Below are 922,746 nucleotides of genomic sequence, written 5' to 3' on the forward strand. Positions count from 1 at the left end.
ATTTAACAAAAAGCAAAAGAATCTGAGAGAAAATTTGGAACTCTGGGGGCGATAGCACCCGCTATGTCACGGGATTTTCCGCTTTATAAGAAGCACTATAGCATTTAACAAAAAGCAAAAGAAGCGGAGGGGAAATTTGGAACTGTAGGAGCGAAAGCGTCCGCCTTTGTGTTTGGATTTCTACCGCTAGAAGCGGTTTAAATCAGGAAATCCAAACACAACAGCGGCCGGAGGGCCAAATGTTCACCGCAGTGACGACCAAGCTTTGGGTTCAAATCTAAGGAGGACAACCATGCAAACCTTATTTCGTTATAACTGGCAGGTCCGCGAGGAATGGTATCAATGGTGCGGGGAGCTGCCGGAAGAAGAACTGGTGAAGACACGCATTGGCGGAGTGGGTGGAATCCTGCAGACGCTGGTGCATATAGTGGATGTGGAATTAAGCTGGGTCCGGGATATGGAAGGGAAGCCGGATATCCGATTAGACTTCACGGAGTACAATACTTTGCAGAAAATCAGAGAGGTGGACGCACGCTTCCGGCCGGAGGTGGAGTCCTTCGTAGTGGCTTGGAATGAGGAATTGGAACGGAGGATTCTAAGGGAGGATAAGCCGGATGGGCAGGTTATCCAGCATAGATGGGGCGAAGTGATGCGCCATGTTGCCGCGCATGAGATTCATCACATCGGCCAGCTCTCCATCTGGTCTAGGGAACTCGGCCGGAAGCCAGTCTCGCCTAATCTGGTGCGCAGAGGTCTGGATACGTATTTACCCGATACAGAATAAAGGAGGCTGCTGGTCCTAATATAGTCTGGCGGTGTAGTCAGCCTCCCCCGGACCCTCTACTCTATATCTACAGCTCCGGCGGAAACCACAGATGGCGCAGATCGACCCAGCCCTGGCTGTTGAAGGTCACCCCGCGCACGGAGGGCAGATAGGCGGTCTCGGCAGGCCGCTCGTAGAGAATATGCAGCTGGTGGTCACGGGTTAGAGTATCCTCGATCACCCGGAAGCCTTCCGCCCGAACGGCGGCGTCAGGCTCCCGCGAGATCTGGCGCAGCCTGCCCTCAATACCCGCACGGGTGCGTGGCTCGATATGCTGCGAGAGGGTCAGGTACAGGTCGTACAGCCGGAGCTGCTCGTCCTGGTCGCGGAGCAGCGAGAAGACGATCAGGTCGGACTTCAGGCGGATCGGACCTTTGAATTCCTCCGGCGACACGGATAATACCTTGCAGGAATATCCATGCTGCGTTAATCTTGCGGCGATGTATTCGGCATCCCCGGCGTACTGCGGGATCGTGGCAATCTGCAAGACTTCAGCCGGAGGCGCTGCGAAATGCCGGAAGGGAACTCTCGGCGCTTCATGCAGACAGGACAGCAGTTCGGCACGGAGAAGGGGATCGCTTAGCGGTCCCTTTTTCTTCGTGTTGCAGGTTACGAATTTGCGGACATAGGACTCAGAGTGGATTCTGCTTAGAGAGTCTGCGCCCACTGCTGACGGATTCGGGATGACATGGAAGGCAGAGCCGGTCTCTGAGGGCTCCCGGTCAAGGCTCCATGGGACATAGATAATCTCCACACGGTCCAGATGGGCCCGCCCCTGAAAATAATAAGGGAACACCTCCAGCACACAGGTATCCTCATTCATCTCTACGACCTTGAACGGACCGGTGCCCGCCGGCCTGCGTCCAAACAGATTCTCTCCAATGGACTCCAGATCGCGGGGCACAATCGCCGCCCGGCTGGTGCAGAGGAAGGGAAGGAAGAGCTCATTCGGCTTCTTCAACAGGATGCGGACGGTAGAGGCATTCAAGGCCTGAACTGCATGAATCTCTTTGACAATATAGCTGTACAGCATGCGCTGCGAGGTAGACATCATCCGTTCGAACGAGTAGACGACATCCTCGGCGGTCAGTACTTTGCCATGATGGAACAAGACCTCCTTGCGCAGATGAAAAGTCCAGGCCGTCCGGCTCCCGTCTGTCTCCCAGGCATGGGCCAGGCCGGGGATCACCTTGCCGCGTTCACCGCTGCGGCCGACCAGCCCGTCAAAAACATGGCTCGAGACAAACGACTCCGCCAGCAAATTCATATAGAGCGGATCGAAGGTATGGAGCTGCTGGGTGACCGGCAGCCGCAGCGTATCGATCCGCTTGTCGCTGTGCACCTCGGCATGATGCCCGAAGTAAGCCAGCAGCCAGCCTTGCAGTGTGTCCTGCAGCGATGAGGTGCGGGCATGTCCGCGGATGCCCTCCAGGGCACTGCTGATATCCTTGCTGCTTATGGCCTGCTTCATGGATTCCAGGGCAATGTCCTCGGCCGCTGCGAGGAACACCAGCTTGGAGCGCCGCCCCCGTCCCCGGCTGGGGGTCCAGGTGATCCAGCCTAGATCGGCCATTTTGCGGATCACATGCAGTGCATTGCGGTGGGTACAGCCAAGGGTCAAGGCCAGCTCGTCCAGTGTGACAGAGATCTCGGCAGGACCTCCATGCTGCGAATGCAGCTTCAGGAATTGACTGTGCAGCTTCATATGGGACATTCTCCTCCTGCCTAATTTATAAAATAGGAAATTAATAATATTATATTTCTCTTTTTCTTCTTATTTTATCAGCTAGAATCAGGATATGACAGTAAAAAGATGGGGGAATTTACCATGGACGAACAAACGGTATCCAAACCGGGGCTTGGGCGTGTAGCCTTACTGGCCGCATTTCTGCTTGCGATTGTGCATCAGTACCTGTTCTACGGCAAAATGCCGGGGATCTCATACCCGATTTTTGTGGTCTTATTTTATGCTTTTATGCTCTATTTCGCCAAGGAGCAGCTGCGCAAGCAGACCTGGTTCAGCTATGTTTGGATGGTGTCCATATTTCTGTTGTCCCTGACCTATATGCTGTTCGGCAACTGGTTTTTCTTTGCGCTTAATATCGTTGTTATTCCGGTGCTCATTCTATTACATATGACGTATATGCTTAGTTACCGCAAGCCCGCCTGGAGCGGACCCGCACTGATCGGCGCGGCGCTTGAGCATCTGTTCCCGCAAAGTCTGCGCAACTGGGCCACGGCATTGAGGCTGCTGCGCCGGGGCAAAGGCGGGATACCGAATGAACGCAAGCAGGTATTGATGCGGGTGCTGATCGGTCTGCTGATTTCCGTCCCGCTGCTGCTGATTGTGATCTCGCTGCTCTCCACGGCGGACGGAGTGTTCAGTCAGCTGCTGGAAGCACTCCCGAGGATTTTTGACAATATTTCACTGGGGGACTGGATCTTCCGGGGTCTGTGGGTTCTGCTGCTCGGGCTCTTCATGTTCGGCTTCGTCTGGGGGTTCGTACAGAGTAAACCCTATATCCGCACTCCTCTGGTCAGTGAGTTTGATGCGATGGGGCAGAAGCTGGAAGCGGCTGAAGCAGGGGAGGAGGGTATCGGTCTTGATGACCCGGTCATTATCACTACCGTGCTGACCGCAATCAATGCGGTGTACATGCTGTTTGTGAGTGTCCAGTTCTCGTATCTCTTCGGGGCCTGGGACGGGATTCTGCCGGAGAATAGTACGTATGCGGACTATGCGCGGAGCGGTTTTCTGGAGCTGATTCTGGTCACATCCATTAACTTCGCAATCTTGCTGCTGTCCTTGCTGGCAGTGCGCAAAGCGGGCGGTATCCTGAAGCGGGTCATTCAGCTCCTGCTGTATATTCTGGTGTTATGCTCCATGGTCATGCTGTATTCTGCATACTCGCGGCTGACTCTGTATGAAGAGGCGTACGGTTACACCTACATCCGGTTCCTGGTGCATGCCTTCATGATCTTCCTCAGCTTGCTGCTGGTGCTGGCGGCCGTGCGGATTAGCCGGGAACCCTTCCCGCTTCTAAAATGTTACATCGTGCTCGGCCTGCTCTCCTATGTGCTGATGAACTATATAGGGATGGATCATATCATTGCGAAGCAGAATATCCAGCGTTATGAAGCAAGCGGTACGCTGGATGCCGGTTATCTGGCCGGGCTCTCCGCAGATGTGGTTCCAGAGCTGATCGAATTCAGCAAGCAGGAGAAGGGGATTCTGGACGAGGCGCTGCGCAGCAGACTGTCTGATCGCGCTCAGCCTCAGCGGAGCTGGCCTTCGTTCAATCTGGCCCATTACCGGGAGCAGAGAGCGCTGGAGGAATATTTTTCCGGAGAGGTAATGCAGAAATAGCTTCCGTCCGTTAACTTGTGTTACAGTGATTTCAGCTAAGATGACACAAGGAGAGAAGAACCTCATGCAATCGATCATAAATCCGGAGGCGGTTCGGAGCCTCACCGAGCAGAATGGCCTCACGGCTATGTTCAGCAGCAGCGACATTGCCCAAATGGAGCTTCGGCGTTACGGCGGCGGGGAGGCGGTCTGCTCGGTGGGCGACCGGCTGGAACATATGTTTTTCCTGATGCAGGGCAAGCTGAAGATTCATACGCTGTTGCCTAACGGCAAGTCGATGCTGGTCCGGTTCGCCCGGCCGATGTCGGTGATCGGGGATGTGGAGCTGCTGCGCCAGTATCCCGTCAAGAATGAGGTGGTCTCCGTAGGGGACAGCCTGCTGCTTGTCGCCGGAAGGAAGCTGCTGCTCCGGGAGATTGAAGACAATACAGCGCTACTGCGTTTCCTGGTCGGAGAGCTGAGCCACAAAATGTACACGCTCGGCCAGACCTCAGCCATGAATGTGCTCTATCCGGTGGAGAACCGGTTCGCCAGCTATCTGATGTCGCTGTTCGCGGACAACACTGGCGCCCAGCGCGTAGAAGAGATCCGCACCTCCACGCTGACAGAGACCGCCGATCTGCTCGGCACCAGCTACCGGCATTTGAACCGGGTAGTGCGCCGCCTGATTGAAGATGGGATTATTGAACGCAGGAACGGCCGGCTGATTGTGCGGGATGAGGAGCGGCTGGCAATGCTTGCGAACGGGAATTTGTACGATTGAACCGCGGATTACAAGACATAATTCAGAGAACCTCTATTTCTGCCTTGGCAGGGATGGCGGTTTTTTTGTGCTTGGCAGCGTATTTCAGTTTCATTTAAGAATGATGATGTACGATACGTAGAGGTTACACAGTAGAGCTTACATATCGAGTGGAGGTAGTTATCATGTTCAACAGACTTAGAGGAATCCGGGCCAAAATCATGTTTGGCTTCGCCGCTGTAATTATCGTGTTCATTCTCGCTATACTAGGCAGTACTATTTTTCAGGCTAAGGTGACTATGCTTACAGAGCAGATCAACCGCAATTACAGCAAGCTGTCGATGGTACAGAAATTAACTGATGATATCCGGACGGCGGACGGTCTGGCCGCAAGGTATGTAATGAGCAATACCACGGAGGAGCGAACAGCCAATCTGACCGCCTATGAAGCCAAGATACCAGAGATTACAGCCTCAGTCGAAGAGCTTAAGGGAGCCGGTCTGAATGAAGCGGAGCTTGCGGGAATTCAGAATCTGGAGGGAGAATGGGACAATTATCTGACAGTGCTGGAGCAGGCTTTTGCCTTGGCCAAGGAAGGGAACTTCCCGCAAGCGCAGAAGTCGTTCACAAGCCTCTCCCTTACGACGATCATCGATTCACAGCTGGTGTTCGAGACGATGCTGCACGATGAAATTATGAAGGAACAAAGTCAGGCGGCAACCCACCGCAGCTCGGCTATGATTACCAGCATTGGGGTGACGGGATTATCCGTAGTACTGGCTCTGTTGATCGCATTCGTATTGTCTGCACGGATACTGAAGCCGGTGAAGGATGTCAACAGGCAGCTCCAGGAGATTGTAGGCGGCGATGCCGATCTAACCCGCAAGCTTAGTGTGCAGACGAAGGATGAGATCGGTGAGCTGGCCCGGAATTTCAATACAATGACCGATAATCTGGCAACGATGATCACCCAGGTGAAGCTATCCGCGAACGGTCTGGCGGCTTCTTCAGTGAAGCTGACCTCGGATAGCGGATTGACCGCCGAAACGACCGAGAAGATCTCCGGAATTATGGGTGAGGTCGCAAGTGGTGCGGGCATGCAGATGAATGACCTGCAGACTAACATGAACACCATTATTGAAATGTCGGACGGTATCCAGCTGATTGCTGCCAGTGTACAGGATATCTCGGAAGCTTCCCTGCGTTCTGCAGATTATGCGGTGGCCGGGGATCTATCCCTGCAATCTGCCGTCCGGCAGATGGATTCCATCAACGAATCCATTCAGTCCTTATCGGAAAAGGTTATGGGCTTCGTGAAGCGTTCACAGGACATTAGCAGCATTGTCGGTGTGATCAAGGGGATCGCCTCGGAGACGAATATGCTGGCACTGAATGCGACCATAGAAGCGGCCCGGGCCGGAGAGCACGGCAGAGGATTTGCTGTGGTAGCCGATCAAGTGCGCAGACTGGCTGAGCAGTCCGCAGATTCCGCCAATCAGATTGCTGAAATGGCAACCGGAATCCAGGCTGATGCAGATCATGCAGTGAAGGTGATGAAGAACAGCATGAACGAAGTTCTAGGGGGAACCCGGATCATAGAAGAGGCAGGGCAGTCCTTCAATGCCATCCGCCATTCGATTGATTCACTAGCGGGACAGGTTCAGGAGGTATCCGGCGCGGTAGAAGAAATCACGGCAGCGACCGAAGAGATTGTAGACTCTATCCGTAACGTTACGCATATCTCGGAGACTACAGCGGCAAGTACACAGCAAGTATCCGCTGCATCGCAAGAGCAGATGGCTTCAGTGGAACAGATCGCCTCTTCTGCCAGTGCACTCAGCATGCTGGCGCAAGGTCTGCAAGGTCTGGTTGCACGTTTCAATGTATAATTAGGCAAGCCCCCAACCTGAACGAAGGGAGGGGGCTTGATCTTGCTTATCTGTTACTTTTTCATATATTGTCGGTACAGCTCTTCACAAGTATCGTAACGCTGGGGCTGCCGGCCGACCCGGTGATATTCCTCCAGATAGTCATCCATTGCCAGGAGGAACCGGTCCTTGAACAGATCCAGATTACTTGCATCAAAATACTGCATCAGTTCGAACTTCCGGGTTCCCCGCGACTCGGTCATTTCATCCAGCAGACCCTGCGCTCCCATGGCGGCGTAAAAGGCGTAAGAGGCATCCTTACTTTCAGTGCTGGCAATGATCTTGTTGCGGTAGTTGCACCATAATTCCTCATAGGTGCCCGCCAGATTATCATAGGTAGGAACAGGCTGTTCCACATACTTCTGATACAGAGTGCTGTATAGATCAAGGATACTTTTGAGCAGAATGCCGGAGGTGCTTCGGATCTCGTCCGTCGTCATCGCGCAGATCACATTCCTATAGATCGTTTCATAATTCACAGGGAGGTAGCGGTAAGCTGCGGTGTCCTCCAGGTATCTTTTCAGCCCTCTTTTCAAATAAGTATTATTCATATGCGTCAAAGCGTTCACCAGATTGTAGACCAACTCCGCTGAAGCCAGCCTAACGGCTCCCTTATCATCCGCAAGACAAACATTCGCATATTCCTGCTTCGCCAGATCGATCCATTTCTTCGCCCGTTCCAGACAATCGCGTCCCAGGGGCTTCGCCAGAGCATCCAGCGCCCGTTGCTGATAGACCTTAAGCTTCTCCAGATCCTCGGGCTTGGCATAGTAGAGCACCTGCAAATCTATTAGAGAGGAGATCATCGGACTTTCAAGCGCGGCCTGTTCTTCGATCCGGGTCTCCCAAGGAGTGCAGTAGATATCATAACCGACTTCCCCCAGAATGAAGCAGGACGAGATGCCCCAGCCTTGGTTGTTATTATTGATGATGATCAGATCCAGATCGCTTTTCTCATGATAATCCCCGGTATTGCAAGAGCCCGTAAGCCCGATCACCGCAATCTCCTCCGAAAAATCCCGTTTGGCCCGCTCGATCACCATGTTGATCAATTTTTCGTTTTTGGATAATAGCTCCTGCCTGGTACTTTCATTCATAGCTGATTCCTCCTGCGCTGTGGCTTGTTGTTGGATTCATTGTAAAAGCATCTGCCGTCCGCGGGTATGCCGACTTCGGTTAGGTTCATTCTCTCCCTGAGCGCTCCGTATGTACGCACATACTTTTCATAGAATACGCCATCGACCTGAGCCAGGCTCTACCTTATATTATTACCATAATTTGTTTTATGAAAGCGCATACTCGAAGGTGGCACCATAATCTATGGGAGGTGGTTGTCAAATGTTCAGCAGAACCAGGTCTTCGGTGAAAAGGACAAGGACATTCCTGATGTACGGTCTGATGCTTGTGTTATGTGTGGGACAGCTCGCGTTATTTCCGGCAGTGGGGGCGGCGGCAGGCAATCTGGCTCAGGGCAAGACGATTAGCGCAAGCTCAGTCGGTGATGTGTATGTAGCAGCGAATGCTAATGACGGTAACCAGGGTACGTACTGGGAGAGTGGCAGCAATGCTTTTCCGCAATGGATCAAGGTGGATCTGGGTGCCAGAAGCAGTGTGAATCAGGTTGTACTGAAGCTGCCTGCGGGATGGGAAGCCAGAACACAGACGCTGTCTGTGCAAGGCAGTACGGATGATACGTCTTACAGCAATCTGGCGGCGTCTGCGGGGTATGCCTTCAATCCGGGCAGTGCGAATTCCGTCACCATTAACTTCACAGCTGCAACCGCCCGGTATATCAAAATCAACTTCACGGCCAACACCGGATGGCCCGCAGCACAGCTATCCGAGCTTGAGGTGTACGGCACCACGGCCTCGCCACCCGGAACCTATGAAGCGGAGGCCGCAGCCTTATCCGGCGGGGCCAAGACGAATACCGATCACAGCGGCTATACCGGTGCTGCCTTCGTAGATGGCTACCTGACGCAGGGAGCAGTCACAACCTTCACGGTAACGGCTCCGTCGGCAGGGAATTACAGCGCAGCCCTGAGGTATGCCAATGCCTCCGGCAGTACGAAGACGCTGAGTATCTACGTGAACGGCACGAAGGTCAAGCAGACCTCGCTTGCCAATCTCTCGAACTGGGATACCTGGTCGACACAGGCAGAGATTCTTGCCTTGAACGCCGGAACCAACACCATTGCTTACAAATATGATGCGTCCGACTCCGGCAATGTGAATCTGGATCAGCTTGTGCTGAGCGCTTCCCCGGCGCCGACGGCAACGGCTACGCCAGCTCCGACGGCTGTGCCGACCGCAGCCCCAACGGCTACGCCGACCGTAGCTCCAACGATCGCGCCGACCGTTGCACCGACGGCTACACCTACTGTAGCCCCAACGGCGACTCCGGCTCCGACGATCACACCAACAGCCACCCCAACCACAGGTCCCGGAGTGAACCTGGCGATTGGCAAAGTCGTGAATGCCTCTTCCTCCGTCTTCACCTTCGTCCCCTCCAACGCCAATGATGGAGATGTCACTACCTACTGGGAAGGAGCGGGCGGTAGCTACCCGAATACGCTGACTGTCAGCCTCGGCGCGAATGCCAATGTCACCTCGGTGGTCGTGAAGCTCAATCCGGCAGCCGCCTGGTCAACCCGTACCCAGACGATCCTGGTGCTGGGACATAACCAGTCCACAGGGACGTTCACCAGTCTGGTACCTGCGGCGGAGTATACGTTTAATCCGGCCAGCGGCAATTCAGTGACCATCCCGGTGACCGCTACAGTCAGTGAGCTGCAACTGAGAATCACGGCGAATTCCGGTTCAGGCGCCGGACAGGTAGCTGAGCTTCAGATTATTGGCACACCGGCGGCGAATCCTGACCTGACGGTAACCGGGATGTCATGGAGTCCGTCCGCTCCGGTAGAGACCGATTCTCTCACTCTGAAAGCTACAGTGAAAAATAGCGGTTCTGCTTCATCCGCAGCTACCAATGTGAGCTTTTATCTCGGCAACGTTCTTGCCGGAAATGCCCCCGTGGGTGCCCTAGCTGCAGGGGCTTCGGCTAATGTCTCCTTCAGCCTTGGTGCCAAGGATGCCGGAACCTATACGGTAAGCGCCAAGGTAGATGAGAACAACAATGTCATTGAGCTGAATGAAGTCAATAACAGCTATGCCCATCCTACGGCCCTAACTGTGAATCCGGTATCCAGCTCGGATCTGATTGCTTCTCCGGTCAGCTGGTCTCCCGGCAACCCGGCAGCAGGCAACACGGTCAGCTTCTCGGTAGCCATTAAGAATCAGGGAACGGCGGCCTCAGCCAGCGGTGCGCACAACATTACGCTGACCTTGACCGATGCTACGACAGGCGCAGTCCTCAGAACGTTGACTGGCTCCTATAACGGTGTCATTGCTGCCGGAGGTACTGCGGCTCCTGTAGCTCTTGGGACCTGGACGGCTGTGAACGGAAAATATAATGTTAAAACAGAAATTGCCGTGGATGGCAACGAACTGGCGGTCAAGCGGGCCAACAACATCCAGAACCAGTCGCTCTACATCGGACGCGGGGCCAATATGCCTTACGACATGTATGAGGCAGAAGATGGAGTGATCGGCGGCGGAGCTGTCAAACTGACACAGAACCGGAATATCGGCGATCTGGCCGGTGAAGCTTCAGGCAGACGGGCCGTTACGCTGAATACCACAGGCAGCTATGTCGAATTCACGACCAAAGCCAGCACGAATACCTTGGTCACCCGGTTCTCTATTCCCGATGCTCCGGGCGGTGACGGCACCACAGCTACACTCAACATCTACGTCAATGGAGTGTTCAACAAGGCCATTACCTTGACCTCCAAATACGCCTGGCTGTATGGCTCGGAGGCTAGTCCCGGCAATTCGCCGAGTGCCGGCTCCCCGCGCCACATCTATGACGAAGCGAATATCATGTTCGACAGCACGATTCCGGCAGGCAGCACGATCCGGCTGCAGAAGGATGCAGCCAATACTTCGCAATATGCAATTGACTTCGTCAGCCTGGAGCAGGTCTCGCCGATAGCCAATCCGGACCCGGCCAAGTACACGGTTCCTCTGGGCTTCACGCACCAGGATGTGCAGAATGCGCTCGATAAGGTCCGTATGGATACAACGGGTAAGCTGGTTGGCGTCTATCTTCCTGCCGGAACCTATGAGACCTCGAACAAGTTCCAGGTCTACGGCAAGGCGGTGAAGATCGTCGGAGCCAGCCCCTGGTATACCCGGTTCTATGCACCGGTTAACCAGTCGAATACAGACATCGGCTTCCGGGCTGCCGATTCAGCGAATGGCTCGACCTTCTCGGGGTTTGCCTACTTCGGCAACTATACTTCACGGATTGACGGTCCCGGAAAGGTGTTCGACTTCTCCAATGTGGCCAACATGACAATTGATAATATCTGGACGGAGCATCAGGTATGTATGTACTGGGGCGCGAATACCGATTATATGGTCATTACAAACTCGCGCATCCGCAATACCTTTGCCGACGGCATCAATATGACCAACGGCAGCACGAACAATCTCGTGTCTAACATCGAGGCGCGGGCAACCGGAGATGACAGCTTCGCCTTGTTCTCGGCGATCGATTCCGGCGGCTCCGACATGAAGGACAATGTCTATGAGAATCTGACGTCCATCCTGACCTGGCGGGCAGCCGGTCTTGCCGTCTACGGAGGGTATGCGAATACCTTCCGCAACATCTATATTGCGGATACTCTCTGCTACTCCGGGATTACGATCAGCTCGCTGGACTTCGGCTATCCGATGAACGGCTTCGGGGCATCACCGACGACGAACTTCCAGAATATCTCCGTCGTCCGCTCAGGCGGACATTTCTGGGGCGCACAGACCTTCCCGGCCATCTGGGTATTCTCCGCTTCCAAGGTGTTCCAGGGTATCCGGGTGAGTGATGTGGATATTGTGGACCCGACCTATCATGGAATCATGTTCCAGACGAACTATTCCGGCTCTACGCCGCAATTCCCTGTCACAGACACGATCTTCACCAACATTACGATCTCCGGTGCCCTCAAGAGCGGCGACGCCTTCGATGCCAAATCCGCTGTCGGTATCTGGGCTAATGAATTGCCGGAGCCCGGCCAGGGGCCGGCAGTGGGCAGCGTAGTCTTTAACAACCTGAAGATCCTAAACACGGTAACGCCGATTAAAAATACAACATCCACGTTCACGATAACGGTGAATCCGTAGGGGAACGTGAAGAGATCTCACTGAACCTGCACCGCTACCGCAGGTATCATTGAGCAGAAGCAGAGCAGAAAGCCGTCTCCCGTTTTGTGGGAGGCGGCTTTTGCTGCTGCACCTGATAATCGACAAATGCTATCCCGTAACTATACAATGGGTGTTATATCGTGCATAGGATAAGGACCGAAACAAAGGAGGCACACCCATGACGAAGCGGGTAGTCAATAATATTACAGAGCTGATTGGCGGCACGCCGGTTGTACGCTTGAACCGGGTAACCGGACCGGAGGACGCGGAGCTGTATGTGAAGCTGGAGATGTTCAATCCCAGCGGCAGCGTCAAGGACCGGGCGGCTTATAATCTGATCCGGCAGGCGGAGCTGGACGGACGGCTGCAGCCGGGCGGGACAATTATCGAGCCGACTAGCGGAAATACGGGGATTGGACTGGCGATGAACGCGGCAGCGAAGGGGTATAAGGCCATCCTGATCATGCCGGATAATATGACGAAGGAACGGATCAATATCCTGAAGGCTTACGGGGCGGAAGTGGTGCTGACTCCGGCGGCGGAGCGGATGCCCGGCGCGATTGCCAAGGCGGTGGAGCTGGGACGGGAGATCCCCGGCAGCTTCATTCCGCAGCAGTTCGAGAATCCGGCGAACCCGGACATTCACCGCACCACCACCGCGCCGGAGATTCTGGAGCAGATGGAGGGGCGGCTGGATGTCTTCGTTGCCACTTCCGGGACAGGCGGCACCATTACCGGAACCGGAGAGGCGTTGCGTGCGCGATTGCCGGAGCTGCGCGTGGTTGTTGTGGAGCCGCAGGGTTCACCGGTGCTGTCCGGCGGCCAGCCGGGGCCGCATAAGCTGGTGGGGACCAGCCCGGGCTTCGTGCCGGCGATTCTGAATACCGGCATTTACGATGAGATCGTGCAGGTATCCGATGAGGATGCCTTGGAGATGGTAAGAGAACTGGCCCGTACGGAGGGGATTCTGCTCGGACCTTCCGGCGGAGCCGCAGTCTGGACGGCCTTGCAGGAGGCGCGGCGCCTGGGACGGGGCAAGCGGGTGTTATGTATCGCGCCCGATACCGGGGAACGTTACCTCAGCATGGGGATTTTCGACTAAATCATACTGGAGGCTCGCTATGAATCAAGCGAAGCACAGTTTCCGGCACCGGGTAAGTGCGGCCGGAAGTCTTATTCTTACAGCAGCCATAGTCTTTAGCCTGACCGGGTGTGCCCGGACGAATAGCAATGACGCTGCCAGCAGTGCAGCAGCGTCGGCCGGGCCGTCTACCGGCAGTCCATCGCCAGCCGCTCAGCAGACGGATAGCCCGGCAAGTGCGGTCCCAACTGCATCAGCGTCAGCTACGGCCTCTCCAGCCCCGGCTGCCTTACTTGACCCTGCCAAGCTGCAGCCGGTCTTCGGATTCGCGAGTGAGACCGGGAGTCATATTATGGTCACCAGGGAAGAGGAGGGGAGCGGAGAGCAGTTGAAGTCCCTGAACACTGCCATTGGGAACGGGGGGCAGGTGCTGGCTGTGAAGCTGGAGAAGTGGCAGCCGGGCAACGATAACAACAACGGACGGGAGCTGGCGAATAATATTCCGAATATGTCCGGTTATCTGTTCAAGGTAGAGGGTGACGCAGCAATGAGGGATGAGACCTATTATCTGGTTGATTCTGCGGTGTTTCCGCAGGCAGCCTTGCTGGAGCTTCAGCCCGCTGACCCGGCAGGCCCGCAGCTTGCAGCTGGTGATCCGCTTCGTAAGAGTGTAGAAACTGCCAAAGGGCGGAAGATCCAGGCAGCCTGGAAGCTGGCCGGGCTGGGCCCGGACAGACAGCTCTATCTGGTCCAGTTCGTAAGACAGGATAAGAATATGCTGTTTAGCCTTGTCCTGAAGGAAGCCGGAAAGCTAAGCTTCAAGGACTATCCTGCGGAGATTACGGATAATGAATATTCAGTCTGGCGTGTCGATGACGGCGGTGAGGTGAACCCGCAGATGTTCTCCCTGCTGTTCGCGGCACAATCGGCAGAGGGACTACTGCTTGGGCTGAACTGGTGGGGAGCGGAGGGTGTGAACAGCTTTTTCCTGAAGCAGGAAGGCAATGGCTTCACAGAGCTAGCAATCGAATATGGCCGCTATATCTCTCCCTTGTGAGCAGGGCGAACGGACAGCAAGGCTCCCCGTCACTTCTGGGTGACGGAGGAGCCTTGTCTGCCTGTCATATAGATCATCATGATTGGCCTCATCAGCATGTATCCCAGTATCCCGCCGAAGGTGTTCAACAGCAGATCATCCACATCAAACGTTCCAATATAGAAGACGGCTTGTGAGCATTCCAGCACCGCGCTTAACGCGAAGGACCACAGAAGGACACCTGTGAAGGAGCCGCTGCCTTTTCCATTCGGGTTGAGCAGCACCAGGAAGATGCCATAAGGGATAAACAAGGCGATATTTCCCAAGAAATTAATGACGGTGCTAGTGCTGATATGGTGATAGGTGTTAGTCAAGGTGGCCAGTGGGATCAGATTTCCGCGTTGCAGACTGGCGGCAACATGGTCCGGGCTGTGTTGAAGCTGCTGCCATAGAAATGGGAGATCCATCGAACCGAATTTGAACAAAATAATTTTGAACAGAATATATACGTAGACGGTAAACAGTACCTGCAAACCGTATTTTGTCCGCTTGTGTGCCTGATTCATTTCAGATCACCGCTTTCTGTAGATTGTAATGTTATATGGCTTAGTCATTAAGGATATACCGTCATAATCACACCGTTCATATTGTCGCCAGAGAACTCAATGTGCTGGGCGTCAGGAGTGGGAACTGGAGTGTTCCCGTTAACTTCGATATAGGAAATCTGATATTCGACGCCGTTAACGGTAGTGGCGACCGACTTCTGCTCCTTAAGGAATTCAAGGTATTCTTCCAGCGTGAAGTTCTTGTCGCGCATAATCACACTGTGCGGAAGCCCCACATACCGGAAATGCCAAGGCTCATACCGGATGCCGGTGATGTCTGTTTTATCCTCAGGATAGCGCAAAATGAAGCCGTAGTCCCATGCGTTGTCCCGCAGCCATTGCCCTTCAGGGGCATGGCTCATGGACATCTGCGAGGAGCCGATATCCAGCGACAAGCCCAGATTATGCTCGCTGTAGCCGGGTGGCAGGGCGTAATCGGCCCCTTTTTCATCGTATAGCTGCTGCTGCTTGTCATTGTTCCTATATCCGCTGCTGATCAGGAAGCTGTTGATGTCCTCCCCCGCTGCAGCGTGTACCATCTTTGTGAATTTCTCTGCCACTTGCCTGGATAGCAGCGTTTTGTGATCCAGCAGCACGTAGCCGGAAGTCAGCTCCTCATGATCGATCAGACGGACTATGTCCTGGCTGACTCCTGTATCGTGAACGGGGTAATCCTTATTGACCAGCAGCAGGTTCCCTTGGTAGATCTGGCCCTTCGGGATCACTGTCAGATTCTTCGAACCTTTATCTGTAGAGACTTGTACCGTCTTAATATTCAGGTCTGCCTTGGCATCCTCTTGATCCTTGGACATCCACTCATAACCGATCAGCACAGCAATCACAATTACGAATAACCATTTCTTCATATTCTCGTCCTCCTTGTTTCAATGACTTAAGCATAGAGGAGCGTGTTTAAATAGAAGTGGGGGAAAGATAAAGTTTTTCTTAAAACGTCTCCGCTTAAAGTGTTCCAGCTTGAAATGTACATGCAAAAAAACCGTCCTTCTAAAAGGACGGCCACACTGCGGATATAGCTGGAGCAGACTATTGGTTCAGACCCGGCAGACGGACCTCGAAGAGCGTGCGGATCGTGTCACTCTGTACAGAGATCGTCCCCTGATGCTGCTCGACGATATTTTTGGCAATGAACAGACCCAGCCCGGTGCTGCTCTCCTGATGGGTCCGTGCCCGGTCACCTGTATAGAACATATCGAACAGAAAAGGCAGGTCCTCTGCCGAAATCCTATCTCCGTAATTCATGACCTGGACAACGATGGTCTCACCCTCCGGGTAGCAGCGGACATCGACATAACGGCCGTCTTTGCCGTAACGCACCGCATTGGTCAGCAGGTTCTCGAACACCCGGGCCAGCAGCTCCCCGTCCCCGGTAATTTTGAGCTGCGGAGTGACTTCAATGCGGGCCGTCAGCCCGTTGTTCTCCAGCAGAGGATACAATTCCTCGTTTAGCTGGACCAGTAGCTCGCTCAGATCCAGGGGGCGCTGCTCCACGGTAAGCATGCCGTAGTTCATCCGGGTAATCTCGAACAGCTCATCGATTAGCTTTTCCAACCGCTGTGATTTGGTGTAGGCAATCGTGGTGTAATGTTTCACTTGTTCAGCGGTTAACTCCCCGTCCTTCAGCACCAGATCCAGGTAGCCGAGCACAGAGGTCAGCGGAGTCCGCAGATCATGAGCCAGATTCAGCACCAGCTTGTCCTTGCTGTTCTCCGCGAAGTCCCCGCGTTCCACCGCTTCTTCGAGTTTGTCTTTGGCCTGGTTAAGATCGGCGGCAATATCCTCGAATTCATCGTTAGAATGGATTTGAATCCGGCTTTTGAAATCCCCGTTAGCCAGCAGGCGGATATGGTGCGAGATTTCTTTGAAATAGCGGGCATACGGCTTGGTGAACAGGAAGAAGAACAGCAGCGCCAGCGGGATGAAGAAGATCAGGAAGAAATTCAGGTCACCGAAATCGGCAATCAGATAACGGAAGCGGGTAAGCTTGTCTTCATACTTCACCTGAGAGGTATAATACATTTGCAGGCTTTTGTAGAGTACAAAGGTAATAGCGCCGGAGCAAATCATGCTGAGTACCAGCAGTGATATCATTTTGAAGCGGAAGCTGCGGACAAGATTAGCCATTGAACGTGTACCCTACCCCCCAGATCGTTTTGATCCATGTATTTTTACTTTGGTCATCGCCCAGCTTTTTGCGCAAGGTGCGGATATGGACCATCACAGTGTTTCCGCCTTCATAATAAGCCTCACCCCAGATTTGCTGAAAAAGCTGCTCGGCGCTGAATACTTTCTTAGGGTAGCTGGCGAGCAAATACAGGATATCGAATTCCTTCGGCGTCAGCTCCACAGCATTTCCATACAAGGTCACGGAACGGCGGTCCGGATCAACGATTAGCCCCCCGGCTTCTACTACGGCCTTCTGTTCGGCAACCGGCTGGTTCAGCTTCATGGAACGTCTTAGCTGCGCGTTCACTCTGGCGACCAGCTCCATGGGATTGAAGGGCTTGGTCATATAATCGTCGGCGCCGATGACAAGCCCGGTGATTTTATCCAGATCCGAAGTCTTCGCGCTTACAAAAATAATCGGCAGCCCATGCTGCTCCCGGATCTGCCGGGTCACCTCATACCCGTCCAGCCCGGGCATCATAATATCCAGAATCGCCAGGTCGATATGCCTGGACTGGATGACCTGCACCGCCGCCGGGCCGCTCGTAACCTTTATAGGGTGGTATCCTTCTTTTTCCAAATGCAGTCCGATCAGATCAGCAATCTCGGGATCATCGTCGGCGATTAGAATCGTAATCCGTTTCATATGATTATCTCTCCTGTAGTGTCAGCATGAATGTATACTTGATTGCATGTTATTCCTAGTGTACCCTATCGGATATGGTTTCGCTAACTGTTATGATAGGACGATGGGAGCTATGAAGGGAATGATTTAACTTTTAAATACTTAATTCTGTAACATATTCGGACGGGTATAGCCCTAAAGAGTCATGCCGCCGGTCACCCGGAAATGGTAAAATAACGAACAGAAATTAGGGAGGGAACCGTGACGTATACCCGAATTAAAGTGCTAATCCTGCTGATTCCAACAGTCATGGTGGGTATCTGGGAGTGGGTGAGACATCAGTTCCTGATGCAGTACATTTCCATGGATACAGGAAACTACTTAACACCTGTATTGGTCTTTATGTTCAGTATTATTCTGCTGCTGCCGCTCTTTCGCCTCATGGAGCGCAATCAGCGGGAGCTGGAGCAGGAGCGGGCGGCAACCGGAGCGATGGAAGCACGGGAGGCGCTGGCAAAAGAGCTGCATGACGGAATGGCCCAGTCCCTGTTCCTGCTCTCTGTGCGGATCGACCGGCTGGAGCATAGCCGCAAGGACGGCGGGATCAGCGCGGACAGTGTGGATCAGATCAAGAAGACCGTTCACGAGGTGAACCGTTATGTACGTCAGGCCATTGCCAATCTGAAGGTGCCGGTGAGCGGCGCGGAGAGCTTCTCGCTGGAGCGTTCTATCCATGAGCAGCTGGCGGCAATAGCCGGAGAAGTCATGATCGAGGTATCGCTGGACTGGCATCTGGAAGAGCAGGTGCTCACACCGGCGGAACAGGCAGAGCTGTTGTCCTGCATTCGTGAAGCGATTATTAACGTGCGTAAGCACACACGTGCGGGCAAGGTATCCGTATCGGGCCAAGGGAATGAGCATGGCTGGCGTGTAACCATTGCAGATGATGGTGCTGGAATTGAGCATGACGATCCTTTTGCAGTGAACAGCAGCTATGGCCTGCAGATTATGAGGGAACGGTCCCGTAGTATGGGCTGGACGCTTCAACTTCACTCAGGAGCGGATGGAACCACTGTAGAAATTACGAAGGGGGAGGTGCAAGATGGAACGCTGCCGGGTGCTGATCGTCGATGACCATGCGCATGCACGTGAAGCGATGATCGAGATTGTGGGACTGGATGAACGGTTTGAAGTGATTGGTGCGGTGGCCAGCGGAGCTGAGGCGATCGTCTGGACCGGGCAATGGATGCCCGACCTGATCCTGATCGATATCGAAATGCCGGGAATGGACGGTCTGGAGACCACGCGGCGCATTAAGCTGGAATACCCGTATGTCCGGATTGTCATTGTCACCGTGTCGGATGAGATCTCTTATCTGTTCGAAGCACTTAAGCAGGGCGCGCAGGGGTACCTCCTGAAGAACCTGGCCCCGTCCACCTGGATCGAATATCTGCTGGCAATTGTAAGCGAAGAGGTGCCATTGAGCCGGGAGCTGGCATTCCAGATTCTGAAGGAGTTCGCGGTCACCTCCGTCAAGGAGGAGCGGGAGGCATTAACGGCGCGGGAGAAGGAGATACTGGGCTGTGTATCCTCCGGGTCCACCAATAAGGAGATTGCCGCCACCCTCGGGATCTCCGAGCATACGGTCAAGAATCACCTGAAGAACATTCTGCAGAAGCTTCAGCTTCAGAACCGCACGCAGCTCACAAGGTACGCCTTGGAGCAGGGACTGGCTTCGCGGGAGCGGGATTTTCCGGGGAAGAGATAGAGCTTAAGATAGCGTGGACAGGCCCAATATCCATTATTAGAGAATAGGGGAGATTTCATTGAATAGAATGTTTCGCAAAATAGCAGCACTGGCCGCACCGGCAGCCGCCGCACTACTGTTGTTCGCAGCCGTGGCGAGCGCCCACGTAACCGTTAGTCCAGCCCAGTCCAGCACGGGGGCCTGGGAGACGTATACCCTGAAAGTACCGTCTGAAAAAGAAAGCGCCACCGTCCAGGTGGATCTGCGGATTCCGGCAGGCGCGGAATTTAAGCAATACGAAGCCACTCCCGGCTGGGAAGTAACGGTTGAGGGGAATAAGGTGAGCTGGATTGCGAAGGATGGCGGCATTCAGGCCGGACAGTTCCAGCGCTTCTACTTCACAGCCAAGAACCCGGACTCCGCAGGCGATATCGCCTGGGATGCCTATCAGCACTATGCGGATGGCAGCCTCGTGCAATGGTCCGGCGAACCCGGCTCGGAATCCCCGCATTCCATTACCGCCATCGCTGAAGCCTCCGGCAGCGCCGACGGCGGCCACGGCCACGGTGCCGCAGACATGTCCGGCTCCGGCACGATGACCATGGACGAGCATCAGGCCATTGTGGAGAAGGAAGGCGCCAGCACCGGCACCTCGCCGATGGTTTACATTACCCTCGGCATCTCCCTGGTCTCCTTCCTGCTGGCGGCGATTGCTTTGCTTCGGGGGAAGCAGGAGTAGGGCTTAGAGAACCCTGTGTCAGAAGGTGCAGTCCGCCTTCCGGTGCAGGGTTCTTTGTACTCTAAATCCGCCAACCTTTATTAAGGAAGCAGCCCTTTAGCTTGCAGCACTGCAAGTTTGGCTTCGGGAATAGCCCGCTGCAGCTCTCCGTTATGTATATCAATACCTTCCCAGTGGACATACACGAAAAAATCATCAGTAACCGGCACTTGAACGGTTAAGTCCTGCTCATTGAAAGAATAGGCGATTTCCTGCCAGAAATCCTGCCGTTCTTTCTCGCACAATAAACTTCCGCCTTTCAGATTCCAATATACATAAAGCGCCCGCAGCTTCTCAAGCAGCTCTTCATTCTCAATTCCGGTAAACCAAGACGGCTGTATTTGGTCGTAAATCCGTATACTTCGGTATAACAGTGGGGTCTAAAGTTTATCTACTAATGTATTGCAGGTAAGCTCAAGAATCGCGGTGATATAATCCGGATCGTTGGATTCATGAGTGTGTGATCACTGTATTCTTATAATAGACTATTTGCTAATATGGGAGTGCTTTGCTTCATAACAAAAACAGGCCCGGACGAAATCGTTCAGGCCTGCTTACATAAGCATAAAAAATAGAACTTTACAGCCGCTTCCGCTTATAGAATGTAACAAATACTGCTGCCAGTAAAAGCAGTACAATGGCTACACCGGTAGTAATAGCTTCGCTGGTGCTGCCTTGCGGCTGCCCGTTGGTTCCTTGGCCGCCGAAGTCGCCACCAGGGAAACCGCCACCAGGGAAGTCACCCATACCGCCACCCGGTCCGTTGCCGCCCTCAGGGAAGGGCATTCCGCCCTCAGGGAAGGCCGCACCGCCGGGAACGCCGCCTTGGCCGGCCTGCGCTTGACCCTGCGGCATCCCGCCTTGGGCCGCACCGTCACCGCCCTCCACTGCCCCGACGTTACCGCCTGGCATCGCCGCGTCCGCGCCTGCCTGACCCTGCGCCGCGCCACCAGCCGCGGCGCCGAATTCGCCGCCCATGCCGCCAAAACCGCCACCGCTTCCTTTGCCGTCATTGGTGGATGGAATTGTGCCGTCAAGCTGCTGCTTGATGTTGTCTGCCAAGGTGGACATAAATGTCTTCACCGCTTCGATGCCGCTCTCATACTGCTCGAAGGTATAGAAGGCGGAAGGGTCAGCCTTCACATAGCTAGAGATCATGGCGTTCAGCTCGTTGATCCGGGCCTGGAAGTTCTCGTCTTTCAGGTAGCCATCCAGCGCGCTGCTGACAATTTCATGATATTGTGTTAAATAGGTCTCGTTCGCCAGCAGCTTCGCTACCAGCGGCCGCTCTGCAAGCGCACCTTGGGTAGGCTCGTCTATCAGCACATCCGATCCGCCCAAGCCGCCGAAGGCCATATTGTAATCCCAAGGCAGGATAGAGAAGACGCCTTCGTCTTCATACAGGTAATAATTCTGCTTGGTGCTGCCGAGGTAGCTGTCCATATTGCCGGTTACTGCGTTGAGGGCAATATATCCGAGGGCATCCTCCACGTTAATGTATTTTTCATAATCGGTGCCGTTGTTTAACTCATCCAGCATGTCGATGAGAATGTTATCGTTTGATTTCTCCGACTTCATCCCAAGTCCGGTATAGAGTGAAGCATCGTCCCCAAGCCAGACCAGATCTCCGCCCTGACCCGTCATCTGGCCTTTATAGAGTGCGCCGTAAGAGTTGCCGAAATGGCGTTCCAGATAGGCATCGCCGATCTGCTCTACCGCAAGGTAGAAGCCTTTAAGCTCCCCGTTGACATAGATGTTGACGAAGGAGTATTTTGGGGTGGCCAGACCCATGCTTTCCGCAAGCTCATAGGTCAGGAATTCCCGCATGTATGAGGTATCGGAATAGTTGTTGTTTAGATTGATTTTGGTAAGCCCGAACAGGCTCTGATTCACATACTCGTCAAAAGACAGCTTGAAGCTGTACCGGTCCGAATCGTTCATCTGAACGACACTGCGCAGACTTAAGTTCCCTTTGGTCCGCACTCCGACATTGTCCATTTGAATGCCGTTATATTCGACGGAGGCCATCTTGTATTCCTCGGCGCTGGCATTGTCCATCATATCCTGGTAATCTTCCGGGTCCAGCGTGATTTTGACATCTATAACCTTGTCTTTCAGAAAAACCTCTGTATCGAGACTCTGTTCCTCGCTGGATACCGCCTTGTCCTGCTTATCTGTCTGGTCCGTGTTATTCACCGCAGACGGAGTGGCTGTCTGACAACCAGCAATAGCGGCAACCAGCAGCAGGCAGCAAACAATCACCAGAACCTGCTTACCTCGTGCTTTCATCTTGGGCACCGCCTTTCATGTATATGGGGCCACCGGCCTTCAGCAGACCTGGGGTCATGATACATAATCGCCGCTGTAGCTGATCAGCAGGGCATTTTTGACGCCGGTAAGGGCAGAGACGGAGTTGACGAATCCGCCTTCCTTATCATCCAGCCTCAGCTCAAGCGTAAGCTCAATATTGCCGGCCGTTACCGTTTTTTGCTTCATATTATACCGTTTCACCGATTTGTTCAGATGGCTGTGTATTTCGCGCTCGCTGTCGTCGCTGTCGCAGTTTATCACCAGCAGATAGGGAGTTTCAATCGCAGAACGTTTGATGAACAGGAACAGGATCAGGCCGATGATGATGGAGCCGATAATGGCCAGTGTGAAGAAGCCCGCGCCTGTTACGATTCCGGCAACGGCTGCCCAGAACAGGAAGATCAGGTCGGTTGGATCTTTAATAGGAGTTCTGAAGCGGACGATAGACAGTGCGCCGACCATACCAAGCGACAGCACGAGGTTGGAGTTAATCGCGATGATTACAGTTGCAGTGATCATGGTCATGCCCATCAGGGAGACGTTGAAGCTTTTGGAGTACAGGACTCCGCTGAAGACCCGTTTGTACAGAATGTAGATGAAGAAGCCGATCAGAAAAGCCACGCTGAGCGTGATCAGTATTTTGGAGATGCTGATGTCGGAGATGAAGTTATCGACCACAGAGCTTTTAATCATATCGGAAAAAGTGGTTGTGGTATCGTTCGCTTCTTTTGTTGCGGCTGCAGCTATAGTTGCTGTATTGCTCATTTCAATAATCCTCCCAGGAGTTGGTTTTTAGAAATTTCCGGCAAATAACGTATTTTGAAGCGGACTGCCGGTGCAGCCCCTCGAGCTGGAGGGCAATCCTGATATAATCGGGCAGGTATTCGTCGAATTTGACTTCGAAAATAATAAAGTTCCCGTCAAGCGCCTGGACCGGCTGCAGATCTTTACTGAATATATCCATAGCATGCAGTCCTGTACGAAGCTCCTTGTCGAAAGTAATCCGCACATTGCCGCTATGGCATACATAAGGCTCGCGGACGTAATCGACAATTACCTTCGGGCGTAGCAGGTTATGGCGCATCTGGTTATACAGCTCCATAAACAGCGGACTCTCCGGCACATTCAGCACCTCATAGTTGCCGGCCATAATCTCATCGTACATCTCACGTGTCAGCGGTTCTTTGATTTTGGCGATATAATCGTCCATCTTGATTTTTTTCTCAAAATGAATGATATCGTCCTGAATGTTATAGATGCGAATACGGTATTTGGCCCGCTCCCGCAGGCCCCCGAGCTTATCGGCCAACGCTGTATTGTTCATATCATCAAAATACAGGCTGCGGATATGGTATTCACCGCCCTCATTGGCATTCCGGTCGGCATCCATTAAGCTTTGGAGCCGCTGCCGGATGATAAGGTATTGATGATGGTTAATGAAAAATTTCAGCTCAGACCGGAATTGCAGCTTCTTGCTCATCTCACACCTCATTTCTCTCTCTAAGTTTTTTGTATTTGTATAATCTGGCCGGTAACCCGAGTGTATGGGACAAACCTTATGGTTTTCTTAAATTAAACTGAACGTCCGCTGAATGTTTTTACACTGCGTTTACAAATTACACGAAATGGAAGGTTATGCCGGACCGGGATTTGACTTCCTGCTGTCGCTGGGGCTACCCTTGGATAGAACCGGGAATAGCGAATTGGTGTTACAGAGAATTGAGGATTGTAGCAGCAGGGTGGAGGGAGCATATGAAAGATTTGAGAACATTCATCATCATCGGAATCATAGCCGCAGTATTAATCGTGCTGGCGCTTAGTCTGGAAAGGTTCCAGGTGGAGCGGGCTGCAGAGGACAAAACTGGCAGACTTTCAGTTGCGGTATATGATCTGGTCAGCACGATAAAAGGCGATGCGGCCACCAGCCGCGCATTCACCTGGTACACAGGAGACCAGGGAGCGGATGGATGGCTGGAGGTCGAGAAGGGCGAGGCAGCTGATTTTACCGGAGACGGGGTGATCAGGGTTCAGGCAGTGCATACCACGATCAAGACGGATCAGGGTACAAGAGGGGTCCACAAAGCCGAGATTACCGGACTTGAGCCGGGAACCCTTTACACTTACCGGGTAGGCAGCGGAGAGGAAGGGGAGTGGAGCCTTTCGTACGAATTCCATACAGCGGAGCTGGACAGCGGCCAGGTGACTTTTATTAACGTTACAGATTCCCAAGGGATTGTGGACGGGGATTTTGCCATCTGGGGCAACACCCTGGAACAGGCGTTCAAGACCTTTCCGGCAGCAAAATTCACCCTGCATAACGGGGATCTGACGGAGGAGCCAACGGATTCTGGGGCGTGGAACAGCTTTTTTGGTTATGTTCAGAACCGGGTGGCTAGTGTGCCGCTGATGCCGGTGACCGGTAATCATGAAGAGATCAATGGAGATGCGGAGCTGTTCACCTCACATTTCAATCTGCCGGATAACGGGGCCAAGGGCTCTATTGAAGGCACTTCCTACTCATTTGATTACGGTCCGGTTCACGTGACGGTGCTGAATACAGAGAGCAATCTGAAGAAGCAGGCCGACTGGCTGAAGCAGGATCTGGCAGGCACGGATAAGCCATGGACAATTATTGCGATGCACCGTCCGGCTTATGGCGGGAACATGTACAGCAAGGTGGGGGACTGGACGGAGATTTTTGACAAATATAACGTGGATCTTGTGCTGCAGGGACATAACCATGAATATTCCCGCTCCTACCCGCTGCGCGCCGGCAAAATCGTGTCCGAAGGAGAGCGTCAGACCGGTGCAACAGGAGGGACAGTCTATGTGGTGACCAACGCCTCCGGGGTCAAATTCAACGAGAAGAAGGAAGACCAGTTCTACCATAAGGTTCATTTCCAGAATAACCAGCCGATGTTCGCCGGAATTATGGTCAGCGGGGATACCTTGACGTACCAGGCATATGATACCAATGGCAAAAAGCTGGATGAGTTTGTGCTTACCCATTAGGATTCAGAGGATAGAGGTTCTTATGGATGTCATTCCGTGAGAACCTTTTACTGTTAAAATAATAATAAAAATTGTGAAAATGGTGCGCTAATTGCTGACAAAATTCCCGCATAATCAACCATTTTCTCTCACGGAACGGGCGAAACCTGCTCTATAATGGAAGCGTTACCAAAGAATGCTTGGGGAGGTAAGGATCATGAGTCGAAAACGTATCCGAAGACTAGGAACACTCGTCCTGCTGGCAGCGATGTCAGGCTCTTTGTTTAACGTTGCTCCCGCTGTAACCCATGCCGCAGCCAGTGAAGATTACAGCTGGAACAGTGTGGTTACCGGTGCGGGCGGCGGTTTTGTGCCGGGGATTATTTTCAACCAGAGTGAACCGAATCTGATCTACGCGCGGACGGATATTGGCGGGGCTTACCGCTGGAACGAGGCGGACGGGAGCTGGATTCCGCTGACGGACAGCGTTGGGTGGGCGGATTGGAACAAGAATGGTGTCGATGCGCTGGCTACCGATCCGGTTGATCCGGACAAGGTGTATATGGCAACCGGGACGTATACGAATTCCTGGGATGGCAATGGCCAAATTATGCGTTCCAGCGACCGTGGGGATACCTGGCAGTCTACGCCGCTTCCGTTCAAGGTTGGAGGCAATATGCCTGGACGTTCAGCCGGGGAACGGCTGGTCATTGACCCGAATAAGAACAGCATCCTGTTCTTCGGGGCGCGGAGCGGGAACGGTCTGTGGAAGAGCGTGGATTCCGGGGTGACCTGGTCCAAGGTTAACTCCTTCACTAACGTAGGAACGTATGTCCAGAATCCGGCGAATGAGTATCAGAGTGATATCGTGGGCTTGTCCTGGATTACTTTTGACAAAAGCACCGGCTCTGCCGGACAAGCTACCCAGACGATCTATGTCGGTGTCGCAGATACCGCCAAAAGTGTGTTCCGAAGCACAGATGGAGGTGCAACCTGGTCAGCGCTGCCGGGACAGCCGGTAGGCCTTCTTCCGCATCATGGGGAACTGTCCGCAACTGGTGATCTGTATATTACTTACAGTGACGGGGTGGGTCCATACGACGGAAGCAAGGGCGAGGTCTGGAAATGGAATACAACCAGCGGCATCTGGACAAATATCAGCCCTTCCACAGGGGCCGATAACTTCTACGGCTTCGGGGGGCTTGCGTTGGATGCCCAGCATCCGAATACGGTCATGGTTACCAGCTTAAATTCCTGGTGGCCGGACGGGGTCATCTTCCGCAGTAAGGACGGCGGGGAAACCTGGAGCCGGATCTGGGATTGGGGCTTCTATCCGGAGCGCAATTACAAGTTCGAGATGGATATCACGGCGGCACCGTGGTTGAATCTCGGGTTGACCTCAACCTCGCTTGATCCCGCGCCGAAGCTGGGCTGGATGATGGGGGATCTGGAGATTGACCCGTTCAACTCGGACCGGATGATGTACGGCACCGGCGCAACGATCTACGGTACGAATAACCTCGGGGACTGGGACACCGGCGGTAAGGTCAACATATCCGTGATGGCCAAAGGAGTAGAAGAGACCGCAGTGCTCGGGCTGATCAGCCCGCCAGCGGGTGCCCACCTGATTACCGCGCTTGGTGATGTGTCCGGCTTCCGGTATGAGGATCTAACAGCGGCACCCGTCAAGTTCCAGACCAGCCCTTCCTGGGCCAGCACGAACAGTATCGATTATGCGGAGCTGGACCCGGCCTATGTTGTCCGTGTCGGCGGTGTGGACAAAGAGAAATATCCGAACGGTAAGTCGATTGGGATCTCGAATGACAACGGCAAGAACTGGTACATGCCGAATGCAGAACCCTCCAAAGGAGGCAGTACCACGGTAGGGCAGGGTCAGGTAGCTGTATCTGCCAGTGGGAATGCGCTGCTGTGGAGCACCTCGGATATCGGGGTCTTTTACTCCAAGTCAGGCGGCAACTCCTGGACGGCGAGCAGCGGAATTCCTGCCGGAGCGAAGATAGCATCCGACCGGGTGAATCCAAATAAATTCTATGGCTTCTATGAGGGCAAGCTCTATGTCAGTACAGATAGCGGAGCTACCTTCACAGCTACGGCTGCGACCGGCTTGCCAGCCAATAACGTAAACGGGCTGCAGCCGAGCCAGGCGCAAGTGAGCCTGAAGGCCATGCCGGGCGTGGAAGGCGATATCTGGTTTGCCGGAGGACACCCGCTGGATAAGTACGGCATCTGGCATTCTACCAACTCTGGGGCAAGCTTCACGAAGCTGAGCAATGTGGAAGAAGCGGACCTGATCGGGTTTGGTAAGGCCGCACCCGGTGAGAATTATATGGCACTCTATACTGTAGCCCAGATCGACGGGGTAAGAGGAGTGTTCCGCTCAGATGATGCCGGAGCCAGCTGGGTGCGGATTAACGATGACGCCCACCAGTATGCCAGAATCAACATGGCAATTACCGGCGATCCGCGGATCTATGGACGCGTGTATCTGGGAACCAACGGACGCGGGACCTTATATGCTGATCCCGTGAATCCTCCGGCAGCAGGCTCCGTCATTACGCCGGTCACGGCCAGCTTCGATAAGAAGACAGCGAATCAGAACGACATCGAAGTAGCGATGACCTTGAACGGGAATACCCTGGATTCCATTACCAATGGTGCTTCTACATTATCCGCTGGAACGGATTATACGGTGAGCGGTTCCACAGTGACGATCCATAAGGCTTATCTGGCGGCACAGGCTGTGGGAACAACCACCCTAAGCTTCCATTTCAGTGCCGGAGCTGCGAAGACCTTAACGGTTACGGTGGCGGATACGACAACAACGGCTAATGATTCAACCATCACACCGGTCACGGCCAGCTTCGACAAGAAGACAGGGAACCAGAGCGACATCGAAGTAGCGATGGCCTTGAACGGGAATACTTTAGCTTCTGTTAAAAATGGTTCGGCGGCGTTAACCGCCGGAACGGATTATACGGTGAGCGGATCGGCTGTGACGATCCACAAGGCCTATCTGGCAGCACAGTCTGTGGGAACAACCACCTTGAGCTTCCAGTTCAGTGCCGGCGCATCGCAGAGCCTGACGGTCACGGTTACAGATACGACTGCACCAGTGGATGGCGGTCTGAAGGTCCAGATGTTCAATAGCAGCACGGCTGCTGCTGTCAATGCCCTCAGTCCGCGCATCAAGCTGGTGAATACCGGCACGGCTGCGGTCACCCTCGCTGATGTGAAGCTCAGATATTATTACACTAGTGATGGCGAGCAGGCCCAGAATTTCTTCTGTGACTGGTCCCAGGTAGGGAGCGCCAATGTGACTGGGACGTTCGTGAAGCTTCCGGCAGCCTTGAGCGGCGCGGATCATTACCTGGAGCTGGGCTTCACAGCAGCAGCAGGCTCGCTTGCTCCGGGAGCCAGCATAGATATTCAGATGCGGGCCTCCAAGGCAGATTGGAGCAATTACTCCCAGACCGGCGATTATTCCTTCAATCCAGCAGGCACAGCTCCTGCGGATTGGGCCAAGCTTCCGGCCTATATCTCCGGCAGTCTGGTATGGGGGATTGAGCCCTTGTAATCTGTAACGCATAGCCAGGGAGGTTCCGGCGGCAGCAAAAGAACCGGTTGCACATGATGAAATTCATGGGCAGCCGGTTTTTGATATGTCAGGATGTAATAAATTGCATATCAAGGGAACCTTCCACCGCCAGCGGACCAATATAGAGTGTAAGCAAGATAGAGAGGGGAGAGGAAGATGACGGAAGAAGAGCTTCGGGAATGTCTGCAAAGGCTGGAACAAGGAGATAAAGAAGCCTTCACCTTACTACATAACACCATTAGGCAGCAGGTGTACGGAACCGTCCGCCTGCTGGTGAACCGGCAGGCTGATGTGGCTGATGTAGTCAATGAAATCTACATCGAGCTATTCCGCTGCTTGCCGCAGTATGACTGCAAACGGCCTTTCGGAGCCTGGCTGAACGGTATGATCGTCAGGCAATGCAGCAACTGGAACCGCAGAAGCTGGCGCAGGCTGCGGCTCATGAACCGCACCCGGGAGCATGCATCTGAGAGTCTGTATCCGGGAGCGGACGCGCAGCTTCTGGTCCAGGAACAGCAGGGAGAGCTGATGCAGCTGGTCAGCGGACTGCCGCCTAAGCTCCGCAGCGTAATTGTCCTGCGTTACTACGGAGAGTGCAGCTATGACGAGATTGCTGCGGCCCTGGACATCCCGCTGGGAACCGCCAAATCCAGGCACCATAAGGCGCTGCGCAAGCTGCGGCAGAATGTGGTATTTACAGCGGACGATGAGATGAAGGGGGAATGGACATGTCTGTCGGAAATCAACTGAAGCAGGAGTTCAACAGGTATAAACAACATACAACGATGCCGGAGCCGCTGGAGCAGCGGTTAGCAGCGAGCTTTGAGCAATTCCAGCAGCCGCAGCAGAGAGGAAATAGGCCCGTGCGCGCGCGCGGGACAGCGAGGATCGCCCTGGTACTCTGCGGACTGATGCTCTTCGGAGGCGTGGTCTATGGTGCGGAGCGGCTATGGCAGGTTACCTATGGTGCAACCAGTTTGGAAGTAGATATTCATGAGGGCGCTAATGAGTCAACAGCTTTTGCCAACCAGACCCGGCGGGTGATTAGAGAGATTCAGTCTCAGCTTGCTGATAATGAATCGGCTATGCTGTTAATTGCTAGATCAAACGGGATGAAGGAGCTCCGTATGATCAACCGTCCGCAGATATTCACAGATATCGAAAGCTGGAAGAAGGCTACAGAGCCTGTCACAGGTAAGCTGGCCGTGCCGGGCAGAATGCCGGAAGAATACCATTTTGCCGAAGGAAGATCCGACAGTACAGTGGGCATTACAGATAGCTCCTGGGTTAAAAAATACACCAATGTCCTTACCAAGCGGCTGAAGCCCGGTGAGCATTACGCCTGGATCAAGAGCTTCAATGTGCCCAACCAGCAGGCCGGGACGGTCAGTCCTGAGCTGGTGTACCAAGGTCCTAAGGGAGAAAATGATTACATCTCCGTTACTTATTCCCCGCTTACTCCGTGGGCACAGCTTACATCTGATGTTTGGGCGGATACAAAGGTTGAGCATCTGAAGGTAAAATCTCAGGAAGCCTTGTATGTTGAAAACCGCCAAGCCTATGAGAATAACAGCAATGGCTATTATGCTTATATCCGCTGGATTGAGCTGCGGGAGAACGAGGAGAGAAATATAATGCATGAGGTAGGGACCGGATCGCCTGAAGTCACCAGAGAGATGCTGCTAAAAGTGGCGGAAGGCCTGCGTTAACCTAGAGCGGCGGTAAGACCGTGCAGACACATATAAACCTCTATTGTTGATCAGTACATCAACAATAGAGGTTTATATTGTTACCACTATACCCATGTTAGTCTCAGACTCCTTATCCTATCCTTTGTACTCAGCCGGGTAGAAATGGTCCGAGGTGGCAGTATATTTGCCTATCCTGCACATTCAAACTGCTCTCAACTGATCCGCTTACCACGATAGGATGGATTGTGAAGCCTGTGAGCTTTAAGAAGCTCATACCGTTTCGTGCAGGGACTCACTTCAGGCGGGAATGTCAGGATCAAAGATATAGTCTCAGTCACAAGGAGGAGCGCTGCTTAAGATTAGCTGCCGGAGATTCTGCCCAGGCTATGTTCTTCCTGCAGTGTCTGTTTCCTTGAGCTGATACCTGAATTATACCGTCCGTGCGGGGAATAGTAAAAAGCCGAAATTTTTAAATTTGCACTTCCTGTTTGGAAAAAGGTCTTGTAAGCGCTATTATTCTGCGTTTTCCTTAGAATCTGCCGAATTCAAATCCCGCTGCCTTTGCTGTATAATGAAAAGGATGGTTTCAATGCTGCGTAGACTCCGGCAGCTTTGCCTGGAGGGAAAGGATACGGAAATGAGCTTGTATGGGGTGAAGCTTGAGGAACTCGGCAGCGGGCTGCTGAAGTCCTTTTTGGAGGATAATTATATATGTGCAGGCTATCCCGGTACGGGTGATCTGGAGAAGCATAGCAGAGAAGAGATCAGCAGCAAGCTGGCTGCCGCCGGCTATCACGGGCAGGAGCTGGAGGGTGCAACCCATACCCTGGATACCTTCGTCAATGCGATGCAGGATGGGGATTATGTGCTGATCGCCGATGAAGAATGGGTGTATCTCGGGGACCTTGGCGATTACTTCTATGATACCCGGCACAGCGGCGCAGAGAATAGTACAGCCCACCGGCGCGGTGTCACCTGGCTGAAGAGTCTGCCCCTCGCTGCGGTTAATCCGGCTGTAACAGGGCTGCTTGCCTCTGACAGCAGAATAACTGCCTATTCAGGAGTGCTGCCCGCAGCCCGAATCGATCTGTGGCTGGGGAATCAGGCAGGGGATGGCGGGAATGCCGCCGGTGCCTGTCCGGTTCAGGTGGATGAAGCTACAGTAGCGCAGGCGCTGGCTGTCCTGAAGGCAGCCTTGAACAGCACGGATGTAGAGCGGCAGGAGCGTGCGGCTGTGGCGATTTTGCAGTATGCGCGGTGAGCATGGATTGAGAATACGGCAGGATGATATAGACAAGGGTCTTTCGGCATATTAGCCGAAAGACCCTTTTTATTAGATGAATTCAACAAACTCATTAACCGGCTTGCGGTAGCCGCGCGGTCTGATCTTGTGCTGGTTATCCTTGCCGATCGTAATCAGCATCACCGGAACCATATGGTCGCCGAGACCGAGGGTAGCCTTCACAGCCTCCGGATCAAAGCCGATCATCGGGCAGGTATCCCAGCCCTTATCCTTGGCAATCAGCATGAACTGCATCGCCGACAGAGAAGCATTGCGGATCGCTTCATCCCGCTGGAACGCATCGTTCCCGGTATAAGCATCGTTGATGGATTGAATGGTTTGCTCGTATGCATCCTCGCTCATCGCTCCCAGCAGCTTAAGTCCGCTATAGATTTCTGGAGCCTGCAGGTAGGCATTCTTGTCACCCAGCACCACAATAACAGCAGAAGCAGTGTGAATCTTGTATTGGCCATACGCGTCCTTGCGGATGGCTTCCTTTACGTTGTCATCGCTGATCACCTTGTAATGGGTGTGTTGAAGATTATAAGCCGAGGGAGCCAGACGTGCCAGGGAGAACATCTCTTCGAGCTCACTCTGCGGGATGGTAACACCTTCCACAAAATTATTAGCCGATCTGCGGGCCTGCACCAATTCGGAAAAAGTACTCATAAGTCATTACCTCCATCTAATATGTATGCTGCTTAGTAATAATTAATTGCTGATATTAATTAATAAACTTACATTTAGTTACTTGCTTAAGATATCACGACTCTCTGTATACGTCAATGAGGAAAAACATAGTAATTTGTAAAATTTAACCTTGTTAAACGACTGAGTTCGATAAAACCGATGAGGAAGTGATAATAATCACAAAAATAGGTTGCAAAGGTAAAAAGATTGTGACAATAATAACAAATAGAGTGTTATAATAGTCACATAGTTTCACCTGGATGTCATTGTGCAAGAATACGATTTGTAAAAGGAGACTTCGATATGTCAGAAACCGTTACCCAAACCCTGCCTGAACAAGAAATACCAGAAGCAGCTCTTCCCAGAGAGGATGTGCTGAAAGAGCTTTTGAAGCCGGAGGTGCAGCAATCTCTGATTCTTTTGGTAGAGCAGCTGCCGCAGATCACACAAATGGTCAGTGTATTGTCCAAATCACTAGATTTTGTGCAGTCGGTTGCCACAGATGAAGTACTTAAGAATGATACAGTCGGTGCGATTAAGGAAATGGCGGGTCCTGTGGTGGGCACTGCCAAGAATCTGGCGGCTACTGTTATTGAAGCGAAAGACCGCGCGGAAGCAAGCAGCGAAACAGTCAGCCTGTTCGGCATGATGAAGATGATCAAGGACCCGCAGGTACAGAAGGCTCTCCGGTTCATGAATGCCTATCTGCAGGTCAGCGGTGAACGTCAATCGGGCAAATAAGCCCGTAATACTTAATGATGGAGGAATTATCATGTCAAAACATATAGTGATTCTAGGTGCAGGCTACGGCGGCCTGCTTAGTGCCTTAACCGTTCGTAAATATATGAGCAAAGCGGAAGCCAAAATAACAGTAGTCAATCAGTATCCGACACATCAGATTATTACGGAATTGCACCGGCTTGCAGCGGGCAGTGCGTCTGAACAGGCGGTTGCCATGCCGCTGGCGAAGCTGTTCGCCGGTAAAGATATTGATCTGAAAATCGCCAAGGTCAATTCGTTCTCCCCAGAGAACAAGCAGGTTATTCTCTCGGACGGCGTCATGCTGACCTATGATGCTCTCGTTGTCGGTCTGGGCAGCACCACCGCATACTTTGGTATTCCGGGACTTGAAGAATACAGCATGGTGCTGAAATCAGCAGCAGATGCGCTGCGGATCCGCCGTCATATTGAAGACCGGATTCGTGACTACTCCAAAACCCGCAACGCAGCAGATGCAACGATTCTGATCGGCGGCGGCGGACTAACTGGCGTAGAGCTGGTAGGCGAAATTGCCGATATTCTGCCTAAGCTGACGAAGCAATATGGAGTGAATCCTGCTGAGATCAAGCTTCTGCTCGTTGAAGCAGGTCCGAAGATTCTCCCTGTCCTGCCGGATCATCTGATTGAGCGCGCTACAGCCAGCCTGGAGAAGCGCGGGGTGCAATTCCTGACGGGTCTTCCGGTTACGAAGGTAGCCGATAATAAGATTGATCTCAAGGATGGGCAGCAGATTGTAGCGAACACCTTCGTCTGGACCGGCGGGGTACAGGGTAATCCGCTGGTTGGCGAATCCGGTCTTGAAGTCAACCGCGGCCGGGCCACGGTGAATGAATTCCTGCAGTCTACTTCACACCCTAATGTATTTGTTGCCGGAGATAGCGCTGTTGTCTTTGCACCGGATGGCCGTCCTTATCCGCCAACGGCACAGATCGCCTGGCAGATGGGTGAGCTGATTGGCTACAATCTGTTCGCTTATCTTAATGACAAGCCGCAGGAAGCCTTCAGCCCGGTTAATTCCGGCACACTCGCCAGCCTCGGACGCAAAGACGGGGTAGCCATTGTCGGCGGTAACTCCACTCCGCTGAAGGGGCTGCCGGCAACGCTGATGAAGGAAGCCAGCAATATCCGTTACTTGACTCATATCCATGGCTTGTTCAGCCTGGCCTATTAAATTTCTATACTAAGATCCCCCTGGGACTGTCATATGGCAGCCTTAGGGGGTTTTCTTGTTTTAGGAATAATTTTCAATGAAAACGTGTCCGCAGGAAAGCCGATTTGCTATAATGATCATGTTTACATACTATAGATGTTTTCATAGGAGGATTTCAGGCATGCCATTTCAAAAGAACGATATCATCCTGTTCCAGGGGGATAGTATCACGGATTGTGGACGCAATTACGCCGATGCCTCATCACTGGGTGTTGGTTACGCGCTGATGGCGGGTGCCCGGCTTGGCCTTCAGTATGCGGAGAAGAATCTTACGTTCCTGAACCGCGGAATCAGCGGCAACCGGGCGGTCGATCTGCAAGAGCGCTGGGAGAGGGATTGTATTGCGCTGAAGCCAACCTGGGTATCTATTTATATTGGAATAAATGATACCTGGCGGTGGTATGATTCCGGGCAAGAGACTACAGCGGCTGAATTCGAGTCGTCCTACCGTGATCTGATTGAACGGACCAAGCAGCAACTGGATGCCAAGCTGGTGCTGGTGGAGCCGTTCGTATTGCCGGTGCCGGAAGACCGCAAGGGCTGGCGTCAGGATCTGGACCCCAAAATCCACGTAGTCCGTGAGCTGGCCCGTGAATACGGCGCTGTACTCGTGCCGCTGGATGGCCTATTCGCAGCGGCATCCGTCAAGGCTGAACCTGCCTACTGGGCGGCGGATGGCGTACACCCTTCGCCTGCCGGACATGCCTTAATCTCCGATGCCTGGATGAAGGCTGTAGGTGCAATAAGCTAAAAGGTACGTTGATTTCACTCTGCGTAACAAGGCTGTTATACTTGTAGGATACATACTCAAGGTGAAGCTTTGATAACGAGAGGAATGTGAGCAGGGATGACGAGCGATACGCTCCAGGATATGCAGGGACTGAAAGCGGCGGGTGCAGTGGTAGGCCACACCATCGCCGAGATGAAGAAAAGTGTGGTTCCCGGAATGACGACTGCGGAGCTGGATGAAGTGGGGGCGAAGATTCTGAGCCGTTTTGGCGCAAAATCTGCTCCAAAGGTAACCTACAACTTCCCCGGAACGACCTGTATCAGTGTGAATGAAGAGGTAGCGCATGGAATTCCGGGACAACGTGTAATTCAGGCCGGAGATCTGATCAATATCGATGTCTCCGCCGAGCTGAACGGTTATTTTGGCGATGCCGGGGTATCGTTTCAATTGCCTCCTTATAATGAGAAGCTGATTCACCTCTGCCGGAGTACGGAAGAGACCATGATGAGCGTGATTAATCATCTCCGGGCGGGCATGAAGGTGAACGAGATCGGCCGGGTTATGGAGTCCGAAGCACGGAAGCGCGGCTATAAAGTCGTGCGTAACCTGTGCAGCCACGGCATTGGCAAAGCGTTGCATGAGAAGCCGTTTGAGATTCTGCCCTTCTATAATCCGCGTGTAACGACGGTGCTGAAAGAAGGCCAGGTCATTACCATCGAACCGTTTCTGTCCACAGGCACTGATTTCGTAGAGCAGCAGCCGGATGGCTGGACACTCAGCGTTGCCGACAACAGCCGCGTGGCCCAGTTTGAGCACACAATTGTGGTCACCAAGGGCAAGCCGATTATTTTGACCAGTGCGTGAAGATATATAAGACGCACTAAAGCTATTAACAAAAAGCAAAAAGAAGTGGAGGGGAAATTTGGAACTGGAGGAGCGATAGCGTCCGCCTTTGTGTTTGGATTTCTACCGCTATAAGCGGTTCTAATCTGGAAAACCAAATACAACAGCGGCCGGAAGTCCAAATGTTCACCGCAGCGACGACCCAGCTTTTAGTGCAGACCTTAAGTGCATCTTATATATAGGAATATTTAACAGTTGCAATGTATGCATTATGCAAGAAACCCTCATACTAAAGATGATGTTATGATATGGAATGCAAGAATCTGTTTCCAGAATCGGAGGGTTAATTAAAGTGGATAATGTACCGCAAGTCAGTCATGCATTTATGACATTTATGAAGGAAGCGCCGGAGCAGCAAAAGGCCCTTGGCGAAATTGTGAAGAAGCTGGATGCCGCAAGCAGCCTGGATGCCAAAACCGAGGAGATTGCCTATATCTCTGTACTTGCGGCGGTTAGGCTGGAGAGCGGGCTGCCCTTTCATGTCAAGCATGCCAAAGCGCTAGGCGCAACCCGTGATGAGATCATCAGCGCAGTGCTGCTGCCCCTTCCGGCAGTGGGTAATGTGGTGATTCAAGCCCTGCCGGTGGCATTGCAGGCGTATGACAGTGAATAGTGTTCTGTTGTCTGCAAACTCCTCATGGGATTGACAATTGCCCTAAATGTAACTATTATAGTTGCATCTGGCGGAAGCATTCCGGCCAGTGTGAAGGAGTGATTGACATGAACATTAGCACGCGGTTTGCGGTGGCTATTCATATTCTAACCTTAATTGACAGCAACAAAGACGGCAAAAGCACCTCAGAGTGGATCGCCGGCAGCGTGAATACGAACCCCGTAGTGATTCGCCGCCTTACGGGTATGCTGAATAAGGCAGGACTTGTGGAGGTTCGTCCCGGTGTGGCCGGAGCGAAGCTTGCCCGCAGTGCAGCTGATATTACGCTGCTGCAGATTTATAAGGCGGTGAATGCGGTGGAAGAGGACTCCCTGTTCTCTGTCCATGAGCATCCGAACCCGGAGTGTCCGGTAGGTAAGAACATTGCAGGCGCTATTGTTCCAGTATTCTCTCTTGCACAGAAGGCGATGGAGAATGTGCTGCAGGAGGTCACCCTGGATCAGATCGTACATCAGCTTCCTGTGGCTTGAGACAGGAATATGATGTACGTAAATTTAAGGAAACCTTCAGCCCCGTTTTATGTTTTTTTAAGGTTCGGGGAGTATAGTGAAGTTCTCCACCCCCCAGTGGAACCATTTGTGGAAGACCCCGCCGTGCCTCGGCAGGGTCTTTCTTTGATCCTTGCGGAATTCTGTGTATTTTCATTAAACCTTTATGTGTTTTTCATCTGGCCTTAAGCTTCGCTCAGTATAGTAGACCCATGACCCCCTTACAATAGACTTTTGGCCCTGCCGGTTACCGGCGGGGCCACTTTTTTTGATGAGCAGCTGCTTGGTGCTGACTTTACACTTCAATTTCTATGGTTTAGACTGACAAATATGTGACAGGACTACAGGGATATAAGGAGTGATCTCATAATGATTCTTTTTCAGAACGGGGACCTCAGTGTTCGCAGGCTGGAACAGGAGGATGCACCGCTGCTTGTACGATGGCTCTCGGACCCGGCAGTGCTGGAGTATTATGAAGGCCGGGACTGTCCGCATGATCTGGAACGGGTACAGACGAATTTTTATGAAAGTGAAGAAGAGGGATTATACCGTGGGATCGTGCAGTTCATGGGTCAGGATATAGGTTATATCCAGTTCTATCCTGTTGGCAGGGAAGAGCAGACGGAGTACGGCTACGCAGATTATACGGGAAAGGTCTACGGAATGGATCAGTTCATTGGTGAGCCGCAGCTATGGAGCCAGGGGATAGGTTCGCTACTGGTAGGTGGGATGGTGAAGCATCTGCTCGAAGCAGAGCAGGCAGACCTCATTGTCATGGACCCGCAGTGCTGGAATCACAGGGCACTCAGAGTCTATGAGAAAATCGGATTTGTACGCAGCAAGCTTTTACCGGAGCATGAACTGCATGAAGGGGAGTGGAGGGACTGTTGGCTCCTTACTTATACTCCTGCACATTGATTCAAGCATACATATAAGGAGATTTTGCCCATGAAGAATCATTATACCATCCTGGGAACTGCCCTGATTCTGGGCCTGTGTCTGGTTGCCAGCAGCTTCGTAATCGGAGATCGGATTAGAGCGGGCTACGAGATGCAGCTGCCGACACCTGCCGGAGCGCAGACGGAAAGCCAAGCTGAGGACCATCCGTTGATGACACTTGCAGAGACTGCGCAGTTCCTGCGTCTGAGTGAAGATCAGGTGAAGAATATTATGAAGGCGGAGAATGCAATGTTGCGTAATGACGGACCCTTCGAGGGGACGAAGCTCCCGTATCTCAAAGTAGATAGCGAGTTCCTGTTCAGCAAGCAGCAAGTGACGGTCTGGATTCTGGCGGCTTCGCAGGAGCACAGAGTATATCTGGGGGAGAAGCTAGCCAGGAATTAAGGATCGCTACAGATTGCAGAGTGGAGGAAGCTTCAGGATGAAATTTTTCACTATACCCTGGTATGAAGAAATGCAGGTGCGCGGGTTCATGGTCTTCCCGGAGACAGAGCAGGACTGGCTGGAAGATGTGGCCTGGCATGTGGCAGAAGGGATCAGCTATGAGGAGCGGGCCAAGGATTTTCTGGAACATATGAAAAAAGATCTGCTGAAATATCTACCCGGGTACTTCCACGCTTCGATACATGACGGAACCATAAATTCCACTTATCCTGCGCCTGAGTTCAAGGAACGGGCCTTGCAGTGGGGCAGGGAATATGATGAACGGATGCAGGCGCTCTTCAGGGAATACCGCAACGGGTTCGAAGCTATTAAGCATGAACTCCCGGAGGGCGCGGTACAGTTAGTCGAGAAGAGTCTGCATGATGCCAGAGTAATCTCCTATACCATGGCTTCAGAAGGTGTATTGGAGATGATTCTGGACTGCGGCGGGGCGATGCATTATCAGTGTGAGATTAAGCTGACATTCAGCGGTGTGAGCGGGCTGCGCTTGCCGGAGCCGCTGGAGAAGAAGGACTGGCTGTATGACGAGATTTATGCCGTGGAGCAGGGGTTCGAGCTTCGGGTTCTGATGGCTTCCCCGCCAAGCGAATTAAGAATTACTGCACAGGATGTATCAATAGAGATGCTTGGTGAACCTAAATATATGGAGTGACTGCTCCGGAGTCTGGCCTGCGGGCTAGGCTTTTTTTGTTGACTGAGACGCGTGTTGTAAAAGTAATTGACAAACATATAGATTGCAACTATAATAAAGTAAGTTAATGTGTAACGGAAATTGAGATTACCTTTGCATGGACATGATAGGAACAGTCAACACTAACCGTTATTATGTGGATTTGGAATATATTCATTTCAGGAGGGATTCCTATGACAGCAACAGCTATATTACCGCAGGCACTGGAAATTGGACTTGTACAGATTCGTGTAAGTAATATGGAGCGCTCGCTCAGCTTTTATCAGAATGTGATCGGACTGAAGATTCTGCGGCAGCAAGGGCGCGTGGTAGAACTGACGGCGGATGGCCGGCAGGTGCTGCTTGTCCTGCGGGAGATTGAGCAGGCTCAGGTGCTGCGCCGGAACTCGGTGGCCGGACTATACCATTTTGCGATTCTGCTGCCGGACCGGCCTTCTCTGGGACTGGTGCTGCGCAATCTGATCGACTCCGGGATATCGGTAGGCCAGGGGGATCATCTGGTCAGCGAAGCTCTATACATCGAAGACCCTGATCATAACGGAATCGAGCTGTACCGCGACAGGCCCCGTGACACCTGGAAGTATGAAGCAACAGGCAATGTGGTCATGACCACCGATCCGGTGGATGTGGACGGTCTGCTGGCTGCATCGGAAGGCCTGAGCTGGACCGGGCTGCCTGCGGGCACTGTAATGGGTCATGTTCACTTCCATGTAGGCGATCTTGCAGAAGCCAAGAAATTCTACGTGGATGCGCTTGGATTCACGGTGACCGCCCATTACGGCGATGCGGCCATGTTCATTTCGGCTGGCGGCTATCATCATCATATGGGACTGAATACCTGGGCTGGCAAGGGGGCTCCGGCGGCTCCGGCAAATGCGGCGGGCATCGATTATTTTACACTGCTGCTCCCGGACATTCAGGATGTGCGTGAAGCCGCTGAACGTGTGAAGCGTGCCGGATACCGTGTGGAAGAAGAGGGCGGTATCATCACTCTAAGGGACCCGTGGAATATAGGCATACAGCTGCTAGTGAAACGCTAAAATAACAGGGCGGACAGCATCGCGTTACTATTTACTGCTAGACCAGCGGCGGAAGCCGTGAATGATAAGGCAACGGAAGGTACGGGCGGAGATTGTAAATTCCGCTGTGCCTTCCGTTTGTTGACGTTAGCTGGGTCACTGCCATATTATAATTGATTATCAGACGGGGAGATGATGGACTTGGAGACTTTTCTGGCTGTGCTGTTGATGCTTGGATTAATAGCCGTATCGAATATATTGAACCGCTTCATTCCGTTTGTCCCGGTTCCCCTGATTCAGATCGGACTAGGAATCATTGCTGCACTCATTCCGACGGGAATACATATGCACTTCGAGCCTGAGCTGTTTTTTGTATTATTCATTGCTCCGCTGCTCTTCAATGACGGGCGGCGGACGCCGCGAGGTGAGCTGTGGAACCTTAGGGCACCGATTCTGCTGCTGGCGCTGGGACTTGTATTTGTCACGGTATTTGTGGCGGGCTATGCGATTAACTGGATGATTCCTTCGATTCCGCTGGCAGCGTCCTTCGCACTTGCGGCTATTCTGTCTCCTACCGATGCGGTAGCGGTAAGCGCACTGGCTGGACGGGTTCATCTTCCCAAAAGCATCCACCGGATTCTCGAAGGAGAATCGCTGATGAACGATGCCTCCGGCCTGGTCGCCTTTAAATTTGCAATTGCAGCCATGGTTACCGGAGTGTTCTCTCTGCCTAAGGCCTCGCTTAGCTTTGTGCTGATTGCCGCAGGAGGACTGCTGCTTGGTGCGGTGCTGTCATTCCTGCTGATCCGGCTCAGCGTGTTCATCCGCAGGTTCGGTATGGAGGATGTGACGATCCATGTCCTGCTGCAGATCCTTACCCCGTTCATTATTTATTTGATCAGCGAGGAGATCGGGGTCTCAGGCATCCTGGCCGTTGTGGCAGGAGGTGTCATGTACGCCATTGAGAAGGACCGGGCCGTCTCTCCGCAATATAAACTTCAACTGGTATCCGCTAGTACCTGGTCAGTGCTGCTGCTGGTGCTGAACGGGCTGGTCTTCCTGATTCTCGGCGTGTCCGTTCCGGATGTGATCGAGGTGATTTACCGGGATCAGACGTTGAATAACTTCATGGTTGCCGGCTATGTTCTGGCGATCACGGCGCTGCTGATTGTGCTGCGGTTTCTGTGGGTCTATGGTTACTCCTTATGGGAGAGCAAGCGGCTGAAGGCAGAGAAGGCTCCGCTGAAGTCCCAGATTATTACCTCGATCTCAGGGGTGAGGGGAGCGGTTACCCTTGCGGGTGCGTTCTCCATTCCGCTGGTGCTTGGGGACGGGGTAACACCTTTTCCGGAGCGGGATCTCATTATTGCGCTGGCGGCAGGAGTGATTCTGATGTCACTGGTCATCGCCAGCATCTTCCTTCCGCTGCTTGCGGACAGTGAAGAGACCGTAGTTCAGAGCGCCGGAGCTGTATACGGGAATACGGAGCTGGCGGCCAGAAATGTGGTCATTGATGCCGGGATGTCGATGCTGCGCAGCCTGGTCTCTGAGAGCCCGGAGCGCTCAACACAGCCTGTGCTGCTGGAATTCACAGATAAGGTTGACAGACTGTGTGCTGCAAGACCGGATCATGACCCGGCCCATGAGCAGTTCCTCCGTCTGGGTGTCGAGGCACGCAAGAGTGCGCTCGAAGCCGAACGCACGGAGTTGCGGCGGATCATGGAGAACGGGGCGCTGCCGGAGCCTGTTGCCGTGAAGATGGAGGAACTGCTGGACCATACGGAGTCTCTGCTGTGCAAACGGCTGAATACGCAGATTAAATTCTCTTTAACGGAAATTCAGCGGCTGTTCTCTGGACTGTTCTCAGGTAAGCTCAGCGGGGAAGAAGGACAGCTCGCCCTGCAGAATGCCGAAAGTGCGCGGACGGCAAAGATTGCGATGTGCCAGGCGGCAGTATCCGCCGTTAGTGCAGGAATGAGTGATGAGAACCGGCTCGCCTCACAGAAGGTCATCGACAAGTACGAACGGCTGGAATCCAAGCTGGTGCAGGGGGAAGGCTGGAGCAATGACGGCGTACTGGATGATGACAAGCTGGAGCTGAAGCTGCAGGCGATTCAGGAGCAGCGGAATACCGTGCAGGAGATGTATCAGAACGGGGCAATTAATCTTAAGATTGCCGGCAGGCTGCGGCGGTTCGTCGATCAGCTCGAAACCTCAATCTGGGAGGATTAGACTGTTAGAGCGCCGGTGTTGCAATATATTTTACCTGATACAATATACAAAGCCCGCTTGCGCAGGGACCCGGGGTCCTTGCTGCAAGCGGGCTTGTCTGTGAAATGGAGCCTTACGGTTGTTTGGGCAATTTCTTGATACGCAAAAACATCTGTCCGAGCACCTCGCTTAGCACCAGACCGGCCGCAATGGCTCCGGACAGCAGGAGCGCCTGAACCCCATACTGGATGCCGAGGTTATTATCATTCTCCACGAACCTCCGCATGGCATCATACGCAAGACCGCCCGGCACAAGCGGGATGATGCCGCCGACACTGAAGATAATGACCGGCATCTTGAAGGAACGCGCAAAAAACTGGCTGATCAGTCCGACCACAACGGTAGCACCAAAGGTTGCGACGACAGTATCGGAACTGTAATCCAGCAGCAGGTACAGCATCCAGCCGATCATTCCGGCGAAGCCGCATTGCAGCAGCGCGCGCACCGGTGCATTGAATAGAATGCAGAAGGTTGAGGCAGCGATGAAACTGGTGATTAATTGCAAAATCATGGCAGGACGACCTCTTTCAAGTGGGTGTTAAAAAATGGACAGGACCAGCCCGATGCCGGTCCCGATGGCGAACGCAGTCAGAAAGGCGTCGGCCCCTTTGGAGATGCCGGATACCAGATGCCCGGCCATCAGGTCACGGACCGCATTGGTGATGAGCAGCCCCGGTACGAGCGGCATTACACAGCCGATAATAATCTTGTCCATCTCCCGTCCCACGCCGAGCTTGACGGAGAAGAAGGCCAGCAGACCGATAATGAAGGAAGCAATGAATTCCGCGAAGAAGCGAAACTGCACCAGACGGTGAAGATAAGTGGCCGCTGCGAAGCCTGTACCGGAGATCAGCAGCGACGGCAGAGCATCCTGCAGGCTGCCCTTGAACATGACCGTGAAGCAGGCTCCGGTCAAGGCTGCCGCTGCGATCTGTACCCATACCGGGTAAGCATGGGCTGCGTCATCGACCACGCCGAGCCGCTCACGCGCTTCGGCGGCTGTCAGCTGGCGCTCGGTCAGCCGCCGGGAGATGTCATTGACCTCGGATACCTTTTGCAGGTCTGTCGTCCGTTCGGCGATCCGGAACAGCTTCACCGGCTCGGTCCGGCTGGTGGTGAACATAATGACCGTCGGCGTAACATAGCTATGCGCACCGGGGAAGCCGAGTGCCGCCGCCATCCGGCTCATGGTATCCTCCACACGGTAGGTCTCTGCACCGCTCTGCAGCATGATCTTGCCTGCCAGCAGGCACAGATCGACAATGTCATGTATGGAAGTGTTGCTATTCGTGCTTGTACTATCCAACTTCGCTAATCCTCCCCGGGAATGTTATCTATTCGATTGTCGCCTGAAAGTCTGAAAATTTCAACCTTTATTCCATAGCATCCGGCAATTCCCGTTTTTTTACTCTTCCAGCGTGCATAATCCCGTAGCGACCCCTCCTGATACAATCGTCAGAATCGAATGGAAAAAGGTCTCTTTGGAGATCAGAATTCCGCCAGCGCCGATGATCAGGAAGTCCGTCAGGAAGATAATCAGGCCGACATTCAGCGGCAGGTAGCGTTGGATGAATCTGGCCAGCAGGTCGGTTCCGCCTGTGCTGGCTTTGAACCGCAGCATCAGCCCGAGTCCGGTGCCCATCAGGAAGCCGCCGATAATGGCGCTTGAAATGGAGCCCAGCTCAATATAGTACAGGAAGTAATACTGAAGCGGAAAGAGCAGCTCGATCAGCAGGGAGGAAGCCAGCAGACCCAGAATGCTGTTGTAGAAGATCTCCCGTTGCCGGAACCAGGCCAGCAGGAAGATAGGCAGACTGCATAGCATAATGCACAGTCCGATTTTGGCGCCGGAGATATAATTAATAATGAGGGCAATGCCGATAATTCCTCCATCGAGGATTTTATAGGGGACCAGGAAGAAGTTCGTTCCTGTTGCAATCAGCAGGCTGGCCAGCAGAATAATAACATAGCTTGGGAAGGATCGCATAGTCAACATCTCCGGAATTAAGGCATGTCTTAATCCTTATGCGCCCATCTGGAAAAAAATAGCTAAAAAATCTGCGCTGCCCGAATCCATTGACCGTAAAGCAGGTGAAGTCTGAAATGGGTTATTTCTATAAAATACTGGAGACCGATATGGAGCTGCTGGCTGCTGCACTATCGGAGGTGCCGGTGGCAGTATTGCTGAAGAGCGGGCCGGAGCAGCAGCTGGAAGCGGGCCCGATCAGAGCCTACACGCCCCAGTCCGTACGGATTCGCGGGTTATCCTACTGCCGGGAATTGCACGAATTCCGTATCCTTGCCCCGGGTTCCGCCTAAGTGCATTCATGCTCAGCGGGAATATCGCTTGCGGAAGCGCAGCGGAGAGATTCCGACCTTGCGGCTGAAGCGCCGGGAGAAGTAAGCTGTACTCTCGAAGCCGGTGCGCTCTGCGATTGCCGCAATTGGGATCTCTGTCTTAAGCAGCAGAAGCTTGGCTTGCTCCAGCCGGTAATCGGTCAGGTACTCCATGGGCGTAAGCCCGTAGACACGCTTCATGCAGCGGGCCAGGTAATTGTAGTGAAAATGCAAAGCGTCCGCCAGAGAGGCATTCGTGACCTCTTCCGCATAATGATTCCGCAGATAGGCCTCCGTCTGCTCAGCAATCTCGTCTGCCTGGCTTCCGGCCGTATCTTGCCGGGCCAGATCCATCGTCCGCAGCATCTCCTCGAAGATACGCTGCTGCTGCCACACGGCGCTTGAGCGCCTGCTATGGTTCAGCTGCAGCAACTGCCCGGCCTGGCCGCTCCGTGCGAAGGGGGCAGGTAGCGGTCCGAACTGGGGAATACGGATGGTATAGGGGTGGGTAAGAAACTGCCGGAAATGCGTTTCCCGGTCCGCATATACCGGCTCACCCGCTGATTCCGTCCATTCTCCCACCGTGTGAAAATGAACCCAGGTGAAGATTGTCTCTGCATCACACGGCTGCACTGAATAATGGTAGCGGTCAGGCAGCAGCAGCAGGGTATGCCCGGCGCCCACTGCCCATTCTGTATGCTCCTCTCCAATGTGCAGGAATCCCTGCTCCACGATGATCAGATCGAATTTGCCCATACGGCTGCGGTTCGGATGCTGGTCTCCGGGCAAATAGACGGTACGGCCGCATTCCAGGAAATAGGGGAAGGGCGGTGCGGCCAGATGAATATAGGAAGAATTAAGTGTCATTAGCAGCTCCTTAGAAAGGCATGTGTCCTGAATTAACATTGCTAACCCTTAGATAAAAGTTGTGTGAAATAGTACAAAAACGGGGTTGTTTATGCTTCTGTTTTTGTTATATTGTACCGTCTATAATGGCAATTAGCGAGGACGAAATGCTGAAGAGGAGATGCTACAATGAGTCAATTTGAAGGTGCAAAGGTTCGGACAACCGTTCAACCAGATCATTCCGGTCATTCGGATCAGGGAGGCCACAGAGTGTACGTTCAGGATGAATTCTGGGACCGTTATATCCGGTTGGTGCAGGAGACAGTGATTCCTTATCAATATGAGGCGCTTCATGACCGCGTGGCCGGGGCTGAACCGAGCCATGCCATTGCCAATTTTGAAATCGCTGCCGGAAGAAGACAGGGTAAGTTCGGGGGCATGGTCTTCCAGGACAGCGATGTAGCCAAGTGGCTGGAGGCAACGGCTTATTCCCTCAGCATCCGGCGGGACCCGGAGCTGGAACGCCAGGCGGACGAGGTGATTGATCTGGTAGGAGAAGCACAGCAGGCCGACGGATACCTGAACACTTACTTCACTGTCAAGGAGCCGGGCAAGCGCTGGACAAATCTCCAGGATTGCCATGAACTGTATTGCGCCGGACATTTCATCGAAGCTGCAGTGGCTTATTATGAAGCGACAGGTAAGGACAAGCTGCTCAATATTATGCGCCGTATGGCCGATCATATCGACTCTGTCTTCGGACCGGAGGAAGGCAAGCTGAAGGGCTACGACGGTCATCAGGAGATTGAGCTGGCGCTGGTGAAGCTGTACCGGCTGACAGGGGAGGAGAAGTATCTGAAGCTCAGCCTCTTCTTCATTGACCAGCGCGGGCAGGAGCCGAACTTCCTGCGCCAGGAATGGGAGAGCCGGGGCAGGGTTACACATTGGGGCGGCCAGACGGATCATATCGATATGGCCTACAATCAGTCCCATATACCGGTCCGTGAGCAGACGGTAGCCGTAGGCCACTCTGTCCGTGCCGTCTATATGTATACTGCCATGGCCGACTTGGCCCGCCTGACCGGAGATGAAGCACTTCGCGAGGCGTGCCTGCGCCTGTGGAACAATATGACAGAGAGACAGATGTATATCACTGGCGGAATCGGCTCCACCCATCACGGCGAAGCATTCACCTTTGATTACGATCTGCCTAACGATACGGTCTATGCGGAGACCTGTGCTTCGATCGGGCTGATCTTTTTTGCCAGACGAATGCTGGAATTGACTCCAGATAGCCGTTATGCCGATGTGATGGAGCGTGCGCTCTATAATAATGTACTCGGCTCGATGGCGCAGGACGGCAAGCATTATTTCTACGTCAATCCGCTGGAGGTCTGGCCGCAGGCCTGCACCTGTAATCCCGGCAAACAGCATGTGAAGGCGCAGCGCCAGGGCTGGTTCGGCTGTGCCTGCTGCCCGCCGAATGTGGCGCGTCTGCTGACCTCATTGAATCAGTATATCTACACTAAACACAGCGATACGCTCTATACGAATCTGTATATCGGAAGTGAGCTTAGAACCCTACTTGGAGGAACAGAGGTGAAGGTCACTCAGTCCAGCAAGCTTCCATGGGAGGGCATAGTCACACTGAAGGTTGATCCTGCGGAAGCCGGGGTGTTCGGTATCGCCCTGCGTATTCCATCGTGGAGCGGAAAGGTCCGGATCAGCGTCAATGGCGGGCTCCTTCCAGCACTTGATGCTTTGGAGCAGGGCTATGCGGTAATCCGCAGGGAGTGGCAGCCCGGTGACATAGTGGAGCTGATGCTTCCAATGGAAGCACACCGTGTATACGCCCACCCGGAACTGCGGGCTAATGCCGGGAAGACGGCTATTCAGTACGGGCCGCTGGTCTATTGTCTGGAATCTGCGGATAACGGCGAGCCGCTAAGCTCAATATCTCTAAGCAAGGAGGGCAGGTTCAAGGAGGCTTACGATGAAGAGCTGCTTTGCGGAGCTGTAGTAATCCGGGCGGAGGGCTACAGGGTGGAGGAGCAGAGCTGGAGTGGCGGACTCTACGGCAGCACCAGGGCGGCAGTACAGCCGGTGGAAGTAACGGCAATTCCGTACTATCTGTGGGGCAACCGCGGCAGCGGAGAGATGAAGGTGTGGATACCGGAGTAATTCCGGGGCCGCCTGTCCATGAACGAACAACCCGGTTGTCCGCCTAAGCGGACAACCGGGTTGTTATGCTTTTATAGGAGTGATAGATAATTAGCCGAGAGTGACTACAACCTGATGAACAGCACCGTCGCCCACAGGAGCGATAATGTTGCCTTCCACGGCAGTGCCGTCGAGGGTCAGGCTGGCTACGCCTTTAGATACATGGTTCGGATTCTGGATCGAGATTACATAAGTGTCGCCACGGAAGACGCGGGTAATCTCGAAGCCGTCCCATTCTGCAGGGATACAAGGGTCAACCTTGAGCCCGGCAAAGTCTGCCTGAATCCCCAGGATGGACTGTGTAATCGCTACATAGTTCCATGCGGCTGTTCCTGTCAGCCAGGAGTTCTTCGCTTCGCCGTGACGTACAGCATCTTTACCGGCGATCATCTGAGAGTACACATAAGGCTCCATCCGGTGCACTTCGCTGATATCTTCCAGGTAAGCCGGAGCGATTTTTTTGTAGATATCAAAAGCTCTGTCGCCATGTCCAAGGACCGTCTCCGCAATCATGATCCAAGGGTTGTTATGGCAGAAGATCCCAGCATTCTCTTTGTAGCCCGGAGGGTACGTGGAGATTTCACCCAGGTTCAGATAGTACTTGGAATACGGAGGCTGCTGCAAAACGATACCATAGTCCGTATCCAGACGTTCCTGCACGGAAGTCAGGGCGCGGGCTGCTTCACCGTTCTCTACACCGATTCCGGCCATTACGCACATGCCTTGCGGCTCAATGAAGATCTGGCCTTCCTCGTTCTCCTTGCTGCCGATCTTGTCGCCATAGTGGTCATAAGCGCGCAGGAACCAGTCGCCGTCGAAGCCGTGGGACAACGTGATGGCACTCATGTTCTCGATCTTGGCAACAGCGTCAGCGGCTACATCATCCAGTCCGCGCATCCGGCAGATCTCGGCATAGTCCGGTCCAACGAAGACGAACAGACCTGCAATGAACACGGATTCCGCTACGCCGCCTGCGATATTCTCCGTAGTCTGGAACGATTCGCCCGGTTCGGTGGAGAAGCAGTTCAGGTTCAGACAGTCATTCCAGTCCGCGCGTCCGATCAGCGGCAGGCCGTGAGGCCCGAGGTTGTTCGTGACATGCTCGAAGCTCAGCTTCAGATGCTCGAACAGGGTTGCAGTGTGATCCGGATTGCTGTCAAAGGGAACCTGCTCATCAAGGATCGAATAATCGCCGGTCTCCTTAATATAGGCTGCTGTACCCGAGATCAGCCAGAGCGGATCATCATTGAAGCCGGAGCCGACTTCATTGTTGCCCTTCTTGGTTAGCGGCTGGTACTGGTGATACGCGCTGCCGTCAGGGAACTGGGTAGCGGCGATATCGAGAATACGTTCTCTGGCGCGCTCTGGAATCTGGTGGACGAAGCCGAGCAAGTCCTGGTTGGAATCGCGGAAGCCCATACCGCGGCCAATGCCGGATTCGAAGTAGGAAGCGGAACGGGACATGTTGAAGGTAACCATACACTGGTACGGATTCCAGATGTTCACCATCCGGTTCAGCTTGTCGTCCCCGCTCTTAATCTGGTATTTGGACAGCAGGTTATCCCAGTGTGCAGCCAGAACCTCCAGGGCGGCATCCACCTGGGCATCTGTAGCGAACTGATCAATAACAGCCTGAGCCGGTTTCTTGTTGATCACGTTCAGGGCTTCCCATTTCTCATCCTCAGGGTTCTCGATATAGCCGAGGACGAAGATGAAGCTCTGCGTTTCACCCGGCTCCAGCGTAATGTCGAGGGCGTGGGAGCCGATCGGCGACCAGCCGCTGGCGACAGAGTTAGTAGCTTCACCGGCAGCAACCGCCTGCGGAGCATCCAGGCCATTGTACATGCCTACGAAGGATTCGCGGTCCGTATCGAAGCCGGCAATTTCTTTATTTACAGAATAGAAGGCGTAGTGGTTTCTGCGCTCGCGGTATTCTGTTTTGTGATAAATGACGGAATCCTTCACTTCTACTTCGCCGGTGCTGAGGTTACGCTGGAAGTTGGTCATATCATCGTTGGCATTCCACAGGCAGAACTCGGCAAAAGAGAACAGCTTCACGGTCTTCTTCACATCGCCTGTGTTCTTAACAACCAGACGGTGGACTTCCGCATTATGGCCCATCGGTACAAAAGCAAGCTGATTCACGGAAATGCCGTTACGCTCGCCTGTAATAGAAGTGTAGCCCAGACCGTGGCGGCATTCGTAGAAGTCCAGGTCCCGCTTCACCGGCATCCAGCCCGGGGTCCAGAAGTCCCCGCCATCGTACAGGTAATAGTAGCGGCCGCCGGTATCCAGCGGAATATTGTTATACCGGTAACGGGTAAGTCTTCTCATCCGCGCATCGCGGTAGAAGGTATAGCCCCCGGCAGTATTAGAGATGAGGCCGAAAAACTGCTCGTTGCCGAGGTAGTTAATCCAAGGATAAGGTGTTTTGGGAGTGTTGATTACATACTCTTTACGGGTGTCGTCAAAAGTTCCGAATTTCATGAGAGACAAGTCTCCTTTCGATTGTGAACGCGCGTTTACTGAGTGGAGAAAAAAGTCCCTCGGGGCAAGGGATTTTTCTGAATCGGTCTGTATCAGTCTAAATCGGAGTAAAGCTCTACTTCTTCGGCGGCTGACAGGAATCCCGGGTAATCAGACGTGCCGGAAAACTGATGGTGCTGAAGGTAGGCTGCTGTGAATCACACAGCTCAATGACCTTCTCGACAGCGGCCTTGGACATTTCATAAATCGGCAGACGGACGGAGGTCAGCTTGGGATGAATCCGCGCAGCAAGCTGCACATCGTCGAACCCCGCAATGGAGATATCCTCCGGCACGGAAATGCCATGCTCCGAGAACGCTTCCATCGCCGAGATAGCCATATCGTCATTGGAAGAGAAGAAGGCTGTCGGCAGCGGGCCGCCGGAATCCAGCAGCTTCTTCACTTCCTGATAGGCGGTCTCCTTGAGAAAATCACCCGGAAGGACGAAGTCCTTCTGCAGGGCAAGTCCATGGCGCTTCAGCGTATTCTCGTAAGCCATGTAGCGCTCCCGCCCGGAATAAGTATTCATCCGTCCGCAGATCATGCCGATCTCCGTATGGCCGAGACCGATTAAGTACTCAATAGCTTCTACCGTACCTTCATAATCCTTGGAATTCACAATGGCGAGATGATTGCGGTCCAGATGCTCTGACATAATCTCTGAAATGTCATAATCGATCAGCACCAGTGGAGCGCTGAGACCGACCATTTCCCGTACAATCCCGATATCCTTCTGGGTGCCGACAATGATGCCGCCGTCAATCCGTTTCTGGAGGAAGGCCTGCTTGACCTTCAGGAAGTCGTCGGGAGAATAGACGGTGTGAATCAGAACATAACAGCCGCGGGCATTCGACGTATCTACCACAGCATCGACGAACGGGGCAAAGTAATTATTCTGATAGATCCGCGTCGCATTCTCCTTCTCGTTCATGCTGATGGCAAACAGCCCGATCGTGTCGGTCTTCTTGCCGGCCAGCGCCCGGGCGAAGCTGTTCGGCTCGTACTGATGCTGTTCAATCACCTTCAGCACCTTGGCCCGGGTCTCTTCAGGGACATTGGAATAGTTGTTGATCACACGGGATACGGTGCTTCGCGAAACCCCGGCTAGCTTGGCAATATCTTCGCTTCGCATAATGTACCCCCTCTAATGTAAACGCGCGTTTATGAGTTTATTGTAAAATAAACCGGGCTGGAGGTCAATCGTTTGCCGGAAGATTTTAGTTTGAAAGTTTTTGCCCGCGAGATGTATAAATTCTCATATTTATAGGAACATATGTTTGTTATAGTGTTTTTTATGAAGAATAAGTCTACTAAAGATGAGGAGATGCATTCCTATGCAACTGGGTTGTACGTATCTAGTCGTTCGGGATATGAAAGGTTCGATTACCTTTTACGAAGCATTATTAAATAGGAGAGCGGAATCCAGAAAGCCGGAGCGCTGGGTAGAATTCCACTGTGGGAATACCCTTGCCCTGTGGAATCCCGAATTTGATAAGGAACTGATAAGGAATAGCAGCGATGTGTCGGATCATTTCAATGAAGCCTATTTGAATTACAAGGAGGAGGGCGGGCTGCGGTATGGAAATAATGCAATCCTTAACTTCAACGTTACCGATTTGAATGCAGAGTACGAGAGAATAAAATCACTGAATATTGGTTCAGTCTCAGAGATTTTCTATATTAATGTTGTGCGTCCATATTACTGTTTCATGCTGGAAGATCCAGATGGTAATTTGATTGAAATCACGGGTAAGTATAGGGCTGAATAGGCTATTTACTTTGCATTCCTTACACAAACGTGCCAAACTTGTTATGATTAGGATATAGATCTTATATCATTTTGAATGGGGGATGTAAGCTGTGTATATGACAGGTTTTGGGTCCTTGCTCGCTGGAGGGTTCAGTATTTTTGCTCTTTTACTATGGTTGACTTGTCTGGGAATGGGGATATATTTATTTGTGCTGGTGGTGAAGCTTGCCCGTAGGGGAATCATTGCGCTGGATTTGTACAATCACTCCAAAAATCTGGAGATACGCGAACGTTACGAAGCGGCTCACCGGAGAGATGATTTCTGAATGATTGCATCTGATGGCAGGATTTATTATACTCCCAATAAGGAATATTCAAATTTGTTATAAATGGAGAGGAGTATGATCGAATGAAGAAGAAGATGACTGCTGCACTGACTGCATTTGCCGTACTTGGAGGAATGGGCACAGGTGTGTACGCCGGAGCCAACCTGCAGGAGATCAAGGCATATCTCAATCCAAGCATCAAATTCAAGATGAACGGCCAGCCCGTACAGCTTAAGAATGGCAGCGGTGCGGTGGTTGCCCCAATTTCCTATAAGGATACAACGTATCTGCCGGTCCGTTCCGTATCCGATCTGCTGGGAGTTACCGTTAAGTTCGATGCTGCAACCAACACCATATCTCTGGGAGAGCAGACAGCGGGCGTACCAATCGCTACAGGTTTTGATGACATGTATCACACCAAAGATCCGGGCAAGACGGTCTTCAAGGACAAGGATTACAAGGATGTCTTCTTCGATAACGCCAGTGGTGACCGCGGCACTTCATTCATGCTCCACCCGAACAAAAAATATCAGAAGCTTTATCTCCAGGTAGCCGCGATCGGCGGAGAGATTAAAGACTTCGCGGTACAAGACAGCGACACCAATACTGTGTTGAAGAAGCAGACCATTGACCCGGCCAGCGGGCTTACTACCATCGAAGTGGATATTGCCGGAGTAAGCAGCCTGTATGTCAACGGAGATGTGAAGGATGGAACCTCGGTCTTCGTTCCGCTTACGACATCGTATTTTAAATAAATTCTGAACTTATACATCATTCACGAATGACCCGGGAGCCTTGGCTTCCGGGCTTCTTTTTGTTTATTCGTTGTTTTGAGGAAAAAGAAAATGGGTACTATCCGGTAAGCCTGTGAATCTAACTGGCCATGTAACTTTCAATGAATTGACGAGGAGTGAGAAGATGTACACCAAAAAGCTAATAATGTCCTTATCCTTGACGTTGTCCCTATTGGCCCTCAGTGCCTGCGGTAATGCTGAGGATAAGCCGTCCACCGAATCGATGCAGACCACTGCACCGGCAACAGAGACTGTGCAGACTCCAGCGCCGACAACAGAGGCCGAACAGACTCCAGCACCAACGACAGAGCCTGAACAGACCCCTGAGGCGACGGCCGGAAGCAACGAGACGGCTGCTGGATCTGCGGACCTGCCGAAATATCTGCCGGAGGACTTCCCGATGCCGGAGAATGTAACAGAGACTATTCTTTCGAATGCGGAGGAGAATGAGGGTAAGAAGACGGCATTGCTGATTTTTAGAACAACGGATAGTATGGAATCGGTAACGAAGCTCTATGATGATTATCTAGCTTCCAAGCTGGGCGATCAGTCCGTGAAGACTATCGATCCCAAGAACCTGATTATTCAAGGCAACACTAAGGACGATAAGCAGAGCTGGTCAATCATTGGCGGTCCGCTTGCGTCCCAGGAGGGAACTGTGGAGGTTAACGTCATTTGGTCTGAAATTTAATACGGACAGCCAAGCTGCTGTACCCAGAGGAACATCCGTTGAGGCTCGATTCAGAGCGGCCAACGGATGTTTTTCGTGACTGAGCAAAAAGTGTCGAATTTTGTAATTAAGTAGTATACGTCAGGTGCGGCGGGGATATATAATTAATCTTGTGAACGAAAATTAGTCAGGCGGTGTTATGGTTTGTCGTGGGAACCTGTAGGATTTATGTTTTTCTCAACGATAGAGACGCTTGCGCTCTATTATCTGATTATGTCTCTCTATAGATTCAAGTGGAGATGGTACATCTGGCAGGCTTTATTTGTCATCTTGCTGAACAATCTGCAAAGCTATCTGTTACGCAACGAACTGGGCATGTCGAATGTTGCACCACTTGTTTTAATCTTGATTTTTATCTTCTTTTTCGCTGCGGTGGTGAGGATGCCGCTCATTCTATCCATCATCGCAACAATATCAGGATTTGCTATTTTTGCCGGGATTCAGACGCTGCTCACCCTGCTCATGTTCGGATCTATATCGAATATTGGTAGTACCGCGAACGGATATTTTCTGCAGGTAGCGACTGCGGCAGCGGTGTTCGGTATTTTTGGGCTTCTGTACCGCAAAGGCAAGGGCTTCACGTTCGACTTGGATAAACTCCGCTTTAAGATAGAAGATATCCTGCTGTCTCTGCTGATTTTCGGCTTCGTAATAGGGATTTCAGTGCTACTCTACTATAATGATATTCTGCTAAATGCCTTGATTTTCCTGGTGATGACTGTATTCCTTCTATATTATTCCACCCGGAGGGAGCGGGAAGATGCTTGAATTCATGTCCGGCAAGCTGGCATTTACGATTAAAAATATCGTACCTGAGCACCCGGCATCCTACGCTGTCCTGAAATTTGCTATTAGCGTAGTGCTTAATGTGGTGTTTATTATTGGGCTGACGCTGGTAGTATCCCTTTTGACAGGCAGGACAAGTGAAGCTCTGCAGATTCTGATCTCCTTTGCCGTATTACGTCAGGTGTCGGGCGGGGTCCATCTAAAGTCTGGTATAGCCTGTGTCTTGTTTACGGTAAGCTTGTTCACAGTACTGTCCTTCGTGGAGCTTAGCTCCTTCTACGTTATGTTATTGAATGCAGCGAGTCTGTTAATAGTTCTGTGGCTGGCGCCCATTGGGATTGAACGACAGACCCGGATTCCGAGGCGGCACTGGCCTAAGCTGAGAATCGTGGCGTTACTGCTGGTAGCTGCCAATATCGTTATAGGCTCATCTGTTATCGCAGCCAGCTTTTTGGCACAATCCATCAGTCTGATTATAGCTAGAAGGGAGGTGAACATCTGACAATGAGAGCTTTGCAGCGCAAAGTAGTGTATAAGCTTGCTTCTGGTTTGTCCGCCTTGGCTGCCCTTATCGTGTTGGTTACAGCAAGTGTATTATACATTAATCAACCGGAGGTTCCTGAAGAGTTACTTAAATAACATTGGAGTTGATCCCTTTGAGCACGATATCTGTTACTAGAGACACAGAGGGAAACACTGGTGTATTCTCACTCGATATTGCAAAAATAACGTTTATGGAATTTGAACGGACTATCTATCGGATCATTGTCCATACGTACGATCAGACCTTTTATACAGTAGGTACGCTGAAATATTGGCTTAATACCCTGGCCAGTTCAGGATATCATTTCGTTCTAGCAGATAGAAACACGTTAATTCAGGTTTCTAATATTATCCAGCTGGATAAGACGTTTCATATTGCTTATTTTGGGGAAGACCACAGAGGAGTCGAGCAAAAGTGTTTTCTGTCAGAGAAGGGCTATAAAGAAATTCTCAAATACGTAAAAACATCCGCATCGGATATTCAAGTAGTGGAGCTGCCCCAGTGGTAGCTTATTTTTTTGGAGGTTTGTATATAAAATAAGGCTGACCCAGCGCAGTTCATTTTGTAGCGCCCGGGTCAGCCTGTATTCATGTCAGCTTAATCTGTAGCTAATCTGGAATACATACACAGATCAATGAATGTTCCTTTGGACCGCTCACTCTGTCTCAATATTCCTTCCAGCGAAAAGTTTAATTTCTGCAGTACCTTAATAGAATTGATATTAGCAGGCTCGACCTTTGCTTCAATTCTATTGAAGCCCAGTGTATCGAACGCATAATCAATTAGTGCGCGAAGGGCTTCAGGCACATATCCTTTTCCCCAGCACTCGCGGCTAAGGTCATAACCGATCTCTGTTTTGGCATTGTCATAGTCCAGCGCATTGAAACCACAGGAGCCGATAATCCGGCCGGATTCTGCTTCCGTGATGGAATAGCGGATCGCCTGATTCTCGGTGGCTAACTTACCCAGCAGCTCAATCATTTCCACGGCCTGACTCTCATCCGTGAAGCTGCTGATATTCATGAACCGGGTGACTTCAGGATCGGACCAGATCGGGAACAGGCTGGCTGAATCGGCGGTGCTCATTTGTCGTAACACTAATCTCTCAGTACGTAATTCAGTAATCATCAATAAGTTACCTCCATTAAATATATCTGGTATTGGTGAGGTACAACTATTGATATCTGCGCATAGTTCAGTCCTTTCCGTGTGTAAGCTGTCTCTATTATATAGAATGTAAGGGAGGAAGTTAAGATCGATTCAGGACCGTTTCAACAAATCTTCATAAAGAAGGGCACTTTGCTTGGTGGCGATCTCAGGTTTTGATAAATAACTGGTCTGCGACCATGCAAAAAAGAGGCTTACGTCAGTCCTGTCAGGGATGCAACTGTTTCGTATTCCTCCTAACAAGGTAAACTTTAGATAAAAACATCTGGAGGGTATTATGAGAAAAACGTTACTGGTAGTATTGTTCTTGTTCGTATTGACAGCTTGTGGGGATTCCAAAGACGGGGTAACCACTAAAGACTTAGCCATCCAAAAGGTGAACGATCATAAAGCCGTTGTTGAGTATGGAATGAGCCGTGCAGAAGCGGAAGAGGTATTGGGTAAGGGGGAGGATAAGGATATTGCGAATTCAGTCATGTATAGCTCTGGCGTGAGGATTATGTACCGGGAGGATAAAGTGGCAGGGATTACTCTGGCAGAGGAATCGAAAGATACATATGAAACCACTGGCGGTTTTAAAATTGGCATGTCTAAGGATGACTTCAAACAAATCTATGGCGATCAATATCTGAAGGAGATGGAGCGCAACCTGGATTATGCTTACGATGCCACCAACAAGCGATATTTGCAGGAGAAAGAGTGGGTGGCGAAAGCGGAAGATGACACGAAAATATATGTGATTTCAGCCATGTTCAACGGTAAGGGTGAAGCAGACGCCGTCGTATTGGTGGATAAGCGAATGGCGATCACGTTAAGGTAAAAGGGGGAGGGCTGACGATCAAGCATGTGCTAGTATGTTTCTTTGAGTCTTGGGGACAGAATAGCAGTATATGGGGCCCCAAAGGCTGGCTTTTTCTACAACGAGTAGTTCTGCCATGATATAATCAATGTATATGATTGGAGTGATAATCGTGGAACTACTCGACGCACGGAATGACTTTATCTTCAAGAAAATTTTCGGCAGTGAGAATAACAAGGATGTCCTGCTGGCCTTCCTCAACAGTACCTTTATGGAGGCAGGCGAACCCCCGCTGACAGAGATTGTATTAATGAATCCGTACACTGATAAGGATGCTCCAGCGGATAAACAGTCTATTCTGGACATCAAGGCCAAGACGGCTGAGGGCAAACGGATCAACATCGAAATGCAGCTGTTCAATCCATACAATATGGAGAAGCGGACACTGTTCTACTGGAGCGAGATGTATTACCACCAAATTCAAAAAGGCGACGATTACAGTCAATTGAAGAAGTGTGTGACGATTAATATACTGAACTATTCCTGTCTTCCTAATGACCGCCATCATAATGTGTTTCATCTTCGGGAAGATCACACCGGAATTCAGTTGAACAACGATCTGGAGATTCATGTGATGGAATTAACAAAGCTTGAGGAGCAGGCCGTTCCATTAACTGGTGGTCTGATCAACTGGCTGTTATTCCTGAAGGGTGTTGAACAACCAAATTGGGAGGTGCTGACCATGAATGAACCGATGTTGAAAAAAGCAATGGATACGCTGGAGTTCCTGAGTCAGGATGCCGCTACACGTATGGAATATGATGCGCGGATGAAGTATTTGCGGGATGAGGCGTCACGAATGAACGGTGCTAAGGCTGAGGGGCGAGCTGAGGGACGAGCTGAGGGTATTGCTGAGGGGCGAGCAGAGGGACGAGCAGAAGGTGAGCGAAAAAAGGCAGAGACAATGGTGCGTGAACTTCTTGCTCTTGGAGTGGAAACCTCAATTATTGTTAGAGCCTCAGGCCTCTCAGAGCAAGAAGTTTTAAGCTTGAAATCACAAATGGGTAGACACTGACCATGAATGAACCGATGAGAAAAAAGAGAAACTGCTAGAAAGCTCTTGGCAATGGGGCAATGGAATTCAAAATTTAAAACTGCTGCAATGATAACAACGAAAAACGAAGCCGATCATATGATCGGCTTCGTTTCTTTAAGGCTTTCCATTTATAGGACGGATGGGGTTCGAACCCATGACCCCTACCCTGTCAAGATAGTGCTCTCCCGCTGAGCTACCGTCCTGCAACGAAATTTATAATAACACAGGACGTGAGGGAATGGCAAGAGATTTTTTAATACGCATAGATGATACCGTTAAGCACGACCCTGTCACACCGCCGCAGTGACAAAAACCAACGACACCCAATCCATACAATACTACAATAATGGCAGTTGCAAGGAAGTTCCTTAACCAACATAAAAGGTGGAATTCTATCATGATCGTAACATTGCATGAAGCGGAGTGCCCTGGGGTGAGTCTCAAGTATGTAGTGATTTTTATGAAGCAAGGGAACGATTGGGTACTGGTGCGGCACCGTGAGCGGTCTACATGGGAATTTGCCGGCGGGCATATTGAGGCGGGCGAGAGTCCCGGGGAAGCTGCGGTAAGAGAGTTGTATGAAGAGACAGGCGCTGAAGAATACGAGCTGCATCCGTTATGCATCTATTCTGTCAGAAGTAGTGAACTGGCAGAGAGCTACGGGATGTTGTATTATGCAGATGTCAAAAGGTTCGGAAATTTGCCCCCGTACGAAATGGCGGAGCTTCGAAGCTTCAGCGAGCTGCCGCAGGCGGTGACATACCCGGGGATTTACCCCACGCTATATGCGAGAGTATGTGAACATGTGAAGTACCTGTGAATCAATTGTAATGCGGAAAGGAGGCCCAGCTCATGAGTTACGAGATTACAAGGTTTAGGCGTCTTGGCGACTACCTGAGATCACGCCGGGAACGTCTGCAGCCTGAAGCTGTAGGGATCAAGGAAACGAACAGTCAGCGCAGAACACCAGGGCTGCGTCGGGAGGAGGTTGCGGTTCTGGCTGGTCTCAGCAGCACCTATTATACTTGGCTGGAGCAAGGCAGGGAGGTTACCGCCTCCAGAGAGGTCATGGAGAGTCTCAGTCAGGCGCTGCGGTTGTCGGCAGATGAGCGCAAGCATCTGTTCGAGCTATGGAATCCGGGCTTGCCGGATACACTTGCTTCTATAGATACAGCCAGTCCGGAGCTGAATCCGCAGTGGCGGGATATTATCCGCCAATTGACTTATCCGTCTTTTATTACGAATGAGCGGTCTGAGGTACTGGCCTGGAATGATAAAGCGAGTGAAGTGCTAAGTGATTTCGGCAGTCTGCATACTTCAGAGCGCATTATGATGCGTCTTCTGTTCCTGGATCTGGAGCTGCGCCGCCGGATGCTGAATTGGGAGGAGTTCGCTCTCTATTCAGTAGGGGTGTACAGAACCTATTATGACATGAACCTGCACGATCCCTGGTACAAGGAAATGGTCGATCAGCTCTTGGAGGACAGTGCGGATTTCGCTGAGATGTGGAAGCAGCACAATATACTGGGCAAAAAGGTTAACCGTGTGGTCATAGAGAGTCTTGGTACCAGTCAGCCTGTAGTCTACGATATCAATTCGATGGCGAATCTGGCGGATCACCCGGGTCTGCATATTTGTATCTATACCCCTGTCATAACGTAGTAGAGGATCACCTGAAGGCGCATATCTTACTGGTCTGCTGCTCCCTGGTAATGATCTTACTAGCATGAACGTACTGTGGCTGCTCCACGGCAGGACGGTTAAAATAAGGTCATGTTCATAAGATCTATTACAGGGACAAGAGGAGGCAACCATATGCACACAAGAACACTTGGGAACGAAGGGCTGATCGTATCGGCTCTGGGACTCGGAACGATGATGATGCCGGATAATGAAGAGTCTGTACGAACCATTCATGGCGCGCTTGATTTGGGCGTAACTCTGCTGGACACAGCGGATATCTATGGAGCCTTCGAGCAGCAGCGCTTCGGCGGCAATGAACGGCTTCTCGGGCGGGCGCTTAAGGGCCGGAGAGATCGGGCTGTGATTGCGACCAAATTCGGCATTACGCATACTCAGGGACCCAAGGGAGACCCGGCCTATATCAAAAAATCCGTAGATGCCAGCCTCTATCAACTCGGCACAGATTATATCGATCTGTACTATCAGCACCGTCCCGATCCGAACATCCCTATTGAGGAAACCGCCGGCACCCTGGCTGACCTCGTCAAGGAAGGGAAGATCCGCTATATCGGCTTATCCGAGGCTTCGCCTGAACTGATCCGCCGGGCACATGCGGTGCATCCGTTGACCGCCCTGCAGACAGAGTATTCGCTCTGGAGCCGGGAGGTGGAGGATGAGATTCTGCCGCTGGTCAAGGAGCTGGGCATCGGCTTCGTTCCTTATAGCCCGCTGGGCCGCGGTTTTCTGACTGGACAGATCAAGAGCTTCGAGGATCTGCCGGAGGATGATTACCGCCGCCATTACCCGCGGTTCCAGGGAGAGAACTTCATCCGGAACCTGGAGGTCGTCTCGCTGATCGGGCAGATGGCAGCCGAGAAGGGCTGCGCCCCGGCACAGCTTGCGCTGGCCTGGCTTCTTGCACAAGGGGAGCAGATCGTGCCGATTCCCGGCACCAAGCGGCTGGAGCGGGTACAAGAGAACCTCGGAGCGCTTCAGGTTACATTGACGGCAGAGGATCTCGCCCGGATTGAACGGATATCCCCGCAAGGTATTGCAGCCGGAGCACGTTACCCCGGCCAGAACTAAGTTATCACACAGAGCGGACAGCCGCTGTGTATTCATCAATATTAAGCCCCTGGAGCGTTCCTGCTTTCGCCGCTTGCTCTCGTGAGCGGTATGAGAGGCAGGACGCTTTTGTCTTTCATCCGCTCTATTTCCTCCTCTATGCGCTCTACATCTATCCGCTCAAACAGTAATTCAAGCTCCGATATAGGCTGCTCTGCAAGGACGGATACCGGATGCCATACAGGCTGTTCTATGGACAGGAAGCCTCTAATCTTCTCGCAGGAGAAGGGGAGGAACGGGTTCAGCAGGTTAGACAGATTGGCAATAATCTGAACACAGGTGTACAGCGTGTTAGCCCCGGCCGCAGGATCATGCTTGATCTGGAGCCATGGCTGCTGCTGATCGAAATACTTGTTGGCCTGGCGGATATGCGAGAAGATGAACTCCAGGGCTTCCTTGAAATGTCCGGCTTCAATTAACCTTCCTGCCTCCTTATACAGCTGCTCCAGACTGCTAACCCATGCTTCGTCCAAGACTCCATCTGGAACTCTGCCCTTCCAGAACTTATTCACGAATACGAGGCTGCGGTTGACGAAATTGCCGAATGCGCCCAGCAGCTCGCTGTTATGGCTGTAGATGAACTCTCTCCAGGAGAAGTCGGCATCCCGTTTCTCGGGGCCGTTCGCAGTCAGGAAATAACGGACCGAGTCAGGGTCATACCGGCTGAGAATATCCGGCACCCAGACCGCCCAGTTGCGGCTGGTGGAGAATTTCTGTCCTTCCAGGGTCAGATACTCCGAAGAGAAGATCCGGTCCGGCAGATGCAGCTCCTCAGCTCCCAGCAGGATGGCGGGCCAGATCAGGCTGTGAAAAGGAATATTGTCCTTCCCGTGCACATAGTAAGCGGTTATAGGCGGCTGTCCATCGTTATCCTGCCCGGATGGTACGGACCAGAACTCCTCCCAGCGGCCTCCGGTCTGCTCCGCCCACTGTTTGCTGGCAGACAGATAGCCGCTAACGGCTTCGATCCAGACATAGATTTTTTTGTCTGCGAAGCCGTCAACAGGAACATCCACGCCCCAGTCCAGATCGCGTGTTGCTGCGCGGTCCTGCAGGCCTTCCTGCAGATATCTGCGGGTTAGACGGACGGCATTGTCTCTCCAGCCCTGCGCGGAATCAGCATATTCTGTGAGTGCTTGCTGGAAGCTGGACAGCGACAGATAGTAATGCTGAGTAGAGCGCAGCACAGGCGTAGAGCCGCAGAGGGCACAGGTGCGCTCCAACAGATCCACCGGATCGAGAATCGTTGAACAGTAATCGCATTGGTCCCCCCGGGCCTGCTGTCCGCAGACCGGGCAGAGGCCATTGACATAACGGTCCGGCAAGAAGCGCTGGTCCTGCTCACAATAGCACTGGAGACCGGGTTTTTGGTACAGATATCCGTGATCCAGCAGCTTAAGGAACAGCTCCTGCACCGTACTATGGTGATGGGCCTGATCGGTCCGGGTATACAAGTCATAGGTGAAGCCTAAGGCACGGAAGCAATCGGCGAACTCCTCATGATACCTGCTGGCGAATTCACCCGGCGATACACCCTCCTGCGCCGCCTGTACAGCAACGGGGGTACCGTGACAGTCACTGCCGGATACATAGAGCACAGCATCACCTTTAGCACGGTGGTAGCGGGCCAGAATATCTCCCGGAAGAATGCTGGCGAGTCTGCCCAGATGCAGGGAGCCGTTGGCATAAGGCCAAGCCCCTCCAATAAAAATGTTAGTCATATTTCTCTCCTCCTTAAATTATGTGGACGCAAAAAAAGGCACTCATCCCCTAAAGGGACGAGAGCCTGTGCTCACGTGTTACCACCCAAATTCATCAATGCCTCGCGGCATCCACCTCTTCAGGTACGTCCGCAGATTAAAGCGGGTATACCCTAGCATGGTAACGGATGCGGGTTCCGGCGCAGCCTACGACCCGTTCATGCCGGGGTTCGGTGCGCAGCTCTGAGACCATATTCCCGAGGGTTTTCTTTGCTCCTTTTCACCATCCGGAGCTCTCTGTGGAAGAATTGCCAGGGTACTCTTTCTCTTCGCAGCTATTGTGGTTATCCTAATTACTGGATATCATATACGCAGGCCGGGAGATTTGTCAACACCGTAAGTCTATTTGCAATCCACTGCACTCCTGTGCGACAGTAGAGAGTAAGGGCTAACGGGAAGCAGAGGAGTGCCTCATCCGTGGCCTGGAAGTGAAGCGACACAGTGATCAAAAGGAGATTGAGACTATTGCAGGAAAACAAACAGGAGAAAAAAAGCTCGGGCGCATGGGGGTGGCTGGGGAGTGGGGCAGTACTGCTGCTGCTTAAGGGAAAAGCCATTATCTCTCTGCTTAAGCTGGGTAAAATCGCAGGTCCGCTGATCTCCATGATGGTATCCATCTGGGCTTATGCCCTGATCTCGCCATGGCAATTCGCGGTGGGCTTCGTTGCCTTAATGTTCGTTCATGAGATCGGCCATGTGATCGCTGCCAAGCGGATTGGGTTGCCGGTGAGCGCGCCGCTGTTTATTCCGTTTATGGGTGCACTCATTACGATGAAGCGGCAGCCGCTGGATGCCAGACAGGAAGCTTATGTCGCTTTTGGCGGCCCTATACTCGGGAGTATTGGTGCGGTTGTAGTATTCGGAGCGGCTTATTATTATCATAGTCCTTTGTTATACTCGCTGGCATACGTCGGGTTCTTGCTTAACTTGATTAATCTGCTGCCGATCCATCCGCTGGATGGGGGGCGAATTGCCACGGCGGTAACACGCTGGTTATGGCTGGTAGGGCTCGTTGGCGGCCTGGCTGTAATTATTTATCTGAAATCCATCCTGTTCTCCATCATCTGGGTAATGTTCGCTTATGATATGTATAAGAAGTACATCAGCCGGCGGACGAAGAATCAGATGCATACTGTGCTCAAAAGCTTCCTGATCCCCATCGGGGATCTGCAGGAGCAAGGATATCTGATCCCCGGCCCCGAGCATAAGCGGGAGCTGCCGTTCACCACCTACAGTGATTTGAACCGCCAGCAGTTTGTCGGCGTACGCTGGGATAACCTGGATTACTATGGAACGACGACCATGCCGGTGCAGTCGCTGATCGGAAAAGTCAAAGTCGTGCAGCTCGATCAGCTGTATGTGGATGCCAGCCTGCAGATGAAGATGACCTGTGAGATCAGCTTCACGGTATATGACAATGACAAGTACTATGAAGTACCGGCTGCTACCCGCTGGAGATATGGGGCCGCGTATTTTGTCCTTGCCGGAGTTCTTGGGGGTATGATGTATCTTGTCCATGTAGTTGGCAATGTAAATCTGTAAAGCTTCGTTTATGAACCTCCCGATTCGTCAAAGCTGTTAAGAGCCGAGAAGGATGAGGAGGTTAACAACAATGCGGTTGGCAAGAGTGTGTCTCTTATGGATTGGAGCATGTCTCCTTCTGGGAATCGCCGGATGTACGGCAGGTAAGCAGGTTCCTGAATATACGGATGTTCACAGGATGACCGGACTGGACGGGAGTCTGAATTCACGGGATAGCCTGACCTCGCCGGTTCTGCGGGATGTGTATGACCGCTCGATTCCCGAGGAGGTCTATGAGACTCCGTAAATAAGGTGGTCGGAGGTTCCCTGTCCAAGGGCCTTGCCCTGAAGCTCTCAGGCTCTATACAGGATATTAATAATTCTGTATAATGCTCCATATTGATTGGAGCTATAGAGAGGAGCCAGGGAGATGGCAGTGGAAATCGTACATGTTACTACAGAGGAGCAGCTTCAAATGGCGCTGGAGATCCGCAAGAAGGTGTTTGTGGAAGAACAGAAGGTGCCGGTAGAAGAGGAGATCGATGAATATGATGCCATTAGTGAGCATGTGCATCATTTCCTGCTCATGGAGGGCGGGCAGCCGGCTGCAACCGGCCGGCTGATCTATTATAAAGCGGACACTGCCAAGATGCAGCGGATTGCCGTTCAGGAGGCCTTCCGCGCTAAGGGATGCGGACGTATTCTGCTGCTGGCTATGGAAGAGCGGGCACGTGAGCTGGGTCTGCAGGCTTCCATTCTGGATGCCCAGTGTCAAGCAGAACCATTTTACAGCAAGCTCGGGTATGAAGTAATCTCCAAGGAGCCCTTCTATGATGCAGGGATTCTACATGTAAGAATGAGTAAAGCCCTGTAATCTGCCGGATACATACTCTTTCGCGGCTATGGACAAGCTAGAATCGGGCCAGGGTAGCTGGCTAATTCTAGTGCGAAGGAGACGATCCTAAGTGATGAATCAAGAACGGGAAGGCTTTATTGCCGCTAAACGTAACGGTGACGGGGACCTGACCGGGTTCCAGACCTCCTCCGGACGCGTGCTGGATTATCAGCAGGCACTTCAGGAGGTTCAGTCCGGCAGCATCGCAGGGGTCAATGTATTTAAGGGCAAAGACGGCGAAATGTATATCCGCGGCGATGCAGATGGAGATCCTACGAACAATCTGGATCAGCTTCCGCAATTTTAGCCGGGCATAGATAACAGGGGGAACGGCCGGACAGGCGTCTTACAGGCGCTGAAGTCCGGCCGTTTCTATGTGCTAAGGGGGACTCCGGCTTCTCTGAAAATACTTCGTTTAGGGTCTGCTGTACATGCCGAAACCGGTTGCTGAAGGGCTTGTTTTTCTTTTCTTCTGCAAAAAGAAATAAATCCCTGAATTCTGCGCAACTTGTCGAAGTCTTAGCAGTATACATTAACAGCATGAATTATTTGGAGGGGCTTTACAATGAGATGGAGAAAAATTGCTCTGTGCACGGTTGTGTTTTTCATGATGGGAAGCTCCTATTTGTTCGCGGACGCTGTGAACCAGAAGATCAAAGTATGGAGCAATGGAAAGGAAATAGCCGACGGCGGCTATTTGATTGACGGCAAGACCTATATTCCCGCCAGGGAGGCCGGAGGTGTCGTCAGCTGGGACGGCTCAGGCAGAGTGACGATCCTCAAGCCGAATGTTCATATCGTCCTGTTCAAAGGCGACACGGTATTCGGCAATGTCAACACAGGCAAGCTGAAGATGAAGATTCTGACGCAGGTGGACAGCCTGAAGGACAGCATCGCTGCCGTGAAGGTGGCAATCACCGATCCTGCCGGGAATGTGAAGGATATTCTCGAGGATGCCGTCGGCTCCAAGAATGAGGATTTCTGGTTCTCCACACCGGAGTTCACCTATGATTTCAAGGAACCGGGCAAATATAGCGTAGGCTTCTTCATGAAGGCGTCGAAGAACGGAGATTACGTTCTTGTATCCGAGAAGGTAGTTACGGCTTCATCCAAAAATTAAGTCCCTCCTGCAAATTGACCTGTCCTTATCTTACGTGTTACGATACCAAATGTAGGATAATTCAATTAAAGTGAGGTATTACAATGAGCGATCACAAACATGAGCATGGCCATGAACATGGTGAAGCATGCGGTTGCGGACATGATCACGACCATGAGCACGAGGAGTTTGTGCTGACCTTGACGAACGAGCAGGGCGAAGATGTAGAAATGGTACTGGTAGAAACGTTCGACGTAGGCGAGAAGTTGTACGCCCTGCTGCTTGAGCGCGAGAATCCGGAAGCAGACGGAATCATCCTTCGTATGGAAGAAGAAGACGAGGAAATGGTTCTGTACAACATTGAAGATGAAGCTGAATGGAAAGCTGTTGAAGAAGCTTATAACGAGCTGCTTGCCCAGCAAGAATAGATTTCAGGCATTCATGCAAAACCCCGATACTCTATACGTATCGGGGTTTTGCATGTCGCACTGCTATAGGACAAGCCTTAGGAGATCGGCTCTGCTTCGACGATTACTTTTATATTGGTAATGCTGCGGTCCTCGGGTCCTTTGACAGGCAATCCGATTTCTACATGGTCAATGATATAGTCGATATTATCCTGGGTAATAACTTCTCCAGGGAGAAGAATAGGAATTCCCGGCGGATAGACGTAGATGAATTCTGCAATGATGTAGCCGGCAGACTCCCGGAAGGGAATCAGCTGCGTATCCGCATAGAAGGCATCTCTCGGGATTAGGGCCAGCTGCGGAATATTCGGCACCTGTACCTTAAGCTCATAGATCTCACCCTTGCTGTAATGGATCGCTGAGAGCACCTGCAGCGCCGCAAGCAGCTTATCTACAGATTCCTTAGTATCTCCAGGGGTAATCAGGCAAAGAATATTATACATGTCGCTGAGTTCAACTTCGATGTTATACTTCTGCCGGAGCCAGTTCTCGGTCTCGTAACCGGTAATACCCAGATGCCGTACATGAATGTTCAGCTTCGTCGGATCATGATTGAAGGTGGCTTCTGTTCCGAGAATTTCTTTGCCGAAGCTGTACAGCCCCTCGATCTCGTTGATCGAATTGCGGGCATAATTGGACAAGGCGATGGTTCTCGCCGCCATCTCATGGCCGTTCAGGGCAAGGTTGCGTCTGGAGGTATCCAGAGAGGCAAGCAGAATATATGAGGTTGAAGTGGTGGTCAGCATGCTGAGAATGGTCTGTACCCGCTGTGGGTTGACAAGACCCGTCTTGGCATTGAGGTTCAGTACCGAGCTCTGCGTCATGGAGCCGCCCAGCTTATGCACACTGGTTGCTGCCATATCTGCACCGGCCTGCATGGCCGATACCGGTAAGTCCTCATGAAAATGAATCAGTACTCCATGTGCCTCGTCCACAAGTACGGGAACCCCGTAACTGTGGGCCAGGTCGACAATCGAACGGAGGTCGGCGCATACGCCGAAATACGTCGGATTGATAACGAGGACACCCTTGGCATCCGGATGGCGCCTTAAAGCCCGTTCCAGCGAGCTGGTGGTTATGCCGTGGTCTATCCCAAGATTCTCATCCTGTACAGGAGAGACGAAAATAGGCTTGGCTCCGGAGAAAATAATGGCCGACATTACCGATTTGTGAATATTGCGCGGCACAATAATTTTGTCTCCTTCTGAGCAGACAGAGAGGATCATAGTCATGATGGCATTGCTCGTGCCTTGTACACTGAAATACGTGTAATCGGCGCCGAAAGCCTCTGCAGCCAGCTTCTGAGCTTCAAGAATAACCCCGGTGGGCTGATGAAGATCATCAAGCGGTGCAATATTGATCAAATCTATGGATAGAGCGTTATCGCCGATAAACTCACGGAATTCGGCATCGGTCCCTAGCCCCTTCTTATGTCCCGGAATATGGAATTGAACTGGATTTCCGGCGGCATGCTTTTTGAGAGCAGTGAAGAGGGGAGTAGCTTGTTGATTCATTTAATGCTGTCACAACCTTTCGCGAAGAGTGGTTTTTTGATTTCGCTGAAGCAAAAGGCGCCCCCGGAGGGACAGAATACCTATTTCTACTTGAGCAAGCATCAGTATAACAAATCAATCAACATAATACTAGGATGTGATGAAATGTCTGGCAAAGCAGCGGAACGTATGCATATCAGTTTAGCCTCACCGTTCATATTAAAAATGTGGATCATTATTTTCCTGGTCGAATTCGTCAAAGGATCGCTGCTGGTAGCTCTGCTGCCGGTCTATATGGAGAATATTCTGGGCCTCTCCGTAACGGTGGTCGGGTTCGCCTTCGCGCTGCAGTATCTCGGGGATAACCTGTTCCGCAGTCCGTTCGGCTGGGTCATGGAGCGGATCGGCTACCGCTGGACGATGACAGGAGCGCTGCTGCTGCTGCTGGTGGCAGTCGGGCTGATTATCTATGCCAAAGATGCCGTAAGCTTGTCCCTCGCCTGTCTGATTCTGGGTATCGGCACCTCGCCGCTGTGGCCTTGTACGATGACTGGTATCACCGAGCTGGCAGGCTCTACCCGGAGCGGCAGCAGCGGCGCAGCCATGGGGGCGGTGGAGATGGCCTCACTGGCCGGAACCGGCGTCGGTCCGATTATCGTCAACTTCATGATGGATCATGGCGGACAGGGCTACCGGACGGTCTTCCTGGTGCTGATGGGCTTCGCTGCTGCTGTTGTAGCCGTGGCGCTGTTCCTGCCCTCGAAGATCGGCGGTCATGCGCCGCGCGTTGTCCGAGAGATATCGGCGGAGGGGCCACCGGTGCCGCGTAAGCCAGTAAGGCCCCTGGAGAGTCTGAAGCGGACCTGGCAGCAGGTCACCTCCTCCCTGAAGGTAAGCCGCCTGCTGTTCCCGGCATTGTTCCTGCAGGCTTTTGCGATCGGGCTTATGACCCCGGTGGTCACCTTGTTCGCACGTTCGGAGCTGCATGTCACCCCCAACCAGTTCAGCCTGTTGCTGATTGCCGGGGGAGGGATTACCGTGCTAACCCTTATACCCGCCGGGAAGCTGGTCGATAAGGTCGGCACCTCCATCTTCCTTAATATCGGCTTCCTGCTGGCAGCCTGCTCCATGGCTTTCTTCTCACAGGTCCGCTGGCTGCCGCTGGCCTTCGTGGCGGTGGCGCTGGTCGGGATCAGCTATGCGCTGATTCTCCCGGCGTGGAACGCCTTCCTGGCCAAGCAGGTGCCGGAGGGCGAGCGCGGGACCGTCTGGGGACTTTTCCTGACGCTGCAGGGCTCAGGGATGGTTGCCGGTCCGGTGGTGTCAGGCAAGCTGTGGGATACGGTCAGCCACGGTGCCCCTTTTCTGGCCAGCGCGGGAGTAATGGTTGTGTTATTCGGCCTGCATCTGCTGATCGTCCACCGGACGAAGCTGAAGCACGGCAGGGCGCACTGAGTAGAGCGGACACAGGGGGGGAGTAAGCCGGTGTGGAAATGCAATAAGCCGTAGACTGCCTGAAAAGGAGGCGCAATGCGGCTTTATTGCTGTTTTTGCATATAAAAAGGCTGGTCCAACTCTCCTAAAACGGGTTCCAGCGTTTGGAAAAGGCTAAAAACGGGTAAAAATAGTCAATAAACCAAGTTACCGCTACATATTATGAAGTATAAAATAAGTGTAAGCCACACAAAGAATCAAGGTGCAAGCGGAGGTCCGGCAGTCTGTTCTACTCTTAGGTTAGGCCGTGAAGCTGACTATGCTTAAATCAAGCAGTTAGGGGGGAGTGCCGTGAACAAAAACGATGAAGTGGAGTACTGCAATCTGGAGCTGCGGTTCGACAGAGAGCATATCCAGGATCTAATCAAGGACCTGATCAAGGAAGGTTATTCCCTGTACTGGAGTGAGAACGAGAGTGTTTTTCTTATTTCGGTGCGCACCGGCCGCAAGCTTGTGAAGCTGCGCTTCCAGCGGATTAAGGACGGCTTCAAGCTGGTGGGAGACTACATGATCCGTGATGCGCGCCTGTCAGAATGGATGGAGAAGCTGATTGGGGATATGAGAGGTCATGCCGTTGTCAAGCGCTTCCGCGACCGTCAGATCATTATAGAGAATATTTTATTCGGTGAAGTCATCCGCCTGGTGGAGATTTCCGGTTATCAGCAGCGTGTGCTGTACCAGAAGGGGCCGCTGCTGTCGGATCAGGAGCTGACGAAGCTGTTCTACTCCATAGAGGGCGAAGAGCGGATCCGTGACCGCAGGCTTGCCGTGGATGAACAGCTCGACTTGCTGAATGAAGCTATGCGTGAGCGCGATACGGAAGCGGTGGCGGCCAGCACAGTGAGGCTTGAGCAATTGACCAGGGAGCTGGCAGCGCTGGAGTGGTAGTGCACTGAGTGAATAATTGCGATTAAGGGCATCCCATAACGGGGTGTCCTTTTATTGTGCCTTTCTGGAGGAGGGGGTTCACTTCTGCGGACAAAACCGTTAAAATAGTCATTGTGAGCAATTTCCCTGATGGATCGAAGTTTGTCAATGAAATTGATCTCTCTTTCGCAGGCAGAACTTTGCTGTCTCTGACAAAGGGTGGTATTCTTATACTGCGAGAAATGGATTTCACAAAAATACAGGGTGCAAAGGGTGGAGAACCAGATGTCAAAACAACAAATCGGCGTTATTGGCTTGGCGGTAATGGGCAAAAATTTGGCTCTTAACATCGAGAGCAAAGGCTTCAGCGTATCCGTGTTTAACCGTTCCCCGGAGAAGACACATGATCTGGTTGCAGAAGCAGCAGGCAAGAACCTGGTGGGCACGTTCTCCGTTGAAGAGTTCGTACAATCACTGGAAGTACCGCGCAAGATTCTGATCATGGTTCAGGCAGGCCAGGCTACGGATGCCACCATTGAGCAGCTTCTGCCGTACTTGGATCAAGGCGATATCATCATCGATGGCGGTAACGCTTATTTCCCTGACACCGTACGTCGCAGCAAATATCTTGAAGACAAAGGCTTCCGCTTCGTCGGCACCGGCGTATCCGGCGGTGAAGAAGGCGCGCTGAAGGGCCCTTCCATTATGCCAGGCGGTCAAGAAAGCGCGTATAAGCTGGTTGAACCTATCCTTACGGCGATTTCAGCTCACGTGGGCGGAGAGCCTTGCTGTACATATATCGGGCCGGACGGCGCAGGACACTATGTCAAAATGGTGCATAACGGCATCGAGTATGGCGACATGCAGCTGATCGGCGAAGCCTACCACCTGCTCAAGGACGTTCTGGGTCTGGATGCCAAGGAGCTGCACAGCACCTTCGCAGAGTGGAATAACGGCGAGCTGGACAGCTATCTGATCGAGATTACGAAGGATATCTTCGCCCAGTATGACGAAGAGACCGGCAAGCCGATGGTGGACGTAATCCTTGATGCTGCTGGACAAAAGGGTACCGGCAAGTGGACAAGCCAAAGCTCGCTGGATCTCGGCGTTCCGCTGTCCATGATTACCGAATCCGTCTTCTCCCGCTTCCTGTCTGCCATGAAGGAAGAACGCGTTGAAGCCAGCAAGGTGCTAAGCGGCCCTGCTACGGCTCCATTCGATGGTGACAAGGCTGAATTCATCGAGAACGTGCGTAAAGCGTTGTTCGCCAGCAAGATCGTATCGTATGCCCAGGGCTTCGCCCAGCTGCGTGTGGCTTCTGACGAATACGGCTGGAATCTGAAATACGGCGAGCTGGCCAAGATCTGGCGCGGCGGCTGCATCATCCGTTCCCGGTTCCTGCAGAACATCACGGATGCCTATGCCAATAATGCAGAGCTGAAGAACCTTCTGCTTGATCCGTTCTTCAAGGATGTTATGGACAACTACCAGTCGGCATGGCGCAAGGTTATCGCTTCGGCTGTAACTCTGGGTATTCCGGTTCCGGGATTCTCCAGCGCCCTTGCATACTACGACAGCTACCGTACAGAACGTCTTCCGGCGAACCTGCTGCAAGCACAGCGCGATTACTTCGGCGCTCACACCTTCAAGCGTGTGGACAAAGAAGGCGTGTTCCATCACAACTGGCTGGCAGAGTAACAGGCAGCGTTCAGCTTATTGCTTAGGAACCCGAGATGCTTTCCGCTTCATGCGGAGGGCTTTCGGGTTTTTTGCATCCATGAGGCATAGCCATGGCAGGCACAGCCCGCCTGAAAATGAAGGCTGCCGGCATTGTGCAAACTTTTCACCCTGTGTTATGATATGACAAATGTCGCGGCTTGGAGGTTGTTATGGACGATCGAAATATCATTCTCGTCGGGATGATGGCTACGGGTAAATCCACAGTAGGCGCCATTCTGGCCGAGGAGCTTGATTATGAACTGGTTGATCTGGATGCAGTAATTACGGGAAGAGAAGGCCGCAGTATTGCGGATATCTTCGCAGAAGGCGGAGAGCAGGCATTCCGGAGCATTGAATCAGCGGTACTTCAGGAAATGCTGCAGGGAGAGCGCAGAGTAATCTCTACAGGCGGAGGGGCGGTGCTTGCGCCGGGGAATGCCGAAGCCATGCTGGAGCATGGATTCGTAGTGGCCCTTACAGCTTCGGAGGATACCATTATTGGACGGGTCAGCGGGGATGAGAACCGGCCGCTGCTCGCCGGCAATGCGGCAAACCGGGTCCGTTCCATTATGGAACAGCGCAGGGAAGCTTACCGTTTCGCGCATTGCACGGTCGATACAACGGAGCTGAATGTGGCTGAGGTCTCGCAATACATTTTACTGCGTTACCGCGCTTGAGCTTTTATGTGTGTTGGCGCTTAGCATCAGGATGATGTTCAATTACGCTTCGGTATCATCCCATTCGATCATGCCGCCGCTAAGGTTAGAGCCATGAATGCCAAATTGCTGCAGATATTCACAGACCCGCTGGCTGCGGTTGCCGGAACGGCAAATGAAGATGATCTCCGTATCTGACGGAAGCTTGTCCGTCTGCTGCGGGATCTGGCCCATCGGGATATGCTGCGCACCGGGAATCATGCCGAAGGCAACCTCATCCTCTTCACGGACGTCGATCAGTACAAGCTCTTCGCCGGCAGCGAGCCGTTTACGCAGCTCCTGCGGTGTAATTTGCGGAATTTCATTCATGATAATACCCTCTTTTCTGCCTGAATGGGAATGGACTTTCTTCACGCAATGATAACACAACTGCGGATTACCCTGTCAAACAGGACCGTACATACAGACTATATATTATGAAGGAGCGCTTATACTATGGACGTTATTGTTAGGCCTACGCCGACGCTGCAAGGAGAATTCGGAGCCCTGTCCTCCAAAAACTACACCACGCGCTACCTGCTGGTAGCCGCTCTCTCTGAAGGAGTCAGCACGATCTACCATCCTGCCCACAGCGAGGACAGCGATGCGATCCGCAGATGTATCGCCGATCTCGGCGCAGTCCTGACCGAAGATGATGAGAAAATCGTAGTGCAGGGGTTCGGCCGCCATCCCCGTGACGTCAAGGAGCTGAATGTAGGGAATGCCGGCGCAGTCCTCCGGTTCCTGATGGCGGTGGCCGCGCTAAGCCCGGAGGTTACTTTCGTGAATACGTATCCCGATTCTCTGGGCAAGCGGCCGCATGACGACCTGATTCTGGCACTTGGCCAGCTCGGCGTGGAAGTAGAGCATAATAACGGAAGACTGCCGATTACGATCCGCGGCGGCAAGCCGCAGGGCGGACGGATTACCGTCTCCGGCGCCGTCAGCTCGCAGTATCTCAGCGCACTTTTATTCCTGACCCCGCTGCTTGAAGAAGACAGTGAGATCATCGTGCTGGATGATCTGAAATCCAAGGTGGTCATCGGGCAGACGCTGGAGGTGCTGGAGCAGGCAGGGATTATCGTACATGCGGCGGACGATTATATGTCCTTCAAGGTGCCTGGACGCCAGAGCTATGCTGCCAAGACCTATACGGTGCAAGGCGATTATCCGGGATCAGCCGCAGTGCTTGCGGCCGCAGCGGTGACGAAGTCGGATGTGACCATTCACCGGCTGGCTGAGAGAAGCAAGCAGGGGGAGCGGGCCATTGTTGATGTGCTGCGGATGATGGAGGTGCCGCTCACCCATGAGAACGGAACAGTGCATGTGCAGGGGAACGGTATTCTGAAGGCGGTGGAATTCGACGGCGATGCGGCAACTGATGCTGTCCTGGCTATGGTGGCCGCGGCGGTTTTTGCCGAAGGGACCTCACGTTTCTATAATGTGGAGAATCTGCGCTACAAGGAATGCGACCGCATCACGGACTATCTGGCAGAGCTGACCCGGGCCGGTGCGAAGGTCGAGGAACGCCGGGACGAGATCATTGTGCATGGCACACCGGATGGCGTGGAAGGCGGCGTAACGATTAATGCCCACTATGACCACCGTGTGATTATGGCCCTTACTGTAGTAGGCCTGCGGGCCCGCCAGCCACTGCTCATCAAGGATGCCCATCATGTGGCGAAGTCCTATCCGCAGTATTTCGATCACCTGCGCTTGCTGGGTGCGGATGTGGAATGGGTGAAGTGACGAGGACAGGCCACTTAAGCATAGTTTCGCTTACCCGGGACGATGTTATCTCCGTAACGAATCTTTACAGGCTTTCGATTACGGCTGCTTTTGAAGGTGAGGGACTGGGTCACTTGGACAGTGACATTCAGCAGGAGATCGAGTCCAAGATACGGATGGTTAACGCTTCCCTGAGTCCGCAGAATGCAGATACGTATTTCTGGGTGGCCAAAATGGACGGGAAGGTCGCCGGCACCATCTCTTATGCACCTTGCGGGCCGGATATCCGGGTCTGTACAGGAAACAAGCTTGATGCTGTAGGTGAGCTGGGCAGTCTATATGTTCTGCCGGATTATCAGGGGCAAGGGATTGCTTCGGCCCTGATTGCGGAACTGATGATATTTCTCAGACAACAGGGGATTACCGAGTTCTGCCTGGATAGCGGCTATAGACGGGCACAAACCAAGTGGCTGCAGAAGTTCGGAACGCCCTATGCAGCAGTGCAGGATTACTGGGGACCGGATTCCGTTCATATGGTATGGCTATGTACTGTGAACTGAAATGGCTGCCGCGCAGCGAGCGTACGTTACAGAGCGTTTAAACCTTACCTTAGCTATCAATACAGTGGGATCATGCGGACGGTTCAGATTTGGAACTTTTCCTGATGCGCGGTATGATGTAGTTATAGCCGAATCTGGTATGTGCCGTGGTAACCCGATACAATAACTCATAGTGGAGTTGGCAGGAGATACCAGATGCGCAATCAACGGGAAGGGGTAATACACATGAGCTTTGAGAACCCGAGCAGGGAAGAGATCGGCGAGATTCTGGCTGCGGCAGGCAATATCGCTGTTGTTGGCCTATCCGACAAAACAGACCGCACCTCTTATATGGTAGCCGGTGCTATGCAGAGTCGGGGCTACCGGATCATTCCGGTCAATCCGTCGGTAGAGGGTGAGATCCTGGGCGAGAAATGCTACCATACGCTGGCGGAGATTCCTGAGCCGGTGGATATTGTGAATGTGTTCCGCCGCAGTGAATACTGTGCGGCTGTTGCGCAGGAGGCTGCTGATATCGGCGCACGCGTGCTCTGGCTACAGCAGGGTATCATCAGTCAGGAGGCGGCGGACATCGCTGCTGCCCATGACATGATCGCGATCATGGACCGCTGCATCAAGGTAGAGGAAGCGATCACGATGAAGGGCCGGAGCCGGGGGTAAGACAGGACGGCTGCATCGGGAGCATATTCTTGGTGGACTGGAAGTCTAGGCCGGAAGCAGAAGTGTTTTTGCCACACTGGATTTCAAAAAATATTATGGCTATAATTTGAACAAGACGAAGAACGTCCTTTACTCCATTTTAAATGGGGAAAGGGCGTTTTTTTTATTTTCAGGGAGGGGGAAGGAGATATGGAATTTGAGGTGGCGCACAGCAGCTTTATAGAGGCACATACGAATGTAAGAACGGGTGAACGGCGGGGGAGGCTGCTGCGCGGACATAACTATGCGGAGAAGCTATTTCTGCAGAATGTATGGTGGCCGCTATTCGAGTCACTGGAGCAGCTGCACCCGGAATATGAGGTGTATGACTGGAATCGGAAATCGCAGTTTCTGGATTTTGCCTTTCTGCCGCAGAACGGGACCCGCTTCGGGATTGAGTGTGACGGCTATCAGAGCCATATTAAGGATATGGACCGGGAGAAGTTCAACTATGCGCTTAACCGGGACACCTTCCTGACCGGGATGGGCTGGAAGATGCTGCACTTCTCGTTCGATGACATCCAGCAGCGTCCCGAAGTGTGCCGGATGCTGCTGCAGCTGGCGCTGGCGCCGTATTTGGCGCGGAGCAGGGTGGCCGGAGAACAACTGTTGTCTGGAGAAAAAGACGTGTTACGTTTAGCCTGGCAGATGGGCAGACCACTTCGTCCTAAAGATGTAACGGATTATTTCGAGATTAACTTTAGAACGGCACGCAAACTGTTGAGCGTTCTGAGCGAGAAAGGACTGCTCCAGCCTGTGGCTGGCGGAAGAGGGATAAGATCCTATGTACTTAGACCCATGCATCAGGATCAGAGTTGGTGAGAAAACGGGACATCATTGTTTAAAAGGATTTGAATAGTCGCAGCCGCACCAGTGTGAATGTATTTTGTACATTAGAATTTAGTCTAAACCCGCGATTTCAAGCTTCTGTTGCATTTTATACAGTAGAATTTTGATTTATGGTTGGTTATGATGTAATTCTGAGAATTCTAATGTACGAAATACAATAGATCGTGGATATGAGCGGAATTTCGGCCAATCTGTTGTACAAAATACAATCACCGCTCTATTGGTAGGCTGTCTATGCTCATGCTACACTTTAGCGGGTGCGAAGGGTGCGAAGGGTGCGAAGGGTGCGAAGGGTGCGAAGGGTGCGAAGGGTGCGAAGGGTGCGAAGGGTGCGAAGGGTGCGAAGGGTGCGAAGGGTGCTGACGGTGCCGTCTTCTTAGCGCGCTTCACCTCCTCTTCATCCCCAGATTCTTTTGACAAAAACTGCTGTAACGCTTACGATTCAATATAGAAAGAAAGGAGAGGGTCGCCTTGAATTGGCTCGGATCTTTGCAGCAGTTGGGCAGAGCCATTATGCTTCCTACCATGGTGCTTCCGGCGGCAGCGATTCTGCTGAGTCTGGGCAGCTTACCGTGGTCTGCATGGGGACTTTCTTCGGTATCCGAAGTGACGACGTACGCGGGGCAAGGAATATTCTATTTCATGCCTTATTTGTTTGCTGTCGGTGTGGCGTGGGGGTTGTCCAATCAGGCCGGACCGGCCGGACTGGCCGCACTCGCAGGGATGTTCACTTATGACCGGATTGTGTCCAACATGGGAGACGGGGCTGTACAGCCTGCAACATTAATTGGGATTATCCTGGGGATTGTAGCCGGTGTAGCGCATAACCGGTTTAAGAATATCAAGCTGCCGGAGGCGATCCAGTTTTTTGGCGGGTCGCGTTTTGTTTTGCTGTTCATGGGCTTATTCTCGGCGCTGTTCGCCTGGGTCATGCTCGGAGTGTCTCCGCTACTACAGGAGTTGCTTAATGAGCTGTTCAGGGTAGTGCAGGTGACCGGCGGCTATGGAGTGTTCGTCTACGGGGTGCTGTACAGGGTGCTGACGGCCTTTGGCCTGCACCATATTCTGAATAATGTGTTCTGGTTCCAATTGGGCTCCTTTACGACGCCTGACGGCAGTGCAGTCGTACAGGGGGATTTGCCGCGCTTTTTTGCCGGTGATCCTACAGCGGGTGTGTTCATGGCCGGACTGTTCCCGATTATGATGTTCGCCCTGCCCGCAATTGCCTTTGCAATCATTCAGGAAGCGCGCGAGGACCTCAAGCCCAAGATCAAGAAGACTTTTTTGCGTGCAGCTTTAGTGTGCTTTTTGACCGGTGTGTCGGAGCAGATTGAATTTGCCTTCTTGTTCGCGTCGCCGTATTTGTTTGCGCTGCATGTGGTTATGTCCGGGCTTGCGATGGTGCTGACCTACTCGCTCGGGATTCATCACGGCTTCTCCTATTCGGCGGGGACCATCGACTTCTTCCTCAACATGCATCTGTCCCAGCGGGCCTGGCTGCTGATTCCAATCGGGATCGGCTATGGCATTGTCTATTATAACGTGTTCCGCTGGGCAATCCGCCGGTTCCAGATTCCTACGCCGGGCCGTGAGGAAGGCTCGGAGCTGGGCGACTGGGCGGGCAATATCCCGTATCAGGCTCCGCTGATTCTGGAGGCGCTGGGCGGCAAGGAGAATATTGTGCAGGTTCAGGCCTGCATCACCCGGCTGAGATTAACAGTGCATAATGACCGCTTCATAGATACAGGGGCGCTTAAGGGGCTGGGCTCCGCAGGCATTATCAAGCTGGGCGGCGGCAATGTGCAGGTCGTCTTCGGGACGTATTCGGAGCTGATTCGCGAAGAGATCGACAAGCTGATGCTGCGCGATCTGCCGCAGGTGCTGTTCAGTGCGCCGATCCAGGGGCGGATGATGCCGATTGAAGAGGTGCCGGATCATATTTTTGCCGCGAAGCTGGTGGGGGATGGAGTGGCCTTTGTCCCGGAAAAAGGAGAGCTGGTCTCGCCCGTATTCGGCAAGGTAATGCACGTATACCCTACGATGCACGCAGTGGGCATAGCTACGCCCGAAGGGCTTGAGGTGCTCATGCATATCGGGATCGACACATCGCAGCTTAAAGGGCCGTTTGAGGCGCTTGTACAGGAAGGGGACAGTGTGGAGCCGGGACAGCTGCTGGTCAAGTTTGATCTGGCCTTCCTGAAGGAGCATGCCGCTTCGCTGGCGACACCGATGGTGATTACCAACCCGGACCGGGTCAAATCATGGAGCTACGCGCCATTCAAAAACGTGAAAAAGGGGCAGTCTTCCGTCATGTCCGTGGTACTACATGAAAGCAATGTTGGAGGGATCGAAGCATGATACAAGGCGTAGGCGCCGCAGCAGGTGTTGCCATTGGGAAGGCCTTTGTCTTGCCGAACTGGGAATGGAGTCTGCCGGACACTCAGGTGAATCCGGTGGATCTGGCTAAGGAGTTCGAACGGTTGTACGAAGGCATTCGGACCTCCAAGGACGAAATCGAGTTTATCAAAAAAGAATTCCGCGAGGTCGTCGGACCGGAGGAATCGAGCATTTTCGATGCTCATCTGGCGATCCTGGATGATCCGGTGTTCATGAGCGAAATCCGCGGCATTATCGAGCGCCAATACAAGGCAGCCGAGGTGGCGGTCAAGGAAGCGATCGACCACTTCGTGGCGATGTTCGATTTGCTCGACGATGAATATATGAAAGAACGTGCGGTGGATATCAAGGATGTCGGCAACCGCCTGCTGAAGCATCTCCTGGGTGCGCCGGAGGTCACTCTGCCGTCGGATACCCAGCCGTATATTCTGGTAGCGAAGGAGTTATCCCCCTCACAGCTGGCGCATTTGAATCCGGCGTATGTGCTGGGCATCGTGACGATGATGGGCGGCAAAACCTCGCATTCCTCCATCATGGCCCGTGCGCTCGGCATTCCGCTGGTGGCAGGCCTGGAGAACAAGATCCTGACTCCTATCCAGACAGGGGACATGCTGGTGCTCGATGGGGAGACCGGGGCGGTTATGATTCATCCAGATGAATCCACACTGCTGGACTTCAACACCAGGCGTGCGAAGCAGCAGCGGAAGCGGGAGCAATTGGAGCTGCTTGCAACCGTCGAAGCGGTGACGAAGGACGGTGTGTCTCTGCGGCTGGCCGGCAATATCAGTTCCGTGAAGGAGCTGAACATGGCACTGAAATACGGGGCCGAGGGAGTGGGACTGTTCCGTACAGAGTTTCTGTACATGGACCGTAGTACATTTCCGACAGAGGATGAACAGTTCGAAGTCTATAAGCTGGTTGCGGAAAAAGTCGGCAAGGAGACCGTAGTCATCCGTACACTTGATATCGGGGGAGACAAGCATCTGGATTACTTCCAGCTGCCGGAGGAGCAGAACCCGTTCCTCGGCTACCGGGCCATCCGGATCAGCCTGGACCGCAAGGACATGTTCAAAACCCAGATTACAGCCATTCTGCGGGCCAGTCATTACGGCAATGTCCGGATGATGTTCCCGATGATCTCTTCTGTCGAAGAGGTACAGGCGGCCAAAGCAGTGTTGAACGAGGTGAAGAGCGAGCTCGACAGCCGGGGTGTACCGTATAACCGCGACATGAAGGTAGGTATAATGATCGAGGTTCCGGCCGCAGTGATGATTGCCGACCTGCTGGCGGAGGAAGTGGACTTCTTCAGTATCGGCACGAATGATCTGGTGCAGTATGTACTGGCTGTGGACCGGATGAATGAGCAGATTGCCCATATGTATCATCCGTACCATCCGGGAGTGCTGCGTATGATCCGCATGACGGTGGATGCGGCACGCAGCGTAGGCATTGATGTCAGTGTATGCGGCGAGATGGCCGCAGACGAGCGCTCACTGCCGCTCTGGCTGGAGCTGGGGATCCATGTGCTGAGCATGTCGCCGCAAGCCTTGCTGAAGGTGAAGCACCGCACACTGAACACGCTGGCTTCTGAAGCCAGGGAGATTGCGAAGGTCTGCTTCCGCAACCGCACCAGCTCTGAGACAGAGGGGCAGCTTACTGCTTTTGCCTCACGGAGCGGATTCCCGCTGGGCGCCGGCGGTGATTCCAAAGAGAAGACATCATAGCCGGGTAACGGCTGAACGTTATCGGGTTTGTTATCGGGTTTTCAAGGACAAGCAGTAAGAATATCTAAATTAAGTCCGGGTGAGGGTCAAGGGGGCCACACACCGGACTTTTTGTTTTGAGATCTGAGGGAACAGGCCTGCCCTGCAAAAAAAGTAAAACCGTTTGGGCTGCGGGACAGTCAGTATATACAGAAGTCAAAAAAGAAAGGGGAGACTAAGCCTGGATGGAGCATACGTGGGAAGGCGAGCAGGTGCGCCACTTGAATGAACAGGAGCAGCTGTTTATCTACCGGGTACTGGAGCAGAAGAAAATACTCTACAGTATTGCGTACAGCTACTTGCGCAGCGAGGCGGAGGCACTCGAGATGGTTCAGGAAACTACATACCGGGCCTGGGTGAAGCGCGGGAGCCTGAAGGATGAGGACCGGTTCGCACCCTGGCTGACCCGGATTCTGATCAACTGCTGTAAGGATGAACTGAAACGGAGGAAGCGGGTGGCTGCTCCTGTGCCGGAACAGGCAAGCGCTGGACTGCAGGAGATGACCAGTGACCGTAAGCTGGATATGGAGCAGGCCCTGGAAGCGGTAAAGCCCAAATACCGTCAGGTGCTTGTACTGAAGTACTACCGGGATATGACGCTGACAGAAATTGCCGAGGTGCTGGGCAAGCCGGAAGGAACGGTCAAGACCTGGCTGAATAAGGGACTTAAGCAGTTGCGAGACAAAATGAGAATCAAAGGGGGACTATAGCATGGTCAAGACAGAAGAGGAACTGTTGAAGGAGTACTACCACAGTCTGTCGGCAGAAGCGGAGGAGGTCCCGGAAATGCGGCTGAACACGGCAATCCGCAGAGGCATAACACGTTCCCGGAGAAGCTCTATGTCATTAAGGAAGCGTTATGCTCTGGCTACAGCGGCGGCAGTACTTGGACTTGTGCTGTTGTTCTCCTTTCCCCGGGCGAGTGAGGTGTTGAAGACCCAGGGGGCCGCTCCGGATCAGGCAGCAATATTTCAGAGCTACGGACCCTTTGAAAAGTACATTCCAGCTGTGATGACCACAAACGCTGTATCTTCGGCAATCGAGGATGGCCTTGTACAGCGCGTCACGGGTGTTACTGCGGAGCAGAACGGATTTGTTCTTACTGTAGATGGAATTGCTGCAGATCAGAAGGGGATCATCATTTTGTATTCATTGCAGAACAAGACTAAAGAGAATGCCAAAGTTGAACTTATGCAGCTTACATCAGCAGCTTTAAACCCATTGAATACTTCCAGGGAACCGGGGAGTTCAATTTCCCCAAATCGTATAACCTACGGTTATGAGGTAAGGCAGTGGGAGAGTGATGATGCAGGCGCTCTTCCCGATCAAATTAAGTTTGAGCTGGAGCTTGGTAAGTACAAGCAGTTCACGCCAGCTTCAGCAGATAGCCCTCTCGCTAAATTTTCTGTAGCTCTTCCGCTGGACAGGGAGCAGATTGCTAAGGCAGGAGAAACCGTACATGTAGACAAAACACTGGAAATAGACGGTCAGAAAATTGAAATTAATGAGGTCTATCTGGCCGCCTCCGGCATTTATCTGGACTATACCTGCGACCCGCTGAACTCCAAACAGATCTTCTCTATGTATAAACCGGGTCTCTTAGCGGGCGGCAGTGGTGATTATACGTATCTGGCTTTACGCGCCGCCAGCTTTACGGACAGTGGGGGCAGACTGATATTTGCGAACGACAGGAGCATGGCACAATCGCTCCAGCTGCAAATCAATGGGATTCTGGCGCTGGATAAGCAGGCAACCCAATTAATTATCGATACCGACAAGCAACAAATTATTAAGGCTCCAGATCAGAATTTGCAAATGTTCATTCACAACACGGAGAGGGGCTCCACGCTGGTGCTGGAATATGATTCTCAGGCACAGAGTAACAGTATTTACAATACCTTAATGCTGGGGCAAACATTCACCGATGGAGCAGGTACAGTCCATTCAGCAGACAAGTTTGAGTTCGATATTCCGCAGCGCACTGAGTGGGAGAATGCGAAGTCAATCCCAACCATGTACTATCGTGGTCTGGGCAGCAATAAATACCCGCAGCCGCTGACGTTCACCATTGAGGCGTATCCTGCCCTGATCAAAGAGAAGCTGTCTGTCCCTATCCGCTAATCCTCCTATAAAAGCGGCAACAAGCCCTGAACCCTGTCAGACGACAGGGCAGGGCTTGTTGTTTATACTAGATATTAACTGCCTGTTATTCCCCGGCCAGCGCATCGCAGAACGCTTTGCCGTAAGGCGGCAGGTCCGGCGGGCGGCGGGCGGAGATGATATGGCCGTCCCTGACGAGCGGCTCGTCCTTCCAGATGGCTCCGGCGTTCTCCATATCGTCACGGATGCCCGGCGTGGAGGTGACCGTTACGCCTTCGAGAATTTTGGCGGAGATTAAGACCCAGCCGGCATGGCAGATCTGGCCAATCGGCTTCTTCGCAGTATTGAAATCCTGCACCAGCTGCAGCACTACGCTGTAGCGGCGGATTTTGTCGGGTGCCCAGCCTCCGGGAACAAGGATGCCGTCATAATCGGCAGCCTTCAGCTCGTCCCAGCTGTATTCAGCGGTGGCAGGTACGCCATATTTACCGACATACGTCTTGCCCTTCTCAAGGCCTGCCAGATGTACCTCGGCCCCTTCCTCACGCACGCGGTATACGGGATACCACAGCTCAAGATCTTCAAATTCATCGTCCACCAGCGCAATGACTTTTTTACCAGACAATCTCATTCTGTACAGCTCCCTTCGGCTTAACTTCCTGATATCTATGTCATTCTATCAAAAGAGACAGTTGAAGTCACTTTTCGATATGGAAATTCCTAAGACTATTGCCAATTAAAACATGATATGCAAACTTGCAGGGATTCAGGGGGATGAAGTCGAATACTAGAAAGAGAAAAGCCAAAACTATGCGTTTTTAAAAGATCATTCTGAGGTGTGGGAGATGTATAAGGAACAATTAATGAAGAAGTCTTGTGGCTGCGGCGGGATCATGACCATACATATGCATACGCTGATTTATAGTGCGAAGATCAAAATTACGAATGTCCCTGTATATACCTGCGGGCAATGCGCCCGTTATGAGCCCTTGCCGGTTATTAAGCGTGACCTGGGCCTGCTGATCCGGGAGCTTGGAGAGCGCCCTGCGGGCAAGCTGCATCTGTCCTTTGCGGACCGTAATGAGTGGGCCAGTGTGCTGAAGGATACCTTTGCTGCGGGCTTGTTTGCCGGCGGCTTGCCGGAATTGGAGGAGGCTATCCGCAAGGCTATGCAGAGCCGGATTGATCTGCTGTTGGATGTATACCGCACAGCGGCGGATCTGTCCGACAAGAAGTGGATGGAAGAGATCGGCCTGCGCCTCTCCCAGTTGACGGCTCATTCGGCAGAAAGTGCCAAATAAAGAGCATTTTTTGACATTTTGAAAAAAAGTCTGCAAAAACAATGAAAAACTTTCAACGAATGTTGGATTTTTCACGCGCTTTTTGATACGATAGAGAAAGCATACAGAATTCTTGAAATTTTAAGGGCTTTCCACTGGAAGCTATTGGAGGATCAGGAATTGGCGGAAGGCGTCAAAGCCGCGCCAGGACTGGCGTTTCAACCTTTGAAAGAAATTTTGAAAGGAAAATGAAGCGTTATCATTGCACAATTGTACAAAGTGTCGTATCATAATTTTAATTAGTCGAACGATAAAATTTATCGCAATGGAGAGAGTAATTTGACGGTAACCATTTACGATGTAGCTCGAGAAGCAGGCGTATCTATGGCTACGGTATCACGGGTTGTGAATAATAACCCCAACGTGAAACCGCAGACCCGGAAGAAGGTTTTTGAAGCGATTGAGCGTTTGGGCTATCGTCCGAATGCGGTGGCGAGAGGTCTCGCCAGCAAGAAAACGACAACCGTAGGGGTTGTTATCCCTGATATCTCAAACTCGATTTTTGCGGAAATTGCACGCGGGATTGAAGATATTGCCAATATGTATCACTACAACATTATTCTCTGTAACGCTGACAAGCGTAAAGAGAAGGAGATTCGTGTCATTAACACACTGCTCGAGAAGCAGGTGGACGGGCTGCTGTTCATGGGCGGAACCGTTACGGAAGAGCATATTCAGGCGTTCCAGACCTCTGCTGTGCCTATCGTGCTCTGTGCGACCCGCGATGAGAAGGGAACGTATCCTTCCGTGGATATCGACCATGAGACGGCTGCATTTGATGCAGTGAATACGCTGATCCGCCACGGACACCGCGAGATCGCAATGATCAGCGGTACGCTGCAGGACCCTGCGAACGGCTATGCCCGCTTCCACGGCTACAAGAAGGCGCTGGAGGCGGCAGGTATCGAGTATCAGGAGGATCTGGTACGCATCGGTAACTATCGTTACGAATCCGGTGTCGAAGCCATGAAGTACTTCCTGGGTCTGAAGAAGAAGCCGACGGCTATCTTTGCTGCTACCGATGAGATGGCGATTGGCGCCATTCACAGTATTCAGGATGAAGGCCTTAAGGTGCCGGATGACTTCTCGATTATCAGTGTAGACAACATCCGGATGGCTTCAATGGTTCGTCCGCTTCTCACTACTGTAGCACAGCCGATGTATGATCTCGGTGCTGTAGCGATGAGACTGCTGACGAAGCTGATGAAGAAGGAGACAGTTGAGAATCCGCGGGTTATTTTGCCGCATGAGACCATTCTTCGTCTGTCTGTCAATCATGTCAACAAATAAGATCAGTATGTTTAGCACGTGAACATAGGTTTCTTAAGAAGCTCCTTCGGGAGCTTTTTATGTTTGCGGACACAAAGTTCGAGGGGGATATGGAATGAGCGGAGTTTTGGGTCTGATTGGCGCAATGGATGAAGAAATCAAGCTGCTGCTGGAAGAGATGGAGAATCGGCAGACCACGGTGAAGGCCGGAATTACCTTTTATGCAGGGACAGTGTTCGGGAAGGCAGCTGTAGTCTGCAAATCAGGGGTAGGGAAGGTGAACGCCGCAGTAACCACACAGATTCTGCTGGACAGCTTTGGCGTAGAGCAGGTGCTGTTCACTGGTGTGGCCGGGGCGCTGCACCCTGAGCTGAACATCGGGGATATTGTTATTTCGTCATCCTGTATTCAGCATGATATGGATGTTACAGCGCTCGGTTATGCCAGAGGAGTGATTCCGTATCAGGAGATCTCCGTCTTCCAGGCAGATCCGCTGCTGGTGAAGTTAGCAGAAGAGGCCTGTCTAGAGCTGGAGAAGAAGTCTGTAACAGGTATTGTGCTGTCCGGGGATCAATTCATTGCCAGCAGGGCGTCAGTAGCTATGCTGCGTGAGCAGATGGACGGGGCCTGTGCAGAGATGGAGGGTGCGGCGGTCGCCCAAGTCTGCCATATGAACGGGATCCCTTTTGTAATCGTACGTTCAATGTCGGACAAAGCCGACGGCTCAGCCCATGTGAATTACAGTGAGTTCACCGTAACGGCCTCGCAGCATTCCCATGCCATTCTGGAGCATATGCTTAAGGCTATGTAACCTGCAGGCAGGCCGCCTGAATTAATACATAAACCGCTGTCTGAAGCGCACACGGTCGAAGGTCTCGCGGGAGGATAGCGGCACATCCTGGCCCATGCGGACCATGAGGCAATTCGCCGGATGCGAGCAGATCTCCGGGTCATCGGTGGCATACCACACCATATCTACCGTCTTCATCAGCTTCTCCATCATCTGGCGGTACTCCCATACGGTAAGGCCGCTCCCCTTGAGGTCCCAGTGCCAATAATATTCGGTTGTGAATACGATGCAGTTCTCCAGTTGTCCCTTTTCAAAAGCGCTTGAAACCAGCAGCTTCGCAAGCCCGCTTCCGCGATACTCGTCAGCCACTTCGATGGCTCCCAGCTCAATCAGATCCTCCATCCCGCCCTGAGACCATAACTCCAGCTCATCCGGATAATGAAAAGTAACATAGCCCACGATAACGTCTGAGACCACTGCTGCTACGATGCGTCCTTCGGGTAAGCCAGATATCTCGATCAAGGCTTCAAGCTGCTCCTGCGGCTTACGGAAGGCGTCCAGATCGCGGTGCATGCTTAAGGTCTGGAGCGTTTCGGGAGATAAGGGTCCTCGGACAGAAATCAGCCGGCCTTGATGCCCTATGGTATGGGATACAGGGATTTTATGGTGCTCCATGCTTGGGCTCCCTTCCAGTTCACTATAATATGGAATGTAACCGCTTCCTGTGATATACTGATTCCGACACGGAATATTCACATTTAGAGCATTGACGGAATTAATAGAATTAGAGGGTACCCTTAAAGCTTAAAGCAAACCAGTAGGGGAGGCAAGAGTAATGGGGCAAGTTCAAGGCGAAATTTTACCGGGCCGGGTGCAGCATTCGAATATGGAGGATTATTCCCGGGCAGTTGATGAATTCCGGTGGGAGGATGTCGAGCGCAGCTTCTCCTGGCATGGGACCGGTAAGGTGAATATGGCATATGAAGCTATAGACCGTCATGTCGAAGAGGGGCGGGGGGCTGCTACGGCACTGATCTACAGCGATGCGGTGCGCGAGGAGCGTTACACCTTCGCTGACTTGCGGGAACGCTCGAATAAGTTCGGTAATGTACTACGCAAATACGAAATCGGAAAAGGCGACCGGGTGTTCATCTTCATGCCGCGTACTCCGGAGCTGTATTTCAGCCTGCTTGGCATTCTGAAGACGGGAGCAGTGGCAGGTCCGCTGTTCGAGGCATTCATGGAGACTGCGGTCAAGGACCGTCTGGAGGACAGCGGAGCGGTGGCGCTGGTGACCACGCCGGAGCTGCTGCACCGGGTGAAGCGGGAGCAGCTCCCCGGATTGCGCCATATTTTTGTAGTCGGAGCCTCTGCTGATGAGGATGCGGGGTTGCTGAGCTATGAAGCGGAAATGGCTGATGCCTCCGCCGAGCTGGAACCGGAATGGCTGAGCCTGGAGGATGGTCTGATTATGCATTATACCTCCGGCTCCACCGGGAAGCCCAAAGGCATCTACCATGTGCAGAGAGCCATGATCCAGCACTATTATACAGGCAAGGTAGTTCTGGATCTGCGGCCGGATGATGTGTACTGGTGCACGGCCGATCCGGGTTGGGTAACCGGAACCTCTTACGGAATTTTTGCTCCCTGGCTGAATGGAGTAGCCAATGTAGTCCGGGGAGGCCGCTTCAGTCCGCTGGATTGGTATAAGACGATCGAGCGCTTCGGGGTGACGGTATGGTACAGTGCGCCCACGGCTTTCCGGATGCTGATGGGGGCTGGCAAGGAGACGCTGGAGGGGATCGATCTCAGCAGTCTGCGTCATGTGCTGTCTGTCGGCGAGCCGCTGAACCCGGAGGTCGTGCGCTGGGGCGATAAAATCTATCAGCAGCGGATTCATGATACGTGGTGGATGACCGAGACGGGAGCGCAGCTCATCTGCAACTACCCGGGAATGGACATCAAGCCAGGCTCCATGGGCCGGCCGCTGCCGGGGATCGAAGCAGCTATCCTTGATGACCGCGGCAACGTACTGCCGCCTTATGCTATGGGCAATCTGGCCATTCGCACCCCCTGGCCGTCCATGATGGCCAAGGTGTGGAATAACCAGGCTAAATACGATGAATACTTCCGAATTCCCGGATGGTATATCTCGGGGGATTCTGCGTACATGGATGAGGACGGCTATTTCTGGTTTCAGGGCCGGATTGATGATGTGATCAATTCCTCCGGGGAGCGGATCGGACCCTTTGAGGTCGAGAGCAAGCTGGTGGAGCATCCGGCTGTAGCGGAGGCTGGGGTAATCGGCAAGCCGGATGTCATGCGCGGAGAGATCATCAAGGCCTTCATCTCGCTGCGGGATGGATACAGTCCAACCGCGGAGCTGAAGGAAGAGATCGCAGCATTTGTCAAAGCGGGCCTGTCTGCCCATGCTGCACCGCGCGAAATCGAGTTCAAGGATAAGCTGCCCAAGACCCGGTCCGGTAAAATTATGCGCCGTGTACTGAAGGCCTGGGAGCTGCATCTTCCGGCAGGCGATTTGTCTACCATCGAAGACTAGGCAGAATAAAAAAAAGCCCGTTCCCCTTATCACGGGGAACGGGCTTTTGAAGCTTTTACTGAAGTCTGCCTGATGAGCTTAACGTCCGGAGTTGCCTGGTGCGTTAGTAGCGGTACTGCCTCCGGCATTCCCGCCCGTATTCCCGTTGGCATTGCCTGCAGGCTTCCCGCCGGTATTCCCAGCGGCATTCCCGCCGCCAGCATTGGTACCGCCTAATGGAGTAGAAGTATCCACAGCAGGCGGCTGAACAATGATCATGCCAGGGTCTTCCGTACTGTCAGGGATGATTCCGGCGTCCGGTGTCGGCTCTGCGTCCGGCGTCTGTTCCGGAGTTGGTGTAGGCTCAGGTGTAGGCTTAATGCCGCCAGCCACACTGCCGGAAGCAGTCTCATGTCCGGCTACGTCCACGGCAGCCACATAGAAGGTAGCATTAGCGCCTGCCGGAGTACCCGGCCTGAAGACGGTGCTCTCTCCAGCCGCGAGAACAGCCTGCTTCTGGAAAGATCCGCCGTTCAGGGAACGGTAGAGGCGGTAGCCGACAACATCCGGCGAACCGCTTGGAGTGAAGGTAACTACAGCCTTGCCTGTACTGTAGGAGACCATGACTTCACCGGGAGCACTTGGCCCGTTGCCGTCATCGACCCGCGGATCGACCTCGGTCGGATAGTCGGTTTTGGCATCCTGCGGCATGTAGTACGATAGTGACTCATGCGATTTCATCGCCGGGAAGGCGGCCAGCAGCTCTTTGACCAGCTCCTGAATCGGCTTTTCGCGCTTGACTACGATTTTCTCCTTCAAGAAATCCTCAGGAGTTCCTTCCAGAGGGATGTAGTTCACCCCGTTATAAGTGATGTATCTGGCATTGGAGATTCCGTCGTCGCTCTCCTTAGGAACAAATTTCGCGTTGAACAGATCCGTTGTGAATCTGTCCGTCAGCTTGGAAGGTTTCTTGCCGCTGTATGCCGAGACTGTTGCCTTGACGATGCCTTCCGGCTGGGCGAATTCCTTCGTGGTGAACAGCTCGGGACGCTTGTCAATCACTGTATTCATTACCTTGGTCCACAGGGTCTGCGCCTGACGCTTCTGCGTATCCCCCTGAAGGGTATTGATCTGCTCTTTGTAGCCCACCCAAATTCCAAGAGTGACATCCGGGGAATAGCCCATGAACCAGACATCCCCGTAGTTCTGGGTGGAGCCGGTTTTGCCGACAATCGGAACTTCCTTGAAATGCTTGTAGTTCCTCTTCACTGTAGTTGCAGTTCCGTCAGTAATTACGGTACGCAGCATATCCGTCATCAGATAAGCGGTCTGCTTGGAGAAGACCTGTTCCGGGTTAACTTTATGCTGGTAGACGATTTTTCCCTGACTGTCCACGATCTTCTCGATCATATAAGCATCAGTGAAGGCGCCGCCGTTACCGATGGAGGAGTAGGCGTTGGTCAGCTCTTCCACGGATACCCCGTAACGCAGCCCCCCGATAACCCCGGTCTGAGCGCTATAGTCATTGTCCTGGATGGTGGTAATCCCCAGCTTCTTGGAGAAGGCCCAGGCCTTCTCAATGCCCACCTTGTCATTGAACAGCTTCAAGGCCGGAAGGTTCAGGGATTTGTTCAGGGCATAACGGGCGGTAACCAGACCCTGATAACGGTTGTTGGCGTTCTTGGGAATGTGGTAGCCTTTGCCTCCGTCCTTCATGACAATCGGCGCATCATCCAGAATGCCGGCAGGCTGAATGAGCCCTGCATCCAGTGCAGGCAGGTACGCTGCAATCGGCTTCATGGTAGAGCCGGGCTGGCGGATCATCTGGGTGGCATAGTTCATCTGCTCGATGTTGAAATCGCGCCCTTCGATCATGCCGAGAATCGCGCCGGTCTTATTGTTGATCATCATGCCGGCTGTCTGTTCCTTGCCTCTAGCCTTGCTGTCCTTGGTGAAATTGCTGCTGTCATCCGAGACACTGTGCATCGCACTGTACACTTTCTTGTCTATGGTGGTGTACACCCGGTAGCCGCCGGTCATCAGCTGCTGGCGGGCTTCCTCCAGCAGCTGGGCGGAATCGGCAGCAGTGGCCGCCTTGTCTGCCGTGCCCTGGTTCAGCTTCAGCAGGATCTCGGACGCTTTGCGTTCGGTCTCCATCATGAGATAAGGGAAGGTGGCATAAGCCTTCTTCGTATGCGGTGCAAGGGAGCTCTTGATATCGAAGAGCAGTGCCTCGTCGTACTGGGAAGTGGTAATTTTGTTCTCCTCCAGCATCCGCCGTAAGACCAGCTTCTGGCGGTCCATCGCCCGGCCGAAGGCCGTCTCGTTGAATTCGCCTACGCCGTTGAACGCAGAATACTTGGAGGGGAGCTGCGGCAAGCCGGCGAGATACGCCGCCTGGGCCACGTTCAGCTTCTCCAGATCATCCAGGCCGAAGATGCCTTTGGCGGCGGCCTTGATACCAAATACATTATAGCCGTTGGAACCGTTCCCGAAAGGAACCTTATTTAAATAAGCCGTTAAAATCTCCTGCTTGGACAAGAAACGTTCCAGCCGCAGGGAGAGCAGGATTTCCTTCACCTTGCGGTCTTCCGTGCGGTCCAGGTTCAGGAACACGCGCCGTGCAAGCTGCTGGGTAAGGGTACTGCCCCCGGTCTGAACGGATTCATTCAGTACCTTTTGCTTGACGGCCCGCAGGGTGCCGCTGAAATCCACCCCTTTATGATTGTAGAAATTATTGTCCTCTATAGCGAGAACGGCATCAATCACAAGCTGCGGAATATCGTTGAATTCAATAAGTCTGCGGTCTTCTTCTGTGCGGAGCTGGCCAATCGGCTGTCCGTCACTGAAATAGGCAAAGCCGGTAATGGCGTTCAGCCCAACCTGCTGCTGGATTAGTTCTTCGGGCCGGACCGGGTCGTCCTTCACTATTGAAGTGACGTAGCCGGCTACAGCGCCGCCGGCGAACAGGCAGCCGAGTATACCGAGTATGAACATCCACTTCACAACTGAACCGAACCTGCGGAGCCAGGATCTGCGCGGTGGACGCTGTTTTGCGGTCTTCTTTTTCTTCTCCTCAACCATCGACGATAATCCTCCTTTTAACGGAACTATTATAGCACAATTTGGCGATTTTGAATGCGCTTCTGCCGGAGAGGATTTTTAAAATAACCCCACAAAGTGGGGACTTCAGCTTCTATGATGACCCAAAAACTTTGCGGGAGCCCAAAAACATATACATTCTTATCATAAAAAAAGCTCCCGGATAGAAATCCGGGAGCTTTGATCAGATTCCGCTGTAAGCGAATCTTAACGGTTGTAGAATTCGACGATTTGCTTCTCATCGATATCCTGGGACAGCTCAGCACGTTCTGGCAAACGGATATATTTGCCTTCGAACGATCCGTCAGCATATTCCAGGTAAGCCGGAAGGTGGTTACGGTTCTCGAGAGCTTCTTTGATCGAAGTCATAGCGCGGCTTCTTTCGCGGAGTCCGATAACGTCGCCAATGCTTACACGGTAAGAAGCGATGTCGACTTTTTTGCCGTTAACGGTTACGTGGCCGTGGGATACCAACTGACGTGCGCCTGCACGGGAGTTAGCGAATCCGAGACGGTAAACCAGGTTGTCCAAGCGGCTTTCAAGCAGGAACATGAAGTTTTCGCCCGCAATACCCTGGAGCTTTTGTGCCTTAGTGAAAAGAGTTTTAAACTGCTTTTCGCCCAAGCCGTACATGTGACGCAGTTTTTGTTTTTCCAAAAGCTGCATTCCGTAGTTACTTACTTTTCTGCGTTGGTTAGCGCCGTGCTGTCCTGGTGGGAAAGGGCGTTTCAGGTCTTTGCCTGTACCGCTAAGGGAAATGCCCAGACGACGGCTGAGTTTGAATTTAGGTCCGGTGTAACGTGCCATATTATAGTAGACTCCTTTTAATGAAAAAAATTTATTGTAGGGCCTATTTGCGCCGCAATTCGTATCCGTGAAAGCGTTAAATGGTTTCACACTGCCGAGGGAAGTTCAGCCGCTGCCCTGGCAGTAACGAAATGCGTAGAGGGTGACACAACGTTACGCCCAATAAGACTTGTTACAGTCTTGTTCAACAATAAATATTATATGAAAATGACAGTCAAAGTCAAGCGCAACTTAAAAGAGTTTTTGTCTATGTTTGTCGTTAGTTCTTTGGTCCTAAAAAAAATCCCGGTTTTGCGGAAAATATAATGCAATACCTCAAGAAAGGGAGTAAAATATAACTAATTGGATGTTATCGGAAAACTGTGATTTCAAATATCCTGACTATATTTACGCTGGATTGGTAATGTCTCTACTATAGAATCAGGGGGCGTACTCCGGTCTGGCCTGATTGAAGATGCAAAGGAGGTCCTCTTTATGTCAGAGCAGGAGGCATACGGCCATAAGGATCGGGACAGCCGTATGCTGTTACAGGACATGAGGCAATCCGGCGGAGAAGATGTAGATCCCGCCGCCTGGCTGAAGGAGACGGATATCGTGTCTCACGATTTCCCCTACGCCGCCAGCTTGATTGCCGAGAGCTTCAGGGAATGGCAAGGACAGGGAGTCCCCTCCTTCGCGAAGGCCTGGAGCTGGTGTGTGCTGAATTATGAAGGTGATTGGATTGAACCCGGCTCTGAATTCCGGCAGGGGCGCTGGAGAGCAGAGTGGGAAGAAGCGGCGGGAATCTGCCTGCAGACAGGCGGGATGTATGCCGCCGAGGTTCTGGAGGAAGGACAAGCCTATACCCTTCTGGCTTTGCCGGTATTTACGCGCGGGCACCGGGAAATCTTTGCCGTGCTTGGCTGCAGGATGCCTGCTGAGCAGTACGAGTCGGGCGGGAAGCATACGGCTGAGGCCATGTCGATGCATTTCCAGACCTGCTTTTATCACCGGTTTGAGCATGTGTTTGTCTCGGATCTTGCGGGAATTCACCTGCATGCCGAGCGTGAGGGCAGCCGCCGTTCGCTGCTTTTTCAGATTGTCCAGCGTATGCATGACAACATTGATGTAGATGCCGTGCTGACGGAGGTCATTGACAGTATCGCTGCGATGTATCCGGGGGTGCGGCTTGATTTGTTCATGTCCCAGGACCACCGCAGCACACATCCTCAGGTCAAGCCGCTTCCGCTGACATGGGCAGGCAATGATGTCTGTGACCGGGCCTTCAAGGATGGGCGGGTCACGCTTCATGCCGGGCGTGATGAGAACGGGACTGTTGAGGTAGCGCTTCCGCTCGGCGGCAAGCAGGGGGTATATGGTGTGTTTCATATGATTATGGACAAGGCGTCCTTCCATGAGCTGGATCTTAGCTTCCTGACCATGGTCGCGGATACCGCCGGTACAGCCTTTGAGAATGCGAAGCTGTATGAACGCTCCAACCAGCTGATCAGGGAGCTGCGCATGAGCAATGAGCTTACCCAGCGGCTGAATCAGAGCCTCAGGCTCGGCGATATTTTTCAGTTTGCTTTTGAAGAGCTGCTGGCAATGTTCGAGGCGGATTATTGCTGTATCCTCCATAGGAATGAAGAGCGCGGCGGGCTTGAGGTAATCGCCTGCAATTATCTGCCGCTGCTGGGTGAAATATTGGATGGCAGTCAGGGACTCGGCGGTAAGGTTTACGCTACGGGAGAGCCGCTGCTGCTGTCCGATTACAAGTATGCTGCGGGGCAGACCTCGACGCTGATGGATGCTACCGGCTCACAGTCGCTGATCGCTACTCCGCTGAATGTGGGGGGAGAGGTGCGTGGAGCCATTATGCTGGCCCATAAGCAGGCCCACTTCTTCACCTATGACAGCTACCGGCTGCTGCAGGCGATGGCCGGCCATATCGGGCTGGCTGTCGGAAATGCGAGGCTTCATGCCGAGGTGCACCGCCTGGCGAACCGGGATACGCTGACCGGACTTTTTGCCCGCCACTATCTGGATGAAGAGATTAAGCAGCGGCAGTCGAGTGATTTTTGCGGAACCCTGATCGTGGTGGACATTGACCAGTTCAAGATGGTGAACGACACCTATGGACATCAGAAGGGGGACAAAATCCTGAAGCAGGTCAGCGACATCGTGAAGACCTCGATCCGCCAGGGGGATGTCGCCGCCAGATGGGGCGGGGAAGAGCTTGCAGTCTATCTGCCTCAGCTTGGGGTACAGCAGGCCGTATTCGTAGGGGAGCGTATCCGCAAGCGTGTGATGGGAGAGACAGAGCCGCGTGTGACCGTGTCCTGCGGAGTCGCCGAGTGGAGCTGGACCGATGACCGGGTCAGTGTCGAATCTCTCTTTTACCGGGCGGATATGGCGCTCTACGAAGCCAAGAACAACGGGCGCAACCAGGTAGTGATCGATAACAAAACCGTAGAGAATAATTCGAAGAATCCTTGGGCTTAGGCCTTAAGGATTTTTTTGTGCAAAAGCCCTGCTTTGTGAAGGGGCGTCATCCGGCGTATAAGCCCTGCATTCAGGGAGACCCTAGGTAGAATACAGGTACACTCTACTTTCTTGCGGAAAGGGCTTGATGGCCATGATGAACTTACGATGCGTCCGCACAGGAATTCTTGCCCTGCTGATGCTCTCCAGCCTTGCATTCAGCGGGTGCGCGGGTGTGAAGGACAAACCGGCTGCGGAGGATTTGAATCTGGTAATGGCGGGGATGGATGGCACTGACGGGGTGTCCTTTGAAGGGGCGGCTGCCCTGCTGATCGACGGGAAAACGATCCCGGAATCCTCGCTCTACTATGGGGGAAAGGTAGCAGATCATAACCGGGTCAGCCTCTATTCGCTCCTGCCGGACGGCGGACATCCCGCTTCTGCGGCGGAGTCCGGTCCGCATTCTCTGGAGCAGGGCTCCGGAGATGCGCCCGTCTACTATACCCGGATGGTGAAGGAGGACGGGAAATGGACGATGAAGCAGGCCTCTCCGGCCTTGGGCGGCAGTAATCCCCTGGAGGCGCTGAATCCGCTGCGTCAGCTGGAGGAGCTGGAGAAGATGGGCAAGAAGGTGACGGAGGAAGCGGGCAGCGCCAGAGGGACACGGGTCCTGCGGATTGAATTAACGGCAGAGGAGGCGCGCAGACAGCTCTCGGCAGAGCTTGCGCAGAAGATGCAGGCAATCAAGCCGGCTGCCAGAATAAGCGCTGCTGCGCCTGCTGACACTCAGGCTAAGGCACTTGCGGCTAAGACCGCACTGTGGGAACAGAAGCAGACAGAGCTGCAGCAGAGGCTGAACCAGGCGGATATCCGCACGGTATATTATCTTAAGGTTGACCCGAAGCGGAATCTGCCCACCCGGCTGACCTCGAACCGCACCCTAACCTACCCCGGCAAGGGCGGTGCGACCACGGAAGAAGCCTACATTACGCAGGTGGATTTCTATGGTTATCAGTGAGCGGTTCCCTTCCCGCAGATGGCTTGCGCTCTATGACAGGCGTGCTACAATATAACGGTATGTTTATTTTCAGCAAGAGGAAGGAAGAGAGAGACAGATGAATGATCCCCGGATTCAAAAGCTTGCGGCGAACCTTGTAGGTTACTCCGTAAACGTACAGCCCGGCGAGAATGTGCTCGTCGAAATGATCGGCAGTGAACGAGATTTGATCAAAGCCGTTGTGGAGGAAGTGGGGAAGGCCGGAGGCCGTGCATTTGTGCAACTGACCGACCGCACTGTTCTGCGCAGTATGCTCAAATATGCAACACCTGAAGGCATCAAGACCTGGGCGGAGATCGACCTGAACCGGATGAAGCAGATGGACTGCTATATCGGCATCCGTGCAGGTGAGAATGTCAATGATCTGTCCGATGTGCCGGAAGAGAACATGAAGCTCTACAACTCCCTGTATTCCCACCCGGTACATAGCGAGCAGCGCGTCAAGCACACCAAATGGGTGGTGCTGCGTTATCCTAACGCCAGTATGGCTCAGCTCGCCAACACGAGCACTGAGGCCTTCGAGGACTTTTACTTCGCAGTCTGCAACCTGGATTATGCCAAAATGGATAAGGCCCAGGATTCACTGGCTGAGCTTATGCGCAGAACCGACAAGGTGCGTATATCCGGTCCCGGAACAGACCTTACATTCTCCATCAAGGGAATCGGGGCGGAGAAATGCTCCGGCCAGAAAAATATCCCGGACGGAGAAGTGTACAGCGCTCCTGTCCGGGATTCCGTGAATGGAACGATCAGCTATAATGCCGCATCGATCTATAACGGGGTGACCTTCGAGAATGTGAAGTTCACGTTCGAGAACGGCCGGATCGTAGAGGCTTCCAGCAATGATACCGCGCGGTTGAATGAAATTCTGGATTCCGACGACGGGGCGCGTCATATCGGTGAGTTCGCAATCGGCTTCAACCCTTATATTCTACATCCGATGAAGGATATTCTGTTCGATGAGAAAATTGCCGGCAGTCTGCACTTCACACCGGGCCAGGCATATGATGTGACGGACAACGGCAACCGTTCGTCCATTCACTGGGACCTCGTGCTGATTCAGCGTCCTGATTACGGCGGCGGCGAAATTTACTTCGACGATGTGCTGATCCGTAAGGACGGAATTTTTGTGGTGCCGGAGCTGGAAGGTCTGAATCCGGAGAACCTGAAATAAAATGGTACAAAAGCGGGATTCCAAACGAACGTAAAGGCCGGTTTCCAAGAAACACCTTGCGTGAGTAAGCGGATTCAATGTATCATGGAATTGGTAACAAGTGAACATAAGTATATAATCAAGTTGCGGAGGGATTCCTATGTCCAACAATGCGGCAATCGTGGATATTGCACAGACAGCAAGCCAATTTAATTCATCTATCGTTCTTCAAGCGGACAACAAGTACATTGATGTGAAGAGCATCCTGGGCTTGTTCACCACCCTGGTATCCAGCCAAAGCTATGAGCTGCATGTACATGGCACAGATGCCGAGGAAGCCAAGAAAGCCATGAGTGAAGTTTTCGCCAAACACAATTTGAATTTTACAGTAGTAGCAGAGTAATTCCAGTTTCTTCTCAGACGTCCGGCCTTGCGGCTGGGCGTCTTTGCTGTGGAACCAGGTGATTTTGCAGGAACTTCAGGAATAACCCAAACTGAAATCTTGTATTAGGTCCTAATTTCGACTAATATTAAGAATAATAAGCAATCGCTGCTGTAACTTTTGGACATGGGGGGGAAAATGCATGACTTCATCGGATTTGCAGGAACAGCTCAATATCAAAGCAATCAATCTTCTTCAAGAAGATGCCGATAAAATTCAGAAGCTCATTGAAGTACAGATGGAGAATTTGGCAACCCGTTACTGCCCTCTCTATGAGGAAGTGCTGGATACCCAGATGTACGGCTTCTCCAGAGAGGTCGATTTTGCGGTCAGAGCGGGGCTGGTGCCGGAGCTTACCGGCAAGCAGGTGCTGAGCAAGCTGGAACGTAATTTGGCTGTACTATACGAGGCACTGAACAAGAAGGCTGAGGAACGGGAGATGTAAGTCCCGGTCATCAAGTGGAAACGGCTTTGCCGTCCTTGTTAAAGGACGGTACCGTTTAATTCTTATATTTTCAACAAAACGCACATGAAAGACCCGGGGGTCGATCATGTGCGTTTTTTTACAATTATTTATAAGTTTTGAGTTTCAGACCAGATAGAACGATACCCCGAGAATCAAATAGACCGCCAGCAGCAGGAGACCTTCGTACCAGTTGGTTGCGCCGTCCTGAATAATCGATTTGGCGATGAACACCGATACGGCAATCGCTACAATCTCAATCGTGGTGAAGACAATCGACATGGTGTTGCCCATGAAGTAACTGGCGAAGATCAGCACAGGGGCGACGAACAGGGCAATCTGCAGACTGCTGCCTACGGCGATCTCGACTGCGGCGCCGATCTTGTTCTTCATGGCGAGCATAATGGCAGCGCTGTGTTCTGCGGCGTTACCGATAATCGCTACAAGGAATGCGCCGACGAACAGCTCACTGAAGCCGAAGCGTTCGGTGAGAGTCTCCAGCGTGCCGACCAGCCACTCACTGACGAAGGCGACCATGACTGTGGCAAGGACCAGGTAGAGGATTGAACGGTTCCGGGACCAGACAGGAGCATGCTCATTCGGCAGCTCTTCCGCAGTATCGTCCGTAACATCCGCCAGGTATTTCTTGTGTGTGATCATGGAGAAGACCAGCCAGGCGAGGTAGGCGGCAATCAGGAGTCCGGCAACGACAAGGCTAAGCACATTGGTGTCTTTCTCGGTGATGGAATGCGTGTTGAAGAACATGGCGGGGACGAACAGGGCGATAACCGCAACGATCATCAGTGAGCCGTTCAGACCGGCGAGTGTGACATTGAAGTTCTGAACCTTGAACTTCATGCCCCCGGCAAAAATACTGAGTCCGAGGACGAGCAGCAGGTTGCCGATGATGGAGCCGGTCAGACTCGCTTTGACCATGTCAAACAGTCCTTCCTTGACCAGGAAGAAGGCGATGATCAGCTCGGCCGCATTGCCGAAGGTAGCATTCAGGAACCCTCCAAGCCGCTGTCCGGCGTAGTGGGCTACACTCTCGGTGGCCCGGCCGAGGAAACCGGCCACGAAGATGACCGAAACGGCAGACAATATGAACTGAAGGGTATGATCCCAGTTCGCGTAATGCCCTATGGCGCTGAGGATGAAGCTGATGACCAGCAGCGCCGGTGAGATCCATTTTTTCAAGGTTTAGCACTCTCCAGTCTCTATATGTAGGTTGAATTCATAATCAATATACCCAAATTGTTCCTGACTGTAAACGGGGGTGAGAGAAAGTCATTTGCTTTTTAGGCCGCTTTGGAATTACAATAATTGATAATGAGAGTAGGGGGGATATGGCATGGCAGAACAGCTTCAACTGGAATTGGGTAATATACGGATATCGAATGACGTTGTCTCAAAAATTGCCGGCCTGGCCGCGCTTGAGACTCCCGGAATTGCAGCCATGTCTGGCGGTTTGTCAGAGGGCTGGGCAAAGCGCCTGAGCGGCAAGAACGTGCAAAAGGGTGTTACTGTCGAAGTTGGCCAATTGGAAGCTGCAGTAGACTTACGCATCATCGTACTGTACGAAACGCCGATTCATGAAGTGTGCCGCATGCTTCAGCAGAATGTCCGCGAGGCTGTGGAGAGTATGACCGGGCTTCACATCGTAGAGGTTAACGTTAAGGTCGAAGGCGTAGCCTTCAAGAACGACGAGATTTCTTAAGCACAATTATATTAGGCATCCATGCAAAAGGCAGTCCGGAATATATTCCGGACTGCCTTTCTACTTGTTGGCTCAACCCTCATTTGTATGTAGGTAGCCTCTTAGCGTGCGCGGGTGCCAGCACTTCTGTTGTTGCGTACCTGTCTGACCGTAGTCACAGACTTCACCACTTCCTCCTTGGCCGGACGGTTGGTCTCCCGTGAGATGCTGAGCATGATCCCCATGCAGAGCATGGTGACAAGCAGCGAGGAGCCGCCGTAGCTGATAAAGGGCAGTGTAACCCCTGTAAGCGGAATGGTATTGGTCACACCGCCGATATTGATGAAGGCCTGAATGGCGATGAGCCCCATGATTCCGATGCCGACCAGGGTGCCGAAGGGATCGGTACACCGCAGTGAAATCAGAATCCCTCTCCAGATAAAATACAGATAGAGCAGCAGGAACAAGGCTGTTCCCACGAAGCCGAGCTCCTCACCGATGACGGAAAATATAAAGTCAGTGTAAGGATAAGGAAGGTAGTGAAGCTTTTGGATGCTCTTACCAAACCCGGAGCCTTGTGTTCCGCCTTCGCCTAGGGCGATAAGGGATTGCATGATATGATAGCCGTTGCCCGAGGCATCTTTCTCCGGATCAAGGAAGGCTTCAATACGGCCCTGACGGTAATCCTGCTTAATCTCAGCCTTCTCGGTCTGCGGCGACAGGGAGTCAATGGCGGTCTTGGCTCCCCAGACGAGAGCCACGCCCAGAATCAGTAGGCCTATCGAGCCCATAATGTGCTTCATACTGGCGCCGCCGGCATAGATGATCAGTCCGCTGGTTGCGACAAGAATCATACAGGAGCCGAAGTCCGGCTGGAGCATAATCAGTCCGGCTACGATGCCGACGATAACCATGACCGGGATATACCCTGTCCGCAAATCGCGCAGGCGCTCGCCTTTTTTGGTGATCAGGGCAGCCAGGTAGAGAATGATAGAGATCTTGGCCAGCTCGGTAGGCTGAATCCCAAGGGTTCCGATACTCATCCAGCTCTTGGCGCCGTTAATCCCCTCGGTGGTGGCTACGAACAGCAGCAGTACGAGTGTAATCACGAAGATCGGGGCATACCATTTCTTGAATTTACTGTAGTGGATATTCATTACCACGAACATGATGAAGCTGCCCAGCACAGCCCAGATCAGTTGTTTTTTGACGAAGAAAAATGCATTATTGCTGTATTTCTCACTGGCAAGGGTTAAGCTGGAACTGGAGCTGAACACCATCAGCAGGCCGAAGCCCACGAACAGCAGGGTGAGAATAAGCAGCTGGAAATCGGGCGTTCCTCTTTTGGACGGGTTGGCTTTGGCGGCCGTCTTTCCCTTCGCGGCACTCAAACTTCCAGCAGCGCTTTCAATTCATTAATATGCTTCCGGGCTACCTCAAGCACCGGCTGAGGCACCGGAGATTCATATTCCAGCCCGTGGGGGAATGTGGCCTTGCCCAGATAGACAGCTTCAATCGCCAGTACTGCGTCCGCCTTCTCCAGCTTCCCCTCCACAGCACGGGTATTAATGCGCAGGAAGTATTCGCCGCCGTCCTTGCGGTCTTCGATCTTGCAGTCATAAGTCGCGCGGTAGTATTCCCATTGCCATCTGATGAATCCTGCCTTGGAGGCACTCTCGTCGAGATAAAGAAGGTCGCTCTTCAATCCTTCGAGGCCCGTGTTCTCAAATATCATAGCGCACAACTCCCCTTAATGAAGTATAATGATTCATTTGTAATTAAAATTTGTTATTGTTCTTCCTCATGATAGTCTGTTTCCCGGGGTTGTGCAAGGTAGAACAGGCTGATTAATACCCACTTTTTTGCGTTTCTGCTACAATAAAAGAAAGTTGGCAGGCTGCGGAGCGGACAGAGCTCAAGGGCTTGCCCCGCAGGCTTATCCGCAGGATGCTGTCAGAGAAGGGAATGGAGAGTTATGGAGAGGTTAGAGATCGGGGAACTGCTCCCGGAAATGATCAAATGGCGCCGCCATCTGCACCGTCATCCGGAGCTGTCCTATCAGGAGAAGGAGACCTCCGCTTATGTCGGGGCAAGGCTCACGGAGCTGGGGATTGAGGTCCGGCGGAGTGCAGCAGGCTACGGATTGACAGGCATACTTAAGGGCCGGGAGACTGGCAGAACGGTAGTCCTGCGTGCAGATATGGACGCGCTGAGTATTACGGAGGAGAGCGGCCGGGAATATGCTTCCCAGCATCCAGGGGTTATGCATGCCTGCGGGCATGACGGGCATACCGCCATGCTGCTGGCTGCGGCGGCGTATTACAGCTCCCGCCGGGAGGAGCTGAGGGGGGAGATCCGCTTTCTGTTTCAGCCGGCGGAAGAGGTCTGTCCCGGCGGTGCAGTGGACATGATTGCGGAAGGCGTGCTTGCGGGTGCGGATGCTGTCTACGGGCTGCATCTGTGGACGCCGTTCCCGCTCGGGACGGTAGGCAGCGCGCCGGGGCCGTTGATGGCTTCGGCCGATGAGTTCTTCATTGATCTGACCGGCCGGGGCGGACACGGCGGCATGCCCCACCGTACAGCAGACAGCATTGTGGCGGGTGCGGCACTGGTTACCGGGCTGCAGACGATTGTCAGCCGCAACGTTGATCCGCTGCGTCCTGCTGTGGTCAGCGTGGGAACGATGCAAGGCGGTTCCGCCCAGAATATCATTGCCGAGCGCTGCCGGATTACCGGGACGGTGCGGGCCTTTGATGAAGAGACACGTCATCTGATCCGCCGCCGCATTGAAGAGTTGGCGGCGTCCATAGCCGCAGCCTATGGGACGGAGGCGAAGGTGGACTATCTGATGGGGTACCCGCCGCTGGTAAATGACATTGCTGAGTATGAACGCTTCGCCCGTGTTGCCCCTGAGGCACTGGGTACAGATGCCCAAGTGATGCTGATGGAGAAGATTATGCCGGCGGAGGACTTTTCCTATTATGTTCAGGAGATTCCCGGCTGCTTCATCTTCGTCGGTGCGGGCAATGCGGCCAAGGATGCTGTCTATCCGCACCATCACAGCAAATTTGATTTCGATGAGGATGCTATGCTCTATGGCGTGAAGCTGCTGGTCGCTATGGCCGATTCCTGTCTCAATGAGTCCTTATCCGTATAAATGTTACCGCTCCAGGAAAAACTACTCTCAAATGCCATGGTAACGTGGACAGGAGGGTTCATTCTTGACAGCGGCAGCAGCTGCATTAATAGAATGACGAGTGGCTCATATCCGTTAGGGCGGAGGTGGGCTTTTTCGTTGTAGGGACAAATGTGAACCACTATAGCACACAAGGAGGGAATAGGATGAGCGGAGCAGGGGCGGGGCCATGTATCACACGGAATGACCGGACAATTCTGCTGGAATGCGGACATCCGGGATTTGAGGAGGCACGGGCGGTTCTAAGCGGATTCGCCGAGCTTGTCAAAAGTCCTCCAGCCTACCACACTTACCGGATCACGTCGTTGTCCCTATGGAACGCCGCAGCAGGGGGACAGACAGCGGCAGAGGTCATTGAAGGACTGCGCAGGCTGTCCAGGTGGGGCATTCCTTCCGAGGTCGAGGGGGAGATGGAACTGCTGATGTCCCGTTACGGAAGCTTGCATCTGCACGCGGATGAGAGTGATCCGCAGCTGGTTACGTTAACCGCTGACCGGGCGAATCTGCTGGATGAACTGGATGACTCTCAGAAGCTGAAGGAGCTGGGCCTGCGCCGGACCGGGGAGCTGCATAGCCATTGTCCGAAGATGAACCGGGGTCTGCTGAAGCAGGAGTTGGCCAGACTGGGTTATCCGGTTCTTGACTATGCCGGGTACCGGGACGGGCAGATGCTGAAGATGGCCTGGCGGGAAACTCTAAGGGGAACGGGTGAAGAGAGCAGCGCCGAATTCAGGCTCCGGGATTATCAACGGGAGGCTGTCCGAAAGTTCCAGGGAACCGGCGGACATGGCGGCAGCGGTGTGGTCGTGCTGCCCTGCGGGGCAGGCAAAACAGTTGTCGGCCTTGCGGTGCTGGAGCAGCTGCAGTGCGAGACACTGATCCTTACTTCAAGCACGACTTCAGTAGAACAGTGGCGCGGGGAACTGCTGCTGCGGACCACGCTGAGCGCAGATGAGGTCGGGGAATACACGGGAGAGCACCGGGAGGTGCGGCCGGTAACCGTTACAACTTATCAGATGCTGACCCACAGGCGCTCCAAGGGAGGAGCATTTGTCCACATGAATCTGTTCCATGAACGAAACTGGGGGCTGATTATCTATGACGAGGTCCATCTGCTTCCGGCACCTGTCTTCCGGGCGACCGCAGATATTCAGGCTACGCGGCGGCTGGGGCTGACAGCAACGCTGGTCCGGGAGGACGGGCGGGAGGGGGATGTGTTCTCCCTGATCGGCCCGAGATGCTACGACCTGCCCTGGAAGGTGCTGGAGCGGCAGGGATGGATTGCAGCTGTCGATTGCATCGAGGTCATCGTTCCGATGAACCAGAAGCTGCGGCAGCAATATGTGTATGCCGGTGCGAAGGAGCAGTTCCGGCTGGCGGCAGGTAATCAGGCTAAGGCGCAGGCCGCAGCGCAGATTGCTGCGGCGCATCCCGCAGCGTCGATTCTGGTGATCGGACAGTACCTCGACCAGCTGGAGCAGATGGCGCTTACGCTTGCGGCCCCTCTGATCACGGGCAAGACTCCGCAGAAGGAGCGGAATGCGCTCTACGCTGCGTTCAATGAAGGCAAGCTGCCGGTGCTGATTGTCTCCAAGGTTGCGAATTTTGCTGTGAATCTGCCGGATGCCTCGGTAGCAATTGAGGTATCCGGCGCCTTCGGCTCCCGGCAGGAGGAGGCTCAGCGGCTGGGCCGCATCCTTCGTCCGAAGCCGGGGGATAACCGGGCGTATTTCTACACGCTGGTCACGGGAGACAGCCGGGAGCAGGACTTCGCCCTGCGCCGCCGGATGTTCCTGACAGAGCAAGGCTACGAATACGGGGTCCGGATGCTGGACCCGGCGGAAGGAGCTGTTCTCTGATGGAACTGGAACCGGCAGATGATATCAGCAGGCTGTCTGCGGATGCTTGTGAAGTGCTGCTGCGGATAGCGGCAGAGCATGCGACTTCGCCATGTACAGCGGATTCTGTAGAGCGGCTGCGGCCTGAATTCCTGTGTAGAGCCGAGCAGTTGCTAGCCTTGGAGGAACTGCTTCACACCGGGATGCTGGAGCTGCGTCAGAAGGTGTGGGGGGAGCGGCTGTATCAGATTCCACAGCAGCAGTATCCCTTGATTCTGAGGAGCTTCTGGACGGGCTGCCCGCAGGTGCGGGTGGAGGGGGCAGTCCGGGTTGAACATGCAGCGTGTTCAGAACTGGCAGGGGAGATCTTTCAGGGACTGCTGTTCATAGCCCAGGAAGGCCTGCCTCTGACCTCTAAGGGAGTGATACATAAGAAGCAGCTTGGCCGGTTAGCCGGAAGGTTGTCCATACCGGGGGAGTATCTGGCTCTGCTTGAGTCCTCTGCCGGTCACCAGAGCTATCCGCTGCGGGTTACATTAATGATTGATTTGCTGAGCACACTGGGGCTGATTACCCGCGGCAGCAGCGGGTATGGATTAGACAGAACGATGCTGCAACGCTGGCTGGCTCTTACCGCACAAGAGATGACGGATACGCTCTACACCTTGGGAATCAGCCGTTACGGCGCTCCGCTGCCTGAGGAGCAGCATTTCAGACATTTGCTCTCGGCAGCAGAGTTTAAGGCGGACGAGTGGTTTGCGGTAGAGCCTGTTCTAAGCTGGATGAGACAGAATGGTCTTGCCGGAGAGCAGTCTGTGCCGGGGGCAGCAGGGACAGACTCAGACTCAGACTCAGAGCTTAAGCAGGCGTCACTTTCCTGGATTCGCCTTCTGGCCGCCTTCGGCTGGTGTGAGCTGGGGTCTTCAGCAGAAGGGGCGGAGTGCTTCCGCTGGAAGGCAAGGAAGCCGCAGCTGACCAGACATAGCCTAGGAATAAACCCGCAGCGTCAAGAGGGTGCAGAAGAAGCAGACAGTAACCGGGAAACAGCCAGCAGCAGTCCAAGCATAGCCTCACACAGCCAAGCAATCCTGGACAGCGCCGCCGAAGCTCAAGATACCGTCCTCAGCCCGCAGAGACCCGTAGCAGCTGAAGCCGCATGTAGCCCGCTGCCGCAAGCATCGGCTTCCCCGTCCCCCGGCTTCATTGTTCAGCCGGATTTCGAGGTGCTGGTACCACCGGAGGTCCCTTATACGGTCCGCTGGACCTTGGCCGGGTGTGCGGAGCTGCTGCATCACGAGGATCTCTGGAGCTTCCGGCTGACCCGTGAGCGGCTGGAAGCCGCGGCGGACCAAGGGTTCGCCCCGGGTGAAGTGATCTCCTGGCTGAACGCCCATGCCGCCGGAGGATTGCCGGAGCAGGTCATACTGGCGCTCCGGCAGTGGGCCAGAGCGATCGGGCGGACCGAACTGGCGGAGGTTCTTCTGCTGTCCTGCGCCGGAGAGCAGGAGGGCGAGATAATCGCCGCCCATCCCCGGCTGCAGGACATCGTTACCCGCATCGGCCCGCTCCACTTCATCGTCCGAGCGGAGGCTGCCGGGCAGCTGCGCAAGGAGCTAGCAGCCGCCGGTCTGGCGCCGTCCGTGAGGGCAGGGGACCTGAACGGGGCTGCGGGCCAGCAGCGGCTGTTCGGGCTGTCTGGGCCGGACGAGCCAGCGCTGCGCTACGAGCTCCCTGCCGCAGCCGGGGAACGGGGCCTGCTGGGAACGGGACCGTCCCCGAAGCTCCTGCCGCTGGACAGGGGCGGCCCCCCGATGCTGGAGCTGCCGGGTGAGGAGGCCGTGCCGCAGATGTGGTTCAATCAGTGGAGGCAGTATCATGTCACTACAGCGCAAAAGGTAATGGAGCAGGCCCTAAGCTGGGGAATTAAGGTCCGGCTCTCCTACGGGGGCAAGGCGGCGGATTTCATTCCTGAACGGATCAGCGGACGCCCATGGAAGGTACGGGGCATTCTGCTGCTCCCGGGAACGGAGACGGCAGAGGAGACGGAGCTTGCAGCAGAGGACTGGCAGGAAATTCAGCTGCTGCATCCGCTTAAGCACAGAAATTCTTCTTCTGCTGAGGCGGGCGGATATGTTATGATAAGGTAGTCTATCGCTGCGGTAGAACATTAAATGCAGAAAAGAGTTGAAGTTCATGAGCGTAGCGGAATTAAATACGGTCGATATGGCTGAAGTGCTGACATACGCCTATGAATTAGGCGATATGATTAATCAATCCGCAGAAGTGTCGGATTACCTATACTGGAAGGGACAGGTAGATAACCATCCCCAAATCCAGGCCATGATCAAGCGGCTGCAAGGCAAGAAGGAGCTGTTTGACGAGACACAGCGGTTTGGTCATTTTCACCCGAACTATCACTCGGCCAAGGATGAGGTTGAGGCTGTAGAGCGGGAGCTGGAGCAGTTCGAAGCGGTGGTCCGCTTCAAGAATGCGGAGAAGACGCTGGATGATATTCTTCATTCCATGTCTGAGGCGATCGCATTCTCGGTCTCGGACAGTATTAAGGTTCCCAGCAATGATCCGTCCCCCAAAGGCGGATGCGGCAGCGGCGGCAAATGCTCCTGCGGATAAGCTGACCCGTGAGGAGATAGAGAAAGAGAGGCGGATGAGCTTATGTTTGCGGAACGGACAGGTTATATTGTATGGGTTAGCGACGTCAAGGCGGCGCGCAACCTGGAGAAGTACGGCACATTGCACTACGTTTCCCGTAAAATGCACTATGCGGTAATGTACGTCAATGCGGAGCGCGCCGAGGAAGTCATGAAGAATGTCCGCAGACTTTCTTATGTGCGCAAGATTGAGCGTTCGTACCGCAATGAACTGAAGACGGAATATACCAGCAACGGACCGGACAAGTCCAAGTACTACGGTCTGTAGTTCAGGGATAAAGGTTATTTAGACAGACGCCGCTGGCGTCTGTTTTTTTAGAGGGGGACCAGCAATGAACCAAGAGGAACAGGTCTTAACCGCTTTCCGGGAATTATTCAATAAGATGAGCTGGCTGAACAAGTCGAAGATGGAGATCAGTCTTAAGGGCAACAAACCCTCGGAGGTGCACTGTATTGAATACATCGGACGACATGCGGACGTCAATGTGACCAGGCTTGCAGAGGCCTTGTACATGACCAGAGGGGCGATCAGCAAGATTACACGGAAGCTCCTGCACAAGGGGCTTATCGAGAGCTACCAGAAGCCGGACAATCAGAAGGAAATCTATTTCAGGCTTACCGGTCAAGGGAAGGCTGTGTATCAGATCCATGACGAATTGCACCGTGAGTTCCGGGAGCGGGACAGACCCGTGTTTGAGCAGGTGACCGATAGCCAGTATGCCGGTATGCTCAGCTTCATGGAGAAGTACAACAGGCATTTGGATGAAGAGATTAAGAAGCAGGAGCTGGGGCTAGAGAACAGCACGGAAGAAGATTAATTTCCTCTCTATACTTCATGCAGAATATTTCAGGCAGAGTCACTTTCACCCGGCAGGGTGTTTTTTTACGCTAAAATTATGTTTCCTTGGAATCAAAAGTGTGCTAGGATGATATTGTTTCTTAGGAAACAAATCATAAACTCCAAGGAGAGAAGATACATGTCCACATCCAGACCCGCTCACAATCAAGATCAACCCTCTGAACCAACAGTAGATAAGCATGCGCTTATATTCGGTCTAATCTCTGTATTTTTATGCGGCATAGGCTTCAGTATTATAGCTCCTGTGGTTCCATTCCTCGTCCAGCCTTACATTAGCGATCCCGGAAAACAAGCGGTGATGATTACCCTGCTGACCTCAGTGTATGCGGCCTGTCTGTTTTGTGCGGCGCCTGTGCTGGGTGCGCTGAGTGATAAATACGGACGGCGTCCTTTGCTTCTGCTATGCCTGCTGGGTTCTGCTGCCGGTTACTTCATATTTGGCCTTGGAGGGGCTTTATGGGTGCTGTTCGCCGGGCGGATTATTGAAGGGATCACAGGCGGGAGCATCGGTACAATCTTCGCTTATTTTGCAGACATTCTTCCATCGGAGCAACGGACCAGGTACTTTGGCTGGGTGAGCGCGGTGGTAGGGGCCGGTACTATTATTGGTCCGTCGATGGGCGGGCTGCTGGCCAAGTTCGGGTATTCGGTGCCTATGTATGCTGGCGCAGCGGTAACCTTACTGAATGCGGGTTATGGCTTCCTGTTCATGCCGGAGAGTCTGGGTAAAAGTAAAAGACTGAAGGCTATTCCCTTAGTCAGGCTGAACCCCTTCTCGCAGCTTGCGAACCTCCTGTCCATGAAGAACCTCAATAGACTGTTTGTCTCCGCCTTCCTGCTGTGGATACCGAATGGATCATTCCAGGCTATTTTTTCACAGTTCACATTGGATAATTTCAGCTGGAAGCCGGTGATCATCGGATTGATGTTCTCCATCATGGGCTTGCAGGATATCCTGTCCCAAGGATTCATTATGCCGAAGCTCCTGAAAAGATACACTGACAGGCAAATCGCCCTCCTCGGAATGGGCTCGGAAATTGTTGGCTACGTCCTGTTTGCGTTGTCGGCCTTGTTCGCCTTTTATCCTCTTTTTATCGCAGGGATGTTTATCTTCGGCTTCGGAGATTCAGTCTTCGGGCCTTCGTTCAACGGAATGCTGTCCAAATCTGCCGCAGCGGGCGAGCAGGGACGGGTTCAAGGGGGCAGCCAATCGATTCAGGCGCTGGCAAGAATGATCGGACCGCTGATTGGCGGACAGCTCTATGTGTCGCTTGGAGCGGCTGCACCGGCATTCATGGGGGTGATCCTCATTGGAGCGGCGATCCCTGTGCTGCGAACGATTAACCGGGCAGGAGAGTTGTCGAAATAAGTCGTTAATGTGAAAAAAATGCGCAGAGGGTCTTGCCCCGTCCCGAAGTTTATCCCTGCTTAATAATTCCAATCTATGCTGAAGAGAAGTTATTGAATTCACGAAGACAAGTATACGGGGGATTAGATGAATAAGACAGGGACCCTTGGCTATGCGCTCGGAAGACCGGCTCATCGGCCTCAGCGTGGAGCGCTTCCGTCTCCGGTGCTCCAGTATCCAGTCAAGGGAGGGTGTAAGCATGTTTCTGCAGATCGGTGAAATCGCTGAACAAATCCCGGACATTTCGATTCATCACAAATGCGGGTTTGTGGACCAGATTTTCAAAAGCAATCCCCAGCTCCAAGGCGTAGCCGTAACGGAAAACGGGCGGACTGCCGGATTAATTATGAGGATCAGCTTTTATCAGAAAATAGGTACGCTGTACGGGTATACGCTCTATATGGGCAGACCTGTGGAACTGGTGATGGACAAAAATCCGCTGGTGGTAGACTATAACACGCCGATTATTGAGGTAAGCAGGCAGGCGATGTCGAGGCAGGAAGAGAATCTGTACGACTATGTGATCGTGACTCATGAGAAGGCCCTGTTCGGAGCGGTTAGCGTACGGGATCTGCTGCTTAACTTCGCGGAGATTCAGGCGGTGGCCGCCAGCTTCCTGAATCCGTTAACAGGGCTCCCGGGGAATATCAGCATTACTGAGTGGATGGTGAAGACGCTGCTGCAGGATGAATTCAGTGTACTCTACATCGATCTTGACCATTTCAAGGCGTACAACGACACCTACGGTTTCAAGGAAGGCGACCGTATGATTCAGGCCACTGCGGAGCTGCTGAAGCATGAGGCGCTGCGGATGAACGGATTCCTGGGGCACATCGGCGGGGATGATTTTATTATTTTTATCAGCGATTATCACTACGAGGAATGCTGCAGAAGCATCATCGCGGCGTTCGATACGGCGGTTAAGGATTTCTATCATGCCGGACATCTGGCCCAGAAATACGTGCTGACCGAGAGCCGTTCGGGACAACTGGAGGAGATCCCGCTGGTCTCGATCTCGATTGCCGTGGTTACGAACCGCAGCCGCCGGTTTGCTTCCATTGAGGAGCTGTCTGTAGAGGCGGCCCGCTTCAAAAAAAGCTGCAAAATGATCAGAGGCAGCAGCTATGTCGATGACAGCGATATCAGTATGCACCGGACGGGCAGCTGAGGTTTCGCCATGTAACTCTCCCGGGGATGGCGGTATGCTTGAACAACGGTCGTCAATGCGGTAAGATTGACAACAATAAGAGCATGCCAAGACCCTTTTTACGTGGAGTGTGATGACTATGCAGGGCAAGGGGATGGACTGGTGGGGGGTGCACGAACCCTTCCATATCATGCTGAATAACTACGGGATTGCCGACATCGTGCTGACCCGGCATGCCAAGAGCCGTTATGCGGACCGGGTAGCTGCTGAGGACAGCGGAAATGTGGAGGTGACCGCCTGGATCTGGCAGGCCCTGAAGCAGAACCGGCTGAGGCCTTACTCGAACAGTGATTATAATGCCTATCTGATCGATAATGATACGGTGATCGTGGTTGATTTCAGGCAGCTTGAGGGCGTCACGGCCCTCTCCGGAGAGCCGCTGTATGTCATGGTAATCGTATCTTTTCTGGGCAAAATATCGGTGACTCCGCAGCTCCGGGATCTCAAGCGATACTATTCCTGGCTGCGACATTCCCGGCGCATGAAGCTGTCCAAGAAACGCCGCAGGCGCAAGTAGGATACTTGAAACGAGGGAGGCATGCGGCTTAGGGCTGCGTGCCTTTTTGCTTGAAGACTGAAATTAGCGAAGGAGTCAGTAACGTATGAATTTTCATCAGCTTCATATTTTCTATACCGTGTCCGAACGGGGCAGCTTCTCGGCGGCGGCGCAGACTCTGCATATGACCCAGCCTGCGGTGACGATGCAGATTCAGGCGCTTGAGGATTATTTCGGAACCAAGCTGTTCGACCGTTCCACCAAAAAAATCATACTTACCGAGGCCGGCCTGACGCTGATGCCGTTCGCGGTGCGCAGCATGCAGCTGATGCGAGAGACGGACCAGGCAATGTCGGCCTTCACCCACATGCTGGAGGGCCGCCTGATGCTCGGAGCCAGCCTGACCATAGGTGAATATGTGCTTCCCCGCCTGCTGGGGCCTTTCGGCAAGGAATATCCGCATATCTCGATTATGATGAAGGTGATGAACACTTCACAGATTATGGATGAGATTCATAAGCATCAGCTGAATTTCGGGCTTATTGAAGCGCCGGTCTCCCACCCGGACATGGTGATTGAGCCGGTAATGGGCGATGAGCTGAAGCTGATCGTGCCCCATGAGCATCCGCTGGCCGCTCAGGCAGAAGTGACATTGGCGCAGGCGCTCGCCTATCCGTTCGTGCTGCGTGAGCGCGGTTCGGGTACACGGCGGGTGATGGAGGAGCAGCTTGAGGCTAACGGGCTTGCCCCTGCGGCGATGCAGATTGTGATGGAGCTGGGCAGTACCGGAGCGGTGAAGTCGGCGGTAGAGGCGGGGCTGGGGATTACGATTATCTCGACCTCGTCGGTCAAGCATGAAGTAGCGCTCGGCCTGCTGAAGATTGTCAATCTGACGGATGCCTCCTTCAAACGGCAATTCTACGCCATTCATCTGAAATCGACCTTGCTGCCGATCTCGGCGGTAACCTTCCTAAGCTTCCTGCGCCAGCATGCCGGCGGACAGTAACGGATATGCATAGCTAGCTGCGTGTAGCTGCATGAAAGTATGTAAACTTACTTGAAAGAATGGAGGAATTCCATGACAGACCCTACAAGTCATAGCGGGCATTCAGAGGCGGAGTTAGCTACAGCGGGTCTTGCTGATACAGCCGGCAGATGCGACCTGCACACCCATACCCAGGCCTCGGACGGCATGCAGCCGCCGGCAGAGAATGTGCGGCTTGGTTACGAGGCTGGATTGGCAGCGGTAGCCATTACCGATCATGATACGGTCAGCGGAGTAGCGGAAGCACTGGAAGCAGGCAAGCGGTACGGGATTACTGTAGTTCCCGGTGTAGAAATCAGCACACGGCAGAGCGGCAAGGAGATCCATGTTCTCGGTTACTATATCGACATAGAACAGGAACTGCTGTTGTCCCGCCTGGAGGAACAGCGGGGTATCCGGCTCGGGCGTAATGAAGCAATTCTGGAGAAGCTGCGCGGGCTGGGCATTGCGATCACCCTGGAGCAGGTAGTGTCAGGGCTTGGCCGGGAGCTGAAGCCTGATGAGAGCATCGGCCGTCCGCACATCGCGGATGAGCTGGTGCGGCTGGGTGCAGCCGGAGATATGCGGGATGCCTTCGACAAGTATCTGGGCGAAGGTGCGGCGGCCTATGTCTCGCCTCCGCGCATTACCCCGGAGACGGCCTGCCAGTGGATTCGTGAAGCAGGAGGTGCAGCGGTGTTGGCCCATCCGGGAATCTACGGAGATGACGCACTGGTGCGCAGAATTGTGGAGGAATGTGATTTGGACGGCATCGAGGTGTATCATTCCGATCATGGACCGGCAGAGCATGAGCGCTACCTTGCACTGGCTGCGGAATTCGGCCTGCGGGTAACCGGCGGCTCGGATTTCCATGGTGCGCGGCAGGGCGTTGTTTTCCACGGGGATCTCGGCAGTGTTAGTGTGCCTGCCGCTGTGCTGGAGCAGCTTAAGGCTGCCAGAGGCTGACTGTAGGACACAGCGCAAAGGGCATAGGATACAGGATACAAAAAAACAGACACAAGACACTAAAAACCTCCGACCCTTAGCGCAGGCGCTACAGGACGGAGGTTTTTTTGGTAAGAGCAATCCTTACTGTTAGTAGAGCACATGATCAGTAAGAGTAAACCACCTACTATTGTTGTGTTCGGTTTTTAGCATACAATGTGCCGTTTACCTTCGCACCAGCCCAATGTATGCTGTTTTCCGCATACATTGGGCCCACGCGCCTTGAGCGAGCCTGATGTATGCTGTTTTCCGCATACATTCGACCCAAGTGGCCTCATCATGCCCACTCCACTAATTCGCCCGGGTAATGTGGTTGCACATTTAACTGGAGCCTTAACTACGCAGCACATTCGGCAGCTGCTTGATCCGCTCTTCATCGGGCGTGACGAAGAGTGTCCGCTGATGATCGTAGATGACAAAGCCCGGCTTGGCTCCGCTCGGCTTGCGCACGTAACGGATGAGCGTACAGTCTACCGGCACACTGCTGGATTGCTTGGCTTGGCTGTAATAGGCGGCGAGCTGAGCAGCTTCCTCCAGAGTGGCATCGCCGAATTCCTCACTGCGGATCACCACATGCGAGCCGGGAATATCCTTGGTATGCAGCCAGGTATCGTTCGGCGCAGCGAGCCGGTTGGTGACATACTCGTTTTGCAGATTGTTTTTGCCGACATAGATGTCAACCCCTTCAGAGGAAGTGAATACCTGCAGCGTAGGTCTGGCAGCCTTCTTTTTCTTCTTGCCTTTTTTGCTGCGGTCGCGGAGATAGCCTTGGCTGACCAGCTCCTCGCGGATCTCCTCAATGTCATTCAGTGAGGCATGGGCTAATTGCTGGAGCAGCAGTTCCATATAGGCAATCTCTTCGTGCGTCTTCTTGACCTGCTCGCCGATCACCCGCAGGCTGTTCTTGTACTTGTTATATTTTTTGAAATACCGCTGTGCATTGTCCGTAGGGCTTAGCAGCGGGTCGAGCGGAACGGTAATCTCCGCCTGATTCTCATCATAGTAGTTTACTAGCTGTGCTTCCTTGTCGCCTTTGTTCACGGTGTGCAGGGAAGCGAACAGCAGCTCGCCCCAGATCCGGAATTGGTCTGCATCCTCGGCTTCGTTCAGATCCTTTTGCAGGTTGGCCAGCTTCTTGATGTTCTTGCTGCGCTCGTTGCCGAGGAAGCGGATCAGGTCGCTGACCCGCTGCTTGACCGTGTCCTTCTCCGCCTTGTCCCCGTAATAATCCTCCAGGCACAGACTTATGGAGCTGTAATGCTTCACATTCCCGCTCATCAGCTTCAGCGGAATGGCTGAGAATACCGGCTTGCCCTTGGCATTCCAACCGGTGACTGGAGCGAATTCCAGCTTGCTGACCGGCTCCATGACGGAATGGAAGGCTTCCCAGAGCTGATCGGGCTTATCCATCCCGCTGCTGAAATCCTCAGCTTCTCCGCCTATCTCCTTGTAACGGTGGAGGATCTCTCCGGCGATCAGCGGACTCAGGCCGCTGAAGGCGTGGACCAGCCAGCCGGCCGGATCGGCTGAAGGGGCCGGGCCGCCCGAGCCGTCAGCCTGCGGAGCCTCAAGTGAGGCCAGCAGTCCGGCGATCTCGCCCTCGATCATATCCTCCTCCGGCTCCTGAGGATGCTCGGCGGCGTAGCGGGCCGCTTCCTCTGCCGAGGCTATCAGGGTAAGGAAATCCGGCTGGCTGATCTGCAGCGGATTCAGCTTATGCTGCTGCGGCGGCTGGGTATAAGCCGCTCCCGGCATAACGACCCGGTAGCTGCTGATTGACGGGGTGACATGATGAATGCCGTCGATAATCGTCCCCGTGGCCAGCTCGGTGAGAATGATGTTACTGTGGCGCCCCATTAGCTCGATGATGATTTTTTTGGCGGAGACATCCCCCAGCTCATCCCGTGTTCTGATGGTGATATGAATAATTCGTTCAAGCCCCACCTGGGTAATGCTCTCGATGGTGCCGCCTTCACAATGCTTGCGCATCAGCATGCAGAACATCGGCGCTTCCGCCGGGTTGATGCTGCTTCTCTCGGTCAGGTGCAGCCGGGGGTAGGTCGGGTTCGCCGACAGCAGCAGCTTGCCGCCGCCGCCCGCACCGCGCAGGGTGAAGATGAGGTCATGTGTGCTGGGTTGATATATTTTGCCGACGCGTGCACCGATGAAGGGCTGAAGCTCATGCACGATCGCTTGGGTAACAATTCCGTCTAATGCCATGATAAGGTTCTCCTGTCGCCTGATAATAAAGTACTCCCTCTATGATGCCATACTTTTACCGGTTCGCGCAAAAGGAGAAACCTAGATGCGGTGATATTTTGGGACGACCATGAATACACTTGGACATGAACAGGTGGAAAAGCTGTGCGCCGCCGGAAGTCAAGAAACGACCGGGAGGGGAAAGATTAGTTATGGAACAAAAAAGCTGGCACCGGCTCGGTGCAGAGGAGCTGCAGGAGATGTTCGGCGTTCAGCCGGGAACGGGGCTAAGCGCCGAGGACGCCGCCGCAAGACGCAAAGAGAGCGGGTACAATGAGCTGTCTGAGGGCAAAAGGGTATCACCTTTTACGCTGCTGCTCAATCAGTTCAAGGATTTCATGGTACTGGTGCTGATGGGGGCGACTCTGGTATCCGGCCTGCTCGGCGAATACTTAGACGCCATTACGATTATCGCGATTATTCTGCTTAACGGGGTACTCGGATTCGTGCAGGAGTTCCGCGCCGAGCGTTCGTTAAGAGCACTGAAGCAGCTCTCCGCGCCTACGGCCAAAGTGATGCGCGGCGGGAAGCAGGAGGTGCTTCCCGCCAGAATGCTGGTCCCCGGAGATATCGTCCTGCTGGAGAGCGGGGACCGGATACCGGCAGATGTCCGCTGGCTGCAGTGCAGCAGCATCTATGCCGAAGAGTCGGCGCTGACAGGGGAGTCGCTGCCGGTCTCCAAGCATGCCTCGGCGATCTATGCTGAAGACATCCCGCTGGGCGATCAGAAGAATATCGGCTTCATGGGTACGATGGTGACCCGGGGAACCGGCCGGGCTGTGGTCATCCGCACCGGTATGGCTACCGAGATGGGCAAGATTGCCGATCTGATCCAGAACACCGAATCCCAGGAGACCCCGCTGCAGCACCGTCTGGAGCAGCTCGGCAAGATACTGATCTACGTCTCACTGGGGCTGACCATTGTTGTGGTCCTGGCAGGAATTATGCATGGTCAGCCGGCAACGGCGATGTTCCTGGCCGGAGTGAGTCTGGCGGTGGCAGCTATTCCCGAAGGACTTCCCGCCATTGTGACGATTGCGCTTGCGCTGGGTGTCCAGCGGATGATCAAGCGCAAGGCGATTGTCCGCAAGCTGCCTTCGGTAGAGACGCTGGGCTGCGCCTCCGTTATCTGCTCGGATAAGACAGGAACCCTGACGCAGAACAAAATGACAGTCACCCAGCTCTGGAACGCCGGACGGACCCTTGAGGTATCAGGGGAAGGTTATGCTCCGGTAGGAAGTGTGCTCCAGAAAGGCCGGCCCGTTGATCTGAAGAATGACCAGAGTCTCCGGCGCATGCTTCAGGTGGGTGCATTATGCAGCAACGCAGAGATTTATGAGAGCTTCCCCGACACGCGCAGCAAAAAGAAAGGCAAAGGCGCAGAGGCCGATAAAGGGGCTAACGCTCAGCCGGTCTGGGAACTGAAGGGCGATCCTACGGAAGGTGCGCTGGTCGCTTTGTCTGCCAAAATGGGACTAACTGCCCAGACGCTTGCCGTAACCTATACCCGGGAGACAGAGTTTCCGTTCGATTCCGAACGTAAGCTGATGTCGGTGGTTGTGAATCACCCCGGCGGCCGGATGATCTGCACCAAAGGAGCACCTGACGTGCTCCTGAATTGCTGCACGTATATGCTGTGGGAGGGCGGAGTCGTGCCCTGCACGCCGACCTTGCGCCAGAAGGTGCTGGATGCCAATGAACAGATGGCTTCCGGCGCGCTGCGTGTGCTGGGGATGGCTTACCGCGATCTGCGGAGCGGAGAAACGGCCGGCAGCGAGAAGGAAGCGGAGAGCCAGCTTGTCTTCGTGGGTCTGGCCGGGATGATCGATCCGCCGCGCAAGGAAGTGCGCGATGCGATCAGCGTGACCCGCCGGGCAGGCATCAAGACAGTGATGATTACCGGCGACCATGGGACGACGGCAGAGGCTATTGCCCATCAGCTCGGCATTCTGCAGCGCGGCGGCACGGTCCTGACCGGCAGCCAGCTTACTCGGATGGACGATGACGCGCTGGATAAGGTCTCCGACAGCGTGTTCGTCTACGCCCGGGTGTCGCCGGAGCATAAGCTGCGGATTGTCAAGTCGCTGCAGCGCCACGGCCATGTCGTCGCGATGACCGGCGATGGGGTGAACGATGCGCCTGCGATCAAGGCTGCCGATATCGGGATCTCGATGGGGATTACCGGCACGGATGTGACGAAGGAGGCTTCGGCCCTGGTTCTGGGGGACGATAACTTCTCGACCATCGTGGCCGCCATTGAAGAGGGACGGAATATCTATGAGAATATCCGCAAGTTCATCCGGTATCTGCTGGCTTCGAATGTCGGCGAGATTCTGACCATGTTCTTCGCCATGATGCTCGGGCTGCCGCTGCCGCTGGTTCCGATCCAGATTCTGTGGGTCAATCTGGTTACAGACGGCTTGCCCGCAATGGCGCTGGGCGTAGACCAGCCGGAGAAGGATCTGATGGAGCACAAGCCGCGCGGGGCGAAGGAGAATATCTTTGCCCGCCGCCTGGGCTGGAAGATTGTCAGCCGCGGGCTGTTGATCGGACTTTGTACCCTAGCCGCCTTCTGGCTGACGCTGCGGATTGATCCAGGCAGCGCGCAGCAATTGATCCGCGCGCAGTCGGTTGCTTTTGCCACCCTTGTGATGGCCCAGCTCATTCATGTGTTCGACTGCCGCAGCTCGCGCTCGGTCTTCTACCGGAATCCGTTCCAGAACAGATATCTGGTCCTGGCTGTCCTGTCCTCTGTCCTCTTAATGCTGGCTGTAATGTACCTCCCTGTGCTTCAGCCGGTGTTCAAGACCGTTCCGCTCAGCTTCCGTGAATGGTGCCTGGTGCTGGTCATGGCCGGAATCCCGACCTTCCTGATGGGAGCGGGCAGCGTCTGGGGCGGCAAGAAGAACCGCAGTCGCAGCGGTGGACGGCAGATGATAAAAAGTACAAAGTTTTCAGCATAAAATCAATAGCCTCACTCCACTCCTATAAGGTATGCTGGTTTCACTGAGAAGCTTGGTTTATGATGAACCAGGAATGTGGAAACAGCTGATCTTACTTATAGGAGTGGACCTGACAATGGAATTTACTAAAATGCACGGTTTGGGTAATGATTTTATTATCGTATTCGGCGAGGACGAGCTTCCGGGCAATGCCCCGGAGCTGGCGGTTACGCTGTGCAACCGGTTCTTCGGCATCGGCGCAGACGGACTGGTGTACATTCTTCCTTCGCAGCACGGCGACTACATGATGCGTATCATGAACTCCGATGGCTCCGAGGCTGAGCAATGCGGCAATGCGATCCGCTGTGTATCCAAATATGTATATGAGCAGGGTCTGGTGGAATCGGAGCAGATTGTCATTGAGACGATTGGCGCCGGAGAACAGAAGGTCTCCCTGAAGGTGAAGGACGGGATCGTGGAGAGCGTAACGGTGGATATGGGTGAGCCGGTCCTGTCCGGACCGCAGATTCCTGTAGCAATCGACGCAGAGCCTGTGCTCGACCAGCCGATTGAAGCGGACGGCACAGCGTTCAGATTCACCGCAGTCTCCATGGGGAATCCGCATGCAGTCATTTATGTGGACGATGCGGTATCGTTCGATCTCGCAACCTGGGGACCAAAGCTTGAGGTTCATCCGCTCTTCCCGCGTAAAGTAAACGTAGAGTTCGCCACCGTCGTCAACCGCGGCCACGTGGACATGCGCGTCTGGGAACGCGGTGCCGGTCCAACCCTGGCCTGCGGCACAGGTGCCTGCGCGACCCTGGTCTCCTCCGTGCTGAACGGAGTGACGGACCGCTCGGCGGTTATCAGCCTGAAGGGCGGCGACTTGTTCATCGAATGGAACGAGGACGATAATCATGTGTATATGACTGGCCCTGCGCAGGTGGTATACACCGGCTCAGTCGATATCTGATTCCCATATCACTATTTGCAATCCCCTGCATCCCAGATGCAGGGGATTTGTTGTGTTGTTTAAGAGGAACAGGACGAGTGTGGAAAGGCAGCCGAATAATGGCAGGCATATCCGCGAATAATAGAACTCTGCATAGAATCAGGGAGGAGGAGCGGAGATGAAGTCAGGGTCCAACCGAAAAGCACAGAATGCGGGAGCAGATACTGCACCGGGACCGGGACAACCTGAGGGTGGTATTGCCCTGGGCCTCGCGGATACGGTCGCCCAAAGTCTGCTCCACATTCAGACGGAGCTTGGCGGCAGTCCGGATCTCCTTATCCGCAGAATCCAGATCGGGGGAGAACGCCGGCTGGAAGCGGCTGCTATTCATCTGAGCGGGCTGGCGGACTCCGCCTCCGTGAATGAATTCGTGCTGGGCTCGCTGCTGAATCATACGGAGGAGCTGTTCCTCGATAGCACGGCTGGCGGCGCTGACAGTCCTCGGGAACAAGCTTCGCTCCCGCAACAGATCCTTAGCCGTGCTATGGCGATAGGTGATGCGGAGCTCCAGGAGAATTGGAAGGAAATCATGCTCGCTATTCTCTCCGGGGACACAGCGATTCTGCTGGAGGGCTGCCGGTCAGCGATACTGTGCGGAACCAGAGGCGGAGAGCAGCGGGCGGTCAGTGAGCCTTCCTCCCAGCTCGTGGTCAGGGGTCCGAAGGACGGGTTCGTCGAGTCGGTGGCTACGAACATCTCGCTGATCCGCCGCAGAATCAAATCCGCCAAGCTGCGCCTGGAGGTCTTGAAGCTCGGCTCCGAGACCCATACCCATGTGGCGCTGATGTACATGAAAGGGATTGCGGGGGAGGATCTGATCCGCGAAGCCAGAGAGCGTCTGAACAAGATTGCCTTGAATGAGATTCTGGAATCCGGGTACATTGAGGAATTAATCCAGGATAAGACGTTCACACCGTTCCCGACCATCTACAACACGGAACGGCCGGATGTGGCTGCGGGTAATCTGCTCGAAGGCCGGGTGGTTATTATTGTGGACGGCACGCCGTTTGTGCTGATTCTTCCGGCGGTGTTTACGCAGTTTTTTCAATCTGCAGAGGATTATTCCCAGCGGTTCGACATTGCCATATTGATGCGGCTGGTCCGTTATTTGAGCTTCATCGTTCTGATTCTGGGCCCTTCGGTCTACCTCGCGCTGACCACCTATCATTATGAGATGATACCGACGACGCTGCTGATTAATCTGCTCTCCCAGCGGGAGAATGTACCCTTCCCGGCATTTGTGGAGCTGCTCTTGATGGAGACGGCCTTTGAAATTCTGCGTGAAGCCGGGGTGCGCATGCCGCGCGCCATCGGGCAGACGGTCTCTGTGGTCGGTGCGCTTATTCTGGGCACGGCGGTGGTAGAGGCCGGAATTATTACCCCCATCATGGTCATCGTAGTGGCGTTAACCGGGATCGCCAGCTTTGCCCTTCCTGCGTATAACATGGCGATTGCCGGGAGAATTATAAGATTTGCTTTTCTGGTCCTGGCCAGTATATTCGGCTTCTATGGAATTACGCTGGGCATGATTCTGCTTGTAGCACATATGAACAGCCTGAGATCCTTCGGTGTTCCTTATCTCTTCCCCTTCGTCCCCCTCTCCATTAAAGGGCAGAAGGACACGTTGCTCAGACTTCCGCTCTGGTTGAACGGCGCGGACAAGCCGCCGGCACAGATGCGCGAGGAAATGCCGGACTACATGCTGCTAACGACCGGTCATGAGGAGCAGCTCCCCCCGTTAATCCGCAAGAATAGCAATAGCAGGACTGAGGAGGAGAAGCGTGAGGAATAGAATCTTAGGCGGCATAGGTGTACTTTTTGTCCTTCCAGTGCTTCTGCTTACCGGCTGCTGGGACAGTGTTGAACTCAACCGGCGGGCGATTGTCTCGGGGGTAGCGATCGACAAGGGCGACTCTGAGGCTGAGCGGTACAAGCTGTCCTTTCAAGTGATTGTGGCGGAGGAAATCTCCGGAGAGAAGAGCAGAGGTATATCCCCGGTTGCGCTGTACACAGGAACAGGCCGCACGATGTTCGAGGCACTGGCAGACGCTTCCCGCCAGACGGCACGCTTCCTCTCCCTGGGACATGTGCGGGTGCTGGTGATCTCGGAGGCGTTCGCCCGCGAAGGCATCAAGGACATTCTGGATGTACTGGAGCGGGAGAGCGATACCCGGCTGAACAGTCTGATCTTCATCTCCAAGGGACAGCCTGCGCGTGAGATCATGTCCACAATGACCGTGTTCAGCAAAATCCCGGCTAATGATCTCGTGGAGAAGCTGGAGACGACCTCCAAGCAGTTCGGCTATAACTTCCGGATGGCCGTGGATGATGTGATCCGGGGGATTCAGATCAGAGGAGGCGGTCCGGTGATCAACGGGGTATACACCAGAGGGGAGTGGACTCCATCATCGGGCAGCAATGACAGCCTGAAGAATATCGAACCCCGGTCGATCCTGAGAGTCTCCTCCCTGGCGGCGTTCAAGGATGACAAGCTGAAGGGCTGGCTTACGGGTGACGCTGCTCTCGGCACCGTTCTTTTGCATAATCGGATCAAAGAGTTTCCAATTCTGCTTAAGCAGCAGGCGGGCAGTTATCTCTCCTTCAATATCTATCAGTCCCAGGTGTCGCTTGCGGTCAATTCGTCTGACCCGGAGCATCCGGTCTTTACGGTCAAGATCACCCAGCAGGCAGCGCTCAAGGAAGCTCCGAATCCGCTCGATCTTACCTCGCCTAAAGTGCTGGAAGAGCTGTCAGAACGGCTTATAAAAGAAAGTGTGAAGCATATCCAAGCAGCGGTAAGCACCGCCAAAGAATTGGGCAGCGATTATCTCGGCTTTGGACGGGCATTGCAGCGGCAGGACCCGCACGGCTGGAAGAAGGTCAGGGACCAATGGGAGGATGTATTCGCAGACTGTGAAATCCGGTTCGATGCGGATGTGGTTATCCGGCATACGGATATGCGCAGCAACTCATTTCAGATTCATTAAGTCTGCCGGTAGGGTAACCGGGTGAGGAGGTCCACAGAATATGGGTAAGGTCAAAATCGGACTCGGCGAATTCTTCAGCCTGACGGTGCTGTTCGAGCTGGGCACGGCGCTGGTGGTTAATCTGGGGATGGAGGCAGGGCGGGATGCCTGGCTCTCGATTCTGCTCGGCTGCGCGGCGGGGCTGATCATGTTCACGGGATACGCTTATCTGTACCGCAAGCACCCGGACCAGCCTTTTACAGCCTATACACGGCAAATTCTCGGAAAATATATCGGGGCACCGGTAGGCCTGCTCTATATTATTCTCTACATCAACCTGGCCGCCCGGGATCTGCGCGATGGCAGCACCATGCTCGCAATGGCGACCATGCATAATACTCCGCTGTTCATCCTAAGTGCCCTGATGCTGCTCTCGGGAGCTTATGTGCTGCACAAGGGGGTGGAGGTGCTGAGCAGAACGTCCATTGTATTCGCGTTTGTCGTACTGGGAATCGGCCTGTTCGGGACCGTGATGCTGATACTCTCCGGTACGATCAATCTGCACAGACTGCTGCCTGTACTGGAGAATGGCTTTCAGCCCGTGCTTAGCTCGGTGATTCATCAGAATTATATGTTTCCGTTCGGGGAGATGGTGTGCTTCACTATGCTGATGCCGTATTTGTCCAGTGTCAAAAAAGGACCGTGGATCATCGCCGCCGCCATGGTGTTCTCCGCGCTGCTGCTCAGCTTCACGATGGCGCTGAATGTTTCGGTTCTTGGTGCTGACATTGTTGAGCGATCGCCGCTCCCGCTGATGCCGACAATCAGCAAGATCTCCGTTTCGGATATCATCCAGCGGGTGGATATTTTCGTGGTTATGGTGCTGATCATCGGGGTGTTTTTCAAAATGGCCGTCTTCTTTGCTGCCGCGCTGATCGGAATCTCGGACCTGTTCAAGCTGCCGTACCGGAGAATGCTCTATCCCTGCGGACTGATCATCCTCTTCACCTCCATGCTGGATGCACGCAGCTTCATTGAACATCTCGATGAGGGCGGGACCCTGCTGTACAGGGTATATCCTTATTTAATGATAGTCATTCCGGTGCTGCTGGTCATCGTGACGGCGGTTCGTGATCATTTCTCCGCTCCCCGGCCGGGCTGACGGCCGCTCACCCAATAGATGGCATCCGGCACGATCAGCAGCAGCACCAGTACAGCCGCAGTCAGCTTCTCTGAGGTAGTATAGAGCAGATAATTCAGAATATAGCGGATATTCTCCGCGCCGTAGCCTAACATCAAGTCCAGCAGGTACAGGTACAGCAGCGAGAGCGCCGACAGCAGGAGAATTACGGCATATTTGCGCAGCAGCAGTTTTCTTATTTTTTTCTTCATTCCTACAGTCTCCTTCTGGCAAGATTAAGCGTAGTATGAATCATTTGCCGGACTGGCATACAAGAATAACGGACGGCCGCCTCTTTTGCCCGCTAAAGCTTATCATCCATCCCGATTTATGTTACATTAGTATGAAACTAATGTTGTCAGTAAGGGGAGGTTCTTGCGGTGAAGCCGGATTTGCGCTCTGCATGGGAGAATAACGTGTTGGTCGGAGACGGAGCGATGGGAACTTTTTTGTATCAAAAGGGTTTCCCTGTCGGCATCTCCTACGAGGAATTGAATCTGACCTCACCGGAGGTCATTGAGGATGTGCACCGGAGCTATATCAATGCAGGTGCTGTACTGCTGGAGAGTAATACCTACTCCGCGAACTACGACAAGCTGTCTAAGTTCGGACTGGAGGCCAAGGTGGCGGACATTAACCGTGCGGGGGTCCGCATTGCCCGCCGGGCTGCCGGCGAGAACGGGTATGTTGTCGGTGCGATCGGCTCGATCCGCGCCGGAAAACGGGCCAATCTGTCCTCCGCCGAGCTGAAGAAATTCTTCTCGCAGCAGATTGCCGCGCTTCTGGAGGAAGCGCCGGACGGGATCATGCTGGAGACCTTCTATGATGTCGAGGAGCTTCATCTGGCGCTGAAGGCTGTGCGTAAGCTCAGTACGCTGCCCGTAATCTGCCAGCTGGCTGTGGACGATTCAGCGCGTACGCTGGACGGATTAACCCTGCCGGAAGCGTTCCATATTCTGCAGCAGGACGGAGCGGATGTGATCGGCTTCAACTGCAACACCGGACCGAACGGGATCAAGCGTGCGCTGGGTACGCTACAGGGCAAGCTGGCGCTGCCGGTGTCGATCTATCCGAATGCGGGCGTAGCCGATTATGTAGACGGCCAGTACCGCTATGGCGCCTCGCCGGAATATTTCGGACAGATGGCTCCGGTGTTCGCGGATATGGGCAGCCGGATTATCGGGGGCTGCTGCGGCACCACTCCTAAGCATATCGCTGAAATCTCCGCTGCCTTGAAGGGCTATGTGGTGGAGCCGTTGCCTGAGCCTGCTGCCTTCAGTGCGCCTGAGAGCATTGCGGTGCAGGAGCACCTGGCGGATGACGGGGGACAGGGAGGCGGCGAACCGACGCTTGTCGATCTGGTCAAGGAACGCCACACTGTGATCGTAGAGCTTGACCCTCCGCGCGATCTGGACATCGCGAAGTTCATGAAGGGGGCGGAGGCGCTGCGACGGGCCGGAGCCGATGCGCTGACGCTCGCCGATAATTCGCTTGCTGTCACCCGGATGAGCAATATGGCGCTGGGGCATCTGGTGCAGGCCCGCACAGGCCTGCGGCCGCTGGTGCATATTGCCTGCCGTGACCGCAATCTGATTGGCACCCAGTCGCATCTGATGGGCTTCGACGCGCTGGGGATTGACCATGTGCTGGCCGTGACCGGAGATCCTGCCCGGTTCGGGGATCTGCCCGGCTCAAGCTCGATCTATGACCTGACTTCATTTGAAATTATACGTATGATCAAGCAGCTCAATGACGGCGTGGCCTTCTCCGGCAAGCCGCTCAAGCAGAACGCGAAGTTCGTCATCGGGGCAGCGTTCAATCCCAATGTCAAGCATCTGGACAAAGCGGTCGAGCGCCTGGAGAAGAAGATTGCCTCGGGTGCGGATTATATTATGACCCAGCCCGTGTATGATCCTGAATTGATTGCCCGGATTGCCAAGGCTACCGAGCACCTGGATATTCCGATCTTCATCGGCATTATGCCGCTGGCCAGCGGACGCAATGCAGAGTATCTGCATAATGAGGTTCCCGGCATTCAGCTCTCCGCCGAGGTCCGCAGCCGGATGGCCGGACTCGAAGGCGAGGCGGGCCGGGCCGAAGGGGTGCTGATCGCCAAGGAGCTGCTGGATGCGGCGATTGCACATTTTAACGGAATCTATCTGATTACACCGTTTATGTTCTATGATATGAGCGTGCAGCTGCTGGAGTATATTTGGGAGAAGCAAGGACGTAAGTTATCCCCCTTGTTTCGCTAGTAATAATCAATTACAATAGTGTAATGGATGTGATTCCGTTGTCATATAGTATGACCGGATACGGTCAGTCAGCCCTGGAATACGGCGGACACAAGATAACGTTCGAGGTCAAATCGGTGAATAACCGGTACTGCGAAGTTGTGCTGCGGTTGCCCAGGGAATGGACGGGGTATGAGGATAGGCTGCGCAGAATGGTTCAGGCTCATATCAGACGGGGACGGGTAGATGTTATTATTAATAGAGAACTCACCGACGGGGCGGCTGACACGCATGTGCTGGACCGCCGCAGGGTGAGCTCCTATCTTGATGCAGCGGAGGTACTGGTCCGGGAGTATGGCTTCAAGGGAGAGTTGTCCCTGCGGGATATCCTTGCTATGCCCGGTGTAATGGAACCGAAGGAAGAGACGGCTGCTGCTGACTCCTCCGGAGAACTTGCAGATCTTCTGGAGCAGGGTCTCCAGCTTAGTCTGGAGGCCCTGCTGGAGATGCGCGGACGGGAAGGCTCCTATTTGGCGGCCGATCTGACGCGCAGACTTGACCGTCTGGAAGAGCTGCATGCCGGAATCAGCAGATATGCGCCTCTGGTTGTGGAGGAGCAGCGCGAGAAGCTGCGGCAACGGCTTAACCTGCTGAATGACGGGAGCTTCCCCTGGGATGAGCATAAATTCGGCATGGAGATGGCTATTTTCGCCGACCGCTGCAATATAGATGAGGAGCTGACCCGGCTTCACAGCCATTTCGGCCAGTGCCGGGCCTTGCTGCTGGGCAGCGAGCCTGCCGGACGCAAGCTTGATTTTCTCATCCAGGAGATGAACAGGGAGACCAACACAATAGGGTCGAAGTGCAGTCATCTGGCGGTTGTGAATCTGACGCTTGATATGAAGGCGGAGCTCGAGAAGATTCGGGAGCAGGCGGCGAACCTGGAATGACAGGAACCAGGGAGCAAGCTATGATGTTACTTATGGGGGGAACAACCGGAACATGGCAATCAAATTAATCAACATCGGCTTTGGGAATATCGTGTCAGCGAACCGTATTATTTCCATTGTCAGCCCGGAATCGGCACCGATTAAGAGAATTATCCAGGAGGCCAGAGACAGGCATATGCTGATCGATGCCACCTACGGGAGGCGGACGCGGGCTGTCATTATTACCGACAGCGACCATGTGATTCTCTCGGCTGTACAGCCTGAGACGGTAGCTCACCGCCTATCCAGCAAAGACGACGATAACGACGAATAACAACAATTGGAGTGTACTATGTCAAAAGGATTGCTGATTATACTATCCGGCCCTTCCGGTGTCGGCAAAGGCACGGTATGCACAGCGCTGCGGCCGAAGATGCCTGAACTCGTCTATTCCGTTTCTGCCACCACACGCTCTCCGCGTGCAGGTGAAGAGAACGGAGTCAATTATTTTTTCAAATCCAGAGAGCAGTTCGCCGATATGATTGAAGGCGACAAGCTGCTGGAATATGCGGAGTACGTAGGCAATTATTACGGTACTCCGCGTGACTTTGTAGAGAGAACCCTCGAGAGCGGAAGAGATATTATTCTGGAGATTGAGGTTCAGGGAGCACTCAAGGTCAAAGAGAAATTCCCCGAAGGTATCTTTGTGTTCCTTCTTCCCCCGTCCATGGACGAGTTGAAGGACCGTATTCGCGGACGCGGAACAGAGCATCCTGATGTGATCAGCCACCGCATGTCTGTGGCCGAGGATGAGATCGGTTTGATCCGGCACTATGATTATGCCGTGGTGAATGATGAGATTGATCTGGCCTGCAAGCGAATAGAAAGTATTATTATCGCCGAACATTGTAAGGTGAGATGATCGGTTCTACAGGATTGGTACACTATCCACAGTAAAAGATGAAGAGGTGCCTTACATGCTATATCCATCCATTGACGAACTGGTGACTAAGGTCGACAGCAAGTATTCCCTGGTAGTCGCTTCAGCCCGCCGGGCCAGAGCACTCCGTGAAGGCGGAAAGACCGATATCATCGCTCCGAAATCCCACAAATTCGTTGGGGTTGCACTTGAAGAAATCTATGAAGACCGCATTATAGTAACGCGCGGCGAGGAATAGTCCCCTGAAATGGTGCCGTCCCTTGAATAAGGGCGGCGCAGCCGTTTCTGCCCGCTGAAGCTGCACAATGAAGTGATAATGGCCCGTACCGGGCTGTTCCTGACAACCGGAAGGTTGTTATTTTTTTCTCTATATATAAGGATCATGTGAAGCACAGACTTCTTTTAGCGTAAATATGACATAACGAAGCCGTAAATATGAAGATTTTCATTTCTTCTTTTCATAGCAGAATATAGAATGGGTGCAGATTGAGGAACGGAGGGAGATCAGATTGAAGAGCTTACAAGGGAAGTCGATTATACTCGGAATTACCGGCGGGATTGCTGCGTATAAGGCCGCGGCGCTGACCAGCAAGCTTACCCAGAAGGGCGCCGAGGTGCATGTCATTATGACGTCATCGGCCAAGCAGTTCATTACGGAGCTGACGCTCCAGTCATTGTCGAAGCAGCGGGTGTACAGTGATACGTTCCAGGAGCGGGACCCGTCTTCGATTTCACATATTGATCTGGCTGATGCTGCCGACCTGGTCCTGATTGCGCCGGCTACGGCCAACATTATCGCCAAAATGGCCCACGGGCTGGCAGACGACATGCTGTCCACCACGCTGCTTGCTACAACAGCGCCTATTATGGTAGCTCCGGCGATGAATGTCCATATGTATCAGCATCCGGCGGTCCTCAGCAATATGGATACCCTCTATAACCGAGGTGTTCAGTTTATTGAGCCCGGTGAAGGGCTGCTGGCCTGCGGGTATGTGGGCAAGGGACGGCTGGAGGAGCCGGAAGAGATCGTGAAGGTGGTTGAGAACTTTTTTGTATTGCAGAAGGAGAAGACCTCCGGACCGCTTGCCGGTAAAAAAGTGGTGATTACCGCAGGAGGCACGGTAGAACGTATTGATCCTGTCCGTTATATCTCCAATGATTCCTCGGGTAAAATGGGCTTCGCCCTCGCGCGCGCCGCGCGCGCCATAGGTGCTGCGGTGACGCTGATTGCCGCGCGTACCGATGAGGCGCCGCCCCGTGATGCCGGTATCGATCTGATCCGCGTCCAGTCAGCACAGGAGATGCACGATGCAGTCATGGCCCGCTGGAGTCATTGCGATATTCTTGTGAAAGCAGCGGCGGTTGCGGATTACCGTCCACGCGAGAGCAGTGACTCGAAAATTAAGAAGAGCGGCAGCACCATGACGCTTGAGCTGGTGAAGACGACTGATATTCTGGAGAGCCTGGGCAGAATCAAGGACAAGCAGTTCCTGATCGGCTTTGCTGCCGAGACCGGAAATGCTGAGGTCTATGCCAAGGACAAGTTGGTCCGCAAGAACCTCGATCTGATTGTAGCCAATGATGTGGCCATGGAGGGTGCGGGATTCGGCACGGATACCAACATCGTCAAAGTGTATGATGCCGAAGGCCTGGTGCTTGATCTTCCGCTGGCTTCCAAGGATGAGGTGGCGCGCCGGATTCTGCGGCTGGCAGCTGAGCGTGTTGCCGGAGCCTTATTATAATGGATATTGCCAAGGTCATTGTCGATGTTCCTGTACGCAGCACCGACCGGCCGTTTGACTATATTATCCCGGATGCTCTGAAGCTGTGGATTGAAGTGGGCAGCAGAGTCGCTGTTCCGTTCGGCCCCCGTACGGTCCAGGGGTTCGTAGTGTCCCTGGAATCAGGGGAGACCGGCAGTGTCTCCCGGATGAAGCCGATTGTAGAAGTACTGGATCTGCTTCCTCCCCTATCGCCGGAGCTGGTTGAGCTGGCCGATTGGATGAGCCAAAGATACGCCTGCAGACGGATCTCCGCACTGCAGGCGATGCTTCCGACTGCCCTGAAGGGCAAAGCCGAGCGTTTGATCTCGCTTGGAGATACAGAGGAAGCGTCCAGTGCCCCCGCAGATGAGCTGTTTCCGCTCTTTCTTGAGGCGGACAACGAAGAACAGCAGATCATTGACTTCGTTAGGCGTCACAGCGAAGTATCCATGAAGCTGCTGACCCGTACCTTCCCCGAGGCTGCAGAGACGGTTAAGTTCATGGTGCGGCGCGGAGTCCTGGCAGAGAGCCAGTCGATCAAGGATAAGATGGGCAAAAAGAAGCTCAAGGCCGTTGACCTGGCTATTGGCTTGTCAGCAGCGCGGGAGTCGCTCTCCAGCTTCCCTGCGCGTTCAGCGCGCCAGAAGGAAGTGCTCTCCTATCTGATTGATATGGAAGCCATGCTGCCGATGCCGCTCAAGGATATTCTGGCGATCCTTCAGGTCACTGCGGGTACGGTCAAGACGCTTGCGGACAAAGGGTATATAGAGATCACCGAAATCGAAGTCTACCGTGACCCCTACCGGGGACGGGACTTCAAGCCAAGCACACCGCTTCCGCTGACAGCGGAGCAGGAGTTTGTCTACAAGCGGATTGTGGGCACTGTTGAGCAGCAGACGCATGAAGTCTTCCTGCTGCACGGGGTGACCGGCAGCGGGAAGACGGAAATCTATCTGCAGACGATCCAGCGCTGCATTGAGCAGGGTCGGCAGGCAGTGGTGCTGGTGCCTGAGATTGCACTGACTCCGCAGATGGTGGAACGGTTCAAGGGCCGGTTCGGCAGCGGGGTGGCGGTGATGCACAGCCGCCTGTCTGTCGGCGAACGTTATGACGAGTGGCGCAAGATCCGCGAAGGTAAGGCGATGGTTGCGGTCGGAGCACGCTCAGCCGTATTCGCCCCGTTCGCCAATCTGGGCCTGATTATCATGGATGAAGAGCATGAAGGCTCTTATAAGCAGGAGGAGAACCCGAAATATCATGCCCGTGATGTGGCTGTCCGCAGGGCAGAGCAGGGCGGGGCCGTGGTAATTCTGGGTTCTGCAACACCTTCACTGGAGAGCTATCATGCCGCCAGATCGCAGAGTGACATCCACTTCTCGCCGATTCTGCTGGAGATGCCGAGCCGCGCACTGGGCAACGAGCTGCCGAAGGTGGCTGTCGTTGACATGCGTGAGGAGCTGAAGGAAGGTAACCGCTCCATGTTCAGCCGCAGTCTGCATGCCGCTCTGGTGAGCAGGCTGGAGCGTGGCGAACAGACAGTGCTGCTGCTCAACCGCAGAGGCTTCTCGACCTTCGTCATGTGCCGGAGCTGCGGCTACGTTGCCGGCTGCCCGGAATGCGATATCTCGCTGACCTATCACAGCCGAAGCGACAATCTGCGCTGCCATTACTGCGGGCATGCAGAACCTGCGCCCAAGCTGTGCCCGGAATGCGGCAGTGAGCATATCCGCTTCTTCGGGACAGGCACACAAAGGGTAGAGGAAGAACTGGGCAAGCTGTTCCCCGGTATCCGGGTTATACGTATGGATGTGGACACGACCACGGAGAAGGGCTCGCATGAGAAGCTCCTGAACCAATTCAGGGACAAGAAGGCCGATGTGCTGCTGGGCACACAGATGGTTGCTAAAGGTCTCGACTTCCCCGATGTAACGCTGGTTGGGGTCATTACTGCGGATTCTGCACTCAATCTGCCTGATTTCCGGGCGGCGGAGAAGACCTTTCAGCTCTTGACGCAGGTTGCCGGCCGCGCGGGCCGGCATCAGCTCCCCGGCGAGGTGGTGGTCCAGTCGTATACACCGGAGCATTATTCGATTATCCACGCCAGCGGGCATGATTACCGTTCATTCGTCCGGGACGAGCTGAAGCACCGCAAAGAGCTGCATTACCCGCCATATTGCCGGCTGATTCTGGTTACCCTGTCGCATGAGCAGCTTCCGCTTCTGCTGAAGCTTGCAGAGAACTATGCGCTCAGCATTCAGGGCAAAGCCAGACAGCTGCGCTGGTACGGCAGCCTGGACAAGCTCTCCTCGGATGCGCTGGATCTGCTGGGACCGGTGGCCTCGCCGCTGCCCCGGCTGAAGGGGCGTTACCGGTTCCAGTGCATTATCAAATGGCGCGGTACGATTGACGCCATTGCACTGGCCCGCCAGGTGGCGGAGCAGCTGGAGGATTCTGTCCGCGATAAGGGGCTGCAGATCAGCATCGATGTCGATCCGCAGATGTTGATGTAATTCCCGGGCGTGTTACAATGGTAAGGCGGTTTTGCCCTGCCGTTTCGGCGAGAAATAGAAGGATAATGTATAGCGAGAAACCTATACATTCTTATATTTGAACAAGGATGGTGTTAGTGTAAATGGCAATCAGGCTGATTGTGAAAGAACCGGATGAAGTATTGCACAAAAAAGCGAAGACGGTAACCACCGTTACCCCCAATGTACAAAAACTGCTCGATGATATGGCAGATACGATGTATGACGCGGAAGGCGTAGGTCTCGCAGCCCCGCAGGTAGGAATTCTGAAACGGCTGATTGTAATCGATGCCGATGAGGAGCATGGATTGATCAAGCTGATCAATCCCGAGATTCTCAGTATGGACGGGGAGCAGTTCGGACCCGAAGGCTGCCTGAGTATTCCCGGCCTGAACGGGGATGTCCGCCGTGCGGAGACAGTAACTGTACGTGGCCTGAACCGCGAGGGCGAGGAAGTGACCATTACCGGAAGCGGCCTGCTGGCCCGGGCTTTTCAGCATGAGATCGACCACCTGAATGGCGTGCTGTTCACAGACATTGCTGAGAAGGTCTATGAATACACAGCAGAACGCAGTGAAACTGAGGAGTGAATGAAATGAGAATAGTGTTCATGGGAACACCGGCCTTTGCAGTCCCCTCCCTGCGGATGCTGCTGGAAGAGGGCTATGAGGTAGTGGCTGTGGTGACTCAGCCGGACCGGCCGCAAGGCCGCAAGAAGACGCTGGTCCCATCCCCGGTGAAGGCGGCTGCTCTGGAGCTGGGACTGCCGGTCCTTCAGCCCGAACGGCTGCGCCGCCCTGAATCGGTGGCTGAGCTGGCTGCCTATGAGCCGGATCTGATTGTTACCGCCGCTTATGGACAGATTCTTCCGAAGAGCGTTCTGGAGCTGCCGGCGAACGGATGTGTGAATGTTCATGGCTCACTGCTGCCCAAGTACCGGGGCGGTGCTCCGATACAGCGCTGTATCATGAACGGCGAGAAGGTGACCGGTGTAACACTGATGTATATGGCGGAAGGATTGGACACCGGAGATATGATCTCGCGGGTGGAGGTAGCGATAGAGGATGACGATACTTCAGGCACGCTGTTCGAGAAGCTAAGCGTGGCCGGACGGGAGCTCCTCAAGGCAGAGATGCCGCGACTGGCAGCCGGCCGTGTAGAAGCTGCCGTGCAGGATGACAGTGAAGCAACCTATGCGCCGAATCTAAACCGGGAAGATGAACGGATCGACTGGAGCCGGGGCTCGCTGGAGCTATACAACCAGATTCGCGGCCTGGTGCCGTTCTCGGGTGCGTTCACCCTGTGGAACGGCGAGACCTTCAAGGCATGGGCAGCGGTGAAGCCGCAGGATGAGGAACAGCCGGGCGGTAGCGCGGCTCCGGGCACCGTGCTGTCCGTGAGCGAACGCGGCGTTGAGGTGAAGACGGGTGACGGGACGCTGCGGCTTACAAGCGTCCAGCCTGCCGGCAAAAAAGCCATGAGCGCAGCCGACTTCAGCCGTGGTGCAACCCTCGCACCCCGCACGGTGCTCGGTTGAGCGCGGGCGGTAAGGGAGGCGGCGGACAACGTCTGCGTACTTCCGGTCATCAGCCTGCGGCCTCCGGCACAAAGCCTGCCTCCGGCAGAACCGGCGGAGCGGGCCGGAATCGGCCGGGCGGCAAGCCTGCTGCGCCAGCTTCTGCGCGTGAGGTTGCTCTTGATATTCTGGTGCGCGTAGAGCAACAGGGTGCTTACAGCAACCTGCTGCTGGGAAGCAGCCTCCAGAAAGCGGACCTCAGCCGGGAGGATACGGGACTTGCTACAGAGCTGGTGTACGGAACCCTCTCACGGATGATTACCCTCGATTATGTCCTCAGCAGCTTCGTCAGCAAAGGGATGGCCAAGCTGCAGCCCTGGGTAAGGAGCCTGCTGCGGCTAAGCCTGTACCAGATCATGTATCTGGACCGTGTGCCTTCGCATGCAGCTGTTAACGAGGCTGTGAATATCTCCAAGAGACGCGGCCATCAGGGCATCTCGGGAATGGTCAATGGCGTGCTGCGCAGTGTGCTGCGGGCCGGAGATCTGCCGGTCTTGCCTGAGGGGCTGAGCCGGGAAGAGCGGATCTCCATCCTGCACTCCCATCCTCTGTGGATGGTGCAGCGCTGGTCGGCGGAATACGGCCCGGATACGGCAGAAGCCATGTGTGCGGCGAATAATGAGCCGCCCGCAGTCAGTGTTCGTGTCAATACAACAATGATTAGCCGGGAGGCCATGCTGGCAGAACTGCTTGAAGCCGGTCTGGATGCCGCAGAATCGAAGGTGAGTCCTGCCGGGCTGGTTATCAGAGGCGGCGGCAATCTGGCGCTGACCTCCTGGTACCGGGACGGTTATCTGTCCGTTCAGGATGAGAGCTCGATGCTGGTAGCCGAGGTTGTCGCTCCAGAAGCCGGAATGAAGGTGCTGGACTGCTGCGCAGCCCCCGGCGGCAAAAGTGCCCACATGGGCGAGCTGATGAAGGACGAAGGCTCCATATTGGCTAATGACCTGCATGAGCATAAAGCGGGGCTGATTGCCGAGCAGGCAGCACGCCTCGGCCTGGAATGCATTACCACCGCAAGCGGGGATGCCCTGGAACTGGGTGCAGCCCTCCAGCCGGAATCCTATGACCGGATTCTGCTGGACGCTCCTTGCTCGGGGCTTGGGGTCATCCGCCGCAAGCCTGACTTGAAATGGCGCAAGCAGCCGGAGGATATTGCAAGCGTAGCTGCGTTGCAGCTTGAGCTGCTGCAATCGGTCTCCGGGCTGCTGAAGCCGGGAGGCGTGCTGGTCTACAGCACTTGTACTACCGAGCAGGCGGAGAACAGCCGGGTTGTCGCTGCTTTCCTGGAGCGCAATCCCGGCTTCGCGCAGGTCAGCTTCAAGTCAGCCGTCTGGGAGCGGCTGAAGGGAACCGCGCTTGCTGCCGGTGACGGCATGCAGCTGCTCCCGCATCATTATGGCAGCGACGGCTTCTATATTGCCCGGCTGGAGCGACTCTTGTAATATAGTGATTGTGCTTCAGGACTACAGCTTCCCGCCCGCAGATTCCTCCGCGCGGCGGGCTTTTCTTTTACCGGTTCTGAGTTTTGTGTTAAAATAGGAAGAATGAGAAACAATACGCATATAATTTATGAAAGCACAGGTGCAAAAATACAATGAAACCTTTAATATATGATTTTTCTTTAGAAGAGTTGCAGCAATGGGCCAAGGACAATGGAGAGCCTGCTTTTCGCGGCGGGCAGATCTTTGACTGGCTGTATGTGAAGCGGGTCAATGACTTCGAATCCATGAGCAACCTCTCCAAGGCACTCAGAGCCAAGCTGGTTGATCAGTTCAGTATTTCGGCACTCACCGAGATTACGAAGCTGGAGTCCAAGGACGGCACCGTGAAATTCCTGTTCGGTCTGCATGACGATCATGCGATTGAGACAGTTATTATGAAGCATAATTACGGCAACAGCGTGTGTGTGACCACCCAGGTAGGCTGCCGGATCGGCTGTACCTTCTGTGCATCTACCCTTGGCGGACTCAAGCGGGACCTGACTGCAGGGGAGATCGTTGCCCAGGTTGTCCGTTCCCAGCAGATCCTTGATGCGCGCGGCGAACGTGTAAGCAGCATTGTCATTATGGGTACAGGCGAACCCTTCGAGAACTATGATGCAACCATGAGATTCCTGCGTCTGATGATCCATGAGAAGGGCCTGAATATTGGCCAGCGCCATATCACAGTATCCACCAGCGGAATTGTGCCGAACATCTACAAATTCGCGGATGAAGATACACAGATTAATCTGGCGATCTCGATTCACGCTCCTAACGATACGCTCCGTTCCAAGCTGATGCCGGTGAACCGCCGTTATCCGTTCGACGATGTAATCGAGTCCCTGCGCTACTATCAGGCTAAGACAGGCCGCCGGATCAGCTTCGAGTATGCCTTGATCGGCGGCGTGAATGATCAGAAGGAGCATGCAGAGGAGCTGGCGGGTGTGCTCAAGACCATGCTCTGCCATGTGAATCTGATTCCGGTCAATCATGTGCCTGAGCGCAAGTATGTCCGGACTTCCCGCAATGATATCTTTGAATTTCAGCGTATACTGGCCGATCATGGCGTGAATGTTACCATCCGCCGTGAGCAAGGCCATGATATTGCGGCCGCATGCGGACAGCTGCGCGCCAAACATATGGAGTTGGGGTGAGGATATTTGATCAGAACAGTTCAAGCCAGCGACATTGGCCGGGTACGTACCGTCAATGAGGATTCAGTCTGGATCGGCGCTACGCGCCACGGTTATACCCTCGGCATTATTGCCGACGGGATGGGGGGGCATCTGGCTGGCGATACCGCGAGCAGGCTTGCACTTGAGACGGTCAGGGGTATTCTGGATCAGCTGGAGCCTGATCTCCCGGAGGCAGAGCTGAAGGAAGCGCTGACTACCGCCATCATGGAAGCCAATAACACAGTTCACAGAGAAGCTCAGAGCGATGAGAAGCTCCATAATATGGGGACCACCATCGTTGCTGCACTGCTGAAAGGGTCGGCAGGCTATATCGGCCATATCGGAGATAGCAGGGCTTATCTGATCCGGGACGGTGAAGCCAGGCAGCTAACCGAGGACCATACGCTGGTGAATGAGCTGTTCAGGAACGGCCAGATCAGTCTGGAGGAGCTGGATAATCATCCGCGCCGCAATGTGCTTACCAGGGCGCTGGGGACGGATACAGTGGTATCCGCGGATCTGGCATATGTTACGCTTGCAATTGGTGAGCTCCTGCTGCTGTGCAGTGATGGACTCAGCAATTATGTCAGTCTGGAGCATCTGGGCAAGGTAGCTGGAATCAATGAAATATCTCTGGAAGAAAGAGCAGAGCGATTACTTCAACTGGCATTGCTTGCGGGCGGCAGCGATAATATAAGCGTTGCTATGCTGGAACACCAAGGAGAGGCCGCAGTGCCCGAGACAAAGGAGTGGGAAAGATGATCGGTCACGAATTGGGCGGCCGTTACCAAGTCATCGAACGGATCGGCGGAGGAGGCATGGCGCTTGTCTATAGAGCCCATGATATTCTGCTTAACCGGAATGTTGCTATCAAAGTACTGCGCAATCAATTTGTGCATGATGAGGAATTCATCCGCCGGTTCCGGCGGGAGGCGCAATCAGCTGCATCATTATCTCATCCCAACGTAGTCAGCATATACGATGTCGGCCAGGAAGATGAAGTCCATTATATCGTTATGGAATATATTGAAGGCAAGAACCTGAATGAGATTATCAAAGAGCGGGCACCGATGCAGGTGGATGAATCCGTGCGGATTGCCTCGCAGATTTGTGATGCGCTGGATCATGCGCATATGAACCAGATTATTCACCGCGATATTAAGCCTCATAATATTCTGATTGGACGTAACGGGCGGGTTAAGGTTACCGACTTCGGGATCGCCCGGGCGGTTACGTCCACTACGATTACCCAGACGGGGTCGGTGGTCGGTTCCGTGCATTATTTCTCGCCGGAGCATGCCAAGGGCGTAACTACAGGCGAGAAGTCGGACCTCTACTCCCTAGGCATCGTACTGTATCAGATGCTTACGGGTGTATTGCCTTTCTTAGGAGAGAGTCCGATCAGCGTGGCGCTGAAGCATCTGCAGGAGGAATTCGAGGAGCCGCGACTGCTGAATCCGCTGATTCCGCAAAGCGTGGAGAATGTAATCCTGAAGTCGATGCGCAAGAACCCGGAGGAGCGCTACCAGTCGGCCAAGCAAATGCTGCAGGATCTGGAGACCTGTCTGCTGCCTGAACGGCGCAGCGAAGCCAAGATGCTGTTCCAGGACGATGATGATGAGGACAGAACACGCATCATTCCGGCGATCAAGCCGCTGCAGCGCGGGCTTAGCAGCCGTGGCGGCGGAGAGGAGCGAATCCGCAGTATGGAGGAAGCTCCGCCGCCTGCTGCTGTGAAGCGCAAGGGCCGTGCAGCGCTGTGGATCAGCCTTACGCTGGTCGTGTTAATCGCCATGACCGGAATTGTATGGTATGTCAATTCCAAGCTGTCGGTCGATGAAGTCTCGGTGCCTGCGGTGACGGGGAAGACCTTCCAGGAGGCCAAGGCTGAGCTTGAGGCTGTGGGGCTGTTTGCCGAGGAGCCCGCGCTGGTTGAATATAATCCTAATTTCGAAGAGAATATTGTCTGGAAGCAGAACAAGACCAATACGATGGTCAAAGAAGGAACTCATATTATTCTGACGGTAAGTGCCGCCAAGGTTCTTCCCAAGCTTAAGGATGTCTCTAACCTGAGTTATGACGATGCCGTCAAGGAGTTAATCGCGCTTGGCATAGCCCAGAGCAGAATCACTCCTGATGAACGCTTCAGTGAGGAATTTGCCAAGGGTAAGGTCATTAGCTCTGAGCCTGCCGCAGACACTGAATATGATCCTGATACGGTAAATATCAAACTAATCGTGAGCAAAGGTAAAGAAAGCACCCAAATGCCGGATCTCATCGGGAAGACGGAGAAGGAAGCCAAGGCTGCGCTGGAGAGTGTAGGTCTAGTGCTGGATGCGGTCAAGGAAGAGCCAAGCTTCACTTACAAGAAGGGTGAGGTTACGAAGCAGTGGGCCTATGAGGCAGGGGATCTGGTCCCTCCAGGCGAGAAGATTACGATCTACATCAGCACAGGGTATCCCCCGGAAGCTCTGGAATTTACGTTCAATGTTCCAGTATCACCGGCTGCGGAGGGCAAGAAGAGCAAGATCCGTATTGTGTTTGCCGATGCGCGCAACGGAGGCGAGAACCAGGAGTGGGGCACCCGCACGATTGGCAAAAGCCAGATCTTATCCGTGAACATGCTGCTTGCCCCTAACAAAGATGGTATGGTATCAGTATACCGGGACGGGGAGTTCCTGGAGACTTATCCGATCACTTATGTCGATGTCAAGAATAACACGGTGCAGCAGCCTGAACCGCCTCCAGTAGAGACACAGACACCTGCGCCGACTGTTGCTCCTACCGAGCCTGTTCAGCCTACTGAGACTCCGGCTCCCGAGCCGACAGCAGAGCCGGCGATTATTCCGCCGGACACTGGAGAAGGAGAGGTTACGGGCGAGACGGACCAGACGGGTTATGTTCCGGGTAACGGACAGAATAACAATGAGCTGGCTTCCGCCCTCAGCAAGGGAAAAGCTAACGGTAAGGGCTCTGACAACAAGCCAGGCAAAGATAAAGGCCATAAATAATAGAACAGAGATATGCTTCAGCCGGGCTGCCGGGAATACGGGCAGGGCTGAAGCAGCGAAATGACCCGGGGTTCTACACACTTGGGTCATTTGCGTAAATATCAGGAGAGGAAGGCTCAGCATGTATGCTTGAAGGAATCATAATCAAAGCGTTAAGCGGATATTACTATGTTAAGCCGCTCAAGGATGAACAGATTGTAACTGAGGAAGAGGCGGTACAGTGCCGGGGGCGCGGCATTCTGAAGAAGAAAGGGATTGCGCCGCTGGTCGGTGACCGGGTAATCTATGTGCTGACCGAGAACGGAGAGGGCATGGTAGATGAGCTGCTTCCCCGTGAATCGGAGCTGATCCGTCCGCAGGTGGCTAACGTGAAGCTCGCGGTGCTGCTGTTCTCCGTGCGGGAGCCGGATATGAATCTTAATCTGCTGGACAAGTTCCTGGTTCATATCGAGCATTCCGGCCTGGAGACACTGATTGTGCTCACGAAGCAGGATCTGGCCGATGATGAAGGGCAGGCTACGGAAGCTGTCAAAGCTCTATATGAGCAGATTGGTTACGAGGTCATGGTCACAAGCTCGCTGAACGGATCAGGTGCGGATGAGCTGCGTCAGCGTCTGGCCGGTATCATCAGCGTCTTCTCGGGACAGTCGGGCGTTGGGAAGTCCACACTGCTCAACCGCCTTGTACCGGGCCTGGCGCTGGAGACAGGAGAGATCAGCCTCCGTCTCGGGCGCGGACGGCACACCACACGCCATGTAGAGCTGATGGATATAGGTAATGGAGGATTTGTGGCCGACACTCCGGGCTTCAGCCAGCTGGATTTCCTGGAGCTGGGAGTGGATGAGCTGTCCGTGTGCTTCCGGGAGTTCGCCTCTTATGCGGAGAACTGCAAATTCCGCGGCTGCAGCCATCTGCACGAACCGGGCTGCAAGGTGATAGAAGCCTGGAAGTCAGGGGATATTGCAGATAGCCGTTACGAGCATTACAAGCTGTTCTTTAATGAAATGAAAGATAAAAAGCGGAGGTACTAAAATTATGGTAAAAATTGCTCCTTCCATATTGTCAGCAGATTTCGCAGCGCTGGGCGCAGAGGTGGCCGAAGCGGAAGCCAGCGGTGCGGACTGGATTCATGTAGATGTGATGGACGGACATTTTGTGCCGAATATTACGCTGGGTCCCGCGATTGTGTCCGCGGTGAGATCCCATACTTCTTTACCTCTGGATGTACATTTAATGATTGAGAACCCGGAACGCTATATCGCTGATTTTGCGGCAGCGGGCGCTTCTGTGATTACGGTACACGCCGAAGCCTGCGTGCATCTGCATCGTGTAATCCATCAGATCAAGGAGCTCGGCCTGATGGCAGGGGTGGCCATTAATCCGGCTACGCCGGCTGCTGCGGTGCGTGAGGTCCTGGAGGATGTGGATATGGTGCTTGTGATGACCGTCAATCCGGGCTTCGGCGGGCAGGCCTTCATTCCGCGCACACTGCATAAGATTACGCAGCTCCGGGAGTGGGCTGAAGAGATCCGTCACAAGGGTCTGCTTATCGAGGTAGACGGCGGAGTAGCCGAAGCTACGGCACCGCTTGTAGCTGAAGCAGGGGCGGATGTGCTTGTGGCAGGTAATGCAGTGTTCGGCCGCAGTGACCGCGCAGGAGCGATCAAGGCCATTCGAGAGGCGGCGGAAAGCGCTGTCCGGCAATAGGTGATAACGCCCATTTACTATGGAACGAATTGACCCTCAATCTGCTGCATTCGCATACGGAAGGTATAGGCCAAGTTGTGGTCGCATAAATATGGTTACATGAGCAGAAATCTCATGTAGCCTTTTTTGCGGAGGTCTGCAATCGATGGTATATTTTTCATCTAGACAGGATAGTCTCCTACTGCACGGCATGAATTGATGGGAGGGTTAACTATGAAATTTTATACGTTCAAGCTGCCAAGATTTTTGGGAGGTTTTGTTAAAGCGATTTTGAACACGTTTCAGAAGAGTTAGGTTAAAGAAGACAAGTAAATATGAAAAAAAGCACCTTACGAATGTAAAGGGTGCTTTTTGCTACAAATATAATATCTCTTCTATTCTCGCTGAAACGGATACCGTCTGTGTAAGAACGGCATGTCCGTTTCTACTTGGTATGAGATATCGTCAGGCCCGGTAATGATCGGAAACTAGACGCGTTCAACTTTACCGGATTTCAAAGCACGGGTGCTGACGTACACGCGTTTCGGTTTGCCGTTCACCAAGATACGAACCTTCTGAACGTTAACTCCCCAAGAGCGACGGTTGCGGTTGTTAGCGTGAGACACGTGGTTACCGCTGCCCGGTTTCTTGCCTGTTACTGTACATGTGCGGGACATAGATTACACCTCCTTGTTACTTACACCTGCGTAAAACAATACTTGAATATCATATCACAGCAAAAATTGCTTCGTCAACCGATTCAAAAACATTTATTTCTGCAGACTCTTATAGTACAATATAAATTAGTGCATTATGTCCAGTTGATCATCGAATTGATTAGGCATGAAGTTAGGAAGGGGAATTCTCATTGAGTAAGCGTTCTATAAACGGGACAGATTTTACCGCAATGGTACTAGCCGGTGCGGAAATGCTGCAGCAGCATGCCGAGCATGTCAATTCATTGAATGTGTTTCCGGTGCCGGATGGCGATACGGGCACGAACATGAATCTGACCATGACCGCAGGCGCGAACGAATTGAAGAGAAACAACACAGCCTCTGTCGGTCAATGTGCGGGAGTGCTGTCGAAGGGACTATTGATGGGCGCGCGGGGGAACTCCGGCGTTATTTTGTCACAGCTGTTCAGAGGTCTTGGACGTTATGCGGCCCAATATGATGAGCTTAACACACAGCAGTTCGCTGCAGCACTGCAGACCGGGGTAGATACCGCCTATAAGGCAGTGGTGAAGCCGGTTGAAGGCACCATTCTTACGGTTGCCAAGGAAGCTGCAAGACATGCAGTGTATTATGCACGCCGCACAACGGATATTATCGAGCTGATGACCGAAGTCCTTGCCAAAGCCAAGGAAGCCTTGGCGCATACACCTGAGCTGCTGCCTGTGCTGAAGCAGGTGGGCGTGGTGGATTCGGGTGGCCAGGGTCTGGTCTACATCTATGAAGGTTTCCACCAGCATCTGACCAGCGGAGCAGTCTCAGCACCTGTACAGACTCCTGTGCAAGGACAAGCTGCGGTCCCTGTATCTGTGCCGGCGCCGGTGTTAACCAAACCTGAGCATGCGTTGTCCTCCGTACAATCTTCCGCGCAATCACAGCTCCATACGGAAGACATTGAATTTTTATATGATATGGAATTTTTCATTAACCGTCAGCTTGGCGCATCCGTGAAAGCGGATTTTGATGAGGAAGCTTTTCGGAAAGCGTTATCAGTTAACGGGGATTCAATCATCGTCATCTCGGATGATGAGACAATCAAGGTGCATGTGCATTCCAAGACTCCCGGAGAGGTGCTTAACCTGGCGCTTGTCCACGGGGAGATTACCCAGATTCACATCCTTAACATGCGTGAGCAGCACCGCGATCTGTTGACTGCCGGTATGGACATCGCACCGATGCCGGATGTCTTCGCCGATATCCCGGAAGAGAAGGCCAGCGTGCCGGCGCCGGCGGTTCCTCCTGCGGATGATCTGGCGCCGTACGGCTTCATTGCGGTCTCCTCGGGAGACGGAATCTCGGATATCTTCCGCAGTCTGGGTGTCGATGCGATCCTGGCCGGCGGCCAGACGATGAATCCCAGCACAGAGGATTTCGTGAATGCGATCTCTTCCATTTCGGCGAAGCATATCTACATTCTGCCGAATAACTCCAATATCGTCCTGGCTGCGCAGCAGGCCAAGGAACTGCTGGAGGGCGAACGTGAGATTACAGTGATTCCAAGCAAGAGTATCCCCCAGGGGATCTCGGCTGCCTTTGCCTTCCAGGAAGAGGATGCAGTTGATACCAACACCAGCAATATGCTGGAGGCGATTGCCCAGGTCAAATCCGGACAGATTACCAATGCTGTACGGGATACCGTGATGGAGAATCTGGAGATCAAATCCGGTCAGTATATCGGCATCGAGAGCTCCAAGATTGTTGCAGCTGCCGATGATTTGCTTACGGTCAGCAAGCAGCTGCTGTCAAGCATGCTGGTGAATGGTGACGAGATCGTTACTGTGCTGACCGGTGCAGACACCGAGGCGGATATTACGGATGCCCTCGGCAGCTGGCTGGAAGAGACGTACCCGCAGGTTGAGGTAGAGATTCATGAAGGCGGCCAGCCGCTGTACTATTATCTTTTCTCAGTTGAGCCGTAGAATCTCTTACTCTTAAGTGCCCTAATCAAGCAGAGTGGAGCAGCCAAATCATAGTATGGGGAGGAACATTATGAATCGTACCGTAATCGTTACCGACAGCACATCCGATATCCCGCCTGCTCTGGCGGAGCAGTACGGCATTGAAGTCGTTCCGCTGACGCTGATGTTCGGCGAAGAGGCATTCCGGGATAATGTGGATATGACTCCGGAACAGTTCTACGAGCGTCTTCCCCGCTCGCCGCAATTGCCGACCACTTCGCAGCCGTCTCCTGTAGAATATATGAATGTGTACCGCCGTATACAGGAGCAGCATCCGGGCAGCTCAATCTTGTCCTTCCACATCTCCTCCGGCTTAAGCGGCACCTACCAGTCTGCTGTCATGGCCAAATCCATGCTGGAAGAGGAGGGAGAAGCTATCACCGTGGTAGATAGCCTCTCCGCCTCCTACGGCTTCGGGTTCATGGTCGTGGAAGCCGCCCGGCTGGCGGAGCAGGGGCATGCTCCTGCGGAGATTCTGGCGAAGGTGGAGAGTCTGCGCCAATCCCGCAAGCTGTATTTTCTCGTGGATACCCTGGAATATCTGCAAAAGGGCGGCAGAATCGGCAAGGCATCGGCCATCCTGGGTACGCTGCTCAATATCAAGCCGATCCTGTCCATTGATGCGGAAGGCATTATCTATGCGGTAGAGAAGGTCAGGGGACGCAAGAAGGCAGTCGCCCGCATGATCGAGCTGTTCAAGGCAGATCTGCCGGGTGTGAATACAATACATGTGGCCGTGGGTCATACAGCTGAACCGGCTTCCGGCGAAGAGTTCCTGCGGGAATTGTCCGGACATTTCACCTTGAAAGAGAAGGTTCTGACCAATGTCGGCCCTGTCGTTGGCAGCCATGTCGGGAACGGAACCTTAGCCGTATTCATCTGGCCCGCCTAAGTATAGGGGATGAACATGGTGCTTACTTTGGATTCAATTCAAGTGAAACAAATAACTGGCGTGAGCGCTCAAAAGCAAAGTGAGCTTCACGCCTTTGGCGTCTTTACAGTGAAGGACTTGCTGGAGTATTACCCTTTCCGGTATGAGGATTTCCGTCCGAAATCTCTCAGTGAGGTCAAGCACGGCGATAAGGCGACCGTAGTAGCCAAGGTCATCGGTATTCCGGTGCTCCAGCGCTTCGGGGGCAAGTCCCGCATGAGCTGCAAGATGGTGGCAGAGCCGTGGATGTTCACTGCTACGTGGTTCAACCAGCATTATGCGCGTGAACAACTGACGGTCGGCCGTGAAGTGGTTCTGACGGGGAAGTGGGACCAGAAGCGGAATCAGATCACGGTGACCAACTATGAATTCCCGGACCGGGGCGAAGGCAAGACAGGAACGCTACAGCCGGTATACTCCGTCGGGGGCAAGATTACGCAGTCCTGGATTCGCCGGATTATTGGCCAGGCGTTGCAGCAGTACGGGGACCTGATCCCTGAGATTCTGCCGCACAGCATTATGCGCAAATATGACTTCATGTCACGCAAGCGGGCCATAGCCACGATCCATCAGCCGGAGGACACGCGCGAGGGCCAGCAGGGAAGACGCCGGATGGTATATGAGGAACTGTTCCTGTTCCAGCTGAAGGTACAAGCCTTCCGCGTGCTGAACCGTGGCCGGATGGATGGCGTGGTTCATACGGTGGACAATGCAACCGTAAGGCAATTCGTGCGCAGCCTGCCGTTTGAGCTGACCGATGCCCAAAAGCATGTGGAGCTGGAGATTCTGCAGGATATGCGTTCAGGGTATTGCATGAACAGGCTGCTTCAAGGCGATGTGGGCTCCGGCAAAACTGTACTCGCGGCCATAGCGCTCTACGCAACTGTAAGATCCGGATTTCAGGGTGCGCTGATGGTGCCGACTGAAATCCTGGCAGAGCAGCATATGCGCTCGCTTACGAGGATGTTTGAACCGTTCGGCATCACCGTGGGCTTGCTGACCGGGAGCGTATCCGGCCGCAAACGGAAGGACCTGCTGGCCTCTCTACAGATGGGTATGCTGGATGTGGTTGTCGGAACCCATGCCCTGATTCAGGAGGATGTCTTCTTCCGCAGCCTGGGGCTTGTGGTTACGGATGAGCAGCACCGCTTCGGGGTGAACCAGCGCAGTGTTCTGCGGCGCAAGGGGTACAACCCGGATGTGCTGACGATGACCGCTACTCCGATTCCGAGGACGCTGGCGATCACCGTCTTTGGCGATATGGATGTGTCTACGCTGTCCGAACGGCCGAAGGGGCGTGTGCCGATCACCACCTACTGGGTGAAGCCGGATCTGATGGAGCGGGTGATGAACCTGATCAGCCGCGAGATCGGGCAGGGGCGGCAGGCTTACCTGATCTGTCCGCTGATTGAGGAGTCGGAGAAGCTGGATGTGCAGAATGCGATTGATCTGCATGTGCAGATGTCGCAGGCTTTTCTGGATTATAAGGTGGGCTTGCTTCACGGGAGAATGACGCCGTCTGAGAAGGATGAAGTCATGCGGAACTTCTACAGTAACGAACTGCAGCTTCTGGTGTCTACAACGGTCGTAGAGGTCGGTGTCGATGTCCCGAATGCTACGCTGATGATCATCATGGACGCTGACCGCTTCGGGCTGTCTCAGCTGCATCAGCTGCGCGGCCGGGTCGGCAGAGGGGAGCATGCTTCCTACTGTGTGCTGATGGCTGATCCGAAGTCGGAGATCGGTCGTGAGCGGATGACTGCGATGACAGATACAGATGATGGGTTCGAAGTGTCACGGCGGGATCTGGAGCTGCGGGGACCGGGGGATTTCTTCGGGACGAAGCAGAGCGGCCTGCCTGAATTCCGGCTGGCGGATATGACCGCTGACTTCGAGACGCTTGAGCAGGCGCGCGATGATGCCGCTGAGCTGCTGCGGGAGGCTTCATTCTGGACCTCGGCGGATGTTGCGCCGCTGCGCGGGTATTTACAGCAGGAACAAATTTTCCAGGGGGATTTAATTGACTGAACAGGCACATCCGGGCACCTGCCCTCATATACTGTGAATGATTGGATATGACAGGAGGTGCTGTACTTGGGTTATCAGCAATATGGAATCAGTCCCCAGCTGGTGGATCGCATCAAGCTGAAGATGAAGAATCCGGCGGTCAAGGAACGCGTCAAGAATATGATTACCGGTATCTCCAAACAGGAGCTGCAGGATACAGCCGTTGTGCGCAAGCTGGTTCGTAATGCATCGTCTGTGATGCATGAGAAGCTGACATCTGCACAGGAAGAACAAATTGTGAAATTCGTCATTGCCCAAAAGATTGATCCGAACAATACGTTTCACTTAATCCGCTTATGGGGGATGTTCCGCTGACAAATAGCGGGTTTCTGGAATCTCCGATAGGCTTGTAATCCAAAAAGCGTTCCCGTAAGTAACATACGGGAACGCTTTTTACTTGTTCTTCGCCACCCTTGAAGGCTATTCGGCTTAGCCCGGCGGCTTATTGCGGAAAAGCGCTGAGATGCGGTTGTTCCGCGCGGCATTGATCACGATCTTGCTGTCCTGATCACAGTCATGCACGATAGATGCGAGCTGTTCTTCCTCCAGCCTGCTTGCCAGGCAGAAGACCGTACCAGGCTCGCCCTCCGGTCCTGTGGATCTTACGAGCTTCACCTCGCGGTCCAGTGTCTGCTGGAGCTTGCGCCGGATCTCCTCGCATTTGCTGCTGGTAATGAACACCGCCTGCGTGAGCGAGAGGTCCCTTAAGGAGAACCGCAGCGCTTCAAAGGCAAGCAGATACGCAATGATACTGTACATCGCCTGATCCCAGCCGAATAATGATCCGCCGTAGAGCAGGATGAGCATGTTGAACAGCATGATCGGCATCTCAGCCGATTTGGGCGGCCCTCCGTTCAGCAGCCGTACGCTCTGCTTCTCGCTTCCTGCGGTCAGCCCACCGAAGCGTACAGAGATGCCCAGGCCGAACCCGAGACATAGTCCCCCGGCAATAGCCGCGGGCAGCGGCTCACTGATTGCCGCCGGGAAATGGTGCAAGGCCAGAGACCCTGCCGTTAGACAGATCAGGCCGAGCATCGTATACAAGGCAAAGCGGAGATTAATCTGCCTGCGCGACATCAGAATAAACGGAAGGTTGAACAGGAACAGGAATAATCCAAGCCGCATTTCAGTCACATGGGACAGCAGGGCGGATAGTCCGGCAATGCCGCCCGGAAGCAGCTTATGCGGCATCAGGAACAGCTCCAGACCAACGGCAGCAAGTAATCCTCCGCCTACAATGGACAGCAGACGCAAGGTCTTGGAATAACGTAAAGGTGCAGCGTTTCTATATCTGACTTTCATAAGATTTCCTCCTTTCAGCAGGAAACCGGTATTTGTGTTGCGGATTACGGCGCTTGCAGCTTCATTCAGCGTACAGCCGTACTCCTACGAAATGTGAATTATATTTCAGCGGAATCAGCAGCAGCCGCTTCAGCAGAATGTAAATGAAGGGGAGCAGAGATACACAGAGCAGCAGCCCGGGAGGTCCGGACTCCAGCGTCAGCGGGTTCTCACGGGGAGCAAGCCGGACGGCCTGGGTGTCATAAATCTGCGTATGATGCACGCGCACTGGCTGGGCCAGCTTATGCTCATAGCGGTCCGGCCTTACAGAATGTATCTCAGGCTCTTGTTCATGCAGCATCTGGAGGGCCATGATCAGAAAAGTCAGCAGCAGCACCGGAAGGAACACAGCCTTCAGCAGATCCAGCAGCGTCAGACGCGTCCAATCTCTCCTCATGAGAACACCCCCTTTTTTGTACATCGTAGTTAAAGCATATCATAGGATCTTAGCAGGACCAAATATAATACGCTATTATTTCAAGGCCTGCGACTGCGGAATAACGAAACCGGAGCTGCTACGCTGCGTATTCTCTAGTAAATTGAACTTTTTGTGAAAAAATGATCGGAAGGAGCGGTTAATTTGCATAATGCAGGCGTATTTAACGGTTTGTATCCGGCAGCGGCCAGCAGCCGGAGCGGATTTTTCACGGAGGGGCCATTCTTGTTAAAGCTCATTCTGCTGCTGATTGCGGGCTTTGTTGCTTACACGATTTGGAGAGGACTCAAGACCTGGACGACGAACCAGACCAGCCCTCTGCAATCAAGGGTAGTTACGGCTGTTGCCAAACGGACAGAGGTCTGGGGCGGAAGAGGGTATATGGGGACGCATACGAGTTATTATGTGACCTTTGAATTCCATAATGGCAGCCGCAGAGAGCTTGAAGTGAAGCCGAGGGCGTATGCCATGATTGTAGAGGGGGACCGGGGGGAGCTGTCGTACCAGGGCAGCCGGTTCAAAGGGTTCGTGCGGGCAGGGATGCAGAGGGATAGCGGGTGATTGTTGAAGCGAACGGAGAATCTCTCCATGAAGAGCCGGGAGTAACCTTTGGAATAGCATTTATTTGCAGCAAAAAAAAATGCAAGGAAGCGGACCGGTCGCTAAGTGAGCGAGCCCGGGCAAGCTGCCTTGCATTTATTGTGTCCTGTTCTAGAGCACGCGCTGCATGTGCAGAATTACGTTGCTCCAGTATCCGCTGTCCAGCTCACTGATCTGCACGCCGGGGTCACCCCAGGTGTGAATGAAATTCCCGCCGCCGATGTAGATACCGACATGACCGGGAACCGCGTCGCTCTCGAAACGTCCGGGTACGGTGAAGAAGATCAGATCGCCGGGCTCCAGCGAGCTGCGCGATACCCGTCTGCCGATATTGTCCTGATCTTTGGCCAGCCGGGGCAGATCCACCCCGAATTTCTGAAAGACATGGCGTGTAAAGGACGAGCAGTCGAAGCGCTTAGTCTCTTCATACGGTCCGGCACCGAAATCATAAGGTACACCGAGAAATTTTTTGGCATAAGAGACCAGCTCGCCCGTGTCCACATTTGATACACTCTGAATCCGCAGCGGCTTCGCAGCCTCCACCTTGGCGGAGTCCTCTGTATTCTCCCTGTCGGAAGGAGTCGCGATATTGATCTCGCCAGTAACGGGATTCCAGCCGACCTCAGTCTGCAGCAGCTTGGACAAGGCGGTGGGGGTGATATAGATTTGACCTTCGCGGCGGACGGGGACATCGGGAAGGGTGATTTTCTGGCCCAATGAGAACACCTGGCTGGAATCCGGCCGCAGCATATACATGACATCACTATAGCCGAGCTTGGTGTATCCGCCGCTTGCCGTGTCATCCTTCATCCGGAAGCCGATAGAGGCGACAGCCGGTTTGAGCGGAATCCAATACTTGCCTTCCTTGTCGGTAAAAGAATTCTTCTCATAATAGCTGCCTGCGAACGTTCCGGTTGGCGTCAGCGAGTTAACCTTGGGAGTGCTGTCCTTGCTGGTGTAGCTGCAGGCGGTTGTTCCGGCAATGGCGGTAGCTAGGATGGCGGAGGATAATAAAATTTTACTGGTACGCAGATTGATTATTGGCATGGGGCACGCTCCATCTTCAAACTTTAAGGTAAGTTTGTGCAGGACCGCTATTTTTATGTGCTGCAGGCCTTAGCAAACAATGTCAAGAGAAACCGCAGAATGTTGAAGCGAGGAGACACTCATTGTGCGTATTTTGTAAAATATGGACCTCACTTAAATGATTGACGGGAAATCAACCTACATATAATATATGTTTAATAGATTCGGGGAGCGGATGGGACAGGCTGCGGGCCTTCGCTTTAATGCTTTTAAAGATGAAAGCGATAATGCTGGACCGCTAGCCCAGGTTCTCGCGCTGAACCCGTACAAGAAGAGGGGTAATCTGATGAAGACTAAGAAGATTTGGATGGGGCTAAGTATGGCCTTGATGCTCGTAGCTGCCGGTTGCGGCAACAATAATGCAGCAGTGAAGAATGACCCGGGTACCGGGAATGCCCCGGCCGCAGCGACGGAAGCTCCTGCCTCGGGTGCAGGGTCCGGCGATGCCAAGTCCTACAAGATTGCCATCTCGCAATATGTGGAGCATCCGTCACTGGACGCTACTCGTGAGGGATTCCTGGCTGCGCTGAAGGATGGCGGGATTGTCGAAGGGGAGAACCTGAAGGTAGATCTTCAGAACGCCCAGGCGGATCAGGCCAACAACCTGTCCATTGCCCAGAAGATTGCCGGCGACAAGAACGATCTGGTGCTGGGGATTGCTACACCTTCGGCTCAGGCTGTCGTACAGAATGTGAAGGACACTCCGATTCTGTTCGCTGCGGTAACCGACCCTCTCGATGCCAAGATTGTAAGCGATCTGGAACATCCGGGAGGCAATGTGTCTGGCGTATCGGATACCAATCCGGAGTCCATTACCCGCCTGATGAACTTCATTGCCACGCAGTTCCCCAAGGTGAAGAAGCTTGGTCTGGTTATTAATGAAGGGGAGCCCAATGCTGTAGTTATGGCTGATATCGCAAAGGGTGAGCTGGACAAGCACGGGATCGAGCTGGTGAAGGCGGCGATTACCAACACTTCGGAAGTGAAGCAGGCTGCGGAATCGCTTGTAGGGCGCGTGGATGCGCTGTATATTACACTCGATAACTCCGTTGTGAGCGGCGTAGACGCGATTATCCAGACGGCTAACGACAACAAGCTTCCGTTCTTCTCGGCAGACCGTGATACGGTGGAGAAGGGTGCTTTTGCTACAGTGGGCTTCAAATACTATGATCATGGCTATCAGGTCGGCCAAATGGCGGTTGAAGTGCTTAAGAACGGAAAAAGTCCCGGTGATATGAAAGTGACGATGCAGGAGAAGCTGGACTTGGTCCTTAATCTCAAGGCGGCGGCAGCACAGGGAATTGAAGTAACGGATGCTATGAAGGCTGAAGTGGCTGATCCGGGCAATAATATTATTCAATAACCTACAGAGTTTCATAAAGAGGGTGCGTCCGAGCTGGGCGCCCTTTGCCGCTTGAGGGAGGAAGTCAGCAATGTATAATTCATTAATCGGGGCTCTGGAAATGGGCCTGCTCTACGCATTCATGGCACTTGGGGTGTATATTACCTTCCGTATTCTGGATTTTCCCGATCTGACGGTGGATGGAAGCTTTACAACCGGCGGCGCGATTGCTGCATTGATGATCAGCAGCGGTTATTCTCCGCTATTGGCGACCTTGTGCGCAATGCTCGGGGGGATGGCGGCAGGGATGTGTACCGGTCTGCTCCATACCAAAGGTAAAATCAACGGGCTGTTGTCCGGAATTCTGATGATGATTGCCTTGTATTCGATCAATCTGCGGATTCTGGTGAAGCCGAATGTCTCCTTGATGGGAGATGACACATTGCTCAGCTCCATGAATCCGCTGCTGGTCATGCCTTTTATCGTTGTACTGGTCAAAATCCTGATGGATCTGTTCCTGCGCACCGATCTGGGACTGGCCCTGCGGGCCACCGGCGACAACTCGCGGATGATCCGCAGCTTCGGAGTGAACACGGATACAACAACCATTCTGGGGATCAGCCTGTCGAACGGGCTGGTGGCGCTCTCGGGCGCATTGATCGCCCAGTATTCTTCCTTCGCCGATGCGTCGATGGGGATCGGTATGATTGTCATCGGGCTTGCGTCGGTGATTATCGGGGAAGCGATCTTCGGTGCGAAGAACGTCTTCCGGGCGACACTGGCTGTGCTGCTCGGCTCCATCGTGTACCGGATCGTTGTCGCTCTGGCACTCCGGGTGTCTTGGCTCAAGCCTTCCGATCTCAAGCTGATCACCGCAATTATCGTCATTATTGCCCTCGTCTTCCCGTCGGTTCAGCGGTATGTGAAGCAGAAGAGCACGGCCCGCAGACGGACGGCAGAGCTTGCTGAGCTGGCTCAGCGCAGTAAGCAGAGAGGAGGGGCCGCCAATGTTGAAGCTTGACAATGTATGTAAGCTGTTCAACCCCGGCTCGCCGGATGAGAAGGTCGCGCTGCTGGGGATCGATCTTGAACTGAACGCGGGCGATTTCGTAACGATTATCGGCAGTAACGGTGCCGGCAAATCTACACTGATGAATATTATCTCAGGCGTGATGAAGCCCGATCTGGGGGAAGCGCGCATTGAAGGCAGCTCGATCAGCCATCTGGCGGAATACCAGCGCGCACGCTGGATCGGCCGGGTCTTCCAGGACCCGATGGCCGGGACAGCGCCGCATATGACGATTGAGGAGAACCTGGCTATGGCCTACAAGCGGGGCAAACCCCGCGGGCTGTCCTTGGGTGTCAATGCGCACAGACGTACGCTGTTCCGCGAACAGCTCAGCCGCCTGGGCATCGGCCTCGAGGACCGGCTGCGCGCCAAGGTGGGGCTGCTCTCAGGAGGCGAGCGGCAGGCGTTGAGCCTGCTGATGGCGACCTTCACCCAGCCGCAGATTCTGCTGCTGGATGAGCATACAGCTGCGCTTGACCCTTCGCGCGCCGAGCTGATCACCACCCTTACGGAATCCATTGTCCGTGAGATGAAGCTGACTACGCTGATGGTTACCCATAACATGGATCAGGCGATCCGCCTGGGCAACCGGCTCATCATGATGGATAAGGGATCGATCATCCTCGATTTCGATGAGACGCGCAAAAAGGATCTGACGGTAGAGCGTCTGCTTGGCGAATTCGAAGCGATCAGCGGCCATAAGCTGGCTGACGACCGGATGATGCTGGGCTGATTAGGGATCATCAGTCTTTAGCGTTATAGCTTGATCTGCAGCCGGTTGATCCGGTAGCGGATCGAGCTTTTTGTCATTTTCAGGTGTCCCTGGTCCGATTCACTTCCGGGTATGAGAGGTAAAGTTAAGGGAAAGAACATAACTTGAACATCAAACACCAAATGGAGGCGACTGGACATATGACTGCGAAGAAACTGGAAGGCAAGGTAGCGATTGTTACAGGAGGCGGCTCGGGCATCGGCCGGGCATCTGTGCTGGAGTTCGCCAGAAGCGGAGCCAAGGTGGCACTTCTGGACCGTACGGTGGAGAATGCGGAGAAGGTGGCCGCTCAGATCACGCAGGAGGGCGGGGAAGCTGCAGTGTTTGAATGCGATATCGCTGATCCGCCGCAGGTGGAGCATGCTGTGAAGCAGGTTATCGAGAAGTGGGGACAGCTGGATGTGGTCTTCGCCAATGCCGGGATTAACGGGGCCATGACACCGATTGAGACAATGGACATCGAGTCCTGGGATCAGACGATTCAGATTAATCTGCGGGGCACCTTCGCCACTGTCAAGTATGCCATCCCCCATCTCAAAGAGAAGGGCGGCAGTATTCTGATCAACAGCTCGATCAACGGTAACCGGGTATTCTCCAATGTCGGGTTCTCCGCATATAGTACGACCAAGGCGGGGCAGGTGGCTTTTATGAAGATGGCTGCGCTTGAGCTGGCCCAGTACAAGATTCGTGTAAACGCTATCTGTCCGGGAGCAATTACCACGAATATAGATGATAATACCTATCCTTCGGATGATCTTAAGGAAGTGCAGATTGAAGTGGAATTCCCGGATGGCGGGCAGCCGCTGGAGAAGGGGCCGGGGCGTCCGGATCAGGTGGCTAAGCTGGCGCTGTTCCTGGCTTCTGAGGATTCGGATCATATCACGGGTACGGAAATCTACTGTGACGGAGCGGAATCCCTCCTGCACGGCTAATCCTTCTATAAGTCACTCATTGCTCATATGATGGGATAAGTGAAGTCTTCTCTGAAGCGGACGATGTTCCTTGCCGGAGCCTTAGGCAGTACTGCCTGAAGCTCCCGGTTAGCGGGGATAGGCGTCCGTTTCTTGTTTTGACCGGGCAGCAGAAAATTTCAGTAAAAGTTGCAGCGCATTTCAGGTATACTGATTCTATGTGCCATGACGGGCGAGGAAGGAGGAAGATAAATTATGAATATGGACCTGCTGCATATGGAATCAATCATCAAGCTGCTTGTGGCCATGCTGTTCGGGCTGTTCATCGGCATTGACCGCCAATTGAAACAGAAACCGCTGGGAATCCGGACCAGTATGGTCATCAGTATCGCCAGCTGTCTGGTAACCCTGGTATCTATTCATGCGTATGACAAATTCGGCGGAACGGATCATCCCAATATGGACCCGATGCGTCTGGCGGCGCAGATTGTCAGCGGTATCGGTTTTTTGGGAGCGGGTGTTATTCTGCGCAGAGGCGGAGATGCGATCTCCGGCTTAACCTCGGCCGCGCTGATCTGGACGGCATCCGGTATCGGAATTGCAGTTGGCGCAGGCTTTTATGTAGAGGCGGGTTATGCGGTTATCCTGCTTATGTTTGCGGTTAACGCTGTGCCTCTGCTTATCAAAGCCATCGGACCTGAAGTGCTGAACAAGCACGAAATCTCCATCAAAATCATTATGGAACCGAATTATATTCTGACGGATGTGATTCAGAAGATTGAGCAGCGGCATGTCATTACCGAACAGCGCAAAACACGCAAAACCGGCCGGACGATCCGGCGGATGAAGATCAAGGATCTCGAGGATGGCAGGCAGATGATCGACATGGTCGTTTCTGCGCCAGACAAGGATTATGCTACGGAAATCTATTATGATGTGAAAAAAATCGAGCATGTCATGAGTGTCGAAGTGGAGCAGCTGTAAAAATGGCATGTTGCCATTCCGGCAGATGTGGTACTCTATCTATGAGAGAGTCATTTTGATCATATGGAAGGAGATTAATGTAATGACACCGATTACAGCATTTGAAGGACACTATGAGGGCGAAGCGGCTGTCTGGCTGAAGGCCGGCCGTTATGAAGCGGCTATTCTGCCGGGCATCGGCGGGAATCTGATCTGCTTCCGGGATACTGAGAGCGGTTACCGTTTCTTACATGAGCCTGGCGCGGAAGAGATGGAAGCGTTCAAGGCGAACCCGGGTATACACGGTATTCCTGTACTGTTTCCGCCGAACCGCTATGAGGATGGAGAGTTCCCGTGGAATGGACAGACCTATCATTTGCCTGTGAATGAAGCCAAAACCGGCAATCATCTGCATGGCTTCCTACATACAGCAGCATGGGAGGTAGAGGAATTCGGCACCGGCACAAGCGAAAGCTTCGTCACTGTAGCGATCAAGGTGGATGAGAACCATCCGTCCTATCAGTATTTGCCGTTCAAATATACGATCAAGCTGCGCTACACGCTCGGTGAAGGCGGCCTGTCCCAGCAGCTGCTGGTCCACAATGACGGCGATGTGCTGATGCCTTGCCTGCTGGCGTTCCATACCGCTATTAATGCTCCGTTCGCCCCAGGGAGCAGCGCGCAGGATTACCGTGTTAAGCTAACGATTGGCGAACGCTGGGAGCTTAACGAGCGGATGCTGCCAACCGGCAAATTCCAGGAGCTGACTGCTGATGAGGTAGCTCTGCGCGGCGAAGGATTGTATCCGTTCTACGCGTCTATGGACAACCACTACACCGCAGCCGCCCAGAATGGACGGAACCGGATGGAGCTGACCGACCGCAAGGCCGGAGTTACGCTCGTGTATGATGTGGGCACCTCGTATAAGCAATGGATGATCTGGAACAACGGCGCGACCGAAGGCTTCTTCTGTCCTGAGCCGCAGATCAACCTGGTGAATGCGCCGAAGGTGGATCTGCCTGCTGATGAAATCGGCTTGTTCGGGCTGGAGCCTGGGGAATATTGGGAGGAGAGCAGCCGGATATACGTGAAGTAGGGGGTTTTGAAGCGATAAAACCCTCTCAGGGGTTATCCGTGGCTGCAAAGAAGGTTTGACTTCCGGCCGCTGTTAGGTTTGTATTTCCTGATTTAAACTGCTGTTCGCAGTAGAAATACAAACCTAAAGGCGAACGCTATCGCTCCTCCAGTTCAAACTTCTCTTCCGCCACTTCACCCTGAGTGTATATTACAAATTAAGTCTATCCCGCTGGGATGAGAGTAGAACATAAAGAAGAGAGCAGCGTCTGATGTATGGATGCAGCTCTTTTTTGTAGCGTTGTACCCATTTGGCTACTGAATTTTAAGGCGGTTTTAAGCTAAAAGGCGTATACTACTCCTTTAACAGTTAGGAGTGAATGAACTTGTCACGGTTATTGCCATCGAAGCGTTTGTCGTATTTATTGATCATTTTGCTGGCTGTGGGATTTGGGCTGAATTTGTTTTTGCAGGCTGCTTCTTTTCGGATGGATGTGCTTCATGCATTGGAGTGGGTTGGCGCTTATCCTTGGCTGTATTGTACCGGAAGTCTGTTTATTTTCTTCCTCCTGCTCTTAAGCTCAGTGATTGTGCCGAATGCGTATGCGGGGCCGGCGGTGGTCTCGGCGCTGTTCGTGCTGCTGGGGATTGCCAGTGATCAGAAGCTGGCTACGAGAGGCGAACCGCTGTTTCCGTGGGATCTGATGCTGCTGAAGAATGCCGAAGGCATGAGCAAGATTACCAGCGGGATGATCTCTCCGTTTGCTATAGGGACCGCTGTTCTGCTGGTTTCCGGTCTGGTCCTTGTGATTATTAAGCTGCCGAAGAACAGGATCAGACTGTCCTTGCGCGTGACGCTGGCGGGGATCTCTGTGGGGCTAAGCACATGGTTTCTAGTGCTGGTCACCGGTCAATCTCCTGTGGTTGCAGCAATGAGCTATCAGAACATCTTCTGGAATCAGAAGGTGAATTATACGCAGAACGGGTTCGTCTATGCGTTCGCCGGGAATCTGCGGCAGAGCCTGATGGACAAGCCGGAGGGCTATACCCGCGAAGCGGTTGAAGCGGTAGCTGCCAAGTATTCGGCATTGCCGGAGGCGCCGGCACAGGCCGCGCCAGGGGAGCAGCCGAACATTCTGTTTATGATGAATGAGGCGTTCTTCGACCCTACGCGCCTGCCCGGATATACGCTTAGCGAAGATCCGCTGAAATTCATCCATGGGGTGGCGGGCCAGACGCCGTCCGGTTATTTGCTGTCCCCGGAATTCGGCGGCAATACGGCTAATGTGGAGTTCGAGGCCCTGACCGGGCTGTCGATGTATTTTCTGGGGGATGGAACGATTCCGTATCAACAGCGCATCGTCAAAATGTCCTCCCTGCCGTCGATCGTCAGTATTCTGAAGGACAGAGGGTATGAGGCACTGGCGTTGCATCCGTTCGATGATACCTTCTATAACCGGAACCGTGTCTATCCGGTGCTGGGGTTCGACCGCTTCACAAGTGAGAAGGATCTGCCGGACGCTGACCGCCTGACTCCAGAGGGGTATGTCTCGGATAAAGCAGCTGTACAGGAGGCGGTCCGGCAGCTTCAAGAGGCATCGGGCCCGGCATTCCTGCATCTGGTGACGATGCAGAATCATTTTCCATTCGTCAAAGGCGTGAACGGACCGAACACCATCACCGTCCAAGGCGGACTGCCGGAGCAGAAGGATGAGCTGGAGACTTATGTGCAGGATACCAAGCTGACAGACGAGGCCATGGCTGATCTCCAGCAGGAGCTGCTGAAGATCAAGCGGCCCACTATCGCGGTGTTCTGGGGAGATCATCTGCCTGCGCTCAGCGCCGGGATCTATACCGCAGCAGGCTGGGATCAGGAGCCAAGGCTGAAGCATGAGACGAAGCTGTTGGTACTCGCTAACTTTGAGATCGGGAAGGAGCCGCTCGGGACGCTTAGTCCGGCCTTTCTCGGCCCTGCGGTCTTCCGGTTATCCGGGCAGACGCTGCCGGCCTTTTATAAGCTGCTGGAGCAGGTACGGGCGGAAATTCCGGGACTTAGCAAGAAGGTGCTAATCGGGCCGGGCGATACCGGAATTCTGAAGGAGCTGACCCCTGAGCAGCAGGCGCTGCTGGCTGACTACCGTCTGGTCGAATATGACCTGCTGGAAGGGGAGAAATATGCGGAGTCGCTGATGTTCTGAGCACTCCGCCCGGGCTTAGCGCAGCCCCACATCATGGAAGCGGTTCTCAATCGGCTCCCGCAGCAGCATACGAATGGACTGGATCGCTGCGGTCTCGATATGCTTGGCTTCCCGGAGGAGTGGAAGCAGAGATTGGGCATCCAGCGAACATGGACCCTCTGGAGCTTGTACAGTCTGCTTGCATAGAGTGTGCGTTATTTGATTATAGACAGCAGCTAGAGCTGCATAATGCTCTGCAACGCCTTCAACTTCGGGCCAATACTGGCTGGCTTCTCTTGCGTAGGCTGCAGTGTCCTGCTTCAATCCTGCATAGAAAAGCAGCGTCTCATAAGCTCCGGCAGCATCAAAGTTGTTGTCCGCCAAGGCTTCCAGCATAGCATCATAGGCCCGCAGGCCGCAGGCGTATTGCGATTCCGGCAGCATCAGATCATGAACCTCTGCCTTATACACCGCCTGGATGAAGGACTCTCTGAGCACCTGAACGGTATCCTTGCGGATCTGGCCTTCATAGATTTGGCCATACCAATATGGCGATTCATTCCTTCCGAATTGCTCGTAAGGCAGCTCCAGCTCTGCGGCAGAAGCATTCTCTGTGTAATAGAAAAGCTGCCGTTCATCATCACAGCGGGTAATCACTATGAAACGGTCCTTCCAGCAGACCACACCGGTGCCTTGCTCAAGTGATCTGCGGATTTCTGAAATAGCCTGCTTCTGATAGAGAGGGAAGGTAGGGCTGAAGTTAAAGCCTGCACCCTGCATGGCGATAATACCAATCAGATCTGCTGCTACGCAATGTTCAGCCGCCCAGTTATATGCCGTAGCAGAATCCGGGTGAAGCTGCCTGTGTACCGACAGACGGAAACATAAGGCCGTCATTCCGGCCAGCATGGGCTTGGAGAGTGTGAACCAGCCTTTGGCCGACAGGACCTGGTGCATCGCATCTGCAAAAGAAGAAGCGAGCGGCACACGCGGCTGATCCGCAGCGGCTGAAGCGTGCTTATTATGATGTTCATTCATCGTGCGGTGTGCGCCCCCCATCTGGGCAGTGTGGACCGCTTCCGGTCCGGGTACTGCCCAGAAATTTTTGTAACCTGCTGCATCGCCCGTTCCTCCAGCTCCAAGGCCTTCTTCAAAGCAGAGCAGAGGGAGGGAAGCTGAACTTGCATTAGCAGCTTGCCGCTGTTCTTCGCAGAGATTGCAGCCGCGAGCGGTCCCCTCAGCCCCTCCACCAGCTCAGCATACAAGTGCTGAACCTCCTCCAACCCCGGCAATACGGACTGAACCTCCTGCAGATAAGCGGAGATCTCGATCCGTGAAGTCATGTACGATTCAAGGATGTAAATAGCGCCGTAGCTGTCGAATCCGCCCTGCTGAAGCGCCCGGATCAGGAAGCTGTAGGCCAGGCGGCCTGAACCGAGGCTTAAGTCAGGAAGTGTTTTGTGAGGAGTCTCCCAATCCTCCAGCGCAAGCCGAAGTGATTCAAGTACAGTATCCTGCAACGGAATCATCACCCGCTCTCCGACATACATACAGTCCCAGAAGGGCGTGAAGTTAAGGCCGAAGTTATCATACAGCACATATTGTGTCTCACCGGACCAGCCATCCTGTACATAGAACACCCGGTCATCCTCATCATAACCATGAATCACTCCGAATTCCGGTATCCAGTAGAGGCAGGCCAGACCGCGATCCAGACTCTGCTTGACACAGTCAATAGCGATCCGTTGATACGCCCCGAATGAATCATGTCTGGTTCTCCCGCCGTCATCCACCAAGAAGATCCCGAGGTTGTCGACAGCCCGGCGATGCTCTGTGCCCCACTGTCCGTAAGCCGTAACAGACATGGGGAGGAGCTTCTCATGTACGGTGAATTTGAAGGCCATGCCGGTTAGCCCGGAGAGCATGAATTTTGGACCCTCGAATAACCCGACGGCAGTCAGTACGGCATAGAGCGCATCGGTAAAGGATTTCGATTCACGCTGCATCCGGACGTCAAGGATTACACCTGTTCGTTTGCTCACTGTTCATTCTCCTGTTCATCCAGGCGGCTCACTACTGTCTCACAGATGCTGCGGAGCTTTTCCTTCAGCCATTTGGGGGCCAGGAGGGCACTCCACTCCGAGTGGAGCAGATGTGCAATGAACGCGCTGGTATCATAAAAATCAACTTCGTAGATATCCTTGTCAGCGGCGCGAAGCTGGTAACCTCCCCAAGACGGCTCCCGGGGTATTCCGGGTAACCGGATTCTTGCCGTGAACGGCTTCAAGGGTCTGGCCTGCCCGGCTGGAGCTGCAGGACCGTTCTCCCCAGCTATGAAAACCCTGCTGGTCAGTGTTAGCTCACGGATGCCCGACAGGTTGTAATACTCACTCCGCCCGTCTCCTTCCACAGCGGCCACGAGATAATCATCTTCAATCCGCCGGCTTAGCTGTAGAGGACAGAGATACAGCTCCTGCGGGGGATCCTGCCCGTTCCGGTAGAGAACATGGACCACCCTGCGGGCCTGGATAGCCTGCTCCAGCATCTCCATGACCTGCAGTCGGTGGGGATTCACTTCAAATACAGGCAGCTTAATCTCCCTGTCCGCAAGCGGCTGCGCCGTGAACCGCTCCAGCAGACCGCCCACCTTGCGGATGGTCTGGGCGTTCTCATAATCATAGTGACTATACCGGTAAGCCAGATATTTCAGCACCCGCTGCTCCTCGTCCGTAATGTACAGATGTGGGAGCACGAAGCTGTTGTCCTCATAGATATATCCGCGCTGCTTCGCTATATAGCGGAGCGGGGCCCGCAGCGATTCCGCCAGGTATTCAATATCCCGCTGGGCCTGGCGCCTGGAAATCTCGAACTGCTCCGCCAGCTTGCTGCTGTTCGGATAAGTAAGCTGGCGGACCTGCTGGTCAAACCACTGAATCCGGTGAATATGGCTCATGCTGCTCCCGCTCCTTTCTGTCAGCCTCCAGTATAGCTGGAGACGGTGCTTTAGACCAGCGTGAGCGTTCCTCTCAAAGAAACAAGGATGCCCCGGCATCCATGCACGAAGCATGAAGCATGGAGCATCCTTGCGTCAATTTACTTGGTTGCTGCGTCCACTCTAACCTGCGTGGCTTTGTCGCAGCGCTTGCAGACCTTCAGGGCGGTGCCGTCGGATTTTATTTTGGTGTAGAGCAGCTTGATCCGGGTGGTCCCGCAGACCGGGCAGGTGCCGCGTCCACGGGAAGGAAGGGTCCAGAGTACCCGTCCGCGTTTGGTTTTTGACATTCCTGTAATCCTCGTTTCATTGAATTGATGGTACCTGTCCAGTATAGAACAAGCGGTACGACATAAAATGTCGTAGCAGATAACGAGTTTTTAACTATTGGCCCAGTAACGTAATTGACGGAACGGCTGCCAAGCCAGTAGACTAGATTGGACATAGATGGAAAAACCTGGGGTCTGTGACCTTCGGCATTTATTGTTATGAAAGGGGATACATATGTGAAAAAGTTGTGGCTTGTCTATGTGCTGTTAATCGGCATCTTCGTGCTCTACGTGCTGAATTACAAGCAGCAGGGGAAGTCGGCAGACCCGTGGGAGTCTGCCGGACTGCGCGGTAATATTGAGGACAAATATGTGATGGTCACATTCCAGATCGGCATTGATTACTGGAAAAGTGTGCTGAAGGGCTTCGAGGATGCCGCAGAGGAGCTTAATGTATCCGTCGAGTATCACGGCTCCACTCAGCATAACGCGAGTGAACAGATGACGGTGCTGGAGCAGACCATCGCCAAGAAGCCGGCGGGGATTGCCATCTCGGCCGTGAATTCCAAGCTGCTTACAGCGACGATTAACAAGGCTGTGGAGAGCGGCATTCCGGTGGTGCTGTTTGATTCGGGGGCGGAGGGCAGCAAGGCGTATTCCTTCCTGGGAACGGACAATTATAACGCCGGAACGAAGGCGGCGCATAAGATGGCCGAGCTGACCGGGGGCAAGGGCGAGGTAGCCATTATAACCACACCGGATCAGCATAATCACCAGGAGCGGACCGACGGCTTCACCGATACGATTCGCAGCAAGTACCCGCAGATGAAGCTGGTGGCGGTTAAGGATGGGCGGGGAGATCAGGTGGCGTCCAGGGAGGCTGCCGAGCAGCTGCTGGTGCGTTATCCGCATTTGGCGGGGATTTTTGCCACGGAAAGTAATGGAGGCATCGGGGTCGCGGAAGCTGTGGATGCCGCCTATGGGAGCGGACCGGTCCCGCAGATTATCAGCTTCGATACGGATAAAGGCACACTCGATCTGGTGAAGGAAGGCAAGATTGCCGCAACCATGGCCCAGGGCACCTGGAATATGGGCTACTGGTCGCTGACCCAGTTGTTTCATCTGCACCGTGATCTGGAGGCTGACCCTGAGGCCTATGCCAATAACAAGCCCCTGCCTGTCCCCGATTCTGTAGATACCGGAATTGATGTGGTCACGCGGCAGAATGTGGACAATTATTATGCCAAATAGGCGGCAGAGGGGGAGCCTGTGATGCACAAGACCGGCGTGAGCATGGAGAAGCTGAAGCTGAATAATATGCCGATCCGCTATAAGCTGATTATTCACTTTTTGCTGATTAGCATTCTGCCTTCCATTGGACTGGGGCTGTTGATTGGCTGGACGGTGGACCGGATCGTGGAGGAGCAGAGTACCGAGAACACGATGCAGCTCATCCGCAAGGTGAATACCGCCATAGAGAGTGATGTGGAGAATCTGCAGAAAATTACATACCTGATCTCGTTCGATCCGGGCGTCCAGAAGTTCCTGAAGGGGGCGTCACCGGCTCCGGCACAGCCGGACCCCGCAGCGGGCAACGGGGAATCGGCGGAATACAATATCCGCAAATTTCTGCAGGGCTTCACCACACTCAGCTCCGAGATAGCCGGCATCATGCTGGTCAACCGTGAAGGCGATTTCATCAGCAACGAGATGTATACCCGTTCCGGTACCCGGCTGACGGAGGAGAGCTGGTACAAGCAGGCGGCAGAGAATAAGGGGATCTTCCTGATCGTCGGGCATCCGTATGGCCGTGCGGTCAGGTCCCATGTGGACTATAAGGAGAGCGAGGTGGTCTCTGCCGTACGGGCCATTGTGAATCCTGAGACGCAGGTGGTCCAGGGCGTGGTGCTGGTGGATCTGAAGCTGCGGGTGATCGCGGAGACGGCTAGAGATGTCACGCTCGGCAAAACCGGATATCTGACAGTGGTGGACAATCGCGGAGAGATGATTTACGCGCCGCAGCACCCTTTAATGCGTACCATCCCGGCAGGTCTGTTCACCGAGTCCTCGGGCATTACCTCGGAGACAGTAGACGGCCGCAAGCTTCAGCTGATCTACCGGACCTCGCCGTTTACCGGCTGGACCACGATGGGCGTGTTCCCGATGGATGAGTCGGCTTATGGAATCCGCGAGATTACGTTCAATGTTGTTACCTTTGTATTTGTAGTCTGTATGCTGGGCATGACTGCCTCGTTCTATCTGGCCTATTCGATCTCCCGTCCTATCGGCCAGCTGGCTTCCTTCATGAGCAAGGCGCAGTCCGGTGATCTGACGATCCGCTACTGGGGCAGCCGTTCCGATGAGATCGGGCTGCTCGGCCGCAGCTTCAATACGATGCTGGCCCAGATTAGCCGGCTGCTATCCCTGACCGAGCTTCAGGCGCGGCAAAAGCGTGAGGCGGAGCTGCGCAGTCTCCAGGCGCATATCAAGCCGCATTTTCTGTACAATACGCTGGATACGATTCACTGGATGGCCCGCAGCAAGGGAGCGGAGGATATCGCCGAGGTGGTCCAGTCCCTCTCCAGGCTGTTCCGGCTGGGCTTAAGCAAAGGGAGCGATATCATACCGCTCTCCGATGAGCTGGAGCATATCGTCAGCTATCTGAAAATTCAGCATGTCCGTTATAGCACCAAGCTAACCTATTCCATTGAAGTGGAGCCGCACTTACAGGAGCTGTATGTGCTTAAGCTGCTGCTGCAGCCGATGGTGGAGAACGCGATCTATCACGGCATCAAGGAACGGCGCGGCCCCGGCCACCTCTCCATTGCAGTTGTAGAACGGGACAACGACCTGTATCTTACTGTACGCGATGATGGTGCAGGGATGTCTGCAGATAAGCTGAAGGAGCTCAGGCGGCGGCTCGAAACGGTTGGCGCAGAAGAACTGGAGCGTACGGAGACGGACATGGCTGTAACGGGCAGCGCAGGAAGCGGCTATGGCATATTGAATGTGCAGGCGCGTATCAGGCTGACCTATGGAGCGCCGTACGGGATCCAGATTGAGAGCGGACCGGGTCAGGGAACTCTTGTAACGGTGCGTCATCCGGTTGTTCGTGAGCATTACCCTGAGAAGGATTAGGACAGAGGAGGATGATCCACAGATGATAGAGAAATGGAAAGTAATCATTGCCGATGATGAACGCATTATCCGGGAGGGCATCCGGCAATGCGTGGACTGGGATAGCCTGGGTATGGAGGTGACGGCAGAGGCAGAAGACGGGGAGGAGGCGCTGGAGCTGGCTGTGGAGCATAAGATCCATATCGCCCTGGTGGATCTGAACATGCCGATTATGCATGGCATGGAGCTGATGAAGCAACTGCGGGAAGCGCTGCCCGGCTGCAAGATTATTGTGATCACCGGCCACGATGAATTCACCTATGCACAGGAGTCGATCCGGCTGCAGGTGAATGATTATATTCTCAAGCCTGCGGAGCCGAAGCAATTGATGCAGGTGCTGCGGGGCGTCCGCGATGAGCTGGAGTCCGAGCGGGAGCAGAGCCAGCATCTGGAGCAGGCTTCCCGGCAGCTGATGAAGAACTTCCCGCTGCTGCGCGAGCGCTTCTGCCAGGAATGGCTGGACGGTAATCTGAGCCAGGCGGAGATCCGGGAGCAGCTGCAATTCCTCAAGCTTCCGCCGCAGCGGCCGGAGCTGATCGGCATCATCCGCTGGAGGTGGGAGGGCCAGCATCCGGCGATGAAGGAGAAGGAGCGCCAGCTCTTCTTGTTCGCCATCGAGAATATCGCCGCCGAGCTGTTGGACCCTTATCCCAAGGTGATGTTCCGGGACGCCGCCGGATTGACCGTTATCCTGCTGTGGGATGCCGCCGGTGAGCGCATCCTGGCCGGAGTGGAGGCCGCAGTGCGCAGCCATCTCAAAATCGCTGTTGAAGTCGGCACGCGGCTGATCCAGGGAGAGATTACAGAGCTTGCTGCCGCTTACCGGAGCTGCCGGGTGGCGCTGGTCAAGGAGCAGCCGCTGTCCCCGCTCGTCCGCCGGGCGAAGCAGCATATCCAGGAGCATTACAGCGAATGCGAGCTTACCCTGGAGGCCACAGCAGGCCTGCTTCAAGCCTCCCCGGTCTATCTGAGCCGCCTGTTCAAGCAGGAGCTGGGCCAATCCTTCGGCACGTATCTGACCCAGACCCGTATCCGCCGGGCCGCCCAGCTTCTGCATTCAACCGACCTCAGTATTAACGAGGTGGCGGAGCAGTCGGGCTATGAGACCCAGCATTATTTCAGCACCGCCTTCAAGAAGCAGACCGGTGTGGCACCGCTGCAGTTCCGTAAAGGGGTGCAGGCTGAGGTACGCAAGTAATAGAAGATCTGATTAATAGTGGGGAATGCTTCAGTAGCCATCTATAGGCGAGAGGGCATTCCTTTTTGTATATAAAAAGTTATATTTTCATAAAAACAGTAGTCTCAGTGTAAATACGGCACCTGCCCCCGGTTGCTATACTCGATTTGTCACACGGGAACACCTGTGGAAGACATCAGAATAGTTCAGGGGGTAGTGCAGGAATGAAAAAATATTCAATGATTACGCTTCTGCTAACAATGGTACTCATCTTATCTGCATGCGGCAACAGCGGTAATTCATCCAGCAGCGCTGGCAGCTCTTCCGGCGGCGGGGATACATCGAAGGGCAAGGTGGGCATCGCGATGCCGACCAAATCTTCGGAGCGCTGGGTGAATGACGGCAACAACATGGTCAAGGAGTTCGAGAAGCTGGGCTACGGGACGGATCTGCAATATGCGGAGGATGTTGTCGAGAATCAAGTGTCGCAAATTGAGAACATGATCACCAAAGGTGTGAACGCCATTGTAATCGCTTCAATTGACGGTGAGGCGCTGACGGACGTGCTGCAGAAGGCGCATGACGCCAACGTTAAGGTGATCGCTTATGACCGTCTGATCAAAAAAAGTGAATTCGTAGACTATTATGCGACCTTCGATAATTTCAAGGTGGGTGTGCTGCAAGGCTCTTACATTGAAGAGAAGCTTGGCCTGAAGGACGGCAAAGGCCCGTTCAACATCGAGCTGTTCGGCGGATCGCCGGATGACAACAATGCCTACTTCTTCTTCGACGGCGCCATGTCGATTCTGAAGCCATATATCGATTCCGGTAAACTGGTGGTCCGCAGCAAGCAGCTTACGATGGATAAGGTAGCTACGTTGCGCTGGGACGGCGCTGCCGCCCAGTCACGGATGGATAACCTGCTGAGTGCGAACTATGCGAGCGATAATCTGGACGCCGTCTTGTCTCCATACGATGGCATCAGCATCGGTATCCTGTCTTCGCTCAAGGGTGTAGGCTACGGCTCCGGTGACAAGAAGCTTCCGGTGGTTACCGGACAGGACGCCGAGCTGGCTTCCGTGAAGTCCATTCTGGCCGGAGAGCAGACTCAGACGGTATTCAAGGATACCCGCGAGCTGGCCAAGAAGGCGGTGGAGATGACCGAGAGTGTGCTGAAGGGGACCGAAGCTGAAGTCAACGATACCACCACCTACGACAACGGGGTCAAAATCGTCCCGTCCTACCTTCTGGAGCCGGTCTCTGTGGATGCGGGCAACGTGGATAAAGTGCTGGTAGACGGCGGCTACTACACCAAAGAGCAGCTCGGACAATAATAATCAGCAGCAATTCTCGCGGTTTCCCGGCGGCATCTAACAACGATAATATCCGCCGGAGAACCGCTGCACAGTCACAAGGAAAGCTGGGTGAGAGGCACATGAGCGAAATTATTTTGGAGATGAAAGGCATTACCAAGACATTCCCCGGCGTCAAAGCGCTCTCGTCAGTCAATCTGCAGGTGAAGGCAGGCGAGATCCACGCCCTCTGCGGAGAGAATGGGGCAGGCAAGTCCACGCTGATGAAGGTGCTTAGCGGAGTGTATCCGCACGGGACGTATGAAGGGGATATCTATTACCAGGGGCAGGTATGCCAGTTCAAGGATATCAAGGACAGCGAGGGCCTGGGGATCGTCATTATCCATCAGGAGCTGGCGCTGATTCCGTATTTGTCGATTTCGGAGAACATCTTCCTCGGCAATGAACAGGCCAGACGCGGGGTGATCAACTGGAACGAAACGACGGTCAAGACCAAGGCGCTGCTAACGACCGTCGGCCTCAAGGAATCGCCGTTTACAGGAGTCTCTACGATAGGTGTCGGCAAGCAGCAGCTTGTAGAGATCGCGAAGGCGCTCTCCAAGGAAGTGAAGCTGCTCATTCTCGACGAACCGACTGCGGCGCTGAATGAGGATGATAGCGAGAACCTGCTGCTGCTCATTCTGGAGCTGAAGAAGCAGGGGATATCCTCGATTATCATTTCCCACAAATTGAACGAAATCGAGAAAATAGCGGATTCCGTCACGATTCTGCGGGATGGACAGACCATCAAGACCCTGGATATGAAGCAGGATGCCGTTACAGAGGATGTCATTATCAAAGGCATGGTCGGGCGTGATCTGACGAACCGTTACCCTGAGCGCACACCGGATCCGGGAGAGACGATCTTCGAGATCCGTGACTGGAATGTCTATCATGAGACCCAGGCGGACCGCAAAATGCTGGATCAGATCAATCTCCACATCCGGCGGGGTGAGGTGGTCGGCATTGCCGGGCTGATGGGCGCAGGGCGCACGGAGCTGGCGATGAGTGTGTTCGGCAAGTCATATGGCAAGCGGATCAGCGGCCAGACTTTTATGCACGGCAAGGAAGTACACCTGAATAACATCAGCCAGGCGATAGAGCATGGGTTAGCCTACGTGACCGAGGACCGCAAGCATTACGGCCTGATCCTGATCGACGATATTAAGCGGAACATCTCGCTCAGCAGCCTGAAGAAGCTCTCCCGCCATGGCGTCATTAATGAGAACGAGGAAGTGCTGGTCGCAGAGGAGTATCGCAAGAAGCTGAATATCAAGACTCCCAGCATCCTGCAAAAAACCGTGAATCTCAGCGGTGGCAACCAGCAGAAGGTGGTACTCAGCAAATGGATCTACGCCCAGCCGGATGTTCTGATCCTCGATGAGCCTACGCGGGGCATCGATGTCGGGGCCAAATACGAAATCTATTCCATCATCAACAGCCTTGCCGCAGAGGGGAAGGGCGTGCTGGTCATCTCTTCCGAGCTGCCGGAAATTATTGGAATGTGCGACCGGATCTACACCATGTGTGAAGGGCGAATCAGCGGGGAAGTGGAGCGGAAGGATGCGTCGCAGGAGCTTTTGATGAAATTTATGACACGAAGCAGGGGGTAACACCGCATGGGAGCCATTAGTGAACTGTTCAAAAAAAATATCCGCCAATACGGCATGATCATTGCCTTGATTTTTATTTCGGTGTTCTTTCAAATTCTGACCGACGGCATTCTGCTGAAGCCGCTGAACGTGACCAATCTCATTCTGCAGAACAGCTACATACTGGTGCTGGCTATCGGGATGGTGCTGGTAATCATCACTGGGCATATCGACCTCTCGGTCGGCTCGGTAGCTGCCTTCATCGGTGCCCTGTCGGCCATTATGATGGTGGATATGGAGCTGAATCCGGTGCTGGCCGTAGTCATCTCACTGCTGATGGGCGCGCTGGTCGGGGCCTGGCAGGGCTTCTGGGTCGCTTATGTCAAAATCCCGGCGTTCATCGTGACCCTGGCGGGCATGCTGCTGTTCCGGGGCCTGACGATGATCGTGCTGAACGGGCAGTCGATTGCGCCTTTCCCGAAGACTTTTCAGAAGATCAGCTCCGGGTTCATTCCCGATGTTGCGAGCGGGGGTTCGCTGAATGTACTGACCTTGATCATTGGTATTCTGCTGTCGCTGCTGGTGATCTATCAGGAAATACGCAGCCGCCGGATCACCGTGAAGTACGGTTTTGAGCGGTCTCCAATCTGGATGTCCGTTGCCAAAGCCGCTGCGCTGGTGATTGTCATCAACCTGTTCACCTATGTTCTGGCACAATATAACGGGATTCCTAATATCCTTGTGATTCTGATGGTGCTGATCGTATTGTACTCCTTCGTCATGAACCACATGACCATGGGGCGGCATATCTATGCCCTGGGCGGCAATGAGAAGGCGGCAAGCCTCTCCGGCGTCAAAACCAAACGGGTGACCTTCTGGGTATTCGTCAACATGGGTGTACTCGCTGCCCTGTCCGGTCTGGTCTTCGCGGCCCGCCTGAACTCGGCTACCCCTAAGGCCGGTACGAACTTCGAGCTGGATGCTATCGCTGCCTGCTTCATCGGCGGAGCCTCCGCGTCCGGGGGAATCGGAACCGTAGTCGGTGCTATTATCGGAGGTCTGGTTATGGGCGTCATGAACAACGGCATGTCGCTCGTCGGCCTCGGCGTAGACTGGCAGCAGGGGATCAAGGGACTGGTGCTGCTGCTTGCCGTAGGCTTTGATATCTATAACAAGTCGAAGACAGCCTGATATAAGATAGAACCGGGCCGGAGCTGCTCCAGAGGGAGCGGCTCCGGCTTGCCTGTCGTACAAGTTCTCCCGCACAGCTTGCAGCATACGGCTCTGGCATGGATAATAGCACCTAAGGTGCTTTATATTTCATGAACGTAACAGGAGGCTACAGATGCAGATTATTGCCATGCTGACCATGCTGATTGACCATGTCGGCCTGATCTTTTTCCCGGGTGAGCTTGCCTGGAGATATGTGGGGAGAATTGCCTTCCCGATCTACTGCTACGCGCTGGCGCAAGGCTATATCCATACCTCCTCCAGACCCCGTTATCTGCGGCGGCTGCTTATCATTGCGGTGTTGGCACAGATTCCGTACAATCTGGCGATTCATCCGGGAGGCTGGAACGTCGTCTTCACCCTGCTGATCTCAGCGCTGGTCCTTGCCCTGCTTGATAAGCTGCCGAATCTGTGGGCGGGTATTCCGGTAGTGGTAGTCGCTGTGCTGCTGATGGATGCTCTGCCGGTGGACTACAACGCGTACGGCCTGCTGCTGGTGCTGATCTTCCGTTATACCCGTTCTTACGTGCTGGTGCTGGCGCATTTGGCGCTGAATGTATTCTATCTGTTCTATTATCATTGGCTGGTGCAGATGGCCAGCATTATTCCGACCCTTCTGATTGCGCTGACTCCGGGTTTTTGGGTGCTGCTGGAGAAGAAGCGTCTGCCGCGCTGGGTCTGGTGGTGCTTTTATCCGGCCCATTTAGCAATACTTGCGTTGGTAAAGTTTCTCTTTTTCAAAGAATGGGTATTTATAGAATGGCGGAGTTTATTTAGCGTATGAGGGTTCATCATTTCCAGGTGCTGTATTTACAAATCCATGCTCCTCTGAGATGATGGGTACGTTGCCAAATTATGAGCTAGAGGAGACATGCTATGAAGAAAATGAAAGCAAGAACCAAATGGCTGGTGCCGATTCTCGCCCTGCTGCTGATTCTGTCAGGCTGCCAGGCGGTTGGCGGCTTCGATGTCAATAAGGCACTGCTGGGGGATCTGGATGTCAAATCCTCTGAATCCAGCACTACGATGACCCTGAGCGCTGTTCCTGCTGCAGGCATCACCGCAGAGGACCGCGAAGTTGTTGATCTTATTAATTCCTTATCGCTTACGCTCGGCCATGTGAAGGTTCAGGATAACGGCAATGTCTCGGCCACGGGAGTTGTGGGTTACAAGGAGTTCAAGATTCCTTTCTCCCTCTTCACCGACCAGAAGAACCTGGTCTTCACCGCAGAAGGCGCGAAGCAGCCGTTCTACATGCCGCTTCAGAGCAATGAAATGTTGCTTGGCCTGGAAGCAACCGATCCTGCCAAGACCTTGGAATTCACTAAGCTGGCCTCCCAGTTTGTGATCAAGAATCTTCCGAATCCGGGTGCGATCACAGTGACATCCGTTAATGAATCCGTATACGGCCAGCCAACCAGCTTGACGAAGCTACATACGGAAATTACAGGGGAAGAGCTTCCGGTATTGCTTAAGAGCTTCCTGAGATCTGTGTCTAAGGATAGCGAAGGCTTCACTGCCCTGATCAGCGGTCTATATGATTACATGTATCCGCTCATCAAAGACAGAGCTGAAGATCTGAACAGCATCGGTCTGGGCGATATTCCGCTGGAAGACAAAGAAGGGGTAGTCACCGTAGTGCATGATGCAGCCAAGCTGGCGGTGGATGCTCTCCTGCTCGTCTATGACAAGCAACTGGAGAACCTCTATGAATCGACCCCTGAACTCAAGACTGTTCTCGGCAAGGATACGAAGCTGACTGCAGATATCTTCGTGGACAGCGGCTTCCATGTCCGCAAACAGAACATCGACTTCAATGTTGCTCTTCCGGCCGATGAATATCTGCCGCTGCAGAGCATCAACATGAAGCTGGTGTCCGAGACTTGGAATGTGAATGGTCCGGTAACAGCTGATCCGATCAGCACGACAGGCGCAATTGATTACTCCAAGGGAGATCTTACGCCGGGTGAGACGCTGAGAAGCTTCGATGCCAGTTCATCCGTCTATAAGCTGCTCAAAGAGGAGATGGCAATTACCTCGAAGAGCCTGATGATCGCACCGGACGACGATTACTATTATCCGGTCGTGAAGAATGGCACTACCTATGTACCGCTGCGCTATGTGGCAGAGGATCTGGACGCTAAGGTAGAGTGGGATGGGCCTAACAAATCGATCAAGGTAACTGACGATGTATACGGCGATCAGCTCGTATTCAAAATCGGTTCCGCGCAGGCACAAATTGCCGGCAAGACCGTGAAGCTTCCGTTAGCCGTATTCGTAGATGAGTACGGAGATGCTAATGTGCCGCTGCGTGTATTGGCCGAAGGCCTGCACGCCACGGTTGAAGTGGATGATGACGGCTATATCTGGATCGAACGTCCGTAAGAAGTACCATTATAGTCAAAAAACCGGGACCCCTGAGTAATCAGGCGGTTCCGGTTTTTTGTTGAATAGGAAATTATGATTTTCGTCCGGTGTCTTGGAGCATCGGCAGGATGACTATATTCTGAATCAGTAATAGGATTACACCGGACACATGGACAGCGCGTGGTCATCTGGGCCGAATGTGGTCGAAAAACCGACCACATTCGGTGCGTCAGAGGCGTGTGGGCGGGATGTGGTCGAAAAACCGACCACATTCGGTGCGGCAGAGGCGTGTGGGCTGGATATGGTCGAAAAACCGACCACATTCGGTGCGTCAGAGGCGTGTGGGCCGGATATGGTCGAAAAACCGACTACAATCAGTGCGTCAGAGGCGTGTGGGCCGGATATGGTCGAAAAACCGACCACATTCGGTGCGGCGGAGGTGTGAGGGCGGGATATGGTCGAAAAACCGACTACATTCAGTGCGGCAGAGGCGTGTGGGCCGGATACGGTCGAAAAACCGACTACATTCGGTGCGGCGGAGGCGTGTGGGCCGGATGTGGTCGAAAAACCGACCACAATGGGGATGCCGCAGGCATTTTGTTCTGTGGGAGTTACCAGTCTTGCCTTGACAATTTAGGTTTATTGCAATAGACTTAACGTCATTAGGTCTACTGCAATAAACTTATAAGGAGTGAACAGGATGGAGCCCTACAAATTATATGATGCTGAATATAAATTCGCTTGCCTGATCTGGGATCATGAGCCGATTAATTCTACAGAGCTGGTGAAGCTGAGCCTCTCGGCGCTGGGCTGGAAGAAATCCACGACCTATACCGTGTTAAGAAAGCTATGTGAGCGGGGAATTCTCAGAAACGAGGGGGCCATGGTCACAGCTGTCATCCCGAAGTCGGAGGCGCAGCGGCATGAGAGCCAGACGGTAGTGGACAAAGCCTTTGGCGGGTCGTTGCCGCAGTTTTTGACTGCTTTTCTCGTGGATAAGAAATTGTCCGCGAAGGAAGCGGCAGAGCTGAAGAGGATTATCGAGGAGGCCTCCCAATGACGAACCTGTGGATCAGCATTCTGAACATGAGCATTACTGCCAGCTATGTAGCCGTCGCCGTAATGCTGGCGAGAGTTCTGCTGCGGCGCGCCCCCAAGCTCTTCTCCTATATGCTGTGGTCCGCAGTAATGATCAGGCTGATCCTGCCTGTCAGCTTCACTTCAAGCTTCAGTATCCTGAGGCTGGCAGGGCCTGCAGGCTCGTCCGGCACAGGGCAGCTGCAATTCGTTCCGAAGAACATAGGGAGGCAAGCGCAACCTGCATTGGACACCGGAACAGGTTCAGCAGGAAGCCTGTGGAACAGTCTGCTTCCGCCGGTAACACCGTCAGCAAGCGTGAATCCGGTGCAAGTCATCCTGTGGGCCGGCAGTATGATCTGGCTGACAGGTGTTATAGTACTGCTCCTGTACAGCGTGTTCTCTTATGTGAGAGTCATGCGCAGTGTCCGTACAGCAACAATTGTGAAGGGGCATGTCTTTGAGACGGACCAGATCATGATTCCGTTCGTATTCGGCTTCTTGAAGCCAAGGATCTACATCCCGGCCGGGATGAGTGAACAGGAGCTGTCCCATATCCTGCTGCACGAGCAGACTCACATTAACCGGCGGGATTACCTGATCAAGCCGCTGATGTTCCTGCTGGTCATTCTCCATTGGTTCAATCCGCTGATGTGGCTGTCTTTTGTGCTCATGAGCAAGGATATGGAGATGTCCTGCGATGAAGCGGTGATCCGGAAGCTGGGTCCGCAGGTTAAAAGCAGTTACTCAGGCTCCCTGCTGGGATTTTCAACCCGCCGGAGCGGTCTTATGACCGGCAGTCCGCTGGCTTTTGGAGAGAGCAGTGTAAAGGCACGGATTAAGCATATTCTTGCTTACCGCCAGCCGACTTCGGGGAGTGTGGCCGCTTTTACCCTCGTCCTTGTGATCCTGCTGATTGGATGTACCGCTAATCCCAAGCCTGTGCAGCGTCCGTCGCAGCAGCTATATTCCGGTTATACGGTGGATCAGCTGCTGGAGAATAAGACAAAGTATATTGGCGACGCCAGCAAGGTCACAGCGCTGCTTGGTGCAATGCCGCTGCCCCAGGGACTGGAGAGGGCAGGCATTGAGCTGACAACCGGCTCCCGCCCGTATGAGTTAACCATCAATTATACAGTGAACGATATTAAGGGAATGTGGAACGATGAGCTTCAGGCGTTAAGCCGGGAGCCTCTCCTGCATAATTCGATCCTGCTGTTCAGCCTGATTGATAACGCGGATATTATTAATTACTCACTTGCGGATGAAGGTATAACTTACAGCTTCACGTTCGCCAGAGAAGAGATGGATAAGCTGCTTGGAGAGGATGTCCGCCCTTATGGAGCGGATGAAGCTGGCCTTCGTAAGCTGATTGACCGGATGGAGAGTGTCAAGCTGACTCCTTAAATGCCGATTTTCACAGCATATTTACGAAACACTGCTGCACCTTTTATCCAATGCTTGAACGCGGATGATAATCTGGAATGAGGTGTACATTCTGGAGGCAAGGGAGCAAGAGGTATGCAAGCAGAGAAACAGACGGTACCGGGAGAACATTGGAAGGGGAAGGCTGGAACTTTACTTGAGATCCTGTTTGTATCGGCCCAATTGGGTCTTACCTCCTTCGGCGGACCGGTCGCCCATCTGGGTTATTTCCACAATGAATATATCCGCCGCCGGAGATGGATGGATGAACGAAGCTATGCGGATCTGGTTGCGCTCTGCCAGTTCCTTCCTGGGCCGGCGAGCAGTCAGGTAGGGATTGGCATCGGGATGATACGGGCAGGCTGGCTGGGCGGGTTGGTCGCTTGGTTGGGCTTCACTTTGCCTTCCGTCCTTGCGCTGGTCGCGTTTGCCTTCCTGCTGCAGGGCTATGATATTGCCGATGCAGGCTGGATTCACGGTCTGAAGATCGTAGCTGTAGCAATTGTTGCCCAGGCCATCCTTGGCATGGGGCAAAAGCTGACCCCGGACCGGGAAAGAGTAGCCATCGCGGTTATAGCGGCAGGTGTTACATTATCATGGCAGACGGGCTACAGCCAGATTCTCACGATTACTGTAGCGGGCATAGCCGGGGTATGGCTGTACCGCCACAGTTCTACGGAGAACGTGACAAATCTTCCGATCCCCATCCGCCGGTCGTCTGGCATCGTTTGTTTAGCATTGTTCGGCGTACTCCTGATAGCGCTCCCGTTCCTTAGAGGGACGGCTGAGGCGGGACCGTTAGCGATATTTGACAGCTTTTATCGTTCCGGTGCTTTGGTGTTCGGCGGTGGACATGTCGTGCTTCCGCTGCTGGAACAAGAAGTTGTTCCTACCGGCTGGGTGAGCATAGCGGATTTCCTGGCGGGATACGGGGCCACGCAGGCTGTACCGGGTCCGTTGTTCACTTTTGCAGCCTATCTCGGGGCAATGACCGCCGGTGTTCCCGGAGCCATCGTGGCCACGTTCGCGATTTTCCTGCCAGCCTTTCTGCTGGTTGCGGGCGCATTGCCTTTTTGGAACAGCTTAAGAAGGAGCCCCCGGATGCAAGGAGCCTTAACCGGAATCAATGCTGCTGTGGTAGGAATACTGCTTGCCGCCTGGTACGACCCCCTGTGGACAACAGCCATCCTCGCACCGCTGGACTTTGCCCTGGCTGTCACTCTGTTCGTGATGCTGGTCTTCTGGAAGCTGCCGCCTTGGTTGGTTGTGGTGGCCGGTGCGGCGGGAGGAATGGTGATCGGGTGGTGACTTAACCGTATAACTCATGGAATGCTCCATGTTGAACTGGCCTTTGCTTAATTGAGAGGTCAGTTTTTTGGTATACAGCCAGGTTATCATTCATTCGTAACATTGTAAGCCCATAAGTCATGTGGTAAAATAATAATAGAAATATTGAAAAAGGTAACCTAAATCAAAAAAAGAGAGGACTAATTAAATTGACTCAAAATGATTTAAAAATAGGTCTTTCTAATAAAGAAGGTCAATTAGGGTTCATGTCTGCAAGAGGAGGTCCCCGGGAGGGAGCAGGCCGCAAGAACATAGGTGTAACGAAAAAAGTCTCGGTAACCTTAACTAGTGAGCTTTGGGAGAAGGTCGAACAACATTGCGCAGAGCATAAATTGTCCCGGTCGGAGCTTATCCGATCTCTGATTGAGTCTACCGATTTGTAATGTAGCTTATGGAAGCGGGTGAAGTCAGTGCGGATCAACGTAAGCAAGGATATTCTTATCAAAGCTCTTCAGCAAGTGCTTAAGGCTGTACCTGCAAACCAACGGATTCCCATACTGGCAGGGGTTCATATACAAGCTCTAACCAATGAACTGATAGTTACCGCAAGCAATAACAGTATGACTATTCAGTACCATATTCCCCAGGAGAATACCTCTTTGACGGTTCAGAGAATTGGGGAAGTAGTTGTTCCGGCGAGGTATTTCTGCGAAATAATACGTAAGTCTGATTCTGGGATGATTACTTTGGAAGTCGACAGACCCTTACGGCTCACTATCTCCTCAGAACATACACAAATTCGGTTATGTGGAATGGAAGCTGTAGATTATCCGGCGATACATCCTGCTGAGAATCATGCTGCACTTAAATTAGCAGTTAATAATCAACTATTGAAGGCTTCTATCTTACAAGTGGCAGGAGCGGCTTCTTCATCAGAACGTAGGCCTGTGTTGACTGGGGTGTCTTTTCAGTATCGAAATCATCGGCTACAGTTAACGGCTACTAACGGTATTCGTCTGGCTTCCCGGACTATAGATATGGAACATGATGCTGAGATGGAGAGACATATTATTATTCCTGGCAGAAATTTAGTTGAAGCGGTTAAAATCATGGACGGCGAGGACAGAACAATAGAAGTTGAAGTAACCAATCGTCATGTTAGATTCACTGCTAACCATATTATGGTTCAGTCTGCTTTAATTGAGGGGGAGTACCCGTCCCTGCACCATGTGATTCCGCACACTTTTATAACAGAGATTACAATTGGAACAGCTCCTTTGTTAAAAGCGGTAGAACGGACGACTGTATTGGCGAGCGAAAGTATTATAAGGTTAGAGACAGCTGCCGACAGACTACGGTTGTTATCCCAAACCGCAGAAATCGGAGATATTGAGGACGAAGTATCTATACTCGAGAAGAACGGGGAGGATTTCACGATCTCGCTAAATGGAAAGTATGTTGCAGACATTCTACATGGTACGAGTAGTGAGTTCATACGCTTGAGATTCACCGGCAAAATGAGCCCGATAGTCATACACCCGTTGAATGATCTTTCTGCAACTTTTTTTCTAGTTACTCCAGTGCGAACCGCAAAGTAAGCGTAAGGCATAGCCCTGTTATCCGTAAATTAAAAGCAAAAAGAAGCGGAGGGGAAATTTGGAGCTGTAGGAGCGATAGAGTCCGCCTTTGTCACCGGATTTCTACCACGAACAGTGGTTTAAATCAAGAAATCTGGGGACAACAGCGGCCGGAAGTCCAAATGTTCACCGCAGCGCCGACCCTGCTTCGAGTTCGAAAACTATGTATGCCGATTTTTTTCAAGACCTAATTCAACATAATAACAGAACGCAAAGAAACAGTCTATATTTTTTTCCGGGAATGGAATAGAGTGGAGTAGCCGGCAATACAAGAAGAAGTGGAGTGTGGTTACTTGAAATTTCATTGTCATCTGGAGGCTGCTGCGTTGCAGGAGTATGTGGAGAAGGTCTTCGGTACGCGTTATACCGTCGCTAAGGTCAGTAAGATGGAGGGCGGTGCCCAGAAGGTGGTCTATAAGCTCGACTGCAGCAATGGCTTCTCCTGTATTCTGTATGTGTGGGATCTTGCCATGAATTATTTTCAAGAAGAAATCGTTAATCATAATATACATGCTGAGTCCTACGGGAGCGAATTATTTGAGAGCAATAACAGGTTCCTGACGGAGCATGCAATCCGTACGCCATTACTCTATGATATGAACAGGGACAGAGACCGGTACGATTTCGATTATGCACTGGTTGAATATGCTGCCGGACAAGATGCCGAGGTGTATTTCCAACATCCCGATAACAAGGTTCAGGATAAAGTCTTCCGGCAGCTGGGAGAGATGACTCACGCCATGCATAGGATTCAGAGCAGTACCTACGGTAAACCGGATCAGACTGCGCCTAACAACAAACAATGTCATCTGCATCAACTATACAATGGGATAAAACAGCTATCTTATGCCGCAGAGCATGTGGAAGCCATCCGTAAGAATCAAGGGAAGCTGCTCGACAAACTATATAGTCTGGAGTCCAAAATAGTACCCCGAAACAGCTACGGATTCATTCACGGGGAGCTTGGACCCAACCATGTGATCGTTACGGATCAGCTGGAGCCTTGCCTGATTGATATTGAAGGAGCCGAATTCTATGATATTGAACACGAACACAGCTTCCTGGAGATGCGTTTTGGGGAGCACTACCACTATCTGAACCATGTTCAGCTCGATGAGAACCGGAAGCTATTCTATAAGTTCCATCATCATCTCTCATTAGTCGCAGGCGGGTTGAAGTTAGTTCACCGAGGTTTCCCTGACCAGCAACTCGCACAAGGAATTGCCGATCGTCATGCTCACTGTGCGCTCCAGTTTATAGAAGCATAAGCCTAGAGCAAGCCTCTCTTTCGTATACCGTAAGGGAGGCTTTGCTGTTGTCTGCTATTGTGTAGTCAGAATCATCTCCAGCGAGGTATTGCTCACTTCTGCATGCTCCGCCATACTGCGGATATATCCGGACATGAAGCCGCCCTCCATACTCTCCCACAGCTTGAATCCCGGCATCGCCCGGATCTCCTCCAGCGAATCAGCAGCGTTCCCGGCAAAATACTTCACGTTCAGCTTCGACATCACCTCAGCCATCGATTGCTTCTGCGTCTCCGTGAAGCTGCTATCCTTCAGCTTGTTCATCGCTTTGTCATATGAGTTCTCTGCGAAAATCTGCTCCGCATACGCTTTGAAGTTCAGCAGGTGCGGATCAGTCTTGTGGTTGGCCTTGGCCCAGCCGTCAACATCTACTTGAGCGGTGTGGTAGGTCACGGCCCGTGAAGCGGGATCGAAGGTCATTCTGCCGTACTGGTGCGGATTCACCGCCATGGCGCTTGTAGCAATATCATAGACAGGCAAGGCCGGATCTATCGAGGCTTCTGGAGGATCGCGGCGGATATCCTGCATATGAATATGCCCGGATAATACCAGGTTTAGCCCATTCCTGCGAAAAGCCTTCATCGTCTCCTGGCTGTTGTTGAGCTTGAACCCGGAGACGGCCATGGAGGTATGGCTCAGCAGATTATGATGCATCACGGTAATCACAGACGCATGCTCCTGAGCGGCCCGCTTCACATTGTCGTCGATCCAGGCAAGGGTGGAGGGCAGCAAGCGCCCGTCGGTCTGCGGAAAATTATATTCTTCGTTATGTGCATACTGGGCACTATCAAGCATCAGCAGCCACAGGCCGGGTGCTGCCTTCACCGCATAGCTTAAGCTGTCCGCATCGCGCGAGACCGCCTCGTTATATCCGAAATCATCATAGATGCGCAGGAAATCCTCTACATTAATATGCTTGGCAACGACCTGCTTGTCACCGTCGAACGATCTGGCCCAGGGGTTGTTGATATCATGGTTGCCCGGAGTCACGTAGACTCGGGTTCCCGCAGCCTCCATCCGGTGCAGCTTCGCGGCCAGCTCTTTATGACTGCCCGCTTCACCGTTATTCGTGAGGTCGCCGCTCAGAATGAGGAAGGCCGGCTTGTTCTGTTCCACATCCCGGACCAGAGCTTCGGTCAGCTCATCGCTGTAAGGAAGCATTTTGCCATCGCCGCCTGTGACATAGGTCTGGAAGGCCTGACCGCCGTCCTCCAGGGCTTTGTCCAGATAATGCGTATCGGTGGCGACCCAGAAAGATACAGGTTCTCCGGGTTCTGCAGCAGGGGTCACGGCCTCAGCAACTGCTGGAACAGTGTTCAAGGCAGAAGAAGCGGAGTCTTCACACCCGCTGAGGATGAGGATGGAGGAGAGGAGCATCATTAAGGTGAGCTTCACCGTATGGATTGTGCGGTTATGAAGAGAGGTGCGCATGGCTTAACCTTCTTTCTGTATTTTAGCTGAATCATTGTAGCTTATTTATGACCGGGTTGTATATACGATATGTTAGCCGTTGTTTCTAAACCTCCAGAATAGCTTATAGAAAATAGTGGAAGGTGCATAAATGAACGCAATTCAGCGACACTAAGAGCGGTTATACAAATAAAGAGCTGGTACAGGAAAAAGTTGTGAATGATGTGTTGTATTCAGGTCGGAGAAGTGTTATGATTAAAAAAAGTAAGTTACTTAATTAAATGGAGGTAGTTATTTTATGTCTAAGACTTTTTTTGAAGCGGTAAAAGGCAGACGTTCCATATACGCCATCAGTAAAGAATCCCCAATCTCTGATGAACAAATTCAGAAGATTGTAGAAGAGGCTGTTCTACATAGCCCAACTTCCTTCAACTCGCAAAGCTCCAGAGCTGTAGTATTGCTGGGCGAACAACATGATAAGCTGTGGGATATTACAGCAGAAACCCTGCGTAAGATCGTTCCTACTGAACAATTCGAAGGCACGGCTCAGAAGCTGTCCTCTTTCAAGGCCGGCTACGGCACTGTGCTCTTCTACGAAGATCAGGCAGTGGTGAAGCACCTGCAGGAGAACTTTGCACTGTATGCTGAGAACTTCCCGATCTGGTCCAACCAATCCTCAGGGATTCTGCAATATGTAGTATGGACTGCCTTCGCCGAAGAAGGTCTGGGAGCCTCCCTTCAGCACTATAACCCGCTGATCGATGATGAAGTGAAGGAGACCTTTGGTATTGCTGCGGACTGGAAGCTGATTGCCCAGATGCCATTCGGTAACATCCTGACGCCTCCAGGCGAGAAGGAATTCCAGCCGATTGAAGAGCGCGTGAAGGTAATTAAATAAGCAAACCCTGCGGTAAGCAGTTTAGAACCTCCCTGATCCGGCTAAGTATGAATATAGCCCGTTCAAGGAGGTTTTTATAATGCCATGGGATAAAGATAACTACCCGGATTCACTGAAGAACTTCATGGCCCCCGTTCGCAATAAAGCGGTAGAGATCGCCAATGCGCTGCTGGAGGACGGATATGAGGAGGGGAGGGCCATCGCTATTGCCACTGCACAAGCCAAGGAGTGGGGCGAGAATCGCGATAAGCAGATCCGCAAAAAGGATCACTGACCGCTCTGCCTGGACTCCGTTGGTGAGGCGTCCATCTGGACATAAGCAAAGAGGACAAGCGGTTATCCGCCTGTCCTCTTTGTAATTATAGCTTGTACACCAATGCGCTATTCGTTATTTCGTTGCAGGAGCTTCCGTTGCAGGAGCTTCTGTTGCAGCAGCAGGTGCTTCACTGGCTGCCGGAGTAGCAGATGCATCCGGTTTATCGGTCAAAGTATTCGTGATTTTGGCATTCTTGTTCAGATCAGCGAGCCAGGTGGAAGACATCTCGGATACCTTCTGTGACATCAAGGTCTTCTTGATTTCGTCTTTCTTCTCGGCAAGTGTATATTCTTTGGCTTCCTTACGGTCGGTAACCTTGATAATGTGGTAGCCGTAATCGGATTTCACTGCACCGCTGGTTTCGCCAACCTTCAGCTTGAAGGCTGCATCGGAGAACTCAGCAACCATGTCTCCGCGTTTGAAGAAGTCCAGATCGCCGCCTTTGTCCTTCGAGCCGGTGTCAGCGGATTTTTCCTTAGCCAGTGCGGCGAAGTCTCCGCCTTCTTTGAGCTGCTTAACGATGGCTTCTGCTTCTTCCTTGGTCTTCACCAGGATGTGGGAAGCACGGACTTCTTCCTCCTGATTGTATTTCGCTTTGTTTTCTTCGAAATACTTGGAGATTTCATCATCGGTAACCGTTACCTTTGGTTCTACCAGCTTGCGGATTTCAACCTGGAGCGGCATTTGCTTCTTCAGGTCTTCAATGGTCATCGAGCTCTGCTGCAGAGCGTTATTCAGAGCTTCCTCGCCGCCGAACTGGGTTTTGAGGTTCTCAATCTCTTCATTGATGTCTGCATCGGTAACTTTAATGTTAGCTTTCTTGGCTTCCTGGCCCACCAGCGTGGTGGTAATCAGGTTTTGCAAGGTGGATTCCCCGCCGGCTTCAACCAATTTATCATACAGCTGCGCTTTGGTGATGTCTGTTCCATTCACGGAAGCAACTGCAATTTTGCTGTCATCTTTCTTGAAAGGTTGTACAATCAGCACTACGATTAGCGCTGCTGCCAGTACGAGCGATGCAATCATCCAGCCTTTGCCGCCGCCGGATGGAGCAGGTGAGGAAGGAGGAGTACCGCCGCCGCCGACTTTGTTCATCACGGGAACGCTTTCTTCAACTCTTGGAGCTGTTCGTACAGGTTCCTGCGGTACAGGGGCTGTTCCGGCAGGTTCAATAACTTCTTCCGGAGTACTCACAGAAGCGTCGTTCTCTTCCGGCGTAATGCCGTTTTCTAGCTTGTCATTTTCATTGAAATCTTTTTTGTCCATTATAATTAATGACTCCCTTCAATATAGGTGGTGCCTGTCTTTCTACAACTTTACCAGAAAACAGAATTCCAAACCTTAAGAAAGTATAAAAAAGCACAATTACTTTTTAAGATTCCATTAAGAAACAGGTAAAACACAGGAAAAACCGGAGCAGCACGGGTGTCCCCATATGCGCTCCGGCCTGATGAGAGAGACTGTAATGATTCGAATAGAATAGTACCAAGGTGTAAGAGCTGTGCGGATAACGCTCCGGCTTAAGAGCTCAGTCCCCTAAGCAGATGACGGATGTTCTCCTGCTTGCGTCTTGGAACCCGTACAGACTTGGCATAGAGGCCCATTTCACCGAAGTAGATGCAGTCGTCCTCGATGGAACTGATCTTGTTCAGGTTCACGTAGCAGCCGCCGTACACATGATAATAGCTGTTGCTCGACAATAAGCGGTTCAGTTGCTCGGCAGTCATTCTCTTTTTAATATTGTAGTTTCTGCCGTGAAAAATGACCAGGTCATGGTCCCCGACCTTAAAGAACAGAATGTCTGTCTCCACCTCGAAGTCCTCATATACATTTCTGGCTTCCAGCAGGCTGCTCATTCGTGTTCCCCCTTTATCTTGATTAATAACATTAATGTTAGCGCTTTCATTATATCATACTCTGTTTGCTTTGAGAAGTCTTATTTTTGAAATATTTTTTGTCATTTTTTCCGTTGCATTTGTCATCTCTCACGAAAAAATGTAAATTATATAGATGGCTATTTAACTTGAGGAGGAATTCTAGATGAACGAGAAGACGAAGCTGCTGTTATTTACCGGTTCATATGCCACCGCAGAAGAGAGCGGAGTCCAGGTGTTTGCCTTTGACGGTGAAGCCGGAGGCACGCTGGAGCGGCTGGATACCGCAGAAGGCCTGACGAATCCTACGTTCGTAAGTGTGGACCCTTCCGGCCGGAAGCTGTATGCCATAGGGGAGAAGCCGAACGGTACGGGGGGCAAAGAAGGGGAGGTTATAACCTTCGCTATCGATCCTGAGACAGGCAAGCTGAGCGAATTGCAGCGGATTCAGACTATGCCTTCGGAAGGCAAAGGCCAGAGCACGACCTGTAACATTAACCGGGATGTGAGGAATGAACATCTGGTCGTATGCAGCTATCACGGGGGATCGGTCGGACTGCTTAAGCTGGACCAGAACGGACTGCCTGTAGCATTGACGGATATCGCTCAGCATAAGGGACATGGCGGGACTCCGGGCCAGGACCGTCCCCATCCGCATTCTGCCATCTTCAGCCCTGATGGACGCTACCTGTTCGTCTCGGATCTGGGACTGGATCTGATCCGCAGCTACCGGATAGATACAGAAGCGGGAACCTTTGAAGCGATTGGAGATACCCCGCTGCATGCCGGGGCAGGACCGCGGCATTTCGTGTTCCATCCAGACGGGAAGTCCGCTTATGTCATTAATGAGCTGGATAGCACGGTGACATCCTTCCTGTATGATGCTGCGGCAGGAACCCTTAAGACGGCTGCTACCGTATCCACACTGCCTGATGGATATGGGGCCAGCCAGAACAGCTGTGCAGAGATCACCTTCTCCAAGGATGGCAAATATCTGTACGGCTCGAACCGCGGACATGACAGCATCGTTCAGTACACTGTGAATCCGCAGACGGCCGGGCTGACCCTGGTAGAGCATGTATCCACCAGAGGCGGACATCCCCGCCACTTCACGGTTACACCGGATGGCGCCTATCTGATTGTTGCCAACCGGGACGGCAATAATCTGGTTGTCTTCTCTCTGGACGAAGGCAGCGGCCGCCTGAGCTTCACTGGCAATACAGCTGAGCTGTCGAAGCCGGTGTGCGTGATGCCGGCGGTCTTCCCTGCGTAGGACAGGCAGCCTGGCCCTAAGGAGACAAAGGCAAAAGGAACACCGGGATGCTGCTCCGGTGTTCCTTTTGAGTTCCTGAACGGTTCATTTGTAGTAGCTTAGGTTAGAATGTGCGCCGTGCAGACAGCTTATTTGAGTGAGACGGGCTTCAGCGGCACCACGGTAGAGACTGCCGATTTGAAGAGTACATTCTGTCTCCCGTCACCCTGACCCTGCAAGGTGATCGTATAAGCGTCATAAGAGGTTACCAGTCCCTGCATTTTGACTCCGTTAGTTGTAAAGATCGTCACAGGCATCTTTGTTGAGATGCACTGGTTCAACAAACGTTCCTGCAATTTTAGACTTTCCACTTGGCAGCACTCCATCTTTAATTAAAATAATTTCTCCAGGCCATTATAACACGGGACAGACCTTCCCAGGAAATGTGTTCATAAGGCCTGACAAATAGGCAAGGGGGTAGTTATGCTATATTATCATTACTGGTCCCGCGGATTCCGGCGTTTTATATGGTTTTTGCTGGCTTTTATCCTGATCGCATTACTGGTTAAGCTGGGCGGAGCCCAGGGCTTCGACCATGCGGTGATCCGGTTCGTGCAATCGATGGAAGCTCCGCCGCTGACCGCGCTGGCCAAAGGCTTATCCCTGGTCGGCTCCTCGAAGCTGGCGGTCGGGATCTCTCTGCTGACTATGCTCATCTTGTTCTTCGCGCTGAAGCACCGGCTGGAGCTTGCCCTGTTCCTGTGGGTGGGCCTCGGCTCCCAGCTGCTGAACACGCTCTTGAAGCTGTGGTTCCACCGGGAGCGTCCCACCATTCACAGGCTGATTGAGCAGGCAGGCTACAGCTTCCCCAGCGGACATTCAATGGCGGCCTTCTCGTTATACGGGGTCATTGCCTACCTGCTCTGGAGGCATATGCGCAACCGGAGCGAGCGGTTTCTGCTGATTCTGTTCACTGTGCTGATGACCGGGGGGATCGGCTGGAGCCGGATTTATCTGGGGGTGCATTATCCGAGTGATGTGATCGGCGGCTATGCCGCGAGCGGAGCCTGGCTGATGCTGTCGGCGGCCTGCTTCGAGGCTTACAGGAACTATAAAGCGAATCCGCGTAACACAAAGAATGCCCGGAAGAAGTAACTCCGGGCATTCGGTGCCTGTTCTGTTGCATACTGCTTCTATCATTAGGAGGACGGTCTGGCTTGTCTTCCTTGGTGACGATGCCTTATAGTTCAGGGGGCCTTCGTTGCAGCCGGCGGCGGTGACGGCTTGCCCTGGTGAAGCTGGGCTACGCGGCTGAGACTGCGCTTTATCAGCGTTGGCAGGCCCGGCTTCAGCTTCGCCGCGTCTTCCTGCGTCAGCTTCCCATCCTTGACGAATCCATCCAGCTTCAGGCTGGCGGCATCGCTCAGCTTCTGGACATACTGGTCTTCGCTCCAGCCCTTCTTCTCCTGGGCCAGACCCGCCAGGGTCTTACCCGATTTCAGGCTGGCAATCAGCTCCTCACGGCCCATTCCGAGCAGCTCAGCCGTTTCGCTGATAATGAAATGGCCTCCGGCCCTGAGATTCCGGTCCCCGCTGCGGTGAGGGGGATGCTCTTTGCCGGTATGCGGTGAGGCCGGGGGAGGGGTAGCTGTGCCTTTGGGAAGCTGCTCGCCGAAGGCGGCGGCTGGAGACAGGGCAAGCATCATGGCTGCTGCCCATGCGGTTAGGGTTCGGGTCGTTTTTTTCATGGATACACCTCTTCTGTTGGTTGTAGTTACTACCCGGTATAACAGTATTCCCTGAAAGCTGAAAGAATCCTGAAGCCCGGCTTAAGACATACTAAAATTCGCCAGCGCAGTTCATGGGTAATAACAAGATATACATAAAGGATGAACATCCGCAGTAATTATGATAAGCTTCAAGCTCTTGGGAGGGATGGACTTGGCTTTCGGTGCCCGCATACTCAAAACAGGAATGGCCGTAACGCTTGCCCTTTATCTGTCCGTTCTATTCAACTTCGCCTCTCCTGTCGGTGCGGCTATTGCGGCAATCTTTGCTATGCAGCCCTCCATATACAGATCATGGCGGTATTTCCTCGATCAGATCCAGACCAGTACGATGGGGGCGGTGATAGCGCTGCTTGGCGGAATGCTGCTCTCCAATGAACCGATTGCGGTTGGACTGGTATGCATCCTGGTGATTATGATCAGCATGAAAATGAACCGCGCCGACACCATCGGCCTGACGCTGGTCACCGTCATCTCCGTCATGGAGGCTTCAGGCCAGTGGCAGTTCGCGTTAACCCGGTTCCTGCTGACCCTGACCGGGATCTTGTCGGCTTTTATTATCAATATCTCTGTATTCCCGCCGCAGCCGCGCAAGCAGTACATCCAACAGATCGAGAATGTGTTCACCAGTCTGTCGCTGCTGCTGCGGACGGCGGTGTCACATGAGATGAAGGAAAGTGTGTTCCGGGATGAGAAGAACGGCCTGGAGGGCTCCATTAAGGCGCTGGCTGACAAATACGCCTTGTTCGAGGAAGAACAGAAACAGCTCCGCAGGGCTAAATACAGTCAGACGAGGCAGATGGTAGTCTACAAAAACCTGCTGAATTCCCTGCAAAAGGGCTATCAGGTGCTTGAGGCGATTGACCGGCATTATTTCCAGGCCGACCGGACGGAGCAAACGGATGAGCTGTTCGACCGCCATCTGGAGCAGCTGATTAAGTATCATGAGTACATTCTGCTGAAATTCGAGGATAAGCTGAAGCCGGGAGCCAATGACTCCGAGCCGCTGGCGGAGGACAATGACCGCTTCCTGAAGTCCGCCATTAACGGGTATGATCCGCAGAAATCCGGGCAGCTTCGGCTGTCGGTGGTGGCTGCGGCCATCTATGACTACGGCTATCAGCTGGAGCGTCTGGATAAGGTGGCTGACCAGATCCACCGGATGAACGCAGACGACAAGGAAAGTGCAGTGCTTAGTGAGAAAATTTAGAGCGTAATGAATATAGCAAAAACTTGTAAAACGACTACAGAGTTGGTAACATTGTTACTCAACCTTCCGAAGGGGATGAAATGAATTGGATAAACATGATCACGAGTGGCAAAAGGAGCAGGAGCGGGTAAACGGCATCACCAAGCTGCTGTCTACCCATATCCGGCTGCTGTCAGAGGAGCTGGGGCTCCACCGCACGGATGTCGTGGATATGCGTAAAGACTTCTGGGAAGAGGTCACAGTGAACTTCAGCAGCCCCGACGACCTGGGGGAGACTTCAACCAGTCTGCGGCAGCAGGCACAGATTCTGAACGAACGCGAACGCCATCATCTGCAATCCAGCAAGGCGCTCAAAAAATATAAAAAGCTGGTGGTATCGCCCTATTTTGGCCGGATTGATTTCTCGGAGGCGGGGGATGCTGCGGCTGACACCATCTATCTGGGCATCGGTTCGCTGATGGAGGATAACGGAACCTTCCTGATCTACGATTGGCGTGCGCCTATCTCCAGCCTGTATTATGACGGGGCGCCGGGACCTGCATCCTATGAGACGCCGGGCGGACAGATTACAGGCACCATGGAGCTTAAGCGGCAATTCGTGATTGATAACGGTGAGATTGAAGTCATGTTCGACACGGGTGTTACCATCGGCGATGAATTGCTTCAGCAGGTACTGAGCCACAGCGCCGATGACCGGATGAAATCGATCGTAGCCACCATCCAAAAGGAGCAGAATGCAGTCATCCGCAATGACCGGAGCCGGATGCTGGTTGTGCAGGGAGCCGCCGGGAGCGGCAAGACGTCAGCGGCGCTCCAGCGGGTAGCCTATCTGCTCTACAAGTACCGTGAGGTGCTTCAGGCGGATCAGATGCTGCTCTTCTCGCCGAATCCCTTGTTCAATAGCTATGTATCTACTGTGCTGCCTGAGCTGGGGGAAGAGAACATGCAGCAGACCACCTTCCAGATGTACCTGGAGCACCGGCTGGGCCAGGAATTTCAGCTGGAGGATGTGTTCAGCCAGACGGAGAGTCTGCTGAATGCCCCGGACGGGGAGGAAGCCTACATCCGCCGGGAAGGTATTGCATATAAATCGTCGGTAGCCTTCCTTAGCGCCATCCGGCAATACGTGAATCTGCTGGAGCATGAAGGCATGCTGTTCAAGCCATTGATGTTCCAGGGGAAGGCTGTTGCCACTAAGGAAGAGATGGAGCGCCAATTCTACAGCTATGACCCGGGCATCAAGCTGGCGAACCGGATTGAGCTGATGACGGGCTGGCTGCTCAAAAAAATTGCGGCCTTCGGCGCAGAAGAGCGGAGTGCGGCATGGGTAGACGAGCAGATTGAGCTGATGGACAACAGCGATTATCAACGGGCCTATAACCAGATGCGCCGTAAGGGCGGAGGGCATAACGACAGCTTCGATGATTATGATGCGGAGCGGATCCTGCTTGCCCGCTACGTGGTCAGCCAGCGCCTCAAGCCGCTGCGCGGCTGGACCAAGCGCGGACGCTTCGTGGATGTGAAGGCGCTGTACAGCCGCTTATTCGAGGGTCGTGAGCTGATAGAGAGCCTGAATACCCGCCAGCCGCTGCCTGAAGCATGGGATGAGATCTGCGCGCAGACGCTGGCTGCGATTAGGGGCAACGAGCTGGCCTATGAAGATGCGACGCCGTTCCTGTATTTGAAGGAGCTTAGCCAGGGTTTCCGGACGAACACGCTGATCCGTCATGTTATTGTGGATGAGGTGCAGGATTACTCGCCGTTCCAGCTGGAATTCATGCGCCGCCTGTTTCCCCGGGCCAAAATGACCGTGCTCGGCGACCTGAATCAGGCCATCTATGCCCAAGGCGAGGTGCTGGGAGATCTGGCCGGACTGGTGAGTATCTACGGCGAAGAGAACACCGAGGTGATCTCGTTGACCCGCAGCTACCGGTCTACGTATGAGATTGTTGAATTCACGCGGGCGATGATTCCCGGCGGCGAGAAGATCGTACCCTTTAACCGCCGGGGGGAGGAGCCGCTCCTGACGCTGGTGGGCAGTGAAGACGATCTGCTCTCCTCAGTGGAGCAGGATGTGCTTAAGCTTCATGCGGAGGGCTATCATTATGTGGCCGTAATCTGCAAGACAGCAGAAGAGAGCGCACAGGTACACCGTGAATTGGAGAAGCGGCTGCCGGTGCGGCTGGTCACGAAGGAAACGCCTAATTTTCAAAAAGGGACGCTGGTGCTTCCGGCCTACCTCGCCAAGGGCGTCGAGTTCGATGCTGTAATTATCTATGACGGTTCCGCTGAGAAATACGGGCGTGAACATGAACGTAAGCTGTTCTATACCGCTTGTACCCGGGCGATGCATCTGCTTCATATCTACAGTCTGGGACAGCCAAGCCCGTTCCTGCCTGCTGCTGTGCGTGAAACGGTTACGGCTGGTTCGCAGGAGAAGTGAGTAACAGCTGTACAGACAAAATAAACCGCCTGCGCGTGTGATGCGAGGCGGTTTTGTCTATCCCACGGAAGTGTAGCATCCAGCTATCCCTGTAGGGCAGCTTTACGCTTACTGTTCTGCCGGGTCACGAGTACCAGAAGATAGACAGCGAGCAGCAGGAGAGGCGCCAATATCGAATACCGGTACATTACGGCGTAGCTGGTGAACATGGCGACAGCGCCAAGCAGCATGGAGCCGATGGCGACACCGAGATCCAGGGAGTTCAGGAACATTCCGTTGGCTAACCCGCGCTGGCGCGGTTCGACAGACTGGATCATCCAGGTCTGGAGCGCAGGCTGCATGGAGCCGAAGCCGAAGCCGTAGCATAGAGCGGCCGGGAACAAGCCCACCGTTGTGGAGGCGAAGGAGAGCAGCAGCAGACCGGCGATAATGAACAGGCTTCCTGGGATGAGCAAGGCAGCCGCGCCATAGCGGTCGTAGATTCTGCCGGAGAGCGGCCGGATCACGACAATGGCTACGGCATTGAACAGGAAGAAGTAAGCGATATGCTGGAGGTGCTTCTCTTGCCCGTAGAGCGCCAGGAAGCCCAGCAGCCCGCCGTAAGAGATGGATAGGAGGAAGTTAAGCAGGCAGGGAAGCAGCAGCCTGCGGTATGGATTGCTTCCCGCAGCTGCAGCCGGAACTGCGGCCGGCTCCAGATGTCCGCCAGGCAGTGTTTTCGCCAGGCGGAAGCCCATCGGCAGGATCAGAGCAAGCGCGACAGCCGTCCCCAGCAGCAGGGACCCGAAGCCTGGTCCTTGCAGGAGGCTGAGTCCGATTAGCGGGCCAGCCGACATGGCGAGGCTAGTGGATAATCCGAAATAACCCATGCCCTCACCCATCCGGCGGATGGGGATGACATCGGAGGCCATGGTCGGGAACGCCGTGCTGGCCATGCCGAAGCCTATGCCGAACAGGATGCGGAACAGCAGCAGGGTGAAGATGCTGCCTGCGAAGTAATAGCCCGCCACCGCAGAGAGGGCAATGGCAAGGCCGAGGAAGATCAGCAGGTTGCGCCCGCCCTTCTCCATGGCCTTGGCCGAGAAGAGGCGGGAGGCAATGGCACTGAAGGCGAACAGGCTGGTGACAAGGCTAACCTGCACGGGTGAAGCATGCAAAGCACTTTCCGCATAAGCAGGAAGGGTAGATAAGGTCATCTGCAGTCCTATGAACAGCAGAAGGTTGCAAAGGGTCAGTGTGATGAAGGATGTGGTCCATAGACGTTCAGAGGATTGATTCAAGTGGGTAGACTCCTATTCCTGATGTATATTTCCGGTGTTGTGATAGATTTGCTCCAGCATACTGCGGAGATCTTCAAGCTGCTGCGGCTTGAGCCCGGCTACAGCCATATCTATAGTCTGCTGCTCCAGTGCTATAGTGTTCTCAATTAACGCCCGTCCCTCTCCGGTGGCAGAGAGCTGGAACGCCCTGCGGTCCTCGGGGTTGGCCGTTTTGGTAATGAAGCCTTTCTTGAGCAGGAGCTCCACGATCCGGGCGGTGGTCGGCTGGTCTTTGGCAGAGGCAACGGCAACCTCCTTCTGGTTGACTCCGCTGCGGTCACAGATCATCAGCAGGGTGGACCATTGCTCGGGTGTGATGTCATACGGCTTCAGCGCCCGGGCGAAGCTCACTGAGATTCTCCGGTGGGTCGAGCCCAGCAGGAAGCCGAGGAATTGCTGTGGAGAGGAAAGAGTCATAAATGAACTGCTCCTTTGTATTTACTTGTTACAACAAGTATAAGCATAACAAGTAAATGAGTCAAGGATGAATGGGGTCCTTCCAATCTGACAACACCAAAAAAGCCCCGCTCCGCATGATGCGGAAGGGGGCTTGAATGATTTGCTTTGTTTTAAACCTGTGGAACCTTCTCCCAGTCCTTCAGGAAGCGTTCGATACCATTGTCGGTCAGCGGGTGCTTCCAGAGTGATGGCAGGAGTGAGCCCGGGATGGTAGCGATGTGAGCGCCGGCAATGGCAGCTTGCTCCACATGGGCGATGTTGCGGATACTGGCGGCGATGATCTCGGATTTCAGGTCGTAGTTGGTCAGAATCGTCTTCAGATCCTTGATCAGCTTCATACCGTCTACACCGATATCATCCAGACGTCCGACGAACGGACTGATATAAGTAGCTCCTGCCTTGGCGGCCATGAGGCCTTGAGCAGCGGAGAATACGAGGGTTACGTTGGTTTTGATGCCTTTTTTGGTCAGTTCATAACAAGCTTCCAGACCATCTTCGGTCATAGGCAGCTTGATGACCACGTTCGGAGCCCATTCTGCGATCTCGTAAGCTTCCTTAAGCATCTCTTCAGCCGTAAGACCGATAACCTCAGCGCTTACAGGACCAGGGACAATAGCTACGATCTCCTTGATTACATCCTTAAACAATCTGCCTTCCTTGGCGATCAGCGACGGGTTCGTCGTTACGCCATCCACTAATCCGAGGCGGGTAATACGTTTGATTTCCTCAATATTTCCGGTATCCAAGAAAAATTTCATTTCCAGGTATCCTCCCTTGATTTCGTATGGATTTGACAAAACAGCAGGCTCCACTTCATTATGAGACATGCCACGTGAAGTTTCAACTGTTAATTTGAATCTCTCAAAATAACTTTATGGAATCGGCGCAAAAAATGGTTTTTACGCGGGTAGGACCATTCACGGTTACTTCTGTCCATGATACTATAGAAGCGGTATTGTTCATTACAGGCGATGGGCTGGTGACAGGGATGTATACTTTAATTGCGGGAGTGGTGCTGTTTCTGCTGGTCACAGCCGGAATTATTGCATATCAGAACAGCAGAATTCTTGCGGAGCAAGAGACGGATGCTTCCAGAGCGCATACCGGCAATCTGATGTACTCGGTATATAATCAGAGGTTCTCTGCGGGCGAGGAGCTGCCGGAGGCGGTGCCGTTGTTCCAATTCACGGTGGTTGAGCCCGGGGAAGAGGACCTGCCGGAGGCAGAGGCGGGAACAACCCGTGCCCTGTGCAGGGTTGCCGCTGGTACGGGTGAGCTGGTGTTATCGGATGCGCAGAATTATATGCTGGGCATTCTCCGCCAGGCCGCAGTGCAGGGGGGCCGGCTTACGTATGTTTCTTTTTTGGGGAAGGCTGCCCGCAGGGGTGAAAAGGAACTGATTCAGGCGCTGGAGACTGCGGCGAAGGAGGAGACCAGCTATGCAGATCAACGTTAATGATGTAGTCCTGTCGGTGCATGAAGGCGACATTACCTCCTGGCAGGGCGAGATGATCGTCAATGCCTCGAACTCCGGTCTGTATGGAGGCGGGGGAGTGGACGGGGCTATACACCGGGCCGGGGGCCCGGAAATTGCAGAGGAATGTGCGGTAATCCGCCAGAAGCAGGGCGGTATTCTTCCCGGCGAAGCAGCGCTCACCGGTGCCGGCCGGCTTGCTTTTCGCGGAGTGATACATACGGTGGGGCCGATCTGGAAGGGCGGTACGGCTGGTGAAGCGGCTGTGTTGGCGAGATGCTATAAGAGCAGCCTTGATCTGGCTTGCGCCCATGGGGTCAAGAGCCTCGCTTTTCCGAATATCAGCACGGGTGTTTATAGCTTCCCGAAGGAGCTGGCCTGTAAGACGGCGCTGGAATCAGTCATTGGGTATGTCCGCGCCAAGAGCCCGGCAGAGCTCCCGCTGCGGCAGATTGATTTCGTCTGCTTCGAGCATGAGAATGCCGGGCTGTACGAGGCCATGCTTGGGAATTATAGCTGAACGGTAAAAGCCTGTCGGGGCAGAAGCCCGGAAGTCAGGCGTGATACTTGCCTACGGGTGCGTTCAATACCCATTCCAGCATTAGAATCAGATCTTCCAGCCTGGTCAGCTGGGCGTCTAGCGCGGCCCTCTGCGGGTCACCGGGGGGCAGGGGAGCCAGCCGCGACTCGAGGGATCTGCGCTGGAGCGTCATTTCGTTGATTTTGGATTGGATTTGGTTCTCGGTTCTCATGCCGATGCCTCCTGATGGATTATTAGTGTCAGGCTGATTAGTAAGGCTAAGAATTCCTTGTGGACGGGCACAGCCCATTCCACTTCGTTCATTATAACGGATAACATGGAGGGAATAAAATGAGTATCAATGTGAAACAGCTGGCAGCGGAGAAGGCAGTCGAATATGTGAAGGACGGTATGAGGGTGGGCCTGGGAACAGGCTCCACTGCTTACTGGGCCATCCGCAAGCTGGGGGAACGGGTAAGCGGGGGCTTGCAGATTACAGCCGTTGCTACTTCACAGGCGTCTGAGGACCAGGCCCGTGAGCTGGGCATCCCGCTGGTAGCGTTCAGTGATGTGGACAGCCTCGACCTGACGATTGACGGGGCGGATGAGCTGGACGGGGCGCTGCAGCTGATTAAGGGCGGGGGCGGTGCGCTTTTGCGTGAAAAGATTGTCGCTATGGGTAGTGCCCGCATGATCGTTGTGGCCGATGAGAGCAAGGCGGTGACCACGCTCGGGAAGTTCCCGTTGCCGGTGGAGATTGTGCCGTTCGCCTGGGAGTGGACGGTTGCCGCTCTCGCTAAGCTGGGCTGTAAGACGGAGCTGCGGCGCAGCGGAGAAGACCTGTACAAGACGGATAACGGCAATTATATTGCGGACTGCCGTTTTGAAGCGATTGAATCGGCGGCAGAGCTGGCACTTGCCCTCCAGCGTATTCCGGGAGTTGTCGAGCACGGCCTCTTTATCGGAATTGCAGATCTGGCAATTATCGGCAAGAAAGACGGCACGATTGAGATTATTGAAGGTGGCCAGGATCGCTAAGCCGCGTACAAGTCTCCGGAAGGGGAAGGCCGCTACAGTCAAGCAGGCGCTTCCACCCGGACGCCGGTTCCTGGCCTGGCTGCTGCTGATTACCTATAGCGGAATGCTGCTGTACTGGATGTTCATCGGGTTCGGACGTACGGTTCAGCTGGACGGGCCGCTCCGTTACAATCTTGAACCGCTACGGACAGTGCGTTTATACTTTGACATGACCAATGGATTATCGTATGCCAGCAGGCTGGTGAATCTTCTGGGGAATGTGGCGGTATTCGTGCCTTTTGGCATTCTGCTTCCGCTGGTGGTGACCGGTTACCGTTCTTTTATCCGCCTGACGCTTCTGTCTGCGCTTGGCATCATTATACTGGAGCTGCTGCAGATGCTGCTGCATGTCGGGAGCCTGGATATCGATGATCTGCTGCTTAACCTGGCGGGTGTGTGGACGGGGTACGCGCTGCTGCGGCTGGTGCGGGGATAGCGGAGGTTTGGGGTCAGGTATACTTTTAGGAGGATGAGACATATGTTGATTGATTTGAAGCCGCTTGTCGGCACACCGCAGGTGAATGAGCTGCTGGCTTATGCGGTTATAGATGACCCGGATGCGCTGATACGCACTTCGGAGGAATACAGTAAGCTTGCGGCCATGCAGCTGTGCGGCTGGGAGGAGGACGGGCTGCTGCTCGGACTAACCGGGTATGAAGAGACGGAAGACGGCTCGCTCGACATCCGCCATATCGCAGTGCTCCCGGAGAACCGGGGCAAAGGGTATGCGCGCGGCATGATTCTGGAGCTGGTCACCTCCCGTCAGCCGCGTTACCTGATAGCGGAGACCGAGGACGAGATTGCCGCTGACTTTTACCGCAGTCTGGGCTTCATGGTGTACAGCCTGGGCGAGAACGCTGCCGGAATCGAAATGTTCCGCTGTGTCTATGAGGTGGAAGAGACGGAGGACGAGGAGTAAGCGGGCCGAACGGTATCGGGAGATGCAATAGGTGAAATTCACAATAGCCACTCAGCACTTTGCGTGCAGGGTGGTTTTTTGCGTCCATTAGGCGTATTTAATCCCCCTGATGAATATCAATGTAAAATTCATGAAACCAGTTGACTTTTAACGCAAAGGACAATATAGTTTTACTGTAAAACAGTTCGACACGTGAACTAATATGGAAAGGCGGAAGCAGCATTGAAGAAAGACGCAGAAGAATGGATCAATCGCTACGTAGATGCTTATATGGTCGTTACGAGGCAGATTAATGCGCGGCTCCGGGATATTTTTGGCGAAGGTCTGACAACGGACCAATTCCTGATTCTCAGGCTGATCAGCGGACAGGAGAGGTGTACCTCCACGTATCTGGCTGAAGCAGTCGCCGTAGGCAAAAGCTCGATTACTGCCATCATCAACCGGCTGGATGAAGCCGGGATGATTCAGCGGACCCGGGACGAGAATGACCGCAGGCAGGTGTATCTGACCATGACGGAGTACGGAGAGAGTGTCTACAAGACCTCTGAGAAGCAGATGCAGCAGGTGATCTCCCCATACTTGTTCCACTTCGAGGATCACAATATAGAGCTGTTTATTACGATGTTTGAGAAGCTGGCATTTCTGATGCAGGATACAGGGGGGAGAAGCAATTGAGAACGATTTTGAAGGCAAGATGGGCGGTTATCGCGGTGTGGGTGGCTGTGGCGATTGTGTTATTCCTCACGGCTCCCGGGATGCCCGATCTGGTGCGCGAGAAGGGTCAGATCGCTGTTCCGGCTGGCTACACCTCATCGCGGGCTGCGGAGATTATGAAGGAGGTCGCTGCGGCCAAAGACGGGGAAACGGTACATCAGGTGGCTCTGGTATTCCATAAGCCTGAGGGGCTGACGGCCGCAGACACCGAGAGTATTAAGCAGGGTGTAGAGCAGCTGGCCGGGAACAAGGATTCCCTGAAGCTCAGCGCGATTACAGATCCGTTCTCACAGCCTGAGCTGAAGGATACGCTGATTGCGGGGGACGGCAAGACGATTATGGTCGCATTGTCGGTGCAAGGCGGAGAGGAGGCAGTCAAGGAACTCCCGGCTAAGTCTGCTGAGCTGCTGGGCAACGTTACGGCGGAGCATTATATGACCAGCGAAGGGCTGATTACGGAGGATACGATTGCCAGCTCGGAAGCCGGTCTGAAAAAGTCGGAATACATCACTGTCGTGTTTATTCTGCTGATTCTGTTCGTGGTGTTCCGTTCGTTCGTGGCTCCCTTCGTGCCGCTGCTGACGGTGGGGCTGAGTTATATCGTGTCCCAGTCGATTGTCGCGTTCCTCGTGGACCGCTTTGACTTTCCGCTCTCGACGTTCACCCAGATCTTCATGGTGGCTGTCATGTTCGGGATCGGGACCGATTACTGTATCCTGCTGATCAGCCGGTTCAAGGAGGAGCTTGTACAGTCGGAGGATACGCAAAGCGCCATTATCGCCACTTACCGGAAGGCTGGTGGAACGGTGTTCTATTCAGGGTTGGCGGTCTTTGTCGGCTTCGTGGCGATCGGCTTGTCCAAGTTCATGCTCTACCGTTCGGCGGTGGCCGTGGCGGTCGGCATAGCGGTGATGCTGCTTGCACTGGTGACCGTTGTGCCGTTTTTCATGGCGGTGCTGGGTAAAAAGATGTTCTGGCCCTCCCGCGGCAAGCTGGAGCACAGTGAGAGCCGGATCTGGGGAGCGGCCGGTTCGTTCTCGCTGAAGAGACCCTGGGCCGCGCTGCTGATCGTGGCTGCGGTTGTGGCACCGTTCCTGCTTACCTACAGCGGGAAGCTGAGCTTCAACAGCATGGATGAGATCGGGCCTAACTACGCCTCGGTCAAAGGGTTCAATATTATATCGGAGAGCTTCGGACCGGGTGAATCCATGCCGGGCAAAATTGTCATCAAGAATGACGACCGGATGGACACTGCTGAATATATGGGGCTTGCGGAGAAGATCAGCCGCGAGCTGGAAAAGGTGGATGGCGTTAAGGCTGTGCGCAGCATGTCCCGGCCTACCGGGGAGCAGATTAATGACTTCCTGATTCCTACTCAGGTGGCTACGCTGGCGGACGGTCTGGATCAGAGCAGTGAAGGGTTAACCAAGATCCAGAGCGGGCTGAGCGAAGCGAGCAAGCAGCTGAAGGAGAATGAGCCTAAGCTTACAGAAGCGGCTTCTGGCAGCGCCAAGCTGACAGAGGGCACAGCCGAGCTTAAAAAAGGGATTGATGCGCTGGGCGATGGCCTAACGCGGATCGAGGAGGGTATCCGCAGCGGCGGGGCCGGAGCGGGAGAGATCAAAGCCGGCCTGGCGCAGGCGGCAGACAGTGCGAAGCAACTGGCACAGGCCAATGCCGCGCTGCTCGAAGGGTACAAGAAGATTGGCGGCGGCCTGACAGCGCTGAACGGAGGTCTTACTGGTCTGCAGACACAGCTTCAAGGCGTGGCGGATGCGCTTAACGGTCTGGGAGCGTCGTTCACCGGACTGGAAGCCGCCTATCCAGAGCTGCTTCAGGATGTGAATTATCAGACGATCAAAGGTACAGTTACGCAAAGCGGTACGGGAGCTGCGGGACTTGCCGTAGGATTGGGCCAGATCTCGGCCCAGCTGAGCGGCGCGGCGGCCGGATTGACCGAGGCCAACGCCGGGTATTCTAAAGCGGCAGCGGGGCAGGCTGCGCTGGCGAAAGGGCTGGATCAGCTGGTAGCCGGTATCGGTAAGCTGCAGTCCGGACTGAAGCAGGCGGCTGACGGCCAAGGGCAGATTGTCGGCAAGCTTCCGGAGATCACCACCGGGCTTACACAGCTGCAAGGCGGGCAGAAACAGCTTGCTGACGGGTTCGGCGAGCTTACGGGCCAGCTTGGACAGCTGACGGACGGACTGACGCAAAGTGCGGACGGTCTGGGACAAATCACCGGAGGCTTAAGCTCGGCGCAGGATTATCTCAAGCAGATTCAGGATGCCAAGGATGATGAGCTGAGCGGGTTCCTGGTTCCGGCAGAGGCGCTTAAGGCCAAGGGCATGCAGCAGGTATTCGATACCTATCTGTCCGGGGACCGCAAGGTTATGACCCTGGATGTGGTCTTCGCCGGGAATCCATACAGCGCGAAGGCTATTGACAGCGTCGGACAGATCCAGGAAGCGGTGGACCGTGCCGTGGCCGGCACCAAGCTGGAGAATGCGGAGACAGCCATGAGCGGTGTGACCAGCACCTACAATGATTTGCAGACCATCTCCAATGAAGATTACACGCGTACAGTAATTCTGATGCTTAGCGGTATTTTCATCATTCTGGTGGTGCTGTTCCGCTCGATGATTATGCCGCTGTATATTATTGCCTCATTGTTAATCACTTACTTTACGGCACTGGGCATCACTGAAGCGATCTTCGTGCATCTGCTGAACTACTCGGGAATCACCTGGACGACGCCGTTCTTCAGCTTCGTGATGCTGATTGCCCTCGGGGTGGATTACAGTATCTTCCTGATGGACCGCTTCAATGAGAACAAAACCTGGGATGTGCGGGAAGCCATACTGCACGCCATGCGCAATATGGGGACCGTGATTCTCTCGGCTGTAGTGATTCTGGGCGGTACCTTCGCCTCGATGTACCCTTCCGGGGTCCTGTCGATGATGCAGATTGCCACGGTTGTATTGTCCGGTCTGGCGCTGTATGCACTGGTATTCCTGCCGTTCTTCGTGCCGGTGATGGTGCGGATGTTCGGCCGGGCCAACTGGTGGCCGTTCCGTCCGGCGGCTGGGGAGGATCAGCCTAGATCACTGGATATGTAACGTTCTTCACCACAAGAGATGAAACCTTAAAGAGCAGGCTTCCCGGTTATACGGGGCCTGCTCTTTGGCTGTTTACGCAGAAAAAAATAAAAAATACCATGCTAATGTAACCTTATCGGCTTGTACATCATCTAAAGAGTATATGAAAGAAAGCACTGAATGGGGATGCGGCAGCTTCCCGTTAGAAGGGGGCAATCATATTTGAACACCGGACAAGGAGATCTGGTCAGGCGTGCCCAGGCAGGTGACAGCGAGGTCTTCATCCAGCTGGTAAAGACTCAGGAGCGGCGGATGTACAGTATGGCCAAGTCCATGGTCAGGAGTGACGAGGATTGTGCCGATGCGATGCAAGAGACTGTACTGAAAGCTTTTAAAGCCATCTCAGGACTGAAAGAAGCGGCGTATTTCAACACATGGCTGTTTCGGATTCTGATCAACGAATGCAACTTGATTCTGCGCAAACGGGAGAGGGTAGTCGTCATGCCCAATCCGCCGGAGAGCGTACAAGCCATATCTTCGTCAGCAGAAGAGATAGATCTGCGCCAAGCCATTGGCAGGCTCGAAGAGATATCAGGGACCATTGTGAAGCTGCATTATTATCAGGGGCTGACTGTGCAAGAGATTGCCGGGCTGCTTGAGCTGTCAGAGAGTGCTGTCAAGACCAGGCTGCACCGCGCCCGCAAGACGTTACAGCAATCCCTGGAGCAACCTGTAGAAAGGAAGGTGAACGGATGAGCCAGCAGCGGTTGGAGAGCAGGCTCGCAGACCTTCAGGATGAGACTCTTCCTGAACTGCCGGAGCTTGTGCATCTGCGTATGGAGGAGACGTACCGGATCATCAGTGAGAAGGATGATGTTGGCTTGGAGGCGGCTTCAGAGCATCAGGGGACGCTTAGACGTAAAAGAATGCCCCGGTGGCTGTCCCGGGTGATGATCAGTGCAGCATCTGTGGCCGGAGGGCTGGTGCTCCTGATTAGCCTGGGATTCATCTCCCCGGCCATGGCAGAAACCTTGAAGCAGTTACCCTTCATGTCAAGCGTATTCCAGCTTGCCGGAGATTCCGGACTGCGGAAAGCCAATGAAGCAGGGTTAACCACAAATGTTGAGCAGACCGTCACTCTGGATGGAATGACGCTCAAGGTGTCGGAACAAATGTATGACGGAAGCCGCTTCTCGGTGGTTCTGACCCGTGTTCAGGCAAAGGAGGAGCAAAAAAAGGAGGAGTGGTGGGATTTATTGACCCAAGGGGGACAGCCAGCGGGAGGAATAAATAATATCGAGTTTTTGGTGAACGGGGAAAAGGTCAATACCGGATACGGGTTTAAGCAGGGAGGTGCCGGTGCTCCTGACTCTATCATAGTTTCGGCACTAGATGGACCGAATCTACAAATCCCTGACCAATTTGATCTCACCATGCTGGTCCTTATTGATGGAATGGATCAGAAGTTTCGCTTTGAGTTTCCCGTTAGCAAGAAAACGGTAGGCGACCTTGTTCTTGGCCCTGGGGAGACCAAGGTACATGATCATATCCATCTACGTTACACACGGCTGGAACTGAGCCAGACATCGACCCGTCTGCTGACCGAAATTAAAGGAGACCCCGGCGCGGATCTCAAGGCTATTGAGGAAGCAATTCCAGATAAATATAAGGATGCGGGGACTTTTATGATCTGGTTTGAGCTGTGGGATGATCATGGGCAAAAGGCTGTTGTGATTAGTGGCAGCGGCAGCGGTAAAGGGGATACGTTCTCATACAGTATGGTCTTTGAACCTTTTGAGAATAGGCCGGAGAGTGTAATTATTAAGTCTTTCGTTATATCAAAGGACGGGGGGAAGCAGTATATTCCCGAACTTGAGATGTCCGTCCCTATACAATAAAACAAACAACCTCCAGGGTCTGCAATGTGCAGTAGCCGGAGGTTGTTTGCTGTCAAAAGGCTATATGCTTATAATCTGCCGCTCACCGCAGCTTCGCGAAATAACTGCGCAGCGCCCAGCCGCGTTCCTGACGCTTCTTATACTTAGGCAGAGAGCGGTAGACAGCCATCGATTCGTTAAAAGCAAGCTTGGCGTCCTCAGTCCGCCCCAGCGTTTTGAACATCGACCCGGCCAGATAATAAGCCTCGCTGGAGGAGGTCTGGATCTCCTGGAATTGGCTCACATAATGGAGCGCCTTGTCCTGGTCCACATGCCGGAAAATCTCGGCCAGACGCAGGTAAGGCTGCCCGTATTGCGCCCGGCGGTTGATGTCCAGCCCCTTGAGCATCTGGGCTTCGCCTTCGGCAAGCTGGCCCAGCTTGAGGTTGGCGTATCCGAGCTCCACCCAGTATTCAGCCGAGGTCTCATAACGGTCGGCGATGGCCGTCAGCAGCTCCTTGGCCTCGCTGTAGCGCTTGCGCTCAATCAGCAGCCGGGCCAGATCGAATTTGGCGGTTACATCGTTGGGGTTCTGGGCAATGGCCGTCCGCAGCCTGGACATCTGGCGGCTGCGGCGGAAGGGCTTGGAGAAGCTGGGCAGGATGCCGACATAACGGCGGTCCACGAAATACAGAACGACCAGCAGAATAACTAGGGCCAGAATCGGATTACCGAGCAGCCGGTAGAGCAGCAGGAAACCTAGAATTTTAATCATGAATATGAATTCCCTCCGTTACATTTGTGGTTCATTTGTGCTTCCTGCAAATTGGATATGAATAGGCAGGGTAATTATACCATATCAACCTTTTTAGAGGCCACGATAAAAGAGGCTTGGGACGGTTATCCAGTTCCAGGTGATCGATAAGCCCCCAGCTCCTGCCTGCACTGCTGTCATTGACAGGCTGCTGCCGAAGTCATAAGCTTTGTGTACAGTCAGATTGTCTCATCGCTATATTAGCTCTTATATAACAGTGTGTTCAACTAACACTTGGAAAGAAGGATGAACCGTGGAGACATTGACAAGCAAGGTCCAGCTGCGTCCCCTGGGACGCTCTGAGCTATCGGTATCGCCGCTTGGCCTGGGCTGCTGGCAGTTCAGCCGGGGCAAAGGATTCGTAGGCCGTTACTGGAGCAATATCACAGACGCGGATATTTTGGATATCGTACGGGTCAGCCTAGAAGGCGGCATGAACTGGGTGGATACGGCAGAAATCTATGGCGGCGGCAAGTCGGAGGAGGCGCTCGCTCATGTGCTGGATCAGCTTCAGCAGGAAGGCAGCCCGCATGCGGCTCCGCTGATTGCGACCAAATGGTGGCCGATGCTGCGGACAGCGCGCTCGATTACCTCCACGATTGATCAGCGGATTGCTTGCCTGGGCGGCAGAGGCATTGATCTGTACCAGATCCACCAGCCGTTCTCCTTATCGTCGATTGCCAGTGAGATGAAGGCAATGGCGGGACTGGTACAGGCCGGCAAAATCAGGTATGTCGGGGTAAGCAATTACTCAGCTAAGCAGATGGTGGAAGCGCACCGTATCTTGCAGACCTACGGGCTCACTCTGGTCTCCAATCAGGTCAAATACAATCTGCTGCACCGCAGCATCGATCAGAACGGCATCATGTCTGCGGCCAAGGAGCTGGGTATCTCGATCATCGCCTATTCCCCGCTCCAGCAGGGTATCCTGACCGGTCGCTTCCATAATGATCCTTCGCAGGTGGCTGCCGTCTCGCGGTCCCGGCGGATGATGTCCGGCCTGGACGACAAGAGCCTGGCCCGCAGCAAGCCGCTGATCACCTCCCTGACCGCACTGGCTGACAAATACGGGTGCACACCGGGACAGATTGCACTGAATTGGCTGATTCATTATCATGGTGACACCGTAGTTGCGATTCCCGGCGCTTCCAAGGTCCGTCATGCCCGGGAGAATGTCGGCACCATGACCTTCCGGCTGGAGCCGGAGGAGCTGGAGCTGCTGAACGAGGCCTCCTGGGCTGCCTTGAAGAAGTAACCCGGAATTCGGGCAGCTCTTCATTAACTCAAACGGGGAGTGAACTGACATGAATCAGAAATGCTGGGTTGTCTTACAATATCCCTTGAAAAGCATTAAAGGGAGCCAGCGCGATGAATGGTTGAGGGATAAAGTAACGGAATACCTGGATCTCTTTTTAGCGGATGCGGAGCTTGGCTATGTAGACGGGTCTGAGATGGGTAAAACGGTATCAGACCCGCAGCAATTTGTACTTAATATCTTTTGTGTCATTACGGATGAACAACGGGGTATAGCTCTGATCAAAAAAGTATTAAGAGAGCATAGGCTTGATTATACCCGGATCAAACTGGCCACGATGCCCTTTGAGGGCGGAGGAACCTATACGCTGAAATATGTCTCTAAGAAAGGCGTGACTGATTTTTCGTTATAGCCATTATTTAGTCGAGCTGATGAATGAATAGGATGATGCTCAGCAGCGGACCCGGACTTTGATTTTCAAGTCCGGGTCCGCTATTTCCATTTTTCTGAGATAAAACTGTTTAGGACTGGAAAGAGCGGTTTATATAAGGGATAAGATGCTTCGCACTCACGCAAATAAGGTGAAGATTATGGAAGGAGGTTGAACTTCAATGAGTATGAGCGTACATAACCTTATGGCTTTTAATCATCAGTTTTTTAGACCTCAGCCCGTTGTCCATCCCAAAGCGCAGAGACAGGAAGACAAAGTCCAGAGCTTTCAGGAGGTCCTTAACGAGAAGCTGAGCAGCTATGGCGACATGAAGAAATAAGCAATAGAGCCGCAGAACTATTTTATGCAGAAGACATCGCAGCAAATCATAGAGCATTCAGCAAAAGCAGCAAAAAGGTGCCTCCCGGAACTCGGAAGGCACCTTTTTGCTGTTTAAGAAATTATTATTAGGAGTATATCAGATTTCACCGGATAAAGGCTGAATGTATGCTAAAAACCAAATACAATCGGCTGGTATAACGGCATATGGTCCAAATCTATGTGGAAAACAGCATACATTATACTCGCGCGCAGGCACATGGTCCGAATGTATGCGGAAAACAGCATACATTGTGCTCGGACGCAGGCACATGGTCCGAATGTATACGAAAAACAGCATACATTGTGTTCACATACAGGCAAATGGCCCGAATGTGTGCGAAAAACAGCATTAATTGTGCTCAGACGCAGGGCATCTTATTCCTCTGCTAGGATGCCTTTGTTCAGATCAAAATATCTATATTTCACGCTGTACATTATCCTTGTATTTCTCGCCGAAACGGTACCGCCCTTAAAAGGGCGGCAAAGCCGTTTCCACTTGCTACGCGCTGGACCTCAGAGCACCTGTATTATCCTGCCATCCGGCAGATTAACGTTTGCTTCGAACGCGCTTTGATTTGTGCAGCTTCGGTTCTGAGCCTGGTGCCTGCCGCATGATCCATTTCAGATAAGCGGCAATCTGCGGGTCGCTGCGCAGGCTATCCAGTGTCGTAAGGCCAAGAACAACGAGATCGCTGTTGGTATACAGGGCATGAATCTGCCGGTGGCAAGCCTTGCACAGAAGGGCCGTCGGGAGCAGGCTGCCGCCTTTCTCGCGGGGAATCAGATGATGAACGGTAGTTGCAAGAGGAGAACGGCCGCACAGCTCACACGTGTCCAAGGCCCGGCCAGTCATATCTTAAGGCCGGACTTGGAAGAATTCACAGCGGCTGCGCGAGTAATAAGTCAGATCACTGACCCGCGACTGGATCACAACATCCGAATCGGTGAACCGCACTATCGTAGCGCCGGAATTCACCAGATGGTCATCCTGGAAGACGCGGACGGGCAGCTTGCGGTCAATCGCTTCCTGCAGATCCTGGTCAGTGAGTAGTGGTCGGTTGATGGGCATGGAATAAATCTCCTTTAGATAGGGATAACTTCAGTTGCAGCAAATACGATCAGTATACCCGTCTGCCTGCCAGAAATCCACTTCCTTGGTGTGATCCTTCAATTTATAAGGGCAGGAGGCGGGAATAGGCACGGGAACTATAAATCTGGAAGGATGACAGTCAGGTGGTGGACGCGTTGGTGAAGAAACGGTACAGTGCAAGGCCGCGGATAGAAGTCAAAATTAAGCAATTGGATAATCAGTGCGCGGAAGATGTCCAAGACAAAGCAGATTGTGGGGTATGAAATCACGGTCAAACTAGTTATGTCGAAGCTGGAATCGGCCCTTCGTTACCGCCTTCTAGCTGACTTCAAGGAGGGCAAGACCATGTTCTTGGACCGAATTACCGGCTCTCCAGAGGATTTGCAGACCGACAATGTAGAATGAGTGATCATCAGCGGCGTGCATACTCATGATTAGATGGATCTCCTGGTGGCCAAGATCGACGACAATAACGGAATTTCACACTTTCCGGGACCGCGAATGATTTTGATTTCATTGAGCAGTTCCCAGCATATATGGCATAAAGATGGTTGCTTCAGTGATTCAATCGGTTTATGATTTGATCAAGGAAAAATAAGGGGTGAATCAATGAAATTACTGGACGGACTCTAGCTTCCCTGAAGGAGGTTAGAGCTGATTTGAGTAGAAGCATTAAGAAAACACCCGTAAGTAAAGATCAGGCAAGTCGTTGGATCAAACGGCAGGCAAGCAAGGCCGTACGAAGATATCCTAATGACATTTCATTTGGAAAATCCTATAGAAAGATTTTTTCTTCTTGGGATATCAGTGATTGGCGGTTCTACACACCGTACAAACAGGCAGTTAATGAGTGGGAAACTACTCACAAGACTTGGCGTAAACAGGTGAGTTTTCAAGAAATGACTTTCCAATGGGCTAAGAGCTTTAAACGAAAATAGTGAAGGAGTCGTTGGCAGGGAAGCGCCAGCGACTTTTTTGCATTCTAATACAAAAATCTGGAGGTCTTTTGCAGAAGCGATAAATTAGAAAAATACCTGTCCAAAGGGAAACAGATCTTCAATCTTTCTGTCAGTGAGGCAGTTAGCAGAGAGAGTTCAATATTATTAAAAGGATAAGACTTCTTTCGAATATCTCATTACATAAAAACAACCACCTGTTTTAGAATCGTAAGTATTTCCACCATAAATCGGCAATATGCCTCCTCAAAAAAAACCTTGGCCTACGGTACACTAAATCGTGTAAAAGAAACCTTTGAGAGGGGTACAGAGGAATGAAAAAAACAAAGAACCTGGCGCTCGCGCTGGTCTCCATCATGCTCATGAGCTCACTTGCAGCATGCGGAGGAAATAACAGCGGCGGCAACAAGTCTGCGGAAGAAAATACGGGTAACAACGCGTCAAGCACAGCAGCACCCGCAGCTGAAGGAGACAAGACAGAGCCGGCAGAGAAGGTCGAGCTGTCGTTCTGGACGCTGGGCAACGTGAACTATGAAGAGCTGGCGGCAGCCTACACTAAGGAACACCCTAATGTAACCATTAAAATTCAGAATACCGGTGACCAGACGGCTCACCACAACAATCTGACCACAGCACTCTCGGCGGGTTCAGGCGCACCTGACATTTTCCAGCTTGAGATCGGTTTCATGGAACGTTTCCTGGGAGCCCAGGACAAATTCTACAACCTGAATGACCTCGGAGCCAAAGACATCCAGGCCAACTATCTCGACTGGAAATGGAAGCAGGCTTCCTCCATCGACGGCAGCTTCCAGCTTGGACTTCCGACGGATATCGGCCCTACAGTAGTCTACTACCGTACTGACCTCGCTGAAGCCGCCGGCTTGCCGGCCGATCCTGAGGGCTTCGGCGCAGCCATCGATACGTGGGACAAATTCGCTACGGTAGCGAAAGCGTTCAAAGACAAGACAGGCAAGTATTTCTCCGACTTGACCGACCTGACGTACAATGCGCTTCGTGACCAGTCGGCGGACGAGATCTATTTCAGCAAAGCAGACGGCAGCTTCATCGGCGATACCAATCCGCAAGTGAAGAAAGCGTATGACTTTACTGTTAAAGGCATTCAAGAAGGCTGGATCAGCAATGTCATGCTCTGGTCGCCTGAATGGGGCCAAGGCATGAACGATGGATCGTTCGCTGTCGTGATGGGTCCGGCCTGGATGGCCGGTAATATCAAGAGCAACGCACCGGACTCCTCCGGCAAATGGAGAATTGCCCAGCTTCCTGAGGGCGCCGGTAACTGGGGCGGTTCGTTCATCACGCTGCCGAAGGAAGGCAAGCACTCCAAGGAAGCCTATGATTTCATCCAGTGGCTCGTGAACAAGGATAACCAGCTGGAATCCTTCAAGACCAAAGGCCTGATGCCTTCTATCCCTGCACTGTACGAAGATCCTGCGTTCGTGGATTTCAAGGATGACTTCTTCGGCGGACAGCAGACGGCGGTGGAATTCGGCAAAGCGGCTAACCGCGTGAAGCCGGTATACTACGGACCGCTGCATGACCAGACCGATACCTTCTTCAAGAATGCGCTGAAGAACGTGCTGGAGAAGAAAGCCGATCCGGCCAAAGAGTGGGACGATGCTGTCAAGCAGTCAAAAACGCTCGCAGAACGCGGCTAACCTGTAATACGCGGGGAACAGACTTCCCCAAATGTCCGGATTCACGGAGTAGTCTCTCTGTGAATCCGGATTTAGATATGAATTCTCTGGAGGTGTGACATGGCTGAGCCCGTAATTACGAGTCCGCATGCCGAGAGCAAACGACCTTTCTTCACTGAACAAAGACGGAGCCGCATCACTGCGTATACTTTCATTTCACCGTTCTTTATTCTGTTCTCGATATTCGGACTATATCCAATTTTCTTCACATTCTATTTATCGTTCTTCAAGTGGGACGCCTTAGGTCCAATGAAATACGTCGGCTTCAAAAACTTCGAGCTGATCACCACGGACCCGACCTTCTGGATCTCCTTCAGCAACACGCTGATTATGGGGCTGATGGGTACTGTGCCGCAGGTTATGCTGGCGCTGCTTCTGGCGGTGCTGCTGCATTCGGGGATGACCCGGTTCAAGAAGACCTTCCGCATCCTCTATTTCATGCCGAATATCACTTCGATCGTGGCGGTTACACTGGTATTCAGTACGCTGTTCGGCAATAACGGGATGATCAACTGGCTGCTTAACGGAATCGGGTTAGAGAGCATGGCCTTCAATTCCGGCTGGTGGGGGGTCAAAATTGCCATCTCCACGATGGTCATGTGGCGCTGGACGGGCTACAATGCGATCCTGTTCCTCTCGGGCCTGCAGAGTATTCCGATGGATCTGTACGAATCAGCCAAAATCGACGGGGCCAACCGCAGACAGCAGTTGTTCTTCATTACACTGCCCCTGCTTAAGCCGTTCATTATCTTCGTATCCCTGCAATCCACCATTGGTGCGCTGCAGCTCTTCACAGAGCCTTATGTCTTCCTCGGCCAATCCGGCACCGGATCTACCCGGCAGGAAGGGATTACGATGGTTACTTATTTGTACAGTGAGGCCTTCCGCAACGGCTTCTTCGGTACAGCGGCGGCTACAGCGGTTCTGCTGTTCCTCGTTACGATTCTGTTCTCTGTCCTCAATATGCTGATCTCCAGAGGCGGCGGCAGACAGACTGGAGGGAAAAAAGCGTGAGCACACTGCGTATGTTTAGAAAAAAACCGGATGATCTCGGCTTCTTCGGCAAGCTGGGCTTCTATCTTCTGCTGATTCTCGGAGCACTGGTCTCCATCTTCCCGTTCTATTGGATGTTTGTGGTCGGGACCAATGATAAGGGAGCCGTGTTCCACGTACCGCCGCTACTCACCATCGGAGACCAGTTCTTCGAGAACTTCAAGCGGGTGCTGGACAAATCGGACTTCTTCCAGGCGCTTGGCAACTCGCTGTTCGTCTCGTCGATGGTGACGGTCTCGGTCGTGTTCTTCTGTACGCTGGCCGGGTATGCTTTTGCCAAATATGAATTCCCCGGTAAAAACGTGCTGTTCGTATTCGTTATTGCCACCCTGATCGTTCCCCAGCAGCTCGGCGTACTGCCAACCTATGTCATTATGGCCAAGCTTCACTGGATCGACAGCTTCAAGGCGCTGATTGTTCCGGCTATGGTCAATGCCTTCGGCATCTTCTGGATGCGGCAGTACATCTCCTCGGCCGTGCCTACCGAGCTGATTGAAGCCGGACGTATTGACGGAGGAGGCCACTTCCGGATTTTCTGGCGGATTGCCGTTCCGGTCATTACACCCGCGATGGCTACCCTGGGTATTCTGAATTTCATGACGGTATGGAATGACTTCTTCTGGCCGCTGGTGGTTTTGAAGAACAAGGAGCATTTCACGATTCAGATTGCATTGCAGCAGCTGTTCACTACACGTGACGGTCTTGATTACGGGATGATTATGTCCGCTACCTTCACGGCCACGCTGCCGCTGCTGGTTGTCTTCCTGCTGTTCAGCCGCTGGGTCATTGCCGGACTGACTTCAGGTGCCATCAAGAGTTAACTGTCTGTCTATTCAATAAGTAAGAGGATTTACAGAATGCTGTGAAGAATAATAATCAAGTGGAAACGGTTTTGCCGTCCTTTTGAAGGACGGCATTCGTTTCAGCGAGAAATAGAAGGATAAGTTATCGTGTGAAACCTATGAATTCTTCTATTTGGACAGAGACCGCAGGAGGAAGGGACCCGTCATGAAGCTCCGCCGCAAAATCTTGTTCGCTATTATTCTTCTAGTATTCATTCCCGTGATTGTCATGGGGATTGTGACGTATGTGAATTATTCGAATGCTATGGAGAAGAAATCAAGTAATTTCTACTGGATCTCCCTGCTGGAGACGGACCGCAAGCTGAAGTTTGCCCTCAGTGAGATTTCATCGATCACCAATTCAGCTATCACGCAGCCTGCGATCCAGCAGTCGCTGAAGCAGCAGAATTTCGTCCTCACCTATGACCGCAAGCAGGAAATCAACAACCTGCTGATTAACCATCCGATGATCACCTCGTTCAGCCTGTACGGGAAAGACCGGCTGCTGTACCAATACAATGCGCCGATGTCTTTTGCGGATATGCACAAGCAGGTCTGGTTCGGAGCCATGGAGGCTGCCGAAGGGCGTCCTGTCTGGTCCGGTCCCGGAGAGAACGGCTCGGCCAGCGGCGATAAGCCGGTGCTGGTCCATGCCAGAGTGATTAAGGACTATTATTCGCTGGAGGATATCGGCTATCTGGTTGTATATGTGAAGCCGGATCTGCTTGATCAGATTTTCTGGGAGGCTGCGACCCTGAAGAAAGGGGATATCCTGCTGGTCAACAAGCAGGGCAATATCGTCTTTAACAAGTCCGGGGAGCATATCGGGGAACGGACGGATTTTCCTTTTTTGCAGGAGAATTATAACCAGGAGCAGGACTATTACATTGACAATTATCAAGGGGAGCGGTCACTGATCACTTTCCTGCCTTCACATAACGCGGACTGGTATCTGGCGGCCATTACGCCGATGAACCTGATCTCCTCCGAATCGGTCTCCATCCGCAATATTGCGATTATTCTCGGCATGGTGTCGCTGCTGTCGGCCTTCCTGTTCGACCGTTATTTCATCCGCAGGCTTGTCCGCAGCATTAACAGCGCCGTGAACGGCATGAAGCGGGTCAAGCAGGGGATCTTCACCCCGATTCCGGTACCGCTGCGGGCCAATGATGAGAGCGATTCCCTGATTGACGGCTTCAACCGGATGAGCTCGCAGATCAATGAGCTGATTGACCAGGTCCAGACCGAGCAGGGACGCAAAAAGGAAGCGGAGATGCAGGCGCTGATGGCCCAGATTAACCCGCATTTCATCTATAATTCACTGGAATCGATCAACTCCATGGCGGTGCTGGCAGGCAACCGGGATATCAGCAAAATGGTCATCTCGCTCGGCCGGCTGCTGCGGATCAGCATCAGCCAGAATCAGGAGCTGATCCCGCTGCAGATGGAGTTCGAGCATGTCCGCCATTACCTGGATATCCAGAAGTTCCGGTTCGAGGACAAATTCTCCTATGAGCTGGATTTGCCGGAGCCGCTGAAATACGTGATGACCCAGAAGCTGATTGTTCAGCCGATTGTGGAGAACGCTTTGTATCATGCCATTGAGCAGATGGAGGAGCACGGGACCATTACAGTCACCGCCCAGGAGAACGGCAAGGATATTATCATTATTGTGAAGGATAACGGGCCGGGCTTCGATCTTGAGGTGCTGATGAGCCAGTGGAACAAGGAGCGGAGCAATCCCAAGAAATACAGCGACAGCGGGGTTGGGCTGAAAAATGTGCATGAGCGCCTGAACATCCGGTTCGGCAATCCCTATGGCATTCTGGTCTGCTCCTCACCGGGCTTCGGATCAGCCATCTGCATCCGGATTCCGAGGATACAGCCGTCATGAGAGGGAGAAGCCAAATGAAAGATCAGCGACATGTGCTCCGATGGTTGACCAACTGGGGATGGATTCTCCTCTATATTGTGCTGATGTCCGGCGCCGTATGGTTCATTATGCAGGAGGACCGGGAGCAGATTGAGGATACTTCGCCCGAGAAGATCACATTGACCTTCCGGCATTTCTGGATCAAGGAGCATGACCGGCCGCTGCTGGCGATCTTCGAGGAGGTTGTGCGCAGCTACCAGGAGAGCCATCCGAATGTGAAGGTGAACTTCGAGGGGCTGGACCAGAATATCCACCGGGAGCAGAAGCTCAAGAGTGAGATGGTAACCGGCACACCGCCCGATATGTTCGTTCTGTTCGGCGGAGCGGAGATCGAGCCCTACGTGCGTTCAGCCCGGCTGATGGATCTGACCGATTTCACTGCCCAGAACGGTCTCAGCAACCAGTTCAAGGATCTGCATCTCTGGACGTTCAACAATCATATCTACGGACTGCCTATCGAGGGCAATGCGGAACCGCTCTATTACAATAAAAAAATCTTCACCAAGCTAGGCATTAATACTCCGGCTACGTTGGCCGAGCTGGATACGGTGATGGCGAAGCTGAAGGCAGCGGGGTATATCCCGTTTGCGCTGGGGAACGAAGACCGCTGGCCTGCGGGGATATTCGCCCATTATCTGATGGACCGCTACGCCGGACCGGAGTTGATTCAGAAGCTGGTTACTGGCGAGGATATGTCGAGCTTCCAGAACAGCGGCTACCTGGAAGCGTTCCGGCATCTGAACAGATGGGTGAAGGCAGGCTATTTCAGTGAGGACTCTAATGATACCTCCACCGAGGGTGCGGTCCGTCTGTTCACTGAAGGCAGGGCAGCCATGTATCTGAACGGCAACTGGGATATCAATTTATTCTCGGGGGACAATGCCCCGGACGATTTCCAGAGCCGGGTTGGAGTCATTCCCTTCCCCGCGCGGGAGGCCGGCACAGAGCCGTCTATCGCCGGAGGGTATACGATTGGCATCGGGCTGTCTTCGAGCCTCACCGGAGCGAAGCGGACAGCGGCACTTGAATTGATGAAGGGCTTCTATACGAAAGAGATTCAGACGCGGATTGTCTATGAGGGTCTCCGAATTCCGTCGATGCGGATTGCATTTGACCCGGAGAAGACCGGACCGGTCTTTGCCCAGGTGATGGATATGATGGAGGAGAATGAGCAGAGCTTCGTCCCGTATGACAATCTGTTATCGCCTGAAGTGAAGAAGACCTTCCTCAGTGTCATCGAGGAGATGATTGACGGAGGGCTGCAGGCGGAGCAGGCCTTGCAGCAGCTGCAGGATGCGTCCAAGCAGTATTGGAATCTGATCCGGAGTTCTTCGGGTCAATAAGCCTGGGGGTGTAAGTGATGAAGGAGCAGCAGGAGAAATATAAGGTACTGCTCGTAGATGATGAGCCGATTATACTGCGCAGCCTGAAGGTTGCGATTCCATGGGATGAGCTGGGCCTGAGCATTGTGGGGGAAGCGAAGAACGGGGAGGCCGCCTTGCAGCAGATTCAGCAGACCGCACCACACATCATTATCAGCGACATCCGCATGCCGGTGATTGACGGGATCACGCTGATGAAGGAGGTTCTGCCGCGCAGCGCCAAGCTGATCTTCATTTTCATCAGCGGCTACGGGGAATTCGAATATGCCAGGGAGGCCCTGCGGCTGGGGGCCTTTGATTACTTGCTGAAGCCGATTGACCATGACGAGCTGGTGGAGATGCTTAAGCGGGCCAGGGAGCGCCTGAACCGCCAGAAGGAGAACGAGCAGCTAATGCTCTCGGTGCAGACCCTGTCGCTGCTGGCCCGCGAGCGCATGCTGGCCGAATTCACGCTGGGCAATCCGCGGCCGCTGCAGCACCTTGCGTGGCTGGAGAACAGCGAGCTGGAGGGAGAATACTTCATGGCCGTGGTCCGTCTGGACGACTACGCGGCCTTGACGGCGCAATGGAGCGCCGAGGAGAAGCGTCTGTGGCTGTTTGCCGTGCGCAATATCCTGGAGGAGTGGTCGCTTACGAACGGGGCATTGTCTATCTTCCCGTTCTATAACGGAGAATGGATTCTGCTCTTCCCGGCCAGCCTGAATGATGGTAAGCGGGAACTCGGGGAGCAGCTTATAGCCGGAATCAAGCGCTACTCCAAGCTGAACTGCTCTGTCGGCATCAGCAGAAGCACCAGCGGGATTGATCAGCTTAGCACGGTATACCCGTTAGCCTCCCAGGCGCTGTACCAGCGCTTCTATTCCGGTCAGGCCGGTGTCTTCCTGGAAGAGGAGACAGCAGCGGCAGGCAACCGGGAGGTGCAGTATCCGAAGGAGCTGGAGCTGTCGCTGATTGAGAGCATCCGTACTCTGAATATGGAGCGGATGCTGACTCTTTTTGACGAGATGTCCGTATTCATTGAAGCCCAGAGCTTGCCCCAGCCGCTGGCGGAGCGCCTGATGATTGAGATGAGTGTGGTGCTATACCGGCAATTCGAACATCTGAATACGCATAATGACTGGTCCATTGAAGGGCTGTTCAGCAAGCTGAACGGACTGGGCACGTTGCCGGACATGATGAATGTCCTGAAGACCACCTTCCGCGACTGGCTGGAGCAGAGTCATAAGACCGCAGCCCGGGAGGACGGACGGAGTATCATTGAGAAGGTCCAGCGGTACATTGAATCCAATTACCATAAGGATCTCAGCATCGAGGAGGTATCCGAGGTGGCCGATCTCAGCATCAGCCATTTCTGCACCCTGTTCAAGCAAATATCCGGCTACACGTTCCTCGAATTCGTCACCCACTGCCGGATGGAGAACGCCAAATACATTCTGCGCAGCAGCAATGTGAAAGTGTATCAGGTCGCACCGCTGGTCGGCTATCAGGACCCGAGATACTTCACCCAGGTATTCAAAAAAGCGACCGGCAAGACGCCCACAGAGTACCGTGAGGAGCATGTGAAGCAGGCTTAACAGACCGGCGGGCAAGAAGCTGAGTAAACGCAGGATATACATAAAGGCCGGATAAGGAATCGGCCTAAGAGTCTGAGCAACTAAGAATCTAAGCACCTAAGCTAGTGGGTGCTTTTTTTGTCGTTCAAGGCGTTAATGCTGATTAATTTGCTACATCCTTGAAGAGTGGGATTAATCAAGAAATCTGGTGACGGGCAGCGGCCGGAAGTCCAAATGCTCACCGCAGTGACGGCGAAGCTTCAAGTTCAAAACTTAAGTGCGTCTTATATAAGTGGAAAAACTCCAACTCTTTCAGCCGAAATCTTTGGAACCGGTGAAGCAGTTGGATAAACGACACTTACTGGAAGCGAAATTGGAGCTTTAGCGGAATGGGGTCGAATTAGATGACAAAAATCCACTTAATCTTCTTGCGGAAAGAAAAACGGATTTATTAAGTGTATAAAATCCAACTAAGGTGGCGAACAGGGGCTGCTTTTCGTTCATCATTACTGCTTCTGTATTGGAACGATTAATCATGCTACTATAAGTAATTAATAGACGAATGATAATATTATCCTTAAATATATAGACAAATAAATAAAGCATCTATATATTAATATACAGATTAGATCTTTATCTATTTAGAATATATTCAAATGATGGAGGATGTTAACGTGTTAAGTAACAAGTATGTACGGACGATTATGCTGTCAAATGTGCTATTGCAGCTCGGGGTGTGGGTGCGGAATTTTGCGATTCTGCTGTATGTGACGGAGATTACGCACAATGATCCTTATTATGTCTCGCTCATTTCGGTGGCTGAATACGGCCCGTTGTTTCTGTTCGCCATCATCGGGGGAACCTTCGCAGACCGCTGGCGGCCCAAACGGACCATGATCGTAAGTGATCTGCTGTCCGCTTGCTCAGTCTTTGCTGTGTTGCTGGTGGTGCTGTCGGGCTCATGGAGAACCTTACTGTTCGCAACGCTGGTATCTGCCATCCTGTCCCAGTTCTCACAGCCTTCGGCGATGAAGCTGCTTAAGCAGCATGTGCCTGAAGAGCAGCTGCAGAGTGTAATGGCCATGTTTCAGTCGCTTACAGCCTTCTTCATGGTCATTGGACCGGTGATCGGCACCTTCATCTATAGTCATTACGGCATTGAGGTCTCACTTGCTGTGATGGGCGGGATGTTCATCGGCTCGGCGCTCATTCTGGTCAAGCTGCCCGCTGAACGGAGGGAGGAGACCGGACAGGCCCGCAGCGGGTTCCTGGCGGAGATGATATCCGGACTGAATTATGTGCGTGCAAGCCGGGTACTGAAGAACCTTGGAGTAACGTTTGCCTTCGCCGGGCTTGCCGCCGGACTGGTTCAGCCGCTGGGTGTCTTCATCATTATGGAGAATCTGGGCAGAGACAAAGGCTTCCTGCAGTGGGTGATGATGGCGAATGGAGCGGCGATGCTGCTGGGTGGAATGTTTATTATGAGTAAAGGCAAAACTATGAAGCCGCAGACAATGTTATCCCTAGGCCTGCTGATCAGTGCGGCAGGAACGGTAGGGGTAGGCTGGTCGCATCACACAGCGCTCACGCTGGTGCTCCAGACGGTTAGCGGATTCTTTTACCCTTGTATTCATATCGGTATCAATACCCTGCTGCTCCGTCACACAGAGACTGCTTATATGGGCAGGGTGGGCGGCATTATGGGGCCGATGTTCATGGGCTTCATGGTGATCGGAATGTCTGTAGCCGGCTACGCCAAAGGCACGCTCTCCCTATCCGCAGTCTTCACCGGCAGCGGCATACTGTTCCTGATTGCGGTGCTGATTCTGCTGCCGCTGCTCAGAACGAAGGAGGCGGGCAGACAAGCACTCCAGAGCCGACTATGACATTTGTCATATAGCAGAGTTGATATTTATGACTTACGGGGATGACACTTCTTTCTTTATACTGGAAATATAAGAAGTATCCTTGAATGGATGCATCCGAGGAGGAACCGATCCCGATGACCAACAACCAGATACCCCAGCTCTCTACATTGAAGAAAAGCGTAGCACCTTACGAGAAAACAGACCTCAACACGAGCATAAAACAGCTCATTAATACGCTTGGGCCCCTGGTGCTATTATGGACCGCTGCTTACTTAAGCTTATCCGTGTCCTACTGGCTGACGCTGCTGTTCGCTATTCCGGCTGCCGGCTTTGTCATCCGCACCTTTATTATTTTTCATGACTGCTGTCATGGGTCGTTCTTCAAGAACCGCAAGGCCAATGATATTGTCGGCACCATCACCGGTGTGCTTACCCTGGTCCCTTACCGCCAGTGGAAGCACAGTCATTCGATTCATCACGCCGGAAGCAGCAATCTCGACAAAAGAGGCATCGGGGATATCTGGATCATGACGGTGGATGAATATGTGGCTGCCAAGCCGCTCCAGCGGCTCTATTACCGGATCTACCGTAACCCGCTGGTAATGTTCGTCATCGGACCGATTGCCGTATTCCTCATCCAGTACCGGTTCAATGCCAAAGGGGCAAGACGCAAGGAACGGATGAATACGTACCTGACCAATGTGTCCATTGTGGGTCTATATGCTGGAATTATTCTGCTCATAGGCTGGCAGGCGTTCCTGCTGGTACAGCTGCCGATTGTGTTCGTATCCGGCTTCCTCGGCATCTGGCTGTTCTATGTACAGCACCAGTTCGAACATACTTACTTCGAGCATGATGAAGAGTGGAGCTACGTGAACGCCGCTGTAGAAGGAAGCTCTTACTATAAGCTGCCGAAGCTGCTACAATGGATTACCGGCAATATCGGATTTCACCATGTGCATCACTTGAGTCCGAAGGTGCCGAATTATAATCTGGAATTGGCTCACAATGCCAGCCCGCCTTTGCAAAAGGCAACCACCATTACACTCAGCACCAGTCTCGAAGCGCTGAAATACCGTCTTTGGGATGAAGAGCATAAGGTCTTCCTCAGCTTCAAGCAGTTGAAGCAGCGCTTGCGGAAGAGTGAGCCTGCCGTGAAAGAGGGGCTGAAGGTAATCAAACCGGGGTTCCAGAGCGAATAGAAGCGGTAACATGATAACATGCAGAAAGACAGATCCGGGGAGCAGGATGCCGGGTCTGGTCTTTCTTTTTTAGAATACACACAGGTTGTTTCGAAGGAAGTTGCCGGTCGGAGGCTGGTTTATGTTAAAATGGGGGTATAAACTTGCTGGCAAAAAGGATGGCTAACATGCAGAAGTGGCATCATATTTTTCATAAAAGTACGGGACTGAGCCCTTATGTATGGGTTGTTTTTTACATTCTTCCGTTCTATTTCATCTTCCGATCCTCCTCGGCGGACCGCTGGGTGTATGGCATCCTGATGATTATGGTCTTCTTCGCCTGCTACGTGCTGTCGTTTAAGTCCAAGGGCTGGGTGGTCTATTTCTGGACCAGTGTGCAGATGATAGTTTCTGTTACGATGACGCTGCTGTTCGGGTACATGTACTTTGCGCTGTTTCTGGCTTTTTTTATCGGGAATATTCAGAAAAGAGCGGCCTTCTTCACCCTCTATCCGATCCATCTGCTGACAACTATTGTAGCGATTAACTATGAGCTGATTATGCGCAATCCCGTATTCCTCTCGCAGCTGCCGTTCGTGCTGGTCAGTATCATTGCTGTGGTGCTGCTTCCGGTCACAACGTATAACCGCAATAGGCACGATAAGCTGGAGGAACAGCTGGAGGATGCCAATAAACGGATCTCCGAGCTGGGCATTATGGAAGAGCGTCAGCGGATCTCCCGGGATCTGCATGATACGCTGGGACAACGCCTGTCACTGATCGGACTGAAGAGTGACCTGGCCGGCAAGCTGATCAGCAAGAATCCGGCACAGGCCATGATCGAAATTAACGATGTCCGCGTAACCGCCCGCAGCGCGCTTAAGGAAGTCCGGGAGATGATCACACAGATGCGGGGCATCCGGGTTGAAGATGAGCTGGTGCGCATCCGGCAATTCCTCCAGGCGGCGGAGATCGGTTATATACTGGAGGGTGATCCCGTTCTGACCAATACCTCGCTGATTACCGAGAATGTGCTGAGCATGTGCATGAAGGAGGCGGTAACCAACGTGGTGAAGCATAGCGGTGCTTCGCTGTGCCGGATACAGATTGAATCTTCACGGACCGATCTGGTCATCAAGGTGAAGGACAACGGCGGAGGGATTGAGGGGACCAAGCTGTATCATAAGGGGCATGGCCTGCAGGGAATGCGGGAGCGGCTTGAGTTCGTGAACGGTTCGATGGAAGTGATCCAGGATGAAGGAACTACACTAGTGATTAAGGTGCCGAATGCGTCGCAGCAGCCGGACATGGAGGTGAACGCGCAATGATATCCATCGTGATAGCCGAAGACCAGCGGATGCTGCTGGGAGCGCTGTCGGCGCTGCTGGATCTGGAGGAAGACATGAGGGTGGTCGGCAAGGCGGGCAACGGGGAAGAGGCTGTGAAGCTGGTGAAGCAGCTACAGCCGGATATCTGTATTATGGATATTGAGATGCCGGCTATGACGGGCCTGGAAGCGGCAGAAGCCCTGAAGGGGGCAGGCTGCAAAATCATGATTCTGACCACGTTTGCCCGGGCAGGGTACTTCGAGCGTGCGGTCAAGGCCGGAGTGGATGCCTATCTGCTTAAGGACAGTCCCAGCGAGGAGCTGGCGCTGTCGATCCGCAGTGTCATGGACGGCAAACGGATGTATGCGCCGGAGCTGATGGATGAAGCCTACAGCAAGGAAGCGAATCCGCTGACCGAGCGGGAGAAGGAAGTGCTGGGGCTGATTGCCGACGGCAAGAATACGAAGGAGATCGCCAGCCAGCTCTACATCACCACCGGAACGGTCCGCAACTATATCTCGGTCATTCTGGACAAGCTGGATGTGGGCAACCGGATCGAGGCGATTACGCGGTTTAAGGAGAAGGGCTGGTTCAAATAAAATATCCCTGCGGGGAAGCAGGAACGGCAGCTGTCTTTTAGGAGGGCTGGCCGTTTTTTTGTTCGACTTTTGTTCGATTATAGAGTGTACATAAACCGCTTAGAACGGAGCTTGACCAGAAGCGAATCTAGGACCTATCACCCATTTTTCATCTGAAAGCGGTTACTCTATTGGATCGGACGCTAAGATTTGCTAAAATAAATGCAAACATATGATCCTATTTGTAGTCGTTTCATGTGAAGCTGGGTAATAAATACTTGTGCCCCGTATGCACGTTCATTCATTCTGCTTACATCCTAATTCAGCCGGGAGGAATCTAATTTGCCAGAGCTAACATCCACGTACGTCGATTCACTTGCACCCAATGCTGCTGCGATCAAGAACGGCCAGGGGCTGGTCCGCAAAAAGAGCTTTGTGGAGCTCCATCAGTCGGAGAACGGAGAGCTATTATTCGGAAAATGTGCCGGAAGCGGCAAAACGCCCTATGAGTGCTCAGTGGACTTCATCACACCAGACAGCCCGGTCTTCCGCTGCAGCTGCCCCAGCCGCCAATTCCCCTGCAAGCACGCACTAGGTCTGCTGTATGCCTATACCGAAGGCCAGACGTTCACACCTGCCCCGGTTCCCGAAGATATCGCATCGAAGCGCGAGAAGGCGGAGAAGCGGGAAGAGAACAAGGTGAAGCAGGCGGCTGAAGGAGCAGACCCCAAGCCGAAGAAGGTTAACAAATCCGCCTTGAAGAAAAAAATCAACGCGCAGCTCGAAGGGCTTGATCTGCTGGAAAAGCTGGTGCTCTCCTTCGTACGCAGCGGCCTGTCCACGATTGACAAGTCTGCGGCCAAGACGCTTCAGGGGCATGTGAAGCAGCTCGGGAACTATTATTTGTCCGGTGCCCAGATTGAGCTGCGCCGCTTCGCGAATCTGATGTTCAGCGGCAAGGATCAGGAGCAGAACTATACATATGCGGTGGAGCAGCTGACACGGCTACACGCATTTATCAAGAAGGGCCGGACGTATCTGCTGGCCCGGAGCGAGGACCCGGAGCTGGCGCTGGATCATGAATCCACCATTGATGAATGGCTGGGCCATGCCTGGCAGCTTAGCGAGTTGAAGGAATACGGGCTGGTAAAAGAGGGGGCAGAGCTGCTGCAGTTATCCTTCTACAGCTACAACGATGCGGCCCGCCAGGAGTTCGTAGACCTTGGCTTTTGGCTGGATCTCTCTGCGGAAGCCGGGGAGATCCGCCGGACCTTTAACTACCGCCCTTACAAGGCGGCGAAGCTGATGCGCGAGGAAGACAGCTTCTTCGACATTGCCGTGGTTCCACAGCTGTACACCTATCCCGGGGATATGAATGCCCGGATTAGATACGAGTCCATGTCTTCAAGACCGGTGCAAGGCACGGATCTTGAGCGGGCGGCCGCCAAGGCTCACCGTTCATATTCGGAGGTCTTCAAGAAGGTGAAGAACCAGATCAAGAACCCGCTGAGCGGCAAGCAGCCGGTCATGCTGCTGCATGCCGCAGCTCTGGGCGTCACAGAGAACGGCCAGTATGTTATGACTGACGGGGAAGGAACAAGGCTCCTTCTGGAGGATATTCCGTCGATGCCGCAGGGCACAGTGGAACTGCTGCCGTTCCTTCCGGCAGGCGCCCGCGAAGATTGTACAGTTCTGGTCATGTTCGAGCATGACCTGGACCAGGGACGTCTGCGTGCCCAGCCGCTAAGTGTCATTAAGGACGAAGAGATCGTTCGTCTGCTGTACTAGAGTAATTCAACATTATCCACAAACCTTTATTCATATGGGAGGACAATCCATGAGCACAGCGTTATTGCAGGAGCTGCATCAGGAATACAGAAGACTGTATATTGCCGGAAGTGAGCTGGCGGCCGGAGATTTCCGCCTGAAGCGGCTGCTTCCGCAATTTCAGCAGCTAGGCGAGCGGTCACCGGTCTTTAAGAAGCTAGGCGAGGGAATCACGGCACTGATTGAACCGGGGAGCCCGGACGGTCCTGCCCCGGGCATTCAATTGCAGGAGAATACCCTGCTGCTGGAGTCCGTTCTGTATACTCAGGGAACGACAACCGTGGATGGAACTCCCGGACCCTTGCCGGTTCGGAAGTTCACCCTGCAGACGAATCAGACTTACCGGAAGCTTGCGCCTGTGCTGGAAGCACTCACCACTACCGGAAGCGGCAGATATGAGATTGTAGTGGATGCGTATAAGGATGGGGTCTTCCAGGATCTGCGATTGCTGCCGCTGGCGGTCTCTGCGCTGAACGACCCGTATGCGGAGCTGGCGGAATATGCGATGAATCATATTCTCCCGTCCTACGGGCCGGTCATTGCCAGCCACCTGCTGGAGAGTCTTAATCTCTCAGGGGGAAGAAGTGAGGTCCGCAAACTGGAGGTAATCTGGAAGGTCGGTGCAGACGAATACCTGGATAAGATCTTCCACGCTGCCGAGAGTGGAAGTGAGGAGGTCCGCGCTGCAGCCATCAGATGCCTGGGCGGTTATGAACAATTCACGCCCAACCTGCTGGAGTGGTCCACGGACAAGAAGAAAGCCATCCGCGAAGCGGCCTATGCGGCGCTGGCGGCAGGCGGTACGTTACAGGGAGGGGAACGGCTGGTTGAGGCATTCATCCAGAAGAAGGACCGCGAGATTCTGGGCAGAGTGCTGGCGGACGGGCATTCCGCAGAGGTGAGTGCCCGTCTGGCGGCATTATTCATGGAAGAGCTGCAGGCAGCCCCGCAGAAAAATGACGGCGTGAAGCTGACAGACAAGATATGGAATGAGCTTCTTCCCTTCCTTACCGCTCTTCGCCGGGTACGGAGTCCGCAGCTGGATGAAATCTACAGCTATATCCTTCAAGAGTATCCCCGGTTCTCGTCACTGGGCTGGATTCCGCTTTTGGATCACGCAGCCTTGTATAAAGAGAAAACTCCTGACGGTGCTGCTCTGGCAGAGCTTGCAGAGCTGGAGAAGCGGAGCGTGCGTTTCCTGCCGCATTATTTCCATGCCGCCCAGCAGTCTATAAGTCCGAAGGAGCTATTCGACCGGTTCGCCGGCGGAACCTTCTTGGATAAACTCAAAGCACTTGTGGGTAAGGAGGCCAAGGATGCGGCTCAGCGCTCCCAGCTGCTGATTAATACCATTGAGGATCAGGTTGTGGATATCCGCCGGAGGAATTATGAAGTAGAGTGGGATGCAGCGGGAATCAGACAGCCTTACAGCAGGGAGATGCTTCCGGCTCAGGAGATTGCCGCAGCTTGGGACCCCCGCTGGCTGGACTGGTTCATCCAGCACAATGCTGTGAATCTGGCCAGTGCCTTTGCCCGGCCGGGTCACAAGGGCGTGCGGAACTTTCTGGTTGATAAGCTGCAGGACCTGTCCAAACGCCGTGCCAGTGATTTCATTCCCAACATCTTCAAGGGACTGGAAAGGGCCGGGATGCCTGAGCCGGAGCGTCTGGAACTGTTGATGAGTGCCCTGGAGACTAAGAGTCCTCATAACCCGTATACCTTCGAATTGTATATATTTAAAATGATGGAGCGCTTCCCTGCCAGCTATGCCAGCCGTGTGGAAGCGGTTATTCCCAACTATAGATATGAATGCAAGCAGCAGCTGGAATATGTGCTGGACAGCCTGCGGAGTGCCAAGAATACCTGACCCTTATAACAGCTACCCTGTTCCTCGAAGCCATACATTCTTAACTTTAGGTTTTCACAAAACAGTTGCAAGGAGAGGTGTACATGTCAACAGAACAAGATCAGCTTCAGGATTACATGCGTCTGCCTGCCGAAATCCTTTATCAGGATGAGCTGGAGGCTCTGCGCAAGGAGGACACCGGGCGTATTCCAGCCGGATGGCAGATGTCCCCGCGTTCAGTTCTCACGTTCATTACTGGCGGCAAGGCGGGCAAGACCGTGATTACCCCCAAATATATCGGGAACACCCGGCTGATCGAGATGGCGGTTGCCACACTGGTCACCGACCGGGCACTGCTGCTGATCGGAGAGCCGGGCACGGCGAAATCCTGGCTGTCCGAGAATCTGGCGGCGGCAATCTATGGCAACTCAGGCATGGTTGTTCAGGGGACAGCGGGAACAAGCGAAGAGCATGTACGCTATTCCTGGAACTATGCCATGCTCCTGGCGAACGGTCCAACGCCGGAAGCGCTGGTCAAGAGCCCGATTATGCGGGCGATGGAGGACGGCGGCATTGCCCGGTTCGAGGAAATCTCCCGCTGTGCCTCCGAGGTACAGGACGCGCTGATCTCGATTCTGTCGGAGAAGACGATCTCCGTGCCGGAGCTGGGCAAGGAGACCAGTGCCCGCAAGGGCTTCTCGATTATTGCCACTGCAAATACCCGGGACCGCGGAGTCAATGAGATGTCCGCTGCCCTGAAGCGGCGCTTCAATATCATTGTGCTGCCTGCGCCATCGGACCTTGAGACGGAGCTGTCCATTGTGAAGAAGCGTGTCGGCGAGATTGCCTCCTCCTATGAGCTGCAGGCTGCTGTTCCGGCGGATGAAGCGCTGCTTAAGGTGGTCACGATCTTCCGCGAGCTGCGCAGCGGCATGACGCTCGACAAGAAGGAGAAGGTGAAGACTCCAGCCGGTGTAATCTCCACGGCAGAAGCCATCTCGCTGCTGACGAACAGCATGGCTCTGGCGGCAAGCTTCGGGAGCGGAGAACTGACCGACGAGGATCTGGCAGCGGGACTCCAAGGGGCGATCGTCAAGGATGACGACAAGGATAAGCTGGTGTGGAAGGAATATCTGGATAATGTAATGAAGAAAAAAGGAGCGGACTGGCGCGGACTCTATCAAGCCTGCAAGGAGATGAACGAGTGAGCAGGGCAGCGGTTGCCGGCGTTCATGTCTTCGGAGTCCGGCATCTGTCTCCGGGCGGTGCCAGGCATGTCCTGGAATATTTGAACGAGCTGCAGCCGACCGCCGTGCTGATTGAGGGGCCGAGTGATGCAAGCGGAGAGATCCGTCATTTAACCCATGCGGTAACGAAGCCGCCGGTAGCTATTCTGGCCTTCACCGAGGATCTGCCCGTACGGACGGTACTCTGGCCATTCGCTGTGTATTCCCCGGAATATCAGGGGATGAAATGGGCGCAGGAGCATGGAGCACAGGCAGAGTTCATCGACCTGCCTTCCTCTGTAACGTTGGGGCTGCAGGACGCGTTACGGCAGGATGCCGGCGGACGCCCGGAGCAGAAGCCTGTGGCTGAAGAACAGGGGGAGCCGGCGGAAGAGGAAGTCAGTGAGCCGGAGTCCGTATACAGCCGGATTGCCCGGCTTGCCGGTGAGCATGACTATGATATGTACTGGGAGCGTAATTACGAGCATAACGCCAGCGGCGGCGCATACCGCGCCGCGATTCTGGCCTTCTCTGCCCAGATGCGGGAGCTGTCGGAGTCCACGGAGCGTGCAGAGCAGCCGCGGGAATATGCTTATAACGCGTTGCGCGAATCTTATATGAGGCGGAGAATTAAGCTCAAGATTGAAGAAGGGCATCTGCCGGAGAAGATTGTTGTGATCTGCGGTGCATACCACGCCGCCGCACTGGCTGATCTCTCGGAGGGGATGAGCGATACGGAGCTTGCGTCATTGCCTTCACGCTCTACCAAGCTGACGCTGATGCCGTATTCCTACTATAAGCTCTCCACCATGTCGGGTTACGGTGCGGGCAACGCGGCTCCGCACTACTTCCAGATGATGTGGGAGCTGATGGCCTCAGGCCGCGCTGAGGAGCTGCCCCATCTCTATCTCTCCTCTGTGGCCCGGATGGTGCGCAGAGCAGGGACACACCGCTCCACGGCCGAAGTGATTGAAGCGGTGCGGCTGGCAGAGTCGCTGGCGGCGCTGCACGGCGGAAGCGCACCTACGCTGCGCGATCTGCGCGATGCCGCACAGACCTTGCTCGGCCACGGTGATCTGGCCGTTATCGCCGATTCGCTGGCCCGGGTGGATGTCGGTACGAATATCGGCAGGCTGGCCGATGGCGTCAGCCAGACGCCGATTCAGGATGACCTGAACCGGCTGCTGAAGCGCTACAAGCTGGAGAAGTACAGATCGACTGTAGCCAGCGACCTGACGCTGGATCTGCGCGAGAACCGCCGGGTGTCAAGCAGTGAAGCGGCTTATCTCGATCTGCACCGCTCGGTGCTGTTCCACCGGCTGGAGCTGCTCGGCATCCACTTCGCCCGGAATGTGCCGAGCGGCCAGTCCGGGGCGACCTGGGCGGAGCACTGGATACTCCAGTGGGCGCCGGAGGTAGAGATTGAGATCGTGGAGTCTACACTGCTGGGCGAGACCATTGAGGTGGCGGCAGCCTACGTGCTGCGCGAGAAGCTGCTGGAATGCAGCTCTATCGCTGAGGCCTCTGCGCTGATTGTCACCGCCTGCGAATGTGCCATGACCACGCAGATGGAGGAGAGCAGCCGCGTGCTGCAGCGCCTTGCGGTGGATAGCCGCGATGTCGTCTCTATTGCCACAGCGGCCAGAGAGCTGGCCAAGATCATCGGTTATGGCGACATCCGCAAGGTGGATACGGCCCCGTTCGTACCGCTGCTGGAGGAGCTGTTCCGCCGGGGCTGCCTGTTCCTGCTGGATGCCAGCGGCTGCAATGATGAAGCGGCGGCGCTGATGATAAGTGCAATGAATGACCTGAACAACATCTCGCAGGAGCATAGCGAGATTGCGGATACAGCGCTGTGGCTGCAGGAGCTGCTGCAGCTGGCGCAGCGGGATGACCGCAACCCGCGGCTGTCGGGCTTCGCCTGCGCGATCCTGATGGAGCGTGGAGCCATCCCTGCCGGGGAGGTAGCGGCGGAAGTGTCGCGCCGCTTGTCTCCGGGGATACCGGCAGACCTCGGGGCAGGCTGGTTCGAAGGGTTGTCCATGCGTAACCGCTATGGTCTGCTGTCGCGAATGAGCCTGTGGGAGCAGCTAAATGACTATATCAACGCCTTGGAGGATGAGGAATTCAAGCGTGCGCTGGTCTTCCTGCGCCGGGCGTTCAGCACCTTCTCCCCGCGTGAGAAGACGATGATCGCTGAGCTGCTGGGTGAGCTGTGGGGCGTGAACACAGAGCAGGCCGCTGAGATTCTGACAGGAGAACTGAAGGAGGAGGAAGCCAAAATGCTGGATGATCTGAATGATTTTGACTTCGGGGATCTGTAGATGGGTGAAGAAGAGCTGAAGGAAGAGCTGAAGGAAGAGCTGAAGGAAGATAATCAGAACGGTGCCCTTACACGCTGGCGGCTGATTCTGGGGCAGGAAGCGGAAGAGGCCTTGCCCGGCTACGGTCAAGGCAGCGGCCGGACGCTAAGTGAGGAAGAGCTGATTATGGATGCGGCACTGGCGGCTATCTATAATGAGACAGGCGCAGGCAAGGCAGAAGGGAGTGCCGCTGCCGCATCGAAGGGCAGAGGTGCAGGCTCGGGACATGCTGCGGTTAACCTGTCCAAGTGGCTCGGAGATGTGCGGAATTTCTTCCCGGAGGATGTGGTCTCGGTCATTCAGACGGATGCGATGGAGCGTAAGGGCTGGAAGCAGCTGCTCTTCGAGCCGGAGCTGCTGGCGGCAGTGAAGCCGGATATCCAGCTGGTGGGTACGCTGCTGGCACTCAAGGGCAAAATCCCGGAGAAAACCAAAGAAACCGCAAGGATGCTGGTCCAGGCGCTTGTGGATGAGCTGGTCAAGCTGCTGGAGACCGATATCCGCCGTGCGGTTACTGGAGCGCTTAACAAGCGGCAGCATTCCCCTTTGCCTTCACTAAGCGGGCTGGACTGGAAACGGACGATCGAGCGCAATCTGAAGCATTATGATGCGGAGCGGCGGATGATTATCCCCGAGCGCTTCTTCTATTTCGACCGGGCCCGCCGCAGCAAGGAATGGACGGTCATTGTGGATATTGACCAGAGCGGCTCGATGGCCAGCTCTGTGATCTGGGCGTCGGTGATCGGCTCGATCTTCGCCAGTATCCCGGCGCTGAACACGCGTGTCGTTGCTTTTGACACCGAGGTGGTAGACTTGACGGAGCAATGTGCGAATGATCCTGTTGACATGCTCTTCGGCATCCAGCTCGGGGGCGGCACGGATATTCATAAGTCGGTGAAGTATTGCGAGCAGTTCATCGAGGAGCCGAAGAAGACGCTATTCATTATCGTATCGGATCTGTACGAGAACGGTAATCAGGCCGGTCTGGTCCGGCGGATGCGCGAGCTGCGGGAATCCGGGGTGCGGACGATGACGCTGCTGGCCCTCTCCGATGAGGGGAAGCCTTCCTATGATGAACGGCTTGCCGCTCAGCTCGCCCGTGACGGAACCCCTTGCTTCGCCTGTACTCCGGCACTGCTGCCTGTCCTGGTGGAAGGGGCACTGAAGGGCCAGGAGCTGGGTGAATTGGCGAAGCGGCTGGGGATGACGCGGTAATTTTAGTAGAAGAGGAAACACTTACTTTATAATCACATATTGTGTAACATGCCGCTATCATTTATAATCGGTTATTAAAAAGCGCCTTTCGCTAGGCGCTGCTTGAAAGGAAATGAATTTCTTATGTCGAGGAAGCTCAGAGCGGGTATTGTTGGCGGTACCGGTATGGTCGGCCAGCGTTTCATTGCACTTTTGGAGAATCATCCATGGTTTCAGGTAACGGCGATTGCGGCGAGCGCGAATTCAGCCGGCAAGTCCTATGAGGAGTCTGTTCAAGGCAGATGGAAGCTCTCCACCCCTATGCCAGAAGCAGTCAAAGGCATTATGGTTCAAGACGCCTCCAAGGTAGAGGAAGTGGCTGCGGATGTGGATCTGATCTTCTGCGCCGTAGATATGAAGAAGGAAGAGATCAAGGCGCTGGAAGAAGCTTATGCGCGTACCGGAACTCCGGTGATCTCCAACAATTCGGCACACCGCTGGACACCTGATGTTCCGATGGTGATTCCCGAGATCAATCCGGAGCATCTGGAGGTTATCGCCCAGCAGCGCAAACGTCTGGGGACAGAGACCGGCTTCATCGCCGTGAAACCGAACTGTTCCATTCAGAGCTATATGCCTACTCTGAATGCACTTCATGAGTTCAAGCCTTCTAAGGTGGTTGTAACCACTTATCAGGCGATTTCAGGTGCAGGCAAGACCTTCGCGGACTGGCCGGATATGGTAGATAACGTGATTCCTTTCATCGGCGGGGAAGAAGAGAAGAGCGAGCAGGAGCCGCTGCGGATCTGGGGTAAGGTAACCAGTGAAGGGATCGTACCAAGCGAGCAGCCGGTAATCACCACACAGTGTATCCGTGTACCTGTTGCTGACGGCCATATGGCGGCTGTCTTTGCTTCCTTTGAGCAGAAGCCTTCCCGCGAGGAGATTCTGGAACGCTGGAACAGCTTCCAGGGGCGTCCGCAGCAGCTCGGTCTGCCGAGTGCTCCTAAGCAGTTCATCACGTATTTTGAGGAAGAGAACCGTCCGCAGACCCGTCTGGACCGCGACATTGAGAACGGCATGGGCATCTCTGCAGGACGCCTGCGCGAGGATTCACTGTACGATTACAAATTCGTCAGCCTGTCCCACAATACGGTGAGAGGCGCTGCCGGCGGTGCGGTACTGATCGCCGAATTGCTTAAGGCCGAAGGATATATTCAGCCTAAATAAGCCACTCTATGCTCTTGGATAGATACCTGTTATGCAGCCTGCCGGAGGCTCTCCGCGCAGGCTGTTTGCAGTTGGACCTGACAATCCGCCCGAAATAATGGTAAGATAGAGTAATGTACGACGAAAACTGAATATTGACGGAGTGATATTGTGGCAAAAAGTAAAGGCGGCGGCACAGGTAGAGGAACAGGCAGCAAGGGCTGGACCCGCTGGAATAAGACGGCAAAACCCGTGAAGCCGGCCCGAAGCGGCCCTCCCGGAAGCCCAGGTGCCAAAGGAGCCAAACCGGCTAAGAGCAGCAGCGGCAGCAACAAAACCGGAGGCGCTAAATAAGCGGACATCTGCCCATTGATAATTACCAAATATAAGGGTTATAGGTTGGAGGCAACATCTGATGGCTATGTGAATCAGGTGTTCTTTCATATGTAGGACCTGAAAGCGGGTACTTCATGAGAATTAACAAATATATCAGTGAGACCGGTGTCTATCCGCGCAGAGAGACGAACCGGCTGATTGCCGCCGGAAGGATCACGATTAACGGGCAGGTCTGTACGCCTGGAGCAAGCGTGGAGCCTGGAGATACGGTAGCTGTAGACGGAATTACTGTGACTCCAGACCGGGAGGAGCGGGTCTACCTGGCGCTGAACAAGCCGGTAGGCATTACCTGTACAGCCGCCCGGCATGTGGAAGGGAATATAGTAGATTATATCAACTATCCATCCCGGATTTTTGCCGTCGGCAGATTGGACAAGCACTCGGAAGGGCTGATTCTGCTGACCAATGACGGGTCGATTGTCAACCGGATGATGCGTTCCGAGCATAGTCATGAGAAGGAATACCGGGTGAGCGTGGATAAGCCGGTCACGGAAGACTTTTTGGCGGAGATGTCAGCGGGTGTAGATATTCTGGAGACCCGGACCAAGCCATGCCTCACCCGGCGGATCTCGGATCAGGAGTTCATGATTATTCTGACCCAAGGGCTGAATCTGCAGATCCGCCGGATGTGCAAGGCGCTGGGCTACCGTGTGCTCCGCCTGGAGCGGATACGGATTATGCATATCACGCTCAGCGGTCTTCCGCAAGGGCAGTGGAGACGGCTGACGGAGGAAGAGCTCGCAGAGCTTCATGCCAGACTGGAAGGTTAGCCGCAGCTCACATACCAATGCAGGCTTCCGAAGCGGGCTCCCGGACGGGTATACAGGAAGTCATGCTACCACGACACGACATTTAGGAGGATTACATGCGGATTATAAGCTTATTGATAGCCTTAGCGATCATAGCGGGTTGCTCAAGAACAGGGGATGGCAGATCAGCAGATCCGTCTGCAGCGCCAACCGCTTCCCCGGCAGCCGATCTCTCAGCAGCACCGGGAGGGCATCAGGAGGAAGACGCGGCTGCCGCAGCGCTTGCGGAAGTGTCCCCTGAGATTGCAGATGAGTATTCGGGATTCGTACATATGGATGCGGTTCAGTTGAACGGGCAGATTTTTCAGGTGTATTACTGGAATAAGGGAGAGTTCAGCTATACACAGTTCGCCATCGTTAAGGAGGGCAAAATGGTCTTTGACAGCAAGAAGGCCGGGCTTACCCTGGAAGGCGGCGGCATTTGGAATGAGGAGGAGCAGCTCTGGGCTGAAGCGGTGGTACAGAACAACCGGAATACCTTCTTGTTCAGTCTGATGGATAACCGTCCGTCGTACGCGTCTATTGTGGTAGAGGAGATTGACGGAACGATGCAGGTAACCGTTAACGATCTGTTCAGCGTGAATTATGAGGATGTGGATCAGGACGGGAGCGAGGATCTGCTGGCCAGTCCTTATCCGGGCCAATCCCCCCTGGGTCCGGCGCTGATGGGCATTTACCAGCTGGAAGGGACGAATTATGTGCCGGATAAGCTGCTTACCAAGCGATATGCGGACGATCAGCTTCAGCTCAGTGAGCAGGAGTATAAAAACAATCCGTCCGAGCAGACGTTAGAGCAGCTGCTGAACGCCTACCTGATTCTCGGGAAGCGTAGTATCGCACTGACACGGTTCGAAGAGTTCCATGAGTGGGCTGGACAGCTTGCCGGTGACGGCGGGTATGTGGACGAATATCAACGGCTGCTGCGCAGCACGGACACGGCAGAACAAATCAGCGGCTGGATGGACAAGCTGAAGCCGCTGCGTACTACGCGATAAGCCGGACTGATCGCGGACAGGAAGAGAAGGGATTCCCAGAGCAGGTGATGCTGCTCCGGGAATCCCTTTTTATGTGCGGCCGCGCTATTGGCTTATGAATCTTCCCGCTGAAACTGCTTGTTGTACAAATCACGGTATACCCCATTCTCTGCCAGCAGGGAAGCGTGCGGCCCCGACTCCACAATTCTGCCGTCCTGAACAACCAGAATATTGTCGGCTGCCATGATGGTGGAGAGACGGTGGGCGATGACCATGCTGGTCTTGCCCCGCAGCAATTCATGCATGGCTTGCTGGATGTAATATTCCGATACCGTGTCCAGCGACGAGGTGGCCTCGTCCATAATGATGATGGGCGGATTCTTGAGCAGCACGCGCGCGATGGACATCCGCTGCTTTTCACCGCCGGACAGCTTGAATCCCCGGTTGCCGACAACCGTGTTGTAGCCCTCAGGCAGCTTCAGAATGAAATCATGAATAAAAGCAGCTTCGCAGGCGGCCGTCAGCTCGGCTTCCGTGGCTTCAGCGTTGGCATAGAGCAGATTCTCGCGGATCGTCCCGTTGAATAGGTACGTGTCCTGGGTGACTAGGCCAATCTGTGAGCGAAGCGAATGCAGCGTGAACTCGCGGATGTTCTTGCCGCCGATACGGATCACGCCTGAATCCAGTTCATAGAGCCGGGGAATCAGGTTGGTAATGGTGGTTTTGCCTGCTCCGCTGGGTCCGACCAGGGCAGTCAGTGATCCGGCGGCTGCCGTGAAGGAGATCCCGCTCAGAGCGGGCTTGTCCGGGGCGTAGGCGAAATTCACCTGCTCGAAGACGATGTCTTGTCCCTCAACCCGGCTTGGAAGAGCCAGCTTAGCATCCACAATCAGCGGGTCCATATCAAAATAGTCAAAAATCCGTTCAAACAGCGCCACCGAACGGTTCACATCCACATAGAGATTGGTCATCTGCATAACCGGAAGATACAATCTGCTCAGTAGTGCCACGAAGGTGATAATTGCTCCAATGCTTAGCTCTCCCTGGATGAATAAATAACCCCCGTACAGATAAATCAGCATCGGCCCGATACTGGTGAAGGTGGTAAGGACCAGCATAAACCAGCGGCCGGCCATCGATTCGCGGATTTGCAGCCGTGTTGCTTGGGCGTTTACGGTCTGGAAGCTTGCCAGCGCGGTGTCCTCTCTGGTGAACAGCTTCATAAGCATGTACCCGCTGAGGCTGAGCGTCTCTTCAATGATCTGATTCTGCTCCGAGATCTTCTCCTGCGTCTCTTTGGCCAGCTTCCAGCGGACATTGCCCATTTTGCGGGTCGGCACGATGAATAAGGGAATGACGAGGATGCCTAGCAGCGCAAGCTTCCAGTTCATGATGAACAGGGTTACCGCCGTGGAAATCAGAATGAACAGATTGCTGGCACAATTGACGATGGTGCTGTTGAAGACGCCCTGAATTCCGGCAATGTCACTGGTCATCCGGGTAATGACCTCGCCTTGCTTGACGCCTGAGTAGAACTGCAGCGGCATGCTCTGCAGATGGCGGTACATCTGGTTTTTCATATCATGGACAATATTCTGGGAGATAAAAGAGTTCAAATAATTCTGCAGCACGCCGAGCAGTCCTGACACAACCGTTGTAGCCAGCGAGGCGGCAACCAGCAGGAAGAGCAGCTGCAGATTCTTGTCCGGGAGCGCCCGGTCAATGATCTGCTGAATCAGGATAGGAGGGAGCAGCCCCAGCACTGCGGAGATGCACAGCACGGTCATCACCAGCAGCGTCTGCTTCCAGTACGGAGCGAAATATTTGACGATGCGTAATAGCAGCGCTTTGGATATATCCGGCTTCGCCTCCTCCTCATCGAACTTTAATTTGCCAGGCCCGAAGCCTCCTCCGGGTCCCATGGCTCTGAAGCCTCTCGACAATAGGGTCACCAGCTTTGCTTGAATTTTTAGGATGCGATATATGTAAAAATAATCCGGCGCAGGGTCTGACATGGGCATTATACGCCTGGATTATCCGGATGTAAATGCTATACTGGATAGGCTGGCATGAACCGTATAACGAGGTTGTAGTCCTAAGACTGGGAGGAGAGGAACAGAATGATTATTGATGCTCAGGGATATGAAAATAAAGGGCTTCGCTACATGGTGAGATCCGCCGCGCCGCAGGATGCCCCGCAGTTGTCCGCGCTGAGGCTGAAGATCGACGGGGAGACGGAGAATTTAGACCGGGTCCAGGGGGAAGGGTTCATCGACCCGGAGGGCTTCCGGTCGCTTATAGCGGCGGATACGGCCAGCGGCACGAACCTGTTCCTGGTTGCCGAGGTTCAGGACAGGCTGGCCGGCTTCGCCAGATGTCAAGGAAGTCCGCTCCGCAGGCTGGCCCATCAGGCCGAGTTCGGAGTCGGGGTGCTGCAGGAGTTCTGGGGATACGGAATCGGCAGGAGCCTGCTGGAGCAGTCTATCATCTGGGCGGATACCATCAGCCTGGAGAAGCTGAGCTTGAAGGTTCTGGAGAGAAATGACAAGGCGATCCGGCTCTATGAGAGCCTTGGCTTCGAGGTTGAGGGTGTCCTGCGCAGAGACAAGCGGCTGGCAGACGGACAATTCTATTCTACTATTGTTATGGGCAGATTACGCGGGGACAGAGGGGGTAGCGTAAGCCAAATGTAATCGGAAAACCAATCATAATTGGACTGGACGCGCCACGTAGGCCGAATGTAATCGAAAAACCGATCATAATTGGATTGGGCGCGCCACGTAGGCCAGATGTAATCGGAAAACCGATCATAATTGGACTGGATGCGCCGCGTAGGCGAAATCTAATCGGAAAACCGATCATAATTGGATTGGGCGCGCCACGTAAGCTGAATGTAATCGGAAAACCGATCATAATGTGCGTGCGCCCTGGTTAACGCCATATGTCGCCACAAAGCAGACGGATGGAAAAGTGAGGTACTCCTATGCGTGGCATGAGGCACCCGCATTGTTCCACCCGCAGCGTGCCTGGTTTGAAATTATGAAGAAGGAGCAGTGACGAGCTGAGAGAATCTCCGCGTAGACTCGCGTATATCCTCAGCTCCGGCAATGGCCGAGATGATGGAGAGACCATCCGCACCCGCCCGGATGACCGGTGGGGCATTCTCCAGGCTGATGCCGCCGATTCCCACCACAGGAATGCTCAGGCCGCTTCGTCTTAGCTCTTCAATGACAGTAGTTCCCCGGACGGCCTGGGCATCATCCTTGGACGAAGTAGGATAGACAGGACCGACTCCGAGATAATCGGCGCCGTCCGCGATAGCCTGCCGGGCTTCCGTCAGATTATGTGCGGAGACTCCGATGATCTTATGCTTACCGAGCTGCTCCCGGATTAACCGGGCAGGCAGGTCATCCTGGCCGACATGAATGCCATCGGCATCCAGCGCAGCGGCAAGCTCCAGATCATCGTTCACGATGAACGGGATGTTATAGGCCCGGCATATCTGCCGGAGCTGTTGCCCGAGACGGAGCAGTGCGGCGCCTTTGAGCGCAGCAGGACCCTTTTCCCGGAACTGGAACAGAGTGATGCCCCCAGCGGCAGCAGCGGTTAAAGTGTCCTCCGGTGAGAGGCGGCAGTTCACACTGCCCATAATGAAGTACAGCTTCAGCAGTCTGCGCATATCCTCGCTGTCAATCCGTGTCATAGCGTTAACCCCCTTGATTTCATCCGGTTCCCATAAGCAAAATGATTCGTCGGCCCTTGCCCGGCCCCGATGTTCAGACTATCCTCAATCGCCGCTTGAATGAAGGCCTTGGCGGTAAGGACGGCTTCAGGCATGGAATGGCCCAGCGCAAGACCTGCCGTAACCGCAGCCGAGAAGGTGCAGCCAGTCCCGTGAGTATGCTTCGTCGCAATCCGCGGGCTGGACATATACTGGAATTCCCGTCCGTCATAGAGCAGATCCACTGCCTCATCTCCTGAGGGGTCATGTCCGCCCTTTAAGATAATGTACTCGGGTCCCATCTGATGAAGCAGTCTTGCCGCCTGTTCCCGGTCTTCCCGGCCCTGAATCTTCATACCTGTCAGCATCTCTGCTTCAGGAAGATTGGGGGTGATGGCAAGCGAGAGAGGAAGCAGGCTTGTAATCAGCGCCTGTATTGCCTCCTGGAGCAGCAGCTGTGAGCCGCCCTTGGCGACCATGACCGGATCGATTACCAGCTTCTGCTGCCAGCCGTACTGCTGCACTTTACCGGCAACCACGCGGATAATCTCACTGCTGAACAGCATCCCTGTCTTAATGGCATCCGGCGGCAGATCACTGCCGATCGAATCCAACTGGGCTGCAACGGTCTCCGGCTCGATCGGAAAGACTCCCTGGACACCTAGTGTATTCTGGGCGGTGAGTGCAGTAAGTGCAGACATGCCGTACACTCCCAGCTCCTGAAACGTCTTCAAATCCGCCTGAATTCCGGCCCCGCCGCCGCTGTCAGAGCCGGCAATGGTCAACGCTTTGCGTATGCTAGTCATCTTGTTCTCTCCTTTGGCTGTACGGTCTAGGCTTCGGCGAGCAGCTTCAGCCGTGAGCGGCTGCTGTATTGCTCCGGGGTCACTAGTGACAATTGATTCAGAAACCCAATCTGGAAGCTGCCCGGACCTTGGGCTTCAGCCGCCTCAGCGGCAAGCTCTGCTGCCACGCCGTAGAAGGAGAGGGCCTCGGCAGCCGCCTCAAGCACCTCCCCGCCGCTTACGGCAAGAAATGCACCCACCACCGCACTGAGTAGGCAGCCGGTTCCGGTCACCCGGGTGAGGATGGAGTGTCCGTTGCTGGCGATATAAGTGCGCTTGCCGTCTGTGATGATGTCTTCCTTGCCGGTGATAATCACGACACAGTTCAGCTTCTGCGCCGCCTTATTGGCTAGAGCAATTACATCGCCTTCGCCTGCTCCGGCATCTACGCCTTTGCTGGCCCAGCTCTCCCCGGCCACATTGGCAACCTCGGCCACATTGCCGCGCAGGGCAGTAAGCTGAAGCTCACGGAGCAGCCCCGCCGTAACATCCGTGCGGTAGGCGGTAGCACCGGCTCCAACGGGATCAAGCACGAGCGGTACATGGTGGCGGTTCGCAGCCTTTCCGGCTTCGATCATGGAAGCAATGGCAGCTTCATTCAGTGTACCGATGTTCAGCACAACCGCGCCGGACATGGCGGCGACATCGGCTACTTCTTCGATGGCATCGGCCATGAACGGCGAAGCTCCCAGGGCCAGAAGCCCATTAGCTGTGAAGTTAGCGACTACGATATTCGTGATATTATGCACCAGTGGGTTCGCTTGGCGTACTTTGGACAGATAAGACATATGAATTCCTCCTGTAGGTATAATTTAAAAATTAATAAAAGCATTCTTAACATCCACTTCGGCAGCCAGCAGACCGTTCTCGCTCAGCCACTGGTTCACCTTCTCCCATGATGCGCTGTCCTGATAGCCGAAGGGCTGGGAACCGGCATCCATCAGCGGCAGCAGGATCTCCAGACTGCGCTGTTCAATGGCTTCATCCAGCGGTGCGGTATCCTCCTGATGGGCGAGCAGCAGCTTCAGCGCTTCATCCGGGTGATCGGCTACATACTGCTGGCCTTTTCTGATGGCATCCACGAATTTCTGATAAAAGCCCTGTGAATCCTGCAGTCCCTGCTCACTGGCGACCAGCACCAGCTCATAATAATCCGGGACCCCGTAATCCACGGGATTGAAGGAGCGGACCAGATGGCCTTCCTGCTCCAGAATCAGCTGCTCATGGTTGATGAACCCGCCCATAATGCCATCCACCCGTCCGGTGGAGAGAGCAGGGATCAGCTCATAGCCGACATCCACCAGCTTGAGGGAGGAAGGGTCCCCGCCGTCGCTTTTGACCATCGTGTTCAGCATGGCTTCATACAACGGGACGGAGGAATATCCGGCCTGCTTGCCGGACAGCTCTCCGGGGCGGGTAATGCCGCTGTCTGCGGCTACCATGAGATGATTCAGCGGATGACGCACCAGCGCGGCAATCGACTTGACTGGAATCTGCTCACCCTGTGCCATCAGCACCTGGGGCTGATAACTGAGTGCCAGATCCACCTTCCCCGCAGCAACAAGCTTCAGCGCATCATTGGTATCGGCCGGCATCTGAATCTCAACCTCCAGACCTTCCTCAGCGAAATAGCCTTCAGCCTCTGCCGCATACAAAAAGGAGTGGACAGCATTGGGATACCAATCGAGCATAATCGTCAGCTTATGGGCCCCGCCTTTAGCCCCGGTCCCAGCCCCGGCCTCAGAGGTAGAGGGTGCAGCAGCCGGGGAGCCGGAGGCCGCCGGATTGTCCGTATTGGCGCAGCCTGCCAGGACAGGCAGCATACATAGCAGCAGAGCGGGCAGCAGCAGCTTGACTGGCTTTGATATTCCACTCAACAGATAACGGAAATAGCGGATAGTAGTCATGAATAACGTCCTCTTTTCTTCAGAATAATCTTCTCCAGCGCGGCGACTGCCAGAAACAGCAGGATACCGAGTAGAGATAATAAGACAACAGCGGCGAACATCTTGGCACTCTGCAGATTCCCGGCCATTCTGCGGCTGAAATAGCCCAGCCCCTGGCTGCCCCCTAGCCATTCCCCGATGGTTGCACCGATCACACAGTACACAGCCGACAGCTTCAGTCCGGAGAAAAAAGAGGGCAAAGCCAGCGGAACGCTCACCTTCCCGAGAATCTGCCAGCGGTTCGCGCCATAGGTCAGCAGCAGCTCCCGGTAGGCGTCCGTGTTCTTGGACAACCCGTCATAGGTGCCGATGACCACCGGGAAGAAAGCGGTTAGGAAGACAACGGCGACCTTACTCCATAGGGTGTAGCCGAACCACATGATGAACAGGGGAGAGAGCGCGATCAGCGGAACCGTCTGGCTGATAATCAGCAGCGGGTACAGCGCCTTGGCCAGCGGACGGAACAGGTGCATGGCGATTCCCAGCAGGCTGCCGCAGACCACGGATAGTGCGAAGCCTGTGAGCACTTCAAGCAGTGTGGCGGGCAGATGTACCCCGAACAATAGATGGCGGTCTTCCATCAATGCCATCCACACCGCAGACGGAGCCGGAAGGATGAAGGGAGGAACCAGGCCCAGCCGGGCTACAGTCTCCCAGACTGCAAGCGTCAGCAGGGCGAGCAGGGCAGCCGGACCGTAATGCTGGAGCAATCTTCTAGGAGCGGCGGTTCTCATATAGCTTCAGCTCCAATTCCTGGCGCAGGGCGGCGAACTGCGGTTCATAGTTCAGACTGTGATGACGCGGACGGGGGAGACCGGCTGGGAATTCCTGCATCCCGCTGCCGCCACTGCCCGTCATTAGATAGATTCTGTCACTGAGCAAGAGTGCCTCCTCCAGGTCATGGGTGATGAACAGCACCGTCTTGTCCAGCTCTGCCCATAACTCCAGCAACCAGCGCTGCAGCGAACGCTTGGTAATGGCATCAAGCGCCCCGAACGGCTCATCGAGCAGCAGCAGATCATTCCCCGCCGCCACGGTGCGGAGGACCGCCACGCGCTGGCGCATCCCGCCGGACAGCTCCTGGGGATAAGCCCCTTCGGTTCCCTCAAGGCCGAAGCGTTGCAGCAGGGTACGGATCTCGGCCACAGCGGCCGCTTTGGGACGGCTGCGCTTGAGTTCCCAAGGCAGCAGACAATTGTCCAGCACGGTGCGCCAAGGCAGGAGGAGATCCTGCTGCGGCATGTAGGCCACACTGCCCAGCCTCTTCGCTGCTGCCGCGGACTCGGCTCCGTTCAGCGTAATCCTGCCTTTGTCCGGCTCCAGCAGGCCGGCGATGATTTTGAACAAGGTGCTTTTGCCGCATCCGCTTCCGCCTACGACAGAAATGAATTCGCCGCGCTGCACATTCATGGATAGCCCTGAGAAGACTGGGGTCCGGGACGAACCCGTCCCGAAAGCATAGGATAGATTGCTAATGTTGATCATAAGACTATGTACGAAACCTCCCGGATTGATTGATATAGATATTGTGTTGAGCACAAAAAAGCCCCATTCATTCCCGGAGGCAATGAATGGGGCGGAAGGTACAGTCGGCTGCGGCCCTGTGACGGGAACCACTGATACATTCTGCTCCACTTCCCTCCGCTGGTATGATCCAGATCAGGTTCAAAGGGTCCGGAGCTTAAGCTCCGTCTCAGTCGGCCGACTCCCCTAGTGAATAATGTTGCTATTGAATTCGTAATTGCTACTTAATATACCACAAATTCTTCTCTTGTAAAGAGCAGATGCTCAGCGCTTCGCCAGACCGGTCACGAACAAGGTGACGATGCCCCGGGAGATGTCCAGCTTGGAGGAATGGTGCCGCTTCTGCTCATACAGGTACAGATCGGGGCTGAGAACAGAGATTAAGGCCGTGGCGGCAAAGGCAGGATCAATGTCAATAATCTCACCGCCCTCCGCAGCACGCTGCAGCAGCTCAGTCATCATCACCCCCAGCCGCTGAAAAAAAGGATGCTCAAACTGGGTCAGCTGCTTCTTGCCGGTGAACTCGGCTTTGATCATATTCAGCAGCTCAGCATACTGCTCAATGAAATCGGCAATCTGCTCAATGCTGCTCTGTAGCTGAGCGAGAGCCGGAGCTTCACCGGCACTTGCAGCCACCTGCTGCTCCAGCCCGGACAGGAATTGATCTGCGCTGCCCTTCAGCAGTGCAGAACAGATCTCACCCTTGTCCGTGAAGCGGCGGTACAGGGAGCCTTGCCCTATGCCTGCCCGCTTGGCAATGCTGTACATGCTGACTGCCTCAAGTCCGCTCTCGGTGAACAACTGGCGGGCAGCTTCAAGAATCCGCTGTACATAAGGATCGGCGGACTCGGGCGGAGCAGATTCTATGGCTTGCGGAGCTGAGCGCGGGAGCTGTGCAGCATCGGTGTCTGGCTTTTTCATGAGTACCCCTTTCAGAAAAGAATTGACACATCGGACAATTGTCCGTAGACTATGAATTGCACTTACGGACAGTTGTCCGTTCACTCATTATATAGAACAATCTGCCCGCAGGTCAATGTAGAACGCGGACAGCTCAGGAGGAGAAGAGACATGGATCAGACCTTGAAGCAGGAAGCCGATTTCCGGCTGTCCAGCATTCTGGTTCCGCTGCTGGCCATTATTGCCGGAGTATTTATGGTTGTGCTGGACAGTACGGCAATGAATGTAGCCTTGTCCAGGCTGGTGGTGGATTTCAAGACGGACCTGCATACGCTGCAGTGGGTAGTTACCGGATATATGCTGGCTCAGGCTTCAGTTATTCCACTTTCAGGCTGGCTGTCTGACCGGTTCGGGGCCAAGACGGTCTTCCTGACGGCGGTAATTGTGTTTACGATAGGCTCGATTCTGTGCGCTACACCAAGCAGCGCCGAATGGCTGATTGTTTTCCGGGTCATTCAGGGACTTGGCGGTGGCTGTGTGCTCCCTGTCGGGATGGCCTATGTGTACAGACTGGCTCCCAAAAGTAAGGTTGGCGTTGTCATGGGGATTATGGGTATTCCCGTCCTGTTCGCACCCGCTATTGGTCCGGTATTGTCGGGCTGGCTGGTTGAATACCATTCCTGGCGCTGGATCTTCCTCATTAATATTCCGATTGGCATTATTGCTGTGCTGATCGGACTGCGCAAGCTGCCGAATGCGGCGAAGAACAGCGTGCCCGGCATGGATAAGCTCGGTATGGTTCTTGGCCCGCTGGCTTTTGCTTCGCTCACTTACGGGGTCAGCCAGGGTGCGCAGAGCTGGACCTCTGAGAAGACGCTGATCGGGCTGCTGTTGGGCGCTGTGGCGCTGATCGCTTTTGTCATCGCCGAGCTGCGCTCCAAGACACCGCTGCTGGAGCTGCGGATTCTGAAATCCGTTGATTTTACGACAGGGATCATCGTGCAGTGGATTGCCCAGTTCGGCTTATATGGCGCGTTATTCCTGCTCCCGCAATTTCTGCAGCAGGCCCGCGGCTTCGGCGCATTTGATACCGGCCTGACGCTGCTGCCGCAAGCGATTGCTTCCGGGCTGATGATGCCGGTTGCCGGAATCCTGTTCGACCGGATCGGTGTGCGCTGGCTCGTGGTCTGCGGTCTCAGTCTGGTCTCCGGTGCGTTATTCCAGTACTCCCATGTGGATCTTACCACGCAGAGCGGCGACCTGATCCTTCCGCTAATCATGTGCGGGGCCGGAATGGGCATGATGATGATGCCGATGAACACGCATCTGCTCAACAAGGCGCCAAGTCATCTGGTGAACCGGGTAACCTCGCTGACGAATTCGATGCAGCAGGTGATTACCTCGCTGGCCGTCTCGACGCTGGTTACAATTCTGACGGCAAGAACAACGGCGCGCGGTACCGAGATGCAGGAGGCCGCTGCCGCTGCCGGAAAGAGTACCGCAGGCGCTTCGCAGGATGCGCTTCTGCTGGCCAAGCAGACCGTGTTGTCGCAGGGCTTCGCGGACACGTTCCACATTATGATGTTTGTCGCGCTTGGCGGTGCGGTCCTTGGACTGCTGCTGCGCCGGGGCCGCCATTCCGGAGCTGAGCGTTCCAAGGAAAAGGCGGCACCGGAAATCATGCACGTATAGTTGTGCCCTTATAGCAGCAGAGCTTGTAACATCCATATAGCAGCGATTCTCCTTTTGCCGGAGGGTCGCTTTTTTGTTGATTTCTCTTCAGAGAATCCTGATGCCGGAGCAGAATTTGGGGTAAGCTAAGCTATGGAAAATCAATACAATATAAATCCGATGTATATAATCGGAAAAAGTTATTGACGCAGGTAACACCCCGGTGTTACGATTCATTTTGCCGGTAATTACGGTGTGTAAAGAGAAGATACGAGAGGGGATTCATCGAATGAAAAAACTAAGTCTAACTATTATGCTGCTCCTGACCATGGTCACGGCTGCGGCTTGCGGAAGCAACAATACGGACAAGACAGCAACGGGCGGCAACACTCCGGCTGAACCTACGGCTGCGGCTACAGAGGGTGCAGCTTCCGGGGAGCAGAACAGCCTAGAAGCCGTCAAAGCCAGCGGCAAGCTGCGCATCGGAACCGAAGGAACCTACGCACCGTTCACCTTCCATGATGCGGACGGCAAGCTGACGGGCTTCGATGTCGAGATTGCTGAGGAAGTCACCAAGCGCCTGGGTGTGAAGCCGGAGTTCATTGAGACGCAGTGGGACGGGATTTTTGCAGGGATGGATGCGAAGCGCTTCGATGTGATTTTCAATGAAGTCTCTATCACCGATGAGCGCAAAGTGAAATATGATTTCTCTGATCCCTATATTGTCTCCAAGGCTGTGCTGATCGTGCCGGAGGATAATCAGGATATTAAGACATTCGCTGATCTCAAGGGTAAAAAAGCTGGCCAGTCGCTCACCAGCAACCTCGGCAAAATCGCCACAGACAACGGTGCCGAGATTGTATCTACCGAAGGCTTCAACCAGGCGATTGATCTGCTGCTCTCCGGACGGATTGACGCCACTGTCAATGACGGCTTGTCTTTCCTAGATCTGAAGAAGCAGAAGCCGGATGTCAAGATCAAGCAGGTGGATGAGATTGCCGAAGGCTCGCATAGTGCCGCAGTCTTCCTGAAAGGGAATGACGAGCTGGTGCAGGCTGTGAACGAAGCACTGACCGCTATGAAGAGCGACGGAACCTACCTTAAGATCTCCGAGAAGTACTTCGGCACTGACGTATCGAAATGATGGATGACCGCCAAATACAAATATTTCTCGATTCATTGCTGCCTCTGTTCAAAGCAGGGGTGGCTTTTACCCTTCCGTTAGCACTGGTATCATTCATCCTGGGCCTGCTGCTGGCTGTAATTACGGCACTTGCCCGGCTGTCCTCCTGGAGGCTTCCGAAGCTGATCGCCCGCTTCTACGTCTGGGTGATTCGGGGAACGCCGCTGCTGGTGCAGTTGTTTATTATTTTCTATGGACTGCCCGCCGCCGGGATTGTGCTTGATCCATTCATCGCCGCTGTCATCGGGTTCACGCTCAGTGTTGGGGCCTACTCCTCCGAGATTGTCCGGGCTGCCATCCTGTCTATCCACAAAGGCCAGTGGGAGGCCGCGTTCTCGGTGGGGATGAGCCGGAAGCAGGCTCTGCGCCGGGTGATATTGCCTCAAGCGGCCCGTGTGTCGGTTCCGCCGTTATCGAATTCTTTTATTAGCCTGGTTAAGGATACTTCGCTTGCGGCCAGTATTACTTATGTTGAGATTTTCCGAAAAGCCCAGCAGATTGTGGCGACAACCTATGAACCCCTGCTGCTGTATTGCGAAGCGGCGTTGTTCTATCTGCTGTTCTGTTCCGTGTTGTCGGCGCTGCAGAATTACTTGGAGAAGCGGCTGGACCGGTATTCGGCCAGTTAAGGTGAAGGAGGCATACGCATGATTGAAATACGCGATTTACATAAGTCCTTCGGGCCGCTTGTGGTGCTAAAAGGTGTGGATCTCGCCGTTGAACACGGCCAGGTCATGGTCATCATCGGACCTTCCGGCTCCGGCAAAACCACGCTGCTGCGCTGCTTCAACCTGCTGGAGATCCCTGACAAGGGCAGTCTTACGCTGAACAGGATTAAGCTGGATTTCACCCCGGGCGCCAAAATTCCACAGCGTACCGTACTGTCCCTGCGCCAGCAGACAGGAATGGTGTTCCAGTCCTATAATCTGTTCCCGCATATGACGGCGATCGGCAATGTCATGGAGGGACAGATCACGGTGCAAAAGCGTTCCAAGGAGGAAGCGCGCAGCAAGGCGCTGGCACTCTTGGACAAGGTGGGTCTGGCAGACAAGGCAGATGCGTATCCGCATCAGCTGTCCGGCGGCCAGCAGCAGCGTGTAGCGATAGCCCGCGCCATGGCGGTCTCGCCGGAGGTGCTGCTGTTCGATGAGCCGACCTCGGCGCTTGACCCTGAGCTGGTCGGCGAGGTGCTGAAGGTCATCAAGCAGCTGGCCCGGGAAGGCATGACCATGGTCATCGTCACCCATGAGATGAAATTCGCGGCCGATGTGGCCGACCGGATTATCCTGATGGATAACGGAGTCATTCTGGAGCAGGGAACCCCCCGGGAGGTACTGGAGCAGACGAAGAACCCGCGCGCACTTCAATTCCTGAACCGGCTCAGCGGGGAAGAGTGATTGCGGGACGGAGTATATTAAGGCAGACCGGGAGGGGAGTCCTGGTCTGTCTTTTTATTGTTTTGTAGGAAATTATAGTTACTGTTTTGCGGATAAAGTGTTACCAAATGTATGTGAAAACAGCATTGTGTTCGCAAACGGGCATATGGACAAAATGTATGTGAAAAACAGTATACATTGTGTTCGCAAACAGGCATATGGAGCAAATGTATGTGAAAAACAGTATACATTGTGTTCGCAAGCAGGTATATGGACCGAATGTATGTGAAAAACAGCATACATTGTGTTCGCAAGCAGGCCTATGGGCCAAATGTATGTGGAAAACAGCATACATTGTGTTTACGCGAAGATGAGGTGGTAGGCAAAGGTAAACGAAGAAGTGCACTTGAATCCGTGTTTGTAACTCCCCCTCTTAAACAGCGGAGCAGGCGGAATGATTGTGGAGAAGCGGAGCGGTCGCCTTTGTATCCGGATTTTCACCGATTAGGGGAATGAAAAAAATCTGGATGCAAGAGCGATTGGAACAACATTCCGTTTGCGGAGCGTGCTCCTAAGCGTCGCCGTAATTTATACTCCATTACAAATACAATAAAAAACAGGGGGTCCTAATATTTCATTTCACAATAAGCCTACGTACTTCCTGTCAAAAAAACAAGACTGCCCCTAGCCGTAACGGCTTCCGGGACAGCCTTTGATCTATCATACGCGGGGGAACGGTATGAACTAACCTAACTTCCTTTACTTCTGTGTGCCGCCATCGCTAACGGACTTCAAGTAATCCAGCGTGTTATACAGCATTACTGCTGCTTCAGCGCGGGTAATAGTGCTCTTCGGATTGAACTTGCCGCTGGCATCGAGGGCAGTGATCTTGTATTTCAGCGCCCGTTGAATACTGCCCTGATAGGAAGGGTCCAGCGCGTCTGCATCTGTAAGTTCAACTGGGACAAGATTGATCATCGGCAGGTTACCGGCCTTTTCCACGGCTTGAACCAGCATACTGGTATACAGCTCTTTGGTAATCGGCTTGGCCGGATCGATATTGGCCGGGATATTCACACCATTATAATGGGCATTAATGAAGGCTTCGGCGTACCAGGCATTGTCTTTTACTTTGGAGAACAGCGCACTTGCCTGTGGTGCCTTATTGAAATCAATCGCTGCCAGGCTGAGCTGGAGACCGCCGGAGATAAACTGTATCCCCTGCGCTGTAGTTACTGTGGATGCCGGCAGAAATTGGGTGTCGGAGATTCCTTTGATCAGGCCCTGCTCCTTCAGAGAGTTGATCTTATCCTTACCGCTCACCTGGCCGATATCCTTGAAGCTGCTGCCGGCTGCGAAAATTTGTCCGCCAAGAGAGAAGGAAAGGAGGGTTACTGCTGTAATAGCTGCGATCGTGTTTTTTTTCATACTCATCTGAATTCCACCTCTATTATAGGGTTGGGCCGTTTGGCCTGTATCAACTCCTATAACGTAATGAGATCAGAAAAGGTTGCAAGCGAATGAATCCCGTTCTACAGGTCCGGTCAGCTACATCATTTCCTGAAACAGCAGATTTCGGTAGGGGTACCGGCTGAATCGGGTCTTGAACAGCAGTGCTATTCCGCTTTCTTCAATCGTTACGGATTTCAGTGACGTTGTCTTCACATGGCTGCGGACCATCGCCCTTACCGCCCGGTTGTCCTTACGCCGGATGGCGGCAGCCATCGCTTCCGCGAAGCTCCGGTTAACCGCAAGCTCCCGGTAGAGCGGGATGATGGAACGCGCTATGCAGCGGTGGGCGTCTGTATTGAAGGTGAACTGAGCGGTTCCCGGCGGAATCGTCGTGCCATTGGTATAGAAGGCAACCGGCAGCGGAAAAGGGAAAGAGATGAAATAACCGATCCCGTTCGTTCCGTAATTCTCCGCATCCGCAAGTGCGGGGATACTGTGGAGCAAGCTGCCCATCAGGTCCAGGTCGGCAGTGACAATCGCGGTTGTCCATTGCCTGGCATAACTGCGGTTTCCGGCAATTTTCCGGTAGAACGGCAGCATGGCCGCAGCTACGCTGCGCAGTACACGGGCTGTTACAAGCCGCTGCGTCTGCTTAGGTTGTACTTTCGCCATCCGGATCATCCTCACTTTTTTACATATTCGTTTCAATATAAGCACCTATAGGTTTCATGTGATCTTGATATAGAGTATGGGGATAGCGGGCACTTCGGAATGGGCGGACCCGGTTTCGGCAGAAATATTATCTATGCGTGGAGTGGCAGAGGGGGGGCTATTACGGGCAAGTGGTGTTATACTGGTGTCAGGACTTTTCTTTGACGGGCAAGTTTGTTATGCTTATATCGTAACGATTACTAATTATTCTGCGGGAATTGTTCTGCTTCCGGAAAGGTGGGAACCCGGGTGAACCGAGTGGCAAATATCAGCCAGCAGTTTGCGGCTCATAATTATAAGCTTACACCACAGCGTGAGGCGATAGTGAGGGTGCTGCTGGATAATGAGAAGGATCATCTAAGCGTGGAAGAGGTATATATGCTGGTCAAGCGCAGTTACCCGCATTTGGGGCTGGCGACCGTCTACCGTACCTTGGAGCTGCTGTGTGAACTTCATATTGTGCAAAAAATGAATTTCGGCGACGGCGTCGCCCGTTATGATCTGCGCGACGACGATCATGTGCATATGCATCATCACCTGATCTGTAATGTATGCGGTAAGCTGGAAGAGATCAAGGATGATTGGCTGGTGGAGCTGGAGGCGCGGGTAGCCCGTGAATACGGCTTCAGTGTGACTGATCACCGTCTCGATTTCAAAGGCACCTATAATAGCTGTCAAAAGAACGGCTGCAAGGGCGACAAGGACTGCCGCGCCGTCTCATAAGCACATCTGCAACGCACAGAAGGCGCAGGGCTGAAGTTCAGCCTGCGCCTTCTTGCAAATATTAAGAAGTTACGGAATCTGCGAAATGCCGCTGCTAGGAGCGGTTCGGAACGAAGGATTTGATCCAGGTTCCGAAGCTGCCGGGATTGCGGGTCTGAACCAGGATCACCCCTTCGCCGCGGAACCGGCAGACCAGGGCCTCGCCGCTGGTTAAGCTGTTCAGCCAGCCGGAGGCTGCTTTTTCCACCTTGTAATCCATATAGTCCGGCCAAGCTACAAGGTGTCCGTTATCGATGATCATCTCTTCGCCCGGTCCGAGGTTAATGGCGTGAATCGCTCCGAAGGAGGAGAGGAAGACGGTGCCCCTGCCGCTGATTTCCAGAATGAAGAAGCCTTCGCCGGAGAACAGGCCGCGGGTCAGATTCTGCATCTTGGTATTGACCTGAATGCCTTGGGTTCCCGCCAGGAAGCCGTCCTTCTGTACGATCAGCTTGTACGACCCGTCCAGCTCAATGGCCTGTACATCCCCGATAGAACCGGGTGAGAGCAGCACCTCACTCTGTCCGCGCGTGGCGGTCAGCTCCTGGAAGAAGAATTTCTCCCCGCTCAGCATGCGGCCCAGGCCGCGCATAATTCCGCCATCCACGGTGCCCCGCAGCTCTACATTCGGTGACATGGCGACCATCGCACCCATCTCCGCCTTAACGCTCTCGCCCGGCTCCAGCAGGACCTTAAGCATGGCGAAGGCGCCGTCATACAGCACATCATATTTCATAATAGTGTTCCTCCTCATTCTTCCGGTTGTATTCCTATGATCACAGGTATGTAGCTTGCTCCTCAAGGATACTGTAACAGGCTGTTCTACTGCAAGCCGCGCTTTAGGCAACAAGGAGCTAACATGCAGTAACAGATGATTATAGTGAAGAGTACCGGGCAGTGATCAGGATATTGTGTTAAAATGAAGCAGACAGTGCAGCCGCACTGAATATACGATTGACAAGGAGTGTCGCCGCTTATGGCACGGACAAGAACGCAGAAGGCGCTGCTTAAGGCAGAGCGCTCAGGCACATGGTGTGCAGAAAGAAACCGCAGACTCAATCAGGATTACGGGGCCATCTCCCAGCATGTCAGAGTTACACCCGGCAAACGCCAGCAACTGAATAAGGTCAAACACAAGGAGCGGATCTTCCATGATGGCGCTCCTTTTGCATGCCTGGGAGCAGCGGGGTAATACTTATACCTGTGCCCTGCTGTGAATACGGTACTCCTTGGGCGACATGCCGAACCGGCTGCGGAAAATCCGGTGGAAATAGGTATAGTTCGCAAAACCGCAGGTCTCGGAGACATGCTCCAGCGGCATGGGGCTAAACGTAATCTTTTCCCGGGCCATATCCAGCCGTACATCATTTACATATTTAACAATCGTGGTGCCGAAGGCTTCCTTGAACAGATGAACCGCCCGGGAGACCGAGATATCCACATGTGCGGCCACATCCTCCAGCCGGAAGGCGTAAGAGGCGTGCTCTTCAACGTACTGCTTCATCCGGTAAGCCAGATAAGCCTTCGGTGAGATCGCGGGCTGATCAATCATCAGCCGGTCAATCTCCATACACAGAATCTGCAGATAACAAGCAGAGATATCCGGTGAGGAGTCCGACAAGCGGCGCTGCTCCAGCACAAGCTGGCGGAAGAGGCCGAGAATATGATCACTCATCGGCAGGCGGAGTACCGCCGGACGCTGCTTGCGTCTCCACCATTCTTCAATCCATGGGCCGCTGCAAAAGATATGATAGTCACCGCTCTCGATCCTCGGCTTGCCGACGGGATAGACTTCCTTGTCGATACTCAAGTAGTAGGGGTCATTCGGTGCGAACAGCATGAGATCGCCGCTCTCAACGGTTGTAATGGCTCCGTTCTCCCTGGTGCGGCTGCGCCCTTCAGTCTGGAGCCGCAGCAGATAATACTGTACACCCTCGCTGCGTGACATATGAAATGGTTTGCGGTGGAAGGAGAATCCGGCGGATAGAATGTGGCAAGCGGCAGATGTTGTCATGTGTCCCTCCTAGTCTAATAAATGATAAGCAGATTGTTCATGTTTTAATCATATTATTCATTTTATTATATACGCTTTCATATTACCATGTAGCTAAGCAAAAAACATACAAATGATGTGGAGAAGGCCGTATTGCGGCGCTAATCGCTACATTTACAAACTCTGGAAGCAGTGGATGAAACAAAGAGAACGCTGCGTTCTCCAATGTTTACAGCCCGTTTGTTCAGGTGATGCGCTTCAGGGAAGGTAACCGGGAGTGCGGCGGCAGCAAGAACAGGATAACTCCGGATCATATAAGGAGTGGGAATAACAATGCTTAAGGTTGGATTGCAGCTGTATACGCTGAGAGAAGAACTGGAACAGGATTTCGAGGGGACTATACGTAAGGTAGCCGAGCTGGGCTACAGCGGTGTGGAGTTCTTCCACTATTTCGGCCGTACGGCTGAACAGGTGAAGGCGCTGCTTGAAGAGACAGGACTTGTTGCTGTCGGAGCACACCGCCCGTACGATGCGATGCTGAATGATACGGAGCAGGAGATTCGCTTCAATCTGGAGATCGGCAACCGTAATCTGATCGTGCCTTATCTGACAGAAGAACAACGGAACTGGCCGGAGGTAGCCGCGGGTCTGCGGACCATCGGCGAGAAATGCAAGGCTGCCGGTGCTGTTCTGTCTTATCATAATCATGATTTTGAATTCACGGAGAAGGTTGACGGCCAGCCGGCCTTTGATTATCTGTTCGAAGCGGTGCCTGCTGAGCAGCTTCAAGTGGAGATGGATACCTGCTGGGTGTATTACGGCGGATATGATCCGGCAGAATATATCCGTAAGTATGCAGGACGCCTGCCGATCATCCACCTCAAGGATCTGAAGAAGAAAGAAGACGGCTCACCGGAGACTGTAGTACTCGGCGAAGGTGAAGTGGATCTGGCTGCGATCATTGAAGCAGCAGCTAGCGCTGGTGTGGAATGGGCAGTGGTGGAGCAGGACTTCTGCAGCCGCTCGCCGCTTGGTAGTGTCGCTGACAGCTTGAACTGGATCAAAACATACGAGAATCAAGGAGGAAGTATTCATGTCTAACAAACTCAAAATTGCTATTATCGGTTGCGGTGGTATCGCAAACGGCAAACATATGCCAAGCCTTGCCCGTCAGGAGGATGCCGAAATGGTGGCATTCTGTGATATCGTGGAAGAACGTGCCCAGGAGGCTGCCAAGACCTACGGCTCGGAAGGCGCTGCTGTATTTACCGATTTTCGTGAGTTGCTGGCAACGGGCGGATTCGATATCGTGCATGTCTGCACGCCGAATGACAGCCACTCCGAGATTACGGTTGCCGCACTGGAAGCCGGCAATCATGTGCTGTGTGAGAAGCCGATGGCCAAGACCACTGCTCAGGCTAAGGAAATGCTGGATGCCGCCAAGCGTACAGGCAAGAAATTGTCTATTGCTTATCAGAACCGTTTCCGCGCAGACAGTGAATATCTGAAGGGGCTGTGTGAAGAAGGGGAGCTTGGCGATATCTATTACGGTAAGGCTATTGCGCTTCGCCGCCGCGCGGTTCCAACCTGGGGCGTGTTCCTGGATGAAGAGAAGCAGGGCGGAGGTCCGCTGATCGATATTGGTACCCATGCGCTGGATCTGACACTCTGGCTGATGAATAACTATAAGCCGCGTATGGTAGTAGGCTCCACTTTCCATAAGCTGGGCCAGAAGAAGAACGCCGCGAATGCCTTCGGTCCGTGGGACCCTGAGCAATTCAAGGTTGAAGATTCCGCCTTCGGCTTCATTACAATGGAGAACGGTGCTACAATTGTACTTGAATCCAGCTGGGCGCTGAACGTATCTGAATTCGGTGAAGCCAAGACCATGCTTGCCGGAACGGAAGGCGGAGCGGATATGAAGGACGGGCTGCGTCTGAACGGCGAACGTGCCGGCCGCCTGTATGAGACCAAGGTGGACCTGTCCTCCGGCGGTGTTGCCTTCTACAGCGGAGCTGCGGAGAATGAAGCAGACCGTGAAGCCCGTCTGTGGCTGGAAGCCGTAAGAGAAGACAAGGACCCGGTGGTTCTGCCGGAGCAGGCCTTCGTAGTTACCCAGATTCTTGAAGCAGTGTATGAATCAGCACGTACCGGACGCGCCGTATATTTCGACGGAAGTTCTGACAACTAAGAGCTTCTCCGGGTCACGCGACTATCAGAGAAACAGGAGTGGAATCCATGAGTTCAATCAAACATACTGTAGCCATCGTTGGTTACGGCGGAATGGGAAGCTACCATACCCAATTAATCAAAGAGAGTGACCGGGTGGTAGTGACCGGAGCCTTCGATCTGCTGGCAGAGCGGCGCACCTTGGCTGAGGAAGCAGGCTACACCGCGTATTCCAGCTATGAAGAATTGCTGGCAGATCCGGCTGTGGACATTGTTCTGATTGCTACACCGAATGATGTACACAAGGACATTGCCCTTCAGGCTTTTCAGGCGGGCAAGCATGTAGTCTGTGAGAAGCCGGTGTCCATGTCCTCGGCTGAATTCATCGAGATGCAGGCTGCTGCGGAGGCGGCCGGACGGGTGCTGATGGTGCACCAGAACAGACGCTGGGATGAGGATTTCCGCGTAATCAGGGAGATGTATGAGCGGGGGACGATTGGATCACTCTTTCAGATTGAATCCCGGGTGCATGGTGCCAACGGAATTCCCGGCGACTGGCGTCATGTGAAGGAGCAAGGCGGCGGGATGCTGCTGGACTGGGGTGTGCATCTGCTGGATCAACTGTTGTTCATGATTGACAGCAAGGTGAGCAGTGTCAGCAGCAGTCTGAGCTTTATCCTCGGCAATAACGTGGATGACGGATTCGATGCGGTGCTGCAGTTCGAGAACGGCATCAGAGCCATCGTCGAGGTAGGGACAACCAATTTCATCACGATGCCAAGATGGTATGTGAAGGGCACCGGGGGAACCGCTATTATTGAAGACTGGTCGCTGAGAGGCAGAATTGTAGCCCCCAACCACGAATCGGAAAAGATTGAACCCACACCGATCCGCGCAGGTGTAGGCTTGACTAAGACGATGGCCCCGCCTTCAGAAGGCTCGACCGTCCTTGAAGATCTGCCTGCGGCATTAGAGATGACCTCCAGCTTCTATGATAATCTGGCCGCTGTTATCGAAGGCACGGCGGAACCGATTGTCAAGAATGCCGAGGTGCTTCGTGTGCTGAAGCTTATTGAGGCGATCTTCGAAGCGGCAGAGCGTAATGAGACTATTAAGAATTTCGATAACTACGGAGCTTAAGCTAGGCTTCAATACGACCCTAGGAGAGGTGGAATCTGCAAATGAAACTTGGAGTATTTATGGTGTTGTTCGGCGGCCGCAAGCTGGAGGATGCACTGGATTATGTGGTCTCCAAAGGACTAAAGGCTGTTGAGATCGGTACCGGAGGGTATCCCGGGAACAGCCATTGCAATCCCAAGGAGCTGCTGGAGAATGAAGCGGCCCTTCAGGAATTCAAGCAGCAAATCGAATCCCGCGGCTTGATCATCAGCGCGCTAAGCTGCCACGGCAACCCGCTGCACCCGCAGAAGGAGCTGGCAGACAAGGATCACGAAGTGTTTGTAGACACCGTGAAGCTTGCACAGAAGCTGGGCGTCAAGGTTGTGAATACCTTCTCCGGCTGTCCGGGCGATCATGAAGGCGCGAAATATCCGAACTGGCCGGTTGCCCCATGGCCGAATGATTACCAGGAGATTCTGGCCTGGCAGTGGGAGAACAAGGTCATTCCTTATTGGACAGAGCAGGCGGCCTTCGCCACTGCACATGATGTGAAGATTGGTCTTGAGCTGCACGGAGGCTTCTCGGTACACACTCCGGCTACCCTGCTGAGATTAAGAGAAGCTGCCGGAGAGGCCATCGGTGCGAACCTTGACCCGAGCCATATGTGGTGGCAGGGAATAGATCCGGTACAGGCCATTCATATTCTCGGCCGTGAAGGCGCGATCCATCACTTCCATGCGAAGGATACCGTTATTGATCCGGTGAACGTCAACAAGCATGGCCTGACGGACATGCAGTCCTATACGAATATGCTGGACCGCGCCTGGCAGTTCCGTTCCGTAGGCTACGGACACGATGTCAAGGTCTGGGCAGACATGATGAGCGCACTGCGTCTGGTAGGCTACGACTATGTAGTCAGTATCGAGCATGAAGACGGCCTGATGTCCATTGAAGAGGGCTTCTCCAAAGCGGTTGACAATCTCAAGCAGGTGCTGATCGAAGAGCCGCTGTCTGAGATGTGGTGGGTCTAACCGGTGGAGAGCTTCACTAAAGTCCAATTGAACGACTGGCAGCTTAGTCTCCTGACTGCCGCAGCCTTTGGGACAGATATCCAGATCGTCAGCAGCAGGGAGTTGACTGCCGGATTCTTCAATACGGCTTATGACCTGGAGCTTAGCGACGACCGCTCCGTCATTCTTAAGGTGGCTCCGGACCCGGAGACAGAGACTCTTAGCTACGAGAAGGATATCATGCGTGCTGAGGTGGAGGCTCTCCGGCTGGTACGTGCTGCTGGCGGTGTGCCTGTGCCGGAAGTATACAGCTATGACGACAGTCTGCAGTTGGTTCCGTGTCCGTATTTTTTCATGGAGAAGATTGAAGGGCAGCCGTATAACGAGGTGAAGGAGAGTCTCACCGAGGAACAGCGGTATTCCATTGAATACGAGCTGGGTCAGTATCAGCGGAGAATCAATGCGATTGAAGGGCCAGCCTTCGGGCTGTTCGGCAAAGAGTCTGACGGGAGTGGACGGTCCTGGAGGGAGACCTTCCGGTCTATGCTGCTGAACCTGCTTCAGGATGCGGTCAGGCTGGGTGCACGATTGCCCGCAGAACAGCAGGAAATAGAGCAGGTGCTGGAGCTGTATCTGCCTGCTCTGGATGAAGTGACGCAGCCGCACCTGGTGCACTGGGATCTGTGGAACGGCAACATCTTTGTAAGGGATGGGGTAATCGTATCCATCATTGACTGGGAGCGGGCGATGTGGGGCGATGTGCTGCTGGAGTATTATTTCCGGCATTTCGAGAGCTCGGCAGCGTTCTATGAAGGGTATGGGTCGGCTTTTGCCAGCCGGAATGAAGGGCTGCGTAAGCAGCTGTATGACCTGTATCTGGACCTTATCATGCTTATAGAATGTTATTCGCGCCAGTACAAGGATGAGAATCATGTGAACTGGGCGCATGACAATCTCGCTGAGTCCTGGAAGCGGTTCTCGGCTCTGGTACTATAGGATACACAAGAGGCCGGATCTCTTCTGAGATTCCGGCCTCTTGAGATTGTGTACAACAGACCAGATGAATGTCAGTCAGCAATCAGTAGCTGCTGTTCCGGATGGCAACAACCGGGCTGATGTCAGCTTCATAGTCAACGCCGCCGGATTCGAAGCCGAACAGCTGGAAGAACTCGCGTCTGTAACCGGCCAGATCGGAATATTCGTAGACGTTCTCCGTGCTTAGCATGGGCCAGATCCGGTCCACTTCCGTCTGCACAGCGTGGCTCATCTCATGGTCATCTATCCGGATGCGCCCTTGCGCATCTACCGGAGTCCCTTCAGGGTTGTACAGGAAACCGGTATACAGCCGATAGGCTTGCTCAATGCAGCCTTCGTGCACTCCCTGATCTTTCATGACCTTGTATAGGACTGAGATGTATAGCGGAACTACAGGAATCGCCGAGCTGGACTGGGTCACCAGACCCTTACTGACTGCAACATAGGCGCGGCCGCCGGTTCGTGATAATTCTGCATTCAGCTGTAAGGCTGTAGCTTCCAGATGGTCTTTAGCCCGGCCGATCGTGCCGTCGCGGTAGACAGCCTGTGTAAGCTCTGGACCTACATAGGAAAAGGCGAGAGTGACCGCATCTGCTGCCAAAACGCCGGAATCCCGGAGCGCTTCAATCCATAGCTGCCAGTCTTCTCCGCCCATCACATGAACGGTAGCATCGATTTCAGCTTCGGTGGCCGGTTCAATCTGTACGGTGCTTAGTTCTCCGTTATGGAAATTGACGGTTGTATTGGTATAAGGGCTGCCAGTAGGCTTCAACACAGATTGATGAACTTCCCCGGTCTGCGGGTCTGTTCTGCGCGCCGAGGCTACGCTGTAGATGACAAGATCAACCTGTCCAAGCTCGCGGCGGATCAACGCTATGGTCCGTTCTTTTGTCTCAGCGGTAAAAGCGTCCCCGCACACGCTATAAGAGCGCAAGCCCGCTGTGTGGGCCATCTCCTCAAACGCTGCGGAATTATACCAGCCTGCGGAAGCGGTTCGTGTCTCGCTGGCTGTACTCGGTCTATAGACACCTACAGTGGCTGCTCCAGTACCGAAGGCTGCTGCAATTCTAGCGCCAAGCCCATAACCGGTTGAAGCGCCGATAACGAGCACATTGCGGGGACCTGTAAACTTTCTTTGATTCAGTACATAGGTCACTTGCTCCTGTACCTGGTGTGCACAGCCTGCCGGATGGGCAGTTGTGCAGATGAACCCGCGGGTTCTTGGTTTTATGATCATTAGAATAGCTACCTCGCTTTCATCGGTGGTTGCAGGGATTGCAGAAATAAACATACCAGATGACGACATTCTTTGGCAAAGGGTGGGATGTGGGAATGATACGCGTAACTGCCGGGAATTTTGCTATGGATGTGCTCTTCGTGTATTCTCATAGTAGGGGGAAGCTTGGCCCCGAATAATGATTGTTGACGGTGGCGTTTTCAGAAAAATCTTGACGGAAGCCCCCTAAGATAGATAAAATAATAGTATTGCGTGTTTTTTCGATATTAAGAATGAAGATCATACTTGAAAAGAAACAGAGAGGGTGACAGGATGGAGCGCCTTTTAGAGGTAAAAGACCTGGCTATATCATTCAGAACACGCGGAGGAGAAGTTCAAGCAATCCGTGGTGTCAGCTTTCATGTAAATAAAGGGGAGACACTGGCGATTGTTGGCGAATCCGGTTCCGGTAAGAGCGTAACCTCGCAAGCCGTCATGAAGCTGGTTCCTCAGCCTGCGGGCGAATATAAGCGTGGACAGATTCTGTTCGATGGACAAGATCTGATCGGCAAGAGTGAGAAGCAGATGCAAAAAATCCGCGGCAAAGAAATCGGAATGATCTTCCAAGATCCGATGACTTCACTCAACCCGATGATGAAGGTTGGACGGCAGATTACGGAAGTGCTGTTCAAGCATGAGAATATCACGAAGGAAGCTGCCTACAAACGTGGTGTTGAATTGCTCAATCTGGTGGGTATTCCGTCACCGGAACGCCGTTTCCAGCAGTATCCGCATGAATTCAGCGGCGGGATGCGCCAACGTGTTGTAATCGCTATGGCACTGGCTGCTAACCCTAAGCTCCTGATTGCCGATGAGCCGACAACCGCGCTTGACGTAACGATTCAGGCACAGATCCTCGATCTAATGAAGGACCTGCAAAAGAAGATTGATACAGCGATCATTTTCATCACCCATGACCTTGGGGTTGTGGCAAGAATGGCTGACCGTGTAGCTGTAATGTATGCCGGACAGATCGTTGAAATGGGTACTGCAGAAGAGATCTTCTATGATCCAAGACATCCGTACACTTGGGGCCTGCTGGCTTCCATGCCAAGTCTGGAGAGCAAAGGCTCGATGCTTACAGCGATCCCGGGCACACCACCCGACTTGATCAAGCCGCCTAAGGGGGATGCTTTCGCCCTGCGCAGCACGTATGCAATGGCGATTGACATGGAGAAGGAACCGCCAATGTACAAGGTATCGGACTCCCATCTTGTGAAGTCTTGGCTGATGCATCCGATGGCACCAGCGGTGGAGCCGCCGGATGTCGTGAAGAAGCAGCGCCGCGTGTTGAGCAATGCCTATCCAGAGCCGGTACTTGTCGGCAACAGCAGCGAATACTAAGTTTGATTAGATCAGCGTCAGGCCATAATCGGCCTGGCGTTTTTTGTTTTATGGGGTATTATATTTCATATAAACATAAAACAAAACTAACTAATATAAATAAAAGTATTGACTAAATCCCATTTGCGCAGCAAAATGTAAGGGTATACATAGGGAGGTTATGATGAGATGAGAAAAAGATCCTTAACGGCGTTGATATCCTTATCCCTGCTGTCGGCATGCAGTGGAGGGAATCCGGAAGGGCCGCCGAAGTTCGGGAATGTATCTGTACACGATCCCTCTGTGATTAGGGTGGAGGATACGTATTACGTGTTCGGTTCGCATCTGGCCTCGGCCAAATCCAAGGATCTGATGTCGTGGACGCAGATTTCTTCCGGCGTGACGGACGATAATGTGCTGATCCCGAATGTAACGGAGGAGCTTAGCGAGACGCTTAGCTGGGCCCAGTCGGATACGCTGTGGGCACCGGATGTCATTCAGTTGGCAGACGGCAAGTTCTACATGTATTACGATGCCTGCAAGGGAGATTCCCCGCTGTCTGGGCTGGGTATTGCCGTAGCCGATGAGATTGAAGGTCCTTACAAGAATAAAGGCATTATTCTGAAGTCGGGAATGTCCGGCATCGGGGATGATGGAGAGGTGTACGATGCCACGGAGAAGCCTAATGTGGTGGACCCTGATGTGTTTTTTGATAAAGACGGCAAGCTGTGGATGGTCTACGGCTCCTACTCGGGCGGCATCTTCATCCTGGAGCTGGACCCGGCTACGGGCTTCCCGCTGGAGGGCCAGGGCTACGGCAAGAAGCTGCTCGGAGGGAATCATGCGCGGATTGAAGGGCCGTATATGCTATACAGCCCGGAGACCAATTATTACTATCTGTTCCTCTCCTACGGAGGGCTTGATGCGAATGGCGGCTATAATATCCGTGTAGCGCGTTCCAAGCATCCGGCTGGCCCGTTCGAGGACTCGGAAGGTAAGGCTATGCTGGATGCGCAGGGGACGCCTGGAGTGCTGTTCGATGATCCGGCCTACGCACCTTACGGCGTTAAGCTGATGGGGAATCATGAATTTGTGAATACAGATGAAGAAGCAGCCGGAGCGGGTGCAGGCTATGTCTCCCCCGGACATAATTCGGCGTACTATGATGAGACAAGCGGGCAGTATTATCTGATCTTCCATACCCGGTTCCCGGGTCTTGGGGAGCAGCATGAGGTTCGGGTTCATCAGATGTTCATGAATGAAGCAGGCTGGCCTGTTGTTGCACCCCATCGTTACGGAGGCGAGAAGATAGGCAAGTACACTGCCAAGGATGTGACGGGTGCTTACATGCTGGTGAACCACGGCAAGGAGATTACGGCTGAGCTGGCGGAGTCGCAGTTGGTGGAGCTGAACACAGACGGCACGATAAGCGGAGCAGCAACAGGGACATGGACCTTGAGCAATGATCATATGGCGAAGCTGACAATAGAGGGTGCGGAATACAGCGGGGTGTTCCTGCGGGAATGGAATGAAGCGGCCTCAAGCGAGGTAATGACCTTCACGGCACTTTCAGCGGAAGGCATTGCAGTCTGGGGAAGCCATATGTCACCGGAGAAAAAGTAAGCTGATCCCGTGAACAGTCAAGTCACAGCCGCATCCTGGCCTTAACCATTACAAACAGCGGACCTCCCTTAGAATGGGAGATCCGCTGTTTGCTGTACATAGGAATTAGCTGCGATTATGCTTCATACTTGCGCAGAACGATTACAGCGTTGTGGCCGCCGAAGCCAAAGGAGTTGGAGATCCCGATCTTCAGCTCCGCTTGGCGGGCTACATTAGGGACATAATCCAGATCGCAGTACTCGTCCGGCTGCTCCAGATTAATCGTCGGCGGGATGAGCCCTTCTTGCAGGCTTTTGAGCAGGGCAATAGCTTCCAGACCGCCGGCTGCGCCCAGGGCATGTCCAGTCATCGATTTGTTCGCCGTGACCGGAATCCGGTAGGCTTGCTCCCCGAATAGCTTCTTAATAGCCAGAGTCTCCGAGCGGTCTCCGACGATTGTGCTGGTCGCGTGCGCGCTGATAACATCTACCTCCCCGGGACTGATTCCAGCCTCGCTGAGCGCCAGCTTCATCGCCTGATAGGCTCCTATCCCCTCAGGATGGGTGGCTACCATATGATAAGCGTCCGAGCTGGCACCATATCCGGTAACCTCGCCATAGATGACGGCATCTCTGCGCAGGGCATGGGAGAGGGATTCAAGGATCACAATAGCTCCGCCCTCCGCAATGACAAATCCGTCCCTGTTCCGGTCAAAAGGCCGGCTGGCCCCCTGCGGCTCCACATTCCGGGTAGACAAGGCTGTCGCATTCCCGAAGCTGGCCAGGGCAATCTCGGTCACCGCCGCTTCTGCCCCTCCGGCGATGATTACATCGGCCCCGCCGTAACGGATCAGGCGGAAGGCTTCGCCAATGGCCGTGTTCCCGATGGAACAGGCAGTCACCGGCGAGAGTGTCGGCCCCTGCGCCCCCAGCTTGATGCTGATCATTGCTGCTGCCATATTGGAGATCAGCATCGGGATCAGGGTAGGGCTTACCCGCTCCGGTCCCCGGGAACGCAGCAGCTCGCCCTGGTCCATCAATGTCTGGATACCGCCTACGCCGGAGCCTACATAGACGCCCAGCCGTTCCCGGTCCAGCTCCTCCAGCCGGAGACCGGAATGCATCCAGGCCTCCTCTGCGGCAGCAAGCGCGAACTGGCTGAACCGGTCCATCCGCCGGGCCTCCTTGCGGCCGAATCTGGCATCCGGGTCGAAGGCCGGTACCGAGCCGGCAATCTTGGTTTTGAAGTGAGTGGTATCAAAAGAATCAATCGGCGTAATCCCCGATTCTCCTGCCGTAAGGCGGCTCCAGAACTGGTCCACGGTATTGCCAAGCGGGGAGATGACACCCATTCCTGTAATCACGACACGTTCCATCTTCTATTCCTCCTGTTAATCTGAATAAGCTTATTTTTTCATGTTGCTTATCCTATTACAAGTTGTAGTTTATACTAGTATAATTACTACTACACTAACAGACAGACGAACTGTAAGGCAGGAGGAAGCATGATGTCCAATCAGAACAGGCTTCAAGCATTATCAGAATTCCTGAAAGCAAGACGCGCGGCCATCACCCCGGCAGCGGCGGGGCTCCCGGAGGGTACCCGCAGGCGGACGCCCGGGCTCCGGCGCGAGGAAGTGGCGCAGCTCTCGGGAGTAAGCAGCACCTGGTATACCTGGTTGGAGCAGGGGCGGGATATTAAAGTATCTCCATCTGTTCTTGATTGTATTGCCGCAACACTCCAGCTGACGAAGGATGAGCGGAGTTACTTGTTCGCTCTGGCGCTGGAGAACGGACCGGCAGTCGCAGACTATACCCAAGAGGAGCCTTCGGTGATTCATCCGTCCCTGCAGAAGATATTGCAGGAGCTGAAGACCTGCCCGACAATCATCTCGGACCGGCACTGCGGCATTGTCGGCTGGAATGAGGCAGCGGCGCATGTATTTCTTGATTTCGCCAAGCTGGCTCCGCAGCAGCGCAATATGATCTCACTGCTGTTCGAGCGCAAGGAGTTCAGGCGGCTGGCGGTGAATTGGGAGCAATTCGTCCGGGGATACTTGTCGATCTTCCGCGCCTACTACGGGCAATATCTGGAGGACCGCTGGTACGATGAATTCATTGCGGAGATGAAGGAGCGGCATCCTGAATTCAATCATTTATGGGAAGAGAGCCGGGTCAGCTCCGCGCCGGATGTTGTACTGGAATTCAGGCATGCCAAAGCCGGCAAAATGCTGTTCCATCTAACCTCCCTACAAGTACAAGGTGCAGCGGATCTGCGCTGTAGCATCTACACGCCAGCCGGTGACTCTGGCACAGAAGCCAAGCTGAAGCAGCTTATGGAACCTAAGTAATACAGGTGATAGATTTTTCTTATTGATTCATAAAAAACTATAAATATGCAATATAGATTTTGCAGTTTATACTCCTAATATGATGAATTTCTTCCTGCGGGAGCGGAAAAGGGGTAAAGATATAATGGCTAAAGTAACGGGATTAGAAGGCGTAGTTGCCGGAGAGACAGCAATCGGATTGGTAGATGGGGAGAAAGGGTATCTGGTGTACCGCGGATATTGGGCCAAGGAGCTTGCGGTGAGCAAAAGCTATGAGGAAGTTGCTTATTTGCTCTGGAACGGACACCTGCCTGATGCAGAGGAGCTGGCGCAGCTCAAAGCGCAAATGGCAGCGGAGAGAGCGATTCCTGAATATCTCTGCAAGATGCTTGATCTGTATCCGGCGTCTGTCCCGCTGATGCTGGTATTACAAAGTGCAGTGGCTGCGCTTGGGGATGAGGAGAACGCTACCTGGCCGCCCACACTGAAGCAAGCCGTGCGGCTGACGGCAATGCTACCGGCGATCATAGCTTACCGGTACCGCTGCCTTCAGGGCTTGCCGCCGCTGAAATCGCTTCCTGAGCTTGGCCATGCCGCGAATTATCTCTATCTGCTCACAGGCAAGCTGCCTGAAGAGGCTCATGTAAAGGCGCTTAGCGCCTATATGATCCTGTGCATGGAGCATGGCATGAATGCCTCTACCTTCGCCGGGCGGGTGGTGCTGTCCACGGAATCGGATATGTGCGCGGCCGTAGCCGGATCGATCGGGGCCATGAAGGGTCCGCTGCATGGCGGCGCGCCGTATGAAGTGATATCGATGCTGGAGGAGATCGGGACGAAGGAACGCGTGGAGCCTTGGCTGAGAGAGAAGCTTGAGGCCGGGGAGAAGCTGATGGGCTTCGGGCACCGGATCTACAAGACCAAGGACCCGCGGGCGGAAGCCCTGCAGATTGCGACCCTTACGATGGTCGGCAAGGATGCTTCCTTTGATCTTGCGCTTCATGTGGAGGCTACAGCGATAGCGCTTCTGGAGGAATATAAGCCGGGCCGCCGCCTGTTCACCAATGTCGAGTTCTATGCTGCGGCTATTCTGAAGGCGCTGGAGCTGGCGCCTGAGATCTTCACGCCTACATTCACAGCGGGAAGAATTGTCGGCTGGACGGCCCATTTGCTGGAGCAGTCAGCCCATAACCGGATTTTCCGGCCACAATCTACTTATATCGGACCTATGCCTGAATCAGAGACTGCCTTGTAAAAGCACATACCATCCGCCCAAACGGCGCACAAAACATCTCCAGTCGCCTAACAGCCGGGGCCAACCCGCAGCGAGGCGCATGGGAAATGTCCCGGAACGTAAATTATGCCCTTTCCACTTCCTGCTGGGAAGGGAAAGGGCTGAAAAGTTTGCGTTCATTTTACTAGGAGGACTTGATGATACTTATTGACCGGATGTATTTGAAGCCCAGACAGGATACCAGCCTAAACCCACGTTCTTTGTGTTGTAAAGAACTAAATTTCCGTCATCTTGAACGATTAGCAGGTCACCCACGAGGTTGACTGGTACATTCCCTTGTCCGTACCACGCTGTAGCCCATGCATTATTGTCTGACGTCCAAAATGGAGTATTATTCCAATCCATTAACTTAAGTCTGCCATTATATTGATCAATGACGAGCTGGGATATTCTAAAGTCGCTGGTATTGGTGTGCCATATCATGGTGCGTTTGTGATTATTCCATAACTGTATATCTCCTGAAGGCATAAAATTCAGGATATATTTCATGTTGTTTGATACTAGCGGGCTCGCATTCCCAATAAATCTTTCGCGAACCGTGAGACGTTCTCCAAATGCAAATGTTGCAGAAGCAATAGGGAGCTGGATCATGAGCACCGCAAATAAAAGCAGAAAAATCTTTTTCATAATAGCCTCTTTTCTGGTATATTTTATCATTTTCTCATCAACTATATCATAAATTTTATATAAATGAGAGATTAATCTAAAGATTGCAAAATATATTTCTGAATTGAGAGATTCAATTAAATAAGCGGAATGGATCGTATTTGTCCTGAAACGACAAAAAGATGGACTCCCCGGAATAGCGAGAAGTCCAAAAATAGTCAACAGAGCATGAGGGGGATACTCTTACATTAGATTAGAAATCAGAGGTTGCCACTTCGATGGTGCCGAAGACTGCACCGGCAGCTGTGCTGAGAAGTCCGGCGACAAGCAGGGCATGAACAGATAGAGTGAGACTGTTAAATGCAGGGATCAGATAAGTGACCACTGGAGCGTTGACGCGGTAAATAACGAGATCCACGGGGAACCCGGAATTGTTGTTTACCGTCACAGCCGCATTGATGCCACCTGCCAGATTTTCATAGTAAGATTTACCTACAGAAGCCGGCAGATTGAAGAATTGTTGCGGTAATAAGATAGCCATTGTAACGTCCTCCTTTTCCTTGTGATAGGATAGTATATTCGGCAAAACTATGATTGCTGTAACGTATGCCATGGGAGATTCACACATTTCAATAGGATGCCGGCAGGTTCATAGACAACCCGAATCTATGGTACACTGGATGTAATCTAGTGACAGGTAAGGGGAAATGACAACGATGAAGCTGGTGTCCTGGAATGTGAACGGTCTGAGAGCTTGTGTGAATAAAGGGTTTAACGAGTATTTCCGGGAGGTTGACGCAGACATCTTCTGTGTGCAGGAGACGAAGCTCCAGGAAGGGCAGATTGTTCTGGACCACGGGGAGGAATATGCCGGGTACTGGAATTATGCGCTCAAAAAAGGATATTCGGGTACGGCTGTATTCACTAGAATCAAGCCGCTATCCGTACGATATGGACTGGAGCAGGATACGGAGGATGAGGGGCGGATCATCACCTTGGAATTCCCTGATTTCTATCTGGTGAATGTGTATACGCCGAATGCTAAGCGCGATTTGTCGAGGCTGGACTACCGGATGGAGTGGGAGGACCGGTTCCGCGCCTACTTGCTGAAGCTGGATGAGCATAAGCCGGTTGTCGTGTGCGGGGATCTGAATGTGGCGCATCAGGAGATTGACCTGAAGAATGCGAGATCGAACCGGGGGAATTCAGGCTTCACCGACGAAGAACGCGGCAAAATGACCACGCTGCTCGCAGCCGGCTTCGTGGATACCTTCAGATGGTTCTATCCTGAGCTGGAGGGTGCCTATAGCTGGTGGTCCTATATGCCCAAGGTCAGAGAGAAGAATGTGGGCTGGCGGATCGATTATTTTCTAGCATCGGAGCGCTTGACCCCGCGTCTGCTGGACGCCGGAATTGAATGTAATGTCCTAGGCAGCGATCATTGCCCGGTGGTCCTTCATCTGGCGGATACGGCGGAAGCATAGACAAAGTGTATAGATATGATATACAAAGAGGCGGTATCCCGGAGTTCGGGATACCGCCTTTGTGATTGTGTCAGCGGCTGAGCGGAGGCTAATCTGGTTATTCTGACGAATTGCCTGGCTCCAGCACCGGCGGTCGCCGGTGCTTCGTGGCCTGTTCGTAACTATACGCAATCCCTAGCAGCATCGCTTCACTATGGGCTGAGGCACAGAAGGTGATACCTTGCGGTCCCTTGGTAAGATAGCCGCCTGGTGCAACAATACCCGAGTAGGTATAGCCGGCAGGAACTGTAATCAGCGGATAACCTGCTCTTGCTGCTAGTTCACATCCATGATCTCCGGGGAAGAGGATCACATCCAGACTGTAATGCTCCAGGGCATAATCAATTCCCTGCTTACCGGCTAATGAACGGGAAGACTGCAGCTGCTCCAGATATTGTTGCTCAGTAATGTCATCCCCGGAGGAATTCAGCCATTCCAGTTTTCCTTGGCCGTATTTCAGCGCCTGTCCGCTATGCTGCTGGTTGAAATCAAGCAGCTGCTGCAGAGAATGCACAGGAGCCGACTCCGGCAGGCTTCCCAGATAGCGGTTCAAGCCGTGCTTGAACTCATATTGTAGAATCGTAGGGTTCCATTCAGCATTCTGATTCTGATTGGGCAGCTCCACAGGGTCGATAATCTCTGCCCCCAGCTCCCGCAGGACCGCTATGGCAGATTCCATCATGTCCAGCGCTTCAGTATCCAGATCACTATAATAGAAGCGCGGAATTCCGATCCGCTTGGCTGTTAGTGCATCTACTTCCAACCCTGCCGAATAATCCAGGGCAGCAGAGGAGGAAGAGCCGTCGTTCCCGGCCATCACATGCAGCAGGAGTGCGGCGTCTTTGACGGTTCTGGCCATGGGACCGGCGCTGTCCTGGCTGCCGATTCCCGGTATAATTCCCTTATTGCTGACCAGTCCCCAAGTAGGCTTCAGGCCGACAAGGGAGTTGTGAGCCGCCGGGCTGATGATGGAGCCGGAGGTCTCCGTGCCTACGGCGACGGTGACAAGGTTAGCGGCAACAGCTGCCGCACTTCCCGAGCTGGAGCCGCCAATGAACAGCTCCCCGGGACCGTAGGGATTAAGTACCAGCCCGCCGCGTGCGCTGTATCCGGCCCACATGGTAGGTGACATGAAATTGGCCCATTCGGTCATATTGGCTTTGCCCAGAATCACTGCTCCGGCTGTCCTTAACCGTGTGACGACCTCAGCGTCTTCATTAGCCATGCAATCTGCAAGCGCCAAGGCTCCTGCACTGGTGTGCAGCTTGTCTGCTGTGCCGATGTTATCTTTGACCAAGACCGGAATACCGTGCAGCGGTCCCCGGCTGCCTTGATCTCTTCGTTCCTGGTCGAGCCTCGCGGCAATCGCAAGAGCTTCTGGATTCAACTCCAATACGGAGCGGAGCAGGCCGTCCAACCGGTGGATTCTTTCCAAATACCAGCTTACCAGTACCTCGGAGGTTAGGCTCCCTTGTGCCATTTGCTCTTGAATGCTGGTGATGTCTGCTTCTATTAACCACTCTTGCTCATTTAGAGCAGGGGATATACGGGAAACGTCGTTATTACTCATAAGGATGTTGCACCTCTATTCATTGTTTGTAGTGTTGTCCATGGTCTCGCTTGCCGCTGCCTGATGCCGCTTCGGCCAGCTGATTACATTGCGGGTTCTGCTAAGCTCCTCGTAGATGAGCGGACGGTCACGCTTAATCAGCCGCAGCACCAAATGAATGAAGAAGGCTACATCTGCCGCCAGGATGACCAATTTCACTACGGCAGCCAATGCTGTGCCGATGCTCAGGAAGATCGCGGAGTCAGGCGTCAGGGAATTCACTCCTCCGAGGACGCCATAGAGTAATCCATACCGTACCCATACCCTCCAGGGTCTGACCGGACTGCCGTCTTCACTCCTTAGCCGGATACGCACAACCCACTTGCCGAAGGTGCGTCCGCCTGTGAACAGAGGAATGCTCAGGAAATAGACCATACTAACTGCCCACAGCGAAATACGCAGTGAGAGCAGATTGAGGAGAATGGTCACCGCGAGTAGCAGGATGGAATCCAGCAGGAAAGCAAGGGCGCGGCGGGTGTAAGTCACTTTTTTGGCAGAAAGGTCCTCTTGGCTGTCAAGCTTCTCAATCCTCGGCAGCAGGCCGGAGATCCATAAGGAGAGCTTGAATCCGATCATGCCGCCCAGCGTATTCGTGATCATGTCATCGACATCGAAGATCCGGTAGGGATGGTCAAAGAACCCGTAAATGCCGGTAATCTGCGTAATTTCGAACAACAGCGACAGCGCAAAGGACAGCACAATGCAGACCACCCAGCGCGTGCGGAAGTAGTAGCCCAGGAACATACCGAAGGGCACCGTCAGCAGTACATTGAAGGCCGCCAGCAGAAAATCCGGTCCGGTCAGCACATTAAGGTAGCTGGAAGGGTCGCTGCGCGTAATTGGCGTATTGTGCAGAATATCCTGGATGAACTGCAGCGGCACGAACTGGAGCATGCTTCCGGCGGGGGCTGCATTATGCCTGGAGTCAGGCAGGGGCAGAAGGACAAGGAAGAATGCGTTAAGCAGGTACAGCAGCAGCAGATACAGCACCAGGGCCCGGATTTTATTGATATAGCCGTGCCGGCGGTATTGCACGATTAGAAACGGCAAGGTGAAGAACAGTGCCGCAACCGGAAAAGCCATGAATGCATAGGAAATCGGAAATAGATAAGTCTGAAACATGGGTTCACCTGCTGTCTAGGTTTTGTCACAACGACTTCATTATAGAAGTAAACATAAACCATCTCAACAGAATTAATCATTCTAACCGTTCTTTCCTGCATAGACATGTTAGGAGAGGAGCGTGAGGACTATATGGAAAAGAAGGTTCAACAGTATTACAAGCTCAAGGCGAAGCAGAAGGAGCTGGAAAAGGACCTGGCTGGACTCCGGCAGGAGATTCTTGCCCATATCAATGAAGCGGGGCAGACCGAAGCGGTGTTCGGCAGCTACAAGGTGAAGCTGGTTACGCAGAACCGCAAGGAATATGATGATGACAAGCTCTATCAGACCCTGTCCGACCCCGAACTGTGGCGGCTGCTCTCCCGGGCAGATCCGGCCAAGGTGGCCAGCCTGACGAAGCTGAAAGTGATCTCGGAAGAGAAAATCGCCCATACGTATGAGGTGAAGACCATTCAGCTGCTGCAGGTGGATAAGCAGTAGAGGAAGCGCTGCCGGAAGCGGAGGCGTTACGTCATGCTCAGCTTCCGGTTGTACATAGAGCATAGGTTACGTGCCATCTTCACGGTCTTCCGCTATAATTATACAGAGACAGTGAAGATATGGAGGAAGAGAAAATGAAGGATTTTGAGCAGATGCTGGAGAAATACGCAGAGCTGGTAGTGAAGGTCGGTGTGAATGTGCAGCCGGGACAAGTACTGATGGTTCACGCCCCGCTGGAGACAGCGGAGCTTACCCGGCTGATTGTAGGCAAGGCCTATGACGCAGGAGCGAAATACGTGCTTGTAGACTGGGACGATGAAGCGGTCACACGCATCCGTTACGAGAAGGCTCCTGAGGAATCGTTCGGGTATTATCCGCAGTGGCATGCCGATATGCTGGAGGGATTCGCTGAAGAAGGCGGGGCTATATTACATATAAAGGTGCCGGACCCGGAATTATTCCGCGGGATCGATTCGGCCAAGGTCTCCACTGCCGTTAAGGCGGCTGCGGTTGCGCGCAAGAAATACCAGGCCTACACCCGCAACAGTAGAATCAGCTGGTCGCTGATCAAGGCGCCGACACGTGCCTGGGCGGACAAGGTGTTCGCCGATCTACCGGAGGAAGAGCGGATCGATGCGATGTGGGAAGCGGTGTTCCAGATGAACCGTGTGAACAGCGGAGACCCGGTGGCTGCATGGCGCAGTCATATCGGCGAGCTGAAGCAGAGCCAGGACCGTATGAACGCCAAACGCTACAAAAGCCTGCATTACCGCGCTCCGGGCACGGATCTGCGTGTCGAGCTGCCGGAAGGCCATTTATGGCGCGGCGGCGGTGGGGAGAATGCGCGCGGCGTCTATTTTGTAGCGAATATGCCTACAGAAGAGATCTATACGATGCCCCATCGCACCGGCGTAAATGGCACGGTCAAGAGTACGCTTCCGCTGAACCTGAACGGGCGGCTCGTCGACGGAATTACTGTTACCTTCACAAACGGCAAGGTTACAGCGTATGACGCTGAATCCGGCCGCGAGCACCTGACTTCCTTGCTGGATACGGATGAGGGAGCCTCCTATCTCGGAGAAGTGGCGCTGGTGCCGCATGATTCGCCGATCTCCCGGCTGAACAGAGTGTTCTACAACACCGGTATTGACGAGAACGCTTCCTGCCATTTCGCGCTGGGCAGCGCCTACCCCGTTAATATTGAAGGAGGCACCTCCATGACCAGCGAGGAACTGATATCCAGAGGGGCTAACGTCAGCCTCACACATGTTGATTTCATGGTAGGCTCCGATGCGCTTGATATTGACGGAGAACTTGCTGACGGCACAATTGAGCCGGTGTTCCGTAAGGGGAATTGGGTGCTTTAAGTGCGTCCTATATAGAAGTGAAGTAATCTACAGAACTAAGTCATACTAACGGATGAATAGGATTACCTTCGCACCAGCACAATGTATACTGTTTTCCGCATACATTCGGGCCATACGCCCGCGCGCAGCACAATGTATACTGTTTTCAACATACATTCGGGCCATATGCCTGCTTGCGAACACAATGTATGCTGTTTTTCACATACATTCAGGCCGAATGCCTGCTTGGGAGCACAACGTATGCTGTTTTTCACATACATTTGGTCCAACACGCCTTCTCCACAGCAGCAGGAAACTATAGTTCCTATATAACAAGAAATGCCGCAATATTCCCGGCAGCGGGGATTGCGGCTTTTCTGTTGAAATATAAGCGTACTATGTCAATAAGCAAAAACAGACTAAAGAGACAACTCAAACACACCTAACTCTTTATTTTCCAAAAAATAGTTAGCAACTGACGAAAAGCAATGGACAGAACCGGCAGGTCTCGAACTTGAAAGGAAATAGCCTCGTGTTCAATTCTGTTATGCAATCTGGCTGAGTGCAGATCGAGTTCTAACGTACAATTCGCATTAACAGAACGAGGTGGATAAGGCTTATATACGAGGTCTGGTCCTCAAGAATTTGATCCGATCTTCCCTCCGTTCCAGACCTAACGGTTCAGTCATTTCAGGCTTATTCAGGCAACGTCCGACGTTAGAAAACAGCTATAACGAAGCTTCTTATTGATCTCTTGAGCAAGCGAACAAGTGGGCTTCGCGGAGAGAAAGGGCTTCTTGTCACGAAGCATTGCAAATGCAATCTTAAGCACCTTGTTCCCCATGGCTACAAAAATGGATCGAGGATGCTTCCCACGGTTCTTCAAGCGTTCGTAAAACGGCCTTAGATCCGGGTTATGCAGGCAGAGGCTTCGTCCGGCTAAGAAGGCAACATAGCGCAAATGGGAATTGCCTTGTTTGGAAATTTTCCTGTACGAACCGGCACCTCCCCCCGTTTGCTTCACGACGGGATTCGTTCCTGCTTTCTTAATCAACTGTCCGGCATGAGTATAATGAGACACATCGCCCATCTCTGCGTAGAGCTCAGCGGCGGTAGAGACACCAAGGCCTGGAACGGTAAGTAACAGCCGTCCGTCGGTCTGAAGCAGGAGGCCTTCGATCTCTTGCTCAAGGATATGGATCTTCGTGTCAAAAGCGCGAAGATCTTGTAGCTTCATTCGTAGCAGAAGGAGCTCGGGACGAAGGGTTTGCTCGTCAGAGGAAAGCGACTCTGTGGCGACCTGAAGAAGCTTACGAATGGCAGTTGCTCGAAGCTTCAGATTATGCTGGATGGACAACTCCCGCAGTCCTGTCTCCCCCAGCTTACAAATCGCTGCGGGATGTGGGTAGTGCTCCATAAAGAACAGGGAGGCCTTTCCCCAAAAGTCGCTAAACACCTTGATCTTCTGAGCCCGCCCATGCTGATGGTCAGCATAGCCCTGAAATTCGCGCCAAACGATGTCCATGAGTGTTCGGATTTCCATCCGCAAAGTGGAGCGTTTGCGGATCTCCGAGCGTCTGGCCCGGGTAAGAACATGCAACTGTCGCCGAAGCCCCTCGGCCAAACGGAACTCAGTGGCTTTATTGTTCTTCAGCGCATGAGCGATAGCGACTAGATCGAGATCATCGGTTTTACACCAGTTCAGCGCGCTAGCCCGTTCTTCGAAGGTCGTATACGCGTTGAGAATCTGGACGAGGTAGCCTTGCTTGGCCATTTCTCTAACGATATCTTCATAGTAATGGCCCGTAGCTTCGATTCCCAAAAACAGCCGTACGGCCCCGGTGGAGACCACGGCTTGTTCGATGGCATCGTATAACATTTGCATGCCGGAGTGATTGACGGAAAAGAAAAAGGGTTTTGCAATGATGTCGCCGAAGTAATTGCAGATCAGGGCTTTCTGGTGGAGTTTGGCTGCATCGATAGCTACGATGAGGACCTGCTCCAGGTTAACACCCCGTAGTTGTTGACTGAACTTGGTTCCCTTTAAGCCTTGAATATGTAGGGATTTCCCCATGCGACTTCAACCTCCTGTGGTAGGGTAGGTAAGATTGAAGCTCTTTGTCAGGTGCTTCTTTCTTCGATAGTCGCTGGGGATTTTCCTTTTCTACGAGGATTATATATTACGCCAGAATTTATAGGTTTTACGCTATACATTATTCTTCTATTTCTCGCTGAAACGGTACCGTCCTTTAAAAGGACGGCAAAGCCGTTTCCACTTGTTCATGAGGGTTATAAAATAATTGCCGCAGACTAAAACTGTTTGCATAACCTCTCCGTCTAATTCATGTAAAAGTGATGGAGAGGAGAGGGAGAGATGACGATGTCCGGGGCAGAAATGAAGCGGGTAACTGCCGCCGTGCCGCTCGAAGAGACGGATTGGGCCAAAGCGGTGATGGAGCATAGCGACCAGCTATACCATATTGCTTACAGTTATCTGGGCAACCGCAATGACGCACTGGAAGCGCTCCAGGAGACCACCTGCCGGGCCTGGATGAAGCGAAGGACCCTTAAGGACTCAGGCGCGTTCAAATCCTGGCTGATCAGAATTCTAATCTATGTCTGCATTGACGAACAACGCAGAAGGAAGAAGGCGGTTCCCACAGCGGCAGAACATATGCAGGAGGCCGTCATTCATAACAGTACCGAATCTATGGAAATGCAGTGGGCGCTCTCACAGGTGAAGCTTAAATACCGTCATGTGCTGCTGCTCAAATATTACAATGACATGACCTTGGCCGAAATCGCAGTCCTGCTGGACAAGCCGGAGGGAACCATCAAAACCTGGCAGCACAAAGGACTGAAGCAGCTTAGGACCATTATGAAGAACCGGGGTGAGTGGGATGGACAGTAGTAGGGAAGAGCAGGCGATGCTGACGGATGCGGCACGTATACACAAGGAAGCCGGAGCGGACGCCGGAGGCAATGAGATTAGGCAGGCTGTTCAGGCGGGAATCGAGCGCGGACGCAGACGGAGCTGGCAGGGCAGACTCACCAAAGGCTCCTTCCTCGGATTAGCCGCAGCCGCGGTTGCCGCAATCATTCTGTTCCTCATTCCGGTCATTCATGATGCGGCACCTCGTGCTGCCGGACCTGCCGGAGAAGTGAACTGGGGCGGGCTGGAAATGTTCAAGCGGCTCTATTCTTCTGATTCAGAGGCACCTACACTGGATACGGCCATCCGGCACGGTTATATCCAGGAGATTAATCAAAGCGTAGCCAGCGGGGATTACCGGATTACCCTGAATGCAGTAACGGCAGATGAGAATAAAATCATCTTTTTGTATACAGCTAATGTCGCGGAAGGACAGGAGATCTATAGTGTTAACAGTGCGAGAATCAAGAATCCGGCAACCGGCTATGATCTTGAGAACGGGGGCGGGATCGGCGCCCATGCTAAAAACAATGGACACGATGATAAGCGTATTTTTTACGGGCGCGGCGCCATCCTTCTGGACCGGAGCAAGCCGTTCCCGGAGCAGCTGGAAGCGGATTTCCAGATTGCCTCAATGGATAAAGGGAAAATGAAAGATCTGGCGAAGGGTGTCAATGTAGCCGATGTGCATTATTCCCCGAGACTCAAGATCAGCTTCAAGCTTGACCCGAAATTCAAAAAGCAGCAGACAGTCATTGTCCGGCCGGGGGAGGATTTCATGCTGGAGGGGATTCAAGTGACGCTCGAGCAGGTTGAGCTCTCTCCCTTGATGATCCGCACTGTAGTCAAAATTAAAAACGAGTCTGAGATTACATGGGAGAACAGGCAAAAGATATCTGGCGCTGTACACAGGAATGAAATTCAGTCGACAGCCAAGTACGGAACCACCGAGATATGGTCACCGACAGGTACTGGAACCTATGAGGGCTTTGAACATTATTTCGGCAGCAATCTGCTCGATAAGCCGGAATCGATGAACATGATTATGAATACCGGAGAAGGCAAGAATACCAAGGAGATTAACTTGCCAATCCTGCCGTGAATCCTTGCATGTGGAAAAGGCTGGCTGCCGGTATGCCCGGCAGTTAGCCTTTTTGGCGGTTGGGTTAGAGTGGTTGTAATCCCCGGTTATCAAACCTGAAGGCAAGCTTATTGCCGTCAAAAGTCTCTCCGGTCCGCTCGGAATAGCGGCCCTGCGTGTAGCGGGAGACGGTCTTCCGCCAGAATTTCTGTCCGGTTATATTCTTCGCCGCCGGATTCGTGAACAGTTCCCATTCACCCCGAAATTGTTCAAACACGTTCACAGCAGCTTTTTCAGCGATCCCCTTTCCTCTGAAGGGCTGCAGCAGAAAGAAGTCGTTCACGAAATAATCAACGCCCTGCGCGCAGTGAGGAGGGGTGGCGATGAGGGCAAAGCCTGCCGGCATCGCATCAGCTTGAATTAGGAAAGGGTACAGAATGCCCGGCTTGTCCCACCAAATATTCTGCACGTCATACTGATCTGCCAGCGTGCGGTATTCGTCTGTATCCTCAAAGATCCCATGCCGGTTAGGAAGATGCCCCTCTACAAGTCCGTAATGTCCCGACAGATCATGCAGATAGAGCGGGTACATATTTTTGATAATATAGGCTTCATCCGGCCCGGTTAGCTTGATTGAAATATTCATTTCCAGCCTACTTTCTGTAATTATCTATAACGCCTACTCCCACTGTATACCGGGAATGAAGTCTTTTCATAGGCAAGTCTCTGTTATAAACTGAACTTTATCTATTCGCATCTTAAAAAAGCCGAAACTTCCGATATCGGAAATTCCGGCTTATTCTCTCTCTAAATTACTTCGCGGAGACCAGTGCTAAGTAGCTAACCGGACCAGTGGACAGCTTGATTTTGGTTTTGCCGTCATTGCTGTACCGGTACAGGCAGTCGTTATCCAGACCGTTGATATAATACAAACCGGGAATATCGTCTGTAATTACAGAGTAATCGGACTCAACGCCCGTCATTTTGGTCAAGGATGAATCGGCATTCAGGACGTAAGCATCGGCTGCGGTGAACAATACGGTGGTAAGCGCCGATCCGTTTCTAACCGTTCGGATATCTTGAACATTCGTCAGCGGCAGCGCCTTGGAGGCGATGATTTTGCCGTTGGCCAGCGTGCTGATGTAGGCTTTGCCTTTGGAATCTGCATAAACCAGCTTATTTGTAGTAATCTCGCTGATGCTGATCACGCTGTTCTGGCTGAGCTGCAGGATCTTTCCGTTCTTATCCATCAGGAAGCCTTTGCCGGTGTTATAGTCCAGCTCATCGCCGGTGGCATCCACTTTAATGCCTTTGTTGTACAGAAAATAATGGTCGGACCAGCTACCGGCAGTGGCGGCATTGGATTCAAGCGGATTTTTGGCATTGGCTGCTTTGGGAGCTCCACCGCTTAGAGGGAGGGTGTAGAGTACCATTGAGTTCAGAGAATACTCGGTTTCGGCAGGTTTGTTGTCAATCATAAGGTTAATACTTGTAGCATAAGGATGATAAAATTTGCTCTTCTGAATCGCTCCGCTGGCAATCCACTGAATGGCTCCACTCCCGTCGCGGGACCTCGAAGCAACCCAGGTAGTGTTGTTCTTCAGCGCATTATAGTAGATCCGCCCGCCTGATACGTCGAAGGTCCGGAAATTCACATCGGCATTGTCTGCGACAAGGGTAAGCTGTGAATCATCGTCAGCGTCGGCCAAGGTGCGGTAGATGTGTCCTGTATCATCCAGGAAGTACAGATAGGGACCCTCGAACAAGTAAAAGAGGATATTCCGGTCCCCGAGGAAGCTCGTAATTAAAGCATCGGGATCACTCAGGGACAGCCGCTGAATTCCCATACCGTCATTATAGTAAAAATACAGATATTTGCCGGTTGAATCTAATCCGTTGCCGTCATAATTCTCAACGATCTTCTGTGTCTCACTTCCATCTGTCGTTACACGGTATAGAACATCGTCAGAGACATAGTACACATATGATTTCGCAGAAGCTGCCGCTGCTGCCGTATGTGCCTGTCTGCCGCCCCCAACCGGACCAAGTGCCGCCAGCAGCAGCGCGAGCAGAAGGAAACCTGTTTTTCTGGATAGTAATTGTAAAGTCTTCATAGTCATTCTCCCCTTCAGCCAATGTGGTAAACATACGAACAAATCCTGTTCTAATAAGATATCGGAGAAACGGGCAGTTTCAAATATACAGCTTAAGCCCTAAAAGGCTTGCATGAACAAGAAAACGAACCGGTGTGCTGGGGCCTATGGTCCGGTACCATCAATGCGATAAGCAATAGATTAGGATGGCCTGCTGAAGATAGATCAGGCTTTTCTTGAACCCGAATCCGGCAAAATAAGGTGAAGCAATCACCTCTTCACTGACCTCCTCATTGCGGAAAAAGGGAGGACAGGGGTTCAGCAGCGCCCCGGGTCTTGTCTGCTTCATCCGGTCCAGTGTAATCTGATAGGCGTTGATATACTCCGGGGTCAGGAAATCCTTGGGCAATGAATCGGTTAGAATCACATCGCTCTCCGGTAACACGCTGTCCAGGCTCGTATGAAAGGTATAGCCCGGGTGATTGCCGCTGGCCATCTCATGACCTGGCGTGCATACATGATGGAAGGATAGATTCAGGGCTTGCGCCGCTTCCAGCCAGGTTCTTGATATATTACCGGGCGGTCCAACGAAGGTGTAGGTCAGCTCCCGGTAGTTGTCCCGGAGGGTGCGCAGAGCATACAGGTCAGCCATAATCTCGCAGGGATGATTATGTGCGGTCATTGCATTAATAACGGGAACAGAGGCGTGTGCAGACAGCTCCTCCAGTTTGCAGAGATCCGGGATTCTGGCAATGATGCCATCCCCCCAGTTCTCCAGGTAACGGACGATATCGCCCGGCGCTTCTTTCTTGTCGAGCGTCTCCGGCGGAAAGGTAATGCAGGCCCCGCCCAGATCACTGATGCCTTTCTCGAAGCTTACCCGTGTCCGCAGACTGGTCTCCGGGAAGAAGAGGATCATGGTCTTGCCTTTGAGCAATGGTTCAGATTTTCGGAGACGAAGCCGGTCGGTTAATTCAAAGATATCCAGAATCTGCTCTGAAGTAAGCTGGTTGATATTCAAAAAATGCATCGATGTATCCCCCGGTAGATGAGAAATCAGCAATAATTGCCGGTTGAATAAATATACAATAATCAGGAATAGTATACAACCCATTTAATGTTAAAATATTTAGGGGAGATTCATTAATATTTAACCCTGAAATTGTCATCCGCAGCATTCTACCGGCAGTTGAATCAGAGGGATGCAGCCGTTCAACCAGCAATTGATAGGATTGTGTAGGCTGAAATGCTATGCTGTTTTCGACAGTGTGCACTGTACATTTTATAATCTCGGAGGGATAGCATGCTCGACTTACGTAGAATTGGGGCTTATATATCGCGGCTTCGCAAAGACCAGGACTGGACCCAGCTGGAGCTTGCCGATCAACTGAATGTAAGTCATCAGGCGGTATCGAAATGGGAGCGGGGCGACTCGCTGCCGGATATTGGAACACTTCCCCAGGTTGCGGGGTTATTCGGCCTAACCGTAGATGACATTTTGAATGCAGGAGATAACGCAGACCATCGGGAGCACCCGCACATGGGTCGGATCGTAGAGGAGATTGCAGAGAACAGGCCGGGCCAGGTTGCAGAGCTGGTCAATACCGGTAAGCTGGAGATGGAAGAGCTTGTAGAGGTAGCACCTTTTGTAAAAGCAAGTGCCCTTAATAAGGTTACAGAGGGCATAGACAGCAGCGTCCTTACGCTAGAGGTAATTATGCGGCTGGCCCCGTTCCTTGGAAGAGATACATTGGATGAACTGGTTCGTCAGGCTGAACAGAAAGAAATAGCTTGGAATGTCATTTCTGGACTTGCCCCGTTCGTCAGCAGCACCACCTTAAGCCGGCTGGTCGATCAATCAGCAGACGGTTCGAGAGAGGTGAACAATCTTGTGGGCATCGCCCCGTTTCTGGAACGGGAACAGCTGAACCTGTTGGTGCAACAAGCCAGAGGGGACAGCACCAGCTGGCATTCCATTCAAGGGCTGGCTCCCTTTATTAGCAGAGAGACGTTAGGCAATCTAGTTGACCGGGTGGCAGACGGTACTGTCGATGGAAATCGGCTCACAGGCCTCGCTCCTTTTCTGGACAGAGGGAAGCTTGAGAAGTTGCTTGGTGAAGTCGAAGCGGATCAGCTCAGCCCGGATTTGTTGGCAAGCCTCGCTCCTTTCCTGGATCAAGGGACGTTAAGCAGAATGGTGACAGGCTTGTTGAATAAAGGGAAGTAGACAGCAAAAGGAAAATAGACAGGCAAAAAAACAGAGCACCGGCGTAACCGCCGCCATGCTCTGTTTTGCGTTAAATATGGGCAGTGATACTACAGCCCGAGCGTATTGCCCTTTTCTAGCCGCTGAATCTGCTGTTCCCCGTTATCTGCCAGCTCCCGGAACTGGGTAATGGTCTCCCGCATCTTGGGGAGCGCCTCCTGCTTGTAGGTGCTGATCGAATCCAGGGCAGAGAGAACGTCTGTGAAGGCCTGCTTCAGCGTATCGACCGAAATACTGGTTTCAAGCGATTGCTTATGAATGGCAGCACCCTGCTCCTTTAGCATTCTGGAGGTGCCGCTGATCAGATTGTCGGTGGTCTGGTTCAGCAGCTCGATTTTTTGGAGCACGATCTTCTGGTTGTACAAAGCGCTGGCTACTGTAACCGAAATTTTGAGCGCAGATACCGTGACATTCCGTGCTCTGTCGACTCCACGGATCAGTTCCTTGTTGTTGCGGATCACAACCTCGATGGCCATAATTCCCTGTTGATTAACCACGAGCATCTGCTGCAGATCCATGACCCGCTGGCGCAGCGGGAACAGCACTTCCTCCGTGATGAACCGCACCTTATCTTCATCTTCACTGCGCTGCTTGGCAGCTTCAATCTGTTTCTCAATCTCCTCGTCCATCAGGATGCCGAGCTGAATCTCCTTCTTAAGCCGCTTGGTCAGCTCCCGCAGGGTCTGCTGTTCAATCTCCAGTGTCGTATTGTCATTCTTCAGCACGGCTTTGCCTTTATCCAGGGATAGAATAATATCTGAGATGACGGCATCGGCCCTTTGGTATTTGGCGAAATAATTACGCAGGGGGTGGAAAAACTTGCCGAGGAACCCGCTTTTGGCGAAATCGACCGCGCTGGGGTCCAGATCCTTGAGCTGCTGATGCAGCTCAGTTAATCCCTTGGCGACCTGGCCGCCTTCATCCCCGGTCTTGGACAGATTGCCCACCGATACCTGAAGCAGGGAGTTCTTCTCCGACGAGGAGCGCATGGTGCCCATCCCGAAGCTGTCAATCGACTGCAGTACGGCCTTGCGTTTCTCCAGAGACTCGAAGTCCAGCTCCAGTATACTGGAGACATTATTAATCGCCTGCTCCTTAAGCTGGGTGACTTCCTCCGGCTCCGGCTGGACCTGCTCCTCGATGACCGATTTCAGCTTCTCGGGGCTGGGAATTTCCATGGTGAATGACATATGAACCCTCCTTCAGAATATAAAGTCTACATTTGCACGTTGAGCAGGTTTCCGATTTTGTAAACTACATCCTCTGTGTCAGCGTTGATATTGGCCGCCTCGTTGATGCTTGAAATGCTCTCCAGTGCCTTGATGTTGGCGTTATAACCGATGGTGTATACCGGAATCTTGTAAGTCTCGATCAGGCCCCGGATATCATCCAGGGAATGGCCTTCGTTGGTCTCCCCGTCGCTAAGCACGAAGATCAGGGGCTTCATATCCGGGTTCACCGCCAGCTCATCCTTCAGCATCTTCATCGCAACCACCAACCCGTCGAAGGTAGCCGTGCCGCCCACAGGCTGAAGGCTGTTAATCGCTCCTACGAACATGGACTGCTGATTGGTGTCATATTTGCCGATGGGCAGATTGATGGTCACATCACTGGAATAGGAGACAAAGCCGATGCTGTTGTCCTTGCCGAGGAATTTCTGGCCCTTCAGCAGGGACTCCTTGAGACGGTTCAGCGGCTCGCCGGCCATGCTGCCTGAGACATCGGCTACGAACACTGCCGCAATCGGTTTGCTGCCGTTCTTTTTCTCCTTCCAGAGCTTCTGGGCCGAGGAGAGAATGGAGCCGTCAACCGGTGCCAGCTCGGAGACATAGTCCGTCAGGCCGTTGAAGCCCTTGTCCGCAGCCGTCTTCTGGTACTTATCCTGCTGGACGAATTCGCCGAATTTCTTAATGATCGCCAGCTTCTCCGGCGGCAGCTGCCCGAGTGCATAGAGCGGGCTGTCATGTCTTACCCCGAACGGAGTGAACACATAGCCGCTGGTCAGATCCTTCGCATTAACGAAGGTCTGATATTCAAGGACGAAGGCATCCAGCATGCCGGATTTGGCGGCTTCCCGCATTTGAAGGGTGGTGGAGGCGATGAAGGGCACGTTGGCCTGGAACTTCTCGAAGCCTTGAACGGCCTTGTCTCCCAGCAGATCCGTACTGTCGAAGGTACTCAGTGCGGTGACCAGGAAATTCAGCCCCGTTGAGCTGGCAAAAGGATCGGTGTACCCCATCGCCAGCTCATTAGCTGCAATGGCATCGGTGATTGTCTTCACGTTGATCGAGCCGTATTTGTCGACCAGCTGATCGTATTTCTGCTTGCTCATTACCACTCCGGCTACATTGCCGGTCAGACGCTTCGTAACCAGCTCGGCCTGTAGGCCGCCGGCCTTGACCATCTCGCCCCATAGCTCATTAGAGGGAGTGAAGGCGTCAGGTACATATTTGCCGGACCGGATATAATCAGCGGCCGTTCCTGAAGCGATATTGCGGATGGCGACAGAGACCGGCTTGCCGTCGACCACGGGATTGGAAGCGTTGAAGTCTGCGGCGACCTCATTCAGCCAGCCGTCATTGCCTGTTCCGGATTTCTCCGTGGAGGAGAAAATCTCGACATAGCTGTCCGTGGTGCTCTCTACGGAGATGGGGAACTTGGAGATATCGGGCAATGAATCGCCTATGGATGCCGGATCAAGATCAATCTGCCCTTTTACAGGCTCAGCACTGGTCACGTTGATATCCTTATAGATGCGGTTCAGTCTTTTGTCGGCGTCTTCGGCAGAGATTTCCGTCTTGGATTTGCCCAGATTGGACGTTAAGGTAATGCCGAAATAGACAAGTGCGAAGACGGATGCGGCGATAATGCCGAGTATGAACAGTGTTTTGCCTTTCCTCATAGGTTCATCTCCCTTTCCTTACTGATAGAGTTTCGTCTGCCCGATCAGGGCGGTCAATTCCTGCATGCATGGCATCTCTTCCACATTGCTATAATCTGCGCTGCCCAGCTCGGTAATCTCCAGCAGCAGCTGATCCAGCTTCAACAGAATTTCCTCATTGGCCCCGAGGCAGCCTTTGACATAGGAGAGATATTCGTTGTATAGGGCGGTTTTCTTCTGAATCAGAGCGCTGGAGAAGCGGGTGGACGCGTTACCGGCACTGAATTTGGCAAACTCCGAGGCATCGAACACACTGAGCTTGCCCAGCAGCCCGCGGATATTCAGATAAAAGAGCTTCTCGACCTCCATAATGACAGAATGAAACTTGCGGAAGCTGAGCTCAGCCGGATCGAACCTGCGGCCCAGCACCTGGAGCAGGGCGGACTTCTTCTTCTCGATCCGCTCGATCTGATCCAGGGCGAGGGAGATATCGTCCTTCAGCACCTTCACATTCCGGTGACGGCTGAGGCCGGCAATGTAATCCTCCCGCGTCTCTAATTGCAAGCTGGCGGGTGTGGCAGCCGGAGGTCTGAAGAGCAAGGTGTAACTCCCGTATAGGACGACCAGCAGACTGATGATTAGCAGGGTTACTGCCGATGCCGTTTCCAGCGGGCTTCCGCCGATCTCGACACCGAGCAGGCCGGGAGATAGAACGATGACATTTAAGATGACAACTCCGGCAATCATGCCGAGGAGCTTAACGGGCCCGGATCTGTTCAGGATCTACACCTCCTCCATAGAAGTATATTTGGGGATAGCAGCTTGAATCACATGAATTGGGTTGGAATGAAGGCTATTACAGACTGCTACGTATCGATACTTGTCAATGTTTCAAATTTTTACGATCGCGCCGGATTGAGGACGGGTCTTCACCATATGTAAGGCTCCTTTCGAATGATCTGCTGAATTGAGTTATATTTTATCATAATTTGGGAGAGGGGGGCTGTCTTTGTATTGTTCATTGGCTGGAGAATTGATTAACAAGAGGTCTATGTCCCTGAACTTCAAATTTAAAAGAATTAAGGGTTGACGCCAGCTCACTTGGCGTGTAACATATGAAGAGTCGTCAACCAGACAATACTTCATAACTCTATATTGTTCTCGTATAACCTCGCAGCCATTCAGATGTCACAGGGCGAGGGTTTCTACAGGAAGCCTACTCTTCCTAACTACGATGATAAGGACCATGAACCAGCGGTCCCTGTCCCGGAGTTAGGATTTTTTGTGTGTTGCGGCTGTAATTCAAGTTCAGACGAAACAGAAGATTCAGGAGGCCTAACAGACATGAAAGATATGAAATACTTAATCTCCGTACTTGTAGGCGCTATGAGCTACGGCATTTTATCAACGATTGTTGTATTGGCCTACGGGCAGGGTTACAAGCTGGGAGAGGTGGTCGGCACTCAGCTCTTAACCGGCTGTATTCTCGCCTGGCTGCTTGCGTTATATACCAAGCTCAGAGCGAACCGCAAACAGCGCAGCACAGCGAACCTTACGGCACCCGCCAAGGCGGTTCCCACCCGGCTGACCTGGAAGCATAGACTGTTCTTGATGATGGCCGGTGCGCCAACCGTGGTTACGGGTCTGCTGTACTACCAGTCGCTCCGGTATATTCCGGCTTCGCTGGCGATTATCCTGCTGTTCCAGTTCACCTGGATCAGTGTGCTGATTCAGGCGGTAAGCAAACGTCAACGCCCTGACAAAATCACGGTGCTGACGCTGATCCTGCTGTTCGGAGGAACCCTGCTGGCTGCGGGTATTCTGAATCAGGGAGCTGCCGAGTTTAACCTGCTGGGGCTGATGCTCGGACTACTATCGGCAGTCAGCTATTCCATGTTCATTATCTTCAGCGGCAAAGCCGTTCCTTCGGCCCATCCGGCCTACCGGAGCGCCTGGATGGTAACTGGCGGCCTGGTGCTGCTGTGCATCCTGTTCCCGCCGACCTTCCTGTTTAACGGTATGCTATGGGGACCGCTGCTGCTGTTCGGCTTCCTGCTGGGCTTGTTCGGCGCCTTTATCCCGCCGCTGCTGTTCGCCATCGGGGTTCCGCATATCGGCGGCGGTATGGCCGGTATTCTAGGGGCCGTCGAACTGCCTGTGGCTGTCTTAATGTCCTCGTTCGTATTGCAAGAGCATGTAAGTCTTCTGCAATGGACCGGAGTGGTGCTGGTGCTGCTGGGTGTGGTATTGCCGGAGCTGTATAAGCTGCGGTGGGGCAATGCTCAGAGCATGAGTTCGTCATCGGTCTGAGCTCAGGCGGAGAGAAGAGGAGTGTTCCCTGTGAATAGGGGGTACTCCTCTTTGCAGGTTGATAGATTATGTAAGCGCAAACATTTTTGTTGCCAAAAGTGTAATTCAGTGCTATTCTGAATTTGGGATTGTTACTGCAAAGGCAAAACCCAAAACATGGTCACGTGTTTTGGGTTTTGCCTTTCTTTATGTTAAGGGCCCTGCGGGACGCCGTAAGGATTCCTTGACCCGTCTAACATCCTGTAAGCAGTGCCAAATGAAATTCGGGGTAAAGGAGGGCAGCTTGGTTGATTATCGAGAAGATTTTCAATAACAATGCCATTATTGCCAAGGATTCAGGTAAGGATGAATTGGTTGTTATGGGACGCGGCATCGGCTTCAAGAAGAGCCCGGGCGATCCGGTGGATGTCTCTGTGATCGAGAAGACCTTTGTACTGAAGCGAAATGACGCGTCCGAGAAATTCAAGGCCTTAATGGCGGATGCCCCCGCCGAATATGTAGCCTTAAGCTATGACATTATCGAGTATGCGAAGCAGACACTGAAGGCCCGCCTGAGCGATTATATCTATGTGACCCTGACGGATCATTTGACTCATGCGCTGAGGCTTCATGAGCAGGGCATCCATAATGACAATCCGCTTCTCTGGGAGATTCAGCGCTGTTATCCGAGGGAGTATGCCATAGGGCATCATGCCATGGGAATGATTGAGCAGTATACCCGTATCCGCCTGCCTGAGGATGAGGCCGGGAACATTGCACTCCATCTGATCAATGCGCAAATGAACAGCTCAGGCAACAAGATTGCAGATCTTACCAGGCAGACCCAGCAGATTGATGACATCCTCAATATTGTGAAATATTCCTATAACAACGAAATTGATGAGCATACCGTCAGCTACGAACGGTTCATCACCCACCTGCGGTATTTCTTCCAGCGTTCGCGCAAGCAGGAGTCTGAGGAGTCCGTGGACGATTTTCTGCTCAAGCAGGTGAGGATGAAATACAGGAAGGCGCATCACTGTGTGCTCAAAATTGAGAAGTATCTGGACCTGAAGCTCCTGGATGAAGAAATCCTGTATCTGACGATTCACATTCAGCGCGTAACGCAAAGACAAACTGAATAAAACCACTTGGATTGTTACTGGTCATGCAGGCGAAACCAAATCAGGCAGGAAGCTGCCGGGATGGTTTCGCCTTTTGCTTATCATTCATCAGGAAACGGGAGGACTTACTATGAAATATGAGGCATTAGCCAAGGATATTATCAAGCATGTCGGCGGCAAGGAGAATATCAACGGACTCAGCCATTGCGTGACCCGTCTACGCTTCAAGCTGAAGAATGAGGCGGCGGCGAATACAGATGTGCTGAAGAATATGGACGGAATTGTAACCGTGATTCAGAGCGGCGGCCAGTATCAGGTCGTGATCGGCAATCATGTGTCTGAGGTCTATGCCCAGGTGATGACAGCGGGCGGATTACAGGAAGGCGGATCAGAGACAGCCTCCGGCGAGAAAATGGGTCTGTTCAACAGCTTCATCGACATGATCTCCGGCGTATTCTCGCCGACCCTGGGTGTACTGGCTGCGACCGGGATGATTAAGGGCTTCACCGCCCTGTTTCTAACTGTGGGACTCCTCACCAAGGAGTCGGGGACCTACCAGATTCTGAATGCGCTCGGGGATTGCCTGTTCTATTTCTTCCCGATCTTCCTGGGGTATACCTCGGCTAAGAAATTCGGAGCCAATATCTTTATCGGGATGGCGATAGGCGCTACGCTGGTGTACCCGTCCTTCGGCACGATCACGGCGGCGGGCGAACCGCTGTACACGCTTTTTAGCGGAACGATCTTTGAATCGCCTGTGTACATTACCTTTCTGGGGATTCCGGTCATCCTGATGTCCTATACCTCCAGCGTTATTCCGATCATCATCTCGACTTATATTGGCTCCAAGCTGGAAGCCTTCTTCCGAAAAGTAACGCCGAGCGTGGTGCGTACCTTCCTCGTCCCGTTCTTCACCCTTCTGGTCACCGTTCCGCTGGCGCTGATTGCCATCGGTCCGATCTCCACCTGGGCCGGACAGCTGCTGGGGCAGGGAACCTTGTTCCTCTACAACCTCAGTCCGGTTATTGAGGGGCTGCTGGTAGGCGCGTTCTGGCAGGTCTTCGTCATCTTCGGGCTGCACTGGGGTCTGGTGCCGATTGCCCTCAATAACATGGCTGTTCTGAAATCCGATCCGATTCTGGCGGCTTCCTTCGGCGCTTCGTTTGCCCAGACCGGTGCTGTGCTGGCGATTATGCTGCGCACCAAGAATGCCAAGCTGAAGTCATTGTCGATTCCGGCTATGATCTCAGGGATCTTCGGAGTTACGGAGCCTGCCATTTACGGAATTACGCTGCCGCGCAAGAAGCCGTTCATCTTAAGCTGTGTCGCGGCGGCGGTCGGCGGCGGTATCGTCGGTCTGATGGGCACCAAAGGCTATATTCTCGGCGGTCTGGGGATCTTCGGTATCCCAAGCTACATTAGTCCTGATGGGATGGATAAAGGCTTCTACGGCGCGATTGCCGCCATTGTAATCAGCTTCATTCTCGGGTTCATTCTTGTCTTCTTCTCCGGGTTCAAGGATGAGGAAGCGGTGGACAGCAAGAGCGGCGGGACTGCCCGGAGCGTTTTGGTGAAGCAGGAGACGGTGGGAAGTCCGCTGAAGGGCCAGATCAGAGCCTTGTCGGAGCTTACGGACGAAGCTTTTTCTACTGGCGCAATGGGCAAAGGTATAGCGATTGAACCGCTGGAAGGCAAGGTGTACTCTCCCGTTGACGGGGTATTGACCACCTTATTCGCCTCCGGCCATGCGATTGGCATTACCAGTGATAACGGGGTCGATATTCTGATTCATGTCGGGAAGGACACGGTCAAATTGAAGGGCAAACACTTCACCCCCCGGGCCAAGCAAGGCGATACCGTCACCAAAGGCCAGCTGCTCATGGAGTTCGACGTTGCCGCGATCAGAGAGGCGGGCTATACGCTGACTACGCCTGTGATCATCTCCAATTCCGGTGAGTATCTCGACGTTATTGAGACGGACCAGAAGAGTGTCGATTACCGGGAGAATCTGCTGACTGTCATGATCTAAACGGTATCCTATTTCAATCTAAGGAGGAACGAATATGAATAAGAACGTGAATGTAAGTGTGAACAACAGAAGTTTTCCGGCAAATTTCCTGTGGGGCGGGGCAACGGCTGCGAATCAGCTCGAAGGCGGGTTCGATGCGGGAGGCAAGGGGTTAAGCACAGCAGATGTCATGACCGCGGGAACGCATACGGTCTCCCGGAGAATTACTCCGGTGCTGGAAGCCGGGGCTAATTATCCGAGTCATGAAGCGGTTGATTTCTATCACCGGTACGAAGAGGATATCGCGCTGTTCGCCGAGATGGGCTTCAAGGTGTTCCGCATGTCCATCGCCTGGTCGCGAATCTTCCCGAACGGGGATGATGCCATGCCAAGTGAAGAAGGGCTGCAGTTCTATGACCGGGTGTTTGCCGAGCTGGCCAAGCACGGGATCGAACCGCTGGTGACGATCTCGCATTATGAAGCACCTTACCATCTGGCTGAAGCTTATAACGGATGGGCGGACCGCAGAACGATCGATTTCTACATCCGTTACTGCGAGGTGATCTTTAACCGCTACAAGCACAGCGTGAAGTATTGGCTGACCTTCAATGAGATCAACATCCTCACGATGCCGTTCGGGACATTCATGGCCGGGGCGATGAAGCCGGAGGGAAATGCCGAGCTGACGGCATCCGCGCAAACTGACAATGAGCAGCTAAGATACCAAGCGCTTCATCACCAGTTCATCGCCAGTGCCAGAGCCGTGAAGCTGGGACATGAGATTCATAAGGATTTTCAGATCGGCTGTATGATTGCCTACATGTGCTCTTACCCGCTGACCTGTAATCCCGAGGATGTACTGCTGGCCCAGCAAAAGGATAATCTGAGTAATTTCCTCTGCTCCGATGTTCAGGTGAGAGGCACTTATCCGGGCTTCGCGCTGCGATACTTCCAGGAGAAGCAGATTGAGCTGCAGATGGAGGCAGGTGACGGGCAGATACTTAAGGAAGGCTGTGTGGACTTCTACACCTTCAGCTACTATTCGTCCACCTGCGTGAGTGCAGCCCCGGATCAGGAGTCGGTTGGCGGCAATATGTCGCTGGGTCTGAAGAACCCGTATTTGCAGGCAAGCGCCTGGGAATGGCAGATTGACCCGCAAGGCCTGCGGTGGTCCCTGAATAATATCTACAACCGTTACGGACTGCCGATGATGGTGGTGGAGAACGGGCTTGGCGCAGTAGATACCGTAGAAGCAGACGGTTCAATCAAGGATAATTACCGGATCGACTATCTGCGGGAGCATGTCCGGGCGATGGGTGAGGCGCTGGCTGACGGCGTGGATTTGATCGGATACACCTCTTGGGGCTGCATCGATCTGGTCAGTGCAGGCACCGGAGAGATGAAGAAGCGCTACGGCTTCATCTATGTGGATAAGGATAACGAAGGCAAGGGTACTCTGGACCGGTCCCGCAAAGACAGCTTTTTCTGGTATCAACGGGTAATCGCCAGTAACGGAGCTGAGCTGGAGTAATCCGCGTCTGCCGTCAGCTCACTTTTACAAATATCTGTCTGCTGTTTCAGTCTGTCATCCCTACGGTATATGATTATTAACAACCATCAAAGGGGATTTCCTATGATCATAAAAGGGATCGAGAACATGGACGGCGGCAATATAATGAGCCAGATTCAGCAAGGAGGCAAATTCGTGATCTACACGTATTGCTTCTCTGTTGTCCTGATGACGTTCAGACGTAGCTCGGGCATCTATTTCATCAAGGCGGGCGAGGGCTCCGTCAAAAAAGGCTTGAAGTACACCCTGCTGACCTTCTTTGTGGGCTGGTGGGGGATTCCTTGGGGACCGATCTATTCCATCGGCGCGTTCATCACCAACTTCAAGGGCGGCAAGGATGTCACGAATGAAGTGTTAGCCGCCCTGTCGAACCAGAACGCTTCATAATAGAAGTACACATATGAGAAGCTGTCCCGCAAGCCGTGAAATATGGCTGATTGGGGCAGCTTTTTATTTCCCGCTGAAACGGTACTGTCCTTTAAAAGGACGGCAAAGCCGTTTCCACTTGGCTGAAGTGGTGATCTATAGTCTGCTCACTGGAGTAACCACTTAATTATCTATAGCACCTTATAATATGTTATAATGAATTTCTGATTTCATACTAAGTAGAATAGAGGTCGCCAGAGGATGAAAGTAAAAATTAACCGCAATGCAGCTAAGGTTCTAAAAGATATGCTGAACAGCCCGGAAGCGGAAGGCAAGAAAATCCGCGTGGTCATCACCCAGAATCACGGAGATCACGGACACTATGATGTAGCGCTGGATACACCTACTGAGCACGATGAAGTGGTTGCTACAGATAAGGATATCGAGATTCTGCTGGATACGCGCGAACCGCTGCTCGACGGCGTCTGGATTCAGTATTTCTATGTGCCACAGGAAGGCTTCTTCATCACCAATCCGTCTACCGGATTCCTGGAGAAATAAGCATCAGATCACTATCATCTGTGTTGCCTTAGGGGCGGCGCTGTCTGAATCAGCCGGGCGAGGCTGATTTGGACGGTGCCGTCTTTTTGTTGTTAGATTTTAGGGAGATCTTGCACGAAGTGCAACCATGCTGCTCCATACAAGCGTGGTTAAAACAAAAAACACTTAGATAGGGATTTTCTTCTATTGAGGTGGAGGTTTGAGAATGAAAGCATGACGCTATGGAGCACGGTTAGCACATATAAATGAGAATGTATGTTCCTTTTATCATATACAATCACTGAATTATGGAATATAATTACATTCAAGAAGTCCGACATTTGACACGGGAGGCGATAGAGATTTCTATACCGCATGATGAGGCTTTTAAAAAGCTGCTGGAAACTTTTTATCAGGAATTCATTGATTTGTTCTTTCCTGAGCTGGGCGATATGCTCGACTATAGTGAGACCCGGTTTCTGATGCAGGAATTGCTGGTGGATATTGTCGGCGAGGAGGCGCGGGAGCTGGATCTGCTGCTGGAGACTCGCTACAAAGGGCTGGACGGTTACATTCTAATTCACTTGGAGCCGCAATCGTACAAGGATCATGAATTTCGTGACCGGATGTTTATTTATTTCAGCCGCCTGTTTGAGCGATACCGTAAAGATCACAAACTCATTATCCCTATTGCGATCTTTACCTCGGATGAGGTCAGGGAGGAACAGGACACGCTAGAGATGTCCATCCCGGAACACAACATTCTGCGCTTCCAGTTTCTTAAGGTGGAGCTGCGTAAGCAGAACTGGCGGCGGTTCATCGATTCAGATAATGCTGTGGCTGCTGCGTTATTGGCGAAGATGGGGTATACTACAAGAGAAGCGAGAGAAGTGCGCCGGGAATTCTTGCGGATGTTCATGAAGCTGAGAGCGCGGCTGGATCAGGGCCGATTGGCACTGATCATGTCCGTGGCGGATCTGTACTTTAAGCCGGACCGAGTACAGGATGAGGAGATTCTAAGAGAATTAATAGATCACTATCCGGAGGAGGGGGAAGCCATTATGGAACTAATGCCAGCTTGGAAGCGTTGGGGTTATGAAGAGGGCATAGCGGAAGGTATGGAGAAAGGCCAGGCGGAGATTATCCGTAAGCTGCTGCTCAACGGATTCACTCCCGAGGCGGTATCCAAAGCCGTTGATTTGCCGCTGGATGAGATTAAGAAGCTGATGTGAATACAGACCTGGGCGGATGTTGCCCGGGGTCTTTTTATGATAGGCTCTTTTACAGGAATATTATGTTATCCCGCCCTAAAAGTCGTTGCAAAAGTATGCAATATCGTTGAATGCCTATATTAGCGAGGCGCAGATTTTTTATTATACTGTTCTTGTAAGCGATTACACACATATAGCTGGGGGGAAATTCTAGTGAATAAGAAAAAAGCAATGACACTGATGTCCAGTATCCTGATGATCTCTCTGCTTAGCGCGTGCGGAGGCGGCAACGGCAATGCCGGAGGGAACGCAGCGGAGCCGAAGGCCTCAGCCGCAGCAACGGAAGCTGCCGGAACCAATCAGCCCGCCGCAGATTCCGGCACTGTGGATACATCCCAGCCTGTTACCTTGAAGATGATCTTCGTAGGTCCGAAGCCGGTTGATTACAATCAGGTATTTGGAGAGATCAATAAGAAGCTCAAGGAGAAAATAAACACTACACTGGAAGCCGAATTCCTGGACTGGTCCGACTGGGCGCAGAAATATCCGCTTAAGCTGGCGGCTAACGAGGACTTCGATCTGATCTATGCCGCCAACTGGGCAGGCTATAACGACCAGGCACTCAAGGGCGGGTTCCTGGAGCTGACGAACGAGCTGCTGGAGAAATATGCTCCGATGACCTGGAAGGCGATGCCTGAGGTAGCCTGGGGTCAGGCGAAGGTGAACGGCAAGCTGTATATGGTGCCTCAGAACCGCGGTGAAACCGTGGAGAAGCTGATTCTGTACCGCGAAGACCTGCGCAAAAAATATAATCTGCCGGAGATCAACAGCCCTGAGGCGTACGCCAACTATCTCAAGACTATATCCGGTAAAGAGAAGGGGGTTACCCCGTTCGTACCGGAGACCGGAGACTGGAAGCTGCATAATCTGGACCGGATCCTGCTCAAGCAGCAGAACGAATGGAATCTGTTCGACCTCGATCTGCCGATGGGCTTCAAGCTGGATGATCCGGCCGGCAAGGTATTCAACTTATATGAGACTCCTGAATTCAAGGAGCTTGTCTACTATTATAAAGATCTGGCCGAGAATAATGCCTGGTCGAAGAGCGCACTGAACAGCAAGCTGGATCATCAGCAGGAATTCAAGGCCGGCAAGGCAGCTTCCATCACCCACAATCTGGGTACGCTTGGCGCCTTGATGACCGATATGCGGGAGAAGAACTCCCCGTATGAGCTGGCTCTGGCCGATATTAACCCGGATAAGAAAAAATCCGTTGCCGTCTCTACGCAGAACGGCGTAGCGATTCACTCCACCTCCAAGCAGCCGGAACGTGCACTGATGATGATTGATCTGCTCCAGAACGATAAGGAACTGCATGATCTGATCATGAACGGCATTAGTGCTGTACACTATAATCCGGTCGGCGAAGATAAATTCACGAACGCCGAGAAGAATGCCAACTACACCGGCTTCTCCAACTGGGGCTTCAACTCCCCGCTGAACCGCGATAATGCTTCCTTCCCGGATGAAGCGAACGCCCTGACTGACAAATGGGAGAAGGAGGTCTATCACTATCCGCTGGAGACCTTCGTCTTCGACAACAGCAAGGTGAAGACCGAAGTGGCCAATGTCGGCAATGTGATGCTGCAATACGGCATTCCGTTGGAATACGGAACTGTGAAGGATGTAGACGCGGGTCTGGCCAAGCTCCAGCAGCAGGTTAAGGCAGCCGGTATCGACACCATCATCGCAGAGGTTCAGCGTCAGATTGATGAATTCCTGGCGAATTCAGCCCAATAAGCCAAGCATAGTATAGCTTCAAAAAAACGAGCAGGGTTGGCAAACGCCTCCTGCTCGTTTTTATTCGAACTCAGCTCTTGATGCGGGCTGGCGGGATACTCTGCGGATTGTTGAACACATTCCCGGGATCATATTTCGCCTTGACTCTGCGTAATCTGGCATAGTTCGTTCCATAATAGACCGGGCCGGAATGCTTGATGCCCTGGTCAGGCACGTTGATGTAGCTTCCCACGATGAACGGCTGCAGCTTGCGGCGGGTGTTGCGGACGTAGAATATATTTTTGGCGGCATCCGATTTCTTGATCCATGAACTGTTCCACTCCACGTAGAATTTGGCCTTTCGCCAGTAGAAGGCAGTAGATTTAGGAGATTTACGGCTTACAGCCCCACCCCAGTTGAGGAAAAAGAACCCGGCGTCTTTCCCCTCCACCTTCTTCAGGAACTCACGCATCGGCTTAAATGCTTGATCCGGGAACGGTTTCCTGCCGAAGGCGCTGGAGAACTGGTTGCTGAAGCGCTGAGTCTGTACCGGATCGGGAGCTAACAAGAAGCTGACCACTTGCGGATAAGGCAGGGAACGGATCGTTTGGATCGTAGGGGTTCCTACACTTGTAATGGGCTTCAAGAGGCGGACAGCCTCAGCCTTAGATCCGAGGAATAGTCCCAGCATGCTGACATTTCCGCCTTTTTTGGGACCGATGGATAATTCGCTGCCCAGTCTGGTGTTCACGGCGGGAGCCCAGCGCTGCCAGGTCTTAAGGACCTTCTCGAACTGGACCCAGGGCCAGGTGATGCGGAATACCGTTGCTGTGGCAGGAGCCGGGCGTACTTTGAATTTGTAACGGGTGCACACGCCGAAGTTGCCGCCGCCGCCGCCACGGGAAGCCCAGAGCAGATCGGCATTCCTTTTCTTATTTGCAATAATAATTCTGCCCTTGGCATCGACCATTTCAAGCTCCCCCAGATTATCGCTGACGAGCCCAAGGGTACGCTGAAGCGGGCCGATGCCGCCGCCCAGTGTAATGCCGCCGATTCCCACGGTAGGACTGTCCCCGAAAGGCGCCATATACCCCTTCCGGGCAAGCGTATGGGCGATTCTCCCCACTGTGTTTCCGGCTCCGACGACGGCTGTCCCCGTTTTTTTATTTAGCTTGATGCTGTTCATTTCACTGACATCAATGACGATTCCGCCGTTCACCTGGGACAGATTGACCTCCAGCGCATGTCTGCCGCCTCTGGGCCGGATGGGAATCCCACGCTCGTTGGCCCATTTGATAGCATTGGCTACATCCTGAGTCTTCTGGGCGAACACGAATACTTTGGGGAATCGGTCGGTATGCGGGTCCCAATTTTTGCGCGCGGCCTCATAACCCGGATCACCTTTGTAGATGACGCGTCCGGTAAGCTTCGTTGCTGAGTTCACTGGTTTCCAGCTCCTTTTGAGCTAATATTGGCATACATGGAAATGACTTTGACTAGGTTAATGTATGCGGGGATTTAGTCTATGGAGTGGGCTATAATGCGGGCTATTAATGAGAATTTCACACGAACGCTATCTCTCTACTTCTTGCTGTAACGGCACAATACTAGTACAAGGACGGTACAGGCGTTTCTATTTGTCTATTGCCCGACAGCAGGAGTTAGTTATTGCTAGAATGTACAGGTTGTTGTTAAACACATTACATACATTAATCTGAAGGGGTGGATTAAATCTAGCAATTTGAGGAGGAATAAGTATGGCGATTTTATCGACAGGTCCCATTGAGAATAGTCCTGCCGGCGGGGTCAGACCCACTCAACTGGTAACGATCAAATTCGATAACCGGGACTCGCTAATCTCTTCGGTGATTCTGGTAGAAGGCTATGTCTTGAACGGAACCCGGACGCTGTATGCGCAAGATGAATTTTCCATCGCTCCAAATGAAGTGATCACGAAGAACTACTTCGCCAATCTGAATGCATTTGAGTTTATTTTCACCGTTGAGGATGCCGCTTCTGAAGTGATTCAAATCTCAGCATGGGGCAAAAATTCGGCAGGGCAGCTGGTTACAGCTCACCGCCTGGTATCCTCTGAAGTGCTGGCGCCCGCAGGAACACCGGTTTTTGAATGGGGTGAAACGATCTTTTGGGCGGACTCGGCAGCTCCTGGGCCTGGCAACGGTTCTCCGTTTGCCCCATTCAATTCCCTTCAGGCGGCCATTGATGCCGCAGTCAACAGCCCGTTGGCCGTGAGCATCGGTATGAGAGCGCGGTGTATTGTGCTTATTGCGGCGAATTCGATTTTTGATGAAGATGTAGTCATCCCGCCGGCCAGGCACATTCAATTGCTTGGTCTGGGTCCTTGGGTGCTGGGCAATGCGGATCTGGCCAATTTCGCTTCCTCCACTCCCCGTAATGTAACCATTCAGACCAGTCAGGCTGCCGAGGACGTATATCTCATACAAGGACCTGCTTTTGATGCGCGTCCGGTCACTGTAATCGGCACGTTTGATGACGGGACATCGGTAAGCACGCATACGAATTATACGGACGGAGCCATTATCAGCGGCAATGTCACCTTCCAGAATGTGGCGGTCGGAGACCCGTTTACAACGATTGAATTTCAGCTGCTGAATGCCCGGGTGGTTGGCGATATCATCCAGTCTGGACATATGGGGAACTTGAACACTTACCTGTACCATAGCCGGATCAATACAATGGTGCATAATGGGCTTAATATTCAGCGTATGGTGGACAGCCAATCCGACGGGGTCATTAATGTCCGGGGGTATTCCCACATTACTAACACAACTATTAATGCTGCGGTTACAGTAACGCTTGCTTTGTCAGATGTGCCGCCAACCGGAATTTTCAGCAGCCAGTTCGCCACGATTACCTGGACCGGTCCGCTCACGCTGGATACATCGTCCAACTATTATTTTGTAAACAGCGGTTCAACGTTAATAGGCACCAAAACCGTGCTTTTCAGCGTAGCTTAGGATTTCCTGTATCACATGTTGTGTTCCTTGCCACCGGGCTGCCCTCCGTCTGCTTGGATCAGCATTCTGTTAAGGCCCGGTGTGCATGCTCATTTGCCTGATTGCGGGCTTCGTGAAGCAGCAGCGGCTGTTTTCCATAAATAACTGTGGTTTATAACACTTTAATTATTTACATTTCGTGTAATGTATATATACTTAACTTTTGAAGGATTCATATCTCCGGGTTAACCGGCAAGGGAGGATATTACAGACATGACATCAACCATTAGAGTAGGCATCGTCGGATACGGAAATTTGGGTAAAGGGGTACAACAGGCCATTGAGCAGAACTCCGATATGGAGCTGGTAGCCATATTCACCCGCAGAGATCCGCAGCAGCTGGCAGACATCACAGGAACGCGCACCGAGCACATCTCAGCCGCCGAGCAGTACATAGGCAAGATTGATGTAATGATTCTGTGCGGCGGTTCCGCAACAGATCTGCCGGAGCAGACTCCGCAGCTGGCCCGGTTATTCAATACGGTGGACAGCTTTGACACTCATGCCAAAATCCCTGATTTCTTCGCTGCGGTGGACAAGTCTGCCCGCGAAGGCGGCAGCGTAAGTGTGATCTCCACCGGCTGGGACCCGGGCATGTTCTCTATGAACCGGCTGCTGATGCAGTCCATCCTGCCGGTAGGCGAAGATTATACGTTCTGGGGTACAGGAGTCAGCCAGGGGCATTCGGATGCGATCCGCCGGGTTCCCGGTGTCAAGGCAGGCGTGCAATATACCGTGCCAGTCCAGGAGGTTATTGACAGCATTCGCGGAGGCGAGACCCCGCAGCTGTCCACCCGCGAGAAGCACCGCCGGGAATGCTACGTAGTGGCTGAAGCAGGAGCTGACCGCGATGCCATTACCCGGACGATTGTGGAGATGCCGAACTATTTCGCCGATTACGACACAACGGTTCAATTCATTACGGACGAGGAGCTTGCTGCTGAGCATTCAGGGATGCCGCATGGCGGCTTCGTCATCCGCAGCGGAGTGACCGGAGGCGGAAGCAAGCAGATCGCCGAATTCGGGCTGAAGCTGGACAGCAACCCGGAATTCACCGCCAGCGTCCTGGCCGCCTATGCCCGCGCTGCTGTGCGTCTGAAGCAGGAAGGCCAGACAGGAGCTAAGACGGTATTCGACATTCCGCTCGGCCACCTGTCCCCAAGATCGGCTGAAGAACTGCGGCGCGAGTTGCTGTAGGCTACAATGAGCGGGATAAATCCCGTTGGTGAGGTCGAGTACGGCAGAGGGAGAGTAATGAGGAGCACAAGTGCACCTGAATTTGCCTGAAGTCAGCTATAGGAGCGAATGAGGAGCATTAGTGCACCTGAATCCGCCGGGTGCGAGCTTAAATGATCAGTTACCTATGCCTCAACCTAAAAAGAGGTGTCCCCAGCCAAATGGCTTAAGGACACCTCTTCTTGTATCAATTAGTCTATAACAGGTTACACGATACCCTGCGCCAGCATGGTATCGGCAACCTTCAGGAACCCGGCGATGTTGGCGCCGGCAACCAGGTTACCGGCGACGCCGTAATCCTCTGCTGCCTGAACGGTGCTGCTGTAGATATTTTTCATAATGACTTGCAGCTTCTCGTCCACCTCTTCGAAGGTCCAGGACAGACGCATGCTGTTCTGGCTCATCTCCAGGCCCGAGACCGCTACGCCGCCGGCATTGGCGGCCTTGGCTGGAGCAAACAGCACCTGGTTCTCCAGGAACAGCTCCACCGCTTGGAGAGTGGTCGGCATATTGGCACCTTCACCGATGGCCTTAACTCCGTTCAGAATCAGCGTCCGGGCGGATTCCAAATCCAGCTCGTTCTGCGTGGCACACGGCAGAGCGATGTCGCAAGGCAGGCTCCAGATTCCGCTACAGCCCTCAACATACACGGCATGCGGGTGCTCCTTCACATATTCGCTGATGCGCAGGCGCTCTGTTTCCTTCAGTCTTTTGACGGTAGCCAGATTGATGCCCTGAGGATCATGAATGTAACCGTTCGAATCACTGCAGGCAATTACGTGGGCTCCCAGCTGTTGAGCTTTCTCGATAGCATAGATGGAGACATTCCCGGAACCGGAGATGACCACCTTGCTGTCCTTGAAGCTTGCTCCGTTCGATGACAGCATCTCTTGCACGAAGTATACACAGCCATAGCCGGTAGCTTCCTTACGTGCCAGACTGCCGCCATAGAGCAGCCCTTTTCCGGTAAGAACACCGGCAGCATGCCCGCCGTGAATCCGTTTGTATTGGCCGAACATATAGCCGATCTCGCGCGCGCCTACACCGATATCCCCTGCAGGAACATCTGTATCCTGTCCAATGTGGCGGTACAATTCTGTCATGAAGCTCTGGGTGAAGCGCATAACCTCTTGATCCGATTTATCCTTGGGATCGAAGTCGCTGCCGCCCTTGCCGCCGCCCATGGGCAGGCCGGTCAGCGAGTTTTTGAAAATCTGCTCGAAGCCCAGGAACTTGATAATCCCGAGGTAGACCGAAGGATGGAAGCGCAGGCCGCCTTTGTAGGGACCGATGGCACTGTTGAATTGAATGCGGAAGCCGCGGTTAACCTGGGTATTACCGGCATCGTCCACCCAAGGGACACGGAAGGAGATGCTGCGCTCAGGCTCAACCAGCCGCTCGAGAATCCCGTGCTTCATATACTGCGGGTGGCGGGTCAGAACGGGGGTGATACTCTCCAGGAATTCCTGGACAGCCTGGTGAAATTCCGGCTCATGCGGGTCGCGCTTCTGGACCTCTGCATAGATCCGCTGCACGTATTGCACAGCCTCATTTGATACTTCTGACGTTAGTGTAGGAACGATGGACACTTTGGCAAGCACTCCCTGTCTGATTGTAATTCGGGCTATCCCGTATTAATTAGAATTTAAAAGAATTCTATAAAACCTGACATCAATTTGCCAATCAATTATTTTTGGCATAGTCATTAAGAAATTCTATGAACCTCACATAATATGCCAGCTATATGCGGCGGAATGTTAATAAACCTCTGGTCAATTCAGGATTGCAGTTCCCACTGAATAGGGTATATATAAATATTGGAAACAGCATAAAGCATTGAGAGAGGCGGAAGCATATGCACTTATTATCTGTAGCAGAATTGGTAGATGTGGAGAACCACGCTTGGGAAGAGATCAGGGAGCTGCTGAGTCAGGGATCGCGCACCTACCGGCTGGAGGCGGCAGAAGCGGAACACGCGGTACAGACGCTGGTCCGCTTGCAGGTCAGCACGAAATCCTATCTGGGAGCGATAGCCTACGAGACAGGAGGAATCGTGTTCGAGCATGGATGGCTTACCTTGCTCGGCGCTGGAGCAGATGGCATCTTCGGCAGCCTGGCTTCCTGGAACGGTCTGGGTGATGCAGAGGACACAGTCCCGCTGCCGGGAATACTAATTGTGGCCTATGATGCGGCCGGCGGCTTCTTCGGCCTGGATACGGGGCGGTTCGGGCAGACGGGTCATATCTATTATTATGCTCCCGATGCTCAGGAATGGGAGACGACAGAATTAACCTATTCGGGCTTCATCGGCTGGCTGGCAGAAGGGGACCTGGATCTGTTCTACGAAACATTCCGCTGGGAGGGTTGGGAAGAGGAGGTCCAGCAGCTTGAGCCGGGCCAAGTGATGGGCTATTACCCGCCGCTGTGGACGAAAGAAGGCAGCGGTTCTGCCAGCAGCAAAGCGCCGGTCTCTATTCTGGAGGCCTGGCATTTAGCGAAAAGTGTGGGCACGGAATGAAGAAAAGTAAGGCGGGCAGAGAAAGGCTTAAGATCGTCACGATTGCGGAAGAACCGCTCGAATTCATTCCATATGTCACTGCGGCACGCGGCAGCCAAGGGATTGTATAAGAATGGCTACCAATATACAGGGGAGAGATTCTGGGGTTGCCGAAGGAGGTGGAGGCGCTGATTGTAGCCTCTGACCTTCAAGGAATGGCTCTTCATGACAACGGCGAATACGGAGACTCCCTGGTGGGTGAGAAGCTTCCGGAGACGCTGGAGCATCTGCTTCAGCTCCATCTGCCGGACGTCGATCAGGCTAAGGTGCTGATATGTTTATGCGTGGATTTATACGGAGATACTGCCGTAAGAGGTTCAAGCGGCGACCCGCTCCCGGTATGGAGGGCCTTCCGCAGCAGGGAACTGCACCCAGGTGCTTAACACGGACGGAAGGGTACTAATATTCACCTCCGCCATCCTTAATTGAAGCGGCAGCCGCCGGGAACAAATGCTTCTGTTTTGTCCAAGTCTTGTCCGTAAACTTTACAAACAGCATCGGAATAGATATAATTTAGGTATAACTTTCAGGGTTTGAAACAACAGAAAGGGGCCTAACGCCATTAGGCTCCTTTTGTATTTCCGGCCCATGTTAACAGGAGGGCGAAAGTCATTCACAAGGAAAAGATTATGGTATGTGTTCATTACGGCCCGCATGGCGAGCGTTTGATCCGGCGTGGAGTCCAGTTATCCGAGTTGATCGGGGCACCGCTGTATGTGCTCAATGTGGATAGTTCAGACAGTGATGAATATAATCAAAGCAAAGAAATGTATATGGCGGTCTGGAAGCGTCTGGCTGAAGAAGCCGGTGCTGAATTCATGGTGCGCAAGCGCCGCGGCCGCAAGACAACGGATGTGATCGTTGAAGCGGCAGAAGAACATGAAGTCACTCAGGTTATCATCGGGCAATCGGCCCAGACCTTATGGCAGGAGCTGACTAAACGCAACTTCGTTAATGAACTGATCAGCAAGATGAAGATGATGGATCTGCATGTAGTTGCAGTTCAGCGTATGCGCGCCGGTCTTGAAGAGACCCATGAAGAAGGGGTAACCGCTTATTTGGTGAAGAACGAGGGAATGTATCAGCTCAGCGATGAGCCGGAAGGTACAGACTTCATTAAAGGGAAATACTTCCACGAATTGCACACCGAGTTTGAGAATGGCTTGTTCAAAATTGAGCAAGATGGTAAAGCAAGATATTTGCATATCTGTGAAGGGAACTTGGCCGATCCGCTATAACCGGTCTTGTTGTCAGGAAGTAAGTACCAGTGTTCACAACCTATACCACTGAAGGGAAAAGGAGGCTTGCCTTTGCTGCATATAACCGTTCTTGTTCCGTTTCTTATGGCCCTGATGATAGCGCTTCTACGCGGGAGGGTACGCAAGCTCCATAGAGGATGGCTTGTACTGGCCGCACCGCTGATGTTATTTATCTACTTCTTTACCCGTATTCCGGTCATCAAGGGAGGGGATCTCGGATATGAGACATTGTCATGGATTCCTTCCCTTGGGATTGATCTGGTCTTCCATCTGGATGGATTAAGCCTGCTGTTCGCCTTGTTAATCACGGGAATGGGCACCCTGGTCTTTATCTATTCCATCTTTTATCTGGACAAACGCAAGGAAGAGCTGACTCCATTCTATGTGTATCTGCTGCTGTTCATGGGAGCTATGCTGGGAGTCGTCCTATCCGATAACCTGATGGTGTTATACGGATTCTGGGAGCTTACGAGTGTCTCATCCTTCCTTCTGATTGCCTACTGGCACCGGAGACAGAAATCACGCTACGGCGCGCAAAAGTCGATGCTGATCACTGTCTTCGGCGGTCTGGCGATGTTCGCAGGCTTCCTGATGCTGTATGTGATGACAGGTACCTTCAGCATCCGCGAGATCTGGAGCCAGGTGGGCGACATCAGCGGACAAACGCTGTTCATCCCCGCAATGCTGCTTATTCTGCTGGGTGCCTTCACCAAATCGGCCCAGTTTCCGTTCCACATCTGGCTGCCTGATGCAATGGAAGCACCGACTCCGGTCAGTGCGTATCTGCATTCAGCAACCATGGTCAAAGCCGGTTTATATCTGGTAGCACGGTTCAGCCCGGTGTTTGCGGGGCAACATGAGTGGTTTTGGATAGTGTCGGGCGTCGGCCTGATCACCTTGATCTATGGATCGATCCAGGCGATGAAGCAGACGGACCTGAAGGCTCTGTTAGCTTATTCTACAATCAGCCAGCTCGGTCTGATTATGGGATTACTCGGCATGGGATCGGCAGCTTCCTTCTATACAGGGGAACAGGCTGTATTCTATACCGCCGCAACAACGGCAGCACTCTTTCATTTAATTAATCATGCCATATTCAAAGGTTCGCTCTTCATGGTGGTCGGAATTGTCGACCATGAGACGAATACCCGTGATCTGCGCAAGCTGGGGGGGGCTGGTGTCTCTGATGCCGGTAACCTTCACATTAGCGCTGATCGGCAGCTTCTCAATGGCGGGTCTTCCGCCGTTTGCCGGATTCCTGAGCAAGGAAATGTTCTTCACGGCTGTGCTGAATATCAGACAGCTGGATATCTTCAGCCCCGGGGCCTTCTTTACCATATTCCCGGTGCTGGCGTGGATTGCAAGCATATTTACCTTTGCATACAGCATGATTATGGTCTTCCATACCTTCTTCGGGAAATATCAGCCGGAGAAGCTGGACAAAAAACCGCATGAAGCGCCCTTCGGCCTTCTGCTTCCGCCAGTAATTCTGGCACTGCTGGCCGTGATCACCGGCTTCTTCCCGAACATACTGTCGGGGACACTGATCGTGCCGGGGATGAATGCCATTCATCCGGAGCTTGCAGCCAGCTCGCCTTTTTACGTCAACATCTATTTCTGGCACGGGTTCACCGCCGAGGTCTGGATGACGCTGGGCGTGATCCTTCTCGGGATTATCGTATACCGCGTATATGGCCGGTTCAGCCTTGTGGATAAGGAATGGCGCAGCGGCCTCACGCTGACACAGGTATATGACGGGAGTATCCGGCTCGTGGAGGGACTGTCCCGTGCGGTGACAGGACTATACATGACCGGTTCGATGCGTCATTATCTGATGTATATTTTCACCCTGATTATCGCTGTAGTAGGCGGTACTATGCTTTATTCGGAGGGCATTACGTTTGGCCAGGGGAGCTACGCTCCGGTCACCTTCTTTGAAGTTGTTGCCGTACTGGTCCTGCTGACCGGTGCGCTCGCCGTACCATTTGCGAAGTCCAGAGTCTCGGCGATTCTGCTTACCGGAATGGTCGGTTACATGGTGACGCTATTGTTCATCCTGTTCCGCGCACCCGATCTGGCCCTCACCCAGATGATTGTTGAGGTGGTCTCGGTCACGCTGTTCCTGCTCTGCTTCCGGCATCTGCCAAAGCTGAAGCGGGAGAAGGTCAAGCTGCGGGTCAAAGTGCCGAGGCTGATCATCGCCTTAGGCTTCGGGATCACGATGACGCTGGTGGCGCTGGCCGCGCTAGGCAGCAGTCCGTTCGAGTCTATCTCAACCTACTATGTGGAGAATAGTTACAAGCTTGGCGGCGGCAAGAACATTGTCAATGTGCTGCTGGTGGACTTCCGCGGCTTCGATACCATGTTCGAAATTACGGTGCTGGGGCTGGCGTCGCTGGCCATCTACTCGATGATCAAGCTGCAGCTGGAGCAGGATCATACACCTGTTCTAAACAGAAACAAACCGGAGTCCAGCACGCGCCGCTATACCCGCAGCAATGATGTATTGCTGCAATCTGTGGCAAAGGTAGCCTTCGTGATCATCATCACTTTCTCCCTGTATCTGTTCTTCGCGGGTCATAATCAGCCGGGCGGCGGCTTTATCGGAGCCTTGATGGCTGCTGCGGCGCTGGTGCTGATCGCGATTGCCTTCGGTACGGAGTTTGTGGAGAAGGTGCTGCCCGTCGATTACCGCAAGTTAATCGCAGTCGGGATTATGATCGCTTTTCTCACCGGAATCGGTTCCTTTGTCTTCGATGCTCCGTTCCTGACCCAGGCCTTCGGTTACTTTGAACTGCCGGTCATGGGCAAGACGGAGCTAACCACGGCGATGCTGTTCGATCTGGGAGTCTACCTCTCGGTGATTGGTGTCACGATGAATATTATCTTTACGATCGGGAGGGATAACTAATGGAGATCCTTATTGCCCTGGCGATCGGTGTCTTGTTTACCGTAGGTGTCTATCTGGTCCTGTCCAAAAGTCTGCTCCGCATCCTGCTCGGGACGACGCTGCTGACTCACGGCGTTCATCTGCTGCTGCTGACGATGGCGGGCCTGAAGACGGGCGCTTCACCTCTGCTTGGCGAGAAGGCGGACAGTTATGTCGATCCGCTGCCGCAGGCGCTTATCCTGACTTCCATTGTAATCAGCTTTGGGGTATCCGCGTTCTTCATCGTTCTGGCCTACCGGGCTTACCGCTCGGCGGGGACGGATGATGTGGAAGGAAGCAAGGGGGAGAGACCATGAACAACCTGCTGGTACTGCCTTTGCTGATCCCGGCCTTTACGGCGGTCATCCTGATTTTTCTCAAGGAACGAATTAAGCTGCAGCGTATCCTCAGTGCCATCAGTGTGCTGGTGAACATCGCAGTAGCGCTTATCATTATATACCAGGTCCATACCGATGGGATTCAGACGCTGTATATGGGAGGCTGGATTCCGCCTTACGGCATCGTCTTCGTAGCTGATATGTTCGCAGCGCTGCTTGTCTTGACAGCTGCGGTGGTAGGGGCAGCTTGCCTGTTCTTCTCTTTTGCAAGCATCGGTGAGGAGCGGGAGCGGTTCTACTACTATACATTCTTCCATTTCCTGCTCACCGGTGTGTTCGGCTCGTTCCTGACGGGTGACCTGTTCAACCTGTTTGTCTGCTTCGAGGTGCTGCTGGTTGCTTCCTACGCCATGATTGTTCTGGGTGGAACCCGGATACAGCTGCGCGAGACGCTCAAGTATATCCTTGTCAACGTAATTTCCTCCACCTTGTTCGTAGCGGCGATTGCTTATCTGTACGCGGCGACAGGCACGCTTAATATGGCTCATCTGGCCATCCGTGTGGGAGAGGCCGGGCAGGGTGGAGTCATGAATGTGATTGCCGTGCTTCTGCTGCTGGTGTTCTCACTCAAAGCAGGCCTGCTGCTGTTCTTCTGGCTGCCGGATTCGTACAGTGCTCCTCCGCAGGCGGTAAGGGCATTGTTCGGCGCACTGCTTACCAAGGTGGGGCTGTATGCCATCACCAGAACGTTCTCGCTAATTTTTGTCCATGATATGGGCCTGACCCATTCGCTGATCGGCTGGATGGCAGGGGCCACTATGATTCTTGGAGCCATAGGGGCACTCGCCTATAATGATCTAAGCCGGATCTTCAATTATAATATTGTCATCAGTGTCGGCTTCATCGCCTTCGGCATCTCCGTGGCTACCCAGGATTCGCTGAGCGGGGTCGTATTCTATCTGATGCACGATATGGTTGCCAAGGCACTGCTGTTCTTCCTGGGCGGGCTGATTGTCGCAGCTTCGGGGACGGAGCAGCTGAGGCTGATGGGCGGTCTGATCCGCCGGTATCCATGGACGGGCTGGATGTTCTTCGTCCTGACGCTGGCGCTGGTCGGCGTTCCTCCGCTTAGCGGTTTTGCCGGGAAGGTCATGATGGTCCGCAGCGGCTTCGGGGAGCAGCATACCGCGCTTGCGCTTATCGCTCTGGCTTCCAGCTTCGTCGTCTTGTATTCGCTGATCAAAGTCTTCCAGCAGGTATTCTGGGGAGGCGAGAAGAGCGATGAAGAAATTCGTCCTCTGCGCTACAAAGCTATGATGGTACCGGCTGCGGCGTTGTTTGTGCTCGTCATCCTGATGGGTATCGGCGCCGAGTGGGTGAACGGCTATGTGGGGCAGGCAGGCGCAGTCCTCGCTGATCCGGCAGCGTACATTAATGCTGTCATGAAGGAGTAGATGAAGATGGCCTTTCAAATATTGTTGAATCTCATGATCGCCTTCCTGTGGATGTTCCTGAATAATGACTGGACGGCCTCCGGCTTCATCGTCGGCTATGTGCTGGGGGTGGCCGTACTCGTGGTCATGCGGCGCTTCTTCGACGGACGGCTGTACCTGGGTAAAATATGGGCGATTCTGAAGCTGGTGGCCTTGCTGCTGCGGGAGCTGGTGGCCTCCAGTTATGTAGTGGTGAAGGCGGTTCTTCGCCCGAATCTCAATATCCGCCCGGCTATCCTGATGTACCATACGGAGCTGGAATCGGACTGGGAGGTGGCGGTGCTGATTACTATGCTCTGCCTTACGCCGGGTTCCGTCGTGCTGGAGGTGTCCAAAGACAACCGGACCTTATACATTCATGCCATGGACATACAGGATGTGAAGCAGTTCGATGCGAATATCCGTAATACCTTTGAACGCGCGATTCTGGAGGTGACCCGTTCATGATTCAATCGATTCTCATGGTGGCGCTGTCGATCATGGTCATCTCCATTGCTATCTGTGCCTGGAGGCTGGTCAAGGGGCCGTCACTGCCTGACCGGGTAGCCGCACTCGATACCATCGGTATCAATCTGCTGGCGATGGTCGCCGTCCTCTCGGTCCTGTTCAAGACGGAAGCCTTTATAGAATATATTCTGCTGATTGGCATCCTCTCTTTTATCGGGACGATGGCCTTGGCCAGATATATCGAAAGGGGGGTGGTGTTTGAACATGGACCTGATCAAGACGGTCATTGAGTATGTGTTTGTCCTGCTGATTCTGACCGGAGCCTTGCTTAGCGCAGTCAGCTCTGTAGGTCTGATCCGCTTGCCCGATGTCTACCTAAGATCACATGCCGCCGCCAAAAGTGCTACGCTCGGTGTGCTCTGTGTACTCAGCGGCGCATTCCTCTATTTCGCCTTCTTCCTCGATTTCATCAGTGCGAAGCTGCTGCTCGGAATCGTGTTCGTATTCATGACTTCTCCGCTCTCCGCTCATCTGACCGGGCGGGCGGCCTACCGCTCCGGTGTTCCGCTCTGGAGCCGCCGCGTCCAGGATGATCTCAAGGAGGCGCTGGAGAAGGAGCAGGAACAGGTGAAGACCGATTCATCCTCATCATAGATTAGTATAAAAGCACAAACAGGGATGCTCAACGGCCGTAATGGGTCCGAGGGGCATCCCTGTTTGCTTACTGCTGAGCTTGCTGCGGAACAGTGTCTTTGTAAGCCGTCCGTCTGCGGTACAGGTGCAGCAGCAGATACGAGGCGACGAACGCTGCAGTTACCAGCCACAGCGGAATTCGCGGGTCGAGCTTGTATGCCCAGCCTCCGATAATGCCCGCAGGTGCGGTGAATACCAGGATCAGGACTGACAGCATGGAGAAGACCTTGGCCCGCTTCTCATCATCAATGGCGTTCTGCACGGCTGCCTCCAGATAAGGAGAGCTGATCATCAGGCCTACGGCAGCCAGAATGGTGCTCAGCCCGATCCAGACAAAGCTCGCTGATGGGTATAGAACCAGCATGGCATTCGACAGAGCAGATAAGCCGAAGCCTGCCATCATGGCACGGCTTGCGCTCTGATCCGGGATTCTGGGCATCAAGAGCCACAGGGTCAGCAGCATGATGACAGAGGATACCGCCGGGAACATAGACAGGATGCCGCTGTCCAGATGGATGTAATCTGCCAGATACAGGTACAGGTAGGTGCTTTTCAGCGTAGCCTGGAAGTTGAACAGAATGTATACGCCGAAGATCAGCAGCAGATTGCGCTCAGCCCCCAGATCACGGAAGGCGCCGCCGTATTCAATCATACTCTCTCTAAGGCCGAGCTCCCGGGTCTCTTGCCTTTTGCGGATACCGGCCTCGGTCTCCCTGGTGGTTAGATGACGGCCCACGAACTGGAAGGTCATGAAGAGGAAGGCCAGCACGTACATGATCCTCATGCCCGTGACCATGCCATACTGGTGGACAAGCAGACCGCCCAGCGGTGCGAACAGGCCTCCGATCACCCCGATGATCTGCAGCAGTGTGAATACATAGGTCCGGTCAGCGGGACGGGTATCTTCAACAATCAGGCAGTAAAAGGCGATATGCGGCACACGCTGGAAGCCGTTAATCACTGCAGCTGCGGCGAAAAACCACAGGTTCTGTGAGAAGGCCCATAACAAGGTGGCAAGGCTCCAGCTAAGCAGGTCAAAATACAGAATAGCCCGCTTGCGTCCTAGCCGGTCCGTCAAATAACCGCTGAGCAAAGAGGAGAATACCTGTACGATGAGTCCGATGGTCGTTATCCACCCGATGTTCACCTCGGTCAATCCAAGCTCATACATGTACAGGGTGGCATAAGTAGAGAACATGCTGTAGGGAATCAGGAAAAAAGGCTCAAAGGTCAAGCAGCCCCGGCTGTTTCCCTCCAGCCGCGGAAAGAAAGGTTTTGCCATGATGAAATCCTCCAGGGAACCGTTTCAGGTCAGGTTATTTTCCATAATGGAATAGATGCTTTCTATATTGGAATTGTTTGTATGGCGACCGCGCGTTTAGAATGTAATCATGCCTTGGCGCCTTAGGTACACTTTATTTATGAAGGAGAATGTGAAATTAGTTACAATGAAATTTCAGGATGATGATTGAATTACATAGTCAATAAATGCCGTGATGCTGTCTGTATTCTGTTTATTCTTGGGATTCACCATGGCAAACGAGCTAAGAACCGGATCGGCCAGCGGCACGATGCTAAGCTTGGGATGATCCACATAACGGGCAACCTGATTCATCAGCAGGGTTACACCGAGATTCTCGGCGACGAGCTCCATAATGGTCTCAATCCGACTGTTGGTGAAGAGTACCTCAGGCGTGAAGCCGGCCTTGCGGCACTCTTCCATACAGGTAGTATATATACCCGAAGTCGAGTTAAGCAGAATGAACTTGTCGGTCTGCACCCGGGCCAGCTCCACGGAGGCTTGATCTGCCAGGGGATGATCCTTGGAGACCACCAGCACTAAGAAATCATCCACCAGCGGATGAATCTCGGAGAGCCCCTCGGGAATATAGTTAGTGCGCATGAACGCTACATCCACCTCGCCATTGCGAAGCATGGATACAATGATATCATTTTCTTTTTCAATCAGATGCAATTTGATATGCGGATACATTCCTGTAAACCCGGCTATGATTGAAGTCATGCCATATTGTGACATCACGGGAATGGTTGCAATGGATATATGGCCTGTTTCGAGCAGCTCATGCTTCTTCATGTTCGACATCATCTCATTGTAATTGGCCAGAATCTTCTCGGCATATAATACGAACTCTTTTCCGGCAGGCGTCAGGCTGATCGTCCGTGTCCTTCGGTCGAACAGCAGGGTGTTCAGCTCGCCCTCCAGGGATTTGATCTGTTTGGATATCGCGGATTGGGTGATGCACAGCTCATCCGCTGCGCTAGAGAAGCTCAGATATTTACGAATTGTCAAAAAATATTGAAGCTGTGCAATAGTCATGGGTGATCATCCTATCTAAAGGTATTGTGGGTTCTGAAGTAGAGTGGCGTATCGCGACCTTTATATATTAACAAAAATGGTTCCAAGAAGGAGTACAAATGAGGAAAAAGAATGTAAAGAAGATGCTGTCGGTTATGCTGTTGGTGTCATTGGTGATCTTATCTGTGGCAGGATGTTCAGGTACAAAAAATGAAGATAGTTCTAAAGATGCCGGGGGTATCACCTATAAGGCCGGAACCTATACAGGATCTGCGGACGGGAAAAACGGTGCGGTGCAGGTGGAAGTTACCTTCTCGGAGCATGCCATCGACGCTGTGAAGGTAGTAAATTTCAAGGAGACCGAAGGGGTCAGTGACGCATCCGTTACCAAGATTCCGAAGGCTATTGTCGATAACCAGTCCTTGAAGATTGATGCCGTCTCCGGGGCAACCGTCACTAGTGATGCGATCCTGGCCGCCGTCGCCGATTGCGTAACCCAAGCCGGTGTAGATCCGCTGGTTCTGAACAATGATGTGAAGACAGTGGAATCGACCGAGGTAGAGGACTTAACGACAGATGTAGTCGTCATCGGCGGCGGAGCGGCAGGCATGTCCGCTTCCCTGCGTGCAGATGAGCTTGGACTGAAAACCATCCTGCTGGAGAAAATGACTTACATCGGCGGTGCCATCTCGATTAGCGGCGGCAATCAGGTGGTTGGACTCTCCAAGCTTCAGCAAGAAGCTGGAGTTACCGACGACAGTGCCGACAGCATCGTGACGGATTTCCTTGCCAACGGGGGCAATAAGAACGTTGCCGAGTTATTGAAGCTGTTCGCAGCCAACGTCGGGCAGACTACAGACTGGCTGAATCAATATGTGGGGATTAAATACGATATGGCAGGCGGATTGCATAAGCTGGCAGAGTACAGTCATGACCGGGAGCTTGCCTACGATCAGGGCGGACCCGGATTCGCCAAGCAGGCCCGCCAGAAGGTCGAAGAGTCGGGTGTGGAGCTGCACCTGGAGACCAGAGCAGAGAAGCTGTTTACAGATGATAGCGGGGCTGTTACAGGTGTCGTTGCCAAAGACGGCACCGGGAAGACCTACAATATTACAGCTAAGGCAGTGATTATGGCTACCGGAGGTTATGGTAATAATAAAGACCTGCTCTCCGATCAGTTAAAGACCGCTCTATACTATGGTCCGACCTCCTCGACTGGAGACGGAATTGTAATGGCCAAGGGTGACGGCATCGATGCCGCAACCCGCCTGATGGAGTACGGGAAACGTTACCCCAATGGAGTTGAGGTATCCGAGGGAATTGCGAAATCTACCATTGTCGGCAATATCGCTGCATTCAAAAAGAGCGGAATTCTGGTGAATAGTGCCGGAGATAGAGTAGTGAATGAGAAGTCCAGTAATCGCAGCATTCTGGAAGTGGAACTTACGCAACAGAATCAGATGCTATACTTGCTAATGGATCAGGCAACCTTCTATGTGTTCAAGACCAGTCTGGGTGAAGCAGGAATCTCACAGGGTGATATTGAGACATGGCTGAAGAACAATGGTTCATCTAAGCCGTATTTCTTCCATGCCGAGATGGCTGAAGCGCTGGCAACGGCTGCCGGAATGGATGCTGGTGCGCTGCAGAACACCATTAACCGCTATAACGGCTTCGTTAAGGCCGGCAAGGATGAGGACTTCGGGCGTTCAGCGGATTACATGAAGGAAGCCATTGGATCAGGCCCTTACTATCTGGTAGAGCAGAAACCGCGTTTCGCTACAACCATGGGGGGACTGGTTGTGAACGCGGACTTTGAAGTCCTGAACACGAGCAGCCAGATTATCTCCGGACTCTATGCAGCAGGCGAGGTTGTTGGCGGTGTCATGGGAGATGACTCCCCCTCTGGCGCCAATAATGCCTGGGCATTGACCTCCGGGAAGCTGTCAGCAGAGGCAGTGGTGGATAAGCTTAAATAAGCCCGGCTGTCCCTATAGTGGAAAAGACCAAGGTGCCATGAGATAATATGTTATCCGAAAATTAGATAAGGTGGTTAACATGTTTATCATCATTGGGCTAGTATTCATTGCTTTATACGCGTTAATTGTCTTCTATATTGGCTGGAGCGGCTGGGGCTGGATCAAGCCGGTCGTCTCCGGACGGTTCCGGCTGTTCTACATCATTGCGCTGATCTTCCTGGCCAGCTCGCTGATCCTCTCCAGAGTGGTGGCGGGTTCGGCAATTCTAAGCGTTATAGGCAGCTACTGGCTGGCGATATTCAGTCTGCTGCTCATGCTGCTGCCGCTCGTGCATCTTATGGTCTGGCTTACAAGGCTGAGTAGGCTGCCGCGCCGCGCGGTTCAGAAGTGGTCCGGTATCCTGACGCTGTTGGCGCTGGTGAGCCTGCTCGGGTATGGAAGCTATAATGCATACAGCCCGGTTGTGCGTTCCTATGAGGTACAGATTGACAAGCCGGGTCCGGCCGGCGGTAAGCTTCACATCGTGATGGCTTCGGATATGCACTTCGGTTATTTATCCGGCAAACGCCATGCGGAGCGGATGGTGCAGGAGATTAACGCCTTGCACCCCGATCTGATACTGCTCCCGGGCGATATCGTGGATGATGATGTCAGGCCGTATAAGGAGAAGGGACTCGGCGCTGTGCTGGCGAAGCTTGAAGCTCCGCTCGGAGTGTATGCTTCCCTGGGGAATCATGACCGGTTCAAGGGCGGGACGGAGGAGATCATCAGCCTGCTGAAGGAGAGCGGGATGCAGGTGCTCTATGATGAAGACGTCGAGGTCGGCGGCTGGCTGACGCTGATTGGACGGAAGGACTACAGCGATAAGGAGCGGGCCAAGCTGGCTGATCTGACCAAGGACATAGATCATTCCAAGCCGGTGTTCATGCTGGAGCATCAGCCGGTGGAGTTCGGGATTGCGCAGGAGCAGGGCGTTGATCTGATGGTCTCCGGCCATACCCACCGCGGGCAGATCGCGCCGGCCAATCTGATCACCTCCAGAGTGTTCGAGAATGACTGGGGCTATCTGCAGAAGGGGCAGCTTCATACCATCGTGTCTTCAGGCTATGGCTTCTGGGGTCCGCCGATCCGCATCGGGTCGCGCTCGGAGGTAGTGTCCATTCATGTTCATTTCTCGAATGCACAATAAGTAATGTGGAAGGGCTGACCTCAAGCTGGGGTTGGCCCTTTTTTGTATGTCTTAAGTGTGGTTATTTAGCAGGTTTACAAAAAATAAGAAATCAGTTATATTGTACTGGTACAATAAGTACACTGTTCGCGCAAGGAGGCAGCGTGTGGAGATCATCATCAGTAGTAACAGGAACAAGCCCATTTATGAGCAGATCACCTCGCAGATCAAAGGCAAGATTATGAGCGGAGAGCTTCAGGCAGGAGATCCCATTCCTTCGATGCGCGCCTTAGCCAAATCCATTCAAGTCAGTGTCATCACCGTACAGAAGGCGTATGAGGATTTACAGCGCGATGGCTTCATCGAGACTACCGTTGGAAAGGGCAGCTTCGTTTCCGCCGTGAGCCAGGCGCTGTTTCAGGAAGAGCAGCAGAAGCAAGTGGAGGAGCATCTCATCGCAGCAGCCGAGCTCGCCCGTGCGGGCGGAATCAAACTGGAAAAGATGGTAGAGATGCTGACTATCTATTATAAGGAGGGTAATCATGAATCTTAGTTTGGAAATCACCGGACTGACCAAGTCCTATGCCGACTCCGGCTTTATGCTGGACAATGTATCATTAGCAATTCCCAGCGGAACCATTATGGGGTTCGTGGGTGAGAATGGAGCAGGGAAGACGACAACAATCAAGTCCATTCTGAACACGGTTCAGATCGACAGCGGTACAATCCGGCTGCTGGGCAAGGAGATGAAGGATGAAGACATCGCCTTGCGCGAAGACATCGGCGTTGTTTTGGACTCGGCCAATTTTCCGGCGGTGCTGACCCCGGTGAAGCTGGGGAAGGTCATGCGTGGTATCTATAAGCAGTGGGATCAGGAGGTCTATGTGAAGCTCACGGAGAAGTTCGGCCTGCCTATGGACCGCAGGATCAGCGGGTTCTCGCGGGGCATGACGATGAAGCTTGCCATAGCCGCCGCCATGTCGCATCATCCCAAGCTGCTGATTCTCGATGAGGCTACCTCGGGACTCGACCCCATTACCAGAGAGGAGATTCTGGAGGTATTCCTGGAGTTCGTTGAGGACGAGCATCACGCCATACTGATGTCTTCTCATATCACAAGCGATCTGGAGAAGATCGCCGATTATATCACCTTTATTCATCAAGGGAAGATCATTCTGACTGCGATGAAAGATGAGCTGATCTATGACTACGGCGTGGCCCGCTGCACCAGCGACCAGTTCCGGCGTATTGCTGAAGGTGACAGGCTGGCTTACCGGGTGAAGGAGCATCAGACCGATGTGCTGGTGAAGGACAGAAGAGGCTTCGGGCAACAATACAGCGGGATTACGGTGGATCAGGTATCCATTGATGAGATTCTGCTGCTGCTCGTAAAGGGGGAGAAATAATATGCGCGGACTGCTGTTAAATAATTATTACTCACTGCAAAATAACATCAAATCTTCCCTCGGCATTGCGCTGCTTCTGTCGCTGGTTTCCTTTGCCGGGGTGGATCACAGCATACTGAATGCAGTCATCGCGGCGCAGATTTGGATTTTTGTGTTGAGCATCGGGGCCTCCCTGCAGATGGATGAGGCTTCTAAATGGAACCGGTTTGAACTCACCATGCCGATCAGAAGGAGAACGGTCATCCATGCGAAGTACATGTCCTTCCTGATGTTAATCCTCATGGGCACCGCTGTAAGTCTGGTTACTCTGGCATTAACCTATGTAAGCAAGGGAGACATAGCACATTTGAACCTGTCCACTGGGTATACCTTCGGTTTATCTTTATCTATCTCCACCCTGGCGATCTATTATCCGGTCATTCTTAAATTCGGTGTGGAAAAAAGCGAGCAGATGGTGTCGATATCGGCAGGGCTATCGGTGGGCCTTCGTTTCCTGGTGTGGATGCTGCTGAACCTGTATATGGACGATGTGAACTATAATGGTCCTGAGACCGGGTATGCCACCCTGCTCCTTGCTGTTCTCCTGTTCGCGGTGTCCTATCTGATTTCCGTGCGGATTCATCGGAATAAAGAATTCTGATGATCACCGGAATCCGATTGCGATTGGGAGACTATCAGCCTTGCCGGCTCCGCATGATCTCCTTGTAGACTTCGATGGCGTATGCCCGGGACCGCTTCAGATCCACAATGGCATCTTCGGCGGGCAGGTGAATGTCCTTATCAGACCAGTCCGCGCGTTCCGGCAGCCAGGTACGGATATAGCTGCCGCCCGGATCATGGGTCTGGGATTGGGTGACCGGATTCATCACCCGGAAATAGGGAGAGGCATCGAAGCCGAGCGAAGAGCTCCACAGCCAGCCGCCACGGTTCTGGGCGTTGTCGTAATCGCTTAGCTTCAGCCGGAAATAACGCTCGCCATAGATGAAGGGACAGCCCAGATTCTTCGTCAGGAACATGGCCGTTATCATCCGCAGCCGGTTAGGCATCCAGCCGGTTGCGTTCAACTGGCGCATAGCTGCATCGATGACCGGAATGCCGGTCCTGCCCTGAGCCCAGGCCTCGAAGTGCTGGGTCCCCAGCACAGAGAGATCATATACATTCTCATAATTGAAGAAATCCCGGTCCAGCCGTGCTTGACCCAGATAGAAATCCCTCCAGGCTAACTGTCTCAGCCAATCTTCGCCGATATCCTCTTCTTCAGTAAGTCTGCTATATAGTGTCCGTGCCGAGATCGCTCCCGTATTCAAATGCCTGCTGATCCGGCTGGTGCGTTCATGTGCGTAATGATCCCGGTTGATCTTGTAATCCTGCAGGTCTGCGTGAAGGAAACTCTCGAGCACATGATCCGGGTTCATCTGCTCTGCAGCGGGAGCCAGCACTGTAAGCTCCCGGGCAATCTCTTCGGGAAGCTGGAAGGCCTCTGCGAGCTGCGGGTGAAGAGCAACGGTTCGCAGACTACTTAGCCCGGCAGCGTACGGCGGCTGGAACCGCTGCGCGAGAAAAGTACGCCAGCGGCGGTAGAAGGGAGTAAACACCTTGAACGGCTCACTCCGGCCGCACCAGTCCATGAATGCTTCCAGATCACAGAGCATGCTGTCATGCCGGGCATGGAACCGGAGGTTCAGCGCATAGGCGGTATCCTGCAGAAGCCGGTCTCTGGTGAGCGCATAAGGGGTATAATCCGCATGGATGCTGACTTCCTGGATAGGATGTACCCCGGCCAGACGCTGTAAGACCGCCTCCGGCTCTCCATATAGGAGATGTAGCAGCTTACCTTGTTTCGCATATTCCTGCTGAAGACGGGCAACATGCTGAAGGAAATTCTGTCCGCTATGCTCCAGATAACGCTTATTCCGGAGTAGGAACGGCTCCAGTATTAATACATGCAGCGAGTCTTCCTGCGCCGAAGCGATGGCATCGAAGGCCGGCAGATCACAAGTCCGCAGGTCCTTGCGGTGTATGAATAGAATCATAGATGTAGTTCCTTTCCGATGCAGGTGTGGTCTGTTAAATTCTAAACGGTATGGCTGGCAGATACAACTGGGTTAACCCCTGCATAGGGTGAAGGTTCATGGGATCAACTATTCCAAAATAAGGGATCTGCCACTTCTGTGTTGAGGGCACCCAATTGAAATATACCGGCTCCATATTCGGCGTTCTGCAGTTCTTCACGTATAGAACTGACAGTTAAGCGGGCTGGTGCGTACAATGCTTCATTTATATAAGCTAATGTGGTATAAAATTTATTCATAAGCTGGCCCTTCTTCCATGAAGATAATCATGTTGCTTCTCCTAAAGATACTATCAGTGAAATCGGCCGAAAGGAAATTTTCCGGTAATCGGCGAGGTTATTTGTTAGAATTAGGAAGGCTGCAGGATTTTACTCGACTAAAGGAGAGGTTTTATTTTGAAAAGAGGATTCACACTAGTGCTCTCGGTGCTATTGCTGCTATCGGGCGGTATTACAGCATTTGCCGCAGAGCAAGGCAGCGTAGGAGCAGGGGGAGCTACCCCATCCGGCATTCCGCTGACCGGGCTGGAAGCTTTTGTAGACGATTATGTAAAAGAATACATAGGAACGCAGACCGTAGGCGCTTCCGTTGTGATGGTTAAGGATGGACAGGTCGTGCTGTCCAAGGGGTACGGCTACGCCGACGTGGAACAGCAGATCCCCGTTTCCCCGGATACGGTCATGGAATGGGGCTCTATCAGCAAGCTCGCCGTATGGACATCCGTAATGCAGCTGGCTGAGCAGGGCAAACTGGATCTGAATGAAGATATCCGTAAGCTTTTGCCGGAGCATTTCCTGACCAAGCTGGAGTATGACGAGCCGATCACCATGCTGCATCTGATGAACCACAATGCCGGATTTGAAGAGTATATGTTCGATATGGCTTACCAGTCGCCTGAGGAAGTGCGGTCACTGGAAGAAGGTCTGAAGCTGGCTCAGCCGGCACAGATCTACAGACCGGGAGAGGTAGTCGCCTATTCGAACTACGGCAACTCACTGGCCGCTTACATTGTAGAGAGAATCAGCGGACAGCCTTATCATGAATACATCCAGCAGCATATTTTTGAGCCGCTGGGCATGAAGCATTCAATGTCGTATTCTGTGGTGCAGGACCGCCCGGAGCTGCTGAAGCACAAGGCCAAAGGGTATTTTTTCGCCGGACAAGGCTCCTTCAAGCAAGGTCCATGGAATTATATGTCTATGTACCCTAACGGCGGCAATAACGGGACTGCGGAGGATCTCGCCAAATTTGCCATGGCCCTCATGCCCGCAGCCGGAGAGCAATCTCCGCTGTTTCAGAAGTCAGGTACGCTGGCTACGATGCTGACCCGGAGTCATTCCGCTGAGGGAGGCATGCCGGGCATCGCCCACGGGTTCTGGGAGTATCCCGGGGCACACCGGACGCTGGGACATGGCGGGAACACGATTGCTTTTGCCACCAATCTTATGCTTGTGCCTGAAGACCGGTTTGCAGTTGTCGTCATGACGAATCAGGCGGGCGAATCCCATATTGTTCATGGTCTGACCAAAGCAGTTGTGGGACAACGAGCGCAGACGGAGGCAGCGGTTCTGCCAGACGTGTCAGAGGTGGAAGGCCGATTCGTCGCGGCGCGCCGTCCCGGCCTTGGCTTCATGAAGCTGTTCCCATATCTGACGATGATGAAGCTTGAGCCTCAGGGAGCAGATCAGCTTCAGGTGTCACTTGCCGGGATGAGCGGAAGCTATCAGCAGGTTCAGCCGTACCTCTATGAGAAGACGGGCGGGGATTCAGGACTGGATGCCTGGCCGATGCTGTATGCCACAATGAAGGACGGGAAGGTAGAGGCTATCTCGGTGTACACCTCCGATTATCTGCCGCTGCCCCCGGGCCGGTCCATGCCTGTATTGCTGACCAGTGCAGCACTTGCGGGACTGGTGATTGTCTATTTCGTAGTTGCTCCGTTTGTCTGGCTGGTACAGATGCTTCTGGGCAAAAGGAGAGCACATCGTAACCGTCCTGCACCCCGATCCGCCAACCGGAAGCTGACGGCCGGACTGACCTTAACCGGTACCGGTCTGGTGGTGAACAATCTGGTGCTGGCCTTACGGATGCTTAGCAACAATGAACGTGCCTATGCGGAGGTGTATCCGCAGATTATAGTGAATATTGCGCTAACCGGACTGGCTGCACTGCTTATCGCTGCGCTGTTTATAACCAAGATGAAGCAGCTGTCGCCGCCGCTTGCTTCAACGGCCCGTAATCCTTGGTCCGTCATCGTGCCTATGGTGATGATGGCAATTCTGCTGGCCCAGCTTGTATTCTGGGAGTTCTACAGTTAAGTAGCATTCAAGTAGGTGATTGTATTTCCTGCAATAGAAAATGGATTACTGACCGTAAAATGAGATTCTATTGTATTGTATACAGTAGAATCTTGTGTTTTGGGTGAAAACAGGCCTTTGTTCAACATTCAATTGTACGGAATACATTAGATTCTATTTCGAAGCCTTTTTTACAGCAATCCATTGTACAAAATGCAATTACTATCGCTCCAGCGCCTAAAGCATCCGAATGACTGCTGTGAAAATGAGAAGCTGGCTCGTTAAGGTCCAGTAATGATCATATTCACAATATTAAATCTGATGTTGCACTAGTAGAGCATCAGTCTTTAAATTGTGGTTGGGCATGATGAGGACTGAAGGATTAAATGAGTGAATTCATTGGGACAAATTGTATGCGAAAATAAGTCGGGTGCATCAGTCGCATCCCGACTTTTATTTTCGTATTAAACCGAACTTAATAGTTTAGGTGGTTTCCTCTTACTGATCCAATCCATATATTTAACTCTGACGCTCTACTAGCAGGAAATAGATGGAATTTATCCATTTACTGGAGCCCTGCGACGACAACAATTGGAAAAAAGGCACTTAATTCGTCTCCAAGAACGTCTAATAGCGAAAATGGATAGTAGCAGCTGCTGTTTATCCACTTATTTTCCTGAATTCAACAAACAGGTGAAAATTAAGATACGTTTTTCCACTTGTTTTAAATCCCACCCACAGGTGCGGCGATTATCTGCTCGTAGGGTATCGACAGAATACCTTTCATTCTCTGTACTAACTTCAAACGGCTAGGCCATCCTCCTAAGGACGGCCTAGCCGTTTCCACTTCTGCAATAAGAGCCATATTAGTATTTCGGCTGCTTAATGAAGGGGGATAATAGCTTTTGTGCAATTGGACGAAGCCAAAAAGCCACAATAGTCGTTCCCGTCCATGAGCTGCGCTTATTCTGGAGATATTGATCGTTGATTATATAGGTCCGGGTTGAAGCAGGGCTCCTAAGTCCCAGCCGTTCCCATTCAGCCGGATCATTAGACCCGCCGAGCCTGACCAGCATAGTCTCTGCCGCACGTTCGATCTTACCCGGGATCTGATCGAATGCTCCGGTAATCTGCGTATGAAATTCATCGATCGGGCTGCGGCTGGCGATGCTCTCCAGGTGAATGCCTTCGCGGAGATAGGAGACGAAGGCCAGATGGTCAGCCCAGCATTCATCGATATAGAACAGCCGAACCCGCTGTTCCGCAGGGCTTATCGGTTGCTCGCCCAGCAGGATGCTAAGGCGTTCCGCATATAGAATCCGCCGCTGGTCCTCGATCATATCCGAATAACGGTTCAGCTCATTATGGATTTCGAAATTCTGGCTCATTACAATTTGCTGAATACTTGCGATCTTCCGGCCAAGCGAAGGCTCTTCAATAGCTTCCTGCTGTCTGAGTGCATGGGCTGGGGTAGGGGAACTGAAGCGGCGCATCAGGTCGTCTTCCAGACTGACATAGAAGACTGAAGCCCCCGGGTCGCCCTGGCGGCCGGACCGCCCGCGAAGCTGGTTGTCAATCCGCACGCTTTCGTTCACATGGGTGCCAATGACATATAACCCGCCGAGCCGGGCGACAGCGTCTGCCTGTACCGGATCACCGCCGCCGAGCCGGATATCGACACCGCGTCCCGCCATATTCGTTGAGACCGTTACGGCGCCCAGTTCTCCTGCTCTGGCGATAATATCAGCTTCCTCAGCATCATTCTTCGCATTCAGCACCTGAGCGGGAACCCCGGCAGCCGCAAGCTCCACAGCCAGCATGTCCGATTCCTCAACGCTTGCGGTCCCGATCAGAATGGGGCGGCCCTCCCTGTGAATAGAGGAGATGTCCTGCACGAGCGCCTGATATTTGGCTTCCTTATGCGTGTAGATCCGGTGCGGGTGATCGGTCCGGACGCTCAGCCGGTTCGGCGGAATCTGTACCACCTGCAGAGCATAGATATCCTTGAATTCCATAGCGGAGGCGTAGGCTGTAGCTGTCATTCCGCAGATTTCCGGATATAGGCTAATGAAGTGCTGAATGGTGATCGTACCGAGAATTTTCCCGCCAGCAGTCCATTTCAGTCCTTCTTTGGCAGTCAAAGCTGCTTGTAGTCCGTCCGGTAAATACCGGTTCTCGGCCACTCGTCCGGTATACTCTTCAATCAGCTCGATAGCACCGCCACGGACGATATAATCAATATCCTTCGTTAATAAGGTCTCCACATGCAGTGCACAATTCAGTGAGGTTAGCAGCTGACTATTCCGGCTATCATAGAGATTACCGCATCCCAGCAACTCTTCTACTTTGGCAGCACCAGCATCGTTCAGGTATACGTTCCGCTGGAATTCGTCATAATCGTAATGCTCTCCAGCCAGCAGCTGCCGGGCCAGTTCCGCGTATCGCATGCCGTCACTAAGGCTGACCTCAGATTCGCCGCTGATTACAAGCGGTACCCGTGCTTCATCAAGCAGCAAGGAATCAGCTTCGTCCACGATGACGTAGTGGAATGGGCGATGTACCGTAGCGGCTTCCGTAAGCGCAATAGTATCGCGCAAGTAGTCGAACCCTGCTTCTTTTGCCGTAACATAGGTGATATCGCTTCTGTAGGCAGCACGTTTCTCAGACAGGCTCATACCCGCTTGAACCGAATCCACCGTTAGTCCCAGGAAGCGGTAGACGGGACCCATCCACTGCGCATCCCGCCGGGCCAAATAATCATTGAAGGTCAGCACATGCACGCCTTTGCCGGTCAGCGCATTCAGATAGGCCGGCATTACGGCTGAGAGGGTTTTGCCCTCACCGGTATGCTGTTCGATCAGCATACGCTGGTGTAGTGCGATAGCGGCCATAATCTGGACATGATAGGGCTGTAATCCGAGTGTTCTGTTAGCAGCCTCACAGACTAACGCATAGGCATCCACCAGCAGCTCGTCCAGGGCTACGCCTGACCGGGCGGCTTGTTGAAGACGGAGGGACTCTGCTTGAAGCTCTGCATCAGCCCAGGCTGTCAAATTCCGTGTGCGGATAAGCTCCGCTGTAACCTCATAGTTCTTTAGCAGTTGCCGGTTATCATGGTCTCTGAAATTCTGCAACCATTTAACAGCTATATTCATAGTAATGTCCTCTCCCCGCTCTCCCGACTACTAACATGAACGTCTTCGGGCTACTTTACCTGTATATTATAATTCATTCATGTTTCAGTTTACCAATGTATGGATTATAAGCTCCAGAGACAAGAGTTAGCCGGATAGAAAAGGGGAGGGTAAGCGGCCTTTAGGCACTCAGTCCGCCGTCTACCGGCAGGATGACCCCGGTCACGAAGGAGGCTTGATCACTAAGTAACCAGGCCGCAGCCTGTGCGACTTCTATGGGTTCAGCCGGACGCCGGAGGGGCGTCTTGGCACTGATTTGCTCGATAATCTCAGGATTGATGGAGACCCATTGTTGAATCATATCTGTCATAGTTGTGCCGGGGGCGATGGCATTGACCCGAATGCCCGCCGGTCCGTATTCGATGGCAGCTGTTTGCGTGAGGCTGTTAACTCCGCGTTTGGAGGCGCCGTAGGCACCCAAGCCGGGATTACCCTTTAAGCTGCCGACACTGCTGGTATTGACAATTGCCCCTGATCCGGAGGTCTGCAACATTGCCGTAATCTGGGCCTTCATGCACAGCCAGACTCCTTTATAGTTTACAGACTGAATCAGGTCGAAATCCTCTTCTTTCTCATCGACCAAAGAGGATATGGTGACTCCGATACCAGCGTTGTTGAAAGCGGCGTTAAGCCGTCCATACCGCCTTACTGTGGCGTTGACCGCTTCCCCAGCGCCGCCCGCGTCTGCCAGATCGGCTGTGAAATATTCCGCCTGTCCTCCGGTTGCCGTAATCTCATCTTTGAGTGAACGCAGCTCAGATTCTGTCCTTGAGACGAGCATCACCGAGGCGCCCTGCATGGCAAACCACTTTGCTGCCGCAGCCCCGATCCCCCGTCCGGCACCCATAATCATTACCACCTTGTCCTTCAATAATTGTCCCGAATGATTTGTCATGTTGATTCTCCTTTTCCTTAGGCATATTGATATCCTTGATCACTTTGAGTATACTTTGGCTATTGTTTTGGGAGGAGAGCCTTCTTTATGGTAGGCTTACGAGTGACAGGATAAGGGGGCTTCTTAGTTGAATGATAGTGAACGCCGTTTAGCTTTGGGGAATTTTCTGCGAAAGTTAAGAACCTCGATCTCGCCGCATGATGTCGGACTGTCAGCCGGCAGCCGCCGCCGGACACAAGGTTTACGCCGCGAAGAAGTTGCTCAACTCGCCAGTATAGGTCTTTCATGGTATACGCGGCTTGAGCAGGGACGTAATATCAGTCCTTCAGTGGGTGTGCTGGAGAGTCTGGCTTCGGCCCTTAAGCTAACCCCCAATGAGCGCCGGCATCTTTTTCTACTGTCAGGAGAGTCACTACCGCCTCAACTGGCTGCTACTGAAGAGAAGATCAGTCCGTCTGTCCAGATGATGCTGGACGAATTCAATCCGAATCCTGCTTATGTAATAGGGAGGAGGTGTGATTTTCTGGCCTGGAATACTGCGGCGGAAGCCGTATTTTCGATTAGCCGGCCGTCACCTCCGCATGATCACAATCTGATGTGGCGCCAGTTCACCGACCCTGTCTGGAGGGAGGGTTCAGAGGATTGGCATGATGTCTCCCAGAGAATTGTAGCCGAGTTCCAGACATCGAGAGCCCGTTATCTGGAGGATGTTTCATTTAGCAATTTAATTCATGATCTTAAGAGTGTGAGCGCTGAGTTCACAAGGATGTGGCAGCATCATGATGCGCCCAGCAGCCTTGACGGTTATAAGAAGCTGTATCACCCTGAGCTTGGAGTACTGGAGTTTGAACATATTACCCTCCAGTTCCCTAATGATCCAGATCAGCGGATTATGCTCTATTTGCCGGATACGGCTACGAAATCCCGTTTGGAGCAGGAGTTGACGGCAAGCAAAAGAAATTAAAAAACAAGCGATCTTCAGACAAGGCGCATGGCCTTCCGAAGATCGCTTGTTTATGTGCACAGCTTTTTACAATTAGCCTTTAACCCCGCCGACAACCATCCCTTTGACGAAATACTTCTGCAGGAACGGATAGACGATGATAATCGGCACACTGGCCACAATGGTCATCGTAGCACGGATAGAGGTCGGTGTAACAGTCGCTTTGTTGCCCTGCGCGTTCGCAAAGGCATCGGCTGCCGAGGAACTGGACATCGCAGTGTTGGATGTTGACAGCATCTTCATCAGCTCGTATTGCAGCGTACTCAGGCTTGGCGTTGAGGAGTTGTACAGGAAGACGTCAAACCAGGAATTCCACTGATAGACCGCTACGAACAGGGAGACGGTAGCCAGCGCCGGAACGGTCAGCGGAAGCACAATGCGCGAGAAGGTGATGAAGTCGCCTGCGCCGTCGATTTTGGCCGATTCCATCAATCCCTCAGGCAGTGCCTCAATGAAGGAGCGGATGACGATCATATTAAATACGCCGATGATGCCCGGAATGATATAGACCCAGAAGCTGTTCAGCATGTTCAGCTCTTTGATCAGCAGGTAGCCTGGAATCAGACCGCCGCTGAAGTACATGGTGAAAATAAACGTGACGGACACAAACTTCTTCAGCTTATATTCCGGACGGCTTACCGTATAGGCCAGCATCGCTGTACAGAATACGGAGACCACAGTGCCGATTACCGTCCGTGCTGCAGAGACAAACGTTGAAAAGAAGATGTTGGATTCACTGAATACATACTCGAAGTTGCGCAGCGTCCATTCACGAGGCCAGATATAAATATCCCCGCGGACAGAGTCATTCGCTTCATTGAACGATAGAGCAAACATATTCAGGAACGGATAGAGGGTAACAATGACCAAGAGAATCATGAAGATCGTATTGCATATATCGAAGATTCGGTCACCCAACGAAGAATTCCGGTATGAATTGGTTTTGGATTTAGCCATTACTTGTGTCCTCCTTTCTAGTACAATCTGCTTTCGCCCATACGCTTGGCGATATTATTGGCTGCGATCAAGAAGATGAAGCTGACCAGCGTCTTAAACATACCTGCTGCGGTGGCTAGCCCGAAGTTATTCATCTGCATCCCGTACTTCAGTACGAAGATATCCAGATTCTCCGAATAGTCGAGGTTCATCCCGTTACCTAACAGGTACTGCGCCTCGAAGCCGGACTCCAGAATATGGCCCAGATTCATAATCAGAATCAGTACGATAACCGGCTTAATACCCGGCAGGGTAATATAGAACATTCTTTGTAGACGGGATGCCCCGTCAATCTCAGCCGCTTCATATTGAGAAGGGTCGATGGAGGTGATGGCTGCCAGATAGATGATAGTATTCCAGCCGACATTCTTCCAGACTTCCGTAACCCCGAGTATTCCCCAGAAATACTTGCCTTCGCCCAGCCACAGAATTGGATGATCAATAAGCTGCGCTTTGACCAGCAGCACATTGATGATCCCTTCCGGTGCCAGTGCCATTTGTACAATATTGGCCGCTACGACCCAGGAAATGAAGTAAGGCAGGTAACTGATTGTCTGCACGGTGCGTTTGAAGAATACATTGCGCAGCTCATTCAGCAGCAGGGCCAGAACAATAGCCGTTACAAAACCTAGTACCAGGTTAATAGAGCTCATAACCAGAGTATTACGAAGAACGCGATAGAATTGCTGTTCCTGGAACAGGAATTTGAAGTTGTCCCAGCCGACCCACTTCTGGTCGAACAGATCCTTGGCTGGCTTGAATTTCTGAAAAGCAATGGTCCATCCCCATAGCGGGAGGTATTTGAATATAATCACCCATAACAGAAAGGGCAATGACATCAGCATCAGCATTTTTTGTTTAGATAGCTCTTTAAAAAAGGTTTTGAAGCGCGAAGTACCGGTATTATTCGATTTTGCCAACTGCACAGCGGTTTTTCCCACCTGTACCGTCCCCTTTCCAAGCTCCATATTCTCTCTTTGCTAACAAGTGTAGAAGGGAAAAGTGAAGGCTGTGCTTCACTTTTCCCGGTTTATCATGCTGCATCTGGGAAGCGGACGCTTACCATTTGCCGTCGATGCGGTCCTTGATCTTGTTAGTCATGAATTCTTCGTAGCCCTTAGCATCGAGCTTGTTGTATTCGGCCAGGTATTCACTCCAGACCTTTTCAAATTGGCCAGGGGCAGCAAGCACCATACGAGGATAGTACTTCTGCTGCAAATCGCCGGCTCTCTGGCTGAAGAGCTGCTCAGGGGAGCCCGGTTCTTTCTCAATACTCCAGGCAGGATACCATGGACGCTCTACCGGCTCGGCATAGAAGTCGGAGAAGGTCTTCAGGTTGTATTTCTCCAGCAGTGTTTTGTCGCCATCTGTGTAGTTGATCGCTGCAACTTCCGGCTGGTTGAACGGAACGTGGGCGTTGCCGTCATCATACACGGAATTGTCGCCATAACGCGGCCATTCATAATCGAAATATGCGAAGCCGAATTTACGTTTGAAATCATTGTCGTTGCGGTTTGTCAGCTGTTCTTCGCTCATCACCATACGGCCTTCAGCGTTCTTCGTGTAAGTTTCGCCTTCAATGCCCCACTCGACAAGCTTCTGGTTCTCATCGGTCAGCAGGTTGTCAAAATACTTGATGATGCGGACCGGATCCTTCGCGCTGACAGAGATACCCAGCCCGCGGTTGTTCACGAAGGACGGAGGATCAACATAAGCATCTTTAATGCCTTCGTCAAATACGATCGGAAGGGCAACGTAACGCAGATCGTCATTACCGGCGGATCTCAGATTGTTCGTGGCGTCGTTAATCTGCCAGGAATAGTTGACATATCCGAGTACACGGCCGGAGGTCAGCTTCGCCAGATACTGGTCTTTGTTCGCTGTGAACGTCTCAGGGTCAACCAGACCCTTGCCGTTCATTTCGTTCAATTTGGCCAGCCAGCGCTTCTCATCTTCGGTTCCCTGATACAGCTTGGCTTCATGAGACTCCATGTCCACCAGGACGCCGCCTTCATTCGGATAACCGGCCAGATGCATGGGCTGGTTGGTGATGGTGAAGAATTCACCGGCTGTACCGGCGAAAGTAGCGAAGCCGATGGTGTCTTTACCATCCACCTTAGGGTACTTGGCCTGGTATTTCTCAATCAAGTCAAAGTACTGGTCAAGCGTCTTCACTTCCGGGTAACCGAATTCCTTAAGGACGCGTCTCTGCATCCAGAAGGTGCTGCTTGGATCTGGCGGCGATAAGTATCCGTTTACATTTGCAGTGAAGGGAAGGATATAGATATTGCCTTCTTCATCCTTGATCTTGTTCATGTAGTCGCCATAGACACGCTTGATGTTAGGGCTATATTTCTCAATCAGATCATTAAGCGGAATGTATGCACCGGCATCGAGCAGCTTGGCCAGCTCGCCGACTGGAGAGATGACATCAGGATAGTCGCCGCCGGCAATCATAACACCGGACTTGGTGCTTCCATCGCCAACTACGTATTCCATTTTCCAGTCTACACCTGTCTGTTCCTGAAGCTTCTTACCGATGGTGGTATCACTGGCCATGGTATCCTTGTTGGCCCCGAAGCCGAAGTAAGTGAATGTTACCGGTTCTGTGCTGACTTCGCTGTTTTCTCCGCCGGACGCGCTGTTCTTTTCCCCTGAGTTGCCGTTGGAGCAGCCAACTACGAGGAGTGCGGAAGCCATAACAACAGCCAGTCCGGTTTGCAACCATTTCTTTGTACGCATTTCATATCCCCTTTCTTTTCTTTGTGCTATTGAACATCCTCATTATAAAAGAAAGCGTTTAACTTTGTTACAGGGCAAACCTTAGATCAGTCTTTGAATAATTAAGGTATACCCTATATTTATTTATTCTCCAGGGGCAGACGCAGCAAAATGCGGGTTCCCGCTCCGGGCTCGCTCGTGATGGAGAAGGTGAACGATTCCCCGTAGGTGATTCTCAGTCTGGTGATTACATTCTTCATCCCGATCGAATCACCCATCGCGGACGCATCCTCCAGGTAATGCATAAGCTCACTGATTTTTGCCTGGTCCATGCCTACGCCGTTATCTGCAATGACGAAGACAATCTGCCCGTTCTCCTGGGCGATCTGAATGTTGATATACCCGATGCCGGCTATATTCTCAATCCCGTGAATACTGGCGTTCTCCACATACGGAAGGAAGGCCATCTTCGGAATTTCAATGTCCAGCAGTGACTGGTCCACCTCGATGTGATATTCAAGCTTGTTGTCGAAGCGGTATTTCTGAATCTCCAGGAAGCTCTCGATTAACTCAAGCTCCTCGCGGATCGTAACAAAGCTGCTCTTCCACATGATTGATTTGCGGAAAATCTTCGCCATGTTCTGAATCGTCCGGGCCGTCTGAGTCTCGCCCTTCATCATACTGCGCATCCGGATCGTCTCCAGCGCATTGAACAGGAAGTGAGGGTTGATCTGGCTGTGCAGCGCATGCAGCTGAGCCTGCCGTTGCCGCAGCTCAAGCTCCTTCTTCTGTATTTCTGCAACATATACATCATTGATCAGGTTCTCAATGCGTTTACTCATCCGGTTGAACTCGACGGTAAGCTCGCCAATCTCATCCCGCTCCAGGTGGTAGGGGATCAGTCCGAAGTTTTTGTCTTTTACAGACTTCATATGCCTTAGAATGTTCTTAATACGCGTGTGAATAGAACGGGACATAATCATAATTACGATGGTAGGAACCAGGAAGTTAATACCGGCAAACCAGAGGATAAATTGCCCGGATTGTCTGACGTCAGACAAAATAAGGGTCTCATCCAGGACGCCGTAAATCGACCAGCCGCTTAGATAGCGGTTATTCTGGTAAGTTTTGTCGATTACAATGGCCTGCTTGGGCTTGGGAATCTCAGTTGGGGTCAGGGTGTGCGCCGCAGTAATCAGCCCGCTGGGCTGACCGCTGGAGAGACGACCGAAGCGGGCCTGGCCCGACGGGTCGAGAATATAGAAATCACCGCTGAAGCTGGAAAGATCCAGAATCTGCCGGATATAGTTCATGTTCAGGTCGATTTTTAGCACATGCTCGTAGGTCTCCAGCCTGCGGTCGGTAAGGCGCTGGATCACGCTGATGCTGTCGGGCGTTACATAGAGATGAGGGTGGGTGTTACTGAACTGGCTGATCTGCTTATACCAGTCCTGCTGGCGCATACTGTCCTCCAGCTTAATGATATGGGCTGAGGCCAGAACGGTTGGATTGTCGGTCATAATCACCGAGGAGCTCAGCACCTTGTTCTCTTTGTCAGTCCGGTTGAACAGATTCGATATGGCGTTCAGCGACTCCACATAGCGGTCCGTTGAAGCATAAGTGGTATTCAGATGCTGGATCAGCTGCCGGTCAATGGAGTAGAGGTAGGATATGCCTGCTGCATCTTCAATTACGGTCCGCAGCTCAGCCTGCAGCAGATTCATCGCCTGCTCGGCATCTGCGGTCTTCTGATTCTTGATATTGGCGGTGGTCACCTGATAGAACATTACATTGGTCAGGATGATCGGAATGAACACGCATACAATGTAGATGACAATCAGCTTGCTTCTAAGCTTCATATGATTCAGACGGAAGTTGAACACGGCAGGGAGCCTCCTTATTTACTGCCCAATCATCATATTGCGATAATCAGTCGGCGTCATATTCTCAAGCTTTTCAAACTGGGTGGCAAAATAATCCGCATTCTGGAAGCCGACCAGCTCCGCGATTTCGTACATCCGTTTCTTGGTCTGCCGCAGCAGGCGCTTGGCCTCCTCAATCCGCAGGGTCAGCAGGTATTCATTGAAATACACGCCGTAGGTTTTGCGGAATAACTGTCCAAGATAGACCGGGTTCATATCGAAATCGGCGGCAATGCCCTTGAGGTAGATATTTTCACGGTAATGCCCGTCGATGTATTTTTTGATTTTTTCAATATTGCCTTCGCTCTTGCCGCCGCGCTTCTCTGCGATATACTCTGCGGCTTCGGCGATAAACTGCTGGAATACCTGCTTCAGCTGGCTCAGATTGCGGTATTTCAGCGGCCAGTTGAGCAGCTCAGTCATCCATTGCAGCGTGTTCTCGTCACCTTCGAGCTGGCGGATAATATTAATGATGGCAATCATGCTGCGCCGGATCGTGTTCGTCACCGCCCCGGGGGCGAAGTGGCGCTCCTGGAACATGGTGAAAATAGCATCCACAGTTGAGCTGTAACCCTTGTTGTCATTGGCTTCGACCTCGTAAATCAGCTTGCTGTGCAATCCTTCATCGATATCGAAATAGTATAAGGGCAGCTCCAGCAGCTCGTCCGCCATATAAATGCCCTCGAAGCCGGCGGCAAAACGGTACTGGAGGCATTGCTCCGCACTGGCCCCGGAGGCTACAATCTGATTGAGATGGCTTACCTTCCTGCCAACGAACAAAGCGATGCTTGTTCCAAGCTCCCGCTCCAGTGTATCCAGCATCGTACGGTAGCCTCCCCACGGGGAAGGATGGGGTTCATCCATCCACTGGCCGGGCAAGATCATCCCGTATTGATTGTTCGGGCGTACATGAAGAAGCAGAGTCTGAGCCTCTTGGCGGAAATAACGCAGCAGAGAGTTCTTCAGGGCAGGCAGATAATCGACTTCTCCGGCAGGAAGCTGATCCTGCATTTCTGCGATGAGGTACGTATAGGAAGAGGTGAGAGGCAGCTCCAGTGCATAGGCGATCCGTCCCATGACCTGATCATCAGGCTGCGTCTGCAGCAGGCTTTCGATGACCGTCTCGACCAAGGGCTTCTCCCGGGTGATGGAGAGGAGCTGCTTTTTGTTCAGCATATGGGCGATTTTGCCAAGCGCAACCGTAAGCTCCTGTTCGTCAACCGGCTTGAGGATATAATCCGACACATTGTACCGGAAGGCTTGCTGGGCATAGGAGAAGTCGGCATATCCGCTCAAAATAATAAAAATCGGCTCCTGCACAAGCTCCGTCTTCACTTTCTTGATCAGTCCCAGCCCGTCCAGCACGGGCATACGGATATCGGCAATCACCAGCTCCGGGTTCAATTGTTCAATCAGGGTAAGCGCTTGCTCCCCGTTCTCGGCTTCACCGCAAATTTCGAATTGCGGCGAGCATTCGCTCAGAATCCGGATCAAGCCCTTACGCACAAAAACTTCATCATCTACAATCAGCACCTTATACAATGGACTTCCTCCTTGGGGTTATTCTGGATTGCTTAGTCTTGTTCCATCCTCGGTCAGGTCGCAGTGTGATCATTATAAGCTAATTCCCTGACAGAATTCGAGTGGAAACGACTTTTTATTCTAGCACCTGCTGGAAAATCCACTTAACACGAAGAGCCTGCATCGTTAGACACAGGCTCTTCGGTATTGTATTTTCCGCTATGCGCTTAGCTTATTTGTCATTCTGCAGGAGATGCGGGGGCAGCGGATGCACATGCTGTACCAGATCAGCAGCCCGGGTCTGTACATTCGCCAGTTCAGCTGAATATTCATCCGTCCACAGGTCTCCTCTGGCCAGGCGTTCTTTCAAATCCTGGGTCAGGGCAGCGGCGACCAGATCCATCAGCTTCTGCGTACTGGTTCCGCTTGTGCCTGCCAGTTCGGCAAGGGATTGTCCGCTGCCGAGACCGGAGGCAAGCTGGCTGGTGCTGATTCCCAGCAGTCCGGCGAGTTCCGAGCGGTCAAGACTTTCCAGCCCAGGCCCGAGCGGCGGCAATTCAGCCGTATCTGCCGGTGCTGAACCGTGCACCGGCGGCTTCGGCCGGGTCTGGTTCAGCAGGGACGCCGCACGCTTGGAGACTTCACTGAGGCGGCTCTTATACACGCTCTCGGTGATACGTCCATCCTTATATTCCTGGCTGAGTCTGGCCTCTATTGCATTTGCGGTGAGCTTGAGCAGCTTCTGAGAGTCCACGTTCTGCTGCTTGGCAATTGCGCTAAGCGAGCTTCCCGATTCAAGCGCTGTGCGCAGCCCGCTGGCCGACAGGCCAAGCGTGGCCAGCAGGTCGCTGGTCTCGAGGCCGCCGAGACCGGGACCGCCTAAGCCGGGGCCGCCGGGTGCTCCGGCTGGCGGGCTTAGCGGCTCTGTACCAGCAGGCGGAAGGCCAGCTTCAGGAGCCGGAAGCAGCGGGGCTGGACTCGAAACGCTAGTAGCCGATGGGGAAGAGGCGGCGAAGGCACTCAGCCCGCCAGTACTTAGGATGAGTGCTGCCGTCAAGGTGCCTGCAAGCAGCTTGCTTGCTTTTGGAGTGAATAGATTACGTGGTGAAGTCATCGTAGAATCATCCTTTCCCGCTAGGGGTAATGTATGGCTTGCCGCTTACTCTATACTCCCAGTGTGAAAATACGGAGAAAGGGCAACTGCATTGTTTTCACCAGATTTTCACTGGAATGTGGTATCTTGATATATTGAGAAATGTACAGGACACAAGCACCTGATGAGAGGAAGGGGAGGACCCCATGAAGATATTGCTCGCGGAAGACGATACCCGGCTGGGTGAACTGATCGTACATATGATTAAGAAGAAAGCGGCATACACCGTTGAATGGGTCACTTCCGGGGATGAAGCCTATGATCTCGCCAGTGTCTCCGGCTATGATGTGCTGGTGCTGGACTGGATGCTGCCGGAGCGGGATGGCCGGGAGGTGTGCCGTCAGCTGCGTCAGGATGGTTATCCAGGGGCTATCCTGATGCTGACGGCCAGGGATTCGCTGGAGGACCGGATTCGCGGACTCGATGCGGGTGCGGATGATTATCTGGTGAAGCCGTTCGAAATTGATGAATTGCTGGCCCGGCTCCGGGCCTTGGGCCGACGGACCTTCCTCCCGCTGGAGAATGAGACATGCATGATCGGAGAGCTGGTGCTGGACCGGAACAGCCACCGGATTGCGGCAGGGATGCAGGAAGTTCAGCTTACGCCCAGAGAGTATCAGCTCCTGGATCTGCTCCTGAAGAACCAGGGCACGGTGCTTACCCGCGAGGTGATCCTGGACCGGATCTGGGGGATGGAATCTGAGGTTACGCTCAAGACCATCGATGCTACGGTCAAGCTGCTCCGTAAGAAGCTGGCCGTCTTGGACGGAGAACAACAGCACATTCACAGCATCCGGGGAGTGGGGTATAGCTTTGAAATTTAATGTTTTTCATTCCGGGGCCAGCCGCTCCGGCAATGACTTGTTCGCACGCACCCAAAAGCGGCTTACCTGGCGGTACAGTGCGGTGATGAGCGTATTTCTGCTATTGTCCTTCCTGATCATCTATCTGCTTCTGCATCTCCTGATCTGGAATAACCAGAAGGAGCGGCTTAATTCTCTGCTGGATGCCGAGGTGAAGCAGCTGCAAGGACCTATGTTCGATGAACTGCTGCAAGGGAGGGACCATGGGCCGGGGAATCAGGAATTTACGCTCAGTGCGGATCAGTCATTCTACGTGATCTTGAATACGGAGGGCGGTCTGCTGGGTAGCGGCGAGATTCAGCCGGGACTGAAGGAGCAAGTGCTGAAGCTGGCAGATTTCGGGGCGGCCAAGACAGCGGAGGGACTTGCGATAGTGGAGCTGGAGCAGGGGCCAGGCCTGCTGCATAAGGGGAATGATCCCAAGGACAGCCCGCAGGCTGCTTATCTGCTCGGCAGCCGGGTCTTCGAGCATAAGGGGCAGCCTGCGGGCATCCTGTATGCCGGGAAAGATGTCACCTTCCAGCAGCAGTTATTCCGCTGGCTTCTTGGCGTACTGGCCGCCATCGCAGCGGCATTCATCCTGCTGGCCGCCGTCTTCAGCCGGGTGATGTCGCGGCAGGCGATGGTGCCGGTCCGCGAGGCGTATGACCGGCAGAAGCACTTCGCGGCGGACGCCTCGCATGAGCTCCGCACACCGCTGAGCGTGATGCTGTCCTCCATCGAGACGCTGAAGCTGGAGGACAGCATCAATGAACAGGCGTTCACCCGTCATGTGGTGAACGGGATGTATTCCGAGGTCCAGCGGATGACCGCGCTGACCCGGGACCTGCTCCTGCTGGCCCGCAATGACGCCGGGCTGCTGGAGCAGGTCCTCCGGCGCTTCGACCTTGCGCCGGAACTGGCCCGTACGATCTCCGGCCTGAGCGTGCTGGCCGAAGCGAAGCAGATCCGGCTTACCCTCGAAGCTCCGGCGGAGCTTCCGGTGAAGCAGGATCAGGAGAAGCTGGTGCAGCTCATGGTCATTCTGCTGGAGAATGCCATCAAGTTCACGCCCGCAGGCGGTCAGGTCATTCTGCGGGCTGCGCTCATTCAGAAGAATAGCAGCACGTGGCTGAAGCTGGGGGTACAGGATACAGGCGTAGGTATTCCTGCGGAAGACCTGAGCCGGATCTTCGAGCGGTTCTACCGCCCTGACCAGTCCCGTTCGCGGGAGGCCGGGGGCCATGGGCTGGGTCTTGCCATTGCCAAGGAGCTGGTAGACACGCTTGGCGGCAGCATACGGGCTGAGAACTGCCCTGGCGGAGGCAGCGTGTTCCGTGTGGAGCTGCGGAGCTGAAGCGGTAGTACGGACACGAACAGAATGTATGCGGAAAACCGAACATAGTGTGCCAGAGTAAGGTTTGGGGACCAAATGTATGCGGCAAGCCGAACACAATGCGCCAGAGTGAGTTGAGCTGGCCAAATATATGCGGAAAACTGAACACAATGTGTCAGAGTAAGCTGTGGTGGCCGAAAGTATGCGGAAAACCAAACACATATTGACTTGTAGGCGAATTCTGCTTCTATCCTGCCGTATATGGGAGCATCCATCCGAACTTTTACGAACCCTTCGTGCTGAGTGTGTCTCTTCTCCGCTCAGCAGGCCTCACCCTGTGTAAGCCTGGCTGCTCCGCATTGGGTGAGCCGGGTCTTTCCCGTATAATAGTAGACGTTACGCCGGATGTGACATCAGAGCTTCACCCTGGCGTATGAACTCTAGCTTCAGGAAGGGAATGAAGAAACGTTGACTTATACGAAACTGTTGGAACGAAGAGGCGAAATTCTCAAGCGAACCGTGGAAACCTGGATCATGAAAGAGAATCGTGACGGACTGGACCGTCAAGAAGCCCATATCTACAGGAATATGGTCAAAGAGCTTCATCAGAACGAGCAGGAATTGAATGTGGCACGTGTGGAAGAACTGGATAAGAGCCCGGATTCGGACACAGAAGGAGCTGCTTCAGCCCAGAGAGAGCTTGTATCGCAGGGTGTGTGAAACCGATAGCCCATGAAGCTGTATTTACTTTAATAATGGAATCTAATAAGCCGCCCATCTTCGCATGATGCGAAGGAAGGGCGGCTATTGTCCTTGTGTAGGAAATAGAATGTATGCGAAAAACAGCATATATTGTGCTGACACGCAGGCATGTGACCCGAATGTATGCGAAAAACAGCATACATTTGCTGGTACGCAGGCATATGGTCCGAATGTATGTGAAAAACAGCATACAATAGGCAGCCACATAGCCCATGAGCCAAATGTATGCGGAAAACCGAATACAATGGGCAGCCCAAAGCCCCATGGGTTGCATAGCTCTTACATCCTTCACCCGCAGAGTGGCTTTTGCTTGTCTTATACTTACAACCTCACAACCCGCCGGTACACCAGGCAATCCAGCAGATCCTCCCATGTAAGCTCGCTCTCATAAGGATCGCGGAAAGCGGTCGCGGTTGGGAGATACCCGAGGGCAACACCTTGGCCGCCATGCAGATTGCAGCCGCCGTCGCCGCCTTTGCCGGTGATACCGTCCGGTGTGAGGACCAGCTCCTTCATGTAAGGATCGCCGGGGAAGCATAGCCCGAACCCATTCGGCAGCTCCAGCGGATACGGGTCCTCAGCATTAGCCTCCCCTGAACCGGACACATGTCTGAGCCGCATGGTTTCGTCAATATCGTCGCCCCACGGGAACAGCGTTCGTGCACCTGCGCCGTACAGATACTCCCATTCGTCTTCAGTCGGCAGGGTGAAGCCCTCCGGCAGCTCCGACTCGCACCATTCTTCGAACGTTTCGCTGTCATCGAACAAGTACACAACAACCCGGTCACCGTCCCGTTCCAGCCGGAAATACTGGGAATATTCATAGCTGGTATGCGGCCCCTGGCGGAACTCTTCGATAGCTTCGAGCACATCCTCATCTTCCTCCGGGTCGAGCCGGTCCAGGGAACATTCGTACCAGCCTGCCGAAGCAGGCTGGCGCTGCACGAGCAATGGTCCGATCACAGCCTCGCGGACGGGAGACATCTCTGCATACATATGTACCTCTGAGCGGCCCAGGGTCACCGTGTCGCCCGGCACGTACATGTATTCACTGCCCTCATATACGAAGACACCCGTTTCTATGGACTGGCCGTAACGTTCGAACCTCTCTAACCGCTGCCACTTGAAGCCAGCGGGCAGCTGTTTAAGCACTCCCTGCATCGCGTGCCTCTTCTCATCAACCGTTAATTGCCCCCATGCGGCACGGTCCCATGCTACCATGTCATAGTCTCCTCCCGGGAATCGGCATTGTCAGCCTGTTTACTGTCATTGTAATGGACAGCCCGGGTTACTGGCAAACGCGCCGGGAATGCGGCCGGACACACTGGTTAGATAGCATCCATTTATAACCTGTCCTTAGGGTCGGTGTGCTCATATAATAGTTTAGATTGGAACACAAATACATAGACAACGAGGGATGGAAGTATGAAATCAAAACGCTTGAAATTTTTCGCCGCAGGCTTTGCGCTATTACTGGCGGCACAGGTACTGCTTCCCGGGCGCTCATCGGCGGCAAAAGTTATGGAACAGCTCCCGAAGCCGGAATGGAGCTATACGCTGCCGGATGGCCTTAGCTTCTGGGGCACTATAGACACCTTACAGAGCAAGCAGCGGATGTTCATTCCGCTAGTCAAGACCGTAACGGTGTCACCGGGCAAGACGAAATCTTCCGGCATGCTGTACTCATCCCTTGACCGCATTAACGGTTCTGCCAACTGGGTATATGACTATTCGGACATGGCCAACGACAAGCCGTTTACTGCTAATGGTTTTTATTCTGCCAGTAACGGCTACAGCTATTTCTATAAAATGTGGGGCGGCAAACCCTATGATCTTACCGTTGTTGATCCGAACGGCAAACGGAAATGGACCAAAACCATAACCGGGTCCTACTCGCCGGTGGTGCTGGATAACGGAAATATAGTGATTCAAACCTTGGTTAGCGGCAATGTAGCTTCTCGTGGTATTACCGAGTACAGTCAGGACGGGAAGCAGGTACGCAAGCTTAAGCTGACCGGTAAATGGGCCTCAGGGGTGATTGATGTGCTGCCGAACGGCTATGTGGTACATAAGGAGCTGGATACAAATAGAGTCAGCGTATACCGGAGTCTGGATACTCTGACGAAACCGCTGGTTACCTACACCGCTCCCAAAGCAGTTAAATATCCTGATTTCCAGGTGTATCCGCTTCGCGGCGGGTCGTTCCTGATTAAGATGAGCAGTAGCGATACCTGGCTGTTATTCGGCTATGACGCTAACGGCACCAAGAAGTGGGTGCGTCCTGTGAACAAGATGGATCGGATTGATACGACAGGCAACAACTATCTGATTCGGAGCGACAACGTCTACAAATTGTACAGCAAAGACAACCAATTGCTTGGTAAACAACAGATCGGTGAAGCCGGGGACCGCGAATGGTACAGCCGGATAACGCCATCGGGCGAGATTACGGTCGAGAAGCAGTACCAATGGCAGGAGCGTCCGGCTGTGATTGATCCTGAGACCTTTGAGGGGGATATAGCGAAGGAAGATTTCTATGTGCTTGACCCGGCGAACCTGCAGATCAAATATCATCTCTCCACAAGCTGGCATGACTACGAAACCGGGCATAATTACATTTATGCGGGAGGCGGGGAGCTGTACATTTCGAGGAGTTATGCGCCTAAGACGATAAGCAAATATATGTTAAAATAGCACCAGATCGAGCTAATGCCTCCGAATGACAAAAACATCGCCAAGTGAGTATCTCTACTTGGCGATGTTTTTGCGTATCCTTTTATTCCAGCTTGAACTGCCGCAGCTCCTCCTCCAGCTTCAGGGAGATCACGCTCAGCTCCCTGGATAATTCCGCGACCTGCTCAATACTGCCGAGCTGCTCCTGTGTATTGGCACTTACCTCTTCAGTGGAGGCAGAATTCTCCTCGGTCGTCGAAGATATGACCTCAATCGCCTGCAGAATCTCATCCTTGTGTTTGTGGACAATCGAGGTGTTATTGCTGATCTGCAGCATCCGTACCTTCAGCTCCTCCAGGTCACTGTTCAAGCTGAAGAAGAGCTGCTTCGCATTCTCTACGGAGTTGGCGTTCTCTTCTGCAATCGTAAGGTTAAGAGTAGTGTGTTCTACGGATAGGTTTGTTTTTTCCTCAATGGCGCTGACCTTCTTGTATATTTCCTCGGTAGCCCGGGCCGTCTGCTCGGCAAGCTTACGCACCTCACCCGCTACCACGGCAAAACCTCTGCCATGTTCACCTGCCCGGGCAGCTTCAATGGAAGCATTAAGAGCGAGCAGATTGGTCTGGGTGGCAATTTGGTTCACTGTGCCTACGATACCCGATATCTCATGACGGCTCAGATCAATATCCTCAATAAGTGATGACATCGCCTGTGTGGATCTGTGATTGTCTTCTGCGGCTTTGGAGAGCTGTTCCACCAAGTCAAGGCCTGAACTGCTGAGCTGCGCAGAGGTCTGTACCATGGTTCCTACAGCCTTGGCTTCACTGGTGATTTCGTCAATTTGATCCGATAATGCACCGGTTTTGTGGAGAATGCTCTCGGATTCAGCGGACTGGTAGTTGGTGGCATTCGCAATTTCATTGATGGCCGTAGCCGTTTCGTTCATAGTTATCGCGGTTTTGGTTGAGATGGCTTGCAGGTTGTGGGAGGACTGGGCCAGCACCTGAGTCGTATTATGGATCACCTGAATCATACCTTGAATCTTCTGGACCATGCCCGCAATGCCATGAGCAATCTGTCCGATTTCATTGCGAGAGGCATCATTGAGCTGAACAGTCAGGTCTCCGTCTGCAATCCGTTTGATAGCGGCCAGCAGTTTTGGAATGGAGCGCAACAGGTAGCGAAGTGTGAGATAACAGATGAACACCAGGACAACAGCGGCGACAGCAAAACCGGTGATGGTCGTCCGGGTGAAGGACGTCAGCTCGCTAAGCGCCTCTTGCCGGGTAATGGTTAAGCCTACAGACCATCCGGTATCCTTGCTGGTGGCATAGCCGATATAACGGGGGTCACCATTATCATCAATGAGCGATACGCCGGATTCGCCGTTAATCATTTTTTTACCGATGGCGCCTAGATCGCCCGGACTCTCTGTGATTTTCTCCTTCAGTACCTTGGCTTCATCCGGGTGATAGAGAATATCGCCAGAGCGGGTAGCCAGAATGGAGAACCCGGTGCTTCCCAAGGAGTAGCTCTGCATGATCTGCGGGATGTCATCGAAAGCAATATCAGCGGCAATGAAGCCGATCATTTGGCTGCTCTCATTCAGAATCGGATAGAAAATGCCCATCAGCATTTTGCCGCTAATGACGTCGGCGTAAGGTTCAGAATAGTAGAGACCCTTGGATTCGGATACAGGCTTGAAGTAGGGGCGGGCGCGGATATCAAAGTCCGATTTAGAGGTCAGACCGTCATTTTGGAGGAAATATCCCTTCCCGGATAACCCGGCCACCCAGGCATCGGCGAAGGAGGGCTCAGACTTTACAATGTCCGCCAGTGTGGCGAGTGCTTCTGCGGCGTGGGGGGAAGTGGTGATTTGCTCTGCTGTTGTGCTCTCAATATATTTTTGGAAAATCGAGTTGGTGGACATTTGTTTGACCAGTGAGCCCTTCTCCTTGAACAGAGCATCGAACTGGCTGACAATTCCCTGTGTCTTGGTCATCAGCATCGACTCTTGCTGGCTTACTAGAATGCTTCGGGTGCTGGAATAGAAGAAGGTACCCAGGATCGAGAAGACGACAAGAATAATGACTAGCAGTACAATGGCCAATGTGTTGGCGATGCTGGTTGAACGGACTGGCCGTTTTTGAATTAGCTGTGACATAGGTCATCTCCCGGATATGTATTAGAGCGAAAGCTCTTAAATAATATGTCGGAATATGGCGGATATTCTTGTAGAGTGAAGTATGTTATTTCACAGAAAAAACCGGCTGGGAAAAGGTTCCAAGCCGGTGAGTAGTCTATTAGGCCGTGCCGGTTAAATGATAGGACATCCGCCGCAATAGTCATGATCCGCTCTGAGTTTATAGGCCAGACAGCAGGTAGCCTTCACAGATATCGTATCGTGCGGAGGGTGGGGGTCTCTCCGGAACTTGGGTGTGATACGGAACGGATTGCTGCGAAGTCCGAATGCCTCCGGCGTCAGCTCCCAGAGTACAGCTTGGAATTGCCTGTGGATCTGGCTGCGGCTGCACTCATTGGAGGCGTCAAGAGCATCCTCTTCGATAAAAGTATACAACTGATTATAGACATGCTTCCACAGCATCACCGCTTTGGTCTGTGAAGCCTCGGCAAGCGCCGCAATAATTGGTCTGACCTCGTTCGTGTAGAACAACCCAAGCTCATCTATGATCTCATTTCTATTCCTGTTCCGGTCATTGATACCCTCCCGGTGGTTATGGATAGGGAAGGCGAATTCGGGATACCCATCCGTGCGGACGAGCTGCACAGACAGGTTATTTAGCCGCAAGGCATGAGCCAGCGGATCTGCGGCTGTGAGCAGTGCGTATTTGGCTCCGCAGATCCCGGCGATCCATGTGCAGAAAATGGCTGCCGCTATACGTTTATCCTCAGTCCCAAGCATGGAAGCATAAGTGGTAAGCAGATGCTCAGCATGTGCGGGCATACATAATTCTGTCAGTCGTAAAGTAACCACTGCGTTCTCAACAGCTTCAGGGGAGATGAAGTAACGTTCAGCCCTCTGGAGCTCGCCAGTGTTGCCCATCTGAAGCCCCCCTTTATTTGGAGTTGCCTTCAAAGGCTTGAAGCACCGCATCCACCGCATAACGGTTAGCCAGAGGAGACATCCCCAGGTTGAACCAATCCTTGCCGGCCATGGTGTAGACCTGGTTCTTTTTGACCGCAGTCATGTTCTTCCATAATGGACTCTTCAGCAGATCCTCATAGGTTTTCTTCACCCCGGCATCGTCCTCGTTATTCAACTGAAGGAAGATGTGATCGGGATTATACTCCGGCAGCTTCTCCAGTGAGATGGATAAGGAAGGATCTTTAGTCGGGAAATTCGGGATCATCTCCAGCCCAAGCGTAGTGTGAAGGAATTTTCCGCGGTCAATCTGATCCCCGTAAAGAACGAAGCTGCCCGGCATCACCATCATGTACATCACCGTTTCATTACCCACCAGATCATCCAGCTTCTGCTTGGCTTCTGCCTCCTGAGCCTCCAGATCCTTAATTACCTTCTCTGCAAGCTCCGTCTTGCCGAGTACCCCGGCGATATCCTTCAGCTCATCCCGCCAGTCATCGCGCTGCGGCAGCAGAACCGTCGGAGCGATCCCCGACAACTGGTCATAATCCTTAGCCGACCACCATGTAGGGGCGAGGATCAGATCAGGATTGGCAGAGAGAATCATTTCAAAATTCGGAGTTTGGGCTATGCCCATCTTCAGCGTATCCTTGAAGGGCTCCTCTAGATAAGTCGGGAACTCCTCCTGGTAGTTCTGTACAGCAACGGGCGTAACGCCTAACGCTTGTAGAAACTCAGGGTAGACTACGGATAGGCCGACGACTCTGGTCGGATGGGCCGGGATCTTAATCTCGCCCTTCTCACTGCCTACTACCCGGAAATCGGCTTCGGCGTCTGCGGCCACCTTGGCCTGTCCACTGTTGTTGGAGCAAGCCGTCATTAACAATGTTAATACTATCGCCATGCAGAACACCATTCTTTGTCTTATCTGTCGCATATCTTCAATAACCTCCTGAGTATGAATACCTGTCATCTCACCTGAGAGTGAGAATCAATATCACTGTTAGGAGTATAAAACAATCTGAAGGATTCGACTATTGACAATCGCGCCAATATTTCATGTCTGATTACGCCAGAGTGCCAGCGCGGAGTCAAGAACCAACTCCTGGGTGAACGAGCTATACTCTGTCCAAGGGTAGGGAGGGAGGTACTCGATTCGTGAAAACCCTGCGGGATCAGGGGGCAGCAAGGACTCTCTGTCCCGGAATGCAGACCATAAGGCTTGCGAAGCTGCATCCTCATCCACTATGAACAGCAGCTTGTCCGCATCTGACGACCACAGCTCCTCCGGGGTTATTGTCTGATTGCTCAGTCTACGATCCACAACGGACGCCGGAATGAAATTCAGATCATCATAGAATACCTCAGCTAAGCTTCGCGTAGATAGCAAGGTGATGGACTGCCCGGATATGCGGGCAAGGAGCAGCTTGCCTATGGCTGAATCTTGACCTAATTGCGCCCGGATGCTCTTGGCCTTACGCTCATAGTTGTTCAGCCAAGCTGCTGCTTCCGGTGCTCTGCCCACGCATTCTCCAATGAAGTGTAATTGCGTGCGCCAATCCGTCTGGAGCTTAGACACAAAGAACGTGGGGGCAATCGCCTGAAGCTGCGGTAACATCCTCCGGCTGACCGATGGTTCCAGCCCCAGAATATAATCAGGGCGGAGGGAAGCAAGCTGCTGGATGCGGATAGCGTCATCTTGGGCAAGCGGCAGAACCGCATCTGTCTCATATTTACGGCGGTAATATTCTGTCCAGGGATGGTCAGCCGGTGCGGCGCAGGGAATAATATTCAGGGTAAGCAGCGCCCCAATCAGGCTGCCGTGGTAGGCAACGATCTTCAGCTTGGCATTCCGCATGAAGGTCGCCGGAGCTACACCGGTAATTTGCTTGAATTTGCGCCGGAAATAAGGAACGTCCTTGTAACCGACATAAGCGGCGATATCCTTCAATTCATAATTCGTATGCGGCAGCATAAGACTTCTTGCTTGTCTGATCCGGTATTCGGTCAGGTATTCAATCGCGCTGAGACCATATTTCTGCTTGAACAACCGGATGAAATGCCTTACGCTTGTACCTGCTTCACCCGCCAGCAGGCGGATAGAAAGCTCTTCACGGTAATGCTGCTCTATATAGGTCTTGGCGCGTTCCATAATCGTATCGGTATCGCTAGGCTGCAGCTGCCGGGCATCGCTGAGCAGACTGAACAGCAGCTCATAGAATCTGCTCTGGGCAAGAAGCTGCTGTAAGGGGTCTGTACTGCCAAGGGAAGCGGTGATAGCCTCACAGTGTTTGCTGTATGTAACTGAAGAAGACATCGTTGTTTCTCCTTCCAGGGAGAAGGGGAGCGGGGGCTCCGTTGAGCTTATCCGGCCCGGTTGTACAGGCAGATTCGGCTGGCTAAATACATCAAACCGCAGAATGTATATATTCGGTTCGCCCGAACTGTCCAGGCAGGCTTCGATTAATTGCCCCGGCAGGCAGACAAAGGCAGCTCCCGCTCTGAGTTCGCCATACCTGCCGTCCACAGTGATCCAGCCCCGGCCCGAAACTGGAATCAGGAGCAGATGCGATTCAAGGAATTGCAGTCGGAGTGAACACCCTCCCGTGAGACTGCTGTTCTGCTCGCTGCTCCGAAGCCTGAACCACATCTGATCAAGCTGTCCGAAGGCTCCCGCAGGCGGGATTCCATCCTTACTGTTCATTCTTTGCACCCCCGTTCGCTATTGTGCGCTTATTTCTTACATTACTTGAGCATCGTCTGCTTACTGGCCAGTCGTTCGGCAATATCCTCCGCTTGCAGGATAGAGGTATACGGGTCTGAGCTTAGGTATTGATGAATATCCAGCTCATACACCTGGCCGTTACGGACTGCATCCAGTTCGCTCCATATCCCGGGAAGGGTCTCGTCAGATGCGCCTACTGTTTTCATCACCAGCAGATAATCACCTACATACTGCCCGAACACCTCGGAGCTGATTTCAATGCTCTCCTTATTCTGATCAAAGAGCTCCGTCTTTACTTTCTCAGCAGGAGTCAATCCAAGCAGCTCGTAGACGGCCTTGCCGCCCCGATTTGCACTTTTGCCTACAATGCCCACACTTTTTAACCAGTTAAAATCCGTTATCGTGAAGGTTGCGCCAGCCGGCACAGCAGCCTGTGCTTTGGCACGGGCGGCCTGGGTCCGCTCCCCGAAGGACTTGTTCCACTTCTGAGCTTCTTCCTGACGGTTAAGAATTTCTCCCATTGCGCTGACCTCTGCCTGCATGGAGTCATAATCATCGGCTATGAATACGACAGTAGGGGCGATTCTGGAATAAGCTTCATAAGCCTCCTGGTTCCAGGTGATGATCAGGTCCGGATTAAGCTGAATGATCTTCTCCAAGGATACCTCGTTATGGTTGCCGATATCTTCCACGCCTTCAAGCGGCTTGCGCAGGAATTCCCCGTAGTCCAGCAAACTGCCCGGAACGCCTACCGGCGTCAACCCAACAGCCAGCACATTGCCAATGTTCCAGTCCACAACCACCCGGGAAGGGTGTGCAGGGACCTCCACATCTCCTTTTACAGTTGAGAGAATACGCTTATCCTGTGAATGGTCGGCTGTATTCCCTGGACGGCCGGAATTCTGCTTAGAGCATCCTGTGAGCAATATAGCCATTGCCAGCATACACAATAAGGCTATGTAGTACAAATTGAACCTTTTGATAATGTTCGACCCTCTTTCTTATTGAGAACTATTATCACTATAGAAGGTGGTCTCTATTTACACAATGACCAATCAGGAACATTCGGCATACCTGTTTCGGAACATGGGAGGCATTGCACTGAGAATCATTATCATATACTATGGGGACAGATGATAACGAATCTTGAAGTGTTCAAGCATTGAGACTGGAGTTTTCTTATGAATATAGAGGGGTATATTGAGCTTTGGGATAATCAGGCGGTCCGTCTGCTGGATATCCGTCAATCAGGCATGGAACCGGGAAGGGAATACAGAGAGCAGCGGCTGTCCTCCCATACCTTTATTTTGGTGCAGGGACGGGGCCAGCTGTGGTTGGATGAGACGCCTCATGCATTGGATGGCTGGTATGTATTGCACGGAAGTAAAGGCGCCGTTGTGCGTATGAAGGCTGACACGGGGATTGAGCTGTACTCGATCATGTATATGCTGGTTGAGACTGAGGGGGAGGTGCAGGAACCGCTGAATGAGCAGCTTCCCGGCATAACCTTACAGTGTGAATATGGGTTGAAGCCGCATTATCCGCTCCCGCTACTGGAGCTTGCTTCCAGGCTGTATGAGAAGTGGGGAAATATAGCTTTTCTTGAACGGATTCAAGTCACGGCGATATTCTACCAGTGGCTCTACGAGCTGCTGCAGCAGATGCATCAGCAGCAGCAGGAGATCAGCCTCTTTGGTCCTGACCGTACCCGTCTGGCTGTTCGATATATGCAGGATCATTACGGTACCCCCCTGACTGTAGCTCATGTTGCTGCTGTGACCCATTGCAGTCCGAGATTATTAACCAGACTGTTCAAGAGCAAGCTGCAGACAAGCCCCGGGCAGGTACTGGCGCGTATTCGTCTGAATAGAGCCTATGAGCTGCTGCATACGGAAGCAACCTTGCAGGAAATCGGAGAGCGGGTAGGTTATGCCAACGCCTATGCCTTTAGCCGTTTTTTCAAGAAGCACGAGGGTGTATCTCCCGATTATTACAGGCGGCAGATCAGCGATTGTGAAAGAGAAGGCATACAGGACAGGATAATCCTGCAACCGCGCACTATACAGATGGCCCATGAGACCCTTATAGAACAGACAAGAGGGCGTACTTCCCCTATGGCGGGTATCGGGCACAAAAGAAGAAATATACAAACGGTGATGGGTGAGATTACTATTCCGGACAAGCCTGAGCGGGTAGTTATAGATTGGAGCCTGGGAGAAGTGCTGGCTTTGGGTCTGACACCTGTGGGAGCTCCGCATACCTTGTTGGACAGCAACCGGCTGCTTGGGCAGTATATAGGTTCTGAGGTACAAGATATCGGCAACCACAACCAGGTATCTATAGAGAAGGTGCTTGAACTTGAACCTGATCTGATCATTACCTGGGACAAGACAGCCTTTGCTTCCTTTGCGAGGATAGCTCCTACAGTAGTCTTTCAGAGTGATCATTTCCGTTCAGCCGGGGAAGGGATCGCCGCCATGGGGCATATTCTGAACCGCACTCAGGAAGCGGCGAAGTGGATTACCGAATATGAGACACGGGCAGCTTATGTGCGGAATGCGATATTGCGGCAATGCCCGGAACGGCGGACGTTCACTGTGATTGACCCGAATTGGAGTCAGGAGATTCGGGTTATAGGCAATGCAGCCACCCGGGGCGGGAGAGCTGCCTATGAAGTGCTGGGGCTGCAGCCGCCATGGAAAGTGTGGCAGGAGCTGTTCGAGCAAGGACATGAGTCGATTTGGATTGATCAGCAGGACATTGCCCAATACACGGAGGATTATCTGCTGGTTCTAAGAAGCAAGCAGAGTGGAAGGGAGGGGTACATGCCGGATATGACTGAACTTCACCGGGCAGCCGGCTGCGGGATCATAGAGCTGCAATGGGAGAACTACTTCTTGTCCGATCCGCTCTCGGCTCTGCTGCAGGCAGAGGAAATGACCAAGCTGATTGCTCAAGCGGATCGAGGATAAATGAAGAGAGTTATACAAGTATGTAAGCTTATTATTTATAGAGGTGCTTCTATGGAGTGGTCAGAAAGAATACGGTTATGGAATCATGTGCCTGTGAAAGTGTTGGATGTTCGTCATGTGATCATGCAGCCGGGAGAGAAGCTTCAGAGTTATACTTTGCCTTCAAGTGCGTTTGTGTTCACGAATCAGGGTGAAGCCAAAGTCATGCTGGACGAGTATGGGAGCGCATCAGGCAATCACCAGGTCGTACATGGCGGAAAAGGTGCAGTTCTTCATATCTGCTGCTTGAGCAGTACGTTTGATTATTACCTGATCTTATACAAGCCTTGTCCCGGCAGTCCATTCACAGACCTGGCGGGGGGCAAGCACAATCCGTTCCAGCAGCCCTATGTCTTCCAAGGGAGCGATCCCTGGATGATCCTCTCCCTGCAAGAGCGCATGCTTCAGCTTTGGAAAAGCGGAGGGGAGCTGGAACGGATGCAGGTGACCGGACTGTTCTATCAGTTCGTGTCTGAACAATTTCGTCAGCTCCAGCTGGGCGGAGCGCAGCAGGCGGAACCGGATCTGGCTGAACAGATCGCCCGTTATATCCGGGAATATTATCGCCAGCCCCTCTCTATGACAGCTATGGCTGAGCTGTTCCACTACAGCGCCCATCATTTGGTGAGGGTATTCAAGCGTAAGTATGATTGCAGTCCCATGGAGTATGTGAGCCGGACCCGGATGCAGCAAGCCAGAACCCTGCTGGCAGGGACAGATGCTCCTATCCGCCATGTTGCTGAAAGTGTCGGGTATACGGATTTCTATTACTTCAGCAGACTTTTCAAAAAGCTGTACGGAGAGACCCCCGCCCAGTTCAAAATGCACGCACCGTTACACAAAGGTTCAATTCCTACCAATGATATGCCGGAATCGTTCATTGCTCCAGCGAAAGAACAACGCTATATTGATATCAGTGATAATCATTATCAATACAGAACATGGAGTGTGAATGATTTGAAAGTTAGCCACAAACCCCCTTTTGCCGTATCCCTCTTATTCAGTCTGTCTGTGCTGCTTGCAGCTTGCGGAGGCGGGAATACGAAACCCGAAGCAGCAGCAACAAGAATATTTACCGATGGCTTCGGCAGACAGGTGGAAATTCCAGTCGAGCCTGGCGCGGTAGTGGCGCTCGCTTATGGCGGTTATATGCTTCCTCTCGGCCTGATGCCGGCGGGTGTCAACCAGGAGACGCTGGATCAATACAAAGAAGAGATGAAGACTGTGGAGAATATAGGGGCAGGAACAGGCAGTGTTGAGGCCATCTCTGCATTGGAGCCAGATCTGATTATCATTCCGGACTATCTTGGTGAAGATGTAATTGAGACCTATGAGAAGATTGCTCCAACTGTAGCAGTCGCCTGGGGCGGTGACCCGGATGTGGTGAATACCTTAACAACCATGGGCGATATTATGGGTAAGCAAGAGGAAGCGGAGCAATGGATTGCTTCCTTCGATGAGAAGCTGCAGGGCATCCGCGATAACATCAATATCAAAATTGATGAAGGAACTACAGCGATCTCATTCATTATCCGTAACGGAGAGGTGTTGCTCGGAGGGGAAGGAGGTACCTTGGGCAAGCTGATCTATCAGGATTTCGGTTTTGCAATGCCTGAGCAATTCAAGCCCTATGCGGATGGGGGAACGGTACTGTCCATGGAGATGCTGGTGGACAAGCCGGCGGATTACTTTTTTACACAAATGACGGATGAAGAGCTGGCTACCATGATGGAGCTGTTCAAGGAGCCTGTCTATCAGAGCATCCCTGCGGTGAAGAACAACCGGATTATTAATGTATCCCGTGTGAACTGGAACAACGGCCCTTATACCGTAGACAGAGGCGTTGATGCGTTGATTGAGCAGGTATCGAAGCTGCAGGAATAGACGGCTGGACCTGAAGCAGCCCCGGAAGCATGGAGACATCAGACTTTTAAATGATGATTTTCCGAGAAAAAAGACACTCTCCTCAGAACAATGAGCAGAGTGTCTTTGAGTTACCGGCTTCCCCTCATAACGGATCGAATTTCTTCTGGCGCAATGAACTCGTGAATGATGTGACGGATGGATTCGTGATTATCATAGCTGTTGTACATACGCCAGGCCAGTGTGTGGGAGCTGCCAAAAAATAACCGCTCAAACTGGATTTGTCGCCCTCCGAATGCACCCGCTCCGAGTTCCCAAGCAAGCCGGAATAAAGCGTTTCGGAACCAGGCCTCTGAAGCCGAACCCTTCAAATACTGACTAAGGTACGTACCCGCGCTTGTATCGAAGTCGGACTCTGAGAGGATCATGATGAGACCGCTTGAACTGATATTTTGAACCATTTCAATCAGTTCCGGATAAAATTCCGAAAAGTGAACAGACGAAGCCAAAAGTGGACCTTTGTCTGGAACGAGATATCCGAATTTGTCCGGGGAAGCCCCTATTTCAGAAGCAAGTCTTAAGGCTTTGAAGGTCTCTAAATAGGTTATCGTTCTGGAAATAGGCTGAATAGTATGGGGCTCAGGGATAACGTTTTGTTCTTCCGCCAAAGATTCCAGCAACCCGAGAAAGAACTCTGTTTTAGCAATATAGCGGGTGATGATTTGATGGGCCAGATGCGTATGGAAGTGACTCTCGCCGAACAATCGGGAACAGTACATTTCATCTCCGTAATAAAATACACGGTCATGAGGGATAAGAACGCGGTCAAATATGACTAGGGTGTCCATCTCTTCATATCTTGAGCTTAACGGATGGTCGTAGGCAGAGGAGGCTGCGTAGCTTTCACGGCAAAAAAAAGTCATCCCGTGCAGATCATTTGGCACGGCGAAGGCAAACGCGAACGGATTATCATCATCCGCAAACGAGGGGGAAGGCGTCGGGAATACGAGCATTTCATCGCATGTAGCCCCTTGTGTTGCCATCATAAAAGCACCGGTTACAATTATCCCTTCAGCATTGATTTCAACGACTTTAGCAGCGATAGAATCCTCTGTAGCATCAAGCTGGCCGGATATTTTGCTTGCTTGCGGCTGGATGAATGCATGGGATAAGGTAATGTCATGATCCCGGCAGTAAGCATAGTACTTCCTGAGGTTCTCAGCATATTTCGGATTCAGCTCCTCAAGGATATCTGCAGCTGTAAACAGAGACATGAGGGCTGTATTCATATAATCCGGGGAACGTCCTAAAAAGCCATGATGGCAGTTGGACCAGAGCTCAATCATTTTTCTGCGGCGCTGTAAATCTTCAGCATTCTTGGGAGGAAGAAAAGATAGACCAACAGGCTCTCCTGTATCGGGTGAAGGGTAGGTCATCTGTGCTAAATAACGCTCATCACACTGCATGTCGTACATTTCGGCTTGGGTTTGTATGAGACCTTGAAATGCGGGATGCTTGGATAGAGGACCTTCGATCCGTGTTCCTTTGTAAAAGATATTGATATTTTGCCGGTCGATACGTTCGATGTATTGGCTACCTGTTTTAATAGGCACACGGTTCACCTCTTTAAAAGACAGCTTTCACTAAAAAAAGCCGTGTTATTGCTTTTAATATACGTAACCATGATCTGCTTTGTACATTGTCCGTAGATCGTGAGAGAGAGCCCTAATCCATCTGCAATTTCAGTGAGCCCGAATATGTTGTAAAGCATTCTTTTACCGCCTGCTCCAAAAAAGTTATAATTTCGTTAATGCTCCATTCTAGATAGAAAAGGTGAATCACGCTATGAATCCATTTATGAGAAAAGTCAATGTTCCTTATGTCAAATTCCGCAAAGCCAACACCCTCCGAAATGACTCGACCCAGCATGATTGGCAGCACTGGGCGGGCTACCGGGCTCAGATTCAGCAAGTTCTGGAGCAAACGCTGGAACATAACCGCTGCGGGCGCGGGCATATTTTACTGCTCGGGGCCGGGAACGGAAACGATGTGCCCATTTCGTATATCGAGTCTATATTTGAACGGATCACGATCGTCGATATTGATGAAAAAGCGCTGGACCGTTTTCTGGCCAAGTCGGCACACCCGGAAAAATACGAACGGGCAATCATTGATCTGACCGGAGTAGGAACGGAAGTGTCTTCACCGGATGACTTGAAAGCAAAGGTTGACGATTTGCTGCCCAACGTGGATTTTTCGCCGTTGCATCCTCCTTTTGACGTGGTCATGAATTTATGCTTCACGACGCAGCTCATTTCCGCCTTTTTTTACCGGAAGAAAAACAAGGTTGCCCATAAACCGGAATTCAGCGCTCAGCTGGATCGGCTGCTTGAACGGATTCATATCAACATCTTTCAATCTTTGCAGGCCCTCCTGGCACCGGACGGGGTGATTGTCCATTTAACCGATACTCTGCTGCTGCAGCGCATATTAGCAACCGGCTATACCAGCCCGGCTACTGTGAAGACTCTGGAGCTGACGGGAGGAAATCTCCGTGAAAACTTGGACCTGATTTACGGGCATCTGCCGGAGATGGCGCAACAAGGCTTGTGCTTGCCGGGGGCATTTGTCCACGTTCATCCGCAAATTATGCGGTTGTATAAAGTTGAATTAAGGTTTTCGTTGCTGTGGGAGTTCGTCCATGATGAATACGAAGACAGGGATTACTTTGTGAGTGCGCATGTGCTGACCAAACTGTAGTAGAAGGTAGCCGGACCGGTCATAGGTAGAACTGACGAAGGGGAGTGGGGCTGCTAGCCCGGAACGTTTGCAAGTTGTTGACAGGAAAGCCCAAAGAGGGCTGGGACAGGTCACTGCCTTTTAACCTGTCCCAGCCCCCAAACCTGCGTCCGACGAAGCTTCTCGGTTCTGATCGGTTGCTTAGCTTTCGATGATAATGCTTTCCAGCTTGAGATTAACCGGGTTTGCGAGCGTATCTCCAACTGGGCATTTGCTTTCCAGGAATCGTACAAATTCTTCAACCTGTTCTTTGGGTGAATCTGTTTTAATACGGAAGGTATACCGAATTTCTGAATAGCCCGGACGCACCTCCGACTTGTTGAAAAAGCCATCCAGATCAAGATCGCCTTCTACATCCACGAAGAAATCCTTGAGGTTCACGCCGAATTTAGGTGCATACACTCTGGCCACGATAGACTGACATGCTCCCAGCGAGGCCAGCAAAGCTTCGACCGGATTCATACCGGTATCAGTTCCGCCCAAGCTTTTGGGCTCGTCAATAATAAATTCAAAGTTTCGGGATGCTACTTTCACTTGGACTCCGTCTTGCAAATGCGCAGATGCTTTAAAGGTTTGGAGAGCGGTCATTTTTAAAATCTCCTTCTATGGTTAGTTTATAATAATTTAAATCATACTTTTCCGCTGTGATTATTTTAAATTTAACAGGTCATATTGTCAATCCTCAAATTACCAACTTGTCGATCTCTGGAACAGCGCGCGCGAAAATGCCGAAAAAGGGCCGTGAGCAGCCAGCCTTCCGGCAACCTGCCACAGCCCCAAAACTCAAATCCGATGCGGTCAATCGGCTCTTACTCGTCTCCTGTAGCCACTGGGTTATCTTCATAGCTGATCCAGTCACTCCAGCTTCCCGCATACAACCGTACATTCTTATACCCGGCCTTTTCGAGCGCCAGTACATTCGGGCAGGCGGTTACGCCGGAGCCGCAGTAGACGATAATCTCCGCGTTCTTGTCCAATCTCGCAAAATGCTCCTCCAGCTGCTCTGCACTCTTGAAGCTGCCGTCTGCATTCTGCGTATCTTTCCAGAAGTAGTTGACCGCACCAGGGATATGCCCGCCGACCGGGTCCAGGGTCTCATTCTGGCCGTGATAGCGGTCATTAGCCCTGGAATCGATCAGCACGGGAAGAGCAGGCACGGCATCCGCAACGTTGACGTCACTCTCAGACTCAGCGCCAGCATTATTAACTGTCTTCTCCGATACCTCCCGCACCTCCTCAACTCCCGCGAGCATCTGCGGCTGAACATTAGCTGTAAAGGTACTAGGCACCCGCACCGGCTGATGATCCGTCACCGGATATTTACCCTCTTTCCACTGGCTGAAGCCGCCTTCCAGAATGAATACCTGCTCATGCCCAAGGTAACGCAGCAGCCACCACAGACGGGCGGCGTTCATGCCGTTCTCATCGTCGTAGGCGACAATGCGAGTATCATTGCCTATGCCGAGCTTCGAGAGCCGGGATGCCAGCACTTGCGGGTCTGGCAGGGGATGGCGTCCGCCATGTTCGCCTACAGGAGCAGACAGATCCAATTCCAAATCGAGATAGACCGCGCCTGGAATATGCTCTTGTTCATAGCTGTCTCTGCCGGCCTCAGGTTGGCCTAATGTGAACCGGCAGTCTACGATGGTCTGTTCAGGCTCATAGAGTCTGGCGAGCAGCCAGCGTTTGCTTACGGTTGCGTCCATATGTATCCCATCCTTTGCTTGTATCATTTGGATTATATTATAGCGGATAATCAGGCATTCCGCATATTATTGAAGGGGTGCAAGCATAGGCTTATCAGGTCAGGAGTGATCGTGATCGTGAGCGGGCTGCTATCCTGTACAGTTTGACCAGAAACAAAAAAAGCTCAGGACTCGCCTGAGCAATGAAATCAGGTTAACTAAGGACGGGACCGATGATGTTCCAGTCTCCGAATGGATATACCTGATCAAATACTATGAATCCGGCTGCATCCCGGGCTACTGCGTATAGCGAGATGTCGTTCACGAATCCGGGAGCACCAGGTGAAGAAACGGTGATACTGTAGTTGGCTACCGTAGTTGGAATGATGAGAGTCACTACTCCATTTGGAGCAGCAATTGCGAACGTTGTTGTGAAATTCAGGGTTTCAGCTATCCCCTCCGGGCCGGCATCTGTGACACTGTAAGCATTGACTACAATAGGTTCCAGCCTTGCAGCGGTTGTATTGGTGATGCGAAGCTCGACAAACTGTGAGATTACTGTTCCAGTAGGTTCAAGGTTGGGCACAGCACCGATAGTATAAATTGGCATTTGGGAGTCCTCCTTTTCTCTTGATACAGTAATATATGTAAATCTGATAGATTGTTTTGTATAATTGTCTTTCGTTTACTAAAAAAGGCGACTGGATCAGAGGATAGCGAACCGCCCCTATCCTAGTAGATTTGACATCGCAGTATACGGATTCTACAATTGCTTCTGAAAGTATAAGAAAGGGGGCATAAGCCTACGGAAGCCATATTGAGTCAGGCCTGGCCTGAATGGAAGGGTACGCTGCGCAAGCAGAGCGGAGGCTGGAATAATACTACGTATTTTGTGGAGAGCGGGGAACGCCGCGCTGTGCTGCGCGTCTATAATACACATAGAGACAGGAATAAAATAGTGTTCGAGCATACTGTCTTGCAGAAGCTAAACGGATTGAATCTTCCTTTTACAATACCTGTTCCGATTCTTACCGTTACGGGAGAGACGTTAGTACAATTGGAGGATGGCACAGATAAATACGCCTGCCTGTTCGGTTATATTGAAGGAGAATCTCCCACCGAACATGATTCCGGCTTCTATGATTCGCTTGGAGAGGCGGCAGGCACATTATCCGTTGCCCTGGATAAAGTGGAGACAGGGATAGCTCCAGTATACCGTCCCTACTACGAGCTGCGGACCTCCTATCCGCTATGCACCCGTGAAGCGCTGCATGGTCTGGTGACGGACCCGCCCGAATCTCTGAAGGAGCTGCTGCCGGAGCTGACCCTATTAGTGGAGGCCTACGACAATGTGGCTGACTCGTTGGAACAGCTTGAGAGTCTGCCGCATCAGCTGGTACACGGCGATCTGAATGCTTCCAATTTGCTGGTGGATGGGGAGGACTCAGCACAGGTGGTCGCGCTGCTGGATTTTGAATTCTGCACCCGGGATGTACGGGTTATGGATGCTGCTGTAATTCTGTCGGCTTTGCTCAGTCATGAGGACTCGGAGCGGATTATCCGTGATTTCTGGCGGGGTTATAACCGCAGGGTTACGCTGACTCCCGAGGAACTGGCGGCGATTCCGGTGCTCATGCTCCTGCGCAAGATAGACGTATTCCTGCATTTCGCCACCCGTTACTGGGAAGGGACCGATGAGGTGAATGTCCTGCAACAGCAGGTCCGGGAGCTGGCGGCAGAGGTAGCTGCGATGTAGGCGGGAAGCTGCATGGAACTTGCACTGTCTTCAAGCTTCCTTACAGGAAAAGCTGCTGATTATGTATTCTTTTCATAAGCTCTCTGCCGGATCGGACGACTTCGGGCTGATGATTGTGAGTACCCCAGCAGATATCGCCGAGGGCCATTTTGATGCAGCATATTTGTATTTCAGCAGACTGGTCCTTAAGCACTTCAAGTCCATACCCTGCAAAATAGGCATCTCTGGCTGATGGATGATCTATGAAATATCTGGCGAACAGAATGGAGAAGTTGTCCACAGCCAGCCCCCACAACATATTCTCGAAGTCAATCATTCCTGTCAAAACACCCTGGTTATCCACCAGCCAGTTGCCTGGTGTGGAGTCCCAGCTAATAGGCACAGGTCTGCTATGCCGGAATACATGAACGTTCTGAAGTGCCCAATCGGTTAACCTTAGTTCATAGGCCTGCAACAGCCCCTCATCAACACACTGAGAAGTTAAGTCCTGAATTGCATCAGCAACATACTGCACCGGGTCAGCATGGTGCCTTAGCTCTATCGGGTTTCCATATTGATCGGGGCGGCCGAACCAGCGGCCTGTCTGCGATAGATGCAGAATCTTTGTTAACTCACCAGCCTTATAAAAAGCAGCTTTAGCAGCACTTGGGCTTAGTGCCGTCTCTCTCATAATGAACCCGTCGATTGCTGTAATTAATATAGCCTGCCAACTCTCCCCCTCGTAAGCAGCTCTTAACTCAGGTACATACGGTTTCAACTGACCTATCCAGTGACGGTATGCATAAACCTCAGGATGCCATCTCTGTTTGCGGCTGTACGTTTTTAAGTAATAACATTTAGAGTCCTGATCGGATTGCAGCTTCCAGACCCCGGTTCTCACACTATTCAGCCTGTAGTTTCTCAAGACCTGAAAGCTGCCAATGTCGGACTGAACCTGCTCATACAACGCTGTTGGATGGATATACAGTGGCTTCATATTCTGTTGGTCCTCCTCGTGGAATGCCATATTTACCATAATACACCTTCTGGCGCGATTGTGCGGCCTTAAGCCTTCACTCCAGCCAGCCCTCCGCCGTACGGATATTAATAATTCTGCGGGAGGCCGGGAGATAGCGGAGGGCGGTTATGTGCGGCTCGTAAGCCAAAATAAGGCTATTCATATAGCCGTTTACACGGAATCTTCCCTGGTTCGAGGTGTCTACGACGAGCGTGCAGCTGCTGTTGGGCCCACAGCTTTTGTAGGTGTTGGTAATCTGGACAGGCTTCTCGGTGAATCGGCTGCTTGTCCAATACTGCACCAGATCGGTTGACTGCTGTGGAGCCTGGAAGACCAGGGTAAGCAGCAGCAGGACGGCAGCGGGCCAATTCAAGAAACTGAAGTAATAGAAGAAACGGTAGCCGCCTTTGAATTTATCTTTGGCTCTGACCGTAATGACGTACAGCTTCAAGGTTAACAGGATGCCAGTGAGCCACAGCAGCGCAGCTTGCACGGTTTTGGCCGTAATCAGCCCCTGCTGCACCCCAAGTCCCAAGGCTGTGACATAATAGCGGTCAGCAAACGCCAGTGTGTATAAGGCAAGAGCCCCTACAGCCAGGAGCCAGAAATACTTTTGGAAAAACGGCTTGAGATGCTGCTGTGCGGTATTCTTCACCGGCCGGGAGGGGGCAGGGTCTGTGACGCCCGGGTTCAATTTTGTACTGGATAATTTAGATAGTCGCAATTTGATCTTCTCCTTGATATAGTTCTTAACTATTTAAGACACACTAAAGAAATTAACAAAAAGCAAAAAGAAGCGGAGGGGAAATTTGGAACTGTAGGAGCGGTAGCGACCGCCTTTGTGTTTGAATTTCTACCGCTAACATTGGTTTTAATCATGAAAATTCAAACACAACAGCGGCCGGAAGTCCAAATGTTCACCGCAGCGACGACCAAGCTTTGAGTTCTAATCTTAAGTGAGTCTTTAATAATAGTTTTTCCATGATTACCCGTATTCTAATCTATTGAACACAACAGGGCACACTCCGGCTGGGCGATACCAGAGGGTGCCCTGTTTCACGTGCCTATTCTGTTAGATTAAGCGGTAGCCTGGAGGAAGTTCCCCGCTGCTGCGGATACGGCGGATCTGGTCCAGCGTCAGTCTCTGGTTGGTAGAGATGATCGATTCTACGTCATTGCCGGAGATGAAGTCATCCAGATCGCGGATGCTGTGATTGCCGCGAAGCACGCGGAAGCTGCCTCTGAACCGGGTTCTGCTGAACAGGACGAGCGTAGCATTGCTGCTGGTGGAGAAGAAGCGGAGACTTTCGATGCCATCCAGAATATTGTCCGTATCGCGGATACCGAGATTACCTCTGTAGATTCTGCTTCTTCCCCGGAAGTTTTCTTCGCTGTACACCGTTAGTCTTGGATAAGTCTGCGAGATATGAACCTCTTTATTCATGTGTATTCCTCCTTGAAGCCGTTTTGGCAAAAGCAGCATGATACTGCCACCTGCAATACTATTCTATGTATGCTGATAGAGATTGGTATGGTTAGAACCCCTGCACGGATAGCCTGTTTACACAGTGCTTCAGGAAATTTTTCACAAACCTGCTTTACAAACCAAAATTACTAGTGTACTATTTAACTAACACACCAATACAACATTGAAAATACACATATTCCAGCTTAGCAATAACCCGTGGAATTAATACTCCACCTATACCGATCCGCACAAGGAGGCTGTAATGAATACAACCGCTCATTATGTTCAGGAGCCGTCAGGCCCTGCGCAAGAACAAACCGTACTGGAAATGCAAGGCGTCAGTAAAGTGATAAAAGGGAAGGCCATTGTAGATAATCTAAGCTTCAAGATCCATAAGGGAGAGATTGTCGGGCTGCTGGGACCGAATGGCGCCGGCAAAACGACCACCATCCGGATGATGACCGGACTGATCCGCATGAGCGGAGGGGATGTTCTGATTCATGGACACAGCATCCGGAAGAAATTCAAGCAGGCGATCTCACAGATCGGGGCGATCATTGAGAATCCTGAGTTCTATCCGCATATGACCGGGTACGACAACCTGCTGCAATATTTACGCATGAGTGATGGAGCCGGGGTATCACGGATCAAGGAGGTCGTGGAGCTGGTGGGGCTGCAGGAGGCGATGAACAAGAAGGTTCGGGCCTACTCCCTCGGTATGCGCCAGCGTCTGGGGATTGCTCAGGCCTTGCTCCACTCGCCGAAGCTGCTCATTCTGGATGAGCCGACCAACGGGCTGGACCCCGCCGGCATCCGGGAGATGCGCGACTATATGCGGAGAATAGCAGAGGTAGAGGGCATTGCCATTCTAATCTCCAGTCATATGCTGGCTGAGATTGAACAGATTTGCCACCGCGCGGTGGTCATTCAGAACGGCAAGCTTGTAACGGTGACACAGCTTACGGAAGTGCCAGAGGCGCAGAGTGAGGTAGCGCTTGCTATCCGGGTAGACAAGATTGAAGCTGCACGGACTGTGGCCGGAGCCTTGCAGGGCGTTAAGGTCACTGGAGCAGATGAAGCCCATTCCGAGCTGCATGTACAGCTGCCGGATGGATCCGTACCGGAGCTGGTGGCGGCACTTAGCGAAGCTAAGGTCGGGATATACCGGATTACTGAGAATAGACAAAGTCTGGAAGAGGATTTCCTGAAATGGACAGGGGGCAACCGCATTGCGTAAATTTAATCTGCTTGTGCTGAATGAATGGCTCAAAATATCGAAGAAACGCAGCAATATCATTCCTTATGTCATCCTGCTGGTGCTGTCGCTGGCAGTGGGCTATATGACTCGTACATTTGCCGCAGATATGTATGCTTCAGCGGCAGACTTTACAGCGGATTCCCTGCAGCCCAGAGGCATTGGCCAGCTTCTGGCCATTCTGGTGATCGTCGGGACGGCGGGGATTGTATCCAGGGAATACAGCCAGGGGACGATCAAATTTCTGCTGATCCGTGCCCGCAGCCGCACGGCGATTCTGGCCTCCAAATATGTAACTGTACTACTCTATACACTTAGCATGCAGGTAGTTGCGACGGTGGGGCTTTTCCTCTCAGGAGCGGTCTTCTTCGGACTCAGCGGAGGGGAAGCGGGAATCGGTGAGATCCTAACTTCGCTGCTGTATTCAACTGTGTACTGCACCGTCTACGCTACGATCGGCTTCATGCTGGGGATTCTGACGAAATCGACTGGCGTAACCATTGGAGCAACCATCTTCGCCACCACCATCGACAAGCTGGTCATTTCCCGTGAGTTCTACAAATATGTGCTGTTCCCTAATCTTAATCTCGCAGCCTACAAGGATGGCGGTGCGCCGATGCAGGGAATGACACTAACCTTATCCATTATCCTGCTGTGCATCTACATGGCGCTGTTCCTGCTTGCAGGCTTCGCCGTCTTCAGACGCAGGGATGTTGCTTGATGGGGATCGAATTCGATAATAACCAGCCGATTTATCTCCAGATCATGAATTACATCAAGGGAGAGATTATCACCGGCAAGCTGAAGCCTGGAGACAAGATCCCTTCTGTCCGTGAATTGGCCGCTGAACTGCAGATTAACCCGAATACCGTGCAAAGAACATTTCAGGAACTGGAGCGTGAGACCATCGTGGAGACCCGCCGCGGCATGGGCAGATATGTGACCGGAAGCGAAGAGACGATACTGACCGTCAAAAAGGAGATGGCACAGGATGTGCTGGACCGTTTTATCCGCGGAATGCAGGAGCTAGGCTTCCAGGGCGAAGATATACTTACTGCAGTAGCAGAGAACATCCACCAGCGGGACCAAGAACAGGGGGAGTAAGAAGAGTGGACGATATACTTGACATTCAGAATGTAAGCAAACAGTTCGGCCCTAGACACGCGCTGAACCAGGTCTCCTTCAAGCTGGGCAGCGGCACCATCACCGGCCTTCTGGGAAGTAACGGCAGCGGCAAAAGCACGCTCATGAAGCTGATCTCAGGACTCGCCTGGCCCGCCTCGGGCCGGATCTCAGTCCTCGGGATGCCCGTGGGCGTAGAGAGCAAGAAGCTCGTCTCCTTCATGCCGGATGTGCCGGTCACGGAGTCATGGATGAATATCGGGGATGCGCTGAGATTCCAGCAGGATTTCTACCCGGATTTCGATCAGGCTAAGGCACTGCGGATGCTGGATTTCATGAAGCTGCGTACAGCGGATAAGGTGCGGACGTTATCCAAAGGGATGAACGAACGCCTGCAGCTGACCTTAGCACTCTCCCGCCGGGCCAGATTATATCTGCTGGATGAACCGATTGGAGGCGTTGATCCGGTGGCACGGACCAAGATTCTGAATGCGCTGATGGAGTTCTATGAGGAGGACAGCAGTATTCTGCTCTCCACCCATCTGGTGACGGATATCGAACGGATCTTTGATGAGGTGATTTTCCTGAAGGAGGGGGAGATTGTGCTGCATCGTCCGGTGGAAGAACTGAGACAGGAGCACGGGAAGAGTGTAGATGAGCTGTTCAGAGAGGTGTTTGCCGAATGCTGAAGCTATTAAAATATGATCTTAAACGCCGACAAGAACGTATTCTCGTCTTCATCGTCATTGCTTTACTCGTGCAGGCCGGGCTGTGGATCTCCAGTGCTAGGATAGACGCAGACTTGGCCTCCCTGAATCTGGTTATTTACTGTATACTGGCCATCGCAATGATATTTACAGCCGTTACCGGATATTTCCGTAATCTTAAATCCTATCAGCGGCGGCTTTTGCCGGTTACTGCGCTGCAGACGGTCCTGTCTCCCATGCTGCTGGCGCTGCTGCTGATTGGGGTGGTCATCCTCCTCGGCCTAGCCCATCTAGGAATCCTCAAGCTGCTGTACACGGTGGATTTACTGCCCGGCAATCTATTGACGGTTGGATTCCGAGCATTGCTTCAATCGGTCTGGTCCAGCCTTTTTCTCATGGTGATGGTGATGTTCTCCTTTACAGTAGCCTTTAGTCTGCGCATGAAGGGGAGAGTCTGGCTTGGCATCGTCCTTCTGGTCCTGCTGCAGAACGGAATAGGTTATCTGGAGAAGCTGCTCTTTGACACCTACTTCATTGGTCTGGATATTGCCTTTAACTTCGAGATTTACACTGGAGAGCCCCAATCCGGCAGTGAATTTATTATACCATACCTTCCGGTTGATCAAGGGGCGCTGCTGTTTGAAGTGGCGGTGGTCTGCCTGATGATCTATGGAATGGTTGCACTGGTGAAGAGACGAATCGAAGTATAAAGAGAAGTGTAGCAGAGGGATAATCCATCGTTCCTATTTCACGCAAGCAAGGCTCCTAATCAGCCTTGCTTGCGTTTGTATGCATTATTAGGGAGCGCAAAGGCTACAAGCCTTGCGCGCTTCTTCCGCTGGTCCAGAGCTCCAGCTCCCGCAGCAGCTGTTCTTCCTCGTCTTCCTGCAGGTCCAGCCTTACCCCATACTGGTATTGCCCGAGACCGAACATCCAGCCCCAGCGGACACTGCCTTCATACTGCAGCTTCTCTTCCGCCAGCTGAAAATGAATAATCAGCTTCGTATCCCCTGCGGTGAAGCGGAGGTTCAGCGAGGTGCGGACCTTGCAGCCGGAGCGGCTAAGGTCAAGCAGGATACCCTCAGTCAATTTGCCCGCTCCCGGTCCCGAATTACTGGCGGGAATTTCAAGATAGCAATCGATGGGCTGGTTCATTACATATCGGAATGGTTCTTTTCTGCTGGAGTCATCCATCATTTACCTCCGCTATTTTATTTGCTATTATATCGAAACGGCTACATTTGGACAATCTCCTAAAGTAGTATATTTAAAGAATTATATAGTATCTGTTATACCATACCTTTGCTCCAATACCCAGATAAAGAGGTGCTTAAACTATGTATCAATACCATAATGAAACCTTTAATGAGCATAATTTTGATTACGCAGCATTGCAGGATGGAGAAATAAACGGCTGCACCTTTGAGCGCTGCTCCTTTCGGGGAGCTTCTATGGAAGAGATGACCTCCACCGGCTGCCGGTTTGTCGATTGCGATTTCACCGGTGCCCTGCTGAATGCTTCGCTGCACACGGATGGCGCGTTCACCAACTGCAAGTTCACCGGAGCCAATCTGTTCGTGGCGAAGTTCGAGAACTGCAAGATGGTCGGATCGGATTTCGCCAATGCCTATATGGACGGAATCACACTGAGCGGAGGGGACTGGGCCTATACGAATCTGCGCCATCTGAATCTCAGCAGGCAGGATCTGCGGGGCATCCGGTTCACCGAGGCAGACATGCAGGGCTGCGATTTGCAAAAGGCGGATCTGCGCGGGGCGGATTTAAGCCGGGTGCAGCTTGCGCAGTGCAAGCTTACAGGGGCCGATCTGCGTGACGCCAAGCTGGAAGGGATTGACCTGAAGAGTCTGGAGCTCAAAGGGGTGCGGCTGGATGTGGAGCAGGCCGTGCTGCTGGCCCGTTCTATGGGAGCGAAGGTAGGGTAACGACTCAACAAAAAACGGCTGTGTGCCGGAAGCTGTATTATATTTCTGCCGGACTCTTCCGATAAAGAAATATCGACCCAGTTCGACATGTTGCCGCAAGATATCTTCAGTGGTCGGAAGCATGAACAAGGTCATCGGAAGAGGAGAGTGTACATGTCATTAAGTCTTCGCACTTTATTTTCAGCAGCATTTGCGGTTATTATCATTCTGCTCACGGCTATTCTCAGCTATGTGATCGGCAACCGCTCCACCACTTCTGTGGAAGTCAGTATCGGCAGCTCCCTGGCCGCAGAGGCCAACCAAATGTCCGAGAAGCTTGATCAGTTCATGTGGTCACGTTCCGGTGAAATAGAAGTTTTGAGTAAGCTGAATGCTTTTCAGGAGCCCGTTGAACAAGCAGAGGCCGGCAGATTGCTGAATCAGCTGAAGAAGAGTCTGCCGGTATTCACCTGGGTGGGCTTCCTGGATAAGACAGGGAATGTGGTTGCTTCCACGGATCGGATTCTACAAGGAACGAATATCAGCCAGAGGCCTGTCTTTCAGCAGGCGCTTAAGGGAACCTTCGTCGGGGATGTCCACGATGCGGTGCTGCTATCTAAGCTGCTGCAGAGTAAGACGGGGGAAGCCCTGCAGTTTGTTGATGTGAGTGTGCCGGTCATGGACAAGCAAGGACAGACAAGCGGCGTGCTGGCGGCACATCTTAGCTGGGAGTGGTCACGTGAGGTCGAGGCCTCCATTGTGAATCCGCTCAAGGAACGGCTTAAGGGCGTGGAAGTGTTCGTGGTCAGTAAGAAGGACGACACCATTCTATTGGGGCCAGAAGCGCTCACCGGCAAAAGAATGACGGATGCGGTCCTGCAGCAGGCCCGCAGCGGTAAGAGCTCATACGTGATCGAACAGGAGCGGGGCCGTGACTCCTATTTAACGGGATACGCCTATGGCGATGGTTACATGAACTACCCGGGCCTTGGCTGGACGGTCATTATCCGTCAGCCGGCAGACATCGCTTTTGCCTCAGTCCATCAGCTTGAACGCTTCATCCTGATCAGCGGTCTGCTGACCGCTGCGGCCTTCGCACTAATCGGCTGGCTGCTGGCCGGATGGATCAGCCGACCGTTGAGGGATATCACCCGTACAGCAGACCTGCTCAGCTCCGGTGCCGATGTGGAGATCCCGGCCTCTACCCGGTTCAAGGATGTGGCGATTCTGTCGGCCTCCCTGCGGAGCCTGGTGAACAACCTGACCAAGACAGAGACTAAGCTGAGCTATATGTCGGATATGGCGCTGCATGATAAGCTTACCGGCTTGCCCAACCGGGCAGCACTGGATGAGTTTTTGGCCCATGCGGTCAGTAAGGCCAAGCAGAAGCGGACGACACTAAGCTTTTTGTACATGGATCTGGACGGCTTCAAAAAAGTGAATGACAGCTTCGGCCATGCGGTTGGAGATGCCCTGCTGCAGGAGGTGGCCTTCCGGCTGATGGATTGTACGCGGGACAATGAGATCGTTGCCCGGCTGGGCGGCGATGAATTCGTGATTATTCTGAATACCTCGGCGGGCAAACCGATGAAGGAAGCGGAGGTGGTGGCTTCGCGGATTATCAGCAAGATCAACCAGCCGATTCTGATTAAAGGCGAGGAGCTTCGTGTAGGCTGCAGCGTAGGTGCTGCTGTATGGACTCCGGACGGCGGAGATACCACCCTGACCCTGCGGCTTGCAGACGAAGCATTGTATATCTCCAAGCGGAGCGGGAAGAACCGGATTACCTTCGAGGCGGCATCTTAGCATCAGCAATCAACAGCAGACAGAAACAACAAACAACCTTTTATCGGCAGGACGGGGATGCTTCTCTTGTGCCGGAAAAAAGGTTGTTTGACGTTATCTCATTACGTTCAGCGTAACCGCTTACGTGGATTAGACCATCTCTTTATCCACAGAAATCCTTCGTCGTCCCGGAAAAACTTAATGCCTATCCAGCTCAGCGGTGTCCAAATTTCCTTGAAATAATATGAAGGCATAGTAAATTAGTCCCTCCGATATAGTTAATTATTACTAGTTTAAGCCAGGATGGAAGATTTAACAATACTTTTTTTACATATAAATCCCATATTGTGCGTTCGCCCAGTTTTTTTGGGACTACAGGCATATGATGTAGAGGAATCAAAGCTGGGCATGTGCGTAAGAAAGGAGGGCTCCAGATGAGTGGAGGTCTGAGAACATCAACGGCTACCATACTGGTGTTGTTTATTTTGCTGATTATTATCCTTAGCGTATTTTAGTGGAAGGGAATATAGTGGGTTATTGAAACAGTGCCGGTGCATCTGCTCCGGCGCTGTTTGCGTGCGTATAAGCTGCAGCTCACTTCCATATACATCATAAACAGGGATAAGCACAGGCAGTTTGGCAGGGCGGGGCATTTAATATAGTAGGAAAGGAAGTGAAGCAATGACGAACTCCGAATTTATCACCCGGATCGCTTCTTTCGCAGTAGCGGATATGCAGCGCACCCGTATCGCAGCTTCGCTGACGATTGCCCAGGCAGCGCTGGAATCCGGCTGGGGAACGAGCGGCTTGACGCTGAAGGCAGGCAATCTGTTCGGCATCAAGGGCAGCGGGCCTGCGGGCAGCCTGGCGCTTCCGACAACGGAATACAGGAACGGCCAAGCTGTACAGGTGACTGCCCAGTTCCGTTCCTATCATAACTGGGGAGAATCTATAGCGGATCATTCCGCACTGATTACCGGGGGAGTGTCCTGGAACCCCAAGCTGTACAGCAAGGCTATTGGAGTCGACGGCAAAACAGCCGCCCGCGAGATTGCTGCTGCAGGCTACGCAACGGACCCGGGTTATGCGTCCAAGCTGATTCAGATTATGGATTCATATAACCTGTATCAATATGACGAGCTGAAGGAGGATGAAGAGATGTCGGCTGAAGATAAACAAAAAATTGCGGCGCTGGAAACCGAGCTGCGGGAACTGAAGGAGCTGCTGGCAGGGGTGTCTGTCAGCAGAGATACACTGAAGGCCGGCGTTCAAGAGCAAGGCCAGGCCATTAAAGGTGTCGCGGAGCGGCTGGCTGTCATTGAGGGCCGTACAGTAATGAATGTGCCGGCCTGGGCTGAGCCTGCGGTACAGGCCGCGTCTGCAGCCGGTCTGCTGGATACGCCGTCAGGAGGCAGCTATGATTTCTACCGGATGCTGACAGTATTGAACCGCGCCGGTCTTCTGGTTACAAGCAAGGGGGTGTAGACGTTATGTACAATGATGCACTTAACAATGTACTAGCTTTTGCATCCGTATTGGCGGTATTCGTTATGGCGCTGGTCCAGTTCGTCAAGAACAGCGTTAATCTTCCGCGCAACGTGGTTCCTGCGGTGGGGCTGGCCATCGGCCTGCTGGTAGGAGCGGCTGCGTACCCTTTTACAGACATGAATCTCATTCTTCGTCTATGGGCCGGAGGCTTGGCCGGATTATCGGCAACGGGACTTTTTGAACTGGCGTTCAATAAGCGGAGCGGGACTACCAAAGAAGAATAGGACAGCTGGAGCTGTAAGAGAGTAAGTAATATGGGGAAAGAGAGCGGGTATATCATCCATGCGATTTGGAAGGATCGTGAATATATTAATTAAGAAGAAAGGAGGTGCTTGATATGGGAACTTATGTTGATGGTAGAACCTCGCAGAATGCTAGTTTTGCTAACTCTATTGCAATACCAATCCTTGTAGTGGATACTCCACAGCTGTTCGGGCAGATTGGGCTGATCACTGAAGGGGTAGGGGCGAATCCTCGCGTAATACTAAAAGGAACCATCTCGCTGCAGCTTCCGCTTGCGCTGGTAGGTGTAACTGTAACAATTGTTAGAGGAACACTATCGACTGATCCACTGGTCTATTCCGCTACTAGTACCTTCAGTCTTAGTGTCTTGGCTCCACAGGTGATTACCTTCTCGGCTGATGATTTTCTTCCGACGATTACACCGCAGTTAACGTATACTGCGTTCATCAGTTCGAACCTTCTGGGTACAATCCGTGTAGGTCCGGAGAGCTTCGATGGAATCCTGGTATCCGATTAAGTAATAGCATGGGACATCCTGGGCTGCCCGCAAGGACGGGCGGGCAGGATGCCCTTGTACATACGCCCCAAATTATGTCCGTTTCGCCCAATCTGATAAGGCGGCTGGCTCATATGCTGTTCTGTAGTCAACATTATGAAGGAGGTAATCTCATGGGTGCAGATTGCGGATACGGTGGCAATGTAGGCGGCGTGAATACGTGTGGAGTAGGTCCCTGGACATCTACAGGTGCGATTCTGGTTCTTTATATCCTGCTCGTTATTATTCTGAGTGCCTGCTTCTACTAGGAGATCCAATCAGTCAGAGCAGTCCCGGTAATCCGGGACTGCTCTTGTTGCAGATGCAGGATGGACAAGCTTTGCTGCATGACTGTGAATTTAAATTCGCCTTGGCCCGAATGGATGTGCGATAATAGAAGTCATTGTCTTCAGGGCAATTAGTGCTGGCATGAAAGAGGTGTACGATGGAAGAGAAGGAAAAGATATATGCCATCCTCAAGCGGATTGAAGCGGAACAGGCGGTTAATCAGGAGGTAATGGAACTCGAAGCCGAGGCCTTCGCCGATATTATGGAGGAGCTTATCGACAGCCGGATGGTGGAGAATATTAAGATCTCCCGGTCAGGAAGCGGGATCGTGACAGTCAGAACTACTGACATCAAATTGACCCGGCGTGGTCATGATTTTATTTTATTGAAGGAGTCTGGCCGAATTTGATCGGAAAATAGATGTCATTACCCGGCACTGTAAGAGGCCGGGCTATTTTTGTTGACTAGGGTCCCTGCTTGATGAATCAACGCTTAAGGCTATTTATTGCTGTATTTTTGCAGAACCCCTTTCTTTTCAAACAACAGATAGACGCGGTCCAGAATCGTTGCCAGTTCTGCCCGGGTAACAGGGGCGAGCGGTCTGTAGTATCCACGGGAATCGGCTGTAATAATCCTTTGGGAATCCATCGCTGCAATGGCGTAAACCGGCAGAAAGGTGAAATCTCCAATTAGCGAGATAGATCCATTTTGGTATGTATAAAAAATCGCTGGCGAGAGCTCATCCCCAGGTATGTATGTATCCCACCTGTTGCCGGCCTTCGCTCTCTCTGTATCCATGTATTGATCCATTGCAGTCTCAGTATTGAATTTTTTTAAGGGAATATCCTTGAATTTACTTAACCGCTGATATAACTCTTTGTCAGAATCACCGGCATTCGAACCCTTGTCGAAGTCTTCAGCGAATAGCTGGTACAGCATGGACGTTAGCTTGAGGCGGGTTAACCGTGCATCCGGCTTGAAGGTGTACTTGCCTGTTGAATAATTTTTGGAAATCCCGCCGCCACTGACCGCTGCAGAATTATATAGCTCGGTTATTTCCTTGTAGGCCCAATGATTTGTGGGGACATCCTGATAGCCGGCCACTTTCGGTTCATAGAACAGGGGCGTTACATTGGGGCGGTACTTATCGAACAGCCGGTGCAGCATGACGGTGAACTCGGCCTTGGTAACCGTTGCTTCAGGTTTAAAGGTGCCGTCGGAATACCCTTTTAGCACATCGTTATCCGTCATGAAAAGAATGGATTCCATCGCCCAGGCATATTTCTGCTCGTTGACATCGGAGTACAAGCCTTGCGCACTTGCGGATGAAGACGGGGCAGAGCTGAGAAGCAGCATGCTGATGACGGGGAAAAGGATTGTTTTTTTGAACATGGGACCTCCTGATCAATTGAATTCTTATGATGAATGCGGGAGCCCTAAGCTCCCTTACCCTAATGAACGGTATCACCATCATTCCTGAATTGTCAATAAATACGGGAGGTCCCATGCCGGAGACATAAGGAGGTTTACTTGGTTGTAATCTCCGACAACGCCTTGTCCATCTGCGTTTCATTCGAATGTACGGCTTCGCTGTCCACAGCATCAATTCCGCGGAAGACATTCTTAGTGTTCTGATAAAAGTCAAAGGCAAACTTCTTAATAGCTTCACCGTCAAGGTGATTGCGCTCAACAACGGTAGCCTTGAACAGGTTCGTCAGCATGTATCCGGCATCCTCGCTATGCGCGAGATAATTCCCGGCGGTGTACTCCTCCACGATCTGGGATTCAAAATCCTTAAGCTCCACAGCCGACGGAGTGTACGATTTCGCCAAAACTTCCGCAGCATCTGCTTTTTGCGTGGCCTCCGTATCCGTAGTCGCGATTTGCTGGATCGCAGATTCCCAGTTCACGGACGCCTTCCCGGTGGAGGGTTCAGTGGCTGGTGCAGGCGTTGGCTGGACTGCTGTCGGCTGTGCTGTCCCGTCGGGAGTTGGGGTGGCCTGATTAGCCGAAGTGTTGCAGCCTGCGGTCAGTCCAATGGCACCACTGAATAGGATGACTAGGGCGAGGGACGACATCTTTTTATACAAGGGCTTCTTCATAGCGGTTCCTCCTGAATCTATCTGATATTCATATACTATATATGTAACCTTGTCCGGACGGATTGAATTTAGTGGCTAATAGATATGATTTTTTTGTGAGTCTATAGAACCAAGTCATTTGACCTGATATAATTGGTAAAAAATAGAATGGTAAAGAGGTGCTACTGTAAAATGAAGCGGAAGCTGGCAACGCTTTTGTGTGTGATGATATTGGCTCTATCCTTAAGTGTGCAGCCCTTATCGGCAGCAGGCAAGACTCAGAAGGTTAAGGTTACGTTTGTAAGTGCGGAACTGATAGAGAACAATCATGTAGGCAATGAGTGGTGGTGGGGCGGATTCGTCAATGGGGAGGAGCTTGAGGAAGGGGATTCAGTCACGCTCGATGTCAGTTCAACAGGAAGCATTAAGCTTCGTGCTGAAGCGCAGGAACAGGATAAGATTCCGGATGAAGCCTCAGCAAGCGTCGCAATTAAAGTCTCCACCCTTAAGGATACCCAGAACAAATCGCTGACAGTCAAGGTAGTCGAAAACCGCGGACGTTATTCCGGAAACACTGCCTCCTGGAAGTTTGTGTTCAAGATCGACAAGGTCAAATGATGTAGAATAATAAATTGGATTCTGGTACAATCTTAGATATTAAGTTTGAAGGAGCGGAGCACATGGATAATGACCTGGTACAATTATTGCGGTCCGTTATTCGGGAAGAGTTAGTTCCTGTTAAGGCGGAATTAGGAACCGTCAACGAGCGTTTGGATCGAATAGAGACAGAGCAGCAGACAATGAAACAAGATCAGCAGACAATGAAACAAGATCTGCAAACAATGAAACAAGATCAGCAGACAATGAAACAAGATCTGCAAACAATGAAACAAGATCAGCAGACAATGAAACAAGATCAGCAAATAATGAAACAAGATCAGCAGACAATAAAACAAGATCAGCAAACAATGAAACAAGATCAGCAGGCAATGAAACAAGATCAGCAGACAATAAAACAAGATCAGCAAACAATGAAACAAGATCTGCAAACAATGATGCAAGATCAGGAACAGATTAAACGTGCTGTGCTGGAAACAAACGAGCGGCTCATCAACGTCGAGTCTTTATTGGAGAATCAGCACAGAATTATCGAACTTCTCTCAGCGCGCTCCATTGAGCAGGAAGCCAAGCTGAAGCGGATTATCTAACTATATACACAGCAAGCCCACGCATCTTGATTTCAAGGCGGGGGCTTTTTTTGCGTAAAACAAAAATCGAGGCTCCCTTTCGGGAGCCTCTTTCATGGGAGAGGAGAAACCGGACGAAGAGCTTATGGGGAAACGTAAGCCTGCTCCGCGGTTGTCTACGACATTTTGTGATGTCGATAATTACAGGATGACCCGGATGCGGGAGTTTTATACATTTGCTTGCGAATATTCTTCAGCTCCGCATTGTGACAAAGTCGGACAATCTTTTTATTTCATGGAATAATTGTGGTACTATAGGCTTGGACTTATGCCCTGTAATGGCATAGTAATGTAGAGACAAAAGCTAAAAAGCAGGTGGATGATCGGTGAGAGTCATATCGGGAAGTGCAAAAGGCAGGCCGCTTAAAAGTGTTCCAGGCAATGGCACACGGCCTACTACCGATAAAGTGAAGGAAGCGTTATTCAGTATGATCGGGCCTTATTTTGAAGGAGGTACGGTGCTTGATCTGTATGCCGGTACCGGAGGCCTGGGGATCGAAGCTCTGAGCAGAGGGATGGAAGCTGCGGTGTTTGTGGACATGGAGCAGAAGGCGATTGACACGGTGCGTGCCAACTTGAAGGCGGCCCGGCTGGAGGCGCAGGCTGAGGTCTACCGTAATGATGCGGGAAGAGCCCTTGGGGCACTCGGGAAGCGGGGGAGAGCGTTTGATCTTGTTTTTCTGGACCCGCCTTACCGTATGAAGCATGGAGACGAGCTGATGGTTACGCTGGCGGAGAAGCTGCTGCTGAATCCTGATGCAGTGATCGTGCTGGAGCATGAATCGGGGTATACCTATCCCGAGGATATACCCGGGTTCGTGAGAACGAAGCAATCCGTCTATGGAGAGGTTACGATCTCTATCTACCGGTATGAAGCTGCTCTTTCAGAAGCTGCCGCAAACGGCAAGGAGGTAAATGATGAGTCTGCAAACTAGAAAAGAGCGTGTCGCCATCTATCCGGGTACCTTCGATCCGGTTACGCTGGGACATATGGATATTATTAACCGGGCCGCCAAGCAGTTCGACAGGCTGATTGTGACGGTGCTGAACAACCTGAGCAAGAATCCGTTGTTCTCGGTCGAGGAACGGACAGAGCTTCTGCGCCAGGCGACAGCGGATATACCGAATGTTGAGGTAGACAGCTTCCGTGATCTCCTGGTTAACTATCTGAGGCAAAAGGATGCGCAGGTTATTGTCCGGGGAATCCGGACCGTTACGGATTTTGAATACGAGCTGCAGAATGCTTCTATTAATCATAATCTTGACCCTGAAGCGGAAACTATATTTATGATGACTAATCCGAGATACTCCTACCTTAGCTCCAGTGTGGTGAAGGAGATTGCCCACTTCGGCGGGAAGGTCTCGGATTTTGTAACCCCTGAGGTGGAGCAGGCCATGAAGCTGAAGTTCAGCCGGATGGACGGCGGCTCGAAGTAAACAGCTTCACGGCAGCAGACAGCAACAGCAGCAGCATAACAAGCAGGGCCATAAGTCCCAGGATCTGTGGGGCCAGAGTCCATATTCTCAGCGAAGTGCCTATGTCTTGCAGCTGTACGGCCGGGGGTGAGCCGGCTAGAACCGGCAGCACCGCAGACTGAATATGGAGCAGCGGTGTCCACAGCAGGAGCGTGAACGCAAAGGCAAATAGTCCATGCAGCAGCCTGACTGCGGTGAACGGAAGGAAGCGGACATTCGCTGCCTTCAGCACAGTCAGTGCCTGGAGCTGGGCGCAAATGCCGCTCCAGGCCAAGCCGGCCGACAGCAGTGCCGGGCCAAGAAGACCGCCGATGACGAAGCCTTCGAGCCCTGCTGCGGCTGAAGTCATTGACCGGGCCCCGAGATGAATCTCAAGCATACTTGCTGTAACCAGAGCAGGCAGCTGAGGGAACAGCCGGGTAACAATACTGACGACAACTGCGAACATAATCATATAGCCGCCTATAATCATCAGGCTCTGTACGGCGGAGGATACGGATTCACCGAGCACCTTGCCGAAGCCCCGTCCATCCCTTGAACGGGCGTCCGCTGCTGCCTGATGGATACGCCGGGGTAAGGATGCTTTTTTGGCGTGAGAGCGTCCGCCGGTAAGGCTGGGATCACTTTCATGCGGAACTTGCGGAATAGGTGAGGTTATCTTACGGGAGCCATTGAAGCAGGCGGATAGAATTCCTGCGGCTAACCCTGACATCCAGTGGATGGCCAGCAGGGCATACCCGGCGGCTGGACTGTGCAGGAAGGCTGTCCCGACTACAATAAGCAGTGTGACCGGACTGGTATAATGCACGATAGCCGCCAGCCGTCCGGCCTCCTTGTCCGTAATGTCCCCCTGCTTGTGCAACTGCATCACTCCTCCGGCTCCTGCCGGGAAGCCGGCGGTAAGGCCGAGCACCAGCGTCCAGCCGCCCGCCCCGGGAAGCCGGAAGCACCGCTTCATCAGCGGCTCCAGCAGGACGCCGATACCGTGCACGAAGCCGGATGCGCTGAGCATCTCTGAGAGGATCAGGAAGGGCAGCAGCGCCGGAAAGACCAGGGTCCACCAGAGCGTAAGGCCCGTAAGTGAAGCCTTGAATGAGGCTTCAGGTGCTATGATTATTGCTATAGCTAGCAGAATGGCTGCAGCCCCGGGTATAAATGGAGCTGAACCCGACAGGAAGCGTCTGGATCTAAAGTTTATCATTAGAGTTATCCCCTCTTCATAGCTTAGGACATGGGCAGATCTTGTTATCAATTTATGCAGGGGAGACAACCATCATGCCACAGCCGGAGTGAAGCTCCAGGCTAAGGTACCACATTCTAAGTGCCGGGGCATCATCCGCAGGAAAGAAGGGGAAGAGACTTGAGGCAGTACAAACGCCGGGTAGGCATCCGCGCTTCAGCCTATTTATTTTCATTCGTGGTCATTCTCTATGTTGTCGTCTTTATGAACACACCTTACATTGTATATCAGCCGGGAAGCGCCTCCGAGGTGGCACCGATGATCAAGGTTGAGAATGCCGATCCGCAGGAGCAAGGAACCTTCATGATGACCACGGTCTCTGCAAGCTATGCGAATGTGGCTCTTCTAATCGCCTCTGTGTTCAACTCGAATGCCGAGGTAGTATTGAAAGAAACCCGTCTGCAGGATAAGACGGAGCAGGAGTATGCGGCGGAGCAGGTGTTCTATATGAATAGTTCACAGTCCTATGCTGTGCAGGCAGCCTATCATGCGGCAGGTGTACCTTATGAGGATGTCGTGGATTATCTGTATGTGTTCTCGGTACCAGAGACTGCTAATCAGGACCGGTTCAAGCCGGGGGACAAAATCATCAGTGTAGGCGGACAAAAGGCAGCCGATCCGGCCGCGCTGTCCAAATTGCTGTCGGTTCATCAAATCGGGGATACCGTAGAGGTATCGCTCCAGCGTGACGGCAAAGAGATCAAGGAACAGGTCAAGCTGGTGGGGGTCAAGGATAAAGAAGCTGCGGCTGCACGGCCGGGCTTCGGAGTTGTAATTGGTGCGGTTCAAAAGGTGGAGCCTAAGGAGAAAGGTAAAGCCGTCAGTTTTGTGGATACTAACGTGGGCGGACCATCTGCCGGACTGATGTTCACTATGGAAATCTACAACCGGCTTACGCCGGGAGATCTCACCAAGGGCCGGAAGGTGGCAGGCACGGGTACGATAGATGCGGAGGGGAACGTGGGGCCGATCGGTGGTGTGAAGCACAAGATTGTAGCGGCCGACCGTAAAGGGGCGGAGATCTTCTTCGTTCCGCTTAAGAACTACGACGAGGCCAAGGCAAAAGCCGATCAAATCGGCACGAATATGAAGCTGGTTCCTGTCTCAACCCTGCCCGATGCCCTGAAATACATGGAGGAGCTGCCGGTCATCAAATCCTGACCGGCGGCTCAAGATAATCACTGTACAGATCGCTGCGCAGCGGGTCGGCATAAGCCCCGGCGAACACAGCGGCCGCCTGGAGGTCACGCTCCAGCATGGGATGGGTACAGCGGGCAGGGCTTGTAATCACCGAAAGCGCTGCTGTCTGCTTCATCTGCTTCAGCAGCTCCCGGCCGCTCTCGCGGAAGCCGAGAACCCTTATGTAGCCGGGACCCTGGGAGAGAACGGAGGGGGACAGCTCTGTTTTGCTATGGTTCAGCAGGGTATGGAGCAGCAGACGCTGGAGCCTGGTAAGGGTATACCGTCTGCTCTTAAGCTCCTGCAGCAGACCGCCGACTGTGAACTTATCCAGCTGGCGCATGCTTCGGAGCAGCCGGTTCTCCAGGCCCTCGTTCATATCCTGCAGCGTGTGCAGCTCCGCAGCGGAGCGCGTATAGAGCACATGGCGCAGCGGCCCGGCGAAGTCTTCTAGCAGTACCGGGCCCCGGCCTGCTGCACGTTCCCGCTCCAGGATCGACAGGGCGTACTCCGGCATGTAAGCCGCCGGTGATCCGCCCTCCTGCAGCAGCCTGCGGATGGCTGTTGCACTGGCAATGGCCGACCCGCCCTCCAGCGGGTCGTGGAAGCCCGCGCCGGTACGCGGCACGGTCAAGGGCCTGATCGCGCTGCCCAGCCGCCGCAGCGCGATCAGGTAGTGCAGGCCGAGGCTGTTGTTGGGCTGCCGCAATATACTTTCGGCATCTTCCGGTTTCTCCTCTCCCAAGAAGGAGGCCTTCCAGGCCGCCGCCGCCGCTGCACTGTAGGCGGCGGGGAATCCCGCGCCCTCAGAGAGGCGCGCGCGGATCTCCTCCTTAAGCGCACTGCTCTCTTCGGCCAGGAAGCCGGCCAGAGGCAGCAGCACGCCCAAAGTGCCTGCTTCGGAGCCGAAGCACAGGCTGTCGACGACGCCGGTCGCCTCCAGCAGGGACACCGCTCCGAAGGCGAACCATTCCGCCGGCTGGACGGCGTACGCCACCGGCAGCTCAATGACCAGATCGGCGCCCATGTGCAGCGCCATCTCGGTACGGGCGCGCTTGCTGACCGCCGCCGGCTCGCCGCGCTGGGTGAACGGTCCGCTCATAATGACAACGGAACGGTCCGCTCCCGATATTCTTTTGGCCTCGGTGAAATGATGGACATGTCCGTTATGTAAAGGGTTATATTCGGCTATAATACCTACAGTTGCCACAGTTGCTTCACGCCCCATTCTGGAAGATATATTGTATATCATAAATTGTCACGCTCCCTGAAACAATATAAAGGGAAAATGGTTGACAAACTCAGGGAATAATAGGTATAATAAATTTTGTTTGTTTGGAGTGATAAGAATGAACATTCACTTTCGCAAATTAGCGAATGCCGACGAGCCTCTGGTCCTCCACGAAGTTGTGGATGTCAGCGGGGTTGTCACAGGGCGCAAGGATATACTTGCTGTTGCACCACTCTCAGTAGACCTTAAAGCGCTGCCCGCGGGAACCGATAGTGTGAACGTGGTGGGAACACTGAACGGAGAAGTGGACATGTTATGTTCACGTTGTCTCGGTGAGGTCAAGAGTAAGCTGAACATTCCTTTCGCTGAGACCTTCAAGTGGCTTAAGCAGCCAATTCTTCCGGAAGATGAAGATGAGGAACTCATTTACATCAAAGATGAGATTGTGGATCTTATCCCGTATGTGGAAGAAAATTTCGTACTGCACTTACCGGATTCGGTATTGTGCAAGGCAGACTGTCTTGGTCTTTGTCAGAAATGCGGACAGAACTTGAACGAAGGCACCTGCAGTTGCGACAACACAGTGATCGATCCAAGACTCGCTGCGTTGAAAGGATTCTTTACCAAGCAAGATGACTAAGAACAAATCCCAAGGAATTGGGTTACAACCAAATCAGGAGGTGTCTAACAATGGCAGTACCACAACGCAGAACGTCCAAGACTCGCCGTGACAAGCGTCGTACTCACTTTAAACTGGTTGTTCCAGGTATGGTGAAATGCGAACAATGCGGAGAGCTGAAGCTTGCTCACCACGTATGTAAAGTTTGCGGAACATACAAAGCAAGAGAAATCATCAAACAATAGTTTGCACATAAGAGTAGCACTTCATCTGCCGGTGGAGTGCTATTTTTATGTGAAAATAAAGCTGGGGCAGAGCTTATATGCCTTGCGCTGCGCGGGTTTTCAGGCGCTTTTCAAGCCAAAGCTTTATTTTTGCGTCGGCATGCTTTATACTACATATTAGTACCTGGTTCTAATTGATAAGGTAGAACAGAGAGAGATGATTACAGCGGCCACTCTTACGGGCCGGAAAGCTGCACATCAGGCCTGTGCCGGGAGGTGAGCCGCTATCGAGCGGATGTCCAAGAAGGAACGTCAGCAGCAGCTGCTGGCTATAATAGAAGGGAACCCGTTTGTAACGGACCGGGAATTGACCCGCCAGCTGAAGGTGAGTATCCAGACGATCCGGCTGGACCGGCTGGAGCTGGGGATTCCCGAGCTGCGTGAGCGGATGAAGCAGATGGCGGAGCATTCCTATGATCAGGTGCGTTCCCTGCCAGCCGATGAAGTGGTCGGTGATATTGTGGATCTGCAGCTGGATAAGAGCGGGATTTCGATCTTCGAGATCCGCGATGAGCATGTGTTCTCCCGCAACGGGATTGCCCGTGGCCACTACGTCTTCGGCCAGGCGAATTCGCTGGCAGTAGCCATAATTAATGATGAGATTGCCTTAACGGCTTCGGCCGACATCCGGTTTGTGCGCATGGTCCGGCTGGGAGAGAAATGCATTGCCAAGGCGCAGGTGCGCTCACTTGCGGGCCGGAACGGCAAGGCTGAAGTGGATGTATTTACATATGTCGGAGAAGAGCTGGTATTTCAAGGCCATTTTATAGTGTATCGTTCAGCAACTGAAGAGTACAACGAAGGGGGAAACCGGAGTGCGGATCGCCATTGATGCCATGGGCGGGGATAATGCTCCTGAATGTAATGTGGAAGGCGCGCTGGCAGCGGCTGTGGAGTGGAATGACATAGAGATCATACTGGTCGGTGATGAAGCGCGGCTTGAGCCGCTGCTGAAGACTAAGCCTTCTAACGTTACCGTACGTCATGCCGGGGATGTGATCGGTTCGGATGAAGAGCCGGTGAAGGCGGTCCGCCGCAAAAAGGACTCATCCATGGTCGTAGCCGGACGTATGGTCCGCGAGGGTGAGGCCGATGCCATGATCTCCTCAGGGAATACCGGAGCATTAATGACTACAGGACTTCTGGTAGTCGGAAGAATGGAAGGGATCGAACGGCCGGCGCTGGCTCCGATGATTCCGACGCTGGATGATGTCGGTGTGCTGGCCCTGGATCTTGGCGCCAATATGGATGCCAAGCCGCAGCATCTGGCACAGTATGCCCAGATCGGGAGCATATACCGCAACAAAGTGCACGGCATTGCGAAGCCCCGGGTAGGCCTGCTGAACGTCGGGACGGAGCCGGGCAAGGGGAATGAATTGACCAAGGAAGCCTATCCGCTCCTGGAGGCGCTGCAGGGCATTCATTTTGTCGGCAATGTGGAAGCGCGGGATGTGCTCACCGGAAGCTGCGATGTGCTGGTCTGTGACGGCTTCGCCGGTAATATACTTCTGAAGACGCTGGAAGGAACAGCCGGCGCGATGTTCTCTCTGCTGAAGGAGCAGTTCAGCAAATCGCTTAAGACGAAGCTGGGGGCGGCGATTCTGATGCCGGAGCTTAGAAGCCTGAAGGGCAAGATGGATTATAAGGAACACGGCGGAGCGCCGCTGCTCGGTCTTAGCGGCCTGGTAGTGAAGGGGCATGGTTCGTCCGACGGCAATGCGGTGAAGAATGCGGTAAGACAGGCTCGGATTGCGCTGAAGGCGGATCTGGTGCCTAGTATATCGAAGGAAATTAGCGGGAAGTGAGTGAAGACATGAGACAATTACGTCCGGTAGGAATTATTGGGACTGGCAAATATGTGCCTGAGAGAATATTAACCAACAGCGATCTGGAGAAGATCGTCGAAACGAATGATGAATGGATTGTCAGCCGCACGGGAATCCGGGAACGGCATATTGCGGCCCCGGAGCAGGCTACCTCTGATCTGGCCTATGAAGCGGCCCTGAAGGCACTGAAATCCGCAGGCATGAAGGCTGAGGAGCTCGATCTGATCATTGTCGCTACAGTAACACCTGATAGTGCTTTCCCGTCCACAGCCTGCATTCTGCAGGACAAGCTGGGAGCCAAGAACGCAGCCGCTTTCGATCTGTCGGCAGCCTGCTCCGGGTTCGTCTACAGTCTGGCTACGGCAACCGGCTTTATCCAGAATGGAATGTATAACAATGCGCTGGTAATCGGTGCAGATACGCTGTCGCGCATTACTGATTATACAGACCGCAATACCTGCGTGCTGTTCGGTGACGGTGCCGGTGCGGTAATCGTCGGCGAGGTTCCGGAAGGACGCGGCTTCCAGTCCTTCGATCTTGGAGCGGAAGGCTCTGGCGGCAGCCTGCTTAATCTGGAAGCGGGCGGCTCACGTCTCCCGGCTTCCCAGCAGACCGTAGAAGACAAGAAGCACTTCATCTATATGAATGGCCGCGAGGTCTTCAAGTTCGCAGTACGCGTCATGGGATCGGCCACGGAGCGTGTGCTTACCAAGGCGGGATTGTCTAAGGAGAATATCGACTTGTTCGTGCCGCATCAGGCCAACATCCGGATTATTCAATCCGCTATGCAGCGTCTGGATCTGCCGCCGGAGAAGGTTGTAGTCAACGTTGATAAATACGCGAATACCTCCGCTGCCTCCATTCCGCTGGCTCTTGTAGAAGCAGCCGAGGAAGGCCGGATGAAGGCAGGCGATGCAGTGCTTATGGTCGGCTTCGGTGGCGGACTTACCTGGGGCGCTTCTGTGCTGATCTGGTAAGAATCGGGGCATTAATAATAGTGACGCAGCAGCCCAATCCGGGGAATATCCGGGCTCGCTGCAGTTAAAGGGAAGGAGCTGTATACCTCATGAGCAAAATCGCATTTGTCTTTCCCGGTCAGGGTGCACAGGCAATCGGTATGGGTAAGGATGTATATGAAGCATTGCCTCAGAGCCGTGCAGTCTTTGAAAAGGGTGACGAGGTGCTTGGATTTTCGCTGAGCGGGCTTGTATTTGAAGGGCCGGACAGCGAGCTTAAGCAGACGGTGAACACTCAGCCGGCACTGGTTACAGCCAGTGTGGCTTATCTGGAAGCGCTAAGCGGCCTCCAGGTTACGCCGGATTATGTGGCAGGCCACAGTCTTGGCGAATATAGCGCTCTAGTGGCAGCCGGCGTGCTGTCCTATGAAGATGCTGTAAGGCTGGTCCGCCTGCGCGGACAATTCATGGAAGAAGCAGTTCCCGGAGGACAGGGGGCTATGGCAGCGGTGCTTGGAGCAGACCGTGAGGCGCTTACGGAATTATGCCGCAGTATTACAGCGGCGGGTACTCCCGTTGAACTGGCGAATGTCAATTGTCCGGGACAGATTGTGGTGTCCGGTTCCGTAGCCGGTGTAGATGAGGTGGTCCAGCGTGTGAAGGAAGCCGGGGGCAAACGGGCGATTCCGCTGGAGGTTAGCGGGCCGTTCCACTCCTCATTAATGAAGGGTGCGGCTGAGCGGCTGGCTGCTGAGCTCGAGAAGGTAACCTTCAATGCTCCTGCTATGCCGGTAGTGGTCAATGTCACCGCTGCTCCGGTGACAGACCCTGAAGAAATCCGCAAGCTGCTGGTAGAACAGGTATATTCTCCGGTACTCTGGCAGGATAGCGTGGAATGGCTCATTGGCGCAGGTGTAGATACTTTTGTAGAGATTGGCTCCGGCAGTGTGCTGGCTGGCCTGATCCGCAAGATTGACAGGAAGGTCAAGGTTGTGAATATCAACAGTCTGGAGAGCGTGCAGGCTGGCTGGTAAGCCGCTTGGCCTAACCGCAACCGCATGATTATCGAAGGGGGACAACATAGCATGTTTGCAGCACTAAAAGGTCAGACCGCCCTTGTAACCGGAGGGTCCCGGGGGATCGGCCGCAGCATTGCCTTGGCACTCGCTGCTCATGGCGTGAAGGTCGCGGTGAACTATTCCGGCAGCCTTCAGGCGGCTGAAGAGACCGTGGCCCGGATTCACGAGCTGGGCTCGGAAGGAATCGCTCTGCAGGGGAATGTCGGCCGCAGCAGTGACGCTGAGAACCTGGTCAAAGAGGTTATCCAGACCTGGGGCAAAATCGATATCCTGGTGAACAATGCGGGCATTACCCGGGACAATCTGATCATGCGTATGAAAGAGGAAGAATTCGATCAGGTCATCGAGACGAATCTGAAGGGCGTCTTCAACTGCCTGAAGGCAGTAACCCGCCCGATGATGAAGCAGCGTTATGGCCGGATCATCAATATTTCCTCGGTTGTGGGCGTGACGGGGAATCCCGGGCAGGTGAACTATACCGCTGCCAAGGCAGGGGTAATCGGCATGACGAAGTCTGCGGCCCGCGAGCTGTCTTCACGGGGGATTACCGTGAACTGCATCGCACCAGGCTTCATTGATACCGACATGACCCGCGAGTTGTCCGATGAGGTTCGCAGCGAGCTGATTAAGGGGATTCCCTTGGGAGAGCTTGGGCGGGCGGAGGACATTGCGAATGCGGCGGTATTCCTGGCTTCGGAAGGGGCAGCTTACATGACAGGCCAGACGCTTCATGTGGATGGCGGAATGTACATGTAAGGCTTCGCAGGGCGTTAGATCGTTACGGGTGAAGATGGACAGAGGCGGCCAGGGCAGCGTTTTTTATGCTCTATGGTATTTTGACTTCATATCTCGTATAATACCAAAAGAGGAGGTGAACCGGATGTCCGATGTATTGGAGCGTGTAACACGCATTGTCATCGACCGCTTAGGTGCCGATGAAGCAGAGGTAACATTAGAAGCGTCTTTCAAAGATGATTTAGGTGCTGATTCTCTTGATGTTGTAGAATTGGTAATGGAATTGGAAGATGAATTCGACATGGAAATCTCTGATGAAGATGCAGAGAGAATTACGACCGTGGGTGAAGTTGTGAAGTACATACAATCTCATACCTAGAGTCATATGATTGAGGGTCCCGTTCCTGCCAGGGCGGGACTTCTCCTCATTTTACAGTTCTTTCAGTTAAGCTTCCGCGAAGAGACGCATGAGCATCTTTATGAAGATAATACAGAACCGCAGATTAATTAATGCTGCGGCGACTGCAGTTTATATAGACATCTGGTATGTTTGCGTTTACACATTGTAGAGGTACACAGCCTATAGACGGGGTGATTATGTTTGAATCATAGAGTAGTTGTAACTGGTATGGGTGTAATGACTTCGCTGGGTAAGGATCTTGAGACGTTCTGGGATAGCCTCATGAGCGGCAAGTCCGGAGTATCCCTGGTTGAAGCTTTTGATGTCAGTGAATATCCAACAAGAATTGCTTCCTCGGTCAAGGATTTCGATGCGGAAGCACGCTTCGGCCGCAAGGAAGCCCGCAAGATGGACCGGTTCGTACAATTCGCAGTTGCTGCCGGTGAAGATGCGCTGAAGGACAGCGGACTTACGATCGGTGAAGATATCGATGCAGAGCGGATCGGGGTATCTGTCGGCTCTGGAATCGGCGGCCTCGGCACATGGGAAGATAACCACAACCTGCTGCTCGAAAAAGGCCCGAAGCGGGTCAGCCCGTTCTTCATTCCGATGATGATTGCCAACATGGGCTCCGGCCAGCTGTCGATCAATCTCGGGGCCAAGGGACCGAATACAACGACAGTGACCGCTTGTGCAACAGGCAGCCACTCCATCGGAGAATCCTTCCGTCTGATCCAGCGCGGTGATGCGGATGCGATGATCTGCGGCGGTGCGGAAGCAACCATTCGTCCTACAGGAATGGCAGGCTTTTGTGCAATGAGAGCCATGTCTACCCGCAATGACGAGCCGGAGAAGGCCAGCCGCCCGTTTGATGTGGACCGTGATGGCTTTGTTATGGGCGAGGGTGCGGGAATCCTGATTCTCGAATCCCTGGAACACGCCGAGAAGCGCGGAGCCAAGATCTATGCCGAAGTCATCGGATACGGTCTCAGCGCCGATGCCCACCACATGACGGAGCCTGATCCTGACGGTGCAGCACGCTGCATGAAGATGGCGATCCGTGATGCCGGTATTCATCCTGAGGATATCGACTACATCAATGCGCATGGTACATCTACACCGGTAGGCGATAAATCCGAGACAGCCGCTGTGAAGAAGGCGCTTGGAGAGCATGCGTACAAGGTTGCGATCAGCTCAACCAAATCGATGACAGGCCACTTGCTTGGCGCTGCCGGCGGGGTGGAAGCGATTATCTGCGGGTTGTCCCTGCAGAAGGGTATGATTGCCCCTACCATCAATTTGGACAACCCTGACCCGGATTGCGATTTGGACTATGTTCCGAATGTGCCACGTCAGGCGGAGCTGAATATCGCGATGTCAAATTCCTTCGGATTCGGGGGACATAACGCGACCGTTATTCTCAAAAAATATAATAAGTAAGGGGAGACAGTGCAGTGAAAGGAGACCTGAAGCAGTTACAAAGCCAACTTCAAATCCAATTTCACGATCCTGTACTTCTGAAGCAGGCTTTCACCCATGCATCTTATGTGAACGAACACCGGTTCAATCAGCATCAGGACAACGAGCGCCTGGAGTTCCTGGGTGATGCGGTGCTTGAGCTGACGGTGTCCGAATATCTGTATAATCTGCTCCCGGACAGACCCGAGGGAGAATTGACCAAGCTGCGTGCTGCGATTGTCTGTGAGCCGTCGCTGGTCCGGTTCGCCGAGACCTTGGGCTTCGGGCGGTATGTACTGCTGGGAAAAGGGGAAGAGCTTACGGGCGGGCGTACCCGCCCGGCTCTGCTGGCTGATGTGTTCGAAGCCTTCGTGGGAGCGCTCTATCTCGATCAGGGACTGGAGACGGCCCGGAGATTCCTGGATAATCACGTATTTCCGCTGGTTGAAACCGACGGTAAGCTGCAAATGCAGATGAGCGACTTCAAGACAGAGCTTCAGGAACTGATACAGCATCATGGGATGGGTACGCTGGAATATCGGATTATTGAAGAACGCGGACCGGCGCATGAGCGTGAGTTCGTCTCAGAAGTATATATGGCCAGCCGTTCACTCGGCAGCGGCAGCGGCCGCTCCAAGAAGGAAGCGGAGCAGCAGGCAGCGGCGGCGGCGTTATTGCTTCTGAAGGAAGATGGTGCCTGAAGGCACATTTGAACATCTGAAATGCGGAGTAGAGCAGCAATGGTCTGAATGCCGGCGGTTCGGCGGAAGTCAGACTTTTGCTGCTCTTTTTCGAAAGATCAGAAATGATATGTTTTGGGGTAAATATCGAAGCAGGTGCACCACTTTATGGGGTTGTTTTGGCAAGGAAACACTATGGTATAATGGGTCAGAGGTGAGTAGCGAGTTATGTTTCTGAAACGGATTGAATTAGCAGGCTTCAAATCATTTGCCGACAAAACAGAGATGGAATTTGTGCGCGGAATAACGGCTGTAGTCGGCCCGAACGGCAGCGGAAAAAGTAACATATCCGACGGCATCCGCTGGGTGCTTGGGGAGCAGAGTGCCAAATCCCTGCGCGGCGGCAAGATGGAGGATATTATATTTGCCGGAAGTGATGCCCGCAAGGCGGTCAACTATGGTGAGGTCTCGCTGACGCTGGATAATGAGGATCATGTGCTGCCGCTGGATTTCAGCGAGGTGACCGTGACCCGGCGTGTCCACCGCAGCGGCGACAGTGAATATCTGATCAATAAGCAGGCCTGCAGGCTGAAGGATATTACGGAGCTGTTCATGGATACCGGTATCGGCCGTGAAGCTTATTCGATTATCGGACAAGGCCGGATTGAAGAGATTCTCAGTACCCGTTCGGAAGACCGGAGGGGGATTTTTGAAGAGGCTTCAGGTATTGTTAAATATAAGTCACGCAAAAAGGATGCCGGCCGCAAGCTCGATGAGACCGAGCAGAATTTGCTGCGGATTCATGACCTGATCAGCGAGCTGGAGGATCAGGTGGGACCGCTGAAGGACCAGTCCGAGAAGGCGATAAGATACAAGGAGCTGCGGGAGCAGCTAAAGCATCTGGAGATTTCGGTATATGTGCATCAGATCGAAGGCATACATACATCCTGGCAGGAGGGCAACGCCCGCCTGGAGGTGCTTAAGACGGAGCAGCTGGAGCTGTCCACTATAGTCTCTGCCCATGATGCCAAGCTGGAGAGCGGCCGGGCGGAGCTGCGGAATCTGGAGCAGGAAGTGGAGAAGCTGCAGGAACAGCTGCTGCGCAGCAGCGAAGCCAACGAGAAGAGCGAAGGCTACGGAGAACTGCTGAAGGAGCGCCGCAGGAATCTGGAGCAGAACCGGGAACAGCTCATGCAGACTCTGGGTTCTGTAGGCGAACGCTCTGAGGGGCGGCAGCGTGAGCTGGCGGAGCTGGAGCATAAGCTGAAGCAGACCAGGCAGACGCTTGCGGAGCTGCGGGCACAGCTGGCGGATGAGGAATCGAAGCTGCAGGGTGTGGCCGGAGGCATCAGCCAGAGCAAGGAAGAGAAGCTGAAGAGCGCTCTGCTTGAGCTGATGAACCTGATGGCCCAGGCGCGCAACGAGATCCGCTATGCGGATCAGCAGAAGGAGAGCCTGGAGCGGCGGATGAGCCGCAGCCAGGAGGAGAGCGGCAAGTGGACAGCGCGGCTGGAGGAGCTGGTCTCTGCACAGAGCGGGCTGAAGGATAAGATTGCCGCGCTAGGCAAGGAAATCGGGCTGCTGCGCGGCGCATACATTACGGAGAGCGAGCAGACCGGCAAACGGCAGAAGCTGCTCGAAGAGACGCAGAGCGGCCTGCGAAAATGGGAGCAGAAGCGCGAAGCCCAGGTGTCCCGGCATGAGACGATGAAGGAAATGCAGGATGATTTTGACGGCTTCATGCTTGGGGTCAAAGAGGTGCTGAAGGGCGCGCGCAAAGGACAGCTAAGCGGTGTACACGGGGCAGTTGCCGAATTGATCTCCGTTCCCGAGAAGCTGGAAATGGCGATTGAGACCGCCATGGGCGCTTCCTTGCAGCATGTGGTTATGGAGAATGAAGCGGTGTCCCGGCAGGCGATTGCTTTCCTGAAGCAGCGTCAGCTCGGACGGGCGACCTTCCTCCCGCTTGATGTGATCCGGCCCCGGCAGATTACCGGCAGTGACCGCAGCATGGTTCAAGGTGCTGAAGGGTTTGTCGGTATCGCCTCGGAGCTGGTAGGCTATGAAGACAAGTATGGAAGCATTATCGGAAGCCTGCTTGGCAATGTCGTAATCGCTGAGAGTCTGGAGCAGGCGAACCGCATTGCGGCCAAATGCCAATACCGCTACAGAGTGGTTACGCTGGAAGGCGATGTGGTGAATGCAGGCGGCTCAATGACGGGCGGCAGCCAGCATAAGAAGAACAACAGCCTGCTTAGCCGCAAGCGTCAGCTTGACCAGCTCTCCGGCGAGATTGAAGAGAGCGAGCAGCAGATTGCCAAGCTGAAGCAGGGGATCAGCCGCTTGCGCGCTGAACAGGACAAAGGCTCCCAGAAGCTGGAGCAGCTGCGGCATGACGGTGATGAGAAGCGGCTGGAGGAACAGCGCGTATCCGGCGATCTGAAGCAGCTGGAGCAGGAGCTGCGGCATGTGCAGGAGCAGGTCGAGGGCGCGGGCGCGGAGCGCAGCGGCTTCGAGCAGGAGGTACGCGGGCTGGATGAGGCCCGCAAGCAGGCGGAAGCAGAGCTGTCCCGGCTGGAGAAGGAAGAGCAGGAGGCGCACGCAGCCATCCGCAGTGCCGAGTCGGACCGCAAGGCGAATGAATCGGCCAAGGAAGAGCTGCAGGGCAAGCTGACCGGGATGAAGGTCACGGAGGGCAAGCTGGATCAGGAGATCTTCTCGCTGGAGGAGCAGCTGCGCCGGATGAGGCAGGACGCCGGCTCCCAGGAGAAGGAGCTGCGCCAGAGCCGCAGCCTGCTTATGACCATCGAGCAGGATCTGGAAGAGAATGCACGGGAGACCGTGAAGCAGAAGGAAGAGGTCAACAGTCTGCGGCTGAGCAAGGAAGATACGTCTGCGAGGCTTGACCTGGCCCGTGCCGACCGCGCGGCGATCTCGCGCAAGCTGGAGCTGGCCGAAGGCGAGACCAAAGACCAGCGTCAGGCGCTCCGGGCGGTCGAAGACAAGCTCCGGTCCACGGAGGTTGCCGTTGGCCGGCTGGATGTAGAACTGGACAATATCCTCCGCAAGCTGAGCGATGACTACGAGCTGAGCTACGAGCTGGCGAAGCAGCGTTATCCTGTGCCGGAGGATGTGCCTGCGGCACAGCTGGAGGTGCAGCGTCTGAAGCGCAGCATCTCCGGTCTGGGCGAGGTCAACCTGGGTGCGATTGAAGAGTATCAGCGGGTGCATGAGCGGTATACTTTTCTCAGCGGGCAAAAGGATGATCTGGTGGAAGCCAAAACAACGCTGTATCATGTCATCCATGAGATGGAAGAGGAGATGTCGAAGCGCTTCAAGCAGACCTTCGATGCCATCCGCCGCGAGTTCGGTACGGTGTTCACGAAGCTGTTCGGCGGCGGGCGGGCAGATCTGCAGCTGCTGGACCCTGAGCATATGCTCGATACCGGGATTGATATCGTTGCCCAGCCGCCGGGTAAGAAGCTGCAGAATCTCCAGCTTCTCTCCGGCGGAGAACGCGCTTTGACCGCGATGGCTCTGCTGTTCGCCATTCTGCAGGTGAAGCCGGTGCCGTTCTGCGTGCTGGATGAAGTGGAAGCGGCGCTGGATGAAGCCAATGTGGTGCGCTTCGCCCAGTACCTGCGTGAGTTCTCGGAGCAGACGCAGTTCATCGTAGTGACCCACCGCAAGGGAACGATGGAGGAAGCCGATGTGCTCTATGGTGTGACGATGGAGGAGGGCGGCGTATCCAAGCTCGTATCCGTGCGGCTGGAGGATGAAGAGGCAGAGATAGCTTAACTAGACGCAGGATTCATGAAGTGATCCCTATAACCCTTTAGGAGGAAGCATAAGCATATGAGTTTTTTCAAAAAACTGAAAGACAGCATCTCCGGTAAAACGGAAAGCGTAACGAAACAGTTCCGCGACGGTCTGGAGAAAACACGCAAGGGCTTCGTTGAGAAGGTCTCTGATCTGATTATCCGCCGCAAAAAGATCGATGAAGAGTTCTATGAGGAGCTGGAAGAGATTCTGATCGGTGCCGATGTAGGCGTAAATACGGTCATGAATCTGGTGGAGGAGCTGCGCGCCGAAGTGAAGCAGAAGCGGATCGAGGACGCGGCAGAGCTTCAGCCGATTCTCTCCCGCAAGCTGATGGAGCTGCTGCGCGGAGATGATGACAATAGTCTGAACGAGAATCCGGACGGCATTACCGTGATCCTGTTCGTCGGCGTGAACGGAGTCGGGAAGACGACGACCATCGGCAAGCTGGCGCACCGCTACAAGCAGGAAGGCAAGAAGGTTCTGCTGGCGGCAGGCGACACCTTCCGTGCCGGAGCCATTGAGCAGCTTGAGGTGTGGGGCAAGCGTGCCGGAGTGGATGTGATCAAGCAACAGTCGGGATCGGACCCGGCAGCGGTGATGTTCGATGCGGTTCAGGCTGCCAAGCAGCGCAGTGTGGATGTGCTGATCTGCGATACAGCAGGCCGGCTGCAGAACAAGAGCAATCTGATGGAAGAGCTGAACAAGATCTTCCGTGTCATTCAGCGCGAGATTCCAAGCGCCCCGCATGAGGTGCTTATGGTGCTGGATGCCACCACCGGGCAGAATGCGCTCACCCAGGCCAAGCTGTTCGGCGAGAAGAGCGGCGTGACCGGCCTGGTACTGACGAAGCTGGACGGTACGGCGAAGGGCGGAATCGTGGTAGCGATCCGCCAGGAAATGAACCTGCCGGTGAAGCTGGTTGGTCTGGGCGAGAAAATGGAAGATCTTCAGCCGTTCGATTCCGACCAGTTCGTGCATGCCCTGTTCGCAGGCATGATCTCGGAGGAAGCGGACCCGGAAGAATAACTGCTCAGGCTTGCATTTGAAGCAGTGCAGGCAGAACGAAATAACGGCCATTGCAACCTCCCTTTGGAATGAAATATTCCCGGGGAGGTTTTTTGTTGAACGGATTGGACCCGCTGAGAGGGGAGGGGAAGAGGAAATAGTTGGATTTTCTCCACTTGCTGATGAAAGAAAGGTCTCTGTTAGGGAAGGAGTTGGAAAAACAACACTTAATTGAGCGCATTTCAGCCAATGTGGCTGATACTAAGACTAGCAGTTGTAGTTTTTCCACTTGCTTTCCCCTATCCTTCAGAAATCGAAGAATTAAGATACGTTTGTCCACCTGTTGTTGCGGGGCTGCCGCTTCTTGGCTTCCCGCACAGAATCCCCCGCCACGGACATATACTCCTCTGCGGAAAGGAGCCCCCACCAGTACATAACCATCCTTCTGCTTACTCCCCTTTTGGCGTTTAAAAGAATACGCCGAAATTATATTAAAAATACAACATATGAAAAATTCATAATAGTACTGCCTGTCAGCACTCCGGCATACAATTGGATGTGGAATGAACGCGGAGCACCCCGAAAAGCAAGTTTAAGAGAAAGGAAGCGATTCCAAACCGGCAGAATGGTGCGGAAACTCCATTTTGCTGTTATATATATTGACATGGATAATATCATTTACGTATTATGAAGGTAGTAAATCATATTTTCGTGGTGAACTTCTAAAATTCGAACTTATTTGTTAAGAAACATAACACATTATACTGATCCGAGAGGAGTCGGGCTCATGTCCAAACTAGATCCTTTGCCCGGTCTGTCTCCGTATCCGCTACAGCATTTCTATGATGAGATGTATGCGGATGAACGGAACGTCCGGCCTCATTACAAGCATGTGAACCGCATGTTTTCCGGGATGAGCCCCGAAGAGCTGCAAGGCAAGCAGAAGCTGATGCAGCGTCGGATGATGGAAGAAGGCATTACCTTTACACTGTACAACCCGGCACAGGATCAGCCTATGGAGCGGACGATTCCCTTCGATATGATTCCGCGCATTATCCCCAAGGGGGAATGGGAACGGCTGGAGGCGGGCATCGTGCAGCGGATTACCGCACTGAATCTGTTCATTCATGATATTTACCATGAGCAATACATCGTGAAGGACGGTATAGTGCCGAGGCGGATGATTATATCGAACTGTTATTTCCGGCCGGAAATGACCGGACTCCGTGTACCCGGCGGTGCGTACATCACCACTTCAGGGATCGATCTGATCCGCCATCATGACGGCGAGTATTATGTGCTTGAGGATAATCTGCGTACACCCTCTGGCTTCTCGTATCTGTTCAAAGGCAGATCGCTCATGAATCAGCTGTTTCCTGAGTTGTCGTTTGCCAGCTCCATCCGCGATGTGGATCACAGCCTGAACCGTTTCCTCTCCGTGCTGCGCAGCCTGTCCCCGTCCCGGACCAAAGACCCGGTCATTGCCTTGTTGACACCGGGGGAATACAATTCGGCTTATTATGAGCATGCTTTTCTGGCGCAGCAGATGGGCATTCATCTGGTTGAGGGCCGCGACCTGGTTGCGCAGGACCACAAAATCTACCTAAAGGTGATGAACGGTCTGCGCAAGGTCGATGTGCTGTACCGCCGCCTGGATGATGATTTCATTGATCCGCTTGCTTTTCAGCCCAGCTCGCTGCTGGGGGTTGCAGGTCTGATGAATGCCTACCGGGCGGGAAATATCGCGATTGCCAATGCACCCGGAACCGGGGTAGCTGATGACAAGGCCATGTATGTGTATGTGCCGGATATGATCCGCTATTACCTTAATGAAGAGCCGATTCTGGGCAATGTGCCGACCTATCTGCTGTCACGGCCGCAAGAGCGCCAGTATGTGCTGGACCATCTGTCTGAAATGGTGGTGAAGGAGACGTCTCTCTCCGGGGGCTACGGCATGCTGATCGGGAGTGAGGCGACGAAGGAGGAGCTCATAGACTTCCGGCTCAAAATACTGGCAGAACCCGAGCGTTACATCGCCCAGCCGATTATGTCGCTGTCCCGTGCACCGGTCTTGTCAGAAGGCAGTATGGCTCCGCGGCATATCGATCTGAGGGCATTTGTGCTGATGGGGGCTGACCGCAAGCCGCATGTCATTCCAGGGGGCTTGACCCGGGTAGCGATGCGCGAAGGCTCGCTGGTCGTGAACTCCTCCCAAGGCGGCGGAGTGAAGGATACCTGGGTAATGGCCTAGAGACTATCTACGTTAAAGGGGTGGCTAGAATGCTGAATCGCAATGCGGAGGCTCTGTTCTGGATCGGCCGGTATATTGAACGGGCTGAGAATCACGCCCGGCTGATCGATGTGCATTACCATATCCAGCAGGAAGAGGATTTCCAGGAAGAGGGCCACAAGTGGTCGCGCCTGATTGACGCGCTTGGGGTACGGAGCGAATATCTGCGGCAGTTCGAGAGCTTCAGCGAACAGGATGTATTATCCTTCATTACGCTGGATCTGGGGAATACCAACTCTCTATTCTCCTGTGTGCATCAGGCCAGGAATAATCTGCGCACCCTGCGCCAGCATCTGCCGAGTGAGCTGTGGGATATTGTAAACGGCTTTAACCTGTGGCTGGGGGAGCAGTCGGTAGCGGATATCATGCGCGGTCCCCATCAATTCTTTCAGCAGGTTAAGGAACGGGCGGCGATGTTCCTTGGCGCGGAGCAATCGGTAATGCTCCGGGGCAATGAATGGCATTTCATCGAGAGCGGCCGGTTTCTGGAGCGGGCAGAGAATACGACGCGTATCCTGCAGACCGTCACGGTATCCTGCAAGTCGAAGGATATCAATTCTATCTATACCCAGCTTCAGGCCGTGCTGAAATCGGTGAGCGGATATCAGTCCTTCCGCCGGTATTATGCTGATGATATGTCGCCGGAGTGCATCCTGGAATTCCTGATCGTGAACCCGCTGTTCCCCCGTTCGATCCGCTTCTCGTTCCACAAGCTGGAGGAGCATCTGGCCAAGCTGGAGCTGGACACTACAGAGAAGGGCTCGGGGCATGAGAAGGTGATCCGGCAGGCGGGCAAGATCAAGGCGGAGCTGGATTATATGGAGAAGGATGAGATGTCCGGGGACCTGGCCCTGGATGTGCTGGAGTCACTGATGATATCCTGTCAGAGGCTCGGCAGAACGATGGACGGTGCTTTTTTTCGCCGTGAAGGAGTCTCGGTATGAAAATACAAATCAACCACACAACCACCTACAGCTACCCCGAGCCGGTGACGGACAGTGTCAATGAGATCCGGCTGACGCCGCGCACGAACTACCGGCAATCCTGCTATCACCATGAGGTGGAGGTGCACCCGCCAGCCAATCTGCTAACCTATGAGGATTTCTTCGGCAACCGGGTCCATGCCTATTCGGTGAATAAGCCGCACACGGAAATGGTGATTCACACCAAAGCGACCGTGGTCACGCTCGACAAGGCGCAGGGCACGGATCTGCCGCATATTCCGCTGGAGGAGCAGGTGAAGCTGCTGAATGACGAGAAGTTTCAGAACCGGTATATAGAGTTTATTCTGCCTACCCGGTACACCGAGGTGACGCCGGAGCTGGTGGAATTTGCATCGCAGCATCCTTTTGAGGATGCAGAGGATATGTATGAATGGACCCGGAAGCTGTCGTCCACCATCTATGAGCAGTTTACGTACGATCCTGAGGCGACAAGCGTCAATACTACGGTAAAAAGAGCACTTATGCTCAAGCGCGGAGTCTGCCAGGACTATGCGCATCTGATGATTGCGGTCTGCCGCAGTGTCGGCTTGCCATCGCGGTATGTGAGCGGGTACCATTTTGTCGGGGATCTGCAGGGGGGCAATGCGAACTTCGAACAGGCCTCCCATGCCTGGGTGGAGACACATATTCCGGGTACGGGCTGGCTGGGCTTCGATCCGACTAATAATGTTGAAGTGAACTGGCGGTATATCAAGCTAGGGCATGGACGGGATTATAAGGATATCGTTCCGGTCAAAGGCGTATACCGCGGAGCAGCGGGCACGCTTACGGTTAAGGTGGATGTACGGCAGCTGGAAAATTGAATGATTCAGAGCAGGCCCCCGCAGATGTGGGGTTTTTGCTGTTGCAGACAAGATATGCAGGAGCTTATCAAGCGGATAGGCTGTGCATGTTGCACTGGGCTTGTGCAATTTTTTGCATAACATGATTATAATCAAGCATCATTTGGGTAATCTTGAAACAGAGCCATTACATGCAGAATGGTATTCACGGAAGGAGAGTGTACATATGAGCCCCAATATAGCAAAAAAGCAGCGTTTTCAAGGGAAAACAGCCATAATCACAGGTGCGGGCTCGGGAATCGGCAGAGCGGCAGCAATTCAGCTGGCACGTGAAGGTGCGAATGTCGCCTTGTTCGATCTGGTGAACGAACGTACTTCGATCCTTGAACAGAAATTGAATAAGCTGCGCAGGGATTGCGCGTTAGCTATTGATGTGGATACTTCGGATGCCGGCCGGATGGAGGAAGCGGTGCGCAGAACTGTGGAGCATTTCGGAGGTCTGGATATTGTGTTTGCCAATGCTGGCATTAACGGAGTGGTCGGGCCGATTGAGGAGCTGAGCGTGGATGATTGGGAGAAGACATTGTCTGTCAACCTCACTGGCACCTTCCTGACGCTGAAATACACCATTCCCCATCTGAAGGAGAAGGGCAAAGGCAGTATTATTATTACCAGCTCGATCAACGGCAACAGCAGATTTACCAGCTTCGGCTGGTCACCATACAGCACCACTAAGGCGGGACAGGTCGCGTTCGCGAAGATGGCTGCACTGGAGCTGGCCAAGTTCAAAATCCGGGTCAATGTCATTTGTCCGGGAGCGATCGCCACGAATATCGACGAGAGCACGGAGTGGAACGATGATGTGGAGTCCATTGTCATTCCCATTGAATTCCCCGACGGTGCGCAGCCGCTGGCAGACGGTCCGGGCAAACCGGAGAATGTGGCCGATCTGGTCGCGTTCCTGGCCTCGGATGAATCCATTCATATTACCGGCTCGCAGATTGTGATTGACGGTGCGGAGTCGCTGCTGTCTTAAATTCATTCTCCAGGAAAAGGTGATTCCATGAACCGAGAAGTGACGGATTACATCACGCAAATCAAACTGCCCTGGCAGTCGGAGATAGGCTCCAAGCTACGTGAGGTCATTCACGAGGCTATACCGGAGGTAGCGGAACGGATTCAGTATGGCAAACCGCATTTTCTCAAAAACGGGAAATATGCCGCTGTCATCTCTACCGCCAAAGGCTGGGTGAGCTTCTCCATCTTCAACGCAGCAGGGCTGGAAGTGCCTGAAGGCCAATTCGAAGCGGGGAGCGGGGATCGTCTCACAACCAAGCTGACGGAGGGCAAGGCTGTTGATTATGAATTGCTGTCTTCCTTGCTGAAGCAGGCTTCTGCTGCATTATAGCTACTAACAAATAGGGATCCTTCGGGATATAGAGACACTGCCGGAAATGGCGGTGTTTTTCTTTTGTCACAAACAATCTAATTAGATAGTTGTAAAATAACAAACGAAATGATAATATGTTTATATAAAAGCAAACAAAGGGTGTGATGGTCCAGTTGGCAGAAGAGAATGAAGCAGTGCGGATATCGGAGAAATTCTGGAATGCGTCCATTGCAGAATTGAAGCAAGGCTATAATATGGAGACGGAAGAGCGGACGGAAAAGTATCATTGTCTGGTCTGCGGGGCTGCCTTCGAGAAGGGCTTGATCTATAAGGATGGAGGGCAGTATTACGAAGCGGAGAAGTTCGCAGCTCTGCATGTGGACAGGGTTCATGGCGGGATGTTCAATTGGCTGCTGACGCTGGACAAGAAGCTGAGCGGGTTAACCGATTTGCAGAAGGGGCTGCTGCAGGCCTTCCGCCAAAGTCTTAGCGATGCAGAAGCAGCCAAGGAGCTGGGAATCGGCAGCACCTCCACGGTGCGTAACCACCGGTTCACGCTTCGCGAGAAGGTGAAGCAGGCCAAGCTGTTTTTGGCGGTTATGGAGCTGGCTGAGGAGAAGCCGGGAGCTTCATCGTCTTTTGTGAGTATACCGCGCACGGCTGTGATGGTTGATGAACGGTTCGCGATTACCGAGCAGGAGAACGCCGAGATTCTGGGCACCTATTTCAAACAGGGGCCGGATGGCCCGTTGTCTGAGTTCCCTAAACGGCAGAAGCGGAAGGCGGCGATTCTGCGCCATTTGCTTCAGCGTTTTGAGACAGGGCGCAAGTACAGTGAGAAGGAAATCAATGCGGTGCTCGAAGCTGCTTACCCCGATTATGTAACGCTCCGGCGTTATCTGATCGATTACGGGCTGCTCGGCCGTGAAGAGGATGGAAGCAGCTACTGGGTGGAATTATAACGGAGAGATGAAGGGGAGAGAAGAAATGACAGATAAAGCCAGACGCAAGGAACTGGGATATAATTATGCGCACACGCACAGGCCAATGGGGGTATACAGAATTGTGAACACCGCTAATGAGAAAATGTATGTGGGAAGCAGTCTGAACCTGGACGGGGTCTGGAATAAGCATAAGTTCATGCTGGATATCAAAGGCCATGACAATAAGGCGCTGCAGGAAGACTGGAATGAACGCGGGGAAGCGGGCTTCCGCTTCGAGGTGCTGGAGCAGATTAAGCCGGAAGAGGATTTCGTGGCCGATGTGCAGGAGCTGCATAAATACCGCAAGATGCTGCCGGATATGGAGAGTAAATGGATGGAGCAACTGTCTCCTTACGGGGAGCGCGGATATCATAAGCAGAAATAGCTTTCTGCCTGGTTATAAGAAGCGATAACTTACAGTCAAACCGGGAATGAATTTCAGCAGCACCCGTGCTAAAATAAGGACAAAGCTGTAGCAGAATGTGCCGTTTGGAATGTAAAAGGGCACTGGGGCGCTGATGAAAGGAACGGTGCGGATGGCTATATTATCTTGGCTTGCAGAACAGAGAATTCAGGAAGCGATGCGCAGCGGGGAGTTCGCCAATCTGCCGGGGCACGGCAAGCCGCTTGCGCTGGAGGATCTTTCCGGCGTACCTGAGGAACTGCGGATGTCCTACAAGATTATGAAGAACGCCGGGCTGCTGCCGGAGGAAGTGACGCTGCGGGCAGAGTGTGTAACGCTCGAAGAGCTGCTGGTGGCTTGCCACCGAAGCGGCAACAGCACTGCCGAGGAACGAAAGGAGCTGGAGGGCAGGCTCTCCCTGAAGCGGCTGCGTCTTCAGATGCTTTTGCAGGAACGGGGGCTGGAAGGCAATGCTGCATATACGGATTACGGGGATGCGATCGGGCAGCGGCTGGCGGGAAGGGAAGAGTAAGTAAGCGGAAACCTCCGGTTCTATGAACTGGAGGTTTTGTGCTGGGTAGGGGAGTGGGGGAAGTGCGTTTCATATAGGTGGATTTTCTCCACCTGCTGATGACGAATGAACCGCAGCTATAACTGCAGGTGGAAAAATAGCACTTAAACGACCGTGCTTCACCCAAAGTAGCTAAAACCACTGCCAATAGATGCTGTTTTTCCACGTGCTATCCTACAATCCGCCGAAACCCACAATTTAAGATACATAATTCCACTTGCTTACAGTGGTGTATTGCGGTGAAGGCAGAATCATGAATTGCGTGATACAACAGCCGGAAGCCAAGAATGTTCACCCTAAGGGTGACTAAGCTTCTACTTGATATCCGGGGCGGTTTCACCCATGATAATGAAATGGATATGAAACTTAACTTTTAGCGGATGATGGAGAGATGAAATGAAGCAGCTTCCGATTATGCAGGTGCTCCCTGACCTGAAGAGAATTCTGACAGACCGTGCAGCGGCCATTCTGATTGCTGAGCCTGGAGCGGGGAAGACAACGACTGTGCCGCCTGCTTTTTTGGAGGAGTCCTGGCTGGCCGGTAAAACCATTCTGATGCTGGAGCCCAGACGTCTGGCAGCCCGTTCGGCCGCAGGCTACATGGCTTCCTGTATGGGGGAGAGTGTCGGTCAGACCGTAGGATACCGTATGCGGATGGATACCAAGGTGGGGCGGAATACACGGATTGTTGTTGTGACGGAAGGCGTGCTGACGAGGATGCTCCAGAGCGATCCTTCGCTGGGGGATGTGGGGCTTGTGATCTTCGACGAGTTCCATGAGCGCAGCCTGCATGCGGATCTTGGACTGGCACTGGCGCTTGAAGCGCAGAGTGTGCTGCGCGAGGATCTGCGCATTCTGGTGATGTCGGCGACCCTGGATGGAGATCGCGTAGCTTCCCTGCTGGGCGAAGCGCCGGTCGTCCGTTGTCCGGGCCGGACGTATCCGGTGGAGACGGTCTATATGCCGGAGGCAGGCAATGCTGCCCTTGAGAAATCCGCAGCTGCCGCTGTCCGGCGTGCGCTTGCTGAGCAGCCGGGGGATGTGCTAGTCTTTCTGCCCGGCGAGCGGGAGATCCGCCGGACGGAGCAGGAGCTGGCATCAGGAAGCCTGCCGCCAGGAACGGTGCTGCGGCCGCTCTATGGCCAACTGCCGCAGCCGCAGCAGGATGCGGCGGTGGCTCCTGCAGTGGAAGGCGAACGGAAGGTCGTACTGGCAACCTCCATTGCCGAGACGAGTCTGACAATCGAAGGGGTACGCTCGGTGATTGACACGGGGCTTCGCCGGACGCAGGTATTCTCTGCGCGTACCGGCATGCCGCGCTTAACGACGGTGCCGGTCTCGAAGGCCTCGGCCGATCAGCGGCGCGGCCGGGCAGGCCGGACAGCACCAGGCGTTTGCTACAGGCTATGGAGCCGGGAGGCGCATGATCATCTGCCGGACGACAACGTGCCGGAGATCATGGAGACCGACCTGGCGCAGCTCGCCCTGGAGCTGGCGCTGTGGGGCGTGCGCGATCCGGGAGCGCTCGCCTGGCTGGACGCGCCGCCTGCCGCGCCTTACGCGCAGGCCACGGCGCTGCTGCGCCAGCTCGGCGCGTTGGACGCCGGCGGCGCCATTACGCCGCACGGCCGCAGCATGGCCGTGCTTGGCGCGCACCCGCGCATCGCGCATATGCTGCTGCGCGCGGCAGACCTTGCAGCAGCGCCGCTCGCCGCCAGGCTCGCTGCGCTGCTGCAGGAGCGGGACCTCTTCCGGGGTCCCGCGGCTCTAGATAGCGACCTCACGCTTCGCGTGGAGGCGCTGCTCGGGTTCGAGCGCTCCGCCAGCAGCGGCGGAGCGGACCCGGCGGCCTTGCGCGCGGTGCAGCGCGAGAGCCGCAGCTTCCTGGCGCAGCTGCAGGCAGCGCCGGGCGAAGGGCCCGGCGACATCAGCCGCAGCGGCCTGCTGCTGTCGTTCGCCTATCCCGACCGGATCGGGCAGGAGCGCGGCAATGGCGCGTTCCTGCTCTCCGGCGGCCGGGGGGCGGCAATGCGCGAGGGGCAGCCGCTGGCACGCTCGCCCTACATCGTGGCACCCGGCGTGGATGACCGTGCCGGGCAGAGCCGGATTATGCTTGCCGCGGCGCTCTCCGAGCAGGACCTGCTGAAGCATCATGCGGACAGCCTTCTGGAGGAGCGCGAAGTCTACTGGGACAGTGAGAGCGGAAGCGTGAAGGCGCGCAGAGTGACCCGGCTGGGGGCGCTCATCCTGAAGCAAACGACCCATGAGCGGGCTACTCCCGAGGAGACAGAGAGCGTACTGCTGAAGGTGATCGCGGCGGAAGGGCTACAGCTGCTGCCATGGGAGAAAGGGACCACTCAGCTGCGGCAGCGGATGGAATTCATGCACTCACTGCGGGCCGACTGGCCCGATATGTCGGATGAGGCGTTGACGGATACATTGGAGGAATGGCTGGCCCCCTTTATACAAGGGATGCGGAATCTCCGTGATTTACAGCGGGTGAAGCTGACGCAGGCACTGGAGGGTATGCTGGACTGGAACAGCCGCCAGCAGCTGAACAAGGAGGCACCGACGCATATTACGGTACCGAGCGGTTCGCGGGTTCCCTTGGATTACAGTAATCCAGGAGCGCCGGTACTGGCAGTTAGGCTGCAGGAGATGTTCGGGCAGACGGATACTCCGCGGATCGGCGGGGGGAAGGTCCCGGTGCTGCTGCACCTGCTGTCTCCGGCGAGAAGGCCGATGCAGATTACCTCAGATCTGGCCAGCTTCTGGCAGAATACCTATTTCGAGGTGAAAAAAGATCTGAAAGGCCGTTATCCCAAGCACTACTGGCCGGATAATCCGCTGGAGGCAGCACCTACCAACCGTACCCGTCCTTCCAAATAAAATGTGGTTGTGATCAGGCATTAATGCATCCGAAGAAGCTTTTCCTGTTTGGGCACCGCGTGAACGGGTAATAGAGTAGCGAACAACAATTACGAAGGAGGGCTTCAAGTGACAGAGAAAATTATTGGCGTATTCGATACGGAACAAGAAGCAACCAGAGCAATTGAAAGTTTGCAGAGACAAGGGTTCACGAACGATGAGATTTCAGTAATAACGAAGGATCGAGATGACCTGAAACACATCTCCGAAGATACAGGAACGATGGCGCCGGAAGGCGTTGCTACAGGTGCGGCCACCGGCGGCGTAGTGGGCGGAATTACCGGCCTGTTGGCCGGGATCGGTGCGCTGGCCATTCCGGGAATTGGTCCAATCCTTGCTGCAGGCCCAATCGCAGCTACACTAACAGGGGCTGCCATCGGAGTAGGAGCAGGCGGACTGGTGGGCGGATTAATCGGACTCGGCATTCCCGAGGATGAGGCCAGAGATTACGAAGGCTATATCGACAGCGGCAAAATCCTCGTCCTGGTCGATGACAACGGCCGTGGAAGAGATATCCATACGGTATTCCGGGGCAACCGTTCACTCAATTCCGGCCGGTACGATAGCCTGTATCCGGAGGATACGCTGGCGGACCGCGGAGCAACTAACCCGGATCTGGTCCCTAAGTACACAACGGTTGGCAATACCTTGGGCAACAGAGGCTCGATGAATGCAGACCGTGACCCGGACCTATACAACCGCGACAAAATCTAACCCTATAGCGGGACACAACCCCGCTAATATAGCTCAACAAAAGAACTGCCTGCGGGACAACCCCAGGCAGTTCTTTTTGCGGACAGCATCGTATTCCTTCATTATAATGTGAGATAAGATAAGGGGCACAACCGTTCGAAAGTTATATAAATTCATCATATGAAAAATTCGCAAAAGAACGAATAGTTGGATTTTCAACACTTACTGATGAGCTTTTTCGCGTATCTACATCAACAATTGGAAAAATGGTACTTAAAAAACCACAATACCCCAACTTGTAGGCAAACGAGTAAAATTAGCTGCCTTTTTTCCACTTGCTGCCGTGCAATCCTCGAAGTTTGATGAAATAAGATACGTTTTTCCACTAGAAATAAAATTTCATCATATGAAAAATTCACAATAGAGATGCTAAATCCCCATCTCTACACCTATCTACGCCACCTAACCCCCATACCAACCACTTACTTATCTACTTCAAAACAGAAAAAGTGAAAGATTACCCCATTATCGACAAATAGGCAACTCACTAAATGACTATTGTCTCATTTCCATGATTGACGACAGTACTGTCTTGGTATCCTCCTAAATTTTAAATAACTTGTTGTGAAAGCTGGGAAATAGAGTTTATACTAAAGTAATAGTGGGAATTGCCAAGCGGCAACAGTTTTCCCTGCTATATGATTTCTAACAAGTGGAAACGGCTTTGCCGTCCTTTTAAAGGACGGTACCGTTTCGGCGAGAAATAGAAGGATAATGTATAGTGTGAAACATATACATTCTTATATTTCAAAAAACACCTCGGGAGGTGTCTTATGGCGTTTATGATTGCTCAGCGGGCGTTTATAAAGGTATACCTGATTACGATGGTGGAGCAACACAAGGGGTATGGTTATCAGATGCTGGAGGATCTGCGCAGAGATTTCAAAGCTCATGGCTATTCGCCTCCCCAAAGTGAAATTTACCGCGCTCTGCATGAGTTGGTGCAGCAAGGGATACTTTACCGTACCAAGCAGCTTAAGGGGAGCGATCCGAAGGTCGATTTTCAGGAGATTGTCCTGTATCACTTCACTTCGGACGGGGAGGAGAAGGCCAAACTATATAAGAAGCAGGTGAAGGCCGATCTGGACCGTTGTCTTGGTATTCTTAATAAGGCAGTAGCAGACAACTTCTGATGGGAGATCCACGAGCTGGCGGGCTAATGTATATCGATCTGGCCACGTTCCGGCGGACTCATCTATATCAGTCTATCCAGAAGCCTCACAAGTCGTGACCTGCCGGCTCAGGAATCCTCATCTTCAGAATCCTGGCCCGGCGGGGTTACCGGCGAGCTTGCGCTGCCATAATCCTCGACGGCTTCCCAGGCACCAGCGTCATCGAATCTTCCGCTATTCTGCTGACGTCCTTCGCCTGCACCGGCTGGCGGCGGGGTCATAACCTCTTCTTCCACAGGGCGTGCGCCGGTGTCACGGCTGGTTGGGGCATGCTCCACGGTATAGCGGGTGTAGGGGATGGCCTCAAGCCGCTCATAAGGAATCTCTTGCTTGCTGGCTTCGCAGATGCCGTACGTTCCGTCATCCATCCGCGCAAGAGCAGCTTCGATCTCCGTTAATTCTTCGGCTAGCGAGGTGTTGATGGACAGGTCGCGGCTGCGTTCAAACGTCTCTGTTCCTGTATCGGCGGGATGGTTATCGACCGAAGAGAGCTCGCCCGTTGAGAGGATAAGGGAATCGCCAAGCAGGCTGTCTTCTGCTCCATTGCCGGAGAAATGCTGATCCAGTTCTGCCTTGCGTTCTTCAAGCGTGGCTCTAAGCTTAGTCAATTGGTCTTTGGTTAAGTGGCTCATGTGTCATCTTCCTTTCAGCTTGATTAGTAGTTACACTGTCGTAATCTTTCCTTACCCTAATGTGTTATAGGGCAATCAGCAGGCATCCCTATGCTGAATTGTAACTTTAGTGATATTTTCATGCTGCTTTCACCCTGTTATAATAATACCTGCCGGATGAATGCAGCATACACTTGGAGGTTATGAAATGGACGAACATATGAAACGCCGGCTGGATAAGCAGAGAAAGCTGTTCAGCCAGCTCGGTATTACCCTTGATGCACTTACCATTCATGAGAAGGAATTCAGTATGAAGCTTCGCGGCTATGATGCCGAAGAGGTGGATACGTTCCTGGACAGCGTCATTAAGGATTATGAACGGTTCTATGCTACCATAGCGGATCTGATGGATAAATGGCAGGAGCAGCAGATTGAGATGAAAGAGCTGAAGGCAGAGGTGAAGACCGCAGCCACTCCGGCCCCTGTGCCGATTATTAAGGGGATTGATCCGCAGGATCTCGAAGATATTATCATCAAGCTGGAAGCCAATGTGCGTCAGCTCAAGGACAGATTGCCCATTCCCCGCACGGAGGGGTATTTGTAATCCCTGTGCAGCCACAGCGTGAGAGACAACAATATGCAGCATAAGTATAACTCTGGACGGGGGTTGGACCATTGCCGGAGAAGCATGCTTGGAGCTTGAAGATCCGCGGCAAAATCGCACTTGGATATGTCATCATATTATTAATGCTGGGGCTATTTCTGATTATAGTCTCTGGCCGGATTAACAGCCTGGAGAAAGAAACCGTGTTCTTGAGCGATCATGATATAGAAGTTCATGAACTTACATATCAAATTGAGAAAAATGTACTCGATATGGAGACTGGACAGCGGGGGTATGTCCTTACCGATGATGAGTCCTATCTGGCACCGTATAATGACGGGCTGGTGCAGTGGAGGATTAATGCAGCGAAGTTGAATAATCTCATTGCCGATAACCCGAAGCAGGTACGGAATCTGGACACGATTACGGATAATATCGAGAAGTGGGTCGATGTTGCCGGGCAGCATGTGGTTGAGCTGAAGAAGAATGGCCATACGGAAGCGGTCAACGCTTTTTTTCGCAACGATACGGGAAAAAGCCTGGTCGACACGATCCGTTCCCAGTCCGATTACTTCCGTGACATCGAACGTACGCTCACGAACGACCGGATCAGCAACCTGAAGGACAGCAATCATAAGCTGCTGATTACCATGTACATATTGTGGGGATTGGTGGTCGTACTTGCGCTGCTCATCACTTATCTGCTCTCGGCCAGCATTGTGAATCCGTTGCACAGCGTCATACAGGCCATCAACAGTATTGCCTCCGGCGGTAACCGCTCGGAGCGCATTAGGGTGAAGACGCTGGATGAAATCTATGACCTGGGCGAAGCGACGAACGGGCTGCTGGATAACGTGCAGCGGGAGCAGTGGACGAGTGAACAGCTCACCTCAATGTCGATTGCCCTGCAAGAGACCATTGATATGCCTTCGCTGTGCAGAATTTTTGTCAGCCGGTTGTCGGTTATGCTGGAAATGCAGTATGCCACTATATACGTCGTGAATAACGAGGAACTGTTCGAGCGCATCTATTCCTATGCAGGCGCAGAGAATAAGGAAGAACGCATCGGGCCCGAGGTTATTCAGCCGGGAGTAGGCCTGGCAGGTCAATGTGCGCTGGATCAGCGGATGAATGTGATTGAGCAATTGCCTGATGACTATATCTCCATCAGCTCCGCTCTGGGCAGAACGCCGCCGAGGTTTGCTGTGATTGCTCCGATTATTTTTGAGAACAAGACTGTTGCTGTACTGGAGATTGCTGCGCTGACCCGTTGGGCGCCTTACCATTTCGAGCTGCTGAAGGAATTGCTGGACATGATGGGGGTTACCGTGAATTCGGTGAAGACCCGGATGGAGATCCAGAGGCTTCTGCATGAATCACAGGTGATGAACGAAGAGCTTCAGGTTCAATCCGAAGAGCTGCAGACTCAGTCTGAGGAGATGCAGATGCAGACGGAGGAGCTTCAGAGTCAGACCAGCGAGCTGCTAACCGTGAACAAGGAGCTTGAGAATCAGAAATATGTAGCCGAGAATGCAGCGATCGAGCTGGAGCGGTACAATGAACAGCTGGAACAGAGCTCGCGCTACAAGTCTGAATTCCTGGCCAATATGTCGCATGAGCTGCGGACACCGCTGAACAGTATGCTGATTCTCTCACAGCTGCTGACAGAGAACCGCAATCATACGTTAACCGAGGAAGAACTGGGCTATGCCTCTGTCATTTACAATTCCGGCAGTGATCTGCTTACTATGATTAACGATATTCTGGATCTTTCCAAGGTGGAAGCGGGCAAAATGCTGGTGGAAATGGATGCCGTCAATCTCACCGAGCTGCCCTCGCTGCTGCAGGGTTATTTCGGCAAGCTTGCAGAAGCGCAGAATGTGGAGTTTAACGTGACCCTGAACCCCGAGGTTCCGGATCTGTTCTTCACCGATGAGATGCGCCTGCACCAGATTCTGCGGAATCTGCTGTCCAATGCCTTCAAATTCACGGAGCAGGGCTCTGTTACCATGGAGATTACCAAGCTGGCGGCATATTCAGATCAGAGTTACATAGCAGAGGGGCCGGTACTGGCCTTTGCTGTCCAGGATACCGGAATCGGCATCTCTGAAGAGAACCGTGAGCTGATCTTCGAGGCCTTCCGCCAGGTGGACGGAACGACTGCCCGCAAATTCGGGGGAACCGGTCTGGGCTTGTCCATCTCCCAGCAATTGGCTCAGCTGCTGGGCGGGCATATCAGCCTGGAGAGCGAAGAGGGAAAGGGCAGTACATTCACCTTGTATCTCCCTTGCCGTGAACTGGACAGTGAAGAAGAACCGTTCCATCCGGCGGAGCTGGCTCAGACTGCAGCCGGGTCGGAGCACTCCAGAACCGTTCATGATACAGGGCAGCCGGGTAATAGCCAGGACTCCCTGTTCGAGAAGGAATATGCTATGCTGCAAGGTAGGACTGTCCTGATTGTGGATGATGATATGCGCAATATTTATGCCTTGCAGAAGGGTCTGGAGCCTTACGGAATGATCATCATGACCGCTCAGACGGGTTATGAATGTCTTCAAGTGGTTAGAGAGCAGCCGGAGGTGGATATCGTACTCCTGGATATTATGATGCCGGTTCTGGATGGCTATGACACGCTGTCTATTATCCGTGAGGAGATGCATCTCACCGACCTCCCGATCATTGCAATCTCTGCCAAAACGATGAAGGAAGACCGTGAGCGTTGCCTGGCAGCCGGAGCCACTGATTTCATCAGCAAGCCGGTATTGATGCAGGACGTCATTACACGAATGTGCCGGTACATTTGACTTTTCCAAAAACCCATTGACGGGAATACAAGGTATGCTTTATGATGGGTTCATAAATGATCATTTATATGCAGTGGCGTGTTACCTTAACAGGGCATGAGCCAAGATTCGTACTCAATACTTTGAGTCCAGTCTTGGCTCTTTTTTGTGCAAAAAATCAGGATATGGGCGGAAAGGAGGGGGAACTTGGCGAGGGACACTGAACAATTTCAGGTGCTGCGGGTGATTGGGAATAATGTCGTAATGGTAGAGGGCGGCAAGAAGAGCAAGGAATATGTAATTATCGGCAAGGGCATCGGGTTTGCGCTTAAGGATACGGGTGTTATTGATTCGGATGATCCCCGGATTGAAAAGCTGTTTCGGCTGGAGGACCGGGAGGAATGGAGTCAGTATCAGATTCTGCTGGAGGACATTGATCCCAAGGTCATGAGGATTACGGATGAGATTATCTCTGATATCGCCCGTGAGTTTCCCGGCAAGTTAAACGACAAGATCTATTTGGCGCTCCCCAGCCATATCCAATTCACCATTTTCCGCTTGCGCAGCGGGATGGACATTGTGAATCCATTCCTGGAGGAGACCCGGATGACGTTCCCCAAGGAATTTGAGATCGCTTCCAAGGCGGCGGGGAAGATCAGCGAAGGCTTTGAAGTGCAGATTCCTGAGGACGAGGTCGGTTTCCTTACTTACCACGTCTATTCTGCGGTCAGCAATGTGCCGGTGGGCCAGCTTGTGAAGGCCTCCAACATTGTCAGTGAGCTGATGGAGATGATCCGCAGTGAACGCAAGATCCGCTTTGAGCAGGGCAGTATGAATCATGTCCGGCTGATGGTTCACTTGAGATTCTCGATTGAACGGATTCTGCAGGGTTCGCTCATCGACAATCCTTTTGTGAAGCATATCAAGAAGGAATACAAGGATGAATACAAGCTCGCGCAAAGGATGGGCAAAGTCATGCAAGGCAAGCTCAGTGTAGACGTACCCGAAGAAGAAATCTGCTTCCTGGCTATGCATCTGCACCGGCTGTTCCAGACCATAGAGAAGAATAAATAGCAGCAGCAAGGAGTGACCTTTATGTTTTCGAGATGGAAAGCTAAAAAAGAAGAGAAACCTACTGAGGCGGTAACCCGCCTGGAGATATACGCTCCGGTCAGCGGAGAGTCGGTACCGTTAACGGAAGTGCCGGATGAGACCTTTGCAGGTGGGCATATGGGCCAAGGCATCGCCATAGAACCTATAGAGGGACGTTTAACGGCCCCTTTTGACGGAAAAATTGCGCATGTGGTCAAAACCAATCACGCTCTAATCCTGGAGCATGCCTCTGGTCTGCAACTGCTGATGCACATCGGAATTGATACGGTCAGCTTGCGGGGCGAAGGCTTCATTAGCCATATTGCCAACGGAGATGAAGTGCAGGCAGGGCAGACGCTGATTGAATTCGATCCGGAAGCGATCCGGGCTGCGGGCTACCGTACCATTACTCCAGTCATTGTGACCAATAACGGGGAGGAACCTCCCGAGGTCGATTGCCATTACGGCCAGGTTACGGCAGGAACTAGCACTATTCTTACAGTAGCTTCACAGCCTTAGAACATACATGTACTAAATATGAAACGAGGGGGATGATTTCATTATGTTGGCTTTTCTACAGAAGTTAGGGAAATCTCTGATGCTTCCAGTCGCAACTTTACCGGCGGCAGCTCTACTGCAGGGACTCGGCCTTCTCGATTACGAAAAGGATTTACATCTGGGTAGCGCTATCGGCGGATTCTTGAACCAGTATGTTGCTCCATTCTTAAACGCAGGTTCGGGTGCGATTTTCGGCAACTTGGCACTGATCTTTGCGGTGGGGGTAGCAATAGGATTTGCCGGTGATGCTGTAGCTGCTTTATCGGCGCTTATTGCGTATATGGTTCTTACAAAAGTATTGTTGATCGTACCGGGAACCTTCAGTTTCATAGGCGACGATGTAGTGCTGGATATGGGCGTACTTGGGGGGATCTTTGCCGGTGCATGGGCCGCTTTCCTGTACAAAAAGTATCACACTATCAAATTACCAGATTGGCTCGGCTTCTTCGCAGGCAAACGGTTTGTTCCTATTGTTACTGCAGCCTCGACAATGGTATTGGCGGTTTTCATTGGTATGGTCTGGAGCCCGATACAAGATGTTATCAGTGATTTCGGTAACTGGGTAGTAGGCTTGGGTGCCATTGGTGCCTTCGTGTTCGGTACGGCGAACCGTCTGCTCGTTCCGATCGGCCTCCATCATGTTATCAATACCATTGCGTGGTTCCAGCTAGGTGACTTTACCAATGCAGCCGGCGAGGTAGTCCATGGTGACGTTTGGCGTTTCCTGGCCGGAGATAAAAGTGCAGGGATGTTCACCACCGGCTTCTTCCCGATTATGATGTTCGCTCTGCCTGGTGCGGCGCTTGCTTTCATTCATACCGCAAAACTGGAGAAGAAAAAGCTGGTAGCCTCCATCTTTATTGGATCTGCAATTGCCTCTATACTTACCGGGATTACCGAACCGCTGGAATTCTCATTTATGTTTTTAGCACCGCTATTGTACCTTGTCCATGCGTTATTGACCGGTGTGTCAATGGCTCTGATGTACATCCTGGATGTACGGCTCGGATTCAGCTTCTCTGCAGGTCTGATTGACTATCTGACGAACCTTAAGATTTCAACGAACGCATGGGTACTGTTTCCGGTAGGGTTGGCATTCTTCCTACTATATTATGTTTTATTCCGCTTTGTTATCGTCAAGTTCAACCTCAAAACTCCCGGACGCGAGGATGAGACGGAAGATGACCTGATTGATCTGTCCAAGAGCGGTACAGCCGCGTCGTCCTCTTCCAGAGCCGCCAAGATTCTGGAGAACATCGGCGGTCCTGCGAATATCCGCAGCATCGATGCCTGTATCACCCGCTTGCGTCTTAACGTAAATGATGACAAGGCGGTTAAGGACTCCGCGCTCAAGCAGCTGGGGGCTTCCGGTGTCATGCGGCTTGGTCAGGGGGCTGTACAGATTGTATTTGGACCACAGTCCGAGCAACTCAAGGATGATATTAAGAAGCTGATGTAGCTTGAAGCTTGTTAGCACAGAAGAATAGCTTTTCCTGGCAGGCATCCTTCATGGGATGTCTGTTTTTTTGAAATATAAAAATTTATATGTTGCACACGATAACTTATCCTTCTATATCTCGCTGAAACGGTACCGTCCTTTAGAAGGACGGCAATGCCGTTTCCACTTGCGGAAAAGAGAATTTTTATGCACATTTTATTGGTTTGCGGTTTGAACGGGGGCCTTACAGGTTATTAAACTAAAAATCCATTTGTTTTGGGAAAGGATGGGTATAGGTGAGAAAAAGGCAAATGTCCGGGCCTGTAATCCGGCGGATATGGATGGCTGTCATCTGGCTAGGGGTAGCCGTAGCGCTGAGTGTATCAGCGGGCCAAGCGGAAGCTTCACCGGCAGCAGGCAAAACGATCCAGGTCAATCTGGATGATAAACCGTTATCTTTTGATAAAGCTCCCTTGCTGGATAAAGGGACGACGCTGGTTCCATTTCGTCCGCTGTTCGAAGCGATGGGCCTCACAGTAGGCTGGAATCCGGCACAGCAGACGGTAACCGGCACCAAGGAAGGCCTAACCATCGTCATGACGATAGGCAGCAAGACGGCTACCGTCAACGGCACCAGTGTTCAGCTATTGCAAGCGCCAACTATTATCGATAATTATACAATGGTCCCGCTCCGATTCGTTGGGGAATCCACTAAAGCGCTGGTGGCATGGAATCCGTATAAGCCGCAAATTCTCGTCTATACCGATCCTTACTTAGCGGCAAACGGCCTGACCCAAGCCACGGCGAAGGCGGAGGTTGATAAGCAAATCGCTGAATTCAAAAAAGTATATGACGAGCAGATCGCCAGCCAGCCGCAACAGCCCAAGCCGCCAGCTCCAGGGACTGTGCTGAATGCTCCTGCCGGAGACGGTTCCTATAAGCCAGCCGCTTCAGACCAAGTGAACCTGAGCAATCTGCAGGGAATGTATTACGGCTTCAGCCCGGACTACGACGGGTATGCGTGCGGCGGGATGTGCTGGAATATCATCACCTTCCTGCCGGGTAATAAAGTAGTTGTTGATGCTCCGAAGCAAGGTGGACCGGAGACGATCAACTGCTCGCGTGACGGCTGCCAGACTTACACGATACAGAACGGTAAGCTGAAACTAAGTAACGGAGATACCTATGATATTGCGGTCAAATCCGGCAAGCTGTATATTGATGATGTTGAGCTGAGCCGGGTCAAAACAGTCAAGAACGGGCTGACCCTAAGTGGTACTTATGTTCACCGCGGCTTCCAAGGGCTGGCCGGGATATCTGCCGGGTCAACTTCTTGGACACGGACGCTGGTGCTGAACAGCAATGGAACCTTCACCAGCGACAACCTGATGCTGGGTACCGTCCAGGGCGGAGCACCCACAACAGGCGGGGCCGGCGGTTCAGACACCGGTTCATATAAGATAAGCGGGAATACCATTGTATTCGCTTTTGGTAACGGTAAGGTATCCAGTTCCCTATTCTTCCAGCATGATGACGGCAGCATCCAGGTTGGGGACGAGAATTACAGCAAGCAATAGTCACGAATGGAATAGCAAGACGCAAACGGTCCCCGGGATTTTACCGGAGGACCGTTTTTTTTGTGACAGATAAGCATTTATATGTTTTGGGGTCCCCGCAAAGTACCTGAGTCATCACCTACGCTAAAGCCCCACTTTGTGGGGTTATTTGGTGGATGTAGATGCATAGGGCAGCGCCCGGAGTGGATGTATGCGGGTCAACCGGGCTGACGTATAATTAGAAGATCAGAATTGCTGGAGAGAAATCTTGAGGCAAGGTGATACAAATCAGCCTTAGCCTTCGTCTTACTTATAGCTGCAGCGGATAAGGAGGATTTACCTAATGAATATTCCGGAATCAGACCCATACAAATTAATCTTTTATGAGCATTACCCGAGTGTGCGGCGCAAGCTGGCGGCACTTGTGAGGGACGAGAGTGCTGCCGATGATCTGGCGCAGGAGGTTTTTATCAGACTCTACAGAAATCCGCCGGATGATCCCGCGGCTCTGGGGGCGTGGCTGCATAGAGTGCTAACACGGATCGGATATGATTATCTGAACCAGCGGGTGAGAGAGCGGCGTCTGATCAACAAACAGGAGCTGTTATATGATGTGGGGGCTTCTGCTCCTACGGGGGAAGAAGTAGTCCTCAGCAAGCTGGATCAGGAAGATGTACGGAGCTGGCTGGAGGATCTTCCCGAACGGGACCGGCAGGCCCTGCTGCTTAAGTATTCGGGCTACAGCTATGCAGAGATCGCCGGGGAGCTGGGAGTGAAGCCGCCAGTAGTCGGAACCCTGTTAAGCCGGGCGACAGCTAAACTGAAACACCATGCGGTGAAATCCATTCCGCAAGAATAATGAGATCCGGGAGGAAAGAAACCATGAATAGAGCAAACGGGCAGATACAGCCACAGAACACAGATGCAGCCTGGGCTAAATTACAGGAGAAGCTGGGAGACGAGCCGGTCAATCCGGTGTGGGCTACATGGGGCAAGCAAGAGACCCCTATAGAGGAACAGACTGTCAAGGCTGATAGATCAGATAGAACAGAACCGGAAGCAGATGTTGTGCTTCAGGCAGCTAAGGCGGATAGTCGTGCAGCAACGGAGCCAGTGCAGAATACAGGGTGGAAGTCACGCCGGCCTATAATGAGCCGCAGCCGCAAGTGGGTCGCTGCGGCAGCAGGCGTAGCGATTTTCGCAGCAATTCTGGCTACTCCGGTAGGGAATACAGCCATGGCAGCCTTGCTGAACCAGTTCAAGATGCAGGAGGCTACTGTTGTTGAAGAAGGCGATCTGCGGGATATGTTCTATCAGATAATTCAGAATGGCAATGGCAATATTGAGCAATCCCTTGAGGCCTTCGGTGACATCTCCATCACCAATGGTGAGATGAAGGAAAATGTTCCGCTCAAGGATATCCAAGGCTTGCTGGGCTACGAGCCGCTGAAGGGGTCCGTCATGGATTCAGTCAAGTTTGTTCAGGTCAGCGGGTCCCATGATATCACACTGAACCTGAAGGTGGATGAAGTGAATAAGGCCTTGAAGCGTCTGGGTTCACAAGATCTGTTGCCTCAATCTGTAGATGGCAAGCCGATTACGCTTCATATCCCCGAGCAGGTGAATTACGATCTGGGCAGCGATCAGCACTGGGGAGCCTTGTCACAGATGAACACACCTGTCGTTACCGTAGATCCTTCTGTGGATCTGGACGAAGCGATTGATGCCGTTGTGAACTTCCCGCTGATTCCCGACAATCTGCGAAGCAGTCTGCAGAAGAGCCGGATTTTGTCCGGCGATCTGCCGATGCCGCTGATTAAGGGCAATCATGATGAACAGATTACGGTGGCTGGTACGCCGGTCATTCTTACTGAAATGAAGTTCAGTAACGGCAACAGCTATACGGCTGTCTGGGTGCAGAAGGGGCAGCTTCTGCAGCTTAGCGGCGGAGATATCTATCCTGAGCGCGAGCAGTTCATTCAGAAGGTACAGGAGTTGATCACACAATGAGCAGTATCCCTGCGATTGATGCGAACGCCTTGACCAAAGCTTATCCGAACGGGCGCGGTTGCCGGGATGTTACTCTGACTGTGGGGAAAGGGGAAGCCTTCGGCTTCCTCGGCCCCAACGGTGCCGGTAAGAGTACTTTTGTCAAAATGCTGGTTGGACTCATCTCACCAACAGGCGGCCATGCTTCCATCCTGGGCCATCCGCTGGGCTCTATGGAAGCCAAAATGAAAATTGGCTATCTGCCGGAGCTGTACCGCTACCAGGATTGGCTGACCGGTGAAGAGGTGGTCAGGCTTCATGCCAAGCTGTGCCGGATTCCGAAATCCGTCATGGATCAGAGAATCCCTCACCTCCTGCAGGAGGTAGGCATCGGGCTGCGCGGAAGGGACCGGGTTAAGCATTATTCCAAGGGAATGCAGCAGCGGCTGGGTCTTGCCTGTGCGCTGGTGAATGATCCGGAGATTCTGTTCCTGGATGAACCCTCCTCAGCCCTTGATCCCATCGGGAGAATGGAAGTGCGGAAGATTCTGCAGCGGCTGAAGGAACGGGGAATTACTATTTTTCTCAACTCTCATTTACTTGAGGATGTTGAAGTGCTGTGCGACCGGATGGCTCTGCTGAGTAACGGAGCGGTCCTGCGGCACGGCAAAGTAGCGGAGATGCTGAACAAACGGACAAGCTGGCATTTCAAAGTGGGCGGATACACGCCTTTTTTGCTGTCCTGGCTTAATGAGCATACAGGGCTATCCATCCGGCAATCCATTCCTGCGGCGGGTAAATCGGGCAATGCTCCGGCACAGGTGGAAGAGTTGGATTCAAGCGTCGTGTGGCTGGAGGCGGAGCTGGATCATGAGGAACAGGCAGGCTGGCTGAACGGGCTGATGGTGGAGCAGGGGATGACGCTGTACCAGGTGAGCCGCCAGACTGAACGGCTGGAGGACTGGTTCATGGATGCGGTCGCCGGGCTCAGTCATAGGGGGGAGAAGGAATGAGAACCATATTAGCAATGACCTGGAAAGAAATGCTGCGCAAAAAAGTGATGCTGCTAACCCTCCTGCTGACCCTGGTGTTCCTGATTGCCTTCTGGTTTGTGGCCGATACCGTGGGAACGAACGATCAAGGGGCCGGAACGCTGGGAAATGGCAGCGGGTTGTTCATGCAGTACATGAACGGCGCTTTTATTCTGAGTCTGGGCTTCTTCTTCGGCGCGTTCGTTATTGCCTTTCTGGCGATCTTCAGCTCTTTCTCGGTGATTGCTGGTGAGGCGGAGCAGGGGGTCATGCAGGCTCTGTTACCCCGGCCGCTGCCGCGCTGGAAATGGTATCTTGGTCGCTGGCTGGGCTTTGTCACGCTGGGAACGATCTATGCCCTCATTCTGTTCACTGCGATTCTGCTGATTACAAGTGCCCACGCGAATGTTCCCAGAGATGCAGTCGTGCTTGCGAAGTCATTCCTGCTGTTCGCCTCTGTAGTTCCCTTGTTAATCTCCGTATCCATGCTGGGTTCAGGACTATTCTCGGCGCTTGGCAACGGTGTGTTCATGACAATGCTCTACGGGGCGGGATTTCTCGGAGGGATGGTAGATAAGCTTAGCGGTTCGCTGAGACTGGAGGACGACGGACTCAAGGTGCTGAATAATCTGACCGGAATGATCTCGATGATTATGCCCGCAGATACCTTGCAGCGCCGAATGACTGTCGAACTGTTCAGCTTACAGGATATGAATGGTATGTTATCGATGGATAGCGGGGCGCTTAGTCTGATGAATTTCAATTCATTTCCGTCTAATACCTTTGTGGTATACGCTGCGATCTACACTGTGGTTATCTTTGGGCTGGGGCTTCTGCGCTTTCAGCGTAAGGATCTGTAGGAATCGACCATGCTTATTATAAAATCAAACAAAGCAGCGCCCCGAAGGTTCCTGTTCAGGAGCTTCAAGGGCGCTGCTTCGCGTGCCGTGCGGGAATCATTTGGTCACGCCGATCTCGATCCAATCCGTAGACCAGTTACCGATCTCTCCAAGAATGGGAGCCAGGGCCGTACCTTTATCGGTTAACGAATATTCAATTCGTACGGGCATCTCAGGATATACATTGCGCTGTATGATCCCTTCCGTCTCCATCTCCTTCAACCGGTCTGACAAGACCTTGCCGCTAAGGTTGGACAAGCAATGCTCAATTTCTCCGAACCGCCGCGGACCATCCATCAGGACGAACACGATCAGGGCGACCCACCGCTTACTCAGCACATCTACCGCTTTCTCAAACCGCGGGCACATTTCAAAATCATTCATAAGGATCACCTCAGCATTCATTATATCATAAACTTACAATAAGTAATTATAAATATTTAAATATATATTATAACTTGACGAAGTTATATTACAATGATAAACTAACTTACAAATAGTTACTATGAAGAAAGTAAAATATCAAAATTTAAAGCGAAGTGAATTCTTTTCACAGCAAGGTTGCATAATGGAATCGAAGAAGCTTATGCTATCAAACTTTTAGGACGGTGCTCTTATGATCAACCCAGATATCCTATCTATACTACAGAACAAAATCAACCGGATTCCTATGGAAAACTCCACGAATATATTGGTCGGACCTATTACCCTGCCTGTCAATCTGGACGGGGAGACGATCACCTTCAAATGGTACAGCTGGCTGAATGTGACGGACGAAGAGCTTCAGCGCGCTGAAGGCAAGGAGGCTACCGAGCTGCTCATCAGCCGGTTGTCATCGATGAAGCTTGCGGATGGACAGCAGTCCAGTGTCCTGGTCTACGGAGATTTCGAGCATTCGGAGGAAGCGCTGATCCGGATGCACAGCATTTGCCATACCGGGGATATCTTCGGCAGCAAGCGCTGCGATTGCGGCTTCCAGCTGCACCAGTCGATGAAGATGATTGCCCAGCATGGCGCCGGGGCCCTCTTTTATCTGGCGAATCATGAAGGAAGAGGCATTGGCTTGTTCAGCAAAGCAATGGCATATCTTCTTCAGGAAGAAGGGTATGATACCGTAGAGGCCAATCTGGAGCTTGGGTTCGCCGATGATTCCAGAGATTACACAGATGCGATTAGCGTGCTTCAGCATCTGCGCAGCCATCCGGTGACTCTGATCACCAACAATCCGAAGAAGCTGGAAGCACTACGGGGTGCCGGAATGAATACAGTGAAGCGGGTGCCGCTATGGGGCGACGTATCGGCCTTCAATGAGAAGTACCTGCGGACCAAGGTGGCCCGTTCCGGACATCTGGAGGCTGTGCCGGGTGCAGAGTTTTTTGAGGGAAGAGTGGCTAAATAAGCAGGGCAGACGTAGGCGGAATGAAAGGGACGAGGAAATAGGTAGTACTTTTACATTCATTCTATTATAATGGGGTACTGAACCCAATTCTTAGCTTAGTGAGGTAACCTATGAATGCTATTCAAGTGCAGGACTTGCGCAAGACCTTCAAAGTCCAAAAAAACCGCGAGGGCCTCAAAGGGGCCTTCGCTGATTTGTTTAAGCGGCAATATTCCGAAGTAACAGCAGTGAAGGACATCTCGTTCAGCATTCCCGAAGGTGAAATCTGCGGATATATTGGGGAGAACGGGGCAGGGAAGTCTACTACGATCAAAATGCTTACCGGAATTCTTGTCCCTACCGCCGGCAGTCTGACTGTCGGCGGCTTCGTGCCGTACGAGGAGCGTGAGAAGTTCGTGCAGAACATCGGCGTTGTCTTCGGCCAGCGGAGCCAGCTCTGGTGGGATATCGGCGTGATTGAGTCGTTCCAGCTACTGCGCAAGGTATACCGCGTGTCCGAGCAGGACTTCAAAAAACGGCTGGATGAGCTGGTGGAACGCCTGGAGCTTCAGGATCTGCTGAACCGTCCGGTTCGGAAGCTGAGTCTGGGGCAGCGGATGCGCTGCGAGCTGGTGGCGGCACTGCTGCATAATCCGTCCATTCTGTTCCTGGATGAACCCACGATTGGACTGGATATTGTTGTGAAGTCGGAGATCCGCGAATTCCTGAAGGATATGAACCGGGAGCATGGCACAACCATCCTGCTGACGACACATGATCTGCAGGATATCGAAGCGCTCTGTTCGCGGGTCATTATGCTGGATGACGGGCGGATTATCTATGACGGAGGTCTGGATGACCTGAAGCAGCGCTGGGGGACCGGGCGTGAGGTGCAGTTCCAGTTCGGAACAGCCACGAAGCTGCATCAGCTGATCGGCTGGACGGAAGGCATGCCGGTGACCTGGACCGCAGAGAATGAGCTGGCGGCCAAGGTCTGGATTCCGCTGGAACTGAATGTATCGGATGTTCTGGGCCGGGTCGTCGGACAGGCCGATATTACAGACATCAAAATCATCGAAACAAACACGGATGACATCGTCCGCAGTATTTATCAGTCAGGCTCGGCAGAGAAGCCGGAGGAGCGGATCGCCGCTCTCAGCGATGAGAAAGAGGTTATCCATGTCTGAGAAGCTGGCAACGGCAGTTCCCTCCTCCGGCGGTTCTCCGGGCGGTTCCGGGGAGAATGGGCGGAGGCTGCTGCTTGGCGCTTATTTTGATTTTATCCGTATCCGGTTCCTGACGATGCTTGCTTACCGGGTGAATTATTATTCGGGGATTCTGATCTACACGCTCAATATCGGGGTGAACTATTTCACCTGGAGAGCGATCTATGGCGATGGTGAATCGCTCGGCGGCTTTACCGGGGCGCAGATGACCACGTATGTGGCGGTGTCCTGGATGGCGCGTGCCTTCTACTTCAACAATCTGGACCGGGAGATCTCCACGGATATCCGTGACGGAAGCATCGCGATCCAGTTCATCCGGCCTTATAATTATGTTCTGGTCAAAATGATGCAGGGCCTCGGCGAAGGCCTGTTCCGCTTCATGATGCTGATGATCCCGGGCATGGTGATTGCCATTCTGCTGTTTCCGGTACAGCTTCCTACAGAGCCTTCGGCTTGGGCCGGGTTCCTGGTCATGCTGTTCTTCAGCTTCCTGATCAGCTCGCAGATTAATATTATCACAGGCCTGTCTGCCTTCTTCGTGGAGAACAATGAAGGGATGATGCGCATGAAGCGTGTGGTCGTGGATCTGTTCTCAGGGCTGATTGTGCCGATTACCTTATTCCCGGACTGGTTGTCCTCCGTGCTTAAGGTACTTCCCTTCCAAGCGATTACCTATCTGCCGGGTTCTGTATTTACAGGCCGCGTGCAGGGGGTGGGCATCTGGAATGTGCTGGGTATCCAGGTCATCTGGTTCCTGATTCTGCTCATTCCGATTGTCTGGCTAAATCACGCAGCGCGTCAGCGGCTGTTCGTGCAGGGGGGTTAAGCTGAGCTATGTACTACCTGGGCTTATTGATTGAATATCTGAAGAATTATATGAAAACACGGTTAACCTACCGCGCGGATTTCTGGGTGGAGGTCATTTCCGACCTGCTGTTCCAGGCGACGAACTTTATCTTCATCCTGGTCATCTTCATGCATACTGACAGCCTGGGCGGCTGGAATCAGAACGAAGTGGTGTTCGTCTACGGCTTCTTCATGGTACCGTTCGGCGTGTTCAGCTGCTTCGTCAATATGTGGGGCTTCAGTGAGCGGTATATTGTCAAAGGCGAAATGGACCGCATCCTGACCCGTCCGGCGCATAACCTGTTCCAGATCTTCCTGGAGAATGTGGACCCGCCATCCCTGTTCGGCTCCTTCATCGGGCTGATTGTCATGGCGATCAGCGGCAGCAATCTGGGCCTGCCGTTTGAATGGTGGACCCTGCCGATGCTGATTCTTCTGACGCTCAGCGCTGTAGCCATTTATACAGGGATCTATACGACACTGACCTCGTTGTCGTTCTATTCGGATGCGCCTACAGGCATTCTGCCGCTGATGTATAACATCCAGACGTACGGACGTTATCCGGTAACGATCTACAACCGGGCGATTCAGGTGCTGCTTACGTGGATTATCCCGTTTGCTTTTGTCGGGATCTATCCGGCAGCCTTGTTCCTGCACCGCGATGAGATGCGGACGATGGCCCTGCTGACCCCGCTGGTCGGCGTGGTCTTCCTCAGCATCGGCCTGATGGCCTGGAGCTATGGCGTCAAGCGGTATAAGGGCGCCGGGTCTTAAGACGCTTGAATGAAATAGCTATACAATGGGGGTTGTCCCGCAGCATAAGTTTGGCTGCCGGGGCAGCCCTCTTTGTCAATAAAATAACAGCATTCGCTATCGGCAGGATGTTCATTTTCAAGTGAAACGTACTATCCAGATGCTCGGAAAATGCTACTTATCTAAATGTTGAAAGCGCATAATTAGAGAAGAGAGGTACAGCATTCTAATAGGGAAAGAAGGATGGGACAGAATGGATAAATACATAGTCGGCATTGACCTGGGCGGAACCAATATCAAGGCAGGCCTATTCGATAAGCATTTCACAGCCCTGGAGGAGTTGTCGATACCCACAGAAGCGCAGCAGGGTCCGGCACATGTGCTGGAGCGGATCAGGCTTGCTGTTACACAGCTATGTGCAGGAAGCGGAATTTACGAGTCGCAGATTGCCTGTATGGGAATGGGAATCCCTGGTCTGCTCAACCCGGAGGAGGGTCTGTCGGTCTTCTCACCGAATTTTCCCGGCTGGGAGCAGGTCCATGTGGTCAACGAAATGAAGCCTTACTACGACTTCGAGGTCTACATAGATAACGATGTACGGGTTAATCTCTACGGGGAATGGCACCATGGTGCCGGACAAGGATACAAGCATCTGATACTGCTCACACTCGGGACCGGTCTCGGCTCCGGGATGGTTCATGACGGCAAGGTGCTGTATGGGACAACCTTCAGCGCAGGTGAAATCGGGCATATGAATATGTACCGGCAGGGACGTCCCTGCCGCTGCGGAAGCTCTGGGTGCCTGGGGCGGTATGTATCTGCGGTGGGGATGGTGAATACCTTCAAGGAGAAGCTGGAGGCAGGTAGGGTCAGCCTGATTCAGACCTGGACCAAGCAGACCCAGAAGCAGATTACGGCGCAGATGATCTCAGAGGCTTATGATCTCGGAGACCCCTTGGCCATTGAGGTTATGCATGAGACGGGGGAGCTGCTGGGATACGGGCTGGCGAATGTGATTAATCTGCTGAACCCGGAGCTGGTTATTATTGGGGGCGGCATGGCCGCAGCAGGAGACCGTCTCCTGAACAGTGTCCGCGATACTGTAAATGCCCATGCGCTGAAGCTGTCCGCAAGCCGGTGCCGGATTGTTCAGGCTGAACTGGGCAGCCGTGCAGGTACGCTGGGTGCGGCTGTATATGCTTATCAGAAACAGAAGCATACACAACTAGACCATTCTAATTGAGCAAAAATTCGCTGATGCAAAACTATTGAAATTCAATAATTCACCATATGTCCATATAAAAGCCCGAAATCGACATGAATCGTCAAATTAACCCAATGAAAACAGTGACTTGCAGGCGATATACTGATAACAACGCAGGTTGCTGGAATATATATCCTTCCCTTCTATAGAAGCAGCATGGATGATCCGGTTCTTCAACAACTGCGAATTATAATCACGGGCAAATTGAATGAACCGTTAGCTGGTTGCTGAAGGTATTCATGCGTTCGATAAGGAGCCGTTCATGTTATGAATCTCGTCATTGGGGGAAATGGCAGTCTGGGCCATTCCATCACACAAGAATTACTGTCACGGGGCAGACTGGTGAAGGCTACCTACCACCGTTCCAGTCAGGCTTTACGCAGGCTGAAGGGCCCGCTGTTGACCCTGGCGGCAGTAGATGTAAGGAATGAGAAGGTGCTTGCTGAAGCGCTGAATGGGGTGACAACCGTCTATTTCTGTCTTAATGTACCGTATCAGGATTGGTACTCTGTCATGCCAGAGGCGCTGGAGCGGGTAACCCGCCAGCTTAAGACTGGCCAGACCCTGTTATTTCCGGGCAATATCTACGGTTACGGCAAGCTCCAATATCTTCCAGCGGATGAACGCCATCCGAAGGAGGCACGAACCCGCAAGGGGAAGCTGCGGAATCAACTGGAGGAGCTGCTTAAGACGGAGGCTGAACGGCGGGGCTTCCGTTACGTGATTCCGCGATATCCGAATTGCTACGGTCCCAATGTCACGAACCGCTTATTCGGACCGATCTTCAGCGGAGCCCTCCAAGCCAGAACGATTAAGTGGCCGGTGAAGCTGGACGTTCCACATGATCTGGTCTATATCCGCGATGCGGCCAGAGCGGCCGTGCTGCTGGCGGAGAGCGGTGAGCAGGGGGAGTGGCATGTGTCCGGCTCCGGAGCTATTGAGGGGCGGCAATTCCTGATGAATATCCACCATGCGGCTGGCAGTCCGGGAAAGTGCTGTGCGGTGCCGAGCTGGGCAGTCGGATTAGCCGGTATGTTCAATAAGGAAGCTAACGAATTCCATGAGCTTCTATATGAATTCGAGTATCCTCTGCTGCTGAATGATAACAAATTCATGAAGCGGTTTCCTGAATATAATCCGACATCGTATAAAAATGCCATTAAGGAAACCATAGAATGGTTCCGTGAAGAGCTGGGTTAGCGGATTGAGCCAAGGGAAATGAGCAGCAGTGCTTTTTCATGACAAGCTTGCAGAATTGTACGCCGTCCCGGGTAGCATGATATGCTATAGGCAGTAATACACGGGAGGTAATAGGATGACACGTGACATACAGCATATGCCTTATGGCTATGAACCGCCAGCCAGTGAGCGCAAGGGAACGCTGATCTTCTATGATTCCTTCGAGCATATATCGGATATGGAGCTGCTTAAGGCGGCGGAGACGGCAGTGGAGCGCAAGTTCACGAAGCTGGTGCTCTACCCGCTGCATGAAGAAACCGTCCGGCGGATGACGAAGGAGCCGGTGAAGGCCTGGTATAAGCGGGACGACCGGCTGCATGCGTGGAAAAAAGAGCAGGGACAGTCCTTCATCACCGTAGAGAGCCTCGAAGGTAAGCGTAAGAAGTATACCCCGATGGATTCGGCGCTGCGTCATATCTGCGACATTTACCCCGCGCCGTATTTCCTCTATCTGACTCCAGCTATGGCGAATCTGTTCGCCTCCTTCTCCTCCTTCGAGGAGTGGATCGTCAAGCTGCGTCTGCTGCTCTCCGAAGCGCCGGCTGAGGTCCATCCGCGCCTCGAGAAGTTCCGTCACCGCTGGGATGTGGCAGGCAGGGAACGCTGAACGGGTTACACTTTAGTCCGCTTCATTCCGGCAGGCGCAGGCCAGCCAAGCCTTGACAGTAGTGTTCTACTGCTGCAAGGACTGGCTGGCCTGTTCTGTGAAATGGACTAGAGATACTCGAAAATCCTCGATTATGTACGGTTTGGTCTTTCTTCCTCCGCACTGCATATTCCTATAAACGGAACACATAATCCCGTATCGGGACAAAACCCCGGGCTATCCGCGCATAAAGCTTTGGCAAAATCAGGATTCCGTCGGCTTAGGAATTTGAAATAGCAGACAATCTCATGATTGCGGACAGGCAAACTGTTCAACTGGAAAGAGATCGGAACCTTCGTGTTTACATGCCGATAAAACAAACCGTTGTTGGTAAACGGAGGCGGATACGCATTAGCCGGCAAAGTCGGAATAATGTCATGGACGTTGGCAATACGAAAACTGTTTTTTACCGTTTGGTTGAAAAAGGAAGAAAATTTCGGGTCTGCGACACGCGGACTGCCGTATGAATACACGACAGGATGTTTAAATCCGGTGTTCACCGCAATATCCAAAGCAGTCAATACGGTTAAAGCCCCTCCCAGACTGTGGCCTGCAATCAACAGTCTTTTATTCGTAGAAAGTTTGTTCAATTCCTCGATCAATTCATCTCTTGCCGATTGATAAATACATGTAAAACCGCGATGGGTTTTTCCGGCATTTCTGACAAATGGAAAGGGAACTTGATACAAGTCCTGGTCTGACTCATTGTCCTTAAATGTTCGTGTTCCTCTGAAAATTATTATGACATTATCTTTCGACTCCGCGAGAAAGCCGAATACTTCTTCCTCCGGCTGTTCGACACCTGCAAGCGCTAGAATGTTGAATCGAAGGGTATAACCTTGCGGCAGAACTACCTTTTCCTTCTCAAAAAGCCGGTAAGCCTGATTGATCATGGCCGCAAGCAATATCGCGTCTTCGTTGCTGTACATGTCTGGAATTTTCAAAACTGCAACTCCTCCTTAATATTCAAGGATTCGAGCGCTAGCATCCTTGAAACGGAAAGCACATGCCGGTATCAGGACAGAACCCCGGATTTTCGTCGCATAACGCTTTGGCGAATTTGGGATTCTTTTGACTGAGCTTGTTAAAATAGCAGGCAATCGAGTCGTTGCGCGGCACATTGTTCAGTTGAAAAGAGATGGGTACCTTCGTTTTTACATGCCTATAAGTAATTCCTCTCTTTGTAAAAGGAGGCGGATACCTTCGGGCCGGGAAAGTCGGGAAAGAGTCATGAATGTTGACGATTCGCACACTGTTTTTAATTGTACTGTTAAAGCGGGAAACGAAGTTGGGGTCTCCGATGCAAGGACTGCCGTACGTATAGACGAACGGATGCTTGAACCTGGTGTTTACTGCAATATCCAAAGCGGCCAGCGTGGCCAAAGCCCCACCGTAGTTGTGGCCGGTAATATACAGCCTTTTAGCTGTCGAAAGCTTGTTTAATTCACGGATTAAGTTGTTTCGGGTTGATCGATACAAACATGTAAAGCCACGAGAGGTTTTCCCCCCGCTTCGGACGAAAGGATATGGGGTCAGAAAGATGTCATATGAGGCAAGAAGGTCTGCCGGATACGAAGCGTATCCTCTAAACGCAACAACGATTTGATCCCGCGACACGGCGATAAAGCCGAATACGAGCTCCGTAGGGTTCTCAACGTCGGCAAAAGCGCGGATCGTAAATCGAAGCTTAAAGCCTTCCGGCAAGACAAGCTTTCCCTCAAAAAAGAACGGGTAGGTCTGATAGCTCATCGCAGAGAGAAATATGGCTGTTTTGCTATCAAAAACAGGCGGTTTGTGAGCGAAAACCATCTGTATACCTCCTTTCCGCATGAGAGATTATTCTTCGTCTTCTTCCTAAGCTTAAACAATCCGTGAGGTTGACTTGGCCAGATTGTTAAGGGTTCTTGATTATTAATATGAAACCCATCCCTAAATGATGATGTCACCGACTGGCGAAATGCGAAAATACCATACAGAAACTGCGCGATTCGCTTTTGAATTTGTTTTCTGGAGGTTCGCCGACAATTTACCGTAAATATACGCTAAGCTCCTGCCAAAATTTAAAATTATTATCCATTGACAGGAGGTGTTTTTTTGTGGTTTTATTATGTAGACCAATTGTTATAATGGTTGGATCGCCAAGATAAGGAAGTGTAGAGCTTGTCGAACAAGCCTAATGCACGCGAAGCCATTGTGGATACGGCTTCCAGGTTGTTTTTTACACAGGGGTACCATGCTACCGGACTGAATCAGATCATTAAAGACAGCGAATCGCCCAAGGGTTCCTTATATTATTATTTCCCCCACGGCAAAGAGGAGCTGGCCCTGACCTGCATTAACCGGACTAGTGAAGAGGTAGCCCGTTTATTGCGCCATTATATGGAGAGTGAAGCGGTGCCGGCTCAGGCTGTGCAGAATTTCATCATTTCTATGGCAAATGAGGCGGAGAAATCCTCTTTTGAAGGACTGGTTCCATTCAGCTTCTGGGTAGCCGTGGAGACCTCCTGTGTCAGCCATGAGCTGCGCACTGCTTGCCAGTGTGTCTTCAGGGATTGGCAGGATATTATTGCGAAGCGTCTGATCCGGGAGGGGGTACAGGAGGAAACGGCAGAGTGCAAAGCTTCGGTGGTGGTCTCCTTGTTCGAGGGGGCGCTGCTGCAGGCGTTGACCTGCAGAAATATTCAACCGCTGGAAGCAGCAGCAGAGTGCATTCCGGCAATACTGGCCTAACCGTAATACGCAAGACCCTAGAGAGATATACACAGATACCAGGAGGATACGAGAGTGAATGCAACTATGACTGACAAGGGTTCAAGTAAGCCCCGGCAATTCAAGACTTTACCCATTCTGATCTCCCTGCTGATTGCCGGCTTCATCGGCATGTTCAGTGAGACTGCCCTAAATGTAGCTTTAAGTGATCTTATGAATGTCCTGCAAATTACACCATCGACGGCGCAGTGGCTGACTACCGCCTATCTGCTGACGCTGGGCATTCTGGTTCCGATCTCAGGGATGCTGCTGCAGTGGTTCACCACAAGACAGTTGTTCGTCGCTGCCCTATGCTTCTCTATTCTGGGCACGTTCCTTGCGGCGATGTCGCCGAATTTCGAGTTTCTGCTCACTGCGAGAGTGGTACAGGCGATGGGAACCGCGCTGCTTCTGCCGCTGATGTTCAATACGATTCTAATCATCATTCCCGCTGAGAAAAGAGGGGCGGCGATGGGACTTATCGGCTTGGTAATCATGGTAGCTCCAGCGATTGGACCTACGATTGCCGGTCTGCTGATTGAGAGCCTGAGCTGGCACTGGATCTTCTGGCTGTCCCTGCCGTTCCTGGTAATGGCTCTAATTAGCGGAATTCTCTTCATGCAGAACGTCACGGAAGTGACGAAGCCTAAGATTGATGTCCTGTCCATTATTCTGTCCTCCTTCGGCTTTGGCGGTATTGTCTACGGCTTCAGCAGTGCCGGTGAAGCGGAAGGCTGGGGAAGTCCGAAGGTTATTATCGCCATCGTGATCGGTGCGATTGCCCTTATTCTGTTCTGTATCCGCCAGTTGACGATGAAGCAGCCTATGATTGATCTGCGCGCCTTCAAGTTCCCGATGTTCGTGGTTGGGGTACTGATGGTCTTTATCTGTATGATGGTTATTCTCTCCTCGATGCTGATTCTTCCTATGTATCTGCAGCAGGGACAAGGGTATTCAGCCTTCAAGGCAGGATTACTGCTGCTGCCGGGCGGAATCATCAACGGGCTGATGTCGCCGGTCATGGGACGTCTGTTCGACAAATACGGTCCGAAATGGCTGGTTATCCCAGGACTGGCGCTCGTCGCCGTCTCCTTGTGGTTCTTCTCGGGAATTACAGCTACTTCGACCGTTGTCTTCGTGATCGTGCTTCACAGTGTGCTTATGATCGGAATCTCCATGATTATGATGCCTGCACAGACGAATGGGATCAATCAGCTTCCGCTGGAATACTATCCGCATGGTACAGCCATTATGAACACACTTCAGCAGGTAGCGGGTGCGATTGGTACAGCGCTGGCGGTAAGCATCATGACCTCCGGCTCCAAAAGCTACATGCAGACCGTCACTAACCCGGCTGATCCGCTGAACATCGGCGCTGCCTTCACTCATGGAGTGCAGAATGCCTTCATCTTCGGGATGGTCATGGCTATTATAGGTCTGGTGATTGCGTTCTTCCTTAAGCGTGTCATCGTATCGCACAAGACTCAGGCTTCGATGCATTAATTATCATGGAATTGAATAAGAACCTCTCCTTGCTAAAATGGGCAACCATTTGGCGGGAGAGGTTTTTTTGTGCGTGTTAATGTATGGAGGCGGATGTCGGAAAGGCTGGACTTAATTTGGTTAATACTGTATATTAAGCATAGATTAACGATGCATAGGCAAAAAAAACAGGAGGAAATGCCGATGAAGGTCAGCAAAGAAATGCTGAAGGGGAGCACGGGGACGATGATCCTCACTCTGCTGCTGGACAGGCCGCTGTATGGGTATGAGCTGATTAAGGAGCTGGAGCAGCGCTCACAGGGAGTTTTTGCCCTGAAGGAAGGCACGCTCTACCCGATTCTGCATGCGATGGAGAGTGAACGCTGGGTGGAAGCGTATTGGATGGAGGTAGACGGACGCAGACGTAAGTATTACCGGCTACTGGATGAGGGTAAGCACAAGCTGCAGGAGAAGAAGGCGGAATGGGCACTGTTCAAGGGTGCCATGGATACCGTTCTGGGGGAGGGCAGCGGCTGATGGAACCAAATCAGAAGGTGTTGAACCGCTATTTGAATAAGGTATGCGCCGAAGTAAAGGCTAAAGGAATGCACGATGAGATCCGGGAGGAGCTGAGCGGACATTTCGCCGACCTGATGACGGAGAGGCAGCAGCAGGGGGCATCCGAAGAAGAGGCGCAGCAGTATGCAATTGCACAATTGGGTGATCCGCAGGCCATCGGCCGGGATCTGCACCAGATTCACAAGCCCAGGATTCCTTGGTCGCTGCTGGCGGGTGTTATTCTGTTGTCGGCGGTAAGTCTGCTGGGGATGGCGGCTGTGGAAGCGGGGTTTGGGGATTATTACAAGTTTCCTGATGCCCTTATGCTGCGGCAGGGTATGTTCATTGTTCTTGGGATCGCGGTAATGGCTATCATGTATTTTATTAATTTCAAGCAATTGCAGCGGGCTTCGGGGTGGATCTATGGCGGAGCGCTGCTGTTGATTGCCGTTGGTATGTGGTTTAATCCGAATATGGTAAACGGCACGAGGCGTTATGCTTTCATTCTGGGCTTCCCGTTCGATCTCATTGGATATAGTCCTTATCTCTTTATAGTCGGACTGGCAGGGCTCTTGAAAAGACCCGGGGTGCAGAATACTTCAGGCAGCCGGATTAGAAACTGGAAGGAGGTAGGCTTGCTGCTGCTGCCTGCGGTCATCTATCTTGTCATACCTTCTTTTGCCGAACTGGTTGTATATCTGGCGGTTGCTTTACCATTATATGTGTGGATTACCCGGAGATGGGGCAGAGCGGTGGTTGTTGCCGCAAGCTGTGTATCTGGCCTTGCCCTCTATGTTTGGAGTGAAACGTATTTGCGCGACCGGCTCAACAGATATTTATTTATCAATGATGCGGAGAATGGCGTAGGTTTTCTAAACCGGATGATTCACAGCACCCTGACCTCCGCAGGCTGGGGAGGACAAGGTATTGTCGAGTTAGCAGAAGATAAGCGTTTGCCCTATCCGTATACAGATTTTTTCCCTGTGTACCTGGTTCAGAGCTTCGGCTGGGCCGGAGGCCTGCTGCTGCTTGTGCTGGTCTGCTGGTTTGTGCTCAGAATGTTATCCTCTGCACGCACCGTAAGCGATACCTATGGACGGGCACTGATTCTGGCACTGGCTCTGATGCTCTCCATTCGTCTAATCTATGGCCTGACTATTCTCACCGGCAGAATGCCGCTGATCTCCATACCGTTCCCGTTTTTGAGCTACGGCCAGCATGTGTTCATTGAATTCGCGGCTCTCGGGCTGCTGATGGGGGTCTACAGGCGCAAAGATATGCTCCCAGCGGGTCAAGCTCCATCTTCGCTATAGACGCTCTCTGGGGCTGCAAAGTATACTGGAAGGGTAAATATGGGATGAGGCAGGTGAGGGGTAAACATTGTGAATAAGCTGCGATATAGAGGCACAAGACTGGGATTACTGTTAGGCGCAATAATTGTAAGCGGGGCTGCACTTCTGGGCGTCATGACAACGGCTGCAGCGGCACCCGTGACTCCTGAGACACCGTTTACACCAAGTACAGTTGTGAAGAAAAACAATCTCCCCGGCGGTTTTGTCTATCTGGATGAGGTTATTCCCTCGGCGCAATATGAGATCCGTTACTATAGTGAGAATAATTTTACCGGCACCAGAGTGGACGGATATAAGGCCCCGCTCGCGATCTTCTCGAAGACTGCCGCTGCTGCGCTGAAGAAGGTTAGTGAAGATCTGGAACAGAAAGGCTATATTCTGAGAGTCTATGACGCTTACCGTCCGCAGCAAGCCGTTAATCACTTCGTGCGCTGGTCACAAGACGCCGGTGATCTGAAGATGAAGGCGCAGTATTATCCGAAGCTGGACAAGCGGAATCTGTTCAAGCTGGGCTTCATCGCCAAGAAATCCGGGCATTCCCGGGGCAGCACGATCGACCTGACGCTGGCTCAGAAGAGTACAGGCAAGCTGGTGGATATGGGCAGTCCTTATGATTTTTTCGGCGAAATCTCTTACTATAATACGAATCTCATCAGCAGCACCCAACATGCGAACCGGAAGCTGCTGAAGGATGCGATGGTGAAGCAGGGCTTCAAGCCGTACGCCAAGGAATGGTGGCATTTCACACTGATCAAGGAGCCTTACCCGAAGCAATATTTCAACTTCAAAGTGGAGTAGGGCTGTTCCAAAGCTGTATAGAACGGTTAATGGATAAGGCAAGGTTAATCTCTGAAGCATGCGTGCATAATATTCGGGTATAGGAAAGGTGGGATCGATTTGTTCAAAAGAATCGTAGCCGTATTCCTTAGTGTAATGTTATTTGCAGCAGGAGCAGGTGTATTGACCAGTAATAACGTTAGTGCCGCCGGAAGCTTGAGGATTATCGTGAACGGTCAGGAATTACAGACGGGTGAGACATCGGCCTATACCAACGGACCGGACGTCATGCTCCCGCTGCGGGAGACGGTAGAGGCCCTCAAATATAAGGTCACCTTCAGTGGAGCTACCGGGACGTTCCTGCTGGAACGGTTCCAGGAGAGTGTTCAGTTCAGATTATCCGGCAAGGAGCTTGTGCTGGACGGCAAGAACAAAGTACCGTTTACAGGCGGCTTTGAGTTAAAACAAAAAAAAGCGTACGCGCCGCTGTCTTTTTTTGCAGCGATCGGGTTGGTTACTTCTTATAATCCGGAAACCGCTCAGGTTGACGTATACACACGGGAGGTAATGGCAAGTGCCGTAGCAGGTCTGCTGGCAGCTGGTAACTATCCGGCACTGAAGGAGCGGTATTACGCCAAGGACGCAGAACCCGCTGCTCTTCCGGCTCTCCAGCAGAGCTGGGAAGGAATTAACATGCTGGCGGGCAGTTACCGCGGAGTGAAATCGACCACCAGCACACAGCAGGATGGAGGAATCACGATTGTGAGCGTATTGTCCTTCACCAAAGCGGAGGCTGTACTGACTCTGGAACTGGGCGCTTCAGGCAAGCTCACCAAGCTAACCCTAACGCCGGTCCAGGCAGCCAGTGAAGTATTGGCCGGCCCGGCCCCATCCTAGATTCTCATAAGGCATAACTCTGCTCCCAAGGGAGAATTCCACGGCTTAAGTATAGCTGCAGGAATTCTCCCTTTAACTTTCTGTTGACAGAATGCCGGAAAGAGAGTAATTTTAAATTCGAATTAAACAATGTTTAAATCGTTGATTAGATCAATGATTAAGAGTCTGTGACAGAGGAGGGCGACAAGCTGCATTATGGTTAAATTGGGCAACAAAGCTGATTCTTCAGATAAAGATACAAAGCAACTTATCCTCGATGCCACGGTTGCACTGATCCGTGAGGACGGATTCCACTGCATTACCCTGCGCAGTATCGCGGCAAGAGCTGAGACCAATCTGGCCCTGGTGAACTACCACTATGGCTCCAAGGAGAAGCTGTTCGGCGATGCTGTGAAGCAGCTCGTGGCGACCTTTGACGATGCTTTTAAGGCACTGGAGGACACTTCGTTGCCGCCGAAGGAGCGCATGAAGCTGTTTTTCACCCTTTACATTATGAATCTTAGCCGTTATCCCGGGATGGCCCGGCAGATGCTGGATCAGAGACACCATATTATGGGCTCACACGATGAATATGCGAAATATTCCAAGCTGATGAGAATTGAACGGATTCTTGATGCACTTGCCGAGATTACCGGAGAGCAGGACCGTGACAAGCTGATGACGATGACGATGCAGATCTATGGGGCCATCGTATTTCCGGTGATTATGGTGAGCAGTCTCCCCAAGGAGCGTGAGGATCTTCAGCAGATCTTCAAGCTGGCCCCGCTGGAGGAGCAGATTGACGGGTTGTTTGAGCTGTATTTTCACAAGTATAACTAATCATGAATAGAGAAAAGAGTGGACAAGAGAATGTCAAAACCTATGAATCCAAGTAACACCGCCGCCGCAGAGGCGCCGTTTTCGCTGAGAGCTATACTTCCATCGTTGCTGGCGATTATTGTCGGCATGATCATGGTTATTCTGGACAGCACCGCAGTCAATGTGGCCGTTCCGAATCTGGTGCAATATTTCGATACGGACCTGAAGACTGTTCAATGGGCGATTACCGGCTACACGCTTGCGCTCGCTGCTGTAATTCCGCTGGCAGGCTATATGACCGACCGGTTCGGGTCCAAGCAGGTATTCCTAACGACCATTGCCATGTTCGTGCTTGGCTCTGTGTTATGCTCGGTAGCTCAGACTTCAGGGCAGCTTGTCTTGTTCCGCGTCATTCAAGGTCTTGGCGGCGGCATGGTCGCTCCGATCGGGATGGCGATGGTCTTCAGACTCGCTCCGGCAGAACGCAGAGGCTCGATCATGGGGATGCTCGGTATTCCAATGCTGCTGGCTCCGGCCCTTGGCCCGATCCTCGCAGGTTATCTGGTGGAGTATGTGAGCTGGCACTGGATTTTCCTGATTAACCTGCCTATCGGTATTGTAGGTATTATTCTTGGCCTTAAGTATTTGCCGGTGACCGAGAAAAAGGGAAGAGCCCACCTCGATATCCTCGGAATCATTCTGGCTCCGCTCGCGTTCTCGATGCTGGCTTATGGCGTCAATCAGGGCGGCGGAGAGAGCTGGACTTCAACCGGGGCTATCCTAGGCTTGTCGGTTGGCGGAGCCGCGTTGATCGTCTTTGTCATTGTTGAACTGCTGCAAAAGCATCCGCTGCTGGAGCTGCGCGTCTTCCGTTCCTCGGACTTTACGCGCGGGATTATTCTGTCCTGGGTCACACAGGCAGCATTGTTCGGCTCCATGCTGTTCGTTCCGCTGTACCTCCAGCAGATCCGCAATTACACACCGCTTGAGACCGGGCTGATCCTGCTTCCGCAGGCGCTGGCTTCCGGAGTAGGGATGCCGCTGGGCGGCCGATTGTTCGACCGGATCGGAGCGCGTCCGCTAGTGTTCGTAGGTCTCAGTATTATATCGACGGCACTGTTCTTGCTCTCAGGAGTTACAGTAGACACCAGTCTTCCTGTTATTATACTGTCTCTGGTCATGATGGGCCTGGGAATGGGTCTGTCGATGATGCCGGTCAACACCCATGTTCTGAACTCTGCGCCGCGTGAATGGGTGAACCGGGTTACCCCGCTTACCGCCGCTGCCCAGCAGGTTGTGGTATCGTTCGCTGTTGCCGGCATGACCGGGTACCTGACCAGCCAGATTGCGGTGCATATGGGTAAAATGACGGCCGGAAGCAATCCGCTTGCCGCTGCCGTACAGGGCTTCGGGGATGTCTTCTTCCTCTCGGGCTGCATCGCCGTGGCCGGAGTGGTCCTCAGTCTGATTCTGCGCCGTCCGAAGACAGCAGGCGCTGCACCTTCTCCTGAAGAACAGCAGACGGATGCCGCCATGATGATGGGGCATTAATCGGCCACAATTGTTATAGACACAAGTTGTAGACAAATGTTATAGACATACAAAGAGCGTCCCTGACTGCCGGTTGGCAGGGGGCGTTTTTTGTTGTTCCCGATGAATGATGCGGGTAAGGGAGAATGTTAGAAGAGGGGCGTTAGGTGCGGGGCTGATGATAGGGAGAAAACTGAATGCATGGGCGGGGGAGCGGCGCGTAGACCGAATGTAATCGAAAAACCGATTACAATTGGACTGGGGGCGCGCGTGAGCCAAATGTAATCGAAAAACCGATTACAATTGAACCGGGGGCGGCGCGTGAGCCAAATGTAATCGAAAAACCGATTACATTTAGACTGGGGGCGGCGCGTGGGCCAAATGTAATCGAAAAACCGATTACAATTGGACCGGGAGCGGCGCGTGAGCCGAATGTAATCGAAAAACCGGTTACAATTGAACCGGGAGCGGCGCGTGAGCCGAATGTAATCGAAAGACCGATTACAATTGGACCGGGAGCGGCGCGTGAGGGTACGTGAGAGTAGCTTTAGCCAGAAGGGAGGAGCGGATGAACGTCTAAGGAAATTGTCCCGCATCCACTCGATCTGCCAGAAGAACCTATAAGTGCGCCCGCCGCTTCTTCAGCATCCTTGCCGGAGGAACCATATGCAACTTGCCCAGCAGCTCAGAGGCCAGAATGCCCAGCAGGACAAGGGCAGCACCGGTGTAGCCCTGGAGCGAAAGCTGTTCTTGTACGAACAAGTAGCCGAAGAAGGCAGCGAATACCGGCTCAAGGGCGAAGATCAGTCCGGTGCGGGTCGGTGTAGTGTACTTCTGGGCCACCGGCTGCAGGATGAAGCCGCAGGCGCTGCAAAAGATCCCCAGAGCCAGAATCGCGATCCAGCCCGGAAGGGTGGACGGGAGCGAAGGCGTCTCGAAGATAGCCGATAGAATCAGGGCATAGCCCCCGGCGAAGCCGAGCTGCAGAATGCCGATATTCAGCGAATCGCAGGTCTTGACCGCCCGGCCCGTCACTAGAATCTGCACCGCATAGAATACTGCGGACAGAATGCAGAGGAGATCGCCAGGCCGGATTTGCAGCGAGCCGTTAAGCGTAAGCAGCCCGATGCCGCTGATGGCGAGTACAGTGCCGAAGATTTGCGGGGGCGCGACTTTTTTTCTAAACACCAGAACCTCAAGCATAGGAACAAAGACAACGGTCAACGCAACCAGGAATCCGGCATTAGAGGTCGTGGTCGTCTTCAGCCCGAAGGTGATGCAGGTGAATACGCCAAGCAGCAGGAAGCCGAGCAAGGCTCCGTATTTCAAGGTTCTGGCATCCACACTGCGCAGCCGTTTGCGGAACAGCAGCCCCGCCAGGATGAACGCAAGCCCGAAGCGCAATGAAATCAGATTGAATTCTCCCAGTGTACCCAGTCCCAGCTTCATGAACAGGTAGGAGGAGCCCCAGAACAGTGTTACTACAATGAGCATTAGCTCGGCCTTAAGCGGCTTCATTCAGTCATCATCCTTCTTTATTTCAAGTGAGTATAGTATAATACGCTCGAATACATAAGGTAACTGAATGTTTATCATAGGATACATGAGGAATTGTCATGCTAAGTGAGGGGACTGGATATGAGTCTGATTAAGTACGAGGTGTTCTTGAAAGTGGTGGAGCTGGGCAGTCTTACTAAGGCAGCGGAGGCGCTGGGCTTTACCCAATCCGGCATCAGCCACACGATCAGCAGTCTGGAGCAGGAGTTCGGCTTCCCGCTGCTCGTGCGCAGCCGATCGGGCGTGAAGCTGACGGTGAACGGGGAGCAGGTGCTTCAGCCGATCCGGGAGATTCTGAATTGGAATGAGCAGCTTAAGCAGCAGGTAACGGATATTCACGGCCTGGAGACGGGGACAATCACGATCGGCACCTTCACCAGTGTCTCTGTGCATTGGCTGCCGGATATCATCAAGCAGTTCCGTGAGGAATATCCGTACATTGAATTCAAGCTGATGGAGGGTGGTTATCTGGAGATTGAGCAGTGGATCGAGGCTGGGGTGGTTGATTGCGGCTTCCTCTCATTGCCGACAAGGGAGCGGTTCGAGGTCATTCCGCTGAAGCAGGACCGGATGCTGGCGATCCTCCCGCTCGGCCATCCGCTGAGTAAGGCCCCTTATATGCCGCTGGCCCAGATCGCCTACGAGGACTTCATCATTCCGAAGCCCGGCTCGGATTATGATGTGCAGCGGGTGCTGGAGAAGGCCGGGATTAAGCCGAACATCAAGTTCTCGGCCGGGGACGATTACGCCATTATTGCCATGGTGGAAAAAGGCCTGGGCATCAGCATCCTTCCAGAGCTGGTCACCCGGTTCCAGTATGAGCGTGTAGCCATGCTCGAGCTGGAGGAGCGGAGCTTCCGTTCCCTAGGCATCGCAGTCAACTCGATGAAATATGCTTCACCTGCCACGCGGCGATTCTTACAGCATGTGCAGCACTGGTCTTCCAGCCAAGGAGCCATTTGACTTGCTGAAAAAGCGAAAAAAAGGCATGTTTTCTATTTTGAAAACATGCCTTTTTGCCAATACGTACCCGCGTATCATTCGCTTAACTTGCGCCCTTCATGGTCGAGAAACAACAGCTCGTAGTATTTTTTGGGCCTTCCCTTACCGTTGTCCCTCTTTTCAAATACCGCTTGTACTTGTTTACTTTCCTCAATTTTGTTAAGAATTCGGTTTGCACCTTTAACGGTCATGGACAGGCACTGTGCAACATCCTCAGAGGATAGCTTATTGGTACGCATGATTTCTGCATAAGATATGATTTTTTGCAAATTGATGTTGTTGATTCCGATGGTTTTGGCTAACGCAAGGATTTCCGGGTCCCCCTGCTCGGAGAACTGAATGACATTCATGCTCCGCATGGGGCCGGCAACCTTCTGATTCTCGTCTATAAAAAAGCTGCTGCTGCCTGTATAGGCTTCCGCCTGTCTGTGAGCCTTGGTGGCGTTAACGTTTGCTTGAAAATATTCATGCCCCGAGCCCCACCCGATCTTTACCTTGCCCTGTATGCGCTCCTCCAGATACTCCAGCAGGGAACAGTTATGAGCGTTAGAGGTGATTCTCATGAAATGGCCGTAGGTGGTGTACAGTCTGACATAGCCTTCTAAGATTTGGGCCGTGTCTGCCAGATTCACGCTGCGCAGAAAATTGCCGACAAGGACTTTCAGCTCATGAAGCTCCTCTTCGGAGAAGTGCTGCTCATTTTGGACCGATAAGCACGCAACCACTGCCCTCTGGTTCTTAAGCTTGAGGATGGTAATCTCGTTGATGATCTCGCTGATGGTTTCTTTAACGCTCTCCAAAGTGGGCCGGATTAAGATATATTTGACGCCGTGCTTCTGGAGTTCCGGAACAAAGTGGCCGAAGGCCGTGATGGACAGATCTATTTTCTTGTCTTCCCATAGCGTGATATGGTTCTCCAGCATGGTCTCCACCCGCTCCAGCAGATTTCCGCTGTCAACGGGCTTTCCTTCATGAGTCAGGTATTGCTGGAATTCGCTGAAAGATTCGATGATATACGCATAATCCACATAGATCCGGGAGATATCAAGTCCAGGTTCTGTAACCAGCAACCGGAAAAGCTCTCTGTACAGCAGGTTCTCATCATCATGCAAAATGTGAACAGGTACCTTGTCATCCAGGCATTCCTTGTCAATAGCCTCGTAAAGCATCCTCCCGCTGATCACAAATCCATCCACCGAATCCAGGTTTTTGAGATAGATGTCCGTTGTTTCCCGGAAATTGCTGATGATAAGGAAGCGGAACTGGCATAGGGGCCGCATTTCTTCTTCAATGGCGCGGAAATAGTCCATATGGGACTCTGGCGTGATAATACCCAGCTTGATTTTCATAATAGATTCCTTTCATGAACAGTTCAATCAAAAGAGTTATATCACAATAAATGTGATATTACAATGTTCCGGCAGCCTTTGAAATAATGTTCTTAAAATGTCTTAATATCTCTTGACACTTAATGAAAATGCCAGTACGATAAAAATGTTCTTAAAAAGTCTTAAATTGAAAAGGAGGGAATGCCCGCACTGTTCTTACGTTCATTCAATTTATGTTTTGGGAGATGTTCATTGTGAGTGAAGAAGCTGAAGACTTAATGAGTATGGCTCATCAGTTGCAGGACAAAATGGTCATGTACAGGCATCATCTTCATGCGGTTCCAGAGCTTGATCTAAGTTTGCCCAAGACAACAGCCTACGTGAAAGAGGCGCTGGAATCGATGGGGCTTAAGCCCACTCTCGTCGGGGAATCTGGGCTAACAGTTACCATTGGCGGACAGCATGAAGGGAAGGTGGTTCTGATCCGAGCGGATATGGACGGGCTGCCGATTCAAGAAGAAACGGATTTGTCTTACGCATCGTTGAGCGGAAACATGCATGCTTGCGGTCATGACATGCACACTTCCATGCTGCTGGGAGCGGCGGAGATTCTGAAGGCGAGCGAACAGCAGCTTCGCGGGACAGTTAAGCTTATGTTCCAGCCGGGTGAAGAGACACTGCACGGGGCACAGATGATGCTCGAAAGCGGGATTCTCGACAATCCCAAGGTGGATGCAGCCATGATGCTTCACGTGTTGACGGGAATGCCGCTGCCTCTGGGACAATTTGTAGTACCTGAGGAAGGTGGAGCGATCTCTGCTTCGTCGGATTGGTTCGAAATCATCATCCGGGGGAGGGGCTCACATGGCGCTATGCCCGAGGCCGCAGTGGACCCTTTGAATGTGGCTGCTCATCTTCATCTGGCACTGCAGGGTATCCTTAGCCGGGAAATCTCGCCGATTGATAATGCAGTCCTTACCATTGGCGTGATGGAAGGCGGAACTACGAACAACGTGATTCCCGATACGGCCAGATTGAAGGGCAGTGTACGCACCTTCAACGCCGCTTTGCGGGATAAAGTGGAAGCCCGTATCCGCGCAATTACCGCAGGTATCGGAGAAACTTTTCAGGCCAAGGTGGAAGTGATCTATACGCGGGGTTGTCCTGAGGTGAAGACGGATGGCGGACTTAATGAGCAAATGAGGGCTTCGATTGCAAATACCTTTGGCGACGGCTTCTATATCGGTATAACTGAGCTGGTACCCGGCGGGAAATTAATGGGCTCGGAAGACTTCGCCTTTGTCTCACAGGCGGTGCCAAGTACCACAGTGTTTCTTAACGCAGGCAATATCGAAGATGGTTATAGTTACCCTGTACACCATCCAAAAACGATGTTCTCGGATGAGGTGCTTCATAGAGGGGCTGCGGCTTATGCAGCTTTTGCCAGAGACTGGCTTGAAAGTAACAGATAAGCTCTAAACCAAACTTAGGAGGAATTACAATGACAGAGAGACGTATGATTGGACCCACCAAATTCGAAGAGTACTCGGAGAAATACAAGGAATTCCTGTTAATGACCCGCCGTGACGGAATCCTTGAAGTGCGTCTGCACACCGATGGAGGTTCGTACACGCACAATTGGGAAGCTCATACCGCCTGGTCTCATGCCTGGTCAGATATTGGCCGTGACCCTGAGAACGAAGTCATGATTATTACGGGAACCGGGGATAAATGGCTGATTGGCGACCCTGAAGTCTGGAATACGAAATTCATGGACTGGCCGAAGCAAAAGAAGCTCGAACAGTATCATGAATCGCTGAGACTTCTTGAAAATCTGATCTTCTGCATTGACATTCCGACGATCGGGGCCGTTAACGGGCCAGGAACGCACTGTGAACTCGCAACGCTCTGTGATATTACCATTTGTACGGAAGACGCGGACTTTTTCGATCCGCATTATCTGGGAGGCACGCCTCCGGGAGATGGAATGCTGCTCACACTGCAGAGCATGATCGGGTTCAAAAAAGCAGCCTACTACGCCTACACCGGCAAGAATATTAATGGTCAGACCGCATTGGACCTGGGTATCGTCAGTGAAGTGCTGCCCCGCGAAAAGCTTCTTCCGCGCGCTTGGGAGCTGGCGGAGATGATCATGCAGGCACCGCGTTCAACGAGACATCTGTCTCACTCCATTATCTCCCGGCCATGGAAGCAGGCGCTGGTCGCCGATCAGGGATTCCAGCTGGCCCACCAGATGTACGACATGGCCATTGATGAAGAAGGAGCACTGGAGCGGCTGAAGAAAATGCAGGGACGCCTGATGGGCAACGATGTTCAATAGAAAGATGACGGGACCTACCCGGCTCGAAGAGTATTCTGAGAAGTACAAAGACTTATTCCTCATGACCCGCCGCGGCGGCATCCTCGAAGTACGTATGCACACTGACGGGGGACCATTACAATTCGACTGGCCGGTCCAAGCGGCATATGGTCAGGTATGGTCAGATATTGGCCGTGATCCTGAGAATGAGGTCATGATCCTTACAGGGACAGGAGAGCTGTGGCAGACAGGCAATCCTGAAGTCTGGACCACCAAATTCATGGATTGGCCGAATCGCCGGAAGCTGGAGATGTATCATGAATCGCTCCGAATGATTGAAAATATGGTTCATTGCTTGGGCATCCCCACGATCGGGGCGGTCAATGGCACAGGCGCACACTGGCAACTGGGAACGCTTTGTGATATTACCCTTTGTGCGGAGGACACCGTGTTCTTCGATGCCCATTATCTGGGCGGTGTTCCTCCTGGAGACGGAATCGTCCTGGCACTTCAAAGGATAGTGGGAACCAAGAAAGCGGCATACTATGCATACACGGGGATGAACATTACTGCAGAGGAGGCACTAGACCTCGGACTGGTCAGTGAGGTATTGCCTCGTGAACAGCTTTTTCCACGGGCATGGGAGCTGGCAGAGATGATCATGCAGGCCCCCCGCTCTACAAGACATCTTACGCATTCGATTGTCGCGCACCCGTGGAAACAAGCTTTGGCAGAGAAGCAAGGTCTTCAGCTTACTCACCAATTGGTTGACATGGCGATTGATGAAGAGGGGATTCATGAGCGGCTGATGAAGCTCCAGGAACGTTTTCAGAGGAATGACAACTGAGAAGGGATAAGGGTGCTATGAGATCGTTGACTGAGCTATTTAAGATTGGCAGCGGACCGTCCAGCTCCCATACCATGGGACCGGAGAAAGCGGCCGGAATCTTCAAAGCAGAAAATGAAGACGCAGACCAGTTCAAGGCACTGATCTATGGTTCCCTTGCCAAAACAGGTAAAGGCCATATGACGGACAAGGCTATTATTCGGGCACTCTATCCCGTCCGGACGGAGGTTCAATTTGTTCCGCAGCCTGACTTTGATTTGCCTCATCCCAATACAATGGACTTGTTCGCTTACAAGGACGGTCAGCAAACCAATTCCATGCGTGTTGCCAGTATCGGCGGCGGGGAGATCGTGATTGATGGGCGGGAGGAGACGCGGGGACCTGATGTCTACACGGAGAACAGCTTTGCCGAGATCAGCGCCTATTGTAAAGCGAATCATATCCGTCTAAGCGATTACGTCGAGCAGCGTGAAGGCATACAGATCTGGGATTTCCTCCAGGGAATCTGGGAAGCGATGAAGCGGTCGATCGACGAGGGATTATCCGTCACAGGTATTCTGGAAGGCGGGCTTAATGTTGAGCGCAAGGCGAAATTTCTCTATCATCAGGGGCATGCGGATGAGAGCCCGGAGACGCGTGAGAACCGGATCGTCAGCGCGTACGCCTTTGCCGTCAACGAACAGAATGCGGCCGCCGGTACAGTCGTAACGGCTCCAACCTGCGGAGCCTGCGGTGTTGTACCCGCCTCGCTCCGTTATATGCAGGAGAAGCTTCAGGTCCCGGACGAACGGATTCTCCGGGCGCTGGCCGTCGGCGGGCTCATCGGTAATCTGGTCAAGCAGAACGCTTCGATCAGCGGCGCTCAGTGCGGCTGCCAGGCGGAGGTGGGCACGGCTTGCTCTATGGCTGCGGCTGCACTCGCCGAACTGTCGGGTATGGAGATCGACCAGATTGAGTATGCGGCGGAGGTGGCCATGGAGCACCACTTGGGGTTAACCTGTGATCCGATTAACGGACTGGTTCAGATCCCTTGTATTGAGCGGAATGCTGTGGGTGCGATGCGGGCGATCAATGCGCTGAGTCTGGCGAAGTTCTTGTCCGGTTCCCGTAAAATATCCTTTGATCTGGTTGTACAGACCATGTATGAGACAGGCCTGGACATGAACAGCAGGTACCGCGAAACTTCAGAGGGCGGGCTCGCTAAGTTCTACAACATGGGCAGTTAAATGAAAATGATATCGCTATAGACGAGGAACGTCCCTTGCTGCCGTTGGCAGAGGGGGCGTTTTTTCGTTGTGCGGGAGGATCTGTAGGACGGAGCCCGCTGTAAGAAAAGAAGTGATTTGACGGAGGGCGGCCGGGATGAGAAAATGTATGCGTGTACATCGAGTAGTCTATTCAGTGAGGAGGCACCAAATGAAACAGCTACGCATTGGAATGATAGGTTATAAATTCATGGGCAAGGCCCACAGCAACGCTTACCGCAGTCTGCCGATGTTCTTCCCCAAGGCAGTTAAGCCGCAAATGTCGGTCATCTGCGGACGCAATGAGGAAGCGGTTACAGAAGCGGCAGCACAGCTTGGCTGGTTAGAGAGTGTGACCGACTGGAAAGAGTTGATTGCCCGCAGCGATATTGATCTGGTCGATATTAATGCGCCAAGTAATGCCCATAAAGAGATTGCACTTGCGGCTGCGGCCGCAGGCAAGCATATCTTCTGCGAGAAGCCGCTGGCGCTGAATCTGGAGGATTCCCGCGAGATGCTGGAGGCTGCTGAAAAGGCGGGAATTGCGCATATGATTGGCTTCAACTACCGTTTCTCCCCGGCGGTGCTGCTGGCGAAGCGTCTGATTGATAGCGGCCGCCTGGGCACCATCTATCACTTCCGCGCATGGTTCCTGCAGGACTGGATTCTCGATCCGGAATTCCCGCTGGTCTGGCGGCTGCAAAAGGAAATTGCCGGCTCGGGGTCACATGGTGATCTCGGGGCGCATCTGATTGACCTTGCCCACTTCCTCGTAGGGGATGTGGAGGAGGTTATCGGGATGAGCGAGACCTTCGTCAAGGAGCGGCCGCTGGCTACGGAGATGACTGGTCTGAGTGCCAAGGCTGGTAAGGATGCACCGCGCGGTCCGGTAACCGTGGACGATGCGACGCTGTTCCTGGCCCGCTTCGCGAATGGTGCGCTGGGCAGCTTCGAGGCGACACGCTTCGCGGCAGGACACCGGTCGACCAATTCCTTTGAGATCAACGGCAGCCTGGGCAGTGTGAAGTTCGACTTTGAACGGATGAACGAGCTGGAAGTCTACCTGACCTCGGACGACGAGGATGTGCAGGGCTTCCGCCGCGTACTGGCCACCGATCCGGCGCATGACTATGCAGACGCCTGGTGGCCGCCGGGCCACACCATCGGATTCGAGCATACCTTCATCCATGAGATGCTGGAGCTGTCGAATGCCATTGAGGAAGGCCGTCAGCCGGAGCCGAACTTCAATGATGGCGTGAAATGCCAGGCGGTGCTTGAAGCGGTCGAGCGTTCGATTGAGCAGCGGCGCTGGGTTCCGATATCGGAGATGTAAGGGAAGACAGGGAAACACCGCCGGCCGCTTGATGGCCTGCGGTGTTTTTTTGGCTGTGACCCGGACAGGCCGGGAATGCGTATGAGCCAAATGTATGCGGAAAACCGAATACATTTGCTGCGGTGGAGGCGCGTGGACCAAATGTAGTCGAAAAACCGACCACATTTGGACCGTACACGCCACATAGGCCGGATGGTCAGCAGTCGCTCCATTCTTTCACCCTTGTTTCCGTGCCTGGGAAGGGGTTAGACCCTTGTATTGCTTGTACAGCTTGGTGAAGTAATTCGGATTGTCACAGCCGACCCGGCCTGAGATCTCGGTAATCGACAGATTGGTCTCAAGCAACAGCCGCTGCGCCTCATCCATTCTGCAGAAATTCACATAATCGATGAACGTCCGCCCGGTGAGCCTTTTGAAGGTTTTGCAGAAATGAAAAGGGTTCAGATTCACAAACCTGGCGGCAGCCTCAATCGACATCTTCTGATCTGTGTGGTTCTCCAGGTGTTCCAGCAGCGGCTTGAAGCGTTCGCGGTGGATGCCGCCCCGTTCCCCCTGCTCCCGCTCGCTGCGCTGCCGGGCCGGGAAGGCCCGGGACATCAGGGTGAAGAACAGGTGCAGCTGATTCTTCACCACGAGTTGGAAAGCCGGCTGTTTCGCCTCCACTTCGGCAATCACCCGCTCCAGCAAATGATAATACGCGGCGCATTCAGGCTGCTGGGCGGCAGGCATAACCGGGAACTGATTCAGATTATTGAGGTATGGGGCTACGAATTGCTCATGCTGGGAATCCTGGTTCCGGTCCTTGAACAGCGAGGCATGGAACACAATTGAGACATACGACAGGTCACCGCTGCACAGGCTATAGCCGACATGAAGCCCGCCGGACGGCACCATAAGGACATCCCCCGGACCGGCCTCATAAGGCTTGCTATCCACATGGAAAATAGCTTGGCCTTCGCGCATAATAATGATCTCGAAATGCTCATGCCAGTGCAGAAACAGGATGTTCTGTTCAGGCGACACCTCCCGGCAGGTGTTGAAGAACAGACGGAACGGATATGTTTTCTCTTCCAGTCTTGGATATTCCTTGAGTTCCTTCGGATAGGTCATGCTTGGTTCAACTCCCGCAAGATTCAGCTAGTTTAGCACAAGATAAGTAGAGATTTTGCCCAAAATGAGCGATATACTAGGAATGTTGCATTAACTATAAACCAATATTGGAGTGGCATACAAGATGCAGGATACATTAAGAATCGGAACACTGGTTGGAGGCGGGGATGCGCTCAGAGTCATTCCGCAGATTATTGGACATGGATTCGAATCCTTCAGCTTAACCTTCTGGCAGACTACAGGGACTACTGATTTGGCAGAAACAGCGGCACGGGTGCGTGAACTGGCTGCGGAGCATGATTTCACAATTTCTTCAGTCGGCATATTCGGGAATCCGCTTACAGGGACAGGTGATAATTCAGATACGTTAGCCAGCTGGGAACGGCTGATCGACCATGCCCATTTGTTCGGTACCGATCTGGTCTCCGGCTTCACCGGACGTCTGCCCGGCGTATCTATAGATGAGTCGATTCCAAGGTTCGCTGAGGTGTTCGGTGAGCTGTCGAAGCGGGCGGCGGAGCGCGGAGTCAAGATCGCTTTTGAGAATTGCTCGATGGATGGGAATTGGCGGGCAGGGGACTGGAATATTGCGCATAACCCAACAGCCTGGGAGAAAATGTTCAACGCGGTCAATGCCGATAATCTCGGCCTGGAATGGGAGCCCTGCCACCAGATGGTGCAGCTGATTGACCCGATCCCGCAGCTGCGCAAATGGACGGACAAGATCTTCCATGTCCACGGTAAGGACGCAACCATCGCCTGGGATATTATCAAGGAATACGGAATCCACGGGCCAAAGCCTTATGTGTGGCACCGGACGCCGGGCTTCGGGGATACGAACTGGACCGATGTGATCTCGATTCTTCGTCAGGCCGGGTATAAGGGAACGATCGATATTGAAGGCTGGCATGACCCCGTCTATCGTGACGATCTGGAGATGACCGGTCAGGTTCATGCACTGAATTATCTCAAAACCTGCCGGGGCGGCAGCTTCATCCCGAACCCGGTGTAACTGGAGGAAAGAGTGATGACAGCAGGACATCGTGTGGTTGTGGCGGGCTGCGGGGCAATGGCTAATGAGTGGATTACCTATGCACTGAAGCATACTGATGAAATAGAGATTGTAGCGCTCGTGGATATCCGGCGGGAGTCCGCTCAGGCCATGGCAGAGAAGCACGGGCTTACTTGTCCGGTATTTACTGAAGTGGAGCAGGCAATTGCGGATACAGCAGCTAATCTGGTATTTGATGTGACGGTGCCGGCCAGCCATTACAATATTGCCAGCAGTGCGCTTGAGGCTGGTTGCCATGTGTTCGCGGAAAAGCCGCTGGCGGAGACGATGGAGCAGTGCAATTCGATCGTTAGCATCGCTGAACGTACCGGCAGGAGCCATGCGGTGATGCAGAACCGCCGGTATGATCCGCGCATCCGCTCTTTGCGGGAGCTGATCACTTCAGGGGCTATAGGGCGGACAGGCTCAATCAGCGCGAATTTCTTTCTGGCTCCGCATTTCGGCGGCTTCCGGGATGCGATGGACAGCCCCCTGCTGCTGGATATGGCAATCCATACCTTCGATCAGGCCCGCTATATCAGCGGCGCTGATCCGGTAAGTGTGTATTGCCAGGAGTTCAATCCGCCGGGATCTTGGTATGCGGGGAATGCGGCGGCGGTCTGTATTTTTGAAATGTCGGACGGCTCCGTGTTCTGCTATCAAGGCTCCTGGTGTGCGGAAGGCGCGCCTACGTCCTGGGAAGCTTCTTGGCGGGTTCAAGGTGAACGGGGCGCTGCGATCTGGGATGGCCGGGATCAGCCGTTTGCCGAGGTAATTAGCGCCGGGAGTGAACACTCCGGCCAGTTCCTCCATGAATTCGAGCGGGTGGAAGCGCCGGAGGTACAGATGGAGGAGACCTTCCATCAGGGCTGTCTCGATGAAATGTTCCGTTCGCTGGCCGAGGGCCGTCCCGCCGAGACAGATTGCCGCGATAACCGCTACAGCATGGCCATGGTGCTGGGCGCTCTGGAGAGTGCGCGGACTGGCCGCAAGCTTAGTATTGCCGAATTCATAGAGGGCGCTAAGCTGGCGGGGAGTAAGGCGTAGGAGATTTTAGCAGGGGAAGCAAAATGGAATGCAAAAAGGCATGGGGAAAGCCCCATGCCTTTTCTTTTACCGCCGTCTTCTCAATTCTGGTTATTTATCTGTCCCCAGTAACAAGTTCACAACCGTATCCAGCTGCTGCTCCAAAGAATAAGGGTCCTCCATGACAAATTCATCATGATAATTATCCCCGTATAAGAAGACTTTTCCATTCTTCACGGCAGGTACACTTTTCCATATATCACTTTCCATTGCCTGGTTTGTAATCTCAGCATCGCCATTATAGACAAAGATATAATCACCTAAGTATTCAGGAAGCACCTCAAGCGAGATTGATTCGAACCCCTCTTTCATATGTAAGGCACTTTCTGTTGGAGGCAGCTGCAGCATTTCGTAGATAGTGGAGGAACCATAATTTCCGCCCGTTGCCGCTAACACATAAACCGTTTTTTCGGCAAACTGTACGATGGATACCGTCTCGCCTTCTTTAATGACGTTAGAGACCTTTAACCTTGCTTCAACAACCTTCTGTTCGTATTCCGCAATCCATTCCTTTGCCTGCTGTTCTTTTCCGAATATCGAGGCTACTCGTCTGAATTTATCAAGCGGTCCGGCCGTTGACAGCTCTTCCCAATAAGGCAGAAAAACAGTGGTGCCGATCTTCTCATATTGGTCAACATAATCTTCGATGGAACCGATAATGAGGTCTGGCTCTAGCATGGTCAATTTCTCCAGATTCATCGGGAATTCTCCCAGATCTTCGATCTTATCGAGTGTTTCTTGTGGAATCTCCGCCTTGTCCATCCAGCCTTCGTCGAGCATAAACGTTCTTGCCCCGACGGGGACAATGCCCAGTTTCAATAAATGGCCCATATATTGGTCTGCCGCCACTTTTACCGGCTCTGCGGGTACTTCAATATCTCCTCTTGGCGTGGATACGATCCGTGTCTTCGGACTTTCTTCAGAGGCAGCCGGAGTTGCTTGATTTACGTTAGTGTTCCCGCTGCTTGAATCCTTTGCTGCTGTGTTCGTCCCGTTGGAGCAAGCACTGAGCAGCAGGGAGCCGCACAGCAGGATAGCAGCCATGGCCACAGATCTCGTTGGTTTAAACATATGTATTTCCCCTTTGTCCGTATTATGATAATGATTATCATTATTAATATACAGATCCGCACTATATTCAGAAATAGAGGATGTGGGGAAGTTTAATGGACTTTCAGCAACTTTGTGCTGCTCCAGCTCTCTATTTCTATGATGAGCAGGGGCTACACCTTTTCGTTTTTTATAAATCCTGCTGAAATAATACACGTCTTGATACCCGATGCTGGCCGCAATCTCCCCGACAGAAGCATTAGTTGTCATTAGAAGCTCTGATGCAAGGTCAAGCCGGTAGCGGATTAAGTAATCAATCGGACTGATGCCTGTATGCTCCTTAAATAATGATGACAAGTGATAAGCACTGAAATTGAATACTTCGGCAAGTGAATCTAAGGTAATAGGTTCCGCATAATACTCCTGGATATAAGTGATTACCTGGACTGCAACAGAAGTTGTTCTGACCTCGGTCTTATGCTCTTGCAGGCGCAATTCCTTTAACGTCAGATGAACGAACTGGTAAAAAAGTGCTTTTACCTGAAGTCGCTCTTCCGGCTTGTCCCATTTCTGATGCATCTGCTGAATTCTGTTATACAGTAAAAGCGGTGCCTCAGGGCTAAAGCAATACTGCGATTGAAAAGGATTTGCTTCATGGAGCAAGGCTTTGTAGTAAATGATGTAGTAAATAAATTTATCGTTAACCGAAACGATGCTTAGGGCCGCCCCTTTGCCGCTATGTAAAAGTTGAAAGCCTGTGCAAGCAAATTCAGCCTGGTCTACCTGAACTTGTGCGCTTCCTTGTACCGACAGTAAGAATATATTGGCGGGTATTATGAACGCAGGAAGAGCTTCGCCTTGTGCTAACTCCATCTGCCGGATATCCACCAGCCTAATTGCAGCCTGATCCCAAAGTAATAATTGATTGCTGTTGTGCATGATGCGTTATTCCCCTCCGTTATCTGTCTGCTTCTCATTTTAAATGATAACCATTATCAATGACAGTCTGAATAATACTTGTTACACCGCAATACAGAGGGAAGGTTAGGCTTTGTCTCGCTGATAGTGGATGCCGTTAAGGTGTGAAAATAACATCCGCCGCCAGCAAAAAGGCTGATCTCCCCAGCACAATGCGCTGCATCGAGATCAGCCTGTACTCCAATCGGCCAGCCCGGGCTAGAAGCCCCGGTACTGCGGTTCTTCCTTTTCCAGCTCGGTTACGCGTCCTTCCACCTGCGTGACAATCTGCTGGGTCTGCTCGGCCGCTTGGGTGAACAGGGTCTTGGCTTCCTCGTTTTGAGTCTCCATGGCGAATTGCTCCAGGCTGGCCTGGGCGCTTTTTAGCGAAGCTACGCACGTCTTGACTTGTGTGGCTACAGTCATCGGTATACCCTCCTCCATATCATAGAAATGGATCATCATCCACGGACTCTAGTATCTGCATTCGCACAGCTCATATTCTGGAAAATCACTCCAGCCTCACGAGAGCATAATCAGCCGGCATGAAATCTTTTGGTTAATTCACCCCTGTTTTGACAAATACTGAAGCTGAATATCTGACTACACAGAGCATGAAATATCATATTACAGGGGGTTATTCGAATGCCTGAAGCGCTGGAGGTTGTCTTGCGGACCTTATTTGCTGTGGTCGTAATGTTTTTTCTAACCAAGATACTCGGCAAACGGCAGGTTTCGCAGCTGTCTTTTTTTGAATATATTACGGGAATTACGGTGGGGAGCTTGGCTGCTTATATCTCGCTGGACACGGATAAGACCTGGCATCTGGGCCTAATTGCCTTAGGCGTCTGGGTTGCCTGTTCGCTGGGAATCGAATATCTGCAGATTAAGAGTAAGAAGGCCCGGGATTTCATTGACTTCAAATCGACGGTGCTGATTAAGGACGGTAAGATTCTCGAGAATAATATGAAAAAAGAGCGTCTGAGCGTCGACGAGCTGCTGGAGGAATTGCGCAAAAAGGATGTCTTCAAGGTGGCCGATGTGGAATTTGCGATTATGGAATCGGATGGTGCGATTAACGTGCTTTTAACCAAGGAGAATCAGCCCTTCACCCCCAAGGATCTGGGAATCAAGGTTGCACCGGAGAAGGAGACGCTCGCTGTGATTATGGATGGTGAGATTCTGGACGAGCCTCTGGATACGCTGAATCTGTCCCGGAAGTGGCTGCAGACCGAGCTGGAAAAGCTGAATCTGACCGTGAAGGAGGTTTTCCTCGGCCAGGTAGACTCTTACGGTGAGCTTACCGTGGATCTCTATGCTGACAATGTCAAGGTGCCGCAGCCGCAGGATAAACCTCAGCTGTATGCGCTGCTGAAGAAATGTGAAGCCGATCTGGAGCTGTTCAGCCTGTCCACCAAGAACAAAGCAGCGAAGCAAATGTACGGAAATTGTTCAGAGCAATTGCAGGAGCTGCTGCAGAAGCTGAAGCCTTTTATCCAGAACTGAAGGGTATTCCCCGGGTACGAGGACAAGAAAGATTGGAACTATGAATCCGGAAGGAGGCCAGCAGAATGACTGAACCAGACATTCTTGAGCTTGTCAGGCAACAGCTTGCAGATTGCAACGATGCGGTCTATCAGTCGATTCGTGTATACGGTCATCTCTGTATGCTGATCTATATCCCCTCCATAGTAGATATGTATAAACTTCAGGAATTCATTACCAGTCCCCTCAAGTCTGAAACGGACTCCAAGCGCGACTGGCCGGATTTTATAGAACGGCTGGACCATGGATCAGCATTCGCTATTCCGTATATGAAGTCTTATCATCCTGAACGTGCTGCTGAACGGATTGTCAGCGGGAACCCAGTGTTATGTATTGAAGGGCTGCCGTACGTATATTATTTCGAAATCGTTCATTACCAGAAAAGATCGGTATCCGAATCGCAGAACGAATTAGTAGTCATCGGCCCCCAGGAAGCTTTCATTGAGGATATTCATACGAATCTCTCTCTGCTGCGCCACAAAATTAAACACCCCGGTCTGAAAACCAAACACTTCACGGTTGGCAAATATACAAAGACAGATATCTACCTGGTCTATATAGAAGGTTTGTGCAAGCCGGAAATCCTGTCTGAACTGGAAGAGAAGCTGACCCATTTTTCCGTTGACGGTATATTGGGCATCAGCTATTTGGCAGAATATATGCGGCAGAAGCATTTTTCTCCTTTTCCTATTTACCAGTATACAGAGCGCCCTGATTCAGTAGCAGCATCCTTAATGGAAGGCAGGGTTAGCATACTGCAGGATGGTACACCTTCAGCGTTGCTGGCACCTGTAACGTTCTTTGCGCTGCTGCAATCCTCCGAGGATTATTACCAGAGCTTCTATGCTGGCAGCTGGATCAGAGTGGTCCGTCTGGTGTTCTCGCTAATATCCATGTTGCTTCCAGCGTTGTACGTAGCGATAACCACTTTTCACTCCCAAATATTACCCTCTGATCTCTTGATTACGATTGCTTCCGCCCGCGAGAATATTCCCTTCTCCGCACTCACAGAGGCGCTAATTATGGAGCTGACCTTTGAAGCTCTGCGTGAAGCAGGAACCCGGATCCCGAAGCCGGTGGGTCAGACCGTCTCAATCATCGGAGGTATTGTCATTGGACAGGCTGCTGTACAGGCGGGGATCGTCTCTGCACCCATGGTTATCGTTGTCTCTATAACAGGGATTGCTTCCTATATCATTCCGCATCTTGAGCTAGGCTTAGCCTTTAGGCTCTTACGGTTTCTGCTGCTGGTGCTGGGAGGGACGATGGGACTGCTTGGTGTGTTTTGTGCTGTTTTTGTTATATACGGTCATCTGGCTAACCTGAAGTCATTCGGTTCACCTTTTCTACAGCCTATAGCTCCGTTAGTAATGAAGGACTGGAAGGACACTCTCATTCGTGTACCCATCCAATATATGAAGCAGCGAAGCACCTCTTACACGAACACTATGAATAAAAGGAGACAAAAGCCATGAAGCTCCTCAAGGTAATTCTTGTGGCAGCATTGCTGCTGAATCTGACCGGCTGTTGGTCCAAGATTGAGCTTGACGAGCTAACCTTCATCTACGGTTTGTATGTTGACGCAGGCGAGCAGCCCGGCACGGTTGAATTGACGATCAGTTCACCGCTTCCCAACCGTCTGATGTCCGGTACCCAGGGAGGCAGCGGCGCAGGCGACGGGAAATCCTATTCAACGGTCTCCAAGACCTCTGCGACGATACCAGAGGCTGCCATACTTATTCAGCAAGATCTGTCCCGCAGGCTGGAAGTATCCCATCTTAAAGTTGTAGTAGTAGGCAGGGAATATGCCAAGCAAGGGATAGGGGACCTGCTGGAGTGGTTGAAACGTCAGCCGGAGATTCCGCTTGGGACCTTCATAATATCGGCTCCAGGCAGAGCGAAAGAGATCCCCCGGCTGTCACCGGTCTTCGAGCAATTTCCGGATCAGGTACTGGAGAATATAATTAAGGGAAATATTATGTACAGCACCACACTCAGAGATTGTATGCTGGCGGAATCCGCAGGGATGGGCTATGCCATGAATTATTTAACATTTGGTAAGAAGAACGAAGCTCAGGGGCAAGCCAAGCCGGAATATTGGGTCGGTTCAGGAGGCGTGATGCTGTTTCAGGATAACCGGATGAAGCATATTCTGAACATCCGGGATGGCCGATCTCTGGCATGGGCCGCCGGCCGGATAGCCGGTCATGCCAAATTTCCTGTATATACAATTACTTGGGAGGATAAAGGTACAGGAAGTATGAGTACTGTATTTCTCAGCAATTCAGCCTCTACCTCGGTAAGAATGACTACTGACGGCCCTGTCTTTCATGTGAAGGTGAAAGGACGCGCCGGATTAACCTTTTTGAAAGATACCAAGGGACGGAAGGCGGAACAGCTGAGCCCCCTTCTGTTGACGAAGCTCCAGGATAAAGTGGTGAAGGAGATTACTGAAGCGCTTCATCAAGTTCAGCGGTCCGAAGCTGATGTGCTCCAGTTGGGGATGCTGATGGAATGGAACTATCCTACGGAATGGAAGAAGCTGAAGGAGCATTGGCTGGAGTATTACAGCAAAAAGGCTCGGATCATGGTATCAGCCAAGTTTCAGATTGCAGATTTCGGTTCAGAGAAATAAGGGAAGGAAGGGACAGAAATGCGGACATCAGAGTGGCAAATGACTCGTTTCTCGTTAGTGTATATGGGTTCCCAAAGTACGATGTTTCTGATTCCGAGTCTGATCGAGTCTTCCTCTTATCAGGGTTGGATCGGATTATTTTTGGGCGGACTTCTTGGATTAATCCCACTGTTTTTTACCATTCAGACGGGAAAGCTGAAGCCTGGTGTTGGCTGGGTTGATTTCGGTGGCGAAATTGTAGGACTTTGGCTGCATAAGGTCATAGTATTTCTGTTGCTGGGCTGGTGTATCTATTATGTCTCCTTTGATATCCAGAATTTTGTTTTGTTCTTCGGAGCCAATTATTTGCGCGGCACTCCGCCGCTTTTTATTCAAATTGTCATTGGTCTTGTAATTATGTACACGGCTCATTTGGGATTCGCTTCTATCGTGTATATGTCTGATGGAATTGCACTGATCTTCTGTTTTTCGACTCTGTTTAGTGTTTACCTGTTTATCCAAAATGCTAATTTTTCCATGCTCCCCGCGTTTATCCACTATTACAATCCTTACAGCATCTTTAAAGATTCTATTTCTGTATTGTCCTGGCTGGGAGAATGGGTGGTGTTCCTGTTCATTGCTCCTGAGCTTAAGCTCAGTAACAGAATGCTCAAGCGGTTCGGTGTAACTACAGTGATTCTGATTGTCATTATGCTGCTGGGCTGGACTATGACAATGCTGAATTTCGGCCCGTATCTGGGAAAAGAACTGCAATACCCCTACCTGCAGCTGGTCCGTTCTTCCTCAAGCGCTGAGCTTTTGGGTAATGCGGATCCGCTCCTGATCGGAATATGGTCGTCTTCAATGTTTATTCACAGCGCCTTTCTAATTTATGTAGCATACAAATGCGCCTTATATCTCTGGAAACCAAAAGCCAAAACATACTTTATTCCGGTTATGATGTCCTGTTCCATTATCATTGCATATCTGTACTCTAAAAATGTGGCTAAATATACACATGACTATTATTCGTCTAAAACACAGATTATTTGGCTGATTATTGAATTCATACCGATGTATTACTATTTTATAGCCGTCATTCGAATGAAGGTGCGAAGAAGGGGGGAATGACTGTCAGATCTCCCAATTCTACAATGAACACGCTTTCTGGTATGATGAAGAGAGTGTACATACCTTTTTTTGGAATAGGATGGTGTTATTATTCATGAATCTTCAAGAAGCAACAGCTTTAATTGAATCGATCCGAAGTAATCTGGCAAAAGTTATTGTGGGCAAAGAGGGCGGCGTGAATCTGCTGCTGACCGCCTTGCTGGCGAATGGTCATGTGCTGCTGGAGGATGTTCCCGGCACCGGAAAGACACTGCTGGCCAAAACACTGGCCCGCTCCCTGGACTGCACGTTCAAGCGGATTCAGTTCACGCCTGACCTGCTGCCGTCCGACTTAAGCGGTATCAATTACTATAATCAGAAGACGGGCGAATTTCAATTCCGCCCCGGTCCGGTATTTGCCAGCATTCTGCTTGCGGATGAGATCAACCGGGCTACGCCGCGTACCCAGTCCAGCCTGCTGGAGTGTATGGAGGAGCGGCAGATTACGATTGACGGCGTGACGCATGAGCTGGAGCGGCCGTTCCTGGTCATTGCTACCCAGAATCCGGTGGACAGCCAGGGGACCTTTCCGCTGCCGGAAGCGCAGCTGGACCGGTTCCTCATGCGGATTACCAGCGGGTATCCGACATTTGAGGAAGGGGTACATATCCTCCAGAGATTCCGCCAGAATAACCCGCTGGAGGATACCGCTGCGGTGGCCACAGCCCGGCAGATTCAGGACATTCAACGTCTGGCTGCGGAGGTTACTGTCAGTGACGAGCTGCTCGCTTATATGATGCGCGTGGTTGAGGCTACCCGCACCTCCCCGGCGGTCCGGCTGGGAGCAAGCCCCCGGGCTGCATTTGCCCTGCTGCGCGCTTCGCAGGGATACGCACTGATCCAGGGCAGAAGCTACTGTATCCCGGATGATATCAAAGAAGTTGCGGTCCCTGTGCTGGCGCACCGGCTGATTCTGCAGCGCGGCCCCGGAGTCCGTGAAGGCCAGTCGGCAGAGGTAGTGCTTCAGGTGCTGCGTGAAATTGAGGTGCCTGCTGAGCCTGCTGTTCTGTCACGAGGCGGAAGGGTGGAGTGATCCATGTCGCTGCCGTGGTTCATTGCAAGCACGTTCATCCTGCTGGTCCTGATCTCGCTGGTCTATGACCGGCATGCGCTGAAGAAGGTCAGCTATACCCGTTACTTCTCTGCCAAAGCGGTGTATGCCGGTGAACAGGTAGAGATGGTTGAGGAGATCATGAACAAGAAGCTGCTGTCGCTGCCGTGGCTGCGGCTGGAATCCAGCATAGCTAAGGGGCTTGAATTCGGTAACCAGGAGAATCTGGGCATCAGCAGCGGAGAGATTTCCCAGAATCATGTCAGCCTGTTCTTCCTGAGGTCTTTCCGGCATATCAAACGGCGGCATCATATCACTTGCAGGGAGCGGGGGCTGTTCGTCCTGGAGACGGCAACCATGACTACCGGCGATCTGTTCGGACTGAGCCGCAGCGCCAAGACCTTCCCGCTTCATCTGGAGCTGCTGGTCTACCCCGGACTACTGCGTTTCCATGACCTTCCGTTGCCGGTTCACAGCTGGCTTGGAGAGCTGCCGGTCAAGCGCTGGATTGTCGAAGATCCGTTCCTGACCGCCGGTACAAGAGAATACAGCGCCGGGGATTCTCTGGCGAGCATTAACTGGAAAGCGACAGCCCGTACGGGAAGTATGCAGGTGCATCAAAAGGATTACACCGCCGATTCCCGGCTGGTCATCTGCCTGAACGTGGAGACGAGTGAGTCCATGTGGAGAACAGTTACTGATGTGCAGCGTATAGAGCTGGGAATCCGCTATGCAGCGACTGTAGCCGAGTATGCGATCAGCCACGGTATTGAGGTCCGGCTGCTCAGTAATGGAAGACTGGACGGCAGCGGGGCGAGAGATTCGGTGGACACCTGGTCCATTGCCCATACCGAGGAGTTCCTTGGCCTGCTGGCCAGACTGAATCTGGACCGGACCGTGCCAATGAGCAGGCTGATGGAGATTGAAGCGGATAAGGGTGAGGGAGATAAGGATTATCTGATCATTACCTGTCACCGGGGGGCAGAGCTGCAGATGGCAGCCTCAGGCTTAAGCTTCCTCGGAAACGGTGTAGAGTGGCTGGATATTCCTTCTGAAGGAGGCGGTGAGCTATGACTTCCCGAATCCCGGATGCCTTCAAAGAAAATTACGCCATATGGATGGCAGCCTTCATCGAATGGCTGCTGCTGCTCCCGGTATGGCTGGTGCTCCAGACTTATTTCCAGCCGGAGGCCGAGGCGCTGCGCTGGATCTATCTGCTGCCGGTACTGGCCGCAGCCGGTGTGCTGCTGCGAGAGATATGCAACCGCCGCTGGAAGCAGCTGCTCGCGGCGCTGGTTCTCGGAGCTATATCAGCGGCGTTAACCGGTACGCTGACACTTATAGGTCTTCCGCTGGCAGCGGGAGCGGCAGTGTCTGCCTTCCTTGGCATGACAGCAGCCGCACGGGTGAACCGGCTGTGGCTGTATATCAGCGGGATCATGCTGTATTTTGTCGCTTCGATTGCCTTCTCGCGCATTCCCGGTCTCCAGCCGAGTGCACCGGTGCTCACCTGGAGCGGCAGCTTGTGCCTGATCCTGGCACTGCTGGCTACGAACAGCACCCACCTGCGTTATAGCTCCTTGAACGGAGGTGCAGGAAATCTGCCTCAAGGACTGCGGCGGCATAACCGGATGTTCGTGGTCGGCTTCATTATCCTGGCAGCACTGCTTGCAGCGGGGGGCGGTAGGGCGGTTGGGATGCTGCTGTGGAATATGACGCGGGCATTCTTCGCCTGGCTCAGCCGGTTATCCTCCGGTTCCGAGGAGGCACCGCCAGCTGAAGCACCGCCTGAAGCTATCCCTGCCATGCCGGCTGCGGAGCCGGGTGAACCGGGATTGCTGTCGATGATTTTAAATATAGGCTTCTATATTCTGGGTGCGGCAGCCATTCTTGCCCTGATGTATTTTATTCTGCGTTGGTTGTACAGAAATACAGGAGGTATCCTGCGCAGAGCGATGGACAGGCTGCTGTCCCTGCTGCGCAGAGAGACACCTGCGGCTGCCGGGTATCAGGATGAGGAGACCAGCCTGTTCAACTGGGAGCAGACCGTTCAGGACTTCCGCCAATACGTGCGTTCCAAGCTGACACCTGCCAGCCGCCGGGACCGCTGGGAGGGGATGGACGGAAGCCGTGAGCGCATCCGCTGGCTGTACCGGCACTGGCTGCGGGCCAGACATGCGGAAGGGTATGAGGTGAAGCCCTACCTGACCCCGCAGGAGACAGCAGCTGATGTAGCCGCCTGGTCGCAAGGCCAGAAGCGCTCGAGCAAGCACTCTGGCGGAGAGGCCTCTGTTAATGACCGGCTGCTCGGCCTATATAACAAGGCCCGCTATACGGAGGAGGAGCTGCCTGAACTTACTGCCGCTGAGGCGGCAGCACTTAAGGAGCAGTTGAAGCTGTAGGTGAATCATTACGTTCAGCGAATATTGGGAAGGAGCAGCAGCTGTGACCACTTATCTGCGCGGTGAGCTGGCTAAAGAGGCTCAGATTAATATGGAGACGCTCAGGTTTTATGAGAAGAAGGGTCTGATCCCGCTGCCGCAGCGTTCAGCAGGCGGGTATCGGCTGTACCCGGAGGAGACGCTCCTCCGGATCGCTTTTATCCGTAATGCCAAGAGCTGCGGGTTCACACTCCAGGAGATCAAGAAGGCACTCGTTAAATCTGCAGACCGCAGCATAGGAATCAGTGATTTCATCGAAGTCATTGAGCGGAAGATCGCCGCTGTCGATCTGGAGATTGCCCGGCGGAACGAGACACGCAGACAGCTTGAAGCACTGAAGTCCGGCCTTCTGGTTCAGGACAGGCACCCGGGCGTGCAGGATACTCTTAATATGTTGAACATGAATGATTAATCTGTTGCCACCTGTAATTCTGCCGGGATTGCCGCTTGACTCTGTACATAGCTACAGGGTTTATAGTATGGGCATCCCAGGATAATAGGAGGAATTACACGTATGTTGTATCCGAGCAGTACCCCGATTGAACAGTTGCAGGCCATTACAGCGTATCTGAAAAGCAATAATAGTTACTCCAGAAGACCGGTTCAGGAGATCCGTGCGGCGGCTCTCGAAGCTTCCAGGCAATTACCCTTACTTGAAGGCGTGAAGGTTGAACCGGTTGAGGTGGAGACCTTCAGCGGAGAGTGGGTCAGAGCGGAGGGGAAAAGTCTACAAGGTGAAGGACAATCGCAACACTTGGAGAACAAGGTAATTCTTTATTATCACGGCGGAGGGTTTGTGTCTGGCAGCTGCGAGATCTATAGGGATCTGGCAGCCCGTATATCTGAAGCAGCTGGGGGAATTGCCGTCTTCACTGTGGAGTACCGGCTTGCACCGGAGTTCTGTTTCCCTGCAGCCAATGAGGATTGCCTTGCAGCGTACCACTGGCTGCTGGAACGGGGCGTTCATGCCGGGAATATTATAGTCTGCGGAGAGTCCGTCGGAGCCACGCTTGCGCTGATGACCTTGATTACGCTGCGGGACCAGGGGGACAAGCTCCCTGCCGGTGCATGTCTGCTATCTCCCCATGCCGACCTTATTCATTTGGACGGGGAGTCTTATGACAGCCGTGCGGGAACGGACCCGACAGGAAGCCGGGAAGCGAATCAGAGAATGATTGAGGAATTTATGGGGGACTATGGCGGTGCGTGGCCTGCAATATTATCACCATTAAGAATGGATCTACGGGGCTTGCCGCCCCTGCTCATACAGGCGGGAGATCATGAGGTGCTGCTGAGTGATGCAGAACGCTTGGCTGAACAGGCAAAGGCGGCGGGCATCACTATAGAACTTCAAATCTGGAAGAACATGTGGTGCGCCTTTCAGCTGATGGCTGCCATGCTTCCTGAAGCGCAGCAGGCCATCGGGAACATAGGCAGCTTCATTAAGAGAGTATTGCAGCTGGAGGGCAGGCAAGATTAGCACCCGTAGCCTGAAAGTGATCGTACAGCGTATCCAGTGGACAGGGTCAGAACAGCAGACGCAGTAGCATCAGTGTCACAATACCGGTCAATACGGTAGCCAGCAGGCTGCGGGTCTTGACGGCTACCCAGAAAGTGGGGAGGGCGGCGATTAGCTCCACATTGGTGGACAGGACTGCGAACCTGCCGCCGGTTACGAGCAGCTCTTGGGCAACCAGTGCAGCCATGACAGCAATCGGCACGTAGCTTAGCCAGCGCATGCCCCATTCCGGGATCGTCATCCGGCTCAGCAGCATCAGCGGAAGGACACGCGGAATGAAGGTGACGAGGGCGGCTCCGAGAATGATTATAGCAATATCCAGTCTTATTTCCATTGTTCCATCACCACTCCAATCGTTGAGGCTACCAGCGCTGCAGCTATAACGCCCATGCTGGGTGACCACAGCACAGAGACGAGTACGGCAACAACAACAGCCGCTAAGCCGACAGTGATATCCAGTCTATACTTGCGCCGTCCCATAATGGTCAGGACCAGCAGCCCGATGAACATAGCCGGCAGGGCGAAATCCAGTCCCCACTTCTCGGGACTGGATATCCATTGACCGAGAATAGCGCCGGCGATATTGGCCAGGAACCAGTTCAGATAAGCGGTAATATTCAGGCCGTGCATCCATCTCTCGCTGATCTGCTTCCTTGCGGCGCTCTTCTGAATGGCTACGCCGAAGGTCTCATCTGTGAGCAGCGAGCCGATCAGCAGGTTGCGCAGCGGGGTCAGGTGGCGGAAGTAAGGCGACAAAGCTGCGCTTAACAGCAGATGCCGCAGGTTAACCAGCAGAATCGTAATGACAATACCGGAGGCGCTGCTCCCGGCGGCAATCATGCCAGCGGCAATAAACTGGGCCGAACCGGCGTACAGGATGATGGAGATCATGGCGATTTCGGCAAGGGTCAGCCCCGCTGTTTTCTCCACAACACCTGCGGCGAACCCGATGCTTAAGTAGCCGAGCAGCGTGGGTAAGCAGTCCTTGACCCCTTGCCAGAACGTATCGCTGCTCTCCGGCACACTTGGGCTATCTGTAACCAGGCTGCCGCCGGACAGCGGCTCCTGATGAATGGATTCTGGCTTCATGGGCATGCTCCTTCTGGGTAATGGAATAACAACTAGTATCAGACCTTAACGAGCCAGCGCCCCATTCCCGCAGCAGTCCTTCGGATACTGTAGGCGCTGGAACGCTAGCAACTGCATTTTGTACAATAGAATGCTGTAAAAAAGGATTCGAAATAGAATCTATTGTATTCTGTACAATGGAATGTTGAAAAAAGGCCGTTTTTCACCCAAAACACAACATTCTAATGTATGAAATACAATAGACTCTTATTTTACGGTCAGCAATGCGTTTTCTATTGCAGGAAATACAATCAATTACTTGAATGTAAGAGTAGAAGTCGGCAACGGGTGCAGGATCAGCCTAAGTTCGCGCCCCGATTAGAGTGCATAAGGTAGGCTTAATTGCAATCTGTACAACTAAATTGCCCTATATGTCGCTGAATCTCTATTTAGGTGTATTTCGAGCAATTAAATGCCCCCTATACCTTGATTTTCGCCCATCGTGGCAGATTTAGTTGTACAGAATACAGTTAGAAGAGGAAAGCCTTCCGTGTCACTGTTTTTAGTTGCACAGAATACACTTATCTCTAAATGGTACGCTACGAACAGAAATACATTGTATTAATATCTAATAATTCATAGCGAATTGCAAGGGAATATGAGCTGTAATTGTAAAAGGGTTCCGCCGTCCGCAGAGCGATCTGCGGCAGCGGAACCCTTTTGGAGTTCATGGTTATTTCAAGACCAGTACGCCGAACCCTTCCATCATATAGCTGCCCGACAGGGTCTGGCCGCTTAAGAGGTCCGTCTTGGCTGACTTAAGCCCAATCTGTGCCGGTTCTTCGCTGTAGTTGAGCAGGAAGGCGACACCGGAAGAGGCGTCTTCCCCCGTGGCACGAATCTGCAATTCAACCTCTGGCGGCAGCTCCGCCCAATCGGCGGCTGGCGAGACCAGACCCAGACCGCCAAGCATCTGCAGCACAGCAGGCTCATTGAACACAGCGCCGTAATACCATACTTCGCCTTTGCCTCTGGTGTTGCGGGTTACCGCCGGTTTGCCGGCATAGTAGTCGGTCGCATAGGTTGCCATGACCTGGACACTGTCTTCTTCTACATGCAGGATGTCATTGAAGGCATCTGCACCGGTCAGCGCCTCAGGAGCATGGTTCCAGCGGATGGAGGTAGGCTTGCGCGTTCCTTTTACCAGCGTGAATTCTTCCACGGTTACCCCGCACATCTCCTGCGCCGCTCCGGGAAAAGGCCGCATGTAGCATTGTCCGGTAATATCCTTGTAGCCAGTGCGGCAGCCGAAGACCAGCTTCCCGCCTTGCTGTACATACTGGTCCAGCAGGGCCGCCGTATCATCGGTCATAATCGCCGGATGCGGGTAGACCAGCACTTCATAACGGGCAAGCTCTGCAAGGGTTGTATGGCTGCGCAGGTACAGAACGTCATTCGGAATATGCTTCCGCTGCAGAGCCTTGAACCATTCCTTGTTGCTCTGCCACATGAACGGGCCGTGCCAGACATCATATTCCCCGTCCCACTCATTGTCATAATCACGCACGATAGCAACGCTCGCCTGAGTCCGGCTGCCGATGAACTGCTGCCCGATGCTTGCCAGCTCGCGGCCGATCTGCTCCGCTTCTCTTACCCGCCGGTTAGGCTGGTTATGGTAGTCGTTCAAGCCGTGCCAATAGATCTCATTGCCCATGGTGGCGGTCCGCCAGCGGAAATAGAGCAGCATGTCAGCGCCGTGGGCGACGGACTGGTAGGTCCATAGCCGCATCTGTCCCGGCTTCGGTGAAGGCATGTCCAGCCGGTTGACCCAGCCCCCCGGACCGGATTGCTGCTCCATGACACAGAAGTTGCTGCTGACCGAACGTACTGCTGACAGGGACAGTCCCCAGCCGCGGTCAAGCATCGGGTTCACCTCAGACGGATCGAAGCCGATGGTGGAGAACTGCGGATATGAGTCATAGCTGAAGAAATCCAGCAGCTCGTCATTCAGCTCATGGCTGTCCAGATGTCCGAACAGCCCGTTTGTGGTAACCCACTGATTAGGGGCCAATTCCCGGAGGATATCTGCCTGGATTTTGGCGAAATGGATGGTGTTATCCGAGATGAAGCGCTTCTCATCCAGAGCCTGGTGCGGATTCGGCTGATTCGGTGAAGGAGTAGGCCGGGTGAGGCAGACCTGTGACCAGCTTGTATAGGTCTGATTCCAGAACACCGTGCCCCAAGCCTGATTAAGCTTGTCCAAGGTGACATACTTCTCCTGCAGCCAGAGGCGGAAGGCCTGATGATCACTCTCCGAGTAGAATACATTGATCTCACAGTTCAGCTCGTTGTCAATCTGCCAGCCCACGACGCCGGGATGATTGCCGTAATGTTCGGCGAGCTTCGTTACAATCCGGGCACATAGCTCACGGTATTTGGGACTGCTGTAGTTGTAATGGCGGCGCATGCCGTGCTGTAGCGTCACACCTTCATAAGTAACATTCAAGGCCTCAGGGTACTTCTCTGTAAGCCAGGCAGGCGGAGTGGCCGTAGGCGTTCCCAGAATGACCTTCAGCCCGTAGCTGTGTGCCATGTCGACCGCACGGTCAAACAGATCGTATTGAAACACGCCTTCCTCCGGTTCAAAAATGGACCAGGCGAACTCAGCCAGACGTACAATGGTGAATCCGGTTTCAACCATACGCCGGTAATCGTCAGCCCACATGGATTCAGGCCAGTGCTCGGGATAATAGCAGACGCCCAGTTCAAATCGTTCTGCTGCAACAGGTTTCTTCATCTTAACCTCCAAGTGTAAAAATATGCTTTCATTAAGCTACCAATCTATTGTATTATCAGCAGTGTATCCACTTATATAACAGAATATTGCTATTATATCATTATATTGCGTGCTTGATTCAGCGCAGGGCAGGAGGAGATTCACATGAGAAAACACTGGGTTCTGCCGCAGCCTGCTTATGCCTACTATGTATGTTATCCGGAGATGCTGGGGCATTACAGCGACTTCCCTGAGCATGCAGAGCGCAGAAGCGAGGGGTTCCTGAACAGCTATAATCTCCACATGGTTTTCGGGGGAGAAGGGTATGTATTTCAGGGAGGGGAGCGGATATCCATGAGGCGGGGCAGCGGCTTTCTTTTTCCCAGAGGGGCTTATCAGCAGTACGGTTCTGATCCCGGCGCCGCCTGGGATGTGCGCTGGATGCACTTCGCCACGGCGATGCCTCTGCCTATGCTGGAGGAGGCGGATCAGTCACGCGGCTACTTCTTCACCTTCGATCCCGGCACCGGTTATGAAGCGCTCTTCGAGGAAATGTACCAGCTCAGTGCAGGCTATGAGACCCGGAGTGAACCGCGCCTCTCCACACTGCTCTATGAGATTCTGGTTACGCTGATGCAGAACACCGAGCCGCTCCACGGCTCCGTTCCGCTGGAGATCCGGCATTCCATCCGGCTTACCGCCGACAGGATCTATAGTGAGTGTGAGCGGCCCTGGACGCTGGAGTCTATGGCCAGACTTGCCGGTTATAGCAGCTATCATTTTCTCCGCCTGTTCCGCAGCATTATGGGTAAGACGCCGAACCGGTATTTGAGCGATTGCCGGATGGCCCGGGCCAAGCTGCTGCTGGCCTCCACCAAGCTGTCCGTTGCACAAATTGCCCTGCAAAGCGGCTTTCAACAATCCAGTTATTTCATCAAGGTGTTCAGACAGCTCGAAGGGATGCCGCCGAACCAATACAGACGTTCCTTCAACTCGTAGAATCAAGCCATTTTAGGACCAAGTATTAAGAAAGTTTGTTACATTTATGGCAGAGTTCACGCCGCGATAGCCTTGGTTAGGTGACAGAAAGTTACAAATGGATACAAAGGGTTACAAAGTGGATACAAATTCCACGCGCCAAGCAACTATACTATTGCTAGTAAATACATCTGGAGGGAAATAAATGAGAAAGTATAGAGTTACATATGCTGCATTGCTGGTGAGTTCACTCGTTGCCGGCCAGGCGGCTGGCAGCATCACTGCGCCTGCTGCACATGCAGCCCCGGCGGCGAAGGCCCCCGCAGTATCCGCTCCGGCGGCATTCAAGTTCAATTCCGTTCCCATGGGTGCCGGAGTGACCGCAGTACTAGAGAATATCAACATATGGAGCCAGTCCAGCGGAAACATCTTGTCGTACACACTTAAATATACGAATTCCGGCAATTCAAGCGCAAGCCTGATGCATTATTTCTCACGCGTTGTCACTCCGGGAGGATCAGTACTTCCAGGTAATCCCTTAGGTGCGGATGCCCTGAAGAAGAAAGTTGGCGCCAAAGAAACCCTTAGCGTGACCTATTATGTAAATGTGGGACAAACCTCCTCTTTGCAGGGGATCAAAATCTCGATGCTGGTCTGGGATGCCAAGACGAAGGGGTATCTGAAGCAGACGGGATCTTTTGGAGTGCCCGCTAATTATTCAACTACGGCTGCAGTTGGAACAAGCCTAAGTACAGTCATGAACGACATTCCCGTCGCGGCCAGTGCTGACTCCCTCCAGCTCTACAAATACAGCGGCAAGGTCTATGCCAAAGTAGGGGTCAGTCTGACCAACAAGGGCAATAAAGTCCTCAGTGATCCGGGCTATTCGGCGTATCTGGTATCTGCGAGCGGCACCTCCTTCGAGCTGGCGCTGAGCGGTACACAGGCGGATTACAAGATTCAGCCGCAGGAGAAACGGAGCATTTATTATATTACGGAAATCCCGGCCTATCTCAAAACAGATAATATGAAGCTGCAATTCACGCAGAGAGACGAGACCACGAAGCTGGAGCTGGCTAAATCCTCTTATAAGCTGCCCGCAGCAAGCTCGCCTAATCTGGTAGTGGGCAGCGGGGTAGTCAAAAAGATTGTAGTAAATAACAACACGGTAGACACGCTGCTCAGCAATGCCAATGTGTACGCACAGGATGCAGATGCGGTATGGACGTTCCAGATGCAGCTTAAGAATACCGGCAACAAGGCGGTAACCCTGCCAAGCTACGACCTGGCAGTCAAATCGGTGAAGGGCAAGGTTTTTCCGGTGAACTCCAAAGGCGTAAGCGGAGTCACCCTCAAGCCGCTAGAGACCAAAATTGTACCGCTTACGGTTCGCGTACCGCTTGAAGTCGATCAATCCGGATTGCAGCTTATGATGATCGAATCAGTAGGCGCAGAGAGCTCAAGTATGCCTGAACCGAGCGGAACCGGCGAGACAACCGGAAATACCGGGAATACCGGAACGCCGTCCACTTCGCCTCCTGCAACACCGACTGCCAAAATGGTTTTCCCGGTAGCCTATTTCGTCATTCCTTATGCCCTGCGTACGGAGGTAACGACCGGCCAGGAGTATATGACCACGAATTCATACGGATCCTTCTCGTACAGTATAGAGTCTCTGCAGCGTTATCCTTGGAGAGATGATGATATCGTAGCTGCCAGACTGAGAATCACCAATACCCAGAACGTGTCTCTTACGCTGCCTGAGCTGAAGGGAACCATTAAGCTGGATAAAGAGAATCTGCCCGTGACTACAGAGCTGTATATGGACAATAAGGATGCTTCTGTCCTTGCGCCAGGGAAGTCGGCGGATCTGTATGTACTCGGCAAAATCGCCTATACCTCAGAGTTTCAGAATATGCGGATTGCCCTGAACGGCACACAGAATTCAGAGACCGTTCCGTTCCTGGATGTCAGCGTCAACAACTCGATTAACAGTATTCCGACCATCGAGAAGGGCAAGAGCTACACCATTAGCGGCAAAGGCAAAACGGCCAGTGTACAGGAGAACCGGACAACGATCTATCAAGGGGAGAGCCACAATCTGGTGTACACAGAGCTCTATCTGAGTAGTGAGGAGAAAAGACAGAGCAAAATGGCCCGTCTCCAGGCTTACTATAAGACCAAGGACGGCCAGTATTTCGAAGCGGGCACCAGCCAGTCGGAGAACAGCGCGTCTCCGGGTGCCAAGCAGCTCGTGGTCCTGTGGGCCAAGGTGCCTAAGGCTACGGACCTCGCGGATGTCTCACTCTACCTCGGTTCCGGTATCAAAGAGGGTAAGCTGATCGAGGCCAAGGAGGAAGCGACCGGATTCGTCAATGTGGCAGCACTTCAGCTGAATCCGCAGGCTAACGTACCGAAGAATACGCTGGAATCAACGGCATTATATCCTTATACGATTTCTGTTCTGACCTCTGAAGGCAAGCGGGTGAAGTCATCGGATACCCTGGATATTACTATGAATTACAGCCTGAGGAAGGATAACCTCTACGATGCAGGCGTGCTGGAGCATAAGCTGATTCTGCAGATTACCGATCCGTTCGGCATCGCGACCGAGAAGGTTCTTACACTGGGCACAGACCTGATTGAAGGGACGAACAACCAGTATTCCTTCTCCCTCAGCAGACCCGTGTACAAGACGATGGACGGCGGCGCTTATAAGTTAGCCTTCTATGATGAATTCCAGGGTGAACGTCTGATGCTGGGCAGCCAGGCCTTTGGAGTCACCAACGTGGTTCCGAACAAGACACAGGAATAATCGTCATTCGCTTAACTAAAACATTCTTGTATTTTTAAAAAAGGAGCAGCTTCCATGTTGCGTGTTGAAGATATTACGCATTCGTACAAAAGCGGTAATGAATGGACCTCCGTTCTTCATAAAATCAATTTTTCCGTCAAAAAAGGAGAAATGGTTGCCCTGCTGGGCAGTTCAGGTTCCGGGAAGTCCACGCTTCTCAACCTCATGGCCGGCTTGATGAAGCCCACGGAAGGTCATATCTACATTGCTGATCAGGACATTGTGAAAATGGGCGAGAATAAGCTGGCCGAGTTCCGCCGCAAGAATATCGGATTTATTTTTCAGGCCTATGAGCTAATTACCAGCCTGACGGTCCGCGAGAACGTGGAGCTGCCGCTGGTCTTCCAGTCAGTCTCTCCCAGGGCACGCAAGGCCAAGGCGCTGGCGCTGCTGGAGCAGGTGGGAATTCCCGACAAGGCGGATCTCTTCCCCTCGCAGCTCTCCGGAGGACAGCAGCAGCGGGTCAGTATCGCCCGGTCGCTGATCACAGAGCCGTCGGTCATCTTCGCCGATGAACCGACGGGGAATCTGGATTCCAAGACTGAAGAAGAAATTATCGGTATTCTGCTGAACCTGAACCGGACGATGAAGACGACTTTTATTGTCGTTACTCATGAATACAAGGTGGCTGAACAAATGCAGCGGATTTTCACGCTGAAGGACGGCTTCCTGGTCACTGAATCGCAGGCAAAACCGCAAGCAGATACAGAACCGCAAATAGAACCGCAGCTTGAGACGCAGACAGAAGTACAGGTTGAAGAGCAAATCGCTGAGGAAGCTGAACCGCAGACCATGGTAGAGGTTGAAGAACAATTAGCTGCAGGAGCTGAACAGGAAGCTGTAGAGCCAGTACCGCAGACAGCAGGAGCGGATGAAGATCCGCCGGCTGAGGAACCTGAACACCAGACCGCTGAGGAAGCTGATCCTGCAGAGGGAGGGAAGCCGTGAAGATCAGAGACATTTCACGGATGGCCTGGGAACAGGTCAAACGGCGCAAGGTGGTTACAGGTCTATGTATGACCGGGATATCCATCGGCTGCGCAGCAATTATCGTGGCTTTGAGCGTAGGCCAATCTGCACAGGTCTATGTAACGGAACAAGTTAATGCCAACTTCAAAATGGATGAGATTACAGTCTCGCCCGGCGGAGGACTTCCAACGAACGGGAAGAACGGAGGCGGGGGCGGCGGATCGGGTGAGGTGAATGAGAACCTCGACCCCGGCAAGCTGACCGATCAGAAGCTGAAGATCATCCAGGGGCTGAATCATGTGAAGGCGGCTTCGCCTTTTCATCAAGCAGGATATCTGCAGATGGTGACCATAGACAACAAGATCTCCGATGTTCAGGTCGTTGTCGCCGATCTGCAGAAGCTGACGGCGTACGACCACAAGTTCAAGCAGGGAGGGGCGAATGGCCAGCTCGGATCCATTGTGCTCAATCACGGGGCTACACTGGGCCTGATTGACCTGGAGACCCGGCAGAAGCTGTTCGATCAGATGAGTGCGGATCCGTTCAACCAGGAGCTGTACCAGCAATATGAAAAAATGGCCACTGTGCCTACTGAATTGTACCGCAAGCAGGTTCAGATTCAGGCGCAGGACTACAGCTCTACATCCCCGGTGTTCAAGCTTAGCTCACCCCTGCAGATCTCCGGAATTCTGGCGCTTCCCAAGGGGATGGATGAAATGCGGTCATCCTATGAGAAGATTATGTATGTGTCTCCCGAGACCGCACAGCAGCTCTCCAAGGAGCTTGCGTTCGATAATTCTACCACCAGTGTGCTAACTCTCCCGCCGGAGGGCAGCTACAACTCGATTACAGTCAAGGTGGACGATGTGGCGAACATCAAGCCGGTGGAGCAGATGATTCAGAAGCTGTCCCTGAACGCTCAAGACAATCTGTTCCAGCAGGAGATGCTGAAGGAGCAATTCGATATGATCAAAATGGCGGCTCTCGGCATCGGGGTATTCATCCTGATCATCGCTTCCATCTCCATCATAGTGGCCATGACCATGTCCACCCATCAGCGGCGTCGCCAGATCGGGATTATGAAGGTCCTGGGGGCTAACATGGGGCAGATCCGTAACATGTTCATTACCGAAGCTGCGCTTCTGGGGCTGCTCGGGGGCATGCTGGGTGTTGCATTCTCCTATCTCATTGTGATGGGGCTCAACAAGCTGGTAGGCAGTGCAGGGGACGGGATGAATTTCTTCATTCCGGCGATGAATCTGCCAGTCGGCATCTCCTTTGCCATTATGACGGGTGTACTGTCGGGGATATATCCGGCGATCAGTGCCTCCAGAACCGATGCATTAACCGCTATTAAACGAGACTAACCCTAAGCTAGAAAGGAAGCCGAAACGATGAAGAGGACTCTAAAGAAGAGCCTGAAATGGATCATAATCTTAGGTATCATCGGAACTGCCGGTTATTTCGGATATACCAAATTCTTCAAGGCTGATGAGACCGCTGATCTCCCGCCTGAACCGATGCAGGTGATCAGCTTCCCGGTAACGGAAGAGACGTTAACCAGCTCCGTACAGATCAAAGGCAGATCGCAATACCAGAAGGAGACGCTGGTCTATGCCCCCTTTGCCTCCAAGGTTACGGCCTGGAAGGTGGAGAACGGGGCCCAGGTGAAGAAGGGCCAGGTGCTCTTCACCCTGGATCAGAGCACACTCCGTAATGAGATTGCCACGGCTGAGGCAGCCGCCCGCAAGGCGAAGCTGGAAGGGGAGCTGAATGCTTTTGTCGCGCAGCAGGAGGATGATTCCTCGGCCCCGGCCGGTACAGAAGCGGAACGGCTGAAGGCCCTGGCTGCCCAGGAAACCGCCCGTCTGAGCGATGAGCTGAACCAGGTGAATGCCGAGATTCAAGCCAAAGAGCTTACGGAGAAGAAGGCGAAGCTGAACACTGCGGTATACCATGCTCCGGAGAACGGGATCTTCCTCTTCGACAGCAGTACGGAACGGCCGCAGACCGTCACCGACAATCAGTACATCGGTAAGATTGTGGACACGAACAAAGTAGAGTTCATAGCACAGGTCGGGGAGCAGGATATCTTCCGTATCAAAAAGGGCATGAAGGTGAAGGTGAAGATGACCGCCGTAAAAGATCTGGTCCTGGACGGAGAGGTAACCGGAGTGGCCAAGTTCGCCACGACGACCACCGGACAGAACACAGCTGGCCAGCTTCCGCAATTCGAGGTGGTCATCTCCATGCAGCCGGACGAGCATTTGATGGGCGGCCTTAGTCTGAGCGGAGACGTCGAGACCTCGCGCAAAGAGAAGGCGGTAGTTGTATCCAATATCGCCGTCATCCGTGAAGGGGATCTGGCCTTCGTTATGGTGGACAAAGGAAACGGCCAATACGAACGCAAAGAGATCAAGACTGGAATGGAAACAACCGATAAAACAGAGGTGCTGTCGGGACTGAAGGCAGGAGACACCGTGGTTCTGCAATAGTTGACAGCCCCAAACCGTATATAGCCCCAAACCTGGTTGATTGCCGGGTTTGGGGCTTTTTGAATAGAAATTATAGGCGTGAGTGGCGCGCGGCGGATCATCTAAGTGGAAATAGTACATCTAATTTATGGTCGCAGGAACAATTACTTATAGCAGTTGGATAAATAACACTTAATCAGACCGAATTCTGCTGAGATTATGGGGCTTGGTGGATTAAATGTACTTTTTCCAACTGCTTCCTCACAGCGCATAGTTTCGGCTTAATTAAGTGCCTTTTTTCCAACTCTGACGGTTCATCCCAAGGGTTAGTGGAGTAAACTTCCCCTAAGTATATAAATGGTTGAGAGTGTACCGACTCCGCTTGTTAGCTACTTGTTCTGCTGATACGGCTTACGCCAAGCCTGGATATCACTGTTCAGTCCGGCGAGATCCGGCAAGGACACCGCTTCGTCTGTTAATTGATACTTGGCCTTCAGCGCCAGAATACGGTAGACACTCTCGTCAATCCGGGCTTCGGAGATGCGGCCGTTCTTGACACTGTCCAGCAGTGCGGCGCGTACGGCTTGCTCGTTCTTGTATTCATGCGCGACAAGCAGGATATCGCTTCCGGCCAGCACGGTATCTACTGCCGCAGCAGGGAGACTGTAATTCTTGACGATTGCGCCCATGGTCATGTCATCCGTAATGACTACCCCTTCGTATCCCATCAGCCCGCGGAGCTGCTGGCCGATAATCACTTGGGACAGGGAGGCGGGCTTGTCCGGGTCGAGCTTCGGATATAGAATATGGGCCACCATTACAGCATCGGCCTTCTCCCTGATCGCTGCCTGGAATGGGAGCCATTCCAGTTCTGCCAGCTGGTCCTCTGTCTTGTTGATGACCGGCAGCTCCAGATGTGAGTCTACAGAGGTATCGCCATGGCCCGGATAATGCTTGACCACGGGAATCACGCCTTCACGCTCGAACCCCTGCATCTCGGCAATGCCGAGCCGGGTGACCAGCTCTGCGCTGCTGCCGAAGGAACGGTCACCAATCACCGGATTATCCGGGTTGCTGTTGATGTCTAGCACCGGCGCAAAGTCCATATTGAAGCCGGAGGATTTCACCGCCCTGGCAAGCAATTCGCCCATCGTTCCGGCAGCAGCGGCATCATCTCCGCTGCCGACAGCAGCGTTCGATGGGAAGGTGGCATAGTCATCGGGGAGACGGCTGACCTTGCCGCCTTCCTGATCGACACTCATGAACAGCGGTGCGGGATTCCCCGCATTGCTCTGCTTCAGGGCGTTGGTCAGCTGCACCAGCTCCTTGAGGCTGCCGACATTATTAGAATACAGAATGATTCCGCCGACCTTATCTTCGGCAATCATCTTGCGTGCTTCAGCTCCTGCCGCCTTGCCTTGGATGCCGACCAGCAGCATCTGCCCGATCTTCTCCTCCAGAGTCATTCCGGCGAGCTTCCGGGAGACCGGGTCAGGAGTGGCTGAAGCCTCTGGTGACGGTGTCACTGGGGCTTCGGTTGCCACAGGCACTGGCGTCTGTGCGGCAGCCGGAGAGGCTGACACCGCTGCCGGGGCAGAGCCGGGGTTAACCTGTGCAGCGGCATTTCCATTCCCCTCACAGCCGCTTGCCAGCAGCAGGCAGGCGGAGGCGGCGAGCAGGAGGAGAGCACGGCGGGGTGGAGTATTGTTTATTTTTTGACGGCTGTACCATTTCATAGGGGGATCTTCCTTTCGTTTGCGGTTTGGCGGATAAGGATGATAGAATGAATAAGACATTACATATGATCTGCTTCAAGCATAATCAATACTATAGGATGAGGTGACCTGTCAATGAAAGAGCAATTAATGAACACGCTTAATGAACAAATGAATTTCGAATTCTATTCTGCTCATGTCTATCTTGCGATGGCTGCGTATTGTTCCGGTGAGAGCCTGGACGGATTCGCCAATTTCTTTCTGGTGCAGGCTGAAGAAGAACGGTTTCATGCCATGAAGATCTACAAATTCCTGAATGACCGGGACTACCGGGCCACCCTTGCGGCGATGCCTGAACCTAACAATGAGTATAGCTCCATGCTGGATGCGTTCGAGCATGCCTTCGCCCATGAGCAGCAGAATACGAAGAAGTTCTATCATCTGGCGGATCTGGCCCTGGATGAGCGGGAGCATGCGACTATCTATTTCCTGAAATGGTTCATTGATGAGCAGGTGGAAGAAGAGGCACTCTTCAGCAACATTATCGCCAAGCTCAAACGGATCGAAACCGACAGCAATGCCTTCTATATGCTGGATGCAGAATTTGCAGGACGTTCATTTACACCGCCAGCGGAGTAGAGGACAGCTAGGGTAACCAATCATACGCAAGCTTAGCGGCATTCTCCTGAAGAGGGGAAGCCGCTTGTTTGTGTGCGCCGACCCAGGGTCCTCATATACTTAGACTACGTTTTGCGAGAAAAGTTACACGGCCTGTCAGCAGCTGATAAGCTGCAAAGTTGAACAAGGGCAAAGAATGTAGGGAGCCGCAACTTACTTCCGGATTGCCAACTCTATTTAGCGGGGTTAACTCTTGCGCTGTACGGCAACACTGTTTCTCTAGACCCACCCGTAAGTCAGCGTGTAGTATGGAACAATACTAATCTTTGGAGGTCCTTTTTCTTGGAAAATTACAGCGATATCAAACAAAGTGAAAAAGGAGCATGGCTAAGTCTTTTAGCATACATACTCTTATCTGCCGTCAAATTATTCATAGGAACGGTGTCAGGCTCTCAGGCACTCCTGGCTGACGGGCTGAATAACAGCACCGACATTATTGCTTCCCTGGCCATTCTGACCGGACTTCGGATTTCCCGCAGACCCCCGGATTCGAACCATGGCTATGGTCATTTCAGAGCAGAGACAGTTGCCGCACTGGTCGCCTCTTTTATCATGATTGCTGTAGGCTTTCAAGTGCTCTATCAGGGTGTGAACAAATTCATTCAGCCTGCGCTGGAGACCCCTGATCTGATTGCCGCATGGACGGCAGCTGCCTGTGCTGTGGTTATGATCGCAGTCTACCGGTACAACATCAGGCTTGCCCGCAACCTCAACAGCAATGCAATGCATGCAGTGGCACAGGATAACCGTTCGGATGCGCTGGTCAGCATGGGAGCCTTCGTTGGTATTATCGGCTCACAGTTCGGCATTCCCTGGTTAGATCCGCTCACAGCTACGATTGTCGGATTGCTGATCTGCAAGACGGCCTGGGATATTTTCCGCAAAGCTACACATGACCTCACCGACGGCTTCGATGCCGGTAAGCTTGAGCTGATGAAGCAGACGGTGGCTGAGATTGAAGGTGTGGAGTCGATTAAGGATATCAAAGCCCGTATTCACGGTAATAATGTGCTGGTCGATACTACAGTACTGGTGGATTCCAGTCTGAATGTGGTGCAGAGTCACGATATTACGGAGGAGATCGAAGATCAGCTTAAGGACCGTCATCAGGTCTCTACCGTACTTGTCCATATCGAACCGATGTGATCAACAGGTGCACAACAAGAATAGGCTACATGAATTGCCTTGCTTTCGGGTGGGGCGATTTTTTGTGCTGTATTGGGAAAACGTTCATCCTCCTGGCCCGGACTTGCCCGCATTCCATTAACATGTATATAATATCAATATGTTATTAACAATCGAATCCTATTAATTGATTAAAGACAAGGAGAATATCCATGCCAAATCAACCAGTAACCGACTCTAACGGCTTGAACGAGGAGCAATTCCTGCAGAATTATAATGCGGTCAACTACGAACGTCCGTCTGTCACCGTCGATATGCTGATCTTCACCGTGATGGAGCAGGAGCAGAATAACTACCGCAAGCTGGCGGATAAGTCCTTACAGCTCTTGCTGATTCAGCGCGGGGAGCATCCTTTTCTGGGACAGTGGGCCTTGCCGGGAGGGTTCGTAGGGATCAGTGAGAGCGTAGAGGAAGCAGCCCGCCGGGAGCTGTATAGCGAGACTAATATCGATAATATCTACATGGAGCAGCTGTATACCTGGGGCGATGTAGACCGTGATCCGCGGATGAGGGTGATCAGCTGCTCCTACATGGCGCTCGTGGACCGCAAGGCTCTGGACGTACAGGCAGGGGATGATGCAGCCGCAGCCGCCTGGTTCGACATCTCATACCACATTCTGGAGACCCGCCGCGAGGTGCTGGAGCAGGACGTCCGTCAGGAGACACTGGTGGAGATTATACTGGAGAGTGAGCAGGAGAAGCTAAGCGGGGTGGTCAAGCTTACCGAGACTATTCAAGGGCATGTCCGACAGGTCAGCCGTGAGATCGTGCGCAGCGCGGGGTTTTCTTTTGACCATCTGCTCATGGTGCAGTATGCCATCGAACGTCTGCGCGGCAAGGCGGAATATACCGATATTATCTTCAATCTGATGCCGCCGTTGTTCACCTTGTCCGAGCTGCAGCGCGTGTATGAGATTATCCTCGGCAAAGAGCTGCTCGCCGCCGCCTTCCGCCGCAAAATCGCAGAGCGGGTCATCGAGACGGATCAGAGCACCCGGGATGCAGGACACCGTCCCTCGAAGCTGTACCGGTATAACCGGGAATGGAATTTATTTTGAGAATGCCCTTCTGTCCGGCAACGCTGCCTTGTGATGTTCTTAATAGAACTTTCATAGGGAAAAGCAGACAATTAGTTATATTTTGACTATTGTGTTTATGGCAAAGGACAGGGTGAGCCTATGATTAGCTGGAAGGATTCGTATGATATCGGAGTAGAAAAGATTGATTGTCAGCACAGGCAGCTGCTGGTGAAGCTGAACGACTTTTTTGACGCTTGCAGCAACCAGCAGGGCAAAGAAAAGATCGAAGAGACGTTGAGGTTCCTCAAGGATTACACCGTGGAGCATTTCGGCAGTGAAGAGCAGCTGATGAAGAATATCGACTTCCCGGAGCTGACGGAGCATCAGAAGACACACGCTGAATTCGTGCAAACGGTGTTGGAACTGGAGGAGACGATCAAGACCAAGGGCGTATCCGTGTTATCCACGATCAAGCTGAACCGGACGCTGACGGATTGGCTGATCAATCACATTCACAAATGCGACAAGCTAATCGGTGAATGCATCGCGGCCAAGGGCAACCGGGCGGTCTAACTGAATGATCGGGAACAAGGAAATGCTGTAAGGCATTTCTTTTTTTATATTAGCTGCTTGGACCGGATGCGCCGCGTAGGCCAAATGTAATCGAAAAACCGATCACAATTGGACTGGGCGCTCTGCGTAGGCCAAATGTAATCGAAAAACCGATCATATTTGAACTGGGCGCTCCGCGTAAGCCAAATGTAATCGAAAAACCGATTACAATTGGACTGGGCGCTCTACGTAGGCCGATTGTAATCGAAAAACCGATCACAAATGGACTGGGCGCTCTACCCAGGCCGAATGTAATCGAAAAACTGATTATTATAGTATTCAGTTTGTTTAAGGGGGAGGAACATCATGGATTGCCTGGGGTGCAGAATTGCGAACGGGGTGGAACCCGGCCTGAATATCGTCTATGAGAATGAATATATCACCTGTGTACTCGATATCTATCCCTTCAATGAAGGGCATACCCTGATTCTGCCGAAAAAGCACTATTGGGACGTCGATGAGATGGATGCGAAGACTGCACATACTGTTATGGAGGCTTCACAGAAGCTCGCCGCGCTGCTCAAATATCTGTACCAGCCGGACGGGATCAGAATCATTGCCGACGGCGGTAAATTCAACGATCTGACCCACTATCATATGCATGTGCTTCCCCGGTATGAGGGAGACGGGCTACTGTGGGGAGAACCGCTGCGCCCGGACGGAGCAGGGGAACGGCTGGGCGAGACGAGACGGAGAATGGTAGAAGCGTTAGTAGAGAGAGAACCTATGCTGAAAAAAGCGATGGACACACTAGAGTTTCTAAGTCAGGACGCGGCAGCGCGAATGGCTTATGATGCCCGAATGAAGGCGCTGAGCGATGAGCATTCCCGTATTGAAAGTGCTGAAGAAAAGGGTAGAGCGGAGTCAAGCAGAGAAATAGCTATCAGGCTTCTGGATCGTGGCATAGACCTGCAAACCATTTCCGAAGCCACCGGCTTATCGGTTGAAGACATTAAGGGACTGAGACAATAAGCAAAAGCGAAGGGTCTAATTCAGCTGGTTGCACACAGTTACACACTACTAACTACGTATCACTAATTTAAGCATTCCATGGACGGCAGCCGCAGGGCTGTCTTTCTTTTTCCTTTTTTTCCAAGGGGAACTCAGGTTTATCACAGGTTGACGGCACAGTTTATACCTGGTGAATACTTTGTGTTATGATTTGAAGTAGATCGTATAGAAACTTACTTTAAGGGAGTGGAATGAAGTGAAAAACATGCGGATGCTGGCCGGGGCTGCGGTCATGGTGCTGGTGCTTGGACTGGTGAATGTCTACATTGGATGGCATCTGTCCGTATTGCTCCAGGCATGGCTGCCGGGGATGAATACTGCTGCGTACTGGACTATCTTTCTTGTCATTTCCTTCTCTTATATGATTGGCCGGGTGCCGCTGCCGCAGGCGCTGAGACCGGTAGGCAGGTTGTTCAAGGTGATTGGCTCTTATTATCTGGCTTGTATGGAGTTCGCCGTGATCATGCTGCCGCTGACCGATCTGCTCTATGGTGTGCTGGTGCTTGCAGGCGTAGGACTCTCCGCATTCGTAACGGAAGCCGGGACTACAGTGCTGGTATTGCTCGCAATCTTCCTGATCTGGGGATCGCGGAATGCCTGGAGTACTGTGGTGCGGACCCACCGGCTTAAGGTGGCAAAATCCATCGGAACCAGCGTTCCGCTGACGGTAGCAGTAGCCTCCGACCTCCATCTGGGCAACATTGTCGGCAACCGCCATCTGCGCAGAATGGTCAGGGAGATGAACGCGATGAACCCGGATATCATTCTGCTGGCCGGGGATGTGCTGGATGACAGCATTGAGCCTTTTCTCCGTAATGGGATGGAGCAGCAGCTGAAGCAGCTCAAGGCACGTTATGGAGTCTACGCCGTGCTGGGGAATCACGAATACTACGGCGGCTCGATTGCGCAGTATACGGAGGTTATGCGGAGTGTCGGCATTCAGGTGTTACAGGATGAAGTGGTGGAGACGTCGGGAGTCTACGTGGTCGGGCGCAAAGACAAGACTGCCGAGCACATGGAGGGTGGACGGCTCAGCGTGGAGACTCTTCTACATGGAGTGGACCGCAGCAAGCCGATCCTGATGATGGATCATCAGCCGACTGGCTTCGGGATCGCTTCAGAGGCTGGAGTGGATGTGCTGCTGTCAGGACATACCCACCGGGGGCAGATTGCACCGAATCACTGGATTACCCGGCGCCTGTTCGAACTGGATTGGGGCTATCTGCTCAAAAACAAGCTGCATGTCATTGTCTCGTCCGGCTACGGAACCTGGGGACCGCCGATCCGGCTGGCCAGCCGCTCAGAGCTGATTAGGCTGGAACTTGTGCTGGATGGCAGCATGAGCTTTGGTGCAGACAAGGTGTCACCTGCGGCTAAGCCTGTTTTGATCTAACGGAAACCTGCATGTGGCAGGATTGAACCCTCTACCTTCCTTAGGGAGGATAGGGGTTTTTTTGTCGGGTTATGGAGGAGTTATTCATTTTCTTTTGACATTCCTGCCGGGATCCGCTAATCTATCTGTAGAAATGGTTAAGCTATTAACTAAATGGAGTTGACGACTGCTAATGGATGATTTACAAAAGGTTGTGCTTGAGCTGCCGCTTGAAAATGAGGTTTTTTTCGCCTTGGTGGGAGCGACTGCCGGCACTGTGGCCGTCTCCGAGAAATACTGGCAGGCGCAGGGTCTGAACGGGGCAAGAATCCGCGTACTGGTCGAGATTGCAAAGCACGGGGGATCGATCCTGCCCTCGCTGCTTGCTGAGCGAATCGCGGTAACCAAAGCCAATATCAGCCTGCTGCTGACTCCGCTGGAGAAGGACGGCTATATTACGCGGGCGGCTCACGCACAGGATGGCCGTAAGACAGTCATTTCGCTGACCGGAGCAGGTAAGCGACTCCTGATGGAACAGCTGCCGGGGAACCGGGAAGCAGTTGCGGCGGTAATGAACCGGCTGGATGAGCCGGAGCTGCAGCTGCTGCTGGAGCTGCTGAATAAGCTGAGTAGAGGATAGAAGGTGTGGAATGTTCCGCATGCCGGGAGGCTGCCCGCAGACAGAGATTATATAAAGCAGCTGGAATATGCCGGTGGATATGTGAAGAAATCTGATTCCAATAAGGAAAGGGTGTTATCGCCTATGACGACAATATTGATTACGGGAGCAAACGGGCAACTGGGAAGTCTGATTCTGGAGAATCTGCGTAGCCGCATCCCTGTAGGGCAAATCATTGCCGGAGTAAGAAGTGTGGAGCAAGCTTCTCTTATCCGGGAGCAGGGAATTGAAGTCCGCAAGGTGGATTATGATCTGCCGGAAACACTGAATGAAGCTTTTCGCGGGATTTCCCGGCTCCTGCTGATCTCCAGCTCGCATACGGATGATGATGTTCGTCTGTCCCAGCATAAGCGGGTGATTGATGCGGCCAAACGAAGCGGTGTGAGGCATATCCTATATACTGGTTTTGCATTCTCAGGGCGGAGAACAGATCAGAGCAAGCCGGATAATGTGCATACATTGACGGAACAGGCGATTATAGAGTCCGGGCTGGAATACACCTTTTTGCGCAATGCTCTTTATATTGATTTCGTAGGGGTGCTGGGGCTGAAGGAAGCCCTCTCCAGCGGAGAGCTGGTGACGGCACCGGGAGAATGGAAGTTTAACTCGGCTAGCCGCCGTGACCTTGCATTGGCTGCTGCTGCTGCTGTATTTGGCGAAGGGGGAGCAGGCAACCGTATCTATGAATTGACCGCTCCGCAGACCTGGGATTTTGGCGATCTGGCTGAGGTTCTGACAGAGGTTGCCGGGAAGCCGGTGGTGCACCGCCAGGATGACGGAGTTCAGCACTGGATCTATGCTTTTATGAGCAAGCTGGATACGGCTTCCACCTCCGGGGATTTGGAGCGGCTTATGGGCAGACCGGTCACCCCGCTGAGGGACAGCATTCTGCCTTTTATAGTATGATGACATTGATCAGGCAAGCCGGAGGGAGCGTATGTAAGTTGAAAAAGATACTGGTAGCTGACGACGATGTTCATATCCGCACACTGCTGCGGCATGTTCTTACCAGAGAAGGATATCAAGCGATAGAAGCCGGAGACGGGCTGGAAGCGGCGGCACGCATGAAGGAGCAGACGGTCGATCTGGCGGTGGTAGATGTGATGATGCCGCATATGGACGGATTGGAGCTGTGTGCATACATAAGGGAGAACTATGATATTCCCGTCATTCTGCTGACGGCCCGTCAGCAGCTCAGCGATAAGGAGCAGGGGTATCTGCACGGGACGGATGATTATGTGACCAAGCCTTTTGAACCGGAGGAGCTGATCTTTCGCATCAAGGCCTTGTTCCGCCGTTATTCCATCGCTTCAGATGACCGGATTCGTCTGAATTCGCTGGTGATCGACCGTAAGAATTACGAGATCAGTGACGGGACGGAAGTGCTGCTGCTGCCGGTGAAAGAGTTCGAGCTGCTGGCCCAGCTGGCCCAATATCCGGGGCGCCTGTTCACGCGTGGTGAGCTGATTGAGCTGGTCTGGGGAGCGGACTACGAAGGGGATGAGCGGACGGTGGATGTGCATATCAAGCGACTGCGTCAGCGGTTCAGTGAATACCAGAATGATTTTGTCATCCGCACGGTCCGGGGAATTGGCTACAAAGTGGACATGGTGAACGCATGAGATCGCTCTATGTACGGATGAGTATTATCTTCTGCTCGGTGATTATGATCAGCAGCGTGCTGGGATTTCTGGTCTCCAACCTGTATTACCAATCTCAGGTCAAGCCGAAGAATGACGCCAAGCTGACCCGGATGGCCATAGGTTTGCAGCAGTTCATCGAGGACCACCCGGATGCGGTGGAAGAGTATCTTCTGAGTACGGCTTCCTTGGGGTACAAAATGTATCTGGTCAATGCCGATGGAGAGGAACGCTTCTACGGCCTGCCTTTCCGCAAAAATGACCTCAAGGACGAGGCGCTCCGCAAAGTGCTGGACGGGGAGATCTACCATGGGGTGGGGAATTTCCCCGGCCAGCTGTTCGTGACAGGGTTCTTCGATAACCAGCTCAGCAATTCCATTGGGGTGCCGGTCCATATTAACGGAGAGACCTATGCCTTGTTCATGCGTCCGGATGCTCAGGTGCAGTTCGGGGAGCTGCGGATCTTTTTTGTCGTGATTATTGCGGTTATCATTCTGCTAAGCCTGTGGTTCATGCTGATTACGGTATTTCATGTGGTGCGGCCGATTACCCGGCTGACCGAGGCCACGCTCAAAATCTCAAAGGGGCGCTATGACATCAAGCTCTACACCGCCCGCCGCGACGAGATCGGCCAACTGGCTTCCCACTTCATGACGATGAGCCGCGAGCTGGAACGTACGAACCGGGCAAGACAGGAGTTTGTCGCCAATGTGTCGCATGAGATTGAGTCGCCATTAACCTCTATTCAGGGCTTTGCGCATGCGCTCCAGGACAGTACTCTACCGGAAGCACAGCGCCAAGAGTATCTGTCAATTATCGGGGACGAGAGCCGGCGGTTATCTATGCTCAGCACGCAGCTGCTCACCTTGTCCTCGCTGGATTATGACGAGCATGCCCTGCAGAAAAGAAGCTTCGATCTGCGCGCCCAGCTGCGGCAGGTGATTCAGATTATGGAGTGGCATCTTACGGAGAAGGAACTGGCAGTACGGATGCATGCCGGAGATATCACGCTTACGGGCGATTCCAATCTGCTCTATCAGGTGTGGATGAATCTGGTGACAAATGCGGTCAAATACACCCCGGCGGGCGGGACCCTCAGTATCGCAGCACATGTGGAGGGCCAACAATGTATTGTAACGGTGACCGACAACGGTGCGGGCATTCCGGCAGAGCAGCTGCCGATGATCTTCGACCGGTTCTACAAGGTGGATCAGTCGCGATCCCGTGAGCCAGGCAGTAGCGGGCTGGGGCTGGCTATTGCCCAAAAGATCGTCCAGGCGCATGGCGGAACCATCGAGGTTACGAGCACAGTAGGGGAGGGAACTACGTTCACTGTCACTCTGCCCTGCGACCCTAACGATATAGATTGATCTAAATATTTAGAGTTAAAGGAAAAGTGGCGGAGGGGAATTTTGGAACTGGAGGAGCGGTAGCGACCGCCTTTGTATTTGAATTTCTACCGCGAAGAGCGGTTCAATTAGGAAATTCAAATACAACAGCGGCCGGAAGTCCAAAACTTCTCTGGAGTCACGGCATTCCCAAAACATAATACCGTTTAGTTCAATCTATATAGTGTAATTCTTTATTCATACTCCGTTCATCTTCACTCTCTAAACTGTGGATATACAGATTAGAAGGAGTGGTTATATGTTCTTGGCAATTCGGGAGATGAGGCACTCCAAAGCACGCTACAGTCTCATTATGGTGATTATGCTGCTGGTCTCGTTCCTGGTGCTGTTCGTCACCGGCCTGGCTAGAGGTCTTGCTTATGCCAACATTTCGGCGCTGAAAAATATGCCCGCCAATTACTTTGCCGTGCAGAGCGATGCGGATCATACCTTCAGGCGTTCACAGTTAACGGATACGGAGCTTGCGGCTGCCCGGTCAGTAGCCGGAGAGGCGAACGCGACTCCGCTGGGGGTACAGACCAGTACAATTACAGCTGCCGGTGCGGAGGTTAAGGCGGATATTACTTTTTTTGCCGTAGATATGACGGGAATGTTGGCTCCGAGGGTCATAGAAGGCGCAGGATTCACCAATGAGGTTCAAGGCAGCGCGGTTGCAGACTCCAAGCTGGAACAGTCAGGCGTTACAATTGGCAGTACGATCCGTGATCAGGCTTCCGGCATGAGCTGGACGGTTACCGGCTTCGTGAAGGACAGCTCCTACAGCCATACTCCGGTGGTCTATATCAACCAGCTGGACTGGCAGGCGATGAAGCAAGGAACGGTTCAGGGAAGCGGAGGTTCAGGCAATGCCAATGCCCCGTACAATGTGATCGCGCTGGATGTAACGGCGGCTCAAGCTGGGCAGATTGCAGATCAGCTACAGTCCGTAGAGGTAATTACGCAAAAGCAGGCGATCTCCAGTGTTCCCGGTTACTCCGCCGAGCAGAATTCGCTGCTGATGATGATTGTGTTCCTGTTCGTGATTGCCGCAGTAGTTCTTGCTGTATTCTTCTATGTCATTACGATCCAGAAGACCAGCCAATTCGGTATCCTGAAGGCGATGGGGACCAAGATGTCCTATCTGGCCTGGAGTGTAATCGGTCAAGTGATGCTGCTGTCTGTCGCCAGTCTGGTGCTGGGCATATTGCTTACGCTTGGGATGAATATGGGCCTGCCCGACACGATGCCGTTTGAGCTGGACGGACAGACGATGGCGATGACCAGTCTGCTGTTCATAGGGATGTCCCTGCTGGGCTCATTAATTTCGGTAGCAAGAGTAGCTAAGGTGGATGCCTTGGAAGCGATAGGGAGGACTGGAGCATGAGTGCGAAATTAGTGATGAAGCAGGTAACCAAGACTTACGGGGATGGGGACGGGGCGATGACCGTACTGAACCATCTGGATCTTACGGTGAACGAAGGCGAATTCATAGCAGTACTGGGGCCATCCGGCTCCGGGAAAAGCACGTTTCTCTCCGCAGCCGGTGCGCTGCTTACGCCCACCAGCGGAGAGATTCTCCTCGACGGCGAATCGCTGCGTGATAAGGACAAGGGGGCACTGACGGAGCTAAGGCTAAAAAAAATCGGCTTCATGTTCCAAAGTGCGCAGCTGCTGCCGTTCCTGAAGGTAGAGGAGCAGCTGCTCTATGTAGCGAAGCTGGCTAAGCTCAGCCCGAAGGAAGCGAAGGTGCGTGCCGCCTATCTGCTGAAGCGTCTGGAGATCTGGGAACGCCGCAACCATTACCCCGAACAGCTGTCCGGGGGCGAGAAGCAGCGGGTGGCGATTGCCCGGGCTTGGATGAACAAGCCGGCCATTCTGTTCGCCGATGAACCAACGGCCAGCCTGGATTACAGCCGTGGCCGGGAAGTGGTACGGATGATCGCCGACGAGGTGCGGAGCGAAGGCAAGGCTGCTGTAATGGTTACTCATGACGAACGAATGCTGGACTGGTGCGACCGGGTGCTGCATCTGGAGGAAGGCGTGCTGGTTGAAGCGCATAGCCTTAATTAATTGGAACTGAACCCTGGGGACGGGGTTCAGTTTTTTGGAATGCCGGTTTCCCGCTGCAGAATGCCTTCACACGCCCGAGTAGGCCATAAACCCGCCGTCTACGGGAATGGTTACCCCGGTTACGAACCCGGACATGCGCTCATCGGCCAGCCAGAGTAAGGTGCCGAGCAGATCCTCCGGTGTGCCGAAGCGGCGCATCGGGGTCTGGGAGATGATTTTGAGCGAACGTTCGGTTAGTTCACCGTTCGGGTTCTTCAGCAGCTGTTCATTCTGTGCAGTGACGAAGAAGCCGGGGGCGATGGCATTCACCCGTATGCCGGACTCTGCCAGATGAACCGCAAGCCACTGTGTGAAGTTGTTGATGCCTGCCTTGGCCGCGCTGTAAGCCGGAACCTTGGTGAGTGGCGATGCGGCGCTCATGGAGGAGATGTTGATCACCGCTGCTCCGGGGCGTCCGAGCATCTGCTTGGCGAAGATTTGAGTTGGAATTAATGTTCCGGTCAGATTGAGGTCGAGAACCGTGCGGAAGCCGCTCACGGACAGATCGAAGAAGGAGACGACATCGGGATTCTCCAGGTCTCCCGGTTCTAAGGTCTCCTTGGTGGTGATCGCCGAAGACTGATTGCCACCGGCTCCATTGATCAACAAGTCGCAGGGACCCCACTGCTTGTGGATCTCATCCGCTGCCTGCCGGACACTCCCGGCATCCATAACATCGCAGGCCAAGGCCAGGGACTGGCCGCCGCCGGAAGTGATCTGTGCAGCCAGAGCTGCCCCTTTGGCCTCCGTACGGTTCAGGATGGCGACCTTCACGCCTTGCCGGGCCAATTCCAGCGCCATAGCGCTGCAGAGGGCTCCGGCTCCTCCGGTAATTACAGCGGTCTTGCCTGCCAGTGCAGGCTGTAATGCCAACTCGGACATAGTGATCCAACCCTTCTTGGTGAAAGTATGATCTTGCGTCAGGTTATATCAGTCTGCGGATCTTTGCTTATAATATTGCGGATATTTCTCCATCAGCATCTCCTGATCGGCGATCGTCAGGGCCATATGCTCCTGCATAAGCTGATCCCCTTGCTGAATATTATGCTGCTCAATGGCTTCATATAGACCATAATGCTGCCGGTACAGATGCTCCCAGTTGTGATCTGCCGTGAGCTTGAGCATCCGGCTGCGGTTCAGGTGAACCTTGATCTGCTGGATGACCTCCCAGGTATTCTTTTTATTGCAGCCCATAAAAATCACATGATGGAACTCTTCGTCCAGCATGAACATTTCTTTATAGTCCTGATCCTCGATGCAGAGCTTCTGCTTGTCCAGATTAGCCTTCAGATCGATAAGATTCCTGGCCTGGAAGGCGCTGCACGCTTCCCGGATGACTGCCCGCTCCAGATGCTCGCGCATGAAGCGGGCTTCTTCCACGAGCTCGGAATCAATCAAGGAGACCACCGTTCCCCGCTGGGGGTATACAGCAAGCAGGCCCTCCTGGGCCAGACGGACAAAGGCCTCACGGACCGGAGTGCGGCTGACACTGAACTTCAGCGAAATCTCCTTCTCCGAAATCCCGGTTCCGGGCGGCAGCTCCAGCAGCAGAATCTGATTCTTCAGTGAACGATACACGATGTCCCTTGTGGAGAGTGCTTGTGTACCGATAGTATATTCCATCGTGTAACCCTCCTGTTATCGATTAATGTAAGCACTACCATACTACCATACAAGTATGGTAGTATGGTAGTGCGAATGGGCATAAGCTCCTGCTGTCCGCTTAAGGACGGTATCCGTGGCCCACCAATATCACAGACGAGAGGCTGGAGAACAATATGAGTACCTCATCTTTTATTCATGACGACTGGCTGCTGTTAAGTCCAAGTGCACAGAGATTGTATCACGATTATGCCGCCGCAATGCCGATTTACGATTTCCACAGTCATCTGAATCCGCAGGAGATCAGCAGTAACCGCAGGTTCCGCAATATCGCAGATCTCGCCTTATCCGGGGATCATTACAAGTGGCGGGCACTCCGCTGGCTGGGCGTTGACGAACAGCTAATTACCGGGAATGCGCCGGACAAAGACAAATTCATGGTCTGGGCGCGTTCCCTGCCTGAGATGGTGGGCAATCCGCTCTACCACTGGACTCATCTGGAGTTGAAGCGCTACTTCGGGATCGACGAGCTGCTCTCCGGGGAGACTGCGGAGAGTGTGTGGGAACGCTGCAATGAGCAGCTTCAGGGAGATGAACTGACTACGCAGGGGATTCTCAAAAAACTCAATGTCGATGTGGTCTGCACAACGGATGATCCCATTGATTCACTGGAGCATCATATTCAGATTAAGAAGGATCATGCACTTGAGACGGTGGTTGCTCCGACCTTCAGACCGGACCGGGTGCTGAATATCCGTGATGAAGGGTTCACCGGATACGTAGGTCTGCTTGGTGAGGCGAGCGGTCTTGAAATCCACGATTACTCCGGATTCCTCCAGGCTGTGACGGCGCGGATCGATTATTTCCATCAGCATGGCTGCCGGCTGTCGGATCAGGCCTTCGGTGAGCTGCCGCATGCCCAGTCTACAGAGCATGAAGCGGCCTACATCTTCGCCCGGGCCTTCAAAGGGGAAGAGATCAGCCCGCAGGAAGAGCAGAAGTTCCAAAGCCATACGCTGATCAAATTAGGCAGGCTCTATCATGAGCGGGGCTGGAGCATGCAACTGCATATCGGAGCGCTGCGCAACAACAACGCACGGATGTTTAGTAGAATCGGCAAGGACAGCGGCTTCGATTCAATTCTGGATTTCAATATGGCCCGCAGTCTTAACGCGCTGCTGAATGAGCTGGATGCCAGCGGACAGCTGCCGAAGACCATCGTCTATACGCTGAACCCTTCGCAATATGAGATGATCGCCACCGCAATCGGTAACTTCCAGGGCGATGGCATCAAGGGCAAGGTGCAGATGGGCTCCGGCTGGTGGTTCCATGATCAGAAGGAGGGTATGCTGCAACAATTGAAGGCGCTATCCAGCATCGGGCTGATCAGTCCTTTTGTCGGTATGCTGACCGACTCCAGAAGCTTCCTGTCCTTCACGCGTCATGAATACTTCCGGCGCATTCTCTGCAACCTGTTCGGCACGTGGATGGAAGAGGGGGACCTGCCGCGAGATTATGCCTTAATCGGCCGGACAATTGAGAATATATGCTACAACAATGCGGATGCGTATTTCGGGATCAAGTAGAGCGCAGGAGCGCGGCATACCATCCATCGATTGACACAGCGTTAAAAAATCAGCAGGTCTCTTAGAGAGGCGTGCTGATTTTTTAATTGTTCAGGAATAATGTCGTTCAACGCACAACACCAACATAAAAATGAGCAGCGTGCCTAAAACAGAATGTCGTCTGTTCATTCATTTAACATATTTTAACAGGAGGCGAATGCTGTTGGACCGGGTGGGTTGCGTAAGCCGAATGTAATCGAAAAACCGATTACAATTGGACTGTGGGCTCCGCGTAAGCCGAATGTAATCGAAAAACCGATTACAATTGGACTGTGGGCTCCGCGTAAGCCGAATGTAATCGAAAAACCGATCACAATTGGACTCTGGGCGCCGCGTAGGCCGAATGTAATCGAAAAACCGATTACAATTGGCCGTTACAGCGGAATATGGACCAATGCAGCATACATTGTGTTCGCGCGAAGGTAAGCTTATCCATCCGTTAGGATGATTATGTTCTGATAATTCCGGTGCATTCTACCGCGTACTGCTCCGGTAAGCAGACGGGGATACGCCGGTTGACTTCTTGAACACCTTGGAGAAGTGGGCCAGCTCCATGCCGACCTGCTCGGCGATACTGGAGATGCTGAAATCGGTGTAGGAGAGCTGCCTCTTCGCGAGCTCCATCCGTTTCAGCTGGACGTACTGCATCGGCGGAACGCCGATGAATTTCTTGAAGTAGGGAATGAAATAGTTCGGGTGCAGATGGACCCGCTCTGCCAGCTCCTCGACCGTCAGCGGCCGCATTAACCGTTGATCGATGTAGCCCAGCACATTCGCCAGCTTGCCCTGGTCGCTCGTATGTGTCAGATCGTCAAGGAAATTGCTATAGCCCCCCGATTCCAGACAGAGGGACAGCAGCGTAAGCAGCGCGGCCTGCGTCCGCAGGGTAGCGAGGAAGCCGGTATCCTGGAACCATTCAATCATCTCCGCGAACATCGTCCTAGTAGCCTCCGGATCAGGCACATCACAGATGTAGAGCTTATTCGCCGAATGAAACAGCGGCCATTCCCCAATCTGCGCATCGAAGTGGCAATAGTAGCGTGTATAAGGATCATCACGTGAAGTATCCGTGGTCTGGGTAGAGCCTGCGGGCATAATCATCAGCTGTCCGGGTCTCGGATAGTACGCCACTCCGTTGATAATCACCTTGCCTTCGCCGGAATCAATGTAGTAGAGCCGGTTGAAGGCAGGGGTCTCATTCGTCCGGTTCCATCCCGGATATCTGCTGGTTAATTGGGCATGGGTAACGGTAACCGTCAGGTTGTGCAGCAGGCGTCCGGTCAAATTACCATTGCCTTTCGCAGTCATATTCATATCAGGGCTCCTTCAAATAAGGCTATAAAGCTATTATAACGCTTCCATTTATCCAATACATCTTATTATTATACAAATATACCTTAATTACAGTCATGGCCTCCACCGGCAAATAGGGTTATCCTCATAACATAAACTGTTTCAGGAAGGGAATGGGAGATGGATAAGGTACGTTATGGAATTATTGGCGTAGGGGGTATGGGGCGGACCCATGCACAGAGTCTGCTGAGTGATATTAAGGGGGCCGAGCTAACGGCCGTCTGCGACATCAGCCCTGAGCGGCTGGAATGGGCAGAGGAGCATTTGCCGGATCATGTGCAGCGCTTTCTGTCGCCGGAGGAGCTGTTCAAGTCCGGGATCATTGATGCGGTGATGATTGCCACCCCGCATTATGATCATCCGCCGCTGGCGATTGAAGCGCTGGGCTACGGGCTGCATGTTCTGATCGAGAAGCCTGCCGGTGTCTATACGAAGGCAGTACAGCAGATGAATGACGCCGCAGCGAAGTCTGACCGCAAATTCGGCATTATGTATAACCAGCGGACGAATCCGCTCTATCAGAAGCTGAGAGAATTGATTCAGTCCGGGGAGCTGGGAGAGATCCGGCGCACGAATTGGATTATCACCAATTGGTACCGCTCTCAGAGCTACTATGATTCCGGCGGCTGGCGGGCGACCTGGGGCGGGGAAGGCGGCGGAGTGCTGCTGAACCAGGACCCGCACCAGCTTGATCTCTGGCAGTGGACTACCGGAATGATGCCTAAGCGGGTACGCGCTTTTTGCCAGTTTGGGAAGTACCGGAATATTGAAGTTGAGGATGATGTGACCGCTTATGTGGAGTATGAGAATGGCGCAACCGGGCTGTTCATCACGACTACAGGGGAAGCGCCGGGGACGAACCGGTTCGAGATTACAGGCGACAACGGTAAAATCGTCATCGAAGACGGCACGCTGACCTTCTTCCGCCTTCGCACCCCTGAGCCGAAGTTCAATGCGGAATATACCGGGGGCTTCGGAGCGCCGGAATGCTGGAAATGCGAGATTCCGGTGGACTCCGGGAATGGAGAGCAGCATAAGGGGATTCTGCGTAACTTCACCAATGCGATTCTGCATGATGAGCCGCTATTGGCTCCGGGGGAAGAGGGCATTCACGGGCTGACCCTGTCCAATGCCATGTATCTGTCTGCGTGGACCGACAACTGGGTGGACCTGCCGATCGACAGCGAGCTGTTCTATGAGAAGCTGATGGAGCAGGTGGAGAATTCGACTTTTCAGAAAGCTCCGGTCAGCCAGAAAGCCCTTGATGTATCGGGTACCCACTAGATTAACTTTACTCTCTTACGCCAATTAAACTTATCTAGGAGTGGATGAATACAATGAACCGTTCAACGATTGCCGCCCAAATGTATACCCTGCGTGAATATACCCAGACGCCGGAAGCCTTGCGGGAGAGCTTGCGGAAGGTGAGCAGCATCGGGTACCAGGCTGTGCAGATCTCCGGGATCGGTCCCATGGACCCTAAGTTGGTGAAGGAATATGCGGATGAATTTAATCTGAAAATATGTGCGACACATGTTCCCTGGGACCGGCTGGTGAATGATCTGGATGCGCTCGCAGCAGAGCATAAGCTGTGGGACTGCAAATACATCGGTCTTGGCTCGCTGCCTGCGGAATATCAGACCAGCCAGGAGGGCTACCGCACCTTCGCCAAGCTGGCTTCCGGCATTGCACGGACACTTAAGGAAGAGTATGGCCTGCAATTCGTTTATCATAATCATGATTTTGAATTTGAACGTTTTGACGGTCTGACCGGTATGGATGTGCTGCTGCAGGACAGTGATCCGGAGGTCTTCGGGTTCGAGCTGGATCTGTACTGGGTTCAGGCGGGGGGCGGAGATCCTGTAGAGTGGATTCACAAGGTGGAAGGCAGAATGCAGGCCGTGCATTTCAAGGATATGACTATTCTGAACCGTAAGGCTGTGTTTGCCGAGATCGGCGAAGGCAATATGAACTATGGAGCGATTATTGATGCCTGCCGCAAGACGGGGGTGGAATGGCATATCGTGGAGCAGGATGTGTGCCAGCGTGATCCGTTCGAGAGCCTGGAGATCAGCCTCCGGCATCTGCATTCCAGATTGGAGGTGCAAGCATGAGCCGCAAGGATGGAATGATGTATGCCCCGGTACATGAGGCGAAGCCTGTGGTGGGACCGGGTGAATTCGTAATCGCCGCGCTGGCGCTGGATCATGGGCATATCTACGGGATGTGCAACGGGCTGGTGGAGGCGGGTGCCGAGCTGAAGTGGGTATACGATCCAGATCCCGAGAAGGTAAAAGCATTCCTGAACAAGTATCCCGGCGTCAAAGCCGCACGCTCTGCTGAAGAGATTCTTGAAGATCCTGAGGTCCGGCTCGTAGCAGCGGCGGCCGTTCCTTCGGAGCGCGGTCCGCTCGGTCTGCGGGTGATGGCACACGGGAAGGATTATTTCACGGACAAATCTCCGTTCACTTCTCTGGACCAGCTCGCGGCAGCACGCCTTCAAGTGGAGCAGACGGGGCGGAAATACATGACGTATTACAGTGAGAGACTGCATGTAGAGAGCGCTGTCTATGCCGGTCAGCTGGTGCAGCAGGGGGCGATTGGCCGTGTGCTTCAGGTGATGGGACTGGGGCCGCACCGGTTAAATGCACCCAGCCGGCCGGAATGGTTCTTCCAGCGTGACAAATACGGCGGCATTCTCTGTGACATCGGCAGCCACCAGATTGAACAGTTCCTCTTCTATGCAGGCTGCCGCGATGCCAAGGTACTTCACAGCAAGGTCGCCAACTACAACAATCCGGCTTACCCGGAGCTGGAGGATTACGGGGATGCTACGCTGGTTGGGGATAACGGGGCTACGCAGTATTTTCGCGTGGACTGGTTCACTCCGGCTGGGCTCGGAACCTGGGGCGATGGCCGGACGATCATTCTCGGCACGGAAGGCTATATTGAACTGCGCAAATACAGCGATATCGGCCGCTCCAGCACACCGGACCATGTCTACTGGGTAGACGGCGAGGGCGAGCATTATGAGCATGTGGCCGGGAAGATCGGGTTCCCGTTCTTCGGTGAGCTGATTCTGGACTGCCTGGAACGGACGGAGAAGGCGATGACGCAGGAACATGCGTTCAAGGCGGCTGAGCTGTGTCTGGAGGCGCAGCGGCAAGCGGTGAATCTGACCCCGGATACGCTCAAATAGTTGCATTACAGCTATCAGAAGATCGGAAGGTGGTTAAGATGAATTCCAATGGAGCAGCGATTATCGGCTGCGGGGCGATTGCCCCGCTGCATGCCAGAGCCATTGCTTCCACCCGGAATACGCGGCTGGTAGCCGTGGTGGACAGTGATCCTGTTCAGGCGGCGCAGTCCGCTCAGGATTACGAATGTGAAGGCCTGACGGATTACAGGGAGCTGCTGGAGCGTGCAGATATCGGCATCGTCCATCTCTGCACGCCGCATCATCTGCATGCCGGAATGGCGGTGGAGCTGCTGAAGGCGGGCAAGCATGTGTTAACCGAGAAGCCCATGGCGCTGGATGTGCCTTCGGCCCGCTTGATGCAGGAGGCGGCGGAGCAGGCTCCGGGACAGCTGGGTGTAGTATTCCAGAACCGCTATAATGAACCTTCAGTGAGGATCAGACAAGTAATCGATTCCGGCAGCCTGGGTAACCTCCTCTGCATGAAGGGATTAGTAACATGGACCCGGACTGAGGAGTACTACACGAACAGTCCATGGAGAGGCCGCTGGGCTACGGAAGGCGGAGGGGTATTGATCAATCAGGCTATCCATACCCTGGATCTGCTGCAATGGTTCGGCGGTGACATCGCTTCCGTGAAAGGCAGTGTAAGCACCGATGTGCTGAACAATGTTATTGAGGTCGAGGACAGTGCACATGCGTGTATCGACTTCAAAAACAAGGCGCGGGGGCTCTTCTACGGAACCAATGCATATCAGGCCAATTCGCCGGTGGAGCTGGAGCTGGTCTTCGAGCAAGGGACCCTGCAGCAGCGCCGGGACAGCCTGTATCTGTGGAAGGATGGTCAGGAGACGCTGCTCTGTGAGCCGCAGAGCATCAGCAGCGGCGGAAAATCGTACTGGGGCACCGGGCACTCACGGTTAATTCATGACTTCTACGCCCACATCCGTGAAGGCCGCAGGTTCTGGATTGACGGTGCTGAGGGCATCAAAGCGCTCACGCTGATTGCAGAGATCTACAAGTCCTCGGGCAGCCGGAATCTGGTCCCTCAGGTCTAGCATTCATCAACCGGCTGATGCCGGAATAGGCTGTCTCTTATGCAGAGCTCTGCTTAAGGGATGGCCTTATTCGTGTTAGCCGCTACAGCTTAATCGCAAGCCAGCAGGCTTCAATGGACTGCTGAATCTGCTGCTCGTTAAGGGGATATTTTCCGTCCAAGTAGCCTTTGATGACAGCAATTAATATCCCGTAGATCAGCTGATAGCACAGACAAACATTCATTTCCCGGATGATTCCCTGCCGCTGTCCTTCTTCAATGATGGCGAATATCTCTAAGGTTGAGGGAGCCGGCGTGTTCCGCAAGTCCTCGGAAATATAGGGCGAGGAGCAATAGTTCTCTGTGAAATCAACCTCTTTGGGGTATTGAAGCGAATAGTTAGCCGTATTCTTCAGAAGGCTCTTCACACGCTCATAGATGGTTAAGCCGGGGTCATAGCCATTCATGACGAACTCATTTTTATGTATGCGGACTTTATAGTACAACTCATTGACCAGCTGCTCCTTGTTCTCGAAATAATGGTAGAATGTGCTGGAGCCTACATTGGCCCTCTTGAATATTTTGGCGAAAGTAACAGATTGTAAGCCTTCTTCAGTAATCAAATCAAGGGTTGCCTGAAGAATATCATCGCGTTTACCCATCATTACACCTCGTTACGGAAAAATCATTCTATAAAATAGTACAACTCCTGCAAGGAATTGTCAATTAAAAGAATATGTATTCTACTCTCAAGTATCAAAAAGATAGATTTTGTGGTGAAACAGACAATAAGAAAGCTATTTATTAGTCATTATTCTGCAAAAAGGAATTTCCATTCCGAACATACTTGAAGTTTAATTATTCTCTTTCTGAACTATAAATAGAATAAACATTCTATTCATTAAGTTATCTAAGGGCAATCAGGTCTAGCGATCAAATTGACTTTCAGGTCATTAGGCTTTATCTTCAGTACAGGGTTTAACAAGAGTCAGCAGATGAGAGACAGGGAGTGGGAGTATGGCTATGGAACAGGCAATGTTTGCCGGAGGCTGCTTCTGGTGCATGGTTACGCCGTTCGAAGAGCTTCCCGGAATTCACGGGATTGTATCGGGATACGCCGGAGGAACGGTAGAGAACCCTACTTATGAGCAGGTGAAGACCGGTACAACTGGTCACTATGAGGTGGTTCAGATCACTTATGACCCTGAATTATTCCCTTACGAGCGGCTGCTGGAGCTGTTCTGGCCGCAGATTGACCCGACGGATGACGGCGGACAGTTTCAGGACCGGGGAACGCAGTACCGCACGGCGGTATTCTATTATACGGAAGAGCAGCGGCTGGCTGCACTGGCTTCCCGGGAGCAGGTGGCAGTCAGCGGCAGATTCGAGCTTCCGGTGGTGACGGAGATTCTGCCTGCGCCGGTATTCTATCCGGCAGAAGACTATCATCAGGACTATCATAAGAAGAATCCGAAGCATTATAAAGAGGACCGTGAGCAATCCGGACGGGATACCTTTATTTCGCAGCACTGGGAATAGTGAATACGAGAGGGAAGCCTACAAAAGCCTTTAATGACCAGGCATCTGGGAATTAAGGGCTTTTTGCTATTTTTGCAGCATCCTGCGGGTTAAGCTATAGATCATTATACCAAAAACCAAAATATGGGAACCTAAATCCGAAATTCCGTGCCTACTCAATTGCCGATTGTGCAACTATAATCATATTTGTAAACGGATACAAGCATTGGTAATTCTGGTTCTGATGCAGGCGGGAAGAGAGAGGAGGGAACAGGGGATAGAATAAGCAGCTTAGCGAAATACAGAATGCTCTATAGCTCCTGTAGTTGAAGGGAAGTACTGCAATGCCAATATTATTCAGGAGGAATCTAAGAATGTCCAAAAAATGGCTAATGACGATGCTTGCGTTCGTGCTTCTGCTCTCTTGCCTGCCTTTGTTCAATTCCAAAGCAGCCGCAGCTGATTATACCCAAGGGGTAGATCTGTCGGGAACCTCAGCTACCATCTGGTTCAAATCTACGGTCAGTACCAGCTGGACCGATGTGCATTACAAGGTGAACTCGGGAACCCAGCTAAACTACCGAATGACTTATAACAACGGTAAATCGCGTTATGAGCAGGTGGTTACAGGCGTCGCCAGCGGCACAGCACTCTCGTACTTCTTCACCTACAACAATGGGACTCCGGCTTATGATACCGGCTGGTTCAACTACACTGCGGGAACCGCGCCCACTGCAGCGCCGACTACTCCGCCTTCCGGATCTTCCGGTTCCATCTATTCTATCGCTGCCTCTTCTATTCCGACACCGCCGGGAGGCTCCGTGTCTGTCAAAGTCATGAACGGAACGGGAGGCGCTTACCCCGATAACCAGGTCTATTGGGGCGTCATCGGCATCAATCCGGCTAACGGCAAATGGAGTTATCTGGATCTTAGCGGCAATCTCATTCCGATCTCGAATGCGCTGAATAATGCTTCCGGCCATCTGACCAAGAACGGGGTCAACTATGCCAATATTTATCATACGGTTAGCCAGACCAACTGGGTAACGCTGCCCAAAATCACCTCCGGCCGCATGTTCCTAAGTGTTGGCACGCCGTTGTATATTAAGACCTATGACGATGGCTTTGCCGGACCGGATATCGATAATCCAACCGATCCTAACCGTAATCTCTATTTCGACTTCGTTGAATTCACGGTGGATGCTACAGGCTACCATGGAAATACGACCCGTGTAGATGCCTTCGGCTTCCCGGTCCAGCACCGGCTGGTAGGCTTGTCCGGCGGTTATGACAAGACGGTTGGCGAGCTGGAATCGGAGACACGGGCCGGCATTTTCACCAAATACCAGAATGAAGTTCCGTCCGCCTTCAAATCGCTGGCAACCGATCAGGCGCCTTACCGTATTATTGCTCCAGTCCATGGATCATTCAAAGCCGGTGGAGCCAATGCGAATTACTTCGCAGGGTATTCCAGCTATAGCACCCAGGATATTCTGCGCAATGACGGTTCGCTAATCGATGCCGCCACTTCCGCTGCGATCAACCGCCATGTCTACACCACTAGCAACTGGAACAACGTAGCGAATTATTACAATGCGGCTCCTGCGAACTTTTATGCGAAATTCTGGCATGATCACAGCATCAGCGGCTTGGCTTATGGCTTCCCGTATGACGATGTTAACGGCCAGGCAGCCTATCTGGAAGTCGGTGACCCTAAGGGCCTGATTATCCGCGTGGGCTGGTAAGTATGGAGCCGATGGCTTCCTGCAGCGCAGCTTCCTCAATCATCAGCAAATGAGAGCTATCGCATATAGAGCCGGTCCTGAATATAAGCAGGCAACCGGCTCTTTCACATGTCTATTCAATCCAAAAAGACTAAAAAGGCTAATCTATAGAAAATAAACAGGAAGAAAGGTATGATAGATAGCAATTGCACACGAAGGGAGCATCCGGGAGAGATGAAGGACAGCTTGAAGCACATCTTATTTGATCTGGACGGCACATTGACTGACCCCAAGGAAGGCATTACCAAAAGCGTGGAGTATGCGCTTAACCAATTCAGCATCGAGGTGGAGCATCCTGACTTGCTGATTCCATACATAGGTCCGCCGCTATATGATTCGTTTATCGAAATTCAGGGCTTCACGGCGGAGGCAGCGGCACAGGCTGTGGAGTTCTACCGGGAGCGTTACCGGACGCTGGGGATGTTCGAGAATCATGTGATAGCAGGCATTCCAGAGCTGCTGGAGAGCTTGAGGGTCAAGGGGTTCGAGCTGTATGTGGCGACCTCCAAGCCTATTGTATTCGCTGAGCAGATTCTGCGCCATTATGAGCTGGACGGGTTCTTCAAGTATGCGGCAGGCAGCAATCTGGACGGGACACGCTCGAAGAAGCGCGAGGTGATTCAGCATGTACTGGACGAGAACGATCTTGTTGCTGCGCAGTCGCTGATGATCGGGGACCGGGAGCATGACATTATTGGGGCAAAAGCCTGCGGCGTAGCCTCTGTGGGCGTGTTGTTCGGCTATGGTTCCGAGGAGGAATTATCGACGGCCGGAGCGGATTTTATTGCGCATACGGTGGAAGAAGTAGGGGATATTATTCTGCGGTTGCAGCGGACTGAGCTTAACGGATAAGGCCCACGGGTGAGGGATTAAGGGAGTAAAGGATTAAATAATTTAGCGGTCAAGGGGGAAGCGGATTTTAAGTTTTTTTCTGCGCGGTATTGACTTCTGACGAAGACCGTGCGTATTATGTAACCAGCAACACCATAACCAAGGCAATGACCAGAGACAGGATATCCCGTGAGGACTGACCAGAGAGAGAAGTGCAAGGTGAGAGCTTCTTACAGAGACCAGCCGGATGTTACCCCTCTATAGCCGTGACACTGAACCCTCCTGCTGTTAGCGAGGCTGTAAATGCCACCGACCCATCCCCGTTAACGGATGCCATGAGGATTGTACTGATCACGTTTCCGCCGAACAGCCGGGGGTGAAGTGACGTATAGTCGAATTAGGGTGGAACCACGAGCTTAAGACGCACTCGTCCCTTTCCGGGATGAGATGCGTTTTTTTGTGTTCACATATACGAATATACACTGAAGAAATGGAGGCCATAATCATGGAGATTCAAGTGCAGCTGCCGGATGGAGCAAATAGGAGGTATTCGCGTAACACCACAATTGCGCAGATTGCGGAGTCGATTAGCGTAAGTCTAAGGAAGAATGCAGTAGCCGGCAAAATCGATGGCAGACTCGTTGACCTTGATTGTCCGGTTGAAGGGGACAGCCTCGTGGAGATTGTGTTAGCAGACAGCAGCGACGGGCTGATGATTCACAGACACAGTACAGCCCACGTGATGGCCCAGGCAATCAAACGGATCTATGGAGAACGGAACGTGAAGCTGGGCATTGGTCCGGTGATCGAGGACGGCTTCTATTACGATATAGATATTGAACAGCCACTGTCCAGCGAGGATCTTGCTGCGATTGAGCGGGAGATGGGGAAGATCATCAAAGAGAACCTGCCGATTCGGCGCCGGGTGGTCAGCCGGGCGGAAGCGGTGAAGTATTTTGAACAGCTGGAAGAGCCGCTGAAGTTGGAGCTGCTCCGGGATCTGCCGGAGGACGCGGTCATCAGCCTGTATGAGCAAGGCGAATTCACGGACCTGTGCCGGGGGCCGCATCTGCCCTCCACTGGCCGGATTAAGGCGTTCAAGCTGCTTAGTGTAGCGGGGGCCTACTGGCGCGGGGATGCTGACAATCAGGTGCTTCAGCGGATATACGGCACATCCTTCCTGAGCACAGCCCTACTTGAGGAGCATCTGCATCTGCTGGAGGAAGCGAAGAAACGGGATCACCGCAAGCTGGGCAAGGAGCTGGAATTGTTCATGTTCTCCGAGGAAGCGCCGGGCATGCCGTTCTACCTGGCCAAAGGGATGCTGATCCGCACAGCGCTGGAGGATTTCTCCCGCAAGCTGCAGCGTGCCGACGGGTACGAAGAGGTCCGCTCACCGCTGATGATGAACCGTCGTCTGTGGGAGCAATCCGGACATTGGGATCATTACAAGGATGAGATGTATTTCACGAAGGTGGATGAGACAGACTTTGCGCTGAAGCCGATGAACTGTCCCGGACACATGCTGATCTACAAGAACAGCCGCCGTTCCTACCGGGATCTGCCGATCCGCATTGCGGAATACGGGCAGGTTCACCGCCATGAATCCTCCGGTGCGCTGAACGGAATGATGCGGGTCCGTACCTTTTGCCAGGATGACGCCCATTTGTTCGTGTTCCCGGAGCAGATTGAATCCGAGATTACTCGGGTGCTGGAGCTGATTGACCAGTTCTATTCCATCTTCGGATTCGAGTACAAGGTCGAGCTGTCTACACGCCCGGAAGACTATATGGGTTCCGAAGAGCTCTGGGATCAGGCGGAAGAGTCGCTGGAGCGGGTGCTGAAGAAGAATGGGATCGAATACCGGGTGAATGAAGGAGATGGCGCTTTTTACGGACCGAAGATTGATTTCCATGTCCTCGATGCCCTGAAGCGGAGCTGGCAATGCGGTACGATTCAACTGGATTTCCAGATGCCTGAGAAGTTCGACCTGACTTACATTGGCGAAGATAACAACAAGCATCGTCCGGTTGTCATCCATCGTGCGGTGTTCGGCTCCATTGACCGGTTCATGGGTATTCTTACAGAGCACTATAGCGGAGCGTTCCCGCTGTGGCTGTCTCCGGTGCAGGTCAAGCTGCTGCCAGTCTCTGTGGTTCATGACGAGTATGCCGAGCAGGTCAGAAGACAGCTGGCAACAGCCGGACTGCGGGTGGAGGTAGATTCCCGGAATGAGAAGCTGGGCTACAGAATCCGTGAAGCGCAGCTGGAGAAAATCCCTTATATGCTGGTGCTGGGAGATCAGGAGCAGAATGACGGAACAATCTCGGTACGAAGCCGTGCGGAGAACACATTATTCACACTGAGCGCCCAGGAGTTCATTCAGCAATTGACAGCTAAGATTGACGGTTGGGAATAAATCGCTTCATATATAATAGGTGAAAAGTATAACAGGTAAAAAGATATAGGGGGAAGTCAGTTGACAGTAATAGAAGCAGGCCAGCTTGCAGGCAACGTAATCCGGCTTGTGCCTTTGGCAGAGGAGCATAAGCTTGAGCTTAAGAAGCTGCTGCACAATCCGCTGATCTGGGAGTACACCTGGAGGCAGATCAGCTCAGAGGAAGAGGCAGGACAACTGGTGGATACGGCTCTGGCGAATGGGGCGGTGGGCAAGGAAATCCCTTATGTGATGGTGGAGCAGGCATCCGGCCGGATCGTAGGGACTACGCGGTTGATGCATCTGGACCGTACGCATCGTAATGCAGAGATTGGCTGCACCTGGATCACACCGGAATATTGGAGAACTGCGGTGAACACTGAGTCGAAGCTGCTTTTGCTGCAATATGCTTTCGAGGTGCTGGGGCTAATCCGGGTGGACTTCTCCATTGTCAGTCACAATTTGCGCTCCCAGCGGGCCATTGAGCGGATTGGAGCGGTCCGGGAAGGCGTCCTGCGCAAGCATCGTATTACCGCTCACGGGGCTGTTATGGATAATGTACTGTACAGTATTATCGATGAAGAATGGCCTGTGGTGAAGAAGAATCTGCAATATCTGGTGAATGAGAAATACAAATAGCGCTTTAACATAGAGGGGTCCCTGCGCGGGCTCCTCTATTTATTTTGCAAATAGCCATATCTATGAAACATTGATATAATAGAATGACATGAGAATAGAAACATACATTCCCATTTTCTCGGGGTTCTGAGCATGAACAAACCGTCTATATTTTTATGTTCCGGCCCAACCTTCACCTTGCGGTGCGGATTTGGGTTTATGTTATGTTGTGGGGAAATTATGAAGTGATGGCGAGGTTGGCTAGAGGATGAACTGGAATGATTTCGGAGAACGGAACAAGCGGCTAAATCCCTTATGGAGTCTGGGCGCAGGTATGAATCTGGGTGAGCTGCAGCCGTATAAGGAAATGATTGCGCTTAGTGTGCTGCTGCAGGTCTATTATCTGGAGCTGGAATCGAATGAACAGAGGGCCAGGGAGGATCTGGTGGATCTGGCCTGGAGCTCTCTGGAGCGCTTCGGCATAGCGAAGCTGGGCAGCCCGGAATCGGTCGAACGGCTGGTAGACGGATTGCTGTGGAGCGGCAGCGGCGGGGATTTCGAGGCGTATTATTATGAGGACCATTCGCGGGAGATCGCAGTACAGAAATACAAGTATTTCACCGTAGATGAGGACGCTACACGTACCAGCTGGGAGGAGAACGGGACCACGGTGTACCGGCTGTCCGAGTATGCGATGGAGCTGATCTTCATGAGCCACGAGATTATCGATGAGTTCCAGGTCAGCATCAAGCTGCTGGAGATTCAGATGCATATCAAGCATGGACGGGTTACCCGGGCAATGCAGGATGTGAATGAGCTGATCTCACGCGTGCGCAAAATGACCCAGCAGCAGCAGGAATACCGTAGTGCCCTGCGCCGTAATCCGAAGCATATCTTCAGCGAATACGGCACCCAGCGGCATGAGCGGCTGGAGGAAATCCACCAGCAATTTGACGAGGAACGCAAGCATTTCGATAATATCCACCGCTCGCTGGCCCGGCTGGCCAATGATGAGAAGGATGTCATTGATTTCAATGAGCTGCGTCAGCTCTCCGAGCGGGTGGAGCTGTCCCGGCGGGTGCATGACGAGCTTGCCGAGGTTGTGCTGAGCATCTTCGAAGCGGAGACGAATCTGCGGCTGAACTTCCCGGAATTATTCTGGGGAGCAGCAGGCTTCAACTTCCGCACCCATGTTTGGGAGGAATGGGTGAAGCCGGAAGGACTGCCGGACGGGGATGGCCTGGAGACCTTAATCTGCGGGCTATTCTCGCCCAGCCAGGATTTCATCTATCCGCTGGCTTGGGCCTGGGAAGAGCAGGAGGTCGGTTTCCTGCCGGAGGATACGCCGGATGCGCCGGATGAACCCGGGGAAGATGAGGACATCCATTATGTGCCCAAAGGCATTCCCTGGACTGAGGTATGCGAGCTGTGGCTGCCCGTCATAGAAGGAGTGGCTGCGCACGGCAGCTTCACCTTCACTGCGGAGGCGTTCACGGAGGAGGAGCAGCGGCGTTGGGCGGATTGCCCGGATGCCGTGGATTTGTGGGTGCAATTTTTCCATACCGTAATTACTGTTGAGGCGCAGGAAGCAGAGGGCCACGGCGTGGCGGACGAATGCCAGAAGCTGCTTCAGCGGCTGATGCTGGACCACCCGGAGCTTGCGGTGCTACGCGGCGCAAGGCTGCGGACCACCATCTCTGCACAGCAGCAGGGCAGCATCCGTATCCCCGGCCTTGAGATTAGCCCTTATACCATTAATATAGTAGAGAAGTGAGATGATACGGATATGAGTTATTCCTTAGAGCAAGTTCAGCAGGCATCGCGGCTGTTCTTCGACCTGCTTCGCCGCAAGGTGATTCCGCTGGATGATCCCGCTGCCGCCGAATGTCTGCAGGATACAGCTGCTTATGATGCCCTGCAATATGTAGCCAAAGAAGCCGGCTGCCGGATTATGAATTCGGGTCACCGCCTGCACCTGCTCGTGAGTCCGATCGGCTCCGGATTCGCCAGTAACTTCACTCAGCTGCGCAATAAATATTCACGGATTGAGCGTAAGACACATCTGCATATCATTAACGTTATTATCCTTGTCTTCCTGGCGGAGATGGATCAGGATGAGCAGCACTTCAAGCCGGGACAGGACAGCATGTCCTACATACAACTGTCGGATCAGGTATCCGAGTTGTTCCATGGCTGGATCGGCATGGATGAAGACGGCAGCTTTAGCAAGCAGTGGCGCCTGGATATCCAGGCGATGCACAAGGTGTGGACCAGCCTCTACATGCAGACCAAGAGCCAGGAGGAAGGCGATTCGCTCAGCCGGGGAGCCGGTTCACGGATCGGTCTGATCCATGAAGGCATGAAGCTGCTGGAGGAAGAGCATCTGGTGTTCATCTCCGAGCATGAGAAGCGGATATTCCCCCGGGAAGAGTTGTACGAGCGGATGCGTTATCTCTACCACGATGTGGACCGGTACAAAGAGCTGAAGGCTCTGGTTGGCCGCACACTCAGCGGACAGGAGGGTGAAGCCCATGCCGCGCATTGAGCGAATCCGCATCGCCGGACTCAAGTACGAGAAGATGCTGAAGAAATATGAGGATATGATCCTTGATCTCTGTAATGAAGAAGGCCCGGCCAATACCCTGATTACGCTGATGAACGGCGGGGGGAAGGGTGTTCTGCTGCAATCGATTTTCCAATTGCTGATGCCTAGAGCCGCCTGGGGCAAGAATAATGAGAACCAGGTCGAGGCTTTTTTTCATAATCACAAAAAACAGCTGAAGCCCTACACCTTCCATGTAGCCATCGAATGGCGGCTCGATGATAAGGAACGGACGGAGTATATCACCACCGGGATCGCGATGACGGCCCAGCATTCTATGGACCAGCTTGAGATCAAAGTGGATTATCTGCTATACGCGCTGCTGAAATATGAGGAAACGGCTGAGCTTTCACTCTCAACCCTGCCCCTATATGATCATGAACTGAACAGTCCCGCGAGCTTCGAAGCGATTCAGCAGTTTGTCCGGGACCGACGTAATGAAATTAACGTCTACGGCAGCAGCAGCTCCAATCTGAAGAAATACTATGCCTACTTGGCTGACCATGATATCCATTTTGATGAATGGCGCAATATGCGCAGAATCAACGGGGAAGAGGGCGGCATCAAGGGTTATTTCCAGAAAAATGATGCCTTCACCAATCATAATCTGTTCGAGCGGCTGATTATCCCGGAGATCGGTTCCAGTCTGGGAGGGAGCCTGCGCGAGGATGAAGGCTCGCTTCAGCGGATGTTCGTGGATACCGCTACGGTTGCACAGCGGTTGCCGATGCTGGAGCAGCGGGAGCGGGCTTTTGCTGAGTTCACCTCTCTTGCAGCTCCTTTGTATGAAGCGGTGAAACTCGGAACGGAGGCGGACCTCAGCTTCCGGGAGACCGAACGGCTAGGAGCGCAGCTCTATACCGTTATTCATGATGAACTGAAGCAGGCGGAAGACAAGCGCCGCAGAACGGCGGATGAGCTGACCGGACATTATCTGGAAGCGAAGACGCTCAGATTCGAGAGCGATAATCTGAAGTACCTGCGGCTGAAGGAAGAGCATGACGGCAAGCAGGAGCACTTCAGAGTGGTCTCTGACAACCAGATACGGGCTAAGCAGCGTCTGGAAGAATCGAAGCAGAGAGAGAAGTCGCTGGAGGTCGCCCATTATCTGGCCCGGCGCAAGCTGCAGCTCCGTCAGATGGAGCAATGGCAAAAGGAGATTGAAGCCATCGAAGGGTCGCTTGCGATGAAGGAGCGCCAAGAGGTGATTCAAGGGGCCAAGCAGGAGCTGCGGGTACAGTGGGAGCAGGTCTACCGGCTATGGCAGGCGAAGAGCCTGTTCTACAGCGGACAGCAGCATTCCCATGCAGCGGAAGAACAGATTCTGCGCAAGGGCAGGGAGGAATTGCTGCTGGAGCTTGGCAGGCTGGATGGGAAGCTCCAGGAATTAACAGCCATGATCCGTCAATATACGGAGGAGCTGGGTGTGTTCGCTTCCCGCCACGGGCAGGAAGCCGCCCACTCACCGGCAGCCGCCCTACAGCGGACGATGATTGCGGCCAGAGGGCTGGTTGAGCAGATTGAGGCCTTGAACGAACAGCGCAAGACCGCTGAAGACCAGAAGCTGCTCCTGCATACGCAGCATACCCGGCTGGCTGAGAAGCTGCTGGGGGCCGAGGCCCAGGCAGAGGAGCTGACCGGACGCATCGAAGCCCAGATGAACAAGGAATCACAGCTCTGGTCACAGCTCGTAGTGCTGCTGGAGATGTATGAGGAGCATCAGCGCTTAGGCGCGACAGCTCTATTCGAAGCGAAGCCTCTAATCCAGGAGCGGTTCATTCGCAGGCTGGAGGATACCGAGCAGCAGACGAAGCGGCTGCGGCGGGATTATTATCAGCAGCTGCTGGATGTTGAGCTGCAGCAGGAAGCCTACTGGCTGCCTAACCATGATATTGTAACGGTGAAGGATACGCTGGATGCCCTCAAGATTAGTTCTATGACTGGCACCATGTATCTGAACGATCAGCCTTATCTGGTCCGCGAGGAGGAACTGGAACGCCATCCGCTGCTTCCTTACGGCCTGATTGTCACGAAGCGTGAAGCGGCTAAGCTGCAGCCGGAGCTGCTTAAGGAGCTTCTGCTTAAGGCTCCGGTCCCGATCTTCGTGCGCGAGGAGATGGCGGAGGGCGGTAGAGACGCCTTCCTGCTGCTGGCGCATCAAGGACCGCAGATGGTCTTGCAGCCGGATCATTTTCAGGAGTGGAAGCGGGGGATGGCCTCCAGACTCCGTGAGCAGGAGGAGGAGCTTCAGGCGGAGGAAGCGTATCTTGCCAAGCTGAGAAGCGCCCGGCAGGAATATGAACGCCTGCATCAAGGCGAGCATACCGCAAGTCTGCGGAGCAGACAGAAGAGCGCGGAGACCCTGCTGCAGCAGCTTCGCAGCCAGCTGAATGAAATGAACGCAGAACAGGTACGCTATGAGGAGGTTCTGGCTGGAATTTCCAGAGACCTGTCAGCCTGCGAAGCGGAGAAGTCCGAGCAGGAGACCCGGGCGGCGGCGCTGCGGGATTGGAGTGAGCGGAGCCGAAAGCACGAGCAGAACTATACAGATAAGCAAAAGTCTGTGGAGCAGAAGAATAACCTCAGCAAAGAGATTGCAGTTAAGGACCAGCAGCTCACCCGGCTGAAGGCGGAGATGGACAGTCTCGCCTTGCAGCGCGAGAAATGGATCGGGGATGCCCGTTATTCTGTATTCCCGCGGCTGCAGAACTGGTTCCCGGACATAGAGTTCCCCGGTGAAGCTGCGGGTGCGAAGGTTCAGGGTGCTGATGTTGAGGCAGATACTAAGGCAGATGAAGCTGCTGCGGATGAAGTGCTGAATGAGACGGTACAGGACAAGCTCCTGCAGCTGCTCAGTACGGTTGAGAGTCTTCAGCAGTCGCTAAGCCAGAACGAGCTTGAGATCCGCACAAGAACAGCCCAGATCAAGGCGGCCAGAGAACAGCTGGCTGAGCTGGAAGCTGCTGTGCAGCAGGTAGATGCCGGATGGCCGTCTGCCCCTGAGCCGCAGGAGTCACCGGACATGATTCAGTCCGCCAGAGTCCGACAGAAGAGCGACACGATGATTCTGGACGAGGACTATCAGCAGCTCCGTGACTCCTTCATCCGCTGCCAGACCGAGCTTGACAGCCTGCGCAAAGAGCTGGGCAAGTCCGAGAAGGCGATCAAGGAGAAGCATGAGCGGACGGTAGAGCTATGGAATGAGCCGCTGGAACAGAAGGAAGAAGAGATCAGTCTGCGGGGCCGGGAGAATGAGCATCTGCTGAATACCAGTAAGCAGGCGCTGGCTTCCATGGATCAATGGCTGCTCGTTCTGGGCAATCAGAGCCGGATCATGGATTCCCATGTCGAGCACCGTGTATCCCTCCGGGAGGTGCCGGAAGAATTGCAGCTGAAGGTGCGGGAGAGCTGCGAGACGCTGGTGGAGGATTGGCTGCAGCGCAGCAAGGAGAGCCGCAGCCAGCGGGCAGATATCTCCCGCAAGGTGAAGGAAGAGAAGACTGACCTAAGCGGCAAGGTGGCTAAGTCCGGCTGGAATGCAGAGCTTGAGACCAAGATTCAGGAACGCCTGAACAATGTTCACTGGGATGATTTCGCTATCGCCTTGCAGGTACTGGATTCCATGCTTCAGAGCTCACGTGATCAGATGGAGAGCATCCGCAGCGATAAAGAGGATATGGAGCTGTCCCGCAAGCTGTGGGTAGGCCGGGCAGCCAAGCGTGTGGTGCAGATCGTTGATATTCTGAAGCGGATGGAACGCCGGATGATCATTCACAATGAGAGCGGCCATGCCTTCCCGCTGGTTAAGCTGAATTACAAGAATATTAACGTTCCACGTACGACCGATGACATCGAACCGCTGGTCAGCGAGTACTTCAACCGCTGCATCAGCAGCCTGCTGGAGCGGTTCCCGAAGATGGAGCAGGTTCCGGCTTCGGCCATCCGGGAGCTGATTAATGACGGACGCATGGTGTATGCTGCACTGCAGAACCGCTTCCCGGTGTTGCAGGTGTATAAACCGGTGACGGAGAATTACTTCCTGTATGCCGCTCCCGAGGACTATCATTATTCCGATTGGGAGGTTATCAACCGCGGCGCGCTAGATGAGGCAGTGGGCAGCGGCGGGCAGCGCCAGTCCGTTCAGTTGCTGGTGGCGATGATGATTATGACCCACAAGCGTGTTAACCGGGAAAATAAAGGCTGGACGGTCTTCCTGTACGATAACCCGTTCGGGGAGATGGTCTCGAATAACGTGCTCGATCCGGTCTTCGAGATCTCGAAGGCGCTGAAGTTCCAGTGGCTGATCGTCACGCCGCCGGAGCTGGTCAAGAATGATGTCAGCATCCGCTTCGGCGTGTACTGGCAGCTGTATTTTGGCGGAGATAAAGGGGATGCCCTGGATTCGACCCTGATCAAAGGCGGGCGCAAGCTGATCCCTGCTTCATTATTCTAGTTAATCTAACCAATCCAATAGACAGGTGGTAGTGTGATTATGTTGAACTTAAAATCGGCAACGAAATTAGCTAACGGTGTAGAAATGCCATGGTTCGGGCTGGGTGTCTTCAAGGTACAAGAGGGCCAGGAGGTTATTGATTCGGTCAAAGCAGCCATCAAGGCCGGTTATAGAAGTATTGATACCGCATCCGTATATGGAAATGAAGAAGGAGTCGGGCAGGCTATCCGTGAATCGGGAGTTGCGCGTGAGGAGCTGTTCATCACCACCAAGGTATGGAATACAGAGCAGGGCTATGATTCTACGCTGGCTGCATTTGACCAGAGCTTAAGCAAGCTGGGACTGGATTATGCCGACCTGTATCTGGTACACTGGCCGATCCGGGCCAAATACAAAGACACTTGGCGCGCCCTTGAGAAGCTGTATGCGGACGGTAAAGTCCGTGCCATCGGGGTATCCAACTTCCAGATCGATCATCTGGAGGATCTGCTGGCAGACGCCGCCGTGAAGCCGATGGTCAACCAGGTGGAGCTGCATCCGCTGCTTAACCAGCTAGAGCTCCGCGAATATTGCAAGGCGCAGGGCATTCAGATTGAAGCCTGGGCCCCACTGGCCCAAGGGCATCTGCTGGACAATGAGGTCCTGGCCGCTATTGCAGCCCATCATAACAAAACGCTGCCGCAGGTCATCCTGCGCTGGGATCTGCAGAACGGAATCGTGACGATTCCGAAGTCGGTCAAGGAGGAGCGGATTATTGCAAATGCCGATATTTTTGACTTCGAGCTGTCGGAAGACGAGATCAGCCGGATCAACGGCCTGAACCGCGATCAGCGCTTCGGCTCCCATCCGGACCGGTTTAATAACGAATAAGCCCCGGCAGACTCTTTTGAATAATTACTAGATTCGGGCATACACATAAGAGAGATGGAACTATACGTCCATCCCGTGCGTAACCGATATAGTAATAGAAGAGATTTGAGAAGCCGGAGGGGTAACTATGAATCGTAAAAGTATACAAGCAGCACTTACCGCCATCCTGATGATTGTGCTTCTGCTGCCGCTGGCACCCGGGCGGGCGGAGGCTGCTGTTCCGAAACATTCAGAATCATTCTATGTGAATGACTTTGCAGGCGTAATTGATGAGAAGACTGAGAATTACATGGTCAACTATGGGGTGAAGCTCTATCAGGAGACCGGGGCGCAGGTAGTGCTGGTTACGGTGAATTCGACGAACGGCGTCTCTATGGAGAAATATGCGACCTCGCTGTTCAATTCATGGGGAGTCGGCTCAGCGGACAAGAATAATGGACTGCTGCTGCTGCTCTCCATTAAGGACGATGATTACTGGGCGGTTCCCGGCAAGGGACTGGAGAATGAACTGAACAGTGGTGTAATTTCGAAGATTCTCTCGGCATCGCTGGAGCCGGACTTCGCAGCCAAGAAGTATAGCGCAGGTGCCCATAAAACCTATGGCGCCTTCATTCAGAAGCTCGGCGGAAGCTACTCGGAAACACTAGGCACCCGAAGCTATGTCTCGGACAATGCCGGAGTCCTCCCGCAAGTCACCAAGGATTATCTGAACCAGTCCAGCAACCGTTACGCGGCTACCACCGGGAGCGGAATCTATGTGGTAACCGTTAAGAATACTGGCGGCAAGAGCCTGCAGGATTACACCTATGCGAAGTTCGCCGGGGTTGCTGCCGGTCCCAGAGATGTGATGCTGGTGCTGGATATCGGCGGGGATAACTATCATGTGCTACAGGGCAAGTCGATCGACAGAGTGCTGACGAATGAGCGGATCAGCGGGATTCTGGATAAGGTGCTGGAGCCTAAGTTTGCGGCAAAAGATTACGCAGGCGGAGCAACGGGGACAGCGAATGCCTTCTACGGCTTCTTCCTAGCGCGGGCAGATGCTGCTTCGGGAAAAGCCGCAGGCAGCTCCGCATCCGCAACAGCCTCCACCGTCAGCAAAGCACCTGTGACAGCGAAAGAACCTGTGAAGCTGGTGCCTGTCTCCAGAACGAAGGGGATGATGATTCTCGGAATTTTCCTGGTTCTTGTCGCGCTAATCAGTCTCGCGGCTGCCGCGCGCAACCGTTATGTTGCCCGTTACGGGATACGGCTGAATCCGCATAACCCTCGCAACATCCGGCGCTATGGCGTCTGGACCGGCCAGCCCGGCTATGGCTACAGCCAGAGAAGAAGATACCGGCGGCCGCACCATCACTCCTCCTCGGGGAGCGGCTCATCCAGCTCCAACAGCTTCTGGGGCAGTAACTCCGGGGGCGGCGGTTCTTCGAGCGGAGGGGGAGCAGGGCGGTATTCCTCGCGTGACGATGATGATGATGATGACCGGAATCGTGGCGGTGGCGGATACTCGGGCGGCGGCGGAGCTGGCCGGTATTCCTCCAACGATGACGACGATGATAGCAATTCCGGCGGTGGCGGCAGCGCAAGCAGCGGTGGCGGTGTCGGGAGACATGGGTGAGCCTGGTACTCTGACCCGTTAAGGGTTAGGCATTGTTCATCCACATTCTGAAGTGTAACACGCATAGAATGGACAAGAAGGGGAAGCCGTGCAGGAATGCGCGGCTTCTTTTCACAGCTATTATGTGGTTAAGTAAGCAGCGTAACACGAGTTGAGAGGAATTATGGTACGAGTTAAGAGGAATGCAGATTGTACATGTACTTACAGAGGGCATGCAGCAAATAGATGTATTCCGTGCAGCTAAATGACGGTGTAAATCTGGATTTGTAAGCTTAAATGTATTATGTACAACTATAATTGGTCGAAATCCCTCTTTTACCGAATAAGGGTGAATTTAAATGTACAAAGTGCAATTAAATCAATCCCGGCGCAATAATGGACCGTTTTAATTGTACAAAGTACACTTAGGGGATAGGCACAGTGCAACTGGAAAGGAAGGATTGATTTTATGAGTACAACTATAAGGGTCCGCCGGATGAAGTCCGAGGACATTACATTAATACATGAGGGGCTGGCTCCGCATGATGTCAGCAAACCGTTAGCGTATATTGAACAGTGTTGGAAGGAAAACGAAGGGGAGAAGCGGCTTACGCTATTAGCCTTCCATGAGAATCTGTTTGCAGGCTGGGGACATATCGTGTATACCTCACACTATCCTTATTTTGCAGAGAATCATATTCCAGAGATTCAGAATCTCGATGTGATCTCTACCTTACGAAAACGCGGCATAGGGAATGTGCTGATGGAAGCTCTCGAAGCAGAAGTGTTCGCTACATTCGATACGATTGGCATTGGGTTTGGACTGTATGCCAGCTACGGTACGGCCCAAAGGCTGTACACCAAACGCGGCTACATTCCGGATGGCCGGGGACTCATGTATGACAACAAGCCTGTGGTTCCTGGAAGTCAGGTGCGGGTGGATGATGAGCTTACTCTATACTTGACAAAATCAAGGTAGAGCACGAATTACCATTACTATAGCGGCAGTCAGGGATATTAATGTCCGGGCTGCCGCTATTAGGTTTCTTTAGATTTCAGCATCATAGCGTGCCATGAATTCAGGAACTAATTCAGGATTTGTCATAAGCGACACCGATTCATTTTCTAATTCCTCAGCCAGCTCATCGTCGGTCATGGATACAAAGAAGGTAATGTCCTCTTTGGTTTGATTATATTTTGTGAATAAATCGTCCTTGGTTTCATTAACAACCTTGGCAATGATTTTGACCATTTCATCTTTATATTGGTATACATTATCCTCTGCATATAAAAAACGGCTGATATGATTGAAATGCGAATGCTCACCATATTGAAATTCGGAAATTGCCCATTTGTAATAAAGCTCTGTTTCAGCATCATCACATAAGCCTTCACTTGTCATATCGGCAATATGTCTGGCAAGGGATTGCTCTGTATTGACAGCAAGGAACAGAGTGACAAAGTCGCTATCCGTCCCGACTGCGCAGACATATACCTTCTCTTGTGCTACTTCCGCCAATATAGCTTCAAGGTCAGCCACAAAGCCCTCGCGAATCCGTTGTTCAAATTCAGTTAGAAAAGCGTTCATTATAACCCTCCTTATATTATGATTTAGTATAACTTCACTTATAGAATAGTGGCGTTACGAATAGGAATGCAAGCAGCTGCCTTTATCTCCGGTTTGCCTCTGTCAGCGCATTCTCCCTGATTGTATTCAACTCCTCCACACTGAACAATCCGGCCCGGTACAGATTAACGAACTCGTCCGACACACTCTGGTCAAAAATAATCATATCATCCGTATTCACCGTGACTGTGACGCCATAATCATAGAGCTTGCAGATGGGATGTGACCCATAATCAGCCACCCGGGAGAGCAGAATATTGCTGGTGGGGCAGATGTTAAGCTGGATATGATGGTCGGCAAGCCACTTCATCGTCTCTGGCGATTGCGCGGCTGCGATGCCATGCTGAACCTGATCCAGCTCCAGTTCCTCCACCGCTTTTTTTACCAGATCAGATGTACCAAATTCCCCTACATGCGCTTTGAGAATCAGCCCTTTCGCCTTCGCTATGCGGAACGCCTGCTTAAACCCCGGAACAGCAGACTCATCGCCAAAAATATCGAGCGATCTAAAGTAGTTATACTCCAGATATTGTTCGAGCCTCTCAATGGTTTCTTGGATTGGTGTATGAGTAAGAAAGGCAAGCTCCGGCACAAAATGAATCTCCGGCGCAACCCGCTGGTGAATGCCCTGAATGGTCTGAATCAGTTTTGCTATAGAGCCGTCAAACCACTCTTCTTCTCCCATCGTCACACTCATATGCAGCAATTGAACACCGTCGGTCTTCGCTTGGACAAAAGCGGCCTCAATCCGCTTCTCATACCCGATTCGTCCGGGCAGCAAAGGCTTGATATAGCGGGTATTCCACCGGTTCATCTCCCCAAGATCCTTAAATGTTGGACATTCCGGTATAGTCGTACCGCACCAGGCACTTATATACCGTTTGTTGCCTCCCCGGGTGATATGGTTGTGCAGATCGCCTTTAGGTATTTGCTGGATGCTGTCCAGATTGTTCTGCTCCAAGGCTGTGATGAATTGCTGTTTCATGCCGCTGTCCTCCTATGTTTTAATCGGGCCGGCCTGTGCTTATATGAACTAGTTTACAGTTTCTGGACAGAGTTAAACAAACTGAAACTTTTAAATCAGAGATTTCGTCTATCATGGAAGTTGTGAGTTTATAGACTTAACCATTATCAGTATGTTAGGGAGGATTTCAGAAGTGAGCTCTTTACCACAACGTTCAACTGTCCGCAAGAAGAAGACACCGGCGCGCAAGCGCAAGAAAAGAGGTTTCTTCCGCACACTCTTCAGGGTGTTCATGGTCTGTTTCATTCTGGTTATAGCGGCCGGAGGCTGGCTCTATTTTGCACCGTCGGCCCAGAATACGCGCTTCCTGATCGCAGATACGCTGATTACGACTCAACACCGGCACTGGGCCAAATATATTATCGGCGAAGAGGAACTGAAGCACCGCGTCAGCGATTATACCAAGCGCTTCGAGGAGATGGGCGACGAGGTAGATACCCATGAGATCAAGCCTGAGCCTGTAAAGGAAGCGGAGCATACACCGCTCGTCCAGATTGAAGAAGTCACGGGCAGCGGGTATAGCGGCTATGTCATGATTGTGAACGATCCCAAGAAGGTTCGCCTGGGTGTGCCTAGCAAAATCGGCTCCGGGGAAAAGGTATCCAGCATGGTGGCACGGACGGGGGCTATCGCCGGGGTGAACGGCGGCGGCTTCGCCGATCCGAACTGGAAGGGCAATGGCTTCAAGCCGATCGGGCTGGTGATCTCGCAAGGGAAGCTGTTCTACAATGGACTGGGCGGCAAGAAATCCACACAGATTGTCGGCATCGATAAGGAAGGAAAAATGGTTGCCGGTAACTACACTCTGGATCAGCTCAGCAAGATGGGGGTGCAGGAGGCGGTTTCTTTTCAGCCACGGATTATTGTGAACGGTAAAGGCCAGATTAAGAATGCCGCCGAAGGCTGGGGCATCGCGCCAAGAACTGCAATGGGCCAACGGGCGGACGGTGCGCTCCTCTTCGTTGTGATTGACGGACGGCAGCCGGGCTACAGCATCGGGGCGAACCTGTATGATGTGCAGCAGATTATGCTGAAGCATGGGGCGGTCATTGCGGCCAATCTGGACGGGGGATCTTCGACGGTGCTGGTGAAGGACAACGAGATTGTCAACAAGCCTTCTTCGCAGTATGGTGAGCGTTACTTGCCAACGGCATTCCTGGTGTTCGATGACCCCGAGAACGCGAAGATCAAGAATATCTGGGAAGGGCTGGACCCGGCCAAGATCGACGCAGGCAAGAAGCGCACCCAGTAGCATCCACAGGTTCCCTGCTTCATAATCTATAGTAGATCAGACGCGGCAGGTGTGCTAGGATAACAAGTAAATTCTTATTTTGCTGAACCTGCCAGGTGAAGTCCTTGATCGGAGGGGGAAAAGGTTTGACTTTGCAGCAGCTCCGCTACGCAATTGAGATTGCGAACAGCGGCTCTATGAATGAAGCGGCCAAACGGCTATTTGTGTCGCAGCCCAGCCTCTCGAATGCTATCAAGGAGCTGGAGAACGAGCTGGGCATCACGATTTTTGAACGGAATAACCGGGGAATCAGCATCTCGGCGGAAGGCATGGAATTCCTGGGCTATGCCCGGCAGATTATTGAGCAGACTGAATTCATGGAGAACCGCTATACCGGTAAGAAGCGCAGCCCGATCTATTTCTCGGTATCTACACAGCATTACGCGTTTGTTACGGATGCTTTTGTGAAGCTGATGAAGGAGAGCAAGGTGCAGGAATACAATTTCAGCCTGAGAGAGACGCAGACCTATGAGATCATCGAGGATGTGCGCACCCTGCGCAGCGACATCGGGATTCTGTACATCAACGAGAGCAACTACAAGATCATGAACAAGCTGTTCAGTGACGGGAACCTGAAGTTCACTCCGCTGTTCAATACGAATCCGCATGTCTATGTGCGGGCAGGGCATGTATTGGCTGCAAAAGAGTGGATCACGGCGGAGGACATTCATCCGTATCCTTACATTACTTTTGAGCAGGGGGATAACAATTCGCTGCATTTCTCAGAGGAGATGCTTAGCTTCACACAGATTGAGAAGAATATTAAGGTGACCGACCGGGCCACGCTGACTCATTTGCTGCTCGGCAGTGATTCGTATACCGTAGGGACTGGGATTATGGCCTCTGAGCTGGATGATGCGGGGCTGATTACGATTCCTTTTGACAGCAAGGAAGTGTTCTCTGTCGGCTGGATCGCACACAAGGACCGCAAACCGAGTGAGATTATGTCTACATATATCGATATTCTGAATGATCTGGTGTCGGGTAATGCTTTCGAGCTTGAATCTTTCTTATTATAAGAGCAGGAGGGACGTATGAGCAGTCCAGTGATCGGATCGACAAGAAACGCACCGCCCTTCCGCTACGACATTGTCGGGAGCTTCCTGCGTACAGAGGAGATCAGGAATGCACGCAGCCTTCATGCGGAAGGTGAACTAACCGCGGGACAGCTGCGGGAGATTGAGAATATAGAGATTGGCAAGCTGCTTCAGCAGGAGAAGTCGCTTGGGCTGAAGGCTGTGACCGATGGCGAATTCCGCCGCTCCTGGTGGCATCTGGACTTCTTCCTTGGGATTGAGGGTACTGGAAAAATCACTCTTGGCGGTACTCCCGGCGTTTCCAAGGAGCAGACGAACCGCGCCGAGAGCTTCAGGATTACCGGTAAAATCGCCTTCGGTGACCATTCTATGGTCGAGGAATTCCGTACCTTGCAGCAGATGGCCGGAGAGACGCTGGCCAAAATGACGATTCCTTCACCCTCTTTGTTCCATTTCGTGCAGGAGTATAACGGCAACGACATTTATTCCAATACCGAAACGCTGTACGGCGATATCATTCAGGTGTACCGGACGGCGATTCAAGCCTTCTATGATGCCGGTTGCCGTTATCTGCAGCTGGATGATACCACCTGGGGGACGCTGTGCAGCGGCAGACATCGTGCTCATCTGCGCAGCAGGGGCGTTGACCCGGATCAGCTTGCTCAAGACTACGTCCGGCTGATTAACGAGAGCATTGCCGGCCGCCCGGCGGACATGACCATTGCCCTGCATGTATGCAGGGGCAATCTCCGCTCCACCTGGTTCGCCGCCGGAGGGTATGGGCCGGTCGCCGAGGAGCTTTTCTCGAATACGAACGTGGACGCGTTCTTCCTCGAATACGACAATGAACGCTCCGGCGACTTCGAGCCGCTGCGCTTCATCAAGGATCAGTTCGTCGTGCTGGGTCTGGTGACCACCAAGCATGGCGGGCTGGAGAGCAAGGAGCAGCTTATTGCGCGTATCGAAGAAGCTGCCCAGTACGTAGACATCAACAAGCTGTGCCTAAGCACACAATGCGGCTTCGCCTCCTCGGAGGAAGGCAACATTTTAACGGAAGAAGAGCAGTGGGATAAGCTGCGGCTGGTGATTGAGACGGCGAATGAGGTTTGGGTGTAACGTTGGATGGATCGGGATTAATTGGTGTGAATTGGGGAGGATTGCCCGGTGTGGCGATCCTCCTTTTTGCGGGGGGCGCTAGGCAGCGGGCTGTGGCGGATCATAGGTGGATTTCCTCCACTTGCTGATGAAGGAATGCACTTTGCCGGGACAACAGTTGGATAAAGGACACTTAATTTCTTCCACATTCCGCAGTAGCGGCATATCCCGATGCAGTAGTTGTTGTTTTTCCACTTGTTCACCTTAAAGGATTAGAAATCACGAAATTAGGATACATTATTCCACTTGTTTCGGAGCTGCGAAGGCTCAAGTGTTCTTGTGCTTGCTGTGATAGCCTTTTTCTTTAACCATTCTATACCAACCGTAGAGATTCCCTCCACAGTATAATGTTGGGAGAAGTTTGAATGCTGAAACTAGATCTTTGGAGGGAATATGATGGTTATTGAACTAAGGCCTGTAACGGCCGAGAACTGGTATGATTGCACATTGCTGAAGGTGAAGCCAGAACAACAAAGCGTTTTTCCTGCTCCGGTGGTTAATTGGATTGCTGAGGCAAAATTTGTGCAGGAGTTTGAACTTCTGGCTATTTATTCAGGAGCTGTGGTGGTAGGATTTATTGTTTTTTGTACAACTCCCGATGAGGAAGGTAACTGCTGGATACCTGCCCTTATGATTGATGAACATCATCAAGGACAGGGGTATGCCAGACAAGCCATGGTGAAATTAATACAGCATATGCGAAATGAAGGGTGTAGCCGATTAATGATCGGGCATAGACCCGACAACCGGATTGCCGGAATGTTGTATGAATCGCTTGGATTCCAAAAGGTCAGTGAAGAGTTATACGACGGTGAGGTTGTACGTTGTCTGGAGCTTAATCAATGCATTTGACCACAAATAGCCCTCCTGCAAAGAGGGCTGATCGTTTGGCCATAGGAGCCAGGACATTCGATTCTATTAGTCGCATAGACCTAAATCGCATTTTTTTTGCTATTCCTGTTACATACTGTTGAGAGCTTTTTCTATTTTTACTCCAAACTTTGTTTCGTTCAGCTTGGGTGTTCTAGTTTTTGAATCGACGAGGGCGTAATACAGAACTAAATATTTTCCAGATTGGTAGACAATTGGTGCGTGGGAACTAAGAAGCTAAATACTTTCTTCAAAGTGCTTTATTCCACTTTCTCGTTTCTCCTCCGATCCGAAAGCGTAAACTTTTATAATTTCCTCATTACTCAGTTTATAGCTAACAGGTTTAATACCCTCAAGAATTTGGTCGTCAGGTGATTCAATTTTTGTAATGTTTTTTTCAAGGGACATTATGGCTTCATTCACGTTAGAATATTCTTGTTGAGAAGAACAAGCAATAAGAAATAAAAAGCTAATGAAGGTGAAGAATAGATTTTTTTTCATGAATAACCCTCCTTTTTTGTTCAGGACACAGATAAGAAGAGACGAGACCCACCTAATGCAGAAGTTACTAACAAAATTGAGCTTGCCATGTATTCCTTATGATTTTATCAAAAATAGCGAAGAAAAGTATGGCATGGGCTTAGGGTGATGAATTTTCTGGAGTTCTGTCTTTGGTTCCAGATGCTCAAGCGAAATACCTGACAGCTATTAAAGGTTATTTTAAACTTAATAATTGACACATTCTCCCTCCCGCAGTATTATTGCAAATAATAACGTACAACAACACAAGCGATGAAGAGAAGAGTAAGCAGGCGGCAGCGTTCACAGAGAGCTCCAGAGTGGTGAAAGGGAGCAGCGAAGCACCTGATCTGAAAAAAGTCTCCGAGCTGCATAGGGAATTGGGCACAAGTGTCCAAGGATGGTATGCCGGGTTCTCCCGTTACAGAGATAGGGTATAAGCGTCATGGCCGTACCCGAAGAGGCGGATGAGGCAACTTGTCCGTGAACAGAGGTGGTACCACGAAGCTTATCCAAGCTCCCGTCCTCAAGATATTAATCTTGAGGGCGGGAGCTTTTTTGCTTTTCAGGCAATTCACAATAAACTTAGAGGTGATTGAGATGCATTGGGCAGAAAAAATTGCAAACCGGTTAATCGCGGAGCATCCGCAGCGGCAGACGTATGTATGTGCTTCCGGGATCAGTCCGTCCGGATCAGTTCATATCGGGAATTTCCGCGAGGCGGTGACGACTGCATTTGTGGCGAAGGCGCTGCGGCGGGCGGGGAAGGAGGTGCGGTTTATTTTCTCATGGGATGACTTTGACCGGTTCCGCAAAGTGCCGGCCCACGTGGACCCGGGCTTCGCTCAGTATATTGGTCTACCTTATTCGCAGGTGCCGTGTCCGTATGGCTGTCATACTTCGTATGCGGCCCATTACGAGTCGGAATTCGAGCAGGCGCTCCAGGTATTTGAGATTGAGCCGGAGTTCATTTATCAGAGCCGGGAATACCAGTCAGGCCGTTATTATCCGCAAATCCTGCACGCCCTGCGCCGCCGGGGAGAGATTTACGATATCCTGATGTCGTTCAAGACAGGTGAGAGTTCGGCGGATGAGCGGGCGGCATTCTATCCCATCCATCTCTATTGCGGGCAATGCGGCAAAGACTCGACTACCATTCTTGATTACAACGACACGGCGGAGACCGTGGCTTACCGCTGCGGCTGTGGTCATTGCGATACTGTACATATTCCGCAGGCGGACAATATCAAGCTGCACTGGAAAATCGACTGGCCGATGCGCTGGCAGCAAGAGCAGGTCGTATTCGAGCCGGGCGGCCGGGACCATTCGTCAGAGACAGGAAGCTATAATGTGGCTGCGGTAATCGCAGAGCAGATCTACGGGTATTCGCCGCCGGTGTATGAGCCTTATGAATTCATCAGCATCAAAGGCAGCTTCGCTAAAATGTCCAGCTCCTCCGGGCACAATTACACTCCAGATGATGTGCTCCGAGTCTACGCCCCGGAGAACATTCTGTTCCTGTTCGCCAAATACCAGCCAAATGCCGCCTTCCATATCGGGCTGGATGAGGATGTGCTGCGCAATTATGCGGAGTTCGAACGGTATGCTGCAGGAGCACGGGCAGGCACGCTAACGGGCGATCTTGCAGGTGCGCTGGAGCTGTCTCTGCGAAGCGGCTCCCCGGTGAGTGCTGGAAGTAACGTTAGCTTCGGCCAGGTAGCCAGTCTGCTTCCCTTAATCAACTTCGACAGGGGAAGGCTCCGGGAGATGTTCAACAGAAATAATGTGGAGATTGATGAACTCCGGCTTCAGAGGGTGGCGGACCGTGCGGAATACTGGATCAGGAACTGGATGCCGCATAAGCTGGTAACGATTCAGAGCAAGCCCAACTATGCTTATTATCACTCCCTTACCGGAGTGGAACTGAGATGGCTGCGGAGCTTGTGCAGTCTGCTGCGGAGCAGGGAGCTGGACGAAACGCAGCAGATGACCGAAATCTACGCCATTTGCCATCATGAAGACAAAAAGACGATGCGCAGCCAGCAAAAAAGACTGTTCACCATCATCTATCAGTTAGTGCTTGGTGCGGAGGAAGGCCCGCGTCTGCCTTGGCTAATGCAGGCAGCCGGGCCGGAGCAGATGCTGAATTTGCTGGATTTGTGAAGGAGCGTGGACGGCCCTTTACGGGATCGATTGAAGAGAGGTATAATATACAAGACTGTTTTTAATTAAATGTTGGAAAGCGAGCGGTAACGATATGGGTCGTAAATGGAATAATATTAAGGAAAAGAAAGCATCCAAGGATGCTAATACAAGTAAGGTCTACGCCAAGTTCGGGGTAGAAATCTATGTTGCAGCGAAGAAGGGCGAGCCTGATCCGGAATCCAACCGGGCGCTGAAGGTCGTTCTGGAGCGGGCCAAGACCTACAATGTACCGAAGGCGATTATTGACCGTGCCCTGGAGAAAGCCAAGGGCAGCGGCGATGAGACCTACGTTGAGCTGCGCTATGAAGGCTTCGGTCCAAGCGGCTCGATGATTGTAGTCGATGCGCTGACGAATAACGTCAACCGCACGGCTCCGCTGGTCCGTTCCACGTTCAGCAAGAACGGCGGCAACATGGGCGTCAGCGGATCGGTTACGTATATGTTCGATCCGACAGCGGTAATCGGGGTGGAAGGCAAATCGGCAGATGAGGTTATGGAGCTGCTGATCGAAGCAGACCTGGATGTCCGCGACGTGCTAGAAGAGGACGAGGCGGTCATCGTGTATGCTGAGCCGGACCAGTTCCATGCAGTACAGGAAGCCTTCCGCAGCGCAGGAATCACGGAATTCACCGTAGCGGAGCTGACGCTGCTCCCGCAGAACTATGTAGCTATTCCTGAAGATGCGCAGGCACAGTTCGAGAAGCTGATCGATGCGCTTGAAGAATTGGACGATGTGCAGCAGGTCTACCACAACGTGGATTCGGAAGAATAGAATAGCAGTAACTTGAATGAGCGGGCAAGCCGATTTCCAGGCTTGTCCGCTTATTCTTTCGGGAGTGAGAATGGAGAGGAAGAATTGGAATGGAAGTCTTTCGATTAGTCAGTGTAGTCCATGTATTTCTGATTAAGGACGGGCAAGTCCTGCTGCTGAGACGGAAGAATACAGGACATCATGACGGGGAGTATGGACTGCCTGCCGGGAAGCTGGATGGCGGCGAGCCGCTTCATACCGCCGCCATCCGCGAGGTCCGGGAAGAATGCGGTGTGGTTATAGCTCCCGCCGATCTTACCCTGATCGGAACGATGCACCTGCGTACCTCCGGGGATGAGCGGGTGGATTTCTTTTTCAGGGCGGAGCAGTGGACTGGAGAGATCTGCAACATGGAGCCGGACAAATGCGATGAGATATGCTGGTTCCCGGTGGATGTGCTGCCGGAGAATATTATCCCGTTCGTACAAGAGGCCTGGAATACATTCAGGGACGGCGTCTGGTATGCCGCTCATGGATGGAATTAGATTAGAGTAGCAGGGGGAATGGCACAGTAATGGAAGACTGGACGCTCAGTATGGTTCTTATATTGGTGATATGTGGATTTCTGGCTGGATTAATTGATTCTGTAGTGGGCGGCGGCGGACTGATCGCGATTCCGGCGCTGCTGGCGGTAGGGATTCCGCTTCCGCTGCTGCTGGGCAGCAGCAAATTGGCGGGATCGATGTGCTCGCTGACCAGCACCGCCTCGTTCGTGCGTTCCGGCAAAATCAATTTCAAGCTGGTGCGGACGCTGATCCCGCTGTCGATCATTGGCGCGATGGCCGGAACGCTGACTGTACGTCAGGTGCCTTCCGAGTTCCTGAAGCCGCTGGTGATCGTGATGCTGGTGGTCATTACAATCTACACCTTGTTCAAAAAAGCCTGGGGAGACGTCTCCACCTTCTCTGCCAGCAACGGTAAATTACGTCTGGCGGGAAGCATGGCAGCGCTCATAATCGGCTTCTATGACGGGTTCTTCGGCCCGGGAACGGGGTCGTTTCTGATTTTCGCTTTTCTGATGATGGGGTTTGAATTTGTCACCGCCGCAGGCAACGCCAAAATCCTGAATTTCGCCAGCAACATCACAAGCCTACTTACATTCATTGCCCTGGGCTCTGTCAGCTACACCCACGGGCTAATTCTGGGGATTCCGATGGTGATTGGAGCCATTGTCGGCTCCCGGTTGGCGATCCGCAAAGGAGCGGCGTATATTCGGCCGTTATTCATTACAGTCACTGTCATATTGATCGGCAAGCAAATATGGGATACGATGCATTAAGCACAACTAATGGAGTGGATGAGATGGAGATCAAGCTTATACATAAGGAAGAAGTCTGGAAGCTTAGGCATGAAGTCATGTGGCCCGAGCGGGAGCCGGATTATATTAAGCTGGCAGATGACGATCAAGGCAAGCATTACGGGCTGTATGTGGGGGATCGTCTGGTTTCTGTGTTATCCCTGTTCGTCAACGGCACAGATGCGCAGTTCCGCAAGTTCGCTACCCTGGAGCTGGAGCAGGGCCAGGGCTATGGCAGCAAGCTGTTGAAGACGGTTCTTGCGGAAGCGGAGAAGGCGGGGGTGCGACGGATTTTCTGTAATGCCAGAACGTACAAGGCAGGCTTTTACAAGAAATTCGGCATGCAGAGAACGGATGAAGTGTTCAGCAAAGGCGGCAAGGACTACGTGGTCATGGAGAAGTTTTTCGGACCTGCAATGGATGCGAATGGGGGAGCTTAAGGGATGACCAAGAAGCTATATTATGATTCGGCTGATATTCAAGAATGGAGTACCGTGATCACCTCCGCGATAGAGCGTGAAGACGGGATCTATGTGACGCTTGCGGAGACGGCCTTCTACCCGCACGGCGGCGGACAGCCTTGTGATACAGGAACCATCGGCGGGATTGCTGTGCTGGATGTGGTGCTGGAGGCTCAGGAGGTGCTGCATAAGGTGGCGCAGCTTCCCGGGCAGACTGAAGTAGACTGCGCCATTGACTGGGCCCGGAGATTCGACCATATGCAGCAGCATAGCGGCCAGCACCTGTTATCCGCCGTATTCCTAAAGTTATATCAGGCGGCGACCGTCAGCTTCCACCTGGGGAGTGATTATGCCACGATTGACCTGGACCGCTCTGAGCTGTCAGCGGCGGAGCTGGCGGAGGCTGAGCAGGAGGTTAACCGCCAGATTTACCTGAACCGGAGCATAGTCAGCTACTTCGTGACTGCAGAGGAGATGGCGAAGCTGCCGCTCCTTAAGCTGCCCAAGGTAACCGAGGACATCCGGATTGTCGAGATTGAAGGCGTGGAGCACAATGCCTGCGGGGGAACACATGTCGCGGCGACCGGGGCGATTGGCTTGATTAAGCTGCTGCGCTCCGAGAAGCAGAAGGGCCATGTACGGGTTACCTTCCTGTGCGGGGGGCGGGCACTTGCCGCCTTCAACGATCATGTCCAGATCATCAGCCAGTTGTCCGTCAAGTTCAATACCGGCAAGGAAGAGATTATGGACCGGATCGGCAAATGGGAGCAGGAGCAGAAGCTTATGCAGATGGAGCTGGCTGCGGTGAGGGAGCAGAATGACAGTTATCTGGCCCGGGAGCTGTTAGCCGCTGCGGAAGCCGACAGCCGGGTGATCCGGCTTATCTCGGATACGAGAACGCTTAAGGACTTGCAGAGTCTGGCTGCAAAGCTGACGGCGCTGACCGACCTTCCGCTGCTGCTGCTGAGTGCGGCGGAGAATAAGGCTGTACTCGCGCATAGCGGCTCTGCGGAATTCTCGTGCGGAGCATTCTTCAAGGCTCATCTGGGCGGATACCAGGGCAAGGGCGGGGGCAGCGACAAGCTGGCTCAGGCCGGATTCCCGTCATGGGAAGACGCACTGGCATTTTACAATTTTGCCAAAGAACAATTCTGATGTGGGGCAATTAAGGAGCTATGGAGCGTTTATTCCGTAGCTCTTTTTGCTGTTTTCATAGGGTGAGCAAGGATTGGAGCGACTTAAGGATTATTTAACATTTGAAGTCTTATAATCAGGACAGAGCTTGACGAAGGGAGAAAATTAACGTGTTCCTGACTATTCTAAAAAAGGATTTGCGGCGTAAAAAGGTGATGAATACCGTTCTGCTGATCCTCATCATCCTGGCCTCCACACTAGCTGCAAGCAGCTCCAGCCTGATGTATTCCACCTCTAGCGCCTTGGGCAGTTTCATCGAAGGCAGCAAGGTGGCGGATCTTAATATCACGCTGGCCAATGACCCTGGCTATAACTCGGCAGTAGAAGACTGGGTCAAGCAGGAAAAGAAGGTGGAGACAGCTTATACAGAACGGCAGCTCAACCTCTTACTGAATCAGGTTACGATGCCAGAAGGCCGCAAGAGCTTCTCGGGAAATGTAAGCTTCGTGCTGTCCGCTATTCCTGAGCAGGTGAACCTGGTCTTCGGTGAAGACAATGAGCGATATTCACTTCGCCCAGGGGAGATCGGTCTTCCGGCCAGCCTGATGCTAAGCAGTGGTATCGTACCGGGAGAGCAGCTGAAGCTTAAGTTCGGTGAGATTACGAGAACGTTCACGGTGAACGGTTACTTCAAGGATGCGTTCATGGGGGCAGATCTGCTGGGACTGAAGCGCCTCATGCTGTCAGCAGAGGATTTCAAGGAAATAGAGAAGCTGGTGCCCGAAGATAAGCGGATGAATCTATGGAGCTTCGTGGCGGCACCGGGTGTAGCGTCTACTGAGATATCATCTTCTTTTGCGAACAGTGATCTGCCCATCAGCTTCGAGGTGGATAAGGCGCTGGTCAAGATGACTTATATGACGGACCGGATGATCTCGGCCATGATGTTTGCGATTAGCTTGTTTCTGATCTTCATTGCTTTTCTGACCCTGCGCTTCACCATTGTCTCCACCCTGCAGGATGAATACAAGGAGATTGGTGTTATGAAGGCCATCGGGTTCAGGAACCGGGCGATCAAGCAGCTCTACCTGACAAAATATACAGGGCTGGCCTGTCTCGGCGGCGTTCTCGGACTCGGCATCAGTCTCCCATTGACTGCGCTGATGTCCCGCAAAACCTCGCAATATATGATTCTGCCCGGAGGCAGCATCAGCATTATGATCTCGGCACTTAGCACAGTGGTCATGATCGCATTCATTCTGCTGTTCTGCTTACTCTGCATGCGCAAGATTAACAAGGCATCGGCCATCGATGCCATCCGGCAAGGCCAGACCGGTGAACGCTTCAAGGCGTCCCGGCGCATTCATTTACATAAAATCCGTTTCATCCCGCCTCCGTTCTTCCTCGCGCTGAGCGATGTGCTGAACCGGCCCAAGAGCTACACTTCACTTATTCTGACGCTGATCTTAAGCTCAGCGATCATTCTGATCCCGGTCAATCTGACCAATACCATTGTAACTCCTAAGTTCCTGGAATATTTCGGTACGATTGGTGCGGATTTTTATAGCCCAACCGTCGTGGCAGAGAAACCCGTTGAGCAGATCCAACAGGAGAAGGCGCTCCTGTCCAAGCGGCTGAAGGATCGGGGCTTCGAGGTCACGCTTACAGCGAATTATACGGTAAGTACCAAATATATCTCCGATAACGGGCAGGCCAACCGGCGGATCAACGGCCAGAAGAATGATCAGAATGGGGCTGTTGAGATTCTGGAGGGCACGGTCCCGCTGCTGAAGAATGAAATTGCGATTACAACCATCATGTCCGAGAAATACGGGAAGCGGGTGGGCGATAATATTACTTTTGAAATCGGCGGGGTTCAGGGGACCTTCATGATCAGCGGACTGTTCCAAAGTATCTCCAATGAGGGGTACGCGGTCTGGATTGCACGGGACTATGAGCTGAAGACAATATCCGCTTACCTGTTCTCCGGCGAACTCCATGCCCCGGAGCAAGCGAAGGCAGGGATGATGAAGGAAATTCAGTTGCAGTTCCCGGAACAAGGCTTCAAAACCTCGCTTGAACTGCTGGGAGAGATCACGGGCGGCTTCATGGGCCAGCTTCACAGCATCAATGGGCTGCTTACGGCTATCATCTGCCTCATTACGTTCTTCATCACCAGCCTGTTCGTCCGATTGATGATTGCGAAGGAGGTTCACGGCATTGCTGTCATGAAAAGCATCGGCTTCACGAATGCCGCGATCCGGCGGTGGCAGGCGCTGCGCATTCTGATTATTATCTCCGTCTCGCTGGTGTTGGGCGTAATCGCTGCGAATACCCTTGGCAGCCGCCTGCTGGGTCTCATTTTCCGGATCTTCGGACTGACCAGCCTCCAGCTGAATATTCTTCCGTTTCAGGTCTATCTGCTGTATCCGCTGCTGATCCTGGCGGTCGTCATGTTGGCGGTGTACACCAGCTGCGGCCAGATCAAGCGTGTGCAGCTATGGAATATGAATAAGGAATAGGCTTATATTTTAAAAGAAAAGAAGGAGTGGCGAAATGGCAGCATTACTTGAAGTAACTAACCTATGCAAGACCTATATCGTCAATAAAGGTCAGAATAATGTTCTGCGGAATATCAATTTCACGCTTCATGCCGGGGAGTTCGTGTCTGTCATGGGGCCGTCCGGTTCGGGCAAGTCTACGCTGCTCTATACCGTCAGCGGGATGGACCGGCTTACGGCGGGCGAGGTGGTCTTTGACGGGGAGAGTCTCTCGCAGCTCTCTGAGAAGGGCATGGCTGAACTGCGGCTGCACAAAATGGGTTTCATCTTCCAGCAGATGCATATGCTGAGCAATCTCTCGGTTTATGATAATATTATTCTATCAGGCTATGAGTCGCTGAGCGGCAAGAGAGGCGGACAGGGACGCAGCCGCAGCGAGGTGAACCAATATGCTGATGAGCTGATGCGGAAGCTGAACATTATGGAGACGGCAGCCCATGACATCACAGAGGTATCCGGCGGACAGCTGCAGCGGGCCTGCATCTGCCGGGCGCTCATCAACAAGCCGGCTATGCTGTTCGCAGATGAGCCGACAGGTGCGCTCAATTCCAAAGCCGCACAGGAGGTCATGTCCGAGCTCTGCCGAATCAACCGGGAAGGAACAACGCTGATGGTGGTTACACACGATGTGAAGGTAGCCGCGCAGAGTGATAAGGTGCTGTATATGGTGGATGGCAATATTCAGGGCGAGCATGTGCTGGGCAAATATATACCGGAGCAAGGTCCGAGGGAACGTGAACGCAGCCTGACCGGCTGGCTGATGGAGATGGGCTGGTAAGAAGCTGCAAGCAGCAGGAGGAGAGAGCCGTGGCGGACATTCTGATCATTGAGGATAATGCGGAGCTGGCGGAGGTGATGAAGGATTTTTTGCAGGTGGAAGGATATTCTGTATGCAGTATGGCCTCTGCGGAAGAGGGCTTGGCTTATTTGGAGACGAATGCCGTCAAGCTGCTGCTGCTCGATATTATGCTGCCGGGGCTGGACGGCTTCGCCGTATGCAGAATCGCCAGGGAGAAGTTCAATCTGCCGATTCTGATCATGAGCGCACGCCACGGGGATGAGAGCAAGATTATCGGGCTTGAGCTGGGTGCGGACGATTACCTGGAGAAGCCCTTCTCGGCTCCTCTGCTGACGGCGAAGGTCAAGGCGCACCTGCGGCGGAGCTATGAGATGAACGAGAACAAGCTGCTGCTGACGGATGGCGAACTTACAGTGAATCAGACCGCAAGAGTAGTATATAGAAGCGGGCAGCCGCTCGGGATGACAGCCAAAGAGTACGAGCTGTTGGTCTTGCTGATGAGCAACAAGGGCAAAGCGCTTCGCAAGGAGTGGCTGTTCCAGCAGGTATGGGGGGCAGACAGCTTCAGTGAGCCGTCCACGTTGACCGTACATATGAACAAGCTGCGGGACAAAATCGAACATAACCCCAAAGATCCAAGGCGCATCGTTACCATCTGGGGAGTGGGATATAAATATGAAGGCATTTAACAGGCTGATGCTCTGGGCGTTACTTCTCGGGCTGACGTTCATAGCGGCTCTTAATGGATATGTATCCTACAGGGAGACAGGGACGGCCGGGAAGGCTTACCGGATAGAGATTAACCGGATCTATGACCAGGCGGAGCGAGGAATGCCTCTGGAGGAACTGCTGCCGGATCAGAACCGGTATACCTACGTGAAGGACTTAAGCTGGATCGGGAAGGAAGCGGGGCCGGAAGAGGTTCAGCGCTTTTTTGCCGGTATCGGGGTGGGGGATGCCAATGAATTCACGGTCAAGCCCTTGTATGCGGATCAGCAAATCGCAGGATACTTAAGGTTCTCTTACCGGATGCCCGGGCCGGAGGTTCATGCGCTTCTGGTTCTGAATCTGTTCCTGCTGGCGGCGCTTGGAGCCGTGATGGTGCTGCTGTTCTACATCCGTAAGCAGATTCTGCGGCCGTTCCATACTCTGCAGGAGTTGCCTTATGAGTTATCCAGGGGGCAGCTGAGCATAGGTATGAAGGAGCACCGTAGCCGGTACTTCGGCCGGTTCGTGTGGGGGCTGGACCTGCTGCGGCAGACACTGGATACCCAGAAAGAGACGAATCTCCGCCTGGAAAAGGACCGCCAGACGCTGGTCGCGTCCCTCTCGCATGAGCTTAAAACCCCAGTCGCCACGATCAGGCTCTACGCCAGCGCCCTGGCGGACGGCCTCTATGACAGCGAAGTCAAGCGGCAATCGGCCGCCCGGCTGATTGGTCAGCAAGCAGAACATATGGAGCAGCTGATCGGCGGGATCATCACCGCTTCCGTCTCTTCTTTGCAGAATATAGAGGTGGTACCGGGAGAGTTCTATCTCAAAGGGCTGGTCGGCAAGGTCATCCGTAACCATAAGGATCGGCTGGAGCTGCTGAAGGTGGAGCTCACGGCAGGTGCTTATCAGGACAAGCTGCTGCTTGGGGACGAAGAACGGCTGCATGAGGTGCTGAATAATCTCATTGAGAATGCCATTAAGTATGGAGACGGCAGGTCGATCTCTATTACCTTCCGCGAGGAGGATTACCGCCAGCTGATTGTGATCGAGAATTCGGGAGAGCCGCTGCTCCTGAGCGAGCTGCCCCATATCTTCACCAGCTTCTGGCGCGGGTCCAATGCGGACGGCAAGCCGGGCAACGGCCTCGGCCTCTTCATCTGCAAGCAGCTGCTGCAGAAGATGGGCGGCGATATCTTCGCGGAGCCGCTTGAGCGGGGGATGCGGCTTGTACTGGTGCTGCGGTATTGAAGTGAGATACATACATGGAGGGAAGCGTAATGAATGAGCTGAATAAGCTTTTGGAGCTGCAACCTGAGAATTTTGCTGCAGTTTATGATTTTTATGCCGGTAAAAAGCATCACCTTCCCGCCTTATCTGTCCTGCTGGAGAATTATCCCGGGCGGGTATTTGCTGATCATACGGAAGCGCCGACACTGGCTGTGGTATGGGCTACGGGGAGATGGATGTATGCTGCCGGAGATATCAGTACTGAGATCAACCGGCTGAAGCTGGTGACCTTTTTGCAGACGGTAGTCGTACCTGATTGCCAGCAGAGGCTAGAGAAATGGTTCGAGATCTATACGGATGATAGTGATTCATGGACGGAACTATTGAAGCTGGAGATTGCCGGGCTGAGCGTAGACAGACATATGGAGTCGGTCTATGAGTTCAATAGCGAACGATTTATTCAGCTGAAAAACAGGCGTGCTGCTATCCCCTTGGAGGGAGATCTATCTGTCGCCTGCGAGGAATTTCCTGTTCTTACCCTACCGGAGCATAATAGGTCTGCAAGAGATGACAGGTTCGTTGGGCTGACTGCCACGGGTGCTGTAGTGAAGATTAGGGATAAGGTAGTTTCCTTTTGCAAAAATAACGGCTTCAGCGTGAACAACAGGTACTTCATTGATGTAGATACTCATGTAGAATCGGAGCGCGGGAAGGGCTATGCTACGCTCGCCGCTGCATCGTTAATCAGCCACTATCTCGATCAGGGAATGCTTCCCTTATGGGAAACAACGCATGAGAATGTAGCTTCACATAAGCTGGCGCTGAGGCTTGGCTTCGAGCCGGTGGAGAGTTATCCGGTATTTGCTTTTGTCATGGAAGGATAATACCTATTAACGTAGAGGAGCGATATTGATGAAGAGGTTAGCAATCCTTACAGTCGGTAAAACGCATAGCGGGAAGACCACATTTGCCAGAGAATTAGAGCGGCGCTTACCTGAATCAGCCGTTATTGACCGGGATGATCTTGCGGAATTCATCAATACTCATTACGAAAGTCTCCTGCCCAAGCATGGGGAAAATACGCTCAAGGATGCCTTGACCCGGACTATCGTGGATTATGCCGTTCATGAGACGGAGCAGCACATTATCATGTGTAACGCTAACTCCAATAGGGAAGGCCGCCTGCGAATGCTGGATTGGTTTCATCAGAAGGGATTGGTTAGTGTGCTGGTATATTTCAATCTGCCTGATGATGTGCTGTATTCGCGTGTAGCGAGTAGTCAGCGGAGTACAGCTATCCTTAGAAAATCAAACAGCTTCGATGTAGTGCTGACCCGGCAAATTGCGGATTCACAGAAGGGATTGGCGGAGCCGCCAACGGAGAGTGAGTCGGAGCATCTGTTTGTAATCAACGACAGCGATGAAGTACCCGGCACGATTCAGAAGATCGTCCAGATCGCAGGCGGGAAGTCCATATGAATGTTCATTCAGGCCTACCAACTGGACCTGACCGCCCAAACCCTTCATAATAAGAAGAGTTGTGAACGGTTCCACACAAACTCATAAACGGAGGTTCATAGGATGAAATACCGCGAGCTGGGAAATACGGGTCTGTCTGTCAGTGAGGTCAGCTTTGGCACTTGGGCGATTGGCGGGGACTGGGGGAATAGCAAGGATGAGGACGGGCTGAGAGGCTTGCAGGCGGCGATGGAGCAGGGCGTGAATTTCTTCGATACCGCAGATGTCTATGGCGGAGGCCATGCGGAGGAGCTGCTCGCCAAGGCGACCCGGGGCAAGCAGGACGAGATACATATTGCCACGAAGTTCTGCCGCGCCGGTGATATCCATGACCCGGAGAATTACTCCGCACGCCGGATTAGCGAATACTGTGAGCAGAGCCTGCGGCGTCTGGAGCGGGAAGCGATTGATCTGTATCAGATCCACTGTCCGCCGATGGAGATTCTGCGCGATGGCAGTGTGTTCGCAGCGCTGGACCAATTGAAGGCCGAGGGTAAAATCCGCCACTACGGCGTCAGCGTAGAGACTATCGAGGAGGGCTTGCTCTGCCTGGAGTATCCTGGCGTTGCGGCGCTTCAGGTGATCTTCAATCTGTTCCGGCAGCAGCCGGCACAGGAGCTATTGCCGCAGGCTGCGGCCAAGGGTGCGGGAATTCTGGTGCGCCTGCCGCTGGCCAGCGGTCTCTTGACGGGCAAGTTCACAGCGTCCAGTACCTTCCAGGAGAACGACCACCGCAGGTTCAACGCGAACGGGGAGCAGTTCAATGTGGGCGAGACCTTTGCCGGGCTGCCTTTTGGTAAGGGAGTGGAGCTGGCGCAGAAGCTGGAGTGGATCGCTGAAGGACGCGGCAATATGGCACGGGCCTCCATGCGCTGGATTCTGGACCATCCGGCTGTCAGCTGTGTGATTCCGGGCTTCAAGAATGAGGCTCAGGTGAACGATAATCTGGCCACACTGGATGTACCCTCCTTCAGCCCAGGGGATATGGAGCGCCTGGCTGCCTTTTACCAGTCAGAAGTGGTTCCATATATCCGTGGAGAGGTGTAGCGGTACCGTATGAATATAACTGTCGGACTGCTCGCCCATGTAGATGCCGGGAAGACGACCTTCGCCGAGCAGCTGCTCTACCATACCGAAGCCATCCGCAGCCGGGGGCGTGTGGACCATCAGGATACGTTCCTGGATACCCATGAGATTGAAAAAGCACGCGGGATTACCGTCTTCGCCGATCAGGCGGAGTTCACCTATAAGGATGCCCGCTATTTCCTGCTGGATACGCCGGGCCATGTCGATTTCTCCCCGGAGATGGAGCGCTGTCTGCAAGTGCTGGACTATGCAGTGGTAATTCTCAGCGCGGTGGAGGGTGTAGAGAGCCACACCGAAACGCTCTGGCAGCTGCTGCGCCAGCACCGGATTCCCACCCTGTTCTTCATTAACAAAACCGACCGTGCAGGCAGTGATCCTGAGCGAGTCCTGGAAGAGATCCGGCAGCTGCTTAGCGGTGATGCCTTGCTGTTGCCGGAGCAGCCGGAAGCTGCGTGGACCGAGGAGATGAAATCGTTCCTTGCCGAACGCGAGGAGACGCTGCTGGAACCTTATCTTGAAGGCACGCTGAAGGACAGCGATTGCGGCAGTGCGCTGAGGTCTATGGTGAAGCGCGGAGAGATTTTTCCGTGTATGCAGGGCTCTGCGCTGTTGGACCAGGGCGTGGGTGAATTTCTGGAGGTTCTGGATGCGCTCACGTTCACGGAGTACGATCATCGGCTGCCTTTTGCCGGGAGGGTCTATAAGATCCGCCACGATGCCAGAGGGACCCGCATCACCTACATCAAAGCCCTTCAAGGCGTGCTGAAGAACCGCGAGTTCTTGACGTATGGACCCGAAGCAGAACCAACCTCCGAACGGATTACCGGAATCCGCAAGTACAACGGTACTGCTTATAGCGCTGCTGACTGGGCTGCCGCCGGGGAGCTGTTCGCCGTTGTCGGCCTAAGCTCCGTGCTTCCGGGTGCGGGAGTGGGCGCACTTCAGGACGCGCAGGGCAGCGGACTTATTCCCACCTTGAAATCCAAGGTGCTCTTCAAGCCACCCGTGCACCTGAAGGAGCTGATGCAGGCCTTCGGACAGCTCGGTGCGGAAGATCCGTCACTGAATGTAAGCTGGGATGAAGAGCTTCAGGAGCTGCATATTCATGTAATGGGCGGGATACAGCTTGAGATTCTGGAGCAGATTGTGGCGGAGCGGTTTCAGCTTAAGATCTCTTTTGGCGCGCCGGAGATTCTCTATAAGGAGACTATTGCCGGTACGGTCTATGGCTGCGGGCATTTCGAGCCGCTGGGCCACTACGCCGAGGTTCATCTGATGCTTGAGGGCGGGGAACGGGGGAGCGGGATTACCTTCATTAACCGCTGCCACCCGGATGATCTGGCGGCGGGCTATCAGCATCAGATTGAGCAGCATCTGCTGGAGAGCGGCCATCACGGCCTATTGACCGGTTCCCCGCTGACGGATCTGAAGATCACCCTGCTTACGGGAAGGGCGCATAATAAGCATACGAGCGGCGGCGACTTCCGGGAAGCGGCTTACCGCGCGTTGCGCCAGGGGCTGGAGCAGGCAGAGAATCTGCTGCTGGAGCCGGTCTACGACCTGAAGATTAGGATAGATCCGGACGATGTGGGAAAGGTTATGAGTGATATCCAGCAAGCAGGCGGCCGCTTCGATCCCCCGGATATTACGCCGTCCAAGGCCGTGATCACGGGCACGGTTCCTGCGGCAAGCTTCATGAATTACGGGGTAAGACTGGCGGCGATGACGCAGGGCAAGGGATCGATGTCGCTCAGAGTGGCCGGATATGAGCCCTGCCACCAGACCGGGGCGGTGGTGGAGCAGCGGAATTATAATAAGAATGCGGACCCGGCCTACTCCTCGGCGTCTATTTTTTGCGCCAAGGGTGAGGGTTATGCTGTGCCCTGGGAAGAGGCCGGAGCGCATATGCATATTCAAGCAGCAAGCAGGAACGGGTACACGGTTCTTAAAAGAGCAGTGCCGTTTCAGCGTAACATCGAAGGAAAGGTGCAGATTGACAATGACTAATGTGATAGATAAGGTAGCCTGGATCTATGTTGTGGATGGCAAGGTACTGGGCGCGCGTTCCAAAGGCAAGGACACCTATTATTTCCCCGGTGGCAAGCGGGAGCCCGGTGAGACGGATGCACAGACCCTGGTCCGCGAGATTGAGGAGGAGCTGTCGGTGCAGATCCTGCCGGAGACGATTGCAGAGTTCGGAAGCTTCGAAGCCCCGGCACATGGCAAAGCGGAAGGTATCCTCGTACGGATGACCTGCCTGACCGCAGAGTTCACGGGCGAGCTTACCCCGGCTTCAGAGATCGAGGAATTGGCCTGGTTAACCTATAAGGATATTGACCGGGTATCGGCGGTCAGCGTCATCATCATGGACAAGCTGCGGGAGATGAGTCTCATCTCCTGAATATAGAAGAGAGAGTAAGCCCGTTTTGAGCCGGAACCCGGCCTGGAACGGGCTTGTTGTCTCTTTAACAGGGCGATGCAGGCGGCGGGGCGAGCACACTTTTACCGAATAGGACATATGTCCTTTTCCAATCCGGCGAACTGGCTTTTAATAAGTACAGAGAAGCAAAAAGAGGAGAGAGATAGATGAGAGGGATCATATTCGCATTTTTGGCCGGAGCCTGCATTACACTTCAGGGGGTAGCCAATGCCAGAATCAGCCAGGATATCGGCACGTGGCAGGCGGCAACCATTACCCAGCTTACTGGATTCATCATGGCGTTAGCGATAGCGCTGGTGGTACGGGACGGCAAAAAGCACGGCTTCCGCAAGGTACATCCGTTATACATCAGCGGCGGCGGTCTGGCCGCCTTCGTGATTTTCAGTGAGGTGACGGCCATTCAGAACATCGGGGTTACGCTTACGATCTCGGCGCTGCTGATTGCCCAGCTCTGCCTGACCTTTATCATTGATATCAGGGGCTGGTTCGGAGTCGTCCGGCAGAAGATGAAGCTGCCGCAGTTTATCGGCATCGGGATGATGATTCTCGGGGTAGTTGTACTGAAGTTCTAAACGAAGGGGACAAGAGATATGTTAACAGGGTTAGTACTTGCACTGATCGCGGGGGCGCTGGTCAGTTTACAGAATATTTTCAACGCCAAAGTCAATGAGCACACGGGCTCCTGGTCAACTACTACACTGGTGCTGGGCATGGGCTTCGCCGCTTCCCTCGTCATGGGGCTGATTATGGAAGGGAAAAATATGTTCACGCTGCAGCACATGCAGCCCTGGTACTGGTTAAGCGGAATGATCGGCGTGGGGGTCGTAATCTGCCTGGTCCAGGCCACCAGAATCCTTGGCGCCACCTATGCCATCTCGATTGTACTAACTGCCCAGCTCGGCTTCGCCTTGCTCTGGGATTCACTGGGCTGGCTGGGGTTGGCGAAGGTTCCGTTCTCGTTCAACCAGCTGATCGGCGTGCTTATTATCGTAGGCGGGATATTGGTGTTCAAGCTGGGTGGAGCGCGTGAGCCCCAAGCTCAAGACGACCACTCTGGAGCGGATCATACGAAGCAGGCAGTGGAATTGAAGTAGGTATACTTGCGATCAATAATGAATGATTCCTGAAACAGACAAGAAGCGCAGTTCGTGACTAACACGGACATGCGCTTCTATTGTATACAGATAACGGCAGCTTTGGTTAACGGGAGTCCTGAATTGTAGCGGTGCTGTTATTCGCGCTAAGATCTGTCAACGGATCAAACGGAGGACCTGTAATCGTTCCAACGAGCAATGCGATATCCACAGCATTCACCGGACTGCCCCAGGCGTTGCCTGAATAGACTAGAACCGCCCGGTCATTTACGAAGCCGCGTGTATTGTAAACAATGTTATTAATGATCTCACCCGTTGCATTCTGATTGAAATAGGCAGGCTGGCGCAAAGAATAAAAAACATTGTTCCGCACGATCAAGTTGGTCATGTTGTTGGCAGCAGACACTAACCCCCGGTTTACTACCCAGCCGGAGGAAGGTCCGGCCTGCGGCGGACCATAGATCACATTATTGATGATGGTATGATTGGTTCCCGCTACTTGAATGAACTCAACAGCGTATGGGTTATCACTCGTTATGGTCAGCCCATCAATCGTCACGCCGCTCCCGGTAACGGTGAAGACGATGACCGCTGCCTGAAGGATAATCAGGCTATTGGGAAATCCTTTAATGGTGACGCCAACCTTATTAATTCCGATATTAGCAGTTACAGGATACGTCCCGCCCATAATATAAACTGTACCATTGGGTGATACGGCTGTCACACCTTGTTGAATGGTACCAAAAGGGCTGGCTTGTGTCCCGTTTCCCCCAACGGCTCCTGCCTGGACATACACCTGAAAGGGATCTGGCTGCACTGTTCCCGTAGCCCCTGTGGCTCCCGTAGCCCCTGTAGCTCCCGTAACACCAGTGGCTCCCGTAACACCAGTGGCCCCTGTAACACCAGTGGCTCCCGTAACACCAATGGCTCCCGTAACACCTGTAGCCCCTGTAACACCCGTAGCCCCAGTAACTCCCGTCCCCGTAGCTCCAGTCGGCCCAGTCGGCCCAGTGGCACCCGTCGCTCCAGTCGCACTGCCAGAGGGACCAGTTTCTCCTGTAGCCCCAGTCAACCCTGTCACTCCTGTCACTCCTGTAGCACCTGTAGCTCCAGTCACCCCCGTAGCCCCGGTCACCCCCGTAACGCCTGTAGCCCCAGTCAGCCCGGTAACCCCTGTAGCTCCCGTAGCACCTGTAGCTCCAGTCAGCCCCGTAGCCCCGGTCACCCCGGTCACCCCTGTAGCTCCCGTAACGCCTGTAGCCCCAGTCAATCCGGTAGCCCCAGTCACCCCCGTAGCCCCAGTCACCCCGGTCACCCCTGTGGATCCAGTCGCTCCAGTCGCCCCAGGTATGCCAGTTCCACTTCCTAGCATTTCTGAAGCTACTAAACGATGAGCTGTAACAAGCGCCCCGGTACTGCTTTTGCCCCATGATGAAGCTGCGAAGTTCGCGGAACTTACACCTGTGAAGGTGATCACAAAGTCAAAGCTGAAATTCGCATAATAATTATTGGTGGCTACCGCATTTGGTGCAAGCGAAATAGATTCACTGACATACAATGTTCGGCTTCCATTCAGCATATATCCTTGAATCGTTACTGAGGCAAAATTGGAAGGGTCTCTATTTTCGAGCTTAACGGTTAATGATAGGGTGGGTCTTGTCCCATTTACTGGATTGTTTTCAATGGGACCAGTAGATAGAACAGCCATTGTCATTCCTCCTAATAATCTGATAATTGTATAAAGCACTCGAATCCCGGTTGTTTAATATATTCAAGGAAAGATGAAAGGTTCATAGATGCCATAAAATAGACAAATAGATGAGATTAGGAGATTAGAATTTTCAATAGTAGCTGAATGTCGCACTAAAAAAGCAGACTGATGATCAGTCTGCTTTCATTGCTAGAGTTAGTGTCCGTCAAGCCTGCGCCTGCCCCAGAGAAGCCGCTGTGCTGCAGAGTATTGCATTTTTCCATTTTGAATACGCGGTCCAGGCCCGCCCGTTATCCAGCAGAGGCTTGCAGGTATAGACGCCTTCCTCAATAGAATTCACACGCCCGGCGGCATGCAGTCTCGCAGCGGCGTTCAGCAGCGTCTGGTTGTAGTAGGCCATGTGCCCGCCGCCTTGCAGGACCTCCTCTGCTATACGGAGCTGCCGCAGAGCCGTCCACTCCTGCTCCTCAGGCAGTGTCACCTCCAGGCCAAGCGTCTCGGGGTCAATGATATCCAGCTCCGCTGCTCCATCCTGAATCCGGTATACACGGTTCGGCCGGTCAATGTACAGATCCTCCGAGCCTTCCACACCCTGCACCACCAGCCCGCGCTGATAGCCGAGCTTCACAATGAGCCGGGAGATCCGGTCGAATACCGTATTATGGAATATCCCGAATACAATAAACGGTGAGCAGGAATAGTCAATCAGCTTCTCAGCCGTATTGAGAATCGTCCGCATGCCAATATCCTCACGGAGTCCGCGAAGCTCCCCCAGCGGCGGGCACCACTGCTCCGACTTCACGAACAGAACCCCGCTGGCTTCAGCGGCATGAACCGCGTCGCTGCGGCTCAGTCCGGCTATATCCACTCCGCCGGCCTGGATAATATCCTGTAGCGTAATTCCCCATTTGGGCGGCAAGCCCGCTGAACCGTGCAGGGTAACCGGCAGACCTGCGGCTGACAGCAGAAAGGCCGTTGGGAAGGTAGCGATGAAGGAATGCACTCTCCCGTCATACGGACCGGCGCAGTCGATTCCCTGGTGAACAGGCTCACGGAAGGCGTATTTACGGCAGACTGCCACAAAAGCCTCCAGCTCCTCCAGGCTCTCCAGCTTCATGCGCTCTGCAATCAGGAACGCACCGATCTGGACCGGTGAAGCGGTCTGACGGAGTATGGCTTCCGCCGCATATTCGGCTTCCCCGTAGCTTAAATCCTTCGCACCGCGTTTGCCGCGGGCAACTTCCTTAAGAATATTAATCATATGGCGTTCTCCTTAAGTTTGATCCTGCAGCATCTGGTAGACCTTGACGATGGAGGTTGCTACATCGACGATCCGTTTGCGTTCATTCATCGCCTGCTTGCGCAGCAGGTCATAGGCTTCCGATTCGCTGATATTCTTGGCCTTGGACAGAATGCCCTTGGCCATATCAATCCATTTGCGTTCCTCGATCCGGGAGAGCAGCTGCTCCCGTTCCTTCAGCCATTGCTTGCGCTCGAAGCATTGCCTGGCACTGAAATGAAGCGTCCAGTGAATCTCCGGCGGCTCCATGGCAGGGGACAGAATGCCGTCCACGATAATATCGTCGCCGCAGGCAGAGACGGAGAGGTTAGCGGTATGCGGGGTACACCACCAGATGACCGGCGCGATCCTTTGCCGCACCAGCAGGGATCTCCAGTGGCTGATATCCGTCACCGGAAGGTTGAGGATGAAGGCGTCGGCATCGCCGATGAACGGAGCGGCCTGCTCCGGTGACGCTGCGGTTCCAACTACATAGCCGCAAGAGCTTAAGATGTGATCAGGCCCATCAGAGGAGCGCGCTTCTGCGGGATTCTCTGTTCCGGCAGGCTCTATAACCAACAGGGAATGCATGGGGGACGACGCTCCTTTTACCTAAGAATAGAGACATCTTGTATGATTGCAGATAATCCAATTACAGGATAGACTATGTTATATTATATAACACTAATTCAGCGTTATTGTCGATAAATTAAATTAATTAAATTTTATATGTCATAATTATTGACGTATTGTAGACGGCTGTAGTATAGTCGTTTTAACAAATTCAACAATTCACGAATACAACGATGTATTCGGCTGAAGCGGCAATGGCGCCTGCTCTCACTTATATCGCTTACGGGAAATGTATCTTTTCCGGGCGGAGTGAAGCGGGCTATTTCTGTTGTGCACCTGGAGAGGAGAGAGATACAGATGACAGTGAAGCGTAAAAAACTGATAGTAGTCGGCAATGGGATGGCGGGGGTCAGAGCCATTGAGCATCTGCTCAAATTGGCGCCGGAGGCGTACGAGATTACGATTGTTGGCACAGAGCCTTATCCCAACTATAACCGTATCATGCTGTCTTCCGTGCTGGCAGGCGGGGCAAGCCTGGATGAAATCGTAATTAATGATCTCGAATGGTACCGCAGCTTCAATATTACCTTGTATACGGGACACACAGTAACTTCTATTGATACTGCTGCACGTACAGTTTATACGGATAAAGGAGTTACCGCCGCATATGACGAGCTGATTCTGGCGACCGGCTCCAATCCCTTCATGCTGCCGATCCCCGGAACAGAGAAGGAGGGCGTCATTGCCTTCCGTGACATCAAGGATACTCAAATCATGCAGGACGTCTCGCAAAAATACAGCAAGGCGCTCGTCATCGGCGGCGGTCTGCTCGGACTGGAGGCGGCCAGAGGGCTGCTGCATCTGGGGATGGATGTCTCGGTAGTTCATATTCACGAGTATATTATGGAGCGTCAGCTGGACGAGGCGGCATCCCGGATGCTGCGGGGAGAGCTGGAGGCTCAGGGCATGAAGTTCCTGCTGAAGAAGCAGTCGGAAGCCATTCTCGGCAAAAAGAGAGTCAAAGGCCTGCTGTTCGCAGACGGCGAGATGGCGGAGGCCGATCTGATCGTGATGGCGGTTGGGATCAAGCCGAATGTTATGCTTGCCCGCAACAGCGGGATTGAGGTGAACCGGGGCATCGTGGTGAACGATTATATGGAGACCAGCCTGCCCGGTATTTACGCCGTCGGGGAATGTGCAGAGCATCGCGGCATTGCCTACGGCCTGGTAGCCCCGCTGTATGAGCAAGGCGCTGTGCTGGCCAAAAGACTGGCAGGCGCTCCCACAGAGGGCTACGCCGGTTCAGTCACCTCGACCAAGCTGAAGGTATCTGGTGTAGATGTCTTCTCAGCGGGACAATACAACGAGCAGCCCGGAACGAAGGCGCTCTGGTTCCAGGATGAGACGGAGGGGATCTACAAGAAGCTGGTCATCCAGGAGGATAAGCTGATCGGTGCCGTGCTGTTCGGCGATACGAATGACGGCGCGCTGCTCTTCTCGATGATCAAGAAGGGCGAGAATATCAAGGGGCGCGAGAAAGAACTGTTGCTCGGCATTCCGGCTGATGCGCTGGCTTCGCCCAAGGGCAACCGGCTGGAAGGGATGCCTGATGACGAGATCATCTGCGGCTGCAACGGAGTAACGAAGGGAACCATTGCCGAAGCGATTACCGCCGGCGGCTGTACCAGTGTCGGACAGATCAAAGCCTGCACCAAAGCTTCCGCCTCCTGCGGCGGCTGCAAGCCATTGGTAGAGGGACTGCTCCAGCTCTACGCCGGAGAGGCGGCCGTTACGGTCAAAGAGGGCATCTGCAGCTGCACGACGCTGGGCCGGGATGAGATTGTCGCCGAGATCAAGCGGATGAAGCTGACCACGGTGAAGGAAGTCATGCATGTATTGTCCTGGAGCAACGAGGAAGGCTGCCCGAAATGCCGCCCTTCACTGAACTATTACCTGGGCATGCTCTGGCCGGAGGAATACGTGGATGAGAATGAATCCAGATATACGAATGAGCGCTACCATGCCAATATCCAGAAGGACGGAACTTATTCTGTGGTGCCGAGAATCTACGGCGGGGTCACTTCTCCGGCAGAGCTGATCAAGATAGCGGAGGTCGCGGTGAAATACGATGTGCCGCTGGTCAAATTCACTGGCGGGCAGCGTCTGGATCTGCTGGGTGTGAAGAAGGAGGATCTGCCGAAGATGTGGGAGGAGCTGGATATGCCTTCCGGCCATGCCTACGGCAAGACGCTGCGCACCGTAAAGACCTGCGTAGGCTCCACCTTCTGCCGGTTCGGGACCCAGGATGCGCTGGGGATGGGAATTCGGCTAGAGAAGGCTTTTGAACGGCTGAATGCTCCGGGGAAGGTGAAGCTGGCTGTATCTGGCTGTCCGCGCAACTGTGCGGAAGCGACAATCAAGGACTTCGGGGTGGTGGCGATTGACGGCGGCTGGGAGCTGCATGTCGGCGGTAACGGCGGCGTTCATGTCCGGGCGACCGATCTGCTCTGCGTGGTGAAGACCGATGATGAGGTCCTGGAATGGGCAAGTGCGTTCCTGCAATACTACCGCGAGCAAGCCGGATGGAATGAACGGACCGCACAGTGGATCGAGCGCGTGGGCCTGGACAGCATCAAGCAGGCGCTGGAATCACCGGAGGAACGGGCGGCGCTGGTGGAGAGAATTCAGAAGACGCTCAGCCTGACTACCGATCCATGGAAGCAGATTGTGAATACCCCGGAGCTGCGCAAGAATTTTGAAGCGATCTCGTTACCCGAGACGGTCTAAGGAGGAACCGAAATGACAATGACCAAACTGCTAATCGGCAACCTGAATGAGGTAGATATCAAAGGATCACGTAAATTACGGGTAGGCGATACCGAGATTGCCTTGTTCCGGCTTAGCAGCGGAGAGGTGCTGGCGGTGGAGAACCGTTGTCCGCACAAGGGCGGCCTGCTCTCGGAGGGCATGGTCTGTGGCTCCAAAGTGCACTGCCCGCTCCATGACTGGCGGATCGAGCTGCATACAGGCGAGGTGCAGGCCCCCGATACGGGACATGTGACCACCTATGAGGTGGAAGTCGATCACGCCACAGGCAGCTTGTACTTAACGATCTGATTCATTCATCCATGGACACGTATAAAGGGGGATTCATAAATGGACTATGTCAAACCAGGCGAAGTGCTGGGCTCCATGATTGAAGCGGGAAAAACCAAAGCAGAACTGGGCATCATGCAGCTCATTGTCCGCGGCAGTCTCGGCGGTGCCATTCTGGCATGCGCCACCACACTGGCCTTCACCGCAGCGGCACAGACCAAGATCCCTATGGTGGGCGCGATTCTTTTTCCGGTAGGCTTCGTAATGATTATTCTCCTCGGGCTGGAGCTGGTTACCGGCAGCTTCGCCTTGATCCCGCTGGCCGTGCTGGAGAAGCAGACTACGCTCAGACGCATGCTGGGGAACTACTTCTGGGTCATACTCGGACATTTGATCGGGTGCGCCATCTATGCCGCATTATATGGGCTGACAATTACGAAGATGGGCACTGATCTGTCGAACCCGATGGTGCAGACGCTGATTACGGCAAGTGAAGGGAAGACGACGGCTTATCAGAGCCTGGGGGCAGAGGGGCTGGCGCTGGCCTTAATCAAGGCAATGCTCTGCAACTGGATGGTTACGCTGGGTGCGGTGATGGCAATGACCTCGAAATCCACCTCCAGCAAAATCCTCGCCATGTGGCTCCCCATCCTGACCTTCTTCGGACAGGGCTTCGAGCACACGGTTGTCAATTTTTTCGTCATTCCGGCGGGGATGATGCTTGGAGCGAATGTGACTATGGCGGATTGGTGGATCTGGAACGGCATTCCGGTGCTGCTCGGCAACTTCGCGGGCGGGCTGTTGTTCACGGGCCTGCTATTCTATTTGTCGCAAAAAGCCAGCAAACCCGGAGCAACTGCGGCAGCAGAGCTTCCGGGACGCGGAGAGGCGGGGCTCCCGGGCACACCTGCCCTGGAGAAAAGCCTATGAAGCAGGGCAGCATATCCATTGTAGGCGCTGGTCCGGGTGATCCCGAGCTGATTACATTGAAGGCGCTGCGGCGCATTCAATGTGCCGATGTGATTCTGTACGACCGGCTGGTGAATGAGGAGCTGTTGGATTATGCCCGGGTCGATGCTGTACGCATCTACTGCGGCAAAGCGCCGGGTCTGCATTCGATGCCGCAGGAGACGACAGAGCGGCTGATGATCCGCCATGCCGCAGCCGGAAGCCACGTGGTCCGGCTAAAGGGCGGCGACCCGTTCGTGTTCGGCAGGGGCGGGGAGGAAGCGTTGTCCGCTGCCGCTGCCGGTATTCCTTATGAGGTGATTCCGGGAATCACCTCGGCGGTGGGCGCAGCCGCTTCTGCGGGCATTCCGCTGACCCATCGCGGTGTGGCGGCCTCCTTCGCCATCGTGACCGGCAGCCGCTGCCAGACCCAGGATTCGCCGCTGCGTTGGGATGCGCTGGCCCACGGTGTGGATACGCTTGTGATATATATGGGCATAAGCAAGCTGGAGGAGATCTGCAAGGAGCTGCTGGTACACGGCAAAGATCCGCAGACCCCGATTGCACTAATTGAGAACGGAACAACGGTGCGCGAACGGATCGTGACCGGCACGCTTGGCAATATCGACAAGGTCGCCGCCGCGATGAAGATCAGCAATCCGGCCATGATCATAATCGGCGAGGTAGTCCAGGTCAGAACGGAGCTGCTGAATCTGGAAGAAGCCGTACGCTCGCAGATCGGGTGAAGCAGAATAGGGCAGGCGTTGACATCTCCGGGCTGTAGGCCAGGATATGGCAGCGCCTGTTTCTGTGTTATATTCAGGGGGAAGAATTCATCGCTGATGTGTCATGTGCGCAGAAAGTTATATTTTCACATTCACAGTGACTGCTGTCACACGGGTCTGCGCAGATTAGGGACTATACTTGTCGCCTACAGATACAGCATACCGGACAGGTTGTCCTGAAGGGAGAAATTACAGATGCAGATTGAGCTTAATGCAATGACCCGCGAACGGCTGGAGCAGAGCCTGGCCGGGAAGCCCGGGCAATTCAAAATGTTCTACGATACGGAGGACTGCGGCTGTAATGGCATGCTGGTCATCCGGGTAGTCAGCGAGCCTTCGCCGACCGATATTGTGTTTCAGACCGAGCCGTTCACCTTCCTCTGTGACCGTCAGCAGGAATTGCTGTTCGATGACGTTATGCGCCTCGAAGCAGAGGCCGGGTATCCGGCCTACAAGCTGACGAGTGATTCCACCTTGTTCGGGAGCAATATCAGGGTGCAGGATGCACGGAGCTGAAGCAATAAATGTAGTTTAAGAAAAGAGGCCATCTTCCCGTAGCATGCGGGGGATGGCCTTTGCTAATAAGCAGTCCATCCGCCGTCTGCGGTAATGACTGCCCCATTCACAAAGCCTGCTTCCTCTGAAGCCAGGAACAAGGCGAGCTGTGCGATTTCTGCGGGCTGGCCCATCCGTGGATTAAGCGCCATGCCCGGCTGTGTACGTTCCATGCCAAATGGATGGATATGGGTCATGGTTGAACCAATATTGGTCTCCACACCGCCCGGCGCAATCGCATTGCAACGGATTCCCTTGGCAGCATACATGAATCCGGTGTTCTTGGTAAAGCCGATAACCGCATGCTTCGAGGCTGTATAAGCCGCACCGGCACGGGCACCGAACAGACCGCCTACCGAGGCAACGTTAATGATAACACCCTGTTGTTTTTCCAGGAAAATAGGCAGTACCTTGCGCGTAGCACGCATCACCGAAGTTGTATTGACGGCGAGAATCCGCTCCCAGCTCTCATCCTCAATATCACCCGCCGGTTCAAAGTTATCCATGATCCCCGCATTATTCACCAGAATATCTACCGTGCCGTAGGTGCTGACTGTACTGTCGATCAGATTCTGGATATCAGACTCATCTGCAACATTTGCTTGTACAGCCAGAGCTTCCCCGCCGCGAGCTTTAATGTCACCGGCCACCGTCTCCGCAGCCTCCAAATGAATATCCGCCACTACGACCTTGGCTCCTTCCTTCGCATACAGGATGGCAATCGCCTTCCCCATCCCGGAGGCCGCCCCGGTTACTACAGCTACTTTGTTGTGAAGTCTCATATATGTACCTCCGTGTATAGTTATCTTTCTCTGGTCTAGTATCTTTTGCTTCATAGTGTTTTATGCGCCCGGTTGACGCTATCCTTCGCGAAGGCTTAACATTGGGCTATACAACAGGGAAGAGGATGGAGCCTATGATTACGGCCGGACTAGATATCGGAACTACATCCATCTCCGGGCTACTCTATGATCTGGAGAAACGTACGATTCTGTATAGTATTACGGAAGCACAAGCGGACCTGCCTATCAGCCTGAATCAGGAATGGGAGCGGCTGCAAGACCCGGAATTGATTGTGAAGCAGGTGGAACATATACTTGAACGTCTGCTGGCGCAGCAGCCGGAAGTAACGGGAATTGGCTTAACCGGGCAGATGCATGGCATTGTCTATTTGGATAAAAGCGGGAGGGCAACAGGTCCGCTGTATACCTGGCAGGATGGACGGGCGGGACAGCTCACCGGAGGGATGGACAGTCCTACCTATGCGCAGCAGTTCAGTGATCTTACCGGGTACATTGTAGCTCCCGGCTATGGACTCGCCACCCATTACTATAATGTGTCCGGGCAGCTTGTCCCTGAACGCGCAGTCAGCTTCTGCACAATTGCGGACTATATTGCGATGAGGCTGGTGAACAGTGAAGTGCCGCTGATTGATGCAACGCAGGCAGCGGGGATCGGGGGCTTCAGTCTGGGGACAGGGGATTTCGATAGAAACGCGATTGGTATGGCCGGCATCGATTGTTCGTTATTGCCGCAGGTCGTCCCCTCCGGGACGGCAATCGGCAGCACGGCACAAGGCATTCCCGTATACACTTCGCTTGGGGATAATCAGGCCAGCTTCCTGGGCAGCGTGCCGCAGCCCGGAGAATCCCTGCTGCTGAACATCGGCACAGGAAGCCAGCTCTCGGCCTGGTTGCCTGACTGCGCCAAAGCTCCTTCCGCGATGGAGGTACGCCCGTTCCCTGGCGGCGGGGTGCTGATGGTTGGGGCCGCCCTGAGCGGCGGCAAGTCGTATGCCCTGCTGGAGGGATTCTTCCGGCAGCTGATCACCGCATACACCGGAGAAGCGCCGACAGATCTCTATTCCCTGATGTCCAGGCTGCTCAGTGAAGAGGTGCCGGGAAGCGCCAGCACAGGACTTACGGTGAATACACAGTTTCTGGGGACAAGAACAGACCCGGAGAAGCGCGGCAGTGTGGAAGGAATCACGCTGGAGAATTTTACTCCCGGCAGGCTGGCCCATGCTTTTCTGCAAGGAATGGTAGATGAACTGCACGGCTTCCTGACAGAGCTGGAACAGCAGGGCGCGGGTACATTCAGCCGCCTTATAGGCTCAGGCAATGCGCTGCGGAGTAATCCGGTCCTGTGCGCCAAGGCCGAAGCGGCCTTCGGGCTACCGCTTGAGCTTGGTGAACATGCTGAGGAAGCGGCGGTAGGGGCGGCGCTCTGTGCCGCTGTCGGCAGCGGGGAGATCACCAGCTTCAGTGAAGCTGGTGCTTATCTTAGAGCAGAGCCTAGCTGAGTTAACGGGAAGGGGGCTGTCTCAAAAAGTGACCAATGGGCTTGTTAAACCAAGGATGAACAAGGAATATTGTAACATCTATCATTGACAAAAAAAATTTTTTATGCTATAATTTACATATTAATAGTTTGTGTATATAATAAGGTTCTCCTGGCCAGGGGAATCTTATTTTTGCATGGAGGAATCACGAATGAAGCAGAACAAGTCCAGCATGACTGCCTTAGTGGCCGCTTTTGGCCGAGCTTATCACAGTCAATATGACAATCCCAAGATCTTCAATGATGATGTGGCGCCGAAGCTGATATCACCGCAGGAGTTCGCGGATATCCGCAGGAATATGGTGCAGGGAATTGCATTCTTCAGTCCCGAGATCGCGGAGAGGTACCCGGACGATCCTGAAGCCATCTTGAGATGGATTGTCCAGGTTCAGTTATCCCCCACACCGCTGGCACGTGCTGCCTACTGTGAGGCTATTGTGCTGCATGAGCTGAGTCTCGGGCTGAAGCAGTATGTAATTCTTGGCGCGGGGCTGGACAGCTTTGCTTACCGTTATCCTACGCTTATGGAGCAGCTCACGATTTTTGAAGTAGATGCTCCTGCTACCCAGGCATCCAAGCAGCAGAGGCTTAAGGACGCACAGCTTGAGGTTCCCAGCAATCTTCATCTCGTCCCCATGGACTTCACGGGCGAATTCTCTTATTCCAGTCTGCTTAATCGGGGATTCGATCCCGAAGCTAAGACCTTGTTCAGCCTGCTGGGGGTATCCTACTACCTTACCAAGGAGGAGAATGCCCGCCTGATTAAGGAGCTGCTCGCAAAAGTTCCCTCAGGAAGCTCTATCGTTCTGGATTATGCAGATGAGTATCTAATGGAAGAGCAGGGCGTGTCCGGCCGGGTGGCTAAAATGGTGCAAATGGCTGCTGCCAGCGGCGAGCCCATGCAATCCTGGTTCAGCTATTCGGAGATAGAGGAGCTGCTGGCCGAGGCCGGGCTGCTAGTCTACGAGCACCTGTCTCCGGTTGAGATCAACGAGAGGTTTTTCAGCGGCCGGAATGATGCTCTAAGCGCTTTTGAGACGATTCATTATGTTCATGCGGTTAAGCGGTAGCTTCCTCTCCATAAATAAAAGCCTCCACCGCCGCTATAGCGACATTCCGGTCAGGATGGGAATTGTCGATCTGCGCCACCTGTGCAGATGGGAGCGGCCAGGCTACGGTGCGGAGACCTAGAGAAGCGCTGAAATTCTCCCAATGGGCGAACTTCCAGGCATCGAGCGCGGAATGTCTGCCTTCAAGCCGTTCACGGAACATGGCTGCATCCGCAAGTCCTACCAGGACTACCTTGACCTCGACTTCCTCCAGTGTGCGCCCGATGCGCGCCAGCTCGCGGCCGATCCCTCCGGATCGGCCGCTTCTTTGGTAAAAGGACCCACCACGTAGATATCGCTGGACAGACCGATATTATCCAGCGCTGCATCCATGGTAATGCGGTAGCCTAGGTCGCGGCATAGTCTTTTATACTCATCGGAATCCCTGTCGTCAGGGTCAAGCCCATGCATAGTCATGATCGCGGTTGCTGCCGGACGCAGCAGAATGTCCATATCGAACACCGCCGCCGGACGCCGGGCTGCAACAGCCTTGGCTAGTGTGGTTTTGCCCGCCCCTCCGGGTCCGAGGAAAAATACCAGCTTGTTCATCTGTTCTCACTCCTTATCCTACTTGCAAATCCCAGTATAGCAGGCTAATCGTTCAGCGGGAAGGAGCCGACTGGAGGGGGAGCCTAGCCATTGCTAGTGTGTGACAGCGATCACGAGGTAATGATATGATAGATTATCTAGATATTGAAGCAGGAAACGAAGAAGATAGAGGGTAAAAGGAGGACTACCATATGATTACCATCCGTCCCATTGAGCGCAGGGATAATGCAGCCATTGAGGGGATTATCCGGGAATGCCTGATTGAATTCGGCGGCAACCGCAAAGGCTTGGCTTGGGCAGATGACAGCCTGCAAGACTTATATACCTATTATAATAGCGCAGCAAACCGGGCTTATTGGATTGTTGAAGTGGATGGGCAGGTGCTGGGCGGCTGCGGGATTGCGGCTTTTGACGAAGCACGGCAGATCTGTGAATTGCAGAAAATGTACCTGTCCGCAGCCATCCGCAGCCAAGGCGTTGCAGCAAAGCTGCTGGATACGGCGCTTGCCTTCGCTAAGCAACATTACCGCAAGTGTTACCTGGAGACGCTGCTGACGATGCAGGCCGCTGGCCGTTTCTATATCAAGCACGGGTTCAGCCGGATGGACGGCCCGCTGGCCGGTTCAGAGCACTATGCCTGCGATGCATGGTATATTCGAGACTTACATATCTGATTGCTGTGGAAATACGGGCACTATGAAGAATTCACTTCTATAAACTTAATGGAAAATAAATCCGATAATAAAGGGATATGTATATCAATAATGGATATATATTGAATCCTAATATTGTACATTGGAATCCATTCTGGAGAAGGAAGCAGGGATCATAGTGTCTTCCACGAAGCTTGTATTTAACGAAGATGAAGTCAGGCGCCTACAGTCGAAGATTGGCCAGGTGAGTCAGGACACCAACCGGTTATATCTTCAATTGAAGGGCCAGTCCAGTAGCTGGGGCGGCATTCCCATGGGCGACCATCTTGTCAGTGCTCAGGTCCTGATTAATGAATTAACCGTAGAAGCGGAGAAGTTAGAGGATATTATCCGGGTCGCCCTAAGAGGCGTATCGGAGCTACAGGAAGAGAATAAGCGGCAGGCAGACAAGCTGACAGGCCAATTTAATCTGCTGCTCGCGGCTTTTGGAAGCTTGGGGCTGCAACCAGCAGCCGGACGGATCTCCATCCCTGAATTTGTGCAGCGAAGTGCGACGAATCTCATCACTTCGATTGCCGCTTTATCGGGAAAAGATGAACTCAGCAGGGACCCGGTGGTGCAGCAGCTCAGGAATGTTATTCAAACCTCGGGCCTCTTGACCGTAGAGAGTATAGCTGCACAAAGTAAACTGAACGATATCTTCGCGGCGCGGAATCAGATCGCCAAGGCTCAGATGGCCTTCAAGGTGTATCAGGCGTTCGGCAATCAGGCGCAGATGGAGGCTGTTCATGCGAAGGCCGAAGAAGCCCGGCAGAAGCTGGCTTCTCTAGGCGTAGCCGAGATCTATTATGAATCCGGCAAGGATCTAAGCGCCCATTACAAGCAACCAGCAGTTACCGCCTGTGAGTATGATCCGTCGATTACGGTGGACAAGGTCCCCTTACTACATAACGAAGAATATTTACTGCTTTTGCGGCTGGCGATGGAGAAAACCGCCGCCGGAGCATATGCGCGGAGTCAGCTTGCGGCGAAGCGGCAGGAAATTCAGATCGCAGCGGCTTTTAAGCAGGTTCAAGAGCAGATCGAAGCGGAGCGGCGGTTGAACGGGCCGCCGCTCACGCTGCCGGACGGCACGCTAATTACCGCAGACAACAAGGAAAATGAGACTACGTGGGACTTTTATCAAGCGAAAGTCTATGTGCCGAATGAATATCTCACCCCCATGTACACCAGTTATCTGGGGTGGCTGGATAACACGTACGGCCTCACGAAATGGGAGAGCAAGGTCCGTCAATCAGGAGATGTAGTGCTGGCTTTTACCGAAGGATTGGTGAAAGAGATCGTCATGGGCGTGGCGGATACGGCAACCTTTGCCTTCAAGCTAGTTGTGGACCCGGTCAAAACCACCACAAAAATGAAGCAGCAAGCGCAATATCTGATTGACCATCCCGAAGTGCTGGTGGAAGCGGCGAAGATGGCGTATCATCAATTTGATGAGGGCACTCCGGAAGAGAAAGCGAAAATGCTGGGCTCGGTTGCGTCGATTCTGGTCCCCGGATTCCAGGTCACCAAAGCAGGCAAAGTGGGGAAAGTCCTAGGCGAGGTAGAAGACGCCGTCAGCCAAGCGGCGAAGGATGCCCTGCAAGGGATTAGGCAGAAGCTTCCGAATCTGGGTCCGGTGGTGCAGACGCCGGAAGGGTTTGTTTTCAAGATAGGGGAGATCCCCGATACTCCAGCCTTGCCAAAGACGCCGGTGCAGCAGCGGTTTATGGATGGGGTGGAGGGTGGGGTTGAGGGGACAGGGAAAAAGACAGGTAGATTAGAACTGTCAGATTTCACTAAAGAAATAATTGAAACCAAACCTATGAATTCTCCTATGCCTGAGAAATGGTTGAACAAAGGTGGTAAAATCTCGATTGATGAGAAGGGAACGTGGACTTATACTAATAAAGAGGGACAATCAGTAAGTTATCCCAATGGATATCCTGATTTTTCACCATATTTTCACCCTACTGTTAAACCACAAACAATTGATGTTACTGTACCAAAAAATCCTCAAGAAGATTTCAAAAAGGCAAATCTAGAAGCAGGTCTTAATAAGGATTCTGATCCACCGGTGCCAGCAATTAATAAGCCTCCCGAAGGTTACACGTGGCATCACCATGAAGATGGAAAGACAATGATTCTTGTTGATGAAGACATTCATAGAGAATTTAGACATATTGGAGGTCAGTCTGCAGTGAATGGAAAAAATAGACAAGGAGTGTAATTATGGCGAATATGGATCGAACTAACGAGAAAATAAATATAAATGAAATTCGTGAATTTGAAGGTCAATATGTTCTTAGTCTTCCTGAGCAGTATATTGATTTTTTACTTAAATATAATGGAGGGTATCCTGAAGCATCAACTTTTAAGATTTCTGATGTAGAGGGTGAAAGTGTAGTAAATAAATTTTACGGAATCGGTGATATGAAAGGAAACTTGGCGAAAGTGTTTGAGTTTTTAGATGGTGAATTACCTGAAGGATTTATTTCAATCGGCAGTGATCCAGGAGGAAATGAGATTTGTATAGGGGTTAGTAAGGAATACTTTGGAAAAATATATTTCTGGATGCATGATATGGAACCAGATGAAGAAATGGACAACATGTATTTTTTATCTAATAGTTTTAACGATTTCTTTGATAATTTATACTAAAGGTTAGCTTTTCACTGTTTACAACAAAATATTTTATGTGAGCAAATTTACAACTCCCCTAACAAGATCGCACAATACAACCAACAATGCCACAATGCGAGCTAGCCGCCCGTGTTGTGGTCTTTTTTATCCTCTATGTGTATGACGGGTAAATGAGATAGATCACCCCCAGTGCCTAATGAAATTTTAATTTCTTATCCATCATGCTCAATGATCAGTTTCATAGAATCACCTATCTTTTCCGTAGAAATAGCTATTAAAGAGTGCTCTGCATTAAACCTATAATGAGTGTGTATTGCAGAGAGGGGAGGGTGTGCTGAGTTATTCTTCGATTTTGTAATCGTTGTAATCGCTATCATTAGAGGGCTGTGAATATCACTGTGTGTCGTTCCACATCAGATTAAGGAGGAATAGAATGCGCGACAAGTATGTTACATGGTCACTTGTAGTTACGCTGCTCATCTCCACGCTCTTCATGGCGGCTGGACCGCTTACCCGTTCGTCGGCAGCGGGCGGACCGAATCTTGCACTTAACAAAACCATTACCGCCAGCGGGCAATCCCAGAATTATACGCCGGATAACGTTAAGGACAGTAATCAGAATACGTATTGGGAGAGCGCAAATGATGCTTTTCCTGGGTGGATTCAGGTCGATCTGGGTACGCTCACCAGTATTGACCAGCTTGTATTGAAGTTACCAGTCAACTGGGAGGCGCGGACGCAGACACTGGCTGTTCAGGGAAGTACGAACGGCTCTACCTTCACGGATATCGTTGCTTCGGCCGCATATATCTTCAACCCTGCGGTGGCGAACAACAGTGTCACGGTGAGCTTCACCGCTGCCAGCATGCGTTATGTCCGTCTGCTGTTCAGCACGAATACGGCATGGCCTGCGGGCCAATTGTCCGAGCTTGAAATCTACGGAGCAAGCATCCCAACTTCTGTGCCTACAGCGGGACCTACTGCATCACCTGTTCCAGCAGGTACCTATGAAGCAGAAGACGCTACACTCTCCGGGGGCGCAAAAGTGAATACGGACCATGCCGGATACTCCGGCACAGGCTTCGTTGACAACTATCTGGTCCAAGGTCCGGCAACCACCTTCACGGTAAATGTGCCTGCGGCGGGTACACGGAACGTTACGCTGAAATATGCCAATGCAAGCGGAAGCGACAAGACGATCAGTATCTACGTGAACGGAGTTAAGCAGCGCCAGACCACCTTGCCGAACCTGGCGAACTGGGACACCTGGAGCACGAAGGCTGAAGCCCTCCCGCTGAATGCTGGCAGTAATAGCATTGCTTACAAATACGATGCGGGGGATACGGGCAACGTTAATTTGGATCTAATTACGGTAGCATCTGCAATCATTGCTACACCTGTACCTACATCTACAGTAGCTCCAACAACTGCCCCTACACCAACGCCAACGCCGGTAACTACCCCGGCCCCTACAGCTACTGTGGCACCAACTTCCGCACCAACACCAGCACCGACAGCAACACCGGTGCCTACACCAACGGTGTCCCCTGGAGGGAACATCGCCATTGGTAAGGCGATCAGCGCCTCCTCCAGCACACAGAATTTCATTGCCGGTAATGCCAACGATAACAACACGGCTACTTACTGGGAAGGCAGCGGGAATCCCAGCACCCTTACGCTTGACCTTGGAGCCAATCATAATATCACTTCCATTGTGCTGAAGCTGAATCCGGCTGTCGAATGGGCAACCCGGACGCAGAATATTCAAGTCCTGGGACACAATCAGAATTCAACAACCTTCAGCAATCTGGTTGCCGCCCAGAACTATACCTTCAATCCGGCATCAGGCAACACGGTGACCATCCCCGTGACAGCAACCGTTAAGCGGCTTCAGCTTGCTATCGCCGCCAACTCCGGTGCGCCCGGAGGACAAATTGCCGAATTCCAGGTATACGGCACACCGGCAGCGAACCCGGATCTGACGATTACTGGTATGAGCTGGACTCCTGCTTCTCCGGTGGAGACCAGCGCGGTGACCCTGAATGCTGTGGTGAAGAACAGCGGTACAGCCGCAGCCGCAGCGACGACTATCAATTTCTATCTGAACGACGAGCTGGCGGGTTCGGCTCCAGTAGCGGCGTTGGCAGCAGGAGCTTCGGCATCCGTCTCCTACAATGCAGGGACGCTAACAGCTGGTACTTATCCGCTCAGTGCCAAGGTAGATGAGGCGGGCCAGATTATTGAGCAGAACGAAAGCAACAACAGCTATACGAATTCTTCGCCGCTGGTAATTGCTCCAGTCTCCAGCTCCGACCTTGTCGGGACGACTTCCTGGTCACCGGGGACACCGGCTGCGGGAAACAATGTATCTTTCACAGTTAATGTCAAGAATCAGGGCAATGTTGCTTCCGCAGGCGGTGCCCATGGCATCACAGTAGCCCTGAAGAACGCCGCAGGCTCGACAGTGCAGACCTTCACGGGTTCATACAGTGGCGTGATTGCTGCCGGGGCTTCTGTCAATGTGTCGCTTGCCGGCACATGGAGTGCAGTGAACGGCAATTATACGGTCACTACAACCATTGCCGCAGATGCCAATGAGGTGACAACCAAGCAGGCCAATAATGTGAACACTGTGAACCTGGTTGTATATGCTTTGCGCGGCGCAAGTGTTCCGTACAGCCGGTACGATACACAGGACGCAACCCGCGGAGGCTCGGCGGCGCTGAGATCCGCACCGAATTTCGATCAGGCACTGATTGCCTCCGAGGCTTCGGGTCAGAACTATGTGGCCCTGCCGTCTAACGGAGCTTATGCACAGTGGACAGTGAGAGCGGGGCAAGGCGGTGCCGGAGTCACCATGAGATTCACGATGCCGGATTCGGCAGACGGAATGGGTCTTACCGGTGCGCTTGACGTATACGTGAATGGAACCAAGGCCAAAACGATTCCGCTCACCTCCTATTACTCCTGGCAGTACTTCTCCGGCGACCAACCTGGTGATGCTCCAAGTGCTGGACGTCCGCTATTCCGGTTCGATGAAGTTCATTGGAAGATGGATACACCACTTCAGCCCGGTGACACGATCCGTATTCAGAAGAACAACGAAGACAGCCTTGAATACGGGGTGGATTTCCTGGAGATTGAACCTGTACCGGCAGCCATTGCCCGTCCGGCCAACTCAGTGTCGGTCACCGATTACGGCGCAGTGGCAGGAGACGGACAGGACGACCTGGCCGCCTTCAACAGTGCGGTTACAGCCGCTGTCACCAGCGGGAAATCTCTATATATTCCGGCTGGAACTTTTAATCTGAGCAGCATGTGGGTCATTGGCTCGGTCAGCAACATGATCAACAACTTCACGGTCACCGGTGCGGGCTATTGGCACACCAATCTGCAATTCACCAATCCGAATGTAGCCGGGGGAGGAATCTCCTTCCGCGTTCAAGGCAAGCTGGATTTCAGCAATGTCTATATGAACTCGAATCTGAGATCCCGGTACAATCAGAATGCCATCTATAAAGGCCTGATGGATAACTTCGGCAACAATTCGGTCATCCATGACGTATGGATTGAGCATTTTGAGTGCGGCATGTGGGTGGGGGATTATGCGCGGACGCCGGCGATTTTTGCGAACAATCTGCTTGTAGAGAACAGCCGCATCCGCAACAATCTGGCGGACGGCATCAACTTCTCCCAAGGGACCAGCAATTCTACTGTCCGCAATACCAATGTGCGCAATAACGGGGACGACGGACTGGCCGTCTGGCCGAGCAATACGTTCGGGGCGCCGGATGGGGTGAATAACACTTTTTCGTACAATACGATTGAGAATAACTGGCGGGCCGGCGCTATCGGTATCTTCGGGGGCAGCGGTCACAAGGCGGATCACAACTACATTATCGACACGGTGGGCGGCTCCGGTATCCGGCTGAACACGACCTTCCCGGGGGCGCATTTCAACAGCAATACGGGGATGATTTTCTCGGATACGACGATTATTAACAGCGGCACCAGCCGTGACTTGTATGACGGGGAACGCGGTGCAATTGACCTTGAAGCTTCGAGTGATCCGATCAAGAACGTTACCTTCACCAACATCGACATCATCAACACCCAGCGCGATGCGATCCAGTTCGGCTACGGCGGCGGCTTCTCGGGTATCGTATTTAACAACATTAACATTAACGGCACCGGCCTCGATGGAGTAACCACTTCACGATTCTCCCGCGCCCATAAGGGAGCGGCAATCTACACGTATACCGGCAACGGCTCGGCGACCTTCAACAACCTGACGACCAGCAATATTGCGTATCCAAGCTTGTATTATATTCAGAGCGGGTTTGGGCTGTTGATTCAGTAGCCTAGAGATAGACAGGGGAGGGGCCTAAGTGGCTCCTCTTTTTGTGTAATCTTTTCATAGTAATTTCATATTTGCTTTCGATTTTTTGCGACAGCATTACAGCATCTCTGCATGTTATTCTATTCATTAAGTACATAATGACTTTACAAAGGGGAAACGTTGATGAAAAGGTTGCTTTATATCATTTTGGCAGTAGGTTTAATGATGAGTGTAACGCTCACGGGAGGGGCAGGTACTTCATCTGCTGCACAAGCTAATAAGGTATTGCGTATCGGTCTGGGAAGTCTTCCTGATCAGCTTGATCCGGCAGCAGCTGCGGATGACAGCACAGTGACAGTTCTCAAAGGGTTATTTGAAGGACTGGTCCGGTTGAATGCGGCTGGTCAGGCCGTTCCGGCAATAGCAAAATCATGGACCCTCTCGAAGGATGGCAGAACGTATACCTTTGCGCTTCGCGGGGATGCGAAATGGAGCAACGGGCAGCAGGTGCTGGCCTCGGACTTCGAGTATGCCTGGAAGCGGGCGCTGGCTCCGGAAGCCAAGAATGTCTACGCTTTTAATATGTACATGATTAATAATGCGCAGAACTACAACGAGGGACTTCTGAAGGATACCTCCAAAATCGGCGTAAAGGCATTGAATAACACCACACTACAGGTCACATTAAAGGAGAAAACCTCCTATTTCATCCAACTGCTCGCAGAGAGCATCTATTATCCGGTGTACGCTAAGACTGCGAAGGCCAACAACCAATGGGCAACAGACCTTAAGTCTATGGTAACCAATGGTCCCTTCAAGCTCAAGACATGGAAGAATAATGAGATTTCTATAGTTAAAAACCCTGCTTATTATGCGGCCCAAGAAATTAAGCTGCCGGAGGTACGTCTGCTGCTGCCTGAGAATCCGACAGTCGCTTATATGGACAAGGAGGTTGACTGGGTTGGAGGCGGAGGGGTGGAATCAGTGGATTATACATCTTTAGATAGCGCATCTTACCGCGACCTGCATGAAGGGCCGTATGCTTCCACCTATTTTTATCAATTCAATCTGACTAAGCCGCCGTTTGACAATCTGAAGATCCGCCAGGCATTGGCGATGGCGATTGACCGTGAAGCCTTGCGTTACGGCAATCCGGCGTTTGGATTTGTGCCGCCAAGTATTCATGGGACCCAGTTGAATTTCCGCACAGAGATGTCGGACAAGATGTACTTTCATGAGGATGTGGCGGCGGCCAAGCAATTACTGAAGGAAGGCATGAGAGAAGCGGGACTCACCAAGTTCCCCAGCTTCACTATTATTGTGAATGAATATATCAATCATGACGTTATCGCAAGTAAAGTGATCAAGGACTGGCAAAAGAACTTAGGCATTGAAGCAAGTGTAGAAATCCAAAGTTTCGAGGAACTGCTGGATAATCGTATACATCAGAACTATGCTATAGCAAGAGCGGGATGGAGCGCTGATTTCAATGATCCGGCCTCGATGCTGGAGCTGTTCAGTTCACAGAATGTCTCCAATGATACAGGGTGGAGCAATACAGCGTATGACCGTTATATGCAGCAAGCCCGGCAGGCGGCCGACCCCGGCACGCGTATGCAGATCTATGCCACGGCCGAACAGCTGCTCATGAATCAAATGGCAGTTATTCCGCTGTTTTACACTGTGACTGATTATTTGAGTCATCCTAATATCAAAAATGTATATGTTGACTATGACGGGTCCATAGCTTTCACAAGAGGCTCGTGGCGGTGAAAAACGTTTAGAATACAAGGATCAGGAGGCCATGAGCAGATTGCTGCTTGTGGCTTCTTTCTTTTGGCCCGGAAGCTCTTCACCAATCGTTCAAAATCAAGCCGTGTCCGTACAGACAACAGCGCATATCTATGTTAATATACGTTATGAATGAATAAATAAATATTCATTCATAATCTGGGCAGGTATCAAGAGAACCACTATTTTGTATTCTATTCTGGAGGGACTATCATGAAGAAGGTCATCGCAATCATCGGCAATCAGCAAAAGAACAATACGTACAGAGCGGTCCGTGAGTTTGAAGCACAGCTCCGAACCTACGGGGAGATTGAGTTTGAATACATTTTCCTCAAGGACTATAGGCTGAAGTTCTGCCGGGGCTGCAAAACCTGTTTCAGTAAGGGCGAAGAATATTGTCCGCTCAAAGATGACCGGGATGTGCTGATCGGGAAGATGGAGCTTTCCGACGGCGTTATTATGGCCACTCCCAATTATGCGTTCCATGTCTCGGCATCGATGAAGAATCTGCTGGACCGGCTGGCGTATGTGTTCCATCGGCCCCAGTTCTTCGGCAAGACCTATACGTCGATCGTCAATCAGGGGATTCACGGCGGGAATGCGATTGTCAAATATCTTAGCCGTATGGGAGAGAATCTGGGTTTCCAGGTTACCAAAGGGTGTGTGCTTAGTACGATGGAGCCAGTGACCACAGCAGCCGCGCAGAAAAATGCAGTGAGAATCCGCAAGTCTGCGGCCCGCTTCTACAAAGGACTGATGCGTCCGGCACCGCCGGCTCCCACATTGTTCCGCTTGCTGATGTTCCGGCTGTCCCGGACCAGTATTCAGCATATGCTGGATGAGCGGTCGAAGGATTACCGGCATTACCGGGCTAACGGCTGGTTTGAAGCGGCGTATTATTATCCGGTCTCACTCAGTCCTGTCAAGAGCTTGGCCGGGCATCTGTTCGACAGAATCGGTAAAAGAATGGCTAAACGCGCTTAATAATGAATGAACACAAATATATTCATTCACGACGAGGGGTTTAAGAGGAGGGTCAACATGAAAAAGAAGTGGAAACGCAACCTGTTGCTGCTGTGCCTAACCGCGATTCTCGTGGGACTAATCGGTTCAGGCGCGGCCTTGCTCTATACAGAGAAAGAGCGCCGTGAAGCGCGGAATGTAGAGATTGATCAAGTGAACTTCAACAAGCTGCATGCAGGTGAGTTTGCAGGTGAATATGCTGGCGGAATGTATAAATGGAGGGCGAATAAGGTGCTAGTTACCGTCACGGCGCACAAAGTTACAGCGATCCAGCTCCTGGAGCATGCGGAGAATCAGTCTACCGTGTCTGCAGATGAATTATTTGACAGAGTGATCCAGGCTCAATCGCTTCAGGTAGACAGCATCAGCGGTGCCACGCTTACAAGCAAAGCCTATCTCAAGGCCATAGAGAATGCCCTTCACAAGAGCGTTGAAATGTAACAAATATTTTGCAATACTAGCAATACCATTATGTGATCCTTACGCGAAAAAGAAACCAAAGGAGCAACATCCATATGCATACTGACTCATTATCCGCCATCGCGGCGGGAAGAAACAACGAGGGTCAATGTGAAGTCAGTGGCTGGTCGGATATCGTTGCGGTTACCGCAGGAGACTGGCACACAGTTGGACTCAAGGCCGATGGTACGGCTATTACAGCGGGGAACAACCGCTATGGGCAGCGGAATGTGAATGGCTGGCAGGAGCTGACGATGATCGCAGCGGGTTATCTTCATACGACCGGTCTTAGAGCAGACGGCACAGTAGAAGCTACAGGTCTGAATAAGCGCGGACAAGGTGAAGTAGGCGGCTGGCGCAAGATTAAGGCCATCGCGGCTGGCAGTCATCATACGGTAGGCCTTCAATGGGATGGTACGGTGACGGCTACAGGCTGGAATGATTACGGCCAATGTGAGGTAAGCGGCTGGACGGATATTGTTGCCATTGCGGCAGGCTGCACCCACACGCTCGGTCTACAGAAGAATGGCACAGTGGTTACGGCGGGGAGTAATGCGTATGGGCAATGTGATGTTAAAAAATAGCTATGAACGCTGCCTAAAACAGGGCTCATAGCTATTCATGAACAATTGCAGGAAATTAGCCGTTCAACAATTCCGACTTTTTACGGTCAAATTCCTCTTGAGTGATCGCGCCCATATCCAGCAGCTGTTTGAATTTCAGCAGTTCATCAGCCACACTGAAGTTCTCTTTGCCCGCAGCAGATGAGGTTACCGGTTCTTGCTTCGAGTCAAAGCCCAAATCAAAGAATTCTCCTTCGATCACGTTAATCTCATCATCTTCCGCCGAACGCTTCACTTTCTCGTAATCCTGCTCAAACTGTGCCTCCGAGTAATCATTGCTGGCAGCCGACAGGGCTTCACGCAGACGGTTACCCATCGGTTTCATGGAGAAATAAGTCATTCCGCCCGAGAGGAGCCCGCCGAGGACCGGTACGAACTTTGACGCACCTTGAGCGAAGGTTTTTTTCGTGATTTTAATTCCGATGTAAGCAGAGATTTTCTTGAGAATAGGGTAGTACAAGGTCTGGGTCAAAGCTTTCTGCGGAAGCTTCTTCAATAGCTGCTGAGAGATCTTCGCGGTCAACATCTTCAGCATGGAAGCTGAACCAGCCACTCCAAACATGACGCCCAGATACAAAGTCAGCTCCCGGGTAACTTGCTCTGAATCTGTAGAATCTTCCTCCCAGAGGTCTGTGCGGCCATACAGATAAGCCAGCTCTTGAGACAATCGCAGGACTACGCCAAAAAACTGCAGAGTATCTGCCGGAATGGTCGCAGCCATGGCCAATCCGCCTGGAAGTCCAACGGCTGTAGAGGCTGCTGTACTCAGAAGGGTTCGTTTTTCAATTAAAGTTTTCGCCATTTTATCAATCACGGCCAGGCTGATTCCGGCTTCCAGCGGCCCTTTGTCCAGTATAGTGTGCATATTCCCATAAGTATCGTATTTGGCAAACTGCTGAGCGAGGAATTCGCGCCGGTCTACCAGCACTCCGGGAAGCTTGATTGCATTCGCCAAAATCACTTCCATGGTTCCTTGTGTGCTATTCTGTTCATTGGTCATCATAGTATCTCCTTAGATTCGTATGTAAAAATTATGCTCTGAGCTTATATTCGGGAAGCATGTTGATTAACCCTTTATTGACTTACTCTAATCTTAATGCAATCTTAATGCTACAGCGGAATCCGTAATACTATGCTGATAATGCACATGCTATACTGACGCTAGAGTGTATAATGGCTGGGAGAAATCCATGGAACCATGAGGTTCATAAGAGGAAAGGAAACCTTCGGATGACAGGGCAGATTACGGCAGAGAAACGGCGGGGCCGGCTGAAAATATTCTTCGGTTATGTACCGGGAGCAGGGAAGACCCGGGCGATGCTGGAGGCTGCCCATGTGGAGCAGAAAAACGGCCAACAGGTGCTGGCGGGCTACATTGAAGCCCATGACAGAACAGATATAGCGGAGCTTATTAACGGACTGGAGCTGTTGCCGCCGCTGGACATTCCTGTAAACGGGACCACCCGGCGGGAATTCGATCTGGACCAGGCGATCCGCAGGAGGCCGGACTTGATTTTACTGGATGAGCTGGCCCACATCAATGCTCCGGGTGTACGCCACAAGCGGCGGGTTCAGGATATGGAGGAGCTGCTGCGCGCGGGAATAGATGTCTACACTACGGTTAGTATAGAACAGCTGGAAAGTATGACCGATGTTGTAGCATCCACGACCGGAATGGCTGAGCCAGCGCGTATTCCCGACAGTGTGTTCGAGCGTGCGGACCAGGTCGAGTTCATTGATATCAGTCCGGACATTTGGCTGAAGCGTCTGCATGAGGGGCGAATCTTTTCCACGGAGCAGCTCCGGCAGGAGGCCGGTGATCTGTACACTCCCCAGAAGCTGATCGCTTTGCGGGAATTGGCTCAACGGTACAGGGCGGATCAATTCAAACGTTATGAGGGCAAGTTAGGAGAACGGGTAGTGGAAGCCAACTTGTACAGCAGAGAACATATCCTGGTCTGCCTGTCGTCGGCAATATCCAACAAGAAGGTCATCCGCACAGCGGCGAGAATGGCCGAAGATTTGCAGGGGGAATTCACTGCTCTCTACGTGGAGACCTCTCGAACGAAAGAGTTAACGGCAAGGAACAAGTCGGAGCTGCGGGAGAATCTGCGGCTGGCCGAACAGCTTAATGCGCAGGTTGCCACTGTCTACGGGGAGGATGTGCCGGCACAGATCGCCGAATATGCCAAAACCAGCCGGGTCTCCAAAATCATCCTGGGCCGGTCGCAGAATCGCAGCCGCTGGTCTGTCGGTTCGGGTTTCGTAGATAAACTGACGGCTGCTGCCCCGAATATCGACATCTATATCATCCCGGATCAAGAGTCTGCCTTGCAATCCAAAATTCCGCAATATGCCAGACCTCCGCTTCTCACCCTGGCTGATACGGGCAAAACTTTGGGGATTCTGCTGGTCTGCACGATCATCGGGTTGTGGTTCAAGGTGCTCGGCTTCAGTGAAGCGAACATTATCACCGTCTATATTCTGGGTGTTCTATTGGATGCGATGGTTACAAAAGGACGGCTGTACAGCGCGGTGACATCGATTTTGAGCGTGCTGGTCTTTAACTATTTTTTCACTGAGCCATATTTCTCGCTTCAGGCCTATGACTCGGGGTATCCGGTGACCTTCCTCGTCATGCTGGCCGCCTCGTTCATCACCAGTACGTTGACGTTGCGGGTGAAGGAGCAGGCCAGAGAATCGGCGCAAAAAGCCTACCGCACCGAGGTGCTCCTGGAGACCAGCCGGAAGCTGCAGCAGGCCAAAGACACGCCCGCCATTCTGAGCGAGACCGCGCTGCAAATGCTCAAGCTGCTGGACCGGAGCATCATCATCTATGAGGTTGTGGACGATGGGCTCTCGGAGCCGCTGCTGTACAACAAGGATGGAAGTACGATTGACGCTCAAAAGGCTAAGCTGGAAGCGGAACGCGAGGTAGCGGAATGGGTGCTGAGGAACAATAAACGGGCCGGAGCGTCTACCGATACCTTCTCGGCGGCCCAATGTCTGTATCATGCGGTAAGGAGTGGTGATACAGTGTTTGCGGTGGCAGGTATTGTGATGCAGCAGGAAGAGCCGCTGGAAGTATTCGAGTCAAGTCTGATGATTGCCATGCTAGGCGAATGCGCCCTCGCGCTGGAGAAAGACAAGCTGAATGAGCTGCAAAAAGAAAGCTCCCTGCAAATCCGGCAGGAACAGCTGCGCGCCAATCTGCTGCGCGGCATCTCGCATGATCTGCGCACGCCGCTTACGAGTATATCCGGTAACGCGGGTATCCTGATCGGCAATTCGGCGGTGCTGAGTGAGGAGCAGAAGCAGGAGCTGTACAGCGATATTTATGACGATTCGATCTGGCTGATCAATCTGGTGGAGAATCTGCTGTCGATTACGCGGATTGATAACGGTGCGCTTCATTTGAACTTTCAGGCGGAGCTGCTGGAGGAAGTGATCGCGGAAGCGCTGCTGCATGTGAACCGCAACAAGGAGGATCATGTGATCCGGGTGGTGCTCGAAGAGGAACTGCTGATGGCCCGGATGGATTCACGGCTGATCATTCAGGTGATCATCAACCTGGTGGATAATGCGATTAAGTACAGCGGGTCGGGTTCACATATTACCCTATCCGCCAGACAGGAGAAGGGGCTAGTAGTGGTCGAGGTCGCTGACGATGGGCCGGGAATATCCCCAGAAGCGAAGGCCAAGGTGTTCGAAATGTTCTATACGGCGGACAATGTGCGGGGAGATGGCAGGCGCGGTCTGGGCCTGGGCCTTGCGCTCTGCAAATCAATTATTCATGCCCATGGCGGGCATATTGAAGTACAAGATCATGCACCGCAGGGAACGGTCTTCCGCTTCACCCTGCTGGCAGAGGAGGTGAATGTCCATGAATAAACCCATGATTCTGGTCGTCGAAGACGACAAGCCGATCCGCAAGCTGATTACCACAACTCTGGAGACTCAGGGCTATAAATACCATACCGCAGAGACGGGGGAGGCATCCATCCTGGAGGCCGTATCCAGTCAGCCGGATCTGATGATTCTGGATCTCGGTCTGCCTGATATGGACGGCGTTGATATTATCAAGAAGATTCGTGCCTGGTCCAACCTTCCGATCATTGTGGTCAGCGCCCGCAGTGAGGACCGTGACAAGATCGAAGCGCTGGATGCCGGAGCGGATGATTATCTGACCAAGCCCTTCAGCGTGGAGGAGCTGCTCGCCCGGCTGCGGGTCAGTCTGCGGCGAATCCGGGGGGACAGCGAGAAGCTGATGAAGGATTCGGCCTTTTTTGCGAACGGAAATCTGCGGATTGACTATGCTGCGGGCTGTGTCTGGCTGGACAATGATGAGATCCACCTGACGCCGATTGAATATAAGCTGCTGTGTCTGCTGGCGAAGAATGTCGGCAAGGTCCTGACCCATAATTATATCCTGCATGAAATCTGGGGCAGTCCTACGTATGATATTCCGGCGCTCCGTGTGTTCATGGCTACGCTCCGCAAGAAGATTGAGCGCAGCCCTTCCCAGCCCAAGGTGATCCAGACCCATATCGGTGTGGGCTACCGGATGCTGCAGGCGGGAGACGACAGCCGAGTGATTTGAACCGGCTTACGGAAGCCGTATAGCGTGTTTCATAGTGTTCCTAACCATGCCTGTGCGGGCATGGTTTTTTTTGACGTTCCGGCGGTATTTTAACGTAATCTTAATCTGTAGAACCAAACCCTAATCCTGAACTAATGGCGGGAGTGGTACGCTGAATTCTGAAGTTAACATACTGGAGAGAAGGCATGGAGATGGATGTGTGGATGAGAAATATCGGATGGGTGACTGTGCTGACGGCGCTGCTGGTGCTGATCAAGCGGCATTATGACCGGATCGATCTGCTGCAAGAGTGCACCTATGAGAATAGCGGGGTGTACGCTGCGGCATACCAGTTTGCCTGCGGGGCTTCGGCCCGTGAGGTCAGTGAGCTGCTTGTGACCAGCTTCGAGTTCGATCGTCAGGAGACGGAAGTGATCCTTGCCTGGGCGCTCCCGCACCGGATGGAAACGGACGGGGGTTATGGTGCTTTTATCGGGGCGGTCAACAGGGTGCTGGGTGAAGAGATTTACCATTCCTTCTGAAGTCTTAATACAATCTTAATGCGCCTGAGGAAACCCTTACCCTGAACTAATGGGAGAAATGATACGCTAGACCGGAAGTTACAAGAGAGAGATTACCTTAAGGTGAGGAGTGGCAAAGACGATGATGGATGTGTATATGACGGCAATGCTGGCAGCGATATTCACGGTATTCTATGCGTTTGTACAATGGTGCAGCCGTGTGACCGATGAGCAAGGGGGGACGGAGTAATGGCAGTTGTCCTCGCAGCTACTGTGCTGCTGTTTCTGTATTTGGGCTATGCTTTGATTCATCCTGAAAAATTCTAACTACTTAGGAGGGCCATCCGTGGGGATTGTGCAGATTGTAGTCGTCATCTTAATACTCGTACTGCTGGTGAAGCCGGTGGGCACTTATCTATATCATGTATTCTCGAATGAACCGAACCGGACAGACCGGGTATTCGGCGCAGCGGAGAAAGGGATTTATCGTCTGATCGGGCTGAAGCAGCGGGGCGGGATGTCCTGGAAGAAATATGCGCTCAGCTTCATTGTAACGAACATTGTATTGGTGGTATTCAGTTATCTCTTTCTGCGGCTGCAAAAGGGGCTTCCGCTCAACCCGAACGGGATCGGCAATATGGAAGAGACGCTCACCTTCAATACGGTAATCAGCTTCATGACTAATACGAACCTCCAGCATTACAGCGGGGAGAGCGGCGTGTCCTACTTCTCACAGATGGCGGTCATGACGATGCTGATGTTCACCTCGGCCGCCAGCGGCTTCTCGGTCGCGGTTGCTTTTGTCAGAGGGATTACGGGACGCAGCTCGGTGGGGAACTTCTTCGAGGACTTCGTCAAAGCGCATATCCGGATCTTCATTCCACTGGCACTGCTTGTAACACTGGCGCTTGTAGCGCTTCATGTGCCGCAGACCCTGAAGCCTACGCTGGAAGTCACCACGCTTGAAGGGCAGACCCAGCAGATTGCTATCGGTCCGGTGGCCTCCCTGGAGTCCATTAAGCATATCGGGACGAACGGCGGGGGCTTCTTCGGAGCTAACTCTGCCCATCCTTTTGAGAATCCGGGTCCGCTGAGCAATGTGCTGGAGATCCTATCCATGTGGCTGCTGCCCGCGTCTCTGCCGTATATGTACGGGAAGTTCGCCGGGAACAAGCGGCAGGGCTGGATGATTTTTGGTGCGATGATGACGCTGTTCGTGGTGTTGCTGGGAGTGAATTACGCTGCGGAAAGGGCGGGCAACCCGGCGATTAATGCCATGGGGATAGATGCTTCACAGGGCAGTATGGAGGGAAAAGAGGTCCGGTTCGGCATCGCACAGTCGGCGCTGTTCACCACCGTTACAACGGCGGCCACCACCGGCAGTGTGAACAATATGCATGATACGCTGACGCCGCTTGGCAGTATTACCCCGCTGACCCTCATGATGCTGAATAACGTGTTCGGCGGCAAAGGGGTCGGGCTGATCAATATGCTCATGTATGCGATCCTCGGCGTGTTCCTCTGCGGGCTGATGGTGGGCCGGACGCCGGAGTTCCTGGGCCGCAAGATTGAAGCGCGGGAGATGAAGCTGATCGCCATCGCGATTCTGATTCATCCGCTGATTATTCTGGTGCCGACGGCGGGGGCTTTTCTGACGGAGCTCGGTAAAGGAAGTATCAGCAACCCCGGCTTCCATGGAATGACCCAGGTGCTGTATGAATACGTATCGTCTGCGGCCAATAACGGCTCGGGCTTCGAAGGGCTGGCGGATAATACCTCCTTCTGGAATATCACCACCGGTGTGGTCATGCTGCTGGGCCGGTATGTCTCAATGATCGCCATGCTGGCGGTTGCCGGTTCCCTGCTGCGCAAGAAGCCGGTGCCGGAGACCATTGGAACCTTCCGCACAGACAACGGCCTGTTCACCGGCATCCTGATCGGTACGGTGCTGATTATCGGCGCGCTGACCTTCCTGCCGGTGATTGTCCTCGGTCCGGTTGCAGAATATTTGACTTTACGGTAGGGAGAGGGAGAGACGAGAATGAGTACTGTACACAGAAAGAAGCTGCTGACGGGTCCCATCCTGCTAAGTGCTGCCAAGGATAGTCTGGTGAAGCTGAACCCGGTGACGCTAATGAAGAATCCGGTCATGTTCGTCGTGGAGGTTGGGACGGTTATCGTATTGCTTATGGTGCTGGCGCCGGGGTATTTCCATGCGGAGCATGCGGTAGGCTTCAATATTACCGTGTTCTTCATCCTGCTGTTTACCGTGCTGTTTGCTAACTTCGCAGAAGCGCTGGCGGAGGGCCGGGGCAAGGCACAAGCCGATTCGCTCAAAAAAACCAAGCAGGACATCACCGCCAATAAGCTGGCGGGATCAGTGGTCAAGCAGGTGCCGGCCTCTGAGCTGCGCAAAGGCGATATCGTAGTCGTCAGCCAGGGTGAACTGATTCCCGGCGACGGGGAAGTGATCGAGGGGCTGGCTTCTGTGGACGAATCGGCCATCACCGGGGAGTCGGCTCCGGTCATTAAGGAAGCCGGAGGCGACTTCGGCTCCGTGACCGGCGGTACCCGGGTAGTCAGCGACCAGATCAAGGTGCGGATCACCAGTGATCCGGGAGAATCGTTCCTGGACCGGATGATCTCGCTGGTCGAAGGGGCGAAGCGCCAGAAGACACCGAATGAGATTGCTCTGAACACGCTGCTGATCAGCCTCACGATTATTTTCTTGATTGTCGTAGTCACCCTGCGTCCCATCGCGGATTATATCGGGGTGAAGCTGGAGATTCCGGTCATGATCGCACTGCTCGTCTGCCTGATTCCGACCACCATCGGCGGGCTGCTGTCGGCTATCGGGATTGCGGGAATGGACCGGGTGACGCAGTTCAACGTCCTGGCGATGTCTGGGAAGGCGGTGGAAGCTGCCGGGGATATCAACACGATGATTCTGGATAAGACGGGGACGATTACCTTCGGCAACCGGATGGCCAGTGAGTTCGTTGCGGTAGGCGAAGTAACTGTAGCCGAGCTGGCGGCCTGGGCGGCGGTCAGCTCACTGAAGGATGAGACGCCCGAAGGACGCTCTGTCCTGGAGCTGGCGAAGAAGCTGGAGCTTCAGTATGACAGCAGCCTCGCGGACGGCGGGGAGTTCATTGAGTTCAAGGCAGAGACCCGGATGAGCGGGATGGATCTGCGGGACGGACGCTCTGTGCGCAAGGGAGCGGTCGACTCCGTGAAGAAGTGGGTGCTGTCGCAAGGCGGTGCCGTACCGAACGATCTGGACAGCAACTCGGATGCTATCGCCCGGCTGGGCGGCACTCCGCTCGCGGTTGCTGTAGATAACCGGATCTTCGGGCTAATCTATCTGAAAGATACCGTTAAGCCCGGGATGAAGGAGCGCTTCGACGAGCTGCGCAGCATGGGGATCAAGACGATTATGTGTACCGGGGATAACCCGCTGACCGCCGCCACGATTGCCCGTGAAGCCGGGGTCGATGATTTTATAGCTGAGAGTACTCCGGAGGATAAAATTGCGGTGATCCGCCGGGAGCAGAACGAGGGCAAGCTGGTCGCCATGACCGGGGATGGAACGAACGACGCTCCCGCGCTGGCCCAGGCCGATGTGGGGCTGGCGATGAACAGCGGGACAACTGCTGCCAAGGAAGCGGCCAATATGGTGGATCTGGATTCTGATCCGTCCAAGATCATCGAGGTTGTAGCCATCGGGAAGCAGCTCCTTATGACGCGCGGGGCGCTGACCACCTTCAGCATCGCTAACGATATTGCCAAGTATTTCGCCATCATTCCGGCGATGTTCACGCTCGCAATTCCTGAGATGGAAGCCCTGAACATCATGGGTCTAGGGTCCCCAAGCTCCGCTATTATTTCGGCGCTGATCTTCAACGCGATTATCATCCCGCTGCTGATTCCGCTCGCTATGCGCGGGGTCTCCTATAAGCCGATGAGTTCGACCAGACTACTGACGCGCAACATTGTCATCTATGGTCTGGGCGGAGTCGCTGTTCCATTCGCCGGCATCAAGCTGATTGATATGCTCGTCAGTATATGGATCTAGGGGTCCGGCAGACGATTGAATATACAAGGAGGGCGTAATTATCATGACACAATCTACACATGAGACAACCGGAGAGCAGGTCTCCGCTTCACCAGCAGCTTTTGTCTTTACTACAGTGAGGTTAAGCATCGTATTCATTATTCTCTGCGGAATGATCTATCCGCTGGCTTCCACCGCGCTTGCCCAGGTGCTGATGCCTGCCCAGGCGAACGGCAGCCTGCTGAAGGACGCTTCCGGGAAGGTCGTCGGTTCTGCGCTGATCGGGCAGAATTTCACGAACCAGGCAATGTTCCAGAGCCGTGTGTCCAGTATCGGGTACAAGGCCGAAGCTTCGGGCTCGAATAACTACGGGCCGTCAAATCCTGATATGCTTCAGCGCACGAAGGATTCGATTGCCCAGTGGAAGCTGGACAATCCCGGCGTCCCTGTAAGTCAGCTCCCTGTGGATCTGATTACGAATTCCGGATCGGGTCTTGATCCGCATATTTCTCCGGCTGCGGCGCTCGTGCAGGTTCCACGGATCAGCAAGCTGACCGGCATTCCGGCAGATACCCTTGAAGCGTTGGTGAAAGAGCATACCGAAGGGCGTGATCTGGGCCTTTTCGGAGAGAAACGGGTGAATGTGCTGAAGCTGAATCTGGCACTGACAGAGGTAGCGAAGTAAGCTGAGTTCATAGAGACTGCTTCCTCCAGTTGTGAGTTGTGAGAATAGAAAGAAGGTGAGTCCGTGGCGCCCTACAAACGCAAGTCTCCTGAGGAGATTCTATATTCTATCTACCAGCTCCAGCGGGGGCGGCTGAAGATCATCATCGGCTCGGTCAGCGGCTCCGGCAAAACCTATCATATGCTGGAGGAAGGCAAGCTGCTGAAGCAACAGGGAATTGATGTGGTGATCAGTGCCGTCTCCACTATGGGCCGTGCGGAGACGGTTCAGCAGCTTGGCGATCTAGAGCGCGTGCCCAGTATCCACTGGCTGAAGGACGGCAAGGAGGAGAAGGATCTGCCGCTTGAAGCGCTGGTGGAGCGCAATCCTGAGGTGCTGCTGGTCGATGGTCTGGCCCACCGCAACCGTCCGGAGGCCCGCTTCCCGACCAGGCTTGCGGACATCCGTTATCTGATGGATCAGGGCATCAGCGTAATTACGACTATTAATGTCTATGAGCTGGCCGGTGTGGGCGAGCAGATCTATGAAATGACCGGCATCCGTGCGGAGTGCACTGTACCGCTCAATACACTGGAACTTGCCGATGAGGTACGGCTGATCGATGTGTCGCCGGAGACGATTCTCAAGCGGCTGGAGGAGGGGGTGCTTGGAGAAGGTGCGCATCCGGCACTGTCCCTCAGGGGTAACCTTGGCGTTCTCCGTGAGGTGTCGCTGCGGCTGATGGCGGAAGGGGTCAATGATTCCCTGGAAAAGCACCGCGAGGCCGAGGGACTGATCGGCCCATCAGGCGCGACAGAGCGTATTCTGGTATCCGCGCAGTATCACTGGAATGGTTCCCTCTATATTAGAAGAGGACAGCAGATTGCCAAACGGCTGAACGGAGACCTGCTTATCGTTACCTTCCTCCTGCGCGGACGTCCCCTGACCAAGGATCAGCAGGTATTCAAGCGCTCCATCCGCAAGCTGACTGAACGGATTCAGGCCCGGTTCGAGGAGCTGGAGCTGCTGCGTCTGCGGATGCTGCCTACCATGCTTGTGCGCTATGCCATTCAGAACAATGTCACCCGAATTGTGATGGGGCATTCGCAGAAAAGCCGCTGGCAGGAGAAGTGGCAGGGTTCCATTGCCAGCCGTGTCCTGCGGCGGACGCGTAATATTGATGTGTTCCTGATGGCTGACCGTGCCGAGCAGGAGGGAGAGCGGGTTCTGCCGGTCCGTCCCGCCGTGAAGATGGCGGCGGAACCGTTCCACCGGCTGACCGGCCGGGAGCTGGAGCGGCGGATCGAGGATATCCGCCGGGGCACCTTCAAGGTGTACATCGGCGCAGCCCCCGGCGTAGGCAAAACCTACAAGATGCTCCAGGAAGGCAATCTGCTGCTGGGTAGGGGCATCGATGTGGTTATCGGACTGCTGGAGACCCATGGGAGAGAGGAAACCGGCAAGCAGGTGGGCAAGTTAACGATGATTCCTAGAGCGCGGATTGCCTACTCGTCCACCGAGCTTACGGAGATGGATACAGCAGCTATTATCGCCCGCCATCCCGAGGTGGTGCTGGTGGATGAGCTGGCCCACACCAATGTCCCCGGCAGCCTCACCAAGAAGCGGTATGAGGATGTGATCAAGCTGCTGGAGAACGGGATCTCTGTCATTACCACGGTTAATGTACAGCATCTGGAGAGCCTGAACGATGCGGTGGAGCAGTTAACCGGTGTGCGTGTGCGCGAGACGGTGCCGGATGCCATCCTGCGGATGGCGAGTGAGGTGGAGCTGATTGATGTGACTCCGCAGATGCTGCAGCAGCGGATGCGGGAAGGGAAGATCTATGCGCAGGAGAAGGTTAATCAGGCGCTGGAGTCTTTTTTCAGAATCGGCAATCTGATCGCGCTGCGTGAATTGGCCCTGCGCGAGATTGCCGATGATGTGGATGAGCGGCTGGAGGCCTGGGAGCGTGAGCCTGCCTTACGCGGGCCGTGGAGCAGACGGGAAGTGATCTTCGTCTGTGTAGACACGGGACCACAGGCTGAACGGCTGGTCCGCCGCGGCTTCCGCATTGCACACCGCCTGAAGGCGGAGTGGCATGTACATTACGTACACTGTGCCCGCATGAAGACAGCGGAGGAGCAGAAGCGGCTGGATACGCTGAGGGCTCTGACCGAACGGCTGGGCGGGGTAATGGACATTACGGAGGCGGGAAGCCGCAAGCATCTCTATAAGCATCTGCTCCAGCGGATGAATGATATGCAGACTACGCAGGTAATCATCGGCCAGTCCCGCAGACCCTTCCTGCGCAGCCTGTTCATAACGAGCTTCGTCCAATATCTGCTGCGGCATGCCCGGCATATGGATATGCTGATCGTGGCCGTTCATACGCAGATCACGGAATGAAGCGGCTCTGCGGCATAGGAGCGATACGGGTAATGTACAATTTACACGGGTTTGTTCAGTAATTGACATCCTTAGCACCATTGGCAATTGCGCTAGTAGGGTCCTCGCTGCTAACCTAATGAACAGATGTTCATTTCAATACAACTGTTTGAAGCGGAGAGGGGATACTGGATGCGAATATTAGTGATGGGTGCAGGGGTGATAGGCAGTTATCTGGCACATGTGCTGGTGCGGGGCGGGAATGAGGTTACGATGCTGGCCAGAACGAATCGGGCGGGCCAATTGCAGAAGGACGGACTGGTCCTCCGGCATTATTTTCAGCGCAAAACGACTGTAGATCAGGTGAAGGTGATATCCGAGCTGCGGAGGGACGATGTCTATGATCTGATCTTCGTAGTGATGAAATACAATGACTTCCCGGCGGTGCTGCCGGCTCTGGCGGACAACGGAAGTACGAATATTGTGCTTGTCGGCAATAACGGGGATACCCGCGGGATGCAGCAGTTCTTCAAGGAGAATAGCCGGATTCCGCAGAATATTGCGTTTGGCTTCCAGATAAACGGCGGGACGCGTGAGGAAGACGGGCGTGTGATCGTTGTAAGCGGTGGCGGCAAGATGGTACTGGGCAGTCTGGAGGGTGAGGTTCCGTTCAAGACGAAGCTTGCAGAAGCCTTCCATAAGACGAAGTATAAGCTGGATTATTCGCTGGATATTAACGCCTGGCTCCTGAGTCACATGGTTTCAATTATTCCGGTTATGTCGGTCATTTATCTCTATGATTTTGATTTGGCAAAAGCAAGCAAAGACTCCGCCCGCTGGAAACAGGCAGTTGCTGTAATGGATGAAGGGTTCCGCGTGCTCTCCACGCTGGGCTTACCCGTTAACCCCGCCTCTCTGGTTAACGGGGTGAAGAAGCACCCGGCACTGCTCGCCCAAGGGTTGAGACTGGTCCAAAAGCTGCCCTTCATGAAGCTGATTGATGGCTCATTCAGCGAGATAGCAGCGCTCTATCAAGCCTTTGAACCTCTGATGCAGCAAGCCCGTCTGTCCACACCGGCCTGGGATGATTTCAAGCAGCAGACGATGAGGAAATATGCTCTGGAGCAGGGTTAGGATGAACGCATGCACGGAGTACAGATGAACATATGAACAGATCAACTCCTCCAAAAGAACAGCTCAGGAAGCTCCGCTAAGGCGGAGTTTGCTGGGCTGTTTTTGCTCCTTCGAGTAGGTGAAGGCACAATGTATGCGGAAAACCGAATACAATGCGCTCGTGAGAGGGCAGATGGCCAGATGTAATCGAAAAACCGATTACATTGCGCTGGTTAGAGGGCGGATGGGCAAATGTAATCGAAAAACCGATTACAATGTGCTCGTGAGATGGCAGATGGCCAGATGTAATCGAAAAACCGATTACATTGCGCTGGTTAGGGGGCGGATGGTCAAATGTAATCGAAAAACCGATTACAATGCGCTCGTGAGAGGGCAGAAGGCGAAAAAACAAACACAATGGGCTGGCATCAGGGTGCGTGTACCGGATGCCGCTAAAAGTGGACAGATGGGTAAGGCTGTTTTTGCCCAGGAGCCAATTCACTTTCAGCATAAAAAATCATTAACACCATATACATAATGTTCCAATCTACTTATAAAGTATTGTAATTTAACGTGCTAAAGAGATATGCTTATTACCATGTGGATACAAATACAACAGAAGGAGTGGACTACCTATGACTATCATCGATACTATTCAAACGAGAAGAACGATCAAAGCCTTCCGGCCGGACCCGATCAAAGAGGAGGAGCTGAATACTTGGCTGGAGGCTGCCAGCTATGCTCCGAACCACCGGATGAATGAGCCGTGGGAGCTGTTGTTCATTGGGCCGCAGACCCGGGCAGCGCTGAACCATAAGACTGATTTTGGCGGTGCTCCGGTGCTGATTGGAGTCTTATCCAAATCTGCCGCTACCACAATGGAACGTGAAGAAAACATCATGGCCGTGTCCTGCTATATCCAGAATTTCATGCTGGCAGCCCATGAGGCAGGAGCTGGCGTGTTCTGGTCATCACTCGGCGGTACAGCCAAGGGCCGTGAGGTGCTAGACGTTCCTGAAGAGCAGGATGTTATTGCGGTGCTTGCCGTAGGGTATCCTTTGGAAGTGCCTGCTGCCAAGCAGCGAACGCCAATGACTGATAAAATCACATATTTACCCTAAACGGACGAACGGATGCGACGACTGATGAGATGAAGGTGAACTGAATGTGGAAGCTCAGGGGCTTCATGAAGCCGTACGCCCTCTGGAGCGTGCTTGCCCCGCTGTTAATGGTAGTTGAAGTAGTGATGGACCTGTTGCAGCCTGCACTTATGGCCAGCATTGTGGATAAAGGCCTGATGAAGAATGATTTATCGCATATCCTTTCAACAGGCGGAATGATGATTGGAATCGCTATCATCGGGATGACCGGCGGTGTGGGCTGTGCGATATGTGCAAGTATTGCCTCACAGAATTTCGGGAATGATCTGCGGATTAAGCTCTTTGAGCATATCCAGACCTTTTCCAACCGCAATTTGGACCGGCTGAAGACCGGCTCGCTGATCACCCGGCTGACTAACGATGTGGTGCAGCTCCAGACCTTCGTGCAGATGATTCTGCGGAGCTTCGTGCGGTCACCGCTGCTGCTGATCGGCAGTCTGATCATGGCGGTGCGGATCAGCCCGTCCCTGGCGTTGATCCTGCTCGCTGCGGTTCCGCTGCTGTTCATCCTGCTGTTTGTGCTGATCCGGCTTTCTTTTCCGCTATTTGCCCGGATGCAGGAGAAGCTGGATGGGGTGAGCAATGTGCTGCAGGAGAATCTCACCGGCATTCGTGTAATCAAGGCCTTCGTCCGTGGAGACCATGAGCAGAAGCGGTTTAATACAGCCAATACAGGCTATACCGACACCGGAATCCGGGCGATCCGCCTGATGGCGCTGAATATGCCGCTTATGATGCTGATTCTGAATGCCAGCATTATTGCCGTGCTCTGGTTCGGAGGCATACAGAACTGGAACGGGGCGCTGCCCGTTGGTGAACTAATTGCCTTCATTAACTATGTTACTCAATTGCTCATGTCGATGATGATGCTGAGCACGATGCTTGCCTTCGTATCACGGGCCAAGGTATCGGGGGACCGTGTGAATGAAGTTTTCGCCGCCACAAGTGAAATTACCGAAGCGCCTGCGGCGGACCAAGCAGCCATTACACTCGGACGGATTGAATTCAGCAAGGTCTCCTTCGCCTATAACCGCGCGGATGAGAATCTTGTGCTGGAGGATATCAGCTTTGCAGCCAGCCCCGGGGAGACGATCGCTATTCTGGGGGCTACCGGAGCAGGAAAGTCTACCCTGGTTAGTCTGATTCCAAGATTCTATGAGGTCTTGTCCGGTGCCGTTCTGATCGACGGAACAGACATCCGGGAGATTAGCCTAGAGCATCTGCGGAGCCGGATCGGCTTCGTAATGCAGCAGTCCCTGCTGTTCAGCGGCAGTATCAGGGATAATATCCGTTACGGACGGCCGGAAGCAACAGATGAAGAAGTGGAGCAGGCGGCTGTGGCCGCAGAAGCACATGGATTCATTACAGCTATGCCGCAAGGCTACGACACGCAGCTCGGACAACGCGGGGTGAACCTGTCAGGCGGACAAAAGCAGCGTCTGTCCATTGCACGTGCGCTGTTAATTAAGCCGGCCATTCTGATCCTGGATGACAGCACCAGCGCTCTGGATGCGGTCACCGAAGCAAGCATCCGCCTGCTGCTGAAGACGGAGCTTCAGGACTCTACTGTCGTTATGATTGCCCAGCGGGTGTCTTCCATTATAGATGCCGACCGGATCTTGATTCTGGAGAACGGCCGGATCGCCGCACAGGGTACGCATACCGAGCTGATGGCAGGCAGCGAGATCTACCGGGACATCCGTCACTCCCAGCTGAAGGAAGAGGAGGAGCCCTATGTCCAGTCAACGTAAAAGGGAGCAGGCTCCCGGCGGACCTGGAGCGTTAGGCGGCGGGCCTCCCGGCCGTGTTGGCGTAACCCCCAAGGTACGTCCGAAGAATAGCAAGGCAACCATCCTCCGCATCTGGTCCTATCTGAACCGTCAGCGGACAGGGTTGATTATGGTCTACGTATTCACGATTCTGAATGCTGTTCTCGCCCTGATCGGACCCTACCTGCTAGGAAAAGCTATTGATACCGCGATCCTCCCGCAGGATTATAGTCTGCTGGTCCGGTTCTGTCTCCTTCTGGGCGGCATTTATCTGCTGGGCAGCGCCGTCTCTTGGGTCCAGGCTTATGTGATGACCTCCGTCTCGCAGCGCACGGTGTATGAGTTGCGGCGGGACCTGTTCGCCAAATACCAGGAGCTGCCGGTCAGCTTCTTCGATACCCATGCTAACGGTGAGCTAATGAGCCGTGCAACTAATGACATCGACAACGTCTCGAACTCGCTGAATCAGAGTGTAACCCAGCTGCTGAACAGTCTGATTACACTTAGCGGCTCATTGGTCATTATGCTGATGCTGAATGTGCCATTGACTGGAGTTGCTCTGGTAACCATTCCGCTGGTCGTGCTGGCGAGCCGCCGGATTACCGGCTTAAGCCGGATCTACTTCAAGGATCAGCAGCAGCATCTGGGTGAGCTGAACGGCTTCATTGAAGAAGCGGTCAGCGGCCAAAAGGTGATCAAGCAATACCGCAGAGAACAGGCGGAGGTCGCCAGATTCCGAGGAATAAGCGGAGAGCTTAACAAAGCTAGCATTAAGGCGCAGATCGTATCCGGCCTGGTAGGACCAGTAATGAACCTGATTAACAATCTGAACTTTGCGCTGATTGCCGGCATTGGCGGCTGGATGGCTTATCATGGGCTGGTTACCGTGGGGGTCATCGTCAGTATGCTGAACTATGCCAAGCAGTTCGGCCGGCCCATCTCCGACCTTGCGAACCAGTATAACCTGATCCAATCGGCAATTGCCGGTGCCGAGCGCGTATTTGAAGTCATGGATATGCCTTCTGAGTACAGCGGGGAGCAGCCTCAGGAGCTGGAGCGGATACGCGGGGAAGTTGTTTTCCGGGATGTAGTGTTCGGCTATCAGCCGGGCGAGCCTATTCTGAACGGGGTAAGCTTCACCGCACAGCCGGGTGAGACTATCGCCCTGGTCGGGCCGACCGGAGCGGGGAAGACGACTATTGTCAACCTGCTGACGCGCTTCTATGAAGTGAGCGGCGGTGAATTGCTGATCGACGGCAGGGATATCCGGCAGCTGGGTAAAAACGGGCTGCGCCGCCAGCTCGGTATGGTGCTGCAGGACGCCCATGTCTTCTCGGGAACCATCCGCGAGAATATCCGGTTCGGCCGCCTGGAGGCCACAGACCGTGAGGTGGAGGAAGCCGCTAATCTCGCCAACGTCAGCGGCTTCATTGCGCGGATGCCGCAGGGGTACGATACACTGCTGGGTACGGACGGGACCACCTTGAGCCACGGCCAGCGCCAGCTGTTGACCATTGCCCGCGCCATTCTGGCCGATCCGGCCATCCTCATTCTGGATGAGGCAACGAGCAGCGTGGATACCCGGACAGAGATGCATATCCAGCAGGCCATGCGGACGCTGATGAAGGGCCGCACCAGCTTCGTAATCGCCCACCGGCTCAGCACCATTCAGGATGCCGACCGGATTCTGGTCATTCAGGGCGGGCAGATCGCCGAGCAGGGAAGCCACAGCCAGCTCCTTGCGCTGCAAGGGATATATTCCGAGCTGTATAACAGTCAGTTCAAGCAAGCCTTTGAAGCCGGGTAACCAAGGCACGCCGATTAAGGTACGATGATTAAATAGCAGACAGCGATCCTCCGTTTAATAGAGAATCGCTGTTTTGCGTTTTGGCTTCAGCCGCTATTAGTCTGAGGGAATTCCTGCACAGAATACAACAATGTGCATGATCCAGCACCGCGCTGATGAAATTCCTGCACTAATTACAACAATGCGTGCTCTTTAGCTGTGAATCTAACCGTATTCCTGCAATAAGTACAACAATGTGCACTATCTGAGATAAAACGGATCAAGTTCATGCAAAAAATACAACATTTGTATCAAGCGAGGTGTTCAGTGGGGCGTCCAGTGAGGCTTTCTCTTTCAGATTTGTATTCAGTGGGACCACTTTCTCTTTCAGTATGTTTTAGGTCCATTCGCACCTTACACTCAAACAGCGGAGCGGGCGGAACGACCCGCGTAAAAGCGAAGCGTTCGCCTTTGTGTCCGGATTTTCACCGATTAGGTAAAATAATAAAAATCCGGACACAACAGCGATTGTAACAACGTTCCGTTTGCGTAGCGTTCACCCAAGCTAAGACGTATATCATACTCAAAACCAAGGGTCTCCCAAGAAACTCCACCATATATTTCGGCTTATTATCAACCAATTTCACAACAGGACACATAAAGGACATAACACTCGACTATGCTGAGAGGTATAAACGGGTTGAAAGCAGGGAGTACATTGAACAAAAAGCTATTGCTTGTCGAAGACGAGCTGCGTATCCGTGAGCTGGTGTCGGATTATTTCATACAGGACGGCTGGGAGGTGCGCGAAGCCGATAATGGGCAGGACGCGCTCCTGTGGTTCGATTCGCTGGAGCCGGATCTGCTGATTCTGGATATTATGATGCCCAAAATGGACGGATTTCAGGTATGCCGGGAGATCCGCAAGAAATCGGCGACCCCGATCATTCTGCTGACCGCCAAATCCGCCGATGATGACAAAATACACGGCTTCGAGCTGGGCGCCGATGATTATGTAACCAAGCCGTTCAGTCCCAAAGTGCTGGTGGCCCGGGCTGCGGCGCTGATGAAACGGGTTGAAGGCGCACATCAGCCAGAATCCGGGGTAGTGAGATTCGGCTCGGCCATCTTCAACACCATGGCGCACCGTCTAGAGGTGGAAGGCGCCGATGTCGAGCTAACCCCGAAGGAATATGATCTCCTGTGGCTGCTGATCCGCAACAAGGGCCATGTGGTCTCGCGGGATACCATCCTCAGCCGGGTGTGGGGAATTGAATTCGAGGGGGACTCACGGGTCGTGGACAGCCATATCAAGAAACTGCGCAGCAAGCTGGGGTATGAATCCCGACACATTCGAACAGTGATTGGAACCGGCTACAGATTCGAGGATGAAGAATGAAAAGATGGGGAATTACCTTCAAGCTGTTCGTGATGACCGTGATCTTCTTCGTCTGTTTCTACGGGATGGTAATCCTCAGCCAGTTCCTGCTGTTCGACCGCTTCTACCAGACGCAGAAGGAGTCCCGCGTGGAGAAGCATCTTAAGAGCTTCGGGACAAGCTACACCAAAGAAGCCTGGGGCAAAACCCGGACTTCCCGCGAGCTGGTCCGATTCATGCTGCGCAATAAGACACAGATGGTCATTCTGAAGCTGGACGGCCGTATGAAGTCGGAAGATCCGTTCCGCATGAAGCTGATTGACGATAAAGGCCAGACTCAGGTGATCCCCATGTCCCTGTTCATGAATCAGTTCGGGGATATGCTCCGGTCGGCCCATTTGAAAGAGAATGACCGGGTTACCATCCAGGGAGAGCTTGTCACTGGGGAGAATGACCTCGGCAATCAGTATTTCCCGCTCACGATTACCAAACAGGGGTTCCAGCCGGTAGGCGAAGAGGCGGAGCTGGGCAACACAAGCATTACCGGGACGATTACGGAGCTGGTCCTGCCGGATCTGAAAATATGGAACCCGCGCCAGGGCATCCTTTTTGAGGCCATCGAGGACTGGTTCCCGTTAAATACGGGGCAGCTGGAGAGCCTGGGCAAGCTGAATATGGTCAAGGAAGAGTGGACGGCTCCCTGGAGCGGTATCCGCAATTCCGTGATGATTCTGCCCGTGAAACAGGCCAGCGGGGAGATTGAGCTGTTGTTCTCAGTGACCTCGCTGCAGGATGTTAAGGATTCCAATGAAGCGCTGCGCTGGTTCTTTTTATACTTAGGGCTTGGCGGGTTCGTGCTGATTCTGGTCCTCTCGCTGTTCTATTCCAAGATGGTGACCCGGCCCTTGATCAAGCTCAATAATACGGCCAAACGGATGGTAGCGCTCGATTTCACCGGCCATGCCTCCATCCGCCAGAAGGATGAGCTGGGCAATCTGTCCAGAAGCATGTTCACCTTGTCCCAAAGTCTGGACACTGCACTGGGCGAGCTTCGGGAGACGAATCAGCAGCTGGTGGAGGAGATGGAGCAGAAGAAGAAGCTGGAGCAGATGCAGCAGGACTTTTTTGCCAGTGCCTCCCATGAGCTGAAGACGCCGCTTAGCATCATCAAGGGCTTCGCCGAGGGTCTGGAGGATGGGGTGAGCGCCGGCAAGCAGGATCATTACATCAAGGTCATTATCGAAGAGGCCGACAAGATGGAGTTCCTGGTAAAAGATATGCTGGACCTGGCCCGGCTGGAGTCCGGCACGATCAAGCTGCGCAAAAGCTCCTTCATGCTGAGCGAAATGACGGAGAAGGTGACCGATAAACTGGTGCATTCCCTCCAGAATAAGCAGCTGGATGTGGTCATTATTCCGGCGAATGAATTGCCCGTATATGCGGATGCTACATGGATTGAACAGGTGCTCAGCAATCTGCTGACCAACGCAATCCGTCATGCGGAAGAGGGCAGTACGATAACCGTCACCTTGGAGAGTTCACCCAAGAAACTGCTGTTCACCATACACAACAAAGGGGAGCGAATCCCCGAGGATCAGCTGGCGCATATCTGGGAGCGGTTCTACCGGATCGAGGCATCACGCAGCCGTCTGACGGGCGGGACCGGACTCGGATTATCCATAGCGAAGCAGATTTTAGATATGCATGGCTGCCGGTATGCAGTGATGAACACCTCGGACGGCGTCTGTTTTAGTGTAACCTTTGGAGGCTGAGCCGCCCATTACTAACTTGTCAGGAAAGGAGTGAACAGCATGAAATGGAGCTGGCTGCCTTCAATGTGCACACTGGGAAACCTGGGCTTCGGATCAATTTCCCTGCTATTCACGATTGAAGAACGTTATGATCTTGCTTTATTAATGATACTGCTGGCTGCGATATGCGATGTTATGGACGGACTGCTCGCCCGTATGCTGCATTGCACCAGTGATTTCGGCAAACAACTGGACTCTTTGGCGGATATTATTTCTTTTGGCATAGCTCCCGCCTTCCTAATTCTGTTATACCGGCTGGAGAACGTTCAGTGGGTCGGACCTGTCGCTGCGGTCGCATTTCTGATCTGCGGGGCGCTGCGGCTGGCCAGATTCAATATCTCGGCTCCTTCCAAGGGCTTCGTGGGCATGCCGATTACGGCAGCCGGATTGCTTCTGTCGATGACCACACTTATAGGTGAGCGGCTGAAGCCGGAAATGGTCATTTTAATTATGGGACTGTTGTCCATACTGATGATAAGCAGGGTTCCATTCCCTTCGTTCAAAAAATTCGGTAACAGGAAGTGATTGTTCATGCCATGGGTCATCGAGATGATCTCACAATACGGTTATATAGCTATATTCGCGCTGCTGGCGCTGGGGCTTGTGGGGCTTCCCGTTCCCGATGAGCTGCTGACGCTGTTCGTTGGCTATCTATCCTCTACCATGGTGCTGGATTTCTCGCTTTCGGTTCTGGTCTGTTTCATAGGTTCGATTACAGGCATGCTGATCAGCTATACCATCGGTCTCAGAGTGGGGCAGCCTGTCGTGGACCGGTACGGGAAATGGGTAGGCCTGACGCCCAAAAGATTCGCCTATGTCAAACGCTGGTTTTTCCGGTTCGGCAACTGGACGATATTCATCGCTTATTTTGTTCCGGGCATCCGGCATGTGACCAGCTACATCTCGGGCATCAGTGCCATGTCCTTCCGAAAATACTTAATGGTCACCCTGGCTGGTGCCTTTATCTGGTCACTCCTGTTTGTCTCGATCGGTTATCTGATCGGTTCGAGGCTAACCTTTGCTTGAGTTAAGTAATAATCTTTTATAATCAAACAGGAACTTACAGCGGCTTAACGTTCTGTTATATACTGCAAGTAGTATTTATTGCTATGAAGCTAGGAATTATAGCGATCCGAGGAGGTATGACTGTAATGCCCGAATTACAAGAGATCGAGATTGAAGAATATGTGCCGGTGAAGCATGCCGCTTCCATTGCCGAGATGTGGAACAGAAGCGCAGAGAGCTGGGGCGGAGACGGAGCGTACCGGACAGAGGAAAGTGTGCTGCGGGAACACGAGAACAGTCCTATGCTCAAGTTGTTCCTGGCGGTAAGCGGCTCAGAGGTCATCGGATATTGCAGCTTCTCTCACTATAAAGAGGATACCGGGGCGCTCTATATCGCTCTGCTCAACGTGAGACCGGATTACCATGGACGCAAGGTGGGTAAGGCGCTGGTAAGGCGTTCGATCGAAGAGACGATTAAGCTGGGCTGGCCGCGGCTGGATCTCTATACGTGGCCCGGTAATGTCAAGGCGGTGCCTACGTATAAGAAAAGCGGGTTCTTCTGGGAGAACCGGGATGACACGACTCATCTGATGAACTTCATTCCCTCGGTGCTTCAGACCGGAGCGGTGAAGTCTTTTTTCGAGAAGATAGACTGGTATAACGACAGCATCCGTGAGATCAAGGTGGAGCCTGACGGTCATGGGGAAAACGGCTTTGACTATTTTACATATGAATGGCTGAAGGACGGTCTGTCGCTGAAAATGGAATATGAGCGGACCGGCCGCGGCCTGCGCCTCATTGAGACGGAGGATTACCGGATACAGGTAACGATTCCTGCGCAGCATGAGCTGCCGTTTGGAGCGGAATATCCTGTCATTTATGAAGCCGTTAATAAAAGCGGGAAGCCCTTGTCGCTCCAGATTAGCGGTAAAAGCAATGCGCAAATCCGCTTGGAGCTGGAGGCTGCTCAGGATATCGAATCCGAGGCGCGGATCGAAGGACGCTTCTTCATCCATCCGGTGGAGGAGGAGCAGGATCTCTATCAGACCCATCCTGTGGTGGAGGCAGAACTGCTCATTAACGGCCTGCCTGCCGTATTCAAGCTGGGCATTAAGCCAAAGTTCCCGGTCAAGGTGAAGCTCCAGGTACCGGACAGAACGCTTTTCGCGGGCGAAGAGGTGGAGCTGGATGTGACGGTGGAGAATGAGTACAGCACAGACACCGTGTTCAGCTTCGAGCTGCCGGAGGACGAGATTCTGTCGTTCAGTCAAAAGCATTACACCGTTGAGGTTCCTGCCAAGAGCCGGAGGATCGTTACCGCAGCGGCCCGGCTGCTTGGGTACGGAATTTGGCACCATTCGGTGAGCATCCGCAGTGCAGAAGAAGGAGCGGATTCAGCTATACTGGAGCAGGAGCTGAGCCTGGTCTTCACCGGAGCAGAGACGGTCTTCGGCGGCCCGACCGACAAGGACTGGATCATCAGCAATGGCCGCTATTCCGCCGTTCTGAACAAAACGAACCATTGGCTTACTTTTTTTCAGAACCGTAAATATCTCATGAACCTGCCTTATCCGAAGCTTGGACTGCCGTATACGAATGAATTCAACAAATTCTCGGCGCTGGATGTGAAGATCTCCAGGGATCAAGAGGCTATCGTGCTTGAGGCCACTTATGAGGTCGGCATCCGGAAGGGCTTGCTGCTGACGATGGTTGTGAAGCTGTTCAGCAACGGTATAGTCTCCCGTTATTTCAGAATCGACAACCCGCAGGCTACCGAACAGGTGGAAGAGCTGTTCCTGAAGGACTGCTTCCGCTTCAACCTGCATGGAGGCGTCATCCCTTACCGCGGCAAATATATAGATCTGAGCGCAGGGGCTGAAGCCTCCGGCATGGATTACTGGGAAGCGCAGGATTTCACGGAGAACTGGATGTTCGCTGCGGAAGAAGGCTTCTCCAGAGGGATTAGCTGGCCGTCAGAGCTTAAGCTGATCCAGGACTCATGGATGCATGCTGTGGAGCATTCCCTGGGGCGGATTCCCGCCGGCGGGCGGAAGGAAACGCAGCCGCTGCGGATCGCTCTGGGAACCTGGGACCATTGGCAGGATTTCCGTGCCTATGCGCTGCAAAGCGGCAACAGGAATGCTGACGAACTGACCACAACAGAGCAGCTGGAGCTGAGCCTGAATAACGGGAATCCGTTCATGGCTGGAGAGGCTATGCTTCTCCTTCAGGAGCAGAAGAAGAGCTATCTGGTGGGTGAGATTCGGATCTCTTCCGAAGCAGGCAGCATGGAGGAAGCGCGGTTAACGGTTCAAGAGGAAGAGAAGCTCAGAGAAGCGGCTCTGCCGCTGACAGTACCGGCAGGCGCTGCCCCGGATGTGCTGACCCTGCATCTGGATATGGACAGTTATGTGCAGGATCAATCCTTCCTGGTCTTGCCTGTCGCGGATGAACGTGTCCGGCAGGAGAGACTTGTAGCAGAAGGGGCGCAGGTACTGGCTGTAGACAACGGGGTACTGCGGATACAGGCCAGCCCTGACTTTGCGCCGGGACTATTCTCGCTGGTCCATCAGGGCGAGGAATGGCTTGAATCTTCTTTTCCGCAGCCGATTGCAAAGTCTTGGTGGAATCCATGGGTAGGCGGAATCGTAACCAGTGTGGGCGACATTGCCTTGCGCAGCTTCATGGAGGAGCCGTTAACGGCTGATTTCGCCGAACTGACCGATAATAAGGGGAACCGCTGGTCGGGTATCCGGATGAGCGTCACCATTCAGAAGAATGATAAATACAAAGGACTCGTACTGCATCAATATTACATGCTGCTGCCGGGCGTTCCGGTGCTTGCCTCTACGGTACATGTGGAGCAGAATACAGGCGGCCCGCTATGCCCATTGAAGCTTGAGACTTCAACCTTCTATACTGCCGCCTCCGGCATACAGGATGGCAGGGCGTATCTTAAGAACAGCAGAGGTCAAGAGCTCACCTACAAGTCAGGCCGGGGACAGGCAGAGGATGCAAGCCATAACGGGATCCTGCAAGTGGGTTCCATGGAACGCCAGCAGCGTCTGTCATTAGTTACATCATTTAAGCATCCGTCACCTTCCTTGTTAGTCAATTCCGTCGCATTGACGTCTTATGCGGAAGAGTACCTGCATCTGCAGGATGGCAAAGAGCAGTTCAGCAAGCCGCAATTCTATCTGATCTCGGATCTCCAGGTACCTGAGCAGGCTTATGGCGATCTGCTGTCGATCCGGTTCAAGAAGTGAGTCAGAGAAAGGAAGCTTCTATGAAAATCATTGACGCACATGTGCATTATTCCAATATTGCAGCCTTCCACGAAACAGCGCAGACCCTGGCACATATCGATTATACCGGCAAGGGACTCCAGGAGGAGTTCCGCCGCAGCGGTGTCATTGCCGGGGTCGGCATGGGAGTGACCGAGACGGTTGCCGGAGCTTTTCCCGATTCCGCTGCGCTGAATCCTATGCTGCTTGACCTGAGCGAGACACTGCCGGACAATCTGTTCACCTGCGTAGGCATTAACCCGCTCACCCTTCATCTGGAGGGGCAGCTTGAAGCACTGGAGCAATCGCTGCAGCGCTCCGATGTCGTTGGCATCAAGCTGTACGCCGGGTATTACCACTTCAATGTGGGGGATGAGATCTATGATCCGGTCTATAAGCTGGCTGCCGCTTACGGCCTCCCGGTGGTCATTCATGGCGGATTGACTTATGCGGACCAGGGATTGCTGAAGTATTCCCATCCGCTGTCCATGGAGGAGACCTTCCTGAAGCACCGGGAGATTACCTTCATGCTCTGCCACCTGGGCGATCCTTGGGTGATGGACACCGCAGCCCTGCTGGAGAAGAACCCTAACCTGTACACAGATCTATCCGGCTGGATTGTCGGCGATCAGGCCAAGGTGGACCGGCTGCTGACCGAGCAGACCTATACCGACCATTTCCGCCGGGCGCTGGTGTTCGCCGAGAAATACGACCGGCTGGTCTTCGGCACCGACTGGCCGCTGGTCCCGCTGGACGCTTATATTACCTTCGTGAAGCACCTGGTGCCTGAGGCTTATCATGAAGACGTCTTTTATAACAACGCACTCCGCGTATTCCCTAAGCTTGCGGAGCGGATCAAAGAACTGAATCTGTAGTGATGGCCTGTAGGCTTGCCCCCGGAATGGTATTCCGGGGGTTTTTAGTTTCGTTTCCACTTGTTGAGTGGGGGAAGGGTTACTACTTCTGATGGACGACCTGTGGTAAGCTGAGAGTAGTACTGCATCAGCTTTAACACTGTAAGTGATTGTATTTCCTACAATAGAAAAGGCAGAACTGACCGTAAAATGAGATTCTAATGTATTTCATACAGTGGAATGTTGTGTTTTGGGTGAAAATGGCCTTTTTTCAACATTCAATTGTACGGAATACAGTAGATGCTATTTCGAAGCCTTTTTTACAGCAATCTATTGTACAAAGTGCAGTTACTATCGTTCAAGTGCCTACAGCATCCGAATGACTGCTGTGCGAATGAGAAGCTGGCTCGTTAAGGTCCGGTAATGGTCATATTCACAAAGGGAGGCGGGTATTATGCCATACATACAGGTACATGATCTTGAAATGTTCTATGAACAGATGGGCACCGGAGAACCGGTAATCTTCCTGCACAGTCATTATTCCCGCAGCATGCTGGCTTTCAGCAGCCAGGTTCTGGACTTCCAGAGCCATTACAGTTGTTACTTCCCTGATCTTAGAGGGCATGGCAGGACCCGCTGCCGGGATCTGGACTGGTCTACTCCACGAATAGCTGAGGATGTCGCCGGATTCATGGATAGGATGAACATTGAACAGGCACATTTTATTGGATACAGTATGGGCGCGGGCGTAGGGCTGTACCTGGCGGTGAATCATCCGGGACGGATTGCTACGCTTACTACGATTGGAACCAGCGGATTCTGTGAACCGGCTGGAGCCGGAGAATACGAGCCTGAACAGCTGCTGGCGAATCAGCAGCAAGCCTTCATTAATCAGATGATCGAGAGGCATCAGGAGGCCCATCGGGGGAATTGGCAATACTATCTGCGGCAAACGGTGCAAGACTGGATCAGATACCCGGATCTCACGGAGGAGCAACTGGGCAGTATAACCTGCCCGGCACTGCTAATTTCAGGGGAACATGACCCGTTCGCGGGAGAGGACAGAACGGTGAAGCTCGCTTCCCTGCTTACGGATGCAAGGACGCTGATCGTTCAGGGAGCGGGGCACCGCCCGCATATGTTAAGGGAACAGCCCATCCTGGTGAACGATACGATTCTTGAATTCCTTGCACAGAACCCTATCCACTAACACAAGGGGATATACACATCCAGAAAGGACGTACAGATGAAGAAAGTCATCGTGATCGGAGCAGGGATTCTCGGGGCATCGGCAGCCTACCAGCTGGCAGGGATGGGCGCAGAGGTGCTGATTATAGACCGTCAAGACCCTGGTCAAGCTACGGATGCAGCGGCAGGCATCATCTGTCCCTGGCTGTCGCAGCGGCGCAATCAGGCCTGGTACCGGCTGGCGAAGGCGGGGGCACGGTTCTATCCTGAGCTGATTAGTCAGCTTAAGGAAGGCGGCGAAGCGCATACCGGTTATGCCAGGGTTGGAGCGATTAGTATACATACGGATGAGAGCAAGCTCGACAGAATAGAAGAGCGGGCACGGAAGCGGCTGGCAGATGCCCCGGAGATCGGAGTCATCACGCGGCTTAGCGCAGGGCAGACCCGTGAACGCTTCCCGCTGCTGGCGGAAGGATATGCCTCGGTACATATCAGCGGTGCTGCCAGAGTGGATGGCCGCGCTTTGCGGGATGCTCTGCTACATTCTGCACAGCAGCAGGGTGCGGTAATGGTTACCGGTGACGCTGCGCTTGCCTTTGAACCGGGCCGGGTAACCGGAGTCAACGCAGGAGGACACTATTATCCGGCGGATGAAGTGCTTATCTGCGCAGGCGCATGGGCGAACCCGCTGCTCCGGCCGCTGGGCATGGACTTTAAGGTGAGCTACCAAAAGGGGCAGATCATGCATTTGCAGGTATCTGACCAACAAGATACGGAAGTCTGGCCGGTGGTGATCCCGCCAAGCGATCAATATCTGCTCGCTTTTGCCCGGCAGCAGATTGTTATCGGAGCTACTCATGAGAATGACGTAGAAGGATATAATACCAGAGTGACCGCCGGCGGGATGCAGGAGATTCTGGTTAAGGGACTGGAAGTGGCGCCTGGACTGGCGGACGGTACCTTTGGTGAAGTGAGGGTCGGCTTCCGTCCGTTCACTCCGGGATTTCTGCCGGTCATAGGGGCTGTCCCCGGGTGGAGCGGAGTCCTTGCGGCCAATGGTCTGGGAGCTTCAGGACTTACGATGGGGCCGTATATCGGTTATCAGCTGGCGAAGCTGGCACTCGGCAGAGAGCCTGATCTGGAGCTGGACGATTATAGCCTTCAGAGAGCCATAACGGGCGGATGATTACGAATACATTTCCTTCATTGGAACATTATGATTCAATTCGGCTTGCCGGATGAATTTTTGTTTGACAGAAGTGAAGGTCTGATCCATAATACAATCCATACTAAACATATATGATTTATAGGAAGGGTGGATCACACGTGATTAATTTAAAAGCTTCTATGAGAAAAACAGCAGGGCTGGGCACACTTGCGGTATTGTTCGTATCGCTGCTTGCCGGCTGCTCCGGGTCTGCCAATCCTGCGGATTCCAGTAATGGGGCTCAGGCCAGTACGGCTCCAGCCGCAACGGAAAGTGCAAGCACAGCAGAGCCTGCAACTGGAGGCACCTTCGTGTATGGCCGCCCGGCTTCCGTAACGTCGTTTGATCTGCATAACCAGATTACATCGAATAACGCATTCGCGATTGATAAAGTGTTTGAGTCACTGGTTGCTTTTGACAGCAAGGGTGAAATTACGGATCAGCTCGCAGCCTCGCATACGATCAGCGAAGACGGCTTAACGTATACGTTCGTACTCCGTGACGGCCTGAAGTTCTCGAACGGTACGCCGGTGACCGCAGAGGATGCGGTATTCTCCCTCCAGCGGCATCTGAAGGTTGGCGGTCCCCTGGCCATCTCGGCCAAGGTGGATACGGTGAAGGCACAGGATGAGAAGACACTTGTAATCACGCTAAAAGAACCCTATACCCCGTTCATCTCGGAGTTGTCGAACTTCTCGAACGGGATTATCCCGAATAACTTCGGCGGAGTGAGCGAAGAGGAATTCTTCAAGAAGCCGGTAGGGACCGGGCCATTCGTGATCGAGACATGGGACCCGGCAGGTGATGTGACCTTTACCAAGAATACTAACTACTGGAAGGAAGGTAAGCCTTATATCGACAAGCTCGTCTATAAGCTGATCCAGGACGACAGCCAAGCCATCAACCAGCTTAAGGCGGGAGCAGTGAATGCAGTTGAAGCCCTGTCGCTACAGAATGCGGGTGAGATTAAGGATGGTGCAGACACAACAGTGGTAACGAACGGCAGCTGGGTGACAGAGCAGCTCTTCTTCAATACACTGGATAAGCACTTCTCCGATGTGCATGTCCGCCGGGCACTGGCACTGGCGCTTGACCGTGAGGGACTGACCAAGGCCCTGACCTTCGGCTATGCGCAGACGGCGACTTCGCTGCTGCCGTCAACGATCCCTTACAATGCCAATGATAAGATCAAGGCCCTGAGCTTTGATCCGGCGGCTGCCAAGGCAGAGCTGGCCAAATCGGCCTTCCCTGACGGATTCTCCACCAAGCTGCTGGTGGCTTCCGGCAACAGCACCCGGGCCCAGGAAGCCCAGATTATCCAGGCAGCCGGCCAGGCGATCGGGATCAAAATTGAGATTGAATCGGTGGAGCTGGCCACCTTCCGTGAACGCTTCTTCGCTTATGATTTCGCGGCGATGCTGAACAGCGGTCAGGCGGACTCCCCGGAAGCGAACTCGATCCTGGCGTTCCAGACTGACCCGGAAGGCTTCAGCAAATCGTATTGGACGCATTACACGAATGAGAAGGTAACCAAGCTGCTATATGAAGGCCAGAAGACAGCAGACGGTGAAGGACGGGCTACCATCTACACCGAGCTTTTACAGACGCTTGCCGATGAAGTTCCTTACATTCCGCTGTACTATCCGGATATCCTGATCGGCGCGCGGTCTTCTGTAGACGGACTTGTGGTTCTGCCTAACGGCAGCATCCGTCTGGAAGATGTCCGACTTGCTAAATGATGAAATCCAAGCTGACCCTGAGCGGTGCAGCTGGAAACAACGGTTCTTACAAGTGGCTGGCCTTAGCCCTTGTAAGAGCCTTACTTGTTATCCTCTGCGTAATGACGGCGGTCTTTTTCCTGATTCGAATTGTACCCGGCGACCCCGCCAAAATGATTCTCGGTGAATACAGCACACCTGAAGCGCTTAAGAATATGCACCACACACTGGGACTGGATCTCTCCTTATGGGATCAGTTCACCCGGTTCGTGAAGCTGCTGTTCACTCAGGGAGATACCGGAAACTCTATTATTGCCGGCACCTCGTCGAGAGAGCTGATTGCAGAGCGTGCTCCGGTCACACTACTGCTGATTGTAATTGCTTCGGTGCTTGCGATAATTGTAGCCCTTCTGCTGGCAACGGTTGCTGCCACCCAGAAGGACAAGCTGCTCGATCATCTGATCCGCATTATTCCAGCGGTCACCCTCGGGATGCCGGTCTTCTGGGTTGGGATTCTGTTCATTCTGTTCTTTAGTGTGCGGCTGGGCTGGTTCCCCGTAGGGGGAATCGGCGAGGGATGGTCGGGTACGCTCCATAGTCTGGTGCTTCCGGCGGTCACGATTGCTTTTTCACAGATTCCTACGCTGGTCCGCTCGTTGCGTGCGCAAATGCTGGAGGTGCTGGAATCCGAATTCGTTGTCACTCTCCGGGCAGCAGGAATCCCGTCCAGGGTGATCCTGTTCAAGCATGTGCTGCGCAATTCGGCATTGCCGACCCTGATGCTGCTGGGAGTGAATGTGTCCTACCTGATCGGGGGAACGCTCGTTGTGGAGCAGGTCTTCGGGATCAAGGGCATCGGCAGCCTGCTGTTCACCTCCATCTCGAATAGAGATTTTCCGGTGATTCAGGGGATTGCGCTCTATTGTGCACTGGCTGTTGTAATTATCAGTCTGCTAATCGAAATGATCTCCGGGTGGCTTGATCCCAGAACGAAGGGGAAATCATGAATACTACACAGATAGATACAACCCTGCCGGACCTCGGGAAGCCCGCAAGCGGACTCCGAAGAGTACTGAACACCCCGTCACTGCTGATCGGAATCATTATGTTCGCTGTACTTATACTGCTCGCCATATTCATCCCTTACTTAAGTCCGTACAACCCCACGGAGCAGAATCTGAGCGCCTTCCTGCAGCCGCCTTCCGCAGCCCACTGGCTCGGTACCGACCAGCTTGGCCGTGATTTGTTTACCAGATTGATCTATGCCGCCCGGACGGATCTGACGATCATGGTGCTGGCTGAGATGATTCCGTTCTGCACGGGCGTCATGCTGGGCATGATCTCGGGGTACTATGGCAAATGGACCGATAGAATTATATCGCTGATCACGGACACTTTTATTGCCTTCCCGTTCTATCTGATCGTCATTATCGTGGCCTTCGCCAGCGGGGCAGGGGAGCGCGGAATCTATATTACCTTCATTCTGGTAGGCTGGATTGTATTCGCCCGTGTGGTCAGAGGACTCAGCGCGTCCTTCCGGAAGCAGGAATGGATTGCTTCTGCGCAGACGCTCGGTCTGCCCGGATACCGCATCCTTCTGCGCCATCTTCTGCCGAATGTATTGCCGCAAGCCGTTGTCGTGCTGATGACGGATATGATCGGACTCCTGGTAGCCATTGTTACGCTGGGTTATCTGGGAATAGGGATTGCCCCGCCTACGCCGGATTGGGGAACGATGATCGCAGACGGACAGCCCTTCATTACTACAGCCTGGTGGCTGTCGGCGGTTCCCGGCTTCGCAGTTGTGTATACGGGAATTGCGTTGTCTCTCCTGGGAGACGGACTGGCCGATATCTGGAGGAGAAAAGGATGACAACACAACCTGTACTTGAACTCGAAACACTGACACTCGCGGCCCCGTCCACAGAAATTCTGGTCAACAGCGTCAGCTTCTCCCTTGAACGCGGCGCAAGCCTGGGACTAGTGGGCGAATCCGGCTCCGGCAAATCGCTGACGCTGCGGGCGATTCTCGGCCTGCTTCCGCGTGGTGTGGAGCAGACCGGGGGAGTGGTCCGCAGCAAGGTAAGCAGTGCCATGGTGTTCCAGGACCCCAGAGGGGCACTGGACCCGCTCTGTCCGGTAGTGAAGCAGCTGACCGAGGTTGTCTATTACAGACAGAGAACCAGTCTGAAGGCTGCGCGGCGCATCGCCCTGGAGCTGCTTGAGCGGCTCGGTCTGCCAGCTTCGCTGAAGACAACAGACCGCTACCCGGGGCAGCTGTCCGGCGGCCAGTGCCAGCGTGTGGTCATTGCTCTGGCGCTGGCCTGCAAGCCGGGCATTCTGCTCTGCGATGAGCCGACTACGGCGCTGGATGTGACGGTTCAGCGCCAGATTATAGATACGATTACGAGTCTGCAGCAGGAGCTGGGCTTCGCTATGGTCTTTGTGACCCACAACCTGGCGATTGCCGCCAATCTCTGCTCCAGACTGGTTGTAATGAAGCAGGGCCGGATCATTGAGCAAGGCGAGACGCATAGCCTGCTGCGGCATCCGGCTGAGGCTTATACACAGATGCTAATGGATTCGGTGCTCCCTCTGCCGGAGCTGGAAGGAGGCGGGATCTCATGGAAGTAGCATTACAGGTGCAGGATGTAACCGTCCGTTATGGCGGGTTCACCGCCCTTGATCAGATCCGGCTGGAGCTTGCGCGGCATACCACGCTGGGGCTTGTCGGCGAGTCCGGCTCCGGGAAGTCTACGCTGGCCCGGGTCATTGCCGGACTGATCACTCCGGATGAAGGACAGCTTCTGCTGGGTGCGGAGCCGTTAGGCAAGAAGCGGAGTAAGGCACAGCATAAACAGATTCAGATGATCTTTCAGAACCCGGATTCTTCGCTGAATCCCCGGCATACCGTCAGGCAGATTCTGGCGGAAGCCTTGCTGTTCCACCGGATTGTAGAGCGGTCGCAGGTTGAGCGCAGAAGTAAGGAGCTGCTTGGCCGGGTGCAGCTGGATACCAAGTCTCTGGACAGATATCCGCATGAATTCTCCGGCGGCCAGCGCCAGCGGATCGCCATTGCCCGCGCGCTTAGCGTGGAGCCTAGTCTGCTGATCGCTGATGAGCCCACAAGCGCACTGGATGTCTCGGTGCAGCGCAGCGTGCTGGAGCTATTCCATACGCTGCAAGCCGAGCTTAATCTGACGATGCTGTTCATCTCCCATGATCTGGGAGTCATTCATGCCGTCAGCGATACCGTCGCTGTGATGCGTCAGGGGCAGCTGGTCGAGGTGAATTCGAAGGATGAATTCTTCGTCCGGCCCCAGCATGAATACAGCCGGGAGCTATTGACTGCGGTGCCCAAGATGCCGCAATATTGAACATTCATACCATCAGGAGGATTATATGAACCGTCAAATTACAGGATTCGTACCACTCACGTTATCTGAGCTGGACACATTAACACAGCAGCTATCCCGGCTATTAGGGACACAGCATCCTCCGGTAATCATTCCGGGGGAGGCGATTCTAGGCATTGAGGCGGTAGCAGCAGGAATTGCAGCGCCGGGACGTACGATTCTGAACGTAGTAACCGGACCTTACGGAAGCTTGTTCGGAGAGTGGCTTACGCGCGGCGGGGCTACCGTTAAGGAAGTGAAGGTTCCCTTCGACCAGGTGGTTACAGTAGAGGAGGTTGCTGCAGCGATTGAGCAGCATCAGCCGGTTGCGATTTCTTTGGTGCAGGCAGAGGTGGTTACAGGCGGCTCGAACCCTGCGGAGGAGATCTTCAAGCTGGCCCGCAGGCATGACCTGATTACGGTAACGGATTCCGTGTCGGCTGTCGGGGGAGAGGCGCTGTCTGTGGATGAGTGGGCGGTGGATTTCGCTGTAATGGGTGCGCAAAAAGCGCTCGCCGGTCCTAACGGAATCAGCGCGGTCAGTATTTCTCCCCGCGGCTGGGCCTTCCTGGAGTCGAACGAACGGGCTCCGCGCAATTCTATTCTGTCCTTGCTGGATCTGCAGCCGTCCCCGGACGGAGCAGCGCCACTCCGCGTCCCGCCGAATATCCCGGTCCTGGAAGCCAGAGCTCTAATCGAAGCCCTGGAGGCTGTTGCCGAAGAGGGACTGTCACAGGTTATCCAGCGGCATGAACGTGCGGCGGCCTCTGCTGTCGCAGGGGTCACGGAGCTTGGGCTTGCGCCTTGGCAGAAGGACAGCAGTCATTATTCCACGCTGACTACGACTGTTCGGATTGACGAGCAGCCGCTTCTGCTGATCAAGCAGCCTGTCGGTATCGTAGCTCCCGGGGACGGGGAATTATTCGGTCAATTGCTGCGGATCAATCATTTCGGAACGAATGCCAGCCGGGAGAGTGTCGAAGCAGCGGTGCAGACGCTGGCCAGACTGCTGAAGCTGGATGCTGAACCGGCAGTGCAGGCCGTCCGCCAGATCTGGAGGGAAGCGGAATGATCCTCAAGCAGCCGCAATTTCAGGCGTACACTGGAATCCATATTGCGGGTACCCCGGAGAAACGCTTTGATATCGAGATTACGAACGGGCGGTTCACCTCAGTGGCAGAAGCGGGTCCACAGCCGGAACAGGCGGAAGGCTCCAGGCAGCAGCAGCTATGGATCAGTCCGGGCATTCTGGATCTGCACACCCATCTGGCCTGGACCGACTTCGACCATGACGACCAGCTCCGCCGGGACCCCCGCGAGATTGAGGTCATGCAGGCGGAGGCCTTCGCCGCTACCTTGCGGACGGGAGTAACTACAGCCCGCGACGCCGGCGGTATTCTGCCTGCCACGATCCGTCATCTTGTGAAGTATTACCAGCAGCCGCTGCGGGTAGAGACCAGCAGTGAAATGCTGGGAGCTGCCGATGCCAAGGGGATCAAGCATCTGGAGAGCCGCCTGACGGAGATCTACGCGACCGGGGCAGGCTGGGTCAAAATCATGGCAACCGGCGGTCTTGGCGCACCTACCGAGCAGGTTACGGAGCCGAACTTCTCCGGGGAGGAGTTCGCCTTCATCGTCCGTCATGCCCATGCGAACGGGAAGAAGGTATTGGTGCATACCTGGGGCGGGGTGACGATTGACTGGTCGATCCAAGCCGGTGTGGAATCTATTGAGCACGGGATGTTCATGACCTGGGATCAGGCCGGGAGACTGGCCGAATCCGGCGTGGCTTACGTGCCGACCACTTCAATCTACCGGATCGCCGCCGATCCGCAGGGAGTGCTGGCGTTAAGTCCGCTAATCTGTGAACGGGCCGCCCGGGCCGCCGATGCTCATGCCATCGCGCTCGGATATGCCAGGGAGGCAGGGGTGCGGCTGGGCTTCGGCACCGATTACGCTACGCCTGCGCTGCATGGCTACAACCTGCAGGAATTCGACACGCTGCTGGACTATGGCCTGAGCCGGGCGGAAGCGTGGCGGTCAGCTACAGAAGACGCAGCGGCGATACTTGGAAGCGGCCATGAGCTCGGCCGGATTGCGGAAGGCTATATTGCCGATGCCGTCATCTACGCCGCCGATCCGTTTCAGGCCAAGAATGCGGATCAACTGCGCACAACCATTGTTACGGTAATTACCGGAGCGCAGGAAGAGGATTTGCTGTAACGGATGTGCAAAGAGGCTGTCCTTTCTGATGAAGGACAGCCTTCTTGCGGTCTGATGGCCGAGGCCTAGTGTATGCGAAAAACCGATTACAATGGAGCGCTGGAGGGCACGTGTGCCGAATGTAATCGAAAAACTGATCACATTGGGGCGCTACGTAAGCGTGTGACCAAATGTAATCGAAAAACCGATCACATTGGGGCGCTGCGTAGTCGTATGGCCGAATGTAATCGAAAAACCGATCACATTGGGGCGCTGCGTAGTCGTATGGCCGAATGTAATCGAAAAACCGATCACATTGGGGCGCTGCGTAGGCGTGTGACCAAATGTAATCGAAAAACCGATCACATTGGGGCGCTGCGTAGTCGTATGGCCGAATGTAATCGAAAAACTGATCACATTGGGGCGCTGCGTAGTCGTGTGGCCGAATGTAATCGAAAAACCGATCACATTGGGGCGCTGCGTAGGCATGTGACCAAATGTAATCGAAAAACCGATCACATTGTGCCCCGCTGAGCCTCCCAGCTTTTCTCCCGCCAGCATCATTCAATTCAAATCGTAACCATTCACAACTCGGTATACTGCTTAACCACTTGATCCAGGTAGGATTCAACCGCAGGCGTCTTTTGATTACCAAAAGTATTCAGAAGCGTTACCAGCTTGACCAGGATGTTCAGCACTTTGTTATCATCTGCACCCTCCATCAGGGCATGGTCGTAGGCCAGGCGCAGCTCGGGGTCGAGTTCATTCGTGTCATAATCGTAGGCTGGGGTGTTATCCGAGCCTAGCAGTACTAGGGGAACCGTATAGGACATTTCATTGCGGATGGCCGCGGTCCGGTTCGACTTCGGATAATCCTGGACGTAATCACTCATGATGGCCGCTCTGCCGATCAATTCGTCCCAAGTGATCACGATACCCGCATCGAAGGTGGAAGGCTTGTTGCTCTCCGTTGCCATGATATCAATATACGCGGCGATATCCTTGCTGACATAGGGTTTGAAGACCTTGAAGCCTTCATAATGCATAACCGGATAATACATGCCTTCGCTGGACTCCAGCTTATAGCCTTTATCCCAGATTTCCTCCATCAGCTTGCGGACCGCAGGTGCTTTAACCCGCTTCAGGATCTCCGTATAAGTCATGTCGTTGTTAATTTCTGCATCCATTAATGTCTTTTGCACAGCATCTGTATATAGCTTCTCGGAGAACCGCTCCAGCTCTGCTTTCTGGGCATTCTCCAATTGAAGGGTCATTACCGTGCCGTACCAGGAGCCAACTTTGGAGATATGGTTCATAAGATATTTGCGTGCCTGCGCGAGGCTTGCGGGATTGCTGACATATTTGCGGAATTGGTTATAGACGGCCTGAGCATCAGCTGTGGATGCCGACGCTGCAGCTACGGGCTGTCCACCAACGCCTGCAATCACTGTGCCGCCTGCCAGAGTCAGCGCTGTACCGAGCAGCACCGCTCTTGCTGTTTTTGCTAAGGTTTCTGGTAATGTTCTCATTATGTACCTCCTAATGGGATAAGATGCTTTCTGCAACGCCTATATAAATTGAACTTAAGGATTTAAGTTAAGGGAAAAGTGGCGGAGGGGAATTTTGGAACTGGAGGAGCGGTAGCGCCCGCCTGAAAGCTTTCCGTAGGAAAGCTCGCATCGTAAGCATCAGCAGTCTGCGGATTTCTACCGTTAAAAACGGGATAAATCATGAAATCTGCTGACAACAGCGGCCGGAAGTCCAAAACTTCTCTGGAGTCACGGCACATCCCAAAACATAAAACCCATTAGCTCAATCTATCCTATCTATTTGGACAGATCCGGAATGGATGAATCGGGCGGCTCTTATGAAATAACGCTTGACTTGGAACGCATTTCATAGCCTATAGTTCAGTGGAAGACTAGATAAAGGGGAGAAGAGGACATGAATCAGACCAGCAGCAAGATTATTTTCATCGATATTGACGGAACGCTTCTCATGGAGAATGGAATAGTCCCGGAATCGGCAGTGCAGGCATGCAGGCAGGCACGGAAGAACGGGCATTTGCTGTACCTGTGCACCGGACGCTCCAAGGCTGAAATCTATGATTATATCTGGGAGATCGGGTTCGACGGGTTGATTGGAGCGGCCGGCGGATATGTGGAGAGCGGCGGTGAAATGCTTTATCATAAAAAAGTGACCCCGGAGGATGCGAAGCATTTGATCGATTATTTTAACGCGAACGGGGTCGATTTCATTCTGGAATCCAATACGGCGCTTCACGGCAGCCGCCATTTACAGCCTCATCTGGAACGCAGAATCTATGGCGACTTGCTGAATGACCCCGAGGCGCAGGAGAGAAAACGGCTGTCGCCCCATCCCTATATCGCAACACTTACTTATGGGGACGAGGAATTATATCTGGATGATGTCAACAAAGTATGCTTCTTGGAGAGCAGTCTGCCCTTTGATCAGATTCAGGAGGAATTGCAGGACCGGTTCACGGCGATTCAGTGCTCCATCCCGATCTTCGGAGAGAACAGCGGGGAGCTAATGATGCCTGGCGTTCATAAAGCTTCCGCTATTGCCGATGTCCTGCATCATTTGAATATCCCGCTTGAGAACAGTATGGCGATTGGAGACGGGCTGAATGATATGGAGATGCTGGAATATGTCCAGGTGGGGGTTGCCATGGGCAATGCCCGCGAGCCGCTCAAAGCAATTGCTGATGACATCACCGATTCAATTGAGAACGATGGACTGTATAACTGCTTCCTGAAGTACGGACTGATCTGAATGCGGGTTGATCTCCGGGAAGACTTCTGTTAAAATGCACTTAATTAAGCGACGGGAGTTGAAGAGTATCGTGCGGACATTTCTTGCGTAATGTGACCAATAAACAAGCGTTATTTGTGGCGCGCAATTTATGGTTGATATGCAGGAAGGGTCTGCCTCTTTTCACTCTGGTCCAAATATCCTTATTCAAGTCCGCCTGGAGATAAGTGTCCGGGTATGGGATTTGCTGTGTTTATTTGAGCTGCTGGAGGAGAACCTTCTTGCAGCTTTTATTTTTGTAAATACAGGAGGATACGTGTATGTCTTTGATTAATGTGAGCAAGCTGACTTTTGCCTATGAGGGCACTTACGAACATATTTTTGAGAATGTGAGCTTTCAGCTGGATACAGATTGGAAATTGGGCTTCACCGGACGCAACGGCCGCGGCAAAACAACCTTCCTGAACCTGCTGCTTGGCAAATATGAGTACAGCGGGACGATATCCGCGCAGGTGGGCTTCGAGTATTTCCCGTTTGCGGTGGCTGACCCTGCGGCTCTGACCGTGGATGTCATGCAGGAGATCGACCCGGAGATGGAGCACTGGAAGCTGATGCGCGAGCTGTCGCTGCTTCGGGTATCCGAAGATACGCTCTACCGGCCGTTTGAATCGCTGTCGAACGGGGAGCAGACGAAGGTGCTGCTGGCTGCTCTGTTCGCGCGCGAGAACCAGTTCCTGCTCATAGACGAGCCGACGAACCATCTCGATGCGAAGGGCCGGAAGCTGGTCAGTGACTATCTGCGTACGAAGAGCGGGTATATTCTGGTGTCGCATGACCGTGCTTTTCTCGATAACTGTGTGGACCATATCTTGTCGATTAACAAGACCAATATTGAGATCCAGAAGGGCAACTTCAGCAGCTGGTGGGAGAACAAGTCCAGACAGGATCAGTTCGAGCTGGCAGAGGATGAGAAGCTGCGGAAGGACATCAAGCGCTTGTCGGACTCTGCCAAAAGAACGGGCGGCTGGGCGCATGAAGTCGAGAAATCCAAGAATGGCACCCGAAGCTCCGGCAACAAATTGGATAAGGGCTATGTCGGCCACAAGGCCGCCAAGATGATGAAGCGTTCCAAGTCGATTCAGCAGCGGCAGGAATCCGCCATCGCCGAGAAGTCGAAGCTGCTGCGGAATCTGGAGAGCAAGGACAGTCTGAAGATTGCACAGCTTCCCTATCATAAGCAGCAATTGGTGGAGCTGGAGGATCTCTCGATCCGCTATGAGGACAAAACAGTATGCTCCGGCGTTAGCTTCGCTCTGGAACAGGGGGACCGGATCTCCCTCTCCGGCAGCAACGGCTCAGGCAAATCAAGCATTCTGAAGCTGATCTGCGGGGAGGACATAAGCTATACCGGCCACTTCGCGCGGGACAGCCAGTTGTCTATCTCTTATGTATCCCAGGATACTTCGCAGCTCAAGGGCAGCCTGAGTGAATATGCGAGAGAGCATGGGATCGAGGAGAGCCTGTTCAAGTCGATTCTGCGGAAGCTCGATTTCTCACGGCTGCAATTCGAGAAGGAGTTGTCCACGTACAGCGGCGGGCAGAAGAAAAAGGTGCTGATTGCCGCCAGCCTCAGCGAGCAGGTGCATCTGCACATCTGGGATGAGCCTCTGAACTTCATCGATGTCATCTCCCGGATGCAGATCGAGGAGCTGCTGCTGGAATATACACCGACGATCCTGTTCGTGGAGCATGACAGCGAATTCTGCGCGAATATCGCGACTAAGCAGGTTGTACTCGACTAAGCAGGTATCAAATCTGTACCGGAAGCTCAAATTGTTCCTTCAACCGCTTGATGTCGGCCCGCGGGGGAGCGCCAAACATACGGGAATATTCCCGGCTGAACTGTGAGGCGCTCTCGTAGCCGACCCGGAAGGCAACATCGGCTGCATCTGCAGACTCGGCTAATAACAGGCGGCGAGCCTCCTGCAGGCGCAGCTGCTTCTGGAACTGGATCGGGCTCATAGCCGTAACTTCCTTGAAGTTGCGGTGGAATGCGGAGACGCTCATATTGGCGATATCGGCCAGCTCGTCAATCCGCAGAGCCTGTTCGCTATGGCTAACAATCTGTTCAATTGCTTCCCTGATCCGGTAAGTGCTGCTGCCTTCCATGGCAATCTGGGCCAGCGTTACTCCATACGGTCCCTGCAGCAGTTTATACAAAATTTCCTTAGTATATAGAGGGGCAAGGAACGGGATGTCTTTGGGAGTATCGAGCAACCGCGCCAGACGGAGAAGCGCATCCAGCAGATCCGTGTCGATGTGTCCGACGAATAAGGCACGCCGGGCATTCTCCCGGGGGAGAATCTGCAGCTTCGATTCATGGAGGACCTCCAGAATCTGGTTTTGCGTGAATTCCATTTTGAAGCTTAAATAGGGAACCTCCGGGGACGCCTTAATCACTTGTCCCACTACCGGCAGGTTCATTGAAGCCACCAGGAAATCAGAAGAGGTATATACAAAATGCTCCTGAGCCAGCATAATCTCCTTCACGCCTTGGGTAATGAAGCAGAAACACGGGTTATACACTCTGTAAGCAGGCTCACTCGCCTGGGAGCAACGGATGAATTGCAGTGCAGGCACGGCCGTTTCATGAGCGCCGTCCCGGCCGGTATGCCGCTCAATCAGCCGGCACAGCTCAAGCTTTTGCGTTGCGATTGCTTCGGTCACTTGAGATCCTCCTTAGTTTCATATGGTTTCATTATAGGGCATATCCGGCGGGAGTGTTAATGAGAACGGTAGGATTAGGCAATCATTCGCGACTATTGTGATAACGCCAATCCATTATCTGTTGCACAATAAGAGAGACTGTAATCTACACTATTCTCAGGAAAGCAGGGAACAAGCGAATGGAATATACAAAAATGGGCAACACCGGCCTTGATGTCTCCAGACTGTGCCTGGGCTGTATGAGCTTTGGCGATGCCAAGCGCTGGGTGCACCCTTGGGTGCTGGATGAAGAGCAGAGCCGGACGATGATCCGTACCGCACTGGACCTGGGCATTAATTTCTTCGATACGGCCAATGTCTATTCTGACGGCACGAGTGAAGAAATGCTCGGACGGGCTTTGAAGGACATGACTGCCAGGGATGAGGTGGTGATTGCGACCAAAGTATTCTTCCCTATGCGAACCGGACCGAACGGCGGGGGCTTGTCCCGCAAAGCAATTATGAGCGAGATCGACCACAGCCTGAAGCGGCTGGGAACTGATTACGTTGATCTGTACCAGATTCACCGCTGGGATTATACTACGCCGATTGAAGAAACGATGGAAGCCCTGCATGATGTGGTGAAGGCGGGAAAAGCCCGCTATATTGGCGCTTCCGCCATGTATGCCTGGCAGTTCCAGAAGGCGCTGCATGTTGCTGATATGAACGGCTGGACCCGGTTCGTCTCCATGCAGAACCACCTGAATCTCATCTATCGTGAAGAGGAACGTGAGATGCTCCCGCTCTGTAAGGAAGAGGGCATTGCGGTCATCCCCTACAGCCCCTTGGCTTCCGGCCGGCTAACCCGGGACTGGGCGGAATCTACGCTGCGCTCGGAAACGGATCAGGTACAGAGATCCAAATACGATGCTACAGCCGATAAGGACCGCCTGATTGTCGAGCAGGTAGCTGCCATTGCGGCGGAGCGCGGAGTTCCGCGCATCCATGTTGCACTGGCCTGGCTGCTGCAGAAACAGCCGGTCACTGCGCCGATTATCGGGGCGACGAAGCTGTCGCATATTACAGATGCGGTGGGAGCGTTATCCCTTCAGCTGACAGCTGAAGAGATTGCCCGGCTGGAAGAGCACTACGTGCCGCATGCTATCGTTGGAGCGCTTTAAAAATTTCCATTTAGTAGACAACTGAATCAGCTTCATCCATTAAGCGCGTGCCGGTACCATTCCGGCATGCGCTTTTTGCTGGAGCAGGAAACAGCCCTGCTTAAGGAGAAACTAACAGGAAGCCGGGAAATGCGGCCGGAGCGTTTGATTAAGGATTTGGCCGGAGGCTGGATGCACAGTGATGAACTGCTGGATTCATGGCGGCATCTGGCCGCAAGAGTATAGAGATTACCATGATTAGGAGTGATAATTGTGCTGTCAAAGATCAGCCTTGAAGGCGAATGGAAGCTGCAGCTGGAAGAGAAGGGGCAAGGACTGGTGCTACCTTTCACCGATGTAATTATGCTGCCGGGAACTACCTCCTTCGCCCGTAAAGGGCCGAAGAATGAGGAGATTCTGGTAGGCGCTCTGACGGATGAATTCCGTTATGAAGGACCGGTCTGGTACTCCAGTGAAGTTGTGATTCCGGAAGAGCTGGCAGGTAAGCACTGCTGCTTATATCTGGAACGTACAAGGCTTACCACCCTCTGGCTGGACGGTCAGGAGATCGGTAGCCGTGACAGCTTGAATACTCCGCATGTATATGAGCTGCCGCAGCTGCAGCCCGGGAGTCATACGCTTACTATCCGGGTGGACAACACCGGCTATCCGACCAAAGGCGGGCATATGACCTCGCCGGACACCCAGACCAACTGGAACGGAATTACCGGCCGGATGGAGCTGCAGTTCTATGGGGAAGCCCGGATTAGCGGCATCCGGCTGAAGACTGATCTGCCTGCACGTTCGGTGCAGATCTCGGCAACGCTGGAGAGCATGCAAGGTGCTACACTCGCGGTATCTGCTAATAGCTTCAATAGTGAGATAACACATTACGTAGAGGAACAGGAATATGTCATCGCACCGGGTCCGTTCACTATAGACTATGCACTGGGTCCCGATGCGCTGCTGTGGAGTGAGTTCGCTCCCCATCTGTATACTGTCAGCCTTGATCTCAAGGGCAGCGATGGAATTACCGTGGACCGGCAGGAGGTGATCTTTGGGCTTAAGTCATTCCGGGCTGAGGGGGACAAGTTCACCATTAATGGGGAAAAGACTTTTCTGCGCGGCAAGCATGACGGCCTGATCTTCCCGCTCACCGGCTATGCTCCGACCGATGTGGAGGAATGGGTACGAATCCTGGGGATCTCCAAGTCTTACGGGATCAATCATTACCGCTTCCACACCTGCTGCCCCCCGGAGGCTGCGTTCACCGCTGCCGATCTGCTCGGAATCTATATGCAGCCGGAGCTGCCGTTCTGGGGCACGATTACAGAAGAGACGGATGAAGGGCATAATCAGGCAGAGCAGGACTATCTGATCAGCGAAGGATACGCCATCCTGCGGGAATTCGGCAATCATCCTTCCTTCGTCATGATGTCGCTAGGCAATGAGTTATGGGGCAGCAAGGAGCGGATTGATTCGTTCCTTGCAGATTATAAAGCGTTCGATGACCGTCCGCTCTACACCCAAGGCTCAAATAACCATCAATGGGTGCCGGAGGTGCTGGAGCATGACGATTTCTTCAGCGGTGTGCGCTTCACCCGGGACAGGCTGTTCAGAGGCTCCTATGCCATGTGCGATGCTCCGCTTGGCCATGTCCAGACTTCGCTGCCAAGTACAATGAAGGATTACGACGACCAGATTGTTCCGCCGGGCTTCGGGAGCAGTGAAGCAGTATCAGCTGAGACAGGCGGCGAGATCCTGATCCAGTACGGCACTGAAGCCAAGGCCGTACAATCCGGCAGTGAGTCCGGCGAATGGATACCACAGGTTCCGGTAATCTCGCATGAGATTGGACAATATGCTACGTTTCCGGATTTCCAGGAAATCGGCAAATACACAGGCCCGCTAAAGGCCGGGAACTTCGTCATCTTCCGCGAACGGCTGGAGAGTAAGGGGCTTGGACATCTGGCCGATGCATACTTCAAAAGCTCAGGCCAGCTCGCTGTCGCTTGCTACAAGGAAGAACTGGAGGCTACCTTCCGTTCCCGCCGGCTTGCAGGGTTCCAGCTTCTGGATCTCCAGGACTTCAGCGGCCAAGGCACAGCATTGGTAGGTGTTCTGGATGCCTTCATGGATTCCAAGGGGCTGATTAGCCCGGAAGAGTGGCGGACCTTCTGTAATGATGCCGTGCTGCTGGCAAGATTCCCTAAATACAACTACGGCGCCGGGGAGACCTTCGAGGCCCATGTGGAGCTGAGCTGCTTCCGCAGCGGAATGCCGGATGCCATAGAGCTTCACTGGGAGCTTGCGGTTGAAGGGGGTGTTCGGATAACGGGCTCAGCCGGAGCCTTTATTCCTGCCGGAACCCACTACATCGACATTTGTGATCTGGCGATTGAGCTTCCGGCGGTTGACCGGATGAGCCGTACGGAGCTGGCGCTCCGGGTCCAAGGAACTGATATCCGTAAGAGCTACGACTTGTGGATATATCCTGAGCAGAGCGATAATCCGCTTGAAGTTGAAGGTATCCATGTGTTCACAGAGCTGTCTGAGGAGGCAGTCTCCCTGCTGGAGCAAGGAGGCAACGTGCTGCTGATGCCGGAGCCGGAGTCGGTTCAGAACGGAATCGAAGGCTATTATTGCACGGATTTCTGGTGCTACCCGATGTTCCGCTCGATCTCGGAGAGCATGAACCGGCCGGTTCCCATCGGTACGATGGGCCTGCTGATCGATAACGGGCATCCGGTGCTGCGCGATTTCCCGAGTGAAGCGCATTCCACCTACCCGTGGTGGACCATCGCCCAGCATTCCAAATCGATTATCATGGATGAGGCGGACCGCAGCTGGAATCCCATCGTACAGACCATCGATAATTTCGAGCGTAATCATAAGCTAAGTTTCCTCACAGAGTGCCGTGTAGGTAACGGTAACCTGCTGCTGTGTGTACTGGATGCAGCTAAGGTGAGCCGGACCACTGAAGGCAGACAATTCTTGACCAGCATAGCCGGTTATATGAATTCTGCTGATTTCCAGCCCCAGTACCAGGCAACCATTGAAGAGGTTCAGACTTTGATTCGTTAAAATGACCTAATAGAGCTGTCCCACAGCCGTGAAGCGGCTGGTTGGGGCAGCTCTTTATACTTCTCTATTCTGCTGAATATACTCCATGAATCTTCTGGAGGCGGGGGACAGATAATGGTCCCGCCGCCATTGCAGGCCCACCTCCCATTCCCAGCCCGGCTCCTGGATGGGAATCCAGACCAGCCCGTCAAGCATCAGTCCCAGCGTCTGCGGAAGCACGGATACGCCGAGCCCGGCTTTGATGAAGCCGGCCACAGTAATCAGATCCTCTGCATAATAGGTGGGAGCCAGTTCGAAATTAGTATTTTGAAAGAGGGAGGTAATTGTTTCCCTGAGTCCGCAATTCGTCTTCAGTCCTACAAACGGCTCACCCGACAGCTCGAACAGACTCAGTGAGGAACGCGAGGCGAACCGGTGGGAACTGGAGACCACAATATAAATCGGTAATCTGCGAATCACCATCCATTCCTTATTCTCCGCCGTAGTCTCTCTGGACGTAATCAGCATATCCGAGGTCCCGTTATCCAGCGCTTCGTCGATATCCCCGTGATTCCCCTGATACAGATCAAACCGCACTTTCGGATGGTCTGCCTGATAGTCTCTGATAAGCGAGGGGATCAGGTCCACGCCAAGAATATTCAGATAAGACAGATGAACGGTTCCGCTCTCCGCATTGGCCGACTCCTCAATCTCCCGCACCCCATTCCCGATACTGCGCAGCGCTTCTTCAACCCGTGAACTGAACATAACCCCATAGCGGTTGAGCTGGACATTGCGGCCCTTACGCTCGAATAAAGGAACCCCCAGCTCACTTTCCAATTTGGAAATCGCATGGCTCAAGGCAGGCTGCGTAATTCGCAGCGCTTTGGACGCAGAGGTCATATGCTCAAGCCGGGCTACGGTCAGAAAATACTCCAGTTGTGTAAGCTCCATACAGACAGCCTCCTTTATATATTAATATTATTCATGATTTTAATGAAAATAATAAATTAGACGCACAATTTAATCAAGCTTAAGATACATATATACCTTGAGCGGCTGGAACTTCCAGCTGGACTGAGGAATCCCTAATGAAATGAGGCTGTAACGATGGCTATAACTTATGCTAGCCCGCTGACAGAATACGAGGGTAAAAGAGTCCTGGTAACAGGCGGTACCAAGGGCATGGGACAGGCTATCGCTGCCCGATTCACAGCGGCAGGCGCTGAAGTTATGACTACTGCCCGGACACTTCCGACGGAAGGGCCCGCTTCTGATTTGTTCGTCCAGGCAGATCTGTCCAAGGAAGAAGGCGTGGAGAAAGTAATTACGGCAGTCAACGAACGTTTCGGCAGCATCGATATTGTAGTGAATAACATCGGAGGCAGCGCTACCCCTGCCGGAGGATTCCTGGCCGCAAGCGATGAACACTGGATGGATGCGCTGAATCTGAACCTGCTCGCAGCCGTGCGGCTGGACCGGGGGCTGATCCCGCTCATGCTGGAGCAGGGCAAGGGAGTCATCATCCACATCTCCTCCATTCAAAGAGTGCTGCCGCTGATCGAATCGACCATCCCCTATGCAGCCGCCAAAGCTGCGTTAAGCAATTACAGCAAGAGCTTATCTAAGGAATTCTCTCCGAAGGGCATCCGGGTGAACCGGGTCGCACCGGGCTTTATTCAAACCACAGCAGCCGATGCCTTCTTGAAGAGTATCGCGGAGGTAACCGGCAGTGTGGAAAGTGCACTGCAGTCGGTAATGGACGCGCTGGGAGGCATTCCCATCGGACGTCCCGGCTTCCCTGAGGAGGTGGGCGAGCTGGTAGCCTTCCTCGCTTCCGACCGCGCAGCATCCATTACGGGTGCCGAGTACGTGATTGACGGGGGAACCGTACCTACGGTGTAAGGTGAAGCGTAACCCTCACCGGTAAGAGCTGCATAAGCCAGCATATACCTCATAAGACAGTCCGTTAAGCCATTCATTGGCTGGGCGGGCTGTTCTTTTTGTTTGTTTCGGACTATTATTTCTTATTAGCAGCGAAGCTGAGCTAAAAGACCGTCCAGTATAAAAAGCACTAAAGAAATAAACAAAAAGCAAAAGAAGCGGAGGGGAAATTTGGAACTGTAGGAGCGGTAGCGACCGCCTTTGACTCCGGATTTCAACCGCGCACAGCGGTCCAATAGAAGAAATCTGGAGTCAACAGCGGCCGGAAGTCCAAATGTTCACCGCAGTGACGATGAAGCTTCAAGTTTAAATCTTGTGTGCGCCTTATATATTCTTTATCTTTTCTTTAGATTTGGTTTAGACTGGATTAAGAATGGCAGGCTATAGTTACAAAGAGCGCGGCTTGCATGACAAGATAGAGGGGGATTCACCATGTATACCATTCTCATAGCCGATGACGAATCGGAGATTGTTGAGCTTCTGCAGCTGTATCTGGAGAAGGAATATAACATTTTGACGGCTGAGAACGGAATTGAAGCCTTGAAGCTGATGCAGAATAACAAGATTGACCTGGCAATTCTGGATATTATGATGCCGGGGATGGACGGGCTGCAGCTGCTGAAGCGGATTCGGGAGCACGAGCATTTCCCTGTACTGTTCCTGTCCGCCAAGAGCCAGTATCATGACAAAATCCTGGGTCTGGAGCTTGGAGCGGATGACTACATCGCTAAGCCTTTTAATCCGCTGGAGATTGTGGCGCGTGCCGGGGCCATGCTGCGGCGGGTGCATCAGTTTGATGCCAAGGCACCGGAGGAGGAGAAGCCAAGTGAGCAGATCGTGCTCGGCAGGCTGACGCTGGACCGGAGTACCTGTCAGGTTGAGGTGGCCGGGGAGGCCGTCGCTCTGACTTCTACTGAATACAAAATCCTGGAGCTGCTGATGCAGCAGCCGGGCCGGGTTTTTACGCGCAAGAAGATCTATGAGACCGTCTGGGAAGACTTTTACGTCTACGAGGACAACAGCATTATGGTGCACATCAGCAACATCCGCGACAAGATCGAACGAGATTCCAAGAGACCGGAATACCTGAAGACGATCAGGGGATTGGGGTACAAAATTGAAGCACCCGTGGAAAAGTAGAGATAACCGCCCGCTGCAGACGTCGCTGACCATCGACTTCCTGCTGTTCAACTGCATGCTGCTGATGCTGGTGTTAGTGGTCTACCTGTTCGTACAAAAGGATATCGCCCAAGTCATCCGGGAGCGGATGACGCCTGACCCCAATTTGTCTGTGGAAGCCGGGGCGTACCGGGAGGAGTTGGGCCAAGGGCCGGAGATTGAGCGTCTGCTGAAGAGCGGAGGCTGGCTGGAGCTGCTGGATTCCGGCAAGCGGGTGATCCGTGTTGTTGGCGAGAAGCAGGATGAGATTCAGGTTTATGACGAGGACAGCCTGTTTCAGGGACTGGAGAACCGCAGCGACCAGCCCTTTTATTATTCTATTACGAGCGTAACGGAGCAGGATAGCGGGGCAGCCTGGATGTTGCTTAAGATTCCCCGCAATGTAATCAATGTCTCTATTAACAACGAGTTTCTGGTCTCCTATCTGAATCATTCGGTGTTCTTTTATGTATTCCTGGTCAGCGGGTTGATTCTGCTGCTGATTTTTGTGTACAGCTATTGGGTCTCCAGACGGATCAAGAAGCCGCTGCGGGTGCTGAATCTAGGCTTGAACCGTATGATGGAAGGGCATTACAATACCCGAATCGCTCTCTATGCAGAGACGGAGTTCCTGCGGATCGGCCACAGCTTCAACTACATGGCTGATGTGATTGAGAAGACCACCGAGGAGAAGCGCCTCGCCGAGAAAAGCAAGCAGCGGCTGATGGTCGATCTGTCGCATGACCTGAAGACCCCGATTACCAGCATCCAGGGGTACGCGCAGGCCCTTATCGAAGGACGCGTGACTGACCCGGAACGGCAGACGAAATATTTGAACTACATCTACACCAAGTCCGTGCAGGTCACGAAGCTCATTACGCATATGCTGGATCTGCTTAAGCTGGAATCACCGGATTTCATCCTGCGTATAGAGCGCCTTGAGCTGGGCGACCATCTGAGGGAGATTATTGCCGACACGTACGGCGAGATTGAGCAAAAAGAATTCGAGCTTCACCTGCAGGTGCCCGAAGAAGAGGTCTATGCCCGTTATGATCCAGAGCTGTTCGCCAGTGTTATTAATAATCTGATCGGCAATGCGCTGGCCTATAATCCGGAAGGGACGCGCATCCGGGTATCCGTAATACCCGAGGACACGCAGATCAGGATCGAGATTGCGGACAATGGAGTTGGCATTCCGAAGGAGCTGTGGTCTACCATCTTTGACCCCTTTGTGCGGGGAGATGAGGCGCGGACAACGGCCAGCGGAGGAACCGGTCTGGGCTTGTCCATTGCCAAGAAGAACGTGGAGAAGATGGAGGGCACGCTGCTACTGGAGAGTAGGGAAGGGGAGCCGACGGTATTTGTGATCCGTATTCCGAAGTAGCGAACGGCTGAAGGAATACAGATAAGTGATTTTATATAGAGGGAATAATTAACTTCTTGTCGAATGTACTGATCTGGAAGATTCCGGCACCTTGCCGGGACACCTAACTTACATCGGGGGAAGGAATTAGAACATCTATGAAAAAACTTGCATTACTGCTCACCACTCTGCTGCTTGCGCTCGGATTGGTCTATCCGGGAGGCGCCGGACAGGCAGCGGCCGCAGCCGCACCGGTGTACACGGAGATTGCTACGTTTGTCGAAGGCAACCTGCTTATTTCGCCAGCCAAATCTGTACTCGTGAATGGCTCTGCCTATGTTCCGGTTAAGCTGGCCGGGCAGATTCCTGGATTCACTGTGGCGGCGGATGCTACTGGCGTAACGCTCACAGGCAGCAAAGGAAGCACCAAGCTGAACAAGGATAACTCCATCTTGTATAAGAACACCAACTACGTGGCCTTCAAAACCATGCTGAAGCTCGGAGCGATCGACGGCAAATATGCCTCAAGCGCCATATCGTTGTTCATCTGGAGCACAGAGGATGGCAAAAATAAGAGCAACAGTATGCTCTATGCCATCAGCAAGCTGCCTGGAACGATGGGTATTGTATTAGGCAAAAAGGTCTATTTATACGGACATCCGGGAAGCCACTGGGTGAAAAGTGTACAGTACGTTGATGATTACAACCAGAACTTTGTGATGCAAAATGAAGCCGGAACCGAGTGGGTCCTGGATTTGAACGATTTTGTGGACAATACCATGTACACCATGGAGAGTATAGACTATTTGAAGTATTACTATAATGGACTAACAGTGTGGACCCGGAACGCCATGATTACAGATAGTCCGTTCAAGAACTTTGAGAAAGCAACCATCGCCAATTTCCGCTCGAACCCAGCAAGTGGTAATTTAGAAATGATCATCCGCCGGGCCAACGGGCAGGAGGTTGCGCTCGAGATTGAACCTCGCGATGACTATAGTGAGTATGTCGAAGATATACTGTTTTTCAAGAATCCGCAAACCACCTTTAAGATCAGCGATAAAATGTGGTCTGCCATCCGTGAAGAGCGGGCGGTCAGCGGCATGACGATTACCGAACTTCTTCTCTCTTGGGGAGATCCGGATAACATTTATGACGGGTATGTAGTGTACGGCAACCAATACGTCTATTTCATCAATGATAAGGTCTTCTCTATAGTTAATCTTTAATTCTTAGCATCTCCAGGCTTGTTTAAGGAATTCTTAGAGTTCCTTGGGCAGGCTCTTTTTTTCATGTATAATAAATGCACCGGAACCAGCTATTCTTTTACACTCTAGGAGGACATTATGCAGCTCATTCAACCCCAAGCTATTCAGACTCGGATCGACGATTTCGTCTCTGAGGATCTATATATCCATCTTGAACTTACAAACGGAGCCTATGCCAGCCATTTCGACAGCTCCCGTGCTCCGGGCTCGGTGTTCATCAGCAATGCCGAGATCCGTTACACGAACGGCTCCATCTCAGGGACAGGACCCTACCGGGTGGGCTTAAAGACAGAGAAGGGCTGGATCTATGCAGAAGGCCTGACCCATGTGGATGAGCAGGATAATGAGCGGCTGATTCTGGCCGGACATGACAGTATGGGCAAGCTGATCGTGGCGTTGCAGCTTAGCCGGAGCCCTTTTTAATGATACTGGAGGATTAAGCAGACATGAATAATAAATCTATGGACCATGCAAGAATCCTGGTGGTACTTCCCCATCCTGACGATGAAGCCTACTTCGTATCCGGGACGCTGGCGATGTATATTGCAGCAGGTGCAGAGGTGACTTATGCCTGTCTGACACTGGGAGAGATGGGCCGGAACATGGGCGTTCCGCTGATCGCGAACCGTATCACTCTGCCAGCCATCCGCCAAGCGGAGCTCGAAGCTTCCTGTAAGGCCATTGGAATTCAAGACCTGAGGATGCTGGGCTTCCATGACAAAATGATTGAGTTCGAAGACCCGGCGCTTCTGGATCAGCGGATGGAATCGCTCGTGAAGGAGCTCACCCCGTCGCTGGTTATTACGTTCTACCCCGGATATAGCGTGCACCCGGATCATGATGCCACTGGTGCTGCGGTGATCCGTACAATGGCCCGGCTGGCCGCAGCGGAACGTCCCGTTGTACATGGTGTCGCCTTCTCGAACGGCCATCAGCAGCGGATTGGAGCAGCCGATGTAGTCATCGATGTAACGCCTTTTATCACTGTCAAAATCAACTCCATTCTGGCGCACCGCACCCAGTTCCAGGAGGATAAAGTGCTTGGTAGCCTTCTGCCAACTGATCCAGTAATCTGCGGCAAGTACGGTATGGAACGCTTCTGGACCTACCGGTTCCCTGAATGCAAGGAACAGCCGGAGGAAGAGGCATTGTGCTGTAAGTGAACATTTATAATGTATACTATAGACCGGATTGGAGATATACAGATGACAGAACAACGGGTATACATCCGGTTCCCCGAGGCGGGAGATGCCACGGAGCTGACGGGGATGTATTTGCGTAACCGCGAGTTTTTTGAAGAGCATTCGCCTGACATTAGCGACGATTTCTATACGGAAGACTACCAGCTCGACAAGCTTACGCAGTATGAAGAGTACAGGGCAGCGGACGAGAGATATGACTTTGTGGTGATTCATAAGGCAGACCGCCGGATCATCGGTACTGTCAGTCTGTCTTTTGTGGTGCGGGGACCGCTGCAGAGCTGTATGATCGGGTACAGTCTGGACAAGGACTATAACGGTAAAGGCTATATGACGGAGGCGGTGCAGCAGGTCGTGCGCTATGCCTTCGAGGAGCTGAAGTTCCACCGGATTACTGGGGAAGCCTCACCGGATAATCCCGGCTCCATCCGTGTGCTGGAGAATGCAGGCTTTCATAAGGAAGGCATTGCCCGTCTGAATGTGAAGATCCGCGGGGTGTGGAAGGACCACCAGATTCTCGCGATTATCAACCCGGCCGATATCAGTTAACGGAGTTAACACTAACGGATTAGTAGCTTAACTATTAACATTGTGGAGGATCACCAATGAGCCAGCGTTTACGAATTACCCGTTCCATGCAGGAAGAGAATGCAGAGCAGGCGCTAACCTTAGAGGAATGCAAGCAATACTTTGCCGATAAATCGCGCTTCAGCTATTCCGGGGTCTACACCGTACAAGGTGCGGAGAGCACGATGTCGATTGAGGGAGATTTTTTCATGTGGAGCCATGAGGGGACGGAGTATCCGTTCCGTCTGTATATGGGCGATCTGTACGTTGCCTTGTCAACGGAGGCTATTGTACCCGTGATCCTTGAGATTGCCACGGACCTGCGGGCCGATGTGGTTGAGGGGTAGGCAGAGTAAAGTTCGGATTAAGCTGTTTTTTACACATTCTGTGCGCTCCCCGGATGTTATATTGATTCAGTACATATAAGAACTGGGGGAACCAGAATGAATACATATCAGAGCAGAGTACAAGAGCTTCACACGATGCTGACCCGTTTTATAGAGAATGGACCATTTACCGGACTACAGGTGGGGATCGTTAGTGATGGCGAGGTGCTTTTTACAGGAGAGTATGGCAGCGCTAATGTGGCTACAGGTGAGCCTGTGGTTAGCAGCACTCTTTTTCACCAGGCATCCGTCTCCAAGACCTTCGTAGTTACGGCTGTGATGCAATTGGCGGAGCGTGGGCAGGTAGAGCTGGACTCACCTATAGTGACCTATCTTCCGTATTTCAAAATGAACGACGAACGCTATCATCAGATCACGGTCAGACAATTGTTGAATCACACCTCCGGGATGCCGGATGAGGAGGATTATGCCTGGGACCGGCCTGAATATGATGAAGAGAGTCTTGAGAGGTATGTCAGAGGAATCTGCCATCTCGGCCTGCTGAGTGATCCGGGTACTCATTTTGCTTACAGTAATATCGCTTATGAAATTCTTGGAGATCTGGTTGCCAAGGTTAGCGGCCTCAGCTTCGAGGAGTATATGCGGCAGCATCTTCTGGAGCCTGCTGGGATGAGCACGAGTTCATTTTTGAAAATGGAGGTTGAACAGGTGCTGGCTGCGCCCCATGTGCTGAGGAACTCTGCAGGGTACGGGCCATACGTTAGTGAAGTGTTCCCTTACAATAGAGCGCATGCTCCCAGCTCCACACTGTATACCAATGCGCAGGAGATGTGCCAATATATGCTGATGCAGCTCGGTCAGGGCAAAGCTAAGGATAGATATAACGCCTTACAGCCCGGCAGTTATGATCAGATGTGGAACCCTACTATGGCTACAGGCTGGGGGCCGGAGCATGAAGCTGTGGGGCTGGGCTGGTTCCTGGGCCACTATAGTGGCTCACGGATGCTTTCGCATTCCGGCTGGGATACCGGATTCCTTAGTGAGCTGATTCTGCTGCCGGATGAGAATCTCGGCATCTCTGTAATGACCAACTGTGACCATGTGTGGCTGGGCAGTGTGACCCGTCCTATTCTGGATCTGCTGCTGGGCATGGAGGTCCGCCAGCTTAAGCTGTCGATGGTACATCATCTTGCCAAGACCGTTGTCACGAGCGGCGCAGGTGAGGCCATTAACGAATACCAGCGTATCCGGCGCTTAGAGCAGGATAAGTATTATGAAGCGGATTTTGAATTTATGCGGATTGCTGATACCTTAAGTTATGGCGGCCACCGGGAGGGAGCAATACGCATTCTTACCTGCGCTGCTACAATATACCCGGACAGTGAAGCCGTTGCAGGCAAGCTGCAGCAGCTTTTGGACGAAGCCTAGATTTTTCAGTGGGGTAAGACCCGTCTTCCAAGCGCTCCCTAGCGGTCATCAAGACTGTGATGGGAGTCTTTGGTCTTGCGGGAACGCCGCCGGGCCAGGAACAGCAGACACAGGGCAATCACGGAGAGGATCATTCCCAGCAGCCGGAATCCGCTGAAGCTGAAATGGTCGCCCATAATGATTCCGATGAGCAGGGAGGAAAGGATCGTCCCGAAATATCTGGAGGTGCTGAACAAGCCGGAGGTTACCCCGATGATCTCTTTTGGCGAGTGGTTGAACAAGGCGGCTTGCATGGCCACATTGTTCAGTCCGTTGCTGATTCCGAAGGCAGCCAGGGCCAGGATGATACTGATTACAGGCGATGCCGGATTCAGCATCACGATCCATAGCGACCCGATGGTCATGAGGATTGCCGAACCTGCCTGCGCGGGCCGGGGCCCTGAGGCATTGATCCATCTTCCGGCGATTGGAGAAACGGCGAGTGAGCATAGACCCAGACTTAACATCAGAAGCCCGGTGTGGAATTCACTGACTTGACGAACGAGCTGCAAATAAGATGGAAGACCGAAGAAGACGGAATAAAATAATAGATTAACCAGCATGAATTCGACATTGACACGGATCAGCCCGGGATACCCGGCGAAGGTACGCAGAGGAATGAAGGGCATGGCTGTTCTTAACTCATGCCTTACGAAGACCGCAAGCAGGATGAACCCGGACAGGCCGATGATTACATTGAATAGGGTGACATGACCGGAGGACTTGGCCGACAGCATCTGTCCAAGTACAGCGACCAGCCCCACAGTGAACAGCAGGATTCCAGGCACATCCATCCGGCTCATCCATTGCCGCAAGGACGGCTTGGGTAATAAGGCTTCGGACGGCTTATCTTGCGGGATGGTTCTCCAGGCTAACAGGAAGCTGGCCATTACAAACGGCAGGTTGATGTAGAAGATGGAAGACCAGTCCCACACATGGATCAAGACCCCGCCGATGAACGGTCCTGCTGCTGCCGCTCCTGATGTAAACATCGACAGCACGGACAGAGCAGAGGCTTGCTTGTCTGTAATATTCACCCGGATGATAGCCATCCCTACAGCCACCACCATACTGGTTCCGATAGATTGGATAATCCGCAGAACAACGAGTCCCCCGAAACCCGGAGTCCAAGGGGCGAGCAGGGAGGCTGCGAAGACGATTACCAGTCCGGCCAGGAATATTCTCCTGCGGCCGAAGATATCGCTGGCTCTGCCCATGACAGGCTGGGCAACAGCGCTGCCAATATAGAACGAGAAAATGATCCAGGAAACCACAGTGAACTCAAGCCCGAACACGTGCTGCAGCCTGGGAATCGCCACAGCTACCATCGAAGAGTTAAGCGGGTTAAGCATCATTCCCAGCCCAACGGATATCATTAACCACCAGTTGCGTGCATTCATTGTTATTCCCCCTCAAGTGCTGTACAGTTATCGTACAGGATATGAGTTATTTACTCCAACGCATTTCATGTTATGATTTCATAGACTTGAGGGAATGAATGGAGGCGGGATATGGAGCTTCTTCAGTTGCAGTATTTCATCGCGGTTGCCCGCCTGGAGCATATGACCGAGGCTGCACACAGGCTGCATGTTACCCAATCCTCACTGAGCAAGACCATTCAGCGGCTTGAGGAGGATCTGGGAGTTCCATTGTTCGACCGGAGCGGGAGGAAGCTGCGGTTGAACGAGCCGGGACGCAGATTTCTGCAGCGTGCGGAGAAGGCGCTGTTTGAATTGGAGCAGGGTAGGCAGGAGCTTAAGGACCTGTCCAGCCTGGAGTCCAGCAACCTTGAATTAGCGGTAACCACCGCGAGTACTTTGCCCGGTATTCTCCGGGAGTTTCGCCTCAAGCTGCCGGACATCCATTTTCACGTACAAATGCTGCCCATGCAGGAGATGATTCGCCTTCTTCAGAGGGGAGAAGTTGATTTCTGCTTGTCCTCTCCTCCGGTCAGAGGGGAAGAGCTGGAATGTCAGGTGGTCTGTAACGATCACATCTACCTTGCCGTTCCAGCCGCTCACCCTCTGGCGGACCGCAAGAGCCTCGCCTTGATAGAGCTTAAGGATGAGTGTTTTGTGGGTGTCAAACAAGGTTACGGGATTCGAGATTTGGTGGATTCCGTCTGCCAGGCTTCAGGATTCCTGCCACGCTATGTGTATGAGGGAGACGAACCAGCCCGCTTGATTGACATGGTGGAAGCCGGAATCGGCTTAGCCTTCATCCCCGGTACGGCGAGGAATGCGCAGGATCATATCCGTCTGATTCCGCTGGAAGACGAAGGACTGGTCAGGGAAATCGCCTTGTTATGGCATAAGAACCGCTATATTTCACAGGCGGGCCTGATTTTCCGCGAGGTTGTGATCGAGTATTTCGCTAAGCTATAATGTCACCGGGAGGAATAAACCTATGAACGATACACAGACTACAGAACACAAGCGCATACTGGTGGTGTTCCCGCATCCTGACGATGAGGCTTTTGGAGCGGCTGGTACTATCGCCAAGTATATTGAGCAAGGCTCAGAAGTAACCTATGCCTGCCTGACGCTGGGCGAGATGGGCCGGAATATGGGGATTCCTCCATTCGCGAACCGGGTAACCTTGCCGGAGATCCGCCGGGAGGAGCTGCGTGCTTCCTGTCAAGCTATCGGGATACAGGACTTAAGAATGCTAGGCTTCCACGATAAAATGATTGAGTTCGACGACCCTCGCCTGCTGGAAGATACGATGCTGTCCCTGCTTCGGGAGCTGACGCCGTCCCTAGTGATTACTTTCTATCCCGGCTACAGCGTGCATCCTGATCACGATGCCACCGGAGCGGCGGTCATCCGGGCAGTCCTTCGCCTGCCTGCCGCTGACCGGCCGGTTGTTCACTGCTTGGCATTCGCCATTGGCCATGAGGAGTACATCGGTCTCCCGGATGTGCATGTCGATGTCACCGCATACTTGGACAAGAAGATGGCTTCTATCCAGGCACACCGTTCCCAATACCAGGCGGCGGAGCTTGTCGGCAATCAGGAGCTGACGGCGGAGGAGATTCAGCTCCGCTTCGGGCAGGAAGCCTTCTGGACCTACCCCATGAACACACAACACTAAGAGAAGGCAGGAACACAACTAATGAATCCTATGAATCAAAAAGATAGAATGCTTGCAGGATTACCCTATAAAGCGTGGCTGGACGGATTAACCGAAGAGCGGACAGCCGCCAGGCTGCTGGTTCACCAGCTCAATTCACTTTCTCCAGACGCTCATGAGGAGAGAGACGGGCTGATCCGCAAGCTTTTCGGCAAGACGGGGGAGCTTGTGCATATTGAGACTCCCTTCCGCTGCGATTATGGATCGAATATCACTGTAGGGAATAATTTCTATGCCAATTTCAACTGTACGATTCTCGATGTTGGCAAGGTGGTCATCGGCGAGAATGTCATGTTCGCTCCGAATGTATCGCTTTACACAGCAGGACATCCTGTCCATCCCGATTCCCGGAATTCAGGCTATGAATACGGGATTGCCATCACCATTGGCAACAATGTGTGGATCGGCGGCAATGTCATTGTGAATCCGGGGGTAACCATCGGGAACAACGTAGTCATCGGGGCAGGAAGTGTGGTGACCAAGGACATCCCTGATAATGTGATCGCCGTAGGCAGCCCGTGCAGAATTGTCCGTAAGATCACGGAGGAAGACCGGAAATTCTATTACAAGGATAGAGAGTTTGACGTCACGGACTACGTGTAGAATCGCTGCTGTACCGTCCTTAAGGGACAGAATTCGTTCTAAATAAGCACATAAGTAGCCCTCAGCGGTCCATGCACCCCGACGACAAGCTTCATTTCGATATCGGCGGAATTGGAGGGACCGGAGATAAATTGGATCGCTGAGCCTACCGGCTCCCCGGCTTGAATTCTCCGGTTCAGCGCAGCAGCCGCTTCCGTTGAGCGAAGCACCAGCCGCTCACGTTCAATCACCGCAATATAATGGGCGGGCAGGAAATGGAGGGAACGGCCCTGATCGGGGCGGCTCTCCAGAACAACCGTTCCAGATTCCGCAAGTGCACAGTCGGCGAAGACTATTGCTGTATTCGCCGACTCAGCACGCCTGATATTCTCCGCCCGTCCCGCAGTTTCTTCCCATACGGCAGCATCCGGGAAGGCCAGCCCGTACTCCCTGAACCGGGGATCACCGGAAGTCATCACGTTCCCGCCGCCATTTGCCTCTAACAGATCATCTAACGTTCTCTGCAGCAGCTCCCGCGTCGTTTCAATCACCTGAGTGTGGATGAAGAAGCACTGCTCCTTAAGAATCTCCACCAGATCGTCCGTAGTAAGCGGACCGTAGCTGTCAGGAATGAACTCCTGGATCGCAGGACGCTGAACCTCTGACTTCCGTGCCCGGCCCAGCTTGGCGGCAATGGTATTCAGAAAAGCCTCCTTATTCGTGTTTCTGTTCGTGCTCGTATTGGTGGTTGCTGTCATTGCTCTGCGCCTCCTTTGCGCTTCTCCAGCCATGCCCGGAAGCTGTCCTTCTGCCTGACGGGCTGCTTCAGGTCGCGGGAACGAATCCAGCCCTGAAGCAAGGCCGGTCCTCTTACAATACGGCCCTGCTTGCTCATCATCCGGCTTGCAGAGTGGGCGAACCGCAGGGTTTTGCCGAACAGGGCAGGGGAAGAGAGCAGCTTGCTGGCGGCTTTCATCTGGATACGGTCTGCGGTGCCGGTTCTTTTTTGTTCCACCATCTTCTGGCGGTGCACGATGAGCTGCTCATGCAGCGGGATGCGCACCGGACAGACATCCGTACAGGCGCCGCACAGACTGGAGGCAAAGGGAAGCTCCTTGTAGTCATCATAACCGCCAAGCAGCGGGGTGATGACCGCCCCAATCGGCCCCGGATAGATCGATCCGTAAGCATGGCCGCCGATATGGCGGTAGATCGGGCAGACGTTCAGACATGCACCGCAGCGGATACACTGCAGCGCTTCGTTGAATTCACTTCCGAGAATATCGGACCGCCCGTTATCGACGACTACCAGATGGAATTCCTCAGGGCCGTCTGTCTCACCGGCGGAGGAGGGTCCCATTACTGTGATATAGCTGGTTAGTTTCTGTCCGACGGCGCTGCGGCAGAGCAGATTATCCAGTACCTCCATCTCCTCCAGAGTCGGCACAATCCGCTCCATGCCCATTACCGCGATATGCGTCTTGGGAATGGCAGCCGTAAGATCGCCATTGCCCTCATTGGTGACGAGATTAATCGCTCCGAGATTGGCTATGGCGAAGTTGCAGCCTGTGATTCCGACCTCCGCTTCCAGGAACTTCTGCCGCAGGACCGTGCGGGCAAATCCGGCCAGATTCTCCGGAGTTTCATTGCCTGTATAACCAAGCTTCTCTGTAAATACCCGCTTGATTTGCCTCCGGTCCTTATGCAAGGCGGGAGCCACGATATGCGAGGGCGGGTCCCAATCATCCATCTGGAGGATATATTCTCCAAGATCCGTCTCCGTCAGCTCACAGCCTGCTTCAAGCAGAACGCGGTTCAGCTCTATTTCTTCCGTGACCATGGATTTCGATTTGACGATCTTCGTGGCTTGTTTGCGCACAATAACATCCCGGATATAAGTGCTGGCTTCTTCTTTGGTCGCTGCAAAATAGATATGCCCGCCCTGTCGCTCAATATTGCCGGCAAGCTGCTCCAGATAATAATCCAGATTCTCCAGAGTGTGCTGGCGGATAAGCTGGCCTACGTTCCGCCACTGCTCCCAGTCACCGAGCGCAGTGGCCGCAGACAGCCGTCTTGTCTTGAGACTGTCCTGCGCCGAACCCACGGCATTGCGCATGAAGGAATCCCCAAGGCCATCCGTCGTCCGTTCGCTGAAATTACGTGAATCCGTCTGCAGGCTCAAGTCCGGCTTCCCCCTTTGCTAACCACAGGCTGATGTTGATTCAATACCTCTGCAATGTGCATGATCCGTACAGGCTCACCCTTACGGGACAGACGTCCTCCGATATTCAGCAGGCAGCCCATGTCTGCACTGATCAGGATATCTGCTCCGGTATCCAGCACACAGCCGCATTTCTCATCGGCCATTTGCTCCGAGATTTCAGGCATCTTCACCGCAAAGGTTCCGCCGAACCCGCAGCAGTTATCGCTGTTCTTGAGCGGCTCAAGCTTCAGTCCCTGCACATGCTCCAGCAGTTGGAACGGGGTTTCCTTCTCTCCGAGAAGTCTGGTCATATGACAGGAACGATGGTAGGTTGCGGTGCCTTCGAGAGTTGCACCCACATCGGTCACCCCCAGTACTTTGACGATGAATTGGGTCAGCTCGTAGGATTTCTCTTTCAAAGCAATCGCTTTCAATTCCCAATCGGGGTCACCCCGGAAGATCTTCGGATATTCATGAAACATAGCGATGCAGGAGCCGGACGGACCTACGACATAATCCGAAGCCTCGAAGGCCAGCATCATGTTCTGCATAGCAAGCTTGGATTCCTGCAGATAACCGCTGTTGTAGGTAGGCTGGCCGCAGCAGACCTGTGAAGCAGGATAATCGATCTCGCAGCCAAGCCGCTCCAGGACCTCCACCATGGCAATCCCAACATTCGGGCTCATAAGGTCTACCAAACAAGTAGAAAAAATACTGACTCGCACTCCTACCCCTCCCATCAATGAAAACCTATGTTCACAGCTTAACTCAACAAGTCAATGAAAAACAACACAAAAACAAATAAAAAATGTGAAACTTATTGACAATAAATATTGATAGCGTTTACACTATGATTGGGTAATTGGGATAATGGAATAATCTACCTTGAGGGGGAGAAACAGTGACCAAGCATTTGATGTATATCGACGGCCAATTTACGGAATCCGAAGGTAAAGAGTGGATGGATGTTACCAATCCGGCAACCGATGAAGTGATCTCACAGGTTCCCAAGGCTACAAGGAATGATGTCATACGTGCCATTGATGCAGCAGAGCAGGCCCAGGCAGCGTGGGAGGAGACTCCGGCGGTAGAGCGCGGCAAGTATTTGCATGCGATTGCTGACGGTATTCGGGCAGAGGCGGACAGCATCGCCAGGCTGATCTCGGAGGAAATCGGCAAGACCCTGGAATTATCCACCGTAGAGGTTCATTTCACTGCGGATTATTTGGACTATATGGCGGAATGGGCACGGCGTTATGAAGGGGAGATCGTGCAGAGCGACCGTGATAATGAGCATATTTTTGTATTCAAAAGAGCGATTGGCGTCACCACAGGCATTCTGCCCTGGAACTTCCCGTTCTTCCTGATCGCGAGAAAAATGGCCCCGGCGCTCATCACCGGCAACACGATTGTCGTGAAGCCCAGCGCGGAATCCCCGAACAATGCCATGGCGTTCAGCCGGATCGTGGATCAGTCCGGATTGCCTAAGGGGGTATTCAACCTTATTACTGGCAGAGGTGCGGAAGTGGGCAACGAGCTGTCCAGTAATGCCAAGGTAGGCATGGTTAGTCTTACAGGCAGCGTACCGGCAGGGCAGAAGGTTATGGAGGCGGCGGCTGAGAATATCATCAAGGTCAGCTTGGAACTGGGCGGCAAAGCGCCTGCCATTGTCATGAAGGATGCCGATCTGGAGCTGGCTGTTCAGGCGATTGTGGCTTCCCGGGTCATTAATACAGGCCAGGTCTGTAACTGTGCGGAGCGTGTCTATGTCCATGAAGATATCAAGGAGGAGTTCACTACGCGGCTGGTTGAAGCGATGAAGGCCGTGAAGTACGGAGACCCGCTCAAGGACACCGACATCCAGATGGGACCGCTCATCAACAAGGCCGCGCAGGAATCGGTACAGCAGAAGGTGGACCGGGCTGTTCAAGAAGGGGCTAAGATTGCCCTGGGCGGTAAAAAAGTAGAAGGAACAGGTAGCTTCTTCGAGCCGACAGTGATCATAGACGCTACGAACGAGATGGAGATTGTGCAGGATGAGATTTTCGGTCCGGTTATTCCTGTCATCTCATTCTCAACCTTGGATGAGGCGATTGCACTCGCCAATGACAGTGAATTTGGCTTAACCTCATCGCTGTACACCCAGAATCTGAATGTCGCCATGAAAGTAATCAAGCGGCTGAAATACGGGGAGACGTACATCAACCGCGAGAATTTCGAAGCGATGCAGGGCTTCCATGCAGGCTGGAGAAAATCCGGCATCGGCGGCGCTGACGGCAAGCATGGCTTGAATGAATACCTCCAGACGCATGTCGTCTACCTGCAATATGACAAGTCGGTTAACTGAATGACCTCATAATGTAAGCATATAAGCATATAAGAGAAATGCTCCCATGCAGTTTGGGGGCATTTTTTGCGTGTGAATATAAGAAGTTGTAGGTTCATCCGCAATTGAGCAGATTTACAAACGATTTCACAGATATGGGGGCCTTCGGATTCGGGAGCGCGGTGCTATCATTGGTAATGAAACGACAGGAATTATGGATTGTAAGCGCATTAACGGGCTGGCGCCAGAGCCGTTCTTGGTTAGAGGCAGCGCCAAATTACCAAGGTCTGGGGGAACGGAAGAAGCGATGAGAGAAATTCTGTTGAACGAATTGAACTGGGAAGTCAAAGGATACTGGCCTTGGGTGCCGTTGAAGGGTACAAGTATGGAGCTTGGCCAGGAATTAATGGGGGTGACCGGCTGGATGCCGGCAACGGTGCCGGGGGGAGTTCATTACGATCTCTACAGACAGGGCTGGATTGCCAATCCCTATGAGGACTTGAACAGCTTGAGCTGCGAATGGGTAGAGAATCGCTGGTGGGTGTACCGTATGACCTTGAAACGACCGGAGTTGAAGGGGTCCCGAGTTGAGCTGGTCTTTCTGGGACTCGATTATGAAGCAGCGGTATACGCTGATCATATCCTGCTTGGAGAGCATAAGGGAATGTTTGATCCGGCTGTGTTCGATGTTACAGAGCTGCTCTCCGTCCGGGAGAAGCTTGAGATCTCCGTGCTTCTGAAGCAGGCGCCCGATGAAATGGGGCAAATCGGCAAAACCTCGGCCACCTTCACACAGAAGAGCCGTTTCAATTATAAGTGGGATTTCTCTACCCGGCTGGTGAACGTTGGAATCTGGGATGATGTGTTGCTAAGGATACATGAGGATTATTCGTGGGGCGAAATGTCCATCACAACCGATGCTGAGGTTGAAGAGGACGGCAGCACTCAGGTGGTTGGCAGTATTGAAATACAGGCAGCCGTCCCATCCACGGCTGGAGCAGAGCCTGCCCGGACACTGGCGGCGAATATCACCTGCTCTGATCCCGGAGGTAATCTGCTGCTGCTGCAGACGCATCCCGTCTGTGCTGGAGCGGTGCTCAAGACCACACTAGATATCCCTGAACCTGAGCTATGGTATCCGAACGGTTACGGAGCGCAGCCGCTCTACAGTCTTGAACTGAAGCTACTGGATGAAGACGGGAAGGAACTGGATACGCGGGTTATCAGAACCGGCATCCGCAAGCTTGACTATATCCGCAATGTTGACAGTCCTGACAATGCGCTGCCCTATACAGTGGTCATCAACGGCCGCAGGATCTACATGAAAGGGGTGAATATGACCCCGCTGGATCATCTCTACGGAAATGTAACTGCCGAACAGTATCAGCTTATGGTCCGTCTCATGAAGGCGGCTCATGTCAATCTTGTCCGGGTATGGGGCGGCGGGATCATTGAGAAGCAGGTCTTCTACGACCTATGCGATGCGAACGGCATTATGGTCTGGCAGGAATTCATCCAGTCGAGCTCGGGGATTGACAATATTCCTTCCAAGCAGCCGGAGTTCCTTGAGCTGCTGCACCAGTCCGCCCGCTCAGCACTCAAGGCGAAGCGTAATCATGTCGCCATGACGATATGGAGCGGCGGCAATGAATTAATGAGCGAGCCGAATAAGCCTTCGGACTTAAGCGATTCCAATCTGGCGATGCTGAAGGAACTCGTTGAGCAGTATGATCCGCAGCGGCTGTTCCTGCCAACCTCGGCTTCGGGTCCGGTGGAGTATATTACCGAGACTAAGGGCCAGGGGCATGATGTACACGGTCACTGGAAGTACATGGGCAACCCGTATCATTACGAGCTATATGGCAGCAACGATAATCTGCTGCACAGTGAATTTGGGGTGGACGGTCTGAGTTCACTCAAGAGTCTTGAGAAATTCCTGGGCGCAGCGCACCGCCAGCCGGTCTCCATGGAGAACAGTGCAGTCTGGAGGCATCACGGGGAGTGGTGGGATACGCTGAGCCGGGATGAAGAAATATTCGGAAGTCTGACAGACCTGGCACAATTCTCCGCCTGTAGCCAGTGGATTCAGGCGGAAGGAATCCGCTTCGTGCTGGAGGCCAACCGGCGGCGCAAGTTCCGGAACAGCGGAAGTATTGTCTGGCAGCTCAACGAACCCTGGCCGAACGTGTCCTGTACCAATGTGGTTGATTATTATGGTGAACCGAAGATGGCTTACCACTGGATGAAACAGGCCTTTCGTCCACTGCATGTATCACTGGACTACCGGAGTCTGCTGCTCGCACCCGGCACTGATTTCCAGGGAGATGTATACGTACATGGCTGGGAAGGGGAATCATGTGAAGCTGATGCGGAGGTCCTGAATGCGGCAGGCCGGAGCCTGCACCGGCAGCGCTTCATAACCCGAGGAGACAGAGACCGGGCAGTCTGCGCCGGGACCCTGAAGTTCACAGTACCTGAGCAGGAGGACCAGTTATATTTCGTCAGATTGTCCTTCATGAATCGTGAAGAAGAACCGCAGCAGAATGTATATGTATTCTCTACCGCCAGGGAGCATCTGTACGCACCAGCGTTAGCGCTTACAGGCGGCCATCTTCAGGTGCGCCAGGAGAATAAATGGCTGCCCGCTGTTACTGGAGAGCCGAATCTGCAAGCCTGCTTCATGGTAGCTAATACAGGCAGTGAAGCGTTGCTGCATGTACATGCGGAAGAGGAGGGGAACCGCTACTGGCTGGAAGCAGACGAGCAGTTCCTGACCTTGTTCCCGGGTGAGGCAAGAACGGTGACGATGACCTGTACGCCGAAACAGGCGGGAGGATTCCTGGCAGGGGAGAATCACAGCATCTCCGGTGACCTGCCGGTTATTCAGTTCAAATCGTTCCTGGCTGTCCAGGGCACAAGCAAACCGGACGGGGGGCAGGAGAATTGTGAGTAAAACATTGTGTTTTGTACCAGGGCCATTCGTACCGCTAAGCCGGTACCTTCAAGCCAGGGGGCATGAGCCCGTTACCGTTCCGGTAAGCCGGGCAGTGGCGGACTATCTAAGACGGCATCGCTCCATTCTAAAGCTGGCCTGTCAGCGCAGCGGCGAGGTGACCTACCTTAATGCACGGTGGTCCACACTTTATGAAGATACCGTTGAAGTTGAAGCTGAATCAGCAGCAGGGAACAGCAATACAGCGGAAGGCGTGTTCGTACTTGTCAGCCCGCTGCTTACCAATATGCTCCCGGTAGTATCGCACTGGGATAACGATTCAGCAGAGGGCGGAGGCAGGTTCCGCTATGGAGGAACAGACGGCATTGGAACGCTGCGCATGGACGAAGCGGGCGAGCAGGTTATTTCCGAGCATGTAAAGCTCTATAACAGCGACGCCGACAGCCCCTATGTATATAACACTGAAGATTATGAGCTGTTTGGGGATGGAGAAGCGGAGAAAACACTGAAAAATCCGCAATTTGAGCATTACATCGGGGACCGTTACAGTCTCTATGCCGTCGATGATTTGGTGGCTGTATCCTTGAGTGACCGTATGCTCAAGACCTTCGGATATCCTGTGGTCTTCATTAATGAATCCAGGGAAGAAGGGGCGCTGGTATATGATGCACCTGTGTTTCAGCTGATCAGCAACAGGCTGCTGGTTTCGGAGAACCGGTATAGCCTGGCTACCTATATTCTCCCGCCTTATTGGAATCCGGCGAACGCCAAGAGGTATCCGCTGCTGTTCAATGGTTATTACGACGCTAATGAGAACACCTTCAGTACCGTGGGACCTTCATTTGTGGAGATCATAGGCAAGACGTTGGCCGGCACGGGACAAGGCGTGGTTGGCATTCTCTGGAACGGCGGAGGCTGCATCGGAAGCCGCTCCCTGCAAGGCTCAATCTATGGAGGGATCGGGGCGGCAATTGCCAGCGCCCAGGACCTCTATGGCGGTGATGCAGACCAGGTAGTGGCTGTAGGAGGTTCGCGCGGCGGATTGACTGCGCTGCTGGCCGGAGGCAACCCGCACCGGCTGCCTTACCGGGTACGATACACACTGTGCTATGCACCGCCGCTCATCCTAAACGGACTTATCCGTGAGTATGCGGAAGGCGCCTGTCCGCTGATCTGGCATGTAGCAGAGGTGGACACCGGTTACCGTGATATTTGGAAGCAAAACTGGCGGCATCCGGTGACAGGAAGCACAGCAATTGAGACTCTTCTGTGGACACTTACAGGTGAAAGTGACTCCGGCCTTCTGAAGGAAACTGCCGGACTCGAATCCGGGTTCTTCCTGCAAGGGCTGAAGGCGGGCGGTACGAAGCTGCTGATCAATCACGGTACACATGATGCCTTCACTCTAAGCCGGTTCAGCTTTGCTTTTGCAGCACGGGTCCGCAGCTATGGCATTCCGCTGCGTCATGAGATTGGCTACCGTTACGGCCATAACAACTGTACGGATCTTTACGAACAGGCAGCCCTATGCCTGAAGGCTCTGCTGCAGGATCAGGAGCTTGACTTCACCGGGACGGTGCATTACCGCAGACGCAGTCCGGCTGCAGGAGAATGGGAACAGGCTGAACGGTTTAGCCCGGCCCATCAGCCGGTTTTTCTGGAGGCGCCTAAGTTAGTACCCGCAGGCAGACCGGTAGCTTGGACACTGTATGGAGAGCAAGGCATGGAATACCGGCTGGAGCTGGAGAGCCTGGACCAGCAGGCATGGGAACAGAACAAGCAGGTGATCCGTAACAAGCGCATCACTCTTGCGACCGGGAGATTGCCGGACAAGCGGCATCCCCTTGAAGTCTGCTCATGGCAGGAGGGGATAAGCCCATCCACTGACGCGTTAAGTGCAGGTTATTATCTGTACGGGCTGTCCTACAGGCTGAGGGGCGAACTGAACTGGACCGAGGTCTCGCCTTCCCGGGTGCCACAGCCGGGTGTAGAGCCGCAGTCAGTTCTCCGCATTCTGGAGGAGCAGCCCAATCCGGCAAGCGAGGCCTTCCGCGCGGAAGCGGCTGTGCTGTGCATCAGCTCCGGGCTGTCTGAAGCCTGAGCAGGCAGCTTAACCGGTACAGAAGGTATACCAACTATACAACGCCTGACCGGAGTGAATTACGGTTCCGGGAGGAAGGAAGGACAGGAGCATGATTGGAAGAATCACTGAACCACAGCCTTTATTGGCTAAGAAGAAGAACGGGAATCCTCTGCGGCGACTGCTCAGAGATTGGTCCTCCTGGATATTAATAGTGCCAACGGTGTTAGTCTTTTTCTTTTTTTCCTGGCAACCGCTCGTCAAGGGGATTGTGCTCTCTTTCTTCAACACCGAGGGTTATAATGCTGTAAGCTTTGCCGGACTGCAGAACTACAAGGATGTCATTCAGAATTCGGCATTTCAGCAGACACTGGTCAATTCATTTATGTATGTGATCTGGTCGCTGCTGATCGGCTTTGCCGTACCGATTGTAGTCGCTGTTGTGATTAATGAACTCCGACACGGGAAGTCCTTTTTCCGCTTCTCCGTCTTTTTTCCCAGTATGGTTCCCGGTATTGCGGCTTCCATGTTATGGATGTTCCTGTTTGAGCCCGGGCAGGGCGGTTTGCTGAACAGTATGCTGAGTGCCTTGGGCTTCCCGGTACAGCAATGGCTTCAGGACCCGAAGATGACCATAATGCTGATTATATTCACGATCACCTGGCGGAATTTCGGAGGGACGGTGCTGCTCTATCTGGCAAGCCTTCAGAGTATCAATCATGATCTGTATGAAGCAGCTTCGATCGACGGTGCCAATGTATGGCGGCGCTTCAGAAGCATTACCCTTCCGCAAATTTCCAGCATGATCGGACTGATGATGATTCTGCAGATCAGCGGGGTATTTCAGATCTTCAACGAACCGCTGGTCATGACCGAGGGCGGACCGAATAATGCTTCCATGACGCTGATGCTGCAAAGCTACTATTATGCATTCCGCAGTTTCGAGGCAGGCCATTCCATGGCGCTGGGGGTTATTACTTTTCTTGTCCTGATGGTGCTTACCGTTATTTATTTCAGGCTGGATAAGAAATTGAACAGGGAGTAGAAGCCATGAAAACCAATGAAGCTTACGGCATTATCGGCAATATTGAATACAGATCACCCTGGGTGCGCCTGCTGTACTGGAGCTTGTTCCTTCTGATGATTGCGCTCGCCGCCGTCTGTATCCTGCCTCCCGTCTGGATTATGGTCTCAAGCCTGAAGGACATTAAGGAGTTCTATGCGATTCCGCCTACCTTGATTCCCCGCACCTTTGATCTCAGCAAGCTGTGGGAGACCTGGCAGGAGTTCAATTTTCTCAGTTACTATCTGAATACCGCTTACCTGGCTGCCGGTTCTGTACTGTTCTGTCTTACCTTTAACGGGCTGGCCGGGTATTTCTTCTCCAAGCTGAAGCCGCGCGGGAGCGCGCTGCTGTTCGTTCTGATTGTATGGACGATGATGGTTCCGAATACGGTGGGAATGGTGCCGCTGTTCAAGAACCTGATTGATTTCCCGCTGCTGCATGTGAATCTGACCAATACCTTCTGGCCGATGTGGTTCATGGCTGCCGTGAATCCGGTGGTGATACTGATCTTCAAGAACTTCTTCGACTCGATTCCCCAGGCACTGCTGGAAGCGGCCAAGATAGACGGGGCGAGCACCATCGGCATCTTTATCCGGGTGATCCTTCCGCTCAGCGGCCCGGTCATGGCTACGATTACGATCCTTACAATGAATAGTGTATGGCAGGATTTCTTTTGGCCCTTCATGGTACTGAAGGATAAATCGACCTGGTCGGTCATTGTGGCCATCTATAATTTGAAAGCGACATTACCGCAGGACATTCAGTTTATTGCCCTGACGTTTGCCATCCTGCCGCCGATTCTGCTGTTTATTTTTTTCCAAAGGTACATTATGAATGGGCAAGCCTTCGGCGGCAGCATCAAAGGTTAATGTCACCCGATCACAAACCATTTCACAGTTTTGCCCCGTAGGGCGCTCTAAAGGGCGCATGGTAAGATGATTTCAGAATTAAAGAAAGCGCTTTACAAAATGCAGAATTGCTATAAGAATAATTCTAGGGGGAATTACATTGAGAATGGCACACACCAAGAAACTAACCGCAACACTGGCGCTCACACTGCTGCTTACTGCCGGACTGGCCGGCTGCGGCGGCTCCAATGAAGGGAAAACAGGCGGGAGCGGAAATGCAGCAGCCGGCAAACAGGTTACGATTAAGGTCAGTAACTGGCCGAAGCCGAATGAGGAAGCCAAGATCGCCCAGTATGAACAGCTCATGGCGAAGATGAAAACTAATTATCCGAACATTACAGTGGACAAGGATGAATGGGGCTACGACGTCAGCTCGTTCCTGCCCAAAGCTGCGAGCGGGCAGCTTCCAACGGTATATGAGACCTTTTTCACCGAGACAAGCAAAATCATCAAAGCTAATTACGCAGCGGATATCACGGACATGATGAAGAAGTATGGATATGACAAGGCCATTAACCCGGATCTTCTAAAAATGGTGACCAAGGACGGCAAGTATTACGGGATTCCGAAGGACGGCTATGTCATCGGCATGCTCTACAATGTGAATCTCTTCAAGGAAGCGGGCCTTCTGGATGACAAGGGGATTCCGAAGTTCCCCAAGACGTATGAGGAGCTGGCGGAAACGGCGCAGATCATCAAGCAAAAGACCGGCAAAGCCGGAATGTTCCTGCCGACGAAGAGCGGCCAGGGCGGCTGGATGTTCATGAACATTGCCTGGGCTTACGGTGCGGAATTCGAGAAGCAGGTTGACGGCAAATGGCAGGCGGTATTCAATTCTCCTGAGGCTGCTGCGGCGCTGCAATATGTGAAGGATCTGAAGTGGAAATACAATGTGCTGCCCGATAACAATCTGGTGGATGTCACCAATGACATGTTCCGTATGCTCGGAACCGATCAGGTTGCGATGAGCTTCGGCACCAACGACTGGCCTCCGGTTATCCAGCAGCAGACCAAGATGTCCAAGGACAATATTGCCATGTCAGCACTTCCTGTAGGACCGATTGGACAACCTGTTACCCTGCTGGGGGGCGGCCTGTATATGTTCTCGCCGAATGTAACCCCGGAGCAGATTGATGCCGGCTTCAAATGGCTGAAGACCTATGGGTTCACACCCGAATCCTCAGAGGAAGCTCTGACCGGCTGGGATATCGAGAAGAAGACACTCAGCGATCAGGGGCTGATCATCGGCCCTTACGGGCTGCGGATCTGGACCGATGAGAAGCGTATTGGAGAGGAACAGAAAATTCTCGACAAATACAACAACGTGAATCTGGACATGTTCCGTGATTATATGGACAACGGCAGTAAGGGGATGCGGGCGGAGGAGCCCATCAATGCCCAGGAATTGTATCAGAAGCTGGATGTCGTGCTGCAATCTGTGCTAACCGACAAGAATGCAGATCCGCAGAAGATCCTGGATAAGGCGGCGGAAGAATTCCAGCGGGATTATCTCGATAAAGTCAAATAAAAAAACAGTCAAGCACCGGCGCCGTCCTTCTGAAGGGCGGCGATGCCGTTTATATGAAGGTGAAGGGAGATACGGATAACATGGCGGCAAAAGATTGGGGAGACTGGAGCGCCCGCTGGATCTGGCTGCAGGAAGAGCAAGAAACTACGGACAGGGAAGCGCGGCATGAGCGGGTATATTTCCGCAGGGTGTTTGAGCTGCCAGCCGGTACCGGAAAGGCTTACAGTCTGAATGTGGCCATTACCGGAGACAGCCGCTACAGGCTGTTCGTCAATGGCCAGCGCCAATGGGCGGGGCCTTGCAAGGGGCATGAACATGTACAATATTATGAGGAATTCAGCCTGGAGGGTATCCTGCAGCCGGGGATCAATGTAATTGCTGTTACAGTGGTTCATTATGCCGGGACCGCTCCCTTTGAAATGGGGGAAGACGGTCCTTTATCCGTATGGCGTTCGGAGCAAGGCGGTTTGCTAGTAGAAGCGGAGATTACAGCGGACGGGCAGCTTGTGCAGGAACTGCCTACGGATACTTCCTGGAAAGCTATCCGGGATCTCAGCTACCGGCTCCGCCCGTTCCCGATGATGCGCTGGATGGGCGGATTGGAAGAGGCCGCCGGGGACAGGGCACTCCGGGACTGGACGCTGCCGGAATATGATGACAGTGCCTGGAGTGCTGCCCGGATAGTGCAGCCGGTAAGGGATGACTATGGTCAACTGACCCCCTGGCAGCTGGAACGGCGTCCGGTTCCGCTGCTGTATGAGCAAGAACAATGCTTCCGGAAGCTGATGCGCAGCAGCTGCGGGGAGGGAGAGGCCCTCTTCACGGCCGGGCATCGTCTGGAGCTGCGCGATGGAGTCAGCAGCACTGCCCCTTCTATTGAAGGGCCTCCTGCTGAAGGTGTACTTGTCCAGGCGGGACAGCAGCTCTGGCTGGAGCTGGATGCAGGCGAGCTGACCACAGGTTATCTGCAGCTTAAGCTTCAGGGCGGAGGAGGCAGTCTCATTACACTCCAATACGCCGAATGCTATGAAGAAGAGACAGGGGATGAGGAAGTCCGCCGCAAAGCCGTCCGCGATGAGATGAGGGAGCAGGTATTGCGGGGTGGTTACGACAGCTACCGGCCAGCTGGTTACGGTACAGAAGACCAGCCCGAAGGGTATGAGCCATTCTGGTTCCGTACCTTCCGTTATATGCGGCTGGAGGTTCATGCCGGAACCGAACCGCTGAGGATAACCGGAATCAGCTACAGGGAGACCGGATATCCGCTCCAGCTGCAAGGAAGCTTTCACTGCTCGGATGAACGTTATAACCGTCTCTGGGAGCTGAGTGTGCGGACGCTCAAACGCTGTATGCATGAGACCTATGAGGACACTCCCTATTATGAACAGCTGCAATACACAATGGATACCAGGCTGATGATGGAATTTACGTACCTGCTGTCAGGAGACGACAGGCTGGCCCGCAGGGCCATGAAGGACTACAGAGCTTCACAGCTGCCAAACGGGATGCTGCAAAGCCGCTATCCCTCAGTGCTGCCGCAGGTCATTCCGTCCTTCTCCCTGTACTGGATCGGAATGATTCATGACCACTACAGGGTCTTCAGGGATCTGACGCTGGTGAAGCATTACCGGACGGCCATGCTGTCCGTGCTGGACTGGTTCGATCAGCGCTTGACGCCGGAAGGACTGGTTGATCGGACTCCGCGCCAGTACTGGAATTATTACGACTGGGTAGAAGAATGGCCGCTTGGCGCTCCGGATTGCACGAATGAGGCACCTGCCACTCTGATGAGTCTAATGTATGCTTTTTCACTGGGACAAGCGGCCGAGCTGCTGGAAGCGAGCGGCTGGACACAGATTGCCGCAGAACTGCGCCAGCGCAAGGCCGCAGTCAACGCTGCGGTATTGGATAACTGCCGCCAAGCGGACGGTCCGTTCTTCCGCGACAGCCCGGAAGCAGGACCAAAGGTGCAGCTCAGCCAGCACACGCAGGTCTGGGCAGTACTGGCTGGCACTGTGTCTGCTGCGGAGGGAGGGGCTCTGCTGCAAACGGTATTGACCGATACGCCGATGTCCAAGCTCTCGCTGCCGATGAGCTATTATCTGTTCCGTGCGCTGGAGCTTAGCGGAATGTATGACCGGTCTTTCGGGCTATGGGCACGCTGGATGAAGCAGCTGGAGCTGGGTCTGACCACACTTCCCGAGATCGACTCTGCGGACACCAGAAGCGACTGTCATGCCTGGAGCGCACTGCCGATTACTGAATTCACCAGAGGGATATTGGGGGTCCGTCAGGAAATAGATGGCATCATTTTGCAGCCTCATTGCGGCGATCTACAGTACGCCAGCGGAGCCGTAAGCACAGAACAGGGGCTTATAACTGTGAGCTGGGAGATTACTACCGAGGAAGGAATCGAAGTGTTTCACATGGAAGCAGTCTGGACACCCGGCTCAGCCATTACTGTTATTCTGCCCAATGGAGAGGTTCAGAAGAGTGACATCGGCCGGATAGAGATCGACATTAGGGGCTTTAACTGCTAGTCTTATTTCAGCTTGATCTATTCTAACACCGGAAGGGGATGGGGAAGCCTTATGTTCAGATCGTTCGGCCGCAACATCCGCCTGGTCCTGGTGTTGTTCATTACGGTCTATATCTCTGCTTCGAGCTTCATTCTGTACCGCAATATGGAGCACAGGAGCATGGATATGCTCAGGCAGCTGTCTGTCCAGTACACCGGCCAGCAGCATAAGAATACACTGCTGTTCATGAACTGGCTGGAAGAGACCTCCAAGCTGATCTCCAATAATCAGGTGGTGCAGCAAGCGCTGAAGAAACCAGCGTATGACGGGGCAATTTCCCCCATACTGGAAGGGATACGTTCTTCCAGCAGTGATATACTCGGCATTTACATTTGGGGTGAAGCAGGCGTGGCTTATTCTTCCAGCAATGTGTCGGGGCTGCTCCCGTTCCCCGAGATCAAGAAGGACCCGGGAATGCAGCAATTCCTGGGAGATCATGAGCAGACCTTACGCTGGACAGTCCTGAACCGCGAACAACTGATGAATGCGCCTACAGATCTGCGTGACCGTCTGCTGCTTGAAGTGAAAATTCAGGAAACGGGAGGACGGGTCCTCGGTCTGCTCTCCCTTGAAGTGGAGATTGGCAAGCTGTACAGCTTCTACCTGTCAGACAAGAATTCGATCTACGGGGAGAATGAGGTCTACCTGCTGAAGGAGGACGGGAAGCTGCTGATGGCAGCGGACATGCCTCCGGTGCGCCTGCAGGAAATCGGAGCAGCGCTGGCTACACCGGGAAAGAGCAGCCTGAACGAAACGGACTTCATGGTGCGCGAAACAGCCGGTGGCCTAATTCTGCTCTACCCGCTGCCCGATTCGGCTGATCAGATTGTCACCTATATCTCTGCGGACGGCATGAAGGCAGAGCTCCAGGCGTTCAAATATATAATGCTGGCATTGAACATCGCAGTATTCATATTGTTCTGGCTGCTGATCTCTATGCTGAGCAACAGTATTGTGAATCCGTTGAACCAGCTGTACCTGAAGATCAATTCAACGATGAAGGAGTAGGCAACACAAAAGAAATTCAGCTTCGATCCAAGCACATGCAGTACGGTGAACCGTAACGCAAGTAGGGGCGAGTTTTTTGCTGACTTTTTCGTGCAGAAATTGCAAGGTATTCATTTTTTATTTCCGATAAAATTACCTTGAAGGGAGGGAATACGATGGATTGGTTGGACTAGGATGAATAGTGCCATGGAATATATCGAAACAAATCTAGTGGACACTAATTCATTTGATGATAGTGATATCAGAACTTCCATTTTTCGAAACGCAAATTTGCTTACTTGCTTTGGCGAATAAGCTTATTGCGTTTTTTCATCTTCCTCCATGTTTTCACGCGGTAAATGAAATGTAATTATTGTCTGCCAATTGAGGAAGGAGGATAAATTCATGTTTACCTATATAGGAAATGGTGCGTATTGTTATTCCAATTCCACTTCCATGCTTCTTGACACTGTCGGGGAAAGAATACCCGCGGAATCTATTGAAGTCTTGTCTGGCGTTGGACTTGGAGCGCTCTGGTTCAAAGAGGACAACATGGTATTCTTTTCGAACGGAGTTCCACATATCGGAGTAAGCAAGGCACTGGATATACTGGGATTCACCATTACCGAACATTCAAGCATAGATAGTTCAAATACTGAAGGAATACTTACAACTGCAATCAAACAACATCCAGTATTGCTAGGACCGTTGGATATGGGTTATTTAAGATATATGCCTAATCATAGTTATCTGCATGGCTGCGATCATTATGTGCTGGCTTTTGGGATAGAGAATGGAGTGGTTAGACTCCATGACCCTGCAGGATATCCTTATGCAATGCTTCCAATGGAAGACTTGATAAAAGCAAGTAAAACAAGTCATCTTCAATACCGATTGTATCCACATGATATGACCTATCATTACTGGTGTGCCCCCAAACGAGTTAAGCACCCGAATCATCAGGAAATATGCGATGAGGCTATCCGGTATTTCAGACAAGTTTATAACGATATAGAAGGACAATACTCGGAACGTAACTGGTTAATAGGAAGTGATGCCATAGCAGAGTTAAAGAGATATATTCTGGGTGGCGATATTAACCCTAGTTTGCTGGGTCATTTGACACATTTTGCGTTTCAGGTAGGGGCAAGACGTGCATTGAACTTTAGCGAATTCTTCCGAGGTGAGAATGGTGGTTTAGCCGAAATTAAGCTATTGCAGTCAGAAGTGTATGGCAGGTGCCACTCGCTGGCGGTAAACAGTGATTGGCTTATGATAGGTGAAGCTTTAAGTCATTTAGCAGAGCTAGAAATTAAGTTTCAAGAAGCTATATTCATGTAATGTTCGGCGGTCTTGATGCAATTATGCAATCTACCAAGGTAGTTTGAAAATATCTTTAAAAAAAGAGCCATCCTTTGCGGGATGGCTCTTAAACCTTTATCCTCTAATAAATCAATGAGCTTTGGGAATTGAATATAATCCTCATTACCTTCATGGACTGTGCTAACTTCCCCGTCAATCATCAAATCCGCGATGCAGATCCGTCCGTGTGGTTTCAATACCCTGCGCATCTCCTGAATAGCGAGCAGCATTTGGTCACTCGTCAGATGATGCAGGGCAAAACTCAAAACAATAAAATCACTGAGCAAGTAGCAGTGCGCTCTAAGCGTATCGTTAAAGACATCTGATTTCGTATCCCGCTTAAACGCACTGCCCTGATATCATTTAGACAATTCCTTCTTCAAGCGGATGGTCACGGTGGTGCCTTGCCCGGGAGTGCTGGAGATGCTGAGTCCGTATTGGGGACCATATTCCAGCTTAATCCGTTCGTCCACATTACGCAGACCGTATCCGCTCTGAAACAGCACATCCTCTTTGGCCTGGCTGAGTGTGGCCCCATTTGCGAATCCGACGCCGTCATCGGTCACCGTGAACCGGATCTCTTCCCCCAGGAGCTCGCCCTTAATCCAGATCCGGCCTGCGCCGCGCTTCTCGCTGATGCCATGTTTGATCGCATTCTCGGCAATAGGCTGGAGAATCAGCTTCAATATGCGGACGCCTTGCAGAGATTCATCCATCTCATATTCAACTCCGAACTTATCCGGGAACCGCATTTGTTCGACCGTCACGAAGCTCTGCACCAGACGGATTTCCTCTTCGACCGTGACGAACTTGTCCCCTTTATGCAGGCTGATCCGAAAAAAGGTAGCCAGGGAGGAAATCAGCCGTTCAATGTCCGGCTGCTTCTTCAGCCGGGCAATCCAGGCAATCGCATCCAAGGTGTTGTATAGAAAATGGGGATTAATCTGCGACTGAAGCGCAGTTAGTTCGGCCTTGCGCTGCTTTTCCTTCTCCTCATCCTTCTCCAGCATCAATTGACTGATCCGCTCCACCATTTGGTAATAGCTGTTCTCCAGTTGGCTAATCTCATCGACTTGTCCCCGCGGGTCATAGACAGCGGCCAGATCTTTTTTGCCGAAGAGCCCCAGCTTCTTCTTCAAATTCAGCAGCGGGCGGGTAATCTGCGCTGCCAGATAGAAGGACAGCAGGAGGAGCACAATGAAGGTTACGCTGGCGAACAGGAGCGCATTGCGGTTGCCCTTGACGATTCCCGCAAACAGCTTGTGGCTGGAGATCACGCTGGTGAATTCCCAGCTGACCCCAAGGCTCGCCAGCCGGGGATTCAGCGGATAGGTCGCAATGATATAAGTGTTGCCATTCTCCGACCAGGTGCGGTAGCCTTCTTCCTTACCCGGACGAAGCGGGGCGCTCTCCTCCAGATAATTGCCCAGCAGCCGTTTGTCCGGATGGGAAACAATCCGGTTGCCGGACGTCAGGAAGGAGTAGCCGATGCCTGTGAAGCTGGAGGAATACAGCGCCGCCAAGGCCGACTCTCTGACATAAATAATCACGACACCGATATTCTGCCCCGTATTGAAGTTGCGGAACTGCTGTCCGAAGGGAATGTAGGCATTGCCTTCGCCATCGCGTTTGATCTCACCGACCACAGGCATGCTGCTCTCCTGAATACGCTTGATGAACAAGGCCTCGGGTACCTCCAGCATCTGCTGCTTGGTCTGGTAAGAATAGAGCACATTGTCATTGGTATGGATGATAACATTGCCTGCCAGGTCATTATCGGCCAGCATATCGTCAATAATGGTTCCAATCCGCAATTCCTTGTCTGCCGCCGGGAGGTGGTCATTATTGATGATCTGATAGATATCGCTGTTCACCAGAAACCGCAGGAACAGCATCTGGATGTCATCGGCCATCAGCTCCACGCTCAGTCCAATCTGGCGCTGCGTCTGAACGACATGGCGGTACAAATCTTTTTGCAGATAGGTATAAGAGTAGAAATTGAAAATAACCAGCATCAGCACCAGATGCAGAGACAAGCCCGCTAACAGAACAATCACAATCCGGCCCTTGATCTTGAACCGCCGCAGCCGGGAGTTCATCCATTTCTCCAAATTCGGCTTAACCATAGGTTTTCGCATATTCACTTGGCGGGATACCGGTCATTTTTTTGAAGATCTGGCTGAAATACTTGGAATCGGTAAAGCCGACCTGATTGCCTACCTCATAGACCCGGTACATCGGATTACGCAGCATACGCTTGGCTTCCTCGATGCGGTATTCCGTCAGACACTCGTAGAAGGTCTTATTCAGATCCTTGCGGAACAGATGCATCAGATGGGTCGGACTCACGAATACCGCCGTAGCAACTCTCTCAACAGTAATATTCCCGGCATAATGCTCCCGGATAAAAGCGAGCGCTTCCCTGATTTCACGCCGGCAGCGTGTTCCGGCTTCTTCCTCGGCATACAGCACGCGTTCAACACCGGTCAAGGCCCGCTGTGCGGCAAGAACAGCCTGCCGGTACGAGTCTGCGATCCTGTGCCAATCACCTTCAGGCTTGCCAATACCTATACTGAGCGGTTGCCCGAAGTGTTGCTGGCTCCATTCGGACAGTTGTTTGCCCAAGCTGCGGGCAGCATCACCGGCAGTGTTGATATCTCTGGTCCTGAGTACCATAACCCACTCCAGATGGCTGTCCCGGAAGAGGCAGAGCTGCTCCAGAGAATGCGCTTCCACGAAGTCCGCTGCGGCATCCTCCAATGCTCCCGTTGCGTCGGCCGTCCGCTCCACGCCACTGTCGGGAGGGAAGGCGAGAGATAGAGGCATGACAGCTTCTCCATGTGCGAGCTCCAGGTTCAACAGCTTCAGCTTACCGGCGACGAATGCCTCATCCTGCAATTGGCCGTGCAGCAGATCCTGCCAGAATTGCTTGGAGATCGAAGCGATTTCCCCGTTCAGCTGGGAGTACCGCTTGGAATGCAGCTTCTTCTCCAGAATTTCTGTGCCGACACAGCGTACCGTATCTGCGAGTTCTTCTATATTAATGGGCTTCAGTAAATAGGTGGAAGCGCCATAACGCAGAGCTGCCTGCGCATATTGAAATTCATCATAGCCGCTAAGGACGACAATGCCCACCAGCATGTCCTGCTCGCGGATTTGCTCTATAAGCTCCAGACCATTCATGAACGGCATGCGGATATCGGTAATAATCACATCCGGGCGGTGTTGGAGGGCAAGCTCCAGGCCTTCTTCGCCATTGCTGGCTTCTCCAATGATCTCAACGCCATATTCTGCCCAATCTATAGTTTGTGTGATGCCCATACGTACCAGGTATTCGTCATCGACTACAAGCGCTTTCAACATTAGCTTCACCCCGTAGTAGTTTTCTATGCCTTACAGTCAGTATAAACATGAATTGTCTTTTAGAGTAGCAGTAAATAATCAGGTGGTCAGGATCGCAAACCGTTTCATAGGATTCTAACCTAACTTTCGTAAAATACACTGTGATAGACTTTAAGCGTGAATAAGCAGTAAGCGCTTTTATAGATGAAAGACTATCGAAATTGAACGCTGTAGGAGGAGTTACGTCATGCAAGATCCATTTATTCCATTCGGGTTTCAATATTACCGTTCCCCAACCCCCTTCAAGGACCAATGGGAACAAGACCTCGGCAATATAGCCGGGCAGGGGTTCAATTGTGTGAAGTATTGGGTGCAGTGGCGGTCCAGCGTCTCCAGGGAAGGGACATTCGTGTTCGATGATATTCAGGAGCTGATGGATATAGCTCACCGGAAGGGGCTGAAGGTCATTTTGAATGTGATTTTCGACGTAGCTCCGGCCTGGTTCTACAGAAAATATCCGGATTCCAAAATGGTCACGGCCGACGGTTCCATTCTGGAGCCGAGAACGATTAACTGCCGCCAGATTGGCGGAGCGCCCGGACCTTGCTATCATCATGCGCCAGCCGCTGCGGAGAAGGCACGCTTTCTGGAGGAGACCGTCAAGGCCTTCAAAGATCATCCGGCGCTTTGGGTATGGGATTTGTGGAATGAGCCGGAGCTGACCACGGGGATTAAGCGTGAGCTGTCTTTTGACAACCAGGTCTGTTATTGCAAACATTCAATTCCGGCATTTCACGACTGGCTGATCCATAAATATGGTTCTCTGGAAGCGCTCAACGATTCGTGGCAGCGGACTTACGGGGACTGGGAGGAAGTGGAGGCACCGCGGGGCCAAGGCGTCTTCAACGATCTGATAGATTGGCGGCTGTTCATGTCGGACACCCTGACGGAGGAGCTGCGGAGGCGGGTACAAGTGGTGAAGTCGCTGGATGTGCAGCATCCGGTTATGGCTCATACGGTACCGGCCCCAATCTTCAATATGATTACGGCCGGTTCGGATGACTTCAAGCTGGCAGAGCCCTGTGATCTGACAGGCAACAGCCTGGGGTCTTCGGCATGGTCGGCTGATCTGCTGATCTCGGCTGCCAAGGGCAAACCGATTATTAACTCGGAAATTCACGCGCTGCCGGGCAATACAGCGATGAAGCCGCGCCAGCCGGATCTTCTGGAGATGAAACGGCATATTCTGACCCCGCTTGCCCGCGGCATCACCGGATATCTGTTCTGGCAATACAGGCCAGAGATATTGGGTCAGGAAGCTCCGGCCTGGGGCAGTGTCTATCTGGACGGCAGCGCTACGCCCTGGTACAAGGACATGGCACAGCTTAACAAGCTGGTACAGAGCAACAAGCGGGAGCTGATGCTGGCCAAACGCCGCGGGGACGGGATTGCCATTCTGTTCAGCCCGGAGAATCAGATTGCCAACTTCGCTGCGCATGATCATCTGGATACCTACAACGACTCCATACAAGGCGCCCATAAGCTGCTGCATGAGCTTAATTATAAAGTTGAGTTCCTGCATGAGTCTGATGTTACAGAGGAGTCACTGAAGCCATACCGCTGCCTGTGGATGCCTTATCCGCTCTACCTGAGCCGCAACTTGTGCGCCATCCTGCGTGTGTGGGTGGAGAACGGCGGAATTCTGATCTCGGAATGCTCCTTCGGTGCTCTTCAGGCAGAGAATGGCTGTCATAGCTATAACGTTCCGGGATACGGATTCGATCAAGTGTTCGGCGTCCGCGAGACCTGGATTCACTCTGCCGAGAATCTGGATCACAGCTATCATCAGGTTGCCTTCGAATCCCGGACGGCGATCCCGCTGCGGAATGTGATGGGGCATATCGGGGAAGGAGAGCTACCCTCAAGCGATCTGGCTCATGGTTCCTATTACAAATCGGATATCGGGCTGGAAGAACATGTGAAGGTGCTGGCCCAATTTACCGAAGACCTCATGCCTGCCTTAACCTGCGCCGATTACGGCACCGGACGCGCTGTATGGTTAGGCACCTTGCTTGCGGCTGCCTATTGGAAGGATGAGCATCCCGGTACGCTTCAGCTGGTACGGGATCTGCTGCAGCAGGAGCTGAAGCTGGAGACTTATGTGCAGGCAAGCGGTAAAGTCCGTGCGGATCTATCCGAATGGGGCGAAGGAACGGACCGGGGCGCATTTCTATATGTGCACAATGAAGGGCAAGAAGAGACCACGACTGAAATTAAGCTGCGTGCTGTGTATACCTCAGCCGAACCCTGGTTCACCGGCGGCCACGCGGAAATTTGGCCGACGGACAGGAAGGAGTCTGCAACAACCCGCCTGACTGTACAGATGCAAGCCAGGGATATTCAGGTATTCCGCTTAACTTAGAGCGGCAGAGGTACTGCTAGATATTATAGAGCCGGCCGGTGCGATCCGGCTTAAGGAGGGTATTGGTATGAAGTTATTAGATTATGTGAATCCCATGCAGGGAACAGAATCGGATTTCCGGTTTTCCAACGGAAACACACTGCCGCTTACAGCAATGCCGTTCGGTATGGCAGCCTGGTGCCCGCAAACCCATGAAGCGGGCGGCACCTGGTTCTTCCATCCCAGTCACCGCCACCTGGAGGGCATCCGCCTGACCCATCAGCCCAGTCCCTGGATCGGGGACTATGGACATCTGACGCTGTTGCCGCAGAGCGGGCCGTTGCTGCTCAGCCCTGGCGCACGCTCCTCCTCCTTCAAACCGGGGGAGATGCAGGTCTCCCCCCACTATTTCAGTGTACACTTGCAGCGTTACCGGACCCGGCTGGAGCTGACGCCCACCGAACGCTGTGCAGCGCTGAGAATAACTTATGATGAGCCGCACCAGAACAGGCTGATTATAGCGCCCCTGAAGGGGGAGTCACGTTTTGTCTTCCAGCCGGAGATGCGCAGAATTACCGGCTATACCAGAGGCCATACCGCCGGGGTACCCGATAACTTCGCCATGTATTTCGTCTTCCAGTTCGATACAGACCTGATCATGGAGGAGTCGGGCATCTTCAATGGAGATTATCAGCCGTTAGGGACATATGAAGGAACGGGAGAACGGCTGGGTGCCTATGCAGGATTAGCCCTGCCCGAATCCGGCGTTGCAGGGGTCAAGTGCGGTACCTCCTTCATCAGCGGGGAGCAGGCTCTGCTGAATCTGGAACGGGAGATTGGTGAATGCAGCTTCGGGGAGATCTTAAGCACAGCAGAGGCAAGCTGGGAAGAGCGGCTCAGCCGGATTACGGCAGAAAGCGCAGATGAAGAGAATCTCCGCACCTTTTACAGCTGCATGTACAGGGTCTGCCTGTTCCCCAGAACATGGCATGAATATAACGAGCAGAGCGAACAGATCCATTACAGCCCATTTAACGGCAGCATTTGCCAAGGTCCAATGTATTCAGATATCGGTCTGTGGGATGTATACCGTACGAGCCTCCCGCTGTACAGCGTTCTGTTCCCAACTCTACTGGGCGAGATTATGCAGGCGTGGACGCTGGCTTATGAAGAGAACGGCTGGCTGCCGAAGTGGCTGTCTCCGGGTGAACGCAGTGCGATGCCCGGGACACTGATTGATGCGGCAGCTGCGGATGCCATCGTCAAGGGAATCGGGGGCTTCAATGCGGAGCTGCTATATGAGGGCCTGCTGAAGCACGCAGACCATCCGGCTGCGGATGAGAGACTGGGCAGACGCGGACTTGAATTATATTTACAGTATGGCTATCTGCCTCATGACCGGTTCCATGAAAGTGTAAGTAATACACTCGATTATGTATACGGGGATTTCTGTATTGCCCAGATTGCCAGGACACTTGGCAAGATGGACGACTATGAGCGCTTCATGAGCCGTGCGCAGAATTACAAGCGGTTATTTGATCCGGAAGTCGGATTCATGAGAGGCCGTAATGAGGACGGCACCTGGCAAGAGGCTTTTGATCCTCTGCAATGGGGCGATCCCTTCTGTGAGGGCGGTGCCTGGCAGGGGAGCTGGGCGGTCCCCCATGACTTCCCAGGGCTGGCCGGACTGATGGGGGGAGAGCAGGCATTCGTCCGCAAGCTGGACCAGCTAATGGCTGAAGAACCGGTATTCAAAGTAGGCTCCTATGGACAGGAAATTCATGAAATGTCGGAGATGGCTTCGGCCGGACTCGGGCAATTTGCCATCAGCAATCAGCCCAGCTTCCACATCCCTTATCTATTCTCCAGACTCGGGGCGTTGCCCACAACACAGTACTGGGTCCGCAAAACGATGGCCGGACAGTTCAGCAGCAGGATGGACGGGTTGCCCGGCGATGAGGATAACGGCAGCATGGGGGCCTGGTATATTTGGAGTGCCCTCGGCCTGTATCCGTTAAGTCCCGGAATTCCTGAGTACGTACTCGGCAGCCCCCTGTTTGACAAGGTTACCGTCCAGCTTGACAACGGGCGGCAATGGGTCATTGAAGCGGAGAATAATAGTCCCGCCAATGTATATAGTGAATCGGTTCACTGGAACGGTAAGCCATGGGAGCATCACTCCTTGCCGCATGACGAGATCATGAAAGGCGGAGTCTTAAGCTTCAATATGGTTCCGGGGCCTGCCCCGCTATAAGAACCAGTCAAGGCAGTCCGGATCTTCCAGGCTGCCTTTGTTCTACCTTATAGACCCTTCCAGCTAAGGAAGGAAGAACCAGACACTGCTGTCAAATCGTGAAATGGCAAACCATTTCGCAGGTTTCACTCCTGTCTTTTCACGAGCAATATGTCTAATATCGAAGGTGTTGAAAGCGCTTAACAGCAATGCGGAGAGAGGAGAGATCAAGCAATGGCTCAAAGGTTTCATTCCACAAGGACAATGCTCGCCGCTGCTCTGGCTGTATTGATCGCCGGAAGCCTGATGATGATTGGAACAATAAGCACGGCAACGCCCGATGAAGCACCTCCGCTTCTGATCGTCAATGGCCGGGAGGCCACCACCGCTGAGTTCAACTGGCATCTTCAGCTGAACCGGGCGCTTACTGCCGATTACTTCATGCAGACTTATAATGCCGGTTATTCTGAGGACTTCTGGTTGACCGATTATTCCGGCGAGATTCCGTTGCAACGATGGATCAGGGACGCTCAGACTCAGCTATTGACCAAGCAAGCAGAGCTGCAGCTTGCAGAGGAAGCTGGAGTGATATCAGACATCAGCTTTGAGGCATTCCTGATTGGAATGGAGCGCGAGAATATACGGCGGAGTCAGGCGGAAGTGAACAAGGAGGTGGTGTATGGTCCTAAGCATCTGGATGGACAGGCTTACTACAGCTATTACATGAGCAATCTTGAGGATGCAACGATTGATGCGATGCGCCGTAATGGCTCTATCGTCATCACTGCTGAACAGGAGAGACTGGAATATGAAGCCAATCTGGCTGCGAAATATTCCAGGCAGGGAACTATCCGTCTGGAATGGGTTACGCTGCCCTACGGACCGGAATCCGAATACAAAAATCAGAGCGGGGCCATGGACAGAATGAAAGACCTCCAGGCAACAGTACTGGCCGGAACAGAATCGAACGGAACCGAACTTACCGGAACAACTCTCCGTGAACAGGCGGACAAGCTTGGGGTCTATGCCCGCGAGCTAACCGTTACCAGCACCTCACGGCGGACAGCAGCGCTGGAGAATCCAATGGTGTTACTTGCTGCGGAGCAGCTTGCACAGGGACAGATGAGTAGCTTGATTGTAGAGAACGGGGCTGTCCACCTCCTGTACTGCCTGTCCGAAGCTGACCCGGAAGTTCTGCCGTTCGATCAGGTAAAGGATAAGATTGCACAGGATCTGGCACAGCAGAAGTTCAGAGCTCTTGTGGATCACAAGCGGTCCGAAGCCGTCGTGGAGTGGAATAAGCAAATGGCTGAGGATCTGGCACAGCAGGCGATTCAATAACAATCTAAGGAGGAATTACGCAATAATGTTGAAAAAACTGACAATAACCATACTTGCGCTGGTGATGATCTGCACAGCGATGCTCCCCGCAATGGGCGTCTCAGCCCATACTGAAGAGACGGTGACCAATGAATTCACGGCCCTTCCGGCAGAGGAGTTACGCTCGGAGAATTGGGTGATTGACAGCAGCAACCCTCAGTTCTTCAGCGGAGATGCTGACAGAATGGTCAGGACCTCAATGGATGCCGGATATGCAGTCTATCCAATGACAGGCATCCAGTCGTTCTCGCTTCAAACGTATTATTTCTCCGGCTCAACCGCCGTAGTGAAGTTCTACGGATCAGCGGATGCCGCAGACTGGACGGAGCTTCCGGCCGTCAATGACAGTCCGGCGGCGACCGCCTCGGGCTGGTACGGAACCATGTATACACCATCAGGTGCATTGCCGGATAGTGTAAATTACCTGAAGATTGAAGTCAGCGGCGATCTCGATACCTGGATGACGCAGCTCGGAAGCCTTAAGCTCTCCAATGTATCCATAGCTCCGCTAACGGTGAGCGATGAACTGGACGATGTCTCACAGCTCTCTGCATACAGCGATAACTGGACCATGGATACCAGCAATCCCGATTATTTTGGCGGGGATGCTTCCCGGGCGGTAAGAACGGCAGAAGCCGCTGAATTTATCGTATACCATCTGCATAACCTGCAGTCCTTCAAAGCCCGCCTGCATTCCTTTGCCGGCTCCAGCGGAAGCATCAAGTTCTACGGTTCAGCGGATGCCTCGGCCTGGGCGGAACTGCCCGCTGTTCAAGATGCTCCCCAGTCTACGGGTGATGGAGCTTGGACAGGGAGCAATTATACGCCTGCAGAGGTTATTCCACCTGGTATTCATTATCTGAAAATCGAACTAAGCGGTGATTCCGCCCCCTGGCAAATGCAGCTAGGCTCGGTCTCCTTATCCAATAGAACGCAGGGAGGCGGCGGAAGCAGTGGCGGAGACGGGGATTATTACGTCGATGCCCTTACAGGCAGCGACAGTAATGACGGGCGGACACCGGAGACGGCGTGGAAGACATTTAGCGTGGTCAATCAGACTACCTTTGAGGCCGGTGACCGGATCTTGCTGAAGAAGGGCGGCATCTGGAACGAACAATTATATCCCAAAGGCAGTGGAACGGACGAGAAATTGATCACTATCGGTGCATATGGCACCGGAAGCAAGCCGGTTATTAATGGCGGCGGTATGGCCGGCGGGGCCGTGTATTTACGCAATGCCTCGAATTGGATGATCCGGGATCTGGAGGTTACCAACTATGCCTCCGAGAGGGGAACGGTCTACCGTGAAGGTATTATGGTAGAGAACGCCAATGGAGGAATCTTAAGAAATATACACATTAAGGATAACTATGTTCATGATGTATCCAGCAGCTTCCGCTATCCTACCGTATCCGGGGCTGAAGGTGGCCCACATGCGTTCGGTGGCATCTCCGTATATGTAGGAGGAACAACGGGTACAGACAAGTTCGACGGGGTATGGATCGAAGGCAACACGGTGGAACGGATTGGTCGTACCGGGATTGTGGTATGGGATCAGCGGTTCAACGGAACGGACTATGCTACGGTCAATGTCACCATCCGCGGGAATTATGTCAAGCAGGCGGACAGCGACGGCATTCTCACCTTTGGTGTGAATGGGGGATTGATTGAACATAACATTGCAGAGGAAGGAGGGAACTATTCCGAGGAAGGTGAATTTAACGGCTCCGCCGCGATCTGGCCGACCCGGGGCAGGAATAACGTTGTACAGTTCAATGAGTCCTTCAACACGAACAAGCCGGAGGGCGACGGGCAGGGCTTCAATCTGGATATTGATACCATAGACAGTGTGGTTCAATACAATTACAGCCATGGCAACAAAGGCGGATTCATGCTTTTCGTTGATGCGCGCTTGACTCCGGGGGTGCTGACAGGATCCTCTAATAATGTGGTACGCTACAACATCAGCCAAAATGATCTGACGCATACCTTTAACTTCGCAGGCGGGGTTACGCCGGATACACAAATCTATAATAATACGATCTATATCGGAGCAGGGCAGAACACCCGAATTATCGACCATGAATGGGATGACGGCGGCAATATCAATGCTCCCTATTCCTTCAAGAATAATCTGGTCTACAATCTTGGACAGGGAGGGTATAACCTGCCGGGGGTGAACGGTACCTTCGATCATAATCTGCTGTATGGCAACCATCCTGCAAGTGAGCCGGAGAATGCTAATTCCATCACAGCGAATCCGCTGCTTGTCGCCCAAGGCAGCGGCGGCACCGGCTGGAATACGGTGGACGGCTACAAGCTGAGAGACAACTCGCCTGCACTCGGGGCCGGAGCTGTTATTGCGGACAATGGCGGACTGGATTACTGGGGCAATGCCGTGTCAGCAGATGCTCCGCCGAATATCGGAGCGTATAACGGTCCCGGACTTGATCCGGCAACGCTGCCTGAAGCACCCATAGATGATCTGCGGCTGTATTATGAAGGCCTGAAGATTGTCCCGCATATTAAGGATGGAAGCAGAGGTGATCTATCGCTTCAGCTTCAATTCACGAATAATTCCACCGCAGATCCTCTGGTCATTAAGAAGATTACCTGGACTGTAGGTGAAGGCAAAGATCAGATTAGCGGCAGCGAATCGCAGTTGTCCGGGATCGCACCGGGCAACAAATTCCCTTATTCCATTCCACTGCCGGGATTCGCTGAAGGCGTTAAGTATCCTCTGGAGCTGACGGTTGATCTGGAGGGTTACGAGGATGTCCACATTAAGCGGAATATAGATATTAACCGGATGCCGAATCAGTCGGATACAAGCAGTCCGGCGCTGATTGATCTTGCGGACGGAACGCCTCTACTGACGGGTTACAATGGTGTTGATGATCTCAGTGGAACTGCGCAGCTGCGCTGGGATAAAGACCAGTTATATTTGACAGCCGATATCCGTGATGATGTATTCACTCATAAGGCTTCCGGGATTAATATCTGGCAAAATGACAGCATCCAGTTCAGCCTTGCTCCCGGTGTGCCAGGAGACAGCCAGTCCTGGTATGAATATGGGATCTCTCAGACGCCGGAGGGTCCGCAAATATACCGCTGGTTGTCCATGAAGGGGGCAGCCACCGGAGTGTTGACCACAGGAACGCTCAAGGTGACCAGAGATGAGCAGAATAAGGTAACCTCCTATGCCCTGGCACTGCCCTGGAGCGAAGTTAGCCCCGTCCGGCCAGCGGCGGGTGAAGTCTTAAGCTTCTCGATGCTGGTCAATGACAATGACGGAGCAGGCCGCAAGGGTTATATCGAATGGGGCTCAGGCATTGGCGGTGTGAAGGACCCGACTCTCTTCCGCACCTTTCAGCTGATGAATACCGGCAAGGGCGAAGAGCCGGAGCTGAGCAGCAATGCCGATTTGAGCCGGTTGAGTATTGACGGTACAGATATTTCAGGGTTCGGGCAGGATAAGCTGGATTACACCATCAACCTTCCTTTTTCCAAGACTGAGGTGATTGTAATAGGGACACCTGCTCATGCCGGGGCCACAGTGACAGTAACAGGCGGGAGCGGGCTTCAGGTAGGAGACAACAGGATTGATGTCAAAGTGACTGCTGCCGACGGAACTACTTCCAAGACTTACACCGTAAATGCGGTTCGGAGCGGGGACAACGCGGGGACGGATACGCCTGAACCTAAGCCCGGCAGCAATAACGGCAACAATAATAATAACAGCGGCGGAAGCAGTGAAGGTACTCCCGGCACAGTAGGTAGTGAGATCTTTACTCATTCACCGGGACTCCTTCAGGTACAAGCTGAACCGGGAGCCGATGGAATCATTCACGCACAGCTTCGGGACGGAGAGATCCGGCAAGCCATGGATGGTGTGCAGAGCGGAGCACTGGTGCTTAAGCTGGCAGCAGAGAATGCTATGACCAAAGGAAGTGCTTTTCAACTACCGGTTAAAGAGCTGAAGGATCATGTAACCTCGCTTACAGTACAAGCTGGCGGAGTGACCCTAACGATTCCCGTGGCTTCTCTGGTAGATAGTATTCCTGAGGATTCCCGGCAACTGGAACTTTCCGTTCATGTTGCAGATGCTTCACAGCAGCCAGCGGACATGAATAAGCAATGGACAACGTATTCCTTGCACCGGGTCTCTCTGACAGTGGACGGACAGCAAATAGAAAGACTACGCGGGTCTGCATCCATGAAGGTATCCGTTGCACACAACTTGAAGCCGGGAGAAGCGTCGCATCAAGCTATCGCCTATTCCGTCACTGGTGGAGGGCAAACCGAAGTGATTAAGAATTCTAAATATGTAACAGGAGCAGGCGGCATTACATTTACAACACCGAACTTTGGCCTCTATGGCACTGCCAATGCAGGGGTTCACTTCTCCGATACGGACTCTAGTAACTCCATCATCCTGGAGGCATTGGCTGCCCGTGGCCTGGTTCGCGGTACAGGGGAGGGCAAATATGAACCTGACCGGCAGATCACCAGGGCAGAATTCATTCAACTGCTGGTATCTGCACTGGAGCTTCAAGGAGGGAATAACCAAGGGATGTTCAAGGATGTCACTCCAGGTGCCTGGTACTACCAAGCCGTTACTACGGCTCAGGCTTTAGGTGTTGTTAACGGGCGGAGCGAGAGCTTCTTCGGTGCAATGGAGCCGGTTACCCGCCAGGAGATCGCTGTTATGCTGTTCCGCGCTATGCGTCTGAACGGACCGCAGCCGGAGGCTTCCAGCTCTGCCGCAGCCTTTACGGATCACAAGCAAATCGGAGCGTACGCTCTGGAGGCAGTTAACTATCTGCAGCAGACCGGTATCATCAAGGGCTATGGTGACGGTACTTACAAACCGCAGGGTTTGACCACGCGTGAAGAGGCTGCAGCGGTAATATACAGAATCATGGGATTGTGATTTCATTCTAGTGGAGGCTGCCGGGATTTCCCGGCGGTCTTTTACTGCTTCAGTTCAATTTGATAATCTCTAGACGGATTGCAGCTATACATTTGACTATCCACTACGTTATGTAGTAGATTATAACTACTACGTAGTGTAGTAATTGAACGTTATGGACGCATAACGAAATGAAGAGGTGTTCACGGTGAACAAGATTCAGAAGCTATCGGATACAGAATTAGAGTTAATGGAAGCCATTTGGGCTAGTACGCCGCCAGTTACTTCAACGGAGCTGCTGAACCTGTTCGCGCAGAAGGGAAAGGATTGGAAGGCGCAGACGATCTCTACCTTTTTGTCACGGTTAGTAGATAAGAGGTTTCTGACCGCTACCCGGCATGGGCGGCTGAACAAATATGTGCCCGGCATTTCGCCTGAGGACTATAAGCTGGTGGAGACTCAGCATGTCCTGGACGGGCTGTATCAGGGTTCGGTCAAGAATCTGATCTCTGCCATGTATGACGGCGACAAGCTGTCGGACCAGGATATTGACGAGCTGAAGCAATGGTTCTCGGAAAAGTAGGTGAGACGATGAAGACCTTACTCGATATTCTAATCCCGCTAACCATTGCCGGAAGCGTAGTTACACTCAGTATTCAGGCACTGGGGAGGTTCTCCACCGGACATTTCCCGGCCCGATGGCGTTACGGACTCATTAAACTTTCCTTAGTCTTTTATTTGATCCCTATAGCTCTGATCCTGCCGTGGTTATCCCAACACCTAAGCGCACCGCGCGTAGCCACAAGTGTACAGAATCCCCAAAATGGGGGGCTAACCGGGTATGTAGCGGAATCTCTGCAGCCTGCTCTAGCCCTTTCCGCAAGTACCGCATATATCCTGTTAGGGATCTGGGCAACGGGAGCCATCATTTTTGCCGCCTGGCAAGGGTATGCGTACCGCAGGTTTACCAGAGTACTTAAGCGTACCCGTACCATGGTACCGGAGAATAGTGAGCCAGCCAAGATGCTAAGGAGCATCAAGGAGGAACTTGGCCTCACATGTAACGTGAAGCTCGCGTACAGTTCTGTCGCACGCAGTCCTTTTCTGGCCGGTCTATGGAGACCGTCGATCTATTTGCCTATACAGAGTCATGCCAATCTGGATATGGAGATGGTGCTGCGCCATGAATTGGTTCATCTGAAGCGGAAGGATCTGTGGATCAAGGCTGCATTGCTATTCGTCCGTACCTTGCACTGGTACAATCCGCTGGTTCATACGGTCCGTCATGAGCTTCATACCTGGAGCGAGCTGACCTGTGACCAGGAGGTGGTGCAGGAGATGTCTCATGCCGACCGCAAACGTTACGGCGGGACCATACTGAATGTCATGGCAGGCCCAACCAGCCAACCCGGAGCCTTCTACGCCTCGTTATCCGGTGACGGCAAACAATTACAAAGGAGATTAACCCATATGCTTAACGTCAAAAAACTAAACAGACAGACCCTCTTCCTATCGGTTACCGCAGCCCTGTTAATTGCAGGGATCGGCACCTCTACGGCGGCATTGGCCTCCAAGATGACACCGCAAGTAGTCGCCGACTCGGAGTATACTACTTCTGACAATGCCGCTTCCGAAATTGCAGCTTCCAAAGTGCCCGAAGGTAAAATAACCGAGCCAGCCAAAGGTTCTGGAACCCAGCCTGCCGAGAGCAGCACCATCCCCGCCCAGGAATATAAAGCAGGACAACTTGTTGCTGGGCCAGCTGAATCTGCTGATTCTGTAACGGTTCCCGCTGAGCAGTCTCCAGGATCTGCTCAAGCAGAAATAATTGCCCAGCCGCTGCCTGAGCTTGTAGCAGCCCCTGAGGAGAGTGCTCCCGTAACGATGCCGAAAGCAAGCGCTGTCCAATCTGATTCCGGGCTTGCCCCTGCGCCGGTCCCTGCTCAGGAAGGGACTGTCACAGAGGCGCTTCCGGAGCTAGTGCCTGCTCTGGTTCCTGCTGAAAGTGTTCCCGCGCCTGCCAAGTAACATAAGACATTAAGTGTAATTTGATGCGAATTAATATTATCAAGGACAGGAGCAGTTCCCATGTGGGGCTGCTCTTGTTTTATGCTATTACCTGTTCTATCTAGGTGATGAAGGGTTGTGATGTGATTTGCTGCTGACTAAGTTTACAGAGATATGTTACAATTCTCTCGGCTGCGCTCCTTGGAATCTTCTCGGGCGGAGCATTTGAAGTTTGGGGGCGGACAAATGGACAGATTAGCCAGGATCAGATCCGAAGAGAAGAAATATCATGATCAATGTTATGATATTTACGATTTATTTGAGCCAGGCTCCTGGCTGCATAGACCCGTTACTACAGTCATTAATCTTATCAATCAATATAAGGATCAAGAATACATAAACGTACTGGATCTGGGAGCTGGAGTTGGCCGGAACAGCATTCCGATCGCCGAATCGATTAAGCATAGGAACGGAACAGTTGTATGTGTAGACCTGCTGGAATCAGCCATAGTCAAGCTGAAGAGTTACAGTCAGCAATTCGGTGTCGAGCCTTACATTGTACCCATTTTATCTGATATTGAACACTTTTCTATTGAACCAAATGAATATGATATTATCGTAGCCGTATCTTCATTGGAACATGTGAGGTCGGCACAGGTACTGGAGCAGAAACTGAGTGAAATGAATGCCGGGACAAGAGCAGGCGGGGCGAATTGCATTATTATCGCGTCCAATATCCGGGAAATGCTTCTAGAGAATAAGCAAGAGCTGGACCCAATGTTTGAAGTGAATCTGTCTACTGAGAGAATGATTGACCTTTTGAAACAGCAGTTTGCCGGATGGGAGATAGAGCAGCTGATCGTAAAACCCTTAGCATTTGAGATTAACAGAAACGGGCAGCCCGTTAAGCTGACCTCTGATTGTATCACCTTTGTAGCCAAAAAGAGCTGATCTTTATAGAGATCGGCTTTTTTTTGATAGCGATGGAGATAAGGTACTTGATATGCCAACCTTGTCAGGCAAACACTATATAAATTGAACTTGAAAATATACGAAAAAGGGAAAAGTGGCGGAGGAGAATTTTGGAACTGTAGGAGCGGTATCGTCCGCCTTTGTCACCGGATTTCTACCGCGATTAGCGGTTTAATCAAGAAATCTGGGACAACAGCGGCCGGAGGGCCAAACATTCTCTGGAGTCACGGCTGTCCCCATAACCGAAAACCTACAAGCACGAACTAGATAGCAGTTGCTTAAATCCACTTAAATTAGATTTCTACCCCCGTCTGTGACCACACGCACCACATCTTCCGTGAATTAGGCTACATTAAAAGTAGGCCAAACGAAAGCTTTCACAAACTTCCGAAATTTGATTTGAATCCTCCTTTTGCAGCGGCTGGCGTAATAGAATGAGGTTGCTGATAAGGATTATCAATCAAATATTGGAGGCTAACACAAATGAGTACACAAACCAGACAAATCGCCGAGGGCATCCACTGGGTAGGCAAAATAGACAACCGTGAAGTCCCGTTCCACCGCTTGATTCTCGCCAAAGGCACCACCTATAACTCCTATCTCCTCAAAACAGGCAAGCCGACCGTCATTGATACGGTAGATATGGAGTTCGGCCGCGAATATGCCGAGTGTCTCGCCGGAATGATTGATCTCATGGATATTCATTACATCGTCATTAACCATACTGAGCCTGACCACTCCGGTGGACTGGCGGCACTGGCGGCACAGGCACTGAATGCTACGATTGTCTGCACCGAGATCGCTGTACCGGAGCTGCAGGAGATGTATAAGCTGCACAGCCGCAACTTCCTGGTGGTGAAGGACGGAGACACCCTGGATATCGGCGGCAAAACCCTGCTGTTCAAAGAAACACCGTACCTCCACACCGCAGAGACGATGATTACATACTGTGTGGAAGACAAGATCCTGTTCCCTTGCGATATTTTCAGTACGCATGTGGCAGCTGAGCATCTGTTCAGCGATGAAGCAGGCTTCGATATCACCGAAGATTACAAAGGCTATTATGCAGCGATTATCCATCCGCACAGAAGATATGTAAGAACGCTGCTGGAAGCGGTGAAGGATCTGGAGATCCGCATGATTGCACCCTCCCACGGGTTCCTGATCCGCGAGGACATTCCTAAGTTCATCGGGCTGTATGCCACAATGAGCCGGGAGACCACCCAGGGCAAGAAGGCTGTCATTGTCTATACCACCATCAAGAACAGTACGAAGAAGATGGCCGCGATCATTGAGAATTGCCTGAAGGAGAACAATATTGAGACAGAAGTCTGGAACGCAGATAAAAGCAGCACCGCAGACATCCTCCACAGCATCGAATCAGCAGACGCCGTCTTTATCGGCAGCTCCACGAAGTATGCAGATATGATCGGGAACCTGGAGGAAGTGCTGAAGGGCATGCAGGAGATGAACCTGGAAGGTAAGCTTGCCACGGCGTTTGGCTCCTACGGCTGGAGCGGAGAAGCGATCGAGGTGATTCAGGATTACCTGAACGGAACGAACATGACTGTACAGAGCACCTCCGAGGTTATCAAAACCACCGGCATGACCCATGTGGAGTTCCCCGTACGGGTAAGATTCTCCCCAAGAGAGCCTGAGAAGGTTCAGAAGATTAAGCATGCAACCGAATTTGTCTCGGATCTGCTGCTCAGTTCAATCTAGGGAGGAGGAAGCGAACATGACGAAGCATTACGTAATCGTTGGGGGCGGTGTAACCGCCGTCCATGCCGCCAAAGCGATCCGCGATCAGGACGCGGACTCGGAAATCTCAATCATTGGAGAAGAGAGCGGCCTGCCGTATAACCGGATCAAGCTGACCAAGGGCCTGTTCACCGACCTGCACAGCGAGAAGGTTCTGATCAAGAAGGAGAAATGGTACCGCGATAATCGCATCACCGTACAGTCGTCCACCCGCATCGTGTCTATCCACCCGGAGCGCCAGACGATAGAGACAGAGAGCGGCCAGTGTGTGGAATACCATAAGCTGCTGCTCTGTATGGGGGCGAAGAACCGCGCATTAACCATCCAGGGTGCCGGACTTTCCAATGTACACAGCATCCGGGATCTGGCTGACGCAGACCGGCTGAAGAACAGCCTTAAGGAAGGCAGCCGCGTAACCGTCATTGGCGGAGGAGTGCAGGGAATTGAGACCGCCTGGGCGCTTCACGAAGCAGGGTATAAGGTAACTGTGGTTGAATACGCACCTGCCCTGATGGGCAGACAGCTCGACAGCTACTCTTCTAAGCATCTGCAAGAGATCCTTGAACAATCCGGGGTGAAGGTGATTCTTCAAGCGGGTGTGGCTTCCATTGAGGGGACAGAGGTTGTCACCGGGGTTACGCTGAATGACGGCACGAGCTTCCCGTGTGACCATGTGGTCTACTCCATTGGGATCGTTCCGAATACTGCTCTGGTTGACGGATCGGAGATTGAGGTCCGCGTCGGCATTATTGTGGATGAACATCTGCAGACAAGTGCTCCGGATATCTATGCAGCAGGTGACGTTGCCGAGTTCGGTGGCTTGGTGGAAGGACTGTGGGGCGGAGCGATGGAACAGGGCAGGATTGCAGGGAGCAATATGGCAGAAGCCCGGAGTGTATACCGCAGAGCGGTTCCAGTGACCTTGTTCAATGCTTTTGGGGTGTCCTTGTTCTCCATCGGCAACACCGATGAGCGGAATTGCGATGAGTCGGTATGCGGTGAAGAGAACGGGGCGTATACACGGATTTTTGTGAAGGATCATGTCATTGTCGGGGCGTTGTCCTGGCAGGGCGCTGCGGCTTCGCTGGCTTACAAGGCGGCTGTTGAGCAGGGCGTCCGGCTGAGCGGGAGTGCTGACGGCAAGAGCATCGAAGACATTATAGCGGAAACGCAGTCTGTTCTGAACTGATTAACTACTAAGAATATAGGAGATGAGTATGATGAAAAAGTATATCTGTACCCCTTGCGGCTACATCTACAACCCGGCGGTAGGCGATCCCGATGAGGATGTAGCTGCCGGAACAGCGTTCGAGGATCTGCCGGAAGATTGGGTCTGTCCGGTCTGCGGTGAGGACACCAGCCATTTCGTACCCGTTGAGGAAAAGAACACAATTGCTCATTAGTGGATTAAGGCTTCACATTTCACATTACAGGGGGAACGGTATGAAAGAGCATTCCTGCCAGCACGCCGCAGAACCTTGTACACGCAAGGTACCGATTTTTGCCGCGCTGACCGATGAGGATCTTACCCGGATCAGCGCAATGATTAAGCACCGCAAATTCACCAAGGGCCAGCCGCTAATTCTCGAAGGCGCGCCGTCCGATACGCTGTACATTATTCAGCAGGGACATGTGAAGTTATCCAAGATTACGCCCGAAGGGAAGGAACAGATTCTGCATATCCTGACGAACGGGGATTTCTTCGGGGAACTCAGTATCTTCAACAGCGACGAGCTTAGCAACTTCAGTGCGTATGCGCTGAAAGACACCAATATCTGCCTGCTGACCCGCAGCGATATGGAGCAGCTAATGACCGAGAATCCCGACATTTCTCTGCGCCTGCTCAAAAGCGTAACCAAACGCCTCGCCCACACCGAGAATCTGGCGCAAAGTCTGGCGACCAAAGACCCGGAAATCCGGATCGCGTATATGATCATGGAGCTGAGCGAGAAATACGGCAAGCCGCGCGGCGGACGCGTACATATCGACCTCCCGCTGTCCCGGGAAGAGCTGGCCAGTTATGTCGGAGTGACCCGGGAGACGATCAGCAGGAAGTTCTCCCGATTCGAAGACTCCGGCCTGATCAAGCTGATCGGCAACAAGCAGATGGTCGTCATCGATCCGGAGGGTGTGGAGAAATATATGGGCATTTAATCGATATACAAGAGCGGCATTCCTTTCATTTCATGATGGGGATGCCGTTTTCATTTTGAAGGGATGTTAATTCCCGCAGAGCTGATTCCCAAAAAGCCTTCTCCTCAGACAACAGATCTTTGCCTGCCACATGTAATGAAAGGGATAGCCGGTTCTCAAAGGTACATATGCCGATGATCCGCCTTGCATTAGGGACAAGAGGGGGTACGAAGCTGACTGCGGTCAAGCTATATTTGCCCTGTGATTTGTGTATATCTAGTGTAGTCAGGTTGGTGATGCTGATGCTCTTGGGCTTTACTCCATAGCCAAACAGATTCGAAACAGTGTGAGCCGCTTTGTTCACGTAGCCACCATAGGCTGAGAAATAGGCAGCATCAATCAGTGTAGGTGATACTTCATTCATGAAGTGAAGCAAGAAGAATTTCGCTTTATGATTATCTAATTTCTTATAAATTCGTTTATGTACCTCATGGGCGTTCGCCCCAAAATCGTGAGCCTTGTTATAACAGTACCGGATCGAAACTCCTGTGGCGTAATTACCCATTCCCCGATAGCTTTTTGGACGAACACTGACCGCCAGGCCGATGTCGGAGTGACCTTGAGCCGATTTGGCGAAGGCTGTCGTAAGCAAGCTGTTAATGGTAATTCCCTGACGTTTGGCGGTTTTTTTCAAAGCGGATAACTGCGATTCATTAAGCTCCTCGCAATAAATTTCGGTTGTTCGGCTATTCCAATAGCTCTGATACATCTCCTGATATTCAGTATAATTAAATGCCCTTCCAGTTGAATTCCATTTACGGTTAAGCCCGCGAAGAATGATGCGCATCCACGGGGTTAGTTTGGAACGGGGAGGAACCGTCTTAGAATCAAAAAGTTGCAGCCGCTTATAAATCAGCTCATCTCCATTTAGCGCGTGTAGAACGTCATTCAGTAAATAGGAGACTGCCAGGCCATCGCCTGCCAGATGATGAGCAAGTATCAGCAATTGGATACTGTCCTGTTGCCGCTTAACAAAGAAACGGATCAGCTCTCCGTTAATCCAATCAAAAGCAATCGTTTCCTGCTCCTGCACAACTGCTTTCCAATCACGGTCAAACGGCTCGATATGAATCCGCGGCTGCTCTGTTTTCTCATAAAAGGCTTCTCCTTGCTCATCGAATGTTATTTTACAGCTTAAAATTTCATGATTGGATACCGCTGCGGCAATGGCTGCACCCAGATCATGATCGGAGACATCCCCCTGAATGACTCCTAACATTGCAATGGTAATGCTGGGTGAGAATATGTGAGTGCGTTCCTTTTGTATCCTTAAACGTGTGCCATTATTCATCGGTAACTTCCTCCCCAATTCATTGATCACTTCTCGTAAAAGAATCATACGCCTTCACAATCATCCCTTTAACGGTATCCCAAGGCATGGGAAGTGTATTGTAGGCCATCATCATAACAATGCCGTGAGCATAAATGATCATGTTCAAATCTATTCCGGTCTCTTTGGGCATAAACGGCTGGTCAGCTCCTCTGTTCTCCCCGCCGGAGGCAAAAATAAGCTGGAACAGATATTTTTCCGTACTGGCAAATTGGACATATCCCAGGATACGCGACAACTCAGCGGGTAAATCCGCTTCCCCGTTCATGGAAATAAACTCCATCATCCATTCTTGGGCTTTGCAGGTGAGAGCAAGCTTGAGGCCATTCATGTCGGCGAAGGACTGATAGATCGGTTGTGTGGAACAGTTGAGCGCTTGGGCAAGCTTCCTAGCGGTAATCGAGTCATACCCCTCTTGACGTACCATTTCAAAGGCTTTTTCTACAATCTGGACAGCTGTGATTTGTTTTTTGGGCGGCATCTTACACCTCTTATTCAATAACGTAGTTATATAACAATGTTATCTTACAACTCAAGGAATATAATGTCAATATGGCAGATGAGTTTTGACCTAAACTCTATAAACTGCTTAGACAGCCGCGCTTCGTATGATAAATCTTAAGGCAATGTTAAGGTTACCCGTGTTTAACTGAAAGGTAGGGCCAACATAATGAACTTACGGCCCGGCGGGATGAGCGGGAGGAGAGGTGAAATCATGAACCAAACAATTCTGATTGTGGATGATGAGAAGGAGATCCGGGAGCTGTTGCGCCTGTATGTAGAAAAGGACGGCTATACCGTGATCCAGGCCGGTAACGGTCGGGAAGCACTGAAGCAGGCTGAAGCAGCGCGGATTGATCTGGCTGTCATCGACATTATGATGCCGGAGCTTGATGGCTATCAGCTGATTAAGGGCTTGAGAGAGCACAGCAATCTGCCCATTATCGTTGTCAGTGCCAAGACAGAGAATCACGAGAAAATTCTGGGGCTTGACCTTGGTGCGGATGATTATGTAACTAAGCCGTTTGACCCGCTTGAGGTGCTTGCCCGAATCAAAGCCCAATTACGCCGCTATAGCGGTGGTGCAGCGGATTCCGCAGCGGCGGTGCTGACGGCTGGGGAACTGTGTATGGATATTTCTGTTTGCAGTCTCCGCTTGGGCAGCGCCGCAATCCATCTTACCGCTACAGAATACAACATGATGAAGCTGTTCATGCAAAGTCCAGGACGCGTCTACACCAAACAGCAGCTGTATGAGGCGGCATGGCAGGAGACGGCTATCGTGGATGATAATACGGTGATGGTGGCCATCAGTAAGCTGCGTGCCAAGCTTCCCGGCGGCAGCAGGGTATCCATTGGAACTGTGCGGGGATTAGGGTATCGGCTGGAGGTGCATCCATGAAGAACAAGCGCAGCTTCAGAAGAGTCATCATGCACAGATTCATAGGCTACACCTTCGGCATTGCGCTGACGCTCCTGGTTCTGGAGCTATTGTACGGTCTGTTGACATGGAAGAACGGGATGAACTTCGCGGAGCTGGCCTCTTCCCCGCTGGCCAAGGGAACGGAATCGCTTCAGATCACGCTGTCCGTGATCTGGATTCTTATTACAGCCGCCGTGTATTTTATCGGGATTGTCCTGTTCGGGCACGGGATCAACAGGAAGCTTATGGAGCCTGTAAGGAAGATGGAAGAAGGATTCAAGGCGGTGACCTCGGGCCATTTGAATACCAGGCTGGATTTTGAGACGGAAACGGAATTTGGAGAAATGCGGGATGCGTTCAACTATATGGCCCAAAGGCTGAAGAATGCCGAAGAACAGCGGATGAGCATGGAGAATGAGCGGATGCAGCTGTTCTCGCATATTGCCCATGATCTGAGAACTCCCATGACTACGATTTCAGGCTATGCAGGGGCCTTGGCAGGCGGGTTGGTTGAGGAACCGGACAAACAGCGGGAATACCATCTGGCTATCCAAGCGAAATCGGGACAGATGAACCAATTGATTGACCAGCTGCTGGCCTACTCCAAGCTGGGTGCGCCTGAATACAAGCTGAAGCTGGCGAAGGTTGATCTTGTGGAACTGCTTCGCGTATCTTGCGCTGCTTTGTTTGGTGAAATCGAAAGAAAACAGATGAGCTTAGAACTGCAATTACCCGACCAGCCCGTATTTTATATAGCAGATCCGCTGGAAATTAGCCGGGCTATCGGCAATCTGCTGACTAATGCAATCCGCCATAACCCGTCAGGCAGCCTGTTATTCGTAGGACTGGCGGATGAGCCCAGCCGGATTACAATCCATATTGCCGATAATGGAGCAGCGATCCCGGAGGCCATCACCGGAAATCTCTTCGATCCGTTTGTCTCCGGCGACACTTCAAGAACCACCAGCAGTGGAACTGGGCTAGGACTGGCTATTGTGCACAAGGTGATGGAACAGCATTCCGGGGGAGTTAGCGTAATAGACGCAGTCTCACCCTATACCAAGGAGTTCGTCCTCATTTTCCCCAAAGGTTAAACCTGTAAGGTCACAAATAGACGGAGGAGTGACATGTATCTAAAATTAATTAAAAATGATCTGCGCAAAAGCAAGCTGATTACCGGCACGATTATGGCGTTCATCCTCGTTGCCGCCATGCTAACCTCGCTCGCCGCATCGCTTACAGTGAATCTGTCCGGCGCGATCGATAACATGCTTCTATCGGCGAAGGCGCTCCATTTCATGCAGATGCATACAGGAAACGTTGATATGGACCAGTTGCGGCGCTTCGCAGACACGAATGGAAGTGTTGAGGAATATCAGGTGCAGGAGTTCCTAAATATTGAGGGTGCAGAGATAGTGATCGGGAACGATTCGCTTGCAGGAAGCATTCAGGACAATGGTCTTTCCGTACAGGGCAAGAAATTCGACTATCTGCTGGACTTAAACGGCGGGGTGATTCATCCGGCAGACGGTGAAATCTATGTCCCTGTCTATTACAGGCAGGAAGGGAACGCAGCACTAGGAGATACACTGACGATCCACGGTATTTCCTTCCACGTTGCGGGGTTTTTGCGGGATTCGACTATGAACGCGGCACTGGTAAGCTCCAAAAGGTTCCTGGTCAGCCAGGCGGATTTCGAGAGGGTCCGTGAGTTCGGACAATTGGAGCACCTGATTGAATTCCGGCTGTCTGAGGGGGTTAACTATCCCGCTTTTGAGACAGCGTATCTGGATGCGGGTCTCCCGGCCAACGGTCCGCCTGCGATCACGTACAATCAGGTGAAGATGATTAACGGCATTACGGACGGGATTATGATTGCTGTGCTGGTGTTAATCGGCATGCTGGTCATTCTCGTGGCGTTCTTATGTATCCGCTTCACGCTATTGGCAACGGTCGAAGAGGATTACAAGGAAATAGGCGTACTGAAGGCCGTCGGGATGCGGGTAACACAGATCAAGAAGCTTTACCTTGCGAAATACGGTGCGATCACGGGTGTAGCCTGCGTGCTGGGTTTTCTAGCTTCTCTGCCGCTCCAGATCCCTTTTATGCACAATATTCGTCTATATATGGGTGATAGCGGGAGCCGGTTTCCCGGCTTGCTCAGCGGACTTGCGGGGGCGGTGCTCATCTTCGCGGTGGTCATGCTATATGTGAATGGTGTGCTGCGGCGCTTCCGCAACATCTCCCCGGCGCAGGCGGTGAGGTTCGGCGCATCGCGGGAATCCTCGAAACCGGGCAGAAGCTTCCGGCTGAGTTACAACAGGCTGTTCACTCGGAATATCTTTCTAGGCATCAAGGATGTGCTGTCCCGTAAGAAGCTGTATGTCACCATGACGATGGTGCTCGTCATCTCCTCATTCATTATGATTGTGCCGTACAATATCAGCAATACGATCTCTGCACCCGGTTTCATCACTAATATGGGTATGGGCATCAGTGACCTTAATATCGGAGTGCTGCGGACACAGGTGGAGGATGTCCCGGGGAAGGCGGCGGAGGTTGCAGCCAGGCTGGCGGAAGATAAGAACGTTGAGAAATATGCTATGTTCACCAGCCGGATGCTAGAGAGGAGAACGGATGACGGAACGCCAGAGAAGCTGCGGGTGACCTTCGGGGACTATTCCGCTTTTCCGGTTACGTACTCCAAAGGCCGTGTACCGCAAGCGGAAGCGGAGATCGCCCTCTCGGTACTGAATGCGGAAGACCTTGAAATGAATGTCGGGGATGAAATCGTTGTTATCGCTGACGGCACGGAAAAGCACCTGAAGGTGTGCGGAATTTACTCCGATGTTACGAACGGCGGGCGTACAGCTCAGGCTAATTTCAAGATGAATCACGGGGAGATTCTAAGCGCCTCAATTGCGGTTACGTTCCGTGACCGTCAGAGTGTTCAGGCGGCCATATCACAGTACCGGGAACAATTCCCCTTTGCCAAAATTACCGGGATCGACGAGACCATCGGGCAGATGCTTGGTCCTATGCGCAAGGCTATACAAAAGGCATCCATCGTCGCAACTCTGGCAACCGTTCTGCTCATTCTGCTGGTAACAACGCTATTCATGAAGTTACTGGTGGCGAAGGACCGTTATTCCATTGCCATCTTGAAATCCATAGGCTTCACTAGCAGGGATATTCGGAGGCAATATCTTACACGCTCCGTTACCGTGCTGGGGATGGGTGTCATCACCGGTACGCTATTGGCAAATACGCTCGGAGAGCTTGCCGGTGTGGCGATCGTGTCGTCCTTCGGCGCGTCAGCCTTCCATTTCGAGGTAAATCCGTGGTTTGTCTATCTTTTTTCGCCCCTGCTGATTGCAGGCTGTGTCGTTGCAGCTACCAGGTTAGGCAGTTCCGGCATCCAGGCTTTGCAAATTTCCGGGCATATCAAGGAGGATTAGCAGATGAACAGCATCATTACAGGTACCCATATTGTGAAAACTTACGGTAAGGGTGCAGAGCAAGCCATGGCATTGAATGGAGTAGACGTAGATATAACAGAAGGTGAATTTGTTGCCGTAATGGGGCCCTCAGGCTCAGGCAAAACCACACTGCTGTTCGCACTCAGCGGCATGGATGAGATTACTGAGGGAACCGTGAAATTTGGCGATACGGAACTAGCCGGGCTCCGGGAAAATGCGCTTGCCGATTTTCGCCGGACCCGCATGGGCTTTATTTTTCAACAGCCCACGATGCTGAGGAACCTGAATCTGCTGGATAATATCATGCTTCCCGCCGTGCAGGACGGCAAGAGGAATACAGTGGAACTCGTGCAAAAAGCGAGAGACCTAATGATCCAGACAGGCATTGCCGGGCTGGAAAACAGGGATACTACTGAGGTATCTGGCGGGCAGCTCCAGCGGGCCGGGATCTGCCGCGCACTAATCAATACGCCGGAGATTCTGTTTGCCGATGAGCCAACCGGTGCGCTGAACTCGAAGACCGCAGAGGAAATCATGGAGCTGCTGGCAGGCATCAACCAAGAGGGCACAGCCATCATGCTTGTGACCCATGATGCGAGAGTCGCCGCCAGGGCGGACAGGGTTCTTTTTACGAGGGACGGGAATATCGTTTCCGAACTTGTACTTCCAAAGTTCAGCGGCGGGGAGCTGGAAGCGAGAGGGGAGAAGGTGCTTGCACGGATGGCGGCTGCGGGCATTTAGTTTCAGCATCTTCACGTGGAATGGACGGAATTTCCGCCGCTGCTGGAACCTTACAAATACCTGACGCATATTGTATGGTTATAAGCCTATCAGGCTGCAACGGGAAAGGAAGTGGGTGTATGGCTGCGGGAATTTTAAGATATTTTGCAGACGGCAATACGGCTCTTGGCTTCTACAGTTTGTTCGAATCGAATCTTCAAGGACTCCGGCGGATATTCATCTTGAAAGGCGGTCCCGGTACCGGCAAATCCTCGCTGATGAGAGCAATCGGTACGGAATGGGCGGAGCGGGGATACGATATTGAGCTGATTCATTGTTCATCTGATAAGGATTCCATTGACGGGGTCATTATTCCGGCGCTTGGCGTGGGCATTGTTGACGGGACGGCGCCCCATGTGATCGAGCCCAAGGCTCCCGGAGCAGCCCGGGAATACGTGAACCTGGGGGAAGCGTGGGACTCGGCAGCGCTTATCGGTCAAAGGGAGATCATTGAGGAGCTTAACCGGAAGGCTGCGGATGCCTATGCGGCAGCGTACAGCAGATTTGCGGTGGCTCTGAACATTCATGACGAATGGGAAAAGATGTACTTCGAGCATATGGACTTCGGCCAGGCGGATCAATTAACGGCCCGGATGCTGGAACAGTTGTTTGGCGAAGCACAGCTTCAGAGGCATGCTGATGTGAAGCACCGGTTTTTGGGCGCAGCAACGCCGGCAGGATCGGTTGACTTTGTACCTAATTTGACCGAAGGACTATCCAGACGCTTCTTCCTCAAAGGCCGGGCCGGAACAGGCAAATCAACCATACTCCGCAAAATCGCTGCTGAGGCAGAGAAGAGGGGCTTTGATACGGAAATCTATCATTGCGGATTCGATCCCCACAGTCTGGATATGGTTATTGTGCGTGAGCTTGATTTTGCGGTCTTTGACAGCACCAGCCCGCATGAATATTATCCGGAGCGGGAAGGAGACGTAATCATCGATACGTATGAAGCTGTTATTGCACCGGGAACGGATGAGCGCCTCGCCGGACCGCTAGAGGAAATAAGCGCACAATATAAGGCCACAATGAAAACGGCAATAGCCGCTCTGGCAGAGGCCAAGGTGCACCGGGATGAATTAAAGGAAATTTATATTGCCGCGATGGATTTTAGCGTGGTGGATGCGGCCAGAAACCGGATATCTGCTGAACTGGATAGTATGCAGGCTTAGCGGTTACTATGATCTGTACCAGCCTTGGGGCTTACTCTACGGAGGTATTTTCCATCCGTAGAGTAAGCCTTTTTCGGCCTGAAAAGCGAGCGTCTCCTCCTGCTCCGAATACCAAGCGAGAGGAGAGAGTGTGCTAGCCTGGATGGCGGCTGCGGGTATTTAGTTCAGGTACGAGAACAATGGATTGTTTACGCCACATAGGTCTGATACGATAGATAGACTTGAGAATAATTGACCGGGCAGGGTCTGGGTTTGCAGGAAGGGGGATATCATGCAGATATACAGGAAAGTCCTGGCCTACATCACGTATAACGATAAGCTGCTTGTCTTCACGCACCGGGATGCGCCGGAGGCCGGGGTTCAGGTCCCCGCAGGAACGGTAGAACCAGATGAGAGTGTAGAAGACGCGCTGTATAGAGAGATCGCGGAGGAATCAGGCATTGAGCAGCAGGAGTTGCGGCTGGTCAAGCATCTGAAGACATATCTCTACTACGCAGAACATAAACAGCAGCGGCATGAACGGCATGTATACTGGCTGGAATTCGTGCATGAGCCGCTGCCCGCCTGGGAGCGTTCACCGCAGTGACGATTACGCTTTCCAGTTCTTTTCTCTTGAGCTTTTTATAATCACACACAAATGGGGACAACAGCATGACGAAGATATTCAGACATAAGGGTTATTTTATCGGAGTGCACATTGTATTGTGTATTTCCTTGTTCTCCACACTGTACGCATATTCTCCGGTCATCCGGGTGAAGGTGAAGGAGATGATCGAGCCGGCGGACAAAGTCTATACGATTGCCCATCGCGGCGCATCCGGTTATGCTCCCGAGAACACGATACCGGCCTTCGAGCTGGCACGTGAGATGGGTGCCGACTCGATTGAGCTCGATATTCATTTGACCAAGGACCTGATTCCTGTTGTGATACATGACGAGACGGTTAACCGTACCACGAGCGGCAAAGGTTTTGTGAAAAATATGACCCTGGAGCAGATCAGGCAGCTCGATGCAGGCTCTTGGTTCAATCAGGACTACCCGATGTTCGCCAGAGATCTATACACAGGGCTTACCGTCCCAACGCTTGAAGAAGTATTCGAGACATTCGGCAAGGACATCAACTATATGATCGAAATCAAGGAGCCTGCATCGAAGTTCGGGATCGAAGCGATCCTGAATAATACGATATTGAAATATGATCTCGCCAAAAGGGTGTCCGTTCACTCCTTCAGCGCAGCCAGTCTGCGGAAGCTTCATGCGATTAACCCGGATATTCCGCTATACCAGCTGGTATGGAATGATTATGGGGCTACGAGGGTGACTCAGTCCTATCTGGATACCGTGAAGACCTATGCCGTAGGAATCAGCCCGAATTTCCAGGGAATCAGCGCCGCTTATGTAGCTCAGGTGAAGAGGGCCGGGCTCAAGATCATCCCGTACACGGTGAACTACCAGCTTAATATGGATAAAGCCTATTCTTGGGGAGTAGACGGAGTGCATACGAATTATCCCGACCGCTTCCTTGAAGTGATTGCCGCCAACAGGGCAAATGCCAAATGGTAGGAGTGGAGGCTGGGGGAACAGACCGCTCATTTACTATAAAAGGCCAGAAGAAGGGTCCAGTTCTTGTCCGATACCCGGATATGAACTGGACCCTTAACGTTGTGCTTAAAATGCGCTTAACACGATATTCCGCAGCTTGCGTGTAATGGGCAGGGTACCGGAGTCCTTTCTCTGGATCATGAACAGGATGGTCAGGCGTTCCAGCGGACAATTGGCAAAATAAGCGCCCAGCCAGCCGTCCCAGCCGTATTCTCCCAGGCTGCCGAGCCCTCCGGCTTGACCCGGATCGGTCAGGATGCGCATCTGATTGCCGTAGCTGTAGCCTTGCAGCGAATGCCAGGGATTGAAGCCTTGCTGCTGCGGGCTGGTTAAGCTGGCCGAGGTCATAAACTGAACGGTGCGGGGCTTCAGCAGCTGCACCCCGTTCAAGCTGCCCTGATTGATCAGCATGGTGGTGAATTTGGCAGCATCCTCAATCGTCGAGACCAGCCCGGCCCCGCCTGCTTCATAAGCCGCTTCCCGGTCCATATGATGATTAACGCCCAGAGGACTCTCCGAAAAGGGTATCAATCCGCCTTCACCATCATCCTGGTAGACGCAGGCCAGCCGGTCTCGCTTGTCTTCGGGCAGCCAGAAGCCGGTATCCTTCATTTGCAGCGGACCGAAGATCTCCTGCTGCAGGAATTCGCCGTACCGCATGCCGCTGACGACTTCAACTAATGCACCGAGAACATCCGCAGAGGTTCCATACTGCCAGGAGGTTCCCGGCTCGAAGGCCAGCGGGCCTTCACCCAGCCGGTTAGCGAATTCCAGGGTGCTCATCGGGTTCGTGCCAAGCAGGCGGCTGTTCAGTTCCTGGTACAACGCCTCCGCATACTGACCAGCCAGGTCGGCTCCTCCGTAGACCAGACCGGAGGTCATGTTCAGCAGGTCGTTAATATCAACCTCACGAGTTACGGGCACAAGCTCGCCGTTCTTTCCCACCTTCTGATTTTTAAATCCGGGTATGTACTGGCTGACCGGATCGAACAGGTCGATCTCCCCGCGCTCCAGGAGCAGCATAACGGCTGCGGCAGTAACCGGCTTCGTCATCGAGTAGAGGCGGAAGATCGAATCTCTAGACATTTTGCGTCCAGCTTCAATATCGGCATAGCCGTCTTGGTGATACCAGCTTTCTTGTCCGTCCTGAATCACCATGAAGTTCGCACCGGCGATTTCCTTATTGGCAATACTTGCGCTCAGCGCTTTGGTGATTAGACGGGTAGTGTTTGAATCCAGCATCTCTAGGTCTCCTTTGGTATGATCCGTTATCTATATTCCAGGGTGAATAGCATTTCACATAGAGAATATTATACGTCTTTCAGAGTGAAATGTAAGCGCATTTCAGTGAAAAAATTGAATAAGTATGGGTTTTCGTTGTTTCGCTTAATTCAATGTTGCCTTTCCGGTCGTCTATACTAACGGAGAGACTATCACAGGGAGGTAATATTTTGAAACAGAGAACAAGATGGCTTGCAGCGGTTCTTACTTTTACAATGCTAATCATGTCGCTGACTGCACTTGGATTACCGGCACAAGCTGGAGCGGTTCCGATTCCGCAATCCTTCGCCAAGGGCGCAGATGTCAGCTGGCTGCCGCAAATGGAAGCTGAGGGCTACAAATTCTATAACGATCAGGGAGACGAAGAGGACCTGCTCCAGATTTTAAAAGATCACGGAATCGATTCGATACGCCTCCGGGCTTTCGTCAATCCATCCGATGATCCGATCAACGGCCATAACAGCACTGAAGAGATGGTTATGCTGGCCTCCCGTGTAAGCGCTCTCGGATTCAGGGTGATGGTTGATCTGCACTACAGTGATTCCTGGGCCGATCCCGGGAAGCAGGTTACTCCGGCCGCCTGGGCCAGTGATAATCTGGAGCAGCTCAAAGCACATGTCTCGGAGTATACCACAGAGGTGATGCAAGCGCTGAAGACTGCGGGGGTAACCCCCGAGTGGGTGCAGATTGGTAATGAGATTAATAACGGGATGATGCATCCGCTGGGCAGCTATAGCAATACTGCGAATCTGGTGGAATTGATCCAGGCGGGATCACATGCGGCCAAGGCTGTTTTTCCTGAGACCAAAATCATTATTCATAGAGCCAACGGGGCAGACACCGGTGTAGATCCGTTCTATGCAGGTCTGGTCGAGGCGGGTCTTAAGGACAGTGATTATGACATTATCGGGTTATCTTATTACCCGGATTCTATCTACACTTCTTCTATTAATGAACTATCCTCCAACATGAATCTTCTGGCTGCAAAATACGGAAAAGAGGTCATGGTCGTCGAGGTTGGCGGCGATGTGAGCAAGAATGTGGATAATGTATACAACATGCTAGTTGCTGTGCAGGATGGCGTGAAGGCTGTCCCTGGAGGCCAGGGAACAGGTGTGTTCTATTGGGCACCCGAGGGCGTCTATTTCGGCTATGGGCTGTCTGCCTGGAACCCGGACGGGAAGCCTTCCTTCGCGATGGATGCTTTTATCGACGGTGCTTCGGCAATCAACCGGGTACCAGTTCAGTCGGTAAAAGTAGAGAAGCAGACCGCTGTCCTAGAAGTAGGCGGAACCGGCAGCGTTAAGGCAACGATCAGCCCGGCGAATGCAACCTATAAGGGGCTAACCTTCACCAGCTCTGATGAAGCCATCGTCAAGGTAGACAAGTATAAAGGAACCATCTCCGGGCTTGCTGCCGGGACCTCTACAGTAACAGCGGTTACGTATGACGGCGGATTTACAGATTCAACTGAGATCACAGTCTCGCCAAGCACAAGCTTCATTCAGAATCCAGGCTTCGAGGACGGGCTGAATAGTTGGACCGTAAGCGGCGATAGCGCGGCGGTCAATGTGGAGTCGGATGCCCATTCCGGTTCGGCTGCACTGCACTACTGGAGCTCAGGGGCTGCGGAATTCCAAATCTCCCAGACGGTCACCGGACTTGAAAATGGTACCTATCAGTTATCCGCTTGGGTCTCGGGCGGGGGAGGGGAAGAGACGGCAGAGATTTTTGCGGGCAATCAGAAGCAGCCGTTCGTCAACACAGGCTGGCAGCAATGGAGTAATCCAACCATCGATACCGTTGAAGTTACAGATGGAACGCTGACACTAGGCGCTAATCTGAAATACGCTGGAGACAAGTGGGGGAATATTGATGATTTCAAGCTGGTCAAAAAAGCCGGAGCCGTCAGCACCAATAATCTCACGGTGAACGGCGCTAAGTCCGACTGGTATCTGAGCGGCACTAAGCCCGCTACCTTCGGAGACAGCAATGCTTCAGGCGGCTTCGATTACGGGGATGACAAGCCGATTAACTTCAACCTTACTCATGAAATGACCGGACTTGCGCCCGGAACCTATACCCTCCAGGCCAAAATCTTTGGGGACAAGGGTGAACCTTCTCCCGGTTCGGTAATGTATGTGATCTCCGAGGGGCAGACGTATTCGGTGCCGGTTACCTATTCAGGCAGCGCCTGGCTGAAGCCCCGGACTCTGACGCTAAAGCATGTGCACATAGGGGAAGACGGCAGCGCATCGCTGGGCTTCAAAGTCCTCACAGACTCGGATAATCATTACGGCTATCTGCAAGAGGTGACCTTCGTGCGTAATAGCACAACTACACCTGAGGTTCCTAGCGAACCAAGTGAACCGAGTGAACCAGTAACACCTCCAGTAACGGAGCCTGTAACACCCCCGGTCACAGAGCCGGTGACACCTCCGGTCACAGAGCCAGTAACGCCTCCGGCAACGGAGCCGGTAACAAGTCCGGAAGAGAATCCTGCACCAAGTGCGGAAGCCAGCCCGGCACCAAGCCCGACTACGGCACCAGGAACGGGCTCCGGTTCAGGCTGGACAGCTCCGCTGGCAACAGCACAAGCTTCAGCTGCACCACAAGCTACGCCGCAGCCGGAGATTCTGACTGTAACTGAGCCGAAGGTGAATGCCCAGAACCAGATTGTGATTCCAATAGCTGAAGGGCAGAGCGAAGTAAGAATTCCCGCTGACGCTGCGGCCCTTAAGGGAATAGCCGCACTGAAGGTGGAAGGCAAGACAGTGGCTGTAGAGATTCCAGGCAAGGTTGTTGAGCAGCTTCAAGCGTTGGCAGGACAGCAGCAGAAGGGCTCGATGATGTCTATCCTGCTTGAGCCAAGGTCCCCAGAGCAGAAGGCAGCCTGGATACTTCAGGCTAATAAGAAGAGTGAAGCTGAACTGAGAACAGCCGGAGAAATGTTCAATCTCAGGCTGTCTGTGCTGAATCAGCAGGGAGTTAAGACTCCGCTGGTCTCGTTCGCGGAACCAGTCAGTCTTCGCCTGAAGCTTCAGGCGAACGGCAATCCGAAGCTCGCAGGTGTGTATGCCACGGCAGATGATGGAACGCTCGAATATGCAGGCGGAACCACAGAACAGTCCGTATTGACTTCACAGGTACGGCAATCCGGCAATTATGCTGTACTGGAGTATGACAAGAGCTTTGCAGATGTGAGTCCGTCGGATTGGGCCTACTCTGTGATTAAAGAAATGGCTGCCAAGCATATTATCGAGGGCAACCGGGAAGGACGCTTCGCACCGAAGAGAGAAGTGACCCGGGCCGAATTCGTTACGATGCTTGTCCGTGCCCTTGGGCTGAAGACGGAGGGCCTGCGTTCGGTCGCTGACGTAGACAGCAGCAAGTGGTATTCGGGCGATGTGGCCGCCGCTTTTGCAGCCGGAATCGTCAAAGGGGACTCTACCGGCAAGTTCGCCCCCGAGTCGCATATTACACGGCAAGAGATGGCAACGCTGCTTGTGAGAGCCTACGAGCTGCGCTCTGGAAGTCCGGCTCCGGCAGGTTCCTTGCCTGCTTTTGCCGATGCCGCCAAGATTGACAGCTGGGCTAAGGACGCCGTGAGTGCCGCCGGTTCACTGGGCTTCATCACGGGGACTCCGGACGGATTCCTCAAGCCCCAGGCCAATGCGACGCGCGCAGAGTGTGCGAAGGTATTGAGTTTGCTGCTTAATCTGTAAGCCGAAGGATTAGAGAGAAGTAGAAGTAGAGCAGCGATTCTCCTGGTTAGGGGGCGCTGCTCTTTTTACTGGCATGGGAAAGTTCGATTACGAAGGAGCCGGGCCGCATGTAGGTGAAGAACCGATCACATTGGGCAGCAGGAAGAAGAACGGGCGAAATGTAGTCGGAAAACCGATCACATTGGGCAGCAGGAAGAAGAACGGGCGAAATGTAGTCGGAAAACCGATCACATCGGGCAGCAGGAAGGCGAATGGGCAAAATGTAGGCGAAAAACCGATCACAATGGGGCGCGGCGAACGCAACAGTAGGGGGCCGTGCGCTTCCTAAGTACAAAAAAGATCTACTCTAGCCTGCAGCTCCTCCCTTACTTCATCCGGCATTTCCTTCACCTTAAGGTCATCGCCCAGGAATAACAGCCAATTCGTGAACTCCTTCAGCTCCTCCGTGCGGTTCACCTCGACTTCCATTTTCAGGATAGCGGTAGTTTGGTAGGGGTTAGTATAGGACAGCGCCACCCTGAACGGGTGATATTTGCGGTATTGGGCAATGGCCCGGGGACCTAGCTCTAGGACAAGGTTGTTCTTCACTTGCTGCTTGCTAAGCTTCTCCTGAATTTTTTTCGCGCTTGGCCTGTTGGAGCCCGGGTAGGGGATGATATCAGTTAGCTGATCAACCGGGATGATCCGTTTCCTGGAGGCGTCCAGGTCGAAGCACTCGATGAGCCACAGGCTTTTCTCCTGGTAGAGACGTAAAAGATACACAGCATAAGAGATATCCTTCTGGTCTTCCCGGCAGGTAATTAGCAGATAACGGTCCGCCAGCAGGAGCCGGATCAGCTTGTCCAGCATAGGGTGGGGGAGATCGGACAGATCCAGCAGATCAGGATTGCCCGGGTGGGTGCCCTCGAACAGCAGGATCTGATTGAGAAGAACAAGCTCCTCCTGCTGATTCTCCGAGATGAGCCCCAGTAATTTCTCCGTCAGCGACTGGCGGCTCCTGAGATAAGGAAGCTGGCCGTTTCTTGTCGCCATGAAGGCAATGAACAGCGCTTTGACCTCGTTATCCGTGAACCGGACCACCGGAAGGATAGAGTTGCGCATAACGGAATACCCGCCATCCCGGCCCACCTCTGCAACCAGCGGCATCCCGAGCGCCTCGATCTCCCGGATATCCCGCTGGGCGGTCGAACGCGAAATATTGAATTCCCGCATGATTTCCGTCAGCGTAAAATGGGCACGATTGTTAATGTACCGCATGATGATGTTGATCCGTTCTACTTTTTTCATCGCGGCTCCTAAACAGGTTCATTTTTTGACATGGTTCAAGGTTATCATATACATAGCAGGTGAGGAACACAAATATGAATAAAGGCGGGATATAACAATGGCAGGGTATACTATTGCAGAGAAAGACAGCTTTACGGTGATTGGTCTGGGCGTTGATCTTAAGAGTGATTACACGGACTATGCCGGGATTTATAAGGAGAAGATGGATTTTTGGCAGGCGGTCAGTGAAGATGGCAGGCTCGACTTGTTAAAAGGGATTGCGGAGAATGACTATGTGTTTGTGGTGAACGAAGCGGTGAACGGCAAGATGATGCATTATGCCGGGGTAATGGCAGGTGCAGCCGCAAAGATTCCGCAGGAAGCCCGGGTGATTCAATTCCCGAAGGGGGAATACCTCGTAGTGGCAGGCGAAGGAGCGACAACGGAGGAATTAAGCAATACTTTGACGGGCTTGGCCTTCGGACAAGCTTTGCCGCAAGCAGAAGGATACGCCTACGTGGGCGGGCCGAATACCGCTGTGGAGATGGGCAGCCGGGACGGCTCGCTGTATGGCGAAATGTGGATTCCTGTCATAAGAAATTAAGTAACGTAATGGAGGATAACTAACGATGGCATACACAGTTGATTTCAAAGAGGTGTCTTTGCAAGGCCTGGAGTCGTCTCCGGTTGCTGAGGCGCTGGCGGGATTACGTGCGAATGAGGCGCGTTATTTCATGAACAAGTATAAGCATGAATTCACAGTCGTTCCGGCCAGTGAAAGCCAGGAGACGCTGAATTACGTGAACGGGATTCTGAGTAAGGAGCGGGGTCTTGAGTTTGCTGCTAAGCCACTCCAAACGTCGCAGTTCCAGGTGGAGAATATCCGGTTCGCCTACGTTTTCTATGAGGATGGTCTTGCGCTTAACGTAATGTACACGGTGGATGATCCCAAGAAGCGGGCGGTCGGCTTCAAGCTCTCAGAGGGGATGGAGATTCCGAAGGAGCTGGCCGACAAGTTCAAGTTCGCGCGGCAGAAATCGAAGCTGGCCGGTACGATCCGGGGATCGTTTTTTGTGATTAAGGGCGAGTACTAATAAAAATCCCCACAAAGTGAAGTTAAGCTGGGAAGTTTATTCAGAACCTTTGCTGGGACCGCAAAACATATAAGTACTTAAAGAGGGGCTGCCAATCTGGCAGCCCCTTGTATCGTTCAAATCTCCTCCGCTGTATACGTCTTCTGGGTGCGGAGGACCGGGAAGAACCGGTACATCCAGAGCACGGTAATAATCAGGGTGCCCACTCCGCCGATGACAGTTGCAGGCACGGCTCCGACCAGCCCGGCCATCGTGCCGGACTCGAATTCGCCAAGCTGGTTCGAGGTGCCGATGAATAACGAATTCACTGCGTTCACCCGGCCCTGCATCTCCTGCGGCGTGTTGACCTGCACCAGTGTCGAGCGGATAACGACACTCACGACATCCGAGCCGCCGATCAGAACGAGCGCGAACAAGGACAGCCAGAAGCTGTGGGAGATGCCGAACAGCATCGTGGCCAGGGCGAAGACGACCAGCGAGGCGAACAGCATCCGGCCGATGGCCCGTTCCACCGAATAGCGGGTCAGGATGAGCGAGACGATGATCGCGCCTACCGCCGGGGCGGAGCGCAGCAAACCAAGACCGAGCGAGCCGGTCTTCAATATATCCTCGGCGAAGATTGGCAGCAATGCCGTGGCCCCGCCAAGAAGTACAGCGAACAAGTCCAGCGAGATTGTACCCAGGATAATCTTGCGGGCGAAGACAAACCGCAGGCCGCTGAGGAAGGTGTCCATGCTGACCGCGTCCAGCTTCTTGACGAAGTGAACAGTCTTAACGAAGAAGATCAGCACTGTAGATACCAGCAGCGCGGCAAGCGAGGCGATATAGGCGGCAGCCGTGCCCCAGACCACGAGGACACCCCCGAGGGACGGGCCGACGATCATCGCCGTCTGCATTGCAGACGCGGACCAGGCCGCTGCTTTCGGGAGCTGCTCCCGATCCACAATGTCCGGCACCAGCGCAGCCGAGGCCGGACTCTCGAAGGTACGGCACGCGCCAAGGACTGCTGCGGCTGCCAGCAGGTGGACAGCGCTGAGCCATCCTTCGATGCTGCCGAGGACAAGCAGCAGCACGATGAGGCACTCTGTAAGCTGGCACAGGAACACAATGGTTCGGCGGTCATAGCGGTCTGCCGTCTGTCCGGCAGGCAATGTCAGCAGCAGCATGGGCAGGAATTGGGCCAGCCCGACCAGTCCAAGCTGGTAGGCGCTGCCGGTCAGCGCATACATCTGCCAGCCAATCGCCACCGACAGCATCTGGAAGGCACTGGTGGAGAATATCCGCGCGATCCATAGGCGCAGGAATGAGCGGTTATGCAGTACAGACGAGCGTGGAGTATTCGCATTCGATGTATTCAGTGTATTCAATGGGTGTCATCCTCCAAGCGATTAGAATCGGGTTCAGATGCGGGCTCCGGCTTTCGCCCGCGCATCTCAGGGTGTTCCTGGAATATTAAGGCGTAATTCTTGCCGTAACGCGCCTCCAGCTCCGCGGCGAAATCCTGCTCTATGCGCATCATCACGACATCGTGATAATAAGACGTCTGAAGCACATCCAGCACAGCCGGATGGTTGCTCTCCAGCGCCGAAGCCTGCGAATGGCGGGTGAAGCTGCCCAGAAGCGAGGTCTCCTTATCCAGCAGGAGCGAGAAGTTCCGGGCGGTCTTCGGCCCGCCTGCCGGTACGCTATGCACAATGACACGCGACAGCGCTGTAGGTATGTCACCTATCACCATCAGGTGGACGGCAATGCCCCGTTCTTCGGCGGCAAGCAGTGTGTCTTCTATCCGGTGCAGATCCTCCGCCCAGATATCTGCCAGAATCTCTGCGCTGGCATTGGCAGCAAGCCGCTTTACCGCCAGATCCACCTGAGCATCTCCCTTCCAGTTGCTGAAGAAGGGCGGTACAGCAGGCAGGTGGCCCAATTCGTTCTCCAGTAGGTGGGCGGTGCGCTCAAATTCTGCCTGAAGCAGCTTAACGACCTGCCGGACCGGAATTGCAGCGAAGGTCACCGGCTCGCCTTCGACTGTCCGGCAGACTCCTTTATCTACAAGACTGCGGAGCGCGGCGTATACATTGGACCGGGACACGGACACCTGCTTCGCGACCTCGTAGCCCGAGGAGGGCGGCTGTCCGTGCAGCGCCAGATAACAGCGGGCTTCCAGATCGGATAAACCAAGCTTGCGTAATGCTTCAATCATGGGTGAACCGCCTTTCTGTGAGAGTAAGTAATGCTTCGTTGTATGTAGAAGTATTTCAAAATACTACTCCGATCTCAAAGTGCTGTCAAGCAGCAATTCCCCGCCGTCCGCAGCACCGAGCGTCTCATAAAAATGATTACAGTCGGGTGAAATCAGGTAATAACTCTCAAGACGGCTTTAAAAGCCGATATGCAAGAGAGTCTCGACTATAAACCAATGACAGGATGAGGACTTATGCGAAAAGCAATTCTGACTACCATGCTCATCTCCAGTCTGCTAATGGCTGGCTGCGGCAATAACGGGGCGGCAAATGGCGGTACGGCGGCTACTCCAGAGACCGGACAAGCAGCGACGGCAAGCCCTGAGGTTACACCCGAGGTCACGCCGGAGCCGGCAGCTGAGGCTACCGCAGATCCTGCACCGGAAGCTACAGCACAGGCACCAGCACAGACGACCGCACCTGAATCCACGCCGAAGGCCAGTGCGGCGGCGGGGGATTCGCAGCGACAGACTTATTTTGACAAGCTGGATAAGATTGAAGAGGGCCTTAGCGATCTGAAGGCAATGTCAGACACCGGGGTCATGACTGATATGAAGGAGGCCGCCTCCAAGGAGCATGAGCGCTGGGACAAGGCGCTGAATGAAATCTACCAGGAGCTTAAGCAGCAGCTTCCCGAAGCCGATATGGCAAAACTGAAAGAGGAGCAGCTAAGCTGGATCAAGGAACGCGATAAAGCGGCAGAGGATGCGGCTGCCAAGTATAAAGGCGGAACGATGGAGGGGCTGGAATACGCGGCTACCTTGGCCTCAGTGACGAAGAACCGTTGTTATAAGCTGGTTGAGTTGTATATGAAGTAATCAAAGAGCGCAGTGACCCTCTCGTAAGGAGGGCCGCTGCGCTGTTTTTTTGACCATTTGTATGATTGATGAATTATTAACTTAATAAATTTGTGCCCGCTTAAGCAAGAATTGATTCAAATCCCCTGAATATCCTCTGGACACCAAAACACCCTGGTTAACCAATGCCCGCATTCTATTGAGTATAAATGAAGTGCCCAAGAACTGCCGTGAGACTTCGAACACCCGGATGAAGACACTCCCTGCACTAACGTATCCCTTCCTGGCCTGATTCCGTTCTTGCTCCTGTTCCAGTTCAATAACGGACCTGAGAATCACCTCATCCATAGCGCTTTCATCACAGCTAATAATGGCGGCATCTTTCCATAGACGCAGCATTTGATTTTCCTCCGCAAGCCTGAGCCAATCCGATTCGTATCTCCTTCTCTGATCAGATGCAAGCGGGACGCCTTGACTATATTTTTTCACGATAAGCAAGTAATCCTCACGATCGGTTCCGCCTATAAAATGGGGTGTGACCCCTTCTTTGCAATGAATCCCTGCTGAATGATAAAGCTCAGTCACATCAACCATATGCACCGGCTGTATGCGATCCCGCAACAGATGTAATACGAAACGCAGACCAGTCTGGTCATGCGCATTATCCGCCACCCAAATGACGATGATCTTATGGGGCGGGATGCTTTTCACTGTCTGTGACATGCGGACAAGCTGGTTCTCTTGGTGGCAATGCTGGCTGATGCTGTAATTCTCATCACGTTCCGCCACCCATTGATGCCTGTTCTGCATTCCCGTTAATGTGTCCAAGCCTGATAAGGGCCCAATTGAGAACAATTCATTAAAAGCAAGCACTTGGCTTGTCTCACGTTTACCGAGGGCACTGAACGCCACTTTTAGGGAACCTGCATCTGACATGCCAGAAATAATATGTACATATTCTTGTTCCATTCGTTCATTTGAAACTCCATGTGCCTTTGCCATAAACACCCTCCTAACCAAACATATTCACCATGATACCACATATTGGAATCTTGCTTGCCCTCATAAAAGTCGATTCTAGGCTGAAAGTGCTTTTTTTTGAGCAGAACGGATCCCTATTATTTGTTACGCTCCATATGAATGTTACCAGGAAAGGAGGCGGGGGCGCTCAAGCTCAAGCTGGAAGACAACTAGGAGAGCATCTGCACAAGTTTCCCCTGATTTCTAAATTGATTTTAGAATACTAGGAGGAGTTAAGCCCATGGGTAGAAAAAAGAGGTCTGTTCAGAAATCATTGCTCACATTCTTATTATCCTGTCTGCTGGTTTTACCGCTTGCTCTCCCGCCCGCACCGGCACATGCAGCTTCTACCGGAAATCTTCCCGCCCGTCAGGCAGAATATCTGGACCGTGGGTTGGTGGCGGTTCTGACGGATGGCGGCGTGTTTGTGAGCTGGAGGTACTTGAATACGGATTCAGATGAAATCGCTTACAATGTCTATAAAAACGGTATGAGGGTGAATCCGGCTCCGATCGTAGACTCTACCAACTATGTGGATGCGACGGGGGCCGACAGCTCGCAATATCAGATTTCTACGATTGTTGCCGGGAAGGAGGAAATGCAGCCGGAGCGGGCGGCAGTGTGGCATAACTCTTATCTGCCGATTCCGCTGGATAAGCCTGCTGATGGCCGGACCAAAGACGGGGGGACGTATTCCTATTATGCCGGAGATGCCTCTGTTGGGGATCTGGACGGGGACGGGGAATATGAGATCGTTTTCTTGTGGAGTCCCAGCAATTCTAAGGATAATTCACAAGCCGGCTATACCGGGAACGTCTACATCGATGCGGTCAAAATGGACGGCACCAAGCTCTGGCGCATTGATCTTGGCGTGAACATCCGGGCCGGGGCGCACTATTCGCAGCTGATGGTGTATGACCTGGACGGCAACGGCAAAGCCGAGGTGGTGGTCAAAACGGCAGACGGCACCAAAGACGGTCAGGGTACAGTCATCGGTGACGGCACCAAGGATTACCGCAATGACGGCGGATATATCCTGGACGGGCCGGAATATCTGACGCTGTTCGACGGCCAGACCGGCGCTGCGGTGTCCACCGTTGACTATGACCCGCCAAGGGGCAATGTCAGCTCTTGGGGAGACGGATACGGCAACCGCGTCGACCGTTTCCTGGCCGGGATTGCATACCTGGACGGCGTGAAGCCGAGCGTTGTGATGGCCCGTGGCTACTATACAAGAACAACACTTACCGCATACGACTACACGAATGGCGCATTGGTGAAGCGCTGGAACTTTGACACGAACGAAGCTGGCGCACAATATGAAGCACAGGGTAATCACAACCTCAGTGTGCTGGATGCAGACGGTGACGGCCGGGATGAGATCATGTACGGTGCGCTGGCGATTGACGATGACGGCACGCTGCTCTACAGCACCGGACTTGGACATGGAGATGCGATGCACGCCGGGAAGCTTGATCCGAACCGGGAAGGGTATCAGGTTGTCAGTGTGCATGAGCATAAGGATGCTGCTTACGGACTGGAGATGCGCGATGCCGCTACAGGAGAGATCCTCTGGGGACAATTCACCGGCAAAGATACCGGGCGGGGAATGTCAGCAGATATCGATCCGGAGCATCCCGGTTATGAGTCTTGGGCATCCACGATTGTGAATGGTCAGATGGACCCGTTATCCCGCGGCTATGCGGCTGACGGTGAGGTGATTTATGAACAGAATGAAGTGCCGCGAAGTGCGAATTTTGCGATCTGGTGGGACGGGGATCTTCAGCGTGAGCTGTTCGACCACGACTGGAACAACACTACCGCGCAAGGCATTCCGCTCATTTACAAGTGGGATTACCGGAATAAGCAGCTGCAGGAGATTTTTCGGGCGGCGGGTGCGCTAACCAATAATCATACCAAAGGTAACCCGGCCCTTCAGGCAGACCTCCTGGGCGATTGGCGTGAAGAGCTGCTGCTGCGCAGCGAAGACAGCACGGAGTATAGACTCTATACCACTACGATTCCTACAACCTACAGAATTCCGACGCTTATGCAAGATCCGGTGTACCGGCTGGGGATTGCCTGGCAGAACGTGGCGTACAACCAGCCGCCGCACACAGGCTTCTATCTGGGGACGGAGGCCACCGCTTTCCCCAAAGCCAATCTGACACTGACCGGTGCGCCGCAACCGTTGGAGCAGCTATACCACTTCGGGTTCGGTACGCAGCCGCCAGCTGGAACAACCTCTGTACAGGCTACGCCGTACACTGCGGGCACAGGATATGGATTCGAGAGCATCAGCGGAATCACCTTGGGTGCGGGCCACGCTTCTCTGCCGGAGAACACCAAGTTTGCGGTGGACCTGCCGGATGCCAATTACAAGGTGACGCTCAAGCTGGGCAGCGGAGACAGAGACTCAAGTGTAGGGGTCAAATCTGAATTTGTGCAAAAGCTGGCGCTCACTCAAATCCGTGCCGGCACACCACTGCTCTACTCCTATGACATTGCAGTGGTGGACGGCCAGTTAGAGTTTATTTTCTCCGGCACGGCTGCCGATGTGCAGGAGATCAAGATTGAGAAGTACCCGCAGAAGGTCCCGGGAAGCGGAACAACCATCTATATGGCTGGTGACTCGACGATGCAGTCCTACAGCGGAATGCAGGCTCCGCAGGAAGGATGGGGCCAGCAATTCAGTAAATACTTCAGCAGCGGAGTAACGGTCCAGAATGATGCCATCGGCGGCAGAAGCAGCAAGTCGTTTATGGTGGACGGCCGTCTGGATAGTATCCTGCAGCGGATCAGACCGGGCGATTATTTCTTCATCTCCTTCGGCCACAACGATGCCAGCGCAGGTATTCCTGACCGTTATGCCTCTCCGGCAGATTATGCAGCGTACTTGACCCGCTACGTGAACGGAGCGAAGCGGCGCGGGGCCACTCCGGTTCTGTTAACGCCGGTAGGACGCAGGGACTTCAATACCATCACTCAGGAATTCAACGTAAGCTTTCCGGAATATGTGAAGGCGGCAAAAGAAACAGCGGCTGCGCTGAACGTGCCCCTGATCGATCTGAGCCAGTTGAGCGTTGCAGATTATAACCGTATCGGCCTGGCCGCTACGGAGAAGCTTTTCCTCTATGCTAATCCTGGCGAATACCCGAAATACCCGAACGGGGTCAGCGATAATACCCATTTCAGCACGTATGGCGCACAGGTCATTGCCGGTCTGGTGGCGGGCGCAGTGAAGGAGATGAACCTCAGCATATCCCCGTTCGTGATTGATCCCGGTATTACCGAGCCGGAGCCAGAGCCGGAGATACAGCAATATGCGGAGAATTTCGAGGGCGATCCGGCCGCTGCACAATATTCGATGGTGAATGCTACTGGCATTGCCGGAACTATGGCGGGGACGGTTACAGAAGAGAACGGAAATAAGGTATTGTCTGTGACGGGTTCCGGCTCCGGCAACCGCGCCAAGGTATTCCGCCTGTTCGATGCGGTGAACGGCGACATTGTGAATGTCGATTTCAACTGGCATTCCGGCAACGTCAGCGCTGTCCCATCGGAGGGGCATTTAAGTCTGCAGGATGCCAGTGAGAATATTATTTTCACTCTGTTCACCAAGACTGGAGCGGCAAGTCCGAATACGAACATTCATTATTTCACCGGTCCGTATACACCTGACTATGGTACTGGCACCACTGCCATTCCAGGGGGCGGAACCGCTACGACTATTCCCAAGAATCAGTGGTTGAATGTCAAGCTGAAGATTGATTTTGCCGGAAAAACCCTTGATCTCACCTTGACCAGTCTCGCTAACCCAAGTGTCACCCAGACAATCCGTGATATTCCGCTGAGTCCTGGCGTCTATGCGAATAACGTCAGGGGCTTGCGGTTCCTGGGTACGCGAAAAGGAGGAGGAGGCACGCTGAACTGGACTACCCAGATCGACAACGTGAAAATGGAAGGCACCAAGCTGCCGGTGGCAGCAGGCGATATGGCGGCGTTGATTGCGCTGCATCAGGAAGTGAAGGCTATCGATCTCACATCCTACACGGAAGCTTCTGTAGCTGTGGTGCATAGAGCCTTGAACGCTGCCGAGGCGCTGATCGGGACAACAGCCTCGCAGGCGCAAATCGATCATGCTGTGAATATGCTTAAGGTTGCACGCGACTCACTGACCCGTGAGCCTGCTGGGGATATTAATGCGTATTCCTTTGATTTTGGCTCTGGCAGCGCAGCAGACGGCTATACGAAGGTGGATGCCAAACGGGCCTACGTGGAAGGGAACGCATACGGGTTCGCCGACACCGCGCTGGTCCAAGACGAGAACCGGGGAACCGGCAACCCGCTGACAGAGGACTTCACCCGTGTAAACGGGACCTCTTTCGTAGTGGAGATGAAGCCGGCGAATTACCGTGTAACGATGACCATCGGGGATACGAAAGAAGTGACCCATACGGGTGTTACGGTGGAGCAAATGAACAAGCTGCCGGTCACTACCATCCCCTCAGGCCAATTCAAGGAAGTGACGTATGATATCGCCCTGATCGATGGTGTATTTAACTTCAGCTTCTCCGGCAGTACACCGAAGATCAATGCGCTGAAGATTGAGCGCCTCCCGGAGCAGGGAGCGGCCGATAAGCCAACTCTATATTTGGCGAGCGATTCCACCGTGGCCAATTATGCGGAGAGCTACCGTCCGCAGGCCGGATGGGGCGAGACGCTGGGCCGTTATTTTGACACAGAGAAGATCGGTATTGATAACAGGGCAGTCGGCGGCCTAAGCAGCAAAACCTTTCTGAACAGCGGATATCTCAATGATATTCTGCTCGGTATTCATGAAGGGGATTATCTGTTCATGCAGTGGTCGCATAATGATTCCACGCCGTCCCGGCCGGAACGTTATCTTACCCCGGAGCAGTTCAAGGTGTACTTGAAGGATTATATTAACGGCGCTGTGCAGAGAGGCGCGATTCCAGTACTGGTTACACCTGTGAACCGGCGGGATTTCAGTGGTGAGGTGCTGAACAAGAGCTTCCCGGCTTACGTGCAGGCGATGAAGGAAACGGCTCAGGAGACGGGGACGCTGCTGGTTGATTTGAATCAAGCGAGCTGGGAGTATTTTCAGGAGCTGGGCACAGAGGGCACCAAGTCCATCTTCATGTGGACGGGAACCACGGAGGACAACACCCATCTGCAGATGAACGGTGCGATTAAGGTATCGGAACTGGTAGCGGGGCTGGTGAAGGAGCTGAATATTCCGTTGTCCTCCTTAGTTAATCTGGGAGGAGAACAAGCGGACCAGACACCGCCGCATACGGCTGCGGCAGTGAAGGGAGCAGAGCAGAGCGGCTGGTACACATCGGCGGCGGAAGTGACATTCACCGCGAGCGATGAGCAGTCCGGGATTGACCAGACGTATTTCAAGGTGAATGGCGGGGAGCTTCAGGCCGGCAGCAAGCTGACGATAAGTGAGGAGGGCAAGCACACCCTGACCTATTGGAGTGTGGATAAAGCTGGCAACAAAGAGGCTGAGCAGACGATGGATGTGGCGGTTGACCTCTCGCCTCCGGCGGTCGTTATTCAGGGAGAGGCACAGTATACGATTGACCAGCAGGTCGTGCTTAGCTATACGGCTTCCGATTCGGTGTCTGGTGTTGCAGAGCCAAGCGGCGAGTTGCTGAATGCACCTGCATACACACTTGAACCGGGTCTGCATAAAATAACGGTCACCGTCAGCGACCTTGCTGGCCGTGAGACTAGTGTAGACTTCAGCTACAGTATTTACGCTACGTTTGCGAGTCTGGCTGAATTGACCCGGGCCTTCGCGGGTGAATCGGCAGACCCGGGTGCAGCGGCGCTTGCAGAGCAGCTCGCCAGTACGTTAATGCTGGCGGAGCAAGCGGCGGAGGCGCGTGAAGGGGCGAAGGCCCGCTCGCTGCTTGCAGCATACAGCCAGGAGTTGAGCTCTGGGACCGCTGCGGCTTTTACAGTGGAACAAGGGAATGTGCTAACGAGATGGGCCGCATGGATCAGTCAGGGAATACCGCTCGCGGACAGCGCTCCAGGTATGCCGGTGCTGTCAGATAATAACGGGCATGATACAGGGCTGCGGGACGGCGATTATACAATTACGATGAATCTCTGGTGGGGCAATAATGGCACCCGCTTCAAGCTCTATGAGAATGGCGAAAAGATTGAAGAAGGCGCTCTGACAGACCAGTCACCGTCCGCCCAGTCCGTGCAGATCGATATTACCGGCAGACCGAACGGGACTTACGTCTATACGCTGGAGCTCAGTAATCTGCATGGATCGGTGACGAGCGCACCCTTGACGGTGACGGTCACCGATGCCTCCCCAGGGCAAGCAGTATTATCAGGTGATAACTGGGACGGGGACGGCAACTATGCGGTGATGATGAATCTGTGGTGGGGGACGAATGCAACGGAATACCGGCTGTACGAGAATGGAGTATTGGTTGATACACAGACTCTACAGGCGCATACCCCGGATGCCCAATCCGCAGTCACTGCAATCTCCGGCAAAACCCCCGGAACCTATGAATACGAAGCCGTCTTGCGCAACGCAGCAGGCGAGACCAGATCTGCGAAGATGACAGTGACTGTAGGGAAGTGAGCGGCTGGCTGAAGACCGGATGATGCGCTTGATCGTGTGAAATTTAGTGGAAAAGCCCGGGGAACCGGGCTTTTTTGTGCTTCGAGAGATACATCTCAAGGCTTGGTCTGAATGGGGATGGAGGAGAGGCGGGAGGAGCATTAGTGCCCCTGAATTAAGCGAAAGTAGGCGGCAATCGAAAATGAAGAGCAAAAGTGCACCTGAATCCAGCGAATGCGGGCCGGACGGGGCAAATATAGTGCACTAGTGCCCCCGAATGTACCGGATACGAGCAAAACGAGCAAATAAGGAGCACTAGTGCACCTCCCTACGAAGGATGCCGCTAAAAGTAGGCGAAGAGTAAAAGAGAGTGGGCATTCATACAATTTGGTGGAGCTATTACAATAAAAGCCGCCAGTTACAGCAATCTTGCAATAGTACAGTAACAATCCTTATAGCAGCATGCTATTCTTGGGCCAGCAACAGCAACAGCAACAGCAACAGTAACACTAGCATCTAGCACATGTCACACTAGGACCAGGCATACGAACACCAGGATAGTTGCTGGAACGGGGAGGCGGGACCGGAGATATATGTATGCGTTTACACTTAGGTGGTTTTGTGTTCGTTTCTCTTCGATAACATTCCATTCAGTAGACAGGTAATGCGTTCACATTGCTACCCGGTAACTATTTATGTATGTAAGACCAAGAATTAAGGGAGGCGTAATCGTTGAAGCAGATCAAACACTGGATGCTTACTCTTGTGATGACGTTGCTGCTGACTTCAGTGCCAGCGGGGACGGGGAGCGCGGCGGCTGTGCTGGAGGAGGTGCCTTTTCCGATGGATTCCAGCAATCAGGCGGGATGGTGGTCTCCTCTTGCCACCTATGGGCTTGGCTATGAGTATGCCTATATGGCTTATAATGCTCCGGGGTCTATCCCCGGCAAGCATACAGTAGCTATTGCAAGAAGAGACAACGACGGGGGATGGAGCAAGCTTCCACTCATGGATGGGACAACCCCGGCGGAATATCCGGATGATCTCGGGCATAACCAGCCTTCTATAGCGAGAGACGGGAGCGGGCGGTTCCACGTTTTTGCTTCCATGCACAGCAATGCCTGGCGCTATTACCGCTCAGATACCGTGGGCGGGATTCCGCAGAATCACTCGGACGAGCTGCCCGCAGGCATGACGGTAACCTATCCGGTTGTGACGACTGCTCCGAATGGAGATCTGTATTTGCTGGTGCGTGCTGACAAAGACCCCGCCGGCAAAAGAGAGGCCGTTCTGTTCCGCTGGAACAATGCCGATTCCGTATGGACTCAGGTCAAAATCATTGCGGCGCACCTCAACCGGTCTGTCTATCCCGATGACCTAGTCTTTGATGCGAACGGCGATCTGCATATCTTGTTCGAGTGGGCGTACTTCGCGGCCAGCCCGCTGCGCCATCAGTTGTCCTATCTGAAGTACAGCCCGTCCACGGGTGTATTCAGCAAAGCCGACGGAACTCCGGTCACAGCACCGGTCTCCCTGACTACTGCGGACATCGTGCAGCCAATGGCTCCAAGCGAAGCCTATGTGCAGAGCGGCAGTGACCCCGGCGGTCCGGGCGTACAGAGCGCTAAGATGACGCTTGACTCTGCGGGTCGTCCCGTAATCGCTTACCGTTACCGTGAGGAGGGCAGCACAAGCTTTGCGGTGAAGCAGGCCACATACGGTGCAGGCGGCTGGTACTTGGAGACCGTCTACAACGCTACTCCCACCAATGCGTCGATCGATGTAACCTGGAACGGTACAGCAGCCAGAATCTATTATGTCCGAAGCAGCGGAGAGGGCCGTGCGTTCATGGCAGTGAACAGCGGCGGAGGCTGGACCGAGACCTCGCTTGCACCGGGTATCCCGGTTGAACGGCTGGCGGTAGACCGCAGCCCGAAGGGCATTGACATCTTGTACTTGGTAGATGTAACGAACCTGAAGCTTTACTATGGGCGAAATAACTAGGCTGGCCAAATTGATCACCGCACAACTATACTATCCACTTAATGAAAGGCCCGGACATTCGCCCGGGTTCTTTCATTTGCAGTTTGCCCGGAATGGGCATCATTTCCAGGATGTAAGTCCGGGCAGGTCTAACAAGCGCAGAATACATTGAGCTGCTATAATGTTTCATTAGAAGATTATTACGAAGCAAGGGAGAGCACCGGAACATGATTATATCGCTTGAACAGGTGTCATGGCGGCGTGAGCAGACGATGATTCTGCATGAGATGAATTGGCAGGTGGAGAAGGGGCAGCACTGGTGCATAGTCGGTCTGAACGGATCAGGCAAGACGACGATGCTGAATGTCGTGAACGGCTATATCTGGCCGACCCAGGGTCAGGTGGAGGTGCTGGGCCACCGCTTCGGCGATGTGGACCTGCGGGAGCTGCGCAAGCGGATCGGCTGGGTCAGCACCTCTTTGCAGCAGAAGCTGTACGGCCATCAGACGGCGTTGAACATCATTCTGAGCGGCAAGTTCGCCACGATCGGGCTATACGACAAGACGGAAGAAGAGGACCTGAAGCAGGCAGCGGAGCTGCTGGAATTCCTGGATTGCTCGGCCCTGGCATCGCGCACTTATGATACCTTGTCACAGGGACAACGCCAGAAGATTCTTATCGCTCGGGCTCTCATTGCAAACCCTGATCTGCTCATCTTGGACGAGCCTTGTACTGGACTTGATATTTTTGCGCGGGAGCAGCTGCTGCAGATGATCGAGAAGATCACGAAGCAGGAAGGCGGCCCCACCTTGCTCTATGTGACCCATCATATCGAGGAAATTACACCATGCTTCACCCATACCCTGCTGGTTAAGAAGGGGGAAATCTATAAAGCTGACGAGACGGCGGAGTGCCTGAAGTCAGAGGTGCTCAGCGATTTCTTCGATACCCCGGTTGAGGTGCAGGAGCATCATAACCGGAGATGGCTTACGTTGGGTTGAATAAGAGGCGTTGCAGGCATCCATGACAAATAGTGTTTTGTACCCGGGAGACATGCCGTGTCCATTCCATCAAGTCCGCAATATTGTGTAGTGTAGGACCATAAAAACCACAATATTAGGAGGAATGGCTTATGGCAGATGAAGGATGCAATCAGACCGCTTCCGGATCTTGCTCACATGCAGAGGGGAACTCTACTACCGCAAGCGGGTTTGCTTCCCATGCTGAGGGGTATGAGACCACAGCCAGCGCTTCTGCGGCTCATGCTGAAGGGTACCAGACGCTTGCAGTATTGGATACGTCCCATGCCGAAGGGAGTGGGACGCTTGCATCAGGACCGGCCGCACATGCGGAAGGCTACAGGACCTTTGCAGTCAATGATGCTGCCCACGCTGAGGGAGGTTTAACTACTGCTTCCGGAACGCAATCACACGCTGAGGGTGCTCAAACGACTGCTTCGGGTGTAGCTTCACACGCGGAAGGGAATCAGAGTACTGCAAGTGGAGAATATTCCCACTCAGAAGGCTACCTGACTGTAGCTGCTGGTTCTGCTGCTCATGCAGAAGGCTTCTCAACACTGGCAAATGGGTTTATCTCTCATGCTGAAGGTTCCTTCACTGAGGCCAATGGAAACTTTTCTCATGCTGAAGGTTCAGGTACAATTGCAGGTGCTCAGAACTCTCATGCTGAAGGGAACAGTACAGTTGTTCTGCCAGAACACAATGATGCTCATATTATGGGTACTTATGGTGAAACACTGTTTCCTGCTTCTTGGCATTTAGCCAATGGTAATCCAGCCGCTCCTGACCTGGCTGCTGTGCTTCAGGGTTCTACAGGAAATTTATATCTACAAGGCACTGTAATATCTCCTGGGGCAGACTATGCCGAAATGTTTGAGACGGTGGATGGATTGCCGATAGAGCCTGGATATTTTGTAACCACGGATGGAGAGCGGGTCAGAAGAGCAACCCCAGCAGATCAATATATCTTGGGCGTGGTCAGTGCAAGTCCTTCTGTGCTTGGTGATGCAAGTCCTTTGAACTGGAAAGGCAAATACGAAAGGGATGAATGGGGCAGGGTTAGATATGAAGACCGGGAAGTGAGGGCTGTGACAGACAGCAAAGGTAATGTTATGGCACCTGCATATACTATGAGCACAGCTGTTGTTAATCCCCAATTCGACCCTTCCCAAAAGTATGTATCGCGGATCGATCGTGCAGAATGGGTGGCTGTAGGAACCATGGGCAAGCTTCTGGTCCGGGATGACGGAACCTGCCAGGTGAACGGATACTGTCTGCCTGGTGAGAATGGAGTAGCGACCGCTTCAGTAACAGGGTATCGCGTTCTTGCAAGAACAGCACCGGATCAAATCAAAATTTATGTGAAATAAATGGTTCTGCAAGCGCGCAACGCAAAAATAGAAGGCAGCAATTCTCCAGTTATAGAGGATTGCTGCCTTTGTTATTGAGAATTAATTTTTATTGATACTTTGGCAGCCATTCACCATGAGCCGCGATCAGATCATCGCACATACTGACAATGTCGTCCATCGACAACTCGGCAGCGGTATGCGGGTCCAGCATGGCGGCGTGGTAGATATGGTCCTTTTTGCGAGTCATAGCGGCTTCTATGGTCAGGAGCTGGGTGTTAATGTTGGTCCGGTTCAGCGCTGCGCACTGCGGCGGCAGATCGCCTACGAAGGTTGGCGTTACGCCACTTCTGTCCACCAGACAAGGCACCTCGACACAGGCTTCACGCGGCAGATTGGTGATCAGGCCCGTGTTCATCACATTGCCGCCGATCTTGAACGGTACATCCGTCTCCATGGCTTCCAGGATGTAAGAGGCATATTCATGGGAACGCTCATGCGTCAGATCCTGATTGTTCACCAGCTCCCCGCGCATCTGCTCCCACTGCTTAATCTGTTCCACGCAGCGGCGCGGATATTCGTCCAGCGGAATCTGGAAGCGTTCGATCAGCTCCGGGTAGTTCCGCTTGATGAAGTACGGATGATACTCGGCGTTATGTTCAGAGGATTCCGTAATATAGTAGCCGAATTTAAGCATCATCTCGTAGCGGACCATATCGTAGTGAGACTCAAGCTGCTTTTCGGCCGCACGTCGTTTGATCTCCGGGTACAGATCCTCGCCGTCTCTCGTGACTTCAAGCAGCCAGGCCATGTGGTTGATGCCGGCGATTTTGGCTTGTACCCCTGTCTTGTCAATGCCGAGGTGGTCGAATAATCCGGGAATACACTGCTGCACGCTGTGGCAGAGTCCAATAGTATTCACACCGCCGTAAGTGTTCATGACATTCGTCAGAACAGCCATTGGGTTCGTATAGTTCAGGAACAGCGCATCCGGACAGACTTCGCGGATATCCGCTGCAAAATCCAGCATCACCGGAATGGTGCGCAGGTTGCGGAAGATACCGCCGATGCCTACCGTATCCGCAATGGTCTGGCGCAGGCCGTATTTCTTGGGAATCTCAAAATCCGTAATCGTACAAGGATCGTACCCGCCGACCTGAATGGCGTTCACCACATATTTAGCACCGCGCAGCGCTTCCTTGCGGTCAGTATACATATTGACGGTACAAGTGCTGCCGCTGCTTTTCTTCAGATTCTGGAGCATACTCGCTGAGTCATTCAAGCGCTGAAGATCGATATCGAATAATGCAAGCTCGAAGCCCTGAAGGGCAGGTGTAGCCATGATATCGCCGAGGACATTCTTCGCGAAGACGGTACTTCCGGCACCGATAAATGTAACTTTAGACATAAGTGATAAGCCTCCTATAAGATGCGTGAAAAGCCTTCTGTCATACAACCGCTTGCGGATGAAACTGACAGAAATGTGCTGGAACAGAAGCTTTTTGCGCTGATTTCTACTATAATCACTATAGAATAGAACCGCTGCGCAGGCTATGGAGAAAGACAAGATACATATGGAGGAATGTTGCATGGACCCGGAGCATTATGAATTCACCCTGGGCATCAACCTGACGCCGGAGGAGCAGGAGCTGTCCGTGCTGTTCAGCGGGGAAGGGAGGCCGCATCCCGGCCACACTGTCGGGCCGTCCGTACATGATTTCTACCTGATCCATACCGTTCTGGAGGGTAGAGGCCGGTTCGAGAGCGATACATTCTCGGCGGAGTGCAAGGCAGGAGATACCTTTGTGATTATCCCGGGGATGTTATTCAGTTATAAAGCGGACGAGGGCCACCCGTGGCATTATGCGTGGGTCGCCTTGCAGGGCATTGGCGTGCTGGATCAGCTTCGGACGGTCGGGATCACCAGGGAGCGGCCCTTCGCCCATTCGGAATCGGTCCCGGAGCTGCATAACCTGTATAAGGGCATCCGGAAATCCTTCAAGCAATCCGCATATCCACGGCTGGAGAGCCTGGAGGCTTCGGGCTGGGTGCGGCTGCTGCTTCACCGCTTTGGGCGGGACAATCTGGATCAATTGCCGCCGCATCCGTCTGAAATGCCGGAGATGATCGACCGGCAGATCGACCAGGCGATCCGCTGGATTACGCTGCAATTTCACCAGCAGCTCAGCATTGATCACATCGCGTCCTCGCTCGGCTACCACCGGGTTCATTTATCCAAGGCGTTCAAGCAGCGGACCGGAATGTCACCGAAGCAGTATCTGCTCAAAGTCAGGATGGACAAGGCCAAGGAACTGCTCGCAAGCCCGCTGACCATTGAACAGGTGGCCTCTTCCGTCGGCTTCAATGACGCCTTGTATTTCTCCAAGCAATTCCGCAAAGCTACGAACATGCCGCCGAGTGAATACCGGGCCGCACTTAGGAACGGGAACGAAAAAGATACAGGAGGATCAAACATATGAAACTGCAAGTTCAGCGAATCCGTGATCTGACCATAGTACGGAGAGGGGGAGGCCGGGTGCTGGTCATCGGCTGCGATTCCAGCGCCAGCATCGGGAATAAGCCGATGGATGCGGTGCAGACACCCCCGGCTGTCGCAGGCTATTATGCTGCCAGAGTTGCAGTAATGGAGGTGCTGTCTGTGGGGGCGGAGATCTTAACGGTCATCGATACCTTAGCGGTAGAGAAGGAGCCTACAGGAAATGAGATTATCCGGGGCATCCACAGGCTGCTTCAGGAAGCGGGACTGACTGCCGCCCATGTGAACGGCAGCACCGAGGATAATTTCGTGACCTGCCAGACTGGTATCGGTATTACTGTGATCGGTGAGGCCGATGAAGGGCATCTGAAGGTGGGTTGTTCACAGAGCGGAGACTGTATTGTGATGCTGGGCGAACCGCTGGTCGGAAGCGCTGTTCTGGAGCAGGAAGCAAGCCAGTGTACCCTCCGTCAGCTCCAGCTTCTGGCCGCTGCTCCTGAAGTCCATGACATTCACCCGGTCGGCTCTAAGGGAGCCTTGTATGAAGCAGGACTGCTGGCGGAGCTAAGCGGCTGCAGCTTCCAGCCGGTGCCTGGAATAGCGGATAAGCTACAGGCATCCGGGGGGCCGGCGACAGCGGTGATTTTTGCGACAGAGGAACGTAGGATTAGCGAGCTTCAGTCCGAAATAGGCGGCAAGATGGAGATTATCGGTTATTTGCAGCCTTGAACGGCTTGCGTAAGATCCATACCAGTGCGAACAAGGCGGCTTTGATTAAGGCAAATCTGCCTTGCCAGCAAACAAATGGATAAACGTATCTTAATTTCCCTCTTTCTGCGAAATGTCCTGAAACAAGTGGAAAAATAGCAACTGCTGCTTACGGATTGGGCCGTTTAAGGTAACGAGTGATTATTTAAGTGCCATTTTTCCAATTGTTTCCTCAGCATGGCCCATACGTTCCTCAGGAAGTGGAGAAAATCCAACTAAATGCGCTCCCGCAAACATACACATCCCAGTCTCATCCGCTATCCAAGCGCAATGGGCGCTGCCAGCCCCTTGCAGACGGCGGAATGGTATGAGCTGGAGAATGTACAATCTTTCTATCAATTTTTCAATCAGCATAAGCATCTGTTTGAATAAGGCTTAATAAGCGCCAGGAAGCGCCACAATTGACATCATTCAAATTCAAAGTTATTATAGACACACATAGTCCTTAATAAGGGCGATGCTGATGTACATTGCAGATTGGCGATGTAGATTGGACGATGCAGGTTGGTCGACGCAGATGTTCATTGCAGATTGGCAATACAGATTGGCGAACGCGGGTGAGCGATGGAGATGCGGTGTCTATTTTTTTGTAATATTCACGGACTACAGTAGTCTCTAATGTCCGCAAATCGACCTGCCGTCACCGCCACACCAGACACCAACCACTCAAACCAACCACAGGGAGGAATTACAAATGACGAATCTGAAAAATAATGATGCAGCAAATGTAGTTAATACAGATGCAGCAAATGCAGACGCAGTAATTATCGGCGGTGGCCCAGCCGGCCTTAATGCCGCGCTGATGCTGGGCCGTGCACGCAAACGGACGATTGTGATTGATGCGGGGCAGCCGCGCAATGCGGTCACCCGGGAAGCGCACGGCTTTCTGACCCGGGACGGGATCGCTCCGTTCGAACTCCGGCGGATTGCCATAGAACAGCTAGGCGCTTATCCATCCGTTTCACACATTGAAGATACAGTAGTGTCCATTACCGGGGAGAATGGGGCCTTCCTGCTGAAGACGGCTTCAGGGCTTAAGCTGACCAGCAAGAAGCTGCTGTTCGCCGCAGGCATGAAGGACCGCAGGCTGGACATTCCGGGGCTGGCCAAGGTCTACGGGAAGAGCGCCTTTGTCTGTCCGTACTGCGATGGCTGGGAATTAAGAGATAAGCCGCTGGTAATCATCAGCAGAGGAGCAGCACTCATGCATCTGGCTCCGTTGTTATATGGGTGGACTAAGCAATTTGCGGTCTGCACGAATGGACCCGATGAGCTGACAGAAGCAGAACGCGAAGAATTGCGTGCCCACGCTATTCCGTTATTCGATACTCCTATTCGCGAGATTGCATCAGATGAAGGCATGGTTAACCATGTGAAGCTTATGGATGGAACAGAAATTCCGTGTACCGGAATATTCTTCCGGCCCGAGCTGGCTCCGGGAACGGATCTGCCGCATTCCCTGGGCTGCCGGATATCTGAGCAGGGTATCCTTGAAGTCGGCGAGTCCGGCCAGACCAACGTGCCCGGGATCTACGCCGCCGGGGATGCCGCCTCCATGATGCATCAATCCATCGCTGCGGCCGCATCGGGCGCGCTTGCTGCTGCTGCGGTGAATGGTGAATTGAACCGGGAAGCCTGGAAGGCCGGGCTTGCATAATTTTTCCCTCAATAGCACAGGATAACATCACTATGAATATGAAATTCAAAGGATAGCGCAGGGAGGGAGTACGGATGAATACTACATCGGAAGCAGAACCGCAGACTCAGCTGACCCCGCAGCTGGCAGAGAATGAACAGGTGCTGCACGGAGTGTTTGCGGGCTGTGAGGATGTGGTGTTCCATTCGTTCCAGACGATTCATCGTACTTCCGCGCTCTGTGTGTACTGTACAGGATTATGTGATACGGAGCGGCTGGAGCAGCAATTGCTGGCACCTCTGGAGCAGACCGGCCTTGCAGTTGAACCGGCTGTGCAAGGGTCTGCTGAGGTTCCGCTCGCCTCGATTCACCGAATTGAGAGCGTAGAACAAGCCGTAACAGCGATCCTGGACGGTGAAGCTGTGCTTTTGCTGGACGGCCAGGCTTCTGGTAAGGGCTATCCTCTATACAAGGTGCCCACCCGGACTCCCGAAGAACCGGCGGCTGAATCCACTGTCCGCGGTGCCCGTGACGGCTTCACGGAAGCTCTGGCTACGAATCAGTCTCTATTGCGTATGCGGCTTAAAACGCCAGCATTAAAGCTGCACTCTAACACTATTGGAGAGTACAGCCATACGAAGGTCACCCTCGCTTATGTGGAAGGAATCATTCAGCCGGGACTGGTCACTGAAGTCAATAAACGGCTAAGCCGCCTGAATATCAAGGATGTGCTGGAGAGCCAGTATATTGAGCAGGGCATCATTGACCAGCCCTTTTCACCGTTTCCGCAGATGATTGCCACGGAGCGCCCGGATGTGGTGGTCTCCAATCTGCTGGAGGGCCGGTTTGCGCTCTTGATTGACGGGACTCCCTTCAGTCTGATTGCCCCGGTCAATATGTTCTCCATGCTGCAATCCCCGGAGGATTACTACGAGAACATTTACATGAGTATTTTTGTCCGCTGGCTCAGATACATCTTCTATGCTCTGTCGCTCCTGCTCCCCTCGGCTTACGTCGCCATCACCACCTTCCATCAGGAGATGATACCTACCGTACTGCTGCTGAGTATCGCGCGGGCGAGAGAGGAGATCCCTTTTCCGGCCCTGGTGGAAGCGCTCATTATGGAGATAGCCTTCGAGGCGCTGCGGGAGGCTGGCGTCCGGCTGCCGAAGCAGATAGGTTCCGCTGTCAGTATCGTGGGCGCACTAATCATAGGCCAGGCTGCCACCACTGCGGGAATTGTCTCTGCACCGATGATCATTATCGTGGCTATCACGGGCATTGCTTCCTTCATGGTTCCGCGTTATTCCGCCAGTATCGCAACCCGTCTGCTGCGGTTCCCCATGATGATTCTGGCAGGCACGATGGGGCTGATCGGCGTCATGCTCGGCATCATCCTGGTGGTCATTCATCTTAGCAGTCTGCGTTCGTTCGGCAGGCCCTATCTGTCACCGGCAGCTCCGACATTCAGCAAGGGCTTGAAGGATGTATTGTGGATCTCGCAGCCGCGGAGCAAATGATGGCAGCCGGACTTCACCAGAGAAAGGGATTCTTATGTTGACTGACAAAGGGAAAATATCTGTTACCCAGCTGGCCTTCCTTGTTTTCCCCTCGATTCTTGCCACCGCTATCCTGTCTGTCCCCGGGATCACCATGCATTATGCAGGACATGATATGTGGTTATCGCCCATCCTGGGCTCGCTGATTGGAGTAACGGTTATAGGGATCTCGCTTGGACTGAACCGGCTTTATCCCGGCAAGACCATTATGCAGTCCAGTCTGCTAATCGCCGGGTGGCTGCCGGGCAAAGTGATCGGGCTGGGTTTTCTGCTCTTTCTGCCCCATTTGAACGGCCTGATTATTCTGGAATACGGCGAGTTCATTGTGAATAATGCACTTCCCAAGACGCCGCTGCTTGTCATTATGGGGACGATGGTTGCGGTCTGCGCGATTAATGTAAGGCAGGGCATAGAGGTAGTCAGCAGGACCGCCCAGGTGTTCGTTACGCTCCTGGTGGTGATGCTCTGCCTGATCTTTGTGCTCCTGACCGGAGAACTCCGGCCTGCCGAGCTGCTTCCGTTCATGGAGAACGGATTCGTTCCTATCGTCAAAGGCGCGGTGGCTCCGGCGGCATGGTTCAGTGAATATACTGTGCTGGCCTTTCTGCTGCCCTACATCAACAGCAAGAAACATCTGGGCCGGACGATGCTCGTTTCGCTTATCGTAACGACACTGGCGATGACGGTGACCAATCTGTTCTGCCTGCTGCTGATGGGCGATTTGACGGACAGCTTTGCTTTTCCGGTGATGATTGCTGCACGTTACATTACGATTGCCGATTTCTTGCAGCATATTGAGGCGCTCATTATTGCGATCTGGATCTTCGGGATCTTTGTCAAAATCTCTGTCTTTCTCTACATCTTCGCCACCTCAGCCGCTGAATGGTTCGGGCTGGACGATTATAGACCGTTGGTGATACCGCTCGCCTTCGTAAGCATGGTGTTCTCTTACTGGGTAGTGACGGGCGCTGCGGGTGCGGCTGCGCTTATTAGCGCTTCGGCTAACATATATACAATGATGTTCCTGGTGGGGCTTCCCGCCGCAATCTATGGACTGGCTCTGCTGAAGAAGGGGCTGAAGCTTCTGAGCAAGGGATGATGATAAGGAGGGAGGGCAATGCGGGGCTGCAGAGTCATGATTATGCTGCTGCTGAGCAGTATACTGCTGAGCGGATGCTGGGACCGGACGGAGATCAATGACCTGGCCATCGTGCTCGCCACCGGCGTGGATTATAAAGACGGCCAGGCACAATTGACGGCCCAGATCTTCATTCCGCGTAAAGGAAGCGGCGGCTCGGAGAGCGGCGGGGCAGGCGAAAGCGCAAGCGGAGTCACCATGACCCGCACTGCTGAAGGAGTGAACATTGCGGAAGCCTTGAACCGGCTGCAGCGGAAGGTCGCCCGCCATATGTTCTGGGGCCAATGTGAGGTGATTGTGATCAGTGAAGAGGCGGGGAAGCAGGGGCTGCGTGAATTCGTCGATTTCTTCCTCCGTTATCCGCAGTTCCGCGAACATGCATATATCTTCTCCAGCAAGGATTCCGCCAAGGATATTCTTGCCCTGCTGGACCCGCTGGAGCGCAGCTCCTCCGAATCTCTCCGGGAAATGGCGAATATGAACCTGGGCACGCGTGTGACTCTGCTGGAATTATCCCAATCCATTCAGGGAGCCAGCGGTTCGGCCATCCTAACCCGTATCCTGATTGCTCCCCCGGAACCGAACGATGGACCGAATGCGACAACCCCCTCACTCAAGGGGTTAAGCCTCTATAAGCACGGCCGTTATTCCCTCACTGTAAAAGAACCGGTAAGCCTCGGAGTACTGCTCATGATTAATGAGCTTAATAATATTATCATGCCGGTTACTCTGGAAGGGGAGAAGGGGGCCTTCTCGATCCTGTCTAAACAAATCACCACCATGCTGAAGCCAAGCATCGTCAACGGGGAATGGATGATGAAGGTCCGGATTGTGGCGAGTGGGGAGGTCGTTCTGAATACAACCGATGCCAATCTGACTGATCCGTCGAAGGTGATGGCACTGAAGAAGGCATGGGAGAAACGGCTTAAGGAAGCTGCCGATCAGGCACTCCATATGTCCCAAAAGGAGCAGAAGACCGACTTTTACAGATTCGCCGATTCCTTCCGCAAACATTACCCGCAAGAGTGGAAGGCAAAGAAGGAACAGTGGGAGACTATGTACCCCGAGCTGCAGGTGGAGGTCTCCGTCAAGACGAGTATTACTGGCAACGGAAGATCAACCGGACCCCAAGGCATACCGGAGCAATCGGCCAACTGACGGAGGGTACGCCTGAATTCCAGCAACCATACAAGGATGTGGGAAGCATGAAAATGGCAATGATCCTAAGTATTCTGCTGCTGTCCTGCGGGATCATTATTTTTGAATTCCGGGGCAGTAAGGACAAGAAAGCCAGAAAGGTGATTGCAGGCATTACGTTTGCTGCGGCGGGACTTACCATTCTTCTGTTATTTCAACCAGGCTTGCCGGGTCCCACCGAGCTGGTGAAGCTGTTGTTCGGCAGAATCGATCTGATTATGAAATGAAGCTTAAGGCAGTCCCTCCGGGGGCTGTCTTTTAAGTTATTACCAAATTCATTTAAGCGATTACATTTTCTTATCTCCCGGGGTAGCTATAATGAAGAACAAGAGAGCTCCTTAATACAGCCGGAGGGATGGGAGAAATGAAAGCGGTTTTAAACAATCAGCAAGATCAAATCGGACTCACGCGAAGACACACCTTTTGGCTCAGGATCAGGAGAGATGGCCTACTCTACATCCTTTTGCTGCTGCCACTCCTGTACATTGCCATTTTTAAATATGCACCGATTTACGGCTTGATTATGGCCTTTCAGGATTACAATATTTTTCAGGGGACGAGTGGAAGCGAATGGGTCGGACTTGATGTGTTCCGGTTTATTTTTCAGCAGGACAGCTTCTACCGTGCCCTCAAAAATACGCTGGTCCTGAATGTGCTGGATCTGGTGGCGGGCTTCCCGGCCCCGATTATCCTGGCGATTCTGCTTAACGAGGTCCGCATGGCCCGATTTAAGAAATTAACGCAGACGATTCTCTATCTGCCTCACTTCATGTCCTGGGTAATTATCGGCGGGATTGTCTATCTGATGTTCTCCAACAGCGGGATGGTTAATCTTTTCCTGGATAGCCTGGGCCTGTCAAAAATTGAATTCTTGTCGCAGAAGACCCCTTGGCTGGTCACCTATATTACTGTGGGGGTATGGCAGAACATCGGGTGGGGGACGATTATTTATCTCGCGGCGATTACCGGCATCAACAAGGAGCTGTATGAAGCGTCCGATATGGACGGCTGCAGCAGACTCCGCAAAATGTGGCATATTACACTGCCGGGCATTAAATCTACGATTAACATTCTGCTGATTCTTCAGATTGGCCGAATGGTATCGATCGGGTTCGACCGCCCGTTTGTAATGGGTAATTCACTGGTCAGCGAATACTCCGATGTCATCAGCACCTTCGTGTACAGAGTGGGCATCAGCTCGGGAGACTTCTCCCAGGCAACGGCCGTCGGGCTATTCCAGTCTGTGGTAGGTCTGACCCTGCTGATCGGTGCCAACTATATTGCGAAGAAATTGGGTGAGGATGGGATATGGTGAGAGCGGCAAGTACGATACGAACAGGGCGGATTGGCCGGAAAACAAGTGTGGCAGATATTGCGATTATAGTCTTTATAGTGGCTTTGTCGTTCACCTGCATTGTCCCGTTTTTATATATGATAGCGCTATCATTCAGCTCCAACGAAGCGATTATCTCGCAAAAGGTTAGCTTATGGCCGGTAGACTTCACTGTAGAGACGTATAAGACGATTCTGAGCGATGCCGATATGCTGTATACGCTGGGCTATAGTATTGTCCTGACGATTTTTTACACGGTGGTGTGTATGTTCCTGACGATCTGTGCGGCGTACCCGTTAACGAAAAAGCGGCTGTGGGGGAGAAACTTCCTGTTGTCCGCTCTGGTCTTCACGATGTATTTCAGCGGCGGTCTGATTCCTTCCTATATCCTGATCAAGAACCTGGGGATGATGGATACGATATGGAGTCTGGTGCTGCCGGGCGCGATGAGTGTATTTAATCTGATTATCCTGAAAACCTTCTTCAGCTCCCTTCCGGAGAGTCTGGAGGAATCGGCGTCCATCGACGGGTGCTCGGATCTGGGAATTCTTCTCCGGATTGTCCTGCCCCTCTCGCTGCCTTCGATTGCCACCTTAAGTCTCTTCTATGCCGTAGACCGGTGGAACGGATTCCAGGATGCGTTATTTTATATTACCAAAAAAGAGCTCTATCCCATGCAGCTCAAGCTGTACCAGATCATCTCAGCCAACCAGCAGCTCGACAGCCAGCAGGGCGGCGAAGGCAGTGTAGGCTCGTTCATCGTGCCAGAGTCGCTGAAAGCCGCAAGCGTCATGTTCACCACCATTCCGATTCTGCTGATCTATCCCAAGCTGCAGAAGTATTTCGTCGACGGTGTAATGACGGGCGCGATCAAGGGCTGAAGCGGTACACTCCAGGGAAGGGGGGATGCTTGGCTGGCGGAAGTTGAAGCTGCCTGGGCAAGGAAGCTATAATCTGGATTACTATCATGATAAGAGATGAAAGGGTGGTATACCGTGAAGACAGGAATCAAGAAAATATCGGCCGTTCTGTGCAGCACCGTGCTGCTGGCCGGCGTTGCAGCGGGCTGCGGCGGCAATGATAAAGAGAGCAAAGAGACAGCCGCGCCGGAGTCGTCTAATGCAGCAAAGTCCCCTTCTGATCCTCCTGCAAAGCTGACGGTGGAGGTGTTCGACAGAGGGGTTCAGGGCCAGCCGGATCTGAATAATAATTTCTGGACGAAATATGTGAATGAGCATTTCGGCAAGCCGAATAACGCCATTGTTGAATATGTACCGGTTCCCCGGTCCCAGGAGGTTGATAAGCTGAACGTATTAATGGCTGCGGGCCAGGCTCCGGACATCTCGTTCACCTATGACGGGACACTGGTGACCCGCTTTGCCAAAAGCGACGGCCTCTACACGCTCGATGAGCTGCTGGAGAGCCACGGCCAGCAATTAAAGGCTTATCTCGGGGAGAACGTTCTCGCTTACGGCAAATATAACGACAAGCAGGTATCCATCCCGGGCAAGCGCACCCTGCTGGCCTGGAACGGGATGTTCATCCGTAAGGATTGGCTCGACAAGCTCGGGATGCCGCTTCCGACCAATAGAGATGAGTTATACAATACGCTGGTGGCCTTCCGCGACAAGAACCCGGGCAATGTGAACGGTGTCATTCCCTGGGCAACGGCGGCAGCCGGCATGAACTACACCTTCGGCAACCTCGTTCAATCCTTCTGGGGCCAGATGTCAGAGGAGGAATTCGTCACCACGCCGAACTGGCTGAAGCCGGGCAACAAGGATGCGTATAAATGGCTGAATAAGCTGTATAATGAGAAGCTGATCAGCCCCGATTTTGCCCTGGACAAAACCACCAAGCAGGCGGATGCCGATGTCACCAACGGCAAGGTCGGCTTCTATGCCGCCAACTGGGATTATCCGATGACCCAGAAAATCCGTGTTCCGCTGAAGCAAAACTCGCCGGATGCCCACTATGTTCCGGTGGATACCTTCAAAAATGCCGAAGGCAAATACCTCAAAGAGGTATATAATGAGAACGGAATCTTCTCCTTCATTCCCAAAAGCAGCAAAAACGCGGAGCTGGCAGTCAAATATCTGAACTGGATGGCGGACCCGGAGGTGATGTTCTTCCTGCAGTTTGGTGAAGAAGGCGTTCACCATACTCTGAAAGACGGCATCCCGCAAGGGATTGCACAGACCGGCGAGAAAATGCAAATGAGTAATCTGAACATGGATTATACGATGATTGTTAACGGCGCTGAGCTGGGCGACACCGAAAAGAACGTCAAAACCTATGCCGCAGCCCTGGCCTCCGGGGATAAGCAGTATGAGGAGCTCGCTATGGAATCGTACAAAATTAACACAACAGACGGCTATTCATCCTTCTATTACGGGGTGCCGAACGAATCCAACATCAAATACGGCAAGACGCTGGGCGATATGAACAAGCAGATGATTGACCGGTTGATCGTGGCCAAGGAGTCCGAATTCGACGCCTTGTACGATAAGCTGGTCAAAGAATACATGGATGCCGGCGGTAAAGCGGTTCAGGAAGAGAATGTGAAGAACTACAGGGAAGTCACGGCGAATAAGAAGTAACACCTGAAATACGGATAAACCACTGGCTGTTCATTGGCCTGGTTTATCCGCATTTCCTTTATGTAACCACATCAGAAGAATCCACAGTCTCAGGAGGATATCCATGTACAAGGTCATTATTGTAGATGATGAGTCGTGGGCGATTAGAGGGATCAGCAATGCCTTTGACTGGGAGCAGTATGGCTTTGAAATCTCGGGACAGTTCACAAGTGCATATCAGGCGTGGGAAGCCATCGCCTTGCAGGAGCCGGATCTGGTGGTCACAGATATCCGGATGCCGGAGATTTCCGGGCTCGATCTGATGAAGCGGGCCAAAGCGCAGGGCATAGACTCGGAATTCGTCATTATAAGCGGGTATGCGGAATTTGAATACGCCCAGGAAGCGCTGCGCTACGGGGCCTTGGATTACTTCCTGAAGCCGCTGGATGTGGATATGACCGATACGTTCCTGGCGAAGCTCGCCCTGCACTTCTCCCGGCGAAGTGAGGCGCGCAATCATCTTCTATTGGATGCACTTACCTCGGCAGATGAAGATGAGATCAGGCGTTGCCTTCCTGCCGGCATGAGTGCAGGCTGCTGCCAGGTGCTTGCTGTCCATTATGAGGCAGACCGGCCGAAGCTCAGTGAATTGCTGAAGCTGGACGGGCAGCCGGTTCATGTGCTGGAGGTAGAGAACGGAGCAAGCACCCTGCTGGCGGTTCTGATCACAGAGCAGGAGAGTGAGCTGGAAGGAATCACGGATGAATGGCCTGCGGCCGCAGGCAGTCCAGGGCTTCCTGTGGTGGGGATCAGCAGTATCGGCAGCGGGCTTAAGCAGATCAGCAAGCTGATCAAGGAAGCCGAGCTGGCGGCCTCCCGGGTATTCGTGGATGAAGCTTCCGGCGCGGTTCACTATAATCCCAAGCTGCCTCTGGTGAAGCCCTGTATAGATGAGCTGCACTCTATAGTTCATGGCAATCAATACGACAGCATCGAGACATACATCTTGGGCTTGCAGGAATACTTCAGGCTTCATGAGCTGGGAATGATTGAGGTGGTCTACTTATGGAATCAGGCCGTCGGACTTCTGACGAGCGCTTATTCGGAAGAACTCAGAGACATGGAGCTGGAGTTCCTGAATTATGCCGAGCTGAAGGAGCGGTTCGAGGATCTGGAGTCGCTGTGCAGCTTCCTGCATGACGTTCTTACCGTGCTCCGGCAAGGGAATAGCCGTGCTTTGCAGGAAGGGGATATTCTCTCCTGCTTCAACCGGATGGTCGCCTATATCGACCGGAATTATGAGCAGAAGCTGTATCTGAAGGAGCTGTCGGTCCAATTTTTCATCAATCAGGTGTATTGCTGTCAATTGTTCAAGAAGAATCTGGGCAAAACCTTCTCTGAATACGTGGCTGAGCTGAGGATCAGGAAAGCCCGCGGGCTTTTGCAGCAGACAGACCTGTCCATTGAGAGCATTGCCATCCAGTCCGGGTATGTAGATTACTATTATTTCAATAAGGTGTTCAAGAAGCACTGCGGGATGACGCCCGCCAAATTCAGAAAAAGGGAAGCCGAACGGAGCCGCAGACCATGAAGACCGGCAAGGTGAAATTGAAGCATCAGCTATGGCTGTTCATCGTGTGCTCCATCCTGATCTTCATGGTCATGGAGTTCTACTTCTTCTACAGCTTCTCGAATCTGACACAGAAGCGGGCGGTCACCTACAGCAACAAGATGATTGAGCAGACCCGCCGCAAGATTGATTCGGTGTTCAATGATATCCGGATCAGCACTGGCTTTGCGGTCAACAGCAAGCTGATTCAGGAATTCACCATAGCCGATGATGATTACAAAAGGGCGTTCGACAGCGCTCCCTATGCACTGGATCTGATGGAATATATGCGGTCCTTCAATTCCTATGTGAAGGGCATCATGATCAATGACCTCCAGGGAAGACGCCTCTCCAGCGAGGATTCTGCAAGCGGCGATATTTTTTATATTAACCTGTATGAGACCTTTATCCGCCCGTACAAGAACGATCCTGCGCTTCGGCAGAAGGGGAAGTTCACCGCCATTTTGAAGGATGACCGTACAGGAACGGAACAGTTCTTCTATATTGCTCCCATTGTGGAGTCGATCGGGGGCGTCCATTTCTCACAGATTACGGGTTACTGCATGGTGATGGTCAATATGGACAAAATGCAGGGACTGGTCGCGAATACGGAATTAACGCAGAACTCCACCTTGTATATTCTGAATACCCGGGACGAGGTGGTTGCCTCCACCAATTCCTATGCGCGGGGCAATGTGATCAAAGATGTGCTGTCTATGGACAAGAACCAATTGCTTAACGGGGTAAAAGCAACGATCGGCGGCAAGGAGGTTCTCGTTCAGGTTAAGGGGCTGGAGCAGGCTGACGGGTGGCGTGTGGTCAGTATGATCCCGGTGCAGGAACTGACGGCCGACATGATTCCCATGCGGAAGGTCAGCATTATGGTGGGCCTTGGTATTATTGTGAGTATGATTATTACAGGCAGCTTCTTCATGCACAATCTGATGCGTCCCCTGATGGGACTGGTCATGGATATGAAGAAGGTGGCAGGGCGGGACAGAGGCTTCCGGATCAAAGTCCGGTTCACCAACGAGGTGGGGCTGCTGGCCCAGGATATTAACCGGATGATGGACGAGATGGACGAAATGACGCGGGAGATGTTCAATACCCAGGCCAGACTATACGAATCCGAGCTGAGCCAGAAGCAGGCGGAGTTCTCTGCCCTGCAGAGCCAGATTAATCCCCACTTCCTGTATAATACGCTGAATTGTATCAGCAGCATCGGACTGGAGTACGGAAGCCGAGAGATTGCGCAAATTACGTACTGCATGTCCAAGATCTTCCGCTATAGCATCAAGAAGGATGATCTTGTGCAGATCCGTGAAGAGGTAGACTGCATACAAGCTTACATGAAGATCATCCTGATCCGCTACGAGAATAAATTCTCCTTGTCGCTCGATGTGGAGGAGAGCTTGCTGGAGCTGCAAACCCCTAAGATGATCCTCCAGCCCATTGTGGAGAATTCGGTCTATCATGGGCTGGAACGGATGGATCAGGGTGGAAGCCTTCAGATTACCGGGAGCCTGGATGCGCGCGGAGATGTGTGCTTCTGTATTACGGATACCGGCAGGGGAATGGAGCCGGAGGAGCTGGCCGCCCTTCAGGCCAAGCTTGGCCTGGAGCATAAGGAGCTGGCTCTGACCGGGCAATCGGCACAGGGCATCGGGCTGCTGAATATTCATAACCGGCTCCGCCATCTGTTCGGAGAAGGCTACGGACTTACCGTTGACAGCCGGCTGGGCTATGGGACAACCGTGAACGTGAAAATTCCGAAGCTGCCGGGAGGAGTTAATAGTATATGAGTTTGGACAGGGTACCTCCGTTTATCGGGAGGTGCCCTGTTTGGCTGCATGGGGGAGGGCAGGCTTCAGGATGATTCAGGCGGGAAGGGGGAACAGTTGGATTTAGTCCACCTGCTGATGGAGATACGGCCTTGCCTGGCGCAGCAGGTGGATAAACAACACTTACTCAAGCGCTATTTACTTAAAGTGCCTGAATCCGTGAGCAGCAGTTGCTCTTTTTCCACTTGTTCCCCTGCAATCGCCAGATGTCGAGAAATTAAGCTGCGTTTATCCAATTATTTGTTAGCCAAGTATCCAATTGTTTGGTTACTGACCTGGCTCGTCGCCGCACTGTAATTATTTTCTACTAAAACGGTTACAAAAACAATTTAAGATAGTCCATTTTTTTAAGCGGTCCTGGAGGGTATTATGAGTACGCTAGCCGGAGTCATCATTCGAACGAGAAGGAGATGAAAAAATGAAAGCGGTTAATTCAGCCCGGAAAGAACAGAAGTGGTCCAGAACAAGCGTCAAAGCTCTGCTGCTCAGCCTAGCGGTCCTGCTCATGCTGCCTCAGTGGGGAGGGAGAGCTGCGGCGGAAGAGTCGGGGACGTCACTACCAGAGCCGGTAGTGGCTGCACAAGGAGGAACGAATGTGACGGATTTCTACAATGTCATCATGCAGACCGGGGCCGATCCCTGGGTATACAAGCACACGGACGGCTATTATTACAACACCTTTGTTAATGCCAGTGGAGTGATGGTCCGCAGGTCGAAGACGATTACCGGTATTGAAGCAGGCGAGCGGAGTCTGGCTTGGTCGCCAGTTAAGGGAACCATGTACAGCTCCAACGTGTGGGCGCCGGAGATGCATTATCTCAAAGATACGGACGGCCAGTACAAATGGTATATCTACGTTGCAGCCGATAACGGAACCAATGCTAACCACCGTATGTATGTGATGGAGAATGCCAGTGCCGATCCGATGACCGGAAGCTGGACCTTCAAAGGCAAGATTACCGATGCCACGGACCGCTGGGCGATTGACGGCACTGTGCTGACGATCGGTGACCAGCACTACTTCATCTGGTCCGGCTGGGAGGACACCGATGGCAGCTTTCAGAATCTGTATATCGCCAGAATGAGCAATCCCTGGACGATCAGCTCGCAGCGCGTGCTCCTGTCCACACCGGAGTATGACTGGGAGACCTCACCCGGCCGGATCAATGAAGGCCCGCAGATTACGATCAAGGGGAACAAGATCAATCTGGTCTACTCCGCCAACGGAAGCTGGACAGACAGCTATAGTCTCGGCTTGATCACCGCCAGCACCAGCGCTGATCTGATGAATCCCGCTTCCTGGACCAAGCGTAATCAGCCGATCTTCTCCAGCGCGAACGGTGTCTATGGCCCGGGCCATCACAGTATCGTGACCTCACCGGACGGCAGCGAGGACTGGATCATCTACCATTCCGCCCGCTGGCCTGGCTCAGGCTGGACACGCAATGTCCGAGCACAGAAGTTCACCTGGAACGCAGACAACACGCCGAACCTGGGAGAACCCGTTAATCCGAACAGTCCGATAGCAATCCCATCAGGCGAGCCGGCCCGGATTCGTTATCAAGCTGAAGAAGCTCTGCTTGTAAAAGATCCGGCTGGCATTTCATCCCCGGCAGTCCGGCGCGAAAGCTCCGCCTCCGGCGGGATGAAGATCACCAATCTGGCTAACGCTTACGACTATGCCCAGTTCAACGTCAACGTGCCGGAAGCGGGCTTCTATGTGATGTCCGTGCGCAACAGCAACGGCTCTGCGAATGCGGGGGATGCCTCCCATATCCTGTCGGTCAACGGCGGGCCCGGAGCGTCGATGAATATTGTCTATTCCGGCGCGAACCGCTGGGGAGCCTCCACGGCGAAAATCTATCTTCAGCAGGGAGACAACGTTCTCCGCTTCACCAAGGGGAATAATCTGGCCGACATCGACAGCCTGGATCTATCCCGGTTGAATAGCTCGGAGCTGCTGTTCGGGACTCCCGGATATACGCTGGGTCTTAACGAGATCCGCAGCCTGCCCCTCTATACAGTAACAGGCACTACTTATTCTGCTGTCACGGCAGGCGTGGTCCTGAGCTCGTCCGATACGAACGTAGCCATGATTCAAGCAGGGAATCAGGTGAAAGCCGCCGGGGCAGGAAGTGCAACAATTACTGCCGCCTACAACGGCCGGACTGCTACCGTGGCAGTTAACGTCAAGGCAGATCCCAGAACGGTACAGTCCTTGGCACTCACCGGACCGGAGGCTGTGCTGAACAGTGGACAGACCAACTCCCCGCTGCGGGCAACAGCCCATTACAACAATTATGAGGTTCAGGATGTAACCGGGAGTGCGCAGTACACCATCAGCAATCCTGGAGTAGCGGCCATCGACCCGGCCACCCATACAGTAAGTGCTGTTCAACCGGGCACGGCGCTAATTACTGCCTCATACGGGGGCAAGCAAGCCACCTACCGCGTAACGGTTATTGCAGCTTCAAATGCCGTTCAGGTCACTACAACACTGAAGACGCCTTCGGGAGTGTCTCCCGCGCCTCCGGGCGTGGTGAATGCTGTCTATCATAACCAGCCGATGCAGGCCGAGGTTGTCGGCGGTGAGCTCGCAGGGCTGGACTTCAGTACCATTGGCACGGTTCAGGTACCGGCGACCCTCAAGATGGGCGGCCAGGAGTTCTCTTCCACGATTTCTGTAGAGGTTGTGCCGGGTTATGGACTGGATGAGATCGTGAATCAGCTCCGCAGCAAGCTGGCTAATAACTCCTACCCGCTTGGAAGCGGGGCAGGCAATTATAGTGCAGCCAAGTATGCTGACTTCGTTGCCGCCGTGGATCATGCAGAGGGGCTGGCCGGTAATGCAGAGCTGACCCAGGCGCAGTTCAATGCAGAACTGAATGCGCTGGCTGAAGCGGAAGCCGCCCTGCTGAATTCGCTGAATACGACACAGAACGGTATAACCTATAAGGCATACCGGGATTTCTCCGGCGATACAGCAGGCAAATATCCTTACGGCATTACTACGCAGGATTTGACGAATGGCGCTACGGCTTTAGTCCAGGAAGAAGCCGGCAACAAATTTCTGCGGCTGACCACGACCGCGGTATCAGGCAAAGCCAACCTGTTCCTGCCTTATCTTGGGGAGGTTAGTGCTGCGGGGAATCAGCGCATTGTCATAGAGTACCGCGTCCGGTTAAACAGCAACTTCCAGTATGCCAACGGCGCCATGGTAAGAAATGATAGCGGTACAAGCAACTATTCGATGGTTACAGCGTTCGATTCCGGTAAAATCCTTGTGCAAAATGGCGGTTCCAACAAGGTCAAGGTGAGAGACTTCTCGCTGGGCACATGGTACGCCATCAAAATGGTCGCGAACTGGGATGCCAAGACGTACAGCGTCTATATTAACAATGAATCTGTTCCGGTTGCTACAGATTTCGCCTTCCGCCATACCGGCGGCAGCTCACTGACAGGACAGCTGTTCGGCGTCGACGGTTATGCGAACGCGTCCATCGATTTTGACGATTTCAAGGTGAGGGTTACCGGAGATTAACCAGCGGAGGGAAAGACAACATGTCAAGTCAAGCTTACGAAAAGTTCACACCGTTACACAACGCCAAGCTCGTTCTGGGGTATCTGACCTCTATGGTGGATGAGCAGGAAGACAATCTACCCTACTGGCTTATACTGCCGCATAAGAAGCCTGCCGAGGCTGCCCATTGCCGGGTGGACGATGCGGAGCTGGTCGGCTCTTGGTATGAGGCCATCGATGCGGTGCGCAAAATGCTGAAGACGGAGGAAGGCGCTGCGGTGCAGCAATCCTTTTACCGTCATCTGATGAAGTCCTGGGGGGAGCACGGCCTGCGCTTTCATGAGCCTTATCCGTGGACGCATACGAATCATAGCTCTTTTCACGAAATGGGCTATATTCTTCCCGCGCTGAACCGGATGCTGGAGAATGATCCCGGGGATGAGGAGGCGGAGAGCAAAGCGGCCGGGCTGGTGAGGGGAATGCGCTCCCTGGTGATTGAGCGGAAGGTCCGAACGTTCTGGTCGGGGGACTATGAGGAGCAGGAGCCGCTGTACGAATTCCCCAATGATGTGTACCTGAAGGACGGCGGCTTCGAGCTGTCCAGGCATACCGGGCGGGGGGAGCAGGCGATCCGCAATGCCATTATCCTGCATTCTCTGGTGCGCAGATATGAAATTGCCGGAGATGAGGCCGCGCTTGATCTGGCAACGGGCATTGCCAACCATCTGCTCGGACCTTCGCGCTATTTCAATTACAGGATGGAATTCTTCGGACATGTCCATTCCGCAGGCTGGGTAGCTTCCGGGCTGGTACGTCTGGGCCGGGTAACAGGCAAGGAGCGGTATATTACCGCAGGTAAAGGAATCTATGATTATATCCGCAGCCTGTCCTCCTCCTTCGGCTGGGTGCCGGAATATGCCCAGTGGCATCCGCCGCATGAGGAGCATTGCGAGACCTGCTGTATTAAGGATATGATCGAATGTGCGAATGAGCTGATTCTGGCCGGGTATGAGGAATATTGGGAGGATATGACCTTGTTTGCGCGGAACCAGCTGGTGGAGAATCAGCTTAAGGTATCTTCCTACGTGGTCACAGACAACACCCGGCCTGACGAAGCAGGCATAACCTACAGGGAGATTGATACAAGAATGATCGGGGGCTTCACCGGTGGCTCGCTCGTGAATTCCATGTCGCTATCCAAGTTCCGTTCCATTGCGGGCTGCTGCGTCGGCATGGCTCCGGTGGCCCTTGAGATCGTATGGAACCGGGCGGTGGAATTCCATGACGGAATGGTAATCGTCAATATGCCGGTGGATAAGGAGACGGAGGAGGCGACCGTCACCATGAGCTATCCCGACCGGGGCTATATGTCCATCACAGCCAAGCAGCCATGCGATGTTGCAGTACGGGTCTATGACTGGATGGCTCAGAACCTCAGCATGAAGATTAACGGAGCCTTCTGCACACCTGAGAGGGAAGGGAACCTGCTTGTTATCCGTAGTGTTGGAGCAGGGGATACTGTAGAGCTGGAGCATCTGCTAGAAACGCTGACTGTGAAGGAGACGGTGCGCGGTGAGGAATACAAGGTATACTGGAGAGGCTGTGATGTCGTGGATATCTCTCCCCGGGGAGAGCATTTGAGACTATATCAGCGGGATCTGCGCATCCCGAAAGTGTATCCCACGCCGGAAGATGTTCACTTCACCGGAGCGGCGAATTACGGGCCTACCCAGCAGGCGCAGGGGAGCAAGTGATTTTAGCACTGGAGCATTCATAAGCCGTAATTAAAGCATAAGCCATAACTAAGCCGCAATTGAAAAACCGCACCGCGCAGACATTGCTTGCGGGGTGCGGTTTTTTGGCGTTTTAGACAGAATATGAACTTCAGCGCCGGGTAGATATTTCTCTGTTGCCGGTGAAAATTGAGACTGTACGGCTCATTTGTTCCTGGTCTTCTTGACCAAGTCCACGCCATCATATGCCAGACTGTCTACACTTGCCGCCTTCTGCCGGAGGTAATAATCAAAAAAGGTCTTCGTATAATCTGTAACCACATTTCGCATCTCCATCGCATCCCGTTCGCCTCTGAGTACTTCATTAGCACTGGTAAAAACAATGTCGCAGTAATCTAAATGCGCAACCCGGTCAACAGAGTAATAATAGGTTTCCCTGCTATTGTTAGCACCAATGACCGCATTCATGTTGTAGTTGGGTTCACGATACAGCAGGAGGAAGGGCTTCTTAAGGTCGCTATCCAGAAGACCGAACGCACCGCTATCCAAGCCAATTCCGCAGGTGAACCGGTCGTCATCCCGGCAGACCATCGCCGTCGTAAGCCCTCCATAAGAATGCCCGACGATACCCATGCCGGTGTCAAAGAGCAGTCTGCCATTAAAGATAGAATCCAGCTCTCCAGCGTCCAGTTTATACAGATGATCGGCTACAAACCGTATATCTTCCGCCTGTAATTCACTATACTCTGTTACCTTGGCAATTACCGGGAGTGCAAGCACGTTACGGCACATCTGAACGGCTGTATCATCGTCGGGCCGCATTTCCATTTTACCAGCCAGCGCCTGCATCTCCGGATCTTCAGACAACGCTATGATAGCCTCCGAAAAACCCTTGGATACATTATACAGACGTCCGTCTTTACGCTTATACATTGTACTATTTGGATGGCCGATGCTAACCACAACATATCCAAGGCTGGCCAAGTCTGTACAGAGCACTGTGCCCCATTCCGGTGAACCGCCCCCGCCGCAAACATAGAATAACACCGGATAGCGCTTGTCCTTTGCGGAGAGAGCAAGATCGTCGTAACACCGGGTCTTGAACTCTATAGAGAAATAACCCCCTGTAAGATACCCGGTAACCAGTGGCTGATCCTTTAACATCCCGTAGACTTCAGGAAACATGTATGATGATGTAGCTTTACCTTCGCTGCTGTCAGACGGATAGAATACGAACGCCGTCAGTTCTCTTGTGGAATGGTCCGAAGCCATGTACTCCAGATCCATCTGAGTCCGGCCAACCGTATAGCTGCCAACAGGTGCTGGAAAAACCTCGTAAGTTCTCATATGCTTGTTCATACACTTCTACTCCTTTGCTTTTTTAATATCGCTAACCAGCTCGGAATATTTATGATCTTCAAGCAGACCATGACCCATAAAGTCAGCAAAGTATTTGCTAAGCTTATGCTGCATCTGAGAATCCTTAATCCCGAATTCCCTATAAAACATGACTAAATTAAACTGCATAGATTCGAACATAAATGAAATCAGGTCGTCGTCAATATCAGGCCGGAGATATCCGTCAACCCTCAGCCGCCGTATAATGTCCTTGATCAAGGGGAAGGACTCGCCCTTTAGCACGTTCAGATATACTTTCAGCAGTATGTCCTCGGGAATGTGTAAAAAAGTCTCAGTAAGCTTGATCTCCAGCTCATTCAGCGGCTCGGCCGCAGTGCCATTCACGTTACCAAATAAGCCGGTAAGGAAAGAGCGGAAAAGGGAATCCTCAGTACTGTTATTAAAATACGCAGCTCTTTTCCGGGTCACATTACGGATTAAGTGACAATACAGGTCATCTTTGTCTTCAAAATAACGGTAGAAGGTTCCGGGGTGCATGGACAAGCTATCCAGCACCATCTTCATCGATATATCCTCGTAAAGATGATCCACAAAAAGCTGCATAGCCTTGTCCGATATTTCCTCGCGCCTTGCTTCATCCAATCGAAAGAACGTATTTTTCGGCATCGCTTCCTCCTTTAATATGGGGTGTGAACTAATTCACACTATATCGATAATTGATTCACATGTCAAATATCCGAGCTGGAACAACGGCACAAAAAAACCACAACCCGCATGTAACTCTTGCGAATTGTGGTTTCTAAGCGTTAGAGCAGAATACGAACTTCGCCGCTGGACAGATATTCCTCATCACCATTCGGATACCGGACCTTCAAGCGGCAGTCATTGTCTATATCTACAGCAGTGGCCTGCTGCTGCTGATTCTCCTTAATGACCATGACCGTCTTGCCCAGGGACATCATGCGCTGCCGGTAGTCCGGCAGGAACAGCCGGTCCTTGAGCTGATCATAAAAGCCTAAGAAACGGTTCAGCACTTCAGCGGCAAGCCGGTTGCGCAGATCGCCAGGAGGCTTGTCCTCCTTGTATACAGAGGTTGCAATCTCAGACAGTCCGGCGGGGAAGCCCGCTGCGGGCAGCGCCACGTTGATCCCAATCCCGAGTACGGCATAATCCAGCCACTCATTCTCCAGGGACAGGGAAGCCTCGGTGAGGATTCCGCACACCTTTTTACCGTTCATGAATACGTCATTCACCCATTTGATCTGCGTGCTGAGGCCGGACACACTCTCGATCGCCAGAGCCACCGCAACGGCAGCAGAGGTAGTCAGAAGCGTAGCATCTGCCGCCGACAGCCGGGGTCGCAGCAGAATGCTCATATAGATGCCCGTCCCCGCAGGGGAAAAGAAAGGCCGGCCTTTCCGGCCCCGCCCGGCGGTCTGCTCCTCCGAGAGGATGACTTTGCCTTCCGCTTCACCGCCGGAAGCCAGCGCCTTCACCAGCTCGTTCGTGGAAGCCACGCTCTTGAAAACTTCAAGCCGCAGCGTTTGCCCCCTGGCATCCAGGTATTTGGCGACTGCTGCGGCGGACAGAATGTCCGTCTGGGGGGACAGGGAGTATCCCTTATTGGTGACGGCCTGAATGGAATAGCCGTCACTCTGCAGCGCTTTGATGGCCTTCCACACTGCGCTGCGCGTCACGGATAACCGCCCGGCGATGTCCTCGCCGGAGAAGTATTCACCCTTATTGCTGTCCAGTAAAGCCAGGATATGTTCTTTAACTGTCATGCCTATAACCCTCCACAAGTCTAACGTTCCGATCTCATCTCTTTAAATATATTAACATGCTTAGGATCATTAGAAAAATCAGGTATACTCACATCCTTATTGTGAACCTATTGATAATTCGTGGTTTACAATGAAGGCGTCCTCCACTATAATTCAGCTTGTTGGCTGGACTCCCTAACCGGAAGCCGCCCAATTCCTGTATCTTATCTTGTGGAGGTTATTGAATTGAGAATCAAAGAATTGGTCTATGCGGCCTTATTCGCCGCGCTTATCGCGGTGCTAGGCTTGGTTCCGCCCGTATCGCTAGGCATTATTCCTGTACCTGTCACTGCCCAGACGCTTGGCGTCATGCTGGCCGGCTGTTTTCTGGGCTGGCGGACAGGCGCACTCAGCCTGGTCATTTTCCTTATCCTTATCGCGTTAGGCTTGCCGGTATTACCAGGCGGACGCGGCGGGCTGGCCATACTCGTTGGACCGACAGCAGGCTATCTGTTCAGCTGGCCGCTGGCCGCCGGGCTGATCGGCTGGTTCGCTGAAGCGGTCTGGCCGAAGCTCCGGGCCTGGAAGCTGTTCGCCGTTAATCTGATCTTTGGCGTTCTGCTCGTTAATCTAATCGGCGCTTCGACCATGGCCTGGATTACGAATACTCCGCTCTGGACCGGACTTGCCGGGTCTGCGGCTTTTCTGCCTGGAGATCTGATCAAGGCTCTGCTGGCCGCTGTCATCACCATGCAGCTCCGGGCGTTCAGTCCGGTTGAGGAGAAGAGGGGGGCGTGAGATTCCGGTGAATCTGGCAGAACACATTCTGGAACGTGCCGCACTCGTCCCTCACCGTATTGCAATTTCAGATGGACACGAAGACTGTACCTATGAGCAGCTCACGAAGCGGGTTCAACAGGTTGCCAGCGGTCTGCGGCAGGGCGGACACACGAATCAGACGGTTGCGCTTCTGTCCGGTAACCGCATGGAATTCGCCGAATTTGTCCTTGGTGCTATCTATGCAGGCTGCATTCCCGTGCTGCTGGACCCGAAATGGTCTCCAGCAGCGCTGGAGCAGGTCATCCGGCAATGCGCTCCCGGGCTGATTGTCAGTGAAGCATGCTTCGCAGCTGATCTGACTGGTCGTTGCAGCGGAATTCCCCAGATCTATTTCGGCAGGGGACAGGTCTCCGGCAGCTATGAGGCTTGGGCGGCAGGCTTCGGGCCGGAGGCTGAAGCCGCAGATAGCCCAGAACTGCTGTTCATCGGGTATACCTCTGGTACTACAGGTATCCCGAAGGGGTATATGCGGACCCATCAGTCGTGGTTCAGCAGCTTGGAGGCTACAGAGAAGGCGTTCAGCCTGAACCGGATGCAGCATGTGCTTGCGCCCGGACCGTTCGTGCATTCGCTGTCGCTGTTCGCCCTGCTGCAATCCCTGTACAGCAGAGCCACGTTCCATCTCCTTCCGGAATTTGATGCAGAGCGCGTACTCAGCCTGTGCTCCCGTGTACCGGATATGATTCTGTTCGTTGTGCCCGCTATGACCGAGGCGTTATTGCGCCAAGCGGAGTCAAGCAACGCCGGGGTGTCCATCCAGGCCTTGATTAGCTCCGGCGGCAAATGGCCTGTGTCTTCTATACCTAAGTGCCGCGAGAGGTTCAACGGGGTTAGGCTCTATGAGTATTACGGCTCATCTGAAGCCAGCTACATCAGCTATCTGGAGCTTACCGGAGCGGAGCCGCAGGACTCCCTGGGCCAGCCGTTCAGCGGTGTAGAGCTATTGATCTGCGATGAACAGTTCCGCGAAGTTCCTCAAGGCACGGTGGGGGAGCTATACATCCGCAGCGATATGATCTTCTCCGGATATCATCTCCTGCCGGAAGAGACGGCGCGGGTATTCCGGGACGGCTGGCTGCGCACAGGGGATTACGTATATCAGGACCGGCAGATGCATCTGCGCCTGGCCGGACGCGCGGGCAGCATGATCAAGAGCGGGGGGCTCAAGGTGTTCCCGGAAGAAGTGGAAGCAGTGCTGCTTCGCCATCCGGATATCCGGGAAGCGATGGTGTTCGGCATACCGGATGAACGCTGGGGGGAGCAGGTAACGTTACTGATACAGTGGCAGGGCCGGGAACGGCTTACACTTGATGAGATCAGGAAGTATTGCCGGCCCTATCTGGCCAGCTATAAGCTGCCTAAGAAGTTGATTAACGTAGAGGAATTCAGCTATACCGGTTCCGGCAAAATCGCCCGCCAGCTCATGAAGAGCCGCGCGGTAGAGGGGTTGACATGAAGGCCGTGCAGGAAGAAGCTTCGCCCATGCTCGTTTTTGACCAGGTAGATTTCGCTTACCGGAGAGGGCAACCGGTGCTCCGTCAGCTCAGCTTTGACATTCGCCAAGGCGAATTCGTTGCCATCATCGGCGCGAATGGCAGCGGTAAATCCACCATCGCCAAGCTAATGAACGGATTGCTGCTGCCAAGAGCCGGAGAGGTGAGGCTGGGAGGGCTGATTACCTTGAACCGCCAGAATCTCGTAAGCATCCGTGAGCGGGCTGGACTGGTCTTCCAGAATCCTGACGATCAGTTCATTACGGCTTCCGTGCTGGATGAGGTGGTCTTCGGGCTGGAGAATCTGCGGGTCCCGAGAGCCGCAATGCTCAGCCGGGCAACCCGTGCACTGCAAGCCGTTCATATGGAAGACTATATGGACGCCGCTCCGCATCAGCTGTCGGGCGGGCAGAAGCAGCGGGTTGCAGTTGCAGCTGTTCTGGCAATGGAGCCCTCCATCCTCATCCTGGATGAAGCCACCTCAATGCTTGATCCGCAGGGCAGGCAGGACCTTCTTCAGGTGATGCACACGCTTCACCGGCAAGGGCTGACGATCATCCACATTACCCATCATATGGATGAGATACTGCCTTCTGACCGTGTGCTGCTGCTCAGCCGGGGAGAGCTGGCTTTTGACGGGACGCCCTCCGGCTTGTTCAGCAGTGTAAGCATGACGGAGCATCAGTTTGCGCCTCCTTTTGCCGTAAGATTATTTCAGGCACTCGGGCTGGACGCTCCGCTGCATGCAGAATGGAAGGAGACGATCAGAACCTTATGGTCTACGCATTGCAGGATGTAAGTGTGAAGATGAACGGGCGGGACATTCTTGAATCCGTAAGCTGCACGTTACAGGAGGGAAAGTGGATTTCGGTTATCGGTCAGTCCGGGGCCGGCAAATCCACCCTCGCCAAAGTATTCAAGGGTCTGCTACCGATCAGCAAAGGCGAATATAGCTATCGTGGGCAGCCATTGCCAAAGGATCAGCAGGGCAGGCTGAAGGCTGTGCCGCACATCGGTTATGTCTTTCAGTATCCGGAGCAGCAGCTGTTTGCGGCAACGGTGAATCAGGAGCTGGCTTTTGCGCTTACAATGAAAGGGGAATCCCGGGCGAATGTGGAGCAAGCGATCAAGCAGGTTATGGAACAGATGGGCCTACCCGCAGCCCTGCTTCAGCAGCATCCCTTGCAGCTCAGCGGGGGAATTAAGCGGCTTGTGGCTATCGCTTCTGTGCTGATCGCCGGGCCGGCGCTGCTTATTCTGGATGAACCTACCGCTGGGCTTGATCCCGGGAACAAGAACGACTTGCTCAGGAGGCTAAAAAAGTGGCAGGAGGAGAACAAGCGGACCGTGCTGTTCCTGTCGCATCAGCTGGAGGATGTTGCCGAATACTCGGATGAGGTGATGATTATGGGACAGGGCCGCTTGTTAGGACATTGGGAGGTAAATGAACTGTTCCTGAAGCATGCGGAGCGCATGGAGCAAGCCGGTCTGCCTGTACCGGAGCCGATTCAGCTCTTGAGAATCATCGGGGAATGTTCTGGAGGGAAGCCCCAGCCCGCAAGCTGCAGGGAAGCGGAGATTTTTCGAATGGTGAATGCTATCTGGCAGGCAAGAGGTCTCTGAACGATGACGGATAAAATTGTACTCGGGCAGTATGTCCCCTCAGACTCTGTCATCCACCGGCTTGATCCGCGAACGAAGCTGCTCCTCCTTGCGGCCTTCACAATGGGCAGTATGCACCTCCAGGCGCCCTCCGGATATATTGCAGCGACAGTCCTCACCGGGGGACAGGTCCTATTATCAAGAATCCCTCTTCGTATGCTCTTACGGGCATTGCGGCCGATTCTATTCATCCTGCTGCTGCCAATGCTCTATCATCTCCTGTTCAACCAGGAAGGACTCAGGAATGAGCTCTTCGCATTCTGGCGGATTCTGCTCCTGGTCTCGCTTGCGCTCATCCTGACATTAACGACGAAACCGCTCGATCTGGCCAAAGGTCTGGAACAGCTGTGCAAGCCGTTATCCCGTCTGGGCGTTCCGGTGGAAGCGCTGGCCTTGACGGTTATGCTGGCTATTCGTTTTATCCCCACGATTACCCAGGAGCTGGACCGCATTCTTGTGGCGCAACAGGCCAGAGGGTATGATATCAAGGATACCAAAGGCCTTAACCGGGTACAGGCTTACATCCAATTAGTGATTCCGCTGCTCGTCACCACCCTTGCGCGGGCGGAGCAGCTGGCGATGACGATTGAGGCAAGGGCTTACGGGAACGGGAAGGGACGGACTTCCTATAGGTTGCTAAAATATGCACTGATGGATTATGCAGCCGGCGGGATCATGCTTGCGTATGTTCTGCTGGGAATTCTGCTGGAGAGATGAGGGGATAGAGCTTGAACAGAACAGCCATACTGGAGCGGCTTCAGTCAGAGCTGCGCGAAGGCAACCACATTATCGGTGTCTCGACAGGTACGGGAATTACAGCCAAGGTTGCCGCTGACAGCGGAGCAGACTTCATTCTAATGCTGAACTCCGGCAAGTTCCGGCAGATGGGGAGAAGCTCGCTGGCGGGGTTCCTGCCCTTCTGCAACAGTAATGAAATGGTGATGGATTTTGCCTCGAAGGAGATTGTACCGCTGGTTAGAGACACTCCGGTGCTGTTCGGGCTGAATGCGAATGATCCAACGAGAGAAATGTCCCTGTATATAGAAGAGATTAAGGCCAGAGGCTTCGCGGGAGTGAATAATTATCCGACGGTCGGCCTGATTGACGGGGTATTCAGAGAGGCATTGGAGGAAGACGGCATCAGCTATGACAGGGAGGTGGAGGCTATACGTCTGGCTCATCAGCAGGAGCTGTTCACAGTGGCCTTCGTCTTCGACGAAGCCCAGGCGGTCCAGATGGCAGAGGCGGGAGCGGATGTGATCTGTGTGCATCTCGGCCTGACCGTAGGCGGATTGCTGGGGGCGCGGAAGGTGGTCTCTCTGGAAGCTGCCAAGGCGAAGGCGCTGCGCATTCTCACTGCCTGCGGTGAGGTTAAGCCTGAAGTCATTAAGATGATCTACGGCGGCCCGGTCAAGACTCCGGTTGATGTCCAGTATATGTACAGCAATACTAATCAGATTATGGGCTACATTGGCGGCTCTGCCTTTGAACGGATTCCCTCCGAGAAGTCCATTACGGCCATTACCCGCGATTTCAAGCGCCTGGGCAAGCTGGATGAGGATGATCTCATGGTCAAAATGCTCAGCGGCATCACCCGGCATTACGATTACGTAGAATTCGTCAAAGAATATGTCGCCCAGAATTACAGCGAGGAAGTAGTGTTCGCGGATCTGGCTAAGGTAGCGCATGTATCGCGCAGTTATTTGAGCAGCTTGTTTAAAAAGGAGGTAGGGTGCAGCTTCCAGAACTATCTGGTCGGCTTCCGTATGCAAAAGGCTGCCATACTGCTCCAGGCCCCGCACCTGCAATTATCTGAGGTGTCCGCAATGGTCGGCTACCCCGACTATGCCCAGTTCAGCAGAATGTTCAAAAAGCTCATGGGCTGCTCGCCCAAGCAGTACAAATCTAACCTAAACACAAAAACATAGGACATAAAAGCGTTTTCATCCATAAAATTGCCCGGTATGATGAATCTATGATTCGTATACGAGGAGGCCACAGAATGAAGACGATCGCCATAGCTGGAACGTTTGATACGAAGGGTGAGGAGTACCTGTACATCAAGAAGCTTGCAGAGGAGCTGGGTCTCAGAGCCCTGATGATCCATACCGGTGTATTCGAGCCAGCCTTTCAACCCGATGTGTCTAACCGGGAGGTCGCATCCGCCGCAGGGATGGAGCTGGACGAGCTTGCCGCGAAGAAAGACCGGGCGTTAGCTACAGAAGTGTTGTCCAAAGGACTGGAGCAGCTTGTTCCCCGGTTATACCAGGAGGGGAAATTTGACGGCATCATTTCCTTCGGGGGTACCGGCGGAACTTCACTGGTTGCCCCTGCGATGAGAGCCTTGCCAATTGGCGTACCGAAGGTGCTGGTATCCACGGTTGCATCAGGAAATACGGCTCCCTATGTCGGGACCAGCGATATTATGATGATTCCGTCGGTGGTGGATGTCTCAGGCCTCAATTCGATCTCGACCAGGATCTTCAGCAATGCGATGTTTGCCATCGCGGGCATGCTCCTGTTCGAAGCAGACTATGAACCGGAGAAAAAGCCGCTGGTCGCAGCCACCATGTTCGGAGTAACCACGCCGTGTGTGACCGAAGCGCGCAAATACCTGGAGGAGCGCGGCTACGAGGTGCTGGTATTCCATGCTACCGGAATCGGCGGACAATCGATGGAGGCGCTGATCGAAGCGGGCTTCATTGAAGGGGTGCTGGACTTAACCACCACCGAATGGGCAGATGAACTGATCGGCGGCGTCTTGAACGCAGGACCGCACCGCCTGGAGGCCGCAGGCCGCAACCGCATTCCGCAGGTCGTCTCGGTGGGCGCCCTGGACATGTGCAACTTCGGCCCCGCAGATACTGTACCGGAGAAGTTCAAGGATCGCAAATTCTATCATCATAACCCTACAGTCACCCTGATGCGGACGACCGTGGAGGAGAATGAACAGCTCGGCAGGAAGCTGGCCGAGAAGCTCAATATGGCAACGGAGAGTACGGTGCTTATGCTGCCGCTTGGCGGTATTTCGGCGATTGATGTGGAGGGTCAGCCCTTCTACGGCCCTGAAGAGGACCGGATGCTGTTCGATACCCTGCGCCAGCAGGTGGACCGCTCAAGAGTTGAACTGATCGAAGTGGACCTGGCGATTAATGATCCGGCCTTTGCCGAGGCGGCAGCCCGGAAGCTGATTGATCTCATGCAGGCCGCGAAGGCCTGAACCCCACAATAAGGAGGAGCTACTAATGAATAAGCAGACTAGAGCTGAGATTATGGATAGATTCAAACAAGAGGTGAAGGCGGGCAAGATTCTCCTCGGTGTCGGGGCAGGCACGGGGATTACCGCCAAGAGCAGTGAGGCAGGCGGAGCGGATATGCTGATTGTGTACAATTCCGGCCGTTACAGAATGGCAGGACGCGGTTCACTGGCAGGCTTGCTGTCGTATGGCGACGCGAATCAGATTGTGGTGGAGATGGGCTCGGAGGTGCTGCCTGTCGTCAAGGATACGCCCGTTCTGGCAGGGGTATGCGGCACCGACCCGTTCCGGGTGATGGAGGTATTCCTAAAGCAGTTGAAGGAGCAGGGCTTCAGCGGTGTGCAGAATTTCCCTACTGTGGGTCTGATCGATGGCGTCTTCCGCCAGAATCTGGAGGAGACCGGGATGGGCTACGGCCTGGAGGTCGAAATGATCCGTATCGCCCATGAGCTGGATATGCTGACCACCCCGTATGTGTTCGACCCTGAACAGGCACGGGCCATGGCAGAGGCGGGCGCCGATATTCTGGTCGCCCACATGGGCCTCACCACCAAGGGCACCATCGGCGCAGTAACCGCGTTGACCCTGGACGATTGTGTAGAGCGTATCAAGGCGATTATCGAAGCCGGACGGGCGGTCAACCCGGAGATTATGATTATCTGCCACGGGGGCCCGATTGCCGAGCCGGAGGATGCGGCTTATGTCATTCAGCGGACGAAGGGCATCCATGGATTCTTCGGCGCTTCCAGCATCGAGCGCTTCGCGGCGGAGCAGGGAATTACCCGCCAGACCGAGTCGTTCAAAGCAATTCAGCAATAAGCGCAGGCGTACGGCATTACAGCCCTTGATACTTTCAAGGGCTTTTTTGAGGTTCAACCGTGTGCAAAAAACCGAATGCATTATGCCACAGCTGTCCGAACTTAAACTAATTTTAAACAGGGCAGTACGCTCGATTTAACCTTCACCTGATAAGCTGATGTACATCTACAAAGGGAGGGTTAACATCATGAATCCATTGCTTCGCAAAGCAGTATTGTCAGCAGTCTTGTGCAGTTTCACTCTAATTACCGTTAGGGGAGCTGTGCATGCGGAAGGGGCGCCTGCAGCTGACGCTGCGAGTACGATGTCCGCAGAGGCCGGCTGGAAGGAGAACGTCCGGGCTACTGCGAACATCATCACAACTGTTAAGGCTGAGAAGGGCGACACTTATTCCGATCTGGCGTTTCTTCAGCCGATTCTGGCGGATAAACGGATCGTGAGCCTGGGCGAAGCCTCGCATGGGGCCGCCGAATATAATTCGGTGAAGGTAAGGCTAATTAAGTATCTGCATGAAAAGCTGGGCTATAACGTCATCGCCTTCGAGTCCAACCTGGCGGATGCTGCCGCAGCGTATACACAGGTTCAGGAGCTGAAGCCGCAACAGCTGATGGAGAACTCCATCTACGGCGTATGGCAGGTGGAAGAGAATCTGCCGCTGTTCGAGTACATAGCGGAGCAGAGCCGTTCAGATCATCCGCTGATGCTGACCGGGTTTGACTCCCAAGCCGCCACAGACTCTTTTATTACATTTGTTGAACAATGGTTTGCCGGGGTGGACTCTTCTAAAGCCAAAGCGTTTACCCGGACGGAAGAATGGTATTTGAAGCTTAATATGATTGATGATATCGGAGAGTTTACAGCCCAGAAGGATGCAATCAAGCGCAAATATATGATTTTCCAGGCATTCGTGAAAGATCATAAAGCAGCATTAAGCAAAGTCTATCCCAAACAGCCCAAGCTGGTGCCGACTCTTGAGCGTGTGCTCCAGAACAGGATCGATATGCTGGATTATTACCATCCTCATATTGTACGGCTGCTGGCCGGGGTAGACCCGGAGAAGCACGTTAAGCAGGGGAGCTATGAGAGAGATCGCGTGATGGCAGGGAATGTGGCTTGGCTCGCAAACACAGCCTATCCGGGGGAAAAGATTATTCTGTGGGGACACAACTACCATATCCGCAAACACAATTCTACGATGATTACCGAGCATAATGGATTCGGTTATGATCAGACACCCTATCCTACGATGGGGGAGCTGCTGCCTTGGTCCCTGAAGCAAGATAACTATGTGATCGGATTATATGCTTATGAAGGAAGTGCGCACAAGAACAACGGTAAGGTGGAGCAGATTATGCCGCATGACAAGGGAAGTCTTGAAGAGATTATAGGTGCAGGCATGGGCGCTGCGCAGTTTATCAACTTAAGAGACACCACGTTAAGCGCGTCCACGGAATGGATGTACACCCCGCGTACCGCCAAGGCATGGGGAGTCCTCAATGAGACAATGATCCCGCGCGAACAGTATGACGGGATACTGCTCATTCAACAGCTTTATCCTTCCACCCCGGTAAAAGATTAGTCCCGCAGCATGTAACGGCTTCTATATTAGCTGGAAATGGGCACTCTTTAATTAAAGAGTGTCTTTTTCGAATATTAAGAGAGGATATGATATAAATCACAGAATGGTCACAGACTCTAGCTGGTATAGCCAGTTTGGGCTATAGGCACTTCAATTCCTTTTATTTACACTTAATTCGGGTTTGCACAAGAAACCATCCTACAGTGGGGGTGAACAATGCTTGTAGTGAAAAGGTATGAATGCTCCATCAGCATCAGGGTTCTCGTCTTCATGATTCTAAGCATGTTAATCTGCTCCTTCAATCATGGCACCATTGTAAGCGCAGACACCAGCACCGGAGTCCTTCCGCTCCAGCCCATCATTGATTCAGCTAGTGAGGGAGATCTCATCACTCTGGCTCCGGGAACTTATTCCGGTCCGGTCCGGCTGGATAAGCGATTGACAATTAACGGTAACGGCAAGGCGATTCTGCTGCATACGGCTAAGGACGAACAGGCGGCGGTGCTGATCGTTGCAGACGGTGTAAGGCTTGAGAACCTGAAGATTCAGCAGAATAACGACAGAGAAGCGGCGGCGGTTCGCGTTGAAGCGGATAGGGTCATCTTGAAGGGGCTGGTCATTCATTCGGCAGGGTACGGAATACTCCTGCGTGAAGCCGATGGCGGGGTGATCTCGGATAATACAATAAGCTGGTTCATTCCCAAGGGAGAAGCACCGGGAACGAGAGGCAACGGGATCGATCTCTATAACTCTCACGGCGCTGTGATCCGGGGCAACGACATCGCTTATCTGCGGGATGGCATCTATCTGGAGAACAGCCGCAATACGGTGGTGGACCAGAACAAGCTTGCTTATCTGCGGTACGGGGTCCACTGCATGTATATCAATGGCTCGAAGGTCACTAACAACACCGGTGAATACAACATTACCGGCGCGATGGTGATGGGTGTTACGGGTGTGGTGGTGTCGGGGAACTCCTTCCGCAAGCAGAGCCGGAATGTGCATTCACAGGGGATTCTGCTCTACGATGTACGAAATTCCGCGATTATGAACAACCGGGTGGAAGGCAACCGGGTGGGGATTTACATGCAGCAGTCCTCGGATAACAAGCTGCAGCAGAATCTGGTGCTCCGCAACTATATCGGTGTGCAGTTCGAGAATGCAGAGGGCAACCGCTTTGAGCGTAACGGGTTTGTGGCAAACGTCATTGAGGCCCAGGCCACAGGCAGCAGGGACAATGAGATGAACGGGAATTACTGGGATGCCTTTGGCGGACTGGATCTCACGGGGGATGGGGTCAGCGACCTGAAATATGCGATCAACCCCTTCTATCAGCAATTGGTTGCGGGGAATGCAGCGTATCAGCTGTTTTTCCAGTCACCGGGGATGACGTTCCTGAGCGATATGTACACCGGCGGTTCGGCAGGGTGGTCCACCGATTCAGCGCCGCTCATGCAGCTTGAGGCAGGTACAGTTAGCCCGGATCAGGCGGCAGGCGGACAAGGCACGGTCATGGTAGCGGGCTGGCTGCTGCTGTTCCTATCTGTAATTACAATCATATACTTGGGGGTACTGCGATTATGAAACGATGGAGTCTGGTCTTGATGGTAGCAATGAGTCTGGTGATCCTCGCGGCCTGCGGACAGAAGAAATACGAACCGGTAGCGATTAATGAAGACGTCGATATCTGTGTGGTCTGCAATATGCAGGTCAAGGATGATGCTTACGCCACTCAGCTAACGACCAAGGACGGCAAGAATTACAAGTTCGACGATATCGGCTGCATGAATGAGTGGAAGACCAGTAATGGCACGGAGCAGATCGGTATGGATTATGTCCGCGACTATAACGACAAGAGCTGGATTGAATTCAGCAAGGCGAGCTATGTGTATGACGCTTCTCTGCGTACACCGATGGCTTATGGAGTGATCAGCTTCAAGGACAAGGCGGCAGCAGAAGCATTCGTGAAGGAGCAGGCGCTAGGCACTGTGCTGACCGCCGGAGAGCTGGCCTCCCATGAATGGAAGCAGAACAAGGATATGATGAACATGGACATGCAGAGCGGGGAAGGTCATATGGAGGAGCATAGCTCAGAGGAAGGCACGCATTCCGAAGAGACGGATATGTGAGTATGGCTGACATTCTGCATATCGCCCGCAGAGAGCTTAAGATGGGCTTTCGCAACCCGTGGGCCTATTCCTTCCTGGCCCTATTCTGTACCTTCAGTCTCGGGCTGCTGCTGATCCATGCGAATAACGCGGTGGAAGGCTATACGGCTGTTACGGGCTCCATGCTGAGCCTGATTCTGTATCTGTTGCCGCTGATGACGTTATTTCTGGGCTCCTTCTCACTGACCTCGGAACGGGAAGACGGAAGCTGGCAGCTCTTATCCACCTATCCCATTGGAACCTTATCCTTCGTTCTGGGAAAATACACCGGGCTAGCCGCTGTCCTGCTGACGATTGTAGCGTTTGGTTACGGGCTGATGGGGCTGCTCAGCGGTCTGCTCGGGATGGCTTTTGCGGCGGACACTTACTTCCTGTTCCTGGCCTTCTCGGCAGGTCTGGTCTTGCTGTTCCTGACCCTAGCCCTCATCATCGGCTCGTTATCCCGCAACCGCTGGCAGGCCTTGACAATCTCTGTAGCGTTCTGGTTCTTCGCGGTGATCGGCTGGCCGACATTCCTGATCGCAGGCCTCGGCCTGCTCCCGTATCTCTGGATCAAGCCAGCGCTGATTGTGCTGACGATGCTTAATCCGGCGGAGCTGGTGCGCCTGTTCGTGGTGGTGAAGCTGGGCGGAGGGTCGGTTCTGGGGCCGGAATATTATCAGTGGGTGGAATGGATTAGCCGCCCGGGCGGCAGCCTGTTGTTCCTCGGGGTCTGCGCTGCCTGGGTGCTGCTGTCCATCTTAGCGGTATATTGGATCTGGGAGAGGGGGCGTTCCCGTGGATAATCCGCTAATTCAGGTGAAAGAGATTACCAAGGTCATAGGGCGACAAACACTGGTCGAAGAGATCAGCTTCCAGGTTCCAGGCGGCAGCATACTTGCCCTGTGCGGCGGGAATGGGGCCGGCAAAAGCACGGTGCTGCGGATGGTAGCTGGCATTCTACAGCCGACTTCAGGCGAAATTACGGTAAACGGGCTGAAGTGGAAGCAATCCCGCAAGCGCTTTTCCATGCAGATCGGCTATATGCCGGATGATTATCAGTTCAGCCACGGGCTGTCTGCGGAAGAGCTGCTGAATTTCTGGGCGGCGCTGCGCCGGATTCCCAGACGCAAACAGCGGGTAGAGGAGGTGCTGGCTCTAGTCGGACTTGCGGATAAGCGCAACAGCCTGGTGACCACGTTCTCCAAGGGGATGCGCCAGCGTGTGCTGTTCGCGCAAGCGCTGCTGGCGAAGCCGCCGCTCCTGATTATGGATGAGCCGACTAACGGGCTGGACCCGTTCTGGATGAACGAATTCGTGAAGCTGCTGCAGGGCATCCGGGAAGAGGGGCATACGGTCCTCTTTTCCACTCATCAGCTGGAGATTGCGGATCGGGTGGCCGATCAGATTGTCTTCTTGAATCAGGGCAAGCATGTGGGGTCAGGCACTACGGCAGAGATCCGTACAGAGTTCGGTTCGCTGTATGCCGCCTTTCACCATAGTCTGGGGCTGGGATGAAGCTGCGCCGGATCGTTACTCTGCTGATTATTGCCGCTGCCTTTGCTGCCGGAACCGGGGTATATCTTCAGCAGTCCAGCCAACCTCCGGCCGGGAGAATAACCGCAGGTGCTTCGGCTCCGGCGTTCGAAGCGGTAACCTTGCAGGGGGAGAAGGTGCGCCTCAGCGAATACAAGGGCCGGGTCGTGCTGCTTAACTTCTGGGCGACCTGGTGCAAGCCTTGTATGCAGGAAATGCCGCTGTTAAATGAACTAAGCCAATCCGCTGAGCTTCCAGTCGAGACCTTGTTCGTGAACGCAGGAGAATCCAGGGGGACGGTATTGGAGTATATGGCGGAGCAACAATTCTCTTTTCCCGTCATTATCGATGTTACCGGAAGGATATCTTCCTCGTATAGCGTCAATGCACTGCCGTCAACTTATATCATCAATAAGGCGGGCGAGATAAGCAGAGTCGTGGTCGGAGAGATCGGGGATCCCGATACGCTCAAGCAATGGCTGGCTGAGGCCGGAGCTGAATGAAGGGGATATTCTATTCTATTATATTTTATGCACAGCCTCCGCTTGCCGGGAAGATGCTTCCGGTGTTGGCGGAGGCTGTTTTGCGGGCATAAAAAGAAAAATTATTTCTTTTTTTAATTTAATTTAGGAAAAATACTTCATTTATTTAAAATTTCTGATATACTCATTGCAAAGAGGGAGCAATAAGTCAGGAACCTGACGCGGGAAGGGCGCTCGCCTTACACTTAATCTGAGGGGGAATGTGGTGTGGGAACTAACAGAAAGGGCTTCACAGTATCGCTGCTGCTGACCATGTCTATGCTGCTTGCGGCTTGCGGAGGAAATGGCAATACGAAGGGGACACCGGATGCCGGAAGCACCGGAGAACCCGGCACGGGCGCTGAAGCTACGGCTGCGGCGGAGCCGGTGAAGCTTGAATTCTGGACGATTGCACTTCAGCCAACGTTCAATGATTACTTCAATAATCTGATCACCCAGTATGAGGACAGCCACCCCGGAGTAACGGTGGAGTGGAAGGACTATCCCTATGATGCCATCTCGCAGCGGCTGTTGACCAGCACGGCCAGCGGCAAGAGCCCGGATGTCGTGAATCTGAACACCGAGTTCGCCAGCCAGCTAGGCAGCAAGGGAGCGCTGCTGAATCTGAGCGAGTATCTGACGGATGAGCAGGCGAAGAGTTATTTTGAGGGCATTTATAATTCCACTGTATTCGATGGCAAGGCTTATGCACTTCCCTGGTACACTGGCACAGAAGTGCTGTTCATGAACAAGAAGCTTGTGGAGAAGGCGGGCCTCGACCCGGCCAGTCCGCCGCAGACCCGCGAGGAGCTGGTGGAGTGGGCGCGTCAGGTTCATGAGAAGACGGGAGCAGCCGGGTATGCCCAGCAGCTGGTCTCCAAGCTGTTCCCCATCGACGGCATCTCAATCCTGAATGAGGACAAGACAGCCGCCGCCTTCAATACGCCGGAAGCAGAGGCGATGATTACCCAGATGCGCGACCTGATGAAGGAAGGAGTAGTGCTCAAGGAGGACGCGGATTTCAGCAAGCAGATTCAGTATTTCTCCGGTGAGCAGGTAGCCTTCCAATTGTCCGGTCCAACGTTCATCAACTTCATTAAGACCTCTGCGCCGGATGTCTACAAGAATACCATTGCTGTCCCGCTGCCGACAGGCAAGGCGAACCTGCGTCTCTCCAATTCGATGAATCTGGTCGTGCCGCAGAAGTCGAAGAACCCGCAGCAGGCGGTGGAATTCGCTGCCTTCCTTACGAATGCCGAGAACCAGACAGCCTTCTCCAAGGCCGCCAACACGCTGCCATCGAGCAAGGCGTCCATTCAGGATCCGTTCTTCACCGAGTCTGACGGCTCTCTGGAAGCTGAAGCGAAGGTGGCTTCCTCGCAGAGTCTGGATAAGGCTACCGATTACATGGTCGGCGTTCCAAGCGCCGCAGATATCAACTCTGCGCTGGCGCGGGGATTGCAGGAGATTCTGATGAACGGCGCGGATATCAAGGAGACGCTGAACAAGGTGGAGAAGGAAGTCAATACTATTATCAGTCAGGGTTCCTAAGCTGCTGAAGTACAGGCGATAAGGGGGAGTTTCTCCCCCAATGGATATATTTTGAGGGTATTTGAAGGAGTGGGAGGTGTAGCAGGTGTACAAGGGGTTTCGGTCCGAATCTTTTACCGCATGGGCGTTTATGGCGCCGGGACTGCTGTTTCTGGCGGTGTTTACCTTTTGGCCGATTATTTACGGCATACCGCTCTCGTTGACAGATTATTCTGTCATTACCGAGACGAATTATGTAGGTCTGGATAACTTCACCCGGGCCTTCCAGGATCATAATTTCCTGATTTCACTGTGGAATTCACTGGTATATGTGCTGATTGTGCCGGTGATCCAGATCATTTCGATCTTAATGGCGATTCTGGTCAACAGCCGGATTCCTGGAGTCAAAATGTTCCGGGCCGCCTACTATATACCGGTCGTCACTTCGATGGTTGCGGTGGCGCTGATCTGGAGCTGGCTGCTCGGCAATAACGGAGTGGTCAATTACCTGCTGCTGAAGGCAGGGATTATCAGTGAGCAGGTCTCCTGGCTATCGACGAGCAGCACGGCGCTGTATGTTCTAATGTTCATTACGATGTGGAAGGGCCTCGGCTATTACATGATGCTCTATCTGGCCGGGCTTCAAGGCATTCCTGCAGATCTGTATGAGGCGGCAAGAGTGGATGGTGCAGGGCCGCTGCGGCTGATTGTACATGTGACGCTGCCGCTGCTGCGCCCGCATATTCTGTTCTGCACGCTGATCTCGGTGATGGGCGCGATCCGGGTGTTCGATGAGGTCTACATTCTGACCAAGGGCGGACCGGGGACGTCCACATTAACTTCAAGCGTCTATATTTTCCAAAAAGGGCTGGAGCAGTTCAACTTCGGCTATGCCTCGGCGCTCGGGCTGATCGTCAGTGTGATGGTGGGAGCGCTTAGTGTACTTGTATTCAGACTGAACCGGAAAGGCGGGGTGAATTCCTATTGATGCCGCGTAGCTTGCGTGTTCTAATCACTTATCTGCTGCTGATCCTGCTTGCCCTGTTCATGATGGGGCCGTTCCTGTGGCTGCTCAGTGTCTCGCTGATGCCCGGGCGCAACGTGTTTGCGAACCCGCCGGCCATTCTGCCCACCTTCATTGCGTTCGATAACTATGTGCAGGTGTGGAACTTCATGAATTTTCCGCGATACATTCTGAATACGGTCATCATCACGCTGCTGGGAGTCGTGTTCAACATTATTCTATCCTGTCTGACGGCTTATCCGCTGGCGGCCTTCCGGTTCAAGGGCCGGAACCTGGTCTTCACGCTGCTGATCTCGACCATGATTATTCCGTCGGCCACCGCTATGATTGTGCATTATCTGACGATTCAGGCTTTTCAGCTGGGCAATACGTTCTTCGGCGTTGTTCTTCCGGCAGCGGTGTCCGTGTTCAATATCTTCCTGATGCGGCAGACGTTCCTGGGTATTCCGGCAGACATCCGGGATTCAGGTAAAATGGACGGAGCCTCAGAGCTGCGCATCTTCATTCAACTGGTCATGCCGCTCGTCAAGCCGGGGATTGCGGTGATTGGATTACTGGAGGTCATGGCGTTCTGGAACAACTTCCTGTGGCCGATTGTCGTCCTGGAGGACCCGGAGAAGTATCCGCTCGCTGCGGCGCTTACGTATCTGAACGGGCAATTCTCCTATAACTTCGGCTGGATTGCCGCCGGAACCATGATCTCGGTGCTGCCGATCATCCTCGTGTTCCTGTTCACGCAGAAGTATTATATGGAAGGGATTGCCGGCGCGATAAAAGGCTAACTAAGGAGGCATAACTCAATGGGAATTTCGTTACGGGACTGCCAATATCTGTTCCGCGACTATTATACGCAAGGGAAAGAGCTGGTGGTAGAGGGCCCGCAGCTGCGCTGTGAGCTGGCCTCGCGGTATGCGATGAATCAGGATGTAATTGGGCTACTTGCTGAAGGCGGAGACATCGTAATTCTGGAACCGGCCGGACCGGGCGTAGCCACCGCTGATAAAGGCAATGCGCAGCTGATGCTGGAGTATGACGGCGGGCTTGCTGCGGATGGATACCGGCTGGTGATTGGAGAGGATGCGAAGCTTGTTGTCGCTGCCTCTAACCGTCGGGGACTGAAGTACGGGCTGGATGCGCTGAAAATGCTCCTGACCGTGGAGGAGGATTGCTGCCGCCTGCCGGTGGTTACGGTGGAGGATGAGCCTTCTTTTCCGGTGCGGGGCATTATTGAAGGCTTCTATGGCGTGCCATGGAGCTTCGCGGACCGGATGGATTCGGTCAGTTATATGAGCGGGCACCGGATGAACGCCTTCATGTACGCGCCGAAGGATGATCTCTATCACCGGAAGCTATGGCGTGAGCCGTACCCGGATGATGTGTTCGCCAGAATTCATGACCTTAAGCAGGAATGCGACAAGCATCTGGTGGATTTCTACTATTGTATTAGCCCGGGCAATGATCTGGAATTCCGCAGCCAAGGCGACTTCGCGAAGCTCGAGGAGAAGCTTGGAGCCATGATCGCGATTGGAGTGCGGCATTTCGCCCTGCTGATGGATGACATAGATTATGTGCTCCAAGGCGACAACAAGCAGTTCCTGGAGCGCTCCGGGACCGCCCATGCCTATGTGACGAACCGGGTCTATGATTACTTAGCCGGATGTCTGCCGCACTTCACCCTGGCTATGTGTCCTTCAGAATACTGGTCGTATTGGAATACGGAGTACAAGAAGGATATCCGGGAGCAGCTTCATCCCGCTGTCAAAGTGTTCTGGACCGGCTATTTCGTCTTCGCCCCGGAGATCGGCCGGGGGCATGCGGAGGATAATTACAGTTTTTACGGGCATGAGCTGTGGCTGTGGGACAATATTCCGGTGAATGACTGCGATAAGGACCGGCTGTTCCTCGATCCGGTGCGCGGGCGCAGCTCCCGGCTCTGCAATTACGGGCATACAGCGGTCGTTGCCAATCCGATGAATCAGTGGGAATGCTCCAAGATCACGCTTCACACGATGGCCCATTATATGTGGAACAGCGAGCGTTACATGCCGGAGCTGTCCTGGGAGCTGTCCGTGCGTGAATTCGCCGGGGAGCTTGCGGAGGACATGATGTTCTTCTGCCGCCAGAATCTGAACAGCCGCCTGTATTCCGGCGGCTACCCGGAGCTGGACGATGCGCTGGCAGAGCGCGATCTGGAGCGGCTGGACGCTTATTTCAGCCGGCTGGAGCAGGCTGCCGTGCGGCTTGGCGGCTTAGAGAATGCCAAGTTCATCGAAGAGGCAGGGCCATGGCTGCGCCGGGCAATCGGGGATGCTTTGCTGTGGCGGGCTGTGCGCAGACAACTGGAGAATACGCTGGAGCCGCTGGCTGGGAAAGATGTGCTTAAGTGCCTGGAGACCTGCCGCAGTTATGGTGTACGGCTCGGCAGTGATCCGGCTGTGCGTGCGGCTGAGGCGCTGGGGATCGAGCTGCCGGAAATGGAGAAGGAGACGAAGGAGGAGGACCAGCATGTCTAAGCACCCTAAGCTGATTCTGGTTCCGCTCGATGAGCGGCCCTGCAATTATGAATTCCCTTATCTGCTGGCTAAAGGTACGGAATATCTGGTGGAGCGGCCTCCAAGTGAAATCATGGGGCTGAAGAAACGCCCTGGAGATGTTGAACAGCTATGGTCCTGGTTCGAGGCTGCCTGCGAAGGAGCAGATGGGGCGGTGGTCGCGCTGGATACGCTGCTCTACGGCGGCATTATTCCCTCGCGGCTGCACCAGTTGGAGCTTGAAGTTCTGGCTGCGCGCCTGGAGCGGCTGCGGGAGATCCGGCGGCGTTATCCGCAGCTTAAGCTGTATGCGTTCCAGCTGATTATGCGCTGTCCGCAGTATTCTCTATCAGACGAGGAACCGGATTATTATGCCGACTGGGGCCGGGAGATTTTCCGCAAGGGCTTCATCGGCCACCGGCTGGAGCTGGGAATCGCCACCGATGAGGAGATCCGTGAGCTGGCGGATATTGATCACCGGCTTCCAGCCGAGGTGCTGCAGGATTATCTCGGCCGCCGGGCGATTAATATTGAAGCGAACAAGCAGGCGCTGGAGCTGGTCCGGGACGGGGTGATTGACTTCATGATTGTACCGCAGGATGATTCGGCGCCGTATGGGCATACCGCCAAGGATCAGGAGAAGGTGCGGGCGAGGATTAGTGTGCTTGATCTGGAGCTTAAGGTCTATATGTATCCGGGAGCAGATGAGGTAGGCTGCACGCTGCTCGCCCGGATGCTGAACAAGGCCGAAGGGCGGAGGCCGATGATCTACCCGCGTTTGTCCGCTGTGCAGGGGGCATTCGTGACGCCGCTGTTCGAGGACCGCTTTTTCTATGAGACGCTGAAATATCAGATCCTGGCCGCCGGGGGGCTGATCGCATCCAGTGCTGCCGAGGCAGACCTGGTTCTGCTGGTCAGTACGCCGGGGGAGACGATGGAGGAGACGGTGTCGCAGAAGCATGCTTTTCACAGTTATGACGTATACCGGAACCTGATGGAACTTGTAGAGTACGGGGACTACCTTCTGCAGAGCAAGGAGATGCCGGTGGCTGTTGCGGACGTAGGCTATGCCAATGGCGGTGATCAGAAGCTGGTTAAGATGCTGCGGCAGAAGAACCTCCTGTTCGATCTGGCCGGATATGCCGCCTGGAATACCAGCTCCAATTCGCTGGGGACCGTAATCTCGCAGGCGATGATCTATCTGATCTACGGACGTACACAAGGACATCTGGATTTCCTGGCGCTCCGCTATGCCGAGGATGTATGCTATTGTTCAGTAGTGCGCGGAGAGCTCAGTGAAGGACCCGTGCAGGAGATGGGCTATGGCAAATACGAACTGGACGGACCGCGCGGCCGTGTGGCTGCCCGTGTACAGGAACGGCTGAGTGAAGAGCTGGCCGTGCGGATTCACAGCCCTTCGGGGAGCGTTAAGATCACCGACTGCTATATGCCATGGAACCGGATGTTCGAGGTGGGCTTAACTGTGCAGTATGTGCCATCGTGAGGGCAGGGCTGATGATAAAATTAATTTGAAACAATACAGATAGGGAAGAGTGACGGGGGAATTTGGGAGCTGTAGGAGCGGTAGCAAGTTCAATTTATATATAATATAAGGAGAGAGGGTGGGGACCCTGAGCAAAAATATACTGGAAAAACTGCATCTGGGGCTGATTGTATCCTGCCAGGCGCTGCCTGACGAGCCGCTGCACGGGCCGGAGATTATGGCCCGGATGGCGGTGGCGGCAGCGGAAGGCGGGGCCATCGCCATCCGGGCGAACGGGGCGGCAGATGTGCGCGCGATCAAGCAGGCAGTTGCGCTGCCGGTGATCGGCATCGTGAAGCGCAACTACCCGGATTCGGACGTCTATATTACCCCTACGCTTAGAGAGACTGAGGAGTTGCTGGAAGCGGGGGCGGATATTATAGCCTTTGACGGGACCCGGCAGACCCGGCCGGGGAATTGTACGCTGGAGCAGATCATAGACCTGCTCACGGCAAGCCCGGCGGCTTCCATGGCGGATATCTCCACTCTGGAGGAAGCGCTATACGCTGAATCGCTTGGAGTCAGCTGCGTCTCGACCACCTTGTCGGGATATACACCGTATTCCCGTCAGCAGGAAGGGCCGAATCTGGAGTTGCTGGAGCAGGCTGCACAGCGGCTGAAGATTCCGGTCATTGCCGAAGGCCGGATCAGCCAGCCCGGCCAAGTGGAGGCAGCGCTGAACCTGGGGGCCTATGCGGTGGTGGTAGGCTCCGCAATTACCCGGCCGCAGCTGATCACCCGGCCGTTCGCAGCAGCGGCGAGAAAAGTGAGGATGAACCGTAATGGAAATGAATGACCGGATCAACACGTATTACCCGTCCATGACCAAGTCTGAGCAAAAGGTAGCCCGGTGTGTGCTTGAGCATCCGGATAATCTGATCTATCTGTCTGTGACTGAGCTGGCGGATTTTGCCGGAACGGGCGAGACCACGGTGATGCGCTTCTGCCGCAAAATCGGCTTCAAGGGCTATCAGGATTTCAAGCTGATGCTGGCCCAGGGCCTGCCGAAGCGGCAGACTCTGGCGGATGGCGAGCAGGGGGCAGGCGGAGGGGATTACGCCGACCACCTGTATGACTTAATGGTTGGTGTATTGCAATCCAGTCTCGGGATGCTGGACCGGGAGCAGCTGCAGCAGGCGGTAGACGCTCTGGATCAGGCCCGGTATGTCCAGTTCTTCGGCGTAGGCTCTTCCGGGATCACGGCACTGGACGCCAAGAACCGCTTCCTGCGGATCGGGCGGCGTGTCGAAGCCAATTCCGACAGCCATATTCAGTCGATGATGGCAGTGACGATGGGGGCGGGCGATGTGGCATTTGGCATCAGTGTATCAGGCAGCACACTGGATACGAATGACATGCTGATGAAGGCCAAGCAGAACGGGGCCAAAGTCATTGCCATGACTAACTATGCCAAGTCCCCGATTGCTTCCATTGCCGACATTGTGCTGCTGACGGCCGGGAAGGAATCCCCGCTGGAAGGCGGCTCCGTAGGGGCGAAGGTCTCCCAGCTGTTCATTATCGACCTGCTCTGCCAGGGACTGGAGCAGCTCCATGCCGAAGAGACCAAGCGGATGAAGGAGGTAACCGCCCGGGCGGTTATTGACCGGATTTACTAGGGTGCGGGGGAAATGAAGTGATGGTATGTGATGTATCGTGTAACGGTTAAGGGATGGGCGGGGGCTGAGGTGCTGGTGTGAGGGCAGACGGGCGAATGTATGCGGAAAACAGCATATAATTTGCTGGTGCGAGGGCAGACGGGCCAATGTATACGGAAAACAGCATACATTCGGCTGGTGCGAGGGCAAGTGGGGCAAGTATATGCGAAAAACAGCATACAATTTGCTGTTTCGAGGGCAGACGGGCGAATGTATGTGAAAAACAGCATACATTCTACCAACGCGGGTGTGCGTGGGCAAATGTATGTGAAAAACAGCATACAATGTGCTAGCGCGAAGAGTAGTGGAGGTGGCGCGAATGCGGCAAGTCATAGGCGTGGATATCGGAGGGACAGGCATCAAAGGGCTTGTAACCGATGAAGCGGGGACGATTCTCGCGGAAGCCGGACGCGACACGGAGGCCCGGCTGGGCCGGGAGGTTATTCTCGGCCAGCTCCACAGCCTGGTGGAGGAACTGCTGGCTGGCCATCCTGCGGTGGAAGCGCTGGGGATTGGCTCGGCGGGCAGGGTAAATGCGGATACGGGCGAGGTGGTCTACGCCACCGATAATCTGCCCGGCTGGCAGGGGATGCAGCTTACGCAGTGGGCAACGGCTGCGTTCGGTCGGCCTGCGGCGGCCGATAACGATGCCAACGCGGCGCTGCTGGGCGAGGCCTGGCTGGGCGCGGGGCGCGGCAGGTCGAGCCTCGTTATGCTGACCCTGGGCACCGGGGTCGGAGGGGCTAATCTGGCGGAAGGCCGGCTGCTGCGCGGAGCCGCCTGGAGCGGTGGCGACTGGGGGCACAGCGTGCTGGTGCCGGGAGGTCGCCCCTGTAATTGCGGCAAGCGCGGCTGCGCGGAGCAATATGTGTCCGGCCAGGCGCTGCTGCGTCTGGCACTGGAGGAGACCGGCCGGGCGTATGCGCACGGGCGGGAGATTATGGCGGCGGCGGAGCAGCGCGACGCGTCAGCGCTGGCGGTGCTGGAGCGCTTCACAGCGGATCTTGCGCTGGTGACAGCTAACATCGGGGCGGCGGTAGACCCCGAGCGGATTATTATCGGCGGCGGGGTCATTCAGAGCCGTGCGGTCTGGTGGCCGCTGCTGGCCGGGCAGGCGGGCGGCAGTTTGGCCGCCCGGATCGTGCCAGCGGAGCTGGGCAACCGGGCAGGCTGCTTCGGCGCGGCCCGGCTGGCTCTGGAACGGCTGCGCCGGGACGAAGGCGAAAGACAGATCTAACTGCTGCGGCAGGGAGGAGACAGAGAGATGGCTGGTGAACAGGAGAAGCATTCGGATGTAGTAATTATCGGCGGCGGACTTGGAGGAACGGCGGCAGCGCTGGCCGCAGCCAAGGCAGGACTGCGCGTGCTTGTGACAGAGGAGACGGACTGGCTGGGCGGGCAATTGACCTCCCAGGCCGTGCCGCCGGATGAGCACCGCTGGATTGAGGAATCGGGCAGTACCGCGTCTTACCGGGAGTTCCGCAGCAGAGTCAGGGAGTATTACAGGCGGAATTATCCGCTTACGGAAGCTGCCAGGAGCAATTCTATACTGAATCCCGGCAACGGTTGGGTCAGCCGGCTGGCACATGAGCCAAAGGTAGCACTGGCTGTTCTGCAGGAGATGCTGGCCCCATATGTGAACACCGGGCGGATCGAGGTGCTCTATCATACGGTGCCGGTCGCTGCCGATACTGAAGGAGATTACGTTACTGGAGTGACCGTCCGGCAGGGAACGGGCGGTAAGCTTTTCAGGCTGCGCGGCGACTATTATCTGGACGCCACGGAATGTGGCGATCTGCTGCCGCTGGCCGGAGTGGAGCATGTCAGCGGCGCTGAAGCCCGCAGTGAGACAGGGGAGCCGCACGCCCTGGAGGCTGCAGACCCGCTCGACATGCAGTCGATTACCCACGTGGCGGCGGTGGACTATGTGCCAGGTGGAGACTATACAATCCCGCGTCCAAGAGATTATGTTTACTGGCGCGAATATGTCCCATCGTTCTCGCAGTATCCGATCTTAAGCTGGTTCGCTTCAGATGCAGACGATACTAGCAAGCTGAAGCAGTTCACAATGTTCCCGAATGAGCAGGGGATTATCTCCCTGTGGGATTACCGGCGGATCGTGGACCCGGCCATCTGGACGGAGCCGCTGAATGACGGCGAAGTCACTCTGCTGAACTGGGCACTGAACGATTACTATGCCGGGTCAATTATCGGCGTATCACCGGAGGAACGGGAGCGGCATTTGGAGGGAGCGAGACAGCTTACCCTCTCACTCGTGTATTGGCTCCAGACCGAAGCGCCCCGCCTGGACGGCGGGCAGGGCTACCCGGGCGTGCGCCTGCGCGGAGATGTGCTCGGCACAGAAGACGGGCTGGCCAAGGCCCCTTATATCCGGGAATCCCGGCGCATCCGCGGGATGTACACAATAGCAGAGCAAGATGTAAGCAAAGAGCTGCGCGGGCCGGAGGGGCCGAAGCGTTATGAGGACAGTGTGGGCGTAGGCAGCTATCATCTGGACCTTCATCCCACAACCGTAAGCCAGCGGACCTTTTATATCCCGAATCATCCTTACGAGATTCCTCTCGGATCATTGATCCCGGTACGGGTCAAGAACCTGCTCCCGGCTTGCAAGAACATCTCCATGACCCAAATCGCCAACGGCTGCTACCGGCTGCATCCTACGGAATGGAATATCGGCGAAGCTGCGGGCACCCTCGCGGCCTATGCCATCAGGCAGCAGATGGAGCCGGCGGCGGTCAGGGAATCGGCAGAGCATCTAGAGGCCTATCAGCAGCAACTGATTGCGCTCGGTGTTCAGCTGCACTGGACCCCGGAGGAGCTGGAGGCTTAAGCGCATCTTCTCCGGCCATCCAGTATAGCTCAACAATCTATAATCTCACATTCAAGGTAAGGTGCCTCGTCAGCGAGGTGCCTTTTTGGTATTTTCTTTTTAGTAGATATTACCTGGCAGCAAGTAGGTGGATAAACGTATCTTGTTCAGTTGCTTTTGGCAGAAACGGAGGAAGCAAGTGGAAATTGTACAACTAAATTGCTTCAGTCTCGCTGCTCAGTAGAAAATATGAAAAATTAAGGGCCCTTTCTCCAACTACTATCGTACTAGGGCCTAACCGTCCATCAGCAAGTGTAGAAAATCCAACTGTTTCCCTGATCCAAAGAAAACATGTTCTAATCTGGAAAATAAAGCAGTACTGTATTGCATGTAATGAGTATTTTTTCAAAGCAGATCCTAGTTCACCTGTAAATAAGCATGATGTTCCTTCAGGACTTTTAAAGCTATGGAGAATGGACCCTTATAATATTTATTATAAAGGGATTCCAATTAGCGAAGCATACGAGCCCAAGTGGATTAGATTTCTTCGAAAATTTTTAAGAAAATGCAAAACGTCAGTCAAATAACAGCGGCAGTCTGAGGCTTTTTGTCAAGTCTTATTCTGCCGCTGTTTTATATTGAATTTTAAATATAAATTTATATATTAAATCTCATGCGTGTTATATACTCATTCTAGCTTTCCCAAGCAGAGCACACCACGAGATGAGGAGAACTGAGACCACATGCCATTACTGAACCGATTCAAAGGAAACGCCGCCCAAGCCCCACAAGGTGATGCGCCGCAAGCCGAACGTAAGCTGATCGATGCCTTACAACAGTATGTTGAGTTGGCCGAACGCCAAGAGGAGGAGCAGTCCGATACATATTTTTCCTCTAATTCAGATGAACTGCTCGGTTTGTTGAAGCGCCTGTCATCCGTGATACATAAACGCGAGGATTACTATAAGGTCAGATTAAATATGATCACTGAAGCGATTGAGATCTCCCTGTGGGAAATGGATGTGTATGAGGGGGATCCGGTGAATCCGCTCAATGAGTTCAGGTGGACCGATGAGCTGCGCCGGATGATCGGCTATACGGATGAGCATGATTTCCCCAATGTGCTGGAGAGCTGGTCCAATTGCCTTCATCCCGAGGATAAAGAGGGCGTACTGCAGCTGTTCTCGGATCATATGCTGGACCGGACGGGCACGATCAAATACGACATTGAATACCGGCTCAAGACGAAAGCAGGCGAGTACAAATGGTTCCAGGCGACGGGCACAACCGTACGTGCCGCTGACGGATCACCTATTATGGTAGCCGGAGCCTTGCTGGATATTCATGATAAAAAAATCAAGCAGGACCAGCTGGGCGCACTGGTGGTCCGCTATGATCTGGTGAACCGCGCCCTGGTGGAAGCACCTTGGGATATGGTGGTTATCGCAGGCGATCCGGTCAACCCGGATAATGAGTTCTGGTGGTCGGAGCAATTCCGCCGAACGATTGGTTTTGAAGGCGAGCATGATTTCCCGAACCTGTTAAGCAGCTGGAGCAACCAGCTACACCCCGAGGATCTTCAGCCCACGCTGGACGCCTTCGCCAATCATCTGAATGATTACACCGGGCAGACGGACTATACAGTGAACTACCGGTTGCGCTCCAAAAATGGCGAGTATCGCTGGTATCACGCAGGCGGTGAAACGATCCGGGACGAGCAGGGTATCCCTCTGCGGGTAGCAGGAACGATTCGTGATATTACGCAGGAAATCAATAAAGAGGATACAATCAGACGGGTAAACCTGCAGATGGAAGGCTTGCTGACTGCGATTAACGAGATTGTTCACGGGATTGTATCGGTAACAGAGCAGGCTCAGGATATCGCCGAAGTCCAGGAGCAATCCTACAAGGCTGCAGTTGATGTGAAAGAAAAAACGAATGAAACCAAAGAAATCACCAAATTCATCAGTGAGGTCTCGAATCAGACCAGTCTGCTCGGGCTGAATGCTTCCATTGAAGCTGCTCATGCGGGGGAGTATGGCCGGGGCTTCTCTATTGTGGCAAGTGAGGTGCGCAAGCTCGCAGACCACAGCAAGATGGCTTCAAACAATATTGAGAAAACCACGCAGGAGATGAATGACCGCATCGACCATATTATCAGCACCATCAACGGCATGTCCAGCTTGACCGATGCCCAGGCTGCACTGACGCAAGAGGTTAATGCTTCTGTAGAGGAAGTAAGCAGAATGTCGGAGGAGCTGTTAAATATTCTGCGTACTTTATAAGGGTTAACTGGAATAGAACACCATAGCCTGAGATCAAAAAGCGGAACGGAGCTTCAAGCGTTTCGCTTTTTGATGTTGCAAATTTCTGAACGTGCTAACCGAAAGCCTATAATCTGTAAGGTTGTTGAAAAAAACCAAAGGAATACAATAACAATATAAGATTACAGTTTAGTCTGAAGTGGAACCGGAGGGACTTCCTTGGAATTGTTTAGAAGCTATGTAGAGATGTTGAAGTTAACATATAAATCTATACCACTTTGGTCATCCTATACAATCTTCAATAATATATTTGGTGTACTCTGTAACTTTTTGAGTTCGGTTATTCTAATCCAAGTCGTATTGAACAGTATAGGCACAAATAAATCTTTTATGGAGATTATAATCCCTGTTGTCTTCATTCAAGCCGTGGTCATGCTTGGGGGAATAAGTACATCCTTGTATTACAGCAAAATAGATCCCGTTGCCCGGCAGATTCTTCACAAAAAAATAGTTGCAAAGTTAATACATACGATAATGCACACAGATACTAAAAACTTGGACAACGCAGCTTATCTTAACGATTTTTCCTTTGCCATCAACCAGGTTGAGCAGAGAACGACGGGGAGCATATTGTTAATCTCTAATTTGTTATCGAATGTAGTGGGGATCATCGCAACCGTTTCAGTCATTGGAGTTATGCATGTTGAACTTGTAGCTATAGTAATTATAACGGTCTGTGCTGCCTTTTTAATCAATACTACATTAATAAAGACGCAATACCAGTTTGACCAGGACATCCTCTCGCCCAATAGAAAGAAGAAATACGTTGAAAGAATCTTTTATATGAAAAGGTATGCGTTAGAGCTAAGGTTGTATCCCATACAGAAGATCTTGTTGAATTTGTACGATAATGCGGTAAAGGAAATCTTACACTCCACGAAAAAGTATGGCTGGAAAACAGGCGTTTTGCAATTTTTGAGAGCTTTTAATCAGGAAGTCATCTTATATTGGGGAACCATGATAGCTCTTCTATTCTCATTAATTCACAGTGAAAGCGGGACCTCGGCTGCTAATATAATTCCTATAACAATTGCAGTATATAGTTTTTCAGGCTATTTATTCGGGTTGACCGAAGTCATTACCTCACTGAAAGAATATCAGCTGTATTCAGATAAGTTATTTCTCTTTTTGCAACCGGATAAGTCTTTGGAGAGTCAAAAAGGATTACCTGTTCCATTAAACACCGGCAATACTATCGCTTTTGAAAATGTAAGCTTTGGATATGCAGCAAATGACAAACAGGTGTTAGAGAAGGTTAACCTTCGTTTTAATCCAGGGGAAAAGATAGCATTGGTCGGAGTCAACGGTTCAGGAAAAAGCACTATCATCAAGTTATTGCTCGGTCTGTACGACCATTACTCCGGTGAGATCACAATTAATGGGGAATCCATTCGGAACCATGATATACGGCAGTATCGCATGCAGTTCTCAGTAGTGCAGCAGGATTTTCAATATTATGCATGTACGGTAGCGGAAAATATACTAATGGACAAAGCGGATACATCTACAAATGCTGTTTCCGAGCCAATCGTGCAAGCCATTCATGAGGTTGATTTGAACCTGGATCGTACGCCCGAAGAATTATTGAATACCTACATAACCTCTGAATTTAGTGCCGATGGCCTCAGCCTATCCAAAGGGCAATATCAAAAAATGGCTATAGCCCGTATCTTTGTGAGTAAAAGGAATTTCATTATCCTTGATGAGCCGACCAGTTCGTTAGATCCTGTAACCGAATATCAGTTGTTCAATCACATTTTAGAACATTTCCATGATAAGACGATTATCATTATTTCCCATCGGTTAACAGCCGCCAAATCAGCGGATAAGATCTATTTGATTGATGGAGGCACGGTCATGGAGAGCGGTTCACATGAACAGCTCATGAGTCAGGAAGGGAAATATTCAGAACTCTATAGACTTCAAGCAGAAAAGTACCTGTAACACAGGGCTGGAGGTGAAATAGAATGAGCAAGAAATTTTCTCTTAGCAATAGCATATTTTACCTGAAATCAATTTTCGTATATGACTGGGTCAGAATACCGGGCCTAATTCTTACCGCATTATTTGTTGCTTTTGACACTTGGTTCATTAAGGTGTATGCCATCAAAGTAATCTTAGATGCTTTAATGAATAATTTTGACTTCAGACGAATTATCATTATGATTTCTATTGTAGTTGGCTTCAAAACCATTAAACTTGTTTACGATTCTGCCTGGGAATATTACATAAAACGTTCTGATCCTATCATCATTTCCGGGTTTCAACATGTTGCTTTCAAGAAGGCTAATGAGGTAGACATCAATTGCTATGACGATACGGATTACTACAACCAATATATCTACTCTGTAGAAGAAAGCTCCACAAGGCCGATTTTCTTCTTAAATAGTTTATTTCAACTGAGCCAAACGATTTTCTCCATAACATTTTCCGGAATTTTTATTTTGACTAGTGATCCTCTAATCTTGCTGTTTGTTGCTATTCCTATTCTTGGAGATTCGTTTGTCAGAACAAGGATGATCAAGGCCCGAATAGAGCGAACCCATGCTATCATCCCCGAAAAAAGAAAAATGGATTATGTGCTCCGGACCAGTTATCTTCGTGACAATGCCCTTGATATTCGTATAACCAATATTCATGTAGTGCTTAAAGACCTGTTTCTAGAGGGTGTTGAAAATATAATTGAACTCTATAAAAAATTCAGTAACCGGTTTACGAAATTGTACTTAGTTAGTGATGCCTTTACTCATATTAATAACACTTTGATCTTGCTATACCTCATATATAAAATCGTCGTTACCCAGACACTTAGCGCAGGAGATTTTATCGCGATTAAAGAAGCTGTTGCGCTTATGAGCAGCAATCTCGGCAAGATTATAGAGAGAATCCAGGCATTTCAGGAGCATAACATATACATAGAAAGATTCCGTACCTTTTGCAACTATAGAAACAAGGTAACAGACGGGAATTCCGGGATTCCGCAGGCCAATTTATCACCTTATCTTCTTCAAATGACTAATGTGTCGTTTAGCTATAATAATCAGTCCGATGTTCTGAGCAATATAAACATTGCCATTAAAGCTGGACAGAAAATAGCGATTGTAGGTAAGAATGGTGCAGGGAAAAGTACGTTAATCAAGCTTATGATGCGTCTATACGACGTCACCAAAGGTTCAATAGAATTTAAAGGAGCGGATATTAGAAATTTCAATAAACAAGAATACCTGTCTAAGTTCGATACCGTGTTTCAGGATCATAATAGCTATGCTTGTTCACTGATTGAGAATATTCTGTTTGAGTCTAACCCTACAGCAGAAGAGATTGACAAACTGATCGATATATTGGACAACATAGATTTCTCTTTATTTCTAAAGGATAAGAGCAAGATAGAGCTTGAGCTAACCAAAGAATTCTCAGAGGAGGGGATCATTCTATCTGGCGGTCAAAATCAAAAAGTGGCATTGGCCCGCGCACTGTACAGAGATCATTCTGTGTTGGTTCTAGATGAACCCTCAAGTGCATTAGATTCCATCTCAGAATACAAGTGGATGCAATTGATGGACAAAGCTGCAATGAACCGCACTGTCATCGTAATTTCGCACCGGCTGTCCTCCGTAAGAGACTCGGATTGCATCTATTATATGGAAGCTGGCCGTATTCTTGAAGCTGGTCCTCACGATGAACTGATGAACCTTCAGGGACATTACTTCCAGATGTTTAAGGTACAGGCGGATGCTTATTGACAAAGCGTTAGAATCCGGCTATATTGAATTTCGGTAAATTATATTTCGCGCAATTAATAGGAGGAGCATACTGATGTCCGAATCCAATCATGCTTTTGGTCAAGCACTGGTGAAATCTCTGGTGGGAGAGCGCGGGCATATTCCGATCGCCCGGGCCTTGCCGGATCTGACGCTGGAGCTTGCAGGTTATACAATAGAAGGAATTCCTTACTCCATCTATCAGCTGGTGAAGCACATGGGCTTCTGGCAGGATTTCATGCTGACCCACCTGGAGGGCGGCCAGCCTCAGCGGCCTACAAGCGTACAGGAGAGCTGGCCTGCGGAGAAGGCCCCAGCAGAAGAGTCCCAGCTTCAGGAGGCCATCGCGCATCTGCTGCAAGGTGTCGATAAGGCGGTTGCTATCGCTCAGAGCGCCAAGCTTGACGAGCCATTAGCCCATTTTCCCGGGGAGACCAAGGGCGGGCTGCTACGCAATATCGCCTCCCATAACTCCTACCATCTGGGAGAGATTGTTCTGCTCCGCCGTCTGCAAGGTGCGTGGCCACCGCCAGGGGGCGGGTATCCTGCTTAAAGAGAATAATCCTGGAAAAGTCTGCAATGCTAGGTTGCAGGCTTTTTGCTATGGAAGCAATAACATTCATTGACAGTTCGTGAAAAAGTAGATGATAATTTAGTAGATTCGTCCTATAAATAATGGAAATTAGATCTATCAAATCTTCAAGGAGGCGGGCATGGAAGCAACCTATGATCTGTTTACGATTAAAACGCATTGCATGAATTTCCTGAACTACGCTTATCTCGGTATTGACAAGACTTCCCGCAAAGCTTTTGTAGTTGATCCATCCTGGGATGTATCGCAGATGATCCGTATTCTGGATTCGCATGAGGCCACAGTCACGGCTGTTCTGCTGACCCACTCTCATTTTGATCATACCAATATGGTGAAGAAGCTTGAACTGCTCTATCGTCCTACTGTCTACATCTCCAAAACCGAGGCAGATTACTATAAATACCGCTGCAACCGGCTCCGTACCGTCGAGGACATGGACCTCATTCGGATCGGTGATTCACGGATTACCTGTCTTGTAACACCCGGCCATACGCAGGGAAGTGTCTGTTACTGGGGGCAAGACCATCTGTTCTCCGGGGATACGGTATTTATTGAAGGCTGCGGCTTATGCGACAGTAGCGGAGGCTCGGCTGAGGATATGTTCAACAGCATCCACCGGCTCATCCGGCTGATTCCTCCCAGCACCCGGGTATACCCGGGACATTCCTTCGGCGATCCGCCCGGCAAAGAGATGAGCTATCTCTACAAAAATAATCTGTATTTCCAGATTGATGATATCAATCATTTTGTGAAATTCAGGAACCGTAAGAATAATGCCCGACTGCTTGATTTCAAATAAGCCGCTCTACAATCAGGGGGGACGGAAATGCACAGCGAAATCGTATTTATGTTCTCCGGGCAAGGCTCGCAATATAATAAAATGGGGCTTGAATTGTTCGGGAAGCAGCCGGTATTCCGGCAATCGTTGGAACGCCTGGACCGGATTGTTCATCAGCTGACCGGCAAGAGCGTGATTGAAGAGCTGTATCAGAACTCACGAGGTAAGGGCGCCAGCTTCGATAATATTGTCTTTTCCCATCCTGCAATCTTCATGGTGCAATACGCGCTCGCGGAGACTCTGGAAGCTGAGGGAATCACCCCACGCTACACGCTGGGAGTCAGTCTCGGGGAGTATGTTGCGCTGGCGGTGGCTAAGGTGCTGACGCCTGAACAGGTGCTGGAGCTGATTGTGACGCAAGTACGGCTGCTAGAGGATACCTGCGACAACGGCGCGATGATTGCTGTTCTGGATCATGTGCAGCTCTATCACCGGAACGCCGAGCTGAACACCCGCTCCGAGCTGATCGCAGTGAATTTCGACAAGCACTTCACCATCGCCTGCAGAAGCGGGCATACCGGCGAAATCCAGCAGTTCCTCAGAGCACAGGGCGTAGCCAGTCTGAAGCTGCCTGTGAACTACGCCTTCCATTCCGCATTCATCGATGAACTGGAGAAGCCTTACCGTACATATATGCAAAAGATCGATTACAAGACACCTGCTCCGGGAGTGACACTGGTATCGGCCATGACCGGGGAGAATGTGCAGACGGTGGATGAATCCTTCCTGTGGGATGTGGTGAGGAAGCCGATGAATTTCCGCACAGCCCTGGAGGGTCTGACTGCCGGCGGGCCGCAGCTGCTGCTCGATCTGAGCCCGTCGGGTACACTGGAGAACTTCAGCAAGTATATTCTCGGCAAGCCGCTGGCCCATAAGGTCCGGTCAGTGATTACGCCGATGGCGAGCGAGCTGAAGAAGCTGAATGAGATTGTGAATGATACCTTAGAAGTCTGATTAAGCCAAATCCCCGCAAGCAGCAGTTCTCTTAGTTATGGAGAGCCGCTGCTTTTCTGTTGTTGTAATTTGTGTATAATACATGTACAACCATACATGTAACGGAGGGAACGATGAAGCGGTTCATGCCATATCCATCCCTCTTGAAGAGGTTAAGGGCGTATATGCCCTTTCTATTCAGCGGAAGTATGCCGCTGCGGCGGAAGATTCTGCTAAGCAACCTCCTGATTGTCCTGCTGGCACTGGTGATTTTCATGGTCAGCATTCAGCGGATTGTCTTCAATCAGACCCTGGAGAGAACCACGGCAAGCTCACAGCAGGAAGTGAGGCTGGTCAAGCAGTCGATGGAGACGGTGTTCCAGTCGGTCCAGAATTTCACCAAGTTCGTGCTGATCAATCAGGACACCCAGAAGCTGCTCAGCAGCGATACCGGTACCGGCAATGATGTTGCTGCACTGAAGTCGATCTACAATACACTTGCAGCGATGCTAGTAACCGAGCCGAATATTGATTCCGTAATTATAGAATCCTTGAGCGGCAATCTCTATTACACCTCCAATCTGACCGGCGTGACCCGGGAGCGTCTTGGCATCTATCCCAAAGCGGAGATCGATGCAGCCAGAGGCGGGGCGGTCTGGGCAGATTCGCTGACGCCTGCTTTTCTGTCCGGGATGAAGCATAAGAATATGATCAGTGTGGGCAGGGTCATTAAGAGCATGGAGAAGGGGACCCCGCTTGGCTATATCTATGTCAACATTGACGAGCGGACACTTGCCCGCCTCTATCATAATGAACAGAACCCGCAGAGCGCTACGCTGGTCATTAACCGGTATGGAAGAATCATCTCTGCGAATGAAGCCACAAGGGTGAACCAGCCGGTCCCGGAGGAATCCCTCACGAATTGGGTCAAGTCAGTCTCTCAAGGGACCCGGACCCAGGAGGTCGCCGGAGACCGTTATTTAGTATCCATGCAGAGTCTTGCTCCCTATGACTGGAAGGTAGTCCAGCTGGTGACGATATCGGAGCTAACCTACGGGTACTGGAAAATCGCTCTGCTGCTGGCCGGGTTCAGCCTGATCAGCATCCTGTCGGCCGTGCTTCTGTCTATTCTGTTCGCCCGCCGGCTGACCCGGCCGCTCAGCCAGCTTAGCGAGGTGATTGTCGAAGTGGGCAGCGGGAATCTGGAGCGGCGCGCCGCCGCCGATTCTGAGGATGAGGTCGGGCGGCTCGGAGCTAACTTCAATGAAATGGTGGAGCGCATCCAGGGCTTGATGGTCCAGGTGGAGACGGAAGAGAGGACCAAACGGATGCTGGAGCTGCGGCTGCTCTATTCGCAGATCAAGCCGCATTTCCTGTACAATACACTGGATACGATCCGTGCAATGGCGGTGATGTCGGGGGCGAAGGACATCAGCAAGATGCTGAAGGCGCTGGGTGAGTTCTACCGGATATCACTTAGCAACGGACAGGAGCTCATTACCGTGGCCCAGGAGCAGAAGCATCTGGAGAGCTACCTGTATATTCAGCAGATCCGTTTTCCTAAGCTGAACTACCGGATAGGGTTCGAGCCGGGGCTGGAGTCCTGCCTGGTGCCGACCATGCTGCTTCAGCCACTGGTCGAGAATGCGATCCACCATGGCATTAGAGGGATGGCGGACGAAGGCTGGTGTGAAATTACCTGCGAAGCGGAGACCACGAATGGACAGAGCCGGCTCTGCTTCACCGTCCGCGACAACGGCAAAGGCATGAGCGAAGAGCAACAGCGGCTGATCTGGTCCGGGCATGACAGTGCGGAGAGGTACAGCTTCGGACTCCGAAACATTCAGGACCGCATCCGCCTGCGTTTCGGCGGGGTCTACGGAATCTCTCTGACCTCTGAGCCAGGCCAGGGCGTAGAAGTGAAGCTGCGCTTGCCGCTGCTTATGCAGACGAACGAACAGGAAGAGGGGACAGTCAGACTATGAGTACAGCACCGGTAGCCCGCGTCCTGATTGTGGATGACGAATATTATTTCAGGCAGCTCCTGATCCGTCTGGTGGACTGGGAGGCCGCCGGGTTCGAGGTCGCCGCAGAAGCGGATGACGGCACGGCCGCATTGCAGATCATCGGGGAGCAGCCAATCGATCTCATCATTACGGATATTGAGATGCCGAATATGAACGGGCTTGAATTCATTGGGGAAGTCCGTAAGCTGAATTCGGCGGCCAAGCTGATTTTTATCACCAGCTACGATAATTTCTCTTATGCGCAGCAGGCTATATCGCTTGGCGCAGACCATTATCTGCTGAAGCCTGTTGATGAGGATGCTGTCGAACAGGCCCTCCGCACGATCCGGACGCAGCTGACTGAGAAGTGGGAGGCAGAGCGCTACATCAACCGGCTCAGAATCAAAGCCGGGGATGTGCAGGAGCCGCAGGCAGGCGATGCCCGTGCGCAGAAGCGGCAGAGCAGCGGCACTGCCTTAATCAGCAAGACCATCGCCTATGTGACGGCACATTACGCCGAGGATACATTGTCACTCCAGAGTACGGCCAGCGCCCTGTTTGTGAACCCGAGCTATTTAAGCCATGCGTTCAAGAAGGAGACCGGCGAGTCTTTTGTGGAATATGTGACGAATGTCCGTCTTGGCGAGGCTATGAAGCTGCTCAGCCAGGGGAGCTCCGGGGAGGAAGCACCGGCTCCCAAGATTGCCACCATAGCGCGCCAGGTGGGGTATAAAGATCCTTTTTATTTCAGCAAATGCTTCAAGAAACGCTACGGCATGACCCCGAATACCGTCTACAGCGGTTCCTATTCGGATATATAAAGAGCAGCTATACTCAGAGTCCGGTGTTTTGCAGCCGGGCTTTTTCATTTGATTACATTTTCGCTGATTAAAGTTAACCCTGTGTAAAGCTGCCGTTAAGATGGGAACGCTCCGTAAATTAAGTGTAAAGTAATCTGACATACCTAAAAATTTTACTGTTAGAACCAATATATCTCCATTCGTGCACGGCGGTTCACTTGTTAAGATGATACCTGTAAGTCAAAACCCGAAATATTGAAAGGTGGTCCAACACAAATGTTCGGAAAAAAGCTTGGGGTAGTTGCAGCATCCATCGCGCTCAGCAGTGTAGTGCTTAGTGCTTGCGGAGGAGCCAATGGTAACGAAGGGGCAACTCAGAATCAGGATGCGAAACCGGCGGAAGGCAAGGAATCTGTCTCCTTATGGATGTTCGATGCAGATCCGATGTATCAGGCTGCTGCCGAGGCTACCGCAGCGGAAGTCGGCGTGGATTTGAACTATGAGTACATACAAGACGAGACCTACAAGACCAAAATCAGTGTTGCACTGGCTGCCAATGAGCTGCCGGATGTCTTCCAGCAGCATGCCGGGAAGTCCTACCGGACACCTGTACTGCAATCAAAAACGGTAGCACCGCTGAACGATACCCTGGATTCCACGGGACTTGGTGCGAAATTTTTGGACAACCAGCTGGTGAAGGAGGAAGACGGCAATATCTATTCCGTTCCTTCCAACATCAGTACAACCCTGGTCTTCTACTATAACAAAAAGCTGATGAGCGATCTGGGCGCTACGCCTCCGGCAACCTGGGACGATCTTCAGGCGCTTGTAACCAAGGCCGAAGCTAAAGGGATCATCCCTATCGCCCTCGGCGGCAAGGAAAGATGGCAGGGCGATCTGCTGTACAACATGCTCGTAGCGCGTCAGGACGTTAACGCCTTCGACAATGCGATTAAGGGCGATGCGAAGTTTACAGATGCTCCATTTGTAGATGCAGCGAAGCAGGTAGCCACCCTGGTAAGCAGCAATGCCTTCCAGAAGGGCTTCCTCGGCTCGGCTTACCTGGATGCCCAGGAGCTGTTCAAGAACGATAAGGCGCTGATCTGGATTGACGGCAGCTTCAACTTCGGCGCGCTGTCGAAGGCCATGGGTGATAACCTCGGATATATCGCATTCCCGAAGACGGGTGCAGAGGATGTCTACAGTGCAACGATCGGCTTCCAGAACTCGGCGGCACCTTACTCCTTGTTCGTGAACAACAGCTCCAAGCACCTGGACAAAGCCAAGGAATTCGCCATTAAGCTGTCCCTCAAGCTGAATGATGAGTTCGTACGCAAAGGCCTGCCGGGATATGCCGCCAGCGAAGTGAAGTCGGAGTCGCAGAATGAGCAGCTCTCCGCTTATGCTACGGATATCAGCAAAACGGCCAAAACCCAGGCAATGTGGTTCGGCCTGCTGTCGGCAGATACAGGTCAGGAATACCGCGATATGACGCAGCAGCTCTATGGCGGCAATCTGACGCCTGAGGAATACACTGCGCAGCTGGAAACCTTGCTCCGTTCGGCAGAGTAAGACAGGTTTTACAAATATAATAGGGGAAAGGCGATGCAGTCTCATGGACCGCATCGCTTTTCTGCACTCTGATAGGTGGATAGTGATGGAAAGAGCGCTCTCGGATAAGAAATTAATCGCTTTGTTTCTAGTGCCCGGCTTAACCATATTTCTGGTCTTCTATTTCGTGCCGATCCTCATGACGGCGTATTACAGCTTCCAGGAGTGGGACGGGATTAACCCTATGGCCTTTGTAGGCCTGGACAATTACACCAAGATGTTCACCGCAGATAAAAGCTTCTGGAAGGCGGTATGGAACAGTGTGGCTTTCCTGCTGACGGGCGTGTTCGTCCAGCTTCCGCTCTCGTTCGGCCTGGCGCTGCTGGTCTCCCGCAAAATGAAGGGACGCAAATGGTTCCGCAATATTTACTTTTTCCCGGTGGTCATGTCAACGACGATGGTCAGTCTGCTGTGGGTCAAAATCTACGATCCGAACATCGGAATGCTGAACACGCTGCTGGAAGCCGCTCACCTCGGCAGTTGGGCCCAGGCCTGGCTTGGAGATACCAAGACGGCACTCTTGTCAGTCCTGATCGTAACGACCTGGCATTATGTAGGCTATAACATGCTGATCCTGTTTGCCGGTATCCAGGGTATCTCAGAGCAGTACTATGAGGCCGCGAAGCTGGACGGAGCTGTCGGCTGGAAGGCCGTCCGTTATATCACGCTTCCGTTATTGTCTGATGTGCTGCGGATCTGTGTCGTGCTGAACGTGATTTATGCGCTCAAGACTTTTGAAAGTGTGTATGTTATGACGAATGGCGGACCGCTGCATTCCACAACCATGATTGCCCTGAAAATGTTCCAGGAAGCGTTCCTGAAGCAGAACTTCGGTTACGGCAGCGCACTTGCTGTGTTCATGGTGCTGGAGTGTCTGATCATCGCCTGGGTACTCAATAAAGTGCTGACCCGTGAAAAAATTGAATATTAAGGAGGACCGGACATGCTGAAGAGTACCAAAAACACTGGCATCTATCTACTGATGGGCCTCATTGCCGTCCTCCAGTTGTTCCCGCTCTACTGGCTTGTGGTAAGTGCATTTAAGGACAATTCGGAGATTATCGGTGGAGTAGTCTGGGCGCTCCCTACAGAATGGCGGTTCAGCAATTTCTCAGAAGCCTGGGTAAGCGCCAAGGTGAATCAATACTTTTTCAACAGTGTGTCAACTACGCTGATTACCCTCTTGTTCGTGCTGCTGTTCGCTTCGATGATGGCCTACGCGCTGACACGGATGAGATTCAAATATAACGGATTGATTCTGTTCATTCTGCTTATGGGGGTCATGGTGCCGATTCATGCTACGCTGATTCCGCTGTTCATGATCCTGAAGAATCTCGGCCTTCTCAGCTCACGCCTGTCGATTATCCTGCCGTACATCGCTGTGAATCTGCCGATTGGCGTCTATATGCTGTCGGCGTTCCTGCGAAGCATGCCGAAGGAGCTGGAGGAGGCTGCGTTCATCGACGGCTGCGGGGTGGTGAAGTCCTTCTTCAAAGTCGTGCTGCCGCTGCTGAAGCCGCCGCTGGCCTCGGTTGCGATCTTCGTGTTCCTCGCTGTGTGGAATGAGCTGCTGATGGCGGCAACCTTCATCCAGAAGGAATCGCTGCGGACGCTGCCGCTCGGGTTGATGAACTTCAGCGGCCAGTACAGCATTAGCTGGGGACCGCTGGCCGCAGCCATGGTGATCTCTACGCTGCCGATTCTGTTCGCTTATGTGCTGTTCAGCGACCAGATGGAGAAGAGCTTCACCGCAGGCGCAATTCTGAAATGATGAGACGGAAGAAGGGTGAACGAGATGATGGAACCGGCAGCAAGCCGTAACCTGCGCAAGATCGTGATTATCGCTACCTCGGATGTTCATGGCAATCTGTGGGGCTACCGTTATGAAGACGGACTCGATACCGTAAATGACGGGCTCGCCAGAGTAGCCGCTTACGTCCGCGAACTTAGAGAGAGCGGGACGGAGATTCTGCTGATCGATAACGGTGACATCTTTCAGGGGAATATGCTGACTGACGATGTCTACAATAAGCGGCAGGATGAGAGGCATCCGGTTGCGGCGGCAATTAATGCCATGGGCTATGCCGCGCTGACGCTGGGCAATCATGAGTTTAACTTCGGCCTTGGCCTGATTGAGCGAATCAAGCAGGAGCTGAGCTTCCCGGTGCTCGCGGCGAATGTCTGGGATGCAGAAGGCAGAACGTTTGCAGAGCCGTATGTAATCCTTGAGCAGCAAGGCATCCGGATTGCGGTCGTCGGATTGACGAATCCCAACGTTCCGCGCTGGGATGGAAGTAAGGTGGAGGGCCTAAGGTTCGGACATATGGCCGAGACCGCGCAGGCAATTGCCGCCTCCCTCCGCGCGGAAGGGAAGGCGGACCTGATTGTGATCAGCGCCCATGCGGGTATGGTCGCAGAGTTCGATGAAGAGGGCGGCTCGGATGCCGCCGGACGGATTGCGGAGCTGGTTCCTGAAGCAGATGTGCTGCTGGTCGGCCATATGCATATTACCGTGAACCAGCGGATTGGGAGTACGGTCATTGGAGGACCGCGTGACCGGGGAAGGGAAGTTGTACGCTTCGACCTGACACTGGAGCTGGACAACGGGCAACCCAAGGTTGTGAGCCGCGAGGTCACGGTGGTAGACATGAGCGGCTGGGCGCCGGACCCGGAATTGCGCAGTCTGGTTGCCGAGGCGCATGAAGAGACCCTCCGGTTCATCGCCGATGGCGGCGGAGGCCCTTCCATAGAGGGAGAGGGCGGCATTTTGGGCTATGCGGCTGCTGATTTCCAACCTGAAGAGACTGCCGGCCTGCCGGCGGGACGAGTGCAGGATACGGCGGTCATTACCTTGATCCAGCGTGCCATGCTGGAGGCCAGCGGAGCGGATGTTGCCGCTACAAGCCTGTTCAACGACAAGGCGGATCTGAAGCAGGGACCGCTGACGTATGCAGACGTCTACCGCATTTATCCTTTTGACAATGTACTGTATGTCGTTAGGGTCACCGGTAAGGAGCTGAAGGCTTATATGGAAGCTTCGGCTGCCCATTTCCGGCAGTGGCGGCCAGGAGATACGAATATTGCCGCCGATCCCGAGGTGCCGAGCTACCTCTACGATATGTTCGCCGGAATTAATTATCAGATCGATATCTCGCAGCCGGTAGGCCAGCGGATCATCCATCTGGCCTACCGGGGCAGAACGCTCGCCGATACGGACGAGCTACAGCTTGCCGTTAACAATTACCGCTACAGCAGCCTGTTGAAAGCCTCTGGACTGGTCAGCGCCGTCAAGCACTGGGAGTCGGACTGCAGCGTCCGCGAGTTGCTGGTCCGTTACATCCGGGAGCGTCAGACGATCATACCGGAAGTAGATCATAACTGGTCTATTGTGGGGATGGATTGATCCCGAATGATTGAATTAAAATAGCCAAGTTCATACTCCGTTCATAATGCCGTCATGTTGAGGACATCTTAAGCAGATACACTCTTCATATACCGCTAAGGCGAATCTACAGATAGAAGAACAGGAGAAGATGGACATGGCAGAAACCGCTGAAATAAATAGACCTGAAAAGGGACGCAAGAAACGAAAATTATGGTTAAAAATATTAGGAGGCATTATCGGAGTGCTTGTGCTGTTCATAGGCATCACCTTTATCGTTAATGTCATCAGTAACGGGATAGAGAAGAAGAAGATCGAATCGTACGGGCAATACGTCAATGTAGACGGGAAAAAGATGAATGTGCTGATTCAAGGCAGCGGTGAACAGACTATCGTTCTCTTGCCGGGGCAAGGAACCGCTTCGCCTGTGCTTGATTTCAAGCCGCTGATAGATCAATTGACGCCTTCGTACAAAGTCGTAGCCATCGAGCCTCTCGGCTATGGCCTGAGCGATGGGACGGATAAAGAAAGAACGACAGAGAATATCATCAGTGAAATTCATGAGGCTGTGGAGCAGCTCGGTCTGAAGCGTTATATTCTGATGGGACATTCCATTACAGGACTCTATGCTGTATCATATGTAAATGCTTATCCGGATGAAGTTCAAGCCTTCGTAGGAATTGACAGTAGTGTGCCCAATCAGCCAGGCATGGATGTGAAATTGCCGCTGAAGGCCATGAAGTTTGCCAAGGATTCAGGTGTGATGCGGCTGCTAACGAAGCTCAGCGGAGATTCGTTTAAATCGCTTGACTATGATGAGCATACCAAAGAGCAGATGAAACTGATCACCAATGTACACGGCAATAACTCCACACTGATGAATGAGCTTAGCCACCTTGGTTCCAATTTCAAAAACGGCTCAAAGCTGAAATACCCGCAGGATTTTCCGGTCTTGCTGTTCGCACAATCCAATAACGAGAACAACAAGCAGTGGATTCCGCTGCATGAGGAGCAGGCGAAGCAGTCTGCACAGGGTAAATTGATCCCAATGGTAGGCTCCCATTACCTGCACCATACGAAGTACAAAGAAATCGTCGAGGAATTCAAGGAATACATGAAGACCGTTCAATTGAAGCAAGCCCAGTAGGGAGAATGGAATACTATAGTGCGGCGCCCCTCGGGGTGCCGTTTTTTCGTAGAAAGATAAGAATTTATATGCTTCGCGCTATAATTATCCTTCTATTTCTCGCTGAAACGGTACCGTCCTTTAAAAGGATGGCAAACCCGTTTCCACTTGATATAACTAATTATAAATGCTCAATTTCGCAACCTATTCCAATTATTGGAGTCTAATTTAAGAATCAGCAATTCTACAAATTAGATGAAATGGATGAGATGCACGTATGAAAAAATGTAGTTGGTTCCTCCTGTTGGCTGTCCTATTCTTATGCTTCCCGCTCAACGGGCGGGCCAGTGCCGCTGTGAAGACAAGTCCGACCATAATACTGGACGGGCAAGCAATCCCTATGCAAAAGAAAGACAAAGTCGAATTGATCAACGGCAGTGTGATGGTTCCCTTGCGGATCATTGCGGAGAATATGGGAATGGGGGTCCTCTGGAATCAACAGGTTGGAACCGTAACCATCCCGAAGGAATCCGGCAGTATAGTGCTGACGATCGGCCAAAAGAAAGCCCTGATCGATGGGGCCTCCCATTCGCTGGCCACCGCTCCCCGGAACCGTAACGGAACCACGCTGGTTCCGCTAAGGTTCATCAGCGAAGCCATGGGTATCCAGGTGAGCTGGGACAACAGTCTCAAGGTGGTGGGCTTGACTTCAGCCCCGCTTCCGCCGGAGCAGCCGGCCATCACTCCTGCTCCGGCAAGCCCTGAAGTCCCGGACCAGCCGGTGCCCCTGTCCGCCGCAGCCGCGGCGACTTCCACCGTCCATAGTCTCAGCTTCAGCGATGACCGCCTGATGCTTGCTTTTACCGGCGATGTCCAGCCGTCTGTACATACCGGAAACGAACCGCTGCAGATTGTAGTGGAGCTGCCCCGAACGACCTTTTCCGCAGATTTCTTACAGACGGTATCGTGGGATAGCCGCACCCAATCCGGCGAGCAGACCGTTACCGGCGTTCCCAATGTCAATAAGCTGTATTACGGGCTATTCGAACCGGACGCCGCCACCTTGCGGATTGTGATTGCGCTCTCTGCGGATACGAAGTATACCAGTTACATCGAGGAGGATGCCGCCTCCCGGCTCCTGGTCGTCGATCTGAGCTCTGCCACAGCCGAATTGCCTCCGGCAGAGCCGGTCCAGCCGGGCAACGGGAAGAAGACCGTTGTTATTGATGCCGGCCATGGGGGGGCGGACCCGGGAACGATCGGCATTACGAAGAAGCTGGAGAAAGATTTCAACCTTAGCGTAGCCTTGAAGGTGGAGCGCCTGCTGCTGCAGGAGCCGGCGTTCAATGTTGTGATGACACGCCGTGAGGATACCTATCCGCCCAACAAGCAGCGGGCAGAGATGGCCAATGAGCTGCAGGCCGATGCCTTCGTCTCCATCCATGGCAATTCTGTCACAGGGTCGCCCAAGGTGCGGGGAACCGAAACCTATTATTACAGCCAGGAGAGTAAAGCCTTCGCCGATATCATGCATCGACATCTGCAAGGGACCACCGGCTTTCCGGACCGCAAGGTTAAATACAACAAATATATCGTATTGAAATATTCCAACATGCCCGCTACGCTGCTGGAGGTTGGTTTCTTGTCCAATGCCGCCGAGGAAGCCATCCTGTTCTCCGACGATTTCCAGAACCGGGTAGCGGCTGCTGTCGTAGCGGGGCTGAAGGAATATTTCGGAGTCGCTTGACCCCGTCTGTTCCTGCATTTATAGCTTTCAAGATCGCGGTCCGCTCCTTATAATATAGAGAGTGAAAGGAGAACCCCGCCTTAAGAAGCTGAGCGTATTTTATCGATAAATAGGGGGTCAAACGATTGAATCAGCATGACCAAAGCGCAAATCAACCAAGCCTGTTCCGTAATCGCTTTCTGCAGACGATTTTATTATCCAGCGTGCTGCTGCAGATCGGGATCTGGGTGCGTAATTTCGCGATTCTGCTCTATGTTGCGGAGCGGACCCATAATGATCCCTACGCCATTTCGCTGATCAGCGTAGCTGAATTTGCGCCTATCTTTGTTTTTTCCTTCATTGGAGGAACCTTTGCAGACCGGTGGCGGCCGAAGCGGACGATGATCTGGTGCGATTCCCTGTCTGCGGTATCGGTGTTCGCCGTTCTGCTTAGCATTCACTTCGGTTCGTGGGAATCCGTGTATCTGGTTGCCTTCATCTCGGCCATACTGTCGCAGTTCTCACAGCCTTCCAGTATGCGGTTATTTAAGTTCCATGTACCGGAGGAACAGCTGCAGCAGGGGATGGCGCTCTTCCAATCGCTGATGGCCATCTTCATGGTTCTCGGACCTATGTTAGGCACTTTCGTATACAGCACCTTCGGCCTTGAGATCTCCATTGCCGTAATGGGCGTTGCTTTTCTGCTGTCGGCGCTCGTGCTTATCCGTCTGCCGGAGGATCATATGGAAGCCGGGACAGTTGCGGCGAAAGGGCAATTCCGTAAGGACTTCACCGAAGGCTTCCGTTATGTCTGGCAGAGCCAGGTGCTGCGGATGCTCGGACTTGCGTTTGTACTGGCCGGACTTGCTGTTGGTGTATCCCAGGCACTGAATCTGTTCATCGTCACAGAGCGGCTTGGCCGAAGCAAGGAGTTCCTGCAATACATGCTTATGGTCAACGGTGCAGCCATGCTGATCGGGGGAGGGCTCGTGGCCGCTTTCGCCAAAAAGGTTCCGCCCCAGCTGCTGCTCGCCATGGGGATGCTGGCAGGTGCCATATGTACGACCATTGTCGGGTTCTCAACAAGCGTTCCGCTCACGCTGACCGTGCAGTTCCTGAACGGGCTGATGTTCCCGTGCATTCATATCGGGATCAGTACGATGATTCTGAGATGGTCTAATAGCTCCATTGTCGGCCGGGTCAACGGAGTGCTGAATCCGATGTTCGTTGGGATGATGGTGGTATCCATGTCGTTCGCCGGTGCGCTGAAGAGCGCCTTGCCGCTCAGTACCATCTACAGCGGGGCTGGACTCCTGTTCCTCCTGGGTGCACTCATGATGTTGCCGATCATGAAGCATAAGGCGCCGGATCAGGTGCAGGCTGCCTAGTATTAATTTAATGATTTCTTTACAGGTACTCTTAATAAGAGTACCTTTTTATACATAACAGGCTACAACGGAGGCCCTTAAATATGACACAAATATTGCTGGTTGAAGACGATCCGGCCATTGCGCGCAACCTGGTGCTGCTGCTTCACTCGGAGGGGTTCACTGTCACGCACGCGCCTACGCGCAAGGAAGCAGCGGCTGCGCTTGACGGACATATGTTTGACCTGGCGCTAATTGATATCTCATTGCCGGACGGCAATGGCTTTACGGTATGCACGGAGATCAAGGAGGAGCAGGACATTCCTGTCATCTTCCTGACGGCTTCGAGCGACGAGGCGAGTGTGGTGACCGGGCTGAATATGGGGGCGGACGACTACATCACCAAGCCGTTCCGGCCACGGGAGCTGATCGCGCGGATGGGCACGGCTCTGCGAAAAAGCGGGCGCTCCGGGTCCGCGTTTGATCTCGGCGGGCTGCATGTTGATCCGGCCAGCGGAGTTGTGAAAAAAAACGGCCGGGAGGTATTCCTCTCCGCGCTGGAATACCGGCTGCTGCTCGTATTTGTGAACAATCCCAGAACCATTATTACACGGGGCAGACTGCTGGATGAATTGTGGGACGCAGCGGGCGAATTTGTTAATGACAACACGCTGACCGTGTACATCAAGCGCCTGCGGGAGAAGATCGAGAGTGATCCGGCAAGCCCGCAGCTCATCCTGACGGTGCGGGGGACGGGATACCGGCTGGGGGGCAGCGATGCTGCGCAATAGAGAGGTCCGGCAGTTTGCCGTGGTGTTCCTCCTCCTCGCCGCTGCCGCTGTAACGGCTGGATTCGTCATGAACACGGCAGCGGGCGTCCTGGCCATAGGCTGTGCTGCTACTTTTGGCACAGCGTTCGTTGGATTTACCCGGGCCAGATACAGGAGCCTGGCGAGATTGTCCGATGAAATTGACCGGGTGCTGCATAATACGGACCATCTGTTCATCGCTGATTCGGAAGAGGGCGAGTTATCCATCTTACATAGCGAGATTACCAAAATGACGCAGCGCATCCGGGATCAGAACCTCGAGCTGATTAAGGAAAAGGGCCATCTTGCCGATTCCCTGGCTGACATCGCCCACCAGCTCCGTACTCCGCTCACCTCGGTGAACCTGATTATGACGCTGCTTGCGAATAGTCCTGCGGAAGACGAGCGGAAAGCTTTTATACGGGAGACAGAGGAGCTGCTGATGCAGATGGATTGGCTGATTACCTCTCTGCTCAGGCTATCCCGCCTGGATGCGGGTATTGTCGTATTTCAAAGCGGGCCTATCGCCGTTAACGACCTGCTCCGCACCGCTGTTCGTCCGTTCCTGATCCAGATGGAGCTGCGCAATGTAGACTTAAGGATCGATTGTCCTTCAGGAGTAGTGATCCAAGGCGATCCGGCCTGGCTTCCGGAAGCGATCCTGAATATCCTGAAGAATTGCCTGGAAAGCGCAGGGGAGAACGGGAAGATTGAGCTGGTCTGCACAGACAATCCGCTGTACACCGAGCTTACGGTGCATGACAACGGCCCGGGCTTCAGCAAGGAAGAAATCCCCCGGCTGTTCGACCGGTACTATCGCGGCAGTAACCCTAATCATGCAGGGTACGGAATCGGCCTCGCCCTCTGCAAGCTGATTATTACCCGGCAGGGAGGGAGCATCACCGCACACAATCACCCGCAGGGCGGTGCGCTTTTCAGGCTTCGTTTCCCTAAGTGACGGATCTCTCACCTGAAAGTCACAGAGATGTAAGCTTGCGGCTCTATGATAGGGATAGATCAGGTGAAGGGAGAATTGCAGCATGGAGTTTTTGAGAATTGACAAGCTGAGCAAGGTCTACGGGAAGGGAGATAACCGGGTTACGGCGCTGGACGAGGTGTCTCTGACGATTGAGAAGGGGGAATTCACGGCGATCATCGGCTCCTCCGGCTCCGGGAAGTCTACACTGCTTCACATCATCGGCGGAGTCGATGTGCCGACAAGCGGCAACGTTTATCTGGACGGACAGGATGTATATGCGCAGAGCAATGACAAGCTGGCGATCTTCCGCAGGCGGCAGGTCGGGCTGATCTACCAGTTCCACAATCTGATTCCCACGCTGGATGTGGTGGAGAATATCACCTTGCCGATTCTGATGGACAAACGCAAGGTCAACGAGGAGCGGCTGAACGATTTGCTTGAGCTGCTGGGGCTGACGGACCGGAGAACGCATCTGCCGAATCAGCTCTCGGGCGGACAGCAGCAGCGTGTATCCATCGGACGCGCGCTGATGAATGCCCCGGCGGTCATGCTGGCGGATGAACCCACAGGCAGCCTGGACAGCCGGAATGGACATGAGATTATTAATCTGCTGAAATTAAGCAATCAGAAGTATAGGCAGACCCTGCTCATCGTTACGCATGACGAGAATATTGCCCTCCAGGCAGACCGGATTATCGGCATCTCAGACGGCCGGGTTGTGCGGGACGAACGGGTACGGCCATGAATATTTTCAACAAGGTTACCCTCCAGAGCCTCAAAAAAAGCCGCACGCGGACCATTGTAACGATTATCGGAGTAATCCTATCCACTGCTATGATCACTGCTGTCTCCACCTTCGCCGTATCCTTGCAGAGCTATATGATCAAGGGCTCCATTGCCAAATACGGCGGCTGGCACATCGGGTTCCCGGCTGTGGATTCCTCCTTCCTGCAGGAACGGACACACGATCAGGCCGTAGCCCGTACAGCATCCTTCGAAAATATTGGCTATGCGGCACTTAGCGGCGGGAAGAACCCGGATAAGCCTTATCTGTTCATTGCTGGCGTAAGTGAAGACGAAGCTGCCCCGGGTATCTTGCCCGTCACTCTGGTCTCCGGCCGAATGCCGGATAACAGCAGTGAGATTCTAGTCCCGTCACATCTGGCGGCGAACGGCGGAATCAAGTTCGCGGAAGGCGACATGCTCACACTGGCTGTGGGAGACCGGATGAACGGCAACCAGCGGCTGAACCAGCATGATGCCTATCAGGCGGATAAGGCCGCTGAAGCTTTGGTGCCCCGGGCAGAGCGAACCTACAAGGTCGTCGGAATCTGCGCAAGGCCTGCTTTTGAGGAATCCGCTGCACCAGGCTATACCCTGATTACCAGAGCCGATCCGTCAGAGCGGGCGGACAGCTTCAGCTTATATGTTACCCTGAAGCATCCGCGTGAAGTGAAGGCTTACGCCAGCAGCACCGCTTCAGGCCATGCTTACATCTACAACGATAATGTGCTGCGCTTCATGGGCGTCTCAAGCAGCGGGTTGCTAACTGCTCTACTGTACACGGTTGGTGGGATCGTCGCTTTTATTATTGTGACCGGTTCGATCTTCATGATCTACAACGCCTTCACCATCTCCCTGAATGAGCGCACACGCCAGTTTGGCATTCTCTCATCGGTGGGAGCCACGGCGAAGCAGTTGCGTAACTCTGTGCTGTTCGAAGGTCTGTGTATTGGTGCGGCCGGAATACCGGCTGGCATTCTCCTGGGAATAGGCAGCATGGGACTTGTGCTAATGGCCGTATCCAGGAACTTCGGAAATATTCTCTATTCCGGTGTACCGCTGAGCTTGAAGGTGTCTGTTCCGGCCATTGCATGTGCGGCAGCGCTAAGTATGGTTACGATTCTGATCTCGGCTTACATTCCGGCCAGGAAGGCGGCAGGCACTCCCGTGATGGAGAGTATCCGCCAGACGAACGAGGTCAAGGTTGAAGCCAAGGCCGTGAAGACGTCCAGCCGGGCGCAGCGTATCTACGGTCTCGAAGGCACCCTTGCACTTAAGAATTTCAAAAGAAACAAGAAACGCTACCGCAGCATTGTGCTGTCGCTCATGTTAAGCGTCGTGCTGTTTATATCGGCCAGCGCTTTTGTCACTGATTTGAAGCAGATGTCGGAACAGGCGGTAGCGTTCACCAACTATGATATCGGCTTCGCCACACCAACTATGAAAGACAGTGAAATACTGGCGCTCTACGACAAGCTCAGAACCGCAGGCGGCATCTATGAGAGCTCTTACCAGACGCTGCTGAAAGTGACGGGGACAGCCCAGGCAAGCGAGCTCTCGGATGCCTATTGGGGCAAAGAGGGGGACTTGGGGAAAGCAGTCAATGATGGAAAAGCAGGAAATGCAGGAAAAACAGGAAAAACAGGTGCTCCTTCGCCGGGCCGGTCGGATGAGCAGGTATCACTGCCCGTCGATCTGCAGTTTCTGGATGACAAGGCCTACCTGAAGATTCTCGAAGGACTGGGCTTGTCTGCAGAGGAATATACGGGTCCGGATGCCAAGTTACTCGCCGTTGCCAAATCGATGAGTCCTGCCGACGATAAGCGGCTGAAGGAGGTTGACGAGTTCCGTAATCTGTTCAAGCGATCATCCTCTACCCTGACCATTGCCCCCGAATCAGAGGGAGGGTCGAAGATTGGGCAGGGGCATGACGTAACGGTTACGTTCGTAGAGACTGTACCGCCGGATACCCTACCGGTTACAGGAAGCCCCGCCTCTAGTCAACCGTTCTTCTTCCGGATGATCGCTCCTTATTCACTCATCGGCAAGTTTGAGACGGCGGACAGTCCGCCGGCAGTGAAGGGCCTGACCTTTCGTTCCAAGCATCCGGCACAGTCGGTCGCGGAGATGGAGAAGACGATCCAGGGTGCGCAAATTACGGATGAATATAAGCTGTATAATGTGTATGCGATGATGGATGAGAGCCGCAATACGATATTCATCATCAACGTGTTCGCCTATACCTTCATTATCATGATCTCGCTGATCGCGATTGCCAATGTGTTCAATACGATCTCGACGAACATTAAGCTGCGCCGCCGGGAGCTGGCGATGCTCCGCTCAGTGGGAATGTCCGACCGCAATTTCCAGAAGATGATGAATTTCGAGTGTGCCTTTTATGGTATGCGCGCGCTCTTGTTCGGGCTACCTATCGGGCTGGCCTGCTCCTGGCTGATCTACCGGGGCATGCTCATCGGCGGCGCGGACAATATCGGTTATGTCTTCCCCTGGGCCAGCATCGGCATCAGTGTAATCAGCGTGCTCCTGATCGTATTCGTTACCATGCTGTATTCGGTCAGCACAATCAAGCGGGAGAATATCATTGATGCGCTGCGGGATGATATGACTTGATGGCAAGTAGGTTAGAGCCCCGGGCATGGATAGGGGCATGGGCGCGGGTCGTTACGCTTAGCGGCAAACAGTTGGATTTTGTCCACTTGCTGATATACGAATGAATCATGGCGGGACAGCAGTTGGACAAACAGCACTTAATTTCTCTCATATTTAGAAAAGCGGGAAAAACAGCATTATGAGATGCTGTTTTTCCACTTGCTTCAGTAATTCCTACGGAAAGCGGTAATTTAAGGTACGTTTTTCCACTTGTTTGCTCAAGAATCAGGTGACGATAGGTGATCCCAGGCTTGACTCTGAACTTTTACTCCGCAGGAGAGTAAGTCTGAAAAGGTATACGGGATGACCACCGAAGTCATGCAATATATGGATGCGCTCATCCGTGTTTATATGGATCGAGGATAATAAATAAGCTAGGGGAGGTAATATCTATGCGAAGACATCTCTGGAGATCGGCTATTGTGCTTAGCTTGATCTTATTGCCCGGATGTTCCAGCGCCCCAAACACGCCGTTGTCAGTTCAAACTTCGCCTGAAGCTAAGCCGGAATACACGCAAAGTACAGCTCCGGCTCCGAAGTCCAATACAGCGCCACAGCCAAATAAGGCCAACGCTTACTATGTCGCTGTCGATGGAGCTGACAGTAATCAGGGGACCATAGATTCTCCCTGGAAGACGCTTCAACAAGCTGCGGACCTCGCGGTGCCGGGAAGCTATGTCTATATTCGCGGAGGCGTGTACCACCAGAAGCTGCACATCTCTAAGGGAGGCTCAATGGATGCCGGTCCAGTCGTATTCGCCGGTTATCCGAATGAGACGGCGGTTCTTGACGGCGAAGGCCTGCCGGTTAACGGCTTAGAGGGTCTGGTCGAGATCCATCAGGCAAGCTATGTAACGATTCAGCAACTGGAAATCCGCAATTACAAGACGGCCGCCATTGGTGAAATTCCCGCAGCTATCTATATTCACGGTTCGGGAAAGGACATCTCTGTGCTCAATAACCGTATTCATTCCATAGCCAATACTGCCCAGCCTGAAGGGGACGGGCTTAGCGGAAGGGATGCCCATGGTATAGCGGTATACGGAACAGAAGCGAAAGAAGCCCTGCAAGGACTTATTATTAATGGTAATGAATTGTATGATTTGGTGCTTGGTTCAAGTGAGGCGCTGGTCGTGAACGGCAATGTGGATACTTTTGAGATTACGAACAATATCGTTCATGACAGTGACAACATCGGGATCGACCTGATCGGGTTTGAGGGAACGGCCGGAGACGAGCGGGTGGATCAGGCGCGTAACGGGACGGTCACAGGAAATGTAGTATACGGGATTTCATCCAATCTTAATCCGTCTTATGGGAACCCTGTACCGAATAACAGCCATTCGGCGGGCGGAATCTACATCGATGGAGGAAGATCAATCCGGGTGGAGCAGAATCGCTTGTATGATAATGATATAGGCCTTGAACTTGCTTCTGAACACAAGGGAAGGCTAACCAGTGATATTACGGTCAAAGACAATCTGATCTACCGCAACCGGCTGACCGGCATTGCAATGGGCGGTTATGATGAGGGGCGTGGAGGCACCAGCGATAGCATTGTTGAGTTGAATACGCTGTACAAGAACGACCTGCTGGGCGACGGTAATGGCCAATTGTATCTGCAAGCTAACTTAAGCGGTAATGTCATTACCGGCAATATTATCGTAGCAGGTGATTCCGGCGTTATGATCAGCAACGAATATACGAGCAACAGCAAGAATACGGTGGACGGCAACCTTTATTATGCAGAAGGAGGGGCAGATCAGGCTGTATGGGTATGGAAAAAGAAGGAATACCCCGGCTTCGCCTTGTATCAGCGCGGCACGGGGAACGATTCCAGCTCGCAGTTTGCCGATCCGCAGTTCAAGGACGCTGCCCATGAAGATTTCCGGCTGAAACCGGGGGTCACCGTCCGATAAACGCTTAACTGTGATTATCCCCGCCAGCCCGCTTACGGTACTCACCCGGGGTCAGGCCGGAGGCACGCTTGAACATGCGGATGAACGAGTTCACGTTCTGGTAGCCGACCTGAAGTGCGATATCCTGGATGCGCAGGTCGATGTTCATCAGCAGCTCCTTGGCCCGTTCGATCCGCAGCGTGTTGAGATATTCGCTGAAGTTAATGCCGGTCTTCTCCTTGAAGATGCTCGACAGATAGCCGGAGGTCAGATTCAGCTTGTCGGCTACAATGTTCAGATTGATATCCTCACCGTAATGCTTGTCCAGATACTCCAGCACGAAGCTGATGACCGGGTCCCGGGCCTCCGAGCCGCTGCGGATCGCCGCAAGCACTGGAGTCACCAGCTCCTGGAGCCATTCACTATACTGCTGCGTGGAATAGAAGGCGGCGAACGGCTCACCGGACTGGGCCGCGACCAGCCCCATCTCAAGCTCCGGCAGATTCAGCTTCATGACGGTCTTGCTTGTCTGTTCTGCCACTCCCGCAGCAAAAGCCCGGAAATCCTCCGCAGCGGCATCCTTATTCGACAGTTGCTCCAGTTGGCGGTCTATCCAGCCGAAGACCGGCTCTTCGCTGCCGGACTGCAGCAGGTTATGCAGCTCTTCTCCATGGGTGACCTTCAGATGAAACGCTTTGGCCGACGAGGCCCGCGGCTCCACGATGATCTGTGTCTCCCCGTTCAGTCTGCGTTCCTTCAGCAGCTCCGACAAGTTGTGGTATGCATCGGTGAACGGGGTTTCGCCCGAATACACCGGGCTGACCGCTATCGTGAGGTAGAGGGAACGCTCCTCTGCCAGCAGCTCCTGCAGCGTGCCCAGTACCTGAAGAATGGCGCTCTGCGGACCGGGATCGAAGAGCAGCAGCAAGAGCAGATCCTGCTCCGGCTGCAAGGCGACGTTCTCGGATTCCTCCCCGGTGAACAGGCGCTGAATCAGCTGCCATAACGCCAGTGTATGCTTCTCCGTCTCCTCCGGGAGGCGGGTGAAGCTGAGCTTGAACAGAATGGAGGCATACGGCCGTTCGGAATGCAGCGCATCCTCCAGCTCGCTCAGACTTGCGTTCAGCGGAATATTTTTCACCTTATGGGTATAAGCATACTGGCGGACCAGCGAATTCTTGTGTGCCAGATCGTTCTGGATGAACCGGTTGTTCTCCAGGATGGAGCTTAGGCGGTCGCCGATAATGGCGAACTCTTTGACGCTGCTCACCTTGCCGGGGACGCTGCCCGATTTGCGGTCGAACGCGGCGATCAGGCGCTGGAGCGGCTGGTTCAGCCGGTAGCTGAACAGGAGGGAGAACAGGAGGCTGACCAGCACCGCAGCAGCGAGCAGAACGGCGAGCAGCACCCGCATACCGCGCAGCCCGCTCGCAATGGCGGCAACCTCGGTGACCCGGACGTAGGTGAAGCCGGTCTGCGCCCCTTTTTGATAGAAATAATAGTTGTCCCCGATCCGCTCATGAGCGCTTGTAGTAACGGCATACTCCAGCGCTGGCAGCTCCGTCTCTGCGGTGGAGAAGAGCAGCCGGTCCTGCGCATCCATTATATAGAAGGGATTCTTCCCGGCATCCCCGTACGCCTGCTCCAGCCGCTGCGGATTCAGCATCACAATGCCGTAGACCTCTTCATAAGGAATCGCCTTGATCATGACCGGCATCAGCCGCCCGAGCGCACGCGTGGAGCTCATTGTTGTTTCCGTAAAAGAAGCAGCAGGGAGGACCTTCAGATACTGGTTGTCCATGGTCTGGCCGCTCCAGAAGTCCGCCGGATACTCCCCGCTGTAATAATATTTGCCGAACATGTCGGCCGCGGTACTCAGTCCCTCTTTCTCAAGAACATAGTCCTCCGCCTTGAAGTACAGAATGAAATTCTCAATATGCAGAAAAGGATTCCCGTACAGCGTCATCAGATCCGATTTGACCTCGTTGAGAATATCATACCGCCGGTTCTCCTTCAGATGGCTGAGAATGCCCAGGTTGGCTGTCCACGTATCCGACTGGGTCAGCGCCAGAATCATATTCTGCGTCAGCCGGAAGTGATTCTCGTACCCTTCCACCGTCTGCTTCAGGCTCTGCTCGTTCTGCCGGACCACCTCCTGATAGACCTTCCCGCTAAGATATAGATGAGAGAACAGATTGAATGAAGCCAGCAGCAGGATGACGCTCAGGAAGCTGAGCATGAGCTTAACGAACAGGCCGCTAAGGGCAAATTGGCTGGTAAGCGGTCTCTTCATATGTATTCCCCCTTCAGGTGCAGCCGCTTGGTTATCGTTTTATCCTATCATAGCGGCCCAAAGCTGACACGCACAATATGCACTTTTGCTGATTTATACGCTATTCTAGGGAAATACGCAAATAAGGCGAAAAGATATATAACATGCTGATAGCGCTTCCCAAAGACTTGCCGCTATAATTCGGAGACAAACCCCGGAAACAGAGGGGAAGTTAGCTGACATTCAGCGAGCTGCCATCATTAAGAACAAGAGGGGAATGCCTATGGCTCAAACGAGTGTAGTACAAGACAACTTGCGAAAGGAAATGAAAGATCCTTACCGGCGTCAAGGGCGTCTGCTGCGGACCTGGAACCATAACAAAACGCTATGGCTGCTGTTCCTGCCGTGCCTGCTGTATTATCTGATTTTCCGGTATGCGCCGATGTTCGGCCTCGTCATTACGTTTAAGGATTATAATCTGTTTAAAGGAATCTGGGCCAGCGACTGGGTGGGGCTGAAGTATTACCGGATGTTTTTTGAGAATCCTGACTTTTGGCCGCTGATGAAGAATACCCTGCTCCTGGGTCTGTACAAGCTGGTGTTCGGTTTCCCTGCCCCGGTGATCCTGGCCATTCTGCTGAATGAAGTCCGTAAGGCCGCGTTCAAAAAGTTCGTGCAGACGGTCAGCTATCTGCCGCATTTCATCTCGAATGTCATTGTGGCGAGCATGGTCATTATGTTCCTGTCGCCGACCGGCGGCCTGATTAACAATCTGCTGGGCACGTTCGGGATTGGACCGATTAACTTCATGAATGAGCCGGGGATGTTCCGGGGGATCTATGTCCTCTCGGAGATCTGGCAGCATATCGGCTGGGAGACCATCATCTATCTGGCGGCATTAACGGCGATTGATCCCCAGCTCTATGAAGCAGCCGACATGGACGGGGCCAGCCGGATGCGCAAAATATGGCATGTCACGCTGCCCGGCATCTCACCGGCGATTGTCATCACGCTGATTCTGAATATCGGCAAGGTGCTGGAGATTGGCTTCGAGAAGGTGTTCCTCATGCAGAACCCGGCGATCTACGATACGGCCGACATCATCAGCACGTATGTGTACCGGGTCGGAATGGAGCAGGGGAACTTCAGCTATGGCGCTTCGATCGACCTGTTCATGGGCATCATCAGCCTGATCTTCATCTATAGCGCCAATTACATCAGCCGCCGGGTCAGCGAGACAAGTCTATGGTAGAGAAGAGGTGTGGTAATGAGATCACCGAGAATATCCTTGTTTAATATTGTCAGCACGTTCTTTCTAATGATCGTTGTGGTGATTACGCTCTATCCGTTCCTGCACATGCTGGCGGTGTCTCTGAGCAGCGATATCAATGTCATCAAGAACACGGTCTCGTTCTGGCCCAAGGGCTTCAATGTGAAGATGTACGAGCTGGTGCTTGGAGACCCGAAGATCTGGACGGCCTATAAAAACACGCTGATCTACACCGTGCTCGGCACGCTGATCTCGCTGGTGGTTACGTCTACCGGGGCCTATGCGCTCTCCCGCCGGGATATGGCGCTGCGCAAGACCTTCACGATGCTGATCGTCGTGACGATGTTCTTCAGCGGCGGGATGATCCCGACCTTCCTCGTGGTCCGCTCCCTGAATATGGTGGATACCGTATGGGGCATGGTCCTGCCGGGCGCGGTCAGCACCTGGAATCTGATTCTGATGCGCACCTTCTTCTCGGGCATTCCCAAGGAGCTGGAGGAATCCGGGCGCATCGACGGATTGAATGATATCGGGATATTCATGCGCATCATCATTCCGCTGTCGAAAGCTTCCTTCGCCACTATTGCTTTATTTTACGCAGTGGGCATGTGGAATAACTTCATCTATCCGCTCCTGTATCTGCGTACCCCGGATTTGTTCCCGCTACAGGTGCTGCTCCGCAATCTGGTGCTGGCGGGAAGCGCAAGCTCGGGGGATGTGACCGGAATCGGGGGAGACAACCAGGTCGTTGAAGAGTCGCTCAAATATGCAACGATTATGGTCTCTACGCTACCGATACTCACGGTGTATCCGTTTGTTCAGAAGTATTTTGTCAAAGGCGCCATGATCGGTGCAGTGAAGGGCTGAACCGGTCTGAACCATAACTACTACTTAAGGGAGAGATGAAGAATGAACAAATGGAAGTCTGTAATGTTGCCCCTCGCGGCAGCGGCAATCCTGGTGAGCGGCTGCAGCGGGGGCAATAACAATAATGCCTCACCTGCTGCCACAGTTGCACCGGGCGGAGAATCTGGAGCTGCCACTGCGGAAGCGAAGCAGGCCCACACCTTCACCGCACTGCTGGACAACAATGCCACCTTCCCTTATTCCAAGGACTGGCCGGTCTGGGGCTGGATCAAGGATCAGACCGGCGTCACGCTGGAGGTGCAGACACCTTCCGGGAAGCTGGCTGAAGCGTTGAACCTGGCGGTGGCTTCCAATGCGCTGCCGGATCTGATGTATATGCCCAACCGCAAGGAATCGAACAAATTCGGCCAGCAGGGGGCACTCGTGGACCTGATGGAATACATGGACAAGCTGCCGAATCTGACCGCCTGGATGAAGCAATACCCGGATGAGGCGAAGGCGGCGCTCTCCGCTGACGGCAAGATGTATATGTTCCCGAACCAGGGCTTCGGGGAGACGAACCGCATGATCTGGATGTACCGCCAGGATGTTTTTGAGAAGGAAGGCATTCAGGCTCCCAAGACTTATGATGAGCTGCATACGGCTCTGAAGATGCTCAAGACGAAATACCCGGACAGCTACCCGCTGTCGGTCCGTTACGGCCAGATTCCCGATGAGATGAACACGAACATGACGGTCAACTATGGAACAGGCGAAGGGGCGTACTACGATTTTGATACAAAAGAATGGCGCTATGGGCCGACAGAGGACAGCTACAAGGAAATGGTCGGCATGTGGAAGCAGTTCTACGATGAAGGGCTGATTCCGCCGGACTTCCTCTCGCTGCAGACCAAGCAGTGGCAGGACATGGTGTCTACCGGCAAGTCTTTTGTAACCGTGGATTATATCAGCCGTGTGGACTTCTTCAATAATGCGATGCGCAAGGAGAATCCTGAATTCAATATGCAGTTCTTGGCTCCTCCCGCAGGGCTTGAGGGCGGCAAACAGCTGAATCCTTACTTCCATTACATGGAGGGCGGTCTGACGGTTGCTTCGACCTCCAAGAATATCGAGGATATCATGGCGTACATGGACTTCTTCTATTCGGAGGACGGCCGGACGCTCAGCAGCTGGGGTGTGGAAGGCGAGACGTATGTGAAGGAAGGCGAGACGATCAAGTTCAAGCCGGAATTCACCGATGTGATTGAAATGCGGAAAGCAACGGGACTTCAGACCAGCGGAACCTATACGTGGATTGACTTCAACGCCCATCTGTCCCTGTTCTCGGATGACCTGAAGCACGCTTATGAAGAGGCTGTCAAATACGATCCGGCCAACATGCAGCCGCGTCCGGCCTTCACCGAGAAGGAGAATGAAGTCATCTCGATCACCGGACAGGCGATCAAGAAGCACCGTGATGAGAGCTTTGCCAAGTTCGTGACCGGTTCCCGTAAGCTGGCGGACTGGGATAAGTATGTCGAGGAGATTAACAATCTCGGAGTAGACAAGCTGCTCGCGACATATAAGGAAGCTTACGACCGCGTTCAGAATATTCAATTAGGCAGCAAGTAACCGGGTGCTGACCGCAGGGAAGAAACGCTGAAGCACAGGCTAGGCAATCAGGGTATTCGCTTGACCATTAAAGGAGGCGGCGCTTATGAAGCAAAGGCTGCAAGGCTTTGGTAAACGGCTTGGATGGATTCTATCGGTGCTAGGTCTGATTGTTGTACTCTCAGCAGTGGCGGTTCCGGGCACAGCCCGGGCCGCAGGCACCATTACACTGGATGAACCGCCCGGGGGATATGTCTCCTCCGGCGGGCCGGTGGAGGTCAGCGGCACCTATACCGGACTGTATGATGTCCGGTTGTACGTGAACGGGACGGCCCAGTTCGAGGCGCTGCTGGATGACCCGGACGGGGATGACAGCGGCACCTGGTCTTATACGCTCGACACCTCACGGTATAACGGTCCGGTGGAGCTGGTGGCCCGCGGGCTGGATACCACCACCCGCTACGGGGTGTGGAGTCCGTCCGTCACCCTTGAGGTGAACAACCCGGCAGGCGTTGCGCCAGTGGTGACGATTACGGGTCCGGATGAGGGCATTGCCGTGACCGGACAGGTGGCGGTCACTGTTCAGGCAGAATCGGCTACGCCGGTCTCGGGCGTGCAGGTCCGGGTGAACCGGGGACCGTGGCAGCAGGCCGCTTATAACGGCACGGAATATGTATATGCCTGGAATACGGCGGGCATCGGTGACCGCACGATCAGCCTGGAGGCGCGGGCCACGAATGCTCCCGGACGCTACGGCTATAGCCCGACCGTCTATGCGCAGGTCGGTGCAGGCACGCATGAGCCGGCGCTTCCTCTGCCGGATCAGGACCGGGCCATGTGGATCTGGGAGCCGGAGAGCTATAAGCTGCTGCTGAATCCGGGTTCGCGGGAGGTGCTGGAGTCCTTCGTTACGGACACCGCAACCTTCGGATCAGAGCCGGTGACGACCCTGTATCTGGCCGTGGGCAACTACGCGGGCTACAGGGCGCTGGAGGAGCAGGAAGACGAGCTGCGCTCCTTCATGCGCTGGGCGCATGAGCGGAACTTAAGCGTCCATGCCCTTGTCGCGGGCGGAACCTCCCCGGCTTATATGGGCGCTTATGAGCGCTACCATAGTCATGCCGTACGTGAGATCGAGCAGATTATCAACTACAATCTTGCGGCGGATGCGGATGAGAAGTTCGATGGAATCAATGTGGACATCGAGCCGTATATCTCCCCGGACTTCAAAGACCCGAGCAAGTTCCTGCAAAAGGAGTATCTGGATGGTCTTCAAAAAATGATTGACCGCCGGGATACAGCCGGTATCCGGCTGCCCTTCGGCCCTGCTGTCCCTAAATGGTATGATTCCTCCGAGCAGGGGGCGAATATTCTGTGGAACGGCACGACGAAATGGCTGTCCGAGCATATCCAGGATATCTCCGATTATATCTCGATCATGGATTACCGGGATTCCGCAGATGGCACAGCGGGCATCATTGCCGGCGCAGCTGGTGAGCTGGCTTATGCCGAGGCGATCGGCAAGCCGAATTCTGTAGTCATCGGGGTAGAGACGCTGGATATTGCAAACAGCGGTGACCCGGAGACCATCACCTTCCAGGAGGAAGGCCGCAGCCACATGGAAGCAGAGCTGGACAAGGTCTACGCCGCTTCCGGGCAGAGCAGCGCTTTCGGCGGAATCGCTGTCCATCATTATGATTCCTACCGGGCATTACCTTCATATTGGGGACCGGGCGGCGTCTTCTGGACAGCGCCGGAAGACCATGAAGTACCATCTGCACCTGCGGGTACGCCAACCGCTGTTGCCAGTGACTATCAGAGCATAAGGCTGAATTACGGAATGGCTACTGACAACTTAGAGGTTGACCGCTACATCATCTACCGCAGCACAGTATCCGGCTTCACGCCAACCTCTGCGGATATTGCCGGACTCGCCCGGGGCCTGAATTATCAGGACAAGGGGCTGCTCCCGGATACCACTTATTATTACCGCATCGCCGCCCGTGATCTGGCGGGCAATATCGGGCCGGTCTCCAGCGAAGTGTCAGCGGTCACCGGAAGTACGGCGCTGAAGCCGATGATCGTGACAGATATGCAGCTATCATATACTGGAACCGCTGCGGCAGCTTCCATGAAAGTGCGTGACTATACCACAGGGGCGGTACTCGCAGGGGCCGCTATAGAAGGCCGGTTCACCTATTCGGCAGGCCGTTACGCGGCGGCTGTTACAGGAGCGGATGGACGGGCTGCCTTCACTTCAGAGGCGATTGCCCAGAACCGTCAGGCCGGGTTCGAGCCGAGAAGAGTTCAGGCTGCCGGATATTATTATGCCAGCGCCCATGACCTTCCGCACACCACCGCGCTGCTGCCGCATGGAGGGCTTAGCGGATTAACGTTATCGGCAGGAGAGTGGGACAAGCCCTTCTCTGCAAGTGACAAATCCTATACCGTAACAGTCAACAGCAATGTAACTTCGCTGCAGGTCACACCGGTTACCGCCAAGGCCTCGGATGCAGCGCTTGTAAATGGACTGCCCGTGGCATCGGGAACGGCCGCGTCCGTTACGATCGGGTCAGAGCCTGCTGATGTGTCGGTCCTGGTGTACCACGAAGATGGAACGGCAGATCTCTATCTACTGAATATCGAGAGAAGTGCTCCGGCAGATCCGGTGATCCCGGTGACCATGGATGCCTATGTCCATGAACATCAGCCCTCGACTAATTTCGGGCAGGAGCCTGTGCTGGAGGTTGCCGATCTTCCAAATGCACAGGGTGGAGGAGACCGTGTCGCCTTTATGAAGGCGGAACTGAATCTCTCTGGAACGGCGGTGCAGTCCGTAACCCTTAACGTGTATGTCACCGCTGCCCCGGCTGTCCCGGTTACACTTGCACTAAAGGGCTACACCGGAGCGCAATGGACCGAGAGCGGCATCACCTGGAATAACCGGCCTGTCAGCGGCGGAACGAATCTCGGAACGGTCCGGGTCACCGGGGCCGGCTGGTATAGCGCGGATGTGACCGCTTATGTTGTCGCGGCAGCGGCGGCTGGACTTACACCGACCTTTCAGTGGAGCGACCCTAATACCACGGGAATCGTTGTAACGCTGGGCAGTTCTGAGAATTCGGATAACAAGCCATATTTGATGGTGAGTAGCGGGTTGTAACCGAGTGGATGCGCTAGACAGAGCGTGACAGGAAGAGTAGAACTGGATGAGTTTAGTGAAAGAGAGTAACGAGAAGATCGTAATTGGATGAGTGTAACAAGCAGGGGCCGCCCCCGTCCCTGCCACAACCCAATAAGGAGGGATGACGTAGCTATGAATGAAAGTATGGCTCCGGCAGATGAGCATCAGGTGGAACGTATGCGTGTTCTGGTTTATCACCACCGCAGTGAGATGGGAGCGGCGGCGGCAGGAGCAGTTGGGCAGCGAATCAGAGACTTGCAGGGGAAGTCCCAGGCTCCGGTTCGCATTGTATTTGCCGCAGCTCCGTCACAGAATGAGCTGTATGAGGGGCTGGTGCAGGAGCAGGGAATTGATTGGTCCCGGGTGCATGCTTTTCATATGGATGAATATATCGGCCTGACGGAAGACGCGCCACAGCGCTTCGGGAACTACTTGCAGGAACGGCTGTTCAGCAGAGTCAATCCCGGACGGATCGAGTTGCTGGGCCGGACGGGCAATATTGAAGAGGAGTGCCAGAGATACGCAGCGCTGTTGAATGAAGCTCCTATTGATATCGTCTGTCTCGGCATCGGGGAGAACGGGCATATTGCGTTCAATGATCCGCCTGTAGCCGATTTCGCCGATCCGCTTCTTGTTAAAGCGGTCGAATTGGACGAAGCCTGCCGGACGCAGCAGGTGAACGACGGCTGCTTCGCCAGCCTGGACGATGTACCTACTCATGCGCTGACGCTGACCGTCCCCGCCTTGATGGCAGGACATCACCTGTTCGCCATTGTTCCCGGCACGGCCAAGCAGGACGCATTGCAGGCTGCGCTTCATGGCCCGCTCAGCACTGCGTGCCCGGCGAGCCTACTGCGGACCCATCCCGCCATTACACTGTTTACCGACCGGGATGCCTTCGGCTCATGAACGGTGTGATCTCGGGAAGACATTACAGAACCGGCCTGCCGCTCGAGGTCCACGTTAACGGTGGCGTCATTGAAGCGGTTCATACCCTGGCCGAGAGTCCGCATATGGCCGATTGGCCCTGGCTTGCGCCGGGGCTGGTTGATTTGCAGGTGAACGGCGGCTGGGGGCTTGACTTCAATACGCTGCCGCTTGCACCGGAGACCGTGGCTGGACTCTCGCGCCGCCTGCTGGCCCGGGGAGTTACCTCGTATTGTCCTACCCTGATTACGAACGGGTCGGACCAGCTCGTCCAGGCAGCATCCGTGATTGCTGAAGCCGTGCGGACACAGCCGGATATCGCCGGGCTGATTGCAGGCATTCATCTGGAGGGGCCGTTCCTGTCGCCGGAGGACGGTCCGAGAGGCGCGCATCCCCTGGAGCATATCTGCCCGCCAGATTGGGAGGCCTTCTGCCGCTGGCAGGAGGCGGCGGCGGGGCTGATCCGGATCATTACCGTGTCGCCCGAATGGCCGGGAGCCGCAGCCTTCATCTCCAGATGCACAGCTTCCGGCGTGAGGGTCTCCATCGGACATACGGCGGCCTCACCGGAGCAGATCCGGCAAGCAGTGGCTGCAGGGGCGGTGATGTCTACTCATCTGGGCAACGGTACGCATCTTACTCTGCCGCGCCATCCTCACTATCTGTGGGAGCAACTAGCTGCCGATGAGCTGTACGGCTGCATGATTGCCGACGGCTGCCATCTGCCGGATACGCTGCTGAAGGTGATTCTGCGGGTGAAGCAGAGCCGGGCGATTCTGGTCAGCGATGCCGTCTCGCTGAGCGGCATGGCGCCGGGCGCTTACCGGCTGCATATCGGCGGCGACGTGGTGCTGACGCCGGAGGGACGGCTGCATCTGGCCGGCCATCCGCAGCTGCTGGCCGGATCAGCCATGATGCTGGCGGACCAGGTGGCCTACCTGGCCCGGGCCGGGCTGGCACCGCTGGAGGACGCCATCGACTGCGCCTCACTTCACCCGGCCCGGCTGCTGGGGCTCCCGCAGGCTGCCGGACTTACCGCAGGTAGGCCTGCGGATCTGATCGGCTTCCGCAGGAACGGCGTAGCCCTGGATATTCAAGCGGTATGGAAGAACGGCCGGCTTGTAGCGGCCGGTAAGGATTAGGAGAGTAACAGAATTAAAGAACTAATTCCATTTCATTAACGCGATAAGGTAGGACGTTGCGTTCGTACCGAACAATCAGAGATAAATGTAATGGAGTGGCCATAATGAGGCCATCCGTCCCAATGTAGTCGAAAAACCGATCACATTTGGAACGGGGACGGCGAGTGGGCCCAATGTAGTCGAAAAACCGAACACAATAATAGGCGATTTCGTCCTTACTGATCCAATCCATAAATTTAAACCTGACGATGTACTAGGAGGAGAGAGCGATGCTTAGCTTAATACCCGAGCCGAAGCAGGTAAGATTGACAGAGAAGGATCCATGGCGGGCCGGCGGGGAAGTCCGTCTGCGGCTGGCCATGGAAGTGGAAGATCCCCGGCTGGTGCTTCATTGCCGGCGGGCTTTTCCCGGCAGGGAAGTCACCGCCGTCGTCTCGGGAGCAGGCGAGGGATACTCGCTGCTGATTGAGGAGATTGTGAGAATCGAGGGAACGGAGGAGACTGAGAGCACTTCAGCGCAGGCAGTGCCTGGAGAAGCGGGACCGACTAACGGCCGGGCTTCGGCTGCTGATCCTGATGAGACAGAACTGTCCCCACTGAAGGGCCGGGCGGAAAGCTACCTTCTGGACGTTAGCGCAAACGGAGCTGTAATCCGCGCACTCGACGCCCCCGGACTCTATTACGGCTTGCAGACGCTGCTGCAATTGCAGAGCCTGCACGGCGACGGCAGTATTCCATCGATGTCCATTACGGACTGGCCCGATACAGAGCTTCGGGTGATGAATTTCGATCTGCGCCAGACCTTCTCGAAGCCGGAGCGGCTGATCGAATATCTGGCTGAATTCTCCAGCTACAAGACGAACGCGGTGCTCATTGAATACGAGGACAAGTTCCCATTCCAGACGCACGGGGAATTCGCCCATCCGCAGCACGCGCTTAGCCGGGAAGAGCTGGAGGCGCTCCAGGCTGCGGCCCAGGAGCATTATATCGAGATTATTCCGCTGCAGCAGAGCTTCGGCCATCTGGAGTATGTGCTGCGCCATGACGCCTGGAAGCATCTACGGGAGACAGAGGAATCTACTGGCGAGATCTGCCCGTCCCATCCGCAGACCTATGAACTGATTACAAGCTTGCTGGCGGAGATGATGGATGCCCATCCTGAATCACGTTATATTCATCTGGGTTGTGACGAGGTGTACAGCCTGTGCGAATGTGAAGCGTGCCGGAAGGAATTCGGCGGCGTACGGGAACGGGCCTTCATCTCCTTCCTGAACCGCCTGATCGAATTCACAGCCAGCCGGGGACGGCAGCCCATCTTCTGGCATGACATGCTGGACAAATGCCCGCCCGAAGAGCTGGCGAAGCTTGATCCGCGCAGTGCAGCAATGATCTGGATCTATAACGGCCGCAACATACAAGCGGAGGTTACTTCCCTGACCCATAAGTTCAGAGCGCTCGGCATTGAGGTGATGGGTGCACCTGCGGTCCGCAGCTTCGACTGGGCGGAGCATCAGAACTACCCGGTCATTGATAACCGGACCGACAATCTGCTGCAGTGGGCAGAGACAGCTGAGAAGCTGGATATCCGCTGTATGGTCGCTACGAACTGGACCGGGCCGTTCAGCCTTGGCGTTCCTTATGGCGTATTCGAGACCACCTGGTATCCGATGCTGCTTCATGCCGATCTCGCCTGGAACCGGCGGGCAGATGCTGGTACGTTCATCGACCGCTTCCTGGAGCTGTTCCATGGTATAACTCCAGAGACAGGTCATGCGCGGCTGGGAAATTACCAATTAGAGGATTACTACGATATCATCTGGAAGCTGCGGGAGGAGGTGCAGCGGAATCACGGCTACGCTGAGCTGATCGCGATCATGCATGATTTCGAGGTGGCCACCGACCGCTCCAGGGCGATCCATAAGTATGCCTACCGCTGGGAGCTGTACCCGGGCGACAGCGCGGAATGGCGTTCTTTGCTGAACAATTACACCCGTAACCATAACGGACGCGAAGCGGTCCGGCCCCGGATGCTGGAGGCGCTTCTGCAATACCAGCCCCGCGATATGGCCGAGCATTTCGTGAGATCCCGGTTCTATCTGCATGATTATCTGGAACGGACGCTCTATCAGGAGCTGGGCCTTGTCCATAGCGAGGGTTAGCAAACAAACCGACAGGAGGATGGAACAGTTATGCAGCTGAATGAAGTGAAATCACCACAAGCTCCGGCAGCCATGAGTCTGGAGGACAAAATTTCCCTGATGTGTGTGGTCGGAACCCCCTCCACAGCAGCAGAGCCTGACTTCCGTGAACGGATGTCTCAGAACCGGTTCGGCGGGATTGGCCTGTTCCCTCATAATGTGAAGGATGAGCAGCAGACGCTGAAGCTGATGGCGGAGGTTCAGGCCATTGCCGGAGACTCCGGCATTCCGCAGCCTTACTATGTGTCGATCGATGAGGAGGGAGGCACGCTCTCCAAGTTCAAGACCTTCTATCCTTACATCCCAGGCAACCGTGCTGCCGGATTAAGCCTGGATGCTGAGACCGCCTATCTCCAGGGTAAAATCATCGGCAGCCAGCTCCACGCGCTGGGCATCCCGATGAACTGGGCGCCAGTGCTGGATGTGAATACGAATATTGACAATCCGGTTGTCGGGGTGCGCTCTTTCGGCGAAGACCCTGAAGTCGTAGCCGCCTTCGGCAAGGCTTATATTCAGGGGATGCACGAGACAGGTGTAGCGGTAACGGCCAAGCATTTCCCCGGCCATGGACAGGTCAGCGGCGATTCCCATGTCGTCCTCCCCGAGTGTGAACTGACGCTGGAGGAATTATTGAACGGGCCGCTGTTGCCATTTATCGCTGCCATCGAAGCCGGGGCCGATTCAATCATGATGGGACATCTCGTATTTCCTAACATTCCCGAGTCGGCAGGACTGCCTGCTTCACTGAGCCCCTTCTTTGCCGGAGACTTACTGCGCAGCAGGCTGGGCTTCGAGGGTATCATCTGCACCGATGACATCGAGATGGGCGCGATCAAGAAGAATTTCAACCCGGATGAGGTGGGCGTACTGGCCGTGCTGGCCGGCAACGACATGATTCTGATGTGTCATACACCGGAATTCCAGGAGCGGGTGATAGAAGGCATCCGCAAGGCTGTTCTGGACGGCGTCATCGATGAATCCAGAATAGACGAATCAGTCAACCGCATCCTCCGCCTCTATGCGAAATTCCGGCAATACCGGGCGGCGGCCCGGCCCATTCCGCGCGAAGGATGGAATGAGGCGACCCTACAATATGCGCGCCGCACGGTCAAGATCAGCCGCGATCCGCAGCAATTGCTGCCACTGTCTCCATCGCGCCCATATATGATGATCTTGCCGCAGCAGGAGCAGCTTACGATTGCCGACAACTCCGGCGGCCAGACAATCGTCTTGGCTGCGATGCTGGAAGCAGAGGGCTTGTCCGTACAGTTGCAATACTGCAGCATGAAGCCCGAAGCCGCTGAAATCGCGGCCTTATGTGCACAGGCTGCCGGTCATGTAGTAATTCAGGGAACACTGAATGCCCATCTGTTCCGGGGACAGCTCGAACTTGCGGCACAGCTTGCCGATGCCGGACCGCTGCTGAACCTGGTTTTACGCAACCCGTATGACGATGCTTACCTGCCGCAGAGTGCCGGCAGCATTCTGCTATGCTCCACCTCAGATTATTCACTTAAGGCGCTGGTAGAAGTGCTTATACAGGGAACGGAAGCAGCCGTTTGAGACTATTACAGCATCAGATTTAAATCTGTTTATAGAGACTGACTCTCAGAGGTTCCGTGAAACGAAACCACATCAACCGGCAGAGGGACTCAACGATAGCTGTAGAATGTACAAATGAAACTCCCCGCAGCTTGCTGCGGGGTATCTTTCTTAGCTGGAGAGTTCGCTTCGCGCACCTAGAAAAACGTCGAAAAACGTCAATTGCTCTCCTTCTGTTTTTTCGTGTAACTTTACGTATTCGTCCATAATCCCTTGCTTCTTCACATAATGTCTTATAGTCGCTCCACTTCCAAACAATGTTCTAGACTGGGCTGCCGTATTGAGCTGTTGTTATCAGTTAAAGAGCTTATCTTAATCTACCTATCGGTTAATGCTTGGATCAATAGAAGATCATAACTGGCAGCAACGCCTCCCTGTACGCTGAACTTCCCCTCGTATTCCTTATACATGTTGGTGAACAGGCGTCGCGAACTGAGTCCACCCATAGTAACAGCCTCTGAAGTGCTGGCTCCCATCGCTTTTACCGAGTGAAGAAAGTCTCTTGCTGAAGCATACTTTTCAGTCTGAATCGAGCGTTCATATTGGATATTTGTGAACCCTGATTCCTTCATCAAGTTAGTCCATTGGTCTGTCGATCGAAAAGTCAGTCCGTGACGCTGCGGTTCTAATCCACTTGCTCGATAAACTTCATTAAAAGCCCTATGCATTTCGTAGAAAGTATCAGGCCCGAATGTCGTGAATATTAGCATGCCTCCAGGTCGAAGCATCCTCCGAAGTTGACCAATTGTTTGCCTAGGATTGCTCAGCCATTGAAAGCAGGCGTTGGAGACGATGAGATCAAACGAAGCTGTCGGAGCTTCTGGCGCCCACATTTCAACATCAGCATGAAGAAGGCGTAAACGATCCGATGTAATTTTCCCAATAATGTTCGCTTCAGCTGAAAAGACACGTTGTTCAGCCAATTTGATCATCGCGGGCGCAATATCAAGTGCAGTAATACTCGCACTGGGCCATTCATTTATTAGAATCTCTGTCAGTGTCCCCGTGCCGCAGCCGATCTCAAGAATATTGAGACCGGCTACGTTACCTTTGTTCTTCCACCCTATGAAAGAACCTGCAAGGCGATCTGACATTATACGCTGAACTTGAGCGTGAGCGTCATACGAATTTGCACTTCGGTTAAATTGACGTCGAATATTACTTATCCTACTGCTCATGCCACCATCTCCTCAGTTCATCAGCTATATGATCTTCCTTTCCCAAGAACGGGGCATGCCCGCAGGCAGGTATCGTGAATAACTTTGCTTTAGGTAACTGGGCAATAAGCTCCGTTGCGGCGCTGTAAGGACAAATACTATCCTCAGTCCCGTGCACAAGAAATACCGGACAAGTGATGCTTTTCAGTTGAGACAAGCAATCCTCGTTGCGCAAAATCTGAAGACCTGCGATTAGCGCTGGAGTTGTCCAACTACCTATTGGGGGAAGGCTTTCGCCTATATCGGCCTCCCATTCTGCCTCCGTAAACATGAGCTGCCGGAAATTTGTTTCAACGGCTTGTCGATCCTTTACAATCCCAGTAATCATCTTCCTAACGTATGTATCTACCCAACCGAGGTCAATCTCTTCTTTTAAACGAGTAAATCGAGCCGTTGCAGCGAACAACAAAAGGCCATCAGCGAACCCTTTGGACGCTAGTTTCAGAGCAAGTAAACCTCCGAGAGACCAACCTCCGATCAACAGCGGACCGGTGGAAGCCCTTGTCCTACAAGCCGCTCCATCCAAATTCAGAACATTTTTAGCTGCTATTTCAGTTTGGATCAATATTTTCTCTGGAGTATCAGTATTACTGTAATCTACAGAAACATGATGAAAATCAGGCAGCAACTCACGAAGCCGATCGAAAACCGAGTCCGGCATACTCCATCCGCACAACCATAAAATGGTGCCGCTTGTCTGCGTCTGAATTTTAACTGAATCAATATCCAATGCAATCATGAACTCAACACCCCTAGTCGAAGGCCGATGTTGTGGATGCGTGCGACTGCATTGGTCAACTCCTTATCCGTGTGAACGGCTGACAAGGAGAAGCGAATGCGCGCTGTGCCATCAGGAACAGTAGGCGGACGGATGGCAACCGCTAGGACCCCCTCTTCTTCAAGAGCTCCACTGAACCGTAAGGCCGCATCGTTATCGCCTACGATCAAAGGTACAATTGGCGAGTCGCTGGCACCGATGTTAAACCCGGCGTCACAAAGCGAGGACCGAAATAACCTGCTTGCCGCATAAAGCCTTTCTCGACGCCAGTTTTCCTCTTGCACCAAAGCTAACGCCTTTGAAATACCAGCTACGATAGAAGGAGGCAGCGCTGTTGAATATATGAGTGGTCTAGCCTTGTTCACCAGCCATCGAATTAGCGTGCGGCTGCCACAGATATAAGCGCCGTAGACACCGAACGATTTGCTGAATGTTCCCATATGAATATCAACATCATTTTGCAACCCAAGTTCATGGCATAATCCCTCGCCTCGCCCCCCGTATATCCCCCCACTATGTGCCTCATCCACCATAAGCATCGCCCCGTATTCGCGTTTGAGCGAAAGGAGTTCATGTAAGCGCGCCTGGTCGCCATCCATGGAGAAAACAGCATCTGTAACAATCAGCTTACGCCGTTTATCACGATACTTATTCAGTAGTGTACGCAAATGTTCCATATCGTTATGTCGGTACCGAGCATGCTCCGCACGGCTCAATACAATGCCGTCCACAATGCTTGCATGGTTCAACTGATCGCTGAAAACAACATCGCCTCGGCTTATTAGCGCACTAATTACACCAGAATTAGCCATATAGCCATTTGCAAATACTAACGCTGCTTCGCAGTTCTGCCAATCGGCCAGTGACTCTTCAAGACGAACATAAGGCAACCGGTTACCTGTTACTAGGCGTGAAGCTCCTGAGCCAGCTGCTTCCGTGAGCAGAGCCTCGCGCATCACTTCTATTATGGCAGCATGCTGGGAGAGTCCAAGATAGTCATTGGAGGACATGTTGAGTAACACTTGTTCTCCGCGCACCGTATAGCCAGGAGATCCCGATACTGAACTACTTGCACGCAAGGAACGCTCCAACGAAGCATCAGACAATAATTCAAGTTCTTTTTCCATCCAGTTCATGATCGACACCGCCTTAAAGGGCATTTTATTCAATCTCAAATCCCAAATCCTCAATAATTTGATGATCAGCCGTTACGTCTTGGCCCGCTGTCGTTAAATAATCACCTACAAAGAGTGAATTTGCGGCGAACAGTGACAAAGGCTGCAGTGTACGGAGGTTGACCTCACGACCACCAGCCACGCGGATTTCTTTAGACGGACAAATGAAACGAAATAGAGCTAGTACCTTCAACGCTTTCATAGACGGTGTGCGGCCTGCATGTTCCAGAGGTGTTCCCGGTATCGCATTCAGGAAATTGATCGGAATCGAATCCGCATCTAGTTCGCGAAGTGCATAGGCCATTTCAACAATTTCTTGATTTGTCTCGCCCATGCCGATAATAACACCAGAGCAAGGGGACATGCCGTATGTTTTTACCTTCTCCACGGTTTCAACACGTTGATCATAGGTATGGGTCGTCGTGATGGATGGGTAATTAGCTCTGCTCGTGTTCAAGTTATGGTTGTAACGATGTACACCAGCTTCTGCAAGACGTTTCGCTTGATCGTCCTTGAGAATGCCCAGACATGCGCAAATTTTTAGAGGCATTGTATGACGAATTTCTCTAACCGCGTCCACTACTTGATCTAGCTCCTTGTCTGTTGGTCCCTTCCCAGCAGCTACAATGCAATAGGTTCCGGCTTTGCGTGCCATCGCTTCACGTGCGCCTGATAGCAACGTGTCTTTATCTAGCAGGGTGTATTTCTTAACCGGTGCCGTGGAAATAATCGATTGTGAGCAGTAGCCGCAGTCCTCAGGGCATAAGCCGCTTTTGGCATTGATGATCATATTCAGCTTCACTTTTTTACCGTAAAAATGTTTCCTCACCTTAAACGCAGCCTGCATGAGTAGCAGTATCTCATCGTTGTCCGCTTCCAGCACAGCAAGCCCTTCCTCTACTGTTAAACATTCTCCCTGCAATGCTTTTTGGGATAGCGATTGCCACTCCATCTCCGATGCAACTATTTCCATCTCAATCATCCTCCCATATATTGAACTGCAAATACCTCTCTGATAGGCGTGAATTGTATTGTGTTTCGTACGGTATGTATCAATGTCTCTGAAGTCGCTTCGGCGTACAAATGTGGAAACCGACCGAGCACCTTAAGGTTGCTGTATTGTTCAATTAGTTGTCCATTCGCAGTAACACTCGGATCGTCATTCAGTTCTGTTAATTCTCCATCATTTAAAATGACGCCAACAATTGGGACGCCGCGATTCTGAAGGAATGATGCAGTCAGAAGTGTGTGGTTAATGGTTCCGAGGCCAGAACGGGCTACAATTAGAGCAGGTATCCCAAGCTCCGAGATTAAATCCACCATGAGGGCGTCTTCGGTCAGTGGTACAGCTACGCCGCCCGCGCCTTCGATGAGCAGCACTTCGTATCGTCTAGTGAGCGGTAAGCCAGAAGCGATTATCTCATTCAGCGTAAGGGTCACACCAGCCTGCTTGGCAGCAAGCATCGGCGTAAGCGGAGCTTCAAATGTAAATGGCGCGACTGTCTCTGGCCGCTCATTGATTTCCGTGCTTTTCAGCAGTCGCTCAGCATCGGTAAGTCCACTACCAAGAGGTGCACCAGACTGAATCGGCTTCCAGACACCGGCATTCAGCCCTTCAGCGCGGAGCATAGCGGTAATGGCTGCCGTTACAACAGTCTTGCCTACACCTGTGTCCGTACCTGTCACAAATAATCCGCGTACCTGTCCACAGTTCACTTTGTTCATCTAATTTAACCACCTTCGGTGACTTTGCGTATCGATTCCGTCAATATACTTATCATGGCATCCAACTCAGCTTCACTACTGGCAAGCGGAGGGATGAAGACAATCACATTCCCGAGTGGTCTTGTTAGCATGCCAAGTTCTCTGGCCCGCTGACTCGTACGAACGCCGATTCGATCTGCCCAATCGTATGGCTCTCGTGTAACCTTATCCCGCACAAGTTCTATTCCGATCATCAGTCCCTTTTGTCGGATTTCACCGACGTGCGGGCGGTCTTTAAGCGCTGCGAGCTTATGCTCGACAAATGATGCCTTTGCTCTTACTCCTTTGACCATGTTGCGCTCTTCAAACAGCTTCAAGCTAGCCAAAGCAACGGCACAACCAAGCGGGTTCCCTGTGTAAGAATGACCGTGGAAAAATGTTTTCTGCTCTTGGTAATCAGCATAAAACGCCTCGTACACCTCGTCAGTCGCAAGCGTCGCTGCCACTGGCAAATAGCCGCCAGTCAACCCTTTCCCAATCACCATCAAATCTGGTGAAACATTTTCGAGTTCACAAGCGAACATAGCGCCCGTTCGACCGAAACCTGTCGCCACCTCGTCAGCTATGATCAGCACGCCATGCTCCCGGCATAGCGTAGCCATCTGACTTAAACAACCCGGTGGCATGAGAATGATGCCACCAGCCCCTTGCACAATCGGCTCCACGATGAGAGCCGCAATCTCATCTGCCCTCGTCTCAAGCAAATTACGCAGTGCAGTTAGCGAAGCATCCAATGCCTTCGTCTCACCACCCTCATGGCGATAAGCGTAGGGATAAGGAATAACATGCGAAGGAAATAACATGGGGCGGAACACGTCATGATACAAAGGAATTGCACCAACACTCACCGCGCCAATTGTATCTCCATGGTAGGCTTGATTCATCGTGATAAACTTCGTTTTACCTCGTATCCCCTTGTTATGCCAGTATTGAAAAGCCATTTTGATCGCGATCTCAACACCGGTTGCTCCTGAATCTGAGTAAAACACTTTATTTAATCCTTCCGGAGTAATTCCCACCAACTTTGCTGCAAGTTCGACTGCTGGTACATTGGCCATTCCGAGAAGGGTAGAGTGGGCGACACGCCCTAACTGTTCTGTGATCGCCTGATTTAGCTCCGGCACGTTGTGTCCATGTACGTTGAGCCAAACGGATGAGAAACCATCATAATAAGCGCGTCCTTGAACGTCATACAGCATAATGCCTTCGCCACGTTCAATAATGAGCGGATCAGAGTCATTGTAGTCTTTCATTTGAGTAAAAGGATGCCATAAGTGATCCTTATTCATGGCAGCAAGCCGTTCGTAATCTGTTATCACAAATTATCACCATCCGGTAAATGTTTTTTAATTGTCAACCAAAGTGATCATTTAAGGTTCACAATCGGATTTGGTTATTTTAGCAGACCTAGACGCCCCTGTAAAGAGAATTCAAAGTGTTAGATTGAGGATTGACACCATACAGAATGACCCGCGGAAAAGCGAAGCGGTCGCCTTTGTCCCCGGATTTTCACCGCTCATCAGTATGAATCAACTTTATATGAGTATTAATCATTGGATTGTTGGAAGCGCTGCTATATACTTTCATTGTGAAATCCTACCTACTGAATATTTAATCCAACCAGATTAAGGGGCTGTAGCAATGAGAGAACTGATGGGCAAACAGGTCATTCTTCAAGATCATGATTTGAAACGCAGGGAAGAGGCCAACCGCCGGTATCTGATGAAACTGACGAATGATAATCTCCTCTTTAACTATAAAGTAGAGGCGGGAAGATATGACGGCAGGGATATCCCGGAAGATGCGCATGGGGGATGGGAGACGCCGGTCTGCCAGATCCGCGGACATTTCCTGGGACACTGGCTGTCAGCGGCAGCGATCCGGTATCATGAGACCGGGGATCTGGAGCTCAAGCTGAAGGCTGACCTTATCCTGGACGAGCTGGCTGAATGCCAGAAGGACAACGGAGGACAATGGGCCGCACCGATTCCCGAGAAATATCTGCACTGGGTGGCCCAAGGCAAGGCAATCTGGGCACCGCAATATAATATTCATAAGCTGTTTATGGGTCTTGTCGATATGCATCATTTCACCGGGAGCGACAAGGCGCTTGATATCGCGGACCGATTCGCCGACTGGTTCGTCGATTGGAGCAGTACCTTCACCAGAGAGAAGTTCGATGACATACTGGACATGGAGACAGGCGGTATGCTGGAGGCTTGGGCCGATCTGCTGGAGCTGACCGGGAACGATAAATACACTGTTTTGCTGGAGCGCTATTACCGCAGCAGATTGTTCCGTCCGTTACTGGAGAATAAAGACCCGCTGACCAACATGCATGCCAACACAACCATTCCCGAGGTACTCGGCTGCGCCAGAGCTTACGAGGTCACCGGCGAGCAGCGCTGGATGGATATCGTTACGGCCTACTGGAAATGTGCGGTCACCGAGCGGGGAACACTGGCAACGGGCGGAAATACGGCCGGTGAAGTGTGGATGCCGAAGATGAAGATCAAGGCCCGCCTTGGAGATAAGAATCAGGAGCACTGTACCGTGTATAACATGATCCGTTTGGCAGAATTTCTTTTCCGGCACACTTCGAATCCGGCCTATGCGCAGTATATTGAATATAATATGTACAACGGGATTATGGCGCAGGCCTATTACCAGGAATACCATCTGACCGGCAACAAGCATAGTGATCCGGCAACCGGGCTGCTGACTTACTTCCTGCCGATGAAGGCCGGGCTGCGCAAGGATTGGAGCACGGAGACGGACAGCTTCTTCTGCTGCCATGGAACGATGGTCCAGGCCAATGCAGCGCTGAATAGAGGGATCTATTATCAGGAGCAGAACGATATCTATGTCTGCCAGTATTTCCGTTCGGAGCTGACCACCGAGATCCACGGAGAGAGCGTGCGGATTCAGCAATCCCAGGATCATATGAGCGGAAGCATGCTGAACTCCTCGAACACAGCCGGGCAGCAGGAGCTGAATGAGATTACTGCACTTCATGAGAACATGCCGGATTACAGAAAATATGATTTCACCGTCCATACCAGCTCTGCCAGCGAGTTTGCCGTCCATCTGCGGATTCCAGACTGGATCATGTCAGAAGCCGTGATCTATGTGAACGGCGAGCTGCACGGGAAGTCTGCGGATCACTCCGCCTTCTACACGATACTGCGGAACTGGCAGGACGGCGACCGGATCAGCATCATTCTGCCCGTGGGCATCCGGTTCATCCCTCTGCCTGACGACGAGCAGACCGGCGCGTTCCGCTATGGCCCGGAAGTGCTGGCCGGCATCACCGAGAACGAGCGGATTCTGTATACCCCATTAGCGGATGCAGCCGGTGAGATCACCATGGAGAACGAACGGGAGTGGGGGAGCTGGCGTTACTTCTTCAAGACCACCCGCCAGGACCCGGGCATTCAGCTCAGAAGAATCCGCGATATCGGGTATGAGCCTTATCAGGTGTATTTCCCGGTAAAATCCCCCCACAAAGTAGGGTTTTAGCTTCGATGTCTATTTAAATAAGCATAGGCGTTATTTAGCAGAACAACCACCTGCATCCTTGCAGGTGGTTATTTTATGTGTAAATATATTTTTTTGAACGATCGGTCGTTAAATTATTGACATTTCATTAGGTTAATCCTTATAATGACATTAATTCAATCGAAGGGAGCCTGAGGGTTATCAAGAAAAGAGAGATTACATCCAGTCATATCATCCAGGCAGCATTTGAGCTTTTTGCAGAGTATGGAATAGAGAAAACGAGTCTGGGCATGATTTCCAAGAAGGTGGGGATCACCAAATCCTCTATTTATTATCATTTTGCGACAAAAGAAGAGCTGATCAGCCGGACCTTTGAGCATATTTTCCGGGATCATTATTTTACAGCTTATTTTGATACGGTATCCGTTAACAAAGACAATTTTGCAGAGATATTAATTAACGGCGGACTAAACATGCTGCCAAGCGGCGACGCAGAGTATCGTTCAACATTAAGGGTACTTAGCGAGTTCACGATGCTGGCCGAGCGTGATGAGCAATTTAGAGCTCCGCTATTGAAAATTCAACAGGATTTTGTAACCGGTTTTGTTCAACTTCTGTCGAAGGGCGCTGATTTCGGGATTATTGCTTCTTCAACCATCGGAGTTAACGCAGCCATTCTTGCCCTGCTTATAGATAATTTATCTAGATGCAAGATGATGAAGATGGACCTCGACTATGAGCTGATTTGGGAAGAGGCTGTCCGAAGAATGATACTTCGTGAAGATCACCAATAACCTACAGGGGGCAGATACACTTGAAACATATTATTATTACAGGTACATCCAGAGGAATCGGTGAATCCCTGGCGAATCAATTAATCAACCCGTCCCACCATCTGATATGTATATCCAGAACGGCTAACCAAGGACTCATGGAGCGTGCGAAGCAACTGGATTGTCAAATGGATTATTTCCATTATGATTTAACGGATATCAGTGGTATCGATCAGCTTTGTGAAGATATTTTCAGCCGAATTGAGCTTCGTTCCAGCGATGAAGCCGTCTATCTGATCAATAATGCCGCCATGTTGACTCCTGTAAGCCCGATTGAGCGGTTAGAAACAATTAATGTTATGAGAGAGGTGATGAGCATCAGTCCCTCCAGAAAACTAAGCAAATTCAGCCAGCTTGACGATTTCTTGCATGCAGGCGGTTATATGGAAATACCGGAGAATCACGGACGGACACTTCAGGAGCTTATGCTTGACTGTCAAGTCAGCTACAGAAGTGAGCACGGGCTCAGCCTGGAATTTGAGTTCCGGCAATGCAGGTTAACGGTGGTTTACGCAAAAAAAGGCTATTTCGGATCGCAGCTTGACTTCAGCCGCAGAGGACGAAGAGTTACGGGGAGTCACATGCACCAATGGCAGGATTTTGCCACTTACCTGGCAGAGCTTGGGTTGACCACCGTCAACTTCACTCAGAACAGCAAGAGTATTAGAGCGCAGCTAAGCAACGGACTGCGGGTTATTTTCCAATACTCGGCGGACCATGGCGATTATCTGCTGGATCAGATCAGCAGCCGTTACAGTACCCAAAGAAAACTGAACCGCATTATAGCTGAGCCAATGATCCTGGAGATGGAGAGCATGGGCTGGATGGTCAGCGAATACCTGAAGCTAGGCGGATTCTTCAAGCTGCCGGGGCAGCAGGACCGCCGCTTCACGGATCTACTCATGCAGTGCACCACCAAAGAAAACCACAGCAGTATAACAGGCACTATATTGGGATTTCAATTTAAGCGTTGGCTGCTGGAGATCTTTTATGATGAGAAGCTGCAGTTCACAGGCGAGAATATGAAATTCATCGGGGAACATAGAGAGGATAGGAAAGAGGATGGGCAGCAGCATAACGAATTCCGCACATGGGGAGATTTCCAGACGTTTGCCCGGTATAACGGCATTCAGATCGTAGAGCAATGCCGCAGCCTGGATGTCATGATCGTCTTCCTGGATACGGGGGCCAATGTGCATTTTAATTATTCCGAAGATCTGGAGGATTATGTTGTCACTGTGTTAGAGGGCGACGGAGCGCGCCTTCGGGACAACTATAGGAGAATCTATAAGGATTAATTCGTTGTATCCATACAAAGCAAAAACCACCAGTGAAGATTTAGAACCTTCATCGGTGGTTTTTTGCGTATAGAATGAACCTTTTGCCGTGAAAAATTTGACTTTGGAAATTCAATTGCCATTTTTTTGCGCATCTGCACGTTGAATAGAGTATTTCCATTCATCTATTTCACGGGGATCAACGCCAAACAAGTGACTGATGAGCAGCGCCAAGGTAACATTCGGGAGTACCACACCGTACTCAATATTCTGGTAGTTGCGCAAGGTGCATTTCATGGTGTCGTTAATCTGATGTACGATGGATTCTTGGGTATACCCTGCGGCTTTCCGTGCATCCTTTATCCTCAAAATGCAATATCTCCCTCAACTTTTCGGTATGTTTTTATGATAGGGGAGGAAACAAGTTAATTTAACGATTTATAATACACGAAATATATTGCGTAATTTGTTTTTCGGTATATAATAATAGATGTAAACGGGATAAATAGTAAAATATACCTTTGTATTGACCGCCGTTTGATTCAACCTTAGTATCAACTACACGTATGCTTTTCATCCTATTTTATGGAAGGAGGTGTATTGGTTTGGGATCGGTCAATTCGATTCGGGAAGAACTGCTCGCGTATATGAACAGAAATCAAATGATACATTCACATTTTGCAGAGTTAGCGGGTCTCAATTCAGGTACGCTCAGCCGGATCTTAAAAGGTAAACATCCAATCTCTATGGCACAGCTTGCTGCGATTACTGCTGGAATGAAGCTGCCGGAAGACTATTTTTTTGAAGACTATGTAGAGGAATGCTTTTCTTTTGTAGTCTCCATGCGGCGGATACGACCCTTTATATTTCGCTCAGCTGAGTTAGAACGTCTGGACTGTCTTGAACAGATTGTGAACCGTCTGCTGGAGGATTTGTCTTATGCATCTTTACTGTTTGAATTCGCTGAACTTTTTTATGAGGACAATAAAAGCAAAGCTGCAAGGATACTGTATCAGGGTGTGAGCGAAGCCGAAAAATATCAGCATTCCGAACGGTTAGCATTATGCCAGTACCGTATATTTCAGATTGAATTAGAAGAACAACAGGATCTGGAGGAGAAGTTACGTGCAGCCACTCAATTTGAGTTGTATGTCAACCGCTTAGACGCAGCCGATCAGCTCGATGCAATGAAACAGCTAATGCATATTTATGGTCTGGTACACAAATGGAAGAGAGTAGACGAACTCGCTAAGGAAATGCACCGGATTGCATCCGTTCAATATGAGCTGGAAGGCCGCAGAGCTAACACAATAGAAGAAAGGGTGAAGCGTCCTGATCGTCCTTTTTACTATTATATCCTGTACGCATACTTAGCCAGATCTACTGCCAGCGAAGAGTGCGGCGACTACAAGAGGGCATTATCCTTTGTGAAATTGTATGCAAATGGTGAACGCTGGGTTCAGGAGAACGATGAAGAATCCCGGCAGGTCATTGCACAATTTACGGAATGGGCCGTGGCTAACACTTATCTGTACCGGTTAATGTCCGGAGATTTGGATGTAATACATGAGTACGCAGACTATATAGCTATTCAAGAGGATGAGATATTTGTGGCAGTGCGTTATATGGTTCAAGCGGCGAATATATTTAAGCTTAATATAGACAGTATCTTAGAGCGGTTCGCGGCATACATACCTTATGAATCCAGCAAGACAGAGTTCGGTGAATACAATCAGGCCATCCTGCAAGAGAGCTACGCGCAATTCCTCATCGACCTTGCAGTCTATTTTTTCAATCACAGCAAGAGTAAGGAACAGGCGTTGAACACGGTACTGAAAGGCTTGGAAATATCAATTAGGATCAATAGCAGCCGAAATATGATTGCTTGTATGACTCTTTTTGAGCAGTATAGGGATTTCGCGGATCAGGAACTGCAGGAAAGATTCAAAAATCTATCAAGTGAGGTGTGTCGGCTCAATGCGAAAAAAAGTCTTGTTCTTCTTGACGCTCTGTAGCGTTTCAGTTGTTATTTCTATGACGATAACCTTGGTGACTACACTGGGACATGGTTGGGGAACTTAATCATTTTCGCGAAAATATACAGGGGTGCTCCTGAAGTTTCGGGGGGCGCCTTTTTTGTTATGTTCTGAAGTTATTTTGTGCAATGCAAAAGACATCCTATTATCTGTCATAAAACCCTAAGATAGCATAAAGGGAGGATTCTATGGTGAACAGAAATATGCTCGTGCAGGTCCGGATTGAACGTGCCCGGAACCGGCTTCACATTCTGGCGGAGAAACATCATGATCTTCAGCACCCTGCGGTCCTTAAGCAATCCATGGTATTGGATGAATTGATTAACCAGTATAATATGGAGGGAGAGCAGCAGAGATTAATAGAGAGCAGGAAATTACTTGAGAACAAACATACTTTATATTGAAGATAATGAGAAAATCGGCACTTGGGTCAAAGAGGAGCTGGAGCAGCGGGGATATTCGGTACAATGGCTGCAATCCGGTGAGGGAGCCGAGGCTGAGGTTACGCAGTATGATGTCGTTATTCTGGATATCATGTTACCGGGCTTAGATGGATTCACTATAGGCAAACGGTTAAAAAAGGCGGCCCCCGCCGTTCCAGTGCTGCTGTTGACCGCCCGGACCTCCGTCGACGATAAGGTGGAGGGCCTACAATTCGCAGATGATTATGTGACGAAGCCCTTCCATACCGATGAATTGGTGGCCAGGCTGGAGGTATTAATCCGCCGGAGCGGCGGAGTCTCTTCGGACCGCATTACACTGGGCACTCACATTGAAGTGGACACGAAGCTTCAGACCATCTATGACAAGCGTACAGGAGAAGAGATTATTTTGACAGGGAAGCAGCATCAGATCCTGATGTATTTCCTGCGCCATCCGAATCAGGTTCTGCCGAAGGAACAGCTCTATGAAGCCGTCTGGGAGGAAGCTTATATCCCTGGAGATAAGACTTTACTGGTACATCTCCACCGGCTGCGGCACAAGCTGGAGCGTGACCCGGAGACCCCGGAGATTATTGAGACGCTGAAGGGAATCGGCTACCGGGTGAAGCTATGAAGCAGCCCCGTTCCTTGTTCCGGCATTTTCTGAAGCTGCACTTTCTGTTCATCCTTCTTCCGCCTATTGTGCTGATGGTATTCTCATCCTTCTTTGGCACTCCCGGGACAGAGCCAAGATTCAATACATTGAACCTGTTTTACATTACAGTGCTTATGTTCACTGGTATTATTGTGGCGTTCGTTGTTCTATCCTGGCTGTTCTTCTGGAGACTCCGCAAACGTCTGACCCGCTTACAAGAAGCTATGTCCGCTACTCCCGCTGCTGCGGATTCGTGGCCTGGACCTGTCCTGATTCAAAAGGACCGCATGGATGAAATAGACCAGTTAGGCGGTTCCTTCAACCGGATGATCCGGCAGCTGGAAGACAGCCGCAGGCGGGAGCAGGAAGAGGCCGGGCTGCGGCAACGGCTCATTGCCAACATGTCCCACGACCTGCGGACGCCGCTGACCATCATGCGGGGACATGTCACCAGGCTAAACAAAGAACCCATGAGTCCAGAAGGACAGAGCTCCTTAGCCGAGATCAACCAGACCATTACCCGGACCGGAGAACTGATGGATGATTTGCTCTCGTATACCTTGCTTACCTCGGGAAAATATCCCTTCGAGCCTGCCCCTACAGACATGGGCCGCCTGGTAAGAGCCTCGGTTGCTGCGTGGTATCCGGTTTTTGAAGAACACGGCATACAGGTCGATGTTGATTTACCGGCAGTGGAGACCTTCCACTGGACAGCAGATCCTGGGTGGATGACCCGGGTGCTGGATAATCTGTTTCAGAATATCATCCGCCATGCAGCGGACGGGAAATATGCTTGGATCGCTGTGGATGTGCAGCAGGAACGGATTCTTGTCGCTGACCGAGGCCCGGGTATGGATCATTCCGCATACGGCGGCGGGGCGGGAATAGGACTATCGACCGTACATTACATGCTGAATACAATGAACCTGAAGGCTGAATTCAACTCGAGCGGGCAGGGGACAAATGTAGTCATTGGCAGAATGTAACCTGAAGTTAACCCGGAAGTAAACGGCCTGCCCACCGGGATGTAACCTTGCAGCTGTATACTTAGCACCATAACGAAAGGATGTGTTATGGTTGCTTACTATCAATAACTTAGTCAAACGCCGCGGTACGCAGGAGATTCTATCCGGGATCACCTTCGAAGCCAGACCTGGAAGAGTCACAGGATTCCTGGGACCCAACGGGGCCGGCAAAAGCTCTACACTCCGTATCCTGCTCGGATTGGATCATGCCACCTCCGGGAGCGCCTTGATTCATGGCAAGCCCTTCGCAGAATTACAGCACCCGCTGGCAGCCGTAGGTGCCGCACTGGACGGATCTGGAGCCCATCCGATGCGGACAGGACGCGCACACCTGCGCTGGATTGCTTGCGCCGCCGGTCTGCCCCGCTCACGTGTCGAGGAGGTGCTGGATATCGTTGGTCTTACCAAGGCAGCAGGCACTAGAGTCAAGCGGTATTCGCTCGGCATGGGGAGAAGACTGGGGATTGCCGCAGCGCTGCTGGCAGACCCGGAGATTCTGATTCTGGATGAACCTGTGAACGGGCTCGACCCGGAAGGCATCCGCTGGATTCGGACATTTCTGCGTAAGCGTGCAGAAGCCGGGAATACGGTGCTGCTCTCCAGTCATCTTATGGGCGAGCTAGCCGAAACGGTGGACGATGTGGTGATCATTAAGCAGGGGAGAATTGTCGCAGACGGCACCTTGCAGGAGGTAACCGGCAGTCATTCCACGCTGGAGGATGCCTTCTTCGCCCTGACCTCTGAACAGGCAGGTGATGCTTGGTGAAGGCATTCCACGCAGAAATCTTGAAATTGCTCTCGCTGCCGGGGATCTGGCTCGCCCTGCTTATTGGAGCATTGGCTCCTGCGGTCATTGCTGCCTTGGACGCTATAGCAGAAAAAGAGGCGATTATAGCTGGAGTCAGCACACGGCTGCCCGAAATGGGCTACAGCGGATTAGGTCTTGGTGTGCAGGGCGTTATTATCCTTGGCGTGCTTGCAGTCAGCAGCGAGTACCGGACAGAGAGCAGTGAAGGGGCCGGAGGGCAGCAGATTTCCACAAGTCTGATGGTTGTGTCATCGCGGCTTCAGTTGTTTCTGGCCAAAGCAGTCGCTGTATCTGTCATCAGCATCCTCCTGTGTATCCTTGCTGTGATTCTGATTGTACCAACCACACACTATATATTAGGTGACTATGCCCCGCTACTTGAATGGACCCGGCTTGCCGGTGCCGTCTGCTACTGGACCTTCACTGCACTGTTGGCCTTCGGGCTGACGCTGCTGACGAAGCAGGGCATGATCCCGCTTACCGTGCTCATGATTAATTCATCGCTGGTATCCTTCAGTGTCCTGCTGGCCAAGGTGACGAAGCTGGCATTCTATTTGCCGGACCGGGCCGGCTTCGAGATGTTTATGTTTACGAAGGACAGCGTGGCACCCACGGCTATAGGCAGTCTGTTCGACAGCTATCACACCCCGGTTACCGGCGGTTTGATCATGTTTGCCTGGGTAGCCGTGCTGCTTGGGATTGCAGCCATTGTCTTCCATAGGAGGGATGTGGCGGCATGAGTGTCTCATCCGGCAGGAAGACTATACGAGTCCTTAGAGCTGAACTGGACAAGCTGATGACATTGCCATGGACATGGACCGCTGTTACGGTTACATTTCTTGTTCATCTTCTTTTGACCGCGGCCTTTACTTCCGCCTCTCTGCAGGAAGGAGCCGCAGCACCCGGAATCCTGAATACAGGACTTGCCTCGATGAGCTATCTTCAGGCAGGGTTCATTATTCTGGGGATATTGGCGGCTTGCTCCGAATATACGGGCGGACAGATCCGCACAACGTTAACGGTAATCCCCTGGCGCGGACGCCAATTATTCATGAAGCATCTGGCACTCACCCTGATTACGATTCCCGCCGCATTTATCCTTACGGCCTCTGGTGTCTTATATGCGGGCTGGAGGCTGGATGGTCATGCAGCAGGGGTTGAACCTCATGAAGTCATACAAGCATTGCTGGGGGCAACGGGCTATCTGACCTTGACCACACTGCTTAGCGCGGCGATAGGGGCTTTATTGAGAAGAACCCTTCCGGCCCTGGTGATCCTGCTTGGCTATTATTTCATTATCAGTCCATGGTCGCGGGGGCTTCTGCCGGCTTACTTCCCGGATACGGCTGGACGTTACATGTACCTCCTGCCCTCCTCTGGCGAACTGAATGTCCTTACGCCTGTTCAGGGGGCCGGTATTGTAATGATTTGGACGGTGTCCTTTGTGGCGACAGCGATTGTTGTCTACCGTATCCGGGATGCTTGAAGCCAGAGAGAGGATGAAGAGGGGGCCTTCTGGACGTAGAGACGCCAAGTATATTAACATAAAGGCAATAAGTCATGGAACGGTACAAGGATGTACCGTTTTTTGGCGTCCTGGAAGATCGCATTACACCCAAGTACCTGACAGAGGTCATCCCGCAAGAATGATGAATTCCCGCTTGCCGATTCATCTTAGTGACTTAAGGTGAAGGCTATAGTGAACACCGAACCATGTAGAGGAGCGAGAAGGCGATGAGAAAATCATATTTGTCCTTATTTACTCTGGTATTTTGGATTCCTGCAGTGATCCTTAGCATCCTGGTATGGAACGATTATTCCGGTTATGTGCGCAGTGCAGCGGACCGCCTGCTCCCGGTCAAAGCGTTGTACTATCTGGACCAGGGCAAGAAGGTGCTTGCGGTCACGGACAGCAGCAACGGGCTAATGGCAACGCTGTATGACGCAGGCACCCATAAGGCTGAGCAGGAGGTGGAGCTGCGCTCAGACATCCACCGGCAGCGGCTGGTCTCTTATCAGGCCGGTAAGCTGATGATCGCAACCAAGGATAAGGCAGGCCTGCAGGTGAATGTTATTGATCCGGCGGGGGACACGAAAGAGCTGGTACAAGGAAGCTTTAATATCCCGACCTTTCTGAGCTCCGACGGGCATGAGTGGCGGGGCAGATTACTTTTCGCCGGGGCGGATAAAAGCTCAGCGGTCCATGTGGCGGAGGTCAGCCAGGCTCAGCTACACTACGTGAATCTGAACGGCTCAGCTGCTCTTCCCGCACGGCCGGTCTCCATTCGGGAAGCCTCCTTCAGCTTCCAGGATGGTTATTCCCTCCCCGTCTATGAGGTGGGGCTGAAGGACGGGCGTACCGCTTATGCTTCTGCCCTCCTCGGCAAGGACGGCATACCTCTACTTGGGCTGAAGGGGGCGCAGGAGAGTGCTCCCGAAGCGCAGAAGAGGGTAGGACAGGAGTTTGCCGCGCAGCTCGGACTGGACAATACCCGGCTACTGCGGGTAAGCAGCGAATATCCAAAACAGGTTCACTATTACAATGAGGCTGCGGGTAAATGGGGCGAAGCCGTCAAGACGCCGGAGCCGGTCTATCAGGCCAGGCTCTTCCCGCTGAACGACCAAGAGACGCTGATTGCCGGGTCCACCACGGAAGACGAGATCAAGGGTACCTTACGCGGTTATTTGTATCATGAGCAGACTGGGGAATTTACGAATGTCAATGCCGCGCTTAAGACATTATCCTACGATAAGCTGCAAGATCCGAAGCTGAGCTTCTATAAAGAAGCGAATAATGATACACTGTACTATTCAAGTCTGGATTCATTGGGAGGCTGGCTGCATGTCAAGGAGGGGCTTAGCGGACAGATCAGCAACGGGGAGCTGCAGCAATGGCAGATGGCTGCCGGGGAGGATCAATTATCTGCAGCGACCTTCAAGAACTATGTGCTGACATGGAATGCCCTGGTTGTGAACTGGGTGATCTGGCTCGCAATTCCTTTACTGATGGTGGTGGGACTACTCTGGCTGCCACAGCTTCTCATCCGCAAGCGGTGGCAGAAGCTGGCCGAGGGGGTTCTGATTCAAGGCACGGTTATCAATCTGGCCGAGACTGGGATGCTGGTCAACGAACAACCACAGGTCCGGCTTACCGTCCGTTTCACGGACCAGGGCCAGAGTAAGGAAGTCCAGATCAAGCAGGTCATTTCTTATCTGAACCCGATCCGTCCAGGCGATCAGGTGATGATTAGCTATAACCGGAGCAAGCATAAGGCGACCCTGGTACGGGAGAGCGAGCTTAAGAACCAGGCACCTCCCCGGATCATTCATGATGCGGTACTACGGCAGATTGAGTCCTGTGGACCCGTGAACCGCGGGCAAGCACTGCTGCTGCATTTTGAAGCAGCCGGTCAAACCTACAGTGTACCTGTGGTGCAGCCCTCCGGCTTCGTCTACCGTACCGGAGAACGGGCAGATCTGATCGTTAGGGACAGCATAGTCAGATTGTTGCGGTATGGTCCTGCGGAGCGGAGTGATCAGGCAACCCAGCTTACCCTAGAGGCTGAAATTACAAGAGTTCAGCGGTTGCCCGTGAAGATCGCCGGCCAGGATCTGCTGCTACTTGAAATAGTGATGGTGAACGGAAAGGAACGTCTGCGCAAGGTGAACAGCCAGTTCGTCCCGGAGAATCTGGAAGTCACTGTAGGAGCAGTAGTTCCCGTAACTGCGAAGCCGGAGGAGGTTGCGCTTCAATCGCGGCTTCTGCAAGGCAAGCAAGGCAGTGCCAGAGTTCGATCGGTCGACTACCGGGGAACGACCGGCGACCGGCCGCTTGCCACGATCACCGTCGAACGCGGCGGACAGAGCTACCGGATCAGGCAATCCATAGAACCGGTGTATGGCGTAGAAGCTGGCGATGAAGTATGGGTCGCCTATGATGAGCGCACCGGGGAAGCCACTATTGTTAACTACGCCACGTAAGCACAGTTAAGGATTGATAAATTCATTTAATGAAGGGAGGGAACTGGAGATGGACAGCAGAAGCCGAATAAGCAATCTTACGAACCTATGGTTGTGGTTAAGCAGGAAGCATCCCCTTCCCCCATTGCAGTATAGGTCTATTGTATTCAGTCTGTCTTCAGGCCCCCCTGAATGACTGAATCGGAATAGCCTTGCAGCTCTCGTGAATGAAGGAATGTGCAACTCTCCCTGCTTAAGGCAGCGGAGAGTTTTTTTATTTACCTCAGATTGGAGTTGTAGACGATGCAATTGCATTATTTCAATAATGGGAACCAGCGCAGACCATTCGGCTGGGCGGATATTCTCGTCATATCCTTGTTGTTATCCATCCTGTATGCCGCGGCAAAGTTAGGCTCGGGGATGCAGGTGCCTTTAGATCCAGAGGAACTGTCCTCGCTCAGTCTGGACCCTAAGTGGCTGCCTTATTATGCAGGGCGTTCCCTTTTGCGGATGTTTATCGCTTTTGGAGCATCCTTGATCTTCACCTTCGTGTACGGCCGCATTGCGGCGTATAACCGGACAGCCGAGAAATTCATGATTCCCGCCATTGATATCCTGCAATCCGTTCCGGTGCTTGGATTTCTTTCGGCCACTGTCCTGGCTTTTATGGCAATGTTTCCGGGGAGCCTGCTGGGAGTGGAAATGGCTTCAATCTTCGCTATTTTCACCAGTCAGGTCTGGAATATGACCCTCAGCTACTATCATTCCCTTAAGACGATCCCCCGCGATCTGAAGGAGGCTGCCGCAATGAATCAATTGGGCAGATGGCATCGTTTCACGAAGCTGGAAGTGCCATTCTCGATGATCGGCTTGGTCTGGAACAGCATGATGTCGTTTGGCGGAGGCTGGTTTTTCCTCGCAGCCAGTGAGTCGATCAGCGTGCTGAACCAGGATCTGCATCTGCCCGGCATCGGGACGTACATGGCCTTGGCCGCAGATGAAGGTAATATTAAGGCCTTGATCTATGCGATCCTGGCGATGGTGGTGCTGATTGTGATGGTGGACCAATTCTTCTGGCGTCCGATTATTGCCTGGAGCCAGAAATTCAAGAATGAACAGACAGAAGCAGGCGAGGCGCCAACCTCATGGGTGTTGGAGCTTCTGAAGCGGGCCAGCTTTGTTCATGATCTTAACCGTAAGCTGCACGGCGGCGTTCATGACGGATTCTTGCGGCTCTCAGCCACAAGCTTACATGTGAAATTGCCGCATGTCCCATCACTGGTCAAGACAATCTTCAAATGGCTAATCTTGCTTGTGGCCGCTTTAATTATGCTCCAATATTTGTATTCGGGGATTCTGGAGATTGCCCGCTTAAGCTGGAGCGAGCTGATTCATGTGGTATTCCTCGGTCTGCTGACCGGGTTACGCGTTGTTGTTTCGACACTTCTGGCTGTGATCTGGACGCTGCCCGTGGGTGTGTTCATTGGAACGAATCCTCGGCTATCACGAATTGTTCAGCCTGTTGTGCAGGTGTTGTCTTCTTTTCCGGCGAACATGGCATTTCCGATATTCACGATTCTGTACTTGAAGTTCGGGATATCGATGGAGATTGGGGCAATTCCGCTGATGATGCTGGGGACACAATGGTATGTATTATTTAATGTGATTGCCGGTGCGATGGCCATTCCTTCCGATCTTAAGGAAGCTGCGGTGACTTTGAAATTGACACGCTGGCAGACCTGGAAAAAACTAATTCTCCCCGCCGTCTTTCCATTTCTTGTAACCGGCTGTATTACGGCAAGCGGAGGCGCCTGGAACGCCAGCATTGTCTCGGAAATTGTATCGTGGAAGGATCAGGATCTTCAAGCAGCCGGGTTAGGTACGTACATCGCTGAGGCCACTACGAACGGCAATTGGCCGGAGATCATCTGGGGAATATTCGTCATGTGCCTTCTCGTTGTAATTGTGAACCGCCTGGTGTGGCGCAGGCTGTATGCATTAGCTGAAAGCAAATATCACTTGGATTAGAGGTGTAGAACATGACCAAAGTATTGATTGAATTAAAGCAAATCACCAAACGTTATGATCAGCCGAAGCAGGCAAATGTGAGTATTATGGAGGATATTAATATCAAGATTAAGGAGGGCGAGCTGGTATCCATCCTGGGACCTTCAGGTTCAGGGAAATCGACTCTTCTGCGCATCATAGCAGGTCTTGTCCCTCCTTCACAGGGCACGGTGCTCTATAATGGACGGGAGATTGCCGGTACCAATCCGGGTGTGGGAATGGTATTCCAATCATTTGCATTGTTTCCTTGGCTTACAGTCCTGGAGAATGTGAAGCTGGGGCTGGAGAACAAACCGCTGCGCGAAGCCGACAAAATGCGTAAAGCCCTCTCGGTCATCGATATGATTGGGCTTGACGGATTTGAAGGAGCGTACCCCAAAGAATTGTCCGGAGGGATGCGCCAGCGTGTCGGTATCGGCCGGGCGCTCGTCATGGAGCCGGATATTCTCCTGATGGATGAGCCGTTCTCCGCCCTTGACGTATTGACCGCAGAGAACTTGAAGCGCGACCTGTTGGAATTATGGACGGAGAAGCAAATCCCTACCAAATGCATCATTATGGTCACCCACAGTATTGAGGAAGCCGTCTATATGTCGGACCGGGCCATCGTCCTCTCCAGGGACCCTGCCCGTGTAATCTCCGATATTCCCATTCCCATGGCGCACTGGAGGGATAAACAAGATCTGCAGTTCACATCGCTTGTGGACCAAATCTACTCCATACTGACCCAAAGGGAAGTGAAGCCTGCCGGTCCGGCCGAAGAAAAGCAAAACACCATCGAGAAAATACCACCGGTTCCGGCAGGCGCCCTCACAGGCTTCATTGAACTGATTGACGATCTGGGTCAACAAGTGGACTTGTACAAGCTGGCCGATCAATTAAGTCTGAAACTGGAAGATTTCCTGCCCATCGTCGAGGCGGTGGAAATGCTGCAATTTGCAACGGTTCTGCATGGAGATATCGAGTTGACAGAGCCAGGACGCCAGTTTGCCAATGCAAGTGTTCTCTCCCGGAAGGAAATTTTTAAAGACCAGGTGCTGGAGCATGTTCCCATCATGGAGAAAATCATCTGGATTCTGCAATCGAAATCAAATAATAAAATGGAAGGAGCCTTTTTCGTGGAGATTTTCGAAAAGCATTTTGAGGCGGAAGAAGCCGCACTTCAACTGGATATCCTGATTGACTGGGGCCGGTACGCGGAACTGATTGCCTACGACAAAAAAGCAAAGGTGTTGTACCTGGAAAATGATTGAAATCAACCTGGATATTCGAGCGGAGGAAGTGCCTGGTCTAAGAGAAGCCGTGGGCTGGGCAAGAAGAGATTCTGACTATCCCGCCCTGTTTCAGCGGTGCAATTTCTGGGCGGGAGCCAGAGATCCCGCAGGCAGACTCATTGCCTTTGGCTACGTTGCCGGAACCGGCCTGGAGCACGGGTATATCGAGGACATTATCATCCATCCAGAGTATCAGAGGCGCGGAGTAGGACAGCAGCTCGTAAAAAAACTATTAACTGAATCCACCTTACGCGGATTGGAAATTGTTACCCTGACCTTTAGCCGTGAACATAAGGAGTTCTATGAGAAGTGCGGCTTCTCGTCTACAGCGGCCGGAATTTGGCGGGCGGAGGAAGGAAAGTAATGCATACAAGAACTGAGAAGCCAGCGAACCCTTATGGACGCTGGCTTTTTGGAGACCGTAAACCGACAGTAATTCTATAATATGTAAGGTAATTTACTATTATTAGGCAGGTTAATTCCATCATCCCGATCCGTTATGATTACATAAGCTGCGCCCTTTGAAGGAGGTTCTGCGGGCTTATGAATCCGACCCGTACGCTGATTAAGGAGATACTGTCTAATAGTAAGGGTATCCTTGCTATGATTCTATTCTTCAATATAGTAGCCGCATTCGTCTCGACTCTTCAGCCCCTCCTGTTCAAAGACCTATTCGACGACATCCTGCCAGACAAGCAGATCGGGATGGCTGCATTCTATATGCTCCTGCTCATTCTAATTCCCGTAATTTACGCCGCCTTGAACAGCGTCACCTCTTATTACAATAATGAGCTTGGCAACCATTTATCCAAGAATCTGCGCCTGCGGCTGTTCTCAGATGTACTCCAGACCCGGCCAAGAGATGTGGACAGTATCGGCAAGGGGGAAATCATTAACCGGATCACCCTGCAGGTAGGGATGCTGTGTGAAATTTTCGTGGTAGACACCCTGATGGCCATGGTCTCGAATGCTATTCTGCTGATCGCGACCCTGTGGATCATGTTCTCGATGAGTACCGAGCTTACACTCGCGGCCATCCTCTCATTCCCTCTATGTATGTATGGCTTCAAGCGTTTCAGGAGCAAGACGGAGCGCCTGGATAAGCAGTATCATGGCATTTTGGATAAGGGCATCAACTATTTGAATGATTTCTTCACGAATCTGAAGGCGGTCCACAGGTGTAACGGACATCAGGCGGAGCAGAAGCGCTGGAGGGAGTGGAATGACGAGGCGTGGAAGATATCCCGGCAGTCTAGGCTATTTCATCATGTGGTCTTGAACCTGGTCGCGGATACGGTCATTTCCATCATTACGGGCATCATTTACGGCTATAGTCTGTTCCTGATTCTAAAAGGCCACATCTCACCAGGCACATTGTTGGCCTTCATTGTGATTCTTCCAAGACTGTATCAGATTTTCAAGTCGCTGTTTACGCTGAACATCGATAGGAGCCGCATGACGGTTATTATTAATAACCTGAATGACATCCTTGAACTGGAGAAAATTTCATCGGGAGCAACAGCTCCCGACTATTACCGTGTCCCCCTCCTGCAGATGAGGAATGTCTCGTACCGTTACGCTTTGGCAGATTCTTTTGGTATCACAGAATTTAATCTGGATGTTCAGCCCGGAACTTTCATTGGGATTGTTGGATTAAGCGGCTCAGGGAAATCTACGATATTCGAGCTGATTCACAGGTTCATAGAGCCGGATGAAGGGGAGATCTGCCTGGACGGCGTTCCGATCCAAGAACTGGACATTCATGAACTAAGACGATATGTCGGCTATTCCCCGCAAAAGGGAGTGTTATGGAACAAGTCCATTCTCGACAACATTATTTATCCATTGCAGAAGGAAGACATGAATGAAGAGACATGGCAGAAATTCAGCACTGCTGTTGAGCTTGCCCATGTGGACCCATTTGTTCTAACCATGCCTGAGCAATATGACAAGCAGGTGGAGAACCATGGAGACAATCTCTCCGGCGGCGAGATCCAGCGGATTCTATTAGCCAGGGCCTTCATGAGTGAACCCCGGATTCTGATGCTGGATGAATATACCTCAGCTCTGGACGCCTTGACAGAGAGTGACTTGAACGACACCTTGCTGAGCCTGAAGGGGAAGCAGACGATCCTAGTGATTGCACACCGGCTGTCCACCGTGAAGAATGCAGATGTCATCCTGGTCGTGGATAAGGGAAGAATTGTTGAGCAGGGCAGCCCAGCCGAATTACTGGTCCAACAGGGAATGTATTACAAGATGGTGGAGAAGCAGAAAATTTAGACGAAAGAGGACCTCAAGCCCAAAACTTCTCAGGAGTCACGGTAGTCCCACACTGAGGAACTTTTGTTTGGAAACTTTAGTTTGGAAAATTTAGGATGTCAAATAAGCCGAGGCTTAGTATAATAAGTGCAGACGGATTCCAAGGAGGAGGTGGTTGTATGAGTGCAGGCGATATTAGCGACATTAGCGACATTAGCGATATTACTCCAATGTTCAAATTTCATATGAAGAGGAGAGGCTTTCATGAGCTACAACCCCGAAATCCCGAGAACCCGGTACGACAACTATGGCGACCGTGAATGGACACGGCTGGAGAAGGATGGTCCCGGCGAGCTTTTGTATCAGGTGCATCTGGACATTCTACAGCGCTATATCAAGCCTGGGGACCAAGTGTTGGAGATTGGTGCAGGTTCAGGCAGGTACACCAAAGATCTGGCTACCATGTGTTCTGAGTTGACCGTCGCTGATCTGTCCAGCCATCAGATTGAATTCAACAAGTCCAAAATGCAAGAGCTGTCCCTGGTGGACAGAATCAAGGCGTTCCATGTGCTTGATGTGCTGGATATGAGCGTATTTGCAGATGCTTCTTTTGACTCAGTAGTATGTATTGGCGGTGTCATCAACTATCTCTTGGACAGAGAGGCGGATGGTATCCGGGAGCTGCTAAGAGTACTTAAGCCGAGCGGCCTAGTGATTGTCGGGTCGATGAGCTTCATCGGCGCTTCCATGTATTATCTCGAAGGCATCCGCTATGAGAAGGACCAGTTCGGGATCGATGCTACAAGATGGCTCATGAATACAGGGGTTCAGGACGAAGATCATTATCCAGTTCCCAGCAAGCATTACGTCCATATGATGAGAAGCTCTGAACTGGATGCTTTATTTGCCCAGTTTCCGGTTAATATTCTGGAGAGAAGCTCTGCCGGACTATATACGCAAGCTGGAGATGCTGCCTTAGAGAACGCCCGGGCTGATCAGGAATTCTGGAAGCTGATTGTCGAACAAGAAATTGCGTTCACCAAATTACCTGGCACGCTTGATTGTGGAATGAATCTCATCTACGTGGTGCGTAAGCTATAAGGCTGCCGCTCAATAAGCATGCTTAGTCAAAATCCCGTCTGCCACAAACAGGCGGGACTTTTTATATCCGAAGGGACGGGGGTTTACGGGAATGGGAGTATGGGCTAGCTCAATGAATGGAGCACCTTGGACAAAAGGTAAAATGGATCAAGCGGTGAAGGAGCTCAGACAGCGGGCGCTTATTTCGTATGTCATCGATGTGGACAAGCTCCAGGATCTGCAGGAATTAGATCAGCATGTATTTGCCGAACGCCCGGATCTGGTCTTGTCAATTAGCCAAGTGGACAGGAAAGTGCGCTATCCGGAGGAACTGCTACAGACCCTATCTGAATTACAACACATCACAGCCTTAGAGTTGAATCTGTTTCATAGTGTGGATCTGAGTGTGCTTGGCAAGTTAGCGCGGCTGCAGTTTTTATCCATTTCGGCAAAAAAGCCGATTGACCTAAGCTTTCTCACAAGCTTCAAGCAGCTGCAATATCTCTCGGTCCATGGGAAATTTCATGACTTAACGCCGATTGGCGAAGCTTCCAGCCTGGACACCTTAATCTTGCGGACTACGATTCATGAGCTGGAATTTGTCCGCCGGTTACCGAACCTGCTGTGCCTCTTCATTCACGACTCCATCTTGAAAGGATCAATGGATGCGCTTGCAGATTCTACCGTCCCCATGCTGAGTCTGGCGGCTATCCGCAACTTAACGAAGGTGGATGCCCTGGAGTCCATGAGCAATCTTACATACCTGAACTTATCCTTGCCGAAGCTAGAGGCTTTGTGTGACTTTTCGAATATGCCGGGGCTCATACAGCTTGAACTCGATCAGATGAAATCCCTGGAGGATATAGATCCTTTATGGACCGCAACGCAGCTTGAAATGTTACAGCTAAGAGAGATTTCAGCAGCCGTGACCGCGAAGGAGTTAGAGCCTTTGACCGCAATGAAGCATCTGAAGCAGATCGACTTCCAGTTCCTTGATCTCAAAAAAGGAAGGATCGCAGCCTTACGTGAGTCGTTTGCCCAGGCAGGCAAGAGCCACCTATTGTATGAGAATATCGCCGAAGCCCAGCGGATTAAGCCCATGTCGCTAGTGCATTTACGCAAGCATATAGGATCGGTTCAATAAGTTAGTTCAATAAGACAGAAGATAGGAGTGATCACAATGATTGATTTAGCACAACTCCAGAAGAGAGTATATCAGAATAAGCTTGAGAAGGGGTTCAATGTCACAGATATTTATCAGGAATTCTGTCTGACCCACGGGGAACTGTCTGAAGCCTACGAGGCCTACCGGAAGAAGAAAGATGGCCTCGGTGAAGAATTAGCGGATGTTGCCATCTACCTGATTGGACTGTCGGAGATCCTGGGGATTAACCTGGAAGAAGAGATCATGAACAAGATCGAAATAAATGAAAGCAGAGTCTATGAGAATAGGGATGGAGTGCTCATAAAAGTTAAGGACTAAAGCGCATTCTCCAATCTTCGTGCATAAGCACCCCCATAGTATGGAAAAACTTCTATAGTGCAGATCAACAGCATGAATAGATTTCTCAGGAGGTTAGCGTGATGACAACTCAGGACCCGAAGGAGCTTTTGAAGCTGAAGCATGAGCAGGACGAGGAGAAGAGACAGTTCACTAGCTTTGCCCGGGCTGTATCCGAAGATGGGGAAGTAGAAGCAGGTCAGGAATTCAGTCATGACCGGGTGCCTGACGACCAGAACCGTATGAAATCGGTGGAGAACAGACAGAACTGAGCAGGACCCTGACAGAAAAGTACAATGGATGGACCCTCAGGAAGCCTTCCATGCGTTCCTGAGGGTTTTTTTGTTTATTATTGTATACATACACTACTCATGGAGGTTCATATATGGTTTTTATCATTTCAATTACCATCGTAGCGATTTTTGCAATATGGGGAGCTGTGGCGCCTGACCAGATGGCCAGTACCGCTAATGCCGCGTACACTTTCTCCATCCATAATTTCGGCTGGTTCTATTTGCTGGCGACTCTGTTTTTCTTGATCTTCACCTTCTATTTAGCCTTCAGCAGGTTTGGCAGTATCCGGCTGGGAGACGATGACGATGAACCGGAATATTCCACAGTCTCCTGGCTGTCGATGCTATTCAGCGCAGGAATGGGGATCGGGCTGGTCTACTGGGGTGTCGCTGAACCGCTGTCCCATTATTTATCTCCGCCGGAGGGCGTAACAGGAGGGACGACAGAAGCAGCACGGATCTCCATGCGCTATTCTTTTTTCCATTGGGGACTGCACCCATGGGCCATCTATGCCGTCATCGGATTGACACTTGCTTATTTCCAGTTCCGCAAAGGGTACAAAGGCTTGATCAGCTCTGCTTTTATCCCTCTACTCGGGGAGAGGCTGGTATCCGGCTGGCTGGGCAAGGCCATCGATATTTTGGCGGTGATTGCCACGATTTTTGGAGTAGCGACTTCGCTGGGTCTCGGGGCTCTGCAGATTAACGGAGGTCTGCATTATTTATTCGGACTTCCGAACACCGTAGCCGCTCAGATTGCAATTATTGCGGTTGTGACCGTGCTGTTCCTCATCTCCGCTACCAGCGGTCTGGACAAGGGAATCAAAATCCTCAGCAACACCAACCTGGTGATCGCCGTTCTTTTAATGCTGTTCGTATGGATGACGGGTCCGACCTCGTTTATCTTTGATACCTTTACCACCACATTAGGCAGTTATCTGCAAAACATCGTCAATATGAGCTTGAGGTTAACGCCTTTTTCCAAGGGAACCTGGGTCGGGGCGTGGACCTTATTCTATTGGGCCTGGTGGATTGCCTGGGCACCCTTTGTCGGTACGTTCATTGCGAGGGTATCCAAGGGACGAACCATTAAAGAGTTTGTCATTTGTGTGCTGATTATACCGAGTCTGTTCGGTTTTATCTGGTTTTCGGTATTTGGGGGAACGGGCATGCAAATGGAGCTCTTCGATGGTGTCCAGCTGGCTGAAGCCGTTAAAGGAGACACGACCACCGCCCTTTTCGTCATGCTGGAGCAATTGCCCTTAGGCACCATAGTATCGTTAATAGCTACGATCCTGATTATGATCTTCTTCATTACATCAGCCGATTCGGCTACCTTTGTACTGGGCATGCTGACGTCAGACGGCAAGCTGAATCCAAGTGCAAGAGTGAAATTAACCTGGGGTATTCTGCAATCCTCCATCGCTGTTGTGCTGCTGATTAGCGGTGGCTTGGGCGGCCTTCAGACCGCTTCCATTGTAGCTGCGCTGCCTTTTGCCATTGTCCTGATCGGCATGTGCTTCTCTCTGCTTAAAGCGCTCACGGAGGAGGACAAAGAGCGCCGCCAACGGGAAAAACGCCAACGTCAAAAGCTGAAGCAGCTGCTGGAAGAGCATGAGGCTATCCAAGCTAATGCGGATTCCATTTGATCATTCATTTGTGAAAAGTTATTTAAAAGAGTTCTCTCCCCCCCACCCTCCAATAGCCGGTGTTATCCTTAACTAAAAATATAAAAAGGTGTGTGTTAAAGATCACAAAGGATAATCTGAGGCTAAAACATAAGAGGATGGAGCTAGTGGTAGAGAATTTAGAGAAAGATTTCGGCGATAAGCATGTACTGTCAGGTGCGGATTTTGTGTTTGAGCAGGGGAAGATTTACGGTCTGCTTGGCCGCAACGGGGCCGGGAAAACGACATTGTTCAATTGCTTAGGCGGGGAAATGCAGGCGGATCGCGGAAGCATGAAGCTGGTACAAGGCCATTCCAGCCGTGATTTGCAGCCTGAGGATGTCGGTTATGTCTATGCACTGCCCATTTTGCCGGAATTTCTAACCGGATATGAGTTTATCCGTTTTTATATTGATGTGAATCAAGCAGCGATTGCAGACCGGGGAGACGATATAGACGCGCTATTCGATTTGATGTCTATTGAGGAGAGTGACCGCCATAAGCTGATTAAGCATTACTCGCATGGAATGAAGAATAAACTGCAAATGCTGCTTTTCCTGCTAATGAAGCCCCCGGTCATTCTGCTGGATGAACCGCTGACTTCGTTAGATGTCATCGTGGCCTTAGAGATGAAGAAGCTGCTGCGGGAAATGAAAGACGAGCATGTGCTGATCTTCTCCACGCATATCTTGCAGCTGGCTGCCGATTTATGCGATGAGCTGGTGGTACTTCATAGAGGCAAGCTAACGTGCGTATCAGCAGAGGTGCTGAAACAGCCGGATTTTGAGCAGCAGGTGATTGAACTATTGAGTGAAGTTGACGCAGACGAGTCCGGGAGCGGGGAGGAGGATGCCGATGCCGGAGATAATTAATACCATGATCCGCATCTGGCAGCTGCAGATTGCAATCTTTGTCAACAAGCTGATCTTTTATGCCCAGCGTCTGCCTCTAATCGGGAGGATGATTACAGACCGGGCGTATGCGGCTGCACAGGCCAAGCGGAGGGCGGGTGTTGCCGCCGTTGTTCTGATCCTTATGGGCGGTTTAGCCGAGAGCTTTCTCTATTTTGGAGTGCTGCTTGCGCTGCCTATTGCTCTGTGGACAGACAACTCTACGGCGGATGAACGGCTTGCTTTGTTTATGCATATGTATTTCTGCATGAGTGTCTTACTGGCAGGGGTATCAAGTGCGAAGGTACTGGAATCCAGTAAAATGAAATACACTATCGTCCGGCTGATGCGGGTTGCGCCTACAAGGTATATGCGAGCTGTACTGGTTAACCGGTATGCAACCTTACTGGTGTACCAATGGATTGCCATGATGGTGACTGCCAGTACTTTAGGCATCTCGGCACAGCAGGCACTCTTGCTGGTTGGGGCTGTGACGATGTGGAGGATCTTATGTGAACTGCTGCATTTGAGACTTTTCCGGTATGTCAAAATCATACTGGTGAAGAAGACAGGGCTTGTCTCACTGGTCATGCTGATCACACTTGCTGCGGCTTATCTGCCATTCACAGGGTTGATTGATGTGTCACTGTTCGGCGCCGCAGTCCTTGGTCAACCGCTGCTTCTGGTATTGCTGCTGCTCAGCGGCCTGGCCGCCGGATATATACTGCTGCGCAGAACGAATTACACGGATGCGGTAAGAGCGGTGACCAGCTTCGATGATCCGCTGCTAAACATGGAACGTATGCTGATGGATCTTCAACAAAAAAGTGTACAGACGGACCGCACAGACAATAGCGGGGTTCTTCCTGCTCAAGACAAGAGGGGGTACGCCTATTTGCATTCTGTGTTTGTTAAACGGCATAGGGGACTTGTAGCCGCACCTTTTCATAAAAGGTTAGTAATCATTAGCGTAATCGGCGTTCTCTTAGCGCTTTCCGCGCTGTTTTATACGGAGCATCTGAATGTAACACAGCTGGAACGGTATGTATCTTTTATCATTCTGGCGATGTTTCAATTGACGATGGGCAATCAATTGTGCAGAGCACTGTTTCGCCACTGTGACCTGCCGCTGATGCGGTATTCCTTTTACCGGAAGGATGCGCTTCAGCATTTCCGCTTGCGCCTCCGCTGGCTGCTGGGCAGAAATATACTGATTGGAGGGAGCTTGGCGGCTGTTCTGAGTGTATTTATCCTGATCGTCGCGGAAGGGAGGTTCCATCCGATCCTTCTTCCAATATGGCTATTAACGCTGGCGCTGGCGGTGATTTTCACGGTACATCATTTACTGCTGTATTATCTCCTCCAGCCTTACACCACGGATATGACTACGGGTAACCCCTGGTTTACATTGCTAAACAGTCTGGGTTCGATTGGTTTCCTTGCAGCATTCTTGCTGCGCCCGGCTCCCTGGATACTAGCTCTCACCGTCGCCTCGCTCACTGTCGTTTATTTTATCAGTGCATTTCCGCTTGTCTCAAGGTACTCATGCAGCAGATTTAGCCTGAAATAATATACAATGGCTGAACCCTCAGGAACGCGATCCTAGCGTCCTGAGGTTTTTTTCGTAAAGCCTCCATTCACAATTCAGATTAATATCTTATAAGAAATTCTAGAAATCACAGAAATTTATCCGGGCAGGGGGTGCTACTATACAACTATAAATAGAGACGAGGTGATGATATGCAAGCGAAATTGGCAGCGGACGCCATGCCCCTACCCCAAAAGCGGAACTCATGGATAAGAACGATAAAAAAGTATAAAGTGATGTACGCTCTCCTGTTCCCGGCGTTAGTGTATTTTGCCGTATTCAAATACATTCCTATGGCGGGAATCATTATTGCTTTTAAGAACTATAACCTGGCTTTGGGGCTATGGGACAGCCCATGGGTGGGATTTAGAAATTTCACAGATTTTATGAACGGCGTTTATTTCTGGGACATCATGAGAAACACGATTATCATATCGCTGTATAAGCTGTTGTTCGGCTTCTCGGCTCCGGTCCTTCTGGCTTTGCTGCTGAATGAAGTGTATACCCAATGGTTTAAGAAAATCGTACAAACGATCACTTATTTGCCCCATTTTCTGTCATGGGTCATTGTGTATGGAATGATGGTGGCGTTATTGGCCCCGGGGGATGGGCTGTTCAACATGATTTTGAAGGAGGCTGGAGTTGAACCCATCTCATTCCTGACAGAACCTGCCTGGGGCCGGCTGCTGATTATCTTATCTGAAATATGGAAGGATATTGGCTGGGGAGCGATATTGTACCTTGCCGCATTAGCAGGCATCGATCCCAGTCTATATGAAGCAGCACGAATGGATGGCGCCTCCAAATGGAGACAGCTATGGCATGTAACCCTTCCCGGCATCCGGGGAGTTATGATTCTGATGCTGATCCTCAAATTAAGCCATATTCTGGATGCCGGTTTTGACCAGATATTCATGTTTGCCAACAGCTTTAATCAGGAGAAGATCGACATTATTGACACATGGGTCTACCGTGAAGGGCTTGAGCGGCTGAAGATTGGCCTGGCTACGGCTGTGGGATTGTTTAAAGCGGTCATCGGATTTGGTTTAGTGCTCGCGGCCAATAAGCTGGCCAAAAAATTCGATGGGCAAATCTGGTGAGGGGGTGATCCAAATGATCAATTTGACAACCGGGGAAAAAGTCTGGCAAGCCGTCGTTTATTTTATTCTGATTTTGCTGTCCTTGATGTGCTTACTGCCCTTTCTCTATGTGGTTGCTGTTTCAGTGACCCCGGAATCAGAAGTGTTAAGAAGAGGAATTGTGATTATACCAGAGACCTTTACCTTTCTAGCCTACAAAGAAGTATTCATTTCTCACGGGATCGGGCAGGCGTATAAAATCACCTTGTTTCGGACGATTGCAGGCACTGCGCTGAATGTGTTTTTTACGGTAATCGCGGCTTACCCCTTATCCAAAAAATATTTGCCGGGACGAAGCCCGTTCCTGCTCTTCATTGTCTTCACCATGATGTTTGGGGGAGGATTAATTCCGACATATTTATTAGTCCGCTCTCTGGGATTGCTGAACAGCCCGTGGGTACTGATCATTCCACAGCTTATTAGTGCCTTTAATCTGGTCATCATCAAAGGGTTTTTCGAGCAATTGCCCGCAGAAATCGAGGAATCCGCGAGGGTGGACGGTGCAAGTGAGCTTCAGTCGTTATGGCGGATCATTTTACCCCTGTCACTGCCCGTCCTGTCCACAATTTCTTTGTTTTACGCAGTCGGGCATTGGAACAGTTACTTCGATGCGATTGTGTATATCAATGATTCGGGCCTAATGCCGCTTCAAGTGATCTTGCGCAACATCCTGCTTAACGTCGCCACACAAAGTGCGGATTCGCTTGCCAATTCCGGCACGGTTAGTACGTTCGCTGTGCAAATGGCTGCAGTTGTCGTGACTACGGTTCCGATTTTGATCGTCTACCCGTTTATGCAAAAGCATTTTACCAAAGGTGTGCTCTTGGGATCGGTTAAAGGTTAAAAGGCATTCCAACCTGAGTTGTTACGGGGAAACCGTGATAATATAGAAGCAAAGGAGAGGTCATTATGCAACGTAAAGCAATTACATTGGCTATGCTGACAGCAATAGTGGGTATGGGAACGGTATTGTCAGGATGTGGGGGACCAAAAGAGGATACGCCAGCAGCATCGGGGAATTCAGAGGGCCAGCAGAGTCCCTTTGAAACCAAATTGAAAATTACGATGTTTAACCAGGGTACGTTCAATGCGGCTGCTCCGATTCCTCCACGTGAAGAAGATATTCAGCGCCAAATGCTGGAGGAAGCCGTAAACATTGACCTCGAAATGATGATTCCCCAATCCGGGCAAGCCACGACTAAATTAAATACGCTCATAGCCGGCGGAGATATTCCGGATTTGATCTTCTTGAAAAGCCGGGCGGATCTTGCGCAATATTATGATCAAGGCGTTCTTGCGGATCTGACACCGTATCTGGATCAATTTCCTGAATTGCAGAAACGTTTCAGCAGCGACTCCTGGGAGGCAGTGACCTATCAGGGACAAACCATTGGGGTTCCAGGTTATGATAATGTCAACGGTATCAGCCGAAGCTACTTCATCCGCAAGGATTGGCTGACAAAGCTGAATATGGAGGTGCCTACAACACCTGACGAGCTGTTCGAAGTTATGAAAGCCTTTACAGAGAAGGACCCGGACGGTAACGGCAAGAACGATACGTACGGATTCATCGGCGGTATGAATAAAGAAGGTAATCTGCAAACCTACGGCTTCGATAGTCTGATGTGGATGTTCGGTGTCAATCCTCCCTCAGCCATTGATGTGAAGGATAATGAACCGGTGTTCCTGTATACCGATCCCAAAATGAAGGAAGCACTCGCTTATATCCATAAAATGATGGAAGCCAAAGTTGTAGATCCGGACTGGGTGACGATGAATACGCCCGATTTGCTCGACCAAAAGTTATTCAAGGGGAAAGTGGGCTTCATGATCAGAGACGCCCGCAGGCTGGAGCCGGATTATCAGCAGAAAATGAAAGAAATCAGCGGAGAGGTGCCGGAATGGATCGTTATTCCTCCAATGACAGGTCCTTATGGTGATCAGATTGTAGAGAGAAAATCGTTCCAGGGCAATTCATGGGCCATATCCAAGAAAGCGGATAAGGAGAAAATCATCCGGATCTTGTCCATGCTGAATTATTTCTTCACGGACCAAGAAGCCTATCCGAATTTTGCCTACGGGATCAAAGGGATTCACTGGGATGTGGTGGACGGCAAGATCAAAAATAAAACCTCTGAATTATCGAAGGACATGAAAGAAAAGTACCTCTGGGTCGATCATTATAGAATGCCGCGCCGCGGGGATGATGCGGAGTACTTCAGCTTCCAGAATCCTAAGACGGCAGAAGCGTTTGAGAACAATCAGAAATACGTGGCGCCTACGTTGCCCGGGAACTTATTGACTGAAGACCCGAACGATTCATTGGCAGCTGACCGCCAGCGTTACATTAATGAGAGCCTGGTCAAATTTATGACTGGCAAGGAACCTCTTTCGAACTGGGACAATTTCCTAGATACATTGGAGACCAAGTTTGACATGCAGAGATATAGGGAGTCTGTAATCAAACAATTTAAGGAAGCAGGCTTAATCAAGTAAAAATTAAACGAAGAGAGCGGCTAGCCTTAGCCCTCTCTTTATTGTCATATGCTATGATTTGTTCCATACCGATGCAGAAGGAAGATGATCGATGCGAAGAAGAATCAGCCTGCCCTTAAAATTATTTTTGATCGTCTTTGCCTTTGTATTAAGCTGCATCATCTTGATCAGCCAATTATCTTACCGCTATGTCCAAAAGGAAATAAGAACCACGGATGTGTATTACACCAACCAAATTCTTGACAAGATAGACCAGTATTTCACCGTCAATTTTTCCTCCTTCCAGACGATCCTGTTCTCGGTGGAATCATCGGTGAAAGCCAATATTGACAATACGGACGTAATTAAAAAGCAATTAAGAGAGCTATATGAACTCAACAGCAGTTACGTCAGTAATATTTATCTGATCCAAAGCGATTTATCCATTCTAGGCGGAAGCACGGCTACCCGGATATTCGATGAACCTTTAGCTGAAAGAAAACCCTTGTTTGCTGCCGCTGACCAGAACAGAAGGACAACCTTTGTCAGCGACCCTTACAAATCTAAATATTCCGGCTGGACCGTTACCATGGTCCGGTATCTGAACGGCACTCCGTTTCCTATGGCCATTGCGGTAGATTTGGATCTCAATGCCATTGAAGAAACCTTGTTCAAGATTAATAGACAAGAACAAATGAATCTGGCTCTAATCACCGCATCGGGAAAAATCATTGCCGGATTTTCGGGAAATAAAGGCTCCCTGAATATTCAAGACCATACGTTTTCAATCGGCGAAACGTCAGCGGAACAAATTCTGGATACCGCAGAAACAAGCCTTCAATTGCATACCAAGGAGGGAACTCAGGTCTCCCTTCTGAAAAAACCGACGGAAAAGTTCAACTGGACCATTATCTCAATCAATGATGAATCACGCTTGAAAGCGGCTTTGTCCAGATTGGAAACCTATTATATCGAGCTTCTGGCTGCGGGCTTTCTCTTAAGCCTGTTCGTATCCTTTTTTATTGCCAAATATATAAGGACTCCGCTCTACGCACTCAAAACAAAAATGAAACGGGTGGAGCAGGGTCTCCTGACAACTACTATATCTATTAACCGAAACGATGAGTTTGGCGATCTCTCCCGGGCATTCGATCGTATGCTGCAGCAAATTGTGGAACTGATCCGGGGAGCAGAGCTTCATCATGACCTTGAACGCAAGCTGGAAATTCAAGTGCTGCAATCGCAAATCAACCCTCATTTCCTGTATAACACGCTTGGTTCTATCAGCAATGTCATACGGCTCGGACAGATTGAGAAAGTAGATGTGGTGATCGAGTCTCTGATTTCAATCTTGGAATACGGGATCGCCGACGCTTCGGAGAAGGTCTCACTGCGCCAGGAACTGCAAAATGTATCGGACTATATCGCGATCCAGAACATCCGTTATAACCGGAGCTTTCAATTGATTGAAGATATCGAAGCAGGATTAACAGACTTTCCGGTATTTAGAATGCTGCTGCAGCCGCTTGTGGAGAACAGTATCTTCCATGGTTATAACGGAGGGGGGATCGAAGGCCCTATTACTATTCATGCGTACAGAGAGGGCGGCAGGGTCATCATAGAAGTCGTTGATCAAGGCGAGGGTATTCCGGCTGATACCATACAGCATATTTTAACTTCAGAACCCAGTGATGTGGAAGTGAAAAGGAAAAGAATCGGATTAAACAATATTCATGACCGGATCAGACTTCACTACGGAGAACAATTCGGACTCCAAATCACGAGTATACCTAAGGAAATAACCCGTGTTCAGGCCGTATTCCCGGCAGGCTTGTTTAAAGGAGATGCATGATGGTGAGAGAATACACCTGCTTCATTGTTGATGATGAGGATCTGATCCTTCAGCGGCTGGAATTGTTTTTTCAAGAGCTCTCCCTTAGAGATAAGCGATTTCATCTGGTGGGCACAGCGAATAATGGGCTGGAGGGGATAGAGGAGATCGTAAAGCTTAAGCCGGATATCGTGATATCTGATATCGTGATGCCGCGAATGGATGGGATTTCCATGATAGAGCAGCTAAAGTCAACGCTCCCCCGTACTCAGTTCATTCTTTTGACCGCTTATTCCTCCTTTGAATACGCTCAGAGAGCGATTCAATCCAACGTAATGGAGTACATTGTTAAGGTTCCGCTCAGGGAAGCGGATTTGAACCGGGCTTTAGATAAGGCAGCCGGGAATTTAAATGAGCTTAAGAAAAAAGAAGCGGAATTTCAATCGTTAAACGTATCCGTGCTTGAAAATAAATATAGAGTCCGCAAGCAGTTTTTTAACGAGCTGATCAGGGGCGAAATTCCTTCTCACCGGGCATCGGATTTTGCCAACCGCATGCAGTTTCATTTCTTCCAAGCTAATTATTGCTGTTTTATTGTCGAAATGAACAGGTATGAAAGTTTCCGGAACGCTTATTCAGCGTCTGATCAAAGCATCCTGAGGTATGCGATTACGAATATCATCGAGGAAACGGTGATGAATGGGGGCAGTGGTGTAGCTGCGGATTTATCCGCTAACCGTTTTATTGGCTTCCTTTCCTGGGAGAATCACCGCAGTGATCTGGAAACGGAATATGATTGCCAGGCATTAGGGGGGCAGATCGTCTCCCATTTGCACCAATACTTGAATGTAAGGGTATCTGTCGCTTTTGGAGGTCCGCACCGGGGCTGGGAATCGATCAAACAAGCTTACACGGAAGCACAAAAGGTGAGTGATGATTTCTATTATCATACAGAGAAAGCAGTAAAAACACCTATGCACCGCTTCCAATACCACAATGACAGAAAAGAAGAATTTCAGCAGAGGCTGGCTGAATTTCTTGACGGGCTGAAAAGAAAGGTCTCCAAGGATGAGCTGGAGAAGGCCTTTGCTGATCTGAACCAGTTCGTTACGGACCATAAAATCCATAAGTCCATCATGGTGCCTATGCTGCGGGACTTGTACAGAGACATTACGGTGAAGTTTAAATCAGGAAACAAGCTGACCACGGAGGTAGCAGAGTTTCCCATCGAGTGTATGTCTTTCCGGGAGCAGCTTGCCTATATTGGCGACTTCACCTACGACTATGTACACGCCGGCCAGCTTTTACACCGCGCTGAAATCATGAGTGCTATACAGTTTATAGAGCGTAACCTGAAACAGCGGTTAACGCTCGAGGCGATTGCCGAGGAAGTGAATTTAGCTCCATCGTATTTTAGCAGCTTATTCAAAAAAACAATGAACGAGGGCGTGATCACTTACATCAACCGTAAAAAAATCCAATTAGCTCTCGAGCTGTTAAATGTTCGGGATTATTCAATATTGGAATTGTGCGAGGAAGTAGGGATTGTGAACGAAGGTTATTTTTGCAAATTATTTAAAGAATATACGGGGGATACGCCCAAGCAATACCGGATTAAAATGACCCGGTATGAATCGGGATAACCTTGCAACAATCGTATAATTTTTTCGTGAAATCATGTAAAAAAAAGCTCCCCAAAAAGCTTACCATGAGAGAAGGATCTAATCATGGAGGTTATCAAAATGGAGCTTATTAAAGCAGATGTAACCGTCGTAGGCGGAGGTATTGCCGGGATCTGCGCAGCCATTGCTGCCGCACGCCAAGGGCTGCAGGTCTCACTCATTAATGACCGGCCGGTCCTTGGAGGAAATGCGAGCAGCGAGGTCAGGGTTCATATCAACGGGTCGGCATATCTCGGAAACAGTCCATCCTATTATGCGCGCGAGGGCGGATTGGTGGAAGAGCTCAAGCTGAAGATTTTTCACTATAATCCGTTGTACAACAAGAAGCTTATGCTTTCGCTTTCGGATACGGTCTTGCTCGACATGGTCTATGGTGAGGCTAACATTGCTCTATTCCTGAATACATGTGTGCATGAAACGGGGATGGAGAACGGCAGAATTAAGTGGGTGGAGGGTCTTCAATTAGCTTCCGAAAGAAAATTTCGTTTCGAAAGCCGGACCTATATCGATTGTTCCGGAGATGGCATTGTCGGCTATCAGGCAGGGGCTCACTTCCGGCAGGGGAGAGAGGCGAAGCATGAATATAAGGAAGAACTGGCACCTGAAGTGGCAGACCATTACACCATGGGCGATACGATCCTGTTTCAAGCCCGTGACGTAGGATATTCCGTTCCCTACCAAAGACCTGGCTTTGCGTATGATATTACGAAGCTGGCTTTTTTCGATAGTATCAGACAAGGCTTAAACCACCGGTCTTTTCCAAGGAAAATCAACGGGCTTGGCGGATTGTGGTGGCTGGAATACGGCGGGCACCTGGATATTATCAAGAATAATGAAGACATCGCCTTGGAGCTGCGGAAACTGGTGTACGGAATTTGGGATTATATCAAAAATAGCGGCGAATTTGATGATGTAGCCAATCTCATCCTGGATTATGTATGCCCGATTCCGGGAAAGCGGGAGTCCAGGCGGTTTATTGGTGATCACATGCTGTCCCAGAACGATCTTACCACAAAGCCGCATTTCGAGGATGCTGTATCCGTCGGCGGATGGTATATGGATTTACATGCCAATAAGGGCATCTACGATGAGGGGCCGGCTACAGCCTGGAATTTCGTGCCCGGATTGTACAATATCCCTTTCCGCAGTTTATATTCACGAAATATTCCTAATCTTATGTTCGCCGGCCGCAATATAAGTGCTACCCATGTGGCCTTCGGATCGACCAGAGTAATGGCAACCTGCGGTTGTATGGGACAGGCGGTGGGAACGGCTGCTTCGTTATGCTTGAAATATGAGGCCGACCCTGCGGCTATAGCTGAGGATCATATGAGCGAGCTGCAGGCGCTGCTGCTCCGGGACGGACAGACGATTGTAGGGCTTCAGGAGGAATTGGACCCGTACTTCGCTGACGGATTAACGATTCGTGCTTCATCTCAGCGCAGCTACGACAATCTTCATCCAACCGAAGAGCTTTCCCTGGAGACAGGGTTATGTCTGGTCCTGCCGATTCAGACATCCTTAGCTGAAAGCGTACGGATCAAAATTAAAAACAGGTCCGGGCATCCGGAGACCCTGCAGGTGAAGCTGTTCGGCGGGGAACGGAAGGAAAATTATATTCCCGTCAGCGGGTTGAAAGAGTACAACTTGGCTGTTGCAACCGGTCATGACGACTGGATTACGCTGGACCTCGGCTGCCAGAAACCGGCTGACGACAAAATCTACATCGTACTGGAAGGTACGGCGGGCCTCGCCGTATACGGCAATGAAGAGAAAATGACCGGAGCGGTCAGCTTCTATTATAGACCGGAAGAGCCGTCCGGACTGAAGAAATTCAATAAGAGCATTTGTTTCAAGGAGCTGTTGCCAGCCCAGGATATGTATAATCCGGGGAATGTCGTCAACGGCTTCTCCAGACCTTATGGTCTGCCGAACAGCTGGATTTCTGAGCGTACGCAAGGACAGGAATGGCTGGAATTTGGTTTGGCCAGCCCCAAAAATGTGGATGAAATCCAGCTTGTTTTCAACCCGCAGCTGAATTTGGAGCATTTCGACGATCCGATTGAGTCTCTGATCCAAGATTATGAGTTGACCTTAACCTTAGAAGACGGAAGCGAGCGGACAATCATAACCCGCGGCAATTATCTCACCTTGAACAAACATAAGGTGGATGCGAAGGCGGTCATACGAATCCGTTTTGATTTCTATGCGACGTATGGTTCGCCTTATTTTGAAGTGTTTGCTGTAAAATGCTTTGCTCCTAAAAACGATAAGTGAGGTCAGGTGAAGTCGAGATGAAGGATGTATTCCCTCGAAGAGGGCTCCCTAATGTCATTCAGAAGCTGGAAAATGGGGATACGGTCACCATCGTCTATTTCGGTGGCAGTAATACGCGTTCTGAAGGATACAGGGTCATGACGGCGGATTGGCTTCGTGGGCAATATCCTAAGGCGGATATCCGCGCGGTGAATGCAGGTATTAACGGGACAGGATCGGATCTGGGCTGTGCCCGTGTGGAGACAGATGTACTGCGTCACCGGCCTGATCTGGTATTTGTTGAATTTGTCGGTAACGATGGCGGAGATCCCGAATCCAAGGCGCGGATCGAAGGGATTGTCCGTCAGATCCGCAAGCGGAGCCGGTTTACCGATATCCTGTTCGTGTATACGCTGAAGGAGCGGGATGTGGCCTTGTTCCAGTCCGGGGAATACCAGAGGGGCGCTCTAATGCAAGAGGAAGTGGCTGACTATTATGGGATTCCTTCGATCCATCTGGGCGTAGCGGTCAGTCATCTGGTGTCGGAGGGACAACTCGTGTTCACCTCAAGAGAAGACGTATCCATTCCCGACGCCGTTATTTTTACGCATGATTCGATCCATCCGACCATTCCCGAAGGACACCAGATTTACACGGATACGATCACCCGGTCCTTTGAGCTCATTAGAGAGCTTCAAGATCAGCCGGGAAGGTTCGTACATCACCTGCCTCAGAATCCGCTGGTCCCGGCTAATCCTTGGGAGTATGCGGCCATGCTGCCACTGGATAGTCTGGCTACTTTTTCTGCAGGATGGTCATATCTGACACCGGGTGATTCTGCTCTAGCTCGCGAGTACAGCTGGTTGTTTCCCGGCCTGTGGCGGGCAGCCGATCCTGGAGAGGCGGTTACGGTGCAGTTCGAGGGCACCCGTATCGGATTATTCGATATCGGAGGACCTGATTCCGGCAGATTGAAGGTGACGGTGGATGGCGGAGAACCCTTTATTGTCGATCGCTTCACATTCTACAACGATCATAACCGGAATCAGTATGTATTCCTGCCGGAACTCCCGAACGGGAAACATACGGTTCGCTTCGAGCTCGATACCGGCAAGACAGACAAAGCGGCTGTGTTCGAGGCAAGCGGCAATGAACGGAGCAGTGAGCATATCCGGCAGCATCCGGATTGGTACGATCAAACGGTGATCCGGCTTGGGAAACTGTTACTGGTGCAGCCTCCCTTATAATGGCTCATTAGACATTGTGCAATGGATGAACCCTCAGGAACGCTATCCTAGCGTCCTGAGGGTTTTTAGCTTTTGATGCATTTCTTTTGTCCGTTCATATTCAGTTCATATTGACGTCACGGGGAGTACACTTTCATTGGTTAAACTTACATCTTAGCAAAAGAAGAAGTAGAAAGAGAGGGTGTCAAATGAGATTATTTGAGATACTTTTAGTTCTATCCTGTTTCGCGCTACTCGCAGATCTATTGTTTATCAGAAGAGGGGCAAAGACAACAGGACTGGTTTTGGGGATAGGAAGCAGCGTTATATTGGTAGTTCAATTATTTGTAGAGGGATACAGATGGCAGTTGCTTTTGGTATATATGATGACGGCGTTACTCATACTCATCGTTATACTCAGGCATTTAGGCAAGATGGGGAATATAAGGAATATAAAAGCAGGGAAGCTGTTGAAATATAGTTCATCTTCCATCATCGTCATTCTGCTTGTTATATCTACCGGCTTGTCTGTATACTTGCCAGTCTTTCATTTGCCGAAGCTTGAAGGTCCGGAGAAGGTGGGTACTCAAACCTTTCATTTTACGGATCAGAACAGAGATGAAGTCTTAACTGAAGATCCAAGCGATAAGAGGGAACTAATGGTTCAAGTGTGGTACCCTACTGCAAATAGCAGTAACAAGAAGAGTGAAGCTCTTTTTCCCAAAGATAAAGAAATGTTCAAAAAGTATATCCAGACCTATTCTAATTCATTAAACCTGCCAGACTTTGTATTCGATTACTGGAAGTATAGTAAAACCAACTCTTATGAAAATGTAGAAATATTGCCTTCAACAAGTCCTTATCCTGTGGTACTGCTATCTCACGGTATGGGAACCAGTCGGGTTCTCCATGCTTCACAGGCCGAGAATCTCGCCAGTCACGGGTTTATAGTAGTTACCATCGATCATACGTATAGCACCTTTGCTACCATTTTTCCGGATGGCCGTGTAACGGACTATACCACCAAGACGACTACTGTAGAAGATCGCAGAAGAATCGGTAAGATATGGACGAAAGATGTGGAGTTTGTAATCGACGAAATTGAAAAGCTGAATTCAGGTGCAATCGAAAGTCAATTTAAAGGAAAAATCGATCTAGATCATCTGGGCGTAATGGGGCATTCCTTCGGGGGGGCAACAGCGTTTAATACTAATTATGTAGATCCTAGAATCAAGGCCGGGGTCAATATGGACGGGTCACTGATCGAAGTGGACAATAGAGATGATCTAAACAAGCCGTTTATGTTCATAAGATCCGGAGTTTTTAAAGACTGGTTGACAGATTTCAAGAAAGGTACCAATCCGGATAACGAAGTCACTAAACAACTTGAAGAAGAGCTGCACATTATTAAAAATGTGATCAATCAGGGAGGGCCTGCGATTTATATAGAGGGTACCCAGCACTTCAATTTCACGGACCTTCAATTCTATTCTGAGCTGATCAAGCTGACTGGAATCACAGGAGATATAAATGGTAAAAGAGGATCAGACGTCGTAAATCACTATGTCCTCGATTTCTTTAATAAGGCATTGAAAGGAGAAGGGGGACAACTGCTTGAGGGTCCAAACGACAGCTATCCCGAGGTGAAATTTATAAAGCCGGAAGACCTTTAATATCTCATCAACTTTAAAACTGTAAGAATGAACCTCAGGGGTGTTAAAGGCTGAGCATGAACATCGAGCTAGATATTGGGCTGATCCTGCACCCGTTACCGATTTCTGCTCTTACATTCAAGTAGGTGATTGTATTTCCTGCAATAGAAAATGGATTACTGACCGTAAAATGAGATTCTATTGTATTTCATACAGTAGAATGTGTGTTTTGGGTGAAAACTGGCCTTTGTTCAACATTCAATTGTACGGAATACAATAGATTCTATTTCGAGGCCTTATTTACAGCATTCCATTGTACAAAATGCAGTTACTATCTTTCCAGCGCCTACAGTATCCGAATGACTACTGCGGGGCGGAGCGTCCTCACCGAGCGCAAATGTCCATCCAGCTCCAAAACAAAGGGTGTCCCAGCCATTTCATGGCTTATGGGACACCCTTTTATTCTAAGAAAGACGCATACCCAATAACGAACACCATTCTTGACGAACAGTGTTCGTTGTGTTATAAATGTATCAGGTTAACTAATTCATACGCTTATGTAAGGAAAGGAGGAGAGCGTTTATGTCAGAGACAAAGGATAGCCGTAGTATGCAAGCAGACTTTTCCTTAAAACAGATTTTGCCCATACTTCTCGCTGTTGCTTCAGGGATGTTCCTGGTGATCTTAGACAGCACCATCATGAATGTAGCCGTGCCGAAATTAGTAAGTGCCTTCGATACCAATCTTAGTACGATTCAGTGGGTCATTACGGCGTATACCTTGTCTTTATCGGCAGTCATTCCGTTAGCCGGCTGGTTCTCTGACCGTTTCTCACCCAAACGGATGTTCATGATCAGCATTGTGTTATTTGTGCTCGCTTCTGTTCTGTGTGCAATGGCGACCACTCCTAGTCAGCTTATCATTTTCCGCATCATTCAAGGTCTGGGCGGAGGCATGGTGGCTCCCATCGGAATTGCCACTGTATTCATGGTCGCTCCTCCGGACAAAAGAGGATCGGTCATGGGCATCCTCGGGATCCCGATGCTGCTTGCTCCCATTCTGGGTCCCTTATTGTCGGGCTGGCTGATCGAGTACATCAATTGGCACTGGATCTTTTTCATCAACGTACCGGTTGGCATCTTGGCTTTATTCATGGCCTGGAGGTACTTACCTGCATCGGATGCACAAGCCAATAACAAGCTGGATGTGACCGGTGCGCTTTTGGCTCCTATTGCCTTTACTTCAATTGTGTTTGCCGTACATCAAGCAGGAGAGAAGGGGTGGTCCAATCTATGGACGTTAGTTCCTCTGGCCTGGGGCCTGGTTATACTGGCCGTCTTTATATGGAATGAGCTGCGGCACAAGCATCCGCTGCTGGAGCTAAGAGTATTCCGTTCGCCTACCTTTGTGCATGGCATTTCTGTCGCCTGGTTGAATCAGATCGCTTTGTTCGGAAGTATCCTTTTGTTCCCGCTGTATTTACAGCAAGTGAGAGGGCTAACCCCTCTTGAAGCTGGATTATATGTGATCCCGCAAGCCCTGTTATCTACGGTCGGGATTAATGCCGGCGGCCGGTTATTTGACCGTTTCGGTGTTCGCCCGGTAGCCATCATGGGTATTCTGTCGCTTTGCGGGTCCTTGCTTGCACTGACGCAGATTGATGCCCATACCAGTTCGCTATATATCATTTGCAGCTTTGCTTTTGCAGGGCTTGGTCAAGGATTAACGATGATGCAGATTAATACCCATGTCCTCAGATCAGCTCCCAAGGAATTAATAAGCCGTGTTACGCCCATAACCACTTCAGCACAGCAAATTATGTCCTCCTTCGGCGTTACCATCACGATGGCTTTTCTGGCCAAACAAATCAGGGGACTTCCCGCACAGCATTCACCCGATCAATTAGGTCATGCCTTCGGCTCAACATTCTGGATTACTTTGGGCTTTGCAGTTATTGCATTGGTTTTATCTTTGTTTTTTGCAGGCAAGAAGCACGATTCTTGAGAAAATACTTTCAAACGAAGGAGATGTCTACACATGACAACAAATAATTCTACAGAACAACGCCGGATCGCTATTATTGGAGGTGGACCTGGGGGTCTAACGCTTGCCCTGATTCTGCAGCAGCATGGTATTTCCTCGACGATTTACGAACGTGAGCATGAGGATCTAAGCCACGAACGCGGAGGTTCCTTAGATATTCATGAAGAATCCGGGCAGCTCGCTTTAAAGGAAGCCGGATTATATGAAGCTTTTCTGCAGGCAGCACGGTTTGAGGGCGAAGACTTCCGGCTCATGGATAAGACGGGAAACCTATACCTGGATGAAGTGGCCGACGAAGAGAGCTCGGAAGGGCAGAGACGCCCGGAGATTGACCGTGGTGTGCTTTGTGACTTGCTTTTAAACAAGTTAGATCCGGCTATCATACAGTATGGCTATAAACTGGAAAAGGCTGTATCTCTGGGCGAGGGGAAGACGGAGCTTCATTTTGAGAATGGACATATCGCTGTGGCAGATCTTGTAATTGGTGCGGATGGCGCCTTTTCCCGTGTTCGTCCTCTGCTTACCGATACAAATGTGGAATATTCAGGTCTGACTATGCTGGAGCTCAACGTTATTGCAGCCGATCACCCGGATCTGGCCGCATTCAACGCACGTGGCAAGATGTTTGCACTGGATGATCACAAAGGGATTCTAGGCCAGCTGAACGGCAACGGACGGATCAAAGTATATGCGAGCTTCAAGGTAGAACGGGACTGGTTAGATGAAATCCGGAACGATAATCCGCAGGAGACGAAGGCCAAGCTGCTTGAGCTGTTTCACGATTGGAGTGAACCGCTCAAGAATTATATCCGGTATGCGGAAGATGCGGTTGTACCCAGACGGATTTACATGCTGCCCGTCGGATTTCGCTGGGAACGCAGCGCTGGTGTCACGCTGATTGGAGATGCAGCACATGTCATGTCTCCTTTTGCCGGAGAAGGGGTGAATCTCGCGATGCTGGATGCGCTGGAGCTGGCTCTTGCCATTGTAAGAATTAAGGACACAGCTGGGGCAATTGAAGAATATGAAGAGAAAATGTTCCAGTATGCCTCAGAGAAAGCACATGTGTCTAACGAAAATCTCATCCTGAGCTTCTCAGAGAATGCGGCTCCAAAGTTTGCAGCACTCATGCAATCTTATCAAGACCTGTATGAGCAGCAAGGCTGATGTTATCTTCGGCGATGTATTTACTATTGGCTTCCGGCATGTTATAAGAAAAGTATGATGAAACCTAAACGTGAAATTGTGAGCCGCCGTAACCGGCCAGCCAAAGAACCCCTTAGTCATGAAATCATTGTCAAGACCGCGTATGAGCTGCTGAAGCAGGAAGGAACCTCCGGCATGAGCATGAGGAAGGTTGCCAAGCAACTGGACACCGGACCTTCCTCCCTGTATGTTTACGTTAAAAATCTGCAGGAATTGAGCTCTTATGTGCTTGACCTTGGTCTCGGTGAGTTGAACCTGCCAGAGCTGACGGACGACAACTGGAAGGAGCAGTTATTTCAAGCTTTGCATGCTTATGCAGAACTGCTTATCGAGCAACCTGGATTAGCTGAGCTATCCCTACAGACGATTCCTATTGGGAATCATGCTTTTCGTCTGAATGAGTATTTACTTACCGTCCTGGAGAAGGGTGGAATCACCTCTACGGCCGCTGCTTGGGGAACGGACCTGTTGCTCCTGTACGTATCTTCCGTTGCCTTGGAGAAGGCTAAGAGAGCAAACGAACTGATGGAAACTGCCCAGAGTTACTATAATCAAGCAGATCCGGTACGTTTTCCGCTCATGAACAGTCTGAAGACTGATTTATTCTCGGGGGATACCGCCTCCAAGGAGAGGTTCTTCTGGGCCATTGAAGTAATACTTCAGGGGATATTGCACAAACAGTTAGGAGACAATGGTAAGTAACCAAGCGACGAAGATCATGAGAGAGGTGTCTATTGAAATGGAAGCGAATCAACCGACGAAAGTAACTGTACAAGCCGTGGTTCAAGCCCCTATCGGGAAGGTATGGCGTTACTGGACTGAGCCGGAGCACATCACGAAGTGGAATCAGGCATCCGAGGACTGGCATGCGCCAAGAGCCGAGAACAATCTGCGGGCCGGCGGGACCTTTCTGACACGCATGGAAGCGAAGGATGGCAGCATGGGCTTTGATTTTGGCGGCGTATACGATGTCGTGAATCAGCATGAGGTGATCAGCTATACCATAGAAGACGGAAGAAGAGTGGAGATCACGTTCGTCGATCAAGGGAATGAGACGAAGATCATTCAAACGTTCGATGCGGAAAATGCCAATCCCGTCGAGCTTCAGCAAGCAGGCTGGCAGACGATCATCGACAATTTCAAAGCCTATACGGAGCGTAACTGATCATCGAAGAAGACGCCGGGGAAGATGCCCGGCGTCTTTCTTTTGATGCCCCAATGTGTACATGAACTCTGGATTAATTCGTTCCAGCCCTCGAATGAGCATCCCATATCAAACGTATCACCGTTCCTTCTTCGGGACTCGATCGAACCTCAATTCGCCCTTGCATGGCTTCGATCAGCCCTTTGGTTACCGCCATGCCAAGGCCTGATCCGACATCGGGTGCCGCTGTATCTGTGCCACGGTAGTATCGTTCGAACAGCTTCCACACCGTCTCCTGATCCATTCCGCGTCCATTATCGGCAAATTGAACGATGAAACCGCCTGCCTCTTTACCTGGCTGCACCCTTACAATCAGCTTCGTGTCCGGCGGATTATGCAGCAGGGCGTTGGCGGTGAGATTATCAACGATCCGTTCAAAGGAGGGAATGTGTACATAACCCTGTACCTCAACCGGGGCGGGATGGAACGTAATGCGGCTCTCTCCAAAAGCCGGGTTCTGCTCAGCACGCTGTACCAAATCCTGCAGCAGAGCATTGATATCCGTTAGCTCAATAGGGGGCTGGTATCCGCCACTGCGCAGTCGGTATGTCATGGCCAGGTCGTTGACCAGCCTGTCCATGTACATGGACTTGTCCAGCATAATGCCCGCGAATTCGCGGACTTCTTCCGTAGTCCACTGGTATTTCTCTGCCTCCAGCATGTGGGCATAACCCCGGATGGAGGACAGAGGTGTCTTTAGATCATGGGTGATTCCAGCAATCCATTCCTCCCGCAGAGAGTCGGTCTGTCTGCGGAGTTCTTTATCCTGTCTCAGGGTATCGGATAACGTCTGGATGGAACCTAACACTTCCGTATATACCCGATATTTACGTCGCCATCTCCCATTCTTCTTCTGACTAAGCGGCCTGCCGCGGGGGCCGGCCGGCTCCTCATATTGTCCGCGTTCAAGCTGCTGCAGCCATTGGAGCATATGGAGCATCGGATAACCGAACAGGTTGGCATACCAGACAGCAAGCAGGATCAGCAAGCCGATAATAGATACCAGAAGTACAATCAGGGCAGGTCCAAAAATAAACCCGAAGGGGTTCTCATTGCTACCTGCCGGCTTGCTCCCAAGAGGAATACTCAGCATCCAGGTAGAATGATTCTGCTCATCATAGCTGGTCACTGTACTCACTCCATACCGGATGGGGTATCGTGTACGCAGAATCAGATCCTGGATACTGTAGCTGTCAGGGATCCCTGTTACGGGCTTATTGAAAGAAGTAACCTCCAATCCCTGTTCATCCAAAATCTGAAGATAGGCATCCGCTGCTCGAATGATTTCCTGCTGCCCGGAGGCCAGTTCAAGCTTGTTATTGGCATAACGGCCCCCGTTATATGCTTGCTCCAGCATGGTTACAGCCTGGTTGTTCTCTCCATACAACAGGGTGAAATTAATGCCTTCTCTTTCGCGGATAAGCAGATATAGCCGGTAGGGAAAGGGCTTTTGTCCTTGCCAATAAGATATGAGTTCTCCAGGTTTATAGTGATTCGGCACATCGGAAGGGGTATGAAAAGCATCCAACACACGACCCTGCTCATCGAGAACCTGAAGCCAGCCTTTGTTGTCCTCGATCTGCTTCAGCAACCCCGGATTATACTTAACACTACCGTCCGGCAAAATCTCTGCTGTACTGATTAGCTGGTCGAGTCCGACAGTGGCAAAATCTTCAACAAGGCTGGCCTCATTCAGCTGCTGAATGACCCAGTAAGCTATACTTCCGCCGATGATCAAGATTAGGACCACAGTACCCGCAAGCAGGCCAATGAACCGCGTCATCAATCTGCGTCTTACACTCATCGCCCAGATCCCATGTCGGACTGAATGAGCTTATACCCTAGCCCGCGAACGTTCACCAATAATTCAGGGTTGGAGGGATCAGCCTCAATACGCTCACGAATCCGGTGAATATGTACCATGACGGTGTTATCATCCGAAATGGCCTCCGATCCCCAGACCCGCTCATACAATTCAGACTTGGTGAAGATACGATTGGGATGTTTGCAAAAGAATAGCAGCAGCTGGTATACCAGCGCAGGGCAGTTCACGGGTTGACCTTCGACTCTGAGTTCACCGGCTGGCTCCATAACCTGGAAGCGCCCATAGTCATAGATCCCTTCCCGCGGCAGTTTTTCCGCTTCCGTCTGTCTGGGCAAATATCGTCTCAGCAGGGATTTGATCCGTGCGACTACTTCCAGCGGGTTAAAGGGTTTAACGACATAATCGTCTCCGCCAACCGCGAAGCCGGTCAGCTTGTCATAATCGGTGGTTTTCGCTGTCAGAAAGAGAATAGGGGCATCTGTAATTTGACGCAGAAAAGGGCAGATTTCCAGCCCGCTTCGGCCTGGTAGCATCACGTCCAGCACGATGCAGTGATAGGTTTTCTTTTCACATGCAGCAATTGCGTCTTCACCGGTAGTGACCGTATCAATATCCAGGAATTGCTCCTTGAGCAATACCGTTCGGAGCATATGCAGAATCGCCTGTTCATCATCAACAAGCAAAATTGAAACTTCATCCATGGCGAAATAGAGCCTCCCAGCTTTTTATATAAGTATCATACCATTCTGAAACACTGTGCTGCTTGCCAGTAACCTTAACGGATTCTTAATTTTGGCGATGTAGCATGTCTCAAAGTTATGATAGACGTAAGCGTAGGTTAGACGGTAGATAAGATTGATGTCGTACACTGGACTGGAAAGATATCGTTCTAACAAAGGAGTACAGGGAAATGACTAGAGTATATTCGAAAAGCTGGAAGCTGCTTGCCGTAGTGCTTGGTACGTGTGTGATGTTGTCTGCGTGCGGCACTTCGGAAGCATCTGAACCACAAGAGCAATTACTGGTAGAACAGACAGCCGAGGAGGACGCAATGATTACACCAGACAATTTCATGGATACCTTAATGAAGGGATCGAAGGAGGACATCTACAAACAGATGAGTCCGGAGCTACAGGAAATCATATCGCTGGACGAATTCAAGACGACTACCGCTAGCTTTATGGAAGGCGTTGCTTCATGGGAGAAGGTTACGGAATTTAAAATGAACAATCTGGTTGAAAGCTCATGGAAGGATCAGACGGGGACAAAGGGGATTCAAGCCTCTTTTGCCGAAAATCACCAGATTGCGGGGCTGCTTATTCAGCCGCTTGAATCGCATGAAGAAACGGATAAGGCGCTGACCAAGACTGCATTCCAGTTTCCGCTGAAGGGCGAATGGTTTGTGTTCTGGGGAGGGAACGATGTGTTGTCCAACTATCATTATGCTCATGAAACCCAGCGTTACGCCTTGGACATTGTCCGCACACAGGATGATTCAAGCTATCAAGGTGAGGGAAAAGAAAATGAAAACTATTATGCTTTTGGTGAGCCGCTCTATGCAGCAGCAGATGGAAGGGTGGTTGAAGTCAAAAATGACATCCCGGACAACACGCCGGGCGTGATGAACGCTGAAGAACCGGCAGGCAATGTTGTGGTCATTGATCATGGAAATGGGGAGCACAGCATCACAGCACATCTCAAGCAAGGCAGTGTAGCCGTCAAAAAAGGAGATAACGTCCAGCAGGGAGATCTCATCGGACATCTTGGTAATTCAGGGAACTCCAGTGAAGCACACTTGCATTTTCAAGTATCGGACGGGCCCGATCTATTCACTTCCCGTTCGATTCAGATCCGCTGGGCCGATCAAAGTCAGAAGCTGACACGGGGGAATACTTTTCAGGGACTGCGCGAATAGAGAGTGTAAAAAGTGTTGACTTGCGGCTTGCTTTAGGTAATTCAGGCAAGGGGAACGAGGTGACGGTGCTCGCACATGAGGAGGCTGTACCCTATTTGACGGGAGCCGTTCCGCTTATTAGAGGTACAACCTGAACCATAAGTAAACCTCCTGCATCAATAATTTTCGTTTGTTACAATCTGCGATGGGCTTGTTCTGCGGCCTCCATGATGATTTCGCCTAACGTTGGATGCGGATGAATGGTCATAGCCATATCTTCTACCGTTGCTCCCATCTCAATCGCAAGGGATAGCTCAGATATAAGAGTAGATGCTTCAGCGCCTACAATCTGTGCACCTAATACAAGACCAGACACAGCATGAGCAACGATTTTGACAAAGCCTTCGGTTTCTTTCAGAGCCAGCGCACGGCCATTAATAGAAAAAATAGATTTTCCAACGACAACAGGAATCGATTGTTGTTTACACGCCGTTTCGCTAAGACCAACGCTCGCAATCTCCGGGTGAGAAAACACAACTAACGGAAGAACTTTGTAGTCGATGACAGAGGGTTTACCCGCGATCGCTTCTGCTGCAATTTTTGCTTCATATGAAGCTTTATGAGCCAAGGCAGGGCCTTGAACAATATCTCCAATGGCATAGATATGCGGGATAGATGTTCTGCACTGCTTGTCAATCTCGATCAAGCCTTGTGGAGTAGGGGACAGACCTATATTTTCAAGACCCAAGGTTCCATCTGTGTTCGGTTTCCTGCCCACCGTAATTAACGCATATTCAGCTTGAACAACATGGTGTTGATCCTGACGCATATAATGTAGATTGATGTGACTCGTATATTGGTCTGCTCCTGTAACCTTAGCTTCCGTTAAGATGGTTATCCCGTCCTTCTTCAGTTGACGAACGACAGGTGCGACAAGCTCTGCTTCAAATCCGGGTAAAATCTGTTCACCGCCCTCAAGCATCGTAACTTTGGTTCCAAATCTCGCAAACATCTGACCCAGTTCCACACCAATATAACCGCCGCCAACTACAACAAGGCTCTTAGGAATACCGGCCAGCGATAGCGCCTCAGTGGATGAAAGAATCCGTCCGCCGAAAGGAAGAGCGCTGATTTCAATCGGACGGGAACCGGTTGCCAGAATGAGATGTTTGAAGCCTATTCGGCGCTCATTCTGTTCAGCGTGATGAATTTCAACGGTATTCGCATCTATCAAGCTGGCTTCTCCTTCGATAACTGTCACACCTGCTGTTTTAAGTAAAAACCGAACTCCTCCAGACTGCTTATCCACCACAGCTTGCTTAAACAACTGAGCCTCCTGAAAAGAAGAAGCTTCGTCAACAGTATACCAGTGTCTGCGCAAATGAATACGCTCCGCTTCAGCAATCAGCGCTTTGGAAGGAATACAGCCTACATGCGTACATACCCCTCCGATCTGGTGGCGCTCCACAATGAATGTTTTCATACCCAATTGTGACGAACGTAATGCGGCTACATAACCGCCAGGCCCCGATCCAATGACCAGGGTATCTACAGCTTCTAATGAGTTCATGATGAGTACCTCCAAATTAAATATGATGATCGTAATATATTATAGTCATCATATTTTAAAAGAGTCAACACTTCATAATAAATTGACATCAAATAATATGATAATTATAATATTTTAAAAACATTCATAAATACAGACTTATACAAAAGGGAGAGAGCAGGATGCCTTATCCGAAAGGACACAAGCTCAAAGTTCGAAGCCATATTATTACCAGCGCAGCCAAAGCATTTCGCACCCACGGCGTGCGGAATATTAGTCTTCCACATATTATGAAAGGTGCTGGACTGACGCACGGAGGATTTTACTCCCATTTTGCAAATAAAGATCAGCTTGTGATGGAGACCTGTCATTTCGCAATTAGTGACACCATCGACATACTTCAGAGAATTGCAGACCAAAATAAAAATGAAGATCAGACGTCGATTGAGGCCGTCATTGATTTTTACTTAAGCCCTCTGCATCGGGATCAGATGGAAGCCGGTTGTATCTTACCTGCTTTATCAGGAGAGGTTGCCCAGCTACCGGAAAATATTAGGCAAGCGTACACACAAGAGCTGCAACGTTTCATCGCGTTTATTACAAATATGGCTGGGATCGATCCCTCTAATGGTTATGCGTTGGTGAGCAGTATGGTGGGTACTGTGGCACTGGCAAGGGCAGTTAGTGATGAGAAGTTCAGTGATGCTTTATTACAGGCAGGTCGTGTGCAGATCAAACAAATGGTAAGCGCCGGCTCCAGGTAACTTTTTATTTGACGAAGCAAGGTGATTGTGCTAGCATAGCTTTAACTTAAAACGAAAAGGCTATGATGAGAAATAGTAACTATTAAGGATCTCACAGAGAGAAGATGGTTGGTGCGAATCTTCATTGATCTAATAGTGAAGCAGTCTCGGAGCTGTGGACCGAACAGAGGAATCTTAGTAGGCTTCAACGGAGTTCCACCGTTATTCAGGAAACAGTATCGGAGCAATCCCGTACTGATAGAGCGCAGAGCAATCTGAAGTTAGGTGGTAACACGGACATAATCGTTCGCCCTAAGTTGACAAGAAACATGTCAGCTTAGGGCTTTTTTGTTTTAAGCATAATTAATATTTGATGGAGGGTTTAGAATGACACCAGATGAGTTGAGACAATCCTATGTTGATTTTATGAAAAGAATAGGGGCTAGCCAAGTGCCTTCTTCTAGCTTGTTACCGGAAAATGATCCTTCAACGTTGTTTACAGGAAGCGGAATGCAGCCGATGGTTCCCTATTTATTGGGGGAAAAGCATCCGATCGGCAATGAGATTGCTAATATTCAGAAGTGCTTAAGGACAGTGGATATTGAGGAAGTAGGAGATACGTCGCATCTGACATTTTTCGAAATGATAGGCCGGTGGGAGTTCAAGGCAAATGAACAACACTATAAGCAAAAGCAAATCGACGCTATTTGGCATTGGCAGATCATGGAATTAGGAATGGATCCGGGCAGGCTGTATATCAGTGCTTTCGCAGGAAGTGATGAACTGAACATACCGAAAGATACGGAAGCCATTGGGCTCTGGTCAGCAAAATTCAAATCCGTTGGGATAGAACCCATCATTGAAGATGATCCCTGGCAATACGGGGCATCTAGAGGCGGGAAAATATTTTTATACGATGAAAAAGAAAACTGGTGGAGCCGGGCCGGAAGTCCTCTCCATATGCCGGTTGGTGAACCGGGTGGACCCGATAGTGAAATGTTTTATGATCTTGACCCAAGCGGTGATCCACTGGATCATCCTGCTTCTGAAAGCGACAGATTCCTGGAAATTGGGAACAACGTATTTATGTGTTACACAAAAGGAGAGACAGGATTCGTAAAAATGCAAAATCCCAATCTGGATTATGGAGGCGGATTAGAAAGGGTGGCTACAGCCCTTAACGGGGACAAGGATATTTATAATACGGCTTTCTTCCTTAATCCCAAGAACAAGTTGATGGAGCTAAGCGGGAAGTCCTATGCTGACGATCTAAAGTCCTTTAGAATCATACTGGATCATGTGAGAGCGGCTACGTTTCTCATTAATGACGGTGCAGAGCCAGCAAATAGTGATGCAGGGTATATAACAAGAAGGCTATTAAGAAGGGCTATTCGTGCAGGTAAAAAAATAGGGATACAAGGAAGCTTTGTGGGTCAGTTGTCTGAAGTTTATATCGATGAAGCAACAGCTTATGAAGATTTGATCCGCAATAAAAAGAAAGTAATCGAAATCGTAAATAAGGAAGAAAGTCTTTTCTATAGAACGTTACAGCAAGGAGAAGTTGAAATCCAAAAACATCTAAAGAATAAGGGGAACGTTACGGGTGCAGATGCCTTTTATTTTTACGAAACCTATGGGTTTCCTTTGGAGTTGACGGAAGAGTTTCTAGTGGAAAGTGGATATAGCATGGAGGACAAGGCGTCTTATGCAGAGGCAGCAAAGAAACATACTGAAATGAGCAGAACTGCTTCTGCAGGTAAATTTAAAGGTGGCTTAGCTGAACATTCCGCAGAAACAACCGCGCTGCACACGGTATCTCATTTGCTACTTGCGGGGTTAAGGGAAGTTCTAGGTGATCATGTTCACCAACAAGGAAGTAATATTACTTCTGAACGATTACGGTTTGACTTCAACCATGATGAAAAACTAACCCTCGAGCAAATAGCTAAGGTGGAGAAGTATGTGAATGATGCAATTTCATCCAGAGCAGTTACCTCTATTTCAGAGCTGCCTAAACTTGAAGCCAAAGAAAGTAATGTGGAAGGAAACTTTTGGGATAAATATCCGGAAATCGTTAAGGTGTATACCATCCAAGATCACGAAGGGAAAGTATGGAGCCGGGAAGTATGTGGAGGGCCTCATGTAGAAGATACCACAAACTTAGGAACGTTCCGTATTACAAAAGAACAATCTTCTGCTGCTGGAGTCAGAAGGATTAAAGGAGGACTTTTTAAACATTATACTTTACAAAGTGAACTAGCTAATATATATTTAGATCATAAATAAGGCTAAATTTTCCATAAAAAAATCTATTATGGAGGTGTAGGAGACAAACAACAATCAGATTGGGATTTTTGACAGGCAGCACAGAGCGTTAACGATTGGTATTATGCTGGTTCTAACCACCGTAGCTTTCGAGGGGCTGGCTATTACGACAATTGCTGCGACAATGGCACAAAGCTTGCAGGGTATTCATTTATACGGTTGGATTTTCAGCGCATTTTTGTTATCCCAGCTTATTGGAACCTTGGTTATAGGGCAACTGGTTGACAAGCGCGGCGTTTTCATCTCCTTGCTCGTGTCGTTTAGTATTTTTGTGCTGGGAACCGTGGTTGCGGCTGTTTCCTTGGATATGCACATGCTTATTGCAGGAAGAGCCCTTCAAGGCTTTGGAGCGGGAGCTCTGATCACATGCATTTACACCTGTGTGACGTTGCATTATTCGGATGCTTTGCGTACTCAGATTTTAGCAGCATTCTCCATGGCATTTGTTCTGCCTTCCTTAATAGGACCTTACCTGGCAGGCCTAATTGCCTCCTATATGTCATGGCGATTTGTTTTCTGGATTGTTTTACCCCTGATAGGCTTGGCATTGAGCCTCACATTCCGCTCTTTTCGTGAACTGCAACTTCGTCAGGTACTGACGGGTCAAGCCCCAAAAGCAGACTCAAAAACTCTTCATGCGATTCTGCTTGCCGTTGGAACGGGGCTATTACTCACAGGACTCGGTATGATAACCGATTGGACAGGAATTGTTCTGACTCTGGGTGGTTTATTCGTCATGATCCCACCCATGCGGATACTTCTGCCTAAGGGCACTTTTGCGGTAAAAAAAGGATTGCCTGCTACATTGGTTTCCAGGGGGCTGTATGTAGCTTGTTATTTTACAACGGAGAGTTTTGTGATTTTGGCACTAACCGAAGTAAAGGGGGTATCAGCAGATCTTGCCGGCCTCATTGTAGCAGCAGGTTCTCTGAGCTGGTCCGCCGCAGCGTGGCTGCAGGCGAAGCTTGATGGACGGGATCAAGGTCGTGGCCGAAAGCACAGAGTTATGGTAGGTATCGGGATTATGATCGCTGGGACTGTACTTGTGATCCTGGCCCTTATGCTCTCGGAAGGTGGAATCATACTCATCCTGCTCTCGCAAATGATTACCGGCTTCGGTGTTGGATTGGCTAATCCTACGACCGCAGCCATTGCTCTACAACATGCGGCGCCCGGGAAAGAGGGAGAACTATCTTCGAATCTGCAATTTGTGGATTCCTTCTATATGGGTGTAAGTATAGGAGTGGGCGGCGCTCTAATCGCCTTGTCCGAAACTTTACAGTGGGGCATATCGACAGGAGTGGTGATCGTGCTAACACTCCAATTACTATGGGTCTTATTAAGTTTCCTGGCATCTCTACGAATCACCGAACTCGTTCATCAGGAACATCATCCGATCAGCCAGTCGAAAGAGAACCTTCCCATGTAACGGATGACCATCACGTCGCTAAACACATCATGAAGAACGGAGGATAAATTGCATTGGGAGGTAGATAAAATGGCACGTGTATTAGTGGTCATTACTCCGGCTGAAGGCCATGTGAATCCGTCGTTAGGATTAGTTACCCAGTTGATTGACAGTGGAGAGGAAGTTGTCTATGTATGTGTGGAGGAGTATCGTTCCCGAATTGAACAAACCGGAGCCCTGCTCATAACCTATCCATTTCCGCAAGATGCCTTTTCTCATGATCCCGTGTTGAAACCGCAGGAGTACAGTCATCCATATCAGTTCATTTATATGATGGTAGGCGGTATCATTCAGAGGATTATACCCGAGGTGTTTCGAGTGATCGGCAATCAAAAGTTCGATTATTTGATCTTTGATTCACTGATGGGCTGGGGAGGGACTATTCTTGCAGAAAAGCTAGGGATTCCCGCAGTATGTTCGATTGCCTCCTTTGCTTTCGTTGATCCGTTGGGGACTAGCGGAGGTATGGATGAGCAGGAGATGGATACGAATACGAAGGAGCTGTATGAGGCTACGATGAAGATAACACGGGAGTTAGCGCAAGAGTATCAAGTGAGTCTTCCGTCCATGGAAGAGATTCCGGCACATACAGGCCGGTTAAAGCTTGTGTATACAAGCCGTTATTTTCAGCCACATGCAGAAAAACTGGACAATCGTTTTATTTTCACAGGTCCTTCGATCATACCGCGTCAAGATGCTGAGACCTTCCCGTTTGAGCTGCTTCGTGAACGTTACCCCCATACCGTATACATTGCTATGGGTACTATTTTAAATAAAAACTTGGATTTCTATCGGCTTTGCTTTGAAGCATTTGGGGATATGCCAGTGAATGTAGTTCTTTCTTCAGGAAGATACACGGATATGGGGCCGCTGGCTGATCAAATTCCTCCTAATTTTATCGTCATGCCATACGTTGCACAGCTCCATATGCTACAGCATACGGATGTTTTTATCACACATGCCGGAATGAATAGTACGAGTGAGGCGTTATATTACAACGTTCCGTTGGTAATGATTCCATTAACGTCGGATCAGCCTCTTGTAGCCAATCGGGTACAGGAGTTGGGGGCGGGTATCACTTTAAATAAACTTAACCTCAGTGCAACGGATATGAGAGAGGCATTGTTAGAAGTCCTAAGCAATCCATTATATAAACAGCAGGCTTGCCTCATCGGTGAATCTTTAAGGCAGTCCGGCGGTTATAAGCGGGCCGCCGAAATGATTATGAGTCATATGGCTGTGATTACTAATATTTGACATGCATTGGACACGCTTGGTGAGGATGATTTCCTTTATGACGGAACAGTGTTAGCGCTTTTGTTTAGTTGATTTTCCGAATAAATAAAGGTGCAGACTGACTCCGGCGTTAAACTACCGGGCAGCCTGATCTTATTTGATGAACTGCTTGATATCACTCATCGGAGAGAAGCCGAACAGGCGCGCATATTCACGGCTGAATTGGGAAGGGCTCTCATAGCCTACCTCGAATGCGATATCTGCCACATGGGTAGATTCGGTTAACAAGCGACGGCGCGCTTCCTGCAGTCGAATTTGCTTCTGATACTGTACCGGAGTCATGGCGGTCACTTCTTTGAAGTGACGATACAATGAGGAGGAGCTCATGTTCGCCAGTTCGGCTAATTCTTCGATGCGAAGCGGCTGGTTGTATTCCCTCTTGATCCGCTCGACCACCTTGGCAATGGAGGCGTAGTTGCTTCCAGCCATGGCAATTTGCTTGAACACATCCCCTTGATCATCGCTAAGGAGTCTGTAATAAATCTCACGTATGACGAGGGGCGCCAGTGCCGGAATGTCCTTCGGTGTCTCTAACAGGCCTACCAGTCTGACGGCTGCATCGAGGAGAGCATTATTCATTGTACCTACGAATAGCCCTCTGTGATATCTATTGGTTCTGCCTTGAAGTAATTCCGTCTCCTTCATAATCTGAACAATTTGGCTGGCCTCTATATCTAGACGAATCGCCAAGTAGGGGGATTCACGAGAGGCCTGAGTGGCCCGGCCGGTTATCGGTACATCCAGGGACACCGCCAGGTAATCGGATACCCCGTATTTGTAGCGCTCATCTGCGAGCATGATCACCTTCTCACCTTGAGCTACAATGCATAGCGAAGGTTTTTGAATTCTGCATATCGGAACCTCGGAGCGGGAATCGCGGACCAGATGCAATGAGGGGATCAGGGTAGCATGTTCGCCGTCTGCACCAGAGAATTTCTCAACGAGTTGCGCAAGTTCCAACTGTTTGAAATATGTTTTTTGAGCCTCATCTAACATGTGCATCCCTCTCATTGCTGTTTTCTCTTTTAATCATAATATATTCTTGAACTGTATTTGTTAAGCGGATGAGAATAATAGGCAAGAATGTGGGAGTAATATTCTAACGGAATTTAGCCTGGAAGGAGCATAATAGGTTTGTTCCGACAGATCTGTAGCCATTGCCTATTTACGCAATACCGATTATCCATTGGAGGGGAAAATATGCAGCATGCTAAAGTATGGTACGTGACCGGTGCTTCGAAAGGACTGGGACTGTCCCTGGTGAGAAAATTGATTAAGCGCGGATATAGAGTCGCTGCAACTTCACGTAATATAGACGATTTAAAGCAAGCTGTGGGTGAAGTGCCGGAAGAGCGATTCCTGCCGCTCGCGGTTGATCTGACCCAAGCGGGTTCGATTCAGACATCTGTGAATAAGACGTATGAGCAGTTCGGGCAAATAGATGTGGCCGTTAACAATGCAGGCTATGGCATCGGCGGTGCGATCGAGGAGTTGTCGCAGAAGGAAATCATGGCAAACTTTGAAGTCAATGTATTTGGTCCGATTCATGTCATTCAAAGTGTACTGCCCTATATGCGGAAGCAGCGTTCAGGGCATATATTCAATATTGCTTCAATTGCCGGCTTCGCTCCGCATATGGGCTGGAGTGTGTATGCTGCCACGAAGTTCTCGCTAATGGGATTAACTGCGGTGCTCGCTCAGGATGTGCAATCTCTGGGCATCAAAGTGACGGCAGTAGCACCCGGGGGATTTAGAACCCAGTTCAATAAGTCAGATTCCCTGGTTCTGTCTGCCCATAAAATTGAGGATTACAGCGAGCTTCACTCTGGGCACAACCAGTTCGTAGCGACAGACGGCAAGCAGCTTGGCGATCCTGAAAAAGCAGCAGAGGTGTTCATCGATCTGGCGGAATCTCCGAATCCCCCGGTCCAATTGTTCTTGGGAAGCGATGCTTACCGGAGAGCGTCCGAGAAGCTGGATCAATTGCGTGAAGAACTGAAAGCGAACAAGGACATCAGCTTTCGAACTGATTTTAAATAACCTTCGTTTGAGAGTTGAAACAAATGATACTAACACATTTATCCTTGACGTAATCAAACATAATAGTTATTATAGATATCTATACTCCTTGTTTGGGGTGATTATCAATGAAGTTCTCAAAGGCAACCGATTATGTTCTCCATACAATGCTCTTTCTAACTGCAGCGACTCCTCAAAAACCTATGAGTGTGCAGCAGTCCCCCACAGATTATGTGAAAGAAATAGAAACCTTCGGCGGAGTTTCTATTCGTAGTCTGCATGCTCATGTAGCCGATTGTTATCAGATATGGTTAGGGATTCGTGCCCTTGGTAAATCACTTCCCAAAGTAAACCCGCAATCCATTGGCAATGTACAGAAAATGCGTGAAATGTTTAAGAACACGGATGAACTAGTTTATGAATTCCTAAATGACTTTAAAAACAAATGGGATCCTACCGTTCCAGCATCCTGGCATAGTGACAGTGTAGAGTTAACCAAATTATGGTTATTTTCGCACACTATCACCCACGAATTTCATCATAGAGGACAAATTGTAAAAATGGGCAGGCAGCTCGGGTATATCCCGCCGAAAATGAACCTCGCTAAACCTTAGTGATTTCATGGAGATTACACTTCTTTTTTAAGTCTATTAAAGATATCTCATGCCTTTAAAATCTAAATTATGGATTGGAGAGTGGAGAATATGCAAGCAGCGGCATAAGCACAGCATAATGCAGTGCAAAAATATAAAGTTATTCCGATCATGGTATCCTTACTATTAAGCGGATTTATTGGGATGTTTAACGAGACGGCTCTAAACGTAGTGCTCAGCGATTTAATCAACCTGTTTCATATCACCGCCGCAACGGCCCAATGGCTGACGACTGGTTACTTACTGACCCTCGGCATATTGGTTCCGGTATCCAGATTGTTACTCCAATGGTTTTCAACCAGACAATTGTTCACGGCTTCGCTCCTATTAACTTTACTCGGCACAGCGGTGGCGACCGTTTCCCCGGGATTTGAGTTACTCATGATTGCACGGGTCATTCAAGCTGCGGGCGTAGCGCTCATTCTGCCTCTGATAATTGTTCAATAGAGCAATCCAGGTCTTTTAAAGACTCTGGGTTTCTTTTGTATTCTGATAGAATCTACTGCTTAAGGGTGGTCAGCATACTCTGAATATGGCTCTCCATGAGCTGCCGGGCGGTTTCGCTTTGCCGTTCCTCGATGGCAATGGCGATCAGAACATGATAATTGGAAGCCTTGGTCCGCATATTGGGCAGCGTATTGGTCTGCTTGCGTCCTTCGGCTAGTAATGGAAGAATCGAATTCAGCATCCGCGCCACTACCGGATTCGCTGCCGCTTCGGCAATTAACTGATGGAAGGCGAGGTCTGTCTCGAAGAAGGAGCCGCCTTCCTCCATTTGCTGCACCATCCGATCTGCCAGTACCCGCAGCCGGCGGATCTGATCCTCATCGGCCCGCTTCGCGGCTAAAGCGGCAAGTTCCGGCTCAATGAGCAGTCTGGCTTCCAGCAGATCCACGATCGAAATGTTGTCTAATTCCTCTAAGGCGACCGCCGGATCATCCAGCAGCAGCGGATCATTCCGCACATACATCCCGCGCCCGTGCTCAATGCTGACATTCCCCTGACTCTCTAATATCCGCAGCGCCTCACGTACTGTAGTGACACTAACCGAAAAATCAACAGCCAGCTGCTGAAGAGTAGGAAGCCGGTCTCCCGGAGCCCATTCCCCACCTATAATTTTCTGCTTCATAAGCTCTATTGTAGCTTGAAACGCGGTTTGTTTATTCTGTTTCATAGTTAGCCGTCCCTTTGACTTGGAATACATTCATTCTAGCATAAGAGCTTCGTGACAATAAACTGAGACGTCTGAATATTGATTTAGTATTGACTAGTGAAGAACAAGATAATATGATTTCACCATAAAGATCATATCTATATCATATAATCATTCGTAAAGATACGATCTTTATAAGAAGACTCAATGAGTGAAGAATCAGCAGAAGGAGGAGGGGCAATGGAGGTCGTAACCTTTGGGGAAACCATGGTGCTTCTGGCACCGGACCGGATGGTTCCCCTGGAGTATGTGAACGGTTTTCACAAGCATGTTGCCGGAGCTGAGACTAATGTGGCCATTGGGCTCGCCCGTATGGGACACACCGTCGGCTGGTTCAGCAAGCTCGGAAATGATCCGTTTGGCCGGTATATCAGGCAGTTCGTAAGAGGACATGGCGTTGATGTTTCCGAAGTCAGGGTTACCGCTGAAGCGCCGACGGGAGTATTCTTCAAAGAACAAATCTCCCCGGACCAAATACAGGTGTACTACTATCGCAAACAATCGGCGGCCAGCCTGATGCAAGAAGATGAGCTTAGTGAGGCATATGTTGGAGGTGCCCGCATCCTGCATGTTACTGGCATTACGCCAGCTCTTAGCCCGGAATGCAGGAAATTAACCTTTCGGGCCCTCGAAGCGGCCAAAAAACACGGTACGGCCATTGTGTTCGATCCCAATATCCGCTGGAAGCTGTGGAACCGAGATGAGGCTTATCGTGTTCTTAACGAAATCGCGGCTCTTGCCGACTACGTGCTGCCCGGCATAGATGAGGGGCAGTTCCTGACAGAATGCAGTACGCCTTCAGACATCGCAGATCGTCTGCTGAAATCCGGCGCAAGTGCTGCTGTAATCAAGCTCGGTGCGGACGGGGCTTATTACAGTAACGGACGAATCTCTGGAACTGAACCAGGGTTTCCCGTGAAGAGGCTCATTGATCCGATGGGTGCCGGTGACGGCTTTGCCGCAGGCTTTATCAGCGGTTTACTGCAGGGGGAGGATCTACCTGGTGCCGTACGTCGCGGTAACGCTGTCGGTTCCATTGTTGTGGGGGTAAGCGGCGATGTGGAAGGTCTCCCGGCCCGGCAGGATGTGGATCTTCTCTTGGCCGGGGGAACCGGCATAGAGGATATTATCCGGTAACTGAAGCGCATTCCCAAGGAGGAAGAAGAAATGGACAAAGATAGACAGATTGAGCAGCTGTTAACCTCCGGGCTGGTCGCCGTTATCCGCAGACCACCGCCTGAAGGGGTGGAGCACATTGCTGCGGCATTGGCAGACGGCGGTGTCGGAGCGCTGGAGATTACAGCCGATACCCCGGAGGTATACCGGTTGATCGCGGACATGAAGGCGAAATATGGAGATCGCCTGCTGGTGGGGGCGGGTACCGTACTGAAGCTGGCGCAGGCCGAGCAGGCGATCGCGGCGGGAGCCGATTTTATTTTCTCCCCAAATTTGAATGAGGCGATTGTAGAACTGACCTTACAGCACGGGCGAATCTCGATTCCAGGTGTGATGACACCGACCGAAGTGGTCAGAGGGCACGAAGCGGGTGCAGACCTGCTTAAGGTCTTCCCGGGCGGTTCACTCGGTGCCTCCTACATCAAGGAACTTCAGGGGCCACTTGGCCACATCCGCATGATGCCGACAGGAGGCGTGACCCTTGCGAATGCCGGAGCCTTCATTGCCGCCGGAGCCGTTGCCGTCGGTCTTGGAAGCGCTCTCGTTGACCGGGAAGCAGTGGAGCAGGGCGACTATGGGAAGATCACAGAGACGGCCCGCCGATTTGCCAAGGAAGTCAGTAAAGCCAGAATGAACAACACCAAAGGAGCAAAAAAACCATGAAAATAACCGGATTCGAGACCTTTATCGTTCCTCCCCGCTGGCTGTTTCTGAAGATTGAAACCGATGAAGGCCTATCCGGCTGGGGGGAGCCGGTGGTCGAAGGCAAGGCGCATACGGTGCAGGCCGCAGTGGAAGAGCTAATGGATTATTTGATTGGGCAGGACCCCCAGCGGATTGAAGACTTATGGCAGTTGATGTACCGGGGAGGGTTCTATCGTGGCGGGGCTATACTGATGAGTGCGATAGCGGGGATTGATCAGGCGTTATGGGATATTAAGGGGAAAATCTACAATGCACCTGTGTACCAGCTGCTGGGCGGCGCTTGCCGCAATTCCATGCGGGTGTACTCCTGGGTCGGCGGAGACCGTCCCATTGATGTTGTTAAGGCGGCGCTGGAGAAGAAGGCCGCCGGGTTCACGGCGATTAAGATGAATGCCTCGGAAGAGATGCAGTTCATTGATACACATGACAAGATTTATGCTATCGTCGAGCGGGTCGCCGCCATTAGGGAGGCCTGCGGACCGGAATTCGGGATTGCTGTTGATTTTCACGGACGGCTTCACAAACCGATGGCACGCGGACTGGCCAGAGAGCTGGACCCCTACCGTCTGATGTTCATAGAAGAGCCAGTGCTGCCGGAGAACAACGAAGTACTGCGGGAGCTCGCACATCATACCAGCACTCCGATCGCCACGGGTGAACGTATGTACTCACGCTGGGAATTTAAAAATCTGCTGAAGGATGGAGTGGTTGACATTATTCAGCCCGACTTGTCCCATGCAGGAGGGATCACGGAATGCAAGAAAATATTTGCCATGGCCGAGGCATTCGATGTCGCAGTCGCTCCGCATTGCCCGCTTGGGCCGATCGCCCTGGCCGCCTGTCTTCAGGTGGATGCAACGTCTTACAATGCAGTCATTCAAGAACAAAGCCTGGGCATCCATTATAATCAGGGAAATGACCTGCTGGATTATATCACTGATCCGTCCGTCTTTGCCTACAGTGACGGGCATGTCCATATTCCTTCCGGACCGGGCCTTGGCATTACCGTGAACGAGGAGTATGTGCGGAAGATGGCGGAGGACGGCCACCGCTGGAGAAATCCGGTATGGCGGCACCGCGACGGCAGCATTGCGGAGTGGTAAGGTTGAACATATATAGTCCTATTGAAGCCGCTATTTTAGCGGTTTTTTTATTTTAGATGTTGTCAGAAAACCTGCCATGGGAGTAATATAAAATACAGAAGTTTAACAGGTATAATTCATACTTAACATTAATGTAGGAGTGGTTGCAGTGAAGATTCTTGTAGATGATTTGAGCGGGGCACAGGTGATTGGATTAATTGCAGAACATCTGCAAGGAATGGCAGAGGACTCTCCGCCAGAAAGCATTCATGCCCTTAATCTGGACGGGTTGAAGCAGCCGGAAATTACCTTCTGGTGCGCTTGGGAGGATGAAGAGCTTCTGGGCTGCGGGGCGATCAAGGAATTGAACACAGAGCATGCAGAACTCAAATCAATGCGGACTGCCAAGAAGCATTTGCGCAAAGGTGTAGCCAGAAATATTCTTGCTCATATTATTGAAGCTGCCAATAGCCGCGGATACAAACGGATCAGCCTGGAGACGGGTTCCATGGATTCATTCATACCCGCCCGCAAGCTATATGAAGATTTCGGCTTCACCTATTGTGAGCCATTTGCAGATTATATCCCAGATCCGAATAGTAGTTTTATGACGAAGGAACTGTAGTTTAATATATTACACTACTCTGGGTTTCTTTTGTACTTCAACTACAAGCCGTAATTGCTGCAAGATCCCCGTGTAAGTATAATGTCATAAGAGAGAAGTAATGGAGGGGATCCTATGAGAGGGCTAAAAAATATTGAGGAACGTATACTGGACCGTGCACTGTACCTGATGGGAAAAAATAAAAGCTGCAATATCGCGATCCGGGCCATTGCCAAGGAAGCGGATGTAAATGTGAGTGCCATCAATTATTATTTCCGAAGTAAAGAGGAAATGCTCAATCTGGTTAAGGAATTCTACATCCAGAATATCCTTACTGTATTGTCAATCTTACGAGATGAAGCCTGCAGCCCCAAAGAGAAGCTGCTGCTGGCCGCCAATGAGATTATGGAATATTCGCTGCGTTTTCCCGGTAACCGGGTAATCTACACACATTCCTTAGAATGTTCAGATGATGATAAAACCTCAAGACGGGTTATCGATCTGTCAGAGGAGATTGGCAGCCTGCTCAAAGGGTGTTTAAGTAATCTCATACCAGAAGATGATGATAACTTCAGGTTCAAGTATTTAATTTTCACTTCATCTATTAATTATCCTACCGAATACGAAGGGATTACGGAAACAGATGGATTATTCCTGGCTGACAAAGAAGCGCGTATAGATTACCTTAACCTGTTGATTGATTCGTTATTTTCCGATTAACAGATCGTATGAACAATGTCGTAGAAAATTCAAACAATTTGTTTTAAACATATTGTCACAACTCATTCTCTCAGGTATATTTGAGGTGTCAGTAATCAGGTCGAACTGATTATGTGAAATTTATAACAAAGTTTCGGGCCTTGAAAAAGAATGTGAAGGAGAATGTGTTATGGCTTATCCTGCTTTGTTCAGTCCTATTCAAATCAGAGGGTTAGAGTTGAAGAACCGTATTATCTTTCCGGCCATGGGAACCAAAATGCCTACTGAGGAACGCTTCGTTACCCAGCAGCTTATCGATTACCATGTAGCCAGAGCTGAAGGAGGCTGCGGTTTAAATTTCACTGAGGTATGTTCGGTATATGGGCCAGCTGCGCCTAAGAAGTTCCTGGCCATCTCTGATGATAAATATATTCCCGGTCTTCAGCAGCTTACAGAGGCCATCCATAATGCAGGCGGCACGGCAGGAATTCAGCTGTGGCTGGGTGGGTTGGCCGTTGCGAGTGATCCGGAGCAGATGATTATTATTCCAAGTCCCGTGCCTGTGCCTGGTACAGAATATACCATTCCGGGAGCCGAAATTGAGACATTGCAGGCAGCAGCCAAAGCCTTCGGAGAAGGAGCACGGCGGGCAGTAGCAGCCGGCTTCGATGCCATTGAATTTCATGCAGGCCATAACTATACCCCGCATTCCTTCCTGAGCCCCTTCTTTAACCGGAGAACCGATGAATACGGGGGAAGCCTGGAGAACAGAGCCAGATTCCTGATTGAATGTATTACTTCGATTCGCGACAACATTCCGGCAGATATGCCGTTGTTCATGCGTATTGATGCTCACGATGATTATCTGGAGGGCGGGCTGAGTATAGAGGATGTTATCGCATTCTGTAAGTTGGCACAAACTGCCGGAGTGGATGCGCTTGACGTCTCCAGAGGAAACTTCTCTTCTGCGGCAATCAAATATGAAGTTCCTCCTATCGATCTGCCAAGAGGATTCAATGTCGATAATGCCGCCAGAATCCGCCAGGAAACAGGGATGCTGACTGTTGCGGTAGGACGTATTAATGCCCCTGACCAGGCAGAGGAAATCCTCGCGGACGGCAAAGCAGATATGGTGGTGATTGGACGTGCCCAGCTTGCTGACCCTGAATTCTGCCTGAAGGCAGAGTCCGGCAACAGCAACGATATCGTACAATGTGTCGCCTGCAATCAGGGCTGTTATGACGGATTTGTCTCAAGTGAAGTGCCGTTCATTACATGCTTACGAAACCCGGCTCTGGGCAGAGAAGCGGAATACAAGCTGATGATGACAGATCATCCCAAGAAGGTCGTGGTTGCGGGTGGCGGGATCGCCGGTTTGGAAGCGGCCATGGTTCTGAAGCGCAGAGGACATCAGCCGATTGTATGCGAGGCGGCAAGAGCGCTGGGCGGCCAGTTTGCACTGGCAGGTGAAGCGCCAAGAAAAGAAGAGATGAAAGCAGCCGCTATATCCCGGGGAGAACAGGTAATCAGAGAGGGGATTGAGGTAAGACTGGATAGCCCGGTTACGGCTTCACTCCTGGAAGAGCTCAAACCGGACGAAGTGATTGTGGCCATAGGCGCAGCTCCCATGGAGCTGAGAATTCCCGGAAGCCAGTTGACCAAGGTTACGAATTCGCATGATGTACTGTCTGGAGAAGCCATTGTTACCGGAGAAGTCGTTATTGTCGGCGGGGGACTCGTTGGTCTTGAGGTTGCCGAATACCTTCATGGTAAGGCTTCTAAGATCACTGTAGTCGAAATGCTGGATAAAGTAGCTAAAGACTTGGGTGAGCTACGCTCGATCTGTGTCATGGAAAGCCTGCATGAATCAGGGGTCCAGCTTATGACCGACACCAAATGCCTTGAAATTACTGAGCATGGAGTCGTCATTGAAAACAATGGTGAAGTATCTACGTACCCATGTGACTCCGTAGTTGTCGCCATCGGGGCAAAGTCACGGAACTATGAGGGGCTCCAGCATTTTTGCAATGAGCATGATATCCCTGTTCATGTGATCGGTGATGCCTTGCGTGCCCGCAGAGCGTTAAACGCCGTCAGCGAAGCGCATGAAGTGGCGAGAATGATCTGACAGAACAGCAAATGAACCGAAAGTGCAGGGGCTTTACATTAGAATTAAGAGGGCGTTGTAGGATTACTACAATGCTCTTTTATTTTAACGTGAACTAGAATTCATCAGTATGAAAGGGCTGCCGAGTATATCCCTTTCCCTTTCGTACGATTCTATAATTATTGATCTATAGTACAATCAAGTAAATGTGGATGGGGGGATGAAATGAGAACGTCCAGAGTAGATGAATTGATGGTTGCGCGGGTACCTATTCTTATCTGGGTTTCTTTAGTCTACGTTGCTTCCATGATTCTGCAAAGTACCAGTGACCTGGTCTTTTTGAATACTATAATTTTCACTATAATTTATATTCTCCATGGCGTTCTTCATTGGAGCCTGTACCAGATCTCCCTCAGCCAAACTTGGGCTTATTTCATCGTACAAGGAATATTCATCTTCACTTGTGCTTTACTGATGCCTATTAGCTCACCTGCTGTACTCATTGGCTTGTTTCCTGTACTCATCGGACAAAGCATTGGGTTGTATTATCAGAAGCGGACAATAGTGCTGGTTTGCCTATACTCTATTTTGATGTTCTCCTATGCGCTATTCTATTTAGGAAACGAATATGATCCGATACTACTCGTTCTATTATTCCTCTTAATGCTGATTATTGTGGGTGCATACGCCTCTTTGTTTTTTCGGCAGGTACATGCCCGGGTTCGGACCCAAGTCTTTCTGGAGGATTTAGAAAAGGCACACCAAAAGGTCGAGGAGCTAACTCTTGCTAATGAACGGCAACGTATGGCACGTGATCTGCATGACACTTTGGCTCAGGGAGTGGCGGGTCTGATCATGCAGCTTGAAGCAGTCAATGCGTATATTTCACAAGGGAAGGTCCAAAGGGCGCAAGAATTTGTTGAGATCTCCATGCGTCAGGCACGGCGGACACTAGCGGAGGCTCGTCTTGCAATTGATAATCTTCGGGTGAAATCCGCTTCCGGGATCGATTTCACAGAAGCAATTACAGATGAAATACGAAGATTTAATCAAGCAACGGGAATTGATGTTATTCACCAGATTAACATTAGCTCGTTACTGCCGGGAACAATCAAGGAGCATAGTCTGCAAATCATTAGTGAAAGCTTAATGAATGTAGCAAAGCATGCTAAAGCTAATAAGGTATGGATAAGTGTTCTGGAGCAGAATAACCGGATTCAGCTTGTTATTAAGGACAATGGTGCGGGCTTTGATACCAAACTTATCGGGAAAACCACCGGACATTACGGCATACTGGGTTTATATGAGCGTGCACGTTTAATCGGAGGTGAAATCAATATTGTGAGCCTGTCCAGCGGTACCAGCATCCAAATAGAAGTTCCATTGAGCTAAGGAGACGGGATATGCAGCCATACCAAATACTTATCGTAGATGATCACTTAGTGGTACGGGAAGGATTAAAAATGATTTTGGAGACCGATCCACGCTTTAGCATTGCTGGTGAAGCGGAGAATGGTCAGATTGCTCTTCACTTAGTGGAAACACTTGTGCCCGACGTGATTTTGTTGGATTTAAATATGCCTGTGATGAGCGGACTTGATACCCTGAAGGCTATAAATGCTAAGCAATATAATATTCCTATAATCATCTTAACAACCTACAATGAGGATGGATTAATGATCAATGCGCTGGCCCTTGGGGCCAAAGGGTATTTACTCAAAGATACAAGCCGGGACGAATTATTCCGGACCATTGAATCGGCAATCCGGGGGAGTACCCTGTTACAGGCTGATATCCTAACTAAAGTATTCGCGGCAAAGGAACGGTCAAAAATTGCCGGGGCAAAGGATACAGAACCCGTTAACCTTACGGATAAGGAACTGCTTATTTTGCAGCTTGTGGCCCGGGGGTTTAAAAGTAAAGAAATTGCCTTTGATATGGGCGTTACGGAGCGGACAATTAAGTCGCATTTGACCAATATCTACAGTAAGCTTGGAGTAGAATCACGTGCCCAGGCCGTAGCTACTGCCATAGAACAGGGCATTCTTCATATCTAGTCACTAGACATTATCCAGCTATTCCCGCCTCGGGATATGCCGGGATAGTGTCTTTTTTTGCTGTTTGTTACTTCCCAAAAGTACATGTCCACGCCTTCCCCTTGGTACGATTCGCCCTTTAAGCTTTTCCTATACACTAAATACATAGAGAATAAACAACAATAGGATGTCGGGAGGACACGAAATGGCAAAATATTTATACCGTTTAGGTCATTGGTCAGCACGCAATGCGAAAGCAGTGATGTTTGGGGGATTTGCAGTTTTAGTGGCATTTGCAATACTTGCGCTTAGCTTGGGGCCAGCGTTCAATGACAACACCTCTATTCCAGGGCTGAAATCCCAATCAGCAATTGATCTGTTAAACAAAGAATTTGCCGGACCGCAGGAAGAAGGGGGACAAACCCGGCTCGTCATGAAAGCACCACAAGGTCAAACCTTGTCCTCAGAAGCCTCTCAGGCCGTCATGCAGAAAACACTAAAAGAGATTATGGAAGATCCGCAAGTGAAGTCCGTAGCGGGTCCTTATGATAACCGGTCGCTAAATGCGGACAAGACGATAGCCTACATGGACATCACCTACAAAATACCTGCCGGTGAAGTCACAGAAGCTTCCAGAGACCATATCACAGCTGTAGCGGAAGGGATGCGCTTCTCCAATTGGCAAGCTGAGCTGACGGGTCCTGCTTACGTCCAGATGAAAATCATGGGTCCGTCCGAAGTCATTGGTGTACTGATCGCTTTCCTGGTTCTGTCTATCACCTTCAGTTCCTTCCTGCTTGGAGTATTGCCCATTGCAACAGCAGTGGTAGGCCTTGGGATTGGCTTACTCGGTGTAATGATTGGCTCCAATATGCTGGATATTCCCTCAACCTCCATGGCGCTCGCCGCTATGCTTGGGCTGGCGGTGGGTATAGACTATGCGCTCTTCATTGTCTCCAGGTTCCGTCAACAATTGGCCGCGGGCTATAGCAGCAGGGAATCTATAGCAATCGCCAATGCTACAGCAGGCAGCTCCGTAGTCTTCGCAGCCATTACGGTCATCATCGGACTGGCCGGTCTGGCTGTCGTGAACATTCCGTTTCTGACAGCTATGGGGCTGGCAGGTGCATTCTGTGTACTCTTAGCCATGCTCACCTCGATCATCCTGGTTCCTGCCGTGCTCAGCGCTGTGGGGAGCAAGGTCACTGCTTCAAGCGGAAACAAGTGGCTGAAGCCCCGTAAACGGATGAACACAAAAAAGAACCGTCTGGGGCATTTTGTAACAAATAAGCCTTGGACGATAGTTATTCTGGGAATGATCTTGCTGGGTGTAATTGCCTTACCTTTCTCACATCTGCAGTTAGGGAGTTCCGACGACGGGGTGAAATCAACGGAAAAAACGGAGCGCCGGGCGTATGACCTGCTCTCGGAAGGGTACGGCGAAGGCTTTCACAGTCCGCTTATTGTTCTGGCCGTTGCCGAAGGGGAAGGAGACTTCATGACCAATGTATCAAGCGGGTTAAAAAAAATGGGCAATATTCCCAATATAGGTGCGGTATCACCGGCTATTCCCGGACCGTCTGGAGAAGTTGCACTGATTAATATTATCCCGGCGACAGGGCCGCATGATATGGAAACGACTAAGCTTATAGATGCAATCAGAGATCAGGCTCCTGATATTCTAGAGAATAACCATGTGGAATTTATGGTCACAGGCGGCACAGCGGTTAATCTTGAAATTTCGCAGAACCTGAGTGATGCGCTGCCTAAATTCTGTCTTATCATCGTAGGACTGGCGTTTCTCCTGCTGATGGTTGTATTCCGTTCGCTGCTGGTGCCAGTGAAGGCGGTGCTGGGCTTTATTCTCTCCCTTGCCGCAACCTTTGGATTTGTCGTCTTCGTTATTCAGGATGGACATCTGGGCAGCGTCTTTGGCTTCTATGGTGCTGGTCCGGTTCTAAACTTTCTTCCCATCATTGTTGTAGGCATCCTGTTCGGCCTTGCGATGGATTATGAGGTCTTCCTCGTTAGCAGGATGCGTGAAGAATTCAAGCATACAGGGGATGCCAAGCAAGCCGTGCTGGCGGGAATGGGGCACAGTGGCGGTGTAGTAACGGCAGCGGGTCTGATTATGATCTCCGTATTCACCGGCTTCATGCTGGCCGAAGATCCGATTATCAAGTCGATGGGCTTCGCGCTTGCCTTTGGTATTCTCTTCGATGCCTTTGTAGTCAGACTGCTTATCGTTCCGGCTGTAATGACCCTAATGGGTAAATCCGCATGGTATCTGCCGAAATGGCTGGACCGCATTTTGCCTAATCTGGACATTGAAGGTGAATCGGTAATGAAAGAGTTGGAGCGTAGTGCTGCTTAGATTATTCAATAGATACTCACTTCTCTTTGAGCTGCGTAATCGCCAATAAGGAATGGTCGGCCAAAGAGAAGATGAGCTCTGCCAGCTCATTACTGGAGAGGATGAACCCTTCTTGTATCCATTCCTGGATGATCGCCAGGCTTCCATTGACCAGGTAAGTATAAGTATACCGTTTCAACCGTTCAGGTACGTTGAGCTGAAGCTGGCTATCAATATTCTTGAGGATTTCATTCAGTAGGCGTTTGGGAAATAACACGTTTTCATTGGAGGTGAGGAGCATGACAGTGAATAGCTCCTCATCTTTTTTAATGTACTCCAGAAATGCCAGGATATAAGTAGTACCGTTGTTTCCCGCTTCAATTTTATCCAGATAGGCACTCGTATTATTAATAATCTCCTGTTCAACATGTTCAAGCAGGTCGTAAGCATTGGCATAATGTAAGTAGAACGTGGAGCGGTTGATGCCTGCTGCGGAGCACAATTCCTTCACGCTGATTTGGCTTATATTCTTCTCTTTGAGCAAGCGGATCAAGCTCTGCTTCAACAATAGCTTCGTTAAGCGTTCACGTTGATTCATGGTCAAATCATCTCCAAGCCATAAAATTTCTATAAAAATAGACACTGTGATCTCAAATGTCTAAATTATATCAAAGCATAAAACAACTGATGGTTGTTAAATAGACACCGTGTTTGTAGTATGAAGGTAGACGAATGACTTGTCAATAAACTAATGATGCAGGTGAACAATAATGAAGAAAAAACGGATCATGATTACGGGTGCAGCAGGCAATATGGGTGGAGAGACATTAAAGCTGCTAATCAACGATTTGGGGAAATGCGAACTGCTGCTCTTTGATTTAGACAATCCTAACAGCCGTGAGAAGCTCCGGCCCTATGAAGGGCTGAACGGTGTAAAAATAGTCTACGGAAATTTGTTGGATCGCAGCCTGGTGGAAGAATGTGTGAAGGATGCCGACATTATTCTTCATATCGCTGCTTTTGTTTCCCCTGCAGCTGATGAGTTTCCCGAACGGGCCATGCAGATTAACTATGGTTCAGCCAAGAATATTGTTGACGCCATAAAGAAAAGCGGCCGTGCAGGAATAACCCGTTTTGTAAATATCGGTACAATTGCTGAGACAGGTGACCGCATGCCGCCGATCCATTGGGGGCGGGTAGGAGATCCTCTCAAGCCAAGTGTGTATGATTATTATGCTGTATCTAAAATCGCTGCCGAGCGTATGGTGATTGAATCCGGACTCAGCTATTGGGTGAGTCTCCGCCAGACAGGTATAATGGGCCCTGCGATGAGCAAGATTCAGGATCCGATTATGTTCCATAACTGTCTGGAGAATGTGCTTGAGTATGTGTCGGACCGGGATTCAGGACGATTAATGCGTAACCTGTGCATCCAGGATATTGACGGAGAGCTTGATCAGGCATTCTGGCAGCATATTTACAACATTGGCGGAGGCGAAAGCTGCCGGGTGAGCACGCTTGAGATGTACCAGGTGCTGTACGGCAAGCTTGGCATCACCAATCTGGATCATGTCATCGATCCGAAATGGTATGCCACCCGGAATTTCCATGGACAATACTATCTGGATTCCGACAAGCTGGAGGATTATTTCCATTTCCGCCGGGATACGATGGAATACTTCTATCAGAGCTACCTCGATAATCTTGGCGCACTCGTCCCCGTAGCGAAAGTCATCACGAAGCTCCCGGGAGGGCAAAAATTCATGGGGTCTATGATTAAACGTACTCTGAAAAAGCAGGCTGTGAAAGAACGCGGAACGCTACGCTTTATAGAGGATAACGATCTGGAGAAAATCGATGCTTATTGGGGAAGCAAGGCAAACTGGGAGGCGATTCCGGAGAAGCTGTCCGAGATGAAGAAATTCTCCGATTGGAATAAAGTGATCAAGCTTGACCATGGTTACGATGAGAATAAGCCTGCCTCAGAGTTAAATATTGAAGATATGAAAGGGGCTGCAGCCTTCCGCGGTGGTGAATGTTTGTCTGCAGAGATGGAGACGGGGAATTGGACGGATAAGCTTGATTTCAAATGTGCATTCGGCCATACCTTTAATGCCAGCCCCAAACTGGTTCTGGAGGGAGGACATTTCTGCCCGCAATGTGAGCGCGAAACCTGGAATTACAAAGAACGTGCGAAACGTGAACCGTTTTTCGCCCAAGTATGGAACCCGATTCAAGGCAAGGATGATGGACGAAAATATACAAAAATGGTATCTGAATTAGATGTTGAAACGTAATCTACGTGAGACCAAAAAGGAACAGACAGCGCAAATCTTAGCAGATAAGGCTTTTGAGTTAGCATTGGAAAAGGGGCTGGATGGATACATTATCGAGGATGTGGTTCACCGGGCAGGCTATTCACGGAGAACCTTTTCCAATTATTACTCATGTAAAGAGGAAGCCCTTGCTAAGGCAGCTATCTTCAGAGGATGTTAGAGAGGAACCGGGGTTCTGGAAGAGCTATGCCAGAAGGCTAAACGATTAGACATACAGAGATTGTAGGGATTAATTAAGTAGAAGCTTCTCCATAATCATCACATCAATAAATGCTTCGTCCAGCATTCCCTGCTTCTCAAATACACCAACCTCCCGGTAGCCCATTTTCCGATACAATCCTTGACCACTCTCATTAAACGGAAAGGTAAAGAGAACCATTTTATAAAAGCTATTTTCCTTTGCTACCTTGTGTAAGGACTCCAGGAGGGAGCTGCCTACACCCTGCCCACGAAAGCTTCGATCAATGTATACAGAAAGGTCAGCGACTCCGTTATACGCGCAGCGGTGAGAATATGGGTTCAGAGAGGCCCAGCCAATGACTTCACCTTCTCGTTCAGCCACCAAAACACTAAAACGGTCTTGGTGATCATTAAACCATGCCTCCATATAAGATAAATCCTTCATTTCGGTTTCAAGTGTAGCGATTCGATCCTCGATTCCCTGATTGTAGATACGAAGGACACTTTTGATATCCGTTGGTTTGGCCTGACGAACAGTTAATGTATTGGTCATATGAACATCCCCCTAAGATTCCTTTGTCGCTTTAATTACAGCAGAAACGATGTATTGGTCAATGTTCGCACCGGGAACCCAGTCTTTGATAAAAGTTCTGGATTCGTCTTTTGGTTCAATACTGATCTCAGTAAAACCACTTGCTCGAAGCATTTGCTCTACTAAGCCTCACGGAATACTTGTTGTTTGTCTGGTGAAAGGTTAATCACGCAGTTGGAGATAATGACATTAATGGAGTTGTCAGCGAGAGGTAGATGCTCAATTTCACCTAATCTGAATTCGGTGTTACTGAACTCACCCTTAATGGCATTATCTCTTGCTCGGCTGATCATCTCAGGTGTCATATCCACACCTATAACATGGCCTTCATCACCTACCTGCCGGCAAGCGAGGAAACAATCAAATCCACCGCCACTTCCGAGATCCAGAACATATTCACCCGCCTGCAGTTCGGCAATAGCCTGGGGATTCCCACAACCAAGGCCTAAATTTGCACCCTCAGGAACTGCTGTGAGATCACCACTGGAATAACCCAGCTTAGCGGATATGGCATCGAAATCAGCCGGGGAGTCACAGCAACTGCTATCAGCAGGTGTGCAGCAGGAAGAGGGGGCTTCAACCTTTTTTACAGCGATTTTTTGATAGCGCCCCCGTACATTCTGCCGGATCTGATCATTAGTGAGTTTGCTCATAAATAAACACTCCTCTTCTAAAAAAATGTTTGTAATTTGCAAGTAGTAGGGAAGAGAAATCACCCTTTCACAGGTGCGCAGCAATTGCTGGATTTTCCCATGGCTACGTTGAAAAGCTTAATGGATCGAAGTAATGTTTCTACTTCAAACTCACTCATATGCGAGAAGGCTGCATTCAGGTATTCATTCATTTGTTGATCAATAGTTGTAGCCACCATTTTTCCTTCGGGAGTAAGTGAAAGAATATAGACTCTGCGATCCGTGGGATCAGGCGTCTTATTAACCAGGTTCATTTTCACCAAAGACTGGACTTGTCTGCTGAAGGTTGTAATATCAGTGCCAAGTGTTTCGGCGACTTGTTGCATAGAAGGATTATGGCCGCGGTCTATCTCATATAGCAGGTGGCTTTGGGTCGCGGAGAGACTACATCCCCCTACGCTGCAGCAATCCTTATTAAGTAGTCCTAAACGCCGGGTCATGATTTGGAGTAGTTCTCTTGGAGTTTCCATTGTTTTCACCTCTTGCACTAGTTATACAGAGATTAATTGCAAAATGCAAATATTATTTTTACTTAGTTGATAATTGGTCATCAAGGTCTTAGAATATAAGTATTGTCTTATATTGACGGAGGAGGAGTTTTTAATGGATGTACTAAATGAACTTGCGGAAGATTTAAAACTTCTTGGAGATAAAACCCGTCTCACGATTCTAACACTTTTAAAAGAGCGGGAGTGGTGTGTATGTGAATTCGTAGATCTTTTTGACATCTCACAGCCAGCCGTCAGTCAGCATCTACGCAAATTAAAAAGCAGTGGGCTGGTTAAGGAACAGAAGAGAGGGCAGTGGGTGTATTATTCTTTGAATATAGAGGATAAGCCTCATGTGAAGGCCATTTTACATCTTACCCCGGAAGCTAATAGCCTTTTATCGTATTTAAATAAGCCGTCTAATGCAGCTTGCTGTGAATAACTTTTTGTGTTGTATATATAAGCATATAATTATATAATAATGTTCGGAATGAAACTTAACTTTATGAAAGGAGTGCTCTGATGCGTGGGAGATAGACATATATTGGGGGAATTCATTTGGTAATGCTGGCAAGTCTTATCTTTGCAGGCACACTTATTTTTGTCATTTGGCAGCCTAAAAGCCTGTCCATTGGATGGTCTGCCTGCGGTGGAGCGTTACTCGCTTTACTTGCCGGTGTAGTCAGCTTGAATGATGTTCTGGATGTTACGCTGATCGTATGGAATGCTACGCTGGCCTTTGTGGCAATCATTCTGATCTCGCTGATCCTCGATAGAATCGGATTCTTCGAATGGGCTGCTTTACATATGGCCAAGGCTGCCAGCGGGAATGGAACCCGGATGTTTATCTATGTTATCATTCTTGGTGCTGTAGTAGCTGCTTTCTTTGCTAATGACGGAGCAGCGCTTATTCTAACCCCAATTGTGCTGGCAATGGTCCGAGCGCTGAATTTTGATGAGAAAAAGATTTTTCCTTTCATCCTTGCCAGCGGGTTTGTAGCAGATACTACTTCTTTGCCGCTGGTTGTAAGCAATCTGGTGAATATCGTATCGGCTGACTTTTTTGGACTTACCTTTATGGACTATGCCGGACGGATGTTAATGCCTACCTTATTTTCTTTAGGGGCAAGCATCTTTGTGCTCTATCTCTTTTTCCGTAAAAGTATTCCAAGAAACTTTGATAGCTCCCAGCTAAAAAAACCTGAAGAGGCTATTAAAGACAAGCAGATGTTTAAGTTATCCTGGTTTGTAATTGCGGTTCTGCTGGTAGGATACTTTGTCAGTGAGTTCCTGAATATTCCGGTTTCAGTAGTGGCCGGAATCATCGCAATCTTTTTCCTGATCATGGCAAGAAAAAGTCCTGTTGTACCGACTATGGAAGTGGTGAAGGGTGCACCTTGGGCGATTGTGTTCTTTTCCATCGGCATGTATGTAGTTGTATATGGTCTGAGAAATGCTGGCCTTACTGATGTATTAGCTGAAGTCCTTCAAGCTGTGGCCCAACAGGGATTGTTCGCCGCAACGATGGGGATGGGCTTTATTGCTGCAATCATCTCCTCCGTAATGAATAACATGCCTACGGTTATGATTGATGCGTTGGCCATTGATGCTACGCATACCTCGGGACTGATTAAGGAAGCATTGATTTATGCGAATGTTATCGGCTCTGACTTAGGACCGAAGATCACACCAATTGGTTCACTGGCGACCTTGCTGTGGCTGCATGTGCTGTCCGCCAAAGGAGTGAAGATATCCTGGGCAACGTATTTCAAAACAGGCATTATTTTGACGATCCCTACGCTGTTCATCACACTGCTTGGACTATATATAACATTGAACCTATTTTAACTCTAAGGAGATTGTGACTCATGGATAAGAAAACCATTTACTTTTTGTGTACAGGAAACTCCTGCCGGAGCCAGATGGCGGAAGGCTGGGCCAAAAAATATTTGAACAATGAATGGAACGTATACAGTGCCGGTATTGAGGCTCACGGTTTGAATCCGAAAGCCGTTCAGGCGATGAGCGAAGTAGGTATAGATATCTCAGCGCAAACGTCAGATATTATCGATCCGCAATTGCTCAATAGCTCCGATCTAGTTATTACATTGTGTGGAGACGCAGCTGACAAATGCCCTATTACGCCGCCTCAGGTGAAACGTGAGCACTGGGGATTCGATGATCCGGCGAAGGCCCAAGGAACAGATGAGGAAAAATGGGCAGTCTTCCAGCGGGTTCGTGATCAAGTGGGCGAGCGCATCAAGCTATTCGCTGAAACAGGTAAATAATGAGATAGGAGAGACTAGAAGGCTTCCAACTAAAAAACACCTTCAAGAGAAGCACTCATGTCGTAAGATATGGAGTTTTGGAGGTGTTTTTGCATTGTTAAAAATAGAGAAGGATATTAGATTAGTAGTATTGACTTAGAGTGCACTTAAACTTTTATACTGGTCACGTACGATGCAAAAAAGTGGAAGTTCATTCAATTTGTTAAAGGGAGGATATCGTGTGAAGCATTTTAAGTTGGGGAATACAGGAATGCTGGTAAGTGCTTATTCTTTGGGCTGTCTAAATTTTGGATCGCGAACCGACAAAAAAACCTCTTTCCAGCTGCTTGATCATTTTTTTGAAGCAGGGGGAAACTTTCTGGATACAGCCAATAATTATGCGATCTGGAACGAAGGCTGTGTTGGCGGAGAAAGCGAGGCTTTGCTTGGCGAATGGATGAAAGAAAGAAAAAACAGACATCAGATCATTTTGGCCACCAAAGTGGGAGCGAAACCGGTCGTGCCGAAAAGCGAAAAAATGGAAGGCTTAGGCCGCCAAGCGATTGAGAAGGAAATTGACGAAAGTTTGCTGAGGCTTGGAACAGATTATGTAGATTTATACTATGCTCATGTAGACGATAACGAAACTGAACTTGAGGAAACCTTGGAGACCTTTGATTCCTTGGTCAAATCGGGTAAAGTAAGGGCTATAGGCTGCAGCAATTACCAGCTGTCCAGGCTCCTTGAGGCCAAAGCGGTCAGTCAGTCAAAAGGATGGCAATCCTATTGCTGCATCCAGCAGCGATATACGTATTTGCAGCCTAAAGCGGATGCGAATTTCGGAGTGCAGGTCAGTACGGATGAGGATTTACTTGCTTACTGCAGTCAACACGATGATTTTACGCTCTTGGCGTATTCCCCCCTCCTTGGAGGCGTATACAACAAAAAGGAAGCTGTCCTACCCGATGCATATCGGAGAGAGGATCAGATGACCCGATTGCATACGCTAAGGAAGGTTGCCGGAGAGCTGGGAGCGACACCGAATCAGCTGGTCCTGGCTTGGATGCTGCACAAGCATCCGAGAGCTCTTCCCATTGTTGCTGCAAGCGGTCTAGCGCAATTAGAAGAAAATCTGGGGGCACTTCAGCTGCAAATTAGCCCAGAACAGCTTGATCAATTGAACTGATGTTGAAAGGAGCGTACTCGTTATGACCGGTAAAGAACTGACCATCCAGCAGGCAGCTGAAATGACGGGGTTAAGCGTTCACACCCTTCGTTATTATGAAAGGATCGGTCTGATGGACCCCATACCCCGTGCCGGGAATGGTCATCGGATATATCGGGAGCATGATTTTGAATGGATCGTATTACTCGCAAAACTTAAGACTACAGGAATGCCGATCGCACTTATGCAACAGTTCGCTGATATGATGCGGCTTGGCAATGAGGGCATTCCCCAGCGCAGACAACTTCTAGAAGAGCATGAGCGGAAATTAATCGAGCAGGTTCAGACGATTCATCAGACTTTGGATATTCTGCGGGATAAAATTGATTACTACCGTTCCTGGGAAAAAGATACCAGGCGGGAGGCCTGAAAGAACAAGAAAAAGACTAAGTATACTGGATGGACTAGAAGCTGGCTTATTAGCCAGCTTTTTTTCTGTATGTATAGTAGCGCAGATGGTGAGTTTTGGTTTGGAATATTGTTGTTCCCGGTCAAGTGGTCAAGAAATTCACCTAAAAGGTCATGCAAATGGCCTTAAAGCAAATGCCGAACGGCAGGTACAATGAGGATGTCACACGGATAGGAGATTATGACTAAGGGTAAAGGAGGTATCCTATGGATTCAGATTTGGAAGCGGCGGATCGGCAGCATGAGAACTATCCCCTTCGTACGGTAAAGCCGGGGCGGTTTCAGGCCCTGAAAAAGTACTGGGACTTATACCTGATTATGCTGCCGGGACTCGCGTATTTTATCATTTTTAAATATGTGCCCATGGGAGGCATCATCGTTGCCTTTCAGGATTTTAGCGCCTTTGCCGGCATCCGCGGCAGCGAATGGGTGGGACTTGCGCATTTTAAAAATATGTTTACAGACAGCGAGTTTTACACGGTATTCAAAAATACGCTGCTGATCAGTTTATACAAGCTGATCTGGGGATTTCCCGGTCCGATCATCCTGGCCTTGATGCTGAATGAAGTCCGGCACATGCTATATAAGCGGGGGGTCCAGACGCTTGTCTATTTACCGCATTTTCTGTCCTGGGTCATCATCGGAGGCATTCTGGTCAATGTGCTGTCCCCGGCAACGGGGATCGTCAATCAGTTTCTCGGGATGCTCGGTTTGGAGCCGATCTTCTTCCTGGGCAGTCAGGAATGGTTCAGAACGGTGCTGGTGGTCAGCGATATCTGGAAAGAAGCGGGATGGGGGGCCATCATCTATCTGGCTGCGCTGGCATCGATCGATCCGCAGATCTACGAGGCCGCAGTCGTAGACGGCGCGGGCAAGTGGAAGCAGCTGATCCACGTCACCCTGCCATCGTTGCTCGGAACCATCGTGATCCTGTTCGTACTGCGCCTCGGGAGCGTTCTGGATGTCGGGTTCGAACAGATCTTTGTGCTCTACAATCCGCTGGTATACAATGTGGCCGATGTTATTGAGACTTATGTATACCGGACCGGAATCACGCAGGGCCAATTCAGCTTTACTACCGCTGTCGGGTTGTTCAAATCGGTCATCAGTCTGATATTGGTCGTCCTCGCCAACAAAGCCGCCAGAAAGCTCGGCCAGGACAGCTTATGGTAGAGGGGGTGAATCTATGAGACTTACTAGGGGGGAACATCTGGCATCGAGGCTTAATTACCTGGCCCTGGGTTTCATTGCACTGCTTGCGCTTCTCCCATTCCTGCATATCGTGGCCCAGTCTTTCAGCAGTCATCAGGCGATAACCTCCGGCAGGGTGACGTTATGGCCGGTGGATTTCAGTTTCGAAGCGTATGTGAAGGTACTGCGCGAACAGGCTTTTTTGAATGCCTTCAAGGTCAGTTTACTGCGCACGGTCATCGGCACGCTGTTGAATGTGGTGATCACTTGTATGCTGGCCTATCCGCTGTCCAAGGCTTATATTAAAGGACGATCAGCCATCATGTTCCTGATTGTGTTCACGATGCTGTTTAACGGGGGCATGATTCCAACCTTTCTGGTCGTGAAAGCGACCGGGCTGCTGAATTCCTTCTGGGTCTATATCATTCCTGGAGCGGTTAGCGCGTTCAATGTTATTATTATGAAAAATTTCTTTCAAGGCGTGCCGCCCGAATTGGAGGAATCAGCCAAGATTGACGGCTCCTCCAATATTGGAACGCTCATCCGGATCGTCGTTCCGTTATCCATGCCGGTCATTGCAACGATTACCCTGTTCCATGCGGTCGGACATTGGAATGCCTTCTTTGACACCGTCCTGTATGTGACGGACCGGAATCTTTTCCCGTTGCAGGTGTATCTGCGTGAGCTGATCATGTTCAATCAATCGAACATCAGCAATAACAACGGGTACTCCGCCAATATCGACAGCACCCTGTTGGCCTTGGAGTCCTTGAAGGCTGCGGCGCTGATTGCCAGCACGGTTCCGATCCTGATCGTGTATCCGTTTCTGCAGAAGCATTTTGTCAAAGGGATTATGCTTGGATCCGTAAAAGGCTAGAACGGCATGTAACATGAAAAAAGAGAGGGGATTGTTATATGAAAGTCTCAATCTTTGTAAAAAGATCCGCATCCATCCTGGCGGTGACCTCCATGCTGCTGGTGTCTGCGTGTTCATCCGGCACGAAGGAGGAAGGAGCCGAAGGGAAGGAAGAACGCCAGGCCATTGATATCGTATTAAGCAATGCCGGACGGAAGTTCCCGCCAGGCATGGACGAGAACAATAATCCTTATATTGATTACATCCGCGAGAACACGGGCCTGGACATCAAGCTGATCACGCCTCCAGCGGACGGTTACGGGGATGCCCTGAACGTGATTATGGCCTCCGATGATCTGCCGGATATGCTCCTGTCCTATGATGCCAATTGGTTCGAAAGCTATGTCCGGCAGAAGGCCCTTACCCCTCTGAATGATTTAATCGACGAATATGGACCGAATCTGAAGAAAAGTATCCCGGAGGAAGCCTGGAAGGTTGTCACCGTGGACGGAAAGATCTATGCGATTCCCGGCCTGAACCCGATCCCGGGCAATGAAATCATGTTTGCACGCAAGGATTGGCTGGACCGTCTGGGGCTCAAACCGCCGGCAACGCTGGAAGAATACAAAGAGGTGATCCGCGCTTTTGCGCAGGATGATCCGGACGGAAACGGCAAAGACGATACGTTTGGCCTGATCCTGCAGGAAAACCTCGGCAGAGTAGCTCCGTTTATCGGGGCATGGGGAATCCAGCGGGGGCAATGGACTGAACGGGACGGGCAATTGGTGAATTCCAGCACACTGCCGGAAATGAAGGAAGCACTAAGCTATCTTGCCGATCTCTATAAGGAAAAGCTGATTGATCCCGAGTGGGCTTTAAATAAGATGGCTAATGTTGACGAGAAAGTCGCCAGCGGCAAAGTGGGCCTGTTCTCCGGGAACTGGTATGATACCCGTGGCCCGATCCTGACCAACCAGAAAAATGATCCCAATGCAGAGTGGATTACCCTCGAATATCCAACCGGACCTGACGGGAAGCAGGGAACCTGGGGCAATAGCTATGTTTCCGGATTTAATGTGATTCCGGTTACGAGCAAACATCCGGAGGCTGTGATTAAGATGCTTGATTTCATGATCGGAGACGGATACCGCACACTCATGCTCGGATTTGAGGGCGAGGTATGGAATATGGAGGACGGAAAGGTGGTTACGAACTTTGATGAGCACAACAAGCATATTTACCGGCTCACGCTCGGCGAAGCGATTGTACCGTTTAATTCTGAAGTATCCAGAGAACGTCTGGACTCGCTTGGTATGGAGTTTAAGCTGAATGAGATTGTCGACAAGATTAACAAGGTTGCCATCCGTAATCAATATCTGGGCGTACCGACGCCTGGAATGGGTAAATACGGACCTAAGCTGTCCAAAATGGAGGTCGAAGCCTTCACGAAAATCATCATAGGCCAGCAGCCGGTAGACAGTTTTGATCAATTTGTTGAAGACTGGAAGAAAAACGGCGGCGAAGAAATGACGAAGGAAGTCAACGGGCAATGAACAGGAATGATAACGGGGTCTAAGCTATAATGAAGGCAGCATGTATCGTGGGGGAATCGTATGAAGTGGCTGACGCAATTCCGCAGCGTCTTGAAGCAGTCGATTCAGTTTAGGCTAACCTGTTATTTTCTTCTCATCCTGCTGCCGCTGGTGGCGTTCAGCATGTTTGCCAATGTAAAGTCTCAGCGGATTTTGGAGCAGGAGCTTGGCGAGCGCACGCTCAGTGCCATGAACTCTGCTTTGGAGTTTGTTGACCTGACCTTAAAGAGCATCCATAATCTGTCCACCTTGATCGCAACCGATACCAATTTATCCACCCTGCTGTCTCATCAGGAGAAGACCCTGACCTCCGGGGCGATTATGGACTTCACGCGTGTCATGGAAGAGATTACGAATATAACCATGGTCAACGAATATTTAAGCGACGCCATGATTTATCATCGTCCCTCCAACTCGCTGATCGCAACCAAGCTCGGGCTGCTGCACCGTGAATCCCAAGACCCTGAACCATGGTACGATGAGGCTCTGAAGGCAAATGGCGCAAGCATATACTACTTGTCAGAACGCCATGAAGAGAATTTGTCCGGACACCCGGATCCTATCTATAACCGGAATCAGCTGATTATGATGAGACTTATGGATTTCTATCGCGCCGAAAAAGGCGAAAATGTCCTCATGCTGTCGATTTCGAAAAATCAGCTGCTCCGCTCGTTGTCCCATTTGCTGGCGAACAGCAGCTCCAAGGTCTATCTTTTTGATGCCCGGGAGCGGTTGATCGTATCGAATGCTTCTGCAGAAACGTTGTCTTTCGAATGGAGGGACGTCCAGCCAGGCAGCGTTTTGGTCCGGGACACCCCGGAAACGGATGAGAAAAATTTGATTCTGCGGGTAACTTCTCCCCGAAGCGGATGGTCGCTGCTGCTGATCCAGCCCGAGCGTGAGATTTACAATAAATCGAGGCCGCTGCAAATTTTTACGTACTGCATTATTGCACTCAGCGTCGTGCTTGCCGTCTGGATTGCCTGGTTTATCTACAGCGGAATTGCTTCTCCGATATCAAGACTGGTGTCCGGCATGCGGCAGCTGCGTAAAGGCAATCTGAATATCAGGCTGGAGAACGGACGGCAGGACGAGTTGGGGTATTTAACGGATGCTTTCAACGAAATGGCGAGTCAGCAGCGTCATCTGATTAAGGACATCTATGAGCAACAGCTCAGAATGACCAAGACGGAGCTCAAATTTCTGCAGGCTCAGATTAATCCCCACTTTTTGTACAACACGCTGGATTCGATTTATTGGACGGCCAAAAATTATGAAGCGGAAGAGATCAGTACGATGGTGTTGAACTTGTCGAACTTCTTCAGGCTCAGTTTGAGCAAAGGGCAGGAGACGTTTACGGTGGAGGAAACGTTCAAGCACCTTCATTACTATATTCGAATTCAGCAAATCCGTTTTGCCGACCGGTTTACGGTGGAGTACTGCGCTTCCGGGGATAGCCATCATTTGCATATTCTGAAGCTGCTGCTTCAGCCGCTGGTTGAGAATGCCATATTGCATGGATTGGAGAAACGAAAAAAAGGCGGAGTACTAAGCATTCGCACCGATGTGTCTAATGACCGGCTGATCATCCAGGTAACCGATAATGGAAGAGGGATTCCGGGGCCAAGGCTTATGCGGATTCAACAAGCCCTGGCAAGAATCAGGTTCGGGGATTACACGGCCCCCCCTGAAAAGAACTCCGAGTTTTTTGCGCTGCTCAATGTCCAGGCTCGAATCGCCATTTACTATGGGGAGACGGCGGAATTGAAGATCGTCAGTGAGGAAGGGAACGGAACGACGGCGGTCATCGATTTACCGGCAGACCGCTGCCGGGAGGAGAGGGGGGAAGCGGAACATGAATCTCATGATTGTTGAAGATGAAATTCGAATTTTGAATAGTCTGGCCAACAATATACCGTGGAATGAGCATGGCATTGAAGTGGTAGCACTTGCCGAGAATGGCTTGGAAGCGCTATCCATGATCGAACGCAGGAAGCCGGATATCGTGCTGCTCGATATCGAGATGCCGGAGATGGACGGGTTGACCTTGGCGAGAACGGTGCTGCAGCAGGAAACGCACATGAAATTCGTGATTTTAAGCGGCCATGACGATTTCCCGTATGCGCAGGCTGCTGTGGGGCTTGGCGTCATGAAGTACTTGCTGAAGCCGGCCGGAGACGATGAAATCTTGAAGGCTATTCTTGCGGCTGCGGAAGAGATTCGAGAGGAACTGCTGGAAAAGCACAGCATGATTGAGCTGGAGCGGAAATGGCATGACCGTCTGCCTCAGCTCCAGGATGATTTTTATAGAAACTGGATACAGGGCCGGTACGCGGACTGGGAGCTCAAGAAGCATATGGAGGAGCTGAATCTGGAGCTTGCCCTCTATACCTGGTTTGCTGTAGCCGTATGTGAAATCGATCCGATTCACGAGCAAGGAGAACGATTTACGTCTTCGGATCAGGCGTTGCTGCAGTTCTCGCTGGAATGCATAGCGGCTGAATGTTTACAGCATGAAGACTGCCGGGTCTTTAATGATGCGGACGGAGCAACCGTGCTGCTTTTTTTGGGAAAACCGGAAGAATCGGCTCCAGATATCATCCAGCGGATCAATGTTGACGTTCCCCGTCTCTTTAACATTGTTAAAGAGTGTTTGAAGCTTACAGCCAGCGCCGGACTCGGGACCCCAGGCTCATGGGATCATGTTACGCTGTCCTACCGGCAGGCACGTCGTGCACTGCAGGAGCGGGCCATTTACGGCAATGAGGTGTTCGTTCCTTACCTGGACGTAACCAACAAGGAGCAGCCGTTTCATTATGACGCTGAGTTCGAAAAGCAGCTGGAGATTGCGGTTCATACGGATCACGCGGCAGCGGTTGCTGAGCTGATAGACTGCTATTTCAAGGACGTATACTCCCAGGCTGTCTCAACCCCAAAGGTATACGAGCATTTGCTGTATTTGAGCAGCTTATTTACACGTATGATTCAATCGCGGGGCTGGTCGATGCAGGAGGTGCTGCAAGGGGATTATTCGATGTTTCTGTCCTTTGAATCCCTGCTCTCCAAAGAGCAAATCGTGGAATGGTCCAAAAGAGTGGCCAGCCGCATTACCCAATACCGGGAACGCGAACGAAAACATTCAAGCCATCGGCTCGTTAAACAAATGATCGAGGCCGTGGAGGAAATGCTGGGGAAAGAAGAACTGACTTTGCACACGCTGGCCGAAAGATTATATGTCAATCCCTCTTACCTTAGCCGGCTCTTTAAGCGGGAGGAAGGGAGATCCATTTCGGAATATCTCCTGAAGCGGAGTATGGAGCATGCCAAAGAGCTCTTGTACAGCGGCGTTAAGGTGTATGATGCAGCAGAAGCGGCCGGATATCGTGATGTCAGCTATTTTGCCAGAGTGTTTCGTAAATATTGGGGTGTAGCCCCGAGTGAATTAAAGAAACAAGAGCGTTCAGTCTCACCGCGGTTGATGTAAGTTAAAACTACAATGGAAGAAAACAGGTGGAGGTGGTCAGAATGACCGATATGGCACTAACCGTTAAAATACCCGAGCGTGATATTCCTGTCTACACGGAAGTGGATGTTGTCGTTGCCGGAGGAGGACCGTCAGGAGTAGCAGCAGCGCTCGCAGCAGCAAGAAACGGGGCATCCGTATTGCTGATAGAGCAAAGAGGATACCTGGGCGGCATGGCAACGGTCTCTCAGGTTCCTGCATTTTGCCCGTATACCGATCAGGTCAAGCCGATCATCCGTGGGATTGGGCTGGAAATTCTGCTTGATATGAAGAGCAAGATGGAGGAGAGGTTTCAGGAAGCATGGAAGGACCGGCTGGATTGGGTGCCGATTGATGCGGAAATTCTAAAGCGCATATTGGACGAGAAGATGATGGAGGCTGGCGTTAAAGTGCTGTATCATACGTTCGTCGGTCAAGTTCTTCAACAGGACGGCATCATTGAAGCAGCGATCATTAACAACAAGACCGGAACCCAGGCGGTGAAAGGGAAGATATATATTGATGCAACGAGCGATGCGGATCTCACCTATCTTGCGGGCGGGCAGTTCGCCAAAGGCGGAGATGATGGAGAGCTGCAGCCGGGGACGATGTGCTTCGTCCTGAATAACCTGGACCGGAACAAATTTCTCTCAAGTGCTGAGACGCACGGCCACGATCTGAAACATGCGATCAACAAAGCGAAGCACGAAGGGCGATTGCGCGTCGCGAGAGATTGGGCCGGTATTTCCTGGCTAAACGATCATACGGCAGGCTTCAATTTCGGGCATGTATTCGGGATAGATGGTTCAAACACGGATGATCTGACTCGCGGTGCGATCGAAGGCCGCGCACTTGTTGAACACATTACCGGTTGGCTGCGGGAAGCGATTCCCGGATTCGAAAACGCTTTCCTGACGTTGACGGGCGAACAGATCGGCATTCGGGAAACCCGCCGGATCATCGGCGATTATATCGTCACCGCCGACGATTTTCTGGCGTGCCGTTCGTTCCCGGACGACATTGCCCGCAATGCCTACTTTATTGATATTCATATGGCAAAGCCTACGAGCGGCATGACGATGGTGCGTCTGTCGCCGGGAGAGTCGCACGGCATCCCTTATCGCGCCTTGCTTCCGGCCGGTATTCAGAACGTAATCGTAGCCGGTAGAGCGATATCAACCGATAGAGCGGCCCAAGGCTCCACCCGGGTCATGCCGAATTGCTTTGCCATGGGCGAAGCCTCCGGTACGGCCGCGGCGATTCTGGCCGAGAAGGGCACACGGGAAACGCGCAGTATCGACATCACGGATCTGCAGCGCAGACTTGTCCGCCAAGGCGCATGGTTAGGAGAGCAGATCAATGAGCGGTACTAGGAAGGTCGAACTATATTACAGTCAACAGTGAAAGAAAGCTAACTAGTATCAAAAGGCTGAGCCCAAAGTCATATTCTTGACTTAGGCTCAGCCTTTTCAAGCTGGTTCAAGCCCGTTAATCCGGGCAGTTATTTACAAGCGTTGTGTCTATTCGGATTCAGAACGAGGAAATCCTCTGGAAGCTCGGACAGCTTGGCCATCAGTTCGTCCATGCCAGACTCCAGCTTGAACTCCATTTCCTCCCGGTACAGCGGTACCAGGAAATAAACCTGAACCTGATTGTCATCTTTCGTATGGACGGTGCTAACCTCTTCCGGCAGAGCATAGAGGATCACGCCGGACAGCTCCGTGTTATCCGCATATGGCTCGTAATCCTCCGTGTTGGGAATCGTATGGCCGTAACCAAGCCATGTCTGATACATATGCGGGAAGCGGGCAAGCATCTTCATCAGCCGGATCGGCCAGTAGTTCTCCTCCGCTTCAAAATCCTCCTGCGTAAGTGGCCAGTCCGCCGGCAAAAACATCATCAGCTCCGCGCGTTCCAGATGCTTATACTCTTCACGGATCTCCTGTGGGAGTGTCAGCGGCAGATCGCTCATCCCATTGGTGTACAGCACCCGGTATGGCTCATCAGGTGTAGCTTCCATAATATTCACATCAATATGTACGATGTCTGAAATCAGTTCGTGGAACACGCCGGTTTCCCGGTTTGGAAAGACCCGATTGAAATGTTCGTTTAAATCTTCCATGTACAAAATATTGGCGGGAGGCGTAACCTGCTGCTCATCCGAAGCGTCATAACCATAAATGGTGGTACCGTCTTCTGATTTGCCCATTGCATTGCCGCCAAACAGCTTTTTGAAAAAGTTCATGTCTTTGCGCTCCTCTGAGTGGGTTTATATTAAAGTGCGAAATGAAGTATTTGAAACCTCACTTGGAAGTATAACAAAAGACATAGCCCCGGAGCGATGGGTCTATCGATTCGAATTCCATGGGATATCCATGCAAAATGGTCGTAATATATTTATCTTAATTAAACCAAAAGAATTTTGTTACCACACTGATTGTTTCCAAAATAATCGATGTCTCCACCTGCGTATTTCAATCGCTACTTTAATGGAAAGAATAAGTAATGTAAATTAAATGGAAAAAATTATTACGGAATGAATTCTTCTTTAACTATAAATGCAGCAATCTATTTCACCAACCGAACGTGGTGATAAGGGAATGTTTTCATTCTGAAATGGCACATATAGCACTTTTATGATATAAGTCTTCTATCTATATGATATTATAACATTAATGGTTTACTTCTAAATTTTCTTACATAAATTGTAGGTAAGTAGCTTTGATAGTAAAATAAGGGAGATAAAAAGATGGATAATTTGCTGGAAATATCCGATTTAAAACCTGGTATGGATATTGATGAGTATAACCTAATTAATTTGTTTAAATGTAGCCGGCAAGGAAGTATGAGAAGATCTTTAAAAACAAATTCTCTTGTCCTATTGTCTTATAAAGATAGACCACCATATGCAAATGTATTCAAAGATAAAAATGGTTTGTGGCAATACACTGGCATGGGGAGAATTGGTGATCAAAATCTTCAGTATTCTCAAAACAAAACCTTGCTCAACTCAAACGATACTGGTGTTAATTTGTACTTATTTATTGTAGAAAATCGAAAGTATAGATTTGAGGGCAAGGTATTGCTTGCAGGTTTACCCCAAAAAGAGTTTCAATTAGATGAAGAAGGCCATAATAGATCAGTTTATGTATTTCCTTTGTTAGAAGTAGGAAGTTATATGAACGCATATGATTTTTTTATGGAACAAAGCAGAGAGGATCTTGTTATTCAAGGAGTATTAGGTGAGCCTCGGTACGAATTGTCATTACATAGTGTAAGAACCCTCCCGATGTACATGAAGTCAATGAAATTGGATACGTTAATCGGACCGGGTGGATGGTTTTATAATGTTAAAGGATTTTTCAACAATCCAAATACAACAAGCAAATTTAAAACTGGAAATATCAACAGTTTAATAGAAGAAACTAATATCAAGAAAATTTCGCGAATTGTTTTCGAAAATCAAAACAAATTTATTAATCCATTTTACGATACTGCATTTCAGAGAAAAAGTACTATTACATCTTCTGAAAAAGATGAAGGTGGTTTCTTAGTACACCATATAAAGTATATGAATTCAGTTAATACACAAAATAATTTTGATGTATCCTTTTTTGAAGATCCTCCATTTCGTGAACCTACTGAACCCTATATTTCACTAATTATTGGACCCAATGGCACTGGGAAAAGTACAATATTGTCAACTCTTCAAAAGATATTCTTAGAACTATATCGTTTGAAAAAATCTAAAAGAACCTTCAGTAAAAAATCAAATATATTATTCATCCTTACCTATCAGATCGGGGTAGACATTTTTAAAGTTATTCAAAAAGATGATATCCATAATTACTATAAAAACGGAGAAAACATTCATTTAAGCGACCTTCAGCTTCCCAACAAACTAATCGCGAGTGCTTATAGCATAAATGATAGGTTTATCTATAAAAATCAGTTAGATGATAAAGACAAAGAATATAGCTATTTAGGGATTAAAAGTTCAGATACTACAATTCGCATTGGTGAAACATCGAGAAATTTGATATTGAATATATTAAATTCATCGCAAAAAAACAATTTCGAATCAATATTAGAAAAAATATTAAAATTCGTAAGATTAGAACCCGTTATTAGAATAGTGTTCAAAACAGCTAATAATGAAACAATTGAAAAGGTTGCGGTAAAAGAGCACATATTACTTAACCAAAATAAATTGAGAAAGAATAAAACAAAGTCAGAATTAAACCGTATTCATTTTTCGGATTATCAAGAAATTATGGATTTTTTTGAAAGCCTAAGTGAAGAAAGAAACAATATATTTAAAATACGGGAGAATGCAATAAGTGTAACTTTCAAATTAGATGAACCTGGATACTTTGAAAGATATTATGATGATTTGTACATACTTTGGCATCTATTTGAAATTAATATTTTTAATGAGCCTACTGTCTTTATTAGAAAAGAAAAATATTTCAAGTTAGAATTCGCTAGCTCAGGGGAAGTGCAGTATATAACAACCATGATTAATATCTTATCTAACATTGAAAAAGATTCCCTCATCTTGATGGATGAGCCTGAAACTAGCCTACATCCTAATTGGCAAAATAAATATATTGAGGGCCTAAGAAATATATTTAGCCTTCACTATGCTTCTGCACACTTTTTGCTAGCAACACATTCTCATTTTATGGTATCAGATTTAAAACCTAATACGTCTTCTATTGTTTCAATTGAACGAGATAGTCAGTACCAAACTAAAGTGGTTCTACACAAAGAAGAAACGTTTGGCTGGTCTGTAGAAGACGTACTGTTTAATATTTTTGATTTAGCTACAGATCGAAATTATTATCTTGCTGATGAACTGGATCAAATAATGCTTGCAATAAGTACTAACAATCGGAGAGGGCTTGCTGCGAGAGTAGATCGCATAGAACAGCTAAGTACAAACCTAAAAGAAAGTGATCCGTTAAAAACAGTCATCGAGCTAATAAGTCAAAAAATAAAAGGTGAGTAAATGTATACTTTAACAGCTGATGACATTCATTTGATTATGAAATATGATTTTAATTGGGATAAAACTGAGTTGAAATATATAAAAAACAATATAAAACAGATACTCATTAATAATAATAGTGAATGTTTTTATTGCAAGTCACCACTTGATGAGGGAAGCAGTCCTGGAGATATTGAGCATATTGTACCTAAAGACCCTCATAAAATCTTTTCTTTTCTACCGATAAATTTAACACTGACGTGTAGGAGATGTAATACAGCCAAAGGAAGAAAAAACGTATTACAAGGATATACAAATCAAATTTTTAGCATTCCAGAGGACTATCCATCTACATCAGGTGACTTTCTTATTATTCATGCATATTACGACTTATATGAAAGTTACATAAAGTTAGAGGATTCAATCTTCTTTAAGGGTATTGACTCAGGGGGTAAGGGAGAAAGTACGATAAGGATTTGCAATTTAACAAGATTGGATCTTGCTCTATCAAAAGTTAAAATGAACTATCTTCAACGTAGTATTGAGGAGAATCTCGTTAAAAAAATGGTGAGTTCAAATAACAATTCCCAAGAAAATGAAATGCTACTTCATCTGTTCGAATCCAAGTTAAAATTGAATGTACCTGATGAGAAGATAAATATTGCCATTGAAAAAGTTAATAAGAATTACAATGTCGTAGATATTGTTGATGAGTTATTTAAGATAGAGGAATTGCATAATATAACAACTCATCAAATTACAAAATTAAGAGAGTGGCTAGATTACACAGATACCATAGGAACATACGTTAATTTGATTAATTATCTTCATACTTTAAAAACCTTAGTCCCCTTGATTAGTCCTCATTTGGAAAATATGATTTTTCAAAATAGTTCAGGATATTTATTGCTTAATCCGCAAGGACTTATTAAATTGAAGGATTTGTTAAACACTGTGGTATTTAAAGGTTTACAAGCAAAAAGCAAATCGAAACTACTCTCCATGATTGCCGAACTTGAAATTATCAATTTCAATAAAATTCCAAATGGTATTTTTATTGAAAGTGAAACTGAATCAATTCTAGACTGCTTGAACGGGATAAAAGAAATTTTTCAAAATCAAGTTATAAAGAGCGTACTTAATGGAATTAATTCACAAACATTCGATGAATTAAGAGATTCTATACTATTACTTTATAATAATGTGGATAAAAACCCTAAATTCGGAACATTAAGCAAGATAGAATGGTACTATCACGAAATTTTTACTCTTGAAAAAGAAAATATTTGGGACATTCACAAAAATCTTAAGGGCTTAATGAAATTAATGAACAGCAGTCACCTGAACAGCCAATAATTAGTCGGATGGTGAATTTTAGTGTGTTGCTCTTAAGGCAGCTATGTGCAAGTTTAATACGGGGTAACCCTATTGAAGATCAATTCAAAAAGGAAGTTGAGGTTTTCGTGTGAAAAAGAAGCTAATCAGTTTCATGGTTGCTGCCCTGATGTTTGCAAATGTTGGTGGGGTGGTGGCTGCTAAGAATTATGAATCCTTGCCACAAGCGGTTTGGACTCAGACACCGAATGAAGATTACATACCGATTCAACCAGAGAGTTATTATGTGCCGGGACAAGGAACGCTGTACTTACATGTTGGAGAAGAAAGATTTTCTGAGACAAAAGCTTGGTCACCCGATACCCTTAGGGCCGTAGATCCCAAAACTGGAAAGGTGAAGTGGGTATTCTCGTTTGCCAAGGCTGGATACGGATGGCCAAGTACAGAATATCCTTTTGCTTATGCACCAGACGGTACGGTATACGCCTATTTCTCGTTTCCAGGAGTTCTTTATTCTGTGAGCCCTGCAGGGAAGGAAAATTGGAGTAAGCGCGTAGGACAAGATCTGGGAGCATTTGACGGCAAGTTATACCGCATGAGTGACGGAAGCTTAATTATTGCAGGTCAGAAATCGGATACAATCGGTGCAGAAACGGTACAACTGCTAGCTTTCGATAAAAATGGCAAGCAGAAAGTAAGTAAGGTCGTATCCGGCAAGTTAACTACTGTTTCGAAGAACCAAATCGCCATAGAGATGTTAACCAAGCTGGGCAATGCTCAAAAAGTTGAAGTATACAACTCTTCCTTACAACGCTCATTTCAATACACTTTCCCAAAAGGAGCAGGAGTCAACTTTTATACTGCTTTTGCACTCGATGATGGTACTTTTGTGTTTTCAGTATATCAAGCAAATACGCGTAAACTAATAGCTTTATCTCCAAAAGGTTCCGCTATCTGGGGAAGAACAATCGATCAATTTGGGTTTGCTTTCCAAGCTGGGGATGATTATATGGTATTTAATCCTAAAACCAAAAAATTAAGCTTGTTCAATCAGAAGGGCTTAGTAAAGGATAGGGTACTATCGAATTTTAATATGCCTGAGGGAGATGGTCTGCCGACAGCAAAGAAAACGGTAGAAGGAAACCTATATGTCGATTTGCTTACCTCCCAGTATATTTTAGATGCAAAAACGCTGGCCTCTATTCACGAATTTAATGGAATACAAGGGTCTATATTGGACTATCGTGAGAATAGTGTCTTAGTATACGACTGGAATGAGAATAGGATCTCAAAGCATATATTGAAATAAGGTTGTAATAAAATGGACATGATTTTAAGCCGCTTTCAGAATATTTATCTGTTAGCGGCTTTTTTGGCGTTCTGTGCTACTCCCTAATAAAGTCAGCCATCAATTCATGAATGATTGCTTTACAGCTCTTCACTTCAGTGATCAGATCGATCGCGGTATTGATGGTGATGGGCCCCTCATCCAGCTTCCCATGCAGCATGCTATTAGACACACCTCCGTTTTCACTGATCCTCTTTTCGATATTTTCAGATGATTCCCCATTGCGGTACATAGCCTCCAACTCACGGGCAAATTGATGCGGAGTGGAGCGTGAATACGATGATAACATAATCAGATCTGAACCTTTGGATTGAATGATATCCTGTTTCGTTGCCTCAGCAGCAGGGCATTCTTCAGCGGCGATAAACCGTGTTCCCAAATATACCGCTTCAGCTCCAAGTGCAAAAGCCGCTCTCACTCCGCGAATATCATTGATGCCGCCTGTTGCCATAACCGGGATACTTACCGCATCCGCGATCGCGGGAACAATCGAGAAAGTGCCTATTTTGTTCTGGGGAATGGTTCCTCCTTCATCATACCCTGTGGCAATGAGTATATCTGCGCCATGCTGCTCAGCCATTTTCGCTGCTTCCGGGGAAGGAGTAAGCTCACGATGAATCCACATGCTATCGTTATCCTTGATTTCTTTGACCATAGCTCTATTCAGAGAACCAACGGTCACAAAATACCGTACGCCTTCCGCGACAGCAGCCTCAAATGTAGCTTTGGAATATGGATCGGATTGGCCATCCGGAGGTAGATACAGATTTACCGCGAACGGTTTTTCCGTCAATGATTTAATCTTACGAATTTCATTGCGAATCCTTTGACCCACTTCGTCCGGACTGGAGGGCCGCGTCTGATAACCCGCATGAGGCCCCATTACTCCCATGCCTCCCGCATTGGATACGGCTGCGACAAGCTTAGCATCGGTCAACCAGGACATGGCGGCCTGCACAATCGGGTATTGTATTCCAAGCATCTCTGTAACACGATTTTCTGTTTTCATCATCATTCACCCCGTTAATTAACTTAAATGCATTAGCATTGTATAATTAACTAAGTCTTATAGAATATAGACACTTGAAGGCAAGTGACAATTTTTTTGCCGTTGCTCATCATTTTGTCATAATAGGAATGGAAGGTGAAATCAACGATGCCTACAAAAGATATGACGAAGACCATGTTTGCAGAAGCCATAATTGAGCTATTAAATCACGTGCCTTTTAAGAAAATCACGGTAACCATGCTGGCAAATCACTGCCGCGTTCCCCGCCAGACATTCTACTATCACTTCCATGATAAATATGAATTGGTCAATTGGATTTACTCCTCGGATTTGAATAAAGTGATGGCGGAAAACGCAAACGAATCATGGAGCAAAGTCACCTCTCTTTTCTTTCAAAAGCTTAATGAGAAAAGAGCATTTTATAAAAAAGTCCTGATGGACAGTGGACAAAATTCCCTATTGGAGCATTCCCAGACATACCCGGCAAATTTGTTTCTGGCTTCACTGTCACAAGGCGCGCAAGCTCCTGTAATGAAAGATCTGCAATTTTCCTTGAACTACCATGCTTATGCCTGTTCCAATATGACCAGACATTGGCTGCTCAGTGAACCGCACGTTACTCCTGAAGAGCAGAATGACCGAACACTCCGGGCCATGCCGCAAATGTTGTATGACAAACTGAATGGTTATAGAGAAAAGGAGCAGGTATGAACTATATCATTTTTGATCTGGAAGCCACTTGTTGGGAAAATGACCGCAAAAGACAAAACGAAATTATCGAGATCGGAGCCGTAAAACTCAATGAAAGGCTCAAGACTGTGAGCGAGTTCCAAATTTTTGTCAAGCCTGCATTAAGCCCGCAGCTTTCTGATTTTTGTAAGCGGCTTACCTCCATCTCTCAGGCGGATGTGGATGCTGCAATGTATTTTCCGCAGGCAATAAGTCAATTCCAAGAGTGGATAGGCAATGAACCTCATGTCCTCTGCTCCTGGGGGTTTTATGATAAAAACCAGTTGCAGAAGGACTGTTCACTACATCAAATCGCAAGTGAATGGACGGATAACCATATCAGTCTCAAGCATCAGCACGGGAGGATGATTGGCAGGGAGCGGGGCGTAGGCATGGAGAGAGCCTTGACTATGCTTGAATTGCCGCTTGAAGGTACTCACCATAGAGGTATCGATGATGCCAAGAACATTGCGAAAATCTTCGTTAAGATTTTTGATCAACTGGAGTTTTGATAATTTAAATTGATCATGTCTATAGCAGTGAATAATAGGATACCGATTCTGCAAATAAAATGGTTGGATTCAGATGACTCTTCACCGTATTAATTGAATGGATTCTTTGCTCTGTCCTTTGATGGCGATACCGCTCCGATCCGGCTCCTACCTTCATTCGGATTTGGTCATTTTGAATGAACATACTATCGAGTGCAGTCTTGATCATGTTAAGTTGATTGGGAGCCCATTCTTGTCCGTGCATCCGGACGTATTCTGTGGCTTCTTCTGCAGTACAATGACATATCTCTTTCAGAAAAGAGCCCCATTTGATTAAATCCACCGCATTGTCACCCGCACAAAGAATGCAATTCCCATAGCTGATCTGTCCTCCGAAGGTTAACTTCAACACCCCATACCAGCATCCGTAAGGCTCTGAAATATGCAGGAAGGAAGGGCGGCAGCTAAATGCGAACAACTCGATTCGTGACAGTCTGGCGTTAATCATGAATAATGCCTCCTAGGTTGTCTATAGATTTCATATAACGCTGCAGATTATGGGTCTGCTCAGCTGTGGCTACATAGGCTGTCAGTTCAGTTTCATTCTCACATACAGCAGCATGCTCAAGCCAAACGGAATATTTGGTTTTCTGTACGATGGATAAGTGTAATGGAAAGGTTTTGCGGGATCGCAGCAAAAAAGCATGGTTAATGCAGGCTCTCTCCAGTGCTTACGAGGTTAGCTGACGGATTCGGACGGTGAGAGTCGTCCTACCAGTGAAGAGTTCAATCTTCTTTGGATTCACCCCATTTCGGCTGGTCACAGCCATTTGGTTCCCCCGCTTCCCGCCTGACGGGAATTCAGCATTTGTTAAAAGGAATCTTACGCTGAGCATCACTGTTTGTAAAATGCTGAAAGTTCTCTAGGAGACTAAATAAGACTCTATAGGATATAAAAATGAAGAAAATCCCTTGTAATCTAGCATTCATCCCCGATTTTCTGAAGTTATCGCGTATTTATTAACTTTTTAATGCAACCTAAATGGGGCTAAATGAATCTTAATGCTTCTTTAATCATGATATTAAGATCAGATATAATGTTTAAGATCCTCCTGTTTACAGGCCCGATATGCGGAGCCTCCATGAAAGTAAGATTGTAGGAATAGATCAAAAGGAGAAGTTCCTCCGTTTGCGGATGGAACTTCTCCTTTTGATCTTCATTTTTATAGTAGCTTCTCCATAATCATCACATCAATAAACGCTCCGTCCATCAATCCTTGCTTCTCAAATACACCAACCTGCCGGTAGCCCATCTTCCGGTACAAGCCTTGACCATTCTCATTAAACGGAAAGGTAAAGAGAACAATTTTATAAAAGCTATTTTCTTTTGCCGCCTTGTGTATGGACTCTAGGAGGGAGCTGCCTACACCTTGCCCACGAAAGCTTCGATCAATATATACAGAAAGGTCAGCGACGCCGTTATACGCGCAACGGTGAGAATATGGGTTCAGTGAGGCCCAGCCCACGACTGCACCTTCGCGTTCAGCAACCCAAACGCTAAAACGGCCTTGGTGATCGTTGAACCATGATTCCATATATGAGGAGTCTTTCATCTCTGTTTCAAGTGTAGCGATCCGGTCCTCGATCCCCTGATTGTAGATACGAAGAATGCTTTCAATATCCTCAGGTGTGGCCTGACGGACAGTTAATGTACTGATCATATCAACACCCCCTTAAGATTACTTTCTCGCTTTAATTACAGCAGAGACGATGTATTGGTCAACGTTCGCACCTGGAACCCAATCTTTAATGAATGTTTTAGATTCGTCCTTTGGTTCAATGCTGATATCAGTAAAGCCGCATTCCTGAAGTATGATCTCCAAATCGGCAATGGAAGAGGCGCCTGAGATACAACCCGAATATAATTCATCCAGGTCATTTTTGATCTCAGGAGGAAGCTCAGCTGTAGTTACGATATCTGATATGGCAAGACGACCGGCAGGCTGAAGAACACGATAAGCCTCACGGAATACTTGCTGTTTGTCTGGGGAGAGATTAATTACACAGTTGGAGATAATGACGTTGATCGAATGATCAGCGACAGGAAGATACTCTATTTGGCCCAATCTGAATTCAGTGTTACTGAACTTACCTTTAAGGGCATTATCTCTTGCTCGACTGATCATCTCAGGTGTCATATCCACACCTATAACATGGCCTTCATTACCTACCTGCCGGGAAGCCAGGAAACAATCAAATCCGCCGCCACTCCCAAGGTCCAAAACATATTCACCCGCCTGCAGTTCAGCAATAGCCTGCGGATTACCGCAACCAAGACCTAAATTTGCGCCTTCGGGAGCTGAAGCGAGGTCCTCACTGGAATATCCCAACTTAGCAGATATGGCACTGAAATCAGATGGGGAGTCACAGCAACTGCTGTCAGCAGAAGTTCGGCTGGATGGGGAAGTCTCAACGTTTCTTACAGCAATCTTTTGATAGCGGCCCCGTACATTTTGGCGGATTTGATCATTAGTAAGCTTGCTCATGATTATACACTCCTTAGCTGAAATAATTTGCAATATACAAGTAAAAGAGAAGGTCACCCTTTTACGGGTGCGCAGCAATTGCTGAGTTTTCCCATAGATTCGTTGAAAAGCTTAATGGACCGTAGTAATGTTTCTACTTCAAACTCACTCATGTGTGAGAAGGCCTCGTTCAGGTATTCATTCATTTGTTGATCAATAGTTGTAGCTACCATTTTACCTTCAGGAGTGAGTGACAGGTTATAAATTCTTCGATCTGAGGGATCAGATGTCTTTTTAACCAAATTCATTTTCACCAGAGATTGAACTTGTCTGCTGAAGGTTGTAATATCTGTGCCAAGTGTTTCGGCGACTTGTTGCATGGAAGGATTGTGACTCCGATCGATCTCATATAACAGATGACTTTGGGTAGCGGAAAGATTACATCCTCCTACGCTACAGCAATCCTTATTGAGTAATCCTAAACGCCGACTCATGATTTGGAGTAGTTCTCTTGGAGTTTCCATTGTTGTCACCTCTTGAACTAGTTATACTGCATTTAGTTGCAAAATGCAAATATAAATTGTGCTTAGTTGATAATTGATGATAAAGGTATTAGAATATAAGTATTGTCTTATATACGAAGAGAGGAGATTCAAAATTGGATACATTAAATGATCTTGCAGAAGATTTAAAGCTCCTTGGAGATAAAACACGTCTCACAATTCTAACTCTTTTAAAAGAGCGAGAGTGGTGTGTATGTGAATTCGTGGATCTCTTTGACATTTCTCAGCCAGCCGTTAGTCAGCATCTACGTAAATTAAAAAGCAGCGGATTGGTAAAGGAACAGAAAAGGGGGCAGTGGGTCTATTATTCTTTAAATATAGTAGATAAACCCCATGTTAAGGCCATCCTAAATCTTACCCCGAATGCGAGTGACCTTTTATTGCATTTGAATAAACCGTCTAATGCTGTTTGCTGCGAATGACAGTTTTCTATTGAATATATAAGTGTATAATTATATAATGATGCCTGAGATTAAACTTAACTCTTTGAAGGGAGTGCTCGGATGGGTGGAGTTAGACATAAACTGGGGGAATACCATTGGTAGCTCTGGCAAGTCTGATATTTATAGTCACTTTGATTTTTGTCATTTGGCAGCCTAAAAATCTGTCCATTGGATGGTCTGCCTGCGGCGGAGCGTTACTCGCTTTAATTGCCGGTGTCGTCAGCTTGAATGATGTTCTGGATGTTACGCTGATTGTGTGGAATGCCACACTGGCCTTTGTAGCAATCATCTTGATCTCGTTAATCCTCGATAAAATTGGATTCTTCGAATGGGCTGCTTTACATATGGCCAAAGCTGCTAGCGGGAATGGAATGCGGATGTTTATCTATGTCATCATTCTTGGTGCTGTAGTCGCGGCATTCTTTGCTAATGACGGAGCAGCGCTCATTCTAACACCGATTGTGCTGGCTATGGTCCGTGCGCTGAATTTTGATGAGAAAAAGGTTTTTCCGTTCATCATTGCCAGCGGGTTTATAGCAGATACTACCTCATTGCCCCTAGTTGTAAGCAATCTGGTGAACATCGTATCAGCCGACTTTTTCGGGCTAACCTTTATGGAATACGCCGGACGGATGTTAATGCCTACCTTATTTTCCTTAGGGGCAAGCATCAGTGTGCTCTATCTCTTTTTCCGTAAAAGTATCCCACGAAACTTCGATAGCTCCCAGCTAAAAAAACCTGAAGCGGCTATTAAAGACAAGCAGATGTTTAAGTTATCCTGGTTTGTACTTGCGGTTCTGCTTGCGGGATACTTTGTCAGTGAATTTCTGAACATTCCGGTATCTGTCGTGGCGGGTATCATCGCGATCTTTTTCTTACTCATGGCAAGGAAAAGTCCCGCTGTCCCCACAATAGAAGTGGTGAAGGGGGCACCTTGGGCCATTGTGTTCTTTTCCATCGGCATGTATGTTGTTGTATATGGTCTGAGAAATGCGGGCCTTACGAATGTATTAGCTGATGCCATCCAGGCCATTGCAGATCATGGGCTGTTCACAGCAACGATGGGGATGGGCTTTATTGCCGCAGTGATTTCCTCCATAATGAATAACATGCCTACCGTAATGATCGATGCACTGGCTATTGATGCCACGAATACCTCGGGACTGATTAAGGAAGCTTTAATTTATGCGAATGTTATTGGCTCTGACTTGGGACCAAAGATAACACCGATTGGTTCTCTAGCTACCTTACTGTGGCTGCATGTGCTTTCCACCAAAGGAGTAAAGATATCCTGGGGCACGTATTTCAAAACAGGGATTATTTTGACCATCCCTACGCTGTTCATCACACTGCTTGGTCTATATATAACATTGACCTTATTTTAAAATCAAAGGAGAATGCGACTCATGGATAAGAAAACCATTTACTTTTTGTGTACAGGAAACTCCTGCCGGAGTCAGATGGCCGAAGGCTGGGCCAAGAAATATTTGAGCAATGAATGGAATGTGTATAGTGCAGGCATTGAGGCTCATGGGTTGAATCCGAAAGCCGTTCAAGCGATGAGTGAAGTAGGTATAGATATCTCAGGTCAAACATCAGATATTATTGATCCGCAGCTGCTGAACAGCTCTGATCTCGTCATTACTTTATGTGGAGATGCAGCAGATAAGTGTCCCATTACCCCGCCTCAGGTGAAACGTGAGCATTGGGGATTCGACGATCCGGCAAAAGCGCAAGGAACAGATGAAGAGAAGTGGGCGGTCTTCCAGCAGGTTCGTGATCAAGTGGGAGAGCGCATCAAACAATTTGCTGAAACGGGTGAATAGTCACGATAGTGGGTGAAACGAGCTTGCCACATAAAGCGAAGTTCAATACTGCCCGAATCCCAGCATGTATATGTGGTGGTCTAACAAAGGACTGTGTGTTCTCCAATATCCGTACCGGGCTGGAAGAACTGCTTCAGTGGATGAAGGAGCTTCAGCAGGAACACGCCAAGAGTGACCTCCTCTTTGGCACCCGTGCTTACCGCATGCGGGTGGTCACTTGATCGGTCAGTTCCAGAATAATGTTATATTAATTAAATCCAAACCCCCGAGTTAGCTGTCTATATAACAGGAGGTGAACGACAATGATCGATGCACAGCAACAAATCAACGCCGCACAAAACGGAGATCACGATGCCTTCGTTTCTCTTATAAAGGATCGGACGGATAAGCTGCACCGAGTGGCTCGCCATTATGTACGGGAGTCCAAAGATGCGGAGGATATCGTTCAGGATGCCCTGGTTAAGGCTTATGAGTCACTGCATACGCTGCAGCAAGCCGAAGCGTTTGAGAGCTGGCTTACCAGAATTGTGGTGAACCGGGCGCTCAATCATTTGAAGAAATCCAAGCGTGTTCACCTGAGCGAAGACCCGCAGGCGCAAGAGACATTGGTCGTTAATGATATCGATCAAACCCTGGATCTGGAGCTTGCATTGGCCAGTCTGAATCCGAAGCTGCGTCAGCTCCTGTTCTTAAAATATAAGAAGGACCTGACCCAGCAGCAAATCGCCCATCTCCTGGACATGCCATTAGGTACTGTAAAAACACAATTACGGAAGGGGCTGGAGCATTTGCGCAACGAAATGGCTCAAGATTTTCCCGAACGAGGCCTGGATACATTACGCCTGCAGTTAAGACAACAGGCAGAGCACCAGTTTGCCGTTTCACCGGATTATGATTTGATCGTCAATGACTATCAAGAGAACACCATGAGGGGAACAGGGAAGGGAGAAGTGGGATTCTTATGGGTTAAAACGGGGAGTGATGACGCCGTTTCTGCTACACTCTCCAGGGACGGCAACTTGCTAGACTATGCCATTTCCTGGGCCTCATTGGACAACGGGACACGGCTATCTGAGGAGGAGCTCAAACAGCAGGCAGAGCAATTCCTGGAAGATCATTATCCCGGCGCACTGCGTGATGTTCCGTATTGTGAGATGGAGTGGATGGAAGGGATGTTTGGGTACACACGACAGCAGAAGGCGATGGGGCTGCCGCTTCCTGAGACGGGATGCCTGATTATGGTTCACCCCAGCGGTCGCGTGGTCGGATTTAGGTACTACGGAACCGTTCCAGGGCCAGCACTCCCAACCATGATCACACCAGAAGAGGAACAGTTGGCGTGTATGAAGGCGAATTTTTTGCTACATGTGGAATATTGCGTATTGGACAAAGCCGTGTACACGGATGGTGACGATCAGGTCCATCTTGTTTACGCCCCCCGAAGTAGAGGACTAATCTATACTGCATCATCACAGGAGGAAGTTCCGACAGCCTATAGGGCAGAAGCTGTCCCCTCTGACCCAAGAACTCTGGACGAGTGGCCAGGAGAGTTCCCGCCCGCAAGAAGCCTAGAAGAGTGGATTGGCGTAGACAACAACCAATTTCAGTTAGTACAAGACGACAATATTGGCTCGAACACCAAGTTGATGGTGTGGAAGCAACAGAATGAAGAGCGTCCAGCCAAGAATGACCGGTCTTGGAAGGCCTATTGGGCTGATCAGATGGAGGGAGCGGTTAAGGCGCGAGTAGACAGCCAAACCGGACAACTGATTGACTTTGTTTCGCATGTTAAGCCAGATCAACTAGCTCCATTAACCTGGGATCGAGACGCATGTATAGAAGTAGCTATGGACTATGTCCGGGGACTAGCAGCCGAAATGTTGCCGTATCTCAAGCTTCTAACTGAAGAGACCGACGACGAAGATCGTTTGGAAATCATTCGCTTTGGTGTATATGTTCAAGACGTATCTGTCAGGGATGAATGCTATCAACTAGCTGTTGACCGCTCTAATGGGAGGGTCAAAAGTTTGATGTCCCCCTCCATAAGGCCAGAACAGTTAAAGAAGCTGGAGACCGTGCCTTCATTTGATTCCCAGACAGCCATCCTCCGATGGACGGCACAGGCCAAGCTGCGTCTGCAATGGGAACGGATGCACAATGCTAGGGCGAAAGAGGCCCCGTACGAACTAGTGTATCGAATGATTGGTAGCGAGTACGAGCGGACGCCCGAAGTCCTTGATGCGCATACGGGGAAATTATACGAAAATACTTTTTACTGACGAACAAAAACATCTTTTGTCAGTGGACAAGAAAATAGCCCTATTAGAACCCGCGCCCAGCGTGGGTTTTCTGTTTTAATGGACAAGAACATGGTACTATTGCAAATTTGGTGAATATCTAATCAAACTTGATCCTTGAATAAATTGTGAAATTCTACATAGGGTGAAATAACAACTAATTTATGGAGGAGGAAAATATGAAAGCGCTATTATATTCGCTGCGATGAAGTAAGCTGTTGAAGCCTTGGTGTTTACGATATGGGTAAGCCGTGGGTGCACGGATCGAAAAAAGGAGGATTTTCAATGATATCAAAACGATTTGGCAAAATGCTCGTGTTCCTATGTTGCTTGCTAATGGTGGCGTCACTAATGCCTGCCAGCTTTGCCGCCGCCACTGACAACAACGAGTATACAGAAGCACTTAATGGCGACAGCAGTTCTACAGATCTTACAAGCTTGCAGACAAATGAAACGCCTACCGCCATTTTTGGAACTCCCGAACTCGGGTCAGACGACCCGCTGTGGGCTCTGACAATGGAGCATCTTATCAACAAAAGCACTGTACCCGGCGACCCCAGGCCCCATTCCACAGGCACAGCCAGGATCCTTTGGGACCAAGATTACCTTTATGCTCGCGTAGTCGTGGAGGATAGCAATCTATATCAGGGACCCGGCAATGATTATCAGTACGACGGCCTGGAGTTTTATGCCGGCGCCGGAACCCAAGGCGCGAATCAATGGCGCATCAGCGCAACGGGCGTGTTTTCAGGGCAAAACGCTCCGGGCAGAGCTGCGTGGACTGAGATCACGGACACAGGATATATCGTGGAGATGAGAATCCCTAAAAGAACCTTGAACTTGCAGGCAGGCCCGTTTACCTTTGAAGTTTATATCAATAACTCGTCGGAAAAGGGCGGTGACCGCTATGAAGTCGTTTCCTGTTTCGGAATTCCGGACGCGGCTTACAACAATGCTGCTTCTTATACAAACAGCCTGAATCTCATTGCCGCTAGTGGAGCGGACGAGAGATTCTCAATCACCGCCACGGCGGAATCGGGCGGCCGAATAACGCCGAACGCACCCGGCAATGTTCTGAGAATAGCTAGCGGCTCAGACAAAACCTTTACGGTTACCCCCGATTACGGCAAAATTGTAGATACCGTAAAGGTAGACGGAGAGGACGCAGTTCTATCCGATGATGGCACTTATACCTTTTCAAATATTGTCGCTAACCATACCCTTCAAGTGACATTCAAAAATGATTCGACCGCGGAGTTGCTCCCCTTTATTGTATGGAATGACAACTTCACGCGTGGCGAGTACACGACGGCTGTCATCATTGACTTAGGCGAAGGGAAGGCGGCGGAAGGCTCCAAGCTTAATCCGGACTTGTTTACCGTTTCGGCCAGGAACACGACCCTGAACGGCGACTCGGTAACCTTTGAAGGGACGCGCAAGATCACTAGGGTATACGCCAATGACGAACCGAAGGTACGCGGCTATCTGGGGACGGTAAGTCGTTCACCGGATTATCAGGACGGACTGGAACGCGGCCGTTACATCGTACTTGAGTTTGAGTTTTATTCAGAGAGCGGCGGCAATATAACGCTGGATGGCAACATGAACTCAACAAAACAGGTTTACAGCGTCGTCCAAAACGGCGAGATCTCACTGACCGAAGGGGATCCGCTTAACTACGCGGTTTTTGAACAGAAAAAAGTTGTGAATCCGATCCTTGATCAATTTACAGCACCTACGGGCAATTCGGTCAATCGCGCGCTCTACCTTCACAAGGATGGAAACGGTGAAGTGTCGCGGGGCTTGCCGCTGTATGTCTATACCCACGGCATGGGACGCGGCGGCACAAGCGCTGCGACTGACCCAAAAGCGGCGATGAAATCCGCGAACGGCTCGGTAGCTCTAATGAAGAAAATGGAAAAGTCCCCCGAGAAATACGCCAGCCATATCCTGAATATTTCCTATAATGGCACGAGTACTCCCTCCACAGCCAATGTTAAGAAGGTTATAGATGACCTGGTTGCCAGCGGTGCAGTAGACCCTAACCGTATTTACGCGGCGGGCTTCTCATGGGGCGGTCAGTATACGAACAGCTTAATTAACGCTTATCCCGGCTTCTTCGCGTCCGCCGCACCTATGTCTCCGGTAAGCGGCTCACCGAACGCGAACGCCAACTACGTTCACACCAACCTGGCCTATTGGATGTTTATCAATGAGTATAACGTTGGAGTATACCAGACTAACCTCGCTAACTTCATAAACACCAATATGCCAAAAATGATCAACGCGAGAGCTTCGCGCTTTGAGAGCAATGAGGCTCTTGTATGGCCTTACAATCAATTTGATCAGCCGAATCAGAAACCGAATCCGAACCATTCACCTGCCCTGAGTGATTCGGTGGCGCACGAAGTGGAAGCGGCTGTTCTTTACAACGACATAACGATGGGGACGTGGAGCATAGCGCCAACAGCGCAGTCCTCTAACTTGCCGGCTTGGAACAATGACTACACTGACGTCTTTGATTGGATGTTCGCGCAGACCGCAGCAAACAATCGGCCTGTTGCCGGATACGGTTCACCAGTATTGGGCACAAACGACAAACTGTGGGAACAAGCTGTGGAGTTTGACATCAACAACAGTAGCGCACCCGACCAGAAGATAGGCCCCAAGGCCACCGGCAAAGCCAAAGTATTTTGGGACGAAGACTTCCTGTATGCACGCGTTGTGGTTACAGACCCGAATGTGTGCGTCGGTCACACGCCTGGCACTGAGTACATGACCGACAGTGTGGAATTTTATGTCGGTGACGGAAGAAGTGGCTCAAACCAGTGGCGTATTGGCGCAAGCGGTATTTTCTCAGGTCAAGCCGCTGCGGGCCGCGACGGTTCAGTTACACGAACGGATACCGGGTATATCGCGGAAGTGAAGATACCTAGAAGAACCATTGAATTCACGAGCAATTCCCCGATTACGTTTGATGTGTACATCAATAACTCAACTGGTGCAGGCAATGACCGTTATGAGGTTGTATCCGCTTTAGGTAAGCCCGACGCGGGTTATGGCAGTTCTGACAGCTTCAAGAATAGCTTGCTGCTGCTTGGGAGCTCCACGGTAACCAGACACCCCGTTAACGCCACGGCAGGATTAAACGGCACCATCTCGCCATCCGGCTTGATTCGGGTAGCTGACGGCGGAAGCCAATCCTTTACATTCACACCGATCGGCGGTTATGTCGTGGATACTGTAACTGTAAATGGCGAGTCTGTAGAGATTGCAAACAATACCTATACCTTGAATAACGTGAACACCGATGACAAGGTGATCCATGTTACCTTCAAACCCGATCCGGCCGCAACGTTACTTAACTTTATCGTATACAATGATAACTTTGCCACCGGAGAATTTACCACAGCCGTTATCATCGATCTGGGTGCGGGAAATGAAGCTGTGGGTGCCGATCTTAGTTCCAACCTGTTTACAGTCTCGGCGAGGAATACTCTGCTGAACGGTAACCTGGCATATCAAGGCACACGCACCGTCAATAGAGTATACGTCAATGACGAACCTAGACCCAGAGGGTATAAGGGTGTGAACCAGAACTCCCCTGATTATCAAGCTGGACTGACTAAAGGCCGCTACATCGTTGTAGAATTGGAATTTTGGACATTAACCGGCGGACAGTCCACTTTGGAAGCATCCAAATCCACCGTCCAGAATTACAACATTGTATCTAGTGGCGATATCAAGCTTGATGGCAAGGCTGCCATTGTTAAGTCGTCTTTCGCACAGTCAGGTACCGTTAATGAAATCATCGACAAATTTGAAGTGGGTCCCAAAATTGACAAAGCGGAAGCGATGCAGTATGGACTCTATATTCATAAGGACGGCAACGGCGTTCCGGTAAATGGGCTTCCCCTTTACATCTACGCTCACGGTTCTACCCGCGGCGGTACACAGGACGGGGATACCTTTGCGCCCATCAGGTCCGCCAACGGAGCCACCGCGCTTATGAAAAAAATGGAGAAGAACGCTAAATACGCTAGTCATATCATCGCTTTGCGGGCTCAAAACAACGTTCAGGCAACACCCGCTACCTTAAAGGCTTATATCGATGATCTGGTAAGTAAGGGACTTGTTGACCCCAACCGTATCTACATGGCAGGCTTCTCTATGGGATCCGCTTATACGAATACTTTCTTGACGACATATCCCGATTTGCTCGCAGCCGCGGCGCCTATGTCTTTTCCACCATCAATCAACGCGAAACAAGCAGAAACTCTTAAAAACTTTGCATACTGGTCCTTCGTTAACACAACTGATTCTTCAACAATAAAAACAGGGGCGGAAACTTATATAGCGAATATAATGCCCCTATTGGAAAACGCTAGGCACACATTCATCGACAGAAATGAAATATTCGTTTGGCCTTATGACCAATGGACCAAGGCGGAAGCACCTGTTAATGGAACCAATTGGATTCCTTCCGGCCATGAGATGGAAGCTTCAGTTCTGTGGAACAATATTTCAGGGTACACGGATACATTGTCCAATGTAGGTTCCAACAAGGAGTGGAGCCTTAAGCCTACAGCGCAGTCCTCTAAGTTGCCGACTTGGAACAACGACTACACTGACGTCTTTGATTGGATGTTCGCGCAGAGAAAAACGAGCGTACCCGGTGCTTCTGGTGGCAATACCAGCAATACCAGCAGTTCGGGCAATACCGGAAATACGGGCAATACCAGCACTGGGACAGTCACTGGATCGTTGAAGCCGACCTACACAGTGAACACACCGAAGGATAAGCCCGCGGTCACGGACAAGAACGGCAATACCATCCTGCCCGGCGGCGGCGAGATTACGACCAAGGGCGGGACGAAGATTAAGGTACCCGAAGGCACGACTATAGACTCAAAAGGTAAGGTGACCATTCCGGCGGGCAAGAGCGCCGAAGTGACACTACACGGCGGCGCGAGTGCCGGCTTAGACAAAGGCATGTCGCTGAACATCCATGAGGGTACGGAATTTGTATTCGATGACGACACCCCGCTGGGCTTCCTCGTGGTGTCTGGCAATCCTTTCAGGGATGTCAACATGGACGACTGGTTCTACAGCTACGTAAACTCCGCCTACACATACGGTCTTTTCAACGGCACGACGTCCACGACGTTCTCACCGGGCACCTCAATGACGCGTGCGATGTACGTGCAGGTACTGGCCAATCTTGAGAACGTAAACCGCTCCAGCTACACGAATTCCCGTTTTAGCGACGTGACGGATGGGCAGTGGTACACGGCAGCAGTCGAGTGGGCGGCCGAAAGCGGCATCGTCAACGGTATAAACGCAGACCTGTTTGAACCCAATTCACCGATTACACGCGAGCAGATGCTGGTGATGCTGTACAATTACATGAAGTACAAGGGCTATGAGATACCTGAAAGTCAATCTAAGTCCTTCGCGGACGAGAGTCAAATCAGCTCATGGGCGTTGAAGGCCGTTCAGGCACAGCAGGGCATCGGAATTGTATCAGGCAAGCCGGACAACTTCTTTGCCCCCCAAGCCAATGCCACCCGCGCTGAAGTAGCTACTATCTTTATAAAGTTCATCGAATATCTCGCTAAGTAAAAGCGTAAACAGAAACATGCGGACCCTTTCGGCTGAGCAAAATCCAGCCGGAAGGGTCTCTTTTTAGCAATCCTGACTACAAGGGAAGGAAAACGTCGTTATGTGGCGAAAATACCTAAAGAAGTAAAATAATCTCATGGGAAAGGAGACCCCATGTTCATTGTTAATAAAGAACATTATGACCAGCATGAACTGGAACGTCGAATAAACGCGATATACGCATTATTGGGTTCCTCTGTTTGGAAGGAACGGCGGACAGCTGTATGCATGAAGGAGCCCGCGAATATTCTGGCCGCCACGGAGCTGATTATTAGGAATGAGGGTTCGGTGCTTCTGATCAACGGCGATACCCCGATTGAAAGCGCTCTCCGTCAAGCCGAAGACGCAGGCTGTACGGGTCTGCTGACCGAAGCAGGAGGCAGCGCCGTCTTTCACCCTCTACACTCACGCCTGGATCGGATGAATGGGGAGCCGTCCTTGCTTCAATTCAGCTCCGGCACGACCGGCGCTCCCAAGCTAGTGGAACGGTCTTGGTCTCATGTGCAAATGGAAATCGAGGCCTACAACAAGCTGCTGCCCTGCAGCGGGGAGGATCAACCGATCATTCTGGTGCCCGTGTCCCATTCCTTCGGATTCATCACAGGCACGCTTTCCGCACTTAAGCGCGGTGTAGAGCCGGTTATCGTGACGGACAAGAACCCCAAGTTCGCCCTGCATCTCATGCAGCAGCATGATCGCCATGTGGTGTATGCGGTGCCCTTCCTCTTTCAAATTCTGCTCAGTCTGATGAGAGAGAAGGTGCTGCTTAGAAAGCTGGTATCCTCTGGTTCCCCGATGTCTGCAGAACTGCTGAACAGGCTTGGGGGTGCAGAGGTGGAGGTGATCCAGCAATACGGGTGCTCTGAGGCGGGCTGCATCTCGCTTGGCGACCGGCCCTCCGATTCTACGGATGCCGGGATGCTTCTGGAGCATATGGCAATGGAAAGGGCCGGAACCCGGGAGCAGCCGGATGAAATCATCATAGCCACAGGCGGACGCCGGATTCATACCGGAGATTTGGGATATTGGCTCGGCGGCAGGCTTCATGTTCAGTGCCGGATGGATGATCTGATTAATGTGTCAGGACTGAAGGTAGCTCCCTCCGAGGTGGAGGATGTCATCCGGAGGCTCAGCGGCGTTCAGGAAGCTGTCGTGCATAAGGCTCCGCATCCCGTCTGGGGGGAAGCTGTCAAAGCTCGAATCGTCCGGAAGGGCGATGCGCTGTCTCAGGAGGAGGTGAAGAGGTGGTGCGCGCGGTTTCTGCCTGCTTATAAAGTTCCGGGCTTTATTGCTTTTACGGAGGACATTCCGAAGACGGGTACAGGGAAGGTTATGCGAAAACAATTGGTAGAAGAGGAGTATGGTATTCATGGATAAGGAACAAACGGTAGCTCAATTGAGGCAGGTCATGTCCGAACAATTGGAGCTCGCTCTCCCGGACGTCATTAAAGAGGAAGACCGGCTGTACGAAGATTTAAACGTAGATTCGATCATGGTACTCCAATTGGTGGTCTACATCGAGGAAGTGTTCAACGTAACTGTTCCCGAGGAGGATTTGGATCCTGCCGTCTTCCAAACGGTCGGTTCTTTAGTCGATTTCATCCATGCCCTAAAGGGGGAGCCCATCGTCCAAGTGGAAACCAAATCTTAAGATCATAGAAAAGGATGGATATGATGATGAACGTGAATGAACAGGATATCATACATTTCGTGATTGACCGGGTGGCCGATTTGACCTCCAGACCGGAGCTGGCGGAGGAATTGAATGGGGACTCCCCATTGGAGGATGCAGGCGTGGATTCGGTGCTGCTGGTCAACCTGATGATGCAGATTGAACAGCAGTACGAGATTTTTTACGAGGACGACGAGCTTCTGCAGGAGAACTTCGCCACCGCGCGCTTGATCTCACAACGCATCTTGGCCAAACGGGCCGTTCAAACCGGGGGTTGACGTGAAACAAGCCCATTGCTTTCTGAACGGACTCGGTTATGGCTTGGAGCAAGCCGGATGGGATGAACGTCCGCTCTATATCGGTGCTTGGGACGCGCCATTCAGCGTTACGGAGGACGGCAAGCTGACCTATTTCTCAGCGGACATCACCCCATCGGAATATTTGCGGCTGTTCACCCGCCTGTACGGGGAAGGGGCCGTGGAGTGGTATGATTACGGGGCCGAAAAGCTCGTCAACCTGAAGAAGTTTCTGGAGGTCCTGCGGCGTTATCCGGAGCTTCCTGTTTTGGTACAGCTCGACCTGTTTCATATGCCCTATCAAAAAAGAACGTTTCAAACCATGCATCAGCCCCATTTTGTCATCGTACACGGAACGCGGGGCGATCAATTCGTGGTATACGACCGCTATTTTGAGTGGGAAGGGTTAGTGGCCGCGAGCCATGTACACGATGCTTTTCTAAGCAATGAGCTGGGCGGGGGACTGCTGCTTCATCCCGAATGGCTCCATGCGCCGGACGCTCACGAGGTGGCGAGAATCTTCGAGGATACAATCGAGACCGATCCGGGTGAACGGTCGCTAACCGGCACGGTGAGGCGGAGGATTATGCAGACGGTGGAGTCGCCCGATATGTATCCGCCCGGGGCCTTGAAGGATGCTGTATCCCAGCTCGGCATCCTCTCCAAACGCAAATACAGCTACGGGCTGCTGTATCAATATTTTTCGGAAGCGCTTAATCAAGGTGCGGAGCTGTATCAGGCGCAGCTGGAAGGCTTCATAAAAATGTGGAGCACGCTCGCCTACCTGGCGATCCGTACGTCCATGCCGGGACGAACCGGGGAAATCGGACTGCTGGTGGATAAGGTGGAGCAGCTGCACAGGACGGAGCAACAGCTGAAGGAGGAATTGACCGATGTCTATCACCGCTGGAAACCTCGATTTGCATGCTGAGTGCAGACCTAGGGTGGGCTGCTTCGACGGCCATTCCCCCCGGTTGAACGAACGGGTGATTGATGACCAATGGACAGGGTACCTGGCTGAATATACGGAGCTCATCCGCATTCCGCCGGTGCGCTTTGCCAAGATCTTCGGGGGTTCGCTTCGCCAATTCTCCAAGCAGCCGATGTCTTCACTTCCGCAAGCATCGGAGCGGCTGGCCCGCTTATGCGAGGAATACGGAATCGATACGCTTTATGTGAACGCTCCTTATTTCATGCCTTTCCTGATGCTGGTTCGGAGCTTCGCCAAGCTTCCGCTTCGCTTCATGGTTATCGCCCATTCCGTCGCATCCGCCCGTTGGCTGACAACCTGGCTGTCCTGTGCGCCTTGGATTACAGAACAGGATGTGCTGCTTGCCAGTACAGAATCTTGCAGACAGGCGCTGGTTAATCTCTCCCCCCGGTATGCGCATGCCCATAAGATCCCGTTATGCATCGACACCTTGCTGGCCGCGGAGCCGGTTCGGCCGCTTGCCGGTAAACGTCTGTTATCCATCGGCCGGCTGGAAGAGGTAAAGAACATTCATGTGCTCTTAGAGGCTATGGCGGAAATCAAGCAGCGTGTCCCGGACACGGTATTGACGATTGCCGGAGAATATACGGGGGCTGTGCAGGAAGCTGACCGGTATCAAGAACGGCTTGAAGCCATCGTAGCGAAATATAGACTGGAGCAAGCCGTGGAATTTACAGGTCCCGTCCACGGGAGTGAGAAAGACCGCCTGTTCCGGGAATCCAGGCTTCTGGTCAACCTCTCCACCGATCCGGGAGAGACGTTTGGCTTCAACCTCCTGGAAGCGAAAGCCCACGGTCTTCCTGTGGTCTGCACCAACTGGGACGGTTTCCGGGAGCTGCTTGTTGACGGCGAGGACGGTTCCTTTGTCCAGGTAGACTGGTCCGGTGAACATCCTAAGATCGATCTGGACGAGCTGGTTCGCTGCTGCACCGAGGTTCTGCTGGATGAGAAGTTTCACGGCAATCTCTCGCAAGGCGCGCGGCGCAACGCTCTAATGTACGACTATCGAACCATCATGCCGCAGATCAGGAGGCTCCTGAATGCTCCCCTTGGACAGATAGCGGGTGAGGCGGAGGAGACCGCCCTGCTGGAAGCTTCTATGAGAACGCTTAACGAAATCTATCATTGCAGCTTATTGGAAGCGACAGGCTGTTTGAGTGAATCGCCGCTGTCGGTTCTGGATTGGCAGCCGCCCGGTGACACGGAGGAATGGATGCGCAGGGTGAAGCCGCTTATTCAACATTTTGCCGGGAGGAACCATCATGCACACGTTTAAACTGTTCCGACGTCTTGCTCCCTACGTGAAGATCAAATGGAATTTAACCTTGATCGCTTATGTTTGCACGTTCCTGCAATTGGGACTCGTCATGCTTCAGCCCTTAATCTTCGCCTATCTGATCGACCACGTGCTGATTGAAGGAAACCGTGAGCTGATTGTCCCGCTGCTTAGCCTTTCCTTGGGAATAGGTGTTCTCTCCATCGTGTTCCTGTTTATCCGCGTAGGTCTGTTCCGCTATCTGGGCATCTGTAATATGCTGGATATCCGGGACGAGCTGTTGAAGCATGTCCGGCAGATTCCCATTCCGGAAATTCAGAAGCAAGGACCCGGGAAATTCACGGCCTTGCTCGGGATGGATACAGCTACGATGGGTAATTTCCTCAATCACATTCTGGTCGAGATTACCTCACAGCTGTTTATGATGCTGATATCCCTCGGAATCCTGTTCTATATGGACTGGCGGCTTGGCATCATTGCGACGCTTAGCATCCCCTTCCTCTTATGGGTGCCAGGGCTGTTCCGCAACGCTGTGGTGCGTTATTCGTCCGACGTTCGAACCCACAATGAAGAGATCGGAGCCTATCTCTATGAAGCGATCGAAAGCTCGCAGGAAATCCGGGCTTTAGGACTAGAGGGATGGGAACGGAAGCGGAATGAAACGATGTACAAGGGGCTGGTGAAGGCCAGCACCCGGGAAACGCTGTATGCCGTTATGTCGTTTCAAATCAGTGGTTTCGTGATTAGCCTGATCCTGGCTGCCATCTATTGGATCGGCAGCTATCAGGTGCTCCACCAAGTGTTGACCGTTGGCATGATGGTTGCCTCCGTAACCTATCTGCAAAACGCTCTGAATCCGGTTCAGCAGATTAACAACTTTTTCAGAGAGCTTCAAGGCGCGGAAGTTGCAATGGGCAGAATCGAGCAATTCATCCAGACCCCGATCGATCTCTATTCGGAAAACGAGAGGAAGCAGGTTTCGCCTGCAAGGGAGCCTCAGCTTGAAGCAACGCCGTCCGATATCGAAGTGTGCAATCTGCGCGTCGGGTACGGTGGAACGGAAATCTTGAAGGATCTATCACTGTCGCTGTCTCCGGGCAAGGTTTATGCTTTCGTCGGGCGAAGCGGGTCTGGGAAATCCACCCTTTTCCGGGCGCTTATCGGGATGATGCCCGTTCTCGAAGGTGAAATTCGCATCGGCGGACAGAATCTGGAGGAGATGACCCGCAGCGCGATCAGCCGCAAGGTTGGCATCGTGTTCCAGGAGCCTTACTTGTTCCGGGGCACCCTTATGGAAAATATTGCTGTCGGGAAGCTGGACGCGACGGAGGAGATGGTCATGCAAGCAGCCCTGAATGCGCGGCTCGGATTTCTGCTGGATCAACTGCCGGAAGGACTCGACACGAAGATTGACCATAAAGGCTTCCAGCTATCTGGCGGACAGCGGCAGAGGCTGGCTATTGCGCGTGTCCTCTTGCACAATCCCGATATTCTTATCCTGGACGAACCAACCTCCGCCTTGGACCAGCTTACGGAGATTGAACTCATGGATTCTATACGCCACGCCATGGCGGGCAAGACGGTTCTGGTAGCGACCCATCGCCTGCAAACTATTATGAGCGCGGACCGTATTCTGGTGATGGAGAACGGTTGTCTGGTGGCGGAAGGCGACCACGAAGAGCTCATGAAGCAATCGGCTGAGTATTATGCTATGGCATCGACCTTCGAGCGCGATACATCTGTGGCCGGACAGGCATCTCATAAAGAGGGGGTTCTGGCATGAATGGCACAGGCACGCTCAGGGAATTGTTTCAACGTGCACGAAGGCATGACCGGGGAATCACTTACGCGGCACGAAGCGGCGAGTCCGCTTGGACAAGTTATGCGGAACTCGGAAACCGCATGGACCTTCTCGCTGAACGGCTGAAGCAGGAGCAGCTGCGACCGAATTTTATCGGGGCCGTCTGGATGGCTCCGACGCCGGAGTGTCTGGCTGTCATCGGGGCAGTCATTTTGGCGGGAGGCATTCCGCTCCCCATCCACAGCTACATGCCGGGACAGGACATGCTTCGCCTCATCCGCAAATTTGAACCCGAAGCTGTGTTCGTCTCGGAAGAGAAGCTTCCAATCCTTGCGGAATGGAACATGCAAGGGGAAGAGTTGCCATTCTGCCTGTATGCAGGTATGGCAAGCGGACCGATTGCAGGAATCAGCGCCGCTCCGCGGCCGGTACGCCGGTACACGCCGCCAGAGGCCGCGCGTATGATATTCCTCTCCTCCGGTTCGACGGGAGAGCCGAAGGGTATCATGCTGAGCGACCACAACATGCTGTCCAATGTGAACTCGATCCTGGACTACACGACTCTGTGCCACCAGGACATCGTTCTGCTCTCGAAGTCACTGGGGTATTGCTCGACCATTGTTGGGGAATGGTTTGCCGCCATGGCCTCTGGAGCCAATCTTGTGCTAAGCGGGGGCTTCGTGCATCCCTTCGAGATGATCCAGTGCGTCCGTACGAACAAGGTGACCTTCTTATGCACTGTGCCGTCTGCGATCCTGCCTCTAATCCATTCCGCCAAATGGGCGGAGGAGGATCTGCTCACGCTCCGGCAGATGCTCATTGTCGGCGGCCCGATGCCCGCCGTCATGCTGCTTCGTTTGGCTGACCGTCTGCCTCACGTGCGGCTGACTCCCTCCTATGGACTGACCGAAGCCTCTCCGCGCGTCTCGTATTTGCCCTACGCTCAGTTGAGGACGAAACCGCAATCCGCCGGGATACCCATTAACGGCGTCGAGCTGGCCATCGTTCAAGGCGGAAGGGAGGCGGCAACAGGGGAGAGTGGAGAGGTGGTCGTTCGGGGGCCGAATGTGATGATCGGCTATTATGACGAATCGGATCGCACCCGCGAGATCCTAGGCCCCCTCGGCCTGCATACCCGGGATACCGGGTATCTGGACGAGGATGGATATTTGCACTTGACCGGGCGAACCGATAACGCTCTCCTTGTCGGGGGACACACGGTGTACCCGGAAGCGGTCGAAAGCGTCCTATTAAGCTTGCCTGGGGTGGCGGACGCTGCGGTGGCGGCCGTAGAAGATCTTCAATGGGGACATCGTCTGATTGCCGTGATAGTATCCGCAGCTTCCACAGAGCCTGTCAGCAGCCCGGAACTGCATGCCTGGTGCGTAAAACGGTTATCCCCGGCCTTGCGTCCCAGGGAATTCCGCTTCGTTACGGCTCTGCCCAGAACAGCCAGCGGAAAGCTGGATCGCAAAGCCCTGAAATCTATGGTGAAGGAGGAAGAGCATGTCCATAGAGCATGAAGATATACTCTTTAAGGTGAGAGAAACGATAGCCGCTGTGGCCAAGAGGCTAACAAGCGAGGTCGAGCTGGACCATGCTTTGGTAGATGATCTGGGAATCGACTCCATTCAAATACTGGAGCTTCTGTCGGCTCTGGAGGATACATTCGGCTTTGAGCTGGATGTGGACGATATTCGCCCGGAATCGTTCCGAAGCGTCCAGGCCGTATTGCATTTTGTAGAACGCAAGGTGACTTCATGAAGGTGTTCACCCCGGGCCATTTGCAAGAGCTGGCCGACGAATTGCGCCGGACGTACCCGTTTTATAACCCTTATACAGACGTTGATTTCCATCAGCTGCCGATTACAGACAAACACTTGATCGCAGGCAACCGCGCCCTTTTCGAACATCCCGATGCGGGGCGGGTGATCGAATCGTTCACCTCGGGAACTACCGGAGTGCCGCTGCGCTGCGTGAAAACCCCGGAGGAGATATGGACACTCTCGCTGACCCTGTATAAGCATAGAAAAAAGTGGGGGCTGCCGACCAGGCACCGGATGCTGCTGCTGAGCAACCGTCTGCTGGCGGAGCCCAGGTCCCTTAGACATTATGCAGAACAGATGATCAGGGAAGATCCTCATTTTATCCAGGGGAGAGCTTCTGCTCTCTGCGCGTTGGCCGAATATATGCGTGACGGGGGATATTCGTTGCCGTCTTCCCTCCTGTTTACCCAGAACTGGGGCGAAACGCTGCATGGCTCCCAGAAAGAACGGATCGAGGAGGTGTTCCGCGTTCCATGCGTAGACTATTACGGTTTGGAAGAGTTCTGGTGTATCGCATTCGCAGGCCAGAGCGGCCAACTGGAAATCGATGAGTCCGCCGTATATGTGGAAATTATTGATCCGGCTTCCGGACTCCATGTAGAGGAGGGGGAATTCGGCGAAGTGTTGGTCACCTCGCTGATCATGAGAAGTCTGCCTTATGTCCGTTACCGGACAGGGGATATCGGAAGTATTCGCAGGGACCCTGAAACCGGCCGTCTCCTTCTTCAACTGCTTCCCGTTCGAACATCCCAGATTCGGCTGCCTGGAGCGCAGGTGCATTCCGCCGTCTTCCGGTATTTGGACAAGTTTTTTTGGGAGCTTGCTGCAGCCAGAGGAGTCCGCCAATTTCAGATCGTGCAGAATACGTACACCTCATTTTCCGTCCGGCTGGCGACTGAAGCCTCGCCAAGCGAGTTCGAGGACGTGCAGACCAAGCTATCCGCTTTTCTTCACCAAGCGGCGGGCAAGCCGGTGAATTTGTCCATAGACACCGTCTCAAGGCTCGAAGCCGATCCTGTCAGCGGCAAAATACCGTCCTTTGTTTGCCTTATTTCCTCAAATGAAGAAGGAGAATGAAGAAATGACGTCTCATACGGATACGCCGGATACCAAGCCGGAAATGATGAAGCTGGCGGCGATGGAATGTGCAGCTTCCTGCATCATGACCCACTTATACCGGTCCGGGGCCAACCCTGATCTGTTTCTGCTGGATTACTGGAATGTCAATTATGTATCGCGCATTATTACGGCGAGCCAGCATGTGCGATTGAACAAAAGCTTACCCTTTCTGTACGGCATCCATCTGGTTTACAAGGGAACCGGACCTGAGGCGCTAAAGCAGTCTGTTCAGTCAGGGAACCGTGCGGTAGTGAAATGCCGCCCAGCCGATCTGGATTTTTTCCCTCCCAATATGCTGAGCATGGCGGAGAGCGGATTCGAGCATTATATCCTCGCAGACAGCTTCGATGAAGCGCATGACGCCTTCAGAGTATTCGATCCCATTGTCGGCTTCAACGGCTTCCTGACCGGAGAAGAGCTTATGCGGGCATCGGCGGAGCCGGAAGAGGAGGACATCATTTTCTACGAGCTTCAGCCGGATCAAGAAGGGAAGGGGTTCGAGTCTCCCGGCAAGCGTGATATCTTCGCGTATGCAGCCAAGCGAAACTACGACATGTATGTCCGTTCTCAATACAGTTCGGGTACCGCCGCATTGGACAGCTTTGCCCGGGATTTGCAGGAATCTCTAGCTTTAAGCCCGGAACAAACCTCGAACTGGCTGAGCCAGAACTCGATCGCTATTGCTTCCTTAACCAAGCTCCGGTCTTCCATATGGAATAGCTTTGCCCAGCTGGGCGTGATGGACAAGGGGCAGGCGCTGGAAGGGATGAACCGGATCAGCGGGATCGTGAAGTTATGGACGGCACTGAATTTCCTGCTTGTGAAATACCGCAAGCACATCGGGGACGAAGCGCTGCTGCGCTCGGCTCTTGCCAGGCTGCGGGAAGTTCGGGATGCGGAGCTTCAATTCCTGGCCTGGATGAATGGAATAGGCGGTGATCTGACTGCGGTATAATCTATGCACGATTTCTTTTCGACACGAGCTGGTATCCTTCCGGGAGCTGCTCCGTTATGCTCATGATGCGGGCTTCAACGGTATAGAACTGTGGGGCGTGCATGCCAAGGCTTTGCTTCACCAACGGGGACAGGAGCTGGGAGGTATGCTGGACGAAATGTTCAGCTACGGGCTCAAAATCAACATGCTGAGCGATTATATCCCTCTCATGGGGAATATCCCAATGGACGTTCTGCTTAAGGAATGGCAGGAAACCGTACAGGCAGCCAAAGCGTTCCACACAGATAAGCTGAGGATTTTCGCCGGAAGCCTGAGCAGTCAATCTCTTGATGAGAAGGACTGGGAGCTTTGCACCGAACGTCTAAATATCCTTTGCGCCGTAGCAGAGAGGGAAGGGGTCTATACAGTGGTTGAGACTCATCCGGGAACCGCTGCCGACGGCTTAGATTCCACGCTTCAACTGCTCAGGCAAACCGGCCACCCTGCCTTGAAGCTGAATTTGGACTTTCTGCACATTTGGGAGTCGGGCGCTGATCCCCTTGCCGCCTACGAACGCTTGAAGCCATGGGTTGTCAATATCCATCTGAAGAATGTGGAATCCCGGCAATGGCTCGAAGTATTCTCTCCTAACAATATATATTCTCCGAGCGGCAGCCGCAGAGGTATCGTACCCTTGGCCGATGGAGAAATGGACTGCCAAGCCATAATGAAGCGCCTTATATTGGACCCTACCCGAGCCCCGGTATCTCTGGAATGGTTCGGAGCCATACCCTTTCAAATCTTAAAGTCGGAGCTAGGCTGGCTTAAAGGGCTGGAGTCCGATCTCAAGCTGGAGAAAGTGGAGGTGACGGGAACATGAATAACGCACCTTATGTGGAGCATCTGACCGGAACGCGCGCACCGAAGCTCTGGTACTCCAATATTAATTGGGAACAAGGAAAAGCCGCTCAAGAGATTCGCTTACCCCATATTAACAATGCGTCCGGAGATCGGCTCGTATCGCAAATGGATCTCTACCAAATTTATTTGGCTGACCGGGATGATCTTGTTCTCCTGAAAGAAGCTCCGGATCCTGAATTCCTATCTTATTTGGAAGAAGAGAAGATAGCCATACCCTCAATCGCGATTGGCGCACGGTCTGAATATACGGGTGAGTTTCGCAGCCGGATTGCTGTTCCTTACTTGATGGACGAGCAGGAGGAGCAGTTTCTCAAGGAAAGCGGAGGGAGCTGGATCGGCCCGCCAGCCCGATTGTCCGTGGAACTGAACAGCAAGATCGCAACGCGTAAATTATGCGAAGAAATCGGCTTTCCAGTCAGCGACGGTAGGATATGCGAGGGGCTTGACGCGATCCGCCGTTCTTGCGCCGAGTTGGAGGGACGGCATCCTGGAGCCCGGCTGGTTGTAAAAACCGCTTACGGTTCTTCCGGTAAAGCGCTGTTCCATATCCATCGGGGCGCGGATTTGGAGACGCTGCTCGGATATTTACAGAGGCAGATTTCTCGGGGAGGCGGGCAACCGGTTGTGACGGTGGAACGCTGGCATCAGGTCGAGCGCCATCTGACGGCACAACTCTGGCTGGGGGGAACCGATTGCGAGATCCTGGCTATGACCGAGCAGAGGATTACGGATGCAGGAGTGTACAGGGGGAGCCTTCTGAACCCGGATCTGCCTGAACCCTTGATCATAGCTTATACCGAACAACTGCAACAGCTGGGGAAATCTTTACATTCCCGGGGCTACGAGGGTTTCATCGGGGTAGACTCCATACTGGATGAAGACGGAACTTTAATACCGGTTATTGAACTCAACGCCCGTCTGACCATGGTCACGTATTTGCTGAAGATCCGCAAGCACTTGCTTGAACGCGGGTTTCCTAGAATGGAGACTCAATCCTATGATTTCAAGCTCCACCCTGGAGCCACATTTGCAGAATTTGCCGAAAAGGTGACCTCGATAAGGATCTCTGCCGAACAAGGTGGGGCATTCGTGTATGGGTTCCATCAGGATGGGGAACCGGCAGACCGTATCCGGCCTTGCAGGGTCTCGGCTCTGAGCTGGGGTGTGGACGATGAAGCTGAGAAGCTTGCCCGTCAAGGGCTGGAGGAAGCAATCATGGAATGGAGGGGAGCTGTCATATGACTATGGGTTCACAACGACTGTCTAATCAGCAGGAAGTGGGCCAACCCTTTTGGCTGGAAGCAGCCCTGCCGTTTGGATCACCCGTTTATGTATATGATGAGGGAAGGCTGGGCTCAGATTATTTTTCGCTGCGGGACGCTTTACCCAAGGATGTGACGCTATATTATTCCATGAAAGTCAACCCCAATCCGGAGGTATGCCGTCTCATAAACGGCTGGGGTTCGCCGATCGAAGTCGCATCGGTTGGGGAATATGAGATTGCCCGCTCTAACGGGGTAAATCCGAACAGCATCGTGTTTACCGGACCGGGCAAAAGCGCGGACGAGATTCATCATGTGCTTCGCCATGGGATCTACGCGATTAATGCGGAGTCCATCCCGGAGCTATTCGTCATTCACGATGAAGCTGTTGCGCATGGTATTGCCGCTCCCGTTATGTTAAGGGTCAATTTGTCTACTGGAGCTAAAGGCTCGCGTATGTCATCGGTCGGACTTGCCTCCCAGTTTGGCATCGACGACAGTGAAATTAATGAAGCGGTGCAAACCGCCATTACCCTTGAAGGGCTAGAGCTGATCGGATTGCATACGTATCAGGGCACGCAAAATTTTCACCTCGACTTTTATCGGGAGAGTGTTCCGATGATGTTCGGTCTCACTCGGCAGGTGCGTAACCAATTCGGCCTGCAGCTTCGATGCTTAGGGCTCGGCGGCGGTTTCGGCGTTCCCATGTTTGAAGGCGATGAGCCGTTTCCTGTCGAAGCTTTCGGGGCGTATCTTGCCGAGGAGTTAGAGCGCAACCGGGATTTGGAATTGGAAATGGTATTCGTAGAATCAGGGCGACGAATTGCCGCAACTATGGGGATTTATGCGGTCAGAGTGCTGTACACCAAGCTCTCCAAAGGCAAAGCCTTCGCCATTGTCGATGGGGGAACCCACCATAAGGCTTTTTCCAGCCTGATGGGACGAAGCTTCAAGCAGCCTCTGCCTCTTCAGCTTTGGAAGGCGGGGGAGCGCAAGCTATTCGAATCCGGTGAAGGAGAAGGCCGAATCTCCTACAATGTTTGCGGTAAATTGTGCACTCCCGCAGATGTGCTGCAAGTCAGCGTCATGCTCCCCCCTCTAGAGCCGGGGGATTGGATCGCGTTTCCCCATATGGGGGCCTATGGCTTAACCTGCGGCAATGTTCATTTTCTGTCTCATGCTCTTCCCAAGGAAGTTATGCTTCGCCCTGACGGTACGTTAAATGATGTGAGCTGGCTATCAACCTAATAAGTGAGTTCATCATAGGGAGTTGACCATGTGACACCTAACCATCGGATTTTGCCTTATAATGACATATGGCTTGATTGTGTCAATAATAACTTGATGTCGATTCTCATTAGTCATCATTCATCGTTCGAGAAGTTGCCGCTGACTTTTAAAACGCAGTACTGGAAAAAACTCATCAACCAGACATTCCCCGAAGACAATTTTGAAAGCTTGCTTCATCAAGGATTAATGCTGCCGAAGGTTCAATATGACACGGAACAGCTCTATCATTATCTTCGCTTTGAGGATCAGCTTCTTGAGCAATCGGATATACCTTTGCTGGATGAGATGATTCAAAGCGCTTTAGACAAGAAGAAATATGTCTTTCTCGATGTGGATCGCTTTTTTTATTCCAGTGGAAGAGAATCCGGTAAAATACATTTTATCCATCCGACCTTTATTCATGGGAAATGCGCGAGTGGGGGGGCATACACAGTAATTGAAGATTGCTTATCTCCAGGGCGAATGCACGATTATCAAACTCCACTTGAAGTCATTATGGAATCTACCCAATATCTAATGACAAGCGGCAAAAAAGTCAGATTCATAATGGTTTCTGTGCATGAAGGATCGATCAGGAATTTTAACCATGAATTTTCAGTACAGGACTCGTTTATCTCAGAACTCAGAAGCAATCTATTGGATGATAAAGTCGTTTTTCTTGAGCAATATGGTCTTCATTATCAGTTGGGACTACAAGCGTTGACCGATTATGTAGAGGAATTCGAAGAACTTGTAGGTCATTTGAATGATACCAGCATATTTGCCTTGAGAAGCAGTTCTTTTGCACAGAATCATAAGAAGAATAACAGGCTTTTTAAGTTACTAGAAGATCAATCGTCCCATACAAATCTCTATAAGAAGTTAGCAGAACAAAGCGTGGAACTAAGTCATTTATGGGAAATTTATAGAACGACAGTTATTAAAATGATCGCATCTAATAATCGTGTTCATGATCAAGCTATCGTAAAACTCGAAGAGATTGTGAAGAAGGAATATCACATGGTCCAGACGATGAAAATGGCAACTGAGGTTAGTAACTCTTAGAAAAAAGGCCGCTAATTGGTCAATGTCATTAAGTTAAGGCGCAGGACCAAAGATCAACAAAAAAGCAGGTTATCGAAAAGATAGCCTGCTTTTTTGTGTGAAAATAAGAGAAAAACACAGCCACTTCTTCTGCTTTTGTCCAACAGAGAAATAAAATCTTGCCGTCTGCATTGGCGTATTTGTTTCAAAAATTTACGCAATCCTATACGGATCTCAAGAACTACCGAGGGTATCGGTTACTCGCCATTGACGGTTCGGATTTGCATTTTGCCACTGACCCTGCGGATACTGACACCTATTTTCAAAGTCAATCGGAAGCAAGAGGCTATAATCTGCTCCATTTAAACGCCACCTATGACCTTTGCAACAGACTTTACGTGGATGCGATTGTTCAATCACGGAGATTAAGTAATGAGAGAAAAGCGCTAGGGGATATGGTTGACCGTTCCTCCATCGAGGGAAAAACGATTGTCATTGCCGATCGAGGTTATGAAAGTTACAACAATTTCGCGCATATTGAACGCAAGGGGTGGAACTATGTCATTCGAGTAAAAGATCTGGCCTCCAGTGGTATTCTCTCGGGCTTGCGTTTGCCCAATAGCGGTTCGTTTGATCAGGAGATTCATCGGGTGCTTACTAAAAAACAAACCAAAGAGGTCAAAGCTCATCCCGAAATGTACAAGTTCGTCCCTTCTACGTCTACCTTTGATTTCTTAGATCTGAAGGAGCAACTGTACTACCCCATATCTTTTCGGGTAGTTCGGTTCGTCCTGCCAGGTGGCGCTTATGAGACCGTTATTACGAATCTGTCTGAAGCAGATTTCCCACCCGATGAACTCAGGTCCATCTATAACATGCGGTGGGGGATTGAAACTTGCATTTAGCAAGAAAACAGAGATAGGTCTAACGCCATGAATACAATGATATTCTCCCGACAATATACGACAGACGATCAGGATGAAATATATTACTATGTAAAAAGACCCAGATTAATATAAAAAAAGGAGTAATCTATCATGCTAAACAGCTCTTTAAAGAAGGAAGCTATCGAGAATCTGAAATCGGCACTGCGCAAATATGAGGTTTCTTCTGAAAAGGTAAAAGGAAATGCAATCAAATTACATAATGTTCGCACTTACGGCACCGATGTTATTAAAAAAGTGGAGGCTTATATTAATACACTTGCCAACACGCCAAAGGAGTTTGCCAAAAGCATTGAGCAGGTTCGTGTTAATCTGGCCAGCTTTAAGGCGTTAAGTGAAATTTCCTATGATGAAAAAACAATGATTAAGCTGGCCGGAGGTGGCGCGGCAGCAGGCGTAGCAGCTGGTGTAGCAACAGCAGCACTAGCACCGACGGCAGCGATGGCAATTGCGACTACCTTCGGCACAGCTTCAACAGGCGCTGCTATCTCCGGACTGACGGGAGCAGCAGCAACTAATGCGGCTCTAGCCTGGTTGGGCGGCGGTGCACTTGCCGCGGGCGGCGGTGGTATGGCAGGCGGCAGTGCCCTTCTTGCCTTGGCAGGACCGGTCGGCTGGGGCATTGGCGCTGTGAGTCTTGCAGCCGGCGGTTTCCTTGCCAGCAAGAAGAACAAGGATGCAGCGATCAAAGCGGATAAAGAGCGGGTGGAGATTGTTAAAGCCACTAGGGTGCTGGAGGCTACTGATGCTGAGATTGTACACTTGAAGGAATCCACGCAGAAGCTGGCAATCGGTCTGGAACAGAGTCTGATGACCTTTACCGGTACTGCCAGATCGATCCGGTCCTTTACCGAGTTCACCCAGGACCAACGGGATATCCTGCGGGCGATCATTAATAATACAGAAAGCCTGTCAGCGTTGTTCATGAAGGAAGTTGGCAAATAAGATGGCTTCACAGGTATGGAAGAACCAGATAACTGCTGTCGGTATTGGCGCATTTAATGACTGGAAACATGAAGCTGCGGCCCGTAATATTGATCAGACTGTCAGAGATGTGCTGGCAGCTCAGGGAGAACAAGAGTCTTTTTTTGAAAATGCCTTGGGTCATATGCAAAAAATGCGCCAGTTCCTTGCAAAGCCGGATAATATCTTGGGGTCCGGGCAGACGAAGCATGGAGAAGTGGCGGAACAAATGGAAGTGCATGTGCGCAATGCCCGGGCAGCATTGCACGGCAACCCGGAGGTAGCTACCTTTGAAGGGGTTGGAAGAACAGCGCCGGAGGACTTTATTCTAAAAGGCGTTAAGGTCCAGTCGAAGTTTATCAACGGTACCAATAATACACTCAAGCATGTGCTGGAGCATTTTGATAAATATGAAAATTTATCGATGAACTACTCGATTCCGAAGGATCAATACGAGATTATTCAGACTATCCGCTCCGGCAGTATGCCGGCAGGCTTAAACGAGAAATCTGTCCGGGCCATTCTTAAGAAGGTGGAGGAACTTGAACAGCGTACCGGCCGGAGCTTCCAGAATGTAGTTAAGCCTTCTATCTCGGAATATAGTGAAGTCCAGCTGGGTAAAGCAGGCGAGACGGTCACCAAGGTTCAGGACCAGCTTGTGGATGAAAATCGGCGTATCCAAAAAGACATCCGTCAGGACGGGAAAGAAAAAGTGAAGCAGATTGAAGCGCAAAAGTCGCCTTCCATCAGGGAAGGAGTCAAAGCAGCGGGTACGGCTGCTGTTGTTTCTGCTTCCTTATCCGCAGTTACCGCCATTTACCGTAAGGTGAAGGAGGGGAAGAAGCTTCAGGAGTTTGAACAGGAGGATTGGCAGGAGATCGGGCTTGATGGAGCGAAGGCAGGAGCGAAGGCAGGCGTTACGGCCGGAACGATTTATGCACTGACCAATCTGACGTCACTCTCTGCTCCATTCGCCGGAGCAGTCGCGAGTGCCATGATGGGATTGTCTTCCTTGATGGCTGATCTAGAGCAGGAGCAAATCTCCATGGACGAATTTGTTACACAAGGACAGGTACTCTGTATCGAAGCGGGCATTGCGGCAACAGGGGGAGCTATCGGCCAGATGCTGATTCCGGTTCCGGTGCTGGGTTCCATTATCGGAACAGTAACAGCTAACCTGGTGTGGGGTTTCGCCAAGGGGAAGCTTGAGGCAAGGGAGCAGGAATTAAAGTGTATGCTTGATGCTTACACAGATTCCATACTGGCAAAAGTCGATCAGGCATATCTGGAGATCATTACCCGGATTAACCAGACTTACAGCCGTTATCATTCACTTATTGAAGCAGCCTTCGATGTGAAGGCGAATTCGGCAGTACTGGCCGCTGCTTCCGTGGATTTGGCAGTGGAGCTGGGTGTGGAGGAGTCCAGAATTTTGCGGACTGATGAAGATTTGTTTGAGTTTTTTATGGGATAACGTTGTATACAGACAGCAAAGTGAACATATGTAATGGAGGCGGCACAATGTCTCGTCTCTTTTAACATTTGAAAACATAAATAAGTTGCATATTCTCCCATTCTCTGCAAACACCAACCATGGGGGATGGCTAATGAAACAGCAAACTGTCAAAAGAAAATAAAGTATTAGACTTCCAGTGTTTCATTAAGCTAACGGGCAGGATAGCATAATGATTTCGCGAATACTGTACATAATGGCTACTTCCAATGTTTTGATTAAAAGAGAACGTGGTGGTACGCTATAAAAAACTCAATAGGAGCTTAATGATGAGCGAATTTAGTGCAAGTTATCATTTGCAGACAAGCGATCAGCAAAAAGTCGTTGAATTAATTAGAGCTTCAAACAATAAAGGATTTATTTTCCCTGAGTCTAATGGTTGGGTGACTTTTATTGTTAAGGGACCGGCATTTGGTATCCGTAAATCGATTGTATCATTAAATACAGGCTTATTAGTTCATTATTCATATATGGAAGATCACGGATGGGAACTATCCATTTTTGAGAAGGATGAAATCATATCTACATATAAGTGCGATTGGACTGATGAACTAATTATTGAGAAAGATGAGCTTGATATGGTTCTACTTAGAGAATTAATTATGAAGCAGGGTAATTCAATTGAAGACGTGGAAAAAGCTTTTGATTTAGTGAAATATGTTGGTGAAGAGCCGCCAGCTTATTTTATCGCAAATAAACTAGGATTAAGCTATTTTGAATGGTTGTCCGCTGATAACATCGGCGATGGCTCAAATTATGAAAACTTAGTAATTGTGGATTAGTCGAGAAAGAGAAGATTAAAGCCCATGAAGGTTCGCGAAGGTGGGAACGCTACTCAATTGGTATTTCCAAGTCATTGCGCTAACGGAGAACGCTAGTTCAACACGCACCAGTTGATTATTAAAACCTCTCCTTAGAAGCAAACTAGATTTAATCGCTTCTAATGGGAGGTTTTGTTATGCAATTAAGTAAGTTGTGGAGGTTATATGAAGCTGACAAGCGTATTCAAGAATTCAGTACGAGAACTTTAAAAGCATACGCCCTTCAGCACAAAATGTTGATGCAAGAGCTCGGTAATCTCGATATCACAGAGGTAATTAGATTGTGTAGTACCAAACTCCAAAGATTTTCCCTTGGAAAGAGTTAATAAGGGGACTTTGTGTCAATCAAACAAACAACACAGACATGTAGGCCAATAACAAGAGATCGTCTTATACATATGTACAAAATACGGGTTTTGTGAAGAAGTACTTATTTAAAAGTGAACCGCGACTCAATCGTATAATTAAATCATGTACTAATCGTCCTCTGACAGGATTTTGACGGTTTACATACTACGTTGTATTTATCGCTTCCATCCCAATAACGCATCAACTGTCTCATCTACCCGCGGACATAAATCCTTATCTAATAAACATAGATAACAATTGTATCATTAATTATACTGACAAGCATTATTATGACACTGCAAGATCATGTTCAGCTTACACAAGCTCATCATTCATTATGATCATACCAAATATTGTAATACTCCTAGCCAAGTTCAATCTAGAATCCTATCTTTAGTGTTGTCTCTTCCATAATCAATCCTTAAATCTTTAATATTCAAAACATAATGAGTTATACTAAGCCTAATAACCAAATTGAATATCGGAGGATCAACGAATATGAGAAAACTCGTTCTATTCCTGCACGCTTCGCTTGACGGTTTTGTAGAAGGCCCGAACGGCCCAATGGATATTAGCTGGGTTGCCTATGATGCTGATCTGGAGAGCCACGCGAGGGGAATTCTGAGTACTGCGGACACGGTCATTTGGGGTCGTGGTACATATCAAATGATGCATAGTTATTGGCCCTCCGTCCCAGCAGATCCCTCCGCTTCGCAGCACGAACGGGATCATGCGGAATGGATTGAGAAGACAGCCAAAGTGGTCTTTTCCACAACCCTGGAGAACGTTGAATGGAATAATTCCAGACTGGTCAAAGAGGACGTCGAGGAAGAGATCCAGCGTCTCAAAGAGCAGCCAGGCGAGGATATCGTCATTCTCGGCAGTCCCCGGTTCGCACACACTCTTATGCAGCTTGGCTTAATCGATGAGTATATAATCACGGTCTCCCCCGTCCTGATCGGCAGCGGCTTACCGTTATTCCAAGGTATCCAGGAGAAGACTAATCTGAAGCTTATCGAAAATAAGACGTTTGATTCTGGTGCCATAGGCCTCGTATACCAGACCATTAAATGACCTCGTCACTATTCTGGTTCAGGCAAATGTACTATCCAGCTTCACCAATCTCTCCACGAACACCTCATTCGCTCTGCTGGGAACATGACCGGTCAGCCGCACAATCGAGAAGTCTCTTTCAAGGCTCAGGCCTTGCACAGGAATTTCTATGAGCTTACCGGTCTCGATCTCCCTGCGGACCACCCACTTCGAGAGAATAGAAATCCCCAGTCCGGCAGCTACGGCCTCCTTCACGCCCTGACTGCTGTTGATCTCATAGGAGCGCATCACTCTTAAGCCCGCTTGTTCCAAAAAATGATTACTGAACGAACGCGTCCCCGAGCCGCCCTCACGAAGCACCCATATCTGATCCTGCAGTACGTTGATCTCCACCACGCCCGTTCGTGAGAGCGGGTGATTCTCAGCAGCAACGATGATCAGTTCGTCTTTCATAAAATGAACAACCTGCAGATCTGCCGCCTCGATACTTCCTTCGATCAGCCCCACTTCAATCTTATTCTCCCGCAAGGCAGACGCAATCTCTGATGAATTCGCAATCGTCATCCCCATGTCCACATCGGGATATTGCTTGGCGAAGGATGAGAACAGCCGGGGCAACACATATTCGCCAATCGTAAAGCTTGCCCCGATATGTAAGCTTCCGCTGACGGTATCATGCAGCCGGGCCAGATCCAGCTTCACGGACTCATAGAGATTCAGCATTTCCTTCGCGCGTCTATAGAACAGCTCCCCCGCTTCCGTCAACTTCACCCATTTGGGCGAACGGTTCATGAGCCTTACGCCGAGTTCCTTCTCCAGATTACGGATCTGCAGACTGACTCCAGGCTGTGACAGATGCAGAAGCTCTGCCGCCCTGGAAAAGTTCCGCTGCTCCACAACCGTTACATAGACTACCAGGGATTCAAGCATGATCGATCGCGCACCACCTTTAAGATAACAATTTATTATGATATACATTTAAAATCCGTATTTCCCTAATCAATCATAACTGAATATAGTGTTTAAAGGAACTAAATCCAACCTATTGGACGTGACTTCGATGAATCCACAACTCGCGGTACACATGGAGGAAAAGAAAAAACTGGGGTTTGCGCTCGGTATCGCTTTGCCTCTAATGCTGGCCCTGTTCGCCAAATACGTATCTATCTTCCCCTTCCTGAGCATTATGGGGCAATTAGTAATAGCCATCCTGCTCGGAATGATCTGGAGAGCAACGCTAGGCGTTCCAAGTTATTTAACACCCGGCATCTCCTTTACCTCCAAAAAGCTCCTGCGGTATGGCATCATTTTGCTGGGCATGCGGCTTAGCCTGAAGGATATCCTTCAGGCTGGCCCCAAGGTACTGCTGATCGCCTTGGTTTGTATTGGGTTCACATTCTGTACGGTGCTTGTGCTTGCGAGACTGTTCAAGGTAGAAAACAGACTGGGACTGCTGACGGCCTGCGGCACGGCGATCTGCGGAGCGGCAGCGGTAGTAGCCATCGCTCCGCAGCTCAAAGCAAGTGACGAGGAAACGGCGATCAGCGCGGCAACCGTTGCGATCTTGGGCACCATTTTCACACTGATGTATACCCTTCTCTACCCTTTCATTAACCTGACTCCACTGGGCTACGGCATCTTCTCAGGCGCAACGCTCCACGAAATTGCTCATGTCATTGCAGCAACTGGGCCGGCCGGCAAGCAGGCGGTTGATCTGGCAGTCATCGTCAAATTAACACGTGTCACCATGCTGGTGCCGATCGCTGTAATCATCGGAATCTGGGCCAACCGCAAGGAGCGGCAGGCAAACCTGGAGACCGGACGATCCCGTCTGAAATCTATACCAGTTCCGTGGTTCATCCTGGGGTTCCTGCTAATGAGCACCGTCAATACTCTGCAGATCATCCCTGAAGCAATCACGGATAAGCTTATACTTGCTGCGTACTTCCTCATTGCAATGGCTATGGCGGGCCTCGGCCTGAACGTAGATTTAGCTGCTTTTAGACGCATGGGCCTCAAGGCCTTCGGAGCCGGCTTGATCGGATCGGTCCTGCTATCCGGGTTAGGTTTCCTGCTTGTGAAGGTTTTGAACTTATGTTATTAAAAGAGATGCTTACGAGGAATTCCTGCTGGATGAGATCGTTATAAAGCATCCGGAGGATTATTTGGTGCGGGTGATGGTGCATATCGAGGAGCCAGGGCACACTATGAGCTACACACCCTAACAAAAACGGCGACTCCCCCCGGTGGATTCCAGGGCAACGTCGCCGTCTGATTATAGGAGTAGAGATCAGGCTAATTCCCGGTCATCTACATGCCCATGGGATCAGTCGCATTGGACTTAGGCGGGATGCAGTATGTTGGGTTAGTTCTGACAGGTTCATAGTTGTGTCCTTTCGGAAAACACACCCAGCCTCCTTCATGAAGGGTGGCCGGGCGGTTCTAGATTCCCCCTGTAAATGATTAGTTAACAGTAGGGGATACTCTGATTCTGCTTGCATGAAATGTCCAGGTTGCCGGCATCTGCATACACCACCTTAGATGGATTCCATTGTATTATCTCAGTCTACAGGAAAGATGTCCAATCCATGCCGCAGCTGTTCGACACTGGTAATGAAGGAGTCCACGCCACCGGAAGGAGTAAACTGCTCTCCATGGAATCCGAAGATGATCATTGAATCGGCTGCGATGATGCGCCGTATTTCTTTCAGGTATTTTTATAAGAAATACTTATATCGATCTGGAGTTTGTTAATCTTTCTGTTAGAAGAAGCCCTTCGCCTGCTTAATACGGAAGGAAAGCATAAAACTTAAAAGAACGAAAAACAATTGAAGAGACAGAGCCAATATAATCCCAGTCAACAACCCCAAATCCAGTGATTGACTGACGGCGATAAGGCCTCCGCCGATTCCAATGCTTAACCCCGGACTAAATGCATCTGTAAACTGAAGGCTGGCGGCTATCTCTCCTTCCTCACCTGTTGTGGTATGCTGCAGTGCAATCGCTCCGGTCGTAGGATGTGCCAAACCGATGCCGAAGCCAGTGAAAAGCTGTGAAATCACTGCAAATGCGATCCCTCCTTCGGGAAGGCCAACAGCGAGAATGACCGCAGCCACTCCAATAATCATAAATCCAATACCAACGGTTACCCGCTTCTTCCGTCCCGTCCCATGATCCTTGGCATCTAACTTGGACTGGATCCAGGCTGCCGCTGACCAGCTTAATGCACCTGCGGCTACAATTAATCCCGCCATATCCGCAGGAAGCTTTTTCACATCTGTCAAAGCCAGGACAACATAGCTCTCGGTCGCATTATAACTGGCCACAAAGAATCCTCTGGAAGCAATCGTAGCCGGCAAACCTCTTCTGGCACTTAAGGTGCCCTCTGGCAGCAGCTTCCGCAAGGGCTGAATCATGATAAGCAAGCCTGCTGCCGACAGCACCATGCCTTTCCAATCGGTTATAAAGCCCAGCCCAGCCAGCAACATTCCCGCTCCAATAGTCAGTAGTACTGCAAAGCCTTCTTTTCGGTTATTCTTGGACGGTGTATTCACTCTACCTGTAAATTTTCGGAAAGCGGGAAGCGTCAGCAAGACGGCCAAACCAATGAAGGGAAGCACCAGCCAAAAAACAACTCTCCAGGAGATATGCTCCGCTATAAGCCCGGCAATATAAGGGCCAATTAATGCAGGTAAAATATATGCGCCGGAAAACAAAGCAAGTATTCTCGTTCTCAGCTTATCGGGATAACCTACAGTAATGCTGTAATACACACATGTAATGATAGCACCTCCACCAAAGCCTTGAAAAACTCTCCCTATAATTAGGGTAAGCATATTCACGGAAGTAGCCGCAATCACGATGCCGATCACAAAAAATAGTATGGATAGGCCAAACGATGCAAATACGCCGTTTTTGCTAATCCGCGCTCCTATGATCATCGTTCCCAGGATTTGTGCCAACAGAAAAGAGCTGAATATCCAGCCGTATAAATGCAGCCCGTTCAATTTCTGTGCCAGGCTTGGAGCAATTGTAACCACTGCTAAACCTTCAAACGCAACGGTAGTTACAGCAAGAATAATTCCAATGGTTAATGCTCTATACTTGGCGTCGAAAACCCCTGTTTCTTCTGCTGATAGTTCCATCTTACAACTCTCCTTAGAAATAGAATATGCTATTAATAGTCTCAACCATAGTTGCCTCAGCAAGTATTTTGCCAGAAAAGTCTCTCCCTTTTAAGTGCAGAGAAACTCCTCTGTCGGCTATAAGTCTTTTACGTTGTTATAGATTACAGTAAGAACCCTTCGAAACGTCTCAACTTCTTCTTTGGATAACCCCTGGATCGTTTTATTATAGGCTTCATTGGAAGGGGCCAGAATTTCATCTTTAATATCTCGTCCTTTAGGCGTTAAATATACACGCAAAGACCTTCTATCCGTTTCATGAACCACACGATATATAAACTCCTTCTTTTCCAGCTTAAACAGCATTCGTGCAACATTAGTCTGGTCCTTGTGCAGTCTCTCGGCAAGTTCTTTTTGCGTGATTCCTTCCTTTTCCCATAGTACGATTAGGATTTCCCACTGATCCACTGTGATGTCAAACGGGTTAACTACCTTTTGATAGTAATTATTCAATTTAAGTGCCGCGCGCTGCACATTCACACCAATATATTGTTCTAATTCCAAGGTTGACCTCCTTCATAGCAGTCATGACTATAGTTGCTGCGACCATTATAATCTCACCTCATTCCCGTGTCAAATCATTTAAAGATCAGTCTATATATATAAATAGAGCCCCTAGAAGTTCTAGAGGCTCGTAGTATTAATATATTTAATTGCCAGTCATCTTCTGATACATGCTCTCCGAAATGGTTCTTCTGGCGGTTACGTATCTATCCTTGTAGTAGCTCGAAGACAGCTTGGTGATGGTTACTCCATTATTGCTTGAGGAATGTGCAAATTGGTTATCCCCCACATAGATGCCTGCATGCGAGATGCCGTTGCCTCCGGTGTCGAAAAAGACAAGATCTCCCGGACGTAGATCGGACTTGGCTACATATTCGCCTGCGCTCGCCTGCGACTTGGATGTTCTCGGAAGATCTAAGTTGAACTTGCCAAATATGTATATTATAAATCCGGAACAGTCAAACCCTTCAGATACCTTGGTGCCCCCCCATTTATATGGAGTTCCCATAACCTCATTAACCTCTTGGTCAAGCCTGGAGCTGTCATCCGCAGATGCTCTTTCGGATCCAAACGATAGCAATAATACAATACCCAGTAGCCACACGATTCCTTTCTTCAAAAAGAACTCAGTCTCCTTTCTTGCCGGCTAATGCTGCCTGACATATATTAATTTTTTGTAACTATTATGAATGATAGTTTAATATTCTTCGTTCGTCAACCCCTTCGGTGCTTTTTGAAAGAGTTTACATCCCCTGGCGCAGGTTAATCTCCCGTATCCGCGTAAGCGGTACCTTCGGCTCGCGCTCCGCGGTCATTAAGCCGTTGACCTCATCCTGAACGTCCGTAACCTGTGTATAACAATATCCGGAGATGAACGGAATGGCCTGAATCGCCCGGGTCAAGATGCCGAACCGCTCCACAAAAGCTTCCTCGCTATCCACCTGCTGGCCATACCCCCAGCCGTGTTCGCTCTTGAAGGCAATCCCCCCATACTCGCTGATGATGATCGGCTGCCCCTTATAGCTGTAACCTTCTGCAAAAGCAAACTTCCATTCGTTATACGTGCCGCTGCTGCCGGTAATAGAGTCTTTGTCCCTGTAAGTTTCATATAACGCTTCGCCCCGCTCCACATAATCATGCAGCGTCAGAATGTCGGACACGGTATGCTCCCAGCCGTCATTCGTGATGACCGGCCGATGGGGATCTATTGATTTGGTCAAATAATAGATACCCTCCGTGAATGTCTGCTGCCGGACGTCATGAAGGATATTCTGCACACCCCACGATTCGTTAAAAGGCACCCAGGTGATGATGCACGGATGATTATACTGCTGCTGCACGACCTCCAGCCATTCCCTGGTGAAACGCTCCAGCGCTTCATCGTTATATTCATAGGTAGCCGCCATCTCCGACCAGACCAATAGCCCTTTGACATCGCACCAGTACAGGAACCGGGCGTCCTCCACCTTCATATGCTTGCGCAGACCGTTGTAGCCCATCTCCATAATCGCCTCAATATCTTGAATTAGTGCTTCTTCTGACGGCGGAGTCAAATGAGTATCGGTCCAGTAGCCCTGGTCCAGGATCAGTCTTTGATACAGAGGGATGTTGTTCAGCAGGATCTGGCCCCCCTTGATCGAAATGCTGCGCATACCGAAATACGAACCGACCCGGTCTATCTCCTGTTCACCCGCATACAACACGAATTCGATGTCAAAAAGATTCGGGTTCCCCGGTGACCACAGGTTCTGCAGCCATGGCCCGTTAATGCCTTCCATCATGCTGACCTCCACGGTCATCGAAGCTCTATCCACCGACAGGCTATGCAGATTAACTCTTTCGCCTTGATATGTAATTTCCGTCTCCAGTCGGAGATCCTTTGCTTCGGTCAGGCCTTGCATGTGGTAATCCAGCCGGATCATTTGGCGGTTAATGTCGGGCGTCATTTTCACAGAATCCAGCCGGGTCGCATGGACATGCTCCAGCCAGACGCTTTTCCAGATGCCGGTGGTCTGCACATAGAATGAGTCGTGGTTCCGGCCCGCCCAGCGCTGCTTGCCCCGGGGCTGGAGACAGCTGTCGCTGTCGGTCACCATCAGCACAATCTCGTTCACGCCATCCTGCCTGAGCAGATCGGTAATATCGAAGGAGAACCGGCTATACGCCCCCTCATGCTCTCCTGCATAGCCGCCGTTCACCCAGCAGACCGCCTTATAATCCACGCCTTCAAAATGCAGCACCGTCCGCTTCCCTTCTACCGCCGGGGACAGGACGAGTTGCTTGCGGTACCAGATCCGTGGGTGGAAGGTCTCCTCACCGATGCCGCTGGCCGCTGTCTCGTAGGTGAATGGAACGTTAATGGTATGTGTGGCCGGAAAATAATCCATCCAGCGCGCCGCAATGCCTGCGTGATCATCATCGAAGCTAAAGTCCCATTCTCCGTTCAGATCCAGCCACTGGCTGCGGACAAATTGGGGTCTCGGGTAGTTCGGGGTATAGAATTTCGTAGCTGCTTTCGTCGTTGTTCCAGTCATATTAGAATTAACCCTCTTTCTCATTACTGAAGTATTCTCCATATTCACTATCACAGAGTACTCCCTTGTCCCGGGAAAGAAAATGAATTATTCTATTGATTGACTGATCTATCATCTAAAAGGTGGAATTGTGTATGATCACCCTAAAGCGGTGCGGTTCGAATGTTATTCATCCAGAGGGCATGACGATTGACCGCCCGGAAGGCTCCGGCGATTACGTCTTTGTATTCTTTCGGAGCAAGATGGAGCTGAGGCTTCAGACGCGGAGCGTCTATGCTGAACCGAATACTTACATCATCTATAACAGAAACAGCCACTACTTCTACAGAGACGCAGAGCTGCCGCTGGTGCATGACTGGTTTCACTTCGAGCTGGAGGGGGCGAATGCTTGGTTTGAACGCTTGAAGCTGCCGCTGGACACCTTAATGAAGGCCCATGACCCGCTCTATATCACTAGAAAAGTGAATGAGCTTCACTGGGAGAATCTGCAGAACGGCAGCTTCCGCCAGGAGATTATCGACTCCATTATTCGTTGCCTGTTCATGAAGCTTAGCGATATGCGGCATCATGTGGAGGCCAGCCAGCCGGTCAGCAAGTACTATGATTCATTCCTGAACCTGAGAAATGAAGTGCTCAGTTCCCCCTCCACCTGGTACTCTGTCGAACAGCTCGCGGAGCGGATGAACATGAGCCCGTCCTATTTTCAGCAGATCTATAAGCAGATCTTCGGCATTCCGGCCGTCAGCGACATCATTCAGAACCGGCTGGGGCATGCGTCCTATTTACTGAAGAGCACCACGTATAGCGTCTGCCAGATCTCTGCGAGTTGCGGCTATGAGAACGATGTCCATTTCATGCGGCAGTTCAAGAAGTTCACCGGCCAGACGCCGAGTGAATATCGAGTGCAGGGCTGATGGCGAAGGAAGAGTGGCTCGGGGTTATTGGCTTAGATGAGCGGGATTAACGATTCCGTAATACACCAAATCCTCATACGAATTAATCTTATGTATTTGATCTTTCAATGTGCCTTCATAGATCATTCCGCACTTCTGCATAATTCTTCCTGAGGCCGGGTTGGAGGCGAAATGCCGGGCATAGACCTTGTGATACTTCTTTTCGGTAAAAGCAAATTCAATAACCGCTCTGGCAGCCTCGGTTCCGTAACCGTGCCCCCAATGGGCTTCACCGATCCAATACCCGATTTCACCGTTATGATGGGACGGATGTGGAGATGTTATATAAGACGCACTAAAGAAATTAACAAAAAAAGCAAAAGAAGTGGAGGGGAAATTTGGAACTGGAGGAGCGATAGCGTCCGCCTGAAAGCTTTCCGAAGGAAAGCTCGCATCGTAAGCAAAGGCTGTGTTTGGATTTCTACCGCGAGGAGCGGTTATAATCAGGAAATCCAAACACAACAGCGGCCGGAGGGCCAAATGTTCACCGCAGCGACGACCATGCTGTAAGTGCTAATCTTAAGTGCTTCTTATATAATCAAAGATAATCAAAAAATCCACATGATCACAACAACAATCAAAGCAATAACAGCTACTGCAATTACCAGATCAGAGATCTGCCGCCAGAATCCCTGAGGCCCTTCGTTATGAAGCTTCTGTTCATTGACGTCATGATTGGCTTTGTGCCCGCCGGGATCAGTCGAATTCGCATGAGGTCCCGGATTGAAGAAATCAGTCATTACAATCGCCTCCCTTTCCCTCAATTATACACCATTTAATCTCATTTATGGTAAACAGAAAGACTTTGGCTTAGCTAACATTTGAATTTTGGCTTTAAATATCCTATTTTAAAAAGATAGAGTTTCAGCAGTTAACGGAAGAGGCGAACACATTATGGGCGATATACATGAGAGGATGTCAGCGGGAACCCGGGCTTTGATCGAGGATAACTTCCTCCAGCTCATGGAGCAGGAAGGATTTCACAAGGTGAGCGTACGCCAGCTGGCGCTTAGAACACATATTAACAGGGGAACGTTCTATCTGCATTTTACAGATAAATACGATCTCCTGGAGCAGCTGCAGAGGGAAATACTGACAGGTCTGGAGCAGGTGATGGTTGTCAAAATCGTACGTGAAGAGATGTCCGGGCATTATCTGAAGGGCTTGCCCTATCCGCCCTTGGTGCATATCCTTGAGTATCTGCACCAGCACGGCGAGCGAATCCGCTTATTTCTCGGGGCCAAAGGGGATGCGGCATTTCCGGGGCAATTCAAGGAGGTTATCAAGCGCAGCTTCTACCGGAAGCTGGAGATGAATGGCGTATTTACCGGCCACCCGGCGGTTCCTCCAGAGTATCTCGCTGCGCATTCCGCATCCATTTTTCTCGGAATTACGGAAGAATGGCTGCACAGCGGGATGCCTTATACTCCCGAGGAGCTGGCGGTGATCTATAATGAGGTCTTATTCATGCAGTCGACTCTGATCGCTAAGTCTTAAATCGTAATCAGTACCTTACCACGGAGCTTACCGGCCTCGCTCATGGCATGTGCGGCAGCCAGCTCGGCCAGCGGCAGACGGCCGGTAATCCAGAGCTTCAGCTTGCCCGCATCCACCAGCTCTGCAACCCGCGTCAGCAGCGTGCGATCCTCTTGTGCAAACAGCCGGTGTGCCTTAACGCCAAGCTGCGCTGCCAGCATTTCGTCCGCAGGATTCACCGCCGAGATCAGCGCTCCTCCCTCTTTTAGCAGCGGCAGCCATGTGTTGAGTACCTCAGTGCTCTCAGGGGACAGATTGAGGATCAGATCCACCTTATCCTTCAACTTGTCCGTGACGCTCTCCTTGGTGTAATCAATGATTTCGTCAATCCCCAGCTCCTGAAGCATCGGCATACTGGCCGCCGAGGAAGTCCCGATAACATACGCTCCATGCTGCTTGGCAAATTGCACTGCATAGCTGCCTACCCCGCCAGCGGCTCCGGCAATCAGTACACGCCCACTCTGCGGCAGGTTACCATGATCGAATAACCCCTGCCATGCGGTTAAGACACCAATCGGCAGCGCGGCAGCATCGGATAGCTCCAGGGAGACTGGCGCCAGCGCAGCATACTGCGCTTTGGTGACCACATACTCTGCGGCAGCACCGTCCCGGGACATATCGAGTGCAGCATAGACTCTGTCCCCCGGCTGAAAGTCCGTAACCTCTGCTCCTGCTGCCTCCACCGTACCCGACACCTCAAAGTTAGGAATGTAAGGAAATTCATGCGGGAAAAAGGCTTGCAGGTAGCCCTTGCGGATTTTGACATCTGCCTGATTGAACGCGGTCCCTGCCACCTTAATCAGAATCTCGTCCGCTGCGGGAACGGGAATCGGTGCCTCCTCATACCTTAACTCTTCCAGCCCTCCAAATTGATGTATCCGAATCGCCTTCATATGTGTGGCTTCGTTCATTGCGATCACTCCTATAGATGAATTGGGAATCCGCGTACCGTTGAAGCAATAGGTGTACTGTTCCTGTAACTCATTGTAGGGTCCCGCCCAGGCGGATACAATCAACAATCAAGCCTGAAGTGTTCATTCTTTCTTCTTACGGGTAGTAGATAATTAAGGAAGGAGCAATGCCTATGGAACATATGGATACGATCGATCTCATCGCCATTCTGGCTCTGGTGCTGGCGCTATTGCTTATGCTGAGTGTGTTCAGTCTGAAGAGACGTGTGAATGAGCTAGAGTCCCGGTTAGCGCAAAGAGATGCTTACGGCGGAATGTACTCTTCCCCGGCTAGCGGCAGAGCTACTGACATCCCGGCTCCCTTATTCGTGCAGAACCCGGAGCTGGCACCGGACCTCGAGCGGAGAATCCGCCTGCTGATAGCCGAGGGCAAGAAGATCCAGGCAATCAAGGTCGTGCGCGAAGCGCGGAATCTGGGCCTCAAGGAAGCCAAGGACTTCGTAGAGAACCTGGAACGGAGCGGGAACTTCCGCTGAGTGAACCATGTGTGAATGATCAAGAATGACCTCAGACTGCCACTGGACAGTGGAAGGTGAGGTCATTCTTGGGATGAAGCTCATACCGGCAATGAAGCTAAATATCCTTGTGCATATAAATTCGCGACGAAATCAGATAGGAGCTATAGATAATGATGAGGTATGCCAGCACGCCGATGACTACGGGCAGCATATTGTCTATTTTACCGTCCTGAACCCATTGAGCGAGAGCCGGAAACTCTTTGTTCAAGCTTCCAAATGTAGTGAAACTCAGCATAATTACGATCATAAAAACTACATTGACGAACTGCATCCCTTTTTGCCCTAACCAGTAATACAGCGGGAGATAGAATGAGGCCAGCAGCGGAACCAGCGCCGTAATCAGTCCCAGCTCCTTCCAGCGCAGTGGCTCGTCCAGCTTGCCCAGCGTCACAGCAACATAGTACATTACAATGGTACAGACGAGGCTAAACAGCGCGAGCGGCAGGAGCGTCAAATATTTCGCTTGAATCAGCCGTTGTCTCGGCACCGGCAGTGTGGCCAGAAACTTCTGATTGTTATTCTGCATATCAATCGTACAGGCGTTAATCAGCAGCAGCAATGCTGGTAACAAAGCGAATACCGTATAGGCTTGTGCGTTGGAATATAACATAAGTACAAAATAGGGAATCAGCAGCAAAGCGAACTTCCGGGTAAGCATGAAGTCTTTGCGGATTAGCGCAACCGAGTTATGCATGGGCTTCGTCCCCTTTTACCGTATAGTACATAATCTCTTCCAGCGTAGGTGTCTCGCAGAGTGCCGTGTCCCTGAAGTAATGTTCGCCCTCCGCACGATTGCTGATCAGGCCCTCGAATCCCAGCCCGTTCTCCCGCAGCCCCACGAACCACCGCCGGACATCCCGGTCCAGCAGCTCCTTCCCGCCTTTGACCAGCAGATAGCGCTCGCTCAGACTCTCCTTCATCTCATGGAACACAACCCGTCCCTCATTAATGAATACAATATAATCGGCAATCCGGTCCAGATCCGTAGTGTTATGAGTGGAGAATAGAATCGACTTCTTCTCATCCTGGATATGCTCACTGAGCAGCTCCAGCATCTCCCGGCGGAAGATCGGATCAAGCCCCGAAGTAGGCTCATCCATAATCAGCAGATCGGCACCATGGGACAAGGCTACGGCGAGTGAGAATTTGATTTTCATCCCCTTTGACAAGTCCTTAATCTTCTTGCCCG

Annotated in this window: 804 protein-coding genes, 1 tRNA gene, 6 pseudogenes, 2 riboswitches and 1 other annotated feature (1 of these 814 running past the window's edge); of the genes and pseudogenes, 621 read left to right on the top strand and 190 right to left on the bottom strand. The window is 52.3% G+C overall.

The window, feature by feature from the left end; translation table 11 throughout:
* The first annotated feature begins 292 nt into the window (after positions 1-292).
* Positions 293-784: a DinB family protein gene (locus MKY86_RS11520; RefSeq protein ID WP_076074104.1), complete on the top strand. Its 492-nt coding sequence runs from the start codon at positions 293-295 to the stop codon at positions 782-784.
* Positions 785-851: 67 nt separating this feature from the next.
* Here MKY86_RS11520 and MKY86_RS11525 read toward each other — a convergent pair whose 3' ends face one another.
* Positions 852-2,528 carry an ABC transporter substrate-binding protein gene (locus MKY86_RS11525; protein WP_076074106.1) on the bottom strand — a complete coding sequence of 559 codons (1,677 nt, stop codon included), beginning with the start codon at positions 2,526-2,528 and terminating at the stop codon, positions 852-854.
* Between the two features lie 123 nt (positions 2,529-2,651).
* On the opposite strand from MKY86_RS11525, the gene MKY86_RS11530 reads away from it, so the two are divergent.
* From MKY86_RS11530 to MKY86_RS11540, 3 genes are all read left to right on the top strand, one after another.
* Entirely contained in the window at positions 2,652-4,190 is a 1,539-nt protein-coding gene (locus MKY86_RS11530; protein ID WP_076074108.1) for a DUF4153 domain-containing protein, read from the top strand.
* Between the two features lie 64 nt (positions 4,191-4,254).
* On the top strand, positions 4,255-4,953 hold the full coding sequence (locus MKY86_RS11535; RefSeq protein WP_076074111.1) for a Crp/Fnr family transcriptional regulator: 699 nt from the start codon (positions 4,255-4,257) through the stop codon (positions 4,951-4,953).
* A gap of 164 nt (positions 4,954-5,117) precedes the next feature.
* Complete coding sequence (locus MKY86_RS11540) at positions 5,118-6,821, top strand: methyl-accepting chemotaxis protein (protein WP_076074113.1); 1,704 nt, start codon at positions 5,118-5,120, stop codon at positions 6,819-6,821.
* A gap of 53 nt (positions 6,822-6,874) precedes the next feature.
* On the opposite strand, the gene MKY86_RS11545 is transcribed toward MKY86_RS11540, so the two are convergent.
* Positions 6,875-7,957 (bottom strand): nucleotidyltransferase domain-containing protein, encoded by a 1,083-nt coding sequence (locus MKY86_RS11545; RefSeq protein WP_076074116.1) that lies wholly within the window; start codon positions 7,955-7,957, stop codon positions 6,875-6,877.
* 241 nt (positions 7,958-8,198) lie between these two features.
* Between MKY86_RS11545 and MKY86_RS11550 the strand changes: the two genes are divergently transcribed.
* From MKY86_RS11550 to MKY86_RS11560, 3 genes are all read left to right on the top strand, one after another.
* Positions 8,199-12,101 carry a galactose-binding domain-containing protein gene (locus MKY86_RS11550; RefSeq protein ID WP_083684340.1) on the top strand — a complete coding sequence of 1,301 codons (3,903 nt, stop codon included), beginning with the start codon at positions 8,199-8,201 and terminating at the stop codon, positions 12,099-12,101.
* 199 nt (positions 12,102-12,300) lie between these two features.
* Positions 12,301-13,224 carry a cysteine synthase A gene (gene cysK / locus MKY86_RS11555; protein WP_076074136.1) on the top strand — a complete coding sequence of 308 codons (924 nt, stop codon included), beginning with the start codon at positions 12,301-12,303 and terminating at the stop codon, positions 13,222-13,224.
* 19 nt (positions 13,225-13,243) lie between these two features.
* Complete coding sequence (locus tag MKY86_RS11560) at positions 13,244-14,260, top strand: hypothetical protein (RefSeq protein WP_076074139.1); 1,017 nt, start codon at positions 13,244-13,246, stop codon at positions 14,258-14,260.
* A gap of 29 nt (positions 14,261-14,289) precedes the next feature.
* Here MKY86_RS11560 and MKY86_RS11565 read toward each other — a convergent pair whose 3' ends face one another.
* The 4 genes from MKY86_RS11565 to MKY86_RS11580 form a co-directional block, all read right to left on the bottom strand.
* A complete protein-coding gene (locus MKY86_RS11565; protein WP_076074141.1) occupies positions 14,290-14,805 on the bottom strand; it encodes a VanZ family protein in 516 nt (171 codons plus the stop codon).
* Between the two features lie 47 nt (positions 14,806-14,852).
* Positions 14,853-15,710 carry a M15 family metallopeptidase gene (locus tag MKY86_RS11570; protein WP_076074144.1) on the bottom strand — a complete coding sequence of 286 codons (858 nt, stop codon included), beginning with the start codon at positions 15,708-15,710 and terminating at the stop codon, positions 14,853-14,855.
* Positions 15,711-15,888: 178 nt separating this feature from the next.
* Positions 15,889-16,986: a HAMP domain-containing sensor histidine kinase gene (locus tag MKY86_RS11575; RefSeq protein WP_076074147.1), complete on the bottom strand. Its 1,098-nt coding sequence runs from the start codon at positions 16,984-16,986 to the stop codon at positions 15,889-15,891.
* Positions 16,979-17,674: a response regulator transcription factor gene (locus MKY86_RS11580; protein ID WP_076074149.1), complete on the bottom strand. Its 696-nt coding sequence runs from the start codon at positions 17,672-17,674 to the stop codon at positions 16,979-16,981. The genes MKY86_RS11575 and MKY86_RS11580 overlap by 8 nt, the downstream gene beginning before the upstream one ends.
* A 240-nt stretch (positions 17,675-17,914) precedes the next feature.
* Here MKY86_RS11580 and MKY86_RS11585 point away from each other — a divergent pair, with 240 nt between their 5' ends.
* The 3 genes from MKY86_RS11585 (at position 17,915) to MKY86_RS11595 (ending at position 20,139) form a co-directional block, all read left to right on the top strand.
* Complete coding sequence (locus MKY86_RS11585) at positions 17,915-18,787, top strand: sensor histidine kinase (RefSeq protein WP_076074152.1); 873 nt, start codon at positions 17,915-17,917, stop codon at positions 18,785-18,787.
* Complete coding sequence (locus MKY86_RS11590; RefSeq protein WP_076074154.1) at positions 18,756-19,421, top strand: response regulator; 666 nt, start codon at positions 18,756-18,758, stop codon at positions 19,419-19,421. Before MKY86_RS11585 ends, MKY86_RS11590 begins: the two co-directional genes overlap by 32 nt.
* A 67-nt stretch (positions 19,422-19,488) precedes the next feature.
* Positions 19,489-20,139, top strand: coding sequence for a DUF1775 domain-containing protein (locus MKY86_RS11595; RefSeq protein WP_076074157.1), 651 nt, complete (start codon positions 19,489-19,491; stop codon positions 20,137-20,139).
* Positions 20,140-20,219: 80 nt separating this feature from the next.
* Here the strand turns inward: MKY86_RS11595 and MKY86_RS11600 are convergent, their stop codons facing one another.
* The 4 genes from MKY86_RS11600 to MKY86_RS11615 form a co-directional block, all read right to left on the bottom strand.
* Positions 20,220-20,423 carry a hypothetical protein gene (locus MKY86_RS11600; protein WP_076074159.1) on the bottom strand — a complete coding sequence of 68 codons (204 nt, stop codon included), beginning with the start codon at positions 20,421-20,423 and terminating at the stop codon, positions 20,220-20,222.
* Between the two features lie 334 nt (positions 20,424-20,757).
* Complete coding sequence (locus tag MKY86_RS11605; RefSeq protein WP_076074162.1) at positions 20,758-22,467, bottom strand: CotH kinase family protein; 1,710 nt, start codon at positions 22,465-22,467, stop codon at positions 20,758-20,760.
* A gap of 54 nt (positions 22,468-22,521) precedes the next feature.
* Positions 22,522-23,253, bottom strand: a complete 732-nt coding sequence (locus tag MKY86_RS11610) for a DUF4956 domain-containing protein (protein ID WP_076074164.1) — start codon at positions 23,251-23,253, stop codon at positions 22,522-22,524.
* A gap of 1 nt (position 23,254) precedes the next feature.
* Positions 23,255-23,968, bottom strand: a complete 714-nt coding sequence (locus MKY86_RS11615; protein WP_076074167.1) for a polyphosphate polymerase domain-containing protein — start codon at positions 23,966-23,968, stop codon at positions 23,255-23,257.
* 272 nt (positions 23,969-24,240) lie between these two features.
* On the opposite strand from MKY86_RS11615, the gene MKY86_RS11620 reads away from it, so the two are divergent.
* The 5 genes from MKY86_RS11620 to MKY86_RS11640 all read left to right on the top strand — a co-directional run bounded on the left by MKY86_RS11620 (position 24,241) and on the right by MKY86_RS11640 (position 32,047).
* Complete coding sequence (locus tag MKY86_RS11620; protein WP_076074169.1) at positions 24,241-25,500, top strand: purple acid phosphatase family protein; 1,260 nt, start codon at positions 24,241-24,243, stop codon at positions 25,498-25,500.
* A 196-nt stretch (positions 25,501-25,696) separates the two neighbouring features.
* A complete protein-coding gene (locus MKY86_RS11625; RefSeq protein ID WP_076074172.1) occupies positions 25,697-29,074 on the top strand; it encodes a X2-like carbohydrate binding domain-containing protein in 3,378 nt (1,125 codons plus the stop codon).
* 177 nt (positions 29,075-29,251) lie between these two features.
* Complete coding sequence (locus MKY86_RS11630) at positions 29,252-29,845, top strand: sigma-70 family RNA polymerase sigma factor (RefSeq protein WP_076074175.1); 594 nt, start codon at positions 29,252-29,254, stop codon at positions 29,843-29,845.
* The gene (locus MKY86_RS11635; protein ID WP_076074177.1) at positions 29,824-30,804 is read left to right on the top strand and encodes a hypothetical protein; all 981 of its coding nucleotides are present in this window, start codon (positions 29,824-29,826) and stop codon (positions 30,802-30,804) included. The genes MKY86_RS11630 and MKY86_RS11635 overlap by 22 nt, the downstream gene beginning before the upstream one ends.
* A gap of 571 nt (positions 30,805-31,375) precedes the next feature.
* The gene (locus tag MKY86_RS11640; RefSeq protein ID WP_076074180.1) at positions 31,376-32,047 is read left to right on the top strand and encodes a hypothetical protein; all 672 of its coding nucleotides are present in this window, start codon (positions 31,376-31,378) and stop codon (positions 32,045-32,047) included.
* 72 nt (positions 32,048-32,119) lie between these two features.
* Here MKY86_RS11640 and MKY86_RS11645 read toward each other — a convergent pair whose 3' ends face one another.
* The gene (locus MKY86_RS11645) at positions 32,120-32,737 is read right to left on the bottom strand and encodes a nitroreductase family protein (RefSeq protein ID WP_076074183.1); all 618 of its coding nucleotides are present in this window, start codon (positions 32,735-32,737) and stop codon (positions 32,120-32,122) included.
* 324 nt (positions 32,738-33,061) lie between these two features.
* Between MKY86_RS11645 and MKY86_RS11650 the strand changes: the two genes are divergently transcribed.
* The 11 genes from MKY86_RS11650 to MKY86_RS11700 all read left to right on the top strand — a co-directional run bounded on the left by MKY86_RS11650 (position 33,062) and on the right by MKY86_RS11700 (position 42,888).
* Complete coding sequence (locus tag MKY86_RS11650) at positions 33,062-33,499, top strand: DUF1641 domain-containing protein (protein WP_036729594.1); 438 nt, start codon at positions 33,062-33,064, stop codon at positions 33,497-33,499.
* Between the two features lie 31 nt (positions 33,500-33,530).
* Complete coding sequence (locus MKY86_RS11655; RefSeq protein ID WP_076074185.1) at positions 33,531-34,709, top strand: NAD(P)/FAD-dependent oxidoreductase; 1,179 nt, start codon at positions 33,531-33,533, stop codon at positions 34,707-34,709.
* A gap of 160 nt (positions 34,710-34,869) precedes the next feature.
* A complete protein-coding gene (locus MKY86_RS11660) occupies positions 34,870-35,499 on the top strand; it encodes an SGNH/GDSL hydrolase family protein (RefSeq protein WP_076074188.1) in 630 nt (209 codons plus the stop codon).
* A 96-nt stretch (positions 35,500-35,595) separates the two neighbouring features.
* Positions 35,596-36,342 (top strand): type I methionyl aminopeptidase, encoded by a 747-nt coding sequence (gene map / locus MKY86_RS11665; protein WP_076074190.1) that lies wholly within the window; start codon positions 35,596-35,598, stop codon positions 36,340-36,342.
* A gap of 292 nt (positions 36,343-36,634) precedes the next feature.
* Entirely contained in the window at positions 36,635-36,994 is a 360-nt protein-coding gene (locus MKY86_RS11670) for a carboxymuconolactone decarboxylase family protein (RefSeq protein WP_051478342.1), read from the top strand.
* 107 nt (positions 36,995-37,101) lie between these two features.
* Positions 37,102-37,524 (top strand): Rrf2 family transcriptional regulator, encoded by a 423-nt coding sequence (locus MKY86_RS11675; RefSeq protein ID WP_036729584.1) that lies wholly within the window; start codon positions 37,102-37,104, stop codon positions 37,522-37,524.
* Positions 37,525-37,911: 387 nt separating this feature from the next.
* Complete coding sequence (locus MKY86_RS11680; RefSeq protein ID WP_143803497.1) at positions 37,912-38,460, top strand: GNAT family N-acetyltransferase; 549 nt, start codon at positions 37,912-37,914, stop codon at positions 38,458-38,460.
* Between the two features lie 30 nt (positions 38,461-38,490).
* Positions 38,491-38,886 carry a hypothetical protein gene (locus MKY86_RS11685; RefSeq protein ID WP_076074193.1) on the top strand — a complete coding sequence of 132 codons (396 nt, stop codon included), beginning with the start codon at positions 38,491-38,493 and terminating at the stop codon, positions 38,884-38,886.
* 37 nt (positions 38,887-38,923) lie between these two features.
* On the top strand, positions 38,924-39,598 hold the full coding sequence (locus MKY86_RS11690) for a DUF4085 family protein (RefSeq protein WP_076074196.1): 675 nt from the start codon (positions 38,924-38,926) through the stop codon (positions 39,596-39,598).
* A gap of 212 nt (positions 39,599-39,810) precedes the next feature.
* Positions 39,811-40,677, top strand: a complete 867-nt coding sequence (locus MKY86_RS11695) for a VOC family protein (protein ID WP_076074198.1) — start codon at positions 39,811-39,813, stop codon at positions 40,675-40,677.
* Between the two features lie 180 nt (positions 40,678-40,857).
* Positions 40,858-42,888 (top strand): Na+/H+ antiporter, encoded by a 2,031-nt coding sequence (locus MKY86_RS11700; RefSeq protein WP_076074201.1) that lies wholly within the window; start codon positions 40,858-40,860, stop codon positions 42,886-42,888.
* 112 nt (positions 42,889-43,000) lie between these two features.
* Here MKY86_RS11700 and MKY86_RS11705 read toward each other — a convergent pair whose 3' ends face one another.
* The 3 genes from MKY86_RS11705 to MKY86_RS11715 all read right to left on the bottom strand — a co-directional run bounded on the left by MKY86_RS11705 (position 43,001) and on the right by MKY86_RS11715 (position 44,914).
* Entirely contained in the window at positions 43,001-43,438 is a 438-nt protein-coding gene (locus MKY86_RS11705; RefSeq protein WP_076074203.1) for a threonine/serine exporter family protein, read from the bottom strand.
* Between the two features lie 27 nt (positions 43,439-43,465).
* Positions 43,466-44,233: a threonine/serine exporter family protein gene (locus MKY86_RS11710; RefSeq protein ID WP_081751313.1), complete on the bottom strand. Its 768-nt coding sequence runs from the start codon at positions 44,231-44,233 to the stop codon at positions 43,466-43,468.
* Between the two features lie 99 nt (positions 44,234-44,332).
* Positions 44,333-44,914: a YitT family protein gene (locus MKY86_RS11715; protein ID WP_076074206.1), complete on the bottom strand. Its 582-nt coding sequence runs from the start codon at positions 44,912-44,914 to the stop codon at positions 44,333-44,335.
* A gap of 116 nt (positions 44,915-45,030) precedes the next feature.
* Between MKY86_RS11715 and MKY86_RS11720 the strand changes: the two genes are divergently transcribed.
* A complete protein-coding gene (locus tag MKY86_RS11720) occupies positions 45,031-45,246 on the top strand; it encodes a hypothetical protein (RefSeq protein ID WP_036729570.1) in 216 nt (71 codons plus the stop codon).
* 12 nt (positions 45,247-45,258) lie between these two features.
* Here MKY86_RS11720 and MKY86_RS11725 read toward each other — a convergent pair whose 3' ends face one another.
* Positions 45,259-46,131, bottom strand: a complete 873-nt coding sequence (locus tag MKY86_RS11725) for a helix-turn-helix transcriptional regulator (RefSeq protein WP_076074208.1) — start codon at positions 46,129-46,131, stop codon at positions 45,259-45,261.
* Between the two features lie 168 nt (positions 46,132-46,299).
* Here MKY86_RS11725 and MKY86_RS11730 point away from each other — a divergent pair, with 168 nt between their 5' ends.
* Entirely contained in the window at positions 46,300-48,291 is a 1,992-nt protein-coding gene (locus MKY86_RS11730) for a beta-L-arabinofuranosidase domain-containing protein (RefSeq protein ID WP_083684343.1), read from the top strand.
* A 90-nt stretch (positions 48,292-48,381) separates the two neighbouring features.
* Here the strand turns inward: MKY86_RS11730 and MKY86_RS11735 are convergent, their stop codons facing one another.
* Positions 48,382-50,817 (bottom strand): GH36-type glycosyl hydrolase domain-containing protein, encoded by a 2,436-nt coding sequence (locus MKY86_RS11735; RefSeq protein WP_076074213.1) that lies wholly within the window; start codon positions 50,815-50,817, stop codon positions 48,382-48,384.
* Positions 50,818-50,932: 115 nt separating this feature from the next.
* Positions 50,933-51,988 (bottom strand): LacI family DNA-binding transcriptional regulator, encoded by a 1,056-nt coding sequence (locus MKY86_RS11740; protein WP_076074216.1) that lies wholly within the window; start codon positions 51,986-51,988, stop codon positions 50,933-50,935.
* A gap of 202 nt (positions 51,989-52,190) precedes the next feature.
* On the opposite strand from MKY86_RS11740, the gene MKY86_RS11745 reads away from it, so the two are divergent.
* The 8 genes from MKY86_RS11745 (at position 52,191) to MKY86_RS11775 (ending at position 56,294) form a co-directional block, all read left to right on the top strand.
* Positions 52,191-52,625: a VOC family protein gene (locus MKY86_RS11745; RefSeq protein ID WP_076074219.1), complete on the top strand. Its 435-nt coding sequence runs from the start codon at positions 52,191-52,193 to the stop codon at positions 52,623-52,625.
* A 172-nt stretch (positions 52,626-52,797) separates the two neighbouring features.
* A complete protein-coding gene (locus MKY86_RS11750) occupies positions 52,798-52,932 on the top strand; it encodes a hypothetical protein (RefSeq protein ID WP_340826917.1) in 135 nt (44 codons plus the stop codon).
* Positions 52,933-53,015: 83 nt separating this feature from the next.
* Positions 53,016-53,687, top strand: a complete 672-nt coding sequence (locus MKY86_RS11755; RefSeq protein WP_076074222.1) for a stalk domain-containing protein — start codon at positions 53,016-53,018, stop codon at positions 53,685-53,687.
* Between the two features lie 163 nt (positions 53,688-53,850).
* Complete coding sequence (locus tag MKY86_RS11760) at positions 53,851-54,417, top strand: hypothetical protein (protein WP_076074224.1); 567 nt, start codon at positions 53,851-53,853, stop codon at positions 54,415-54,417.
* A 183-nt stretch (positions 54,418-54,600) separates the two neighbouring features.
* On the top strand, positions 54,601-55,224 hold the full coding sequence (locus MKY86_RS11765) for a hypothetical protein (protein WP_155991628.1): 624 nt from the start codon (positions 54,601-54,603) through the stop codon (positions 55,222-55,224).
* The gene (locus MKY86_RS11770) at positions 55,217-55,744 is read left to right on the top strand and encodes an accessory gene regulator ArgB-like protein (protein WP_076074227.1); all 528 of its coding nucleotides are present in this window, start codon (positions 55,217-55,219) and stop codon (positions 55,742-55,744) included. Before MKY86_RS11765 ends, MKY86_RS11770 begins: the two co-directional genes overlap by 8 nt.
* Before the next feature lie 2 nt (positions 55,745-55,746).
* Entirely contained in the window at positions 55,747-55,881 is a 135-nt protein-coding gene (locus MKY86_RS34145) for a cyclic lactone autoinducer peptide (protein WP_081751311.1), read from the top strand.
* Positions 55,882-55,898: 17 nt separating this feature from the next.
* Positions 55,899-56,294, top strand: a complete 396-nt coding sequence (locus MKY86_RS11775; protein ID WP_143803506.1) for a LytTR family transcriptional regulator DNA-binding domain-containing protein — start codon at positions 55,899-55,901, stop codon at positions 56,292-56,294.
* A gap of 89 nt (positions 56,295-56,383) precedes the next feature.
* Here MKY86_RS11775 and MKY86_RS11780 read toward each other — a convergent pair whose 3' ends face one another.
* Positions 56,384-56,914 (bottom strand): GNAT family N-acetyltransferase, encoded by a 531-nt coding sequence (locus MKY86_RS11780; RefSeq protein WP_076074232.1) that lies wholly within the window; start codon positions 56,912-56,914, stop codon positions 56,384-56,386.
* Positions 56,915-57,230: 316 nt separating this feature from the next.
* Between MKY86_RS11780 and MKY86_RS11785 the strand changes: the two genes are divergently transcribed.
* Both MKY86_RS11785 and MKY86_RS11790 read left to right on the top strand, forming a co-directional pair.
* Complete coding sequence (locus MKY86_RS11785; RefSeq protein WP_076074234.1) at positions 57,231-57,773, top strand: hypothetical protein; 543 nt, start codon at positions 57,231-57,233, stop codon at positions 57,771-57,773.
* A 133-nt stretch (positions 57,774-57,906) separates the two neighbouring features.
* Positions 57,907-58,827, top strand: a complete 921-nt coding sequence (locus tag MKY86_RS11790; protein ID WP_340827799.1) for an Rpn family recombination-promoting nuclease/putative transposase — start codon at positions 57,907-57,909, stop codon at positions 58,825-58,827.
* Positions 58,828-58,979: 152 nt separating this feature from the next.
* Here MKY86_RS11790 and MKY86_RS11795 read toward each other — a convergent pair.
* Positions 58,980-59,051 (bottom strand) — tRNA-Val (locus tag MKY86_RS11795).
* Positions 59,052-59,245: 194 nt separating this feature from the next.
* Here MKY86_RS11795 and MKY86_RS11800 point away from each other — a divergent pair.
* The 3 genes from MKY86_RS11800 to MKY86_RS11810 all read left to right on the top strand — a co-directional run bounded on the left by MKY86_RS11800 (position 59,246) and on the right by MKY86_RS11810 (position 61,617).
* Positions 59,246-59,668 carry an NUDIX hydrolase gene (locus MKY86_RS11800; RefSeq protein WP_076074237.1) on the top strand — a complete coding sequence of 141 codons (423 nt, stop codon included), beginning with the start codon at positions 59,246-59,248 and terminating at the stop codon, positions 59,666-59,668.
* A 32-nt stretch (positions 59,669-59,700) separates the two neighbouring features.
* The gene (locus MKY86_RS11805) at positions 59,701-60,510 is read left to right on the top strand and encodes a helix-turn-helix transcriptional regulator (RefSeq protein WP_076074240.1); all 810 of its coding nucleotides are present in this window, start codon (positions 59,701-59,703) and stop codon (positions 60,508-60,510) included.
* A 153-nt stretch (positions 60,511-60,663) separates the two neighbouring features.
* The gene (locus tag MKY86_RS11810; RefSeq protein WP_076074242.1) at positions 60,664-61,617 is read left to right on the top strand and encodes an aldo/keto reductase; all 954 of its coding nucleotides are present in this window, start codon (positions 60,664-60,666) and stop codon (positions 61,615-61,617) included.
* 41 nt (positions 61,618-61,658) lie between these two features.
* On the opposite strand, the gene metG is transcribed toward MKY86_RS11810, so the two are convergent.
* Positions 61,659-63,377, bottom strand: coding sequence for a methionine--tRNA ligase (gene metG / locus MKY86_RS11815; RefSeq protein ID WP_076074245.1), 1,719 nt, complete (start codon positions 63,375-63,377; stop codon positions 61,659-61,661).
* 504 nt (positions 63,378-63,881) lie between these two features.
* On the opposite strand from metG, the gene MKY86_RS11820 reads away from it, so the two are divergent.
* The 6 genes from MKY86_RS11820 to MKY86_RS11845 all read left to right on the top strand — a co-directional run bounded on the left by MKY86_RS11820 (position 63,882) and on the right by MKY86_RS11845 (position 67,359).
* Positions 63,882-64,958, top strand: a complete 1,077-nt coding sequence (locus MKY86_RS11820; RefSeq protein WP_076074247.1) for a site-2 protease family protein — start codon at positions 63,882-63,884, stop codon at positions 64,956-64,958.
* A gap of 70 nt (positions 64,959-65,028) precedes the next feature.
* Positions 65,029-65,244, top strand: a complete 216-nt coding sequence (locus MKY86_RS11825; protein ID WP_076074250.1) for a hypothetical protein — start codon at positions 65,029-65,031, stop codon at positions 65,242-65,244.
* 123 nt (positions 65,245-65,367) lie between these two features.
* A complete protein-coding gene (locus MKY86_RS11830; RefSeq protein WP_076074267.1) occupies positions 65,368-65,811 on the top strand; it encodes a GNAT family N-acetyltransferase in 444 nt (147 codons plus the stop codon).
* A 91-nt stretch (positions 65,812-65,902) separates the two neighbouring features.
* Positions 65,903-66,139, top strand: coding sequence for a DUF3892 domain-containing protein (locus MKY86_RS11835; protein WP_076074270.1), 237 nt, complete (start codon positions 65,903-65,905; stop codon positions 66,137-66,139).
* A 258-nt stretch (positions 66,140-66,397) separates the two neighbouring features.
* Positions 66,398-66,952: a copper amine oxidase gene (locus MKY86_RS11840; protein ID WP_076074272.1), complete on the top strand. Its 555-nt coding sequence runs from the start codon at positions 66,398-66,400 to the stop codon at positions 66,950-66,952.
* 83 nt (positions 66,953-67,035) lie between these two features.
* A complete protein-coding gene (locus MKY86_RS11845) occupies positions 67,036-67,359 on the top strand; it encodes a DUF1292 domain-containing protein (protein ID WP_019911532.1) in 324 nt (107 codons plus the stop codon).
* A gap of 77 nt (positions 67,360-67,436) precedes the next feature.
* Here MKY86_RS11845 and MKY86_RS11850 read toward each other — a convergent pair whose 3' ends face one another.
* A complete protein-coding gene (locus MKY86_RS11850; RefSeq protein ID WP_036729506.1) occupies positions 67,437-68,912 on the bottom strand; it encodes an aminotransferase class I/II-fold pyridoxal phosphate-dependent enzyme in 1,476 nt (491 codons plus the stop codon).
* Between the two features lie 144 nt (positions 68,913-69,056).
* Between MKY86_RS11850 and MKY86_RS11855 the strand changes: the two genes are divergently transcribed.
* The 4 genes from MKY86_RS11855 (at position 69,057) to MKY86_RS11870 (ending at position 73,648) form a co-directional block, all read left to right on the top strand.
* Positions 69,057-70,346: an MFS transporter gene (locus MKY86_RS11855; protein WP_076074274.1), complete on the top strand. Its 1,290-nt coding sequence runs from the start codon at positions 69,057-69,059 to the stop codon at positions 70,344-70,346.
* A gap of 330 nt (positions 70,347-70,676) precedes the next feature.
* Positions 70,677-71,273, top strand: coding sequence for a hypothetical protein (locus tag MKY86_RS11860; RefSeq protein ID WP_076074276.1), 597 nt, complete (start codon positions 70,677-70,679; stop codon positions 71,271-71,273).
* A 264-nt stretch (positions 71,274-71,537) separates the two neighbouring features.
* Positions 71,538-72,950, top strand: a complete 1,413-nt coding sequence (gndA, locus tag MKY86_RS11865) for an NADP-dependent phosphogluconate dehydrogenase (RefSeq protein WP_076074279.1) — start codon at positions 71,538-71,540, stop codon at positions 72,948-72,950.
* A gap of 191 nt (positions 72,951-73,141) precedes the next feature.
* Positions 73,142-73,648: a shikimate kinase gene (locus tag MKY86_RS11870; RefSeq protein WP_076074282.1), complete on the top strand. Its 507-nt coding sequence runs from the start codon at positions 73,142-73,144 to the stop codon at positions 73,646-73,648.
* A 42-nt stretch (positions 73,649-73,690) separates the two neighbouring features.
* Here the strand turns inward: MKY86_RS11870 and MKY86_RS11875 are convergent, their stop codons facing one another.
* On the bottom strand, positions 73,691-73,996 hold the full coding sequence (locus MKY86_RS11875; protein WP_076074285.1) for a rhodanese-like domain-containing protein: 306 nt from the start codon (positions 73,994-73,996) through the stop codon (positions 73,691-73,693).
* Positions 73,997-74,122: 126 nt separating this feature from the next.
* On the opposite strand from MKY86_RS11875, the gene aroA reads away from it, so the two are divergent.
* From aroA to MKY86_RS11915, 8 genes are all read left to right on the top strand, one after another.
* Positions 74,123-75,415, top strand: coding sequence for a 3-phosphoshikimate 1-carboxyvinyltransferase (gene aroA, locus MKY86_RS11880; protein ID WP_076074287.1), 1,293 nt, complete (start codon positions 74,123-74,125; stop codon positions 75,413-75,415).
* Positions 75,403-75,954: a GNAT family N-acetyltransferase gene (locus tag MKY86_RS11885; RefSeq protein ID WP_076074291.1), complete on the top strand. Its 552-nt coding sequence runs from the start codon at positions 75,403-75,405 to the stop codon at positions 75,952-75,954. Before aroA ends, MKY86_RS11885 begins: the two co-directional genes overlap by 13 nt.
* A 225-nt stretch (positions 75,955-76,179) precedes the next feature.
* Positions 76,180-76,614, top strand: a complete 435-nt coding sequence (locus tag MKY86_RS11890; RefSeq protein WP_076074885.1) for a CoA-binding protein — start codon at positions 76,180-76,182, stop codon at positions 76,612-76,614.
* 189 nt (positions 76,615-76,803) lie between these two features.
* Complete coding sequence (locus MKY86_RS11895) at positions 76,804-77,475, top strand: hypothetical protein (protein ID WP_076074294.1); 672 nt, start codon at positions 76,804-76,806, stop codon at positions 77,473-77,475.
* A gap of 498 nt (positions 77,476-77,973) precedes the next feature.
* Complete coding sequence (locus MKY86_RS11900) at positions 77,974-79,860, top strand: glucose PTS transporter subunit IIA (RefSeq protein WP_036729487.1); 1,887 nt, start codon at positions 77,974-77,976, stop codon at positions 79,858-79,860.
* Entirely contained in the window at positions 79,857-81,623 is a 1,767-nt protein-coding gene (gene ptsP, locus MKY86_RS11905; protein ID WP_076074313.1) for a phosphoenolpyruvate--protein phosphotransferase, read from the top strand. The genes MKY86_RS11900 and ptsP overlap by 4 nt, the downstream gene beginning before the upstream one ends.
* A 224-nt stretch (positions 81,624-81,847) precedes the next feature.
* The gene (locus MKY86_RS11910) at positions 81,848-82,372 is read left to right on the top strand and encodes a sigma-70 family RNA polymerase sigma factor (protein WP_076074316.1); all 525 of its coding nucleotides are present in this window, start codon (positions 81,848-81,850) and stop codon (positions 82,370-82,372) included.
* Position 82,373: 1 nt separating this feature from the next.
* Complete coding sequence (locus tag MKY86_RS11915; protein ID WP_076074319.1) at positions 82,374-83,783, top strand: DUF4179 domain-containing protein; 1,410 nt, start codon at positions 82,374-82,376, stop codon at positions 83,781-83,783.
* 85 nt (positions 83,784-83,868) lie between these two features.
* Here the strand turns inward: MKY86_RS11915 and MKY86_RS11920 are convergent, their stop codons facing one another.
* Positions 83,869-84,393 (bottom strand): type 1 glutamine amidotransferase domain-containing protein, encoded by a 525-nt coding sequence (locus MKY86_RS11920; protein WP_076074321.1) that lies wholly within the window; start codon positions 84,391-84,393, stop codon positions 83,869-83,871.
* Positions 84,394-84,625: 232 nt separating this feature from the next.
* On the opposite strand from MKY86_RS11920, the gene MKY86_RS11925 reads away from it, so the two are divergent.
* The 3 genes from MKY86_RS11925 to MKY86_RS11935 all read left to right on the top strand — a co-directional run bounded on the left by MKY86_RS11925 (position 84,626) and on the right by MKY86_RS11935 (position 87,182).
* Positions 84,626-85,063 (top strand): hypothetical protein, encoded by a 438-nt coding sequence (locus MKY86_RS11925; protein ID WP_076074887.1) that lies wholly within the window; start codon positions 84,626-84,628, stop codon positions 85,061-85,063.
* Positions 85,064-85,381: 318 nt separating this feature from the next.
* Complete coding sequence (ccpA, locus tag MKY86_RS11930) at positions 85,382-86,392, top strand: catabolite control protein A (RefSeq protein WP_036695017.1); 1,011 nt, start codon at positions 85,382-85,384, stop codon at positions 86,390-86,392.
* Between the two features lie 94 nt (positions 86,393-86,486).
* Positions 86,487-87,182: a 5'-methylthioadenosine/adenosylhomocysteine nucleosidase gene (locus MKY86_RS11935; protein ID WP_076074323.1), complete on the top strand. Its 696-nt coding sequence runs from the start codon at positions 86,487-86,489 to the stop codon at positions 87,180-87,182.
* A gap of 21 nt (positions 87,183-87,203) precedes the next feature.
* Here MKY86_RS11935 and MKY86_RS11940 read toward each other — a convergent pair whose 3' ends face one another.
* Positions 87,204-87,836: a GNAT family N-acetyltransferase gene (locus tag MKY86_RS11940; RefSeq protein ID WP_076074325.1), complete on the bottom strand. Its 633-nt coding sequence runs from the start codon at positions 87,834-87,836 to the stop codon at positions 87,204-87,206.
* Between the two features lie 160 nt (positions 87,837-87,996).
* On the opposite strand from MKY86_RS11940, the gene acsA reads away from it, so the two are divergent.
* Complete coding sequence (gene acsA / locus MKY86_RS11945) at positions 87,997-89,721, top strand: acetate--CoA ligase (protein ID WP_076074328.1); 1,725 nt, start codon at positions 87,997-87,999, stop codon at positions 89,719-89,721.
* Between the two features lie 78 nt (positions 89,722-89,799).
* Here acsA and MKY86_RS11950 read toward each other — a convergent pair whose 3' ends face one another.
* Both MKY86_RS11950 and rpsD read right to left on the bottom strand, forming a co-directional pair.
* Positions 89,800-92,784 carry a transglycosylase domain-containing protein gene (locus tag MKY86_RS11950; protein WP_076074330.1) on the bottom strand — a complete coding sequence of 995 codons (2,985 nt, stop codon included), beginning with the start codon at positions 92,782-92,784 and terminating at the stop codon, positions 89,800-89,802.
* A 225-nt stretch (positions 92,785-93,009) separates the two neighbouring features.
* Positions 93,010-93,609 carry a 30S ribosomal protein S4 gene (gene rpsD / locus MKY86_RS11955; RefSeq protein WP_036729464.1) on the bottom strand — a complete coding sequence of 200 codons (600 nt, stop codon included), beginning with the start codon at positions 93,607-93,609 and terminating at the stop codon, positions 93,010-93,012.
* A 474-nt stretch (positions 93,610-94,083) separates the two neighbouring features.
* Here rpsD and MKY86_RS11960 point away from each other — a divergent pair, with 474 nt between their 5' ends.
* The 5 genes from MKY86_RS11960 to MKY86_RS11980 all read left to right on the top strand — a co-directional run bounded on the left by MKY86_RS11960 (position 94,084) and on the right by MKY86_RS11980 (position 99,166).
* On the top strand, positions 94,084-96,090 hold the full coding sequence (locus tag MKY86_RS11960) for a sensor domain-containing diguanylate cyclase (protein ID WP_076074333.1): 2,007 nt from the start codon (positions 94,084-94,086) through the stop codon (positions 96,088-96,090).
* A 133-nt stretch (positions 96,091-96,223) separates the two neighbouring features.
* Positions 96,224-97,087, top strand: coding sequence for a hypothetical protein (locus tag MKY86_RS11965; protein WP_143803510.1), 864 nt, complete (start codon positions 96,224-96,226; stop codon positions 97,085-97,087).
* A gap of 97 nt (positions 97,088-97,184) precedes the next feature.
* The gene (locus MKY86_RS11970) at positions 97,185-98,300 is read left to right on the top strand and encodes an aminopeptidase (protein ID WP_076074338.1); all 1,116 of its coding nucleotides are present in this window, start codon (positions 97,185-97,187) and stop codon (positions 98,298-98,300) included.
* 139 nt (positions 98,301-98,439) lie between these two features.
* Entirely contained in the window at positions 98,440-98,682 is a 243-nt protein-coding gene (locus tag MKY86_RS11975) for an HPr family phosphocarrier protein (protein WP_036695008.1), read from the top strand.
* Positions 98,683-98,863: 181 nt separating this feature from the next.
* Positions 98,864-99,166: a YlaN family protein gene (locus tag MKY86_RS11980; protein ID WP_036695007.1), complete on the top strand. Its 303-nt coding sequence runs from the start codon at positions 98,864-98,866 to the stop codon at positions 99,164-99,166.
* Between the two features lie 144 nt (positions 99,167-99,310).
* On the opposite strand, the gene cax is transcribed toward MKY86_RS11980, so the two are convergent.
* A complete protein-coding gene (cax, locus tag MKY86_RS11985; RefSeq protein ID WP_076074340.1) occupies positions 99,311-100,381 on the bottom strand; it encodes a calcium/proton exchanger in 1,071 nt (356 codons plus the stop codon).
* Between the two features lie 154 nt (positions 100,382-100,535).
* Between cax and MKY86_RS11990 the strand changes: the two genes are divergently transcribed.
* Positions 100,536-100,901: an Asp23/Gls24 family envelope stress response protein gene (locus MKY86_RS11990; protein ID WP_036695005.1), complete on the top strand. Its 366-nt coding sequence runs from the start codon at positions 100,536-100,538 to the stop codon at positions 100,899-100,901.
* Positions 100,902-101,002: 101 nt separating this feature from the next.
* Here the strand turns inward: MKY86_RS11990 and ftsW are convergent, their stop codons facing one another.
* Entirely contained in the window at positions 101,003-102,271 is a 1,269-nt protein-coding gene (gene ftsW, locus MKY86_RS11995) for a putative lipid II flippase FtsW (protein WP_076074343.1), read from the bottom strand.
* The gene (locus tag MKY86_RS12000) at positions 102,268-102,615 is read right to left on the bottom strand and encodes a YugN family protein (RefSeq protein ID WP_076074345.1); all 348 of its coding nucleotides are present in this window, start codon (positions 102,613-102,615) and stop codon (positions 102,268-102,270) included. The genes ftsW and MKY86_RS12000 overlap by 4 nt, the downstream gene beginning before the upstream one ends.
* Positions 102,616-102,855: 240 nt before the next feature.
* Here MKY86_RS12000 and MKY86_RS12005 point away from each other — a divergent pair, with 240 nt between their 5' ends.
* The 11 genes from MKY86_RS12005 (at position 102,856) to MKY86_RS12055 (ending at position 114,543) form a co-directional block, all read left to right on the top strand.
* Entirely contained in the window at positions 102,856-104,037 is a 1,182-nt protein-coding gene (locus tag MKY86_RS12005; protein ID WP_076074347.1) for an amidohydrolase, read from the top strand.
* A gap of 185 nt (positions 104,038-104,222) precedes the next feature.
* On the top strand, positions 104,223-105,935 hold the full coding sequence (locus MKY86_RS12010; protein WP_076074349.1) for a DNA repair helicase XPB: 1,713 nt from the start codon (positions 104,223-104,225) through the stop codon (positions 105,933-105,935).
* On the top strand, positions 105,935-108,061 hold the full coding sequence (locus tag MKY86_RS12015) for a helicase-associated domain-containing protein (RefSeq protein WP_076074352.1): 2,127 nt from the start codon (positions 105,935-105,937) through the stop codon (positions 108,059-108,061). Before MKY86_RS12010 ends, MKY86_RS12015 begins: the two co-directional genes overlap by 1 nt.
* A 46-nt stretch (positions 108,062-108,107) precedes the next feature.
* A complete protein-coding gene (locus tag MKY86_RS12020) occupies positions 108,108-108,545 on the top strand; it encodes a YlbF family regulator (RefSeq protein ID WP_036729443.1) in 438 nt (145 codons plus the stop codon).
* Between the two features lie 42 nt (positions 108,546-108,587).
* A complete protein-coding gene (locus tag MKY86_RS12025) occupies positions 108,588-108,851 on the top strand; it encodes a YlbG family protein (protein ID WP_036694997.1) in 264 nt (87 codons plus the stop codon).
* 64 nt (positions 108,852-108,915) lie between these two features.
* Positions 108,916-109,401, top strand: coding sequence for a MarR family transcriptional regulator (locus tag MKY86_RS12030; protein WP_076074354.1), 486 nt, complete (start codon positions 108,916-108,918; stop codon positions 109,399-109,401).
* Positions 109,402-109,560: 159 nt separating this feature from the next.
* Positions 109,561-110,811, top strand: coding sequence for an MFS transporter (locus MKY86_RS12035; protein ID WP_076074357.1), 1,251 nt, complete (start codon positions 109,561-109,563; stop codon positions 110,809-110,811).
* 238 nt (positions 110,812-111,049) lie between these two features.
* Positions 111,050-112,018 carry a diguanylate cyclase gene (locus tag MKY86_RS12040; protein ID WP_083684352.1) on the top strand — a complete coding sequence of 323 codons (969 nt, stop codon included), beginning with the start codon at positions 111,050-111,052 and terminating at the stop codon, positions 112,016-112,018.
* Between the two features lie 118 nt (positions 112,019-112,136).
* On the top strand, positions 112,137-112,574 hold the full coding sequence (locus tag MKY86_RS12045) for a hypothetical protein (protein WP_076074360.1): 438 nt from the start codon (positions 112,137-112,139) through the stop codon (positions 112,572-112,574).
* An 85-nt stretch (positions 112,575-112,659) separates the two neighbouring features.
* Positions 112,660-113,559 (top strand): selenium metabolism-associated LysR family transcriptional regulator, encoded by a 900-nt coding sequence (locus MKY86_RS12050; protein ID WP_076074362.1) that lies wholly within the window; start codon positions 112,660-112,662, stop codon positions 113,557-113,559.
* 72 nt (positions 113,560-113,631) lie between these two features.
* Complete coding sequence (locus tag MKY86_RS12055; protein ID WP_083684355.1) at positions 113,632-114,543, top strand: PHP domain-containing protein; 912 nt, start codon at positions 113,632-113,634, stop codon at positions 114,541-114,543.
* Between the two features lie 372 nt (positions 114,544-114,915).
* On the opposite strand, the gene MKY86_RS12060 is transcribed toward MKY86_RS12055, so the two are convergent.
* A complete protein-coding gene (locus MKY86_RS12060) occupies positions 114,916-116,802 on the bottom strand; it encodes an Rqc2 family fibronectin-binding protein (RefSeq protein WP_076074365.1) in 1,887 nt (628 codons plus the stop codon).
* 191 nt (positions 116,803-116,993) lie between these two features.
* On the opposite strand from MKY86_RS12060, the gene MKY86_RS12065 reads away from it, so the two are divergent.
* The 5 genes from MKY86_RS12065 (at position 116,994) to MKY86_RS12085 (ending at position 124,923) form a co-directional block, all read left to right on the top strand.
* Positions 116,994-119,804 (top strand): calcium-translocating P-type ATPase, SERCA-type, encoded by a 2,811-nt coding sequence (locus MKY86_RS12065; RefSeq protein ID WP_076074367.1) that lies wholly within the window; start codon positions 116,994-116,996, stop codon positions 119,802-119,804.
* A gap of 115 nt (positions 119,805-119,919) precedes the next feature.
* Complete coding sequence (gene dapF / locus MKY86_RS12070; RefSeq protein WP_076074370.1) at positions 119,920-120,756, top strand: diaminopimelate epimerase; 837 nt, start codon at positions 119,920-119,922, stop codon at positions 120,754-120,756.
* Positions 120,757-120,913: 157 nt separating this feature from the next.
* Entirely contained in the window at positions 120,914-122,587 is a 1,674-nt protein-coding gene (locus MKY86_RS12075) for a spore germination protein (RefSeq protein ID WP_076074372.1), read from the top strand.
* On the top strand, positions 122,577-123,782 hold the full coding sequence (locus MKY86_RS12080) for a Ger(x)C family spore germination protein (RefSeq protein WP_076074375.1): 1,206 nt from the start codon (positions 122,577-122,579) through the stop codon (positions 123,780-123,782). Before MKY86_RS12075 ends, MKY86_RS12080 begins: the two co-directional genes overlap by 11 nt.
* Positions 123,783-123,822: 40 nt before the next feature.
* The gene (locus MKY86_RS12085) at positions 123,823-124,923 is read left to right on the top strand and encodes a GerAB/ArcD/ProY family transporter (RefSeq protein ID WP_076074377.1); all 1,101 of its coding nucleotides are present in this window, start codon (positions 123,823-123,825) and stop codon (positions 124,921-124,923) included.
* On the opposite strand, the gene MKY86_RS12090 is transcribed toward MKY86_RS12085, so the two are convergent.
* Positions 124,896-125,153, bottom strand: coding sequence for a hypothetical protein (locus MKY86_RS12090; protein WP_076074380.1), 258 nt, complete (start codon positions 125,151-125,153; stop codon positions 124,896-124,898). The two genes, MKY86_RS12085 and MKY86_RS12090, sit on opposite strands and share 28 nt — an antisense overlap.
* 168 nt (positions 125,154-125,321) lie before the next feature.
* Between MKY86_RS12090 and MKY86_RS12095 the strand changes: the two genes are divergently transcribed.
* The 16 genes from MKY86_RS12095 to spoVM all read left to right on the top strand — a co-directional run bounded on the left by MKY86_RS12095 (position 125,322) and on the right by spoVM (position 142,582).
* Positions 125,322-127,196 (top strand): bifunctional homocysteine S-methyltransferase/methylenetetrahydrofolate reductase, encoded by a 1,875-nt coding sequence (locus MKY86_RS12095; protein WP_076074383.1) that lies wholly within the window; start codon positions 125,322-125,324, stop codon positions 127,194-127,196.
* Between the two features lie 38 nt (positions 127,197-127,234).
* Positions 127,235-128,125, top strand: coding sequence for a YicC/YloC family endoribonuclease (locus tag MKY86_RS12100; RefSeq protein WP_076074385.1), 891 nt, complete (start codon positions 127,235-127,237; stop codon positions 128,123-128,125).
* 52 nt (positions 128,126-128,177) lie between these two features.
* The gene (gene remA, locus MKY86_RS12105) at positions 128,178-128,438 is read left to right on the top strand and encodes an extracellular matrix/biofilm regulator RemA (RefSeq protein ID WP_006209218.1); all 261 of its coding nucleotides are present in this window, start codon (positions 128,178-128,180) and stop codon (positions 128,436-128,438) included.
* 18 nt (positions 128,439-128,456) lie between these two features.
* A complete protein-coding gene (gmk, locus tag MKY86_RS12110; RefSeq protein WP_036694520.1) occupies positions 128,457-129,026 on the top strand; it encodes a guanylate kinase in 570 nt (189 codons plus the stop codon).
* A 55-nt stretch (positions 129,027-129,081) separates the two neighbouring features.
* On the top strand, positions 129,082-129,282 hold the full coding sequence (rpoZ, locus tag MKY86_RS12115; protein ID WP_076074388.1) for a DNA-directed RNA polymerase subunit omega: 201 nt from the start codon (positions 129,082-129,084) through the stop codon (positions 129,280-129,282).
* A gap of 271 nt (positions 129,283-129,553) precedes the next feature.
* Entirely contained in the window at positions 129,554-130,786 is a 1,233-nt protein-coding gene (gene coaBC / locus MKY86_RS12120) for a bifunctional phosphopantothenoylcysteine decarboxylase/phosphopantothenate--cysteine ligase CoaBC (RefSeq protein WP_076074390.1), read from the top strand.
* Complete coding sequence (gene priA / locus MKY86_RS12125; RefSeq protein WP_076074393.1) at positions 130,786-133,317, top strand: primosomal protein N'; 2,532 nt, start codon at positions 130,786-130,788, stop codon at positions 133,315-133,317. Before coaBC ends, priA begins: the two co-directional genes overlap by 1 nt.
* A gap of 122 nt (positions 133,318-133,439) precedes the next feature.
* On the top strand, positions 133,440-133,925 hold the full coding sequence (def, locus tag MKY86_RS12130; protein WP_036694508.1) for a peptide deformylase: 486 nt from the start codon (positions 133,440-133,442) through the stop codon (positions 133,923-133,925).
* 5 nt (positions 133,926-133,930) lie between these two features.
* Entirely contained in the window at positions 133,931-134,872 is a 942-nt protein-coding gene (gene fmt, locus MKY86_RS12135; protein WP_076074396.1) for a methionyl-tRNA formyltransferase, read from the top strand.
* Positions 134,869-136,356 (top strand): 16S rRNA (cytosine(967)-C(5))-methyltransferase RsmB, encoded by a 1,488-nt coding sequence (gene rsmB / locus MKY86_RS12140; RefSeq protein WP_076074398.1) that lies wholly within the window; start codon positions 134,869-134,871, stop codon positions 136,354-136,356. The genes fmt and rsmB overlap by 4 nt, the downstream gene beginning before the upstream one ends.
* Before the next feature lie 152 nt (positions 136,357-136,508).
* Complete coding sequence (gene rlmN, locus MKY86_RS12145) at positions 136,509-137,549, top strand: 23S rRNA (adenine(2503)-C(2))-methyltransferase RlmN (RefSeq protein WP_036729399.1); 1,041 nt, start codon at positions 136,509-136,511, stop codon at positions 137,547-137,549.
* A 6-nt stretch (positions 137,550-137,555) separates the two neighbouring features.
* Positions 137,556-138,332, top strand: coding sequence for a Stp1/IreP family PP2C-type Ser/Thr phosphatase (locus tag MKY86_RS12150; protein ID WP_036729396.1), 777 nt, complete (start codon positions 137,556-137,558; stop codon positions 138,330-138,332).
* On the top strand, positions 138,329-140,581 hold the full coding sequence (pknB, locus tag MKY86_RS12155) for a Stk1 family PASTA domain-containing Ser/Thr kinase (RefSeq protein WP_076074401.1): 2,253 nt from the start codon (positions 138,329-138,331) through the stop codon (positions 140,579-140,581). Before MKY86_RS12150 ends, pknB begins: the two co-directional genes overlap by 4 nt.
* Before the next feature lie 125 nt (positions 140,582-140,706).
* Positions 140,707-141,612 (top strand): ribosome small subunit-dependent GTPase A, encoded by a 906-nt coding sequence (rsgA, locus tag MKY86_RS12160; RefSeq protein WP_076074404.1) that lies wholly within the window; start codon positions 140,707-140,709, stop codon positions 141,610-141,612.
* A 4-nt stretch (positions 141,613-141,616) separates the two neighbouring features.
* On the top strand, positions 141,617-142,288 hold the full coding sequence (gene rpe, locus MKY86_RS12165) for a ribulose-phosphate 3-epimerase (RefSeq protein ID WP_076074407.1): 672 nt from the start codon (positions 141,617-141,619) through the stop codon (positions 142,286-142,288).
* Positions 142,289-142,501: 213 nt separating this feature from the next.
* Positions 142,502-142,582: a stage V sporulation protein SpoVM gene (gene spoVM, locus MKY86_RS12170; protein ID WP_020431362.1), complete on the top strand. Its 81-nt coding sequence runs from the start codon at positions 142,502-142,504 to the stop codon at positions 142,580-142,582.
* A 173-nt stretch (positions 142,583-142,755) separates the two neighbouring features.
* Here spoVM and rpmB read toward each other — a convergent pair whose 3' ends face one another.
* The gene (gene rpmB / locus MKY86_RS12175) at positions 142,756-142,944 is read right to left on the bottom strand and encodes a 50S ribosomal protein L28 (RefSeq protein ID WP_076074411.1); all 189 of its coding nucleotides are present in this window, start codon (positions 142,942-142,944) and stop codon (positions 142,756-142,758) included.
* Between the two features lie 191 nt (positions 142,945-143,135).
* Between rpmB and MKY86_RS12180 the strand changes: the two genes are divergently transcribed.
* The 4 genes from MKY86_RS12180 (at position 143,136) to MKY86_RS12195 (ending at position 148,272) form a co-directional block, all read left to right on the top strand.
* Positions 143,136-144,920, top strand: a complete 1,785-nt coding sequence (locus MKY86_RS12180; protein ID WP_076074414.1) for a DAK2 domain-containing protein — start codon at positions 143,136-143,138, stop codon at positions 144,918-144,920.
* A gap of 70 nt (positions 144,921-144,990) precedes the next feature.
* A complete protein-coding gene (locus tag MKY86_RS12185) occupies positions 144,991-145,851 on the top strand; it encodes a DegV family protein (protein ID WP_076074416.1) in 861 nt (286 codons plus the stop codon).
* Positions 145,852-145,866: 15 nt separating this feature from the next.
* The gene (gene recG / locus MKY86_RS12190) at positions 145,867-147,918 is read left to right on the top strand and encodes an ATP-dependent DNA helicase RecG (protein WP_076074420.1); all 2,052 of its coding nucleotides are present in this window, start codon (positions 145,867-145,869) and stop codon (positions 147,916-147,918) included.
* Between the two features lie 66 nt (positions 147,919-147,984).
* Complete coding sequence (locus MKY86_RS12195; protein WP_076074422.1) at positions 147,985-148,272, top strand: stage VI sporulation protein F; 288 nt, start codon at positions 147,985-147,987, stop codon at positions 148,270-148,272.
* Positions 148,273-148,386: 114 nt separating this feature from the next.
* On the opposite strand, the gene MKY86_RS12200 is transcribed toward MKY86_RS12195, so the two are convergent.
* Entirely contained in the window at positions 148,387-149,259 is an 873-nt protein-coding gene (locus MKY86_RS12200; protein ID WP_076074425.1) for a YitT family protein, read from the bottom strand.
* A 61-nt stretch (positions 149,260-149,320) separates the two neighbouring features.
* Positions 149,321-149,695, bottom strand: coding sequence for a hypothetical protein (locus MKY86_RS12205; RefSeq protein WP_076074428.1), 375 nt, complete (start codon positions 149,693-149,695; stop codon positions 149,321-149,323).
* Positions 149,696-149,878: 183 nt separating this feature from the next.
* On the opposite strand from MKY86_RS12205, the gene MKY86_RS12210 reads away from it, so the two are divergent.
* Positions 149,879-150,295, top strand: a complete 417-nt coding sequence (locus tag MKY86_RS12210; protein WP_340826928.1) for a DUF2500 domain-containing protein — start codon at positions 149,879-149,881, stop codon at positions 150,293-150,295.
* Between the two features lie 150 nt (positions 150,296-150,445).
* Here MKY86_RS12210 and MKY86_RS12215 read toward each other — a convergent pair whose 3' ends face one another.
* Positions 150,446-151,381, bottom strand: a complete 936-nt coding sequence (locus tag MKY86_RS12215) for a C40 family peptidase (protein ID WP_340826929.1) — start codon at positions 151,379-151,381, stop codon at positions 150,446-150,448.
* Between the two features lie 325 nt (positions 151,382-151,706).
* Here MKY86_RS12215 and MKY86_RS12220 point away from each other — a divergent pair, with 325 nt between their 5' ends.
* The 7 genes from MKY86_RS12220 (at position 151,707) to MKY86_RS12250 (ending at position 159,749) form a co-directional block, all read left to right on the top strand.
* Positions 151,707-152,783 (top strand): ABC transporter substrate-binding protein, encoded by a 1,077-nt coding sequence (locus MKY86_RS12220; RefSeq protein ID WP_036729373.1) that lies wholly within the window; start codon positions 151,707-151,709, stop codon positions 152,781-152,783.
* Positions 152,784-152,853: 70 nt separating this feature from the next.
* On the top strand, positions 152,854-153,783 hold the full coding sequence (locus MKY86_RS12225; RefSeq protein WP_076074430.1) for an ABC transporter permease: 930 nt from the start codon (positions 152,854-152,856) through the stop codon (positions 153,781-153,783).
* Entirely contained in the window at positions 153,770-154,564 is a 795-nt protein-coding gene (locus MKY86_RS12230) for an ABC transporter ATP-binding protein (RefSeq protein ID WP_076074433.1), read from the top strand. The genes MKY86_RS12225 and MKY86_RS12230 overlap by 14 nt, the downstream gene beginning before the upstream one ends.
* A 179-nt stretch (positions 154,565-154,743) precedes the next feature.
* Positions 154,744-155,535 carry an SDR family oxidoreductase gene (locus tag MKY86_RS12235; protein WP_076074436.1) on the top strand — a complete coding sequence of 264 codons (792 nt, stop codon included), beginning with the start codon at positions 154,744-154,746 and terminating at the stop codon, positions 155,533-155,535.
* Between the two features lie 240 nt (positions 155,536-155,775).
* On the top strand, positions 155,776-156,498 hold the full coding sequence (locus MKY86_RS12240; RefSeq protein ID WP_076074900.1) for an MgtC/SapB family protein: 723 nt from the start codon (positions 155,776-155,778) through the stop codon (positions 156,496-156,498).
* Positions 156,499-156,580: 82 nt separating this feature from the next.
* Positions 156,581-157,573 (top strand): aldose 1-epimerase, encoded by a 993-nt coding sequence (locus tag MKY86_RS12245; RefSeq protein WP_076074439.1) that lies wholly within the window; start codon positions 156,581-156,583, stop codon positions 157,571-157,573.
* A gap of 364 nt (positions 157,574-157,937) precedes the next feature.
* Positions 157,938-159,749: an LTA synthase family protein gene (locus MKY86_RS12250; protein ID WP_340826930.1), complete on the top strand. Its 1,812-nt coding sequence runs from the start codon at positions 157,938-157,940 to the stop codon at positions 159,747-159,749.
* Between the two features lie 15 nt (positions 159,750-159,764).
* Here the strand turns inward: MKY86_RS12250 and MKY86_RS12255 are convergent, their stop codons facing one another.
* The 4 genes from MKY86_RS12255 to MKY86_RS12270 form a co-directional block, all read right to left on the bottom strand.
* Complete coding sequence (locus MKY86_RS12255; protein WP_076074444.1) at positions 159,765-160,766, bottom strand: hypothetical protein; 1,002 nt, start codon at positions 160,764-160,766, stop codon at positions 159,765-159,767.
* On the bottom strand, positions 160,763-161,770 hold the full coding sequence (locus MKY86_RS12260; RefSeq protein ID WP_340826931.1) for a hypothetical protein: 1,008 nt from the start codon (positions 161,768-161,770) through the stop codon (positions 160,763-160,765). The genes MKY86_RS12255 and MKY86_RS12260 overlap by 4 nt, the downstream gene beginning before the upstream one ends.
* Entirely contained in the window at positions 161,767-162,681 is a 915-nt protein-coding gene (locus MKY86_RS12265) for a helix-turn-helix transcriptional regulator (RefSeq protein WP_076074447.1), read from the bottom strand. Before MKY86_RS12265 ends, MKY86_RS12260 begins: the two co-directional genes overlap by 4 nt.
* Positions 162,682-162,821: 140 nt before the next feature.
* Positions 162,822-163,010, bottom strand: coding sequence for a hypothetical protein (locus MKY86_RS12270; RefSeq protein WP_076074449.1), 189 nt, complete (start codon positions 163,008-163,010; stop codon positions 162,822-162,824).
* Positions 163,011-163,226: 216 nt separating this feature from the next.
* On the opposite strand from MKY86_RS12270, the gene MKY86_RS12275 reads away from it, so the two are divergent.
* The 14 genes from MKY86_RS12275 (at position 163,227) to MKY86_RS12340 (ending at position 180,578) form a co-directional block, all read left to right on the top strand.
* Positions 163,227-164,240: a substrate-binding domain-containing protein gene (locus MKY86_RS12275; RefSeq protein ID WP_076074453.1), complete on the top strand. Its 1,014-nt coding sequence runs from the start codon at positions 163,227-163,229 to the stop codon at positions 164,238-164,240.
* A gap of 21 nt (positions 164,241-164,261) precedes the next feature.
* A complete protein-coding gene (locus tag MKY86_RS12280) occupies positions 164,262-166,127 on the top strand; it encodes a cache domain-containing sensor histidine kinase (protein ID WP_076074455.1) in 1,866 nt (621 codons plus the stop codon).
* A 22-nt stretch (positions 166,128-166,149) separates the two neighbouring features.
* Positions 166,150-167,364: a response regulator transcription factor gene (locus tag MKY86_RS12285; RefSeq protein WP_076074458.1), complete on the top strand. Its 1,215-nt coding sequence runs from the start codon at positions 166,150-166,152 to the stop codon at positions 167,362-167,364.
* 203 nt (positions 167,365-167,567) lie between these two features.
* Positions 167,568-168,677: a multiple monosaccharide ABC transporter substrate-binding protein gene (gene chvE, locus MKY86_RS12290; RefSeq protein WP_076074460.1), complete on the top strand. Its 1,110-nt coding sequence runs from the start codon at positions 167,568-167,570 to the stop codon at positions 168,675-168,677.
* A 101-nt stretch (positions 168,678-168,778) separates the two neighbouring features.
* Positions 168,779-170,308 (top strand): multiple monosaccharide ABC transporter ATP-binding protein, encoded by a 1,530-nt coding sequence (gene mmsA, locus MKY86_RS12295; RefSeq protein ID WP_076074462.1) that lies wholly within the window; start codon positions 168,779-168,781, stop codon positions 170,306-170,308.
* A 6-nt stretch (positions 170,309-170,314) separates the two neighbouring features.
* A complete protein-coding gene (gene mmsB, locus MKY86_RS12300) occupies positions 170,315-171,478 on the top strand; it encodes a multiple monosaccharide ABC transporter permease (RefSeq protein WP_076074464.1) in 1,164 nt (387 codons plus the stop codon).
* Between the two features lie 154 nt (positions 171,479-171,632).
* Entirely contained in the window at positions 171,633-172,301 is a 669-nt protein-coding gene (locus tag MKY86_RS12305) for a TraX family protein (protein WP_076074467.1), read from the top strand.
* 92 nt (positions 172,302-172,393) lie between these two features.
* Positions 172,394-173,902 carry a stalk domain-containing protein gene (locus MKY86_RS12310; RefSeq protein ID WP_083684367.1) on the top strand — a complete coding sequence of 503 codons (1,509 nt, stop codon included), beginning with the start codon at positions 172,394-172,396 and terminating at the stop codon, positions 173,900-173,902.
* Positions 173,903-174,584: 682 nt separating this feature from the next.
* Positions 174,585-174,944 carry a BlaI/MecI/CopY family transcriptional regulator gene (locus MKY86_RS12315; protein WP_076074475.1) on the top strand — a complete coding sequence of 120 codons (360 nt, stop codon included), beginning with the start codon at positions 174,585-174,587 and terminating at the stop codon, positions 174,942-174,944.
* Complete coding sequence (locus tag MKY86_RS12320) at positions 174,941-176,368, top strand: M56 family metallopeptidase (protein ID WP_076074477.1); 1,428 nt, start codon at positions 174,941-174,943, stop codon at positions 176,366-176,368. Before MKY86_RS12315 ends, MKY86_RS12320 begins: the two co-directional genes overlap by 4 nt.
* Before the next feature lie 114 nt (positions 176,369-176,482).
* The gene (locus MKY86_RS12325; RefSeq protein ID WP_076074480.1) at positions 176,483-177,694 is read left to right on the top strand and encodes a chromate transporter; all 1,212 of its coding nucleotides are present in this window, start codon (positions 176,483-176,485) and stop codon (positions 177,692-177,694) included.
* 245 nt (positions 177,695-177,939) lie between these two features.
* Positions 177,940-178,116 (top strand): ribbon-helix-helix protein, CopG family, encoded by a 177-nt coding sequence (locus MKY86_RS12330; protein WP_200869585.1) that lies wholly within the window; start codon positions 177,940-177,942, stop codon positions 178,114-178,116.
* Positions 178,117-178,143: 27 nt separating this feature from the next.
* Complete coding sequence (gene dnaN, locus MKY86_RS12335) at positions 178,144-179,271, top strand: DNA polymerase III subunit beta (protein WP_076074485.1); 1,128 nt, start codon at positions 178,144-178,146, stop codon at positions 179,269-179,271.
* A gap of 377 nt (positions 179,272-179,648) precedes the next feature.
* Positions 179,649-180,578, top strand: a complete 930-nt coding sequence (locus MKY86_RS12340) for a phosphotransferase (protein WP_076074908.1) — start codon at positions 179,649-179,651, stop codon at positions 180,576-180,578.
* Positions 180,579-180,632: 54 nt separating this feature from the next.
* Here MKY86_RS12340 and MKY86_RS12345 read toward each other — a convergent pair whose 3' ends face one another.
* Entirely contained in the window at positions 180,633-182,048 is a 1,416-nt protein-coding gene (locus MKY86_RS12345; RefSeq protein ID WP_076074487.1) for a metallophosphoesterase, read from the bottom strand.
* A gap of 277 nt (positions 182,049-182,325) precedes the next feature.
* Here MKY86_RS12345 and MKY86_RS12350 point away from each other — a divergent pair, with 277 nt between their 5' ends.
* Both MKY86_RS12350 and MKY86_RS12355 read left to right on the top strand, forming a co-directional pair.
* On the top strand, positions 182,326-182,925 hold the full coding sequence (locus tag MKY86_RS12350; protein ID WP_036729316.1) for a nitroreductase family protein: 600 nt from the start codon (positions 182,326-182,328) through the stop codon (positions 182,923-182,925).
* Between the two features lie 79 nt (positions 182,926-183,004).
* On the top strand, positions 183,005-183,199 hold the full coding sequence (locus MKY86_RS12355) for a hypothetical protein (protein WP_076074490.1): 195 nt from the start codon (positions 183,005-183,007) through the stop codon (positions 183,197-183,199).
* A 114-nt stretch (positions 183,200-183,313) separates the two neighbouring features.
* Here MKY86_RS12355 and MKY86_RS12360 read toward each other — a convergent pair whose 3' ends face one another.
* Together MKY86_RS12360 and MKY86_RS12365 are read right to left on the bottom strand one after the other, a co-directional pair.
* Positions 183,314-184,507 (bottom strand): peptidylprolyl isomerase, encoded by a 1,194-nt coding sequence (locus tag MKY86_RS12360; RefSeq protein WP_076074492.1) that lies wholly within the window; start codon positions 184,505-184,507, stop codon positions 183,314-183,316.
* Positions 184,508-184,761: 254 nt separating this feature from the next.
* On the bottom strand, positions 184,762-185,097 hold the full coding sequence (locus MKY86_RS12365) for a LytTR family transcriptional regulator DNA-binding domain-containing protein (protein ID WP_036729308.1): 336 nt from the start codon (positions 185,095-185,097) through the stop codon (positions 184,762-184,764).
* Positions 185,098-185,281: 184 nt separating this feature from the next.
* Here MKY86_RS12365 and MKY86_RS12370 point away from each other — a divergent pair, with 184 nt between their 5' ends.
* Positions 185,282-186,388 (top strand): lactonase family protein, encoded by a 1,107-nt coding sequence (locus MKY86_RS12370; RefSeq protein ID WP_076074494.1) that lies wholly within the window; start codon positions 185,282-185,284, stop codon positions 186,386-186,388.
* Positions 186,389-186,516: 128 nt separating this feature from the next.
* On the opposite strand, the gene hfq is transcribed toward MKY86_RS12370, so the two are convergent.
* The gene (gene hfq / locus MKY86_RS12375; protein WP_051478328.1) at positions 186,517-186,738 is read right to left on the bottom strand and encodes an RNA chaperone Hfq; all 222 of its coding nucleotides are present in this window, start codon (positions 186,736-186,738) and stop codon (positions 186,517-186,519) included.
* 112 nt (positions 186,739-186,850) lie between these two features.
* Here hfq and MKY86_RS12380 point away from each other — a divergent pair, with 112 nt between their 5' ends.
* Positions 186,851-187,522, top strand: a complete 672-nt coding sequence (locus tag MKY86_RS12380; protein ID WP_076074496.1) for a phosphatase PAP2 family protein — start codon at positions 186,851-186,853, stop codon at positions 187,520-187,522.
* A 92-nt stretch (positions 187,523-187,614) separates the two neighbouring features.
* Here the strand turns inward: MKY86_RS12380 and MKY86_RS12385 are convergent, their stop codons facing one another.
* A complete protein-coding gene (locus MKY86_RS12385; RefSeq protein ID WP_076074499.1) occupies positions 187,615-188,115 on the bottom strand; it encodes a hypothetical protein in 501 nt (166 codons plus the stop codon).
* 193 nt (positions 188,116-188,308) lie between these two features.
* On the opposite strand from MKY86_RS12385, the gene MKY86_RS12390 reads away from it, so the two are divergent.
* Complete coding sequence (locus tag MKY86_RS12390) at positions 188,309-189,364, top strand: FUSC family protein (RefSeq protein WP_076074501.1); 1,056 nt, start codon at positions 188,309-188,311, stop codon at positions 189,362-189,364.
* An 85-nt stretch (positions 189,365-189,449) separates the two neighbouring features.
* Positions 189,450-191,807: an RNA polymerase recycling motor HelD gene (gene helD, locus MKY86_RS12395; protein ID WP_076074504.1), complete on the top strand. Its 2,358-nt coding sequence runs from the start codon at positions 189,450-189,452 to the stop codon at positions 191,805-191,807.
* An 83-nt stretch (positions 191,808-191,890) separates the two neighbouring features.
* Here helD and MKY86_RS12400 read toward each other — a convergent pair whose 3' ends face one another.
* The 3 genes from MKY86_RS12400 to fsa form a co-directional block, all read right to left on the bottom strand.
* A complete protein-coding gene (locus tag MKY86_RS12400; protein ID WP_076074507.1) occupies positions 191,891-193,087 on the bottom strand; it encodes an MFS transporter in 1,197 nt (398 codons plus the stop codon).
* Positions 193,088-193,099: 12 nt separating this feature from the next.
* Positions 193,100-193,543, bottom strand: a complete 444-nt coding sequence (locus MKY86_RS12405) for a MarR family winged helix-turn-helix transcriptional regulator (RefSeq protein ID WP_076074509.1) — start codon at positions 193,541-193,543, stop codon at positions 193,100-193,102.
* A 152-nt stretch (positions 193,544-193,695) separates the two neighbouring features.
* A complete protein-coding gene (gene fsa, locus MKY86_RS12410; RefSeq protein ID WP_036694437.1) occupies positions 193,696-194,343 on the bottom strand; it encodes a fructose-6-phosphate aldolase in 648 nt (215 codons plus the stop codon).
* A 134-nt stretch (positions 194,344-194,477) separates the two neighbouring features.
* Here fsa and MKY86_RS12415 point away from each other — a divergent pair, with 134 nt between their 5' ends.
* Complete coding sequence (locus tag MKY86_RS12415) at positions 194,478-195,041, top strand: hypothetical protein (RefSeq protein WP_076074512.1); 564 nt, start codon at positions 194,478-194,480, stop codon at positions 195,039-195,041.
* A complete protein-coding gene (locus MKY86_RS12420; protein ID WP_076074515.1) occupies positions 195,025-195,579 on the top strand; it encodes a macro domain-containing protein in 555 nt (184 codons plus the stop codon). The genes MKY86_RS12415 and MKY86_RS12420 overlap by 17 nt, the downstream gene beginning before the upstream one ends.
* Positions 195,580-195,613: 34 nt before the next feature.
* On the opposite strand, the gene MKY86_RS12425 is transcribed toward MKY86_RS12420, so the two are convergent.
* Positions 195,614-195,811, bottom strand: a complete 198-nt coding sequence (locus MKY86_RS12425) for a hypothetical protein (RefSeq protein ID WP_036729275.1) — start codon at positions 195,809-195,811, stop codon at positions 195,614-195,616.
* Positions 195,812-195,936: 125 nt separating this feature from the next.
* Between MKY86_RS12425 and rpiA the strand changes: the two genes are divergently transcribed.
* The 7 genes from rpiA (at position 195,937) to MKY86_RS12460 (ending at position 203,282) form a co-directional block, all read left to right on the top strand.
* The gene (gene rpiA, locus MKY86_RS12430) at positions 195,937-196,617 is read left to right on the top strand and encodes a ribose-5-phosphate isomerase RpiA (RefSeq protein ID WP_340827803.1); all 681 of its coding nucleotides are present in this window, start codon (positions 195,937-195,939) and stop codon (positions 196,615-196,617) included.
* Positions 196,586-197,092: a VanZ family protein gene (locus MKY86_RS12435; protein ID WP_143803515.1), complete on the top strand. Its 507-nt coding sequence runs from the start codon at positions 196,586-196,588 to the stop codon at positions 197,090-197,092. Before rpiA ends, MKY86_RS12435 begins: the two co-directional genes overlap by 32 nt.
* Positions 197,093-197,134: 42 nt before the next feature.
* A complete protein-coding gene (locus MKY86_RS12440; RefSeq protein ID WP_076074520.1) occupies positions 197,135-197,575 on the top strand; it encodes a GNAT family N-acetyltransferase in 441 nt (146 codons plus the stop codon).
* A 222-nt stretch (positions 197,576-197,797) separates the two neighbouring features.
* Positions 197,798-198,250, top strand: a complete 453-nt coding sequence (locus tag MKY86_RS12445) for a MarR family transcriptional regulator (RefSeq protein ID WP_143803517.1) — start codon at positions 197,798-197,800, stop codon at positions 198,248-198,250.
* Positions 198,247-201,405 (top strand): MMPL family transporter, encoded by a 3,159-nt coding sequence (locus tag MKY86_RS12450; RefSeq protein ID WP_076074522.1) that lies wholly within the window; start codon positions 198,247-198,249, stop codon positions 201,403-201,405. The genes MKY86_RS12445 and MKY86_RS12450 overlap by 4 nt, the downstream gene beginning before the upstream one ends.
* Positions 201,406-201,606: 201 nt before the next feature.
* Positions 201,607-202,140, top strand: a complete 534-nt coding sequence (locus tag MKY86_RS12455; protein ID WP_340826932.1) for a sigma-70 family RNA polymerase sigma factor — start codon at positions 201,607-201,609, stop codon at positions 202,138-202,140.
* On the top strand, positions 202,137-203,282 hold the full coding sequence (locus MKY86_RS12460) for a DUF4179 domain-containing protein (RefSeq protein WP_076074525.1): 1,146 nt from the start codon (positions 202,137-202,139) through the stop codon (positions 203,280-203,282). The genes MKY86_RS12455 and MKY86_RS12460 overlap by 4 nt, the downstream gene beginning before the upstream one ends.
* A gap of 82 nt (positions 203,283-203,364) precedes the next feature.
* Here MKY86_RS12460 and MKY86_RS12465 read toward each other — a convergent pair whose 3' ends face one another.
* The gene (locus MKY86_RS12465) at positions 203,365-204,036 is read right to left on the bottom strand and encodes a tetratricopeptide repeat protein (RefSeq protein WP_076074527.1); all 672 of its coding nucleotides are present in this window, start codon (positions 204,034-204,036) and stop codon (positions 203,365-203,367) included.
* 292 nt (positions 204,037-204,328) lie between these two features.
* Between MKY86_RS12465 and MKY86_RS12470 the strand changes: the two genes are divergently transcribed.
* The 3 genes from MKY86_RS12470 to MKY86_RS12480 all read left to right on the top strand — a co-directional run bounded on the left by MKY86_RS12470 (position 204,329) and on the right by MKY86_RS12480 (position 206,100).
* Positions 204,329-205,330, top strand: coding sequence for an aldo/keto reductase (locus MKY86_RS12470; protein ID WP_076074530.1), 1,002 nt, complete (start codon positions 204,329-204,331; stop codon positions 205,328-205,330).
* A gap of 49 nt (positions 205,331-205,379) precedes the next feature.
* Positions 205,380-205,742, top strand: a complete 363-nt coding sequence (locus MKY86_RS12475; protein WP_076074532.1) for a hypothetical protein — start codon at positions 205,380-205,382, stop codon at positions 205,740-205,742.
* A gap of 199 nt (positions 205,743-205,941) precedes the next feature.
* Positions 205,942-206,100: a hypothetical protein gene (locus MKY86_RS12480; protein ID WP_209873214.1), complete on the top strand. Its 159-nt coding sequence runs from the start codon at positions 205,942-205,944 to the stop codon at positions 206,098-206,100.
* Between the two features lie 588 nt (positions 206,101-206,688).
* Here the strand turns inward: MKY86_RS12480 and MKY86_RS12485 are convergent.
* Entirely contained in the window at positions 206,689-206,994 is a 306-nt protein-coding gene (locus MKY86_RS12485; protein WP_076074535.1) for an HNH endonuclease, read from the bottom strand.
* A gap of 3 nt (positions 206,995-206,997) precedes the next feature.
* A complete protein-coding gene (locus tag MKY86_RS12490; RefSeq protein WP_076074537.1) occupies positions 206,998-207,210 on the bottom strand; it encodes a hypothetical protein in 213 nt (70 codons plus the stop codon).
* A 143-nt stretch (positions 207,211-207,353) separates the two neighbouring features.
* On the opposite strand from MKY86_RS12490, the gene MKY86_RS12495 reads away from it, so the two are divergent.
* From MKY86_RS12495 to MKY86_RS12600, 22 genes are all read left to right on the top strand, one after another.
* Positions 207,354-207,494, top strand: coding sequence for a RusA family crossover junction endodeoxyribonuclease (locus MKY86_RS12495; RefSeq protein ID WP_340827804.1), 141 nt, complete (start codon positions 207,354-207,356; stop codon positions 207,492-207,494).
* Positions 207,463-207,636: a hypothetical protein gene (locus tag MKY86_RS12500; protein WP_340826933.1), complete on the top strand. Its 174-nt coding sequence runs from the start codon at positions 207,463-207,465 to the stop codon at positions 207,634-207,636. Before MKY86_RS12495 ends, MKY86_RS12500 begins: the two co-directional genes overlap by 32 nt.
* Before the next feature lie 254 nt (positions 207,637-207,890).
* Positions 207,891-208,169, top strand: a complete 279-nt coding sequence (locus MKY86_RS12505; RefSeq protein ID WP_076074540.1) for a hypothetical protein — start codon at positions 207,891-207,893, stop codon at positions 208,167-208,169.
* Between the two features lie 332 nt (positions 208,170-208,501).
* Positions 208,502-209,863, top strand: coding sequence for an ABC transporter substrate-binding protein (locus tag MKY86_RS12510; protein ID WP_076074543.1), 1,362 nt, complete (start codon positions 208,502-208,504; stop codon positions 209,861-209,863).
* A 99-nt stretch (positions 209,864-209,962) separates the two neighbouring features.
* Positions 209,963-210,916: a carbohydrate ABC transporter permease gene (locus MKY86_RS12515; RefSeq protein WP_036729218.1), complete on the top strand. Its 954-nt coding sequence runs from the start codon at positions 209,963-209,965 to the stop codon at positions 210,914-210,916.
* A complete protein-coding gene (locus MKY86_RS12520) occupies positions 210,913-211,776 on the top strand; it encodes a carbohydrate ABC transporter permease (RefSeq protein ID WP_036729216.1) in 864 nt (287 codons plus the stop codon). Before MKY86_RS12515 ends, MKY86_RS12520 begins: the two co-directional genes overlap by 4 nt.
* 187 nt (positions 211,777-211,963) lie before the next feature.
* Positions 211,964-213,691 (top strand): cache domain-containing sensor histidine kinase, encoded by a 1,728-nt coding sequence (locus MKY86_RS12525; RefSeq protein WP_036729213.1) that lies wholly within the window; start codon positions 211,964-211,966, stop codon positions 213,689-213,691.
* Between the two features lie 14 nt (positions 213,692-213,705).
* Positions 213,706-215,073, top strand: a complete 1,368-nt coding sequence (locus MKY86_RS12530) for an ABC transporter substrate-binding protein (protein WP_036729212.1) — start codon at positions 213,706-213,708, stop codon at positions 215,071-215,073.
* A 17-nt stretch (positions 215,074-215,090) separates the two neighbouring features.
* A complete protein-coding gene (locus tag MKY86_RS12535) occupies positions 215,091-216,686 on the top strand; it encodes a response regulator (protein WP_076074545.1) in 1,596 nt (531 codons plus the stop codon).
* Between the two features lie 653 nt (positions 216,687-217,339).
* Positions 217,340-218,551: an MFS transporter gene (locus tag MKY86_RS12540; protein ID WP_143803519.1), complete on the top strand. Its 1,212-nt coding sequence runs from the start codon at positions 217,340-217,342 to the stop codon at positions 218,549-218,551.
* Between the two features lie 116 nt (positions 218,552-218,667).
* Complete coding sequence (locus MKY86_RS12545) at positions 218,668-219,735, top strand: fatty acid desaturase (RefSeq protein ID WP_076074548.1); 1,068 nt, start codon at positions 218,668-218,670, stop codon at positions 219,733-219,735.
* Positions 219,736-219,902: 167 nt separating this feature from the next.
* On the top strand, positions 219,903-221,042 hold the full coding sequence (locus MKY86_RS12550) for a sensor histidine kinase (RefSeq protein ID WP_076074551.1): 1,140 nt from the start codon (positions 219,903-219,905) through the stop codon (positions 221,040-221,042).
* Positions 221,039-221,641 carry a response regulator transcription factor gene (locus MKY86_RS12555; RefSeq protein WP_076074553.1) on the top strand — a complete coding sequence of 201 codons (603 nt, stop codon included), beginning with the start codon at positions 221,039-221,041 and terminating at the stop codon, positions 221,639-221,641. Before MKY86_RS12550 ends, MKY86_RS12555 begins: the two co-directional genes overlap by 4 nt.
* 321 nt (positions 221,642-221,962) lie before the next feature.
* Positions 221,963-223,408 carry an SWIM zinc finger family protein gene (locus MKY86_RS12560; protein WP_076074556.1) on the top strand — a complete coding sequence of 482 codons (1,446 nt, stop codon included), beginning with the start codon at positions 221,963-221,965 and terminating at the stop codon, positions 223,406-223,408.
* 49 nt (positions 223,409-223,457) lie between these two features.
* Positions 223,458-225,314: a HEAT repeat domain-containing protein gene (locus MKY86_RS12565; RefSeq protein WP_076074558.1), complete on the top strand. Its 1,857-nt coding sequence runs from the start codon at positions 223,458-223,460 to the stop codon at positions 225,312-225,314.
* A gap of 83 nt (positions 225,315-225,397) precedes the next feature.
* A complete protein-coding gene (locus tag MKY86_RS12570; RefSeq protein WP_076074576.1) occupies positions 225,398-226,501 on the top strand; it encodes an AAA family ATPase in 1,104 nt (367 codons plus the stop codon).
* A complete protein-coding gene (locus MKY86_RS12575; RefSeq protein ID WP_076074592.1) occupies positions 226,498-228,843 on the top strand; it encodes a DUF5682 family protein in 2,346 nt (781 codons plus the stop codon). The genes MKY86_RS12570 and MKY86_RS12575 overlap by 4 nt, the downstream gene beginning before the upstream one ends.
* Positions 228,844-230,097 carry a VWA domain-containing protein gene (locus tag MKY86_RS12580; protein ID WP_083684376.1) on the top strand — a complete coding sequence of 418 codons (1,254 nt, stop codon included), beginning with the start codon at positions 228,844-228,846 and terminating at the stop codon, positions 230,095-230,097.
* 123 nt (positions 230,098-230,220) lie between these two features.
* Entirely contained in the window at positions 230,221-231,306 is a 1,086-nt protein-coding gene (gene asd, locus MKY86_RS12585; protein ID WP_076074596.1) for an aspartate-semialdehyde dehydrogenase, read from the top strand.
* A 147-nt stretch (positions 231,307-231,453) separates the two neighbouring features.
* Positions 231,454-231,639, top strand: a complete 186-nt coding sequence (locus MKY86_RS12590) for a DUF3934 family protein (RefSeq protein ID WP_036729188.1) — start codon at positions 231,454-231,456, stop codon at positions 231,637-231,639.
* A gap of 116 nt (positions 231,640-231,755) precedes the next feature.
* Entirely contained in the window at positions 231,756-232,451 is a 696-nt protein-coding gene (locus tag MKY86_RS12595; RefSeq protein ID WP_076074599.1) for a pseudouridine synthase, read from the top strand.
* A 95-nt stretch (positions 232,452-232,546) separates the two neighbouring features.
* A complete protein-coding gene (locus MKY86_RS12600) occupies positions 232,547-233,485 on the top strand; it encodes a hypothetical protein (protein WP_076074601.1) in 939 nt (312 codons plus the stop codon).
* Positions 233,486-233,577: 92 nt separating this feature from the next.
* Here MKY86_RS12600 and MKY86_RS12605 read toward each other — a convergent pair whose 3' ends face one another.
* Positions 233,578-235,386, bottom strand: coding sequence for an ABC transporter ATP-binding protein (locus tag MKY86_RS12605; RefSeq protein ID WP_076074604.1), 1,809 nt, complete (start codon positions 235,384-235,386; stop codon positions 233,578-233,580).
* Between the two features lie 198 nt (positions 235,387-235,584).
* Between MKY86_RS12605 and MKY86_RS12610 the strand changes: the two genes are divergently transcribed.
* Entirely contained in the window at positions 235,585-236,157 is a 573-nt protein-coding gene (locus tag MKY86_RS12610; protein ID WP_076074607.1) for a GNAT family N-acetyltransferase, read from the top strand.
* 344 nt (positions 236,158-236,501) lie between these two features.
* On the opposite strand, the gene thiE is transcribed toward MKY86_RS12610, so the two are convergent.
* From thiE to MKY86_RS12645, 7 genes are all read right to left on the bottom strand, one after another.
* Entirely contained in the window at positions 236,502-237,167 is a 666-nt protein-coding gene (gene thiE / locus MKY86_RS12615) for a thiamine phosphate synthase (protein WP_076074609.1), read from the bottom strand.
* Positions 237,164-237,991, bottom strand: coding sequence for a bifunctional hydroxymethylpyrimidine kinase/phosphomethylpyrimidine kinase (thiD, locus tag MKY86_RS12620; protein ID WP_076074612.1), 828 nt, complete (start codon positions 237,989-237,991; stop codon positions 237,164-237,166). The genes thiE and thiD overlap by 4 nt, the downstream gene beginning before the upstream one ends.
* A 26-nt stretch (positions 237,992-238,017) precedes the next feature.
* On the bottom strand, positions 238,018-238,824 hold the full coding sequence (gene thiM / locus MKY86_RS12625) for a hydroxyethylthiazole kinase (protein WP_340827805.1): 807 nt from the start codon (positions 238,822-238,824) through the stop codon (positions 238,018-238,020).
* An 18-nt stretch (positions 238,825-238,842) separates the two neighbouring features.
* A complete protein-coding gene (locus MKY86_RS12630) occupies positions 238,843-239,937 on the bottom strand; it encodes an ABC transporter substrate-binding protein (protein ID WP_083684379.1) in 1,095 nt (364 codons plus the stop codon).
* Entirely contained in the window at positions 239,934-240,710 is a 777-nt protein-coding gene (locus MKY86_RS12635; RefSeq protein ID WP_076074617.1) for an ABC transporter permease, read from the bottom strand. Before MKY86_RS12635 ends, MKY86_RS12630 begins: the two co-directional genes overlap by 4 nt.
* Complete coding sequence (locus MKY86_RS12640) at positions 240,691-241,461, bottom strand: ABC transporter ATP-binding protein (protein ID WP_076074925.1); 771 nt, start codon at positions 241,459-241,461, stop codon at positions 240,691-240,693. The genes MKY86_RS12635 and MKY86_RS12640 overlap by 20 nt, the downstream gene beginning before the upstream one ends.
* Positions 241,462-241,595: 134 nt before the next feature.
* A riboswitch (TPP riboswitch) is annotated at positions 241,596-241,698 on the bottom strand.
* Between the two features lie 66 nt (positions 241,699-241,764).
* Positions 241,765-242,421, bottom strand: a complete 657-nt coding sequence (locus MKY86_RS12645; RefSeq protein ID WP_076074620.1) for a TetR/AcrR family transcriptional regulator — start codon at positions 242,419-242,421, stop codon at positions 241,765-241,767.
* A gap of 150 nt (positions 242,422-242,571) precedes the next feature.
* Here MKY86_RS12645 and MKY86_RS12650 point away from each other — a divergent pair, with 150 nt between their 5' ends.
* The 4 genes from MKY86_RS12650 (at position 242,572) to MKY86_RS12665 (ending at position 246,651) form a co-directional block, all read left to right on the top strand.
* Positions 242,572-244,092: a DHA2 family efflux MFS transporter permease subunit gene (locus MKY86_RS12650; RefSeq protein ID WP_076074623.1), complete on the top strand. Its 1,521-nt coding sequence runs from the start codon at positions 242,572-242,574 to the stop codon at positions 244,090-244,092.
* A gap of 268 nt (positions 244,093-244,360) precedes the next feature.
* Positions 244,361-245,215, top strand: coding sequence for an amino acid ABC transporter substrate-binding protein (locus MKY86_RS12655; protein WP_036729159.1), 855 nt, complete (start codon positions 244,361-244,363; stop codon positions 245,213-245,215).
* Positions 245,215-245,883, top strand: a complete 669-nt coding sequence (locus tag MKY86_RS12660) for an amino acid ABC transporter permease (RefSeq protein WP_076074928.1) — start codon at positions 245,215-245,217, stop codon at positions 245,881-245,883. Before MKY86_RS12655 ends, MKY86_RS12660 begins: the two co-directional genes overlap by 1 nt.
* Before the next feature lie 18 nt (positions 245,884-245,901).
* Complete coding sequence (locus MKY86_RS12665; protein WP_076074625.1) at positions 245,902-246,651, top strand: amino acid ABC transporter ATP-binding protein; 750 nt, start codon at positions 245,902-245,904, stop codon at positions 246,649-246,651.
* 738 nt (positions 246,652-247,389) lie between these two features.
* On the opposite strand, the gene MKY86_RS12670 is transcribed toward MKY86_RS12665, so the two are convergent.
* Both MKY86_RS12670 and MKY86_RS12675 read right to left on the bottom strand, forming a co-directional pair.
* Complete coding sequence (locus MKY86_RS12670; protein WP_076074628.1) at positions 247,390-248,064, bottom strand: S-layer homology domain-containing protein; 675 nt, start codon at positions 248,062-248,064, stop codon at positions 247,390-247,392.
* Positions 248,065-248,178: 114 nt separating this feature from the next.
* Positions 248,179-248,754, bottom strand: a complete 576-nt coding sequence (locus MKY86_RS12675; RefSeq protein ID WP_036729149.1) for a hypothetical protein — start codon at positions 248,752-248,754, stop codon at positions 248,179-248,181.
* 288 nt (positions 248,755-249,042) lie between these two features.
* On the opposite strand from MKY86_RS12675, the gene fur reads away from it, so the two are divergent.
* Complete coding sequence (gene fur, locus MKY86_RS12680; protein ID WP_036729146.1) at positions 249,043-249,516, top strand: ferric iron uptake transcriptional regulator; 474 nt, start codon at positions 249,043-249,045, stop codon at positions 249,514-249,516.
* Positions 249,517-249,610: 94 nt separating this feature from the next.
* Here the strand turns inward: fur and MKY86_RS12685 are convergent, their stop codons facing one another.
* On the bottom strand, positions 249,611-250,291 hold the full coding sequence (locus MKY86_RS12685; protein ID WP_036729143.1) for a TIGR00266 family protein: 681 nt from the start codon (positions 250,289-250,291) through the stop codon (positions 249,611-249,613).
* Between the two features lie 240 nt (positions 250,292-250,531).
* Between MKY86_RS12685 and MKY86_RS12690 the strand changes: the two genes are divergently transcribed.
* Positions 250,532-250,747 carry a hypothetical protein gene (locus tag MKY86_RS12690; RefSeq protein ID WP_036729140.1) on the top strand — a complete coding sequence of 72 codons (216 nt, stop codon included), beginning with the start codon at positions 250,532-250,534 and terminating at the stop codon, positions 250,745-250,747.
* 3 nt (positions 250,748-250,750) lie between these two features.
* On the opposite strand, the gene MKY86_RS12695 is transcribed toward MKY86_RS12690, so the two are convergent.
* Positions 250,751-251,569, bottom strand: coding sequence for a helix-turn-helix domain-containing protein (locus MKY86_RS12695; RefSeq protein WP_076074630.1), 819 nt, complete (start codon positions 251,567-251,569; stop codon positions 250,751-250,753).
* Positions 251,570-251,881: 312 nt separating this feature from the next.
* Between MKY86_RS12695 and MKY86_RS12700 the strand changes: the two genes are divergently transcribed.
* From MKY86_RS12700 to MKY86_RS12720, 5 genes are read left to right on the top strand one after another with little or no spacing between them, the layout of a single operon-like run.
* Positions 251,882-252,649 (top strand): sugar phosphate isomerase/epimerase family protein, encoded by a 768-nt coding sequence (locus tag MKY86_RS12700; RefSeq protein WP_076074633.1) that lies wholly within the window; start codon positions 251,882-251,884, stop codon positions 252,647-252,649.
* Positions 252,642-253,739, top strand: a complete 1,098-nt coding sequence (locus MKY86_RS12705) for a Gfo/Idh/MocA family protein (protein WP_036729132.1) — start codon at positions 252,642-252,644, stop codon at positions 253,737-253,739. Before MKY86_RS12700 ends, MKY86_RS12705 begins: the two co-directional genes overlap by 8 nt.
* A 47-nt stretch (positions 253,740-253,786) precedes the next feature.
* Positions 253,787-254,857, top strand: a complete 1,071-nt coding sequence (locus tag MKY86_RS12710) for a Gfo/Idh/MocA family protein (RefSeq protein ID WP_076074636.1) — start codon at positions 253,787-253,789, stop codon at positions 254,855-254,857.
* A 41-nt stretch (positions 254,858-254,898) separates the two neighbouring features.
* Positions 254,899-255,867, top strand: a complete 969-nt coding sequence (locus MKY86_RS12715) for a sugar phosphate isomerase/epimerase family protein (RefSeq protein WP_076074638.1) — start codon at positions 254,899-254,901, stop codon at positions 255,865-255,867.
* Positions 255,868-255,870: 3 nt separating this feature from the next.
* Positions 255,871-256,842, top strand: coding sequence for a phosphotransferase family protein (locus MKY86_RS12720; protein WP_076074641.1), 972 nt, complete (start codon positions 255,871-255,873; stop codon positions 256,840-256,842).
* Between the two features lie 82 nt (positions 256,843-256,924).
* Here the strand turns inward: MKY86_RS12720 and fabV are convergent, their stop codons facing one another.
* Positions 256,925-258,118: an enoyl-ACP reductase FabV gene (gene fabV / locus MKY86_RS12725; protein ID WP_076074643.1), complete on the bottom strand. Its 1,194-nt coding sequence runs from the start codon at positions 258,116-258,118 to the stop codon at positions 256,925-256,927.
* A gap of 312 nt (positions 258,119-258,430) precedes the next feature.
* On the opposite strand from fabV, the gene MKY86_RS12730 reads away from it, so the two are divergent.
* Positions 258,431-259,501 (top strand): ABC transporter ATP-binding protein, encoded by a 1,071-nt coding sequence (locus MKY86_RS12730; protein ID WP_036729120.1) that lies wholly within the window; start codon positions 258,431-258,433, stop codon positions 259,499-259,501.
* A gap of 168 nt (positions 259,502-259,669) precedes the next feature.
* A complete protein-coding gene (locus MKY86_RS12735) occupies positions 259,670-261,103 on the top strand; it encodes a glycoside hydrolase family 43 protein (protein WP_076074646.1) in 1,434 nt (477 codons plus the stop codon).
* A 115-nt stretch (positions 261,104-261,218) separates the two neighbouring features.
* On the opposite strand, the gene fabF (MKY86_RS12740) is transcribed toward MKY86_RS12735, so the two are convergent.
* Positions 261,219-262,457, bottom strand: coding sequence for a beta-ketoacyl-ACP synthase II (gene fabF / locus MKY86_RS12740; RefSeq protein ID WP_076074649.1), 1,239 nt, complete (start codon positions 262,455-262,457; stop codon positions 261,219-261,221).
* A 132-nt stretch (positions 262,458-262,589) separates the two neighbouring features.
* On the opposite strand from fabF (MKY86_RS12740), the gene MKY86_RS12745 reads away from it, so the two are divergent.
* Together MKY86_RS12745 and MKY86_RS12750 are read left to right on the top strand one after the other, a co-directional pair.
* Positions 262,590-263,432, top strand: a complete 843-nt coding sequence (locus MKY86_RS12745; RefSeq protein ID WP_076074651.1) for a helix-turn-helix transcriptional regulator — start codon at positions 262,590-262,592, stop codon at positions 263,430-263,432.
* Between the two features lie 124 nt (positions 263,433-263,556).
* Positions 263,557-264,666 (top strand): citrate synthase/methylcitrate synthase, encoded by a 1,110-nt coding sequence (locus tag MKY86_RS12750; RefSeq protein ID WP_076074654.1) that lies wholly within the window; start codon positions 263,557-263,559, stop codon positions 264,664-264,666.
* Positions 264,667-264,849: 183 nt separating this feature from the next.
* Here the strand turns inward: MKY86_RS12750 and MKY86_RS12755 are convergent, their stop codons facing one another.
* Positions 264,850-265,332, bottom strand: a complete 483-nt coding sequence (locus tag MKY86_RS12755; protein ID WP_076074656.1) for a hypothetical protein — start codon at positions 265,330-265,332, stop codon at positions 264,850-264,852.
* 232 nt (positions 265,333-265,564) lie between these two features.
* On the bottom strand, positions 265,565-265,852 hold the full coding sequence (locus MKY86_RS12760; protein ID WP_036694360.1) for a hypothetical protein: 288 nt from the start codon (positions 265,850-265,852) through the stop codon (positions 265,565-265,567).
* 175 nt (positions 265,853-266,027) lie between these two features.
* Between MKY86_RS12760 and MKY86_RS12765 the strand changes: the two genes are divergently transcribed.
* Positions 266,028-266,795: an exodeoxyribonuclease III gene (locus tag MKY86_RS12765; RefSeq protein WP_076074659.1), complete on the top strand. Its 768-nt coding sequence runs from the start codon at positions 266,028-266,030 to the stop codon at positions 266,793-266,795.
* 97 nt (positions 266,796-266,892) lie between these two features.
* Here MKY86_RS12765 and MKY86_RS12770 read toward each other — a convergent pair whose 3' ends face one another.
* Positions 266,893-268,404 carry an amidase family protein gene (locus MKY86_RS12770; protein WP_076074661.1) on the bottom strand — a complete coding sequence of 504 codons (1,512 nt, stop codon included), beginning with the start codon at positions 268,402-268,404 and terminating at the stop codon, positions 266,893-266,895.
* A gap of 15 nt (positions 268,405-268,419) precedes the next feature.
* A complete protein-coding gene (locus tag MKY86_RS12775; RefSeq protein WP_076074664.1) occupies positions 268,420-269,565 on the bottom strand; it encodes a VanZ family protein in 1,146 nt (381 codons plus the stop codon).
* A gap of 132 nt (positions 269,566-269,697) precedes the next feature.
* Here MKY86_RS12775 and MKY86_RS12780 point away from each other — a divergent pair, with 132 nt between their 5' ends.
* A complete protein-coding gene (locus MKY86_RS12780) occupies positions 269,698-270,045 on the top strand; it encodes a hypothetical protein (RefSeq protein ID WP_076074666.1) in 348 nt (115 codons plus the stop codon).
* 134 nt (positions 270,046-270,179) lie between these two features.
* On the top strand, positions 270,180-271,412 hold the full coding sequence (locus tag MKY86_RS12785; protein WP_076074669.1) for an aminopeptidase: 1,233 nt from the start codon (positions 270,180-270,182) through the stop codon (positions 271,410-271,412).
* Between the two features lie 679 nt (positions 271,413-272,091).
* Here the strand turns inward: MKY86_RS12785 and MKY86_RS12790 are convergent.
* Positions 272,092-273,465, bottom strand: a complete 1,374-nt coding sequence (locus MKY86_RS12790) for an IS110 family transposase (protein WP_076074672.1) — start codon at positions 273,463-273,465, stop codon at positions 272,092-272,094.
* 300 nt (positions 273,466-273,765) lie between these two features.
* On the opposite strand from MKY86_RS12790, the gene MKY86_RS12795 reads away from it, so the two are divergent.
* Together MKY86_RS12795 and MKY86_RS12800 are read left to right on the top strand one after the other, a co-directional pair.
* Entirely contained in the window at positions 273,766-274,302 is a 537-nt protein-coding gene (locus MKY86_RS12795) for a sigma-70 family RNA polymerase sigma factor (RefSeq protein WP_076077608.1), read from the top strand.
* Complete coding sequence (locus MKY86_RS12800) at positions 274,292-275,425, top strand: DUF4179 domain-containing protein (protein WP_083684776.1); 1,134 nt, start codon at positions 274,292-274,294, stop codon at positions 275,423-275,425. Before MKY86_RS12795 ends, MKY86_RS12800 begins: the two co-directional genes overlap by 11 nt.
* A 64-nt stretch (positions 275,426-275,489) precedes the next feature.
* Here MKY86_RS12800 and MKY86_RS12805 read toward each other — a convergent pair whose 3' ends face one another.
* The 3 genes from MKY86_RS12805 to MKY86_RS12815 all read right to left on the bottom strand — a co-directional run bounded on the left by MKY86_RS12805 (position 275,490) and on the right by MKY86_RS12815 (position 278,527).
* A complete protein-coding gene (locus MKY86_RS12805; RefSeq protein WP_076077613.1) occupies positions 275,490-276,050 on the bottom strand; it encodes a hypothetical protein in 561 nt (186 codons plus the stop codon).
* A 166-nt stretch (positions 276,051-276,216) separates the two neighbouring features.
* On the bottom strand, positions 276,217-277,518 hold the full coding sequence (locus tag MKY86_RS12810) for a DUF5050 domain-containing protein (RefSeq protein ID WP_076077616.1): 1,302 nt from the start codon (positions 277,516-277,518) through the stop codon (positions 276,217-276,219).
* A gap of 160 nt (positions 277,519-277,678) precedes the next feature.
* Positions 277,679-278,527: an ornithine carbamoyltransferase gene (locus tag MKY86_RS12815; protein ID WP_076077618.1), complete on the bottom strand. Its 849-nt coding sequence runs from the start codon at positions 278,525-278,527 to the stop codon at positions 277,679-277,681.
* Positions 278,528-278,800: 273 nt separating this feature from the next.
* Here MKY86_RS12815 and MKY86_RS12820 point away from each other — a divergent pair, with 273 nt between their 5' ends.
* The gene (locus tag MKY86_RS12820; protein WP_076077621.1) at positions 278,801-279,724 is read left to right on the top strand and encodes a helix-turn-helix domain-containing protein; all 924 of its coding nucleotides are present in this window, start codon (positions 278,801-278,803) and stop codon (positions 279,722-279,724) included.
* A gap of 89 nt (positions 279,725-279,813) precedes the next feature.
* On the opposite strand, the gene MKY86_RS12825 is transcribed toward MKY86_RS12820, so the two are convergent.
* Genes MKY86_RS12825 through MKY86_RS12835 form a run of 3 tightly spaced genes read right to left on the bottom strand, consistent with a single transcriptional unit; the run spans position 279,814 to position 283,391 of the window.
* The gene (locus MKY86_RS12825) at positions 279,814-280,953 is read right to left on the bottom strand and encodes a toxic anion resistance protein (protein ID WP_076077623.1); all 1,140 of its coding nucleotides are present in this window, start codon (positions 280,951-280,953) and stop codon (positions 279,814-279,816) included.
* A gap of 26 nt (positions 280,954-280,979) precedes the next feature.
* Positions 280,980-282,665 (bottom strand): vWA domain-containing protein, encoded by a 1,686-nt coding sequence (locus tag MKY86_RS12830; RefSeq protein WP_076077626.1) that lies wholly within the window; start codon positions 282,663-282,665, stop codon positions 280,980-280,982.
* Between the two features lie 18 nt (positions 282,666-282,683).
* Entirely contained in the window at positions 282,684-283,391 is a 708-nt protein-coding gene (locus MKY86_RS12835; RefSeq protein ID WP_143803640.1) for a hypothetical protein, read from the bottom strand.
* Between the two features lie 606 nt (positions 283,392-283,997).
* Between MKY86_RS12835 and MKY86_RS12840 the strand changes: the two genes are divergently transcribed.
* The 8 genes from MKY86_RS12840 (at position 283,998) to MKY86_RS12875 (ending at position 293,552) form a co-directional block, all read left to right on the top strand.
* Positions 283,998-284,954 carry an EamA family transporter gene (locus MKY86_RS12840; protein ID WP_076078139.1) on the top strand — a complete coding sequence of 319 codons (957 nt, stop codon included), beginning with the start codon at positions 283,998-284,000 and terminating at the stop codon, positions 284,952-284,954.
* A gap of 287 nt (positions 284,955-285,241) precedes the next feature.
* A complete protein-coding gene (licT, locus tag MKY86_RS12845; protein ID WP_076077631.1) occupies positions 285,242-286,078 on the top strand; it encodes a BglG family transcription antiterminator LicT in 837 nt (278 codons plus the stop codon).
* 109 nt (positions 286,079-286,187) lie between these two features.
* Positions 286,188-288,086: a beta-glucoside-specific PTS transporter subunit IIABC gene (locus tag MKY86_RS12850; RefSeq protein WP_076077633.1), complete on the top strand. Its 1,899-nt coding sequence runs from the start codon at positions 286,188-286,190 to the stop codon at positions 288,084-288,086.
* A gap of 34 nt (positions 288,087-288,120) precedes the next feature.
* Positions 288,121-289,596 carry a 6-phospho-beta-glucosidase gene (locus tag MKY86_RS12855; protein WP_076077636.1) on the top strand — a complete coding sequence of 492 codons (1,476 nt, stop codon included), beginning with the start codon at positions 288,121-288,123 and terminating at the stop codon, positions 289,594-289,596.
* A 102-nt stretch (positions 289,597-289,698) separates the two neighbouring features.
* Positions 289,699-290,022, top strand: coding sequence for a hypothetical protein (locus MKY86_RS12860; RefSeq protein ID WP_076077639.1), 324 nt, complete (start codon positions 289,699-289,701; stop codon positions 290,020-290,022).
* A 240-nt stretch (positions 290,023-290,262) separates the two neighbouring features.
* On the top strand, positions 290,263-290,562 hold the full coding sequence (locus MKY86_RS12865; protein ID WP_036729071.1) for a heme biosynthesis protein HemY: 300 nt from the start codon (positions 290,263-290,265) through the stop codon (positions 290,560-290,562).
* 320 nt (positions 290,563-290,882) lie between these two features.
* Positions 290,883-291,773 carry an Rpn family recombination-promoting nuclease/putative transposase gene (locus MKY86_RS12870; protein WP_340826950.1) on the top strand — a complete coding sequence of 297 codons (891 nt, stop codon included), beginning with the start codon at positions 290,883-290,885 and terminating at the stop codon, positions 291,771-291,773.
* A 192-nt stretch (positions 291,774-291,965) separates the two neighbouring features.
* A complete protein-coding gene (locus tag MKY86_RS12875; protein WP_340826951.1) occupies positions 291,966-293,552 on the top strand; it encodes an ABC transporter substrate-binding protein in 1,587 nt (528 codons plus the stop codon).
* A 70-nt stretch (positions 293,553-293,622) separates the two neighbouring features.
* Here the strand turns inward: MKY86_RS12875 and MKY86_RS12880 are convergent, their stop codons facing one another.
* Entirely contained in the window at positions 293,623-294,975 is a 1,353-nt protein-coding gene (locus MKY86_RS12880) for an FAD-binding oxidoreductase (RefSeq protein ID WP_076077641.1), read from the bottom strand.
* Positions 294,976-295,288: 313 nt separating this feature from the next.
* Here MKY86_RS12880 and MKY86_RS12885 point away from each other — a divergent pair, with 313 nt between their 5' ends.
* Positions 295,289-296,530 carry a hypothetical protein gene (locus MKY86_RS12885; protein WP_076077644.1) on the top strand — a complete coding sequence of 414 codons (1,242 nt, stop codon included), beginning with the start codon at positions 295,289-295,291 and terminating at the stop codon, positions 296,528-296,530.
* Between the two features lie 252 nt (positions 296,531-296,782).
* The gene (locus tag MKY86_RS12890) at positions 296,783-297,766 is read left to right on the top strand and encodes a diaminopimelate dehydrogenase (protein ID WP_076077646.1); all 984 of its coding nucleotides are present in this window, start codon (positions 296,783-296,785) and stop codon (positions 297,764-297,766) included.
* 245 nt (positions 297,767-298,011) lie between these two features.
* Here the strand turns inward: MKY86_RS12890 and gdhA are convergent, their stop codons facing one another.
* Positions 298,012-299,388: an NADP-specific glutamate dehydrogenase gene (gdhA, locus tag MKY86_RS12895; protein WP_076078146.1), complete on the bottom strand. Its 1,377-nt coding sequence runs from the start codon at positions 299,386-299,388 to the stop codon at positions 298,012-298,014.
* Between the two features lie 272 nt (positions 299,389-299,660).
* Between gdhA and MKY86_RS12900 the strand changes: the two genes are divergently transcribed.
* The 9 genes and pseudogenes from MKY86_RS12900 to mnhG all read left to right on the top strand — a co-directional run bounded on the left by MKY86_RS12900 (position 299,661) and on the right by mnhG (position 307,482).
* Positions 299,661-300,323, top strand: a complete 663-nt coding sequence (locus MKY86_RS12900; RefSeq protein WP_076077649.1) for a DUF2625 family protein — start codon at positions 299,661-299,663, stop codon at positions 300,321-300,323.
* 146 nt (positions 300,324-300,469) lie between these two features.
* Positions 300,470-300,745 (top strand): hypothetical protein, encoded by a 276-nt coding sequence (locus MKY86_RS12905; protein ID WP_076077651.1) that lies wholly within the window; start codon positions 300,470-300,472, stop codon positions 300,743-300,745.
* A gap of 246 nt (positions 300,746-300,991) precedes the next feature.
* Positions 300,992-301,600, top strand: coding sequence for a hypothetical protein (locus tag MKY86_RS12910; RefSeq protein WP_076077653.1), 609 nt, complete (start codon positions 300,992-300,994; stop codon positions 301,598-301,600).
* A 66-nt stretch (positions 301,601-301,666) separates the two neighbouring features.
* A pseudogene (locus MKY86_RS12915) lies at positions 301,667-304,532 on the top strand (Na+/H+ antiporter subunit A).
* The gene (locus MKY86_RS12920) at positions 304,532-304,867 is read left to right on the top strand and encodes a Na(+)/H(+) antiporter subunit C (protein ID WP_036729053.1); all 336 of its coding nucleotides are present in this window, start codon (positions 304,532-304,534) and stop codon (positions 304,865-304,867) included. Before MKY86_RS12915 ends, MKY86_RS12920 begins: the two are co-directional and overlap by 1 nt.
* A complete protein-coding gene (locus MKY86_RS12925) occupies positions 304,864-306,342 on the top strand; it encodes a Na+/H+ antiporter subunit D (RefSeq protein WP_076077658.1) in 1,479 nt (492 codons plus the stop codon). The genes MKY86_RS12920 and MKY86_RS12925 overlap by 4 nt, the downstream gene beginning before the upstream one ends.
* Positions 306,343-306,348: 6 nt before the next feature.
* Positions 306,349-306,828, top strand: coding sequence for a Na+/H+ antiporter subunit E (locus MKY86_RS12930; protein WP_076077660.1), 480 nt, complete (start codon positions 306,349-306,351; stop codon positions 306,826-306,828).
* Entirely contained in the window at positions 306,825-307,118 is a 294-nt protein-coding gene (locus MKY86_RS12935; RefSeq protein WP_076077663.1) for a Na(+)/H(+) antiporter subunit F1, read from the top strand. Before MKY86_RS12930 ends, MKY86_RS12935 begins: the two co-directional genes overlap by 4 nt.
* Positions 307,093-307,482 (top strand): monovalent cation/H(+) antiporter subunit G, encoded by a 390-nt coding sequence (gene mnhG, locus MKY86_RS12940; RefSeq protein ID WP_076077665.1) that lies wholly within the window; start codon positions 307,093-307,095, stop codon positions 307,480-307,482. Before MKY86_RS12935 ends, mnhG begins: the two co-directional genes overlap by 26 nt.
* Positions 307,483-307,549: 67 nt before the next feature.
* Here the strand turns inward: mnhG and MKY86_RS12945 are convergent, their stop codons facing one another.
* Together MKY86_RS12945 and MKY86_RS12950 are read right to left on the bottom strand one after the other, a co-directional pair.
* Positions 307,550-308,803 (bottom strand): MFS transporter, encoded by a 1,254-nt coding sequence (locus tag MKY86_RS12945; RefSeq protein WP_076077668.1) that lies wholly within the window; start codon positions 308,801-308,803, stop codon positions 307,550-307,552.
* 174 nt (positions 308,804-308,977) lie between these two features.
* On the bottom strand, positions 308,978-309,859 hold the full coding sequence (locus MKY86_RS12950; protein WP_076077671.1) for a LysR family transcriptional regulator: 882 nt from the start codon (positions 309,857-309,859) through the stop codon (positions 308,978-308,980).
* Between the two features lie 98 nt (positions 309,860-309,957).
* Between MKY86_RS12950 and MKY86_RS12955 the strand changes: the two genes are divergently transcribed.
* From MKY86_RS12955 to MKY86_RS12975, 5 genes are all read left to right on the top strand, one after another.
* Positions 309,958-311,817 (top strand): FAD-dependent oxidoreductase, encoded by a 1,860-nt coding sequence (locus MKY86_RS12955; RefSeq protein ID WP_076077673.1) that lies wholly within the window; start codon positions 309,958-309,960, stop codon positions 311,815-311,817.
* A 79-nt stretch (positions 311,818-311,896) separates the two neighbouring features.
* Positions 311,897-313,006, top strand: a complete 1,110-nt coding sequence (locus tag MKY86_RS12960; protein ID WP_076077676.1) for a metallophosphoesterase — start codon at positions 311,897-311,899, stop codon at positions 313,004-313,006.
* Between the two features lie 145 nt (positions 313,007-313,151).
* Positions 313,152-313,538, top strand: a complete 387-nt coding sequence (locus MKY86_RS12965) for a GntR family transcriptional regulator (RefSeq protein ID WP_076077678.1) — start codon at positions 313,152-313,154, stop codon at positions 313,536-313,538.
* Complete coding sequence (locus tag MKY86_RS12970; protein ID WP_076077681.1) at positions 313,528-314,391, top strand: ABC transporter ATP-binding protein; 864 nt, start codon at positions 313,528-313,530, stop codon at positions 314,389-314,391. The genes MKY86_RS12965 and MKY86_RS12970 overlap by 11 nt, the downstream gene beginning before the upstream one ends.
* 1 nt (position 314,392) lies before the next feature.
* Positions 314,393-315,031 (top strand): ABC-2 transporter permease, encoded by a 639-nt coding sequence (locus tag MKY86_RS12975; RefSeq protein WP_076077684.1) that lies wholly within the window; start codon positions 314,393-314,395, stop codon positions 315,029-315,031.
* 34 nt (positions 315,032-315,065) lie between these two features.
* Here MKY86_RS12975 and MKY86_RS12980 read toward each other — a convergent pair whose 3' ends face one another.
* Together MKY86_RS12980 and MKY86_RS12985 are read right to left on the bottom strand one after the other, a co-directional pair.
* Complete coding sequence (locus tag MKY86_RS12980; RefSeq protein WP_076077686.1) at positions 315,066-316,424, bottom strand: cryptochrome/photolyase family protein; 1,359 nt, start codon at positions 316,422-316,424, stop codon at positions 315,066-315,068.
* Positions 316,425-316,528: 104 nt separating this feature from the next.
* Positions 316,529-316,702 (bottom strand): hypothetical protein, encoded by a 174-nt coding sequence (locus MKY86_RS12985; RefSeq protein ID WP_340826956.1) that lies wholly within the window; start codon positions 316,700-316,702, stop codon positions 316,529-316,531.
* Between the two features lie 156 nt (positions 316,703-316,858).
* Here MKY86_RS12985 and MKY86_RS12990 point away from each other — a divergent pair, with 156 nt between their 5' ends.
* Positions 316,859-318,781: a serine hydrolase domain-containing protein gene (locus MKY86_RS12990; protein ID WP_340826957.1), complete on the top strand. Its 1,923-nt coding sequence runs from the start codon at positions 316,859-316,861 to the stop codon at positions 318,779-318,781.
* An 845-nt stretch (positions 318,782-319,626) separates the two neighbouring features.
* On the opposite strand, the gene MKY86_RS12995 is transcribed toward MKY86_RS12990, so the two are convergent.
* Together MKY86_RS12995 and MKY86_RS13000 are read right to left on the bottom strand one after the other, a co-directional pair.
* Positions 319,627-321,915, bottom strand: coding sequence for a preprotein translocase subunit SecA (locus MKY86_RS12995; protein ID WP_076077692.1), 2,289 nt, complete (start codon positions 321,913-321,915; stop codon positions 319,627-319,629).
* 160 nt (positions 321,916-322,075) lie between these two features.
* Entirely contained in the window at positions 322,076-322,849 is a 774-nt protein-coding gene (locus MKY86_RS13000; RefSeq protein ID WP_076077695.1) for an SDR family NAD(P)-dependent oxidoreductase, read from the bottom strand.
* A gap of 127 nt (positions 322,850-322,976) precedes the next feature.
* Between MKY86_RS13000 and MKY86_RS13005 the strand changes: the two genes are divergently transcribed.
* A complete protein-coding gene (locus MKY86_RS13005) occupies positions 322,977-323,813 on the top strand; it encodes a helix-turn-helix transcriptional regulator (protein ID WP_076077698.1) in 837 nt (278 codons plus the stop codon).
* Between the two features lie 72 nt (positions 323,814-323,885).
* On the opposite strand, the gene MKY86_RS13010 is transcribed toward MKY86_RS13005, so the two are convergent.
* The 6 genes from MKY86_RS13010 to MKY86_RS13035 form a co-directional block, all read right to left on the bottom strand.
* Positions 323,886-324,809 (bottom strand): carbohydrate ABC transporter permease, encoded by a 924-nt coding sequence (locus MKY86_RS13010; protein WP_036729010.1) that lies wholly within the window; start codon positions 324,807-324,809, stop codon positions 323,886-323,888.
* Positions 324,810-324,826: 17 nt separating this feature from the next.
* Positions 324,827-325,789: an ABC transporter permease gene (locus MKY86_RS13015; RefSeq protein WP_051493410.1), complete on the bottom strand. Its 963-nt coding sequence runs from the start codon at positions 325,787-325,789 to the stop codon at positions 324,827-324,829.
* Between the two features lie 118 nt (positions 325,790-325,907).
* A complete protein-coding gene (locus tag MKY86_RS13020; RefSeq protein WP_076077701.1) occupies positions 325,908-327,590 on the bottom strand; it encodes an ABC transporter substrate-binding protein in 1,683 nt (560 codons plus the stop codon).
* 119 nt (positions 327,591-327,709) lie between these two features.
* Positions 327,710-329,452 (bottom strand): histidine kinase, encoded by a 1,743-nt coding sequence (locus tag MKY86_RS13025; RefSeq protein WP_083684786.1) that lies wholly within the window; start codon positions 329,450-329,452, stop codon positions 327,710-327,712.
* 18 nt (positions 329,453-329,470) lie between these two features.
* Entirely contained in the window at positions 329,471-331,024 is a 1,554-nt protein-coding gene (locus tag MKY86_RS13030) for a response regulator transcription factor (protein ID WP_340827808.1), read from the bottom strand.
* Between the two features lie 220 nt (positions 331,025-331,244).
* Positions 331,245-332,126, bottom strand: a complete 882-nt coding sequence (locus MKY86_RS13035) for a hypothetical protein (RefSeq protein ID WP_076077706.1) — start codon at positions 332,124-332,126, stop codon at positions 331,245-331,247.
* 185 nt (positions 332,127-332,311) lie between these two features.
* Between MKY86_RS13035 and MKY86_RS13040 the strand changes: the two genes are divergently transcribed.
* From MKY86_RS13040 to MKY86_RS13050, 3 genes are all read left to right on the top strand, one after another.
* Entirely contained in the window at positions 332,312-332,989 is a 678-nt protein-coding gene (locus tag MKY86_RS13040) for a response regulator transcription factor (protein ID WP_076077708.1), read from the top strand.
* Complete coding sequence (locus tag MKY86_RS13045) at positions 332,979-334,364, top strand: sensor histidine kinase (RefSeq protein WP_340826961.1); 1,386 nt, start codon at positions 332,979-332,981, stop codon at positions 334,362-334,364. The genes MKY86_RS13040 and MKY86_RS13045 overlap by 11 nt, the downstream gene beginning before the upstream one ends.
* A 513-nt stretch (positions 334,365-334,877) precedes the next feature.
* Entirely contained in the window at positions 334,878-335,063 is a 186-nt protein-coding gene (locus MKY86_RS13050; RefSeq protein WP_340826962.1) for a hypothetical protein, read from the top strand.
* A gap of 363 nt (positions 335,064-335,426) precedes the next feature.
* On the opposite strand, the gene MKY86_RS13055 is transcribed toward MKY86_RS13050, so the two are convergent.
* Positions 335,427-336,326 (bottom strand): SUMF1/EgtB/PvdO family nonheme iron enzyme, encoded by a 900-nt coding sequence (locus MKY86_RS13055; protein WP_076077713.1) that lies wholly within the window; start codon positions 336,324-336,326, stop codon positions 335,427-335,429.
* 204 nt (positions 336,327-336,530) lie between these two features.
* Between MKY86_RS13055 and MKY86_RS13060 the strand changes: the two genes are divergently transcribed.
* Positions 336,531-337,799, top strand: a complete 1,269-nt coding sequence (locus MKY86_RS13060; RefSeq protein WP_143803642.1) for a hypothetical protein — start codon at positions 336,531-336,533, stop codon at positions 337,797-337,799.
* A gap of 82 nt (positions 337,800-337,881) precedes the next feature.
* Here the strand turns inward: MKY86_RS13060 and MKY86_RS13065 are convergent, their stop codons facing one another.
* The 5 genes from MKY86_RS13065 to MKY86_RS13085 form a co-directional block, all read right to left on the bottom strand.
* Complete coding sequence (locus MKY86_RS13065; RefSeq protein WP_076077719.1) at positions 337,882-339,942, bottom strand: methyl-accepting chemotaxis protein; 2,061 nt, start codon at positions 339,940-339,942, stop codon at positions 337,882-337,884.
* Positions 339,943-340,095: 153 nt separating this feature from the next.
* Positions 340,096-340,842 (bottom strand): (2Fe-2S)-binding protein, encoded by a 747-nt coding sequence (locus tag MKY86_RS13070; protein ID WP_076077721.1) that lies wholly within the window; start codon positions 340,840-340,842, stop codon positions 340,096-340,098.
* A gap of 13 nt (positions 340,843-340,855) precedes the next feature.
* Entirely contained in the window at positions 340,856-341,818 is a 963-nt protein-coding gene (locus MKY86_RS13075; protein WP_340826966.1) for an ABC transporter substrate-binding protein, read from the bottom strand.
* A 120-nt stretch (positions 341,819-341,938) separates the two neighbouring features.
* Positions 341,939-343,585 (bottom strand): AraC family transcriptional regulator, encoded by a 1,647-nt coding sequence (locus tag MKY86_RS13080; protein ID WP_076077725.1) that lies wholly within the window; start codon positions 343,583-343,585, stop codon positions 341,939-341,941.
* 41 nt (positions 343,586-343,626) lie between these two features.
* Entirely contained in the window at positions 343,627-344,436 is an 810-nt protein-coding gene (locus MKY86_RS13085) for an ABC transporter substrate-binding protein (protein WP_340826968.1), read from the bottom strand.
* Between the two features lie 351 nt (positions 344,437-344,787).
* Here MKY86_RS13085 and MKY86_RS13090 point away from each other — a divergent pair, with 351 nt between their 5' ends.
* Both MKY86_RS13090 and MKY86_RS13095 read left to right on the top strand, forming a co-directional pair.
* The gene (locus MKY86_RS13090) at positions 344,788-346,578 is read left to right on the top strand and encodes an AraC family transcriptional regulator (protein ID WP_076077730.1); all 1,791 of its coding nucleotides are present in this window, start codon (positions 344,788-344,790) and stop codon (positions 346,576-346,578) included.
* A 51-nt stretch (positions 346,579-346,629) separates the two neighbouring features.
* On the top strand, positions 346,630-348,501 hold the full coding sequence (locus tag MKY86_RS13095; RefSeq protein ID WP_076077733.1) for an ABC transporter substrate-binding protein: 1,872 nt from the start codon (positions 346,630-346,632) through the stop codon (positions 348,499-348,501).
* Between the two features lie 110 nt (positions 348,502-348,611).
* Here MKY86_RS13095 and MKY86_RS13100 read toward each other — a convergent pair whose 3' ends face one another.
* Complete coding sequence (locus tag MKY86_RS13100) at positions 348,612-350,093, bottom strand: 4-hydroxyphenylacetate 3-hydroxylase family protein (protein WP_076077735.1); 1,482 nt, start codon at positions 350,091-350,093, stop codon at positions 348,612-348,614.
* A gap of 232 nt (positions 350,094-350,325) precedes the next feature.
* On the opposite strand from MKY86_RS13100, the gene MKY86_RS13105 reads away from it, so the two are divergent.
* Positions 350,326-351,240 (top strand): hypothetical protein, encoded by a 915-nt coding sequence (locus MKY86_RS13105; RefSeq protein ID WP_076077738.1) that lies wholly within the window; start codon positions 350,326-350,328, stop codon positions 351,238-351,240.
* Between the two features lie 180 nt (positions 351,241-351,420).
* On the opposite strand, the gene MKY86_RS13110 is transcribed toward MKY86_RS13105, so the two are convergent.
* The 3 genes from MKY86_RS13110 to MKY86_RS13120 form a co-directional block, all read right to left on the bottom strand.
* Positions 351,421-351,867: an OsmC family protein gene (locus MKY86_RS13110; protein WP_036728968.1), complete on the bottom strand. Its 447-nt coding sequence runs from the start codon at positions 351,865-351,867 to the stop codon at positions 351,421-351,423.
* 221 nt (positions 351,868-352,088) lie between these two features.
* Positions 352,089-352,985, bottom strand: coding sequence for a sulfurtransferase (locus MKY86_RS13115; protein ID WP_076077740.1), 897 nt, complete (start codon positions 352,983-352,985; stop codon positions 352,089-352,091).
* 193 nt (positions 352,986-353,178) lie between these two features.
* The gene (locus tag MKY86_RS13120) at positions 353,179-353,574 is read right to left on the bottom strand and encodes a hypothetical protein (RefSeq protein ID WP_076077742.1); all 396 of its coding nucleotides are present in this window, start codon (positions 353,572-353,574) and stop codon (positions 353,179-353,181) included.
* A gap of 207 nt (positions 353,575-353,781) precedes the next feature.
* On the opposite strand from MKY86_RS13120, the gene MKY86_RS13125 reads away from it, so the two are divergent.
* On the top strand, positions 353,782-354,720 hold the full coding sequence (locus MKY86_RS13125) for a phosphotransferase (protein WP_340826972.1): 939 nt from the start codon (positions 353,782-353,784) through the stop codon (positions 354,718-354,720).
* A gap of 40 nt (positions 354,721-354,760) precedes the next feature.
* Here MKY86_RS13125 and MKY86_RS13130 read toward each other — a convergent pair whose 3' ends face one another.
* The 3 genes from MKY86_RS13130 to MKY86_RS13140 form a co-directional block, all read right to left on the bottom strand.
* Positions 354,761-355,735, bottom strand: a complete 975-nt coding sequence (locus tag MKY86_RS13130; protein WP_076077747.1) for an aminoglycoside phosphotransferase family protein — start codon at positions 355,733-355,735, stop codon at positions 354,761-354,763.
* Positions 355,736-355,772: 37 nt separating this feature from the next.
* Positions 355,773-356,441: a hypothetical protein gene (locus tag MKY86_RS13135; protein WP_076077750.1), complete on the bottom strand. Its 669-nt coding sequence runs from the start codon at positions 356,439-356,441 to the stop codon at positions 355,773-355,775.
* A gap of 348 nt (positions 356,442-356,789) precedes the next feature.
* A complete protein-coding gene (locus MKY86_RS13140; protein WP_036728954.1) occupies positions 356,790-357,161 on the bottom strand; it encodes a hypothetical protein in 372 nt (123 codons plus the stop codon).
* A gap of 286 nt (positions 357,162-357,447) precedes the next feature.
* Here MKY86_RS13140 and MKY86_RS13145 point away from each other — a divergent pair, with 286 nt between their 5' ends.
* From MKY86_RS13145 to MKY86_RS13165, 5 genes are read left to right on the top strand one after another with little or no spacing between them, the layout of a single operon-like run.
* Positions 357,448-358,422, top strand: a complete 975-nt coding sequence (locus MKY86_RS13145) for an ABC transporter ATP-binding protein (protein ID WP_076077753.1) — start codon at positions 357,448-357,450, stop codon at positions 358,420-358,422.
* Positions 358,415-359,161 (top strand): ABC transporter permease, encoded by a 747-nt coding sequence (locus MKY86_RS13150; RefSeq protein ID WP_076077756.1) that lies wholly within the window; start codon positions 358,415-358,417, stop codon positions 359,159-359,161. The genes MKY86_RS13145 and MKY86_RS13150 overlap by 8 nt, the downstream gene beginning before the upstream one ends.
* On the top strand, positions 359,161-359,544 hold the full coding sequence (locus MKY86_RS13155; RefSeq protein ID WP_076077758.1) for a GntR family transcriptional regulator: 384 nt from the start codon (positions 359,161-359,163) through the stop codon (positions 359,542-359,544). Before MKY86_RS13150 ends, MKY86_RS13155 begins: the two co-directional genes overlap by 1 nt.
* Positions 359,545-359,549: 5 nt before the next feature.
* A complete protein-coding gene (locus MKY86_RS13160) occupies positions 359,550-360,251 on the top strand; it encodes an ABC transporter ATP-binding protein (RefSeq protein ID WP_076077761.1) in 702 nt (233 codons plus the stop codon).
* Positions 360,245-360,979 carry a hypothetical protein gene (locus tag MKY86_RS13165; RefSeq protein ID WP_076077763.1) on the top strand — a complete coding sequence of 245 codons (735 nt, stop codon included), beginning with the start codon at positions 360,245-360,247 and terminating at the stop codon, positions 360,977-360,979. The genes MKY86_RS13160 and MKY86_RS13165 overlap by 7 nt, the downstream gene beginning before the upstream one ends.
* Positions 360,980-361,082: 103 nt before the next feature.
* Here MKY86_RS13165 and MKY86_RS13170 read toward each other — a convergent pair whose 3' ends face one another.
* Entirely contained in the window at positions 361,083-361,466 is a 384-nt protein-coding gene (locus MKY86_RS13170; RefSeq protein ID WP_340826973.1) for a PilZ domain-containing protein, read from the bottom strand.
* Positions 361,467-361,606: 140 nt separating this feature from the next.
* On the opposite strand from MKY86_RS13170, the gene MKY86_RS13175 reads away from it, so the two are divergent.
* From MKY86_RS13175 to MKY86_RS13210, 8 genes are all read left to right on the top strand, one after another.
* Entirely contained in the window at positions 361,607-362,212 is a 606-nt protein-coding gene (locus MKY86_RS13175) for a pentapeptide repeat-containing protein (protein ID WP_036728930.1), read from the top strand.
* A 153-nt stretch (positions 362,213-362,365) separates the two neighbouring features.
* Positions 362,366-363,997 (top strand): sensor domain-containing diguanylate cyclase, encoded by a 1,632-nt coding sequence (locus MKY86_RS13180; RefSeq protein ID WP_076077769.1) that lies wholly within the window; start codon positions 362,366-362,368, stop codon positions 363,995-363,997.
* A gap of 413 nt (positions 363,998-364,410) precedes the next feature.
* On the top strand, positions 364,411-364,491 hold the full coding sequence (locus tag MKY86_RS13185) for a YjcZ family sporulation protein (RefSeq protein ID WP_245368211.1): 81 nt from the start codon (positions 364,411-364,413) through the stop codon (positions 364,489-364,491).
* Positions 364,492-364,657: 166 nt separating this feature from the next.
* On the top strand, positions 364,658-365,461 hold the full coding sequence (locus MKY86_RS13190; RefSeq protein WP_076077771.1) for a glycoside hydrolase family 73 protein: 804 nt from the start codon (positions 364,658-364,660) through the stop codon (positions 365,459-365,461).
* 5 nt (positions 365,462-365,466) lie between these two features.
* Entirely contained in the window at positions 365,467-365,748 is a 282-nt protein-coding gene (locus MKY86_RS13195) for a holin (RefSeq protein ID WP_076077774.1), read from the top strand.
* Between the two features lie 113 nt (positions 365,749-365,861).
* Positions 365,862-366,284, top strand: coding sequence for a hypothetical protein (locus MKY86_RS13200; protein WP_076077777.1), 423 nt, complete (start codon positions 365,862-365,864; stop codon positions 366,282-366,284).
* Positions 366,285-366,436: 152 nt separating this feature from the next.
* Positions 366,437-366,571: a hypothetical protein gene (locus MKY86_RS13205; protein WP_268748465.1), complete on the top strand. Its 135-nt coding sequence runs from the start codon at positions 366,437-366,439 to the stop codon at positions 366,569-366,571.
* Positions 366,572-366,747: 176 nt separating this feature from the next.
* A complete protein-coding gene (locus MKY86_RS13210; RefSeq protein ID WP_036728915.1) occupies positions 366,748-366,999 on the top strand; it encodes a YjcQ family protein in 252 nt (83 codons plus the stop codon).
* Positions 367,000-367,088: 89 nt separating this feature from the next.
* Here MKY86_RS13210 and MKY86_RS13215 read toward each other — a convergent pair whose 3' ends face one another.
* Positions 367,089-367,982, bottom strand: coding sequence for an S-layer homology domain-containing protein (locus MKY86_RS13215; RefSeq protein WP_076077780.1), 894 nt, complete (start codon positions 367,980-367,982; stop codon positions 367,089-367,091).
* Positions 367,983-368,116: 134 nt separating this feature from the next.
* Positions 368,117-368,692: a hypothetical protein gene (locus tag MKY86_RS13220; protein WP_076077782.1), complete on the bottom strand. Its 576-nt coding sequence runs from the start codon at positions 368,690-368,692 to the stop codon at positions 368,117-368,119.
* A gap of 171 nt (positions 368,693-368,863) precedes the next feature.
* On the opposite strand from MKY86_RS13220, the gene MKY86_RS13225 reads away from it, so the two are divergent.
* The 5 genes from MKY86_RS13225 (at position 368,864) to coaD (ending at position 371,355) form a co-directional block, all read left to right on the top strand.
* The gene (locus MKY86_RS13225; protein ID WP_076077785.1) at positions 368,864-369,289 is read left to right on the top strand and encodes a hypothetical protein; all 426 of its coding nucleotides are present in this window, start codon (positions 368,864-368,866) and stop codon (positions 369,287-369,289) included.
* Positions 369,290-369,351: 62 nt separating this feature from the next.
* On the top strand, positions 369,352-369,879 hold the full coding sequence (locus tag MKY86_RS13230) for a hypothetical protein (RefSeq protein ID WP_340826975.1): 528 nt from the start codon (positions 369,352-369,354) through the stop codon (positions 369,877-369,879).
* A gap of 94 nt (positions 369,880-369,973) precedes the next feature.
* The gene (locus MKY86_RS13235; protein ID WP_143803648.1) at positions 369,974-370,162 is read left to right on the top strand and encodes a single-stranded DNA-binding protein; all 189 of its coding nucleotides are present in this window, start codon (positions 369,974-369,976) and stop codon (positions 370,160-370,162) included.
* Positions 370,163-370,244: 82 nt separating this feature from the next.
* Complete coding sequence (gene rsmD / locus MKY86_RS13240) at positions 370,245-370,853, top strand: 16S rRNA (guanine(966)-N(2))-methyltransferase RsmD (protein WP_076077787.1); 609 nt, start codon at positions 370,245-370,247, stop codon at positions 370,851-370,853.
* Positions 370,834-371,355 carry a pantetheine-phosphate adenylyltransferase gene (gene coaD / locus MKY86_RS13245; protein ID WP_076077790.1) on the top strand — a complete coding sequence of 174 codons (522 nt, stop codon included), beginning with the start codon at positions 370,834-370,836 and terminating at the stop codon, positions 371,353-371,355. Before rsmD ends, coaD begins: the two co-directional genes overlap by 20 nt.
* Here the strand turns inward: coaD and MKY86_RS13250 are convergent.
* Complete coding sequence (locus MKY86_RS13250) at positions 371,327-372,595, bottom strand: nucleoside recognition domain-containing protein (RefSeq protein ID WP_076077793.1); 1,269 nt, start codon at positions 372,593-372,595, stop codon at positions 371,327-371,329. The two genes, coaD and MKY86_RS13250, sit on opposite strands and share 29 nt — an antisense overlap.
* Positions 372,596-372,754: 159 nt before the next feature.
* Between MKY86_RS13250 and MKY86_RS13255 the strand changes: the two genes are divergently transcribed.
* Positions 372,755-373,795 carry a SepM family pheromone-processing serine protease gene (locus MKY86_RS13255; protein WP_076077795.1) on the top strand — a complete coding sequence of 347 codons (1,041 nt, stop codon included), beginning with the start codon at positions 372,755-372,757 and terminating at the stop codon, positions 373,793-373,795.
* On the opposite strand, the gene MKY86_RS13260 is transcribed toward MKY86_RS13255, so the two are convergent.
* Positions 373,785-375,023 carry a tRNA(Met) cytidine acetate ligase gene (locus MKY86_RS13260; RefSeq protein WP_076078171.1) on the bottom strand — a complete coding sequence of 413 codons (1,239 nt, stop codon included), beginning with the start codon at positions 375,021-375,023 and terminating at the stop codon, positions 373,785-373,787. The genes MKY86_RS13255 and MKY86_RS13260 overlap by 11 nt on opposite strands.
* A 139-nt stretch (positions 375,024-375,162) precedes the next feature.
* On the opposite strand from MKY86_RS13260, the gene MKY86_RS13265 reads away from it, so the two are divergent.
* From MKY86_RS13265 to MKY86_RS13380, 24 genes are all read left to right on the top strand, one after another.
* The gene (locus MKY86_RS13265) at positions 375,163-375,684 is read left to right on the top strand and encodes a YceD family protein (protein ID WP_036728896.1); all 522 of its coding nucleotides are present in this window, start codon (positions 375,163-375,165) and stop codon (positions 375,682-375,684) included.
* A gap of 50 nt (positions 375,685-375,734) precedes the next feature.
* Positions 375,735-375,908, top strand: a complete 174-nt coding sequence (gene rpmF, locus MKY86_RS13270; RefSeq protein WP_019911234.1) for a 50S ribosomal protein L32 — start codon at positions 375,735-375,737, stop codon at positions 375,906-375,908.
* 274 nt (positions 375,909-376,182) lie between these two features.
* Positions 376,183-376,779, top strand: a complete 597-nt coding sequence (gene fapR, locus MKY86_RS13275; protein ID WP_076077798.1) for a transcription factor FapR — start codon at positions 376,183-376,185, stop codon at positions 376,777-376,779.
* Positions 376,763-377,752 (top strand): phosphate acyltransferase PlsX, encoded by a 990-nt coding sequence (gene plsX / locus MKY86_RS13280; protein WP_076077800.1) that lies wholly within the window; start codon positions 376,763-376,765, stop codon positions 377,750-377,752. The genes fapR and plsX overlap by 17 nt, the downstream gene beginning before the upstream one ends.
* Before the next feature lie 8 nt (positions 377,753-377,760).
* Complete coding sequence (locus tag MKY86_RS13285) at positions 377,761-378,750, top strand: beta-ketoacyl-ACP synthase 3 (RefSeq protein ID WP_143803652.1); 990 nt, start codon at positions 377,761-377,763, stop codon at positions 378,748-378,750.
* Positions 378,751-378,839: 89 nt separating this feature from the next.
* Positions 378,840-379,763: an ACP S-malonyltransferase gene (fabD, locus tag MKY86_RS13290; RefSeq protein ID WP_076077805.1), complete on the top strand. Its 924-nt coding sequence runs from the start codon at positions 378,840-378,842 to the stop codon at positions 379,761-379,763.
* A gap of 51 nt (positions 379,764-379,814) precedes the next feature.
* Positions 379,815-380,564 (top strand): 3-oxoacyl-[acyl-carrier-protein] reductase, encoded by a 750-nt coding sequence (fabG, locus tag MKY86_RS13295; RefSeq protein ID WP_036728883.1) that lies wholly within the window; start codon positions 379,815-379,817, stop codon positions 380,562-380,564.
* Positions 380,565-380,688: 124 nt separating this feature from the next.
* A complete protein-coding gene (gene acpP, locus MKY86_RS13300) occupies positions 380,689-380,922 on the top strand; it encodes an acyl carrier protein (protein WP_036694165.1) in 234 nt (77 codons plus the stop codon).
* Between the two features lie 222 nt (positions 380,923-381,144).
* Positions 381,145-382,383: a beta-ketoacyl-ACP synthase II gene (gene fabF / locus MKY86_RS13305; protein WP_076077808.1), complete on the top strand. Its 1,239-nt coding sequence runs from the start codon at positions 381,145-381,147 to the stop codon at positions 382,381-382,383.
* Between the two features lie 14 nt (positions 382,384-382,397).
* Positions 382,398-383,102 (top strand): ribonuclease III, encoded by a 705-nt coding sequence (gene rnc / locus MKY86_RS13310; RefSeq protein WP_036728876.1) that lies wholly within the window; start codon positions 382,398-382,400, stop codon positions 383,100-383,102.
* A gap of 207 nt (positions 383,103-383,309) precedes the next feature.
* Complete coding sequence (smc, locus tag MKY86_RS13315) at positions 383,310-386,879, top strand: chromosome segregation protein SMC (RefSeq protein WP_036728873.1); 3,570 nt, start codon at positions 383,310-383,312, stop codon at positions 386,877-386,879.
* Positions 386,880-386,936: 57 nt separating this feature from the next.
* Positions 386,937-387,929, top strand: coding sequence for a signal recognition particle-docking protein FtsY (gene ftsY, locus MKY86_RS13320; RefSeq protein ID WP_076077811.1), 993 nt, complete (start codon positions 386,937-386,939; stop codon positions 387,927-387,929).
* Positions 387,930-387,945: 16 nt separating this feature from the next.
* Entirely contained in the window at positions 387,946-388,143 is a 198-nt protein-coding gene (locus tag MKY86_RS13325; protein ID WP_340826980.1) for a hypothetical protein, read from the top strand.
* Positions 388,144-388,695: 552 nt separating this feature from the next.
* On the top strand, positions 388,696-390,159 hold the full coding sequence (locus MKY86_RS13330) for a circularly permuted type 2 ATP-grasp protein (protein ID WP_076077816.1): 1,464 nt from the start codon (positions 388,696-388,698) through the stop codon (positions 390,157-390,159).
* A gap of 29 nt (positions 390,160-390,188) precedes the next feature.
* The gene (locus MKY86_RS13335; RefSeq protein ID WP_076077819.1) at positions 390,189-391,142 is read left to right on the top strand and encodes an alpha-E domain-containing protein; all 954 of its coding nucleotides are present in this window, start codon (positions 390,189-390,191) and stop codon (positions 391,140-391,142) included.
* A complete protein-coding gene (locus MKY86_RS13340) occupies positions 391,139-392,005 on the top strand; it encodes a transglutaminase family protein (RefSeq protein WP_076077821.1) in 867 nt (288 codons plus the stop codon). The genes MKY86_RS13335 and MKY86_RS13340 overlap by 4 nt, the downstream gene beginning before the upstream one ends.
* Before the next feature lie 205 nt (positions 392,006-392,210).
* The gene (locus MKY86_RS13345) at positions 392,211-393,020 is read left to right on the top strand and encodes an SDR family oxidoreductase (RefSeq protein ID WP_076077824.1); all 810 of its coding nucleotides are present in this window, start codon (positions 392,211-392,213) and stop codon (positions 393,018-393,020) included.
* A 27-nt stretch (positions 393,021-393,047) separates the two neighbouring features.
* Positions 393,048-393,392, top strand: coding sequence for a DUF1801 domain-containing protein (locus tag MKY86_RS13350; RefSeq protein WP_076077826.1), 345 nt, complete (start codon positions 393,048-393,050; stop codon positions 393,390-393,392).
* Positions 393,393-393,547: 155 nt separating this feature from the next.
* On the top strand, positions 393,548-394,336 hold the full coding sequence (locus tag MKY86_RS13355; protein ID WP_445669902.1) for a DUF2087 domain-containing protein: 789 nt from the start codon (positions 393,548-393,550) through the stop codon (positions 394,334-394,336).
* Positions 394,337-394,361: 25 nt separating this feature from the next.
* Positions 394,362-394,742 carry a GIY-YIG nuclease family protein gene (locus tag MKY86_RS13360; RefSeq protein WP_076077831.1) on the top strand — a complete coding sequence of 127 codons (381 nt, stop codon included), beginning with the start codon at positions 394,362-394,364 and terminating at the stop codon, positions 394,740-394,742.
* 151 nt (positions 394,743-394,893) lie between these two features.
* Positions 394,894-395,292, top strand: a complete 399-nt coding sequence (locus tag MKY86_RS13365) for a DnaJ family domain-containing protein (protein WP_076077834.1) — start codon at positions 394,894-394,896, stop codon at positions 395,290-395,292.
* Between the two features lie 435 nt (positions 395,293-395,727).
* Positions 395,728-398,220: an ATP-dependent helicase HrpB gene (gene hrpB / locus MKY86_RS13370; RefSeq protein WP_076077836.1), complete on the top strand. Its 2,493-nt coding sequence runs from the start codon at positions 395,728-395,730 to the stop codon at positions 398,218-398,220.
* Positions 398,221-398,328: 108 nt separating this feature from the next.
* Complete coding sequence (locus MKY86_RS13375) at positions 398,329-398,973, top strand: general stress protein (protein WP_076077839.1); 645 nt, start codon at positions 398,329-398,331, stop codon at positions 398,971-398,973.
* An 812-nt stretch (positions 398,974-399,785) separates the two neighbouring features.
* A complete protein-coding gene (locus tag MKY86_RS13380; protein ID WP_036694148.1) occupies positions 399,786-400,145 on the top strand; it encodes a helix-turn-helix transcriptional regulator in 360 nt (119 codons plus the stop codon).
* Positions 400,146-400,252: 107 nt separating this feature from the next.
* Here the strand turns inward: MKY86_RS13380 and MKY86_RS13385 are convergent, their stop codons facing one another.
* Positions 400,253-400,816: a TraR/DksA C4-type zinc finger protein gene (locus MKY86_RS13385; protein WP_076077842.1), complete on the bottom strand. Its 564-nt coding sequence runs from the start codon at positions 400,814-400,816 to the stop codon at positions 400,253-400,255.
* A 187-nt stretch (positions 400,817-401,003) separates the two neighbouring features.
* Between MKY86_RS13385 and MKY86_RS13390 the strand changes: the two genes are divergently transcribed.
* From MKY86_RS13390 to MKY86_RS13435, 10 genes are all read left to right on the top strand, one after another.
* Positions 401,004-401,399, top strand: a complete 396-nt coding sequence (locus tag MKY86_RS13390) for a DivIVA domain-containing protein (RefSeq protein ID WP_036728841.1) — start codon at positions 401,004-401,006, stop codon at positions 401,397-401,399.
* 71 nt (positions 401,400-401,470) lie between these two features.
* Entirely contained in the window at positions 401,471-404,203 is a 2,733-nt protein-coding gene (locus MKY86_RS13395) for a CHASE3 domain-containing protein (RefSeq protein WP_076077845.1), read from the top strand.
* A gap of 186 nt (positions 404,204-404,389) precedes the next feature.
* Positions 404,390-405,256, top strand: coding sequence for a PRD domain-containing protein (locus MKY86_RS13400; protein ID WP_036728836.1), 867 nt, complete (start codon positions 404,390-404,392; stop codon positions 405,254-405,256).
* 21 nt (positions 405,257-405,277) lie between these two features.
* A complete protein-coding gene (locus MKY86_RS13405; RefSeq protein WP_076077847.1) occupies positions 405,278-405,793 on the top strand; it encodes a PTS sugar transporter subunit IIA in 516 nt (171 codons plus the stop codon).
* 43 nt (positions 405,794-405,836) lie between these two features.
* Positions 405,837-407,291, top strand: coding sequence for a PTS transporter subunit EIIC (locus tag MKY86_RS13410; protein WP_076077850.1), 1,455 nt, complete (start codon positions 405,837-405,839; stop codon positions 407,289-407,291).
* Between the two features lie 275 nt (positions 407,292-407,566).
* Positions 407,567-408,847: a stalk domain-containing protein gene (locus tag MKY86_RS13415; RefSeq protein WP_143803656.1), complete on the top strand. Its 1,281-nt coding sequence runs from the start codon at positions 407,567-407,569 to the stop codon at positions 408,845-408,847.
* Positions 408,848-409,169: 322 nt separating this feature from the next.
* Positions 409,170-409,685 carry a sigma-70 family RNA polymerase sigma factor gene (locus tag MKY86_RS13420; RefSeq protein WP_076077855.1) on the top strand — a complete coding sequence of 172 codons (516 nt, stop codon included), beginning with the start codon at positions 409,170-409,172 and terminating at the stop codon, positions 409,683-409,685.
* Between the two features lie 23 nt (positions 409,686-409,708).
* A complete protein-coding gene (locus MKY86_RS13425; RefSeq protein ID WP_076077858.1) occupies positions 409,709-410,836 on the top strand; it encodes a hypothetical protein in 1,128 nt (375 codons plus the stop codon).
* Positions 410,833-411,828, top strand: coding sequence for an ABC transporter ATP-binding protein (locus MKY86_RS13430; protein WP_076077860.1), 996 nt, complete (start codon positions 410,833-410,835; stop codon positions 411,826-411,828). Before MKY86_RS13425 ends, MKY86_RS13430 begins: the two co-directional genes overlap by 4 nt.
* Entirely contained in the window at positions 411,825-412,706 is an 882-nt protein-coding gene (locus MKY86_RS13435) for an ABC transporter permease subunit (RefSeq protein ID WP_076077863.1), read from the top strand. Before MKY86_RS13430 ends, MKY86_RS13435 begins: the two co-directional genes overlap by 4 nt.
* A 96-nt stretch (positions 412,707-412,802) precedes the next feature.
* On the opposite strand, the gene MKY86_RS13440 is transcribed toward MKY86_RS13435, so the two are convergent.
* Positions 412,803-413,129 (bottom strand): winged helix-turn-helix transcriptional regulator, encoded by a 327-nt coding sequence (locus MKY86_RS13440; RefSeq protein ID WP_076077866.1) that lies wholly within the window; start codon positions 413,127-413,129, stop codon positions 412,803-412,805.
* Positions 413,130-413,361: 232 nt separating this feature from the next.
* Here MKY86_RS13440 and MKY86_RS13445 point away from each other — a divergent pair, with 232 nt between their 5' ends.
* From MKY86_RS13445 to MKY86_RS13475, 7 genes are all read left to right on the top strand, one after another.
* Positions 413,362-414,144: a GTP cyclohydrolase II gene (locus MKY86_RS13445; RefSeq protein ID WP_076077869.1), complete on the top strand. Its 783-nt coding sequence runs from the start codon at positions 413,362-413,364 to the stop codon at positions 414,142-414,144.
* 110 nt (positions 414,145-414,254) lie between these two features.
* The gene (locus MKY86_RS13450) at positions 414,255-415,310 is read left to right on the top strand and encodes an ABC transporter ATP-binding protein (RefSeq protein WP_076077872.1); all 1,056 of its coding nucleotides are present in this window, start codon (positions 414,255-414,257) and stop codon (positions 415,308-415,310) included.
* Positions 415,311-415,380: 70 nt separating this feature from the next.
* Positions 415,381-416,175, top strand: coding sequence for an ABC transporter permease (locus MKY86_RS13455; protein WP_036730060.1), 795 nt, complete (start codon positions 415,381-415,383; stop codon positions 416,173-416,175).
* A gap of 8 nt (positions 416,176-416,183) precedes the next feature.
* The gene (locus tag MKY86_RS13460) at positions 416,184-416,969 is read left to right on the top strand and encodes an ABC transporter permease (RefSeq protein ID WP_076077875.1); all 786 of its coding nucleotides are present in this window, start codon (positions 416,184-416,186) and stop codon (positions 416,967-416,969) included.
* A gap of 232 nt (positions 416,970-417,201) precedes the next feature.
* Positions 417,202-418,191 carry an ROK family protein gene (locus MKY86_RS13465; RefSeq protein ID WP_076077878.1) on the top strand — a complete coding sequence of 330 codons (990 nt, stop codon included), beginning with the start codon at positions 417,202-417,204 and terminating at the stop codon, positions 418,189-418,191.
* Between the two features lie 288 nt (positions 418,192-418,479).
* Positions 418,480-419,412: an NAD-dependent epimerase/dehydratase family protein gene (locus tag MKY86_RS13470; RefSeq protein WP_076077880.1), complete on the top strand. Its 933-nt coding sequence runs from the start codon at positions 418,480-418,482 to the stop codon at positions 419,410-419,412.
* Positions 419,413-419,527: 115 nt separating this feature from the next.
* Positions 419,528-420,058: a hypothetical protein gene (locus MKY86_RS13475; protein WP_076077883.1), complete on the top strand. Its 531-nt coding sequence runs from the start codon at positions 419,528-419,530 to the stop codon at positions 420,056-420,058.
* Between the two features lie 131 nt (positions 420,059-420,189).
* On the opposite strand, the gene MKY86_RS13480 is transcribed toward MKY86_RS13475, so the two are convergent.
* Together MKY86_RS13480 and MKY86_RS13485 are read right to left on the bottom strand one after the other, a co-directional pair.
* Entirely contained in the window at positions 420,190-421,026 is an 837-nt protein-coding gene (locus MKY86_RS13480) for a lipase family protein (protein WP_076078174.1), read from the bottom strand.
* 52 nt (positions 421,027-421,078) lie between these two features.
* Positions 421,079-421,906 (bottom strand): lipase family protein, encoded by an 828-nt coding sequence (locus tag MKY86_RS13485; protein ID WP_076077886.1) that lies wholly within the window; start codon positions 421,904-421,906, stop codon positions 421,079-421,081.
* A gap of 351 nt (positions 421,907-422,257) precedes the next feature.
* Here MKY86_RS13485 and MKY86_RS13490 point away from each other — a divergent pair, with 351 nt between their 5' ends.
* The 8 genes from MKY86_RS13490 (at position 422,258) to MKY86_RS13525 (ending at position 430,260) form a co-directional block, all read left to right on the top strand.
* The gene (locus MKY86_RS13490; RefSeq protein WP_076077889.1) at positions 422,258-422,827 is read left to right on the top strand and encodes a TetR/AcrR family transcriptional regulator; all 570 of its coding nucleotides are present in this window, start codon (positions 422,258-422,260) and stop codon (positions 422,825-422,827) included.
* Between the two features lie 66 nt (positions 422,828-422,893).
* The gene (locus MKY86_RS13495) at positions 422,894-424,348 is read left to right on the top strand and encodes a DHA2 family efflux MFS transporter permease subunit (protein ID WP_036730057.1); all 1,455 of its coding nucleotides are present in this window, start codon (positions 422,894-422,896) and stop codon (positions 424,346-424,348) included.
* A gap of 183 nt (positions 424,349-424,531) precedes the next feature.
* Positions 424,532-424,864, top strand: coding sequence for a PadR family transcriptional regulator (locus tag MKY86_RS13500; RefSeq protein WP_036694109.1), 333 nt, complete (start codon positions 424,532-424,534; stop codon positions 424,862-424,864).
* Complete coding sequence (locus MKY86_RS13505) at positions 424,864-426,198, top strand: FtsW/RodA/SpoVE family cell cycle protein (protein WP_076077892.1); 1,335 nt, start codon at positions 424,864-424,866, stop codon at positions 426,196-426,198. Before MKY86_RS13500 ends, MKY86_RS13505 begins: the two co-directional genes overlap by 1 nt.
* 69 nt (positions 426,199-426,267) lie before the next feature.
* Entirely contained in the window at positions 426,268-427,035 is a 768-nt protein-coding gene (locus MKY86_RS13510; protein WP_340826990.1) for a M15 family metallopeptidase, read from the top strand.
* Positions 427,036-427,134: 99 nt separating this feature from the next.
* Entirely contained in the window at positions 427,135-427,911 is a 777-nt protein-coding gene (locus tag MKY86_RS13515; protein WP_076077894.1) for a stalk domain-containing protein, read from the top strand.
* Between the two features lie 195 nt (positions 427,912-428,106).
* Positions 428,107-428,730 carry a TetR/AcrR family transcriptional regulator gene (locus tag MKY86_RS13520; RefSeq protein ID WP_076077897.1) on the top strand — a complete coding sequence of 208 codons (624 nt, stop codon included), beginning with the start codon at positions 428,107-428,109 and terminating at the stop codon, positions 428,728-428,730.
* A 42-nt stretch (positions 428,731-428,772) separates the two neighbouring features.
* A complete protein-coding gene (locus MKY86_RS13525) occupies positions 428,773-430,260 on the top strand; it encodes a DHA2 family efflux MFS transporter permease subunit (protein WP_083684801.1) in 1,488 nt (495 codons plus the stop codon).
* 597 nt (positions 430,261-430,857) lie between these two features.
* Here the strand turns inward: MKY86_RS13525 and MKY86_RS13530 are convergent.
* On the bottom strand, positions 430,858-431,757 hold the full coding sequence (locus tag MKY86_RS13530; RefSeq protein ID WP_076077903.1) for a DMT family transporter: 900 nt from the start codon (positions 431,755-431,757) through the stop codon (positions 430,858-430,860).
* 120 nt (positions 431,758-431,877) lie between these two features.
* Between MKY86_RS13530 and MKY86_RS13535 the strand changes: the two genes are divergently transcribed.
* The gene (locus MKY86_RS13535) at positions 431,878-432,759 is read left to right on the top strand and encodes a LysR family transcriptional regulator (protein ID WP_076077906.1); all 882 of its coding nucleotides are present in this window, start codon (positions 431,878-431,880) and stop codon (positions 432,757-432,759) included.
* A 74-nt stretch (positions 432,760-432,833) separates the two neighbouring features.
* Here MKY86_RS13535 and MKY86_RS13540 read toward each other — a convergent pair whose 3' ends face one another.
* A complete protein-coding gene (locus MKY86_RS13540; RefSeq protein WP_076077909.1) occupies positions 432,834-434,147 on the bottom strand; it encodes a transcriptional regulator in 1,314 nt (437 codons plus the stop codon).
* A gap of 224 nt (positions 434,148-434,371) precedes the next feature.
* On the opposite strand from MKY86_RS13540, the gene MKY86_RS13545 reads away from it, so the two are divergent.
* From MKY86_RS13545 to MKY86_RS13565, 5 genes are all read left to right on the top strand, one after another.
* Positions 434,372-435,598: a M20 metallopeptidase family protein gene (locus MKY86_RS13545; RefSeq protein ID WP_076078177.1), complete on the top strand. Its 1,227-nt coding sequence runs from the start codon at positions 434,372-434,374 to the stop codon at positions 435,596-435,598.
* Between the two features lie 29 nt (positions 435,599-435,627).
* Positions 435,628-436,467, top strand: a complete 840-nt coding sequence (locus MKY86_RS13550) for an enoyl-CoA hydratase/isomerase family protein (protein WP_076077911.1) — start codon at positions 435,628-435,630, stop codon at positions 436,465-436,467.
* Positions 436,457-437,293 carry an enoyl-CoA hydratase/isomerase family protein gene (locus tag MKY86_RS13555; RefSeq protein WP_076077914.1) on the top strand — a complete coding sequence of 279 codons (837 nt, stop codon included), beginning with the start codon at positions 436,457-436,459 and terminating at the stop codon, positions 437,291-437,293. Before MKY86_RS13550 ends, MKY86_RS13555 begins: the two co-directional genes overlap by 11 nt.
* A 17-nt stretch (positions 437,294-437,310) precedes the next feature.
* Positions 437,311-438,519 carry an L-serine ammonia-lyase, iron-sulfur-dependent, subunit alpha gene (locus MKY86_RS13560; RefSeq protein WP_076077917.1) on the top strand — a complete coding sequence of 403 codons (1,209 nt, stop codon included), beginning with the start codon at positions 437,311-437,313 and terminating at the stop codon, positions 438,517-438,519.
* 190 nt (positions 438,520-438,709) lie between these two features.
* Positions 438,710-439,870: a Gfo/Idh/MocA family protein gene (locus MKY86_RS13565; RefSeq protein ID WP_076077920.1), complete on the top strand. Its 1,161-nt coding sequence runs from the start codon at positions 438,710-438,712 to the stop codon at positions 439,868-439,870.
* 216 nt (positions 439,871-440,086) lie between these two features.
* On the opposite strand, the gene MKY86_RS13570 is transcribed toward MKY86_RS13565, so the two are convergent.
* Positions 440,087-440,980 (bottom strand): helix-turn-helix transcriptional regulator, encoded by an 894-nt coding sequence (locus MKY86_RS13570; protein WP_076077922.1) that lies wholly within the window; start codon positions 440,978-440,980, stop codon positions 440,087-440,089.
* A gap of 124 nt (positions 440,981-441,104) precedes the next feature.
* Between MKY86_RS13570 and MKY86_RS13575 the strand changes: the two genes are divergently transcribed.
* Both MKY86_RS13575 and MKY86_RS13580 read left to right on the top strand, forming a co-directional pair.
* On the top strand, positions 441,105-441,992 hold the full coding sequence (locus MKY86_RS13575) for a sugar phosphate isomerase/epimerase family protein (RefSeq protein ID WP_076077925.1): 888 nt from the start codon (positions 441,105-441,107) through the stop codon (positions 441,990-441,992).
* A 15-nt stretch (positions 441,993-442,007) separates the two neighbouring features.
* A complete protein-coding gene (locus MKY86_RS13580) occupies positions 442,008-443,078 on the top strand; it encodes a Gfo/Idh/MocA family protein (protein WP_076077928.1) in 1,071 nt (356 codons plus the stop codon).
* 90 nt (positions 443,079-443,168) lie between these two features.
* Here MKY86_RS13580 and MKY86_RS13585 read toward each other — a convergent pair whose 3' ends face one another.
* Positions 443,169-445,106 (bottom strand): AraC family transcriptional regulator, encoded by a 1,938-nt coding sequence (locus MKY86_RS13585; protein WP_076077931.1) that lies wholly within the window; start codon positions 445,104-445,106, stop codon positions 443,169-443,171.
* A gap of 237 nt (positions 445,107-445,343) precedes the next feature.
* Positions 445,344-445,550 (bottom strand): DUF1657 domain-containing protein, encoded by a 207-nt coding sequence (locus tag MKY86_RS13590; protein ID WP_076077934.1) that lies wholly within the window; start codon positions 445,548-445,550, stop codon positions 445,344-445,346.
* 219 nt (positions 445,551-445,769) lie between these two features.
* Here MKY86_RS13590 and MKY86_RS13595 point away from each other — a divergent pair, with 219 nt between their 5' ends.
* The 9 genes from MKY86_RS13595 (at position 445,770) to MKY86_RS13635 (ending at position 455,425) form a co-directional block, all read left to right on the top strand.
* On the top strand, positions 445,770-446,630 hold the full coding sequence (locus tag MKY86_RS13595) for a DUF421 domain-containing protein (RefSeq protein ID WP_076077937.1): 861 nt from the start codon (positions 445,770-445,772) through the stop codon (positions 446,628-446,630).
* A 65-nt stretch (positions 446,631-446,695) separates the two neighbouring features.
* Complete coding sequence (locus tag MKY86_RS13600; protein ID WP_076077940.1) at positions 446,696-448,144, top strand: spore germination protein; 1,449 nt, start codon at positions 446,696-446,698, stop codon at positions 448,142-448,144.
* Positions 448,141-449,304 carry a Ger(x)C family spore germination protein gene (locus MKY86_RS13605; RefSeq protein ID WP_076077942.1) on the top strand — a complete coding sequence of 388 codons (1,164 nt, stop codon included), beginning with the start codon at positions 448,141-448,143 and terminating at the stop codon, positions 449,302-449,304. The genes MKY86_RS13600 and MKY86_RS13605 overlap by 4 nt, the downstream gene beginning before the upstream one ends.
* Positions 449,305-449,322: 18 nt before the next feature.
* Positions 449,323-450,414 carry a GerAB/ArcD/ProY family transporter gene (locus MKY86_RS13610; RefSeq protein WP_076077945.1) on the top strand — a complete coding sequence of 364 codons (1,092 nt, stop codon included), beginning with the start codon at positions 449,323-449,325 and terminating at the stop codon, positions 450,412-450,414.
* Between the two features lie 94 nt (positions 450,415-450,508).
* On the top strand, positions 450,509-451,486 hold the full coding sequence (locus MKY86_RS13615; protein ID WP_076077948.1) for an AAA family ATPase: 978 nt from the start codon (positions 450,509-450,511) through the stop codon (positions 451,484-451,486).
* A 3-nt stretch (positions 451,487-451,489) separates the two neighbouring features.
* Positions 451,490-452,578: a DUF58 domain-containing protein gene (locus tag MKY86_RS13620; protein WP_076077950.1), complete on the top strand. Its 1,089-nt coding sequence runs from the start codon at positions 451,490-451,492 to the stop codon at positions 452,576-452,578.
* Complete coding sequence (locus MKY86_RS13625) at positions 452,575-453,906, top strand: hypothetical protein (protein WP_076077953.1); 1,332 nt, start codon at positions 452,575-452,577, stop codon at positions 453,904-453,906. Before MKY86_RS13620 ends, MKY86_RS13625 begins: the two co-directional genes overlap by 4 nt.
* A gap of 43 nt (positions 453,907-453,949) precedes the next feature.
* Positions 453,950-454,357 (top strand): MerR family transcriptional regulator, encoded by a 408-nt coding sequence (locus MKY86_RS13630; RefSeq protein ID WP_076077956.1) that lies wholly within the window; start codon positions 453,950-453,952, stop codon positions 454,355-454,357.
* A 102-nt stretch (positions 454,358-454,459) separates the two neighbouring features.
* A complete protein-coding gene (locus tag MKY86_RS13635) occupies positions 454,460-455,425 on the top strand; it encodes an alpha/beta hydrolase (RefSeq protein WP_076077959.1) in 966 nt (321 codons plus the stop codon).
* 46 nt (positions 455,426-455,471) lie between these two features.
* Here the strand turns inward: MKY86_RS13635 and MKY86_RS13640 are convergent, their stop codons facing one another.
* From MKY86_RS13640 to MKY86_RS13650, 3 genes are all read right to left on the bottom strand, one after another.
* Complete coding sequence (locus tag MKY86_RS13640; protein ID WP_076077962.1) at positions 455,472-455,798, bottom strand: AzlD domain-containing protein; 327 nt, start codon at positions 455,796-455,798, stop codon at positions 455,472-455,474.
* Complete coding sequence (locus MKY86_RS13645; RefSeq protein ID WP_083684804.1) at positions 455,789-456,553, bottom strand: AzlC family ABC transporter permease; 765 nt, start codon at positions 456,551-456,553, stop codon at positions 455,789-455,791. The genes MKY86_RS13640 and MKY86_RS13645 overlap by 10 nt, the downstream gene beginning before the upstream one ends.
* 712 nt (positions 456,554-457,265) lie before the next feature.
* A complete protein-coding gene (locus MKY86_RS13650) occupies positions 457,266-459,329 on the bottom strand; it encodes a beta-galactosidase (RefSeq protein WP_076077965.1) in 2,064 nt (687 codons plus the stop codon).
* 144 nt (positions 459,330-459,473) lie between these two features.
* On the opposite strand from MKY86_RS13650, the gene MKY86_RS13655 reads away from it, so the two are divergent.
* The 5 genes and pseudogenes from MKY86_RS13655 (at position 459,474) to MKY86_RS13675 (ending at position 466,604) form a co-directional block, all read left to right on the top strand.
* Complete coding sequence (locus MKY86_RS13655; protein ID WP_076077967.1) at positions 459,474-460,307, top strand: helix-turn-helix transcriptional regulator; 834 nt, start codon at positions 459,474-459,476, stop codon at positions 460,305-460,307.
* A gap of 184 nt (positions 460,308-460,491) precedes the next feature.
* Positions 460,492-463,101, top strand: a complete 2,610-nt coding sequence (locus tag MKY86_RS13660) for a hypothetical protein (RefSeq protein WP_076077970.1) — start codon at positions 460,492-460,494, stop codon at positions 463,099-463,101.
* Positions 463,102-463,155: 54 nt separating this feature from the next.
* A pseudogene (locus MKY86_RS13665) lies at positions 463,156-463,821 on the top strand (ABC transporter ATP-binding protein); the annotation flags it as partial.
* A 263-nt stretch (positions 463,822-464,084) separates the two neighbouring features.
* The gene (locus MKY86_RS13670) at positions 464,085-465,476 is read left to right on the top strand and encodes an ABC transporter permease (protein WP_340826997.1); all 1,392 of its coding nucleotides are present in this window, start codon (positions 464,085-464,087) and stop codon (positions 465,474-465,476) included.
* Positions 465,477-465,503: 27 nt separating this feature from the next.
* The gene (locus MKY86_RS13675) at positions 465,504-466,604 is read left to right on the top strand and encodes an efflux RND transporter periplasmic adaptor subunit (protein WP_076077973.1); all 1,101 of its coding nucleotides are present in this window, start codon (positions 465,504-465,506) and stop codon (positions 466,602-466,604) included.
* A 368-nt stretch (positions 466,605-466,972) separates the two neighbouring features.
* On the opposite strand, the gene nagZ is transcribed toward MKY86_RS13675, so the two are convergent.
* A complete protein-coding gene (nagZ, locus tag MKY86_RS13680; protein ID WP_083684807.1) occupies positions 466,973-468,319 on the bottom strand; it encodes a beta-N-acetylhexosaminidase in 1,347 nt (448 codons plus the stop codon).
* Between the two features lie 114 nt (positions 468,320-468,433).
* On the opposite strand from nagZ, the gene MKY86_RS13685 reads away from it, so the two are divergent.
* The 12 genes from MKY86_RS13685 to MKY86_RS13740 all read left to right on the top strand — a co-directional run bounded on the left by MKY86_RS13685 (position 468,434) and on the right by MKY86_RS13740 (position 479,952).
* Positions 468,434-468,937: a ferritin gene (locus MKY86_RS13685; RefSeq protein WP_036728710.1), complete on the top strand. Its 504-nt coding sequence runs from the start codon at positions 468,434-468,436 to the stop codon at positions 468,935-468,937.
* Between the two features lie 321 nt (positions 468,938-469,258).
* On the top strand, positions 469,259-470,122 hold the full coding sequence (locus MKY86_RS13690; protein WP_076077975.1) for a cation diffusion facilitator family transporter: 864 nt from the start codon (positions 469,259-469,261) through the stop codon (positions 470,120-470,122).
* Between the two features lie 191 nt (positions 470,123-470,313).
* Positions 470,314-471,219 carry an NUDIX hydrolase gene (locus tag MKY86_RS13695; RefSeq protein ID WP_076077978.1) on the top strand — a complete coding sequence of 302 codons (906 nt, stop codon included), beginning with the start codon at positions 470,314-470,316 and terminating at the stop codon, positions 471,217-471,219.
* A gap of 120 nt (positions 471,220-471,339) precedes the next feature.
* The gene (locus MKY86_RS13700) at positions 471,340-471,753 is read left to right on the top strand and encodes a bacteriohemerythrin (protein ID WP_083684810.1); all 414 of its coding nucleotides are present in this window, start codon (positions 471,340-471,342) and stop codon (positions 471,751-471,753) included.
* A gap of 345 nt (positions 471,754-472,098) precedes the next feature.
* Positions 472,099-472,764, top strand: a complete 666-nt coding sequence (locus tag MKY86_RS13705) for an HIT domain-containing protein (protein WP_076077981.1) — start codon at positions 472,099-472,101, stop codon at positions 472,762-472,764.
* A gap of 244 nt (positions 472,765-473,008) precedes the next feature.
* Positions 473,009-474,196 carry a metallophosphoesterase gene (locus MKY86_RS13710; protein WP_340827813.1) on the top strand — a complete coding sequence of 396 codons (1,188 nt, stop codon included), beginning with the start codon at positions 473,009-473,011 and terminating at the stop codon, positions 474,194-474,196.
* Between the two features lie 172 nt (positions 474,197-474,368).
* A complete protein-coding gene (locus MKY86_RS13715; RefSeq protein ID WP_076077986.1) occupies positions 474,369-474,815 on the top strand; it encodes a MarR family winged helix-turn-helix transcriptional regulator in 447 nt (148 codons plus the stop codon).
* A gap of 123 nt (positions 474,816-474,938) precedes the next feature.
* Entirely contained in the window at positions 474,939-475,760 is an 822-nt protein-coding gene (locus MKY86_RS13720; protein WP_076078187.1) for an SDR family oxidoreductase, read from the top strand.
* 38 nt (positions 475,761-475,798) lie between these two features.
* On the top strand, positions 475,799-476,476 hold the full coding sequence (locus tag MKY86_RS13725) for a response regulator transcription factor (RefSeq protein ID WP_340827002.1): 678 nt from the start codon (positions 475,799-475,801) through the stop codon (positions 476,474-476,476).
* Complete coding sequence (locus tag MKY86_RS13730) at positions 476,473-477,864, top strand: sensor histidine kinase (RefSeq protein WP_076077991.1); 1,392 nt, start codon at positions 476,473-476,475, stop codon at positions 477,862-477,864. The genes MKY86_RS13725 and MKY86_RS13730 overlap by 4 nt, the downstream gene beginning before the upstream one ends.
* A 277-nt stretch (positions 477,865-478,141) precedes the next feature.
* Positions 478,142-479,266 (top strand): ABC transporter permease, encoded by a 1,125-nt coding sequence (locus MKY86_RS13735; protein ID WP_076077994.1) that lies wholly within the window; start codon positions 478,142-478,144, stop codon positions 479,264-479,266.
* Positions 479,263-479,952: an ABC transporter ATP-binding protein gene (locus MKY86_RS13740; protein WP_076077996.1), complete on the top strand. Its 690-nt coding sequence runs from the start codon at positions 479,263-479,265 to the stop codon at positions 479,950-479,952. Before MKY86_RS13735 ends, MKY86_RS13740 begins: the two co-directional genes overlap by 4 nt.
* Positions 479,953-480,018: 66 nt before the next feature.
* Here the strand turns inward: MKY86_RS13740 and MKY86_RS13745 are convergent, their stop codons facing one another.
* Positions 480,019-480,873 carry an SDR family oxidoreductase gene (locus MKY86_RS13745; RefSeq protein ID WP_076077999.1) on the bottom strand — a complete coding sequence of 285 codons (855 nt, stop codon included), beginning with the start codon at positions 480,871-480,873 and terminating at the stop codon, positions 480,019-480,021.
* Between the two features lie 48 nt (positions 480,874-480,921).
* On the bottom strand, positions 480,922-481,614 hold the full coding sequence (locus tag MKY86_RS13750) for a GntR family transcriptional regulator (protein WP_076078002.1): 693 nt from the start codon (positions 481,612-481,614) through the stop codon (positions 480,922-480,924).
* Positions 481,615-481,769: 155 nt separating this feature from the next.
* On the opposite strand from MKY86_RS13750, the gene uxaC reads away from it, so the two are divergent.
* Positions 481,770-483,179 (top strand): glucuronate isomerase, encoded by a 1,410-nt coding sequence (uxaC, locus tag MKY86_RS13755; protein WP_076078004.1) that lies wholly within the window; start codon positions 481,770-481,772, stop codon positions 483,177-483,179.
* A gap of 216 nt (positions 483,180-483,395) precedes the next feature.
* Positions 483,396-483,644 carry a hypothetical protein gene (locus MKY86_RS13760; RefSeq protein WP_340827007.1) on the top strand — a complete coding sequence of 83 codons (249 nt, stop codon included), beginning with the start codon at positions 483,396-483,398 and terminating at the stop codon, positions 483,642-483,644.
* Positions 483,645-483,692: 48 nt separating this feature from the next.
* Here the strand turns inward: MKY86_RS13760 and MKY86_RS13765 are convergent, their stop codons facing one another.
* Positions 483,693-484,532, bottom strand: coding sequence for an AraC family transcriptional regulator (locus MKY86_RS13765; protein ID WP_339256504.1), 840 nt, complete (start codon positions 484,530-484,532; stop codon positions 483,693-483,695).
* 159 nt (positions 484,533-484,691) lie between these two features.
* Here MKY86_RS13765 and MKY86_RS13770 point away from each other — a divergent pair, with 159 nt between their 5' ends.
* The 4 genes from MKY86_RS13770 to MKY86_RS13785 are packed head-to-tail and all read left to right on the top strand — an operon-like array spanning position 484,692 to position 488,825.
* Positions 484,692-485,855: a Gfo/Idh/MocA family protein gene (locus tag MKY86_RS13770; protein ID WP_076078007.1), complete on the top strand. Its 1,164-nt coding sequence runs from the start codon at positions 484,692-484,694 to the stop codon at positions 485,853-485,855.
* Between the two features lie 53 nt (positions 485,856-485,908).
* Positions 485,909-486,685, top strand: a complete 777-nt coding sequence (locus MKY86_RS13775) for a sugar phosphate isomerase/epimerase family protein (protein WP_076078010.1) — start codon at positions 485,909-485,911, stop codon at positions 486,683-486,685.
* Entirely contained in the window at positions 486,682-487,770 is a 1,089-nt protein-coding gene (locus tag MKY86_RS13780; RefSeq protein ID WP_076078013.1) for a Gfo/Idh/MocA family protein, read from the top strand. The genes MKY86_RS13775 and MKY86_RS13780 overlap by 4 nt, the downstream gene beginning before the upstream one ends.
* A gap of 38 nt (positions 487,771-487,808) precedes the next feature.
* Entirely contained in the window at positions 487,809-488,825 is a 1,017-nt protein-coding gene (locus MKY86_RS13785; protein WP_076078016.1) for a Gfo/Idh/MocA family protein, read from the top strand.
* A gap of 82 nt (positions 488,826-488,907) precedes the next feature.
* On the opposite strand, the gene MKY86_RS13790 is transcribed toward MKY86_RS13785, so the two are convergent.
* On the bottom strand, positions 488,908-489,468 hold the full coding sequence (locus MKY86_RS13790; RefSeq protein WP_340827010.1) for a TetR/AcrR family transcriptional regulator: 561 nt from the start codon (positions 489,466-489,468) through the stop codon (positions 488,908-488,910).
* Between the two features lie 358 nt (positions 489,469-489,826).
* Here MKY86_RS13790 and msrA point away from each other — a divergent pair, with 358 nt between their 5' ends.
* The 11 genes from msrA (at position 489,827) to MKY86_RS13845 (ending at position 506,492) form a co-directional block, all read left to right on the top strand.
* Positions 489,827-490,342 (top strand): peptide-methionine (S)-S-oxide reductase MsrA, encoded by a 516-nt coding sequence (gene msrA / locus MKY86_RS13795; protein WP_076078192.1) that lies wholly within the window; start codon positions 489,827-489,829, stop codon positions 490,340-490,342.
* A 353-nt stretch (positions 490,343-490,695) separates the two neighbouring features.
* A complete protein-coding gene (locus MKY86_RS13800) occupies positions 490,696-492,066 on the top strand; it encodes a glycoside hydrolase family 64 protein (protein ID WP_076078022.1) in 1,371 nt (456 codons plus the stop codon).
* Positions 492,067-492,237: 171 nt separating this feature from the next.
* Complete coding sequence (locus MKY86_RS13805; RefSeq protein ID WP_340827011.1) at positions 492,238-492,957, top strand: HAD family hydrolase; 720 nt, start codon at positions 492,238-492,240, stop codon at positions 492,955-492,957.
* A gap of 484 nt (positions 492,958-493,441) precedes the next feature.
* Complete coding sequence (gene thrS / locus MKY86_RS13810; RefSeq protein WP_076078029.1) at positions 493,442-495,355, top strand: threonine--tRNA ligase; 1,914 nt, start codon at positions 493,442-493,444, stop codon at positions 495,353-495,355.
* A 60-nt stretch (positions 495,356-495,415) separates the two neighbouring features.
* Entirely contained in the window at positions 495,416-496,012 is a 597-nt protein-coding gene (locus tag MKY86_RS13815; protein WP_076078038.1) for a GNAT family N-acetyltransferase, read from the top strand.
* Positions 496,013-496,259: 247 nt separating this feature from the next.
* Positions 496,260-497,765, top strand: coding sequence for a hypothetical protein (locus MKY86_RS13820; protein ID WP_076078057.1), 1,506 nt, complete (start codon positions 496,260-496,262; stop codon positions 497,763-497,765).
* A gap of 12 nt (positions 497,766-497,777) precedes the next feature.
* On the top strand, positions 497,778-498,536 hold the full coding sequence (locus MKY86_RS13825; RefSeq protein WP_076078059.1) for a DUF6063 family protein: 759 nt from the start codon (positions 497,778-497,780) through the stop codon (positions 498,534-498,536).
* Complete coding sequence (locus MKY86_RS13830) at positions 498,523-503,046, top strand: hypothetical protein (RefSeq protein WP_076078062.1); 4,524 nt, start codon at positions 498,523-498,525, stop codon at positions 503,044-503,046. The genes MKY86_RS13825 and MKY86_RS13830 overlap by 14 nt, the downstream gene beginning before the upstream one ends.
* A gap of 39 nt (positions 503,047-503,085) precedes the next feature.
* Positions 503,086-503,916: an aldo/keto reductase gene (locus MKY86_RS13835; protein WP_076078064.1), complete on the top strand. Its 831-nt coding sequence runs from the start codon at positions 503,086-503,088 to the stop codon at positions 503,914-503,916.
* A gap of 127 nt (positions 503,917-504,043) precedes the next feature.
* Entirely contained in the window at positions 504,044-505,534 is a 1,491-nt protein-coding gene (locus MKY86_RS13840; RefSeq protein ID WP_076078066.1) for a TPM domain-containing protein, read from the top strand.
* A gap of 448 nt (positions 505,535-505,982) precedes the next feature.
* Positions 505,983-506,492 carry a GNAT family N-acetyltransferase gene (locus tag MKY86_RS13845; RefSeq protein ID WP_076078069.1) on the top strand — a complete coding sequence of 170 codons (510 nt, stop codon included), beginning with the start codon at positions 505,983-505,985 and terminating at the stop codon, positions 506,490-506,492.
* A 69-nt stretch (positions 506,493-506,561) separates the two neighbouring features.
* Here the strand turns inward: MKY86_RS13845 and MKY86_RS13850 are convergent, their stop codons facing one another.
* On the bottom strand, positions 506,562-507,101 hold the full coding sequence (locus MKY86_RS13850) for a DUF4303 domain-containing protein (protein ID WP_076078071.1): 540 nt from the start codon (positions 507,099-507,101) through the stop codon (positions 506,562-506,564).
* 82 nt (positions 507,102-507,183) lie between these two features.
* On the bottom strand, positions 507,184-508,125 hold the full coding sequence (locus MKY86_RS13855) for an adenosine deaminase (protein ID WP_076078075.1): 942 nt from the start codon (positions 508,123-508,125) through the stop codon (positions 507,184-507,186).
* A gap of 151 nt (positions 508,126-508,276) precedes the next feature.
* Here MKY86_RS13855 and MKY86_RS13860 point away from each other — a divergent pair, with 151 nt between their 5' ends.
* The 4 genes from MKY86_RS13860 to MKY86_RS13875 all read left to right on the top strand — a co-directional run bounded on the left by MKY86_RS13860 (position 508,277) and on the right by MKY86_RS13875 (position 512,499).
* Positions 508,277-509,416, top strand: coding sequence for a phosphodiester glycosidase family protein (locus MKY86_RS13860; protein ID WP_076078078.1), 1,140 nt, complete (start codon positions 508,277-508,279; stop codon positions 509,414-509,416).
* Positions 509,417-509,541: 125 nt separating this feature from the next.
* On the top strand, positions 509,542-510,474 hold the full coding sequence (locus MKY86_RS13865) for a LysR family transcriptional regulator (RefSeq protein ID WP_076078080.1): 933 nt from the start codon (positions 509,542-509,544) through the stop codon (positions 510,472-510,474).
* A 15-nt stretch (positions 510,475-510,489) separates the two neighbouring features.
* On the top strand, positions 510,490-511,608 hold the full coding sequence (locus MKY86_RS13870; RefSeq protein ID WP_076078083.1) for a 5-methyltetrahydropteroyltriglutamate--homocysteine S-methyltransferase: 1,119 nt from the start codon (positions 510,490-510,492) through the stop codon (positions 511,606-511,608).
* Between the two features lie 432 nt (positions 511,609-512,040).
* On the top strand, positions 512,041-512,499 hold the full coding sequence (locus MKY86_RS13875) for a GNAT family N-acetyltransferase (protein WP_340827014.1): 459 nt from the start codon (positions 512,041-512,043) through the stop codon (positions 512,497-512,499).
* Between the two features lie 255 nt (positions 512,500-512,754).
* Here MKY86_RS13875 and MKY86_RS13880 read toward each other — a convergent pair whose 3' ends face one another.
* Entirely contained in the window at positions 512,755-513,018 is a 264-nt protein-coding gene (locus MKY86_RS13880; RefSeq protein ID WP_076078089.1) for a hypothetical protein, read from the bottom strand.
* Positions 513,019-513,636: 618 nt separating this feature from the next.
* On the opposite strand from MKY86_RS13880, the gene lysS reads away from it, so the two are divergent.
* The 17 genes from lysS (at position 513,637) to MKY86_RS13965 (ending at position 530,383) form a co-directional block, all read left to right on the top strand.
* Complete coding sequence (lysS, locus tag MKY86_RS13885; protein ID WP_076078091.1) at positions 513,637-515,199, top strand: lysine--tRNA ligase; 1,563 nt, start codon at positions 513,637-513,639, stop codon at positions 515,197-515,199.
* Between the two features lie 94 nt (positions 515,200-515,293).
* Complete coding sequence (locus MKY86_RS13890) at positions 515,294-516,013, top strand: YebC/PmpR family DNA-binding transcriptional regulator (protein ID WP_076078109.1); 720 nt, start codon at positions 515,294-515,296, stop codon at positions 516,011-516,013.
* A gap of 89 nt (positions 516,014-516,102) precedes the next feature.
* Complete coding sequence (locus MKY86_RS13895; protein ID WP_076078112.1) at positions 516,103-516,537, top strand: NUDIX hydrolase; 435 nt, start codon at positions 516,103-516,105, stop codon at positions 516,535-516,537.
* 29 nt (positions 516,538-516,566) lie between these two features.
* Positions 516,567-517,331, top strand: coding sequence for a TSUP family transporter (locus tag MKY86_RS13900; RefSeq protein ID WP_076078114.1), 765 nt, complete (start codon positions 516,567-516,569; stop codon positions 517,329-517,331).
* Between the two features lie 23 nt (positions 517,332-517,354).
* Positions 517,355-517,789 (top strand): GNAT family N-acetyltransferase, encoded by a 435-nt coding sequence (locus MKY86_RS13905; RefSeq protein WP_340827016.1) that lies wholly within the window; start codon positions 517,355-517,357, stop codon positions 517,787-517,789.
* A gap of 3 nt (positions 517,790-517,792) precedes the next feature.
* The gene (locus MKY86_RS13910) at positions 517,793-518,965 is read left to right on the top strand and encodes an alanyl-tRNA editing protein (RefSeq protein WP_076078117.1); all 1,173 of its coding nucleotides are present in this window, start codon (positions 517,793-517,795) and stop codon (positions 518,963-518,965) included.
* Between the two features lie 149 nt (positions 518,966-519,114).
* Positions 519,115-521,466 carry an ABC transporter permease gene (locus MKY86_RS13915; RefSeq protein ID WP_076078120.1) on the top strand — a complete coding sequence of 784 codons (2,352 nt, stop codon included), beginning with the start codon at positions 519,115-519,117 and terminating at the stop codon, positions 521,464-521,466.
* A gap of 34 nt (positions 521,467-521,500) precedes the next feature.
* Positions 521,501-522,283: an ABC transporter ATP-binding protein gene (locus MKY86_RS13920; protein ID WP_076078122.1), complete on the top strand. Its 783-nt coding sequence runs from the start codon at positions 521,501-521,503 to the stop codon at positions 522,281-522,283.
* Positions 522,284-522,312: 29 nt separating this feature from the next.
* Positions 522,313-522,993, top strand: coding sequence for a response regulator transcription factor (locus MKY86_RS13925; protein ID WP_036728619.1), 681 nt, complete (start codon positions 522,313-522,315; stop codon positions 522,991-522,993).
* Positions 522,980-524,266: an ATP-binding protein gene (locus tag MKY86_RS13930; protein ID WP_083684813.1), complete on the top strand. Its 1,287-nt coding sequence runs from the start codon at positions 522,980-522,982 to the stop codon at positions 524,264-524,266. Before MKY86_RS13925 ends, MKY86_RS13930 begins: the two co-directional genes overlap by 14 nt.
* Before the next feature lie 29 nt (positions 524,267-524,295).
* Positions 524,296-525,129 carry a GNAT family N-acetyltransferase gene (locus MKY86_RS13935; protein ID WP_076078125.1) on the top strand — a complete coding sequence of 278 codons (834 nt, stop codon included), beginning with the start codon at positions 524,296-524,298 and terminating at the stop codon, positions 525,127-525,129.
* A 28-nt stretch (positions 525,130-525,157) separates the two neighbouring features.
* Positions 525,158-525,724, top strand: coding sequence for an AAA family ATPase (locus tag MKY86_RS13940; RefSeq protein WP_076078128.1), 567 nt, complete (start codon positions 525,158-525,160; stop codon positions 525,722-525,724).
* Positions 525,725-525,826: 102 nt separating this feature from the next.
* Complete coding sequence (locus tag MKY86_RS13945; protein ID WP_076078131.1) at positions 525,827-526,810, top strand: aldo/keto reductase; 984 nt, start codon at positions 525,827-525,829, stop codon at positions 526,808-526,810.
* A gap of 9 nt (positions 526,811-526,819) precedes the next feature.
* Positions 526,820-528,856 carry a GTP-binding protein gene (locus MKY86_RS13950; protein ID WP_083684819.1) on the top strand — a complete coding sequence of 679 codons (2,037 nt, stop codon included), beginning with the start codon at positions 526,820-526,822 and terminating at the stop codon, positions 528,854-528,856.
* Entirely contained in the window at positions 528,849-529,250 is a 402-nt protein-coding gene (locus MKY86_RS13955; RefSeq protein ID WP_076078134.1) for an NUDIX hydrolase, read from the top strand. The genes MKY86_RS13950 and MKY86_RS13955 overlap by 8 nt, the downstream gene beginning before the upstream one ends.
* Before the next feature lie 185 nt (positions 529,251-529,435).
* A complete protein-coding gene (locus MKY86_RS13960) occupies positions 529,436-529,861 on the top strand; it encodes a DMT family transporter (RefSeq protein WP_036693966.1) in 426 nt (141 codons plus the stop codon).
* 18 nt (positions 529,862-529,879) lie between these two features.
* Positions 529,880-530,383 (top strand): DMT family transporter, encoded by a 504-nt coding sequence (locus MKY86_RS13965; protein WP_076078136.1) that lies wholly within the window; start codon positions 529,880-529,882, stop codon positions 530,381-530,383.
* A gap of 106 nt (positions 530,384-530,489) precedes the next feature.
* Here the strand turns inward: MKY86_RS13965 and MKY86_RS13970 are convergent, their stop codons facing one another.
* From MKY86_RS13970 to MKY86_RS13980, 3 genes are all read right to left on the bottom strand, one after another.
* A complete protein-coding gene (locus MKY86_RS13970) occupies positions 530,490-532,091 on the bottom strand; it encodes a collagen-like protein (protein ID WP_340827019.1) in 1,602 nt (533 codons plus the stop codon).
* A gap of 208 nt (positions 532,092-532,299) precedes the next feature.
* The gene (locus tag MKY86_RS13975) at positions 532,300-533,355 is read right to left on the bottom strand and encodes an anthranilate phosphoribosyltransferase (protein ID WP_076086631.1); all 1,056 of its coding nucleotides are present in this window, start codon (positions 533,353-533,355) and stop codon (positions 532,300-532,302) included.
* A 12-nt stretch (positions 533,356-533,367) separates the two neighbouring features.
* Positions 533,368-533,964, bottom strand: a complete 597-nt coding sequence (locus MKY86_RS13980) for an ANTAR domain-containing response regulator (RefSeq protein ID WP_076086629.1) — start codon at positions 533,962-533,964, stop codon at positions 533,368-533,370.
* Between the two features lie 339 nt (positions 533,965-534,303).
* Between MKY86_RS13980 and nirB the strand changes: the two genes are divergently transcribed.
* From nirB to MKY86_RS14005, 5 genes are all read left to right on the top strand, one after another.
* The gene (gene nirB / locus MKY86_RS13985; protein WP_076086626.1) at positions 534,304-536,733 is read left to right on the top strand and encodes a nitrite reductase large subunit NirB; all 2,430 of its coding nucleotides are present in this window, start codon (positions 534,304-534,306) and stop codon (positions 536,731-536,733) included.
* An 18-nt stretch (positions 536,734-536,751) separates the two neighbouring features.
* Positions 536,752-537,063 (top strand): nitrite reductase small subunit NirD, encoded by a 312-nt coding sequence (gene nirD / locus MKY86_RS13990; protein ID WP_076086655.1) that lies wholly within the window; start codon positions 536,752-536,754, stop codon positions 537,061-537,063.
* A gap of 39 nt (positions 537,064-537,102) precedes the next feature.
* Entirely contained in the window at positions 537,103-537,972 is an 870-nt protein-coding gene (locus MKY86_RS13995) for a formate/nitrite transporter family protein (RefSeq protein ID WP_076086623.1), read from the top strand.
* The gene (gene cobA, locus MKY86_RS14000) at positions 537,969-538,736 is read left to right on the top strand and encodes a uroporphyrinogen-III C-methyltransferase (RefSeq protein WP_076086620.1); all 768 of its coding nucleotides are present in this window, start codon (positions 537,969-537,971) and stop codon (positions 538,734-538,736) included. The genes MKY86_RS13995 and cobA overlap by 4 nt, the downstream gene beginning before the upstream one ends.
* Before the next feature lie 234 nt (positions 538,737-538,970).
* Positions 538,971-539,291 (top strand): iron-sulfur cluster biosynthesis family protein, encoded by a 321-nt coding sequence (locus MKY86_RS14005; protein WP_076086617.1) that lies wholly within the window; start codon positions 538,971-538,973, stop codon positions 539,289-539,291.
* 62 nt (positions 539,292-539,353) lie between these two features.
* Here MKY86_RS14005 and MKY86_RS14010 read toward each other — a convergent pair whose 3' ends face one another.
* Complete coding sequence (locus MKY86_RS14010) at positions 539,354-540,112, bottom strand: SDR family oxidoreductase (RefSeq protein ID WP_076086614.1); 759 nt, start codon at positions 540,110-540,112, stop codon at positions 539,354-539,356.
* Positions 540,113-540,246: 134 nt separating this feature from the next.
* Here MKY86_RS14010 and MKY86_RS14015 point away from each other — a divergent pair, with 134 nt between their 5' ends.
* Together MKY86_RS14015 and MKY86_RS14020 are read left to right on the top strand one after the other, a co-directional pair.
* Positions 540,247-541,632, top strand: coding sequence for a sedoheptulokinase (locus MKY86_RS14015; protein WP_076086611.1), 1,386 nt, complete (start codon positions 540,247-540,249; stop codon positions 541,630-541,632).
* Between the two features lie 190 nt (positions 541,633-541,822).
* Complete coding sequence (locus MKY86_RS14020) at positions 541,823-542,740, top strand: class I SAM-dependent methyltransferase (protein ID WP_076086608.1); 918 nt, start codon at positions 541,823-541,825, stop codon at positions 542,738-542,740.
* On the opposite strand, the gene MKY86_RS14025 is transcribed toward MKY86_RS14020, so the two are convergent.
* Both MKY86_RS14025 and MKY86_RS14030 read right to left on the bottom strand, forming a co-directional pair.
* On the bottom strand, positions 542,730-542,942 hold the full coding sequence (locus MKY86_RS14025; protein WP_340827026.1) for a hypothetical protein: 213 nt from the start codon (positions 542,940-542,942) through the stop codon (positions 542,730-542,732). The two genes, MKY86_RS14020 and MKY86_RS14025, sit on opposite strands and share 11 nt — an antisense overlap.
* 26 nt (positions 542,943-542,968) lie before the next feature.
* The gene (locus MKY86_RS14030; RefSeq protein WP_340827028.1) at positions 542,969-543,328 is read right to left on the bottom strand and encodes a hypothetical protein; all 360 of its coding nucleotides are present in this window, start codon (positions 543,326-543,328) and stop codon (positions 542,969-542,971) included.
* 191 nt (positions 543,329-543,519) lie between these two features.
* Here MKY86_RS14030 and MKY86_RS14035 point away from each other — a divergent pair, with 191 nt between their 5' ends.
* The 8 genes and pseudogenes from MKY86_RS14035 to MKY86_RS14070 form a co-directional block, all read left to right on the top strand.
* Complete coding sequence (locus MKY86_RS14035; RefSeq protein WP_340827029.1) at positions 543,520-544,002, top strand: GNAT family N-acetyltransferase; 483 nt, start codon at positions 543,520-543,522, stop codon at positions 544,000-544,002.
* Positions 544,003-544,159: 157 nt separating this feature from the next.
* Positions 544,160-546,250: an HNH endonuclease gene (locus tag MKY86_RS14040; RefSeq protein WP_340827030.1), complete on the top strand. Its 2,091-nt coding sequence runs from the start codon at positions 544,160-544,162 to the stop codon at positions 546,248-546,250.
* A gap of 2 nt (positions 546,251-546,252) precedes the next feature.
* Positions 546,253-546,681 carry an SMI1/KNR4 family protein gene (locus tag MKY86_RS14045; protein WP_076075719.1) on the top strand — a complete coding sequence of 143 codons (429 nt, stop codon included), beginning with the start codon at positions 546,253-546,255 and terminating at the stop codon, positions 546,679-546,681.
* Positions 546,682-547,096: 415 nt separating this feature from the next.
* A complete protein-coding gene (locus MKY86_RS14050; RefSeq protein ID WP_076075717.1) occupies positions 547,097-551,023 on the top strand; it encodes a CARDB domain-containing protein in 3,927 nt (1,308 codons plus the stop codon).
* Positions 551,024-551,185: 162 nt separating this feature from the next.
* Positions 551,186-552,775, top strand: a complete 1,590-nt coding sequence (locus tag MKY86_RS14055) for a peptide ABC transporter substrate-binding protein (protein WP_076075714.1) — start codon at positions 551,186-551,188, stop codon at positions 552,773-552,775.
* 231 nt (positions 552,776-553,006) lie between these two features.
* Complete coding sequence (locus MKY86_RS14060; protein WP_076075712.1) at positions 553,007-553,777, top strand: flavodoxin family protein; 771 nt, start codon at positions 553,007-553,009, stop codon at positions 553,775-553,777.
* Positions 553,778-553,834: 57 nt separating this feature from the next.
* On the top strand, positions 553,835-554,257 hold the full coding sequence (locus MKY86_RS14065; protein ID WP_076075709.1) for an FMN-binding protein: 423 nt from the start codon (positions 553,835-553,837) through the stop codon (positions 554,255-554,257).
* A gap of 92 nt (positions 554,258-554,349) precedes the next feature.
* Positions 554,350-554,859 (top strand): annotated as a pseudogene (locus tag MKY86_RS14070) (RCC1 domain-containing protein); the annotation flags it as partial.
* 55 nt (positions 554,860-554,914) lie between these two features.
* Here the strand turns inward: MKY86_RS14070 and MKY86_RS14075 are convergent.
* The gene (locus MKY86_RS14075; protein WP_340827034.1) at positions 554,915-555,901 is read right to left on the bottom strand and encodes an SHOCT domain-containing protein; all 987 of its coding nucleotides are present in this window, start codon (positions 555,899-555,901) and stop codon (positions 554,915-554,917) included.
* A 227-nt stretch (positions 555,902-556,128) separates the two neighbouring features.
* Here MKY86_RS14075 and MKY86_RS14080 point away from each other — a divergent pair, with 227 nt between their 5' ends.
* From MKY86_RS14080 to MKY86_RS14210, 28 genes are all read left to right on the top strand, one after another.
* Positions 556,129-558,789, top strand: a complete 2,661-nt coding sequence (locus MKY86_RS14080) for a sensor histidine kinase (RefSeq protein WP_076075701.1) — start codon at positions 556,129-556,131, stop codon at positions 558,787-558,789.
* Positions 558,782-559,498 carry a response regulator gene (locus MKY86_RS14085; protein ID WP_076075684.1) on the top strand — a complete coding sequence of 239 codons (717 nt, stop codon included), beginning with the start codon at positions 558,782-558,784 and terminating at the stop codon, positions 559,496-559,498. Before MKY86_RS14080 ends, MKY86_RS14085 begins: the two co-directional genes overlap by 8 nt.
* 185 nt (positions 559,499-559,683) lie before the next feature.
* A complete protein-coding gene (locus MKY86_RS14090; RefSeq protein ID WP_083684500.1) occupies positions 559,684-560,019 on the top strand; it encodes a hypothetical protein in 336 nt (111 codons plus the stop codon).
* A gap of 228 nt (positions 560,020-560,247) precedes the next feature.
* Complete coding sequence (locus MKY86_RS34150; RefSeq protein WP_076075801.1) at positions 560,248-560,325, top strand: potassium-transporting ATPase subunit F; 78 nt, start codon at positions 560,248-560,250, stop codon at positions 560,323-560,325.
* A gap of 19 nt (positions 560,326-560,344) precedes the next feature.
* Entirely contained in the window at positions 560,345-562,021 is a 1,677-nt protein-coding gene (kdpA, locus tag MKY86_RS14095) for a potassium-transporting ATPase subunit KdpA (protein WP_076075681.1), read from the top strand.
* An 18-nt stretch (positions 562,022-562,039) separates the two neighbouring features.
* Positions 562,040-564,073, top strand: coding sequence for a potassium-transporting ATPase subunit KdpB (gene kdpB, locus MKY86_RS14100; RefSeq protein WP_076075679.1), 2,034 nt, complete (start codon positions 562,040-562,042; stop codon positions 564,071-564,073).
* 43 nt (positions 564,074-564,116) lie between these two features.
* Positions 564,117-564,737 (top strand): potassium-transporting ATPase subunit KdpC, encoded by a 621-nt coding sequence (gene kdpC / locus MKY86_RS14105; RefSeq protein WP_076075676.1) that lies wholly within the window; start codon positions 564,117-564,119, stop codon positions 564,735-564,737.
* Positions 564,738-564,800: 63 nt separating this feature from the next.
* On the top strand, positions 564,801-567,122 hold the full coding sequence (locus MKY86_RS14110; protein WP_076075674.1) for a universal stress protein: 2,322 nt from the start codon (positions 564,801-564,803) through the stop codon (positions 567,120-567,122).
* Positions 567,123-567,293: 171 nt separating this feature from the next.
* A complete protein-coding gene (locus tag MKY86_RS14115) occupies positions 567,294-568,235 on the top strand; it encodes a ketopantoate reductase family protein (protein ID WP_076075671.1) in 942 nt (313 codons plus the stop codon).
* Positions 568,236-568,368: 133 nt separating this feature from the next.
* On the top strand, positions 568,369-568,752 hold the full coding sequence (locus MKY86_RS14120; RefSeq protein WP_340827037.1) for a hypothetical protein: 384 nt from the start codon (positions 568,369-568,371) through the stop codon (positions 568,750-568,752).
* Positions 568,753-568,849: 97 nt separating this feature from the next.
* Positions 568,850-569,335 (top strand): nitroreductase family protein, encoded by a 486-nt coding sequence (locus tag MKY86_RS14125; RefSeq protein WP_076075666.1) that lies wholly within the window; start codon positions 568,850-568,852, stop codon positions 569,333-569,335.
* Between the two features lie 44 nt (positions 569,336-569,379).
* Positions 569,380-571,125, top strand: a complete 1,746-nt coding sequence (locus MKY86_RS14130) for an ABC transporter ATP-binding protein (RefSeq protein ID WP_076075663.1) — start codon at positions 569,380-569,382, stop codon at positions 571,123-571,125.
* A complete protein-coding gene (locus tag MKY86_RS14135) occupies positions 571,109-572,950 on the top strand; it encodes an ABC transporter ATP-binding protein (protein ID WP_076075661.1) in 1,842 nt (613 codons plus the stop codon). Before MKY86_RS14130 ends, MKY86_RS14135 begins: the two co-directional genes overlap by 17 nt.
* A 697-nt stretch (positions 572,951-573,647) precedes the next feature.
* Positions 573,648-574,328 (top strand): response regulator transcription factor, encoded by a 681-nt coding sequence (locus MKY86_RS14140; protein ID WP_076075658.1) that lies wholly within the window; start codon positions 573,648-573,650, stop codon positions 574,326-574,328.
* Positions 574,325-576,079, top strand: coding sequence for a sensor histidine kinase (locus MKY86_RS14145; RefSeq protein WP_076075656.1), 1,755 nt, complete (start codon positions 574,325-574,327; stop codon positions 576,077-576,079). Before MKY86_RS14140 ends, MKY86_RS14145 begins: the two co-directional genes overlap by 4 nt.
* 39 nt (positions 576,080-576,118) lie before the next feature.
* Complete coding sequence (pssA, locus tag MKY86_RS14150; RefSeq protein ID WP_076075653.1) at positions 576,119-576,643, top strand: CDP-diacylglycerol--serine O-phosphatidyltransferase; 525 nt, start codon at positions 576,119-576,121, stop codon at positions 576,641-576,643.
* Between the two features lie 6 nt (positions 576,644-576,649).
* The gene (locus tag MKY86_RS14155; protein WP_036728489.1) at positions 576,650-577,144 is read left to right on the top strand and encodes a DedA family protein; all 495 of its coding nucleotides are present in this window, start codon (positions 576,650-576,652) and stop codon (positions 577,142-577,144) included.
* 125 nt (positions 577,145-577,269) lie between these two features.
* A complete protein-coding gene (locus MKY86_RS14160) occupies positions 577,270-580,389 on the top strand; it encodes a GNAT family N-acetyltransferase (RefSeq protein ID WP_076075650.1) in 3,120 nt (1,039 codons plus the stop codon).
* Between the two features lie 20 nt (positions 580,390-580,409).
* Positions 580,410-581,282 (top strand): amidohydrolase family protein, encoded by an 873-nt coding sequence (locus tag MKY86_RS14165; protein WP_076075648.1) that lies wholly within the window; start codon positions 580,410-580,412, stop codon positions 581,280-581,282.
* A gap of 433 nt (positions 581,283-581,715) precedes the next feature.
* Positions 581,716-582,471: an alpha/beta fold hydrolase gene (locus tag MKY86_RS14170; RefSeq protein WP_083684497.1), complete on the top strand. Its 756-nt coding sequence runs from the start codon at positions 581,716-581,718 to the stop codon at positions 582,469-582,471.
* Between the two features lie 36 nt (positions 582,472-582,507).
* The gene (locus tag MKY86_RS14175) at positions 582,508-583,635 is read left to right on the top strand and encodes an NAD(P)/FAD-dependent oxidoreductase (protein ID WP_076075645.1); all 1,128 of its coding nucleotides are present in this window, start codon (positions 582,508-582,510) and stop codon (positions 583,633-583,635) included.
* Between the two features lie 140 nt (positions 583,636-583,775).
* The gene (locus MKY86_RS14180; protein ID WP_076075642.1) at positions 583,776-585,395 is read left to right on the top strand and encodes an ABC transporter substrate-binding protein; all 1,620 of its coding nucleotides are present in this window, start codon (positions 583,776-583,778) and stop codon (positions 585,393-585,395) included.
* Positions 585,392-586,381 (top strand): ABC transporter permease, encoded by a 990-nt coding sequence (locus MKY86_RS14185; protein WP_076075640.1) that lies wholly within the window; start codon positions 585,392-585,394, stop codon positions 586,379-586,381. Before MKY86_RS14180 ends, MKY86_RS14185 begins: the two co-directional genes overlap by 4 nt.
* Complete coding sequence (locus MKY86_RS14190; protein WP_143803569.1) at positions 586,378-587,247, top strand: ABC transporter permease subunit; 870 nt, start codon at positions 586,378-586,380, stop codon at positions 587,245-587,247. Before MKY86_RS14185 ends, MKY86_RS14190 begins: the two co-directional genes overlap by 4 nt.
* The gene (locus MKY86_RS14195) at positions 587,244-588,008 is read left to right on the top strand and encodes an ABC transporter ATP-binding protein (RefSeq protein ID WP_076075637.1); all 765 of its coding nucleotides are present in this window, start codon (positions 587,244-587,246) and stop codon (positions 588,006-588,008) included. The genes MKY86_RS14190 and MKY86_RS14195 overlap by 4 nt, the downstream gene beginning before the upstream one ends.
* Positions 587,999-588,751 (top strand): ABC transporter ATP-binding protein, encoded by a 753-nt coding sequence (locus MKY86_RS14200; RefSeq protein WP_076075635.1) that lies wholly within the window; start codon positions 587,999-588,001, stop codon positions 588,749-588,751. Before MKY86_RS14195 ends, MKY86_RS14200 begins: the two co-directional genes overlap by 10 nt.
* A gap of 25 nt (positions 588,752-588,776) precedes the next feature.
* Entirely contained in the window at positions 588,777-589,841 is a 1,065-nt protein-coding gene (locus tag MKY86_RS14205) for a pyridoxal-phosphate-dependent aminotransferase family protein (protein ID WP_076075632.1), read from the top strand.
* Positions 589,838-590,992 (top strand): amidohydrolase family protein, encoded by a 1,155-nt coding sequence (locus tag MKY86_RS14210; protein ID WP_076075630.1) that lies wholly within the window; start codon positions 589,838-589,840, stop codon positions 590,990-590,992. Before MKY86_RS14205 ends, MKY86_RS14210 begins: the two co-directional genes overlap by 4 nt.
* A 150-nt stretch (positions 590,993-591,142) precedes the next feature.
* On the opposite strand, the gene MKY86_RS14215 is transcribed toward MKY86_RS14210, so the two are convergent.
* A complete protein-coding gene (locus MKY86_RS14215) occupies positions 591,143-591,535 on the bottom strand; it encodes a hypothetical protein (protein ID WP_340827046.1) in 393 nt (130 codons plus the stop codon).
* A gap of 20 nt (positions 591,536-591,555) precedes the next feature.
* Positions 591,556-592,500 carry a hypothetical protein gene (locus MKY86_RS14220; protein ID WP_076075628.1) on the bottom strand — a complete coding sequence of 315 codons (945 nt, stop codon included), beginning with the start codon at positions 592,498-592,500 and terminating at the stop codon, positions 591,556-591,558.
* Positions 592,501-592,915: 415 nt separating this feature from the next.
* Here MKY86_RS14220 and MKY86_RS14225 point away from each other — a divergent pair, with 415 nt between their 5' ends.
* Together MKY86_RS14225 and MKY86_RS14230 are read left to right on the top strand one after the other, a co-directional pair.
* On the top strand, positions 592,916-593,767 hold the full coding sequence (locus MKY86_RS14225) for a Cof-type HAD-IIB family hydrolase (RefSeq protein WP_076075626.1): 852 nt from the start codon (positions 592,916-592,918) through the stop codon (positions 593,765-593,767).
* A 299-nt stretch (positions 593,768-594,066) separates the two neighbouring features.
* A complete protein-coding gene (locus MKY86_RS14230; RefSeq protein WP_076075621.1) occupies positions 594,067-595,548 on the top strand; it encodes an Lsa family ABC-F type ribosomal protection protein in 1,482 nt (493 codons plus the stop codon).
* 7 nt (positions 595,549-595,555) lie between these two features.
* Here MKY86_RS14230 and MKY86_RS14235 read toward each other — a convergent pair whose 3' ends face one another.
* Positions 595,556-596,473 carry an AraC family transcriptional regulator gene (locus MKY86_RS14235; RefSeq protein WP_076075618.1) on the bottom strand — a complete coding sequence of 306 codons (918 nt, stop codon included), beginning with the start codon at positions 596,471-596,473 and terminating at the stop codon, positions 595,556-595,558.
* A 179-nt stretch (positions 596,474-596,652) separates the two neighbouring features.
* Between MKY86_RS14235 and MKY86_RS14240 the strand changes: the two genes are divergently transcribed.
* Entirely contained in the window at positions 596,653-597,633 is a 981-nt protein-coding gene (locus tag MKY86_RS14240) for an aldo/keto reductase (protein ID WP_036728450.1), read from the top strand.
* A gap of 252 nt (positions 597,634-597,885) precedes the next feature.
* Positions 597,886-600,696: a glycoside hydrolase family 2 TIM barrel-domain containing protein gene (locus MKY86_RS14245; RefSeq protein ID WP_340827052.1), complete on the top strand. Its 2,811-nt coding sequence runs from the start codon at positions 597,886-597,888 to the stop codon at positions 600,694-600,696.
* A 54-nt stretch (positions 600,697-600,750) separates the two neighbouring features.
* On the opposite strand, the gene MKY86_RS14250 is transcribed toward MKY86_RS14245, so the two are convergent.
* Entirely contained in the window at positions 600,751-601,629 is an 879-nt protein-coding gene (locus MKY86_RS14250; protein ID WP_076075616.1) for a LysR family transcriptional regulator, read from the bottom strand.
* A 156-nt stretch (positions 601,630-601,785) separates the two neighbouring features.
* Here MKY86_RS14250 and MKY86_RS14255 point away from each other — a divergent pair, with 156 nt between their 5' ends.
* The 9 genes from MKY86_RS14255 (at position 601,786) to MKY86_RS14295 (ending at position 609,949) form a co-directional block, all read left to right on the top strand.
* Entirely contained in the window at positions 601,786-602,580 is a 795-nt protein-coding gene (locus tag MKY86_RS14255; RefSeq protein ID WP_076075613.1) for an SDR family oxidoreductase, read from the top strand.
* A 471-nt stretch (positions 602,581-603,051) separates the two neighbouring features.
* The gene (locus MKY86_RS14260) at positions 603,052-603,759 is read left to right on the top strand and encodes a response regulator transcription factor (protein ID WP_076075611.1); all 708 of its coding nucleotides are present in this window, start codon (positions 603,052-603,054) and stop codon (positions 603,757-603,759) included.
* On the top strand, positions 603,737-605,161 hold the full coding sequence (locus tag MKY86_RS14265; RefSeq protein WP_076075608.1) for a sensor histidine kinase: 1,425 nt from the start codon (positions 603,737-603,739) through the stop codon (positions 605,159-605,161). The genes MKY86_RS14260 and MKY86_RS14265 overlap by 23 nt, the downstream gene beginning before the upstream one ends.
* 137 nt (positions 605,162-605,298) lie before the next feature.
* The gene (locus MKY86_RS14270) at positions 605,299-606,369 is read left to right on the top strand and encodes a hypothetical protein (RefSeq protein ID WP_076075605.1); all 1,071 of its coding nucleotides are present in this window, start codon (positions 605,299-605,301) and stop codon (positions 606,367-606,369) included.
* Between the two features lie 117 nt (positions 606,370-606,486).
* Complete coding sequence (locus tag MKY86_RS14275; RefSeq protein WP_076075603.1) at positions 606,487-606,831, top strand: YojF family protein; 345 nt, start codon at positions 606,487-606,489, stop codon at positions 606,829-606,831.
* A 23-nt stretch (positions 606,832-606,854) separates the two neighbouring features.
* Entirely contained in the window at positions 606,855-607,571 is a 717-nt protein-coding gene (gene bshB2 / locus MKY86_RS14280) for a bacillithiol biosynthesis deacetylase BshB2 (RefSeq protein WP_083684491.1), read from the top strand.
* Positions 607,572-607,613: 42 nt separating this feature from the next.
* Positions 607,614-608,156 carry a GNAT family N-acetyltransferase gene (locus MKY86_RS14285; RefSeq protein ID WP_083684488.1) on the top strand — a complete coding sequence of 181 codons (543 nt, stop codon included), beginning with the start codon at positions 607,614-607,616 and terminating at the stop codon, positions 608,154-608,156.
* Positions 608,157-608,212: 56 nt separating this feature from the next.
* Positions 608,213-608,521, top strand: a complete 309-nt coding sequence (locus tag MKY86_RS14290) for a hypothetical protein (protein WP_076075600.1) — start codon at positions 608,213-608,215, stop codon at positions 608,519-608,521.
* Between the two features lie 96 nt (positions 608,522-608,617).
* Positions 608,618-609,949 carry a serine hydrolase domain-containing protein gene (locus MKY86_RS14295; RefSeq protein ID WP_076075598.1) on the top strand — a complete coding sequence of 444 codons (1,332 nt, stop codon included), beginning with the start codon at positions 608,618-608,620 and terminating at the stop codon, positions 609,947-609,949.
* Between the two features lie 38 nt (positions 609,950-609,987).
* Here the strand turns inward: MKY86_RS14295 and MKY86_RS14300 are convergent, their stop codons facing one another.
* The gene (locus MKY86_RS14300) at positions 609,988-611,388 is read right to left on the bottom strand and encodes an MFS transporter (protein WP_076075595.1); all 1,401 of its coding nucleotides are present in this window, start codon (positions 611,386-611,388) and stop codon (positions 609,988-609,990) included.
* Between the two features lie 111 nt (positions 611,389-611,499).
* Here MKY86_RS14300 and MKY86_RS14305 point away from each other — a divergent pair, with 111 nt between their 5' ends.
* From MKY86_RS14305 to MKY86_RS14315, 3 genes are read left to right on the top strand one after another with little or no spacing between them, the layout of a single operon-like run.
* Complete coding sequence (locus tag MKY86_RS14305) at positions 611,500-612,372, top strand: LysR family transcriptional regulator (RefSeq protein WP_076075593.1); 873 nt, start codon at positions 611,500-611,502, stop codon at positions 612,370-612,372.
* A 22-nt stretch (positions 612,373-612,394) separates the two neighbouring features.
* Positions 612,395-613,081, top strand: coding sequence for a bacillithiol biosynthesis deacetylase BshB2 (gene bshB2, locus MKY86_RS14310; protein WP_076075590.1), 687 nt, complete (start codon positions 612,395-612,397; stop codon positions 613,079-613,081).
* 30 nt (positions 613,082-613,111) lie between these two features.
* Positions 613,112-613,723 carry a sugar O-acetyltransferase gene (locus MKY86_RS14315; protein ID WP_076075786.1) on the top strand — a complete coding sequence of 204 codons (612 nt, stop codon included), beginning with the start codon at positions 613,112-613,114 and terminating at the stop codon, positions 613,721-613,723.
* 38 nt (positions 613,724-613,761) lie between these two features.
* Here MKY86_RS14315 and MKY86_RS14320 read toward each other — a convergent pair whose 3' ends face one another.
* Genes MKY86_RS14320 through MKY86_RS14330 form a run of 3 tightly spaced genes read right to left on the bottom strand, consistent with a single transcriptional unit; the run spans position 613,762 to position 616,630 of the window.
* Positions 613,762-614,460: a LutC/YkgG family protein gene (locus MKY86_RS14320; protein WP_076075588.1), complete on the bottom strand. Its 699-nt coding sequence runs from the start codon at positions 614,458-614,460 to the stop codon at positions 613,762-613,764.
* Entirely contained in the window at positions 614,457-615,884 is a 1,428-nt protein-coding gene (locus tag MKY86_RS14325; protein WP_076075585.1) for a LutB/LldF family L-lactate oxidation iron-sulfur protein, read from the bottom strand. Before MKY86_RS14325 ends, MKY86_RS14320 begins: the two co-directional genes overlap by 4 nt.
* Positions 615,881-616,630 carry a (Fe-S)-binding protein gene (locus MKY86_RS14330; protein ID WP_076075582.1) on the bottom strand — a complete coding sequence of 250 codons (750 nt, stop codon included), beginning with the start codon at positions 616,628-616,630 and terminating at the stop codon, positions 615,881-615,883. The genes MKY86_RS14325 and MKY86_RS14330 overlap by 4 nt, the downstream gene beginning before the upstream one ends.
* Before the next feature lie 176 nt (positions 616,631-616,806).
* Here MKY86_RS14330 and aldA point away from each other — a divergent pair, with 176 nt between their 5' ends.
* The 9 genes from aldA to MKY86_RS14375 all read left to right on the top strand — a co-directional run bounded on the left by aldA (position 616,807) and on the right by MKY86_RS14375 (position 631,673).
* Positions 616,807-618,252, top strand: coding sequence for an aldehyde dehydrogenase (aldA, locus tag MKY86_RS14335; RefSeq protein ID WP_340827058.1), 1,446 nt, complete (start codon positions 616,807-616,809; stop codon positions 618,250-618,252).
* Positions 618,253-618,538: 286 nt separating this feature from the next.
* Complete coding sequence (locus MKY86_RS14340; RefSeq protein WP_076075580.1) at positions 618,539-621,184, top strand: glycoside hydrolase family 2 protein; 2,646 nt, start codon at positions 618,539-618,541, stop codon at positions 621,182-621,184.
* Complete coding sequence (locus MKY86_RS14345; RefSeq protein WP_143803567.1) at positions 621,177-623,285, top strand: hypothetical protein; 2,109 nt, start codon at positions 621,177-621,179, stop codon at positions 623,283-623,285. The genes MKY86_RS14340 and MKY86_RS14345 overlap by 8 nt, the downstream gene beginning before the upstream one ends.
* 91 nt (positions 623,286-623,376) lie before the next feature.
* The gene (locus MKY86_RS14350) at positions 623,377-624,309 is read left to right on the top strand and encodes an ABC transporter permease subunit (RefSeq protein WP_083684482.1); all 933 of its coding nucleotides are present in this window, start codon (positions 623,377-623,379) and stop codon (positions 624,307-624,309) included.
* Positions 624,310-624,314: 5 nt separating this feature from the next.
* A complete protein-coding gene (locus MKY86_RS14355; RefSeq protein WP_076075575.1) occupies positions 624,315-625,199 on the top strand; it encodes a carbohydrate ABC transporter permease in 885 nt (294 codons plus the stop codon).
* A 139-nt stretch (positions 625,200-625,338) separates the two neighbouring features.
* Positions 625,339-626,766: an extracellular solute-binding protein gene (locus MKY86_RS14360; protein WP_143803565.1), complete on the top strand. Its 1,428-nt coding sequence runs from the start codon at positions 625,339-625,341 to the stop codon at positions 626,764-626,766.
* 80 nt (positions 626,767-626,846) lie between these two features.
* Positions 626,847-629,306, top strand: coding sequence for an alpha-L-rhamnosidase-related protein (locus MKY86_RS14365; RefSeq protein WP_076075780.1), 2,460 nt, complete (start codon positions 626,847-626,849; stop codon positions 629,304-629,306).
* Positions 629,307-629,357: 51 nt separating this feature from the next.
* Positions 629,358-630,353 carry a hypothetical protein gene (locus MKY86_RS14370; protein ID WP_076075570.1) on the top strand — a complete coding sequence of 332 codons (996 nt, stop codon included), beginning with the start codon at positions 629,358-629,360 and terminating at the stop codon, positions 630,351-630,353.
* A 384-nt stretch (positions 630,354-630,737) separates the two neighbouring features.
* The gene (locus MKY86_RS14375; protein WP_076075567.1) at positions 630,738-631,673 is read left to right on the top strand and encodes a hypothetical protein; all 936 of its coding nucleotides are present in this window, start codon (positions 630,738-630,740) and stop codon (positions 631,671-631,673) included.
* On the opposite strand, the gene MKY86_RS34155 is transcribed toward MKY86_RS14375, so the two are convergent.
* The 3 genes from MKY86_RS34155 to MKY86_RS14390 form a co-directional block, all read right to left on the bottom strand.
* Positions 631,652-631,981, bottom strand: coding sequence for a class I SAM-dependent methyltransferase (locus MKY86_RS34155; RefSeq protein ID WP_083684476.1), 330 nt, complete (start codon positions 631,979-631,981; stop codon positions 631,652-631,654). The genes MKY86_RS14375 and MKY86_RS34155 overlap by 22 nt on opposite strands.
* 72 nt (positions 631,982-632,053) lie before the next feature.
* On the bottom strand, positions 632,054-633,793 hold the full coding sequence (locus tag MKY86_RS14385; protein ID WP_076075565.1) for a cache domain-containing sensor histidine kinase: 1,740 nt from the start codon (positions 633,791-633,793) through the stop codon (positions 632,054-632,056).
* A 19-nt stretch (positions 633,794-633,812) separates the two neighbouring features.
* On the bottom strand, positions 633,813-635,057 hold the full coding sequence (locus MKY86_RS14390) for a response regulator (RefSeq protein ID WP_076075562.1): 1,245 nt from the start codon (positions 635,055-635,057) through the stop codon (positions 633,813-633,815).
* A 226-nt stretch (positions 635,058-635,283) separates the two neighbouring features.
* Here MKY86_RS14390 and MKY86_RS14395 point away from each other — a divergent pair, with 226 nt between their 5' ends.
* From MKY86_RS14395 to MKY86_RS14445, 11 genes are all read left to right on the top strand, one after another.
* Positions 635,284-637,458: a beta-galactosidase gene (locus tag MKY86_RS14395; RefSeq protein ID WP_076075560.1), complete on the top strand. Its 2,175-nt coding sequence runs from the start codon at positions 635,284-635,286 to the stop codon at positions 637,456-637,458.
* Between the two features lie 67 nt (positions 637,459-637,525).
* Positions 637,526-639,691, top strand: a complete 2,166-nt coding sequence (locus tag MKY86_RS14400) for a GH92 family glycosyl hydrolase (protein WP_076075557.1) — start codon at positions 637,526-637,528, stop codon at positions 639,689-639,691.
* A 213-nt stretch (positions 639,692-639,904) separates the two neighbouring features.
* Positions 639,905-641,011 carry a peptidylprolyl isomerase gene (locus MKY86_RS14405; protein ID WP_076075555.1) on the top strand — a complete coding sequence of 369 codons (1,107 nt, stop codon included), beginning with the start codon at positions 639,905-639,907 and terminating at the stop codon, positions 641,009-641,011.
* A 25-nt stretch (positions 641,012-641,036) separates the two neighbouring features.
* Positions 641,037-645,983 carry an S-layer homology domain-containing protein gene (locus MKY86_RS14410; protein ID WP_076075537.1) on the top strand — a complete coding sequence of 1,649 codons (4,947 nt, stop codon included), beginning with the start codon at positions 641,037-641,039 and terminating at the stop codon, positions 645,981-645,983.
* Between the two features lie 187 nt (positions 645,984-646,170).
* Complete coding sequence (locus tag MKY86_RS14415) at positions 646,171-646,545, top strand: BlaI/MecI/CopY family transcriptional regulator (protein ID WP_076075535.1); 375 nt, start codon at positions 646,171-646,173, stop codon at positions 646,543-646,545.
* Entirely contained in the window at positions 646,527-647,990 is a 1,464-nt protein-coding gene (locus MKY86_RS14420) for a M56 family metallopeptidase (protein WP_083684470.1), read from the top strand. Before MKY86_RS14415 ends, MKY86_RS14420 begins: the two co-directional genes overlap by 19 nt.
* Positions 647,991-648,215: 225 nt before the next feature.
* A complete protein-coding gene (locus MKY86_RS14425) occupies positions 648,216-648,920 on the top strand; it encodes a class I SAM-dependent methyltransferase (RefSeq protein WP_076075533.1) in 705 nt (234 codons plus the stop codon).
* Positions 648,921-649,424: 504 nt separating this feature from the next.
* Positions 649,425-650,663, top strand: coding sequence for an FprA family A-type flavoprotein (locus MKY86_RS14430; protein WP_076075530.1), 1,239 nt, complete (start codon positions 649,425-649,427; stop codon positions 650,661-650,663).
* 16 nt (positions 650,664-650,679) lie between these two features.
* A complete protein-coding gene (locus tag MKY86_RS14435; RefSeq protein ID WP_076075528.1) occupies positions 650,680-651,891 on the top strand; it encodes an NAD(P)/FAD-dependent oxidoreductase in 1,212 nt (403 codons plus the stop codon).
* A 31-nt stretch (positions 651,892-651,922) separates the two neighbouring features.
* A complete protein-coding gene (rd, locus tag MKY86_RS14440) occupies positions 651,923-652,105 on the top strand; it encodes a rubredoxin (RefSeq protein ID WP_076075525.1) in 183 nt (60 codons plus the stop codon).
* Positions 652,106-652,145: 40 nt separating this feature from the next.
* Positions 652,146-652,856, top strand: coding sequence for a Crp/Fnr family transcriptional regulator (locus MKY86_RS14445; RefSeq protein WP_076075522.1), 711 nt, complete (start codon positions 652,146-652,148; stop codon positions 652,854-652,856).
* A gap of 25 nt (positions 652,857-652,881) precedes the next feature.
* Here MKY86_RS14445 and MKY86_RS14450 read toward each other — a convergent pair whose 3' ends face one another.
* Both MKY86_RS14450 and MKY86_RS14455 read right to left on the bottom strand, forming a co-directional pair.
* Complete coding sequence (locus MKY86_RS14450) at positions 652,882-654,186, bottom strand: hypothetical protein (RefSeq protein WP_076075520.1); 1,305 nt, start codon at positions 654,184-654,186, stop codon at positions 652,882-652,884.
* Positions 654,187-654,205: 19 nt separating this feature from the next.
* The gene (locus MKY86_RS14455) at positions 654,206-654,706 is read right to left on the bottom strand and encodes a TetR/AcrR family transcriptional regulator (RefSeq protein WP_076075517.1); all 501 of its coding nucleotides are present in this window, start codon (positions 654,704-654,706) and stop codon (positions 654,206-654,208) included.
* A 234-nt stretch (positions 654,707-654,940) separates the two neighbouring features.
* Between MKY86_RS14455 and MKY86_RS14460 the strand changes: the two genes are divergently transcribed.
* From MKY86_RS14460 to MKY86_RS14490, 7 genes are all read left to right on the top strand, one after another.
* Entirely contained in the window at positions 654,941-655,627 is a 687-nt protein-coding gene (locus MKY86_RS14460) for a response regulator transcription factor (RefSeq protein ID WP_076075500.1), read from the top strand.
* Positions 655,624-656,742, top strand: coding sequence for a HAMP domain-containing sensor histidine kinase (locus MKY86_RS14465; protein ID WP_076075496.1), 1,119 nt, complete (start codon positions 655,624-655,626; stop codon positions 656,740-656,742). Before MKY86_RS14460 ends, MKY86_RS14465 begins: the two co-directional genes overlap by 4 nt.
* A 33-nt stretch (positions 656,743-656,775) precedes the next feature.
* Positions 656,776-659,106, top strand: a complete 2,331-nt coding sequence (locus tag MKY86_RS14470) for an ABC transporter permease (RefSeq protein WP_076075493.1) — start codon at positions 656,776-656,778, stop codon at positions 659,104-659,106.
* A 3-nt stretch (positions 659,107-659,109) separates the two neighbouring features.
* Positions 659,110-659,868, top strand: a complete 759-nt coding sequence (locus MKY86_RS14475) for an ABC transporter ATP-binding protein (protein WP_076075490.1) — start codon at positions 659,110-659,112, stop codon at positions 659,866-659,868.
* A gap of 119 nt (positions 659,869-659,987) precedes the next feature.
* Positions 659,988-661,079, top strand: coding sequence for a PRK06851 family protein (locus MKY86_RS14480; protein WP_076075487.1), 1,092 nt, complete (start codon positions 659,988-659,990; stop codon positions 661,077-661,079).
* Between the two features lie 271 nt (positions 661,080-661,350).
* Positions 661,351-661,665, top strand: a complete 315-nt coding sequence (locus MKY86_RS14485) for an NUDIX domain-containing protein (RefSeq protein ID WP_076075484.1) — start codon at positions 661,351-661,353, stop codon at positions 661,663-661,665.
* Between the two features lie 65 nt (positions 661,666-661,730).
* The gene (locus MKY86_RS14490) at positions 661,731-662,642 is read left to right on the top strand and encodes a glycerophosphodiester phosphodiesterase (protein ID WP_076075482.1); all 912 of its coding nucleotides are present in this window, start codon (positions 661,731-661,733) and stop codon (positions 662,640-662,642) included.
* Positions 662,643-662,747: 105 nt separating this feature from the next.
* Here MKY86_RS14490 and MKY86_RS14495 read toward each other — a convergent pair whose 3' ends face one another.
* A complete protein-coding gene (locus MKY86_RS14495; RefSeq protein ID WP_076075479.1) occupies positions 662,748-663,923 on the bottom strand; it encodes a serine hydrolase domain-containing protein in 1,176 nt (391 codons plus the stop codon).
* 209 nt (positions 663,924-664,132) lie between these two features.
* Between MKY86_RS14495 and MKY86_RS14500 the strand changes: the two genes are divergently transcribed.
* Entirely contained in the window at positions 664,133-667,687 is a 3,555-nt protein-coding gene (locus tag MKY86_RS14500) for a glycosyl hydrolase 53 family protein (protein WP_076075476.1), read from the top strand.
* A gap of 324 nt (positions 667,688-668,011) precedes the next feature.
* Here MKY86_RS14500 and MKY86_RS14505 read toward each other — a convergent pair whose 3' ends face one another.
* A complete protein-coding gene (locus MKY86_RS14505; RefSeq protein WP_076075471.1) occupies positions 668,012-668,974 on the bottom strand; it encodes a helix-turn-helix transcriptional regulator in 963 nt (320 codons plus the stop codon).
* 97 nt (positions 668,975-669,071) lie between these two features.
* Here MKY86_RS14505 and MKY86_RS14510 point away from each other — a divergent pair, with 97 nt between their 5' ends.
* Positions 669,072-669,557, top strand: coding sequence for a GyrI-like domain-containing protein (locus MKY86_RS14510; RefSeq protein WP_076075468.1), 486 nt, complete (start codon positions 669,072-669,074; stop codon positions 669,555-669,557).
* Between the two features lie 25 nt (positions 669,558-669,582).
* Entirely contained in the window at positions 669,583-670,047 is a 465-nt protein-coding gene (locus MKY86_RS14515) for a phage tail protein (protein WP_076075466.1), read from the top strand.
* A gap of 116 nt (positions 670,048-670,163) precedes the next feature.
* Here MKY86_RS14515 and MKY86_RS14520 read toward each other — a convergent pair whose 3' ends face one another.
* Together MKY86_RS14520 and MKY86_RS14525 are read right to left on the bottom strand one after the other, a co-directional pair.
* Entirely contained in the window at positions 670,164-671,414 is a 1,251-nt protein-coding gene (locus MKY86_RS14520; protein WP_143803563.1) for an MFS transporter, read from the bottom strand.
* Entirely contained in the window at positions 671,411-672,247 is an 837-nt protein-coding gene (locus MKY86_RS14525; protein ID WP_076075463.1) for a TrmB family transcriptional regulator, read from the bottom strand. The genes MKY86_RS14520 and MKY86_RS14525 overlap by 4 nt, the downstream gene beginning before the upstream one ends.
* 234 nt (positions 672,248-672,481) lie before the next feature.
* Between MKY86_RS14525 and MKY86_RS14530 the strand changes: the two genes are divergently transcribed.
* Positions 672,482-673,105: a lysozyme inhibitor LprI family protein gene (locus tag MKY86_RS14530; RefSeq protein WP_076075461.1), complete on the top strand. Its 624-nt coding sequence runs from the start codon at positions 672,482-672,484 to the stop codon at positions 673,103-673,105.
* An 81-nt stretch (positions 673,106-673,186) separates the two neighbouring features.
* On the opposite strand, the gene MKY86_RS14535 is transcribed toward MKY86_RS14530, so the two are convergent.
* Complete coding sequence (locus tag MKY86_RS14535) at positions 673,187-674,086, bottom strand: DUF1835 domain-containing protein (RefSeq protein ID WP_076075460.1); 900 nt, start codon at positions 674,084-674,086, stop codon at positions 673,187-673,189.
* A gap of 259 nt (positions 674,087-674,345) precedes the next feature.
* Between MKY86_RS14535 and MKY86_RS14540 the strand changes: the two genes are divergently transcribed.
* The 4 genes from MKY86_RS14540 (at position 674,346) to MKY86_RS14555 (ending at position 685,092) form a co-directional block, all read left to right on the top strand.
* Positions 674,346-680,741, top strand: coding sequence for a rhamnogalacturonan lyase family protein (locus tag MKY86_RS14540; protein ID WP_076075458.1), 6,396 nt, complete (start codon positions 674,346-674,348; stop codon positions 680,739-680,741).
* Positions 680,742-681,452: 711 nt separating this feature from the next.
* The gene (locus tag MKY86_RS14545) at positions 681,453-682,724 is read left to right on the top strand and encodes a BNR-4 repeat-containing protein (RefSeq protein ID WP_340827080.1); all 1,272 of its coding nucleotides are present in this window, start codon (positions 681,453-681,455) and stop codon (positions 682,722-682,724) included.
* A gap of 206 nt (positions 682,725-682,930) precedes the next feature.
* A complete protein-coding gene (locus MKY86_RS14550) occupies positions 682,931-683,704 on the top strand; it encodes an ABC transporter ATP-binding protein (RefSeq protein ID WP_076075457.1) in 774 nt (257 codons plus the stop codon).
* A 290-nt stretch (positions 683,705-683,994) separates the two neighbouring features.
* Positions 683,995-685,092 (top strand): peptidase G2 autoproteolytic cleavage domain-containing protein, encoded by a 1,098-nt coding sequence (locus MKY86_RS14555; protein ID WP_340827082.1) that lies wholly within the window; start codon positions 683,995-683,997, stop codon positions 685,090-685,092.
* Between the two features lie 88 nt (positions 685,093-685,180).
* Here the strand turns inward: MKY86_RS14555 and MKY86_RS14560 are convergent, their stop codons facing one another.
* A complete protein-coding gene (locus MKY86_RS14560; RefSeq protein WP_076075454.1) occupies positions 685,181-686,479 on the bottom strand; it encodes an alpha-glucosidase/alpha-galactosidase in 1,299 nt (432 codons plus the stop codon).
* A gap of 181 nt (positions 686,480-686,660) precedes the next feature.
* Here MKY86_RS14560 and MKY86_RS14565 point away from each other — a divergent pair, with 181 nt between their 5' ends.
* The 16 genes from MKY86_RS14565 (at position 686,661) to MKY86_RS14640 (ending at position 706,502) form a co-directional block, all read left to right on the top strand.
* Positions 686,661-687,551 (top strand): AraC family transcriptional regulator, encoded by an 891-nt coding sequence (locus tag MKY86_RS14565; RefSeq protein WP_076075452.1) that lies wholly within the window; start codon positions 686,661-686,663, stop codon positions 687,549-687,551.
* Positions 687,548-688,297, top strand: a complete 750-nt coding sequence (locus MKY86_RS14570) for an AIR synthase related protein (RefSeq protein WP_076075451.1) — start codon at positions 687,548-687,550, stop codon at positions 688,295-688,297. Before MKY86_RS14565 ends, MKY86_RS14570 begins: the two co-directional genes overlap by 4 nt.
* 258 nt (positions 688,298-688,555) lie before the next feature.
* A complete protein-coding gene (locus MKY86_RS14575; protein WP_340827086.1) occupies positions 688,556-688,708 on the top strand; it encodes a hypothetical protein in 153 nt (50 codons plus the stop codon).
* A gap of 322 nt (positions 688,709-689,030) precedes the next feature.
* Positions 689,031-689,993 carry an FAD-dependent oxidoreductase gene (locus MKY86_RS14580; protein WP_083684467.1) on the top strand — a complete coding sequence of 321 codons (963 nt, stop codon included), beginning with the start codon at positions 689,031-689,033 and terminating at the stop codon, positions 689,991-689,993.
* A gap of 74 nt (positions 689,994-690,067) precedes the next feature.
* Positions 690,068-691,492, top strand: coding sequence for a spore germination protein (locus MKY86_RS14585; protein WP_076075448.1), 1,425 nt, complete (start codon positions 690,068-690,070; stop codon positions 691,490-691,492).
* A gap of 34 nt (positions 691,493-691,526) precedes the next feature.
* Positions 691,527-692,630: a GerAB/ArcD/ProY family transporter gene (locus MKY86_RS14590; protein ID WP_340827088.1), complete on the top strand. Its 1,104-nt coding sequence runs from the start codon at positions 691,527-691,529 to the stop codon at positions 692,628-692,630.
* Between the two features lie 18 nt (positions 692,631-692,648).
* A complete protein-coding gene (locus MKY86_RS14595; RefSeq protein WP_076075445.1) occupies positions 692,649-693,827 on the top strand; it encodes a Ger(x)C family spore germination protein in 1,179 nt (392 codons plus the stop codon).
* Between the two features lie 47 nt (positions 693,828-693,874).
* Positions 693,875-694,093: a hypothetical protein gene (locus tag MKY86_RS14600; RefSeq protein ID WP_036727038.1), complete on the top strand. Its 219-nt coding sequence runs from the start codon at positions 693,875-693,877 to the stop codon at positions 694,091-694,093.
* A gap of 137 nt (positions 694,094-694,230) precedes the next feature.
* Entirely contained in the window at positions 694,231-695,181 is a 951-nt protein-coding gene (locus MKY86_RS14605; RefSeq protein WP_083684461.1) for an ABC transporter permease subunit, read from the top strand.
* On the top strand, positions 695,175-696,080 hold the full coding sequence (locus MKY86_RS14610; protein WP_051478146.1) for a carbohydrate ABC transporter permease: 906 nt from the start codon (positions 695,175-695,177) through the stop codon (positions 696,078-696,080). Before MKY86_RS14605 ends, MKY86_RS14610 begins: the two co-directional genes overlap by 7 nt.
* 114 nt (positions 696,081-696,194) lie before the next feature.
* Positions 696,195-697,799, top strand: a complete 1,605-nt coding sequence (locus MKY86_RS14615; RefSeq protein ID WP_143803561.1) for an extracellular solute-binding protein — start codon at positions 696,195-696,197, stop codon at positions 697,797-697,799.
* 103 nt (positions 697,800-697,902) lie between these two features.
* Positions 697,903-699,369: a response regulator gene (locus MKY86_RS14620; RefSeq protein WP_076075424.1), complete on the top strand. Its 1,467-nt coding sequence runs from the start codon at positions 697,903-697,905 to the stop codon at positions 699,367-699,369.
* The gene (locus tag MKY86_RS14625; RefSeq protein ID WP_076075421.1) at positions 699,366-701,189 is read left to right on the top strand and encodes a sensor histidine kinase; all 1,824 of its coding nucleotides are present in this window, start codon (positions 699,366-699,368) and stop codon (positions 701,187-701,189) included. The genes MKY86_RS14620 and MKY86_RS14625 overlap by 4 nt, the downstream gene beginning before the upstream one ends.
* A gap of 96 nt (positions 701,190-701,285) precedes the next feature.
* Entirely contained in the window at positions 701,286-701,525 is a 240-nt protein-coding gene (locus MKY86_RS14630; protein WP_143803559.1) for a hypothetical protein, read from the top strand.
* 121 nt (positions 701,526-701,646) lie between these two features.
* Positions 701,647-704,769, top strand: a complete 3,123-nt coding sequence (locus tag MKY86_RS14635; RefSeq protein WP_076075416.1) for a family 43 glycosylhydrolase — start codon at positions 701,647-701,649, stop codon at positions 704,767-704,769.
* A 20-nt stretch (positions 704,770-704,789) separates the two neighbouring features.
* Positions 704,790-706,502 (top strand): beta-L-arabinofuranosidase domain-containing protein, encoded by a 1,713-nt coding sequence (locus MKY86_RS14640; RefSeq protein ID WP_076075414.1) that lies wholly within the window; start codon positions 704,790-704,792, stop codon positions 706,500-706,502.
* Positions 706,503-706,685: 183 nt separating this feature from the next.
* On the opposite strand, the gene MKY86_RS14645 is transcribed toward MKY86_RS14640, so the two are convergent.
* The 3 genes from MKY86_RS14645 to MKY86_RS14655 all read right to left on the bottom strand — a co-directional run bounded on the left by MKY86_RS14645 (position 706,686) and on the right by MKY86_RS14655 (position 709,624).
* Positions 706,686-707,828, bottom strand: coding sequence for an alpha/beta hydrolase (locus MKY86_RS14645; protein WP_076075763.1), 1,143 nt, complete (start codon positions 707,826-707,828; stop codon positions 706,686-706,688).
* Between the two features lie 18 nt (positions 707,829-707,846).
* Positions 707,847-708,506: a TetR/AcrR family transcriptional regulator gene (locus tag MKY86_RS14650; RefSeq protein WP_076075411.1), complete on the bottom strand. Its 660-nt coding sequence runs from the start codon at positions 708,504-708,506 to the stop codon at positions 707,847-707,849.
* 140 nt (positions 708,507-708,646) lie between these two features.
* Positions 708,647-709,624, bottom strand: coding sequence for a biotin--[acetyl-CoA-carboxylase] ligase (locus MKY86_RS14655; RefSeq protein WP_076075408.1), 978 nt, complete (start codon positions 709,622-709,624; stop codon positions 708,647-708,649).
* A 225-nt stretch (positions 709,625-709,849) separates the two neighbouring features.
* Here MKY86_RS14655 and MKY86_RS14660 point away from each other — a divergent pair, with 225 nt between their 5' ends.
* The 43 genes from MKY86_RS14660 (at position 709,850) to MKY86_RS14870 (ending at position 762,196) form a co-directional block, all read left to right on the top strand.
* Positions 709,850-710,401, top strand: coding sequence for a biotin transporter BioY (locus MKY86_RS14660; protein WP_076075406.1), 552 nt, complete (start codon positions 709,850-709,852; stop codon positions 710,399-710,401).
* Between the two features lie 7 nt (positions 710,402-710,408).
* The gene (locus tag MKY86_RS14665; protein ID WP_076075403.1) at positions 710,409-711,899 is read left to right on the top strand and encodes a class I adenylate-forming enzyme family protein; all 1,491 of its coding nucleotides are present in this window, start codon (positions 710,409-710,411) and stop codon (positions 711,897-711,899) included.
* Positions 711,896-712,735 (top strand): energy-coupling factor transporter ATPase, encoded by an 840-nt coding sequence (locus tag MKY86_RS14670; RefSeq protein WP_340827100.1) that lies wholly within the window; start codon positions 711,896-711,898, stop codon positions 712,733-712,735. The genes MKY86_RS14665 and MKY86_RS14670 overlap by 4 nt, the downstream gene beginning before the upstream one ends.
* Positions 712,711-713,559 carry an ATP-binding cassette domain-containing protein gene (locus MKY86_RS14675; RefSeq protein WP_076075401.1) on the top strand — a complete coding sequence of 283 codons (849 nt, stop codon included), beginning with the start codon at positions 712,711-712,713 and terminating at the stop codon, positions 713,557-713,559. Before MKY86_RS14670 ends, MKY86_RS14675 begins: the two co-directional genes overlap by 25 nt.
* A 3-nt stretch (positions 713,560-713,562) precedes the next feature.
* Positions 713,563-714,315: an energy-coupling factor transporter transmembrane component T family protein gene (locus MKY86_RS14680; RefSeq protein WP_076075398.1), complete on the top strand. Its 753-nt coding sequence runs from the start codon at positions 713,563-713,565 to the stop codon at positions 714,313-714,315.
* 11 nt (positions 714,316-714,326) lie between these two features.
* Positions 714,327-715,526, top strand: a complete 1,200-nt coding sequence (locus tag MKY86_RS14685; RefSeq protein WP_076075396.1) for a phosphoenolpyruvate hydrolase family protein — start codon at positions 714,327-714,329, stop codon at positions 715,524-715,526.
* Between the two features lie 74 nt (positions 715,527-715,600).
* On the top strand, positions 715,601-716,818 hold the full coding sequence (locus MKY86_RS14690) for a Tm-1-like ATP-binding domain-containing protein (RefSeq protein WP_076075393.1): 1,218 nt from the start codon (positions 715,601-715,603) through the stop codon (positions 716,816-716,818).
* A 25-nt stretch (positions 716,819-716,843) separates the two neighbouring features.
* The gene (locus MKY86_RS14695; protein WP_076075390.1) at positions 716,844-717,674 is read left to right on the top strand and encodes a phosphoenolpyruvate hydrolase family protein; all 831 of its coding nucleotides are present in this window, start codon (positions 716,844-716,846) and stop codon (positions 717,672-717,674) included.
* A 187-nt stretch (positions 717,675-717,861) separates the two neighbouring features.
* Positions 717,862-719,253, top strand: coding sequence for an erythromycin esterase family protein (locus tag MKY86_RS14700; protein ID WP_340827103.1), 1,392 nt, complete (start codon positions 717,862-717,864; stop codon positions 719,251-719,253).
* A gap of 216 nt (positions 719,254-719,469) precedes the next feature.
* Entirely contained in the window at positions 719,470-720,837 is a 1,368-nt protein-coding gene (locus MKY86_RS14705; protein ID WP_340827104.1) for a NosD domain-containing protein, read from the top strand.
* The gene (locus tag MKY86_RS14710) at positions 720,834-721,382 is read left to right on the top strand and encodes a nitrous oxide reductase accessory protein NosL (protein WP_076075385.1); all 549 of its coding nucleotides are present in this window, start codon (positions 720,834-720,836) and stop codon (positions 721,380-721,382) included. Before MKY86_RS14705 ends, MKY86_RS14710 begins: the two co-directional genes overlap by 4 nt.
* Before the next feature lie 2 nt (positions 721,383-721,384).
* Positions 721,385-722,206: an ABC transporter permease gene (locus MKY86_RS14715; protein WP_076075382.1), complete on the top strand. Its 822-nt coding sequence runs from the start codon at positions 721,385-721,387 to the stop codon at positions 722,204-722,206.
* Positions 722,199-722,918, top strand: coding sequence for an ABC transporter ATP-binding protein (locus tag MKY86_RS14720; protein WP_036727007.1), 720 nt, complete (start codon positions 722,199-722,201; stop codon positions 722,916-722,918). The genes MKY86_RS14715 and MKY86_RS14720 overlap by 8 nt, the downstream gene beginning before the upstream one ends.
* Positions 722,915-723,439: a TlpA family protein disulfide reductase gene (locus MKY86_RS14725; protein WP_076075380.1), complete on the top strand. Its 525-nt coding sequence runs from the start codon at positions 722,915-722,917 to the stop codon at positions 723,437-723,439. Before MKY86_RS14720 ends, MKY86_RS14725 begins: the two co-directional genes overlap by 4 nt.
* Positions 723,440-723,685: 246 nt before the next feature.
* Positions 723,686-725,008: an ABC transporter substrate-binding protein gene (locus tag MKY86_RS14730; RefSeq protein ID WP_340827106.1), complete on the top strand. Its 1,323-nt coding sequence runs from the start codon at positions 723,686-723,688 to the stop codon at positions 725,006-725,008.
* 85 nt (positions 725,009-725,093) lie between these two features.
* Positions 725,094-725,975, top strand: a complete 882-nt coding sequence (locus tag MKY86_RS14735; protein ID WP_076075377.1) for a carbohydrate ABC transporter permease — start codon at positions 725,094-725,096, stop codon at positions 725,973-725,975.
* Positions 725,975-726,793 (top strand): carbohydrate ABC transporter permease, encoded by an 819-nt coding sequence (locus MKY86_RS14740; RefSeq protein ID WP_081751222.1) that lies wholly within the window; start codon positions 725,975-725,977, stop codon positions 726,791-726,793. The genes MKY86_RS14735 and MKY86_RS14740 overlap by 1 nt, the downstream gene beginning before the upstream one ends.
* Positions 726,794-726,811: 18 nt before the next feature.
* Positions 726,812-728,524, top strand: a complete 1,713-nt coding sequence (locus tag MKY86_RS14745) for a beta-N-acetylhexosaminidase family protein (RefSeq protein WP_076075374.1) — start codon at positions 726,812-726,814, stop codon at positions 728,522-728,524.
* Positions 728,517-730,046, top strand: coding sequence for a DUF4127 family protein (locus MKY86_RS14750; protein WP_076075372.1), 1,530 nt, complete (start codon positions 728,517-728,519; stop codon positions 730,044-730,046). Before MKY86_RS14745 ends, MKY86_RS14750 begins: the two co-directional genes overlap by 8 nt.
* Positions 730,047-730,173: 127 nt before the next feature.
* Positions 730,174-730,881: an N-acetylmannosamine-6-phosphate 2-epimerase gene (locus tag MKY86_RS14755; RefSeq protein ID WP_340827820.1), complete on the top strand. Its 708-nt coding sequence runs from the start codon at positions 730,174-730,176 to the stop codon at positions 730,879-730,881.
* A complete protein-coding gene (locus tag MKY86_RS14760) occupies positions 730,868-731,701 on the top strand; it encodes a MurR/RpiR family transcriptional regulator (RefSeq protein ID WP_076075369.1) in 834 nt (277 codons plus the stop codon). The genes MKY86_RS14755 and MKY86_RS14760 overlap by 14 nt, the downstream gene beginning before the upstream one ends.
* A 358-nt stretch (positions 731,702-732,059) precedes the next feature.
* A complete protein-coding gene (locus tag MKY86_RS14765) occupies positions 732,060-732,977 on the top strand; it encodes an ROK family protein (protein ID WP_076075367.1) in 918 nt (305 codons plus the stop codon).
* Positions 732,978-733,004: 27 nt separating this feature from the next.
* Positions 733,005-734,591 (top strand): FAD-dependent oxidoreductase, encoded by a 1,587-nt coding sequence (locus MKY86_RS14770; protein WP_076075364.1) that lies wholly within the window; start codon positions 733,005-733,007, stop codon positions 734,589-734,591.
* A 722-nt stretch (positions 734,592-735,313) separates the two neighbouring features.
* Entirely contained in the window at positions 735,314-736,855 is a 1,542-nt protein-coding gene (locus tag MKY86_RS14775) for a methyl-accepting chemotaxis protein (RefSeq protein ID WP_076075362.1), read from the top strand.
* 198 nt (positions 736,856-737,053) lie between these two features.
* Positions 737,054-738,838 carry an ABC transporter ATP-binding protein gene (locus MKY86_RS14780; RefSeq protein WP_076075359.1) on the top strand — a complete coding sequence of 595 codons (1,785 nt, stop codon included), beginning with the start codon at positions 737,054-737,056 and terminating at the stop codon, positions 738,836-738,838.
* Positions 738,839-738,861: 23 nt separating this feature from the next.
* On the top strand, positions 738,862-740,637 hold the full coding sequence (locus MKY86_RS14785) for an ABC transporter ATP-binding protein (RefSeq protein WP_076075356.1): 1,776 nt from the start codon (positions 738,862-738,864) through the stop codon (positions 740,635-740,637).
* Positions 740,638-740,710: 73 nt separating this feature from the next.
* A complete protein-coding gene (locus MKY86_RS14790) occupies positions 740,711-741,208 on the top strand; it encodes a DinB family protein (protein ID WP_076075354.1) in 498 nt (165 codons plus the stop codon).
* A gap of 160 nt (positions 741,209-741,368) precedes the next feature.
* On the top strand, positions 741,369-742,046 hold the full coding sequence (locus MKY86_RS14795; protein ID WP_036726939.1) for an MBL fold metallo-hydrolase: 678 nt from the start codon (positions 741,369-741,371) through the stop codon (positions 742,044-742,046).
* Between the two features lie 27 nt (positions 742,047-742,073).
* Positions 742,074-743,039, top strand: coding sequence for an acyltransferase domain-containing protein (locus tag MKY86_RS14800; protein ID WP_076075351.1), 966 nt, complete (start codon positions 742,074-742,076; stop codon positions 743,037-743,039).
* Between the two features lie 164 nt (positions 743,040-743,203).
* Positions 743,204-745,003: a cache domain-containing sensor histidine kinase gene (locus MKY86_RS14805; protein ID WP_076075349.1), complete on the top strand. Its 1,800-nt coding sequence runs from the start codon at positions 743,204-743,206 to the stop codon at positions 745,001-745,003.
* A complete protein-coding gene (locus MKY86_RS14810) occupies positions 745,000-745,845 on the top strand; it encodes a response regulator transcription factor (protein WP_076075346.1) in 846 nt (281 codons plus the stop codon). The genes MKY86_RS14805 and MKY86_RS14810 overlap by 4 nt, the downstream gene beginning before the upstream one ends.
* Before the next feature lie 255 nt (positions 745,846-746,100).
* Positions 746,101-747,396 carry an ABC transporter substrate-binding protein gene (locus tag MKY86_RS14815; RefSeq protein ID WP_036726929.1) on the top strand — a complete coding sequence of 432 codons (1,296 nt, stop codon included), beginning with the start codon at positions 746,101-746,103 and terminating at the stop codon, positions 747,394-747,396.
* An 85-nt stretch (positions 747,397-747,481) separates the two neighbouring features.
* Positions 747,482-748,366 carry a carbohydrate ABC transporter permease gene (locus MKY86_RS14820; RefSeq protein WP_076075344.1) on the top strand — a complete coding sequence of 295 codons (885 nt, stop codon included), beginning with the start codon at positions 747,482-747,484 and terminating at the stop codon, positions 748,364-748,366.
* A gap of 12 nt (positions 748,367-748,378) precedes the next feature.
* Positions 748,379-749,206 carry a carbohydrate ABC transporter permease gene (locus MKY86_RS14825; RefSeq protein ID WP_076075341.1) on the top strand — a complete coding sequence of 276 codons (828 nt, stop codon included), beginning with the start codon at positions 748,379-748,381 and terminating at the stop codon, positions 749,204-749,206.
* A gap of 24 nt (positions 749,207-749,230) precedes the next feature.
* Positions 749,231-750,838 carry a bifunctional metallophosphatase/5'-nucleotidase gene (locus MKY86_RS14830; protein ID WP_076075338.1) on the top strand — a complete coding sequence of 536 codons (1,608 nt, stop codon included), beginning with the start codon at positions 749,231-749,233 and terminating at the stop codon, positions 750,836-750,838.
* 136 nt (positions 750,839-750,974) lie between these two features.
* On the top strand, positions 750,975-751,964 hold the full coding sequence (locus MKY86_RS14835; protein WP_076075336.1) for an alpha/beta fold hydrolase: 990 nt from the start codon (positions 750,975-750,977) through the stop codon (positions 751,962-751,964).
* 256 nt (positions 751,965-752,220) lie between these two features.
* On the top strand, positions 752,221-753,690 hold the full coding sequence (locus tag MKY86_RS14840) for an N-acetylmuramoyl-L-alanine amidase (protein WP_076075333.1): 1,470 nt from the start codon (positions 752,221-752,223) through the stop codon (positions 753,688-753,690).
* Between the two features lie 125 nt (positions 753,691-753,815).
* Positions 753,816-755,057: an MFS transporter gene (locus tag MKY86_RS14845; RefSeq protein WP_076075331.1), complete on the top strand. Its 1,242-nt coding sequence runs from the start codon at positions 753,816-753,818 to the stop codon at positions 755,055-755,057.
* Between the two features lie 83 nt (positions 755,058-755,140).
* The gene (locus tag MKY86_RS14850) at positions 755,141-755,827 is read left to right on the top strand and encodes a response regulator transcription factor (RefSeq protein WP_076075328.1); all 687 of its coding nucleotides are present in this window, start codon (positions 755,141-755,143) and stop codon (positions 755,825-755,827) included.
* Positions 755,814-756,803, top strand: a complete 990-nt coding sequence (locus MKY86_RS14855; protein ID WP_076075326.1) for a sensor histidine kinase — start codon at positions 755,814-755,816, stop codon at positions 756,801-756,803. The genes MKY86_RS14850 and MKY86_RS14855 overlap by 14 nt, the downstream gene beginning before the upstream one ends.
* A gap of 82 nt (positions 756,804-756,885) precedes the next feature.
* Positions 756,886-757,569, top strand: a complete 684-nt coding sequence (locus tag MKY86_RS14860) for an ABC transporter ATP-binding protein (RefSeq protein ID WP_036726914.1) — start codon at positions 756,886-756,888, stop codon at positions 757,567-757,569.
* Positions 757,566-760,238 carry an ABC transporter permease gene (locus MKY86_RS14865; RefSeq protein ID WP_076075323.1) on the top strand — a complete coding sequence of 891 codons (2,673 nt, stop codon included), beginning with the start codon at positions 757,566-757,568 and terminating at the stop codon, positions 760,236-760,238. The genes MKY86_RS14860 and MKY86_RS14865 overlap by 4 nt, the downstream gene beginning before the upstream one ends.
* Positions 760,239-760,669: 431 nt before the next feature.
* Positions 760,670-762,196 carry a NosD domain-containing protein gene (locus MKY86_RS14870; protein WP_076075320.1) on the top strand — a complete coding sequence of 509 codons (1,527 nt, stop codon included), beginning with the start codon at positions 760,670-760,672 and terminating at the stop codon, positions 762,194-762,196.
* A 4-nt stretch (positions 762,197-762,200) separates the two neighbouring features.
* On the opposite strand, the gene MKY86_RS14875 is transcribed toward MKY86_RS14870, so the two are convergent.
* Complete coding sequence (locus tag MKY86_RS14875) at positions 762,201-764,468, bottom strand: helix-turn-helix transcriptional regulator (protein WP_076075318.1); 2,268 nt, start codon at positions 764,466-764,468, stop codon at positions 762,201-762,203.
* A gap of 304 nt (positions 764,469-764,772) precedes the next feature.
* Here MKY86_RS14875 and MKY86_RS14880 point away from each other — a divergent pair, with 304 nt between their 5' ends.
* The 8 genes from MKY86_RS14880 (at position 764,773) to MKY86_RS14915 (ending at position 777,188) form a co-directional block, all read left to right on the top strand.
* Complete coding sequence (locus tag MKY86_RS14880; protein WP_051478139.1) at positions 764,773-765,699, top strand: ABC transporter permease; 927 nt, start codon at positions 764,773-764,775, stop codon at positions 765,697-765,699.
* A gap of 15 nt (positions 765,700-765,714) precedes the next feature.
* Positions 765,715-766,584, top strand: a complete 870-nt coding sequence (locus MKY86_RS14885; protein WP_036726904.1) for a carbohydrate ABC transporter permease — start codon at positions 765,715-765,717, stop codon at positions 766,582-766,584.
* 42 nt (positions 766,585-766,626) lie between these two features.
* Positions 766,627-768,195, top strand: a complete 1,569-nt coding sequence (locus MKY86_RS14890; protein ID WP_076075300.1) for an extracellular solute-binding protein — start codon at positions 766,627-766,629, stop codon at positions 768,193-768,195.
* Positions 768,196-768,280: 85 nt separating this feature from the next.
* Positions 768,281-771,337 carry a CBM96 family carbohydrate-binding protein gene (locus tag MKY86_RS14895; RefSeq protein ID WP_076075297.1) on the top strand — a complete coding sequence of 1,019 codons (3,057 nt, stop codon included), beginning with the start codon at positions 768,281-768,283 and terminating at the stop codon, positions 771,335-771,337.
* A 153-nt stretch (positions 771,338-771,490) separates the two neighbouring features.
* The gene (locus MKY86_RS14900; RefSeq protein ID WP_143803556.1) at positions 771,491-772,267 is read left to right on the top strand and encodes a 6-phosphogluconolactonase; all 777 of its coding nucleotides are present in this window, start codon (positions 771,491-771,493) and stop codon (positions 772,265-772,267) included.
* A complete protein-coding gene (locus MKY86_RS14905) occupies positions 772,264-773,427 on the top strand; it encodes an N-acetylglucosamine-6-phosphate deacetylase (RefSeq protein ID WP_076075295.1) in 1,164 nt (387 codons plus the stop codon). The genes MKY86_RS14900 and MKY86_RS14905 overlap by 4 nt, the downstream gene beginning before the upstream one ends.
* 269 nt (positions 773,428-773,696) lie before the next feature.
* A complete protein-coding gene (locus MKY86_RS14910) occupies positions 773,697-775,586 on the top strand; it encodes a DUF4838 domain-containing protein (RefSeq protein ID WP_076075292.1) in 1,890 nt (629 codons plus the stop codon).
* A 30-nt stretch (positions 775,587-775,616) separates the two neighbouring features.
* Positions 775,617-777,188 carry a glycoside hydrolase family 3 protein gene (locus MKY86_RS14915; RefSeq protein ID WP_076075290.1) on the top strand — a complete coding sequence of 524 codons (1,572 nt, stop codon included), beginning with the start codon at positions 775,617-775,619 and terminating at the stop codon, positions 777,186-777,188.
* 356 nt (positions 777,189-777,544) lie between these two features.
* Here the strand turns inward: MKY86_RS14915 and bioC are convergent, their stop codons facing one another.
* Genes bioC through bioA form a run of 6 tightly spaced genes read right to left on the bottom strand, consistent with a single transcriptional unit; the run spans position 777,545 to position 783,450 of the window.
* The gene (gene bioC / locus MKY86_RS14920; RefSeq protein WP_076075287.1) at positions 777,545-778,405 is read right to left on the bottom strand and encodes a malonyl-ACP O-methyltransferase BioC; all 861 of its coding nucleotides are present in this window, start codon (positions 778,403-778,405) and stop codon (positions 777,545-777,547) included.
* Positions 778,395-779,183: an alpha/beta fold hydrolase gene (locus tag MKY86_RS14925; protein ID WP_340827119.1), complete on the bottom strand. Its 789-nt coding sequence runs from the start codon at positions 779,181-779,183 to the stop codon at positions 778,395-778,397. Before MKY86_RS14925 ends, bioC begins: the two co-directional genes overlap by 11 nt.
* Positions 779,180-780,358, bottom strand: coding sequence for an 8-amino-7-oxononanoate synthase (gene bioF / locus MKY86_RS14930; protein WP_076075284.1), 1,179 nt, complete (start codon positions 780,356-780,358; stop codon positions 779,180-779,182). Before bioF ends, MKY86_RS14925 begins: the two co-directional genes overlap by 4 nt.
* A 25-nt stretch (positions 780,359-780,383) precedes the next feature.
* A complete protein-coding gene (gene bioB, locus MKY86_RS14935; RefSeq protein WP_076075282.1) occupies positions 780,384-781,370 on the bottom strand; it encodes a biotin synthase BioB in 987 nt (328 codons plus the stop codon).
* A gap of 5 nt (positions 781,371-781,375) precedes the next feature.
* Entirely contained in the window at positions 781,376-782,122 is a 747-nt protein-coding gene (bioD, locus tag MKY86_RS14940) for a dethiobiotin synthase (RefSeq protein ID WP_076075279.1), read from the bottom strand.
* 5 nt (positions 782,123-782,127) lie between these two features.
* Positions 782,128-783,450 carry an adenosylmethionine--8-amino-7-oxononanoate transaminase gene (bioA, locus tag MKY86_RS14945; RefSeq protein WP_340827824.1) on the bottom strand — a complete coding sequence of 441 codons (1,323 nt, stop codon included), beginning with the start codon at positions 783,448-783,450 and terminating at the stop codon, positions 782,128-782,130.
* A gap of 352 nt (positions 783,451-783,802) precedes the next feature.
* On the opposite strand from bioA, the gene MKY86_RS14950 reads away from it, so the two are divergent.
* The 3 genes from MKY86_RS14950 to MKY86_RS14960 all read left to right on the top strand — a co-directional run bounded on the left by MKY86_RS14950 (position 783,803) and on the right by MKY86_RS14960 (position 787,790).
* A complete protein-coding gene (locus MKY86_RS14950; RefSeq protein ID WP_076075274.1) occupies positions 783,803-785,680 on the top strand; it encodes a beta-L-arabinofuranosidase domain-containing protein in 1,878 nt (625 codons plus the stop codon).
* 212 nt (positions 785,681-785,892) lie between these two features.
* Positions 785,893-786,453 carry a TetR/AcrR family transcriptional regulator gene (locus tag MKY86_RS14955; protein WP_340827826.1) on the top strand — a complete coding sequence of 187 codons (561 nt, stop codon included), beginning with the start codon at positions 785,893-785,895 and terminating at the stop codon, positions 786,451-786,453.
* A gap of 20 nt (positions 786,454-786,473) precedes the next feature.
* Complete coding sequence (locus MKY86_RS14960) at positions 786,474-787,790, top strand: SDR family NAD(P)-dependent oxidoreductase (RefSeq protein WP_076075270.1); 1,317 nt, start codon at positions 786,474-786,476, stop codon at positions 787,788-787,790.
* Between the two features lie 111 nt (positions 787,791-787,901).
* On the opposite strand, the gene MKY86_RS14965 is transcribed toward MKY86_RS14960, so the two are convergent.
* On the bottom strand, positions 787,902-788,138 hold the full coding sequence (locus MKY86_RS14965; RefSeq protein ID WP_076075267.1) for a helix-turn-helix transcriptional regulator: 237 nt from the start codon (positions 788,136-788,138) through the stop codon (positions 787,902-787,904).
* 236 nt (positions 788,139-788,374) lie between these two features.
* Here MKY86_RS14965 and MKY86_RS14970 point away from each other — a divergent pair, with 236 nt between their 5' ends.
* The 31 genes from MKY86_RS14970 (at position 788,375) to MKY86_RS15120 (ending at position 825,972) form a co-directional block, all read left to right on the top strand.
* Positions 788,375-789,784 carry a helix-turn-helix transcriptional regulator gene (locus tag MKY86_RS14970; RefSeq protein WP_340827123.1) on the top strand — a complete coding sequence of 470 codons (1,410 nt, stop codon included), beginning with the start codon at positions 788,375-788,377 and terminating at the stop codon, positions 789,782-789,784.
* Positions 789,785-789,993: 209 nt separating this feature from the next.
* Entirely contained in the window at positions 789,994-790,209 is a 216-nt protein-coding gene (locus MKY86_RS14975) for an aspartyl-phosphate phosphatase Spo0E family protein (protein ID WP_036726871.1), read from the top strand.
* Positions 790,184-790,861 carry a response regulator transcription factor gene (locus MKY86_RS14980; RefSeq protein ID WP_036726867.1) on the top strand — a complete coding sequence of 226 codons (678 nt, stop codon included), beginning with the start codon at positions 790,184-790,186 and terminating at the stop codon, positions 790,859-790,861. Before MKY86_RS14975 ends, MKY86_RS14980 begins: the two co-directional genes overlap by 26 nt.
* Complete coding sequence (locus tag MKY86_RS14985; protein WP_076075265.1) at positions 790,858-791,868, top strand: sensor histidine kinase; 1,011 nt, start codon at positions 790,858-790,860, stop codon at positions 791,866-791,868. The genes MKY86_RS14980 and MKY86_RS14985 overlap by 4 nt, the downstream gene beginning before the upstream one ends.
* A gap of 91 nt (positions 791,869-791,959) precedes the next feature.
* Positions 791,960-792,673, top strand: coding sequence for an ABC transporter ATP-binding protein (locus tag MKY86_RS14990; RefSeq protein ID WP_036726864.1), 714 nt, complete (start codon positions 791,960-791,962; stop codon positions 792,671-792,673).
* Positions 792,670-793,455, top strand: coding sequence for an ABC transporter permease (locus MKY86_RS14995; RefSeq protein ID WP_076075262.1), 786 nt, complete (start codon positions 792,670-792,672; stop codon positions 793,453-793,455). The genes MKY86_RS14990 and MKY86_RS14995 overlap by 4 nt, the downstream gene beginning before the upstream one ends.
* Positions 793,452-794,201: an ABC transporter permease gene (locus MKY86_RS15000; protein WP_076075260.1), complete on the top strand. Its 750-nt coding sequence runs from the start codon at positions 793,452-793,454 to the stop codon at positions 794,199-794,201. The genes MKY86_RS14995 and MKY86_RS15000 overlap by 4 nt, the downstream gene beginning before the upstream one ends.
* 248 nt (positions 794,202-794,449) lie before the next feature.
* Complete coding sequence (locus MKY86_RS15005) at positions 794,450-796,696, top strand: hypothetical protein (RefSeq protein WP_076075257.1); 2,247 nt, start codon at positions 794,450-794,452, stop codon at positions 796,694-796,696.
* Between the two features lie 282 nt (positions 796,697-796,978).
* Positions 796,979-798,703 carry an ABC transporter permease gene (locus MKY86_RS15010; protein WP_076075254.1) on the top strand — a complete coding sequence of 575 codons (1,725 nt, stop codon included), beginning with the start codon at positions 796,979-796,981 and terminating at the stop codon, positions 798,701-798,703.
* An 11-nt stretch (positions 798,704-798,714) separates the two neighbouring features.
* A complete protein-coding gene (locus tag MKY86_RS15015) occupies positions 798,715-799,995 on the top strand; it encodes an ABC transporter ATP-binding protein (RefSeq protein ID WP_076075252.1) in 1,281 nt (426 codons plus the stop codon).
* Positions 799,988-800,380 (top strand): GNAT family N-acetyltransferase, encoded by a 393-nt coding sequence (locus tag MKY86_RS15020; RefSeq protein WP_076075249.1) that lies wholly within the window; start codon positions 799,988-799,990, stop codon positions 800,378-800,380. Before MKY86_RS15015 ends, MKY86_RS15020 begins: the two co-directional genes overlap by 8 nt.
* 179 nt (positions 800,381-800,559) lie before the next feature.
* Positions 800,560-802,299, top strand: a complete 1,740-nt coding sequence (locus MKY86_RS15025) for an ABC transporter ATP-binding protein (protein WP_076075246.1) — start codon at positions 800,560-800,562, stop codon at positions 802,297-802,299.
* Positions 802,300-802,542: 243 nt separating this feature from the next.
* Positions 802,543-803,379 carry a class I SAM-dependent methyltransferase gene (locus tag MKY86_RS15030; protein ID WP_076075243.1) on the top strand — a complete coding sequence of 279 codons (837 nt, stop codon included), beginning with the start codon at positions 802,543-802,545 and terminating at the stop codon, positions 803,377-803,379.
* Between the two features lie 112 nt (positions 803,380-803,491).
* On the top strand, positions 803,492-804,502 hold the full coding sequence (locus MKY86_RS15035; protein WP_143803554.1) for a hypothetical protein: 1,011 nt from the start codon (positions 803,492-803,494) through the stop codon (positions 804,500-804,502).
* A 36-nt stretch (positions 804,503-804,538) separates the two neighbouring features.
* The gene (locus MKY86_RS15040) at positions 804,539-804,841 is read left to right on the top strand and encodes a MazG-like family protein (protein WP_340827127.1); all 303 of its coding nucleotides are present in this window, start codon (positions 804,539-804,541) and stop codon (positions 804,839-804,841) included.
* 101 nt (positions 804,842-804,942) lie between these two features.
* Entirely contained in the window at positions 804,943-805,131 is a 189-nt protein-coding gene (locus tag MKY86_RS15045; protein ID WP_036726849.1) for a hypothetical protein, read from the top strand.
* A 113-nt stretch (positions 805,132-805,244) separates the two neighbouring features.
* Entirely contained in the window at positions 805,245-806,801 is a 1,557-nt protein-coding gene (locus MKY86_RS15050; protein ID WP_076075240.1) for a glycine betaine uptake BCCT transporter, read from the top strand.
* Between the two features lie 137 nt (positions 806,802-806,938).
* Positions 806,939-807,691 (top strand): ABC transporter ATP-binding protein, encoded by a 753-nt coding sequence (locus MKY86_RS15055; RefSeq protein WP_076075223.1) that lies wholly within the window; start codon positions 806,939-806,941, stop codon positions 807,689-807,691.
* Positions 807,675-809,279: a hypothetical protein gene (locus tag MKY86_RS15060; RefSeq protein ID WP_076075219.1), complete on the top strand. Its 1,605-nt coding sequence runs from the start codon at positions 807,675-807,677 to the stop codon at positions 809,277-809,279. The genes MKY86_RS15055 and MKY86_RS15060 overlap by 17 nt, the downstream gene beginning before the upstream one ends.
* A gap of 170 nt (positions 809,280-809,449) precedes the next feature.
* The gene (locus MKY86_RS15065) at positions 809,450-810,397 is read left to right on the top strand and encodes an ABC transporter permease (RefSeq protein ID WP_036726841.1); all 948 of its coding nucleotides are present in this window, start codon (positions 809,450-809,452) and stop codon (positions 810,395-810,397) included.
* A 13-nt stretch (positions 810,398-810,410) separates the two neighbouring features.
* Entirely contained in the window at positions 810,411-811,280 is an 870-nt protein-coding gene (locus tag MKY86_RS15070) for a carbohydrate ABC transporter permease (protein WP_076075216.1), read from the top strand.
* A 65-nt stretch (positions 811,281-811,345) separates the two neighbouring features.
* Complete coding sequence (locus MKY86_RS15075) at positions 811,346-812,932, top strand: extracellular solute-binding protein (RefSeq protein ID WP_076075214.1); 1,587 nt, start codon at positions 811,346-811,348, stop codon at positions 812,930-812,932.
* Positions 812,933-813,023: 91 nt separating this feature from the next.
* Positions 813,024-814,763 carry a sensor histidine kinase gene (locus tag MKY86_RS15080; RefSeq protein WP_076075211.1) on the top strand — a complete coding sequence of 580 codons (1,740 nt, stop codon included), beginning with the start codon at positions 813,024-813,026 and terminating at the stop codon, positions 814,761-814,763.
* On the top strand, positions 814,763-816,385 hold the full coding sequence (locus MKY86_RS15085; protein ID WP_076075209.1) for a response regulator transcription factor: 1,623 nt from the start codon (positions 814,763-814,765) through the stop codon (positions 816,383-816,385). The genes MKY86_RS15080 and MKY86_RS15085 overlap by 1 nt, the downstream gene beginning before the upstream one ends.
* A 99-nt stretch (positions 816,386-816,484) precedes the next feature.
* Positions 816,485-818,701, top strand: coding sequence for an FAD-dependent oxidoreductase (locus MKY86_RS15090; protein ID WP_340827131.1), 2,217 nt, complete (start codon positions 816,485-816,487; stop codon positions 818,699-818,701).
* 17 nt (positions 818,702-818,718) lie between these two features.
* Positions 818,719-819,927, top strand: coding sequence for an SGNH/GDSL hydrolase family protein (locus tag MKY86_RS15095; protein ID WP_076075205.1), 1,209 nt, complete (start codon positions 818,719-818,721; stop codon positions 819,925-819,927).
* Positions 819,928-820,115: 188 nt separating this feature from the next.
* Entirely contained in the window at positions 820,116-821,579 is a 1,464-nt protein-coding gene (locus MKY86_RS15100) for an alpha/beta hydrolase family protein (RefSeq protein ID WP_076075202.1), read from the top strand.
* Between the two features lie 561 nt (positions 821,580-822,140).
* Positions 822,141-823,562 (top strand): DHA2 family efflux MFS transporter permease subunit, encoded by a 1,422-nt coding sequence (locus MKY86_RS15105; protein WP_083684445.1) that lies wholly within the window; start codon positions 822,141-822,143, stop codon positions 823,560-823,562.
* Between the two features lie 33 nt (positions 823,563-823,595).
* Positions 823,596-824,768 (top strand): FAD-dependent oxidoreductase, encoded by a 1,173-nt coding sequence (locus MKY86_RS15110; RefSeq protein WP_076075200.1) that lies wholly within the window; start codon positions 823,596-823,598, stop codon positions 824,766-824,768.
* 54 nt (positions 824,769-824,822) lie between these two features.
* Positions 824,823-825,509 carry a TetR/AcrR family transcriptional regulator gene (locus tag MKY86_RS15115; RefSeq protein ID WP_076075197.1) on the top strand — a complete coding sequence of 229 codons (687 nt, stop codon included), beginning with the start codon at positions 824,823-824,825 and terminating at the stop codon, positions 825,507-825,509.
* Positions 825,510-825,546: 37 nt separating this feature from the next.
* A complete protein-coding gene (locus tag MKY86_RS15120; RefSeq protein WP_076075737.1) occupies positions 825,547-825,972 on the top strand; it encodes an SRPBCC family protein in 426 nt (141 codons plus the stop codon).
* A gap of 73 nt (positions 825,973-826,045) precedes the next feature.
* Here the strand turns inward: MKY86_RS15120 and MKY86_RS15125 are convergent, their stop codons facing one another.
* Positions 826,046-827,815: a sensor histidine kinase gene (locus MKY86_RS15125; RefSeq protein WP_076075194.1), complete on the bottom strand. Its 1,770-nt coding sequence runs from the start codon at positions 827,813-827,815 to the stop codon at positions 826,046-826,048.
* A complete protein-coding gene (locus tag MKY86_RS15130; RefSeq protein WP_076075192.1) occupies positions 827,812-828,537 on the bottom strand; it encodes a response regulator transcription factor in 726 nt (241 codons plus the stop codon). The genes MKY86_RS15125 and MKY86_RS15130 overlap by 4 nt, the downstream gene beginning before the upstream one ends.
* Before the next feature lie 209 nt (positions 828,538-828,746).
* On the opposite strand from MKY86_RS15130, the gene MKY86_RS15135 reads away from it, so the two are divergent.
* Positions 828,747-829,751: a M23 family metallopeptidase gene (locus MKY86_RS15135; protein WP_076075190.1), complete on the top strand. Its 1,005-nt coding sequence runs from the start codon at positions 828,747-828,749 to the stop codon at positions 829,749-829,751.
* Positions 829,752-829,923: 172 nt separating this feature from the next.
* Here MKY86_RS15135 and lpdA read toward each other — a convergent pair whose 3' ends face one another.
* Positions 829,924-831,300, bottom strand: a complete 1,377-nt coding sequence (lpdA, locus tag MKY86_RS15140) for a dihydrolipoyl dehydrogenase (protein WP_076075188.1) — start codon at positions 831,298-831,300, stop codon at positions 829,924-829,926.
* Positions 831,301-831,461: 161 nt separating this feature from the next.
* Here lpdA and MKY86_RS15145 point away from each other — a divergent pair, with 161 nt between their 5' ends.
* The 4 genes from MKY86_RS15145 (at position 831,462) to MKY86_RS15160 (ending at position 837,072) form a co-directional block, all read left to right on the top strand.
* Positions 831,462-832,043 (top strand): TetR/AcrR family transcriptional regulator, encoded by a 582-nt coding sequence (locus tag MKY86_RS15145; protein WP_076075185.1) that lies wholly within the window; start codon positions 831,462-831,464, stop codon positions 832,041-832,043.
* A 53-nt stretch (positions 832,044-832,096) separates the two neighbouring features.
* Positions 832,097-832,340: a binding site (T-box leader), on the top strand.
* Between the two features lie 69 nt (positions 832,341-832,409).
* Positions 832,410-834,308 (top strand): alanine--tRNA ligase, encoded by a 1,899-nt coding sequence (locus MKY86_RS15150; protein WP_076075183.1) that lies wholly within the window; start codon positions 832,410-832,412, stop codon positions 834,306-834,308.
* A gap of 103 nt (positions 834,309-834,411) precedes the next feature.
* Positions 834,412-835,776, top strand: coding sequence for an MFS transporter (locus MKY86_RS15155; protein WP_083684442.1), 1,365 nt, complete (start codon positions 834,412-834,414; stop codon positions 835,774-835,776).
* A 69-nt stretch (positions 835,777-835,845) separates the two neighbouring features.
* Positions 835,846-837,072, top strand: coding sequence for a macrolide family glycosyltransferase (locus tag MKY86_RS15160; RefSeq protein ID WP_076075178.1), 1,227 nt, complete (start codon positions 835,846-835,848; stop codon positions 837,070-837,072).
* 132 nt (positions 837,073-837,204) lie between these two features.
* Here the strand turns inward: MKY86_RS15160 and MKY86_RS15165 are convergent, their stop codons facing one another.
* Positions 837,205-838,113, bottom strand: a complete 909-nt coding sequence (locus MKY86_RS15165; RefSeq protein WP_445669932.1) for an AraC family transcriptional regulator — start codon at positions 838,111-838,113, stop codon at positions 837,205-837,207.
* Between the two features lie 198 nt (positions 838,114-838,311).
* On the opposite strand from MKY86_RS15165, the gene MKY86_RS15170 reads away from it, so the two are divergent.
* The 3 genes and pseudogenes from MKY86_RS15170 to MKY86_RS15180 form a co-directional block, all read left to right on the top strand.
* The gene (locus MKY86_RS15170) at positions 838,312-839,151 is read left to right on the top strand and encodes an SDR family NAD(P)-dependent oxidoreductase (RefSeq protein WP_076075176.1); all 840 of its coding nucleotides are present in this window, start codon (positions 838,312-838,314) and stop codon (positions 839,149-839,151) included.
* Positions 839,152-839,258: 107 nt separating this feature from the next.
* Positions 839,259-839,744: a DinB family protein gene (locus MKY86_RS15175; RefSeq protein ID WP_340827138.1), complete on the top strand. Its 486-nt coding sequence runs from the start codon at positions 839,259-839,261 to the stop codon at positions 839,742-839,744.
* A 150-nt stretch (positions 839,745-839,894) separates the two neighbouring features.
* Positions 839,895-840,218: pseudogene (locus tag MKY86_RS15180) on the top strand (MFS transporter); the annotation flags it as partial.
* Positions 840,219-840,282: 64 nt separating this feature from the next.
* On the opposite strand, the gene MKY86_RS15185 reads toward MKY86_RS15180, so the two are convergent.
* Positions 840,283-840,957, bottom strand: a complete 675-nt coding sequence (locus MKY86_RS15185) for a FadR/GntR family transcriptional regulator (RefSeq protein ID WP_076075171.1) — start codon at positions 840,955-840,957, stop codon at positions 840,283-840,285.
* Between the two features lie 219 nt (positions 840,958-841,176).
* Here MKY86_RS15185 and MKY86_RS15190 point away from each other — a divergent pair, with 219 nt between their 5' ends.
* From MKY86_RS15190 to MKY86_RS15230, 9 genes are all read left to right on the top strand, one after another.
* Entirely contained in the window at positions 841,177-842,133 is a 957-nt protein-coding gene (locus MKY86_RS15190) for a sugar kinase (protein ID WP_076075168.1), read from the top strand.
* A 30-nt stretch (positions 842,134-842,163) separates the two neighbouring features.
* Positions 842,164-842,835 (top strand): bifunctional 4-hydroxy-2-oxoglutarate aldolase/2-dehydro-3-deoxy-phosphogluconate aldolase, encoded by a 672-nt coding sequence (locus MKY86_RS15195; RefSeq protein ID WP_076075165.1) that lies wholly within the window; start codon positions 842,164-842,166, stop codon positions 842,833-842,835.
* Entirely contained in the window at positions 842,832-843,980 is a 1,149-nt protein-coding gene (gene dgoD, locus MKY86_RS15200) for a galactonate dehydratase (protein WP_076075163.1), read from the top strand. Before MKY86_RS15195 ends, dgoD begins: the two co-directional genes overlap by 4 nt.
* 148 nt (positions 843,981-844,128) lie before the next feature.
* Entirely contained in the window at positions 844,129-844,584 is a 456-nt protein-coding gene (locus MKY86_RS15205) for a GNAT family N-acetyltransferase (RefSeq protein WP_076075160.1), read from the top strand.
* Positions 844,585-844,698: 114 nt separating this feature from the next.
* Entirely contained in the window at positions 844,699-845,283 is a 585-nt protein-coding gene (locus MKY86_RS15210; protein ID WP_076075158.1) for a TetR/AcrR family transcriptional regulator, read from the top strand.
* A 169-nt stretch (positions 845,284-845,452) separates the two neighbouring features.
* Complete coding sequence (gene baiCD, locus MKY86_RS15215; RefSeq protein WP_076075155.1) at positions 845,453-847,390, top strand: bile acid Fe-S flavoenzyme BaiCD; 1,938 nt, start codon at positions 845,453-845,455, stop codon at positions 847,388-847,390.
* 204 nt (positions 847,391-847,594) lie between these two features.
* Complete coding sequence (locus tag MKY86_RS15220; protein ID WP_076075153.1) at positions 847,595-848,761, top strand: sensor histidine kinase; 1,167 nt, start codon at positions 847,595-847,597, stop codon at positions 848,759-848,761.
* An 11-nt stretch (positions 848,762-848,772) separates the two neighbouring features.
* Entirely contained in the window at positions 848,773-849,426 is a 654-nt protein-coding gene (locus MKY86_RS15225) for a response regulator (RefSeq protein WP_076075150.1), read from the top strand.
* A 265-nt stretch (positions 849,427-849,691) separates the two neighbouring features.
* A complete protein-coding gene (locus tag MKY86_RS15230) occupies positions 849,692-851,779 on the top strand; it encodes an MMPL family transporter (protein ID WP_340827140.1) in 2,088 nt (695 codons plus the stop codon).
* 16 nt (positions 851,780-851,795) lie between these two features.
* On the opposite strand, the gene MKY86_RS15235 is transcribed toward MKY86_RS15230, so the two are convergent.
* Positions 851,796-852,356 carry a TetR/AcrR family transcriptional regulator gene (locus MKY86_RS15235; RefSeq protein ID WP_076075144.1) on the bottom strand — a complete coding sequence of 187 codons (561 nt, stop codon included), beginning with the start codon at positions 852,354-852,356 and terminating at the stop codon, positions 851,796-851,798.
* A 172-nt stretch (positions 852,357-852,528) separates the two neighbouring features.
* Here MKY86_RS15235 and MKY86_RS15240 point away from each other — a divergent pair, with 172 nt between their 5' ends.
* Positions 852,529-854,055, top strand: a complete 1,527-nt coding sequence (locus MKY86_RS15240) for an NAD-dependent epimerase/dehydratase family protein (protein WP_076075142.1) — start codon at positions 852,529-852,531, stop codon at positions 854,053-854,055.
* Entirely contained in the window at positions 854,042-854,254 is a 213-nt protein-coding gene (locus MKY86_RS15245; RefSeq protein ID WP_076075139.1) for a TetR family transcriptional regulator, read from the top strand. The genes MKY86_RS15240 and MKY86_RS15245 overlap by 14 nt, the downstream gene beginning before the upstream one ends.
* 69 nt (positions 854,255-854,323) lie before the next feature.
* Here MKY86_RS15245 and MKY86_RS15250 read toward each other — a convergent pair whose 3' ends face one another.
* The 3 genes and pseudogenes from MKY86_RS15250 to MKY86_RS15260 form a co-directional block, all read right to left on the bottom strand.
* Positions 854,324-854,827: an arsinothricin resistance N-acetyltransferase ArsN1 family A gene (locus MKY86_RS15250; RefSeq protein ID WP_076075136.1), complete on the bottom strand. Its 504-nt coding sequence runs from the start codon at positions 854,825-854,827 to the stop codon at positions 854,324-854,326.
* Between the two features lie 12 nt (positions 854,828-854,839).
* Positions 854,840-855,519, bottom strand: a pseudogene (locus tag MKY86_RS15255) (methyltransferase domain-containing protein).
* A 59-nt stretch (positions 855,520-855,578) separates the two neighbouring features.
* On the bottom strand, positions 855,579-856,028 hold the full coding sequence (locus MKY86_RS15260; RefSeq protein WP_076075134.1) for a MarR family winged helix-turn-helix transcriptional regulator: 450 nt from the start codon (positions 856,026-856,028) through the stop codon (positions 855,579-855,581).
* Between the two features lie 133 nt (positions 856,029-856,161).
* Here MKY86_RS15260 and MKY86_RS15265 point away from each other — a divergent pair, with 133 nt between their 5' ends.
* The 11 genes from MKY86_RS15265 to MKY86_RS15315 all read left to right on the top strand — a co-directional run bounded on the left by MKY86_RS15265 (position 856,162) and on the right by MKY86_RS15315 (position 868,460).
* On the top strand, positions 856,162-856,488 hold the full coding sequence (locus MKY86_RS15265) for an ArsR/SmtB family transcription factor (RefSeq protein ID WP_076075131.1): 327 nt from the start codon (positions 856,162-856,164) through the stop codon (positions 856,486-856,488).
* A 122-nt stretch (positions 856,489-856,610) separates the two neighbouring features.
* The gene (locus MKY86_RS15270; RefSeq protein ID WP_076075729.1) at positions 856,611-857,894 is read left to right on the top strand and encodes an arsenic transporter; all 1,284 of its coding nucleotides are present in this window, start codon (positions 856,611-856,613) and stop codon (positions 857,892-857,894) included.
* 20 nt (positions 857,895-857,914) lie between these two features.
* On the top strand, positions 857,915-858,334 hold the full coding sequence (arsC, locus tag MKY86_RS15275) for an arsenate reductase (thioredoxin) (protein ID WP_076075129.1): 420 nt from the start codon (positions 857,915-857,917) through the stop codon (positions 858,332-858,334).
* A 220-nt stretch (positions 858,335-858,554) separates the two neighbouring features.
* Positions 858,555-859,499 carry an aldo/keto reductase gene (locus MKY86_RS15280; protein WP_076075127.1) on the top strand — a complete coding sequence of 315 codons (945 nt, stop codon included), beginning with the start codon at positions 858,555-858,557 and terminating at the stop codon, positions 859,497-859,499.
* 22 nt (positions 859,500-859,521) lie between these two features.
* The gene (locus tag MKY86_RS15285) at positions 859,522-859,908 is read left to right on the top strand and encodes a MerR family transcriptional regulator (protein WP_076075125.1); all 387 of its coding nucleotides are present in this window, start codon (positions 859,522-859,524) and stop codon (positions 859,906-859,908) included.
* 245 nt (positions 859,909-860,153) lie between these two features.
* Entirely contained in the window at positions 860,154-861,119 is a 966-nt protein-coding gene (locus tag MKY86_RS15290; protein ID WP_083684433.1) for an ABC transporter permease, read from the top strand.
* A 13-nt stretch (positions 861,120-861,132) separates the two neighbouring features.
* Positions 861,133-862,014 (top strand): carbohydrate ABC transporter permease, encoded by an 882-nt coding sequence (locus MKY86_RS15295; protein WP_076075122.1) that lies wholly within the window; start codon positions 861,133-861,135, stop codon positions 862,012-862,014.
* A 38-nt stretch (positions 862,015-862,052) separates the two neighbouring features.
* Positions 862,053-863,546, top strand: a complete 1,494-nt coding sequence (locus tag MKY86_RS15300; RefSeq protein ID WP_076075120.1) for an extracellular solute-binding protein — start codon at positions 862,053-862,055, stop codon at positions 863,544-863,546.
* 60 nt (positions 863,547-863,606) lie between these two features.
* On the top strand, positions 863,607-865,460 hold the full coding sequence (locus MKY86_RS15305) for a sensor histidine kinase (protein WP_076075117.1): 1,854 nt from the start codon (positions 863,607-863,609) through the stop codon (positions 865,458-865,460).
* Positions 865,441-867,069 (top strand): response regulator, encoded by a 1,629-nt coding sequence (locus tag MKY86_RS15310; protein ID WP_076075115.1) that lies wholly within the window; start codon positions 865,441-865,443, stop codon positions 867,067-867,069. Before MKY86_RS15305 ends, MKY86_RS15310 begins: the two co-directional genes overlap by 20 nt.
* 41 nt (positions 867,070-867,110) lie before the next feature.
* A complete protein-coding gene (locus MKY86_RS15315; protein ID WP_340827150.1) occupies positions 867,111-868,460 on the top strand; it encodes an FAD-dependent oxidoreductase in 1,350 nt (449 codons plus the stop codon).
* A 128-nt stretch (positions 868,461-868,588) separates the two neighbouring features.
* Here the strand turns inward: MKY86_RS15315 and MKY86_RS15320 are convergent, their stop codons facing one another.
* Positions 868,589-869,332, bottom strand: coding sequence for a suppressor of fused domain protein (locus MKY86_RS15320; RefSeq protein WP_076075112.1), 744 nt, complete (start codon positions 869,330-869,332; stop codon positions 868,589-868,591).
* 504 nt (positions 869,333-869,836) lie between these two features.
* Between MKY86_RS15320 and MKY86_RS15325 the strand changes: the two genes are divergently transcribed.
* The 3 genes from MKY86_RS15325 to MKY86_RS15335 all read left to right on the top strand — a co-directional run bounded on the left by MKY86_RS15325 (position 869,837) and on the right by MKY86_RS15335 (position 874,721).
* Positions 869,837-872,098 (top strand): AAA family ATPase, encoded by a 2,262-nt coding sequence (locus MKY86_RS15325; RefSeq protein ID WP_076075110.1) that lies wholly within the window; start codon positions 869,837-869,839, stop codon positions 872,096-872,098.
* Positions 872,099-873,433, top strand: a complete 1,335-nt coding sequence (locus MKY86_RS15330) for an HNH endonuclease (protein ID WP_076075107.1) — start codon at positions 872,099-872,101, stop codon at positions 873,431-873,433.
* A gap of 109 nt (positions 873,434-873,542) precedes the next feature.
* Positions 873,543-874,721 carry a PQQ-binding-like beta-propeller repeat protein gene (locus tag MKY86_RS15335; protein ID WP_076075104.1) on the top strand — a complete coding sequence of 393 codons (1,179 nt, stop codon included), beginning with the start codon at positions 873,543-873,545 and terminating at the stop codon, positions 874,719-874,721.
* Between the two features lie 76 nt (positions 874,722-874,797).
* Here the strand turns inward: MKY86_RS15335 and MKY86_RS15340 are convergent, their stop codons facing one another.
* A complete protein-coding gene (locus MKY86_RS15340; protein ID WP_076075101.1) occupies positions 874,798-875,772 on the bottom strand; it encodes an NAD(P)H-dependent flavin oxidoreductase in 975 nt (324 codons plus the stop codon).
* A gap of 144 nt (positions 875,773-875,916) precedes the next feature.
* Here MKY86_RS15340 and MKY86_RS15345 point away from each other — a divergent pair, with 144 nt between their 5' ends.
* Together MKY86_RS15345 and MKY86_RS15350 are read left to right on the top strand one after the other, a co-directional pair.
* A complete protein-coding gene (locus tag MKY86_RS15345) occupies positions 875,917-876,480 on the top strand; it encodes a TetR/AcrR family transcriptional regulator C-terminal domain-containing protein (RefSeq protein WP_076075098.1) in 564 nt (187 codons plus the stop codon).
* Positions 876,477-877,010, top strand: a complete 534-nt coding sequence (locus MKY86_RS15350) for a 3'-5' exonuclease (RefSeq protein ID WP_076075096.1) — start codon at positions 876,477-876,479, stop codon at positions 877,008-877,010. The genes MKY86_RS15345 and MKY86_RS15350 overlap by 4 nt, the downstream gene beginning before the upstream one ends.
* A gap of 19 nt (positions 877,011-877,029) precedes the next feature.
* On the opposite strand, the gene MKY86_RS15355 is transcribed toward MKY86_RS15350, so the two are convergent.
* The 4 genes from MKY86_RS15355 to MKY86_RS15370 form a co-directional block, all read right to left on the bottom strand.
* A complete protein-coding gene (locus tag MKY86_RS15355; protein WP_076075093.1) occupies positions 877,030-877,497 on the bottom strand; it encodes a hypothetical protein in 468 nt (155 codons plus the stop codon).
* Positions 877,498-877,702: 205 nt separating this feature from the next.
* A riboswitch (cyclic di-AMP (ydaO/yuaA leader) is annotated at positions 877,703-877,866 on the bottom strand.
* 346 nt (positions 877,867-878,212) lie between these two features.
* Entirely contained in the window at positions 878,213-878,707 is a 495-nt protein-coding gene (locus tag MKY86_RS15360; RefSeq protein WP_143803571.1) for an arsinothricin resistance N-acetyltransferase ArsN1 family A, read from the bottom strand.
* 21 nt (positions 878,708-878,728) lie between these two features.
* Positions 878,729-879,535, bottom strand: coding sequence for an arsenite methyltransferase (locus MKY86_RS15365; RefSeq protein WP_076075085.1), 807 nt, complete (start codon positions 879,533-879,535; stop codon positions 878,729-878,731).
* A 53-nt stretch (positions 879,536-879,588) separates the two neighbouring features.
* Positions 879,589-880,038 carry a MarR family winged helix-turn-helix transcriptional regulator gene (locus tag MKY86_RS15370; RefSeq protein ID WP_076075083.1) on the bottom strand — a complete coding sequence of 150 codons (450 nt, stop codon included), beginning with the start codon at positions 880,036-880,038 and terminating at the stop codon, positions 879,589-879,591.
* Between the two features lie 134 nt (positions 880,039-880,172).
* On the opposite strand from MKY86_RS15370, the gene MKY86_RS15375 reads away from it, so the two are divergent.
* From MKY86_RS15375 to MKY86_RS15490, 24 genes and pseudogenes are all read left to right on the top strand, one after another.
* The gene (locus MKY86_RS15375; protein WP_076075080.1) at positions 880,173-880,499 is read left to right on the top strand and encodes an ArsR/SmtB family transcription factor; all 327 of its coding nucleotides are present in this window, start codon (positions 880,173-880,175) and stop codon (positions 880,497-880,499) included.
* A gap of 110 nt (positions 880,500-880,609) precedes the next feature.
* Entirely contained in the window at positions 880,610-881,905 is a 1,296-nt protein-coding gene (locus tag MKY86_RS15380) for an arsenic transporter (RefSeq protein WP_445669933.1), read from the top strand.
* 21 nt (positions 881,906-881,926) lie between these two features.
* A complete protein-coding gene (gene arsC, locus MKY86_RS15385; protein WP_076075075.1) occupies positions 881,927-882,346 on the top strand; it encodes an arsenate reductase (thioredoxin) in 420 nt (139 codons plus the stop codon).
* Positions 882,347-882,648: 302 nt separating this feature from the next.
* Entirely contained in the window at positions 882,649-884,625 is a 1,977-nt protein-coding gene (locus MKY86_RS15390) for a sigma-70 family RNA polymerase sigma factor (protein WP_076075039.1), read from the top strand.
* Between the two features lie 303 nt (positions 884,626-884,928).
* Positions 884,929-890,265 (top strand): sugar-binding protein, encoded by a 5,337-nt coding sequence (locus tag MKY86_RS15395; protein WP_340827154.1) that lies wholly within the window; start codon positions 884,929-884,931, stop codon positions 890,263-890,265.
* Positions 890,266-890,532: 267 nt separating this feature from the next.
* Positions 890,533-891,681, top strand: coding sequence for an AMP-binding protein (locus tag MKY86_RS15400; RefSeq protein WP_340827155.1), 1,149 nt, complete (start codon positions 890,533-890,535; stop codon positions 891,679-891,681).
* Positions 891,674-891,955 carry a phosphopantetheine-binding protein gene (locus MKY86_RS15405; protein WP_076075034.1) on the top strand — a complete coding sequence of 94 codons (282 nt, stop codon included), beginning with the start codon at positions 891,674-891,676 and terminating at the stop codon, positions 891,953-891,955. The genes MKY86_RS15400 and MKY86_RS15405 overlap by 8 nt, the downstream gene beginning before the upstream one ends.
* A 26-nt stretch (positions 891,956-891,981) precedes the next feature.
* Positions 891,982-892,254 carry an acyl carrier protein gene (locus MKY86_RS15410; RefSeq protein WP_340827159.1) on the top strand — a complete coding sequence of 91 codons (273 nt, stop codon included), beginning with the start codon at positions 891,982-891,984 and terminating at the stop codon, positions 892,252-892,254.
* A 1-nt stretch (position 892,255) separates the two neighbouring features.
* Positions 892,256-893,203 (top strand): DUF6005 family protein, encoded by a 948-nt coding sequence (locus tag MKY86_RS15415; protein WP_076075028.1) that lies wholly within the window; start codon positions 892,256-892,258, stop codon positions 893,201-893,203.
* Positions 893,166-894,539 carry a glycosyltransferase family 4 protein gene (locus MKY86_RS15420; protein ID WP_076075025.1) on the top strand — a complete coding sequence of 458 codons (1,374 nt, stop codon included), beginning with the start codon at positions 893,166-893,168 and terminating at the stop codon, positions 894,537-894,539. The genes MKY86_RS15415 and MKY86_RS15420 overlap by 38 nt, the downstream gene beginning before the upstream one ends.
* Positions 894,526-896,322 carry an ABC transporter ATP-binding protein gene (locus MKY86_RS15425; protein ID WP_076075023.1) on the top strand — a complete coding sequence of 599 codons (1,797 nt, stop codon included), beginning with the start codon at positions 894,526-894,528 and terminating at the stop codon, positions 896,320-896,322. The genes MKY86_RS15420 and MKY86_RS15425 overlap by 14 nt, the downstream gene beginning before the upstream one ends.
* On the top strand, positions 896,319-897,863 hold the full coding sequence (locus MKY86_RS15430) for a class I adenylate-forming enzyme family protein (protein ID WP_076075020.1): 1,545 nt from the start codon (positions 896,319-896,321) through the stop codon (positions 897,861-897,863). Before MKY86_RS15425 ends, MKY86_RS15430 begins: the two co-directional genes overlap by 4 nt.
* Positions 897,847-898,104: an acyl carrier protein gene (locus tag MKY86_RS15435; protein WP_076075017.1), complete on the top strand. Its 258-nt coding sequence runs from the start codon at positions 897,847-897,849 to the stop codon at positions 898,102-898,104. Before MKY86_RS15430 ends, MKY86_RS15435 begins: the two co-directional genes overlap by 17 nt.
* Complete coding sequence (locus tag MKY86_RS15440; protein ID WP_076075015.1) at positions 898,101-899,243, top strand: phenylacetate--CoA ligase family protein; 1,143 nt, start codon at positions 898,101-898,103, stop codon at positions 899,241-899,243. Before MKY86_RS15435 ends, MKY86_RS15440 begins: the two co-directional genes overlap by 4 nt.
* Before the next feature lie 4 nt (positions 899,244-899,247).
* On the top strand, positions 899,248-900,240 hold the full coding sequence (locus tag MKY86_RS15445) for a hypothetical protein (protein WP_076075012.1): 993 nt from the start codon (positions 899,248-899,250) through the stop codon (positions 900,238-900,240).
* A gap of 46 nt (positions 900,241-900,286) precedes the next feature.
* Complete coding sequence (locus MKY86_RS15450) at positions 900,287-901,099, top strand: sugar phosphate isomerase/epimerase family protein (protein ID WP_340827830.1); 813 nt, start codon at positions 900,287-900,289, stop codon at positions 901,097-901,099.
* Entirely contained in the window at positions 901,096-902,382 is a 1,287-nt protein-coding gene (locus MKY86_RS15455; RefSeq protein ID WP_076075007.1) for an ATP-grasp domain-containing protein, read from the top strand. Before MKY86_RS15450 ends, MKY86_RS15455 begins: the two co-directional genes overlap by 4 nt.
* Positions 902,379-903,650 carry a hypothetical protein gene (locus MKY86_RS15460; RefSeq protein WP_076074990.1) on the top strand — a complete coding sequence of 424 codons (1,272 nt, stop codon included), beginning with the start codon at positions 902,379-902,381 and terminating at the stop codon, positions 903,648-903,650. The genes MKY86_RS15455 and MKY86_RS15460 overlap by 4 nt, the downstream gene beginning before the upstream one ends.
* Positions 903,651-903,680: 30 nt before the next feature.
* Positions 903,681-904,736 carry a hypothetical protein gene (locus MKY86_RS15465; RefSeq protein ID WP_076074988.1) on the top strand — a complete coding sequence of 352 codons (1,056 nt, stop codon included), beginning with the start codon at positions 903,681-903,683 and terminating at the stop codon, positions 904,734-904,736.
* A gap of 125 nt (positions 904,737-904,861) precedes the next feature.
* Positions 904,862-905,620: pseudogene (locus MKY86_RS15470) on the top strand (IS4 family transposase); the annotation flags it as partial.
* A gap of 132 nt (positions 905,621-905,752) precedes the next feature.
* On the top strand, positions 905,753-906,604 hold the full coding sequence (locus MKY86_RS15475) for a hypothetical protein (RefSeq protein WP_076074982.1): 852 nt from the start codon (positions 905,753-905,755) through the stop codon (positions 906,602-906,604).
* A 1-nt stretch (position 906,605) separates the two neighbouring features.
* The gene (locus tag MKY86_RS15480; RefSeq protein WP_076074980.1) at positions 906,606-908,096 is read left to right on the top strand and encodes a hypothetical protein; all 1,491 of its coding nucleotides are present in this window, start codon (positions 906,606-906,608) and stop codon (positions 908,094-908,096) included.
* A gap of 308 nt (positions 908,097-908,404) precedes the next feature.
* Positions 908,405-908,917 carry a hypothetical protein gene (locus MKY86_RS15485; RefSeq protein ID WP_076074977.1) on the top strand — a complete coding sequence of 171 codons (513 nt, stop codon included), beginning with the start codon at positions 908,405-908,407 and terminating at the stop codon, positions 908,915-908,917.
* Positions 908,918-909,802: 885 nt separating this feature from the next.
* Positions 909,803-910,378, top strand: a complete 576-nt coding sequence (locus tag MKY86_RS15490) for a dihydrofolate reductase family protein (protein ID WP_076074975.1) — start codon at positions 909,803-909,805, stop codon at positions 910,376-910,378.
* 18 nt (positions 910,379-910,396) lie between these two features.
* On the opposite strand, the gene MKY86_RS15495 is transcribed toward MKY86_RS15490, so the two are convergent.
* A complete protein-coding gene (locus MKY86_RS15495) occupies positions 910,397-911,290 on the bottom strand; it encodes a LysR family transcriptional regulator (protein WP_076075722.1) in 894 nt (297 codons plus the stop codon).
* A 127-nt stretch (positions 911,291-911,417) separates the two neighbouring features.
* Between MKY86_RS15495 and MKY86_RS15500 the strand changes: the two genes are divergently transcribed.
* Positions 911,418-912,461: a YeiH family protein gene (locus MKY86_RS15500; protein WP_076074972.1), complete on the top strand. Its 1,044-nt coding sequence runs from the start codon at positions 911,418-911,420 to the stop codon at positions 912,459-912,461.
* 658 nt (positions 912,462-913,119) lie between these two features.
* Here MKY86_RS15500 and MKY86_RS15505 read toward each other — a convergent pair.
* From MKY86_RS15505 to MKY86_RS15520, 4 genes are all read right to left on the bottom strand, one after another.
* Positions 913,120-914,502 (bottom strand): MFS transporter, encoded by a 1,383-nt coding sequence (locus tag MKY86_RS15505; protein WP_076074970.1) that lies wholly within the window; start codon positions 914,500-914,502, stop codon positions 913,120-913,122.
* A gap of 117 nt (positions 914,503-914,619) precedes the next feature.
* Complete coding sequence (locus MKY86_RS15510; protein ID WP_076074967.1) at positions 914,620-915,045, bottom strand: MarR family winged helix-turn-helix transcriptional regulator; 426 nt, start codon at positions 915,043-915,045, stop codon at positions 914,620-914,622.
* A gap of 145 nt (positions 915,046-915,190) precedes the next feature.
* Complete coding sequence (locus MKY86_RS15515) at positions 915,191-915,664, bottom strand: C40 family peptidase (protein ID WP_076074965.1); 474 nt, start codon at positions 915,662-915,664, stop codon at positions 915,191-915,193.
* Positions 915,665-915,788: 124 nt separating this feature from the next.
* Positions 915,789-917,579 carry a glycoside hydrolase family 2 protein gene (locus tag MKY86_RS15520; RefSeq protein ID WP_076074962.1) on the bottom strand — a complete coding sequence of 597 codons (1,791 nt, stop codon included), beginning with the start codon at positions 917,577-917,579 and terminating at the stop codon, positions 915,789-915,791.
* A 134-nt stretch (positions 917,580-917,713) separates the two neighbouring features.
* Here MKY86_RS15520 and MKY86_RS15525 point away from each other — a divergent pair, with 134 nt between their 5' ends.
* Positions 917,714-918,493, top strand: coding sequence for a helix-turn-helix domain-containing protein (locus MKY86_RS15525; protein WP_076074960.1), 780 nt, complete (start codon positions 917,714-917,716; stop codon positions 918,491-918,493).
* Between the two features lie 24 nt (positions 918,494-918,517).
* Here the strand turns inward: MKY86_RS15525 and MKY86_RS15530 are convergent, their stop codons facing one another.
* Together MKY86_RS15530 and MKY86_RS15535 are read right to left on the bottom strand one after the other, a co-directional pair.
* Positions 918,518-918,988: a GNAT family N-acetyltransferase gene (locus MKY86_RS15530; protein WP_340827162.1), complete on the bottom strand. Its 471-nt coding sequence runs from the start codon at positions 918,986-918,988 to the stop codon at positions 918,518-918,520.
* A gap of 92 nt (positions 918,989-919,080) precedes the next feature.
* Positions 919,081-919,272: a hypothetical protein gene (locus MKY86_RS15535; RefSeq protein ID WP_076085806.1), complete on the bottom strand. Its 192-nt coding sequence runs from the start codon at positions 919,270-919,272 to the stop codon at positions 919,081-919,083.
* 154 nt (positions 919,273-919,426) lie between these two features.
* Between MKY86_RS15535 and MKY86_RS15540 the strand changes: the two genes are divergently transcribed.
* A complete protein-coding gene (locus MKY86_RS15540; RefSeq protein ID WP_076085803.1) occupies positions 919,427-920,029 on the top strand; it encodes a TetR/AcrR family transcriptional regulator in 603 nt (200 codons plus the stop codon).
* Here the strand turns inward: MKY86_RS15540 and MKY86_RS15545 are convergent.
* Positions 920,026-920,979, bottom strand: a complete 954-nt coding sequence (locus MKY86_RS15545; protein ID WP_083685768.1) for a zinc-binding dehydrogenase — start codon at positions 920,977-920,979, stop codon at positions 920,026-920,028. The genes MKY86_RS15540 and MKY86_RS15545 overlap by 4 nt on opposite strands.
* A gap of 173 nt (positions 920,980-921,152) precedes the next feature.
* Here MKY86_RS15545 and MKY86_RS15550 point away from each other — a divergent pair, with 173 nt between their 5' ends.
* A complete protein-coding gene (locus MKY86_RS15550; RefSeq protein ID WP_340827164.1) occupies positions 921,153-921,515 on the top strand; it encodes a ribosomal protein L7/L12 in 363 nt (120 codons plus the stop codon).
* 97 nt (positions 921,516-921,612) lie between these two features.
* On the opposite strand, the gene MKY86_RS15555 is transcribed toward MKY86_RS15550, so the two are convergent.
* A complete protein-coding gene (locus MKY86_RS15555; RefSeq protein WP_076085799.1) occupies positions 921,613-922,251 on the bottom strand; it encodes an ABC-2 transporter permease in 639 nt (212 codons plus the stop codon).
* Positions 922,244-922,746, bottom strand: the 3' portion of a protein-coding gene (locus MKY86_RS15560) for an ABC transporter ATP-binding protein (protein WP_076085778.1). It continues 367 nt past the right edge of the window; only the last 503 of its 870 coding nucleotides appear in the window; its start codon lies off the right edge, out of view — the gene reads right to left on this strand; it ends in the stop codon at positions 922,244-922,246. The genes MKY86_RS15555 and MKY86_RS15560 overlap by 8 nt, the downstream gene beginning before the upstream one ends.

The organism is Paenibacillus sp. FSL R7-0333 (genome assembly GCF_038000365.1).
In the GTDB taxonomy this organism is placed as follows: domain Bacteria; phylum Bacillota; class Bacilli; order Paenibacillales; family Paenibacillaceae; genus Paenibacillus_AQ; species Paenibacillus_AQ silagei.

What these genes read in the sequence shown, in the direction of transcription:
- MKY86_RS14600 (WP_036727038.1), top strand. Translation starts at nt 693,875, where the DNA reads ATGAAAATGGCAATGATCCTAAGTATTCTGCTGCTGTCCTGCGGGATC.
- MKY86_RS13205 (WP_268748465.1), top strand. Translation starts at nt 366,437, where the DNA reads ATGGGTGCAGATTGCGGATACGGTGGCAATGTAGGCGGCGTGAATACG.
- MKY86_RS14910 (WP_076075292.1), top strand. Translation starts at nt 773,697, where the DNA reads ATGCTTAGCTTAATACCCGAGCCGAAGCAGGTAAGATTGACAGAGAAG.
- cysK (WP_076074136.1), top strand. Translation starts at nt 12,301, where the DNA reads ATGACGAAGCGGGTAGTCAATAATATTACAGAGCTGATTGGCGGCACG.
- fmt (WP_076074396.1), top strand. Translation starts at nt 133,931, where the DNA reads ATGAGAATAGTGTTCATGGGAACACCGGCCTTTGCAGTCCCCTCCCTG.
- MKY86_RS14410 (WP_076075537.1), top strand. Translation starts at nt 641,037, where the DNA reads ATGTTGAAAAAACTGACAATAACCATACTTGCGCTGGTGATGATCTGC.
- MKY86_RS13020 (WP_076077701.1), bottom strand. Translation starts at nt 327,590, where the DNA reads ATGCGTACAAAGAAATGGTTGCAAACCGGACTGGCTGTTGTTATGGCT.
- MKY86_RS12605 (WP_076074604.1), bottom strand. Translation starts at nt 235,386, where the DNA reads ATGGGACCCGGAGGAGGCTTCGGGCCTGGCAAATTAAAGTTCGATGAG.
- MKY86_RS14640 (WP_076075414.1), top strand. Translation starts at nt 704,790, where the DNA reads ATGTCAAGTCAAGCTTACGAAAAGTTCACACCGTTACACAACGCCAAG.
- MKY86_RS14585 (WP_076075448.1), top strand. Translation starts at nt 690,068, where the DNA reads ATGAATACTACATCGGAAGCAGAACCGCAGACTCAGCTGACCCCGCAG.
- MKY86_RS15430 (WP_076075020.1), top strand. Translation starts at nt 896,319, where the DNA reads ATGAATGGCACAGGCACGCTCAGGGAATTGTTTCAACGTGCACGAAGG.
- coaD (WP_076077790.1), top strand. Translation starts at nt 370,834, where the DNA reads ATGATGAGTCTGCAAACTAGAAAAGAGCGTGTCGCCATCTATCCGGGT.
- MKY86_RS12235 (WP_076074436.1), top strand. Translation starts at nt 154,744, where the DNA reads ATGACTGCGAAGAAACTGGAAGGCAAGGTAGCGATTGTTACAGGAGGC.
- MKY86_RS15290 (WP_083684433.1), top strand. Translation starts at nt 860,154, where the DNA reads ATGGATTCAGATTTGGAAGCGGCGGATCGGCAGCATGAGAACTATCCC.
- MKY86_RS13000 (WP_076077695.1), bottom strand. Translation starts at nt 322,849, where the DNA reads ATGACAAATCATTCGGGACAATTATTGAAGGACAAGGTGGTAATGATT.
- MKY86_RS13900 (WP_076078114.1), top strand. Translation starts at nt 516,567, where the DNA reads ATGGAAGACTGGACGCTCAGTATGGTTCTTATATTGGTGATATGTGGA.
- MKY86_RS15065 (WP_036726841.1), top strand. Translation starts at nt 809,450, where the DNA reads ATGCAAGCGAAATTGGCAGCGGACGCCATGCCCCTACCCCAAAAGCGG.
- MKY86_RS12385 (WP_076074499.1), bottom strand. Translation starts at nt 188,115, where the DNA reads ATGAAAAAAACGACCCGAACCCTAACCGCATGGGCAGCAGCCATGATG.
- MKY86_RS12890 (WP_076077646.1), top strand. Translation starts at nt 296,783, where the DNA reads ATGACATCAACCATTAGAGTAGGCATCGTCGGATACGGAAATTTGGGT.
- MKY86_RS15120 (WP_076075737.1), top strand. Translation starts at nt 825,547, where the DNA reads ATGGAAGCGAATCAACCGACGAAAGTAACTGTACAAGCCGTGGTTCAA.
- MKY86_RS34150 (WP_076075801.1), top strand. Translation starts at nt 560,248, where the DNA reads ATGGCAGTTGTCCTCGCAGCTACTGTGCTGCTGTTTCTGTATTTGGGC.
- MKY86_RS11975 (WP_036695008.1), top strand. Translation starts at nt 98,440, where the DNA reads ATGTCCAACAATGCGGCAATCGTGGATATTGCACAGACAGCAAGCCAA.
- MKY86_RS13475 (WP_076077883.1), top strand. Translation starts at nt 419,528, where the DNA reads ATGACACGTGACATACAGCATATGCCTTATGGCTATGAACCGCCAGCC.
- MKY86_RS12745 (WP_076074651.1), top strand. Translation starts at nt 262,590, where the DNA reads ATGTCCAATCAGAACAGGCTTCAAGCATTATCAGAATTCCTGAAAGCA.
- MKY86_RS11940 (WP_076074325.1), bottom strand. Translation starts at nt 87,836, where the DNA reads ATGGAGCACCATAAAATCCCTGTATCCCATACCATAGGGCATCAAGGC.
- MKY86_RS14155 (WP_036728489.1), top strand. Translation starts at nt 576,650, where the DNA reads ATGCCATGGGTCATCGAGATGATCTCACAATACGGTTATATAGCTATA.
- MKY86_RS11800 (WP_076074237.1), top strand. Translation starts at nt 59,246, where the DNA reads ATGATCGTAACATTGCATGAAGCGGAGTGCCCTGGGGTGAGTCTCAAG.
- MKY86_RS15265 (WP_076075131.1), top strand. Translation starts at nt 856,162, where the DNA reads ATGGATGTACTAAATGAACTTGCGGAAGATTTAAAACTTCTTGGAGAT.
- MKY86_RS14210 (WP_076075630.1), top strand. Translation starts at nt 589,838, where the DNA reads ATGATCCTCAAGCAGCCGCAATTTCAGGCGTACACTGGAATCCATATT.
- kdpC (WP_076075676.1), top strand. Translation starts at nt 564,117, where the DNA reads ATGACACAATCTACACATGAGACAACCGGAGAGCAGGTCTCCGCTTCA.
- MKY86_RS15395 (WP_340827154.1), top strand. Translation starts at nt 884,929, where the DNA reads ATGATATCAAAACGATTTGGCAAAATGCTCGTGTTCCTATGTTGCTTG.
- MKY86_RS12310 (WP_083684367.1), top strand. Translation starts at nt 172,394, where the DNA reads ATGAAGAAAATGAAAGCAAGAACCAAATGGCTGGTGCCGATTCTCGCC.
- MKY86_RS13035 (WP_076077706.1), bottom strand. Translation starts at nt 332,126, where the DNA reads ATGACTTCACCACGTAATCTATTCACTCCAAAAGCAAGCAAGCTGCTT.
- MKY86_RS14925 (WP_340827119.1), bottom strand. Translation starts at nt 779,183, where the DNA reads ATGATTGCATTGGATATTGATTCAGTTAAAATTCAGACGCAGACAAGC.
- MKY86_RS13705 (WP_076077981.1), top strand. Translation starts at nt 472,099, where the DNA reads ATGGATTGCCTGGGGTGCAGAATTGCGAACGGGGTGGAACCCGGCCTG.
- MKY86_RS14115 (WP_076075671.1), top strand. Translation starts at nt 567,294, where the DNA reads ATGCGAATATTAGTGATGGGTGCAGGGGTGATAGGCAGTTATCTGGCA.
- MKY86_RS11610 (WP_076074164.1), bottom strand. Translation starts at nt 23,253, where the DNA reads ATGAGCAATACAGCAACTATAGCTGCAGCCGCAACAAAAGAAGCGAAC.
- MKY86_RS11830 (WP_076074267.1), top strand. Translation starts at nt 65,368, where the DNA reads ATGGCAGTGGAAATCGTACATGTTACTACAGAGGAGCAGCTTCAAATG.
- MKY86_RS12015 (WP_076074352.1), top strand. Translation starts at nt 105,935, where the DNA reads ATGGAACTGGAACCGGCAGATGATATCAGCAGGCTGTCTGCGGATGCT.
- MKY86_RS12035 (WP_076074357.1), top strand. Translation starts at nt 109,561, where the DNA reads ATGTCCACATCCAGACCCGCTCACAATCAAGATCAACCCTCTGAACCA.
- MKY86_RS15060 (WP_076075219.1), top strand. Translation starts at nt 807,675, where the DNA reads ATGCCGGAGATAATTAATACCATGATCCGCATCTGGCAGCTGCAGATT.
- MKY86_RS14485 (WP_076075484.1), top strand. Translation starts at nt 661,351, where the DNA reads ATGCAGATATACAGGAAAGTCCTGGCCTACATCACGTATAACGATAAG.
- MKY86_RS14590 (WP_340827088.1), top strand. Translation starts at nt 691,527, where the DNA reads ATGTTGACTGACAAAGGGAAAATATCTGTTACCCAGCTGGCCTTCCTT.
- MKY86_RS13800 (WP_076078022.1), top strand. Translation starts at nt 490,696, where the DNA reads ATGTCCAAAAAATGGCTAATGACGATGCTTGCGTTCGTGCTTCTGCTC.
- MKY86_RS13580 (WP_076077928.1), top strand. Translation starts at nt 442,008, where the DNA reads ATGACAGCAGGACATCGTGTGGTTGTGGCGGGCTGCGGGGCAATGGCT.
- pknB (WP_076074401.1), top strand. Translation starts at nt 138,329, where the DNA reads ATGATCGGTCACGAATTGGGCGGCCGTTACCAAGTCATCGAACGGATC.
- MKY86_RS12545 (WP_076074548.1), top strand. Translation starts at nt 218,668, where the DNA reads ATGACCAACAACCAGATACCCCAGCTCTCTACATTGAAGAAAAGCGTA.
- MKY86_RS13410 (WP_076077850.1), top strand. Translation starts at nt 405,837, where the DNA reads ATGTTGGCTTTTCTACAGAAGTTAGGGAAATCTCTGATGCTTCCAGTC.
- MKY86_RS12325 (WP_076074480.1), top strand. Translation starts at nt 176,483, where the DNA reads ATGCAAGCAGAGAAACAGACGGTACCGGGAGAACATTGGAAGGGGAAG.
- MKY86_RS13130 (WP_076077747.1), bottom strand. Translation starts at nt 355,735, where the DNA reads ATGGTAAATATGGCATTCCACGAGGAGGACCAACAGAATATGAAGCCA.
- MKY86_RS11890 (WP_076074885.1), top strand. Translation starts at nt 76,180, where the DNA reads ATGAGCTTTGAGAACCCGAGCAGGGAAGAGATCGGCGAGATTCTGGCT.
- MKY86_RS15090 (WP_340827131.1), top strand. Translation starts at nt 816,485, where the DNA reads ATGGAGCTTATTAAAGCAGATGTAACCGTCGTAGGCGGAGGTATTGCC.
- MKY86_RS15475 (WP_076074982.1), top strand. Translation starts at nt 905,753, where the DNA reads ATGCTAAACAGCTCTTTAAAGAAGGAAGCTATCGAGAATCTGAAATCG.
- MKY86_RS11920 (WP_076074321.1), bottom strand. Translation starts at nt 84,393, where the DNA reads ATGAGATTGTCTGGTAAAAAAGTCATTGCGCTGGTGGACGATGAATTT.
- MKY86_RS14560 (WP_076075454.1), bottom strand. Translation starts at nt 686,479, where the DNA reads ATGTCTAAAGTTACATTTATCGGTGCCGGAAGTACCGTCTTCGCGAAG.
- MKY86_RS15410 (WP_340827159.1), top strand. Translation starts at nt 891,982, where the DNA reads ATGAACGTGAATGAACAGGATATCATACATTTCGTGATTGACCGGGTG.
- MKY86_RS13215 (WP_076077780.1), bottom strand. Translation starts at nt 367,982, where the DNA reads ATGTTCAAAAAAACAATCCTTTTCCCCGTCATCAGCATGCTGCTTCTC.
- MKY86_RS14505 (WP_076075471.1), bottom strand. Translation starts at nt 668,974, where the DNA reads ATGAAAAAAGTAGAACGGATCAACATCATCATGCGGTACATTAACAAT.
- MKY86_RS14480 (WP_076075487.1), top strand. Translation starts at nt 659,988, where the DNA reads ATGGCTGCGGGAATTTTAAGATATTTTGCAGACGGCAATACGGCTCTT.
- MKY86_RS13635 (WP_076077959.1), top strand. Translation starts at nt 454,460, where the DNA reads ATGTTGTATCCGAGCAGTACCCCGATTGAACAGTTGCAGGCCATTACA.
- MKY86_RS13890 (WP_076078109.1), top strand. Translation starts at nt 515,294, where the DNA reads ATGGGTCGTAAATGGAATAATATTAAGGAAAAGAAAGCATCCAAGGAT.
- MKY86_RS14435 (WP_076075528.1), top strand. Translation starts at nt 650,680, where the DNA reads ATGACGAAGCATTACGTAATCGTTGGGGGCGGTGTAACCGCCGTCCAT.
- cobA (WP_076086620.1), top strand. Translation starts at nt 537,969, where the DNA reads ATGAAGCAGGGCAGCATATCCATTGTAGGCGCTGGTCCGGGTGATCCC.
- MKY86_RS14315 (WP_076075786.1), top strand. Translation starts at nt 613,112, where the DNA reads ATGAATCAAAAAGATAGAATGCTTGCAGGATTACCCTATAAAGCGTGG.
- MKY86_RS13435 (WP_076077863.1), top strand. Translation starts at nt 411,825, where the DNA reads ATGAGAACCATATTAGCAATGACCTGGAAAGAAATGCTGCGCAAAAAA.
- MKY86_RS15370 (WP_076075083.1), bottom strand. Translation starts at nt 880,038, where the DNA reads ATGGAAACTCCAAGAGAACTACTCCAAATCATGAGTCGGCGTTTAGGA.
- MKY86_RS12760 (WP_036694360.1), bottom strand. Translation starts at nt 265,852, where the DNA reads ATGGCTATCTTATTACCGCAACAATTCTTCAATCTGCCGGCTTCTGTA.
- MKY86_RS13595 (WP_076077937.1), top strand. Translation starts at nt 445,770, where the DNA reads ATGCCTGAAGCGCTGGAGGTTGTCTTGCGGACCTTATTTGCTGTGGTC.
- MKY86_RS14475 (WP_076075490.1), top strand. Translation starts at nt 659,110, where the DNA reads ATGAACAGCATCATTACAGGTACCCATATTGTGAAAACTTACGGTAAG.
- MKY86_RS14165 (WP_076075648.1), top strand. Translation starts at nt 580,410, where the DNA reads ATGAAAATCATTGACGCACATGTGCATTATTCCAATATTGCAGCCTTC.
- MKY86_RS12865 (WP_036729071.1), top strand. Translation starts at nt 290,263, where the DNA reads ATGAAAGTAAAAATTAACCGCAATGCAGCTAAGGTTCTAAAAGATATG.
- MKY86_RS12380 (WP_076074496.1), top strand. Translation starts at nt 186,851, where the DNA reads ATGCTATATTATCATTACTGGTCCCGCGGATTCCGGCGTTTTATATGG.
- MKY86_RS12205 (WP_076074428.1), bottom strand. Translation starts at nt 149,695, where the DNA reads ATGAGGAGAGATTGGACGCGTCTGACGCTGCTGGATCTGCTGAAGGCT.
- MKY86_RS15520 (WP_076074962.1), bottom strand. Translation starts at nt 917,579, where the DNA reads ATGACTGGAACAACGACGAAAGCAGCTACGAAATTCTATACCCCGAAC.
- MKY86_RS12630 (WP_083684379.1), bottom strand. Translation starts at nt 239,937, where the DNA reads ATGACTACTATCCGCTATTTCCGTTATCTGTTGAGTGGAATATCAAAG.
- MKY86_RS12850 (WP_076077633.1), top strand. Translation starts at nt 286,188, where the DNA reads ATGAAATATGAGGCATTAGCCAAGGATATTATCAAGCATGTCGGCGGC.
- MKY86_RS13960 (WP_036693966.1), top strand. Translation starts at nt 529,436, where the DNA reads ATGAGAGGGATCATATTCGCATTTTTGGCCGGAGCCTGCATTACACTT.
- MKY86_RS12775 (WP_076074664.1), bottom strand. Translation starts at nt 269,565, where the DNA reads ATGTTTCAGACTTATCTATTTCCGATTTCCTATGCATTCATGGCTTTT.
- MKY86_RS11845 (WP_019911532.1), top strand. Translation starts at nt 67,036, where the DNA reads ATGAGCGATCACAAACATGAGCATGGCCATGAACATGGTGAAGCATGC.
- MKY86_RS12055 (WP_083684355.1), top strand. Translation starts at nt 113,632, where the DNA reads ATGACAGACCCTACAAGTCATAGCGGGCATTCAGAGGCGGAGTTAGCT.
- MKY86_RS15320 (WP_076075112.1), bottom strand. Translation starts at nt 869,332, where the DNA reads ATGAACTTTTTCAAAAAGCTGTTTGGCGGCAATGCAATGGGCAAATCA.
- MKY86_RS15020 (WP_076075249.1), top strand. Translation starts at nt 799,988, where the DNA reads ATGATTGAAATCAACCTGGATATTCGAGCGGAGGAAGTGCCTGGTCTA.
- MKY86_RS13110 (WP_036728968.1), bottom strand. Translation starts at nt 351,867, where the DNA reads ATGACCGCTCTCCAAACCTTTAAAGCATCTGCGCATTTGCAAGACGGA.
- MKY86_RS14300 (WP_076075595.1), bottom strand. Translation starts at nt 611,388, where the DNA reads ATGAATGCACGCAACTGGTGGTTAATGATATCCGTTGGGCTGGGAATG.
- MKY86_RS13780 (WP_076078013.1), top strand. Translation starts at nt 486,682, where the DNA reads ATGAGCCGCAAGGATGGAATGATGTATGCCCCGGTACATGAGGCGAAG.
- MKY86_RS15245 (WP_076075139.1), top strand. Translation starts at nt 854,042, where the DNA reads ATGTTGAAACGTAATCTACGTGAGACCAAAAAGGAACAGACAGCGCAA.
- MKY86_RS15300 (WP_076075120.1), top strand. Translation starts at nt 862,053, where the DNA reads ATGAAAGTCTCAATCTTTGTAAAAAGATCCGCATCCATCCTGGCGGTG.
- MKY86_RS14915 (WP_076075290.1), top strand. Translation starts at nt 775,617, where the DNA reads ATGCAGCTGAATGAAGTGAAATCACCACAAGCTCCGGCAGCCATGAGT.
- MKY86_RS13520 (WP_076077897.1), top strand. Translation starts at nt 428,107, where the DNA reads ATGGTTAAATTGGGCAACAAAGCTGATTCTTCAGATAAAGATACAAAG.
- MKY86_RS12550 (WP_076074551.1), top strand. Translation starts at nt 219,903, where the DNA reads ATGCAGAAGTGGCATCATATTTTTCATAAAAGTACGGGACTGAGCCCT.
- MKY86_RS15285 (WP_076075125.1), top strand. Translation starts at nt 859,522, where the DNA reads ATGACCGGTAAAGAACTGACCATCCAGCAGGCAGCTGAAATGACGGGG.
- arsC (WP_076075129.1), top strand. Translation starts at nt 857,915, where the DNA reads ATGGATAAGAAAACCATTTACTTTTTGTGTACAGGAAACTCCTGCCGG.
- MKY86_RS14705 (WP_340827104.1), top strand. Translation starts at nt 719,470, where the DNA reads ATGCTTGTAGTGAAAAGGTATGAATGCTCCATCAGCATCAGGGTTCTC.
- MKY86_RS14230 (WP_076075621.1), top strand. Translation starts at nt 594,067, where the DNA reads ATGTCTTTGATTAATGTGAGCAAGCTGACTTTTGCCTATGAGGGCACT.
- MKY86_RS12525 (WP_036729213.1), top strand. Translation starts at nt 211,964, where the DNA reads ATGAAGCTCCGCCGCAAAATCTTGTTCGCTATTATTCTTCTAGTATTC.
- MKY86_RS13175 (WP_036728930.1), top strand. Translation starts at nt 361,607, where the DNA reads ATGTATCAATACCATAATGAAACCTTTAATGAGCATAATTTTGATTAC.
- MKY86_RS14875 (WP_076075318.1), bottom strand. Translation starts at nt 764,468, where the DNA reads ATGAAGAGACCGCTTACCAGCCAATTTGCCCTTAGCGGCCTGTTCGTT.
- MKY86_RS13785 (WP_076078016.1), top strand. Translation starts at nt 487,809, where the DNA reads ATGAATTCCAATGGAGCAGCGATTATCGGCTGCGGGGCGATTGCCCCG.
- MKY86_RS15160 (WP_076075178.1), top strand. Translation starts at nt 835,846, where the DNA reads ATGGCACGTGTATTAGTGGTCATTACTCCGGCTGAAGGCCATGTGAAT.
- MKY86_RS13495 (WP_036730057.1), top strand. Translation starts at nt 422,894, where the DNA reads ATGACTGACAAGGGTTCAAGTAAGCCCCGGCAATTCAAGACTTTACCC.
- MKY86_RS14220 (WP_076075628.1), bottom strand. Translation starts at nt 592,500, where the DNA reads ATGAGAACATTACCAGAAACCTTAGCAAAAACAGCAAGAGCGGTGCTG.
- MKY86_RS14860 (WP_036726914.1), top strand. Translation starts at nt 756,886, where the DNA reads ATGGAGTTTTTGAGAATTGACAAGCTGAGCAAGGTCTACGGGAAGGGA.
- fabF (WP_076074649.1), bottom strand. Translation starts at nt 262,457, where the DNA reads ATGGAACGTGTCGTGATTACAGGAATGGGTGTCATCTCCCCGCTTGGC.
- MKY86_RS14710 (WP_076075385.1), top strand. Translation starts at nt 720,834, where the DNA reads ATGAAACGATGGAGTCTGGTCTTGATGGTAGCAATGAGTCTGGTGATC.
- ftsY (WP_076077811.1), top strand. Translation starts at nt 386,937, where the DNA reads ATGAGTTTTTTCAAAAAACTGAAAGACAGCATCTCCGGTAAAACGGAA.
- MKY86_RS14075 (WP_340827034.1), bottom strand. Translation starts at nt 555,901, where the DNA reads ATGATGACCAATGAACAGAATAGCACACAAGGAACCATGGAAGTGATT.
- MKY86_RS13285 (WP_143803652.1), top strand. Translation starts at nt 377,761, where the DNA reads ATGAGACAATTACGTCCGGTAGGAATTATTGGGACTGGCAAATATGTG.
- MKY86_RS12705 (WP_036729132.1), top strand. Translation starts at nt 252,642, where the DNA reads ATGTCTAACAAACTCAAAATTGCTATTATCGGTTGCGGTGGTATCGCA.
- MKY86_RS12360 (WP_076074492.1), bottom strand. Translation starts at nt 184,507, where the DNA reads ATGGACAAAAAAGATTTCAATGAAAATGACAAGCTAGAAAACGGCATT.
- MKY86_RS12240 (WP_076074900.1), top strand. Translation starts at nt 155,776, where the DNA reads ATGGACCTGCTGCATATGGAATCAATCATCAAGCTGCTTGTGGCCATG.
- MKY86_RS12960 (WP_076077676.1), top strand. Translation starts at nt 311,897, where the DNA reads ATGTTTATCATCATTGGGCTAGTATTCATTGCTTTATACGCGTTAATT.
- MKY86_RS13935 (WP_076078125.1), top strand. Translation starts at nt 524,296, where the DNA reads ATGAATGAGCTGAATAAGCTTTTGGAGCTGCAACCTGAGAATTTTGCT.
- MKY86_RS12930 (WP_076077660.1), top strand. Translation starts at nt 306,349, where the DNA reads ATGGCCTTTCAAATATTGTTGAATCTCATGATCGCCTTCCTGTGGATG.
- MKY86_RS12085 (WP_076074377.1), top strand. Translation starts at nt 123,823, where the DNA reads ATGGGTAAGGTCAAAATCGGACTCGGCGAATTCTTCAGCCTGACGGTG.
- MKY86_RS13265 (WP_036728896.1), top strand. Translation starts at nt 375,163, where the DNA reads ATGAACATTCACTTTCGCAAATTAGCGAATGCCGACGAGCCTCTGGTC.
- MKY86_RS13185 (WP_245368211.1), top strand. Translation starts at nt 364,411, where the DNA reads ATGAGTGGAGGTCTGAGAACATCAACGGCTACCATACTGGTGTTGTTT.
- MKY86_RS12765 (WP_076074659.1), top strand. Translation starts at nt 266,028, where the DNA reads ATGAAGCTGGTGTCCTGGAATGTGAACGGTCTGAGAGCTTGTGTGAAT.
- MKY86_RS13120 (WP_076077742.1), bottom strand. Translation starts at nt 353,574, where the DNA reads ATGCCAATTTATACTATCGGTGCTGTGCCCAACCTTGAACCTACTGGA.
- MKY86_RS15045 (WP_036726849.1), top strand. Translation starts at nt 804,943, where the DNA reads ATGACAACTCAGGACCCGAAGGAGCTTTTGAAGCTGAAGCATGAGCAG.
- MKY86_RS14025 (WP_340827026.1), bottom strand. Translation starts at nt 542,942, where the DNA reads ATGTTCCGTGAACGGCTTGAAGGCAGACATTCCGCGCTCGATGCCTGG.
- MKY86_RS12785 (WP_076074669.1), top strand. Translation starts at nt 270,180, where the DNA reads ATGAAGGATTTTGAGCAGATGCTGGAGAAATACGCAGAGCTGGTAGTG.
- MKY86_RS14870 (WP_076075320.1), top strand. Translation starts at nt 760,670, where the DNA reads ATGCGAAGACATCTCTGGAGATCGGCTATTGTGCTTAGCTTGATCTTA.
- MKY86_RS14045 (WP_076075719.1), top strand. Translation starts at nt 546,253, where the DNA reads ATGGCGAATATGGATCGAACTAACGAGAAAATAAATATAAATGAAATT.
- MKY86_RS15135 (WP_076075190.1), top strand. Translation starts at nt 828,747, where the DNA reads ATGACTAGAGTATATTCGAAAAGCTGGAAGCTGCTTGCCGTAGTGCTT.
- MKY86_RS15190 (WP_076075168.1), top strand. Translation starts at nt 841,177, where the DNA reads ATGGAGGTCGTAACCTTTGGGGAAACCATGGTGCTTCTGGCACCGGAC.
- MKY86_RS15365 (WP_076075085.1), bottom strand. Translation starts at nt 879,535, where the DNA reads ATGAGCAAGCTTACTAATGATCAAATCCGCCAAAATGTACGGGGCCGC.
- MKY86_RS14540 (WP_076075458.1), top strand. Translation starts at nt 674,346, where the DNA reads ATGGGTAGAAAAAAGAGGTCTGTTCAGAAATCATTGCTCACATTCTTA.
- MKY86_RS13830 (WP_076078062.1), top strand. Translation starts at nt 498,523, where the DNA reads ATGCCGCGCATTGAGCGAATCCGCATCGCCGGACTCAAGTACGAGAAG.
- MKY86_RS14675 (WP_076075401.1), top strand. Translation starts at nt 712,711, where the DNA reads ATGGTCTACGCATTGCAGGATGTAAGTGTGAAGATGAACGGGCGGGAC.
- MKY86_RS15165 (WP_445669932.1), bottom strand. Translation starts at nt 838,113, where the DNA reads ATGCACATGTTAGATGAGGCTCAAAAAACATATTTCAAACAGTTGGAA.
- MKY86_RS14390 (WP_076075562.1), bottom strand. Translation starts at nt 635,057, where the DNA reads ATGTTGAAAGCGCTTGTAGTCGATGACGAATACCTGGTACGTATGGGC.
- MKY86_RS13615 (WP_076077948.1), top strand. Translation starts at nt 450,509, where the DNA reads ATGAATCTTCAAGAAGCAACAGCTTTAATTGAATCGATCCGAAGTAAT.
- MKY86_RS12835 (WP_143803640.1), bottom strand. Translation starts at nt 283,391, where the DNA reads ATGATTGCCGGAGTTGTCATCTTAAATGTCATCGTTCTATCTCCCGGC.
- MKY86_RS14895 (WP_076075297.1), top strand. Translation starts at nt 768,281, where the DNA reads ATGAAGCAAAGGCTGCAAGGCTTTGGTAAACGGCTTGGATGGATTCTA.
- MKY86_RS13200 (WP_076077777.1), top strand. Translation starts at nt 365,862, where the DNA reads ATGGGAACTTATGTTGATGGTAGAACCTCGCAGAATGCTAGTTTTGCT.
- fsa (WP_036694437.1), bottom strand. Translation starts at nt 194,343, where the DNA reads ATGAAATTTTTCTTGGATACCGGAAATATTGAGGAAATCAAACGTATT.
- MKY86_RS12570 (WP_076074576.1), top strand. Translation starts at nt 225,398, where the DNA reads ATGTCAACAGAACAAGATCAGCTTCAGGATTACATGCGTCTGCCTGCC.
- MKY86_RS12825 (WP_076077623.1), bottom strand. Translation starts at nt 280,953, where the DNA reads ATGTCATTCACCATGGAAATTCCCAGCCCCGAGAAGCTGAAATCGGTC.
- MKY86_RS13235 (WP_143803648.1), top strand. Translation starts at nt 369,974, where the DNA reads ATGGGAGAGGAGAAACCGGACGAAGAGCTTATGGGGAAACGTAAGCCT.
- MKY86_RS13460 (WP_076077875.1), top strand. Translation starts at nt 416,184, where the DNA reads ATGTACTACCTGGGCTTATTGATTGAATATCTGAAGAATTATATGAAA.
- MKY86_RS12330 (WP_200869585.1), top strand. Translation starts at nt 177,940, where the DNA reads ATGTCTGCAAGAGGAGGTCCCCGGGAGGGAGCAGGCCGCAAGAACATA.
- MKY86_RS13360 (WP_076077831.1), top strand. Translation starts at nt 394,362, where the DNA reads ATGACAGATAAAGCCAGACGCAAGGAACTGGGATATAATTATGCGCAC.
- lpdA (WP_076075188.1), bottom strand. Translation starts at nt 831,300, where the DNA reads ATGAACTCATTAGAAGCTGTAGATACCCTGGTCATTGGATCGGGGCCT.
- MKY86_RS15170 (WP_076075176.1), top strand. Translation starts at nt 838,312, where the DNA reads ATGCAGCATGCTAAAGTATGGTACGTGACCGGTGCTTCGAAAGGACTG.
- MKY86_RS14130 (WP_076075663.1), top strand. Translation starts at nt 569,380, where the DNA reads ATGTGGAAGCTCAGGGGCTTCATGAAGCCGTACGCCCTCTGGAGCGTG.
- MKY86_RS12285 (WP_076074458.1), top strand. Translation starts at nt 166,150, where the DNA reads ATGATAGAGAAATGGAAAGTAATCATTGCCGATGATGAACGCATTATC.
- MKY86_RS11760 (WP_076074224.1), top strand. Translation starts at nt 53,851, where the DNA reads ATGTACACCAAAAAGCTAATAATGTCCTTATCCTTGACGTTGTCCCTA.
- MKY86_RS12030 (WP_076074354.1), top strand. Translation starts at nt 108,916, where the DNA reads ATGAACCAAGAGGAACAGGTCTTAACCGCTTTCCGGGAATTATTCAAT.
- MKY86_RS12780 (WP_076074666.1), top strand. Translation starts at nt 269,698, where the DNA reads ATGGAAAAGAAGGTTCAACAGTATTACAAGCTCAAGGCGAAGCAGAAG.
- MKY86_RS14260 (WP_076075611.1), top strand. Translation starts at nt 603,052, where the DNA reads ATGTATACCATTCTCATAGCCGATGACGAATCGGAGATTGTTGAGCTT.
- MKY86_RS11680 (WP_143803497.1), top strand. Translation starts at nt 37,912, where the DNA reads ATGATTCTTTTTCAGAACGGGGACCTCAGTGTTCGCAGGCTGGAACAG.
- MKY86_RS15480 (WP_076074980.1), top strand. Translation starts at nt 906,606, where the DNA reads ATGGCTTCACAGGTATGGAAGAACCAGATAACTGCTGTCGGTATTGGC.
- MKY86_RS13180 (WP_076077769.1), top strand. Translation starts at nt 362,366, where the DNA reads ATGTCATTAAGTCTTCGCACTTTATTTTCAGCAGCATTTGCGGTTATT.
- MKY86_RS14470 (WP_076075493.1), top strand. Translation starts at nt 656,776, where the DNA reads ATGTATCTAAAATTAATTAAAAATGATCTGCGCAAAAGCAAGCTGATT.
- MKY86_RS12255 (WP_076074444.1), bottom strand. Translation starts at nt 160,766, where the DNA reads ATGAATGAACATCATAATAAGCACGCTTCAGCCGCTGCGGATCAGCCG.
- baiCD (WP_076075155.1), top strand. Translation starts at nt 845,453, where the DNA reads ATGGCTTATCCTGCTTTGTTCAGTCCTATTCAAATCAGAGGGTTAGAG.
- MKY86_RS14055 (WP_076075714.1), top strand. Translation starts at nt 551,186, where the DNA reads ATGAAAAGGTTGCTTTATATCATTTTGGCAGTAGGTTTAATGATGAGT.
- MKY86_RS15095 (WP_076075205.1), top strand. Translation starts at nt 818,719, where the DNA reads ATGAAGGATGTATTCCCTCGAAGAGGGCTCCCTAATGTCATTCAGAAG.
- MKY86_RS12475 (WP_076074532.1), top strand. Translation starts at nt 205,380, where the DNA reads ATGAATCAGAAATGCTGGGTTGTCTTACAATATCCCTTGAAAAGCATT.
- MKY86_RS13655 (WP_076077967.1), top strand. Translation starts at nt 459,474, where the DNA reads ATGAGAAAACACTGGGTTCTGCCGCAGCCTGCTTATGCCTACTATGTA.
- MKY86_RS15425 (WP_076075023.1), top strand. Translation starts at nt 894,526, where the DNA reads ATGCACACGTTTAAACTGTTCCGACGTCTTGCTCCCTACGTGAAGATC.
- MKY86_RS14745 (WP_076075374.1), top strand. Translation starts at nt 726,812, where the DNA reads ATGGGAATTTCGTTACGGGACTGCCAATATCTGTTCCGCGACTATTAT.
- MKY86_RS11730 (WP_083684343.1), top strand. Translation starts at nt 46,300, where the DNA reads ATGAGTCAATTTGAAGGTGCAAAGGTTCGGACAACCGTTCAACCAGAT.
- MKY86_RS14625 (WP_076075421.1), top strand. Translation starts at nt 699,366, where the DNA reads ATGAAGACCGGCAAGGTGAAATTGAAGCATCAGCTATGGCTGTTCATC.
- MKY86_RS14340 (WP_076075580.1), top strand. Translation starts at nt 618,539, where the DNA reads ATGAGAGAAATTCTGTTGAACGAATTGAACTGGGAAGTCAAAGGATAC.
- MKY86_RS14680 (WP_076075398.1), top strand. Translation starts at nt 713,563, where the DNA reads ATGACGGATAAAATTGTACTCGGGCAGTATGTCCCCTCAGACTCTGTC.
- MKY86_RS15085 (WP_076075209.1), top strand. Translation starts at nt 814,763, where the DNA reads ATGGTGAGAGAATACACCTGCTTCATTGTTGATGATGAGGATCTGATC.
- MKY86_RS13080 (WP_076077725.1), bottom strand. Translation starts at nt 343,585, where the DNA reads ATGAACAGTAAGGATGGAATCCCGCCTGCGGGAGCCTTCGGACAGCTT.
- MKY86_RS13905 (WP_340827016.1), top strand. Translation starts at nt 517,355, where the DNA reads ATGGAGATCAAGCTTATACATAAGGAAGAAGTCTGGAAGCTTAGGCAT.
- MKY86_RS11750 (WP_340826917.1), top strand. Translation starts at nt 52,798, where the DNA reads ATGGGGATATATTTATTTGTGCTGGTGGTGAAGCTTGCCCGTAGGGGA.
- MKY86_RS11565 (WP_076074141.1), bottom strand. Translation starts at nt 14,805, where the DNA reads ATGAATCAGGCACACAAGCGGACAAAATACGGTTTGCAGGTACTGTTT.
- fapR (WP_076077798.1), top strand. Translation starts at nt 376,183, where the DNA reads ATGTCCAAGAAGGAACGTCAGCAGCAGCTGCTGGCTATAATAGAAGGG.
- MKY86_RS13525 (WP_083684801.1), top strand. Translation starts at nt 428,773, where the DNA reads ATGAATCCAAGTAACACCGCCGCCGCAGAGGCGCCGTTTTCGCTGAGA.
- MKY86_RS14195 (WP_076075637.1), top strand. Translation starts at nt 587,244, where the DNA reads ATGACAACACAACCTGTACTTGAACTCGAAACACTGACACTCGCGGCC.
- MKY86_RS13870 (WP_076078083.1), top strand. Translation starts at nt 510,490, where the DNA reads ATGAGCAGTCCAGTGATCGGATCGACAAGAAACGCACCGCCCTTCCGC.
- MKY86_RS14375 (WP_076075567.1), top strand. Translation starts at nt 630,738, where the DNA reads ATGTTTACCTATATAGGAAATGGTGCGTATTGTTATTCCAATTCCACT.
- MKY86_RS15340 (WP_076075101.1), bottom strand. Translation starts at nt 875,772, where the DNA reads ATGATGAAAACAGAAAATCGTGTTACAGAGATGCTTGGAATACAATAC.
- MKY86_RS13350 (WP_076077826.1), top strand. Translation starts at nt 393,048, where the DNA reads ATGAACCGAGAAGTGACGGATTACATCACGCAAATCAAACTGCCCTGG.
- MKY86_RS12985 (WP_340826956.1), bottom strand. Translation starts at nt 316,702, where the DNA reads ATGAATAAATTTTATACCACATTAGCTTATATAAATGAAGCATTGTAC.
- MKY86_RS12535 (WP_076074545.1), top strand. Translation starts at nt 215,091, where the DNA reads ATGAAGGAGCAGCAGGAGAAATATAAGGTACTGCTCGTAGATGATGAG.
- acsA (WP_076074328.1), top strand. Translation starts at nt 87,997, where the DNA reads ATGGGGCAAGTTCAAGGCGAAATTTTACCGGGCCGGGTGCAGCATTCG.
- MKY86_RS12700 (WP_076074633.1), top strand. Translation starts at nt 251,882, where the DNA reads ATGCTTAAGGTTGGATTGCAGCTGTATACGCTGAGAGAAGAACTGGAA.
- MKY86_RS13465 (WP_076077878.1), top strand. Translation starts at nt 417,202, where the DNA reads ATGGATAAATACATAGTCGGCATTGACCTGGGCGGAACCAATATCAAG.
- MKY86_RS13195 (WP_076077774.1), top strand. Translation starts at nt 365,467, where the DNA reads ATGTACAATGATGCACTTAACAATGTACTAGCTTTTGCATCCGTATTG.
- MKY86_RS12690 (WP_036729140.1), top strand. Translation starts at nt 250,532, where the DNA reads ATGGCACGGACAAGAACGCAGAAGGCGCTGCTTAAGGCAGAGCGCTCA.
- gmk (WP_036694520.1), top strand. Translation starts at nt 128,457, where the DNA reads ATGTCAAAAGGATTGCTGATTATACTATCCGGCCCTTCCGGTGTCGGC.
- MKY86_RS14365 (WP_076075780.1), top strand. Translation starts at nt 626,847, where the DNA reads ATGGCGGCAAAAGATTGGGGAGACTGGAGCGCCCGCTGGATCTGGCTG.
- MKY86_RS12025 (WP_036694997.1), top strand. Translation starts at nt 108,588, where the DNA reads ATGTTTGCGGAACGGACAGGTTATATTGTATGGGTTAGCGACGTCAAG.
- MKY86_RS14810 (WP_076075346.1), top strand. Translation starts at nt 745,000, where the DNA reads ATGAGTACAGCACCGGTAGCCCGCGTCCTGATTGTGGATGACGAATAT.
- MKY86_RS12345 (WP_076074487.1), bottom strand. Translation starts at nt 182,048, where the DNA reads ATGCGCACCTCTCTTCATAACCGCACAATCCATACGGTGAAGCTCACC.
- MKY86_RS12670 (WP_076074628.1), bottom strand. Translation starts at nt 248,064, where the DNA reads ATGAGTATGAAAAAAAACACGATCGCAGCTATTACAGCAGTAACCCTC.
- MKY86_RS13155 (WP_076077758.1), top strand. Translation starts at nt 359,161, where the DNA reads ATGGGGATCGAATTCGATAATAACCAGCCGATTTATCTCCAGATCATG.
- MKY86_RS13390 (WP_036728841.1), top strand. Translation starts at nt 401,004, where the DNA reads ATGGACGAACATATGAAACGCCGGCTGGATAAGCAGAGAAAGCTGTTC.
- MKY86_RS13620 (WP_076077950.1), top strand. Translation starts at nt 451,490, where the DNA reads ATGTCGCTGCCGTGGTTCATTGCAAGCACGTTCATCCTGCTGGTCCTG.
- MKY86_RS12090 (WP_076074380.1), bottom strand. Translation starts at nt 125,153, where the DNA reads ATGAAGAAAAAAATAAGAAAACTGCTGCTGCGCAAATATGCCGTAATT.
- MKY86_RS12730 (WP_036729120.1), top strand. Translation starts at nt 258,431, where the DNA reads ATGGAGCGCCTTTTAGAGGTAAAAGACCTGGCTATATCATTCAGAACA.
- MKY86_RS12425 (WP_036729275.1), bottom strand. Translation starts at nt 195,811, where the DNA reads ATGAGAACCGAGAACCAAATCCAATCCAAAATCAACGAAATGACGCTC.
- bioB (WP_076075282.1), bottom strand. Translation starts at nt 781,370, where the DNA reads ATGGAAATAGTTGCATCGGAGATGGAGTGGCAATCGCTATCCCAAAAA.
- MKY86_RS12935 (WP_076077663.1), top strand. Translation starts at nt 306,825, where the DNA reads ATGATTCAATCGATTCTCATGGTGGCGCTGTCGATCATGGTCATCTCC.
- MKY86_RS14320 (WP_076075588.1), bottom strand. Translation starts at nt 614,460, where the DNA reads ATGACAGCAACCACCAATACGAGCACGAACAGAAACACGAATAAGGAG.
- MKY86_RS13170 (WP_340826973.1), bottom strand. Translation starts at nt 361,466, where the DNA reads ATGATGGATGACTCCAGCAGAAAAGAACCATTCCGATATGTAATGAAC.
- MKY86_RS13825 (WP_076078059.1), top strand. Translation starts at nt 497,778, where the DNA reads ATGAGTTATTCCTTAGAGCAAGTTCAGCAGGCATCGCGGCTGTTCTTC.
- MKY86_RS13420 (WP_076077855.1), top strand. Translation starts at nt 409,170, where the DNA reads ATGAATATTCCGGAATCAGACCCATACAAATTAATCTTTTATGAGCAT.
- MKY86_RS13065 (WP_076077719.1), bottom strand. Translation starts at nt 339,942, where the DNA reads ATGTCACAGCTAATTCAAAAACGGCCAGTCCGTTCAACCAGCATCGCC.
- MKY86_RS14570 (WP_076075451.1), top strand. Translation starts at nt 687,548, where the DNA reads ATGAAACTGCAAGTTCAGCGAATCCGTGATCTGACCATAGTACGGAGA.
- MKY86_RS13250 (WP_076077793.1), bottom strand. Translation starts at nt 372,595, where the DNA reads ATGATAAACTTTAGATCCAGACGCTTCCTGTCGGGTTCAGCTCCATTT.
- MKY86_RS15075 (WP_076075214.1), top strand. Translation starts at nt 811,346, where the DNA reads ATGCAACGTAAAGCAATTACATTGGCTATGCTGACAGCAATAGTGGGT.
- MKY86_RS13425 (WP_076077858.1), top strand. Translation starts at nt 409,709, where the DNA reads ATGAATAGAGCAAACGGGCAGATACAGCCACAGAACACAGATGCAGCC.
- MKY86_RS15175 (WP_340827138.1), top strand. Translation starts at nt 839,259, where the DNA reads ATGAAGTTCTCAAAGGCAACCGATTATGTTCTCCATACAATGCTCTTT.
- MKY86_RS14030 (WP_340827028.1), bottom strand. Translation starts at nt 543,328, where the DNA reads ATGAACAAGCTGGTATTTTTCCTCGGACCCGGAGGGGCGGGCAAAACC.
- spoVM (WP_020431362.1), top strand. Translation starts at nt 142,502, where the DNA reads ATGAAATTTTATACGTTCAAGCTGCCAAGATTTTTGGGAGGTTTTGTT.
- MKY86_RS13650 (WP_076077965.1), bottom strand. Translation starts at nt 459,329, where the DNA reads ATGAAGAAACCTGTTGCAGCAGAACGATTTGAACTGGGCGTCTGCTAT.
- MKY86_RS15355 (WP_076075093.1), bottom strand. Translation starts at nt 877,497, where the DNA reads ATGATTAACGCCAGACTGTCACGAATCGAGTTGTTCGCATTTAGCTGC.
- MKY86_RS12790 (WP_076074672.1), bottom strand. Translation starts at nt 273,465, where the DNA reads ATGGGGAAATCCCTACATATTCAAGGCTTAAAGGGAACCAAGTTCAGT.
- MKY86_RS11630 (WP_076074175.1), top strand. Translation starts at nt 29,252, where the DNA reads ATGACGGAAGAAGAGCTTCGGGAATGTCTGCAAAGGCTGGAACAAGGA.
- MKY86_RS15505 (WP_076074970.1), bottom strand. Translation starts at nt 914,502, where the DNA reads ATGGAACTATCAGCAGAAGAAACAGGGGTTTTCGACGCCAAGTATAGA.
- MKY86_RS15005 (WP_076075257.1), top strand. Translation starts at nt 794,450, where the DNA reads ATGAGAAAATCATATTTGTCCTTATTTACTCTGGTATTTTGGATTCCT.
- MKY86_RS11650 (WP_036729594.1), top strand. Translation starts at nt 33,062, where the DNA reads ATGTCAGAAACCGTTACCCAAACCCTGCCTGAACAAGAAATACCAGAA.
- MKY86_RS12420 (WP_076074515.1), top strand. Translation starts at nt 195,025, where the DNA reads ATGCAGATCAACGTTAATGATGTAGTCCTGTCGGTGCATGAAGGCGAC.
- MKY86_RS12370 (WP_076074494.1), top strand. Translation starts at nt 185,282, where the DNA reads ATGAACGAGAAGACGAAGCTGCTGTTATTTACCGGTTCATATGCCACC.
- MKY86_RS14135 (WP_076075661.1), top strand. Translation starts at nt 571,109, where the DNA reads ATGTCCAGTCAACGTAAAAGGGAGCAGGCTCCCGGCGGACCTGGAGCG.
- MKY86_RS11840 (WP_076074272.1), top strand. Translation starts at nt 66,398, where the DNA reads ATGAGATGGAGAAAAATTGCTCTGTGCACGGTTGTGTTTTTCATGATG.
- MKY86_RS11690 (WP_076074196.1), top strand. Translation starts at nt 38,924, where the DNA reads ATGAAATTTTTCACTATACCCTGGTATGAAGAAATGCAGGTGCGCGGG.
- MKY86_RS14610 (WP_051478146.1), top strand. Translation starts at nt 695,175, where the DNA reads ATGGTGAGAGCGGCAAGTACGATACGAACAGGGCGGATTGGCCGGAAA.
- MKY86_RS15220 (WP_076075153.1), top strand. Translation starts at nt 847,595, where the DNA reads ATGAGAACGTCCAGAGTAGATGAATTGATGGTTGCGCGGGTACCTATT.
- MKY86_RS13445 (WP_076077869.1), top strand. Translation starts at nt 413,362, where the DNA reads ATGATCAACCCAGATATCCTATCTATACTACAGAACAAAATCAACCGG.
- MKY86_RS12415 (WP_076074512.1), top strand. Translation starts at nt 194,478, where the DNA reads ATGGTTTTTACGCGGGTAGGACCATTCACGGTTACTTCTGTCCATGAT.
- MKY86_RS13555 (WP_076077914.1), top strand. Translation starts at nt 436,457, where the DNA reads ATGTTCAATAGAAAGATGACGGGACCTACCCGGCTCGAAGAGTATTCT.
- MKY86_RS14740 (WP_081751222.1), top strand. Translation starts at nt 725,975, where the DNA reads ATGCCGCGTAGCTTGCGTGTTCTAATCACTTATCTGCTGCTGATCCTG.
- acpP (WP_036694165.1), top strand. Translation starts at nt 380,689, where the DNA reads ATGTCCGATGTATTGGAGCGTGTAACACGCATTGTCATCGACCGCTTA.
- MKY86_RS15195 (WP_076075165.1), top strand. Translation starts at nt 842,164, where the DNA reads ATGGACAAAGATAGACAGATTGAGCAGCTGTTAACCTCCGGGCTGGTC.
- MKY86_RS15550 (WP_340827164.1), top strand. Translation starts at nt 921,153, where the DNA reads ATGGAACATATGGATACGATCGATCTCATCGCCATTCTGGCTCTGGTG.
- MKY86_RS14495 (WP_076075479.1), bottom strand. Translation starts at nt 663,923, where the DNA reads ATGCTGGATTCAAACACTACCCGTCTAATCACCAAAGCGCTGAGCGCA.
- MKY86_RS13545 (WP_076078177.1), top strand. Translation starts at nt 434,372, where the DNA reads ATGTTCATTGTGAGTGAAGAAGCTGAAGACTTAATGAGTATGGCTCAT.
- MKY86_RS13485 (WP_076077886.1), bottom strand. Translation starts at nt 421,906, where the DNA reads ATGGTTTTCGCTCACAAACCGCCTGTTTTTGATAGCAAAACAGCCATA.
- MKY86_RS11590 (WP_076074154.1), top strand. Translation starts at nt 18,756, where the DNA reads ATGGAACGCTGCCGGGTGCTGATCGTCGATGACCATGCGCATGCACGT.
- bshB2 (WP_076075590.1), top strand. Translation starts at nt 612,395, where the DNA reads ATGAACGATACACAGACTACAGAACACAAGCGCATACTGGTGGTGTTC.
- MKY86_RS14405 (WP_076075555.1), top strand. Translation starts at nt 639,905, where the DNA reads ATGGCTCAAAGGTTTCATTCCACAAGGACAATGCTCGCCGCTGCTCTG.
- MKY86_RS13560 (WP_076077917.1), top strand. Translation starts at nt 437,311, where the DNA reads ATGAGATCGTTGACTGAGCTATTTAAGATTGGCAGCGGACCGTCCAGC.
- mmsA (WP_076074462.1), top strand. Translation starts at nt 168,779, where the DNA reads ATGAGCGAAATTATTTTGGAGATGAAAGGCATTACCAAGACATTCCCC.
- MKY86_RS14170 (WP_083684497.1), top strand. Translation starts at nt 581,716, where the DNA reads ATGCCATACATACAGGTACATGATCTTGAAATGTTCTATGAACAGATG.
- MKY86_RS15150 (WP_076075183.1), top strand. Translation starts at nt 832,410, where the DNA reads ATGACACCAGATGAGTTGAGACAATCCTATGTTGATTTTATGAAAAGA.
- MKY86_RS14905 (WP_076075295.1), top strand. Translation starts at nt 772,264, where the DNA reads ATGAACGGTGTGATCTCGGGAAGACATTACAGAACCGGCCTGCCGCTC.
- metG (WP_076074245.1), bottom strand. Translation starts at nt 63,377, where the DNA reads ATGACTAACATTTTTATTGGAGGGGCTTGGCCTTATGCCAACGGCTCC.
- MKY86_RS15225 (WP_076075150.1), top strand. Translation starts at nt 848,773, where the DNA reads ATGCAGCCATACCAAATACTTATCGTAGATGATCACTTAGTGGTACGG.
- MKY86_RS14765 (WP_076075367.1), top strand. Translation starts at nt 732,060, where the DNA reads ATGCGGCAAGTCATAGGCGTGGATATCGGAGGGACAGGCATCAAAGGG.
- MKY86_RS11635 (WP_076074177.1), top strand. Translation starts at nt 29,824, where the DNA reads ATGTCTGTCGGAAATCAACTGAAGCAGGAGTTCAACAGGTATAAACAA.
- MKY86_RS11770 (WP_076074227.1), top strand. Translation starts at nt 55,217, where the DNA reads ATGCTTGAATTCATGTCCGGCAAGCTGGCATTTACGATTAAAAATATC.
- MKY86_RS14890 (WP_076075300.1), top strand. Translation starts at nt 766,627, where the DNA reads ATGAACAAATGGAAGTCTGTAATGTTGCCCCTCGCGGCAGCGGCAATC.
- MKY86_RS11645 (WP_076074183.1), bottom strand. Translation starts at nt 32,737, where the DNA reads ATGAGTACTTTTTCCGAATTGGTGCAGGCCCGCAGATCGGCTAATAAT.
- MKY86_RS12045 (WP_076074360.1), top strand. Translation starts at nt 112,137, where the DNA reads ATGCAGGGCAAGGGGATGGACTGGTGGGGGGTGCACGAACCCTTCCAT.
- MKY86_RS14395 (WP_076075560.1), top strand. Translation starts at nt 635,284, where the DNA reads ATGCAAGATCCATTTATTCCATTCGGGTTTCAATATTACCGTTCCCCA.
- MKY86_RS13335 (WP_076077819.1), top strand. Translation starts at nt 390,189, where the DNA reads ATGCTGAATCGCAATGCGGAGGCTCTGTTCTGGATCGGCCGGTATATT.
- MKY86_RS14350 (WP_083684482.1), top strand. Translation starts at nt 623,377, where the DNA reads ATGATTGGAAGAATCACTGAACCACAGCCTTTATTGGCTAAGAAGAAG.
- MKY86_RS14305 (WP_076075593.1), top strand. Translation starts at nt 611,500, where the DNA reads ATGGAGCTTCTTCAGTTGCAGTATTTCATCGCGGTTGCCCGCCTGGAG.
- MKY86_RS14595 (WP_076075445.1), top strand. Translation starts at nt 692,649, where the DNA reads ATGCGGGGCTGCAGAGTCATGATTATGCTGCTGCTGAGCAGTATACTG.
- MKY86_RS15260 (WP_076075134.1), bottom strand. Translation starts at nt 856,028, where the DNA reads ATGGAAACTCCAAGAGAACTACTCCAAATCATGACCCGGCGTTTAGGA.
- MKY86_RS14825 (WP_076075341.1), top strand. Translation starts at nt 748,379, where the DNA reads ATGCTGAAGAGTACCAAAAACACTGGCATCTATCTACTGATGGGCCTC.
- bioA (WP_340827824.1), bottom strand. Translation starts at nt 783,450, where the DNA reads ATGAATAAGGATCACTTATGGCATCCTTTTACTCAAATGAAAGACTAC.
- aroA (WP_076074287.1), top strand. Translation starts at nt 74,123, where the DNA reads ATGGACGTTATTGTTAGGCCTACGCCGACGCTGCAAGGAGAATTCGGA.
- MKY86_RS11705 (WP_076074203.1), bottom strand. Translation starts at nt 43,438, where the DNA reads ATGATTTTGCAATTAATCACCAGTTTCATCGCTGCCTCAACCTTCTGC.
- MKY86_RS15490 (WP_076074975.1), top strand. Translation starts at nt 909,803, where the DNA reads ATGAGAAAACTCGTTCTATTCCTGCACGCTTCGCTTGACGGTTTTGTA.
- MKY86_RS14355 (WP_076075575.1), top strand. Translation starts at nt 624,315, where the DNA reads ATGAAAACCAATGAAGCTTACGGCATTATCGGCAATATTGAATACAGA.
- MKY86_RS11640 (WP_076074180.1), top strand. Translation starts at nt 31,376, where the DNA reads ATGCTGCGTAGACTCCGGCAGCTTTGCCTGGAGGGAAAGGATACGGAA.
- MKY86_RS13975 (WP_076086631.1), bottom strand. Translation starts at nt 533,355, where the DNA reads ATGATTAATATTCTTAAGGAAGTTGCCCGCGGCAAACGCGGTGCGAAG.
- MKY86_RS12950 (WP_076077671.1), bottom strand. Translation starts at nt 309,859, where the DNA reads ATGACTATTGCACAGCTTCAATATTTTTTGACAATTCGTAAATATCTG.
- MKY86_RS14080 (WP_076075701.1), top strand. Translation starts at nt 556,129, where the DNA reads ATGACAGGGCAGATTACGGCAGAGAAACGGCGGGGCCGGCTGAAAATA.
- kdpB (WP_076075679.1), top strand. Translation starts at nt 562,040, where the DNA reads ATGAGTACTGTACACAGAAAGAAGCTGCTGACGGGTCCCATCCTGCTA.
- MKY86_RS11790 (WP_340827799.1), top strand. Translation starts at nt 57,907, where the DNA reads ATGATTGGAGTGATAATCGTGGAACTACTCGACGCACGGAATGACTTT.
- MKY86_RS13095 (WP_076077733.1), top strand. Translation starts at nt 346,630, where the DNA reads ATGGAGTGGTCAGAAAGAATACGGTTATGGAATCATGTGCCTGTGAAA.
- MKY86_RS15070 (WP_076075216.1), top strand. Translation starts at nt 810,411, where the DNA reads ATGATCAATTTGACAACCGGGGAAAAAGTCTGGCAAGCCGTCGTTTAT.
- chvE (WP_076074460.1), top strand. Translation starts at nt 167,568, where the DNA reads ATGAAAAAATATTCAATGATTACGCTTCTGCTAACAATGGTACTCATC.
- MKY86_RS12595 (WP_076074599.1), top strand. Translation starts at nt 231,756, where the DNA reads ATGAGAATTAACAAATATATCAGTGAGACCGGTGTCTATCCGCGCAGA.
- MKY86_RS15460 (WP_076074990.1), top strand. Translation starts at nt 902,379, where the DNA reads ATGACTATGGGTTCACAACGACTGTCTAATCAGCAGGAAGTGGGCCAA.
- rsgA (WP_076074404.1), top strand. Translation starts at nt 140,707, where the DNA reads ATGCTTGAAGGAATCATAATCAAAGCGTTAAGCGGATATTACTATGTT.
- MKY86_RS14215 (WP_340827046.1), bottom strand. Translation starts at nt 591,535, where the DNA reads ATGATGCTGGCGGGAGAAAAGCTGGGAGGCTCAGCGGGGCACAATGTG.
- MKY86_RS11605 (WP_076074162.1), bottom strand. Translation starts at nt 22,467, where the DNA reads ATGAAAGCACGAGGTAAGCAGGTTCTGGTGATTGTTTGCTGCCTGCTG.
- MKY86_RS14190 (WP_143803569.1), top strand. Translation starts at nt 586,378, where the DNA reads ATGAATACTACACAGATAGATACAACCCTGCCGGACCTCGGGAAGCCC.
- MKY86_RS15030 (WP_076075243.1), top strand. Translation starts at nt 802,543, where the DNA reads ATGAGCTACAACCCCGAAATCCCGAGAACCCGGTACGACAACTATGGC.
- msrA (WP_076078192.1), top strand. Translation starts at nt 489,827, where the DNA reads ATGGAACAGGCAATGTTTGCCGGAGGCTGCTTCTGGTGCATGGTTACG.
- MKY86_RS15420 (WP_076075025.1), top strand. Translation starts at nt 893,166, where the DNA reads ATGTCTATCACCGCTGGAAACCTCGATTTGCATGCTGAGTGCAGACCT.
- MKY86_RS14005 (WP_076086617.1), top strand. Translation starts at nt 538,971, where the DNA reads ATGCAGATTGAGCTTAATGCAATGACCCGCGAACGGCTGGAGCAGAGC.
- MKY86_RS12945 (WP_076077668.1), bottom strand. Translation starts at nt 308,803, where the DNA reads ATGGCAAAACCTTTCTTTCCGCGGCTGGAGGGAAACAGCCGGGGCTGC.
- MKY86_RS12075 (WP_076074372.1), top strand. Translation starts at nt 120,914, where the DNA reads ATGAAGTCAGGGTCCAACCGAAAAGCACAGAATGCGGGAGCAGATACT.
- MKY86_RS11965 (WP_143803510.1), top strand. Translation starts at nt 96,224, where the DNA reads ATGATGAACTTACGATGCGTCCGCACAGGAATTCTTGCCCTGCTGATG.
- MKY86_RS11915 (WP_076074319.1), top strand. Translation starts at nt 82,374, where the DNA reads ATGGTCAAGACAGAAGAGGAACTGTTGAAGGAGTACTACCACAGTCTG.
- bioF (WP_076075284.1), bottom strand. Translation starts at nt 780,358, where the DNA reads ATGAACTGGATGGAAAAAGAACTTGAATTATTGTCTGATGCTTCGTTG.
- MKY86_RS13895 (WP_076078112.1), top strand. Translation starts at nt 516,103, where the DNA reads ATGGAAGTCTTTCGATTAGTCAGTGTAGTCCATGTATTTCTGATTAAG.
- MKY86_RS14145 (WP_076075656.1), top strand. Translation starts at nt 574,325, where the DNA reads ATGAAAAGATGGGGAATTACCTTCAAGCTGTTCGTGATGACCGTGATC.
- MKY86_RS14820 (WP_076075344.1), top strand. Translation starts at nt 747,482, where the DNA reads ATGGAAAGAGCGCTCTCGGATAAGAAATTAATCGCTTTGTTTCTAGTG.
- MKY86_RS13965 (WP_076078136.1), top strand. Translation starts at nt 529,880, where the DNA reads ATGTTAACAGGGTTAGTACTTGCACTGATCGCGGGGGCGCTGGTCAGT.
- MKY86_RS15390 (WP_076075039.1), top strand. Translation starts at nt 882,649, where the DNA reads ATGATCGATGCACAGCAACAAATCAACGCCGCACAAAACGGAGATCAC.
- MKY86_RS14205 (WP_076075632.1), top strand. Translation starts at nt 588,777, where the DNA reads ATGAACCGTCAAATTACAGGATTCGTACCACTCACGTTATCTGAGCTG.
- lysS (WP_076078091.1), top strand. Translation starts at nt 513,637, where the DNA reads ATGCATTGGGCAGAAAAAATTGCAAACCGGTTAATCGCGGAGCATCCG.
- MKY86_RS15540 (WP_076085803.1), top strand. Translation starts at nt 919,427, where the DNA reads ATGGGCGATATACATGAGAGGATGTCAGCGGGAACCCGGGCTTTGATC.
- MKY86_RS12500 (WP_340826933.1), top strand. Translation starts at nt 207,463, where the DNA reads ATGTCCAAGACAAAGCAGATTGTGGGGTATGAAATCACGGTCAAACTA.
- MKY86_RS12635 (WP_076074617.1), bottom strand. Translation starts at nt 240,710, where the DNA reads ATGAGAACCGCCGCTCCTAGAAGATTGCTCCAGCATTACGGTCCGGCT.
- rpmF (WP_019911234.1), top strand. Translation starts at nt 375,735, where the DNA reads ATGGCAGTACCACAACGCAGAACGTCCAAGACTCGCCGTGACAAGCGT.
- MKY86_RS14670 (WP_340827100.1), top strand. Translation starts at nt 711,896, where the DNA reads ATGAAGGCCGTGCAGGAAGAAGCTTCGCCCATGCTCGTTTTTGACCAG.
- MKY86_RS11990 (WP_036695005.1), top strand. Translation starts at nt 100,536, where the DNA reads ATGGCAGAACAGCTTCAACTGGAATTGGGTAATATACGGATATCGAAT.
- MKY86_RS14770 (WP_076075364.1), top strand. Translation starts at nt 733,005, where the DNA reads ATGGCTGGTGAACAGGAGAAGCATTCGGATGTAGTAATTATCGGCGGC.
- MKY86_RS14985 (WP_076075265.1), top strand. Translation starts at nt 790,858, where the DNA reads ATGAAGCAGCCCCGTTCCTTGTTCCGGCATTTTCTGAAGCTGCACTTT.
- MKY86_RS14855 (WP_076075326.1), top strand. Translation starts at nt 755,814, where the DNA reads ATGCTGCGCAATAGAGAGGTCCGGCAGTTTGCCGTGGTGTTCCTCCTC.
- MKY86_RS12675 (WP_036729149.1), bottom strand. Translation starts at nt 248,754, where the DNA reads ATGGCGAAAGTACAACCTAAGCAGACGCAGCGGCTTGTAACAGCCCGT.
- MKY86_RS13380 (WP_036694148.1), top strand. Translation starts at nt 399,786, where the DNA reads ATGGCGTTTATGATTGCTCAGCGGGCGTTTATAAAGGTATACCTGATT.
- MKY86_RS12350 (WP_036729316.1), top strand. Translation starts at nt 182,326, where the DNA reads ATGTCTAAGACTTTTTTTGAAGCGGTAAAAGGCAGACGTTCCATATAC.
- MKY86_RS13470 (WP_076077880.1), top strand. Translation starts at nt 418,480, where the DNA reads ATGAATCTCGTCATTGGGGGAAATGGCAGTCTGGGCCATTCCATCACA.
- MKY86_RS12645 (WP_076074620.1), bottom strand. Translation starts at nt 242,421, where the DNA reads ATGAAAAAGCCAGACACCGATGCTGCACAGCTCCCGCGCTCAGCTCCG.
- MKY86_RS12695 (WP_076074630.1), bottom strand. Translation starts at nt 251,569, where the DNA reads ATGACAACATCTGCCGCTTGCCACATTCTATCCGCCGGATTCTCCTTC.
- MKY86_RS14430 (WP_076075530.1), top strand. Translation starts at nt 649,425, where the DNA reads ATGAGTACACAAACCAGACAAATCGCCGAGGGCATCCACTGGGTAGGC.
- MKY86_RS14575 (WP_340827086.1), top strand. Translation starts at nt 688,556, where the DNA reads ATGCGCTCCCGCAAACATACACATCCCAGTCTCATCCGCTATCCAAGC.
- MKY86_RS12840 (WP_076078139.1), top strand. Translation starts at nt 283,998, where the DNA reads ATGAAATACTTAATCTCCGTACTTGTAGGCGCTATGAGCTACGGCATT.
- MKY86_RS14085 (WP_076075684.1), top strand. Translation starts at nt 558,782, where the DNA reads ATGAATAAACCCATGATTCTGGTCGTCGAAGACGACAAGCCGATCCGC.
- MKY86_RS13345 (WP_076077824.1), top strand. Translation starts at nt 392,211, where the DNA reads ATGAGCCCCAATATAGCAAAAAAGCAGCGTTTTCAAGGGAAAACAGCC.
- MKY86_RS15270 (WP_076075729.1), top strand. Translation starts at nt 856,611, where the DNA reads ATGCTGGCAAGTCTTATCTTTGCAGGCACACTTATTTTTGTCATTTGG.
- MKY86_RS13770 (WP_076078007.1), top strand. Translation starts at nt 484,692, where the DNA reads ATGGATAAGGTACGTTATGGAATTATTGGCGTAGGGGGTATGGGGCGG.
- bioD (WP_076075279.1), bottom strand. Translation starts at nt 782,122, where the DNA reads ATGAACAAAGTGAACTGTGGACAGGTACGCGGATTATTTGTGACAGGT.
- MKY86_RS13230 (WP_340826975.1), top strand. Translation starts at nt 369,352, where the DNA reads ATGGATAATGACCTGGTACAATTATTGCGGTCCGTTATTCGGGAAGAG.
- MKY86_RS13535 (WP_076077906.1), top strand. Translation starts at nt 431,878, where the DNA reads ATGAGTCTGATTAAGTACGAGGTGTTCTTGAAAGTGGTGGAGCTGGGC.
- MKY86_RS14455 (WP_076075517.1), bottom strand. Translation starts at nt 654,706, where the DNA reads ATGCCGCCCAAAAAACAAATCACAGCTGTCCAGATTGTAGAAAAAGCC.
- MKY86_RS14690 (WP_076075393.1), top strand. Translation starts at nt 715,601, where the DNA reads ATGAAGACGATCGCCATAGCTGGAACGTTTGATACGAAGGGTGAGGAG.
- MKY86_RS11885 (WP_076074291.1), top strand. Translation starts at nt 75,403, where the DNA reads ATGGGTGAAGTGACGAGGACAGGCCACTTAAGCATAGTTTCGCTTACC.
- MKY86_RS14580 (WP_083684467.1), top strand. Translation starts at nt 689,031, where the DNA reads ATGACGAATCTGAAAAATAATGATGCAGCAAATGTAGTTAATACAGAT.
- MKY86_RS11525 (WP_076074106.1), bottom strand. Translation starts at nt 2,528, where the DNA reads ATGAAGCTGCACAGTCAATTCCTGAAGCTGCATTCGCAGCATGGAGGT.
- MKY86_RS13145 (WP_076077753.1), top strand. Translation starts at nt 357,448, where the DNA reads ATGAATACAACCGCTCATTATGTTCAGGAGCCGTCAGGCCCTGCGCAA.
- MKY86_RS13860 (WP_076078078.1), top strand. Translation starts at nt 508,277, where the DNA reads ATGTTAGGGAGGATTTCAGAAGTGAGCTCTTTACCACAACGTTCAACT.
- MKY86_RS13640 (WP_076077962.1), bottom strand. Translation starts at nt 455,798, where the DNA reads ATGGAAATAAGACTGGATATTGCTATAATCATTCTCGGAGCCGCCCTC.
- MKY86_RS14490 (WP_076075482.1), top strand. Translation starts at nt 661,731, where the DNA reads ATGACGAAGATATTCAGACATAAGGGTTATTTTATCGGAGTGCACATT.
- asd (WP_076074596.1), top strand. Translation starts at nt 230,221, where the DNA reads ATGTCGAGGAAGCTCAGAGCGGGTATTGTTGGCGGTACCGGTATGGTC.
- MKY86_RS15315 (WP_340827150.1), top strand. Translation starts at nt 867,111, where the DNA reads ATGACCGATATGGCACTAACCGTTAAAATACCCGAGCGTGATATTCCT.
- MKY86_RS14275 (WP_076075603.1), top strand. Translation starts at nt 606,487, where the DNA reads ATGCAGCTCATTCAACCCCAAGCTATTCAGACTCGGATCGACGATTTC.
- MKY86_RS14700 (WP_340827103.1), top strand. Translation starts at nt 717,862, where the DNA reads ATGAATCCATTGCTTCGCAAAGCAGTATTGTCAGCAGTCTTGTGCAGT.
- MKY86_RS15445 (WP_076075012.1), top strand. Translation starts at nt 899,248, where the DNA reads ATGACGTCTCATACGGATACGCCGGATACCAAGCCGGAAATGATGAAG.
- MKY86_RS13540 (WP_076077909.1), bottom strand. Translation starts at nt 434,147, where the DNA reads ATGAAAATCAAGCTGGGTATTATCACGCCAGAGTCCCATATGGACTAT.
- bioC (WP_076075287.1), bottom strand. Translation starts at nt 778,405, where the DNA reads ATGAGCAGTAGGATAAGTAATATTCGACGTCAATTTAACCGAAGTGCA.
- MKY86_RS12815 (WP_076077618.1), bottom strand. Translation starts at nt 278,527, where the DNA reads ATGCATTTTTTGAATATCAACCAGCTTACTTCAGAGCAGATTCTGGAT.
- MKY86_RS11720 (WP_036729570.1), top strand. Translation starts at nt 45,031, where the DNA reads ATGGGTTATTTCTATAAAATACTGGAGACCGATATGGAGCTGCTGGCT.
- MKY86_RS13685 (WP_036728710.1), top strand. Translation starts at nt 468,434, where the DNA reads ATGAAAGAGCAATTAATGAACACGCTTAATGAACAAATGAATTTCGAA.
- MKY86_RS14090 (WP_083684500.1), top strand. Translation starts at nt 559,684, where the DNA reads ATGGAGATGGATGTGTGGATGAGAAATATCGGATGGGTGACTGTGCTG.
- MKY86_RS14645 (WP_076075763.1), bottom strand. Translation starts at nt 707,828, where the DNA reads ATGAGAACTTACGAGGTTTTTCCAGCACCTGTTGGCAGCTATACGGTT.
- MKY86_RS12735 (WP_076074646.1), top strand. Translation starts at nt 259,670, where the DNA reads ATGAGAAAAAGATCCTTAACGGCGTTGATATCCTTATCCCTGCTGTCG.
- MKY86_RS15100 (WP_076075202.1), top strand. Translation starts at nt 820,116, where the DNA reads ATGAGATTATTTGAGATACTTTTAGTTCTATCCTGTTTCGCGCTACTC.
- MKY86_RS12660 (WP_076074928.1), top strand. Translation starts at nt 245,215, where the DNA reads ATGGATGACCGCCAAATACAAATATTTCTCGATTCATTGCTGCCTCTG.
- MKY86_RS13340 (WP_076077821.1), top strand. Translation starts at nt 391,139, where the DNA reads ATGAAAATACAAATCAACCACACAACCACCTACAGCTACCCCGAGCCG.
- MKY86_RS15040 (WP_340827127.1), top strand. Translation starts at nt 804,539, where the DNA reads ATGATTGATTTAGCACAACTCCAGAAGAGAGTATATCAGAATAAGCTT.
- MKY86_RS13850 (WP_076078071.1), bottom strand. Translation starts at nt 507,101, where the DNA reads ATGAACGCTTTTCTAACTGAATTTGAACAACGGATTCGCGAGGGCTTT.
- MKY86_RS12610 (WP_076074607.1), top strand. Translation starts at nt 235,585, where the DNA reads ATGATTATTGATGCTCAGGGATATGAAAATAAAGGGCTTCGCTACATG.
- MKY86_RS11980 (WP_036695007.1), top strand. Translation starts at nt 98,864, where the DNA reads ATGACTTCATCGGATTTGCAGGAACAGCTCAATATCAAAGCAATCAAT.
- MKY86_RS13600 (WP_076077940.1), top strand. Translation starts at nt 446,696, where the DNA reads ATGACTGAACCAGACATTCTTGAGCTTGTCAGGCAACAGCTTGCAGAT.
- MKY86_RS12405 (WP_076074509.1), bottom strand. Translation starts at nt 193,543, where the DNA reads ATGACTCTTTCCTCTCCACAGCAATTCCTCGGCTTCCTGCTGGGCTCG.
- MKY86_RS11670 (WP_051478342.1), top strand. Translation starts at nt 36,635, where the DNA reads ATGCAAGAATCTGTTTCCAGAATCGGAGGGTTAATTAAAGTGGATAAT.
- MKY86_RS13430 (WP_076077860.1), top strand. Translation starts at nt 410,833, where the DNA reads ATGAGCAGTATCCCTGCGATTGATGCGAACGCCTTGACCAAAGCTTAT.
- MKY86_RS14760 (WP_076075369.1), top strand. Translation starts at nt 730,868, where the DNA reads ATGGAAATGAATGACCGGATCAACACGTATTACCCGTCCATGACCAAG.
- MKY86_RS13700 (WP_083684810.1), top strand. Translation starts at nt 471,340, where the DNA reads ATGATTAGCTGGAAGGATTCGTATGATATCGGAGTAGAAAAGATTGAT.
- MKY86_RS14715 (WP_076075382.1), top strand. Translation starts at nt 721,385, where the DNA reads ATGGCTGACATTCTGCATATCGCCCGCAGAGAGCTTAAGATGGGCTTT.
- MKY86_RS14795 (WP_036726939.1), top strand. Translation starts at nt 741,369, where the DNA reads ATGGAAGCAACCTATGATCTGTTTACGATTAAAACGCATTGCATGAAT.
- MKY86_RS14255 (WP_076075613.1), top strand. Translation starts at nt 601,786, where the DNA reads ATGGCTATAACTTATGCTAGCCCGCTGACAGAATACGAGGGTAAAAGA.
- MKY86_RS15485 (WP_076074977.1), top strand. Translation starts at nt 908,405, where the DNA reads ATGAGCGAATTTAGTGCAAGTTATCATTTGCAGACAAGCGATCAGCAA.
- arsC (WP_076075075.1), top strand. Translation starts at nt 881,927, where the DNA reads ATGGATAAGAAAACCATTTACTTTTTGTGTACAGGAAACTCCTGCCGG.
- MKY86_RS13970 (WP_340827019.1), bottom strand. Translation starts at nt 532,091, where the DNA reads ATGGCTGTTCTATCTACTGGTCCCATTGAAAACAATCCAGTAAATGGG.
- MKY86_RS12955 (WP_076077673.1), top strand. Translation starts at nt 309,958, where the DNA reads ATGAGGAAAAAGAATGTAAAGAAGATGCTGTCGGTTATGCTGTTGGTG.
- MKY86_RS12900 (WP_076077649.1), top strand. Translation starts at nt 299,661, where the DNA reads ATGCACTTATTATCTGTAGCAGAATTGGTAGATGTGGAGAACCACGCT.
- MKY86_RS11895 (WP_076074294.1), top strand. Translation starts at nt 76,804, where the DNA reads ATGGAATTTGAGGTGGCGCACAGCAGCTTTATAGAGGCACATACGAAT.
- MKY86_RS12010 (WP_076074349.1), top strand. Translation starts at nt 104,223, where the DNA reads ATGAGCGGAGCAGGGGCGGGGCCATGTATCACACGGAATGACCGGACA.
- MKY86_RS13365 (WP_076077834.1), top strand. Translation starts at nt 394,894, where the DNA reads ATGGCTATATTATCTTGGCTTGCAGAACAGAGAATTCAGGAAGCGATG.
- MKY86_RS14120 (WP_340827037.1), top strand. Translation starts at nt 568,369, where the DNA reads ATGCGGAAAACCGAATACAATGCGCTCGTGAGAGGGCAGATGGCCAGA.
- MKY86_RS14650 (WP_076075411.1), bottom strand. Translation starts at nt 708,506, where the DNA reads ATGCCGAAAAATACGTTCTTTCGATTGGATGAAGCAAGGCGCGAGGAA.
- MKY86_RS12855 (WP_076077636.1), top strand. Translation starts at nt 288,121, where the DNA reads ATGAATAAGAACGTGAATGTAAGTGTGAACAACAGAAGTTTTCCGGCA.
- MKY86_RS14250 (WP_076075616.1), bottom strand. Translation starts at nt 601,629, where the DNA reads ATGGAGCTTACACAACTGGAGTATTTTCTGACCGTAGCCCGGCTTGAG.
- MKY86_RS11695 (WP_076074198.1), top strand. Translation starts at nt 39,811, where the DNA reads ATGACAGCAACAGCTATATTACCGCAGGCACTGGAAATTGGACTTGTA.
- MKY86_RS12270 (WP_076074449.1), bottom strand. Translation starts at nt 163,010, where the DNA reads ATGTCAAAAACCAAACGCGGACGGGTACTCTGGACCCTTCCTTCCCGT.
- rlmN (WP_036729399.1), top strand. Translation starts at nt 136,509, where the DNA reads ATGAAACCTTTAATATATGATTTTTCTTTAGAAGAGTTGCAGCAATGG.
- MKY86_RS15555 (WP_076085799.1), bottom strand. Translation starts at nt 922,251, where the DNA reads ATGCATAACTCGGTTGCGCTAATCCGCAAAGACTTCATGCTTACCCGG.
- MKY86_RS12185 (WP_076074416.1), top strand. Translation starts at nt 144,991, where the DNA reads ATGAATCGTACCGTAATCGTTACCGACAGCACATCCGATATCCCGCCT.
- MKY86_RS13090 (WP_076077730.1), top strand. Translation starts at nt 344,788, where the DNA reads ATGAATATAGAGGGGTATATTGAGCTTTGGGATAATCAGGCGGTCCGT.
- MKY86_RS14290 (WP_076075600.1), top strand. Translation starts at nt 608,213, where the DNA reads ATGAGCCAGCGTTTACGAATTACCCGTTCCATGCAGGAAGAGAATGCA.
- MKY86_RS11735 (WP_076074213.1), bottom strand. Translation starts at nt 50,817, where the DNA reads ATGAAATTCGGAACTTTTGACGACACCCGTAAAGAGTATGTAATCAAC.
- MKY86_RS13715 (WP_076077986.1), top strand. Translation starts at nt 474,369, where the DNA reads ATGGATGATTTACAAAAGGTTGTGCTTGAGCTGCCGCTTGAAAATGAG.
- MKY86_RS14725 (WP_076075380.1), top strand. Translation starts at nt 722,915, where the DNA reads ATGAAGCTGCGCCGGATCGTTACTCTGCTGATTATTGCCGCTGCCTTT.
- MKY86_RS13140 (WP_036728954.1), bottom strand. Translation starts at nt 357,161, where the DNA reads ATGAATAAAGAGGTTCATATCTCGCAGACTTATCCAAGACTAACGGTG.
- MKY86_RS15440 (WP_076075015.1), top strand. Translation starts at nt 898,101, where the DNA reads ATGAAGGTGTTCACCCCGGGCCATTTGCAAGAGCTGGCCGACGAATTG.
- MKY86_RS13675 (WP_076077973.1), top strand. Translation starts at nt 465,504, where the DNA reads ATGAAGAGGACTCTAAAGAAGAGCCTGAAATGGATCATAATCTTAGGT.
- MKY86_RS12480 (WP_209873214.1), top strand. Translation starts at nt 205,942, where the DNA reads ATGAGTATGAGCGTACATAACCTTATGGCTTTTAATCATCAGTTTTTT.
- MKY86_RS11970 (WP_076074338.1), top strand. Translation starts at nt 97,185, where the DNA reads ATGAATGATCCCCGGATTCAAAAGCTTGCGGCGAACCTTGTAGGTTAC.
- MKY86_RS15500 (WP_076074972.1), top strand. Translation starts at nt 911,418, where the DNA reads ATGAATCCACAACTCGCGGTACACATGGAGGAAAAGAAAAAACTGGGG.
- MKY86_RS13750 (WP_076078002.1), bottom strand. Translation starts at nt 481,614, where the DNA reads ATGGAATATACTATCGGTACACAAGCACTCTCCACAAGGGACATCGTG.
- mmsB (WP_076074464.1), top strand. Translation starts at nt 170,315, where the DNA reads ATGGGAGCCATTAGTGAACTGTTCAAAAAAAATATCCGCCAATACGGC.
- MKY86_RS14605 (WP_083684461.1), top strand. Translation starts at nt 694,231, where the DNA reads ATGAAAGCGGTTTTAAACAATCAGCAAGATCAAATCGGACTCACGCGA.
- MKY86_RS11810 (WP_076074242.1), top strand. Translation starts at nt 60,664, where the DNA reads ATGCACACAAGAACACTTGGGAACGAAGGGCTGATCGTATCGGCTCTG.
- MKY86_RS13930 (WP_083684813.1), top strand. Translation starts at nt 522,980, where the DNA reads ATGAAGGCATTTAACAGGCTGATGCTCTGGGCGTTACTTCTCGGGCTG.
- MKY86_RS12830 (WP_076077626.1), bottom strand. Translation starts at nt 282,665, where the DNA reads ATGAGGAAAGGCAAAACACTGTTCATACTCGGCATTATCGCCGCATCC.
- MKY86_RS14800 (WP_076075351.1), top strand. Translation starts at nt 742,074, where the DNA reads ATGCACAGCGAAATCGTATTTATGTTCTCCGGGCAAGGCTCGCAATAT.
- MKY86_RS13105 (WP_076077738.1), top strand. Translation starts at nt 350,326, where the DNA reads ATGAATCCATTTATGAGAAAAGTCAATGTTCCTTATGTCAAATTCCGC.
- MKY86_RS14160 (WP_076075650.1), top strand. Translation starts at nt 577,270, where the DNA reads ATGCCCGAATTACAAGAGATCGAGATTGAAGAATATGTGCCGGTGAAG.
- MKY86_RS11530 (WP_076074108.1), top strand. Translation starts at nt 2,652, where the DNA reads ATGGACGAACAAACGGTATCCAAACCGGGGCTTGGGCGTGTAGCCTTA.
- MKY86_RS15235 (WP_076075144.1), bottom strand. Translation starts at nt 852,356, where the DNA reads ATGAATCAACGTGAACGCTTAACGAAGCTATTGTTGAAGCAGAGCTTG.
- MKY86_RS11535 (WP_076074111.1), top strand. Translation starts at nt 4,255, where the DNA reads ATGCAATCGATCATAAATCCGGAGGCGGTTCGGAGCCTCACCGAGCAG.
- nirD (WP_076086655.1), top strand. Translation starts at nt 536,752, where the DNA reads ATGACCAAACTGCTAATCGGCAACCTGAATGAGGTAGATATCAAAGGA.
- MKY86_RS12060 (WP_076074365.1), bottom strand. Translation starts at nt 116,802, where the DNA reads ATGGCATTAGACGGAATTGTTACCCAAGCGATCGTGCATGAGCTTCAG.
- MKY86_RS14125 (WP_076075666.1), top strand. Translation starts at nt 568,850, where the DNA reads ATGACTATCATCGATACTATTCAAACGAGAAGAACGATCAAAGCCTTC.
- pssA (WP_076075653.1), top strand. Translation starts at nt 576,119, where the DNA reads ATGAAATGGAGCTGGCTGCCTTCAATGTGCACACTGGGAAACCTGGGC.
- MKY86_RS15130 (WP_076075192.1), bottom strand. Translation starts at nt 828,537, where the DNA reads ATGGATGAAGTTTCAATTTTGCTTGTTGATGATGAACAGGCGATTCTG.
- MKY86_RS13040 (WP_076077708.1), top strand. Translation starts at nt 332,312, where the DNA reads ATGAAGATATTGCTCGCGGAAGACGATACCCGGCTGGGTGAACTGATC.
- MKY86_RS12810 (WP_076077616.1), bottom strand. Translation starts at nt 277,518, where the DNA reads ATGAAGACTTTACAATTACTATCCAGAAAAACAGGTTTCCTTCTGCTC.
- MKY86_RS14620 (WP_076075424.1), top strand. Translation starts at nt 697,903, where the DNA reads ATGTACAAGGTCATTATTGTAGATGATGAGTCGTGGGCGATTAGAGGG.
- remA (WP_006209218.1), top strand. Translation starts at nt 128,178, where the DNA reads ATGGCAATCAAATTAATCAACATCGGCTTTGGGAATATCGTGTCAGCG.
- MKY86_RS14370 (WP_076075570.1), top strand. Translation starts at nt 629,358, where the DNA reads ATGTTCAGATCGTTCGGCCGCAACATCCGCCTGGTCCTGGTGTTGTTC.
- MKY86_RS11825 (WP_076074250.1), top strand. Translation starts at nt 65,029, where the DNA reads ATGCGGTTGGCAAGAGTGTGTCTCTTATGGATTGGAGCATGTCTCCTT.
- MKY86_RS12820 (WP_076077621.1), top strand. Translation starts at nt 278,801, where the DNA reads ATGCTCGACTTACGTAGAATTGGGGCTTATATATCGCGGCTTCGCAAA.
- MKY86_RS13210 (WP_036728915.1), top strand. Translation starts at nt 366,748, where the DNA reads ATGGAAGAGAAGGAAAAGATATATGCCATCCTCAAGCGGATTGAAGCG.
- MKY86_RS14270 (WP_076075605.1), top strand. Translation starts at nt 605,299, where the DNA reads ATGAAAAAACTTGCATTACTGCTCACCACTCTGCTGCTTGCGCTCGGA.
- MKY86_RS11620 (WP_076074169.1), top strand. Translation starts at nt 24,241, where the DNA reads ATGAAAGATTTGAGAACATTCATCATCATCGGAATCATAGCCGCAGTA.
- MKY86_RS13660 (WP_076077970.1), top strand. Translation starts at nt 460,492, where the DNA reads ATGAGAAAGTATAGAGTTACATATGCTGCATTGCTGGTGAGTTCACTC.
- MKY86_RS13385 (WP_076077842.1), bottom strand. Translation starts at nt 400,816, where the DNA reads ATGAGCCACTTAACCAAAGACCAATTGACTAAGCTTAGAGCCACGCTT.
- MKY86_RS14790 (WP_076075354.1), top strand. Translation starts at nt 740,711, where the DNA reads ATGTCCGAATCCAATCATGCTTTTGGTCAAGCACTGGTGAAATCTCTG.
- MKY86_RS15055 (WP_076075223.1), top strand. Translation starts at nt 806,939, where the DNA reads ATGGAGCTAGTGGTAGAGAATTTAGAGAAAGATTTCGGCGATAAGCAT.
- MKY86_RS13710 (WP_340827813.1), top strand. Translation starts at nt 473,009, where the DNA reads ATGCGGATGCTGGCCGGGGCTGCGGTCATGGTGCTGGTGCTTGGACTG.
- MKY86_RS14420 (WP_083684470.1), top strand. Translation starts at nt 646,527, where the DNA reads ATGGTTCTCGGAAAAGTAGGTGAGACGATGAAGACCTTACTCGATATT.
- MKY86_RS11755 (WP_076074222.1), top strand. Translation starts at nt 53,016, where the DNA reads ATGAAGAAGAAGATGACTGCTGCACTGACTGCATTTGCCGTACTTGGA.
- MKY86_RS13880 (WP_076078089.1), bottom strand. Translation starts at nt 513,018, where the DNA reads ATGAAAAAAAATCTATTCTTCACCTTCATTAGCTTTTTATTTCTTATT.
- MKY86_RS13805 (WP_340827011.1), top strand. Translation starts at nt 492,238, where the DNA reads ATGATAGATAGCAATTGCACACGAAGGGAGCATCCGGGAGAGATGAAG.
- MKY86_RS15035 (WP_143803554.1), top strand. Translation starts at nt 803,492, where the DNA reads ATGAATGGAGCACCTTGGACAAAAGGTAAAATGGATCAAGCGGTGAAG.
- MKY86_RS13775 (WP_076078010.1), top strand. Translation starts at nt 485,909, where the DNA reads ATGAACCGTTCAACGATTGCCGCCCAAATGTATACCCTGCGTGAATAT.
- MKY86_RS12305 (WP_076074467.1), top strand. Translation starts at nt 171,633, where the DNA reads ATGCAGATTATTGCCATGCTGACCATGCTGATTGACCATGTCGGCCTG.
- MKY86_RS14865 (WP_076075323.1), top strand. Translation starts at nt 757,566, where the DNA reads ATGAATATTTTCAACAAGGTTACCCTCCAGAGCCTCAAAAAAAGCCGC.
- MKY86_RS15240 (WP_076075142.1), top strand. Translation starts at nt 852,529, where the DNA reads ATGAAGAAAAAACGGATCATGATTACGGGTGCAGCAGGCAATATGGGT.
- MKY86_RS14400 (WP_076075557.1), top strand. Translation starts at nt 637,526, where the DNA reads ATGAAGTTATTAGATTATGTGAATCCCATGCAGGGAACAGAATCGGAT.
- MKY86_RS15295 (WP_076075122.1), top strand. Translation starts at nt 861,133, where the DNA reads ATGAGACTTACTAGGGGGGAACATCTGGCATCGAGGCTTAATTACCTG.
- MKY86_RS11625 (WP_076074172.1), top strand. Translation starts at nt 25,697, where the DNA reads ATGAGTCGAAAACGTATCCGAAGACTAGGAACACTCGTCCTGCTGGCA.
- def (WP_036694508.1), top strand. Translation starts at nt 133,440, where the DNA reads ATGGCAATCAGGCTGATTGTGAAAGAACCGGATGAAGTATTGCACAAA.
- MKY86_RS12355 (WP_076074490.1), top strand. Translation starts at nt 183,005, where the DNA reads ATGCCATGGGATAAAGATAACTACCCGGATTCACTGAAGAACTTCATG.
- MKY86_RS13055 (WP_076077713.1), bottom strand. Translation starts at nt 336,326, where the DNA reads ATGGTAGCATGGGACCGTGCCGCATGGGGGCAATTAACGGTTGATGAG.
- MKY86_RS14060 (WP_076075712.1), top strand. Translation starts at nt 553,007, where the DNA reads ATGAAGAAGGTCATCGCAATCATCGGCAATCAGCAAAAGAACAATACG.
- MKY86_RS11520 (WP_076074104.1), top strand. Translation starts at nt 293, where the DNA reads ATGCAAACCTTATTTCGTTATAACTGGCAGGTCCGCGAGGAATGGTAT.
- MKY86_RS14200 (WP_076075635.1), top strand. Translation starts at nt 587,999, where the DNA reads ATGGAAGTAGCATTACAGGTGCAGGATGTAACCGTCCGTTATGGCGGG.
- map (WP_076074190.1), top strand. Translation starts at nt 35,596, where the DNA reads ATGACGAGCGATACGCTCCAGGATATGCAGGGACTGAAAGCGGCGGGT.
- MKY86_RS15210 (WP_076075158.1), top strand. Translation starts at nt 844,699, where the DNA reads ATGAGAGGGCTAAAAAATATTGAGGAACGTATACTGGACCGTGCACTG.
- MKY86_RS14525 (WP_076075463.1), bottom strand. Translation starts at nt 672,247, where the DNA reads ATGATTGAAGCATTACGCAAGCTTGGTTTATCCGATCTGGAAGCCCGC.
- MKY86_RS11910 (WP_076074316.1), top strand. Translation starts at nt 81,848, where the DNA reads ATGGAGCATACGTGGGAAGGCGAGCAGGTGCGCCACTTGAATGAACAG.
- MKY86_RS14775 (WP_076075362.1), top strand. Translation starts at nt 735,314, where the DNA reads ATGCCATTACTGAACCGATTCAAAGGAAACGCCGCCCAAGCCCCACAA.
- MKY86_RS15535 (WP_076085806.1), bottom strand. Translation starts at nt 919,272, where the DNA reads ATGACTGATTTCTTCAATCCGGGACCTCATGCGAATTCGACTGATCCC.
- MKY86_RS11660 (WP_076074188.1), top strand. Translation starts at nt 34,870, where the DNA reads ATGCCATTTCAAAAGAACGATATCATCCTGTTCCAGGGGGATAGTATC.
- MKY86_RS14240 (WP_036728450.1), top strand. Translation starts at nt 596,653, where the DNA reads ATGGAATATACAAAAATGGGCAACACCGGCCTTGATGTCTCCAGACTG.
- MKY86_RS12565 (WP_076074558.1), top strand. Translation starts at nt 223,458, where the DNA reads ATGAGCACAGCGTTATTGCAGGAGCTGCATCAGGAATACAGAAGACTG.
- MKY86_RS11780 (WP_076074232.1), bottom strand. Translation starts at nt 56,914, where the DNA reads ATGATTACTGAATTACGTACTGAGAGATTAGTGTTACGACAAATGAGC.
- MKY86_RS13855 (WP_076078075.1), bottom strand. Translation starts at nt 508,125, where the DNA reads ATGAAACAGCAATTCATCACAGCCTTGGAGCAGAACAATCTGGACAGC.
- MKY86_RS12465 (WP_076074527.1), bottom strand. Translation starts at nt 204,036, where the DNA reads ATGATTAAAATTCTAGGTTTCCTGCTGCTCTACCGGCTGCTCGGTAAT.
- fabV (WP_076074643.1), bottom strand. Translation starts at nt 258,118, where the DNA reads ATGATCATAAAACCAAGAACCCGCGGGTTCATCTGCACAACTGCCCAT.
- rpsD (WP_036729464.1), bottom strand. Translation starts at nt 93,609, where the DNA reads ATGGCACGTTACACCGGACCTAAATTCAAACTCAGCCGTCGTCTGGGC.
- MKY86_RS13745 (WP_076077999.1), bottom strand. Translation starts at nt 480,873, where the DNA reads ATGTCCGAGTTGGCATTACAGCCTGCACTGGCAGGCAAGACCGCTGTA.
- MKY86_RS12320 (WP_076074477.1), top strand. Translation starts at nt 174,941, where the DNA reads ATGACGAACCTGTGGATCAGCATTCTGAACATGAGCATTACTGCCAGC.
- MKY86_RS13190 (WP_076077771.1), top strand. Translation starts at nt 364,658, where the DNA reads ATGACGAACTCCGAATTTATCACCCGGATCGCTTCTTTCGCAGTAGCG.
- MKY86_RS13945 (WP_076078131.1), top strand. Translation starts at nt 525,827, where the DNA reads ATGAAATACCGCGAGCTGGGAAATACGGGTCTGTCTGTCAGTGAGGTC.
- MKY86_RS11675 (WP_036729584.1), top strand. Translation starts at nt 37,102, where the DNA reads ATGAACATTAGCACGCGGTTTGCGGTGGCTATTCATATTCTAACCTTA.
- MKY86_RS13500 (WP_036694109.1), top strand. Translation starts at nt 424,532, where the DNA reads ATGAAGGTCAGCAAAGAAATGCTGAAGGGGAGCACGGGGACGATGATC.
- MKY86_RS12490 (WP_076074537.1), bottom strand. Translation starts at nt 207,210, where the DNA reads ATGCCCATCAACCGACCACTACTCACTGACCAGGATCTGCAGGAAGCG.
- MKY86_RS12925 (WP_076077658.1), top strand. Translation starts at nt 304,864, where the DNA reads ATGAACAACCTGCTGGTACTGCCTTTGCTGATCCCGGCCTTTACGGCG.
- MKY86_RS13840 (WP_076078066.1), top strand. Translation starts at nt 504,044, where the DNA reads ATGAATCGTAAAAGTATACAAGCAGCACTTACCGCCATCCTGATGATT.
- MKY86_RS12065 (WP_076074367.1), top strand. Translation starts at nt 116,994, where the DNA reads ATGGAACAAAAAAGCTGGCACCGGCTCGGTGCAGAGGAGCTGCAGGAG.
- MKY86_RS12860 (WP_076077639.1), top strand. Translation starts at nt 289,699, where the DNA reads ATGATCATAAAAGGGATCGAGAACATGGACGGCGGCAATATAATGAGC.
- mnhG (WP_076077665.1), top strand. Translation starts at nt 307,093, where the DNA reads ATGGACCTGATCAAGACGGTCATTGAGTATGTGTTTGTCCTGCTGATT.
- MKY86_RS14840 (WP_076075333.1), top strand. Translation starts at nt 752,221, where the DNA reads ATGAAAAAATGTAGTTGGTTCCTCCTGTTGGCTGTCCTATTCTTATGC.
- MKY86_RS13610 (WP_076077945.1), top strand. Translation starts at nt 449,323, where the DNA reads ATGCGGACATCAGAGTGGCAAATGACTCGTTTCTCGTTAGTGTATATG.
- MKY86_RS13645 (WP_083684804.1), bottom strand. Translation starts at nt 456,553, where the DNA reads ATGAAGCCAGAATCCATTCATCAGGAGCCGCTGTCCGGCGGCAGCCTG.
- MKY86_RS14535 (WP_076075460.1), bottom strand. Translation starts at nt 674,086, where the DNA reads ATGGCAAAGGCACATGGAGTTTCAAATGAACGAATGGAACAAGAATAT.
- MKY86_RS12040 (WP_083684352.1), top strand. Translation starts at nt 111,050, where the DNA reads ATGTTTCTGCAGATCGGTGAAATCGCTGAACAAATCCCGGACATTTCG.
- MKY86_RS15325 (WP_076075110.1), top strand. Translation starts at nt 869,837, where the DNA reads ATGGATAATTTGCTGGAAATATCCGATTTAAAACCTGGTATGGATATT.
- MKY86_RS11870 (WP_076074282.1), top strand. Translation starts at nt 73,142, where the DNA reads ATGGACGATCGAAATATCATTCTCGTCGGGATGATGGCTACGGGTAAA.
- MKY86_RS11615 (WP_076074167.1), bottom strand. Translation starts at nt 23,968, where the DNA reads ATGAGCAAGAAGCTGCAATTCCGGTCTGAGCTGAAATTTTTCATTAAC.
- MKY86_RS13330 (WP_076077816.1), top strand. Translation starts at nt 388,696, where the DNA reads ATGTCCAAACTAGATCCTTTGCCCGGTCTGTCTCCGTATCCGCTACAG.
- MKY86_RS12980 (WP_076077686.1), bottom strand. Translation starts at nt 316,424, where the DNA reads ATGATTCTATTCATACACCGCAAGGACCTGCGGACTTGTGATCTGCCG.
- MKY86_RS12440 (WP_076074520.1), top strand. Translation starts at nt 197,135, where the DNA reads ATGTTGATTGATTTGAAGCCGCTTGTCGGCACACCGCAGGTGAATGAG.
- MKY86_RS12580 (WP_083684376.1), top strand. Translation starts at nt 228,844, where the DNA reads ATGGGTGAAGAAGAGCTGAAGGAAGAGCTGAAGGAAGAGCTGAAGGAA.
- MKY86_RS14750 (WP_076075372.1), top strand. Translation starts at nt 728,517, where the DNA reads ATGTCTAAGCACCCTAAGCTGATTCTGGTTCCGCTCGATGAGCGGCCC.
- MKY86_RS13050 (WP_340826962.1), top strand. Translation starts at nt 334,878, where the DNA reads ATGAAAGAGAATCGTGACGGACTGGACCGTCAAGAAGCCCATATCTAC.
- MKY86_RS13955 (WP_076078134.1), top strand. Translation starts at nt 528,849, where the DNA reads ATGACTAATGTGATAGATAAGGTAGCCTGGATCTATGTTGTGGATGGC.
- MKY86_RS14880 (WP_051478139.1), top strand. Translation starts at nt 764,773, where the DNA reads ATGAAAGATCCTTACCGGCGTCAAGGGCGTCTGCTGCGGACCTGGAAC.
- MKY86_RS14565 (WP_076075452.1), top strand. Translation starts at nt 686,661, where the DNA reads ATGGACCCGGAGCATTATGAATTCACCCTGGGCATCAACCTGACGCCG.
- MKY86_RS12200 (WP_076074425.1), bottom strand. Translation starts at nt 149,259, where the DNA reads ATGAAAGTCAGATATAGAAACGCTGCACCTTTACGTTATTCCAAGACC.
- MKY86_RS14465 (WP_076075496.1), top strand. Translation starts at nt 655,624, where the DNA reads ATGAAGAACAAGCGCAGCTTCAGAAGAGTCATCATGCACAGATTCATA.
- MKY86_RS12265 (WP_076074447.1), bottom strand. Translation starts at nt 162,681, where the DNA reads ATGAGCCATATTCACCGGATTCAGTGGTTTGACCAGCAGGTCCGCCAG.
- MKY86_RS12650 (WP_076074623.1), top strand. Translation starts at nt 242,572, where the DNA reads ATGGATCAGACCTTGAAGCAGGAAGCCGATTTCCGGCTGTCCAGCATT.
- MKY86_RS13480 (WP_076078174.1), bottom strand. Translation starts at nt 421,026, where the DNA reads ATGTACAGCAACGAAGACGCGATATTGCTTGCGGCCATGATCAATCAG.
- MKY86_RS14010 (WP_076086614.1), bottom strand. Translation starts at nt 540,112, where the DNA reads ATGAGACTTCACAACAAAGTAGCTGTAGTAACCGGGGCGGCCTCCGGG.
- MKY86_RS13590 (WP_076077934.1), bottom strand. Translation starts at nt 445,550, where the DNA reads ATGACTGTAGCCACACAAGTCAAGACGTGCGTAGCTTCGCTAAAAAGC.
- MKY86_RS11855 (WP_076074274.1), top strand. Translation starts at nt 69,057, where the DNA reads ATGTCTGGCAAAGCAGCGGAACGTATGCATATCAGTTTAGCCTCACCG.
- MKY86_RS14635 (WP_076075416.1), top strand. Translation starts at nt 701,647, where the DNA reads ATGAAAGCGGTTAATTCAGCCCGGAAAGAACAGAAGTGGTCCAGAACA.
- MKY86_RS12885 (WP_076077644.1), top strand. Translation starts at nt 295,289, where the DNA reads ATGGCGATTTTATCGACAGGTCCCATTGAGAATAGTCCTGCCGGCGGG.
- MKY86_RS15010 (WP_076075254.1), top strand. Translation starts at nt 796,979, where the DNA reads ATGCAATTGCATTATTTCAATAATGGGAACCAGCGCAGACCATTCGGC.
- MKY86_RS15105 (WP_083684445.1), top strand. Translation starts at nt 822,141, where the DNA reads ATGTCAGAGACAAAGGATAGCCGTAGTATGCAAGCAGACTTTTCCTTA.
- MKY86_RS15050 (WP_076075240.1), top strand. Translation starts at nt 805,245, where the DNA reads ATGGTTTTTATCATTTCAATTACCATCGTAGCGATTTTTGCAATATGG.
- MKY86_RS11785 (WP_076074234.1), top strand. Translation starts at nt 57,231, where the DNA reads ATGAGAAAAACGTTACTGGTAGTATTGTTCTTGTTCGTATTGACAGCT.
- MKY86_RS14425 (WP_076075533.1), top strand. Translation starts at nt 648,216, where the DNA reads ATGGACAGATTAGCCAGGATCAGATCCGAAGAGAAGAAATATCATGAT.
- MKY86_RS14020 (WP_076086608.1), top strand. Translation starts at nt 541,823, where the DNA reads ATGAAGCAGAACAAGTCCAGCATGACTGCCTTAGTGGCCGCTTTTGGC.
- MKY86_RS13790 (WP_340827010.1), bottom strand. Translation starts at nt 489,468, where the DNA reads ATGATGGGTAAACGCGATGATATTCTTCAGGCAACCCTTGATTTGATT.
- MKY86_RS14695 (WP_076075390.1), top strand. Translation starts at nt 716,844, where the DNA reads ATGAATAAGCAGACTAGAGCTGAGATTATGGATAGATTCAAACAAGAG.
- MKY86_RS14815 (WP_036726929.1), top strand. Translation starts at nt 746,101, where the DNA reads ATGTTCGGAAAAAAGCTTGGGGTAGTTGCAGCATCCATCGCGCTCAGC.
- fabD (WP_076077805.1), top strand. Translation starts at nt 378,840, where the DNA reads ATGAGCAAAATCGCATTTGTCTTTCCCGGTCAGGGTGCACAGGCAATC.
- MKY86_RS11715 (WP_076074206.1), bottom strand. Translation starts at nt 44,914, where the DNA reads ATGCGATCCTTCCCAAGCTATGTTATTATTCTGCTGGCCAGCCTGCTG.
- MKY86_RS11570 (WP_076074144.1), bottom strand. Translation starts at nt 15,710, where the DNA reads ATGAAGAAATGGTTATTCGTAATTGTGATTGCTGTGCTGATCGGTTAT.
- MKY86_RS14185 (WP_076075640.1), top strand. Translation starts at nt 585,392, where the DNA reads ATGATGAAATCCAAGCTGACCCTGAGCGGTGCAGCTGGAAACAACGGT.
- MKY86_RS14510 (WP_076075468.1), top strand. Translation starts at nt 669,072, where the DNA reads ATGGCAGGGTATACTATTGCAGAGAAAGACAGCTTTACGGTGATTGGT.
- MKY86_RS12315 (WP_076074475.1), top strand. Translation starts at nt 174,585, where the DNA reads ATGGAGCCCTACAAATTATATGATGCTGAATATAAATTCGCTTGCCTG.
- MKY86_RS11595 (WP_076074157.1), top strand. Translation starts at nt 19,489, where the DNA reads ATGTTTCGCAAAATAGCAGCACTGGCCGCACCGGCAGCCGCCGCACTA.
- MKY86_RS12920 (WP_036729053.1), top strand. Translation starts at nt 304,532, where the DNA reads ATGGAGATCCTTATTGCCCTGGCGATCGGTGTCTTGTTTACCGTAGGT.
- MKY86_RS14655 (WP_076075408.1), bottom strand. Translation starts at nt 709,624, where the DNA reads ATGACAGTTAAAGAACATATCCTGGCTTTACTGGACAGCAATAAGGGT.
- MKY86_RS12710 (WP_076074636.1), top strand. Translation starts at nt 253,787, where the DNA reads ATGAGTTCAATCAAACATACTGTAGCCATCGTTGGTTACGGCGGAATG.
- MKY86_RS15080 (WP_076075211.1), top strand. Translation starts at nt 813,024, where the DNA reads ATGCGAAGAAGAATCAGCCTGCCCTTAAAATTATTTTTGATCGTCTTT.
- MKY86_RS13530 (WP_076077903.1), bottom strand. Translation starts at nt 431,757, where the DNA reads ATGAAGCCGCTTAAGGCCGAGCTAATGCTCATTGTAGTAACACTGTTC.
- MKY86_RS13910 (WP_076078117.1), top strand. Translation starts at nt 517,793, where the DNA reads ATGACCAAGAAGCTATATTATGATTCGGCTGATATTCAAGAATGGAGT.
- MKY86_RS12910 (WP_076077653.1), top strand. Translation starts at nt 300,992, where the DNA reads ATGGTATGTGTTCATTACGGCCCGCATGGCGAGCGTTTGATCCGGCGT.
- MKY86_RS14015 (WP_076086611.1), top strand. Translation starts at nt 540,247, where the DNA reads ATGATTACGGCCGGACTAGATATCGGAACTACATCCATCTCCGGGCTA.
- MKY86_RS14065 (WP_076075709.1), top strand. Translation starts at nt 553,835, where the DNA reads ATGAAAAAGAAGTGGAAACGCAACCTGTTGCTGCTGTGCCTAACCGCG.
- MKY86_RS15350 (WP_076075096.1), top strand. Translation starts at nt 876,477, where the DNA reads ATGAACTATATCATTTTTGATCTGGAAGCCACTTGTTGGGAAAATGAC.
- dapF (WP_076074370.1), top strand. Translation starts at nt 119,920, where the DNA reads ATGGAATTTACTAAAATGCACGGTTTGGGTAATGATTTTATTATCGTA.
- MKY86_RS15145 (WP_076075185.1), top strand. Translation starts at nt 831,462, where the DNA reads ATGCCTTATCCGAAAGGACACAAGCTCAAAGTTCGAAGCCATATTATT.
- MKY86_RS15115 (WP_076075197.1), top strand. Translation starts at nt 824,823, where the DNA reads ATGATGAAACCTAAACGTGAAATTGTGAGCCGCCGTAACCGGCCAGCC.
- MKY86_RS11740 (WP_076074216.1), bottom strand. Translation starts at nt 51,988, where the DNA reads ATGCGAAGCGAAGATATTGCCAAGCTAGCCGGGGTTTCGCGAAGCACC.
- MKY86_RS12805 (WP_076077613.1), bottom strand. Translation starts at nt 276,050, where the DNA reads ATGAATATTTCAATCAAGCTAACCGGGCCGGATGAAGCCTATATTATC.
- MKY86_RS15000 (WP_076075260.1), top strand. Translation starts at nt 793,452, where the DNA reads ATGAGTGTCTCATCCGGCAGGAAGACTATACGAGTCCTTAGAGCTGAA.
- thiD (WP_076074612.1), bottom strand. Translation starts at nt 237,991, where the DNA reads ATGACTAGCATACGCAAAGCGTTGACCATTGCCGGCTCTGACAGCGGC.
- MKY86_RS12215 (WP_340826929.1), bottom strand. Translation starts at nt 151,381, where the DNA reads ATGCCAATAATCAATCTGCGTACCAGTAAAATTTTATTATCCTCCGCC.
- MKY86_RS14035 (WP_340827029.1), top strand. Translation starts at nt 543,520, where the DNA reads ATGATTACCATCCGTCCCATTGAGCGCAGGGATAATGCAGCCATTGAG.
- smc (WP_036728873.1), top strand. Translation starts at nt 383,310, where the DNA reads ATGTTTCTGAAACGGATTGAATTAGCAGGCTTCAAATCATTTGCCGAC.
- MKY86_RS14175 (WP_076075645.1), top strand. Translation starts at nt 582,508, where the DNA reads ATGAAGAAAGTCATCGTGATCGGAGCAGGGATTCTCGGGGCATCGGCA.
- MKY86_RS13940 (WP_076078128.1), top strand. Translation starts at nt 525,158, where the DNA reads ATGAAGAGGTTAGCAATCCTTACAGTCGGTAAAACGCATAGCGGGAAG.
- MKY86_RS12800 (WP_083684776.1), top strand. Translation starts at nt 274,292, where the DNA reads ATGGACAGTAGTAGGGAAGAGCAGGCGATGCTGACGGATGCGGCACGT.
- MKY86_RS12655 (WP_036729159.1), top strand. Translation starts at nt 244,361, where the DNA reads ATGAAAAAACTAAGTCTAACTATTATGCTGCTCCTGACCATGGTCACG.
- MKY86_RS14550 (WP_076075457.1), top strand. Translation starts at nt 682,931, where the DNA reads ATGATTATATCGCTTGAACAGGTGTCATGGCGGCGTGAGCAGACGATG.
- MKY86_RS12685 (WP_036729143.1), bottom strand. Translation starts at nt 250,291, where the DNA reads ATGAAATATGATGTGCTGTATGACGGCGCCTTCGCCATGCTTAAGGTC.
- uxaC (WP_076078004.1), top strand. Translation starts at nt 481,770, where the DNA reads ATGAGTACCTCATCTTTTATTCATGACGACTGGCTGCTGTTAAGTCCA.
- MKY86_RS13875 (WP_340827014.1), top strand. Translation starts at nt 512,041, where the DNA reads ATGATGGTTATTGAACTAAGGCCTGTAACGGCCGAGAACTGGTATGAT.
- MKY86_RS12225 (WP_076074430.1), top strand. Translation starts at nt 152,854, where the DNA reads ATGTATAATTCATTAATCGGGGCTCTGGAAATGGGCCTGCTCTACGCA.
- MKY86_RS12230 (WP_076074433.1), top strand. Translation starts at nt 153,770, where the DNA reads ATGTTGAAGCTTGACAATGTATGTAAGCTGTTCAACCCCGGCTCGCCG.
- MKY86_RS13735 (WP_076077994.1), top strand. Translation starts at nt 478,142, where the DNA reads ATGTTCTTGGCAATTCGGGAGATGAGGCACTCCAAAGCACGCTACAGT.
- MKY86_RS14515 (WP_076075466.1), top strand. Translation starts at nt 669,583, where the DNA reads ATGGCATACACAGTTGATTTCAAAGAGGTGTCTTTGCAAGGCCTGGAG.
- MKY86_RS13565 (WP_076077920.1), top strand. Translation starts at nt 438,710, where the DNA reads ATGAAACAGCTACGCATTGGAATGATAGGTTATAAATTCATGGGCAAG.
- nagZ (WP_083684807.1), bottom strand. Translation starts at nt 468,319, where the DNA reads ATGAAATGGTACAGCCGTCAAAAAATAAACAATACTCCACCCCGCCGT.
- MKY86_RS12220 (WP_036729373.1), top strand. Translation starts at nt 151,707, where the DNA reads ATGAAGACTAAGAAGATTTGGATGGGGCTAAGTATGGCCTTGATGCTC.
- MKY86_RS13585 (WP_076077931.1), bottom strand. Translation starts at nt 445,106, where the DNA reads ATGCACAACAGCAATCAATTATTACTTTGGGATCAGGCTGCAATTAGG.
- MKY86_RS13625 (WP_076077953.1), top strand. Translation starts at nt 452,575, where the DNA reads ATGACTTCCCGAATCCCGGATGCCTTCAAAGAAAATTACGCCATATGG.
- MKY86_RS12600 (WP_076074601.1), top strand. Translation starts at nt 232,547, where the DNA reads ATGCGGATTATAAGCTTATTGATAGCCTTAGCGATCATAGCGGGTTGC.
- MKY86_RS13440 (WP_076077866.1), bottom strand. Translation starts at nt 413,129, where the DNA reads ATGAATGATTTTGAAATGTGCCCGCGGTTTGAGAAAGCGGTAGATGTG.
- MKY86_RS12280 (WP_076074455.1), top strand. Translation starts at nt 164,262, where the DNA reads ATGCACAAGACCGGCGTGAGCATGGAGAAGCTGAAGCTGAATAATATG.
- rd (WP_076075525.1), top strand. Translation starts at nt 651,923, where the DNA reads ATGAAAAAGTATATCTGTACCCCTTGCGGCTACATCTACAACCCGGCG.
- fabG (WP_036728883.1), top strand. Translation starts at nt 379,815, where the DNA reads ATGTTTGCAGCACTAAAAGGTCAGACCGCCCTTGTAACCGGAGGGTCC.
- MKY86_RS13505 (WP_076077892.1), top strand. Translation starts at nt 424,864, where the DNA reads ATGGAACCAAATCAGAAGGTGTTGAACCGCTATTTGAATAAGGTATGC.
- nirB (WP_076086626.1), top strand. Translation starts at nt 534,304, where the DNA reads ATGACAGTGAAGCGTAAAAAACTGATAGTAGTCGGCAATGGGATGGCG.
- MKY86_RS15435 (WP_076075017.1), top strand. Translation starts at nt 897,847, where the DNA reads ATGTCCATAGAGCATGAAGATATACTCTTTAAGGTGAGAGAAACGATA.
- MKY86_RS12365 (WP_036729308.1), bottom strand. Translation starts at nt 185,097, where the DNA reads ATGAGCAGCCTGCTGGAAGCCAGAAATGTATATGAGGACTTCGAGGTG.
- MKY86_RS15455 (WP_076075007.1), top strand. Translation starts at nt 901,096, where the DNA reads ATGAATAACGCACCTTATGTGGAGCATCTGACCGGAACGCGCGCACCG.
- MKY86_RS12995 (WP_076077692.1), bottom strand. Translation starts at nt 321,915, where the DNA reads ATGAATATAGCTGTTAAATGGTTGCAGAATTTCAGAGACCATGATAAC.
- MKY86_RS34145 (WP_081751311.1), top strand. Translation starts at nt 55,747, where the DNA reads ATGAGAGCTTTGCAGCGCAAAGTAGTGTATAAGCTTGCTTCTGGTTTG.
- rpoZ (WP_076074388.1), top strand. Translation starts at nt 129,082, where the DNA reads ATGCTATATCCATCCATTGACGAACTGGTGACTAAGGTCGACAGCAAG.
- dgoD (WP_076075163.1), top strand. Translation starts at nt 842,832, where the DNA reads ATGAAAATAACCGGATTCGAGACCTTTATCGTTCCTCCCCGCTGGCTG.
- MKY86_RS13845 (WP_076078069.1), top strand. Translation starts at nt 505,983, where the DNA reads ATGAGTACAACTATAAGGGTCCGCCGGATGAAGTCCGAGGACATTACA.
- MKY86_RS13075 (WP_340826966.1), bottom strand. Translation starts at nt 341,818, where the DNA reads ATGCGACAGATAAGACAAAGAATGGTGTTCTGCATGGCGATAGTATTA.
- MKY86_RS11875 (WP_076074285.1), bottom strand. Translation starts at nt 73,996, where the DNA reads ATGAATGAAATTCCGCAAATTACACCGCAGGAGCTGCGTAAACGGCTC.
- MKY86_RS11655 (WP_076074185.1), top strand. Translation starts at nt 33,531, where the DNA reads ATGTCAAAACATATAGTGATTCTAGGTGCAGGCTACGGCGGCCTGCTT.
- MKY86_RS14385 (WP_076075565.1), bottom strand. Translation starts at nt 633,793, where the DNA reads ATGAACTCCCGGCTGCGGCGGTTCAAGATCAAGGGCCGGATTGTGATT.
- MKY86_RS12555 (WP_076074553.1), top strand. Translation starts at nt 221,039, where the DNA reads ATGATATCCATCGTGATAGCCGAAGACCAGCGGATGCTGCTGGGAGCG.
- MKY86_RS13570 (WP_076077922.1), bottom strand. Translation starts at nt 440,980, where the DNA reads ATGACCTATCCGAAGGAACTCAAGGAATATCCAAGACTGGAAGAGAAA.
- MKY86_RS13740 (WP_076077996.1), top strand. Translation starts at nt 479,263, where the DNA reads ATGAGTGCGAAATTAGTGATGAAGCAGGTAACCAAGACTTACGGGGAT.
- MKY86_RS11950 (WP_076074330.1), bottom strand. Translation starts at nt 92,784, where the DNA reads ATGGTTGAGGAGAAGAAAAAGAAGACCGCAAAACAGCGTCCACCGCGC.
- MKY86_RS14530 (WP_076075461.1), top strand. Translation starts at nt 672,482, where the DNA reads ATGCGAAAAGCAATTCTGACTACCATGCTCATCTCCAGTCTGCTAATG.
- MKY86_RS12750 (WP_076074654.1), top strand. Translation starts at nt 263,557, where the DNA reads ATGGCTAAAGTAACGGGATTAGAAGGCGTAGTTGCCGGAGAGACAGCA.
- gndA (WP_076074279.1), top strand. Translation starts at nt 71,538, where the DNA reads ATGTCAAAACAACAAATCGGCGTTATTGGCTTGGCGGTAATGGGCAAA.
- MKY86_RS12485 (WP_076074535.1), bottom strand. Translation starts at nt 206,994, where the DNA reads ATGACTGGCCGGGCCTTGGACACGTGTGAGCTGTGCGGCCGTTCTCCT.
- MKY86_RS11745 (WP_076074219.1), top strand. Translation starts at nt 52,191, where the DNA reads ATGCAACTGGGTTGTACGTATCTAGTCGTTCGGGATATGAAAGGTTCG.
- MKY86_RS13695 (WP_076077978.1), top strand. Translation starts at nt 470,314, where the DNA reads ATGCCAAATCAACCAGTAACCGACTCTAACGGCTTGAACGAGGAGCAA.
- MKY86_RS14950 (WP_076075274.1), top strand. Translation starts at nt 783,803, where the DNA reads ATGAGAGAACTGATGGGCAAACAGGTCATTCTTCAAGATCATGATTTG.
- MKY86_RS15400 (WP_340827155.1), top strand. Translation starts at nt 890,533, where the DNA reads ATGAAGGAGCCCGCGAATATTCTGGCCGCCACGGAGCTGATTATTAGG.
- MKY86_RS14835 (WP_076075336.1), top strand. Translation starts at nt 750,975, where the DNA reads ATGGCAGAAACCGCTGAAATAAATAGACCTGAAAAGGGACGCAAGAAA.
- MKY86_RS13765 (WP_339256504.1), bottom strand. Translation starts at nt 484,532, where the DNA reads ATGAATATGACTGCGAAAGGCAATGGTAATTTGACCGGACGCCTGCTG.
- rpmB (WP_076074411.1), bottom strand. Translation starts at nt 142,944, where the DNA reads ATGTCCCGCACATGTACAGTAACAGGCAAGAAACCGGGCAGCGGTAAC.
- MKY86_RS13835 (WP_076078064.1), top strand. Translation starts at nt 503,086, where the DNA reads ATGTTGAACTTAAAATCGGCAACGAAATTAGCTAACGGTGTAGAAATG.
- MKY86_RS15185 (WP_076075171.1), bottom strand. Translation starts at nt 840,957, where the DNA reads ATGAAACAGAATAAACAAACCGCGTTTCAAGCTACAATAGAGCTTATG.
- MKY86_RS15155 (WP_083684442.1), top strand. Translation starts at nt 834,412, where the DNA reads ATGCTGGTTCTAACCACCGTAGCTTTCGAGGGGCTGGCTATTACGACA.
- MKY86_RS12530 (WP_036729212.1), top strand. Translation starts at nt 213,706, where the DNA reads ATGAAAGATCAGCGACATGTGCTCCGATGGTTGACCAACTGGGGATGG.
- MKY86_RS13980 (WP_076086629.1), bottom strand. Translation starts at nt 533,964, where the DNA reads ATGCATTCCCTGTTGGTTATAGAGCCTGCCGGAACAGAGAATCCCGCA.
- MKY86_RS15025 (WP_076075246.1), top strand. Translation starts at nt 800,560, where the DNA reads ATGAATCCGACCCGTACGCTGATTAAGGAGATACTGTCTAATAGTAAG.
- MKY86_RS15345 (WP_076075098.1), top strand. Translation starts at nt 875,917, where the DNA reads ATGCCTACAAAAGATATGACGAAGACCATGTTTGCAGAAGCCATAATT.
- MKY86_RS14445 (WP_076075522.1), top strand. Translation starts at nt 652,146, where the DNA reads ATGAAAGAGCATTCCTGCCAGCACGCCGCAGAACCTTGTACACGCAAG.
- MKY86_RS14850 (WP_076075328.1), top strand. Translation starts at nt 755,141, where the DNA reads ATGACACAAATATTGCTGGTTGAAGACGATCCGGCCATTGCGCGCAAC.
- MKY86_RS11575 (WP_076074147.1), bottom strand. Translation starts at nt 16,986, where the DNA reads ATGGCTAATCTTGTCCGCAGCTTCCGCTTCAAAATGATATCACTGCTG.
- MKY86_RS14785 (WP_076075356.1), top strand. Translation starts at nt 738,862, where the DNA reads ATGAGCAAGAAATTTTCTCTTAGCAATAGCATATTTTACCTGAAATCA.
- MKY86_RS14885 (WP_036726904.1), top strand. Translation starts at nt 765,715, where the DNA reads ATGAGATCACCGAGAATATCCTTGTTTAATATTGTCAGCACGTTCTTT.
- MKY86_RS11935 (WP_076074323.1), top strand. Translation starts at nt 86,487, where the DNA reads ATGAGCGGAGTTTTGGGTCTGATTGGCGCAATGGATGAAGAAATCAAG.
- MKY86_RS14805 (WP_076075349.1), top strand. Translation starts at nt 743,204, where the DNA reads ATGCCCTTTCTATTCAGCGGAAGTATGCCGCTGCGGCGGAAGATTCTG.
- MKY86_RS15310 (WP_076075115.1), top strand. Translation starts at nt 865,441, where the DNA reads ATGAATCTCATGATTGTTGAAGATGAAATTCGAATTTTGAATAGTCTG.
- bshB2 (WP_083684491.1), top strand. Translation starts at nt 606,855, where the DNA reads ATGAATAATAAATCTATGGACCATGCAAGAATCCTGGTGGTACTTCCC.
- MKY86_RS12000 (WP_076074345.1), bottom strand. Translation starts at nt 102,615, where the DNA reads ATGATATTTGAGAACACGGGCCTCGAAGGATTGAAGAGCGACCTTCTT.
- MKY86_RS12020 (WP_036729443.1), top strand. Translation starts at nt 108,108, where the DNA reads ATGAGCGTAGCGGAATTAAATACGGTCGATATGGCTGAAGTGCTGACA.
- MKY86_RS11580 (WP_076074149.1), bottom strand. Translation starts at nt 17,674, where the DNA reads ATGAAACGGATTACGATTCTAATCGCCGACGATGATCCCGAGATTGCT.
- MKY86_RS11550 (WP_083684340.1), top strand. Translation starts at nt 8,199, where the DNA reads ATGTTCAGCAGAACCAGGTCTTCGGTGAAAAGGACAAGGACATTCCTG.
- MKY86_RS13950 (WP_083684819.1), top strand. Translation starts at nt 526,820, where the DNA reads ATGAATATAACTGTCGGACTGCTCGCCCATGTAGATGCCGGGAAGACG.
- recG (WP_076074420.1), top strand. Translation starts at nt 145,867, where the DNA reads ATGGTGCTTACTTTGGATTCAATTCAAGTGAAACAAATAACTGGCGTG.
- MKY86_RS14225 (WP_076075626.1), top strand. Translation starts at nt 592,916, where the DNA reads ATGAATCAGACCAGCAGCAAGATTATTTTCATCGATATTGACGGAACG.
- MKY86_RS11540 (WP_076074113.1), top strand. Translation starts at nt 5,118, where the DNA reads ATGTTCAACAGACTTAGAGGAATCCGGGCCAAAATCATGTTTGGCTTC.
- MKY86_RS12970 (WP_076077681.1), top strand. Translation starts at nt 313,528, where the DNA reads ATGAATCTTAGTTTGGAAATCACCGGACTGACCAAGTCCTATGCCGAC.
- rpe (WP_076074407.1), top strand. Translation starts at nt 141,617, where the DNA reads ATGGTAAAAATTGCTCCTTCCATATTGTCAGCAGATTTCGCAGCGCTG.
- MKY86_RS14460 (WP_076075500.1), top strand. Translation starts at nt 654,941, where the DNA reads ATGAACCAAACAATTCTGATTGTGGATGATGAGAAGGAGATCCGGGAG.
- thiE (WP_076074609.1), bottom strand. Translation starts at nt 237,167, where the DNA reads ATGACACGGATTGACAGCGAGGATATGCGCAGACTGCTGAAGCTGTAC.
- MKY86_RS11805 (WP_076074240.1), top strand. Translation starts at nt 59,701, where the DNA reads ATGAGTTACGAGATTACAAGGTTTAGGCGTCTTGGCGACTACCTGAGA.
- MKY86_RS13010 (WP_036729010.1), bottom strand. Translation starts at nt 324,809, where the DNA reads ATGGCTAAATCCAAAACCAATTCATACCGGAATTCTTCGTTGGGTGAC.
- MKY86_RS15015 (WP_076075252.1), top strand. Translation starts at nt 798,715, where the DNA reads ATGACCAAAGTATTGATTGAATTAAAGCAAATCACCAAACGTTATGAT.
- MKY86_RS14900 (WP_143803556.1), top strand. Translation starts at nt 771,491, where the DNA reads ATGAATGAAAGTATGGCTCCGGCAGATGAGCATCAGGTGGAACGTATG.
- MKY86_RS15125 (WP_076075194.1), bottom strand. Translation starts at nt 827,815, where the DNA reads ATGAGTGTAAGACGCAGATTGATGACGCGGTTCATTGGCCTGCTTGCG.
- MKY86_RS11685 (WP_076074193.1), top strand. Translation starts at nt 38,491, where the DNA reads ATGAAGAATCATTATACCATCCTGGGAACTGCCCTGATTCTGGGCCTG.
- MKY86_RS13220 (WP_076077782.1), bottom strand. Translation starts at nt 368,692, where the DNA reads ATGAAGAAGCCCTTGTATAAAAAGATGTCGTCCCTCGCCCTAGTCATC.
- MKY86_RS15525 (WP_076074960.1), top strand. Translation starts at nt 917,714, where the DNA reads ATGATCACCCTAAAGCGGTGCGGTTCGAATGTTATTCATCCAGAGGGC.
- MKY86_RS13720 (WP_076078187.1), top strand. Translation starts at nt 474,939, where the DNA reads ATGACGACAATATTGATTACGGGAGCAAACGGGCAACTGGGAAGTCTG.
- MKY86_RS13730 (WP_076077991.1), top strand. Translation starts at nt 476,473, where the DNA reads ATGAGATCGCTCTATGTACGGATGAGTATTATCTTCTGCTCGGTGATT.
- MKY86_RS15330 (WP_076075107.1), top strand. Translation starts at nt 872,099, where the DNA reads ATGTATACTTTAACAGCTGATGACATTCATTTGATTATGAAATATGAT.
- MKY86_RS12245 (WP_076074439.1), top strand. Translation starts at nt 156,581, where the DNA reads ATGACACCGATTACAGCATTTGAAGGACACTATGAGGGCGAAGCGGCT.
- MKY86_RS15110 (WP_076075200.1), top strand. Translation starts at nt 823,596, where the DNA reads ATGACAACAAATAATTCTACAGAACAACGCCGGATCGCTATTATTGGA.
- MKY86_RS11545 (WP_076074116.1), bottom strand. Translation starts at nt 7,957, where the DNA reads ATGAATGAAAGTACCAGGCAGGAGCTATTATCCAAAAACGAAAAATTG.
- MKY86_RS13115 (WP_076077740.1), bottom strand. Translation starts at nt 352,985, where the DNA reads ATGGACGCAACCGTAAGCAAACGCTGGCTGCTCGCCAGACTCTATGAG.
- MKY86_RS12050 (WP_076074362.1), top strand. Translation starts at nt 112,660, where the DNA reads ATGAATTTTCATCAGCTTCATATTTTCTATACCGTGTCCGAACGGGGC.
- MKY86_RS13450 (WP_076077872.1), top strand. Translation starts at nt 414,255, where the DNA reads ATGAATGCTATTCAAGTGCAGGACTTGCGCAAGACCTTCAAAGTCCAA.
- MKY86_RS13060 (WP_143803642.1), top strand. Translation starts at nt 336,531, where the DNA reads ATGAAATCAAAACGCTTGAAATTTTTCGCCGCAGGCTTTGCGCTATTA.
- MKY86_RS11725 (WP_076074208.1), bottom strand. Translation starts at nt 46,131, where the DNA reads ATGACACTTAATTCTTCCTATATTCATCTGGCCGCACCGCCCTTCCCC.
- MKY86_RS12770 (WP_076074661.1), bottom strand. Translation starts at nt 268,404, where the DNA reads ATGAGTAATAACGACGTTTCCCGTATATCCCCTGCTCTAAATGAGCAA.
- MKY86_RS14975 (WP_036726871.1), top strand. Translation starts at nt 789,994, where the DNA reads ATGGTGAACAGAAATATGCTCGTGCAGGTCCGGATTGAACGTGCCCGG.
- MKY86_RS13605 (WP_076077942.1), top strand. Translation starts at nt 448,141, where the DNA reads ATGAAGCTCCTCAAGGTAATTCTTGTGGCAGCATTGCTGCTGAATCTG.
- MKY86_RS11560 (WP_076074139.1), top strand. Translation starts at nt 13,244, where the DNA reads ATGAATCAAGCGAAGCACAGTTTCCGGCACCGGGTAAGTGCGGCCGGA.
- ptsP (WP_076074313.1), top strand. Translation starts at nt 79,857, where the DNA reads ATGATACAAGGCGTAGGCGCCGCAGCAGGTGTTGCCATTGGGAAGGCC.
- MKY86_RS15305 (WP_076075117.1), top strand. Translation starts at nt 863,607, where the DNA reads ATGAAGTGGCTGACGCAATTCCGCAGCGTCTTGAAGCAGTCGATTCAG.
- MKY86_RS13575 (WP_076077925.1), top strand. Translation starts at nt 441,105, where the DNA reads ATGCAGGATACATTAAGAATCGGAACACTGGTTGGAGGCGGGGATGCG.
- MKY86_RS14295 (WP_076075598.1), top strand. Translation starts at nt 608,618, where the DNA reads ATGAATACATATCAGAGCAGAGTACAAGAGCTTCACACGATGCTGACC.
- MKY86_RS13405 (WP_076077847.1), top strand. Translation starts at nt 405,278, where the DNA reads ATGTTTTCGAGATGGAAAGCTAAAAAAGAAGAGAAACCTACTGAGGCG.
- MKY86_RS14050 (WP_076075717.1), top strand. Translation starts at nt 547,097, where the DNA reads ATGCGCGACAAGTATGTTACATGGTCACTTGTAGTTACGCTGCTCATC.
- MKY86_RS14450 (WP_076075520.1), bottom strand. Translation starts at nt 654,186, where the DNA reads ATGAATAATGGCACACGTTTAAGGATACAAAAGGAACGCACTCACATA.
- MKY86_RS12975 (WP_076077684.1), top strand. Translation starts at nt 314,393, where the DNA reads ATGCGCGGACTGCTGTTAAATAATTATTACTCACTGCAAAATAACATC.
- MKY86_RS13995 (WP_076086623.1), top strand. Translation starts at nt 537,103, where the DNA reads ATGGACTATGTCAAACCAGGCGAAGTGCTGGGCTCCATGATTGAAGCG.
- MKY86_RS12665 (WP_076074625.1), top strand. Translation starts at nt 245,902, where the DNA reads ATGATTGAAATACGCGATTTACATAAGTCCTTCGGGCCGCTTGTGGTG.
- MKY86_RS13165 (WP_076077763.1), top strand. Translation starts at nt 360,245, where the DNA reads ATGCTGAAGCTATTAAAATATGATCTTAAACGCCGACAAGAACGTATT.
- MKY86_RS12460 (WP_076074525.1), top strand. Translation starts at nt 202,137, where the DNA reads ATGAGCCAGCAGCGGTTGGAGAGCAGGCTCGCAGACCTTCAGGATGAG.
- MKY86_RS14285 (WP_083684488.1), top strand. Translation starts at nt 607,614, where the DNA reads ATGACAGAACAACGGGTATACATCCGGTTCCCCGAGGCGGGAGATGCC.
- MKY86_RS15405 (WP_076075034.1), top strand. Translation starts at nt 891,674, where the DNA reads ATGGATAAGGAACAAACGGTAGCTCAATTGAGGCAGGTCATGTCCGAA.
- MKY86_RS13225 (WP_076077785.1), top strand. Translation starts at nt 368,864, where the DNA reads ATGAAGCGGAAGCTGGCAACGCTTTTGTGTGTGATGATATTGGCTCTA.
- MKY86_RS14830 (WP_076075338.1), top strand. Translation starts at nt 749,231, where the DNA reads ATGATGGAACCGGCAGCAAGCCGTAACCTGCGCAAGATCGTGATTATC.
- MKY86_RS12640 (WP_076074925.1), bottom strand. Translation starts at nt 241,461, where the DNA reads ATGATCAACATTAGCAATCTATCCTATGCTTTCGGGACGGGTTCGTCC.
- MKY86_RS12755 (WP_076074656.1), bottom strand. Translation starts at nt 265,332, where the DNA reads ATGAAAAAGATTTTTCTGCTTTTATTTGCGGTGCTCATGATCCAGCTC.
- MKY86_RS12795 (WP_076077608.1), top strand. Translation starts at nt 273,766, where the DNA reads ATGACGATGTCCGGGGCAGAAATGAAGCGGGTAACTGCCGCCGTGCCG.
- MKY86_RS11960 (WP_076074333.1), top strand. Translation starts at nt 94,084, where the DNA reads ATGTCAGAGCAGGAGGCATACGGCCATAAGGATCGGGACAGCCGTATG.
- thrS (WP_076078029.1), top strand. Translation starts at nt 493,442, where the DNA reads ATGGAGATTCAAGTGCAGCTGCCGGATGGAGCAAATAGGAGGTATTCG.
- MKY86_RS12715 (WP_076074638.1), top strand. Translation starts at nt 254,899, where the DNA reads ATGAAACTTGGAGTATTTATGGTGTTGTTCGGCGGCCGCAAGCTGGAG.
- MKY86_RS15545 (WP_083685768.1), bottom strand. Translation starts at nt 920,979, where the DNA reads ATGAACGAAGCCACACATATGAAGGCGATTCGGATACATCAATTTGGA.
- priA (WP_076074393.1), top strand. Translation starts at nt 130,786, where the DNA reads ATGGATATTGCCAAGGTCATTGTCGATGTTCCTGTACGCAGCACCGAC.
- MKY86_RS13550 (WP_076077911.1), top strand. Translation starts at nt 435,628, where the DNA reads ATGACAGAGAGACGTATGATTGGACCCACCAAATTCGAAGAGTACTCG.
- MKY86_RS15250 (WP_076075136.1), bottom strand. Translation starts at nt 854,827, where the DNA reads ATGACCAATACATTAACTGTTCGTCAGGCCAAACCAACGGATATCAAA.
- MKY86_RS11925 (WP_076074887.1), top strand. Translation starts at nt 84,626, where the DNA reads ATGAAGAAGTCTTGTGGCTGCGGCGGGATCATGACCATACATATGCAT.
- hrpB (WP_076077836.1), top strand. Translation starts at nt 395,728, where the DNA reads ATGAAGCAGCTTCCGATTATGCAGGTGCTCCCTGACCTGAAGAGAATT.
- MKY86_RS12515 (WP_036729218.1), top strand. Translation starts at nt 209,963, where the DNA reads ATGGCTGAGCCCGTAATTACGAGTCCGCATGCCGAGAGCAAACGACCT.
- MKY86_RS12005 (WP_076074347.1), top strand. Translation starts at nt 102,856, where the DNA reads ATGGAGAGGTTAGAGATCGGGGAACTGCTCCCGGAAATGATCAAATGG.
- MKY86_RS11850 (WP_036729506.1), bottom strand. Translation starts at nt 68,912, where the DNA reads ATGAATCAACAAGCTACTCCCCTCTTCACTGCTCTCAAAAAGCATGCC.
- MKY86_RS13820 (WP_076078057.1), top strand. Translation starts at nt 496,260, where the DNA reads ATGAACTGGAATGATTTCGGAGAACGGAACAAGCGGCTAAATCCCTTA.
- MKY86_RS12510 (WP_076074543.1), top strand. Translation starts at nt 208,502, where the DNA reads ATGAAAAAAACAAAGAACCTGGCGCTCGCGCTGGTCTCCATCATGCTC.
- MKY86_RS13920 (WP_076078122.1), top strand. Translation starts at nt 521,501, where the DNA reads ATGGCAGCATTACTTGAAGTAACTAACCTATGCAAGACCTATATCGTC.
- MKY86_RS13070 (WP_076077721.1), bottom strand. Translation starts at nt 340,842, where the DNA reads ATGGGCAACACTGGCGAGCTCCAGAGGGCTGAACGTTACTTCATCTCC.